Origin of the sequence: Parahalioglobus pacificus (genome assembly GCF_014652275.1) — a bacterium.
GTDB classification, from domain to species: Bacteria; Pseudomonadota; Gammaproteobacteria; order Pseudomonadales; family Halieaceae; genus Parahalioglobus; species Parahalioglobus pacificus.
On sequence record NZ_BMYM01000002.1, the window covers coordinates 115,203 to 1,022,064 of the forward strand.

General features: G+C 57.9%; 822 protein-coding genes, 7 tRNA genes, 1 other RNA gene and 6 pseudogenes. 448 read left to right on the forward strand and 388 right to left on the reverse strand.

Annotated elements, in window-relative coordinates:
* The first annotated feature begins 6 nt into the window (after positions 1 to 6).
* From IE089_RS09275 to IE089_RS09310, 8 genes are all read left to right on the forward strand, one after another.
* Positions 7 to 2,301, forward strand: a complete 2,295-nt coding sequence (locus tag IE089_RS09275; RefSeq protein ID WP_189477540.1) for a TonB-dependent receptor — start codon at positions 7 to 9, stop codon at positions 2,299 to 2,301.
* A gap of 124 nt (positions 2,302 to 2,425) precedes the next feature.
* Complete coding sequence (locus IE089_RS09280; RefSeq protein WP_189477541.1) at positions 2,426 to 2,977, forward strand: HNH endonuclease; 552 nt, start codon at positions 2,426 to 2,428, stop codon at positions 2,975 to 2,977.
* An 80-nt stretch (positions 2,978 to 3,057) separates the two neighbouring features.
* A complete protein-coding gene (locus IE089_RS09285; protein WP_189477542.1) occupies positions 3,058 to 4,023 on the forward strand; it encodes an AAA family ATPase in 966 nt (321 codons plus the stop codon).
* Between the two features lie 6 nt (positions 4,024 to 4,029).
* On the forward strand, positions 4,030 to 4,965 hold the full coding sequence (locus IE089_RS09290) for a DUF58 domain-containing protein (RefSeq protein WP_189477543.1): 936 nt from the start codon (positions 4,030 to 4,032) through the stop codon (positions 4,963 to 4,965).
* On the forward strand, positions 4,962 to 5,468 hold the full coding sequence (locus IE089_RS09295) for a DUF4381 domain-containing protein (protein WP_189477544.1): 507 nt from the start codon (positions 4,962 to 4,964) through the stop codon (positions 5,466 to 5,468). The genes IE089_RS09290 and IE089_RS09295 overlap by 4 nt, the downstream gene beginning before the upstream one ends.
* Positions 5,465 to 6,457, forward strand: a complete 993-nt coding sequence (locus IE089_RS09300) for a vWA domain-containing protein (protein WP_189477545.1) — start codon at positions 5,465 to 5,467, stop codon at positions 6,455 to 6,457. The genes IE089_RS09295 and IE089_RS09300 overlap by 4 nt, the downstream gene beginning before the upstream one ends.
* Positions 6,447 to 8,216, forward strand: a complete 1,770-nt coding sequence (locus IE089_RS09305) for a VWA domain-containing protein (RefSeq protein WP_189477546.1) — start codon at positions 6,447 to 6,449, stop codon at positions 8,214 to 8,216. The genes IE089_RS09300 and IE089_RS09305 overlap by 11 nt, the downstream gene beginning before the upstream one ends.
* Positions 8,213 to 9,418, forward strand: coding sequence for a BatD family protein (locus tag IE089_RS09310; protein ID WP_189477547.1), 1,206 nt, complete (start codon positions 8,213 to 8,215; stop codon positions 9,416 to 9,418). The genes IE089_RS09305 and IE089_RS09310 overlap by 4 nt, the downstream gene beginning before the upstream one ends.
* Positions 9,419 to 9,597: 179 nt before the next feature.
* On the opposite strand, the gene gcvT is transcribed toward IE089_RS09310, so the two are convergent.
* Positions 9,598 to 10,707: a glycine cleavage system aminomethyltransferase GcvT gene (gcvT, locus tag IE089_RS09315; RefSeq protein ID WP_189477548.1), complete on the reverse strand. Its 1,110-nt coding sequence runs from the start codon at positions 10,705 to 10,707 to the stop codon at positions 9,598 to 9,600.
* A 156-nt stretch (positions 10,708 to 10,863) separates the two neighbouring features.
* Here gcvT and IE089_RS09320 point away from each other — a divergent pair, with 156 nt between their 5' ends.
* A complete protein-coding gene (locus IE089_RS09320) occupies positions 10,864 to 11,373 on the forward strand; it encodes a shikimate kinase (protein WP_189477549.1) in 510 nt (169 codons plus the stop codon).
* 604 nt (positions 11,374 to 11,977) lie between these two features.
* The gene (locus IE089_RS09325; RefSeq protein WP_189477550.1) at positions 11,978 to 12,199 is read left to right on the forward strand and encodes a PA3496 family putative envelope integrity protein; all 222 of its coding nucleotides are present in this window, start codon (positions 11,978 to 11,980) and stop codon (positions 12,197 to 12,199) included.
* Between the two features lie 92 nt (positions 12,200 to 12,291).
* Here the strand turns inward: IE089_RS09325 and IE089_RS09330 are convergent, their stop codons facing one another.
* Together IE089_RS09330 and IE089_RS09335 are read right to left on the reverse strand one after the other, a co-directional pair.
* Complete coding sequence (locus IE089_RS09330) at positions 12,292 to 13,152, reverse strand: hypothetical protein (protein ID WP_189477551.1); 861 nt, start codon at positions 13,150 to 13,152, stop codon at positions 12,292 to 12,294.
* Between the two features lie 8 nt (positions 13,153 to 13,160).
* Complete coding sequence (locus tag IE089_RS09335) at positions 13,161 to 14,510, reverse strand: glutamine synthetase family protein (RefSeq protein ID WP_189477552.1); 1,350 nt, start codon at positions 14,508 to 14,510, stop codon at positions 13,161 to 13,163.
* Positions 14,511 to 14,625: 115 nt separating this feature from the next.
* Between IE089_RS09335 and IE089_RS09340 the strand changes: the two genes are divergently transcribed.
* The 3 genes from IE089_RS09340 to IE089_RS09350 all read left to right on the forward strand — a co-directional run bounded on the left by IE089_RS09340 (position 14,626) and on the right by IE089_RS09350 (position 20,320).
* Positions 14,626 to 15,909, forward strand: coding sequence for an NAD(P)/FAD-dependent oxidoreductase (locus IE089_RS09340; RefSeq protein WP_189477553.1), 1,284 nt, complete (start codon positions 14,626 to 14,628; stop codon positions 15,907 to 15,909).
* A gap of 219 nt (positions 15,910 to 16,128) precedes the next feature.
* Positions 16,129 to 18,642, forward strand: a complete 2,514-nt coding sequence (locus IE089_RS09345) for a TonB-dependent receptor plug domain-containing protein (protein ID WP_189477554.1) — start codon at positions 16,129 to 16,131, stop codon at positions 18,640 to 18,642.
* A gap of 100 nt (positions 18,643 to 18,742) precedes the next feature.
* The gene (locus tag IE089_RS09350; protein WP_189477555.1) at positions 18,743 to 20,320 is read left to right on the forward strand and encodes a tetratricopeptide repeat protein; all 1,578 of its coding nucleotides are present in this window, start codon (positions 18,743 to 18,745) and stop codon (positions 20,318 to 20,320) included.
* 65 nt (positions 20,321 to 20,385) lie between these two features.
* Here the strand turns inward: IE089_RS09350 and IE089_RS09355 are convergent.
* The 4 genes from IE089_RS09355 to bioB form a co-directional block, all read right to left on the reverse strand.
* A tRNA-Pro gene (locus tag IE089_RS09355) sits at positions 20,386 to 20,462 on the reverse strand.
* Between the two features lie 68 nt (positions 20,463 to 20,530).
* Positions 20,531 to 20,764 (reverse strand): DUF3094 family protein, encoded by a 234-nt coding sequence (locus IE089_RS09360; RefSeq protein ID WP_189477556.1) that lies wholly within the window; start codon positions 20,762 to 20,764, stop codon positions 20,531 to 20,533.
* Between the two features lie 90 nt (positions 20,765 to 20,854).
* On the reverse strand, positions 20,855 to 22,648 hold the full coding sequence (locus IE089_RS09365) for an acyl-CoA dehydrogenase C-terminal domain-containing protein (protein WP_189477557.1): 1,794 nt from the start codon (positions 22,646 to 22,648) through the stop codon (positions 20,855 to 20,857).
* Positions 22,649 to 23,002: 354 nt separating this feature from the next.
* Positions 23,003 to 24,064 (reverse strand): biotin synthase BioB, encoded by a 1,062-nt coding sequence (gene bioB, locus IE089_RS09370; protein WP_189477558.1) that lies wholly within the window; start codon positions 24,062 to 24,064, stop codon positions 23,003 to 23,005.
* A gap of 297 nt (positions 24,065 to 24,361) precedes the next feature.
* Here bioB and IE089_RS09375 point away from each other — a divergent pair, with 297 nt between their 5' ends.
* The 5 genes from IE089_RS09375 to IE089_RS09395 all read left to right on the forward strand — a co-directional run bounded on the left by IE089_RS09375 (position 24,362) and on the right by IE089_RS09395 (position 28,467).
* Complete coding sequence (locus tag IE089_RS09375; RefSeq protein ID WP_189477559.1) at positions 24,362 to 24,934, forward strand: ComF family protein; 573 nt, start codon at positions 24,362 to 24,364, stop codon at positions 24,932 to 24,934.
* A gap of 80 nt (positions 24,935 to 25,014) precedes the next feature.
* Positions 25,015 to 25,725 (forward strand): molybdate ABC transporter substrate-binding protein, encoded by a 711-nt coding sequence (modA, locus tag IE089_RS09380; RefSeq protein ID WP_189477560.1) that lies wholly within the window; start codon positions 25,015 to 25,017, stop codon positions 25,723 to 25,725.
* Entirely contained in the window at positions 25,719 to 26,402 is a 684-nt protein-coding gene (gene modB, locus IE089_RS09385; protein WP_189477561.1) for a molybdate ABC transporter permease subunit, read from the forward strand. Before modA ends, modB begins: the two co-directional genes overlap by 7 nt.
* Positions 26,399 to 27,490 carry a molybdenum ABC transporter ATP-binding protein gene (gene modC / locus IE089_RS09390; protein WP_189477562.1) on the forward strand — a complete coding sequence of 364 codons (1,092 nt, stop codon included), beginning with the start codon at positions 26,399 to 26,401 and terminating at the stop codon, positions 27,488 to 27,490. Before modB ends, modC begins: the two co-directional genes overlap by 4 nt.
* Positions 27,487 to 28,467, forward strand: coding sequence for a serine/threonine protein kinase (locus IE089_RS09395; RefSeq protein ID WP_189477563.1), 981 nt, complete (start codon positions 27,487 to 27,489; stop codon positions 28,465 to 28,467). Before modC ends, IE089_RS09395 begins: the two co-directional genes overlap by 4 nt.
* 25 nt (positions 28,468 to 28,492) lie before the next feature.
* Here the strand turns inward: IE089_RS09395 and IE089_RS09400 are convergent, their stop codons facing one another.
* A complete protein-coding gene (locus tag IE089_RS09400) occupies positions 28,493 to 29,218 on the reverse strand; it encodes an acyltransferase (protein ID WP_189477564.1) in 726 nt (241 codons plus the stop codon).
* A gap of 117 nt (positions 29,219 to 29,335) precedes the next feature.
* Here IE089_RS09400 and trmB (IE089_RS09405) point away from each other — a divergent pair, with 117 nt between their 5' ends.
* Positions 29,336 to 30,013: a tRNA (guanine(46)-N(7))-methyltransferase TrmB gene (trmB, locus tag IE089_RS09405; protein ID WP_189477565.1), complete on the forward strand. Its 678-nt coding sequence runs from the start codon at positions 29,336 to 29,338 to the stop codon at positions 30,011 to 30,013.
* Between the two features lie 27 nt (positions 30,014 to 30,040).
* Positions 30,041 to 30,871, forward strand: a complete 831-nt coding sequence (gene cysE / locus IE089_RS09410; protein ID WP_189477566.1) for a serine O-acetyltransferase — start codon at positions 30,041 to 30,043, stop codon at positions 30,869 to 30,871.
* A gap of 54 nt (positions 30,872 to 30,925) precedes the next feature.
* Here cysE and hemE read toward each other — a convergent pair whose 3' ends face one another.
* The 10 genes from hemE to IE089_RS09460 form a co-directional block, all read right to left on the reverse strand.
* Positions 30,926 to 31,993 carry a uroporphyrinogen decarboxylase gene (gene hemE, locus IE089_RS09415; protein WP_189477567.1) on the reverse strand — a complete coding sequence of 356 codons (1,068 nt, stop codon included), beginning with the start codon at positions 31,991 to 31,993 and terminating at the stop codon, positions 30,926 to 30,928.
* A gap of 6 nt (positions 31,994 to 31,999) precedes the next feature.
* Positions 32,000 to 33,421: an FAD-dependent oxidoreductase gene (locus tag IE089_RS09420; protein WP_189477568.1), complete on the reverse strand. Its 1,422-nt coding sequence runs from the start codon at positions 33,419 to 33,421 to the stop codon at positions 32,000 to 32,002.
* Between the two features lie 20 nt (positions 33,422 to 33,441).
* Complete coding sequence (gltB, locus tag IE089_RS09425) at positions 33,442 to 37,884, reverse strand: glutamate synthase large subunit (protein ID WP_189477569.1); 4,443 nt, start codon at positions 37,882 to 37,884, stop codon at positions 33,442 to 33,444.
* Between the two features lie 150 nt (positions 37,885 to 38,034).
* Complete coding sequence (gene aroB / locus IE089_RS09430) at positions 38,035 to 39,114, reverse strand: 3-dehydroquinate synthase (protein ID WP_189478313.1); 1,080 nt, start codon at positions 39,112 to 39,114, stop codon at positions 38,035 to 38,037.
* A gap of 76 nt (positions 39,115 to 39,190) precedes the next feature.
* The gene (gene aroK, locus IE089_RS09435; protein ID WP_189477570.1) at positions 39,191 to 39,703 is read right to left on the reverse strand and encodes a shikimate kinase AroK; all 513 of its coding nucleotides are present in this window, start codon (positions 39,701 to 39,703) and stop codon (positions 39,191 to 39,193) included.
* 17 nt (positions 39,704 to 39,720) lie between these two features.
* Positions 39,721 to 41,826, reverse strand: coding sequence for a type IV pilus secretin PilQ (locus IE089_RS09440; RefSeq protein WP_189477571.1), 2,106 nt, complete (start codon positions 41,824 to 41,826; stop codon positions 39,721 to 39,723).
* Positions 41,827 to 41,902: 76 nt separating this feature from the next.
* Entirely contained in the window at positions 41,903 to 42,433 is a 531-nt protein-coding gene (locus IE089_RS09445; protein WP_189477572.1) for a pilus assembly protein PilP, read from the reverse strand.
* An 8-nt stretch (positions 42,434 to 42,441) separates the two neighbouring features.
* The gene (locus tag IE089_RS09450; protein WP_189477573.1) at positions 42,442 to 43,053 is read right to left on the reverse strand and encodes a type IV pilus inner membrane component PilO; all 612 of its coding nucleotides are present in this window, start codon (positions 43,051 to 43,053) and stop codon (positions 42,442 to 42,444) included.
* A gap of 3 nt (positions 43,054 to 43,056) precedes the next feature.
* Positions 43,057 to 43,623, reverse strand: a complete 567-nt coding sequence (locus IE089_RS09455) for a PilN domain-containing protein (protein ID WP_189477574.1) — start codon at positions 43,621 to 43,623, stop codon at positions 43,057 to 43,059.
* Positions 43,623 to 44,687: a pilus assembly protein PilM gene (locus IE089_RS09460; protein ID WP_189477575.1), complete on the reverse strand. Its 1,065-nt coding sequence runs from the start codon at positions 44,685 to 44,687 to the stop codon at positions 43,623 to 43,625. The genes IE089_RS09455 and IE089_RS09460 overlap by 1 nt, the downstream gene beginning before the upstream one ends.
* 176 nt (positions 44,688 to 44,863) lie before the next feature.
* Between IE089_RS09460 and IE089_RS09465 the strand changes: the two genes are divergently transcribed.
* Positions 44,864 to 47,302 carry a penicillin-binding protein 1A gene (locus tag IE089_RS09465; RefSeq protein WP_189477576.1) on the forward strand — a complete coding sequence of 813 codons (2,439 nt, stop codon included), beginning with the start codon at positions 44,864 to 44,866 and terminating at the stop codon, positions 47,300 to 47,302.
* A gap of 45 nt (positions 47,303 to 47,347) precedes the next feature.
* Here the strand turns inward: IE089_RS09465 and IE089_RS09470 are convergent, their stop codons facing one another.
* Both IE089_RS09470 and rpmE read right to left on the reverse strand, forming a co-directional pair.
* Entirely contained in the window at positions 47,348 to 48,613 is a 1,266-nt protein-coding gene (locus tag IE089_RS09470) for a malic enzyme-like NAD(P)-binding protein (protein WP_189477577.1), read from the reverse strand.
* Positions 48,614 to 48,765: 152 nt separating this feature from the next.
* The gene (gene rpmE, locus IE089_RS09475; protein WP_189477578.1) at positions 48,766 to 48,981 is read right to left on the reverse strand and encodes a 50S ribosomal protein L31; all 216 of its coding nucleotides are present in this window, start codon (positions 48,979 to 48,981) and stop codon (positions 48,766 to 48,768) included.
* Positions 48,982 to 49,182: 201 nt separating this feature from the next.
* On the opposite strand from rpmE, the gene IE089_RS09480 reads away from it, so the two are divergent.
* The 14 genes from IE089_RS09480 (at position 49,183) to tatC (ending at position 61,404) form a co-directional block, all read left to right on the forward strand.
* Positions 49,183 to 51,375, forward strand: a complete 2,193-nt coding sequence (locus IE089_RS09480) for a primosomal protein N' (protein ID WP_189477579.1) — start codon at positions 49,183 to 49,185, stop codon at positions 51,373 to 51,375.
* Positions 51,376 to 51,464: 89 nt separating this feature from the next.
* The gene (argS, locus tag IE089_RS09485) at positions 51,465 to 53,150 is read left to right on the forward strand and encodes an arginine--tRNA ligase (protein ID WP_189477580.1); all 1,686 of its coding nucleotides are present in this window, start codon (positions 51,465 to 51,467) and stop codon (positions 53,148 to 53,150) included.
* Positions 53,151 to 53,153: 3 nt separating this feature from the next.
* On the forward strand, positions 53,154 to 53,771 hold the full coding sequence (locus IE089_RS09490) for an SPOR domain-containing protein (protein WP_229802698.1): 618 nt from the start codon (positions 53,154 to 53,156) through the stop codon (positions 53,769 to 53,771).
* 83 nt (positions 53,772 to 53,854) lie between these two features.
* Positions 53,855 to 54,394, forward strand: coding sequence for an ATP-dependent protease subunit HslV (gene hslV / locus IE089_RS09495; RefSeq protein WP_189477581.1), 540 nt, complete (start codon positions 53,855 to 53,857; stop codon positions 54,392 to 54,394).
* A gap of 24 nt (positions 54,395 to 54,418) precedes the next feature.
* Positions 54,419 to 55,738 carry an ATP-dependent protease ATPase subunit HslU gene (gene hslU / locus IE089_RS09500; RefSeq protein ID WP_189477582.1) on the forward strand — a complete coding sequence of 440 codons (1,320 nt, stop codon included), beginning with the start codon at positions 54,419 to 54,421 and terminating at the stop codon, positions 55,736 to 55,738.
* Positions 55,739 to 55,747: 9 nt separating this feature from the next.
* On the forward strand, positions 55,748 to 56,137 hold the full coding sequence (locus IE089_RS09505) for a gamma-butyrobetaine hydroxylase family protein (protein WP_189477583.1): 390 nt from the start codon (positions 55,748 to 55,750) through the stop codon (positions 56,135 to 56,137).
* A 65-nt stretch (positions 56,138 to 56,202) separates the two neighbouring features.
* Positions 56,203 to 56,952 (forward strand): bifunctional demethylmenaquinone methyltransferase/2-methoxy-6-polyprenyl-1,4-benzoquinol methylase UbiE, encoded by a 750-nt coding sequence (gene ubiE, locus IE089_RS09510; RefSeq protein WP_189477584.1) that lies wholly within the window; start codon positions 56,203 to 56,205, stop codon positions 56,950 to 56,952.
* Between the two features lies 1 nt (position 56,953).
* Positions 56,954 to 57,595: a ubiquinone biosynthesis accessory factor UbiJ gene (locus IE089_RS09515; protein ID WP_189477585.1), complete on the forward strand. Its 642-nt coding sequence runs from the start codon at positions 56,954 to 56,956 to the stop codon at positions 57,593 to 57,595.
* A gap of 4 nt (positions 57,596 to 57,599) precedes the next feature.
* Complete coding sequence (ubiB, locus tag IE089_RS09520) at positions 57,600 to 59,249, forward strand: ubiquinone biosynthesis regulatory protein kinase UbiB (RefSeq protein ID WP_189477586.1); 1,650 nt, start codon at positions 57,600 to 57,602, stop codon at positions 59,247 to 59,249.
* A gap of 49 nt (positions 59,250 to 59,298) precedes the next feature.
* Positions 59,299 to 59,703: a phosphoribosyl-AMP cyclohydrolase gene (gene hisI / locus IE089_RS09525; RefSeq protein WP_189477587.1), complete on the forward strand. Its 405-nt coding sequence runs from the start codon at positions 59,299 to 59,301 to the stop codon at positions 59,701 to 59,703.
* Positions 59,696 to 60,031 carry a phosphoribosyl-ATP diphosphatase gene (locus IE089_RS09530; protein ID WP_189477588.1) on the forward strand — a complete coding sequence of 112 codons (336 nt, stop codon included), beginning with the start codon at positions 59,696 to 59,698 and terminating at the stop codon, positions 60,029 to 60,031. Before hisI ends, IE089_RS09530 begins: the two co-directional genes overlap by 8 nt.
* 15 nt (positions 60,032 to 60,046) lie before the next feature.
* Positions 60,047 to 60,262, forward strand: a complete 216-nt coding sequence (gene tatA, locus IE089_RS09535; protein WP_189477589.1) for a twin-arginine translocase TatA/TatE family subunit — start codon at positions 60,047 to 60,049, stop codon at positions 60,260 to 60,262.
* Between the two features lie 9 nt (positions 60,263 to 60,271).
* Complete coding sequence (gene tatB, locus IE089_RS09540; RefSeq protein WP_189477590.1) at positions 60,272 to 60,625, forward strand: Sec-independent protein translocase protein TatB; 354 nt, start codon at positions 60,272 to 60,274, stop codon at positions 60,623 to 60,625.
* Between the two features lie 23 nt (positions 60,626 to 60,648).
* On the forward strand, positions 60,649 to 61,404 hold the full coding sequence (gene tatC / locus IE089_RS09545) for a twin-arginine translocase subunit TatC (protein ID WP_189477591.1): 756 nt from the start codon (positions 60,649 to 60,651) through the stop codon (positions 61,402 to 61,404).
* A 26-nt stretch (positions 61,405 to 61,430) separates the two neighbouring features.
* Here the strand turns inward: tatC and IE089_RS09550 are convergent, their stop codons facing one another.
* Positions 61,431 to 62,189 (reverse strand): SDR family NAD(P)-dependent oxidoreductase, encoded by a 759-nt coding sequence (locus tag IE089_RS09550; RefSeq protein WP_189477592.1) that lies wholly within the window; start codon positions 62,187 to 62,189, stop codon positions 61,431 to 61,433.
* Between the two features lie 76 nt (positions 62,190 to 62,265).
* Between IE089_RS09550 and IE089_RS09555 the strand changes: the two genes are divergently transcribed.
* Both IE089_RS09555 and IE089_RS09560 read left to right on the forward strand, forming a co-directional pair.
* Positions 62,266 to 64,077: a mechanosensitive ion channel family protein gene (locus IE089_RS09555; protein WP_189477593.1), complete on the forward strand. Its 1,812-nt coding sequence runs from the start codon at positions 62,266 to 62,268 to the stop codon at positions 64,075 to 64,077.
* Positions 64,077 to 65,897 carry an ABC transporter transmembrane domain-containing protein gene (locus tag IE089_RS09560; RefSeq protein ID WP_189477594.1) on the forward strand — a complete coding sequence of 607 codons (1,821 nt, stop codon included), beginning with the start codon at positions 64,077 to 64,079 and terminating at the stop codon, positions 65,895 to 65,897. Before IE089_RS09555 ends, IE089_RS09560 begins: the two co-directional genes overlap by 1 nt.
* A 25-nt stretch (positions 65,898 to 65,922) precedes the next feature.
* Here IE089_RS09560 and IE089_RS09565 read toward each other — a convergent pair whose 3' ends face one another.
* The 6 genes from IE089_RS09565 to IE089_RS09590 all read right to left on the reverse strand — a co-directional run bounded on the left by IE089_RS09565 (position 65,923) and on the right by IE089_RS09590 (position 71,230).
* The gene (locus IE089_RS09565; RefSeq protein ID WP_229802699.1) at positions 65,923 to 66,768 is read right to left on the reverse strand and encodes a hemerythrin domain-containing protein; all 846 of its coding nucleotides are present in this window, start codon (positions 66,766 to 66,768) and stop codon (positions 65,923 to 65,925) included.
* 146 nt (positions 66,769 to 66,914) lie between these two features.
* Positions 66,915 to 68,270 (reverse strand): NAD(P)(+) transhydrogenase (Re/Si-specific) subunit beta, encoded by a 1,356-nt coding sequence (locus IE089_RS09570; RefSeq protein WP_189477595.1) that lies wholly within the window; start codon positions 68,268 to 68,270, stop codon positions 66,915 to 66,917.
* Between the two features lie 3 nt (positions 68,271 to 68,273).
* Complete coding sequence (locus tag IE089_RS09575) at positions 68,274 to 68,561, reverse strand: NAD(P) transhydrogenase subunit alpha part 2 (protein ID WP_189477596.1); 288 nt, start codon at positions 68,559 to 68,561, stop codon at positions 68,274 to 68,276.
* Between the two features lies 1 nt (position 68,562).
* Complete coding sequence (locus IE089_RS09580) at positions 68,563 to 69,705, reverse strand: Re/Si-specific NAD(P)(+) transhydrogenase subunit alpha (RefSeq protein WP_189477597.1); 1,143 nt, start codon at positions 69,703 to 69,705, stop codon at positions 68,563 to 68,565.
* Positions 69,706 to 69,953: 248 nt separating this feature from the next.
* Positions 69,954 to 70,619 carry a ChrR family anti-sigma-E factor gene (locus IE089_RS09585; protein WP_189477598.1) on the reverse strand — a complete coding sequence of 222 codons (666 nt, stop codon included), beginning with the start codon at positions 70,617 to 70,619 and terminating at the stop codon, positions 69,954 to 69,956.
* 5 nt (positions 70,620 to 70,624) lie between these two features.
* Entirely contained in the window at positions 70,625 to 71,230 is a 606-nt protein-coding gene (locus IE089_RS09590) for a sigma-70 family RNA polymerase sigma factor (protein ID WP_189477599.1), read from the reverse strand.
* Positions 71,231 to 71,373: 143 nt separating this feature from the next.
* Between IE089_RS09590 and IE089_RS09595 the strand changes: the two genes are divergently transcribed.
* From IE089_RS09595 to IE089_RS09605, 3 genes are read left to right on the forward strand one after another with little or no spacing between them, the layout of a single operon-like run.
* Positions 71,374 to 72,636, forward strand: a complete 1,263-nt coding sequence (locus IE089_RS09595) for an NAD(P)/FAD-dependent oxidoreductase (RefSeq protein WP_189477600.1) — start codon at positions 71,374 to 71,376, stop codon at positions 72,634 to 72,636.
* The gene (locus IE089_RS09600) at positions 72,633 to 73,388 is read left to right on the forward strand and encodes a DUF1365 domain-containing protein (protein WP_189477601.1); all 756 of its coding nucleotides are present in this window, start codon (positions 72,633 to 72,635) and stop codon (positions 73,386 to 73,388) included. Before IE089_RS09595 ends, IE089_RS09600 begins: the two co-directional genes overlap by 4 nt.
* Before the next feature lies 1 nt (position 73,389).
* Positions 73,390 to 74,667, forward strand: a complete 1,278-nt coding sequence (locus IE089_RS09605; protein WP_189477602.1) for an SAM-dependent methyltransferase — start codon at positions 73,390 to 73,392, stop codon at positions 74,665 to 74,667.
* On the opposite strand, the gene IE089_RS09610 is transcribed toward IE089_RS09605, so the two are convergent.
* Genes IE089_RS09610 through IE089_RS09625 form a run of 4 tightly spaced genes read right to left on the reverse strand, consistent with a single transcriptional unit; the run spans position 74,650 to position 80,689 of the window.
* A complete protein-coding gene (locus IE089_RS09610) occupies positions 74,650 to 76,947 on the reverse strand; it encodes an ATP-dependent DNA helicase (RefSeq protein WP_189477603.1) in 2,298 nt (765 codons plus the stop codon). The genes IE089_RS09605 and IE089_RS09610 overlap by 18 nt on opposite strands.
* Positions 76,940 to 78,655 carry a VRR-NUC domain-containing protein gene (locus IE089_RS09615; protein ID WP_189477604.1) on the reverse strand — a complete coding sequence of 572 codons (1,716 nt, stop codon included), beginning with the start codon at positions 78,653 to 78,655 and terminating at the stop codon, positions 76,940 to 76,942. The genes IE089_RS09610 and IE089_RS09615 overlap by 8 nt, the downstream gene beginning before the upstream one ends.
* Positions 78,656 to 78,657: 2 nt before the next feature.
* Complete coding sequence (locus IE089_RS09620) at positions 78,658 to 79,533, reverse strand: DMT family transporter (RefSeq protein ID WP_229802700.1); 876 nt, start codon at positions 79,531 to 79,533, stop codon at positions 78,658 to 78,660.
* Positions 79,534 to 79,540: 7 nt separating this feature from the next.
* Positions 79,541 to 80,689, reverse strand: a complete 1,149-nt coding sequence (locus IE089_RS09625; RefSeq protein WP_189477606.1) for a PQQ-dependent sugar dehydrogenase — start codon at positions 80,687 to 80,689, stop codon at positions 79,541 to 79,543.
* Positions 80,690 to 80,875: 186 nt separating this feature from the next.
* Between IE089_RS09625 and nhaC the strand changes: the two genes are divergently transcribed.
* A complete protein-coding gene (gene nhaC / locus IE089_RS09630; protein WP_268247997.1) occupies positions 80,876 to 82,351 on the forward strand; it encodes a Na+/H+ antiporter NhaC in 1,476 nt (491 codons plus the stop codon).
* Between the two features lie 2 nt (positions 82,352 to 82,353).
* On the forward strand, positions 82,354 to 82,836 hold the full coding sequence (locus IE089_RS09635) for an acyl-CoA thioesterase (RefSeq protein WP_189477608.1): 483 nt from the start codon (positions 82,354 to 82,356) through the stop codon (positions 82,834 to 82,836).
* Position 82,837: 1 nt separating this feature from the next.
* Here IE089_RS09635 and epmA read toward each other — a convergent pair whose 3' ends face one another.
* From epmA to serB, 3 genes are all read right to left on the reverse strand, one after another.
* Entirely contained in the window at positions 82,838 to 83,800 is a 963-nt protein-coding gene (gene epmA, locus IE089_RS09640) for an EF-P lysine aminoacylase EpmA (RefSeq protein ID WP_189477609.1), read from the reverse strand.
* A 4-nt stretch (positions 83,801 to 83,804) separates the two neighbouring features.
* The gene (gene efp, locus IE089_RS09645) at positions 83,805 to 84,377 is read right to left on the reverse strand and encodes an elongation factor P (RefSeq protein ID WP_189477610.1); all 573 of its coding nucleotides are present in this window, start codon (positions 84,375 to 84,377) and stop codon (positions 83,805 to 83,807) included.
* 93 nt (positions 84,378 to 84,470) lie between these two features.
* The gene (gene serB / locus IE089_RS09650) at positions 84,471 to 85,682 is read right to left on the reverse strand and encodes a phosphoserine phosphatase SerB (protein ID WP_189477611.1); all 1,212 of its coding nucleotides are present in this window, start codon (positions 85,680 to 85,682) and stop codon (positions 84,471 to 84,473) included.
* Between serB and IE089_RS09655 the strand changes: the two genes are divergently transcribed.
* Positions 85,672 to 87,066: a hypothetical protein gene (locus IE089_RS09655; protein WP_189477612.1), complete on the forward strand. Its 1,395-nt coding sequence runs from the start codon at positions 85,672 to 85,674 to the stop codon at positions 87,064 to 87,066. The two genes, serB and IE089_RS09655, sit on opposite strands and share 11 nt — an antisense overlap.
* Before the next feature lie 8 nt (positions 87,067 to 87,074).
* On the opposite strand, the gene parC is transcribed toward IE089_RS09655, so the two are convergent.
* Together parC and IE089_RS09665 are read right to left on the reverse strand one after the other, a co-directional pair.
* The gene (gene parC, locus IE089_RS09660) at positions 87,075 to 89,327 is read right to left on the reverse strand and encodes a DNA topoisomerase IV subunit A (protein WP_189477613.1); all 2,253 of its coding nucleotides are present in this window, start codon (positions 89,325 to 89,327) and stop codon (positions 87,075 to 87,077) included.
* Between the two features lie 58 nt (positions 89,328 to 89,385).
* Complete coding sequence (locus tag IE089_RS09665; protein ID WP_189477614.1) at positions 89,386 to 90,198, reverse strand: cyclic nucleotide-binding domain-containing protein; 813 nt, start codon at positions 90,196 to 90,198, stop codon at positions 89,386 to 89,388.
* Positions 90,199 to 90,349: 151 nt separating this feature from the next.
* On the opposite strand from IE089_RS09665, the gene IE089_RS09670 reads away from it, so the two are divergent.
* Positions 90,350 to 90,808 carry a GNAT family N-acetyltransferase gene (locus IE089_RS09670; RefSeq protein WP_189477615.1) on the forward strand — a complete coding sequence of 153 codons (459 nt, stop codon included), beginning with the start codon at positions 90,350 to 90,352 and terminating at the stop codon, positions 90,806 to 90,808.
* Between the two features lie 28 nt (positions 90,809 to 90,836).
* On the opposite strand, the gene dtd is transcribed toward IE089_RS09670, so the two are convergent.
* Positions 90,837 to 91,274 carry a D-aminoacyl-tRNA deacylase gene (gene dtd / locus IE089_RS09675; protein ID WP_189477616.1) on the reverse strand — a complete coding sequence of 146 codons (438 nt, stop codon included), beginning with the start codon at positions 91,272 to 91,274 and terminating at the stop codon, positions 90,837 to 90,839.
* Complete coding sequence (typA, locus tag IE089_RS09680) at positions 91,271 to 93,091, reverse strand: translational GTPase TypA (protein WP_189477617.1); 1,821 nt, start codon at positions 93,089 to 93,091, stop codon at positions 91,271 to 91,273. Before typA ends, dtd begins: the two co-directional genes overlap by 4 nt.
* Before the next feature lie 494 nt (positions 93,092 to 93,585).
* Between typA and glnA the strand changes: the two genes are divergently transcribed.
* The 5 genes from glnA (at position 93,586) to trmL (ending at position 98,823) form a co-directional block, all read left to right on the forward strand.
* The gene (gene glnA, locus IE089_RS09685; RefSeq protein WP_189477618.1) at positions 93,586 to 94,992 is read left to right on the forward strand and encodes a glutamate--ammonia ligase; all 1,407 of its coding nucleotides are present in this window, start codon (positions 93,586 to 93,588) and stop codon (positions 94,990 to 94,992) included.
* A gap of 116 nt (positions 94,993 to 95,108) precedes the next feature.
* Positions 95,109 to 95,639, forward strand: coding sequence for a DUF4124 domain-containing protein (locus IE089_RS09690; protein WP_189477619.1), 531 nt, complete (start codon positions 95,109 to 95,111; stop codon positions 95,637 to 95,639).
* Positions 95,640 to 95,897: 258 nt separating this feature from the next.
* Positions 95,898 to 96,956, forward strand: a complete 1,059-nt coding sequence (gene glnL, locus IE089_RS09695; RefSeq protein WP_189477620.1) for a nitrogen regulation protein NR(II) — start codon at positions 95,898 to 95,900, stop codon at positions 96,954 to 96,956.
* Positions 96,949 to 98,355 (forward strand): nitrogen regulation protein NR(I), encoded by a 1,407-nt coding sequence (gene glnG / locus IE089_RS09700; protein ID WP_189477621.1) that lies wholly within the window; start codon positions 96,949 to 96,951, stop codon positions 98,353 to 98,355. Before glnL ends, glnG begins: the two co-directional genes overlap by 8 nt.
* A gap of 3 nt (positions 98,356 to 98,358) precedes the next feature.
* Positions 98,359 to 98,823, forward strand: coding sequence for a tRNA (uridine(34)/cytosine(34)/5-carboxymethylaminomethyluridine(34)-2'-O)-methyltransferase TrmL (trmL, locus tag IE089_RS09705; protein ID WP_189477622.1), 465 nt, complete (start codon positions 98,359 to 98,361; stop codon positions 98,821 to 98,823).
* Between the two features lie 104 nt (positions 98,824 to 98,927).
* Here trmL and secB read toward each other — a convergent pair whose 3' ends face one another.
* Genes secB through IE089_RS09720 form a run of 3 tightly spaced genes read right to left on the reverse strand, consistent with a single transcriptional unit; the run spans position 98,928 to position 100,136 of the window.
* Positions 98,928 to 99,419 (reverse strand): protein-export chaperone SecB, encoded by a 492-nt coding sequence (gene secB / locus IE089_RS09710; RefSeq protein WP_189477623.1) that lies wholly within the window; start codon positions 99,417 to 99,419, stop codon positions 98,928 to 98,930.
* A gap of 33 nt (positions 99,420 to 99,452) precedes the next feature.
* Positions 99,453 to 99,713, reverse strand: a complete 261-nt coding sequence (grxC, locus tag IE089_RS09715) for a glutaredoxin 3 (protein WP_189477624.1) — start codon at positions 99,711 to 99,713, stop codon at positions 99,453 to 99,455.
* Positions 99,714 to 99,722: 9 nt separating this feature from the next.
* Positions 99,723 to 100,136 (reverse strand): rhodanese-like domain-containing protein, encoded by a 414-nt coding sequence (locus IE089_RS09720; RefSeq protein WP_189477625.1) that lies wholly within the window; start codon positions 100,134 to 100,136, stop codon positions 99,723 to 99,725.
* 216 nt (positions 100,137 to 100,352) lie between these two features.
* Between IE089_RS09720 and gpmI the strand changes: the two genes are divergently transcribed.
* From gpmI to IE089_RS09740, 4 genes are all read left to right on the forward strand, one after another.
* A complete protein-coding gene (gpmI, locus tag IE089_RS09725) occupies positions 100,353 to 101,909 on the forward strand; it encodes a 2,3-bisphosphoglycerate-independent phosphoglycerate mutase (protein ID WP_189477626.1) in 1,557 nt (518 codons plus the stop codon).
* Positions 101,910 to 101,921: 12 nt separating this feature from the next.
* A complete protein-coding gene (locus IE089_RS09730; RefSeq protein WP_189477627.1) occupies positions 101,922 to 103,067 on the forward strand; it encodes a murein hydrolase activator EnvC family protein in 1,146 nt (381 codons plus the stop codon).
* A 72-nt stretch (positions 103,068 to 103,139) separates the two neighbouring features.
* Positions 103,140 to 104,456 carry a S41 family peptidase gene (locus IE089_RS09735; protein ID WP_189477628.1) on the forward strand — a complete coding sequence of 439 codons (1,317 nt, stop codon included), beginning with the start codon at positions 103,140 to 103,142 and terminating at the stop codon, positions 104,454 to 104,456.
* On the forward strand, positions 104,453 to 105,313 hold the full coding sequence (locus IE089_RS09740; RefSeq protein WP_189477629.1) for a divergent polysaccharide deacetylase family protein: 861 nt from the start codon (positions 104,453 to 104,455) through the stop codon (positions 105,311 to 105,313). Before IE089_RS09735 ends, IE089_RS09740 begins: the two co-directional genes overlap by 4 nt.
* Here IE089_RS09740 and hisF read toward each other — a convergent pair.
* The 4 genes from hisF to hisB are packed head-to-tail and all read right to left on the reverse strand — an operon-like array spanning position 105,277 to position 108,057.
* Positions 105,277 to 106,050, reverse strand: coding sequence for an imidazole glycerol phosphate synthase subunit HisF (gene hisF, locus IE089_RS09745; protein WP_189477630.1), 774 nt, complete (start codon positions 106,048 to 106,050; stop codon positions 105,277 to 105,279). The two genes, IE089_RS09740 and hisF, sit on opposite strands and share 37 nt — an antisense overlap.
* Entirely contained in the window at positions 106,051 to 106,788 is a 738-nt protein-coding gene (gene hisA, locus IE089_RS09750; protein ID WP_189477631.1) for a 1-(5-phosphoribosyl)-5-[(5-phosphoribosylamino)methylideneamino]imidazole-4-carboxamide isomerase, read from the reverse strand.
* On the reverse strand, positions 106,782 to 107,432 hold the full coding sequence (hisH, locus tag IE089_RS09755; protein ID WP_189477632.1) for an imidazole glycerol phosphate synthase subunit HisH: 651 nt from the start codon (positions 107,430 to 107,432) through the stop codon (positions 106,782 to 106,784). Before hisH ends, hisA begins: the two co-directional genes overlap by 7 nt.
* Positions 107,433 to 107,463: 31 nt before the next feature.
* Positions 107,464 to 108,057: an imidazoleglycerol-phosphate dehydratase HisB gene (hisB, locus tag IE089_RS09760; protein ID WP_189477633.1), complete on the reverse strand. Its 594-nt coding sequence runs from the start codon at positions 108,055 to 108,057 to the stop codon at positions 107,464 to 107,466.
* 140 nt (positions 108,058 to 108,197) lie between these two features.
* On the opposite strand from hisB, the gene mutY reads away from it, so the two are divergent.
* The 9 genes from mutY to IE089_RS09805 all read left to right on the forward strand — a co-directional run bounded on the left by mutY (position 108,198) and on the right by IE089_RS09805 (position 113,453).
* The gene (gene mutY / locus IE089_RS09765; protein WP_189477634.1) at positions 108,198 to 109,277 is read left to right on the forward strand and encodes an A/G-specific adenine glycosylase; all 1,080 of its coding nucleotides are present in this window, start codon (positions 108,198 to 108,200) and stop codon (positions 109,275 to 109,277) included.
* Positions 109,274 to 109,546 carry an oxidative damage protection protein gene (locus IE089_RS09770; RefSeq protein ID WP_189477635.1) on the forward strand — a complete coding sequence of 91 codons (273 nt, stop codon included), beginning with the start codon at positions 109,274 to 109,276 and terminating at the stop codon, positions 109,544 to 109,546. Before mutY ends, IE089_RS09770 begins: the two co-directional genes overlap by 4 nt.
* A gap of 65 nt (positions 109,547 to 109,611) precedes the next feature.
* Positions 109,612 to 109,687, forward strand: a tRNA-Phe gene (locus IE089_RS09775).
* Positions 109,688 to 109,826: 139 nt separating this feature from the next.
* Positions 109,827 to 111,068, forward strand: coding sequence for an amidohydrolase family protein (locus tag IE089_RS09780; RefSeq protein WP_189477636.1), 1,242 nt, complete (start codon positions 109,827 to 109,829; stop codon positions 111,066 to 111,068).
* Positions 111,069 to 111,161: 93 nt separating this feature from the next.
* Positions 111,162 to 111,563 carry a GFA family protein gene (locus IE089_RS09785; RefSeq protein ID WP_189477637.1) on the forward strand — a complete coding sequence of 134 codons (402 nt, stop codon included), beginning with the start codon at positions 111,162 to 111,164 and terminating at the stop codon, positions 111,561 to 111,563.
* Between the two features lie 94 nt (positions 111,564 to 111,657).
* Positions 111,658 to 112,083 carry a potassium channel family protein gene (locus IE089_RS09790; RefSeq protein WP_189477638.1) on the forward strand — a complete coding sequence of 142 codons (426 nt, stop codon included), beginning with the start codon at positions 111,658 to 111,660 and terminating at the stop codon, positions 112,081 to 112,083.
* The gene (locus tag IE089_RS09795) at positions 112,080 to 112,688 is read left to right on the forward strand and encodes a DUF2238 domain-containing protein (RefSeq protein WP_189477639.1); all 609 of its coding nucleotides are present in this window, start codon (positions 112,080 to 112,082) and stop codon (positions 112,686 to 112,688) included. The genes IE089_RS09790 and IE089_RS09795 overlap by 4 nt, the downstream gene beginning before the upstream one ends.
* Positions 112,679 to 112,951, forward strand: a complete 273-nt coding sequence (locus IE089_RS09800) for a TMEM165/GDT1 family protein (protein WP_189477640.1) — start codon at positions 112,679 to 112,681, stop codon at positions 112,949 to 112,951. The genes IE089_RS09795 and IE089_RS09800 overlap by 10 nt, the downstream gene beginning before the upstream one ends.
* Positions 112,952 to 112,964: 13 nt before the next feature.
* Positions 112,965 to 113,453 (forward strand): GNAT family N-acetyltransferase, encoded by a 489-nt coding sequence (locus tag IE089_RS09805; RefSeq protein WP_189477641.1) that lies wholly within the window; start codon positions 112,965 to 112,967, stop codon positions 113,451 to 113,453.
* A 7-nt stretch (positions 113,454 to 113,460) separates the two neighbouring features.
* Here IE089_RS09805 and IE089_RS09810 read toward each other — a convergent pair whose 3' ends face one another.
* Entirely contained in the window at positions 113,461 to 113,676 is a 216-nt protein-coding gene (locus tag IE089_RS09810; protein ID WP_189477642.1) for a DUF1653 domain-containing protein, read from the reverse strand.
* A gap of 218 nt (positions 113,677 to 113,894) precedes the next feature.
* Between IE089_RS09810 and IE089_RS09815 the strand changes: the two genes are divergently transcribed.
* Positions 113,895 to 114,911, forward strand: a complete 1,017-nt coding sequence (locus tag IE089_RS09815) for a sensor histidine kinase (RefSeq protein ID WP_229802702.1) — start codon at positions 113,895 to 113,897, stop codon at positions 114,909 to 114,911.
* Positions 114,908 to 115,720, forward strand: coding sequence for a LytR/AlgR family response regulator transcription factor (locus IE089_RS09820; protein ID WP_189477644.1), 813 nt, complete (start codon positions 114,908 to 114,910; stop codon positions 115,718 to 115,720). The genes IE089_RS09815 and IE089_RS09820 overlap by 4 nt, the downstream gene beginning before the upstream one ends.
* Positions 115,721 to 115,765: 45 nt before the next feature.
* Here IE089_RS09820 and selD read toward each other — a convergent pair whose 3' ends face one another.
* The 3 genes from selD to rdgC are packed head-to-tail and all read right to left on the reverse strand — an operon-like array spanning position 115,766 to position 119,952.
* Positions 115,766 to 117,946, reverse strand: a complete 2,181-nt coding sequence (gene selD, locus IE089_RS09825) for a selenide, water dikinase SelD (RefSeq protein WP_189477645.1) — start codon at positions 117,944 to 117,946, stop codon at positions 115,766 to 115,768.
* Positions 117,943 to 119,040 (reverse strand): tRNA 2-selenouridine(34) synthase MnmH, encoded by a 1,098-nt coding sequence (gene mnmH / locus IE089_RS09830; protein WP_189477646.1) that lies wholly within the window; start codon positions 119,038 to 119,040, stop codon positions 117,943 to 117,945. The genes selD and mnmH overlap by 4 nt, the downstream gene beginning before the upstream one ends.
* 6 nt (positions 119,041 to 119,046) lie before the next feature.
* Positions 119,047 to 119,952 carry a recombination-associated protein RdgC gene (rdgC, locus tag IE089_RS09835; RefSeq protein WP_189477647.1) on the reverse strand — a complete coding sequence of 302 codons (906 nt, stop codon included), beginning with the start codon at positions 119,950 to 119,952 and terminating at the stop codon, positions 119,047 to 119,049.
* 265 nt (positions 119,953 to 120,217) lie between these two features.
* Here rdgC and IE089_RS09840 point away from each other — a divergent pair, with 265 nt between their 5' ends.
* The 4 genes from IE089_RS09840 to IE089_RS09855 all read left to right on the forward strand — a co-directional run bounded on the left by IE089_RS09840 (position 120,218) and on the right by IE089_RS09855 (position 124,985).
* A complete protein-coding gene (locus tag IE089_RS09840) occupies positions 120,218 to 121,708 on the forward strand; it encodes an FAD-dependent oxidoreductase (protein ID WP_189477648.1) in 1,491 nt (496 codons plus the stop codon).
* A gap of 85 nt (positions 121,709 to 121,793) precedes the next feature.
* Positions 121,794 to 122,243 (forward strand): VOC family protein, encoded by a 450-nt coding sequence (locus tag IE089_RS09845; RefSeq protein WP_189477649.1) that lies wholly within the window; start codon positions 121,794 to 121,796, stop codon positions 122,241 to 122,243.
* 11 nt (positions 122,244 to 122,254) lie between these two features.
* On the forward strand, positions 122,255 to 124,588 hold the full coding sequence (locus IE089_RS09850) for a SpoIIE family protein phosphatase (RefSeq protein ID WP_189477650.1): 2,334 nt from the start codon (positions 122,255 to 122,257) through the stop codon (positions 124,586 to 124,588).
* A 19-nt stretch (positions 124,589 to 124,607) separates the two neighbouring features.
* A complete protein-coding gene (locus IE089_RS09855; protein WP_189477651.1) occupies positions 124,608 to 124,985 on the forward strand; it encodes an STAS domain-containing protein in 378 nt (125 codons plus the stop codon).
* 11 nt (positions 124,986 to 124,996) lie between these two features.
* On the opposite strand, the gene IE089_RS09860 is transcribed toward IE089_RS09855, so the two are convergent.
* Positions 124,997 to 125,701, reverse strand: coding sequence for a glutamine amidotransferase-related protein (locus IE089_RS09860; protein WP_189477652.1), 705 nt, complete (start codon positions 125,699 to 125,701; stop codon positions 124,997 to 124,999).
* A 178-nt stretch (positions 125,702 to 125,879) separates the two neighbouring features.
* Here IE089_RS09860 and IE089_RS09865 point away from each other — a divergent pair, with 178 nt between their 5' ends.
* The 4 genes from IE089_RS09865 to IE089_RS09880 are packed head-to-tail and all read left to right on the forward strand — an operon-like array spanning position 125,880 to position 131,572.
* Positions 125,880 to 126,410 (forward strand): phosphatase PAP2 family protein, encoded by a 531-nt coding sequence (locus tag IE089_RS09865; protein ID WP_229802703.1) that lies wholly within the window; start codon positions 125,880 to 125,882, stop codon positions 126,408 to 126,410.
* A 1-nt stretch (position 126,411) separates the two neighbouring features.
* Positions 126,412 to 127,509, forward strand: coding sequence for an MJ1255/VC2487 family glycosyltransferase (locus IE089_RS09870; RefSeq protein WP_189477653.1), 1,098 nt, complete (start codon positions 126,412 to 126,414; stop codon positions 127,507 to 127,509).
* 55 nt (positions 127,510 to 127,564) lie between these two features.
* Positions 127,565 to 129,232: an arylsulfatase B gene (locus tag IE089_RS09875; protein ID WP_189477654.1), complete on the forward strand. Its 1,668-nt coding sequence runs from the start codon at positions 127,565 to 127,567 to the stop codon at positions 129,230 to 129,232.
* A 57-nt stretch (positions 129,233 to 129,289) separates the two neighbouring features.
* Positions 129,290 to 131,572: a tetratricopeptide repeat protein gene (locus tag IE089_RS09880; protein ID WP_229802704.1), complete on the forward strand. Its 2,283-nt coding sequence runs from the start codon at positions 129,290 to 129,292 to the stop codon at positions 131,570 to 131,572.
* Between the two features lies 1 nt (position 131,573).
* On the opposite strand, the gene IE089_RS09885 is transcribed toward IE089_RS09880, so the two are convergent.
* Complete coding sequence (locus tag IE089_RS09885) at positions 131,574 to 132,155, reverse strand: YceI family protein (protein ID WP_189477655.1); 582 nt, start codon at positions 132,153 to 132,155, stop codon at positions 131,574 to 131,576.
* A gap of 166 nt (positions 132,156 to 132,321) precedes the next feature.
* Between IE089_RS09885 and IE089_RS09890 the strand changes: the two genes are divergently transcribed.
* The 5 genes from IE089_RS09890 (at position 132,322) to IE089_RS09910 (ending at position 136,878) form a co-directional block, all read left to right on the forward strand.
* Positions 132,322 to 133,587, forward strand: coding sequence for an HlyD family secretion protein (locus IE089_RS09890; RefSeq protein WP_189477656.1), 1,266 nt, complete (start codon positions 132,322 to 132,324; stop codon positions 133,585 to 133,587).
* On the forward strand, positions 133,584 to 135,749 hold the full coding sequence (locus IE089_RS09895; protein WP_189477657.1) for a peptidase domain-containing ABC transporter: 2,166 nt from the start codon (positions 133,584 to 133,586) through the stop codon (positions 135,747 to 135,749). Before IE089_RS09890 ends, IE089_RS09895 begins: the two co-directional genes overlap by 4 nt.
* A 43-nt stretch (positions 135,750 to 135,792) precedes the next feature.
* Entirely contained in the window at positions 135,793 to 136,032 is a 240-nt protein-coding gene (locus tag IE089_RS09900; protein WP_189477658.1) for a hypothetical protein, read from the forward strand.
* Positions 136,033 to 136,099: 67 nt separating this feature from the next.
* The gene (locus IE089_RS15855) at positions 136,100 to 136,669 is read left to right on the forward strand and encodes a DUF3267 domain-containing protein (RefSeq protein ID WP_373294720.1); all 570 of its coding nucleotides are present in this window, start codon (positions 136,100 to 136,102) and stop codon (positions 136,667 to 136,669) included.
* Between the two features lie 41 nt (positions 136,670 to 136,710).
* Positions 136,711 to 136,878 (forward strand): hypothetical protein, encoded by a 168-nt coding sequence (locus IE089_RS09910; RefSeq protein ID WP_189477660.1) that lies wholly within the window; start codon positions 136,711 to 136,713, stop codon positions 136,876 to 136,878.
* Positions 136,879 to 136,914: 36 nt separating this feature from the next.
* Here IE089_RS09910 and parE read toward each other — a convergent pair whose 3' ends face one another.
* The 3 genes from parE to IE089_RS09925 all read right to left on the reverse strand — a co-directional run bounded on the left by parE (position 136,915) and on the right by IE089_RS09925 (position 140,181).
* The gene (gene parE / locus IE089_RS09915; protein WP_189477661.1) at positions 136,915 to 138,804 is read right to left on the reverse strand and encodes a DNA topoisomerase IV subunit B; all 1,890 of its coding nucleotides are present in this window, start codon (positions 138,802 to 138,804) and stop codon (positions 136,915 to 136,917) included.
* Positions 138,805 to 138,878: 74 nt separating this feature from the next.
* On the reverse strand, positions 138,879 to 139,706 hold the full coding sequence (gene cpdA / locus IE089_RS09920) for a 3',5'-cyclic-AMP phosphodiesterase (RefSeq protein WP_189477662.1): 828 nt from the start codon (positions 139,704 to 139,706) through the stop codon (positions 138,879 to 138,881).
* Between the two features lie 28 nt (positions 139,707 to 139,734).
* A complete protein-coding gene (locus IE089_RS09925; protein WP_189477663.1) occupies positions 139,735 to 140,181 on the reverse strand; it encodes a DUF1249 domain-containing protein in 447 nt (148 codons plus the stop codon).
* Between the two features lie 200 nt (positions 140,182 to 140,381).
* Here IE089_RS09925 and IE089_RS09930 point away from each other — a divergent pair, with 200 nt between their 5' ends.
* Entirely contained in the window at positions 140,382 to 141,809 is a 1,428-nt protein-coding gene (locus tag IE089_RS09930) for a TolC family outer membrane protein (RefSeq protein ID WP_189477664.1), read from the forward strand.
* Here the strand turns inward: IE089_RS09930 and waaA are convergent.
* On the reverse strand, positions 141,806 to 143,098 hold the full coding sequence (waaA, locus tag IE089_RS09935; RefSeq protein ID WP_308428836.1) for a lipid IV(A) 3-deoxy-D-manno-octulosonic acid transferase: 1,293 nt from the start codon (positions 143,096 to 143,098) through the stop codon (positions 141,806 to 141,808). The genes IE089_RS09930 and waaA overlap by 4 nt on opposite strands.
* A 123-nt stretch (positions 143,099 to 143,221) precedes the next feature.
* Here waaA and IE089_RS09940 point away from each other — a divergent pair, with 123 nt between their 5' ends.
* Together IE089_RS09940 and IE089_RS09945 are read left to right on the forward strand one after the other, a co-directional pair.
* Positions 143,222 to 144,418 carry an FAD-dependent oxidoreductase gene (locus tag IE089_RS09940; protein ID WP_189477666.1) on the forward strand — a complete coding sequence of 399 codons (1,197 nt, stop codon included), beginning with the start codon at positions 143,222 to 143,224 and terminating at the stop codon, positions 144,416 to 144,418.
* Positions 144,415 to 145,209 carry an aldo/keto reductase gene (locus IE089_RS09945; RefSeq protein WP_189477667.1) on the forward strand — a complete coding sequence of 265 codons (795 nt, stop codon included), beginning with the start codon at positions 144,415 to 144,417 and terminating at the stop codon, positions 145,207 to 145,209. Before IE089_RS09940 ends, IE089_RS09945 begins: the two co-directional genes overlap by 4 nt.
* A 32-nt stretch (positions 145,210 to 145,241) precedes the next feature.
* Here the strand turns inward: IE089_RS09945 and hldE are convergent, their stop codons facing one another.
* Positions 145,242 to 146,678: a bifunctional D-glycero-beta-D-manno-heptose-7-phosphate kinase/D-glycero-beta-D-manno-heptose 1-phosphate adenylyltransferase HldE gene (gene hldE, locus IE089_RS09950; protein ID WP_189477668.1), complete on the reverse strand. Its 1,437-nt coding sequence runs from the start codon at positions 146,676 to 146,678 to the stop codon at positions 145,242 to 145,244.
* A gap of 171 nt (positions 146,679 to 146,849) precedes the next feature.
* On the opposite strand from hldE, the gene IE089_RS09955 reads away from it, so the two are divergent.
* On the forward strand, positions 146,850 to 147,467 hold the full coding sequence (locus tag IE089_RS09955) for a class I SAM-dependent methyltransferase (RefSeq protein WP_189477669.1): 618 nt from the start codon (positions 146,850 to 146,852) through the stop codon (positions 147,465 to 147,467).
* A 21-nt stretch (positions 147,468 to 147,488) separates the two neighbouring features.
* Here IE089_RS09955 and IE089_RS09960 read toward each other — a convergent pair whose 3' ends face one another.
* Genes IE089_RS09960 through IE089_RS09970 form a run of 3 tightly spaced genes read right to left on the reverse strand, consistent with a single transcriptional unit; the run spans position 147,489 to position 150,503 of the window.
* Positions 147,489 to 148,571: a prenyltransferase/squalene oxidase repeat-containing protein gene (locus tag IE089_RS09960; protein WP_189477670.1), complete on the reverse strand. Its 1,083-nt coding sequence runs from the start codon at positions 148,569 to 148,571 to the stop codon at positions 147,489 to 147,491.
* On the reverse strand, positions 148,568 to 149,290 hold the full coding sequence (locus tag IE089_RS09965) for a class I SAM-dependent methyltransferase (RefSeq protein ID WP_189477671.1): 723 nt from the start codon (positions 149,288 to 149,290) through the stop codon (positions 148,568 to 148,570). The genes IE089_RS09960 and IE089_RS09965 overlap by 4 nt, the downstream gene beginning before the upstream one ends.
* Complete coding sequence (locus IE089_RS09970; RefSeq protein ID WP_229802705.1) at positions 149,277 to 150,503, reverse strand: glycosyltransferase family 4 protein; 1,227 nt, start codon at positions 150,501 to 150,503, stop codon at positions 149,277 to 149,279. Before IE089_RS09970 ends, IE089_RS09965 begins: the two co-directional genes overlap by 14 nt.
* A gap of 278 nt (positions 150,504 to 150,781) precedes the next feature.
* Between IE089_RS09970 and rfbA the strand changes: the two genes are divergently transcribed.
* Positions 150,782 to 151,687 (forward strand): glucose-1-phosphate thymidylyltransferase RfbA, encoded by a 906-nt coding sequence (gene rfbA / locus IE089_RS09975; RefSeq protein WP_189477672.1) that lies wholly within the window; start codon positions 150,782 to 150,784, stop codon positions 151,685 to 151,687.
* Positions 151,677 to 152,225 (forward strand): dTDP-4-dehydrorhamnose 3,5-epimerase, encoded by a 549-nt coding sequence (gene rfbC / locus IE089_RS09980; RefSeq protein ID WP_189477673.1) that lies wholly within the window; start codon positions 151,677 to 151,679, stop codon positions 152,223 to 152,225. The genes rfbA and rfbC overlap by 11 nt, the downstream gene beginning before the upstream one ends.
* Before the next feature lie 101 nt (positions 152,226 to 152,326).
* On the opposite strand, the gene rfbB is transcribed toward rfbC, so the two are convergent.
* Both rfbB and rfbD read right to left on the reverse strand, forming a co-directional pair.
* Positions 152,327 to 153,391 carry a dTDP-glucose 4,6-dehydratase gene (gene rfbB / locus IE089_RS09985; protein WP_189477674.1) on the reverse strand — a complete coding sequence of 355 codons (1,065 nt, stop codon included), beginning with the start codon at positions 153,389 to 153,391 and terminating at the stop codon, positions 152,327 to 152,329.
* Positions 153,384 to 154,265: a dTDP-4-dehydrorhamnose reductase gene (rfbD, locus tag IE089_RS09990; RefSeq protein WP_189477675.1), complete on the reverse strand. Its 882-nt coding sequence runs from the start codon at positions 154,263 to 154,265 to the stop codon at positions 153,384 to 153,386. Before rfbD ends, rfbB begins: the two co-directional genes overlap by 8 nt.
* Positions 154,266 to 154,380: 115 nt before the next feature.
* Here rfbD and IE089_RS09995 point away from each other — a divergent pair, with 115 nt between their 5' ends.
* Genes IE089_RS09995 through IE089_RS10005 form a run of 3 tightly spaced genes read left to right on the forward strand, consistent with a single transcriptional unit; the run spans position 154,381 to position 157,426 of the window.
* A complete protein-coding gene (locus IE089_RS09995) occupies positions 154,381 to 155,889 on the forward strand; it encodes a hypothetical protein (protein ID WP_189477676.1) in 1,509 nt (502 codons plus the stop codon).
* Between the two features lie 50 nt (positions 155,890 to 155,939).
* Positions 155,940 to 156,719: a lipopolysaccharide kinase InaA family protein gene (locus IE089_RS10000; protein ID WP_189477677.1), complete on the forward strand. Its 780-nt coding sequence runs from the start codon at positions 155,940 to 155,942 to the stop codon at positions 156,717 to 156,719.
* Positions 156,716 to 157,426, forward strand: a complete 711-nt coding sequence (locus IE089_RS10005) for a sulfotransferase family 2 domain-containing protein (RefSeq protein ID WP_189477678.1) — start codon at positions 156,716 to 156,718, stop codon at positions 157,424 to 157,426. The genes IE089_RS10000 and IE089_RS10005 overlap by 4 nt, the downstream gene beginning before the upstream one ends.
* A 4-nt stretch (positions 157,427 to 157,430) precedes the next feature.
* On the opposite strand, the gene IE089_RS10010 is transcribed toward IE089_RS10005, so the two are convergent.
* Genes IE089_RS10010 through tfpB form a run of 9 tightly spaced genes read right to left on the reverse strand, consistent with a single transcriptional unit; the run spans position 157,431 to position 168,790 of the window.
* Complete coding sequence (locus IE089_RS10010) at positions 157,431 to 158,294, reverse strand: alpha/beta hydrolase (protein WP_189477679.1); 864 nt, start codon at positions 158,292 to 158,294, stop codon at positions 157,431 to 157,433.
* Between the two features lie 3 nt (positions 158,295 to 158,297).
* Complete coding sequence (locus tag IE089_RS10015) at positions 158,298 to 159,098, reverse strand: lipopolysaccharide kinase InaA family protein (RefSeq protein ID WP_189477680.1); 801 nt, start codon at positions 159,096 to 159,098, stop codon at positions 158,298 to 158,300.
* Complete coding sequence (gene rfaP, locus IE089_RS10020; protein WP_189477681.1) at positions 159,095 to 159,949, reverse strand: lipopolysaccharide core heptose(I) kinase RfaP; 855 nt, start codon at positions 159,947 to 159,949, stop codon at positions 159,095 to 159,097. Before rfaP ends, IE089_RS10015 begins: the two co-directional genes overlap by 4 nt.
* Complete coding sequence (locus IE089_RS10025) at positions 159,942 to 161,087, reverse strand: glycosyltransferase family 4 protein (RefSeq protein ID WP_189477682.1); 1,146 nt, start codon at positions 161,085 to 161,087, stop codon at positions 159,942 to 159,944. The genes rfaP and IE089_RS10025 overlap by 8 nt, the downstream gene beginning before the upstream one ends.
* Positions 161,088 to 161,090: 3 nt before the next feature.
* Positions 161,091 to 162,068, reverse strand: a complete 978-nt coding sequence (gene waaC / locus IE089_RS10030; protein ID WP_268247998.1) for a lipopolysaccharide heptosyltransferase I — start codon at positions 162,066 to 162,068, stop codon at positions 161,091 to 161,093.
* 11 nt (positions 162,069 to 162,079) lie between these two features.
* Positions 162,080 to 163,120: a lipopolysaccharide heptosyltransferase II gene (waaF, locus tag IE089_RS10035; protein WP_189477684.1), complete on the reverse strand. Its 1,041-nt coding sequence runs from the start codon at positions 163,118 to 163,120 to the stop codon at positions 162,080 to 162,082.
* A 37-nt stretch (positions 163,121 to 163,157) separates the two neighbouring features.
* Positions 163,158 to 164,084: a branched-chain amino acid transaminase gene (locus IE089_RS10040; RefSeq protein ID WP_189477685.1), complete on the reverse strand. Its 927-nt coding sequence runs from the start codon at positions 164,082 to 164,084 to the stop codon at positions 163,158 to 163,160.
* Complete coding sequence (gene glnE / locus IE089_RS10045; protein ID WP_229802706.1) at positions 164,071 to 166,998, reverse strand: bifunctional [glutamate--ammonia ligase]-adenylyl-L-tyrosine phosphorylase/[glutamate--ammonia-ligase] adenylyltransferase; 2,928 nt, start codon at positions 166,996 to 166,998, stop codon at positions 164,071 to 164,073. The genes IE089_RS10040 and glnE overlap by 14 nt, the downstream gene beginning before the upstream one ends.
* 16 nt (positions 166,999 to 167,014) lie before the next feature.
* Positions 167,015 to 168,790 carry a type IV pilus assembly ATPase TfpB gene (tfpB, locus tag IE089_RS10050; RefSeq protein ID WP_189477686.1) on the reverse strand — a complete coding sequence of 592 codons (1,776 nt, stop codon included), beginning with the start codon at positions 168,788 to 168,790 and terminating at the stop codon, positions 167,015 to 167,017.
* A 138-nt stretch (positions 168,791 to 168,928) separates the two neighbouring features.
* Between tfpB and IE089_RS10055 the strand changes: the two genes are divergently transcribed.
* The 4 genes from IE089_RS10055 (at position 168,929) to ilvD (ending at position 174,260) form a co-directional block, all read left to right on the forward strand.
* On the forward strand, positions 168,929 to 169,609 hold the full coding sequence (locus IE089_RS10055; protein ID WP_189477687.1) for a TIGR00153 family protein: 681 nt from the start codon (positions 168,929 to 168,931) through the stop codon (positions 169,607 to 169,609).
* A gap of 13 nt (positions 169,610 to 169,622) precedes the next feature.
* Complete coding sequence (locus tag IE089_RS10060; RefSeq protein ID WP_189477688.1) at positions 169,623 to 170,900, forward strand: inorganic phosphate transporter; 1,278 nt, start codon at positions 169,623 to 169,625, stop codon at positions 170,898 to 170,900.
* Positions 170,901 to 170,986: 86 nt separating this feature from the next.
* Positions 170,987 to 172,297, forward strand: a complete 1,311-nt coding sequence (argA, locus tag IE089_RS10065) for an amino-acid N-acetyltransferase (RefSeq protein WP_189477689.1) — start codon at positions 170,987 to 170,989, stop codon at positions 172,295 to 172,297.
* A 118-nt stretch (positions 172,298 to 172,415) separates the two neighbouring features.
* On the forward strand, positions 172,416 to 174,260 hold the full coding sequence (ilvD, locus tag IE089_RS10070; protein WP_189477690.1) for a dihydroxy-acid dehydratase: 1,845 nt from the start codon (positions 172,416 to 172,418) through the stop codon (positions 174,258 to 174,260).
* On the opposite strand, the gene IE089_RS10075 is transcribed toward ilvD, so the two are convergent.
* Genes IE089_RS10075 through IE089_RS10090 form a run of 4 tightly spaced genes read right to left on the reverse strand, consistent with a single transcriptional unit; the run spans position 174,241 to position 177,661 of the window.
* Positions 174,241 to 175,122, reverse strand: a complete 882-nt coding sequence (locus IE089_RS10075; RefSeq protein ID WP_189477691.1) for a DUF6279 family lipoprotein — start codon at positions 175,120 to 175,122, stop codon at positions 174,241 to 174,243. The two genes, ilvD and IE089_RS10075, sit on opposite strands and share 20 nt — an antisense overlap.
* A gap of 12 nt (positions 175,123 to 175,134) precedes the next feature.
* On the reverse strand, positions 175,135 to 176,223 hold the full coding sequence (locus IE089_RS10080) for a GGDEF domain-containing protein (RefSeq protein ID WP_189477692.1): 1,089 nt from the start codon (positions 176,221 to 176,223) through the stop codon (positions 175,135 to 175,137).
* A 36-nt stretch (positions 176,224 to 176,259) separates the two neighbouring features.
* Positions 176,260 to 176,700, reverse strand: coding sequence for a VOC family protein (locus IE089_RS10085; RefSeq protein WP_189477693.1), 441 nt, complete (start codon positions 176,698 to 176,700; stop codon positions 176,260 to 176,262).
* 7 nt (positions 176,701 to 176,707) lie between these two features.
* Positions 176,708 to 177,661, reverse strand: coding sequence for a pyridoxal-phosphate dependent enzyme (locus IE089_RS10090; protein ID WP_189477694.1), 954 nt, complete (start codon positions 177,659 to 177,661; stop codon positions 176,708 to 176,710).
* 134 nt (positions 177,662 to 177,795) lie between these two features.
* Between IE089_RS10090 and IE089_RS10095 the strand changes: the two genes are divergently transcribed.
* Positions 177,796 to 179,142, forward strand: a complete 1,347-nt coding sequence (locus IE089_RS10095) for an alanine/glycine:cation symporter family protein (RefSeq protein WP_189477695.1) — start codon at positions 177,796 to 177,798, stop codon at positions 179,140 to 179,142.
* Positions 179,143 to 179,174: 32 nt separating this feature from the next.
* Here the strand turns inward: IE089_RS10095 and leuA are convergent, their stop codons facing one another.
* On the reverse strand, positions 179,175 to 180,848 hold the full coding sequence (gene leuA / locus IE089_RS10100; protein ID WP_189477696.1) for a 2-isopropylmalate synthase: 1,674 nt from the start codon (positions 180,846 to 180,848) through the stop codon (positions 179,175 to 179,177).
* Between the two features lie 274 nt (positions 180,849 to 181,122).
* Here leuA and IE089_RS10105 point away from each other — a divergent pair, with 274 nt between their 5' ends.
* Positions 181,123 to 181,599 (forward strand): Lrp/AsnC family transcriptional regulator, encoded by a 477-nt coding sequence (locus tag IE089_RS10105; RefSeq protein WP_189477697.1) that lies wholly within the window; start codon positions 181,123 to 181,125, stop codon positions 181,597 to 181,599.
* Between the two features lie 27 nt (positions 181,600 to 181,626).
* Here IE089_RS10105 and IE089_RS10110 read toward each other — a convergent pair whose 3' ends face one another.
* Positions 181,627 to 183,462: a carboxylesterase/lipase family protein gene (locus IE089_RS10110; RefSeq protein ID WP_189477698.1), complete on the reverse strand. Its 1,836-nt coding sequence runs from the start codon at positions 183,460 to 183,462 to the stop codon at positions 181,627 to 181,629.
* A gap of 125 nt (positions 183,463 to 183,587) precedes the next feature.
* On the opposite strand from IE089_RS10110, the gene IE089_RS10115 reads away from it, so the two are divergent.
* The 3 genes from IE089_RS10115 to IE089_RS10125 all read left to right on the forward strand — a co-directional run bounded on the left by IE089_RS10115 (position 183,588) and on the right by IE089_RS10125 (position 186,088).
* On the forward strand, positions 183,588 to 184,367 hold the full coding sequence (locus IE089_RS10115; protein WP_189477699.1) for an SDR family NAD(P)-dependent oxidoreductase: 780 nt from the start codon (positions 183,588 to 183,590) through the stop codon (positions 184,365 to 184,367).
* A 76-nt stretch (positions 184,368 to 184,443) separates the two neighbouring features.
* On the forward strand, positions 184,444 to 185,448 hold the full coding sequence (locus IE089_RS10120; RefSeq protein ID WP_189477700.1) for a cysteine synthase A: 1,005 nt from the start codon (positions 184,444 to 184,446) through the stop codon (positions 185,446 to 185,448).
* A 22-nt stretch (positions 185,449 to 185,470) separates the two neighbouring features.
* Positions 185,471 to 186,088, forward strand: coding sequence for an NADPH-dependent FMN reductase (locus IE089_RS10125; RefSeq protein ID WP_189477701.1), 618 nt, complete (start codon positions 185,471 to 185,473; stop codon positions 186,086 to 186,088).
* A gap of 77 nt (positions 186,089 to 186,165) precedes the next feature.
* On the opposite strand, the gene IE089_RS10130 is transcribed toward IE089_RS10125, so the two are convergent.
* From IE089_RS10130 to IE089_RS10140, 3 genes are all read right to left on the reverse strand, one after another.
* On the reverse strand, positions 186,166 to 186,801 hold the full coding sequence (locus tag IE089_RS10130) for a thiol:disulfide interchange protein DsbA/DsbL (protein ID WP_189477702.1): 636 nt from the start codon (positions 186,799 to 186,801) through the stop codon (positions 186,166 to 186,168).
* A gap of 120 nt (positions 186,802 to 186,921) precedes the next feature.
* Positions 186,922 to 187,557, reverse strand: a complete 636-nt coding sequence (locus IE089_RS10135) for a c-type cytochrome (RefSeq protein WP_189477703.1) — start codon at positions 187,555 to 187,557, stop codon at positions 186,922 to 186,924.
* Between the two features lie 31 nt (positions 187,558 to 187,588).
* A complete protein-coding gene (locus IE089_RS10140) occupies positions 187,589 to 187,885 on the reverse strand; it encodes a c-type cytochrome (protein ID WP_373294721.1) in 297 nt (98 codons plus the stop codon).
* A gap of 107 nt (positions 187,886 to 187,992) precedes the next feature.
* On the opposite strand from IE089_RS10140, the gene yihA reads away from it, so the two are divergent.
* The gene (yihA, locus tag IE089_RS10145; protein ID WP_189477704.1) at positions 187,993 to 188,655 is read left to right on the forward strand and encodes a ribosome biogenesis GTP-binding protein YihA/YsxC; all 663 of its coding nucleotides are present in this window, start codon (positions 187,993 to 187,995) and stop codon (positions 188,653 to 188,655) included.
* Between the two features lie 207 nt (positions 188,656 to 188,862).
* Here the strand turns inward: yihA and polA are convergent, their stop codons facing one another.
* Positions 188,863 to 191,574, reverse strand: coding sequence for a DNA polymerase I (gene polA, locus IE089_RS10150; protein ID WP_189477705.1), 2,712 nt, complete (start codon positions 191,572 to 191,574; stop codon positions 188,863 to 188,865).
* A 357-nt stretch (positions 191,575 to 191,931) separates the two neighbouring features.
* Between polA and IE089_RS10155 the strand changes: the two genes are divergently transcribed.
* Positions 191,932 to 192,201 carry a hypothetical protein gene (locus IE089_RS10155; protein WP_189477706.1) on the forward strand — a complete coding sequence of 90 codons (270 nt, stop codon included), beginning with the start codon at positions 191,932 to 191,934 and terminating at the stop codon, positions 192,199 to 192,201.
* Positions 192,202 to 192,356: 155 nt separating this feature from the next.
* On the opposite strand, the gene IE089_RS10160 is transcribed toward IE089_RS10155, so the two are convergent.
* From IE089_RS10160 to IE089_RS10175, 4 genes are read right to left on the reverse strand one after another with little or no spacing between them, the layout of a single operon-like run.
* The gene (locus tag IE089_RS10160) at positions 192,357 to 193,007 is read right to left on the reverse strand and encodes an SCO family protein (protein ID WP_189477707.1); all 651 of its coding nucleotides are present in this window, start codon (positions 193,005 to 193,007) and stop codon (positions 192,357 to 192,359) included.
* Positions 193,008 to 193,021: 14 nt separating this feature from the next.
* Complete coding sequence (gene cyoE / locus IE089_RS10165) at positions 193,022 to 193,918, reverse strand: heme o synthase (protein ID WP_189477708.1); 897 nt, start codon at positions 193,916 to 193,918, stop codon at positions 193,022 to 193,024.
* Positions 193,919 to 193,925: 7 nt separating this feature from the next.
* On the reverse strand, positions 193,926 to 194,615 hold the full coding sequence (locus IE089_RS10170) for a redox-active disulfide-containing membrane protein (RefSeq protein ID WP_229802707.1): 690 nt from the start codon (positions 194,613 to 194,615) through the stop codon (positions 193,926 to 193,928).
* A complete protein-coding gene (locus tag IE089_RS10175) occupies positions 194,612 to 195,361 on the reverse strand; it encodes an SURF1 family protein (protein WP_189477709.1) in 750 nt (249 codons plus the stop codon). The genes IE089_RS10170 and IE089_RS10175 overlap by 4 nt, the downstream gene beginning before the upstream one ends.
* A gap of 78 nt (positions 195,362 to 195,439) precedes the next feature.
* Between IE089_RS10175 and IE089_RS10180 the strand changes: the two genes are divergently transcribed.
* Positions 195,440 to 195,682 carry a DUF2909 domain-containing protein gene (locus tag IE089_RS10180; RefSeq protein ID WP_189477710.1) on the forward strand — a complete coding sequence of 81 codons (243 nt, stop codon included), beginning with the start codon at positions 195,440 to 195,442 and terminating at the stop codon, positions 195,680 to 195,682.
* Positions 195,683 to 195,740: 58 nt separating this feature from the next.
* Here the strand turns inward: IE089_RS10180 and IE089_RS10185 are convergent, their stop codons facing one another.
* From IE089_RS10185 to coxB, 4 genes are read right to left on the reverse strand one after another with little or no spacing between them, the layout of a single operon-like run.
* Positions 195,741 to 196,715 (reverse strand): cytochrome c oxidase subunit 3, encoded by a 975-nt coding sequence (locus IE089_RS10185; protein ID WP_189477711.1) that lies wholly within the window; start codon positions 196,713 to 196,715, stop codon positions 195,741 to 195,743.
* A 44-nt stretch (positions 196,716 to 196,759) separates the two neighbouring features.
* Positions 196,760 to 197,320, reverse strand: a complete 561-nt coding sequence (locus IE089_RS10190; RefSeq protein ID WP_189477712.1) for a cytochrome c oxidase assembly protein — start codon at positions 197,318 to 197,320, stop codon at positions 196,760 to 196,762.
* A gap of 18 nt (positions 197,321 to 197,338) precedes the next feature.
* Complete coding sequence (gene ctaD, locus IE089_RS10195; RefSeq protein ID WP_189477713.1) at positions 197,339 to 198,919, reverse strand: cytochrome c oxidase subunit I; 1,581 nt, start codon at positions 198,917 to 198,919, stop codon at positions 197,339 to 197,341.
* A gap of 15 nt (positions 198,920 to 198,934) precedes the next feature.
* Positions 198,935 to 200,089 carry a cytochrome c oxidase subunit II gene (gene coxB, locus IE089_RS10200; RefSeq protein WP_189477714.1) on the reverse strand — a complete coding sequence of 385 codons (1,155 nt, stop codon included), beginning with the start codon at positions 200,087 to 200,089 and terminating at the stop codon, positions 198,935 to 198,937.
* 302 nt (positions 200,090 to 200,391) lie between these two features.
* Between coxB and IE089_RS10205 the strand changes: the two genes are divergently transcribed.
* Positions 200,392 to 201,720, forward strand: a complete 1,329-nt coding sequence (locus tag IE089_RS10205; RefSeq protein WP_189477715.1) for an MATE family efflux transporter — start codon at positions 200,392 to 200,394, stop codon at positions 201,718 to 201,720.
* An 84-nt stretch (positions 201,721 to 201,804) separates the two neighbouring features.
* Positions 201,805 to 202,449 (forward strand): hypothetical protein, encoded by a 645-nt coding sequence (locus IE089_RS10210; protein WP_189477716.1) that lies wholly within the window; start codon positions 201,805 to 201,807, stop codon positions 202,447 to 202,449.
* A gap of 4 nt (positions 202,450 to 202,453) precedes the next feature.
* Here IE089_RS10210 and IE089_RS10215 read toward each other — a convergent pair whose 3' ends face one another.
* The 6 genes from IE089_RS10215 to IE089_RS10240 form a co-directional block, all read right to left on the reverse strand.
* On the reverse strand, positions 202,454 to 202,702 hold the full coding sequence (locus IE089_RS10215) for a YheV family putative zinc ribbon protein (RefSeq protein ID WP_189477717.1): 249 nt from the start codon (positions 202,700 to 202,702) through the stop codon (positions 202,454 to 202,456).
* Positions 202,703 to 202,747: 45 nt separating this feature from the next.
* Positions 202,748 to 203,587, reverse strand: a complete 840-nt coding sequence (gene aroE, locus IE089_RS10220; RefSeq protein ID WP_189477718.1) for a shikimate dehydrogenase — start codon at positions 203,585 to 203,587, stop codon at positions 202,748 to 202,750.
* A gap of 28 nt (positions 203,588 to 203,615) precedes the next feature.
* Positions 203,616 to 204,524, reverse strand: coding sequence for an oxygen-dependent coproporphyrinogen oxidase (gene hemF, locus IE089_RS10225; protein ID WP_189477719.1), 909 nt, complete (start codon positions 204,522 to 204,524; stop codon positions 203,616 to 203,618).
* A 66-nt stretch (positions 204,525 to 204,590) separates the two neighbouring features.
* Positions 204,591 to 205,148, reverse strand: coding sequence for an L-threonylcarbamoyladenylate synthase type 1 TsaC (gene tsaC, locus IE089_RS10230; RefSeq protein WP_189477720.1), 558 nt, complete (start codon positions 205,146 to 205,148; stop codon positions 204,591 to 204,593).
* Between the two features lie 100 nt (positions 205,149 to 205,248).
* A complete protein-coding gene (gene dprA, locus IE089_RS10235; RefSeq protein ID WP_189477721.1) occupies positions 205,249 to 206,373 on the reverse strand; it encodes a DNA-processing protein DprA in 1,125 nt (374 codons plus the stop codon).
* Positions 206,374 to 206,459: 86 nt separating this feature from the next.
* The gene (locus tag IE089_RS10240; protein ID WP_189477722.1) at positions 206,460 to 207,494 is read right to left on the reverse strand and encodes a LysM peptidoglycan-binding domain-containing protein; all 1,035 of its coding nucleotides are present in this window, start codon (positions 207,492 to 207,494) and stop codon (positions 206,460 to 206,462) included.
* A 252-nt stretch (positions 207,495 to 207,746) separates the two neighbouring features.
* Between IE089_RS10240 and def the strand changes: the two genes are divergently transcribed.
* From def to IE089_RS10265, 5 genes are all read left to right on the forward strand, one after another.
* A complete protein-coding gene (gene def, locus IE089_RS10245; protein WP_189477723.1) occupies positions 207,747 to 208,253 on the forward strand; it encodes a peptide deformylase in 507 nt (168 codons plus the stop codon).
* 6 nt (positions 208,254 to 208,259) lie between these two features.
* Positions 208,260 to 209,228, forward strand: coding sequence for a methionyl-tRNA formyltransferase (fmt, locus tag IE089_RS10250; protein ID WP_229802708.1), 969 nt, complete (start codon positions 208,260 to 208,262; stop codon positions 209,226 to 209,228).
* Positions 209,225 to 210,535 (forward strand): 16S rRNA (cytosine(967)-C(5))-methyltransferase RsmB, encoded by a 1,311-nt coding sequence (rsmB, locus tag IE089_RS10255; protein ID WP_189477724.1) that lies wholly within the window; start codon positions 209,225 to 209,227, stop codon positions 210,533 to 210,535. The genes fmt and rsmB overlap by 4 nt, the downstream gene beginning before the upstream one ends.
* 89 nt (positions 210,536 to 210,624) lie before the next feature.
* Complete coding sequence (trkA, locus tag IE089_RS10260) at positions 210,625 to 212,001, forward strand: Trk system potassium transporter TrkA (protein ID WP_189477725.1); 1,377 nt, start codon at positions 210,625 to 210,627, stop codon at positions 211,999 to 212,001.
* Positions 212,002 to 212,007: 6 nt separating this feature from the next.
* Complete coding sequence (locus tag IE089_RS10265; protein ID WP_189477726.1) at positions 212,008 to 213,456, forward strand: TrkH family potassium uptake protein; 1,449 nt, start codon at positions 212,008 to 212,010, stop codon at positions 213,454 to 213,456.
* A gap of 5 nt (positions 213,457 to 213,461) precedes the next feature.
* Here IE089_RS10265 and djlA read toward each other — a convergent pair whose 3' ends face one another.
* Positions 213,462 to 214,253 carry a co-chaperone DjlA gene (gene djlA / locus IE089_RS10270; RefSeq protein ID WP_189477727.1) on the reverse strand — a complete coding sequence of 264 codons (792 nt, stop codon included), beginning with the start codon at positions 214,251 to 214,253 and terminating at the stop codon, positions 213,462 to 213,464.
* Positions 214,250 to 215,194 (reverse strand): lysophospholipid acyltransferase family protein, encoded by a 945-nt coding sequence (locus tag IE089_RS10275; RefSeq protein WP_189477728.1) that lies wholly within the window; start codon positions 215,192 to 215,194, stop codon positions 214,250 to 214,252. Before IE089_RS10275 ends, djlA begins: the two co-directional genes overlap by 4 nt.
* Positions 215,195 to 215,311: 117 nt before the next feature.
* On the opposite strand from IE089_RS10275, the gene glyQ reads away from it, so the two are divergent.
* From glyQ to IE089_RS10305, 6 genes are all read left to right on the forward strand, one after another.
* Positions 215,312 to 216,247 carry a glycine--tRNA ligase subunit alpha gene (gene glyQ / locus IE089_RS10280; protein WP_189477729.1) on the forward strand — a complete coding sequence of 312 codons (936 nt, stop codon included), beginning with the start codon at positions 215,312 to 215,314 and terminating at the stop codon, positions 216,245 to 216,247.
* On the forward strand, positions 216,247 to 218,325 hold the full coding sequence (gene glyS / locus IE089_RS10285) for a glycine--tRNA ligase subunit beta (protein WP_189477730.1): 2,079 nt from the start codon (positions 216,247 to 216,249) through the stop codon (positions 218,323 to 218,325). The genes glyQ and glyS overlap by 1 nt, the downstream gene beginning before the upstream one ends.
* A complete protein-coding gene (gene gmhB, locus IE089_RS10290; RefSeq protein ID WP_189477731.1) occupies positions 218,325 to 218,891 on the forward strand; it encodes a D-glycero-beta-D-manno-heptose 1,7-bisphosphate 7-phosphatase in 567 nt (188 codons plus the stop codon). Before glyS ends, gmhB begins: the two co-directional genes overlap by 1 nt.
* A gap of 85 nt (positions 218,892 to 218,976) precedes the next feature.
* Positions 218,977 to 220,485: a DNA recombination protein RmuC gene (locus tag IE089_RS10295; protein WP_189477732.1), complete on the forward strand. Its 1,509-nt coding sequence runs from the start codon at positions 218,977 to 218,979 to the stop codon at positions 220,483 to 220,485.
* Positions 220,486 to 220,635: 150 nt separating this feature from the next.
* Positions 220,636 to 221,928: a TonB family protein gene (locus IE089_RS10300; RefSeq protein ID WP_189477733.1), complete on the forward strand. Its 1,293-nt coding sequence runs from the start codon at positions 220,636 to 220,638 to the stop codon at positions 221,926 to 221,928.
* Positions 221,929 to 221,945: 17 nt separating this feature from the next.
* Positions 221,946 to 222,470 carry a hypothetical protein gene (locus IE089_RS10305; protein ID WP_189477734.1) on the forward strand — a complete coding sequence of 175 codons (525 nt, stop codon included), beginning with the start codon at positions 221,946 to 221,948 and terminating at the stop codon, positions 222,468 to 222,470.
* A gap of 30 nt (positions 222,471 to 222,500) precedes the next feature.
* Here IE089_RS10305 and IE089_RS10310 read toward each other — a convergent pair whose 3' ends face one another.
* The 12 genes from IE089_RS10310 to IE089_RS10365 all read right to left on the reverse strand — a co-directional run bounded on the left by IE089_RS10310 (position 222,501) and on the right by IE089_RS10365 (position 239,466).
* Positions 222,501 to 222,845, reverse strand: coding sequence for a hypothetical protein (locus IE089_RS10310; RefSeq protein ID WP_189477735.1), 345 nt, complete (start codon positions 222,843 to 222,845; stop codon positions 222,501 to 222,503).
* 232 nt (positions 222,846 to 223,077) lie between these two features.
* On the reverse strand, positions 223,078 to 223,497 hold the full coding sequence (locus tag IE089_RS10315; RefSeq protein ID WP_189477736.1) for a hypothetical protein: 420 nt from the start codon (positions 223,495 to 223,497) through the stop codon (positions 223,078 to 223,080).
* Between the two features lie 9 nt (positions 223,498 to 223,506).
* Positions 223,507 to 223,932, reverse strand: a complete 426-nt coding sequence (locus IE089_RS10320) for a CheW domain-containing protein (protein ID WP_189477737.1) — start codon at positions 223,930 to 223,932, stop codon at positions 223,507 to 223,509.
* A 13-nt stretch (positions 223,933 to 223,945) separates the two neighbouring features.
* The gene (locus tag IE089_RS10325; protein ID WP_189477738.1) at positions 223,946 to 230,011 is read right to left on the reverse strand and encodes a response regulator; all 6,066 of its coding nucleotides are present in this window, start codon (positions 230,009 to 230,011) and stop codon (positions 223,946 to 223,948) included.
* Positions 230,012 to 230,052: 41 nt separating this feature from the next.
* Positions 230,053 to 232,479 carry a FimL-related protein gene (locus IE089_RS10330; protein WP_189477739.1) on the reverse strand — a complete coding sequence of 809 codons (2,427 nt, stop codon included), beginning with the start codon at positions 232,477 to 232,479 and terminating at the stop codon, positions 230,053 to 230,055.
* On the reverse strand, positions 232,472 to 233,314 hold the full coding sequence (locus IE089_RS10335; protein ID WP_189477740.1) for a CheR family methyltransferase: 843 nt from the start codon (positions 233,312 to 233,314) through the stop codon (positions 232,472 to 232,474). Before IE089_RS10335 ends, IE089_RS10330 begins: the two co-directional genes overlap by 8 nt.
* 20 nt (positions 233,315 to 233,334) lie before the next feature.
* Complete coding sequence (locus IE089_RS10340) at positions 233,335 to 235,428, reverse strand: methyl-accepting chemotaxis protein (protein WP_189477741.1); 2,094 nt, start codon at positions 235,426 to 235,428, stop codon at positions 233,335 to 233,337.
* Positions 235,421 to 235,984 (reverse strand): chemotaxis protein CheW, encoded by a 564-nt coding sequence (locus IE089_RS10345; protein WP_189477742.1) that lies wholly within the window; start codon positions 235,982 to 235,984, stop codon positions 235,421 to 235,423. The genes IE089_RS10340 and IE089_RS10345 overlap by 8 nt, the downstream gene beginning before the upstream one ends.
* Positions 235,985 to 235,987: 3 nt before the next feature.
* Positions 235,988 to 236,398, reverse strand: a complete 411-nt coding sequence (locus IE089_RS10350; RefSeq protein ID WP_189477743.1) for a response regulator — start codon at positions 236,396 to 236,398, stop codon at positions 235,988 to 235,990.
* Between the two features lie 215 nt (positions 236,399 to 236,613).
* Positions 236,614 to 237,516, reverse strand: a complete 903-nt coding sequence (locus tag IE089_RS10355; RefSeq protein WP_189477744.1) for a chemotaxis protein CheB — start codon at positions 237,514 to 237,516, stop codon at positions 236,614 to 236,616.
* Positions 237,509 to 238,105, reverse strand: a complete 597-nt coding sequence (locus IE089_RS10360; RefSeq protein ID WP_189477745.1) for a hypothetical protein — start codon at positions 238,103 to 238,105, stop codon at positions 237,509 to 237,511. Before IE089_RS10360 ends, IE089_RS10355 begins: the two co-directional genes overlap by 8 nt.
* On the reverse strand, positions 238,102 to 239,466 hold the full coding sequence (locus IE089_RS10365) for an AAA-type ATPase lid domain-containing protein (RefSeq protein ID WP_189477746.1): 1,365 nt from the start codon (positions 239,464 to 239,466) through the stop codon (positions 238,102 to 238,104). Before IE089_RS10365 ends, IE089_RS10360 begins: the two co-directional genes overlap by 4 nt.
* Positions 239,467 to 239,635: 169 nt before the next feature.
* On the opposite strand from IE089_RS10365, the gene IE089_RS10370 reads away from it, so the two are divergent.
* Together IE089_RS10370 and IE089_RS10375 are read left to right on the forward strand one after the other, a co-directional pair.
* On the forward strand, positions 239,636 to 240,484 hold the full coding sequence (locus tag IE089_RS10370) for a pirin family protein (protein ID WP_189477747.1): 849 nt from the start codon (positions 239,636 to 239,638) through the stop codon (positions 240,482 to 240,484).
* Between the two features lies 1 nt (position 240,485).
* A complete protein-coding gene (locus IE089_RS10375; RefSeq protein WP_189477748.1) occupies positions 240,486 to 242,030 on the forward strand; it encodes a glutamate synthase-related protein in 1,545 nt (514 codons plus the stop codon).
* A gap of 42 nt (positions 242,031 to 242,072) precedes the next feature.
* Here the strand turns inward: IE089_RS10375 and IE089_RS10380 are convergent, their stop codons facing one another.
* The 5 genes from IE089_RS10380 to dnaA form a co-directional block, all read right to left on the reverse strand.
* Positions 242,073 to 242,414, reverse strand: coding sequence for a DUF3127 domain-containing protein (locus IE089_RS10380; RefSeq protein WP_189477749.1), 342 nt, complete (start codon positions 242,412 to 242,414; stop codon positions 242,073 to 242,075).
* Between the two features lie 76 nt (positions 242,415 to 242,490).
* Positions 242,491 to 244,908: a DNA topoisomerase (ATP-hydrolyzing) subunit B gene (gene gyrB, locus IE089_RS10385; RefSeq protein ID WP_189477750.1), complete on the reverse strand. Its 2,418-nt coding sequence runs from the start codon at positions 244,906 to 244,908 to the stop codon at positions 242,491 to 242,493.
* Between the two features lie 85 nt (positions 244,909 to 244,993).
* Positions 244,994 to 246,079 (reverse strand): DNA replication/repair protein RecF, encoded by a 1,086-nt coding sequence (gene recF, locus IE089_RS10390; protein WP_189477751.1) that lies wholly within the window; start codon positions 246,077 to 246,079, stop codon positions 244,994 to 244,996.
* Between the two features lie 65 nt (positions 246,080 to 246,144).
* A complete protein-coding gene (gene dnaN / locus IE089_RS10395) occupies positions 246,145 to 247,248 on the reverse strand; it encodes a DNA polymerase III subunit beta (RefSeq protein ID WP_189477752.1) in 1,104 nt (367 codons plus the stop codon).
* Positions 247,249 to 247,348: 100 nt separating this feature from the next.
* Positions 247,349 to 248,797 carry a chromosomal replication initiator protein DnaA gene (dnaA, locus tag IE089_RS10400; protein WP_189477753.1) on the reverse strand — a complete coding sequence of 483 codons (1,449 nt, stop codon included), beginning with the start codon at positions 248,795 to 248,797 and terminating at the stop codon, positions 247,349 to 247,351.
* Positions 248,798 to 249,331: 534 nt separating this feature from the next.
* On the opposite strand from dnaA, the gene rpmH reads away from it, so the two are divergent.
* The 18 genes from rpmH (at position 249,332) to IE089_RS10490 (ending at position 265,294) form a co-directional block, all read left to right on the forward strand.
* Entirely contained in the window at positions 249,332 to 249,466 is a 135-nt protein-coding gene (gene rpmH / locus IE089_RS10405) for a 50S ribosomal protein L34 (protein ID WP_189477754.1), read from the forward strand.
* Positions 249,467 to 249,469: 3 nt separating this feature from the next.
* Positions 249,470 to 249,880: a ribonuclease P protein component gene (rnpA, locus tag IE089_RS10410; protein WP_189477755.1), complete on the forward strand. Its 411-nt coding sequence runs from the start codon at positions 249,470 to 249,472 to the stop codon at positions 249,878 to 249,880.
* Between the two features lie 8 nt (positions 249,881 to 249,888).
* Positions 249,889 to 250,122, forward strand: coding sequence for a membrane protein insertion efficiency factor YidD (gene yidD / locus IE089_RS10415; RefSeq protein ID WP_189477756.1), 234 nt, complete (start codon positions 249,889 to 249,891; stop codon positions 250,120 to 250,122).
* A gap of 7 nt (positions 250,123 to 250,129) precedes the next feature.
* The gene (yidC, locus tag IE089_RS10420; protein ID WP_189477757.1) at positions 250,130 to 251,830 is read left to right on the forward strand and encodes a membrane protein insertase YidC; all 1,701 of its coding nucleotides are present in this window, start codon (positions 250,130 to 250,132) and stop codon (positions 251,828 to 251,830) included.
* A gap of 4 nt (positions 251,831 to 251,834) precedes the next feature.
* Positions 251,835 to 253,208: a tRNA uridine-5-carboxymethylaminomethyl(34) synthesis GTPase MnmE gene (gene mnmE, locus IE089_RS10425; protein WP_189477758.1), complete on the forward strand. Its 1,374-nt coding sequence runs from the start codon at positions 251,835 to 251,837 to the stop codon at positions 253,206 to 253,208.
* A gap of 528 nt (positions 253,209 to 253,736) precedes the next feature.
* Positions 253,737 to 255,632 (forward strand): tRNA uridine-5-carboxymethylaminomethyl(34) synthesis enzyme MnmG, encoded by a 1,896-nt coding sequence (gene mnmG, locus IE089_RS10430; protein WP_189477759.1) that lies wholly within the window; start codon positions 253,737 to 253,739, stop codon positions 255,630 to 255,632.
* Positions 255,604 to 256,281 (forward strand): 16S rRNA (guanine(527)-N(7))-methyltransferase RsmG, encoded by a 678-nt coding sequence (gene rsmG / locus IE089_RS10435; RefSeq protein ID WP_229802709.1) that lies wholly within the window; start codon positions 255,604 to 255,606, stop codon positions 256,279 to 256,281. The genes mnmG and rsmG overlap by 29 nt, the downstream gene beginning before the upstream one ends.
* Positions 256,282 to 256,310: 29 nt before the next feature.
* Positions 256,311 to 257,105 carry a ParA family protein gene (locus tag IE089_RS10440; RefSeq protein WP_189477760.1) on the forward strand — a complete coding sequence of 265 codons (795 nt, stop codon included), beginning with the start codon at positions 256,311 to 256,313 and terminating at the stop codon, positions 257,103 to 257,105.
* A 5-nt stretch (positions 257,106 to 257,110) separates the two neighbouring features.
* Positions 257,111 to 257,995, forward strand: coding sequence for a ParB/RepB/Spo0J family partition protein (locus tag IE089_RS10445; RefSeq protein WP_189477761.1), 885 nt, complete (start codon positions 257,111 to 257,113; stop codon positions 257,993 to 257,995).
* 214 nt (positions 257,996 to 258,209) lie between these two features.
* Positions 258,210 to 258,623, forward strand: a complete 414-nt coding sequence (locus tag IE089_RS10450; RefSeq protein WP_189477762.1) for an ATP synthase subunit I — start codon at positions 258,210 to 258,212, stop codon at positions 258,621 to 258,623.
* 35 nt (positions 258,624 to 258,658) lie between these two features.
* Complete coding sequence (gene atpB / locus IE089_RS10455) at positions 258,659 to 259,552, forward strand: F0F1 ATP synthase subunit A (RefSeq protein WP_189477763.1); 894 nt, start codon at positions 258,659 to 258,661, stop codon at positions 259,550 to 259,552.
* A 39-nt stretch (positions 259,553 to 259,591) separates the two neighbouring features.
* Positions 259,592 to 259,828, forward strand: a complete 237-nt coding sequence (gene atpE, locus IE089_RS10460) for a F0F1 ATP synthase subunit C (RefSeq protein ID WP_189477764.1) — start codon at positions 259,592 to 259,594, stop codon at positions 259,826 to 259,828.
* A 74-nt stretch (positions 259,829 to 259,902) separates the two neighbouring features.
* On the forward strand, positions 259,903 to 260,373 hold the full coding sequence (locus tag IE089_RS10465; RefSeq protein WP_189477765.1) for a F0F1 ATP synthase subunit B: 471 nt from the start codon (positions 259,903 to 259,905) through the stop codon (positions 260,371 to 260,373).
* A 13-nt stretch (positions 260,374 to 260,386) separates the two neighbouring features.
* Entirely contained in the window at positions 260,387 to 260,920 is a 534-nt protein-coding gene (locus IE089_RS10470; protein ID WP_189477766.1) for a F0F1 ATP synthase subunit delta, read from the forward strand.
* A gap of 16 nt (positions 260,921 to 260,936) precedes the next feature.
* Complete coding sequence (gene atpA, locus IE089_RS10475) at positions 260,937 to 262,481, forward strand: F0F1 ATP synthase subunit alpha (RefSeq protein ID WP_189477767.1); 1,545 nt, start codon at positions 260,937 to 260,939, stop codon at positions 262,479 to 262,481.
* Positions 262,482 to 262,496: 15 nt separating this feature from the next.
* Positions 262,497 to 263,360, forward strand: coding sequence for a F0F1 ATP synthase subunit gamma (atpG, locus tag IE089_RS10480; RefSeq protein WP_189477768.1), 864 nt, complete (start codon positions 262,497 to 262,499; stop codon positions 263,358 to 263,360).
* 78 nt (positions 263,361 to 263,438) lie between these two features.
* Positions 263,439 to 264,836, forward strand: coding sequence for a F0F1 ATP synthase subunit beta (gene atpD, locus IE089_RS10485; protein WP_189477769.1), 1,398 nt, complete (start codon positions 263,439 to 263,441; stop codon positions 264,834 to 264,836).
* Positions 264,837 to 264,865: 29 nt separating this feature from the next.
* Positions 264,866 to 265,294 (forward strand): F0F1 ATP synthase subunit epsilon, encoded by a 429-nt coding sequence (locus IE089_RS10490; RefSeq protein WP_189477770.1) that lies wholly within the window; start codon positions 264,866 to 264,868, stop codon positions 265,292 to 265,294.
* An 81-nt stretch (positions 265,295 to 265,375) separates the two neighbouring features.
* Here IE089_RS10490 and IE089_RS10495 read toward each other — a convergent pair whose 3' ends face one another.
* Positions 265,376 to 266,491: a hypothetical protein gene (locus tag IE089_RS10495; protein ID WP_189477771.1), complete on the reverse strand. Its 1,116-nt coding sequence runs from the start codon at positions 266,489 to 266,491 to the stop codon at positions 265,376 to 265,378.
* A 183-nt stretch (positions 266,492 to 266,674) separates the two neighbouring features.
* Here IE089_RS10495 and glmU point away from each other — a divergent pair, with 183 nt between their 5' ends.
* From glmU to IE089_RS10520, 5 genes are all read left to right on the forward strand, one after another.
* Entirely contained in the window at positions 266,675 to 268,039 is a 1,365-nt protein-coding gene (gene glmU / locus IE089_RS10500; RefSeq protein ID WP_189477772.1) for a bifunctional UDP-N-acetylglucosamine diphosphorylase/glucosamine-1-phosphate N-acetyltransferase GlmU, read from the forward strand.
* A 2-nt stretch (positions 268,040 to 268,041) separates the two neighbouring features.
* A complete protein-coding gene (glmS, locus tag IE089_RS10505) occupies positions 268,042 to 269,871 on the forward strand; it encodes a glutamine--fructose-6-phosphate transaminase (isomerizing) (RefSeq protein WP_189477773.1) in 1,830 nt (609 codons plus the stop codon).
* Between the two features lie 90 nt (positions 269,872 to 269,961).
* Positions 269,962 to 272,655 carry a M14 family metallopeptidase gene (locus IE089_RS10510; protein WP_189477774.1) on the forward strand — a complete coding sequence of 898 codons (2,694 nt, stop codon included), beginning with the start codon at positions 269,962 to 269,964 and terminating at the stop codon, positions 272,653 to 272,655.
* A 63-nt stretch (positions 272,656 to 272,718) separates the two neighbouring features.
* Complete coding sequence (locus IE089_RS10515) at positions 272,719 to 273,579, forward strand: HpcH/HpaI aldolase/citrate lyase family protein (RefSeq protein ID WP_189477775.1); 861 nt, start codon at positions 272,719 to 272,721, stop codon at positions 273,577 to 273,579.
* A 53-nt stretch (positions 273,580 to 273,632) separates the two neighbouring features.
* On the forward strand, positions 273,633 to 274,025 hold the full coding sequence (locus tag IE089_RS10520) for a GFA family protein (protein ID WP_189477776.1): 393 nt from the start codon (positions 273,633 to 273,635) through the stop codon (positions 274,023 to 274,025).
* A gap of 99 nt (positions 274,026 to 274,124) precedes the next feature.
* Here the strand turns inward: IE089_RS10520 and IE089_RS10525 are convergent, their stop codons facing one another.
* The 3 genes from IE089_RS10525 to IE089_RS10535 form a co-directional block, all read right to left on the reverse strand.
* Complete coding sequence (locus IE089_RS10525; RefSeq protein WP_189477777.1) at positions 274,125 to 274,493, reverse strand: hypothetical protein; 369 nt, start codon at positions 274,491 to 274,493, stop codon at positions 274,125 to 274,127.
* 64 nt (positions 274,494 to 274,557) lie between these two features.
* Positions 274,558 to 276,399 carry an SPOR domain-containing protein gene (locus IE089_RS10530; protein ID WP_189477778.1) on the reverse strand — a complete coding sequence of 614 codons (1,842 nt, stop codon included), beginning with the start codon at positions 276,397 to 276,399 and terminating at the stop codon, positions 274,558 to 274,560.
* 81 nt (positions 276,400 to 276,480) lie between these two features.
* The gene (locus tag IE089_RS10535; protein ID WP_189477779.1) at positions 276,481 to 277,332 is read right to left on the reverse strand and encodes an SIS domain-containing protein; all 852 of its coding nucleotides are present in this window, start codon (positions 277,330 to 277,332) and stop codon (positions 276,481 to 276,483) included.
* A 127-nt stretch (positions 277,333 to 277,459) separates the two neighbouring features.
* On the opposite strand from IE089_RS10535, the gene uvrD reads away from it, so the two are divergent.
* On the forward strand, positions 277,460 to 279,610 hold the full coding sequence (uvrD, locus tag IE089_RS10540; protein WP_189477780.1) for a DNA helicase II: 2,151 nt from the start codon (positions 277,460 to 277,462) through the stop codon (positions 279,608 to 279,610).
* A 25-nt stretch (positions 279,611 to 279,635) separates the two neighbouring features.
* The gene (locus tag IE089_RS10545) at positions 279,636 to 280,787 is read left to right on the forward strand and encodes a TRAP transporter substrate-binding protein (RefSeq protein ID WP_189477781.1); all 1,152 of its coding nucleotides are present in this window, start codon (positions 279,636 to 279,638) and stop codon (positions 280,785 to 280,787) included.
* Here the strand turns inward: IE089_RS10545 and IE089_RS10550 are convergent, their stop codons facing one another.
* Genes IE089_RS10550 through IE089_RS10560 form a run of 3 tightly spaced genes read right to left on the reverse strand, consistent with a single transcriptional unit; the run spans position 280,788 to position 283,100 of the window.
* Positions 280,788 to 281,186 (reverse strand): acyl-CoA thioesterase, encoded by a 399-nt coding sequence (locus IE089_RS10550; RefSeq protein ID WP_189477782.1) that lies wholly within the window; start codon positions 281,184 to 281,186, stop codon positions 280,788 to 280,790.
* A 37-nt stretch (positions 281,187 to 281,223) separates the two neighbouring features.
* Entirely contained in the window at positions 281,224 to 282,579 is a 1,356-nt protein-coding gene (locus IE089_RS10555) for a TRAP transporter large permease (protein WP_189477783.1), read from the reverse strand.
* Positions 282,576 to 283,100: a TRAP transporter small permease subunit gene (locus tag IE089_RS10560; RefSeq protein ID WP_189477784.1), complete on the reverse strand. Its 525-nt coding sequence runs from the start codon at positions 283,098 to 283,100 to the stop codon at positions 282,576 to 282,578. Before IE089_RS10560 ends, IE089_RS10555 begins: the two co-directional genes overlap by 4 nt.
* Before the next feature lie 97 nt (positions 283,101 to 283,197).
* On the opposite strand from IE089_RS10560, the gene yaaA reads away from it, so the two are divergent.
* From yaaA to IE089_RS10575, 3 genes are read left to right on the forward strand one after another with little or no spacing between them, the layout of a single operon-like run.
* Positions 283,198 to 283,980, forward strand: a complete 783-nt coding sequence (yaaA, locus tag IE089_RS10565; RefSeq protein ID WP_189477785.1) for a peroxide stress protein YaaA — start codon at positions 283,198 to 283,200, stop codon at positions 283,978 to 283,980.
* 32 nt (positions 283,981 to 284,012) lie between these two features.
* Positions 284,013 to 285,476 (forward strand): flavin-containing monooxygenase, encoded by a 1,464-nt coding sequence (locus tag IE089_RS10570; RefSeq protein WP_189477786.1) that lies wholly within the window; start codon positions 284,013 to 284,015, stop codon positions 285,474 to 285,476.
* Between the two features lie 2 nt (positions 285,477 to 285,478).
* A complete protein-coding gene (locus IE089_RS10575; RefSeq protein ID WP_189477787.1) occupies positions 285,479 to 286,081 on the forward strand; it encodes a DUF938 domain-containing protein in 603 nt (200 codons plus the stop codon).
* Positions 286,082 to 286,093: 12 nt separating this feature from the next.
* Here IE089_RS10575 and IE089_RS10580 read toward each other — a convergent pair whose 3' ends face one another.
* The 3 genes from IE089_RS10580 to IE089_RS10590 are packed head-to-tail and all read right to left on the reverse strand — an operon-like array spanning position 286,094 to position 288,752.
* Positions 286,094 to 287,224 (reverse strand): GNAT family N-acetyltransferase, encoded by a 1,131-nt coding sequence (locus IE089_RS10580; protein WP_189477788.1) that lies wholly within the window; start codon positions 287,222 to 287,224, stop codon positions 286,094 to 286,096.
* Between the two features lie 13 nt (positions 287,225 to 287,237).
* Entirely contained in the window at positions 287,238 to 288,098 is an 861-nt protein-coding gene (gene ubiA, locus IE089_RS10585) for a 4-hydroxybenzoate octaprenyltransferase (protein ID WP_189477789.1), read from the reverse strand.
* Positions 288,099 to 288,128: 30 nt separating this feature from the next.
* On the reverse strand, positions 288,129 to 288,752 hold the full coding sequence (locus IE089_RS10590) for a chorismate--pyruvate lyase family protein (protein WP_189477790.1): 624 nt from the start codon (positions 288,750 to 288,752) through the stop codon (positions 288,129 to 288,131).
* A 224-nt stretch (positions 288,753 to 288,976) separates the two neighbouring features.
* Here IE089_RS10590 and IE089_RS10595 point away from each other — a divergent pair, with 224 nt between their 5' ends.
* Complete coding sequence (locus IE089_RS10595) at positions 288,977 to 290,347, forward strand: FAD-dependent oxidoreductase (RefSeq protein ID WP_189477791.1); 1,371 nt, start codon at positions 288,977 to 288,979, stop codon at positions 290,345 to 290,347.
* A 138-nt stretch (positions 290,348 to 290,485) separates the two neighbouring features.
* Here the strand turns inward: IE089_RS10595 and IE089_RS10600 are convergent, their stop codons facing one another.
* A complete protein-coding gene (locus IE089_RS10600) occupies positions 290,486 to 298,597 on the reverse strand; it encodes a DUF11 domain-containing protein (RefSeq protein WP_189477792.1) in 8,112 nt (2,703 codons plus the stop codon).
* A gap of 59 nt (positions 298,598 to 298,656) precedes the next feature.
* Positions 298,657 to 300,723 carry an ATP-dependent DNA helicase RecG gene (recG, locus tag IE089_RS10605; RefSeq protein ID WP_189477793.1) on the reverse strand — a complete coding sequence of 689 codons (2,067 nt, stop codon included), beginning with the start codon at positions 300,721 to 300,723 and terminating at the stop codon, positions 298,657 to 298,659.
* A 74-nt stretch (positions 300,724 to 300,797) separates the two neighbouring features.
* Here recG and IE089_RS10610 point away from each other — a divergent pair, with 74 nt between their 5' ends.
* Positions 300,798 to 301,652: a Rossmann-fold NAD(P)-binding domain-containing protein gene (locus tag IE089_RS10610; protein ID WP_189477794.1), complete on the forward strand. Its 855-nt coding sequence runs from the start codon at positions 300,798 to 300,800 to the stop codon at positions 301,650 to 301,652.
* Here IE089_RS10610 and IE089_RS10615 read toward each other — a convergent pair whose 3' ends face one another.
* From IE089_RS10615 to IE089_RS10635, 5 genes are all read right to left on the reverse strand, one after another.
* A complete protein-coding gene (locus IE089_RS10615; protein WP_189477795.1) occupies positions 301,653 to 302,036 on the reverse strand; it encodes a RidA family protein in 384 nt (127 codons plus the stop codon).
* Positions 302,037 to 302,060: 24 nt separating this feature from the next.
* The gene (gene spoT / locus IE089_RS10620) at positions 302,061 to 304,178 is read right to left on the reverse strand and encodes a bifunctional GTP diphosphokinase/guanosine-3',5'-bis pyrophosphate 3'-pyrophosphohydrolase (protein WP_189477796.1); all 2,118 of its coding nucleotides are present in this window, start codon (positions 304,176 to 304,178) and stop codon (positions 302,061 to 302,063) included.
* A gap of 44 nt (positions 304,179 to 304,222) precedes the next feature.
* Positions 304,223 to 304,483 carry a DNA-directed RNA polymerase subunit omega gene (gene rpoZ / locus IE089_RS10625; protein ID WP_189477797.1) on the reverse strand — a complete coding sequence of 87 codons (261 nt, stop codon included), beginning with the start codon at positions 304,481 to 304,483 and terminating at the stop codon, positions 304,223 to 304,225.
* A gap of 182 nt (positions 304,484 to 304,665) precedes the next feature.
* The gene (gmk, locus tag IE089_RS10630; protein ID WP_189477798.1) at positions 304,666 to 305,307 is read right to left on the reverse strand and encodes a guanylate kinase; all 642 of its coding nucleotides are present in this window, start codon (positions 305,305 to 305,307) and stop codon (positions 304,666 to 304,668) included.
* A gap of 4 nt (positions 305,308 to 305,311) precedes the next feature.
* Positions 305,312 to 306,184 carry a YicC/YloC family endoribonuclease gene (locus tag IE089_RS10635; RefSeq protein WP_229802710.1) on the reverse strand — a complete coding sequence of 291 codons (873 nt, stop codon included), beginning with the start codon at positions 306,182 to 306,184 and terminating at the stop codon, positions 305,312 to 305,314.
* A 133-nt stretch (positions 306,185 to 306,317) separates the two neighbouring features.
* Between IE089_RS10635 and rph the strand changes: the two genes are divergently transcribed.
* Positions 306,318 to 307,037, forward strand: coding sequence for a ribonuclease PH (gene rph / locus IE089_RS10640; RefSeq protein WP_189477799.1), 720 nt, complete (start codon positions 306,318 to 306,320; stop codon positions 307,035 to 307,037).
* Here the strand turns inward: rph and IE089_RS10645 are convergent.
* Entirely contained in the window at positions 307,034 to 307,813 is a 780-nt protein-coding gene (locus IE089_RS10645) for an exodeoxyribonuclease III (RefSeq protein WP_189477800.1), read from the reverse strand. The genes rph and IE089_RS10645 overlap by 4 nt on opposite strands.
* 144 nt (positions 307,814 to 307,957) lie before the next feature.
* Here IE089_RS10645 and pyrE point away from each other — a divergent pair, with 144 nt between their 5' ends.
* Entirely contained in the window at positions 307,958 to 308,599 is a 642-nt protein-coding gene (gene pyrE, locus IE089_RS10650; RefSeq protein WP_189477801.1) for an orotate phosphoribosyltransferase, read from the forward strand.
* A 57-nt stretch (positions 308,600 to 308,656) separates the two neighbouring features.
* A complete protein-coding gene (locus IE089_RS10655; protein WP_189477802.1) occupies positions 308,657 to 309,292 on the forward strand; it encodes a hypothetical protein in 636 nt (211 codons plus the stop codon).
* Positions 309,293 to 309,294: 2 nt separating this feature from the next.
* Here the strand turns inward: IE089_RS10655 and slmA are convergent, their stop codons facing one another.
* The 4 genes from slmA to coaBC form a co-directional block, all read right to left on the reverse strand.
* Complete coding sequence (gene slmA, locus IE089_RS10660) at positions 309,295 to 309,936, reverse strand: nucleoid occlusion factor SlmA (protein ID WP_189477803.1); 642 nt, start codon at positions 309,934 to 309,936, stop codon at positions 309,295 to 309,297.
* A 101-nt stretch (positions 309,937 to 310,037) separates the two neighbouring features.
* Positions 310,038 to 310,940, reverse strand: coding sequence for an acetylglutamate kinase (gene argB / locus IE089_RS10665; protein WP_189477804.1), 903 nt, complete (start codon positions 310,938 to 310,940; stop codon positions 310,038 to 310,040).
* Between the two features lie 28 nt (positions 310,941 to 310,968).
* Positions 310,969 to 313,431, reverse strand: coding sequence for a phosphomannomutase/phosphoglucomutase (locus tag IE089_RS10670; RefSeq protein ID WP_229802711.1), 2,463 nt, complete (start codon positions 313,429 to 313,431; stop codon positions 310,969 to 310,971).
* 153 nt (positions 313,432 to 313,584) lie between these two features.
* A complete protein-coding gene (gene coaBC, locus IE089_RS10675; protein WP_189477805.1) occupies positions 313,585 to 314,793 on the reverse strand; it encodes a bifunctional phosphopantothenoylcysteine decarboxylase/phosphopantothenate--cysteine ligase CoaBC in 1,209 nt (402 codons plus the stop codon).
* A gap of 100 nt (positions 314,794 to 314,893) precedes the next feature.
* Between coaBC and radC the strand changes: the two genes are divergently transcribed.
* The 5 genes from radC to IE089_RS10700 all read left to right on the forward strand — a co-directional run bounded on the left by radC (position 314,894) and on the right by IE089_RS10700 (position 317,474).
* On the forward strand, positions 314,894 to 315,586 hold the full coding sequence (gene radC / locus IE089_RS10680) for a RadC family protein (protein ID WP_189477806.1): 693 nt from the start codon (positions 314,894 to 314,896) through the stop codon (positions 315,584 to 315,586).
* A gap of 122 nt (positions 315,587 to 315,708) precedes the next feature.
* Positions 315,709 to 315,945, forward strand: a complete 237-nt coding sequence (gene rpmB, locus IE089_RS10685) for a 50S ribosomal protein L28 (protein WP_189477807.1) — start codon at positions 315,709 to 315,711, stop codon at positions 315,943 to 315,945.
* A 26-nt stretch (positions 315,946 to 315,971) separates the two neighbouring features.
* Positions 315,972 to 316,127: a 50S ribosomal protein L33 gene (gene rpmG, locus IE089_RS10690; protein ID WP_189477808.1), complete on the forward strand. Its 156-nt coding sequence runs from the start codon at positions 315,972 to 315,974 to the stop codon at positions 316,125 to 316,127.
* Between the two features lie 113 nt (positions 316,128 to 316,240).
* Positions 316,241 to 317,053: a bifunctional DNA-formamidopyrimidine glycosylase/DNA-(apurinic or apyrimidinic site) lyase gene (gene mutM / locus IE089_RS10695; RefSeq protein WP_189477809.1), complete on the forward strand. Its 813-nt coding sequence runs from the start codon at positions 316,241 to 316,243 to the stop codon at positions 317,051 to 317,053.
* Between the two features lie 55 nt (positions 317,054 to 317,108).
* Positions 317,109 to 317,474 (forward strand): hypothetical protein, encoded by a 366-nt coding sequence (locus tag IE089_RS10700; RefSeq protein WP_189477810.1) that lies wholly within the window; start codon positions 317,109 to 317,111, stop codon positions 317,472 to 317,474.
* Positions 317,475 to 317,508: 34 nt separating this feature from the next.
* Here the strand turns inward: IE089_RS10700 and coaD are convergent, their stop codons facing one another.
* Together coaD and rsmD are read right to left on the reverse strand one after the other, a co-directional pair.
* Positions 317,509 to 317,991 (reverse strand): pantetheine-phosphate adenylyltransferase, encoded by a 483-nt coding sequence (gene coaD / locus IE089_RS10705; protein WP_189477811.1) that lies wholly within the window; start codon positions 317,989 to 317,991, stop codon positions 317,509 to 317,511.
* A gap of 117 nt (positions 317,992 to 318,108) precedes the next feature.
* Positions 318,109 to 318,699, reverse strand: coding sequence for a 16S rRNA (guanine(966)-N(2))-methyltransferase RsmD (gene rsmD / locus IE089_RS10710; RefSeq protein WP_189477812.1), 591 nt, complete (start codon positions 318,697 to 318,699; stop codon positions 318,109 to 318,111).
* 75 nt (positions 318,700 to 318,774) lie between these two features.
* Here rsmD and ftsY point away from each other — a divergent pair, with 75 nt between their 5' ends.
* The 8 genes from ftsY to IE089_RS10745 all read left to right on the forward strand — a co-directional run bounded on the left by ftsY (position 318,775) and on the right by IE089_RS10745 (position 324,487).
* On the forward strand, positions 318,775 to 319,890 hold the full coding sequence (ftsY, locus tag IE089_RS10715; RefSeq protein WP_189477813.1) for a signal recognition particle-docking protein FtsY: 1,116 nt from the start codon (positions 318,775 to 318,777) through the stop codon (positions 319,888 to 319,890).
* The gene (gene ftsE / locus IE089_RS10720; RefSeq protein WP_189477814.1) at positions 319,890 to 320,555 is read left to right on the forward strand and encodes a cell division ATP-binding protein FtsE; all 666 of its coding nucleotides are present in this window, start codon (positions 319,890 to 319,892) and stop codon (positions 320,553 to 320,555) included. Before ftsY ends, ftsE begins: the two co-directional genes overlap by 1 nt.
* Positions 320,555 to 321,529, forward strand: a complete 975-nt coding sequence (ftsX, locus tag IE089_RS10725) for a permease-like cell division protein FtsX (RefSeq protein ID WP_189477815.1) — start codon at positions 320,555 to 320,557, stop codon at positions 321,527 to 321,529. The genes ftsE and ftsX overlap by 1 nt, the downstream gene beginning before the upstream one ends.
* Positions 321,530 to 321,657: 128 nt before the next feature.
* Positions 321,658 to 322,515 carry an RNA polymerase sigma factor RpoH gene (gene rpoH, locus IE089_RS10730; protein WP_189477816.1) on the forward strand — a complete coding sequence of 286 codons (858 nt, stop codon included), beginning with the start codon at positions 321,658 to 321,660 and terminating at the stop codon, positions 322,513 to 322,515.
* A gap of 50 nt (positions 322,516 to 322,565) precedes the next feature.
* Entirely contained in the window at positions 322,566 to 322,943 is a 378-nt protein-coding gene (locus IE089_RS10735) for a DUF423 domain-containing protein (protein WP_189477817.1), read from the forward strand.
* A 10-nt stretch (positions 322,944 to 322,953) separates the two neighbouring features.
* The gene (gene trmB / locus IE089_RS10740) at positions 322,954 to 323,640 is read left to right on the forward strand and encodes a tRNA (guanosine(46)-N7)-methyltransferase TrmB (RefSeq protein WP_189477818.1); all 687 of its coding nucleotides are present in this window, start codon (positions 322,954 to 322,956) and stop codon (positions 323,638 to 323,640) included.
* A 26-nt stretch (positions 323,641 to 323,666) separates the two neighbouring features.
* Entirely contained in the window at positions 323,667 to 323,921 is a 255-nt protein-coding gene (locus IE089_RS15775; protein WP_268247999.1) for an SDR family NAD(P)-dependent oxidoreductase, read from the forward strand.
* Between the two features lie 14 nt (positions 323,922 to 323,935).
* Positions 323,936 to 324,487, forward strand: a complete 552-nt coding sequence (locus IE089_RS10745) for an SDR family NAD(P)-dependent oxidoreductase (RefSeq protein WP_268248000.1) — start codon at positions 323,936 to 323,938, stop codon at positions 324,485 to 324,487.
* A gap of 7 nt (positions 324,488 to 324,494) precedes the next feature.
* On the opposite strand, the gene IE089_RS10750 is transcribed toward IE089_RS10745, so the two are convergent.
* The 9 genes from IE089_RS10750 to IE089_RS10790 all read right to left on the reverse strand — a co-directional run bounded on the left by IE089_RS10750 (position 324,495) and on the right by IE089_RS10790 (position 331,869).
* Complete coding sequence (locus IE089_RS10750; RefSeq protein WP_189477819.1) at positions 324,495 to 325,691, reverse strand: hypothetical protein; 1,197 nt, start codon at positions 325,689 to 325,691, stop codon at positions 324,495 to 324,497.
* Positions 325,692 to 325,731: 40 nt separating this feature from the next.
* Positions 325,732 to 326,871 carry a radical SAM family heme chaperone HemW gene (gene hemW / locus IE089_RS10755; protein WP_189477820.1) on the reverse strand — a complete coding sequence of 380 codons (1,140 nt, stop codon included), beginning with the start codon at positions 326,869 to 326,871 and terminating at the stop codon, positions 325,732 to 325,734.
* 2 nt (positions 326,872 to 326,873) lie between these two features.
* Positions 326,874 to 327,461, reverse strand: a complete 588-nt coding sequence (rdgB, locus tag IE089_RS10760) for an RdgB/HAM1 family non-canonical purine NTP pyrophosphatase (protein ID WP_189477821.1) — start codon at positions 327,459 to 327,461, stop codon at positions 326,874 to 326,876.
* Positions 327,462 to 327,470: 9 nt separating this feature from the next.
* A complete protein-coding gene (locus IE089_RS10765) occupies positions 327,471 to 327,896 on the reverse strand; it encodes a DUF4426 domain-containing protein (RefSeq protein WP_189477822.1) in 426 nt (141 codons plus the stop codon).
* 4 nt (positions 327,897 to 327,900) lie between these two features.
* Positions 327,901 to 328,491, reverse strand: a complete 591-nt coding sequence (gene metW / locus IE089_RS10770) for a methionine biosynthesis protein MetW (RefSeq protein WP_189477823.1) — start codon at positions 328,489 to 328,491, stop codon at positions 327,901 to 327,903.
* Entirely contained in the window at positions 328,491 to 329,636 is a 1,146-nt protein-coding gene (gene metX / locus IE089_RS10775; protein ID WP_189477824.1) for a homoserine O-succinyltransferase MetX, read from the reverse strand. Before metX ends, metW begins: the two co-directional genes overlap by 1 nt.
* 8 nt (positions 329,637 to 329,644) lie before the next feature.
* Complete coding sequence (locus IE089_RS10780) at positions 329,645 to 330,232, reverse strand: YggT family protein (protein ID WP_189477825.1); 588 nt, start codon at positions 330,230 to 330,232, stop codon at positions 329,645 to 329,647.
* Positions 330,233 to 330,264: 32 nt separating this feature from the next.
* On the reverse strand, positions 330,265 to 331,086 hold the full coding sequence (gene proC / locus IE089_RS10785; RefSeq protein ID WP_189477826.1) for a pyrroline-5-carboxylate reductase: 822 nt from the start codon (positions 331,084 to 331,086) through the stop codon (positions 330,265 to 330,267).
* Between the two features lie 84 nt (positions 331,087 to 331,170).
* Complete coding sequence (locus tag IE089_RS10790) at positions 331,171 to 331,869, reverse strand: YggS family pyridoxal phosphate-dependent enzyme (RefSeq protein WP_308428837.1); 699 nt, start codon at positions 331,867 to 331,869, stop codon at positions 331,171 to 331,173.
* A gap of 117 nt (positions 331,870 to 331,986) precedes the next feature.
* Here IE089_RS10790 and IE089_RS10795 point away from each other — a divergent pair, with 117 nt between their 5' ends.
* Positions 331,987 to 333,021 (forward strand): type IV pilus twitching motility protein PilT, encoded by a 1,035-nt coding sequence (locus IE089_RS10795; RefSeq protein WP_189477828.1) that lies wholly within the window; start codon positions 331,987 to 331,989, stop codon positions 333,019 to 333,021.
* A gap of 43 nt (positions 333,022 to 333,064) precedes the next feature.
* The gene (locus tag IE089_RS10800; RefSeq protein WP_189477829.1) at positions 333,065 to 334,210 is read left to right on the forward strand and encodes a PilT/PilU family type 4a pilus ATPase; all 1,146 of its coding nucleotides are present in this window, start codon (positions 333,065 to 333,067) and stop codon (positions 334,208 to 334,210) included.
* On the opposite strand, the gene ruvX is transcribed toward IE089_RS10800, so the two are convergent.
* The 9 genes from ruvX to IE089_RS10845 all read right to left on the reverse strand — a co-directional run bounded on the left by ruvX (position 334,207) and on the right by IE089_RS10845 (position 342,572).
* Positions 334,207 to 334,635, reverse strand: coding sequence for a Holliday junction resolvase RuvX (ruvX, locus tag IE089_RS10805; protein WP_189477830.1), 429 nt, complete (start codon positions 334,633 to 334,635; stop codon positions 334,207 to 334,209). The genes IE089_RS10800 and ruvX overlap by 4 nt on opposite strands.
* 27 nt (positions 334,636 to 334,662) lie before the next feature.
* Entirely contained in the window at positions 334,663 to 335,253 is a 591-nt protein-coding gene (locus IE089_RS10810; RefSeq protein WP_189477831.1) for a YqgE/AlgH family protein, read from the reverse strand.
* Between the two features lie 33 nt (positions 335,254 to 335,286).
* Entirely contained in the window at positions 335,287 to 336,156 is an 870-nt protein-coding gene (locus IE089_RS10815; protein ID WP_189477832.1) for an energy transducer TonB, read from the reverse strand.
* Between the two features lie 3 nt (positions 336,157 to 336,159).
* The gene (gene gshB, locus IE089_RS10820; RefSeq protein ID WP_189477833.1) at positions 336,160 to 337,119 is read right to left on the reverse strand and encodes a glutathione synthase; all 960 of its coding nucleotides are present in this window, start codon (positions 337,117 to 337,119) and stop codon (positions 336,160 to 336,162) included.
* 160 nt (positions 337,120 to 337,279) lie between these two features.
* Positions 337,280 to 338,014 carry a 16S rRNA (uracil(1498)-N(3))-methyltransferase gene (locus tag IE089_RS10825; RefSeq protein ID WP_189477834.1) on the reverse strand — a complete coding sequence of 245 codons (735 nt, stop codon included), beginning with the start codon at positions 338,012 to 338,014 and terminating at the stop codon, positions 337,280 to 337,282.
* A 13-nt stretch (positions 338,015 to 338,027) separates the two neighbouring features.
* Positions 338,028 to 338,867, reverse strand: coding sequence for a methylenetetrahydrofolate reductase [NAD(P)H] (metF, locus tag IE089_RS10830; protein ID WP_189477835.1), 840 nt, complete (start codon positions 338,865 to 338,867; stop codon positions 338,028 to 338,030).
* 9 nt (positions 338,868 to 338,876) lie between these two features.
* A complete protein-coding gene (gene ahcY / locus IE089_RS10835; RefSeq protein WP_189477836.1) occupies positions 338,877 to 340,268 on the reverse strand; it encodes an adenosylhomocysteinase in 1,392 nt (463 codons plus the stop codon).
* A 97-nt stretch (positions 340,269 to 340,365) separates the two neighbouring features.
* Positions 340,366 to 341,529, reverse strand: a complete 1,164-nt coding sequence (gene metK / locus IE089_RS10840; RefSeq protein ID WP_189477837.1) for a methionine adenosyltransferase — start codon at positions 341,527 to 341,529, stop codon at positions 340,366 to 340,368.
* Between the two features lie 20 nt (positions 341,530 to 341,549).
* The gene (locus IE089_RS10845; RefSeq protein WP_229802712.1) at positions 341,550 to 342,572 is read right to left on the reverse strand and encodes an ArsR/SmtB family transcription factor; all 1,023 of its coding nucleotides are present in this window, start codon (positions 342,570 to 342,572) and stop codon (positions 341,550 to 341,552) included.
* Positions 342,573 to 342,722: 150 nt separating this feature from the next.
* On the opposite strand from IE089_RS10845, the gene tkt reads away from it, so the two are divergent.
* Genes tkt through fba form a run of 4 tightly spaced genes read left to right on the forward strand, consistent with a single transcriptional unit; the run spans position 342,723 to position 348,084 of the window.
* On the forward strand, positions 342,723 to 344,720 hold the full coding sequence (gene tkt / locus IE089_RS10850) for a transketolase (protein ID WP_189477838.1): 1,998 nt from the start codon (positions 342,723 to 342,725) through the stop codon (positions 344,718 to 344,720).
* 8 nt (positions 344,721 to 344,728) lie between these two features.
* A complete protein-coding gene (gene gap / locus IE089_RS10855) occupies positions 344,729 to 345,748 on the forward strand; it encodes a type I glyceraldehyde-3-phosphate dehydrogenase (protein WP_189477839.1) in 1,020 nt (339 codons plus the stop codon).
* A 55-nt stretch (positions 345,749 to 345,803) separates the two neighbouring features.
* Entirely contained in the window at positions 345,804 to 346,976 is a 1,173-nt protein-coding gene (locus IE089_RS10860) for a phosphoglycerate kinase (RefSeq protein WP_373294728.1), read from the forward strand.
* 43 nt (positions 346,977 to 347,019) lie between these two features.
* Positions 347,020 to 348,084: a class II fructose-bisphosphate aldolase gene (gene fba / locus IE089_RS10865; RefSeq protein ID WP_189477840.1), complete on the forward strand. Its 1,065-nt coding sequence runs from the start codon at positions 347,020 to 347,022 to the stop codon at positions 348,082 to 348,084.
* Between the two features lie 8 nt (positions 348,085 to 348,092).
* Here the strand turns inward: fba and IE089_RS10870 are convergent, their stop codons facing one another.
* A complete protein-coding gene (locus IE089_RS10870) occupies positions 348,093 to 348,692 on the reverse strand; it encodes a YhgN family NAAT transporter (protein WP_189477841.1) in 600 nt (199 codons plus the stop codon).
* 255 nt (positions 348,693 to 348,947) lie between these two features.
* Here IE089_RS10870 and IE089_RS10875 point away from each other — a divergent pair, with 255 nt between their 5' ends.
* The 3 genes from IE089_RS10875 (at position 348,948) to IE089_RS10885 (ending at position 355,520) form a co-directional block, all read left to right on the forward strand.
* Complete coding sequence (locus tag IE089_RS10875) at positions 348,948 to 351,773, forward strand: TonB-dependent receptor plug domain-containing protein (protein ID WP_189477842.1); 2,826 nt, start codon at positions 348,948 to 348,950, stop codon at positions 351,771 to 351,773.
* A 72-nt stretch (positions 351,774 to 351,845) separates the two neighbouring features.
* Positions 351,846 to 353,666: a tetratricopeptide repeat protein gene (locus tag IE089_RS10880; protein WP_189477843.1), complete on the forward strand. Its 1,821-nt coding sequence runs from the start codon at positions 351,846 to 351,848 to the stop codon at positions 353,664 to 353,666.
* Between the two features lie 18 nt (positions 353,667 to 353,684).
* Positions 353,685 to 355,520, forward strand: coding sequence for a tetratricopeptide repeat-containing sulfotransferase family protein (locus IE089_RS10885; protein ID WP_189477844.1), 1,836 nt, complete (start codon positions 353,685 to 353,687; stop codon positions 355,518 to 355,520).
* A gap of 1 nt (position 355,521) precedes the next feature.
* Here IE089_RS10885 and IE089_RS10890 read toward each other — a convergent pair whose 3' ends face one another.
* The 6 genes from IE089_RS10890 to IE089_RS10915 form a co-directional block, all read right to left on the reverse strand.
* On the reverse strand, positions 355,522 to 356,685 hold the full coding sequence (locus tag IE089_RS10890) for an aspartyl/asparaginyl beta-hydroxylase domain-containing protein (protein WP_189477845.1): 1,164 nt from the start codon (positions 356,683 to 356,685) through the stop codon (positions 355,522 to 355,524).
* A gap of 132 nt (positions 356,686 to 356,817) precedes the next feature.
* The gene (locus IE089_RS10895) at positions 356,818 to 357,600 is read right to left on the reverse strand and encodes a SapC family protein (RefSeq protein ID WP_189477846.1); all 783 of its coding nucleotides are present in this window, start codon (positions 357,598 to 357,600) and stop codon (positions 356,818 to 356,820) included.
* A 62-nt stretch (positions 357,601 to 357,662) separates the two neighbouring features.
* Complete coding sequence (locus tag IE089_RS10900) at positions 357,663 to 358,568, reverse strand: class I SAM-dependent methyltransferase (protein ID WP_189477847.1); 906 nt, start codon at positions 358,566 to 358,568, stop codon at positions 357,663 to 357,665.
* A 29-nt stretch (positions 358,569 to 358,597) separates the two neighbouring features.
* Complete coding sequence (locus IE089_RS10905) at positions 358,598 to 361,579, reverse strand: TonB-dependent receptor (RefSeq protein WP_189477848.1); 2,982 nt, start codon at positions 361,577 to 361,579, stop codon at positions 358,598 to 358,600.
* Between the two features lie 85 nt (positions 361,580 to 361,664).
* Positions 361,665 to 362,645: a FecR family protein gene (locus IE089_RS10910; RefSeq protein WP_189477849.1), complete on the reverse strand. Its 981-nt coding sequence runs from the start codon at positions 362,643 to 362,645 to the stop codon at positions 361,665 to 361,667.
* Positions 362,646 to 362,786: 141 nt separating this feature from the next.
* Entirely contained in the window at positions 362,787 to 363,347 is a 561-nt protein-coding gene (locus tag IE089_RS10915; protein WP_229802713.1) for an RNA polymerase sigma factor, read from the reverse strand.
* A gap of 146 nt (positions 363,348 to 363,493) precedes the next feature.
* Between IE089_RS10915 and IE089_RS10920 the strand changes: the two genes are divergently transcribed.
* Positions 363,494 to 364,888 carry an FAD-binding oxidoreductase gene (locus IE089_RS10920; protein WP_189477850.1) on the forward strand — a complete coding sequence of 465 codons (1,395 nt, stop codon included), beginning with the start codon at positions 363,494 to 363,496 and terminating at the stop codon, positions 364,886 to 364,888.
* Between the two features lie 34 nt (positions 364,889 to 364,922).
* On the opposite strand, the gene rpiA is transcribed toward IE089_RS10920, so the two are convergent.
* Positions 364,923 to 365,597, reverse strand: coding sequence for a ribose-5-phosphate isomerase RpiA (rpiA, locus tag IE089_RS10925; protein ID WP_189477851.1), 675 nt, complete (start codon positions 365,595 to 365,597; stop codon positions 364,923 to 364,925).
* 147 nt (positions 365,598 to 365,744) lie between these two features.
* Here rpiA and ilvA point away from each other — a divergent pair, with 147 nt between their 5' ends.
* Both ilvA and IE089_RS10935 read left to right on the forward strand, forming a co-directional pair.
* Complete coding sequence (gene ilvA / locus IE089_RS10930) at positions 365,745 to 367,274, forward strand: threonine ammonia-lyase, biosynthetic (RefSeq protein ID WP_189477852.1); 1,530 nt, start codon at positions 365,745 to 365,747, stop codon at positions 367,272 to 367,274.
* 193 nt (positions 367,275 to 367,467) lie between these two features.
* Positions 367,468 to 367,614: a hypothetical protein gene (locus IE089_RS10935; protein ID WP_189477853.1), complete on the forward strand. Its 147-nt coding sequence runs from the start codon at positions 367,468 to 367,470 to the stop codon at positions 367,612 to 367,614.
* Between the two features lie 44 nt (positions 367,615 to 367,658).
* Here the strand turns inward: IE089_RS10935 and IE089_RS10940 are convergent, their stop codons facing one another.
* Positions 367,659 to 368,432, reverse strand: coding sequence for a methyltransferase family protein (locus IE089_RS10940; protein WP_189477854.1), 774 nt, complete (start codon positions 368,430 to 368,432; stop codon positions 367,659 to 367,661).
* 143 nt (positions 368,433 to 368,575) lie between these two features.
* Here IE089_RS10940 and IE089_RS10945 point away from each other — a divergent pair, with 143 nt between their 5' ends.
* Entirely contained in the window at positions 368,576 to 369,262 is a 687-nt protein-coding gene (locus IE089_RS10945) for a winged helix-turn-helix transcriptional regulator (protein WP_189477855.1), read from the forward strand.
* A gap of 26 nt (positions 369,263 to 369,288) precedes the next feature.
* Here IE089_RS10945 and IE089_RS10950 read toward each other — a convergent pair whose 3' ends face one another.
* The 4 genes from IE089_RS10950 to IE089_RS10965 form a co-directional block, all read right to left on the reverse strand.
* Positions 369,289 to 369,864, reverse strand: a complete 576-nt coding sequence (locus IE089_RS10950) for a 5-formyltetrahydrofolate cyclo-ligase (RefSeq protein WP_189477856.1) — start codon at positions 369,862 to 369,864, stop codon at positions 369,289 to 369,291.
* Positions 369,865 to 369,874: 10 nt separating this feature from the next.
* Positions 369,875 to 370,054: non-coding RNA, 6S RNA (gene ssrS / locus IE089_RS10955), on the reverse strand.
* 64 nt (positions 370,055 to 370,118) lie between these two features.
* Positions 370,119 to 370,439: a cell division protein ZapA gene (locus tag IE089_RS10960; RefSeq protein WP_189477857.1), complete on the reverse strand. Its 321-nt coding sequence runs from the start codon at positions 370,437 to 370,439 to the stop codon at positions 370,119 to 370,121.
* The gene (locus tag IE089_RS10965) at positions 370,436 to 370,645 is read right to left on the reverse strand and encodes a TIGR02449 family protein (protein ID WP_189477858.1); all 210 of its coding nucleotides are present in this window, start codon (positions 370,643 to 370,645) and stop codon (positions 370,436 to 370,438) included. Before IE089_RS10965 ends, IE089_RS10960 begins: the two co-directional genes overlap by 4 nt.
* 154 nt (positions 370,646 to 370,799) lie before the next feature.
* Here IE089_RS10965 and IE089_RS10970 point away from each other — a divergent pair, with 154 nt between their 5' ends.
* The 6 genes from IE089_RS10970 to IE089_RS10995 all read left to right on the forward strand — a co-directional run bounded on the left by IE089_RS10970 (position 370,800) and on the right by IE089_RS10995 (position 376,932).
* A complete protein-coding gene (locus IE089_RS10970) occupies positions 370,800 to 371,399 on the forward strand; it encodes a UPF0149 family protein (protein WP_189477859.1) in 600 nt (199 codons plus the stop codon).
* A 47-nt stretch (positions 371,400 to 371,446) separates the two neighbouring features.
* Positions 371,447 to 372,760 (forward strand): Xaa-Pro aminopeptidase, encoded by a 1,314-nt coding sequence (pepP, locus tag IE089_RS10975; RefSeq protein ID WP_189478328.1) that lies wholly within the window; start codon positions 371,447 to 371,449, stop codon positions 372,758 to 372,760.
* A gap of 4 nt (positions 372,761 to 372,764) precedes the next feature.
* Complete coding sequence (gene ubiH / locus IE089_RS10980; RefSeq protein ID WP_189478329.1) at positions 372,765 to 374,009, forward strand: 2-octaprenyl-6-methoxyphenyl hydroxylase; 1,245 nt, start codon at positions 372,765 to 372,767, stop codon at positions 374,007 to 374,009.
* Complete coding sequence (locus IE089_RS10985; RefSeq protein ID WP_308428838.1) at positions 374,002 to 375,231, forward strand: UbiH/UbiF/VisC/COQ6 family ubiquinone biosynthesis hydroxylase; 1,230 nt, start codon at positions 374,002 to 374,004, stop codon at positions 375,229 to 375,231. The genes ubiH and IE089_RS10985 overlap by 8 nt, the downstream gene beginning before the upstream one ends.
* 81 nt (positions 375,232 to 375,312) lie before the next feature.
* Positions 375,313 to 375,702 carry a glycine cleavage system protein GcvH gene (gene gcvH, locus IE089_RS10990; protein WP_189477861.1) on the forward strand — a complete coding sequence of 130 codons (390 nt, stop codon included), beginning with the start codon at positions 375,313 to 375,315 and terminating at the stop codon, positions 375,700 to 375,702.
* Between the two features lie 33 nt (positions 375,703 to 375,735).
* Positions 375,736 to 376,932, forward strand: a complete 1,197-nt coding sequence (locus IE089_RS10995) for a class I SAM-dependent rRNA methyltransferase (RefSeq protein WP_189477862.1) — start codon at positions 375,736 to 375,738, stop codon at positions 376,930 to 376,932.
* Here the strand turns inward: IE089_RS10995 and IE089_RS11000 are convergent.
* A complete protein-coding gene (locus tag IE089_RS11000; protein WP_189477863.1) occupies positions 376,929 to 377,582 on the reverse strand; it encodes a histidinol-phosphatase in 654 nt (217 codons plus the stop codon). The two genes, IE089_RS10995 and IE089_RS11000, sit on opposite strands and share 4 nt — an antisense overlap.
* A 120-nt stretch (positions 377,583 to 377,702) precedes the next feature.
* Here IE089_RS11000 and IE089_RS11005 point away from each other — a divergent pair, with 120 nt between their 5' ends.
* Positions 377,703 to 378,203 (forward strand): RNA pyrophosphohydrolase, encoded by a 501-nt coding sequence (locus IE089_RS11005; protein WP_189477864.1) that lies wholly within the window; start codon positions 377,703 to 377,705, stop codon positions 378,201 to 378,203.
* Positions 378,204 to 378,207: 4 nt separating this feature from the next.
* Positions 378,208 to 380,478, forward strand: a complete 2,271-nt coding sequence (ptsP, locus tag IE089_RS11010; protein WP_189477865.1) for a phosphoenolpyruvate--protein phosphotransferase — start codon at positions 378,208 to 378,210, stop codon at positions 380,476 to 380,478.
* A 453-nt stretch (positions 380,479 to 380,931) separates the two neighbouring features.
* Here the strand turns inward: ptsP and IE089_RS11015 are convergent, their stop codons facing one another.
* Positions 380,932 to 381,702 carry an NRDE family protein gene (locus IE089_RS11015; protein ID WP_189477866.1) on the reverse strand — a complete coding sequence of 257 codons (771 nt, stop codon included), beginning with the start codon at positions 381,700 to 381,702 and terminating at the stop codon, positions 380,932 to 380,934.
* Between the two features lie 125 nt (positions 381,703 to 381,827).
* Here IE089_RS11015 and lgt point away from each other — a divergent pair, with 125 nt between their 5' ends.
* The 10 genes from lgt (at position 381,828) to IE089_RS11065 (ending at position 389,760) form a co-directional block, all read left to right on the forward strand.
* Positions 381,828 to 382,643 (forward strand): prolipoprotein diacylglyceryl transferase, encoded by an 816-nt coding sequence (gene lgt, locus IE089_RS11020; protein ID WP_189477867.1) that lies wholly within the window; start codon positions 381,828 to 381,830, stop codon positions 382,641 to 382,643.
* Positions 382,640 to 383,473, forward strand: coding sequence for a thymidylate synthase (locus IE089_RS11025; protein WP_189477868.1), 834 nt, complete (start codon positions 382,640 to 382,642; stop codon positions 383,471 to 383,473). Before lgt ends, IE089_RS11025 begins: the two co-directional genes overlap by 4 nt.
* 10 nt (positions 383,474 to 383,483) lie before the next feature.
* Positions 383,484 to 383,987 carry a type 3 dihydrofolate reductase gene (gene folA, locus IE089_RS11030; RefSeq protein ID WP_189477869.1) on the forward strand — a complete coding sequence of 168 codons (504 nt, stop codon included), beginning with the start codon at positions 383,484 to 383,486 and terminating at the stop codon, positions 383,985 to 383,987.
* A gap of 254 nt (positions 383,988 to 384,241) precedes the next feature.
* The gene (locus IE089_RS11035) at positions 384,242 to 385,018 is read left to right on the forward strand and encodes a DUF3450 domain-containing protein (protein ID WP_189477870.1); all 777 of its coding nucleotides are present in this window, start codon (positions 384,242 to 384,244) and stop codon (positions 385,016 to 385,018) included.
* Positions 385,018 to 386,412 carry a MotA/TolQ/ExbB proton channel family protein gene (locus IE089_RS11040; protein ID WP_189477871.1) on the forward strand — a complete coding sequence of 465 codons (1,395 nt, stop codon included), beginning with the start codon at positions 385,018 to 385,020 and terminating at the stop codon, positions 386,410 to 386,412. Before IE089_RS11035 ends, IE089_RS11040 begins: the two co-directional genes overlap by 1 nt.
* Before the next feature lies 1 nt (position 386,413).
* Positions 386,414 to 386,941: a MotA/TolQ/ExbB proton channel family protein gene (locus tag IE089_RS11045; RefSeq protein ID WP_189477872.1), complete on the forward strand. Its 528-nt coding sequence runs from the start codon at positions 386,414 to 386,416 to the stop codon at positions 386,939 to 386,941.
* A gap of 15 nt (positions 386,942 to 386,956) precedes the next feature.
* The gene (locus IE089_RS11050; protein ID WP_189477873.1) at positions 386,957 to 387,358 is read left to right on the forward strand and encodes an ExbD/TolR family protein; all 402 of its coding nucleotides are present in this window, start codon (positions 386,957 to 386,959) and stop codon (positions 387,356 to 387,358) included.
* Positions 387,359 to 387,373: 15 nt separating this feature from the next.
* Positions 387,374 to 387,787: an ExbD/TolR family protein gene (locus IE089_RS11055; RefSeq protein ID WP_189477874.1), complete on the forward strand. Its 414-nt coding sequence runs from the start codon at positions 387,374 to 387,376 to the stop codon at positions 387,785 to 387,787.
* 8 nt (positions 387,788 to 387,795) lie between these two features.
* Positions 387,796 to 388,401, forward strand: coding sequence for an energy transducer TonB (locus IE089_RS11060; protein ID WP_189477875.1), 606 nt, complete (start codon positions 387,796 to 387,798; stop codon positions 388,399 to 388,401).
* Positions 388,402 to 388,416: 15 nt separating this feature from the next.
* Positions 388,417 to 389,760, forward strand: a complete 1,344-nt coding sequence (locus tag IE089_RS11065) for a tetratricopeptide repeat protein (RefSeq protein WP_189477876.1) — start codon at positions 388,417 to 388,419, stop codon at positions 389,758 to 389,760.
* Positions 389,761 to 389,849: 89 nt separating this feature from the next.
* Here the strand turns inward: IE089_RS11065 and cspE are convergent, their stop codons facing one another.
* The 6 genes from cspE to IE089_RS11095 all read right to left on the reverse strand — a co-directional run bounded on the left by cspE (position 389,850) and on the right by IE089_RS11095 (position 394,900).
* A complete protein-coding gene (gene cspE / locus IE089_RS11070; RefSeq protein WP_189477877.1) occupies positions 389,850 to 390,056 on the reverse strand; it encodes a transcription antiterminator/RNA stability regulator CspE in 207 nt (68 codons plus the stop codon).
* A gap of 223 nt (positions 390,057 to 390,279) precedes the next feature.
* The gene (glk, locus tag IE089_RS11075; RefSeq protein ID WP_189477878.1) at positions 390,280 to 391,212 is read right to left on the reverse strand and encodes a glucokinase; all 933 of its coding nucleotides are present in this window, start codon (positions 391,210 to 391,212) and stop codon (positions 390,280 to 390,282) included.
* Between the two features lie 11 nt (positions 391,213 to 391,223).
* Positions 391,224 to 392,672, reverse strand: coding sequence for a pyruvate kinase (gene pyk / locus IE089_RS11080; protein WP_189477879.1), 1,449 nt, complete (start codon positions 392,670 to 392,672; stop codon positions 391,224 to 391,226).
* Positions 392,669 to 393,046: an MmcQ/YjbR family DNA-binding protein gene (locus IE089_RS11085; protein ID WP_189477880.1), complete on the reverse strand. Its 378-nt coding sequence runs from the start codon at positions 393,044 to 393,046 to the stop codon at positions 392,669 to 392,671. Before IE089_RS11085 ends, pyk begins: the two co-directional genes overlap by 4 nt.
* Positions 393,043 to 394,077 carry a glycerophosphodiester phosphodiesterase gene (gene glpQ / locus IE089_RS11090; protein WP_189477881.1) on the reverse strand — a complete coding sequence of 345 codons (1,035 nt, stop codon included), beginning with the start codon at positions 394,075 to 394,077 and terminating at the stop codon, positions 393,043 to 393,045. The genes IE089_RS11085 and glpQ overlap by 4 nt, the downstream gene beginning before the upstream one ends.
* A gap of 13 nt (positions 394,078 to 394,090) precedes the next feature.
* Entirely contained in the window at positions 394,091 to 394,900 is an 810-nt protein-coding gene (locus tag IE089_RS11095) for a transporter substrate-binding domain-containing protein (protein WP_189477882.1), read from the reverse strand.
* Positions 394,901 to 395,023: 123 nt separating this feature from the next.
* Here IE089_RS11095 and IE089_RS11100 point away from each other — a divergent pair, with 123 nt between their 5' ends.
* On the forward strand, positions 395,024 to 395,698 hold the full coding sequence (locus IE089_RS11100) for a VOC family protein (protein ID WP_189477883.1): 675 nt from the start codon (positions 395,024 to 395,026) through the stop codon (positions 395,696 to 395,698).
* Here the strand turns inward: IE089_RS11100 and IE089_RS11105 are convergent.
* On the reverse strand, positions 395,691 to 395,954 hold the full coding sequence (locus IE089_RS11105) for a DUF3012 domain-containing protein (protein ID WP_189477884.1): 264 nt from the start codon (positions 395,952 to 395,954) through the stop codon (positions 395,691 to 395,693). The genes IE089_RS11100 and IE089_RS11105 overlap by 8 nt on opposite strands.
* A gap of 115 nt (positions 395,955 to 396,069) precedes the next feature.
* Between IE089_RS11105 and IE089_RS11110 the strand changes: the two genes are divergently transcribed.
* Both IE089_RS11110 and IE089_RS11115 read left to right on the forward strand, forming a co-directional pair.
* Positions 396,070 to 397,005 (forward strand): VOC family protein, encoded by a 936-nt coding sequence (locus IE089_RS11110; RefSeq protein ID WP_189477885.1) that lies wholly within the window; start codon positions 396,070 to 396,072, stop codon positions 397,003 to 397,005.
* A complete protein-coding gene (locus IE089_RS11115; protein WP_189477886.1) occupies positions 397,002 to 397,178 on the forward strand; it encodes a hypothetical protein in 177 nt (58 codons plus the stop codon). The genes IE089_RS11110 and IE089_RS11115 overlap by 4 nt, the downstream gene beginning before the upstream one ends.
* Positions 397,179 to 397,258: 80 nt before the next feature.
* Here the strand turns inward: IE089_RS11115 and IE089_RS11120 are convergent, their stop codons facing one another.
* Positions 397,259 to 398,719 carry a coniferyl aldehyde dehydrogenase gene (locus tag IE089_RS11120; RefSeq protein WP_189477887.1) on the reverse strand — a complete coding sequence of 487 codons (1,461 nt, stop codon included), beginning with the start codon at positions 398,717 to 398,719 and terminating at the stop codon, positions 397,259 to 397,261.
* 186 nt (positions 398,720 to 398,905) lie between these two features.
* Between IE089_RS11120 and IE089_RS11125 the strand changes: the two genes are divergently transcribed.
* The gene (locus IE089_RS11125; RefSeq protein WP_189477888.1) at positions 398,906 to 399,253 is read left to right on the forward strand and encodes a hypothetical protein; all 348 of its coding nucleotides are present in this window, start codon (positions 398,906 to 398,908) and stop codon (positions 399,251 to 399,253) included.
* A 49-nt stretch (positions 399,254 to 399,302) separates the two neighbouring features.
* Positions 399,303 to 400,025, forward strand: a complete 723-nt coding sequence (locus IE089_RS11130; protein WP_189477889.1) for an O-methyltransferase — start codon at positions 399,303 to 399,305, stop codon at positions 400,023 to 400,025.
* A 1-nt stretch (position 400,026) separates the two neighbouring features.
* Here IE089_RS11130 and IE089_RS11135 read toward each other — a convergent pair whose 3' ends face one another.
* On the reverse strand, positions 400,027 to 401,070 hold the full coding sequence (locus tag IE089_RS11135) for a mechanosensitive ion channel domain-containing protein (protein WP_189477890.1): 1,044 nt from the start codon (positions 401,068 to 401,070) through the stop codon (positions 400,027 to 400,029).
* 79 nt (positions 401,071 to 401,149) lie between these two features.
* Here IE089_RS11135 and IE089_RS11140 point away from each other — a divergent pair, with 79 nt between their 5' ends.
* From IE089_RS11140 to IE089_RS11170, 7 genes and pseudogenes are all read left to right on the forward strand, one after another.
* Entirely contained in the window at positions 401,150 to 402,661 is a 1,512-nt protein-coding gene (locus IE089_RS11140) for a S10 family peptidase (protein WP_229802715.1), read from the forward strand.
* A gap of 350 nt (positions 402,662 to 403,011) precedes the next feature.
* Positions 403,012 to 403,419 (forward strand): nuclear transport factor 2 family protein, encoded by a 408-nt coding sequence (locus tag IE089_RS11145; RefSeq protein WP_189477891.1) that lies wholly within the window; start codon positions 403,012 to 403,014, stop codon positions 403,417 to 403,419.
* Positions 403,416 to 404,210, forward strand: a complete 795-nt coding sequence (locus tag IE089_RS11150; RefSeq protein WP_189477892.1) for a YbaY family lipoprotein — start codon at positions 403,416 to 403,418, stop codon at positions 404,208 to 404,210. Before IE089_RS11145 ends, IE089_RS11150 begins: the two co-directional genes overlap by 4 nt.
* A gap of 541 nt (positions 404,211 to 404,751) precedes the next feature.
* Positions 404,752 to 406,842, forward strand: a pseudogene (locus IE089_RS11155) (TonB-dependent receptor).
* A 75-nt stretch (positions 406,843 to 406,917) separates the two neighbouring features.
* Positions 406,918 to 407,481 (forward strand): UbiX family flavin prenyltransferase, encoded by a 564-nt coding sequence (locus tag IE089_RS11160; RefSeq protein ID WP_189477893.1) that lies wholly within the window; start codon positions 406,918 to 406,920, stop codon positions 407,479 to 407,481.
* Between the two features lie 17 nt (positions 407,482 to 407,498).
* The gene (locus IE089_RS11165; RefSeq protein ID WP_189477894.1) at positions 407,499 to 408,677 is read left to right on the forward strand and encodes an MFS transporter; all 1,179 of its coding nucleotides are present in this window, start codon (positions 407,499 to 407,501) and stop codon (positions 408,675 to 408,677) included.
* Positions 408,678 to 408,724: 47 nt separating this feature from the next.
* Positions 408,725 to 409,489, forward strand: a complete 765-nt coding sequence (locus tag IE089_RS11170; protein WP_189477895.1) for an SDR family oxidoreductase — start codon at positions 408,725 to 408,727, stop codon at positions 409,487 to 409,489.
* On the opposite strand, the gene IE089_RS11175 is transcribed toward IE089_RS11170, so the two are convergent.
* Both IE089_RS11175 and IE089_RS11180 read right to left on the reverse strand, forming a co-directional pair.
* Positions 409,486 to 410,172 carry a cupin domain-containing protein gene (locus IE089_RS11175; RefSeq protein WP_189477896.1) on the reverse strand — a complete coding sequence of 229 codons (687 nt, stop codon included), beginning with the start codon at positions 410,170 to 410,172 and terminating at the stop codon, positions 409,486 to 409,488. The two genes, IE089_RS11170 and IE089_RS11175, sit on opposite strands and share 4 nt — an antisense overlap.
* Positions 410,173 to 410,233: 61 nt before the next feature.
* On the reverse strand, positions 410,234 to 410,404 hold the full coding sequence (locus IE089_RS11180; protein ID WP_189477897.1) for a YqaE/Pmp3 family membrane protein: 171 nt from the start codon (positions 410,402 to 410,404) through the stop codon (positions 410,234 to 410,236).
* Between the two features lie 130 nt (positions 410,405 to 410,534).
* Between IE089_RS11180 and IE089_RS11185 the strand changes: the two genes are divergently transcribed.
* Complete coding sequence (locus IE089_RS11185; protein WP_189477898.1) at positions 410,535 to 411,503, forward strand: 2-hydroxyacid dehydrogenase; 969 nt, start codon at positions 410,535 to 410,537, stop codon at positions 411,501 to 411,503.
* Positions 411,504 to 411,514: 11 nt separating this feature from the next.
* On the opposite strand, the gene IE089_RS11190 is transcribed toward IE089_RS11185, so the two are convergent.
* Together IE089_RS11190 and IE089_RS11195 are read right to left on the reverse strand one after the other, a co-directional pair.
* Positions 411,515 to 412,090, reverse strand: coding sequence for a DUF4136 domain-containing protein (locus IE089_RS11190; protein ID WP_189477899.1), 576 nt, complete (start codon positions 412,088 to 412,090; stop codon positions 411,515 to 411,517).
* A 72-nt stretch (positions 412,091 to 412,162) separates the two neighbouring features.
* Entirely contained in the window at positions 412,163 to 412,729 is a 567-nt protein-coding gene (locus IE089_RS11195) for a hypothetical protein (RefSeq protein ID WP_189477900.1), read from the reverse strand.
* A gap of 199 nt (positions 412,730 to 412,928) precedes the next feature.
* On the opposite strand from IE089_RS11195, the gene IE089_RS11200 reads away from it, so the two are divergent.
* The gene (locus tag IE089_RS11200) at positions 412,929 to 413,918 is read left to right on the forward strand and encodes a LysR family transcriptional regulator (RefSeq protein ID WP_189477901.1); all 990 of its coding nucleotides are present in this window, start codon (positions 412,929 to 412,931) and stop codon (positions 413,916 to 413,918) included.
* A 2-nt stretch (positions 413,919 to 413,920) separates the two neighbouring features.
* On the opposite strand, the gene IE089_RS11205 is transcribed toward IE089_RS11200, so the two are convergent.
* Genes IE089_RS11205 through gor form a run of 6 tightly spaced genes read right to left on the reverse strand, consistent with a single transcriptional unit; the run spans position 413,921 to position 421,238 of the window.
* Positions 413,921 to 414,400: a methyltransferase family protein gene (locus IE089_RS11205; protein ID WP_189477902.1), complete on the reverse strand. Its 480-nt coding sequence runs from the start codon at positions 414,398 to 414,400 to the stop codon at positions 413,921 to 413,923.
* 43 nt (positions 414,401 to 414,443) lie between these two features.
* Positions 414,444 to 415,349, reverse strand: a complete 906-nt coding sequence (locus IE089_RS11210; RefSeq protein WP_189477903.1) for a DUF4340 domain-containing protein — start codon at positions 415,347 to 415,349, stop codon at positions 414,444 to 414,446.
* Positions 415,346 to 418,174, reverse strand: coding sequence for a Gldg family protein (locus IE089_RS11215; protein ID WP_189477904.1), 2,829 nt, complete (start codon positions 418,172 to 418,174; stop codon positions 415,346 to 415,348). The genes IE089_RS11210 and IE089_RS11215 overlap by 4 nt, the downstream gene beginning before the upstream one ends.
* Positions 418,167 to 419,105 carry an ABC transporter ATP-binding protein gene (locus IE089_RS11220; protein ID WP_189477905.1) on the reverse strand — a complete coding sequence of 313 codons (939 nt, stop codon included), beginning with the start codon at positions 419,103 to 419,105 and terminating at the stop codon, positions 418,167 to 418,169. The genes IE089_RS11215 and IE089_RS11220 overlap by 8 nt, the downstream gene beginning before the upstream one ends.
* A 26-nt stretch (positions 419,106 to 419,131) precedes the next feature.
* Positions 419,132 to 419,887 (reverse strand): sulfite exporter TauE/SafE family protein, encoded by a 756-nt coding sequence (locus tag IE089_RS11225; protein ID WP_189477906.1) that lies wholly within the window; start codon positions 419,885 to 419,887, stop codon positions 419,132 to 419,134.
* A gap of 1 nt (position 419,888) precedes the next feature.
* Positions 419,889 to 421,238, reverse strand: coding sequence for a glutathione-disulfide reductase (gor, locus tag IE089_RS11230; RefSeq protein ID WP_189477907.1), 1,350 nt, complete (start codon positions 421,236 to 421,238; stop codon positions 419,889 to 419,891).
* A gap of 108 nt (positions 421,239 to 421,346) precedes the next feature.
* Here gor and IE089_RS11235 point away from each other — a divergent pair, with 108 nt between their 5' ends.
* From IE089_RS11235 to IE089_RS15695, 4 genes are all read left to right on the forward strand, one after another.
* On the forward strand, positions 421,347 to 422,687 hold the full coding sequence (locus IE089_RS11235) for a serine hydrolase domain-containing protein (protein WP_189477908.1): 1,341 nt from the start codon (positions 421,347 to 421,349) through the stop codon (positions 422,685 to 422,687).
* The gene (locus IE089_RS11240; protein ID WP_229802716.1) at positions 422,684 to 423,496 is read left to right on the forward strand and encodes an MOSC domain-containing protein; all 813 of its coding nucleotides are present in this window, start codon (positions 422,684 to 422,686) and stop codon (positions 423,494 to 423,496) included. The genes IE089_RS11235 and IE089_RS11240 overlap by 4 nt, the downstream gene beginning before the upstream one ends.
* Positions 423,497 to 423,821: 325 nt before the next feature.
* Positions 423,822 to 424,544: a DUF481 domain-containing protein gene (locus tag IE089_RS11245; protein WP_229802717.1), complete on the forward strand. Its 723-nt coding sequence runs from the start codon at positions 423,822 to 423,824 to the stop codon at positions 424,542 to 424,544.
* Entirely contained in the window at positions 424,537 to 424,707 is a 171-nt protein-coding gene (locus tag IE089_RS15695) for a hypothetical protein (RefSeq protein WP_229802718.1), read from the forward strand. Before IE089_RS11245 ends, IE089_RS15695 begins: the two co-directional genes overlap by 8 nt.
* A gap of 10 nt (positions 424,708 to 424,717) precedes the next feature.
* On the opposite strand, the gene IE089_RS11250 is transcribed toward IE089_RS15695, so the two are convergent.
* Together IE089_RS11250 and IE089_RS11255 are read right to left on the reverse strand one after the other, a co-directional pair.
* Entirely contained in the window at positions 424,718 to 425,782 is a 1,065-nt protein-coding gene (locus IE089_RS11250; RefSeq protein WP_189477909.1) for a 3-deoxy-7-phosphoheptulonate synthase, read from the reverse strand.
* Positions 425,782 to 427,269 (reverse strand): MFS transporter, encoded by a 1,488-nt coding sequence (locus IE089_RS11255; protein WP_189477910.1) that lies wholly within the window; start codon positions 427,267 to 427,269, stop codon positions 425,782 to 425,784. The genes IE089_RS11250 and IE089_RS11255 overlap by 1 nt, the downstream gene beginning before the upstream one ends.
* A gap of 114 nt (positions 427,270 to 427,383) precedes the next feature.
* Between IE089_RS11255 and IE089_RS11260 the strand changes: the two genes are divergently transcribed.
* Together IE089_RS11260 and IE089_RS11265 are read left to right on the forward strand one after the other, a co-directional pair.
* Positions 427,384 to 428,739, forward strand: coding sequence for a ribonuclease J (locus tag IE089_RS11260; RefSeq protein WP_189477911.1), 1,356 nt, complete (start codon positions 427,384 to 427,386; stop codon positions 428,737 to 428,739).
* 58 nt (positions 428,740 to 428,797) lie between these two features.
* Complete coding sequence (locus IE089_RS11265; RefSeq protein WP_189477912.1) at positions 428,798 to 429,622, forward strand: outer membrane beta-barrel protein; 825 nt, start codon at positions 428,798 to 428,800, stop codon at positions 429,620 to 429,622.
* 89 nt (positions 429,623 to 429,711) lie between these two features.
* Here the strand turns inward: IE089_RS11265 and IE089_RS11270 are convergent, their stop codons facing one another.
* From IE089_RS11270 to IE089_RS11280, 3 genes are all read right to left on the reverse strand, one after another.
* On the reverse strand, positions 429,712 to 430,143 hold the full coding sequence (locus tag IE089_RS11270; RefSeq protein ID WP_229802719.1) for a zf-TFIIB domain-containing protein: 432 nt from the start codon (positions 430,141 to 430,143) through the stop codon (positions 429,712 to 429,714).
* 88 nt (positions 430,144 to 430,231) lie between these two features.
* Positions 430,232 to 430,642: a hypothetical protein gene (locus IE089_RS11275; RefSeq protein ID WP_189477913.1), complete on the reverse strand. Its 411-nt coding sequence runs from the start codon at positions 430,640 to 430,642 to the stop codon at positions 430,232 to 430,234.
* A gap of 2 nt (positions 430,643 to 430,644) precedes the next feature.
* Complete coding sequence (locus tag IE089_RS11280; protein WP_189477914.1) at positions 430,645 to 430,884, reverse strand: hypothetical protein; 240 nt, start codon at positions 430,882 to 430,884, stop codon at positions 430,645 to 430,647.
* 160 nt (positions 430,885 to 431,044) lie between these two features.
* Between IE089_RS11280 and IE089_RS11285 the strand changes: the two genes are divergently transcribed.
* Complete coding sequence (locus IE089_RS11285) at positions 431,045 to 431,644, forward strand: hypothetical protein (RefSeq protein ID WP_189477915.1); 600 nt, start codon at positions 431,045 to 431,047, stop codon at positions 431,642 to 431,644.
* 34 nt (positions 431,645 to 431,678) lie between these two features.
* On the opposite strand, the gene IE089_RS11290 is transcribed toward IE089_RS11285, so the two are convergent.
* Entirely contained in the window at positions 431,679 to 432,782 is a 1,104-nt protein-coding gene (locus IE089_RS11290; protein ID WP_189477916.1) for a PQQ-dependent sugar dehydrogenase, read from the reverse strand.
* A gap of 56 nt (positions 432,783 to 432,838) precedes the next feature.
* Here IE089_RS11290 and IE089_RS11295 point away from each other — a divergent pair, with 56 nt between their 5' ends.
* The 4 genes from IE089_RS11295 to IE089_RS11310 all read left to right on the forward strand — a co-directional run bounded on the left by IE089_RS11295 (position 432,839) and on the right by IE089_RS11310 (position 435,876).
* The gene (locus tag IE089_RS11295) at positions 432,839 to 433,291 is read left to right on the forward strand and encodes a hypothetical protein (RefSeq protein ID WP_189477917.1); all 453 of its coding nucleotides are present in this window, start codon (positions 432,839 to 432,841) and stop codon (positions 433,289 to 433,291) included.
* 135 nt (positions 433,292 to 433,426) lie between these two features.
* Entirely contained in the window at positions 433,427 to 434,416 is a 990-nt protein-coding gene (locus IE089_RS11300) for an NAD-dependent epimerase/dehydratase family protein (protein WP_189477918.1), read from the forward strand.
* 62 nt (positions 434,417 to 434,478) lie between these two features.
* Positions 434,479 to 434,778, forward strand: coding sequence for a hypothetical protein (locus IE089_RS11305; RefSeq protein ID WP_189477919.1), 300 nt, complete (start codon positions 434,479 to 434,481; stop codon positions 434,776 to 434,778).
* Between the two features lie 21 nt (positions 434,779 to 434,799).
* The gene (locus tag IE089_RS11310; protein WP_268248004.1) at positions 434,800 to 435,876 is read left to right on the forward strand and encodes an MBL fold metallo-hydrolase; all 1,077 of its coding nucleotides are present in this window, start codon (positions 434,800 to 434,802) and stop codon (positions 435,874 to 435,876) included.
* Between the two features lie 19 nt (positions 435,877 to 435,895).
* Here the strand turns inward: IE089_RS11310 and IE089_RS11315 are convergent, their stop codons facing one another.
* Together IE089_RS11315 and IE089_RS11320 are read right to left on the reverse strand one after the other, a co-directional pair.
* Positions 435,896 to 437,461: an MltF family protein gene (locus IE089_RS11315; RefSeq protein WP_229802720.1), complete on the reverse strand. Its 1,566-nt coding sequence runs from the start codon at positions 437,459 to 437,461 to the stop codon at positions 435,896 to 435,898.
* 6 nt (positions 437,462 to 437,467) lie between these two features.
* Positions 437,468 to 440,338, reverse strand: coding sequence for a S8 family peptidase (locus IE089_RS11320; RefSeq protein ID WP_189477921.1), 2,871 nt, complete (start codon positions 440,336 to 440,338; stop codon positions 437,468 to 437,470).
* 171 nt (positions 440,339 to 440,509) lie between these two features.
* Here IE089_RS11320 and IE089_RS11325 point away from each other — a divergent pair, with 171 nt between their 5' ends.
* Positions 440,510 to 442,045: an arylsulfatase gene (locus IE089_RS11325; protein ID WP_189477922.1), complete on the forward strand. Its 1,536-nt coding sequence runs from the start codon at positions 440,510 to 440,512 to the stop codon at positions 442,043 to 442,045.
* 3 nt (positions 442,046 to 442,048) lie between these two features.
* Here the strand turns inward: IE089_RS11325 and IE089_RS11330 are convergent, their stop codons facing one another.
* From IE089_RS11330 to IE089_RS11340, 3 genes are all read right to left on the reverse strand, one after another.
* Positions 442,049 to 442,795, reverse strand: coding sequence for an SDR family NAD(P)-dependent oxidoreductase (locus tag IE089_RS11330; protein ID WP_189477923.1), 747 nt, complete (start codon positions 442,793 to 442,795; stop codon positions 442,049 to 442,051).
* A 29-nt stretch (positions 442,796 to 442,824) separates the two neighbouring features.
* Positions 442,825 to 443,808, reverse strand: coding sequence for an NAD(P)H-quinone oxidoreductase (locus tag IE089_RS11335; protein WP_189477924.1), 984 nt, complete (start codon positions 443,806 to 443,808; stop codon positions 442,825 to 442,827).
* 115 nt (positions 443,809 to 443,923) lie between these two features.
* On the reverse strand, positions 443,924 to 444,550 hold the full coding sequence (locus IE089_RS11340) for a TetR/AcrR family transcriptional regulator (protein WP_189477925.1): 627 nt from the start codon (positions 444,548 to 444,550) through the stop codon (positions 443,924 to 443,926).
* 168 nt (positions 444,551 to 444,718) lie between these two features.
* Between IE089_RS11340 and IE089_RS11345 the strand changes: the two genes are divergently transcribed.
* The 8 genes from IE089_RS11345 (at position 444,719) to IE089_RS11380 (ending at position 452,720) form a co-directional block, all read left to right on the forward strand.
* Positions 444,719 to 445,933, forward strand: a complete 1,215-nt coding sequence (locus IE089_RS11345) for an amidohydrolase family protein (protein WP_189477926.1) — start codon at positions 444,719 to 444,721, stop codon at positions 445,931 to 445,933.
* A 33-nt stretch (positions 445,934 to 445,966) separates the two neighbouring features.
* Entirely contained in the window at positions 445,967 to 446,938 is a 972-nt protein-coding gene (locus IE089_RS11350; RefSeq protein ID WP_189477927.1) for a Rieske 2Fe-2S domain-containing protein, read from the forward strand.
* Between the two features lie 2 nt (positions 446,939 to 446,940).
* Positions 446,941 to 447,822 carry an SDR family NAD(P)-dependent oxidoreductase gene (locus IE089_RS11355; protein ID WP_189477928.1) on the forward strand — a complete coding sequence of 294 codons (882 nt, stop codon included), beginning with the start codon at positions 446,941 to 446,943 and terminating at the stop codon, positions 447,820 to 447,822.
* 40 nt (positions 447,823 to 447,862) lie between these two features.
* Entirely contained in the window at positions 447,863 to 448,642 is a 780-nt protein-coding gene (locus IE089_RS11360; RefSeq protein ID WP_189477929.1) for an acetoacetate decarboxylase family protein, read from the forward strand.
* A 206-nt stretch (positions 448,643 to 448,848) separates the two neighbouring features.
* A complete protein-coding gene (locus IE089_RS11365) occupies positions 448,849 to 449,097 on the forward strand; it encodes a hypothetical protein (RefSeq protein ID WP_189477930.1) in 249 nt (82 codons plus the stop codon).
* Positions 449,094 to 449,729: a gluconate 2-dehydrogenase subunit 3 family protein gene (locus tag IE089_RS11370; protein WP_189477931.1), complete on the forward strand. Its 636-nt coding sequence runs from the start codon at positions 449,094 to 449,096 to the stop codon at positions 449,727 to 449,729. Before IE089_RS11365 ends, IE089_RS11370 begins: the two co-directional genes overlap by 4 nt.
* On the forward strand, positions 449,729 to 451,432 hold the full coding sequence (locus IE089_RS11375; protein ID WP_189477932.1) for a GMC oxidoreductase: 1,704 nt from the start codon (positions 449,729 to 449,731) through the stop codon (positions 451,430 to 451,432). Before IE089_RS11370 ends, IE089_RS11375 begins: the two co-directional genes overlap by 1 nt.
* An 82-nt stretch (positions 451,433 to 451,514) precedes the next feature.
* Positions 451,515 to 452,720, forward strand: a complete 1,206-nt coding sequence (locus IE089_RS11380; RefSeq protein ID WP_189477933.1) for an iron-containing alcohol dehydrogenase — start codon at positions 451,515 to 451,517, stop codon at positions 452,718 to 452,720.
* Positions 452,721 to 452,729: 9 nt separating this feature from the next.
* Here IE089_RS11380 and IE089_RS11385 read toward each other — a convergent pair whose 3' ends face one another.
* The 3 genes from IE089_RS11385 to IE089_RS11395 form a co-directional block, all read right to left on the reverse strand.
* The gene (locus IE089_RS11385; protein WP_189477934.1) at positions 452,730 to 453,635 is read right to left on the reverse strand and encodes an alpha/beta hydrolase; all 906 of its coding nucleotides are present in this window, start codon (positions 453,633 to 453,635) and stop codon (positions 452,730 to 452,732) included.
* Positions 453,636 to 453,702: 67 nt separating this feature from the next.
* Positions 453,703 to 454,779 carry an MBL fold metallo-hydrolase gene (locus IE089_RS11390; protein ID WP_189477935.1) on the reverse strand — a complete coding sequence of 359 codons (1,077 nt, stop codon included), beginning with the start codon at positions 454,777 to 454,779 and terminating at the stop codon, positions 453,703 to 453,705.
* Between the two features lie 69 nt (positions 454,780 to 454,848).
* Complete coding sequence (locus tag IE089_RS11395) at positions 454,849 to 456,426, reverse strand: AMP-binding protein (RefSeq protein ID WP_189477936.1); 1,578 nt, start codon at positions 456,424 to 456,426, stop codon at positions 454,849 to 454,851.
* Positions 456,427 to 456,686: 260 nt separating this feature from the next.
* Here IE089_RS11395 and speB (IE089_RS11400) point away from each other — a divergent pair, with 260 nt between their 5' ends.
* On the forward strand, positions 456,687 to 457,643 hold the full coding sequence (speB, locus tag IE089_RS11400) for an agmatinase (RefSeq protein WP_189477937.1): 957 nt from the start codon (positions 456,687 to 456,689) through the stop codon (positions 457,641 to 457,643).
* Between the two features lie 6 nt (positions 457,644 to 457,649).
* On the opposite strand, the gene IE089_RS11405 is transcribed toward speB (IE089_RS11400), so the two are convergent.
* The 6 genes from IE089_RS11405 to IE089_RS11430 form a co-directional block, all read right to left on the reverse strand.
* Positions 457,650 to 458,756: an ABC transporter permease gene (locus tag IE089_RS11405; protein ID WP_189477938.1), complete on the reverse strand. Its 1,107-nt coding sequence runs from the start codon at positions 458,754 to 458,756 to the stop codon at positions 457,650 to 457,652.
* Positions 458,750 to 459,679: an ABC transporter ATP-binding protein gene (locus IE089_RS11410; protein WP_189477939.1), complete on the reverse strand. Its 930-nt coding sequence runs from the start codon at positions 459,677 to 459,679 to the stop codon at positions 458,750 to 458,752. Before IE089_RS11410 ends, IE089_RS11405 begins: the two co-directional genes overlap by 7 nt.
* Positions 459,672 to 460,622, reverse strand: coding sequence for an HlyD family secretion protein (locus IE089_RS11415; RefSeq protein ID WP_229802721.1), 951 nt, complete (start codon positions 460,620 to 460,622; stop codon positions 459,672 to 459,674). The genes IE089_RS11410 and IE089_RS11415 overlap by 8 nt, the downstream gene beginning before the upstream one ends.
* Before the next feature lie 155 nt (positions 460,623 to 460,777).
* Entirely contained in the window at positions 460,778 to 462,157 is a 1,380-nt protein-coding gene (locus tag IE089_RS11420) for a DUF1501 domain-containing protein (RefSeq protein WP_189477940.1), read from the reverse strand.
* An 11-nt stretch (positions 462,158 to 462,168) separates the two neighbouring features.
* Positions 462,169 to 463,965, reverse strand: coding sequence for a DUF1800 domain-containing protein (locus IE089_RS11425; protein ID WP_229802722.1), 1,797 nt, complete (start codon positions 463,963 to 463,965; stop codon positions 462,169 to 462,171).
* Positions 463,966 to 464,138: 173 nt separating this feature from the next.
* On the reverse strand, positions 464,139 to 465,251 hold the full coding sequence (locus IE089_RS11430; RefSeq protein WP_189477941.1) for a citrate/2-methylcitrate synthase: 1,113 nt from the start codon (positions 465,249 to 465,251) through the stop codon (positions 464,139 to 464,141).
* A gap of 189 nt (positions 465,252 to 465,440) precedes the next feature.
* On the opposite strand from IE089_RS11430, the gene IE089_RS11435 reads away from it, so the two are divergent.
* Complete coding sequence (locus IE089_RS11435) at positions 465,441 to 466,328, forward strand: LysR family transcriptional regulator (RefSeq protein WP_189477942.1); 888 nt, start codon at positions 465,441 to 465,443, stop codon at positions 466,326 to 466,328.
* A gap of 29 nt (positions 466,329 to 466,357) precedes the next feature.
* Complete coding sequence (locus IE089_RS11440; protein WP_189477943.1) at positions 466,358 to 467,980, forward strand: glycerol-3-phosphate dehydrogenase/oxidase; 1,623 nt, start codon at positions 466,358 to 466,360, stop codon at positions 467,978 to 467,980.
* Positions 467,981 to 467,992: 12 nt separating this feature from the next.
* Here the strand turns inward: IE089_RS11440 and IE089_RS11445 are convergent, their stop codons facing one another.
* Both IE089_RS11445 and IE089_RS11450 read right to left on the reverse strand, forming a co-directional pair.
* Positions 467,993 to 468,547, reverse strand: a complete 555-nt coding sequence (locus tag IE089_RS11445) for a chalcone isomerase family protein (RefSeq protein ID WP_189477944.1) — start codon at positions 468,545 to 468,547, stop codon at positions 467,993 to 467,995.
* A 69-nt stretch (positions 468,548 to 468,616) separates the two neighbouring features.
* Positions 468,617 to 469,198, reverse strand: a complete 582-nt coding sequence (locus tag IE089_RS11450) for a nuclear transport factor 2 family protein (protein ID WP_189477945.1) — start codon at positions 469,196 to 469,198, stop codon at positions 468,617 to 468,619.
* 204 nt (positions 469,199 to 469,402) lie between these two features.
* Here IE089_RS11450 and IE089_RS11455 point away from each other — a divergent pair, with 204 nt between their 5' ends.
* Together IE089_RS11455 and IE089_RS11460 are read left to right on the forward strand one after the other, a co-directional pair.
* Positions 469,403 to 470,803: a MipA/OmpV family protein gene (locus IE089_RS11455; protein ID WP_189477946.1), complete on the forward strand. Its 1,401-nt coding sequence runs from the start codon at positions 469,403 to 469,405 to the stop codon at positions 470,801 to 470,803.
* Entirely contained in the window at positions 470,800 to 471,357 is a 558-nt protein-coding gene (locus tag IE089_RS11460; RefSeq protein WP_189477947.1) for a lipid-binding SYLF domain-containing protein, read from the forward strand. Before IE089_RS11455 ends, IE089_RS11460 begins: the two co-directional genes overlap by 4 nt.
* Before the next feature lie 14 nt (positions 471,358 to 471,371).
* On the opposite strand, the gene IE089_RS11465 is transcribed toward IE089_RS11460, so the two are convergent.
* On the reverse strand, positions 471,372 to 472,736 hold the full coding sequence (locus tag IE089_RS11465; RefSeq protein ID WP_189477948.1) for an APC family permease: 1,365 nt from the start codon (positions 472,734 to 472,736) through the stop codon (positions 471,372 to 471,374).
* A gap of 48 nt (positions 472,737 to 472,784) precedes the next feature.
* Entirely contained in the window at positions 472,785 to 474,152 is a 1,368-nt protein-coding gene (locus tag IE089_RS11470) for an aspartate aminotransferase family protein (RefSeq protein WP_189477949.1), read from the reverse strand.
* 170 nt (positions 474,153 to 474,322) lie between these two features.
* On the opposite strand from IE089_RS11470, the gene IE089_RS11475 reads away from it, so the two are divergent.
* The 6 genes from IE089_RS11475 (at position 474,323) to IE089_RS11500 (ending at position 483,232) form a co-directional block, all read left to right on the forward strand.
* The gene (locus IE089_RS11475; RefSeq protein ID WP_189477950.1) at positions 474,323 to 475,672 is read left to right on the forward strand and encodes a glutamine synthetase family protein; all 1,350 of its coding nucleotides are present in this window, start codon (positions 474,323 to 474,325) and stop codon (positions 475,670 to 475,672) included.
* A 14-nt stretch (positions 475,673 to 475,686) separates the two neighbouring features.
* On the forward strand, positions 475,687 to 476,607 hold the full coding sequence (gene speB / locus IE089_RS11480) for an agmatinase (RefSeq protein ID WP_189477951.1): 921 nt from the start codon (positions 475,687 to 475,689) through the stop codon (positions 476,605 to 476,607).
* A gap of 105 nt (positions 476,608 to 476,712) precedes the next feature.
* Complete coding sequence (locus IE089_RS11485) at positions 476,713 to 478,755, forward strand: molybdopterin-containing oxidoreductase family protein (protein ID WP_189477952.1); 2,043 nt, start codon at positions 476,713 to 476,715, stop codon at positions 478,753 to 478,755.
* Positions 478,756 to 478,867: 112 nt separating this feature from the next.
* Positions 478,868 to 480,412 carry a phytoene desaturase family protein gene (locus tag IE089_RS11490; RefSeq protein WP_189477953.1) on the forward strand — a complete coding sequence of 515 codons (1,545 nt, stop codon included), beginning with the start codon at positions 478,868 to 478,870 and terminating at the stop codon, positions 480,410 to 480,412.
* Positions 480,409 to 482,028: a phytoene desaturase family protein gene (locus IE089_RS11495; protein ID WP_189477954.1), complete on the forward strand. Its 1,620-nt coding sequence runs from the start codon at positions 480,409 to 480,411 to the stop codon at positions 482,026 to 482,028. Before IE089_RS11490 ends, IE089_RS11495 begins: the two co-directional genes overlap by 4 nt.
* Entirely contained in the window at positions 482,018 to 483,232 is a 1,215-nt protein-coding gene (locus tag IE089_RS11500) for an aminomethyl transferase family protein (RefSeq protein ID WP_189477955.1), read from the forward strand. Before IE089_RS11495 ends, IE089_RS11500 begins: the two co-directional genes overlap by 11 nt.
* Here IE089_RS11500 and IE089_RS11505 read toward each other — a convergent pair.
* The gene (locus tag IE089_RS11505) at positions 483,229 to 484,080 is read right to left on the reverse strand and encodes a hypothetical protein (RefSeq protein ID WP_189477956.1); all 852 of its coding nucleotides are present in this window, start codon (positions 484,078 to 484,080) and stop codon (positions 483,229 to 483,231) included. The two genes, IE089_RS11500 and IE089_RS11505, sit on opposite strands and share 4 nt — an antisense overlap.
* A 100-nt stretch (positions 484,081 to 484,180) precedes the next feature.
* Here IE089_RS11505 and IE089_RS11510 point away from each other — a divergent pair, with 100 nt between their 5' ends.
* Complete coding sequence (locus IE089_RS11510) at positions 484,181 to 484,945, forward strand: helix-turn-helix domain-containing protein (RefSeq protein WP_189477957.1); 765 nt, start codon at positions 484,181 to 484,183, stop codon at positions 484,943 to 484,945.
* Positions 484,946 to 484,962: 17 nt separating this feature from the next.
* On the opposite strand, the gene IE089_RS11515 is transcribed toward IE089_RS11510, so the two are convergent.
* Positions 484,963 to 486,348, reverse strand: a complete 1,386-nt coding sequence (locus IE089_RS11515) for a glutamine synthetase family protein (protein ID WP_189477958.1) — start codon at positions 486,346 to 486,348, stop codon at positions 484,963 to 484,965.
* A gap of 197 nt (positions 486,349 to 486,545) precedes the next feature.
* Here IE089_RS11515 and IE089_RS11520 point away from each other — a divergent pair, with 197 nt between their 5' ends.
* From IE089_RS11520 to IE089_RS11530, 3 genes are all read left to right on the forward strand, one after another.
* A complete protein-coding gene (locus IE089_RS11520; RefSeq protein ID WP_189477959.1) occupies positions 486,546 to 487,847 on the forward strand; it encodes an NAD(P)/FAD-dependent oxidoreductase in 1,302 nt (433 codons plus the stop codon).
* A 114-nt stretch (positions 487,848 to 487,961) separates the two neighbouring features.
* A complete protein-coding gene (locus IE089_RS11525; RefSeq protein ID WP_189477960.1) occupies positions 487,962 to 489,542 on the forward strand; it encodes a phytoene desaturase family protein in 1,581 nt (526 codons plus the stop codon).
* 90 nt (positions 489,543 to 489,632) lie between these two features.
* Positions 489,633 to 491,336 carry a sodium:solute symporter family protein gene (locus IE089_RS11530; RefSeq protein ID WP_268248005.1) on the forward strand — a complete coding sequence of 568 codons (1,704 nt, stop codon included), beginning with the start codon at positions 489,633 to 489,635 and terminating at the stop codon, positions 491,334 to 491,336.
* Here IE089_RS11530 and IE089_RS11535 read toward each other — a convergent pair.
* Positions 491,333 to 492,931: a phytoene desaturase family protein gene (locus IE089_RS11535; protein WP_189477961.1), complete on the reverse strand. Its 1,599-nt coding sequence runs from the start codon at positions 492,929 to 492,931 to the stop codon at positions 491,333 to 491,335. The genes IE089_RS11530 and IE089_RS11535 overlap by 4 nt on opposite strands.
* Before the next feature lie 328 nt (positions 492,932 to 493,259).
* Here IE089_RS11535 and IE089_RS11540 point away from each other — a divergent pair, with 328 nt between their 5' ends.
* From IE089_RS11540 to IE089_RS11555, 4 genes and pseudogenes are all read left to right on the forward strand, one after another.
* Positions 493,260 to 493,445 (forward strand): hypothetical protein, encoded by a 186-nt coding sequence (locus tag IE089_RS11540; protein WP_189477962.1) that lies wholly within the window; start codon positions 493,260 to 493,262, stop codon positions 493,443 to 493,445.
* Positions 493,446 to 493,573: 128 nt separating this feature from the next.
* Positions 493,574 to 494,398, forward strand: a pseudogene (locus tag IE089_RS11545) (CoA transferase).
* A 22-nt stretch (positions 494,399 to 494,420) separates the two neighbouring features.
* Entirely contained in the window at positions 494,421 to 495,188 is a 768-nt protein-coding gene (locus tag IE089_RS11550) for an SDR family NAD(P)-dependent oxidoreductase (protein ID WP_189477963.1), read from the forward strand.
* 42 nt (positions 495,189 to 495,230) lie between these two features.
* Complete coding sequence (locus IE089_RS11555) at positions 495,231 to 496,076, forward strand: TauD/TfdA dioxygenase family protein (RefSeq protein ID WP_189477964.1); 846 nt, start codon at positions 495,231 to 495,233, stop codon at positions 496,074 to 496,076.
* Here IE089_RS11555 and IE089_RS11560 read toward each other — a convergent pair.
* From IE089_RS11560 to IE089_RS11605, 10 genes are all read right to left on the reverse strand, one after another.
* Entirely contained in the window at positions 496,073 to 497,317 is a 1,245-nt protein-coding gene (locus IE089_RS11560; RefSeq protein WP_189477965.1) for an MFS transporter, read from the reverse strand. The genes IE089_RS11555 and IE089_RS11560 overlap by 4 nt on opposite strands.
* A 53-nt stretch (positions 497,318 to 497,370) precedes the next feature.
* Positions 497,371 to 498,183: an NADPH-dependent F420 reductase gene (locus tag IE089_RS11565; RefSeq protein ID WP_189477966.1), complete on the reverse strand. Its 813-nt coding sequence runs from the start codon at positions 498,181 to 498,183 to the stop codon at positions 497,371 to 497,373.
* A gap of 15 nt (positions 498,184 to 498,198) precedes the next feature.
* Positions 498,199 to 500,112 carry an NAD(P)-binding protein gene (locus IE089_RS11570; protein WP_189477967.1) on the reverse strand — a complete coding sequence of 638 codons (1,914 nt, stop codon included), beginning with the start codon at positions 500,110 to 500,112 and terminating at the stop codon, positions 498,199 to 498,201.
* Positions 500,113 to 500,148: 36 nt separating this feature from the next.
* The gene (locus IE089_RS11575) at positions 500,149 to 500,958 is read right to left on the reverse strand and encodes a phytanoyl-CoA dioxygenase family protein (protein WP_229802724.1); all 810 of its coding nucleotides are present in this window, start codon (positions 500,956 to 500,958) and stop codon (positions 500,149 to 500,151) included.
* A gap of 4 nt (positions 500,959 to 500,962) precedes the next feature.
* A complete protein-coding gene (locus tag IE089_RS11580) occupies positions 500,963 to 501,400 on the reverse strand; it encodes a cupin domain-containing protein (protein ID WP_189477968.1) in 438 nt (145 codons plus the stop codon).
* Between the two features lie 39 nt (positions 501,401 to 501,439).
* The gene (locus IE089_RS11585) at positions 501,440 to 503,302 is read right to left on the reverse strand and encodes an NAD(P)-binding protein (RefSeq protein WP_189477969.1); all 1,863 of its coding nucleotides are present in this window, start codon (positions 503,300 to 503,302) and stop codon (positions 501,440 to 501,442) included.
* Between the two features lie 70 nt (positions 503,303 to 503,372).
* Complete coding sequence (locus IE089_RS11590; protein ID WP_189477970.1) at positions 503,373 to 505,781, reverse strand: TonB-dependent receptor; 2,409 nt, start codon at positions 505,779 to 505,781, stop codon at positions 503,373 to 503,375.
* 202 nt (positions 505,782 to 505,983) lie between these two features.
* Positions 505,984 to 507,582 carry a tetratricopeptide repeat-containing sulfotransferase family protein gene (locus IE089_RS11595; protein WP_189477971.1) on the reverse strand — a complete coding sequence of 533 codons (1,599 nt, stop codon included), beginning with the start codon at positions 507,580 to 507,582 and terminating at the stop codon, positions 505,984 to 505,986.
* Between the two features lie 36 nt (positions 507,583 to 507,618).
* Positions 507,619 to 508,470, reverse strand: a complete 852-nt coding sequence (locus IE089_RS11600) for a helix-turn-helix transcriptional regulator (protein WP_189477972.1) — start codon at positions 508,468 to 508,470, stop codon at positions 507,619 to 507,621.
* Positions 508,471 to 508,504: 34 nt separating this feature from the next.
* The gene (locus tag IE089_RS11605; RefSeq protein WP_189477973.1) at positions 508,505 to 509,380 is read right to left on the reverse strand and encodes a LysR family transcriptional regulator; all 876 of its coding nucleotides are present in this window, start codon (positions 509,378 to 509,380) and stop codon (positions 508,505 to 508,507) included.
* 113 nt (positions 509,381 to 509,493) lie between these two features.
* Between IE089_RS11605 and IE089_RS11610 the strand changes: the two genes are divergently transcribed.
* The 3 genes from IE089_RS11610 to IE089_RS11620 are packed head-to-tail and all read left to right on the forward strand — an operon-like array spanning position 509,494 to position 513,087.
* On the forward strand, positions 509,494 to 510,678 hold the full coding sequence (locus IE089_RS11610) for an acyl-CoA dehydrogenase (RefSeq protein ID WP_189477974.1): 1,185 nt from the start codon (positions 509,494 to 509,496) through the stop codon (positions 510,676 to 510,678).
* Positions 510,678 to 511,865: a CaiB/BaiF CoA transferase family protein gene (locus IE089_RS11615; RefSeq protein WP_189477975.1), complete on the forward strand. Its 1,188-nt coding sequence runs from the start codon at positions 510,678 to 510,680 to the stop codon at positions 511,863 to 511,865. Before IE089_RS11610 ends, IE089_RS11615 begins: the two co-directional genes overlap by 1 nt.
* A gap of 49 nt (positions 511,866 to 511,914) precedes the next feature.
* Positions 511,915 to 513,087: an alpha/beta hydrolase family protein gene (locus tag IE089_RS11620; RefSeq protein WP_189477976.1), complete on the forward strand. Its 1,173-nt coding sequence runs from the start codon at positions 511,915 to 511,917 to the stop codon at positions 513,085 to 513,087.
* Between the two features lie 7 nt (positions 513,088 to 513,094).
* Here the strand turns inward: IE089_RS11620 and IE089_RS11625 are convergent, their stop codons facing one another.
* Genes IE089_RS11625 through IE089_RS11635 form a run of 3 tightly spaced genes read right to left on the reverse strand, consistent with a single transcriptional unit; the run spans position 513,095 to position 517,251 of the window.
* Positions 513,095 to 514,291 (reverse strand): acetyl-CoA C-acyltransferase, encoded by a 1,197-nt coding sequence (locus tag IE089_RS11625; RefSeq protein ID WP_189477977.1) that lies wholly within the window; start codon positions 514,289 to 514,291, stop codon positions 513,095 to 513,097.
* A gap of 30 nt (positions 514,292 to 514,321) precedes the next feature.
* Positions 514,322 to 515,557 (reverse strand): acetyl-CoA acetyltransferase, encoded by a 1,236-nt coding sequence (locus IE089_RS11630; protein ID WP_189477978.1) that lies wholly within the window; start codon positions 515,555 to 515,557, stop codon positions 514,322 to 514,324.
* Positions 515,554 to 517,251, reverse strand: a complete 1,698-nt coding sequence (locus tag IE089_RS11635; RefSeq protein ID WP_229802725.1) for a class I adenylate-forming enzyme family protein — start codon at positions 517,249 to 517,251, stop codon at positions 515,554 to 515,556. The genes IE089_RS11630 and IE089_RS11635 overlap by 4 nt, the downstream gene beginning before the upstream one ends.
* 121 nt (positions 517,252 to 517,372) lie before the next feature.
* Here IE089_RS11635 and IE089_RS11640 point away from each other — a divergent pair, with 121 nt between their 5' ends.
* Both IE089_RS11640 and IE089_RS11645 read left to right on the forward strand, forming a co-directional pair.
* Positions 517,373 to 518,893, forward strand: coding sequence for a carotenoid oxygenase family protein (locus tag IE089_RS11640; RefSeq protein ID WP_189477979.1), 1,521 nt, complete (start codon positions 517,373 to 517,375; stop codon positions 518,891 to 518,893).
* Positions 518,894 to 518,957: 64 nt separating this feature from the next.
* Positions 518,958 to 520,694, forward strand: coding sequence for a DUF885 domain-containing protein (locus IE089_RS11645; protein ID WP_189477980.1), 1,737 nt, complete (start codon positions 518,958 to 518,960; stop codon positions 520,692 to 520,694).
* A 40-nt stretch (positions 520,695 to 520,734) separates the two neighbouring features.
* On the opposite strand, the gene IE089_RS11650 is transcribed toward IE089_RS11645, so the two are convergent.
* The 9 genes from IE089_RS11650 to IE089_RS11690 form a co-directional block, all read right to left on the reverse strand.
* Positions 520,735 to 521,547 carry a M48 family metallopeptidase gene (locus tag IE089_RS11650; RefSeq protein WP_189477981.1) on the reverse strand — a complete coding sequence of 271 codons (813 nt, stop codon included), beginning with the start codon at positions 521,545 to 521,547 and terminating at the stop codon, positions 520,735 to 520,737.
* Positions 521,548 to 521,803: 256 nt separating this feature from the next.
* Positions 521,804 to 522,898, reverse strand: coding sequence for a Rieske 2Fe-2S domain-containing protein (locus IE089_RS11655; RefSeq protein WP_189477982.1), 1,095 nt, complete (start codon positions 522,896 to 522,898; stop codon positions 521,804 to 521,806).
* A gap of 151 nt (positions 522,899 to 523,049) precedes the next feature.
* Positions 523,050 to 524,363, reverse strand: coding sequence for an NTP/NDP exchange transporter (locus tag IE089_RS11660; protein WP_229802726.1), 1,314 nt, complete (start codon positions 524,361 to 524,363; stop codon positions 523,050 to 523,052).
* A 3-nt stretch (positions 524,364 to 524,366) separates the two neighbouring features.
* On the reverse strand, positions 524,367 to 525,284 hold the full coding sequence (locus IE089_RS11665) for an aldo/keto reductase (protein WP_189477983.1): 918 nt from the start codon (positions 525,282 to 525,284) through the stop codon (positions 524,367 to 524,369).
* 142 nt (positions 525,285 to 525,426) lie between these two features.
* A complete protein-coding gene (locus IE089_RS11670) occupies positions 525,427 to 526,104 on the reverse strand; it encodes an outer membrane beta-barrel protein (protein ID WP_189477984.1) in 678 nt (225 codons plus the stop codon).
* A 30-nt stretch (positions 526,105 to 526,134) separates the two neighbouring features.
* Positions 526,135 to 526,974 carry a D-alanyl-D-alanine endopeptidase gene (gene pbpG, locus IE089_RS11675; RefSeq protein ID WP_189477985.1) on the reverse strand — a complete coding sequence of 280 codons (840 nt, stop codon included), beginning with the start codon at positions 526,972 to 526,974 and terminating at the stop codon, positions 526,135 to 526,137.
* Between the two features lie 116 nt (positions 526,975 to 527,090).
* Positions 527,091 to 528,095 carry an NAD(P)H-dependent glycerol-3-phosphate dehydrogenase gene (locus tag IE089_RS11680; protein WP_189477986.1) on the reverse strand — a complete coding sequence of 335 codons (1,005 nt, stop codon included), beginning with the start codon at positions 528,093 to 528,095 and terminating at the stop codon, positions 527,091 to 527,093.
* A 15-nt stretch (positions 528,096 to 528,110) separates the two neighbouring features.
* A complete protein-coding gene (locus tag IE089_RS11685; RefSeq protein WP_189477987.1) occupies positions 528,111 to 530,471 on the reverse strand; it encodes a glycerol-3-phosphate 1-O-acyltransferase in 2,361 nt (786 codons plus the stop codon).
* On the reverse strand, positions 530,471 to 532,180 hold the full coding sequence (locus IE089_RS11690; protein ID WP_189477988.1) for an HAD-IB family hydrolase: 1,710 nt from the start codon (positions 532,178 to 532,180) through the stop codon (positions 530,471 to 530,473). The genes IE089_RS11685 and IE089_RS11690 overlap by 1 nt, the downstream gene beginning before the upstream one ends.
* A gap of 493 nt (positions 532,181 to 532,673) precedes the next feature.
* Here IE089_RS11690 and IE089_RS11695 point away from each other — a divergent pair, with 493 nt between their 5' ends.
* Complete coding sequence (locus IE089_RS11695) at positions 532,674 to 533,690, forward strand: SDR family NAD(P)-dependent oxidoreductase (protein ID WP_189477989.1); 1,017 nt, start codon at positions 532,674 to 532,676, stop codon at positions 533,688 to 533,690.
* Between the two features lie 29 nt (positions 533,691 to 533,719).
* Here the strand turns inward: IE089_RS11695 and IE089_RS15860 are convergent.
* Positions 533,720 to 533,833, reverse strand: a pseudogene (locus IE089_RS15860) (class I SAM-dependent methyltransferase); the annotation flags it as partial.
* A 170-nt stretch (positions 533,834 to 534,003) separates the two neighbouring features.
* On the opposite strand from IE089_RS15860, the gene IE089_RS11700 reads away from it, so the two are divergent.
* The 5 genes and pseudogenes from IE089_RS11700 to hmuQ all read left to right on the forward strand — a co-directional run bounded on the left by IE089_RS11700 (position 534,004) and on the right by hmuQ (position 539,165).
* Positions 534,004 to 536,127: a TonB-dependent hemoglobin/transferrin/lactoferrin family receptor gene (locus IE089_RS11700; RefSeq protein WP_189477990.1), complete on the forward strand. Its 2,124-nt coding sequence runs from the start codon at positions 534,004 to 534,006 to the stop codon at positions 536,125 to 536,127.
* 101 nt (positions 536,128 to 536,228) lie between these two features.
* Positions 536,229 to 537,035 (forward strand): heme/hemin ABC transporter substrate-binding protein, encoded by an 807-nt coding sequence (locus tag IE089_RS11705; RefSeq protein WP_189477991.1) that lies wholly within the window; start codon positions 536,229 to 536,231, stop codon positions 537,033 to 537,035.
* Entirely contained in the window at positions 537,013 to 538,065 is a 1,053-nt protein-coding gene (locus tag IE089_RS11710; protein WP_189477992.1) for a FecCD family ABC transporter permease, read from the forward strand. The genes IE089_RS11705 and IE089_RS11710 overlap by 23 nt, the downstream gene beginning before the upstream one ends.
* Before the next feature lie 59 nt (positions 538,066 to 538,124).
* Positions 538,125 to 538,838, forward strand: a pseudogene (locus IE089_RS11715) (ATP-binding cassette domain-containing protein); the annotation flags it as partial.
* Positions 538,839 to 538,856: 18 nt separating this feature from the next.
* Positions 538,857 to 539,165 carry a heme-degrading protein HmuQ gene (gene hmuQ / locus IE089_RS11720; RefSeq protein WP_189477994.1) on the forward strand — a complete coding sequence of 103 codons (309 nt, stop codon included), beginning with the start codon at positions 538,857 to 538,859 and terminating at the stop codon, positions 539,163 to 539,165.
* Between the two features lie 3 nt (positions 539,166 to 539,168).
* Here the strand turns inward: hmuQ and IE089_RS11725 are convergent, their stop codons facing one another.
* The 5 genes from IE089_RS11725 to IE089_RS11745 form a co-directional block, all read right to left on the reverse strand.
* Positions 539,169 to 540,545 carry a class II fumarate hydratase gene (locus IE089_RS11725; protein ID WP_189477995.1) on the reverse strand — a complete coding sequence of 459 codons (1,377 nt, stop codon included), beginning with the start codon at positions 540,543 to 540,545 and terminating at the stop codon, positions 539,169 to 539,171.
* Positions 540,546 to 540,571: 26 nt separating this feature from the next.
* A complete protein-coding gene (locus IE089_RS11730; protein ID WP_189477996.1) occupies positions 540,572 to 540,919 on the reverse strand; it encodes a hypothetical protein in 348 nt (115 codons plus the stop codon).
* 258 nt (positions 540,920 to 541,177) lie between these two features.
* Complete coding sequence (locus IE089_RS11735) at positions 541,178 to 542,026, reverse strand: class I SAM-dependent methyltransferase (protein ID WP_189477997.1); 849 nt, start codon at positions 542,024 to 542,026, stop codon at positions 541,178 to 541,180.
* A 64-nt stretch (positions 542,027 to 542,090) separates the two neighbouring features.
* Positions 542,091 to 542,540, reverse strand: coding sequence for a nuclear transport factor 2 family protein (locus tag IE089_RS11740; protein ID WP_189477998.1), 450 nt, complete (start codon positions 542,538 to 542,540; stop codon positions 542,091 to 542,093).
* A 138-nt stretch (positions 542,541 to 542,678) separates the two neighbouring features.
* On the reverse strand, positions 542,679 to 543,233 hold the full coding sequence (locus IE089_RS11745) for an NAD/FAD-utilizing enzyme (RefSeq protein WP_189477999.1): 555 nt from the start codon (positions 543,231 to 543,233) through the stop codon (positions 542,679 to 542,681).
* Positions 543,234 to 543,422: 189 nt separating this feature from the next.
* Between IE089_RS11745 and IE089_RS11750 the strand changes: the two genes are divergently transcribed.
* The 14 genes from IE089_RS11750 to IE089_RS11815 all read left to right on the forward strand — a co-directional run bounded on the left by IE089_RS11750 (position 543,423) and on the right by IE089_RS11815 (position 556,548).
* Positions 543,423 to 544,790 (forward strand): Na+/H+ antiporter NhaC family protein, encoded by a 1,368-nt coding sequence (locus IE089_RS11750; protein ID WP_229802727.1) that lies wholly within the window; start codon positions 543,423 to 543,425, stop codon positions 544,788 to 544,790.
* A 93-nt stretch (positions 544,791 to 544,883) separates the two neighbouring features.
* Entirely contained in the window at positions 544,884 to 546,620 is a 1,737-nt protein-coding gene (locus IE089_RS11755; RefSeq protein WP_189478001.1) for a hypothetical protein, read from the forward strand.
* Positions 546,620 to 547,387 (forward strand): class I SAM-dependent methyltransferase, encoded by a 768-nt coding sequence (locus IE089_RS11760; protein ID WP_189478002.1) that lies wholly within the window; start codon positions 546,620 to 546,622, stop codon positions 547,385 to 547,387. The genes IE089_RS11755 and IE089_RS11760 overlap by 1 nt, the downstream gene beginning before the upstream one ends.
* Positions 547,388 to 547,411: 24 nt before the next feature.
* On the forward strand, positions 547,412 to 547,792 hold the full coding sequence (locus IE089_RS11765) for a GtrA family protein (RefSeq protein ID WP_189478003.1): 381 nt from the start codon (positions 547,412 to 547,414) through the stop codon (positions 547,790 to 547,792).
* A gap of 21 nt (positions 547,793 to 547,813) precedes the next feature.
* Complete coding sequence (locus IE089_RS11770; RefSeq protein WP_189478004.1) at positions 547,814 to 548,797, forward strand: glycosyltransferase family 2 protein; 984 nt, start codon at positions 547,814 to 547,816, stop codon at positions 548,795 to 548,797.
* A gap of 43 nt (positions 548,798 to 548,840) precedes the next feature.
* Positions 548,841 to 550,526, forward strand: coding sequence for a glycosyltransferase family protein (locus IE089_RS11775; protein WP_189478005.1), 1,686 nt, complete (start codon positions 548,841 to 548,843; stop codon positions 550,524 to 550,526).
* 7 nt (positions 550,527 to 550,533) lie between these two features.
* On the forward strand, positions 550,534 to 552,174 hold the full coding sequence (locus IE089_RS11780; RefSeq protein ID WP_189478006.1) for an amidohydrolase: 1,641 nt from the start codon (positions 550,534 to 550,536) through the stop codon (positions 552,172 to 552,174).
* A gap of 2 nt (positions 552,175 to 552,176) precedes the next feature.
* Positions 552,177 to 552,953: a PP2C family protein-serine/threonine phosphatase gene (locus tag IE089_RS11785; RefSeq protein WP_189478007.1), complete on the forward strand. Its 777-nt coding sequence runs from the start codon at positions 552,177 to 552,179 to the stop codon at positions 552,951 to 552,953.
* Between the two features lie 68 nt (positions 552,954 to 553,021).
* On the forward strand, positions 553,022 to 553,435 hold the full coding sequence (locus IE089_RS11790; protein ID WP_189478008.1) for an ATP-binding protein: 414 nt from the start codon (positions 553,022 to 553,024) through the stop codon (positions 553,433 to 553,435).
* Positions 553,428 to 553,718, forward strand: coding sequence for an STAS domain-containing protein (locus IE089_RS11795; RefSeq protein ID WP_189478009.1), 291 nt, complete (start codon positions 553,428 to 553,430; stop codon positions 553,716 to 553,718). Before IE089_RS11790 ends, IE089_RS11795 begins: the two co-directional genes overlap by 8 nt.
* A 97-nt stretch (positions 553,719 to 553,815) precedes the next feature.
* The gene (locus IE089_RS11800) at positions 553,816 to 554,370 is read left to right on the forward strand and encodes an RNA polymerase sigma factor (RefSeq protein WP_189478010.1); all 555 of its coding nucleotides are present in this window, start codon (positions 553,816 to 553,818) and stop codon (positions 554,368 to 554,370) included.
* Complete coding sequence (locus tag IE089_RS11805) at positions 554,371 to 555,066, forward strand: anti-sigma factor family protein (protein ID WP_189478011.1); 696 nt, start codon at positions 554,371 to 554,373, stop codon at positions 555,064 to 555,066.
* A gap of 136 nt (positions 555,067 to 555,202) precedes the next feature.
* Positions 555,203 to 556,255 carry a PrsW family glutamic-type intramembrane protease gene (locus tag IE089_RS11810; protein ID WP_189478012.1) on the forward strand — a complete coding sequence of 351 codons (1,053 nt, stop codon included), beginning with the start codon at positions 555,203 to 555,205 and terminating at the stop codon, positions 556,253 to 556,255.
* A 216-nt stretch (positions 556,256 to 556,471) separates the two neighbouring features.
* Positions 556,472 to 556,548, forward strand: a tRNA-Val gene (locus tag IE089_RS11815).
* A gap of 45 nt (positions 556,549 to 556,593) precedes the next feature.
* On the opposite strand, the gene IE089_RS11820 is transcribed toward IE089_RS11815, so the two are convergent.
* The gene (locus IE089_RS11820) at positions 556,594 to 557,790 is read right to left on the reverse strand and encodes a GNAT family N-acetyltransferase (RefSeq protein WP_189478013.1); all 1,197 of its coding nucleotides are present in this window, start codon (positions 557,788 to 557,790) and stop codon (positions 556,594 to 556,596) included.
* A gap of 390 nt (positions 557,791 to 558,180) precedes the next feature.
* On the opposite strand from IE089_RS11820, the gene IE089_RS11825 reads away from it, so the two are divergent.
* On the forward strand, positions 558,181 to 560,415 hold the full coding sequence (locus IE089_RS11825; RefSeq protein WP_189478014.1) for a TonB-dependent receptor: 2,235 nt from the start codon (positions 558,181 to 558,183) through the stop codon (positions 560,413 to 560,415).
* Between the two features lie 80 nt (positions 560,416 to 560,495).
* Here the strand turns inward: IE089_RS11825 and IE089_RS11830 are convergent, their stop codons facing one another.
* From IE089_RS11830 to IE089_RS11840, 3 genes are all read right to left on the reverse strand, one after another.
* Positions 560,496 to 561,662, reverse strand: a complete 1,167-nt coding sequence (locus tag IE089_RS11830; RefSeq protein ID WP_189478015.1) for an MFS transporter — start codon at positions 561,660 to 561,662, stop codon at positions 560,496 to 560,498.
* 4 nt (positions 561,663 to 561,666) lie between these two features.
* Complete coding sequence (gene aguB / locus IE089_RS11835; RefSeq protein WP_189478016.1) at positions 561,667 to 562,542, reverse strand: N-carbamoylputrescine amidase; 876 nt, start codon at positions 562,540 to 562,542, stop codon at positions 561,667 to 561,669.
* A gap of 97 nt (positions 562,543 to 562,639) precedes the next feature.
* Complete coding sequence (locus IE089_RS11840; RefSeq protein ID WP_189478017.1) at positions 562,640 to 563,545, reverse strand: LysR substrate-binding domain-containing protein; 906 nt, start codon at positions 563,543 to 563,545, stop codon at positions 562,640 to 562,642.
* 94 nt (positions 563,546 to 563,639) lie between these two features.
* Between IE089_RS11840 and IE089_RS11845 the strand changes: the two genes are divergently transcribed.
* The 3 genes from IE089_RS11845 to IE089_RS11855 all read left to right on the forward strand — a co-directional run bounded on the left by IE089_RS11845 (position 563,640) and on the right by IE089_RS11855 (position 566,407).
* Positions 563,640 to 564,638: an agmatine deiminase family protein gene (locus IE089_RS11845; protein ID WP_229802728.1), complete on the forward strand. Its 999-nt coding sequence runs from the start codon at positions 563,640 to 563,642 to the stop codon at positions 564,636 to 564,638.
* A gap of 708 nt (positions 564,639 to 565,346) precedes the next feature.
* Positions 565,347 to 566,093 (forward strand): SDR family NAD(P)-dependent oxidoreductase, encoded by a 747-nt coding sequence (locus IE089_RS11850; RefSeq protein ID WP_189478018.1) that lies wholly within the window; start codon positions 565,347 to 565,349, stop codon positions 566,091 to 566,093.
* Positions 566,094 to 566,101: 8 nt separating this feature from the next.
* Positions 566,102 to 566,407, forward strand: coding sequence for a hypothetical protein (locus IE089_RS11855; protein WP_189478019.1), 306 nt, complete (start codon positions 566,102 to 566,104; stop codon positions 566,405 to 566,407).
* Positions 566,408 to 566,414: 7 nt separating this feature from the next.
* Here the strand turns inward: IE089_RS11855 and IE089_RS11860 are convergent, their stop codons facing one another.
* The 5 genes from IE089_RS11860 to IE089_RS11880 form a co-directional block, all read right to left on the reverse strand.
* Positions 566,415 to 566,732 (reverse strand): hypothetical protein, encoded by a 318-nt coding sequence (locus IE089_RS11860; protein WP_189478020.1) that lies wholly within the window; start codon positions 566,730 to 566,732, stop codon positions 566,415 to 566,417.
* 103 nt (positions 566,733 to 566,835) lie between these two features.
* Positions 566,836 to 567,372, reverse strand: a complete 537-nt coding sequence (locus IE089_RS11865; protein WP_189478021.1) for a fasciclin domain-containing protein — start codon at positions 567,370 to 567,372, stop codon at positions 566,836 to 566,838.
* A gap of 215 nt (positions 567,373 to 567,587) precedes the next feature.
* Complete coding sequence (locus IE089_RS11870; protein ID WP_189478022.1) at positions 567,588 to 569,606, reverse strand: S9 family peptidase; 2,019 nt, start codon at positions 569,604 to 569,606, stop codon at positions 567,588 to 567,590.
* 89 nt (positions 569,607 to 569,695) lie between these two features.
* Positions 569,696 to 571,330, reverse strand: coding sequence for a tRNA-dihydrouridine synthase (locus IE089_RS11875; RefSeq protein ID WP_189478023.1), 1,635 nt, complete (start codon positions 571,328 to 571,330; stop codon positions 569,696 to 569,698).
* A 147-nt stretch (positions 571,331 to 571,477) separates the two neighbouring features.
* Entirely contained in the window at positions 571,478 to 572,950 is a 1,473-nt protein-coding gene (locus tag IE089_RS11880) for a protein adenylyltransferase SelO (protein ID WP_189478024.1), read from the reverse strand.
* Positions 572,951 to 573,108: 158 nt separating this feature from the next.
* Between IE089_RS11880 and IE089_RS11885 the strand changes: the two genes are divergently transcribed.
* A complete protein-coding gene (locus IE089_RS11885) occupies positions 573,109 to 574,977 on the forward strand; it encodes an N-acyl-D-amino-acid deacylase family protein (RefSeq protein WP_189478025.1) in 1,869 nt (622 codons plus the stop codon).
* Between the two features lie 8 nt (positions 574,978 to 574,985).
* Here the strand turns inward: IE089_RS11885 and IE089_RS11890 are convergent, their stop codons facing one another.
* Positions 574,986 to 576,119 (reverse strand): D-2-hydroxyacid dehydrogenase, encoded by a 1,134-nt coding sequence (locus tag IE089_RS11890; RefSeq protein ID WP_189478026.1) that lies wholly within the window; start codon positions 576,117 to 576,119, stop codon positions 574,986 to 574,988.
* 102 nt (positions 576,120 to 576,221) lie between these two features.
* Here IE089_RS11890 and IE089_RS11895 point away from each other — a divergent pair, with 102 nt between their 5' ends.
* The 6 genes from IE089_RS11895 to IE089_RS11920 all read left to right on the forward strand — a co-directional run bounded on the left by IE089_RS11895 (position 576,222) and on the right by IE089_RS11920 (position 583,467).
* Positions 576,222 to 577,877, forward strand: coding sequence for an amidohydrolase family protein (locus IE089_RS11895; protein WP_189478027.1), 1,656 nt, complete (start codon positions 576,222 to 576,224; stop codon positions 577,875 to 577,877).
* Positions 577,878 to 577,954: 77 nt separating this feature from the next.
* Positions 577,955 to 580,204, forward strand: coding sequence for a molybdopterin-dependent oxidoreductase (locus tag IE089_RS11900; RefSeq protein ID WP_189478028.1), 2,250 nt, complete (start codon positions 577,955 to 577,957; stop codon positions 580,202 to 580,204).
* 44 nt (positions 580,205 to 580,248) lie between these two features.
* Positions 580,249 to 580,878 (forward strand): DJ-1/PfpI family protein, encoded by a 630-nt coding sequence (locus tag IE089_RS11905; RefSeq protein WP_189478029.1) that lies wholly within the window; start codon positions 580,249 to 580,251, stop codon positions 580,876 to 580,878.
* 96 nt (positions 580,879 to 580,974) lie between these two features.
* Complete coding sequence (locus tag IE089_RS11910) at positions 580,975 to 581,439, forward strand: Spy/CpxP family protein refolding chaperone (RefSeq protein ID WP_189478030.1); 465 nt, start codon at positions 580,975 to 580,977, stop codon at positions 581,437 to 581,439.
* Between the two features lie 59 nt (positions 581,440 to 581,498).
* Positions 581,499 to 581,834, forward strand: a complete 336-nt coding sequence (locus IE089_RS11915; protein WP_229802729.1) for a YMGG-like glycine zipper-containing protein — start codon at positions 581,499 to 581,501, stop codon at positions 581,832 to 581,834.
* Positions 581,835 to 581,898: 64 nt separating this feature from the next.
* Positions 581,899 to 583,467: a sodium:solute symporter family transporter gene (locus IE089_RS11920; RefSeq protein WP_189478032.1), complete on the forward strand. Its 1,569-nt coding sequence runs from the start codon at positions 581,899 to 581,901 to the stop codon at positions 583,465 to 583,467.
* Here IE089_RS11920 and IE089_RS11925 read toward each other — a convergent pair.
* On the reverse strand, positions 583,464 to 584,837 hold the full coding sequence (locus IE089_RS11925) for a DASS family sodium-coupled anion symporter (protein ID WP_229802730.1): 1,374 nt from the start codon (positions 584,835 to 584,837) through the stop codon (positions 583,464 to 583,466). The genes IE089_RS11920 and IE089_RS11925 overlap by 4 nt on opposite strands.
* Before the next feature lie 111 nt (positions 584,838 to 584,948).
* Between IE089_RS11925 and IE089_RS11930 the strand changes: the two genes are divergently transcribed.
* A complete protein-coding gene (locus tag IE089_RS11930; RefSeq protein WP_189478034.1) occupies positions 584,949 to 585,293 on the forward strand; it encodes a hypothetical protein in 345 nt (114 codons plus the stop codon).
* A 57-nt stretch (positions 585,294 to 585,350) separates the two neighbouring features.
* Here the strand turns inward: IE089_RS11930 and IE089_RS11935 are convergent, their stop codons facing one another.
* The gene (locus IE089_RS11935; protein WP_189478035.1) at positions 585,351 to 587,216 is read right to left on the reverse strand and encodes an AsmA family protein; all 1,866 of its coding nucleotides are present in this window, start codon (positions 587,214 to 587,216) and stop codon (positions 585,351 to 585,353) included.
* A gap of 110 nt (positions 587,217 to 587,326) precedes the next feature.
* Positions 587,327 to 588,616, reverse strand: a complete 1,290-nt coding sequence (locus IE089_RS11940) for a valine--pyruvate transaminase (protein WP_268248001.1) — start codon at positions 588,614 to 588,616, stop codon at positions 587,327 to 587,329.
* A 159-nt stretch (positions 588,617 to 588,775) separates the two neighbouring features.
* Between IE089_RS11940 and IE089_RS11945 the strand changes: the two genes are divergently transcribed.
* Both IE089_RS11945 and IE089_RS11950 read left to right on the forward strand, forming a co-directional pair.
* On the forward strand, positions 588,776 to 589,876 hold the full coding sequence (locus IE089_RS11945) for a DUF3667 domain-containing protein (protein ID WP_229802731.1): 1,101 nt from the start codon (positions 588,776 to 588,778) through the stop codon (positions 589,874 to 589,876).
* A gap of 82 nt (positions 589,877 to 589,958) precedes the next feature.
* The gene (locus tag IE089_RS11950; protein ID WP_189478036.1) at positions 589,959 to 590,282 is read left to right on the forward strand and encodes a DUF6482 family protein; all 324 of its coding nucleotides are present in this window, start codon (positions 589,959 to 589,961) and stop codon (positions 590,280 to 590,282) included.
* 3 nt (positions 590,283 to 590,285) lie between these two features.
* On the opposite strand, the gene IE089_RS11955 is transcribed toward IE089_RS11950, so the two are convergent.
* From IE089_RS11955 to IE089_RS11965, 3 genes are read right to left on the reverse strand one after another with little or no spacing between them, the layout of a single operon-like run.
* The gene (locus tag IE089_RS11955; RefSeq protein ID WP_189478037.1) at positions 590,286 to 590,813 is read right to left on the reverse strand and encodes a retropepsin-like aspartic protease family protein; all 528 of its coding nucleotides are present in this window, start codon (positions 590,811 to 590,813) and stop codon (positions 590,286 to 590,288) included.
* Complete coding sequence (ltaE, locus tag IE089_RS11960) at positions 590,794 to 591,798, reverse strand: low-specificity L-threonine aldolase (RefSeq protein WP_229802732.1); 1,005 nt, start codon at positions 591,796 to 591,798, stop codon at positions 590,794 to 590,796. Before ltaE ends, IE089_RS11955 begins: the two co-directional genes overlap by 20 nt.
* Positions 591,791 to 592,672 (reverse strand): GTP cyclohydrolase II, encoded by an 882-nt coding sequence (locus tag IE089_RS11965; protein WP_229802733.1) that lies wholly within the window; start codon positions 592,670 to 592,672, stop codon positions 591,791 to 591,793. The genes ltaE and IE089_RS11965 overlap by 8 nt, the downstream gene beginning before the upstream one ends.
* 96 nt (positions 592,673 to 592,768) lie before the next feature.
* Here IE089_RS11965 and IE089_RS11970 point away from each other — a divergent pair, with 96 nt between their 5' ends.
* Positions 592,769 to 594,058: an NADH:flavin oxidoreductase/NADH oxidase family protein gene (locus tag IE089_RS11970; protein ID WP_189478038.1), complete on the forward strand. Its 1,290-nt coding sequence runs from the start codon at positions 592,769 to 592,771 to the stop codon at positions 594,056 to 594,058.
* Between the two features lie 25 nt (positions 594,059 to 594,083).
* Here IE089_RS11970 and IE089_RS11975 read toward each other — a convergent pair whose 3' ends face one another.
* A complete protein-coding gene (locus tag IE089_RS11975; RefSeq protein WP_189478039.1) occupies positions 594,084 to 594,374 on the reverse strand; it encodes a DUF2490 domain-containing protein in 291 nt (96 codons plus the stop codon).
* A 316-nt stretch (positions 594,375 to 594,690) separates the two neighbouring features.
* The gene (locus IE089_RS11980) at positions 594,691 to 595,251 is read right to left on the reverse strand and encodes a GNAT family N-acetyltransferase (RefSeq protein WP_189478040.1); all 561 of its coding nucleotides are present in this window, start codon (positions 595,249 to 595,251) and stop codon (positions 594,691 to 594,693) included.
* A gap of 199 nt (positions 595,252 to 595,450) precedes the next feature.
* On the opposite strand from IE089_RS11980, the gene IE089_RS11985 reads away from it, so the two are divergent.
* From IE089_RS11985 to IE089_RS15700, 4 genes and pseudogenes are all read left to right on the forward strand, one after another.
* Complete coding sequence (locus IE089_RS11985) at positions 595,451 to 597,049, forward strand: efflux transporter outer membrane subunit (protein ID WP_229802734.1); 1,599 nt, start codon at positions 595,451 to 595,453, stop codon at positions 597,047 to 597,049.
* On the forward strand, positions 597,042 to 598,190 hold the full coding sequence (locus IE089_RS11990) for an HlyD family secretion protein (protein ID WP_229802735.1): 1,149 nt from the start codon (positions 597,042 to 597,044) through the stop codon (positions 598,188 to 598,190). The genes IE089_RS11985 and IE089_RS11990 overlap by 8 nt, the downstream gene beginning before the upstream one ends.
* The gene (locus IE089_RS11995) at positions 598,180 to 599,238 is read left to right on the forward strand and encodes a DUF2955 domain-containing protein (protein WP_229802736.1); all 1,059 of its coding nucleotides are present in this window, start codon (positions 598,180 to 598,182) and stop codon (positions 599,236 to 599,238) included. Before IE089_RS11990 ends, IE089_RS11995 begins: the two co-directional genes overlap by 11 nt.
* 27 nt (positions 599,239 to 599,265) lie before the next feature.
* Positions 599,266 to 600,030, forward strand: a pseudogene (locus IE089_RS15700) (cupin domain-containing protein).
* Positions 600,031 to 600,054: 24 nt separating this feature from the next.
* Here IE089_RS15700 and IE089_RS12010 read toward each other — a convergent pair.
* The 5 genes from IE089_RS12010 to IE089_RS12030 all read right to left on the reverse strand — a co-directional run bounded on the left by IE089_RS12010 (position 600,055) and on the right by IE089_RS12030 (position 603,249).
* Complete coding sequence (locus tag IE089_RS12010) at positions 600,055 to 600,933, reverse strand: sterol desaturase family protein (RefSeq protein WP_189478044.1); 879 nt, start codon at positions 600,931 to 600,933, stop codon at positions 600,055 to 600,057.
* Positions 600,933 to 601,802 carry a Rieske (2Fe-2S) protein gene (locus IE089_RS12015; RefSeq protein WP_189478045.1) on the reverse strand — a complete coding sequence of 290 codons (870 nt, stop codon included), beginning with the start codon at positions 601,800 to 601,802 and terminating at the stop codon, positions 600,933 to 600,935. The genes IE089_RS12010 and IE089_RS12015 overlap by 1 nt, the downstream gene beginning before the upstream one ends.
* A gap of 126 nt (positions 601,803 to 601,928) precedes the next feature.
* Positions 601,929 to 602,276, reverse strand: coding sequence for a hypothetical protein (locus IE089_RS12020; RefSeq protein WP_189478046.1), 348 nt, complete (start codon positions 602,274 to 602,276; stop codon positions 601,929 to 601,931).
* The gene (locus IE089_RS12025) at positions 602,260 to 602,823 is read right to left on the reverse strand and encodes an RNA polymerase sigma factor (protein ID WP_189478047.1); all 564 of its coding nucleotides are present in this window, start codon (positions 602,821 to 602,823) and stop codon (positions 602,260 to 602,262) included. The genes IE089_RS12020 and IE089_RS12025 overlap by 17 nt, the downstream gene beginning before the upstream one ends.
* Before the next feature lie 24 nt (positions 602,824 to 602,847).
* The gene (locus tag IE089_RS12030) at positions 602,848 to 603,249 is read right to left on the reverse strand and encodes a hypothetical protein (protein WP_189478048.1); all 402 of its coding nucleotides are present in this window, start codon (positions 603,247 to 603,249) and stop codon (positions 602,848 to 602,850) included.
* Positions 603,250 to 603,408: 159 nt separating this feature from the next.
* Between IE089_RS12030 and IE089_RS12035 the strand changes: the two genes are divergently transcribed.
* The gene (locus tag IE089_RS12035) at positions 603,409 to 603,663 is read left to right on the forward strand and encodes a hypothetical protein (protein WP_189478049.1); all 255 of its coding nucleotides are present in this window, start codon (positions 603,409 to 603,411) and stop codon (positions 603,661 to 603,663) included.
* Between the two features lie 81 nt (positions 603,664 to 603,744).
* Here the strand turns inward: IE089_RS12035 and ahpF are convergent, their stop codons facing one another.
* Positions 603,745 to 605,337, reverse strand: coding sequence for an alkyl hydroperoxide reductase subunit F (gene ahpF / locus IE089_RS12040; RefSeq protein ID WP_189478050.1), 1,593 nt, complete (start codon positions 605,335 to 605,337; stop codon positions 603,745 to 603,747).
* 57 nt (positions 605,338 to 605,394) lie between these two features.
* Positions 605,395 to 605,958 carry an alkyl hydroperoxide reductase subunit C gene (gene ahpC / locus IE089_RS12045; protein ID WP_189478051.1) on the reverse strand — a complete coding sequence of 188 codons (564 nt, stop codon included), beginning with the start codon at positions 605,956 to 605,958 and terminating at the stop codon, positions 605,395 to 605,397.
* 154 nt (positions 605,959 to 606,112) lie between these two features.
* Here ahpC and IE089_RS12050 point away from each other — a divergent pair, with 154 nt between their 5' ends.
* Both IE089_RS12050 and IE089_RS15785 read left to right on the forward strand, forming a co-directional pair.
* Positions 606,113 to 607,015, forward strand: a complete 903-nt coding sequence (locus IE089_RS12050) for a hydrogen peroxide-inducible genes activator (RefSeq protein WP_189478052.1) — start codon at positions 606,113 to 606,115, stop codon at positions 607,013 to 607,015.
* Between the two features lie 81 nt (positions 607,016 to 607,096).
* The gene (locus tag IE089_RS15785; RefSeq protein WP_268248002.1) at positions 607,097 to 607,225 is read left to right on the forward strand and encodes a hypothetical protein; all 129 of its coding nucleotides are present in this window, start codon (positions 607,097 to 607,099) and stop codon (positions 607,223 to 607,225) included.
* A 65-nt stretch (positions 607,226 to 607,290) separates the two neighbouring features.
* Here IE089_RS15785 and IE089_RS12055 read toward each other — a convergent pair whose 3' ends face one another.
* The 5 genes from IE089_RS12055 to IE089_RS12075 form a co-directional block, all read right to left on the reverse strand.
* Positions 607,291 to 607,746, reverse strand: a complete 456-nt coding sequence (locus IE089_RS12055) for a VOC family protein (RefSeq protein ID WP_229802737.1) — start codon at positions 607,744 to 607,746, stop codon at positions 607,291 to 607,293.
* 117 nt (positions 607,747 to 607,863) lie between these two features.
* On the reverse strand, positions 607,864 to 610,131 hold the full coding sequence (gene katG / locus IE089_RS12060; RefSeq protein WP_189478053.1) for a catalase/peroxidase HPI: 2,268 nt from the start codon (positions 610,129 to 610,131) through the stop codon (positions 607,864 to 607,866).
* Between the two features lie 438 nt (positions 610,132 to 610,569).
* On the reverse strand, positions 610,570 to 611,046 hold the full coding sequence (locus IE089_RS12065; protein WP_189478054.1) for a hypothetical protein: 477 nt from the start codon (positions 611,044 to 611,046) through the stop codon (positions 610,570 to 610,572).
* Positions 611,047 to 611,189: 143 nt separating this feature from the next.
* On the reverse strand, positions 611,190 to 612,683 hold the full coding sequence (locus IE089_RS12070) for an aldehyde dehydrogenase (protein WP_189478055.1): 1,494 nt from the start codon (positions 612,681 to 612,683) through the stop codon (positions 611,190 to 611,192).
* A 565-nt stretch (positions 612,684 to 613,248) separates the two neighbouring features.
* Positions 613,249 to 614,247, reverse strand: coding sequence for an HAD family hydrolase (locus tag IE089_RS12075; RefSeq protein WP_229802738.1), 999 nt, complete (start codon positions 614,245 to 614,247; stop codon positions 613,249 to 613,251).
* Positions 614,248 to 614,403: 156 nt separating this feature from the next.
* Here IE089_RS12075 and IE089_RS12080 point away from each other — a divergent pair, with 156 nt between their 5' ends.
* Positions 614,404 to 615,948 carry a phospholipase D family protein gene (locus IE089_RS12080; RefSeq protein ID WP_189478057.1) on the forward strand — a complete coding sequence of 515 codons (1,545 nt, stop codon included), beginning with the start codon at positions 614,404 to 614,406 and terminating at the stop codon, positions 615,946 to 615,948.
* A gap of 115 nt (positions 615,949 to 616,063) precedes the next feature.
* Here IE089_RS12080 and IE089_RS12085 read toward each other — a convergent pair whose 3' ends face one another.
* The 3 genes from IE089_RS12085 to IE089_RS15790 all read right to left on the reverse strand — a co-directional run bounded on the left by IE089_RS12085 (position 616,064) and on the right by IE089_RS15790 (position 617,976).
* Positions 616,064 to 616,360, reverse strand: coding sequence for a cystatin domain-containing protein (locus IE089_RS12085; RefSeq protein ID WP_189478058.1), 297 nt, complete (start codon positions 616,358 to 616,360; stop codon positions 616,064 to 616,066).
* Between the two features lie 121 nt (positions 616,361 to 616,481).
* Positions 616,482 to 617,144, reverse strand: a complete 663-nt coding sequence (locus IE089_RS15710) for an amidohydrolase family protein (RefSeq protein WP_229802739.1) — start codon at positions 617,142 to 617,144, stop codon at positions 616,482 to 616,484.
* Positions 617,145 to 617,775: 631 nt separating this feature from the next.
* Positions 617,776 to 617,976 carry an efflux RND transporter permease subunit gene (locus tag IE089_RS15790; protein ID WP_308428848.1) on the reverse strand — a complete coding sequence of 67 codons (201 nt, stop codon included), beginning with the start codon at positions 617,974 to 617,976 and terminating at the stop codon, positions 617,776 to 617,778.
* A 104-nt stretch (positions 617,977 to 618,080) separates the two neighbouring features.
* Between IE089_RS15790 and IE089_RS12100 the strand changes: the two genes are divergently transcribed.
* The 7 genes from IE089_RS12100 (at position 618,081) to IE089_RS12130 (ending at position 628,957) form a co-directional block, all read left to right on the forward strand.
* A complete protein-coding gene (locus IE089_RS12100; protein ID WP_189478059.1) occupies positions 618,081 to 618,920 on the forward strand; it encodes a MurR/RpiR family transcriptional regulator in 840 nt (279 codons plus the stop codon).
* On the forward strand, positions 618,913 to 620,358 hold the full coding sequence (gene yfcC / locus IE089_RS12105; protein WP_189478060.1) for a putative basic amino acid antiporter YfcC: 1,446 nt from the start codon (positions 618,913 to 618,915) through the stop codon (positions 620,356 to 620,358). Before IE089_RS12100 ends, yfcC begins: the two co-directional genes overlap by 8 nt.
* Before the next feature lie 6 nt (positions 620,359 to 620,364).
* Positions 620,365 to 621,501, forward strand: coding sequence for a beta-aspartyl-peptidase (gene iadA, locus IE089_RS12110; protein WP_189478061.1), 1,137 nt, complete (start codon positions 620,365 to 620,367; stop codon positions 621,499 to 621,501).
* A 36-nt stretch (positions 621,502 to 621,537) separates the two neighbouring features.
* A complete protein-coding gene (locus IE089_RS12115; protein ID WP_189478062.1) occupies positions 621,538 to 624,330 on the forward strand; it encodes a TonB-dependent receptor domain-containing protein in 2,793 nt (930 codons plus the stop codon).
* A gap of 11 nt (positions 624,331 to 624,341) precedes the next feature.
* Positions 624,342 to 625,592: a cyanophycinase gene (locus IE089_RS12120; RefSeq protein ID WP_189478063.1), complete on the forward strand. Its 1,251-nt coding sequence runs from the start codon at positions 624,342 to 624,344 to the stop codon at positions 625,590 to 625,592.
* A gap of 247 nt (positions 625,593 to 625,839) precedes the next feature.
* Positions 625,840 to 627,105, forward strand: coding sequence for a 3-hydroxyacyl-CoA dehydrogenase (locus IE089_RS12125; RefSeq protein ID WP_189478064.1), 1,266 nt, complete (start codon positions 625,840 to 625,842; stop codon positions 627,103 to 627,105).
* A gap of 265 nt (positions 627,106 to 627,370) precedes the next feature.
* Positions 627,371 to 628,957: an AbgT family transporter gene (locus IE089_RS12130; protein ID WP_189478065.1), complete on the forward strand. Its 1,587-nt coding sequence runs from the start codon at positions 627,371 to 627,373 to the stop codon at positions 628,955 to 628,957.
* A gap of 310 nt (positions 628,958 to 629,267) precedes the next feature.
* Here IE089_RS12130 and IE089_RS12135 read toward each other — a convergent pair whose 3' ends face one another.
* On the reverse strand, positions 629,268 to 629,600 hold the full coding sequence (locus tag IE089_RS12135) for a YegP family protein (protein WP_189478066.1): 333 nt from the start codon (positions 629,598 to 629,600) through the stop codon (positions 629,268 to 629,270).
* Between the two features lie 186 nt (positions 629,601 to 629,786).
* Positions 629,787 to 630,566, reverse strand: a complete 780-nt coding sequence (locus tag IE089_RS12140) for a bacteriorhodopsin-like (RefSeq protein ID WP_229802740.1) — start codon at positions 630,564 to 630,566, stop codon at positions 629,787 to 629,789.
* 178 nt (positions 630,567 to 630,744) lie between these two features.
* Between IE089_RS12140 and IE089_RS12145 the strand changes: the two genes are divergently transcribed.
* The 7 genes from IE089_RS12145 (at position 630,745) to IE089_RS12175 (ending at position 638,115) form a co-directional block, all read left to right on the forward strand.
* Positions 630,745 to 631,779, forward strand: coding sequence for a polyprenyl synthetase family protein (locus IE089_RS12145; protein WP_189478068.1), 1,035 nt, complete (start codon positions 630,745 to 630,747; stop codon positions 631,777 to 631,779).
* Positions 631,780 to 631,791: 12 nt separating this feature from the next.
* Complete coding sequence (gene crtI / locus IE089_RS12150; RefSeq protein WP_189478069.1) at positions 631,792 to 633,330, forward strand: phytoene desaturase family protein; 1,539 nt, start codon at positions 631,792 to 631,794, stop codon at positions 633,328 to 633,330.
* A complete protein-coding gene (locus IE089_RS12155) occupies positions 633,327 to 634,280 on the forward strand; it encodes a phytoene/squalene synthase family protein (RefSeq protein WP_189478070.1) in 954 nt (317 codons plus the stop codon). Before crtI ends, IE089_RS12155 begins: the two co-directional genes overlap by 4 nt.
* On the forward strand, positions 634,268 to 635,437 hold the full coding sequence (locus tag IE089_RS12160; protein ID WP_189478071.1) for a lycopene cyclase family protein: 1,170 nt from the start codon (positions 634,268 to 634,270) through the stop codon (positions 635,435 to 635,437). The genes IE089_RS12155 and IE089_RS12160 overlap by 13 nt, the downstream gene beginning before the upstream one ends.
* Positions 635,434 to 636,300 carry a Brp/Blh family beta-carotene 15,15'-dioxygenase gene (locus IE089_RS12165; RefSeq protein WP_189478072.1) on the forward strand — a complete coding sequence of 289 codons (867 nt, stop codon included), beginning with the start codon at positions 635,434 to 635,436 and terminating at the stop codon, positions 636,298 to 636,300. The genes IE089_RS12160 and IE089_RS12165 overlap by 4 nt, the downstream gene beginning before the upstream one ends.
* Complete coding sequence (idi, locus tag IE089_RS12170) at positions 636,297 to 636,866, forward strand: isopentenyl-diphosphate Delta-isomerase (RefSeq protein ID WP_229802741.1); 570 nt, start codon at positions 636,297 to 636,299, stop codon at positions 636,864 to 636,866. Before IE089_RS12165 ends, idi begins: the two co-directional genes overlap by 4 nt.
* 295 nt (positions 636,867 to 637,161) lie before the next feature.
* The gene (locus IE089_RS12175) at positions 637,162 to 638,115 is read left to right on the forward strand and encodes a hypothetical protein (RefSeq protein WP_189478073.1); all 954 of its coding nucleotides are present in this window, start codon (positions 637,162 to 637,164) and stop codon (positions 638,113 to 638,115) included.
* Between the two features lie 294 nt (positions 638,116 to 638,409).
* Here the strand turns inward: IE089_RS12175 and IE089_RS12180 are convergent, their stop codons facing one another.
* The 4 genes from IE089_RS12180 to IE089_RS12195 all read right to left on the reverse strand — a co-directional run bounded on the left by IE089_RS12180 (position 638,410) and on the right by IE089_RS12195 (position 640,920).
* Complete coding sequence (locus tag IE089_RS12180) at positions 638,410 to 638,625, reverse strand: hypothetical protein (RefSeq protein ID WP_189478074.1); 216 nt, start codon at positions 638,623 to 638,625, stop codon at positions 638,410 to 638,412.
* A 421-nt stretch (positions 638,626 to 639,046) separates the two neighbouring features.
* Positions 639,047 to 639,123 (reverse strand) — tRNA-Arg (locus IE089_RS12185).
* Positions 639,124 to 639,442: 319 nt separating this feature from the next.
* The gene (locus IE089_RS12190) at positions 639,443 to 640,321 is read right to left on the reverse strand and encodes a sterol desaturase family protein (protein ID WP_189478075.1); all 879 of its coding nucleotides are present in this window, start codon (positions 640,319 to 640,321) and stop codon (positions 639,443 to 639,445) included.
* Complete coding sequence (locus IE089_RS12195) at positions 640,318 to 640,920, reverse strand: TetR/AcrR family transcriptional regulator (protein WP_189478076.1); 603 nt, start codon at positions 640,918 to 640,920, stop codon at positions 640,318 to 640,320. Before IE089_RS12195 ends, IE089_RS12190 begins: the two co-directional genes overlap by 4 nt.
* A gap of 157 nt (positions 640,921 to 641,077) precedes the next feature.
* On the opposite strand from IE089_RS12195, the gene IE089_RS12200 reads away from it, so the two are divergent.
* Both IE089_RS12200 and IE089_RS12205 read left to right on the forward strand, forming a co-directional pair.
* The gene (locus IE089_RS12200) at positions 641,078 to 643,519 is read left to right on the forward strand and encodes a TonB-dependent receptor (RefSeq protein WP_189478077.1); all 2,442 of its coding nucleotides are present in this window, start codon (positions 641,078 to 641,080) and stop codon (positions 643,517 to 643,519) included.
* 444 nt (positions 643,520 to 643,963) lie between these two features.
* Positions 643,964 to 645,358 (forward strand): pyridoxal phosphate-dependent decarboxylase family protein, encoded by a 1,395-nt coding sequence (locus tag IE089_RS12205; protein WP_229802768.1) that lies wholly within the window; start codon positions 643,964 to 643,966, stop codon positions 645,356 to 645,358.
* A 200-nt stretch (positions 645,359 to 645,558) separates the two neighbouring features.
* Here the strand turns inward: IE089_RS12205 and IE089_RS12210 are convergent, their stop codons facing one another.
* Positions 645,559 to 646,119, reverse strand: coding sequence for an SOUL family heme-binding protein (locus IE089_RS12210; protein ID WP_189478078.1), 561 nt, complete (start codon positions 646,117 to 646,119; stop codon positions 645,559 to 645,561).
* Between the two features lie 131 nt (positions 646,120 to 646,250).
* On the opposite strand from IE089_RS12210, the gene IE089_RS12215 reads away from it, so the two are divergent.
* The 3 genes from IE089_RS12215 (at position 646,251) to IE089_RS12225 (ending at position 648,342) form a co-directional block, all read left to right on the forward strand.
* Positions 646,251 to 646,628 carry a DUF2237 family protein gene (locus tag IE089_RS12215; RefSeq protein ID WP_189478079.1) on the forward strand — a complete coding sequence of 126 codons (378 nt, stop codon included), beginning with the start codon at positions 646,251 to 646,253 and terminating at the stop codon, positions 646,626 to 646,628.
* Between the two features lie 122 nt (positions 646,629 to 646,750).
* The gene (locus tag IE089_RS12220; protein WP_189478080.1) at positions 646,751 to 647,278 is read left to right on the forward strand and encodes a YybH family protein; all 528 of its coding nucleotides are present in this window, start codon (positions 646,751 to 646,753) and stop codon (positions 647,276 to 647,278) included.
* Entirely contained in the window at positions 647,278 to 648,342 is a 1,065-nt protein-coding gene (locus IE089_RS12225; RefSeq protein WP_189478081.1) for an NAD(P)H-dependent amine dehydrogenase family protein, read from the forward strand. Before IE089_RS12220 ends, IE089_RS12225 begins: the two co-directional genes overlap by 1 nt.
* A 12-nt stretch (positions 648,343 to 648,354) precedes the next feature.
* Here IE089_RS12225 and IE089_RS12230 read toward each other — a convergent pair whose 3' ends face one another.
* From IE089_RS12230 to IE089_RS12240, 3 genes are all read right to left on the reverse strand, one after another.
* On the reverse strand, positions 648,355 to 648,957 hold the full coding sequence (locus IE089_RS12230) for a DUF4136 domain-containing protein (protein WP_189478082.1): 603 nt from the start codon (positions 648,955 to 648,957) through the stop codon (positions 648,355 to 648,357).
* 59 nt (positions 648,958 to 649,016) lie between these two features.
* Positions 649,017 to 650,450: a phospholipase D family protein gene (locus IE089_RS12235; RefSeq protein WP_189478083.1), complete on the reverse strand. Its 1,434-nt coding sequence runs from the start codon at positions 650,448 to 650,450 to the stop codon at positions 649,017 to 649,019.
* A gap of 181 nt (positions 650,451 to 650,631) precedes the next feature.
* On the reverse strand, positions 650,632 to 651,714 hold the full coding sequence (locus IE089_RS12240; protein ID WP_189478084.1) for a DUF3080 family protein: 1,083 nt from the start codon (positions 651,712 to 651,714) through the stop codon (positions 650,632 to 650,634).
* A gap of 88 nt (positions 651,715 to 651,802) precedes the next feature.
* Here IE089_RS12240 and IE089_RS12245 point away from each other — a divergent pair, with 88 nt between their 5' ends.
* From IE089_RS12245 to IE089_RS12265, 5 genes are read left to right on the forward strand one after another with little or no spacing between them, the layout of a single operon-like run.
* Entirely contained in the window at positions 651,803 to 652,549 is a 747-nt protein-coding gene (locus IE089_RS12245; RefSeq protein ID WP_189478085.1) for an outer membrane lipoprotein-sorting protein, read from the forward strand.
* The gene (locus IE089_RS12250; RefSeq protein WP_189478086.1) at positions 652,546 to 653,775 is read left to right on the forward strand and encodes an ABC transporter permease; all 1,230 of its coding nucleotides are present in this window, start codon (positions 652,546 to 652,548) and stop codon (positions 653,773 to 653,775) included. The genes IE089_RS12245 and IE089_RS12250 overlap by 4 nt, the downstream gene beginning before the upstream one ends.
* The gene (locus tag IE089_RS12255; protein WP_189478087.1) at positions 653,775 to 655,007 is read left to right on the forward strand and encodes an ABC transporter permease; all 1,233 of its coding nucleotides are present in this window, start codon (positions 653,775 to 653,777) and stop codon (positions 655,005 to 655,007) included. The genes IE089_RS12250 and IE089_RS12255 overlap by 1 nt, the downstream gene beginning before the upstream one ends.
* A gap of 13 nt (positions 655,008 to 655,020) precedes the next feature.
* Positions 655,021 to 655,722, forward strand: coding sequence for an ABC transporter ATP-binding protein (locus IE089_RS12260; RefSeq protein WP_189478088.1), 702 nt, complete (start codon positions 655,021 to 655,023; stop codon positions 655,720 to 655,722).
* The gene (locus IE089_RS12265) at positions 655,723 to 656,982 is read left to right on the forward strand and encodes a hypothetical protein (protein ID WP_189478089.1); all 1,260 of its coding nucleotides are present in this window, start codon (positions 655,723 to 655,725) and stop codon (positions 656,980 to 656,982) included. It abuts the gene before it with no gap.
* 17 nt (positions 656,983 to 656,999) lie between these two features.
* Here IE089_RS12265 and IE089_RS12270 read toward each other — a convergent pair whose 3' ends face one another.
* Positions 657,000 to 657,629 carry a glutathione S-transferase family protein gene (locus IE089_RS12270; RefSeq protein WP_189478090.1) on the reverse strand — a complete coding sequence of 210 codons (630 nt, stop codon included), beginning with the start codon at positions 657,627 to 657,629 and terminating at the stop codon, positions 657,000 to 657,002.
* 125 nt (positions 657,630 to 657,754) lie between these two features.
* Here IE089_RS12270 and IE089_RS12275 point away from each other — a divergent pair, with 125 nt between their 5' ends.
* The 3 genes from IE089_RS12275 to IE089_RS12285 all read left to right on the forward strand — a co-directional run bounded on the left by IE089_RS12275 (position 657,755) and on the right by IE089_RS12285 (position 662,662).
* Positions 657,755 to 658,180: a c-type cytochrome gene (locus tag IE089_RS12275; RefSeq protein WP_308428842.1), complete on the forward strand. Its 426-nt coding sequence runs from the start codon at positions 657,755 to 657,757 to the stop codon at positions 658,178 to 658,180.
* Positions 658,181 to 658,331: 151 nt separating this feature from the next.
* The gene (locus IE089_RS12280) at positions 658,332 to 659,492 is read left to right on the forward strand and encodes an efflux RND transporter periplasmic adaptor subunit (protein WP_189478091.1); all 1,161 of its coding nucleotides are present in this window, start codon (positions 658,332 to 658,334) and stop codon (positions 659,490 to 659,492) included.
* Positions 659,492 to 662,662: an efflux RND transporter permease subunit gene (locus IE089_RS12285; RefSeq protein ID WP_189478092.1), complete on the forward strand. Its 3,171-nt coding sequence runs from the start codon at positions 659,492 to 659,494 to the stop codon at positions 662,660 to 662,662. Before IE089_RS12280 ends, IE089_RS12285 begins: the two co-directional genes overlap by 1 nt.
* Positions 662,663 to 662,745: 83 nt before the next feature.
* Here the strand turns inward: IE089_RS12285 and IE089_RS12290 are convergent, their stop codons facing one another.
* Positions 662,746 to 664,743 (reverse strand): UvrD-helicase domain-containing protein, encoded by a 1,998-nt coding sequence (locus IE089_RS12290; protein ID WP_189478093.1) that lies wholly within the window; start codon positions 664,741 to 664,743, stop codon positions 662,746 to 662,748.
* Between the two features lie 72 nt (positions 664,744 to 664,815).
* The gene (locus IE089_RS12295; RefSeq protein WP_189478094.1) at positions 664,816 to 665,604 is read right to left on the reverse strand and encodes a mechanosensitive ion channel family protein; all 789 of its coding nucleotides are present in this window, start codon (positions 665,602 to 665,604) and stop codon (positions 664,816 to 664,818) included.
* A gap of 136 nt (positions 665,605 to 665,740) precedes the next feature.
* On the opposite strand from IE089_RS12295, the gene IE089_RS12300 reads away from it, so the two are divergent.
* Positions 665,741 to 666,790, forward strand: a complete 1,050-nt coding sequence (locus tag IE089_RS12300; protein WP_189478095.1) for a CNNM domain-containing protein — start codon at positions 665,741 to 665,743, stop codon at positions 666,788 to 666,790.
* A gap of 38 nt (positions 666,791 to 666,828) precedes the next feature.
* Here the strand turns inward: IE089_RS12300 and IE089_RS12305 are convergent, their stop codons facing one another.
* The 3 genes from IE089_RS12305 to IE089_RS12315 all read right to left on the reverse strand — a co-directional run bounded on the left by IE089_RS12305 (position 666,829) and on the right by IE089_RS12315 (position 670,062).
* Positions 666,829 to 668,079, reverse strand: a complete 1,251-nt coding sequence (locus tag IE089_RS12305) for a cytochrome P450 (protein ID WP_189478096.1) — start codon at positions 668,077 to 668,079, stop codon at positions 666,829 to 666,831.
* Positions 668,080 to 668,245: 166 nt separating this feature from the next.
* A complete protein-coding gene (locus IE089_RS12310) occupies positions 668,246 to 669,751 on the reverse strand; it encodes a YifB family Mg chelatase-like AAA ATPase (RefSeq protein ID WP_189478097.1) in 1,506 nt (501 codons plus the stop codon).
* Between the two features lie 35 nt (positions 669,752 to 669,786).
* Entirely contained in the window at positions 669,787 to 670,062 is a 276-nt protein-coding gene (locus IE089_RS12315; protein WP_189478098.1) for an accessory factor UbiK family protein, read from the reverse strand.
* A gap of 313 nt (positions 670,063 to 670,375) precedes the next feature.
* Here IE089_RS12315 and IE089_RS12320 point away from each other — a divergent pair, with 313 nt between their 5' ends.
* The 5 genes from IE089_RS12320 to IE089_RS12340 all read left to right on the forward strand — a co-directional run bounded on the left by IE089_RS12320 (position 670,376) and on the right by IE089_RS12340 (position 673,489).
* Entirely contained in the window at positions 670,376 to 671,113 is a 738-nt protein-coding gene (locus IE089_RS12320) for a TorF family putative porin (protein ID WP_229802743.1), read from the forward strand.
* Between the two features lie 60 nt (positions 671,114 to 671,173).
* A complete protein-coding gene (gene glnK, locus IE089_RS12325; RefSeq protein WP_189478099.1) occupies positions 671,174 to 671,512 on the forward strand; it encodes a P-II family nitrogen regulator in 339 nt (112 codons plus the stop codon).
* Positions 671,513 to 671,545: 33 nt separating this feature from the next.
* On the forward strand, positions 671,546 to 672,790 hold the full coding sequence (locus IE089_RS12330; protein ID WP_189478100.1) for an ammonium transporter: 1,245 nt from the start codon (positions 671,546 to 671,548) through the stop codon (positions 672,788 to 672,790).
* Between the two features lie 120 nt (positions 672,791 to 672,910).
* Positions 672,911 to 673,249 carry a P-II family nitrogen regulator gene (locus tag IE089_RS12335; RefSeq protein ID WP_189478101.1) on the forward strand — a complete coding sequence of 113 codons (339 nt, stop codon included), beginning with the start codon at positions 672,911 to 672,913 and terminating at the stop codon, positions 673,247 to 673,249.
* Positions 673,250 to 673,285: 36 nt separating this feature from the next.
* Complete coding sequence (locus IE089_RS12340; protein WP_189478102.1) at positions 673,286 to 673,489, forward strand: SHOCT domain-containing protein; 204 nt, start codon at positions 673,286 to 673,288, stop codon at positions 673,487 to 673,489.
* 36 nt (positions 673,490 to 673,525) lie between these two features.
* Here IE089_RS12340 and IE089_RS12345 read toward each other — a convergent pair whose 3' ends face one another.
* From IE089_RS12345 to lptM, 6 genes are read right to left on the reverse strand one after another with little or no spacing between them, the layout of a single operon-like run.
* Positions 673,526 to 674,227 (reverse strand): HAD family hydrolase, encoded by a 702-nt coding sequence (locus IE089_RS12345; protein WP_189478103.1) that lies wholly within the window; start codon positions 674,225 to 674,227, stop codon positions 673,526 to 673,528.
* Positions 674,228 to 674,230: 3 nt separating this feature from the next.
* Positions 674,231 to 675,154 carry a tyrosine recombinase XerC gene (gene xerC, locus IE089_RS12350; protein ID WP_189478104.1) on the reverse strand — a complete coding sequence of 308 codons (924 nt, stop codon included), beginning with the start codon at positions 675,152 to 675,154 and terminating at the stop codon, positions 674,231 to 674,233.
* 7 nt (positions 675,155 to 675,161) lie between these two features.
* Positions 675,162 to 675,863, reverse strand: coding sequence for a DUF484 family protein (locus IE089_RS12355; RefSeq protein ID WP_189478105.1), 702 nt, complete (start codon positions 675,861 to 675,863; stop codon positions 675,162 to 675,164).
* 34 nt (positions 675,864 to 675,897) lie between these two features.
* Positions 675,898 to 676,728, reverse strand: coding sequence for a diaminopimelate epimerase (gene dapF / locus IE089_RS12360; protein ID WP_189478106.1), 831 nt, complete (start codon positions 676,726 to 676,728; stop codon positions 675,898 to 675,900).
* A 5-nt stretch (positions 676,729 to 676,733) separates the two neighbouring features.
* Positions 676,734 to 677,984 carry a diaminopimelate decarboxylase gene (gene lysA, locus IE089_RS12365; protein ID WP_189478107.1) on the reverse strand — a complete coding sequence of 417 codons (1,251 nt, stop codon included), beginning with the start codon at positions 677,982 to 677,984 and terminating at the stop codon, positions 676,734 to 676,736.
* A 6-nt stretch (positions 677,985 to 677,990) separates the two neighbouring features.
* Complete coding sequence (lptM, locus tag IE089_RS15715) at positions 677,991 to 678,122, reverse strand: LPS translocon maturation chaperone LptM (protein WP_229802744.1); 132 nt, start codon at positions 678,120 to 678,122, stop codon at positions 677,991 to 677,993.
* Between the two features lie 100 nt (positions 678,123 to 678,222).
* Here lptM and IE089_RS12370 point away from each other — a divergent pair, with 100 nt between their 5' ends.
* Positions 678,223 to 679,221 (forward strand): DUF3187 family protein, encoded by a 999-nt coding sequence (locus IE089_RS12370; RefSeq protein WP_189478108.1) that lies wholly within the window; start codon positions 678,223 to 678,225, stop codon positions 679,219 to 679,221.
* 40 nt (positions 679,222 to 679,261) lie between these two features.
* Here the strand turns inward: IE089_RS12370 and argH are convergent, their stop codons facing one another.
* Positions 679,262 to 680,662 (reverse strand): argininosuccinate lyase, encoded by a 1,401-nt coding sequence (gene argH, locus IE089_RS12375; RefSeq protein WP_189478109.1) that lies wholly within the window; start codon positions 680,660 to 680,662, stop codon positions 679,262 to 679,264.
* A gap of 124 nt (positions 680,663 to 680,786) precedes the next feature.
* Between argH and IE089_RS12380 the strand changes: the two genes are divergently transcribed.
* Genes IE089_RS12380 through IE089_RS12405 form a run of 6 tightly spaced genes read left to right on the forward strand, consistent with a single transcriptional unit; the run spans position 680,787 to position 686,705 of the window.
* Positions 680,787 to 681,842: a sensor histidine kinase gene (locus IE089_RS12380; protein ID WP_189478110.1), complete on the forward strand. Its 1,056-nt coding sequence runs from the start codon at positions 680,787 to 680,789 to the stop codon at positions 681,840 to 681,842.
* On the forward strand, positions 681,839 to 682,567 hold the full coding sequence (locus IE089_RS12385; protein WP_189478111.1) for a LytR/AlgR family response regulator transcription factor: 729 nt from the start codon (positions 681,839 to 681,841) through the stop codon (positions 682,565 to 682,567). Before IE089_RS12380 ends, IE089_RS12385 begins: the two co-directional genes overlap by 4 nt.
* Before the next feature lie 44 nt (positions 682,568 to 682,611).
* Positions 682,612 to 683,538: a hydroxymethylbilane synthase gene (gene hemC / locus IE089_RS12390; RefSeq protein ID WP_189478112.1), complete on the forward strand. Its 927-nt coding sequence runs from the start codon at positions 682,612 to 682,614 to the stop codon at positions 683,536 to 683,538.
* On the forward strand, positions 683,531 to 684,307 hold the full coding sequence (locus tag IE089_RS12395) for a uroporphyrinogen-III synthase (protein WP_189478113.1): 777 nt from the start codon (positions 683,531 to 683,533) through the stop codon (positions 684,305 to 684,307). The genes hemC and IE089_RS12395 overlap by 8 nt, the downstream gene beginning before the upstream one ends.
* The gene (locus IE089_RS12400; protein ID WP_189478114.1) at positions 684,304 to 685,449 is read left to right on the forward strand and encodes a uroporphyrinogen-III C-methyltransferase; all 1,146 of its coding nucleotides are present in this window, start codon (positions 684,304 to 684,306) and stop codon (positions 685,447 to 685,449) included. Before IE089_RS12395 ends, IE089_RS12400 begins: the two co-directional genes overlap by 4 nt.
* Positions 685,450 to 685,451: 2 nt before the next feature.
* On the forward strand, positions 685,452 to 686,705 hold the full coding sequence (locus IE089_RS12405; protein ID WP_189478115.1) for a heme biosynthesis HemY N-terminal domain-containing protein: 1,254 nt from the start codon (positions 685,452 to 685,454) through the stop codon (positions 686,703 to 686,705).
* 9 nt (positions 686,706 to 686,714) lie between these two features.
* Here IE089_RS12405 and ubiD read toward each other — a convergent pair whose 3' ends face one another.
* Complete coding sequence (gene ubiD, locus IE089_RS12410; protein ID WP_189478116.1) at positions 686,715 to 688,196, reverse strand: 4-hydroxy-3-polyprenylbenzoate decarboxylase; 1,482 nt, start codon at positions 688,194 to 688,196, stop codon at positions 686,715 to 686,717.
* 105 nt (positions 688,197 to 688,301) lie between these two features.
* On the opposite strand from ubiD, the gene IE089_RS12415 reads away from it, so the two are divergent.
* The gene (locus IE089_RS12415) at positions 688,302 to 689,144 is read left to right on the forward strand and encodes a M90 family metallopeptidase (RefSeq protein WP_189478117.1); all 843 of its coding nucleotides are present in this window, start codon (positions 688,302 to 688,304) and stop codon (positions 689,142 to 689,144) included.
* A gap of 151 nt (positions 689,145 to 689,295) precedes the next feature.
* Here the strand turns inward: IE089_RS12415 and rho are convergent, their stop codons facing one another.
* Both rho and trxA read right to left on the reverse strand, forming a co-directional pair.
* Positions 689,296 to 690,564, reverse strand: coding sequence for a transcription termination factor Rho (rho, locus tag IE089_RS12420; RefSeq protein ID WP_189478118.1), 1,269 nt, complete (start codon positions 690,562 to 690,564; stop codon positions 689,296 to 689,298).
* Between the two features lie 250 nt (positions 690,565 to 690,814).
* Entirely contained in the window at positions 690,815 to 691,141 is a 327-nt protein-coding gene (gene trxA / locus IE089_RS12425) for a thioredoxin TrxA (protein WP_189478119.1), read from the reverse strand.
* Positions 691,142 to 691,366: 225 nt separating this feature from the next.
* Between trxA and IE089_RS12430 the strand changes: the two genes are divergently transcribed.
* Positions 691,367 to 693,502, forward strand: a complete 2,136-nt coding sequence (locus IE089_RS12430) for a dihydrolipoyl dehydrogenase family protein (protein WP_189478120.1) — start codon at positions 691,367 to 691,369, stop codon at positions 693,500 to 693,502.
* Entirely contained in the window at positions 693,495 to 693,752 is a 258-nt protein-coding gene (locus IE089_RS12435) for a GIY-YIG nuclease family protein (RefSeq protein ID WP_189478121.1), read from the forward strand. The genes IE089_RS12430 and IE089_RS12435 overlap by 8 nt, the downstream gene beginning before the upstream one ends.
* Here the strand turns inward: IE089_RS12435 and IE089_RS12440 are convergent.
* Positions 693,732 to 695,627: an ABC-F family ATP-binding cassette domain-containing protein gene (locus IE089_RS12440; protein WP_189478122.1), complete on the reverse strand. Its 1,896-nt coding sequence runs from the start codon at positions 695,625 to 695,627 to the stop codon at positions 693,732 to 693,734. The two genes, IE089_RS12435 and IE089_RS12440, sit on opposite strands and share 21 nt — an antisense overlap.
* Before the next feature lie 63 nt (positions 695,628 to 695,690).
* Here IE089_RS12440 and IE089_RS12445 point away from each other — a divergent pair, with 63 nt between their 5' ends.
* Together IE089_RS12445 and bamJ are read left to right on the forward strand one after the other, a co-directional pair.
* Positions 695,691 to 696,218 carry a TIGR02444 family protein gene (locus tag IE089_RS12445; protein ID WP_189478123.1) on the forward strand — a complete coding sequence of 176 codons (528 nt, stop codon included), beginning with the start codon at positions 695,691 to 695,693 and terminating at the stop codon, positions 696,216 to 696,218.
* Positions 696,219 to 696,352: 134 nt separating this feature from the next.
* A complete protein-coding gene (gene bamJ / locus IE089_RS12450) occupies positions 696,353 to 697,126 on the forward strand; it encodes a BamJ family beta-barrel-assembly machinery protein (protein ID WP_189478124.1) in 774 nt (257 codons plus the stop codon).
* A 7-nt stretch (positions 697,127 to 697,133) separates the two neighbouring features.
* Here the strand turns inward: bamJ and IE089_RS12455 are convergent, their stop codons facing one another.
* The 4 genes from IE089_RS12455 to IE089_RS12470 form a co-directional block, all read right to left on the reverse strand.
* A complete protein-coding gene (locus tag IE089_RS12455) occupies positions 697,134 to 697,616 on the reverse strand; it encodes an Rsd/AlgQ family anti-sigma factor (protein WP_189478125.1) in 483 nt (160 codons plus the stop codon).
* Positions 697,617 to 697,646: 30 nt separating this feature from the next.
* Positions 697,647 to 698,252, reverse strand: a complete 606-nt coding sequence (locus tag IE089_RS12460) for an acyl carrier protein phosphodiesterase (RefSeq protein ID WP_189478126.1) — start codon at positions 698,250 to 698,252, stop codon at positions 697,647 to 697,649.
* A gap of 5 nt (positions 698,253 to 698,257) precedes the next feature.
* A complete protein-coding gene (gene gshA / locus IE089_RS12465) occupies positions 698,258 to 699,847 on the reverse strand; it encodes a glutamate--cysteine ligase (protein WP_229802745.1) in 1,590 nt (529 codons plus the stop codon).
* A gap of 127 nt (positions 699,848 to 699,974) precedes the next feature.
* Complete coding sequence (locus tag IE089_RS12470; protein ID WP_189478127.1) at positions 699,975 to 701,045, reverse strand: phosphotransferase family protein; 1,071 nt, start codon at positions 701,043 to 701,045, stop codon at positions 699,975 to 699,977.
* Between the two features lie 220 nt (positions 701,046 to 701,265).
* Between IE089_RS12470 and IE089_RS12475 the strand changes: the two genes are divergently transcribed.
* The 3 genes from IE089_RS12475 to IE089_RS12485 all read left to right on the forward strand — a co-directional run bounded on the left by IE089_RS12475 (position 701,266) and on the right by IE089_RS12485 (position 706,693).
* On the forward strand, positions 701,266 to 702,306 hold the full coding sequence (locus IE089_RS12475) for an efflux RND transporter periplasmic adaptor subunit (protein ID WP_189478128.1): 1,041 nt from the start codon (positions 701,266 to 701,268) through the stop codon (positions 702,304 to 702,306).
* 2 nt (positions 702,307 to 702,308) lie between these two features.
* Positions 702,309 to 705,404: an efflux RND transporter permease subunit gene (locus IE089_RS12480; RefSeq protein ID WP_189478129.1), complete on the forward strand. Its 3,096-nt coding sequence runs from the start codon at positions 702,309 to 702,311 to the stop codon at positions 705,402 to 705,404.
* A gap of 155 nt (positions 705,405 to 705,559) precedes the next feature.
* The gene (locus tag IE089_RS12485; RefSeq protein WP_189478130.1) at positions 705,560 to 706,693 is read left to right on the forward strand and encodes a PilT/PilU family type 4a pilus ATPase; all 1,134 of its coding nucleotides are present in this window, start codon (positions 705,560 to 705,562) and stop codon (positions 706,691 to 706,693) included.
* A 232-nt stretch (positions 706,694 to 706,925) separates the two neighbouring features.
* Here the strand turns inward: IE089_RS12485 and IE089_RS12490 are convergent, their stop codons facing one another.
* The 4 genes from IE089_RS12490 to moaA are packed head-to-tail and all read right to left on the reverse strand — an operon-like array spanning position 706,926 to position 710,605.
* Positions 706,926 to 707,129 carry a hypothetical protein gene (locus tag IE089_RS12490; protein WP_189478131.1) on the reverse strand — a complete coding sequence of 68 codons (204 nt, stop codon included), beginning with the start codon at positions 707,127 to 707,129 and terminating at the stop codon, positions 706,926 to 706,928.
* A 4-nt stretch (positions 707,130 to 707,133) separates the two neighbouring features.
* On the reverse strand, positions 707,134 to 708,591 hold the full coding sequence (locus IE089_RS12495) for a VWA domain-containing protein (RefSeq protein WP_189478132.1): 1,458 nt from the start codon (positions 708,589 to 708,591) through the stop codon (positions 707,134 to 707,136).
* Positions 708,592 to 708,596: 5 nt separating this feature from the next.
* Positions 708,597 to 709,541 (reverse strand): AAA family ATPase, encoded by a 945-nt coding sequence (locus IE089_RS12500; protein WP_189478133.1) that lies wholly within the window; start codon positions 709,539 to 709,541, stop codon positions 708,597 to 708,599.
* Positions 709,542 to 709,597: 56 nt separating this feature from the next.
* Entirely contained in the window at positions 709,598 to 710,605 is a 1,008-nt protein-coding gene (moaA, locus tag IE089_RS12505; RefSeq protein WP_189478134.1) for a GTP 3',8-cyclase MoaA, read from the reverse strand.
* A gap of 106 nt (positions 710,606 to 710,711) precedes the next feature.
* Here moaA and IE089_RS12510 point away from each other — a divergent pair, with 106 nt between their 5' ends.
* The 5 genes from IE089_RS12510 (at position 710,712) to IE089_RS12530 (ending at position 715,555) form a co-directional block, all read left to right on the forward strand.
* Positions 710,712 to 711,782 carry an SMP-30/gluconolactonase/LRE family protein gene (locus IE089_RS12510; RefSeq protein ID WP_189478135.1) on the forward strand — a complete coding sequence of 357 codons (1,071 nt, stop codon included), beginning with the start codon at positions 710,712 to 710,714 and terminating at the stop codon, positions 711,780 to 711,782.
* Positions 711,782 to 713,158, forward strand: a complete 1,377-nt coding sequence (locus tag IE089_RS12515; protein ID WP_189478136.1) for an SLC13 family permease — start codon at positions 711,782 to 711,784, stop codon at positions 713,156 to 713,158. Before IE089_RS12510 ends, IE089_RS12515 begins: the two co-directional genes overlap by 1 nt.
* Positions 713,159 to 713,304: 146 nt before the next feature.
* Positions 713,305 to 714,294 carry an aromatic ring-hydroxylating oxygenase subunit alpha gene (locus IE089_RS12520; protein ID WP_189478137.1) on the forward strand — a complete coding sequence of 330 codons (990 nt, stop codon included), beginning with the start codon at positions 713,305 to 713,307 and terminating at the stop codon, positions 714,292 to 714,294.
* Between the two features lie 47 nt (positions 714,295 to 714,341).
* On the forward strand, positions 714,342 to 714,953 hold the full coding sequence (locus IE089_RS12525; RefSeq protein ID WP_189478138.1) for a paraquat-inducible protein A: 612 nt from the start codon (positions 714,342 to 714,344) through the stop codon (positions 714,951 to 714,953).
* Positions 714,950 to 715,555 (forward strand): SRPBCC family protein, encoded by a 606-nt coding sequence (locus IE089_RS12530; RefSeq protein WP_189478139.1) that lies wholly within the window; start codon positions 714,950 to 714,952, stop codon positions 715,553 to 715,555. Before IE089_RS12525 ends, IE089_RS12530 begins: the two co-directional genes overlap by 4 nt.
* On the opposite strand, the gene IE089_RS12535 is transcribed toward IE089_RS12530, so the two are convergent.
* Positions 715,552 to 716,031 carry a peroxiredoxin gene (locus IE089_RS12535; protein WP_189478140.1) on the reverse strand — a complete coding sequence of 160 codons (480 nt, stop codon included), beginning with the start codon at positions 716,029 to 716,031 and terminating at the stop codon, positions 715,552 to 715,554. The two genes, IE089_RS12530 and IE089_RS12535, sit on opposite strands and share 4 nt — an antisense overlap.
* A 48-nt stretch (positions 716,032 to 716,079) precedes the next feature.
* Between IE089_RS12535 and IE089_RS12540 the strand changes: the two genes are divergently transcribed.
* Entirely contained in the window at positions 716,080 to 716,730 is a 651-nt protein-coding gene (locus IE089_RS12540; protein ID WP_189478141.1) for a class I SAM-dependent methyltransferase, read from the forward strand.
* A gap of 20 nt (positions 716,731 to 716,750) precedes the next feature.
* Here IE089_RS12540 and IE089_RS12545 read toward each other — a convergent pair whose 3' ends face one another.
* The 3 genes from IE089_RS12545 to IE089_RS12555 form a co-directional block, all read right to left on the reverse strand.
* A complete protein-coding gene (locus IE089_RS12545; protein ID WP_189478142.1) occupies positions 716,751 to 717,404 on the reverse strand; it encodes a TetR/AcrR family transcriptional regulator in 654 nt (217 codons plus the stop codon).
* Positions 717,405 to 717,412: 8 nt separating this feature from the next.
* Positions 717,413 to 717,934 carry a phasin family protein gene (locus IE089_RS12550; RefSeq protein WP_189478143.1) on the reverse strand — a complete coding sequence of 174 codons (522 nt, stop codon included), beginning with the start codon at positions 717,932 to 717,934 and terminating at the stop codon, positions 717,413 to 717,415.
* A 175-nt stretch (positions 717,935 to 718,109) separates the two neighbouring features.
* On the reverse strand, positions 718,110 to 718,634 hold the full coding sequence (locus IE089_RS12555; protein ID WP_189478144.1) for a hypothetical protein: 525 nt from the start codon (positions 718,632 to 718,634) through the stop codon (positions 718,110 to 718,112).
* 335 nt (positions 718,635 to 718,969) lie between these two features.
* Between IE089_RS12555 and IE089_RS12560 the strand changes: the two genes are divergently transcribed.
* Together IE089_RS12560 and IE089_RS12565 are read left to right on the forward strand one after the other, a co-directional pair.
* Positions 718,970 to 720,169, forward strand: a complete 1,200-nt coding sequence (locus tag IE089_RS12560; RefSeq protein WP_189478145.1) for an efflux RND transporter periplasmic adaptor subunit — start codon at positions 718,970 to 718,972, stop codon at positions 720,167 to 720,169.
* A gap of 2 nt (positions 720,170 to 720,171) precedes the next feature.
* A complete protein-coding gene (locus IE089_RS12565; RefSeq protein ID WP_189478146.1) occupies positions 720,172 to 723,285 on the forward strand; it encodes an efflux RND transporter permease subunit in 3,114 nt (1,037 codons plus the stop codon).
* Here IE089_RS12565 and IE089_RS12570 read toward each other — a convergent pair.
* The 5 genes from IE089_RS12570 to hslO all read right to left on the reverse strand — a co-directional run bounded on the left by IE089_RS12570 (position 723,282) and on the right by hslO (position 728,925).
* Positions 723,282 to 725,024, reverse strand: a complete 1,743-nt coding sequence (locus tag IE089_RS12570) for a CHASE2 domain-containing protein (RefSeq protein ID WP_189478147.1) — start codon at positions 725,022 to 725,024, stop codon at positions 723,282 to 723,284. The genes IE089_RS12565 and IE089_RS12570 overlap by 4 nt on opposite strands.
* A 17-nt stretch (positions 725,025 to 725,041) precedes the next feature.
* Positions 725,042 to 725,656 (reverse strand): OmpA family protein, encoded by a 615-nt coding sequence (locus IE089_RS12575; RefSeq protein WP_189478148.1) that lies wholly within the window; start codon positions 725,654 to 725,656, stop codon positions 725,042 to 725,044.
* Positions 725,657 to 725,659: 3 nt separating this feature from the next.
* Entirely contained in the window at positions 725,660 to 726,115 is a 456-nt protein-coding gene (locus tag IE089_RS12580) for a FecR family protein (RefSeq protein ID WP_229802746.1), read from the reverse strand.
* Between the two features lie 190 nt (positions 726,116 to 726,305).
* Complete coding sequence (locus tag IE089_RS12585; RefSeq protein ID WP_189478150.1) at positions 726,306 to 727,862, reverse strand: phosphoenolpyruvate carboxykinase; 1,557 nt, start codon at positions 727,860 to 727,862, stop codon at positions 726,306 to 726,308.
* 175 nt (positions 727,863 to 728,037) lie between these two features.
* Entirely contained in the window at positions 728,038 to 728,925 is an 888-nt protein-coding gene (gene hslO, locus IE089_RS12590) for an Hsp33 family molecular chaperone HslO (protein WP_189478151.1), read from the reverse strand.
* Between the two features lie 250 nt (positions 728,926 to 729,175).
* On the opposite strand from hslO, the gene IE089_RS12595 reads away from it, so the two are divergent.
* The 3 genes from IE089_RS12595 (at position 729,176) to IE089_RS12605 (ending at position 731,317) form a co-directional block, all read left to right on the forward strand.
* Complete coding sequence (locus IE089_RS12595) at positions 729,176 to 730,045, forward strand: TIGR03619 family F420-dependent LLM class oxidoreductase (RefSeq protein WP_189478152.1); 870 nt, start codon at positions 729,176 to 729,178, stop codon at positions 730,043 to 730,045.
* Between the two features lie 82 nt (positions 730,046 to 730,127).
* Positions 730,128 to 731,003 carry a DMT family transporter gene (locus tag IE089_RS12600; RefSeq protein ID WP_189478153.1) on the forward strand — a complete coding sequence of 292 codons (876 nt, stop codon included), beginning with the start codon at positions 730,128 to 730,130 and terminating at the stop codon, positions 731,001 to 731,003.
* A 53-nt stretch (positions 731,004 to 731,056) separates the two neighbouring features.
* Positions 731,057 to 731,317 carry a polyhydroxyalkanoic acid system family protein gene (locus tag IE089_RS12605; protein ID WP_229802747.1) on the forward strand — a complete coding sequence of 87 codons (261 nt, stop codon included), beginning with the start codon at positions 731,057 to 731,059 and terminating at the stop codon, positions 731,315 to 731,317.
* A 24-nt stretch (positions 731,318 to 731,341) separates the two neighbouring features.
* Here IE089_RS12605 and IE089_RS12610 read toward each other — a convergent pair whose 3' ends face one another.
* The 5 genes from IE089_RS12610 to IE089_RS12630 form a co-directional block, all read right to left on the reverse strand.
* The gene (locus IE089_RS12610; RefSeq protein WP_189478155.1) at positions 731,342 to 732,412 is read right to left on the reverse strand and encodes a patatin-like phospholipase family protein; all 1,071 of its coding nucleotides are present in this window, start codon (positions 732,410 to 732,412) and stop codon (positions 731,342 to 731,344) included.
* Complete coding sequence (locus tag IE089_RS12615) at positions 732,402 to 733,400, reverse strand: AraC family transcriptional regulator (RefSeq protein ID WP_189478156.1); 999 nt, start codon at positions 733,398 to 733,400, stop codon at positions 732,402 to 732,404. Before IE089_RS12615 ends, IE089_RS12610 begins: the two co-directional genes overlap by 11 nt.
* Before the next feature lie 102 nt (positions 733,401 to 733,502).
* Positions 733,503 to 733,769 (reverse strand): 30S ribosomal protein S20, encoded by a 267-nt coding sequence (gene rpsT / locus IE089_RS12620; RefSeq protein ID WP_189478157.1) that lies wholly within the window; start codon positions 733,767 to 733,769, stop codon positions 733,503 to 733,505.
* A 102-nt stretch (positions 733,770 to 733,871) separates the two neighbouring features.
* Entirely contained in the window at positions 733,872 to 734,267 is a 396-nt protein-coding gene (locus IE089_RS12625) for a diacylglycerol kinase (protein ID WP_229802748.1), read from the reverse strand.
* A gap of 133 nt (positions 734,268 to 734,400) precedes the next feature.
* Complete coding sequence (locus IE089_RS12630; protein ID WP_189478158.1) at positions 734,401 to 734,826, reverse strand: nuclear transport factor 2 family protein; 426 nt, start codon at positions 734,824 to 734,826, stop codon at positions 734,401 to 734,403.
* Positions 734,827 to 734,890: 64 nt separating this feature from the next.
* Between IE089_RS12630 and IE089_RS12635 the strand changes: the two genes are divergently transcribed.
* Together IE089_RS12635 and IE089_RS12640 are read left to right on the forward strand one after the other, a co-directional pair.
* Positions 734,891 to 735,571: a TetR/AcrR family transcriptional regulator gene (locus IE089_RS12635; protein WP_189478159.1), complete on the forward strand. Its 681-nt coding sequence runs from the start codon at positions 734,891 to 734,893 to the stop codon at positions 735,569 to 735,571.
* A gap of 54 nt (positions 735,572 to 735,625) precedes the next feature.
* A complete protein-coding gene (locus IE089_RS12640) occupies positions 735,626 to 736,624 on the forward strand; it encodes a tyrosine-protein phosphatase (RefSeq protein WP_189478160.1) in 999 nt (332 codons plus the stop codon).
* Between the two features lie 99 nt (positions 736,625 to 736,723).
* Here IE089_RS12640 and IE089_RS12645 read toward each other — a convergent pair whose 3' ends face one another.
* Entirely contained in the window at positions 736,724 to 736,996 is a 273-nt protein-coding gene (locus IE089_RS12645; protein ID WP_189478161.1) for a hypothetical protein, read from the reverse strand.
* Between the two features lie 270 nt (positions 736,997 to 737,266).
* On the reverse strand, positions 737,267 to 737,491 hold the full coding sequence (locus IE089_RS12650) for a hypothetical protein (protein ID WP_189478162.1): 225 nt from the start codon (positions 737,489 to 737,491) through the stop codon (positions 737,267 to 737,269).
* Between the two features lie 164 nt (positions 737,492 to 737,655).
* Here IE089_RS12650 and IE089_RS12655 point away from each other — a divergent pair, with 164 nt between their 5' ends.
* From IE089_RS12655 to IE089_RS12670, 4 genes are all read left to right on the forward strand, one after another.
* Positions 737,656 to 738,813, forward strand: coding sequence for a 1-acyl-sn-glycerol-3-phosphate acyltransferase (locus tag IE089_RS12655; protein ID WP_189478163.1), 1,158 nt, complete (start codon positions 737,656 to 737,658; stop codon positions 738,811 to 738,813).
* Positions 738,814 to 738,815: 2 nt separating this feature from the next.
* A complete protein-coding gene (dinG, locus tag IE089_RS12660) occupies positions 738,816 to 740,942 on the forward strand; it encodes an ATP-dependent DNA helicase DinG (protein WP_189478164.1) in 2,127 nt (708 codons plus the stop codon).
* Between the two features lie 34 nt (positions 740,943 to 740,976).
* Entirely contained in the window at positions 740,977 to 742,014 is a 1,038-nt protein-coding gene (locus IE089_RS12665) for a quinone oxidoreductase family protein (RefSeq protein ID WP_189478165.1), read from the forward strand.
* Positions 742,015 to 742,077: 63 nt separating this feature from the next.
* Positions 742,078 to 742,464: a YqcC family protein gene (locus IE089_RS12670; protein WP_189478166.1), complete on the forward strand. Its 387-nt coding sequence runs from the start codon at positions 742,078 to 742,080 to the stop codon at positions 742,462 to 742,464.
* An 18-nt stretch (positions 742,465 to 742,482) separates the two neighbouring features.
* On the opposite strand, the gene IE089_RS12675 is transcribed toward IE089_RS12670, so the two are convergent.
* From IE089_RS12675 to IE089_RS12720, 10 genes are all read right to left on the reverse strand, one after another.
* A complete protein-coding gene (locus IE089_RS12675) occupies positions 742,483 to 742,878 on the reverse strand; it encodes a carboxymuconolactone decarboxylase family protein (RefSeq protein WP_189478167.1) in 396 nt (131 codons plus the stop codon).
* A 74-nt stretch (positions 742,879 to 742,952) separates the two neighbouring features.
* Positions 742,953 to 744,134: an acetyl-CoA C-acyltransferase FadA gene (gene fadA / locus IE089_RS12680; protein ID WP_189478168.1), complete on the reverse strand. Its 1,182-nt coding sequence runs from the start codon at positions 744,132 to 744,134 to the stop codon at positions 742,953 to 742,955.
* A 24-nt stretch (positions 744,135 to 744,158) separates the two neighbouring features.
* Positions 744,159 to 746,306 carry a fatty acid oxidation complex subunit alpha FadB gene (fadB, locus tag IE089_RS12685; protein ID WP_189478169.1) on the reverse strand — a complete coding sequence of 716 codons (2,148 nt, stop codon included), beginning with the start codon at positions 746,304 to 746,306 and terminating at the stop codon, positions 744,159 to 744,161.
* Positions 746,307 to 746,508: 202 nt separating this feature from the next.
* Positions 746,509 to 747,255, reverse strand: a complete 747-nt coding sequence (locus tag IE089_RS12690) for a transporter substrate-binding domain-containing protein (protein ID WP_189478170.1) — start codon at positions 747,253 to 747,255, stop codon at positions 746,509 to 746,511.
* Between the two features lie 79 nt (positions 747,256 to 747,334).
* Positions 747,335 to 748,030, reverse strand: a complete 696-nt coding sequence (locus IE089_RS12695; protein WP_229802749.1) for a DUF6498-containing protein — start codon at positions 748,028 to 748,030, stop codon at positions 747,335 to 747,337.
* Positions 748,031 to 748,130: 100 nt separating this feature from the next.
* Positions 748,131 to 748,331, reverse strand: a complete 201-nt coding sequence (locus IE089_RS12700; RefSeq protein WP_189478364.1) for a hypothetical protein — start codon at positions 748,329 to 748,331, stop codon at positions 748,131 to 748,133.
* Between the two features lie 85 nt (positions 748,332 to 748,416).
* Positions 748,417 to 749,670, reverse strand: a complete 1,254-nt coding sequence (locus IE089_RS12705) for a ribonucleotide-diphosphate reductase subunit beta (protein WP_189478172.1) — start codon at positions 749,668 to 749,670, stop codon at positions 748,417 to 748,419.
* 56 nt (positions 749,671 to 749,726) lie between these two features.
* Positions 749,727 to 752,606, reverse strand: a complete 2,880-nt coding sequence (locus tag IE089_RS12710) for a ribonucleoside-diphosphate reductase subunit alpha (RefSeq protein ID WP_189478173.1) — start codon at positions 752,604 to 752,606, stop codon at positions 749,727 to 749,729.
* Between the two features lie 584 nt (positions 752,607 to 753,190).
* The gene (gene argF, locus IE089_RS12715; RefSeq protein WP_189478174.1) at positions 753,191 to 754,105 is read right to left on the reverse strand and encodes an ornithine carbamoyltransferase; all 915 of its coding nucleotides are present in this window, start codon (positions 754,103 to 754,105) and stop codon (positions 753,191 to 753,193) included.
* A 114-nt stretch (positions 754,106 to 754,219) separates the two neighbouring features.
* Complete coding sequence (locus tag IE089_RS12720; protein ID WP_189478175.1) at positions 754,220 to 755,389, reverse strand: aspartate aminotransferase family protein; 1,170 nt, start codon at positions 755,387 to 755,389, stop codon at positions 754,220 to 754,222.
* A gap of 161 nt (positions 755,390 to 755,550) precedes the next feature.
* On the opposite strand from IE089_RS12720, the gene grxD reads away from it, so the two are divergent.
* On the forward strand, positions 755,551 to 755,880 hold the full coding sequence (gene grxD / locus IE089_RS12725; RefSeq protein WP_189478176.1) for a Grx4 family monothiol glutaredoxin: 330 nt from the start codon (positions 755,551 to 755,553) through the stop codon (positions 755,878 to 755,880).
* A 54-nt stretch (positions 755,881 to 755,934) separates the two neighbouring features.
* Here the strand turns inward: grxD and bfr are convergent, their stop codons facing one another.
* The 3 genes from bfr to IE089_RS12740 form a co-directional block, all read right to left on the reverse strand.
* Positions 755,935 to 756,420 carry a bacterioferritin gene (gene bfr / locus IE089_RS12730; protein ID WP_189478177.1) on the reverse strand — a complete coding sequence of 162 codons (486 nt, stop codon included), beginning with the start codon at positions 756,418 to 756,420 and terminating at the stop codon, positions 755,935 to 755,937.
* Between the two features lie 424 nt (positions 756,421 to 756,844).
* A complete protein-coding gene (locus IE089_RS12735; protein ID WP_189478178.1) occupies positions 756,845 to 757,048 on the reverse strand; it encodes a bacterioferritin-associated ferredoxin in 204 nt (67 codons plus the stop codon).
* A gap of 129 nt (positions 757,049 to 757,177) precedes the next feature.
* Positions 757,178 to 757,807, reverse strand: a complete 630-nt coding sequence (locus IE089_RS12740; protein WP_189478179.1) for a 2-hydroxychromene-2-carboxylate isomerase — start codon at positions 757,805 to 757,807, stop codon at positions 757,178 to 757,180.
* A 94-nt stretch (positions 757,808 to 757,901) separates the two neighbouring features.
* Here IE089_RS12740 and IE089_RS12745 point away from each other — a divergent pair, with 94 nt between their 5' ends.
* The 12 genes from IE089_RS12745 (at position 757,902) to IE089_RS12800 (ending at position 769,317) form a co-directional block, all read left to right on the forward strand.
* Positions 757,902 to 759,158 (forward strand): glutamate-5-semialdehyde dehydrogenase, encoded by a 1,257-nt coding sequence (locus tag IE089_RS12745; RefSeq protein ID WP_189478180.1) that lies wholly within the window; start codon positions 757,902 to 757,904, stop codon positions 759,156 to 759,158.
* A gap of 8 nt (positions 759,159 to 759,166) precedes the next feature.
* Entirely contained in the window at positions 759,167 to 759,832 is a 666-nt protein-coding gene (nadD, locus tag IE089_RS12750; protein WP_229802750.1) for a nicotinate-nucleotide adenylyltransferase, read from the forward strand.
* 23 nt (positions 759,833 to 759,855) lie between these two features.
* The gene (gene rsfS / locus IE089_RS12755) at positions 759,856 to 760,191 is read left to right on the forward strand and encodes a ribosome silencing factor (RefSeq protein WP_189478182.1); all 336 of its coding nucleotides are present in this window, start codon (positions 759,856 to 759,858) and stop codon (positions 760,189 to 760,191) included.
* Complete coding sequence (gene rlmH, locus IE089_RS12760) at positions 760,191 to 760,664, forward strand: 23S rRNA (pseudouridine(1915)-N(3))-methyltransferase RlmH (RefSeq protein ID WP_189478183.1); 474 nt, start codon at positions 760,191 to 760,193, stop codon at positions 760,662 to 760,664. Before rsfS ends, rlmH begins: the two co-directional genes overlap by 1 nt.
* A gap of 27 nt (positions 760,665 to 760,691) precedes the next feature.
* Positions 760,692 to 762,536 (forward strand): penicillin-binding protein 2, encoded by a 1,845-nt coding sequence (mrdA, locus tag IE089_RS12765; RefSeq protein WP_189478184.1) that lies wholly within the window; start codon positions 760,692 to 760,694, stop codon positions 762,534 to 762,536.
* Positions 762,536 to 763,675, forward strand: coding sequence for a rod shape-determining protein RodA (rodA, locus tag IE089_RS12770; protein WP_189478185.1), 1,140 nt, complete (start codon positions 762,536 to 762,538; stop codon positions 763,673 to 763,675). The genes mrdA and rodA overlap by 1 nt, the downstream gene beginning before the upstream one ends.
* A gap of 37 nt (positions 763,676 to 763,712) precedes the next feature.
* Positions 763,713 to 764,708: a lytic murein transglycosylase B gene (gene mltB / locus IE089_RS12775; protein WP_189478186.1), complete on the forward strand. Its 996-nt coding sequence runs from the start codon at positions 763,713 to 763,715 to the stop codon at positions 764,706 to 764,708.
* Positions 764,708 to 765,517 (forward strand): septal ring lytic transglycosylase RlpA family protein, encoded by an 810-nt coding sequence (locus tag IE089_RS12780; RefSeq protein WP_189478187.1) that lies wholly within the window; start codon positions 764,708 to 764,710, stop codon positions 765,515 to 765,517. Before mltB ends, IE089_RS12780 begins: the two co-directional genes overlap by 1 nt.
* 77 nt (positions 765,518 to 765,594) lie before the next feature.
* Positions 765,595 to 766,755: a D-alanyl-D-alanine carboxypeptidase family protein gene (locus IE089_RS12785; protein WP_189478188.1), complete on the forward strand. Its 1,161-nt coding sequence runs from the start codon at positions 765,595 to 765,597 to the stop codon at positions 766,753 to 766,755.
* 12 nt (positions 766,756 to 766,767) lie between these two features.
* On the forward strand, positions 766,768 to 767,040 hold the full coding sequence (locus IE089_RS12790; RefSeq protein WP_189478189.1) for a YbeD family protein: 273 nt from the start codon (positions 766,768 to 766,770) through the stop codon (positions 767,038 to 767,040).
* Positions 767,041 to 767,046: 6 nt separating this feature from the next.
* A complete protein-coding gene (gene lipB, locus IE089_RS12795) occupies positions 767,047 to 767,679 on the forward strand; it encodes a lipoyl(octanoyl) transferase LipB (RefSeq protein WP_189478190.1) in 633 nt (210 codons plus the stop codon).
* Between the two features lie 60 nt (positions 767,680 to 767,739).
* Positions 767,740 to 769,317 (forward strand): peptide chain release factor 3, encoded by a 1,578-nt coding sequence (locus tag IE089_RS12800; protein ID WP_189478191.1) that lies wholly within the window; start codon positions 767,740 to 767,742, stop codon positions 769,315 to 769,317.
* A 30-nt stretch (positions 769,318 to 769,347) separates the two neighbouring features.
* On the opposite strand, the gene IE089_RS12805 is transcribed toward IE089_RS12800, so the two are convergent.
* Positions 769,348 to 769,833, reverse strand: a complete 486-nt coding sequence (locus IE089_RS12805; RefSeq protein WP_189478192.1) for a glutathione peroxidase — start codon at positions 769,831 to 769,833, stop codon at positions 769,348 to 769,350.
* A 101-nt stretch (positions 769,834 to 769,934) separates the two neighbouring features.
* Positions 769,935 to 771,116 carry a fatty acid desaturase gene (locus IE089_RS12810; protein ID WP_189478193.1) on the reverse strand — a complete coding sequence of 394 codons (1,182 nt, stop codon included), beginning with the start codon at positions 771,114 to 771,116 and terminating at the stop codon, positions 769,935 to 769,937.
* 200 nt (positions 771,117 to 771,316) lie between these two features.
* Between IE089_RS12810 and IE089_RS12815 the strand changes: the two genes are divergently transcribed.
* Positions 771,317 to 772,657, forward strand: coding sequence for an MATE family efflux transporter (locus IE089_RS12815; protein ID WP_189478194.1), 1,341 nt, complete (start codon positions 771,317 to 771,319; stop codon positions 772,655 to 772,657).
* A gap of 16 nt (positions 772,658 to 772,673) precedes the next feature.
* Here the strand turns inward: IE089_RS12815 and IE089_RS12820 are convergent, their stop codons facing one another.
* From IE089_RS12820 to IE089_RS12835, 4 genes are all read right to left on the reverse strand, one after another.
* Positions 772,674 to 773,060: a DUF5329 family protein gene (locus IE089_RS12820; RefSeq protein ID WP_189478195.1), complete on the reverse strand. Its 387-nt coding sequence runs from the start codon at positions 773,058 to 773,060 to the stop codon at positions 772,674 to 772,676.
* Positions 773,051 to 773,878, reverse strand: coding sequence for an endonuclease/exonuclease/phosphatase family protein (locus IE089_RS12825; protein ID WP_189478196.1), 828 nt, complete (start codon positions 773,876 to 773,878; stop codon positions 773,051 to 773,053). The genes IE089_RS12820 and IE089_RS12825 overlap by 10 nt, the downstream gene beginning before the upstream one ends.
* 68 nt (positions 773,879 to 773,946) lie before the next feature.
* A complete protein-coding gene (locus IE089_RS12830) occupies positions 773,947 to 775,290 on the reverse strand; it encodes a glutamine synthetase family protein (protein WP_189478197.1) in 1,344 nt (447 codons plus the stop codon).
* A gap of 122 nt (positions 775,291 to 775,412) precedes the next feature.
* Entirely contained in the window at positions 775,413 to 776,264 is an 852-nt protein-coding gene (locus tag IE089_RS12835) for a helix-turn-helix transcriptional regulator (RefSeq protein WP_189478198.1), read from the reverse strand.
* 128 nt (positions 776,265 to 776,392) lie between these two features.
* Between IE089_RS12835 and IE089_RS12840 the strand changes: the two genes are divergently transcribed.
* Positions 776,393 to 777,439, forward strand: a complete 1,047-nt coding sequence (locus tag IE089_RS12840; protein ID WP_189478199.1) for an AraC family transcriptional regulator — start codon at positions 776,393 to 776,395, stop codon at positions 777,437 to 777,439.
* A 1-nt stretch (position 777,440) separates the two neighbouring features.
* Here the strand turns inward: IE089_RS12840 and IE089_RS12845 are convergent, their stop codons facing one another.
* Together IE089_RS12845 and IE089_RS12850 are read right to left on the reverse strand one after the other, a co-directional pair.
* Positions 777,441 to 778,025: a lytic transglycosylase domain-containing protein gene (locus IE089_RS12845; protein ID WP_189478200.1), complete on the reverse strand. Its 585-nt coding sequence runs from the start codon at positions 778,023 to 778,025 to the stop codon at positions 777,441 to 777,443.
* Between the two features lie 8 nt (positions 778,026 to 778,033).
* Complete coding sequence (locus tag IE089_RS12850) at positions 778,034 to 779,749, reverse strand: proline--tRNA ligase (protein WP_189478201.1); 1,716 nt, start codon at positions 779,747 to 779,749, stop codon at positions 778,034 to 778,036.
* A 312-nt stretch (positions 779,750 to 780,061) separates the two neighbouring features.
* On the opposite strand from IE089_RS12850, the gene IE089_RS12855 reads away from it, so the two are divergent.
* The 17 genes from IE089_RS12855 (at position 780,062) to IE089_RS12935 (ending at position 792,763) form a co-directional block, all read left to right on the forward strand.
* Entirely contained in the window at positions 780,062 to 780,550 is a 489-nt protein-coding gene (locus IE089_RS12855) for an HU family DNA-binding protein (protein WP_189478353.1), read from the forward strand.
* 184 nt (positions 780,551 to 780,734) lie between these two features.
* A complete protein-coding gene (locus IE089_RS12860; protein WP_189478202.1) occupies positions 780,735 to 780,995 on the forward strand; it encodes an FmdB family zinc ribbon protein in 261 nt (86 codons plus the stop codon).
* Between the two features lie 41 nt (positions 780,996 to 781,036).
* Positions 781,037 to 782,815 carry an aspartate--tRNA ligase gene (gene aspS, locus IE089_RS12865; RefSeq protein ID WP_189478203.1) on the forward strand — a complete coding sequence of 593 codons (1,779 nt, stop codon included), beginning with the start codon at positions 781,037 to 781,039 and terminating at the stop codon, positions 782,813 to 782,815.
* A 34-nt stretch (positions 782,816 to 782,849) separates the two neighbouring features.
* Positions 782,850 to 783,593, forward strand: a complete 744-nt coding sequence (locus IE089_RS12870) for a YebC/PmpR family DNA-binding transcriptional regulator (RefSeq protein WP_189478204.1) — start codon at positions 782,850 to 782,852, stop codon at positions 783,591 to 783,593.
* Between the two features lie 150 nt (positions 783,594 to 783,743).
* Positions 783,744 to 784,262 (forward strand): crossover junction endodeoxyribonuclease RuvC, encoded by a 519-nt coding sequence (gene ruvC, locus IE089_RS12875; protein WP_189478205.1) that lies wholly within the window; start codon positions 783,744 to 783,746, stop codon positions 784,260 to 784,262.
* 16 nt (positions 784,263 to 784,278) lie between these two features.
* Positions 784,279 to 784,890: a Holliday junction branch migration protein RuvA gene (gene ruvA, locus IE089_RS12880; RefSeq protein ID WP_189478206.1), complete on the forward strand. Its 612-nt coding sequence runs from the start codon at positions 784,279 to 784,281 to the stop codon at positions 784,888 to 784,890.
* Between the two features lie 34 nt (positions 784,891 to 784,924).
* A complete protein-coding gene (ruvB, locus tag IE089_RS12885; RefSeq protein ID WP_189478207.1) occupies positions 784,925 to 785,986 on the forward strand; it encodes a Holliday junction branch migration DNA helicase RuvB in 1,062 nt (353 codons plus the stop codon).
* Complete coding sequence (gene ybgC, locus IE089_RS12890; protein WP_308428843.1) at positions 785,979 to 786,398, forward strand: tol-pal system-associated acyl-CoA thioesterase; 420 nt, start codon at positions 785,979 to 785,981, stop codon at positions 786,396 to 786,398. The genes ruvB and ybgC overlap by 8 nt, the downstream gene beginning before the upstream one ends.
* A gap of 42 nt (positions 786,399 to 786,440) precedes the next feature.
* Positions 786,441 to 787,151 carry a protein TolQ gene (gene tolQ / locus IE089_RS12895; protein WP_189478208.1) on the forward strand — a complete coding sequence of 237 codons (711 nt, stop codon included), beginning with the start codon at positions 786,441 to 786,443 and terminating at the stop codon, positions 787,149 to 787,151.
* Positions 787,152 to 787,156: 5 nt separating this feature from the next.
* Positions 787,157 to 787,579 carry a protein TolR gene (gene tolR / locus IE089_RS12900; RefSeq protein ID WP_229802751.1) on the forward strand — a complete coding sequence of 141 codons (423 nt, stop codon included), beginning with the start codon at positions 787,157 to 787,159 and terminating at the stop codon, positions 787,577 to 787,579.
* Positions 787,576 to 788,319: a cell envelope integrity protein TolA gene (gene tolA / locus IE089_RS12905; RefSeq protein ID WP_229802752.1), complete on the forward strand. Its 744-nt coding sequence runs from the start codon at positions 787,576 to 787,578 to the stop codon at positions 788,317 to 788,319. Before tolR ends, tolA begins: the two co-directional genes overlap by 4 nt.
* Positions 788,319 to 789,614, forward strand: a complete 1,296-nt coding sequence (gene tolB, locus IE089_RS12910; RefSeq protein WP_189478209.1) for a Tol-Pal system beta propeller repeat protein TolB — start codon at positions 788,319 to 788,321, stop codon at positions 789,612 to 789,614. Before tolA ends, tolB begins: the two co-directional genes overlap by 1 nt.
* Positions 789,615 to 789,659: 45 nt before the next feature.
* Complete coding sequence (gene pal, locus IE089_RS12915; RefSeq protein ID WP_189478210.1) at positions 789,660 to 790,181, forward strand: peptidoglycan-associated lipoprotein Pal; 522 nt, start codon at positions 789,660 to 789,662, stop codon at positions 790,179 to 790,181.
* A gap of 10 nt (positions 790,182 to 790,191) precedes the next feature.
* Positions 790,192 to 791,196, forward strand: coding sequence for a tol-pal system protein YbgF (gene ybgF / locus IE089_RS12920; protein WP_189478211.1), 1,005 nt, complete (start codon positions 790,192 to 790,194; stop codon positions 791,194 to 791,196).
* 22 nt (positions 791,197 to 791,218) lie between these two features.
* Positions 791,219 to 791,899: a 7-carboxy-7-deazaguanine synthase QueE gene (gene queE / locus IE089_RS12925; RefSeq protein WP_189478212.1), complete on the forward strand. Its 681-nt coding sequence runs from the start codon at positions 791,219 to 791,221 to the stop codon at positions 791,897 to 791,899.
* Positions 791,899 to 792,579 carry a 7-cyano-7-deazaguanine synthase QueC gene (queC, locus tag IE089_RS12930; protein WP_189478213.1) on the forward strand — a complete coding sequence of 227 codons (681 nt, stop codon included), beginning with the start codon at positions 791,899 to 791,901 and terminating at the stop codon, positions 792,577 to 792,579. The genes queE and queC overlap by 1 nt, the downstream gene beginning before the upstream one ends.
* A 108-nt stretch (positions 792,580 to 792,687) precedes the next feature.
* A tRNA-Lys gene (locus IE089_RS12935) sits at positions 792,688 to 792,763 on the forward strand.
* Positions 792,764 to 792,966: 203 nt separating this feature from the next.
* On the opposite strand, the gene IE089_RS12940 is transcribed toward IE089_RS12935, so the two are convergent.
* From IE089_RS12940 to IE089_RS12950, 3 genes are all read right to left on the reverse strand, one after another.
* A complete protein-coding gene (locus IE089_RS12940; protein ID WP_189478214.1) occupies positions 792,967 to 793,374 on the reverse strand; it encodes a hypothetical protein in 408 nt (135 codons plus the stop codon).
* Between the two features lie 132 nt (positions 793,375 to 793,506).
* Positions 793,507 to 793,740 carry an HD domain-containing protein gene (locus tag IE089_RS12945; RefSeq protein WP_189478215.1) on the reverse strand — a complete coding sequence of 78 codons (234 nt, stop codon included), beginning with the start codon at positions 793,738 to 793,740 and terminating at the stop codon, positions 793,507 to 793,509.
* Positions 793,737 to 793,904, reverse strand: coding sequence for a hypothetical protein (locus IE089_RS12950; protein WP_189478216.1), 168 nt, complete (start codon positions 793,902 to 793,904; stop codon positions 793,737 to 793,739). The genes IE089_RS12945 and IE089_RS12950 overlap by 4 nt, the downstream gene beginning before the upstream one ends.
* A gap of 221 nt (positions 793,905 to 794,125) precedes the next feature.
* Between IE089_RS12950 and IE089_RS12955 the strand changes: the two genes are divergently transcribed.
* The 3 genes from IE089_RS12955 (at position 794,126) to IE089_RS12965 (ending at position 798,287) form a co-directional block, all read left to right on the forward strand.
* Positions 794,126 to 794,383, forward strand: a complete 258-nt coding sequence (locus IE089_RS12955; RefSeq protein WP_189478217.1) for a hypothetical protein — start codon at positions 794,126 to 794,128, stop codon at positions 794,381 to 794,383.
* A gap of 623 nt (positions 794,384 to 795,006) precedes the next feature.
* A complete protein-coding gene (locus IE089_RS12960; RefSeq protein ID WP_229802753.1) occupies positions 795,007 to 797,415 on the forward strand; it encodes an arylsulfatase in 2,409 nt (802 codons plus the stop codon).
* A gap of 137 nt (positions 797,416 to 797,552) precedes the next feature.
* Positions 797,553 to 798,287 carry an outer membrane beta-barrel protein gene (locus IE089_RS12965; protein ID WP_189478218.1) on the forward strand — a complete coding sequence of 245 codons (735 nt, stop codon included), beginning with the start codon at positions 797,553 to 797,555 and terminating at the stop codon, positions 798,285 to 798,287.
* A 307-nt stretch (positions 798,288 to 798,594) separates the two neighbouring features.
* Here IE089_RS12965 and IE089_RS12970 read toward each other — a convergent pair whose 3' ends face one another.
* The gene (locus IE089_RS12970; protein WP_189478219.1) at positions 798,595 to 800,544 is read right to left on the reverse strand and encodes an acetoacetate--CoA ligase; all 1,950 of its coding nucleotides are present in this window, start codon (positions 800,542 to 800,544) and stop codon (positions 798,595 to 798,597) included.
* A 133-nt stretch (positions 800,545 to 800,677) separates the two neighbouring features.
* Between IE089_RS12970 and IE089_RS12975 the strand changes: the two genes are divergently transcribed.
* Positions 800,678 to 800,875, forward strand: a complete 198-nt coding sequence (locus tag IE089_RS12975; protein WP_189478220.1) for a YHS domain-containing protein — start codon at positions 800,678 to 800,680, stop codon at positions 800,873 to 800,875.
* Between the two features lie 95 nt (positions 800,876 to 800,970).
* On the opposite strand, the gene IE089_RS12980 is transcribed toward IE089_RS12975, so the two are convergent.
* Positions 800,971 to 801,867: a homocysteine S-methyltransferase family protein gene (locus IE089_RS12980; RefSeq protein ID WP_189478221.1), complete on the reverse strand. Its 897-nt coding sequence runs from the start codon at positions 801,865 to 801,867 to the stop codon at positions 800,971 to 800,973.
* Positions 801,868 to 802,055: 188 nt separating this feature from the next.
* On the opposite strand from IE089_RS12980, the gene IE089_RS12985 reads away from it, so the two are divergent.
* Positions 802,056 to 803,024 (forward strand): hypothetical protein, encoded by a 969-nt coding sequence (locus IE089_RS12985; RefSeq protein WP_189478222.1) that lies wholly within the window; start codon positions 802,056 to 802,058, stop codon positions 803,022 to 803,024.
* Here IE089_RS12985 and IE089_RS12990 read toward each other — a convergent pair.
* The 6 genes from IE089_RS12990 to IE089_RS13015 all read right to left on the reverse strand — a co-directional run bounded on the left by IE089_RS12990 (position 803,021) and on the right by IE089_RS13015 (position 812,751).
* Positions 803,021 to 804,448, reverse strand: a complete 1,428-nt coding sequence (locus tag IE089_RS12990; protein ID WP_229802754.1) for a M24 family metallopeptidase — start codon at positions 804,446 to 804,448, stop codon at positions 803,021 to 803,023. The genes IE089_RS12985 and IE089_RS12990 overlap by 4 nt on opposite strands.
* A 118-nt stretch (positions 804,449 to 804,566) precedes the next feature.
* Entirely contained in the window at positions 804,567 to 807,749 is a 3,183-nt protein-coding gene (locus IE089_RS12995) for a choice-of-anchor D domain-containing protein (RefSeq protein ID WP_189478223.1), read from the reverse strand.
* Between the two features lie 225 nt (positions 807,750 to 807,974).
* Positions 807,975 to 809,366 carry a phosphotransferase family protein gene (locus IE089_RS13000; RefSeq protein WP_189478224.1) on the reverse strand — a complete coding sequence of 464 codons (1,392 nt, stop codon included), beginning with the start codon at positions 809,364 to 809,366 and terminating at the stop codon, positions 807,975 to 807,977.
* A gap of 2 nt (positions 809,367 to 809,368) precedes the next feature.
* Entirely contained in the window at positions 809,369 to 810,634 is a 1,266-nt protein-coding gene (locus IE089_RS13005) for an acyl-CoA dehydrogenase family protein (protein ID WP_189478225.1), read from the reverse strand.
* A 131-nt stretch (positions 810,635 to 810,765) separates the two neighbouring features.
* On the reverse strand, positions 810,766 to 811,797 hold the full coding sequence (gene dmpG, locus IE089_RS13010; RefSeq protein ID WP_189478226.1) for a 4-hydroxy-2-oxovalerate aldolase: 1,032 nt from the start codon (positions 811,795 to 811,797) through the stop codon (positions 810,766 to 810,768).
* A gap of 45 nt (positions 811,798 to 811,842) precedes the next feature.
* Positions 811,843 to 812,751: an acetaldehyde dehydrogenase (acetylating) gene (locus IE089_RS13015; RefSeq protein ID WP_189478227.1), complete on the reverse strand. Its 909-nt coding sequence runs from the start codon at positions 812,749 to 812,751 to the stop codon at positions 811,843 to 811,845.
* 238 nt (positions 812,752 to 812,989) lie between these two features.
* Here IE089_RS13015 and IE089_RS13020 point away from each other — a divergent pair, with 238 nt between their 5' ends.
* The 3 genes from IE089_RS13020 to IE089_RS13030 all read left to right on the forward strand — a co-directional run bounded on the left by IE089_RS13020 (position 812,990) and on the right by IE089_RS13030 (position 816,848).
* On the forward strand, positions 812,990 to 814,099 hold the full coding sequence (locus IE089_RS13020; RefSeq protein WP_189478228.1) for an NAD(P)-dependent alcohol dehydrogenase: 1,110 nt from the start codon (positions 812,990 to 812,992) through the stop codon (positions 814,097 to 814,099).
* Between the two features lie 132 nt (positions 814,100 to 814,231).
* Positions 814,232 to 814,678: a hypothetical protein gene (locus IE089_RS13025; protein WP_189478229.1), complete on the forward strand. Its 447-nt coding sequence runs from the start codon at positions 814,232 to 814,234 to the stop codon at positions 814,676 to 814,678.
* A gap of 94 nt (positions 814,679 to 814,772) precedes the next feature.
* Positions 814,773 to 816,848: a TonB-dependent receptor gene (locus tag IE089_RS13030; protein ID WP_189478230.1), complete on the forward strand. Its 2,076-nt coding sequence runs from the start codon at positions 814,773 to 814,775 to the stop codon at positions 816,846 to 816,848.
* A 336-nt stretch (positions 816,849 to 817,184) separates the two neighbouring features.
* Here IE089_RS13030 and IE089_RS13035 read toward each other — a convergent pair whose 3' ends face one another.
* Positions 817,185 to 819,131 (reverse strand): winged helix-turn-helix domain-containing protein, encoded by a 1,947-nt coding sequence (locus tag IE089_RS13035; protein ID WP_189478231.1) that lies wholly within the window; start codon positions 819,129 to 819,131, stop codon positions 817,185 to 817,187.
* A 211-nt stretch (positions 819,132 to 819,342) separates the two neighbouring features.
* Here IE089_RS13035 and IE089_RS13040 point away from each other — a divergent pair, with 211 nt between their 5' ends.
* The gene (locus IE089_RS13040; RefSeq protein ID WP_189478232.1) at positions 819,343 to 820,608 is read left to right on the forward strand and encodes a cytochrome c peroxidase; all 1,266 of its coding nucleotides are present in this window, start codon (positions 819,343 to 819,345) and stop codon (positions 820,606 to 820,608) included.
* A 646-nt stretch (positions 820,609 to 821,254) separates the two neighbouring features.
* On the opposite strand, the gene IE089_RS13045 is transcribed toward IE089_RS13040, so the two are convergent.
* The 5 genes from IE089_RS13045 to IE089_RS13065 are packed head-to-tail and all read right to left on the reverse strand — an operon-like array spanning position 821,255 to position 825,379.
* A complete protein-coding gene (locus tag IE089_RS13045) occupies positions 821,255 to 821,737 on the reverse strand; it encodes an FKBP-type peptidyl-prolyl cis-trans isomerase (protein WP_189478233.1) in 483 nt (160 codons plus the stop codon).
* Between the two features lie 34 nt (positions 821,738 to 821,771).
* Positions 821,772 to 822,620, reverse strand: a complete 849-nt coding sequence (locus tag IE089_RS13050) for an SDR family oxidoreductase (RefSeq protein ID WP_189478234.1) — start codon at positions 822,618 to 822,620, stop codon at positions 821,772 to 821,774.
* 2 nt (positions 822,621 to 822,622) lie between these two features.
* Entirely contained in the window at positions 822,623 to 823,489 is an 867-nt protein-coding gene (locus IE089_RS13055) for a 3-keto-disaccharide hydrolase (protein ID WP_189478235.1), read from the reverse strand.
* Between the two features lie 14 nt (positions 823,490 to 823,503).
* Positions 823,504 to 824,496 (reverse strand): prolyl hydroxylase family protein, encoded by a 993-nt coding sequence (locus IE089_RS13060; RefSeq protein ID WP_189478236.1) that lies wholly within the window; start codon positions 824,494 to 824,496, stop codon positions 823,504 to 823,506.
* A gap of 22 nt (positions 824,497 to 824,518) precedes the next feature.
* Positions 824,519 to 825,379, reverse strand: a complete 861-nt coding sequence (locus IE089_RS13065) for an SDR family oxidoreductase (protein ID WP_189478237.1) — start codon at positions 825,377 to 825,379, stop codon at positions 824,519 to 824,521.
* A gap of 341 nt (positions 825,380 to 825,720) precedes the next feature.
* On the opposite strand from IE089_RS13065, the gene IE089_RS13070 reads away from it, so the two are divergent.
* The 13 genes from IE089_RS13070 (at position 825,721) to IE089_RS13130 (ending at position 843,878) form a co-directional block, all read left to right on the forward strand.
* A complete protein-coding gene (locus IE089_RS13070) occupies positions 825,721 to 826,788 on the forward strand; it encodes an efflux RND transporter periplasmic adaptor subunit (protein ID WP_189478238.1) in 1,068 nt (355 codons plus the stop codon).
* Between the two features lie 10 nt (positions 826,789 to 826,798).
* On the forward strand, positions 826,799 to 829,972 hold the full coding sequence (locus IE089_RS13075) for an efflux RND transporter permease subunit (protein WP_189478239.1): 3,174 nt from the start codon (positions 826,799 to 826,801) through the stop codon (positions 829,970 to 829,972).
* A gap of 234 nt (positions 829,973 to 830,206) precedes the next feature.
* Positions 830,207 to 832,441: a TonB-dependent receptor gene (locus IE089_RS13080; protein WP_189478240.1), complete on the forward strand. Its 2,235-nt coding sequence runs from the start codon at positions 830,207 to 830,209 to the stop codon at positions 832,439 to 832,441.
* Positions 832,442 to 832,653: 212 nt separating this feature from the next.
* Positions 832,654 to 833,835 carry an acyl-CoA dehydrogenase family protein gene (locus IE089_RS13085; protein ID WP_189478241.1) on the forward strand — a complete coding sequence of 394 codons (1,182 nt, stop codon included), beginning with the start codon at positions 832,654 to 832,656 and terminating at the stop codon, positions 833,833 to 833,835.
* A 26-nt stretch (positions 833,836 to 833,861) separates the two neighbouring features.
* Positions 833,862 to 835,001: an acyl-CoA dehydrogenase family protein gene (locus IE089_RS13090; RefSeq protein ID WP_189478242.1), complete on the forward strand. Its 1,140-nt coding sequence runs from the start codon at positions 833,862 to 833,864 to the stop codon at positions 834,999 to 835,001.
* Between the two features lie 45 nt (positions 835,002 to 835,046).
* Entirely contained in the window at positions 835,047 to 836,747 is a 1,701-nt protein-coding gene (locus tag IE089_RS13095; RefSeq protein ID WP_189478243.1) for a class I adenylate-forming enzyme family protein, read from the forward strand.
* Positions 836,748 to 836,787: 40 nt separating this feature from the next.
* Entirely contained in the window at positions 836,788 to 838,038 is a 1,251-nt protein-coding gene (locus IE089_RS13100) for an acyl-CoA dehydrogenase family protein (RefSeq protein WP_189478244.1), read from the forward strand.
* A gap of 519 nt (positions 838,039 to 838,557) precedes the next feature.
* Complete coding sequence (locus IE089_RS13105) at positions 838,558 to 839,022, forward strand: MaoC family dehydratase (RefSeq protein ID WP_189478245.1); 465 nt, start codon at positions 838,558 to 838,560, stop codon at positions 839,020 to 839,022.
* A gap of 52 nt (positions 839,023 to 839,074) precedes the next feature.
* Positions 839,075 to 839,995, forward strand: coding sequence for an SDR family NAD(P)-dependent oxidoreductase (locus tag IE089_RS13110; protein WP_189478246.1), 921 nt, complete (start codon positions 839,075 to 839,077; stop codon positions 839,993 to 839,995).
* Positions 839,996 to 840,024: 29 nt separating this feature from the next.
* A complete protein-coding gene (locus tag IE089_RS13115; RefSeq protein ID WP_189478247.1) occupies positions 840,025 to 841,203 on the forward strand; it encodes an acetyl-CoA C-acyltransferase in 1,179 nt (392 codons plus the stop codon).
* Between the two features lie 83 nt (positions 841,204 to 841,286).
* A complete protein-coding gene (locus tag IE089_RS13120) occupies positions 841,287 to 842,267 on the forward strand; it encodes an NADPH:quinone oxidoreductase family protein (RefSeq protein ID WP_189478248.1) in 981 nt (326 codons plus the stop codon).
* Positions 842,268 to 842,271: 4 nt separating this feature from the next.
* Entirely contained in the window at positions 842,272 to 843,438 is a 1,167-nt protein-coding gene (locus tag IE089_RS13125; RefSeq protein WP_189478249.1) for an iron-containing alcohol dehydrogenase, read from the forward strand.
* Complete coding sequence (locus IE089_RS13130) at positions 843,438 to 843,878, forward strand: acyl-CoA thioesterase (RefSeq protein ID WP_189478250.1); 441 nt, start codon at positions 843,438 to 843,440, stop codon at positions 843,876 to 843,878. The genes IE089_RS13125 and IE089_RS13130 overlap by 1 nt, the downstream gene beginning before the upstream one ends.
* A gap of 59 nt (positions 843,879 to 843,937) precedes the next feature.
* Here IE089_RS13130 and IE089_RS13135 read toward each other — a convergent pair whose 3' ends face one another.
* A complete protein-coding gene (locus tag IE089_RS13135) occupies positions 843,938 to 845,089 on the reverse strand; it encodes an MFS transporter (RefSeq protein ID WP_189478251.1) in 1,152 nt (383 codons plus the stop codon).
* A 478-nt stretch (positions 845,090 to 845,567) separates the two neighbouring features.
* Here IE089_RS13135 and carA point away from each other — a divergent pair, with 478 nt between their 5' ends.
* From carA to IE089_RS13170, 7 genes are all read left to right on the forward strand, one after another.
* Entirely contained in the window at positions 845,568 to 846,707 is a 1,140-nt protein-coding gene (gene carA, locus IE089_RS13140) for a glutamine-hydrolyzing carbamoyl-phosphate synthase small subunit (protein ID WP_189478252.1), read from the forward strand.
* A 3-nt stretch (positions 846,708 to 846,710) separates the two neighbouring features.
* On the forward strand, positions 846,711 to 849,932 hold the full coding sequence (carB, locus tag IE089_RS13145) for a carbamoyl-phosphate synthase large subunit (RefSeq protein WP_189478253.1): 3,222 nt from the start codon (positions 846,711 to 846,713) through the stop codon (positions 849,930 to 849,932).
* Positions 849,929 to 850,405 (forward strand): transcription elongation factor GreA, encoded by a 477-nt coding sequence (greA, locus tag IE089_RS13150; RefSeq protein WP_189478254.1) that lies wholly within the window; start codon positions 849,929 to 849,931, stop codon positions 850,403 to 850,405. The genes carB and greA overlap by 4 nt, the downstream gene beginning before the upstream one ends.
* Positions 850,406 to 850,560: 155 nt before the next feature.
* The gene (locus IE089_RS13155; protein WP_189478255.1) at positions 850,561 to 851,358 is read left to right on the forward strand and encodes a hypothetical protein; all 798 of its coding nucleotides are present in this window, start codon (positions 850,561 to 850,563) and stop codon (positions 851,356 to 851,358) included.
* Between the two features lies 1 nt (position 851,359).
* Positions 851,360 to 852,373, forward strand: a complete 1,014-nt coding sequence (locus tag IE089_RS13160) for a substrate-binding domain-containing protein (RefSeq protein ID WP_189478256.1) — start codon at positions 851,360 to 851,362, stop codon at positions 852,371 to 852,373.
* Positions 852,370 to 853,890, forward strand: coding sequence for an ABC transporter permease (locus tag IE089_RS13165; protein ID WP_229802755.1), 1,521 nt, complete (start codon positions 852,370 to 852,372; stop codon positions 853,888 to 853,890). Before IE089_RS13160 ends, IE089_RS13165 begins: the two co-directional genes overlap by 4 nt.
* Positions 853,890 to 854,912, forward strand: coding sequence for an ABC transporter ATP-binding protein (locus IE089_RS13170; protein WP_189478257.1), 1,023 nt, complete (start codon positions 853,890 to 853,892; stop codon positions 854,910 to 854,912). The genes IE089_RS13165 and IE089_RS13170 overlap by 1 nt, the downstream gene beginning before the upstream one ends.
* Here IE089_RS13170 and IE089_RS13175 read toward each other — a convergent pair.
* Positions 854,909 to 855,253: a hypothetical protein gene (locus IE089_RS13175; RefSeq protein WP_189478258.1), complete on the reverse strand. Its 345-nt coding sequence runs from the start codon at positions 855,251 to 855,253 to the stop codon at positions 854,909 to 854,911. The genes IE089_RS13170 and IE089_RS13175 overlap by 4 nt on opposite strands.
* A gap of 92 nt (positions 855,254 to 855,345) precedes the next feature.
* Positions 855,346 to 855,657 carry a ribosome assembly RNA-binding protein YhbY gene (gene yhbY / locus IE089_RS13180; RefSeq protein ID WP_189478259.1) on the reverse strand — a complete coding sequence of 104 codons (312 nt, stop codon included), beginning with the start codon at positions 855,655 to 855,657 and terminating at the stop codon, positions 855,346 to 855,348.
* Between the two features lie 80 nt (positions 855,658 to 855,737).
* Here yhbY and rlmE point away from each other — a divergent pair, with 80 nt between their 5' ends.
* From rlmE to IE089_RS13215, 7 genes are all read left to right on the forward strand, one after another.
* Positions 855,738 to 856,364 (forward strand): 23S rRNA (uridine(2552)-2'-O)-methyltransferase RlmE, encoded by a 627-nt coding sequence (rlmE, locus tag IE089_RS13185; protein WP_189478260.1) that lies wholly within the window; start codon positions 855,738 to 855,740, stop codon positions 856,362 to 856,364.
* 211 nt (positions 856,365 to 856,575) lie between these two features.
* The gene (ftsH, locus tag IE089_RS13190) at positions 856,576 to 858,495 is read left to right on the forward strand and encodes an ATP-dependent zinc metalloprotease FtsH (protein ID WP_189478261.1); all 1,920 of its coding nucleotides are present in this window, start codon (positions 856,576 to 856,578) and stop codon (positions 858,493 to 858,495) included.
* Positions 858,496 to 858,584: 89 nt separating this feature from the next.
* The gene (gene folP, locus IE089_RS13195; protein WP_189478360.1) at positions 858,585 to 859,385 is read left to right on the forward strand and encodes a dihydropteroate synthase; all 801 of its coding nucleotides are present in this window, start codon (positions 858,585 to 858,587) and stop codon (positions 859,383 to 859,385) included.
* Complete coding sequence (gene glmM, locus IE089_RS13200; RefSeq protein ID WP_189478262.1) at positions 859,382 to 860,731, forward strand: phosphoglucosamine mutase; 1,350 nt, start codon at positions 859,382 to 859,384, stop codon at positions 860,729 to 860,731. Before folP ends, glmM begins: the two co-directional genes overlap by 4 nt.
* Positions 860,732 to 860,797: 66 nt before the next feature.
* Positions 860,798 to 861,544 (forward strand): triose-phosphate isomerase, encoded by a 747-nt coding sequence (tpiA, locus tag IE089_RS13205; RefSeq protein ID WP_189478263.1) that lies wholly within the window; start codon positions 860,798 to 860,800, stop codon positions 861,542 to 861,544.
* A 33-nt stretch (positions 861,545 to 861,577) separates the two neighbouring features.
* Positions 861,578 to 861,955, forward strand: a complete 378-nt coding sequence (gene secG, locus IE089_RS13210) for a preprotein translocase subunit SecG (protein WP_189478264.1) — start codon at positions 861,578 to 861,580, stop codon at positions 861,953 to 861,955.
* A gap of 9 nt (positions 861,956 to 861,964) precedes the next feature.
* A tRNA-Leu gene (locus IE089_RS13215) sits at positions 861,965 to 862,050 on the forward strand.
* 219 nt (positions 862,051 to 862,269) lie between these two features.
* Here IE089_RS13215 and IE089_RS13220 read toward each other — a convergent pair.
* Positions 862,270 to 862,863: a LysE family translocator gene (locus tag IE089_RS13220; protein WP_189478265.1), complete on the reverse strand. Its 594-nt coding sequence runs from the start codon at positions 862,861 to 862,863 to the stop codon at positions 862,270 to 862,272.
* A gap of 81 nt (positions 862,864 to 862,944) precedes the next feature.
* Between IE089_RS13220 and IE089_RS13225 the strand changes: the two genes are divergently transcribed.
* From IE089_RS13225 to pnp, 12 genes are all read left to right on the forward strand, one after another.
* Positions 862,945 to 863,388, forward strand: coding sequence for an Lrp/AsnC family transcriptional regulator (locus IE089_RS13225; RefSeq protein WP_189478266.1), 444 nt, complete (start codon positions 862,945 to 862,947; stop codon positions 863,386 to 863,388).
* Between the two features lie 121 nt (positions 863,389 to 863,509).
* Positions 863,510 to 864,598: a 4-hydroxyphenylpyruvate dioxygenase gene (hppD, locus tag IE089_RS13230; RefSeq protein ID WP_189478267.1), complete on the forward strand. Its 1,089-nt coding sequence runs from the start codon at positions 863,510 to 863,512 to the stop codon at positions 864,596 to 864,598.
* A gap of 3 nt (positions 864,599 to 864,601) precedes the next feature.
* Entirely contained in the window at positions 864,602 to 865,147 is a 546-nt protein-coding gene (locus IE089_RS13235; protein WP_189478268.1) for a VOC family protein, read from the forward strand.
* Complete coding sequence (locus IE089_RS13240; RefSeq protein WP_189478269.1) at positions 865,144 to 866,145, forward strand: fumarylacetoacetate hydrolase family protein; 1,002 nt, start codon at positions 865,144 to 865,146, stop codon at positions 866,143 to 866,145. Before IE089_RS13235 ends, IE089_RS13240 begins: the two co-directional genes overlap by 4 nt.
* Positions 866,146 to 866,310: 165 nt before the next feature.
* A tRNA-Met gene (locus IE089_RS13245) sits at positions 866,311 to 866,387 on the forward strand.
* A 96-nt stretch (positions 866,388 to 866,483) separates the two neighbouring features.
* Positions 866,484 to 866,966: a ribosome maturation factor RimP gene (gene rimP, locus IE089_RS13250; protein ID WP_189478270.1), complete on the forward strand. Its 483-nt coding sequence runs from the start codon at positions 866,484 to 866,486 to the stop codon at positions 866,964 to 866,966.
* A 2-nt stretch (positions 866,967 to 866,968) separates the two neighbouring features.
* Positions 866,969 to 868,465, forward strand: coding sequence for a transcription termination factor NusA (nusA, locus tag IE089_RS13255; protein WP_189478271.1), 1,497 nt, complete (start codon positions 866,969 to 866,971; stop codon positions 868,463 to 868,465).
* 56 nt (positions 868,466 to 868,521) lie between these two features.
* Positions 868,522 to 871,185 carry a translation initiation factor IF-2 gene (gene infB, locus IE089_RS13260; RefSeq protein ID WP_189478272.1) on the forward strand — a complete coding sequence of 888 codons (2,664 nt, stop codon included), beginning with the start codon at positions 868,522 to 868,524 and terminating at the stop codon, positions 871,183 to 871,185.
* 13 nt (positions 871,186 to 871,198) lie between these two features.
* Positions 871,199 to 871,606, forward strand: coding sequence for a 30S ribosome-binding factor RbfA (rbfA, locus tag IE089_RS13265; RefSeq protein WP_189478273.1), 408 nt, complete (start codon positions 871,199 to 871,201; stop codon positions 871,604 to 871,606).
* A complete protein-coding gene (gene truB / locus IE089_RS13270) occupies positions 871,606 to 872,535 on the forward strand; it encodes a tRNA pseudouridine(55) synthase TruB (protein ID WP_189478274.1) in 930 nt (309 codons plus the stop codon). Before rbfA ends, truB begins: the two co-directional genes overlap by 1 nt.
* A gap of 102 nt (positions 872,536 to 872,637) precedes the next feature.
* Positions 872,638 to 872,907 (forward strand): 30S ribosomal protein S15, encoded by a 270-nt coding sequence (gene rpsO / locus IE089_RS13275; protein WP_189478275.1) that lies wholly within the window; start codon positions 872,638 to 872,640, stop codon positions 872,905 to 872,907.
* A 59-nt stretch (positions 872,908 to 872,966) separates the two neighbouring features.
* On the forward strand, positions 872,967 to 875,084 hold the full coding sequence (gene pnp, locus IE089_RS13280) for a polyribonucleotide nucleotidyltransferase (RefSeq protein WP_189478276.1): 2,118 nt from the start codon (positions 872,967 to 872,969) through the stop codon (positions 875,082 to 875,084).
* Positions 875,085 to 875,190: 106 nt separating this feature from the next.
* On the opposite strand, the gene acs is transcribed toward pnp, so the two are convergent.
* The 11 genes from acs to dksA all read right to left on the reverse strand — a co-directional run bounded on the left by acs (position 875,191) and on the right by dksA (position 888,307).
* A complete protein-coding gene (gene acs / locus IE089_RS13285; protein WP_189478277.1) occupies positions 875,191 to 877,122 on the reverse strand; it encodes an acetate--CoA ligase in 1,932 nt (643 codons plus the stop codon).
* A 125-nt stretch (positions 877,123 to 877,247) separates the two neighbouring features.
* Positions 877,248 to 878,132 carry a pantoate--beta-alanine ligase gene (panC, locus tag IE089_RS13290; protein WP_189478278.1) on the reverse strand — a complete coding sequence of 295 codons (885 nt, stop codon included), beginning with the start codon at positions 878,130 to 878,132 and terminating at the stop codon, positions 877,248 to 877,250.
* A gap of 312 nt (positions 878,133 to 878,444) precedes the next feature.
* Positions 878,445 to 879,236, reverse strand: coding sequence for a 3-methyl-2-oxobutanoate hydroxymethyltransferase (gene panB, locus IE089_RS13295; RefSeq protein WP_189478279.1), 792 nt, complete (start codon positions 879,234 to 879,236; stop codon positions 878,445 to 878,447).
* 5 nt (positions 879,237 to 879,241) lie between these two features.
* Positions 879,242 to 879,925, reverse strand: a complete 684-nt coding sequence (locus tag IE089_RS13300; RefSeq protein ID WP_189478280.1) for a deoxynucleoside kinase — start codon at positions 879,923 to 879,925, stop codon at positions 879,242 to 879,244.
* 11 nt (positions 879,926 to 879,936) lie between these two features.
* Positions 879,937 to 880,446 (reverse strand): 2-amino-4-hydroxy-6-hydroxymethyldihydropteridine diphosphokinase, encoded by a 510-nt coding sequence (gene folK, locus IE089_RS13305; RefSeq protein WP_189478281.1) that lies wholly within the window; start codon positions 880,444 to 880,446, stop codon positions 879,937 to 879,939.
* Positions 880,443 to 881,753 carry a polynucleotide adenylyltransferase PcnB gene (pcnB, locus tag IE089_RS13310; RefSeq protein ID WP_189478282.1) on the reverse strand — a complete coding sequence of 437 codons (1,311 nt, stop codon included), beginning with the start codon at positions 881,751 to 881,753 and terminating at the stop codon, positions 880,443 to 880,445. Before pcnB ends, folK begins: the two co-directional genes overlap by 4 nt.
* A gap of 544 nt (positions 881,754 to 882,297) precedes the next feature.
* Positions 882,298 to 883,704: a sigma-54-dependent transcriptional regulator gene (locus tag IE089_RS13315; protein WP_189478283.1), complete on the reverse strand. Its 1,407-nt coding sequence runs from the start codon at positions 883,702 to 883,704 to the stop codon at positions 882,298 to 882,300.
* Between the two features lie 71 nt (positions 883,705 to 883,775).
* A complete protein-coding gene (locus IE089_RS13320; RefSeq protein WP_189478284.1) occupies positions 883,776 to 886,748 on the reverse strand; it encodes an ATP-binding protein in 2,973 nt (990 codons plus the stop codon).
* The gene (locus tag IE089_RS13325) at positions 886,738 to 886,914 is read right to left on the reverse strand and encodes a hypothetical protein (RefSeq protein ID WP_189478285.1); all 177 of its coding nucleotides are present in this window, start codon (positions 886,912 to 886,914) and stop codon (positions 886,738 to 886,740) included. Before IE089_RS13325 ends, IE089_RS13320 begins: the two co-directional genes overlap by 11 nt.
* Positions 886,915 to 886,984: 70 nt before the next feature.
* Positions 886,985 to 887,866, reverse strand: a complete 882-nt coding sequence (gene gluQRS, locus IE089_RS13330; protein WP_189478286.1) for a tRNA glutamyl-Q(34) synthetase GluQRS — start codon at positions 887,864 to 887,866, stop codon at positions 886,985 to 886,987.
* A 9-nt stretch (positions 887,867 to 887,875) separates the two neighbouring features.
* Positions 887,876 to 888,307 (reverse strand): RNA polymerase-binding protein DksA, encoded by a 432-nt coding sequence (gene dksA / locus IE089_RS13335; RefSeq protein ID WP_189478361.1) that lies wholly within the window; start codon positions 888,305 to 888,307, stop codon positions 887,876 to 887,878.
* A 448-nt stretch (positions 888,308 to 888,755) separates the two neighbouring features.
* Here dksA and IE089_RS13340 point away from each other — a divergent pair, with 448 nt between their 5' ends.
* On the forward strand, positions 888,756 to 889,931 hold the full coding sequence (locus IE089_RS13340; protein WP_189478287.1) for a pyridoxal phosphate-dependent aminotransferase: 1,176 nt from the start codon (positions 888,756 to 888,758) through the stop codon (positions 889,929 to 889,931).
* Positions 889,928 to 890,635, forward strand: a complete 708-nt coding sequence (gene sfsA, locus IE089_RS13345) for a DNA/RNA nuclease SfsA (RefSeq protein WP_189478362.1) — start codon at positions 889,928 to 889,930, stop codon at positions 890,633 to 890,635. The genes IE089_RS13340 and sfsA overlap by 4 nt, the downstream gene beginning before the upstream one ends.
* 47 nt (positions 890,636 to 890,682) lie before the next feature.
* Here the strand turns inward: sfsA and IE089_RS13350 are convergent, their stop codons facing one another.
* Entirely contained in the window at positions 890,683 to 891,000 is a 318-nt protein-coding gene (locus IE089_RS13350) for a Rieske (2Fe-2S) protein (RefSeq protein ID WP_189478288.1), read from the reverse strand.
* 15 nt (positions 891,001 to 891,015) lie between these two features.
* Complete coding sequence (locus IE089_RS13355; protein ID WP_189478289.1) at positions 891,016 to 891,768, reverse strand: hypothetical protein; 753 nt, start codon at positions 891,766 to 891,768, stop codon at positions 891,016 to 891,018.
* Between the two features lie 129 nt (positions 891,769 to 891,897).
* Here IE089_RS13355 and IE089_RS13360 point away from each other — a divergent pair, with 129 nt between their 5' ends.
* On the forward strand, positions 891,898 to 892,617 hold the full coding sequence (locus tag IE089_RS13360) for a M15 family metallopeptidase (RefSeq protein WP_229802757.1): 720 nt from the start codon (positions 891,898 to 891,900) through the stop codon (positions 892,615 to 892,617).
* On the opposite strand, the gene IE089_RS13365 is transcribed toward IE089_RS13360, so the two are convergent.
* Positions 892,618 to 893,268, reverse strand: coding sequence for an inorganic pyrophosphatase (locus IE089_RS13365; RefSeq protein WP_189478290.1), 651 nt, complete (start codon positions 893,266 to 893,268; stop codon positions 892,618 to 892,620).
* Between the two features lie 123 nt (positions 893,269 to 893,391).
* Positions 893,392 to 894,654, reverse strand: coding sequence for a 6-phosphofructokinase (locus IE089_RS13370; protein ID WP_189478291.1), 1,263 nt, complete (start codon positions 894,652 to 894,654; stop codon positions 893,392 to 893,394).
* 124 nt (positions 894,655 to 894,778) lie between these two features.
* Between IE089_RS13370 and mpl the strand changes: the two genes are divergently transcribed.
* The 4 genes from mpl to IE089_RS13390 are packed head-to-tail and all read left to right on the forward strand — an operon-like array spanning position 894,779 to position 899,695.
* The gene (mpl, locus tag IE089_RS13375; protein WP_189478292.1) at positions 894,779 to 896,182 is read left to right on the forward strand and encodes a UDP-N-acetylmuramate:L-alanyl-gamma-D-glutamyl-meso-diaminopimelate ligase; all 1,404 of its coding nucleotides are present in this window, start codon (positions 894,779 to 894,781) and stop codon (positions 896,180 to 896,182) included.
* Positions 896,179 to 898,830, forward strand: a complete 2,652-nt coding sequence (locus tag IE089_RS13380) for an efflux RND transporter permease subunit (RefSeq protein ID WP_189478293.1) — start codon at positions 896,179 to 896,181, stop codon at positions 898,828 to 898,830. The genes mpl and IE089_RS13380 overlap by 4 nt, the downstream gene beginning before the upstream one ends.
* On the forward strand, positions 898,814 to 899,086 hold the full coding sequence (locus IE089_RS13385; RefSeq protein WP_189478294.1) for a YkgJ family cysteine cluster protein: 273 nt from the start codon (positions 898,814 to 898,816) through the stop codon (positions 899,084 to 899,086). Before IE089_RS13380 ends, IE089_RS13385 begins: the two co-directional genes overlap by 17 nt.
* 3 nt (positions 899,087 to 899,089) lie before the next feature.
* Entirely contained in the window at positions 899,090 to 899,695 is a 606-nt protein-coding gene (locus IE089_RS13390; RefSeq protein WP_189478295.1) for an LON peptidase substrate-binding domain-containing protein, read from the forward strand.
* A gap of 11 nt (positions 899,696 to 899,706) precedes the next feature.
* On the opposite strand, the gene rnt is transcribed toward IE089_RS13390, so the two are convergent.
* A complete protein-coding gene (gene rnt, locus IE089_RS13395) occupies positions 899,707 to 900,342 on the reverse strand; it encodes a ribonuclease T (protein WP_189478296.1) in 636 nt (211 codons plus the stop codon).
* Positions 900,343 to 900,349: 7 nt separating this feature from the next.
* Complete coding sequence (gene pyrC, locus IE089_RS13400; protein ID WP_189478297.1) at positions 900,350 to 901,399, reverse strand: dihydroorotase; 1,050 nt, start codon at positions 901,397 to 901,399, stop codon at positions 900,350 to 900,352.
* Positions 901,400 to 901,542: 143 nt separating this feature from the next.
* Between pyrC and IE089_RS13405 the strand changes: the two genes are divergently transcribed.
* Positions 901,543 to 902,763, forward strand: a complete 1,221-nt coding sequence (locus IE089_RS13405) for an argininosuccinate synthase (RefSeq protein WP_189478298.1) — start codon at positions 901,543 to 901,545, stop codon at positions 902,761 to 902,763.
* A 2-nt stretch (positions 902,764 to 902,765) separates the two neighbouring features.
* A complete protein-coding gene (locus IE089_RS13410; protein WP_189478299.1) occupies positions 902,766 to 903,338 on the forward strand; it encodes an LOG family protein in 573 nt (190 codons plus the stop codon).
* Here the strand turns inward: IE089_RS13410 and IE089_RS13415 are convergent.
* The gene (locus tag IE089_RS13415; RefSeq protein ID WP_189478300.1) at positions 903,335 to 904,378 is read right to left on the reverse strand and encodes an MBL fold metallo-hydrolase; all 1,044 of its coding nucleotides are present in this window, start codon (positions 904,376 to 904,378) and stop codon (positions 903,335 to 903,337) included. The two genes, IE089_RS13410 and IE089_RS13415, sit on opposite strands and share 4 nt — an antisense overlap.
* 71 nt (positions 904,379 to 904,449) lie before the next feature.
* On the opposite strand from IE089_RS13415, the gene IE089_RS13420 reads away from it, so the two are divergent.
* The 3 genes and pseudogenes from IE089_RS13420 to IE089_RS15815 form a co-directional block, all read left to right on the forward strand.
* Positions 904,450 to 905,958, forward strand: a complete 1,509-nt coding sequence (locus tag IE089_RS13420; RefSeq protein ID WP_189478301.1) for a flavin-containing monooxygenase — start codon at positions 904,450 to 904,452, stop codon at positions 905,956 to 905,958.
* Positions 905,959 to 906,004: 46 nt separating this feature from the next.
* Positions 906,005 to 906,172 (forward strand): CPXCG motif-containing cysteine-rich protein, encoded by a 168-nt coding sequence (locus IE089_RS13425; protein WP_308428845.1) that lies wholly within the window; start codon positions 906,005 to 906,007, stop codon positions 906,170 to 906,172.
* Between the two features lie 156 nt (positions 906,173 to 906,328).
* Positions 906,329 to 906,862 (forward strand): annotated as a pseudogene (locus IE089_RS15815) (collagen-like exosporium glycoprotein BclA1); the annotation flags it as partial.

Genomic DNA, 906,862 nt, shown 5'->3' on the forward strand with positions numbered 1-906,862 from the left:
ATAACGATGATTAACCGCAAGCAAGCACCCGCTCTCACCCGCAGTCCGCTGACGGTGGCCCTGGCCGCCGCAGTGGCATCCACAACACTGTCTACCACCGCTAGCGCCCAGGATCCGGCGCGCGGCAGCGCCGCGCTGCTGGAAGAGGTGGTGGTTACCGCACGGAAGCGGGAAGAAGGCGCACAAGACGTACCTCTGTCTATCAGTGCCTTCAATTCAGACCAAATCGAGGCCCTGAAGGTCCGCGACCTGACCAACCTGCGCGTTGGCATGCCCAATGTATCGCTGGAAGACATTGGTACGACTCGAGGCACCGCAAACTTCTCGATTCGTGGTCTGGGCATCAACAGCTCCATTCCCTCCATCGACCCCGCAGTGGGCGTCTTCGTGAATGGCGTGTATCTGGGCGTTAACAACGGCATCATCTTCGATATCTTCGACTTGGAAAGCATCGAAGTGCTGCGCGGCCCTCAGGGAACGCTGTTCGGCCGCAACGTGACCGGTGGTGCCATCCTGATGAACACCAAGAAGCCCGGTGACGAGCTGGAAGCCACACTGCGCTACTCCATTGAGGCCGGTGACGAAGGCGGCACAAGCTCCATTTACCAAGGCGCGGTTGGCGGCCCCCTCACCGATACGATTGGCGGTCGCCTAGTCGTCTACTACAACGACGATGACGGCCGTTTTGAGAATGATTTCAACGGCGACGACTTCGGCGAAATCGAACAGAAAATGGCGCGCGGCACCGTAACCTGGGCCGCCACAGATACCACTGATTTCACGGTGATGTACGAGTACAACGAAACCGATGGTCAAGGCCCGGCAGCACAGTCGCATACCAATGGCCGCGGCGTACCTGGCTTCTTCGTGAACAACGATCGTGACTCATTCGACTTCAGCATCGACGAAGAAGGCTTCCAGGAAAACGAGACCAACTTCATCACCGCGCAGTTGGATCAAGATGTCGATTTTGGCGAGGGCACCATCACCGCCATTTACGGCTACCGTGACTACGAAGGCACGGCCACTATTGACGTAGACGGCCAGCCCATCTGGATTTTCCACGCCCCTTCCTGGCTTGACGCCGAGCAGCAGTCTTTCGAGCTGCGCTACAACGGTCTGTTCGGTGAGCGCGCGAACGTCACCACGGGCGTGTTCTACTTCGACAACGAAATCAACTACCACGAGCGCCGTAACCTGGTTGGTCTGGACGAGAACGGTGCGCCAGCACCCGTCGGCCGCGCAGTGGGTCCCGCTGCGGTATTCGATGGCGGTGGTAACTACAATGTAGAGAGCTACTCGGTCTTTGCGCAGGTGGATTATGACCTGACAGAGCAGCTGACCCTGACTGCGGGCATCAACTACAGCTCAGAGGACAAGGACACCGAGATCAAGTCGCTGTCTAACCTTGGCCCCTCCTGTAACGTCGTTACCGAAGACCCGGCAGCCTGCCCCTTCGACTTCGTTGATGATGAGAGCTGGGATAACTGGGCGCCCAAGCTGGGTGCCACCTACGCACTTAGTGATGAACAGGCCGTGTACGCGCACTGGACCCGGGGCTACCGCTCAGGTGGCTATAACCTCCGTAACACCTCCTTCAACCCTGCGGACATCCCCGGACCGTTCGATGAGGAAGAAGTGAACAACTACGAGATCGGCTATAAGTCTACGCACTCATGGGGCCGCCTGAACGCTGCGTTCTTCTACAACGAAATCGACGACATGCAGCGTGAGCTGAACACGCCAGGACCCATCGGCACGATCCAGCTGGTGCGTAACACAGCCGATGCCACCATTACCGGTGTAGAAGTTGACGGTACCTTTAGCCTCACCGACAACTTGTTGCTGCTCGCCAGCGTCGGTTACATCGATGCGGAGTACGATGAAGTACGCGAAGACTTGAACGGTGACGGTTCGGTGGATCGCGGCGATGAACGCCTCGACATTCCGCGCGCACCAGAGCTGACTTACTCCATCGGCCTGACCCACGATCTGGATATCGGCAGCTGGGGTTACATGACCTCACGCCTGACTTACTCCTACCGTGATGAAATGGCCTATACCGACGACAACAATGGCTTCATCGACGAGCTGGAAATGCTGGACGCTGGTCTGGACTTCTACTCCAACGATGGTCACTGGGTGTTCTCGCTGTACGGTCGCAACCTGCTGGATGAAGTCAACCACGGCGGTGATACGCAGCTGCCTGACTCCATCGGGGGCGTACCTGTGGGCGGCACCTTCTCGCCATTGACCCCAGGTATCCGTTACGGTGCGGAAGTGGTGTATAACTTCTTCTAATTGTCAGCGACAGCCAGAGAGCCCGCGGCACGCAAGCGCCGCGGGTTTTTTATGCCTGAAGCGGTGATTGTTTCTGTAAGCCATTTCCAGTAGCGTGTGACACACCAGTCAGAGAAAGGCGTCTATGCAGACCATTCTCAAGTTGGACCTGGCAGGACAACCGCGCGGTTGGCTCACCGTGTCACAGGCTGTCACTGCCTACGCCCGAGGCGATGTCGTATACGGCATCGGGGACCCCCTACCCCCGATTTTTGGTGGTATCCAACGCCTCAGTGGGCTGCGCTCGCGCATCGACATTCAGCCCATCATCGCGCTTCAAGGGCGCATCGTTAACGGATTTTCACCCCCTCTCTGCAACCGTACTCTGTTCCGGCGCGACGACTATCGCTGCCTATACTGCGGTAATCGGTTTAGCCGCTCGGAATTGACTCGCGATCATGTACACCCGGTTTCCAAAGGCGGCACTGATCGATGGGAGAATGTGGTCGCCGCTTGCAAACGCTGCAACTGGCAGAAAGACAACATGACACCAGAAGAGGCTGGCATGCCGCTGCTAGCCGTACCTTTCCGACCCAATCCGTTTGAATGGCATTTTCTCGCCAAGGACCGGATTCTGGCAGACCAAATGGACTACCTCTCTAAACAATTCAAGGCCGAACGAGACTGGGCGAACTAGCTCGCGGTTTAGCGCCTATGCCCACACTCTCCGCCCTCTGGTGGCTATAATGCTGTGATTTCCACAGTCAGGAGCGTGCTGTGTCTGAGCACCTGAACGCTATCCATCGCATGATGGAGCAGATGTCCCAGTCGGTCATTGGCCAGGAGCAGGTTGTGCGCAGCCTCACCCTCGCATTGCTGTGCAATGGCAACGTGCTACTGGAAGGCCTGCCTGGCACAGCAAAAACACGCTCTATCAAAGCCTTATCCAAGGTGCTCAGCGCGACACTGGGGCGAGTTCAGTTCACGCCAGACTTGCTTCCCTCCGATGTCACCGGCAACGAGATCTATCAGGATAACCAAGGCAAATCGGAACTGACGTTCCAGCCTGGCCCTGTATTTAGTGAACTGCTGCTCGCGGACGAAATTAACCGTGCCCCGGCCAAGGTACAGTCGGCCCTGCTTGAAGCCATGGAAGAGCGGCAGGTCACCGTAGCCGGCAAAACCTACCCGCTACCTCAGCTTTTTATGGTGTTGGCTACCCAGAACCCAATAGAGCAGGAGGGCACCTACCCACTGCCTGAAGCGCAAATGGATCGCTTCCTACTTAAGGTGAAGGTCAACTACCCCGACACTGAAGCCGAGCTGGCCATCGTACGACTGCTTCAGGCGGAGGAGAGTGATAGCGCTGAGGCAATGGAACAAATCTCTTCCAGTCATGTCTTCGCCGCGAGGGAGGCCATTCAAACCCTAAAACCCAGCCCAGCCGTTGAGCAGTATCTTGTCGATCTGGTCCTGGCAACGCGCAACCCGGCCAACTACGGTGAGCAGCTGGCACAATGGATTGAAACGGGCGCCAGCCCCCGCGCCAGCATTGCCCTGCACCGTGCTGCACGCGCAAATGCCTGGCTGTCAGGCAGGGACACCGTTATGCCCGGTGACGTGCAAGCCGTTGCTCACCCGGTGTTACGCCACCGCTTGATACTCAGCTATGACGCCCTAGCCGACGGCGTAGACCCGGATGCGATCATTGATGAACTGCTGTCTCAGGTGGCTGTCGCCTAACCTGACATGCGGCAGCCAACCGATTCACAGGTCTATATCAGCCTGCGCGACTTGGCTCGGCTGCGGTATAAGGCACGCGGCTTTAGCTACTTACCGCGCCAACCGATAGGCTCCCTGCTGGCGGGCCGGAAACGCTCGAGACTGCGTGGTCGCGGACTAGATTTTGATGAACTGCGCCATTACCGCCCGGGCGATGATATCCGGACCATGGATTGGCGGGTGACAAATCGGACCGGCAAACCCCACGTACGCGTCTACCGCGAGGAGCGAGATCGACCAGTGTTCCTGGTGGTCGATCAGCGGCTATCCATGTTCTTTGGCAGCCAATCGCGGATGAAATCCGTGGTGGCCGCAGAAGTGGCAGCGCTCACCGCATGGCGAGTAACCAGTGTGGGTGACCGCGTGGGCGCGATCATCTTTAATGATTCGAAACGCCACGAGAGTCGACCCGCTCGCAGCAGTCAGCGTGTGATGGGTTGGCTGGGTGAGCTCACGCGCATGAACCAGGCACTGTCGGTCGATACTGAGCTCGGTGGCAGCGAACACGCGTTGAATGGCGCGTTGCAGTTACTCGAGCGCTCCATCGGCCATGACTATCTGGTTATCGTGATATCCGATTTCCACGGTTGGAACGATGCAACCCTGTCCAGCTTGCGTAGACTGAGCCAGCACAACGATGTGGTCTGCTCGCTGATATTCGATCCGCTGGAGCGTGACATCTCTGCCGCCGACCAATTGGTGGTCAGCGATGGCCAGCTGCAGCTGGCGGTGGAGCCCGCAGAGCAGGACTTGGGCGAACGGTTTACGGAAACCTTCGATAATACGTTCAATCGGGTGCAGGCGACACTGAAGCGCTACGACATACCGGTGATGTCGATAGACACCGTGGCATCACCGGTCGAACAGATTCGAGACACACTGGGCGGCGGCAGGCCACGATGAGCGCGCCCGAACTGCCCGCCATTTTTGGCAACTATGCACTCGGCGACTTTAACGAGGTTATCCCGCCAACGGACATCAGTTGGTGGCCCGCCACGAATGGCTGGCTTATCGTCGCAGCGCTGGCCGGTTTTTACGTGGCAAAACTTGCCTACCGCAAACTGCGCCTCTGGTGGCTCAATCGTTATCGGCGTGAAGCCAGACAAAGGCTCAGACTAATCTCAAAGGGCCCCGCCCAAGGGCAAGCACTGGTTGAACAGCTCAATACCCTGCTCAAGCTGACGGCGATGCAGGCGGATTCACGTCAGGCCGTCGCCGCATTATCCGGAGAACATTGGGTTACCTACCTGAACAATCGCTGCGAATCGGCACCGTTCGATGCGCTCAACGCGCAATTTCTGGCAAGGGGAAGTTATCAGGCACTGCCAATGGACCCCACCGGGCGAATAGCCCTGTTGACGTGTTGTGACACATGGCTAATCCAGCACAGGAATGCACACGCATGATCGAGCTGGCCCACCCCTGGCTACTACTGCTACTGCCCTTGCCGCTGCTAATGCGCCTATTACCCCCGTACCGCGAGAGCCGGGATTCCGTGAAAGTCCCGTTTTTCGACAGGTTGGTATCGCTGAGCCACATACGCCCCGAAACCGGCGCCATGATTTTGCGTCGCAACCGATTGCAGAAAGCGCTGGTAAGCCTCATGTGGCTGGCCTTGGTCGTGGCGGCCTGCAAGCCGCAGTGGGTAGGGGCTCCCATTGAACAGCAGAAATCCGGGCGCGATCTGATGATCGCTGTGGATCTGTCGGGTTCAATGGAGGAGCAGGATTTTACGCTCCCCGACGGCAGCGCCGTGGACAGGCTGGAGGCCGTCAAGTATGTACTGGCAGAGCTCGCCCACCAACGTCCCTCAGACCGCCTGGGACTTATCGTCTTTGGCAGCGCGGCCTATCTGCAGGCGCCCTTTACGGATGACCACGCCGTGTGGTCTTCACTGCTAGCCCAAACCGAAATCGGGATGGCAGGACAAAGTACGGTATTCGGTGATGCAATCGGGCTCGCCATAAAGCTCTTCATTGAGGGGGATTCGGATAATCGGGTACTCATCATCCTGACTGACGGTAACGATACGGGTAGTACAGTGCCGCCTGTTGATGCCGCGAAAGTTGCCGCCACTCACGACATACGGATTCATACGATTGCTGTCGGTGACCCCGCAGCGGTGGGTGAGGAGGCCCTCGATCTAAAAACATTGGCACGGGTTGCAGAATTGACCGGTGGTCAGGACTTTCAGGCACTGGACCGCGACCAGCTGGAGCAAGTGTACAGTGCCATCGCCGCGCTGGAGCCTGCGCAGTACGAGACCGTCAGCTTCCGACCACGGCAAAGCCTGCATTGGGTACCGGTAGGCATTGCTGTGTGCCTGTACTGGTTGTTCCACAGCTGGAATGCGCTGCGAACCTGGCGGTCCGGGAGGCGCGATCATGCCCTTTGATGCCGACTGGCTGAGCTATTTCCATTTCCTCAGGCCGTGGTGGGCTGTGCTCATCGTACCCTGGGCACTCATCATCCTCGTGATGAATCGGCGCGCAGAGGGAAATACCCAGTTCGAGGGCATCATCGCACCTCACTTGCTCAAACACCTGCGAGTCAAACGTTACCAATCGAATTGGTTCAATCCGCGGCGATTTACCGAGGCCATCACGGTATTACTCATCATCGTTCTGATGGGACCCAGTTGGCGGCAGCAGGATTCGCCACTCAGTGAGGACGCCTCGGCGCTTGTCATACTGCTGGATGTCTCAGCATCGATGCGCCAGCGTGACGTGCAACCGAGCCGGCTCAGACGCGCCAAGCAAAAAATCAGCGATCTACTGAGCCTGCGTCCCGACAAAAAAGCTGCACTCATCGCGTATGCCGGTAGCGCGCATACCGTGCTGACGCTAACGGCAGACCGGGACATTCTTAACCAGTATGTCGCAGCCATTACCACGGACATTATGCCCAGGCCCGGCAAGTTCCCCGAGTACGCCCTGCCGCAGATCGACAAAATACTGTCGGACAGCAGTGCACCTGCCACCGTCGTGATGTTCACGGACGGCACCAGCGTGAATGCGGAGCAGGCATTCAGGGAGTACTTTGACGCTCGCCCGCACCAACTGTTGATCGTGGGAACTGGCGACGCTGATCAAGAGTCGGACATCCCGCTGGCCGATAACGCACTCAAGGCGCTGGCTCGCGCAAGCGGCGGTGACTATGTGTCGCTAACGGTGGATGACCGCGATATGAGGCAAGTCAACCGACGGGTGGAAAGCCACTACGTGGTGCTGGACGATAACAGTTTGCCGTGGCTGGATAGTGGCTACCCGCTAGTATTCCCGGCTATGGCGCTGTTCCTTCTCTGGTTTCGGCGAGGCTGGACGTTGACCTGGTGCTGGATAGTACTCCCCGCCCTACTTAGCGCGGGCGCTCCGCCCGCACTTGCCGTTGAATCGCTCAGCGCCAGCGACACAGTCGCAGCTGCAGCCGAGGAGAGTTCGCCTAAGAATGAGGCTGAGCAGCCTCCCTCAGGTACGTCTGGACCAGAAACACCCACCATTGCCCGTCGCGCTCTCGACTGGTTTGCAGACCTCTGGCTAACACCCGATCAACAAGGACGCGTGTTGATGCAGCTGGGCCACTACACGGAGGCCGCCCAGCAGTTTGAAGACACGCAATGGATCGCGCTGGCAAACTACTATGCGGAGGATTTTCTCATTGCTGCCGAATACTTCGCGCGCAGCGACACGGACAATGCGCTGTTCAATGAGGCCAATTCCCGTGCGCACGCACGAGACTATGTGCGTAGCGTGCATCGCTACGATCGCCTGCTGGCCCGTTCTCCTGATTTCCCAGGCGCCCAAGCCAATCGTGACAAGGTCCAGGCACTCATCGATGAAATCAACCGAATCAGCGAGAGCCAGCAACAGGAACAAGGAGTTAGCGGGGAGGACGTAGAGCTGTCGCCGGAAGACACGATTCCTGCACAGGGCGCCGACGAACTCAGCTGGGAGAAAGAGTCGCTGTTGCAACTGAGCGCGGAGGATATTCTGGGCAGCCCGGAGACGGCAGCGATGTGGCTAAAGGCCGTACAGCAGGACCCCAGCGACTTCCTTGCGATCAAGTTCTCCATGCAGTTAGAAGCCAGTGCTAATGGCGCGAGCGCTACGAGTGGCAACGCCGGGGATGCTCAGCAAAACGGTGATGATCCATGAGCGTGCAAACAGGCCCTTGGGGTAATGAAATGCGGGCTAACATCGACGCAGCACCAAAGGTTATTCACCGCTTGTGGCATCAAGCTATTCTAGGAGTGCTGCGCACTGTGCTGTGCCTGGGTTGCCTCGTCTGCACAGCGCTGTTCCCCAGCGACCTCAGAGCCGCCAGCCCGCAAGACTTAATCCGGCAAGGTGATCTCACCATCAATACGAGTGTTATTGCGGGTGGTTCGGTGGTGCCAGGCCAAAAGATCGGGTTGCGGATAGAACTTGCGACCACCCGCTGGTTTACCGGTGGTACGCGCATAGAGATTCCGGAAGTTCCCGGACTGGTGATACTGCAGACCGAACAGTTTGCCAGTAACGCCAGTGAGGTCAGGGCCGGGCAAACCTGGGTAATACAGCGCTGGACACTAGACGTGTTCCCGCAGCAGGCCCAGTCGTTTACTGTTGGGCCGATACCGGTTCAGGTGAGTGTTAACGCGGGAGGCAGCGACAGCGCTAAAGGGCAGGTTTTTGCGCCGGCAGTCAACTTTACCGCAGCCATACCCGATGCGCTCTCTGATGGAGTGGCGGATGGAGAAACCTGGGTGGCATCGCCCACCTTCGCTGTCGAACAGTCGTTCGATCGTAACCTAGATGGGCTGAGCGTTGGTGATGCCGTCGAGCGAACTGTGCGTTTTGAGGCTAACGATGTGCTGGCGATGATGTTACCGGCGCTCAACGATCAGGGAGCCGCCGGCGTCACCGCCTACCCCTCTCCCCCCGTGCTGGACAACAGAAACAATCGGGGCACACAGACGGCACGGCGCACAGAAGTCATCAGTTATGTTGTACAGGTCGCCGGCACATGGACGTTGCCTGCACAGCGCTTCCACTGGTGGGATACGCAGAGCCAGGCACTGAAGGCAGTGGAACTGGGGGCGATCACATTCACAGTCGTTGCAAGTGAGGGTGAGACTTCCGACGGTCAATCTGCCTTCACACCGAGCCCAAAGGCGCTCCTACTCACGCTACTGGCCCTAATCGTGGCTGGCATCAGTGTGTTCTTATTACGAAAACTGCCCAAACCGCCCTATCCGTGGTTTCGCGCAGCCTGGGATCGTCTGCACCGCGCACTGTCTGTGGCGCTCAATCCGGTCTTGCCGGATACCATTAACCCCCGGATGCCGCCGACCGAGTCAAAAACGCGTAAGCGCTGATCTCACAGCGCAAGTGCTGCTCTCGCTGCACCGCAGTCTCTCATGCAGCACCTGCGCTACGTACCACCAATGGGCTTAGAACACCCGATCGCTCAGGAAAAATCGCTGAGCCTCTAGCCTTAGCTTGTGCGCCATCAAACCCTTCTCAATCAAACTCGTGTTTATCAGCCTCCTATTTATCAGCCCCTAAAGTAACGCTGCGGGCTAAACGGCATACGCGTCACCGTGACGGGTATCATTTTCCCGCGCACATCCACCTGCAAGGGCGTACCGGGTTCACCCAATGCGCGGGAAACATAGGCCATTGCTATAGGTCCACCCACGGAAGCGCCATAGCAGGCAGAACAGATCTCACCCACGCGATTGCCGTCGGCATCGAGCACAACCTGCCCATCACGCACCGGCCGCTTGCCCTCCACGGCAAGGCCCACGCGACGCAGGGCTGGCTTATTCTCCATGCGATCGAAGATCACCTCGGCACCGGGAAAACCACCCGGGCGAACTCCGTCGGCGCGACGCGCCTTGCTGATCGACCACAACAGGCCAGCCTGCACAGGGTCTATAGTCTCCGACAGCTCGTGCCCGTAGAGACACAACCCAGCCTCCAGGCGCAGGGAGTCACGGGCGCCAAGACCAATGGCCTCAACAGCCGGCTGCTCCAATAGCAGGCGCGCAATGGCATCCGCCTGGTCAGCAGGAATAGACAACTCGAAGCCATCTTCACCCGTATAGCCCGAGCATGTGATGTACACGGATACTCCGGCAATAGTGGCTTCGCAGCCCTGCATAAATGTCAGCGCTGCGGCTTCAGGGCTCAGGTTCTGCATCACCTCGCGGGCTTCAGGCCCCTGCAGCGCGAGCAGGGCACGATCTTCAAGCACCATCAATTGTTGGCCATTCACGTGAGCCTGCAGGTAGGCAATATCCGCCGCTTTACACGCCGCGTTCACCACCAGGAAGAAGCGTTGCTCGCCCCAGCGCGTGATGATCAGATCATCCTGAACCCCACCCGCCTCATTCGTGAACAGCGCATAGGTTTGGCCATTGACCGGGAGGCCGTCGAGATCAACAGGTACCAGAGTCTCCAGCATGGCGACGGTGTCAGGGCCTTCAATCACCACTTGCCCCATATGTGACACATCGAACAATCCCGCCGCTTCGCGGGTATGCAGGTGCTCCTTGATAATTCCTGCGGGGTACTGCACAGGCATATCGTAGCCGGCAAAGGGGACCATCTTGGCACCCAGTTCCGTGTGGAGGGCATGCAGCGGCGTGGTCAGTAGATCCATGGGGACTCCAGCGAATGGCTCTGGTCAAATTTCGCGCCACTCTAACGGGGCGAACAATCACGCACAAGAGCGGCTATGCCACCGCTAGAGATACCTTTGGGTGTTGCCAGAGACAAATCTGGACGGATAATGGCGGCAAGATCCACAGGTAGCCTGATGACAACAGCGAATACAACAATCAGCCTCATCGGCATGCCCGGGGCCGGTAAGAGCACAGTTGGTGTGATCCTTGCCAAGGTGCTGGGGCTGAACTTTGTCGACACAGACCTGGCGATCCAGCGACGCGCCAATGCCACCCTCCAGGAAATACTTGAGGATAAGGGGTATCAATACCTGCGATCCCTTGAGGAGTCCGTCATTCTGGATACCGACTTATCGCAGTCGGTAATTTCGACCGGGGGCTCAGCCGTGTACAGCGAGGCGGCCATGCGGCGCCTTGGCGAGGCAGGCCCGCGGGTGTATCTGAGTGCAGATTTGCCCACGCTGGAGACCCGTGTGGCGGCAGCGCCACTGCGCGGGATCGCCAGCGACAGTGCCCAGAGTTTCGCAGGCGTCTATGCGGAGCGCTCTCCCCTCTATGAGCAGTATGCGGACATTAGCATCGACGCCACGGCAGGTTCTGCAGATACAGTAGCGGCGCTGATCGTTAGCGCACTGAGCAAGTAGCCGGCGCCTATGACAGGCGGGTGGCGTTGCGCGCCCTAACCGCCTGTTCGCGAACACCTCCGAACACCCGAACCGAACACCCAAACCGAACACCCCCAAACACCCTCAAGAACTAGGAGCGCCCACCTCGAGCATCCATGACTACCCGGTTGTCCGCTTTTATGGCCAGACTGCCCTCAATGACGGCGCGCTGTACCATAAACAGCGATTTTCAGGCGAACTTTGTGACCTCAAGTGATGCATAGCCGCCAGTTTTGTACAGATCCAACAGACTTGATTCTGGCACAGCGTTTGCAACGGTAGAGTACGAGCCCGCCCCGGCACCAGATTCAAGGAAGAATCGAACTGCTTTTCTGACGCGCAAGGGCAGTTGCCACGGAGACGGGCGGGCTCAGCCTATTTCTGAATCAGGTCCAAGCTTCACGGTTGTGAATGCGCGATCCAATCAAGACTGCAGGACACGGTAACGGCAAACTCATCGCGGCATCGGGAATCCCGGCCGTTACCCGCCTATGCATGCAGAGTTTTTACAGTTGACGGGGCGGCGGAGCCTGAGAGATATTTCCCCAGAGGTTACTTGGCGTAGATCATCGGAGGGTGATTTATGAAAGAGCGATCGCAAGAGCCCGCGCCCCTGGAGCCACTGGACGAAGTGTTTGAGCCGGTGCTGGGGGATATGACAGACGAGGAGCTGGAATCGTTAACGCCCCAGGCTTCCTGCAAGGCAGTGCTGGCCGCTAAGCGCAGACGCGCCGAACAGCGGTTGGAGGAAAAACGCCTGCAGGACGAGCTGGGAGATTACGACTTCGAATTCGACGATCTGTAGTTGACGTCTGGCAATGCGTCATCGGCTGCGAAGTGCCAGGCACCTCGCAGACAGGCTGCCTTCCCCCACTATTTTTGGCGCGTTTCTTTGAGTCATGCCATCGCGGCGTCTGCGGCTTCTTGCTGTTGCTGCGTTTCAAACTGCCATTCAAAGACATTCAACTCAATGAAAATAAAGGCAAACAACCACAGGCTGGCGTCCCAAAAATCCAGGAAGTCCCCGGCGTATCCCCAGTACGCCGCAGCGGCGAACAGTGTGGCGTAAAGCACATACTTGAAGTACTTGGTCACGGACATCACAGCAGCAGTGAGTGCACCCTTGAGCTGCAGGTAAACCTCAACCTCGAGTAATATTACTACCAGGATCCAGGCGCCAGCATTTATCACATCCGTCCATGCTAACCACTGGGCCGCCTGCAGTGCGGGGCCGTCAACGACGATATCGAAACCGGTAATCTGGTAGATATCTGTACCCACACCACAGTTTGCGGCGGTGAGAACTTCGTATTCGTCGATATCAATCAGGAGTGACCACCCCTGGCCGAGCTGCGTGCACAGGTCGGTGCCAGGCAATGGCGTGACTGTATGCAGGGTCAGCCACTCCGCACAATAACCGGTGAAGGCCCAGACAATCGCGGCATAACACACACTGCGGATGGCGAAGAGCACCCATTTGAGGCCACCGCGCAGCCGCGAATCGTCAAGCACCGATGTCTCGAGCTCAAACAAAAGCAGCAAAACGACCCAGGCCGCGGTATCGATAGTCGATGCGAACACCTGAATCAGCTGACTCAACTCGAAGCCGCCAGTGAAAGTATGCTCTAACGCCTTAAGCTCCTCATCGAGGAACAGGTATACGTTGAAGCACAGTAGCAAGTAGGTGATGTACTTGACCGCAGTGAAGGCGCGGTAGCGGGCATCGCTACCGAACCAGGTCTCGTGGGTTTGCGTCATTTCAGAATTTATACTTGTAACAGCAGGTGTTCTCGCTCCCAGGAGCTGATAACACGGTTGAACTCTTCAAATTCGTCCAGCTTCACGGCGGCATAGGCACGCAGGAAAAGTTCGCCGAACATATCCCGCAGCGCCGCCGTGTCGCTGAGTTTACGAAGGGCTTCTTCGAGCGTGCGGGCCACCTCAACGGCATCCTCATTGGCCGTACCCTGGTGAGGCTTGGTCGGTGCCAGGTTCTGCTGCATCCCCAACAAACCACTACCCAGCGTTGCTGCCAGTGCCAAGTAAGGGTTGGCATCGGCGCCGGGGAAGCGATTTTCCACCCGCATCGCTGCAGGCTCGCTATTGGGCACCCGGAACGCAGTGGTGCGATTATCAAAGCCCCAATTCAGGTTGATGGGAGCAGAGATATCCGGCGCCAGCCGCCGGTAAGAATTCACGTTCGGCGCATACAGACTGATCAGCTCCGGTGTGTACCGCTGCAGCCCGCCGATGTAAGACATGAAGGCATCGCTGGGCTCGCCGTTACCATCGGCGAATATGTTTTTGCCCGTCTCTGCGTCGAGCAGGCTCTGGTGGATGTGCAGGGCACTGCCGGGTTCACGCTGCATGGGTTTGGCCATGAAGGTGGCGTACATGCCGTACTTATGTGCCGTTTCACGCACTGTGCGCTTAAACACAAATACCTGATCAGCGAGCGCCATAGGTTCCCCGTGACGGAAATTGATCTCCATCTGGGCCGCACCGTTCTCGTGAATCAGTGTGTCCACATCCAACGCCTGGGCATCGGCATAGTCGTACATGTCCTCGACGAAGTCCTCGAACTCCGCCACCGCATCAATACTGTAGGAAAGACGAGCTGACTCGCGTCGGCCCGAGCGACCGGTCGGTGGCGTGAGCTCGCTGTCGGGGTCGGTATTCCTAGCAACCAGGTAGAACTCTACCTCGGGGGCAATCACAGGCTTTAAGCCCGCGGATTCGTAAAGTTTGAGAACACGGCGCAAGACACTGCGACTGGCCAGCGGATGGAGTTCACCGTCCTGGGTGTAGCAATCGTGGATAATCTGGGCGGTGGGTTCACGCGCCCAGGGGACGAGCCGCATGGTGCTCGGATCCGGTTTGAGGATCATATCGGTATCAGTGGGCTCGACAAACTCCCAGTGCTCGTCCGAATACTCGCCGGTGACTGTCTGCACCATGATGCTTTCAGGTAAGCGCGGGTCGTCGCCGTCGAGAAATTGGTGCGCAGGGATAAATTTGCCCCGTGCATTGCCGGTCATATCGGGCACCAGGCACTCTACTTCCGAGATCTGGTGATCGCGCAGCCATTGCTTGATGGCCTGATTGTCGCTGTCCATATACTGTTGCTATTAACCAAAACCCCAGTATCTACCTGCTGCAGGCGTGGCCACAAGTTTTGTTACCCCTATTGTGGTATCCGATAACTCAAGCTCTCGCTGGGATAATGCCCCTATGAACACACAGACCCATGTCGACTCCTGGTATGCCGCCAGCGCCAATCAGGCACCCAAATTCCCCTCACTTAGCGGCCACGTTAACGCAGACGTCTGCATTGTTGGCGGCGGTTACACAGGCCTGTCCAGTGCCCTGCACCTCAGGAAGCGCGGTTACCGCGTGGTACTGCTGGAGGCCAACAGCGTGGGCTGGGGCGCATCCGGGCGCAATGGCGGGCACGTGGGCACGGGCCAGCGAGCCGATCAGGAGACGCTTGAGTCCATGCTGGGGCTGGATCATGCAAAGGCGCTGTGGCAATTGGGCCTGGAGGCCGTAGACACCGTTGTTGACCTGATTGAAGAGAACAATATTCAGTGCGAATTGAAGACGGGCAACCTGCACGTAGCCTCAAAAGCCAAGGAAGTACCGGGCCTTGAAGAGGAGGTTGAACACCTGTCCACGGTATACGGCTACGACAAGATGCAATTCGTGCCCGGCGCAGAACTGGGAGCACTCACATCTGGCAGGGGCTTCCACGCGGGCATTGTGGATACCGGCTGTCGCCACTTGCACCCCCTGAACTATGCACTCGGCTTGGCTCGCGCTGCCGCAGATGCCGGTGCACAGATCTATGAAAGCACCCGAGCGCTGTCATATAGCGATGGCGACAAGGTGACGGTAGAGGCGCCTGCAGGCTCTGTCACGGCTGACTTTCTCGTCATAGGCTGCAATGGTTACCTCGAGCGTTTTGCACCCAAAGCGGCCGGCCGCATCATGCCCATCAATAACTACATGCTCGCGACGGAGCCGCTGCCGGAGGATCTGGCCAGGCGTTTGATCCGAGACGACACCTCCATGTCGGACAGCCTGTTCGTCATCGATTACTGGAAACTCTCCGCTGATAACCGCCTACTCTTTGGCGGCGGCGAGACGTACACCCGCAAATTCCCATCGGATATCAAGGGCTTTGTCCGAAAGTGCATGTTGCGGATCTACCCTGAGCTTGGTGACACCACCATTGAGTATGGCTGGGGCGGCACACTGGCAATCACCCTCAACCGCATGCCTGACTTCGGCCGTCTGGCGCCTAACGTGTTTTATGCGCAAGGCTTCTCCGGTCACGGTGTGCCCACAGCCACTTTTGCCGGCAAGCTCATGGCCGAGGCAATAGGCGGTACAGCCGAACGTTTTGACGTTATGGCGAGCGTCCCGTCACGCCCATTCCCCGGCGGCACGCTTTTACGCTGGCCGGGCCTGGTTGCCGGCATGCTCTTCTATGCACTCCGTGATCGCATCGGCTGATTTCGGCCTTATATTGTTCAATATTTGGTCAATCTTGGGCTGACTTGTGGCGAGCCCTGGCTAGTGCGCGAATCCATGTAAATTTTACCGCTTTTTACTTTTTCACTACGCGTTTCTGCGCGATAGTGTATACCCCAGTGGAGCTATACCTCTAACAAAACACCGCTCCATCAACACAACAAAGAATCAAAAAACAAAAACCCAAGGTAGGTGCACACTATGAAAGCCTTCACCCCTAAAGCACTGGCTCTGGCCGTTGCCGCGCAGGTCGCTGTAACTGCAGGTTTTAGTCAGTCTGTTGCTGCGCAAGAAGAAACCGCACTCGAAGAAGTGGTCGTAACGGGGACTCGCCGTGAGGCGCGCTCCGTGTTCGACTCTGCCGCGCCCATCGATGTTATCGGTGGCGAGGAATTCCGGAACCAGGGCGCCAGCGATATGACCACGCTGCTGCGTAATTCAGTACCGTCTTACAACGTCAACAACCAGCCCATCAGCGACGCAGCCACCGTCGTTCGCCCAGCGAATATGCGAGGTCTGGCTTCAGACCACACGTTGGTGCTGGTCAACTCCAAGCGTCGTCATCGCGCAGCCGTCATTTCGTGGCTCGGTAATGGTGTCAACGACGGTGCCCAGGGCGCCGATATCTCCGTGATTCCCTCCATCGCAGTAAAACAGGTAGAGGTACTTCGTGACGGCGCGGCCGCTCAGTACGGCTCCGATGCGATTGCCGGTATCGTCAACTTCATTTTGAAGGACTACGATGAAGGCGGCTCTCTGGAAGCCAAATACGGGCAGTATGACGAAGGTGGCAGCGACGAAGCCCGCTGGTCAGTCGCCGGTAACATCGGCCTCCCCTTTACAGATAACGGCTTCTTCAACGCCAGCTTCGAGTACGGTGAGGCGGACCCAACCAGCCGCTCTATACAGCGTGATGACGCTGCGGGCCTGATCGCTGATGGCAACACCGAAGTGGCGAACCCCGCTCAAGTATGGGGTAACCCCGAGATCGAGGATGACCTGAAAACCTTCTTCAATATGGGGCTGGAGTTAAGCGATAGCTCTGAGTTCTATAGTTTTGGTAACTATGCATCCAAGACGGTTACCGGCGGCTTCTACTTCCGTAACCCCAATACGCGCGGCGCCGTCTTTAGCCCCGATGGCGGCGAAACTCGCCTGGTGGGAGACGAGACTGGCGATATGTCCGGCAACTGCCCCACCGACCTGGCTGTGGGTGATGCACAGGGCCTGGCCGACGTCATTGCCGATCCCAACTGTTTCGTGTTCAACGAACTTTTCCCCGGTGGTTTCACCCCAAGTTTTGGTGCTGATACGGAAGATGCATCTTTCGTGGCTGGCGTTAGGGGCACTGCCGACAGTGGGTTGGCATGGGATATTAGCGGTGGTGTTGGCTATAACGAGGCCGACTTCTTCATCTTCAACACAGTGAACGCATCCTTGGGTTCTCGCTCTCCCATCAGCTTCGACCCCGGTTCTTACGCGCAGCTGGAGAAAAACTTCAACATTGATGTGAGCTACCCGATTGAAGTGGGTTTCCTGGCCTCGGACTTGAACATCGCCGGTGGCTTCGAATGGCGTGACGAAGAGTTCGAGATCGGCATCGGCGATGAAGCATCTTGGGAAATCGGCCCACTGGCCGATCAAGGCTTCTCCGCTGCCTCTAACGGCTTCCCTGGCTTTGGCCCCCTCGCTGAGGGTGAATGGAGCCGTTCCAACATCGCTGCGTACGTCGATTTGGAAGCAGACATTACCGACCGTTGGTTGGTGGCCGCAGCGCTGCGCTGGGAAGACTTTGATGACTTCGGTACGACTACCAACGGCAAGATCGCGACGCACTTCGACATTACCGACAGTATTGCCATCCGCGGAACTTATAGCACTGGCTTCCGCGCGCCCACGCCCGGACAGTCAAACGCGTTCAATGTCTCCACGGAGTTTAATCTGTCCACAGGCGACCTCGAGAACAACGGCACCATCCCGTCAGTCAGCCCCGTGGCTCAACTGCGTGGCGGCCAGCCACTGGATCCCGAGGAGTCAACCAACTACACCTTCGGGGTGATTGGTCAGTGGGGCGACTTCAGTATCACTGTTGACTACTTCAACATTGAAATTGAAGACCGTCTGGGTATCTCCCAAAACTTTGTCCTGACAGATGAAGAGCGCGAAGCCCTGATTGAAGAAGGCGTCGCCGGTGCAGACAGCTTGGCAACATTCCGCTTCTTCACCAACGGTATCGAGACCCAGACCGAAGGTTTTGATGTGGTTGCCACCTACGCACTGGACTCTGACTTCGGCTCTACGACTTTCAACCTGGCATACAACCAGACCGAAAATAGCGTCGAGGACTTCGTACCCGGTATCATTGACGGCGTGCGCATTCAGGAGCTGGAAGAGGCTCTGCCTGAAACCCGCTGGAACCTGATGGGTACTCACCTGATGGATAACTGGCGCTTTATGGCCCGCTACAGCTACTTCGATGACTGGTACGATTCCGAAGACCAGCTCACATATGACGGTTACGGCATGGTAGATGCTGAAGTGGCCTATAGCTTCGACGCAGGCCTGTCGATCGTCGTTGGCGCGGATAACATCCTCGACGAGACCCCGGACGAGAACCCCAACGCCGCCGCTGGCGTGGGTAACGAGTTCAGCCAGTGGTCACCGGGCGGCTTCAACGGCCGCTTCTGGTACACCCGTCTGGTGTATGACTTCTAAGTCACATCTCGAACCACTAACGGGAGCTTCGGCTCCCGTTTTTTTTGCTAATCATTCGCTTGCTGTATCATCGGCCCAGATTATAGATTCAAAGATTGCAATGGATAGTCAACAGCTCTCAATCAAGGATGCACTGCACCTTGCTAAGAAACACGCCAAAGCGGGTAACCACCGTTCTGCGAGGGACATATACCAGCGGATACTGGCCGTGCACCCTAATCACACCGGCGCAAAGCGGGGACTCAAAAAGCTGCCCGCTGACATTCCCAGTGGTGACAGTTTCAAGGCAGATATGACCAATCTGACTGATATGTATGCCAGGGGGGACCTAGAATCCGCACTCAGGCTCGCAAATACTCTGTGTCGCAAGCATAAAACTCAGCCCATGCCCTTCAGTTTGAAAGGCGCGATCCTGACACACATGGATAAGCAAAGTGAAGCGATAAAGGCTTACAAGAAAGCCATCAAGATTGACGAAAACTACCTCGATCCCTGGATCAACTTAGGTATGGCACAGATGCTGAATAACCAGATGGATGAGGCATTCGTGACATACCTGCATGTGATAAAAAAATCTCCCGACAACATTCCAGCTTTGATCAACCTAGGCCGTATTTACTCGACGCGCGGACAGTATAAAGCAGCGCAAAATTGTTATGAGCGGGCTTTAACGCAGTCGCCGAAAGCTGTAGAAGCGCTGGCCGGACTGGGGGCTGTGCTCTGTCAGCTTGGAAAGGAAAAAAGAGCACTGACACTGCTTCGTGAAGCCGTAGATTTAAAGCCGGATTACACCGAAGCACGAGTAGACTTCGGCGTGACGCTGCGACAAATGAATCTTTTCACGGCAAGTTTGGAACAATTGTCCACCGCAGTAGAGCTTGAGCCGGAAAGTAGCAATGCGAACCTACAACTAGCGCTTTCTTTAACGGCATTAGACCGACAGGAAGAAGCCATTCCACACTACGAAAGTAGTATCGCTCATTCGCCCGGTGGGTCGAATCCGACAGCATCACATTTGTTGGCTATCGCTAGGGGTGAAAGCCACGAACTTCCACCTGAAGGTTATGTAGAGACTTTATTTAACGGCTACGCTGCACGGTTCGATAAAAGTTTGGTCGGCGATCTGCAGTACCAAATGCCAACCCTTTTAGGGGGCATGCTACAAACAGCCATTGGTGAGCGTAAATTCAATCGTGGAATTGATCTGGGTTGTGGCACCGGTCTAGCGGGACCCTTACTACGCGATCGAGTGGATAGCCTCGTAGGGGTGGATTTATCCCCCAAAATGTTGGAGAAGGCGAGTGAGCGCAACCTATATGATGAGCTCGTTGTCAGCGACATTGTCAATTACGTCAATGAAATGGAAACCACCGCCGATTTAGTCACTTGCACCGATGTACTGGTCTACATCGGCAACCTCAAGCCGCTGTTCGATGCGGTCGCAGAAAAGACTCCAGCAAACGCAATCTTCGTCATCACCACAGAGAAGCTGAACGAGGAAAAAGAGGATTTCCGCTTGTTATCCACGGGTCGCTATACCCACAGCGAAGACTATATCTTGCGTGTAGCCACCGAGGCGGGCTTCACTGTCAAATACAGTGAGGAAGCACCATTAAGACGAGAGCTTAAAGCATGGCTAACCGGTGGTTACTATTTCCTGGAGCGCGATAGCACCTAAGAATGTTCCGCTTTTCGCAGTGCGCTTACAGATTTCACCGGCGATGATTCCAGAATTTTAATAGATGGTCGGTGTGAGAGGATTCGAACCTCCGACCCCTTCCTCCCGAAGGAAGTGCGCTACCAGGCTGCGCCACACACCGAATCTTTGAGGCCGGCAACTATACCAAAGGCACTGGAGAACGCCAATTGCGGCCGGTCTAAGCGCGACTTAGTAGATACCCGACCAACGGGCAATTAGCTGACTCAGCAGGCTAAAGCCCGTGACGACGACAATGAGCATAATGATCATCAACCCCGGACGGAACGGCTTACGCTCAACGGAGTTCACGCCTTTCTGGAGGAACTCATCCACACGCGCTTGATCCTCGGGGTAGAGGCGATTCTGGTAGCTTTTGTCCTGGTCAGGATCGGGTGGCTGATCTTCTGGGCGATGTTCGGTCATAACAAAAAAAGGGAGACAACACTCGCGCATTGTCTCCCTCTATCGCTTGGATGTCACCCGTTAGACGAGCGACAGAGCCACTGCATCCGATCAGAAGTCGAACATGGCCTCTGGCATAGCCATGAGGTTGTCAGAGCCTGATTCCATCGCCTCTTTGTGCGCACGAGTGCGAGGCAACAGTCGATCAAAGTAGAACTCAGCAGTCATCAGCTTGGCTTCGTAGAAGGATGCATCGCCATCACCGGCAGCGATCTTCTGACGGGCAAGCACAGCCATGCGCGCCCAGAAGAATGCCAATGTCACGTAGCCGCTGTACATGATGTAGTCCACTGCAGCTGCACCGGCTTCATCCGGGTTCTGCATAGCTTTCTCGCCGATCGACATGGACACTGTCAGCCACTCGTCTTTGTAGGCCTTTAGAACATCGATGTACGGGGCGTCAGCTTCATCGGCATTAGCGGCACAGAACGCATCGATAACATCGGTAAACGTGGTCAACAGCTTGCCGCCACTACCAAGCACCTTGCGGCCGATCAGGTCCATGGCCTGAATGCCAGTTGTACCCTCATAGAGCATGGCAATACGCGCGTCACGCACGATCTGCTCCATACCCCACTCTTTGATGAACCCGTGGCCACCGTAAACCTGTATACCGAGGTTGGCCGCTTCGTAACCCGCCTCCGTAACAAATGCCTTGCCAATCGGCGTCAGGAAAGCCATCAGATCATCAGCGGCTTTTGCACGTTCTTCATCGCCATGCTCGACCACGTCACCCAGCTGCGCCAGGTAGTACAAGAACGCACGGCTCCCCTCAACAATCGCTTTCTGAGTGAGCAGCATACGACGGACATCGGGGTGTACGATGATCGGGTCCGCGGGGCCGTCAGGATTTTTGGGGCCTGTGAGGCTGCGCATCGCCAAGCGATCGCGCGCATATTCGAGCGCCCCCTGATACGACAACTCAGCATGAGCAAGACCCTGGATCGCTGTACCGATGCGTGCAGTGTTCATAAAGGTGAACATGCAGTTCAGACCCTTATTGGGCGGCCCAATCAGGAAGCCTCTGGCGCCGTCAAAGTTCATCACGCAGGTAGCAGAGGCGCGAATGCCCATTTTCTTTTCAATAGACGCGCAATGCACAGCATTGCGTTCGCCAACACCGCCGTCCTCGGCGGGCATAAATTTGGGAACGATGAACAGCGAGATACCTTTGGTGCCGGCAGGAGCATCCGGAAGGCGCGCGAGGACAATATGGACGATGTTCTCGGCCATGTCGTGCTCACCGGCACTGATGAATATCTTGGTGCCAGTGATAGCGTAGCTGCCGTCGGCCTGAGGCTCTGCCTTGGTGCGCAGAAGACCCAGGTCAGAACCACAGTGCGATTCTGTCAGGCACATGGTGCCTGTCCAGCGGCCCTCGACCAGCTTGGTGAGGTAGGCTTGCTTTTGATCTTCGTCGCCGTGTTCCTCAAGCGTCTTGATCGCGCCATGGCTTAGGCCGGGGTACATGCCCCAGGACCAGTTGGCCGTGCCCGCCAGTTCGTTCTGGATAATGCCAAGCAGGTTGGGCATGCCCTGACCGCCGTAAGCGGTTTCCGCTGCTAACGCAGGCCAGCCGTTTTCGACGTATTGCTGGTAAGCCTCGGGGAAACCGTCGGGTGTCTTTACGCCCTCTTCACTCCAGGTGCAGCCTTCTTCATCACCGGACTGGTTCAGGGGCGCGAGCACACTCTCGGCGAATTTGGCGCCTTCCTCGACAATGGCATCCATCAGGTCCTGAGATGCTTCCTCGAAGCCGGGCAGCGATTGATAGAACGCCTCCGACTCCAGCAGTTCGTTCATCACGAAGTTTATGTCGCGCAGGGGTGCCTTAAACTCTGGCATGGTCTGATCCTCTCAATTAGCAAACAGCCGTTGACTTACCGGATTCGGTACGGCGCATGTGTTCGGTGTTCACATTGTCGATAAATCGACCTCTAAGTCAAATACCTTTTTGCTTTTTCAACGGGTTACGCACCCCGCGCGCGCGTTATATAGCTTCTTTGGTTGACTTATATAGTGGGCACTTACTTACACTATAGATCAATATATAAAACACCTCTTGAATCCATTTTCCTGCTAAAGGAGTGCGCCGCACGCAAATTCAGCGCAGCAGAAAATCACGGGGTGATAATTACTGTCCATACATTGTCTGCGTCGATACCCACCGCTAGACCGCTAGATTCGTCCTCAACAGCACTAGGCCGCGTGCGGGGAGCTCGCATCGTAGAATCTCGGATCAGGGTCTAGAGGCGCGCTGTGCAGCGTCAGCGGCTCGGGTGAAATGCCCAACTTGGCCAGCAGCTGTAGATCACGATTCTCCTCAGGATTTGCTGTCGTCAGCAATTTGTCGCCATAGAAGATCGAGTTTGCACCGGCCATGAACGCCAGTGCGTGCATCTCCTCACTCATCTCTTCACGACCGGCAGATAAACGAACATGCGAGGCCGGCATAAGAATACGCGCCACCGCGATGGTACGGACAAACTCCAGCGCATCCATGTCGGCTTCATCCGCCAGCGGCGTCCCAGGCACGCGCACCAATTGATTAATGGGCACACTTTCCGGATGGGTCGGGAGGGTCGCCAGTTGCCACAGCAGTCCAACACGATCCATGCGCTGCTCGCCCATTCCCAGTATGCCACCACAGCACACTTTCATGCCCGCTGAACGGACTCGCTCCAGCGTCTGCAAGCGGTCATCATAAGTACGCGTGCTGATTATCTCTCGATAATACTCGGGCGAGGTATCGAGGTTGTGGTTGTAGTAGTCGAGCCCTGCCTCTGCCAATGCCTCGGCTTGAGAGTCACTTAACATGCCCAGTGTCATGCAAGTTTCCATGCCGAGAGCACTCACACCGCGCACCATCGCCAAAACAGCCGGCATATCCCTGTCTTTGGGTGAACGCCACGCGGCCCCCATACAGAACCGAGTAGCGCCCGCTTGCCTCGCCTGTTGGGCTTGATCCACGACAGCCTGAACGTCCATCAACTCCTCGACAGATAAGCCGGTATCAAAGCGGGTGCTTTGCGGACAATACGCACAGTCTTCGGGGCAGGCGCCAGTTTTGATCGAAAGTAGCGTGCTGATTTGCACCGCATTCGGGTCAAAATACTGCCGATGTACCGCCTGTGCCCGGAACAGCAAATCATTGAATGGCAGCTCGAACAGTTCAGCGACTTCCCCTGGCGTCCAATCACTACGAATTCCGGGATTGCTGCTTGTATTCGCTGGGGCTGGTGTACGGTCGCTGTGAGTCATGAACGGTGTTCCTGTCAGATGGTCGTCACATGCTAGCTATCACCCGGGCGCTGTCAACTTATGAAATTGCGCTGGGTTAACCAAGCCTGCCGAAACGCTGTAGACGCCTTGCTGCCGTGGCACTGCTGCCTGTGCCTGCTACCCAGCGACCAGCCATGCGCCCTGTGTACTTGCTGCGAGGCTTCGCTCACCCTCAACAACCATCACTGCGACCGCTGCGCCCTCCCGTTACCCGTCCCTACGACAGGCAGCACGAAAACACTTTGCGACAGCATGGGCGCCAGCCAATCGCAACCCATGCACGATAGCCAATTGCTGTGTGCGAACTGTCTGCAGGAACGCAGCGTGTTTACCGGGGTTGTCGCTCCGTACATCTACGACCCTGCCATTGCCTACCTGCTGAGAAGGTGGAAGTATGATCGCGATCGCGTAGCAGGCAGACTATTGATGACACTGTGGCGGGATGCGACCGGTGTGCTGCCCCCGGTGGACGCGGTAGTAGCCCTTCCCCTGAATTGGCGGCGCCTGCTCTACCGCGGTTTTAACCAGGCAGATTCGCTTCGCAACGCACTTCTGTGCAATCAACGGACACTAGCGACCCTGCCTGCGCCAGGGTTTCGTCTCAAACGATCACACGCTGCCAAACCCCAGGTTGGACAAAATGCCCAACAGCGACGCTCCAACTTGCGCGGCGCCTTTACTGTCTCGGGTCGCTGTGACAATCTCCGAATTGCTGTCATCGATGATGTGGTGACCACTGGGGCCACCGCCAACGCCGCGGCCGCAGCCTTGTTCAATGCCGGCGCCAGGGAGGTGCACATCTGGTGTATCGCAAGAACACCGACACCCGCACACACCACTGACGTATGAACTCTAGCGCATCCAACAAGCGGCGTTTCTCACTCTGGGCCGTACGACGCGAAACCCGACGGGGGCCTCGCTTCCTTTGCGTGGCTTCTCTAATCCTGGTGGCGCTGGCAGATTCGGCCGCTAATTCTGTGAGAGCTTCAGAATCAGTCGGCACCTCTTTACGCATCGCGGTGTCTGCCAACTTTGCCGGCACCGCGGAGCGATTAATCCGCGATTTCGAACACGTATCCAACGTCGAGGCATCACTGAGCATTGCCTCCACTGGCGTACTGGTGACTCAGGCCAGCATGGGCGCGCCCTTTGACGTGTTATTGGCAGCCGATGTGGCTGGCCCGGCTCGGCTGGCACAGCACAATAGCGCAACCGGCGCTCCCTTCTGCTATGCGCGCGGGAAACTAGCTCTGGTAGGCGGCCAACTCGCGGATTTGGCCGATAACCGCCATAGCGTCGCAATTGCTAATCCAACAACCGCGCCCTATGGCCGCGCTGCTGTAGAGGTTTTAAGGCGGAGTGAGTTCAGTGGTGGTTCAGCCCGCAAACTGGTTCGCGGCAACAACGTGTTACAGGCCTACCAATACTGGCAATCGGGTAACACCAGGTTGGCTCTTGTCGCTCTCTCGCTGGCACCAGAGGGGAGAGTCATACCGGCTGAGTGGCACCAATCACTGCAGCAGGATGGGGTCATCCTTGGTCGCGCAGCCGCTAACCCCAATGCAGTAGAGTTTGTTAACTACCTGCGCTCAGACCCTGCTCAGTCGATTATTGCCGCTGCAGGCTACGATCCATGCTAATGGGCGCCGAGTGGCAAGCCATTGCGCTCACCCTGAAGTTAGCCAGCGTGTCCACGGCACTATTGCTGCTCCTGGGTACGCCTTTGGCGTGGTGGTTATCAAGGCGCCAGGGCTCATTTGCAGCTGCGATTGAAGCGCTGGTTGCTCTGCCGCTGGTGCTGCCGCCAACGGTGCTCGGTTTTTATCTTCTGATTCTTCTCGCGCCCAACAGCGCTATCGGCAGCGCATGGCAGTCAATCACAGGCAGCCAGCTAGCCTTCAGCTTCGAGGCGCTTATTGTTGGATCAGTGCTGTATTCGCTGCCCTTCGTCGTCCAACCACTGCAACAGGCGTTCGCACGCGTTCCCCCAACACTGCTGGCCGCAGCGGACACATTAGGCGCAGCGCCCTGGGATCGATTCATTAGCATTGTGCTGCCCACTACCAGGCGCAGTTTTCTGGTGGCCGCGGCCCTGGGATTTGCCCACACTGTCGGCGAGTTTGGCGTTGTGCTGATGATCGGCGGCAATATCCCCGGGGAGACCCGAGTGCTATCGGTTGCACTGTACGATCAGGTGGAATCTCTGCAGTTCGCACAGGCTCATCAGCTGGCTGCAGGACTGCTGATCTTTTCAATGCTGACACTGTTTGCCCTTTACCGCAGTGAACCCAACGCTGGGTGGGCAATCAAGCGATGAGCTCACTCACCGTAAATCTGAAGTGTGAAGGTGCCCAGGGTTTCACCCTGAATTGTGCGCTGCAACTCCCGCTGCAGGGCGTAACGGGCGTCTTCGGCCCCAGCGGATGCGGCAAGACAACGCTGTTGCACTGCATCGCAGGACTGCGCGATCCCGCCCCTCATAGCGTCATCCACCATGGTGAGGATGTCTGGCTCGCCGGAGGCGTATCCGTACCCACATTCCAGCGAGGTGTGGGCCTGGTGTTCCAGGACGACCGCTTGTTTCCGCACCTTAATGTCAGTGGCAACCTGGATTACGCCGTGAAACGCCGGCACAGCAAACCTCCTTATTCACGCGACACCGTCATAGACTGGTTGGGAATAGGCAAACTGCTGCTGCATGGGGTGAGTGAACTGTCAGGCGGTCAACGCCAACGTGTTGCCATCGCGCGTGCGCTATTAAACGGGCCGAACATTCTTCTGCTGGACGAACCACTAGCCGGCTTGGACTACAACGCCAAGCAAGACTGCCTGAAGCGCCTGACACTCATTGCGAAACAGACGAAGCTCCCGATGATCTATGTCAGTCACGAAATTCAAGAACTGAGTCATGTCGCTGACGATCTCGTGATAATGAGAGAGGGTGAGGTTACCGAGCACGGGCCCTTAATCGAGTTGGCCGGTAGCCTTGAGTCCAGCCTTGCTCGGGACAGCAATGCGGCCGCCATTCTGCAAGCCTCGATCAGCGGACACCATTCGCAGTGGCATCTCACAGAGCTTTCCATTGCTAACCAGTCACTGTGGGTCAATGCGCTGCCCGATTCTCAAATCTCTCAGCTCCGACTTCGTATAGCGGCTCGCGATGTGAGCGTCACCCGATCGCGAGCCAGTGATTCCAGCATATTGAATAGCCTTGCTGTCACATTGACGGCCATGCAACCCTGCGGTCCAGGCCATATGTTGCTGCAGCTAACGCTGGGTGAGCAGTTCCTACTGGCGCGCATTACACGCAAATCAGCAGACCAACTTGCGCTGCAGCCAGGCGATAAATTATTCGCACAGATAAAAAGTACCGCCCTGCTCAGCGATCAAGGGTACAACGAATGAGCACCCACCCTTACGACGCATTATCGCCAGACCTGGTATTGGCCGCGGTGGAGTCAACCGGGCGGTTGAGCGATATGCGGATGCTGGCTTTGAACAGCTACGAAAACAGGGTGTATCAGGTGGGCATAGAAGATTCCGCGCCCATCATCGCCAAGTTCTACCGCCCCCAGCGATGGAGCGATGCTCAGATCCTTGAGGAGCATGCCTTCAGCCTCGAACTGGTAGATGCCGGCATTTCTGTCATCGCGCCCATGTGCAATCCGGACGGCACCACGCTCAATGAGTTCGAGGGTTTTCGTTTCGCCTTATTTGAACGACGGGGCGGCTATCCCCCCGAGCTGGATAACCTGGACAACATGCTGGTCTTGGGTCGAACACTGGGCCGCATTCACGCGGTGGGTAAAGCGTCTTCGTTTCACCATCGCCAATCACTGAGTCTCAATCGCATGCTCAGCGAAAACCGAGTGTATCTACTGGAGCACTTCCTCCCGCCGGGCCTCCAAACCGCTTACGATACGCTCACCGCCGATCTGGAATCACGTTGCCAGCCCATTTTTGAAGAGATCGTCGCCGAAGACCTCATCCGCGTGCATGGTGATTGTCACGTCGGCAACATCCTCTGGCGCGATGATGTGGCCCACTTCGTGGATTTGGACGACTGTTGCAGCGCACCCGCCATTCAAGATCTCTGGATGTTCCTCAACGGAGAGCACCATGAACGGCAGTTGCAACTGAGCGAACTGGTGGAGGGCTACGAGGAGTTCAGCGACTTTGACCCCAGGCAGCTTCGCTGGGTGGAGCTTTTGAGAACACTGCGTTTGGTGAACTACGCAGGCTGGCTCGCCAGACGTTGGGAAGACCCTGCTTTCCCTCGCAGCTTCCCGTGGTTCAACACTGAGCGGTACTGGGCGGATCACATACTGGAGTTGCGTGAGCAATTGGCCGCCCTGGACGAAGCGCCGTTACAGCTCCTTTAAATACCTCGGTCGTGCACAAAGCGAACTAGCGAGGACGGGATCGGGGGTAGACAATGCCCAGCAGCCAGCGCCAATAACTGTTACCGACAAGCACCTGCTTGTCCACCTCATCAAAGAAGCGCTCCAAGCCTGCAGGGTCCGCGTAATAATCCATACGCGTGGTAAAGCCCTTCTCGGGGTCTAACTCTTTCACGACTTTTGCTGGGTTACCTGCGACCACGACATTTGGCGGTACATCGCGAGTGACTACAGCGCGCGCCGCCACCACACTGTTCTCACCGATGGTTACGCCTTTCAGCACGGTGGCATGATCTCCCAGCCAGACGTTCTTGCCGATGTGAACGGGCCGCGGCTCTTCGTCGCGCTTGGTGCGATCGTAAATCGTGTGCCAGTCGGAGTCGGTCACATACACCCCGTTTGCCATCATCGTGCCATCACCCACAGTGATCTCGTCACTGGCGCTGACTCGCGTGCCCGGACTCATAAGCACGCAGTCACCGATGGTGATCTTACCTGCGCCTGCCTCACGCCCCCAGACACCCACCTCAACACGATGCATGGGCTCACCAATAGCGGTGAACGAGCGACCAATACGGATATTGGGTCCGGAGATGTGCACGTACCAGGGTTTCATCACCGAATCATAAGGCCCCATGTACTCGCACTCAGGCCGCAGAAAGTAATCGGTATACCAGCGACGGAAAGCCAGATACGCTTTTTTTACTCGGTAAGGTCTGAGGTCGTCACGCATGAACAGAATGCTGTGGAGCCATGTTAGTGGGGGCAGTATCATCGCAGGCGTAAACGGCAACATCAAACCCACAGCTGCCTCGCAACGAGAAACTTGGCCAGCGTTCACGGACAGTCCATGCAGCAACCTTCACGCAGCATCAGTAGCAGCCAAGTAGGTATACACCCCAAGCTGGCCTCCCTGGTAAAACGGCATCAGCACAGCGAGTGGCGCGAGCCGCTGGCGCCGCATAATCAGCTCGCGATCGCTGCACTGGAGGAGTGGCTGGCAAAAGGCAGCGGGGCGCTAATTGTGGACTCTTTCTGCGGCACCGGTCAGAGCACAGCTGCGCTGGCGGCGATGTATCCCGACAGAAGAGTATTGGGCATCGACAAATCTGCCCACCGGCTTGCCCGTCACGGCGAGCAGAGCACCGACAATTACCTATTATTACAAGCGGACTGCGAGCCGCTTTGGGCCTGGATGAACGCCCGGCAAATACAAGTGGAGGCCCACTACCTGCTCTACCCAAATCCCTGGCCCAAACCCTCTCAGCTCAAGCGTCGAATCCATGGCCATCCCGCGTTCCCGCTATTACTGGCAATGGGAGGCAGGGTGGAGCTGCGCTCCAACTGGCAGATATATGTCGAAGAGTTTGGGCTGGCGATGGGACTGAGCGGGCGTTTGGGCGTTGTTAAAGAATACCAACCCACTGAACCACTCACGCTGTTTGAACGAAAGTATCAGGACAGCGGTCACACACTGTGGTTATTCACCGCATCGCGGCCATGTGACGGCAATCAAATGATGGTCTAAAGTGCCTAACCCGTGAGAGGCAGGCTTATGTCACCCAAGAAAGCAGATCCGATCTGGGATCGTATCCATGCAGAAACTGAACGACATGTTCAGCGCGAGCCTGTGCTCGCCAGCTTCCTGCATGCGACCATACTCAACCATCGCAAACTGGAGCGGGCGCTGAGCTTTCACCTCGCGAATCAGTTGGACAGCCCAACGGCGTCCGCGCTGCTGCTCCGGGATGTGTTCCTAGAGGCCTTTAAGGCAGACAGCAGCATCCTGGATTCGGTGCGAACAGATCTGAATGCCGTGCTTGAACGCGATTCAGCCTGCCACGAGATCTATATCCCGTTCCTGTATTTCAAAGGCTTTCACGCACTGGAGACCCAGCGCGTGGCGCATTGGTTGTGGCATCAGGGTAGAGAATCACTGGCCTTGTTTTTCCAAAACCGCATGTCGGTGGTCTACGGCGTCGATATCCACCCGGCTGCCAAGTTAGGCCGCGGCATTATGTTGGACCACGCCACCGGGCTGGTGATTGGGCAAACTGCGGTGGTGGGGGACAACGTCTCCATCTTGCAGTCGGTAACGCTTGGCGGAACCGGCAAAGACGAAGGCGACCGCCACCCCAAGATTGGCAACGGCGTCTTGATCAGTGCCGGTGCCAAGATTCTTGGCAATATTCGCGTGGGCGAAGGTGCAAAAGTTGGCGCCGGCAGCGTGGTATTGGATGAGGTGCCGCCGCATACGACCGTTGCAGGTGTGCCTGCCAAAGTCGTGGGCAAGCCCACAACCCAGCAACCTGCGCTGGAAATGGACCATGCGTTCCGTGGCGATGAAGACTGCGCCCTACCCTGTGCGGATCAAGAGCGCGCCTGATTAAGCCGGCAATACCCTTAAGTGGCTAAGGCGTGCACTGTTCGGCGCGCGGGTTCAGCTTGCGTGGTACTGCGGCGACAGTTCCTGCACCGCGTCAACAAATGCGGTGACGTGGTCAGGATTCACACCGGGAGTGATACCGTGTCCAAGATTAAACACGTGCCCACTGCCATGTCCGAAGCCTGCCAGTATGGTACCTACCTCCTCGCGAATACGTTGCGGTGAGGCAAACAACATCATTGGGTCCATGTTGCCCTGCAGTGCCACACGCTCACCCACCAGTGAGCGTGCCGTGCCAATGTCGGTGGTCCAGTCGATGCCCACGGCCTGCGCACCGCAGTCGGCAATGGCGTTCAACCACTGGCCGCCACCTTTAGTAAACACAATAACGGGAACCCGGCGTCCGTCTGCCTCGGTGGGCAGGCGGGAGATAATGCGCTGCATATACTTCAGCGAGTACTCCCGGTAAGCACCGGCACTGAGGGCTCCGCCCCAGGTATCGAATATCTGAAGCGCCTGGGCACCCGCATCAACCTGCGCGCACAGGTAATCAGCTACCGCATCCGCCAACAGCGATAGCAATGCATGCATCAGTTCCGGCTGGTCGTATGCCATGGTTTTGACGCGAGCGAAGTCTTTGGAAGACCTGCCCTCTACCATGTATGTGGCCAAGGTCCAGGGACTTCCTGTGAAGCCGATTAGAGGCACGGAACCGTTTAATTCGCGGCGAATGGTGCGCACTGCGTTCATCACATAGCCGAGGTCATCCTCGGCGCGAATACTGTTTAGTGCCGCCAGATCAGCTTCACTGCGAACAGTCTTGTGAAAACGCGGACCTTCACCTTCCTCAAAATACAGCCCCAAACCCAGTGCATCGGGAATGGTGAGGATATCGGAGAACAGTATTGCCGCGTCCATGGGGTAGCGGCGCAGCGGTTGCAGGGTCACCTCGCAGGCCAGCTCTGCGTTCTTGCACAGGTCCATGAAGGAGCCTGCCTGCTGCCGGGTAGCGCGGTACTCAGGCAGATAGCGGCCCGCCTGACGCATCATCCAGATCGGCGTGCGGTCGACAGGCTGTCGCAGCAGAGCCCGCAAGAAACGGTCATTCTTCAGTTCAGTCATACTGTTTTAAACGCCCAGGAAGTCCAGGATGCCTTCTGCTGCCTGACGACCTTCCCAAATCGCGGTGACAACCAGGTCCGAGCCACGCACCATATCGCCACCCGCAAACACCTTGGGGTTACTGGTCTGGAATTTAAATTCCTGATGCTCTTCTGCAACCACGCCCTCCCAATCGTTGGTGCTGACGTTGATGTCAGTAAACCAGTCAGCAGGGCTGGGTTGGAATCCGAAAGCAACGATTACCGCGTCCGCCTCAAGCACTTCCTCACTGCCCGCAATGGGTTGCGGGCGTCGCCTGCCATCGGCATCTGCCTCACCCAATTCGGTCGTCACCATCTTCACGCCGCAGGCAGCGCCAAAATACTCGACCACTTCAATGGGTTGGCGGTTAAACAAAAATTCCACGCCCTCTTCACGGGCATTCTTAACTTCGCGGCGCGAACCGGGCATGTTCTCTTCATCGCGGCGATAGGCGCAGATGACTTTTTCGGCCTGCTGACGCACGGCTGTACGCACACAATCCATGGCCGTATCGCCACCGCCAAGGACCACAACACGTTTACCTTTCAGGTTAACGAAATTTTCAGCGGGCTGTTCGAAGCCAAGATTCTGGTTTACGTTCCCCACCAGGTACGGCAGGGCCTCGTACACGCCTGGCAGGTTCTCACCGGGGAAGTTGCCACGCATGTAAGTGTAGGTCCCCATGCCCAGGAACACGGCATCGTACTCCTCCATCAGCTCACTGATAGCAATGTCCTTGCCCACTTCCGTGTTCAGGCGGAACTCTATGCCCATGCCCTCGAACACCTCGCGCCGCCGCACCATGACCTCTTTCTCCAGCTTGAACTGGGGAATGCCAAAGGTTAGCAAGCCACCGATTTCCGGATAGCGGTCAAAGACAACCGGCTTTACCCCGGCACGCGCCAGAATGTCGGCACAGCCCAGCCCAGCCGGCCCAGCCCCGATGATCGCAACTTTCTTGTCCGTGGGTACCACGTCCGATAAGTCTGGCCGCCAACCCATAGCCAGCGCCGTATCGGTAATGTATTTCTCGGAGGCGCCAATCGTCACCGCGCCAAAGCCATCATTGAGAGTGCAGGCACCCTCACAGAGCCGGTCCTGTGGGCACACGCGGCCGCACACCTCAGGCAAAGTATTGGTCTGGTGGCTGAGTTCTGCGGCCTCAAAGATGTTGCCTTCGGCGACCAGTTTGAGCCAGTTGGGAATGAAGTTATGTACCGGGCACTTCCATTCACAGTAGGGATTGCCGCACTCGAGGCAGCGGTGAGACTGCTCCGCTACCTGTGCCTTGCTGAAGCCGTCGTAAATTTCGACATACTCCGTCTTACGCCTGTCCAGCGCGCGGGTGTCAGGATCCTGACGGCCCACATCGATGAACTGGAAATTATTGGCCAAACGGTTCGCCATAGCAGTTACCTACCCGTTGCCTAGTCAGTGTTGCGCAAGCGCGACAGCAGTTGATCGAACTCGGCAGCTTTGGGTTTCACCAACCAGAACTTGCCGATGTAATCTTCGAAATTCTCCAGCAGGTATGCGCCCCACTGGGAACCGGTTTCTTCCACGAACTCCCGGATGTTTCCGCGCAGATGGGAGCGATAAGCCTCCATGTACTCTGCGCTGACACGGTGAATCTCAACCAGCTCGCTGTTGTAGCGATCGATAAAGCCACGGTCCTGATCCAGCACGTAAGCAAAACCACCGGTCATGCCTGCGCCAAAGTTCACACCGGTAGGGCCCAGTACGGTGACTGTGCCGCCAGTCATGTATTCACAGCAATGATCGCCTGCGCCTTCAATCACGGCGTGGGCACCGCTGTTCCGCACGGCAAAACGCTCACCGGCTATGCCTGCGGCAAACAGCTTGCCGCCGGTTGCGCCGTACAAACAGGTGTTACCGATAATGGCCGTTTCCTGAGACGCATATTCACTGTCCGCCGGCGGATAAATCACGAGCTTACCGCCGGCCATACCCTTGCCCACGTAGTCATTGGAGTCACCCTCCAGGTACATGTGCAAGCCTCCGGCGTTCCACACACCGAAGCTCTGGCCAGCGGTGCCCTTTAGTCGCAGCACCAGCGGTGATTTGTCCATGCCGGTATTGCCGTGCCGGCGGGCTATCTCGCCGGATAAGCGCGCACCAATTGAGCGGTCGCAGTTCGTTACGTCAAAGGCGAACTCACCGCCGCTGGCGGCCTCGATCGCCGGCAGCGTGGCGGCGACCATTTCTTCGGCCTTTTCGCCCTTATCGAATGGATCATTAGAGGAAACCTGGCAGAACTCGGGCTGGTCAGCCATTTCAGGATGCTTGTAGAGAATCGGCGCCAGGTCCAATTGCTGCTGCTTGTCGGTTGCCCCGGGTAGGCGCTGCAAGAGATCAGTGCGGCCGATCAATTCCTCCAGCGAACGCACACCCAGGCGCGCCAGCCATTCACGGGTCTCTTCCGCGACAAACGTGAAGAAGTTTACGACCATGTCGACCGTACCGTTGAAGTGATCGTCTCGTAGCGCCTGATTTTGCGTGGCTACGCCTGTGGCGCAGTTATTCAGGTGGCAGATACGCAGATACTTACAACCCAGGGCGACCATGGGCGCTGTGCCAAAGCCGAAGCTCTCGGCGCCCAGAATCGCCGCTTTGATGACATCCAGGCCGGTTTTCAAACCACCGTCAGCCTGCAGCCGAATCGCGCCGCGCAAGCTGTTGCCGCGCAAGGTTTGCTGCACCTCTGCCAGGCCCAGTTCCCAGGGGGAACCCGCGTAGCGAATTGAGGTCAGTGGACTGGCAGCCGTACCGCCGTCGTAGCCAGAAATCGTAATCAGGTCGGCGTACGCCTTGGCGACACCGGCGGCAATAGTGCCCACGCCAGGCTCAGACACCAGCTTCACGGAGACAAGCGCCTGTGGATTAACCTGCTTTAAATCGAAGATGAGCTGAGCCAGATCTTCGATAGAGTAAATATCATGGTGCGGCGGCGGTGAAATCAAAGTGACGCCGGGCACTGAGTATCGCAGCTCGGCAATCAGCTCATTGACCTTCCCACCGGGCAACTGGCCGCCTTCGCCGGGCTTGGCACCCTGGGCAACCTTGATCTGGAGAACCTCTGCATTCACCAAATAGTGCGGCGTCACACCAAAACGGCCCGAGGCAATCTGCTTGATCTTTGAGACTCGCTCGGTGCCGAACCGGCGTGGATCTTCACCACCTTCACCCGAGTTGGAGCGCGCGCCCACGCGGTTCATCGCCGCAGCAAGGGCCTCATGCGCTTCCGGGCTCAGGGCGCCGAGGGACATTCCGGCGGAATCGAAGCGACGCATGATCGCCTCTACCGGCTCTACCTCGTCCAACGCACCGGGCTGCTCTGCCTCTACGGGCATTAACAGATCCCTGAGCGCGGCAGCGGGCCGATCGTTAACCAGCTTTGCGTACTGCCTGTAGACCGCGGTGTCGCCACTGGCGACAGCTTGCTGCAGAGTCATCACGACGTCGGGGTTGAATGCGTGGTACTCCTGGCCGTGCACGTACTTGAGCAAACCGCCCTGGGTCAGGGGCTTGCGCAGTGACCAGGCCGTACGCGCCAATTTCTGCTGATCGCGCTCCAACTCGGTAAAGCCCGCACCCTGTATGCGCGAGGCCACGCCGCGGAAGGCCAGGTCTACCACATCGGTAGCAAGGCCCACAGCCTCAAACAATTGCGCGCCACGGTAAGAGCTCACCGCTGAAATGCCCATCTTGGACATGATCTTCAGCAGCCCCTTGTTGACGCCTTTACGATAGTTTTTGTAGCAGGCACTGGGCTCGCCCAGTAGCTCACCGCTGCGGATCAAATCTTCCAGTACACTGTAGGCCAGATACGGATAAACCGCCGTGGCACCAAAGCCCAGCAAACAGGCGATCTGGTGAGAATCTCTCGCGCTGGCAGTTTCTATCACCAAGTTCGCGTCGCAGCGAAGCCCCTGGGCAATCAGATGATGGTGCACTGCCCCGGTTGCCAACAGGGAATGGATCGGCAGGCGTTCGGGTGTGATACCGCGGTCCGACAGCACCAAAATAGTGGCACCTTCGCGCACAGCCTGTGCAGCACTTTCCGCGGTGGCTTGCACTGCGCTCTTAAGATCGGTCTCTGCCGGGTTATAGCTGGCGTCGATGTCGCGAACCTTAAAGCCAGGACGCTCCATGCGCAGCAACGTGTTGAACTTGCCCTGGGACAGCACCGGTGAGGTGAGGATCACACGATCTGCGTGCTCCGGCCCCTCATGAAACAGGTTTTTCTCTCCCCCAAGGTCCGTCTCCAATGACATGACGATGGTTTCGCGCAGCGGGTCTATCGGCGGGTTGGTGACCTGGGCAAATTTTTGCCGAAAATAGTCGTACAGGGAGCGTTCATGGCGGGACAACACGGCCATGGGCGTGTCGTCACCCATGGAGCCCACCGCCTCATTGCCAGACTCGGCAAGCGGCCTGAGCACTTGGTCACGCTCTTCGAAGCTCACCTGGAACATCTTTTGGAAGGCATCGATCTTATCGGGCTCTATGCCCGGTGCTTCCTCACCGCCAAAAGTCCCCTCAATGCGGGTGGCTTTCTCGCGTAACCAGCGCTTATACGGGTGACGGCTTTTCAGGCGCTGGTCGATATCCTCGGTTTGCAGCAGCTCACCCGTGTGAGTGTCTACCATCAATATCTGACCGGGGCCCACTCGACCCTTTGCGACAACATCGGCATTGCGATAACCGTGGGTGCCGACTTCTGAGGCCAGGGTAATGAAGCCGTCCTTGGTTTTTACCCACCGTGCCGGGCGCAAACCATTGCGATCAAGCAGGCAGACCGCGTAACGACCATCAGTAAGGACGATACCCGCAGGACCATCCCATGGCTCCATGTGCATGGAGTGGTATTCGTAGAAAGCCTTCAGGTCCGGGTCCATGGACTCGTGGTTCTGCCACGCGGGCGGAATCAGCATGCGCAAGGCCCGCGGCATATCAACGCCGCCGGTCAGAAGCACATCCAGCATATTGTCCAGGCTTGAGGAATCCGAGCCGCTGCGGTTCACCAGTGGTGAGATGCCTTGAATATCGGGCAGCCGCTCAGTCTCGAAACAGGCAGTACGGGCTTCGGCCCAGTTCCGGTTACCTTCGATGGTGTTGATCTCACCATTGTGGGCCAACAGCCTGAAGGGCTGCGCCAGCGGCCATTTCGGCATGGTGTTGGTAGAGAAGCGCTGGTGGAACACACAAATGGCGGTGGTCAGGCGCTCATCGCCCAGGTCTAGATAAAAAAGTGGCAGGTCCACGGGCATGACCAGGCCCTTATAGGCGATGACCCTGGCCGACAAACTGCAGATATAGAAATCCGCGTCCTGCTCGCACGCTATTTCGGCCTTGCGACGGGCAACAAACAGGCGCGTGGACAGTTCTACATCACTGAGGCCTTCCGCGTCGATGAACAGCTGTTCAATCTGCGGCAACGTGGACAGCGCAATCTCACCGCAAACATCCTTTTGTATAGGCACTTCGCGCCAGCCCACCACCGCCAGCCCCTGGTCACGTATGGCCGTTTCCATAGCGGCACGCGCAGCGGCCGCTTTTTCGGCATCTGTACTGAGAAAGATTTGACCGACGGCAAAATTGTCACTCAGCGTGATACCGAAGCATTCGTCCGCGAGGGTGCGCATAAAGGGGCCTGGCATCTGCATCAGCAGGCCACAGCCATCACCGGTACGACCATCGGCGGCAATGCCTCCCCGATGGGTCATACAGGTCAGGGATTCGATAGCGGTCTGCAGCAGCCTATGGCTGGCATCACCGGATGTGTGCGCAATCAGGCCGAAACCACAATTGTCACGCACATCTTCAGGTCGATACAGGCCTGCACTCATAACATGTCCAGAAAGGTAATTAAAACAGCAAGTTACAGCGATGGCCCTTGCGCCACAGTTCAGCCCGGGCGGAAGGGGGTAGCTATTCTACACAGATGCCCATAGAGCGACAAACGGGCAATTGAGCGACATCGAGACGCCGCCAATGGGTCAACCAGAGCCGCTTATCAGGGCTGTCAGTTCCGCCGTGGAGACATCATCGACAACCTCCGCATTTCCGATATCGCGGCACAAAATCAGGCGTAATTGGCCGTCGATCACTTTTTTGTCGCGGCCCATGAGCTCTACAAACTCTGCGCTGGACATATCGTCTGGGGCTTCGGTGGGAAGCCCAGCCGCCTCCAACAGCGAAACCAAAGTGCTGACTTCGGCCGGCTCTATCCAGCCGCGCTGGGCCGACAGCGCCAGCGCCATCACCATACCAGCAGCCACGGCTTCCCCGTGCAGCCACTGCCCGTAGCCCTGCCGGGTCTCAATCGCGTGCCCGAACGTGTGCCCGAGGTTGAGGATTGCCCGCAGACCACCCTCGCGCTCATCCCGAGCCACCACGTCGGCCTTGATCGCGCAGCTGCGCTCGACGGCATAGGCCAGCGCCTGTTCGTCACGAGCCAGCAGCGCCGACATATTGGCCTTGAGCCACGCATAAAACGGGGCATCAACGATCAGGCCGTACTTGATCACCTCCGCCAGCCCTGCCGCAAATTCCCGATCTGGCAAGGTTCGCAATGTGCCCAGGTCAATGAACACCGCCCGTGGCTGATAAAAGGCACCGATCATGTTCTTGCCCAGCGAGTGGTTTACTGCCGTTTTGCCACCCACCGAGGAATCCACCTGGGCCAGCAGAGTTGTCGGCACCTGAAGGAAATCCACGCCCCGCTGGTAACACGCCGCCGCGAAGCCTGTGATGTCGCCAACAACGCCGCCACCCAGTGCAACAAACGTCGTACTGCGGTTATGGCCATCGGCCATGACCTGATCAAAGATGGTGTTCAGTGACTCAAGCGTCTTGTACTGCTCGCCGTCGGGCAGCTCGATCCGGGTAAACCGCTGCTGATCACCCAGCGCCTTAACAAGGGCTTGGGCATACAGGGGTGCAACCGTCTCGTTGCTGATCAGAACCAGCTGCCGACCCGCCAGGTGCTGGCGCAGCAGAGTCGCATCAGCTACCAGGTCGCGACCGATATAAATGGGATAGCTGCGCTCACCGAGCTCAACGTTCAGGGTGTGCATCACTTCAGACATGGCGGAGTCGATATTTGAAACGGCCGCACATGTTAGCGCGGCTGGATCGTACGGGGTAGTTGCCTTAGCGCAGCTCGCTCATCAGGCGCTTGGCGACTGCGCGCGGGGCACAGCCATCGGTATCAATCACGTGATCCGCAATCTCGCGATACAGCGGGTCACGAATGGCCATCAGCTCAGCCAACACTTTGCCGGGATCCTCGGTTTGCAGCAGCGGGCGGTTACGGTCATTGCGTGTGCGCCGTGTTTGCTCTGCCACCGTCGCGTGGAGATAAATGACAAACCCGCGGGAGGCCAGCGCGCTGCGATTTTCCTCCCGTAAGATCACTCCGCCGCCCGTCGCCAGTACAACGCGGTCCCACTGGGTCATCTCTTCCACGACCTGTTGTTCGCGATCGCGAAAGCCCTGCTCGCCCTCGACATCAAAAATCCAGGGAATGTCAGCACCCGTGCGCGCTTCTATCTCGGTGTCGGTATCAGCGAATTGGAGTTGCAACTGCTGGGCTAGGTACTTGCCGATGGTGCTTTTGCCGGCCCCCATGGGGCCGACAAGAAACACTTTCTGAAGCTGGGGCATTAGTGAATGGCTGAAACCTAGTCGAGCAGGGTATCAGCGAGGATGCGCGGCGTGATGAAGATCAGCGTCTCGGTCTTGGTCAGGTCACGCGCCTCGTTCCGGAAGAATGCGCCGATGTAGGGCAGGTCTCCGAAGAAGGGGACCTTGGTAATCCGCTCAATGTCTTCGGTGCGGAATACACCGCCCAGTACAACGGTTTCACCGTTGCCTACCAGTACCTGTGTGGTCAGCTCGGTCGTATCAATCGAGGGAATGAAACCACCCTGACCACTGGGCACCAAATCGCCCACCGAGTCCTGGGTAATGATCAGGTCCAGCAGGATACGGTCGTCGGGCGTGATGTTGGGTGTCACGTCCAGCTGAAGAACCGCTTCCTTAAACTCAGTGGTATTCTGTCCACTCAGAGAGCCCTGCTGGAAGGGTACCTCGGTACCTGACTTGATGGTTGCCTGCTGCTTGTCGCCGGTAATGACCTTCGGCTGCGAGACCACCTCACCGTTGCCATCGGCCTCAAGCGCGGACAGCTCAGCCGTGAGAAATAAGTCTTCTGATGTAAAGCCTACCGCAAAGCCACTGGTTCCTGTCGATACACCCAGATCTACCAACAACGCGCCGGGGTAGTCCAGGCTGGGCGTTGTGCCTGCGATGATATCTTCATTCAAACCCACTACGTTTGGAGAGTCGCCCGATACAGAAAGAACATTGGAATTCAGGTTTTCATCAATAAAACCACCACCCCACTGAATCCCCAACTCACGGTCGAAGTCAGACTGTGCAATCACAATCCTCGCCTCGATCATGACCTGACGGATGGGGATATCCACCTGCTCAATCAGGGCGCGTATCTCGGCCAATTTGTCCGCTGTTTCGGTAAGGATGATGGAGTTGGTGCGGCTGTCCACAATCACCGAACCGCGCTCGCTGATCAAAGTACCGCCGTCTTCAGAGCCGGCAGAGAACAAACCAACCACTTCGCTGGCGTTTGCATAGCGGATGCGGATAAACTCAGACTGCAGCGGTGCCAGCTCGGCGATCTGGCGATTGGCTTCAATCTCCTGGCGCTCACGCTCTGCGATCTCGGCAGCCGGGGCCACCATCAACACATTACCCACTTGGCGCTTATCCAGCCCTTTGGTCTTTAGCACCAGATCCAGTGCCTGGTCCCAGGGCACATTCTGCAAACGAAGGGTAATGCGGCCGGATACCGTGTCAGAAGCCACCAGGTTCAGTTCGGTAAAGTCAGCAATCAGCTGCAGTACCGCGCGAACCTCGATGTCCTGGAAGTTCAGCGAGATACGTTCACCCACGTAGGTAAACTCATTGCGACGCTCTTCGGCTTCCCGGGCACTGAGGGGTTTCACACTGAGCACATACTGATCATCGGTCTGGTAGGCCAGGTAATCGTATTCACCCGAGGCCTTGAGCTTCAGAGTAGCGCCCCGCTCTGTTGTGTTCACATCCACAGATTGCACGGGGGTGGCAAAGTCGGTCACGTCATAGCGACGCAGCAGGCGCTCAGGCACAGTAGTGTCCAGGAACTGGACCGTCACATCGCCCGCCTCGCTGAAGACATTCACATCCACGGAGGGGTCAGTCAGCTGCAGAGTCAGGCGGCCTTCGCCGTCTCCGGTGCGCTGGAATTGGAGGTCAGTGATTTCCGATCTAACATCGATCACGTCTTCGACTTCCGTCGCGACACGTGTGGGATCAGCCGATGCCTTCACATACTCTTCGCTGGCATCCTGGCCAACAATAAGGAACATGCTGTTGCCTTCCACGCGAGTCTCGTAGGGCACCAGCTTCACCAGGTTCATCACTAGCCGGGTGCGATCACCAGACTCCAGGACCATCACGCCTGTGGCATTGCCGTAGGGCAACGAGTAACGCTTCTGCTCTAATTCACTGATGGTGTTCGGGAAATCGATGGCGATACGGGCCGGCTTCTCGATGGTGTAGGAGCGCAGGTCCGACGGCGGTGTTTCGTTGAAGTCCAACCGCACTTCAAACTTGCTGCCCGGGCGCGAGCTGAACTCGATATCGGTGACCGCCGGTGCCGCATAAGACGCCACCGTCACTAGCGACAGCGCCAGGGCCGCGCCCACTTGCTGCAGTTTACGTAACATCGAATAGCCTGCCCTGTTCACGCCAGTTGCCCCCAGATTTCCTGTTATTCTTTCCATGGCTGTCACCAAACCGGCCTCAAATGCCGCTTAATTCTATTGTGCGAGGACGTTCTACCCATCCGTCTTCGGTACCGTCACTCACAATTTCCACGACTGCGACATAGGTGTCTGTCATCTCAATGATCTTGCCGTGATTCCTGCCCAGGTAATTGCCTAGCGATACGCGATGGATGCCGCCTTGCGGATCGCGGATCAGTGTCCAGTCACCCTGTCCGCGCTGCAATGTCCCCACCATTGCCAGCGAGTCGAAGGTGAATTGCTCCAGGAATTCTTTAGGCCGGTTTTCGTCCGGCTTTACTGCACTGATCGCCTGTAATTGGGTGATCTCGCGCACTTCGATAGGCCTGTCGAACGGGCTACGCATTTGCGTGGCCGCATAAGCAAACGCCTCGTAGGCCTTAAATGTGGGAATAGGCTCGATAATGCCGCCTGGGCGCGCGCGCTTTTCTGCCATGAATGCATCGAGGTCGGAAAAGTCACGCGAGGTACAGGCCGTAAGCGCCGATACACAGGCCGCCGCCAACAGGAGTTTTGATCTCGTCATCATCACCGTGATCACCCCTCATCCTTGTAGCGGTAAGTCTTGGCCGTGATGCTCATGCCTAATTGATTCGTGTTCGCACCGGGCGCACTGATAGAAAAGTTATGCAGCGTCACGATGCGGGGCAGGCCTGCCATGCCACTGACGAAGGCGCCCAGGTCGTGGTAGGAGCCTACCGCCTGAATCGCGATCGGCAATTCGACATAAAACTCTCTGGATTGCTCTGGTTGCAAATCAATGGAGCCGATCTCCAGACCATTGAGCAAGCCCTTGTTAGTAATGTCCTCCAGCAGTCCGGGCACTTCGGTGTCGCTAGGCAGCTGACTGACCAGTGCGCCGAAGGACTCTTCCATTTCCTTCATCTGCTGACGGTAGGCATCCAGATTCGCTGCTTGGAAGGCCTTGCTCTCGAACTCTTCGCGCAGCTTGACCTCTTCGGCTTCCACCCGCTGCAGCTGCAGCTGAAGGTCTTCAACATGGTAGTAGTAGCCACCGGCGATCACACCTGCCAGCAACAACACGCAGAGGATGAATTTAACGGGGCCGGGCCAGCTGCCAATGTTCTCAAAGTTGAGATCATTGATATCCAGCTCATTCAGGGAGCGTAACGAATCTTGTAAAGCCATTGCTTAGCCCCCCGTCCCTTCTTCCGCCTGCGGAAGCTGTACCTGCACAGTCAGGTTGAATGTCGTTGCCTGGTCACCGTACGTCGGTGCGGCGCTGACCCTGTCCAGATTGGGATTCTGCAGCCAGTCGGACGCGTCCAGGCGGCGCATCAGGCTGGAAACCCGGTTATTTGATTCAGCCACACCATTAATAGTGATGGTCTTCTCGTCACTGGAGAGACTGGTGTAAAAGACACCATCGGGGATGGTGCGCACAAGTTGGTCCAGCACGCGCACGATAATCGGACGGTTGCCCTGCAACTCCTGAATGACCCGCATACGCTCGATCAGCTGGTTGCGCTTTTTCTGAAGGTCGCGAATCTCCGCCACCATCTTGTCCAGCTCTCGGATATTGGTCTTGAGGTACTCGTTACGCGCGTTCTGGTTATCGATCTGGCTGTTAACGACGCGGTCTGCCAGTAAAACCAGGCCCGCCCCCAGAAATACAACCAAGGCGAGGATGGTCAGAAACTCTTTCTTCTGCTCCTGGCGCCGTTCGTCGCGCCAGGGCAGCAGGTTAATGTGTGCCATTAGTCAAAGCTCCTCATCGCCAGGCCACAGGCAATCATCATGGCCGGCGCATCTGAAGACAGCGCCACCGCATTGACCCGGGAAGAGATTGTCATTTCGGCAAAGGGGTTGGCCACAGCGGCCGGCGTACCCAGTTTTTCCTGCACCAGTTCCGGCAGGCCTTCCATGGAAGCCACACCGCCGGCGAGGACGATGTAGTCCACGTCGTTGTACTGGCTGGATGAGAAGAAGAACTGCAGCGAGCGCGCCACTTGCTGGACAACCGCGTCTTTGAAGGGCTCCAACACCTCTGGCTCGTAGTCGTCAGGAAGACCACCCTGTTTTTTCGCAAGACCCGCCTCTTCCATAGGCAGGCCGTATCGACGCATGATCTCGTCCGTTAACTGCTTACCGCCGAACAGCTGCTCACGGGTATATATGGTCTGCCCGTTGTTCAGCACGCTGAGGGTGGTCATGGTGGCGCCAATATCAACCACAGCGACTGTGGCGCTATCGTCCAACCCCAATTGGGATTGCACCAATGTATAAGCGCGCTCCATGGCGTAGGCTTCGACGTCCATGATCTTGGCGGTGAGTTCGGCCCCTTCGATGGACTCCACGCGAGAATCGATGGTCTCCCGCCGGCATGCCGCCAACAGGACCTCTACCTGGCCTTCGCGGTCGGGGGAAGGTCCCTGTACCTCAAAGTCGATAGCAACCTCGTCCAGGGGATAGGGTATGTACTGATCGGCCTCCAGCGTCAGCTGGGTTTCCATATCGTCATCGGACAGGCCCTCAGGCATATCGATGATCTTGGTAATCACGGATGAACCGGCCACCGCGGCGGCGGCGGTTTTCAGCTTGCTGCGTGACTGGGCAATCACACTGCGAACGGCGTTAGCTACTCCATCAATGTCGTTGACGTTCTTCTCAATCACCGCATCCTGAGGCAAAGAGCTCACGGCATAGCTCTCCACCCGATAGCGATCGCCCGAGTAGCTTAGCTCCAGCAACTTCACGGTCGTGGAGCTGATATCTAGCCCCAGCACCGGCGTTGTCTTTCTTTTCCCCAAAATACCGAGCAATGTATTTTCCTTTATGTATCACCAAGTTAGGTTTTTTTTATGCACCGATACATTAATAGTAAGGTATAGCACAGGCATTTATGCAATCAAAAGTTAAAAAAAGCATATAATTACCAAACGCAGCGCCCCCTGCCTTGTTCAAGGTAATACAAGCCACTGTTTTGTAAAGGGATAACTTGAGATTCCTACGATTTGTTCTGATTAGCGCCCTTCTGGGTACCCTTGGCGGACTCTGGGGGTTGGCCGGCATCTATTTGTACCTCAGCCCCAACCTGCCGGACGTTGAAACACTGCGAGATGTGCGCCTGCAGACGCCCATGCGGGTGTACACCCGGGAGGGCGATCTGATCGGCCAGTTTGGCGAGCAAAAGCGCACCCCGCTGCCCTTTGATGAGATACCCCCGGCGTTCATCGAGGCGCTGCTGGCGGCTGAGGATGACAACTTTTTCTATCATCGCGGCGTCGACTTCATGGGCCTGGCCCGCGCGGTGTCAGAGCTGGTACTCACCGGCCAGAAGGGCTCAGGGGGCAGTACGCTCACCATGCAGGTGGCGCGCAACTATTTCCTGTCGCTTGAGCGCACCTTCATGCGCAAGTTCAACGAGATTCTGCTGGCGATCGAAATCGAACGTGCACTGGATAAGCAGGAAATCTTTGAGCTCTACTTCAACCGTGTATTCCTGGGGCACAGGGCCTACGGCTTCGAGGCGGCATCCCAGGTCTACTACGGCAAATCGATCAGCGAGCTGAATCTGGCCCAGTACGCCATGCTGGCGGGAATTCCCAAGGCACCCTCGCGCAATAATCCGATCAGCGGGCCTGAAGCGGGCATGGAGCGTCGCAACTGGATTCTCGGGCGGATGCTGACTCTGGGCTATATCGATCAAGCGACCTACAACACCGCATCCACCGAGCCGGTAACTGCCACACACCACGGCGCTCAGCTCGCGTTTTCGGCCCATTACGCGGCGGAAATGGCACGCCAGGAGATGCTGCAGCTTTATGGTATCGCCGCTTATAACGATGGATACCACGTCTACACCACCATCAGCAGCGACCTGCAGCAGGTTGCTCAACGAGCGGTGATTGACGGGCTGATTACCTACGACAAACGCCATGGATTCCGTGGACCCGAGCGGCAGCTGCCGCCAGCAGACCCAAATGTCCCTGCGCCGAGCCGACCCGACTGGGAGCAAGCCCTGACAGAGATGCCGGTGATCGCGGGGCTACCGCCGGCGATCGTGACTGCTGTTTACGATGATGCGGTTGCTGTGCTGTTAAAGGATGGCAGTGAGCAGGAGATTTACTGGGAGAATGGGTTGCGCCAGGCCAGTCGCTACCGCACAGAGAACTCTCGCGGCGCGGCCCCCAAAGCACCAGCCGATGTTGTCGCCGTCGGTGACCTGATTCGCGTGACGCGCAATGACGAGGATGAGTGGGAACTGGCCCAAGTGCCGGCGGCGCAGGCGGCGCTGGTCTCGCTAGACCCCTCAAACGGTGCCATTCGCAGTATCGTTGGCGGCATGGGCTTTGAGCTCAGCAAGTTCAACCGCGCGATTCAGGCGCAGCGCCAGCCGGGCTCCAACTTCAAACCTTTCCTTTATGCCGCCGCTTTGGATGCGGGCTTCACGGCAGCCAGCATCATCAATGATGCCCCCGTGGTGATGGAGGACACCTCCCTCGAGGAAACCTGGCGACCGGAAAATGACGGTGGCACCTTTAACGGGCCAACCCGGCTGCGCTGGGCACTCACCAAGTCCCGCAACCTGGTCTCGATTCGCCTGCTGCAACAACTGGGCATTCCCGCGCTCATTAGCTATGTGGATCAGCTGGGCTTTAACACTGCAGAGTTTTCTCCCAACCTGTCTTTGGCACTGGGCACCCATGCAATGACGCCGCTGGAAGTCGCCACAGGTTACGCGGTGCTCGCCAATGGCGGCTATCGGGTGGAGCCGCACTTGATCGCTCGCATCGACGACAACGACGGCGACACGGTGTTCACCGCTGATCCGCTGACAGTATGCACCGATTGCGAAGCGCCGGCTGCGACCGTCGATGATGGCGAACTCAGCATGGAGCAAATTCTCGCGGCCAGCACGCCCAATAATGGGCTACCGCCCGCCCCCCGGGTCATGGACGCTCGAATCAGCTTTATTATGGATAGCATACTGAGAGACGTGATTACTCGCGGCACCGGTCGTCGGGCATTGGTGCTGGAGCGAAGCGATATCGCCGGAAAAACCGGTACCACCAATGGCCCGATGGACGCCTGGTTTTCTGGCTACAGCCCTGAGGTCGTTACCACGACATGGGTGGGTTTCGATAACTACACGCCGCTGGGTAGGCGCGAGTTCGGCGGCACCGCCGCGCTGCCCATCTGGATCGACTATATGCGTGAAGCGCTACAGGGCTTACCGGTAGAAGAGCCTCAGGTTCCGCCAGGCATCGTCACCGTGCGCATCGATCCGGACACCGGTTTGCTCGCGCGACCCGGGGAATCAGGCTCGATAGAAGAATACTTCCGGCAGGAATACGCGCCGCGCCAAAACACTAGCGACGACAATGGCGCAGCCCAGAATCGGGACGATGATCTGGTGAAGGATATCTTCGACTAGGGGCTACTGTGCGGGCCGAAAAGCGGCCTCAAGGAGCGGTGACCTTTAGCCAGCCATCTCGGCCAGGTATGCGGCGTAGTCTTGAGGCAAATCTGCCCGGGCAACACCGCTGTCAATCGCAGCCTGTGCGACGGCCGTGGCTAATCGGGGCAGCAAGCGGCAATCCATGGGCTTGGGAATGATGTACTCCGGCCCAAAGCTCAGGCTCTCCAGCTCAAACGCATCCAGCACGTCCTGAGGCACAGGCTCCCGCGCCAGATCACTCAATGCGCGTACCGCCGCCACCTTCATTGCCTCATTAATACCAGTGGCGTGCACATCCAAAGCCCCCCGGAAAATGAAGGGAAAGCCCAACACGTTATTTACCTGGTTGGGGTAATCAGAGCGGCCCGTAGCGATAATCAAATCATCCCGTGTGGCCATAGCCAATTCGGGGCTGATTTCAGGATCAGGATTGGAGCAGGCGAAAACCACCGGCTTGGCCGCCATCGACTGCAGCATTTCGGGTTTGAGCAAGTCCGCTCCCGACAGGCCAATAAACGCATCGGCGCCGTTTACAGCATCAGCGAGGCTGCGCTTGTCAGTGTCGTTGGCAAACTCCTGCTTATACAGATTCACGCCCTCACGTCCGGCGTAGATAACGCCACGACGGTCCAGCATATAGATGTTTTCGCGACGCGCTCCCAGGCTCACCAACAGCCGCATACAGGCAATGGCCGCGGCACCCGCGCCCAAGCAGGTGATCACAGCATCTTCAAGCCGCTTGCCCTGGATCTCCAAGGCATTAACCAGCCCGGCGGCGGTCACAATCGCGGTGCCATGCTGGTCATCGTGGAAAACCGGAATGTTGCAGCGCTCGATCAACGCTGTTTCAATCTCGAAGCACTCTGGCGCTTTGATGTCTTCCAGATTGATGCCACCGAAGGTATCGGCAATACGCTCAACGGTATCAATGAATTCGCCCGCGTCAGCGGTATCAACTTCGATATCGATGGAATTGATTCCGGCGAAGCGCTTAAACAGCAATGCCTTGCCCTCCATCACCGGCTTGCTGGCAAGCGCCCCAAGGTTGCCCAGCCCCAACACCGCGCTGCCGTTACTGATCACGGCCACCAGGTTTCCCTTGCCGGTGTAGCGATAGGCGAGATCGGCGTCTTTGGCGATCTCACGGCAGGGCTCGGCAACACCCGGGCTGTAGGCCAGAGAAAGATCGCGCTGTGTTTGTGCCGGCTTGGTGAGCTCCACGCTGATTTTCCCGGGTACGGGTTGCGCGTGATAATCGAGCGAGGCCTGTTTCAGATCAGTAGACATGATAGGTACCGCGGGGCACTGGGCTGGTAAAACGGACGACGAGGGTAGCGGAAAGGGTGTGGGCTAACAACCAGCCCAGCCCGCTAGCGTGAAAAACTGACAAGCAAAAAAAACGCCGTCTATTGACGGCGTTTTGGGTGTTACTGCTGCACTTAGCGCTTGGCGCCCCGGCTGCCAAAACGCTTCTTGAAGCGATCGACGCGGCCGCCGCTGTCAACGATCTTCTGCTTACCGGTAAAGAACGGGTGGCAGGACGAGCAGACGTCAATGTGGAGGTCTTCACACAGCGTTGAGCGGGTTTGTACGGTGTTGCCGCAGCTGCAGGTAACCGTAATGGTTTCGTACTTGGGGTGGATATCAGCTTTCATGGTATTGCTCCTGGCTAATGGCGCCGCCACTCGATCTCTTGTCGAGCACCGCACCGGATTTTGGAGCCGGATCAGCGCCTTTTCACGCCTGCCGGTCAAAAAATAGGCGGGCATCTTACCAGACGAAACGGGCCGCGCAAGCCCAATTTTTCATTTGCTACACTAGCCCGCTATTCGACTAACAAGCCCTACTGAGTCCTCATGTCGCTTCTTCGAGTGGCCGTGCCATCGCCTTTGCACCGCCTGTTCGACTACCTGCCACCAGCGGATCTACCCGCTGAATCTGTCGCTGGACTGGCACCAGGGTCGCGCCTGCGCGTGCCCTTTGGGCGGCGCGATGTTATCGGCATCCTGGTTGCGGTCGTTGATGAGACAGAAGTGCCACAGGACAAGTTAAAACCCGCAAAGGCACTGCTAGAGGATTCGCCCCTCATCCCACCCACAATGTTTGCCTTATGCCAGTGGGCAGCCAACTACTATTTACATCCGCCGGGGGAAGTCTTTCCCCTGGCACTACCCACCCGTTTGCGTGGGGATAGGCCGCTGATGCCCTTGGGCGAGCCGGCTTGGCAACTAAGCACGCGAGGGCTGGGCCTTGCCGATGACGCCCTGAAACGTTCACCCAAACAGGCCCTGGCCATCGAAAAACTTCGCCGGGAAGGGCCTGTCAGCACCGCCGCGCTCTCAGAGGCCGGCATCAGCCGTGCGGTACTCAAGTCGTTGGCGGATAAACAGCTGATCAAGACCCTTAACCTTGCGCCCAAACGGGTTGCTCCAATTGGCCATCAGGGCCTTGATCTAAATACCGAACAAGAGTTGGCCGTTGTGGCCATCACCCAGGCCCTGGGCGAGTTCTCCTGCTCGCTACTCCAGGGGGTTACAGGCAGCGGTAAAACCGAGGTGTATTTACAGGGCATCGCTGCCTGCCTTGAGCGCGGGCAGCAGGCGTTGGTGCTGATTCCGGAGATCGGCCTAACGCCCCAAACACTCAAGCGATTCCAATTGCGGTTTAATGCCACCATTGTCAGCTTGCACTCGGGTTTGGCCGATCAAGAGCGCGAAAAGGCCTGGTCCCTGGCACGGGAGGGCCTGGCCCATATCGTGATCGGAACACGCTCGGCGGTATTCACCCCCCTGGCCAATTGCGGCCTCGTGGTGGTCGATGAGGAGCACGACAGCAGTTATAAACAGCAGGACGGGTTCCGGTACTCCGCCAGAGATGTGGCCATCAAGCGTGCGCAGTTGGAGGAATGCCCGGTGGTACTGGGCAGCGCGACACCGTCGCTGGAATCGTTGCACAACGCGGCTTCTGGCCGTTATCACCAACTGGTGCTCAGCCAGCGCGCTGGTGGTGCCAATCTGCCTGCGCTACAGGCCATTGATGTTCGCGGCCAGTCCTTGCGCGGCGGCTTATCGCCCCCGCTGGAGCAAGCTGTCGGCCAGGCGCTGGCGGCTGGCGGCCAGGTATTGCTGTTTCTGAACCGACGCGGTTACGCACCGACCCTGCAGTGTCACGACTGTGGTTGGATCGCACAATGTACGGCCTGCGAGTCCCGCATGACGGTTCACAGACGTCAGCGGCGACTACGCTGCCACCACTGCGGCGCTGCAGCGGCTCTGCCGCAGCAATGCCCGTCTTGCAAAAGCCGAACCCTGCTCACTAATGGCCTGGGTACAGAGCAGGCTGAGGAGACTCTCGCAGCACAGTTCCCAAATACACCCATTTACCGGGTAGACAGCGACAGTATGGCCAACGCCGGCGCCATGCAGGCCCTGTTAGACACAGTGGCCTCGGGTGAGCCCTGCATTCTTGTGGGCACCCAAATGCTGAGTAAAGGGCACCATTTCCCGCGTGTGACATTGGTTGGCGTCATTGATGCCGACGCGCTGCTGTTCAGCGCTGACTTCCGGGGTGAGGAACGCATGGCCCAAATGATTACCCAGGTTGCAGGGCGGGCAGGACGCAGTGATGATCCAGGCAGGGTGCTACTGCAAACGCACCACCCTGACCACCCCATGCTGTCCGCCCTGATGACACAAAACTACGCCGAGCAGGCAAAGCAGTTGTTGGAGATGCGCTCGGAAAACGGCCTGCCACCTCTGGGATATCTGTTCATGCTTCGCTGCGATAGCGCCGATGGCGCCGCCGCCGAGCAGTTCCTGCATAGCGTTCGGCGAGCAGCCGGCAATCCGCAGGGCATTACCCTAATCGGGCCACTGCCTTCTGCCCTGCCGCGGCGGGCGGGCAAGTTTCGCTTTCAGCTGATGGTGCTGGCGAACTCCCGGGCGTCACTGCGCCAAATTGCACTAGCCCTGGTTGCCAGTGCCGAATCACAACCGCGCGCCGGTGATCTGAGATGGTCCATCGACGTGGACGCCACCGAGGTGACCTGAGCTCAGCCTTTGCCAGCATAAGTGGCGATAAGCGATAATGCGCCTTGGCCCGCAAGGCAGTATTCACCCTCAGGTAATCCCAAACCCCAATGAAGGAAGAACTTTCACAGCTTATCCAGTCCTCGCTGGAGACTCTGGTAGCACAGGGCGATCTGCCCAGCGATATCACACCCGCGATTCAGATTGATCGGACGCGCGACAAGGCCCACGGTGACCTTGCCAGCAATATCGCACTCACTCTGGCAAAGGCAGCGGGTGCACCACCGCGTGACGTCGCCGCCAAGATCTGCGCGGCACTGCCGGACGCTCGCTTTGTTGAGAAAACCGAAATAGCGGGCCCAGGATTCATCAATTTCTTCCTGTCGCAGGACTCCAACCAGGCCGTGGTGCACAAGATCCTAGACGCAGGTGAGCGCTTCGGGCACAGCGACGCGGGCAAAGGCCAGAAAGTGCAGGTGGAATTTGTGTCCGCCAACCCCACGGGTCCTCTGCACGTGGGTCATGGGCGCGGTGCGGCCGTGGGCGACAGCCTGTGCCGACTGATGGCCGCAACCGGCTGGGATGTATCCAGCGAGTTTTACTACAACGACGCGGGCCAGCAGATTTCCAATCTCGCACTGTCCGTGCAGGCGCGTTGCCGCGGATTGGGGCCGGATGACGCCGAGTGGCCCGCCGATGGCTATGCTGGCGGCTATATTCAGGATGTCGCCGACGCGTACAGGGCCGGCGACACCGTCGATGCCCAGGATCGCCACGTTGAAGCGGCGGGCGACGTCGAAAACCTGGACGCCATCCGCGACTTCGCCGTGGCCTATTTACGCCGCGAGCAGGATCAGGACCTCAAGGCTTTTGCGGTGGACTTCGACGTCTACTTCCTTGAGTCCTCCCTTTATAACAGCGGCGAGGTTGAGGCCACCGTAGAACGCCTGATTGCCGGCGGACACACCTACGAAAAAGATGGCGCTCTCTGGCTGCGCACCACCGAGTTCGGTGACGACAAAGACCGGGTCATGCGGAAATCGGAAGGTGGATACACCTATTTCCTGCCAGACGTCGCCTATCACCTGAATAAATGGCAACGCGGCTTCACCCGCGTCATAAATGAACAAGGGGCCGATCACCACAGCACCGTCACCCGCGTGCGCGCCGGGTTGCAGGCGCTGGATACGGGCATCCCTGAAGGCTGGCCTGATTACGTTCTCCACCAAATGGTAACGGTGATGCGCGACGGCGAAGAGGTAAAGCTGTCCAAACGCGCCGGCAGCTATGTGACGCTGCGGGATTTGATCGACGAAGTCGGTCGGGATGCCACGCGTTATTTCCTGGTGGCCCGCGCAGCTACCTCCCAGTTGACCTTTGATATCGATCTGGCGCTGTCGCAGAGCAATGACAACCCGGTCTATTACATCCAGTACGCGCATGCGCGTGTTTGCAGTGTGGTGCGCAAATTGGCCGAGCAGGGTATCGGCTGGGAAAAATCCGACGGGCTGGCACACCTGGACCGGCTGGAGGAGGACGCAGAGAAAGCCCTGCTGCGTCGCCTGGACAGGTTCCCCGAGGTGGTTTCGCAAGCTGCCAGCGCAGCAGAACCCCACTCGGTGGCAACTTACCTGCGCGAGTTGGCTGCGGATTTCCACAGCTACTACAACGCCCACAAGATGCTGGTAGATGATGAGTCCCTGCGCGCGGCCAGGCTCACCTTAAGCGAGGCGGTGCGCCAGGTCATTGCCAATGGCCTGCACCTGTTGGGCGTCAGCGCGCCGGAGTCGATGTAAGGTATGGGAAAGGACTACGCCAGCGGACGCGGCAGCACACGGCGAAAAACCGCCGCTCGCAAGCCCGCCAAGCGCAAAGCCGCCACCAGGAAGCCGGCGACCAACAAGCGTAAACCAGCGAGTAGCGGCGGTGATTTTGGCCGTGCGCTGAAGTGGTACGGCTCGGGGGTTGTTTCCGGAGTGTTTGCCTGCCTCGTTGGCTACCTTGTCATGCTACCCGGAGAATCTGAGCCAGAGACCGTTGCCGAAACGCCGGAGCCGGCCGCAGAATCGGCACCGCCGGTGGAATTCAGCTTCTACACGCTGCTGCCGGAGCAGACCATCGACGTCGAGGTCGACCCCGCCGAGGTGACAGCACCGCGGACAGGCAGTGCCGCCAGCCCTGAAGTGTACATCCTGCAAGCGGGCTCCTTCCGCCAACGTGAGGATGCAGATCGACGCCGCGCCGAGCTACTGTTGCTGGGCTTGCAACCCTCCGTCGAGGAAAGCAACGGCGACAACGGCCGCTGGTTTCGTGTCTATCTTGGCCCCTTCGATTCCCGTTCCAGCATGTCCAAGGCCCGCAGTCTTACCGCCAGCGGCGACATCGACACCCTGCTTCTCAAACGCAACCGCGGCTGATTCCCCCACGGCGGCCAGCCTGGCCGCTCTTGAAATTTGGGGTACAGCCCCCATGTCTGATCGACGTATCAAGGAGAATTCCAGTGGAACAGTTCAGGGGCACTACCATTCTTTCCGTTCGCCGGGGTAACACCGTGGTTATCGGTGGCGACGGCCAGGTTTCCATGGGCAATACCGTGATGAAAGGCAATGCCCGCAAAGTGCGACGCCTGTATAGGGATCGTGTGCTGGCAGGCTTTGCTGGCGGCACAGCGGATGCATTTACCCTGTTCGAACTGTTTGAAGCGCAGTTAGAGAAGCATCAGGGTCACCTGACTCGGGCAGCGGTAGAACTGGCCAAGGCCTGGCGTACCGAGCGTTCATTGCGCCGCCTTGAGGCACTGCTCGCCGTGGCTGACAAAGACACCTCGCTGGTGATCTCCGGTAATGGGGACGTCATCGAGCCAGAAGACAATCTTATCGCCATCGGCTCCGGCGGCTCGTTTGCCCAGGCGGCGGCTCGCGCCCTGCTGGACAACACGGAACTGGATGCACGCCAAATCGTCGAGAAGGGGTTGTCCATCGCCGGCGACATCTGCATCTACACCAATCACAACCAGACCATCGAGCAGCTGGACTTCTAGCACCCGCTGCCATACGGAAACACTATGTCGAACATGACCCCCCGCGAAATCGTCCACGAGCTGGACAGGCACATTATCGGCCAACAGGAAGCCAAGCGCGCCGTGGCTATTGCACTGCGTAATCGTTGGCGCCGTATGCAGTTGGACGAAGATCTGCGTGCAGAGATATCACCCAAGAACATTCTGATGATTGGCCCAACAGGCGTGGGTAAAACAGAGATCGCGCGCCGTCTGGCCAAACTGGCCAACGCACCCTTCGTAAAGGTCGAAGCGACAAAGTTCACCGAGGTGGGCTATGTGGGCCGCGATGTGGAGTCCATCGTGCGCGACCTCGTGGATATGTCGGTAAAAATGCACCGCGAGCAGGCAATGACCAAGGTGCGTTTCCGGGCCGAAGAAGCCGCGGAAGATCGCGTTCTGGATATTCTGCTGCCCGCCGCCCGAGATTCCATGGCAGACAGCGGCAACAGCACCCGCCAGCTGCTGCGAAAAAAGCTGCGCGAAGGCGACCTGGACGACAGGGAAATTGATGTCGAGATCAGCAGCAGCGCCGGGGTCGAAATCATGGCGCCGCCCGGCATGGAGGAAATGACAAACCAGCTGCAAAGCATGTTCTCAAATCTTTCCAAACAGCAATCCAAGACTCGCAAGATGCCCGTCAAGGCTGCGTTTCAGGCGCTGTGTGACGAAGAAGCCGCGAAAATGGTGAATGAGGAAGACCTCAAGCAACAGGCCTTGGACGCAGTAGAACAGAATGGCATCGTTTTTCTGGACGAGTTGGACAAAGTTGCCAAACGCAGTGAGGGCGCCGGCGCAGATGTGTCTCGCGAGGGCGTACAGAGGGATTTACTGCCGCTGATCGAAGGCTCCACTGTGACGACCAAACATGGCACGGTAAAGACCGACCATATTCTCTTTATCGCCTCCGGTGCGTTTCACCTCGCCAAGCCCTCAGACCTAATTCCCGAGCTGCAAGGGAGGCTGCCGATTCGGGTCGAGCTGTCAGCGCTCTCACCCGAAGATTTTGAGCGGATTCTGACTGAGCCCAATGCCTCGCTCACCGAGCAATACCAGGCATTACTGGCCACTGAAGGCCTCACGGTGAACTTCAGTGAAGACGGCTTGCGCCGTATCGCAGAGCTGGCCTGGCAGGTGAATGAGCGCACCGAAAACATCGGCGCACGGCGACTGCACACGGTTATGGAAAGGCTGCTGGACGATGCGTCATTCACCGCCGCGGACGCCGGCGTTGCCGAGGGCGGGCTGATGATCGATGCCGCCTACGTCGACAGCCAGCTGTCGGAGCTCTCGGCCGACGAAGATCTGTCGCGCTTCATACTGTAGGCTTCAGCCATGACGTCGGAGAAGCGCCCAGTCGCCATCAACCTGCACAGCAAGTCTCGTGAGTTGTCATTGGACTATGGCGAGGGTGAGACTTACCGCCTCAGCTGTGAATACCTGCGCGTCTACTCCCCGTCCGCGGAAGTGAAGGGCCACGGGCCCGGTCAGGAAGTCCTGCAGACCGGCAAGATGCATGTGAACATCAACGCGATAAAACCCGTAGGACACTATGCCCTGCAGCTGGTCTTTGACGATGGGCACGACACCGGCCTGTATGCCTGGGACTACCTGCACGACCTGTGTACCCATCAAGAGGCACGCTGGCAGGATTACCTGAATCGCATGGAGGCCGCTGGCGCCCAGCGCGACCCCGACGTGCAAGTGGTGCAATTCCAACCCTGAGCGACTTTCGCGCCAACTAGCCTGCCGCGCTACAATACCTGCCGCTTTCCATTGGAATAACGCGCATGAGCGACAAAGACACAACACATTTTGGCTACCAGACCGTCGATAAAGATGACAAGGCGGGCATGGTGGCCGGCGTCTTTCACTCGGTAGCCGCGCGCTACGACCTGATGAACGATCTGATGTCCGGCGGAATTCATAGGATCTGGAAACGCTTTACCATCGAGCTCAGCGGCGTGCGACGCGGCAATGCTGTGTTGGATATCGCCGGTGGTACCGGCGACCTCGCCGCGCGCTTTGCCGATCTGGTGGGCGATCAGGGGCGCGTGGTGCTTGCAGATATCAACGACTCAATGCTCAGGGTAGGTCGCGACAAGCTCATCGACGGTGGCCACGCCGGAAACATTGAGTTTGTGCAGGCCGACGCCCAGGACCTGCCTTTCCCCGACGACAGCTTCGACTGCATTACCATTGCCTTCGGCTTGCGCAACGTGACCGACAAGGACAGAGCACTGCGCTCCATGCTGCGGGTTCTCAAGCCCGGCGGCCGCCTGTTGGTGCTGGAGTTTTCCAAGCCGGGCAACGAGGTACTGAGCAAGGCCTACGACACGTACTCGTTCAAGTTACTGCCGCTGATGGGCAAGCTGGTGGCCAACGACAGCGAGAGTTACCAGTATCTGGCCGAATCCATTCGCATGCATCCCGACCAGGAAACCCTGCGCGACATGATGGAAGACGCGGGCTTCAGCCGCTGTGAATTCCACAACATGACAGGCGGCATCGTCGCTGTTCATCGCGGCGTCAAATCCTGACATGGAACGGCTATTCGACCCGGCGCTGCATTCCGCCGGTCTCGCCGCGCTGGAGGCTGCGCTTAATCGCGGCTTATCCCTCGCCCCGGCAGGTAAGTCTGAACTGACAACCCTGAGCGGACGTGTGTTCGCGTTGGAGTGCGAGAGCCCACCCTTTATTGCCTATTTGCAGCCGCAGGACGATGGCAGCGTGCGCTTGATGAGCGTCTACGAGGGTACGGTTGCCACAAGAATCCGTGGCAGCGCTGGCGACTTCGCCGAGCTGGCGGGGTCACAGGACCCCGCATCCACCCTGATCAACGGGTCACTGGAGCTGGTAGGTGATAGTGCGCCACTGCTTGAATTGCAGGCCATCCTCGGGCGACTGGATGTGGATTGGGAAGCACCTCTGGTCGACACATTCGGGGATGTGGCCGGTCATCAAGTCGCACAGATTGCACGCAACGGGTTCAGCTTTGGCAAACGTGTCGGCGTCAGCCTGAGCCGCCAGTTGGATGAGTTTATTCATGAAGAAGCACGCTTGAGCCCACCGCGCCTGGAACTGGAAGACTTCTACCGAGACGTGCAGGATCTGAACCTGCAGGTAGACCGGCTGGATTCACGGATCAAGCGCCTGCGCAAGCGACTGGATCAGGCAGGCTAGGTCAATGTCTCGCCTGGGGCGCATGGCCCACATCGTACGCGTTGCCGGCAAGTACCGTCTGGATGAGTTTGTGGATGCCTCGCGACTGCCGGCGCCCGCGCGAGCGCTGCTTGCCATCAACCCCTGGCGATTAACAGCAAGTCCTGCCGCCAGTCGCGGCGACCGGCTACGCCACGCCCTGGAAGAGCTGGGCCCTGTTTTCATCAAGTTCGGGCAACTGCTCTCCACCCGTCGGGATCTGATGCCAACGGATATCGCCGATGCCCTCGCGCAGCTTCAGGACAACGTTGCCCCCTTCCCCGAAAGTGAATCGGTAGCCCTCATCGAGCAATCCCTGGGGCAAAGTGTGAAGACCCTTTTTGCGCGTTTCGACACCACTCCGATGGCATCGGCCTCCGTAGCCCAGGTCCACAGCGCCGCGCTCCACGATGGGCGCGAAGTTGTCGTCAAAGTGGTGCGGCCCGGCATCGAAGCAGTGATTCGCAAAGACCTAGCGCTGATGTATACCCTAGCCAGACTGGTGCAGCGCTACCTGCCGGATGGCCCCCGGCTGCGCCCCGTGGAAGTCGTCAATGACTACGAACACACGATACTTGATGAGCTCGATTTGGCGCGCGAGGCAGCCAACGCATCACAGCTGCGGCGCAATTTCGAGGGCAGCGACCTGCTGTACGTCCCAGAGGTTCATTGGGACTTCACTCGCCATAACGTGCTGGTTATGGAGCGTATCTACGGCATTCCTGTCACGGATATGCAGCAACTTGAGGCGCGCAAGGTCGATCTTAAGGTACTTGGCGAGCGCGGCGTGGAAATATTCTTCACACAGGTGTTACGCGACAGTTTCTTCCACGCGGATATGCACCCGGGCAATATCTTTGTCGATGCCAGCGACCCGGACAAGCCCAGCTACATCGCCATCGACTGCGCCATCATCGGCAGCCTCAGCGAATCAGATCAGTACTATCTGGCCCGCAACCTGTTGGCTATTTTCCAACGCGATTACCACGAGGTGGCGCGCTTGCACGTGGAGTGTGGCTGGGTAGCCCCTGACACCCGTCTGCAGGACTTCGAATCGGCCATGCGGGCCGTTTGCGAGCCCATCTTTGAGAAACCGATTAGCGAAATCTCCTTTGGGCAATTGTTGATTTACCTGTTCCGCACGGCCAGAAGGTTCGATATGCAGGTACAGCCGCAGCTGGTGCTGCTGCAAAAAACGCTGCTCAACATCGAAGGCCTTGGCAGACAGCTGTATCCAAAACTCAACCTCTGGGATACCGCGCAACCCTTCCTGGAGAACTGGATCGAAGAGCGCTATTCACCCCAGTCAGTCATCAAACGACTGCAACGCCAGGCGCCTTCCTGGTTAGAGCAGCTACCCCAGCTCCCCGACGCTCTGTTCGAGAGCCTGCAGCAGTCACGGGACATGCAGCAGCGCTATGACAGACAGCGACAGGAATTGGAGGCACAGGCGAGGCTCTCACGACATGCACTGCGAAAACGCCGCCGCTACTACTTGGCAGCGCTAGCCTGTGCGCTGGCGGCCATCATCACGGTGCCCGATGCCACCTCGGCAGTGCTCGAAGCACCGCCCGCGAGCTGGGTGCTGACTGGCCTGGCGCTGCTTCTGCTTTGGCCTACCGGCAAGCAGGACTGATCCGTCACTCCCCGCCTGTGCGATAATGGAAGTGGATGAGGAGGCTGCTATGCGCGATATCAGCACATTGACTGACAGCGTCAGCTGGAACGAGAAAGGCCTGGTGCCCGCGATCGCTCAGGACTGGCAAACGGGTGAAGTACTGATGCTGGCCTGGATGAACGCGCAGGCACTGGCCTGCACCATTGAAGAGCAGCGTGCCGTTTATTGGTCACGCAGCCGCGGTAAGTTGTGGCGCAAGGGCGAGGAATCCGGCAACGTCCAGCACCTGAAGGATCTGCGTATAGACTGTGATGCCGATACCATCCTGATGAAGGTAGAACAGGTCGGCGGCATCGCCTGCCACACGGGCAGGGCCAATTGCTTTTTCACCCAATTGGACGAAACCGGTTGGCAGGTGTGCGCCGACGTAAAACGCGACCCTGACGAGATGTATGGCAAGAACCATGAATGACGTACTGCAACAATTAACGGCGACACTGGCAGAGCGCAAAGGCGCGGCTGCCGATAGCTCTTATGTCGCCAGCCTGCACGAAAGTGGTCTGAACAAGATTCTCGAGAAGGTCGGCGAAGAGGCCACCGAGGTAATTCTGGCCGCCAAAGATGCGCAGGGCACCGGTACTAACGATGCACTGGTGGGTGAGGTGGCAGACCTGTGGTTCCACTGCATGGTATTGCTGTCACATCTAGACCTTAGCGCAGCCGATGTGTTGAGCTGCCTGGCCAAGCGTCAGGGTATTTCCGGGCTGGACGAAAAAGCGTCCCGCGCCACCAACGGGTAACAAGAGGAGACGACTATGGGTATCGGTGGAATAAGCATTTGGCAGTTACTGATTATCCTGGCCATTGTCATCATGCTGTTTGGCACCAAGCGGCTACGCACACTGGGCAGCGATCTGGGCAGCGCCGTGAAGGGCTTTCGTAACAGCATGCAGGATGAGGGCAAGAACGATAAGCCCGCCGAGGAAGCCGCGGCTGAGTCCGACGAAGCCAGCAGCGAAAAGAACGGCTAACGATCAGCCATGTTCGATATCGGCTTTGCCGAACTACTGATAATCGGCGTGGTCAGCCTGTTGGTCATTGGGCCAGAGCGTCTGCCGGGCGCCGTGCGCACAGTGAGCTTATGGCTGGGCCGTTTCAAACGCAGTTTTAACGAGATCCGCCAGGAAATAGAGCAGGAGCTGCACAACGACGCGATCCTGCAGGACCTGAAGAAAACCTCGGAGCAGGTGCAGCAGGAGGCTAACCAGGTCAGGGATAGCCTGCGCAGTGCCGCCGAATCGCTGGACGACAACGGCGGTAATCGCATCGCGCCACCAAGCTCAAAAACTCAAGTCGCCGACAACCGTCCCACACAGCCGGCCAGCGATAACTAGAAGGACGACCAGACTTAACCGCCGTGGATACTGAGGAATCACTGGATAAACCCCAGCCATTGGTTGCGCATCTGACTGAACTGCGTGATCGGCTGCTGCGCGCCTTGCTGGCCGTACTGATTGTGTTTATCGGCTTGTTTCCCTTCGCCAACGAAATCTACGCCTTCGTCTCTGAGCCGCTGCGGGCTATTTTGCCGGAGGGCGCCAGCATGATTGCCACCGAGGTAGCCTCTCCCTTCCTCACGCCTTTCAAGCTCACCTTAGTAGCGTCGCTGTTCGTGGCTATTCCGGTGGTGCTCTACCAGCTCTGGGCGTTCATCGCCCCTGGCATGTATCGCAATGAAAAGCGACTGGCTATCCCCCTACTGGTGTCCAGCATCCTGCTGTTCTATGCCGGTGCCGCCTTTGCCTACTTCGTCGTGTTTCCGTTGATCTTCGCGTTCTTCACCAGCGTGGGGCCGGCGGACATCACCATCATGACCGACATCAATCGCTACCTGGACTTCGTCCTCAAGCTGTTCTTTGCCTTCGGCCTGGCCTTCGAGATTCCCATTGCCGCGGTCATCCTGATCTGGGCAGGCATAACCACCGCCGATAATCTCGCGAAAAAGCGGCCCTACATCATTGTTGGCTGCTTCATCTTCGGAATGCTGCTCACCCCTCCGGATGTGATCTCGCAGTCGCTGCTCGCCATCCCTATGTGGATTCTTTTTGAGTTCGGCGTACTGTTTGGCCGCATCATCCAAAAGCGCAAGGATCAGGACGCCGACTCGGCCTGATGCCCCGCAAAAACGCTGGACGATTTCTACCGCTTGGCCATCAATCCACCATCGACTACCAGCGTGGTGCCGGTCGCAAAAGCTTCAGACGCGAGGTAGAACACCGGTCTGAGTATTTCCTCAGTCTCTGCAATGCGGGGAATCAACGCGGCTTCTATCATGCCCTGCTCCATGCCTGGCACCGCATCTATGGCGCCATCGGTAAGGTCTGAGTGATAACTGCCAGGGGCCAGCGCGTTAACGCGAATGTTGAGGGGCGCCCACTCCTGCGCCATCACCTCTGTCAGGGCTTTCAGCGCTGCCTTGGTTGCGGCGTACATGCCCATATAGGCAGGCGTCGACAAACCGGCAACGGAAATCACATTGATCATGGCACCGCCACCGTGTTCAGCCATTCGCGGCGCCAACCGTGATGCCAGGTACCACGGACCCTTAAGATTGACGTCGACCATTTTGTCGAAGATAGCGACCGGCGTATCGGATAGGCCGCCCATCCCAATATTGATGCCCGCGTTGTTGATGAGAATATCGACACGCTGGTAGGCCGCGTAGGCGGCATCAATCAAGGCATCCAGCGACGCTGGCTGACCCGCATGCGCCGCAATAGCGCAGGCCTGTCCGCCTTCATCCACAATTTGCGACACCACGGCCTCACATGCCTCTAATTTTCGGCTGCTGACCACAACACGGGCGCCAGCTCGCGCAAAACCCAGGCACATGGCCCGACCTAGCCCGCGGGAGCCACCCGTTACCAGTACCACCTTCCCATCAAACTTGCCTGCCATAGTGCCAATTCCGCCTTGCCCAGTTTGATTTACACTAGCACCTGTCAGGCCGGTACGGCACACACGAGGCGCTCCGATGTCCGCAACAGTAAAACTACTTATTCCGCTATTGGCTCTGCTGCTGCACAGCCCACTTCTTCTCGCTCAAGACGAAGAAGCCGCACCAGAGGAGTCGAAGCCAGCGGAAGTCGAGGTCGCTCCCGACGCATCGATGCGCGACATCCTCGAAAGCGAGGAACAGGTAGACAAACTAGTGCAGGAAAAGTCCGAAAGCAGTCCAAAAGGGGAGCTGCGCGGCATAACTCCCTTGGAGGCCATGCTGGCCCTGCGCGAAGAGATGCGGGCAGAGCGTATCGATCGCGCAGCGCAGTTTCTGGATATGCGTTATCTACCGGAGTCTATGGATGAGTGGGAACCGGAAGACCTGTTAAAAGCCCTGAGCTACGTATTCGGCCAGCAGAACATCATCGATATCGCGCGCCTTAGCGACGACATTCAGGGCGAGAGAAACGATGGGCTACCCAGCTACCGCGATCAGGTGGGCACCGTTGTCATTAGCACCGGCGAGGTACCCATCTATCTACAGCGCGTACCCGACGGTCAGGGCGGCAAGGTCTGGAAAATTTCCAATGCTACCGTAGCGCGCATTCCGGAAATGTGGGGAGAACTCGGCTATAGCCCCATTGCTGTTTATTTCAGCGAGCTATTGCCCGATGTGCGCTTTATGGGCATGGACAACTGGCAGCTGGCGGCCACTATTGTCTTTTTCGTCGTCGCCTGGCCACTGGCAGCGCTTGTCAGCTACCTGATCATGCGCGTGCTGCTGCTGATACCCAATGGCTTTCCCAGTGGCATTCGCCACTTCTGCCGCTACTCACTACGCTTCTTCCTGTTCCTGTTCATCGCAAGACACCTGATTGGCTACCTGGGACTGTCATTGACGGCGCGGGTATACCTTGAATCGGTAGGGTTCGATTACATCGCCTACACCGTGCTATTCCTTGGCATTATATCTCTGGTTCGCGACTACAATGTGCGCAAGATGGAGCGCCAGGGCAAGGCGCATTTTGCCGCTCTGCTGCGTCCCTTCACCACCATCGCCAAGTTCGTCGTGATACTGCTGATCGTGCTGTTTTGGGCCGATCAGGCCGGCTACGACATGACCACCGTGCTCGCCGGTCTGGGTGTTGGCTCTCTGGCGGTCGCGCTGGCTGCGCAGAAAACCATGGAGAACGTTATCGGGGCCATTACCCTGTACACCGCACAGCCGGTAAAGCCGGGTGATTTCTGCCGCTTTGGCGATATGAAAGGCATTGTTGAAGAAATCGGCCTGCGCTCTACCACGATTCGCACGCTCAATCGCACCCTGCTGGTGGTACCAAACTCGGTATTCTCATCCGTAGAGGTAGAGAACTACACATCGCGCGACAGGTTCCGCTACTTCCGCGAAGTGCAGCTGCAAATGTCTACCGCGGATCAGCTGCGCGTCATTCTTGGCCACCTCCGTGAGCTGTTCCATGCCCACACCAGGGTACTGCCAGAATCGGTCAGCATCCGCTTTGAGCATATCGATGCGGCCACGGCCAAGCTGCGTATTGACGCCGGCATTCCAACGACCGACTTTCAGGACTACCTGGCCGTCGCCGAAGACCTGAACCTTCAGATAGTGGAACGCGTGCATGAGGCTGGCGCCATCTTCAGCGGCCCGGGCCAGGTGCTGCAGTTGCGCGAGTTCCACCAGGCTAGCGACGAGAAGATGTCAGAAATCGAAACCTTGCTGGAAGACTGGCGCAGCCAGGACAAGCTGCCCTTCCCCGACCTGACGGACGATGAAAAGGTCGCATTGGCGGGCACACTACCCTACCCCTCTGGCGGCAGCACCAGCTGATGTCTGCAGCCAAATCCCGCAGCCTGGCACCGCTGCGCACCATACTGGCTTTCCTGAAGCCGTATCGGGGCCGCGTGGCGGGCGCCGCCTGTGCGCTGTTGTTCACTGCCGGCGCAACGCTGTCACTGGGCAAAGGCCTTCAGGTATTGATTGACAGTGGCTTCGGTGGTGGCACTTCGGAGGACCTACGCTCAGCCGTCGCCTTACTGATGACTATCTCTGTAGCCATTGCCGTGGGTACATTTGTGCGTTTCTACCTGGTGTCCTGGTTGGGAGAGCGTGTTAGCGCTGATATCCGCAAAGCGGTCTTCGCAAATATCATCGAGCTGCACCCCGGTTACTTCGAGACCAACCGCTCAGGCGAGATCATGTCGCGCCTGACAACAGACACCACGCTGCTGCAAACCATCATCGGTTCGTCCCTGAGCATGGCCATGCGCTCCAGCCTAACCCTCACGGGTGCGCTGACGCTTATGTTTATCACCAATTTCCATCTCAGTCTGATCGTCACCGCCAGCGTGCCGGCTATCTTGATACCCCTGCTGATCTACGGTCGTCGCGTACGCAGTCTGTCGAACAAAAGCCAGGACAGCATCGCCAGCGTGGGCAGCTATGCGGGCGAGGCGATACAGCACATTAAGACCGTGCAGAGCTATACACGCGAAGTACAGGAACTCGCGGCATTTGAGACGGAGGTGGAGCAGGCCTTTGCTATTGCCAGGCGCCGTATTCGCCAACGGGCACTGCTGATCTGCGGCGTGATACTGATGGTCTTCTCGGGTATCAGCGCGATGATGTGGTCCGGCGGGCAAGACGTTATCGGTGGCACCATGACCGGCGGTGAACTGGTGGCTTTCGCCTTTTACGCCATAATGGTGGGCAGTGGATTCAGCACCGTTTCTGAAGTGTGGGGGGAGTTGCAGCGGGCCGCAGGTGCAGCAGAACGCCTACTGGATCTGCTGCACACGCGCAGCAACATTATTGATACCGGCTCGGAAGCAGCCTTGCCGGCCCAGCCCGCGATCGCGCTTCGCGATGTCGTATTTGCTTACCCGGCACGCCCCGAGCAACCGGCACTGAAAGCGCTGTCACTGGATATTCAGCCCGGGCGAAGCCTGGCATTGGTTGGGCCTTCGGGTGGCGGCAAATCCACTATCTTCGAACTACTGCAGCGCTTCTACGACCCGCAGCAGGGCTCCGTAACGCTGGATGGCAGGGATGTGCGCGAGCTCAGCCTGGCCCAGTTGCGTCAGCAAACCGCGCTGGTATCACAGCTGCCTGCCCTCTTCACAGCCGATGTGCGCTACAACATTGCTTACGGCAAACCGGATGCCAGCGATGCGGAGGTCGAAGCGGCTGCTAAAGCTGCTCACTGCCACGACTTCATCACTGCACTGCCAGAGGGTTATGGGAGTCATCTTGGGGAGCAGGGTGTGCGCTTATCCGGCGGGCAACGACAGCGGATCGCGCTGGCGCGCGCCATTCTGAATGACGCGCCCATACTGCTGCTGGACGAGGCAACCAGCGCGCTGGATACAGAGAGCGAATACCACGTACAGCAAGCACTGGAGAATCTGATGCAGGACCGCACCACGGTTATCATTGCTCATCGACTGTCGACGATTTTGCATGCCGACCGTATTGCGGTGGTCGATCAGGGCGAGATTGTAGCCACCGGCACTCACAGTGAGTTGTTGCGCGACTGTGCGCTGTACGCGCGTCTGGCCAGCCTTCAATTCAGGGAAGAGCCAGTAGCCGAGGCCTCCAGTGCTAGTCCACCCGATTCAGCAGACGTAGTCGATCTTTACGCGCCTGGTTGACCTGCCTCAGGTCACCCAGGGCATCTCAGGACACGCCAGCAAGCTCACCCATTAAATCCAGACTAATGCGGGTGTTGTTAAGAGCGCAACGCCAGGGCGCGGTAAGCGGCTTTTCTTTCAGAATCGACATGGATTCGTCCCACGCGCGGCGAGCATGCTCGCCGGTGAGGCTGCGGCTGCTGTCAGCCGCCATAGAAACTACATTCACCGACTCCAGCAGAGCGTCTATGCCTATCCACTCAGTCATAGCACCGCGCTCGCCACGGCGGAGTTTGCGCGCCATGTTGCGAAACTCTCGTTGGACGCGCGGTCCGAAAACCGGATCTCCCATCGGCCTGAGCTGATCACTGGCGGCCAACTCGCGCCAATCGGCGGGTGACAGCACCGCCGCAATTTGCGGAAACACCAGTTGCTCTTCGCTGTTCATGTGACGGTAGGTCTGCTGAATATAGTCCCGACCATTCTGGACCACGGTTGCACCGCTAGCGGTGCCATCGCGCCAATCCTGAATAATGCCCAGCAATTCACGGCCGCGTTTGGCCATCTCATCGTGTTCACGCTGGAGACTGTCAACGTTGTCGGCGGCCTCCCCGTTTAATTCGGCCACCAAACCGTAAATGAGGTCCTCTCGGGGGTGATGGAACTGATCAGGCCAGCTCACCATGTAGTGCATGGTCTCGTAGAGTACGTGTGTCTCCGCCAATTCCCCGCGCTCTATGGCATCCAGCTGATCGCTCATCAATGCCATGATAGCGGCCACGTGGCGGTGCTCCGCCTTAAGCGCAGTGATCGTCGGTGGCTCTGCGCCCGCAACAGGCGCTGCCTTGGTCCACGCTGCGCGTTCGTAACCGGGTGCGACTGTTCTGGCCATAACACTGTCTCCTGAAAGGCGTACGAGTAGCGCCCTGTTACGCATCATTATAGGGGCAGATAGAAGCGTGCTGATTGATCTGGCGCAGGTATTGGCCCAACGAAAAACGCCGGCACAGGGCCGGCGTTTCAAGGGTTAGGCAGCGTTTAGCTGCCAAATTCCCGGATCAAGCCGCCAATGGATTCCTTGGCATCGCCGAATAGCATCCGGGTATTGTCCTTGTAGAACAGAGGATTCTCGATGCCGGCGAAGCCGGAGGCCATGGAACGCTTAAGCACAAAGACCGTGCGCGCAGAGTCCACATTGATCACGGGCATGCCGTAGATAGGTGATGATTCCACCTCGCGAGCAGCCGGGTTCACCACGTCGTTGGCTCCGATCACGATGGCAACATCTACGTTTTCCATGCGAGGGTTGATATCGTCCATTTCCAGCAACTGGTCATAGGGCACATCGGCTTCCGCCAGCAGTACGTTCATATGACCCGGCATACGCCCGGCGACCGGATGGATACCAAAGTTAACCTCGGCACCGTTTTCCTCCAGCAACTCAGTAAGCTCTTTTACCACGTGCTGCGCCTGGGCAACCGCCATACCGTAGCCGGGAATGATGGCCACATTGGTAGCAGCCTCCAGCACGTAGTAAGCGTCGTCCACACTGATAGGCTTGATCTCACCCTCAACTTCGGTGGTCTCAACCTTGCCGCTGCCAAATCCTGAGAACAGCACATTGGCCAGCGAGCGATTCATGGCCTTACACATGATCTGGGTCAGAATAATGCCGCTGGCACCCACCAGGGACCCCGCCACAATGAGGATATTGTTGTCCACGGCAAAGCCTGCTGCACAGGCCGCGAGGCCCGAGTAGGAGTTCAGCAGCGAGATCACCACCGGCATGTCGGCCCCGCCGATGGGTATGACTGCCATGATGCCGAACACCAGTGACAGGCCGACCACCAGGTAGAGCCAGTGCGCCTGATCGGGCTGCAGGCAGAACATAACGGCGCTACCGAGAATACCCAGTACAATCAGGCTGTTCACGAACTGCTGGCCCACGAACATGACAGCGCCACTGCCGATTCTCTCGCTGAGCTTGCCGTAGGCAATTAGGGAGCCGGTGAACGTAAGGCCACCGATCAAAATCGACAGCACAATCGTCACCAGCGTGAAGGTGGCTGCATTAGGGGTCAACGCGGCCATACCCACCAACAGGCTGGCCATGCCGCCAAATCCGTTAAACAGTGCAACCATCTCCGGCATGGAGGTCATCGCTACCATGCGCGCAGCCAGCGCTCCAATCACACCACCAACAACGAAGCCGGCGAGAATGAAACGGTAATCGACAATGCCTTGATCCATCAGCGCGGCCACAATGGCAATCAGCATGCCAATGGCTGAAATCAGGTTGCCGCGCCGGGCCGTAGCCGGAGAGCCCAGCTGCTTCAGACCAAAAATAAACAGTGCCGCCGACAGGACGAAGGCGAATTGAATCAATGTTTGCATCGATCAACCCTCCTTCTTCTTAAACATGGCCAGCATGCGGTCGGTCACCAGGTAACCACCCACAACGTTGATGCTGGCCAGGGCAACGGCCGCAGCACCCAGCCAGTTGGCAAGGTCCTGTTGGCCGGTGCCTGCCAGGCTCACGGCACCAACAACAGTGATACCGGAGATCGCATTGGCGCCAGACATCAAGGGTGTGTGCAGGGTAGCGGGCACTTTGTTGATTAGTTCGAAGCCCAGGAAGATGGACAACATCAGAATGAACGTAAGGAATACTTCTGCGGGAATCATATTACTGCCCTCCTGCCATCAGGTTCTTGATGGTGTCGTGCACCACCTCGCCGCCATGGGTGATGATGCACCCCGGCAGGATGTCGTCTTCGAAGTCGACCTTGAATAGCTTCTGCTCTTCGTCCCAGTTGTCTTCCACCAGGTTGAAGAGGTTCGAGGCGTACATCTGGCTCGCATCGCGGGCAACATCGCTGGACCAGTTGCCCGTGCCAATGAGTTGGACACCGGCAATGTTCACGACCTCACCGGGCACGGATCCTTCCACATTACCGCCCGTCTCGGCGGCCATATCGACGATCACAGAGCCAGTGGCCATGCCTTCGATCATGTCACTGGTCACCAGTACCGGCGGCTTACGGCCGAATACCTGAGCGGTGGTAATCACCACATCGGACTTGGCGATCACGTCCTTTTGCGCCTGACGCTGCATCTCCACCTGCTCGGGCGTAAGCTCTTTGGCGTAGCCACCGGCGGTTTCACCCGTCTCACCCAGGTCGATCTCCAGGAACTTGGCCCCCAGTGACTGCACCTGCTCAGCAACCACCGGGCGCGTATCAAACGCTGTCACCTTTGCGCCCAGGCGCTTGGCCGTCGCGATGGCCTGCAGGCCGGCAACACCGGCACCGATGACGAAGACATTGGCAGGCTTCAGTGTGCCGGCAGGCGTCATCATCATGGGCAGAATGCGGGGCAAGTAGCTCGCGGCCTTCATCACCATCACATACCCGGCGAGGTTAGCCTGAGAGCTCAAGGCATCCATCTTCTGGCTGCGTGTGGTCCGGGGAATCATCTCCATGCTGATCGCGGTCACACCGCGCTCTTTCAAGGCCGTGACCAGATCGTGCTCATTGAACGGATCGAGGAAGCTGATGTGGATACAGCCCGGCTTCATCAGGGCGATTTCATCGTGGCTGGGCTTGTGAATGCGAAGTAGTACATCTGCAGAGCCGAACAGGGCAGCGCGGTCAGTAACAATGGATGCACCTGCATCAATGTAGTCCTGGTCGCTGAAGCCGGCACTGTCGCCCATGCCGCTCTCGACATCGACGTCAGCGCCCAATCGGCACAGTTTTTTGGCTATATCAGGGATGATAGGAACCCGGTTTTCGCCGGGTAGTGTTTCCCTGGGAATGGCAAGGCGCATAGCGGTGGTTCCCGTGTAGCTGTAGTAATAGGCACGGCTTAATGCCGTGCTGCCTCTCTGCGGAGGCTAAGACCTCACGTGATTATCCGTGAGGGCGAAAGACTGTAGCACAGCACTTCATGGCCAGGGGTGGATGGGCGTTATTCATACTGCGAATGTAACTATCTATAGCAATAGATGCGTCAAATGGCCAAACCGCAGGCAAAAAAAACCCACCAGCAGGCGGGTCTTTTCAAACCGCCAAATACCTAACCGGCGCGCAGCTGCAGGAACGGGTTCATCCAGCGGTACTTCCAGTTGGTGAACTTCAAGGGCGCATCGAGTACTGCCAGACAAATGCAGTCTTCTGACTGCAGTGCCGTAGGCGCATGCGTATCGTTGGCGGCGCGGTAAATAAAGTCACCCTCATGATAGCTGCCGTTGGCGTCAGAGAAACCGCCCTGCAGCACAAGGGTCATCTCAGAACCACGGTGATCATGATCGGGAATCTTGCCACCGGCCTTAATGTGATACAGCGCGAACTCGTAGCCGGGATCACCCGTCTTGAGGTAGCTGATGCGCAGTGATTCTGTCACCTTGCGCCACACCAACTCAGAGAAATCGCCCTTCATCAGCCGCTGGAGAATGGCAGGCGTTCTACCGACCTCTGTCTGGTCGGCCTCGGGAGCCTGGGCATAGCTCAGTGGCGCATCTTCGTCCAAACGTGCAAGCACGCTGTCGAGGACACTGTCGCCTACCGGAACCGGATCCAGGGCACCGAACAGCGCACTGCCGGCCTCCTGCAACTGTACCGCGGTGCGCTGACAGCTTTCGCAGTAATTGAGGTGGGCGGCAACGCAGGCCGACTGCGCCAACGGGAGATTGCCCGCTGCGTACTCGGTGAGCAAATCAATACTCGGATGAAACTTAGCCATACGTGTTACTGCTTTTCCATGTGAACTTGAAGTTTCTGGATTGCCAGTCGCACCCGTGACTTCACGGTGCCCAAAGGCAGATCCAACTCTCCGGCAGCCTCGGCGTGAGACTTGCCTTCCATATAAACCTTCGCGAGGATCTGTGCCTGATCGGAGGGCAACTGATCCATCAAATCGCGAATGCGATCGCCGCTGCGGCGACTTTGCAATACCGCGAAGGGCTCCTCGCCCTCCTGCTCTGGCGTAAAGTCCTCTGCCGCCAGCGGGGTATCGAACTTTTGCAAACGGCGGAACATGTCTGTTCGGCAGTTACGCGCAATCGTATATACCCATGTACTTGCTGCGGCCTTTTCCGGATTAAAGGCTGCGGCTTTTTGCCAAACTTTTAACATCACTTCCTGCACCAGCTCATCCGCGTGGGCCGCCGATAAACTGGAGCCCGACAGCGCAAACGCCTTTATCAGCGGCGCAAAATGACGAAATAATCGCGTAAACGCAGCGCGATCCTCGTTTGCGGCTATCAGCGTGAGGCACTCGCTCCACTCGTCAGTGCGGCGACCTGTAGGCGCTTGCCAACCGGACCCGCCTCCCTGATTCTCCACAATATGCATTCCGTATCTCCCCTGATCTCCACAGTATACGCGGGGTTATTGGTCACAGATCAACCAATTTCTGCCTGATCCGTTAACAGACTGCAGGCGTAATCTGGGCATATCCAAGACGTTTTAGGCCCTACAGGGCTGGAAGGTTACGTTTGAAAATAGCAGTTATTGGCTCAGGCATTTCCGGTTTAGCAAGTGCTTACTATCTGAGCAAGCATCACGAAGTCTCGGTCTTTGAGGCCGGTCACCGCGTGGGCGGTCACACAGCCACAGTTGACGTGAAGCTGGGCACCCGCCGCTACGCGGTGGATACAGGGTTCATTGTTTTCAACGATTGGACCTACCCGAATTTCATTGCATTGATGGACGAACTGGGCGTTGCCAGTCGACCAACAACAATGGGGTTCTCTGTTCATGACGAAGAAACGGGCCTGGAATATGCCGGTGGCAATCTCGACACCCTGTTCGCCCAGCGGCGCAACCTTGTCTCCTGGTCTTTCATAACCATGGTGCGGGACATTCTCCGCTTCAATCGTGAGAGCATCGAAGACCTTGAACATGAGCGCCTAGATCCCGGTGAAACGCTGGGCAGCTATTTGGAACGTAATGGCTACAGCGAGTCGTTCAAGCGGCAATACCTGATCGCTATGGGCTCCGCCATCTGGTCCGCCGATTGCGAGACCATGATGGGCTTCCCTGTCAGCTTCTTTGTTCGCTTCTTCAAGAATCACGGCCTGCTGTCGGTGAAGAACCGACCCCAGTGGCGCGTCATAGAAGGCGGCTCCCGAGAGTACCTGCGCCCCCTGTGCCAGCCCTTCGAAGAGCGCATTCACACCAGCACCCCGATAGCCAGCATCACGCGTCGCGCAGGCAGGGGTGTGAGCATCAGAACGCAAAGCGGTGAGACCCACAGCTTTGACCAGGTGGTCATTGCCACCCACTCCGACCAGGCATTGAAGCTGCTGGCTGACCCCAGCCCGGAAGAACTGGAAATTCTCGGGGCATTGCCTTACCAGGCTAATGATGTGGTGCTGCATACAGACACGCGCTTATTGCCGAAGAACCGCAAGACATGGTCCAGCTGGAATTATCGCCTGGGCGTCGATGAGCAGCACGCCGTCGTAACCTACAACATGAATATCCTTCAGGGGATAGATGCACCGGAGACATTCTGCGTCACCCTGAACCAGACGGAAGACATCAATCCGCACCGCATCCTCGGCCGCTTCACCTACGATCATCCCGTGTTTTCGCTGGAAGGCATGGCAGCACAGCAGCGCTGGGCGGAGATTAACGGTGTGCGCGACACCTGGTATTGCGGCGCCTACTGGCATAACGGGTTCCATGAAGACGGCGTCGTCAGTGCGCTACGGGTTGCTGAAGGCCTCAGCACCCAGGGGCAGGTCGCCGCGTGAGGTCTCGCCTGTACCAGGGGACACTCCGGCACAGGCGACACTCGCCAAAGGAGCATGCCTTCAAGTACAGGGTGTTCATGCCCCTCATTTGCCTGGATGAGCTGCCGCAGCTTTTCAACGGCAACCCCCTGTGGTCTGCGACAGGTCCCGCCTTAGGCCGCTTTAAGCGCAGCGACTTCCTGGGCGATCCCGAGAAACCGCTGGAAGACGAAGTGCGCCGCCGTGTTCGTGAGGAGACGGGCCAATCTCACAAGGGACCCATCTACCTGCTCGCCAATCTGCGCTACTTCGGAATGCAGATGAACCCCATCGCCTGTTACTACTGTTACAGCGACGACGAGAAGCGGCTGGAATACCTGGTTGCAGAGGTGAACAACACACCCTGGGATGAGCGGCACAGCTATGTGCTGACTGCACCGGAACAGGGAAACTGGATCAAGACCGGTTTTTCCAAAGCGTTCCACGTGTCCCCGTTCAACCCTATGAACATGCAGTACCGCTGGCGCAGCAACAACCCGGACAAGCGGTTAGTAATTCACCTGGCGAACGAGCAGGATGGCGACACGGTTTTCGATGCCACCCTGAGCTTGCAAGCCAAACCCATGACAGCTGGCGCGCTAAATGCACAGCTGCTGCTGTACCCCTTGATGACTGCCCGCATCGCACTTGCGATCTACTGGCAGGCACTGAAACTTTTCCTGAAGGGGGTACCGATACACCCGCACCCCCGCAGCAAACCCTCTGGAGCATAATATGAGTAACATGAGCGTCAGCCGCATTCGCGTACTGCCTCAGGCAACCAAGCTGTGGTCGGGCGATGAGCTATCACGCAAGGTATTGTTGAAAGTACTGGCCAACATCAAGGTGGGCAGCTTCACGATTCGCGACGGTAATGACGTTTTTCGGCTCGGTCGTCCCGGCGTCGCCGGTGAGCCCCAGGCCGAGGTCGTCGTGCATGACCCAGCGGTCTATCGGAAGATTCTTACCGGCGGCACCATCGCCTCGGGTGAAGCCTATATCGATGGCGACTGGAGTTCGCCGGATCTCACCGAAGTCACGCGGGTATTCAGCGCCAACATGCAGACCCTGCAATCCATGCAGGCACGCCAGCACTGGACCGTGCGCCTGGGGCTGAAGATTGCGCACATTGCCAATCGCAATACGAGGGAAGGCTCAAAGCGCAACATTTCTGCACACTATGACCTGGGCAATGACTTTTTCCGCCTGTTCCTGGATCCAACCATGATGTACTCATCGGCGCTGTTTAAAGACGCCGATGCCTCGCTGGAGACAGCGTCAGTGGCCAAGCTGGATGAGATATGCCAGCAACTGGAGCTCAGCCCGGATGATCACCTGGTCGAGATCGGCACAGGCTGGGGTGGTATGGCGATACACGCAGCAACGCAATACGGCTGCAGGGTAACGACGACCACAATCTCACGAGAACAGTATGATCACGCCCGTGAGCAAGTGAGACAGCGCGGCCTAGAGGACCAGGTCACAGTCCTGTGTGAGGACTACCGCAACCTGACCGGCCAATATGACAAGCTGGTATCCATTGAGATGATTGAAGCCGTAGGCCACGAGTTCTACAACAGCTACTTTTCCAAGTGCTCTGAGCTGCTCAAGCCCAATGGCAAGATGGTCATTCAGGCGATCACCATGGCCGACCAGCGCTATGAGCAGGCACTGCATGCGGTGGACTATATCAAGCGGTACATCTTCCCCGGTGGCTGCTTGCCTTCGATCGCAGTCATTGCAGACCAGCTAGCGAAAAACACCGATATGCAGATGGTACATTTGCGCGATATTACCGAAGACTACGCCGACACCCTTGCAGAATGGCATCGCCGCTTCAACGGCAGCCTGGAGTCAGTGCGCGACATGGGCTTCGATGAGCGCTTCGTTCGCATGTGGCAGTTTTATCTGTCGTACTGCGAGGGCGGTTTCCGCGAGCGCATCATCGGTACCGTTCAATTGGCGTTTGCCAAGCCCGGGTATCGCTTTAAGGGCTCAATCGCCCGCGGCTGAAGCAAGCTCGCTGGTGACGTCATAGTGCCAGCCGGGGGCCAGCAATGAGCGATAGGCAGGATCCGCATAGCGCGCGTCAATCAAAAGCGCGCTGCCACGGTCCCGCAGGGTCCGCACAACACGTCCCATCGCCTGATTCACTTTCTGCAGGGCCGGAAAGCGGTAGGTGAAATCAAAGCCCGCACCCAGAGTGTCGTCGTAGTAATTGGCCAGCTCTCTGGTTGCTTCGTTGAACTGGGGCATGCCCAACCCGATAACCACTACGCTGGATAACTGATCACCCGGCAGGTCCACACCTTCGGCAAAGACGCCACCTAACAGGCAGAACACCACCAGATTACGCTGCTGTCGCAGAGCATCCAGCGCCGCATCGCGCTCAATCTGGGATTGGTCACGCGATTGAACCCAGAGCTCGCGGTCAGTGTCCAGGCGCGCCTCAAGTTGCGCCAAACAATCCTGCATATAGGCGTAAGAGGGGAAAAACACCATGCAGTTACCGGGCGTAGCATCCAGCCACTCCAAGAGGGTCGATGCGAGATCAAACAAGGTCCGTGACCGGGCCTGCCAACGCGTATCAATGCCCGTGTGCAAAGTCACTTGCAGCTGCGATGCATCGAAGGGTGAGGACAGCTGCCGGTAGACCGTGCCCTCCGGCAGCCCCAGGCCCAGTCGTGCCCAGTTAAAGGGCGAAAGTGTTGCCGAGAAGGCAATGCTTGAATGCAGTCGCGCATGGCGCTGTGCGAGCAATCGATGTGGATCCAAACACACAAGCTCTACTCGAAGGCCCTGCTTACCCTCGCCTCGCAGTAGCCGAATGCAGTAGTCATCGCCCAGACACTCGATAACGCGTTGGAACTGCAGTACATCGAAGTAAAAGGCGAGCACTGCTGGCGCCCGGGCATTAAGCCCGGGGTCATCTGCCAGCGCATCCATATGGCTTGTGCTAAAACCCGACAGGCTTTCGACCAGTGCGGCAGGAAGCTCATCCAGTCGATATTGTGCGCCTGTAAAGTCTTGGAGCTTTTGCAAACTCAGCAGTTGCCTGTTGACCGCATCCAGACGTTTACGAAGAGCTCCTTGAACCTGCCCCCTAGCCGCCATCAAGGCTGATTTCAGCAGGCTCGCGCTGTACATGTCGCGCGCACGATCCGGCAAGTTATGCGCCTCGTCGATCAGCGCGGTACGGCGCTGCCCCGATTCGCTGGCTCCCACCGCTGCAGTCAGACCAAAGACGCCGTGAAGGTCACTCACGATAACGTCGGCATAGGGCACCAACTCCTGAGCGAGATAGTAGGGGCAGACCCGATGTTCCCGTGCCAGTGACTCGATGTCGGGCCTGGCCAGCGATGTCTGTTGCAATGCCGCTGCCCGGGCATCGGGCAAGTGGTCGTAGAAGCCTAGTGCGTAACTGCACTCTTCCGCGCGACAGGCCTTGCCCGGCGAAAAGCACACAGTTTCTCGAGCGGTGAGCGTGAGGGTGATCGCCCTCATGCCCTGTTCCTTGAGCTGGGCAATCGCCGACTCTGCCGCTCGCTTGCCGGTATTGCGGGCCGTGCAAAATAGAAGACTGTCGTGCTTCCCGGTTTCCAGCGCACGTAGGGCGGGGAACAACACCGCCTGCGTTTTCCCAATACCGGTGGGCGCCTCCAACATCAGTCGCCCTGATTGCGCAATGCATCGGTAACTGAGTTCGGCCATCTCACGCTGGCCCTGCCGGTAGGTGGCAAAGGGAAACCCCAGTGCGCGCAGACTTTGGTCGCGTTGCTCACGCAGGCTCATCAACGCACTGAGATGCTTCCCGTAGCGCTGCAGGGTTTCTTCCAGAAAGCGCGCCAGTTCCTCCGCGTTGTAGGACTGCTCCAGCGGGTATTCCTGATCCCTGTCGAGAAAGTACCAACACAGGCGCACCTGTACTTGCGCTAAATTTTCGGCGCGGGCGATGAGCGCGGCATACAGGCGCCCCTGCGCCAGGTGCTGGCGAGTGACTGTTTCGGGAATACCGGCTGGATCCGTGCGGCAGGTTTTAATTTCTTCCACGGTGGCCGTGGCCCCATGCCAACCGTCGGCGCGACCACGAACCGTCAGCGGCATTTCACTAACTGTAATTTCAGCTTCCACCGGATATTCGGGCTGATAGTCAGCTGGCCTGCGTTTATACAGGCGCTGGTGACCTTCAGTACCCTCGCTGGCCGTGGGCGAGGCACTGAAGCGCATATCGATATCGCCACTGCGGTGACAGAACCGCGCCAGCTCGCCCACACTCACAGTATGTTCAGTCATCGATCCACTGCACCCAGAGCACACTGGCCGGGATGGACGCTGACTGAAAGAAATTGAGCCAGCGTTTCTGGCTTGCCTGCAGTGCGTCTCCAGGGCCTTTAACCTCGATCATTTCGTAGCGCGCTGCTCCGGGATCAAGCGCAATCAAATCGGGGAACCCGCGGCGGTTCTCGCCAGGGTCGAATAGCAGGCGGTCCCAAATGGCCAGCAGATGCGCCTTGGGCATGCAGACGAGCACGTCCTCTATCAATGCTTCATCCAGTAAGCCCCAACTGACCCAGCGGTTCTGCAGGCCCTTAACCCGCCTAAAGGTATCCGTCAGGGTTTGCACCAGGGGCAGCTCTTCCAGTTCGTCACGACGCGCGGCAATCTGTTTCCGCCGACGCAAGGAAAATTCCTGCGCGTACATATCCGCGGGCACGGACTGGAAGGGGTTGTTAAATGCGCCCGCAACAGGGCTAAAGATAACGTCCCAGTAGGCAAGGCCGAAAAGACTGTTCATCAGGGCGTTCTCTACATAGCGCACCTGTGGCCACTGTTGCATCAACGCCGTGGCCGTATCACGCTCGACCGAGCCTGTCTCTCGCACAATGTTCAGATGGCGTTCACTGAAGGACGCCTTGGTGCGCGGAGCCCGCTCGCCAAACAGGGCGCGACGCGCCTTAACCTGCAACCGCCCGGCAGCATCGTATTCATCTTCACACCAGGGCTGCGCCAGTACGGTCTCGCACAGCGCCAAGGCCTCTTCCCAGCGCTCCTGTGCAACCAGCACGCGTATGTTGCGCTCGCGCGCAGGATGCCGGTGCGACTCGCAGTATAGGAGCATGGCATGGTCGTACAGTGCCATTCGCTCCAGTTCCCTGGCCACGCGATTAAGCAGCGCATGAAAGCGCGGGCGGTTGGCCTCATACCCCACCTGCACAGTGCCAATCAATTGCGCGAGCTGTTGCAGGCTGTCGCGTTGGGCCTCCTCTTCCAGCATTGTGCGTTGCTCGCGCCACAACCAATAGGTGTCGGCGCACTCGCCGATCAAGAGGTACTCCTCAACCGCCTCCCGGGACGGAAACAGACGATGCGCTCGATCCAGCGGATACTGCACGTACCGCATCACTCCCAAATCACTCAACACGAACTCAGTGAGGTCCTGACGGCGGTTACCAAAAAACAGTAGCTGCAGGAGGGCCACGTGTTCGGTCCACGAGGGCGCCACGATGACAGTCTCGTCGTAGGCAACACAGCGCCGGGCCAAATCGGCCTGCGTGAGCTCCCCTCGGCTCAGCGCCTGATCCAAAACGGCCATCAGCGCAGACTTCGGGGCCGTTGTTGGCAGCGACTCAGCGCACTCAGGAAAAATCTTTCGCAGTTCCGCCAGGGTAAACAGCCCTTGCACATCGTCGAGCTCCAGGGCTTGCGCCTCCAGCAGCCAGTTGCAGGCCAGTAAGTATTCCAGCGGAGCCCGCAGATCCCCAATTTCCGGGTAACTCAACTTGGCGCTGCGAAACCAGGGTCCGCGGCGGGAGATCAAACGCAGATACAGGCACTGGGACTCCTCATCCATTGCATCATAGTGTTCAATGAATGCCAGCTCGTCGGCTTGCAGGAGATCTGCGTATTGCGCCTGCACAGTGCTGTACAGAACACGAAAGTTTTCCAGGTAATAACGCGGCGGCAGCACGGGTGTCTGGTTGACCACCGTACTCCCTGTCATCGCTAGCGTTGACTCTGCTGCAGCAGAACGCCGGGAATAATCAGCGCAAGACCCACCAGCGTTGCAGGGTGAATGGCCTCACCGAGAATGGTGCCAATGAACACCAGAGACAGCATGGGCGACAGAAAAATCAGATTGCCAACGCGGGACACATTGCTGGCAAGGCGCAGGGCCGTAGACCACAGGGCAAAGGTCACTCCCATCTCAAACAGGCCAACATAGATGGCTGCAGCCAGGCCAAGTCCACTCGGGGGTAGCAACCCGGCATACAGGTGGCAGGCCAACAGTGCCACGGGCGCAGCAATCAGAAAGTTGAGCGAGAGCGAGACTATGGGATCTCGGGTATTGCGCGCACTGGCTATCCAGTAGAGTGCCCAGATCACCGTGCTAACCAACGCAAGCGCCACGCCCAGGCCAGAAGCAAACTGCATTTCAAGCACATTGCCGCTAGTGGCAATGATCACCACACCAACGTACCCCAGGGCTACAGCGACGAGGTCGCGCCGGCTGAGCCGTTGCCCGAGCAAGGGCACGGCAAGAAGCGCCAACATAATGGCCCAACTGTAATTAATCGTTTGTGCCTGCTGCGCCGGCAGAAGGTCGTAGGCTTCCAGCAGGATCAGGTAGTACAGCAGCGGATTGAGTGCCGCCATTATCAGGAAATACAGCGGTGTCTCGCGCAGGTACTGAGGTATCAATGTCGCTTTACCCTGCGCAATCACAATGCCGACCAAAGCAATGGCAGAGGTTGTGATGGCGTAGGCCAGTAACTGTATGACCGCCAGATCGCGAAGTGCCAGTTTGAAGGCGGTGGCCGCCGTGGACCAGGCAAGCACAGCAGCGAGGCCCAGCAACAATGCTCGTCTGTCATTCGTCACCGTGCCATCACTCCGGTTGCAGCCGAATAAGGCGAGAGCCGTCAGCCAAGGCATAGATCAAACCATCCGGACCGAGCTGCACATCGCGGATGCGCATTTTCAGGTCTGACAGCAATCGTGTCTCAGCGCCTAACCCACTGTCTGTAAGTTCGAGTCGGCTTATGCGGGTGAGCTTCAGGCCCGCCACCAGCAACGAAGGCGACCAGCCGGGATAGGCATCACCCGAGTAGAAGTCCATGCCCGCAGCACCTATCGACGGCACCCAGTAAATCAACGGCTGAGCCATGCCGTCAGCGTGGGTACCCACACCAATATTGCCGCCACTGTACTCCTTGCCATAAGTGATCACAGGCCAACCATAGTTGGTACCGGCCGCGAGTGCATTCACTTCATCACCGCCACGGGGACCGTGCTCCGCCACCCAGATCTCGGCCGAGACCGGATGCTTTGCCATGCCCTGCGGGTTGCGGTGACCGTAGGTCCAGATCTCCGGCAGGGCATCTGCTAGATCGACAAAGGGATTGTCCGCAGGGACACGGCCATCATCGTGCAGCCGAATCACTTTGCCATTGTGGGTGTCCAGGTCCTGAGCACGATCACGATTGCCCCGATCGCCAACGGTGATGAAGAGGTAGCCGTTGTCCCACAGCAGACGTGACCCAAAATGACGGCGCTGGGAGAAAAAGGGCTGGGCCGTAAACAGCGACTCCACATCAACCAGCGCATCACCAACCAGCCGCGCGCGACTGACACGGGTACTGTACTTGCGATCCTGCGCCACCGTGTAGCTGAGGTAGATGGTTTGGTTACTTGCAAACTGCGGGTGAACCAACACGTCCATCAGCCCGCCCTGTCCGGTGGCAGTGACCTCGGGCAATCCGGCAATCGCCGTGTTCGCAAAGGTGCTGCCATCCACTCGCAAGAGGGAACCTTCCAATTCTGTAACCAGCAGCGATCCATCGGGCAGGAAATCCATACCCCAGGGCTGGTCCAAATTATCCAGCAGCGTATGCATGGCTATGCCCGCTGGCGTGCCGGGCGCTGTAATGGTAGCTGGGGCCTCAGTCAGGCTCGCCCGGGGCGGAACCTCTACACCGGGTCCGGTGCAGGCTGCTACGGCTAGAGAAATGACAAGTGAAACCAGTGCAGTGCGCATAGCGAAGTTGGCTAATCAGGGATCTAAAACTGGGCCGCTATGGTAATGGAAGCTGCCAGCCCTGTCAGACCTCCGTCGCTGCCCGGGGGGCGCGCTGTACGCCGGGGCTAATTTCCGGCATCCTGCCGGCTTTACGAGCCTTGGCGCCCTGCGGCTGCCTGGCCTGCGCAACACGTGGACCCCACCTTGAGCGAAACAAGCACTAGCCAACACGCCAATGCAAACCTAACACCTGCACTGGCCCTGACCCCCATTCTCCTGCTGATCGCCATGCTGGCCTGCTCGGTGTACCTGTTTGGCGCTGACTCCTCCTACGGAGCCAACCAGATTGCCCTAGTGCTAGCCACCTGTGCCGCGGCGCTGGTGGGCCACGCAACGGGCATCGACTGGCGTCGCGCTCAGGAAGGCATCATCAATGGCATCGGCGTGGGTCTGGGGCCTACGCTGATTCTTCTGAGCGTGGGTATGCTGATTGGCACCTGGATTCTCAGCGGCACGGTGCCGGCGATGATCTACTACGGTGTGCAGATCCTGAATCCTTCCATCTTTTACGCAGCCAGCGCCCTGATATGCGCCATCGTCGCGATCAGCATCGGCAGCTCCTGGACAGTGGCAGGCACCCTGGGCATTGGCTTGATGGGTATTGCCGGCAGCTTTGACCTGTCACCCGGGATCACTGCAGGCGCCATCATCTCCGGCGCGTATTTCGGTGACAAGCTCTCGCCCATGTCGGACACCACCAACCTCGCCGCAGCATCAACTGGCGTTGAACTGTTCGACCACATCCGGCACATGCTCTGGACCACAGTCCCCAGCTTTGTCATCGCATTAGCCGTGTTCGCCATGATTGGCAGCTCCGACGCGGCAACACCCGAGGAAATCGCGGCGTTACAGGCCAGCCTGGAGGGCGAGTTCTCGATCGGCCCTCATTTGTTGCTGCCGCTGCTTGTGATGCTGACCCTGGTGTACAAACGCTTCCCTGCCTACCCGGCTATCGTGCTCAGTGCCCTGCTCGGCGCGCTGTTCGCTGTGGTTTTCCAACCTGGGGTAGTGGCCAAACTTGCAGGGGATACGGAAGGCCTCAGCGCAGTGTTCGTGCAGATCAAGGGTGTGTGGATCAGCCTCTTCAGCGGCTATGTGTCAGACAGCGGCAATGAATTTCTCGATGCACTCTTGAGCAAAGGCGGCATGAGCAGCATGCTTAATACGGTTTGGCTGATTATCTGCGCCCTGGGCTTTGGCGGTGTGTTGGAGCGCACCGGTATCCTTAACTACCTGCTGTCGCAGGCGCTCAAAGGCATACGCAGCACGGGCAGCCTGATCACCACCACAGTGGCTACCTGCATCAGCGCCAACATCCTTGCCGCAGACCAGTTCATCGCGGTTGCACTGCCTGGCCGCATGTATAAGGACGAGTACGAAAAGCACGGCCTGTCGAGACTGAACCTGTCACGCACGCTGGAGGACTCAGCCACACTGACCTCGGCACTTATTCCCTGGAACACCTGCGGCGCCTACATGTCGGCAACGCTGGGCGTCGCCACCTTCAGTTATGCCCCCTACGCCTTCTTCAATCTGCTGTGCCCGGTGATCGCCATCATCTATGGCTTTATGCACATCGCTCAGAAACCCCTGGAAACAGAGGACGCCCCGGCGAGCTAGCAATGACTGGCACCGAGAAGATCAGTCCTAACCTGTGGGACTATGCTGACCCCTTTACGGTCTCACTCAGCGTCGATGCTGCAGATATCGACGGGCTGGGTCACACCAACAACGTTGTGTATGTACGCTGGTGTGAACAGGTGGCCTGGGCGCACTCGGTGAGCCTGGGATTAGACCTGTCGGCCTACGAGTCGCTGGACCGGGCAATGGCCATTACGCACAGTGAATACCGCTATCTGCAGGCCTCCAGACTGAGTGATGAGGTCACTGCCGCTACCTGGATTGTACGCTGGGACAAGCGCTTTACCATGGAGCGCCGGTTCCAGATTGTGCGTAACAGCGACGGTGTCAGCTTGCTGCGTGGTGCCCAGCGCTTTGCCTGCATCGCGCTGCAAAGCGGCAGACCCAAGCGTATGCCACCAGAGTTTGTCGAAGGGTATGGGCCCGCTGTTCGAGAGATCGAAGACCTTCCGCCCTTGGGCTGAATCAGGCTCGCTCCCAGTCGAAGGCGAGCACCCGGCGAATATCGCTCTCGCCCAGTTTGAGCATCAGCAAGCGATCCACCCCCAGCGCAACTCCGCTGCAGGCGGGCATACCCGCACTCAGCGCCTGCAGCAATCGCTCATCAACGGGCCGTTGCGACTGACCGCACTGCTCCCGGCGCGCATTGTCCGCCGCAAAGCGCCGCCGCTGCTCATCCGCATCGGTGAGCTCAAAGTACCCATTAGCCAACTCTATGCCATTCACGTACAGCTCGAAGCGACGGGCAATCGCGTGGCCCTGTGAATCTTCAGTAATACGCGCCAATGCTGCCTGTGACGCGGGGTAATCGCACACAAAGACAAGCCCCTCACGTTTCCGCAACGCAGGTTCAATCTGGTGAGTGAGTATCAGGTCCAGCCAGACATCGGCGTCGCCGTTCATGCCGCCTGTATCGGTAAGCTGGTTCGCCCTGCTCCTAAGTGCCTCAACAGTGGCCGCGAAAGGGTCGATGCCCGCCTCGCGCTGAAACAGCTCGCGATAGCTGATCTCCTCAACGGGCGCCGCACCCAGACATTGCTGCACCAGATCAGCCACCTCCCGCATAAGATCCCGCTCGTCATAGTCCGGGCGATACCATTCCAGCAGGGAAAACTCCGGGTTGTGCCGGCGCCCGGCTTCCCCATCCCTGAAGGCACGAGCAATTTGATAGATAGGACCACTGCCTGCGGACAGCAGGCGCTTCATCGCGTATTCGGGGGAGGTCTGCAAGAAGCGAGGTTCGCCCAGGGAGAGACCCCGTTCCACCATCAACGGCTCAATGGCAGGGTCAGTGATGCCCGCGTGACATAACAGTGGGGTTTCGACTTCCAGCACGCCGTGCCCGGCAAAGAACTGGCGGATGGTGGAAAGTAACTCTGCCCGCGCTAGCAGCGCGGGCATGGGCGCGCCGGGGCGCCAATCAGTCACAGGCTCAGGACTTACCTGCGCGGCCCTGGTATTCGCCGGTGCGCGTATCAACGCGGACGACTTCGCCCTGGCTCAGGAACAATGGGACCTTCACGACCGCGCCGGTGCTCAGCGTAGCGGGTTTGTTACCGCCCTGCGCCGTATCGCCTTTAAGACCCGGATCAGTCTCAACAATTTCCAGCTCCACGAAGTTGGGCGGTGCTACGGACAGCGGCGTTCCGTTGTACAGGGTAACTTCGCAGGAATCTTGCTCTTTCAACCACTGCTTGGCATCAGCCACGGCAGCTTCGTCCGCTTGGTGCTGCTCGAAGGTGTCAGGCTCCATGAAGTACCAAAACTCACCGTCGGTGTAGAGGTATTCCATAGTCCGATCCATGACATCTGCGCCTTCAAGGCTTTCACCGGACTTGAAGGTCCGCTCCCAGACCCGGCCGGTCTTGAGGTTGCGCAGGCGAACGCGGTTAAAGGCCTGGCCTTTACCGGGCTTTACAAATTCGTTATCGAGGATGCTACACGGCTCGCCGTCCAGCATGACTTTAAGTCCGGAGCGAAACTCGTTCGTTGAAAAATTTGCCATGGTCGTCTTGGGTCAGAAATTCGCGGGCGCCAATGATACCGCAAGCCCCGCCAATTGGGCACCGCCGTTGCCAGGCACTGAAGGACCCGCGGTCTACGCCTGATAGCGGTCCGAGATTCCCAGCAGGTAGAGAATGGCATCCAAACCCAGAGTGGAGATTGATTGCTCGGCCTTCTGCTTGACCAAGGGCTTGGCACGAAAGGCCACGCCCAACCCGGCCTCGCTAAGCATGGGCAAGTCGTTGGCGCCATCGCCCACGGCAATCACCTGCTCCAGATCGATGCCTTCCTGCTGGGCCAGCTGCTTGAGCAATGCGGCCTTGCGTGCGCCGTCTACGATCTCACCCACTACGCGGCCGGTGACTACGCCATTCTCAATATCCAGGGTATTGGCGTACACATAGTGAATGCCAAGGCGTTCACGCAGCTGCTCAGCGAAGTAGGTAAAACCGCCGGACAGAATTGCCGTTCGGTAACCCAGCCAGTGCAGGGTGGCCAGCAGATGCTCGGCGCCTTCAGTAATTTTGAGGCGCTTGGACACCGCCTGTAGCGCTGATTCCGGCAGCCCCTCAAGCAGGGCCACGCGTTCACGAAAACTGCTTTGAAAATCCAGCTCCCCGCGCATGGCCCGCTCGGTTATCTCGCTGACCTGATCGCCCACCCCGGCCTCGATGGCCAGCTCATCAATCACCTCGGCCTCGATCAGCGTCGAGTCCATATCAAAGGCCACCAGGCGCCGGTTGCGGCGGTACATCGTGTCCTGCTGCAGGGCCAGGTCGGCCTCCAGTTCCCCAGCCACCTCCAGAAGCGCACGGCGAAAGGCGTGGGCATCGGCCAGGTCACCGCGCACCGAAAATTCGACACAGGCTTTGCTGCCTGCGGGCAGTTCACCCAATGGAATTCTGCCAGAGAGCCGAGTGATGGCATCAATGTTGAGGTGGAAATCTCGCACCACTTCGGTCACGCGCGCCAATTGCTCGGCGGTAATGCGTCTGGCCAGCAACGTCACAATAAAGCGTGCCCGCCCCTGGGCCTGCACCCACTCGTCGTAGCTTTCGACACTGACCGGCCCGAAGCGAGCATCCAGACTGTGGCTGCGGGCAAAGGCGTCGATACTCTGCTGCACGGCGGCTCGCAAATCGCCGTTAGGCATCTCAACCAACAGGCCAATGCTCAGGGTTGCATGGATCACCGACTGACCAATATCCAGTACGTTCACACCGTGGCCGGCGAGAATACTCGTAATCTCTGCAGTGAGGCCGCGCTGATCCGGACCAGAGAGGGTTATAAGCTCAATGTCGCTCACGCTCGAGCTCCTTACTGTGACGCGCGCATTCTACCCCGAGCCTGTGACGGCTGGAATGTCGCAACAGCTCTCGTTAGGCAATGTGCGTGGTCAGGCGCGGTGGCTGGTTTATACTGCGGCCCAAACAGGGACAGGCGGCGTCGTGAAGCAGCGTTGGGAACACTATAAGTTAAGTCAGCAATTGGCATTGGTCGCAGCCGCGTTCTGCCTCTCCGTCAGTCTGGCACTTGTGATTCTCGCAGCGCTATCCAGTCGTCACATGCAGCAGGCGCAGGAGGCGGACTACGGCGAGGCACTGGCCAATCAAATTGCCAGACGCATCGGCACTGCGCTGGAAACCGGCGACCTGCTCTCGGTGGCCGCATCACTGCAACGATTTGTTGAAACCTCCTCGGCGCAGGAAGTTGCTATTTACGACGTCGAGGGCAAGGCCCTGGGACAAGCCGGCCGCGCCAGCGGGGCGACGCTGGTGGATTATCGCGCCCCCGTGCTGATTGAAAACGATGTGGCGGGTGAGGTCGTCATTACCCTGAGCACCGACAATGCGCGCATGGCGCGCCTGCGCTTCCTGCTCAGTCTATTGGGCTTGGCCATACTCCTCAGCCTCGCCGTCTATGGCATCAGTCATCAATTGGGCCAACGGCTGGGAACACGTATTGCGACGCTCAGTAAACGACTGCGACTGGACGATTCCCCCGGATCTGGCCTGCCCAATGAGATGGCACGACTGGAACAACGCGTTGACGCCTTACCCATGGATCTGTTGCGCGCTCGCGGCACCAGCGGGCCGCGGGATGAGAACTATCTGCAGACGTCGGTGCTCTACCTGCACTTAAGCAGCCTTTCCAACTACGTCGACACTTTGGACGAGGACAGCCTGCACCGCTACACCAACCGTCTGCATCAGGTAGTGTTCGCCGCAGCGGGCTTCTACGCAGGCGAACTGCATGTTGTGCGGCAATTTGGCCTGGCCGTTTACTTCGTGGGTGACACCGGTGCCGGCAGCCCGGCATTCCGAGCTGCCTCCTGCGCCTGGCTGGTCGGCGCGGTGAGCCGGGAACTGGAGCGAAACATCAACCTCTCGCTCAATGTCGATATGGCGATTGGCCTGAGTGAACTAGGCGCCGGTGATGGCGCCGATATTTACCCGGGGCTGTACATGCAGTCCACACTGGATGAGCTGCAGCAGCGCTGTCAGGGCAACACCGGTGGCGTAAGCCTGCTGCCCAATGTCTGCGAGGACGTGGACGTTGCAGGTCGCTTGGACTTTAAAGCCATCGGCGACGGCTCCGGCGCCATGCTGACAGGCTTTGAAGGGCCCTATCAGGACCTGCTTACCCGTCAGTTACGCCTCATCATGCGCCGCCTGACTGATCCCGTTTAACGCGACCCTTAATCAGCAATAGCGATTGAATCCACCTTTTGGAACCCTCGGGGCAACTTGTTGCCGCGCCGCCCACGCTCGCCCTGATAGTGTTCCAGCTCGGCAAACTTGAGATTCAGGTGACGCTTGCCGGCATAAACCACCAGGGATTCACCCGGCGCCACAACCTGCACACCAATGACATACTCTTCGCGTGCCAACACCCGCGCGGAGGGGATTCCGATAATTTTATTGCCCTTGCCGCGCGATAGCTGCGGCAGATCCGCCAAGGGGAACACCAGCATGCGACCCTCATTGGACACCGCTGCCACCCAAGCATCCTCGCGCTGGCGAATCATGGCCGGCTGTAACACTGCGCCACCCTTGGGCAGGGTTAACACGGCTTTACCGGAGCGATTCTTGGACTGCATATCCCCCAGTCTGGCAACGAAACCGTAACCCGCGTCGCTGGCAATCAGGTAGAGCTGCTCTTCGTCCCCCATCAGCAAACCCTCAAAGGTGGCCCCCGACGGTGGATTGATGCGCCCTGTCACAGGCTCACCCTGACCTCTGGCGGAGGGCAGGTTGTGGGAAGGTACCGAATACGCACGGCCCGTGGAGTCCAGGATGATCGTGGGCTGATTCGATCGACCCCGCACCGACAATTTGTACGCATCGCCAGACTTGTAGCTCAGGCTGGCCGGGTCAATGTCATGCCCCTTGGCAGCCCGAATCCAGCCCTTGTCAGACATGACCACTGTGATCGGGTCGGCACTCATCAGCTCGAGCTCGCTGAAGGCTTTGGCCTCGTCACGTGTGGCCAATGGCGAGCGCCTGTCATCACCAAACTTCTCGGCAACGGCAGTGAGCTCTTTCTTGATCAGGGTTTTCAGTCGCGCTGCGCTGCCCAGCGTTTTCATCAACTGGTCGCGCTCCTCGGCCAGCTCATCCTGCTCGCCGCGGATTTTCATCTCCTCCAGCTTCGCCAGATTGCGCAGCTTCAGTTCCAGAATAGCTTCGGCCTGAATATCGGTGATACCGAAGCGCTTCATCAGCGCTGGTTTGGGTTTGTCCTCGGTGCGGATGATGTGAATCACTTCATCGATATTGAGGAAGGCAACCAGATAACCTTCCAGGATATGCAGGCGTCGCTCCACCTTTTCCAGGCGGAACTCCAGACGGCGACGCACAGTATCTGTACGGAATTTCAACCACTCCTTGAGGATGCGATCCAGCGATTTCACCGCCGGACGACCATCAATGCCAATCATATTGAGATTGACGCGATAGCTGCGCTCCAAATCAGTCGTGGCGAACAGGTGGCTCATAACGCCGCCGACATCGACGCGGTTTGAGCGCGGGACTATCACCAGCCGCGTGGGGTTCTCGTGGTCAGATTCATCGCGCAGGTCCGCCACCATCGGCAGTTTCTTGGCCTGCATCTGTTGGGCAATCTGCTCCAGCACGCGGGAACCCGACACCTGATAGGGCAGCGCATTCACCACAATATCGCCGCCCTCTTTTTCCCACACGGCGCGCATGCGCAGTGCACCGCGTCCCGATTCGTACATTGCGAGAATGTCCTCGCGCGGGGTGATGATCTCGGCATCGGTGGGGAAATCAGGAGCCTGAACGTGCTCGCACAGTTCCTGCACCGTGGATTTGGGCGCATCCAGTAAACGTATCGCCGCAGACACCACTTCACGCAAATTATGCGGAGGCACGTCGGTGGCCATTCCCACGGCGATACCTGTGGTGCCATTGAGCAATACATTCGGCACCTGCGCTGGCAGCACAGAAGGCTCATCCATCGTGCCGTCGAAATTGGGGACCCAATCCACTGTGCCCTGGCCCAGTTCGGCCAGCAAAACCTCGGCATAAGGCGTGAGCCGCGACTCGGTATAGCGCATGGCGGCAAAAGACTTGGGGTCGTCTGGAGAGCCCCAGTTACCCTGACCGTCCACCAGCGGGTAGCGGTAGCTGAAATCCTGGGCCATCAACACCATGGCCTCGTAGGCGGCACTGTCACCGTGGGGATGAAACTTACCGATCACATCGCCCACAGTACGCGCAGACTTCTTGTACTTGGCGGTGGCCTTCAGTCCCAGCTCGCTCATCGCATACACGATGCGGCGCTGTACCGGTTTGAGCCCATCGCCCACATGGGGCAGGGCGCGGTCGAGAATCACATACATCGAATAATCGAGGTAGGCCTTCTCGGTATAGGTTTTCAGCGATACCTGTTCGATACCGTCTTCGTCGATTTCTACAAGATCAGACATCCAGGGAATCCAGCGTTAGTTACATCATCACGGCCACCGTGCGTGGCCGGCAACACAATCAGTTGCGGTCATTGCTCCCGCGCAGGCCAACCAGTTGCTCGTTGAGATTGACGATTGAATTCGCCATATCGACCAGCAGCCCATGAATGGTTGCAGGGTTGGTTTTAATGAGATCGGTGAACTGTGCCTTGGGCACTTTCACCACTGAGCAGGCAGTGCGCGCCTTTACCGTGGCGCTGCGAACACCGTGAGTGAGCGCGGCCATGGCGCCAAAAATTTCGCCCTCGGCAATGCGTCCCACGGGCACGTCGCCAACGAACACATCCGCCGCGCCCGAGGTCAGGTTAAAGACCTCGTCGGCAATGTCACCTTCACGGATAATGACCTCGCCGGGCTCATAGAGTTCAAAGCCCGGAGTAGTAACTACACCGTCATCGCCGCCCAGCGGTGCGAGGCGCATCATAATACTGGCGTGGGTCAGCAGAATCTGGTTCCACACCTTGAGTGCGGCGCGGCGCTCGTAGACCCTCTGCATGAACTCGATGGTCGAATAGACATCAAGACTCGCACCCGCTTCACTGCCATACATCACGGCCATCTCGGGAGGTGCGTTGGTAAGGCTATCGGGAACCAACAGATCACCCTCATCCAGTATATAGAGCGCCCGGCCATGATAACGCGCGGTCAATGATCCGCTTTGCACCACATAGAGCTTACCGCTGTCATAGCCGCGGAAGTGGCCCGCCGAGGTGGCGTCGACTTCCACCCGCTGGGGCTGCATGTGCACCAGCGTCAGCAATTCTGCCACCAGCGTCTTGAACTGGCCGTTCAGCTGATTGAAATCTGGGGTGAGATCGGCGTTCGCCAGCATTGCGTGATACCTGTTGTCTGGCTGTAGGTGGCTTTCGCCAACCAGTGTCGCCGTGGAAACAGGGCCTGCCCTGTTTTCGCGGTATAGTAGCAACTAAAGGCGAGGCCGAGAAAGCCGCACGCCATAATTCCTTACCCACACTGAGCATTGCATGGCCGATATCACGCACTGGCATAGCCTCGAGTTTGAAGCACTTTCTCTGCAAACCCTGTACGACATTATGGCGTTACGCCAGGCGGTATTTGTTGTGGAGCAGGACTGCCCCTATCAGGACATGGATGGTTTTGATCAGGTCGCGGACCACCTCTTTTGCTCCGAAAACGGCGCTATCCTTGCCTATCAGCGCTGTCTGCCTCCAGGCAGTACCTACGAGGAAAGTTCCATTGGTCGCATCATCGTTGCCCCTCAGGCCCGCGGACGACAAATGGGCAGGGAGCTGGTGCAGCGTGGCATTGATCACAACCGGCAGCGCTGGCCAAACCATGCCATTCGCATCGGTGCGCAGGCACATCTGGCCGAGTTCTACGGCAGTCTCGGATTTGTGATTGAGGGTGATGGCTACGTGGAGGATGGCATCCCTCACGTCCATATGGTGCTAAGCGCAGCCTGAGCCGGCCGCAGGCCTGACATCAGCTGGCCTAGCTCTCCAGAAGAAAGGTCACCGGCCCGTCGTTGGTGAGACTGACCTGCATATCGGCACCGAAAACACCCGCGGCCACAGGACTGTGTTTCGCTTTCAGACTCGTCAGCACCTGCCCGAACAGGGCCTTAGCGTCGTCCGGGGCCATGGCGCTGGAAAAGCTTGGCCTAAGCCCCCGGGCCGTATCTGCTGACAGTGTGAACTGGGAAACCAACAGTACCCCGCCGCCTGTGTCGGATACGCTGCGGTTCATGCGCCCCTGGTCATCGGCGAACACGCGATACGCCAGCACCTTGTCGAGCAGCCGCTTGGCGCTTGCAAGGTCATCGCCCTTGTCCAGACCCAGCAGCACCAGCAGTCCGGGGCCGATCTCGCCGACTACCTCATCGGCGACCGTAACGCGCGCCTCAGAGACGCGCTGCAGCAGGGCCTTCACGCCGCAGAGGCACGGGAGGCGCGCTTGCGCTCATGTTCCAACAAGAGCTTTTTACGCAGACGAATGCTTTCAGGCGTTACTTCAACAAGTTCGTCGTCTTCGATGAATTCCAGCGCCTGCTCTAGCGTGTGCTTAACCGGCGGCGTAAGCGTCAACGCCTCGTCGGTGCCAGAGGCACGAACGTTGGTGAGCTGCTTGGCTTTGGTGGGATTCACCGTCAGGTCGTTGCTGCGGCTATGGAGTCCGATAATCTGACCTTCATAGACCTCGATGTTCGGATCGACAAACAGCCTACCGCGATCCTGCAGGTTGAACAGGCCATAGGCCAGGGTCTTACCCTTCACCATGGACACCAGAACACCATTGGTTCGGTGAATGATCTCGGCATTTTTCACCGCACCATAATGGTCAAAGACGTGGGTCATGATGCCGCTGCCGGAGGTCATGGTCAGGAACTGCGAGCGGAAGCCGATCAGTCCGCGCGCGGGGATAATGAATTCCAAACGCACGCGGCCCTTGCCGTCCGGCACCATGTTCTCAAGTTCTGCGCGGCGCAGGCCCAGTTCTTCCATCAGCGAACCCTGATGTTCTTCTTCACAGTCGATCACCAACTGCTCGTAGGGTTCCTGCATCACGCCGTCTATTTCCCGCTGGATAACCTCAGGGCGAGAAACGCCAAGCTCAAAGCCCTCGCGGCGCATGGACTCGATCAGCACCGACAGGTGCAGTTCACCCCGGCCGGACACTTTGAATTTATCGGGGCTGTCACCGGGCTCAACGCGCAGAGCCACGTTGTGAATCAATTCACGATCCAGACGCTCCTTGATGTTTCGGGAGGTCACGTACTTGCCTTCCTTGCCGGCAAACGGGGAGTCATTGACCTGGAACGTCATGCTGACCGTGGGTTCGTCCACGCTCAACGCGGGCAGCGCCTCAACGGCCTGCGGATCGCAGAGAGTATCGGAGATGTTCAGACCGTCGATACCGGTGATACACACAATGTCCCCGGCTTCAGCAGCGTCAACATCCACTCGCTCAAGGCCAAGATAGCCCATCACCTGCAGTACTTTGCCGTTACGGGTCTCACCCTCACGATCGACCACAGTTACTGGCGTATTGGGTGCCAGCTTTCCGCGGGTGATGCGACCGACACCGATAACGCCCACATAACTGGAGTAGTCCAGCGCACTGATCTGCATCTGCAGCGGACCGTCGCTATCAACCTCGGGTGCCGGCACCTTATCCACGATGGTTTCGAACAGGGGCTCCATGTTCTCGGCCATGGCTTCATGATCTTCACCGGCGATACCTTCGATCGCAGAAGCGTAGATCACCGGAAAGTCCAGCTGCTCTTCCGTTGCACCCAAGCGATCGAACAAATCGAAGACCTGATCCACTACCCAGTCGGGACGCGCACCGGGGCGATCGACTTTATTCACAACAACGATAGGATTCAGACCCTGCTCAAAGGCCTTGCTGGTTACGAAGCGGGTCTGGGGCATTGGGCCGTCTACGGCATCGACGAGCAACAGTACAGAGTCCACCATCGACAGCACGCGCTCAACCTCACCACCGAAGTCGGCGTGCCCCGGCGTGTCCACAATATTGATGCGGTAGTCGCCCCAACGAATCGCGGTGTTCTTGGCGAGGATGGTAATGCCGCGCTCGCGCTCCTGATCATTGGAGTCCATCACACGCTCGGCGCCCTCAGCGCGACGGTCCAGGGTACCGGACTGCTGCAACAGGCAATCCACCAGGGTTGTTTTGCCGTGGTCTACGTGCGCAATAATGGCAATGTTTCTAAGATTCTCGATCACAATCGGCCTCGCCCCCGTGGGGGTGCTGACAAAAGGCGGCGGATTATACCTGATCAAGGGGTCTAAACCAGTGAATTTGCACGCCTGCGGGCGGCCCTGGCGCTGAGACCCGGCGGTGCATCGCAGGGAATTTCTGTCATGCGCTTGACAATACAGCCCGGGGTGGCGAGATTGCAGCCTCAGGCCACGCAAAGTGGGCAATTAAAGCTGCTGGCACAGCCACAGCATCCCTCCTGCGCAGCCGTCGCACCAATTTGGAGCTCTGACGCACCAAATTGGCGCACACCGAATTCTAGCGGACATTTTTGAAGCCAAAATTGCCTGTGAATCAGTGGGTTGCGTGAAGCACCTTTTTGGCACAGCTTTTGCTCATTTACACCCTGCTGAATTAACCCGTATCGGAAGTATCGGCTGTGTAAGCCGCATTCCATGACCATGCGACCCTTGCAAGGGCCTTTATCGCCGATACCTCATATTCCTCTGGAGGAGCCACAATGTCAGAGCAGACTCTGAACCTGATTAAAGAAAACGAGGCGCGCTGGGTCGACCTGCGCTTCACCGATACCAAGGGTAAGGAGCAGCATGTCTCCATCCCCGCGTCCGAGGTGGACGAGGACTTCTTCGAAGGCGGCAAAATGTTCGATGGTTCATCGATCGCCGGCTGGAAGGGCATTAATGAATCCGACATGATTCTGATGCCTGATGACAGCACCTCACTGCTGGACCCGTTCACCGACGATACTACCGTTATTCTGCGCTGCGACATCGTTGAGCCTTCAACCATGCAGGGCTACGAGCGCGATCCGCGTTCCGTTGCAAAGCGTGCTGAAGAATACCTGAAATCCACCGGCATCGGTGACACAGCCTTCTTTGGACCCGAGCCAGAATTCTTCGTATTCGACGACGTTAAGTGGCACGCAGACATGAGCGGCGCTGGCTACAGTGTTAACTCTGAAGAAGCGTCCTGGGCATCCAGCCACTCATTTGAAGACGGCAACATCGGTCACCGTCCCCGTGTAAAGGGCGGTTACTTCCCCGTACCCCCGGTTGACTCACTGCATGACATTCGCGCCGCCATGTGCGCCGCCATGGAGCAGATGGGTCTGCCCGTTGAGGTTCACCACCACGAGGTGGGTACTGCAGGGCAGTGTGAGATCGGCGTGCGTTTCAACACCCTCGTGACGAAGGCCGACGAAGTTCAGGTTATGAAGTACTGCGTGCATAACGTGGCTCACGCCTACGGCAAAACAGCCACCTTCATGCCAAAGCCCCTGGTTGGCGACAATGGCTCTGGTATGCACGTGCACCAGTCTATCGCTGGCAATGGCGACAACACCTTCGCCGGTGACGGCTACGCAGGACTGTCTGAAACTGCCCTGTACTACATCGGCGGCATCATCAAGCACGCCCGTGCACTGAATGCCTTCACTAACGCTTCTACTAACAGCTACAAGCGCCTGGTACCTGGCTTCGAAGCACCGGTCATGCTGGCCTACTCGGCTCGCAACCGCTCTGCGTCGATCCGTATTCCCTACGAGCCCAGCCCTAAGGGCAAGCGCATAGAAGTACGCTTCCCCGACCCCACAGCCAACCCTTACCTGGCTTTTGCAGCCATGCTGATGGCTGGCCTGGACGGTATCCAGAACAAGATCCATCCCGGAGATGCGGCTGACAAGGATCTGTATGACCTGCCGCCCGAGGAAGGTAAAGCGATCCCGACTGTATCCTCTAGCCTGGAAATGTCACTGGCGGCGCTAGACGCTGACCGTGAGTTCCTGACCGCCGGTGGCGTCTTCACCGACGACATGATCGACGGTTACATCGAGCTCAAGTCTGAGGAAGTAGAGACGCTGAACATGACGACTCACCCGGTTGAGTTCGATATGTACTACTCGGTATAAGCACCGCAGCACTGAAAAGCCCGGCCATCGCCGGGCTTTTTTTTGCGCCAAAATTTCATACTGACGCTGTCGGGTTATCTGCTAGGGTTAAGTCAGTTCGTCAGAGACCGCACACTATGCGCCCCCTGCTCATTGCAACATTGCTACTGGCCAGCACCGCCGCCTGGTCACAGATTTATAAAACCACCGATGAGGACGGCAACGTCATCTTTACCGACAGACCTCCCGCCGATACCGGCGATAACGTGGAGTCGGTAGAAACCGGGCACACCAACTCTATCCCCCCTCCTGAAGCGCGGCCTGATCTTGCGCCAAGGGAGCGCAGCTCATCGAGCCAGGACACTGCGGTGAGTTATTCGGTGAGTATTACCAATCCCGCGGAAGGCACCACCATTCCCATGGGACCCGGGAATTTATCAGTCAGCGCGTCAACCACACCGGCTCTACGCGGCGGTGAAACATTGCAGCTGATTGTGTCTGGCACTCCCTGGCAAGAGCCTCAAGCGCGGGGTCAATGGAATCTCACCGATATACGGCGCGGTGAACACGACCTGGTCGTGACTCGTATGGATTCCGAAGGCGCAGAGATTGCCGCCTCAGACGCCGTTCGTATTCTGGTCCTGCGTCCGGTACGCGCTAAAAACTGAGACTGGACTTCTTTCGCGTGATGCACCATATTGGTGCGCGCATGACAACTGCACTGAGCTGACAGGAGTCCGGAGCGAGTCAATCATCCCCACTCCCACTTTTGGTGCTTATAAGTAAGCACTCGCTATCGCCAGAACACCGACAAATTGTGGCACGGAAAGATAGTTGGACCGATGCCCTCTTTTGGCTCTGTTTTTGCTCTGTAAACGCAGAATACAAGAAGCCACCCCCTCTACCAATGCGGTCCCCGTTGATCAATGAACCAGCAGGACATACTCGACAACATCAGCGCGGGCATTATTGCTCTCACTCCAGCGCTCGCTGTGTCAGCCATTAACTCGGCGGGCGAAGCACTGCTGCAGGTGTCTGCGTCGCGGGTGATCGGCGAGCATGCGGGGGCCCTGCTGATTGACAACGAAGAGTGGGTGAGCATTCTCAAAGAGGCCATGCAGGAGAACGTCCCGCTGGTCAGACGTGGCATTAACCTCACCCTCCACACCGGTCAGGCGGTGCCTGTGGATCTCATCATCACCCCGGTGAACAGCCAGGCCTCAGTCGCAGGTTTATTGCTGGAGCTGCAGCCCGTAGACAGGCTGTTGCGCATCAGTAGAGAGGAGAGTCTGCTGAATTCGCAGATGACCACACGGGCCGTGGTTCGAGGGCTGGCCCATGAAATCAAGAACCCATTGGGTGGCGTCAGGGGCGCGGCACAGCTGTTAGCGCGAGAGCTGCCCGACGAATCGTTGTCCGAATACACCACCATTATCATTCAGGAGGCTGACCGGCTGCGGGATTTGGTGGATCGCCTGCTGGGGCCCGATCGCCAGCCCAGCCTAAGCCCCATCAATGTGCACGAGGTGCTGGAGCACGTGCGGCACCTGATCTGTGTGGAGGCAGGGTCGGAAGACATTGTGGAGCGCGATTACGACCCCAGCATCCCCGATATTCCGGGCGACCGTACCCAACTGGTGCAGGCAGTGCTCAACATTATGCGCAATGCCCTGCAGGCCAGCGAACATCAGAGCGCCTGCCGTATTCAATTGCGCACCCGCTCCCAACGGCAGTTCACCATTGGCACCACACGCCACCGCCTGGTGTGCCGGGTGGATATTGTTGATAACGGTCCCGGCATACCCGAGGACCTGCAACAGGCCGTGTTTATGCCCATGGTCACCGGACGTGCCGAGGGCACTGGCCTGGGGCTGTCGATTTCACAATCTATTATCAATCGCCACGGGGGCCTGCTGGAGTGTGACAGCCAGCCAGGAGCTACCCGATTCTCTTTCTATATTCCCATGGACCACACACATGCCTAAATCAGCAACAGTCTGGGTAGTGGACGATGACAGCTCTATCCGTTGGGTGCTTGAGCGCGCGCTTACACAGGCAGGGATTGCCAACGAAACCTTCGACAGTGCCGACGCAATGCTGGAACGTATCGACCACGCCAGGCCCGACGTGATTGTGAGCGACATTCGTATGCCAGGTACCGACGGTCTGGCCCTGCTTGAACGCCTGGGAGAGATAGATCCCAACCTCCCCGTGATTATCACCACCGCGCACTCGGATCTGGACAGTGCGGTCACCTCTTATCAAAAAGGGGCCTTTGAATACCTGCCGAAGCCCTTCGACATCGATGAGGTAGTGGCAATCACCGAACGTGCCATTGCCCACGCGAACGAGCGCCAAAGCGAAACCGCCGTTGCCGAGGACAGCGAGGAGCACACCGAGATTATTGGTGAAGCGCCGGCTATGCAGGAGGTATTTCGTGCCATCGGCCGATTAGCACACAGCAATATTACGGTGCTTATTAACGGCGAATCCGGCACCGGCAAAGAACTGGTGGCCCAGGCGCTGCATCGCCATAGCCCGCGTGCAAACGCGCCGTTCATTGCGCTGAACATGGCGGCCATCCCCAGAGACCTCATGGAGTCGGAGCTCTTTGGCCACGAAAAAGGCGCTTTCACCGGTGCCAATGCCAAGCGGCAAGGCCGCTTTGAGCAAGCCGATGGCGGCACCCTGTTTCTGGATGAGATCGGCGACATGCCTGCCGAAACACAAACGCGTTTACTGCGGGTGCTGGCGGACGGCGAGTTCTACCGCGTCGGCGGGCACACGCCGGTTAAGGTCGATGTGCGCATCATTGCCGCCACACACCAGGATCTGGAGAGCCTGGTGCAGAAGGGCGATTTTCGCGAGGACCTGTTCCATCGCCTGAACGTGATCCGCATTCATATTCCCAAACTGTCAGAGCGGCGCGAAGATATCCCCCGCCTCATGCGGTACTTCTTCCAACGGGCGGCCGAAGAGCTGGGCGGGGAACCCCGCGTGCTGCTGCCAGAAACTGAAACATTCCTTACCGGCCTCGAATGGCCGGGCAACGTGCGCCAGTTGGAGAACACCTGCCGCTGGATAACGGTGATGGCCTCCGGCCGGGAGATTCATCTCAGCGACCTGCCGCCAGAACTGGGAAAACCTGCCGAACCAGTAGCCGAAGAACGGCAGAGCGACTGGCGGGACCAACTCTCTCGCTGGGCGCAAAATCAGCTGGTTCAGGGTAAACACCATATTCTCCGCCAGGCAACACCCGCCTTCGAACGAGCCATGATCGAAGTGGCGCTGCAGCACAGTCAGGGGCGTAAACGTGACGCGGCCGAGCTGCTGGGCTGGGGCAGGAACACCCTAACGCGAAAGATGAAAGAACTGGGAATGTAAGCCTTGTTACACCTGGTGCTTTACCAGCCCGAGATTCCTCCCAATACCGGCAACATTATTCGCCTGTGCGCCAATACCGGGGTGCAATTACATATCATTGAGCCCATGGGTTTCGAGTGGGACGACAAACGCCTGCGCCGTGCAGGCTTGGACTACCGTGAGTTCGCCGCTGTACAGCGGCACGCCTCACTGCAAGAGTTTCAGGAGAACGTCAGACCAGCACAGCTGTTTGCCGTGAGTACGCGCGGTGACCAGCACTACCACGAACTGGCTTACCAGCCAGGGGATGCGCTGATGTTAGGGCCGGAAACCCGCGGGCTGCCCGATGAGGTGCTTGATCAACTGGGACGCGAACATTGCCTGCGTATCCCAATGCAGGCGCACAGCCGCTCCCTCAATCTAAGCAATGCAGCTGCAGTACTTGTGTATGAGGCGTTACGGCAACTGGAGTTTCCCGGGCTGCAGTAGTGCGCGGTTGAAAATCACGACAATGGGAATACAAAAAAGGGAGGCTATCGCCTCCCTTTTTCTAATGATCGCCGGATGCGTGATCGCACCCAACAATCAACGCCTTACTGCGTGGTTGTGCTCGCGCCAGATTCAGCCTGGGCTTGCGTCATCGCCTGCTGATACAGCGCTTCAAAGTTAACAGGCGCCAGCATTACGGGCGGGAAACCACCCTTGGTGCACAGCGAGTCGATGTTCTCACGCGCATAGGGGAACAGGATGGTGGGCGCAGCAGTGCCCATCACCAGGCGCGCTGCCTCACCTTCAAGGCCGGTCACCAGGAAAATACCGGCCTGCTGCACCTCCACCAGGTAAGCGGTTTCTTCTTCAATCTTGGCAGTCAGTGTGATGGTCAGAACCACCTCAAAGTTGCCCTCGTCATCAATGGCTTCACTGCGCGTATTCAGATCGACATTAATTGCGGGCTGCCACTGCTTGCGAAACACGTTCGGCGTTCCGGGTGATTCAAAGGAAACATCTTTGGTGTAAATGCGCTGCAGTGCAAAGCTCTGTTGAGCCTGGTCGCCTTGTGCGGCGGCTGCTTGTTCTTCGGCCATGGTGCCGTCCTCCAGTAATAAATCGCTTTGGCGTCAGGACGCCTGATTAAGTAATTCGTCCAGCTTGCCCTGTCTGTCGAGCGCAGCTATATCGTCAAATCCACCCACATGCTGATCCCCGATCCAGATCTGGGGCACGGTGTGCCTGCCACTTAGCTGCATCATCTCGCGTCGCAACTCCGGGTCTGCATCAACGGCAATGTCAGTGAAGGCAACGCCCTTGCTTTCCAGCAGCATGCGCGCTCGCATGCAGTAGGGGCAGAGTCGGGTGGTGTACATCTTTACATCGGCCATGGTGCTACCTCAGCGAATCGTGGGCAGTTGCAGATTGCCCCACTCCATCATGCCGCCGGCCATCTTGTAGACCTTCTCGAAGCCCGCTGCGCGCAGCTGCTTGCCAGCGGCGCCAGACTGTTGGCCCATCTTGCAGACAAGTACCACAGGCTTATCTCGGTACTTGTCCAACTCAGGCATGCGTTCGGCCAGTTTTGCCAGCGGAATATGGGTCGAATCCACAATGTGACCCTGCTTGAAGTCTTTACCGTCACGCAGGTCAACGAAGATGCCGTCTTCAGCATTGACCAGGTTGATCGCCTGCTGGGGCGTCACACTGGGTCCCGCCTTGCGGGACTCGTGGAATATCAGCATACCCACAGCGGCAAGCAGTGCAGCCACCAGGATCCATTGCTGACCCAGGAACTCGAAAAATAGCGCCATGATTGGTGAGTCTTGTCGTCGTCCAGCGCACCGGAAGGCCCGGATACCCACGCTGGGGGTAATGGAAAGGGTCGCAAGTATACAGACTGTGAAAGGCGCGCTCTACCCCCGAGATTTCGGGCGTGGGCGCCGTGCCAGCCCCGCCAAGACAGGGTAAAATGCGCCCCTTTCCCACGCACCTTAAACCGGGTGCCATATTACGGAGCAGCCCCCTCAATGAGCGTCGCCGACAAGAAAACCACCGTCTTGATCGTATTGGATGGCTGGGGCTACCGCGAGGAGAGCCGCGACAATGCCATCGCCAATGGCAAAACGCCCGTTTGGGACCGCCTGTGGCGGGATAATCCCCACACACTGGTGTCCGGTTCAGGGCTGGACGTGGGGCTGCCGGAAGGCCAAATGGGCAACTCGGAAGTTGGCCACATGAGTCTGGGCGCAGGCCGGGTGATCTACCAGAACATTACCCGTATTGACCAAGCCATTGCCGACGGCAGTTTTGATGAAAACCCCGCATACACACAGGCCATTGATGCCGCCGTTTTAGCCAATGGCGCTGTGCATGTGATGGGCCTGCTATCGCCGGGGGGCGTTCACTCTCATGAAGACCAGATATTTGCTGCCATAAAACTGGCCGCCAAACGCGGCGCCCAGCGCGTTTATCTGCACGCGTTTCTGGATGGGCGCGACACCCCACCGCGAAGTGCCATGGCATCGCTGGAAAAAGCCGGCGATCTGTTTGCACAGTTGCAATGCGGCCGGGTAGCCAGCATCACCGGGCGCTACTTCGCCATGGACCGGGACAATCGCTGGGACCGTATCGAGCAGGCTTACTCGCTGCTCACTGAAGGTTCAGCGCCCCACCGCAGTGGGAACGCCATCGCTGCGCTCGATGCCGCGTACGCGCGGGATGAGAACGACGAATTTGTTCTGCCCACCGTCATTGCGGCAGAGGGAGAGAGCCCAGCCACAATCAATGATGGCGATACGGTACTGTTCATGAATTTCCGCGCCGACCGGGCACGGCAGCTGACCCATGCGATGGTGGACGAGGCGTTTACCGGCTTTACGCGCAACAAAGTGCCAGCGCTGTCCGGCTTTGTGATGACCACAGAATACGCCGGTGATATCCAGGCACCCTGCGCGTTCCCGCCAGAATCTCTCACCAACGTGCTGGGCGACTACATTGCACAGCGAGGCATGACTCAGCTGCGTATTGCAGAGACCGAGAAGTACGCTCACGTGACTTTTTTCTTTAGTGGCGGACGCGAGGATGAGTTTGCGGGTGAAAACCGGATCATGATTCCCTCACCTGACGTGGCCACCTACGACTTGAAGCCGGAGATGAGTGCACCGGAGCTCACTGATCAGCTAGTGGAAGCCATAGAGTCAGGCCAGTACGACTTGGTAGTCTGTAACTACGCCAATGGCGACATGGTGGGACATACCGGCGTTTACGAGGCTGCCGTAAAAGCAGTAGAAGCGCTGGATACCTGCCTGGGCCGCGTGGAGCAGGCGGTGCTCAACTCGGGCGCACAAGCGCTGATCACCGCCGACCATGGGAACTGCGAGCAAATGATCGATTACGAGTCCGGACAACATCACACCCAGCACACCACCGAGCACGTTCCGCTGGTCTATGTGGGTAATGACGCGGTCACACTGGATGCCCGTGGCGGGATTCTGGCGGATATTGCACCCTCACTGTTGGCACTGATGCATCTTGAGCAACCTCCTGAAATGACGGGTAACAGCCTGGTCAGCCTCGCTGACTAAGGCGTGAAAGGCTTGCGCACTGCCCTCGCTCTTTGCGGCTGGCTCATCGGGTTGAATATCGCGCCCTTGGCGCTGGCGCAATCGGATGAAGAACAGGCACGGGAGCAATTACAGACTCTGCGCGGCCAGATTCAGGAGATTAACCGCACCCTTCAGCGTGATCGCGGACGCCGCGACACGCTGCAATCCCAGCTACGTGAAGCAGAAAAAGAACTGGGCGACATTCAGCGCGACATACGCGGCATCCAGGCAGACATTGAAGCAGGACAGGCTCGCATAGCTGAGCTCGATCAACAGGGGGCTGCCCTCGGCAAGGCGCGTGATGAGCAGCAGGCGCGGATCGCGGCGGAGATGCGTACCGCTTGGCAATTGGGACAGCAGGGGCACCTGAAAATCCTGCTGAACCAGGAAGACCCTCAAACCGTGGCACGCACCCTCACCTACTATCGCTACTTTTTCGATGCCCGGGACGAACTGATTGGCGAGTACCGGCAGACCCTGCGCGAGCTGGATGAGATACAGGCTGGGATAGCGGCTGAGAACCAGGCGCTGGACCAACGCCAAAGCGCAATGGAGCAGCGTCGCACGCAACTGGCCAGAGCCAGCGCCACCCGCGAGGAGGCCGTGGCTGCACTCAATGCCCGCATATCAGATCAGGGCACCCAGCTAAAAACCCTCGAGGCGGACAGGGCGAGACTGGAAGAGCTGCTGCAAAGTATCGAGCGCGCAGTGAGTGAACTGGAGGTGCCGGAAGACTACAAGGACTTTGCCGCGGCTCGTGGCGCAATGCCCTGGCCACTGGCGGGCAAACGCAGCAACCGCTTCGGCCGCTCCAGAAACGCCGGGAAGATGCGCTGGCAGGGTGTGAACATTCCCGCGCGCGAGGGTGACACCGTCAGCGCGATTCACCACGGCCGTGTTGTCTACGCCGACTGGTTCAGGGGCTCAGGCCTATTGATGATCATTGATCACGGCGACGGCTACATGAGTCTGTATGCTCATAACCAGAGTTTGCTGAGAGACGTCGGGGAATGGGTTACCGGCGGCATGCCCATCAGCACCGTTGGCAGCAGCGGCGGGCAACAGCAGGCCGGGCTGTACTTCGAAATCCGCAAAGATGGCAAACCGGTTGATCCTGCGCGCTGGTGCGAGGGCTAATTTTTTGCCCGGCGATTGCGCTACACTGACCTAATTGTGGTCTAAGCAGCCATTAGGCTGTGGAGCAGTAACATGAGGACAAACCCCCTTTCTAACGCCTTGGGCGCGGCGCTTTTGGCGCTGGGCATGGCCCTGCCGGTGACCGCTGTCGAGGAACAGTCGCGTCTGCCACTGGATGAGTTGCGCACCTTTGCTGATGTCTTCAACCAGATTCGCAGCGGCTATGTGGAAGAGATCGATGACAGCACACTGCTGGAATACGCCATTCAAGGGATGCTAACCGGCCTTGATCCCCACTCCTCCTACCTCAGCCGCGACGCCTTCCAGGACCTTCAAACCAGCACCACGGGTGAGTTCTCCGGGCTGGGGCTGGAGGTCAACATGGAAGATGGCTACGTCAAGATCATAGCCCCCATTGACGGCTCGCCGGCGGCAGACGCGGGCCTGCAAACCGGCGATATCATCATCAAATTAGGCAGCGTTCCCGTGAAAGGCATGAGCCTCAACGAGGCCATCGAATTGATGCGTGGCCCCAAGGGCAGCGAGATAGAGCTGACGGTTGGGCGCCCGGGAGACGGCCAACCGTTCACCGTCACCCTGAAACGGGACACCATCAAGGTAGCCAGTGTGCGCCAACGCTTTCTGGAGCCTGGTTACGGTTACATCCGCATCGCGCAATTTCAGAGCAACACTGGCGCCGATGTACAAAGCTCCCTGCAGAAGCTGGCGAAAGAGCAATCGCTGAAGGGGCTGGTGCTGGACCTGCGAAATAACCCCGGTGGTGTACTGCGCGCCAGCGTTGATGTGGCCGGACTGTTCATGGAGGGCGGGACCGTGGTGTATACCGAGGGCCGTTTGCCCAACTCCGATACCAGCTACGACGCCTCCGAGGAAGACGCCAGCAAGGGCGTGCCCCTGATTGTGCTGATTAATGGCGGCTCTGCCAGTGCCTCGGAGATTGTTGCAGGTGCTCTGCAGGACAACGCCCGCGCCGTGATCATGGGTACGCCGAGTTTCGGCAAGGGCTCTGTACAAACCGTGATGCCGATTTCTGAATCACGTGCGGTGAAGCTCACCACAGCGCTTTACTTCACCCCTAACGGGCGCTCCATTCAGGCCGAAGGGATAGACCCGGATGTGTTTGTTGAGCGGGCCAAAGTAACCACCTTTAGCGAAGCAGGCAGGGTAAGCGAAGCCGACCTATCTGGCCATTTGTCCAACGGGAATGGGCGCAGTTCCAGCGAGAAAAGCCGCGCCAGTGGATTGTTGTCCACGGACAACCAGCTCTACGAGGCACTGGTGTTGCTGAAAGGTATCAATGTGCTGGGTAGGCATGGCAGTGCAAAAGCCACCGCCGAACCGGTTGCCAGCGTTACACCCGGAGCGTGAGAGCAGCACCTGCATCAGCCGCGTTACTGCTCGCGTTTACACTGCTTGTTACCTCAGGGGCTCAGTCGAATACCGACTGCACCCCCTCCACTCGCACCAGTGATGCTCGCCCACAAGTGGTGATCATCATCGATGATATTGGTCATCGCTTCGACACCGGTCGTGCCGCCGCCAAGCTACCGGGGCGCATCACCCTCGCCGTGCTACCCGACGCACCCCACGCACAAACCCTGGCCTGGCTGGGCGAAGCCCGCGGCAAGGAAATCATGCTGCATGCGCCCATGGCCAGTCAGCGCGACACCGGTTATGAGGAGCCTGAAACGCTGACAGACTCTCTGGCTGAGCAGGAATTTACCGCCTTATTGCTTAAGCAAGTTGCCTCAGTGCCGGGTGTGCGGGGCGTCAATAACCACATGGGCAGCGAGCTAACTCGCCAGCAGGAGCCGATGGATTGGTTGATGAAAGTGCTGGCCGCGCGCAAGCTCTATTTTGTTGATTCACGCACCACAGCCGACACCGTCGCCACGACGGCAGCAGAACAGGCAGGGGTGCCTCATTTGTCGCGTAGCGTCTTCCTGGACAACGACACCGACACTGCAGCCATTGCGGCGCGCTTTGAAGAAACCCTGGCTGTCGCCAAACGTAATGGCTATGCCATAGCCATTGGCCATCCCCATCCCCAGACACTGGAATACCTGAGCAAAACACTGCCCGAGCTGAGAGATAGAGGTTATCGCTTGAGTTGGCCCTCTGAGATTCTGAGGGCTGAGAGTGAGGCACTGACGACGTCAGGCGCGGTAGGCGAGGCGGAGCACGCCTGTTACAGCCGTACCTCGATGCCGCGCGCAGCCATGTAAGCTTTGGCCTCGGGCACCGTGTACTCGCCGAAATGGAAGATACTAGCGGCCAGGACCGCATCGGCGCCCCCTTCAAGTACACCATCCACAAGGTGATCGAGATTGCCCACACCGCCTGATGCGATCACGGGAATCTCCACCGCATCGGTGATAGCGCGGGTTACCCCCAGCTCGAACCCGTTCTTGGTGCCGTCGCGGTCCATACTGGTCAGAAGAATTTCGCCCGCGCCTAAGTCGGCCATCTTGCGCGCCCACGCGACCGCATCAATACCAGTGGGCTTACGACCCCCGTGGGTGAAGATCTCATAACGGGGCTGGCCGTCCACATCGCCTACCCGCTTGGCATCGATGGCGACAACAATGCACTGCGAGCCAAAACGTTGCGCCGCATCGCGCACTAATTCCGGATTGTGAATAGCCGCGGTGTTGATACTCACCTTGTCGGCACCGGCATTAAGCATGGTGCGAATATCATCCACCGAGCGAATTCCGCCACCAACAGTGAGCGGGATAAACACCTGTTCGGCGATACGCTCCACCGTGTGCACGGTGGTATCTCGCCCTTCGTGACTGGCCGTGATATCGAGAAACGTGACTTCATCCGCGCCCTGGTCGTTATAGCGCTGGGCAATCTCAACGGGGTCACCGGCATCCCGTATGTCCACGAAGTTCACGCCTTTAACAACGCGCCCGTTCTCAACATCCAGGCAGGGAATGATGCGTTTGGCCAATGCCATTCAGGCAGCCTCACCATCGCAATGCGCCTGGGCCTCGGCGACATCCAGCGTACCTTCATAAATGGCGCGGCCAGTGATGGCGCCGGAAATTCCCTGCGAAGCAACAGCGGCCAGCGCACGAATGTCATCCATATTGGTAATGCCGCCTGAAGCGATCACCGGGATTGAAGAGGCCTGGGCCATCGTTACCGTGGCTTCCACATTCACTCCTTGCATCATGCCGTCTCTCGCGATGTCGGTGTAAACGATGGCAGAGACACCGTCAGCCTCAAACTGTTTGGCCAGATCCGTTGCCAGCACATCTGACACTTCCGCCCAACCGTCGGTGGCCACCCGCCCTTCTTTGGCATCCAGACCCACGATGACCTTGCCCGGGAAGGCACGGCAGGCCTGTGCAACAAACGCGGGTTCCTTCACTGCCTTGGTGCCAATGATCACGTAGCTCACGCCGGCGCGCACATAGTGTTCTATGGTCTCGAGGCTACGAATACCACCCCCGATCTGAATAGGAAGCTCTGGGAAAGCCGCGGCGATGGACGTCACAACGCCGCCGTTTACTGGCTCACCCGCAAAGGCGCCGTTTAAGTCGACAAGGTGCAGCCGCCGGCAGCCCGCGTCCACCCAGCGCTGGGCCATCGCCACCGGGTCATCGGAAAACACCGTGCTGTCATCCATCAGGCCCTGGCGCAGTCGCACACATGCGCCGTCCTTGAGATCGATCGCGGGGATAATCAGCATTGTCCGTTCCAATTCACAAAATTTTTAAGGAGGGTCAGTCCGGCGGTCGCGCTCTTCTCCGGGTGAAACTGCACGGCGAAGAGGTTGTCCCTGGCCAGTGCGGCATCGGCGGAAACGCCGTAATCGACCGACGCAGCCACCATTTCCCGGTCGGTCGCTGCCACGTAGTAGCTGTGTACGAAGTAGAACCGGGTTCGGTCTGCTATGCCCGCCCAGAGCGGGTGCGCCTTCATTTGCTGTACCTCGTTCCAGCCCATGTGCGGCACCTTCAGACGAGTGCCCTCGCTGTCAGTTAGCGGATTCCCAAAGTATCGAACCTCACCATCGATCAGGCTCAGGCAGTCCACACCCTCATTTTCATCAGAGCGCTGCAGCAATGCCTGCATACCCACGCAGATCGCCAGCACGGGCTTGTGCTGTTCTACCAGTGCTGATCGCAGTAATTCGTCACAGCGCAGGCGCCGGATTTCCGCCATACAATCGCGGATAGCGCCCACACCGGGAAAAACCACCCGATCTGCCTCTGCAATAACGGCCGCATCATGGGTCACCAGCACTTCACCTGCGCCCACGTGCTCCAGTGCGCTGGCCACCGAATGAAGGTTACCCATGCCGTAATCAATAACCGCGACTTTACCGCCCATACACCGCTACCACTGGCCCGAAAAATGGGCCTTACAGAACACCCTTGGTCGATGGCGTAATACCCGCCATCGCCGGGTCGGCCGTTAGCGCCATGCGCAACGCCCGACCGAACGCCTTGAATACCGTTTCGGCCTGGTGATGCGTGTTGTCGCCACGGAGGTTATCGATGTGCAAGGTGACCTGGGCGTGGTTGACGAATCCCTGGAAGAACTCCATGAACAGGTCAACATCGAATCCGCCAACAGAACCGCGCGTGAAAGGCACGTCAAACACCACACCGGGGCGGCCTGAGAAATCAATAACAACGCGGGACAGCGCCTCGTCCAGCGGAACGTAGGCGTGGCCATAGCGGTAGATGCCCTTTTTATCACCTACGGCCTGTGCGACTGCCTGGCCCAGTGTGATACCAATGTCCTCGACCGTGTGATGGTCGTCAATGTGCAAATCGCCACGGGCCAGGATGTCCAGGTCAACCATGCCATGACGAGCAATTTGATCCAGCATGTGCTCCAAAAAGGGAACACCCGTGTCAAATTTGGCCTGGCCGGTTCCGTCCAGGTTAATAGACACCGTAATCTGGGTTTCCAGAGTGTCTCGCGTAACAGAGGCCTTGCGCTCAGCCATCGTGCTCTCCAGCATTGGCGCGGGCTGCGACCCGCGAAAAGCGCGGTATTATAGTGGATAGCACAGCCTTATTCACTGGCAGTATTGCGCTGTCGGAAGTATCCTGTTTCTGCTCATTTTAACGTCGCCGATGCTGAGTTTTGCCCGTTTCCGCCCCCGATTTCTCGACCCGCGTACTGGACTGGTTCGATCAGCACGGTCGCAAAGACCTGCCTTGGCAACAGGACATATCACCCTATCGGGTCTGGGTATCGGAGATCATGCTGCAGCAAACGCAGGTGCAGACGGTCATCGGCTACTTCGACCAATTCATGGCATCTTTCCCCACGGTTCACGCATTAGCAGAAGCGCCACAGGATGAGGTGCTGCACCTGTGGACCGGGCTTGGCTATTACGCTCGAGCGCGCAACCTGCACAGCGCCGCCCGCACGGTTTGCGAGCGTCATGCCGGCGTGTTCCCGACAAACGTCGATGCATTGATGGCACTGCCCGGTATCGGCAGATCTACGGCCGGTGCTATTGCCAGCATCGCCATGGAACTCAGGGCGCCCATTCTGGACGGCAATGTGAAACGCGTACTGGCCCGTCATGGCGCAGTGAAGGGCTGGCCCGGAAAAACGGCTGTGGCGAACAAGCTGTGGAGCGCCGCGGAACGCTACACCCCATCAACACGCGTAGCCGACTATACCCAGGCCATGATGGATCTGGGCGCCACACTTTGCACGCGCAGCAAACCCGGCTGCCCTCAATGCCCATTAGCGCGAGACTGCGCGGGACTGGCCAATGGTGATCCCCTGGCCTACCCCGGCAAAAAGCCGAAAAAGACAACACCTGTGCGTCAAACAGTTTTCCTGATGCTGCAAAACCCGGCAGGAGAATGGTTGCTGGAGCAGCGCCCTGCGCAGGGTATCTGGGGAGGGCTTTGGTGTTTTCCAGAACTGGCCAGCGAACAGGATGCCGAGCTGTGGTGTCTGGACGAGTTGGGCGTAGCGCCGGCCAGCAGCCTTGCGTTGCCGCCTTTTCGGCACACGTTCAGCCACTATCATCTGGATATCAGCCCTCTGCATGTCCAACTGCCGGCGCTGGATAGCCGGGTGATGACGAGCGATCGAAGGCTCTGGTATAACACCGGCGCGCCGGCGGCAGTGGGCTTGGCCGCCCCCATCAAAAAGCTGCTTGCTACACTGAACAACGACCACGCACCCGGGAGTCTCTTATGACACGCACTGTCATGTGCAGAAAGTACCAGCAGGAAATGGAGGGCCTTGACGCGCCGCCCTACCCCGGGCCTAAGGGTCAGGAAATATTTGAGTCGATCTCGAAGCAGGCCTGGCAAGACTGGCAGGCTCACCAGACTATGCTGATCAATGAGAAACACCTGAGCCTTGTTGACCCTGAGTCGCGTAAATACTTGCAGGCCGAAATGGACAAATTCTTCGCGGGTGAAGACTATGACAAAGCCGAGGGCTACGTACCGCCCAGCGCCTAAAAGCGGGCCTTGACTCACGCCACCTCTGCGGTTTTAATACGCCCCCTTCGCCGTCAGGCGACCTAGCCCAGATAGCTCAGTTGGTAGAGCAGGGGATTGAAAATCCCCGTGTCGGCAGTTCGATTCTGTCTCTGGGCACCATATTCACAAAAAGCCTCGCAGCCATGCGGGGCTTTTTTTGTTTGCCTCCTTCAGGAATCATTCCTAGGCGTGGGGGACTGGCCACTGCCTGCCATTCGCTCTATGTTGGTAACACCAGCATCTGTGACTCCATCTGAGCATGAGTGACCAGCGAGAAAAAGGGCTATCCCGGCGGGCACTGCTTAAGGGCTTTGCAGCAACCGCGACCTTGCCCATGATCAGCGGCTGCTCGCAGGATGAGCAATCGAGCCGACTTTCCCAAGCAGACATTGATGCGCTGGCAGAACAGCGCGCAGAAGAAGCCCGACTCACAGGCAAAGGCCCTTATGGGCAACAGCGGTACGAAGGATACCGAGGACTCTCCGAATTGCCCTGGTTTGAGCTCGATAACAACATGCAGCTGGTGTGTGTTGATGACAGCATTCCGCTCGGCATCGATGTGCATACCCACCTGGGCATGTCCTATCTGTTTGCCCCGGACATTGACCTTACGCACTCACCGACGCGTGTAAAGCATCTGCTTGATAGCGATGGCGACGGTACCACCATTGACCTCGATGTATACGCCAACGCCAACTTCAGTGAGGCCCAGTTAAAGGTTCTGCAGCGGAATACGATTGCGCAGGGCCTATGGGGTAGCAGCTTTGCCAAGACGCAAACCATCCCTGCGCTTGTGCAGGAGATGAGCGCTATGCGTATTGGGCATTCTGTGCTGTTACCCATAAAAACAGGGCTACCGTTCGGTGATGATCTGACCGAGCGCTGGCGCAACGCCATCCAGGCCACCAATACCCGACAGTCACTCACAGCCGGAGCCTCTGTTTACCCGTGGGATGAAGACAGCGTGCCAGAGTTAAAAGCCCACCTCGCGGCGGGCGCCAAGGTAATAAAGCTGCACCCCACGGTACAGTCGTTTTATCCCGATGACACCCGGCTCATGCCACTCTATGAAGAGCTGGAGCGCGCAGGCGCTGTGCTGTTCTTTCATGGGGGTCGGGCCGGCATAGAGCCTGATTCTCGCCAGCCCTACGCGGTTCCGCTTCACTACGAAGCGGTGCTGGCCGATTTTCCAAAGTTGCAGGTGGTTATGGGGCATGCGGGGGCGCGTGACCAGGCAGCCATGACAGAGCTGGCAACCCGCTATGACAATGCCTGGCTGGGCATACACGGCCAGGGCGTGAGCCGGCTGGAAGACATCATCAACCGAACCGGTGGCGAGCGACTGCTGTTTGGCTCGGACTGGCCGTTCTATCACATCGGAATGTCGCTGGCGAAGGTGCTGATTTGCACTCGGGATGCATCCCGCCAAGGTATTCGCAAAAAGATTCTGCAGGACAATGCATTGCAGCTGATGCCACAGCTCAGGGACAGCGTTAACTAGCGGATGGGAGAGATCGAAGTACGCAGCCACGTCAGCAATACTCAACAACGATCGTTTGGTGGTAGTCACATAAGTTAAAGGAGGCTTTTCAACATGCCGAAGGGACACTGTTTGTGCGGAGAGATACGGTTTTCGTGGGAGCCACCTTCGGGCGGTAGCTCACACTGCCACTGTTCGCAGTGTCAGTATTCTCATGGTGCGGCGGTTGTTACCTGGGTGTCTGTTCCTACCAGTGATCTGACCCTGGAAGGCAGGGAATTCCTCAAGTGGTATGCCTCATCGGAGAGCGCACAACGCGGTTTCTGCACCAACTGTGGATCCAGTCTGTTTTTTAAACCTGCCAACTACCCGGAAGAGATTCACGTTACACGTGCCAATATCGCGGGCGATCTGGACGTTGAGCCACATATGCACATTTACTTTAACGGTGAGCCAAGTTGGTTTAAGGAAAACGACGGCCTGCCTCGGTACGCCAATGACCCCGAAGACCCCTGAGCAGTTCCGGGTTACGTAGGTCGAGGCAACACGGCAGCTGTGCACCTGCCTACAAAAAACGGTAGTGTAGACGCCACGCAAGGCGCACTTAACTATGTTCGCAGTCTTTATATTCAATAGCCTCGTTGTAGCCGTCACAGTGGTGATTCACTACGAGATGCTGCATCAGTTCTCGCGCATGATGCCGCGCATGTACCTGCCACACCGGATGCGCATCGTGTTCGGCATCTTCGGTGCGCTCACCGCACACGCCCTTGAGGTCTGGATCTTTGCGCTCTCTTTCTACTGGATGCACCATGCTGACGACTGGGGGCATCTGCAGGGCAACTTCGAAGGTACGCTACTGGACTGCGTGTACTACTCCTTCACCACTTACACCACCCTGGGTACAGGCGACATCGAACCCATCGGCGATCTGCGCTACCTCACCGGACTGGAATCACTGACGGGGCTGGTTCTAATAACGTGGACAGCGTCATTCCTGTATCTGGAGATGACGCGTTATTGGGGGTCTGATTGAAACCGTTACCCTCCCTGTGGGCTCTGTGCTTTGGCGCGGTCTTTGTCTGGTCGGCTATCGACCCTAAAGACAGCTTCACTTGGGCCCTGGAAGTAGCGCCCGCGGTGATTGGCGCGATTGTGCTAGCCATCACGCGAGCCAGGCACCCACTCACCCCGCTACTGTACGGCTTGATCCTCGCGCACTGCATCGTCCTGATGGTAGGCGGCCACTATACCTATGCCGAGGTACCACTGTTCGACACGTTGGCAGATATGATGGGATCCCAGCGCAACAACTACGACAAACTCGGGCACGTCATGCAGGGGTTTGTGCCCGCCATGATTGCCCGGGAACTGCTGCTGAGGAATGAGGTAGTGAATGGCGCCGGCTGGCGCAATCTGTTCATAGTGAGCTTTTGTCTGGCGTTCAGCGCCTTTTACGAGCTTATTGAGTGGCTGGTGGCCTTGGCGGTCGGCGAAGACGCCGACGCGTTCCTGGGCATGCAGGGCTACCAATGGGATACCCAAACCGACATGGCCTGTGCACTCATCGGTGCGATTGTTGCGCTGCTGCTATTGTCGCGCTTGCACGATCGGCAACTTGCGAGGTTCACATGGAACTAAAAGCGTTTCTCACCGTGTTTGCCGCGGTCTTCGTCGCCGAACTGGGTGACAAAACACAACTGGCCACCATGCTGTTTGCTGCAGACGAACAGGTCAGCAAGTGGCTGGTTTTTGCCGCCGCCTCAGCCGCACTTGTTGTAGCCGCCGGCCTCGGCGTGCTCGCTGGTGGGGCCGTGGCCAACGTCTTGAGCCCGCGTGTTCTTAGCCTCGTCGCCGGCATCGGCTTCATCGCGATTGGTGCCTTTACCCTCTATACCGCCTGACAAAGAGATTCACATGGCCGACCTCAACATTCGCCCAGCGACACCTGCCGACGTTCCGCTGATACTTCAGTTCATTCGTGAACTCGCTAATTACGAGAAAGAGTTAGACAAGGCCGTTGCAACGCCAGAACAGTTGCATGAGGCCCTGTTCTGCGAACACCCCACGGTATTCTCAGTTATTTGCGAGCGCGGTAGCGAAGCCGCGGGGTTTGCACTTTACTTTTTTAACTTCTCTACCTGGGAAGGCAAACACGGCCTCTTCCTGGAGGATTTGTACGTCACCCCGGCTCACCGAGGTAGTGGCGCAGGCAAAGCCCTGTTGCAACATCTGGCCCGCACCGCCGTTGCGCGCGACTGCGCACGCTTTGAATGGAATGTGTTGGATTGGAACACACCCGCCATCGAATTCTACGAAGCCTTCGGCGCCAAACCGCAAAGCGAGTGGATTGGTTATCGCCTGTCAGGCGACGCGCTGGCTGCCTTCGCCGGCAACGCGGATTAATACCGAATTAGTTATCGGAAACGTAATCAAAACGGGGAACGGACTGCCCATCGACCACTACTTGCTCGGTGAACATCGACAGGGGGCGCACCCAGAGGTCACCGTCACCGTAAAGGGGGCGGTAAACAACCAGCAGTTCCTCAGTTTCGGAATGACGGGCAACGCCTTCAACGGCGTAGAACTTGCCTTTGTAATGCTTGTAGCGGCCGGTTTTGAGGGTCATAGCGGAGAACCAACGAGGACAGATGCCGGCAACCTTAGCGGGTGAAAAATGCATGGTAAAGTCTCGAAACTGCGTCAAACTGCCGCCAAGGTGCGATGAAACGCCCAAACTAACCAGGTGATAAACGTATAATTGCCGCCATGGGTTATCAGGAACTATTACAAAACAAGCAGTACCTCTTCTGGACCCTGCAGTTCGTGGGCTGGAGCGGCTGGGCTATGTCCTTTTACCTGGGCATTGTCATGTGGGGCAGGCCACCGGACAACTACGGTTTCTATCTGCCCACGATTGCCATGATTGGTATGACCATCACGCTGGGCCTGCGCTGGATGTACCACCTTACCTGGGACAATGGGCTGCTGACCCGCGTGGTCGCCATTCTAGGCGGCTCCTACGGTGCAGCTGTGCTGTGGATGTTCAGCCGCGGCGTGATTTTCTACAACGCCTTCCCCGAGGAGCGCAAAGTGTATGAGGGGGGCAGCATGTCCTTCTTCTCTTACTTTGACGGTTCGGTCTCCGCCTTCTGGGTCATGCTGTCGTGGAGCGCGCTGTACTTTGGCATCAAGTATTACCTGCTGATGCAGGAAGAGCGCCAGCGCAGCCTCAAAGCCATGAATATGGCACATGAGGCACAGCTCAAAATGCTGCGCTATCAGCTGAACCCACACTTCCTATTCAATACACTGAACGCGATATCGACCCTCGTTCTGGACGGCAACAACAGCCTCGCAAATGTGATGGTCACCAGGCTCTCTCGCTTCCTGCGCTATTCCCTGGACAATGATCCGATGCTGCGCGTAACCGTGGCCGAGGAAATTGAGGCCCTGCAGCTGTACCTGGATATTGAGAAAGTGCGTTTCGACGAGCGATTGAGACTTCATTTCGATGTGGATAGCGCAGCCAGCGAGGCACTGATGCCCAGCCTGCTGCTGCAGCCGCTGGTGGAAAACTCCATCAAGTACGCCATAGCCAACGCCATAGACGGCGGCTCCATCGCAATCAGCGCATCGGTGACCGGCAGGGACCTTGAGCTGGTGGTGGCTGACGACGGCCCGGGACTGGACCTCAGGAATGGCCGCTTGCCCAAGGGCGGCGGCGTAGGCTTGGCAAACACCCGTGAACGCCTGAAAGCGTTGTACGGCAATAAACAGTCGTTCCGGCTCTCGACGACTGAGCCTCACGGTCTCACAATTACAATCCGAATCCCGCTAGAAAACACAACGGACAGTGAATGAGCACTCTGCGCGCGATAGTAGTTGACGATGAAAACCTGGCACGGCGAGGCCTGACCCTGCGCCTGGCGAATATTCCGGCAGTCGAGCTGGTAGCTGAATGTAGTAACGGTGCCGAGGCGCTAAAAGCCATTGCGGAACTGAGCCCCGACCTGGTTTTTCTGGATATCCAGATGCCGGGTATGAACGGCTTTGATGTGATCGAGCATCTGCAGTCCGACAATATGCCCATGATTGTGTTCGTAACAGCCTTCGATGAGTTCGCAGTCGACGCGTTTAAAGTCCACGCGGTAGATTACGTGCTCAAGCCCATCGACGAACAGCGACTGGAAGAAGCAGTGAATCGCGCACTGGCCCACCGGGCGCAGGCCGAAACAGCGGCCAGCAAAGAGAAGCTGGTACAGCTGGTGATGGGCATCACCGGCGCCAGCGCCAGCTCTGTCGAAGAGATGGCCGAGAGCAGCGAAGCCCCCAAGAAATGGCCCGAGAAAATCACTATTCGCGACGGCAACGATATCCGCTTTATCCGGGTGGCGGAGATCACCTGGGTAGATGCCGCCGGCGACTACATGTGCATTCATGCGGGCGGCGAAACCCACATCATGCGCATTACCATGAAGCAGCTAGAGGCGCTGCTCAATCCTGATGTGTTCCTGCGCGTGCACCGCTCCACCATCGTCAACACGAAGGTCATTGTTGGCGCACAGAGCCTCGACAATGGGGAGTTTCTGCTAAATCTTGAGGGAGACTCGCAGGTGAAGGTGAGTCGCAGCTACCGCGATAAGGTCAAACATCTGCTTGTGACCGGCTAAGGCCTCCACAGGCCAGGGCCCGCGCTCCGGGATCAAGCCCCGGGATCACGCCCAGACCAGCGCCGGGCTCTCCGTAACAACTCCGATAACCGCGCCCTCAATGCCCTGATCATTAAGGGCCTGCACAAGGGCCCGGCTGCGATCCGCACTCACCCCAATCAGTAAGCCACCGCTGGTTTGGGGGTCAAACAAAATCGCTGCAGCGTCGGTAACAGCCACGTCGGCCTCACACCGGTCCGCCACTAGGGCGTAGTTGCCGGCAAACCCGGAGCTATGAATGCCGGTCGTAATTGCCTCGTTAGCGCCGGGCAACAGGCTGACCGCTGCCAGGTTGAGGGAAGCACCGGCCTCCTCACCCAGCATCTCGATTAAGTGCCCCGCCAGACCAAAACCGGTGACATCCGTAACTGCGGTTGCTCCATGCTCCACAGCAAGCTGGGCGCCCACTGCGTTAGATACCAGCATGCTTTCAATAGCGGCCTCAATGTCACCGCCGTCAGCCCGGCCCTGCATCTGTGCGGCAAACAACAGGCCTGTACCCAACGGCTTGGTGAGAATCAGGCTGTCACCCGGGCGAAGGCCGTGCTTTGGCAAGGAACGTTCGCCACTGAGCCCATTGACCACAAAACCCAGTTGGCACTCGGGCCCTTGCATGCTGTGGCCTCCGAGCAAGACACAACCAGCCTTTTCAAATATCGATAAGCTGCCGGCGAGCATTTGCTCCAGGTCTCCAGCGCCCACGTGCGCGGTGGAAAAAGGAAGCGTTACCAAGGCCTGCGCCGATACGGGTGTGGAACCACAGGCGTAGAGGTCTGACAGCGCATGATTGGCGGCGATCTGCCCCATTAGATAAGGATCAGATACCAGCGCCCGCAGGCTATCCACGCTCTGCAACAACATCGGCTCGGGTGTCATCACTACCGCAGCGTCGTCCGAACCCAACGTCGGACCATTATCAGCTTGCGTGGCCTTTGGATAACGCTGTCGTAGGCCTGCCAACACCGCAGAAAGCTCTGCAGGCGCGAGTTTGGCGCCGCAGCCGCCACAGGGGGCCTGTATGGGGTTGGCCGCAGGCACAGAAGAGCCCGGCGTAGTGTCCGGCATTACTGGCGGGTGCGAAAACCGGCGCATGAATTCACGGTCAATCCGGTCTTTCCACCGCCAGACCCATGCCCCGCTGGCGCTGAAGGGGCCTCGGTCGGCCACGGCCAACTTATCGCCCAGAGAAAGCAGCGACAAAAATCGCTTCTGCGGTGCGTGAGATTTCAGAGGCTGGCCCAGTACATAGGCTCTCAGATTGTTCGCAAGCACTGGCCCCTGACGCACCGCATAAACACCGGCCTTAGGCCTGGGGTGATTGATCTGCGTGGCACAGTCACCGACGGCGAACACCGCTGCGCTGCCCGTTGATTGCAGCGTATCCGTGATCGCCAGGAAGCCCCGATCATCCACGGGCAGGCCACTGTCTGAAAGCCACGGCGATGCTGACGCCCCGGTGCACCAAAGCAGCTCATCATAGTGGGCCTTGGCACCACCCTGCAGATACAGTGCATTAGCTTTTACACGCGCTACCCGATGATCAACATGCAAATGCACACCGTGATCAATAAGCGCCCGTTCAACACGGCGCCGGGCGCGGGGGTTATAACCCTGCAAAATCTGTGGAGCACCACAATACAGATCAATGGCCAGATTGCGCTCCGACAACACGTGGGCAATGGCCAGAGCAAGCTCCACACTGCCAGCGCCGCCGCCCACAATGGCCAGGCGCGCACCACTTTCCAATCCACTAAGCGTGTTCTGCCATCGCGACCAGAGAGCGGCAACTGGCTTCACCGGGGTGGAGAACTCTGCAGCACCGGGCACAGACGCAGTGTCGGGCTGGGAGCCAATATCAATACTCAGGGCGTCATAAGTCAGCGGCGGGCGATCGCTGAAGGCAATGGTCTTTTGCTGCGGATCCAGCCCCGTAATACTCGTCCGGATAAACCGGACACCGGCCCAGGCACAGAGCGCAGCGAGGTCGATATGGGTTTCCGCGAAACTGTAGTGGCCCGCCAGCAGTCCCGGAAGCATGCCGGAGTAAGGTGTATGGGTAGCGGGAGACACCAGCGTTATGCGTAGTCCGGCAACAGGTGCCATCGCCAACATCCGCAGCGCCAAGGCATGGGCATGTCCACCGCCCACGAGCACCAGATCACTGGCTAGTTGGGCTGCGGGTTTCATATCGGACGGGCCTGAACCCATTCCACTACCTCGTCTCGCGTGCCTGTGAACAATCGACGACCTTCACGCTTTGACAATTGGTAGTCATACATGGGGTCGTAGTAATCCGCCAACAAAGCGCGAATCCAGGAACGATGACCCTCGGTATCGCCAGACGCTTCCTGCGCATCAAAAGCATCATCCATAATGACACTAAGAGATTGCTGCATAGCACCACCCAATCGCTTGCGGATTCGCAGCAAGTCCGATTGCAGGCGCTGCCGATGGTGCTGTGGGCCCGAGTCTCCAAAGTGTTTATAGAACCGGGCGCCCAGATCCTCAATGTAATCTTCGAGCACCGCCTGAACGCGGCTTTCCAGCGGTTCGTCCACAATCACCAAAGAGGCCTGCGCCATCTGCTTGCGCAACGCTTCGGGCAGCGATAGTCGACCGATTAACTGCCCCTCATCTTCCAGATACACCTGAGAACAGCCACCGGCAACCAGCTTCATCAAGGCGATGGTAATGCGGTTCTCGAAATCAATCTGCGACGGTTGTGGCTCAACTAGATGACCAAACGCGGAACCCCGGTGATTGGCCGCGCCCTCAAGGTCAACAGCATGTGACAAGCGATCAATAACACGAGTTTTACCGACACCGGTTCGACCACCAATCAGCACGATGCCCGTGCGTTCCAGCAATCGCGCCAACTCATCGATGAGAAAACGCCGCATGGCTTTGTAGCCACCGGTCACAAGGGGGTAGTCGACGCCTGCCTCGTGCAACCACTGCTGGACAGTGCGCGAACGCAGACCGCCGCGAAAACAATACAGATAACCCGTTGGGTGAGACTGGGCGAAGGATTTCCAGGCCGCCACCCGCTCTGCTTTGGTATCGCCGGACACCAGCGCGTGCCCCAGCTCGATCGCCGCCGCCTGCCCCGCCTGTTTATAACGGGTCCCTACCTTGGCCCGCTCTTCGTCGGTCATCAGGGGCAGGCTCGCAGTGCCCGGAAAGGCACCGGCGGCGAACTCAACAGGCGCACGCACATCCATCATGGGCGTGTCGGCCAGAAACAGCTGGCGATAGTCAGCGGTATCTGCGCGCGCCGTCATTACGACTTATTCGACCTCGCCACCAAACAACTCGATCACGCGATCCTGCAAGCTCGACAGGGCATCTGACATCAGTGCGAAGTCCGCATCCAGACGTGCCGCATCATCAGCCTCAGGAAGGTCTTCATTCTCTTTCATCAGCTCATCCGAAAATTTCAGGCGCCGCAGGCAGAGATCTTCTGCGACAACCAGTGACACGCGCTCATCCCAGCTCAAACTGAGTCGCACCACCTGTCGGCCTGCATTGAGATGAGTTTCCACCTCCTCGCCCAGCAAATCAACGCCACGACAGCGCACCACGCCGCCCTCTTCTCCAGGCTCACGCAGCTCACACTCGCCGCCGAGCTCAAAGTCCTGGGGCAGGCTTCGATGCGCCAGCCAGCCGGTCATGGTCGCCGCGGGCGCATTATTCACCTGTGGCAACACCACAGGAAAACTGCCAATGCAATCACGCAGGAGATTGAGGAACTCCTCGGCGCGCGCGGCGCTGGCAGCATTGACCAGTATCCAGTTTGTGCGCGTGTCGATATAAGCATCGATATGGCTGGTGCGGGAAAATGCGCGTGGCAAACAGTCCTGCACAATCTCATCCTTCAGCGACAGCCGCTCCTTGCGATAAACCTTGCGTGCCTGATCCGCCTCTATAGTAGCAATGCGCTCCTCCAGCTCCTCACGTACTACGGATGCGGGTAATAGTTTTTCCTCGCGTCGCAGCTTGAGCAAGATTCGACCGCCGGCCGCGTGCACCAGTTCGCCATCCTCGATTCCAGTGGGCGGCACCCAGCCCATGGACAGTGGCTGGGCGGGTGTACAAGGTGTGAAAACGCGCTGGGAAAGTGTCTGGGCCAGCTGCTCTGGCGTCATCGTAAAGGGGGTGGTGAGCCGGTAGGCCCTCAGGTTTTTGAACCACATAGTCTGTTTTAAGGTGTGAAGGAAAAGCGCCAGATTGTACCTCAGGGGGCCTGAGGCACACAGGATCAACGACAAGAAATCATCGCCAGCGATAAAGCGCAGGCATGTTCAATTACTTGTGCCGCTGCGCTGCGGGTCCCGTTGTTTCCCAACGATTCAGGCGGTTTAATTTCTAGCCTTGGATACACCGTGAAAAGCCCGTTGACCCAGCGCAGAGGCGCTCGTTCAGATTAGAGGCCGTGTATCGTTTATCAGTGAGGAAATCATGAGCGATCACCCCAAAACCAGCCCCAGCAAACCCCGCGCAGAGAAGGATATCGACAGCTGGGACATTGAAACGGATGTCGCCATTGTCGGGTTCGGTGGCGCCGGCGGCTGTGCGGCTATTGCCGCAGCGGACGCCGGTGCCGAGGTTTGCCTGTTCGAGGTTGCCAGTGCCAGCGGTGGCTCTACGGCGCTGTCCAGCGCCGAGATCTATATGGGCGGAAGCGGCGGTACCCGAGTACAACAAGCCTGCGGCTTCGACGACAGCACAGATGCCATGTTCACCTACATGATGATGTGTGCAGGCCCGCAAGCGGACGAACAAAAAATTCGCAATTACTGTGAAAACAGCGCCGCACATTTCGACTGGCTGGTCAGTCTGGGGGTGCCCTTCAAGGACAGCTTCCATAAAGAGCGCGCCATCATGTGCCTCACGGATGACTGCCTGTTGTACACCGGCTCCGAGAAAGCTTACCCCTTCGCAGAGCATGCCAAGCCCTGTCCACGCGGCCACAACCTCGAAGTGGAAGGCGACAACGGCGGGCCGCTATTCATGAAGATCGTCACTGAGAACGTGGAAAAGCGTGACGCCATCACCGTTCACTATGAGACACGCGCACTCACTTTGATTACCAATGACGCCGAGGAAGTCGTGGGCATCGTGGTGCGCCAAAACCAGAAAGAGCTCAATGTGCGCGCCAAAGGAGGCGTGATTCTCTGTGCGGGCGGCTTTGTGATGAACGAGGAAATGCTGAAAAAGTATGCCCCCAAACTCAGCGCTGGCACGGTTCCCATCGGCAACCCTGGCGATACCGGCAGCGGCATACTCATGGGTATGGGTGTAGGCGGCGTTGCCATCAATATGCACGAGGGTTTCGTCAGTCTGCCCTACTACCCGCCGGCCAGCATGACCTATGGCATTCTCATCAACGACAAGGGTCAGCGCTTCGTCAATGAGGACGTATACCATGGTCGTTTGGGTGACTTTGCCTTGCGCCAGCAATCTGATCGACTGTATTTCATTGTCACCGTAGAGCAATACGGTGACTACGAGCAGGTCAGCTATCTGGGAGCTGAGGTAGCAGGCACCGGAGAAACCGTGGAGGAGCTGGAGGAAGAGCTGGGCCTGCGACGAGGGTCGCTGGTGCACACCATAAATACCTACAATGAAGATTGTGCCGCGGGCGAGGATACACTGTTCCACAAGTCAGCCGAGTGGATGATCCACCTCAAGCCGCCCTTGGTCGCCCTGGATGTTACCCCCGGGCGCGGTGCATTTCTGCCTTACTTCACCCTGGGCGGCCTGGATACTTTGCCGACTGGCGAGGTCGTTAATCCTGAACGGACTGTGGTTCCTGGGCTGTATGCGGCCGGGCGCACAGCCTGCGGCGTAGTGCGCACAGCGGCGGGTTACAGCAGCGGTATGTCGGTGGGCGATGCGACTTTCTCAGGCAAGCTCGCAGGCATGCAGGCAGCAGCGCGGGCGAGCTAAGACACCGTCACTTGCGGCGGTTGCGACCGCCCCCTACCATGCTCGTTGAACTACACGTTTTACAGCTTCGCAGGGGACGGCTGTTATGAAGTATCTGCATACCATGGTGCGCGCTCGCGACCTGGAAGAGACTCTGGACTTCTACTGCACCAAGCTGGGCATGGTGGAAGTGCGGCGCTATGACAGCGAGGCCGGACGTTTCACACTGGTGTTTCTTGCAGCCCCTGGCGATGCCGAAAGCACCACACAGGAAGGCGTAAGCCTCACTCCGGTACTAGAGATCACGCATAACTGGGACTCAGAGACCTATGATGGCGGTCGTAACTTTGGTCACCTGGCGTATGAAGTCGAGGACATCTATGCGCTCTGCCAGCGCTTGATGGATGCCGGCGTCACGATCAATCGCCCCCCCCGAGATGGACATATGGCCTTTATACGATCACCCGATGGCATCTCCATAGAGCTGCTGCAGGCTGGGCCTTCCCTGGCACCCCAGGAACCCTGGGCGTCCATGGAAAACACCGGCAGCTGGTAGGCCTTCGGCCCATGTGGGGCAGCATCACAAACCGACTCATTCTGGTCATTAGCCTGACCATTGGCACCATCATCGCCATCGACATGGCCATCGACTATCGCCTGTCGCGCGATGAGCTACTAATGCGGTTGCAGCTCGAGTCGGAAGAAACCATTTCTGGCGCCGTGACAGACCTAGAAACGCTGCTGGACAGCGTCGAAAGCTCCACAGGATTCCTCGCCACCATTCTTGCTCAACGCGAGTATTCCCCCGAGGGTCTGGAGCAACTGCTGCGCGATTTGGTGGCCCTGAATGAGGATATCTTCGGTTCAGCCATTGCACTTAGCCCGGGCTTCGCTGACCAATCCGGCGGTTTCGCGCCCTATTTCTTCCGCCGTGACGGCACTATAGAGCGCGCCAATCTTGCGGCCCAGGACGAGAACTACCAGACCAAGGACTGGTACCTGGAACCGATCGCACAGGGAGGGCCGGTGTGGGTGGAGCCCTACTTCGATGCCGGTGGCGCAGAGGTACTGATGACTACCTACTCTGTGCCCGTGTATCGCAGCGACACCGATGGCAACCGCGTGCTCTACGCCATCGTCACCGCCGACGTGGCACTTCAGGAGCTACGGGAGTACATGAAGCGCTTACGCCTGGGTGAGCACGGTTTTGGCGTCTTGCTCAGCCAACAGGGCACAATGTTGGTCACCCGCGACCCGGCAAACCTCATGCGCAGCTACAAAGATGCTATCCGCAAACCACAGGTCATAGCTGCTTTTGAGGCGATGATTGAGAGCACAAGCTCGGGGAGACTCGCGGGAGATGAGATCGCCTGTGCCGCAATACCCGGCAATTGCAGAGCGCGTGTGGGGGTGCTGGAAACCACAGGGTGGCCCATCGGCATCATTTATTCACAAGATGAAGTGCTGGCTCCGCTGCGCGAGTACCAGCTGCGCACCGCACTGGTCAGTGTCTCTACCCTACTGATCATGGCGCTGGCAGTGTCGTTGATCGCTCGCAGGCTCACCGCGCCGTTGGGAATGCTGGCAGAGGCGTCAGACCAGTTAGCCAAAGGACAACTGGCCGCCCCGCTGCCCCCGGCAACCGGTCGGGACGAAGTGGCGAAATTGGTGCGCTCCTTCAGCGCCATGCAGCGCGACCTGTCCCAATACATCACCAACCTGGAAGAGGCCACGGCCAGCCGCAGTCGGCTGGAGGGTGAGCTGGCCGCAGCGAGAGAGATTCAGATGGCCATGCTGCCCCAGGGCGGCAGTGCCAGCGAACATCAACCGGGCTATACCCTGTGGGCCTGGGTGCGGCCCGCCAAAACTGTCGGCGGCGACCTCTACACCTTCCGCGCCGCCAACAACCAGCTGTGGCTGGCCGTCGGGGATGTTTCGGATAAAGGTGTGCCCGCAGCTTTATTCATGGCCAGAGCCATCAGCTTTATCCAGCAAATGGGAGCGACCGCTCCGGATGTGGCTTTGGCGAGCTTGAACGACGCCTTAACCGCCGGCAACGACAACTGTATGTTTGTGACGCTGTTCCTCGGGCGGCTAGACCTGAGCAGCGGAGAGCTGTGCTTCGCCAGTGGCGGCCATGCGGCGCCGATTATCGGTAGGGGTGGCATCGCGCAGGAGCTTGAACAGACAACAGGCCCCGCGCTGGGATTGGCCAGTGATCTCACATTCCCGATCAATACGGCACAGTTAACACCCGGTGACCGATTGGTGCTCTACACCGACGGTATTGATGAATCGTTTGATGAACACGCCGAGATGTTCGGCGAAGACCGCGTCATTGCCTGCATTCAAGAGGGGCTTGGCCTGTCGGCAGAGGCTGCGGGGGAGCAGATCTTTAGCACCGTGGATTCGTTTGCGGGTAATGCGCCCCAATCTGATGATATTACCTTGATGCTGGTTGATTTCCGCGGCAAGCATCCCGGTCACCAGCACCAGACAACATTCACGCTGAACAACGACCTCAACCGCAACTGCACGGCCTGGCTGGAGCAACGGCTGGAGCAGGCCGGGGTAGCACCGGATGTCATCATGGAAATGGTACTGGTGCAGGAAGAGTTGGTGACCAACGTCGCCAAATACTCAGGTCTGCCTGCCAGCGAGACCGTCTCCATTGCGCTGGAGGTGGGTAGCGCGGTGCTGTCGCTGGAAATCAGTGATGCCGGCAAGGCGTTTAACCCGCTAACGGAGTCTGAAAGAGCCGAGCTGGGTGCTGACATAGACCACGCCCGCGTCGGAGGTCTTGGTGTACACTTGATCACACAGTTTACGAGTAGCCAGCGCTACAGCAGGGAAAACGGTCGCAACGTGTTACGCGTCACCCGCAACCTGCCCAGCGCCTAACGCAAGGAATACCGTTCGCATGGAGCTGACCACTACCGTTACCCTGGATGAGGCGCGTTCGGTGGCTCGCGTTGCCCTTCACGGCGCATTGAACACCGATACGGCACCGGCTTTTGAGCAGCGCTTGAACGATGTGCTTGCGCAGGGTCTCGCCCTCACGGTGTTGGATATGAAAGAGCTTGATTACATCAGCTCAGCCGGGCTCAGGGTGATTTTCAAAGCGGCGAAGCACACCAAATCTGAAGGCAAGCGGCTGGCCGCAGCCAACCGTAAACCGCATATCGATAAAGTATTTGAGATTCTAAAGGCGCTTCCCGATATGGCCGTATTCGCCAACGACGACGAACTGGACGAATACCTGACCGCCATGCAGGAAAAAACCCGCGACGGCGAATAAGCCCTCAGCGCTTAGGCGTCTTTCAGGAAGCTCAAGATCCAACAACCAATGCGTTCACCTTCCGGGTCAACAGCCAAGGAGGCCTGCCCCTTTTCGTAGGTCGATTCGCCTATCATCTCGCGGCGGTAGTCCATAATTTCGCGAGAGTAGGCGGGCAAAAACTCAGGGTGACCCTGGAACGTCAGAATGTGGTCACCCACCTGAACAACAGCGTTCTCACAGAATTCACTGCCCGCCAGCGTCTGGCCACCCTCGGCGTTGCGCACAACCTGATCCTGATGACTGACCAGCACCTTGAAGGCAGCGCTGCCGCCATCGTGCCAGTCGGGCGAGCTGTCGAACTCGTGGGTATGCAATCCCACGCCCCAACCTTTGGGTGATTTTTCAGTAAGGCCGCCCAAGGCCTGCGCCACTAGTTGGTGACCGAAGCAAATACCCACTATCTTCTTTTTCCGGGCATCCAGCTCACGCACAAACTCAATCAAGCGATGAATCCAGGGCTTGTCCTCGTACACGCTGCTCTTGCTGCCAGTGATGAGGTAAGCGTCGACCTCGTCGATCTCCGCCGGGTACTCCCCTTCTTCTACATCGTAGACGGCGAACTCCAAATCCGGATCGATACGGCCCAGCAGCGCCACAAACATGTCTGGGTACTCGCCAAATTCCGGCACCCATTTTGGTAAGACGGCATCAGTTTTGAGAATTCCCAGTTTCATGTGAAGTCCAGTAATCGCGTCATCGAAGCGGCATACTAGGTGGCGGTACAGAGCACTGTCCATACCACTGCGGGGGCAGGGGCGCTGACTCAATGCGGCATTTACTACCGCGCTCGCCGTCAAAAAATCGCCACAAAAACGTCATCCCATTGCCATGAGTGCTGGCCAAACTTTGGGTATGGATATTTTGACGGTATTGCAGCAAGTCGATCACCGGCTCTTCCATCGACTGTTCCAGCAGGGCGAGCGCGGGATGATACGGCCACTGGCCAAGGCGCTGTCCCGCTCCGGTGATGGCTACCTACACATGCTGATCCCAGCACTATTGTGGCTTCTGCCAGCCCAGCACATCGGCGAATTCTGCGCGCTCTTACTAGTGGCTCTGACCATCGAACGGTCTCTGTACTGGATTCTGAAGAACTCGCTGAAGCGCCGCCGCCCGCAGGCATTGATGCCAAACTTTCGCAGCTTAATTACCGCATCCGACCAGTTCAGCTTCCCGTCGGGTCACAGTTCGGGCGCTTTCCTGCTCGCGACTGCGCTTGGTGTTGTCTATGGAGGGCCGCTGGTCGCTATGTTCCTTTGGGCAAGCCTAGTGGCCTTGTCGCGTGTGGTACTGGGTGTGCACTTCCCCGGTGATACCGTGGCGGGTGCCGTGATGGGCACGAGCATCACACTGCTTACTGCATCTCTGCTGGGTATAAGCTGACATGCATATCCTGTATGGCGTACAGGCCACGGGCCAGGGGCACATCAGCCGCGCCCGGGCCATGGCAAAGGCACTGCGAGAACACGATGTGCAGGTTAGCTGGCTATTCTCGGGGCGACCTCGCGATCGCTTGTTCGATATGCAACCCTTCGGCGATTTTATGCACCGCCGGGGCCTGACATTTGCCACGCAAACCGGATCAGTGAGATATCTGCGAACTGCACTGAGCAACAACCTGCCACGTTTCCTCTATGACGCTCAGCAGCTAGACCTGTCTGCCTACGATTTGGTGGTTACTGACTATGAGCCGCTAACAGCCTGGGCCTGCAAATGGTCCCAGCGCGACTGCATCGGCATCGGTCACCAATACGCGTTCGGGCCGAGTGCACCGGTGGATGGCGATACCTGGCTGTCGCGCTGGATAATGCGCAATTTTGCGCCAGTAACACGGCCGGTGGGGCTGCACTGGCATGCCTATAGGAACAACGTATTGCCGCCAATTCTCGATCTACCTAATGCGGATATCAGCGAAGGTAACTACTACCTCGTGTACCTGCCCTTTGAGGATCAGGGCACGGTGACGCGCTGGCTACAGAGCGCACCGGACCACCGCTTCGTACAGTATTCAGGCGCAGTTAGCCACGGCGAGGCAGGCAACGTGCAGCGACACCCTGCCAGCGTAGAGGCCTTCAAACGCCACTTGGCTGGCTGTCGGGGCGTGATTTGTAATAGCGGATTTGAACTTATCAGCGAGTGTATTCACTGGCAGAAGCCCGTGCTGACACGACCACTCATGGGGCAAATGGAGCAATTGTCTAACGCCCTGTCACTGAAGCAACTGGGTCACGCGCAAGTGATGGACAGCCTGGATACCGAACCCCTCCACACCTGGCTGGCAGCGGGGCACCGGCAAAAACATAAACACTACCCGGACGTCGCTCAGGCACTGGCAGAGTGGCTGGCGCAGGGCGCAATCTCGCCCGTACACAGCCTGAGCCAGACTTTGTGGCAACAAACCCCATCGAGCGTCGCGCTTCAGCGACATGGCCACAGGCAGTGCAGCATGCCAAACCCACTCACTGAAGCCCTGACCACCTGAGATTATACTGACCTCTTTAGCGGCGGGGCATGGCTGCTGACTGAGGATAAAAACAATGATACTGAAACGCTCTCTGGCAGCATTGGCGCTGGCCCTTGCTGCACCTTTGGCATGGTCACAAGACCAGCCCAACATCATCGTCATGGTCGCGGACGACCTCGGCTGGAACGATGTGGGTTATCACGGCGGCCCCATCGAAACTCCCTCTCTGGACAGGCTAGCCGCAGAGGGGATGCAGCTAGACCGCTTTTACACCTCACCCATCTGTTCACCCACGCGCGCAGCCCTGATGACAGGCCGCGACCCCATCCGCCTGGGCGTGGCCTACGCCACGATCATGCCGTGGATGAACACCGGCATTCACCCGGACGAGCGATTCCTGCCGGAGGCATTCCGTGATGCAGGCTATCAAACGGCGATGGTGGGTAAGTGGCACCTCGGCCATTCGCAGCAGGACTTCCACCCCAACAGCCGGGGCTTCGAACACTTCTATGGCCACCTTCATACCGAAGTGGGCTATTACCCGCCGTTCTCTAACCAGGGTGGCAAGGACTTCCAGCAAAACGGCGTCTCCATAGAAAAAGAGGGCTACGAAACCTATCTGTTGGCCGACGAAGTGTCTCGCTATATTCGCGAGCGGGACGCCGACAAACCGTTTTTCATGTACATGCCATTCATTGCACCTCACACACCTCTGGAGGCTCCCCCTGAGCTGGTGGAGAAGTACAAGGATCTGGTGGATGACAGGGAGCCTGCGCGGGCGGCCAATACGGATAACTCTCGCCGCATTCGGGTGATGACGGGCAGGCCCAGCGCCCGGCCCATGTTCGCTGCGGTGGTCGGAGCCATGGATCAGGCTATTGGCCAGGTCCTGACTACGCTGGACCAGGAGGGTATCACCGAGGACACCATTGTGCTGTTTTTCTCGGATAACGGCGGTGCAGCTTACGCCAGTGGTGGCGCAGACAATGCGCCACTGCGCGGCGGCAAGGGCGAGGCCTTCGAAGGCGGCATCCGTGTTATTTCCCTGCTTCGCTCACCAGGGGAGATTGAACCTGGCTCCAAGCTGGAGCAGATTATGACGGTGATGGATGTCTTCCCCACTCTGGCAACAGCAGCAGGCATTGAACATGGCGTTAGCCGCAAGTTAGACGGACAGGACATGTGGCCAGCCATTACCCGTGGACAGACAACGCCACGCAAGCAAACGGTGTTGTTCGCCTCTGAGACACCTTTGCACGGCTCATTTTCCATCGCCGCTTTCAACGAGCACTGGAAGCTGGTGCAGGAAGTGCAGCAAGACCAGTACTCGGCCAACGTGACCAACCACCTCTTCCGTATTCAGGAAGACCCTTATGAATACAACAACCTCGCGCAGGAACACCCGGACGTGGTGCAGGTGCTGTCGGACGAGATCAGACGCTGGCGTGCCCTTTACCCCATAGCCGGTGTGCGATCCCAGCTGACACCGCCCCCGGGCTGGCGTGCACCGCGGGACTGGGCAGACTGGCCGCGGCCTAGCGAATCATTACGCGATGAATATGCACGGGGGATGCCGCCCAGCTACGCCCGCAAGATACTGGATCGCCAACATGGCAACCGGGGCCGGCTCATCTACGACTGTGAACCCAACGCCTTGGCAGCAGGTTTTTGTACCAACGACGAGATTAACCTCGCGACGGAAGAAACAGAGCGCGACATAGCACCGCAAGCGCAGGAGTGACTTGGGGCAGGGGCGGTTTTCGGTTAGCCTCGCAGTCCCCTTGCTCAGATTGTTACCGTGCTTAAACCTGCTGCTTTTACACTAGCGCTCATCGCAGCCCCTCTCCTGGCTGCCGGCGAGCCCGACTCGGCTACACCTGATTCGACAGCCGGCAGCTACGTAGGCACCGAGACCTGTGCCAGTTGCCACAAGGACGAGCACGAAAATTGGCAGGGCTCCCATCACGACCTGGCTATGCAATTGCCCACCCAAAGCACCGTTTTGGGTAACTTTGATGACAGCAGCTTCGACTACAACGGCGTAACCACAACCTTCTCCCGCGATGGACAGCGCTTTATGGTGCGCACTGATAATGCCGCAGGCGAGCTGGAGGATTTCGAGGTTGCCTATGTGTTTGGCGTGTATCCGCTGCAACAGTATCTGTTACCCATGTCGGGCGGCCGGCTGCAGGCACTGAACGTCGCCTGGGATAGCCGACCTGCCACCGATGGCGGACAGCGTTGGTTCCATCTCTACCCCGACGATGCCATAGGCTACGACGACCCACTGCACTGGACCGGCCCTTATCACAACTGGAACACCCGCTGCGCCGAATGCCATAGCACAGACGTAAAAAAACAGTACGATGCGGGCACCCGCCAGTTCAACACCGTCTTTGAGTCGGTCAACGTGGGTTGTGAGGCCTGCCACGGGCCCGGAAGCCAGCACATTGAGCTGGCGGCAGCCGGGAAACTGGCCGACGCAACATTCGGCGGCTTTGAGATGAGCCTGGCCCAGCGCGGTGAATGGGCGTTCCCCGAAGGCGAAAACATCGCGCGTCGCCGACAGCCTCTTGCCAACAACACCCAGATCGACACTTGCGGGCGCTGCCATGCCCGGCGCAGCACATTGGGCGACTACCATCACGGCGCAGACCTGCTGGACACCCACAGACTCTCCATGCTGCACGAGCCACTGTATTACGCTGACGGGCAGATCCGCGACGAGGTGTACGTCTACGGCTCTTTTGTGCAGAGCAAAATGCACATGGCCGGGGTTGTGTGTAGCAACTGCCATGAACCGCACAGTAACAATTTGCGGGCGCCCGATAATGGCGTGTGTGCCCAATGCCATGCGCCGGCGAGCTACGACACGCCAGAGCACCACCATCACTCTGTCGCCAGTGCCGGAGCCTCCTGCGCCAACTGCCATATGCCGGAAACCACCTACATGGTGGTGGACCCGCGGCGCGACCACAGCATGCGGGTGCCAAGGCCGGACCTGAGCGTGATGATGGGCACCCCGAATGCCTGCAACCAGTGCCACACTGATCAGTCAGCTGACTGGGCGCTGACCGCACTGCGCGACTGGGGAGTCAGCTTTTCGGACAGTGGCAACCACCCCGCCCGCGCCTTCCATGCAGCCAACCAGGGCGACATGCGCGCGATACCGTCCCTGCTGGCTTTTGCAGCAGATACAGCGAATGCGCCTATACAGCGCGGGACAGCGCTGGAGATCGCCGGTCGCAGCCCCAGCAACGAGACTGTCATGCTGTCGCGTACACTTCTCTCGTCTGACGACGCACTGCTGCGGCTCAGCGCCGTTCGCAGCCTGCAGGACATTCCTATACAGAATCGCTATGCGCTGCTGCGCCCGATGACTCAGGATCCTGTAACGGCGGTACGTTTGGAGGTGGCCAGCGCGCTCGCAGAGACGCCATTGGCACAGATCAGCGACAGCGACAGAAAAGCACTGCTCAACCTGTTCAAAGAGTATGAGCAGGTAATGAACGAACACGCGGACATGCCATCTAGCCACATGCAGCTGGGCCTGTTTCGCGCCAATCGGGGCGATTACCCGGCGTCCGAACGCGCCTACCGGGAAGCGCTGCGTATCAACCACCAGCTAATACCGGCCTATCTGAACCTGGCGGATTTGTTACGCACACAGCAGCGTGAAGACGAGGCGCGCGCCCTTCTGAGCGATGCGGTTGCCGCGGCGCCACAGAGTGGGGATGCACTGCATGCCCTAGGGCTACTGGAGACGCGCACCGGCAATACGAAACAAGCGCTGAATCTACTGGGGCGTGCGGCGGAGCTGGAAGAAAACGGCATACGCCATCGTTTTGTGTATGCGGTGGCGCTGCATGATCTTGGAGATCCGGCTCAGGCAGTGGTGGCCTTAAAGAGACTGAATACAGCGGTGCCTGGCAGTGAACAGGTGCTGCTGGCACTGGCCAACTACTCAGCGGAGCTGGGTGAAGTAGAACAGGCGCGGCGCTATGCGCAGCGCCTCACCACGCTATTCCCAAACAATCCAAACTATCAGGCCCTGCAGCGCCAGCTACAAACGGCGCAGTAATTTAGCGGCCGTCGGGAACAAAGCGGAGATTGAGGGTCACGGGAACGGCGCTTGCGATCGCGTTCAGACCAGCAATCTCGCGCAGCGCAACGATACCTCCATCGAGACCGAAGTTGGCCGCGTTGATGATTACCGGACGCGTGCTGACAACGCTAATAAAAGCACCTGCCTGTGCACTCACCTGAACGGGTACTTCCACCAGCGCATCCTGTCCGTGCAGTGATAGACCCACCTGAACGGTTGTAGCAAGGACATCCCCCGCCAAAGCAGAAGCAATCATCGCCGGATCCACCTGAGCCGAGACAGAGGCCGTGGGGTACTGACGCGTTTCAAACAGCAGCTCGCGCATGCGTTCATTGCGAATGGGTATCAGGGTTTCAACACTGTCGAGATCAATGGCCAGCTCGACGGCACCGTCATCACCAATATGGCCCGCCAGCGACCCGAAGCTGTGCGTCTCCGCCACCAGATCATTCTTGATGGAAATGAAGTTCACGGTTGAGCTGTCGTTGTCTATTTGCCACTGGGCACTGGCAAGACTGGATACACACAACAATACGCTGGCTGCTATCGCGCGAAACATGGTCACCTCCGCATAAAGTATTTAAGCAAGCACGGCATTCTAACAGGCTTGCTAGCGTATCGCGGTGACGACACATCGAATAATCCTGCCTCAAAACGCTGGTTTTTGGCGCTTTAGGCTGTGCCTTAGATCTGTCGGCTGTGTTGAAGTAGATCACAGGTATCTCATGGATGAGTCACCGATGGAGCTGTTTCGCAAGCAGGCACTGAACGCACACAACACTCGCCTTCGCGGTGACGTGATGGCACTGCCCAAGGTTTCGCACTGGCTACTCACCAGTGCCCTGCTGCTGTGGCTGGGATTATGCGTGTATTGGCTGATTACCGCGCAGTACGCGCGCAAGGAAACGGTGCGCGGCTGGCTAAAACCTACCGCCGGCGAGACTCGGGTCTACAGCGATACGACCGGCATTATCAAGTCGATGCTGGTCGAAGAAGGTGATCAGGTGAGCGCTGGCCAGCCACTGGCGGTTATCAACGGCGATCGCATCCTGCCGGGCGGCGACCGCCTGGAAGAAACCCTACTGCGAGAGTTCGAAGTACAGCGCGCTGCGCTGGAGAATCAGCTCGCACGGCACCAAAGCATCTACCAACAACGGGTGCTCGAGCTCAAGCAACGCGTCAACGCGGCCGAGCGCGAACTGGCGATGATTCGTATTCAGATTGATAGCTCAGCTGACGCTCTGACACTGATGCAGGCGAGACACGAGCGCGAGATCGCCCTGCACCAGCAGGGATTCCTGTCTGAGGCCGCTGTGCAGAACGCCAAGGCACAGCTGTTTGCCGCCAACCGCGATCACCAGCAGCTGTTACGTGGAGAGCTACAGCAGCAAAACCTGCTCAATCAGCTGGAAACGCAGCATCTGTTGCTTCCACAGGAGTCCAGCAACAGCCAGGACGCGCTGCTTGCGCGCCTCAGCGAGCTGGCCCAGCAGGTCGCCCGACTACACGGACAGCGTGCTCAGGTAGTCACTGCACCCAGGGCAGGTATCGTGCATGATCTCCGTCGCACAGTGGGCCAGCGTGCACCCGGCGCCCAGGGATCACTGCTGACACTGCTACCCAGTGAGAGCAAACTCTGTATCGAGCTGCTACTGCCAGTCAGCGCCGCGGGCTTCGTGAAATCAGGACAAACCCTCCGGCTGCGCTACGACGCCTTTCCCTACCAAAAGTTTGGCAGCTATCAAGGCACCGTGGAGCGCGTATCGGACACCGTGTCTTTACCCGCTGAACTGGCTAGCTCACCTATCGCCACGGCAGAACCCATGTACCGAGTGACCGCCCGTCTGGATTCAGCAGCGGTGCAAGCGTTTGGGCAACAGGTAGCCCTGAAGTCGGGCATGACACTCTCTGCCGACATCCGGCTGTCTCAGCGCAGCTTGCTTCAATGGCTACTAGAGCCGCTCTACAGCCTGCGGGGGCGCTACCTATGACTAGTGCTGTAGCCGCCGAAGTCGACTTCCACTTTCCCGGCTGCGGCAAAAAGTGCACACCCTGCATACTGCAGAGCGAGGTGACGGAGTGCGGCTTGGCCTGTTTGGCTATGATTGCGAGCCACCATGGCCACCGCACTAACCTGTTGGCGCTGAGACAGCGCTTTTCTGTGTCATCCCGGGGTACCCGATTAAAGGACCTGATAGATATGTCCGGCAAGCTGGGCTTTATTGCCCGCGGGGTACGTCTGGAACCTGAATCCCTGCAACAGCTGAACCTGCCCTGCGTTTTGCACTGGGATATGTCGCATTTTGTGGTGCTCACACGTGTCGACGGCAGCCGATTTCACGTCAACGATCCAGCGGTGGGCGCTCGCAAGCTGACGCTCAGCGAAATGAGCGCGCACATGACTGGCGTCGCGCTGGAGTTACAACCCGGCGCAGAGTTCAGAGCACAGGAGGACAAACCTACACTGCGGTTACACCAGCTGTGGCAGCGCATCGACGGTCTTGGTCAGAACCTGGCAATACTTTTTTGTTTGTCACTGATGCTGCAGGTATTCGCTGTGGCCTCGCCATTCTTTATGCAAACGGTGGTGGACGATGTTCTCATGCGGGGTGATGCCGGCTTGCTGGCTGCGCTCGCAACTGGGTTCGGGCTTCTACTGCTGATCGAGTGTGGCGTGAGCGTATTGCGGCAGTGGGTGATACTCAGTTTCTCCAGTCGCTTGGGCGTGCAGCTGGCTGCTAACGTGTTTCGACACCTCATTCGCTTGCCAGTGGCGTTTTTCCACAAGCGACACATGGGCGACATCGTATCGCGCTTTGGTTCTTCTCAAGCCATCAACGACATGTTGAGCACTGGGCTTATCACCGGTGTTGTCGATGGATTAATGGCAACTGTCACACTGCTGGTGATGTTCGTCTACAGCCCACAACTGGCTTGGCTGGTCTTGGGTATCGTCATCATCTACACGCTGATTCGATGTTTACTCTATCCGGTGGAGCGACGTCTAGCTGAGCAATGTTTGCTGACCAGTGCACAGACAGAATCCCACTTTATGGAGAGCGTACGCGCTATCCAAACCATCAAATTGTTCCAGCGGGAGAACGACCGGCAATCCCAATGGCAGAACCTGTTGGTGACCAGCACTAATAGATCGATACATGCCAGCCAGATTGGAATCGTTCACGGTCTAATCAACTTACTACTTTTCGGGGCTGGCAATATCGCAAGCATCTATCTCGCGGCACAGTCAGTGATGAGCGGCATTATGTCGCTGGGCATGATGTACGCCTTCATGAGCTATAAACAGCGATTCGTTCAGTCTGTAGACGGCTTCATCAGTCAGATATTTCAGTTACGTATGCTGGGTGTTCACCTCGAGCGACTGGCGGATATCGCGCTCACACCTATCGACAGTGAGAGCAATGGCGACGCTGTCGGCAGCACCGCAAAAGGCCCTTATGCCCAATCATCGGCGCCAGAGACGCCGCAACTTCAGCTCAGCAATTTGTGTTTCAGCTACGGAGGTGCAGATGCCGCTGTATTCGCGGACATCAATCTTCGAATAGACCGGGGCGAGCATGTCGCGATAACCGGGCCCAGTGGCTGCGGCAAAAGCACCCTGATGCTGTGTCTTATGGGCCTGCTATCACCGACCCAGGGAGCTGTTAGCTTCAACGGGCACCCCTTGTCGAGATCACCAGACTATCGTCAGAGAATTGCTGCGGTACTTCAGGACGACCAATTGCTCAGTGGATCCATTGCCGAGAACATCGCCTGCTTTGCGCCCGATATCGACATGCAGCGGGTCGTTCAATGCGCCGCTATTGCCTGCCTTCACGACAGCATTCTGACACTGCCTATGCAATACAACTCATTGGTTGGGGAAATGGGCTCCAGCCTCAGCGGCGGGCAGAAACAACGATTGCTGATCGCAAGGGCGCTCTATCGCCAGCCCGACATCCTCTTTCTGGACGAGGCCACCAGTCAACTGGATGTAGCGACCGAACAACGAATTGCAGCCCATATCAGCCAGCTCAGCATTACCCGCGTGGTTGTTGCTCACCGTGAAGCAACGATACGAAGCGCTGATCGCATTATCGAATTCGGCGCAGGTGACGCACAGGTGCCGTCCGTTATCACACAGGAAGTGTGATATCGACCTATCTCAGGTCAGCAATTACAAAAGGAAATGAGTGATGAAAAAAACAAATAGTGAAAAGGTAAACCCAGGCATCAGAAAATTATCTCAACATGAAATTGCGGTCGCATCAGGTGGAATCACCGAGCCGGGTGGATTATCCGGGCCGAGAAACTTCGCAGTAGCATCGCGGTTCGCAGGCTCTCTGGGGCTGTTATACGGGTCTTATGAAGTTGGTTACACGATTGGTACCAAGATCTACGAGGCATATGTAGAACGGGTCTACAATACTCCATAATGCTTACGCTCTCCGGTAGAGCGATCTACCGGGGAGCCTAATGCGAGTTTGAGTAATCAGGTGCTTGATGCGAACGTTCGAACGAGTATCAATTTGCCATATAACTAACACCCAAGCTTCTCGAGCCTACCTAGGATTCCTGTGGCTTCCGATTTTGATATGGCTGTTAGCAACCTGTCTTGCAATAGGGGTATCTGCTCCGCTGTCTATTGTGAACACTGACAATGCGTTTATATTTTGCGTTGCGTTGATTACTGTTTATCTAGTCCATGAAGCGATTCACTACTTGGCATTCCTATCATCGAAAGTTGATAGGAAATGCATCTCGATAAAGTTGAATCCAAAAAACCTTTCTATAGATATGAGCTGCGCTAGGAACATACCCATCTCAACCTGGAGATACGTGCTAGCGCTTCCATGTTTACTGTTAACGCCAGTTCTTATCTTAGCTACCACGCAGAGTTCCTCACCAGCATTCTTCGGGCTGATCACCGCACTCGCTGTTTCCGGCTGTGCCTATGACTTGGCACTACTACTGGCGTTAAAAGGTGTTCCGCGTGATCTGCTAGTGGCACCGCGACTTCAGATAGAGGGTAAGAACCTTCTCCTTGTGCGACATCCAATGCCGAATAGTTGAAGCCCTGTTATCTACTAAACTAAGTTCAAAGCGAGGGAAAAATGATGAAGCTCAAGCCATCCACCATTGGCTGGATCATGACCGTGGTGATCGCACTTTTGGGTGTGATTATCGGAGCGCCCATAGAGGCGGTGCTGGTGTTGATCGCAATAGGCACAACAATCGAGTTCTTGTTCCTGCGCGAGAGGGAAAGTAACGAGCCAGAGTGACGCGCGCGTTATAACGCCCCACAGACCGAGAGCTAGCTACACAGCCACGTCTGCCAAGTCGCCTTTCTTCTCCAACCAGGACTTACGATCAGCAGAGCGCTTCTTGGCCAACAGCATATCCAGCATGTTGTTGGTGCCATCACCCGCGTCCAACACCAGACGCACCAGGCGTCGCGTGTCCGGGTCCATGGTGGTTTCACGCAGCTGCAAGGGATTCATCTCACCAAGCCCCTTGAAACGCTGCACATTCACCTTGCCGCGCAACTTCTCGGCTTCTATGCGATCGAGCACGCCCTGTTTCTCGGCTTCATCCAGCGCGTAGAAAACTTCCTTGCCAACATCAATGCGATACAGCGGTGGCATGGCTACATACACATGCCCGGCTGCGACCAGCGGCCGGAAGTGACGAACAAACAACGCACAGATCAAGGTGGCGATGTGCAGACCGTCTGAGTCGGCGTCTGCCAGAATGCAGATCTTGTGGTAGCGCAGACCACTGAGGTCATCACTGGCAGGATCAATACCCAGGGCAACAGAAATGTTATGCACTTCCTGAGATGCCAAAATTTCCTGTGAGTCTACCTCCCAGGTATTCAGGATCTTGCCGCGCAGCGGCAAGATCGCCTGGAACTCGCGGTCACGGGCCTGCTTGGCCGAGCCACCCGCCGAATCGCCCTCCACCAGAAACAGCTCACCGCGTGAGGGATCTTCTCCGGAGCAGTCTGCGAGCTTGCCCGGCAAAGCGGGGCCCGCAGAGACTTTCTTGCGCGTAACCTTCTTGGCAGAGCGCATACGACTCTGGGCATTACTGATACACAGTTCAGCGAGCCGCTCGGCATCAGAGGTGTGTTGATTCAACCAAAGACTGAAAGCATCTTTGGCAACGCCCGAGACAAACGCGGCCGCCTCACGGGATGACAGTCTCTCCTTGGTCTGCCCAGAGAACTGGGGATCTTCAAGCTTGGAAGACAGCACGTAACAGCAGCGGTCCCAAATATCATCGGGGGCCAGCTTGACGCCTCGAGGCAGCAGGCTACGCAGCTCACAAAACTCCCGCATCGCGTCCAACAGGCCGGTGCGAAGACCATTAACGTGGGTACCACCCTGCGCAGTCGGAATCAGGTTGACGTAGGATTCGGTGATCAGCTCACCGCCCTCAGGCAACCACTGCACCGCCCAGTCCACGGCTTCAGTCGTGCCCTGAAAGCTGCCCACAAAGGGTTCCTCAGGGATGCTGGTGTAGTCCGAGGTGCCATCGGCCAGATAGTCCGTCAGCCCGTCTTCGTAGTACCACTCTTCGGTTTCGCCTTTCTTCTCGTCCTTGAAGCGCACCCTAAGGCCGGGGCAAAGCACCGCCTTGGCACGCAGCACATGCTGCAACCGAGACACCGAGAAATTCATCGAGTCAAAGTACTGGGCATCCGGGTGAAACAGCACCTCGGTGCCGGTGTTGCGTTTACCGCAGCTATCAATGACCTTGAGATCCGATGTCTTTTCACCGCCGGCGAACTCAATCTGGTGCACATTGCCGTCGCGGCGAATGGTGACCGTTAGCGCCGAAGACAGGGCATTCACCACCGACACGCCCACCCCGTGCAATCCACCACTGAACTGGTAGTTCTTGGAAGAGAACTTACCGCCGGCATGCAGGGTCGACAGAATCACCTCAACCCCGGGCTTGCCCTGCTCCGGATGCAGGTCAACCGGCATTCCCCGGCCGTTGTCCGACACCGCAATGGAGCCGTTTTTGTACAAGGTCACATCAATACGATCGGCATGGCCTGCGAGGGCCTCGTCGACGCTGTTATCAATGACTTCCTGGGCGAGGTGGTTGGGGCGCGTGGTATCGGTGTACATACCCGGGCGCTTGCGAACGGGCTCTAGCCCGGTGAGGACTTCGATGTCCTCGGCGTTGTAATTGCTCATTCGAAGGGAAGCTTCTGGAACCGCTTTAAGATCGCTCTAGTGTAACGCAGCATCGAGCGCAGGTAAGGCTTGAGTTAAAGATATCCGCCCATCTCGGTATCGGCGATGAAGTTGCCCTCGGGGAGACGCGAAACACCGGTCTCAATGCGCCCATCCGGGTGCAGATCCAGCCAGCGATAGCCCGGTGGAATGACGTCGGCGCGGAAGTCCACCTGATCGGGGGCGAACTGCACACAGGTCGAGGGTGAGGCCATCAGTTCTACGCCATTGCGTTCGCGCTGGATGTGCTGATGCACATGCCCCCAGAGAACACCGCGCACGGAATCGTGGGTATCCAGAAAGGCAAACAACGTGTCGGCATCCGCCACCATCTGCTCATCCAGCCAGGCACAGCCCACCGGCACGGGCTGATGGTGTAGGCAAACCAGCACATACTGCCCCGCCTCACGCGCTGCATCCAGCAAACTACTCAGTTGCGCCAACTGCTCTGGGCCCAACTCACCGCCCACCTCTCCGGGAATCTGTGAATCGAGCATGATGACTTGCCAGTGCGGGGCACTCACAGCCGCAGGCAAGGCGTCGGGGCCAGCAACCGCAAGCATGGCCTCTCGATTATCGTGGTTACCGGGTAGCCAGTATTGGGTTGGGCAGAGCGTATCGAAAGCGGTTTGCAGACGCTGGTAGGCCGACTGGGCACCCTGGTCTGAAAGGTCACCCGTGGCCAGAATGGCATCCACATGGGGGCGCTCGCTACGCACCAGGTCAATCACGGCATTCAGGGAAGCATCGGTATCCACCCCCAGCAGCGTGCCGCCGGCCTTGGCGCATAAATGGGTGTCTGTCAGCTGCACCAGGCGAACGACATCCCCCGCTGGCTGCAATTGCACACGCACCGACCCCATACCCCGTTAGCCTCCTTGCCAGTATTACTCAGTCGCCAGCGGTGGGTAGCTGTACGTCTGAGTGCCCGTTTTCCAAACAGTGTGAAAACCATTCAGCAAGAAAATGGTTCTGCTGGTGTTTCTCGTCTTGTTGATGCATCTGATCGTTGGGGTAGGCGTAGCGCCCCTCAACGCGGCGGTGGGACTGAAACGTTCCCACCTCTAACATGCCGGCATCATGATAGGCGCGGAGCTCGACCTTCAGGGAACCCAGCCACTGTTCGTCCTGACGCGCCTGGAACAATCGGAATATCGTCGTGTAGCGGCTGCGTTCCAGCACCTCAATGCGCACCCTGGCTTCGCCTAGGCGGAATTCGCAGAGATTGCGGGTCTGATAATCGGGGAACAGACGGAGTAAGCGCGCGTAATTCGCCTCACACACCGCATGCAGCGATGCCAGGTCAAGGCGATAGGCTTTTTTGGCAGCCCGTTGCACTGTTTACCGCTCCTCCTGCAGTTTGCGATGAACGCACATAATGCATCGACGAACGCCCACATGCCCCGTGGACGATACTTGAGTGTAGCACTTAAGATGGCACAAACAGCGGGCAAATTGCACCTTAATCAGCCGCTGCGCCAAACTCCACGGGCTGCTAAACTCCGCAGCTGCAGCCCGATCCATCAAGGGGATATCAAATGAAGCAAACCAGTGCCGCGCTCATTGCGCTGACACTTTCAATTATTGCTGCTCCGCTGCACGCGGAGTCTCTGCGTGATATTTACGAGCTGGCGCTCGATAACGACGCCCAGCTAAAAGCTGAAGAAGCGCAGTACCGGGCCAACCTCGAGCAGGAGAACCTTGGGCTATCGGCTCTGTTACCTCAGGTCGCCGCGAACTACAGCTACAGCAATCGCGACACAGACACCAACGGCGAGAGTATCGAGCTGGATCCGGACCAGGGCTTCGTTCCGATCGACACTTTCACCAATACCGATCTGGACACCGACGGTTATCAGGTACAAGTGCAACAGGCGCTGTTTAACCTGCCGGCATGGTTTACCTTCCAATCGGGCAAGGAGTTCACTAAGCAGGCGGAGGCTACATTCGCCGCCAATCAACAGAACCTGATTGTCCGCACCGTTGAAACCTACCTGGCAGTGCTTCGTGCACAGGACAATCTTGCCGCTTCCAAAGCACAGGAGCGCGCCTTCGAGCGACAGCTGGAACAAACCCAGCAACGCTTCGAAGTAGGCCTTATCGCGATCACTGACGTTTATGAGGCGCAGGCTGCCTATGATTTGTCCCAAGTGAATCGTATCGTGGACGAGAACAACGTGGCAGTTGCGCTTGAGCGTCTGTCGATTCTTACCGGCAAGAGCCACGGCGACCTTAACGTGCTAAAGGAAGACTTCAAGATCCTTCCACCGCAGCCGGCAGACCGTTCCGAGTGGGTTGAGTTCGCGCTGGAGAACAACTTCACGCTATCTGCGGCTCGCTTTGCCGAGGAAGCCGCACGGCAGCAAGCCAAGGCGCGCAAGATGGAGCACGCACCTACTGTCAGCGGTAGCTATGCCTACTCCGACTTTCACACCGAGGGCACACTGACCCGTGAGCCGGCTACAGAGTTCGACGTTCCTCCCGATCAGGATCAGGAGTTAAACACCTGGACCATCAATGTGGATTTGCCGCTGTACACCGGTGGCGCGATTTCGGCTAACCGTCGCAGGGCCGCTCAGGAATTCAACGCCGCGCGGGAGCAACGCATCAACCTGTCACGCACCACGGTCACTGAAGCCCGGTCCCGCCATATGACCGTCATGAGCGATGTCGCGCGTGTTGCCGCACGCAAACAAAGCATTGTCTCCTCCAAGAGTGCACTTGATGCCACACAGGCCGGTTATGAAGTGGGTACGCGTAACGTCGTGGACGTGCTGAACGCACAGAACACGCTATTCGCCGCCGAGCGCGACTACGCCAACAGCCGCTACGATTACATCGTCAACCTGCTGCAGCTAAAAGAGAACGCAGGCTTGCTCAGCCCTCAGGACGTGTACAACCTGGACAACTTCCTGATTACACCACCACCGCCTACGAGCTCCGAAGGAGAAAGCAGCGGTACCTAAGCGGCATCCTCCGGCGGCGGGTATACCGCCGCCAATACCCCCACCAAACGCTCCTTTGCACCACGGTTTTGGTCGACAACGCGTCTTCCCGCATCGCCCATAGTGGCGCGACGCTGCGGGTCCAGTGCCAGCGATACCAGCGTCTCCGTCAGCTTGGCGGGATCATCCATCATCTCCATAGCGCCGGCAGCCATCAGCAGCTGGCTGATCTCCTCGAAATTGAACATGTGAGGGCCTGTGATCACGGGCACACCCCAGACTGCAGGCTCCAGCACATTGTGGCCCCCATGCTCTACCAGACTACCGCCCATCACTGCGATATCAGCTGCGCCCAGAAGGATCAGCAACTCGCCCATGGTGTCACCAATCAACACGTCATCGGCCAGCTCTACCAATCCGCCCACTGACCGTCTCCTCACCTGCCAGCCGGCGCGCACAGCCATTTCATACACGGCTTTAAAACGCTCCGGATGACGCGGGACTAGAACCAGCAAGGCGGAGTCCACCGTCGCTTTAAGGTGCTGAAATGCCTCCAGCAACTGCTCATCCTCGCCCGGATGGGTACTTGCGGCAACGACCACAGTGCGCTGATCGCCGTTCAGTTCAGCATCCAGCGCGCGGGCCTCATCGATGAGCCCCTGGCTGAGACCCAGATCAAATTTGATGCTCCCGGTAACCTGAAGGCGATCAGCCGGCAGGCCCAACGTGATAAAGCGCTCGCCGTCGGGAGCGGACTGGCAGGCTACGGTGTGCAGATGTTGCAGCATGGGTCTGGTCAGGCTGGCAATGCGCGCATACCCACGCGCAGAGCGCTCTGACAATCGCGCATTTGCCAGTACTACAGGACATCCCGAGCGTGCACAGTGATGCAACAGATTCGGCCACAGCTCCGTTTCCATAATCACCAACAGCTCAGGTTTCACAGCCGCGATAAACCGCGACGTTGCTCCGGGAAGATCCCAGGGCGCATAGCAGTGAAATACCCGTTCGCCAAACAGCGCCTTGACTCGGTCTGAACCGGTGGGTGTTGTGGTGGTAACAACCAGTCGGTGCTCCGGGTAGCGCGCAAGCAGTGTTTCGATAACAGGTGCCGCGGCAATTGTTTCGCCCACGGACACGGCATGCACCCAGATAACGGGCGCGCCGGAGCCCAGCCCAGCGGAATGCACAAACCCGAAGCGCTCCGACAGTCTGTGCCTGTAAGCAGGCGCCAGTCGTGAGCGCCACAGCATGCGCAGCAGGATAAACGGCAGGGCGAGATAAAAAATGGCGCTGTATACAAGGCGCATCAAGCTGTCCAAAGACTGCGGTCAAATAGGTAATTCAGAATACGCGCGCGCCCGTACGCTGCCAAGCACCACGCCCGGCAATAGCAATCGAGCTATACTTGCGCTTTTACGCACACGGCCCGAATGAGTAAACAACAGCTGCAACTCGACATCGCCATCATTGGCGGCGGCATTGCCGGCCTGTGGACGCTCAATCAGTTACGGGGTCTTGGCTACAGTGCTGCCCTGTTTGAACAAGAGGCGTTGGGCAGTCATCAGACTATCGCGTCTCAGGGCATGATCCATGGCGGCATCAAGTACGCGCTGGGCGGTGCCCTGAGCGGTGGCTCGGAAACCATATCGGCAATGCCTGCAGCCTGGCGCGCTTGCCTGGCTGGCAATGGACCCGTGGATCTGCGCGGCGCCAAGGTCCTGAGCGACGACTTTTACCTGTGGTCTGCCGGCAGCCTGCAATCGCGCATGACATCGTTCTTTGCCAGCAAAATGTTGCGAGGCAGGGTGCAGAAACTGCAACGGCCTGAGTTTCCTGCGCCACTGCGCGATGACGCCTTTAAGGGCCAAGTCTACCGGCTGGTTGATCTGGTCATGGACACGCCCTCGGTCATAGAAACGCTTGCTCGCAACTGCGCCGATGCGATCTTCAATATTGATTGGCAGCACTGCAGCTTGCGCACCGAGCAGGGCCATGCCCTTATCAGCACGCCGAAAACGGACATTGTGCCGCGCCAACTGGTATTGACCGCCGGCGTGGGTAACGAGGCGCTGCTTCAGCAGCTGGGGGCGGAAACACCGCAGATGCAGCGACGGCCGCTGCAGCAGGTTCTGGTCAAGCACGAGTATGCTGAGCCGTTTTACGCGCATTGCACCGGCACCAACCCATCACCCCGACTCACCGTATCCAGCCACACTACTCGCCATGGGGAACCTGTCTGGTACTTGGGCGGAGACCTTGCCACGGAGAACACAGACACCGCACCCGATCGCCTGATTGAGTTAGCCAAGACGGAGTTAGCTACCCTGCTGCCCTGGGTGCCTTTTGGAAAGATGGAGTGGCAGACCATCAGACTGGACAGGGCCGAACCCAAGCAGTCCGCATTGCGTCGACCAGACAGCGCCTACTTAGGCGAGGTGGATGCCGTGAGCAATGCGCTGACTGCCTGGCCCACAAAGCTCAGCCTCAGCCCCGACTTGGGTGATGCCATCAGCAATGCACTCTCTGAGAAAGGCATACAGCCCGGCGCGCCGGTGGATTTGTCACCGTTGCAGCCGCTGGGTCGCCCAACCGTAGCTGAAGCCTGCTGGGATACTCTGTTTCCATGAGCTGGATGCGGTCTATGGGCAACACCGGGCTTACCGTGAGCGCATTGGGGCTCGGGACTGTGAAACTCGGGCGCAACACAGGCGTAAAGTACCCCAGTGGTTTTGAGCTCCCGGATGATCGCAGCGCCCGCGCACTACTGACACGCGCGCGGGACCTGGGGATCAATTTGCTGGATACGGCGCCCGCCTACGGTACCAGCGAAGAACGGCTGGGCGGGCTGCTCAAAGACGATCGCGATCATTGGATTCTCTGCACTAAGGTGGGCGAGGAGTTTACCGACGGTCAATCCAGCTACCACTTTAGCCCGGAGCACGTGCGCTTTTCGGTTGAGCGCAGCCTGCAAAGGCTGAAGGTGGAGTGTCTAGATATCGTTCTGGTGCATTCCGACGGCAACGACCTGGCCATCGTGGAACAACATGGCACGCTGCAGGCACTGGCGGAGTTAAAAAAGGAAGGCAAGCTAAAGGCACTGGGCTTGTCCGGTAAAACCGTCGACGGCGGGCTGGCCGCACTGCCTGACTGCGACCTTATGATGATCACCTACAACCCAGTAGAGACTGATCAAGCGCCACTGCTGGATGCCTGCGCTGATACGGGTACCGGCGTATTGATCAAAAAAGCACTGGCAAGTGGTCACTTGAACCAACTAGGCGACAATGCCGACCCGGTGGAAACCGCGATGGCCTTCGCGCTGGATCACCCCGCCACAACGGCGGCGGTAGTGGGCACCATCACACCGGCAAATTTGGAACGCAATGTGGCAGCGGCCCGACGCGCAGTGGGCAACTGAGCGCGGCATAATAGGAAAATCAAAGAGAAGGACTAACTGTCGCCGTTATTCTGCATACGATTGAGAATGGACGTGGTCGACACGTTTTCTACCAGCGACAGAACCTGCACCTGACCACCGTAACTCTCGACGATTTCCCAACCAACCACATCGCGCTTGTCACCGTAGTCACCGCCTTTAACCAGGATGTCGGGATGAAGAGTTTCAAGCAGTGAGCGCGGCGTATCTTCGTCAAAGCTTACCACCCAATCCACGGCTTCCAGCCCCGCCAGTACTGCCACGCGCCGATCAATAGGATTCACGGGGCGTCCATCGCCTTTGAGCCTGCGCACAGAGTCATCGTCGTTAACCGCAACCACTAAACGGTCACCTAACTTACGAGCCTGTTCAAGGTAGGTCACATGCCCGGCATGAATAATGTCAAAGCAGCCGTTGGTAAAAACCACCTTCTCGCCGTGGCTGCGGGCATCGGCAATGGCGATAGCAAGCTGTTCACGCGACATAGCACCCCGCTCTGTGCCCTGCTCGGCCTGCACAGCGCGGCGCAGCTCCGGCGCGCTAATCGCCGCCGTTCCCAGTTTCGCCACCACAATACTGGCGGCAAGATTCGCCAGGGCAACGGCATCGGCCATGGCTGCACCGCCCGCCAGACTGGCGGCAAGCACAGCAATCACTGTGTCACCGGCACCGGTGACATCAAACACTTCTCGCGCCCGGGCAGGCAGGTGCAACTCGTCAGCATCGGGCCGCAGCAGGGTCATACCATGCTCACCCCGGGTAACCAGCAAAGCTTTCAGATCCAGCGAATGCATCAGTGCTTTTCCGCGCTCCACCAACACTTGCTCGTTTTCGCAGTGGCCAACAATCGCTTCAAACTCGCTGAGGTTCGGTGTGAGCAAGGTCGCGCCACGATAGCGATCAAAGTCGGCACCCTTCGGGTCTACTAACACCGGAACGCCGGCAGCTTTAGCCGCGGCGATCAACGGTTGCGGATCGGCCAGAGTGCCCTTCGCATAGTCGGAGAGAATCAGCGCGCCACAGCTCCCCAAGTGCTTCTCCAGCGCAGGCATCAGGTTGGGAGCATTCACCGCCATGCTCTGTTCTTCAAAATCCAGCCGAATCAGCTGTTGATGTCGGCTGATCACACGCAGCTTGGTAATCGTGGGCGACTCAGGCACACGCTCGAAACTGCATTCAACGCCTGCGCCTGTCAGCGTTGCTTGCAGGGCATCCGCCATCTCATCGTCACCGGTATAGCCGAGCAGGGTTGAACCGCAGCCAAGTGCCGCAATATTGAGCGCCACATTACCGGCACCGCCAGGGCGGTCGTTAATCTGCTCAACGCGCACTACCGGCACAGGCGCCTCCGGCGATATGCGCGAAGCGTCGCCTTGCCAATAGCGGTCCAGCATAATGTCGCCGAGTACCAGCACTCTGGCTTGATCAAAGCGGGGCATGCCCAGTTTCACGGTAATCCATCCTCAATGAGAGATTTCATCGTCGCGCGATGATAACACGCAGCCCGACACGCTCTTGCTGCTACGGGGTAAAGACGCTACCTTGCCCAGCCTCTGAGTGAGAGCGCTGTATACGCCTCAGGGCTACGCAGGCGCCAATCATTGCCATCACAGGAACACAGCATGATCCCGGGTCTACCCGCTGATATCGACACCATCAAGGGCTTCCTCGCCGAAGATGAGGCTCAGGCCCTCTATCACTATGCCGGCGAGAGCCTGCCACTGGGCCCCGTGCTGGAAGTGGGCAGCTATTGTGGCAAATCCACTATCTACCTTGGGCTTGCGGCCAAGGATCAGGGCAGCACTGTCTTCGCACTGGACCATCATCGCGGCTCGGAGGAGCACCAGCCCGGCGAAATATTCCACGACCCCGATCTGTACGATGACAGCACAGACGGTGTTGATACCTTTCGGGAGTTTCGCCGCAATATCCGAAAAGCCGGGCTGGATGACACCGTCGTCCCCGTTGTTGCCGGCTCTGCGCTCGCAGCGCGACACTGGCAAACCCCGCTCGGGATGGTGTTCATTGATGGCGGGCACAGTCTCGCGGCAGCATTAGAGGACTATCGCTGCTGGGCGATGCATGTGGTTCGCGGAGGAATACTAACCATTCACGACGTCTACCCGGATGCCCATGAAGGGGGGCAGGCACCCTGGGCCGTTTACCAAATGGCCCGAGATTCAGGGTTGTTTGAAGAAGTGGCCCGGGTACGAAGCCTCGGCATACTGCGCCGGTTGTAAGGCTCGCGGGGCAAGCCGGCCTTAGTCGGCCCGGCGGCGCTCCGGTGAGGCAGATGCACCACCGTCCACAGCCAGTAAGGAAACATCAGTAAACAGATTTGCAGCGGCGGTATGCCCGGTCAAGGCATCGGCTGCCATCAGTATGGCACCTGCCGTCCAAGTCGGCTTTTCGTCTGGCCAAAGCAGGTCTTCAACCATTTGGTAACCGGTCCAGTAGGAACCATCTTCTGCGCGCCACTGATGTAGCCAGCTGTACACCTCAACAGCGCGGGCGTGGTCACCCGCCGCCAGTAAGGCCATCACCAGTTCGCAGGATTCAGCCACGGTATACCAGGGTTCCTCAACGACGCAGCGACAACCCACGCCCTCCAGCACAAACTCATCGAAGCGCGCAGCCAACCGTGCGCGGGCATCGGCGCCGCGAATTACACCCGTAAGCACAGGGTAAAACCAATCCATGGAGTAGCGGCTTTTACTTTCCCAGGTGCGATCGAAGCGCTCGGGCTTCTGGCGCAGTGCCACGCCCAGCCGTTCACGCGCCGACAGCCAGTCGGGGCGCACCTCGCCCAAAGTCACCGCAATATTGTGCGCACACTCAAGGCTCTTGTAGATCGAACTGCAGCCCGTCATCAGGGCATCGCCCTTGGCATTGCCCTGCTCATCCACCGCCCAGTCGATCTCGCCGTGTTCGGATTGAAGGCGCAGCACAAAGCCAATCGCGCGTTCCACGGTTGGCCAAAGCCGCCTCAGAAACTCCGTGTTTTTGCTCACGAGATAGTGATGCCAAACACCCACGGCAACGTAAGCGACAAAATTGGTTTCGCGGCGCTCGCGGTTATCGATGACATCGCCACGGTAGGCAGCCCACCAACTCCCGTCTTCCAGCTGACAACGCGCCAGCCAATCGTAGGCACGCTCGGCCGCTTCCCACTCGCCACCGATAGACAGTCCCATCGCCGCTTCAACATGGTCCCAGGGGTCGGTGTAGCCGCCCTCAAACCAGGGAATCTCGCCCGACGGCTGTTGGACCGCCAGGATAAAGTCGACAGTCGGTTTCAGAAACTCGGTAGGGAATAAGCCGGGGCTCAGGTACAGGCCGCTCATGCAGCTGCCTCCTTGCGGAAATACAGCACAACGCTTTTACCCACCACGGGGTTGAGGCAGCGCTCAAGAACACGTGTAAATGCCGGCTTATCCATCAGGTCCCACACCAGTAGGCGGTGATACTGACGGATCAGCCAGTTGCTGTCCTGGGTGTCCCAGAACAGACATTTCAGCCACCAGAACGGCGCGTGCAGCGCGTGCGCCCAGTGACGGTGATAAAACTGGAAGCCCAAGCTTTCAATTTCTTTTTGCAGCTCGGCGGCCTTGAAGATGCGGAGATGCCCGCCGGGCACCTGGTGATAAGCATCGCTCAGGGCCCAGCAAATTTTCTCCGGCCAACGCCGCGGCACTGAGGCACAAAACAAACCGCCCGGTTTGAGCACCCGACGAATCTCCGCCAGTGCTCCGCGATAATCGGGAATGTGCTCCAACACCTCACTGCAAATGACCTTGTCGAAACTGGCATCGGCAAAGGGCAGTTGCAACGCGTTGGCAGCAGCGAGAACAAAGCTGCGCTCGCCCTGCGTGGCCTCAAGGTCAATAAAGTCGTCAAACTTGGATTGCGCGGCCATCAAATCAGTGTGAGAGAGATCGACACCCACCGCTTCCACTTCCTGGGCGACATACGTGGCTATGACATGGCGTCCTTCACCGCAGCCCAGATCCAGAACCCTGTCTCCCGGCATCAGCGGGAACTGATCAAATTCAACGGTCTGCATCGGACAACACTCGGCGGTAATAGGCGGCCATCTCGCGGGCGCAGACGGTCCAGCTAAACTTTTCCAGAATACGGTCGCGCCCGGCAGCGCCCAGCATTTCACGTCGCTGGGGATCTTCCAGTAAAGCACCAATAGCGCCGGCCAAGGCAGAAGCATCTTTAGCGGGTACCAAAACACCGGCGTCGCCAACCACCTCTGGCAGCGCACCGCCGTTGGTACTCACTACCGGGACGCTACAGGCCATGGCCTCGCCCGCTGGCAATCCAAAGCCTTCGTAAATAGAGGGCACAACAGCAACCGTGGCTTCGGCATAGTAAGCCACCATCTGTTCAGTACTGATATTGCTCACGAACTGAATTTTGTCCTTCAAACCAAGGCGCCCTATCAACTGCTCGGTCTTGCCGCCTGGCTGGGGTTTGCTCACCAGCAGTAGCTCCAGTTCAGGGTAGCGTTTCAGTAGATCTGCATAGGCCAGGAGCAGGTAGCGCAGGCCTTTCAGGGGCGCATCGGCAGACGCGGTTGCCATTAAGCGGAGGGGTTTGCGCTGAACCTCCGGTAACGGCCTGAACACCTCGGTATCGATGCCGTTATAGACAAGATCGATACCCGCAGGCTGAAGGCCGAAATCCCGGGCAATATCCTGACGGGAGCAGTCAGACACCGTCACCACGTGATGTAACTGTTTAACCACACGCTTTTGCATGTGCAGAAAGGAGTGCCAACGGCGAATCAATACCCGTTCCCAGCCGTGTCGGGCAGCCGCCAGGGCGATGCGCAAGTCGCTGGTGATTGGGTGGTGCACGGTTGTCACCAACGGTATTCCCATGGCCTGCAGCTTCAGCATGCCGTAGCTCAGGCTCTGGTTGTCGTGCACCAGATCGTACTCATCGCGGTGCTCGCGCAGGTACTTCACCGCGCGGCGGCCAAATGTGTAGGGCTCTGCAAAACCACCCGTGAGCTTGCTGGTCCATTCAATCACATTGCTCATGGAGCGCAGGTGATGCGGACGCAGCGAATCAAGCCCGTTCTCGAACAGATCCAGACTGGGCAACTCAATCAGGCGCACCCTGGGGTCAAGGTGAGGATAGGGCGGACCCGATATCACATCCACAGAATGCCCGGCATCTACCAGCGCCTTACTCAGATACCTCAAATACACGCCCTGGCCACCGCCGTGCGGCTGGCTACGATAGCCAAGCAAGGCAATGCGCAACGGCTTTGCGGGCGCGGGCGAGTCGCCAGACACCACCGCCAGAGCAGAATCGAGCGTCTGCGTATCGAGGTCGCGCTGCGTTGTATCGGGTTGCCTGATAGCAGCCTCCTGTCGGGTTCACTGTGGGGTTTTCAGAGGACCGGCATTACCGCGGGGGTAATAGCCCGGCGAAAGGGGCCAGATTCTAGCAATGATTGATCAAAATTCCACCCCGTTAGCGGGGTCATAGGCACTGGCCCACGCCCCCCGTATAATCGCCGGCTGAACTGGAGAGACCTATGAGCGCAACCAACTACAAGGGCATTATTCTCGCGGGCGGGTCGGGCACGCGGCTGCATCCGCTGACCAGCACCGTGAGTAAGCAGCTGATGCCCGTCTATGACAAGCCCATGGTCTACTACCCACTGGCCACGCTGATGCTCGGCGGCATTCGCGATATCCTCATTATTACCACCCCTCGCGATCAGGCCGCCTTCGCCGATCTTCTGGGCGACGGGAGCCAGTGGGGCGTGAACATCCAGTACACGGTGCAGCCTAGCCCGGATGGCCTCGCTCAGGCGTTTATTCTCGGCGAATCCTTTATTGGCAGCTCGCCCGCCAGTCTCGTTCTGGGTGACAACATTTTCTACGGCGGCGGCTTCACCAAGAAGCTACGCAACGCCGCAAGCCGCGATAGCGGCGCCTCGGTATTCGCTTATTACGTGCAGGACCCCGAGCGCTATGGCGTGGTTGAGTTTGACGGCGACGGCATCGCCCGCGATATCGAGGAGAAACCCGCGAAACCACGTTCACATTACGCTGTGACGGGTCTGTACTTCTATGACAACGATGTGGTGGATATCGCCAAGAGCATCAAACCTTCTCACCGCGGCGAGCTGGAAATCACCGACGTGAACAAGGTCTATCTGGAACGAGGTGATCTACAGGTGGAGGTGATGAGCCGCGGCACGGCCTGGCTGGATACCGGCACCCACAACTCCCTGTTGGATGCCGCAAACTTCATCCGCGTGGTCGAGGAGCGACAAGGGCTCAAGGTAGCCTGCCCCGAGGAAGTGGCATTTCGCATGGGTTACATCGACGCGGAACAACTTCAGGCCCTGGCGGCGCCGCTGGAGAAAAGCGGCTATGGCCTCTACTTGAATAGCCTGCTGCGCGAAGACGGAGCCGTGTTCGATGAAACGTGAAGACACGCCGCTGGAGGGCGTTTGCCTACTAACGCCCAGGGTGTTCGGCGACGAGCGCGGGTTCTTTCTGGAGAGCTGGAACGAAAACACATTTCGCGAACTGGGTCTGGACCTTAACTTCGTTCAGGACAACCACAGTCGCTCCAGTCAGGGCATACTGCGCGGCCTGCACTACCAGACTGAGCACACCCAGGGGAAACTGGTACGTGTGACCTCTGGTGCCGTGTTCGATGTCGCCATCGACCTGCGACAGTCATCACCCAGCTTCGGCCAGTGGTTCGGCACTACTCTGGATGCCACCGATCACAAGATGCTGTGGGTGCCGCCAGGTTTCGCCCACGGCTTTCTGGTGCTGACGCCATTTGCTGATTTTCAGTACAAGTGCACGGACCTTTATGACCCGTCCAGCGAGGTTAGCCTGGCGTGGAACGACCCCACCGTGGGCATAGACTGGCCACTGACTGGAATTGGGGAACCCGCACTGTCAGGAAAAGATAAAGAGGGTTTGGCCTGGGACCAAGCGCCCAAATTTGCTTAGGTGTGCCTTCGCTGGCTGCGATGCAGCTGCTGGCGACCATAGCTGGCCCTTGGCGGACCGCTAATCAGTATCTGCCTATGCTTTAGCGGACACCCCGGGGGTTAATCTTGTAGCAATGGCGTCCACCAGCTCTCGTTGTCCAAATACCAACTGAGGGTCTTGGCGATGCCGGTTTCAAACGTCTCAACGGGCGCGTAACCCAATTCGCCAGAGATCTTGCTAGCGTCGATGGCGTAACGCCAATCGTGGCCCGCGCGATCCTCAACAAAGGTAATCAGCTCACTGGCAGAGCGGCCACTGGCCTGTGGCGCGTCGGGATAGCGCTGCGCCAAAGTGGCATCTGCAGCGAACAGGGCATCCAACTGCTCGCACAGCAACCGCACGATCGCCAGGTTGTTCCACTCGTTATTGCCACCTATGTTGTAGGTGTCACCCAGGGTTCCGCCCAGCAACACCTTTTCGATACCCCGACAATGATCCTCTACGTACAGCCAATCTCGGATGTTAGAGCCATCACCGTACACCGGTAATGCACGTCCGCGGAGAATGTTGGTAATGCACAATGGGATCAGTTTTTCAGGGAAGTGGAATGGCCCATAATTGTTAGAACAGTTGCTGGTGGTCACTTGTAGGCCATAGGTGTGGTGGTAGGCACGCACCAGATGATCAGACGCCGCCTTACTCGCGGAGTATGGCGAGTTCGGCTCGTACTTCTGCTCTTCATAAAATCCCGGTGCCTCGGGGCTGAGTGAACCGTAGACTTCATCGGTGGAAACATGATGAAAACGGTGATCACGTCCGCTGCCATCTAACCACTGTGCGCGTGCTGCCTTCAGCAACGCATGCGTACCCACAACATTGGTTTCTATAAACGCATCGGGCCCGGTAATGGAACGGTCCACATGGCTTTCCGCCGCAAAGTGCACCAAGGTATCCACCGCAAATTCGCGCATGGCCTTTTCCACACTCGACTGATCGCAAATATTGGCATGCACGAAGTGCACCTGTTCATTGCCTGCGAGCGAGGCCAAGTTCTCCCGGTTGCCCGCATAGGTCAGCGCATCGTAAGCAACAACGACGTCCTCGGGGTACTGGCGTGCCCAGTAGTGCACGAAGTTTGCACCGATAAAGCCGGCACCGCCGGTGACCAGTAGGGACCTAGGCATTATTGAGTTCCTTTAATTCATTGAGCATGGCGCGCAGCTGAGAACGCCAATGTTGCGCCGGGAGTTGTAGCAAGCTGCGTACCCTGTGTTTGTCCAGCACGCTATAAGCCGGCCGCGACGCGGGCGTAGGATAGTCTGCAGCGGAGATCGGTGCCACAGTGGTTGGGCTACCCAGCAACGCAAGCGCCCTCGCCTCCTCTTCAATGGCCACAGCGAAGTCATACCAGCTGCAGACACCGGCGTCACTCCAGTGAAAAATGCCGGTAGCGTGGGGCGCCTTCGCGGCTGCCCACACTGCATGCGCCAGGCCATTAGCCCAAGTGGGTGTTCCCACCTGATCGTCCACCACTGATAAGGCGTCCCGCTCGGCCATCAACCGCAACATGGTTTTGACGAAATTACCGCCGTGGGCGGAGTACACCCAACCCGTGCGAAAGATGGTGGCCTCAGGAAGAGCTACTAAGACCGCCCGTTCACCCTCCAGCTTGGATTGCCCGTAAACCCCTAGCGGCCCGGTAGCGTCATCGGGGGAATAAGGCCGGCTGGCCGACCCGTCGAACACAAAATCTGTGGAAACGTGTATCAGCCGGGCGCCATGGTGCGCACAGGCTGCAGCGATCACTCCGGGCGCGACGGCATTAGCGGCCATCGCCGCGTCGACCTCCGATTCGGCTTTATCAACCGCGGTGTAGGCGGCTGCATTCACCCAAACCGCTGGCTTGTGCCTGGCCAGGCAATCGTTGACCGCATTGGCGTCAGTGATATCTAACTCAGCGCGGCTAAGACCGATAACCTGCACATCTCCGGGCACTGTGCGCAGCAATTCCCAGCCCAATTGTCCCCCGGCGCCAGAGACGAGAACAGTGTGTGTCAAAATCTAACCTCTTTCCGTGCGATCGCGTTTAACGATACCCAGTCGCAGTGGCCCAGTCGCAGTAGCCTAGTGACGGTGACATCGCTAGACTATCGCCAAACAAGGCCCATCTGACGTGCACCCAGGCAACTCCACCACACCCAGCTACACACTCGCGCTTGACTGGCGGCTTTTGGTTGCCGTCAGCGTTGGGCTGTCTATCTGGCTGATTGCGATAGACCCGGTCGTCAATCGGGACGCCATTTTATATCTGCGCGCAGCAGACGCCTACCTGCAAGATGGACTGTTGGCCAGTCAGGCGCTGTTTGGCCGCCCCATATTGTCAGTCTCCATCGCTTTCCTACACAAGCTCACGGGCATCCCGCTGCTGTGGTGTGGCCACATACTGACCAGCGCTTTCTATGCCCTGTTGACCTGGGCCTGTGTATCGACAGTGGCCATCATGGGCGGCGATAGACGCACCCAGTGGTTTGCTGCGATTTTGATTCTCAGCCAGCCTGTTCTAAATGACTATCGCAGTGCCATCATGCGCGACCCGGCCTACTGGTCGCTGTTGATGCTTTCGCTACGTGAGCTGCTGCTGTATGTTCGCTCCCCAGGTTGGCGACACGGGACAGGCTGGGTCATCAGCATTCTGGCGGCCTCGGTGTTCCGATTTGAGGGCTTGTTCATCGCACTGGCAGCGCCCATCGCCGTTGCCCTGATCAGTGCACACCCGCGCAGCTGGCGTCATGGCGCCGCGTTGCTCTTGCCAATCCTGCTGGCAGCACTGGCAGGCGCAGCGCTATTCACCGCCACCAATAACGGGCAGCCCTTGTTTCCGGCGATCGCCTTTTACATTAACCAGATACAGGCGTTCCCTGCGCGTCTTGAGGAAGTGCAGGCAGCTACCGGCAAAGCGCTTTTGGTCTTCACGGCGCAAGAAGACGCCGATGTGGCGGTTTACGCAGGCCTGCTGGCGGTGTTGCTACTCAATATCTGTCGTGCCGTCAGCTGGCCACTGATCGCGCTGTGGCTGTGGGGCATCGCCAACGGCTTGCAGCAGCGCATAAATCGTACCGACCGGGGAATTCTCTGGGTGCACCTGGCGGTAGCATCGGCGTACCTGCTTATCTTTATGTTCAGCAACCGATTCGTGCTCGAGCGATACAGCAGCGTACTCACCCTGTTTATCGTCCTGCACCTGGCTTTTATGCTCAGTGCCTGGTGGCAAACATCAAAGGGTAAAGGCTGGCGCGTGCTCATCGCCGTGGTGCTGATTGGACAAAGCCTGGATACGCTGCACAACAATAAATACCGAAAGTCATTCATTCGCGATGCCAACGCCTGGGTACAGGATCACACGCCGGCCGATGCGACTATCGCCAGTAATGAAATGTACATCGCCTATTTCAGCGGACGTCAGTACGACTGGTCACATTACAGCGCGCATGATTTCAGAGTGGCCGAGCTGTTACGTAGGCCAGAGCTCTACCAGGACGCCGACTACCTGGTGATGGAGGTAAAGGCAGCCGAGCTCACCGCCTGGCAGGCGTTTGCGGTTGATCAGGGGCGTGAAGAGGTCGCGGTATTTGACGGTCAGCGAGACCGCAGTTTGCGTATTTTGCGACTGGGTTCACCCTAACACTGCAACACTTGCAGACGCAGCCAACCGCGCCAGCGTACAATAGCGCTATGACCGCGAGTGCCCTCCCCAACCAAAATTCAAACCCCCGCGACTGGCCCACAGTGGCCGCGCAGTTGGCTGATCGGCAGCTACCTGACGGTTGGGAACTGGTGAACAGCTCCGGCTTTGCCAGAGTGGCCCATAACGCCGAGCAACGCCTGTTTTACAAGGAATTCCTGCCTCGCAGCCCACTGGAGTCTGTGAAGGCGACACTGCGGGGTAGTCGCGCAACACGCGCACGTATTCACAACGACGAACTACGCCTGGCCGGCTTCAAGGCTCCGCAGAACATTGCCTGGGGCGCGCTGGGCAGCGGGGCCGAGTACCTGATCAGTACCGCGGTGCCAGGTCATGGAGTGGACGACTGGTTACGCCGGCAGCTCCCCCCCGGCGACCCATCGCTATTCAAGAAACGTCGCCAGCTGTTATCTGATCTAGGACAGGCCGTGGGCCGTCTACACCACACGGGCTTCGTGCACGGCGATATGCGAACAGGCAATGTGCTGGCGGATTATCGCGGTGGGCGTTTCCACTTCGCCTACATCGACAATGAACGCAATTCTCGCCATAAGGTGGCGCCAGGCAAGTTCGTTGCCCGCAACCTTATGCAGCTTAATATGCATACGCCGCAGGAGCTGAGTCGCAGCGAGCGGTGGGTGTTCTTTCAGGCCTGGCGGCGGCAAATGCGCGAGCTTTCAGAGACAGAAGCCAATGTGTTGGCACGGGAGTCCTTTGCCTGGGCAATGCGTCGCCTGGCCGCCAAAGGAAAGTTGGTCACATCGCAATGAACATCACGGGGCTACTTTGGCGATTGATGCCTGTGCGCGAGCGGGCCGCCATTCTCGATCTGGCGCCCCACTACAAGCAGCGGCACATCGAGCGCATTCTCAAAGGCCGAGCCGGTTACCAACCCTGCTTCGACCAGCACAAGGCATTGTTCATACATATTCCCAAAAGTGCCGGGCGCAGCATTGTGCGCGGACTCTTCGATGTGAAATCCGTAGAACATGCACCGGCAGACTGGTACCAGCTTTTGGACCCGGAGAAGTTCGACCGGTATTTCAAGTTCACCTTCGTGCGCAATCCCTGGGACAGGGCGGTATCTGCCTATACGTACTTGCTGCAAGGCGGCTCAGCGGCAAGCGACGAAGATCAGGAATGGTCGCGCTTCGTCGCGAGCTTTGAGTCCTTCGATGATTTTGCAAAACAGTGGATCACGGCCGAGAACGTGCAGCGCTATGCCTTGTTCACCCCACAGTGCGCCTTCCTCAAAGACAAGTTTGGTCGAATATCTATGGATTTCATTGGGCGCTTTGAGAATCTGGAGCAAGACTTTGCGACGGTTGCCCAGCGCCTAGGCACCCAGACAAACCTGCCCCACATCAACAGTAGCCGCAGCCGTGATTTTCGCGATTACTACAGCGAGGCTTCTGTTCAGGCGGTGGCAAAGGCCTACGCCGAGGACATCGAGACGCTGGAATACCAGTTCCGCTAGGGCATTAATCCGAGGGTGGTACGCGCTGAAGTATCCAGCTGCTGAGCTCTTCGAGCACGGTTTCTCTTTCCGGCTCGTTGAATATCTCATGGTACAGCTCTGGATAAATACGCAGGGACTTATCTTCTGAGGCGATCGCCTGATGAAATACCTCAGAACCCTCGGGTGCTGTCATGGCATCGGCGGCGCCATGCATTACCAGCAACGGCAGCGTAATGTGTTCACGCTGTGCAGCCACCGTGTCCATCATGGTAAACAGCTCAGTCACCAATCGCGCACTCACCTTCCCGTTATGCACAAGGGGGTCGTCGCGATAACGCCGCACAACCGCGGCATCGCGGCTGATCTGGGTGGCATCAAGTGCCAGCAGACCCACGGTGGGCCAAACCCGCGACAACAGCCGGGCAATCCATAACATCACCGGCGACGGCGGGTCGCTGGCCTGTAGCGCGGCACCGGAGAGTGCCGCTCCGGCAAACTCTCCCTGGTGCTTTAACAAGTAGTAGGCGCCGATAAGCCCGCCCATACTGTGACCCACAAGAAAACAGGGCTGGCCGGGATACCATTCATCGATGAGGTCGCGCAGCGTGTCCAGTGGCGTCATAAAGTCATCACAGCTGTCACAGTAGACACGCGCACCCGGTGATTCACCGTGGCCCACATGATCAGGCGCAACAACGGCAATGCGCCTCGCAGCCATGAACTCGGCAAAGCCCTGATAGCGTCCCGAGTGCTCCCCCAGCCCATGGGCCAGCAGAATTACGGCGACCGGGCTCTCCAGCGCCCAATGGCGGTAGTACACCTGGTCATGAAGCCTGCTCTCGGCCGGAACAACAGACAGGCCAGTTTGCACCGTATTGTTCGTCATGTCTTACCCCATCAGTGTATGGCCACGCTGACCATAGCGTTTTCTATGCTTCTTCCTCAGGCGCCTCAGGGGTGCCAGTGCCATCGCTTCCACCGCATCGCGACTGATCCCGCTGATGTCAGTATAGGCATCGAGAAAGTGCTCGAAGTCTGCTCTGGGCAAACCCATTTCTTCGGCATTGAGTATAAATCTCGCCAGATCCCGTCCCCGTCGTGAACGTTGTGCGCTGTGACGAATGGCGTCCAGATCTACTAGCGTCAGACGGCCATCACCCCATACCCAGTTGCTCCACTTTGTGTCTCCATGGGTATAGCCCGTGTCATGCAGTTCAGCCAGCGCGCTGCCACAGGCATTCATCACCCGATCCCATCGCACAGTATCGGGTCGCTGCATCCACAGCGCTTTAATATCGTCTCCGGGCAAGGCCTCTGTCACCAGCAGGACGCCGCCATTAAAGCCCAGGCATGCCAGCGGCTCTGCCACTTGCACACCCAGCGCGCGCAGCGACTCGGCGCTGTCATAGGAGCGCAGGGCGCGCCCTCGCACCAGCCGAAACAACAGGCTTTGGACAGGAGACTTGGCGATAAACAACTTGCAGTAGCAGGGGCGACCACGCAACTCAGCCAGGAAAACCGCGCTGAAAGGGTCGTCCTTAACGCACTGGCCCATGCTGTCCAAGGCAGCGCGCACACTAGATACCTTATTTGTTGCAGCATCGGTGCCCGCCGGCATCGCTGCTCTCAGCTCGCCAGCAATCTCCGTAGCGCGCGCACCGCCGCGCAGTGGCCGGAAGGCGCCGCTCATGACTCAGAGCTCCCGGCCTCTAGCAGTACCCGCGGCAAAGGAGGCTCGCGCCCGTGCTCGCGTCGATACAGTTGCTGCGCCTTCGCGCTCACGGTCATCCAAAACCCGCTTCTTTCGCCAAACGCAGTGTGCAGGCCGCTTACCTCGTAGTGCTTCAGGAAGCGCAGTACGTCACGCAGTGTCAATCCACAGTCCATGGCGGAGAAGTACAGTCCCGCCAGGTCTTTAATCAACCAACGCTTAGGGACAACATCGCGGCACTGGGCGCGATGCAGATCGATCACGTGCGCGCGTGGCGTCGTTGCTAGCGATTCTAGGTCCAGGTGGAAGTGACATAGGTAATAGTCCCTGTGGTTGATGCCGGCTGCATGCATACTTCGACTGGTCTGGGCCAGCATAGCCACAAGTTTTTGCCGCAGCGCAGGCGGCGGCGGGCTAGCCGCCCAGTCCGCGCAATAGTCTTCCAAACTCACGGTGTGTGTCAGTTCATCGGTAACCAGTAGGGAGTCACGAATGGCCGGGTTGCGGCCCCAGGAACCGTAGGCGGCGATACTGAGGGTGGGCACGCCGATGCGCTCCAATCGCCGTACGGCCACATACTCATTGCGCGCGCTGGTAACAGGCAGGCGGAACTGCAGCAGGTTCTTCAGGATTTCGCCCCACCCAATGCCGCGGTGCAACTTGAGAAAGAACGCCTTCTCGCCCAAGGCGAAACGCAGTGTTTTACGTCCTTCCCGACTGCGATAGATATCCTTCGAAGCTGCCGCATCGGCGGTATCAATAGCCCATTGCAGCAGGGGCTGCTGCGCCAACTGCACGGCCATGTCTTCCCTGATGTAAACGTCACTCATGCGGCACCTGCGCAGACTTTTTCAGGAAACCCTCAATCAATGCGGCACCCGTGGCATGCATAGACCACAGGTCGGTGCGCTCAGCGTAGGCCAGGCCGCGCTCACGGCACTGATGGCGGAAGTAGCCGTCACTCATGCGGTCCATAGCCGTGGTGAGCATCGCAGGCTCGAAGGGGCTGTCCAACACTACGCCAGCTCCTGGCGTGGCAATGTGATGGGCGTAGCCGCAAACATCGGTCACTATCACTGGCAATCCGGCCACCAAAGCCTCTAGTAAGACAATACCTGCGGCCTCATCCAGTGCCGGGTGCACCAGCGCATCTGCCGCCAGCAGCAACTCGGGGATATCATCCCGACCGCCGAGAAAGTGTACCTGATCTGCAACACCTTGCTGTTTGGCCAACTGCCGGAAGCGCCGTTCTTTGTCCTGTCCGGCGATCAGCAAGCGGGCCGTCAGGTCTTCCCGGCGCGCGAGCAAAGCGGCTAAGGCGGTAATTGCCCGATCCAGGCCCTTTTTACGAAAGCCCGAGCCCACGAACAAAAAGACCAGCTCGCCAGACGCAATATCCAGTTGTGCACGCGCGGCCTCACGCCGCGCTGCGGCGTTCTCTGACCGACATCGATCACGATCGATGCCCGGCGGCAGCATGTGAAGGCGTGACTCGGGCGTATGGTAGTAGTGCTGAAACTTCACCTTCTCGGTTTCTGAAATCAGCAGAATCTCTGTGTTGCTACCCTGGCCAAATACCGCCTGCTCATAGGAGGAAAAGTGTTTATAGCGCGGCGTCAGACGGTACAGCGATGAGCGCTGGGTAGCGGCGATATCGGCATAACAGCCGTCCGCCGCGTAATACACGTCCAGGCCGGGCATCTTATTGAATCCCACGACCCCATCGATAGGGCTCGCAGTAATGTCCTGTTTTACCCAGGCGTGAAATCGCTGGTTGCGTGTATGCCGCGTCAGGGCGCGCGCGGGCACTAAGCGCAGCTCCGTATCCGGCAGCGACTCACCCTGCCAATCGATGCAGTAAATGCGGCAATCATGGCCACGCTTTTGCAACGCTTCCACAAAGCGACGAAAGTCGCGCTGCATTCCGCCGTAAGGAAAATACTTGTAGAGCAGCAGGGCCAGCTGCATGGCTTAGGCCTCTGATAGCAGGGTGAGCAACTTTGCCCACACCGCCTCCGGCTGTATCGCGGCCATTTGTGCATCTGCAGCTGCTGCATTGTCGCCCGCCAGTGGTGACACCATATGAGATTGATGACGGCCATAGCTGCCGATTAGCGCTGTGCGCGTTGGACCGTAGAGGGACACCGCCGGTACATCCAGGGCTGCAGCAAGATGACCCAGGCCGGTGTCCACCGCCACCGCTGCACGCACCTCCAGCAGCAAATTGGCAATCCCCCGGAGGTCCAGTCGCGGCAACACTTGCGCATTCGCCGACTGCTCAGCGATGGCTTGTGCCCGTTCGCGTTCCTTATCGCTGCCCCAGGGCAGCCATACTTTCAGCGCTTTGGTCTCCGCCAGGCGCGCCAGTTCCACCCAGTAAGACTGCGGCCACAGTTTTTCCTTTCTAGCCGTGCCGTGAAAGAAAAGCAGCCCAGGCTGACTGGCTTCGCTGGTCCCGGGCATGGCATCCCGCACCCCGTAATCGCCAACGTTCCCAGGTACCGGATAATCCAGCGACTTGGCGAACAATTGGCGGGTGCGCTCCACCGCGTGCATTTCTCGGGGTACGGACAAACGGTGCTGATAAGCCATCGCCGCAGCGCCTTCCCGCGCACTGTGCTTGTCCAAACCAAACACGGGCGCGTCCGCCAGACGCGATACGAAAGCGCTCTTCAACAAACCCTGGGCATCAATCACCCGGTCATAATGCGCAAGCCCCAGCTCGTGCCTGAAGCGCCGCCACTCTGTGCCGGACAGAGTCTTTAGCGGTTGCTTACGCCAGCGACGCAGAGCGATGGGGATAACCCGCTCTACCGCAGGATGCCAGGCGGGCACTTCTGCGAAGGCCTCTTCCACCGCCCAGTCAAAACGAAGGTCAGGTCTGGCAGAAACAGCATCGGTGAGCGCAGGCAGGGTGTGGATGACATCGCCCAGTGACGACATTTTCACGATCAACACTCTCACGTCGAGGCCTCGCGACTGAGCAGCTCGTCCAGCTGTGCGATGGCCGCGGCCGGGCTCAACTCGCGCATACAGCGATGGTGGCCCAGTGGGCACTCCCGTTGGAAACAGGGGGCGCAGTCAATGTCGCTGACCAGCAGGGCCGCGTTCGTGCTAAGCGGCGGTGTAAAGCCCGGGGAGGTCGCGCCGTAAAGCACCAACAGGGGGCGCGCCAGTGCCGCGGCAATGTGCATCAGCCCGGAGTCATTACTGACCACTGCATCTGCTAGGCTAAGTAGGTCTATGGCTTGCGAGAGCGCTGTTTTACCAGCGAGGTTATGCACGGTGCCAGCGTCTAATGCGCCCGCTATTTCAGTGGTAACCGCGCTATCGTTGGCAGAGCCAAATAGAACGACCTGCCAGCCGGCGCGCTGATAGTGTTTCCCGAGCTCCGCGTAGTGCGATGCCGGCCAGCGCTTGGCACCGCCAAACTCGGCACCCGGGCACAGCGCCAGCAGGGGTTGATCATCAGCGATGTTAAATGCCTCGGCGGCACGGCCGGCGTTCTCCGCTTGCACTGTCAAGCGCGGTGCCGGCAGCGGATCGGGCAAAGCCGCACCCTCAGGCTGGCCCAGGGCAACGAAACGCTGCACCATCAGTGGCAGCGCCTGCTCATCCAGCAGGCGAATATCATTGAGCAACCCAAAACGCATCTCCCCGCGCCACCCGGTGCGCAGGGGAATACCGGCAAACCAGGGCAGCAGCGCAGACTTCAGCGAGTTGGGCAAGAGAATGGCTTGATCATAGTCGCCGCGCAGTGCGTGCCCCATTTTGCGGCGCACACCCAGTCCCAGTTCACCGTGCGCCAGCGGCAGCGTCAGGCCCTGGCGAACTTCAGGCATCCGCTCCAGCAGCGGCTGGCTCCAAGCCGGTGCCATCACATCAATACTGCCTTCCGGGTTACGTTGCGCGAGCAGTTGATAGAGGGAATGGGACATCACCATGTCACCGACCCATGCGGGGCCGATGACCAGTGTTCGGTGCTTATCGCTTTGTGACATTTCGCGGCTCACACCGCCCGTCCCGGGACGCCTGCTCTCAGGCTACGGGGTCCAGCCACTGGGGGTTTTGCGGCCGGTTGCCACGCACGCTGTCGAAGTACATGGTCTGCAGTTGCTCGGTAATCGGGCCGCGGGAACCACTGCCAATGGTGCGCCCGTCCAGTTCCCTGATCGGCACTACCTCGGCCGCGGTGCCAGTAAAGAAGGCCTCATCGGCAACGTAGACCTCATCCCGGGTAATGCGCTTTTCCTCGATGCGATACCCGAGCTCTTCCGCCAGACTGAAGATAGTGCGCCGCGTGATGCCGTCGAGGCAGGAAGTCAGGTCAGGCGTATAGATGCGGTTGTCACGCACGACGAAAACGTTCTCGCCACTGCCCTCTGCCACATAGCCTTCATTGTCCAGCAACAGCGCTTCTTCGGCGCCACTGTCCAAGGCTTCGCGCAGTGCCAACATCGAGTTGATGTAGTTGCCGTTCGCCTTGGCCTTACACATGGTGATGTTGACGTGATGGCGGGTATAACTTGAGGTGCGAACCTTGATGCCGCGATCGCGCGCATCGGGGTCCATGTAAGAGGGCCACTCCCATGCGGCTACCATTACGTGCGTGCGCAGATTATCTGCGCGCAGGCCCATGCCCTCGGAACCGTAAAAGCACATGGGACGGAGGTAAGCTTCGCTCAAACCATTCTCGCGAACCACCGCACGCTGAGCCTCATTGATGGTCTCTTTATCGTAGGGCATGTCCATGGCCAGGATATGTGCCGAATTGAACAGACGATCGGTGTGTTCCTTCAGCCTGAAGATGCAGCTGCCCCGGTCTTCGGTGTGATATGCACGCACGCCCTCAAACACACCCAGACCGTAGTGCAGCGTGTGTGTCAGTACGTGTACCTTGGCATCGCGCCAGGGCACCATTTCACCATCCAGCCAGATGACTCCATCACGATCAGCCAGGCTCATGTGTTTCTCCATTCAATTCTTTGTCGTCGTTGCCGCCAGCAATTCCGTGGCACAACAAGGTATCCCAGCAGCGTCGCACGGCCTCGCGTTGTGGTACGAACTCATTCGCAGGCACCACGCCCTCAATCTGTTGCAGCGCCAATTGATGCGACGCCGAGCGGTATGCCAAGTAGGCCTCCGTCAGAAGTTCGCAATCTGCAGGGTCGAAGAGGCTTTTTTGCGCCAGGGTTTCCAGCAGCCTAACGTTGTCTGACCAGCGCACCAGCTCAGGCACTTGATAGGCCCACGCGAGCACCGCGTATTGCACCATAAATTCAATATCAACGATACCGCCCTCACCCTGTTTCAGATGAAACAGGTCGCCCGCCTTACAGCGAGCTGGGAGCAGGTGTTCACGCATGCGACTGCGCATGGCGAGCACTTCATGGCGCAGCGCCTCCAGATCGCGCTCACGGCACAAGACGTCACGGCGCACCTCGTCGACACGCGCGGCGACCGTGGCATCACCGGCCACAAAGCGGGCACGAACCAATGCCTGATGCTCCCAGGTCCAGGCGGAGTCTGACTGGTAGCTGCGAAAGCCTTCGCAGGTCGTTACCAGCATCCCCGAGGCCCCCGAGGGGCGCAGCCGCATATCAACCTCATACAGCTGTCCCAGCATCATACGGGTTTCCAAAATATGGATGATGCGCTGACCCAGGCGGGTATAGAACATCACGTTATCAATCTGGCGGGGGCCAGATGTCACCCCCTGGGATGCGGAGTCCTGCACAAAGACCAAATCCAGGTCTGACCCGTGCCCCAGCTCAATGCCCCCCAGTTTGCCGTAGCCAAAGATGGCAAAACCGTAACCGTCACCTTGTCGATCAGGTTCTCCATATTTGGCCACCAGATCAGCCCAGGCGATCGCAATCACCTGCCCCAGTATTACCTCAGCAAGAAAGGTGAGCTTATCGCTGACCTGCATCAACGGAAGCTGACCACCCAGTTCGCTGGCGGCCACTCTCAACACATGCGACGCCTTGAAATAACGAAGCGCATCCATCTGCGCCTCCAGGTCGTCAATGGGCAGGCGAAGCACTTGCTGCTGCAGTTCATTCTCCAGCGCCTCCCGATCGGGCGCGGAGTACAGGCTGGCACTATCGAGCAACTCATCCAGCAGCACCGGGCTTCGTTCCAACTGCGTGGCTATCCAGGGAGAAGCACTGCCTAACAACACCAGCTGCTGCAGGGCTCTGGGGTTTTCCAGCAGGAGAGCGAGGTACGCGCTGCGACGGACCACCGCTGTCACCAGCGGCAATAGCCGCGCCAGGGTGCGGTCCGGGTCTTCACTGTCCAGGCAGGCCTTCAAAAACCTCGGCATGAACGCATGCAACCTTTCCCTGCCCTCGCTTTGCAGCGACAGCAGCTTGCGACTCTCACGCAGGGTATCCAGACGCGCCAGGGTATCTTCAGACTGACGGTAGCCGGCCTTGGCTAACATGGCCGCATCCAGACTTGCATCCCAGGGCAAGAGCTCTTCGGCATCCTCCGGCGCGTCGGCCCCAGGCTCCGCAATCAACTCCGAGAAGTGCTGCGCTACGCGCTCACGGTGCGACTCAAGAACTGACAAATAATCATCCCAGCTGTCGCAGCCCATCAGCGTAGCCATTGCCAGCCGCGGCAACTCATCGCCGGGCAAAGTTTGGCTTTGCCTGTCGTCAAAGCCCTGAATGGCATGCTCGCTATCGCGCAGGAACAAATAGGCATCGCGCAGCACTTTTGCAACACCCGGCGGCAGGCTGCCCAGGCGCTCACATTCGTCCAGTACCGGCAGTAGCTCACGCCGCTGCAGTGCAGTATCGCGACCGCCACGGATCAGCTGCAGGCACTGGGCAATAAACTCCACATCGCGAATACCACCGCTGCCGAGTTTGACATTGTCCTGCAAGCCCTTACGGCGCACCTCGGTCTGAATCATCTGCTTCATGCTGCGCAGACTTTCGATCACCCCGAAGTCGACGTAACGCCGATAAACAAAAGGCCGCAAGGCACTCATCAGCGTCTGACCGTTGGCCTCACCACCGGTCACGGGGCGCGCCTTGATCATGGCATAGCGCTCCCAGTCCCGGCCCTGATCCTGGTAGTACTCCTCCAAAGCGGTGAAGTTATGTACTAGCGCGCCGCTCTCGCCGTAGGGCCTGAGGCGCATATCCACGCGAAACACAAACCCATCGGCTGTAGGTTGATCGAGGAGCTTGATAATGGCGCGCCCCAGCCGGGTAAAGAACTCCTCATTACTCAGGGGCTTATCGGGGTGGTCCGTCTCACCGGCTTCGGGGAATGCGAAGATCAGGTCTATGTCAGAGGACACATTGAGCTCAGCCGCTCCCAGCTTCCCCATCGCCAGCACCACCAGATTCTGTTCAGCGCCGTCACTACGCCCTCTCGGTATCCCATGCCGGGCCTGCAACTGCGCCATCGCCAGGGACTGGGCTGCCGCAATACAGGTATCAGCCAGCGCGGAGGTGTCAGCAATCGTCTCTCGGGTATCGGCGCTGCGGCAGAAATCGCGCCAGACAATGCGCAGCATTTCCCGATTACGAAACCGGCGCAGCACGGCCATAGGATCGGCAGTCGGCTCATCCAGCGCTTCCGCAAGGCGCTGCGCGTACTGCTTCGCAGTCAATGAATGTGCAAGATCACCGCTATTGAGCAGCGCGGAGAATGTAGCGGGGTTGCGGCGGGCCTGCTCTGCGACAAAACGGCTGCACGCCAGTGCACGACCACACTCCCGGGCGAGATCCGTGGCTGCTAGCGCCTGCTGGAGCGCCGCTGCCGTTTCAGTATCGGCGCGTTCCATAATGCTGGCCCAGACCGCTTGCGCATTGTCGGCAAGCGCCGGCGCAAGGCCTGCGACATCGGGTTCTGTCACAGCGGGCTATCCAGTGTTAACCATCGAGCACAGGTGCCACACGCAGCACCTCTTCGATGGTGGTCTGCCCTCGAGCAACACGCATGGCACCACTGAGGCGTAGGGTTTTCATGCCCTCTTTCATGGCCAGGGTGCGCACGCGGGCGGTATCCATGTGAGGTTTGATTTCATCCTGCACCGCTGGTGTATTCACCAGCACCTCGTAAATCCCCTGACGGCCCATGTAGCCCGTGTCGCGACAGGCGCGACAACCCACTGGGCGGGCAATCTTCTCGGGCATACGCACTTTCCAAGGCGCTACCAGCTGCTGCCAGGCTTCGGGTTCGGGCGCTTCCCAGGATTTACATTTCTCGCAGAGTATCCGCACCAGGCGCTGGGACATCACGCCGCGAACCGTCGCCTTGATCAGATACGGTGGCACCCCTAGTTCCAGCAAGCGTGACACCGAGCTGGGGGAGTCATTGGTGTGTAGCGTCGACAGCACCAGGTGTCCAGTGAGGGCCGCCTGCACTGCCATATTGGCGGTTTCCAGATCGCGAATCTCGCCAACCATAATGATGTCGGGGTCCTGACGCATGAGTGCCCGCACACCCGCCGAGAAATCCAGGTCGATGCTATGATTGACCTGCATCTGGTTGAAGGCGCCTTCTACCATTTCGATGGGGTCTTCAATGGTGCAAACGTTAACCTCGTCCGTGGCCAGTTCGCGCAAGGTTGAATACAGCGTGGTGGTCTTACCCGAGCCCGTGGGGCCGGTAACCAGCACAATGCCATTGCCTGCGCCGGTCATCTGGTGCCAGCGAGCCAGGTCATCGTCCGCCAGGCCCAGCTGTTCAAAACTCTTTTGCAACACATCGGGATCAAAAATCCGCATCACCAGCTTTTCACCAAAGGCCGTTGGCAGTGTGGCCAGACGTAGCTCGACTTCGTCGCCTTCGGGGGTTCGCGTTTTCAGTCGACCGTCCTGCGGCCGGCGCTTCTCGGCAACATCCATTCGCCCGAGAATTTTTATGCGGCTGGTAACTGCCGCGCAGACCTGTTGCGGCAGTTCGTAAACACTGTGCAGCACGCCGTCTATCCGGAAGCGCACATGTCCAATTTCCCGCCGCGGCTCGATATGGATGTCACTGGCGCGTTGTTCGAACGCGTACTGCAGCAGCCAATCCACCACGCTCACAATATGCTGGTCGTTGGCATCCGGCTCCTTCATGGAGCCAAGCTCGAGCATTTGCTCCAGATTGCCTATACCGGCCACAGCCTCCGGTTTACTGCCACTGTGCGCACCACGAACAGACCCCGCCATGGTGTAAAACTCGGCCGTATGGCGCACCAGAGCCCGGGGGTCGGAGATCACACGCCGGATGGGGCGGCGCAGCACGTGCTCCAGGTTGGACTCCCAGCCACGGACATAGGGTTCAGCAGACGCAATTACTACGTCCTGATCGCTAACTTCGACGGCAAGAATGCGATGCCGCTGTGCGAATGCCTGCGACATGACTTCGGAAACTGCGCTGACATTGATCTTGAGCGGGTCTATGTCGTACACGGCTTGGCCGGTTTGCTGCGACAGCCAACCCAGCAAGGCATCCATATCCAGCACCGCTCCTGAGCGAGCCGCATCCGGCAGCTTTTGCTCTGCAAGGAATACCAACGGATGCACACTGCCTACCGCCGTCTTGCTAACGCGCTTGCGCTCTTCCTCGGTGATTCTGCCGTCATTGCAAAGTTGCTCGACCAGCCCTGGAAGGGTCAGCCTGGCCTCGCTGGTGAACACATCGGGTGACACTGCCATGGGTGGAAATGGCCTCCGGCCGTGGCTTCAATTATGCCCTCATGCTAGCACAGGCATGGGCCGCAAAACCCGACATTCAGACTATGACAGAGGCGCTGCAAATACCTATACTGCGCGCTCAAGCAACGAGGGTATCCGATGGCAGGTGGCAATCCTCTGGAGCGACTCTTCGGTAAGTCGCCCATAGGTCCAATTCAGGAACACATGCAGCTGGCCAATGAAGCGGCCTGCCTGCTTCCACAGCTGATTGAGGCCAGCATTGATGGTGACTGGAAGCGCGCCAAAGAGGTCAACAAGCAGATACAGGCCTCAGAGGCCGCTGCGGATAAACTCAAGCGCAAGATCCGCCAGAACCTGCCGCGCTCGCTGTTCCTTCCGGTACCCCGGGGCGATCTGCTGGAATTGGTATCCACCCAGGACAAAGTTGCCAACGTGGCCAAGGACATCGGCGTGCTGGTAATGGGCCGGGAGATGACCTTTCCCGCAAAACTGCAGGAACCACTAACGGAGTTTCTCGACGCATGCCTGTCAGCGGTGGACCAGTGCCTCGGCGCTATTCAGGAGCTGGATGAACTCCTGGAAGTGGGTTTTACCGGACGCGAGGTAAGGCGCGTAGAAAAAATGCTGAAGGATCTTGATCGTACGGAGGCGAAGTGCGATAGAACGGCCGCCAAGGTTCGCCGCATTCTGTTCCGGATGGAATCAGAGCTGCCGCCCATCGATACGATGTTCCTTTACAGGGTTCTGGCACTAATATCGGACTTGGCTGATGTGTCGGAGTCCGTCGGCGACCGACTTCAAATCATTATTGCGCGCTAGGGAGCTCCCTTAAATGGACATCATTGCCCAGTACGGTCCGATCTTCGTGATCATGGCCTGCGCCTTCGGCTTCTTCATGGCCTGGGGAATCGGCGCCAATGACGTGGCCAATGCCATGGGCACCTCTGTGGGCTCACGCGCACTCACTATCAAGCAAGCCATTCTGGTGGCCATGATCTTTGAGTTCATGGGCGCCTACCTAGCTGGAGGCGAGGTAACTTCTACTATACGCAAGGGCATCATCGATGCCGATGCCCTGTCGGACACACCCGAGCTTATGGTTTACGGGATGATGTCCGCCCTGCTGGCCGCGGGTACCTGGCTATTGATTGCCAGCATGAAGGGCTGGCCAGTATCGACGACCCATTCCATCGTGGGCGCCATCGTGGGTTTCGCTGCGGTAGGCATCTCGGTTGAGTCCGTGCACTGGGAGCAGGTGGGTACCATCGCCGCCAGCTGGGTGGTTTCGCCCGTGCTCGCCGGCACCATTTCCTTCGGCCTCTTCATGAGCGTGAAAGTGCTCATTCTGGACACTGACGACCCCTTCCACCGGGCCAAACGGTTCATCCCCATCTATATGTGGATGGTGGGATTCATGATCTCCATGGTGACTCTGCTTAAGGGTCTTAAGCACATCGGTCTGGACCTGGACCTGGGGCTGGGCTCCAAGTTCGCCAATGCGATCCCCATCTCCGCGGCTATCGGCCTGGTCGTTGCCGGTCTGGGCATGCTGATGCTGCGGCGCGTCAAAGAAGTTCAAGACGAAAACAACCGCTTTGCCAGTGTCGAGCGGGTCTTCGCCATCCTGATGATTTTCACCGCCTGTGCCATGGCATTCGCCCACGGCTCCAACGACGTGGCCAACGCCGTAGGGCCACTGGCAGCCATTGCCGCTACGGTACAGAGCGGCGGAGAGATCGCGGCAAAATCCGCCATGCCCTGGTGGATTCTGCTTACCGGTGCACTGGGCATCGTGATCGGTTTGGCTACCTACGGCTGGAAGGTCATTGCAACTATCGGCCGCAAAATCACAGAGCTGACACCCAGTCGTGGCTTCGCGGCCGAGCTGGGCGCCGCCTCTACCGTTGTCATCGCCTCGGCGACGGGCCTACCCATTTCCACCACCCACACGCTGGTGGGTGCTGTGCTGGGCGTGGGCATTGCACGAGGCATCGCCGCACTTAACCTGCGCACCGTGGGCTCCATCTTTATGTCGTGGATTATCACCCTCCCCGCCGGTGCAGGCCTGGCGATCCTGTTCTTCTTTATCTTCAAGGGTATCTTCGGCTAGCAAGCCGCCTGTGCATTATTCCCACTGGTGGGAGTACCGCATTATTGGGTACCCTTAGCGGCCATTTAATGCACTGAGAGAGTACCGTGCCCACCGAAGGCCGTCGGCATATTCGCTGGTTCAGGAATACCGCGCCCTACATCAATGCACACCGAGGCAAGACCTTTGTGCTGATGTTGGGGGGAGAGGCTGCGCGCGACGCAAACTTCCCCAATATCATCCACGACATCGCCCTGCTCAACAGCCTAGGGATTCGCCTGGTGATTCTGGTGGGGGCGCGGCCTCAGATAGCGCAGCGGCTGCAAGCCGCTGGATTGACACAGCACATACACAACGGTGTACGCATTACCGATGCAGATAGCATTGTGCATGTGAAGGATGCGGTGGGCGCAATACGTATCCAGGTTGAAGCCATGCTCTCTATGGGCCTGCCCAACTCACCCATGCAGGGCTCACGCATTCAGGTAGCCTCCGGCAACAACATCGCAGCACAACCCATCGGCGTGGTCGACGGCGTTGACCACCAGCTCACGGGGCGCATTCGTCGCGTGGACCGCAAGGCTATTTCAGCACAATTGGATGCGGGTGCCATCGTACTGCTGTCACCTCTGGGCTACTCACCCACAGGTGAGGTATTCAATCTCAGCCTGGACGACATCGCGGTGCACACCGCAGCGGCCATCGAGGCGGACAAGCTCATCCTCTTCGGGGAAGCCGACGGCATCACCGGTGAGAACGGAGAACTGCTGCGCCAATGTTCCGTTGGGGAAGCCCAGGGAATGGCTTTGGCGAATGAGGAACAGGCCGGATTGTTGGCAACAGCAAGCCGAGCCTGTTTGTCGGGTGTCAGTCGCTGCCAGATCATCAGCTACAAGGATGACTGCGCGCTGTTAGAGGAGCTATTCACCCATGATGGCTCCGGCACCCTGATCGCCAGTGATTCTTATGAACAATCTCGCGTGGCTTCCATTGATGACATCGGCGGTATTCTCGAGCTGATCGAGCCGCTAGAACAGTCAGGCGTATTGCTGAAGCGCTCACGGGAACTGTTGGAAGCAGAGATCCGTCAGTTCCGGATATTGGAACGAGACGGACGCATTATTGCCTGCGCCGCACTTTATCCCTTCGATGAGGATAACTGTGGGGAGCTGGCCTGCATCGTCACGGATCCAGAGTATCGAGGGGGTGAGCGGGGCCTGCGATTGCTCAACGAGTTGGAACGCGAGGCACGGCGCCAAGGCCTGGACGCAGTATTTGTGCTCACCACGCAAACCGCCCACTGGTTTATCGAGCAAGGTTTCGAGGAGAGCACGCGCAAGGCGCTGCCCGGTCAGCGTAACGCGCTGTACAACTTGCAGCGCAACTCCAAGGTGCTGTTCAAGAAACTAACGGTTTAGCCGCGCCAGAGGCTCGGAAAAACCGGCTTTTCGCCAGATTAAGCCAACCCCATTTTTTGCTATGCTGCGCTGCCGCAGTCCACAGGTAAGGCTGCGCTCGTCTTTGTAGAGGTTTGTCATGCCAGAATATCGCTCCAGAACCACCACACACGGCCGCAACATGGCTGGCGCCCGCGCACTGTGGCGTGCCACGGGCATGAAAGACGACGACTTCAATAAGCCGATTATTGCGGTGGTGAACTCCTTCACCCAGTTCGTACCCGGACACGTTCACCTCAAGGATCTGGGACAGCTGGTTGCCAGGGAGATCGAGAAATCCGGCGGTGTGGCCAAAGAGTTCAACACCATTGCGGTCGATGACGGTATCGCCATGGGCCATGACGGCATGCTCTACAGTCTGCCCTCGCGCGACATTATCTCCGACTCGGTCGAGTACATGGTGAATGCCCATTGCGCGGACGCCATGGTGTGCATATCCAATTGCGACAAGATCACCCCCGGGATGCTGAACGCCGCCATGCGACTGAACATCCCCGTGGTATTCGTTTCTGGAGGCCCCATGGAAGCGGGCAAAACCAAGCTCTCTGAACACAAGCTGGACCTGGTCGATGCGATGGTCATCGCCGCCGACAGCGATGTGGACGACGAGACGGTCGCAGAATACGAGCGCTCTGCCTGCCCTACCTGCGGCTCCTGCTCCGGCATGTTCACAGCGAACTCAATGAACTGTCTCACCGAGGCGCTGGGACTTAGCCTGCCGGGGAACGGCTCCACCCTGGCCACTCACTCGGATCGCGAGCAACTGTTCCTGCGTGCAGGTCGCCTGGTGGTTGATCTGGCCAAGCGATACTACGAAGGCGATGACGCCTCCGTGCTGCCGCGCAACATTGGTAGCTTTAATGCTTTTGAGAACGCCATGGCACTGGATATTGCGATGGGCGGTTCAACCAATACCATTCTGCATCTGCTGGCAGCGGCCAAAGAAGCGGAGCTGGACTTCACCGTGGCGGATATCGACAGGCTGTCCCGTCGCGTGCCACAGCTGTGTAAAGTGGCGCCCAACACACCCAAATACCACATGGAAGATGTGCACCGCGCCGGCGGAGTGATGGGTATTCTGGGAGAGCTGAACCGTGCGGGTCTGCTGCACGATGACTGCCCCACGGTGCACAGCAAAACCATGGGCGAAGCCCTTGCGAAGTGGGACATTGCGCAAAGCAACGACAAGGACGTACACAGCCTTTACAGCGCGGGTCCCGCCGGCATTCCTACGCAAACCGCGTTTAGCCAGTCGACGCGCTGGCCAACACTGGACATCGATAGGGAGCAGGGCTGTATTCGCAATCTGGAGCATGCCTACTCGCAGGAAGGTGGCCTGGCCGTGCTGTTTGGCAACATTGCCGAGGATGGCTGCGTCGTTAAGACCTCTGGCGTGGACGAAGACATCCACGTTTTTACCGGCAAAGCCTACGTGTGCGAAAGTCAGGAAAGAGCGGTGGAAGATATTCTGGCCGACAAGGTGAAAGCCGGCGACGTGGTGGTTATTCGCTACGAGGGGCCGCGCGGCGGCCCCGGCATGCAGGAGATGCTCTACCCCACCAGCTACCTGAAATCCAAAGGCTTGGGCAAGGTATGTGCCTTACTGACCGACGGGCGCTTCTCAGGCGGCACCTCCGGTCTGTCTATCGGCCACGCATCCCCGGAGGCGGCGGCGGGTGGTGCGATCGCGCTGGTGGAGCACGGCGATACCATCCATATCAATATCCCCGAGCGAAGCATCAATGTAGATGTCAGTGATGAAGAACTGGCTCAGCGACGCGCTGCTATGGAGACCAGTGATAAACCCTGGCAACCCGTCGAGCAACGGCCGCGCAAGGTCAGTCCTGCGCTGAAGGTTTACGCCAAGCTGGCCACCAGTGCAGACAAAGGTGCGGTGAGGGATCTCAGCCAGATTGGCCTTTGAGCGCGTCGCGCTGCGCCTGACCTTGCTGGATCAGGAGCTCTAGATCGCTGCGTAGATCAGCGATCTCCCGGCGCAGCCTTGCGTCTTGCTTCTCTGTACGACTCTCCAAAACAGCCGCTGTAGCGCTGGAAATTACGCGGAAGTTATTGTCGTAAATCGCCTGATACTCCGGTGATACGCTGTCCTCCCGGGCATCAATGGCGCGGCGCACCTCATCCTGCCAACCCGACTGGCGCTTCAGGATACGCTCCAATCGGTCGATCCACAGTGCACGTTCCTCCAACCAGATGGCGTCCGAGCGCTGCAGCGCCGCGACTCTGGCTTCGATGTCGGATTTTTGCTCGCTGCTTAGCCTGCCCATGTAGTCCTGAAGGTTGTCTCGCAGGTTTTCGTAGGCATCTTCGTAGTATTTCGCATCACTGCGCTCAAGGTACTTTTTCTCGTACTTGAGTTGGCGCTCGCGCAGCTCGTCAATAAACTCCGCGAGCTGCTCGTCGCTGAGTTGCTCGCCCAGTGAGATCATCCACTCCAGCCCGCGTACCTCAACGCGCTCGTAGGCAGCCTCTACTGACAGCGACAGGTCTTCAATCATCTGCGCAGTTACCGGCTCATCCAATGCCTGCTCCGTCTCTTCCAACAGGGTGAGGTAGCGCGGCAGTTCCTCTTCCCGGTGCCACGCTAGGAATGGCGCCAGCTGTCGGTCGAGGAAGCGATCTTGCTCCCGATCCAGATCCACATAACGGTCTAGATACCAGGGAATCAGGAAGTCCAATCGGTTATAGAAAAATGTGGTACTGCTGCAGGCACTGATAAACAGTGCCAGAACTGCCACCGTTGTCAGGCGAATCAGTGATGGTTTCATAGTGCTCAATCCTCAACGCCAAATCGGCAGTGCGTCGCCTAAAGGCTCGGGCAGCTGTACCAACGACGCCACTTGCTGAGCGCGATCACGGCCGGCCGCCTTGGCCCTGTACAGTGCGGCATCCGCCTGTCGCAGCCAATCGTCCGCCGATTCGGCAACGCTGGGGTCGCAGACACCCAGACTAATCGTCACTCGACGCTCTGGCAGCATATGCGAAGTCTTTACCCGGTCGCGCAGCTCATTCGCCAGCACTAACGCCCGGCTTACCGTGGTTTCGGGCAACAGAATCGCAAACTCTTCACCGCCATAGCGAAATACGGTGTCTGCACCGCGAATTCGTTCCTGAATCAGTGCCACCAGCGCTTTAAGGACTTCGTCACCCGCTGCATGGCCCAGCTCGTCGTTGACGGCCTTGAAATGATCAACGTCCAGCATAATCAGCGCGCTAATTCGCTTATGCCGCTGCCACAGCGAAAACGCACTGGCGAGCTCCTCCTCGAAATGTCGTCGGTTTTTGGCACCGGTTAAGGCATCGTGAATAACAAGGTTACGGTAGCGGGACGACTGTTGGTTCACTGCACGCATCAGCCACCAGCTGACCAACAGCGTGTGGATCATGCTCACCAACATGATGAGCGCCATGCCGGTTTCAAACTCCAAAAACACCGCAGGAATCACGACCATCAGGCAGGGTGCACCCAGCCACATCCCCGCCCCGGTTCTCAGAATACTCGGCACAGCCACCATCAACGGATACATCCAGAACAGGCTGTATTCCTGCCCAAACATCACCGAGAGAATAACCAGAGGAATAGTGAGTAATAGAACGGTTGGGGGAGACAGAAAACCGCTGCGACGGCGAAGGATCATCCAGAGATTGGCCACGAATACCGCAGAGAGCACCAGAGCCGCAGCCGCAGGCAACCACTCTCCCGTGCTCCAGTGACGGTAAGCCAAAGGCGCAAGAATAACCGCAAGCAGGAACAGAATGTGAAGATTGGCGCGCCTGTCCCGGCGCATTTCTTCCGGCGAGCTTGCAACAGCGCTGACGCCACTGGCGACAAGGTCGCCCGCAATCCGCTCTCCGAGCACGCGCTTCATGCGCTCAAACTCCGAGAAAGTCCGGCGTGGCTAGCATCACGGGTAGTCCAGACCATCAGTCGCAAACGGCATCTCTGGGTTACGGAAACACTTGAATTCAAGGTGATTCCCGGCAGGGTCACTCACAAAGAAAGTGCGCTGTTCCCCTCTCCGCCCAGCAAAGCGCGTGGTGGGCTCAATCACAAAATCAACCTCCGCGCGCCTCAGCCTTGCTACCAGAGCATCGAAATCCGTCCACGCCAACACTGCGCCAAAGTGCGAGGCGGGCACTTCTTCATCATCCACGGGATTGTGGGCCACAGGCGGTAGCAATTCAGGAGCCACCTTATGCACCACCAACTGATGCCCCCAGAAGTTGTAGTCTATCCAGCGGTCTGCTCGTCGGCCCTGCTCACACTCGAGCAGATCACCGTAAAACGCTGCGGCCTTTTCAAGGTCATCGACGGGTAGGGCCAGGTGGAACGGCAGTGGATTCATCGCGCAGTTACCAGGGAAGTTTATTCAAATCGAGATTACCACCTGAGACGACAGCGACCGTTTTGCGGCCCCGGAACTGCTCCGGGTGCTCCAAAATGCCCGCATAGCTCACCGCGCCCGAGGGTTCGATAACCTGCTTCATCCGCGACCATTGCAAGCGCATCGCAGCGACGATCGCCTCATCACTGACAGTCACTACCGTATCAACGAACTGTTGCATCAATGCAAAGTTACGCTCGCCCAGAGACGTCAGCAATCCATCGGCGATGGTGTTTGGGCTAGTCTGCGGAATAATACGCCCCAAACCAAAGGAGCGGAATGCATCATCGGCACCGGCGGGCTCAACAGCAACAACGGTCACCGAGGGCTTGAGGGTTTTTACCGCAAGAGCAACACCACCCAGAAGACCTCCACCACCCACAGGTATCGCCAGAGCTTCTACATCCGGCACCTGCTCCAGTATCTCCATGCCCACCGTGCCCTGCCCGGCAATCACCCGCGCATCGTCATAAGGCGGTACGATGTGCGCACCGGTCTGCGCCACCACCCGGGCAAGCGTTGTCTCCCGCGCCTCCAAGTTTGGCTCGCACTCAATCACCAGGCCCCCATAAGACTGCACGGCATCACGCTTAACCGTCGGCGCATTAGATGGCATCACAATATGCGCAGTAATACCCCGGTTGGAAGCCGCCATGGCCAGCGCCGCTCCGTGGTTGCCGGACGAATGCGTAGCAACCCCTCTGGCAGCCGTTTCGTCATCCAGCCCCAAAACCGCATTACAGGCGCCTCTGGCCTTAAAAGCACCGGCCTTCTGGAGGTGCTCGGATTTGAACATGACCTCAGTGCCCGCCGCGTCTGACAATCGTTGGCTGGACAACACGGGGGTGAAGTGCACCGCATCGGAAATTCGGTTTGCGGCGGCCCTCACGTCATCAATGGTGGGGATTTCTACGGTTGTCATAACTAGAGCGGGCTGCACCTTGGGAGGATTGCGCTGAATTATCATGCCTGTGGCAGCGCGGTGCAAAACCACCGAAACGGCAGATGCCAGAACACCCTGTGCTATGCTGCTGCGCTTTTCAGAGAAGCGCCCTTATGGAGCAGCTGGAACAACTCTCAATCCAATTTGTGAATGCCGTTTGGGGCACACCTTTGGTGGTGCTCCTGTTAGGCGGCGGCTTGTTCTTTGCGATCTATTCCCGTCTGCTACCCTATCGTCATTTCGGTCATGCCGTTGGCATTATGCTGGGCAAACATGACACCCCTGACCAGCCAGGTGAGCTCAGCCACGCCCAGGCGCTGGCCGCAGCACTGTCAGGCACGATGGGCCTGGGAAACATGGCAGGTGTGGCACTTGCGATTGTCGCCGGCGGTCCCGGCGCCGTTTTCTGGATGTGGATGTCGGCACTTGTCGGGATAGCCACAAAATTCTTTACCTGCACCTTGGGCATCATGTACCGCGGCAAAGACAGCTTGGGCCAATTGCAGGGCGGGCCGCAGTACGTCATTCGCGAGGCCCTGCCACGCGCTTTTTATCCGCTGGCGATCGTATTCTCCCTGGCGGGCCTGATCGGCACCCTGCCCATGTTTCAGGCTAACCAACTGACGGCCATGATTCGAGAGAACATCGATATCGGTGGCGATCCGCTGCTGGGTAATTTCATGATAGGCCTAGCAATGGCAACCATTGTGGGCCTGGTCGTTTTCGGGGGTCTGCAGCGCGTCGCCAAAGTGGCTGTGGCGCTGCTGCCACTGATGGTCGCTATCTACTTGGGCATGACCCTCATCATGATCGGTTCGAATCTGGAGAAGGTGCCAGGGATTCTCGCCAGTATCGTGCATAACGCTTTCTCGCCAGACGCCGCTGTCGGTGGGTTTCTGGGCGTGGTGCTAATTGGCGTGAGTCGAGGCGTTTTCTCTAACGAAGCGGGTCTCGGCACTGAAGTCATGGCTCATGGCGCCGCCAAAACCAATGAGCCGGTGCGGGAAGGTCTGGTCGCCATGCTGGGGCCCGTGGCGGACACGCTCATTGTATGCACCTGCACGGCCATTGTGATCCTGTTGGCGGGCACGTGGGAAAACCCCGGCGACCTCTCTGGCGTCGTGCTAACCGCCAATGCCTTTAAGGCGCAGTTGGGTACGCCGGGTCTGATACTGCTGTCCATTGTCGCGCTCATACTCAGCAGCACGACGATGTTCGCGGGCTGGTATTACGGGGCAAAGTGTTTCGGCTTTTTGTTCGGCGCGCAGATTCAACACCACTACAAATGGTACTTCCTGGCAACAATCGTGTTCGGCGCCTGCGTCAGTATCGATGTGGTGTTCAACCTGATCTCCGGGTCTTACGGGATCATGGCCATTCCCACCATGGTCTCAACCTTGTATCTGGCTGCCAGGGTGAAGGCAGCGGCGAATGAGTACTTTCATCGCCACCCCTATTGAGACGGCGCTTCAGTTAGGCACCGCCCGCGCTGTCAGGCCGCTTCGATCGCTTGCGTTGCCGCGGCCTTATTGATGGCGCCCAGAATGCCGTCCAGCGACGCTTGAACAATGTCGTGACTGCGACCAACGCCGCAGTAACGTTCACCCTCGATATTCAACTGGATGTAGCACACCGCTTCCGCATCGGCGCTTTGGCTGAGCGCATGCTCGCTGTATTCCACCAGGACGATTTTGCGCCCCATGAAGCGCTGCATGGCATCCACAAATGAGGCCACCACGCCGGAGCCCTCACCATTCAGCGTATGGCTGGACTGCCCTTCGTTCAAAGAGGCAGTGAGGCGATCTGCGCCGTCGGCGCGACTGACCTGGTAATCGCCCAGGCACCAGCGTCCCTGGTCGTGCAAGTAGGTTTTCTCAAACAGATCATAGATAGCATCGGGTTCAACCTCGGCCTCAGAGGCCTCGGCATAGGCCTGCACCGCACGACTGAAATCAATCTGTAACCACCGCGGCAGCACCAGGCCATGGGTCCGCTCCAGCACGTATGCGATTCCACCTTTACCAGACTGGCTGTTAATACGGATAACTTCTTCGTAGGAGCGGCCAATGTCCGCTGGATCGATGGGCAGGTAGGCAACCTCCCAGGGTGAAGTCTCATCCCGTCGCGCCAGGCACTTCTTGATAGCATCCTGATGGCTGCCAGAGAATGCGGTAAACACCAATTCACCTGCGTAGGGGTGGCGCGGGTGCAACGGCAGTTGGGTACATTCCTTACAGGTTTGGATGATTTCGTCCATATTGGACAGGTCCAGCATGGGGTCGACGCCCTGGCTATAGAGGTTCATCGCCATGGTCACGATATCCATATTGCCAGTGCGCTCGCCGTTACCCATCAGGGTACCCTCGACCCTGTCAGCGCCAGCCAGCACCCCCAGCTCAGCGGCCGCGACAGCGCAGCCGCGGTCATTGTGGGTATGCAGGGAGATCAACAGGCTCTCGCGGCGCTCCACTCGGTCGCAGAACCACTCGATCTGATCGGCGTAGACATTCGGCGTGCTCATTTCCACCGTGGCCGGCAAGTTGATAATGGCCGGCCGCTCTGGTGTGGGCTGCCAAACTGCAGTTACTGCATTGCACACCTCAACCGCGAAATCGAGCTCAGTTCCCGTGAAGCTCTCGGGCGAGTACTCGAACACCCACTCAGTTTCGGGATAGCGCGCTGCACAGTCCTGAACCAGCTTGGCGCCCTTCACGGCGATATCGATAATGCCTTCTCTATCAAGGCCAAACACCTGTTCCCGCTGAACGGTAGATGTGGAGTTGTACACGTGCACAATGGCTCTGCGCACCCCTTTCAAGGCCTCGAAGGTTTTCTCGATGAGGTCAGGCCGTGCCTGGGTCAGTACCTGGATGGTGACATCTTCGGGAATACGATTGTTGTCGATCAGCTCACGCACAAAGTCAAAGTCATGACCCGACGCAGAAGGGAACCCAACCTCAATCTCCTTGAAGCCCAGCTTCACCAGCAAGTCCCACAGGCGGGATTTCTGCCTGCCTGTCATGGGCTCAATCAATGCCTGGTTGCCGTCGCGCAGATCGACACTGCACCAGGTTGGCGCTGTGTCCAGAGTCTTGTCCGGCCACCGCCGGTTGCTCATGGCGATAGGTTTGAATGCGGGGTACTTGCTGTGGTCAAAAGCCGTCATGGTGTCACCTGATTATTTGGCCGGCGACTGGTGGGCATAGTGCGTAACAGCGCTGGCGCTCTTGTGAAGCACCACGGAACTCTCATCAGCGGGGTAATCTGACCAGAGCGACTGCACACACGGCCACACCGGGCCGGGCTACGAAGTATAGTGGCGAAGCCGTAGATAAAAACTGCAAATTCTTCTCATTTCATGCACCATGCAGCGATATATCACTACTAATGCGCTATTATTTAGTGAATGATGTAATGCAACGCAGCAATAGTGATACAAAATGAAGCTGGATAGACTGGATCGGCGCATTCTGGAAGTGATGCAGGACAACGGCCGCATCAGCAATCTCGAGTTAGCCGATAAAGTGGGACTGTCGCCTACACCCTGCTCCCGGCGGGTGCGACAGCTGGAAGCATCGGGGCTGGTACGCGGCCACGTTACCCTCCTCAATCAGGACCAGCTGGGCTTAAAGCTCACAGCCTGGATCAGCATCACCATGGACCGACACACGCCGGACCGGTTTGAGGCCTTTGAAGAAGAAGTGAGGGCCTATCCTGAGGTGCTCGAGTGCGCCGTAGTGACCGGGCAGGCCGCTGACTATCTGATCAAGGCGGTGGTGCCAGATATGGCCTATTACGAGGGATTTTTGCTGGGCAAGCTGACCCGCATCCCGGGGGTCAGCGGCGTGCTATCCAGCTTTGAGTTACGCCGTGTGGTGAATCGCACACGGCTACCGCTGGATCATACGGAGTCTTGAAGTGAGTGCTAACTTTGCCTCAGGGTCCTAATTAGTGCGCTCTGCCAGCGACCACGGCGGGAACTCAGCACACTCCAAGGCCTCGTACTCGCGAGAGTCGAAGAAGTTTTCAACCCCACCATTGTCCAAGAACAGACGGACATACATGGCACAGCGAGCGCTGGCCTGGGCGAGCCTGGCATCCGACTTCAACCGCTGTTTGAGATCGTCCACCATCACCCGGTCAGTGCTCATGCGAAGACCACCACCCGCCTCGGTATCGAGCACCATGAAAGCACCATCATTAGCCTGCCAGGGTTGCCAGGGAGTCAGGCTGTTATCGCTACCGCTACCGGGATCGCCACTGCGCGCAAACTGCCCCCAGTAGCCGCGCATTGCCTGCGTCAGGAAAGCGCGGCCGGGGGCGTTCTCGTCGTTGTAGAGGCCAGCAACTATCTCTCCCATAATCGGCCCCCAAATGAAGTCCAGCTCCACCGCGTGAGCCGCGCCCAGTAGCAGGGGTAAATCCACCAATGCATTCTGGGTGCCTTCGTCCCAATCGAAGCGGTAGCCGTACACGGGCACACGGGCATCTGTTGCCGCGATGGTCTGTGCGACTTCATCCACTGCCAGCGCCTTCCAGGTGTCGCTCATGTAGGCAGACATCCAGTTGTAGCTTTCGGGGTCATCTACCCGTGGGAGGAAGCCCAGCCAATTGCTCACATAATTTGAATCCAGGGCAAGGAATAGCTTGGCCTCATCCAAGTTGGTGCCCGTGATAAGCGGTACCTGATTCCAGCGCTTTGGATCTGCAAAAACCGTCAGCAGCGAATCTTTGGGCAGCACCGCCCCGTCCCGGAAGTGCTGCGGGGCGCGGTACATTCCGCCTGGCACAGCCAAGGGCTCGAGCAGCTGCTCGACGGAGAGCGAGCGCACAAAGGTTAGCCATTCCTGGTCGCTGAAGCTGTCCTGTAAGGCGCGCGCGGACCCAACATCTTCTGCCCTACCGGTGCTTTGCAACCACTTCCCCGTGAGCTCCCTGCTGCTGGAGCCTGAGCCCGGCTCTGGGTCGTCGTGGTAGTTTTCTGCCCGCTGCAATGTATTGGTGCCGGTCAACCCGCTCTGGGCAATGGCACGATGGAACAACCCCTTCGCCAAAGGGCTAGACAGCAGGGCAAATACATTCCTGCCGCCCGCGGATTCACCGAAAATAGTGACGTTTTGGGGGTTGCCGCCAAAGGCCGAGATATTGTCCCGTACCCACTCCAGCGCCAGCACCATATCCAGATTGCTGAAGTTGCCCGAGGCGTCGAGCGGGTTGTCTGCCAAGGCCCTGAAAGCGGGGTGGCTTAACCAGCCCAGCACACCCAGACGGTAGTTAATGGAAACCACCACCACCCTCTGCTCCTCGGCCAGGGCCGTGCCGTCATACGTAGAGCCGGTACCGATGCTGTTGCCACCGCCGTGAATCCAAAACATCACCGGCAAACCCTCTGCGTTTGCAGGGGCATAAACATCCAGCGTGAGACAGTCCTCGTCACCCATCAGGGTGCCCGGCTCAGCGCCGGTAGCGCCAGCAAGTGCACTGGCAAACTGGGGGCACACCGGACCATGCTGAATGGCTGCCAGCGGCTCTGCCCAGGCTTCGGCCGGCACGGGGGCTCGCCAGCGCCGCTCTCCCACTGGGGGCGCCGCATAGGGAATGCCCACCCAGGCAAAGGTTTTCGACGTCGACTGATAGCCCACCACATCGCCGTACTGCGTGGTACGACGCGTCTCGGGATCGGCCACAGCGGTGCGCTCAGGTGGCTCGGAATCCACCAGGTTCAGCGCAATGCCCGCCACAACCAGCAACACACCCAGTACCAATAGTCCTTTCTTCACAGCCCAGCTCCCGGTGAAAAACTGCAACTTTAACTGGCCGGATCGAGACTTGCGAGAGTGCCCACTGCCCAAGAGCATGGAAGGCTAGGAATCTCATGCATACAGACAGCTATAAGGAATAAGTGATGCAGGACGTGCAAAACCAGGTCGCCATTGTCACCGGCGGGGGCAGCGGAATGGGACAGATCATAGCGAAGCGGTTAGCAGACCGCGGAGCCAAGGTCGCCATTTTCGACGTTAATGAAGACGGCATGGCCACTACAGCCACCCACAGCGCAACAATCAAGGCCTACCGCTGCGACATCAGTCAGTCCGAGGGCGTCAATGCGGCCGTCGCTCAGGTTATCGCTGATCTGGGGCCTGTCGACCTGCTGGTACATGCTGCGGCGCTGATGCCCAGCCACAAGCTCGTGGATGAGACCCATGAGGGCATGGAACGCCTGTTCCAGATCAACTACTTCGGAACGGTTTATATGGTCAGGGCGGTTCTGGACGGCATGATGGAGCGCAACAGCGGGCGCATCATTGCCTTCGGCTCCATCGCCGGCGAGGTACCTGTCCCTCACATGGGCGCCTACTGCGCGACTAAAGCTGCGGTAAACACCTACATGGAAGTGCTGGAAAACGAGCTGCGAAACACCAACATTCATACGCACCTGGTGTGCCCGCCTGCGGTCAACACACCTCTGATTGACCAGACCTTGGCCACGGATAGCCCGGGCAGCATCATCGAATCCAAGGAGGCTGGCAGGCTGGCTGATCCCGAGAAGATCATCGATGCCATCGAAAAGGGTGTCGCCAAGAACAAGGGAACCATTTACCCCGGTGAGGCCTGGTTCCTGATGCTCTGGCACACCCTGTTTCCAAAGCTGTGGTGGAAAGTGGTGCTCAAGTTCGAGGACTGATACGCACCGGGGGGGAGGCCCTGACCGGCCTCCCCGCCTATGGCATACTGCGCTGCCAGCTCTTGGAGGAAGGCACTTGCAGTACGCCAGTGATGTCACCGCCCTGATCGGCAACACCCCCCTGCTTCACCTGCGCGAGGTCTCCGAGCGCACCGGCTGTACCATTCTGGGTAAAGCTGAATTTCTCAACCCCGGCGGTTCAGTGAAAGACCGCACCGCACTGGGCATCCTGCGGGACGCCGAAGCCCGTGGCATGCTGGAACCGGCTGGTCGCATCGTCGAAGGCACGGCAGGCAATACCGGCATCGGGCTCACGCTGCTCGCCAATGCGCTGGGCTACAAGTGTTCTGTTGTTATGCCCCTTACCCAGAGCAAGGAAAAGATCGACTCGCTGGAGCTTCTGGGCGCCGACCTTCACCTCGTACCTGCAACCTCCTACAAAGACCCCAACCATTACATCCATAGGGCCCAGCGCCTGGCGGAACAGTATGCCGAGAAAGAAGGCTGCGCCGTATGGGCCAGGCAGTTCGACAATCTCGCCAACATGGCCATACACCGGGACACCACCGGCGAAGAGATTTGGCGACAAACCGATGGCAAGGTGGACGGGTTCGTCTGCGCCGTGGGTACTGGGGGCACGCTGGCCGGTGTATCAGCAGCGCTAAAGGCCCATAATCCGGCGACCGTTATCGGCCTTGCTGACCCAGACGGGGCTTCGCTCTACGACTGGTTCACCGAGGGAGAGCTGAAACCGGGTGAGGGAAGTTCGATTCTCGAGGGAATAGGCGTTAATCACATCACCGACAATGTTGCAGAAGCAAAGGTCGATGTTGCCTTCCAGATCAGCGACCGTGAGGCCCTACCCTACGTATTCGACCTGCTTGAGCAGGAAGGTCTTTGCCTGGGAGGCTCTGCAGGCGTCAACATCGCCGGCGCCGTTCGCCTGGCCGAACACCTCGGGCCTGGTCATACCATCGTGACCATCCTGTGTGACTACGGGAACCGATACCAGAGCAAGCTGTTCAATCCCGTTTTTCTGGAAAACCGTGACCTGCCAGTGCCAAAGTGGCTCACCATTTGATCGCGATACAGCGAGGAACCCCGTGAAGATAGGCATTATCAGCGGCAGCCACCGCCAGAATTCTGAAAGTGAAAAGATTGCGCGTCACGTTGAGCAGGCTTTGCTGGCCCAGGCTTACTGTGACGAAACCTGGTTCTATAGCCTGGCGGGCAATCCTCTACCTTTGTGGGAAGAAGGCATCTGGTCGGACGACCCAGACTGGTCGCAGCGACTTGCACCCCTGAGCGAGGCCCTGCACGGCTGTGATGCGTTCGTCATCGTAAGCCCTGAGTGGCACGGCATGGCACCCGCCGGACTGAAAAACTTTTTGCTGATGTGGGCATCAGGTGGTGAGCTAGCTCACAAACCCGCGTTGATCGTCACAGTCTCGGTGGCCGATGGTGGTTCTTATCCTGTGGCCGAACTGCGTATGAGCAGCTATAAGAACAACCGAATCTGCTACCTGCCCGAGCATTTAATCATTCGCTATGTAGACACGGTGTTCAATGCAGATCCTGCGAAGAACAACGCGCAGGCCCAGGCCTACTTTGAAAAACGACTGGCTTACTGCCTCGAGCTGCTCGGTGAATACGGTAAAGCCTTTACGCAAATACGCGCCAGCGGCAAGGCCGCCTTGGACGAGTACACCAGTGGTATGTGACTGGTCGCCATACATGGCTGGGGTTGTAACAAAAAAGGGCCGCAATTAGCGGCCCTTTTTATTGGGAGTTTCAAGCCTTAGCTACCTGCTTCGGCGCGCTCCTTGGCAATCAGGAAGTCCGCAATTTTCAACATGTTCGCCTGCCCCCCCGCCTTGCGGGTGCTGATGCGGTATTTCCCGTTCACCATCATCTCGGGCGTGCCGGTGATCTGTGCAGCCTTGGCGCGGGCCGAAGCCTGGCGTACCTGGCTGGATACACCGAAAGAATTGTATGCCTTGGTGAAATCTTCCTCGGATACGCCGTTAGCGGTGAACAAGGCGGCAATCTCTGACTCAGATGCCAGGCGACGGCGATCCACATTCATTGCTTGAAAGATCACGGGGTGCATGGTGTCCATCACATCCAACACCTGCGCTGCGTAGTACGCACGCGCATGTAACTCCATGGGTGCATTCCACACAGCGGGCGAGCCCTGGAAGGTAACGTCCTCACCCAGTGTCTTTTTCCACTGACCGAGCATGGGCTCAAAGTTGTAGCAGTGGCCACAGCCGTACCAGAAGAACTCGGTCACTTCGATCGCGTCAGGGTTAACGGTTCGAATAGCCGGGGAAATAACATCATAGTGGGTACCGGCTACCCAGTTATCGTCCTGAGCCAGCGCGAAAGTGGCGCTGAGCAGCAGCACCAGGGTCAGTGAAAATCGCTGCAACATTGCAATCTCCGATCAGTCTGTTGTGTGTTTGGACAGCAACAAGGCGTCACTGTTCACAGGGATAATTAGGTTTGCACAAAAAAAGGTGGCCGCAGCCACCTATTCGCTAATAGCGGCGCCTTACTTCAGGCCGGCCGCGTAGCTCGCCACGGCTTCGATCTCAAGATCGCTGAGACCGAAGGCTGTAGTGCGCATGATCATAATGTCCCCGTCATTGGTTCTGCCGGTTTCATCCTCATAGCCCTTGCGATAGGCGCGTAGCTGATCCGCAATGTACTGCGGGTGCTGGCCGGCCAATGCGGGGAAGCCAGCTGGCGCATTGCCTTTACCGTTGGGTGAATGGCAGGCCGTACACGCGGCAACATTGCGCTCCAGAATACCTGAGCGGTAAACCTTTTCGCCAAGCGCCAAAAGTTCTGGGTCCGCCTGGGCACCAGAACCCGCCTGGCTGGCATAGAAGGCCGCAATATCAGCCAGATCCTGATCGGACATATTATCGACCTGGCCCACCATGGTGGGTACCGGGCGAGCACCGTCGCGAATGTCCTTCATCTGCTTGAACAGGTACTTGGCACCCTGCCCCGCCAGCTTTGGAAACGTGGGTGCAGCGCTATTGCCATCTGCACCGTGGCAGGCTGCGCAGGTCGCGGATTTATCCTTACCCGCAGCAACGTCACCGGTGAGGCCGGCGTCTGCGGCGATAGCAATTTGGCTGCAGCCTAGTACGAGGCCAGCCGCTAGCAATACTTTCTTCATGGTTGTTCCAGGTTTAAATCGGTGTTTCCGCTTACTCAGCGGGCTTGGCCATATATTCGATCATGGCTTTGTAGTCTTCGTCTGTGCAATTGAAGCACATACCCTTGGGTGGCATTGCGTTCATGCCGTTGTTTACCGACTGCACCAGCACGTCCATACCCTTGGCCAGGCGTGGTTCCCAGGCTGCGGCGTCGCCGGTTTTAGGCGCGTTAGCGGCACCAGTGGTGTGACACACAGAGCAGCTCTTGTTGTACTTCTCCATATCGGGCTCAGCAAATGCAGCGCCGGCGGAAATAGCGAGAGACAAAACCAACAGTTTCTTCATCATAGACCTCGGTGAAATACCAAAACAGTTGCGCAAACGATTGATATCAGGCGAAAAAAGCTGTGGCATTATATACGACTTGCTGGCACTGAAAAAGGCGATCTAGCGCTATGGACAGTCAGGCCTTAACGGCACCCAAATACCGCGACGCGCAGTTTCTTACCAGCGCCAGTCGCCTCTCCCAGTGTCCCGAAGACAGTGGCTGGGAAGTGGCATTTGCTGGCAGATCTAACGCTGGAAAATCTAGCGCAATCAACAGCTTAACGAAAAATCACAAGCTGGCCAGAACCTCAAAGACACCGGGGCGCACACAGCTGATCAACTTCTTCTCTCTGTCGGAACAACAGCGACTGGTTGACCTTCCGGGCTATGGCTTTGCCAAAGTACCCAGGGCCGTCAAGGAGGAATGGACCCGCCAGTTAGAGAACTACCTGGCGAAGCGGGAGAGCCTGAGGGGCATGATTTTGCTGATGGACGTGCGCCATCCGCTGCAGCCTTTCGATCAACAAATGCTGGATTGGGCGCTGGCTGCGAATATGCCTGTTCATATTCTGTTGACCAAGGCCGATAAACTCAAAAAGGGGCCCGCCAAAAACACCCTGCTGAAGGTTCGGTCGGGTCTGGCGGCACATGCCGAACTGGTGAGTGTGCAGCTGTTTTCAGCTCTCAAACACACAGGACACGATGAGCTGGTAGCCGTACTCAATGCCTGGCTCACTGACACCAGTGTCTACGAAGAGGACGAGGAAGAGTTTATTGACGAGGCCCCGTGATATCCGTTTGGGCACCGAGTAAAAAAAGCCCGGTTGTCCGTAGGGGTGCAGACAACCGGGAGTCCTAGAGTCTCTGGGGAAAGAGACTTGCTCGGAGTTGACGGCCTAAGGGGGAGCCGTCAGGGTGTAGCAATCGCTACGAGAATTATGACCCGCGGGCATACAAAAAGTTCCCACTGCCCTTTCCCGGCAAGCAGCAGTTACCCGTTAGTGGGCCTCGTCCCAGTTATCCCCCACACCCGCCTCTACCAGCAATGGCACGTCAAGGCTGGCCGCAGCGGCCATACGCTCACACAATAAGGCACTCACCGTTTCTATCTGCTCTGTCGCTACCTCCAGCACCAGTTCATCGTGCACCTGCATGATGACATGGGCATCCACGACGCCCTGCCCCAGCCAGTCATCAACGGCCAACATCGCGCGCTTGATAATGTCTGCGGCCGTTCCCTGCATGGGTGCATTAATAGCCGTGCGTTCCGCTGCCTGCTGGCGCATTTTATTGCGCGCGTTGATCTCGGGCAGGTATAGGCGCCGACCGAACAAGGTTTCCACATAGCCCTGTTCATGGGCCAATTCACGGGTGCTGTCCATGTACTCCTTCACGCCGGGATAGCGGTCGAAGTAGCGGTCGATGTAGTCCTGGGCCTCATTCCTGCCCAGGTGGAGTTGCTTCGCCAGGCCGAACGCGGACATGCCATAGATCAATCCAAAGTTAATGGCCTTGGCTTTCCTGCGCTGCTCGCCGGAGACCGCGTCGAGATCCGTATCAAACACCTCAGCCGCCGTGGCGCGGTGTACATCCAACCCCTCTCGGAAGGCGCTTAACAGGCCCGCATCCCCAGAGAGGTGGGCCATAATGCGCAGCTCAATCTGGGAGTAATCTGCAGCGACAATGCGGTAGCCCTCGGGTGCGATAAAGGCCTTGCGGATGCGTCTGCCCTCCTCCGTGCGAATGGGAATGTTCTGCAGGTTGGGATCGGATGAAGAGAGCCGGCCAGTGGCGGTCACTGCCTGGTGATACGAGGTGTGCACACGCCCACTGACGGGGTTAATCATTTCCGGCAGCTTGTCGGTGTATGTGGATTTGAGCTTGTTCAGGCTGCGATGTTCCAGCAGCAGTTTGGGCAAGGGATAATCCAGCGCGAGCTCAACCAACACCTCTTCCGCGGTGGAAGGCGCACCCTTGGGGGTCTTTTTAACTACCGGGAGCTCAAGCTTCTCGAACAGGATCTCGCCGATTTGCTTGGGTGAACCGAGATTAAAAGGCTGCCCCGCTGCATCGTAGGCCTGTTGCTCCAAAGTCTGCAAGCGCGCCCCAAGCTCCGCACTCTGGGTAGCCAGCATCTCACGCGACAACAGGGCCCCGTGGCGCTCAACCCGCGACAGTATCGGAACCAAAGGCAACTCGAGATCCGTGAGCACCCTCTCCAATGTGGGCTCTGCTTGCAACTTCGGCCACAGCTCGTGGTGCAGGCGCAGGGTAATGTCCGCGTCTTCTGCGGCGTATGGCCCGGCCTGCTCTAGAGGAATCTGATTGAAAGTGAGCTGTTTAGCGCCCTTCCCTGCAATATCCTCAAAATGAATGGTTTTCTGGCCAAGGTATTTGAGGGCCAGGCTGTCCATATCGTGCCGTGTGCCCACCGCATTCAGGACGTAGGATTCCAGCATGGTGTCAAAGGCAATGCCGCGCAGTGTTATGTCATGGTTCGCCAGAACCGATGCATCGTATTTTAGGTTTTGGCCCACCTTTCTGACATCGGCGTCTTCCAGCAAGGGCTTTAACGCACCCAGCACGGTCTCCGCGCTCAATTGCTCTGGCGCACCCGGGTAGTCATGGGCAAAAGGCACGTAGGCCGCCCTGCCCGGCTTCACCGCGAATGAGACGCCCACTACCCTCGCCTCCATATAATTCAGGCTCGTGGTTTCCGTATCAAAGGCAAACAGCTCCGCCGCCTTTAGAACCTCCAGCCACCGGGCAAACACAGCCTCATCCAACACGGTCTCGTAATCTGTCTCGATGGCCTCAACCACCGGCGCTTCGCCATCTGTGAGTAGCTCATCCAGCCAGCCTTTGAACTCCATACGGGTGAACAGCTGCACAAGCGCCTCGTTGTCTGTGGCACGGTTTTCCAAATCCGAGGGGCCTTCCGGCATTTCCACGTCTGTCTTAATCGTGGCAAGCGTGTAAGACATGAATGCGTTGTCCCGCTCTGCCTCCAGCTTTGCGGCCATGGTTTTAGCCCCGCGAAATGACAGCGTCTCAACTTGATCCAGCGAATCGTAAATCGACTGCAGGCCACCCAGGCCCTGCAGCAGTCCCAGGGCGGTTTTCTCACCAACGCCAGCAACACCGGGAATGTTATCGACCTTGTCGCCCATCAAGGCGAGAAAATCGATGATCAACTCCGGGCCAATACCAAACTTTTCTACGACACCGTCGGGGTCCATCACCGTGTTAGTCATGGTGTTGACCAGGGTCACGCGATCATCAACCAGCTGCGCCATGTCTTTGTCGCCAGTGGAGATAATCACTTTGCGCGCTTCGCTGCTGGCTTGCCTGGCCAGGGTGCCAATCACGTCATCCGCCTCAACGCCTTCGATACACAACAGGGGAAGCCCCATGGCTCGCACGATGTCGTGTATGGGCTGCACCTGCTCCCGCAGCTCGTCAGGCATGGATGGGCGGTTAGCCTTGTACTCGGGGTACATGTCATCCCGGAACGTCTTGCCCTTAGCATCAAACACCACAACAACCGGGCTGTCGGGATAGTCCAACTGCAAGCGCCGCAGCATGCTGATCACACCTTTAACGGCACCCGTGGCTTCACCCTTGGAGTTGGTCAGCGGTGGCAAGGCATGGAAGGCACGGTACAGGTACGAAGAGCCATCGACGAGGACCAGGGGAGGGGAATCAGACATAGAGTTCTACAAACTAGAAGGCACAAACGGTCAGCGCATTAAAGCCGATAGAGTAGGGGATTGCCACGGCCACGGGGTGGATTCCGGGAGCAATGCTCTGCCGATCACTGATCCTGCGCGAAAGTGGCCATCCGTAGCGTCGATGCGCATGGTGAGCACGCAGGCCTACATGAAAGTAACACTTTTTCCTTAGTTCGGCCTGGCAGCATTACTGTAATAAAATCAGAAGATTAGACACTGTGAATTTCTCATAGTATTACGCGCCATTGCTTTAATTGTCACAAATCCAGCCAATAATACTTTGCGTAACACATAGCGTTACATATATATACATCAGCGGTGCAAAAGGAGCATGCGATGAAAAGTTTAGAGTTGCTGGGTTTCTTAATGGTACTAATATCTGTCGGCGTCAGTGCGAACAGCGGCGACGAGACCAAGTCGGTATCCAGCGCAAACGAAGATGCAGAAACCGTGATGGCCCAGGCGACTGATGCTAAGGGCCAGGCTGCGATTGACCAACAGGCAGCTGCGATCAGCGCTGCGTTGGAGGCACAGTTGGAAGCAAGACTCGAAGATTCAGCCGCCTCTGTGATACTGAGAGACAGGCTGACAGTGGGCGCCAACTAACCTACGAGGCGCGTATGCGCTATAGCTGTGACAACGAGGTGGAGCAGTTAACAAGGCTTCGCACAGGTATCAACTGGGCATTTACCGGCGTTCCCGGCTAACGCGTCTACGGTCACCGAAGACGGCCGCCTACGCAAAGAGCGCGGGCGATGGTGTTAGTGGTCCCAGAAATACCTGGCAGACCGGTAAGTGACCTTCATTTTAGCCATGTCCAGAGGCGCTTTGAAAAACCCATGGTAGTCACCCTTAGGGTTTATCAGTACCACATTGGAACCGTGATCAATCAGGTAATTTTCATCCTGGCCTGGCACCTTCCTGAACGGGGCATTCATGGCGGTCGCGACCCTGAAAAGATCAAGAAACTCACCCGTGACGCCCGTGAAGTCGGGATTGAAATAGGGAACGTAAGCCGCCAGCTGCTCGGGCGTGTCACGCGCGGGGTCAACAGAAATCATCACCACGCGGGTATCGTCAACTTCGGTGCCTTCCAGCTCCGTCATCAGGTTGTTAAGGAACGACATGGTGGTGGGGCAGATATCCGGGCAATAGGTAAAGCCGAAGAACACCAAGGTCCATTGACCTTCCAGTGAGGCCGGCACGAAGGGCTCTCCGTGGTGGTCTACCAGCTCAAAGTCCCCGAGGTCTCTGGGCGTATCGAGCAGATAAAAGCCATTCGCCTTCATCTCATCCACCGTCATCACCCTGGGCTGCTGAATCCGGTAGACGAATCCAGCGACGATCACCAGGATAAAAGCCAGCACAGCAGCAACGGTTAGCCGCACGCCTTTCGCTTGAGCAGCATTCATGGGTTCACCTCATTTCAGGGCTGGAGCGGGAACAAGTAATGGTCCAGCAACATAATCAGGAACAGGGCCATCAGATATATGATGGAGTACTTAAAGGTTTCCATTGGCGCCTTGGGATTGTTGCCACGCAACAACACAATCGCCCAATACAGAAAACCCGCACCCAAAACGACAGCGCCCCCAAGATAGAGCGGGCCGCTAAGCCGGGTAGCGTAGGGCAGCAGGGTAATCAGGAACATGATCACGGTGTACAGGAGGATATGCAGCTTGGTGAACGCTACGCCGTGGGTGACGGGCAACATGGGAATGTCCACTGCCGCGTACTCTTCCCGTCGATGGATCGCCAGCGCCCAGAAGTGCGGCGGCGTCCAGGCGAAGATAATCAGCACCAATAACAAGGCGTGACCATGAATCTCGCCCGTCACCGCGGTCCAACCCAGCAGGGGCGGGGCGGCGCCGGCCAGGCCACCAATCACAATGTTCTGTGGTGTAGCGCGCTTCAGGAACATGGTGTAGATAAACGCGTAACCCACAAGCGATGCCAGCGTCAGCCAGGCCGTGAGCGCATTCACCCAGATCAACAGAATGGCCATTCCCAACACGCCTAGCACCAGTGCAAAGATACTTGCCTGCAGGGTTCCAACCCGGCCCTGGGCCATCGGCCGATTGCGGGTGCGCGCCATGTGCTGATCCACACGCTGATCGACCAGATGGTTCACTGCGGCGGCGGCTCCGGCGCAGAGGGCAATGCCGAGGTTGCCTAGAATAAGGGGTACCCAGGGCACCCAACCGGGTACCGCCATACACATGCCTATCACGGACGTGAGGATCATCAGAGCCACCACGTTCGGCTTGGTGAGCTCTTTGTAGTCTCGCCAGGTAGCGCGTTCGGTCATTGCTGTGTCCGCCATAGCACCTTTATCCCCCCGAGTTCTTCAACAGGAATTTCAGGTCACTCATAACGTCGCGGTAACCCACGGACTTGTCATACGACATCATCACCCAGCCCGCAGGATCCACCAGATACCAGATGTCAGGATCCTCAGCCAGCTCGGGAAACAGCGCGCTGAAGTCTTCAGCACTGATCGAATAATCCTTAAGGCCTCTATGGTCCCTATCCAGCAGGGCAGCCAGTGAATCGGGCAGGTCACCGCCATCTTCGAGGGTATTTACTGTAAGCGCAGTCTCAGCAATCGGCGTATCGGACACATAGGCCCTGGCCAGACGGTTAAACTCCTTACCCATAGCCACATGAATCTGACGTGTCAGGTAGAGGCGCTGCTCACAGGCCAGGTCACACGCACTGCCCGGTGAGGGCACCAGCATTATCCAACGCGCCTCGCCATCGGTAGCACCCCAATCAGCGATGCGTCCATCCCGCCCATACAAATCCACATCGGTGATCTGGCGCGGTGGGTCGAGCAGCGCACCCTGGTTTGCGGTTCCGATCATGCCCACAAGGTCGAGATCACCCCGCACGACAAAAAACCACAGCCAACTCGCTGCAAGAATCATCGTCAGTGGGATACCGGCAATCAGCAATAGCACCAGTCGTCCGGTATTGGGTTGTGTCTGTGTTTCCATGTCTATGTCTTGGGTTCCAGTCATTCGTTACGCCCCCTGAGCAGCTGCCAGAGGTTGCTACTGCGAAAAATAAACAATAAGAGCAGCGCGGCGGCCATAGTAAACCACTGTACAGCGTAGCCAAGATGTTTTGCCGGGCTGACATTTACGACTTGCCAGTCCACTGCCAACGACCCTGGCTCACCCGCATCGATACGTAGAGGGTAGGGTAGTAGGGAGGCACCAAGGCGCTCGGTTAGCGCTACCGACAACTTGTCCATCTCAAGCGCCTGCAGTCTCAGCGGCCACTGGCCAGTCAAATCCTGCTCAGCTAATAAATACGGGTCGCCGGGCGCCACGTAAACATGCCCCGATACGGTCACAGGCCCTGTCAGTTCAGGGATATCCGGCAGGGCTCGTCGCGCGGGATCACCGGCAATCCAGCCGCGATTAACCAGCAACAGCTGGTTAGTTGGCAGCGACATAACAGAGACGACTTCATAGCCGTAGCGGCCACCTTGAATCCGGTTATCCAGCAGAATGTGGCGCTCCGGCAGAAACTGCCCCTCAGCAACCACGGGCAAATAGGCCAATAACTCTGGATCGCCCTCCATAAGCGTACTGGATACTACCTGCGGAGGTGCAGCGCTGCGCTGTTCAAAGGCAGTCGCGAGTGCCTCTTTCTCGTCTGCACGCTCCAGCTGCCAAAAGCCCAGGCTAACAAACACGGGTAACAGAACCGCTGTAAACACCGCGGTGCGCCACTCTACATCCAGCTTCAGCGTTGCCATTGTGACCATCCTGAAGGGTCCGCTCTCCGGCTTTTACGCCGCCTCGCGGTTATACTAGGCGCGACAAGGAGACCCGTTTTGCTAAAAGTACTGATCGTAATCTTTATGCTGGCGTTAGTAGCCAGCCTGGGTAGCGGCTTTTTCTTCCTGATGACCGATCAGGGAGATAAGCGTAGCCGCCGCTTATTCCACTCTCTGGGTGTACGTCTGGGGCTGGCCCTTGGCCTGATCTTCCTGATTACCTATGGCGTTGCATCCGGACAGCTGGGCAACAGAAACCCCTGGGACGCTGGCCCGATACCGCAGTCTGAATTGGAGTGAGAGTGGCCGGAAGACGGCGGAGGGCAGGGCGGCATTACGCCGCCCGCGTGAGCAGTACTTACAGGATGTAGACGAACAGGAACAGGAACACCCACACCACGTCAACGAAGTGCCAGTACCAGCTGGACGCTTCAAAGCCGAAGTGATCATCGGCGGTGAAATGACCGCCGCGCACACTGCGCAACCACTGAATCAGCAACATGGTCATCCCCATCAATACGTGGAAACCATGGAAGCCTGTCAGCATGAAGAAGGTTGAGCCGTAAATACCGGAGTTCAGCGTCAGACCGAAGTGTGCGTACGCTTCGTAGTACTCATAGGCCTGCACGAAAACGAAGATAATACCCAGCAGTACCGTCAGGCCCAGCCACAGGTTGAACTTCTTCTTGTTACCGTCCAGCAGACCCATGTGCGCGATGTGTACAGTGAAGCTGGATGACAACAGAATGATGGTGTTCCACAGGGGCAGCCACTTGTACCACGCCGCGGCATCGCCAAAGGCCATCGTGGTTTCAGCACTCTGATAGGTGCCGTTGTTGGCTGTGATCTGGTTCGCTACGCCACCAATGGCTTCCTGAGGCGTCTGCAGCATAGGCCAGGTGTACTCAAAGCCTTCCCACAGCAGGTAGTTCATGCGACCGCCTTCACCTTCACTGGCCAGCCAGGGACCAGCCAGGTTGCGCACATAGAACAGGGCGCCAAAGAAGGCGAAGAAGAACATCACTTCCGAGAAGATGAACCAGAACATGCCCAGCACATAGGATTTTTTCAGCTGAGCACTGTTGAGCCCTTCGATGTTCTCCTTGATGGCAATGCGGAACCAGTTGAACAGCGTTGCTGCAAAGAAGAACAGGCCGATCCAGAATATGGACCATGAGCTGGTGGCTGCTTCTGGGTCGCCAAACGTCATGTCGTTCATGATGCTGGCGGCACCAAAAATACTGAGCATCAGACCTATAGTGGCGCAGACCGCCAACTTGCTTTTGTCCGGTACGTAATACGTTTCGTACTCTGTGGATGTCTGACTTGTCATTGTGTTTCTCCGATTAACTCACGCAGGTTCCCCTGCACTGCGTGTCAGCGAGCGGCGACTGCGCCGTTCACCATATCTGTAACATCAAAAATCGTGTAGGACAGTGTGATGGTCTTGATATCACGGGGTAACTCCTGGTCCACGATAAACTGGAGGGGCATTTCTGCTACGCCGCCACCTTCCAGTGGCTGCTGATTAAAACAGAAGCACTCCGTTTTATGAAAATACTCTGCCGCACGAGAGGGCGATACGCTGGGTATAGCCTGGGCAACCATATCCTGGGGCAATGGGTTGCGCGCCAGGAAAATCGTATCGTTGGAAGCGCCGGGATTCACCTTCATCGCCGTAACGTCAGGGCGAAACTCCCAGGGCATACCGTCATTGTTAGTTGCCACAAACTGAATGGTGATCTCGCGAGACTCATCCACACCGGCCTGCACCGAGGTGTAGGCGGTGTCAGACGTTTTACCGTTGATCCCCAGGGCATCACATAGCACGTCGTACAAGGGCACCATGACGACAAAGACGAAGGCGAACATCCCGATAGCAACCACAACCAGCTTGGCAGCGGTATCGATCGCGGGGTTGTCACTCACTCGAATCATGGTCAGCAGCCTCCGAACTTATGCGTGTGCGGGCTTGGCATCCAGCGTGGGCGGTGTTTCAAAGGTGTGGTAGGGCGCTGGTGTTGCAACCGTCCACTCCAAACCTTCCGCGCCGTCCCATACTTTCTCATCGGAAACCGGCTTACCGGCTACGATGGTCGCAATCACGTTGTACAGGAACAGGATCTGCGAGGCGCCATAGATGAAGGCGCCGATGCTGGACATCATATTGAAGTCAGCAAACTGCAGCGCGTAGTCCGGGATACGACGGGGCATACCTGCCAGACCCACGAAGTGCTGCGGGAAGAAGGTCACGTTAAAGCCGATGAACGAGATCCAGAAATGGGTCTTACCCATGGTCTCGTTGTACATACGACCACACCACTTGGGCAGCCAGTAGTAAACAGCAGCGGTCATTGAGAATACCGCGCCTGCCACCATCACGTAGTGGAAGTGGGCAACCACGAAGTAGCTGTCGTGGTACTGGAAGTCAGCCGGCGCAATGGACAGCATCAGGCCAGTGAAGCCACCGATAGTGAACAGCACCAGGAAGCCGATACAGAACAACATGGGCGTTTCAAAGGTCATGGCGCCACGCCACATGGTAGTAATCCAGTTGAAAACCTTCACACCCGTGGGCACGGCGATCAGCATGGTGGCGTACATGAAGAACAGCTCACCTGCGATGGGCATGCCTACTGTGTACATGTGGTGAGCCCACACGATGAACGACAGGAAAGCGATAGACGCTGTCGCATACACCATAGAGTCATAGCCGAACAGCGGCTTGCGGGAGAACGCAGGTATGATCTGCGAAACCACACCGAAGGCGGGCAGAATGATGATGTACACCTCGGGGTGACCGAAGAACCAGAAGATGTGCTGGAACAAGACGGGGTCACCGCCACCGGCTGCACTGAAAAAGCTGGTGCCGAAGTGGATATCCATCAGCATCATGGTGACCGCGCCTGCCAGTACCGGCATTACAGCGACCAGCAGGAAGGCCGTGATGAGCCATGTCCATACGAACAGGGGCATCTTCATGTAAGTCATGCCGGGCGCACGCATGTTCATTACCGTGGCAATGATATTGATGGAGCCCATGATGGAAGACAGGCCCAGCACGTGAACCGAGAAGATGAAGTAGGTGACTGACGGCGGCGCGTAAGTCGTGGACAGCGGCGCATAGAAAGTCCAACCAAAGGCCGGTGCACCACCTTCCATGAACAGCGAGGAAGCCAGAAGCAGGAATGCCGGTGGCAAGATCCAGAAGCTCCAGTTGTTCATCCGCGGCAGCGCCATATCGGGCGCGCCAATCATCATTGGAATCATCCAGTTAGCCAGGCCTACAAAGGACGGCATGATGGCACCAAACACCATCACCAGACCGTGTAGCGTGGTCATCTGGTTGAAAAATGCGGGGTCTACCAGCTGCATTCCAGGCTGAAACAGCTCCGCGCGGATAACCATCGCGAAGGCGCCACCCATGATGAACATGGCAAACGAGAACCACAGGTACATGGTTCCGATGTCTTTGTGGTTGGTGGTAAATAGCCACCGGGAAAGGCCCTTGGCGGGGCCGTGGTGATGATCTCCCATCTTATACTCCTCCAATTAACCTTTCTTGTGATTGAACACATCAATGGGCTGAACCATATCGCCCATATTGTTGCCAAATGCGTTGCGCTGGTAGGTAATAACAGCCGCCATTTCGACGTCGTTGATCTGGCCACCGAAAGCCTGCATGGCCGTGCCAGCTACGCCGTTGATGCCGACGTCAAGGTGGCCCGCCAGATCGCCTGTAGCGATCGCGCTTGCAGCAATTGCCGTTCCTACACCGCCTTCACCGTTGGCGCCGTGACAAGCGAGGCAGTTGCGGTCGTAGACGGCTTTACCGCGCTCCATCAGCTCGTCCATGGTAAAGGTCTGAGCCATCAGCTCTTTGATTTCAGCAGCTTCAGCTTTTTTGCCAGACAGCCACTCGTCGTATTCGCCTTGGCTGACAACGTTGACGACCACGGGCATGAACCCGTGGTCCTTGCCGCACAGTTCGGCACACTGGCCACGGTAGATGCCTTCTTCTTCAGCCAGCGTCCAGGTTTCATTGATGAAACCGGGAATTGCGTCTCTCTTGACGGCCAGCTCAGGCACCCACCAAGCGTGGATAACATCGTTTGCGGTAACGAGGAAGCGCACTTTGGTGTCTACGGGAATCACCAGCGGTTCGTCGACTTCAAGCAGGTAATGCTGGCCCTTGTCTTCGGAGTTGTAAATTTCGCTCTGGGGAGTGCGCAGATTCGAGAAGAAGCTGACGTTTTCACCGTCGTCGCTGAGGTACTCATACTTCCACTTCCACTGGTATCCCGTGATGAGGATGTCCATCTCGGCATCTTCTACGTCGTAAATCTCCAGCAGCGTGGAGGTGGCCGGTACAGCCATGCCGATAAGAATGAGGAATGGGACCACTGTCCAGGCAATCTCTACCTTGGTGCTCTCGTGGAAGGTCGCGGGCGTAACGCCGCGTGATTTGCGGTGATAAATAATGGAGTAAAACATCACCCCAAATACCAGCAGGCCGATAATGACGCAGATCCAGAAGATGGTCATGTGCAGGTCAAAAATGTTCTGGCCTACCGCGGTGACACCGGGGGCCATGTTGACCTCATTCACCTTTTCGCCAGCAGCCATTACGCCAGCACTTACCATGCTCAAAAGCATCAGCACAGGACCGAGCGCCAGCTTTGCCAGCCGCTTCGCTTCAAAACACATTTCCCGTGTCTCCATTTGTTGTCTAGAAAGTTTCCAACTGGCTCTGCCCAATGCACCACCTCGTTGATAGCAGGGCTTTTCGGGTGCTGCCGCACCTTCTATGGGGCGGTCAAACTCGTCCGAACGCAGCCGTGGCAGGACAGTTGATACGCTTTCCCTGCAGCCAGCAAAAATCACCGCGCAGAGAAGCGGCGGGATTATAGCGAATGTAGGCAGGAAAAACACTAAAGCGCAGGTTTCACAAGGGCTTAGCCACCGCAACTTAACCGGATTTGCACCGGGGATGCTGATATCCTCAACATATGGCACAGCTTAGGCCAATAGACCGCAAGATATGGGGCATCGCCTGGCCCGCGATCCTGTCAAATCTCTCCATTCCGTTGCTCGGTCTGGTGGACGGGGCCATCCTGGGCAATCTCGGGGATGCGCGGTACCTGGGCGCCGTTGCTCTCGGTGCCGCCCTTCTCTCCTTCCTCTACTGGGGATTCAGTTTTCTCCGCATGGGCACAACGGGGCTGGTAGCCCGGGCTGTGGGCGCTGAGGACCAGGAAGAGGCCTTTCTGGTACTGGCCCGCTCCATGGCCCTGGCCCTGGGCCTGGCGCTGCTTGTCGCGCTCGCTCACCCCCTCTGGCTGGGCGCAGGCTTCGCCCTCATGCAGCCCTCGCAGGAATTACTGCCGTTGGCCAACAGCTATGCCAGCCTGCGTATCATTAGCGCGCCAGCGGTATTGCTGACCTATGCCATCGTAGGCTGGTTTATTGGCCACCAGAACACACGCTGGCCCATGGCCATTATGATCACCACCAACCTCATCAATATCGGTTTGGACTTCCTGTTCATCATCGGCCTGGGATGGGGCAGTGATGGCGCGGCTATTGCCACAGTCGTTGCAGAGTACATGGGCCTGGCCCTCGCACTCACACTGGTAGCCAGGGATGTTGCGCCCGACAAGTGGCGGGCGGCGCTGCCACAGCTGATGAACATCAGTGGTTACGGGCGTCTTCTGCAAAGCAATCGCGACTTGTTCCTGCGCACTGTGTGTCTACTGGCCAGCTTCGCCTTCTTCACCAGCATGGGCGAAAAGCTTGGGCCGGAAGTATTGGCGGCGAATGCATTACTGCTGCAGCTGCTGATGCTGGCGGCTTACGGGCTGGACGGATTTGCCTTCGCGGCTGAAGGCCTGTGCGGAACGGCACTGGGGGCGCGGCAGCTCGATGGATTCTATGCCGCCGTGAGGCGCTGCGCCTTTTGGACCTACCTCACGGCTATCGGGCTGAGTATCAGTTTCGCCTTACTGCACCCAGTGCTATTCCCCTGGCTGACTAACCTTCCCGAGATTTCCACACAGCTCTACCGGCATGTGCCCTGGCTGATTGCGCTCCCGATTCTTGCAGCACCCAGCTACCTGCTGGACGGGGTCTTTATCGGCAGCGCACAAACGCGACCCATGATGTGGACCATGCTAGCCAGCGCCGCGCTGGTCTACCTACCGCTGTGGTACTTCACACAAGCGCTCGGAAACCATGGACTTTGGCTGTCTTTCAGCCTGTTTAACGCCGCTCGGGGAGTAAGCCTCTGGGCTTACTACCGCCATTACAACGCCACCGGCCGCTGGCTTCAGACCCGTTAAAAAGCCCTGCCAACATGGCCAAATCCCCATGTTGGTCTAGCCTAAACACTAACCGGGGTAGGGGCTGTATCGGCAGGAGGCTCCATGACAGCGGTAAACATTCGAGAAATGGTTAATCGTGCGCTGGCGCAAGAGCAGCGTAGCGGGGAACTTCGCTCCCGTCTGGAGCGTGCAATGCCCCAATTGCACCAGCGCCTGGATATTCACGGCGAAGAACCCGCCGAGACGCTGCTTGCCTTTGTATCCAGCTATATCGCCAGTGTGCCCGGCTGCCTGATGCTGGTAACGGCGGCCAGCAAACGTCTGGGTTTCTATGACTATGCCGCGCCTTTCCTGGCGGTTGCGGAAGACTTCTTTCTCGCACCACCCAGTGAGCTCGATGAGGATGGGGGTCTAATGGCATTGTTGGACGAGGCCTTTCTGGCGCACCGCCTATTGGAGGAGATCAACGACCGACACCTACAACACCTCGGTAGACCACTGCTGCCGCTGGATATGACCGAAGCCAACACCATAGCGCACCATCTGATTGGGGATACCAAAGCCACGAGGCTGGAGCACCTGATTCAGTTCACTGCAGACCGTCTGCTGCACAAGGAGCACCTTTGGGAACCGCTGAAAGACTTACCGGGTAGTCAGGCGGGTGGCGGTGCACATTTCGATGGCGAGAGTTTGGGAGCCCCGGGCAGGGCAGTGAGACTACGTCTGGCGGAGGCGCGGCCCGTTTAGCGATTCAGTCTTCGTTGGGATCCAGTAGCCGAACCGGTTGGGCGTCAGTTTCAACGCGCCTGGCGGCGGCGCGATTCACACGGGTGGGCACTTCGCCAGGGGTCGGGCCCTCGGGGCGCTCATCCGTGAACCCACAGGCCACGCACTCTCGGGTATCCGTATCGAGATTAACCACCAGCTTGTCCATCTCGCCACAGCGCGGACAAACTGCACCTGCGATAAAGCGACGGCGGGTGTGATCGGGACGGTTCATGCTATTCGCTCTAACTTGACTTGCTTGAGTGTAACAACTTCCGGCTCAGGCCGCGGCGAGCGCCTCGCGTAGCTGCAGTATTACTGCACCCGTATCTGGCCTTTCACGCCGCCAAAGATAGAAAGACTCGGCCGCCTGCTCCACGAGCATGCCCAGGCCATCGGCCACTGCCCAGGCGGCGTTCTGGGCTGCCCAGCGCATAAACACCGTGGGCTCACTGCCGTACACCATGTCGTAGCAGCAGCTTCTCTCTGTCAGCAGCGACGGGGGTAGGTCCGGCATTTCCCCACTTAAACCGGCACTGCTGGCATTGATAATCAGGTCGAACTGCCGACCCTCCCAAAGATCATAGCCACCCCCGGTGATGGCATCGCTAAGATCGACAAACTCCTGCGCGAGCGTCACTGCCTTATCGGGGGTCCGATTAGCAATCACCAATTCGCGCGGTTTTTCCCGCAGCAGCGGCTCCAGCACACCGCGAACGGCACCGCCCGCGCCAATCACCAGTACCCGCGCCCCATTAATACTCCAACCGTGATTGGCAATCATGTCGCGCACAAGGCCTACGCCGTCCGTGTTATCGCCCAACAGCTCACCCTCATCCGAGAGTGCCAGGGTATTCACCGCACCGGCGCGCATTGCCCTGCGAGAAAGCGAATCCGCTAACCGGTGGGCCTCATGCTTGAACGGCACCGTGATATTCAGACCCTTGCCGCCGCCCTCAAAGAAGCGCCCGGCCGCTGCAGCAAACTCATTCATCTCAACCAATACTGCGCGGTATTGAATAGCGTGCCCAAACTGCTCGGCAAAGGCGGCATGAATCAGGGGTGATTTGCTGTGCTTAATGGGGTTACCAAACACAGCGTATTTGTCGACGTCAGTCACGACACTCCTACAGACGAACGGAGACGGCTCAGGCCTGTGCCAGCCAATCCCTGTCGGTCAAGTAATACTCGGTGAGCGCTGCTTCATCGGAGCCGGGCTCGGGTTGGTAATCATACTCCCAGCGCACCAGCGGCGGCAGGGACATCAAAATGGCCTCGGTGCGTCCATCGGATTGCAGACCGAACAGGGTGCCGCGGTCGTAGACCAGGTTGAACTCCACGTAGCGCCCTCGTCGGTATAGCTGAAAGTCTCGCTCACGCTCACCGTAGGGCTGGCTTTTACGCCGGTTTACAATGGGCCGGTAAGCACGAATATAAGAATCGCCCACCGCCTGCATAAAGCTGAAACAGGTGTCAAAGTCCCACTCATTGAGGTCGTCGTAAAACAGCCCTCCGACACCGCGAGGCTCTGCCCGGTGCTTGAGGTGAAAGTACTCATCACACCATTTCTTATAACGCGGATAGACATCCTCGCCAAAAGGCGCACAGGCAGACGCCGCTTCCTGATGCCAGGCGATACAGTCTTCTTCATTACCGTAATAGGGCGTGAGGTCGTAACCACCACCAAACCACCATACGGGATCTTCGCCCGGCTTTTCAGCCACAAACAGGCGCACATTGGCATGAGACGTGGGCACGTAGGGGTTGCGCGGGTGAATCACTAGAGATACACCCATCGCCTGAAAACTGCGCCCGGCCAGCTCTGGTCGAGAGGCGCTGGCGGAGGGTGGCAGACTGGCGCCCACCACATGAGAGAAATTGACGCCCGCTTTTTCAAACACAGCACCTTCGGACAATACACGGCTGCGGCCACCGCCGCCCTCGGCGCGTTGCCACTCGTCAACGATAAAAGATGCCTGCCCGTCTTCTTCGGCCAGCTGGCTACAGATATCGTCCTGTAAACCCAGCAGATAACTCTTCACTGCTTCAACGTGCATAGCCTGTCCATCCATTCAAAAGGCGGGGCATTATAGCGGTCAGCGTCCAGAGGCCGTTGATCTGGGTCAGGCCCGGATCACGCGGTCGGTGGCAAGATCACGGATAACCGACGGCCGTGTCCCCGGCCCGGTTTCACCCGGTGCGATCGCATCCAGCGTACCGCCAAAGTAACGCACAACCTGAAAACGGCGCCGGGGCGCTTGCTTGCCCGCAGGATTGGCCGAGGTTGAAATCAAAGGAGCGCCCCAGGCCTGACACAAGGCTTGCACCACCGGATGACTGCTTACTCTCACCGCCACCGTATCGTGCTGGCCGCTTACCCATTGGGGAATACGCCCCTGGTGTGGCACCAGCCATGTGTTGGGACCAGGCCATGAGGCCTCCAGCTTCTTGCGCTGCGCTGGCGTAATGCCCGCCAATAGACCCTCCAGCTGCCCAATATCTGCAGCAACAATTATCAGGCCTTTCTCGACAGGCCGTTGCTTGAGCTCCAACAGACGAAGGACCGCCTCGGCATCAAGCGGGTTGCAGCTCAGACCCCAGACAGCCTCTGTAGGACAGGCAACAACGCCGCCGAGGCCAAGGATGTCTGCCACTGACTGCACTCGAAACGTTGTCTGCACCGAACACCTACTGCTGTGAATAAAGCCTGCGACTGCGATTCGCTATCGTCGCGGTCGCGGGGCGCAGAGTGTATCAGTGCCGTAGCAGCGAACCAACGGATTACGCCCTGGCCAGTCCACCGTGACTTCTCACCAGGAAACCCTCCAACTCCAGCTGCGTCGCCAACGCCTGCAGCTCCGACGCTGACAGGCCCGTATCAGCTGCCAGCTGTTCAGAACTGACCGCGCATTCACTGAGGTGATCAAACAAACGCCTGGCTTTGGCGTCTAGCGCCTCGGGGTCACAGCCACTGTTCTGCTCCGGGACCGGCGCAGCAAGGTCGGAAAACCAGCCCAGACCGTCCAGTACGTCCTGCGCATCTCTGACCAGCGTGGCGCCATCCTTAAGCAGTTGTAAACACCCTGCGCCGCCAGCATGAAGCACCGACCAGGGTACGGCGCAGACATCGCGGCCTTGCGCGGCAGCCGAAGATGCCGTGAGCAGTGAACCACTGGGTAGCGCCGCCTCTACTACCACCGTAGCGAGTGACAAGCCGCTGATAATCCGGTTTCTGCGGGGAAAGTGGTGGCGCATGGGCGCAGTGCCTGGCGCGAACTCCGTGACAAGTGCGCCGTGCGCGACAATGTCCTGGGCAAGCGCTTCGTGCCGTCGTGGGTAAATGGTGTCGATACCACTGGCCATGGCAGCAATGGTTCTACCACCTGCAGCTATCGCTCCCCGGTGACACTGCCCATCGATTCCAAGCGCAAGGCCACTGGTGACAACCACACCGGAATAGCTCAACTGTTCCGCCAGCTGATGTGCGACCTTCCGCCCTGCCGGACTGCTACTTCGACTGCCAACCATCGCAACCTGACTCAGTGCCAGGGTGGCGGGGTCTCCACGCACATAGAGCAGCGGCGGTGGGTCAGGGATCACGCTCAGTAGGGGTGGGTAGTCATCGCTGCAAGGTTCCAGAATGTGAACACCCAGTCGCTGTACAACAACCAAAGCACGTTCCACATCAAACTTAGGTTGCCGCGCCACCCCCGTCTCTCTGGCAAACGCCAGCGCAGCCAGCTGCACTGGCGTCAAACCTGCGTCCAGCCAGTGAGATTCTGGGGCGCTAAGCGTAGTCAGGGCCGGGCTGCGATTCAGCAGTGCCAGCAAGGCCTTATCGTTCAGTTCAGGAATGCTGTGAAGCAGGAGGCAGGCGCGCAGCTGCGCCTCGTCGGGTATGAGCATTGTCTGTCTTCCTTGACATTGGGGTTTTTGCCAGCACTTCCGGGAAGTGTCAGCCGGCCCGGCATCCTGCCGGGCCGCGAAAATCTTTAGGGGTTCTTTACCTTGTCCCCGACCTTGAGAACACGATTCGCCTTCAGTACAAGCGCATAGCTCGCCTTTTCAAACGTTTCGAACACCATCAGCAGGCCGGCACGAGAGTCGGGTAGCACCACGTTATCCCCCGCGACTTTGTCGGCCACCAGACCGCCTGACTGATAAATCGCCAGCACGTGACCAGTTTCCAGACCGTCGCGCTTTCCTTTATTTAGCACCACCACATCAGTAGTGCCGATCTGCGTGATACCGCCGTCAACCGCGATCATAAAGCCATCGGTAATGGTTGTTTCGGGTGCCCTGGGCTGGAAAGTGGCATCGATGACGCGCTCTTCCAGAGGCAACAACCGGTCTGCAATGCGAACCTCTTCAGTGACACGTGTGATTTCGAGCTCGGTCACCGGGTCGCTGTTGCTGCTGAGCAGCTGCGCGGTACCGATATCCTGCGCCTGATAGCCCAGCAGCTCTTCGGTAATGGGGTCAACGTAGGTGTCGCTTGAACGGTAAATGCCGTAGGTGCGTTCGTCCGCCGGGAAAGGGCCTCGACCATACACTCGGTCACCCGGTGAGCTAATCAAAGCACCCTGATCGCCCGCGACCACGTAGGCAGAATTGTTGAGCTCATCTGCGCCCATAATGCGGTGGCCACGCAAAAATGCGCCAATCTGATCAAGCGGGATCAGTGGAATGGCCAGATCCAGCGGTGTCACCCGCATGTTCGGTGTCAGTTTTACGTCGCGTCCGCGAGTGAGACGCAGACGGGGCTGCCCGTCTACCCAAACTATATTGAGTACGTCGCCAGGGTAGATGAGATGCGGGTTATCTATCTGCGGATTAACGTCCCACAACTCGGGCCACAGCCAAGGCTGCTGCAGGTACATGCCCGAGATGCCCCAGAGGGTGTCGCCCTTCTTGACGGTGTAGGTTTCCGGATAATCTTCATTCAATGCGACCTGCGCCTGCAGCGTTGCACTGAAAATCACAGACGATGCCAGTAGCAGGCATGCGGTGAGTGACCTAATGTTCATTCTTGTGCCCCTATCATGGTCTTTCTTATTCTCTGCCCGTAACGTAAAAGCATAGCAGCCTCCCTGCAAATTGCCCCGGCAGATCTGGCATGCTGCCTTTTCAGGTACGTCCCCTAGCGCTTAGCGCCGCTACCCCAGCAGCTGTATAATAGACACAGTTTGCGGTTGCCATACGCCACTGGCAAGCCAAATGTGACTAATTCACCAATGCCTGATTCACCCGATCCGGCCCCTTACTGAGCGTCTGTATTCATGGCTGTACTCGAGATACTGGAATTCCCCGACCCCAGGCTGCGCACCGTTGCCAAGCCGGTAAAGGTCGTAGACAACGCCATGCGCGCTCTGATCGACGACATGTTCGACACCATGTACGACGCACCCGGTATTGGTCTGGCAGCATCACAGATCGATGTGCATCAGCGCCTGCTGGTCATTGATGTGTCTGAGGATCGCTCTGAGCCCCTGGTGTTCATCAACCCGCAGGTTGAAGTGCTGGACCCTGAACTGGGCGAGTACGACGAGGGCTGTCTCTCAGTGCCCGGGTTTTACGAAACCGTTAACCGCCCTCGGCGCATAAGGGTGAACGCGCTGGACCGCAACGGCGAGCCCTTCACACGGGAACTGGAAGGCCTGCTGGCGATTTGCCTGCAGCATGAAATCGACCATCTCGATGGCAAACTGTTTGTGGATTACATCTCACCACTTAAACGCCAGCGAATTCGGCGCAAGCTGGAAAAAGCGCACAAGAAAAGGGCATAACAGAAAGTGAGCGCCAACAAACTGCGAATCATCTTCGCAGGCACCCCCGAGTTTGCAGCCCTTCATCTGGACGCCCTCTTAGACAGCGCTCACAATATCGTGGCGGTGTACACACAGCCTGATCGGCCGGCCGGCCGCGGCAAAAAGCTGCAGGCAAGCCCGGTGAAACAACGCGCAGTGGCAAGGGGCATTCCTGTGCTGCAGCCGCCTTCACTGAAGGACCCCGAGGTACAGAAGGTACTCAGCGATTTCGAAGCCGATGTGATGGTTGTGGTGGCCTACGGGCTGATACTGCCGCAGGCTGTGCTCGACGCGCCTCGCCTGGGGTGCATCAATGTGCACGCCTCACTGCTGCCGCGCTGGCGCGGTGCTGCGCCTATACAACGCGCAATTGAGGCGGGCGATGCCAAAACAGGCACCACCATCATGCAGATGGAGGCCGGGCTGGATACCGGGCCCATGCTCGCCATGGCCGAATGCCCCATAGAGTCTGAAACAACCGCCGCGGAACTGCACGATACACTGGCCTCCCTTGGTGCCCCACTGTTGGTGTCCACGCTGGGCTCTGTGGAACAGCATCTGCGTGACGCGGTTACTCAGGACGATTCCCTGGCCTGTTATGCCGAAAAAATTCTCAAGCCCGAAGCCCGCATCGACTGGCGGGAAAGCGCTGAGGAAATTGCACGCAAGGTTGCCGCTTTCAATCCCTTTCCCGTGTGCTTTACTGAACTGGGCAACGACCGCCTCAAGCTGTGGCGAGCGACAGCGCAGCCATCAGCAAACCACGAAGCGCCGCCGGGAACACTGCTGGCCAGCGACAACAACGGGATCCTGATTGCCTGTGGCGAAGGCGCACTGTTGGCCACAGAGTTGCAGCTGCCCGGCGGTCGCGCCATGTCCAGTCAGGACCTGCTCAACGCCCGCGCCCAGTCGTTTTCCCCCGGGCAGAGGTTGGGTAACAACGCCCAACAATGAGTAAGCCTACGGCCAGGAACACTCGCGCCCTCGCAGCCACCACCGTCGCGCGGGTTATGGCGGGGGATTCACTGAATCACTGCCTGCAGACAGCCATCTCGCAATGTGCGCCCGAGAGCCGCGGGCTGCTGCAGGAGTTGTGCTACGGAACACTCCGCCTCTCGCCCCTGTTGGATGCCGTCATGCAACAGATGCTGAACAAACCGTTAAAAGCTAAAGACAACGATGTTCGGGCCTTGATTCTGATGGGGCTCTACCAGCTGCATGCGATGCGGATACCCCCACATGCAGCGGTTTCAGAAACCGTCGCTGCAACCCGCGCCCTCAAAAAACACTGGGCAAAGGGCATGTGCAATGCGCTACTGAGGCGTTTCCAACGGGACGCTGACGCCCTACTGGATGGCGTAAGTTCTGCCGAACGCAATGCGCACCCCCGCTGGCTATTCGATGCTCTACACAGCCAGTGGCCCGAGCAGGCGGGGACGATTGTTGCGGCAAATAACGAACGTCCGCCTATGACGCTGCGAATCAACCCCCAGCAGACCTCCCGGGATGCTTACCTTCAGTTGTTATCTGATCACGACATTGCTGCCTCCCCGGGGGTGGTGAGTGCCGCTGCCGTGCGACTGGAAGACCCCTGTGACGTTGAACTACTGCCTGAATTCGATTCCGGCTACTGCAGCGTGCAGGATGAGGCAGCGCAATGCGCCGCGGAACTGCTGGATGCGCAACCGGGTGAGTACATTCTTGATGCCTGCGCGGCGCCTGGTGGAAAAACCTGTCATATCGCAGAGTGCACACCCGGGCTGGAAGCACTGGTCGCGATGGACGTTGACGCAGATCGCCTGCTCAAAGTGCAAGAAAATGCAGAGCGCCTTCAGCTGGCGGTTGATTGCCGACAAGGCAATGCTGCGCAGCCGGATGATACGCTTGACGGCATGACCTTCGATCGCATCCTTGTGGATGCGCCCTGCTCCGCCACCGGCGTTATCCGCCGCCACCCGGACGTAAAAATACTTCGGCGCAGCAGTGACGCCCGCGGATTTGCGGCGCAACAACTCGCCATTCTGCAGGGGCTGTGGCCAAGGCTACGAGACGGCGGAGTCTTGCTGTACGCCACCTGCTCGGTGCTGAAAGAAGAAAACGATGACACGGTTCAGGCTTTCCTGGGATCGCAACCGGAGGCCTCCATCGAAACCATCTCTCGCAACGGTGGTTACAACACAGAACACGGCTGGCAGCTGCTGCCTGATCCGAATGGGACTGACGGTTTGTACTACGCGCGGCTGCGCAAAACCCGCGCTTGAGCTTTGTGCATAATTCCCTCTGGTGCGACTTACATTCGCCGGGTCTTTTCTTTAATGTGCCAAGCAGTTTCTGACGGGGTCGCCGGGCCATGAAAATCATTATTCTCGGCGCCGGCCAGGTTGGCGGCACTTTGGCCGAGCATCTGGCTGACGAGCAAAACGATATCACTGTGGTAGATACCAGCAGCGACAAGCTGCGTGCGCTGCATGACCGACTGGATATTGGCACCGTTACCGGTGAAGCCTCCCACCCCAATACCCTGTTCAAGGCCGGCGCTGACGACGCCGACATGCTCATTGCCGTCACCAATAGCGACGAAATCAACATGATGGCCTGTCAGGTAGCTCACTCGCTGTTCAATACGCCCACCAAGATTTCACGCGTGCGCTCGCCGAACTATCTGGCACATCAGGAGCAGTTGTTTAACAGCGGCAACATTCCGGTAGATGTCATCATCGGACCAGAGCAACTGGTCACCAAGAACATCCGTCAGCTCATCGCCAATCCCGGGGCACTACAGGTATTGGATTTCGCCGACGGTCGCGTGCAGCTCGTCGCGGTGCGCGCTTATTACGGCGGGCCTATCGTCGGTCAGGCCTTGCAGGAAATCCGCAAACACATGCCCAAGGTCGATACCCGAGTGGCCGCTATTTTCCGGCAGGATCGTCCCATTATTCCCGAGGGCGATACGGTTGTAGAAGTCGATGACGAAGTCTTCTTCATTGCGGCCAGGGAAAACATTCGCGCGGTAATGGCAGAGCTGCGTAAAATCGACAAACCCTACAAGCGGGTGATGATTGCCGGTGGCGGCAATATCGGTGCGACTCTGGCCCAGAGCCTGGAAAACGACTACCAGGTAAAGGTCATCGAAACCTCCTACGCCCGCTGTCGCGTGCTGTCAGAACGACTGAAGCATTCCATCGTACTCAATGGCAGCGCGGCTGAGCCAAAGCTGTTGACTGAAGAAAACATTTCATCGACAGATGTCTTTTGCGCGCTGACGAACAACGACGAATCCAACATTATGATGTCAATGTTGGCCAAGCGTCTCGGTGCGAAAAAGGTGATTACACTGATCACCAATTCCGCCTACGCAGATCTGGTGGGTGATGAAATTGATATCGCCATTTCTCCCCAGCAAATCACCATCGGAAGCTTGCTGACGCACGTGCGCCGTGGAGACATCAGCAATGTGCACGCTCTGCGCCGTGGTGCCGCCGAGGCGCTTGAAGTCATCGCGCACGGCGACGCCTATTCATCCAAGGTGGTCGGTCGGCGACTTGATGAGATTACCCTGCCCGAGGGAGTGAGCATCGGCGCGATCGTGCGCGGCGATGAAGTGCTCATCGCACACCGGCATATCGTTGTAGAAACTGATGACCACGTGATCCTGTTCCTGGTTGATCGCCGTAAGATCTCAGCCGTGGAAAAGCTATTTGCCGTCGGCTTCGGCTTTTTTTCCTAAGACGCCATGCACCTTTCCGTATCACTTCGAATTCTCGGCATCTTGCTGATGCTTTTCAGCAGCACCCTGTTGCTGCCTCTGGTGATTGCCGTTCTCGAGGATGACAACACCATCACCGGTTTTCTCACGGCGCTTAGCATTACGTTTATTTCTGGACTGGCCTGTTGGCTGCCTGTGCGAAATGCGCGCCACGAGCTGCGTATCCGCGATGGTTTTCTGATTACCTCACTTTTCTGGACGGTATTGGGTGTGTTCGGCGCACTGCCGCTGGCATTGACCGATGCGCTCAACCTCACCCCCGCCGAAGCAATCTTCGAATCTATCTCGGGGCTCACCACCACCGGCGCTACCGTTATTTCGGGCCTGGATGCCTTGCCGCAATCCATACTCTTTTACAGGCAGCTGCTGCAGTGGCTAGGGGGCATAGGGATCATTGTCGTCGCGGTCGCCGTACTGCCGATGCTTGGTATCGGGGGCATGCAGCTCTACAAGGCAGAAACGCCGGGGCCATCAAAAGACAACAAGCTCACACCGCGCATTACCGAAACCGCAAAGGCCCTGTTTGTTGTCTATCTGGCGCTAACGGTGTGCTGTGCTCTGGCCTATTGGGCGGCGGGCATGAGTGGTTTTGACGCGGTGTGCCATGCGTTCTCCACAGTAGCCATTGGCGGGTTCTCAACCCATGACGCCAGTATGGGTTACTTCGAGAGCAACACCATTTTGCTGATCTGCAGCCTGTTCATGGTGGTATCCGCAGTTAACTTCGGCCTGCATTTCACCGTGTGGCGGGCACGCACAGCCAAGGCTTACCGCCGAGATTCGGAAACCCGCTTTTTCCTCAGCGCACTGCTGGTGTGTATCGCCGTTACCTGCAGCTACCTGATTCTTACCGATACCCTGGCCCCCACGGACGCTGTGGTACACGGCCTATTTCAGGCCATCTCTATCTCCACCACCACCGGCTTTACCACACAGGACTTCGCCGGATGGCCCGGCTTTCTCCCCGTGATGCTACTGATCTTTGCCTTTATGGGCGGTTGCGTGGGCTCTACCGGCGGCGGCATGAAGGCCATGCGCGTGATGCTGGTGTTTAAGCAGGCAGTCCGTGAGCTGAAGCAGCTGATTCATCCCCATGCCATCATCCCATTGAAGGTAGGCAAGCGTAGAGTAGAGGCCAGCGTTGTGAGCGCGGTGTGGAGTTTCTTTGCCGTCTACATGCTGGCCTTCGTGACAATTATGTTGGCGCTGATGGCCACTGGGCTGGATTTCACCACCTCTTTCTCTGCTGTCGCTGCGTCCCTGAATAACCTCGGGCCCGGTCTCGGTCAGGTAGCGGCAAACTACAGCGGCATCAGCGAGCTCGCCAAGGCGATTCTGTGTTTCGCCATGCTTTTGGGTCGACTGGAAGTCTTTACGTTGTTGGTGTTGTTTACACCGATGTTCTGGCGACTCTGATCGACTCAGCGCAAGCCGCGGGATTTGCGCACCATGTCATAGGCCGCCTGAATCTCCTGCGACTTTTCGGTTGCGAGCTTGACCATATCCTCCGGCACCCCCTGGGCGATGAGCTTATCCGGGTGGTTTTCACTCATCAGCTTTCGATAGGCGCGCTTTAGGTCTTTGTCACTGATCGACGCATCCACGCCGAGTGCTGTGTAAGCGTCCTCAAGATTGCTTTGGCCGGTGTTGCCGGCACCCGCGCCACCGTGAAACTGTCCCTGGGCCTGAGCCATGCGCAGCAGCTGGTCAATGGCAGCTCGGCCCATGCCGAAGGACTGAGCCACCCGGTAAAGTACGTTCCGTTCGCTGTCATGCAGCTGGGAATCTGACAGAGCCAGAGACACCAAAAACAACAATAGCGTTTGCTGCATTTGTGGCTGGCGACCACAGGCTTCGGTGAAGCTCCGCACTGCAATATCAGGTTCAAACTCAGGCTTTGCACCTTCCTGAAACAGTTCGATAGCGCGCTTGCGTTGAGCCGCATCCAGACCCATTTGCCCGAATAGCATTCGCGTGTGGGCGATTTCCTCTTCGCTGATACGGCCGTCTGCCTTCGCCATGTGTCCCAGCAGTCGGAAGGTAGTTTCGAAAAACGTTTTCTTTATGCGCGCGATTTGCTCTGGCGAGCCAAACTGGGCAGTTCGCGCCATACCACGATCGAAGGCATGGCCCACAAACACGCCCAGCAACAGGCCGGGAATATTCCCAACGATCAACCCCAATGCGCCGGCGATTAACTTGCCAAATATCATTCCGCTTTTCCTTCGGAGCCCGTCGATTTACGTCGGCGGCTGTGTTTTTTCAGATCACTGTAAACATCATCAGCACCCGCAGGGCGCTGCTTGAACCGCTTGTATTCCCACTGGTACTGCTCGGGGCAGTAACCAAGACAGGCCTCAACGCCGCGGTTGAGGGCGGCCAGCGAGGTGGCATCATCATCACTGTAAATATCATCCTCGGCGGGCAGGTAACGGACGATAAAGCCATCATCAATTCGCTGCGCAAATCCAAATACGGCCAGCGCACCGGTGCGACGAATCATGTTGTTCGCCAATGTGGGTGTAAAGCAGGAGATCCCCATAAAAGGCGCATTCTGCCCCGAGGCCAAATCACGGGGCACCTGATCGGGCAAGATGCCAGAGATTCCTCCTTGCTTAACACTACGCAGAAGTCGTGCCAGACCGCGGCTGTCGGTGGGCACCAACGTGGCGCCGCTGCGCTGTCGGCCTGTTTCGATCAGTGGCCCTAAACCTGCCAGTGCCGGCGGCGAATACAGCGAGACCGTATCGCCCAACTCCCCCAGGTGTAAGCCCAACACCTCCCAGTTGCCCAAATGGGGCGCCAGAACAATGACGCCGCGTTTTGCCGCCAATGCGTTGGTGATTTGCTCAGCTCCGTGCACCTGCACAATGTACTTTCGCGACTGTGACCAGGGCCGCAACCAGACATGCCCCATCTCAGAAATCAGCTCAGCCGTTGACGCTATGCTGCGACGCGCCAGTGTTTTGCGCTCTGCCAATGGCAGTTCCGAGTAGGCCAGCTCGATATTCCGCAGGGTGACCACTCGACTGCGACCGCCCAGTGGCCAGTAAAGAAGTGAGAGCCCACGGCCGGCGGCGCGAGCCCAGGAGAGCGGAAGACGGGAGCAGACGGTCAGCGCCAGTTTAATCAGAGCAACTTTCAGCGAGTCCATCGGTCGGTGTCTGGTTCCGGGTGAGGAGGTGCAACGGCGCATATTATGCCGCCAAAAGAGTCGGTATAATACTGGGCTTTTTTGCAGGCGGGTCTGCCAGGGGCAGCGGGTTAACAAGTGAAGAAATTGACGTTTCAAGCGCTCATTCTTGAGCTGCAGCAGTTCTGGGCGAAACAGGGCTGTGTGCTGTTGCAACCACTGGATATGGAAGTGGGTGCGGGCACCTTTCACCCGGCGACGTTCCTGAGGGCCGTAGGGCCAGAGAGCTGGAATGCCGCCTATGTACAGCCCAGCCGCCGCCCCACCGACGGCCGCTATGGCGAAAATCCCAATCGACTTCAGCATTACTACCAGTTTCAGGTAGTGATGAAGCCCTCGCCGGCGGATTTCCAGGCCCTGTATCTGGAATCCCTGTCGGCACTGGGGATAGACACCGATATTCACGACGTACGTTTTGTCGAGGACAACTGGGAATCACCCACACTGGGCGCCTGGGGGCTGGGCTGGGAAGTCTGGCTGAACGGCATGGAGGTCACCCAGTTCACCTACTTCCAGCAGGCGGGAGGGCTTGAGTGCTACCCGGTAACCGGAGAGATCACCTACGGCCTCGAGCGTATCGCCATGTACCTGCAGGGCGTCGATTCCATCTACGACCTGGTATGGGCGGAAGGTCCCGCAGGTACAGTGACCTACGGCGATGTGTTCCATCAGAACGAGGTGGAGATGTCGCGCTACAACTTCCAGGAGGCCGATGTGCCGTACCTCTTCGGCCAGTTCGATCACTGCGAGTCAGAAGCGCTGCGTCTGGTGGAAAAGGATCTACCGCTGCCCGCTTACGAGATGGTCATGAAAGCGTCACACACGTTTAACCTCCTGGATGCGCGCCACGCGATCTCGGTGACCGAGCGTCAACGCTTTATTTTGCGGGTGAGAACGCTCGCTAGAGCCGTCGCCCAGTCGTACTTCGATACCAGAGCAGCGCTGGGTTTCCCGCTGGCCGAGGAGGCCGCGCGTAATGACGTGTTGGCCAAATTGCAGGCGGAGGCAAGCTAATGGCAACGCGAGATCTACTGATAGAAATCGGCACCGAAGAGCTGCCACCCAAGAATCTTCGAACTCTAGGTATCGCGCTACGCGATGGCGTCATCTCAGGACTTGCCAATCACGCACTCACCCACGGCGAGGTTAAGTGGTTCGCAGCACCGAGGCGTCTGGCGGTATTGCTTCGTGATGTGACTGAAAAGGCAGAGGATAAAGCGGTGGAAGTGCTGGGTCCGCCAGCTGACCGCGCCAAGGATGATGCGGGTAACTGGACACCCGCTGCGCAGGGTTTCGCCCGCAAGCAAGGAGTGGAACCCGAGGCACTGCAAGCCATCGACACGCCGAAGGGCATTCGCCTGGGTCTGAAACAGACCGTTGCCGGAGCCAGCACCGCCGAGTGTTTGAACGGCATTATTCACAGCGCGGTCACCGACCTGCCTATCGCAAAACGTATGCGCTGGGGCGCCAGCCGGGAAGAGTTCGTCAGACCCGTTCACTGGGTGGTGGCGCTGTTCGGCAGTGACTGCGCTTTCGGCGAAGTGCTGGGCATCGCTACAGGCAATACCACCTACGGACACCGATTCCACAGCAGCGGTCCGCTAACGTTGGAGCAGCCCGGCGACTATGAGGCACTGCTGGAGGGCCATAAGGTCGTGGCAGACTTTGAGCGTCGCCAGCAAATGATTCAGGAGCAGGTTGCCGTTGAGGCCAGCGCACTGAATGCGCAGGCTGTGGTGGACCCGGACCTGCTTGATGAAGTTACTGGCCTTGTGGAGTGGCCGGTCGCACTGACGGGGGGCTTCGAAGAACGATTCCTGGAGGTTCCCGCGGAGGCACTGGTCTCTTCTATGAAGGAGCACCAAAAGTACTTCCACCTGGTGGACAGTGACGGAAAGCTGCTGCCCAACTTCATCACTATCAGCAATATCGAGAGCAAAGACCCGGCCCAGGTAATCAACGGCAATGAACGGGTTATCCGGCCGCGACTCAGTGACGCAGCGTTTTTCTTTCAGACCGACAAGCAAACCACACTTGAAGCTCGCCGTGAGAGCCTGAAGAACATCGTATTCCAGCAAAAACTGGGTACGGTCTATGACAAGTCAGAGCGCGTCGCCGCGCTGGCAGCCAAGATTGCCGGCGCCATTGGCGCCAATGTCGACGAAGCCAGTCGTGCCGGCCAGCTGTGCAAATCGGATCTGGCCACCGACATGGTCCTCGAGTTTTCCGACATGCAGGGCGTGGCGGGTTATCACTACGCGCTTAACGACGGTGAGCCTGCAGCCGTTGCTCAGGCGCTACAGCAGCAGTATTGGCCCCGATTTGCCGGCGATAATTTGCCCTCAGGGCCCGTAGCCACCTGCCTGGCACTGGCCGACAGGCTGGATACCCTGGTAGGCATCTTCGGCATTGGCCAACCACCGTCAGGCTCACGGGATCCCTTCGCCCTGCGGCGCGCCTCTTTAGGCGTATTACGCATTTTGGTGGAAGGAGAGCTACCACTGGACCTGGCGCAATGGGTTCACACGGCAGCACAAGGCTTTGAGCCCGGCGTTATTGCACCAGACAGTGAAGGCGACGTTGTCGCCTACATGATCGAACGATTCCGGGCCTGGTATGAAGACGAAAACATTGCGCCGGAAGTGTTTCGTTCCGTTGCGGCCCTGGGGCTCACCCAGCCACTGGATATCCAGCACAGGGTGCACGCAGTAGCGCGCTTCACCCAGATGTCTGAAGCCAGCTCATTGGCCGCAGCGAATAAGCGGGTATCCAACATTCTTGCCAAGCTTGAGAACAACCACAGTTTAGGCGAAGTGAATACGGGCCTACTGGCAGAGGGTGCGGAAAAGGCGCTCCATAGCGAGTTGCAGAACGTCAGCCAAGGCGTTGAAGCCCTTCTCGCAGACGACAATTACGCTGAAGCACTGGCGGCGATGGCGGTATTGCAACAGCCCGTGGACGCGTTCTTCGATGATGTCATGGTCAACGCCGAAGAGGAAGCACTGCGCCATAACCGGCTCAACCTGCTCAAGATATTGAGGGACTTGTTCTTACAGGTAGCTGACATTTCGCAACTGGTTGTCAGCCGCTAGTGTCCAGACTGGTGATTCTGGATCGCGATGGTGTCATCAATGAGGACTCTGATGACTACATTCGTAACCTTGATCAGTGGCACCCGGTGCCGGGCAGCATCGACGCAATCGCTGCACTGCACCGCGCCGGGTATACCGTGGCCATTGCCACTAACCAAAGTGGTTTGTCTCGGGGATATTTTGGGCTTGATGAGCTAGAAGCTATTCACCAGTATTTGTTGGCGCTGGTGGAACAAGCTGGTGGCGAAATCGCCATGATCGCCTATTGCCCACACCTGCCGGACGAGGGGTGTGACTGCCGCAAGCCCGGCACGGGCCTGTTGGAAGCCATAAGCCGGGAGCTGGACATGCCTCTTGAAGGGGCCCACTTTGTCGGCGATAGCCTCAAAGATCTGCAGGCTGGCGAGGCCGCGAATTGCATCCCGTTATTGGTTGAAACCGGCAAAGGTCAGCGCACGATTACAGCGCTTGACGATGCACTGGCCGCGCACAGCCTAGGGCAACGCCCGATCATCTATCCCAGCCTCGCCGAGGCGGCCAAGGCGATCATCGCTGAAGGCGGTTAACCGGCTTGATTAAGCGACAGGTGCGGCGCATAGCGCGACACCTGCGCGGCACATTGCTTTACACTGCATCCTCATGAATGACCTAATGTCCTACTTCTCAGATCCAGCCGTTCTGCTGGGTCTGGGCGCCGCTGTTGCCCTACTGGTGGGTATTGGCCTGGGCCTGGCACTGCGCCAGCCACTGGTAACACGCCTGTCAAAGGCGCTGGACGAAGAGAAGGCACGTGCAGAAGATCATCTCGCAAAACTGGGGCCTGCACGGGATGAACGGGATGCTGCCATTGCCGCGCAACATCAGGCGGTGCTGGAGACGACAAAGGTCGAGGAAGCGCTGCGCGGTGCCGAGATCCGGCTCACTGATTCGAACGCCGACGTCGCCCGGGTCAGGGAAGAGCGTGACGCGCTCAGTCGCCAGGCCCAGGAGCTACGCACTGCGCTCAGCCGGCTCGAAGCCCAGCAGGCTGAACGCGAGCAACAACATGAAAGCCAACTTACACTGCTGAATGAGAATCGTGAGAACCTGAAAAAGGAGTTCGAGAATCTCGCCAACCGGATCTTTGACAGTAAAGGCAAGCAGTTCTCCGACACCAGTAAGGCCTCTGTTGAGGCCATGCTCAAACCCTTTCGGGAACAAATTGCCGGTTTTCAGGCGCGAGTCAATGAAGTGCACAGCGAATCGCTGAAGGGCAATACTGCGCTGGAGGCCGAAATCCGCAAAGTGCTGGATGTCGGGCTGGCAATGAATGATCAGGCTTCCAACCTCGCACAGGCCCTGAAAGGCGACAAGAAGACCACGGGTAACTGGGGCGAGACTCAACTGCAGCGAACGCTGGAATTCGCGGGACTGGAGAACGGCGTCCACTACGAATTACAGGCCGCATTCAAAGATGGCGAAGGCAAACGTAAATTGCCGGACTGCCTCATTAAATTGCCTGACGGCAAGCACATGGTGGTCGACAGCAAGGTATCGCTGGTGGACTACGATCGTGCAACATCGGCAGAGACTGATGAAGAGCGCAAGCAAGCGCTCACTTCGCATGTGCGGGCGGTGCGCAATCACATCGATGATTTATCGTCCAAAGGCTATAGCGACCTCCCCGGTATCGAGAGCCCCAGCTTTGTTTTGATGTTTATGCCCATTGAGCCGGCCTACATCGAGGCCATGAAGAACAGCCGGGAGCTGTTTGACTACGGCTATAAACGCAACGTGGTCATGGTATCCCACACCACATTGCTACCCATCCTACGTACCGTTTCCAACCTGTGGATGGCAGAGCGCAGTAACGCCGAAGCCCGGGCTATCAGTGAGTCTGCGGGCGAGATCTACAACCAGGTATGCCTGGTTGCGGAACGCCTCCAGAAGCTGGGCGGCACATTGCACACGGTGAGCAACCACTATAACGATGCGGTGACCGGGCTGGTGGGCAAACAGGGCCTGTACGGCAAGGTCGACCGCTTTCAGCAATTGTCTGCTCGCGCCAGTAAAACGCTACCGGATCTGGAACCGCAGCACCCCCAACTGGATGACGACCGCCTGGGTATCGCCCTGGGAACAGACAAACCCGGGAAACTGGGGCATAAACCGGGCGAATAACCCTCAAATCGGCGTTTTTCCGTGCACAGTCCACAAAACAGGCGCAAAAAGCCCAGAAAGTGGGTTTTTCACGGATTTTTTGTTGCCTGAAACGCTCTCAAACGCAAAGCTTTCACCCACAACGCGGAAACACGCAACAGGCCGAAGCCAATGAAAACATTGATAAAACAACTGTGCCTCACTGCGGGGCTGCTGAGTGCATGGACAATGCCTGCACTGGCGGTCAGTGATGACTTACGCCTGGTTGGACTGGCCGTTCACCAGGAAACCGGACGCGAGATTTATCTGGGTGCGATTCACGTCGACAAGCTGGTACCCAAGCCAGACGATATCCAGAACTTTACCGGCCCCAAGGCCATGGAATATCGCGTTGTCGCACGTCGCACCAGTATAAGGAGCCTTTTGGGCGGTATGCTGCTGCAGGCCGAGCTGGCGACTGGCCAGCCAGCCAATGAGGCCACTGCAAGCTTTATTGACAGCATCATGCGCCAGGTTAAGGGCAGTCTGTATGCCGGCGACAGCTTCGACATCATGCTCACAGAAGCTGATGAAGCGGTCGCTTCCCTGAATGGCCAGGAACTGGCGCAGTCCAATGACGGCACCGTGTTTGATTACCTCTTAATGAGCTGGCTGGGCGAGAAAGGTGCCACCGCCGATTTTCGTCGCACACTCACAGCGCCTGATGTCGATGTCACATTGCTGAGCGTCTACAACGCGAACGAACCCTCCGCTGAACGTATTGCAGCAGTCGCCGAGTGGACTGGTGGCAGCGAAGAACCCGAAGCAGCAGAGCAGGTAGCCGCAGCAGCACCGGCAGTACCCGCCGCGGCAGAAATTTCTGCCGCGCAGCCCGAGCCCATCAGCACACCCGAAACCGGGGCTGATGAGACACCCGTGCCCGCCGTAGCAACCGTCGCCGCACTGTCATCCACCCCCAGCACGCCAGCAGCTGATCCCGTTGCGCAGGCGATTGAGCAAACAGCACCCGCAGCTGCAGAAGAAGCAGCACCCGAGGCACCTGCGGAGGAAGCAGAGGCGGTTCAACTGGCGGCAATAACCCCCCAGAATAGCCCGGTAGAACCGGACCGCAGCATCAGTGATGCGCTGTCGCTCACCGACTACTCCCAGCAGCTGCTGGAGTTCAATGCCATGGTGCTGCGCGAAGTGAACAGCAATATCAAGTACCCACGTTCAGCGGTACGTCGTGAGCTGGAAGGCACATTGGAACTGGATCTGCGCCTGTCGCAATCGGGTGAGCTTCAGGAAATCGTGGTAGCGCGTAGCTCTGGCCACTCCTCATTGGACTCAGCTGCTATACGGGCCGCCAGTGCCGCCTTTGAAGACGGCTTCCAGGTGACCATCAACGAGGTGGCAACGACCGAATACGGTACTGAGAGCGGCGAAGTGATTGTGCCGGTACCCGTTATCTTCAGGCTGCAGTAATCGCCAGAGACGCTGATATGTCCGAATTTCAACTCACACACATCGCACTGGTAGGCGCTCGTATGAACGCCTTCCATCCTTATGGCTTTCATAAGCGCACCGACCTCGCACTGCGTCGCGTAGTGCCTGAGCTGAACGTGACCGAAGTAGAGATGTTGGGTCGGCGTGAGCTTATCGCGCGACTGAAGACACAGCTGCCGCTATGGATTCACAACATTATTGTGGATGAGGCTTTTCCCCAGCGCGGGCATCTTTTGATGCCTATTCGACGTTTTGAGGGCGAGTTGAAAGACAGTCGAGAGGACGAAGTGATCTCGGCGGTACTGAGTAATGGTTTCCGCAACGAGCCCTTCGACCCGCTAAACCTGCCTCATAGCATGCCCATGAGCCAGCGTTGCGCAGTGGTTGTACACGCCAGGGTGTGGCAGGACGCCTATAAGCGCTTGGAGCAGGATGTGCTGGGTATACTGGCCGACAATGCACAGGAGCTGTTGCGCTGGTGCAAAGACGCCGGCCGACCTGAATACGAGATGGTGGTCTAAACCCACCGACCTCGGTGTCAGCGCACCGTTTTAGATGCGCTGAATCTCATCTTCCAGCGGCGCACGTGTGCTGTTACGAGCCACGACGCGGACAGTGCGCTGACAGGTATCCAGCCAGGGTACTGAAGTCTCAGTCTTCAAAGCACGCACGTACCCACCATCGGTGAAGCAGGAGATGCTGGTCTTGTTGGGCGTCCAATCGCCTTCGCTGGTGCGCGGCTTGCGCTTGCAATAGAACCAGATACCGCGACGGTCCTGCATCACATACTTGGCGTCTGCCGGAAGAAATACTTTACGGCCGTTAATAACGGCATAAACCTCTAGGTCCTGACCGGCATCCTGTTCCAGTGTTGCCGTGGGGGTAATTGTCAGCATGGCGAACCTCTCCTTTATGGTGTTGTGTTCTGCTGTAACCCGATACTGCAGGGCGTGTCCCTAATCCGCTTTATGGCGGCACACGACCTTTATAGACAGGAGGAATATCTGTCTCAATGGGAATATCCCCAAAATTTCATGAAGTTTTAAAAAACTGGATTTTTCGTGCCAATTTTTTACAATCAACCATAAAAAAGGCCCCTAAGGGGCCGTTTTTCTCGCCAATTTTTAATCAGCGCTGAGGAATGAGTTCCAACTGGGGAGGGGATCCGGGCACGGGCCTAAGCACTTGTAGGCTGCCCTCACCGCATTCCTGGGCCAGATTCCAGGCCTCTTCAACCGAGCGCATAATCATATGCAGGGCCAGTACGGCGCGACCCTCAAACGAGGCCGCTCGATGCAGAATTTCCTCTAGCTGATCTTTATCGATAAAACCCAATATGCGGGCATTCAGCAGATAATCCCTGATGACCTGTCGGTTGATCTGGTCCTGCAGATAGTCCTGATACCCGTCATCACCAAAGACCTTCGCCAGAACCTGCTTCTCGGGTTCAGACACCGGCTCGGCAGTAAACGCACTCTCGGGACCAAACGCCTGCTCTATACCGGCAAGCACATCGTTCATTTGCAGTGTGTCGTTGGCGTCTGACATAGACCCACCTTAGCCGTTGAGGCGGCTCTCCAGGGCCTGGAGATCCGGCACCTGATACAGTTCTTCGCCCTGGCGGAAGGCGCCCACGGCGTACTCAGCCGCATTCGCACTGGCGTCTTCGGCCTCCTCGGTTAGGACTTCGATACGCAGACCCAGCTCACGCAGACAAACCCCCCAGAATTCGGGGCCCGAGCTGCTGAGCCCGCGCAATACCGCAATAAGGCCGGTGCCCCCGTGACGCTTACCCCAGTGGTCGGCATCACTGCCCAGATCGAGCACGGGGATCTCCCTGCCACGCCACTCCACTGTCGCCGGTGGATGCTGGCCTTCGGCAGGAAGCGTGAGAATTTCAGCCAGTGCATTTTCCGGCACCGCCCAAAAATCGTCGGCAGTGCAGGGCAAGATAATGCATTGTTGTGGCGCTGCGTTTTCCATGATCAGTCCTGTATCAAGCCACGCTCAGCTGACGGCCAGTGAGTTTGTTAATGTCCTGCACCAACAGGGGGAAGTTAAACGGCTTACCCATGTAGCCATTACAGCCGGCTTCTGCAGCGAGCTTGCGGTGCTTGGCGCCGGTACGTGATGTCACCATGATCACTGGAATATCCATGTATCGGGGCGACTTACGCAAATCCTTGAGCGTCTGAATACCGTCTTTCACCGGCATTTCCACATCCAGCAGGATGATATCCGGCAGGCGATGCGAGGCATTCAAAAGGTCGATTGCAGCCAGACCATTCTCTGCGGTGATGGTTTCCACACCCAGAGAGTCAAACTTGCTGGTCGCCACCAATCGCTGGGTTCGGGAATCATCCACCACCATGACCAGGAGCTCATCCTGCTGTCCTTCAGACATGGCAACACGATCAGCACCGTGCTTGGCCAGGCTGGACACCAGCAAGTTAAGGTCAAGTGCCACGATAGCGCGGCCGTCGGCAGTGGTTGCACCGCCAGCCAGACCGGGCACCTGAGCGAACTGGCTACCCAGAGTTCGAATAACAAGTTCCAGTGCCTGCTCAACATCATCGATGGCAATCGCCATCACGTTTTCGTCGCGCCCTGCCACAATCACCGGAATGGTGCTCGTCCAGGCCTTGCGCTCAGGCATGGTTTCGCCATGACACAGTGTCGCCAGATAAGCGGGCTCACAGTCAAAGCCGAACAATGCCAGAGTGCCATCGTTTTCAATGGCGTCGAAGAATTCATCAACGGGTACGTACTCAACCGCGATCAATCCATCCAGGGGAATTGCGTAGCTGTGATCACCCGCTGACACTAACAGTGCACCGTTAGCCGTTACATTCGATGGAATCCGAATCATAAAGGTCGTACCGACGCCCACCGAAGACTCAATATCGATATCACCGCCGATGGCCTGCAACTCGCTGAGCACGATGTCCATACCGACACCTCGACCAGAGATTTCACTCACCGTGGAGCTGGTAGAGAAGCCCTTGTGGAAAATCAGGCGCATAACGTCGGATTCACTCATCCGCGATACGTCCACATCCAGACCCTTGCGATACACCGTTTCGCGGATCACGCTGGGATCGATGCCGCGACCATCATCATTGAGCTTGATCAGGTAATCCGAGCCATCCTTACCGATGTCGATACTGATACGGCCAGCTGCGGGCTTGCCCGCCTCCAGTCGTGTCTGGGCGTCTTCAATGCCGTGATCCAGGGCGTTACGCACCATGTGCTCAAGAACAACCTGACAGCGGCTGTAGTTGTCGCGATCCAGCTTGCCAGTTTCGTTGAGAACGCGGAATGACACATCCTTGCCCAGATCAGCACCAACCGTGCGCACTATACGACGCAATCCCGGCATGAGTCGGGACACGGGAATCACTCGCGCTGACTGGATCGAGGAACGCAGTGAAGACACAATGCTGTTCTGCTGCTTCAGCAGGCCTTCAACCAGCGCGTTCTGGCGACTGGAGAGCTGGATCAGCTCACTCAAATCCTCCACACCTTCGCGCAGGATGTTTGCCGCTTCCTGCAGCTCCGAGTACTGGTCCATTTCCAGTGCATCGAGCTCGGCGCTACTTTGCTCACCGCCGCGTGCCGTCACGTTCATCAGTGCGCGGTCTGCAATACGGGAAATATGCGACCGCACCGATGACAGACGACCCTGCAGTTCCGCCAGCGCCATCTTGCCGCGCACAGTACCCTGCGAAGAACGCACACCCAGCTGCTGTGCCTGATTGGTCAGGTTCATCAGGTGGTCTACCGCTTCAGCGGTAAGGCGAATAGTCTGCTGGGCAGCCAGAGCCTTGGCCCCTTCATCAGCCAACTGCTTGTCATTGTCTTTGTCTGTGATCGCCTGCCGCTGCGCTGCGGGCTTAGCGGTCACAACCGCAGCTGGCAGCTCATCGCCCTCTGCAGTGGGCAGCTCTGAATCGATGTCTGTGCGCTGATCCTGAATTTTCTCGAACCCGCGTACAGCAGCATCCAGCCATGTGTTCACGATACGGAAGTAGGGGCCGCTGGCTGACGCCTCAGGTTTGTCGACACCTTCGAGCAGCGTTTCAAAATTATGGATCAGCGTGCCGTAGCGCTGCAATCCAACGCCCTTGGCAATGCCCTTAAGCGTATGCAGGATGCGGGGTACGGGCGCGAACGCGTCCTCGGATTCAACATCCTGCTCCCACTCACTGATGGCATCTTCGAGCTTTTCGATCTCTAGGGCACCCTCTTCGATAAAAGCATCCAGGAAGTCATCAAATAGCTCGGCACTGCTGGAGGAGGTGTAGCTGAACTCGATGTTTTCGGGCAAATACCATTTGCCCGAATGGTCCAGACTGGCGGCCACTGCGGCCGGAGCAGCTGGCTCTGCGGCCACGATCGGCGCTGTATAATCAGCCTCACTCTCTGCATCCACCGAAGGCAGCGCAGCGTCCAGTTCCTTGTCGCTGTCAGCGCCCAGCGCGCCCAAGCTCTCAAACAGCGCCTCAACATCGGACTCAGAGTCGGCGGCGACAGTAAAGTCATCACTGTCGAGATCATCACCAAAGATGTCTTCAAGCGATTCGCCCGAGGCCACAAGCTCATCAGCATCTTCATCTGCGGCAGCATCGAAGGCCTCATCCAAGGCATCCAGCTCCGCGTCGACAAGGAGAGGCTCATCGACAGCTTCGGCTTCCAGATCTTCTTCAACCGCGGCCAACAACACTTCATCGCTGGCATCTACCGCAGTTGCATCGTCCTCGTCCGCTTCTACAAGCGCACCGATGTCCACGTCATTCAGTGCGGAGATAGACTCCAGGGCATTTGATTCGTTACCGGAGGTCTCCCCGGCCTGATCGAGAAACTCGTCAAAGTCCAGATCAGTGTCACCCGATGCAGTGGTCAGCTCAGCCGCAGCGGCATCGCTCAAAGACCAGTCATCATCTTCATCCAGGCTGCCAAAGGGATCTTCGCTATCCGTGGTTTGATCGCTATCCAGACCGGCTTCAGCCGCGGCCATATCGGCCTGGCTTTCATCCTCAAATACCTCGATTTCATTGTCTTCTACTTCAAGGCCAGTCAGCGAAGTCTCTGGCTGTTCAAGCTCCGTGTTGCCCAGGGCTGCGATAGCATCATCCGTGCTCACAGTGTCTGAGGTGTTCTCGTCGGAGTCAGCTTCAGTGTCAGCGTTTTCAAAAGACACTGCCTCGCCAATCGCTACAACACTGAGCGATTCATCTCCCAGCGCCTGCTCGTCTGCGCCAAAGTCAGAGACATCGAAGTCATCGTCCATCAGCGCATCTACTGCAGAAGTATCTGCAGAGAGCTCATCGGTTTCTATGCCGAAATCAATGTCATCAGCGTCAAAACTAATGGTCTCATCCGTCAGTGCGTCATCGAGACCCGCGTCTGTGTTCTGCACCTCAGCGTCCTCACCTGACTCAACTGCCAGTCCCAACGCGGACGGGTCGATATCGGGCACTGCGGCCAGACTTGTTTCGGTCGTTTCTGAGTCGGTCTGCTCAGGCGCAAAATCATCCTGCAACAAACGGTTCCAGTGACGAGACCCCTCACTGTCCTGCAGACGCACACGAATAGCCGTCAAGGATTCCTCGCTGAGGTGCTCCACTGCAGAGGGCAAAGGTTCTGCAAACTCTGTGAGCGACACATAGCCTTTTGCAAGGCTGTCATTCAGTGTGACAGTGTCAGGGGCCAGCGTGCAGTCGACTTCCAGTGGTTCGCCAATCAACTCCAGGTCGAGCAAACGGTCGTCCACGCGATTCTGTAGCTCGTTGACCATAGCTGCCAGCAAAGGCGTCACAGTGACGACCACCGCTGACGCTTGCTCGCGGGGTGTAATAAAGTCCTCGTGGTAGTCGCTGTTAGAGGCTTCAACTTCATCGAACTCGGTGTCAAAAACGCCGTCGTTCAATGACGCCTCAAGTGCTTCCGCAGAATTCATGGATGCGGCAAGGGCGTCTTCTTCAGGCTGCAGATCTTCATCCAGCACACCCAAAGGTTCATCCGAGCCAGGCTCTTCCGAGCCGGACTCATCTACGTCGTCCGCCAAGCTGGCATCTTCATCTGACAAACCGCCAACAATCACAGCGACGCTTTCGTCTGCGCCACAAGACACTTCGGCTTCTTGCCCGGCCTCAGTATCCATGTCGACGCTATCTGCTGAAACTACCGCCAGCGCCGAATCATCGCTGTCTTCAACTGTGATGCTATCCGCATCATCAGTGAGGTCTGAATCAGTGGTGTCACCGAGAAAAGTGACTTCCTCATCAAAGGCGGCAACATTACCGTCAGGGCTGTCTTCGCCCTCGAGATCCTCACCAGCAACAGTGGTGAAATCTACTTCCAGCGCCGAGGCAAGACCGCCTTGAGTAGCGCCTTCATCCGAGTCATCAGACTGTGATTCGCCGGCGACGTCGCCGAGAAACACCGCATCATCCTCTGCGTTAGCACCCTCCGTATCGAGAGTCTCGTGCAGCTCGATATCATCTGCGCTGTCTTCTATGTCTCTTATGTCTTCGCGGTCAGCAACTGTCGCAGCCTCTACGAGCAGCTCGTCTTCAACACTGAAAGCCGTATCGTTTTCGATACTGTCCTGCGTCGCGCGGCCCAGCTCCACCTCTGGAGCGGGTTCTGTTATCGATTGAGCAGCGTCACTGAGGAATCCTGTGGACTCAGAGGAGAGCTCACCAGATTCGGCGTCCCCGGCACTGAGTGACAGCTCACTGGCTTCCTGGGCAAACGAGCCCGAAGTACCCAAATCATCGCCATCAAAGTCTGTGAGCTCAGGCCCATCGAGCGCTCCAAGGAAATTCGATTCTTCAGTTGTCGCACTGACGGTGCTGTCGGCTGTGTCATCCAGCGTCAGCGCATCATTCTCGGCGGCGAGGTCGGATAGGAAGCCATCATCAGCACCCTCGGACTCATCATCTGAAAGCGACAGGGAGCCTGCCAGATCAGACAGTGTCTCTTCGGCGCCAGCAACTTCATCATCGGCTTGGCCGCCCAAGTCCAGTTCGTCCGCAAGATCGCCCAGAAATTCTGATGATGACTCCGAATCGTCGTCTGCCAGAGACTCCAGAGACAGTTCGCCTTCGAACTTGAGGTCGTCAGCCAACCCTAGTTCATCGTTGTCAGCACTGTCTTCCGTGTCCAGGGCTTGCTCCAAAGACGCGCCCAGGGACTCAGGCTCTTCAACGTTAAAGCTGGAGAGATCGAGATCCAGCGACTCATCGGCGCTGTCATCATCGAGCGGCGCCAGTGACAAGCCACCGAGATCCTCATCGTCAGCATCGATCGCAAGAGGATCGCTCGCACTGTCCGTGGATTCAGGAACATTAAGGTCGGCTATAACTTCTTCGCTAGAAGTCACATCGGGGGCAGCATCTGCCTCAGACGGAACTCGGGTTTCTACCTGCACCAAGGGCTCGGCGCTGCCCAGCAACCCGCTTTTAACAGGTTCGGATGTTTTCGGGGCCGAAGACTCTGCAACAGGAGCCTGCACATCGTTCGTCTCAGGCGGCTGTTTTACATCCGCTGGCTGCGTCTGCACAGAGGCTTGAGCTGACTTGGCACGGCGCTTGATGACAAGGAACCGCTCGCCAATATCATCTTCATCGCTCAAGCCGAGAATATCGCCAGAGACAGCGTCACTGTCTGCACTATTACCGCCGTCTACTCGGCCACGAGCAACAATCATTGTGTCCTGGGCCGCTGCTTCTGCCTCGGCAGCAGCTTTCTCTGCAGCCCTGTCAGCGTAGATATCGCTGCTCTCGCCCACGGAAGAAACAACAATCTCTTCTTCTACGAAGGCACTAAGCACATCAGTATCGTTGCTGCCGCGAACCAGAGGCCTCGCGGCCATCTGCGCTTCAGCCTGGGTCAGGCCCTGATCTTCAGACTCGTCGTGTGTGACCGAAAACAGGCTATCAGAGCTTTCACTCAAGTCCTGGTCGAGTAACCAGCTCAGGTTTTCGTCCTGAGACTCGTCGCTACCCATCACTTCATCATCCGGGTTCACGGATTCTGGCCTTTCATCACTTTGCATTCTGGCTCTCCCTGATCAACTACCGCCGTTCCCTGGCGCTATCAGTGGTGACCGAAAGGCTGCGATGCAGCACTTCCAGAAGCAGTTGTTGAACCGGCTTCACTGTCCATGTCCTCGTCGCTGTCGGGCAAATCCTCCGCCAGACCTTCGATGGACTCTGCTGCGCGGAAGCAACGATTAGTCAGTTCGCGGGTCAGGCTGTCATCAAACTCGCCGGGGTCCTTATACGACTGGACCAAATCGGGCAAAGCGGCGATCACATCAGACAGCAGCGATTCCAAACGTGCATCAGGCTCTAACTCACCTTCGAGTACACGGTCCAGCAAGTCCTGCGCCGACCAACCCAGCTCGCCCAGAACGTTCGCTCCCACTGCTCGGCCATTACCCTTAAAGGTATGGAAGTGCCGGCGCATTTCCCGGAGGTTGTCGTTAACCGCGGGCTCTTCTCTCCAAACCGAAATCAGGCGCTGCAGTTCTGTGACAATCTCTTCAGATTCTTCAATAAACACCTCGCGGAACTCTGCTGGGATGTCCGTATCCTGCACATAGCTGGGTGCAGCCGTCGCTGCGACCGGCGAAGCGGCGGCAGATCCGGGAGACAAGGTGCTTGTCCACTGGTCCAGTTCAGCCACGCGCTGCTCAGCAAGTGTTACCAGGTGAGAGGTGTCATCCAGCGGATCGATGATTGAGCGCTGCAGGTGCAATTCGATCTGCGCGAACGCATCAGCAAAACAGCGGAAGGCGTCGTCTTCACGCACGCTGCCGGCTTTGCTGGCAGCTTCCAGCCAGCTGGAGCAACGCTCAATGATGTTGCCCTCACGCTCCATGCCCGCGAAGGACAGAGCACCCGCGATTTCAGACAGAAGCTGCAGTGAGAGGCGAATGCCCTTGCGCTCGGGCGTATCGTCGAGTTCATCGAGGAATGATTGCGCCAGTTCCAGCAGTTCGTCGGTATTTTCACTGCCGCGATCAGCCGCAGCAACGGCTTCACGCAGCGCCTCATTACCGCGGTCGCTTTTGTTCAGGTAACGGTGCAGCGCCATGGTCAACTGCAATACGCCTTCCTGATCTGTAGGACGGTTTGTCAGTGCCTTGGTCAGCGCCTTGCGACGAAGAATCGCGTGCAGATAACTCTCCACCAGCGACATCTGTGCAAAGGTCGCGTTAACAACACTCTCGCGCAGCTCGAAATCGCGGCTGGAGAAAGAGCTTGTCACGCCGTGCTCCAGCTTGTATTCCACATCCAGTTTTACATCGACAATGCTACGAACAATCGCAGTCACAGCTGTTTCCAGGCGATCAGGCTCGTCACGGTATTCACCTTCAAACAGGCGCTGGAGCTGGCCGGACACCTCAACCAGCGAGTCTGCGTGAGCATCCTGACCCGCGGCGTACAACCGGTGCTGCGCACGCTCAATGCCATCCAGCGCGACGTTGGAATCAGAGTCATCCTGACCCGCGGCAATAGCGAGGTCGTTCGAGGTGATGTAGTCCACCACCTGGTTAAGATTATCGAGAGCACCGGACAGCGCCGTGATCAGCGCATCCATGTGCACCAGACCGCTTTGGGCTTCTTCCAGAGTGCTGGCGTCGATTTCAAAAACCTTGCGGATATTCGCGATGTGGACGGGCTGAGACTTCACTGCTGCCATGTAATAAAGCATTTGCAGCTGGCAGTCTTCATAGTCCACGGCATCATCAAGCTCGGCCCCGTGTTCACGGGCAAACTTGATCTGGAAGGCGCCAGACTTGAACAGCTGGGCAATGCACTCGTCAGGCGCGATCAAGCCACCAGCCATGCCTTCGCAGACACCAATCATGGTGAACCAGAAACGCTCGGCGACGGTGCCAGCAAACAGCGTCTGCATTTTGCGGGCAATGCGGGCGACGGTTTTCATGCTTTCGCGTGTGTTCTGCTTGCGCAACGCGCTCTTGGCCATCTCCAGGTACAGCGCCAGCATGACATTGGCACGGCTCTTGATCTCCTCATCGGGAGCGGTGGTTCCACCCTCCGTGATGCCGGCTCCCTCAGGGATGTCCATGTGGAAGAACAGGGCCTGGGGCTTGGGTCGCTCACCCAACCAGCGGCGCAGGTCGTTCACATACTGCTCAAGGCCACGGCCAGTATCACGACGCGCACTCTGAACATGCGCCAGATAAGCGGGCAAAACCTTCAGCGCCTGCATCAGTCCGCCCATAGTGAGCTTGCTCCGCTCACCCTGAACCTTGTCTTTGTACAGGTAGTTGAGGCTGCGCTCCATTTCGATCGTGAGCATTTCCGCCTTGCGGATGCCCAGCGCGCGCAGGGTAGAGGTGATCTGATGGATCGCCCACATGCACTGCAACAACGGCTGCTTTTGGCTGGTATCCCGGCTGTACTCGACCAGGGCTTGCTCAGCGTTTTCAGCCTGCTTGTTCATCAGGCCGACCACCCACTTGAGCGATACGATGTCCGTCTTTTTAGCCATTTTCAAAGCCTCCCAATTTCCTGTAAGTCGTCACGCCGTCCTGCGAAATTCTTTCCGCCTGATCGGTGTGCCAACCAATGTCTTCACCTGCACCCAAAACCAGCAAACCACCTGCCCGGGTACGGGTCAGCAACTGATCGATAACGTGTAAGCGCGTTATGCGGTCGAAGTAAATCAATACGTTCTGGCAAAACACGATGTCAAACTTTGCAAAAGGTGCGTTCTCTACATGCATCAGGTTGCTGTGAAAGAAGCTGATGCGATTGAAGATGCGATCACAAACCCAGTACTGGTCCTTGTCCTCGCACCGTATGTATCGGCTGCGATAAGCCAGCGGGATATCGTTGATTGAGCGCTCCGGGTAACGGCCAATTTTGGCTCTGGCGACGGCGCCGAAACTGACGTCTGTACCAATGCCATGCCAGTTGGTCGCGCATCCACTGTCGCGCAGGGCATGCTCTACCACCATCCCCAGGGAATACAGCTCTTCACCGGTGGAGCAACCCACACTCCATACCGAAAACTCAGGGCCAATAGTGTCGGCCTGTGCGCGCGTGCACACTTCCTGCCTAACCTGCTGAAACGCGGCGGGCTGGCGAAAGAAACGCGTTTCCTTCACCGTCAACAAATCCACCAGGGCCAGCCATTCGGCACGAGAGCCCAGGTCGTCCTTCAGACTATCCAGATAGCCCTGGACGCTGGACATGCCCAACTCCGCACTGCGCTCGCCCAGGTATTCCTCGAGTAGCCAGCGCGGCGTCTCGACGGTGATACCTGTGCGCTGCTGCAGCTCGTGGAGCAGCTGCTGGAGCTGCTCGTCACTGAGCTTAAACATAGCTTGTGCGGATCGCTGGATCATACGGAGGCCCGGTTGTCCTCAGCGTCTTCCAGTGCCGTCATTTCCGCCTCATCGAACTGGCTGGGTGAGCCATTCACATGCTCTACTTCACCGCTTGTCTTGAGATCGAAGGCAGCATTGGCAACACCCTCTTCAATACGGAACTGGCTGAGGTTGTCCGCCACGTCGCGCATTGACGACTGCAGCTGCGATACACCCAACTGCGTGAACTCACTGTACTCGGCAATATCCACGTTACGCTCGCGAATCTCCGCCATGGAGTTATTCATGTGCTGCGCGCTGACAGCAGACTGTCCCGCAGCATCATCCACCGAGCGAATGATGGAGGAAATCGAGCTTGAGCCGTCGTTGATTTCCTCAAGTGCCGCATCCAGGCGCTCGATATATTCCAGAATGGTTACAACCGTTCCTACGGTGTTTTCCATACTTTCCATGTTCTCGGCGGACATGTTCTGCAGCATGCGTACTTCAGAAATAATCTTACGACCCTCTTCCTCCGCTTCACGCAGCAAGTCACCAATCGCTTCCGCAATCCCGAGGAAGGGTCGGCCGTATTCACCGGCTTTCTCCGCCTCAATACGGGTGTTAATCGCAACAACCGAAATCTTGGTGTTCAGCGCCTGAATATATTCCGCGGCGTTGGTTACCGACTGGATCAATTCACCCTGTCGCTTTGCAGATTTCGACGTTTCCTGTACTGACTCACGCACGTCAGCTGAGGCCGATGACATGTCCTTGGTCAGTTCATAACCGCGCTCAACTCGAGAACGGTTTTGCTCGGACGACTTGGCCGCCTCTGCTGTGGAGTGCTTGATCTCCTCACTGGTACGTACCATTTCGGTAGCAGCGGTGGTGGAATCAACAACCGAGCGAGTCAGCTGCTTACCCTTATCTACCTGGCCACGTGCGGTCTTACCAATCTTGTTAATCTCGTCGACCGAGACTTCAAACGGCGTGCGAATGTTCTGAATCAGTTCGCGCTGGCGACGAGTAGAAGCGTTAATTTCCCGCGCAATGTCTGCGGTCACTTCGTTGTCTTCAGGTACCTTCACGGTCAGGTCACCTTCCGCGATTTTCACCAGAGCACCGTTAATGTCTTCTACACCGGCCTCGGTGTATTCAACCCGGCGACGCTGGCCACGGAACATGACGATCAATAGGCCAACCGCCAGCAGCGCTGGCGCACCGAACAACACCAGCAACGTGGTGCGATCGAAGAACCGCGCATTGTTCAGGCGGTCAAGCGCCGGAACAATGTTGGAGATCGCTGCCGTCAGCTCGGGGCTGGACTCAATGATGGCTTCTCGCGCACCCGCCACTTCACGCATCTGCTCAGAGGAGCTCGCGATCTGGTCAATCGACGCTGAAATCACCGAGAACAGTGCAGACGCTGTGTTGATAGAGTCCAGCGCGTCTGGGTCAGTCAACTGCTGAACACCCATCACGCGATCGCCGTTTTTCAAAGAGTCAACCGTGCGGTTAAAGTTTGCAGCATCCTGGCGGAACTCATCCGCGGCAGCCTGGCTCTCTTCACCGCCGGCCAGGATCTTGTCGATGTTCCTGGCGATACGCTCAGTCAACCATAAGGTCTTCTGCGCGGCCGCAATAGTATCTACCGATACATTTTCATCCCGCAGAATGTCGACAACGGCAGCAAACTCGCTCTGGATTGGGCGAATGTTGCTTTCCAGATCCACCGACACACCACGAATGAAGGTAATGTCATCACCGGCGGCGACCAGAAGCTGCGCGCTGTCTTTGATCGGTTGCCAGTTACCCTGAATGCGAGATACCTCGCCATCAATGCCTGCGCCATCGAGATCACCCAGCATGGCGTCGAAGTTCGATACATCCTGAGCCAACTGCGCAAAAGTCGCTGCATCACCACGCGTTGTTGCGCGCGCACGCGCCACCACGTCGTTCTGCGCAACGCGCATATCATTAGCCAGTACGCGGAATTGACTCTCTGTACCAGCCTCCTGCTGTGCCACGTAGAAGGTGTAAACCACCCCCGCCAGACACGCCAGCATGCCGACAATAATCACTGTCACCCATACTGAAGAAGTTCCTGCCGTTTTAGGTTTAGACATCGCCCGTTTCCTCACTGTGTTGCTCTGAGGCGACTGCGGCATTTGCCAGCTCGCCTTCGTTTATTAATTTGTCGAGATCGAGAACTGCGCAAAAGTCGTCATCGAGGACGAATCCACCCAGGGTGTAGCCGTGAACGGCCGGATCAACGTCGCGCTCCATGTCGCGTTCGTCGATTGGGAATTTAGTGCTGCGGCGCACATCGCTAAGCGTAATCGCGAAATGCATCCCGGGGCGACGGATTACCATGCAGTAGTCCCGCACTCGTCCGGAATAGGGTTCGCGACGCAGTAAGACATCGCCACTGATCACAGGAATCAAACCACCGCGATGGGTTGCAAGACCCATCACCCACTGACGGGTACTGGGAATTGGCGTCACCTCAGGCATCTCGATGATCTCATCGAGTTCGCCTTCACCCACCAGCAGGGGAATGCCAGCCACGCCAAGCGCTGTCCCCGCCCAGTAGATGCAGTGATCCACCGGCGTCGGCGGGGCCTCAACGGCCTGGCCGAAACGCTGTTGCAGATCCTGCAGTGCCTGAATCGCAGAGGTCATCGTTTACGCCGCCTTGTGTGCGCCGGTGTAATCGAAGATAAGCTTGCGCAACACACTCTCGGGCGGAATCTTGGTCACATGAGCGGTCGCGCCCCGTGCCTGGCCCTTGGCAATGTCAAAGATGCCGTCGGACGACGACAGCATGATCACCGGTGTGTTCTTGGTATCTTCGGCATTCCGTATCAGTGTGCAGGTCTGGTATCCGTCCAGTTCCGGCATCGTGATGTCGAGAAATATGATGTCCGGCTTGAAGCGGCGCAGCATGCTCAACGCCTTGTAGCCGTCTTCGGCCATCTCAACCTCGCAGCCCATACCCTTGAGTGTATGAGACATCATCATGCGAATCGTCTTGGCATCATCAATGATGGCTACCTTGACGCCGCTTACGTCCATTTCCTCGGTCTGTTCTGTCATGTTCACCCTCTTAAAACGTACGCTACGCCAACGCGCAGCCGTGAAAGACGGGTTCAGTATTTGAATTGGCAAGCCCCGCATCAAGCGAAAACTGGAGTTTTCTCCAGAATCAGGACTTATGTCTCAGAACGTGAAAAGTCCGTATTTATGCGTGCTTCAGGGGTTTTCGAAGATGGCAATAGCTCAACTGCCAGAAAGTCGAGAAAAAGTGTGAATCAACTCACATATCGATGACTGAGAGCCTCGGCGAGGCCCTCCGGGGTGCTGGTGAGGGAAACAAGGCCAGTATCGATCGCCGCCTGGGGCATGGCGGCACATACGGCGCTTTCTGGCGACTGCGCCCAAACCACACCCCCGTGTGAGGTGTATGCAGGCAGCGCTTCGGCGCCATCTTCACCCATACCGCTGAACACAATGACCCCGGTATGTGCCACATTTGCGCCACCGAGAATGGCAATAGCCTCAGAAAGGGATGGGGTGTAGCGACTCTTCCAGGGCTGCTCGGGCAGGGAAATGATGATCGGCGATGACAGCGCAAACCGGCAGGACGGTGACAGGATCACAACGGAGCCTCCGGCGAGGCGTGCGTGGGTGTCCAATAGCGTCATATCAATCGAGGGGTTGTCGGAGACCATCTCCGCAAGCTGGGCTCGTTTGGCCACGTCATAGTGCTGCGCGTAGACGAACGCCACGGGCACATCATCATCGAGGGCATTGAGGAATGACTGTATAGCAGGTGTAGCCCCTGCCGACCCGGCTAGCAGCCAGACCGCGGGGTCTTGCACCGTAGGTCGAGTGAGTACTTTTCTGCCTTTGCCCACCTGGCGGATGCGTTGAATCTGCGCGCGGCACCAGCTTTCCAACGCCTCGGGATTACGATGATCGGGCAAGCTTTCCACCGGCAACAAGGCTGTGCCCCCCTTGGCCAATGCTTCAAAGGCTGTGCCGGGGGTGTCATCAAATACCCAGAGGCGGCAGTGCCCCTCGCGCACCAGCGCCTTAACCAGCGCCGGCGTGGTTGCAACTTCCGCTCTGAGACCCGCCGCCGCCAGCGCCCTTGAAAGGGGCAGGGCGTGAGCGGGTGGCAGGGCTACTCCGATGGTGTCGTCGTCAGTCACTCGGGAACAGATAGTTGCGGAAAGGTTCCAAGTGCCCTGGCTGAAAGTCCTTCAGTTCATAAATATTGAACTTGTGCATCAGTGCCAGGCAGCGCTGGTACACGCGATCCGCATCATAAGCCGAAGGCGGAATCTGATACTTGTCGGTTATCTGGGCGAAAATCATGGTCGCAATGTTACGCCGCATCTCGTCCTCGCGGTACATCATCTGGTCAACCGGCGATGACACAATCGGTGCACCGTAGATCAGAAACGCCTCCCAGCGCCGAACATCCTGTTGGTCGGGGAGTTGATGCACCAAAAACCTGACCATATTACGCAGCTCAACCGGTGGCGGCACCACGTCCCGCTGCAGCCAATCACGAACATCGCTTTCTTTCCAATCATGGTTGATCGCCAGCAGGCTAAGAACTCGGCCGTCTGTTTGCGGCAAGGCAGCACCCGCCAGGTCCCACAGCAGGTTAAGGCGAGCTGAAAACCCTAGGCAGGGTTCCAGCTCTTCCAGGTGCAAATCCTGATATTCGACGGCGTAGTCGTGCACCGATTTCTGTGCACGCTCTCTGGCGCTGTTTTGCGATGGATCACTCATACTGCGGTTCCTGCTGCATCGTTATCGCCCGAGGAATCGCCAATGTCATAGTGCTTTAGCCTTTTTTGGTAAGTTGGCACTGACACACCTAGAAGCCGAGATTTTTCCCGGCTAGTTACGTTGTCTCCCGAACGCTCAAGCTGGATGAGCAGCAATTTTTCCAGTGTCGCTGGCGGTGACGGCGGCTCCGCTGGCAGGGCACGAACCCAGTCCCTGACCAGACGTGCCACCTCACGCCAGTCGCGATAGGCATGTCGAGTAGCCGTGCGCTCTGCGATGCGGGGCGCCCAACGGCCAAGGTTGCGTGCCTGCGTACACAAAAAGCTGGCCGCCCGGCCCTGCTCTCCGTCATAGCGCTCCAGTGTTGCAGTGACCAGCTCATCCTGCAGCCAGGTGCCAAGTGGCGCGCCGCTGGGCGATGCCACTTCCCGGGCCACCATGGCGGCCACGAGGGACTCCAACTCTTCCAGTGCCGTGGGTGTATACACCTCCTGCGTGTCTGCCCCCTCGCTGGCCCAATCCAGAAAGGCTGCGCCGTTGGTTGTGGGCTCAGTAGCAGTGTCCCCTGCATCGTGTAGGCCGATATCTGCCGCGGTTATCCATTCATGATCGCTGTAGTCCAACGCTTCAATAATGCGCTCACGCACTTCCGTGATATTGCCCGTCCACTTGTGTGCCAGCATGGCGCGCTCAGCATCCGGGGTTAGACCCTTAATTGACCGATTGCGCCGCGCCGCCTCCTGGCCAAGTATCTTCTCTCCCCAGCGCAACACAGCCTTTCCGCGGTCTTTCAGGGGAGGGACGACAATGGGGTAACCGGCAAATGCACTGGCGAGCTTGCGTGACAGTCGCTCCTGCGCCACCAGCTTCTCCAGCGTTTCGGGGAATACGGCCAACAGGCGCACGCGCGGTAAGTAGCGCGGAGGCTTTTCGTTAAAGAAGGTGCGTGTACTCACCATGCGCGCGACCCGGTCCTGCGTATCGGGGTGCATCAGGTGCGGCGACTTGAACACCAGCGTCTGGTCCTTACAGTGATCGACCAGCGCACAGATTTTTCGGAACGACTGCTCACGGCTGCGCAATTCGTGGCAGTCCAACACAATCATATCTTCGGGTGAGCCGCCCGCAGCCTCGTGCACAACTTGTGCGATATACATCTTACCTGTGCCTCTTGCACCGATAATGGCAACGGGCATATCAACTTTGGCGAGGAACACGGCTTGATCAACCGCGCCTTCCATGTTGTCGACAACATAGCCCGGATCACCGTCAAGCGTGAACAGGTCTACCTGGCTGGACAGAATCGGCTGCTGCTCCGCGTTTTCAGCGGACTCCACTTCCCTAGGCTGTGCCCTGTTCATCGCTTCCTGAGTCTGGGCTCTCACACAATTTTTGAGCATAAACGGCCGCGAGAGCTGCCGCAATCGAATCAACAACCTTTCTTTTTTATCGAATTATATTGCCCTTTTATTGCGATTTTTATTCGTCTTTTCCGGAACTATTCTGAGGCCAGTCACTGAGGAGGCCAAGATGACTAACCGATCTATCGTGGAGATTAGAAACGCACACAACAGCCGCGACGGCGATGGCGTCGCGATACAGCGCATCGCTGGCATGCAACATGCGGGTATGGACCCGGTACTGATGATTGACGAGCTTCGCTCGGACGACCGACAAGATTTCATTGGCGGTTTTCCACCGCACCCGCACCGGGGAATGCAGACGCTGACTTACATGAAACAGGGCGGGATTGTTCACGAAGACAGCGAGGGGAACCGCGGTGAAATTCGCAGCGGCGGAGCCCAGTGGATGTCTGCCGGGCGCGGCATCATTCACTCCGAAATGCCCACACAAGACAGCGACGGCCTCCACGGGTTCCAGCTTTGGGTCAACCTTCCGCGTGCACAAAAAATGTCGGCGCCCCAGTACCGTGACGTACCCCTGGCAGGCTTAGCGCACTGGGCTGAGGGGAATACATCGGTGACCGTGATTGCCGGTGACTGGTCGTTCAATGGCAGCCCGATGACAGGACCGTTGGAGAAACTGGCCGAGCAAGCCGGCATCGCCGATGCGCAACTCGCACCCCAGGCACAACTTACGGTGGTCACAAAACCACAGGCTGCTGTGCTGGGCTATGTTTACGATGGCGATGCGCAGGTAGGGGAGAGGTCCATCACTCACCAGCAGCTATTCATCACCTCACAGGGAGAGCAATTGACACTGTCAGCCGGTGAGCAGGGCGCAGGGGTTTTGCTGTTTCAGGGAATGCCACTTAAAGAGCCGGTCGCTCACTATGGGCCCTTCGTGATGAACACGGCCGAGGAGATTGAGCAAGCGATTGAAGATTATCAGTCGGGTAAGTTTCCGGGAGGAGCCTGACATGGCACAGCCTATTGTCTTTGACAACAAACCTGTCCCCATTGAGCTAAAGGAGGGGGAAGAGTACTACTTCTGCCGCTGCGGTCTCTCCAACAACCAGCCCTTCTGCGATGGTTCGCACGTGGGCACAGAGTTCACGCCGCAGGCATTTACCGCGCAGGAGACCGGCGAATCCTATCTGTGCCAGTGCAAGCACTCGGCAAACGCGCCTTATTGTGATGGTACGCACAGCCGTTTCAGCGACGATAACATCGGCAAACCTGGCGACGGCGTGATTGCGTCTGGTAACGCGCAGCCAGAGGCGGTCGCAACACCCGAAGAGCCCACCGTTGCGCTGATACATCAGTTAGCAAATACCGGCCTGGACCAGGTCGGCCATCACGGCCCTATGGCAGCAATGGGGGTACCCAGAAGGACCTTGCCCGACTGGGATGACATTCAGCTATTGGTGGCACAGATGGCCACTTCTCCTTTGATGGAGGATGTGTCCGTCGGTAGCAAACTGGTCATCGGGCCAGAGGCAAAACAGCCCTTACAGCTGGATATTCCCCTATTTGTGTCAGACATGAGTTTTGGTGCCTTATCGGAAGAGGCCAAGACGGCCATGGCCAGAGGTGCCGATATCGCTGGCACGGGAATCTGCAGCGGTGAAGGTGGCATGCTACCGGAAGAACAGTTGGCCAATAGCCGCTATTTCTATGAACTCGCAAGTGCAGGTTTTGGTTACGACGAGTCTTTACTCACTCGTGTACAGGCCTTCCATTTCAAAGGTGGTCAGGGGGCAAAAACCGGCACTGGCGGCCACCTGCCGGGTGCGAAGAACATTGGCAAAATCGCTGAAGTCAGGGGCATCGAACCGGGAATGCCAGCCATCTCACCGCCAACATTTTCTGAACTGAACAGCGTCGCCGACTTCGCACACTTCGCTGATCGTGTTCGAGAAATCAGCGGCGGCATTCCCGTGGGTTTTAAGCTGAGCGCCAACCACATAGAGCGCGATATTCAATTTGCCCTTGATGCAGGGGCTGATTACATCATTCTCGATGGTCGTGGCGGGGGAACCGGCGCAGCACCGGAAATGTTCCGGGACCACATCAGCGTACCCACAATTCCTGCGCTCGCCAGAGCTCGGCGGTACCTCGACAGTCAAGGTGCCAGCGGCGGAGTCACCCTCATTATTACAGGCGGACTGCGAACCCATACGGATTTTGTTAAAGCACTGGCTCTGGGCGCGGACGGTATTGCTCTGGCCAATAGCGCTATGCAGGCCATTGGGTGCGTGGGCGCGCGCATATGCAATAGCAATAACTGCCCCGCGGGTATTGCTACGCAGAAGCCTGAGCTACGCGCCCGTCTGGATGTTGAACTCAGTGCTGAAAAGCTGGCGCGCTATCTCGACGCCAGCGTCAATTTAATGAAGGTATTGGCCAGGGCCTGCGGCCACAGGCATCTCTCCGACTTCAATCCCGGTGATTTGGGAACGTGGAAGGAGAGCATGGCGAGACTGTCCGGCGTGACATTTACCGGAGCAGGCCCTTTACCCTGATCGACAATCCGTGGCCTCGCAACAGCTGCAAGGCCTAAGGACTCAGAACGGAATATCGTCATCGGGAATATCCTGCGGCGGTGGCGGAGGAGGGGGTGCGTACTCTTCCTGCGCTGCCGAGGCAGGCGCCACTTTCCAAGCCTGTAGATTGTTAAAGTAACGCCCGTTGTACTCACGCCCGCGAATATCAAAGGTCACCGTCACATCCTGACCAGTCTGGAGGCTATCAAGTAGTGCGACCTTGTCCTGTACAAATTCCAGGTTGATATCCTGTGGGTAGCGACCATCCTCTACGGTGACCACCATTTCGCGCTTGGTAAAACCACTGTCGAAGGTCTTGGCGTCCTGAATCAGCTTGATGCGACCCGTCAACTCATAGGCCATGACTTAACTCCAATCGATGATGGGGCGGGCTAATGCCGCATTGCCCAATGGCAATGCGGACAGGTTCGGTGTTAATTCACACATCCAGGTTTGCCACCGACAGCGCGTTTTCTTCAATAAAGTCGCGACGCGGCTCAACGTGGTCGCCCATGAGCGTGGTAAAGATCTGGTCGGCAGCAATCGCATCTTCAACCGTGACCTTCAGCATACGGCGCACTTCGGGGTCCATTGTGGTCTCCCAAAGCTGCTCTGGGTTCATCTCACCCAGACCCTTATAGCGCTGTATGTTGTAGCCCTTTCTTGCCTCAGCCATCAGCCAGGCAAGGCCTTCGTCAAAGCGTCGCGTATGCAGGACCTTCTCACCGCGCTGGAAGTAGCCTTCTTCGTCGATCAGCGTATTCATGGTTTCGCCCAAGGCAACCAGACTGCGGTACTCCCCAGAAGCGAAAAACTCATGCTGGTACTCAGTTTCTGACTCAACACCATGGGCCAATACACGCACCACCGGGTAGAAAATACTGCGCTCAGTATCCTTGCGCACCACCACAGTGTAGTTGGCAGAGCCGGCTCCTGAGGTTTGCAAGCGCTCACTTAAGGCCTCTGCAAAACCCTGCACCGCGCTCTCATCGGCCATCTGTTCAAGACTCAAGGCAGATGACTCGATCAACTGCCACAGCACTTCAGGGGCGTACAGGCGACTGAGGCGCTCGATAGTCGACTCCACCGCGCGGTATTGGGTGACCAGGTCTTCAAGCCCACTGCCAGCAATGGGCGGCGCGTCTGGATTAACGTAGATCGAGGCACTTTCCAGCGCCGACTGGGTCAGGTAGGCATCCAGGGCCTCATCGTCCTTCAGGTATTGGTGCTGTTTACCCTTGGCTATCTTGTACAGCGGGGGCTGTGCGATAAAGACATGGCCGCGCTCAATCAGCTCCCGCATCTGCCGGAAGAAAAACGTCAGCAGCAGGGTTCTAATATGAGACCCATCAACGTCGGCATCGGTCATGATGATAATGCTGTGATAGCGGAGCTTGTCGGCATCAAATTCTTCCTTGCCAATGCCACAGCCAAGAGCCGTCACTATGGTGCCTACCTCAGCAGACCCCAGCATTTTGTCGAACCGCGCCTTTTCAACGTTAAGGATCTTGCCCTTAAGGGGCAAAATGGCCTGAAAACGCCGATTCCTACCCTGCTTGGCAGAGCCACCCGCGGAATCACCCTCCACCAAATAAAGCTCTGACAGGGCAGGGTCTTTTTCCTGGCAGTCAGCCAATTTGCCGGGCAGACCGGCAATGTCCAGGGCGCCTTTACGGCGTGTCATCTCACGTGCCTTGCGCGCAGCTTCGCGAGCGCGGGCAGCATCCAGCATTTTGCCAACAACGGCCTTGGCTTCCTGCGGGTTCTCCAGCAGGTAATCATTGAACTTCACGTTCATGGCCTGCTCTACCGCGGTTTTAACTTCGGAAGACACTAACTTGTCTTTGGTTTGGGAGGAGAACTTTGGATCAGGCACCTTCACCGAAATGATCGCTGTAATACCCTCTCTGGCATCATCACCCGTGGTATTGACCTTCGCTTTCTTGGCAAGCCCCTCACGTTCGATGTAGCTGTTCAAGTTACGCGTTAGCGCGGCCCGGAAGCCCGCCAGGTGTGTACCGCCATCGCGCTGGGGTATGTTGTTGGTATAGCAGAAAATGCTTTCCTGGAAGGAGTCATTCCACTGCAGGGCCACCTCAACACCGATGCCCTCATCCGCGTCTAATTGGAAATGGAACGCCTTGTTAATAGGGGTTTTGTTGTTGTTCAGGTAGTCCACAAAGGCCATTAGCCCGCCTTCGTAGTTATAGGTTTCCTCTTTGCCACTGCGCTCATCCTTTAACACGATGCATACGCCTGAATTGAGGAAGGCCAGCTCTCGCAAGCGCTTGGCGAGCTGGTCAAAGTGGAACTCGATGTTGGTAAAGGTCTCGGCCGAAGGCACAAAACGCACGGCAGTGCCGGAGGTTTCCGTATCGCCCATGATCGCCAGCGGCGCCTCGGGCACACCGTGGTGGTAGACCTGCTCGTACATCTTGCCTTCGCGGCGAATCGTCAGAACCAGCTCGGAAGAGAGCGCGTTGACCACGGAGACACCCACACCGTGCAAGCCGCCGGATACTTTGTAAGTATTGTCGTCAAACTTACCGCCGGCGTGCAATACCGTCATGATGACCTCTGCCGCCGACACTCCCTCCTCGTGCATTTCCGTGGGAATACCACGGCCGTTATCGCTCACGGTGACAGATTCATCCGGATGGATAACAACATCAATCTGACTACAGTGGCCGGCCAGCGCCTCATCAATTGAGTTGTCGACCAGCTCAAACACCATGTGATGAAGGCCAGTGCCATCGTCGGTATCACCGATGTACATGCCGGGGCGCTTCCTAACCGCATCCAAGCCCTTGAGGACCTTGATGCTGGAGGAATCGTATTGCGGTTCGTTGTCGCTCATACTGGTTTTATCTCTTTCTTTTTACGGGTGCCGGCCAGGTCCTACAGCCCTTGCCGGTGCATCACATGGCGCCAAGCGGCGCATGCTATGCGAGTTTTCCTTGTTCCACGTGGAACACTGTTGGTGATGAGCCTTCTGGCCACACCGATACAATATCTACGGCGTCTACACAGGTGATAAACACCTGGGCCCCCAGTTCATCCAGGCTCCGGCATACACGCCGGCAGTGCTCTGAATCCAATTCCGAAGGTAAGTCATCCACCAGATACACACTGTTCGACGCTTTCTTCTCTGTCAGCAGGCGACCTTGTGCAAGTTTCATGGCACACACCACCAGCTTCTGCTGCCCACGCGAGAGCGTATCTGCTGCCAGATGTTGACCGACCATTACGCGGACATCACCACGCTGTGGTCCACTATGGGTATAACCCTGCTCCATATCGGCCTGACGGGTCTTCTCGAGCGCATCACGTAAAGACATGGACTTATCCCAACCACGTCGATAGCTGAGGCTCACACCGTCCAGACCCGAGCTCAGACTGGCCAACACGTCCTGAAAGCATGGCTCAAGGGCTTCAAAGAAAGCCGATCGTAAAGCATCGATCGCTTCACCCGCCTGAATCAACTCATTGGTCCAGGGGGCCAATGCATTGTCGTCGATTTTATCACGGCGGAGGAGGTTGTTGCGCTGTTTAAGTGCCCGTTGATAGCGCTGCCAGACACCAAGGAACGCATGTTCCACGTGGAACACTCCCCAATCGAGATACTGGCGTCGCGTTTTGGGCGGGCCCACCAGTAGGTCAAAGCTATCGGCATTGATGACTTGTAAGGGAAGCTGTTCAGCGAGCGCTGCCACTGTTTTCAAAGGCTCGCCGTCGCACTTCAGAATCAGCTCACCATCAGTGGTACGTTGCACACCCAAAGGCACTGAGCGCTGTGAGCCTGCCGCTGCCACTTCACCAAACACCGTGAGTGAGGGCTGGCCATGCTGAATGACAGTTTTTACTCGTGTACTACGAAAAGAACGAGCAAGCCCTAATAGGTGGATTGCCTCCAATAGGCTGGTTTTTCCACTGCCATTGGGGCCTGCAAATACCGCAACCCGGGGCAGACTGCTTAATCGCGCCGTCGAAAGATTCCGTACGTTATGGATCTCGAGGCGACTAAGCACAGGAAACCGTCTGGCAGCGCGACTTTACCAACCCGTATCGTATCGGGTGCACCGTTAACAATGCATCACAGACGCATTGGCATAACAACGTAAACAGAGTCACCGCTATCTGATTCTTCCAGTAAGGCGCTACTGTTAGGGTCGGATAAAGAAAGCTTGATGGTTTCGCCGCTAAGGACGCCGAGCACATCCAACAAATAGCTTACGTTGAATCCAATTTCCAGACCGTCACCGCTGTACTCCACAGGAACCACTTCTTCGGCCTGTTCCTGCTCCGGGTTGTTGGCGACGATATCCAGGTTGTTCTCACCCAGCTTCAGGCGAACACCTCGGTACTTTTCGTTGGACAGAATCGCTGTTCGCGTAAAGGCTTGGCGCAGTTCTAAGCGTGAGCCGCTAACTATCTTGTCAGGGTTGCGCGGCAACACGCGCTCGTACTCGGGGAACTTGCCGTCTACCAACTTGGAAGTGAAGGTAAAACGCTCCGTTGTCGCACGGATATGATTGCTCCCAATCACGATTGATACATCCGCATCCTCATCTCCCAACAGGCGGCCCAGCTCCAGAACGCCTTTACGGGGAAGAATAACTTGAGCATCAGAATCTGTTTCCAGGGAAGACTGCAGGGTACACATGGCCAGGCGGTGGCCATCCGTGGCTACAACACGTAGCTGTCCGCCTTTAATTTCCCAGAGCATACCGTTCAGGTAGTAACGCACATCCTGCTGGGCCATGGCAAAACTGGTTCTATCAATAAGCCGGCGCAGGTCGCGTTGTTTGAGCGTGAATTGGTGCGTTCCCAAGCCATCTTCAACGCTGGGGAACTCACGCGGGGGTAGGGTTGAGAGTGTGAATCGGCTGCGTCCGGATTTGACTGTCACCTTGCCTTCTTCCACAGAAAACTGGATATCACTACCTTCCGGTAGCGACTTGCAGATGTCCACCAGCTTACGCGCGGGAACCGTCACTTCACCGTCTCCGTCGGCGCTGGCGACCGCAACGCGACCGATAAGTTCGACCTCGAGATCGGTGCCAGTCAGAGACAGGCGTTCACCCTCTAGCACCATCAATACGTTTGCCAGTATGGGCAGCGTTTGGCGGCGTTCAACCACACCGGCTACCTGGTTGAGGGGGGTAATCAGTTCATCTCTGGCAACGGTAAACTTCATGGTTTCCGACGGTCCTTACAGTGGTCTTTGTGCACACAGCATTCACACCACTTACCGCGGGTGTGCGCACATATGAGAAATTATGTTTTATAAGCCGTGATCAGGTGGTCAGTGATCTCAACAGGTTTTTGTAATCTTCGCTGATATCCGAGCTTGTTTCACGAAGCTCTTTGATTTTACGACATGCGTGAAGAACTGTCGTGTGGTCTCGACCACCAAAGCTATCACCAATTTCAGGCAGACTATGGTTGGTCAATTCCTTGGACAGCGCCATGGCCATTTGCCTGGGCCTGGCCACAGAACGACTGCGCCGCCGCGACATAAGGTCCGCGACTTTTATCTTGTAGTACTCAGCAACCGTACGTTGGATATTGTCCATACTGACCTGCTTATCCTGTAGGGCCAGTAGATCCTTCAAGCTATCCTTGATCAGGTCGATATCGACATCTCGCCCAGTGAAGCGAGCGCTTGCTATCACTCTTTTGAGCGCGCCCTCTAGCTCTCGCACATTTGAACGGATTCTCTGTGCGATAAAAAAGGCGGCATCCGGGGGCAGGTCTATTTGTGCCTCGGTGGCCTTTTTCATCAAGATAGCCACTCGAGTCTCTAACTCCGGCGGCTCCACGGCAACCGTCAGGCCCCAGCCAAAACGGGACTTCAGGCGTTCTTCGAGACCGTCAATCTCTTTAGGATATCGGTCGCAGGTCAGAATCATCTGCTGCCCACCCTCGAGAAGGGCATTAAACGTGTGGAAAAATTCTTCCTGCGAACGATCTTTCTTGGCAAAAAACTGAATATCATCGATCAACAGCGCGTCAACAGAGCGGTAAAATCGCTTGAACTCATTAATGGCGCCCAGCTGCAGCGCCTTTACCATGTCGGCAACAAAACGTTCTGAATGCAGATACACCACTCGAGCATCAGGGTTTTCCTGCCTCAAAGCATTGCCTACTGCATGCATAAGGTGCGTCTTACCCAATCCTACTCCACCGTATAAGAACAGCGGGTTGTAAGAATCGCCAGGGTTTTCAGCCACTTGCCGCGCGGCTGCCAGTGCCAGCTGATTGGACTTACCTTCCACAAAGCTGTCAAAAACGTAGTTTTCAACCAGATTATGTTTGTGCTGTGGCGTCTGCACGGATGCGGGTGCGGGAGAAGCCCCAGCCGGCGACCCTTTGAAAGGATCTGTAGCTATGGCTACCGGTGAAACCTGGCCGAAACTCTGTGGTCGTAGCCCTGACACCGCATCCCCCGATAACCCGGGAGTCACCGAAGGGGGTACTGGGCTGGGCGGGGGGCTGACATCACCATTACCGATCTCAAGAAGTACGCCGGGGCTACCTGAGCCCTGCAGTTCCTGAAGTATTTCGTTGATGCGCTGCGAGAACTTGTCCGCAACAAAATCCTTAATAAATCGATTGGGCGCAAAAAGCATGATTTGCTCGCCCTGCTCGTTGGCTTGTAAGGGTCGAATCCAGGTATTGAATTGCTGTGAGGGCAGCTCATCCTGGAGCCTATCGATACAATGTTGCCAAATTACACCTGGCAAAACTTTCCCCTCCGGCCATCTGGCGGTGATGGCTAGTGACTATTCATGTTGTTATCAAATTTTGGAGTGTCGACCGCGCTTCCCCCGACCGACAGCACGAATCATACTACCGGGATTCAGACTTATCCACAAAAATATTAAACAGAGAATAATATTATTATTCTTTATTTATCAAATAGTTATAGATTTTTCGTTCACTTCATAACCATATAAACAAAAAATATTTTCGGGGTGTCTTTCTGTGGATATCTTGTCGTCAAATTGAAGAAAATCTGTGGAAAACCACTCGAAGACCGCATAATACCTAGCCTCTCAGCCTTGAATAAAAACCCGCGTCGGATACGTACGATAGGGGCGAAGAAAAGGCTGCCTGTGCCGCCTGTTGTGTCTTATGGGCAGGCACAAAAAATAGGCGAGCTAGAGATTGAAACCCATGGTCCGTTTCAATAGAATAGCCCACCTTTTTTCGCCCCCTCCCGGCGCCGCAAGAATCGGCAGGGTAGGGCATCGATTTGCACAATATGGACAATTGTCATGAAAAGAACATTTCAGCCCAGCGTACTTAAGCGCAAGCGCACTCACGGATTCCGTTCACGCATGGCTACCAAAAGTGGTCGCCAGGTACTGAACCGCCGCCGTGCCAAAGGTCGCAAGCGTCTCGCAGCCTAATTAATGTCGCGCCGGGTGGGCGGTGCGACAGGCACTCGCGCACCCGCGACTTTCGGCAAGTCACAGCGCTTGCTCAAAGCCGCGGACTTCAAACAGGTTTTCGACCATAACGAAGCCCGGGCGTCTCACCGCTACTTTCTCCTTCTAGCCAAACCAGCCGCTGACAACCAACAGCGTCTGGGGCTTGTTGTCGCCAAAAAAAATGTTCGCCTGGCTGTACAGCGGAACCGTATCAAACGCGTGGTGAGGGAAACTTTCAGACAGTTACCTGAACAGCAGCCTCCGCTGGATACGATCTTCCTCGCCAGACGCGGCATCGACCAATTGGATAAGCGCGCACTATCCTCTATATTGCGCGAGCAATGGTCGAAGCTGGCCAAACAGATTGCAGCCACCCCTACATCGGAATCGTGAACACAGTTATGCGCCGCCTGCTGATAGCACTGATCACTGTGTACAAAGCCTGCCTGAGTCCGTTCCTTGGACATCATTGTCGCTTCCACCCAACCTGTTCCAGTTACGCCATTGAGGCCATCGAAGAACACGGGACAATAAAAGGAAGCAAGATGGCGCTGAGGCGCATCGGTAAATGCCACCCCTGGCACGAAGGCGGCGTAGATCCGGTTCCTACTAAACACGATATTTCACAGACCTGACACTCTTATGGATTTGCAACGCTCTTTGCTAATAGGCGTCATCGCCGTACTGTCATTCATGCTACTCACCGAGTGGGTAGCCTTCACGGGTGAACGGGAAGCTCAGGCGGTAACGCCACAAACGCGACTCACCGATAGCGGCACGGGCATAGCTTCAGCATCCGGACAAGCCGATATTCCGGTCACGCTCGACGCACCGGCGGTTGAAAGCTCTGATGACCTGCCAACGTTGGAACCGGAAACTACCGAAGCTGCACCGCAATCAAGCAGCAATGCCGGGCGCATCGTTCAGGTATATACCGACGTGCTGCAGCTCGCTATTGATCTGGACGGCGGTGACATCGTAGAGGTCGCGCTGCCCAAGCATCTGGCAGAAATCGACAACCCCGATGTGCCTTTTGTTCTGTTAGAGCAGAACGCCAACCGGGTTTACGTGGCTCAGAGCGGCCTGATTGGCCCAGACGGCATCGACAGCAACGGCCGGGCCACGTTCAGCGCTGCTCAAACGCGCTTCGACCTGGTTGAAGGCACCAACGAGCTGCAAGTCGATCTCAGCTATACCCAGGCAGGGGTCTCAGTGACTAAACGTTTCACTCTGCGCAGAGGCGATTATCTGGTCGATGTGGACTACCTGATCGAAAACAACAGCGGCGCGCGCTGGCAGGCTAACTTGTTCGGGCAAATCAAACGCGACAGCAGCCCCCAGCCCGCTGGTGATAGCGCGGGCATGGGTCTCAACCCCTTCCTTGGCGCTGCGCTAACACAACCGGAAGAGCGGTTCACCAAGTTCGATTTTCAGGACATGCGTGAAGACCCGTTCCGCGCGCAACTGCCCGGCGGCTGGATTGCTATGATTCAGCACTACTTCCTCAGCGCCTGGATTCCCAATGCCGAGCAAAGCCATACCTACACCACGCGGGTGACCAATACAGGATTCAATATTGCTGGATTTACCAGCCCACCGCTAACGCTGGACAGCGGACAGAGTGGGTCTGTGGGCGCAGGCTTTTACGCGGGACCCAAAGATCAATATCGCCTGGAAGAGATATCCCCTTATCTGGACCTCAGCGTCGACTATGGCTGGCTGTGGTGGATCGCGCAGCCCCTGTTCTGGTTGCTCAACCAAATTCATGAACTGGTAGGCAACTGGGGCGCTGCCATCATCCTGCTGACCGTCCTCATTAAAGGTGCCTTCTTCAAGTTGTCCGCAACCAGCTATCGATCAATGGCTAACATGCGCCGGGTGCAACCGAAGATCGTTGATATTCGTGAGCAGTATGCCGATGACAAACAGAAGCAGTCTCAGGCGATGATGGATCTCTACCGCAAGGAAAAGATCAACCCGATGGGTGGCTGCCTTCCCATCCTGGTGCAGATGCCCGTATTCATCGCTTTGTACTGGGTGCTCATGGAAAGTGTCGAACTTCGGCATGCGCCCTTCGCCTTGTGGATTGATGATCTGTCTGTGATGGATCCCTACTTCGTGCTGCCGCTCATTATGGGCGCCAGCATGTGGTTTATGCAGAAACTGAATCCGCCACCGCCGGACCCCATGCAGGCAAAAATCATGCAGTGGATGCCGGTAATCTTTACCTTCTTCTTCCTGTGGTTCCCCGCCGGGCTGGTGCTGTATTGGGTAGTGAACAACCTGCTGTCCATGGCTCAACAGTGGTATATCACGCGGCAGATAGAGAAGGCCGCTGCCTGACCCTATGTCGGCCACAAGGGCATCAGACAACGACACTATTGCCGCGATAGCGACGGCGCCGGGTCGAGGTGGTGTTGGCATTGTTCGTCTTTCCGGTTCGCAGGCTTTGCGGATCGGGGAGACCATTTGTGGGCAATCGCTCACTAACCGACACGCCCACTACACGCGGTTCAATCACCCGGACAAGGGAGCCGTCGACACGGGTTTGGGGCTGTACTTTCACGCGCCACACTCATTTACCGGGGAGCACGTCGTAGAGCTGCAGGGGCATGGCGGCCCTGTGGTGATGGATTTATTGTTATCGGCCTGTATCCGCCTTGGCGCCCGACTTGCCAGACCCGGTGAGTTTTCGGAGCGCGCCTACCTCAACGGCAGAATGGACCTGGCGCAGGCAGAGGCCGTTGCCGATCTCATCAACAGCACCACAGAACAGGCGGCCCTTAACGCAAACCGATCACTGAGCGGTGCCTTCTCTGACGCCATTCAGAGTCTTGTTGAAGCGGTTACCCATTTACGCGTCTACGTTGAAGCGGCCATCGACTTTCCCGAGGAAGAGATCGATTTTGTGACCGACGGAGAAGTCGCGTCACAGCTACAAAATCTCATTACCCAGTTGGATGAAGTGTTCGAGCACGCCCGCCAGGGATCATTGGTTCAGGAAGGTATGAAGCTCGTTATCGTGGGAAAGCCCAATGCAGGAAAGTCGAGCCTATTGAATGCGCTAGCGGGGCAGGACAGTGCGATCGTGACGGATATCGCCGGCACTACCCGGGATGTTCTTCGCGAGCACGTTCAGCTTGATGGCCTCCCTCTGCACATAGTGGATACCGCGGGTCTGCGGGACGCTGGTGATGCGGTAGAGAAAGAAGGCATACGACGCGCTCTGGCAGAACTGGATTCAGCAGATCGCATTCTGCTGGTTGTCGACGGCACCGAGCCCGGCATTATCCATGCTGGCTACGATGATCTCTGGCCCACCAAGGATCACACCTTCGACCGCAAGAAGGTCACTGTAGTTTTCAATAAATGCGACATCAGTGAATTGAGAGCAGGCTTCGCTGAGGACAGCCACCACATCAACCTCAGCGCGCGCACAGGCGAAGGGTTGGACGTACTCCGGGATCATTTGAAGCAGTGCATGGGTTACACCGAGAACACTGAAGGCGTATTCAGCGCCAGACGACGCCATCTGGATGCGCTGACACGAGCGCAAGAAAGCTTGCAGAACGGTCAGGCTCAACTCCTAGGAGCAGGCGCAGGAGAATTACTGGCGGAAGATCTGCGTCAGTGTCAGCAACACCTGGGTGACATCACGGGACAGCTGAGCAGTGACGACTTGCTGGGGGAGATTTTCTCGAGTTTTTGCATCGGCAAGTAATCCACAACATACTCACTGTTGTTCCCGATGCTCCTCACAGATTCCTGAAGCGTTCGTTCTCCTAAGCTGGCTTATGGAGCCATGCGCTGACTTTTTCTAACCGCCAGCTGCCGACGTGTGGATGAAAGCCTGCAAAAGTTCGTTGATTAACGTGTACAACTTCGCTAGCCGTGACGATGTAATGCCTGGTGTTTGACGACGCGAGCATTTACGCACAATCGATACAGGGATTATTGCCTGATAAGGCAACACATTTAACAGCACTTATCATTCGTGTAAGTCACTAATACGAAAGCAGAAAAGGGATTTATCCAGCGGATAGCGAGTCCTTAATAGTAGTAACAATAATTCTATATACCTTCATACAGATAATATTTATTTATTAATAAAAGATAGGATGAGAGCAGCGAACAACTCGGCAAGTACTGACAAAAGCCCTTACGGGATCAGCGGTTGAATTTTGTACAGCCTCCCATTGGATGCGTATAATCGCCCACCCCGTTAAATTAGGTAGCAGAGAGCAGTCACGTGGAATACCCACAGCACTTTGATGTGATAGTCATTGGCGGCGGCCATGCCGGCACCGAGGCCTGTCTGGCGGCTGCTCGTATGGGCTGCCGTACACTGCTGCTCACTCACAGTGTTGATACCCTGGGGCAAATGTCCTGCAATCCAGCGATTGGCGGTATCGGTAAAAGTCATCTCGTCAAAGAGATTGATGCCCTGGGTGGCGCAATGGCGCGTGCGACGGATGCGGCGGGCATCCAGTTCCGGGTGCTCAATGCTCGAAAAGGTCCCGCCGTGCGCGCTACGCGAGCGCAAGCAGATCGCGTGCTCTATAAAAATGCGATCCGCGGCATTCTCGAAAGCCAGCCTAATCTCTTGATTTTCCAACAGCCCGTTGATGACCTTCTGCTAGAGCAAGGGAAAGTCGCCGGTGCGATCACGCAGATGGGGCTAGTGTTCAGGGCTCCTCGAGTTGTCTTGACGACAGGCACCTTTCTGGGTGGTCGCATACATATCGGGCTGGATAACAGCGCGGGTGGTCGGGCAGGCGATCCGCCGTCCATCGCTTTAGCGCAGCGCTTGAGGGATATGCCTTTCCGCGTGGAGCGACTGAAAACCGGCACGCCTCCGCGCATCGATGCCCGCTCTGTGGATTTCACCCATCTCGAAGAGCAATGGGGAGATTCGCCAGAGCCGGTTATGTCCTTCATGGGCAGCGTTCAGGAACACCCTGAGCAACGTTGTTGTTGGATTACCTACACCAACGAGAAAACGCACGCCCTGATTCGCGGAGGTCTCGACCGATCACCCATGTACTCGGGTGTCATCGAAGGCGTGGGTCCGCGCTATTGCCCCAGCATTGAAGACAAGATTCACCGGTTTGCTGATAAGACCTCGCACCAGGTCTTTATTGAGCCCGAAGGTTTGAACACACCGGAGCTTTACCCCAACGGCATTTCCACCAGCCTGCCGTTCGATGTGCAGATAGCGATGGTGCGCTCGATAGCTGGATTCGAGAACGCGCATATCACGCGACCCGGCTATGCCATCGAGTACGACTTTTTTGACCCCCGCGACCTGCAGTACTCATTGGAAACGCGCGCGGTGCCGGGTCTTTATTTTGCCGGTCAGATTAACGGGACCACGGGCTATGAAGAGGCGGCAGCTCAGGGCCTGCTCGCTGGCATGAATGCCGCACTGGCTGTTCAGGAAAAAGACCCCTGGTGCCCCCGCCGCGATGAAGCCTATATCGGTGTTCTGGTCGATGACCTGATCTCCATGGGAACCCTGGAGCCCTACCGAATGTTTACTTCGCGTGCCGAGTACCGATTGTTGTTGCGTGAAGACAACGCAGACCTGCGCTTGACAGAATCGGGTCGTGGTTTTGGTCTTATCGACGATGAACGCTGGCAGCGCTTTGAGGCAAAGCGCGAGGCCATCGCTGTGGAAACCCAGCGGCTGGCAACGACGTTTGTGCACCCGGGCACCGAGCCAGCGGCAGCGCTGGAGACGAATCTGGGCAAACCAATTACGCGCGAGTATTCGCTAGCAGATTTATTGAAACGGCCTGAGCTGGACTATGCCGATGTGGCCTCTTTGAAAGGTGAATCGATATCCGATGAGCAGGCGGCTGAGCAGGTGGCCATTCAAGCGAAGTACGCGGGCTATATCGACAGGCAGCAGGACGAGATCGAGCGCCTGCGCCGACATGAGGGCATGGCCCTGCCACAGGACCTGGATTACTCGGCAGTGGATGGGCTCTCCAATGAGGTGTGCCAGAAACTGTCCGAGGCCAGACCGGAGACACTGGCCCGTGCGGGTCGAATTCCCGGTGTTACGCCGGCAGCGGTTTCCTTGCTGCTGATCTACCTGAAAAAGCGCGGGCGAGATGGCGTCGGTGCACGGCAATCTGCCTGACGTGAGCAACACAGCAATGGCGCTCCAACGGGGAGCGCAGGCACTGGGCCTGACGCTGTACGACAAACAGCTTGAGGCCTTGTTGGCCTACCTGGATCTACTGGTTAAGTGGAACCGGGCCTACAACCTCACGGCGATTCGCGATCCCGGCGATATGGTGATTCGTCACCTGCTGGATAGCCTGGCGATTCATACCTATCTGGAACCGGAGTATCACCGTCTTATTGACGTGGGAACCGGCGGTGGCCTGCCGGGCGTACCGCTCGCTATTCTGAACCCACAACGGACTTTTTCCCTGTTGGACAGCAACGGGAAAAAGACCCGATTTCTTTTTCAGGTGAAAACGGCGTTGGGCTTGGATAACATGGCCGTGCATCAAGCGAGAATTGAGTCGTTCCAGCCCGACGAACCCTACGACGCGGTATTGTCACGCGCCTTTGCGTCCCTTGCAGATATGATTGCCGGTTGTCGCCACCTGCTGCAGCCTGCCGGTCATTTCCTGGCCATGAAGGGCCAATACCCAGAGGCAGAGCTCGTGGCAATGGGTGACGGCGTGAGGCTTTTACAGTCGCATAAGCTTGCGGTTCCCGGTCTGACCGAAGAGCGGCATTTACTGGATATTCAATTGCTTGATGCCACCAGTAATTAAGTAAGCCCGAACCAACAGAGAACAATAACGTGGCCAGAACAATCGCAATTGCTAACCAGAAAGGCGGCGTAGGTAAGACCACCACCTGCGTCAATCTGGCCGCGTCCCTTGCCGCTATGCGCAAACGGGTACTCCTTGTGGATCTGGACCCACAAGGCAATGCCACCATGGGCTGCGGTGTGGATAAGCATGCGCTAGAGCGCAGTATTTACGATGTGTTGGTCCATCGCGACCTGATTAGCGAAGTGGTGCAACCCGCCGGGGAAGCTGGGTTTAATGTGTTACCCGCAAACGGCGAACTCACTGCTGCGGAAGTCGAACTGCTCGAGGTGGACAACAGGGAGCGTCGTCTTCGCGCCGCCCTGATTGAAGCCGATGCTGACTACGATTATGTGTTGGTGGATTGTCCGCCCTCGCTGAACATGCTGACGTTGAACGGGTTAGTGGCCGCGGATGGCGTCATCATTGCCATGCAATGTGAGTACTTCGCGCTGGAAGGGCTCTCGGCGCTCATCGACACGATCACCCGCGTGTCTGAGTCTGTGAATCACCGGCTACAGATAGAGGGTATTCTGCGCACCATGTACGATCCGAGAAACAGCCTCACCAACGAGGTCTCATCCCAATTACATGCGCACTTTGGCGACAAGGTGTATCGCACGGTAGTGCCGAGAAATGTGCGCTTGGCAGAGGCGCCCAGCCACGGTATTCCCGCCTTGCTTTATGATCGCTATTCGCGCGGTGCGAAAGCCTACATGGCGCTGGCCGGTGAAATTGTCCGGCGAGAGGAACGCACCGTGTCCGGTGGTCAGGAACAGGAGTAATCAGCGTGTCGAAAAGACGAGGATTGGGTCGCGGCCTGGATGCCCTGTTGGCGGGTTCCAGCCCGGATTCCGCTGTAGAGAAGGCACCGACAGACAAGGCGGATGCGCAGGATTCCCCGCTTAAGGAATTGCCCGTTGATTTGATTCAGCGGGGCCAGTACCAGCCGCGCAAAGATATCGAACCAGAATCGTTGCAGGAGCTGGCTGACAGTATTAGGGCCCAGGGCGTGATGCAGCCCATTGTTGTGCGACCGATCTCCGACACCCGTTATGAGATTATCGCCGGCGAACGTCGTTGGCGGGCAACACAGCTGGCGGGCCTGCACACTGTGCCGGCGCTGATTAAGCCTGTCCCCGACGAAGCCGCCATAGCGATGGCACTGATTGAGAATATCCAGCGGGAAAACCTCAATCCCATGGAAGAGGCTGTTGCGCTGCAACGTCTGCAACAGGAATTTGAGCTCACACAACAGGAGGTTGCCCAAGCGGTGGGCAAGAGCCGCTCAACTGTGGCAAACCTGTTGCGGCTGATGAGCCTGCAGGATGAGGTAAGGACATTACTTGAGCGCGGCGACCTCGAAATGGGTCACGCTCGGGCCCTACTGGCCCTCGAAGGTCAGGTCCAGGTGTCGGCGGCGCGCACCGTGGTGTCGAAAGCCATGTCTGTACGCGAAGCCGAGGCTTTGGTTAGGCGTACACTCAAAGGTGATGACGCCAAAATCAAGCCGAACAAGACCGTTGACCCGAATATTCGTCAATTACAGGATGATCTGGCGCAAAAGCTGGGCGCCAGTGTTGAAATCCAGCACGGGCAGGGCGGTAAGGGCAAATTGGTGCTCTCCTACAACAGCCTGGACGAGTTGGACGGTATTCTCAGCCACATCAAGTAACGCATGCGCTGCGGTGAAGCACTGTATGTAGTGTTTGTTTTTTAAACAGGCACCATATTTGGGTATATCCCTCATCACGTTGGCATATGGTCCCAAATGGACTGAAACGTGCTGCTAACGGCCGTTAAATTCCCGCTAAATTGGCCTGTTCATTTGGTTGAACCGCCCCCCTAATGCCCCTATAATGCGCGCGCCTGAATCGAGGAAGAAACCCGTGTGGCACGGCAAGGGGAGTACGGCGCGGCAGCCAGAAGCGGCCGCCAGCATCGCCAAACCTCCAGTCCATCGCATCACTGTGGCGCAATTTGCTGTTCTGCTACCGCTGGGTCTTGGGACCTGGGTTTTCACCAATGGTGTAAGCGCACTGTCGCTGATATGTGGTGCACTTGTGGCGATTGGGCCACAGGCATGGTTCGCAGCGGTTGCCTTTCGCAAACGTGGTGCTTGCCAAGCTGAGGAAGCGGCCCGTATGGGCTATGTCGGAGGTATGCGCAAGTTTGTGCTTAGCGCTGCCGGGTTCGCAGTGGTGTTTGCACTGCTCAGGCCCATCGACGCGATGGCAGTATTTGCAGGCTATATCTGCATGCTGATCGTACAAATTATAGGGAGTTGGCGTTTGCTTCGATAACGCCACACCGAGACAAGACTCAAGAGTTGCAATAGATGGCTGGCGAAAACCGAACGGTTTCTGAATACATTGTCCACCACCTGACGAACCTGACGTACGGCAAATTGCCGGAAGGGTACGAGCGCCTGGATTACGATGGCAATTTAGTGTCCGTCGTTCCCGAAGGCGGAGTCTGGACCATGGCTCACGGTGGCGCCGAAGCCTCCGCCATGGGATTCACGGCTATCCACGTTGACTCCATGATCTGGTCTATTGGCCTGGGTATCATCTTCTGCTGGATGTTCCGTCGCGTTGCCAAGCGTGCAGAAACTGGCGTCCCTTCCGGCTTTATCAACGCCATGGAGATGATTGTAGAGTTCGTAGACAACACCGTCCGCGACACTTTCCACGGCCGCAACCCGCTAATTGCACCCTTGTCCCTGACGATCTTCGTCTGGGTATTCCTGATGAACCTCATGGATTTGGTACCAGTCGACCTCGTGCCTTATACCTTGGAGGTGCTGGGTGTGAGTTATCACAAGATCGTACCCTCAACCGATCCCAACATTACGTTTGGCATGTCCATCGGTGTACTGGTGCTGATTCTGTACTACTCCATCAAGGTGAAGGGCTTTGGTTTCGCCAAGGAACTTGCACTTAACCCCTTTAATCACTGGATGTTTATCCCGGTGAACCTGTTCATGGAGATCGTCGGTCTGCTGGCCAAGCCGTTCTCCCTGGCGCTTCGTCTGTTCGGCAACATGTACGCCGGTGAGATGATCTTTATTTTGATTGCAGCACTTTACGGTGCGGGCGTTGCCTGGATGGCGCCAGCCGGTCTGCTGCAAATTGGTTGGGCGATTTTCCACATTCTGGTAATCACCCTGCAGGCATTCATCTTCATGGTGCTGACGATCGTGTATCTCAGTATGGCTCACGAAGATCACTAATTACTTTCATTATTGGTAATCAACCTCTAGGAGAAACTCATGGAACTCGTTCTTATCGCTGCTGCAATCATGATCAGCCTTGGCGGCCTCGGTGCTGCTATCGGTATCGGCATGCTGGGTGGCAAGCTGATTGAAGGCTCTGCACGTCAGCCTGAACTGGCCCCCAAGCTGCAGGTAACCTTCTTCCTGGGCGCTGGCCTGGTAGACGCGATCCCCATTATCGGCGTTGGTCTGTCTATGTACCTGATCTTCGTTGTTGCACCTGGCATGGCCTAATTCGGGCAACCCAAACGCAATGACGAGCGGGGCCAGTCACAAGATGGCCCCTTCACATCAGTGAGGAGTACGGCGTGAATATCAACCTTACGCTTATCGGGCAGATGATTGCCTTCTTTGGCTTCGTGTGGTTCTGCATGAAGTATGTATGGCCGCCTATCATGGCAGCCATGGCAGAGCGCGAGCAGAAAATTTCTGACGGCCTGGCGGCTGCAGAACGCGCAAGCCATGACCTCGAGCTGGCCCAGGAAAAGGCCATCGAGCGATTGAAAGAAGCCAAGCACGAAGCAGCATCTATTGTTGAGTCTGCCAACAAGCGGGCCAACCAGATCATCGAAGAAGCGAAAGTCGCGGCACAAACAGAAGCAGAGCGTGTTAAAACGTCTGCGCGTGCTGAGATCGAGCAGGAAACCAACCGTGCACGTGAAGCACTGCGCGGCCAGGTAGCGACGCTGTCGCTGGTTGGTGCAGAGAAAGTGCTGGGCGCGACTATCGACCGGGATGCTCATTCCGAGCTGGTCGATAAGTTAGCTGCGGAACTGTAGGTGCGAGGATCACATGGCTGAACTGACCACACTGGCGCGTCCATATGCCAGGGCTGCATTTGAATACGCGCGTGACAACAGTGCGCTTGACGCCTGGGCTGAGCAGCTAACATTGCTGGCCGCCGTCAGTGAGCACGAGACACTGCAAAAAGTATTCGCGAGCCCGGCGCATAAAGCGGAGCAGCAGGTAGCCGTATTGGTAGAGGTCTGCCAAGGCCTTTCTGAAGCAGTGGTTAACTTCTTGTCAGTGCTTGCCGAGAACAAGCGGTTGGCACTGTTGCCGGAAATAGCAGACCTGTTCACGACCTTCAAAGCAAACTTTGAGCGGTCGGTTGAGGTTGAAGTGATTTCCGCATTCGAGCTGGAAGACGAAACAACTCGCAGACTCAGCGAAGCGCTGGGTCGCAAACTGGAGCGCAGCGTCAACGTTCGCAGCACCACAGATTCCAGCTTGCTGGGTGGTGTATTGATACGCGCTGGCGATCTGGTGATCGACGGCTCCGTGCGCGGTCGGCTGAATAAGCTGGCCGCTGCCATGAATTTGTAGGATTGAGGAACAGAGCATGCAGCAGCTGAATCCATCAGAAATCAGCGAAACGATTAAGCAGCGAATTGAGCAGCTTGATGTTTCATCAGAGGCGCGTAACGAAGGTACCGTCGTCTCCGTAACCGATGGCATCATCCGCATCCACGGCCTCGCCGATGTGATGTACGGTGAGATGATCGAATTTGAAGGTGGCATCTTCGGGATGGCACTGAACCTGGAGCGCGACTCCGTAGGCGCCGTTATCCTGGGCGACTACAAAGGCCTTGCAGAAGGCCAGTCCTGTCGTTGCACCGGCCGTATTCTGGAAGTCCCGGTTGGACCAGAACTTCAAGGCCGTGTTGTCGATGCTTTGGGTAACCCCATTGATGGCAAAGGACCTGTGAATGCAGCGATGACCGATGCACTTGAAAAAGTAGCACCGGGCGTAATTGCACGTCAGTCGGTTGATGAGCCGGTACAGATTGGTCTGAAGGCTATCGATTCCATGGTGCCCATCGGTCGTGGCCAGCGCGAGCTGATCATCGGTGACCGCCAGGTCGGTAAAACAGCCATCGCGGTTGATGCCATCATCAACCAGAAGGGCACAGGCATTAAGTGTGTCTACGTTGCGGTTGGCCAGAAGGCATCTTCCGTTGCGTCCGTTGTGCGTAAGCTCGAAGAGCATGGCGCCATGGAGCACACAATTGTTGTCGCAGCGACAGCATCTGACCCCGCCGCTATGCAGTTCCTGGCACCGTTTGCCGGCTGCACCATGGGCGAGTACTACCGCGATCGCGGCGAAGACGCCCTGATCATTTACGATGATTTGACCAAGCAGGCTTGGGCCTACCGTCAAATCTCACTGCTGCTGCGTCGTCCCCCGGGTCGTGAAGCTTATCCCGGTGACGTTTTCTATTTGCACTCACGTCTGCTGGAGCGCGCCGCTCGCGTAAACGCCGACTACGTAGAGAAGTTCACCGATGGTGCTGTTAAAGGCCAGACTGGTTCGCTGACTGCACTGCCGGTGATTGAAACCCAGGCGGGTGACGTTTCTGCATTCGTTCCCACCAACGTGATCTCCATTACTGATGGCCAGATCTTCCTGGAAGCGGATATGTTCAACGCGGGCGTACGCCCGGCTATGAACGCCGGTATCTCGGTGTCCCGAGTCGGTGGTGCAGCCCAGACCAAGGTTATGAAGAAGCTGTCCGGTGGTATTCGTACCGCGCTGGCGCAGTACCGTGAATTGGCGGCGTTCTCGCAGTTCGCGTCTGATCTTGACGATGCAACCAAGGCACAGCTGGACCTGGGTGAGCGTGTGACCGAGCTGATGAAGCAGAAGCAGTACGCCCCTCGCAGCATTGCGGAGATGGGTCTGGTGCTTTACGCCGCGAACGAAGGCCACCTCAACGACATCGATGTCAGCAAGGTGGGTGATTTCGAAGAAGCGCTGCTGTCTTACATGCAGGCCGAGCACGGCGAGCTGATGGACAGCATCGTAGAGACTGGCGGCTACAACGACGAGATCGAAGCGACCTTCAAGGCTGCGATCGAGAAGTTCAAGTCTACCCAGACCTGGTAAGCCGAGGGACCTTCAATGGCAGTCGGAAAAGAAATTCGCACCAAGATCTCGAGCATTCAAAGCACGCAGAAGATCACCAGTGCGATGGAAATGGTCGCCGCTAGTAAGATGCGCAAGGCCCAGGATCGCATGGAGGTGGGCAAGCCCTACGCTCGCCGCATGCGCTCCGTGGTCGGCCATATTGCCAACTCAGCGCCCGAGTACCGCCATAACTTTATGGAGGAGCGCGAAGTTAAGCGCGTTGGCTTCATCGTGGTTTCTACTGATCGCGGTCTCTGCGGTGGTTTGAACATCAACCTGTTCAAGGCCACAGTAAAGGCGATGAAAGAGTGGGCTGATCAGGATATTGAAATTGATCTGTGCCTGATTGGTGCCAAGGCTGCTGCGTTTTTCAACAGCTACGGCGGCAACGTCGTTGCAGCGGCGCGCGACATCGGTGAAGAGCCACTCATCGGCGATCTCATCGGTGGCGTTAAAGCCATGCTGGATGCTTACGAAGATGGTTCTATCGACCGTCTGTTCCTGGTGAGTAACGAGTTCGTTAACACCATGACACAGAACCCGATGGTTGAGCAGCTTCTGCCTCTGCAGGCGAAAGAAGACGACGAGATGAAGCACCACTGGGACTACATCTACGAGCCTGATGCCAAGCAATTGCTTGAAGGCCTGCTGACCCGCTACATCGAGAGCCAGGTTTATCAGGCTGTGGTTGAAAACAGTGCCTGTGAGCAGGCCTCGCGCATGTTGGCGATGAAGAACGCAACGGATAATGCCGGCGATCTTATTGACGACCTGCAACTGGTGTACAACAAAGCGCGTCAGGCAGCGATTACCCAGGAGCTGTCCGAGATCGTTAGCGGAGCCGCGGCGATTAGCTAAGTGAGTGCAGTAAAGAATTCCGCCAGTGACGGTGTTGCTGGCCAGCAAGAATTGAGTTTTGAAATAGAGGATCCGAACATGAGCAGCGGACGAATCGTACAAATTATCGGCGCTGTTATCGACGTGGAGTTTCCGCGTGATAGCGTGCCGCAGGTTTACGATGCACTGAAAGTCGGTGAGAAGGACCTGACGCTGGAAGTACAGCAGCAGTTGGGCGACGGCGTTGTTCGCGCCATTGCAATGGGCTCGTCCGAAGGCGTTAGCCGCGGACTGGCAGTTGAGAACACGGGTGCGCCCATCTCTGTGCCCGTTGGCCCTGAGACACTCGGCCGCATTATGGACGTTCTCGGTAACCCCATCGATGAGCGTGGCCCCATCGGCGAAAAAGAGCGAGCGTCTATTCACCGTGAAGCTCCGACCTACGATGAGCTGGCGGCGTCGGAAGAACTGCTGGAAACAGGCATCAAGGTAATCGACCTGGTATGTCCTTTCGCCAAGGGCGGTAAGGTCGGCCTGTTCGGTGGTGCCGGTGTTGGTAAGACCGTGAACATGATGGAGCTGATCAACAACATTGCGATTCAGCACTCCGGTCTGTCTGTGTTTGCCGGTGTGGGTGAGCGTACTCGTGAAGGTAACGACTTCTACTACGAGATGCAGGAATCCAAGGTTGTAAACGTGGAAACCCTGTCCGACTCCAAAGTAGCCATGGTTTACGGCCAGATGAATGAGCCGCCCGGTAACCGCTTGCGTGTAGCACTGACCGGCTTGACGATGGCGGAGAAGTTCCGTGACGAAGGCCGTGACGTACTGTTGTTTGTCGACAACATTTACCGTTACACCCTGGCGGGCACCGAGGTATCAGCACTGCTGGGCCGTATGCCCTCCGCGGTAGGCTATCAGCCCACCCTGGCAGAAGAAATGGGTGTACTGCAGGAGCGTATTACGTCTACCAAGGTTGGCTCAATTACCTCTATCCAGGCTGTATACGTACCTGCGGATGACTTGACTGACCCGTCTCCGGCAACCACGTTTGCTCACCTCGACTCCACCGTTGTACTGAGCCGTGATATTGCTGCGAAAGGTATTTACCCCGCGGTAGACCCGCTGGACTCTACCTCGCGCCAGCTGGATCCGCTGATCATCGGCAACGAGCACTATGACGTTGCTCGTGGTGTTCAGGGTGTACTGCAGCGCTACAAAGAGCTGAAGGACATCATCGCGATTCTGGGTATGGACGAACTGTCTGAGGAAGACAAGCAGACAGTAGACCGTGCGCGTAAGATCGAGCGCTTCCTGTCTCAGCCTTTCCACGTTGCTGAAGTCTTTACCGGTTCACCGGGTAAGTACGTGTCTCTGAAGGACACTATCGCAGGCTTTAAGGGCATTCTGGCGGGCGAGTACGACAATCTGCCTGAGCAGGCGTTCTACATGGTTGGCAGCATTGACGAAGCCGTCGAGAAAGCAGCAAACCTGTAAGCTTGATTGAGGCTTAGAGGGCCAAGCGAATGAGCATGACAATTCATTGCGACATCGTCAGCGCCGAGGAGGCAATCTTCTCGGGGCTTGTCGAGATGCTGGTGGCTACTGCCGATCTGGGTGAAATGGGCGTGACCTATGGCCATGCGCCGTTGCTGTCTTCCCTGATTCCCGGCCCCGTGCGTATCGTAAAGCAGGGCGGCGACGAAGAAGTGTTCTACGTATCCGGCGGCTTTATTGAAGTGCAGCCCGGTGTTGTCACCATTCTGGCTGACGCCGCACTGCGCGCCGATGATGTAGACGAAGCCGCTGCGGAAGAAGCCCGAAAGGAAGCGGTGAACGCGTTGACTAACCAAACAGGTGAGTTCGATTACGGCCGCGCTTCTGCACAATTGGCAGAAGCGGCAGCCCAGCTTGCGACGCTTCGTAAGATGAAAAACCGGGCCGGACGCGGTTAGTAAAGCGTCAGTTAGTCCCACTCAAACCCGGCCCAGTGCCGGGTTTTTTGTGTCCGCGTAAAATGTAATCTATGGGCGAAATCAGGACCCCGATGGCGGGGTAATGCAGCCGGGCTCAATGCGGTTTGCCTGTTCTAGCAAGGCTGCGAACGTGCTGTCATCAATTGCCAGGTCGCTGTTTGAATTAGGGTTTCTCTCGGTGGAGGAATCAAACAGTTGCTCCGCCCCCAGCCAGCGCCGCGCAACCTGGCTATTGGAAACGGCGTAATCTCCGCGTACTTTTTCATGGAGAGCGGCGCTCAGTTGAAAGCGCGGGAAATCGGCGTGTTCCAGATTGGGAAGAACACCGTAAAGCCTGTGCTGCTGTTGATATCCTTCTTGATTAAGTCGGAGCTTGAAGGCGAGTAGGGTCGCGCTCAGTGACGGGTTTTCACGACTTTTCTCTACAGAGCAGGGTTGTTGGCCCAGGCACTGGGTGAAAAAATCGGAGACGGCGTCTCCGCCGACCAACTGGTCCCGTTGGAATACGCGTACTGTGATGGCATTGGGAAAGACGGCATCCCAGGCGCTCAACATTTGGTAGTAGTCCGCTCGAAAAATCAGGCGGTAATACTCCTCGATGGACTGATGATAGTCAGTGGCCTGAACGCGCTGTGTGTAAGCCGAACGAAGGTAGTCGGCCTGATCGCGTAGGTAACACACGACCTGTACATCAAAATCTGAAAGTACTTTGCGTGCAGCCTCGGGCGCACAGTTCTGCAGTGCCTCGCTGCTGATAATAGCGGTATCGGCCTTGCTGCGTCGTAGCTCCTCCACGTACTCTTTGATCTGCTCAGAGCCGAGTGCAGCGCGGTCACGCAATGTGTTGCCGGTATCCGTGGGTAACTCGCCATTGCGTAAGTGTTCAATCAGACTGGGCAGGCGGCCGAGAGCAACACGCTTTCGTTGCCACCAGGAAAGCTGCTCTGCACCGGCGATTAACCAGTAATGCATGCGATACAAAATATGTGCTGGCTGGTCGCCAGAAAGCGCTTTTATGCCTCTGGCCAGTGCATGATGGCCAGGTTCCTTGCCCACCGTTTCTGGATAAATGAAGCCAGCCCGCGCCAGTGTCTCTCGCTGTTGTAGCAGCGCCTTTTGTATGGACGTGGTCCCGCACTTATGGCGGCCGATATGAAGAAGGATGCGCTGAGTCATTCCGGTGAAGGAGCGTGAGGCGTTCGCTACGGACAGGAAACTATGAGGCGACAATAGCACAGGGCTGCCTGTGGGTATCGTAAGTGACCGGAAAAGTTCGCCTTGTGAGCCCGCATTATTTGCCACAAATGGTTGAGCTCGCTGTGCGATAATCGGGCCCGTTCTGGTAACACGATTGCTGATATGTCATTGGAGATCATTGTTCTTGCCGCGGGGCAGGGAACGCGCATGCGCTCAGCCCTGCCCAAGGTTCTGCATACCATTGCCGGACGGCCGATGCTGGCCCATGTGCTGGATACCGCGCGGTCATTGTCACCGCAGCGCATTCATGTGGTTGTTGGGCACGGAGCTGATCAGGTCAGGGAGCAACTCGAAGCCCCCGATATTGCCTGGGTGGTGCAGGAAGAACAGCTGGGTACTGGCCACGCTGTGCTGCAGGCCTTGCCGGGTGTTCAGGCCGACAGCCGTGTTCTTGTGCTGTATGGCGATGTGCCCCTGATCAAAGCGGGGACACTGACTGAACTGTTGGAGCAAGCCGTGAGCGGCCCAGCTCTACTGACGGCTAACATGGTTAACCCGGCCGGGTATGGCCGAGTTGTGAGAGATGCCGCGGGCAACTTACAGGCCGTTGTAGAACACAAGGATGCCACGGCCTCGCAGCGCGAAATCAGCGAGATTAATACCGGCGTCATGGCCGCGCCCGCATCAGACTTTAACCGCTATTTGCCTAAGGTGGGTAATGACAACAGCCAGGGTGAGTATTACTTGCCCGATGTATTGGCACTGGCTGTTGCTGAGGACAGGCTAATCGCCAGCGCCAAGGCTGCGACCGAACTGGAAGTTCAGGGTATCAACGATAGGCTGCAGCAGCAGGCGCTGGAGCGAGAGTATCAACGGCGGGTCGGCGAGGAACTGCTGATGAGCGGCGTGGCACTGGCTGATGCAGCGCGCCTGGATGTGCGCGGCACGCTGACCTGCGGTGCAGATGTGTTCATTGATATCAACGCGGTTATCGAGGGTGATGTGCATCTGGCAGATGGCGTACAGGTGGGCCCTAACTGCATGCTTTCCAACGTGACGCTCGGTGCGGGCAGTGTTGTGCACGCCATGAGCCACCTGCAGGATGCTACCGTTGGCAAAAACTGCAACATCGGCCCCTTTGCCCGGATCCGGCCGGGAACAGAGCTGGGCGACAGCGCGCGTATTGGCAATTTCGTAGAAACAAAAAAGGCCCGTATTGGTGCGGGCAGTAAGGTGAATCACCTGTCCTATGTCGGTGATTGCGACATGGGTGACACGGTTAACGTTGGCGCCGGGACCATTACCTGTAATTACGATGGAGTGAATAAGCACCAGACCGTGATTGGCGACAACGTATTTGTTGGTAGCAACAGTACTTTAATTGCTCCTATCACCATTGAAGACAATGGGTTTATTGCCGCGGGTTCGACGATCACCAAGCCTGTGGCGGACGGTGATCTCGCAGTGAGCAGGGCTCGCCAGCGAAATGTAGCCGGCTGGCAGCGCCCCCAAACAGGAGACGACTAGGTATGTGTGGAATTGTAGCGGCCACCGCCCGACGGGAAGTCTCAGAGATTTTGCTGGAGGGACTCAGACGCCTGGAATACAGGGGCTACGACTCGGCTGGCATCGCACTTATTGACGCCGAGCAGTCGCTCAAGCTTCACAAGGAGATGGGCAAAGTCAGCGTTCTTGAAGCGGCACAGCAGCAACAGCCTGTCACCGGCCGTATTGGTATCGCGCACACACGGTGGGCCACACACGGTGTGCCCAGTGCAGTGAACGCGCATCCACATCTGTCGCGGGAGCGTTTGGCTATCGTCCACAATGGCATTATCGAGAACCATCAGGCATTGCGCGATGAACTGATAGCACAGGGTTATGAGTTTCTATCGGAAACGGATACCGAGGTCATAGTGCACTTGTTGCACCGGGCGGTGGGTACAGGGGCTGGCTTGTTCGAGGCTATGCGATCCGTGGTAGCGCGGTTGCAGGGCGCCTACGCCATAGCCGCGATCGATAGGGAAAACCCTGAGCAAGTGGTTGCGGCTCGCGAAGGTAGCCCACTGGTGGTGGGCGTTGGCATTGGTGAGAACTTTCTCGCGTCGGATCAAATGGCCCTGCGTCAGGTGACCGATCGTTTCGTTTTCCTGGACGAAGGCGATGTGGTTTGCATCTCCCCCGATACTATCTCCGTTGTTGATGCTGAGGGCGTGAAGCAGCAAAGGCAAACGACGCGTATCTCAGGCGCACTGGAGAGCGTTGAACTGGGTGAGTTTGAGCATTACATGCTGAAGGAGATCCATGAACAGCCGCGGGCGCTGGCGCAGACCTTCGCTGTTGCCGAGGGCCACAGGGTCGATGACAGCCTTTTCGGAGAGGGCGCTGGCGCAATTTTTGATCAGGTAAGCAGTGTGCAAATTGTTGCCTGTGGTACCAGCTATCACGCAGGCCTGGTGGCCAGGTACTGGTTGGAAGACCTAGCGGGCATACCCTGTGAGGTCGAGATTGCCTCGGAGTTTCGTTATCGCCGCCGGGCACAACACCCGGGTACCCTTCTGGTGACCGTCTCCCAGTCGGGTGAAACCGCAGATACGCTTGCGGCCCTCAGAGATGCAACCGATCCCGCCTTTGTAGGCAGCCTTGTGATCGCCAACGTAGATAACAGTTCGCTGGTGCGCGAATCTGATCTGATGTTCCTGACTCAGGCCGGCACCGAGATTGGCGTTGCCTCTACCAAAGCATTTACCACACAGCTTGTGGCGTTTCTGATGCTGACTATTGCCCTGGGGCGCCGCGGCACCATGGACTCCGCGAAATCCGACGAACTGGTTAATGTCTTGCACGATTTGCCGGGCCTGGTTGAGCAAACCCTGCAGTTGGATGCAGGTATCAAGCGCATGGCCGAGTCTTTTATTCAGAAGCATCACGCCCTGTTCCTTGGTCGCGGTGTTCATTACCCCATCGCGATGGAAGGTGCACTCAAGCTCAAGGAAATTTCCTATATCCACGCGGAAGCCTACGCTGCGGGTGAGTTGAAGCACGGGCCGCTGGCGCTGGTGGATGACGATATGCCAGTGGTGGCAGTAGCCCCCGGCGATGAGCTCATGGAAAAGTTGCGCTCTAACCTAGAGGAAGTGCGGTCCCGTGGTGGCGAACTGTATGTATTTGCCGACCGGGCCGCGGATTTTCAGGACAGCCCTCGCGTTCATGTACTGCCGATGCCCAGCTGTCCCGATGTGCTTGCCCCTGTCACGTACACCGTTGCCTTGCAGTTGCTGTCGTATCACGTGGCCGTGCAGAAGGGCACAGATGTGGACAAGCCGCGCAATCTCGCGAAGTCTGTCACGGTTGAGTAAACCGTTCTTAACCCCACCACGAACCAATGGTGGTACCGCACTCGACTAACGGCGAGTACAAAAGCTATTCCCTGCCTTGGAAACCACACGATGATTAAACGATTGTTCCTATTACTTTGCCTGGCGGGATTCGCGTCCCTGGTGGGAGCCGCAGTAGAAGTTGATAGCAAGGCCCGCCCATTCTGGCCCGGTGTCAACTATGACACCGCTATACCGACGTTTAAGGACGTGCTGGGTTATGAGGCGGGCGAGCGAATCTCCACTCCTGAGGCGGTGGTGCGGTATTTTGAAGCGCTGGAAAAAGCGGCGCCCGATCGTATAAAGCTGTTTCGTTACGCCCAGAGCTGGGAAGGCCGGCCCCTAATCTATGCCGCCATCGCGAGCCCAAAAAACCTGGCCGATTTAGAGGTGATCGCTGCGGATACAGGCGCACTCGCGGACCCGCGCGATACCTCTGATGCGAACGCCAGCGGTATTATCGACAGGCTGCCAGCCTCCGTTTGGCTGCAATATGCCGTGCACGGCAACGAGATCAGTGGCTCCGACGCCGCAATGTTTACCGCCTACCACCTACTTGCTGCCGGCGATCACGAGGTTAGTAAATCCGTTCTAGACAATACAGTGGTGTTTATTGATCCACTGCAAAACCCCGACGGGCGCGCTCGGTTCACCTCCCGCTATTACGCCACTGTGGGGCTTGCGCACAGCGCCGACGGAATCAGTGCAGAGCAGAACGAACCTTGGCCGCAGGGGCGTTTCAATCACTACCTGTTTGATATGAACAGGGATTGGTTGGCGATCACCCAGCCTGAAACAAAGGGGAAAATCGCCGCCTTGAATCGCCACCTGCCGCAAGTGGTCGTCGATATTCACGAGATGGACGGCGACCAAAGCTATTACTTTGCGCCAGCGGCCAAGCCCTTCAACCCTTTCATGACCCAAGCCCAGATCGCTAACATGGACGCTATCGGGAAAAACCATGCGCGGCATTTCGATCGCTTTGGGTTTGATTACTTTACGCGGGAGATCTTTGACGCTTTCTATCCCGGCTACGGGGACAGCTGGCCGACCTTCTACGGAGCCTCTGCATCCACCTATGAAATCGGATCTGCGCGCGGGCATCGTTATCTGCGCAAAGACGGCTCCGTTCTAACGTATGCAGACACGGTGAGGCGACAATTCGTCGCGTCCCTTTCCACCGCTGAGGGCACCGCGCTGGCTAGGGAGAAGATCCTGCGGGACTTCTACGAGTACCAGGTCGGCGCTATCGCGCAGGGTAGAAAAAGTTCGGGGCGCGTTTATCTCATGCCGAATCAGCGCAACCGGGAAGGTAATCAGCGCCTGGCGACTCTGATGGCACAGCACGGGGTAGAGGTGCGTCGCGCCACGGCCGATTTTTCTGCCTGCGGCGTGAGCTACTCAGCGGGAAGCTACTTTATTGACACGGCGCAACCGCGCGGCCGGTTTGTGGCCACAACCTTTACCGATCAGGTGGACATGACAGAGGCGTTTCTTAAGGAACAGGAACGCCGCCGTGCGCGCAATCTGGGTGACGAGATCTACGATGTCACGGGCTGGTCGCTGCCTATGATGTTTAACGTGCAGACCAATGCCTGTTCACGGGCTGTGAGTGTCGACAGTGTGTCGGTGGGGGCAGATGACCCTTTGCAGGGTATGGTGAAAAACGCCGAAGCTTCCGTGGCGTTTCTGGTGCCCTGGCGTGATATGGCCGCGGGTCGTTTTCTGACGGCGGCTCTTCAGGCGGGTATTTCCCTAAAGAGTGCCGATGAAGCTTTTGTGCTGGACGGCGGTGCGCGCTACCCCGCAGGTAGCCTGGTCATTGAGGTATCCGCTAACGAAGACAATCTGGTGCAGGAGTTGCAGCGCCTTGCCCAACAAACCGGGGCCATCATCGAAGGTGTGGATACCAGTTGGGTGACTGAAGGGCCTAGCTTCGGCAGTGATAAGGCCGTAAAGATGTTGGCACCGAAAGTCGCAATGGCCTGGGATGAACCTGCCTCGGCCACCAGCGCTGGCAATACGCGCTTTGTCATCGAGCGGCAGTTGGGCTATCCAGTGACTGCCATCCGCAGCGGTGCGCTGGCCACGGGAGACCTCAGCCGTTATGACGTGCTGGTGTTGCCGGAAGGCAACTATGCCGACATGTGGGGCGAAGAGGCGGCTGAGAATCTGATTCGCTGGGTAGAAGGCGGTGGCGTTCTTTTGGCCTTCGGTAGGGCCAATCGCTTTCTCACCGATACAGAGGTCGGCCTCTTAAACATCAAACGCGAGTACGCTTACCGCGAAGATTCGGCCGACACAGACGCTGACGCCGATGATGAAAGCAGCGAAGTGACAGGCAGCCTGTTGACGTCGCGCGAGGCGTTGTCACAAGCGATCATCGAGTCTGAGACCGCGCCCGATAGCGTGTCGGGCGTGCTTGCCAATATCGATGTCGATCAGGAGCACTGGCTGACGGCGGGCGTTGACCCACAGTTGGTCACTTTGGCTGCGGGTAATGATATCTACACGCCGATAAAGCTGGACTCGGGTAAGAATCTCGCCTGGTTTGCCGATGAAGCGAATCTGTTGGCTAGCGGATACCTGTGGGCGGAGAACCGCGCGCAATTGGCTCACAAACCTTTTCTGGTACACCAGCCAATCGGTGATGGAATGGTGATTGCGTTCACGCAAACTCCCACCTACAGGGCGTATCTGGAGGGCTTGAACCTGCTGTTAACCAACAGTATTTTCAGGGCAGCAGCGCATGCCAGAGCCAACTGAGCTGCGTTAGCCCATCGAGAAGTTGTCACAGGGGAGAATTCGGTGACCAGGAAAACCCAACCCATGCGATCCTGTCTCTACATGCCTGGCTCAAATACCAGGGCCCTGGAAAAGGCGCGCACTCTGGCGGCGGATGTGGTGATCCTCGATCTGGAGGATGCTGTAGCGCCTGAGGCGAAAGCGCTGGCCCGCGAGCAAGTGTGTGACGCTGTGAAAGCCGGTGGGTTTGGCAATCGGCTGGTGGTAGTGCGCATCAATGCCTTGGATGCACCCTGGGGTGCTGACGACCTCGCTGCGGTGGTGGCCGCCGGACCTGATGCTGTTTTAGCGCCTAAAGTCAGCAGTGCTGATGAGGTCGAGGTTTACTGCACGGCCCTGGAAGCGGCCGGTGCCGATGCTGCCCTGCAGTTCTGGGCGATGATCGAAACGCCGCGGTCTGTACTCAACCTGGCTGATATCAGTGCGGCTGGCAGGGGTCGCCTGACAACGCTGGTTGCCGGCATCAATGACCTGGTGAAAGAGCTGTTTACCGAGTTGGCCGCCGACCGCTCCAACGTGATGCATAGTCTCAGCCACCTCTTACTGTGTGCCAGGGCCAATGGCCTGACTGCGCTGGATGGGGTTTGCAACCAGATAGAAGATACTGAGCGGTTGCGCACAGAGTGTGAGCAGGGCCGGTTACTGGGGTTTGACGGTAAAACCCTGATTCACCCTTCACAGATTAAAACAGCGAATACCCAGTTTTCACCCTATCCTGAGCAGCTTGAACAGGCGCGCGCAATCGTCGATGCCTTCGCCCATCCCGAAAACGCCGGTGCAGGCGTTATCAAGGTGAACGGCAAGATGACGGAACTGTTGCACCTGGAGCAGGCGAGGCGTTTGCTGGCAGTGCAGGCATCGATCGAGCGGCTGTCGCAGGGTTAGCGGGTAGAGAACTAGCCTGTAGAAAATAGCGATAGGGAATAGAGAGGCAGGTTATGGATAGTCTAAAAACCTTCGAAGGAGGCTGTCACTGCGGTCGCGTTCGCTTTTCTGTGGAAGCCCTTGATGCTGTTGAGGTTGAGCGCTGCAATTGTTCTATCTGCCGCAAAGCCGGCTTCCTCCACCTCATTGTGCCGGCGTCTCGCTTTCATCTGTTATCCGGTAGCGACAGCCTCACAACCTACACTTTTAACACGGGCGTCGCGGAGCACTACTTTTGCAAGGTCTGCGGTGTTAAGCCGTTCTACAAACCCCGGTCGAACCCGGATGGCATGGATGTCAATCTGAACTGTCTTGAGCGCTTGCCGGAGGAAGTCACTATCGTTGATTTTGACGGTCAGAACTGGGAGGCAAACGCAGCGGCATTGGCGCACAAGAGCCGCGAGTAGAGGGACGACGTGCAACAGGACGACGTGATCAGTGACGCCAAGCTGTATTGTGGCAGTCGCATCGGGCCGCCGAAACGGCCCGCGACAAGGAGGGCGTAATTAGCCGGGGTTAGCGGCTTTGTAGGCCCGAATCTGAGCGTTGAAGTCGCCGGCTACGGCCTCTTCTTTGGCCACCGCCTCGTTGTAGGCGTCCATGGCTTCTTTGTAGGTTTTCTGGGCGGCGGTCTTGCCGTCATCAGGCCCCTCTTTGGCTGCTTTCTCAGCGTCGGTGAACACCGTTTCCAAACACGCCATGTATTCTAGGTTGGCGGCTTGATAGGTTTTCACCGCTTTCTGACCTTCCAGCATTTGCTCCATGCTGGATGACTCACCAGCAGGGAGTGTGGGCGCTTCCGGGGCGGTACATTCCTGTGCCTGAGCACCTGCGGCGAGCATCAGGCCGACGACAATAGCGGCAGATTTTTTCATGATGAGTCCCTGTTATTTATCGGTTATCAGACAGTATCAGGTGGTGAGTGTGTCGCCAAGCGGGCTACTCACTCCCCACCCAGCGTTTATCCAGGTCATAAGCCTGTTCTATACGTCTAGCCACAGCTTCGGCCTCTGCCTTGCTAGGCAGGCCAATGACGCGCACGCGATACAGCGAGCGCCCGTTGCTGGTGGCGGGCGCCACGATGACCTTGTCGTAGTCCTTGCGCAGTTTACCGGCCCAGTCTTCGGCGACGGCACGATTGCCGTAAGAGCCGAAGTTCACAAACCAGGTGCCAGCGACAGCAGCGGCTGGGCGCGTGGGCGTTGTTGGTGCAGCTGCTTGTCGCGTTGGCTGTGCAGCGGGAGCACTGGCAGCGGCTTCCTTGAGCTGTTCAGCGGCGGCGCGCTGGCTCTGAAGCTGGCTTTGTAAACCGCTGACCATGTCACCGAGTCGTGTATTATCCAGCTGCAGTTGCTGGATGTCGCGCTGTAGCCGATCGTTTTCGATTTCCATGGCCCGCACAGACTCACGCGCCTGTGTGACTTCTTCGGGGGTGGCAGAGGTTGCCAGCTGGGCGCGTAGGGATTCCAGCTCGGAACGGGTGTCGCCGCGCTCCTGCATAACCCCGTAGCCACCAATCCCCACTAGCAGCAGCGCGACCAGTCCTGCGGCGATAAGACCCCAGGGAAGCGGAGTGCCCTGCCTGTCTTCGTCGCCCCAGTCGTCATCGTTATCATCCCAGTCATCTTCATCGTCGATGCCGGCGTCTGGGTCCTCATCTGTGAAGACAGCCGAGTCGGTTTCGCTATCTTCCCAATCATCCTCATCGTCTGTTTCTGCTTCTGCGGTGAGGTTATCCCACAGTTCCTGTGGTTTGGGATCAGTGGCTGAGGCGATAACGGCCGAATCATCCGCAAACTCATCCATGCCCACGCTTGGGTCGGGCTCGGCGTCTGTGAGTGGCAACTCGGGCTCATCGTCTTCGGATGCCAGCGGCCAGTCGTCGATGTCTGCCTCGGCATCGCGCAGCGCAGCGACTTCTTCTGGTGATGCATCCTCCAGGGTGATTTCATAATCTGGCTCTGGCTCTGGCTCTGGCTCTGGCTCTGGCTCTGGCTCTGGCTCTGGCTCTGGCTCTGGCTCTGGCTCTGGCTCTGGAGCCAAGTCCGCCTGTGATTCGGCGCTGACATCACCCAGCGCGTACTCCACCGCATCAGTTGTCGTTACATCCAGCGCTGGTTCTGTTTCATCCACTTCCCACGGCGGGGTGTTGGCGTCTTTTTCGGGCTCAGCATCGTGCTCGGTACCCGACACAGGTTCCGCTGTTGTCGCTTCGTTCAGGGACGCCGCGAGTCCATCAACGATAGGCGCTGACGGCGTCTCGACAGAGGTTTCTTCTAGCTCGCCTTGGTTCTGCTCTGGCTTCATAGCCTCCGGAACTGCGGATTCTTCACTGTCGGCGGGAGTGGCGCTTCGTGACGTGAAGTCCAGCGCGGCCTCGAGGTCTTCGACAAGGGCTTGAATGTCTTTGGGTGGAGTCTCGGGTGGCGGTGGTTGCAGGGGGGAGTCATCCGGTGCGGGCTCATCGTCCCACATCGCCTTGAGCTCTTCAGCGGCATTCAGACCGCTGACGCGCTGATCTGCGTCCTGCTCGGGATTGTCCTCCCAGAGGTCGCCGTTACTGTCTCTGGCATCGCCGTAAAAGCTGCTGCCGTCGGCGAAGTCCTCGCCGAAATCGGAGGGTTCAATGTCGTCGATTTCGGTGGTTTCATCGTCGAAGCTTGCCAGCAACTCGTCGCGGCGGCGCTTTAATGCCTCCAGCGATTCGAAGTTGTCGCTGTCAAAACCAAGCTGCTGCTCGGCATCACCGTCGCTGTTGTCGTTGTACTTATCGTCAGCCATGGCTCGCTGCTACCGCTTTACCGTGATCCTGCCTGCCGATACTAGCAGAGGGCGTCTTCAAAATCTGTGTCCTGCTGCCTGCTAATCCTTTACTCGCAAGGTCTGCAGTCCGCGATTGAGTTTGATCAGATGCCTGTCCACGTCCGAGCCCTTCATCTTCGATACGCCTACAGCCAGGATATCGATAACAGCGAGGTGCGCGATGCGAGAGGGCAGCGGGGTATAGCTTTCATCCTCGGGGCTGGCGACGTCGATGGGTATGGCAATGGTGCTGTTATTAAGTACCGGTGTATCCCCCGGTGCGAGACCAATGATGACGGCGCCAGACTCGTGTACGTGGTCCATGGCTTCTAACAGCGCGGTGGTACGACCGGATTGAGAGATCGCAACGACTACATCCTCGGGCGATAACGACATGGCAGCCATGGCTTGAATATGCGGGTCAGAGTAGGCCGAGCTGGCAATCTGAAGCCTGAAAAACTTGTGTTGTGCGTCAATAGCCACCGGGCTGGAGGCGCCAAAGCCATAAAACTCAACTCGGCGGGCATAGCCCAACGCATCCACAGCAATCTCAATGGCATCCGGGTCCAGCGTGTCCCGCACGCGCTGCAGGGTGCTCATGGTGGTGTCGAAGACTTTGTATGTGTAGTCGCGGGCCGTATCGAGCTCAGACAAACGAAAATCGTTTGTGGCCGGGTCTCTAACGCCGCTTTGTGCAACGGCAAGCTTGAAGTTTTGGAAGCCCTCGCAGCCGATGGCGCGACAAAAACGTACGACCGTTGGCTCACTGACACCGACGGCCGCTGCGAGGTCCACTATGCGCATGTGAATGACGCTCTGCGGCTGTGCTAGCACCCACTCCGCCACCTTGCGCTCCGAGCGGCGCAGCGTGTCCAGGCTATCTGCTATGTGCTGCAAAATGGGCTGGGACATAACTGTCGTTCTCGGTCGGCGGTTGCTGCAGTATAACGTGCACCGGCCGCGGCTTCTGGTCGTCTCAACGGCGAAAAGGGCGCCGTTTGCCATCGTGCGCTAGGAGTATGTTGGTTAGAATGCCGCCATGGATGTAACCGATATTCTCTCCCCCCTGAACGATGCCCAGCGCGATGCCGTTGCGGCCGATAGCGACAACCTGCTGGTACTGGCCGGTGCTGGCAGTGGTAAGACCCGTGTCTTGGTGCATCGCATTGCCTGGCTGATTCGGGCTGAGGGTTTCTCGCCACACTCGATACTGGCCGTAACCTTCACCAACAAGGCCGCCCGCGAGATGCGTGGGCGTATCGAGGACATGCTGCACATTGCGACTCACGGTCTGTGGGTTGGCACATTTCACGGTCTGGCTCACCGTCTGCTCAAGGCGCATTGGAAAGAAGCGCGTCTGCCGCAGAATTTCCAGATCCTCGATAGCGATGACCAGCTTCGCCTGGTGAAGCGTGTTTGTCGGGAGCTTGATCTGGACGAGGGACGGTGGCCGGCGAAGCAGGCGGTATGGTTTATCAACGGTCAGAAAGACGAGGGTTTGCGCGCGGCACACGTCGAGGTGCCTCACGGCGATCTGTATGCGCAGACCATGCTCTCGGTGTATCGCGCCTACGAGCAAGCGTGTGAGCGCGGGGGCATGGTGGACTTTGCCGAGCTGTTGCTGCGCGCGCATGAGCTCTGGCTGCGCAACCCGGATTTGCTAGCGCACTATCAGGGACGTTTCCGCCAGATTCTGGTGGATGAGTTTCAGGACACCAATACGATTCAGTATGCGTGGCTGCGGGTGTTGGCCGGCGCGAAGATACCGGTGGTGGCGGTCGGTGACGACGACCAGTCCATTTACGGTTGGCGCGGCGCGAAAATTGAAAACATCCAACGCTTTGGCGAAGACTTCAGCGGCACTAAAACGGTACGTCTGGAGCAGAACTATCGCTCGACCCAGACCATTCTCAACGCGGCCAATGGCGTTATTGCCCATAACTTTGGCCGACTGGGGAAGGAGCTGTGGACCGCGGGGGAAGCCGGTGAGCCGATAACCTTGTACGCGGGCTTTAATGAGCAGGACGAAGCCCGGTTCATTGTCGATCAGATTCAAGAGTGGCTGAACGACGGCAATCGGCGGGATTCCAGCGCAATCCTCTACCGCTCAAACGCCCAATCACGGGTGCTGGAAGAGGCCTTGATACGCGCAGGCATGCCTTACCGAATCTACGGAGGCCAGCGGTTCTACGAGCGGTTGGAAATCCGCAACGCGCTGGCCTACATGCGACTGCTGGCCAACCGCGGTGATGATGCCGCCGTGGAACGTGTGATCAATACGCCTACTCGGGGCATAGGCAGCAAAACGGTAGATACCTTGCGCGAGATCGCCCGCGAGCGCGAGTTGCCCATGTGGCAAGCAATGGCAATTGCCCGGGATGAGAAACTGTTGACGAGCCGTGCCCTGTCCGCGCTTGAGGGCTTCACCGTGCTGATTGATGAGTTGGACTCCGGGACGGATGAGCTCACGCTGGAGGAGCTGGTCGAACACGTTATTCAGCAGTCCGGGCTCATCGACTTTCACCAAAAAGAAAAAGGTGAACGCGGGCAGGCGCGCGTGGAAAACCTCGAGGAGCTGGTGTCTGCGGCGAAACAGTTCGCGCCTGAGGGTGATGATTTGTCGCCGTTGCAGCAATTTCTGGATAACGCTGCATTGGATGCCGGTGATAACCAGGCAGATGCGCACGAAGACAGTGTGCAATTGATGACCCTCCACTCAGCCAAGGGTTTGGAATTTCCGCTGGTGTTTCTCGCTGGCATGGAGGAGAACCTTTTCCCCCACCGCATGTCCTTGGAAGAGCCAGGGCGTTTGGAGGAAGAGCGCCGGCTTTGCTACGTCGGAATTACCCGCGCTATGGAGCGGCTATTTATCACCTACGCTGAAACGCGCCGCATTCACGGCAGTGAATCCTACAATGCGCCCTCACGTTTCATCCGCGAAATCCCTGCCGACTTGATGCACGAAGTGAGATTGCAGTCCACGGTCAGCCGGCCGGTAAGTAGCCTGGGTCAAGCAGAGGTACCGGATACGGGGCTTACGCTGGGACAGCGTGTCTACCACCAGATTTTTGGCGAGGGGGTGGTGTTAAACTTCGAGGGTCGGGGCAACAATGCTCGGGTCGAAGTCAATTTTGACGATGAAGGAAGCAAGTGGCTAGTTGTCCAGTACGCCAATCTGCAGCTGTTATAACAACGACAATGGGCGGTAGAGAAAAATGAGTTCCTCTTCAGCAGGACGATTCGCTCCTGTCATCATACTGGCGCTGGTGGCTGCGTTGGTGACCGTTCTGGGCCTTTGGTCACTGGATAGGGCACGCAGCTCTGATTCAGCAATCGTTTCTGCCGCGGCGGCCGGTGAAGCGGCCCAGTATGAGTGGCGTATCGTGACGACTTGGCCGAAGGGCCTGCCTGGCCTCGGGAGCTACGCAGAAAACTTTGCGCGTTACATAGAAGCCATGAGTAACGGTCGCCTGCGTGCGCGCGTGTATGGTGCCGGTGAGATCGTCCCCGCATTTGAAGTGTTTGATGCGGTGTCTCAGGGTGTGGCCGATGCTGGCCACGGCGCCGCGTATTACTGGAAGGGCAAAATTCCCTCGTCGGTGTTCTTCACCGCTGTCCCCTTCGGAATGACGGCGCAGGAAATGAACGGTTGGTTTCACTATGGCGGTGGCCTCGAGGTGTGGCGCGAAGCCTATGCGCCAGCAAATATCGTCCCTTTTGTCGGTGGTAGTACTGGTGTTCAGATGGGAGGTTGGTTCCGCGATGAGATTAATTCACTGGAGGACATTCGCGGCCTAAACATGCGCATCCCCGGCCTTGCCGGCGAAGTGTTCACCCGTATCGGCGGTACCTCGGTTCGCATTCCCGGCGGCGAGATCTACACCGCGCTCCAAACCGGCGTGATCGACGCGGTTGAGTGGGTAGGTCCCTATAACGATCTTGCACTGGGTCTGCATCAGGTTGCCAAGTACTACTATTACCCGGGTTGGCATGAGCCGGGGGCAATGCTGGAGCTGATCGTCAATAAGGATTCTTTGGCTGCGCTACCGCCTGATCTGCAGGCCATCGTGAAGTACGCGTCACGGGCTGCAAATCAGGACATGCTCGATGAATTTACCGCGCGCAATAACACCGCATTGAAGGAGCTGGTGGAGCAGCATGGCGTGCAGCTGCGCCGCTTTCCCGATGACGTGTTAGCTGCGCTTTACAGTGCCAGTGAAGAAGCTATGGCCGAGCTGGTGGAAGACGACGAAATGGCCGCTAAGGTGTATGCGTCGTTCAAGCCGTTTTACGATTCCGTACGTGATTACCACCACATCTCGGAAAAAGCGTATATCAATGTGCGGGACGAAGTTAGCGGGGAGTGATCAGGCACCCTGTTGAATGGTGCGCGTGCGCCCGTTCTCATCGATAGCCACAAATACAAACTCCCCTTCGGTGACCTTGATAGGCTCGCCGTCATGCTTGGAGTTGATCCACACCTCAACAATGATGCGAATGGAGCTGCGACCGATTTCGAGAATATCGCAGTAGCACGAGACCACTGCACCCACATGCACGGGGGTCAGAAAGGCCATGCCCTCGATGGCTACGGTAGCCACACGGCCACCGGCTACCTCAGTCGCGGCGATTAGCCCAGCAATATCCATTTGCGACAACAGCCAACCGCCAAAGATATCGCCATTGGCGTTGGTGTCTTTCGGCATGGCTACGGTTTGCAGTGCCAGTTCCCCAACGGGAACGGGGGTTGAATCAATATCACTCATGCCGGAAATCTCCAGTGTTTACCCTGTTGGGTGCACGCTATTGGGAAAGTGTTTCTGGAAGCCAGGTTGCTAGTGAAGGCCAAATCCATAGCGCCACCAGCACCAGAAGCTGAATAATGATAAACGGTATCACACCGCGGTAGATAGCTGCAGTTGGCACGGACGCTGGCGCAACTCCGCGCAGATAGAACAGCGCGAAACCGAAGGGTGGCGTTAGGAACGACGTCTGCAGGTTGATCGCAATCATGATACCCAACCAGATTGGATCCAAGCCCATGGCCAGCAGTATGGGGGCCACAATGGGTACAACGACGAAGGTAATCTCGATAAAGTCCAGGATAAAGCCGAGCAGGAATATCACGGCCATCACCACCAGTGTGGCGCCCATCACGCCGCCAGGCATGTCGGCAAAGAAGGCGTGAATCAGCTCTTCCCCGCCAAAGCCGCGGAAGACCAGCGAGAAGACCGAAGCCCCGATCAATATCATGAACACCATGCAGGTCGTGCGAAGGGTGCTAAGCACCACTTCCTGCAAGCGCTGCCAATCCATTTCCCGTTTGCCGAAGGCCAGAACCAGCGCGCCCACGGCACCCACTGCAGCGGCTTCGGTTGGCGTTGCGGCCCCACCGAGTATCGATCCCAGGACGACGCTGATGAGTGCCAATGGTGGCAGTAAACCTTTGAGCAAGCTGGCCGTGTTTACCGGCTCTGCTCGAGATGCAGGTACCCAATGCGGTCTGACCACTGCCAGTGCGAGAATGTAGAAGACATAGAGCGCCACCAGCACCAGGCCGGGAATCAGCGCCCCTACAAATAGGTCGCCCACACTCACGGTCTTGGGGTTGAAGATGTTCATACTAAGTTGGGCGCGCTGATAGGCGCTGGAGAGAATATCGCCGAGTAGCACAAGGGCGATGGACGGTGGAATGATCTGTCCCAGTGTGCCGGTTGCTGTGATCGTGCCCGTAGCGACAGCAGGGTGATAACCGCTGCGAAGCATGGCAGGCAGCGACAGCAAGCCCATGGTCACCACGGTAGCTCCCACAATGCCGGTGCTGGCGGCCAGCAGCATGCCTACCAGTATGACGGATATGCCCAGGCCACCGCGCAACCCGCCGAATACCCGCGCCATATTGATCAGCAACTCTTCCGCGACCTTGGATTTTTCCAGAATGACACCCATGAGGATGAACAGGGGAACGGCGATCAGCGTGGCATTGCTGACCGTGCCAAACAGCCGGCCCGGTAGCGCAGTGAGATAACTGGGGTCGAATCCGCCCATCAAAATGCCGACCGCTGCGAAGGCCAGTGCCGTGCCTGCCAGGGTGAAAGCAACCGGGTAGCCCAGCATTAACAGGGTGCAGACCGTGAGGAATAGCCAGATCGCGATCATTTCTGCCGCTCGCTCTCCGGGTCCATCAGGAACAGGGTGTTGCGCAGCAACTCGGTAATGCCCTGGAGAATGAGTAGCAGAGGCAGCAACAAGAGTAATGTCTTCAGCAGGAATACGGCGGGGATGCCGCCGGGTTCTGGTGAGGTTTCCCGTATGGCCCAGGATTCAGCCACATAGTCCCAACTCATTCCCAGGATAAATACGCAAACGGGAAGCAAAAAAACCAATGTTCCAATGCTGTTGACCCATGCCTGTGTCACAGGGGAAAAACGGCGGTAGAAGATATCGACCCGCACGTGGTCACCGTGTTTCAACGCGTAGGCGGCCCCCAACATAAACAGGCTACCGTGCATGTAGGTCACCGCTTCCTGCGCGGCGATGGAACCAATGTTGAAGCCGTACCGTAGCAAAACCACCAGTGCGGTCAGCAAGGCCATACCCAGCGCCAACCAGGCGAGGTATCGCCCGGTGGTATCGGTGAAAGAGTCGATTACGCCTATCAGTGCGCGCAGCTGGAGCATGCGTCTTTGAACTTTTTGATTATTGACGCGAAGAGTATCATAGCGGGCTGGGCGGAACTTGCCGTTTTGCCCGCGATATCCCTGAACGGAGCTATCCATGCTGACACTGATTTCCCCGGCAAAGACCTTGGACTTTGAAACGGCACCGACGACACGGCGCGCTACCCAGCCAGAGTTTATCGAGCAGGCTGCTTCGCTGGTGGATGATGCCCGCAAGATGGCGCCGCAGGACATCGCTTCGCTGATGGGGGTCAGTGACGCGATCGCTGATCTTAATCATCATCGCTTTATGAACTGGTCTGCACCCTTCAGCTTGGACAATGCTAAGCAGGCGGTGCTGGCTTTCAAGGGTGATGTGTATACCGGCTTGGAAGCAGAAACCCTGTCAGCCGATGAACTGCGCTTTGCGCAGAAGCACCTGCGTATCCTGTCCGGCCTTTATGGGCTATTGCGTCCGCTGGACCTTATGCAGCCCTATCGACTGGAAATGGGACTCAAATTTGCCAATAACGGCGGCGACAACCTGTATCAGTTCTGGGGCGAACAGCTCACCGACGCCGTGAATCGCGATCTTGCCAAGTCAGAGACCAAAGTGCTGGTGAATCTGGCCTCAAACGAGTACTACAAATCCATCAAGCCAAAAGCGCTAGACGCGGACATTATCACGCCGGTCTTCAAAGACCTGCGCGGCGGCAAGTACAAGGTGATCAGCTTTTTCGCGAAGAAGGCGCGCGGGCAGATGGCGCGCTATATTATTGAGAAGGGCCTCAACGACCCTGCCGGTATCAAGCGCTTTCGCAAAGATGGTTACCGCTATAACAAGGACGAATCGACGGCGCGGGAGTGGGTGTTTACTCGCGATAACCCGCCGGCCAAATAAGGCGCGGACACAGCGCTTAACGGGTGAGAATAATGACGAATACTGAACACGCCGTTGCCATTGTCGGAGCCGGAATGTCGGGACTCTGCATGGGAATCAAACTCCTGGAGCGCGGAATAGACGACTTTGTCATTCTGGAAAAATCGCCCGATGTGGGTGGTACCTGGCATGACAATACTTACCCCGGTGCCTGCTGTGACGTGCCGTCAGTGCTGTATAGCTACTCCTTCGAGCCCAACCCCAACTGGTCGCGCAAATACAGCCCCCACGATGAGATTAAGGCCTACTTTAAGCACTGCGTAGACAAGTACGGCCTGCGCAAGCACCTCAGGCTAAATACTGCGGTCACGGAGGCGTCGTTTGATGCAGACAGTGGTCGCTGGAGGCTGTCCCTGCCAGACGGTGAAACCATCGAGGCACGCACTGTGGTCAGCGGCCTGGGGCAGCTCAACCTTCCTAATACACCGGAATTTCCCGGTGCTGAAACCTTCGACGGCGAGACTTTTCACTCAGCCCGCTGGGATCACTCTGTTTCTCTCGCGGGTAAGCGTGTTGCAGTGATTGGCAATGCCGCCAGCGCTCTGCAGTTCATTCCTTTTCTGGCGCGAGACGCGCAGTCGCTGTACGTCTACCAGCGCAGCGCCAACTATGTGGTGAAGCGCAACGACAGACCTTATACCCCCGCGGAGAAGCGCCGTTTTGCGCGCTTCCCCTGGCTGCAAAAGCTTCCCCGGCTGCTAGCGTATCTGCGCGGCGAGATGGTGTTGTACCCCGCCCTTCGTAAGCTGGGTCTTACCCGGCCGCTGCTGGAGCGCGAGTCGCGCCAGCATCTTGAGGAACACATCAGCGATCCGGAGCTGCGCCGGAAATTCACTCCAGACTATCCCGTGGGATGTAAGCGGGTGTTGGTATCGGATGACTACTTCCAGGCCTTCAACAGGCCGGGTGTAGAGTTGGTAACGTCGCCGATCACAGGGATGACTGCAGCCGGCGTAGAAACCGAGGATGGTGTCGATAGGCCTGCGGATGTACTGATCTATGGCACCGGCTTCAAAACGTCGGATATGCTTTCGGCCGTCAATTTTATTGGCGTCGATGGCCAGATCCTCGCCCAGGCTTGGCGAGAGGGTGCAGAAGCCTATCGCGGCGTCTGTACTGAAGGCTTTCCCAACCTGTTTATGCTCTACGGCCCCAACACCAACCTGGGCAGTAACTCGATCATTTTCATGGTCGAGCGTCAGGTGAACTATGTGGTGCGCTGCATCGATAAGCTGCTCAAGCACGACCTTAAGACACTGACAGTGAACCCTGATGCCATGCGTCGTTACAATCAGCGAATGCAGCGTGAGCTGGATGAAACTGTCTGGGTGGCCCAGTGCGATAGCTGGTACAAAAATGCTGCGGGTAAGGTCGTCAACAATTGGCCGCGCTCCACACTCTATTACTGGTGGCATATGCGTGCGCCGGACTTCACCGATTTTGATATGCAGGTTTAGCCGTGGCGTGCTTACCGTTCTCGCAAGCCTGCGAGAACAACCGCCAGCCTATTCTTGAGGCACTAAAACCACGGTTACGCGATCAGCACCATGTGTTGGAGGTGGGCTCGGGCACAGGCCAGCATGCCTGCTTCTTTGCCGAGCGGATGCCCTGGCTTCAGTGGCAACCGACGGAGCTCGCAGAAAACCTGCCACTACTCCAGCCGCGCTGCGATGCTTCTGCGGCCGCTAATCTCGCCGAACCGAAGGCATTGGATGTGACCGAGCGGCCCTGGCCCCTGCCCCTTGGCGGCTCGGTGTTCACCGCCAATACACTGCACATTATGCCCTGGGCCGCAGTTGAGGCGCTGTTTATGCATTTGGGTGACGCGCTCTCCCCTGGAGCGGTGTGTATCGTGTATGGCCCTTTCAACTATGGGGGTGCTCATACCTCCGAGAGCAATGCGCGCTTTGATCAGTGGTTGGCTGATCGTGGCGAACACAGCGCCATCCGCGACTTCGAGTCGGTGGATGCACTCGCAACTGCTGCAAATCTACAACTGGTTTCTGATACGGCGATGCCCGCCAACAATCGCCTGTTGTGTTGGGCGCAACAGTCAGGCTGAGGGCGCTTGGCCCTATTTGAAGGGGAGCAGGGTGGCAGCTTCCTTGCGGTACGCCTCGACCTGTTCGGCCTCTCGAGCGGTAAAGTCAGCGACCGCAGCGTCGAGACCGGGTTCTGCAATCCAGTGGTTGGAAAAGGTGAGGCGCGGTTCGAAGCCCCGCTGAATCTTATGCTCGCCCTGCGCCCCGGGATCAAAGGTGTTTATGCCCTCGGCAATGCAATATTCAATGCCACGGTAATAGCAGGCCTCGAAGTGCAGGCAATCGAATTCTTTGATGCAACCCCAATAGCGCCCAAACAGGGTGTCGTTTGAACGAAAATAGAGAGCGGCCGCCACGGGACCGCTCTCGTGTTCGGCAAGCACCATCACAGCGCGGTCACCCATGCTGGCAGCTACCTGTGTGAAGAACTCCCTGCTCAGATAACCCCCATGACCGCTGCGTTTGGCATAGGTCATTTGGTAGAAGCGGTAGAATTGCCCCCAGTGCCCCGCATTAATGTCGTTGCCCACCAGGGTGTGCAGTTTCAGGCCCTGCTCCTGCACGCGCCGACGCTCTCTTCGAAGACTTTTGCGCTTGCGGCTGCTGAAGGTGTCCAGAAAATCATCGAAGTCACGGTAGCCCCGGTTATGCCAATGGAACTGGGTAGCTACCCGCCGGTGCATGCCTTTCTCCGCCAGGCTGTCGCACACGCTCTGTTCCGGGAACAGCAGGTGCCAGGAAGAAACGGACTGTTGCTGTGCCCACTGACTGACACCCGCGATCAATGCCGCATAAACGGCGTCGGCGTCCGCATCCTGCGCCAGCAACAGCCGTGGGCCGGTGGCCGGTGTAAATGGAATTCCGGTCACGAGCTTGGGGTAGTAATTGAGGCCGCTGCGATGCCATGCGTCAGCCCACGCCCAATCAAAGACATATTCTCCATAGGAGTGTGACTTCAGGTAAGACGGTGCCAGGGCGAGAGTTTTATCCCCATCCCAGAGTCTCAGGTGGCAGGGCTGCCAGCCAGCGTCCTCCGTCGTACAGCCGCTGGTTTCCAGCCCGTGCAGAAAGTGATGGCTGAGGAGCGGATGCCCCGGCGGTGCCAGGGCGTCCCATTCCGCGGCGTTAATCTGCGACAGGCTGGTCAGTAGTTCCAGCTCCATTGAGTGCTTTTCCTTAGCCGAGGTAGGACAGCGCGATGCCTGCAAAAATCACCAGGCCAACCCAGTTGTTGTGCCGGAATGCGCGAAAACAGGCTTCTCGGTCGCGCCCGCGTATCAGGTAAAGGTGATAACCGAACAGGCCTGCCGCCACAACCAAACTGAGTTGATACACCTGGCCCAGGCCGAATTCACGGCCTGCCAGCCACCAGGCCGCCAGGCAGATGACCTGCAGAGCGGCAATGATCACCAGATCGTATCGACCAAACAGGATGGCCGTGGACTTGATGCCGATCTGGATATCGTCATCCCGATCAACCATGGCGTACTTGGTATCGTAGACCACCGTCCACAGGAAGTTAGCGATCACCAGTAACCAGAGGGCGGGCGGGAGGTCATTGGTGACCGCCGCGAACGCCATTGGGATCCCCCATGAGAAGGCAAGCCCCAACACCAATTGTGGCAGGTGCGTGACGCGCTTCATCAGCGGGTAGATGGAAGCCAGTAGGGCGCCGACGACGGACAGCATGACCGTGAAAGTGTTGGTGGTTAGCACCAGAGCAAAGGCCGCCAGAAGCAGTAACAGGAAGAACGCCACGGCTTCTTTGACGCTAACGGCGCCGGTAACCAGCGGCCTGTTACTGGTGCGCGCAACACCGCCGTCCAGATTGCGATCGGCCAGGTCGTTGATGACACAGCCTGCTGAGCGCATCAGGAACGTGCCCGCCACAAACACCAGCAAGGTATGCAGGGGCGGCACACCCTCAGCCGCAATCCACAACGCCCACAGCGTGGGCCAAAGCAGCAGCAGCGTACCTATGGGCTTGTCGAATCGGATCAGCGCCAACAGGGCGCGTGTTTTGTCGGCGGTTAGCATGGAGGGCCCGGCAGTATCAGCAGGGCAAGCTTACTCTGCTTGTCGGTTAATTGCAGTGACCACACGCCCCCGCTGGCTGCGATGCACGGGCAGAATATCTGCCCAGGGCTTAAAGCCCTCCAGAAACACCTCGCTGACCATCAGTGATTTTCCGCCCAGCTCGAAGCAGCTTCTGCGGCCCCAGGCCGGTTCAGACTGATGAAGTGCAGAGGGAATATAGCGGCTATCACCGGGCAAGCGGGCGAGCTCGAAAGGAGTGCGATGCATCGCCGGATGGCTGAACAGAATGGCGCCCAGAGAGCGGTTCTGCAGTTTTCGCAGGTGCCGTAGCTCGCCTTCAAGACTGGCAACGGGAAACACGCTGCGTGCAAACACCACGGGGTTTGAGTCCAGAGAGAGCACCACCTCTCTCACCAGCGCCAGTTGGCGGGACGCTAGACGGAGTCGCCGCTGTTCGCTGGGCATCGGTGGTCGCCAGCCTTGAAACAGGCGGGTTACAGTAAAAATGCCTGCACCCGTGCTGATCAGGCGCGCTGTGAGCGAGCCATCGTCCAGCAGCCAGCGCCGTTGCCTGGGGGGCAAAATGGCGTTGGTGTAGCGGGCTTCCGGGCGCCAGTTCGGTTCTGGCGAAACAGTCTGTTGGCTGGGAATCACAGTGAATTCGGGTGCTCTTGGTCAGGGGCGAGAATGCGGCACTGGCCCCGGTGATGCAAGCCTGCGCGCGGTGCAATATATGAGCCTGGCGGTTGTGGCGCAGCCTTGCACAATTCACCCACAACCCTATAGTGATCGTCCGGATTTGTTCAGGTAGTTCGACCAACGCCTGCCCCTGGCTTGCGTACAATGACTACCTAAAGCGTTTGTGAGAGAGATTATCGATGAGTAAGTGGGAATGTATCGTCTGTGGCCTGATTTACGACGAGAAGGAAGGCTGGCCAGACGATGGCATTGCGCCGGGCACCAAGTGGGAAGACGTGCCTGATGACTGGCTTTGCCCCGACTGTGGCGTCGGCAAGGAGGACTTTGAGCTGATTGAAGAGTCGCCGGTTGATGACACGCCCCACCACGAGGAACCGGTGGCCGATACGGTGCACGCCCCCGTGGTGATACTGGGTACGGGTTTGGCCGGGTATGGACTGGCGCGGGAGTTCCGCAAGCATGATGCCGATACCCCGCTGATTCTGATTACCTCTGATGATGGCCGGTCCTATTCCAAACCGATGTTGTCTACCGGTTATACCAAGGACGCGAGCGCCAATGACCTGGCGCAAATGGACGCCGGCAGTATGGGCAAGCAGCTCAAAGCCAGTGTTTGGACTATGACCCGGGTCCACGCGATTGATACCGATAACCAGCTGATCAAGGTGGGCGATGCGCAAACGGCGGTGCATTACAGCAAGCTGGTGCTGGCAGTGGGCGCCGACGTCATCCGCCCCCCCATCGAAGGCGATGGGCTCGACATGGTCTATTCCGTTAATGATCTGCTGGATTACGACGACTACCGCACCGCAATGAGTAAGCACAAGGTGAAGAAGGTCTGCATCATAGGCGGTGGACTGATTGGCTGTGAATTCACCAATGACCTGCTTAATGGTGGCTTTGACGTAGAAGTGGTAGACCCGCTGGGTTACTGCCTTCCCACACTGTTGCCCGAGCCCGCCGGTAAAGCGGTGCAGGCCGCGCTGGAGGAGCAGGGAGCAGTATTCCACTTTGGACCGTTGGTGACCGCAGTGAATCAGCGTGACGGGGGTGTCACGGTAAGCCTCAACAATGGCCAAAGCATCCACGCTGATCTGGTGGTGTCTGCTGTGGGTGTTCGCCCTCGCGTAGATCTGGCTCAGGCGACCGGCCTGACGGTCAATCGTGGCATTGCGACAAACCGTCTGTTGGAAACCAGCGCCAAGAACGTTTATGCCATGGGCGATTGCGCCGAGGTGGACGGTCATGTGCTTGTGTATGTCGCGCCCTTGATGGCACAGGCCCGTGCCTTGGCTAAAACCCTCGCCGGCGAGGCGACTGAGGTGAGCTACCCGGCAATGCCGGTCACCATTAAAACGCCAACGTGTCCTGTGGTTGTCGCACCGCCTGCGGCTGATGCGCAGGGCGACTGGCAGATTGAGGTTGATGGCAGCGATGTTCGCGCTGAATTCCGCGGCGCCGATGGTAGCCTGCTCGGGTTTGCGTTAACGGGCGACGCCACCAAGGCCAAGATCGCGTTGCAAAAAGAACTACCGCCGATCATGGCTTAAGCAGGATTCCACCCTCGAGTCACGGGCTTTGAAGCGGCCGCTTGGCGGCCGCTCCCTTCACTAGAAGGCCCATGTAGCAGGGACCGGATACTGTCTTCGATCCATGACGCCAAAATAAGCGTTTTTGCCTTGGGACGTTTATCGTTCCCGCTGTCGCATACGATGTGCGCCCCATCCACCCAACAGAGCCGCTAACGCCCACAATAAAAGTTGTGGCACTGCAGGTATTGTGGGAACGATAAAGCTATCGATTAAGGTAAAGATGTTGTTATCTGGCGTGGGATCCGGGCCGTTGGTGCCGTCGTCACGCGCTTCCGTGACATTGGTCAGTTTCAGATTAGAGTTCTTTTCAATCACACGCACTGCAAACGTGAGTGTTCCTCTGTCACCTGAACCGAAGTCGCCCACCGTGAATTCGCAAACAGTGCCAGCGGGTGCGCCGTCCGGGCATGACCAAACGGTGGGTAGGCTTTCGGAGGTAAGGAACACTGAGCCCTCGGGCACGGTTTCGCGGACTAGGGCTCCGGTTGCGTTTTGGTTGCCTCGATTTTCATAGTTCAGCGTGTAGGTGATCACCTTATCAACACGCACGACGCCTGCGTCCGACGATTTCGTAATAACAAGGTCAGGCACAGCAGTTAATGGGGTATTGTCTTTAGCCGTTTTCGGGTCGGCCGTTCCGTCATCGTCAATGCCCACAGTGTTTTCGATCAGCTCAGCACCCGCTGGAGCGGGCGAAATCACTCTTAGCCCAAATTTCGCGAATCGGGGGCTTCCCGGGGGTAAATCACCGACGTTCAGTGTGCAGGGAGTACCTGCGGGGTCGCCATCTGCACAGCTCCAGTTGAAGCCTCTGCTTTCATTGACATCGAACTCCACATAATCCGGTACCGTTTCTGTCAAGACCACGTTCGTCGCGACCTGATTGCCGGGATTGCTGTAATCAATGCGATAGAAGTAGGTCTGCCCCGGCACGACCGAAATGCCGCCGTCATCTTTCAGGATCGCCAGCTCATCCGATGCGAGGAGCGGGGTACTTTCCGTGTCACTATCCACGGAAGGAACTGGCGGTGTGCCGGAAAACTCTCGTCCATCGTCAGAAATCCGAACTGTATTCTCGATCTGCGTTACGCCTGCCAGCACGAATGAAGCGACGGTAACAGCGAAGCGAACGCTGGCACTGGTGGCACCCTTCAAGTCACCGACGTTCAGCGTGCAAAGCGTGCCGGCGAGATCCCCGTTCGCGCAGCTCCAGCCAGCGCTGCTGTTGAAACTGTCAAAAGTAGTATTCTGGGGAACTTCTTCGGTTATCGTCACTCCGGTGGCATCCTGATTACCAGCGTTGCCGAACTGGATATCGTAGATCAGGGTGCTGCCAGGCGTTGTAAAGAGCACGCCGTCAGTTTTATCGATCACCATGACCGGATCTGCTTCGACGGGAACGATCGTAGGGTCATTAGGGTCGCTTGTTCGGGGATCATCCGATCCCTTCGGTGGAAGCTCGCCTGTGTCAATCAGGGCTCGGTTTGCCAGCAATTCCGGCACTGAGAAGTCAGGATACGGCGAGGGCACTCTCACATCATAAGTGATCGTTATGGGTGTCGTTGACGCGGTTTGTGGCTCCAGCTCTGTAAAGCTGACCTGTATAAACTGATCACCGGGATTGTTGCCTACGATGATGGTACCCGCATCGGGATTCGTGCCTGGCGAGATTTGAACACTGCCCACCTGAAACTCACCGGGTTCATTTGGATCGTCTGTAATCAGCACGTTCGTAGCAGCAGACTGTCCAATATTTCTGGGCGTCAGCGTGTACGTCACGATATCGCCGGGGGCTGCAGGCACTTGCGGACCAACACCGACTTTTTCCAAGCTCAGGCGAGGCAATAATAACGTTGCATTGGCGTCCGTGCGGTACAGGCGTTCGATGCTGTTCGGGTCACCAGCCAGCGCTGCGGTGCCACTTCCGGGCAGCGACGTGCCCTCCGCAATAGCAACGTTATCGATACTGGTTGGCGGGGGTTGCACAGTATTTTTCAGTTGAAGGCTGAATTCGGCTGTTATGCTCTCGCCAGGGCTCAGGGTCTGGTCCGGTGACGGCGGGGTCAGTGGGTTTGCGATAGTAACGCTGACGGTGATCTCGTTCGGATCTGACGTCTCTGTAATCTGGTAACCGGGGGGGACTGTGATCGGTACGAGGCTACCAGGTACCCATAAGCTCGTTAAAAACTGATCACTGATAACTGTATCGAAAGCCGCGCTAGTGCCGTTGTTTAATAATGTAAGGCTGAGAGTCGCAACACCATCCACTACTGGGCCGAAGCTTTTCTGCAGCTGAAGATCCGGCTCCACCAAGCGCACCTGAGCGAGGTCTGTGCGTTCCAGTATTGAGTTAAGGCCTGTGAATGAAAGAATGACTTCATTGGTCAGGATGTTGCTAATCGCATTCCCGATGTCGTTCGCTACATCGTTGGTTACTCGAAGCAACAGTTTATACCGAATCACATCGTCGTCGGTGATTGGCGCGTTGGGATTATTCTCGATGTTTTCCACGTCGCCATAATCGATACTCAGCTGGCCAGGGCCAGGGATGTTCGGGTCAGCGGGATTGTTTTGCGCACTGATGTTTCCACCAATTGACGTTAGGCTGCCTGCGAGAAACGCTAAATCACCGGTTTGTCCACTGGTCGCGACGTCAAAAGTATCAATGGCGATTACGTTCTTGGATGAGCCTCTGGCGAAACCCACCGCCACGCTGTACTCAATCTCTTCTCCTATGGTCACTGCGGGCAACGGGTCATTCGGGTCAAGGGAACCCTGCACAGTATCATTGACCGATGTTGCCGTGACGGTCTTTGCGACGGTATCCTCGTCTAAATCGTACAACCTTGCGAATGCAGACGCGTCGTACTCGCGCCTTTCGGGCGACGTATCGGGGTGTGAATACCAAACCAGATCGACGTCGTTCTGATAGAACTGCTGTATTGCAGCGGCTGGGCTTACCTCAACGGTGTATTCTATTACACAGGACTGAGTCGAGAGCGGCAGCGCCGCGATGGCAAAGTCAAGTGGATCCCCGAAAACTGGACCGCCGACGCCGCTGAATGTGTTATTGCTAAAGCCGGGGCAGGTGCTAGAGACTGACCCGGCTTTAAGCCTTGTCTCACTTGGTAAGTGATCGACTATTTCAATATCGATAGCTGCACTCGTAGACTGTGGCGTGTGCTCGATAACAAGCGTGAACGTTTCTTCTTGCGACGCAGATGTAAAAGCGATCGGCGTGCCATTGCTGGTTTGCTTCCTGACCACGAGATCAGGTTCAACAATATTGAAGGGCTCAATCGCAGTTAAAACGGTATTCGAACTGGATGCCGTCGCAGTGTTCTGCTTGTTCCTGTCGATGCTAGAACCGCCATTTGCTGCGTCATCCAATACAATCGCGGTAATCTCGAAGACGACCTGGTCCTCCGCGTCTGGCTCTGCGCGCTGATCTTTTCGATTGATCACCGTGTTGAGCCGCCACTCGACGCACTCTGTGGAAAGTGGAACGCATGGCTGACCGGGTGCCATAGGCGCAATTGTCGGACCAGTTATTGTCAAATCCCCGCCAATAGTGAGTATCTTGGAGTCGACGATTCTGAGTTTCACGCCGTTGGTGGGAAGATTGTCCTGAATCACGGAATCAATGGTTGTGCCATCGGGGAATGTAGCTGTCACCGTAAACACAGCTGACTCACCAACGGTTAAGTCGTTCTCAACGCCGGTAGTCGCTATGTCTGTGAGAGAGAAAGAAGAATCTGTTAGTGTCTTTTCAAGGCCGCCGGGACTAATTAGGACGTCCCAGGCGTCTTCAAGCCGGTATTGCCTGCTGTAATCTTGTGCGCCGTCAGCCCCCCGAAGGCTGGTCCACTCTGCAGTTGCAAGGTTCTCAATCACCTCGCCGTTTATCGCCGTCAGATCGACCTCTGCGTCAAAAGACAGTTCACAAACTGAACCCAACGGGAACTCTGACCATGTCGCAGTGATACCGTTGGCCGTTTCGGCAGTCACCGGAGTTGCGTTACAGAGGTTACTGACGCTAAGTGAACCATTGACCAAACTCAGCTTACTCGGCAGCTGGTCGTCCAGCACGAGATTTTCTGCAGCAACGCGTGAAGCATTGTCATGGGCTATGCGCAGCGTGTACGTAATCACGTCCCCGGCGTCTACTGTTGAGAGATCACCTGACTTTGTGAGGTCCAGAACAGGCTCGACTATTTCCACCGGCTGGCGATCGATAGCCACTTTGTCTTCATCTTTCAAAAACTCAGAAGTCGCGATGTTTACACCCACGTCGTTGTTCCTGTTCGCGGCCACGTCTGCTACCCGGCTTGTGACTGACAGAAGTATTGTGTCGCCTGGCACAGTGATCTGACTGTCCCCGATATTTGTGACAAAGCCGAAATCTAAGACAAGCTTGTCTAAGATCGAATCCCTGTTCGTATCCAGCATGGCCATACCTGGATTGTTTGGATCAAAAGGGTTCGGACTATTCGGATCAGTAAATTGTAAATCTGTGCCGACAGAGATCACGTCGAAGGACAGCAGCTCGAGCACTACGTCACTCGTTGGCAACAGATCCTCAACAATCAAAGTGGTGGTCACATCTGGAATGACTACGGCTATGCCGAACGTAATTTCCTCGCCAATCGTAATGGACTCTGCCCCGCGCGGCGTGCCGGGCACATTATCCGTTTGCGGCTGATCGGTGCTAAGAACGCCCTTTACAATACCAAGGCCTATGATGTTAAAGGTGTCACAGGACTCGGTTCGATAGGTATTCGCAAGGCCGCCTATGTCGTTCGGGTCACCCGTTCTTTCAACGGCTAGATCGTTGTCTCTTGGACTTGGAAGGGGGCTTAACAGAGCGTCCAGGCTTTCCCAAACCGCGGTGCTGCAGTTAATAATATTGCTGCCGGCGAGCACCAGAGGGTCAACTTGGGTTTCGAAGATTATGTCGCATTGATCTCCACGCCTAAAAGTGTCCCAACTGACGGACACAGTGTGCGTGCTTGGGTCCACAGTGACGGTGGAGGCAGGGCAGTTTATGTTGCCAGGATCAGGGCTAACTACACTGATACCCGCTGGTGCTGGAGTTATGAAATCCAAGAAGGCCGGCAAGGTGTCCGTCACCGTTAGTCCAAATGCATCTGCAGTAGAGCTCCGAGAGTGGCGCACATTAATCAGCACCTCTGGCTTGGAATCCGCATCACCCAGTGGTGGCGACGGGTCTGTGAACTGCTTTTGAAGTCGAATGTCTGGCTCTACTACGACAATTCGGTTGGCTCGAGCTTGCACGAACGTTCGCTTGCCGTTGCCGCTGTCCCAAGAGAATCTGGCCCGATTTCTCAGGGCCTTCCCGTTATTGTTGGTCTGCGTATTGATTACGCGTGCTTCATAAATCAGCCGGATAATCTCCGGCGTATCATTAGAATTGTTAGGGTTAATAATAGTGCCAAGTGCATTGGCAGTGGTTTCGTCGCGCCCGAGTCGCAGCCCTCTGTCCGGAGCAGATGGCCCTGATCCTTGGGCGAAGAACCCTAACCTTGCCCGCGGGTTGCTAAAGCCATTAGTGGTGGAGCTGAGACCCGAGCTGATCGTCTCTATGACTAACGTGTCGTCAGCGTGCGCCAAACCCCTGTCTAACAGGTCCTCAATCCTCGCTGAAGGCGTTTGACCTTCTGGCACCGTAATCGTCAACTCGTACGTTACGAGCTGACCAATGGCGGCACGTCTATCTGGATAACTATAGTCAGGTTGGACTGGTAGTCTGACGACTTTCGTGATGGTCGGTAAAGCGATTGTTACTGTGGCATCATCGATGGCGATCGGGAAATCTTCCTGACCGCCAGGAGTGGACACCCAGTCGACGGAGGCGGTGTTCGTGATGGATGCGCCAGGAATAACGTCATCAGCGATCTTACAAGTGGGAGTAATGATGACTGTATCGTTGCTGTAAGGCGCTCCGCCGCCAACAGGGTTATCGTCATTGCCCGGTATTGGATTGTTGAGTGTTAGTCCATTCTGGAGGTCACCACTGGCGTCAACTCGGTTGCCTAAGCCGTCAACCACATCATTAGCAAGGTCCAAGGAACAGCTACTTAGCCCTGCTGGCAGTGGGTCTAGAACAACAACCTCGTATGCGGGCTGACTGCCCACATTCTCAATGGTAATCGCATAGGTAATATCGTCTTTTGCATCCACGTCGCTCGCGTCACTGTCCGCGAGGCCTTGGGAAAGGTCTGCTGGTGGGGGAGGGTTGATTGTTGCGTTGCTGTTATCTGTCGCTATGACACCTTTGGTAATTTGCAATGCAGGGGCACCCACCCTGAATCCAGCAGCGCCTAGATCGTTGAATCGATCGCCAGCAGAATTTGTATAACTCGCGCTGAGGAGGTTTGTGAGAAAAAGGCCATCTGCAAACGGTTCGCCGGTGACGGGGATATCGATCTCGACCGCTAATGTGGCGGACGCCCCGGCGTTAATATCGCCAAACTCAAAAGTGATTGAGTTTTCAGCAGTAGACGTACTGACCACTGGGGTCACGCCGTTAAACGGCGGGCGCACGGTAAAGCCGGAAGCCGTGTTGAAATCCACCACGTTAAGCACGGGCTTTGGCAAGAAGTCCTTCAGAGTTACATCTTGGGCGCCCCCTGCTGGTATGGCGAGCTCAAGGAGGAAAGTGACAATTTCACCCGGGAATAACTGCTGTGGCGGTGGCGGGGTGAGAATTGATTTGGCGACATCATTGTCTTCAATGTCCACGTTGTTATCGGAGCCATTAAATCCATTACCGCCATCGCTGAGTGAGAAGTCTAGCCCGGCGGAGTTGAGCAGATTATCGCCCGCGACCACGGGCGTGTTGTCAGCGAACTCTCTCAGTATTTCGACGTCGTAACGGAGCTGACCGGTGATCGCGTTGGGTAGCGTGCCTATCGCGCCGCTTATGTCCCACTGCAGCACCGTTTCTCCCGGGTTGGGGCCGGGCGATGTCGCCGGCATCAACATAAAATCAGTGCCATTGATAACGAGCTGTGATGTCCCTGTGTATTGGGTTCCATCAGGCAGCGTATCGGTGATCACGAAAACGGACGCTCCGGGAGCGCCGCTGTTGTAGTCGGTAAGCTGGAAATCAACACGATAAGTGAGGACATCGCCGGGGACAGCGACACACTGGTCCAGATTTTCACAGCCTACAACGTTCTTTTGTGTTGCGGCGTGGACGGCCCTGACATTACTGATGTCGCTGGAGGTGAGTGGATTGCCCTGATAGTCGTACGTCAAGTCGGCGGTGTTTCTTATCAGGCGACTATCAGACCCGATTGTCTCGTCCAGAATATCGGTGATGTAGACTCTGTATCTAATGATCAGATCATCATCGCGATCGGTTCCAGTCACCGAGTCACACCTGACCTCTAACAGCTGGCTGGTGGACGGTGGCACTGGGCTCGGGGTGGTGTCTGCGCGACAGTTCACTCCCAGAGGAGCAATGATTTCTATAGGGTCGCCCGTCCACTGGACCTCAGGGGGTAAATCGTCTGAGACAAGCAGGTTGTCGATGGTTTCCCCCTCAGAAATGTTGACATCTAGCCTGTAGTTGTACGCGTGGCTTGGGCCGGGCGGGCGCTCATTTTCGGGTGCGGAGTTACGTTTATTAATCCGCGCAAGTTGTGGGATTATTTTCTCAGTGACTGGAGAGCCGAGCGGGGTTGGATTGCCTGTTGGTGTGGCGCCGAACTCGAATCCTGGGAGGAAATCAATATCTAATTCTACGCCTATCTCTGCCCCGACGTTGACGGCGAGGCACAGAGTAATGATGAGCTCCGGGCTTGCACTATCTACCGAACCCACGGGGTACCTAGCAATATAGGCTGATCCGCCCTCCTTGCCGTTGATAATCTCCCCCGAAACGGGATCTATCAATTCACCAGAGGGCCCGAACGTGCCAATGAGTTGCAGATCAGGTGGAAGATCTACGAAATCGACGCTTACCCGGCTAATATCCTCATCAGATGCTGCGATAAGATAAGGCCCATAACCCGTTGCCGTCCCGGCATTCTCAAATTTGATATCACGACAAAACGTCTCGCCAATCAGTGGCTCAGCCACCAATTTGTCGAGTGAGACCGACGGCACAGGTTGTCCTTGTGCAAAGGCAAAGTTAATGGGACTTAGCAGCGCGATTAAAGCGGCCACTTTGCGGTGATTCATAGGGTGTCTTTTCCGGGAGCGAGCCTCGACATTATACCAATTACAGTCGTAATGGAGGACTAGACATCCGCATATCCAGTGTCAAGGTCACACCATCGCTCAATGATGGTACGCGTCGTATCGGGCGAGAAACTTTGGATGCTTTCAGCAACGCTTTCTGCGCAGCTCAATAAGTACTCATGCTCGGGGAAGGACGCGACTTTAAACGATGTGTAGCCTACTTGCTTTGTTCCGTGAACCACGCCAGGGCCGCGCAGCTTGAAATCTTGTTCAGCGATGTGGAAACCATCATTACTGTCCCGTATAACTCGCAATCGCGCATGGCTATTTGAGCTAAGGGGGTGTTTGAAAAGAAGCACACAGTAACTCTCTTCAGGCCCCCTGCCGACTCGACCACGCAACTGATGCAATTGGGCCAGACCCAAGCGCTCAGGGTTCTCTATAACCATGATGCTGGCGTTGGGGACATCTACACCGACCTCAATCACCGTGGTGGCCACCAAAACGTCAATCTCACCAGCCTTAAAGGCGTGCATGGCAGTCAATTTGTCGCTTGGCTTCATTTTCCCGTGCACCAGCCCGACGGTAAGTTCAGGCAGTGCCTCATGGAGTGTTTTAAATGTGGCCTCAGCGGCTTGCAGATCAGACTCTTCGTCTTCGGTAATCTGGGTGCACACCCAATACGCTTGTTTACCGCTCTCACAGGCGTCCTTGACGCGACTAGCCACCTGGTCTCGACGTGCGCTATCTATCAGCACGGTTGACACAGGCTTTCTGCCGGGCGGCAATTCGTCGATGATTGAGCAGTCGAAATTTGCGTACGCCACCATGAACAAAGATCGCGGGATCGGCGTTGCCGTCATCACGAGTTGATGTGGCTTGTATCCGCCATTGGCTTTTTCATTCAGTGATAGCCGCTGTTGGACACCAAATCGATGCTGCTCATCGACAATTACCATGCCCAAACTTTTAAAGGATACCTTCTCCTGAAAAATCGCGTGGGTGCCAATGAGTAGCTGTATTTGATTTTCTGCAATCTCTGACAAGATGCGCTCTCTTGCTTTCCCCTTCGTTCTCCCACTCAGCCAACCAACGTTCACCGGTAAATCCTTGAACCAAAGCTGAAAACTTGCCAGGTGTTGCTCAGCTAATAGTTCGGTGGGCGCCATAAATGCGACCTGAAACCCAGCCGAGACGACTTGCAATGTCGCCATTGCCGCCACGAGCGTTTTGCCAGAGCCAACATCCCCCTGTACGAGTCTCATCATTGGCTGTGTTTGGGAAAGCTCGGCGCAAATCTCGCTGACCACGCGTGACTGGGCATCGGTTGGTGTGAATGCGAGCGTTCTCGAAAATTCTTCAAGCAGTTTTGGCGCCACCGGCACCAATGGCGCATGATTATTCTTCTGCAGCTGGCGTAAATGTTCACCAGCAAGTCGGTGAGCCGCAAGCTCCTCTACTATCAGCCGGATTTGCGCTGGATGCTTGCCCGCCGATAACAGCTCGAGCTGTGCATCGGCGGGTGGGTTATGCAGGTAATGCAGTGCGGAGACTAGATCAAAATCAGATTGTAGGTAGTTGCCGATAAGGTCGGCAGGCGGTCGATCTTGCAGTTGCTTAATGGCTTGTGAGCAAAGGTTACGCCATTGCTTCTGCCCAACACCTTCGGTGGTCGGGTATATCGCGGTTAGATGCTTATTGAGTGGTACATCGTCATCCTCTATAAGCTCATACTCGGGGTGATAAAATTCTAGGCCAGAACTGCCCCGCCGAGCCTGACCGAAGCAGCGTAATTTGACGCCGGGTTTCAAATTATTTTTCTGATGTGAAGAAAAGTAAAAGAAACGCAGTGTTACCGTACCTGTGCCGTCCTGCATTCGAATCACAAGGCTGCGTCGTTTGCCAAAAGCTATATCGGCTAACTTGATAGTACCTTCGACAACGATATCAGCATCAGTTTGGATGGCACCAATGGGCGTGATCCGTGTTCTGTCTTGATACCGAAGTGGTAGGTGGAAGAGCACATCTTCAACGGAATAAATCCCCAGTTTTAGGAGCTTGCCAGCTAAGCTTGGGCCCACGCCGCGAAGAGAGGTAACGGGAATTTCGGCTAGCGGCTTACTCATTGCTGCGACTAGTCATGGCCTAATAATCTTCGACATGGGAGGATGCTGTCTCAACAGTTAAAACTCAAATAGCGATGAACGAAAAAACAGTGGTTTTCATCGGCTCCGGTGATCTAGCTCTGCGCGCGGGTACCGCGCTGGCAGGGAGAGGCCTTACTGTAATCGGTGCGCGCCGGCGCAGCGAGTTCTTGCCACCCCCATTTCTTACCATTACCACCGATTACACGCAGCGGGGCGGGCTTGCAGCCTTGGAAGCTTTGCGACCGGATTACGTCGTAACCACTTTTAAGCCCACGTCACGCGATGTGGCTGGCTACGAGCGTGGATTTCTGTATGCCAGTCAAAATTTGTTGCAAGGGTTAGGTGACCACCGGCCTAGCCGCATTGTGTTTGTATCCAGTACCCGCGTTTATGCAGAGAAAGAAGGTGGTTGGGTCGATGAGAACAGCCCGCTGGCGCGGGGTGATGCCATGGCGGCAATGATGATAGCGGCAGAACAGACCTTACATGACTCGGATATACCATGCACCGCGCTGCGCTGTGCAGGGATTTACGGCGACCCCCGAGGGCGCTTGTTGTCACGTATTGCGGCCGGCCAACTATGCCCAGAGCAGCCCGTAAGCTACAGCAACCGTATCCATCGAGAGGACGTGTCTGCCTTTATCGAGTTCGCTATTACCAGCGACTGCGAGGGCATGGAGCTTCACAGTGCTTATACACTCTGCGATGACTCATCGGTGCCGCAGCACGAAGTGGAGTGTTTTATCGCAGATTCCCTGGGTGTGCCGCAGGATCAGCGCCGCTTTGATGCCGCGCGTATGGTGAGCGGGCACAAACGATGCAATAACCAGTGTTTACGCGACAGCGGTTTCTCTCTTGCTTACCCGAATTACCGTGCGGGCTACGCGGCGGTCATCGCCAAGCGGTGATTAGACGGCCAGGATTGCCTCGATCTCAATCGCGACACCTTTGGGAAGGCCAGCGACTTCCACGCAGGCTCTCGCGGGATAGGGCGGTTCAAAAAACTCCTGCATAACGGCGTTCACCGCAGCAAAGTCTCCCATGTCGGTCACAGAGATATTGATCTTGACGGCGCTGTTGAGATCACCACCGGCGGCCTCGGCGATAGCGGCAAGGTTCTTGAACACTTGCGTGGCCTGCGCGCTGATGTCCCCCTCTACCAAGGTCATGTCGCTAGGTACGAGAGGGATCTGCCCGGAAATCCATACGGTATTGCCGACTTTGACTGCTTGCGAGTAGGGGCCGATGGCCTCAGGCGCGTAGGGGGTTGAAATGATGGCGCGATTGCTCACGGGCACTCTCCTTGTAGCTGCCTATCAGTTGGTGACGCGGCTGACACGACGGACAGAATCCACGGTACGCAGGCGTTTCATAATACGGGCCAGGTGAACTCGGCTTTCAATCTGTATCTCCAGATCGACATAGGTGAACTGGTAGTCTTTGTCTTCGGTTGAGATTTTTTCGATGTTCACGCCCATGCTGTTGATGCGCGTTGCGAGTACCGCGATCATGCCGCGGCGGTTCTCGACTTCAATACGCAGCACGGCATCGTATTCTCCCTCGACCTCGTCGTCCCAGCGCAGAGCCACCAGGCGCTCTCGGTTATCCCGCATGTCGCCCAGGTTTTTACAGGACTCGCGGTGCACCACGACGCCCTTTTCCGAGCTGAGGTAGCCCTCAATGGGGTCACCGGGAATGGGGTGGCAGCAGCGCCCATAGCTCACAACAAAGCCCTCGGTGCCACGAATGGCAACCGGCGCGGCCTGGGTGTCTGAATCAGATTCGGTTTCCGTGGAACTCTGGCCCAGCAGCTGCTGAGCCGTGATGGTCGGCAGGCGGTTTGCCCGAGCGATGTCTTCCAGCAGGTCGTTGAGTTCGGCGTACTCGTTCTGCTGCAGATAGTCCGCAAGGTTTGTGTCTGACAGCTGATCCAGCCCGCTATCCTGGGCCACCAGCGCCTTGTCCAGCAGCCGTTTGCCCAGAGCCACAGAATCTTCCCGGGTTTGGTGTTTCAGGAAGTGGCGAATATTGGTGCGGGCCTTGGCTGTCACCGCGTAGTTGAACCACGAGGGATTGGGGCGAGCGCCGGGAGCGGTCAGAATCTCGACGGTTTGCCCGCTCTGTAAAGGCTCCGACAGGGGTGCCAGTCGGCGATTGATACGGCAGGCCACGCAGCTGTTGCCCACGTCGGTGTGGACGCTATAGGCGAAATCCACGGCCGTGGCGCCGCGGGGTAATTCCAGGATTCTGCCCTTGGGCGTGAACACGTAGATCTCGTCCGGGAAGAGGTCGATCTTGACGCTCTCGATGAACTCCAGCGAGTTACCTGCGCGCTGCTGCATCTCCAACAGGCCCTGTACCCACTGGCGGGCTCTTGCGTGACTGCCACTGGCGCTTTGGCTGTCACTTTTATACAGCCAGTGTGCGGCGATGCCGTTGTTCGCCATCTCTTCCATCTCGCGAGTGCGAATCTGGATTTCAATGGGCACACCGTGCATGCCCATCAGAACGGTATGCAATGACTGATACCCGTTGGCCTTGGGGATGGCGATGTAATCTTTAAATTCACCCGGTACTGGCTTATACAGGCTGTGCACGCTGCCGAGGACCCGATAGCAGGTGTCCACCGAGTCCACGATGATTCGAAACGCGTAGATGTCCATGATCTCGGAGAAGGACTTCTTCTTCGATTTCATCTTCTTGTAGATGCTGTAGAGGTGTTTTTCGCGGCCAATAACTTCTACGTCATGGCCCTCCTGCTCCAGCGTGCTCTCGATCTGGTGGCGTACCTTGTCCACCAGTTCCTTGCGATTACCTCGTGCCTTGAGCAGGGCCGCCGAAATTCGGCGGGCGCGCATGGGATACAGGGCAGAAAAGCCCAGGTCTTCATATTCCATGCGCACATTGTTCATACCCAGGCGCATGGCGATCGGCGCGTATATCTCGAGCGTCTCGTGCGCAATCCGGCGCGCCTTTCCCGTGGGCAGCACGCCCAGGGTGCGCATGTTGTGCAGTCGGTCAGCCAACTTCACCAGAATGACGCGGATGTCCCTTGCCATGGCCAACGCCATCTTCTGGAAGTTCTCAGCCTGCTTTTCCTCCAGCGTCGAGAACTCCATCTGCGTGAGCTTACTCACGCCGTCCACCAATTCGGCCACGGTGTCGCCGAACTGATCGCCAATGGCGGATTTGTCGATGCCAGTGTCTTCGATCACGTCATGGAGCATGGCGGCCATCAGGCTCTGATGGTCCATGTGCATGTCGGCCAGAATGTTAGCCACGGCCAGGGGATGTGTAACGTAAGGTTCGCCGCTACGCCTTAGCTGCCCATGGTGGGCCTGCTCGGCGAAGTAGTAGGCGCGTCGGACCTGGGTGGATTGGTCCGGTTGCAGGTAGCTGCGCAGTGTGGAATCGAGGGCATCAATGGTTTGCATGGTGTGTACCGGCGCGTCAGTGATGCCCTTTAGGTGGGCCCCGCTTACAGCGGCTCGCTGGCCTCCATGACTTCGGCCAGCTCTTCTTCGGCCTCAATTTCATCTTCGCGGGCGAGAATGTCGGGGGTAATCAGGCCATCGGCGATCTCGCGAAGGGCGATAACCGTGGGCTTGTCAGATTCTTCCTCGACCAGCGGGTCTTTGCCGCCCGTTGCCATTTGACGCGCGCGCTTGCTGGCCACCATGACCAGTTCGAAGCGGTTGGCAACATTTTCAAGACAGTCTTCTACAGTGACTCGAGCCATGACTCATTTTTCCTAAAACATAAAGCTTGTGCCGGCCGCAGACAGACTGCGACAGGCGAATTCTAAAGTCCGGATGATGTGGCCCCCGGAGCTGGTGCAGCATCGCCGCACCCGAAGGACAGCGCATTATCGCTGAATTTTCAACCAATCGCCAGCCTGCGAGGGGCGTGAATACTGCCTGCTCAGCCCGGGGACATCAGGTCTGCCAGCGTACTGGCCAGGCGCTGGGTCTGCTGCTGGGTGTGAAGGCGGTGACAGTCGATGATCGCCTGCAGTTGTGCCAGCGCTGTCGCGAAATCGTCATTTAACACCAGGAAGTCGGATTCCACATAGTGGGACATTTCCTGCTGAGCCTGGTCCATACGGCCCTCAATAATGGCCTCGTTGTCCTGGCCCCGGGTGGTGAGTCGCTCGCGCAGGGCGTCGCGGGAGGGGGGAAGGATAAAGATGGCCTGCGTGCCCGGCATCAGGCGCTTGACCTGCTGCGCGCCCTGCCAGTCGATCTCCAGAATCACATCGGTGCCTGCTGTCAGCTGCTCCTCAACCCACAGCTGTGAAGTGCCATAGAGATTACCGAATACCTCGGCCTGCTCCAGAAACACGCCGTCTTCTAACATGGTCATGAAGGTGGGCTTATGCACGAAGTGGTAGTTCACCCCGTCGGTCTCGCCCGGGCGAATGGTGCGAGTGGTGTGTGATACCGAGACGCGCAGCGCCTCGTTGGCGTCCACCAGTGCGGCCACCAGGCTGGTTTTTCCCGCCCCGCTGGGGGCTGATACGGTATAGAGCGTGCCGCTGGCGGCCTGTTGCTTGCTTGCTGTCACTGTATTACTCGATGTTCTGTATCTGTTCGCGCATCTGTTCGATCAGCACTTTCAGCTCAACAGCGCTGCGGGTGGTCGAACTGGCGGTAGATTTTGACGAGAGGGTGTTGGCCTCGCGGTTCAGCTCCTGCATCAGGAAATCCAGCCGCCTGCCGCAGGGCCCGCCCTTGGCGAGAATCCGCTTCACCTCATCGACATGGGCTTCGAGGCGATCCAGCTCCTCATCTACATCCGCCTTTTGCGCCATATAGACGAGCTCTTGCTCCAGCCGGCCCTCGTCGGTTTCAACGTCCAGCTCTGCGATTTTCGCCATTACCCGCTCGCGCTGCTGTTGCAGCAGGGCAGGGATGTGCTCTCTGCCTTGGGAGACCTCGTCTGCGACCTTGTCGATGCGCTCTCGTATCATCCCGGCCAGTTTGGCACCTTCGCGTTGGCGGTTATCCACGATTGTGGCCAGCGCCCGCTTGAACAAAGCGGCAGTCTCGGCCTGCAGCGCCTCGTCACTGCCCTCTCCGGCACTGCACACGCCCGGGAATTGGAGTACCTGCAGGGGGTTTAGCGCCTGGGCCTGGGGTAGTTGTGCGTCGATAGCTGCTACGGCCTCCAGCACACGGGTCAGTTGCTGCTGATCAATTTCGAGGCTCGCCGCACGTTCATTTTCCGCTTGTACGCGAATAAAACAGTCCAGCTTGCCGCGTGTCAGCGCCTTGCTGGCCTGTTCCCGAAGCTTGGCCTCCAGCGGCCTGACGACCTCAGGTAATTTGAAATTGCAGTCCAGGTAGCGATGGTTGACGGTGCGCAGCTCGACGGTGATTACGCCCATGTCTGTGACCGCGCTCTCGCGTGCGAAGGCCGTCATGCTGTTAATGTGAGCCACTGAATGGTCTCCCCTGAATCAAGCGCCGAGTGTATCAGCTTGGCGAATACCCGCGCAGCAGGGAATGGCATTGCGTCTGTCTCTGGGCACTCGCTGGCGTATACTTCGCGCACCATTACCCGGAGCAATTCCCATGCAAAGACCCAGCGGTCGACAGCCCGACCACCTGCGCGATATCAGCATCACCCGCCACTTTACTAACCAGGCCGAAGGCTCCGTGCTGGTCGCGTTTGGTAACACCAAGGTGATTTGTAATGCATCGGTGGAGGAGGGTTTGCCGCGTTTCCTCCGTGGCAGTGGGCAAGGCTGGATTACTGCGGAGTACGGCATGCTGCCGCGCTCCACGGGCACGCGTATGCGCCGTGAAGCCAGCAGTGGCAAGCAGGGTGGGCGTACGGTTGAGATTCAGCGCTTGATTGGTCGCTCGCTGCGCGCTGCGGTGGATTTGAAGAAGCTCGGTGAATTCACGCTGACCATTGATTGCGACGTAATTCAGGCTGACGGCGGTACGCGCACGGCGTCCATTACCGGAGCCTGTGTGGCGATGGTGGATGCCATTAATCATTTGCAGCGGGAGAAGCTGATTACGACTGATCCGCTACTGCAAATGGTGGCCTCAGTTTCTGTGGGCGTTTACCAGGGCGTTCCGGTTCTTGATCTCGATTACCCGGAAGATTCCGCCGCCGAGACGGATATGAATGTGGTGATGGGCGAGGACGGCGGATTCATCGAGGTACAGGGGACGGCCGAGGGCGCCCCATTTGCTCGTGAAGAGTTGAATGCCATGCTGGATCTGGCAGCCAGTGGCATCACTGAGCTAATGGCCGCCCAAAAGGCGGCGCTGGCGGACTAGGGCGACTGCACCTCGATGTCGTAATCCATAATCACAGGTGCGTGGTTGCTGAAGGTTTTGGCTGTGTAGATAGCGCCGTAGTCGATGGCATACTTCAGGCCTTGTGACACAAGGTGAAAGTCACTGCGCCAGCCGTTGCTGTTGCTGTCGCGGTCGCCCTCAGGCCACCAGGTGAACTCGTCTCGGTCGGAGTTTATCTCCCGGAAGGCGTCAACGTAGCCGCCTTCCAGCAGTTCATCCATCCACTGTCGCTCTTCAGCCCGAAAGCCGCTGCTATTGGCATTACGCTCGCTGTCCTGCAGGTCGTTGGGCGTATGGGCCAACTGCCAATTGCCGCACACGATGAACTCGCGACGCTTATTGCGGACCTTCATTAGATGGTTCTGAAGCAAGCGCAGGAACTCGCTCTTGCGCTCCAGGCTCTCTGGTTCGTCATCCTTGGCATCGGGTACCAGCAGGCAGCCCACGCTCAGATTGTCGTAGTCGGCCTGAATGTACCGGCCTTCCATGTCGAAGTCGGCAAAGCCCAGGCCGGTCATGATGGCTTTGGGTAGCTGCTTGCAGTAAATCGCCACGCCGTTCGCCTTGCCGTCCACATCGTCAAAAAAGTAGGCGTTGTAGGCAGAGGGAAAGAAGAGATCTTCTTGTAGATCGTACTCCGAACAGCGCAAGTCCTGGATGCAGATAATGTCCGCGTCCTGCTCGTCCAGCCAGTCGTAGAGTCCCCGTTTGGCGGCATCTTTGATGCCGTCGGCGCTGAGACTGATAATTCTCATTCTTGGTCCCTTGTTCAGCGAGGATGTATCATACCGGAGCCTGAAGCCGGCGAATACTGCCTGCTAACACCGCAGGCAATCAGTATCCGGCCACCCGCCAATCGCGAGTGAGCCATGCTCTTCCTTTCTCCACCGAGATACCTCATGCAAAGCTATCAAAAAGAATTCATTGAGTTGGCGCGGGGGCACGATGTGCTGCGTTTCGGCGAATTTACGCTCAAATCTGGCCGCGTAAGCCCCTACTTCTTCAACGCCGGGCTGTTTGCCAGCGGCGCCGCCCTGGCGGCACTGGGTCGGTGCTATGCCGACCGCATCGTGGATTCGGGGGTGGAGTTCGACGTGCTACTCGGCCCTGCCTACAAGGGCATTCCCCTGGCAGCGGCAACGGCCGTTGCGCTGTCTGATCGCCACGGCCGTGATGTGCCCTTTGCCTATAACCGAAAGGAAGCCAAGGCACACGGGGAGGGCGGAATGCTGGTTGGCGCTCCGCTGGAGGGTAAGGTGTTGGTCATCGACGATGTGATCACGGCTGGTACCGCGGTGCGTGAGGTCATCACAATGATCGAGGAGGCCGGTGCCAGCCTGGCGGGGGTCGCGATAGGCCTGAACCGTCAGGAGCGGGGCGCCGGTGAGCTGTCGGCTATTCAGGAAATCGAGCAAGCCCATGGTATTCCGGTGCTGAGCATCATCGATATGGCGCACATCATCGATTATCTGGAGTCTCAGGGAGACCCGGATGGTGCGCTTCAGGGCATGCAGGAATACCGCGGAAAATACGGGGTTTAGCTTGTTCTGCCCTAGCGATGGTCCTATATTGGCGTGATGATCGCCGGAAAAATCGCCATGTACCGGGGCGCATTGGCAGCATGTTTGTTGCTCCCTGTCGCCTCGGCCGCTAACTCCGAGCTCTATCGCTACACCAATGCCGAAGGCAATGTAGTGATAGACCATCGCGTGCCCCCTGAGTACGTGTCCGCCGGGTATGAGGTGCTGAATGAGCGCGGCGTAGTGATGCGCGTTGTGCCTCGCGAGCTCACCGAAGAAGAGCTAGCCAATCGCAGTGCCCAGGAGCGGCTTGAGGCAGAGGCACTGGAAGAGCAAAAGCGGCTGCGGGAGTGGGATGAGTCGCTTCTGCTCCGTTACAGCAGTATCGAAGACATCGAGGCGGCCCGGGAACGCGAGTTACGTGACTTGCAGATTCGGGTGAGTATCCTCAAGAGCAACAAGCGCTCGCTGCGCCAGCAGGTTGAAACCTATCAGGCACAAGCCGCTGACCAAGAGCGACTGGGCCGCAGTGTCGACGCTGCCCATCTGACGGCAATTGCCGATCTGCAGGGTGAAATCGAGAGCACAGACCGTTCAATCGCCGACCGCGAAGAAGAGATAGACGCTGTACGCGCTTCGTTCCAGAAAGATATTGATCGCTTCGAGCAATTGCTGGAGGTGGTTGAGCTGCGTCGCAGCCTCGCCTCACAGTAAGACTAGCCCTGAGTAACGTAGCTGCCTGATTGGCCGGGCAGGGGCTGGCTCACCGCCTCACGGAAAAATGACTGCATCAAGACTTGCCACTGATCCTGCCATTCTGCAGTGGGTGAGCGCTTGAAATTACTACGAACAAACTGGGATATCCGGCCTTCTACCGCTGACATCAAAAGGTTCGCGGCAGCGTTCAGCGGGATCGTCGGCCTTAGCCCCTCCCGCATTTCCGCCTCCCGAATCACCTGACGCAACTGGGTTTCGAAGCGATCAAACAATTGCTGTACCCGTTGGTGCAGTCGCTCGGTTTCCCCAGCGAGGGCATCTCCGGTGAGGATGCGGGTAATGCCGGGATTACGCTCGGTAAATGCCAGTAGCAGCGTGAGCATTTTTTCGCAACGCTTGGCGGCCGTGGCTTCCTCGTTGAGGATGATATTGATGCGGGTGAACAGCGTGTCTTCGATGAACTCTATCAGCCCTTCGAACATTTTGGACTTGCTGGGGAAGTGCCGATACAGCGCCGCCTCGGAGACGCCTACCTCTCTTGCAAGGCCTGCGGTGGTGATGCGATTGCCCGGGTTGGCTTCCAGCATCTGCGCGAGAGCCTCGAGAATCTGCTGACGTCGCTGTGATCTTCTTGCTGGCATGTCACCTGGGTACCGGACAGTAAGCTTTCATGCTATCCATTCACCGCCACTGCTGCAATAAGTCTGGCCACGAAAACCCGTATTTTAAGTGCTTTCGTGCCCTATAGGCGGCGATTGGTGATCAGTGTACCAATGCCCTCGTCGGTAAAAATCTCCAGTAGCACGGCGTGGGGTACACGCCCGTCCACGATGTGAGCACTGGCAACACCCGACTTCACGGCATCCAACGCGCAACCAATTTTGGGGAGCATACCGCCGCTGATGGTGCCATCGGCGATCAGCTCATCGACTTGGCCGGTGCTCAGCCCCGTAAGAATCTCGCCTTCCTTGTCGAGCAGCCCTGCAACATTGGTCAGTAGCATTAGCTTCTCCGCCTGCATCACCTGCGCGATCTTTCCCGCCACCAGGTCGGCGTTGATGTTGTAGCTCTCACCCTGCTCGCCCACGCCGATGGGCGCAATAACCGGAATGAAGTTACTCCCCAGCACCAGGTTAAGCACTTCAGTGTCGATTTTGTCGACCTCGCCAACATGACCAATGTCGATGATCTCGGGTGCTTTCAGCTCCGGGCTGTAGCGATTCACGGTGAGTTTGCGCGCGCGGATGAGCTGGCCGTCTTTGCCGGTTACACCCACGGCTTTGCCGCCGTTGCGGTTGATTGAGGCGACAATCTCCTTGTTGACGCTGCCGCCCAGCACCATCTCCACTACGTCCATGGTCTCTGCGTTGGTAACCCGCATGCCATCCACGAATTCGGTCTGGATGTTGAGTTTTTCCAAGAGGGAGCCGATCTGGGGCCCGCCGCCATGAACCACCACCGGATTCATCCCCACCAGCTTCATCAAGACGATGTCGCGGGCAAAGCTGTCGTGCAGGGCCGGGTCTACCATGGCATTACCGCCAAACTTCACCACCACTGTTCTGTTGGTGAAGCGCTGAATGTAGGGCAGTGCCTCAGTCAGTACCTGGGCGATATTCAGTGCGGATTCGCGGGTGAGGGACATGTGTGTTGAGCCCCGACTGGGGCTTCTCCTAGAAAGTCAGTGACAGTTCGGGGTCTACGGCCAGCAGTTGGGTGCGGAACTCCTGCTGTATCGATTCCAGCTCCTCGGCGGAGTCTGCTTCGAACCGCGCGGTTAGTGCTGCGCTGGTGTTGGAGGCGCGCACAAGGCCCCAGCCATAGGGAAAGTCCACGCGTACTCCGTCGAGATTACTGACCTTGCCCAGAGTAAAGCTGCCGGCTGCCGCCAAGTTGTTGATAAGGCGGAATTTCTCAGCCTCGGGCACGGGTACAAGAATCTCTGGTGTATTGATGCTGCTTGGGAATGAAGCCAGTGCTTCATCCAGTGTGGACTCACCAGTGGCCAGTATTTCGGCCAGGCGACCCGCTGCATACATGCCATCATCGAAGCCATACCAGCGCTCGCCGAAGAAAATATGGCCGGAGAACTCGCCACCCAGCAGCGCGCCAGTTTCCTGCATTTTTTCCTTCATGAAGGCATGACCGGTTTTCCAGGGGATGGGCCTGCCACCGCAGCGGGTGATCAGCTCTGCCAGATGGCGCGAGCACTTCACATCAAACACAACGTCGGCACCTGGGTTACGTGACACCACATCCTCCGAGAACACCATCATCAAGGTGTCGGAGCGCACGATCTGGCCGGTGCCGGTCACCACGGCCAGCCGATCGCCGTCCCCATCGAAGGCAACGCCGAAGTCGGCGCCGGTATTGCGCACGGTTGCAACCAGATCCTCGAGGTTGGCTTCGTCGCTGGTGTCGGGCGGGTGATTCGGGAAACGGCCGTCTAATTCACAGTGCAGGCGCAGTACTTCGCAGCCCAGTGCCTCAAATAGCGCAGGTCCGATTTTGCTGGTGGCGCCGTTACCGGCATCGACAACAATCTTCAGGGACTCAGCAATGGCGATGTCACTCATCACTTCATCAATGTAGGCCTCGGTAACGTCCTCTCGGATGACGCGGCCCTGGCCTTTGCTGAAGCGGCCCGCCTTCACGCGGTCGCGAATATCGGCAATGCCGCCCGCGGCGATGGTCTGCTGGTTGATGACCACTTTGAAGCCGTTGAACTCAGCGGGGTTGTGGCTGCCGGTCACCATGACCCCGGAGCGGCAGTCGAGGTGGCGTGTGGCGAAGTAAAGCAAGGGCGTTGGCACCACGCCAATATCAATCACATCGCGGCCCGCGCTCATGAGTGCCTTGATGAGCGTGGATTTGATCCGCGGGCTGCTGGTGCGGCCATCGCAACCGACGATCAGTGTTTGCTCGTCCTGTTCGTCGGCCAGTGTCGCGATGGCACCACCGATTTTCGCCACCATCTCATCATCCAGTTCATCGTCGGCAAGGCCGCGAATGTCATAGGCGCGGAATATATGCGACGGGAAGTCGGGGTCGTTCTCTGCGGCACTGCCACCCTGTTCCTGGCCATCCAGCTCCAAAACTTCGTAGCTGCCCGTATCGCCAAACGCCGGGTCCGCGAAAACATCGCTGTCCAGCTCCGCTTTTTCTTCCTCAGTCTCCGGACCTGCCCTGCGCAGCCCGCGTAGCGTGGCGCGGCGAAGCTCGCGGGCCAGTGGCACCAGTTCCGGTATCGCCAGCTCTACGCTGGTGCGCTTGTCAGCAGCGACCGTGATTTTGCGTGTTTCATTGACCAGGCGCTTCGGAAACATCACGAGAACCAGGGCGAAGCCCGCGATGACGGCAACCAGTACCAATCCCAGGACCGCGAACAGCGTTACGGGGCTCTGGACAAAGCGGTTGGAAAAGGCCCGCGACGGCGTAAATGTGACCTGCCACTGACTCTGTGGCACTGAGAACGTTGCACTCAGAGTATCCAGATCGCCATTGCCTGATTGGGCAACGGTGGTCGTGCGATCCGGGCTTGCGGGGAGTACCTGCTCCAGGCGGAATTGGCCGCTATCAATGTCCAGCGCGTTAAGTTGATCCTGTAGCAGTGAATTGTTGAATGTGATGAGCATGACCGCCTGCTGATTCGCTGTATCGCCACCCACACTGCGCGCGATCGAAGTTAGCCCTGTGCCCTCGTGCTGATAGGCTTCCGGGGGTGCCTGCTCTCCCCGGCTGGTGCGACGCAATAAATCAAGCTCAATGTGATTGCGTGCTTCATCATTGCCGCTGCTGAAGGTGGCGGTACCCATCTCGCCCAGGGGAACCAGTGAGATGCTGCTGGCCTCTGGGAAAAAGCTCAGCAAAGTACGTTCGGTGTCATCCAGCGCCTGTTGGTCGTTGCCGGCCAGTGCCTGGGCGGCCAGCGGGGAAGACGCGGCTGCTTCGATGCGTGAGTCGATTCGATTGAGAAGGGCATGAATGCGTGCAGCGCCCTGGCTCGCATAGCTCTGGGCGGCCTCTGACAGCTGGGAATCCGTGTTGGCCGGTTCGCGCACCAACGCCAGATAGGCCACGCCCAACATGACAGGCACAATGGCAACCAACAAGCCCATGAGTACAACCGAGCGCAAGGTGTTGCCGCTAGCCTGAAAGGGCTGAGGCCGCGCTGCTGCAGACTTACTGTTTTTATTATTTTGTTTTAGCGGCATAACGGTTGCGTAAGTGCCTGATAAGTTGGTGGTCATAATAGTACCACTGGCCGCGCTGCGTGAATCCCGAAACCGCTATTTGGGTGAGTTTGTCGGCAACATTCCCGCTATCTGGTCAATGATCTGCCGCGCAATGGTGTTTTTGTTGGCCTGGGCGAGCTCCCGCTGTCCGTCAGCCCAAACCAGAGTGGCTGCGTTCTCATTGCTGTTAAATCCTATCTGGCTGTTGGACACATCGTTCGCCACAATCAGAGCAAGTCCTTTGCGCTCGAGTTTGCCGCGGGCATAGGCCACAACATTATCTGTTTCGGCCGCGAAGCCCACGGTGAAGGGTGCGTTCTCCCGTTGCGCGACACTGGCGACAATGTCCGGGTTGCGGGTCAGGGCCAAGGTAATGCTTTCGCCGGTTTTTTTGATTTTGCTGGTCTGCGCCTCCGCGGGCCGGTAATCGGCAACCGCGGCGCAGGCAATGAAGATATCGGCTTCAGCAGCGAGCTCATTGCTGGCAGTGGCCATATCCCGAGCGCTGGTGACGTCTACACGCTGCACATGCTCGGGGGTTTCCAGCGCAACGGGGCCGGCAATAATCGTGGTGGAAGCACCGGCTTCGACAGCCGCGCGCGCCAGTGCAAAGCCCATCTTGCCGGAGCTGTGATTGGTGATATACCGCACTGGATCCAGCGCTTCGCGCGTGGGCCCAGCAGTGATGACAACACGCTTACCTGCCAGACACTCCCGAGGGAACAGGCTTTCTGCGCGGTCTGCGATGGCCACAGGGTCTTCCATGCGACCCGGGCCGACATCGCCACAAGCTTGTTCACCCTCTGCCGGGCCAACGGCGGTGTAGCCGCGTTGTATCAGCGCATCCATATTGCTGGCGGTAGCGGCGTCTTTCCACATCTGCTGATTCATGGCGGGCGCCAGCAATACCGGTGCTGCGGTGGCCAGTGCAACGGTTGTCAGCAGATCATCGGCGCGCCCCGATGCGAGCTTGGCTAACAAATCGGCCGTGGCAGGTGCCAGCAGTAACAGGTCTGCCCACCGCGCTAGTTCGATATGGCCCATGCCGCGCTCTGCTTCTTCGTCCAGCAGTTCGGTGTGTACCGGGTTACCTGACAAGGCCTGCAGCGTGAGCGGGGTAATGAATTCCCGTGCACCCCGGGTCATCACGACCCGGACGGTCGCACCGCGATTCTGCAACTGGCGTACCAGCTCGGCGGACTTATAAGCAGCGATGCCGCCGCTGACACCTAAGAGCACATTGCGATTAAAAAGATGTGCCATTTCCGCTCCCGGACAGGGACAATCAATAGAAGGAAGACGACCATACCACCCCACAACTGTTAAAAACACTGATCGGGTGGGCACCCAGGGAGGAGTGAATATGGTGCCCAGTAGGGCTCGGGCCAATGGACAGGGTCCGCGTGATCGACTGCTTCAGTTGGGGCCGCGGGCGCTGTCCGACGAGGAATTGTTGGCCGTGATTCTGCGCACGGGCCGCCCTGGCGTGAGTGCCACAGAGTTAGCAGGCGATATGCTGGCCATGGCGGGCGACCTCCCAGGGTTGTTGGGCCTAGAGCGGCATTTGTTGGAGTCAGAGCCTGGTCTGGGCCCGGCCAAGTACGCCCTGATGCAGGCGGCATTGGAACTTGCCCGGCGCTGCGCCGAGAGCAGCCTGCGTGAGATGGATGTGATGTCCAGTCCCCAGCGCACTCGGGCCTTCCTGCAGCATCATTTGGGGCAAAGAGATCGGGAAGTGTTTTGTTGCCTGTTCCTCAATAGCCAGCATCAATTGTTGCGGTGCGAGGATCTGTTTCTGGGGACCCTGGACGGTGCCGCCGTCTATCCGCGGGAGGTGGCCGTACGCGCTTTGCAATACCGCGCGGCAGCGGTGATCTTTGCGCACAATCACCCCTCGGGCCTGGCGGAGCCCAGCAGTGCAGACAGGCGGATTACTGATCGGCTTGTTGCCGCTCTGGGTCTGCTGGACGTACGTGTGCTGGATCACGTGATTATTGGTCGGGGGCGAGCGTTTTCCTTTGCCGAGGAAGGGCTGCTGGGGCCGGCCCCTCGCTAGGAAACTGTTGCGGCGCCTCGGGTGTTCTGGTATAAAGTCGCGCTCCGCGCGGCAGGGGTCCCTAAAAAGCCCTATAAGCCACACCAGAATTTAAGTATTCCCGCTTTTTTGGGAGAGGAATCATGGCAAGAGTATGTCAGGTCACCGGCAAGCGTCCGGTCACCGGAAACAACGTATCACACGCAAAGAACCGCACTCGTCGTCGTTTTTTGCCTAACCTGCACCAGCACCGCTTCTGGGTTGAGTCTGAGAAGCGCTTTGTCAGCCTGCGAGTCTCTTCCAAGGGCATGCGCATTATCGACAAGAAAGGTATCGAGCAGGTACTGGAAGACCTTCGCGCCCGCGGCGAGAAAGTCTAAATCACGGCCTTATTGGGAGAATTATCATGAGAGACAAGGTTCGCATGAATTCAACGGCCGGTACTGGCCACTTCTACACCACGGACAAGAACAAGCGCACCACGCCGGACAAGCTTGAAATGAAGAAGTACGATCCCGTGGTACGTAAGCACGTGATCTACAAGGAAGGCAAAATCAAGTAATTGCCTTACTGGTTGTAAAAAACCCCGGCAAGTCCGGGGTTTTTTGTGCCTGCGATTTTTCCCAGCGCCCGATTGGGGCACAATCCCCTGCCTTAATTGCCCGAAGAGCCCGTATGCCCGAGCTGCCAGAAGTAGAAACCACCCGACGCGGGGTAGCGCCCTATAGCGAGGGGCAGCGCATCACGGAAGTCATCGTGCGGGACCACCGGCTGCGCTGGCCTGTCCCGGACAACTTGTCCAGCCGGGCGGGCGGGCAGACCATCACGGCCGTTCGCCGGCGCGCCAAGTATCTGTTGTTCGACACAGACGCTGGCACGCTGTTGGTCCATCTTGGGATGTCCGGCTCCCTGCGGGTCATGAGCCCAACCGATACGCTTCTCAAGCACGATCATATCGACCTGGTATTCGAGAATGGCCGCTGCCTGCGCTACAACGACCCGCGCAGGTTTGGCTGCTGGTTGTGGCTGAAACCCGGTGAGCCGCACCCTTTACTGACGCACCTTGGGCCAGAGCCGCTCTCGGATGACTTCAATGGTGAATACCTGTACCAGCGTTCTCGCGGGCGCAAAGCACCGATAAAGCAGTTCCTGATGGACGGAAAAGTCGTGGTGGGCGTTGGTAATATTTACGCCAATGAAGCCCTGTTTCTTAGTGGTATCGCCCCCTCGCGTGCTGCGGGGCGTATTTCGTTGGCGCGCTATCGGCGCCTGGTAGACAATGTGAAGCAAGTGCTTACTTCTGCTATAACGCAAGGCGGAACTACGCTCAGGGACTTCGTGGGCGGCGATGGGAAGCCGGGTTACTTCGCCCAGCAGCTGTATGTCTATGGCCGTGCCGGCCAGCCCTGTAAGGCCTGCGGCTCGGAGTTACGGGAGTCCCGGCTAGGTCAGCGAACTTCAGTTTATTGCGTGACCTGCCAGCGTTAGTGGGTCTACACTTGTTGTGCTTAAGGGGAACGTGACCACTTCACGGGAGTGAACAATGAAAATAAAAGCATCCATGCGACGCCTGGCTGCAGCCACCGCTATCGCCTGTGTGGCGCTGCCACAAACCCTGTTAGCCCAGGAGGCTATCGATGACAGCCCCAGTGCGGGCGCCATGGTGGGTGACCTACTGGTAGCAAGACCGATTGGCGTTGTACTGACTGCGGGTGGGACTGCAGCGTGGCTGGTTAGCCTGCCATTTACTTTGTTGGCTGGGCACGCCGGAGAGGCGGCTGAAACCTTGGTTGTCGGTCCTGCTGAAACCACATTCATGCGCTGTCTGGGTTGCCGCGAGACCGGTTACACCAATAAAGACGTCGAGCAGATTCGCGCCGCCCGGGGCGAAGAAGAAGTAGAAGACTGACTCTTCTGTCGCGGCCATAGGCCGCCGCTTCCCATCAGCTGAAGCGCGCCTTCAGTGCAACATTGACCGGCTCAGGCACAAACGGCGTGACATCGCCGTCCAGTGCTGCGATCTCACGTACCAGGCTGGACGATATAAACGACAGATGCTCAGAGGGTGTGAGGAAAATACTCTCAAACTCTGGCCACATTGCGCGGTTCATATTGGCCAGCTGAAATTCGTACTCGAAATCAGCCACGGCACGTAGCCCGCGCAGTACGCAGTGGGCGCCTTGGCTGCGGGCGAATTCTGTGAGCAGATTACTGAATCCCACCACTTCAACGTTATCCAGGTGTCCCAATGATGCCTCGCACAATTCCACGCGTTGCTCCAGGTTGAACAGCGGTGTTTTTTTCTCACTGTGCGCAATAGCGACGACCACGCGATCAAACAGCCGTGCAGCGCGCTCGGTCAGATCCACATGACCGTTGGTGATGGGATCAAAAGTGCCTGGATAGATGACCGTCTCGGTGCGCATAGTGATGTCCAGTGAACGGGTGTCGGCGGATGGTAAACAATTTTGCGGGGACCCCACAAATGGCGCGGCCATTCGTCCTTGGTGACCACCTTATCTGTATGAGGGGCTGTGCGGTGCCTAGGCGCTGACACGCAGTAAACGGTAAGCCACTTCGCCGGCCACTTTCTCTCGGTGCACTTCAAAGACTGTGGGAAGGTGATGTATCGACTCGCCTTTGCCGGTTTCCAGATACACCAGCGACTGGTCATGCAGACGGCCTGTACCTGCCAGTGAAGCCAGGGCTGGTATGGCCAGGTCCAGGCCAAAGGGGGGGTCGACGAACACGATGTCCCAGCTTTCGTCTGACTGGGAAAGGAAAGATTCTGCGGGCTGGTTGTGGCAAATCCCCTTGTTACCCGCGCCCAGGGCCACGAGGTGATTGGCAATAGCCGTCATTGCTGCAGCACTCGTATCGACAAACGTGCACCCGTCGGCGCCGCGCGACAGCGCTTCCAGACCCAGCGCGCCGCTTCCGGCGAACAAGTCCAGACACCACGCTCCGTGCACGTAGGGTGCTAACCAGTTGAAGAGGGTTTCTCGAACGCGATCGGTGGTCGGCCGCAGACCGGCCTGGTCGGGAAACTGCAGCCGGCGGCCCCGCCATTGCCCCCCGATCAGGCGCAACTGACGGCTGTTGCCCGATTGGCGGTTTCGCGCCCCTTTCTTCATTTAAGCACCCCGGCGAGGAATGGTAGGATACGCCCTTTCAGTGGGCGTCCGCCCGCGAACTCTAGCACGGCAGACATGAAGTTTTTCAAACGCAACAAACCCGAAGTAACCGATGAACAGGTGCCGGCCAGCGTAGCTGCGCCCTCTGCGGAGCAGTCGCTTGAGGTAACGCACAACACTGAGCCCGAGCAGCAGCCGACGTCAGCCACAGCGCCAAACGAGACGCCGACGCCCACAGCGCCAGCTGAGCCGGAAAAAGACGGTAAGGGATTCTTCTCAAGACTGCGCAAGGGCTTGGGCCGCACCAGCGACAATCTGGTGGCGGGACTGGGCACCCTGTTTCTTGGGCGCAAAGAGATCGACGAGGATCTGCTGGAGGAGTTGGAGTCCCGCCTGTTAATGGCAGATGTGGGCGTTGAGGCCACTATGGAGATCATTGGTCGGCTTACCCAACGGGTGTCCCGCAGGGAGCTGACCAGTCCGGAGGCCTTGCAGCAGGCGCTGCAGGAAGAGCTGTTAGCGCTGCTTAAGCCTGCAGAGCAGGCTCTGGTGCCAGAAGCAGGCGGGCCCTTTGTGATACTCATGGTTGGCGTGAACGGTGTTGGCAAGACCACCACCATCGGCAAGCTTGCGCGGCGCTATCAGGCGCAGGGCAAGAGCGTCATGTTGGCCGCGGGTGACACTTTCCGTGCGGCTGCGGTAGAGCAATTGCAGGTGTGGGGCGAGCGAAACGATGTTCCTGTCGTGGCTCAGCACACCGGCGCCGACAGCGCCTCGGTCATCTTTGATGCCCTGCAGGCGGCACAAGCGCGCAATGTGGATGTCTTAATCGCTGATACAGCCGGGCGCCTGCACAATAAAGACAACCTCATGGAAGAGCTGAAAAAGGTTGTTCGCGTCATGGGCAAACTGGATGGGGGGGCACCTCACGAGGTAATGCTGGTTCTGGATGCGGGCACCGGGCAAAACGCCTTGGCCCAGGCCAGCCATTTTCAGGACGCTGTGGGTGTTACCGGCCTGGCACTGACCAAGCTTGATGGCACCGCCAAGGGTGGGGTGATCTTTGCCATAGCCCGCAAACTCGGTCTGCCAATTCGCTACATCGGTGTGGGGGAGTCGGCAGAAGACCTCCGGCCTTTTGTCGCCGAAGAATTTATCCGTGCCCTTTTTGATCGTAGCGACGTCGCTTAATGATCGAATTCGAACGCGTCAGTAAACGCTACGCCGAGGGTCACGATGCCCTGCGCGAAGTGAGCGTGACCATCGAGAAGGACGATATGGTCTTTCTGACGGGTCATTCGGGCGCGGGAAAAAGTACGCTGATGCGGCTCATCATGTTGATGGAGCGGCCCACTCGCGGGCGAGTCAGTGTTGATGGGGTGGATCTATCCCGTGTTGGCCGCGCACGAATTCCGGCACATCGGCGCAATATCGGCGTTGTTTTTCAAAATCACCAGCTTTTGTTCGACAGGCCTGTGTTCGACAACGTGGCGTTGCCGCTCCTGATAGCGGGCTATGATCACCGCGAAGTCGGGCGCCGGGTTCGCGCATCGCTGGACAAAGTCGGTCTGCTGTCCAAAGAGCGCGCCATGCCCATTACCCTCAGCGGGGGTGAGCAGCAGCGGGTGGGTATTGCCCGCGCGGTTGTGGGACGGCCCAAAATTCTGCTGGCAGACGAGCCCACCGGTAACCTGGATCCGGCGCTATCTGCTGAAATCATGGCCTTGTTCGAAGCCTTTAACCAGGTGGGCGTCACGGTACTGATTGCTAGCCACGACCTTGCACTTATTTCGCGCCTGCATCACCGCATACTGACCCTGCGCGAAGGCCAATTGGTGGGAGGCGAGGGCCACTGATGTCTAGCCGGGCTAATAACCGCCGTGAAGGTGCGGTTCAGAGTACGACCAGTTTCTCGGATCGGTACAAGAGCTGGCTGCAGCACCACCGACTGTCTGCGGCAGACAGCCTGTCCCGGGTAATCGACAACCCTTTATCCAGTTTGATGACCTGGCTGGTGGTGGGTATTGCCCTTGCGCTGCCTGTGGGCCTGAGTGTGGCACTGGACAACGCGCGTGAGGTCAGTAGCCGGTTGGATAGTACTGCGCGGCTCTCGCTGTTTATGGCTGATAAAACCACCGCCGGCGATGCCGCAGCATACGCTGATGCGCTGGCCGAGCGTGACGATATTGCTGACGTTGTTTTTCTTTCACGTGACGATGCCCTGACTGAGTTCAGTCAGCTGTCGGGTTTTTCTGACGTGCTGGACAGTCTCGACGACAACCCCCTTCCTCATGTGATTCTGGTCGAACCCGCGTCTACGGATGCGGACGATATCGCTGTGTTGCAGGCGCAGGTCCAGGCCGATGCTCAGGTGGCCCAGGCGGTGCTGGACATGGCGTGGTTGCAGCGACTCAACCGGTTGATGGAACTCAGCCGTCGGTTGGTGCAGGCCCTGGGTGCCCTGCTGTTGTTGGGCGTAGTGCTCATTCTCGGCAACACCATTCGTCTTGCCATTGAGAACCGGCGTGATGAAATCGTTATCACCAAGTTGATTGGTGCCAGTAATGGCTTCGTTAGGCGCCCGTTCCTCTATACGGGCCTCTGGTTTGGTGTGGGCGGGGGTGTGATCGCGGCCTTGCTCGTTGCCATTGCCCTGTGGTTTGTCGATGGGCCCGTGCAGGCTCTGGCCAGCTCCTACGGTAGTGATTTTCAGCTGGGCGGGCTTGGGCTGATGAACAGCCTGAACCTGGTCTTTTTCGGTGGTTTGCTAGGATTGGCTGGTGCCTGGCTGGCCGTATCCCGCCATTTGGGTGATATTGAGCCGCGCTAGCGCTTATAACCATCTGAAATATTAAAATATTTTCTTAATCTGAGCCAAATCGCAGGGAACTTTCGTAGAATTAGCACTCTAATAGATCGAGTGCTAATATTGATCCTATGAAAGGAGAAAACACCGCAATGAACCTGACTTTGCAGCCCGTTAACCAGATGGCGCCCGGCGCCAACCTGAGCGCCTATGTGCAGGCGGTCAGCAGCATCCCTGTGCTCAGCGTTGAGCGTGAGCGGGATCTGGCCGAGCAGCTTTATTATCAGGACGACGTTGAAGCTGCCCGTGAGCTAGTGATGTCTCACCTGCGCTTTGTTGTGCACATTGCTCGCAGCTACTCTGGCTATGGCTTGGCAGAAGCCGACCTGGTCCAAGAGGGCAACGTGGGCCTGATGAAGGCCGTGAAGCGCTTTAACCCCGAAAAGGGTGTGCGCCTGGTGTCATTTGCCGTGCACTGGATTAAGGCAGAAATTCACGAGTTTATTCTGCGCAACTGGCGCATCGTGAAGGTTGCGACCACCAAGGCCCAGCGCAAGCTGTTCTTCAACCTGCGTAAAGCCAAGAAGAGTCTGGCGTGGTTCTCTGCGGACGAAGCTCAGGCCGTGGCCAATGATCTGGGCGTTGATGTCGCTGAAGTGCAGCGTATGGAAGGCCGTCTCAGCAGTCGGGATGTGGCTTTTGATGCACCCACTGATAGCGATGATGACGAGCAAAGCTGGCAGGCGCCCCAGTACTATCTGGAAGATCAACGCAGTGACCCCGCTGAGGCGGTGGCCAGCAGTGAGTGGCAGGAAAACAGTGAGCAGGCCTTGTACGGCGCACTGAATGACCTCGATGAGCGCAGCCGCGACATCCTTGCCCAGCGCTGGTTGGCTGAGAATAAAGCCACCTTGCATGAGCTGGCAGACAAGTACGGTGTTTCTGCCGAGCGCATTCGGCAGCTTGAGCAAAACGCCATGAAAAAGCTGAAGGTGGCCATCGCTGCCTGATTCTTTGGCCCGGGCCCCACAAGGGCACCGGGCCGCGCTACAATTCCCCCATGTCTAAACTCTTTGTTTCCCTAGCCGCTGCCAGTGGATTGCTGGCCGTTGTGTTTGGCGCCTTTGGTGCACACGCACTCAAGGGCAAGCTCGACGCCTACGCCCTCGGGGTTTTTGAGACCGCCGTGCAATACCAGTTCTACCATGCCCTGGCACTGCTGGCGGTGGGTATATTGCTGGTTCAGTTGCCCGACGCCAGCTTGTTGCGCAGCAGTGGCTGGTTGTTTGTGACCGGCACCGTCATCTTCTCCGGCAGTCTCTATATCCTTAGCCTCACTGGCATTAAATGGCTGGGTGCAGTGACGCCGTTGGGCGGTCTCGCCTTTATTGCTGGCTGGGCCTGCTTAATGGCTGCGGCATGGAAACACCTGTCCTGAGCATCAATCTGTGAGTGAATCTGAGAAACACCGTCCCATACGGAGCTTTGTGCTGCGCGCCGGACGCATGACGCCGGCCCAGCAGCGTGGCTATGACGAAGGCTGGACGCAGTTCGGGCTCGACTACGATGGCAAGCGTTTGAATATAGATGAAGCCTTTGGCCGGTCGGGTCGGCGAGTGCTGGAGATCGGTTTTGGCATGGGCCAGTCGCTGGTCGAAATGGCAGCGGCGGACAGCGAAGCGAACTTCATCGGTATCGAAGTACATCGCCCGGGCGTGGGTAAGCTGCTGCACGGGATGGAAGAGCAGGGCGTGAGCAATATCCGCGTGTACTGCCACGATGCGGTGGAGGTGCTAGAGCACTGCATCGCCTCGGACTCGCTGGATTGCGTGCAGATCTTCTTCCCCGACCCCTGGCACAAGAAACGCCACCACAAGCGACGCCTCATTCAGCCGGCATTTGTTGAGTTGCTGAGATCCCGTCTGCGAGTGGGCGGGGTGCTCCACCTGGCCACGGACTGGGAAAACTATGCCGAGCAGATGATGGAAGTGCTCAGCGATGCACCCGGCTTTGAGAATACGGCGGGCGCGGGCCACTATGCGCCCCGGCCCGAGTCCCGCCCACTGACAAAGTTTGAACGCAGGGGTGAGCGCCTGGGACATGGCGTTTGGGATCTGCTCTTTACACGCACTTGATAGCAGCCTCGCTGCGGGAGTGACCCTTGAGCGTTTTAATTACCGGATCCACCGACGGTATTGGCCTCGCCACAGCGAAGCAGCTGGTAGGTCAGGGGGTGGATGTTGCCCTCCACGGTCGCAATCCTGACAAACTGGATGCCGCGCTGGCGGACGTAAAAGGTGTTTCTAAAGGGTCGACAGTGACCGCCTTTGCGGCCGACCTCTCCGACCTGGAACAAGTAGCCAGCCTTGCTGAGACTGTACTGTACTGGACAGCGGCAGCGCCCCGCGGGTTCTGATCAACAACGCGGGGGTGTTTAAAACGCCATCACCTATTGCTGCCAATGGGCTGGATGTGCGGTTTGTTGTTAACACCTTGGCGCCCGTTCTCCTAACGCATCGGCTACTGCCGGCAATGTCCGTTGATGCGCGCATTGTGAACCTCTCTTCAGCAGCGCAGGCGCCGGTGTCGCTCGCTGCGCTAAGCGGTGAACAGTCGCTCAGCGAGTTCGACGCCTACGCACAGAGCAAGCTTGCCCTGACGATGTGGTCCCAGTGCATGGACGAGTCGCTGACGGCGTCCGGCCAGATGATGGTGGCGGTGAACCCAGGTTCGCTGCTGGCCAGCAAAATGGTGACGGAAGGTTTTGGTGTGGCGGGCAGCGATATTTGCATCGGGGTGGATATTCTCTGCCGCGCGGGCTTCAGCGAGGAGTTCGCCAATGCCGGTGGACGCTATTACGACAATGATGCGAAGACGTTTGCGCCGCCCCACGCCGATGCCGCCGACCCCGGAAAGACGAAGGCTGTGGTTGATGCCGTCTATGCGCTCCTGGGTGAGTTAGGGCACCGAGTTCAGCGCTAGTTCGCGATCACTTGGCTTCGCGTGCACGGTTGGCTTCGCACCGAGCGCTAATGGCGCGCAGTTCGCCTACCGCTGCAACTTCTCCATACCAGTCTGCAACATCTGCCAGTGTTTCAATGGAATCTACTTGCGCACAGCGACTGAGCTCTAACAGATCTTCCTTCGCTTCCTTCGCTTCCTTCAATGCCTGCACCTCTTCGTTGTCCTCAAGCTCAAAGACTATTCGTTCCAACGCGCTACCCGTGGTATTGAGTACTAGATAATCCCTTGATTCGCGTAGCGTCTGAGCGATGGACAAGCAGGCGTCTCGATATTCGGGGCTCTGCAGTGGATATTCTGCGCAGGCGATAAATAAGCCATTCCAGGATGTGGGCGGGCTTGCCAGCCACAAGACATCCCTGTTCGATATCCAAATCGGGTCATCCGTCTGTGCGCGTTTCTCAGTCTCAGACGTGAATGGCCACAGACCACTCGAGAAAACCGCATAGGGCAGGTGAATCTGACGCGTGCTTGCCAAAGGCGCGCTGGCGGCCACTAACAAATACTCCTTCAGCCGCTCATCAGCTTCGTCCTCGATCGCGTCATCCATTAGTCGAACAATGGGTAAAAGATTGTCATGGTCTAGACGCTGCCATGACTCTGCCTCGCTACCGTTGCAAAGTTTGTCCCTTGCCGCTGGGTTGGACTCCAGTGTGCAGGCACTTGGAACCGGTCCCATCTGCTCGGTCTGCGCGGTCATCTCTGGATAGTCGCGTCGTGCTTTCGCCTGTGATTCCACGCAGTGCTGATACTGAGAAATGGGCGCTTCGCAGTAAGCGTTGATTAAAGACCACGCGGTTAGGGATTTGGGGTGCGCTGTCCTAAATTGCGTCAGTATCTCTGCCGTTGATTGATCAAGAGGTGCGCCATGTATGCAGGGGTAGTCAGGCACATGTTGGCGCATCAGGTAGTAAGGGCGCGATAGAAAATCCGTTTTCGATAGTATCGCCGCTATCGCGTAGTCCTTCTCGGTACCCGAGGCGACCAATCGCTCAATATCCTGAGCTCTCTGGGTGCTGTCGGGGTTGCACAGTGGCAGATCTTCTACTGACTCGGGAGGCTCGACGTAATAGCGGTCGGGCTGCTGAGCGATGGCCGTGCTGCACATCAGCAGAGCAACAATGGTTGATACGAACCTAACCGTGCGGCGCTGAACTCGCGACATTGAAAACCACTCCCTGGTTATTGACTCTACAATACGAGACTTAGGGCTCGACTAAAAACTCGGCAATTAGTGTATCAAGGAAGCGGCGTCCCACTGCCGAGGCCCGAATGGTGTTTCCAGACTGCTCCAGCAAGCCGCGCGCTATCTGCTGTTCGACGGTCTCTGCAACAGCGGACCATTCCAGCCCGGTGCGAGCGGTGAAGTCAGCGATCTCGAAACCCGTGTTGAGTCGCAGCGCGTTCATCATGAACTCACCCGGCAGCTCTGCTGCGTTCAGCACTTTTTCGCCCACGCGCTTGAAGCCGCTATCGCTGAGGTAGTCATCGGGTTTGCGGGTTTTGCTGTAGCGCCGAACGCCGCCATCGTGACTCGTGAGCTTGCCGTGGGCGCCCGCGCCAATGCCGATGTAATCACCGAAAGACCAGTAGTTGATGTTGTGCTTGCACCGGTCGCCGACGCGTCCATAGGCTGAGACTTCATACTGCTGATAACCACCTTCCGCCAGCAATGCCTCGCCCACATCCTGAATATCAGCGAGCAGGTTTTCGTCCGGCAGGGCTGGGGGTGATGTGTAAAACACCGTGTTGGGCTCCAGCGTCAGCTGATACCAGGAGATATGCGGCGCGCCCAGTTCCATTGCCGTGTGCAAATCCTGTTTCGCCTGATTGTCGTTCTGTTCAGGCAGGCCGTGCATCAGATCGATGTTGAATCGCGTGAAGCCGGCAGCTTTGGCCGCATCGATAGCGCGGTGGGCGCTATCAGAATCATGCACTCGCCCCAGCGCCTGCAGCTGTGCATCTTGAAAACTCTGCACCCCGATAGAGAGCCGGTTAACGCCGGCCGCGTGAAAGGCCGCAAATTTGTCTGCCTCGGCGCTGCCGGGGTTGGCCTCCATGGTGGCCTCCAGAGTCGCGGCCAGGGGTAGACGTGCAGCGATGCCGCCCATCAAGGCAGTGATAGCTTCGCCTGAAAACAGGCTGGGTGTGCCACCGCCAATAAAGAGGGTGCTGACCTCGCGATCGCCCAGCGCTGCAGCCTCCCGCTCAAGGTCTTTTAGCAACTGGCTGATGTAGCCCTGCTCAGGGATTTGTGCTGTTTCATGAGAATTAAAATCGCAGTAAGGGCATTTGCGTTCGCACCAGGGCAGGTGCACGTAGAGGCCCAGCGGAAGTGAGTCCACGGTTAGCCCTTGAGGGCGTCCAGCAGTTTGGCGCTGGCGATGGCGCGATGGCTGACGCGATTTTTTACGGACTTATCGAGCTCTGCAGCGCTGCAGTCGTGAGTGGGCACGTAGAAAAGCGGGTCGTAACCAAAGCCGCCGTTGCCCCGAGATGACTCGAGAATGCGCCCCTCCCAGGCCCCCTGACAGATGATCGGCACAGGATCCTCAGGGTGGCGCATATACACGAGCACACACTGATAACGCGCAGTTCGCTGCGCCGGTTCTACGCCGCTTAATTCCCGCAGCAATTTGGCGTTATTGCCTTCATCACCCTCACCGGAATACCGCGCCGAATAGATACCTGGACCGCCTTTCAGGAAATCGACTTCAAGGCCAGAATCATCGGCGATAGCGGGCAAGCCGGTATGGGCTGAAGTCTCCCGCGCCTTCAGTATGGCGTTTTCAACGAAGCTCAACCCGGTTTCGTCGACATCGTACATGTCGAACTCACTTTGCGGGCGCAGGTTAACCCCCAGCGGCTCGAGTATCGGGTGCAGCTCGCGCAACTTACCGGCGTTGCCACTGGCTAGAACGACATCGGTGATCATCGTGTGGCCCTAGTTTTCGTACAGCTGGTGCTGGAACTTGAAGCTATAACTGCGCTCCGAACCTTCGGGAGCAAAGTCGAATTCGAAAAAGCGCCATTCTTCATTGATGAACTTGAATTCACCGATGTAGTAAATCGCTTCGCCTTCGCGCACTTCCATAAAGTCCAGAAACTGGTTCTGAATCAGGTCCCAGGTGCGCCCCTCTATCTTCATGGCACGAGGTTCGGTGATGTCACCGACATGCTCACGCACCGCCAGGTTAAGAAAAGCACGCTGTTTGCCACGGGTGATGCCGTACTGCGCTGCCACCTTAGGGTCTACGAAGGTTGAGTTCACCACCGAGTAGTGAAGCTCATACGGGCCGAAGCGTTCGGACTGCTGTGCCTGCGCTGTAACGCACAAAATAGAAAGGGTAATGAGTAACAGGGCTCGCATGGCGTTACCGGGTAATGTGGTAGATGGCGGTCAGGGCAAACAGGTTGGGCCAGGCGCTGGCCAACAAGGGTTCCCGTGACGTGTTGCCCACGAAGTCGCGGGCGATGATCTGTATACCCTTTTCTTCGCACAAAGCTTCAAAGTCGTTCACTGTGCAAAAGTGGATATTGGGCGTGTTGTACCAGGAGTAGGGCATAAACTCGGACACGGGCATACGCCCCTGCTGCCATAGGTGCCAGCGGCAGCGCCAATGGCCAAAATTGGGAAAGGTCACAATGCACTGGCGGCCGATGCGCAGCATCTCGTCCAGGATCTTGTCTGGGTAATGCACCGCCTGCAGTGCGTGGGCCATCACCACCGTGTCAAAACTCTGGTCGGGGAAGTTCTCTAGTCCGGCATCCATGTTTTGTTCGATGATGTTCAAGCCGCGACCCACAGCCGCAGTGATGTTGGCGGCATCGATTTCCAGGCCCGTGCCGACGATCTGGCGTTGCTCCCTGAGCAGGGACAGGAATTCACCGTCACCACAACCCAGGTCCAGAACGCGCGAACCCGGTTCAATCCAGCGCTGTATGTGCGTAAGGTCCTGGCGCATCAGTTACCCTCCGCCACGCGCTGCATGTACGCACTAAAGACATCGATGTAGCGCGGAATCGGCAACAGGAATGCGTCGTGGCCCTCGTCGGCGTCGATGTTGGTGTAGGTCACCGGTTTGTCCGCCGCAATCAAGGCGTCGACAATCTCGCGAGATCGAGCCGGTGAAAAACGCCAGTCAGTCGTAAACGACACCACCAGAAAACTACAGTTGGCTTTGCGGAAGGCTTTTACTGCGTCGTCGTCGTATTCCCTGGCCAGATCAAAATAATCCAGCGCCCGTGTCATCAGCATGTAGGTATTGGCGTCGAAGTTGCCTGAGAACTGGTTGCCCTGATACCGCAGATAGCTTTGAACCTGGAACTCCACTTGATCTTCATCGCCCAGCTCCAAGGTGCCAGAGCGCAGGTCACGGCCAAACTTGCTGGCCATGGCATCATCCGAAAGATAGGTAATGTGCCCAACCATGCGTGCCAGCCCAAGCCCTCGCGTGGGTACTTCGTTATTTTCCTGATAGTGCCCGTCAGCGAAGGCGGGGTCTGACTCAATCGCCTGTCGCGCAACTTCATTGAAGGCAATGTTCTGCGCGCTCAGTCGCAGCGCTGACGCGATCACTACGCAGTGCCTCAGCCTGTCCGGATACTCCAGCGCCCAGCGCATAGCCTGCATGCCACCGAGGCTACCGCCGACAATGGCCGCCCAGCAATCAATGCCCAGGCGGTCGGCGAGGCGCGCCTGACTATTGACCCAGTCCCGCACGCGTACCGGCGGAAAATCCGGGCCCCATACCTTGCCGGTTTCAGGGTTGATGCTGGTGGGGCCTGTGGAGCCGTTGCATCCGCCCAGATTGTTGAGGCTGACAACAAAGAAGCGGTTCGTATCGATGGGCTTACCCGGGCCAATGCACTGTTCCCACCAACCGGGCTTTCGATCGTCTTCACTGTGATAGCCCGCAGCGTGGTGATGCCCCGAGAGCGCGTGACAGATCAATACCGCATTGCTGCGATCGTCATTCAGCGTGCCGTAGGTTTCATACACCAGTTCATAGGATGAAAGCGTGCGCCCACAGGCCAGCTGTAGCGGCTCATCAAACTGAGCGACTTCCGGGTGCACGAGGCCGACGGTGTTGACGCTGTCGAAGGGCATGGTCGCAGCTAGAGACCGATCACCAGTGCCGGATGCAGGCCAACGGCTGTCGCCATATGCCTGAGCACGATCTGAATCACGTTGATCAGAATGAATACCAGGATCGGCGAGAAATCCAAGCCGCCTGCTGAGGGCAGCAGTTTGCGGAAGGGCTCCATCACCGGCTCGGTGATTTGGAACAGTAGATGGATAGCGGGGTTCTGGCTGGCTGGCGCTACCCAACTGAGAATGATCATGGCCAGCAGGGCGAAGAAGTATATATTCACCAGCAGGCCTACAACGCCGAGTATCGACCAGAGAATGATGGGCACGATGCCGGGGAAATCCAAGCCGTTCAGCGCCAGGATGGCCTGAATACCCAGAGCTTGCAGCACCAGCGCCAATAGCAGGGATGAGACATCTATGCCCCCCACACCGGGAATGATGCGCCGCAGTGGCACCAGCACGGGGTTAGTCACCTTCACCAGGAACTGGCAAATCGGATTGTAAAAGTCGGCGCGCACAACCTGCAGTATGAAGCGCAACAACATGGCGATCAGGTACAAACTCAGGAAGGTTTGTACCAGATACCCGACGATTTCATTCAATGCACCCACGTGCTATCTCTCCCGTGTGGTTTGCCCGGTGGCTAACCGAGTTCCCTGGCCATTTCTTCAGACCGATCATAAGCGGCCCGCATAGCGCGAGAAACCAGTTCGTGCAAACCGTCTGCTTCAAAGCTCTTGATAGCGGCCTCAGTCGTTCCCGCGGGGCTGGTAACTCGCCGCCGTAGCTCAACAACATCGGCATCGCTTTCTGTGGCCATGCGCGCGGCGCCGAGCGCAGTCTGCAAGGCCATATCTCTCGCGGTTACTTCATCAAGGCCAAGTGCGACGCCCGCGTCCTGCATGGCTTCCATCATGAGGAAAAAATAAGCCGGGCCACTGCCTGACAAGGCCGTGATCGCATCCAGTGCAGACTCAGAGTCTACCCACCGGCACAGACCCACTGCCTCAAGCAGTGACTGCGCATGCTGGCGTTGTGCCTCCGATGCGTGAGCATTGGCAAACAGGGCGCTGGCGCCGCAGCTAAGCAGTGCCGGGGTGTTGGGCATGCACCTGACGACCGCCGTATCTGCACCGAGGCGCTGCTGCAGACTTTCCAATGTGATGCCAGCTGCAATGGAGACCACCACAGCTTTTGCCTGTGTTACTTCCTCCGCAACGTTGACGGCCGCTTCCGCCATAACCTGGGGTTTAACGGCCAATACAACCACGTCTGCACCTTGCGCCGCCTCGGCATTGTCGGTGAATACGTGGTTAAGCCCCATCTCGCGCAGTGTCTCCAATGACGCAGGGAAGGGGTCGGAAGCGCGCAAGCTCTCCGCGGCATGGCCGCTTTTTAGCAGGCCGCCGATAATACTGCGGGCCATATTGCCGGCCCCGATGAATGCGATGGTTACCTGTGCCATAAGTCCGTGACTGTTGTGCGGGATTCAGGCGCGCCAGTATACACCGCACCCTGAGACCTGTTGCTGTGCTACGCGCATTGATGACTACTGACGAGGCCCAAAAATGTCGGTACCGATGCGCACGATGGTGGCGCCCTCGGCGATAGCGGCTTCCATATCGCCGGACATGCCCATGGACAGGGTGTCCAGGCCCGCCCCGTTAGCGTTGAGCTCGTCGAAGACTTCGCGCAGTTTTTTAAAGGCCGCGTGTTGCTCGGCAATGTCATCCGTTGCCGCAGGAATTGCCATTAAACCGCGCAACTTTACCCCGGGTAAGTCCGCGATCGCGTTGGCCAGCGCCGGTACTTCCTCTGGCAGCACGCCTGACTTGCTGACCTCGCCGGAGATGTTGACCTGCAAGCAAATTTGCAGCGGTGGCAGCTCATCGGGGCGTTGCTCACTCAGTCGTCGGGCAATCTTCTCGCGATCCACACTGTGAGCCCAGTCGAAGTGCGTTGCGATGGAGCGCGTCTTGTTCGATTGGATGGGGCCGATAAAGTGCCACTCGATACCGCGGCCTGCCAGTTGCTCGATCTTTTCGAGGGCCTCCTGCAGGTAATTTTCCCCGAAGCGACGCATCCCGCAATCCAGCGCTGCGGCCACAGCATCTGCACTGCGGGTTTTGCTCACTGCAAGCACGGAAATCGTCTCTGGAAGACGTTGGCATTTTTCCGCACTTTCTCTTACCCGTAAGCGAACTTTTGCTATATTGTCAGACAGTTGCTGCGTATTCATGAGGCGCATATTAGCTGAATTTTTCAGCGACAAGGCGACTCAGGGCGCCAAAATAATATCGATATCTGCGCATGGAGCGCAGGCGACGCACAGCCAAAGGCGGCGCGTTAAAGGGAAGGGGAACACATGGATATCACGGAGCTTCTCGCGTTTAGCGCCAAGCAGGGCGCCTCCGATTTGCACCTCTCTGCCGGGCTGCCGCCCATGATTCGTGTTGATGGTGACATCCGTCGCATCAACCTGCCGCCCATGGAGCACAAGCAGGTTCACGAACTCATCTACGACATCATGAATGACAAGCAGCGCAAGGACTACGAAGAGTTCCTTGAGACTGACTTCTCCTTCGAGGTGCCTGGTGTGGCCCGCTTCCGGGTTAATGCCTTTAACCATAACCGCGGCGCGGGCGGTGTTTTCCGGACCATTCCCTCCAAGGTGTTGACCATGGACGACCTGGGTATGGGTCAGGTTTTCCGGGATATCTCGCTGATGCCACGCGGCCTGGTGCTGGTGACTGGGCCCACGGGCTCGGGTAAGTCCACCACGCTGGCGGCCATGATGGACTTCATCAACGACAACAAATACGAACACATCCTCACTATCGAGGACCCTATCGAATTCGTGCACGAGAGTAAGAAGTGTCTGGTCAACCAGCGCGAGGTTCACCGAGATACTCTGGGCTTTGCAGAAGCCTTGCGCTCTGCGCTGCGGGAAGACCCGGACATCATCCTGGTGGGCGAGATGCGCGACCTAGAAACCATCCGCCTGGCGCTTACCGCTGCAGAAACAGGCCACCTAGTGTTTGGCACGCTGCACACTACCTCTGCCGCCAAGACCATTGACCGGGTGGTGGACGTGTTCCCCGCCGCAGAGAAGGCCATGGTGCGTTCCATGTTGTCGGAATCGCTACAGGCGGTGGTCTCACAAACACTGATGAAGCGCGCTACCGGCGGCCGGGTTGCCGCACACGAGATCATGCGCGGTACTCCAGCAATTCGTAACCTGATCCGGGAAGACAAAGTGGCGCAGATGTATTCGGCCATCCAGACCGGACAGGCTATCGGCATGCAGACGATGGACCAGTGCCTGCAGGACCTGGTCGATAAGCGCATCATCACGCGGGAAGTGGCGCGTGAGAAAGCGCGTATGCCGGAAAATTTCTAGACAGGCAGCGTCCAGAACGGGGGCAGCCACAGGGAGGTAAGTCATGCAGCTGGATGAACTGTTAGCTCGCGTGGTCAAGGAAGGGGCATCGGATGGCTTTATCGCGGCCGGTGCCGCGCCCGCTATCAAAGTCGATGGCGAGATCATTCCCATCAGCGATCAGGTGCTAACGCCTGATCAGGCAGAGGCGCTGGTGCTGTCGTCGATGAACGACAGGCAAAAAGAAGAATTCCATACCCATAATGAGAGTAACTACGCCCTGTCACGCAAAGGTTTGGGGCGTTTCCGTGCCAGTGCCTTTGTGCAGCGCGGCAAGGCGGGATTGGTAGTTCGTCGTATTAACACCGACATTCCCAGTATCGAATCCCTTGGCCTACCGCCCATTATTAAAGAGCTGTCGATGACCAAGCGCGGCCTGATCATCTTTGTGGGCGCTACCGGCACGGGTAAATCCACCTCGCTGGCATCCATGGTGGGCTACCGGAATCGCAACAGCCGTGGCCACATCATCAGTATCGAAGATCCCATCGAATTCCTGCATGAGCACGCAGGCTGCATCATTACCCAGCGCGAAGTGGGTGTTGATACCGAGTCGTTTGATGTGGCACTGAAGAACACACTGCGACAAGCCCCCGACGTGATTCTGATTGGTGAGGTGCGTACAGCCCAAACCATGCAGCAAGCGGTGACCTTCGCCGAAACCGGCCACCTCTGCCTCTGTACCCTGCACGCCAACAACGCCAACCAGGCGTTGGAACGTATCCAGAGTTTCTTCCCGGCCGAGTTACACCGGCAGGTTTGGATGGACTTGTCGCTGAACCTTAAGGCGATGGTGGCCCAGCAGCTGATACCCAAGAAGGACGGCAATGGCAGGGTGCCTGTGGTTGAGGTAATGCTGAACTCGCCGCTGGTGGCTGATTACATCCGCAAGGGTGAGGTGCACCTGATCAAGGACTTGATGGCCAAGTCGGGTGAGCTGGGTATGCAGACCCTGGATCAGTCTTTGATCGATTCTTACAAGAAAGGGCTGATCACCCACGAGGAAGCCGTGCGCCACGCGGACTCTGCCAACGATGTACGTCTGGCTTTGAAGATGTTCGAGAAAGAAAAGACCTCGTTCGGCGACTCGGGCGCGGGCCTCTCCATGGACGAGGACAGTCAGTCTACCGGGCAGTACCTGCGTCGCTAAGCGCCTCGCTCGCTCAACCAGGTTTGCAGAATAAGCTCGGCGGCGACACTGTCCGCCGGTTGATCTTTGTAGTTACCAGCGTGACCATGCTCCTGCAGTTGTTGCTTGGCCTCGAAGCTACTCAGGCGCTCATCAACCATTGATACCGGTAGCCCAAAACGTCCGGACACCCGGTTGCCGAATTTTCTCGCACGCTGCGACAGTTCACTCACGGTCCCATCCATATTCAGCGGATCACCCACTAGCACAGTATCGGGCTGCCATTCCTCCAGTATCGCGGCCACTTGCTCCCATTGCGGTTGCCCGTCTTTGGCTAACAGAATGGGCAATGGTTGGGAGGTGCCGAGCACAATATTGCCCACGGCAACGCCGATCTGTCGAAGACCAAAGTCGAAAGCAAGAATGGTTTTGGGGGTATCGGGCAAACGGTGAGTCGCGTGTTGTGAGGCGGTTCAGGCGTGTCCAGCCTGGCCGGAGATCAGGTTCATGTCCACGCCCAGCTGGGCCGCAGCGGCATTCAGACGTTGCTCACAGGGCGTGTCAAAAATGATAGCACTGTCTGCCGGTAGCGTGAGCCAGCTGTTCTCTGCAAGCTCCTGTTCCAATTGGCCCGGCGACCATCCAGCGTAACCCAACGCAATTAAGTGCTCGTTGGGTCCTGCGTCGACAGCGATCGCACGCAATACATCACGGGAAGTCGTGAGGGTAATGTCCTTGGTGACCTTAATGCTGGCCTCCCAGTCGCCCTGGTCAGCCTTATGCAGCACAAAGCCGTGATCAATTTGCACGGGGCCGCCGGCCATCACCGGTTCCTCTGCAAAATCCCGCAGGCTGTCGATCTGCAGGTGATCGAATATCTCTGCAACCGTGAGCTCCAGTGGCTGGTTGATCACAATGCCCATTGCGCCGCCCTCACCGTGCTCACAGATGTAGGTAATACTGTGCGAAAAGATACCCTCCGACAGGCCCGGCATGGCCAGTAGGAAGTGATTTCGCAGACTGTCACCCGCCTTGGAAGACTGGGTGCAAAGGGTACCTGGCATGTAGTTTGGCCGTGACGAATGGCGCTCGAGAGTTTAGCCTGAGCTTAGCGCGTTTTCCTGAAATTGCCACGTGCGGATGATTTCCAGTCGGTCCGTGGTTGCTCTCAACTCATTGGGGAAGGGTGCGAAGGGGGCTGCCATGCGCACGATTTTCACTGCGGCGTCATCCAGCACGGAATAGCCCGAGGACGACAAGACGCGTATGTCTTCCAGCACGCCGTCATATCGAATAACAACTAACAACCGCAGGCTGCCGTAGATGCCATAGCGCAGTGAGGCCTCGGGGTAATACTGGTTACCTACGGCTTCAACCTGACGCCGCCAGTCCAGCAGATAGGCCGCCTCGTCAGAAGAGCGACTGGCAATCGAGGTAATGCGGCGGGTTCTGGGCCTGTCAGAGTAGGCGCGGGTCTGTTCGTCCAACTCCGCTTCCAGTGTCGCCAGCTCGCGGGTCAGTTGGTCCACTTCAGGGTAAATGCCTAGCAGTGTTTCTGCAGGCACTGCACCACCGGCGGCATCGGCCTGAATGCGTCTTGCGTTAGCCGAGCGCGTGGCGAGTGATGCTTCTCGGGCCTGTTCCGACAAGTTTCTGTCTTCCCGCTGGCTGCGCTGCTGCTCCTGTGGCACTACCAGGGGTGCGCTGGCGGCAGGGGTGAGCTGGTTTTCAGTGGATTCATCACCGCTGCCGGCTTGATTCGCCTGGGCAATATGTGTGGCGTCATCGGGTGCCGTGCTATCGGTATTGAAGGCCAGTGTGACCTCAATTTGCGTCGCGTTAATGGGGCCGGGAGCTTGTGCAGAGAAGCCGACACCCAGAAGCAGTGCACAATGCAGTGCAGCAGCTAACGCCACGGCGACTTTCATCCGTGCATTGGCGTCGCGTTCGCCCCCAATGTAGTACACCCGTTACTCGCCCCGGTTTTTTAACACCTCAGCAATACAATCCATCAGGCGGGCGCCGATGTCCAGATCGTAGGCATTGTCAATTTCACGAATACAGGTTGGGCTGGTGACATTGATTTCGGTAAGATAGTCACCGATGACATCCAGGCCAACGAACAGTAGCCCGCGCTCCTTGAGGCTGGGGCCCACTTGTTCTGCGATCCAGCGATCGCGATCCGACAGTGGCTGTGCGCGGCCTTGTCCGCCAGCGGCCAGATTTCCCCGCAGCTCACCCGATGAAGGCACGCGTGCCAGACAATAGGGCAATACCTCGCCATTTATCATCAGGATCCGTTTATCGCCATCAACAATCTCGGGCAGGTAACGCTGAGCCATGATGGTATTGCGACCGAAGTCAGTCAGCGTTTCCAGAATGACATTCAGGTTGGAGTCACCGGCCTTAACCCGGAAGATGGACGATCCACCCATGCCGTCCAGCGGCTTGAAGATCACGTCTTGGTGCTCCGCGTAGAAGGCCTTCAGGCGGTCGTTGTCGGCGCTCACCAGCACTGGCGGGCAGCACTCGGGGAACTGGGTGGCAAACACCTTTTCGTTACAGTCCCGCAGGGATTGGCAGCGATTGACAATCAGTGTGCCTTTTCGCTCTGCCTCCTCGAGGATGTAGGTGCTATAGATGTATTCATTGTCGAAGGGCGGGTCCTTGCGCATCAGGATCACGTCGAGGTCCGACAGTGCCCTGTCTTCAGCGTTATCGAGGTTGTACCAGCTCTCGGGATCGTGAAAAACCGTGAGGCCGGCCATGCGTGCGCGTGCAATGCCCTGGTCCAGATAGAGGTCTTTCTGTTCCATGTAATACAGCTGCCAGTCTCTGGCCTGTGCGGCCCATAGCATTGCCAGGGTGCTGTCTTTTTTGTAATTCAGGTCGGCGATGGGGTCCATCACCACGCCAATCTTGATGGCCATAAAGCTGCCCTCCTCGGTGGGGGTGCTACGTTACGCAATGGCTATAGAGCGCGCAAGCGCAGAGCTCTGCCGCCCGGAGGGTGAAGGTAGAGCAGCACTGTGACCGCTGCATGACACGATGGACTGGTAATGGCTGATTGCGCAGCGGTGCTGCTGGCGCCTAGCCCGCGATATCACCCCAGCGGGCCTGGAAGAGCGTGAGTGCTGCAAGTGGCGCGGTTTCTGTGCGCAGTACTCTGGGCCCCAGTTGCAGGGCCTCGAACTGGTAGCTCTGGGCTGCAGAAATCTCGTCTGCGGTCAGGCCACCCTCAGGGCCGATCAGCAGAGTGACACTGGCGGGAGTGGGGCCGGCGAAAGCATCGGTTGTTCCTGCGCGATGATGAAGCACAAAGCGACGCTCTGAGCTGGTGGCCTCCAGCCACGTGCGCAGCGGAGTAATCGTAGCAATCTCCGGCAGGCGGGTGCGCCCGCTCTGCTCACAGGCGCTAACGGCAACCTGCTGCCAGTGAGCAATGCGCTTTGCGGCGCGGTCTGCAGGCAGCTTCACCTCAACCCGCTCGGTTATCAGCGGGGTAATCTTTGAGACGCCCAACTCCGTCGCCTTTTGTACCACCCAGTCCATGCGCTCCCCGCGTGAGATTGCGATGGCAAGTTCAGTGGTGAGCGGTGATTCTACGTCGCTCAGTCGAGTGCTCCCGACCTGAAGGGTGACGGCGCGTTTATCCACCGACGTAATGGTGGCGCTGTATTCAGACCCCCGGCCATCGAAGATCACAACCGGGTCGCCAACCTGTTTGCGCAGTACTTTGGCCAGATGTTGGCTGGGGGAGGCATCCAGCACGACCGAGGCTGCTTCAGTGAGCGGGCCTGGTGTGTAGATGCGCGGGATTCTCATGGGCCTGTGCAGTTTAGCTGCCCAGGTTGGCAACAATCTGTCGCGTGGGCTCCACCTGGTTCATGGTGTAGAAGTGAATGCCGGGCGCGCCATTGTCCATTAGGGTCTGGCAAAGCTGGCTGACCACCTCAATACCGAACTTGTTCACGCTCTCTTGGTCATCGCCAAAGCCCTCCAGACGCTGACAGATCCAGCGGGGAATTTCGGCACCGCAGTTCTTGGAGAAGCGAGCGAGATTGGCGTAGTTGGTGATGGGCATAATGCCGGCATAGATGGGCTTATCGATGCCCGCCGCCAAACAGCGGTCCATGAAGTAGAAATACGATTCCACGTTGTAAAAGTATTGTGTAATGGCATTGTCTGCGCCGGCGTCAAACTTGCCTTTCAGATAATAAACATCCTTATCGTAGCTCTCTGCCTGAGGGTGAATCTCCGGATAAGCCGCCACCGAAATTGTAAAGTGATCACCAGTGTGTTCACGCACAAAGGCTACCAGCTCATTGGCATACACGAGTTGGCCAGAGCCTCCCATGCCCGACGGCAGGTCGCCCCGTAGCGCGACCAGCCGCTTCACGCCGGCATCGCGATAGCTATTGAGCAGGGCCGCAATAGTGTCGGCCTCATCGCCGCCGAAGCTGAGGTGTGGCGCCACATCGGCGCCACTGTCTTTCAAGCTGTTTACTACACCGATAGTGCGTTCGCGAGTCGATCCACCGGCACCATAAGTTACCGAGCTGAACTCGGGGTCCAGCGCCGCCAGGGCGGGTACGGTTTCTGAGAGCAGCTTATCGACACCCGCCTCTGTTTTCGGCGGGAAGTACTCAAAGCTGATGTGGTCGGTGGTTCGACTCATGACAGGTCCTTAGTACTTGTAGGTATCAGGCTTGAAGGGACCGTCTACAGCGACATTGATGTACTCGGCCTGTTCGCTGGTCAGCTTGGTGAGCACGCCACCAAAGCCTGCAACCATGTGTGCGGCCACTTCTTCGTCCAGCTTCTTGGGCAGGACCTCAACCGCCAGTGCGGCGGGCTTGAGGGCGTCCTCAAGGCGCGCGAACCCGCGCTCGTACAGATAGATCTGTGCCAGCACTTGGTTGGCAAATGAGCCGTCCATGATGCGTGAGGGGTGGCCAGTGGCGTTGCCCAGGTTAACCAGACGGCCTTCCGAGAGCAGCAGCAGGTGATCATTACTGGCCTGGTCGCGGTATACCTTGTGTACCTGGGGCTTCACTTCTTCCCACTCCCAGTTGCGGCGCATGTAAGCCGTGTCGATCTCATTGTCGAAGTGGCCGATGTTGCACACCACAGCACCGCTCTTCAGTGCCTTCAGCATGTGCTCATCGCAGACGTTGTAGTTGCCAGTTGTGGTCACAATCAGGTCGGTGTTTTGCAGCAGTGCGTGGTCGATGGTGCCACCTTTGCCGTCGTTGACCCCGTCGATGTAGGGTGAAACGACCTCAAAGCCGTCCATACAGGCCTGCATCGCGCAGATAGGGTCGACCTCAGTAACGCGGACAATCATGCCTTCCTGTGACAGCGATTGGGCCGAGCCTTTGCCCACATCGCCGTAGCCAATCACCAGCGCTTTTTTGCCGGCGAGGAGGTGGTCCAGGCCTCGCTTGATGGCGTCATTGAGACTGTGTCGGCAGCCGTACTTGTTGTCGTTCTTGGACTTGGTGACAGAGTCGTTCACATTCACCGCGGGCACTTTCAACGTGCCTTTTTCCAGCATTTCCTGCAGACGGTGTACGCCGGTCGTGGTTTCTTCGGTGATACCGTGGATGCTGTCCAGCATGTCGGGATACTGGTCATGCAGCATGGCAGTCAGGTCGCCGCCGTCGTCCAGCACCATGTTGGCGTCCCAGGGCTTGCCATCTTTGAGGATGGTCTGCTCGATGCACCACTCGTACTCTTCCTCGGTTTCGCCTTTCCAGGCGAAGACAGGGACACCCGCGGCAGCGATGGCCGCAGCAGCGTGATCCTGGGTGGAGAAAATGTTACAGGAGGACCAGCGGACCTCGGCGCCCAGCTGTACCAGTGTTTCAATCAGCACGCCGGTCTGGATGGTCATGTGGATACAACCCAGGATCTTGGCGTCAGCCAGCGGCTTGCTGTCGCTGTACTTGGCGCGCAGCGCCATCAGCGCGGGCATTTCGCCCTCGGCGATGTCCAACTCACGGCGGCCCCACTCGGCCAGGTTAATGTCAGCGACTTTGTAGTCGGTGCTGTTCACGATGTGTTCTGCAGTGCTCATGGTGTTTTCCTCGGTAGTTCTGCAACTACGCTATTGAGAGATTCGAAATTGATTCGTCCGCAACAGTAGCGGAATTTTTTCCCGGTGCCCGCGACGCTTACCGCGCCGCTTTCAGGGCCTCGGCTTTGTCAGTGTGTTCCCATGTAAAGTCCGCGTCCTCGCGACCGAAGTGGCCGTAGGCTGCGGTTTTGCGGTAGATCGGGCGCTTCAGATCCAGCATTTCGATCAGGCCCTTGGGGCGCAGGTCAAAGTGCTCGCGCACCAGCTCTGAAATACGGGCATCGTCAATCTTGCCGGTACCAAACGTATTAATGGCGATGGACGTGGGCTCAGCCACACCGATGGCATAGGAGACCTGGATTTCGCAGCGGTCCGCCAATCCGGCCGCAACCACGTTCTTTGCAACGTAGCGGCCTGCATAAGCGGCCGAGCGGTCTACCTTGGAAGGATCTTTGCCAGAGAACGCACCGCCACCGTGGCGTGCCGCACCGCCGTAGGTATCAACGATGATCTTGCGTCCTGTGAGGCCGCAGTCGCCGACAGGTCCGCCAATAATGAACTGGCCGGTGGGGTTGATGTGGTACTTGGTGCCGCTGTGCAGCCACTGCGCGGGCAGTACATCCTTGATGACCTGCTCCAGGATCGCGTTGTGAATCTCTTCCTGAGTAACGTCTTCGTCGTGCTGGGTCGACAGTACAACGGCGTCAACCGCCACAGGCTTGCCGTCGTCGTCATAGCGCAGGGTCACCTGGCTCTTGGCATCCGGACGCAGCCAGGGCAGGGCGCCGCTCTTGCGCAGCTCTGCCTGCTTTTCGACCAGGCGGTGTGAGTAATAGATGGGTGCAGGCATTAACACGTCGGTTTCATTGGTGGCGTAGCCGAACATGAGGCCCTGGTCACCGGCGCCCTGTTCTTTGTGCGCCCCTTCGCCTTCGTTAACACCCATGGCGATGTCCTGGGACTGTTGGCCGATGGCGTTTAACACGGCGCAAGAGGCGCCGTCGAAGCCAACACGCGAGCTGTTGTAGCCGATATCGTTAACGACATCGCGCACCACGTTCTCAAGATCGACATAGGTGCTTGTGGTGACCTCACCAGCCACCACAACCATGCCTGTTTTGACCATGGTTTCTACCGCGACCCGCGCGTCTTTGTCGTCCTTGATGATGGCGTCGAGGATCGCGTCTGAGATCTGGTCTGCCATTTTGTCGGGGTGGCCTTCCGAGACTGACTCGGAGGTAAACAGGGAATATTCACTCATAGTTGTTTCCTGATATGTCGTTATTGGTGGCCAAAGAGGCGCACCTGTACTTTGAATCCATTGCGCTGTGCCAGGTATACGCTGGCGATGTCGGTGAGGCCCACCCGGCCCGCCCACTTGGCGAGATCCTCGGGCGCAAAGCCCAACCAGAGATCGCCGCAATTCTCCCTTGCCCAGGCCTGGTCGTGGCTGCACAAGTCTGTAATCACCACCACACCGCCCGGGTTCAGGCAGCCGGCTATGTCGCGCAGCACCGCCGCAGGGTCAGGCGTGTGGTGCAGAACCATGTTGGCCACGATGCAATCTGCCTTCACGGCTTGGAGGTCGCTATGACCTGTATCGCCGTGAATGAAGCGCACATTGGTAAGGCCGCGATCGTTCGCTCGTGCGCGAGCGGTTTCCAGCATCGCTGCGGCATTATCCAGCGCAATCACCCGCGCAAATCCTGGGCTGAGCACGTCGAGGAAGGCGCCATCTCCGGGCCCCACCTCTAGCACGCTTTCCCGCTTGGCCAGAGGCGCGTCCTGAATAACCTGCGCGACAGTGTCAGCATACTGTTCGGAGCTGGCTATCAGGTCCTGCTGTTCCCGAAACTTGTCGGCGTTGTTCCTGAAAAAGTCCTGGGAGTTCGCGGCACGGCGCTGCTGCAGGGCGGCCATCCGATTGACGAGTTCGTCGGGCAGAACGATCGCATCTACGGCAGTGAACAGACTGTCCTGCAATCCCTGAAGTTCTGGCCGTTGTCCCAGTTCCGCGCGTGAGTAGAAAATGGAGTTCCCCTCTCGGCGAGTCGCCACCAGCCCTGCAGCAGCCAGCACCTTGAGGTGGTGGCTGAGTGCCGGTTGGCGGATGGCGAACAGCTCACACAACTCCGATACGCCAAAGGAGTCGCCGCGCAACACCCGCAGCACCTGCAGTCGCAGGCTGTCTGCGCTGGCCTTGCACAGGCTGACCAGGGAGTCCAGCGACTCGGTGGCCATAGCGTCTGGCTGTTCGTTGATGGCGGAGGCAAGCATGGGCGCGGAGTGTAGCAGCGATAGCAAGCTATATCAAAATATTTTGATATAGCTTGCATGAGCTCTTTTCCCGGCTGATAGCGCGACTTTCATTGCCCAAAGGCCCAGTTTCCGCGAAAATAGCGGCCCTCAAATTCCCGTGCATACCGCATTCCTTTACCGACCCTGGAGATCGTAATGTCTTCGCGCACCAATCTTGCCAACGCTATTCGCGCCCTCGCTATGGATGCGGTTCAACAAGCCAACAGTGGTCACCCCGGTGCACCCATGGGGATGGCGGATATCGCCGAGGTGCTGTGGAACGATTTCCTGAGCCATAACCCCGCTAACCCGGAATGGGCCAACCGAGATCGCTTCGTGTTGTCCAATGGTCACGGGTCAATGCTGATTTACTCGCTGCTGCACCTGAGTGGCTATGACCTCCCCATGGAAGAGCTGAAAAATTTCCGTCAGCTGCACAGCAAGACGCCTGGACACCCGGAATACGGTTATGCGCCGGGCGTTGAGACCACCACTGGCCCGCTGGGTCAGGGCATTACCAATGCCGTGGGTATGGCCATTGCCGAGAAAGCGCTGGCAGCACAGTTCAATCGCCCCGATTTTGATGTGATAGACCACTTCACCTGGGTATTCCTGGGGGATGGTTGCCTGATGGAAGGTATATCCCATGAGGCTTGCTCGCTGGCGGGCACATTGGGCCTGGGCAAGCTGGTTGCCTTTTACGATGACAACGGCATCTCCATCGATGGCGAGGTCGAGGGCTGGTTTACCGATGATACGCCCGCGCGGTTTGACAGTTATGGCTGGCAAGTCATCGCCGACGTGGACGGCCATGATGCCGAGCAAGTAAAGGCCGCGATTGAAGCCGCACGCGCCGACGCTGATCGTCCCACACTGATTTGTTGTAAAACCGTGATCGGCAAGGGCTCGCCTGGCAAACAGGGAACCGAGTCATGTCATGGCGCCCCTCTGGGTGCCGATGAAATCGTCGCGACGCGCGAAGCGATTGGTTGGGCGCACCCGGCCTTTGAGATTCCCGCAGATGTGTATGCGGGATGGGATGCTCGTGAAACCGGTGCCCAGCGTGAAACTGCCTGGGATGCGAAAATGGCTGCCTATGCACAGGCCCATCCGGAGATGGCCAGTGAGCTTCAGCGCCGACTGGCCGGGGAGTTGCCCGAGGGCTTCAGTGCAGCTGCCGATGCATATATCGCCCAGTGTCAGGCGGATGGCCAGACCATTGCCTCGCGCAAGGCTTCACAGAACACCTTGAACGCCTTTGGCCCCCTGCTGCCAGAGTTTTTGGGCGGGTCTGCAGACCTTGCCGGCTCCAACCTCACCCTATGGAGCGATGCCAAAGGTGTGACCAGTGGCGACGCCGCGGGTAACTACATTTACTACGGTGTTCGCGAGTTCGGCATGTCCGCCATCATGAACGGTATTGCCCTGCACGGCGGATTTATTCCCTACGGCGCAACTTTCCTGATCTTCATGGAGTATGCGCGCAATGCTGTGCGTATGGCTGCCTTGATGAAGCAGCGCGTGATCTTCGTGTACACCCACGACTCCATTGGGCTAGGCGAAGATGGCCCTACCCACCAGCCTGTCGAACAGCTGACCGCGTTGCGCGCAACGCCGGGCATGCACACCTGGCGACCCTGTGATGCGGTAGAGTCCGCAGTCTGCTGGAAGTCGGCAGTCGAGCGCCGCGACGGCCCCAGTTCGCTGGTGTTTTCTCGTCAGGGCCTGCCTCACCAGGTGCGCAGCGAGGAGCAGGTTGCAGCCATTGGGCGCGGTGCCTACGTACTGCATGAACCTGCCAGCCAACCTGAGGCAGTGCTGATTGCGACCGGTTCGGAGGTGTCTCTGGCCATGGTAGCAGCAGAGCAGCTTGGTCAGGCGGGCAAGGCGGTGCGCGTCGTGTCCATGCCCTGTGCCGAGGTATTCGAGCAACAGGATGCCGCCTACCGCGAGTCCGTGCTCCCCTCAGACCTATTGGCACGGGTGGCTGTGGAAGCGGCGCACGCCGACTACTGGTACAAGTACGTCGGTCTTGATGGGCGCGTTGTCGGCATGACCAGTTTCGGTGAATCTGCACCCGCGGGTGACTTGATGAAGACCTTCGGCTTCACGGTAGAGAACGTTGTTGCTGCCGTGGAAGACGTGCTGCTGTAGGACTGCCGGTGCAGCGTCTGGCAATCAATGGCTATGGCCGTATTGGCCGCAGCGTGCTGCGAGCGCTGTGCGAGAGCGCGCACCGCGCCAGCATGCAGGTGGTTGCCATCAATGAGCTGGCCGATGCCGGGACAGTGCTGCATCTGAGTAAATATGACTCGACCCATGGCCGGTTTCCCGTGCCGTTGGAAGGGGATGCAGACAGTCTCACCATAGACGGTGAGCGCGTTGCATTGTTGCGCCAACCGGCATTGGCCGAGCTGCCCTGGGCTGATCTGGGTGTGGATACTGTGCTGGAGTGCACGGGTGCGTTTAGCGACCGTACGGCGGTGCAACCGCATCTGGACCGTGGTGCCAAACGCGTGCTGTTTTCCCAACCTGCAACGCAGGATGTTGATGCGACTGTCGTGTTTGGCGTGAATCACCAGGCGCTGGACGCAGCCCACACTATCGTTAGCAATGCATCCTGCACCACCAATGGCATTGTGCCGGTGATCCGCGCCCTGGATGATGAAATTGGTATCGAGCATGGGACCATTACCACCATTCACTCGGCGATGAATGATCAGCCTGTGCTGGACGCCTACCACCATACGGACCTGCGCAAGACCCGCGCGGCTTCACAGTCGATTATCCCGGTGGATACCGCGCTGGCCAAAGGTGTCGAACGGATACTGCCGCATTTGGCGGGGCGTTTTACAGCGCAGGCACTGCGAGTACCCACCCTGAATGTCTCCGCCATGGATTTGACGGTACAGGTGAGCAAAGACGTTGACGTGACCACGGTGAACCGCGTATTGGCTCATGCGGCCAGTGCGCGCTTTGACGGGGTGCTGGGCTATACAGAAGAGCCATTGGCCTCCTGTGATTTTAATCACGACCCGCGCTCCAGCATTATCGACGCCAGCCAGACACGGGTCAGTGGCGCGCGATTGGTGAAGGTGCTGACCTGGTTTGATAACGAATGGGGCTACGCCAACCGTATGCTGGATGTGGCCCGATACTGGGGGTCGCTGGACCCCGCCTGAGGACGAAATCACCCGCAGTTCGAGGCGGGCGAGCGTGTAAAAAGAAGGAAGAGCCATGAGCCTGGCAGTGACGTTAATGAATGATCTGGACTTGGGCGGTCAGCGGGTGTTGATCCGTGAGGACCTCAATGTGCCGGTGAAGGATGGCGCGGTTACCAGCGATGCGCGCATTAGAGCGGCTCTCCCGACTATTAAGGCCGCTGTTGAGGCCGGCGCGAAAGTGATTCTGATGTCTCATCTGGGCAGGCCTACCGAGGGTGAGTATGACGCCCAGTACTCTCTGGCGCCCGTTGCTGAACACCTCACCGAACTACTTGGCCAGCGTGTAATCCTGGTGCAGGACTGGCGACTGGGGGTGGAGCTCAACGACGGTGAAGTGGCCCTGCTGGAAAACGTGCGCTTCAATCCGGGCGAAAAAGCCGATGACGATGAGCTGTCGAAAGCCTACGCCGGTTTGTGCGACATCTTTGTCATGGACGCGTTTGGCACTGCCCATAGAGCGCAGGCGTCTACGCATGGGGTGGCTAAATATGCCCCGGTTGCCTGTGCCGGGCCTCTGCTGGCAGGTGAACTCAATGCGCTGGAAACGGCGCTGCGTGAGCCGGCCAGGCCCATGGTCGCCATCGTGGGCGGCTCCAAGGTGTCTACCAAGCTGACCGTGCTGGATAGCCTGTCGCAAAAGGTCGATCAACTGGTTGTGGGCGGCGGTATTGCCAACACGTTTTTAGCGGCGGCGGGACACCCGGTCGGCAACTCCTTGTGTGAACATGACCTGATCCCCGAGGCCAGTCGACTGGCGTCGGAAACTGCGATTCCGCTGCCCACTGACGTGGTGACGGGCAAGGCGTTTGCCGAAGATGCTGAGGCTAGCTTGAAAGCCGCGGCAGATGTTGCGCCGGACGACATGATTTTTGATATTGGCCCAGAATCCGCTGCTGCCATTGCAGAGATTCTGGCCAACGCGGGAACCATTTTGTGGAATGGTCCGGTCGGCGTATTCGAATTCGACCAGTTCGGCGCCGGCACCGAGGCGCTGGCGCAGGCAATCGCAGCCAGCCCGGCCTTTTCCCTGGCCGGTGGGGGTGACACGCTGGCCGCCATTGATAAATTTGGCATCGCAGACAAGGTGTCCTATATCTCCACCGGGGGTGGGGCCTTTCTCGAATATGTAGAGGGCAAAACACTGCCCGCCGTTGCCATTCTTGAACAGCGGGCCAGCGAGGCCTAGCCGGCCAACCTGACCCTGATATTTACCGCTTAAGGAGCTAGACATGGCACTCATCAGCCTACGTCAACTACTGGACCACGCCGCGGAGCATGACTACGGCGTGCCCGCTTTCAACGTCAACAACCTGGAGCAGACCCGCGCCATTATGGAAGCGGCGGACGCCACTGATTCACCGGTGATCATGCAGGCCTCTGCGGGCGCCCGGAAGTACGCGGGAGCCCCGTTCCTGCGGGCGCTGATGGAAGCTGCCATGACTGAGTTCCCGCACGTCCCCGTGGTGGTGCACCAGGACCACGGCACCTCGCCTGCGGTTTGTCAGCGCTCCATCCAGCTGGGCTTTAGTTCAGTGATGATGGACGGTTCCCTCGGTGAAGACGGGAAAACCCCCATGGATTTCGACTACAACGTGTCGGTGACGCGTCAGGCGGTTGGTATGGCTCATGCCTGTGGCGTATCTGTCGAGGGTGAGCTTGGCTGTCTGGGCTCGCTGGAAACCGGCGAGGCGGGCGAAGAAGATGGCATTGGTGCCGTTGGCAAACTCAGCCACGACCAGTTGCTCACCGACCCGGAAGAAGCCGCAGAGTTTGTGAAAGCCACGGGCGTGGATGCCCTGGCCATCGCCTGCGGCACCAGCCACGGGGCTTACAAGTTTTCCAGGCCGCCAACGGGAGACATCCTGGCCATTGACCGCATCAAGGAGATTCACGCCCGCATTCCCAACACCCACCTGGTGATGCATGGCTCTTCGTCGGTGCCACAGGATTGGTTGGCGGTGATCAATGAGTTTGGCGGAGAAATTCCCGAAACCTACGGTGTGCCCGTTGAGCAGATTCAGGAGGGGATCGCCCACGGTGTGCGCAAGGTGAACATCGATACCGACCTGCGACTGGCCTCAACCGGTGCCGTGCGTCGCTTTTTGGCCGAGAACCCTGCGGAGTTTGACCCCCGTAAGTTCCTCGCCAAAACCACCACGGCCATGCGCGACATCTGCGTGGCCCGCTACGAAGCCTTCAACACAGCCGGCAAGGCCTCCAGCATCCGGGTTAAGTCGCTGGATGCCATGCACATCGCCTATGAAGCAGGTGAGCTGACCCCGGCGGTTAACTGAGCGGCAGCCTAGACTGGTGCTGGCCGCAGGAAGGCCAGCACCCCATCGAAGAACATCTGCACGGAGATGATGACCAGAATCATCCCCATCAAGCGCTCCATGGCGATCAGACCGCGGTTCCCCAGCGCCCTGAGCAGCAGTGGCGATGCCATCAGCAGAACAGCCACCACGGCCCACGCGGCGACTAGCGCGATGGTCCAGTCCAACATGCGGTCAGGGTCCTGAGTTACCATCAACATGGCGATTGCCAGCGATGAAGGGCCTGCTACGGCGGGAATCGCCAGTGGCACGATAAAGGGCTCCCCATCGGGCGTGTCACCCATAATGCCGTGGGGCGAGGGGAAGATCATGCGCACACCGATAAGGAACAGGATGATGGCCCCGGCAATGCTCACGGATTCCTGGCGCAGGCCCATGACCTGAAGCACGGCACTGCCGGCAAACAGGAATAAAAGCAGCACCACCAGTGCAATCAGCAGTTCCCTGAAGATCACCCACTGGCGGCGTCTGGGGTCTACATCTTTCAGAACCGACAGGAATATGGGCACATTACCCAGGGGGTCCATCACAAATACCAGGGTAATAAAGGTGGCCAGAATACTGTCCATGCTCTGTCGTTCCGCATTGATTAAGGCGCGAGTATACCCCTGACGGGGCAGAGGGGCCCATAAACCGGCCCTGAACCCGGGTTTTGTAATTTCTATTCCGATCTTTGTGAATTTTTCACATAGCAATCATTGAGGGGGAACTTTTAAAGTCCGTTTCACGAGTGATACATCCATTTTCGCGATGCCCATGACCAACGCGATACGGGTAATCACTTACTTACAAGAACGTTCTTAATGTAATTACAGGGGTAATTAATGAAGACGAACAAGCTGACTTCTGCAGTCAGGCTTGCTATCGGCGCAGGTGCAGTGACTGCAACCATGCCCGTAGCTCAGCTGGCGACTGCACAAGAGCAAATGATCGAAGAGGTTGTCATCACAGGTTCAAGGATTCGTCGTCCGGACCTGGAGGCAGTTAGTCCCTATACAACCGTCGACGCTGAAGAGTTCCAGTTGTCTGGAACGATTAACGTTGAACAAAAGCTAAACGAGCTGCCACAGACGCTGCCGGCGTTCGGGCCAAGCTCCAACAACCCGGGCGATGGAACCGCTCGAGTTGACCTTCGCGGTCTCGGATCCTCAAGAACGCTGGTGCTTGTGAATGGCCGTCGTTGGATTCCCGCCACACAGACGGGCGTCGTTGACCTTAACTCGATCCCGGGTACGTTGATCAAACGCGTTGATGTGGTCACGGGCGGTGCTTCCGCTGTATACGGTTCAGATGCTCTCGCTGGTGTTGTCAACTTTGAAATGATTGACGACTTTGAAGGCGCGCAGATTACTGGCCTGTACGACATCACCGATGAGGGTGATGCAGAAAAGTACAACATGGATATCACCATGGGCGGTAACTTCGCCGATGGGCGCGGTAATGCGGTTGTTTATGCCTCTTACAGCAAGCGTGAGGCACTGTTCCAAGGCGATCGCAGCTTTTCAGACGTTGCGCTAGTCGAAAGTGGTGACAGACTGGTTCCCGGCGGCTCCTCTGGTGTGCCCGGAACCCGTATCTTCGGCGGGCCTGCTGTGCCTGGCGCTGGCTTCGACCTCGGTACATTTGGCCCCAATGGCGAAGCATTGCCTTGGATTGAGCCCGATAGCCGCTTCAATTACGCGCCCGATAACTTCCTGCAGTTGCCCCAAGAGCGTTACCTGGTGTCTTCGTTCGCTCACTATGACGTCAACGAGCACGTGCGTACGTACGGAGAGTTTGCGTACTCTTACAACAAGGTTCCTCAAGAACTGGCACCGACCCCTGCGTTCACCACAGTTGAAATCAACCCCAACAGCGCCTTCCTGTCAGCGGATGCTCAGGCTGCACTCAACGGTGCTGTGAATGAGGACGGGGAATCCTTACTCAATGACGATGGCAACTACGTGGCCTTTATTGGCCGTCGCATGGTTGAAAATGGCTCCCGTCAGTCTATCGATGTCCGTGATGCATTCCGCGTCTTGGTGGGTGTTGATGGCGATATCAACGACAACTGGTCGTACGACGCTTACTACAGCCTCTCTAACTTGGATAACAGCAATGCCTTGAACAACGATGTGTCGGCATCGCGATTCATTCAGGCTGTTGCAACCAACGATGCTGGCACCGCGTGTCAGGATCCCTCGGGTGGCTGTGTACCGCTGAACATTTTTGGTGCAGGCAATATTTCCCAGGAAGCCATCGACTTCGTGAACATCGGTGCAACAAACATCACCAGCATTGAGCAAGAAGTGATTCAGGCCAGCGTTTTCGGTGACCTGTTTACTCTGCCCACAGCAGAATACCCCGTCTCGGTTGTGCTGGGATATGAACATCGTCGCGATGAGTCTTCTTTCCGTCCGGATACCTTCTTGGCGTCAGGCGACGTTCTCGGATTCAATGCCGGTGAGCCGACGATCGGTAGCTACAAAGCAACTGAGTTCTTCGGTGAGGTCAGCGTTCCCCTGCTTCAAGGCGCTCCCCTGGCGGAAGATTTGACCCTGTGGGGTGCAGCGCGTACTTCGGACTATTCAAACTTGGACGACCGCGTAAACAGCTTCGCGACTGCGATCAACTACGCGCCCATTGAGAGCGTCAAGTTCCGACTTGGATATCAAGAAGCGGTACGTGCGCCTAACGTTTCCGAGTTGTTTGGCGGAAATGCAAACGGCTTCCCTGGAGCGGACGATCCATGTTCCGCAGGTGGCTTCCAGCCCGGTGTAACAAACAGTGACCTTTGTGTCGCTACCGGCGTTGCAGCGAGCCAGGTGGGTAACTTTACGCAGGCGAACTCGCAGATTGAAGGCCGGTTCGGTGGCAACCCCGACCTGACTGAAGAGACGTCTAATACCTACACAGCGGGTGTTGTATGGCAGCCGACGGATAGCCTGGATATTACGATCGACTACTACGATATTGAGATTGAAGATGCTATCTCGGTATTGGGTGGCAGCGTGACTAATGTTTTGGATCTGTGTTACAACGTGATCCAAAATGCTGGCTCCGCGTTCTGTCAAGCAGTCAATCGTAGGGCAGATGGCAACGTTGACTTCGTAAATGTCCTCAACGCCAACATCGGTACAATCGAAACATCAGGTGTCGACTTTAACGTCTACTACAGCACTGATTTCGGCTTTGGCATCGGTGGTAACGGGTCTACTCTGGACATCAGCCTCAACGGAACCTACCTCGATGAGTACGATGTCACACCTGTGGCTGAGCTGTCTGATCGCGTTGATGTATGTGCCGGTAACTTCGGTAACACATGCGGTAACCCATTGCCTGAAATCTTGGTGAACACCCGAGCTACCTTGCGCACTGGCGCCTGGACCTTCTCAGGTCTGCTGCGGTACATCGGTGAGACCGACGACGATCAAATCGAGAATGCAGGTGCAACAGACCTGGTTGTACCCACGATCGATGATGAGTACTACCTTGATCTGACTGTGTCGTACGCTTTCGAGCAGGGTCTGACCCTCAGCTTCGGTGGCTTGAACGTGCTCGATACTGAGCCGACGGCGCTGGGTGATTCCCAGCAGCAGGCGAATACGTTCCCTGAGACGTATTCACTGTTCGGTCCTCGTTACTTCCTGAGCGCGTCTTACACGTTCTAACCGAACGCTAGACTGCTACACTAAAGCGGCGGGCCCAGCCCCGCCGTTTTTTTTTGCACCTAAAAAGTACTCATGGCCGATAATCCTCAGGCGCGCTACCAGGCCCTACTGGCCCAGCTATCCCAGCAGCTGCGAACAAGTCCGCAACTGGCGCTTCAAAACCTGGATAAACTGCTCGCCAGATCGGCCGGCGATCCTAATTTTCTTCACCTGAAAGGCCTTTCCCTTGCGGCGCTGGAGCGCCATTCCGAGGCTGCTTCCGCAATGGAAGCATCGTTGCGAGCCTTCCCCCAGCAGAGCGAGTGCCACGGTAATCTGGCGAACAGCCTGAAGAAGCTCCTGCGCCTGGATGAAGCGGAGCAACACTACCGCGAAGCACTGGTGATCAACCCTGCTTTCTTGCAGGCACGGAAGAACCTTGGCTTGTTACTGCTCTCGATGGAGCGCCTGGAAGAGGCGCGGGAAGTGCTGGAAGAGGTCAATCAACAGCAGCCTAATGACGCATCAGTGCTCACCGCTCTGGGGAATGTAGAGCGGCTATCCCATGAGTATGTCTCAGCGATCCGCTATTATCGCCAGGCACTGGCATCACAACCTAACTACACCAGCGCGCTGCACAATATGGGTTTGGCACTGAAGTTGAATGAACAGCCAGCGGACGCCTTACCCTATTTCACGCGTGCCGCTGAACTGGCCCCCACTCTCGCCGAGGTGCAGTTGAATTGGGGGAACGCGCACTTCGAGCTGGGGGATTACGAGGCCGCGCGCCATCATTATGAGGCGGCATTGGCCCGTGACCCCGGCTATGTGCTGGCCCATGAAACGATGAGCGAGCTACTTTGGCAGCAGGGTGATACTGCCCACTTTACCGATGCTTACGGGGAGGCCATCAAGGCGTTACCCGACAATATTTCCCTTCGCGAGTCGCTGGTGCAGGTATTGATCAATGCCGGTCAGTTTGACCGCGCTGCCCAGGCGCTGGATGAAGCCATGAGTATCCAGGCCTCACCCGCGTTATTGAGAGCCTCCGCCGAGTTGGCGGCAAACCGGGCCGATTATGCCCAGGCGCGAAGAGACTTCGAAGCGGCGCTACAGCAAGCCCCCGATACGGATACTGCGCATGGGCTGGCGCGGTTGCTGATCATCGAAGGGGATTACCCCGCGGCGTTGTCAGTGCTGGATACCTTGCAGTCCAAGGACCCTGATAACCAACTTACCTGGGCACTAAAGGGTACTTGCTGGCGTTTGTTGGATGACCCCCGTTACCAGTGGCTGATTGACTATCAGCGGGATGTTCGAGTGCTGACTCTGGATACGCCACCTGGCTATGCCTCACTGCCCGAGTTTCTTCAAGCCTTACAAGAAGTGCTGCTGGGTATGCACGGCACACGCGCCGCACCCATGCGACAGACACTGGTGAGTGGCACCCAGACACCCGGCAGGCTGCTGCATAAGCCCGACCCTTTGATACAGGTTTATCGTGAACTGCTGACACGTGCTGTGTCGCGCTATATCGAGGATATGCCCACGGATCCAACCCACCCTCTGTATGCGAGGCGGTCGAAGAATTTCACCTTTTCCGGCTCTTGGTCAGTGCGCCTATACAGCGGTGGCTACCACGTTAACCATGTGCATCCCGAGGGGTGGATTAGCTCAGCTTGTTACATTCACCTGCCCTCCGGCATGGGGTCTGAGTCCAATGCGGGTTGCATTAAGTTTGGCGAGAGCGCTCTGGGATTGGGTGAGCGCGAAGTTATCGAGCGCATAGTGCGCCCAGAGCCCGGGCAGCTAGCCCTGTTCCCGTCTTATGTCTGGCACGGTACCTACGACTTTGAAGCGCCGGACACGGACTTCCGGCTCACTGCGCCCTTCGATGTCATTCCACAACCCTGATTGGTGCAATAGACCTCCATGACCACAGACCGTATTCGTGACGCGGAGCGCGCCCACCAGAGCGGTGACCTGACCCAAGCGGAACAGTTGTACCGCGCGGCCCTGGCCGATACACCCGATAATGCCAGCGTGCTGTATGGCTTGGGCACCTTGCTGATGCAAAGCGGGGACCTCGAAAACGCAGGCGAACATTTGGCAAGTGCGCAGGCGCTGGAGCCGGATGCCGCTGATATCGCCTTTAACCTGGCACTGTGTCGGCAACAACAACAGCGCACTGACGAAGCCGTTACCGCGGCGAATAAGGCGGCTAAGCTGGCTGCAGGCGATGAGGGTTTTTCCTGTGCCATCGCCGATTTGTTGTTGGGTTTAGGTCAGGCTCAGGAAGCAGCGATACTGTTGCAGGCCTGCCCCATGACCCAGGCTGCCACGGCGAGTTTGATGGCGAGAGCACTGACCGCTCTAGGCCAGTGGGACGGCGCAGTGAGTCTGTATCGGCAGTTATGCGCGCAACACCCCGACCAACCAGAACTGCTCAATGCACTAGCGGTGGCCGCTGGCCATCTTCGCGATTACCCGCTGGCTATAGAATCCTTTGAGCGCTATATGGGGCTGGTGACTCCCTCAGCCGCAGACCATGTGCGCTTTGCTGACCTGTATTTGCTGGCGCGCCGGCTTGACGCTTGTCGCCAGCAATTGGCACTGGCGGAGAATTTGGGTGCAACGGATGGGCAGTTTCATCTGCTTTGTGCTCGCGTTGCTCGCCTCAGTGGCGATGACGAGGGCGCACTGGTGTCGGCCAAGAAAGCTGTGTTGCGCGATAAAGCGTTGGGGCAGGCTTGGTCGATCCTGGCGGAGCTGTTGCCGGAAACGGCTCTACCAAAACTTGCGGTGGCACTGAAGCGTTACCGCGATGAGGCCACCACCACCGACTACAACCGACAGCTGATGAGCTATGCCCTGGCGGAGGCGAGCAGGCGCAGTGATGATTACTCGGCAGCCGCGCAAGCCCTTCGTGAGGCCAACGGGGAACAGTTGTCCGCCATGACGGCGCTGGGTACTCGCTATGATCCCAAGCGAGAGAACAACAGGCTTCGAGCAACCATTGCCAGCTATGGATCGGGTCTGGCGACGGCACCATCCTCGCAGCGGCGCCCGCTGTTTATCGTTGGGATGCCCAGAAGCGGCACGACCCTGATCGAGCGTGTACTGGCGGGGTTGCCGACGGTGCAAGCCGGTGGCGAGAGTGATGCCCTTGGCTTTGTGGCAGCTCACTATGAGCGTGAGCAGTCTGCTGGGCGATTACCGGAACCCGCGCAAATGACGTCCCAGCAGTGGCAAGCGTTGGCCGATCAATACTGGCAGTTAAACCCGGCGGATGCCGCGGTGCTCACTGACAAGATGCCGCACAATTATCTGCACGTTGGCCTGGCGCTATCCCTGTTTCCAGAGGCCCGTGTGCTTCAGATGCGTCGCGATCCACGCGCCATTGCTTTGTCTATTTACTTCAGGCCTTTTCCGGCTGACCACAACTATGCCTGCGACCCGAACGCGATCGCGCACGCCTGGCAGACTGCCCACGGGTATATGGATCACTGGGCTGGCGCTGATCCCGACCGTGTCATTGACGTTGATCTTGCCACCTTTGCTCAGGACCCAGAGGGGCAGGGACAGCGACTGGCCGAGTTCTGCGACCTTGAGTGGCAATCGGACAGCCTCGCAGCCAGGCAATCGGACCAGCCCAGCTTTACCTTCAGTGAGCGTCAGGTGCGTAGCGCGATTACCAGCGATCATCTGGATGACTGGCGTAAGTTTGCAGATGTTCTTCCCGAACTGTTTGCGCCTTACGGGGACTAGCTCAGGGGCAGGGTGGCAGCACTCGCTGGTCTAGCCAGTCCTGCCTCGCCTGAAAGCTTGACCGTATGGCGTGGCGTTCCTTATCTGTCAGGTCGGGATGCCAGATGGAGAAGATCAGCACCACGCGCTCCTGCTCGCTGCGATTGATGGCGTCGTGCAGAAAACTGTCGTCGAAGATCGCCAGCTTCCCAGCCTGCCATGGTCGTGACTCACCGCCGGCGGTGAGCGAGCAGTCGGGTGGGATCGTGATAGGCAGGTGCACGGTCAGGCTGTGGTTGGACAGCCCAAAGTGCGGCGTGATGTGTTGGCCGGGTTTTAACAGCGAGAAGAAAACTTCCTGAGGCGCATCGCCTAGCGCATACAAAGGGGCGGCACTGAGGCATTCCAGTGTGTCCGGGAAGGCATTGGCAATGTCTGTGCGCTGCCCGTCCCGAAACAGGTCCAGCGCTGTCCAGTTCAGTGAGCCCGATAGGGGCTCCATACCCGCGGGTGTGGCCGCGCTGGCATCCAGATACGGCCGACCCTGATGCAAAATTGCAGGCAATGCGGTTTCGAATTCAGCGATGATCTTGTCGGTGCTACCTTCCAGCGAACTGGCCCAGGCCTGCGTGTCTGCCTGATGCCACGGTTGTGCGTCCAGATTGGGTATGTAGAACAGATACGGGCGCTGGCCAGATTGCGGCGCGGGCAGGGGTGCATCATGGGTTTGTACCCAGGCACTCTTTGCCAAGCGGGCTGAGCTGTCAGCGACATGCGATCGGTGTAATTCGCTGAGATGGTGACGCAACACCCCCTGGCAGTGGTTCCAGCGCTGCGCTGTCGGTGGGTCTGTGTCTCGACCCGAGGGCGCAACCAGCAAGTCGGGGTCGAGATCGGTGCCCAGTGAATACACTGCCAGCGCTTCTGCGATTCGTCCCTGCTGATAAAGGCTGGCGCCCGCATAGAGGTACGCGGTGGGATTCCCTTTGGCAGCATGGAGGCAGCGCAGGTGTGCGCTCAGCGCATGTTCTGCCGAGCCTATCTGTTCCTCAACTACACCCAGGCGATGAAGCACGGAAGGATCTTGGGACGTGTCAGCCAGCTCGCGCAGTAGCGCCAGGCCTTGCTCCGCGTCGCCGCGCTCAAAGGCAGCATCGACGGCTGCTGTCAGGTCGTCAGTCGTCATAGGCGGGGAGCGCGTCGCGGGCTTAACTCAGAGCGAGCAACTTCAGCAGTCAGAACGTGGGTTGGGGTGAGCACGGCGCAGATGGGTCTGGCGATTGCACCGCGGCTAGCCGGGGTGCAATGCCGTTGCGGCTCAGGCCGGATCGTTGGCGCTGGCAGCCGCGATGATTGCGGAGCGCCGCGCCAACAGGCGGTTCCAGTTTTCCAGCGAGAACAGGTGCGCAAAGATGTAACCCAGGAAGCCATTCTGGTGCAGTTCCTGCAGTACATCTGGCGAGATGTCGTTCATTTTCTGTACGTCGACACCGACGAAGCTGGCAATGCGCTTGCTGTCGTCTCCGGGTGCATTGACCTGCTGCTCAGACAGCAAATTCAGTTCGACCAGGCGGTCACTGAATTCTTTGGTGCGCTTGCGCTCTGATTCGAAGCGGCCGCAGAAATCGATCATTGACTGGGTCTGCTCGGAAACCACGTCGCCGTTGAAGAACGGAGTCTCCGGGTCTTCACTGATCGCTTCGGAGGCGCGATCAATAACGATGGCGAACTGGTCGTTCTCGCCCACGGCGGTGGCGAAGGGGTGGCGGCGCAGGTAAGAGGGCACGTAGGCACCGGGCTCCCACTGGCCGTCGTCACGCACAAACATATTGCGATCCTGAAGTAGAGAGACCACCGCAATCGGCACGGGGTTTTCCATACCGGAGAACACAACCGGGTAGTTTTTCTGTGCCGAAGAAATCTCGGATGCAACCACAGGTACTGAATTGATCGTTGCCGCGAAACCAAAAGGTTTTTCGGGGGTGCGCCAGCCCAGGTTGCCGTGGTCCTCGCGATTCAGGTACTCGGGCTGCTTGTAAAGATACATCGTGCCGGAAGGTGCGCGCACACTGGCGGCGCCGGCTTGTTCTTGGTCACTCATGGCGAAACCTCACTACTTTAGAGGGTGCGAATGATACCCCTGCTGACGCCTGCAGGCACCTTCTATCTTAGGGCGTCCAGTTGCCAACCCAGCAAGGCATTGTCATCGCCCGGCAACTTGATGACCTTCACGGAGACATCGCGCGCGCCAGCACGCGTCAGGGCGTCTGCAGCGGCGCTCGCCGAGCGCTCATCCAGTGCTGCTGACTGCAGCTGTTGAAGCCGTTGCTTCTCCGCATCCAGTCGAGACTGCATCGTTGAAGCCAGGCTGCCTGCCTCCCCTGGCTGCTGCGGCAGTCGCTGCATTATCTGGCCGATACCCTGGAAGATTTGCCCCGATATATGGCGGGTTTTCACGGCCGAGCTGTCGAGGTAGGTGCGACCGGCGGCCTCCAGTTCATCGCTGCCAGCGCGTCCGGCGAGCACGGCGTTCAGCACAGAGAGTGGCCCACGGTCTGACTGCAGAGCGTCGATCTCCTCAACAATAGGCTTTGCAGGGCTGACAACAGCGCTATCGGCATGGTGCATGAGACAGCGCAGCTGGCCGCCCGGTGCAAGAACGCGCAAGGCTTCTGGCAGGGCGGTGCCCAGATCAGCGTATTCAATACCAAACTGACTGGTCACACCCTCAAAGCTGGCGTCGGGGAAGGGCAGTTGGCAAACATCGACGCCGCCCTGTAGCGCCACGGGCGCCAGCTCCGGGTGTTTTTGCAGCAGGGCAGCGGGTGCGATGTCTGCCAGATCCACGCCGGTGATGCGTAGATCGGGTTGGTCAATGAGTAACGCGCGAGGGACTGCGCCGTTGCCGGTGGCAAGATCAAGCACGCGTGCGCTCTTGGGTAACAACTTGGCCCAGACCCGCCAGATGCGGGCAACATAGGCCTGGTCTGCGGCACTGGCAGTGGCCACGCAGCTGTCGCCGTGTCCGGCCTGCCAGTAGAGGGACCAGGGATTATCAGTGCTTGTCATGCAGTGAATGCTATCGCCATTTCCGACGCTTAGAAACGCTGGCTGAGCTTGGTGTACCAGTAGCGACCCTTCAGCTCATGGGTGCGCCCATCGATATTATCATTGAACCCCGAGGCTGCCAGCGGTGCGGCCTCGTCGAGCACATTGTCCACGCCCACACTCCAGCGTAAGCCTTCGAGGACATCGAAGGTGTAGCCCAGTTGGAGATCGTGCACCATCCAGTTATCGATAGTTCGGTGGCGCTCCGTGCCTGGGACGATCTCCCGCATGTCACTCACGAAATGAATTTCCCAACTGGCTTGCCAGCGTTCGCGTTCCCAGCGTGCGCCGACCTGGCCTTTCCAGCGCGGTATGCCGCCAAGGCCCTCCGACGCTTCGTCGCCGAAGGTGCCGGCCAAATCGACAGCGCCCGACGAGGCGTCTAGTCTCGCGAGGTATTCATCGAGATAGGTGGCGCTGCCCGAGAGGGAAAGCTTGCCCCAACTGCGGCCCGGGGCCTGATAGTTAAACGCCAGGTCTACACCCTTGACCTTGCGTTGGCCCACGTTGACGTTGGTCGCCTGTACCAAGGTGAGGTTGCCGTTTTCGTCGCGGATCACATTTTCTTCGAAGCGACCAAAGCGCGCGTTCTGGTTGACCACAAATTGCGCTGACGAGGACACCACATTGTCCTGGTCGATGTTGAAGTAGTCCGCCGAGAGCGACAGACCTGTGATGATACCGGGAGTCCATAAGAAGCCCGCACTGAAACTTTCCGAGGTTTCCGCTTCCAGTTCCGGATTGCCGCCGGTCACCGTCAGGAACTGATTGCGGCTGCTGTCCGCCACCGCACTGCAGCCGGGGAGGGTTCCTACATTTTCTGGACGCGTGCAGGGGTCGTCGATGAAGGCCTGGCTTTCAGAGGCGCCTTCGTACAGTTCATTCAGGCTGGGCGCCCTGAAGCCCTCTGCGTAGGTGCTGCGCAGCAGCACCGAGGGTCCCAGTTGCAGGCGCGCGCCTAACTTGGGTGCGGTGTTGTCGCCAAAGTCACTGTAGTCCGAAAAGCGCAGTGCAGCCTCCACCGATAGTGATGAGTAGCCGGTGGTGGATTTCCAGAGCGGCAGGATGGTCTCGGCATACAGCTCTGAGATACGCCGGTCGCCTCGCGTGGCCTCGAAATTGGTGCCCCCAATGGTGCCGGTTGATGCCAGTAGCGCGTCTGGGCGCTTGCTGGTTGCTTCAAGTCGATGCTCAAAGCCCACGGCAATGTCTGATCGGCCGCCGGGCAACTCGAATAACGATCGGCTGACATTGCTGCTGAAGCTGGTGAGTCGGGTGTAGCCGCTGACGTCGCCACTCACGCGCAAGAAATCTACCTGTGCTGCGTCAATACTCCCGGCGGGTCCCAGCAAATCCACAGGCACACAGCCATCAACGTCTGCGCCCTGGCAGTCCGCGTCCGGCCCAAGCGCCCTGCGCAGGCGATCGGCGTTGACGATGTTCGACAGAGTCTCGGTGGCTTCGCTGCGGCTCCAATTGACGCTCAGGTCCCAGTTCCAGTCTGCGGCCAGCCCCTCAAGTGTGAGCCCCACTCGAGTTGTCGTTGATTCGTTGCGTTGGCGACGATCGGGAAACTCGACTAATCGCCTGCGTACATCGGTGAGATCGCTACCAAAGGGGTTAAAGCGATTGTCTGCCGAAACAACCAGTGGCGTCTGTTCAAAACCGGTAAACACCGGCGTGGGTGCCAGGGTTGCGTTAGCACTGGTGTCGACAAAGCTCATGTCGAAAAACGCGACGACCTGGTCACTGAAGTCAAAACTGCCGTTGGCGAACAGGCTGGAGCGCTCCAGGGGAACCACTGCTGTGGTGAAGTCCGCGAAATCGAACAGGTCATTACTGCCGATCGGCCTGTAGCCCTGACCCTCGGCAATGACGGCGCTGCGATCCGGCAGCACCACTCTTGCATTCGGCGTTGCACTCGAGCGTTGGTCGGCGCCGCCGCGGTCCCGCGTGTCTGCTGAACGAGAGACGCGCCGATCGCGGCTGAAAATGGGGTCCTGTTTGTAATAGCTACCGGTGATGAACAGGGAGCCCCGATTAAACCCGGTGCCATACTGCAGGGTGTGTGTCTGTGTATCGAGGTCGCCTTCCTGCGTCTGACCATAGAAGGTCTCTGCCAGCAGACCGTAAAAATCGCGTTTCATGATCACATTGACCACGCCCGCGATAGCATCGGAACCGTAAATCGCCGATGCGCCGTCTTTGAGAATTTCGATGCGCTCCACCGCCGCCGGCGGGATGCTGTTCAGATCCACCGATTCGCCCGCAAGGCCATCGTTCGCGACCCGCCGGCCGTTGATTAACACCAGCGTGTTGCTAGCGGGCAGACCACGCAGCGTAACGCTGGCGGTGCCGTCACCGCCGTTGGAGATGGCCGTGCTGAGAGAGTTGCCAGCCACTGCCGGTACAAACTTGAGCAACTCTCCCAGGGTCTGTGCGCCCGATAGCTCGATCTCGGGTGCCGATAGGACATCCACCGGGGCTGCGCTTTCATAGCCGGGCCGACGTATGCGTGAACCCGTCATCTGGCTGCCGTAGACGTAAGTCTCTTCGAGCCCAGGCACATACACCGGATAACGACTGATGGTGTCTGCGGCGCTGGCGCAGTCCCTGCTGGATTCGCAGTCTTTGGAATACACGGCGATGATGCGGCTCTCGATCAGTTCCCAATCGAGGTCGGTGTCCTCCAGTAGGCGGTCCAGGACTTCGGCGCTGCTGAGAGTTCCCTGAATCGGGCGGCTTTCAATATTCCTTGCAAGGTGGTCCGGGAAGACGATGGACAAGCCGCTTTGCCGGCTGAATTGAATCAGCGCGGGTGATAACTGTGGAGCATCAATAACAAAGTGAGCGCTGCTCTCGGGGCTGGCCTTAAGTCCGGTGCTCAGACACAGAGCTACCCCCACTGCAGCAATGCGGTGGCGCAGGCGCGCAAAAGCGCGGCTTTTTGCTTGGCGCTCGGAGCTGGACATAACAACCCTAAGGTGACTACGGGTAGCAGTAACCTGTTGAAACTTTGAGGTTTTACCTCGAGTCGGGTGAAGTGGCCGTTATAGCCTAGTGATCTGCGTTAAGCAACAGCACGCTATTGTCGCCGGCCGGCACAATAGTGAGTTCGAGACTGCGGGCGATGGCCTGCAATGCGGTGTCGGTTTCATCCAGGGGGAATACTCCGGAGACGCTGAGACCGGCAACTTCTGCATCGCCAAAGCGGATCCGGGTTGCGGAGTAGCGCTCCAGTTCCGCGGCAAGCTCGTGCAGTGGTACACCGTTGGCCACCAGCTCGCCGCGACGCCAGGCCGTATCTTCTGCACCGGCGACGGATTCGATGGCACCCAGGCCCTGATCGTTAACGGTGATCTTTTGTGCGGCTTTCAGAATGGCGCTCTCGGCGGCGCTGCCACCGCGCCTTTTAGTTACGCGCACCACGCCTTCTGTGACAGTAATTTCTGTGGTCTGTTCGCGGCGATCAATATTGAACGCTGTACCGACAGCCATCACATCGACAATATTTGTACTGACAGTGAAGGGGCGGCTGCTGTCTTTAGCAACCTCGAAATACGCTTCGCCGCGCTCCAGAGTCAGATCCCGTGTGGTCTCGGTGTAGCTCACGCTGAGTTGAGAATCGGAATTCAGGCTGATTCGGGAACTGTCCTGCAGCAGTACGTCATCGCGCTGGCCCAGCTCGGTGGCATAGGATTGTGCTGGCTCGGTAGGCGATGGCTGGTTTAAGGGCAGTTCCAGCACCGCCGCCAGTACTGCGGCGGCAGCAACACCTGCGCTCAGCCACCAGCGCGATTGGTTGGCGGCGGCAATCTGTGTGTTAGCCGTATAGCCGAAGGGGAGGTGTTTAACGGCCTCGAGGTCATCCCATAACGACAGTGCATCGTCCATAGCATGGGAGTTGGCGGTAGATGCTGCGAGCCACAGCGCAAATTCAGTGCGATCTTCCAGACCGGCTTCCGGTGATCGCAGGCGGGTAACCCACGCAAGGGCTTGCTCCTGTGCTGACAATTCTTGTTGTTTTTGCGCTGTCATTCCGTGCATTAACCCGGGCATCCTGCCCAAGGCCCTCTCAGTGTTTTGCCTGCAATCAGCAGAGCAGTACAGTCATATACCGCCATTTGTGTGGCGTGTATCACCTGAAACGAGTGAAATTGGAAATCCCGCATAAAAAACTCAACCTTCTGTGGGGTCGTCATCGGGCGGGAACGCCGCGCTGAGTCGAGCCCGGCAAAGCTTTAGGGCCTGCAGAATATACTTCTCCACTGAGGACACGGAGACCTGCATTTCCTCAGCAATATCGTTGTAAGACATGCCGCTGCGGCGATGCAGCAGGAACGCCTGCTTAACTTTCACCGGCATGTCATCAACAGCCCGGTAAATGGCCCGGAGCTTTTGGCGGGCGCCAATGATCTGTTCAGGCGAGGCGGTAGCGGCGTTCAGGTCCTGTGGTTCGCCCTCAACGCTGTAAGCTTTTTCTGTTTTGAGGAATCGAAAATGCAGTGATCGCCGCCTCAGCTGGTCGACGGCCAGGTTGGTTGCGACCTGAAATAGGAAGGCCCTGGCGTTATCCAGCTCCTGGGGAGCTTCGAGCCGGTGCAGGCGAAGATAAGCCTCCTGAGCAACTTCAGCGGCATCGTCAGGGCTATCCAGTTTACGAGACAGGTACTTCTCCAGCGCAGTACCGTGCTCGTCGACCATAGTGGCCAGAAACCTGTTTTTGTCCTCGTCGCTCACTGCTTGCGGCTGTCCGTTGGTTGGGTATTGCTGGTGATAGAGAACATAGTACGCGAGTGCTTCTGACAGCGTCTATGCTGCGTCCGGCAGGCCGGTCTGTCGGGCGCTTGTGCTAGCATCGCGGCAAAGTCACCTGGCAGCCGTCTATGAGTCATCAGTCAACTCAGCAGCAGCGCATCGAAGCACTGCGAGATTTGCTGGGCGCGGCCAACGTGCTGATTGACCAGCAAAGCTTGACGCATTTCGGCACAGACTGGACGCGTTACTACACGCCGGCGCCCCTGGCGATTGTCTTCCCCACGTGCATCGCCGATGTGCAGGCGCTGGTGATCTACGCTGCCGAGCATAGTCTTGCCCTGGTTCCCTCCGGCGGACGCACCGGACTCAGTGCCGGTGCTGTAGCTACCGATGGCGAGTTGGTGGTGTGCCTCGACAAACTGAATACGATCGATGCATTCAACCCGGTGGACGGAACACTTCGCTGTGGTGCTGGAGTGACCACAGGGGAAATACAGTCGTTCGCCGAACGCGAGGGGCTGTACTACCCGGTGGACTTCGCCTCCAGTGGCAGTTCACAGATTGGGGGTAACGTGGCGACCAATGCGGGCGGCATTAAGGTAGTTCGTTACGGGATGACCCGGGAGTGGATCGCTGGCCTGAAAGTCGTCACCGGTACGGGCGAGCTTCTGGATCTCAATCGCGGGCTGGTGAAAAACAATGCCGGCTACGACTTGCGGCATCTGGTGATTGGTTCAGAGGGCACCCTTGGCATTGTTGTTGAGGTCACGGTTAGACTGGTAAACCCGCCGGCGCCTCACAGCGTTATGCTTATGGCTTGCCCATCCATGCCCGCAATCATTGAAGTGTTAAAGGCAGCCCGTAGCACTCTCACCCTGAATGCCTTTGAATTTTTCTCGGATAAAGCCTTGGATAAGGTCTGCGAGGCCACCGGCTGGCAGCGTCCCGTGCAGGTAGAAAGCCCTTTTTATGCCTTGCTTGAGTTTGAGCAAAGTGACGCCGATGCTGCGCAGAATCTGTATGCCGCCGTGGCCTCGCAACACTGGGCCAGCGACGCTGTGATGAGCCAGTCGATTGGCCAGGCACAACAGCTCTGGGCCTTCCGTGAACGAATATCAGAAATCATCTCACACTGGGTTCCTTACAAGAGTGATATCTCCAGCGTCATCTCAAAGCTGCCCGATATGTTGGCCGCTATCGACGAGATCGTTGGCAGAGCCTACCCGGAGTTCGAGATTGTCTGGTTCGGCCACATTGGCGATGGCAATGTGCACCTGAACGTATTGAAACCCGAGGCCCTGGATATACAAACGTTTTCTGAACGCTGTGGCGAGGTCAATACCTGGGTTAGTGAGGTGGTGCGAGAGTATGGGGGCAGCGTCTCCGCCGAACACGGCATAGGACTGTTAAAGAAGAGTGTCCTTCCGTACTCCGTCAGTCCGGCGGAGCTGGCGATTATGCGCGGCATCAAGGCGTCTTTTGACCCGCATGGCATCATGAACCCCGGAAAGATCTTCGACTAGGCGCACAAGAAAACCGGGTCGCTGCACTCCGCGTTTACTGCGCGAGTATTGTCTCCACACCGTCAGGTGTCCCCAGCAACAACACGTCCGCGGGTCGGTGTGCGAACAACCCGTTGGTGACGACGCCGGTGATTGCGTTGATCTTGTCCTCGATATCCAGCGGTTGCGGGATGCTGAAATTGAAGACATCCAGGATGATGTTGCCGTTGTCGGTAGTCACTCCCTCGCGATATACCGGATCGCCGCCCAGCTTTACTAACTGCCTGGCCACATGGCTGCGAGCCATGGGAATCACCTCGACGGGCAAGGGGAAGCCGCCCAAGGTTTTCACTCGCTTGCTCTCGTCGGCGATGCAAACAAACTCCTTCGCCACCGCTGCGACAATCTTCTCTCGGGTAAGCGCGGCGCCGCCGCCCTTGATGAGCTGCAGTGCCTCGTTCGTCTCATCCGCGCCGTCGATGTAGAAATCCACGCGGTCCAGGGTATTGAGATCGAATACGGGAATTCCGTGGGATTTAAGCCGCTGTGCTGACGCCTCTGAGCTGGCCACCGTGGCATTGATGCTGGAGGCCAGTGGTGCGAGCGCATCGATGAACAGGTTGGCGGTGGAGCCGGTGCCAATACCCAAAACGGTGTCGTCCTCCAGCCTGGGCTTGATGTGCGCCAGTGCCGCATCGGCAACGGCCTGTTTCATCTCTTGCTGATTCATCGCGGACTCTCCTGTACGGCGGCCGTCAGTATAGGTGAGGCTGCTTGCCCGATCACGAAAAATACCGAAATCCGGGCGGCGTACGGTGCTGCAATGGCGGGGGCGGTTGATTAAGATGTTTCGTTCGATTGGAAAAAGGGCAGGCGCATGCCCCAGTCCTACATAAAACGTATTCTCGACGCTCGCGTGTACGATGTGGCGCGGGAGACCCCGGTAGACGAAGCTGGCCTGCTCTCGGCTCGGCTGGGTAATCGCGTCTGGCTTAAGCGCGAAGATCTGCAGCCGGTGTTTTCCTTCAAGCTGCGCGGTGCCTACAACAAGATGCAGCGATTGACCGAGGAGCAGCGTCAACGCGGGGTTGTTGCTGCCTCTGCCGGTAACCATGCTCAGGGTCTTGCCATGGCCGCACAGCGCATGGGGGTAAAGGCTACTATCGTGATGCCTCGCACTACGCCACAGATAAAGGTGGATGCAGTGCGCGGGCGTGGTGCCCGCGTTGTCCTCCACGGTGACTCTTTCGACGAGGCAGCGGTGCATGCGCAGGTACTGGTGAGCGAGAAACAGATGACCTTCGTGCACCCCTTCGACGATCCCGATGTGATTGCCGGACAGGGGACCGTTGGCATGGAGATTGTCCGTCAGCACCAGCAACCTCTGGATGTGCTGTTTGTACCCGTAGGCGGCGGCGGCCTGCTAGCAGGTGTGGCGGCCTATGTGCGCTATGTATGGCCGAAAACAAAGATCATCGGTGTGGAGCCTGAAGACGCAGCTTGCCTCAAGTTAGCCCTTGAAAAAGGCCGGCGTGCAACGCTGCCGGAAGTGGGCCTGTTTGCCGACGGCTGTGCCGTGGCCCAGGTGGGCAAAGAGACCTTCCGCGTCATTCGTGAAACAGTGGACGAGGTGATAACCGCGAGCACCGATGAAATGTGTGCCGCGATCAAGGATATCTTCGAGGATACCCGTGGCATCGCCGAGCCAGCGGGGGCGCTGGCACTGGCCGGACTGAAGAAGTACGTGGAGCGCACCGGTGCGCGTGACCAGCATATGCTGGCCATCCTGAGTGGCGCCAACACCAACTTCGACCGCCTGCGCTACATCTCGGAGCGTACCGAGATTGGTGAAAAGCGTGAAGCGGTCATCAGTGTCACTATCCCGGAAACGCCGGGGAGCTTTCGCAAGTTCTGCAGTGCGTTGGGCCGACGCAATATCACTGAGTTCAATTATCGCTACACCGATGATGCCATCGCGAGAGTGTTTGTTGGCCTGACCGTCTCACCGGGTGGCGATGACCTACCCGAGTTGCTGGCAGAGCTTGAGGCTCGAGGCTACGAGACCGAAGACCTTACGGATAACGAGCTGGCGAAGGTGCACATTCGCTACATGGTGGGCGGTCGTGCGCCCGATCATATTGAAGACGAGGCGGTATATCGGGTTGAGTTCCCGGAGAGACCCGGAGCCTTGCTCAAGTTTTTGTCGGGCCTCGGCCAGCGCTGGAATATTTCCATGTTCCACTACCGCAACCATGGTGCGGCCTATGGCCGTATTCTGGTTGGTGTTCAGGTGCCCGCAAAGGACCGTCGAGCGTTCGCCAAGGTGCTGGATGAGGTCGGCTATCGCTACTGGGATGAGTCGGAAAACCGCGCCTATCTGCTCTATTTGGGTCAGCCAGAGGCTTAACCCCCAAAAATCTACAGATTCCAGTGTCTATGGGGTTCTCAGGGGTGAACCGCTGGGGTAGACTTCTCCGCGTTTGTGAAATAATTACAAAATAGTGTGTATCGACAAAAACGCGCCCGCGGTTTTTGACGAACTGGGAGAAAGTGCCACAGAGCACTGCCCCGTAGGGACATAGCTTAAAGCGAGAGTAATAGTGAAACGTAAACCAGATGCACTATTGGTGCTGCTGGCCGTATTTGGAATCGGCGTAGTCATCACACTTCTGACACCCATGGTGTCTAGCGATTCGGTAGCGGCACCCGCCTCGGCTCTGCAGGCCGGCGTAATCATCACCGACTGACACTCGGCAGAGCAGCCATCAGGCTGCCCTTCAGAGCTCCACATCTATCGCCGCCAGAGTGCGGGGATCACCGCGGGTACACGTTGCTTGTAGTCCCGGTATGTGTCGCCGAATTCGCGCACCAGATCCCGCTCCTCCAGGGCAAGGCCCACTGCCACATAAGCCAGCATACCCAGCGCGAGCATGGCCCTGCTCAGCGACATATCCGGTGTCGCCAGCATTGAGACCACGACGCCTGTCTGAATGGGGTGGCGAACCAGTTGGTAAAACATCGGCGTGCGGAACACCTTCATGCCCGAATCCGGGTCGCTCACCTTGAATACCTGCTGCAGTCCAAACAGGTGGAGGTGGTTGAGCATAAAGGTGGCAGCGAGCGAGATGACCCAGCCCAGATAATAGGTTCCTGTGAGGATGCCGCGCAGAACGGGTTGCTCGACCGACCATAGCTGGCCGCTCATGGGTTGCCAAAACTGCACCAGCATCAGCAGCACCACGCCTGTTGCCAGGCAATAGGTCGCTCGTTCCCAACTTGTCGGCAGCAGCCGGGACAGCGCCAGCTTGAATGCAGGTCTGGCCATAATGCTGTGCTGCAATGCGAACAGCGCAAGCAGTAGCAGATTAACCAGAACGGGATGCTCGGATGGCGGGCCGTTCAGGTTGTCGATGTTGAGACTGGGGTAACCGAGCAGACCAACGTGGTTGATGGCAAACAGAATAAATAGCACAAACATCGCCATCGAAAACGCGTAACTGGCGGTGCCGTAGACCATGCCCAGGCCGCGAATCAGCAGGCGTGTGGCGTGAGACAGGAAGGACATGTCGATACTCCTTATGTTGAGTAGACGGCGCGGGCTGAGCCTCGCGCATTGGTTGAGATTTAATGTAGTCTGCCGTCAAACCACCTTCTACTATGTGATCCGTAGTAACGCGCTATGTATTCCGTAGTAACCGGAGAATTCTGATGAGTAGCCCCGGAAGCCTGTGTCCGACTGTGAAAGCCTCCGAAATTCTCGGTGATAAATGGACACTGCTGCTATTGCGTGAGCTTTTTTTCGGGTCCACGCGCTATGCCGAGTTTCAGCGGGCCCTGCCGCGTATTTCCCCGTCGGTGCTGAGCGCACGACTGAAGAAAATGGAGCAGGACGGTTTGGTTGTGCATCAGAAAGCCGCCGGGCAGCAACGGGGCGATTACCGCCTCACTGCTGCAGCGAAGGAGTTGGCGCCCATTGTTGATTCCCTAGCACGCTGGGGTTTGCGATGGGCTAGGGATCAACTGTGTGATGCTGATTTGGATGCGGGGACCCTGATGTGGGATCTTCATCGGGCGCTGGACAGTGCCACACTGCCAGACGGGCGAAATACCCTGTGCTTCATTGTTTCAGGCGCCGACACCAGCCAGTGGTGGCTGGTGATTGAGGGAAGCTCCGTTGATTTATGTAATGAGGATCCGGGGTTTGATGTTGACGTTTATCTCACGGCTTCCCTGGCTGTGTTTGCCGGGCTTTTTCTCGGGGATCTGCCCGTAGAGAAGGCAGTGAACAATGGTGAAATAAGCGTGACCGGCGCTGCCGCCCTGCAGCGATCAGTGAGTCGCTGGTTTCCTGTGTCCAGCTACGCAGAGGTTAGGCCCCAGTCTCGGAGCGCTTAAGCATTACTGCGGCTGGTGCTCACGCGCTAGTCGCAGGCGATCAGGGTTTGTTCCGTGAGAATGTAGTTCATGGAAACATCCCAGGCTTCCGGGGACAGGGTGTCGCATTCCTGACAGGCGTAGCCAACGCCAACAAGCGTTGTGTCGCTAATGGCTGCCAGCGCCCTGTCGTAGTAACCCCCGCCCATGCCCAGACGCACCCCCCTACGGTTCCAGCCCAGCAGCGGTACCAGAATACAGTCCAGTGCCTCGGCGAGAACAGGCCCGCCGGCGGCGGGCTCGGGAATACCGAATCGGTTGGGTCGCAGCTCGCTGCCCGCCGGCCAGGCCTTGAAACACAGGGCGTGATTGTCGCCAACAACGGGTAAAAACAGTGTCTTTCCAGCGTCGCGCGCCGCGTCTGCCACGGCCAGCGGGCTGATTTCGGCATTGTGTGGCAGGTACAGAGCTATGCGAGTGGCGTCCGGCCACAGAGCACTGCCGACCAAATGCCTTGCTATGGCCTCGCAGGCCTGTCGTTGCTGGCTATCAGAGACACCCGCACGCCGTTGTTTCAATTGCGTGCGCAAAGCGGACTTGTCGGTGTCTGGCGGCGTCTGCATAAGAAAAAGAGGGATTCCCGGTATACCGCTGGCAGTACTGGCCTTGAACCCGATGGCTCAAGGTGGAGGCCTCCGCTTTGCATCAGGCTTCCCGGCTATACCGGACTTGCACAACAGCAAAGGCTGGCAGCCCCCTGGTACAACTTTATCGGCTCGAGGACTGACTGCCTGGCGCATACACCAGGGATCCAGCGTCTATTATAGCGTTACATGGATGGGGTTCCGAGCCCAACGCGGGCAGGGCGGTGTTTTGCCTAGCTGATTTCGAGCTGGCGCAGCTGATAAAGCGCCTCGTCGACCTTGCGGTGAAGATCCCGTAGCGGCCGCTCGGTCCCCTCTACGGGCACTTCTAGCGGCTCGCTGTCTGCAGCGTGCAATAGCTCATAGCTAATGTTCAGTGCCGCCATTACTGCGATTCGCTCCAAGCCGATGACCTTGCCGGTTTCCCGAATGGAGCGCATCTGCTTGTCCAGATACTTGGCCGATACGATGAGGTCGGCTTCCTGATCTTCGGGGCAGGCCACCTGATACTCTTTGTCGAGGATCTTTACCGTGATGGTGTTGCTCTGGCTCATGGGGTCTGCTCCATGGCGCGAAGCCTGTCCAGCACAGCCTCTACGCGGGTTCTTGCCTGTGCGTTTTGCTCGAGCAGGTCGCGGCGCTCTCGCTGGTAGTTGGCGTTTTCTGCCTTCAGTGTGCGATTTTCGGTATTGAGCTGCTCGCACAAACCGATCAGTTCGTCGATCTTGCCTTCGAGGATCTTGAGCGGGTTCTCGGCCATTGCGGTTATACTTGGGTGAGGCGTATAGGCAAACTACTATAGAGCCGGTGCCACAGCAGGTCAATGCCATAAAAAGTTAGTGTTTTCAAAGGCCTGCCGCAGTTTCTTGAAGCCATCAGTGTGACGCTGTGGCCTTACAACATGGGAAGTCCATATGTTTGATCCGCAGCCCGGTGACTCCGGCGTCTTCGACTTCGAAGAGATAGCAAACGAACTGTTGGAGCAGGGCGAGCGCGTCTCACCGGCGGAGCTACACGGCTGTCTGGCGGGCTTGCTGGGTAGCATGGGACAGGTGAGCCCAGAGACGGCGCTGGCGGCCCTTAACCAGGCGTTGAGTCTTGATTTGCACGGTGAGCTGGCCGAGCGCGTGCAGCAGCTGCACAGCGTGACCGCGGCGGCGGTGATGGACGATGCCTTTGAATTTCACCCCCTGTTGCCCGACGACGATGAAGATCTCGCGATCAGAACCGAGTCTCTGGCGGCCTGGTGCCGCGGCTTTCTGGCGGGCTATGCGCAGGGCAAGGTCAGTACGGGCGCAACCGGTGCTGCAGTGGCGGAAGACAGTGCAGAGGCGCTGAAGGATTTCGCCGCCATTGCCCAAGCCGCACTCGATGATGATCAGGATGAAGAAGAGTCAGAGAATAGCTATGCAGAGATCGTTGAGTACCTGAGGTTTGCCGCGCTCAACGTCGTGATGGACAGCCTTGCCAGGCGCGAGGATGCCGCCGACGATGACCAGGGGCAGCTGCACTAGGCGCAGTCTTCTCAGCAGATAACCAACAGATCCCTCGCCAACAGATGATGAAAATCAGCAAAACCGAGCATGCCCGTCGTCGCAAGAACCTGATGGCGATGATGGAGCCTAACAGCATTGCCATTATTCCCTCGGCCCGGGAGCAGTCGCGCAGTCGCGACACTGACTATCCTTTCCGCCAGGACAGTGACTTCCATTATCTGACGGGCTTTAGCGAGCCAGACTCGGTACTCGTGCTGACGCCGGGGCGCCGCCATGGGCAGTATGTGATGTTCTGCCGTGAACGCGACAAGACGCGCGAGTTGTGGGACGGCTACCGCGCAGGTCCAGAGGGCGCTATTGCTGACCACGGCGCCGACGATGCCTTCCCCATCAACGATATCAACGAGATTCTGCCGGGACTGATCGAGGGCAGGGAGCGTGTTTATTACTCCATGGGCCGCAGCGCGGGTTTCGACGAGCGCATCATGGCCTGGGTGAACGATATACGCGCGAGGCAGGGCACCGGCGCCGTGCCCCCCGGAGAGTTCACCGATCTGAATCATATGCTGCATGACATGCGCCTGGTAAAGAGCGCGGCTGAGCTGCGTATTATGCGCAAGGCGGGCCAGATTACGGCCGCGGCGCACGTCCGCGCCATGCAGTACTGTCAGCCTGGTCGGTACGAGTACCAATTGCAGGCCGAGTTAGAGCATGAGTTTGCTTCTAATGGCGCTCGTTATCCGGCGTACTCCAGCATCGTGGGCGGGGGTGATAATGCCTGTGTCTTGCATTACGTCAGTAATGAGGACGTGTTGCGCGACGGTGACCTTGTGCTTATCGACGCCGGCTGTGAATTCCAATGCTATGCCGCAGATGTGACCCGCACCTTTCCGGTGAATGGCCGCTTCAGCAAAGAGCAGCGCGCCATTTATGACCTGGTTCTTAAGGCTCAGCTCTCCGGAATTGCCAAGATCAAACCTGGCAATCACTGGAACCAATCGCACGATGCTACGGTGAAAGTCATTACTGAGGGGCTGGTGAAGCTTGGCTTACTAAAAGGGCGCGTGCCGCAATTGATCAAGGACGGTGCTTATCGCGAGTTCTATATGCACAGGGCTGGGCACTGGCTGGGATTGGATGTCCACGACGTTGGTGATTACCAGGTGGACGACACATGGCGGGCACTGGAGCCCGGCATGGTGATGACCATAGAGCCCGGCATTTACATTTCGCCGGACAATCGCAAGGTGGCAAAGCGCTGGCGCGGCATCGGCGTACGCATTGAGGACAATGTAGCGGTGACTGCGGATGGCCATGAGATATTGACTGACGGTGTTCCAAAGAGCGCCGACGACATCGAAGCGTTGATGGTGGCCTAGGGTGATGGGGGAGCAGCGCAATGTGGTTATTGCCGGCGGAGGCATGGTCGGTATCAGTTTGGCGCTTGTCCTTGCCAACCAACTGCCCGATACAACGCGCATTACCCTGGTCGAAAGTGTTCCCCTGCCCAGCTCCGGGGACAAGGCACCCACCTACCACCCCTCGTTTGATGCGAGATCTACCGCGCTGAGCTTTAGTTCTCGCCGTATCTACGAGGCACTGGGTATCTGGGAAGGGTTGGCCCAGTGGGCCTGCCCCATCAACACCATTCACGTGTCCAATCGTGGACGCTTCGGCAGCACTGTGTTGCAGGCGAGTGAGTATGATTGGCCTGCGTTGGGTTACGTGGTAGAGAACGCCTGGCTGGGGCGTTACCTGCTTCACGCATTGCAGCAGCAGGGGCGGGTTGAGCTGCTGTCGCCGGCCAGCGTCACAGCCGCTGAGGCTGATGGCAAAGGCATGCGGTTGGTGCTGTCACACCCTGAACTGACCGAGCTCCATACCGATTTACTGGTGGTTGCCGATGGCGCGGGCTCGCCGCTGCGCGAGTCGTTGGGGGTAATTGCCAGTGAGAAGCCCTATGGACAGCACGCACTGGTGGCAAACATTGCCTTTGCCCAGGCTCATTCGGGTTGTGCGTTTGAGCGCTTTACAGATCAGGGACCGCTGGCGCTGCTACCCCTGCTATCCGCTGCGGGAGCAGAGCACCGTGCCGGGTTGGTATGGACCCTTCCGCCGGCGCGCGCGAAGACCCTGTGCGAGGCCAGCGATGCGGAATTCCTGGAGGCTTTGCAAGAGCGCTTTGGCTATCGCCTCGGTCGCCTGCGACAGGTAGGGGAGCGCCATGCCTATCCGCTGGCCTTGCTGCGCGCCGGCGAACAGGTGCGCCAGGGTGTGGTCATCATGGGTAATGCGGCCCACTCACTGCACCCGGTGGCTGGCCAGGGATTTAATCTTGCGCTGCGAGATATCGCCGCCCTCACAGAGACCGTGGCAGCTGCGTTGTCTGCCGGGAAGGAATTGGGTGATCTAACAGCATTGCAGCGCTACGAATCTGCACAGGCGCAAGATCAGGAACAAACTATTCAGTTCAGCGACCTTGTGCCGCAAGTGTTTATGAACAGTGATCCATTGCTGGGGCTCACTCGCGATATGGCGCTATCGGGGCTGGATGTGCTGGCGCCGCTGAAGCATCAGTTCGTGCGCCATGCGGCTGGGATTGCTGCGATGGGGGGCAGTGGTGGCTGATCAGACGGATTACGATGTTGTCATTGTCGGAGGGGGCATCGCCGGCTCGGCTTTGGCCGTGGCACTGTCTGGGAGCGGCCTCCGGCTGGCATTGGTAGAGGCGCGCGCGCCGTCACTGGATGCCTTGCCCTCGGGTCATGCAGTCGGGGATTTTGATGCGCGAGTGAGTGCCTTAACTCCCAAATCCGTGCAGTTGCTTGAGCGACTCTCTGTGTGGGACGAAATCAGCGATTACCGCTGCTGTCCCTACCATCATATGACGGTGTGGGACGCTGAGGGTACCGGCGAGATTGAATTCGATGCCGCCGAGGTGGATAGCCCCTGGCTGGGCACCATTGTTGAGAACCGCGCGGTCACTCGCGCGCTGCTACAGCAGGTGAGCGCAAGACCGGATATTCAGCTGATTGCGCCTGCGCGACTGGAAGCCTGTCACGTCAGTGCTGAGGGTGTCGCCGCACTCACACTCGATCAAAACCGACAGCTCAGTGCATCACTGCTGGTGGCGGCGGACGGCGCTTTGTCGCCGGTTCGCGAGCTGATGGGCTTCGCGACGCGCGAGTGGGATTACGGGCACAAGGCCATAGTGACCACGGTGGCCACCTCTAAGTCGCACGCTGACACTGCCTGGCAGCGTTTTATGCCGACCGGGCCCTTGGCACTGCTACCGCTGCCCGGCGAGACACCGGAACATCGATGCTCCATCGTATGGTCGGCGGATATCGAGGTGGCTGACGAAATCATGGCACTGGATGATGGTGCCTTTTGTGCAGAACTCAGTCGCGCTGCAGAGTTCCGCTTGGGCAATGTCACCGCTTGTGCGCCGCGGTTTGCCTTCCCGCTGCGCCAGCGCCATGCCATTGATTATGTGCAGGCAGGTGTCGCTTTGGTCGGCGACGCTGCGCACACCATACATCCGCTGGCGGGCCAGGGTATCAATCTTGGATTGGCCGATGTCGCGGCGCTGGCCAGCGAGCTGACCGATGCCAAGGCACGGGGAATTAGCCCGGGTGATTTGGCTGTGCTCAAGCGTTATCAGCGCCAGCGCAAGGGCGAGAACCTGGCGATGATGGCTGCAATGGATGGCTTCAAACGATTGTTTGAACAACGCTCTCCCGCCGTACGATGGCTGCGCAATGCTGGCATGCGCGGCGTAGGTGGCCTACTGCCTGTTAAGCAGCAATTGATGCGCCACGCGATGGGGCTGGGTGTCAGCGGCGCCTGAGCATTGTTTTTCAAGGGCTGCCCGATACAATAGCGCGCTCAGAATCCTGCAAGAAGCTTGCAACCGCACTGAGGACCTCCCATGAGCCAGACCCCTACGGAACTGAAGTACGCCAGCAGCCATGAATGGGCTCGGCTGGAAGAAGATGGCACCGTCACTATCGGGATTACCGACCACGCGCAGGAAGCCCTGGGCGATGTGGTATTTGTGGAATTGCCTGGCGTGGGTGACACCCTGGCCGCCGGCGACGACGCGGGGGTTGTTGAGTCGGTGAAAGCGGCATCCGATATCTATGCGCCTGTCGGCGGCGAAGTGATTGCCACCAATGAGCAGCTTGAGGATGAGCCCGAAACGGTGAACTCTGATCCGTACAACGACGGCTGGTTCTTCCGCCTCAAGCCCACCGATACCGGCGAGCTCGATAAGCTGATGGACGCCGACGCCTACACGGCGCAGTGTGCCGACGAGTAAGACTCGCGCTAGCGGTGTAACAGCGCCTCACGCATGCACGCAGAACTTCCTGACCTGATACTACGCAAGGGCGCTGACCGGCGCCTTCGCGCCGGGCACCTGTGGGTTTTTTCCAACGAAGTTGATACCGAACGCAGCCCTCTCTCGGCGTTCAGTGCCGGTGATCCCGTGGTGGTGCGAGGCACCGACGGGCGCGTCTTGGGCAGCGCGTACGTCGAGCCCAATGCACTGATTTGTGCTCGCCTGTATGCCCCCAATCAAATGGTGGCGCCGGACGCGGGCTTGTTTAGTAACTCGTTGGGGGCCGCATTAGAGGCTCGACAACAGTTTTTCGACGCGCCGTTTTATCGTCTGGTCTACGGCGACAGCGATCTCTTGCCGGGTTTGGTGGTGGATCGATTTGGCGATTACCTGGTGTGCCAGTTCAACAACGCGGGTATCGAGCGGTATCAAGCGCAGGTGATAGATGCCCTTGTGTCGCAGCTTTCACCCGAGGGTGTGCTGTTGCGTTCCGACAGCCGAAATCGCAGGGAGCAGGGTCTCGAGGACCGAATAGAAACGGTTTTCGGCGACGTACCTGCTGCGGTGCCGCTGGAGGAAAATGGGGTGCGCTTTGAGGCACCTGTGAAGGGCGGCCAAAAAACCGGATGGTTTTATGACCACCGTCTTAATCGCGCTCGATTGCAGGCCTTTTCCCGCGGCGCCCGGGTGCTGGATGTCTACAGCTATATCGGTGGCTGGGGCATACAGGCCGCCGCTGCCGGCGCCGATTCGGTGATCTGTGTCGACAGCTCCCAGGCTGCACTTGACGCCGTAGCAGGCAATGCTGCGCTTAACGGGGTGGGCGACCAGGTGTCTTGCGAGCAGGGACGCGCGGATGCGGTGATGCAGGCGCTGGCCGCTGCTGGCGAACAATTCGACATTGTGGTGCTGGATCCGCCTGCCTTCGTGCAGCGACGCAAGGACCTTAAGAAGGGTATCGCAGCCTATCGCCGAATCAACGAGCTTGGGTTGCGGCTACTGCGCCCCGGCGGCCTGCTTGTTGCAGGATCCTGCTCCATGCATATGCCTCGCCTTGAGCTCAACGCCGCACTGCAGGGGGCTGCTCGTCGCTCGGCGTGTGAGTTGCGCATTGTTGAGCAGGGCGGACAGGGGCCGGACCACCCGATTCACCCAGCGATTCCGGAAACGGAGTACCTTAAGGCAGTATTTGCCAGGCGCATGAACTAGCGCAGCGAGATCACCGGCCAGTCCCGGCTTTGGGCAATTTGGCGCAAGCGATCATCAGGGTCTACCGCGACCGGGTGCTCAACGGCCTCTAGCAGGGGCAAATCGTTGTGGGAATCGCTGTAGAAATAGGCGCCTTCCAGACTGTCATCACGCGATGCCAGCCACTGCATCAGTCGCGTGACCTTGCCCTCTTGAAAGGTCGGTATTCCTGCAGGCTCCCCGGTATAGATACCGTCGAGTTGCTCACCTTCACAGGCCAGTAAATTGTCGATGCCCAGCGCATCAGCAATGGGTCGGGTGATGAAAGCATTGGTCGCTGTGATAATCAGCAGGGTATCGCCTTGCCGGCGGTGGCGCTCTATCAGGTCTGCCGCAGCGGGCAAGAATATGGGGGCAATTTTCTCGCGCATGAATTCCTGGTGCCACTGGGCCAGCGATTCTGGCGTTTTGCCGGCCAGTGGTGACAGGGCAAAGCGCAGATAAGCATCGATATCGAGGTCGCCAGTTTGGTAGTCGGCGTAGAATTGCTCGTTCTGCCGGGCAAAAGCGTCGCTATCTACCCGCCCGGTTTCGCACAGGAATACGCCCCAGAGATGGTCGCTGTCGCCACCAATCAGGGTGTTGTCCAAATCAAATATCGCCAGTGCCATGGGCCAGTGAGCTTTTAGGAACGGGAGCGAAGCATAGCGACTGACAGTCTATGACTCAATTTCTCAGCCCCGGCAAAGTGTGGAACAATAGGCGGCTCGAGTTTCATCAGGGTTCCCCGCGTGATTGATAAGGATGGTTTTCGCGCCAATGTGGGCATCATGGTCGCTAATGACCATGGGCAGCTGCTGTGGGCCCGCCGGGTGGGCGGTAAGGATGCCTGGCAGTTCCCACAGGGCGGTATCAATCGCGGGGAGTCTCCACGCGACGCGCTCTATCGGGAGCTGGAAGAAGAGATCGGCCTTACCGCGGATGCCGTTGAAGTGCTTGCAACCACACGTGGCTGGCTGCACTATCGATTGCCAAAGCGTTACGTGCGCAAGGGCCAGAAGCCACTGTGCATTGGCCAGAAGCAGAAGTGGTTCCTGCTGCGACTCACGAGCGATGAGGCTGCGATCAAGCTGGATCTCAACGATACGCCCGAGTTCGACCATTGGCGCTGGGTCAGTTACTGGTACCCCCTGAATCAGGTGATCCCGTTCAAGCGGGAGGTCTATCGGCGCGCTATGAAAGAACTGGCACCACCGCTGGGCCGCCTCGTGGATAAGTTGGACGGGGGCTAGGCCGATGCTCGAAACCCTGCGTGTCATTGTCCAGGAGGTCAACGCCGCCGAAAGTTTGGATCGGGCGCTGGACATTATTGTGCGCAGGGTTCGCGATGCCATGGACACGCAGGTGTGCAGTGTTTATATGCGCGACCCTGTGTCAGGCCGCTTGGTGTTTCGAGCCACCGAAGGCTTAAATGCAGATCAGGTAGGCATCGCCAGTTTGGCGGACGGCGAGGGCTTGGTTGGTCTGGTGGCTGAGCGCGAGGAGCCGGTTAATCTCGATAACGCACCCAGCCACCCCAGTTTTCAGTTTCTCGACGACATCGGTGAAGAGCCCTTTGACGCGTTTCTGGGCGTCCCGATTATTCACCAGCGCGTGGTACTGGGTGTGCTGGTTGTGCAGCAGGCACAGCGCCGCCGCTTCGATGAAAGCGATGAAGCGTTTCTTGTCACCATGTCGGCCCAGCTGGCGGGTGTTATTGCTCATGCCCAAGTGTCCGGTACGGTGCAGACCGATGCCGGCGCGGGCGACCCGCCCAGCTCGGTAAAGGTTACTGGCGTACCGGGTGCTCCCGGGGTGGCCATCGGCACGGCGGTGGTGGTGTCGCCCGTGGCGGACTTGTATGCAGTGCCTACTCGCAAGGCTGAGAGCCGGCGGCAGGAGCTGCGCAGTTTCAAACATGCGCTTGAATGTGTGCGCCGAGACATCCACACCGTCTCTGAAAACCTGAAAGACGAACTCAGCGCCGAGGACCATGCCCTGTTTGATGTGTATCTGGGCATTCTCGACGACTCTGCCATTGGCGGTGAGGTGGCCAGCAAGATCAAAGCCGGCGAATGGGCGCAGGGTGCGCTCAGCCAGGTGATGATTCAGCACATTCGCCACTTTGAGCGCATGGAGCACAGTTACCTGCGCGAGCGGGCCGTGGATGTGAAAGACCTCGGCACGCGAGTGCTGTCCTATCTGCAGGCCGAGGAGCGCGAGGAACGCGAATTCCCGCCGCAAACGGTGCTGGTGAGTGAGGAACTGACCGCGTCTGCACTGGGCGAAATCCCACGGGAGAATCTGGTGGGTCTGATCTCCGTGCGCGGCTCTGGCAATTCCCATGTGGCGATCCTGGCCCGCGCCATGGGTATACCGACGGTGATGGGTGCAGTGGATCTGCCCTACACCCGGGTTCAGGATATGACCGTTGTTGTGGATGGCTACAACGGGGTGGTGCGCCTCAACCCGCGTACTGATGTGCTTGATCGTTATCAGGAACTGGTCGATCAGGACCTGGCTACGAATCGCGATCTTGAAAGCCTGCGTGACAAGCCCTGTGAAACCCTGGACGGCTTCAGGCTGCCCCTGTGGGTAAACACCGGGCTGATGGCCGATGTGACCCGCTCTCTGGAGCAGGGCGCCGAGGGCGTTGGCCTGTATCGTACCGAAGTCCCGTTTTTGTTGCGCGAGCGCTTCCCCAGTGAAGAAGAGCAACGACAAATCTACCGTAACCAGTTGGAAGCCTTTGCACCCCGGCCGGTGACTATGCGTACCCTGGATGTGGGCGGTGACAAGGCTTTGCCCTATTTCCCGATCGAAGAAGATAACCCCTTCCTCGGTTGGCGAGGTATTCGTGTCACTCTGGATCATCCGGAGATTTTCCTGTCGCAGGTGCGTGCCATGCTCAAGGCCAATGATGGCTTGGACAACCTGCGGATCATGTTGCCCATGGTCAGCAATGTTTCTGAACTGGACGAGGCCTTGTCGCTGATACATCGCTGTCACCGCGAGGTACAGCAGGAGGGCGTCAGTTCAGCCTTACCGCCGATTGGCGTCATGGTGGAGGTTCCCGCCGCGGTTTATCAGGCGCGCGCATTGGCGCGGCGTGTCGATTTTCTGTCCGTCGGCAGTAACGACCTGACGCAATACTTGCTTGCCGTTGATCGCAATAATTCCCGAGTGGCAGATCTTTACCACTCTTTCCATCCCGCTGTTCTGCAGGCCCTCCACCATGTGGCAGCTGCGGCGAGAGGTGAAGGCAAACAGGTGAGTATCTGCGGCGAGCTGGCGGGCGATCCGCTGGCTGCGGTGCTGTTGTTGGCCATGGGCTACGACGTGCTTTCCATGAATGCCACCAGTCTTCCTCGCGTTAAGAAGGCGCTGCGCAGCGTTAATCGCACCGAGTCTGCGGCGCTGCTCGAAGAGATCATGGCGCTGGAAGACGGCAACGCGATTCATCGGCGCCTGGAGTCGGCATTGGTCCAGCGTGGGCTGGAGCAGCTGATTCACGTTCCGGTCGCCTGATTTACTTTCCCAGCATCCCCTTTTCTTCTTGCCTTGGTAAGAGGCTCCTCTGGCCCGACGCCGGTATCGCCGGCGCCTGATCGGTGGCCCTCCGGGCTACCCTCACTTAGTCGCGAGCCCTGCGGTCTCCCTTCATGCGTTCGGCACGCGATCTGATGCGGCTGCCTGGCGATTCCCCCGCCGGTCCGGAGTTTGGAGTGTGCTGTGCGAGACGAGGCAGCGCCCAAGTGCTGGGGGCTCTCCGATAACAGCGTCAGCGGCGCTTCTGACTCCTAGCTGCATAAGACTGTCGCCGAGGAAGTGGAAAGGGAGAGCGTAGCGCGTCAAGGCTCTCGACCGATCGAGGGCAGCGCGCAGCGCCGATAGTCAGGCGGGGAGTCACAAGGGGTGCTGACGCGGCCAAGGTGATTATCGTAATTCACTGGCCCCACCGAGGTATCGCCGGCTCAGCGATCACAGAGGAAGGGTCTCCTTAACCACTCCGGTCGTATGGCCCTTAGCATCGAAGCTGGTTTCGCGAAACGCCACCGACGTCAGCGAACGCACAATGGTCGTGGTGCAACGTGTGCCATAAGAACCGGCAGAGATGAACTGTGCGGAAAGCTGTTGATCCATCTCGCCGGTAAGACCCTGGCGGTGCAGTTCTTCGGGTTTGGCGAGCTCAGTGCCGCCGACAACCTTGGCGAGCGAATCCCACGGGAGTGGCTGCTGGCCGTCCAGTTGTGGCATCAGCTTTGCCAGTTCCTGCTTGCCCAACTCGACCTTGGGCCATGGCACATCCAGGTTGGCATTGCTCAGGCCATAAATGCCCGGCGCAAGCTGTTTGGGTGTGCGGTCCTGGCTATTCAGGAACCACAGCTGGTCTCCCGATCCCAGCAGCAGATTGAAACCTGCGTAGTCGTCGGCCCGAGTTGCGATTTGCGCCAGATAGTCCTCAGCGGGCTTGGCGCCAGTCAGAAAGTCCAGTGTGAGCTCTCCGCGAGAACGCGGCGCCGGCGCCGTGCGTGAGGGGTCCTGTACGTTGGTGATGGCGGCAAAGCGGCCGCTGCCAGTAATGCCCATCCAAGTGCCCCCGGCTTGCTGGTCTCTGCCCGCAAGTAGGTTTGGGCGGTCTGGCCAGAAGCTGGCGGGGGCAGTAGGGCGCGCGTGGAACTCGTCGCGGTTAGCCGCAACTACCAGCGGCAATTCGGCACTGACGCGATGTGCGAAGATCACCAGACACATAGAAAAAGGCTCCACAGGGTTGCGGTTGATTGTGCATGACTCGCCGGTCGCTGATAATAGCTAACTGATGGCCCACGCCGGCTTTTCATCCGCCAACAACTTAGCCAGATACAGGTATTATTTCTTTGCTGCCCTATCCCGATATTGATCCCGTTGCGGTCAGCCTAGGACCCGTGCAGGTGCATTGGTATGGGCTTACTTACCTCGGAGGCCTTGCCTTTGCGTGGTGGTTCGCCAGGCTCCGTGCCTCCAAGCCCGGTGCAGTGATGGCCCGCGAACAGGTGGATGACCTGATCTTCTATGCCGCAATAGGCATCATTGTGGGCGGGCGTATCGGTTATGCGTTCTTCTACGGCTGGGACCAACTGGTGGCAGACCCAAGCTGGCTACTGCGGGTCTGGCAGGGTGGCATGGCCTTCCACGGTGGTCTGCTTGGCGTTATTGCGGCTATGTATCTTTTCGCCAGGCGGCACGGTATCGCCTTTGGTGCGATGCTGGATTTCATTGCGCCATTGGCGCCTGTAGGTTTGGGCCTCGGACGGCTGGGTAACTTCATCGGTCAGGAGCTCTGGGGGCGCGCCACGGATGTGCCCTGGGCAATGGTGTTTCCCAAAGACCCGCTGCAGTTGGCACGCCACCCCTCCCAGCTGTACCAATTCGCCCTTGAGGGCGTTTTGCTGTTTGCCGTGCTGTATTGGTTTACGGCGCGGCCGCGTCCGACCTGGTCTGCGGCGGGCGTGTTTGCGGTCGGTTATGGCTGCGTACGGTTTTTCGTCGAATTCTTCCGCGAGCCCGATGCTCACCTGGGCTTCCAGGCCTTTGGCTGGATGACCCGTGGCCAGATGCTGTGCCTACCCATGATAGCGGTGGGCGTTCTTATGATCGTCTATGCGTACAAACAACAGGGCTCGCGCCCAACTCCGGAGAAACAAGCTTCATGAAACAGTACCTCGATTTGCTGCAGGACGTTCTGGATAACGGCATCGAGAAGGGCGATCGCACCGGCACTGGCACGCGATCGGTGTTTGCCCGCCAGTACCGACACGATCTGGCAGATGGCTTCCCCCTGCTCACAACCAAGCGGCTGCATTTTAAGAGTATTGCCAATGAGCTGATCTGGTTCCTCAATGGCGATACCAATACGCGCTGGCTCAAGGAAAATGGTGTCAGCATCTGGGACGAATGGGCCACTGAGGAGGGCGATCTGGGGCCAATCTATGGCGCACAGTGGACCGCTTGGCCAACGCGCGATGGCGATACCATCAACCAGATTGACTATGTGGTTAATTGCCTGAAGAACAACCCCGACAGCCGCCGCATCCTCTTTCATGGCTGGAATGTGGAGTACCTGCCTGACGAGAGCATTAGCCCGCAAGAGAATGTGAAGGCGGGCCGGATGGCGCTACCACCCTGCCACCTGCTTTACCAGTTCTATGTGGCGAATGGTCGGCTGTCTGCCCAGCTGATGATTCGCTCCAGCGATACCTTCCTTGGCCTGCCTTACAACACAGCGAGTCTCGCACTGCTGGTACATATGCTGGCGCAGCAGTGTGGCCTGAAGCCCGGGGAAATCGTGATCAGTACCGGAGATACCCATATCTATAGCAACCACATGGCGCAGGTGCGGGAGCAATTGTCCCGGGTGCCCCGGCAACTGCCAACGCTGGAAATCCTGCGTCGCCCGGACAGCATTTACGATTACCGTCTTGAAGACTTTGAAATCCAGGGCTACGACGCGCACTCGCATATTTCCGCGCCAGTAGCCGTTTGAGCGATCGGATATGCAGCTTTCATTGATCGTCGCGGCCGCTCGCAATGGGGTTATCGGCCGCAATAATGCACTGCCCTGGCACCTGCCCGAAGATCTCAAGTACTTTAAGCGGGTCACGATGGGTAAGCCCATTTTAATGGGCCGCAAAACCTTCGAGTCCATCGGCAGGGCGCTCCCAGGGCGCACAAACCTTGTGATCACTCGCAATAATGAGTGGCAAGCAGAGGGTGTGCAGGGCGTACGCAGCCTAGAAGCCGCACTATCGCTGGCCGAAGACATCGCCTTGATCGACGGCGTTGACGAGTTAATGGTGATTGGTGGGGCCCAGATTTACGCGGAGGCGCTTCCCCGGGCGGAGCGTATTTATCTCACGGAGGTGGATGCGGATGTGGAGGGTGATGCCTATTTGCCCGCAATTGATCGCTCAGCGTGGCGGGAAGTCTCCCGCGAGGTCCATGCGCCCTCGGAGACTAACCCGTATCCCTACAGTTTTGTGGTGCTGGATCGACGCTAGGCGGGTTCTTTGCCAGGCCTGAAACTGCAAGTGTTACTGTTTTCGCCCGTCTTCGATGTAACTGTAACCTTTCTTCACAAAGGCGGTGGCGCTCAGCCTTTGGGTTAACGGGGGGTTGGAATCCGACGCGCATATGGTTTAAATTCGCCTCCTCGGTTTGTCGACTCGCAGTTTTCCACCTATATAAGTAAGTACCGAGTCTCTTTTAATTTCAGCTCTCAATTACTCTGTCGGATACAGGAAGCACTATTCCCATGACTATGTATCGTATGAAGAAAGTGTTGTTTGCTGCGCTGGTCACCTCCGTTGGTATGGTGGGTGTGGCCCAGGGCAACAACCTCGAATCAGTCCTCAAAGTTGCCGAGGATAAAAACGCGGCTGCACGCCAGTCTCAGGCCAAGGTTGATCGCCTTGCTGATGAGACCCGTGACCTGCTCAGCGACTACAAGACTGTGGTCAAGCAGGTAGACGGCCTGAAAGTCTACAATGCGCGTTTGCAACGCCAGATCGATAACCAGCTGCAGCGGATTGCCAACATCGATGGTTCCATCGAGCAGGTAACCGTTATTCAGCGCCAGATGACGCCGCTGATCATCCGCATGGTGGATGGCCTGGAGCAATTTGTCTCTCTCGACATGCCGTTCCGTACAGATGAGCGTATGGCCCGTGTCGCGTTCCTGCGCACCAACCTTGATCGCGCAGATGTAACGGTTGCTGAAAAGTTCCGTCAGGTACTCGAGGCATACAACATCGAGCTGCAGTATGGCCGCGGCATCGACTCCTACTCTGACACCGTCGACCTCGATGGCACGCCCACCGAAGTGGACTTCCTGCGAATCGGTCGAATTGCACTGCTGTACCAGTCAAAAGACGGTGAGCGCTCAGGCGCTTGGGATAAGGAAGCAGGTGCCTGGGTTCCCCTCAGCGCCGGCGACTACAACACCGCTATCCGCAAGGGCATTCGCATTGCCAAGAAGCAAGCCACGATTGATCTGCTGAACATTCCAGTAGCTGCTCCGGAGTCAAACTAATGTTGATTAAAAATATTACTCGTCTGATTGCCGCGGCTGCTGGTGCCGCCGTACTCTCGACCAACGTTGCGTTGGCGCAAGACGGTGACGCACCGGCTCGTGACCTGAATCAGCTGTTGGACTTTGTTAAGCAAGGCCAAGTGACCGAAGCACGTGAGAACCGTGCCCGCGAGCAGCGCTTTACACAGAACAAGGCCAACCAGCAGGCAGAATTGCGCAGCGCTGAAGCTGAGCGCACCCGTCAGGAGCAGCTCAGTGCCCAGCTGGAAAACACCTTCGAAGAAAATGAGCTGGTCATCACGGCTAAGCAAGCTCAGCTTGTAGAGCGCCTGGGCGCCCTGTCCGAGCTGTTCGGTCACCTGACAGCAGCGTCTGGCGACCTCGCATCGAACATTGAAGTGTCGCTGGCTTCTGCCCAGTACCCGGATCGTGAAGTGTTCCTGAAAGACCTGATCGAAAAGATGAGCGGATCTGACACGCTGCCCAGCGTTGATGAAATCGAGCGCGTTTGGTACGAGCTGCTGCGCGAAGTAACCGAAACAGGTCGCGTTGTTGCTTTCGACGCTGAAGTTGCTACTCCCTCCGGTGAGCTGGCCCAGCGCAGTGTTGTGCGTGTAGGTGCGTTCAACATTGTTGATGCCGACGGCAACTACCTGACCTACAACAACGGAAGCCTGAGCGAGCTGCCCCGTCAGCCCTCTGGCAACTACACTGGCTGGGCATCTAGCCTGGCATCAGCCACTTCCGGCCTCCACACCTTCGGTGTAGATCCCACTGGCCCCACTGGCGGTTCCTTCCTGGCGGCGATCATCGATAGCCCGACTCTGGAAGAGCGCTGGCATCAGGGTGGTTACGTTGGCTACGGTATTACCGCGGTTGGTGTATTCGCCTTCATCCTGGCTATCTACCGTCTGATCGTACTGTCTGCTGTTGGCGCGAAAGTGAACTCTCAGATGAAGAGCGACAAGGCCAACGACAACAACCCGCTGGGCCGCGTACTCAAGGTTGCAGAAGACAATCCGAACATGGACTCCGAAACACTGGAGCTCAAGCTGTCGGAAGGTATTCTGAAGGAGACTCCGAAGATCGAGAGCGGCCTGACATTGCTCAAGATCATCGCAGCGGTGGCTCCGCTGATGGGTCTGCTGGGCACGGTGACCGGAATGATCATCACCTTCCAGGCCATCACCATCTTCGGTGCAGGCGATCCCAAGGCAATGGCCGGCGGTATCTCCAGCGCTCTGGTAACCACGGTTCTGGGTCTGCTGGTTGCGATCCCGACGGTACTGCTGCACACCTTTGTGAATGGTCGCGCTCAGCGCATCATCCACATCCTGCAGGAGCAGACCACCGGTATGATTGCAGAGCACACAGAGTCTAGTCTGAGGAGCTAACATGCAGTGGCTCATGAATGCCAGCGAAGCACTGTCCAGCTTTATGGATCTGGGCGGGAATGTGCTTTGGCTGATCGCGATACTGCTGTTCTTCATGTGGATGCTGCTCTTTGAGCGCGTCTGGTACTTCCGCGTAGGCTGGAAGTCTGATGTGAGCGGAATCATCGCCAAGTGGGAAGGGCGCTCAGAGCGTAAGTCCTGGGAGGCCCATCAGGTTCGCGAGATGATGATTTCCCAGGCGCGCATGCAGATTAACCAGAATCTGCCGGTGATTAAGACACTCGTTGCGCTATGCCCTCTGCTGGGCCTGCTTGGCACGGTGACCGGTATGATCGAGGTGTTCAACGTGATGGCAGTGACCGGTGGCGGTGACGCCAAGTCCATGGCGGGTGGCGTATCACGCGCCACTATTCCGACAATGGCGGGAATGGTTGCTGCGATCTCTGGCGTATTTGCCAATACCTATGTGACACGGATTGCCCAGCGAGAAAGCGTCTTTCTCGAAGACAACCTGACCACAGATCACTAAAGGCTGTAGAACGCGATGCGCAAGTTTAAGAACAAGGGAGACGGTGAAGAGGCTGAAATCGATCTTACGCCCATGCTGGACGTGGTCTTTATCATGCTGATCTTCTTCATCGTCGTCGCTTCCTTCATCAAGGAAGCCGGTATCGAGGTCAACCGCCCGGACAACACCAATTCAGACCCGTCTGACGCCACCAGCATCCTGATCAGGATTGCCGGCGACAATCAGGTCTGGATGGAGAATCGCCGGGTAGATGTTCGCTCAGTGCGGGCTAACGTGCAGCGACTGCTGGCGGAAGACCCTGACCAACCGGTTACCATTAAGACAGAGACAGGTGCGGAAATGGGCGTCTTCATCGAAGTAGCCGACGCCGCACGTGAAGCAGGGGCCAGCGTTACCTGGCCCGACAGTGAACAGTAATAGAGAGCGCTACCTATGAGTGATCGAGGGGTTAGCCGCACCGCCAACGATTCGGAAGAGAATCAGATTGACCTGACGCCCATGCTGGACGTCGTGTTCATCATGCTGATCTTCTTCATTGTTACCTCGTCCTTCGTGAAGGAGCCCGGGGTGGAACTACTGAAGCCACAGGCGGTCACAACAGAACAGTGTACGCGTGGAACCATCATTTTCGCGGTCGATGATCGCGGTGATATCCACTACAACAAGAACAAGATTCCCCTAGAACGGGCGGCTTTTCTGGCTGAAGCAGCCAAAAAAGAGGCTCCTCAGGCGGAGCTTGTTATTCAGGTGGATCAGAAGTCTGATTCCTCAAGGGTTCTGGAACTCTCCCGGGAGCTGATGGAAACCATGGGCACGTTGCCGTGTATTTCGACGGATGAGGAGTAACAAGTCCAATGCGTAACAGCCCGTTTAGACTCTTAATCTCAGCGCTGCTCGCGGTGCCCGTAGCACTGGGCCTGTTCATGGTGATGAATGCGCTGATCGACAGTGACTTCGAGCAGGATGAGCTGAAGAGCCGCAAGATTGCAGACATCGTCACGCCGGAAGAAACGATCGAAACCAATGTGAAGGAACAGAAGCCTGAGAAGGTAGAGGATCCCGAACAGCCCCCACCCGAAATGCAGCCTCTGGATTTCGACATGGACATGGATACGAACGTGGCGAATATTGCACCGACCACGGGCGTCGATATTTCGATCAGCAGCTCCGGTATGTCATCTGGCGATGGTGAGTATCTGCCTATTGTGAAGGTGGCGCCGATTTATCCCCGCCGTGCACAGACGCGGGGTATCACCGGCTACTGCATCGTGGAGTACACCGTGACTCGTACCGGTTCAATCCGTGATCCCAAACCGGTGGATTGTCAGCCCTCAGGTGTGTTTGAGAGTGCTTCCGTTAAGGCGTCTCTCAAGTTCAAGTACAAGCCCCGCGTCGTTGATGGTGAAGCCATCGAGGTGGCCGGTGTACAGAACAAATTCACCTACGAACTGGAACAGTAATCCGAGGTGGTATCTATGAAGCTCTCAAAAGCTACAGTCTGGACGCGCGCAGCCTTGTTTGCTGCGCCGGTACTGGCAGCGCAGGTTGCGCTGACGCAGGTGCAGGGTGAGTTAGGCATGACTGCCCTGGGTAGTGCGTTTGCCCAGAATGAGCAGGCCAAGCCGCAGCAGGAAACACGTCGCACACCCGCACTGCGTAACAAGGTCTACGAGAAGCTGGCCGAAGCACAGGCCGCCGCAGAAGAAAAAGACCTGAATACGGCACAGAAAGTGTTGGACGGCATGATTGCCGCAGGCGGCAAGAACGAGCTGAACAGCTACGAACTCGCCAATGTGTACAACCTGTACGCATTCATCTACTACTCGCGTGAAGATTACCCCAACGCACTGAAGTCGTATGAGAATGTAGTGGCGCAGCCCGACATTCCCCTGGCCATGGAAATCAATACTCGCTATACCATTGCTCAGCTGTACTTCGTGCAGGAACAGTGGAAGCAGGGCATTGACGCGCTGTTGAAGTGGTTCGAGATGACGCAGTCGCCCACCGAGTCTGCCTACGTATTGTTGGCACAGGGCTACTATCAGCTGAAGGATTACAACCGTTCGCTGGAGAACGTGGAAATCGCCATCAGCATGTACGAAGACAAGGGTAAGGTGCCCAAGGAGCAGTGGTACAACCTGGCGCGTTTCCTCTATTTCGAAAAGAACGATGTGAACTCAACGGTTGATACCCTGGAAGAGCTGCTGAAGCACTACCCGAAGAAGCAGTACTGGGTGCAACTGTCTCACATGTATGGCGAGCAGAAGAAAGAGGGTCTGCAGTTGGCCGCCATGGAAACAGCCTATGTTCAGGACATGCTTGATAAGGGCAGTGAGCAAGTCACGATGGCTTATCTCTACCTGAATGGCGAGGTGCCTTATAAGGCCGCCACCGTGCTGGATCAGGGCATCAGGGACGGCTCTGTGGAGAAGACCTCAAAGAACTACGAAGTTCTGGGTAACGCCTGGCGTCAGGCTCAGGAGATCGATAAAGCCATTCCCGCGATGGAAGAGGCTGCATCGCGCTCTGACTCTGGTGAGCTCTACGCTCGTCTGGGCAACGTCTACCTTGACGGCGACCAGAATCGCAAAGCTGTGGAGGCCATTAACAAAGGCCTGCAACGCGGCGGAGTGAAGCGTCCTGATACCGCGCGTTTGGTGTTGGGCATGGCGTACTTTAACCTGAAGCAGTACGGCAAAGCGCGCGACGCATTCCAGGCAGCCGGTCGCGATAAACGTTCTTCGCAGTACGCATCACAGTGGATGGCCTACATGGACTCCGAATTGGAGCGTCAGCGCAAGCTCGCCGAAGACGTTTAATCAATCTTCGCTGGGGCCTGCTACACAGTCCCATAAAAAAAGGGAGCACTGAGTGCTCCCTTTTTTGTATTCGGGTTATCTGAAACGTGTCAGACAGCCACCACATTTTCGGCCTGGGGACCTTTCTGGCCGGTTGTTACGGTGAATTCAACCTTCTGGCCATCCGCCAGAGTTTTGAAACCATCGCCTTGAATGGCACTGAAGTGAACAAAGACGTCTGGGCCGTCTTCTTGCTCGATGAAACCAAAGCCCTTGGTTTCATTGAACCATTTCACGGTACCGGTGACTGTAGACATAGACTTTTTACCTGTATAGCTGTCCCTACGCGCCAACCATGGCACATGGGAGTTTGAGTTTATTTATGCTGAACGTACCGATGAACTTGCAGGAACTTCGACCGCTGTCATAAACACCACTGGAAACCCAGCACTTTCAGTGTATCACCGCGCTTTCAGGGCGCTATGACAGCACAACAAAATAGTTTGGCAATATTTGGGCTTTTGTCGCCGCTCAATCCCGTTATAACGGCGCCCGCGCTGCGCCGATCAGCCCCGGTCTGGGGTGAGTGATCACGTGTATGGGTACGGCCGAGAGCTGCTGTTGTAGAGCGCCTTTGGCACTAAAGCGTTGCAGGAACTGTTCGCTCTCCAGTGCCCTCAATAGCTTGGGCGCGATGCCCCCTGCCAGATACAGTCCGCCGAAGGCGCCGGTGGCAAGTACAAAATCGCCACAGATTGAGCCAAGCAGGGCGCAGAACTGGCTAACCACATCGGTGCAGAGTTTGTCCTCACCATAAGCTGCGCTGATCGCTTCGGGCTCTCTTGCTGGGCAGGCGCACCCTTCCTGTTCTGCCATCGTTTGATGCAAGCGCACCAGGCCTGGACCGCTGAGCAGGAGCTCGGCGTAGATGTCCGGGTAGTGTTTGAGTAAGGCGCCGAAGAGTTCAAGCTCCTGCGAATTGGCCGGCGCCAGAGAACTCATGCCCGGTTCCGCAGGTCGTACCTGCCATTGGCCAGCACTATCGAAAGCGGCGGTGGCGCCCCCTAGGCCAGTGCCCGGCCCTATCACGGCAAGCGGCGCATTGTCTGTGGGTTCCCCTGCGTTAAGAGTGACAGTGTCACTATCACTCAGGCCCGGCAGGGCGTGAGCATTTGCAGCGAAGTCGTTCAGCCAAAGGCACTGATGCAACGACAGGTCGCGACAGAACTGGCTCCGCGAAAAACGCCAGTCGATGTTGATCATCGCAATCTGGTCACCGGTTAGGGGCGCTGCAATTGCCAGGCAGGCGCGCTGGCAGTCGATGCCGTGCTGGGCTTTCCAGGTCTTTATCAAGGCCTCGAGGCTTGGGTGATGGCGGTTGAGAAAATCCTGTTGGGCAACAAAGTGTGCGGTGCCCTCGTCATACAGCGCCAGTCGGGTGTTGGTGCCGCCAACATCTGCAACGATGCGCAAGCGAGCGCCGCTCACGAGACGGGCAGGATTTTCAGGATGTTGGTAGAGCCCGGGCGGCCCATGACCTCGCCCTTGGTCAGCAGAATTGAGTCGCCTTTACTGAGGTAGTTGTCATCCCGCAGAAACTCGATGGCTCGCGCTTCAACCGCATCGTGATCAAAGGCGGAGGCGTCGAAGTACAGGGGGACCACGCCGCGGCACAGGCTCAGCTTTTGTAAGGTCTTGCTGTTATGACTTAGCGCGAATATGGGCAGACCTGAGCTGAGGCGTGACATTAGCAGAGGGGTGGTGCCTGATTCCGTAAGGCAGGCAATGCCCCTGACGTTGCTGTAGTGGTTGGCGGCATAAATTGCCGACAGTGCAATGGTTTCTTGCGCGGTAGTGAACTGCTTATCCAGGCGATAGCGCGACGTGCGCGCTACAGGGTGACGCTCGGCGCCCATGGCGGCATCTGCCATAGCCACCACAACGGCAACCGGGTAATCGCCGACCGCTGTTTCTGCCGACAGCATCACTGCATCGGTCCCATCCAGCACCGCATTGGCTACATCGAATACCTCAGCACGGGTTGGCATGGAATTGTTGATCATCGATTCCATCATCTGCGTTGCCGTAATGACAACGCGGTCCTTGCGTCTGGCTCTGGAGATAAGGTCTTTCTGGATGCCTATGAGCTCGGCGTCGCCTACCTCAACACCCAGGTCGCCCCGTGCCACCATGACGCCAGTTGAGGCTTCGAGTATGCCGTCCAGGATATCGGTGTCGGCGACCACTTCTGCCCGTTCTATTTTGGCGATGATGGCCGGTGTCAGCGACTGCTGTGCCAGTAGATTTTTCGCGTGCTCAATATCTTCGGTGCTGGAAACAAAGGAGACGGCAACAAAGTCTGGATTGATAGCAGGGAAGCCGGCGATATCGGCCATGTCTTTTTCGGTGAGTGCGGGTGCTGCAAGGCCACCGCCGAGTCGATTAATGCCTTTTCGTGAACCTAGCTTGCCACCCACTGCCACGGTACAGTCAGCGCCGCGCGGTTCCACATCGTCGACGCGTAGTCGAATCCGGCCGTCGTCCAGCAACAGGGTATCGCCGGGCTCAATGGAGTCGATCAGTGCCGGAAAATCCAGATTCACGCCGCGCGCGTTGCCACTATCTGGCGGCACATCGAGATCCAGTCGAAACCTGTCACCCTCGGCCAATTGCACAGCACCCTCTTTGAAGCTGCTGATACGTATTTTGGGTCCCTGAAGATCTGCCAGTATGCCGACATAACGGCCAGCCAGCTGGGCCTGCTTGCGAATGCGCTTCGCTACCGTAGCGTGCTGTTCGATACTCCCGTGGCTGAAATTGAGCCGGAATACGTTCACGCCCGCTTCGATCAGGCGGGCAATCATGTCCTCGGACTCGCTGGCGGGGCCGACGGTGGCCACGATTTTTGTACGTCGGTTGACGCGCTTGTTCATTTGGCAGCGTCTCCGTACGCAATGGCGAGTGAAGTGCGTGCCGCTTTCGGCAGTCCTTTGACGACTAGTCGGTAGGAGTTATCTATCATGCGTTCCACTTCACTGTTGGGGATGGACCCGTCCAGCACTACGGTATTCCAGTGCCGTTTATTCATATGGTAGCCGGGTAATACGGCCGGAAAGATATCCCGCAGTATCAGCGCTTCTTCCGGGTCACACTTGAGATTCATTCTGGCGGGCTTACCCACAGCTTCGCTCAAGGTGGCGAACATCTTACCGCGTATTTTTATCACCAGAACATCGGGCCCGAACGGGATGTCTTCCTTGGCTTCAGGCTTGCCGATGAGGTAGCTACGCGCGCTGTCGTAGTTCATTGCTGCGCTGGGGGTTGATCAATGAATTGCCGGGTGAGGTCCGGAAAATCGGTGAAGGCGCCGTCCACTTTTAACTGTACGAACAGGATGTTGTGCAGCGCGTCGATAGTATCGATCCCTGGAGGCAGTTGGTCTTGGCGAATGGTGTAAGGGTGAACCACCAGGCCCCGCGCGTGGGCGCGTTCCACCAGGTCGGTCGTTCGTGCTTTCCCGTTGTCGTCCCGCCCCAGGTACAGCTGCATGATCCAGGGTCCAATGCCGTCTGCATAGGTAGCGATGTCGTCCAGTCCGCTATCGCTGCGCAAGGCGTCGTAGTCGACGTTACTGTCTTCACCCCAGTCGTTCTCTGCAATCAGCTGTATCAGCGGCAGGTCTGTCTTGCTCTTGAGTGATCGCAGCGTCGCATCGTCAAAGCATTGCAGGAACACTTGTTCAGATAGTGCGGCATACCCTGTCCTCTCCAGGACTGAAAGTATGGCGGCTGCCATATCCTGGCCTTCCCGGAGGTGAAAGTTCGGCGCTTTCAGTTCGATGTACAGACCAGTCCGGCGTTCTCTGCTGGCGTCCAGTCCGGCGATCAGAAGAATTTCCTCTTCCAGCGTAGGAACTGGCAGGAAAGGGACTTGCAGGGGATAGCGGTCGGGATAAACGGCGCGGCGCTGATTACCCGCCTCACGGTTGGTGCGCTCGTGCGCACTCAGTTGCTTGATCTCTGCCAGTGAAAAGTCGATGGCGTAGTAGCGACCATCGGCTCTGGCTCGCTCGGGAAATACCTGCTCCACGTCGGTGGTGGATTCCAGGTAGATATCATGCAAGACGATAGGCACCCCGTCAGCAGTCAGCACCACATCCTGCTCGATGTAGTCGGCGCCCATGGCGTGCGCCAGGGCCTTTGCAGCCAATGTGTGTTCGGGGAGATAACCACTGGCACCGCGGTGAGCGATGACCAGTGGTTGTGCTTTAAGCGACATGGAGAAAGTGCACCCTATTAGCGCCAGCAGAATCAGCTGTGTTGGCAAGGTGCACTTCATGTCTCATACGCTGTTAGGGAAGGGCCGCAACCCAGCTGTTGTTCTCGAACCACTTCTTGCGAATCTTCGCCAGGATGCCGACCTTTCCATAGGCGTCCAGGTAGTTGTCTACCAGGTTGCGAAACTCGGGGTCGCCGGATTTTACAGCGATGCCAACAGGCTCAATGGTCAGCGGCTTGTCCAGAGTCACAAAGCCAGCATCGGGGTAGCGCAGAACCGTCAATACGCACACGGGCATATCAGCGACCATGCCGTCTACGGTGCCTTCGTTGATCATCTTAATGCCTTCCTCGTAGGTATTGAGCTCGACCAGTGTTGCCTCGGGGGCTGCAGTGGTAACGAAGTCAGAGGAGGTAGAGTTCTTCAGGGCCGCCAGCTTGAGGTCCTTGCGGTTGAACTGGTCTGCCTCTGAAACTTTTGCCAAGACACTGTTCTTGGTGAGTATGGACTTGCCCGACATCATGTAGGGGCCGACAAACGACACGTACTCCGCGCGCTGCGGCGTGATTGCCATGCCGGAAATCACGATATCGACTTCATCGTTTTCCAGTGCTTCAAGCAGTTTCCCGAAGGGGTAGCGCTTCAGCTCTGGCTTGACCTTCATGGCGCCGGCCAGTGCAACGCCCAGATCGACGTCAAAGCCCATTGGCACGCCTTCGCGGTTTACCACGTTGAAAGGTGGCTGGTCGCCGGACATCCCGATACGCAGCGTCTTGAAGTCGATAACGCGCTGTAGAGTGTCGCCGGCTATGGCGCCAGCAGGTAGCAGGCTGCTGCTAATCAGCGCGAGACCCAATGCCAGCGCTTTGATGAGATTTGTCATGTGGGTGCCTCCAGGGCAGTGTCTGTGTTGGAACGGATGCTGTTTGCGTTTGAGTGTAGTGGTTAGGCGGTGCGATAGCCAAAAACTTTTGGCACACTGCGCGGCGGAAAAGAGGGATTAGCCGTGATCAGCGCTTTTGAATCTATAAGAATTTCTACACCGGATGTCGCCGAAGCATCGAGGCAGTTGGCAATTCTGCTGGGTGCCCCGGCCGTGGGCGAGGCGGGTAATCTGTTCCTCCTTCAAAACACAGCTATTGACCTGGTGGCGGGCGATGGCGGCGATAGCGTGATCACCTCTCTGGCAATGTTGGCCGATAAGCCCCAGGAAAGGCTCCCGCCCTTTGCGCAGCGGCATCACTCAGTGATGGCGACGTCGGAACTTGATGCTTTCCGCACTGATTCAGATGCTGTCAGCCAGTTGGCGGTGGATCATGTGGTGGTTCAGGTGCGCGACGCTGATGCGGCCATAGCGCTATACCGGGACACGCTGGGCATTCGTCTGGCATTGGATAAGGAAGTACCCCAGTGGGGCGGCCGTATGCTGTTCTTCCGCGCTGGCAAGATGACGCTGGAGGTGATTGCAAACCCTGAAAAGGGCCCCGCGGAGCCCAGCTTCTGGGGCATTGCACTGCAATGTCCCGATTTAGAGGCAACGGCTGCGCGTTTACAGTCGGCGCGGGTTGAACTGTCGGAAATCAGGGACGGTCGCAAACCCGGTACCCGGGTCGCGACCCTAAAGAGCCACTGCCTTGGATTGCCGACCTTGTTGATTCAGCCGGCGGCTTCCACTACGTGACGCAGTGCTTGGCGTAGTCTGCCGCCTCACTGGCGCTCCAGTCGCCTTTGTCTTTCTTTTCCAATTCGCCACACCATGCCTCGGAGCCAATGGTGGTGGAATCCAACACACAGTGCTTGGCGAACACTTTGCCGTCGTCGAGGGTTAACTCGGTCATGGGCTTTTCTTTCATTTCCTCGCACCAGGCCTCACTGCCGGGCTCTACACTGCAAGCGCCGAGGGCTAGTACGGCTAAGAGGGCAATCATTACTCGCATGGGTTTGCCCCTGTTATTTTTGTAATCGTCTGAGTATGGCACTCTTATTCGCACTGGCAAATACGCGGCCCGGCGATTGCGCTATGCTTCTGCTGCACACAATACGGAGTGACCTATGCGAACATTGTGGTTGGTGACTGCTATGGCTATCGGGCTGGCGGCCTGTGCCAGCACCCAGTTTGATATCCCGGCCATTTCGCCGCCCGGCAAGGGCGAGGCACTGCCGGGAAAAATTGTTTGGCATGACCTGATATCCGACACACCCCAGCAGACCCGCGAGTTTTATGGCGAGCTCTTTGGCTGGGAGTTTGATGATCTGGCCATCGTGGGCGCCAACTATGCCCTGATTCGTCACCGCGGCCGGGTCATTGGCGGACTGGTAGACCAGAACCGCTTGCCCGCCACCGCAGACATCTCCCAGTGGGTGGTTGCCTTGTCGGTCGCTGACGCAGAGCGTGCGGCGTCGACGGTAGAAGACGCGGGCGGAACCGTCTTTACGCCGCCAACATCCCTTGGCGACAGAGGCATTATCAGCGTTGTTGCAGATCCACAGGGTGCGGTTCTGGCTTTGCTGCAAACCGACGGCGAAGATCCGGCGGATCGCTCCACCCGAGTGGGCGATGGCGAGTTCCTCTGGAACGAGATGTGGTCCAGCGATGCCGACGCCTCCGTGGCGTTTTACCAAAAGTTGGCCAGCTTTCAGATGGAGGAATTGACGGCCCAGGGTGTGTCCGCGCCGGTGGATTACCACGTGTTGAGTAGTCAGGGTTCTCCGCGCATGGGCATTCGTCAGCGCCCCGCCGATGATGTGCCACCCGTGTGGATCAGCTATTTGCGGGTTGCGGACGAGGCTGCCCTACGTGACAAGGTGAGTCGCGTGCCTGCGCTGGGCGGTGAGGTCCTGGTGCCGGTTACGCAGCGTCCCGGTGGTGGTTTTTTGGCGGTGATCGCTGGTCCCTCGGGCGCGGGAATTGCCCTGCAAACATGGCCAGAACAGGGCAAGCCGCGCCGTGTCAGCCAGCTAACAGTTCAACAGGGAGGTGAGTCATGAGAGTTCTGCAACGACTACGCTGGGTTTTGCTGGCTATAGTGATGCTGTCCTTGAGTGGCTGCAGCGACCCCCATGTATACGGCAGCATTGGCGTATCGTCGGGCTATGGCAGCTACGGAGGTTGGGGCTCGGGTGTGCACACCAGCATCTCAGTGGGTGGGCGCATTCGCTGAATCAGCCCAACCAGCGGACACCTAAAAATTACTCAATAAAAAAGGGGGCATTGCCCCCTTTTTTGGTCTGCCTCTAGCGCTTATCGCTTCAACTGCGCCTTTATGGTTTTGCTGGTCGTGTCGCTATACGGCGGCAACATGCCGCCCAACTTGGCGACATTGACGCCGGTTTGGCGATACACAGATTTTGCATGGCTGAAGGTTTTGAAGCCCTCCAGTCCGTGGTAATTGCCCATGCCGCTGGGGCCAATGCCACCGAAGGGAAGGTCTTCCTGCATGATGTGCATGATGACGTCGTTCACACACACACCGCCGGAGGTGGTGCGGGTAATCATGGCTTCTTCCTCGGCCTTGTCCTCGCCAAAGTAGTAGGCTGCCAGCGGACGCGGCTTGGCATTGATGTAGCTGATCGTCTCTTCGAAATCGCGATAGGTGCGAATCGGCAGGATAGGACCAAACATCTCCTCTTCCATCAGTGCCAGGTCTTCCGCGGGCTCTGGTACCAGCGTGGGCGGAATCTTGAAACCACCGTTTTGGGCGCTAAAGTCTTCGTTGCCCGGGTTAATCGGGATCACGGTTTGGCCGCGCTGTTCGGCTTCCTCAAGGTAGCCGTTCAGCCGCTGGTAGTGGCGTTCATTGACCACGGAGGTGTACTGGTCGTTGTCCAGCAGGGTGGGGTACATCTCCCCGACAGCCTTTTGCGCGGCCTCAATAACTTCGTTCAGTTTTTCCTCGGGCACCAGCAGGTAATCCGGAGCCAGACAGATCTGACCGGCGTTCATCGTCTTGCCCAGCATGATGCGCTGCACAGATTTTTCTATATCAGCGCTGCGAGAAATGATCACGGGCGACTTGCCACCCAGTTCCAGGGTTACCGGCACCAGGTTGCGCGAGGCGGCCGCCATGATGTGGCGGGCGATGCCGGTGGCGCCAGTGAAAATCATGTGGTCAAAGGGAAGCCCGGAGAAGGCTTGCCCAACTTCCGGACCTCCCGGGAAGACCGTCGCTTCCGAGGGGTCGAAGCCATCAGCGATCATTTCCTGGATCACTGCGGAGGTTGCGGGGGTGAACTCGGAAGGCTTGATCATGGTGCGGTTGCCCGCGGCCAGGATGCCTGCCATGGGCTGAAACACCATAGCAATCGGGAAGTTCCAGGGTGCTACGATGCCAACCACGCCCTTGGGTTGGTACTCAATGCGAGAGCGGCCCCCTAGCAGGTTCAGAGGGAAGACGGTGGGGCGCTTCTCTGCCTTCATCCAGCCTTTCAGGTGTTTTTTGGCATGCTTCATGGCACCGATAGAGCCGATGACATCGGTCAGCATATTGACTTCGCGGGGCCGGCAGGTGAAATCTTCATTCAGGGCATCGCTGACCCGATCGCTGTAGCGCACGAGCACGTCGATGGCGCGGTCGATGCGGTCGATGCGTGTCTGCGCGGTCACTACTCCCTCCTGTAAGTAGCTCTCCCTCTGGGCGGCCAGGGCTTCCTGCATCTTGATCTCGGCATCGGATTCCATACCGACTTGCTGTGGTGCGTTCATACGCTCGCTCCTGTTACTGTTATTGATCGCTGTTGCACATGTAGCAAGCCAGTATAGGGGTGCATTGCGCAGAATTTAACCGAATGTAAGGGTTATATCTGGCCATGTCGTAAGACTGACAAGCATCGGCGCAGTGATTCATCCCGAGCTATTGGAAAAATTTCGGGAAATTGCTAGAACTCTCCCATGGAACTCAACAACACAGAAAACGATCCGCGGACGCCCAGCCCGCCCTATGGCTACTCACGTGAGTGTCATTTCAGCCGCGAGAAGCAGGTGCATATCGTGGCGGAATACCATGCACATAAGATTCGACCCAGCCGTATTGCCTACCGTGTGGGCATCGATATCGCCCTGATCGAAGCCCTGATTGCAGGCGAAGAGGAGCCAAAGCTGTTCCCCAAACTGGTTGCCTACTACCGCAAGCAGCGTTACCAGCAGCGCCTGTCGGATTCATCCCGGCGCCAGGGCGTTTCCCGCTATGAGTTGGAGCAGAAGATAGAGCGGGATTTTCGGCGCGAAACCGACTTATAATGGAGTATCGGCGGCTGTAATGTCGCCGTGTGGCCAAGAGGGCCTGGCGATGGCAAGAATAATAAAACCCTCATCGGCGATCATCGGTTTTGGTATCCGCGAGGGAATGCTCACGCTGGTCGACAAGATCTTGCGTAGGCCCTCTCGGGCCCGCCAAGTACTTTCATACGTCCGTCAAAATGTCACACCGAACGACCCCGGCGCGCTGCTAGCAGCCATGGACCGTTTCGCTCGCGATCAACGATTTCTGATGAACGTGGGCGATGTCAAAGGCCGCATCCTTCTTGATCAGTTGCGGGCCTCTGGCGCGGGCAATGTACTCGAGCTGGGCACCTATTGTGGTTACTCCGCTATTTTGATGGCCAGCCAACTCAAGGATGGCGGCCATGTGGACTCCCTGGAACTCAATGCCGACAACGCGGCGGTCGCCCGCGAGCTGATTGAATACGCGGGACTTACAGACAAAGTCACGGTGCACGAGGGCGCCGCGGCAGCCTTGATTCCGACTCTAACTAAAACGTACCAGATGGTTTTTATCGACCACTGGAAAGATCAGTACCTGCCCGACCTTAAGGTGATTGAGGACAGCGGTGTAACCGTCGTCGGTAGCGTTATTGTGGCCGACAACGTGGGTATGTTTGACGCGGGGGGCTACCTCAGTCATGTGCGCGAATGTGGCCGCTACCAGAACAGCCACTACGACGCGCACATGGAGTACAGCGACACCATATACGATGCCATTGAGGTGTCTGTGGTAAAGGACTCCGCCTGAGTCAGTCCTTTTGCTGCCGGCTTTGGATGACTCCTGCCAGCCATTGCTCGCGCTGTTCCAACCTGGCAATACGCCCTTCGATCTGGGGCCGCTCATCCTCGGCAACTGTCTTCAGGTGAACCCGCTCCCGCTTTAGGCTCTGGCGCAGTTCTTCCTGTTGCAGCTTCAGTTCTTCCAGGCTTGCCGCTTCCTCTGCCTTATCGAAAATCTTGGCCTCCGGAGGCGGGGTGCTTACAGGTTCTGCCGTTAGTGGGCGTGCGGCCGGAATGAGCTTATCCGCAGTGGACTGCTGCCTCTGGTTCATCAGGCTGGGAGAGGCGATCTCGATGCCCGCTTCATGAAGCGATAACAGCAGCTTTTTACGCAGCAGTGAGCGCGCGCTGATGGGATGTTTCATTTCCGGCAGGAAGCCACACACGCGATAGCTCACCGCATGATCCAGCAATTCCTCGATCAGGACGAAGGGGTCCTCCAGCCCGGCCGCTTTGGCCGCCTCCAGCATGGGCGGCTCGGCCTCGCGAAAATCGAGGTCGTAGCCCAGCGACAGGCTGGCAGTAATGATGGTGCCCTCCCGGTGCAGCACCGTCACGGGGCCGTTGACCAGCATCAGATTGGGCAGCGTCGTGAAGTCGCTGGTTTCAGTTTGTATTTGGGTGTGAAGCAGTGAACGGCGTGTCACTCGCCCGAACGCATCGCCAACGCGCAGGTAGTCACCCGGGCGAAAGGGTTCTGTGGCCTGCAGCATGATGCCTGCCATGGCGTTGGCCACAAACGTGGTGGATGACAGGGCGATCACAGCGGTAATCACCACACCCAGCAATGACAGAATCTGTCCGCGGGTGTCGCTGCCCAGGGGTAATACAATAATGACCGCTACCACAGCCACGCCGATTATCAGCCACTGCACTAACTGATAACCCATGTTGGAACCGGCATCGGGTTTGCGCTTGGCCAGCCAGCGACCCAGGGCAATCAAAAGCGCGGCGATAACCAGCAGGCTGGTGGCTGGCCAGAGCGCGTCAAACAGTGCGAGCAATGTATTCACGGCGCTACGGGCACCTCAGCTGTGGTTTAATCGCAGCATAGCAGTTTCGATAGTACCGAACACACTCCAAGGACATCCCATGAAGACAGGATTCAGAACACTGGCTGCGCTGCTGTTCAGTGCCAGCTCTACCATTGCCCTGGCAAGCGACCATGCCGAAAAAGCCGGTGAGGCGCCCATGCCGGAGCCGCTGCACTTTGAAAGTGATCATCTGGTCAAAATCGACGGCAAGGCCATTGCCTATACCGCGACGGCCGGCACCCTGGTGATGAAGAATGACCAAGGCCAGCCCGTCGCGCATTTCGGATACACCGCTTACGTTAAGAAAGACGGCGATCGCACTACCCGCCCCATCATGTTTGCTTACAACGGTGGTCCTGGATCTGCCTCTCTGTGGTTGCACATGGGTGTGTTGGGCCCCCAGCGAACGGTGGTTGATGACACCAACTTCACGACCCAAGGCCCTTTTCAGCGTGTCGACAACGAGTACAGCATTCTCGATAAGACCGACCTGGTCATGATCGACCCGGTGGGTACCGGCTTTTCAGTCCCGGTGGGCGATGCCAAGGGAGAAGACTTCTGGGGTGTGGATAACGACATCACCTCGGTGTCCAACTTTATCGCCCGGTACGTCACCGATAACGGGCGCTGGCAGTCGCCCAAATACCTACTGGGTGAAAGTTACGGCGGTATCCGCAGCGGCGGCGTTGCCTATACATTGTTGACCCGGCACAACATGGCACTGAACGGCGTGATACTCGTGTCCCCCTACATGGACTTTGTGGCGGGTAATGCCGGCGGGAAAATGGACCTGCCTTACATCAACTTTTTCACCACCTACGCTGCAACAGCCTGGTATCACAAGGTTATCGATGATCGGCCCGATGACCTGCAGGAATTTCTGCGCGCAGCCGAAGACTTTGCCATCAACCAGTACGCACCTGCTTTGCTGAAGGGCGCGCGCGCCACGGAAGATGAGCGAGCCGGGGTGCTGGCGGGTATGGAACGATTCACTGGCATCAGCGCAGAGTATTGGGACAGAGCCAATCTGCGTATCGACGAATCACGCTTCGCCAAGGAACTGCTTCGCGACCAGCGCAAGACAGTAGGGCGCATTGATTCGCGGTTTGTGGGTGATGGCATTCGCCACAATGCCGAGAACTTTAGCTACGACCCATTCTTCCCTGCGGTGGGCCCCGCGTTCACTGCCACGTTCAACGATTACTACCGCGAAGAACTGGGTGTAAAAACCGACAGGCGATACGTCACTTCAGGCGGCCTGTGGTCGAAGTGGGATCAGAGCCATAAGGCTCCCGGCAGCAGCTGGAAAGCGCCTGTGCCGAATACTGCGGTAGATTTGGCCTATGCCATGGTACAAAACCCGCATATGCGCGTGCTGGTACAGCAGGGCTACTACGATCTGGCAACTCCTTACGGTGCAACGGATTATTTTGTCGATCAGATGGATGTGCCGCAGCATATTCGCGACAACATCATCACAACCTACTACGAAGCTGGCCACATGATGTACCTGCATCCGCCGTCGCTGGAACAGTACAGGGTTGATCTCGTGGAGTTTATTGCCGAGTAGCGTTGGGCTTACGGCACACGCGCTTCAAGCCCGCCCGATCTCTGGCTCTAGCCGCTGTTTGCCGGTATTGCAGCTACGCCCATGCTACTGCTGCGCGGGGAAGCCTCAGATATCCTTGCCCCGGGTTGCGCGCGCAAAATGTAGGCCTTATCACCCGGCCTGCGGTTCACCGAAGTAGCCGGGCGCAGCCATGCACACACACTGAACGAACCGCAGGCGCGGACTGCCATCGATCAGTTCCTGCTAGCGCACCACTGAAAGCCGTATTTTTAACGCTGGCGCTATGTCAGTGGCTTGCTAGACTCCTCACAAACCGCAGTCTGCGGATGCCCTGCATTTGAGGAAAACCGATGATCAACCTAGCCCTATGGCACGACATTATGGATTCGCGCGACCCCAAGCGACTGTCCGAAATTATTGCTGAAGATTGCGTATTCCTGTCTCCGGTTGTGCATACCCCGCAGGAGGGTAAGGCCGTCACCACGCTTTACCTGGCTGCCGCCATGAATGTGTTTAACGACAGTTTTCGCTACGTCAAAGAGATTCAGGACGAGCCTCATGCGGTGTTGGAGTTCGAGTGCCAGATGGACGGTATTTTCGTGAACGGGATCGACATGATGACGTTTAACGATCAGGGTCAGATTACCGAGTTCAAGGTGATCGTGCGGCCGCTAAAAGCGGTGAATACTCTCCATGCGCATATGAAGGCCATGTTGGAGTCCTTTACCAGCGAGTCGGCCGCGGAGGCCGGATCATGACATGGCGCACATCGGCGCTCGCCTTGATCTTGTTGTCTCTCACCGCATGCGGTCAGCCCACAACTAACGTGCCAGAGATTGGGACAATAGAGGGAGAGGTGCTTTACCGGGAGCGAATTCTGCTTCCGCCAGGCGCTCAGCTGACCGTGCAGTTGGAGGATATATCCCAGTCTGATGCGTCGGCCGTGGTGGTTGTGTCCGCCACCCAGGCGCTGAACGGCACCGCTCCGCCATACCCCTTTGCACTGGAGATTGATTCAAGCGCCCTGCAGGCCGCATCCCAGTATGCCCTGAGGGCGAGAATTGAGCTGGACGGCCAGGTTCGCTTTACCAACACCGACTACATCGATCCTTTCGCTGATGGTCCGTTGACGGTCATGCTGCAGGGGGTGCAGCAGCGAGCGCCGCATCAAGCGCAGGAGCAAGCGCCCCCCGTAGCAGCGCTGGAAGGTGTTGAATGGGTGCTGGTCTCGTTGGAGGGTTTTGAGACCTTGGCGGGCCTGGAGGGTCGCTCGCCAGATATTAGCTTCGACGCTAACGAGCAGCGCGCCAGCGGATTCTCTGGCTGTAACCGCTTCACCGGTGGTTATGAGCGCGAGGGTAGCAGCGAGCAGGGTGCGGCTCTTCGGTTTCTGCCCATGGCCGGAACTTTGATGGCCTGCCCGGAGGGCGCTGAGTTGGAACGTGCCTTCCTGCAGATGTTGTCGTCCGTGGATGCCTTTCGTTTGGCGGGTGAAGAGCTGGTTCTACTCAACGGTGACCAACCAGTCGCCAGGTTTCGCGCTCTGTAGAAAACACCGTGGGTGATTTTTGGTGCGCGGTGAGTATACTTGCAGCCCGCAAAACGGTGGGTATCGGTTAGCGCAGGGGGATGCGCCGACGTAAACGATCCCAGCCGATTGAAATAGAAAAATAGATAAAAGGGCAGCACACTTTGCTCAGGCCAGTTCCACAGAGACGACAGAAGTTACAGGTCGCTATGGTGGCCCTGGTCGTCACCGTGCTAGTGGCATTTGGCCCTGTGGCGGAGGCGACGCATTCTCATGCCGGCGACGGTGTCGCCGTCGAGTGTTTGGTCTGTCAGCCTGATGGAGACTCACCGGCCGTCACTTTGGCTCGTGCTGTACCTGAGTGGCACGTCCGGTCCGAAGCCCCCTGAGCCTCCCAGTCCGTCGTTCCCTCTTCTTCGAACTTCACCCTGTCGGCGCGGGGGCCACCGTGTTTCTCCTGAACTAAACACCCGTAATTTACCTTCAGGAGACGACAATGAAACGTATCATACCGCTTGCGTTGGCTGTGGCTGCCGCAAATTCCATCGCGCAGGACGACACCATGGAACACGTCCTGGTGACCGTACCACTGCATAAATCCACCGCAGAGACCGCGCTGCCTGTGACCGTGCTCACTGGCGACGAGCTTCGCCGCGCCGTGACTGCAACCATCGGCGACACGCTGGCCAATACGCCCGGTATTGCCAACGCATCGTTTGGGCCCGGCGTGGGCCAGCCCGTTGTGCGGGGCCAGCAGGGCCCGCGTGTCGTAGTGCTGCAAAATGGCACCTCCAGTGCTGATGTGGCGGGGCTGAGCGGAGATCATGCGGTGTCGGTAGAGCCTCTCTTAGCAGACTCTATTGAAGTGCTACGTGGCCCATCCACCTTGCTTTATGGTGGCGGAGCAATCGGTGGTGTTGTGAACGTCCTGGACAATCGTGTACCTACCAGCCTGCCTGAAGAACTGGATGGCGCGCTTGAGTATCGTCATGACACCGCATCCGACCTAGATAATGTCGTTGGACGAGTCGAGGGCAGCGCTGGCCAGTTCGCCTTCCACGCCGACTTCCTTTACCGCGATTACAACGATCTGGATATTCCTGGCCTGGCAAACCGTGAGCATGACGAGCACGACGAGGATCATGACGAAGATCACGATGAACACGAAGGCGAAGAGCATGATGAGCACGGTGAAGAAGAGAACACCGATGGATTTATTGCCAACACTGGGGGTCGTGCTAAGAGCTTCACACTGGGCGGCGCATACCACTTCGATAGCGGCTTTGTAGGCCTTGCCGTTAATCGGCTGGAAAATGAGTACGGTATCCCCGCCGGCGCCCACGAGCACGAAGAGGAACATGGCGATGAAGACCATGACGAGGATCATGATGAGGACCACGAGGGCGAAGAGCACGAGGGTGAAGATCACGATCACGAAGAGGAAGAAGAGGGCGGTATCAGCCTGGACATCGAGCAGACGCGCTACGATGCCATTGTCCACCTGCACAACCCGTTTGAATTCCTCGAAGTGGCGCGCGGCTTTTTAACTTACACCGACTACGAGCATGCCGAGATCGAAGGCAGTGGTGAGGTGGGCACTGAATTTGAGCGCGACACCTGGGAAGGCCGCCTTGAACTGGTGCACAAACCCATGGGTAACTTCCACGGCGTGTTTGGCATGCAGGCTGTCATTGATGATTTTAGTGCTGTGGGCGAAGAAGCCTACATCCCCCAGACAGACTCTACCGAACTGGGCTTCTTCCTGGTGGAAGACTTCCACGCCGGCGACTTCACTTACGAGTTTGGCTTGCGGTACGACTGGGTAGAGCGCGAGCCCTCCCGCGGACTGGATGACAGTGAGTCATTCAACTCCCTTAGCGGCTCTGGTGCTGTGCTGTGGGATGTCAGCGAAGGCTGGCAGCTAGGTGCTGCACTGTCCCGTAGCGAACGCGCGCCGTCGGTAGAAGAGCTGTATTCCAACGCGGGCAACTTCGGTCCCGATGAATGGGTAGAACACGCGGCCACTGGTGCCATCGAGCTGGGTGATGGTGATCTGGATACCGAGGTTTCCAATAACGCGGACCTGTCACTGCGCTGGCTGGGTGACGGTCATTGGGTGGATGTCACTGCGTTCTACAACGACTTCTCCGATTACATCAATCTGGTCAACACCGGTATCGAAGTGGACGAGACACCTGTTCGTCAGTAGATACAGGATGATGCTGAGTTTTATGGCTTCGAAATCGACAGTGAGTTTACGCTGGGTAGCATTGGCGGCGTTACGGTGCTGGCCGGCGTCTGGGCCGACTACATTCGCGGCGAGCTCGATAGCGGCGATGATGTTCCGCGCCTGCCCCCCATGCGTATCGGCGGCCGTCTGAGCTGGGTATCTGATCGCCTGGATATCTGGACCCGCGTCGTGGATGCGGATGACCAGGACAGAGCCGGTGAAAACGAAGAAGAAACGAAAGGCTATACCCGCTGGGATGCTGGCGCGGACTACCGTTTGGGCGTTGCAGACAGCGAAATGGTGTTGTTCCTGGCAGTGAATAACATCACTGACGAAGAGATTCGCCTGAGCACCTCTTTCCTCAGGGATGTTGCGCCGGAAGCCGGCCTGTCGGTTGAAATGGGACTGCGCTTGCAGTTCTGATTGTGTCCATTCTCGCGCGGTGAATTCTTTGCCGCGTGCTGCTAGAGTGCCCGTTCACTGTGTGGATGGGCACTTATGTCTCTACCCCTTATCGTTGGTATCAGTGGTGCATCAGGCATTGTATACGGCGTGCGTGCACTGGAACTGCTGCGCGAAGCTGGCGTGGAAACGCATTTGGTGCTCACAAAATCGGCAGAGCTGACCCTGCATCATGAGTTAGATATGGACCTTGCCGACATCAAGTCTCTGGCCAGCGAGGTGCACGCTATTCGCAATGTGGGCGCCAGCATTGCCAGCGGGTCCTTTTTGACGGCGGGCATGCTGATTGCACCGTGCTCTATTCGAACCATGAGTGAGATTGCCACCGGCGTGACTTCCAGCCTGCTGACACGCGCTGCTGACGTCGTGTTGAAGGAGCGTCGGCGACTGGTATTAATGGTGCGCGAAACGCCACTGCACACAGGACATCTGCGTACGATGACCCAGTTGTCGGAGATCGGTGCGGTTATCGCGCCGCCTGTCCCTGCGTTTTATGCCAACCCTGAGAGCCTGGACCAGATGGTGACGCAAACGGTTGCGCGCTCTCTCGACCTGTTCGGTCTTGGGTTTGACGAGGTACGCCGCTGGCAGGGTGACTGACCCGCCGGCTTTCTACCATGCCCATTATCTTCGCTGTCGTGCTGATCGATATGATCGGTTTCGGCATCGTAATTCCCATCCTGCCCTTCCTCTCGCCCCGGCTGGGTGCCAGTGATTTCGACATTGCCTTAATAGTAGTGGTCTACGCCATTTGTGCCGGTATCAGCACCCCCTATTGGGGCCGGCTCTCGGATCGGGTCGGGCGCAAGCCAGTCTTGATGATCTGCATGGGTGGCTCCGCGCTGGCCTACGTGGGGCTGGGTTTTGCCAATGCGCTGTGGATGGTGTTCGCCGCCCGGGCCTTTGCCGGTCTGATGGCGGGTAATTTCGGGGTGGCGTCGGCCATGATGGCGGATATCACCGGTGCGGAGAATCGTGCCCGCGGCATGGGTTTGATCGGCGCGGCTTTCGGTATGGGGCTTGTTCTGGGCCCCATGGCGGGCGGTTTGTTGTCGGGCGAACAGGGCAGCTTTCTGCTGCCATGTCTGTTGGCGTCTCTGATGTCGGTGTTGGCCATGATTGCCGCTGCAAAGTATCTGCCCGAATCACTGGATAAGCAGGCCCGTCAGGCCCTGATCGAAGATCAGGCCATGAATGATGCGGGTAATTACGCGCTGCTAAAGCGCACGGGCAATCGGCTGCTGGCGCTGCAATACGTGCTGCACAATACGGGGGTTAGTGCGACGACCTACCTGTTGCCGCTTTGGCTGGCGTACCGTCTGGAATGGGGTGCCCGTGAAGTGGGCATCATGTTTGGCGTGCAGGGTGCCATTATGGCGTTAGTGCAGGGGCTGCTTATGGGGCCGCTGGTTCGGTCGTTCGGTGAGTTACTGTTTCTGCGTATTGTGGTGACCACGTTTTGCGGTGGCCTCGTGCTGGCCGTTTTCGCCCAGGGACAGGCACAAATGCTGACCGCAGCATTCGCAACCATGACAGGGGCAACGCTATGCATGCCCTTGCTGAATACCATCACCAGCCACCGCGCGCCTGCGGCACTGCGTGGGCGCATGTTGGGCACGGTCAGTGCAGCGGCTTCCTGGGGTCGCGTCGTTGGCCCTTTACTGGCGGGTACCAGTCTGACTCTGTTCGGTTTCAGCGCGGCATGGGCCGTGATTGCGGTCGCTATCGCCTGTTATGTCGGCTGGGCCTGGTGTGTGCTATCCCGTGGTGACCTTCAGCAGGTGCAAAGCCGGTAATCTGGGCGTAGACTGCCGCCTCGTTTTTGATGTTGTAGGAGCCCGGCATGGCGACCAATCTGTTCGATCTCTCTGGAAAAATTGCGCTGGTCAGCGGCGCGAGTCGTGGTATTGGAGAGAGTATTGCTCGTCTCCTTGCGGAGCAAGGGGCACACGTCATCGTGTCCAGCCGTAAGCAGGAAGACTGCGAACTGGTTGCCAGTTCCATCCGTGAAAAGGGCGACAGTGCAGAAGCGGTGGCCTGTCACGTGGGCAATATGGATGACATACAGGCCATTTTTTCGCACATACGCGAAGCTCACGGGCGTCTGGATATCTGCGTGAACAATGCCGCTACCAACCCCTATTTCGGCCACGTTCTGGACACTGACCTGGGGGCTTTTAACAAGACGGTTGACGTGAACGTGCGCGGCTACTTTTTCATGAGTATTGAAGCCGGCAAGTTGATGCGTGAGCAGGGCAGTGGTGCCATTGTTAATACGGCATCTATCAACGCGCTGCAGCCCGGTCCCATGCAGGGTATTTACTCCATTACTAAGGCTGCCGTGGTGAATATGACGCGCGTTTTTGCTAAAGAGTGTGGCCCGCTGGGTATCCGCTGCAATGCACTACTGCCGGGACTCACGCGCACGAAATTTGCGGGCGCGCTGTTCGATAACGAAGATATCTATAAAGAGGCCGTGCGCACGATTCCTATGGGTCGTCATGCAGAGCCCGATGAGATGGCCGGCACGGTGTTGTATCTGGTCTCTGATGCCAGTAGCTACACCAACGGCGAAATCATTGTTGTGGATGGCGGCCTGACCACCTAGTCCAGGTAGGTAAAGCCGCCTTCCTTGATATACACCTCGCAGCGCGCATCACTGACTGGTGTGAGTGTGCCGCCCGCGGGGATCCTCAGCCAGGCGTGCACCGGGTAGTGACCCTGGCCGTCGGCAAAACCCCCTTCAAGCACCAGCAGCTCTGCGCCCTGCGGAAAATTCAGCTGGCCCATTTCCTGAGGAGAGTCCCACCGTTCCAGGCGCATAAAGTCTGTGTAGGGTTCCTGTGCATAGAGCTTTTTCCAGCTGACCGTTTTCCTGACCGAGGGTCGCCACGCTTCATCCCGGGTTTGCAGGGCAATGTGCTGTCTGTCCCTGCCGTGAAACTGTCGGAGTTTTACGAACAGCAGGCAGCCGTCCTTTGAAAACGGTGAATGCCTAAACCCCTCGGGATTCAGCAGGTAGGTGCCGGCAGGCCAATCGCCATGTTCGTCAGAAAATATGCCATCCAGCACGAGGATCTCTTCGCCCTCAAGATGATCATGCGCGGGGAACTGGGCACCGGGCTGGTACTGAACGATAGAGGTGACTTGTCCGGCTTCTGCGGGGCCGACGCGGTGCAGGCGTTTGCGCAGCACATGGCCACCCGGACTGGGCGTGAATGCCATCGCGTCAGTATCGATGGCGAGCCGAACCGAAAGGTCGGCGTTTAGTGCTTCTTCGTCATTAGTCATGCCCGTTTATACGAGCAGGGCAGCGAGCCTGATCACTGCCCGGTGGGAGGCTTGCTTGCCGCTACGACTTGGTGCCGGAAAGTACCAGCCACACTGCGTGCAGAATACCTGGCACATAAAAGAACAGACACAAGACGATGTTGATCAGAAAGTGCTTGGTCGCACCTACCTGCAGGAAGGCTGCCAGGGGCGGTAACAGTATGGCGATAATGAGAAGTAGCAGTTGATTCATCAATGTTCTCCTTGCGGGATGGAAGTATTCAATCGTTTTATTGTTATTGGGTATATCCGATGAATAAGCGGTCTCGGATAGCCGTCCTTCTAAAGGTAGCACCGATTAGTGTTTGGCACAGGGAATCGTGATGGAAAAGCTGTTAATCACCCACCAACTGCCCGGCGAGCGCGTAAAGCAGCTGGCCCAGACCAGTGATGTTAACGTGTGGATGGGTCCGGGATTATTGCCGGCCCAGGCATTGGCGGAGGAGTTGCAGGGAAGCACAGGTCTTGTCTGCCTGCTCACTGATCGCATTGATGAGGCCCTGTTGGACTCAATGCCGGCCCTCAAATTCATCTCCAGCATGTCTGTAGGCGTGGATCACATCGATGTGGCAGCAGCCACCCAACGCGGCATACCGGTGGGCCATACACCTGGCGTACTGGTTGAAACCACGGCGGACGCCACCTTCGGTTTGTTACTGGCCGCAGCGCGCCGGATGGCCGAGGCTGATCGCTTCGTTCGTCAGGGCAGTTGGCGTGCAGAGAACGCCTGGTCGCCGGACTTTTTCACGGGTAAGGATGTCGCCGGTGCGACCTTGGGCATTGTGGGCCTTGGAGACATTGGTCGGGCCGTTGCTCGACGCGCACAGGGGTTTGGCATGGATGTTGTCGCGTGGAATCGCTCGGCGGTTGATGTGCCCGGTGTCAGCTTGGTTGATTTAGGCACGCTGCTCGGACGCAGCGATTTCGTGAGCATCCACGTGGCGCTAACGGCGGACACCGCTGAATTGATTAATGCGGAGCGGATTGCAGCCATGAAACCTGGCGCGGTATTGGTCAACACCGCGCGCGGTGGCATTGTCGACGAACAGGCGCTGGCGCAGGCGCTGTCGGCGGGTGATCTCTACGCTGCGGGCATTGATGTGTTCGGGCGTGAGCCGGTGGAAGACGATAACCCGCTACTGCACTTACCCAATGTCGTGCTCACGCCGCACATTGGCAGCGCGACCGCGCAAACACGTATTGAAATGGCTGACTTGGCCGCGGGTAATGCCCTTGCGGCTCTGGCGGGTGAGGCCATGCCGCACTGTGTCAATCCTGAGGTCTACGGCTGAGGAAAGCCGGCTTATTTGGAAGGCAGTGGTCGCAGGCCCTGGCGAACGGCCTTCTGCACATTGGATTCCAGATTACGGTATTCACCGGTGTTGGTGTTCTCCACAATCTTGGTGATCACGACCCGCCAAACTTCCTGCTTGCGCGTGGTGTCGTTGAACTGCAGCGCTATGTTGCTGGTCTCTTTAACGCCGCTCAGCGCATAGGCATTATCCACTGACGCCTGATCGACATTGCGATTTGGAATCGCACCGGGGTAAACAGAAATGTTGCTGGCTTCCGAACCCTTTTCACCCAGCCTCAATCCCGTGGCGTAGATGTAGTCCACGCTGAATTGGGCTTTGTCATTGTTGAGCCGGTAACCCTTGCTGGCCAATTCTGCATCTACCGCTTTTCGCACCAGGGGGTCCAGCGCATAGATAGGGTCTGTAGAAATCGTATTTTCGCCCAGAGGTTCGCTGCGCCAGCGGTAATAGGTGTAGTTCTCTGATGCGAATTTGGCCGTATCTTCGGGGCGTGTTTCTATGCCGCTGCAGGCGGCCAGTGTAGCGACTGACAGGAAAGTGATAAGTGCGGCGATACAGCGCATGTTGGCAGGCCCGAAACGTTCAAAGTGTAGACGAAATGGTAGCAGGGCCAATGCGGGCCAGCCACCACAACATCAACGCACGGCGGGAATGCTGGCCAGAAGTTGCTGCGCACCAAAGCGTAGACGCTCTGTGCGCACCGCCATTGGCTCCATGCGGTCCGGGTCCGTGAATATTTCCAAAGCGCCTCGCCACACCACTTTCCGGGTGCCTTTCGGGGCAATCGCGACAATCACGCTGCCCCGGCGATAGCCTTCAGTCGGTTTTTGCAGAGCGGGATAGAGTCGAAAGGCTTCTTGCACCTCGGGGTGACCCGACACCGGTCCAAGCATGGCAATCGCCAGCACATCATAGGTGGCCGCTTCGAAGTTCGTGGCGAAGACCAGCCCCTTATTGGCGAACTCCCGGGCCAGGGCCGCCTGCAGCTGATCTGCACGGCGTTCAAACCGGCCCTCTGGGTCATCAATCCAAATCAAATTGCTGCGCCATGCCAGCGTTGTGTCTGGACCCGTTACGAAGTCTGGCAATGTCACTGAGACCGCACTGGCTTGTATGGGTTGCTCAGCGGGGTCAGGCGTCGAGGTACATGCGCTCAGCGCTGCGGCGAAAAGTACAACCCAGATAGATTTTAGGTAAGTCACGGCGTTATGCCCCCGACAGTGTATAGCCTGATGGTAAACGATCTACTGCTCACTCGCAGTCCGGACACAGGCTTTGCGCGCTGATGGTGGCAAATTCCTACGTTTGATTAATTGGACTTTTTTCAAGTTTTGCGGGGCATTCGCTCGATCGCGGGTGATAGCATCAAAAGACAACAACAAAGCGGGAACGGGGTGACGCATGATTTCGCGGAAACTGGTTCGCACAGATCTCAATCTTTTGGTGGCTCTGCAGGTACTGCTGGAGGAGCGCAACGTAACCCGTGCGGCTGAACGCCTGTCTGTTTCCCAGCCCGCCTTGAGCAAAACCCTACAAAAATTGCGCGATGCCTTTGAGGATGAGCTGTTCACTCGTACGGCGCACGGGCTGGTACCCACTCCGCGAGCGGAGTCACTGGCCGAAGAGCTACCGGCGCTGCTTGAATCTGTAGAGCACGTGCTGGGCAACGAAGACTTCGAGCCCTCTACCTATTCCGGCTGTTTCAAACTGTTGCTGCCGCCTATTGTCAGTGAAGCGCTGCTGCCTAGGCTGATGGCAGAGCTGTATGAGCAGGCCCCCAATGTGCAGATCATCACAGCGGAGGTCAGCCCGGACTATCAGGATCAGTTAAAAAAGGGCGAGGCCGATTTTGCCGCCTTTGTCGCCATAGACACCGAGCGCGATATTCATGCTGAGCCGATTTCTGCCCAGGCGCCCCGTTGCTATATGGGCCGTGGCCACCCCCTGGAAGGCAAGGAGATGAGCCTGCAGGACTTCCTCAATCATCCGCACGTGCGCCTGTATCTACAGGGTCTGACGCGTGAGAACACCAGCATGGTTGACGATGTATTGGGCCAGTACGGTGTACACCGCAGTATCGCATTGGAAACCACCCAGTTTGCTTCTGCTGTGGGTGTGCTCAGCCGCACCGATGCGCTGCTGGTTGCGAATGCCGGCTTTGAAGAGAGTGGTCTTTACGAGGGGCTGATCATCGGTGTGGAGTTGCCTTCGGAATTACAACGGATGATACGTAACACGCACAGCGCCAATCGCGGCAAGATGTCGTTGATGCGGCACACCCGAACCGCGCGTTCAGCACCGCATCAATGGATGCGCGCCTTGCTGATGCGACACCTCACCAACGAGGGCGCTCGAATGGATGCCTCTGAGGCCCTGGGCACCGCTGCTTGAGATTACTTTCCTACTGTGCGACGCCCTGAGAGCACTGGCAGCATCAGGCCAGTTCTCGATTTCCATTGCTCAAAGTCATTGGCAAAATATTCGGCCATCGCCTGATCTTCCGAGTCTGCCTGCCGGTAAAGGGCATACCAGCCTGTGAGAAGCACTATCGTGCTGGCAAATCCTGGGATCAACAGGGCCAGTCCCAAATACAGCAGTGCATCCCCCAGATACATGGGATGGCGCACCCAGCGAAACAGCCCACCTTGCGAAACAAGTCTTGGCACTGGTCCACCTGTGCCGTGTTGTAACAGCCTGTAGTGAAACAGCGTGATGCCTGCCCCCAGCAATACTAGTGATTGCCCCAGCCATCGTGGCAGGCTGAGTGCGCTTAATTGCCCACCGAATACAAAGTGGACAACCAGCAGTGCAATAAGCAGCGCGCCCGCGGCGACTTTCACACGCCACCAGGTTTTTGGTGCTTGAGGTACCACGCGGCACACCTCCTGTTTCAGTTGGTAGCGGCTCGGTAGTGGATTACTCGCCCGTTGGATCGTTGCCTGCGATCAATGCAGTATTGATCCCCAATAGTCGCTGGTAGTTGTAGTCGCTGATGGCGAAGAACAGTGGATAACGACTATCGTAGACAGCGTAACGACCGTTCAGGCTAAACAGTTCCAGACTGTGACTGTCGTCGTCCGTTGCAATTTTTATGCGGCGCTCCGGCGAGGCCTCTGCCAGGCTGCGCTGGTCATCCTCGTCGGCAACACCCTCTATCTGCAAGCTGGACAGTGCCAACAGCAAAGCCTGCAGCTCGCGATCATCCGGTGCTTCGCCATTTTGCGTGAGCCACTGGTTGTCGATTTTGCTCAGCATGACATCGTCTAACTCAAGCTGTTTAGGGTTGCCGCTTTGCAGCAAGTCACGATCGATCCACTCCCCATCAAGTCCCGGTGCATCATAGGCATTGAGATTAATGCTGTAGATCGCCTCACCGCTGTCATTGCGCGCGTGCACCTGGCGGAAGCCGGGTGAGGTACCGAGGTACACCGTACCCAACAGCTCATCAGATCCAATCAACGTAATGCGACGCCGGTAATGGTAGGCCGCCACTTGAAACCGCTGTCTGGCGGGCACACTTTTGGCCACCGGCCAGCTGTGATCGGTGGCGGTGATGGCGCCGATCAAGGCGTTGACCATGCCTGCATCAGCGGGCAGTCCCGACAATTCGGGCAGTACCCACCGTCCCTGCTCAAGGCGAATCACTGCTTCCTGATCGCGGTCATCGTCCACCGTTATCTCTGTGACCCGGGCGCTATTGAAGCGTACCAGCGGTGCACCCTCCAGCCCGCGGGTCATGATCTGTGGCGGTCGGTAAATCAAGAGTGTTAACACCAGCTGCGCGATCAGCAGAAAACCCAGCCAAATAATCGTCCGGTTCATGTGGCCAGCATCCTGCGATAGCGCTGCTTCAAACGGCGCGTTAGCACCGCATGGATGGTGCCCAGCAGTGCAAGCCAAAGCAGCGCAAAGCCGTAGTTCATGTACTCCAGCAGGCGCTGGGCGCTGGCCTCCATGGGCGGCAGGGTGCGGTTGAAATGCCCGCGTGATCGAATCTGTAGCAAGGACTCATCCTGCAGGGCCCAGTCCATGGCGTTCATGAACATCTCCAGTGGTCCCAGGTACTGGGTGCCTGCACCGGTGACCAGTGCATTCAGCACCTGATCATCCATGAAATCATTGGAGGCGACCAGAATGAGCCGGGCTGACTCGGGGGAGCGGTTGATAACCGATCCGCCGCGGCTGAGTTGCTGTGCAACATCCGGTCTGTTTTCCTCGCTAAAGTAGCTCTCAAAACGCCCCTGAACCACCACCGCCAATTCTTCGGTTTGTTGCACACCCTTTGGTGCATAGTGACTGTTGCCATCGGCATCGACACTGGGCATGACGTCCAGAGAGTCGGAGCGCCAGCTGTTAGGAGAGCTGCGCATCAGGTTGCTGACCCTGAGGCCGCGGCTTCTGTCTGCCGTTATGGGAGAGCCCCAGGCCATGGCCAACTGTGGCAGGCTCGCGGTAATGGGGTGGTTAGCATTCAAGGCTGGCGGGCGCAGATCGATGAAGTACGGGTAGTCCAGCATTTGCACATCCCGGAACTCGTAGTCACCGACTTTACGCGTAACCGGTACGGGGAAAGGGGCGCTCTGGGTGTCCAGAACCAGTGTTTTCTCGATAGTCAGGCCATGGTTCTTTAACCAGTCATCGACGCCGCTGTTGTAGGATTGCATGCGCAAATTGCCGCCGGACAACTCCGCCGAGTAGGGCGAGGTCGCAAGAAACACCGTGCCGCCGCGCATTAGAAACTGGTCCATCGCGAACAGCGCATTGGCATCCAGTGCCTGGGGAGCGATGACCGCCAAAATGTCGGCCACCGGGTCTACCCGACCGTCACTCAGGTCTGCCATGCGCAGGGAATGATCGCGGGTAACCATGCGTTCCAGGTTTTTGAAGGTCGGAACACCAAGGTTGAAACGCGCCATCTCCGGCGTGGACTCGGGTAGCGATAAGGCCACGGTTCGGGTAAAGCCGCGCGAGAAGCGTTTCAATCCGGCGTCGAACATGTCGCGGAAGGCCGTGGGATCGAAGTTATCCGTGGGCAGCTGCACAACCTGCCGCTGATCGGACAGTGTCAGGTAAAAGTAGAAGGCGCGATTGTCATTCATCACCGCTTCCATGGGCTGGAATCCCCATTCGTCTTCTATCTGTCGCGCGACCTCGCCATCGCCTGCCTCGGGCTCTACGAAACGGTACCTGAAGCGACCGTTGGCTTCCCGCGCAATGCCGTCCAGCTGGGCCTCAATGCTGTCCTTGTAGGCCAACATCAGATCGGGGAGCAGTTCTTCATCAGACACGTAAGCCGTGAGCTCTATCGTGTTTTCCAGTGTTTCAAACAACTTGCCGCTGCTCTGGTAGCTGTTGAGGACGTCCCGTATGGCCCTGGTGACGTCGAACTCTGCATTGCGCAGCATCACGTCCGCCGAACCGTCAGCCGCTGCTCTGACTTCAATAAGGTCTGCAAATCCCAGCGTCTCCGACTCGTCGCCGTAGCTGATAAGCACATTGAAGTAGGCGCTGACCAACGCGGATTGGTAGCGATCGGCAACCTGGAACGGTACGGAGTAAATCCCGTACTTTTCGTTCGCTTCGCTCTCCAACGCGGGGTCCGTGCCGGGGTCCACGAACTCAACACGGATATTATCGCCGCCGGCAATGGCGTACTCCTGAAGCAGGTCACGCAACTGCGGTACCAGCGGAGCCAGCAGCGGGTGTGTCTTTTCACTGAAGTAACCCCGGATCAGCAGCGGCTCGCGCAATCGGCTGAGAAGGTCGTTGCTGGGTTTGGAGAGTGAATACAGACGTCCCTGGGTGACGTCGGTGCGCAAGCCGTTGAGCGCGGCCATCCAGATATTGGCGACAACGAAATTCAGTAGTATCAGTGCTAATGCGGCGCGCCAGCGGCGATGCCGACGGCTGCGGCCCTTGGCCCAGCGCTCGCTTTCCAATGCATACACGTTGATGGCCAGGAAGGCGGCAGTCAGGCTCAGGTAATAGAACAGGTCCCTGAGGTCGATGACACCGCGGGTAATGCTTTCGAAACGAGAGCCGGTGCCCAGCAGCCTCAATGTTTGGGCTGTGTCATCAGTAAAGAAGGCAGTGAGCACCGGGCTACCCAACAGGTACAACAGGGACGCCAGTGCGACGGTGACGATAAGGCTGACGATGGCATTGCTGGTCTTGGCAGAGACGCATAGTCCCAGGCTGAGGTAGGCGGCGCCCAGTAGCAGTGAGGCCAGGTACCCGGCTACGACGGGGCCCCAATCCAGCTCGGCCAATGCAGCGACAGTGAGTGGCAGTGGTAGTGTCGCGAGCAGTGCCAACACGAGCATCGCGAAACAGGCGCGAAACTTACCGATGACAAAACGCCACAAGCCACTGGGCTGCGTGAGCACATGTTCCAGTGTGCCCAGCCGCCTTTCATCACTCCATGAGCGCATAGTCAGGCTGGCGCAAAGGATGATCAGCAATACGGGCATCCACTTAAACAGGGGGCGAACATCAGCGACGTTGCGCGCGAAAAAGGCCTCAACCCAAAAAAAGACGAACAGGGTCACGGCGCTGAAGCAGCCAAGGAACAGCCAGGCGACGGGTGAGCTGAACAACAGGCGCAGTTCTTTCTGCGCCACGCGACGTATGATTCGGTTGCTACTCACCAGCGGCCTCGCGGGTTGCTTCGCGGAAAATAGCATCCAGGTCGTGACCCAGCGGTTCCAGCGTGTGCAGACGCGCGCCCGCGCTAACCACCGCTTGCCCGATAGTGCCGGCGGCAGTGTCCTGGTCGGCACCCGGGTTTATCTGCAGCAAGAACTCGGCCCGCTCTGGCTTGCTGTTGCGGCGTTCAACCGAAGCGACGTCGGGCAGGTCTGCTAACAGATCCCCAAGATTGCTCACCGACTGGCAACTGCGTAGCAGCAAAGTCTGGCTGTTGCGCAATGTCTCCATTGACTTATCAAGCACCAGCCGCCCTTCGTTGAGAATCAGCACTCGATCACAAAGGGCATCGACTTCCTGCATGATATGGGTTGAAAGAATGACGGTGGCCTGGCGCGACAAGCGGCGTATGAGCTCGCGCATTTGCTCGGTCTGTGAGGGGTCCAGGCCATTGGTGGGCTCGTCCAGAATCAACAGCTTGGGTTGACCCATGATGGCCTGCGCCACTCCGACGCGTTGTTTCAAACCCCGAGATAGACTGTCGATGGGTTCGACGGCGCGGGCTACGAGATCGGTGGCCAGCAAGGCTTCACGTATGGCTGCCGGCCTGTTGCTGCTTTTGATGCCTTTCAGTGCAGCCGCGTAATCAAGGTAGTCTGCGACCAGCATTTCCGGATAGAGCGGCAGGCTCTCGGGCAAATAGCCCAGCGTGCGCTGCACCTTGCGCGCATCTTGCATCATATCGTGACCATCGATCTCCACGCTGCCGCCGCTGGGCTCAAGGTAGCCGCTGAGCATTTTCATGATGGTGGATTTGCCGGCGCCGTTATGGCCGAGCAGGCCGATGATGCCATTCCCGGTGATATCGAATGTGACATTGCCCACGGCGCGTGTGCGGCCGTAGTAGCGGGTGAGTGCATGTGCTGCGATCATGGCGTCCTGTTGCCCGGTCTCGCGAGTCAGGGGAAAAATAACAGCTTAACAACAAACACCAGCAGCACACTATTAAGCACCCAGCGGATCAGGGCCTCGCCACGGGATACGGTGAAATGAGCGCCCAGGTAGCCGCCAATAGAATTCCCCAGCGCCAGTGCGGCGCCCACCAGCCAAAGTATCTGCACCTGGCTGGCATATACCAGTAGGGCTGCCACGGTATACACGGCGACGATGAACACCTTGTGCATGTTGGTGCGCACCAGATCCAGTCCCATCACCCGATTCAGTACCGGCATAATGATGAAGCCCACGCCAATCTGAATGAAGCCGCCCCAAAAGCCCACGCCTATCATCATCAGATGGCCGCGAACCAATTGCTCACGCGAGGGGTGTCCCTGGTTGTCCTGCGCCTTGTTATTGCCAAATTGCATGATGAGCATCACGGCGACCATGACGATTGCCAGAATGCGGTTGAACCAGGGGCCGCCCAGTTGCACGCCGACCATGGCACCGGCTACGGCGCCGGGAACTGCGCAAGCCGCGAGGCTCAGTGAGAGTTTGAAATCCGCAAAGCCGCGGCGGAAAAAGGCGGTGATCGCAGTGAGGTTCTGAGCCAGTATGGCGATGCGGTTGGTGCCATTCGCGACAGGGCCGGGGACGCCCATAAAGACCATCACAGGAATGGTGAGCAGGGAGCCGCCGCCGGCCATTACGTTCAGGAATCCCGCGACGATACCAACAGCCGTTAACAGCGCCGCCTGCCAGAGGCTCAGATCCACTTCAATCCTCCGACCAGGGTTCGCGCATGGTCACGAACTCTTCCGCAGCCGTGGGGTGAATGCCGATGGTCGTGTCGAAGACCGCCTTGGTGGCACCGGCGCGCATGGCAATCGCCACGCCTTGCATGATTTCCCCGGCGTCTGGTCCCACCATGTGTGCGCCTACTACTCGGTCAGATGCCGTGTCGACGATCAGCTTCATCAGCGTTTTTTCGTCGCGCCCACTGATGGTGTGCTTCATCGGTTTGAAGGTGGATTTGAACAGCGTGATTTCGCCGAAGCGTGCTTGCGCTTCGTCTTCTGTAAAGCCCACGGTGCCGATGTTGGGCTGTGAGAACACCGCTGTGGGGATAAAGTCATAATCCACCTGGCTGTCCAGGCTGCCAAACTGGCGCCTGGCGAAGGCCATGCCCTCGGCCAGCGCCACCGGTGTCAATTCCATGCCGCCAGTAATGTCGCCCAGCGCGAACACGCCCGGTTCAGTGGTTTCGAACTGCTCGTTGACGGCAATAGTGCCGTGGCGAGTTATGTCCACATTGACATTTTCAAGGCCCAGACCCTGAGTGTTGGCGACCCGGCCAGTGGCATACAGCACGGCATCAGCCTCGATCTGGCTGCCATCGGTGAGGGAGAGCTGCAGCCCGTCGGCGGTTTGATCGATGCGTTCTACGTTAACTTCGAAGCGCAGGTCCACGCCGGTTTTGCGGATCTCCTGTGCCGCATGGGCACGGATATCGGCGTCAAAGCCCCGCAGGAACAATGGCCCCCTGTAGAGCTGCGTGACCTGTGAACCCAGGCCGTTAAAGATGCCCGCGAATTCCACCGCGATGTAACCGCCTCCCACAACCACAAGACGCTCTGGGAAGGCATCCAGATCAAAGATCTCGTTGGAGCTGAGAACATGTTCGCTACCCGGGAACTTAGGAACATGAGGCCAGGTGCCCGTGGCAATCAGAATGCGTTCTGTTGTGTACTCTCGGTCGCCCACGGCAACGGTGTTGGCGTTTACGATGCGTGCGCGACCGTCGATGACATCTGCTTCCACACCCGACAGCAAGTTTCGGTAGATTGCGTTCAGCCGTGATATCTCGGTTTTCTTGTTGTCACGCAGCGTCGCCCAATCAAATGGGGGCGTGCTGCTGTTCCAGCCAAAACCTTGCGCATCCGCAAAGCCCTTTCCGTACTCCGAAGCGTACACGTACAGTTTTTTGGGCACGCAGCCCACATTGACGCAGGTGCCACCCATATAGCGGTCTTCTGCGACCGCGACGCGGGCACCGAAGCCCGCAGCCATGCGTGCTGCCCTAACGCCGCCCGATCCGGCGCCGATCACAAACAGGTCGTAGTCCATAGTTTCGATTCATTGTTTTTTGAGGTGCGCCAGTTTATCAGGGGCTTTGCAAAGCTCGAAATACCAGCATCTTGTATGCTTAGTGGCTAAGGAACTAAGGGTACAGGTATGGGCACACTCACGCGGACTATTCTGTTCATCACCATTCCAGTTTTTGTATTGGGTTTCTTCGCACTGCGCCCACTGCAGGAAGCGGCGGCCGTTGCGGTCGGCTACAGCGCCAAGCAGCTGTGTTCCGGCGTTTTCGTGGCCAGGCTTCCTGCCGGGTTTATTGTGGATCGGGACATACACCACAGGCTTTCAGTGTTGGGTCCACTGCTCTCTCTGCTGCATCTGGACGTTGACCAGCCAGGCGGCGCCGTGTCCGCCAGCCTGTTCGGCGTGGATGCTCGCGCGCTCGTGCAGGGCTCAGCGGGTTGTACCCTGAATCCCAGAGACGAAACTGCAGGCGCAATGCCCGACCTGCGCGCGGTTGATTACCCTCCGGTGACAGCCGGTGTTCTTGACGCGGCATTGGACGCGGCTTTTGCCGAGCCCGATGGTGACGGTCGCAATACGCTTGCAGTGCTGGTGTCCTACCAGGGACAGGTGATTGCCGAGCGCTACAGCGAACCGGTCACAGATCAAACACCCTTGCACGGCTGGTCGATGAACAAGAGCCTGACGGCAACCTGGGTGGGCATGCTGTCGCAGCTGAACGGGCTGAGCCCCGATATGCCGGTGCGTCAGGCACTCTCGGGCCTCGGGACTTCCGTAGATGTGCTTGCGGGTATCAGTCCTGAACTCACCTTGAATCACTTGCTGCAGATGGAAAGTGGTTTCGACTTCGATGAAACCTACGCCCCCGGTGGTGATGCAACCCATATGCTCTATCAGAGTTCGCGTATGTGGGCCGAGGCCCCAGCTACCGGTCACGCCTTTGCACCGGGTGAGCACTTCAGTTACTCCAGTGGGGACACCAATCTGGCGGCCTACCTGTGGCAGCGCAATTTGCCGCCCGGCCCTTATTGGCAGTGGCTTGAGCAGAATTTCTCTGCCCCGCTGGGATTAACAACGCTGATTGCCGAGGCTGACGCCAGTGGCGTTCAGGTGGGTTCCAGCTACGCCTATATGAATGCGCGGGACTGGTTGCGGGTGGGCCAATTCTGGCTGGATGCCTGGCATGATCGATCGCCGTTGCTGCCAGCCGGATGGCTCAAAAGCAGCACGGTGGCGCGACCCTCGGATACGTTGGGCCGCTACGGGCGCGGTTTCTGGCTTAACACCAGGGGCAACGCTTTTCCTGCGTTACCTGCATCGACCTTCTATGCCTCGGGCAATGCGGGGCAATCCGTGGTAATAGTTCCCGAGCAGGAGCTTGTGGTTGTGCGTATGGGACTCACGGCGACCGGTGTTGATAGCGGCCTCAACCCCCTGTTGGAGTCGGTGTATCAAGAGGTGGCCCCGTGACCGGCGAACTACAGATCAGTGAGTTATCTGTTTATCCGGTGAAATCACTGGCTGGTGTGTCTGTAGAGCGCGCGGCGTTAACCCCGTTTGGACTCGCGGGAGACCGGCGCTGGATGCTGGTGGATGATCAGGGTCTTTTCATTACCCAGCGAGATCATCCGCACCTTGCCCGTTGCAAAGCGCAGTCCGGCCGGGACTCACTGACACTGCAATGGAATGACGCCACCCTGACGGTGCCCATACCCGACGGCACTGCCAGTACACGCGCGGTAGAGGTCTGGGGCGATGGGGTAGCGGCGCTGGATGCGGGTAACGATGCGGCCCAGTGGTGCCAGCAATACCTCCAACTGCCGTGCCGCCTCGTGTACATGCCCGAGACTGCGCAGCGCTTGGCCGACCCGGAGTATGCACGGCCGGGTCAGCGCGTCTCCTTTGCCGATGGCTTTCCCCTATTGTTGATATCCCACGCCTCGCTGGATGAGCTCAATCGGCGCTTGCCCGAGCCGGTACCTATGAATCGCTTCAGACCCAACATCGTGGTTAGCGGTTGCCAGCCCTTCGCCGAGGATGAGTGGCGGCAAATACAGATCGGCGATCAGGTCTTTTCGGTGGCAAAACCCTGCTCCCGCTGTGTGATGCCTTCTATCGACCAGGCGACCGGGGCACGCGACCGCGATATCAATCGCGTGCTAGCGAGTTTCCGCCGCTGGGAGGGCCAAATCTGGTTCGGTCAGAACCTGTCCTACGACATCCAGCCGGATACGACGACCGAGATCGCGACGGGTCAATCGGTGCGGGTTCTCGACTAGCTGGTGGTAGCACAATTACCGCAATCGGATGATCAAAGCCTGCAGCAAACTCCGTATCATGCGTGCAAGCCGTCAAAAACAGAGCGGCATCGGCGCCGACGACTCACTGGGCCTTGCACCGTGGCGAGGGGCGCCTGAAAACCGCAAGCACAAAGTTATGCTCTATGACTGTTCCCCGCTCCCTCCGCTGCCTCGCCTTGTTAGTGGCGTGGCTGCTTACTCCCCAAGCTCTGGCGGATGACGCCGCAAACCTGGATCGCGTGGTCCTAAAAACGGCTCCACCATTTTTGGCACTGTCACGGCCTTCGCCGACGGTAAACTGGCGATGGACACCGATTTTGCCGGCTCGGTTTCCATCGACCAGACTCAAATCGTTTCACTGCACAGCGAGCAGCCTCGGGTGCTGCAGATGACCGATGGGACTGTGCTGGAAGCACAGCCGCTTCGTGTAGAGAACGAATTACTGGTTGTTAGTGGCGAAACCATTGATAAGGATTTCACCCTGGATGACCTGACCAAGACCGATCCCGAGGACTGGGAACTGGGCATTGGCTACAAGTGGACGGGCCTGGTGAACTTCGCCTGGGTGCTGGAGCGCGGCAATACTGATACTGACGAACTGGACTATCGCCTGGATACCACGCTGCAGGGGGACGATGATCGCGACACCTTGCGCTTCAACGGTGAGGTGGATGAAGCCAACGGCGTGAAGAATGCCGACAACTGGACGCTGATCGCTAAGTACGACCATTTCCTGGAAGACCGCTGGTACTGGGGCGTATTGGCGTCAGCGGAACAGGATGAATTCGCAGATCTGGATCTACGATCATATTTTGGTCCCTACATGGGTCGGCAACTGCTGACAGAACCGGCGCTGGAACTTGAGGCAGAACTGGGTCTGGTTTGGGTAACGGAAGATTTCCTGACGGCTCCGGACAATGAATACCCCGGTGCGAACTGGAACATCCATGCCCAGAGTAACTACCTGGGTGGAGATTCCCGGTTGTATGTCGACCACATCGGTATTTGGGATCTGGATAATGGATAATACTGACGACATCATCCTCAACACGACCTTTGGCCTGGCCTTTCCGCTCTTGTTCGGCCTGGAAGGCGCCGCGGAAATCCTGTTGGAATACGACTCGGGCGCGGTTGAAGGTGTAGAAGATCTGGACCAGACCTACAGCTTCAGGATTGGCTACCGCTGGTAGGGCAATCCGATTACTGTGCGGTGCGCGCCCTGCGCACCGCGCTGGCCATCTGCTGCAGTAGCGGCACAGTTGCATCCAAAGACAGGCAAGCGTCGGTGATGCTCTGGCCATAGCGTAATTCGGCGGGGCTGGTCAGCGACTGGTTGCCTTCAACCAAATGACTTTCCAGCATGACCCCGCGCAGCGCGTTTTGCCCCTGCTCAATCTGGTCGCAGAGATCACTGACCACGGCTGCCTGGCGTTGGTGCTGTTTTTCGCTATTGCCGTGGCTCGCGTCCACAATCACGGAAGCGGGGAGGTCATGGGCCGATAGCGCGGTTGCTGCGGCGCTGACTGAGGCCGCATCGTAGTTGGGGCCGCTGTCACGCCCGCCGCGCAGAATCAGGTAGCCATGGGGGTTGCCCGACGATTCCAAGACTGCCGCACTGCCGTCCTTGGTGAGTGATGGAAAAACATGGGAATGACGCGCAGAGCGAATGGCATCGATGGCCACTGAGATATCGCCGGTAGTGCCGTTTTTGAACCCCACCGGCATGGACAGGCCGCTGGCCAGCTCCCGGTGTACCTGGCTCTCAACTGTGCGGGCACCGATGGCGCCGAAGCTCACGAGGTCTGTGTAATACTGGCCAAAGGTGGTGTCGAGGAATTCCGTTGCTGCCGGTAACCCCAACTCGGCAACGTCTAACAATACTTTGCGTGCCAGCTGCAGCCCCTGGTTGATCTGGAAACTGCCATCCAGGCCCGGGTCGTTAATCAGCCCTTTCCACCCTACGACCGTGCGCGGCTTTTCGAAGTACACCCGCAGGACGACCAGCAGCGCATCGGACAGTGATTGGCTGGCTGCTGAAAGCTGCTTGGCATAGTCTGCCAGTGCGTTTGGATCATGCACCGAGCAGGGGCCCACAATCACCAACAAGCGTTGATCTTCGCCGCCCAAAACAGCCTCTACACTGCGCCGATGCTGGGCGATGTTGTTTGCCAGATCTTCTGGCAGGGGCAATTGCTCGAGCAGGCTGGCTGGCGTAAGCAGCGGCCGTGCCTGTTGAATACGTAGATCGTCGGTGGGCTGCGTCATCAGGAATCGCCAGCAGGTGAGGGCGGCGCATTGTGTCCCAGGCCGTGGGCGGCCGCAACATCGGCATTGCCTTGCTGCCTTGCCCGCAGTGCAGCTTGAACTTCAGTGACCTCTTCTTCGCGCATCCGAATTTTGAATACTACAAACAGCGCTATCACGAAACCTGGAATAACGCCCACACCCAGCGCATAGATCAGCCGGTCCAGTACCACAGGATCAACTTCGCCGGGGGTTGCCCCAGCGGGTAGTCCGATAACGTCCATTGCGATGCCGGTGTACACCGGGCCTGCGACCGTAGCGAGTTTATTGATAAAGTTTATCGCCGCGTAAAACCCGCCCTCCTGACGAATACCATGGGCAAGCTCATGTTCATCGCTGATGTCTGCGACGATCGATTGTGTGACCACAGAGCGCAGCATGAAGCAGTACATAAAAAACAGCATGAACAGCAAGTTCAAGGCAAAGATCACGGTGCCATCACTGGGTAACCAGCCCAGTAGCTTTGCCGGATAGAGCCACAGTGCATTGACCACCAAACCGGCCATGGCCAGTTGCAGCTGCTGTGTCTTATCAAAGTGGCGGCCCAATAGATTAAGACTAAGTAGCACCAGTGCTACGGCGACAAGCGAAGGAACCGAGAGAATGATGGATACCGATTGCGCATCGAAGCCCCAAGTATAGGTCCACACCAGCATGTTCATGGTGGCCACTATGCCGTAGGCCACCATGAGTGCAATTTCGTAGGTGGCCAGCAGCCGAAAGCGCTTGTTGCTCATGGTGCGAAACAAGTCCCGCAACAGGCTAAGGGGGCTACTCGGGCTAAACTGTGCCGCTGGCAGGGATGCCGCTGGCCGTGCGGCCTTTAAGGTGCCAAAACTGGAAATGCTGCCGGCCAGCCAAACCACAGCGCAGGACAGGGCGCCGTACAGCGGGTAGTTGGCAGCGACAAAGCGGCCGTCTACCCCGTCATTCTCGCCGAACAGCGCTAGCAACCCTATGGCCGGGAGCAGAACGGCAAACAGGAACATAACCCCCATTCGCCCGCCCAGGATTTTGCTGCGCTGGTGATAGTCATCGGTCAGGTCGGCCGCCAGTGCCAGGTGCGGAATGGCAAAGGTGGTGACCGCAGTCCTGACCCACAATGACCAGAACAATAGCCAGCCCGCGAGACCGGCAGTACTCTCTACCACGGAGGCTGGGGGCGCAAACAGTGCATAAAAAGCAATACCCAGGGGCAGGATGCTGGCGAACATAAAGGGATGGCGCCGGCCGAACCGGCTACGCAGGCGATCAGACCAGGTGCCCACTAAGGGGTCCGAGATTGCGTCCCAGAACAGGCTGAGAGCGATCATTGCGCCAGTGATACTGCCATCAAGGCCCAGCACCTGCGTATAGAACAGAAGCACGAACATGGTGTAGGCCGCTTCTTTTGCGGCGTACACTGCCCCGCCAGCGCTGTAGAGCAGTCTGGTTTGTCGTGAAATCATGGCAACCTAGTCTGGGCTGCACGGCTTGTGCTGTAAAGCTGGCCAGCAGGCAGTCGGCGCATTCTTTTAGTCCACGGAAGCGTTACGCTAGGCGACTTAACTGCGGAGTACGATATGACACCTGGCGCTGATGACCTCTGGTTTCTCCCGCTTGGGGGGTGTGGCGAAATAGGCATGAACCTCAACCTGTTTGGCCATAACGGTGCGTGGCTGATGGTCGATTGCGGGATCACCTTTGAAGCTGGCCCCGGCGGTAGCAATCAGGTGCAGATGCCAGATCCCTCCTTTATCGCTGCGCACAGTCAGTCGTTAGTGGGGGTAATCGCCACCCACGCGCATGAAGATCATATAGGCGCTCTGCCTAACCTGTGGCCACAGTTTCGATGCCCGGTGTACACCACGGCTTTTACAGCGGCGGTGTTGCGCAACAAGAGTGCCGGCCGAGGTGCGCAGGCCCCCGAGCCCATCATTGAAGTTCTGCCCGGCGACGAACGGCAGATCGGGCCATTCAGCGTACGCTGGATACCCATCACCCACTCAACCCCGGAGACTATGGCATTGGAGATCATTACGCCTGCGGGCTCCGTTCTCCACACAGCAGATTGGAAAATTGATACGGCGCCAATCATAGGTGAGCCCTTCAATGCCCGTCATTTTCAGGCAGTGGGGGAGAGAGGCATTACAGCGGTGGTCTGCGACAGCACCAATGCCATGGTGTCGGGATACACCCCGTCAGAAGGTGAAGTGGCCAAGGGCCTGGCGGGCGCGATCGCGGCGTGCACCGGGCGAGTAGTTATCGCCTGCTTCGCCAGCAGTGTCGCCCGTTTGCAAACCGTGTCTCGCATTGGTCATCGAACCGGGCGCCGGCTCGGTTTGCTGGGTAGGTCCCTGCAAACCATGGTCAGTTGTGCGCGCAGTGTGGACTTATTGGGGCCGGATTTTGCAGTGATAGAGTCTTCGCATCTCGGCTACTTGCCACCCGAGGAGGTGCTGGTGCTCGCGACCGGCAGTCAGGGTGAGCCTGGCGCCGCCCTGTCGCGACTTGCAGCGGATACCCACCCTGCGCTCAGTCTTGAACCGGGTGATACCGTAATTTTTAGCGCGCGGACCATTCCCGGTAATGAAGCAGCGGTGGGCCGACTCTCCGAGCGGCTGGCGCAGCGAGGTGTCACCGTGGCTCATGCGGATGATGCCGAGACGACGCTGCATGCTTCAGGCCACCCCTGTGCGGGTGAACTCAGGGATATGTACCAGTGGCTCAAGCCTGGCGTTGCTGTGCCGGTTCATGGCGAGCAGCGACATATGCAGGCGAATGCGCAAATCGCCCGCAGCACCGGGGTGCCCTTGGCACTCACTGGTGAAAACGGCGACCTGTTCTATCTGGCGCCGGAGGCGGGAGTGAAGCGCAGGGCCGCGGCAACAGGCCGTCTGGCGCTGGGGCAGGACGGCACGCTGAACCCCGTAATCTGATGTATCGACAAGGCTGTGGTGTTGAACTCGCCGCGTCGTTCATCCTCCAGAGTATTCCATGAGATTTTTTGTTCCCGCAGCGTTGCTGTTGTTGCCCGCAGTGGGTTTGGCGCAAACGTCAGCACCCTTTCACCCCTATCTGGACACCAGCAAAAAGCACATCGTGATGCTGGGTGCTACGCGCCAGAACGCTGATGTGGAATTGCGCGCTACCCGTAACGCTCTGCCGGAAGTCGGTCTGGAGTTGGATGATCTGGGCTTGGACGACAGGTACAACAGCTGGATGGCAGAGTATCGCTACCGCATCAATGACCGCTGGGGCATTTTCGTGGGTGCCTTCACCTTTGATGTAGACGGGCGCCGTGAGGTGACCGAAGAGTTCAACTTCGAAGGTACCGTATTTGAAGCCGGTGCCTCACTGGACAGTGAGCTGCAGGTTGATACTTACATCGCGGATGTCATGTACACAGCCTACCGGTCTGACAGGGCAGAGTTGTTGCTGGGTGCCGGGCTGCATGCCTTTGACCTCGACGTTGCTCTTGAGGGCCGGGTATTCGTGGGTGATTTAGAGGCTACACGCTCCGCTGCAGACAGCCAGCTGCTGGCGCCGCTCCCCAATCTGCGTGCACAGGGCTTTTACGCTATTACGCCACGCCTGGGTGCAGCCGCTACCGTGGGTTGGTTAAGCGCGAACTATGACGACTGGGATGGAGACTTTCTGTACCTGCACGCTCGCCTTCACTACCGTCTCAAGGCGGGCTTTGGCATCTCTGCGGGCTACCAGTTCACGGACATCGACCTTACAGAGGAAAAGTCCCGTGGCGAAAACGAATACGATATTCGCTTCGACGGGCCCACCGTACAGTTAAGCTATTCGTTCTAGCGGGAACCTACAGCGTTTGCTCCCGCTATGTTTTTAGCGGGCAATAAAAAAGGGGGCATTGCCCCCTTTTTCGTTGTTGGACTGAACACTCAGTGCCGGCTGCCCTTAATCAGGCTGCGGAACCAGTCTGCCAGCGTTTCGTGTTTGTAGTCGGTGAACTCGCCGGCATCCATGAACATGCCGTGCTCATTGCACACCTCATACCAGATGTGTGGCTGTTCAGGATCTGAGGTCTTCTCCATGTCCTTGCCGCAGCGCGGGCAGGCAATGTCTTCCACAGCATCCCACTTTTTACCTTCTTCGGGGCTGCCCAGATCCAGGGCGTCGCCCATCCACTGATTCTTCAACTGCTCGGCTTCACCAGTGTCGAACCAGAGTCCGGCGCAATTCGTGCAACGATCAATGGTTACCTGTCCGTAAGTCACTTCCTCCATGCCATGCGCGCATTTGGGGCACTTCATGCTATGGGTGTCTGCGATGTATTCCATTCTTATCGTCCATTGATGGTGGTTGGCGCTCATTATAGACACTGTGACGGTTTGGGCCAGTGCTAGCCTGAGTCGTTAGATTCCAGCGGGTACTCGGGAACAGGCGAAATGAGTCAGGGACTTATTTGCGCCGGAGTAATTGTTGCGAGCGAGAAGCGAGATCACTGTGACCGTCCAGGTCGGACAGGGCCGACAGTGGTGAGTTGTCTTCCGGGGTGGTCTCAGCTTGCACAGCTGACGGTTTGTCTTTTATGACTGGCAACTCGGTCAGCGGCGAGGGGGCCTCTTTTGCCGCAGGCTTGAACTGCCAAAGGACAAACAGCAGTGCGCCGTAGACGATAATAATTTTGCCGATTAGGGCATACACCACCGTGCCAGGGTGTTCTACGGAGAGGTAATCCACCACGTCCTGATAGAGCAGCGACGTGACTAATGCGAACAATAAAACAGCGACTACGCGAAACAGCTTGTCTTTGTACTTCCCCAAGAAGAAAAGCAGGGATGAGTATTTGACCACACGAAACAGCGACACGGCTAAATTCCTATGTTGATACCAAGCAGCAGCGCGGCGATGCCAAACCCCTTCCAGCCGATTCCCGACCAGATCTCTTTCTCTTTCTCTGCTACCAGGTACTCCAACTCTTCGGCGCTGTAGTCTGCTTCCTTGCGGCCGGCATGAATGATGTCCTGACGCACTTTATTGATGGCTACATCGCGCAGTTTCTGTCGCACTGCGCGGGGCGCGCGGATGCGCGACCCGGTTTCTTTGCTCATCGCTATCTCTCATGTTGGAGTGCCTAAGAGAATAGGCCCGCGCGAATAGCAATACCAGTGATGCGCGACCGCCCGGGAGCAAAAATATTCGTGTCATTGGTCAAAAATCAGCCTACACTGACTCGGCGGTAACCCCCAGAGACAGTGGAGTGAGTGAAGTATGTTGGAAAAGGAATTGGCCCAGGCCACCAAAATGGCACAGCGGGCAAACAAACAAGTAGAGCAACTGCGCAAGAAGCTGCTCAGTGAAACCGAGAAAGCGCACGCCAAGGCGAAGCGGGATCTCACTGCAGCACGTAACAAACACAAAACGGCGGCGGCGCGATTGAAGAAAGCTCGTACTTCGCTGAAAGCCAAAGGCACCAGTGCAAACCAGAAGAAAGTGGACCAACTGCGCAAGCAGGTTGAGTCGTTGGCAGACACCGTCAGTGCGCTGGCCAAGGCGGCTTACGACTATGCAGATAAATTGATGCCCATGCGTGCTGAGCATGCCATGGAGGCGCGTAAAGCCGCTGCCGCTGAACGTGCTGCTGCGATGGTCGAGAAAGCCGCTGCGGCGAAAGCCAAGGCGCGCAAAAAGCCGAAAAAGAAAGCCGCCGCCAAGAAAACGACAGCGAAGAAAAAAGCGCCCGCAAAGAAAAAAGTAGCTGCCAAGAAGAAAGCGGCGCCTAAGAAGAAGGCTGCACCGAAGAAAAAAGCAGCTGCCAAGAAAAAGGCAGCGCCCAAGCGCAAAGCAGCCGCTAAGCGTAAGGCAGCCTGATAAACCGGGCCTCCAGGCAGGCCCTGCTCACTCTCTACTGCGCCCGGCTTGCCGGGCGCACGCGTATTAGACTGCCGGTGGCGCTGTCCGTCAGCAGGTACAGGTAGCCGTCACCGAGGTCACGTACATCCCGAATCCGCTGTTCCAGTTCCCGGAACAGTCGCTCTTCCTCGATCAACTGGCCGTCTTCTAGCACCAGGCGCCGTACATCCTGATCAACCAGCGCACCGATGAACATTTGGCCTTTCCACTCGGGAAACAGGTCGCCGTTATAGAACGCCATGCCCGAGGGGGCAATACTGGGCGACCAGTACATACGGGGCAGGGCGACGCCGGGCGCCTCGGTGAAAGGTGAGACATAGGCGCCGCTGTAGTCGAGGCCATAACTGATCATTGGCCAGCCGTAGTTGCTTCCACGCAGCAGGTGGTTCACCTCATCACCGCCGCGGGGCCCATGTTCGTGCATATAGATATCTCCAGTGCGGGCCTGAATAACCAGTCCCTGCGGATTGCGATGACCGTAGGTGAAGACCCGGCCTTTGCCGGCATTGGGGAAAGGATTGTCGTCGGGCGTGGCGCCACTGTCGGTAATACGCAGTACCTTGCCCAGTTCGCTGTTTGTGTCCTGCGCAGCTTCGCGGTACTCAAAGCCATCTCCAGTGGTTACCAGCAAAGTGTTGTCTCTCTTGAAGGCCATCCGACCACCGTAATGCTGTGGCGTGTCCTTAAGCGGTGATACCAGCAGTATTTGCTCGATATCGACCAGGCGATTGTCTTCCAATCTGGCGCGAATGATGGCGGTGCCATTGCCCTCCGCGTCGCCATGGGCATAGGACAGATACAACCAGCCGTTCTCGGCATAGTCGGGGTGCAATACCACATCAAAGTAGCCACCTTGCCCGGCATAAAACGTGTCTGGCCCGCCTGAGATGGCGGTTTGTTCGCCTTCTGGGCTTATGTGTACAAGGCCGCCGGGACGCAGTGTCACCAGAAAGCTGGCGTCTGGCAGCATGGCCACTGACCAGGGCTGGTCCAGATCCGTGGCGACAGTTTCCAGTTCATACTCGACAGCAAACGCCGTGGCATTGAGCATCATGCCCGCGAGGAACATCAGGGCCAGGTGTTTCAGTCTAGGCATCTTGGGCTTTCCAGCAGAGGGTGTTCGCGTCATTATAGTCGCAGTAAAGGTGACTGATGAATGCCATGGTAAACACCCTTAAAGCATTTTTCCCCGCGGTGATTTTCGCGTACGTGTTGGCCAGCGGGCTGGCAACCCAGTTTAATCTGGCTGCCATTGCTGCGCTGGGCATGGAGGTGCCGCTGGCAGATCGCGCCTGGGCCACTTTCCACGATATGGTGGGTATGTCCTCCAGCTACCTTATCCTCCTCCTGATTGCCTACACCTTGAGCTTGCCGGTAGCCGGCTGGTTGTCGCGCAAGTTGTCTGCGTCGCGCTTCCTGATATTCGCGCTTGCCGGCTTCGTTGCCCTCGTGGCACTGCATTTACTGATGAAAGCGGCGCTGGGTGTCAGTGGTATCGCCGCCACACGTACAGTGCTGGGCTTGTTGAGCCAGGGCTTGGCGGGCGCGCTGGGTGGGCTCGCCTATGTATGGCTTCGCAATCTCGACGAGCCAGAGCCCCTGTAAGCGGCTAACACCTGCGCACGGGTTCCCACAGCGCTTTGGCGCAGTGCGCCACCCCAGATGGCGCTTTTCCACGCTGGCGCCGCCATTCCCCTTTGCTAGTATCCAGCCCTGCAGTGACGGCAGTGTGGGGTGAGTATGACCGTGCAGACAGCACTGGTTATCGGTGCCAGCGGGTTTCTTGGAAGCCATGTGGTCAGGGCGTTGGTAGGGCAGGGTCGCAACGTTCGCATTATGGTGCGCAGCAGCAGCGATACGCGCGCAACCGATGACTTACCCATCGATCGGGTTGTGGGCGACATTTCGGATGTAGATGCGTTACGGCGCGCCATGAATGGCTGCAGTACGGTGTACTACTGCGTTGTAGACACGCGAGCCTGGTTACGCGATCCCGCACCCCTATATCACACCAATGTCACCTGTTTGCAGACTGTATTGGATATGGCGCTTGAGACTGCGATAGAGCGGTTTGTCTTCACCAGCACCTTTGCCACGATTGGCCGCAATGCCAGCGGCGTGTCCAGCGAAAGCGATGGCTTTGACTGGTGGGATGAGGCGCCAGACTATGTGCGCTGTCGCGTTCAAGCCGAAGAGCTGCTTTTTCGCTACCAACGCGAGAAGGGCCTGCCGGCCGTTGCCTGCTGTGTGGGCAATACCTACGGCAGTAACGACTTGCAGCCGACGCCGCATGGTCAAATGATCAAAGACGTTGCCACAGGTGCCATGTCGGCTGTGTGGGATGGCGGCGGGCCCTGTGTGGGTATTGAAGACGCTGCCACGGCCATGTTGTTGGCGGCGGACAGGGGCCGGGTAGGAGAGCGCTATATCGTGGCCGAACGTTGGCTGGACTACGACGAGATGTTCGCTATTGCAGCGGCCCGTGCAAACCGTGAACCACCCAAGCGACGCATTCCCCTACCCATAATCTACGCCATGGCCTGGTGCGCTGACCGAGTTTCCTCACTCACTGGCAAGGACAATCGATTCAGTGTGGCATCGCTCAAGTGCTCCCGACTTCTGCCCAATGTTGATGCCAGCAAGGCCCGAAAAGAGCTTGGCTGGCAGCCCCGCCCTGTTGCTGAGGCGATCGAAGACGCTGTTGATTACTATCTGACCCACCCCCGATAGGTAACTTTCTATGCATTACAAGCAACAAACGGGCGCCGTTTTGCAGTGGCTTTTGGCCCTCCTTGCCGTTTTTTTCCGCGGCGGGCGTCTGGCTGTGGCTGGATGATGATGCGGGCAAGTCACTGAAGCGTGGCGCCGAGTTGCATGCGCTGGCAGTGATTGGCGATGCAGCGGCCAAGCGTATGTCGGCTATGGGTGCAGCGGGTGAGGGCACACACGGCTCCGCGGTCGACCTGATCGCGCGGCCTATTGAGATTCGCCAGATCAGCCCACGGGTGCACTACGCCACCGGGGTGGGTAACACGGTGATGGTCACCACATCTGATGGCGTGGTGATTTTCGATACCGGCCTGGCGTTGTAGTCTGCGCAGCAACTGCGACTCCTGAAGAAGCAGGTGTCTGATGCCCCAGTGCGTTACGTGGTGCTGAGTCACTCCCACGCCGATCACATCGGTGGCGCCAAGCTTTGGCCGGAGGCGGGAACGCAGACGATAGCGCACCGACAGTTCGTCGAAGAACAGCGCTACCTTACCGAGCTCGAGCCGTATTTCTGGGGCCGAAACCGTACCCTGTTCCCCTGGATGCCGGAGGGGCCCAGCAACATTCCGCTGCTGCAATACGGTGGTGTGCAGCCAGACCTGCTGGTGGCCGAAGGCGATAGCTATGCGTTCACAGTTGGCGATGTGGAGTTTGTAGCCATGGCAGCTGCAGGCGCTGAAGGTGCCGACAACATGGTGCTTTGGCTGCCGGGGGAACGCGTACTCCTTACCGGCGATTTCTTCGGCCCCCAGTTTCCACAGTTTCCCAATGTATTCACCATGCGCGGTGAAAAGGTCCGTAAACCGATGGAATATGTGCAGTCACTGGATAGGCTGCTGGCGCTGGAAATTGACACGGTGGTTCCCTCGCACCTTAATCCGACACAGGGTGAGGCAGAGGTCAGGGCGGGCATTACCCGTATTCGCGATGCCGTGCAGTATGTGCACGACCAGACCGTGGCAGGTATGAATGCCGGGCGCAGTGTTTACGAACTGATGTGTGAAATCTCGTTACCGCCGGAACTGGATCTGCCCCAGAATCATGGCAAGGTCGATTGGGCGGTCAAAAGTATTTGGGAGTACTACGCCACCTGGTTCCATTTCGACAGTACGACGGAACTCTACCCGGTGCCTGCACGCGACGTGTACGCAGACCTTGGCGCACTGGCCGGAGAGGAGGCATTGCTGACGCTGGCACAAGGCTATCTGGACGATGCCCAACCGGTTAAAGCCCTGCATGTGCTGGAGATATTGCTGGCGGATAAACCCACGTCAATGGGTGCCCTTAAGGCGCGAGAGTCAGCGTTGACGCTGCTACTGGAGGCGGCGAGGGCAGGGGCGCGCAACGACTACGAAATTTATTGGCTGCAGGCTCGCATCGATGACACCCGTCTGCGTTTGAATGGCGCCGGCAATCCTTAATCGGCCCTGACGCTCTCTTTTAGATGCCTGCGTCTTCGCGGGCTTCCAGTCGATTCAGTTCCTGCATGGCTACCATGCGATAGCTCAGGTAGTACTTGTAGATGTTGGCCACGTACTGCACTGTCTCCCCGCCAATTTCCCGGGCGGCGATAACCTCTACATTGTCGAACCAGCGATTGGGGTCATAGCCGGCTTTTTCGGCCTTGGCGCGTAAGTTAATCATGCGACTGGGGCCGGCGTTATAGGCGGCCAGTGCCAGGAACGTCTGGTCCTGACGCGAAATGGCCGGGTCGTCGAAGTAGCGATTGCGCAGATAGTTCAGGTACTTGATGCCGGCGTGGATATTCGCCTCTACCTCATGAATATTGGTAATCCCCACTTTGGGGTCGGCAGCGGTAGTGGGAAGTAACTGCATAACGCCGATAGCGCCTGCGTGGCTGCGCACGCTTTGGTCCAGACGTGACTCCTGATACCCCTGTGCTGCGGCTAGCAGATAGTCGACGCCATACTCTTCGCCGTAGTCCCGGAACAGCGTTTGCAGTTCACGGAAGCGCGTGTACTCCTCACTACCCAGAGCATTGGCGGCGTAGGCGTAATCGTAGTCGCGGATGTAGCGGTTGCGCAGCACATTGCCAATCAGCGTGCCCTCGCGGTTTTTTTTCAGGAACGCATTTACCGCGGCCTCAAGCTTGGGGCTGTTTTTGCGCATTGCCCAACCCAGTTGGCCGCCCTCGCGGAACACGATGTCATCGCGCACAACCAACTCGTTAAACACCCCCTCCCAAAGCTGTGGCTTGTATTCATCCACAATGGCCCAGGGCAGCAGTCCTGCATTGACCATCTCGATCAGATCATCGTCTTCCAAAAGCTCGGACATGTAATGAATGTTCACAGGCGCCTTATTGGCAGCTGCAAAGCGCTGGTTGAGCGCTTCCACGCTCTCGCGATAGCTGCTGGATTCCCTGAGGAATAAGGTTTGTCCGGACAGCCCGTCGATACTTTCGAGCGCGGGCGCGCTGGGACCTGTCACTAGGATTTCTGATAGAGGCTTGGAGGAGGGGATGCTGAAGTCGACTTCTTCGGCTCGTTCCGGTGTGATGGTGAGGCTGGCCGACACAATGTCGCCCTTGCCGGCCAGCAGGGCCGGAATCAATTCATCCCTGGCGACGGGTATTACAACAACGTGCGTACGCAGTGAGCCATTGCCCAAGTGTTTATTGATGAACTTCTCGAACAGGGATGCCATTTCGGCCACCAGCCCCTCGGCGTTGGCACCATCGAGGTGGTAGCGACCCGGACCGTAGACCGTCAGCATGCGGATAACCCGCGACTCTTCCATCATGTCCAGGTCGCCCAAGCGGCTGGAGATCAGACTCAGCGAGTCGTAGCGCGGCGGCTTTTCGCTGGTGGCGGCCTCGGTCGCTATGGGTTGGTCAGTATGTGGTTGAACTGTTTCCTGCTCGGACGTGCTGGCGGTGGCCGCCTGCTTGACCTCACTGTCTGAATCGCCGGGTGCGTCGCTGCTGCAGCTTGCTACCAGCAGCAGGCCCAGCGTCAGGGTCAGATACTTCAGTGTGGAACTCACCGATCCTTATCTCCCGTTCGAAGGTGCAGGCAGTCGTGGCTTTAAGGTCGCCGTTTCTCTACCTGCGTCGTTGGTGGTTGGGATGGCAATAAGGTACTCGATAGGCACTTCAATGTCGCCCCGATCCCTGTCCAGCTCCACAGTTAGGGGTTGATCCAGAGTCAGGAAGGCGCCGCAGGCTTCACCGGGATCGCAGATGAAAAGGTCGTTATCGATGTCCGTCCCTGCGGCGATCTGGTAGCGTCCCGTTGCTGTTTCCTCAAATACGAAGCGATAGTTGTCCTCTGCTCTCGCCAGCGACTGATCCACTACGGTGTCGGTCTCCGGATCCAGTAGTAGCACGTACACGAGGCCCACATCGGTTTCCAGTGCCTGCCCCACAGCGAGCAGTGCCTGTAGCGTTAGCGTGTTGGCATCGGCCGTTACCGTTATCGTGCCGCGATAGATACCTTCCAGGAGGTCGCCACGAGACAACGCCGCCGCATAGGTGCCCAAACCGTTGCTGTCTGTTGCGACGGGCGTAATGGCAAGCCAGGGCACGTCTGTTGTGATGCCCAGCACCTGCGCTTGGTCATTGGCGCTGAGAGTGAATTCCAGGGTATCGAGTTCGCGCCCAAAGTTCAGTGAGTTGGTTGAACTGCTGACCAGCGCAACAATGTCGGGTTGCTCCCCCAGTAACGCCAGGGCCGCCCGCACCGCCTTCTCGGCGTTGATCAGTCCGTGACCAAAGCGGTCGTCGCGACCCGCCGCGCCCAGATCATCGGTCAGCTCACCGCGGCGCAGTAATTGGTCCACTTGATCCGGTGTGAGGTTCGGATTCACCGACTGCATCAAGGCGATCACGCCCGCCACATGCGGCGCTGCCATCGAGGTGCCACTGAGGAAACGATAGGTGAAGCCATTACCGGAGGCGCCTGTACTGAGCACACCATCGGGGTAGCCGTCGCCGTTGAGGTCAACGCTACCATCGCCGCCGGGCGCGGCCACATCGATGCGGCTGCCCGTATTGGAATAGCCGGCCAGGCGTCGCTGCAGGTCCACTGCGCTGACGGAGATCACGCCGTCATAAGAGGCGGGGTAGGCGGGCGCGGCGGTGCTCTCGTTACCTGCAGAGGCGACCACAACAATGCCGCGGCTGCGTACTTCATTCACCAGGTTTTGTTCGGCCTGACTAAAACCGCCACCACCCAGACTGAGGTTGATGACGCTGGCCGGTTGTGCTGGAACAGTGCCCGAATCATTGGGCAGCCCCGCGGCAAAGCGAATGGCCTGATTCACATCGAAGCTGGTGCCGGAGTCTTCACCCAGGGCGCGGATGGGCATGATGCGTGCCCCATAGGCGACCCCTGCGCCACCGATACCGTTATTACCGCGCGCTGCTACCGTGCCTGCTACGTGCGTGCCGTGAAAGCTCGCCGTCGCAGGCGAATTGCCCCCTGGGTCTTCCGGGTTAGGGTCTATGCCATCGCCATCCTGGGCCAGATCCAGTGGGCTTACGAAATCGTAGCCGGGTACCAGTTGCCCCGCGAGATCTGGGTGCGCAGAAAGAATACCGGTATCGATCACGGCAACAATGGCTTCGGGCGAACCTACCGTGGTGTTCCATGCCGTGGGCAACTGAATCAGCGGGTAGTGCCATTGAATGGGGTAGGCCTCATCATTGGGTATGGCATGCGCCTTCAATCGGTAGTTGGGCTCTGCGCTGGCCACTCCCGGTAGCCGTGACATGGCCTTAATGGTGTAGAGGGTTTCCAGGCGCGTTCGCTGTTGTTCATCGGCGATGGTGGCGGTGCGCGCCAGCAAGGTCCCCAGACGGTTCCTGCGGTGCTCATCGCTGGCGTCTGTAGAGCGCATGGTCATCAATCGCGCACGGCCCTCGCCTCCACGCCGGTGGCGGGTTCCTAATCGTCGTTCTATCGACTCACGCCTGCTGAGGGCCTGAGAGTCATTGCCGTCGGTGTCGGGCTGGTAATGCACGACGGCCTGCCAGGGCACAATGTCTGGTGCAGACGCAACAAAAGCAGCATTATTTGAGCCTATCGCGAGCGTGTAGCTGGTGCCGCCAGTGAAGGCGAAGACATTGATCAGGTACTCCCCATCCTGGGGTACGGTCACACGCTCCAGCTCGCCAGTGTCCACAGAGAAGTCCACCACCACACCGGCGCTATCGAGCAGGAACAGATCGGCATCCGCCTCGAAAAAATCAGCCACCAACAGAGTGACCTGTTGGCCCTGCAGCAGATTCACCCGGAAAAAGTCATCGGTATCACCCGCCAGTGACAGCGGCCCATCCGCACCCTGACCGGGCTGATTCACATAGCCGCCCAATGTCACGGGGTTACTGATCGGCTGCGCCTGCCCCGGGCTGTCGTTCGACAGTGGGCGCTCGCCTTCGTCATTGGTGTCGCTGTCGCGGTCATGGCCAGCGGCAGGAGTCACGGTGCCGGAAAGCCTCACGCGACTGGTGCCCTCCGGTACTTCAACCCGGACGTTCACGCTATCGCTGGCTGAACTGCCTTCATCGTCGGTAACTGTAAGGAGGAAACTGAAGTCGGTAGGGCGGCTCACGTTAGGTGCAGTAAAGGAAGTGCTGGGCTGATTGGCCCCCTCTAGATCGACCTGTGGGCCGCCGGACTGCGACCAGGCATAACTGGCGATAGATCCATCCGGGTCGCGGCTGTCGCTGCCGTCGAGGGTAACCACGCTGCCCGGATTGACACTGAGATTAGCACCCGCTTCCGCAATCGGTGCCTGGTTGGGCGCGGGTGAAGGCGCGGGCGCAGCTGCGGATGAGCCGCCTCCACCGCCTCCCCCGCCGCAAGCGGTCAGTAGTGAAACGATAAAGGTAGCGCAGGCTGTCGCGTGCAGATAGCGCATGCTGGATCCTCGGATAAGCAAACAACGATACCAGAATTGACCGTATACCCGGCGCGAAGTTGCCAGCGTCACGGGATGCGTACCCTATCCATACCCCCGTTCTGGCCTTTCAGATCATGGTGTCCTAATGTCTGTGGCGCATACTGAACGCACATAATACGGAGAATAACCATGCGTCCGCTCGCTCGTTTGCTCGCACTCTTGGTGTGCAGCCTACCCCTGCTCTCATACGGGGCAGACAAACCTAATATTCTGGTTATCTGGGGAGACGATATCGGTTGGTCAAACCTCAGTGCCTACCACCGCGGGATGTTAGGCGGCAGCACCCCGAACATCGACCGCATAGCCAATGAAGGTGCCATGTTCACCGACTACTACGGTGAGCAGAGCTGCACAGCCGCGAGATCGGCGTTTATCACCGGCCAGCACCCGCTGCGCACAGGCCTGTTGAAAGTGGGCATGCCGGGTGCGGATATTGGGCTCAGGGATGAAGACCCTACCCTGGCGGAACTGCTGAAACCGCAAGGCTACGCCACTGGCCAGTTCGGTAAAAATCACCTGGGTGATAAGGACGAATTCCTGCCTAGCAATCACGGCTTCGATGAGTTTTTCGGCAACCTGTATCACCTAAATGCAGAAGAAGAGCCCGAAACCTACTTCTATCCCAAGGACCCGGCCTTCAAACAGCGGTTCGCGCCCCGTGGCGTGATTCGGTCATCCGCTGACGGCAAGATCGAGGATACAGGCCCCCTCACGCGCAAGCGCATGGAGACCATCGATCAGGAGTTCACCGACGCAGCGCTGAAGTTTATGGACGAATCTGCCGCGGACGATAAACCCTTCTTTGTCTGGTTCAACGCCACCCGAATGCACATATGGACGCGCCTGTCGCCCGAGTGGGACGGCAAAACCGGCTATGGACTGTATGCCGACGGCCTTGCCGAGCACGATCACCACGTGGGCCAATTGCTGGATAAGCTGGATGAACTGGGCATCTCTGACAATACGATCGTTGTTTATTCAACGGATAACGGCTCTCAAACCAATACCTATCCCGATGGCGGCATGGAGCCTTTCCGGGGTGAAAAGGGCAGTACCTGGGAGGGTGGCTTCCGGGTGCCGGCGATGATCCGTTGGCCGGGCGTGGTTGAGCCGGGCCGCGTTATCAATGACGTGATGTCACATCTGGACTGGGTGCCCACCCTGATGTCCGCGGCGGGAGAGCCCGGCATCAAAGAGAAGCTACTGCAGGGTCACCGTGCCGGCGGCAAGAACTTCAAGGTTCACCTAGATGGCTACGATCAGAGCGCGCTGCTAAGCGGCGCCGGTGAAGGCCAGCGCAAGAGTGTTTTCTATTTTGATGACAATGCCAACTTCAATGCGATTCGCTGGGGTGACTGGAAAATCCACTTCGCCACCATGCCCGACGGCTGGGGTGGTCCGCGTGAACCGCTGAACTTCCCGCGCATGGTGCACCTGCGCAGCGATCCCTATGAGGCGTCACTGGATTCACAGATGTACACGCGATTCTTTGCTGATCAGCTGTGGCTGTTTGTGCCGGTGCAACAGGAAGTGGGGCAGTGGTTGGGCACCTTCCGGCAGTACCCGCCGCGCCAACCTACCGCCAGCTTTACCATCGATCGCATCATGCAGCAGATGCAACAAATGCTGCAGATGCGCGCCCGCGGCGCACAGCCGCAGGGTTAGCACTTAGCCGGCGGTCTGTGCCCCGTCTATGGGCAGGGCCGCCCCTGTCACAAAGCGCGCTTCATCGCTGGCCAGATAAGCGATGGCAGCAGCGACCTCCTCGGGTTCAGCGCCTTCCAATAGGGGGTTGAGCCTGGCCAACAAGTTGAGATCGGCGCCCTCCGGCATAGTGAAATTCAGCGCCAAGGGCGTTTTTACCATGCCCGGGCACACCGCGTTGGCCCGCACGCCGCGCTGCGAATATTCAATGGCCACGGCCTTGGTGAACATCAGCACGCCGGCTTTGGTGGCGCAGTAGGCCGCATTGTAGGCCTGCCCGACCAGCCCGGCAGATGAAGACATGTTGATCAGGTTGCCGCCGGATGCCTCCAGTGCAGGCAGGGCGGCGCGGGTCATGTAAAACACGCCGCTCAGATTAACGTCCAGTTGCTGCTGCCACTGGGCGTCGGTGATCGCCGTCACATGCTCGCACAAGGGGATGCCTGCAATGTTGCACAGCACATCCAGGCGGTCGAAACGTGCCAGGCACTGATCGACGGCAGCCTGGCACTGCTCGGCATCGGAAACATCCAGTGTGGTGCTGTCTGCTTTGGCCGGGTCCAACGATGCCAGCGTTTCTGCCAGCCCCTGCGTATTAATGTCGGCTGCGAAAACCCTGGCCCCAAGGCGGGCAAAATGCAGGGCAGTGGCGCGCCCGATACCTGAGCCTGCGCCGGTGACCAGAATCACTTTGTCATTGAAGGATGTCATCTATCCTTATCCCCTGTGTGATTGTTATCTCAAAGTTGAAGGATGATCTTGCCCATGTGGGTGCCTTCCTGCATGCGCGCATGAGCGCGTTCGACTTCCTCCAGCGGGAATACGGTATCCACGACCGGTCGAATTGCGCCGCTCTCCAGGTGGGGATAAACGGTAGTCATAATCTCTTCTACCATCACAGCCTTCTGAGCAAAACTTTGTGCCCTAAGCGTGGAGCCTGTGAGCGTCAGCCGTTTCATCAGTAGTGGCGCCAGGTTCAGTTGCGCTTCGAAGCCGCGGATAAATGCGATGGACACGAGCCGGCCCTCGGGGGCCGCCACATTGATATTTTTTTGGACGAAGTCACCGCCCACCATATCCAGTATCACGTTGATCTGGTTATTGAGGCCCAGTTCGGTGAGCTCGGCTTCAAAGTCCTGTTCCCGGTAGTTGAAGGCGACGGTGGCGCCCAGTGAGGTCAGTGCTTCACACTTTTCGGCGGTACCTGCCGTGGTGTAGACCTCGGCCCCAAGGACCTTACAGATTCTCACGCCCAAGGTGCCTATCCCGCTGGCGCCACCGTGAATCAGGACTTTCTCGCCTGCCTTGAGTCCCGCCCGCTGAAACAGGTTGTGCCAGACCGTCAGCAGTGCTTCCGGCAGCGAAGCTGCCTCTCCCATGCTGAAGTCTCTGGGAATGGGTAGGCACTGCCCCACAGGTGCGACGGCGTGACTGGCATAGCCGCCTCCGTGGGTCAGGGCGCATACCGCGTCGCCGACTGCCCAGCCATTCACCTCCGGGCCAACGGCTATCACTGTGCCGGCGACTTCCAGACCCATGAGGGGAGACGCGTCCGGGGGTGGTGGGTATAAACCGGCACGCTGCAGCAGGTCTGCCCGATTGAGACCGGCAGCGGCAACGTCAATCAGCAGTTCACCGGGGCCCGGTGTGGGTGGGGTGCCGGTGGCTACCGAGAGTGAACGGTCGTTTTCATCGATGGCAACGTAGCGGTATTCGCTGGGCATAGCGGGTCTCCTGAGTCCGGGGCGCGATTCTGGCCAGTTACGGCGCTCAGCGCCAGTGCATCAGTGCTGCTCAGTTTGGGCGAGGCCCAAAGGTGTGGCTATGTCGCCTGCGGTCTCAGCCAGTGTCCGTGCAGATCAGCGTTTCAAACAGTCCGCGTGCCTCTTCCAGTTTGGCGAAGATGGGGAATTCGCTGTCGAAGGCCCAGCTGGTGGTGAGGGAGTTCAGGGTGCCAACCACGACGCTTGCGAGCATGTCGGGTGAAAAGCGGTCAGTGGCATCGCCCAGCTCCCGGCCAGCTTCAATCAGCTCTGTGAAACTGGCCAGTGCGCTACTGCCGATCTCTCGCTGCTGCTCGGTGTTGTTGGCAAATGATGAGGGTGCCAGCAAGATGAGCTGCCTGTCGATGTCTTCATAACTGGCAAACCGCGTCTCGATGTAGTCGATCATGGCGGCCAGACGCGCACGGGTGCTGTGGTGGTTGGTCATCAGCTCCCGAAGCATAGGCTCTGACTGACTGTACAGTCGGCTGATGCCCAGCCCGCCTAGCAGCGCGTGTTTGTTGGGGAAATACCCGTAGAAGGTTCGCCTGGCCACATCGGCAGCTTCGCAGATTTGTTCAATAGAGGTGTCGTCGACGCCCTGGCTCTTGAACAGCTGATAGGCGGCGTCTTCGATGCGCGCCCGGATTTCCTGCTTACGCTTTTCCCGCCGACTGACCGGCGGCTCCGCAATTGTGTCCATGCTTTTGCTGTTTTGGTGGTTGCAAACCGGATTCCATTAAACTAATTTGTAGACATATGTGCAAGTTTGCTCAAATGTGGCGCTATCGCCTGCCGCGGCACAGGCGCTGCGAAGCGGCCCTTGCACCCTGATGACAACAGTGAGAACACATTAGAAACGAGCTACACCATGTCTGAACGCCTGATCGTAGTGTCCACAGACTGCCATGCCGGTCTGCCCATTGCCGACTACAAGCCCTACGTGGAGAGTAAGTACCACGAGGTGATGGATATGGCTGTTCCCGTCCAGGTCGAAATGATGGACAAGGCCTCCGAGAGTTTCCTGATCAAGGAAATCAATGACGCCTGGCGCGAACCCATCCGGAGTGAACTCACTGGTGCCTGGGACTACAAGCAGCGGGAAAAGATGCTGGCCCAGGACGGTATTTCTGCGGAGATTATTTTCCCCGATGGGATTACTGAGCAGAATACGCCGCCCTTCGGTGCCGGTTTGGGCCTGAGCCCACGCCAGGCAGTGCCCGAATTGCAGTGGGCGGGTGCCATGGCCCATAACCGCTGGTTGGCGGAGCTGTGTGCCAATGACCCTGCGAGACATCTGGGTGTCGCTTCGATTCCGTTGCTATTCGATGTGCAGCAGGCGGTAGAGGCGGTGCGCTGGTGCGTGGATAACGGGCTGCGCTGCGTGATGATACCGACCATGTGGTTGGAGCATGACCCCTACCACCACACCAAGTACGACCCCTTTTGGGAAGTGTGTGAAGACCTGGGTGTGGTTATCCATTTCCACTCTGGCCCAGCGCCACATCCTGAGTATTTTGGTCCCGAGTGGCCCACGGTGGACAACAGCGAACAGCTGCCCGGCGCTATGGGTGCTTATGTGTCTGAGGTGATGTGGTGGTTGTACCGCCCGCTAACCTTCATGATCTGGGGTGGTGTGTTTGAGCGCTTCCCGCGCCTCAAGGCCATGATCGTCGAGGGCGGCACACTGTTCATGATTCCGCCGTGGCTGCGCCTGCTGGACCACAACTACACCGATGTGCAGTTCTCGGCGAAGCTGGGCGACTTCCGTTCACACCTGTCCATGGCGCCCAGTGAGTACTTTGCGCGCAACTGCGGTATCGGGGCTTCCTGTGTACCCCGGGCCGATCTGGATATTCGGGACGTGATTGGCGCGGAGCTGATTATGTGGGGCAGTGATTTCCCTCACCCCGAGGGCACCTGGCCAAACACCGCCGAGTACTACAAGCAAACCTTCGCAGACTTCCCGGAAGATGCGGGGCGAAAAATCCTGGGCGAAAACGCGATTAACTTTTATGGGCTGGACCGCAACCACCTGGCAGAGGTGGCCGCGGAGATCGGGCCCACGAACGAACTTTTCCATTGAATACAGCGGCAACACTGACAGCGAGGAGTCACCATGACGATTGTTGAAGCTTGCGAATCACGCACGAACACCACCCCTGATTTTCCTATGGGCTGGTACACCGTAGGGCGCAGCCACGAGCTGCAAATTGGCGAGGTTACCAACGTAACCGCCTTCGACCGGGAGCTCGCGCTGTACCGCACGCGCTCTGGCGCCGTCGTACTGCAGGACGCCTTTTGCCCGCACCTGGGTGCACACCTGGGTGTGGAAGGCCGTGTTGTGGGTGAGTCCATTCGCTGCCCCTTCCACGGTTGGCGCTTTGGCACTGACGGCGTATGTGAGGAGATTCCGTACTGCGAGGACATTCCCGAGCGCGCGCGGATTCGCACCTGGCACACCGAAGAGAAGCACGGCCAGATCTGGGTGTGGTTCCACCCTGAGAATACCGGCCCGCATTGGGAATTGCCGGACATCCCCCAGTTTGGTGCCGAGGGCTGGACGCTGCCGCGTTTTGCAGAGTTCGACGTTCCTGCTCATATTCAGGATATTGCTGAGAATGCCTGCGACCCCGTCCACTTCCAGTACGTGCACAAGCAACCGGACGTGCCACCCTCCGAGGTAACCATCGAGGATAACGGCCGCATTCTGCACCTGAATTCAGATGCGTCGAACGCGCCCATCCCCAACCAGTTGCACGCCACGGTGTACTCCCCCGGCCACGCGCTGGTGCACACCGATTACGGCCCCGGCGCCGAGATGTTGGTGTACAACAGTGCCCAGCCCATCGATAGACACAACACTAAGATGCGTTGGTCTTTGATTGTTCGGAAAGAGATTGAAGATCTGGCGGGCGACGATGTGATGCAGGGAATCATTGACGGCCTGTCCGACGACTACCCGATCTGGGCTAACAAGGTGCACAAGCACAAGCCGCTTTTCTGTAAGGCGGATAAGACACTGGTCCTATTCCGTAAGTGGGTGCGTCAGTTCTACCTGACCGAGAAAGACAAGCGGGAGATTGCCTGAGCATGCAGGACTTTAGCGGTAAGGTTGCCCTGATCACTGGCGGTGCCAGTGGCATAGGGCGTTCATTGGCCTTTGCTCTGGGCGCGAAGGGTGCCCGCATAGTGGTGGGTGATGTCGATAGCAACGCCATGCAGCAGATTGAGGCTGATCTCGCGAGCGAGAATATCGACGCGCGTGTGGTCCGTTGTGACGTCACCTCGGAAGAAAGCCTCACCGCTGCGGCGGACGCGGCCACAGAGGCCTTTGGCGGCATCGATTTGGTGTTCGCCAATGCGGGCATTGGCGCAGGCGAGTCCGGTGCACTCTGGGATTACTCAGACAAGGACTGGCGCTGGTGCCTGGATGTCAATCTGTGGGGCGTTATTAACAGCATTAAAGTGTTTATGCCTCGCCTGATCGCGCGCGCAGACAAAACCCATTTCGTCGTCACCGGCTCCAGTAATGGTGCCTTCGTTATTCTGCCAGATGCGCCCATTTACACCGCCAGTAAAGCAGCGGTGCACGCCATCACCGAGAACCTGCACTACCAAGTGACAGCGGGAGGGCTGCAGGTGGTTGTTAGCGCCCTTTTCCCGGGGCCCCATGTGGTAGACACGGGCCTGTTCAATTCAGGGCGTGTTCGCCCCGAAGAGCTCAAGAAAGAGGTCGAGGGTAACGAGTCGGGTATCAACTCTGTAGATGATATGAAGCGCATGGCGGCGGAGTGGGGCATAGAGCTGGAAACCACGCACCCGGATGAGGTAGCTGCCATGGCCATTGCGGGTCTGGAGAAAGACGCTTTCTGGCTGCTGGAAACTACCCCCGATACTGATGACAAGATTCGCAGGCGCGCTGCCATGATTCTCGAGCGCAGCACGCCGGTTCCGGAAATGGTTGGCGCCTAGAGCCAACACCCACCTAGTAATAACAAACAGGGAAAACACCATGACCAACGAAACAGGCGCTCCCCAGGGTAATCCCGGTGATATCGTAAATTGGCCGATGCTCAAGATTGTGTATCGCACCGACCCGGATAAAATCGCTGCGCTTCTGCCCCCGGGCATTGAGCCCGGTGCTAATCCTCACGTTAATCTGACCATCTATAACTTCCCGGTACCCGATGAGCCCGAGTACGGCATCGTGACGACTGTGGACGCTGACTATCAGGGCACTGCGGGCGAGTACACGCTGGGCTACGGCATCGATCAGGAATCGGCCATTTTTATCAGCCAGGAAACCAACGGTCAGCCAAAGTACCCCTGCGAAACCGAGTTTTATCGGTTGGGGCCCTCGGTGAGCGCCCGCTGTGTGCACCAGGGCTACACCTTTGTTGAGTTCAAAGGCATGTCAAAGGGCCCTGTTGATCCGCTGCCTGAGTTCGATCAGCACGAATGGTGGATCAAGGTCTCGCGCGCGGTCAGCGTGGGTGGCCCGGCAACGGGTTACGACTTCCCGCCCCATGTTGTTCACGTGCGTAGCAAGTACGGTACCGCATGGCGCGAAGAAGTTGAGGGTGAGCTGGTGCTGCGCGACAGCCCCTGGGACCCTCTGACAACACTGTTGCCCATGCGCGAGCAGGTGTCGGCACACCTCTGGTGGCCAATCTTCCTGGATCGCGAAATCAAGTTGGCCGGTAAACTGGATCCCGAGGGCTTCCTGCCCTATGTGGATACGATTTCTGGCTCGCGCTACCCCGGCACCAATGGTGGTCCCAAGCGCGACTGATGAAATAGGCTGTCTCACGAAAACCGCGGACCTGGGTTCGCGGTTTTTTTTGGCCTTTCCCCGGCGCTTTAGCCTTCGTCAGCGATCATCCTTGGTGTTTCCACTGCCCCTGGCGGTGCCACGGTGCAGCGTATCGGGTATCCGGCACTGACGACGATTCGGAACTTGTTACACTAGCCGGATGTTCGCCCGGCGAGACACGAATAATGATAAAACCACTGATCATCGGGGCGCTGGTCTGCCTCTACCTGCAGCTAGGCCTGGAGCCAACTGGCTGGCTGTTTTACGAACTGAGTCATGCGACCGGGTTTGTCCCGCTGTACAACGGCTACAGTGCGTTTCGCGGTGCGGGCTATTTCTACAGTCTCTGGCCATGGCAGTTGCCCGTGAATCTGCTGGTCGGCGTATTGGTTGCTGCATTGGTGTATTGGCTGCAGCAGAGGAGGCAGGCATGAACCGACGAGAATTGCTGCAGTGCGCGGCGCTGCTGGTCAGTGGTACCGCAGTAACTCCAGGCAGTTGGGCACTGTCACAGGCACAGTCCAAATACCTGTCTGCCAGGGCGCCTTACATCGAAACTGCCACCGCAGACTTCTTTACCGACGCGCAGCGTGCGGCTGTTGCCGCGGCTGCCGATATTACGATTCCCATCACAGGCACACCCGGCGCGCTGGATGCGGGCGTACCGCGTTTCATTGAGTTGATGGTGTCGGACTGGCTCACTGATGAAGAGCGGGCGAATTTTATGGGGGGCCTGGAAGACTTGCAGGCCAGGGCGGGAGGCGACTTCTCTGCACTGCCGGCCCCGAAGCAGCTTGCATTGCTGGAAGCGCTCGAGGACGAGGCAGCGGATGCGCCTTGGTACCAGTTTGCTAATACCCTGCGCACCTGGGACCCGGAGGCGCCTTTCATTTGCGCCTTCAAGGAGCTGACGGTGCTGGGCTTTATGCTGTCGCGAGAGGGCAGTCGTGAGTTTTTGCGTCCCAACCCCATGGGGACATTTGACGGGGACATTCCGCTGCTTGCCACTGACAGTGCCTACAGCAAGCACACGCTGCTGCGAGCCATAGCCAGGGAGTCCAGCTGATGGAAGCAACAGATTTTGACGCCATTGTTGTCGGCTCGGGTATTTCGGGGGGGTGGGCAGCCAAGGAGCTCACCGAGCGGGGTCTGAAAGTACTGGTGCTGGACCGGGGGCGCAATATTCGCCATGCCGTGGACTATTACGGCGAGCATGCCCAAAGCTACCAGGAGCCCTACTACGGTCTGCCGAATCGGGAGCGGGACAGCCGCGAGTACTTCATCCAGCAGAACTCCTATGCCTTCGGCGAGACCACGCTTCAGTACTGGAACAACGATAGGCTGAACCCTTATGTACGCACCCCGGATAAACCCTTTAACTGGATGCGCGCTGATGTGGTGGGCGGCCGCAGTCTCTTGTGGGGCCGACAGGTCTACCGCTGGAGCGAGCAGGATTTCACTGCTAACCGCGATGACGGTAGCGCCGTTGATTGGCCCGTGCGCTATGCGGACATTGCACCCTGGTACAGCCATGTAGAGAAGTTCATTGGTGTGAGCGGCCAGGCAGAGGGTCTGCCGCAGCTGCCGGACAGCGAGTTTCTGCCGCCGATGGATTACTACGCGCTGGAAAAAACTGCCATCGCGCGCATGAAAAAGAAGGTCCCAGAGATTCCCATCACCATGGGCCGGGTGGCCATCCTGACCCAGGATCACAACGGACGGGCCGCCTGCCACTACTGCGGTCCCTGCCAGCGTGGCTGTTCCACCGGCAGCTACTTCAGTTCACAAAGCTCCACCCTGCCCGCCGCCGAGGCCACCGGCAACATGACCCTGCTGCCCAACCGTGTGGTTGAACGACTAGAGCACGATGAATGCGGTCGCCGGGTGACCGGCGTGCTCACTGTGGATACCGAGACCGGTGAGCGACAGCGCTTTTCCGCCCGGCTTGTCTTCCTGTGCGCCTCAACGTTGGCGTCCACCCAGATTCTGTTGAACTCGGCCAGCGAGCAGCACCCGCAGGGTCTGGCCAATGGCAGTGGCGTGGTGGGCAAATACCTGATGGACCACTTGGCGCTGTCCCACACTGGATTCTTTGTGGATGACGCCGACCGATACTACCTCGGCGACAGGCCCAACGGGCTTTATATACCGCGCTTCCGCAATGTCGGCGAGCAGGACCAAGACGCGAACTTCCTGCGGGGCTATGGCTATCAATGCCTGCCGCTGCGGCCGGACTGGGAGACCACCTTCAATCAGCGCGGCTTCGGTGCCGATTACAAGGCGCAGTTGGCCAAGCCCATGCCGATCTGGATATGGGCGCTTCGCGCCTTTGTGGAATGCCTGCCGCGGGCGAGCAACCGACTGTACCTGCATGCGAACAAGACGGACCGTTTTGGTATCCCGCAGTTGGTGACGGAATTTACCTGGAGTGATAACGAACGCAATGCCGCTCTGGACAGCGGTGTACAGGCCGGGCGCATCTTGCGTGCCGCCGGTGCGGTAAGCATCGATGTCACGGACAGCACGGAAAACCTCGATGTGGGCGGTGACGCCATTCATGAAATGGGCACAGTGCGCATGGGTCGCGACCCCGCAACCTCGGCCCTGAATGGCTTTAACCAGGCGCACGAGGTCGACAATCTATTCGTCACAGACGGTTCGTTCATGACCTCGGCGTCCTGTGTGAATCCTTCGCTGACCTACATGGCGTTCACTGCCCGCGCTTGCGACTATGCTGTGAAGCAATTGCAGACGGCCAACAGTGCTTAGCCCGAGCGGTTACGGGTTTGGGGAAATGATCTATAGTTAGCGGCCAGCCACGACGGCGAGGTAGTACCACAAGGAGTTAGCAATGCCGATGTTCCTGCGACAACTGAAACATAACCTGCTAATGGCACTGACCAAATTTATGGTGCAGTTCATGCCAGGTGCCAGCCACATGGCGTTTATTGGTGCGGGCAGCGCCCGGCAGCTGGCAAACTTGATTGTCGGCAGCGGTGTGAGCAAGGTCTTGGTGGTCACCGACAAGCCCCTGCGAGACCTGGGGGTGGTGGATACCGCAGTGGCAGGGCTGGTGGATGCCGGACTGGATCTGGCGTACTACGACGGTGTGCTGCCCGACCCGACCTTCGATCAGGTAAGCGAAGGCGTTGCAGTGCTTCGCGAGCACGGCAGTGAGGTTGTGTTGGCCATTGGGGGCGGCTCGTCCATGGATGCTGCCAAGATTATCGCTGCCAGCTCCGCCAGTGAAGACGACCCGCGCGACTGGATCGGCTTTGGCAAGGTGAAGCACGAATTCCCCAAAATCTATGCCATCCCCACCACTTCCGGTACAGGTTCAGAGGCCACCATGGGAGCCGTGATCTCTGACCCGGAAACCCACGAGAAGGGCGTTATTTCTGGCGCGGCCCTGCTGCCTGCGGCCACCGCACTGGACTCGGATCTTCTGATGGGCCTGCCGCCGGCGATAACTGCGGCCACGGGGATGGATGCGCTGACTCATGGGATCGAGGCCTACATTGCTACCTGGGACAGGGGCACGCGCAAGGAGCACGCGCAGGCTGCCATCACATTGATATTCAAGCACCTGGAAACTGCGGTGAACCAGGGTGATAACCGTGAGGCCCGCGAAGCAATGGCCATCGCTGCCTACTATGCAGGGATGGCGATCAATCAGGTCAACGTTGGCAATGTGCATGCCATTGCCCACCAGTTAGGTGGTAAGTATGGCATTCCCCACGGACTGGCCAATTCCCTGGTGCTGCCCCATGTGCTGGAGTTCTGTCGGGAAGAGTGCCAAAGCGATTTGGCCGCGCTGGCGCGCCTGGTGGGTGCTGGCAGCGAGAGCGACAGTGAAGAGCAGTTGGCCCATGCGTTCATCGCAGCGGTCAAAGATTTGCGCACAGCGGTGCATATCGAAGCGCATAGCGACAAGATCAAACCCGAGGACTATCCCTATCTGTCTGACCTGGCCATGGCAGAGGGTGATGGTTATGCCGTGCCCCGTTTGCTGGACAGGAAAAACACGTTTGCCATTCTCTCGCGATTGGCGGTGTGAGCTCACTCTCTAGAAGGTTCGGCCTCTGGCATCAGGGCTTGTCTCGCTATCGAGGCCAGATAGCCAGTGATTGACCAGGGTCATCAGCGCCACGAAATCCTCGGTTTCCCCTTCGCTGCAGGCAAACCCGTGTTGCGCCGACTCGAAGTGGTGGTGTTCAACCGCCACGCCCTCTGCCTTGCAGCGGTCTCCCAGCGCGATGCCCTCGTCTTTGAGCGGATCCCGTTCCGCCGTGATCAGCAATAGATTGTTGAGGCGTGACAGCAGCGGTGATTGCATCAATCGCGCCCGGTCCGCCGCGGCCGGGCTCTGGCCGCCCAGATAGGTGTCCCAGAACCAGCGCATCATTTTGGCACTCAGCACACCGGTATTCGCCTGCTCAATGTAGGAGCCGTAGCCGGCCTCGTAATGGTCCGCCACCGGATACAGCGATAGCACGCCTACCAGGTGGTGACGATTTTGCTCGCGGATTTCTGTGGCTACCGTGATGGCTAGATTGCCGCCCGCGCTGTCGCCGGCCATCACAAATCGCCCATTGAAGGGGGTGATGATCCGGTTGTTATCGATCAGCCAATTGGCAGCCTCCAACGCGTCGTCGTGCGCTGCAGGGTAGTAATCATCGGGTGCCCGGCGGTAGTCGAAGGCGATCACCGAGTGGCCTGTGTAATGGGACAGTGCCTTGCAGAAGCCATCGTGGGTCAGCAGATTGCCGATGACCCATCCGCCGCCGTGGAAGTAGAAAATCAGGGGTTTGCTGCCGCCGTCAGGATGGGCGTATTCCTGCACCGTGATGGCGTGGGGTGTCAGGGGGACGGCGTGCTCCCGGTTGGGTATGTCGAACTTTGATTTACGCCATGCACGGGCGTTGACGAATTGGTACCAGCCCCGCAGTGCCTGTATGTGTAGCGGTGTCATCGTTCTATCCCTGCTGTTGTTTCGGGGTTATCTCATCGAAATCCGCACTTACCTTGTGCTAATGCATTCAGTCGAAACCGACCGTATCCGGGATTTGCTGGTACCAGTAGATGCCCTGCGCATCCAGCGTGCGGGTGACCCGCCCCCGGTGCATCAGGCAATTTAAGTGGGCCATGGTCTCTCCCGTGGCCAGTCCCAGGGAGTGCTCATCAATCTCTCGGTTAAACAAGGCGGAGAAGCAGTCGATGGCGCGCCTTGGGGTTTCCAGATGATGGAAGAGCTGGTCCAGGTCTTTTTTATGAGACTCTAGCAGTTGGCTGAGCCTCACATGCAATCCGTAGAAGGGAGCCTCGTGTGCGGGGAGCACCAACAGGTCATCGGGCAGAATCTCACGGATGCGCGAACTGGAGCGTAGCCACTCTTTCAGGGGGTCGCCGTCGGGCTCGGTCGGGAACACACTGACATTGGGTGTAATGCGCGGCAGCACCTGGTCGCCGGAGATGAGCAGCTTCAGTCCCGGGCAATACAGGCAGACGTGTTCGGGTGAATGGCCTGAACCCACGATCACCTGCCAGTAACGACCGCCGATGCTGATGGTTTCCCTGTCGACCAGACGGCGATAGCTGGGTGGCAACTCATACACGGCTTTGCCGAAGCCGCCGAATCGCTGGCGATACTTCTCCAACTGCTCTTCGGTGTAGCCGGCAGCGCGGTAGAAGCGCAGCGCAACATCCGGCGCTGGCCGGCCGGTATCCGAGGTCAGTGACCGACACATCAGAAACTCTTCCCGAGACATCCACAGTTGGCAGTCAAAACGCTCCGTCAGCCAGCCGGCCAGGCCCACGTGGTCCGGGTGCATGTGGGTACAGATGACGCGCTTGATGGGCTTGCCTTCCATAAAACCGTCGAACAGGCCTTCCCAGAGTTCTCTGGCGTTGCGCAGGTTCAGGCAGGTGTCGATGACAGTCCAGCCATCGTCGTCTTCCAGCAGCCACAGGTTAATGTGGTCTAGCGACATGGGCATGGGGAAGCGCACCCAGTATACCCCGTCGGCGATTTTTTCCGGCTCGCCAGGGGTGGGATCGACCCTGCGACCATACGGGTAGTTGAGCCCGCGGTAAGTCTCTGCTGCGTCTGGAAGCATGGGCTGGTGTTTCCGGGAAGGGGCCGACAATAGTGGGGCTATCGTCGGCGCTTGTCCACACCGCGCCGATTAGCCGACGCCGCGGTCTGCAGCCTCCCAGAAAGGCGCTCGCACCGCTTTCTTGTCCGGCTTGCCCACAGGTGTGAGGGGAATGGCGTCTACAAAGTCCACTGTCTTCGGCGCCTGCACCGAGCCCTTTGCTGACTTCACCTGCTCTTGAATCTCGCCTACCAGCGCATCGCCGGTTTCGGCATCCGGCCGCAGTACGATAACGGCCTTCACCGCTTCGCCCCACTTTTCATCGGGCACCCCGATAACAACCACTTGTGCGACGGCGGGATGCGTGGCGATCACGTCTTCCACCTCTCTGGGGAACACGTTGAAGCCGCCTGTAACGATCATGTCCTTGGTGCGGTCGACGATATAGAGAAAACCGTCCTCGTCCAAACGGCCGACGTCGCCGGTGTGCAACCAGCCGCCGGCGAAGGCCTCTGCGGTTTGCTCGGGCATGTCTTTGTAGCCGTGCATCACCAGCGGGCCACGGACACAAATTTCACCGGGCTCACCGCGTGGCACTTCCTTGCCGTCACTGTCCAGTAGAGCCAGATGCACCCAGGGTGATGGGCGCCCACAGGAACTCAGGCGTTCAGGCTTGGCGGGATCGTGCTCAGCGCGGCGCATGTTCGTTAGCACCATGGGCGCTTCGGACTGGCCGTAAAACTGGTAGAACACCTGCCCCCACTTATCGATGCCCTCCTGCAGGCGAGCCGGGCTCATGGGAGAGGCGCCGTAGAAGATGGTTTCCATACTGGACATGTCAGCCGTTGCGGAGCGCGGCGAGTCCAGCAGGAAATAGAGCATCACGGGTACCAGCATGGTGGCAGTGATTTTGTGTTCTTCCACCATGTCGAAGAAAGAGTCCGGAGTGAATCCCTGCATCACGTAGAAAGCGCCACCGCGCTGGAGTACAGGTATAAAGAAGGCAGCAGCCGCGTGCGACAGTGGAGTTGCGATCAGCATCCGCAGCGGATCGGGCAGTTCCCACTCTGCCATTTGTATCTGTGTCATGTAGGCAGCGACGCTGTAGGGGCTGAGTACGCCTTTGGGCTTTCCGGTGGTCCCGCCGGTAAAGGTAATGCTAGAAATGTCATCCGGTGAGATATCCGGTGCTACCAAAGGCTGAGCCTCAAACCCATCGGCGATGGCCAGGTAATCGTCGCCGTGGGCGGTGGGTCCAAAGGCCAGTAACTGCAGGCCCGGGATGCGCTCGGCCAGGGCCTTGGCGTGATCGTCGAACACCGTTGGATCGTAGACCAGTGCGGACACCTCGGCGGCCTCCAGCACGTAGGCGTGATCGTCCAGCGAGCCCAGTGGGTGCAGTGGTGTGCCGATGCAGCCTGCCAGTTGCATAGCGGCAATGTTGGACAGTACCTCTGGACGGTTGGCTGAGAGCACGGCAATGACCTTGCCGCCTTTCAGGCCCTGCGCATGCAGCGCCTGCACCATGCAACTGGTGGTTTCGCGGACCTCGCGATAGGTAGCGACCCGGTCGCCCAGGTACAGACAGGGTTCGTCGTTATAGCGATTCAACCCGTCGATCAACAGATGAGGCATCAGCGGGGGGTGGTTAAGCGAATCCTGGCTCATAGTCGTGCTACTCCTGATCAAGGCGCAGGTTGCGCCGTGTATATAGGTGCCCAGTGTGAAAGTCTGCGCGCTGCGATCAATGGCAGTAGCGGCCAGTTGCGTTGATGCAGGGTGCGCGCTTCGGACAGTGCCAGTGTCGGGTACGGCCAGAGGCGGGATGTGCAGCAGACAGCAACTATAAGAAGCCACCGTTTGTAACCCTGTGTGAATGGCCTGCAGTGGCCTAGAATACGCCCATTCGAATCAGCCCGGATACTGCCATGAGCGAACACCGTTACAACCAGCCACTGGGCGGCAATGAAATGCCGCGCTTTGCGGGCCACGCCACCATGTTCCGCTTGCCTACAGCAACGACGGCCGAGGGCTTGGATATTGCGCTGGTGGGCGTGCCGCTGGACATCGGCACTAGCAATCGAGGCGGAAGTCGTTTTGGCCCGCGTGAGATTCGGTGTGAGTCGGTGATGGTTCGTCCCTACGGTATGTACACCGGGGCTGCACCTTTTGACTCCTTCCAGGTTGCCGATGTGGGCGATGTGGCTTTGAACACCTTCTCGCTGGAGAAATCGATTGGCATCATCGAGGACCACTTTGACGGTCTGGTGGCGCAGGGCGCAAAAACCGTGTCAGTGGGCGGCGATCACACCATTGCCCTGCCCATCCTGCGGGCGGTGGCAAAGAAGCATGGCCCCGTTGCGTTGGTGCATGTGGATGCCCACGCGGATACCAACGATCATATGTTTGGTGAGCCCATCACACATGGCACCATTTTCCGTCGTGCTATCGAGGAGGGATTGGTGGACCCGAAACGGATGGTGCAGATTGGTCTGCGCACCACCGGGTATTCGGCCGAGGATTTTGATTGGGCGCGAGGCCAGGGTGTTCGCGTGGTGCCCGCTGAGGAGTGTTGGCACAGCTCGCTGGCGCCGCTGATGGCACAAGTGCGCGAGCAGATTGGTCCGGATGTGCCCACCTACCTAAGCTTCGATATTGATGGGCTGGATCCCGCCGTAGCACCCGGTACAGGGACGCCAGAGCCTGGAGGGCTGACAAGCATTCAGGGCATTGAAGTGATTCGCGGTTGCTGGGGGCTCAACCTGGTGGGCGCCGATCTGGTAGAGGTGTCTCCGCCGTACGATACCAGCGGCAATACCTCCCTACTGGCGGCTAACCTGCTGTTTGAAATGCTCTGCAGCTTCCCCGGCTGTTTACGGCGCTGACTGGTGCTAGTCGAGGCGCTTGTGGAAGCGAGCGCTGGCTACCAGCAGTAGTAGGGCGGTGAAGCCCAACAACCAGAGAATGTCAGGCAGCATATGGCCGGCGTCGGCACCACGCAGCACAACACCTCGCACCAGTCGGATGTAGTGCGTGGCGGGAAAAGCCTCTGCGATGTATTGCGCAGCCTCGGGCATCGCGTCATAGGGGAACATAAAGCCGCTTAACAGAATGGATGGCAGCAACACGAAGATGGTCATCTGCATGGCCTGAAGCTGGGTGCGGGCAAGGGTCGAGATCAGCAGGCCCAGTGTCAGTGACGCGGCGATAAACGCCAGTGTCACCCCAGCCAGCGCTGTGAAACTGCCCGCAAAGGGGATGCGGAATATCCAGCCGCCCAGCCCAAGAATGATGCCTACCTGCACACAGCCCACCAGCACATAAGGCAGCAGCTTTCCGATCATCAGCTCTAGCGGCAGCACGGGTGTGGTGATCAACAGCTCCATATTGCCACGCTCCCGCTCCCTCACCAGGGCCAGGGAGGTAAAGAGAATCATGGTCATTGTGAGCACAACTGCTGTGAGCCCCGGAACGATGTTGACCTCGGATCTGCGCTCGGGATTGAACAGCAGCGCCATCTCAAAGCTGGGCGTACTGGCGCTGTAAGCCCCGGGGGGCGCACCGGCTTCCAGCCGCAATGGCATGGATCTCAGTGCAAGCAGGGCAGAGCTGACCATCGTATCTGAAGCATCCACCAGCCACTGCGCAACCGTGCGACCAGAGGCGATTCTCTGGGGCAGATTCTCAGGAAAGATCAGGGCGGCGCGAATCTCGCCGGCGACAATGGCCGCTTCTGCTGCATCAGGGGTGTTGTAGGTCGCCACGATATCAACCACCTGGCTGACCCGCACCTGTTCGGTGATGACGCGCGCGGCGGCACTGCCGCTCAGGTCCACGACTCCGATGGGGATGTCGCGCACCATGGTATTGATCGCGTAACCAAACAGCAGCAACTGCACTAGCGGGATCATGATGATCATGCCGAAGGTCATTCGATCGCGTGACATATGCGCGAACTCTTTCAGCGTGACCGCGTTGATTCGGCGCAGGCTCAACACGGTGTCTCGTCCGCCTGTGTTGTCTCTACAAAAACATCCTCGAGGGTTGCCTTGGCAGGCTCGCAATGCAACGTCTGGTCGCCCGGCAGCCACTGTTTGAACACACCGATGTCCTGCACGGGCTTCTTCAGCAGTACCCTAAGACGATCACCTTGCTGCGCGGCAGACAGCACTTCGTTTGATGTCATTAGCTGCTGCCTCACTGCACGCAGGCCATCACCCTGCACATCGATGACCCGCCCCTTGAGTGCGCCCATAAGGTCGGCGGGGACGCCCTGGGTCTTGAGATTGCCGTTATCCAGAATGGCCAGTTGGTGACAGCGCTCGGCCTCGTCCATGTAGTGTGTGGACACCAATAATGTAGTGCCGGCCTCGCTCAGGTCGAACAGGGTTTCCCAGAAGTCGCGCCGATTTTGTGGGTCTACTGCCGACGTGGGTTCATCCAGAAACAGCAGCTCTGGCTCATGCAAGGTGGCCGCTGCCAGCGCCAGCCTTTGGCGTTGCCCGCCGCTCATGGCACCTGCCTGGCGACTGCTGAGTGGCTCCAGATTGAACTGGTTTAGTAACGTCGTGATGCGCATCTGTCGCTGGCTGTTGTCCAGGCCATAAATGCGTGCCAGAAAGTTCAGGTTTTCCTTACAGCTGAGGTCATCGAACAGGGAGAACTTTTGCGTCATGTACCCAATGCGCCGGCGCAGTGGCTCGGCCTGCTCTGGTAACTGGAAGTCCAGTGCTCGCGCCGTGCCCGCGCTGGGGGTCAGCAGCCCGCAGAGCATACGGATCAGTGTAGTTTTGCCGCTGCCGTTGGGACCCAGGAATCCGTAGATCTGGCCGTGGGCTATCTCAAGGTCTACGTCGTTCACGGCGACCAGGTCGCCGAAGCGCCGTGTTAGGCCATTGGCAACGATAGCCGCATCAGTCATCCGTTAACTGCACCTGAGCGGGAACCCCTGTGGGTAGGTCATTGCCGTTCTCGATATCAAACTCTGCCATGTAGACCAGGCGTGCACGATCAGAGGCGTTTAATGCGTAGTAGGGCGTAAACGAGGGGTCGTTGGCAATCCAGCGCAGTGTGCCTGTCAGTGCTTGCGCCACACCGTCTACGTGCACTGCCCGTCGGTCACCGATCCGCAAACTGGCGCGATAGGGCTCCGGGATGTAGACGCGAGCATAGGGTGATGTGTTCGCCAGCATAATCGCCAGAGTCGCGCCCGGGCTTACCCGTTCGCCCACGTTCCAGGGCAGGCTGTCCAGATAAGCGTCGCGTGTTGCGACAACGCTCAGCTCCGATAGCCGGTGCTTTTCCAGCGCAAGCTGGGCGCGCGCGGCTTCCAGCGCGGCGGCGCCCTGTGCCAACTGTTCCGGTCGCGTGCCATTTGTGAGCAGGAGCAAGGCTTCGCGGGCGGTCTCCAGATTCGCCTCGGCTTCGTCCCGGCTGGCCAACGTGCTATCCAGCGTAGCCTTGGCGGCCAGCTTTTGCTCGAACAGTTGCTCGGCTCGGTCATAGTTCACGGTAGCCTCAGTCAATGCCGCCTCTGCCCCGGTGACCCGGGCTGTCGCTGCAGCGATATCTTCAGTGCGTGCACCATTACGCAACTCTTCAAGTCGTGCTTGAGCCTGTGCCACCTCCGCCTGGGCGCGGGAGACAATGGCCTGTTGGCGCCTGTCATCCAACTGCACCAGCAGGGTACCGGCGCTGACCTGACTGCCCTCCAGCACCGGTTGATCGGTGATGATTTCATCTGCTGTGGCTTTGAGTACGACCCGATCACGCTCCAGGGTGCCTAATGCCTCAGTGCCATCTGGATTGCCGCAGGCGCTGAGCATACTCGTAGCGACAATAACCAGAACTAGCGCATGCCACATAACTATCTGCTCCGGAGTTCGATTGATTTGAATAAAGCGTAGCCTAGATCAGGCAAGCGGGGGATCATCGTGGTCTCTCTACAGTTCCATTGCTATGACCGCGCACCCGCTTAATGCGTGGACCTGTACAGTCACACCGGAGCAGCCGTAGGGGGTTATATGATGGCAGGCCCCTGTGCGCTGAAGCCAGCCAGACCGGGTAGCGCAAGCGCGAGATCATTCTCGCTTAAGCCAAACCATCGACCCAACGGTGCAGCGTATTGTTCTACGGATGTTGTGGGTATTAATCGCCCGTTGCCAGCATCCTGTGCGTGCCCCAAGGTGGGAGGAGGTATGCTGCCGTAGATTCTTCCGCCGTTCACTGCGCCACCAACCACGAAGTGGTGTGCACCCCAGCCGTGATCTGTTCCGTCGCCATTTATCGTTAACGTACGACCGAAATCAGCTGCTGTAAATGTTGTCACCTGCTGCGCGACGCCCATTTCTACAGTGGCTTCGAAAAATGCTGCGATGCTATCGGACACGGACTGCTGAAGTGGCGGTAGATCCGTTGCCTGGTTGTCGTGGGTGTCGAAGCCTCCCAACGCGACGAAAAAGACCTGGCGAGAGGCCCCAAGCTGCTGACGTGCTGCGATGGTATTCGCGACCTGAGCCAGCTGCCCCCCCAGACGATCCTGTGGGAAGTTCTGGCTGGGTGGTGTTGTATCTGCCAGTGCGCGGCTCATGGTCTCATTGCTTGCTAACGCACGCCGGCTGATGTTCACAAAGTCGCGCGCGAACAGGTTCTCGGAGGTATCTCCCTGTGCAGCGAAATGTGCCTCCAGCGCACTTGATAGCTCGGGTGCGCCTTGCCGGCGTGCAATCTCGATGAGCTCGATTGCCGGTACTCCTGAGGCATCAAGCTGAAATGGATTGGCGGCCTCGCCGTTCAAGAACACCGTGTTACCGGCAATAGAGACGCTCAGGAAATCGCTATTGATGCCAGCACGTATCGAAGCGTCACTAAAGGCTCCACCCCAACCCAGCTGTGCGCCTTCTGGTGCAAAGGCCATCCAAGTGGATTGCTGATCATTGTGAGAAAAAAGGCGCTTGGGCAGCGCGCCCTTGTCATTGGAGAAAATGCTGCTGTCCACAGGGGTGATCAAGGGGCCAACGTTGCCGACGATTGCCGCTTGGCCTTGGTTGAATAGCGACTGAAGGCCTGACATTTCGCGTGGGAGCGCATACGAGGGCTCGGCCCCCTGTGAGTTGAGTGGCAACAGGTCCTCTCGATCTCTGTTCGCATTGGCTGACGCTTGATACTGCTGAAGTAGCGGTGCGCGCAATTGGGCGTACATGTCCCAGGCGGGTTCATCATAGGGAATCACGGTGTCGTGGCAGTCCATGCCCCCAAAGAGAAACACGCACACCAACGCTCGGTAATCATCATCGGCCGCGAGCGATCGAGTACTGGTCAGTGTAGTGACCGTGGGGATGGCGCTCGCTAGCGGTAGTGATAGGAGGGTGTTCAAAAAGCGTCGTCGGTTTTGTGGCATGGTGAGCTCTCCTATCTCAGAACGATATAGTCGGGAGTAGTGAGTACAAGGAGGCTTGCAAGGCGCGCGCGCAACCTGCGTCCGTCATCCGTCGAACCATCGATATCTGACACGATGTTGCGAATTCGATTGGCACTCGCCTCCGTCAGCGTGCCATGTGTGAGTCTCTCATTCAGTAACGCTATGAGGTCTTCAGGCGAATCGGCAACGGCCTCGGCATCGCTGTAATCGGCGATAAAGGCCCTGTCTCCCCCGCCGTCAAATTGCGGAGCCTGACCGAAAACATACGGTGTTAAGAAGTTCGGATAACCGATAACACTGGGTGCATTCGTGATCTGAAACTCTGGGGCATTGAGGCCGGCCTCGCCGGTCAGCGTGCCCGGTGCGATATAGCCCGGACGGTAGAAGTTAAATACGGAAGGTGCGCGATAGGGGTGTTGACCGAGCGCGGTTGTATCACTGGTATCCTGCAACAGTAGTTCATTGGCGGCCACTGCGCTGTTCACTTCAAATGCCCGCGCCCAGTGTGTGAAGCGCAAGATGGGCTCGCGAATTTTTCCGCTGCTACCTTGGTCGCTCCTCTGGATGTCGCGGGCATCCACATCGAACAATACGGCAGCGATTGTGGCCCCGAGATCGCCACGTTCACCGCTACCTATGCGAGCGCCCGAGGGCAGCAGATAGGTGCCGACGTCGAACGCGGCTGCGACGCGTTCTACATATTCCACATCGGGCGAGCTGCTGGTGAATCGTTGAATTAGCTGACGGCCGATGAAGGGCCCCATATTCGGATGATCAAAAATAATGTCTAAGGCTTGGCCGATACTGCTTTCTGCGCCAGTGCCGGCAGTAATTGTGGAGCCCAAGAACGATTTCTCTTGTTCAGAGTGGAAGTTATCGAATGTCTGTAAGGGACTGTAAAACGAATTCAGTGGTAAGTCTTGCAGGCGGGCTTGATATTCGGCCCCTGCGAAGCTCAGTCCAGTGAATACCTTTGCAAGTCCTGTAATGTCGGTGTTGTCAAAGATCTCTACGGGCTCGCCCAACTCGTCCGTGTTGGGTACGCCGTTGGCTTGGAGTTCAATGAGTCCCAGGGTGAAAAGCTGTAGCAACTCCCTCGCATAGTTCTCGTCAGGTACCTGTCCTGTTGCTGGGTTTGCCTTGCTGTTGCGTAAGTAGGTGAGGTAAATGGCCATAGCAGGCGAATACGTCACCTCCTCCAGCAGCTGGCGATAGTTACCGAACGCATTGGTTACAAGGATGTCGTTGTAGTGCGCGATCGTCTGCGGTAGCCGGTCGAGGTCGCTGCGATCAGAAACGACCAAAATTTGCGATAGGGCAAACGCCATACGTTGGCGAAGTTGATCGGGTGCAGTGATTGAATTCCGCCAGAACAGAATCGTAGGCAATTGCGAAAGGTTTCTGGGCGTTTGCCCGCGCTCGTCATAGAAAACGCCGCTCTCAGGGAATCGAGAGATCACCTCATCCAGCATCAGTGTAGGCTGCTGTGCTAGCTGCTCGCTGAACCAATCCTCTAGACCAGCATCCAGCACGTCCTGAACGTCTTGTGGCGAGGGACCAAACGTAGCTTGGCTCAGGAAGCGCGTCGCGTTGCTGTGCGTGAGTGCCTCAGGCGGAGGCGCCGGAACAGGTGTCTCCGGTGCGGGCGCCTCCACAGGGGGCGGCGAAGCCGCGGGTGTCGGTGCACTGGCTGTATTGCTGGACGAGCCGCCCCCGCCGCCGCAGGCGACCAGTACAAACGCTGCACACAGCGCGGCAAATCCGTGATGCATTGAGTTCAGAAACATGGATATACGCCTTGTCGAGGTGATGACAGCACTGCGATCAAAGGCTAGGCCAGTGCAGTCTCATCCGTCGAGATAAAAACTGTAAAAAAGCGTAAAGAAGACGCGCGTGGATAAGTTGTCTGCTAAGCCGCAGGTGAATCTCGTTCGAGGGGTGCACTGGAGCTTTCTCGCTTCTACTGCGACGGGACAGTGCCGATGTATTTTGCGCGGGGCCTAATCAGGCGCGAATGCTGCTTGAACTCAAGAAAATGGGCGATATAGCCATACACTCTCGCCATCGCAAACAGGGCGGTGAAGTAATGGTCGGGGATGCCCAGACTGTTGAATACGGCGCCTTTGTAGAACTCAACATTGGCGTGTATCTCCCGTCCGCGTTCGGCAAAAGCGGCCTGACAGGCCTCTTCAACAGCGACCAGCGTGTCTAACAGTTTGCGGCTGTTGGGTTCTGTGCAACGGGCCAGCGCCATGGGTTTGAGGATCGCAGCCCGTGGATCCAGCGTGCGGTACTCCCTGTGGCCCATTCCCATTATCTTCTGCCCCTGGGCAAGACGTTGATTGACCCACTTTGCGGCCGCGGCGGGGTCGCCTATCTCCCTGGCCATGGCCAGCGCAGCCTGATCGGCGCCGCCATGCAAGCGACCGTAAAGCGTGCCGACGGAGGCTGAGATCACGGATTGCAGTGGGGCTTCTGTGCTGGCACAGACGCGCCCTGCGAAGGTGCCGGCATTGAAGCTGTGCTCCATCTGAAGGATCTGCGTTGTGTCCAATGTCGCAACCTCATCATCGCGAGGTAGCTCGCCGCGCAGCATAAACAGAAACCTGCGGTGAAAGTCGGTTTCCGGCAGCTCAGTGATGGCCGTTAGCCCCTGTTCTTTACGAAACAAGGCAGCAATGAGTGCAGAAATTTTGGCGGCAATGGCCAGACCCTGGTTGGCGGCGGGCGCCAGCGGGCCCTCCTCAACCGGGTTCAACAGTGGGATCAGCCCCTGTAATACCAGCATGGGATGCGTGCCTTCTGGCACCGCCTGCAAGAGGGCAATTTCCGTATTGTTCAGCGCCTGCTGACTACGCATGAATTGCGCCAGCTGTTGGTGCTCGGCGTCTGTAGGCCAATCGCCAGTCAGCAGGTACCAGACGACGATCAGGAAGGGTTTGTCCGCCAGATCGGCAATGGGTGTGCCGCGGTAGTTGAGGCTGCCGGAATCGCCCTGTACGTCAGAGAGGGCGGTTTCACCGACGATGACACCAGCCAGATCATTGGAAGCGAGGGGGGATGTTGCCTGCATGTTTGGACCTCCTTGAACGGTTCCCGATGAGTATCAGGACCGAACATGGATAAATCCAAATAATCATGCTTATACTTAAATAAGAAATACTAATACCAAGTTCGCAAATCTGAGTCGGGCGGAGATTGCTCCAAGGCTCGATCAAACGGTGTCGAAAGGCATCGTGCTGGCACCAATCAGGAGAGCGAAATGCGATTCGAAAATGCGGAGTTACGGGCCTTTCGCGCGGTGGTTGAGGCGGGGGGATTCAGCCGGGCGGCCCAGTTACTGTCCCTTAGCCAGTCGGCTGTTAGCCAGGCAGTGGCGGGCCTCGAGGCTAAGCTGGAAACGCCCTTGCTGGAGCGCGGTCGGCAGCAGCGTCTCACTGCAGCGGGACGGCGACTGTTCCGCTACGCAGACGATGTACTGCGAGCCGAACAATCCGTTATCGATGATCTCGCTGGCATTAAGCGTGGTCGCGAACAGCAGCTGCGCGTGGCGCTCAGTGCCTCCATTAATCGCTTTCATGCACCTGAATTAATAAGCGCTTACTACCGGAAGAACCCAGAGTCCGTAATCAATGTTGCGGAGATGCCCAGCCGAAATATTGTTCAAGCGGTGCTGTCAGAGCAGGTGGAACTGGGGCTTGGTCCTTTCCAACGGGGCATGGAGGCCTTCACCACCGTGCCTCTGTACAGCGACACCCGCCACCTCGTGGCTAGCCCCTCACATCCGCGGTTTGACGCCCTTCGTGAGGGTGATGCATCCGCCCTGCGCGGCACGGCACTGATCACATCCGCCCTGGACAATCCTGATTTACGACCCGCCATTCAGCGAATCCGCGACCAGTTCAGCTCGGTGTGGGAAGTCAGTAGCCTGAGCCTTCGCGTGCATATGATCGAGCAGGGGATGGGCGTGGCCTTCATGGATGCTCAGGTACTCGAGCAGTACCCACCCTGCAGCACGTTTTGCATTCTTGGGAGCCTGGAGTTTGGCGAAATCAGGAAGCAGGTGGGTCTGTACAGTCGCAAAGACCGCGTGCTCAGCCGCGGCGCAAGCGCCTTTGTCGAACTTTGCCGCGCTCATTGGAGCGTTTAGAGTGTGGGTGCACGCATCGAGAGGGAATTATGGCCGCCAGCCTACGCACCAGTAATCTGTCCAGACTGAAGCAGGGCAATTTTGATGTCCTGATTCTGGGCGGTGGTATCAATGGCGCCGTGTCGGCCGCTGCGCTGGCCGGGCGGGGCTTACGGGTAGCGCTGATCGACCGCCATGATTTTGCCGCTGGGGTGTCTTCCAACTCCTCCAACCTTGCCTGGGGCGGCATCAAATACCTGGAGAGTCATGAGTACCTGCTGGTCAACAAGCTGTGCCTGTCGCGCAACGAGCTGATGCGTGCTTACCCGTCCACCGTAAAAGAGATTCGGTTTTTCACCACCATCCAGCGGGGATTTCGCTTTTGGTCGTTCTTTGTGTTCCTGGGCAGTGTTCTCTACTGGTTGATTGGCCGCTGTAAGACCGCGGCACCGCGCTACCTGACCGCGCGCACGATTGAGGCCGCAGAACCCGAGATCAATACCAGCGAGGCCGCCGGTGGCCTGGAGTACTCGGACTGCTACCTCTACGACAACGATGCCCGATTTGTTTTTAACTTTATTCGCCAGAGCCTGAACTTCGGCTGCATTGCCGCCAACTACGTGGAGGCCGGTGACGCCCGTTTCGACGGCGAGCAGTGGCATGTTGATGCCCGCGATGTCATCGGTGATGAGCGCTTCACGATTCGCGCCAAGGTCTTGATCAACGCCTGTGGTCCCTATGCCGATAGCATCAACCGCGAGTATTCGATTCAAACGGAGCATCACCACCTGTTTTCCAAGGGCGTTCACCTGATTGTCGATCGAGTGACGGACAACCAGCGTGTACTCACCTTTTTTGCCAGCGATGGCCGTCTGTTCTTCCTCATTCCCATGGGTCCAAAAACCTGTATTGGCACGACCGATACGCAGGTTGAGTCGCCCGAGGTTTCAGTCACTGAGGAGGACCGGCAATTCATTCTGGACAACGCTAACGCACTGTTGGACCTACCGCGGCCACTGACCGCTGCCGATATCGTTGCCGAGCGGGTCGGCGTGAGGCCCCTCGCGGTGAAGGGGGAGGGCGGTACTGCTGACTGGGTTCAGCTATCGCGCAAGCACGAAATAGAAACCGACGTGGCACGGCGACACATTTCCGTTTTCGGTGGCAAGCTCACCGATTGCCTCAACGTGGGCGATGAGATCACCGAACGCGTGGCCGAGTTGGGCGTGCCGATTCCGGAGGCGGATAACCGCTGGTACGGCGAACCCGGCGATGCGCTGCGCGATCAGTTCATGCTGCAGGCGCGCCTGATGCAGTTGGACGCCTTAACGGACCCCAGTTCACCCGAGCCTCTGTCGGAGCGCTTCTGGCGTCGCTACGGGGAGTCTGCCTTTGTTTTACTGGAGCGTATTCGGGAAAATCCGGACCAGGCTAAATTGCTCATTCCCAATGCCGAATATGTCAGGTGCGAGATTGAGCTGGCAGCGCGGCGGGAAATGATCATCAAGCTGGAAGATTTTATGCGTCGCCGCTCCAAGATTGAGCTGGTAGTGCGCAATTCAGACATCGTTGCTGCAACTGAAGGCTTGCGGGAGGCTTGCGAGATTCTGTTCCCTGGGCAGTCCAGCGAGAAGCTGGCCGAGTACTTTGAAGACCTGGGCGTTAGCGCCTAGCCCTAGCGACCCTTAGCTGTCTTCTTCGCCAATCAGGGTCAGCCGCAGTTGGGGCCGCGTGGTTGTCGGCGCCAGCCAGATATCCACGAAGTGTTGCCCAAAGTCAGGATCTTCGATGATGCCCAATGGTTGACCGTTGTGGACAAAGCGGGAGCGATTTGACGCATCAAGCTCCAGTACCAGCACGTCGTTTTGCGCTACATCTGGCCACAGTTCAAGTAGCTGTGTCAGCCACTGTTCTTGATTTTCGTGGCTCAGACCCTGGTCATCCCACTCTTTGCGCGTTCTGTCCACCAGCGCCGCTGACTTGATGTCCAGCAGATACTCGATTTCCAGCTTCAGGGGGCGTTGTCCACGTTGGTAGCTACCGCTGTCGGTGTATAGGCGCGAGTAGTAAACGTCCCAGAAAAGCACGCTGAGCTTGGCTTCGCCTACCTTTTGCAGGTCCGCCGCGGACTGCCACTGCAAATCGGCGGCGTTCACCTGTGCAGTGGCGGGCAATCCTTGGCCAAGTACTGCCAGCAGTATTAGCGCAGCAAGTGTATGCGGTGCATTTCGAGTGTTCATGCGCTTGTTACGAGCCCGGCGCAGCGCCGGATTTACTGCTGTGGGGTGCCCCCGTTGCGGGCGCTGGGCCTAGCCGGGCAGCTCGGTGCCGTGTACAGCAAGGTAATGCGAGCTCAGTTTGGGCTCATGGCCTGTTTCGTTGATCTCGTAGAGTCGCTCGTAGCGAGTTTCCCGGATCAACCAGCGCCCATCTTCCTTGACGTAGCGGTCCCAATACAGGGCGGTGCCATAGGTCTTGGCGTTGTGGTTGAGCAACCACATATTATCGGCCAGGTACCAAACGCCCACGGCCTCCGTTTCGCTGAGCAGCCGGATCTCGGGCTGGTGCCCGTTGTGATGCCCCACCGATGCCTTGTTGAAGGCGTACTGGATATTCGCCAGGTAGTCTTTGCGCCCGTTCACGGTCCACTCGTAGGTGCCACCCACAAAGTGCACCAGCACATCTTGGTGGAACAGAGTACCCAGCTCCTCGAGATTTGCGGTATCGATGCAGCGAAAGTACGCGTGCTTCAGCTGTTTAATGGCTTCGATATCCATCAACATCTGTATGCCCTGCTGCAGAGACTGCGGATCGTTGCCTGTGACCTCCAACGGAAGGCCCTGGTCCAGACCCAGTGTCTGTCGGTCGAGTTTCTGGCGTTGTTCAGTCATCGCTGTATCTCGCTTCTTGTGTTTGTTGTCAGTGTACGCAGGGAGTATTTGCCGACAACACGCGGGCGCTCGTTTTGGGCCAGATAGTTAGGCCACTGCGGGGCGATCAATTACAATCCTCTCGCGTCGGGGAGAACAGCGAGCAGTATGTATATCATGGCGAGGTTGCGCACAGTCGTGGTGACGATGGCATCGTCTGTTTCCATGACGAGGTCCTTCGTTGCAATGCTGCTCGCGCTGTCTGTGTCGGCAATGGCCGGTAACCCGGTGACACAAATACATACCGAAGGCATCGAGCAGGGCACCGTTGGTCTCGGCTTTGGCTGGCGCTGGGGTGATAGCCCCTATGTGGGTATCGACGATATCGGCAGCGAGTTCAGCGACAACGATTACGACTTGATGCCCTTCTACTACTACGAAGGCAAGTACCTGTTCGCCCACGGCAGCACAGCGGGTGTCCACCTGCTGGATCGCAACGGCTTTAATTTGGATGCCATCCTGGACTACCGGTTCGACCGACTCGAACCTGAGCGCTCCTCCTTTTTCTCCACAGTCGAGGCGCGAGAGCAGTCACTGGACGGGGGTGTGCAGCTGGGTTGGGAGCAGCCCTGGGGTGAGCTTTCCTTAAGCTGGGTGACGGACACTACAGATAAGCACAACGGTGAGGAGGTCGATCTCACCTATCGATTTACCCAGACCTACGACCGCTGGGTGCTATCGCCCTTTGTCAGCTACCTGCATCAGGACAGCGACCTCGTGTCCTACTATTACAACGTGAGCGCCGCGGAGTCGCGCGATGACTTGCCAGAGTATTCGGCTGGTGCCTCGCAGCGCTGGCGTGCCGGCATTAATACCTCTTATGCCTGGTCGAAGCGCATGCGCTTATTTGCCAACTTCTCCTATGATTGGCTGGGTGATGAGATCAGCGACAGCCCGCTGGTGGATGAGAGTGGCCTGTACTCGGTGATGGTTGGACTGGCCTATGGCTTTGGCAACACGCTGGATAACTCGGGCTCTGGGCGACGTGACTCAGCGCGTGCGGGCGAGTGGAGTTGGCGTATCAACTACGGCTACACCGCAGAGGAGACCTTCCACAAAGTGCATCGTGGCCAGCTGCAGCGCAGCGACGACGTGGACACAAACCTGGTCGGGCTGACCGTCGGCAAGTTGCTGGTGGATGGCCGGCGGGTGGACTACTGGGGCAAAGTATCGCTGAACCGTCGATTGGAGCGCGATGAGCAAGAGGATTTCTTTGAGCTTAATGCCTACGTGATGGCCATGGGCACCGGCTACTCGCCCTGGAGCAACCGCGAAATGTTCCGCTACGGGTTTGGCTATGGTTTTTCTTATGCCGACAAAGTGCCGGCGGTGGAGCAGATCAAGCAGGCCAAGCGAGGCGAGAACACCTCACACTTTCTTAACTACCTGGAAGCACAGGTGGATTTTCCCTTGCGTAATCTATTAGGCGACGGCGGCTGGTGGCGCGACTGCTACGCGGGGCTAACTCTGGTTCACCGCTCAGGCAAATTTGGCCAGGTTGATATCCTTGGCAATGTTTCCGGCGGGTCAGATGTGGTGACGGGCCATTTGGAGTGCGCGCCATGAGGCTGTTATCTGTAGGATTGGCCGCCGCCTTGGCGCTGTGTACAGGCTGCGTGTGGCAGCCGGTGGTGTATGACGAGCCAGCGCAGGAAAAGGCCAGTGCTGCTGTTGCTGCCTTTGAATCCGATGCACGTCTGAACCGCTTCTTCCAAGAGTCAGTTGCTTACGCCGTGTTCCCCGACGCGTTCCGGGCGGGGACAGGTTTTGGCGGCGCGTTTGGTACCGGTTGGTTGTTTGAGTCCGGCGATGTGTCAGCACGGGTGACCTTGTTTGAAGCCTTTGCCGGTGCGGATCTCGGTGCGCAGGTTTACCGCAGCATTATCTTTTTCCGCACCGAGGCGGCGCTGAAGGATTTCAGGCGAGGTAATTTTGAGTTTACCGGGCAGGCCAATGCGGCGCACGTGGTGGGCGGGCAATCCCTGACGCCGGCCTACCATCCTGATGTCGCATTGTTCGTGCAGGTCAAGGGCGGCTTGCTACTTGAGGCTAGTGTGGGGGCGCAGCGCTATGACGTGTTCCCTTTGGCTGAGTCATCCCTTTCGGGCGAGCCTGAATAGGGCTCTACCACAGCTCAGTGTCGACTACGCTCGGCGATGCGAATCACTGCTTCACCCAGCGCCAGTGTCACCATCGCGCCCACGAAAATCGCCACCTGAAGACCCTCGCCGGGAACATACAGGAATAGGATCACCGACAGCAGCAGGCAGCCGGCGCAAACATAGGCAAACAGCCTGCCAACAGGGCTGCCGCCGGGTACGCGATAGGGCCGGGGATGGTCGGGGTCGCGCTGACGCAGTCGCCAGAACGCCAGCGACATCACAGCGTAGGGCAGCAGGAAGATCACGGCGCTGAACGAAAACAGTGTCCAGAACAGGTCCTCATTGCTGCCGGCCATGAAGCCGTAGAGCAGCAGGACGCCGGTGCTGACCAAGCCCATCAACAAAGCGGCGCCTATGGGTGTGCCCTTCTGGCTCTCGCGGCCAAAGATGGCCGGTAGCTCACCGCCCTGGGCCGCCTCGGCTGCTGCCCGATTGCAACCCATCGCCCAGGTCACACCGTTGGAGTAAAAGGTAAACAGCGCTGCAATCCCCAATCCAACAACCAGGCTGTTGCCCAGCTGCGACCCGCCGAAGAAAAGCGCGAGCGTATCCACAAGGCCCTCCACCAGGTTGATTTCGCCTGCGGGAAGCGCGGCCAGTACCGCCAGGGTACCCATGAGGTAGAGGCTAATGACGATGGCCCCGGAGATGAGAATGGAGCGGGGCACGTCTCTGGCCGGATCCTGCATATCGCGGCTGCTGGCGCTCACCAGCTCGAAGCCTAACATGCCGTAGACCATGGCCGGTATGTAGTTGAGGCTGCTGCCCCAGTCGGGCGTCATGGACGCCAGTGTCAGCGGGTTGGCCATGCCGTGGTCGCCAACGTAGTGGACGGCACCTGCAATGATGGCCAGGAAGATAATAATTTTGAGCAGTGCTCCCAGATTGGGTACCCATTTGCCCATGTCCAGCGCGATTATGTTCACCAGCATCATTAGCCAGATCAGCACTGTGCCCATTAGGATCTGGGCGGCAAGCGATAGCTCTGGCATGAATAACTGTTTGAATACACCGGCAAACAAGACGGCCAACGCGGGAATCCAGAGCGCGGTATTGACCCAGTAGCACCAGCTTGCTCGAGAAGCCCACCGGCGCCCGAAGGCGTCGCGAATCCAGGCGTAGATGCCGCCTTGCTCAGGGTAGGCGCAACCCAGTTCCGCACAGATCAGGGCAAAGGGCACAAAGAAGATCGCGCCGAGTAAACACCACCAGAAAACGCTGGATGCACCTATCGAGGCGGTGCTGGTGAGGGTGTCTAGCAGAAGAATGGCTGAGACTGTGAACAGCACCAGATCGCGCTGGCGCAGCGTCTTGGCCGGTGAGGTGGTGTTTTCCATGGCAGGCCTTAAACAAAAAGCCCGGCGCTAGGGCCGGGCTGTCAGGGTTCAGGCGATGCCGAAATGCGATGCGGTGGCGTCGAGGGCAGCGCCCAGCTTGTCGATGAGGATATCAATCTCCTCACGATTACACACCAAGGGTGGCGCCATGATCATGGCGTCGCCGGTCTGGCGCACCATCAGCCCATTTTCGTTAGCCACGTTGCGGCAGTAGACAGCGCCACCTGACTCGGGGGCTAGTCGCTCACGGCTGCTCTTGTCGCTCACCAGTTCCACTGCGGCGAACATGCCCTTGCCGCGTACCTGTCCCACAATGGGGTGGTCGACGTACTCCTGCAGACGCGCCTGGAAGTGCGGAGCAACGTCGCTGGCTGCCGTTTCAATGATGTTGGTGTCTTTGAGGATGCGGAGTGTTTCCAGGCCAGCAGCACAGGCAGCCGGGTGGCCGGAGTAGGTGAGACCGTGTGCAAACTCACCGCCACCTGCCAGCAGTACGTCGGCAACACGATCGCCGACCATGACGCCGCCCAGGGGCATGTAGCCATTGGTGACTGCCTTGGCGAAGGTCATCAGGTCGGGCTTGATGCCATAGGTTTCACTGCCAAACCACTTACCGGTGCGGCCGAAGCCGCAGATGACTTCATCGGCGATTAGCAGAATGTCCCGCTCATCGCAGATGCGCTGAACTTCGGGCCAGTAGCTGTCGGGTGGAATGATGACACCGCCGGCGCCCTGAACGGGTTCTGCGATGAAGGCAGCCACATTGTCCTCGCCCAACTCGTCGATCTTCGCAATCAGTTCCTGTGCGACGCGGATGCCAAACGCATTGGGATCTTCCTCCGCGCCTTCTTCAAACCAGTGAGGCTGATTGATGTGATGCACGTAGTCCAGGCCACGAGCCTGCTTGTGCATTGCGCTCATGCCGCCGAGTGACGCAGCTGCCACGGTGCTGCCGTGATAGGCGTTCTTGCGGCTGATGATCAGCTTCTTCGACGGCTTTCCGATCAGATCGAAATAGCGATGTGCCAACTTGATGTTGGTGTCGTTAGCCTCTGAACCCGAGTTCGTGAAGAACACGTGGTTGAAGTTGGCGGGCGTAACATCTACCAGCGCTTTGGCCAATTCTACGGCCGGCTGGTTGGAGCAGTTGAAGAAGTTGTTGTAGTAGGGTAATTCCTGCATCTGGTGGTACACCGCCTCGATGATGCTCTGCTGGCTGTAACCCAGGTTGCAGCACCACAGGCCAGACATACCATCCAACATCTTGTGACCCTCAGAGTCATAGATGTAAATGTGTTCCGCCTTGCTGAAGATGCGGCCACCATGCTCTGCATAGTCATGGAAATCCGTAAAAGGGTGCAGGTGATGGGATTGGTCCAGCTTGCGCAGGCTGGCAGTATCAACGGCTGTGTTCATACGCGATGCCTCAGGTTCTTAGTGAGTTAGGTAGACGGCAGTTCTACACTTGGGTGTTATAGCCGTAATCGGGTCAGGATAGTTAAATAGTGTGGCATAGCGGCCACAGCGCAGGATTACCCCAAAGGTGGTGTTTTGCGCCCTCCAACGCCGCCCATACGGATACGCCAATGACAAAAACAACACAGACTCTGGACGCGTTTCTCGCCAGTCATCCGGATTTAGAAACCTTTGAAGTGATCTTGCCCGATATGGCCGGCGGCCTGCGTGGTAAGTGGGTTACCCGTGACAAGATTGGCAAAGTGATGGAGGGCGGGCTGAAACTTCCCCTGTCTTCCCTGGCATTTGATGTGTGGGGCCGTGACGCGGAAGCCTACGTGTTTGATTCTGGCGATGGTGATGGTTACGCCGTTGCCGATGTCCGCACCCTTGCGCCGGTAAGTTGGGCGAAGCGGCCCACCGGGCAAGTGCTGATTTCCCTCAGAGAAATCAGCGGTGAAACCTCTCCTATCGATGCTCGAGCGCAAGTGCAGCGACAAGTCGATCGTCTGGCGGGGCTTGGGTTTACCGCTGTCGTCGCCAGCGAGATGGAATTTTTCCTGCTGAAGAATGCCCGCGACTTATTGGGCCGACCTCAACATACCCAAACCGACAGAGTCGGTGGCGCGCTGCAAACGGGACAGACCTACGGTATAGAAACCATGCAGGACATGCAGGACGTCATGCATGGCATTCGTGATGCCTGCGTGGCGCAATCATTGCCCATCGATACGCTGATTAAGGAAAGCGCGCCATCACAGTATGAGATTAATCTGTACCACAGTAACGATGCGTTGTTGGCGGCAGATCAGGCGCTGATGCTGCAACGGGTGATTCGCGGTGTTGCCGCTACCCATGACCTGCATGCCACGTTTATGGCCAAGCCCTTCGGCGAATTGGCCGGCAACGGCATGCACTTGCACTGCAGCTTGCTCAACGAGGAAGGCGCCAATGTGTTTGATAGCGGCGATGACCGCGGCACCGAACTCTTGCGCCAGGCTATAGCGGGCTGTTTGCAGACCTTGCCCGACATCATGCTGCTGCTAGCCCCAAATCTGAACTCGTACCGACGGTTCCAGCGCGGAAGCCACGCACCATTAGCACCCAGTTGGGGGTATGAGAACCGCACGGTAGCAGTACGCGTCCCTACCGATGCCCCGATTGCGACGCGCCTTGAGCACAGGGTGGCGGGAGCCGATGCGCAGCCGCACTTGGCCATCGCCGCCCTGCTTGCGGGTGTGGCCTATGGCATAGAGAGCCGTCTTGAGGCCCCCGCGCCGCTAACGGGCAATGCCTACGATCAATTGCCACCCAGCCTGCCGCGCTACTGGCCGGATGCGCTGGAACGGTTTGAGCAGTCTGAATTTGTGAGCGACTACCTGGGTGATGAATTTCAGCGTGTTCATGCGCTGGTCAAACGTCAGGAAATGGATGAATTTGATCGTCAGGTTACACCGCTGGAGTATGATGCGAACCTGTAACGCAGGGGGCTGCAATGAACGATAACAATGTGCCCATCAATGATGATTCCATGTATGCCAACGTCTACAGCTACATGGGGTTACCCTTCAGCCGGGATGTAAACGACGTCGATCTGGATGCTTTTGTTATGGGTGTGCCCTATGACCTGGGCACCAGTGGGCGCGCGGGTACCCGTAGCGGCCCGACGGCGATACGTCAGGCCAGTGCCAACCTGCGCTGGGAAGAGAATCGCTGGCCCTGGGAGTTTGCACTGCAGGAACGGCTGCGCGTTGCTGATTATGGTGATGTTCAGTTTCTCTGGGGTGACTCCGAGGACATGTTGGCCAAGGTGGAGGCGCATGCACGGCGTATCACCGGCGCGGGTAAAACCTTGTTTAGTTTGGGTGGTGATCATTTCGTTACACTGCCGCTGCTGCGCGGCACGGCCGCGACTCACGGTAAGCTGGCACTGGTGCACTTTGACGCGCATACCGACACTTACGATGAGGACGAGAAGTACAACCACGGTTGCATGTTCTACCGCGCGCCGCGAGAGAGTTTGATAGATCCGGCGCATTCCGTGCAAGTCGGTATCCGTACCGACTACGACCAGCCCAACCATGAGTTCCTCGTCATTGATGCCCACACGGCCAGTGAGCAGAGTGTGGCTGACACGGTGGCGGCCATTCGCCAGAGGGTGGGAGACTCACCTGCCTATCTCACCTTCGACATCGATTGCCTTGATCCCGCCTTTGCGCCGGGCACAGGCACGCCGGTGGTAGGCGGGCTCAGCAGTTCCAGGGCGCTGCGCATTCTGCAGGGCATTTCCGATCTAAACTTTGTCGGCTACGACCTCGTGGAGGTATCCCCGGCTTACGATCACGCAGAAGTGACGGCATTGGCCGGTGCTTCATTGATGCTTCAGTTCCTGTATATGCACGCCAGCCGGCCATGAGCCCGGGTTACTAGCGCATAGGCTCGCGTAAATGACCCTCGCGGCTGAGCTATAGTGGAAGCAGGAATGCCGCAAATACAGCCCTTGCTGTAAGGAGTTGTTACCATGAATTCATCGCTGCCAAAAACCGAAATCAAGCCCAGCGTCTGTCCGCTGGATTGTGCCGACACCTGCAGTCTGGATGTTGAAGTTGCTGACGGGCAGGTAAAGCGTGTTCGCGGCAGTGATGCCAATCCTTTCACGCGCGGCAAAATTTGCGCCAAGGTCGCCCAGGGAATGCCCAGCCAGGTGCATGGCAAGGCGCGCATTACCCAACCGCTGCTGCGCAGCGGCCCCAAGGGCGCGGGTGCCTTTGAGCCCGTAAGTTGGGAGCGAGCGCTGGATGAAATCTACCAGCGCTTCAGCGATATCATTGACCGCTTCGGTGCCCAGGCCATTGCCCCCTTGAGCTACGGCGGCCCTATGGGTCTGCTCGCGGGCGGCTCTATGGACAAGCGATTCTTCCATCGCCTGGGTGCCAGCCTGGTGGACTCCACGCCGCTGTGCGCGGGTACGTCCGCCGCTGCCTGGGAAAGTGTGTTCGGCGACGTAGGCGGCATCGCCTTCGAAGAATTGTCCCACTCCAAGCTGATTGTGGTCTGGGGGAACAATATCACCGCCTGCAATCTGCACCTGACAACACTGATCCGTGACGCCCAGAAGCAGGGCTCGACCCTGGTGGTTATCGATCCCAAGCGAACCCGCATCGCCGACTCGGCGGATTTATTTCTGCCGGTGCGACCCGGAACCGATGTGGTGCTGGCCTATGCAGTAGCAGCCCTATTGGAGAAGGAAGGTGGTTTGGCTGCAGAGTTTATCGCTGAACATGTTTCCGGCCATGAGGCCTTCCTCGATTCGGCCAGACAGTACACACCGGCGGTAGCGGCAGACATCTGCGGCCTCGAGGAAGAAGACATTCTCCGCTTTGCGCAATACTGGCGTGAGCTCAGCCCGGCTGCGATCTCGATGGGCGTGGCCCCCGAACGTAACCGCAATGGCGGCTCCGGCATTCGCGCCGCCTTCGCGCTGCCCGCGCTGACGGGAAACTTTGGCCAGCCGGGCGCGGGTGTCTGTGATGTGTCCGGTTACTTCCCCGTGGACTCGGACGCGCTCTCGCGGCCCGATTTGGCGCCGAAGGGGCTCCGCGAGTTCAACGTGCTCGATATGCCTGACCACATTCTCACACCAGGTGATGCCCTGCCGCTGAAGGCCGTCTTTATTTACAACCATAACCCGGTGGCGGTGCATCCGCGCCAATCGCTGATGCGAGAAGCGCTGCAGAGTGAATCTCTGTTTGTTGTCGGGTCCGACGTCAGCATGACGGACTCGATGGCCTACGCGGATGTGATTCTGCCGGCCTCAACCCACCTGGAATACGGCGACCTTTATCAAGCCTACGGGCACCAGTACCTGCAGCGTTCTGAAGCGGTGATACCGCCCGTGGGTGATGCCAAATCCAATATGGAAATCTTCCGTCTGCTGGCTCAACGCTTTGGCTTCGACGATGCCTGCTTTTCAGACACGGACGCCAGCTTGATGGATCAGGCAATAGAAGCTGGCAGCATGGAGGCAGTTATCGGTGCACCTGCCAGTCAGCTGCCGATTGGCACGGCCCTGGATGTTGCACAGGGTCAGCCAGAGAGCCTGTTGCGCGGCGCTCAGCCCGATACCCCCAGTGGTCGCATAGAATTATTCAGCCAGGCGCTGGAGGATGAGTCGGGCCTCGGTGTTCCCGCTTACCGACCCTTGATAAATCCGCGTGCATTTCAGGTGGTAACGCCTGCCTCGGAACGACGGGTGAACTCCACCTTCGGTGCGTTGGATACCCACATCGGTGATATGGTGTGTGAAATGAACCCTATAGATGCGGGGGCACTCAGGCTCAGCGATGGACAGCCCGTGCGCTTGGTCAATGAGCAGGGCGACATAGAGTTGCCTCTGTTGCTCAGCGATCGCGTTCGTTTGGGCACGTTGTATGTTCCCAAGGGTGCCTGGTTGGCTGAGAGCCCCACAGACCAAACAGTGAATGCCCTGATTCCTGGACACAAGGCGGACATGGCAGGCGGTGCCTGTTATTACGACTGCACGGTGGATATCAGCGCTGCCTGAAGCACATTCGTATCACTGAGCAGCGCCGCTATCCAACCGTATAGGCGCGGTTGTTGATGCAATAGCGCGTGGCTACTCTGCGCAATCGGCAATTTAACTGCCAGGATTTGCAGTGAGTAACTACGACACAATTGTTATCGGTGCGGGCCACAACGGTCTGATATGCGCCGCTTACCTCGCGAAGAAGGGCCAGCGTGTGCTGGTGCTTGAGGCCGCTCCCGCCGCAGGCGGTTTGGCCATGACGCGAGAATTTCATCCGGGTTTCAAGGCGTCTGTCGCCCACAGCCTGAATCAATTTTCCGGCAAGATTGCTGCTGACCTGAATCTCAAAGCCCACGGCTTTGATTCGTCGGGCCAGGCGATGCCTACGGTGGCACTTGACCCCGACGGCAAGCACATCAGCATCAGCGATGACGCGCTGCAGGGCGCTGGCGAAGACGACGCGGCCAGCTATGTGAAGTATCGCAAGGCCATGAAAACCTTTGCCCGGGCTTTGGAGCCTTTTTGGGCCAAGACCATGCCGGGCGTTGGCAACAACTCCCTGGGTGAGTTGATGACCTTCGGTCAGCTGGGTTTGCGCCTTCGTATGATGGGCAAAGAGGACATGCTGGAGTTTCTGCGTGTCGCTACCTTGCCCATGCGCGACCTGATGGATGAGTACTTTTCAGACAAGCGCCTGCAGGCTGCGCTCAGCTGGGACGGACTGGTGGGTGCCAAGCTGGCACCGCGCTCACCTAACAGTGCTGTGTTTGGTCTTCTGTACCGCATGATCGGCGAACATCAGGGAATGCACAGTATTCCTGCCAGCGGTATCAGTGGCCTGGTTAATGCGCTGCAGGGCGCCGCCACGGCAGCTGGTGCGGAAGTGCGCTTCGACGCACCCGTAAAGCGGGTGGTTGTGGACGCAGACGAGAATGGTCTGCGCGCAAGCGGCGTTGAGTTAGTAGGCGGTGAAACGGTGACAGCCAGTCGCGTTGTCTCCTCTGCTGACCCGCAGACCACCTTCCTTAAGCTGGTAGGCGCGCGTCACCTGGAAATCGAATTTGCCAATCGTATTCAGCGTCTGCGCTGTGAAGGCTATGTGGCCAAGCTGCATCTGGCATTGAAAGGCGCGCCAAACATCCCTGGGCTGTCTGATGCCAATGCGCGCATGATCATCGCCGATCAGCCGGATGCGCTTGAGTTTGCCTTCGACGATGCGAAGTACGGCGGCTACTCACAGAACCCAGTCATGGAAGTATTGCTGCCGTCCCTCACGGACAGCTCATTGGCACCAGCCGGCCAGCATGTGCTGTCGGCCAACATTATGTATGTGCCTGCCAATCTTAAGGGTGGCTGGACAGACGAAGCCCGCGCGGACCTCAGTCGTCGGGTCATGGATACGCTGGAGGCGCATATCCCGGGACTCGCGGATCTGGTGGTGCACGCAGAGTTGCTGACACCTGCCGACCTTGAGTCGCAGTTCCGTGTCACAGGTGGCCACTGGCACCACACCGAGTTTGCGGTGGACCAGATGCTGATGATGCGCCCCACTTACGAGGCAGGCCAGTACGCCACGCCGCTACCCGGCTTGTACCTCTGTGGTGCGGGCTCTCACCCCGGTGGCGGCCTGATGGGCGGACCCGGTCATAACGCGGCCCACGAGATACTGAAATGAAACGCTACGATGCAGTGATTATTGGGGCCGGTCACAATGGCCTCACAAATGCCGCCTACCTCGCCAAGGCTGGCCTGGATGTGATGGTCGTCGAAAAGAACGACTATATCGGCGGCGCGGCAGTTACCCGTGAAATGCATGAGGGCTGGTTCTACTCCAGCTGCTCCTATGTGTGCTCCATGATGCGTCAGGCCATTCATCGTGACCTCGACCTGGCCAAGCACGGACTGTTGCTGGTGCCTTATTTGGGCACCGTGGCTTTTGGCGATCGCGGTGAAACCCTGATCGAATACACGGACGAGGAAGCGTCTTACAACGAGCTGAAAAAACACTCGCCGCATGACGCCGACGCGATGCACCGGTTTCAGGCAGATCTGGGCCGCTATGCGCAGCTAATTCGAAAGACGCTGCTGCGTACACCACCGGATCCCAGCTCGTTCAAGCCCAGAGACATCAAGGAACTGCTGTGGCTGGCGAAGGAATTCTACGCACTGGGTGAGCGAGAGCTTTACGAGTACGTGCGCTTCTTCACCATGAGCGCCGCGGAGTTCCTGGAAGATTATTTTGAGAACGACCTGGTCAAGGCGGCCATGGCGAGCCCCGGCATCATCGGTACTGCATTGGGTGTGTACTCTCCGGGTTCCGCCTATGTGTTGTTGCACCATGTGATGGGCGATGTAGACGGAAACGTGGGTGCCTGGGGTCTGGCCCGAGGCGGTATGGGCGCGATTTCCAATGCCCTGTGCAGTGCCATGAAGGCGCACGGCGGCGAGCTGCGCACCGGTTCCGGTGTTCAGCAAATCCTGGTTAAAGGCGGCAAGGCTGTCGGTGTTGCGCTTGAGAACGGCGATGAGATTTACGCCGATATCGTGGTATCCAACCTCGATGCGCGTCGCACGTTTACCAAAGTCATGGACAAGAACGACTTGCCCGATGGCATTTACGAGCGCGCGGAAAACTTCAAGATTCGCGGTTCTTCCGGCAAGGTAAACATTGCCCTGTCAGGCATGCCCAAGTTCAACAACGTACCGGACAACCCCTACATTAACCGGGGTGGTCAGGGCTTTGTGGGATCGCTGGAAACCATGGAGCGCGCTTACGACTGCTGGAAGCGCGGCACCTGGTCTGACGATCCCTTCATTGAGTCGGTCATTCCATCAGCCTGGGATCCCACAGTGGCTCCCGCTGGCAAACACTGGATGTCGAACTTTATTCAGTACTGCCCGCCCAAGTTGGCCGACGGCGAGTGGACACCCGAAAAGCGCGACGCCTTTGGGCAGACGGTGATCGATAAGATCGAGCGTTTTTCACCCGGATTCAAGGACCTGATTGTTCACATGGAAGTGCGCACGCCGCATGAGATTGAGAACGAAATCGGTCTCACGGAAGGAAATATTTTCCAGGGCGAGCTGACCATTGACCAGTTGCTGTTCAACCGCCCCTTCCCGGGTTACGGCCAGTACCGTATGCCGGTGAAGAACATGTATATGTGTGGCTCGTCCACGCACCCGGGTGGCGGCGTGTCCTCTGCCTGCGGTGCCAACGCTGCCCGCGAAATTCTGCTGGACCTGAAACGCCCCAACACCGTGCCGGAGGACGATTGCTATGACGAATGAGCCGGCCATGAGCGCTGATCCATTCCAGGGGGAGCGCCCCAGACATACCCATTTTCACGAGCGTCAGGCCGCACTGAATGTGCGCGAGGCTTGGTCAGCCTGGAATGGTTTCAGGTTTGCTGACTACTATTACGATCCTGAGTACGAATATTTCTGTATTCGTAACTTCTGCGGCACCTACGACATCTGCCCCATGCAGAAGTACTACATTAGTGGTCCAGATGCCGCGGCCATGCTCGACCGTATGGTGACTCGTGACATCAAAAAACTGAACGTAAACCGCGTGACCTATTGCGTATGGTGCACGGATGAAGGTCGCATCGTGGATGACGGCACCATCTTCCGCATCAGCGAAGATACCTACATGCTGACTTGCGGTAGCCCCAGCGTATCGTGGCTGCGTAAAAGCGCCATCGGTTTTGACGATGTCACAATCACTGATATGACCGACGAAATCGCCGGCTTGTCGCTGCAGGGCCCCACCTCGTACTCCACCTTGAAAGCCATGGGGCTGGAAGGTCTGGAGACACTCAAGCCCTTTGGCATTATGCGTTTCCCGTTCAACGGCGTGGAACTGATGGTGTCTCGCACAGGCTTTACCGGTGACCTGGGCTATGAGCTCTGGATAGACCCCTCACAGGCGCTGGCCATGTGGGACGCACTGTACGCAGCGGGCAAGGACTTTGGTATTCATCCCTACGGTGAAACTGCCACCGACATGGCGCGCCTTGAAGCCGGCTTTATCATGCCGGATATGGAGTTGTCTGAATCCCTCAAGACCATTCACTTCGAGCACGATCAATCGCCGTTCGAACTGAACCTCGGTTGGCTAGTGGATTTCAAGAAGCCGCACTTCAATGGCCGCAGGGCACTGTTGGAAGAACGTGAACGCGGACCGAAGTGGACACTGGTGAAGCTGGATATTCCCGGCAATAAAGTTGCCGAAGGTGCCATCATGTATGACACCGAGGACTGCGATAACGAGATCGGCTATGTTACCTCGGCCATGTGGTCACCCTCAGTGAAAGCGAACATTGCACTGGCAATGATCAAGACGCCCGCACTGAAAGGCGATATCTGGGCAGAGATTTACTACCAGAAAGAACTGCGCTACTACCGCAAGATGGCCCTGTGTGAGGTCAAGGACAAGCCCTTCTGGATGCCGGCGCGCACGCGCCAGACGCCGCCTGAGGTTTACAGCTAGGCGGCTTCACTCTCGCTGCGGATTTCTGATTTCCAGTCCGAGATGTTCATCTCGATGGCCAGGAAACCCAGGATCCACAGCGCTTCATCCCAGGCATACATATAGTGGCCGCGGTAGATCCAGTATGCCGCGATCATCCACAGTGTGACGTAGAGCACTGCCTTGAGCCAGTTGGCGCTGCGAATTGCAACGCCGCGGGTGATGCCTCTGTCTTGTAGCCGCACTACCGCTTCCATACACACCAGAATCACCAACCAGGTCAGCGCCTCCGCGAGGTCTATCCACACCAGCTGCTGTTCTATGGCGAGTCCCTGTGTATCGGTGACGACCGTGCCTTTTTCAATCAGGTAGAACTGTGAATCGGTGGATAACGTGCTGCAATTTTCTGGACTCAGTACGGCATAGGCCAGATTCGAGCCGTAGGACAGTTCCCCGTCAACCAGCTGGCACAAGCTTGTGACATCAGGAACGGGTGATAAGCCCAGCAGTTCCAGTCCGCTGTCGCCGTAGGCGTAGAGTGTGTGTGCGAGGAACAGGAAGCACACCCAGCGTGTGCCGTGCATCATCATAACTCGCCCGCGTGTGAAGGCTTCATCGGAGAGCAAATAAGTTTCTAGCTCGAACAGCATTAGCAGGGTTAGCCAGGCGAAGATATCCAGCGTAGTGGCGTAGGCGGCTGTCACATCCAGCAGCGATGAGTTGGCATCCAGTGTATGTGCCGAGATCCGAATATCGTCCGTCACATAGATGATGAAGTTCATGAACAGCAGTGAATAAACGACGATCTTAATGAGCTGTCGCAGATCAAAGCCTGTGCTCATGGCGCTAGGTGTGCCGCTGGTTGTCATCGTAATCTGTTCCTCAAGCTGCTCCGTGTTGCAGTCATTTCGTGTCTCAGTGTTATTTTTAGTGTAGGGTCTAGCTAGTTTTGGCTCAGGAATGTACGCAATGATAAGCGCTGACTTCGTGGCGACCTATTTTGAAGCCTGGAATCACGGCGATGCAGGAGCGGTTGCAGACCTGCTCGGCAGTGACGGCACTTACCTGGATATACCGACTCAGCAAACGCTCTCCGGCGAAGACCTGCTGATTCACCTGCGTGAGTTCTTTGACCAGGGCGAATGCCGATACCAGTTGGTGGGCGAGATACTCACCGGTGAAAATACCATTGCGTTTCAGTATCAGGCGGTTCCCGAGCCCGGCTCCACCAGTCCGCCCTGGACCGGCGCCGAGTTTGTGACTTTCGAAGGCGATGCTGCGGTGCGCATTGAAGACTACTACCGCACGCCGGCGATGGAAGCGGGTGAAGGCGGTTGGAAGCGGCGTGTGCAGCGCTACGCCAAGTCCGGCTTGGATGAGTCGGCCCTGCAGGATGTGATGGGCAGGTTGGGTGAATTGATGGAGAGCGAAGAGTGCTATCTGGATCCCGATCTGACGCTGCCTCAACTGGCAGAGCAACTGGCCTGCTCGGTGAACCATCTGTCTCAGGTAATCAATGCTGGTTTTGGCATGAGCTTTTACGACTACGTAAATGGTTACCGGGTGCGCCGCGCCGAGGTGCTGCTGGCCGCCGATACTTCGCCACCGCAAGCTATTTTGGACATAGCGCTGGCGGTGGGCTTTAACTCGTCGTCTACCTTTTATTCCGCCTTCAAAAAGGTCACCGGGCAGACTCCCGCACAGTACCGCAAGACCGGCAGTCAGCCTGAGTAACTGCGCCACGCTAATACCTAGAGCGCGCGCAGGAACCATTCGTAGTCCAGGTTGCTTACCTGGCCCTGGAAATGATCATGCTCGCCTTTGCGCTGCGCCCAGTAGGCGTGGCAGTAGGCTTCGCCAAAGTACTGCGGTAACACCTTCCCTGCCTTGAAGCTTTCAAGTGCGGCGTCACAGCGTCGGGGCAGTGTCACTTCAACTTCTGACAAATCAGCGCCGGCGGGAATTGGCTCGCCAGGATCTAGCTGATTCTCGAGGCCGTGATGTACGCCGGCCAGTATGGCCGCGGCCACCAGATGTGGGTTCGCGTCGGCGCCGGCGATGCGGTGTTCTACCCGGCGATTGCTGGGCGATGATACGGGTATGCGCAGTGCCACTTCCCGGTGGTTGTATGCCCAGGTTGGGCCCGAGGGCGCAAATGCGCCCGGCTTGAAGCGGCGGTAAGAATTCGCGTTGGGCGCGAACACCGCCATGGCTTCGTTGATGGTGTCGGACAAGCCACCGATGGCGTGGCGCAGTCGCTCGCTGGCGATTTCAGGCGCGCTGCCTTCTGGCTCTGCAAACACGTTGTTCCTGTCTGCATCGTACACACTGGTGTGGATGTGTAGTCCGGAACCCGCGAGATCGGAGAAGGGCTTTGCCATAAAGGTGGCGCCCATGCCGTGCTTTCTCGCTACGGCCTTCACGATGCGTCTAAGCAGCAAAGCGTGGTCGCAGGCCAACATGGGGTCGTCGGTATGGTGGGTATTGATTTCCCATTGCCCGGATGCGAATTCGGAGTGAATAGCTGTCAGCGGTACGTTCTGCAAGTCACAGGCCTTGCGAACATCATCGAGGAAGGCGTCGGCATCGATCAGGTCGTCCATCATGCAGTACTGGATGCCTTCCTGGGATTTGCCGGTGCCGGGAATGTTGCCGCACAGTGGCGCGGGTGCTTCGCCGTCGCCGGGTGCCAGTAAGTAAAACTCCAGTTCCGTGGCAATCACAGGACGCCAACCGCTGCGTTTGAAGCGATCAAGTGTTCGCGCGAGCACATTGCGCGGGTCTGTCCACGCAGGTGTGCCATCCATGTCGGCAAAACCGGTCATCACTTGGGCCGTTGGTGATGACAACCAGGGTATGACGGCAAGACTGTCGGCTAGGGGCAAAAGAAGCTGGTCGGGATCGCCGGCTAGTTTTTCCTGGTCCATCTCGTCGTCATAGAGGTCACCTCTCACGCCCAGCAAAGGTACAGACAATGGCGCTTTCATACTGTGAGAGAACAGCGCTGAGAACTCGCGTTTGTGAATACGTTTGCAGCGCAATATGCCGTTGATGTCGGGCATCAATAGCTCCAGCATTTGGATGTCTGGATGCGCAGATAGAAACGCGTCGATGTCGTTCTCGGTGGCAAGTCTCATGGTGTTTTGCGCCTATAAATTAAGCGGTTTTCTGTGAAGGTGGTGTAGCTGATCGCATTCATTTTTTTGCGTCTACCTGACGTATAGGGAGGGAGCACAAGAGAATTATCACAATTCGTTGACCTTGCATCCGCTTTCCAGTATCCCTGCGTATCTTTTTCATCAAGCGGCAAGAGTAACACCCTTAAGGAGGTCCCATGTTCGGTTTGAGACAGTCAGTAGAAACGCGCGAGCACGCCGGTTCTTATTATGCTGCCAGCGCAAACTGGGAAACTGATTACCCGGCACTCAGTGGCGACATCACTGCAGAAGTTGTTGTAGTCGGCGGTGGCTTCACTGGTGTGAACACGATGCTAGAGCTGGCGGAGCGCGGTGTTGATGTTGTACTGCTCGAGGCCAATCGAATCAGCTGGGGTGCGACCGGGCGCAATGGCGGACAGATTATTGGTGGCGTGGGTCGCGCGCCCGAGCGTTATCGTAAGCAGATTGGCGAAGCCGGCATCAAGTCTATCTACCAGATGGGTATTGAAGCGCGTGACATCATCGAAGAGCGCATTGCCAAATACGACATTCAGTGTGACCTCACGTGGGGCTACTGCGATGTAGCGCTGAAGCCTCGTCACATGAAGGACTTTGCCGAATGGCGTGATTGGGAAAAGGAGATCGGCAACCCGCACGAGTACAAGCTGCTGGATAAGGACGAGTTGAAAGAGTTTGTTAACTCCGACAGCTATATCGGTGGCCTGCTGAACTACTCCAACGGACACATCCAACCTTTGAATCTGTGCATTGGTGAAGCGCGGGCAGCAGAGACTATGGGCGCGCGTATCTTTGAGCAGTCACGTGTTGTTGAATTGGAGCAGGGGCCTAACCCCCGTGTGATTACCGAAGGAGGCAGCGTCAGGGCCAAGCAGGTCGTACTTTGCGGCAACGCTTACATGCAGAACCTGGTGCCCAAGCTCTCTAGCCGCGTGCTCCCTTCCTGCAGTGCCATCATTGCAACAGAGCCTTTGACCGACGAGCAGGCGAAGGCTGTGCTGCCCGGGAATGTGGCCGTATGTGATCCACGCACCGCGCTGGATTACTTCCGCCTCACTGCAGATAAGCGCATGTTGTTTGGCGGTCTTGCTAACTACACAGGGCTGGAGCCGACCAATCTCGAGGAGGTGCTTACTCGCAAGATGGCCAAGGTATTCCCTTCGCTGGCTGATGCCCGTGTGGATTACGGTTGGAGTGGCCAGATGGGTATCGGGATTAATCGCATGCCGCAGTTGGGCCGCCTGTCAGAGGGCGTGAGCTACATACAGGCCTACTCCGGCCATGGCGTCGCACCGACGCACATGATGGCAAGAATCACTGCGGAAATGCTCACCGGTTCACCGCAACGCTTCAATATATTTTCCGCGATTCCGCACTGGCCATTCCCTGGCGGCAAACCGTTCCGGCGCATCGGCCTGGCGGTAGGTATGAGCTGGTTTAAGCTGCTGGATGCCTTATAACCCGCGCCCGGCGGACCTCCGCGCTGATAGGCGCGGAGGTGAGAGGAAATTCCCAACGCCTATACTGCATGGCTACGTTAAGGCACAGCCAGAGCCGCTCCGGGAGAATCAACCATGGCCACAGATACCGACGTTATTGTCATAGGCGCAGGCCACAACGGCCTGACCTGTGCGGGCTATCTCGCCAAGGCTGGCCTGAAGGTGACTGTGCTGGAGGCCCGCAACAAAGTCGGTGGTGCCGCAGTGACGGAAGAATTTCATCCGGGCTTCCGCAACTCGGTGTATTCCTACTCAGTCAGCCTGCTGCACCCCAAGGTGATCTCGGATCTGGAACTGGAGTCCCACGGCCTGGATTTGATGTCGCGCCCCGCGGGCACGTTGAGCCTGCTGGAAAACGACCACCTGCTACTGACGCGTGATGATGCCCAGGCTAACGCTGAGATTGCCCGATTCTCCAAACGGGATGCGCAGCGCATGGCCGACTTTGACGAGGGCATTGCTGCGGTTGCGATGGCGGTCCGTGCCCTGGCCGTGGAAGCGCCGCCTAATTTGGGTGGTGGCTGGCGCGATGCCCTAAATCTTCTGAAAGCGGGCAACATGTTCCGCAAGCTGGACAGCAAGTACCAGACGGTGCTCGCTGAGCTGATGACGCGCTCGCTGGGCGATTATCTGGACAGCTGGTTTGAAGGCGAAGCACTTAAGGGTGTGTTGGGTCTGGAAGGCGTGATCGGCAACTACGCTGAGCCCTACCACGCGGGTACTGCCTATGTGCTGCTCCATCACGCCTTCGGTGAGATCAAAGGTAAGGCCGGCGCCTGGGGTATTGCCCGGGGTGGTATGGGAGCCATCAGTGAATCCATGGCGTCTTTCGCACGCAGTAAGGGCGCACGTATTGAAACCGAAGCGCCGGTGAGCCACATCCTCCACGACAACGGCAAGGTCCGTGGTGTGGCTTTGGCAGATGGCCGCGAGATTACTGCCAGGTTCGTTGCGGCGAATGTGCATCCGCAGATTTTGCTGCAGAAGATGCTGGATCAAACCCTGATGGACGATGATTCACAGCGTCGCATCGAGAACTATCGCAGCCATTCTGCGACCTTCCGTATGAATGTGGCCTTGTCCGAGCTGCCACAGTTTACGTCCATGGCTGGGCGGGGCGACGACCACTTTATGGGGGCCATCGAGGTGTGCCCCTCGCTGGGCTATATCCAAGACGCCTACCATGATGCCCGCACCACCGGCTGGTCAAAGCGGCCAGTGATATCCATGCAAGTTCCCAGCACACAAGACGATTCACTGGCGCCTCCCGGTGGCCATGTAGCCAGCCTTTTCTGCCAGCATTTTCAGCGCCATTTACCGGATGGTCGCAGCTGGGACGAGGTGAAGGATGAAGTGGCTGATATGGTGATAGGCACGATTGACCAATACGCACCGAACTTCGCCGCCTCGGTTGTAGGACGCCAGATCAAAACACCGCTGGATATTGAGCGCGACCTGAACATGGTGGGTGGCGATATCTTCCATGGCGCGTTGCACCTCGACCAGTTCTATTCACTGCGTCCGATTCCTGGTCACGCCGACTACAAGATGCCGGTAGAGGGAGTATTTCTCTGTGGGTCCGGCGCCCATCCGGGCGGCGGTGTTAGCGGCCTGCCAGGTCACAACGCTGCGCGGGCGATTCTGAAGCAGCGTTAAGGCGCGTGTTACTGAGCGGCATTCGCAGGGGAGGTTAGGGTCATCGATAGCTACACCATAACCATCATCGCCTGCACGGCCGTCTTCATTATTGTTGGCAGCTACAGCGGCCGAGGGGTAAAGCAACTCGACGATTACTTTGTGGCCGGCCGTAGGGCGCCCACAATGCTGATCGTTGGCACCCTGGTCGCCAGTGTGTTCAGCACCTCCATCTTCCTCGGCGAGGCCGGCTTTACCTACGATGGCTGGATGGGGCCCTACATCCTTCTCCCGGGTATTGCTGTGGCTGGCTACGTCTACGGCGCATTGTTGTTCGGCACGTTTTTGCGGCGCAGCCGTGCAACCACAGTGGCCGATTTTCTGGGTCAGCGCTTCCAGAGTCGGCGAGTGCAGCAGGCGGCAGGCGCTACTATTATCCTCGGCCTTGGCGGTTACCTGCTGGTTGTTACCCAGGGTGCCGCTATTCTGTTGGCCGACCTCACGGCACTGACCTATACGCAAGCGCTGGTGGCGGCCTGGCTGAGTTATACGCTGTTTACCCTCTACGCCGGCTCGCGTGGCGTGATCATCACCGACACCCTGATGTTCGGCCTCTTCGGTGTGGCAACCGTCATATTTTTTATCGTAATTCTGCAGGATCTGGGTGGTGCCACCACAGCCGTGGAAACGCTAACCCGGGAACAGCCCAAGCCTGACATTACGGCCTGGCATGGCACCATTGGTGAAGGCTCCGAGTGGGCCACCGCCCTGGATTTCCTTATCTGGGTGCTGATCATCGATATGTGCTGGGGCGTGGTCTATGCAGTCAGCCCCTGGCAGGCCAGTCGCCACTTGATGGCGCGCAACGAACACGTGGTTCTGCGCTCGGCGATTTATGCCTGTTTCGCTGTGATCTTCATGCAGTTGATGATTTACGGTTTGGGCGGGCTTATCAATCTGTACAACAGCGATATCACGCCCTCGGAAACAGTGATCATTTGGGCGGCGAAAACCCAGGTGCCCCAGATACTGGGTGCTTTGCTGTTGGCGGGAATTCTGGCCGCGGCGCTGTCCTCTGCCTCCACCTTTCTCTCGCTGGTGGGCTTCAGCGTCAGCAACGACATTACTTCAACCCCGCGGGAGCTTACGGTTAACAAAACGCGGGCACTGGTTCTGCTGACAGGCTTGGTGGTGTTGGTGGCCACTTTCTGGGTGCCGCCCAACGTGTTCTGGATCATGCTCTTTATCGGCACGGTGTTCGCATCCTCCTGGGGCCCGGTAGGCTTCATGAGTATTTGGAGTGATCGCATTACCGCCGATGGGGCATTTTGGGGGATCGTGTTCGGATTTTTTGGGAATGTGATTCCCGCTGCTGTGCAGACCCTCGGGCTTATTGATCTGCCGGTATACCTGGACCCGGCGATACTTGGTGCTGTTGCCAGCATTGCCGCCATTCTGATCGTATCCCGCCGCGGCACCGTCTCCGACAGTGAAAGACGCTATCGTCTCCAGCTGTTGGAGACCCCGGCGGAAGACCGCGACGCCCGTAAGGTGCGCACAACCCTCATCGCACCCGTGCTCCTGGTGATTTACGGACTGGTGATGCCGGGACTGCTCTTGTATTGGTACGTGGTTCCCTATCAGCGTGGGGCAGGAACCTTGCTCCCTGACGGCTCCTTAAACTGGGGCCAGGCGGAAGTCTGGGTAGCGTTTGGTCCGGGTATTCTCTTTGTGCCGCTGGGCGTGATTAGCGCCATCGTTATCTGGCGGCGCTATAGCCCAGCGGTCGAGGTACCGACTGCAGCCGGCGCCTAACGTCGGTCTTTAATGATGCGACGAGCGGCGTTGTGCCCCGGCGCGCCGGTAACGCCACCGCCCGGGTGTGTGCCTGAGCCGCAGAGATAAAGGCCCGGCACCGGGGTGCCATATTGCGCGGCTCCCGGGTGTGGTCTCGCACTGTACAATTGATCGGGCTCCATCCTGCCATGGCATATATCGCCGCGAGTCATGCCAAACAGGCGCTCAAGGTCCAGCGGCGTCAGGCACTGTGCGTGCACCAGGATATCGTCGAGATTTGGGATGAATCGTTTAACGTGCGAGAGGATGTTGCTGACAACCTCCGGCTTCTTGTCATCCCACTGCGCACCGTCTGCCAGATCGTAGGGCATGTACTTACACAACAGGCTCATTACGTGTGTGCCCGGCTCTGCGGTCAGTGAATCGTCGATGGTGCTGGGTATGATGGCTTCGATAATGGGCGGATCAGCGGGAAGTCCCGCTCTGGATGCGCCGAAGGCCTGATCAAGGTGCGCCATGCTCTCAATGAAAGTGATGCTGGCTTGGTGCTGCGGCCCCTGGCCACTGCCCGGGATCGCCGCAAACTCCGGCAGGCCTTTCAGGGCTAAATTCATACGCAGCGATGCCGATTCCTGCCGGAACGCCGAGATGTCTTTCGCAAAGGCCTCCGGCAAGTGCTCCTTGCCAAGCAGTGTCAGGAATGTGCGCTTGGGGTCCGTATTGGCGGCAACAATATCGCTGAGCAGCTGTGTGCCATCGCCGAGCGTGACGCCTGTGACGCGACCCTTGGCGTCCAGGTCGATACTGGCAACGGGTGCGTCCGTGCGTATGTCTACGCCCTTATCCCTGGCTGAGGCCGCCATGGCCTGGGTAATCGCACCCATGCCGCCCCGGACAACACCCCAGGCACCCTTGCGACCAGCAATCTCGCCCACTGCATGGTGCAGCATGGCAAGGCTGGCGCCGGGCTGGGTAAGAGGCGCGTAATTGGCGGGCATGATGTGTGCCGCCACCATGGCTTTGACCTTGGGGCTTTCAAACCAGCGATCGATGATGCTTTGAGGCGCACCAATGAAAAACTGCATCAGGCGCCAGCGCGCGTCGGCATCCAGCTGGTACACATCCATACCCAGCTTCATGGCTTCCATCAGGTCTGCCATGCCGCCGCCGTGTAGCTTCGGTGGCTCTTTCAGCCACTGCTTGGCCAACAGATCGCCGACGATTTCGATACTGTGCTCAAAGCCCAGCATCGCGTCATAGTCGGTATCGGAAAACTTGGCGAACTGCGCTCGATCTTGGGCCTCATCTCCGTTGAGCAGCAGGTAGTCGCCTGAGCTGTCCAGATACAGGGAGTTTTCCAGCAGCAGTGGCTCATAGCCATACTTCTGTAGCGCGAGGTCATCGACCACTTCTTGGCGCAGCAGGCTGACGACGTAGGAGGCCAGTGAGTTGGTATATCCGGGATGGAACTCCTCCGTGACCGCGGCACCACCCACCACGGGCCGCTGCTCCAGAACGCAGACACGCATGCCGTCCATGGCGAGGTAGTTCGCCGTTGTGAGTCCGTTATGGCCGCCACCGATAACAATGGCGTCGAAATGGGTCGCTGTCATGATTCTTGCCTGCCAGATTCAGACCGCCAATAGTAGCGTGATTCCCGCTAATGCAGGCGCTCGCCTATAGGCGAGTAAAGCAGCTGCAGAGGGGCTATCCGCTGCAGGGTGCGTGCTAATATGTACATTGCGACAACAACAAGAATAAGGATTCGCTCAATGCGTGCAGGCACACTTCTGGCAGCTGTGGTTTGTCTCCTCTTTCCTTAGGCCTCTGACGAATTGCTCACTGCAGTGTTGACCGAGCAGCAGGCCTTCAAGAGCGGCGACTGTGACACGGTCATTGCGATGATGGCGCCTGACATGACGTTCTGCCAACACCCGCAAAATGAGTCGGGAGCAGGTTGATGACTTTTGCCGCAAGATTAAGCGGCCTTTTGGTGCTGGTGGAGACCCGATCTCACATACGGTGACGCCCCATCTGGTTCAGCCTGGATTGGGTTATACGGTGCGCGATTTTACCTGGCATGATGCCAATGGTGTGGTGGTGTACGAAATCGTGTCTAAGCTGTGATCCAAGGCCAGTGGCCGGTGGTAGATTATTCACTTTCGGTCGACGGTGTTGCCGCAGCCGCCTGCGAAGTGATTGCTGCTGAGCAGGTGACGAACAGGTGCATAGCCAGCGGTGTTGCGTAGGTATATATCAGCGGCGTCGGCGTACAGGGCTCCTATGCCCACAAGCGCGTGTATGATCCTGTGATTCAGGCGTTGTCAGGCGCAACAGATGTTCAGACGGATCGTGCAAGCGGTGGGCCGCAGATGTTTCACATAATTGTGACTGACAAGGTCACCTCTCTTTCCGCCGCCCAGGCAATTAGCGCTGCGCTGTTTGTTCGCTAGCGCCACGGTCAAGGCCAGCACATACGCCTGTCCATGCCGGATGCCATGCTATCTCTCTTCTGGCCCGAGGGCATGATTGGGCTGACCTATGCCGACATGGAAACCGATGCGACGAAGTTTCAGGGGACAATGGACCTGATCTACCAAACCAAGGACGGGTATATCACGGCGGGCGCAGGGTCCAATAGAGAGGGGGCAGGGATGTGTCGTGCGCTGGATCTCGAACCGTTGATAGACGATGAGCGCTTCAGTACGGCTGGCGCGCGTTTTGCCAATCCTGAGGAGCGCAAGACGATAACCGCCGAGGCAATTCTGGCCTGGGATGCTGATGCCGTGTTGAAGCGGCTGGATGAAGAGGGCGTGCCCTGCGCGCCACTATTGAGCCGAATGGAGCTGATGCGGCATGAGCAGATTATTGCTAATGATTCGATACAACGTTTGGAGTTTGCCGACTTTGGCGAGGTTCGCCAGGCACGACCGGCCGCGCAGTTCGATAAAACTCCAGCCAGCATTGATAGACCGGCTCCGCAATTAGGCGAGCACACGCGAGAAGTCCTTCAGGGGCTGGGTTACAGCGGGGCGGACATTTCGCAGTGGGCGGCTGCCGGCAAAATTGGATTAGCCTGAATAACGAGGACGGGATTTGATCATGGAAAAAGTATGTTTAGTGCTCGGTGCTGGCGCCGGAATTGGCGGCAGCGTTGGCAAAAAGTTCGCGCAGGAAGGCTATCACGCAGCTCTTGCACGGCGCAGCGACGAGGCGGGTTTGAATGCCATGGTCAGCGATATTCAGGCGCAGGGCGGCTCTGCCAGTGGGCATCTGGTGAATGCTGTAAAACCCGATGCTATCGAGAATCTGATCGCGGAAGTGGAGGCGATTGGGCCTATCGAGGTGGTCCTGTTCAACCTGGGCGCCCAGATAGGCAATCGCTCCTTGGAGGATACTCCCCTAAAGACGTTTGAACTGGGCTGGCAGATGGCCTGCAATGGTCTGTTCCGTTTGGCCAAGGTGGTGATCCCCTTGATGGTGGCACGCGGTGGTGGCACCTTGCTCGTTACCTCCGCGACGGCGGCAGTGCGAGGGAATGAGGGTCAGCATTCTCACGCTGCAGCGATGGGCGGTCGGCGCATGTTGTGCCAGTCGCTCAATGCCGAGTATGCCCGGCAGGGCATTCATGTGGCGCATATTCTGATCGATGGCGCGGTGGACGCCCCGGACACCTTGGGCAAGATGCTGGGCGCGGAAAACTTTGCCAAGCTCCGAGAAGCACGGGGTATGGGTAATGACGGCCTGCTCCTACCGGAGAAGATGGCAGAAACCTACTACCATGTTTCTCAGCAGCACCGCTCAGCCTGGACCCACGAGCTGGACCTGCGCGCTTTCTCAGACCTGGCCTGGTGGAATCACGCACCCTGAAACAGCGAATCACCTGAACACAGCTAACAAGGAGGAATAATAATGAGCCTGACTGTGACACCTTCGGGCGCTGCCTGTGGCGCAACCGTGACCGGTCTGGATTTGTGCCAGCCCTTATCCGATGACCTTGTGGCCGAGTTGCGCCTACACTGGCTCACACACAAAGTGCTGGCGTTTCCCGATCAACCCTTAACCGATGATGACCTGGAACGGGTCACGCGCTGTTTTGGCGAGTTGGGAGAAGATCCGTTTTTTGGGCACATCGAAGGACATGAGCACATCAGCGCGATTCAGCGCCGAGCTGACGAGACCACGCCGATTTTTGCAGAGATATTTCACTCCGATTGGAGCTTCATGCCGCTGCCGCCGGCGGGTACTGCTCTCTTCGGTATTACGATTCCTCCGCAGGGCGGAGATACGCTATTTGCCGACCAGGTGATGGCCTACCAGCAAATGCCTGATGAACTGCGCCAAAAGGTGGAAGGCTTGACGGCAGTGCACTCTGCGGCTCGCGGTTACGCCCCGGACGGGTTGTACGGGGACAATGATCAGGCCAGTGGACGCAGCATGCAGATCCTGCCAAGTGAGAAAGCCAGGGAGAAACATCGACACCCGCTGGTAAGAACTCACCGGGAAACGGGCGAGAAGGCTCTGTTCTCAAGCGCGGCTTACATCAAGGAATTTGTTGGTCTGTCACCGGAGGAGAGCGAGAGCCTGTTGGTGGAGTTGTACCTGCATCAGTCCCAAGAGGCTTTTGTCTATCGGCACCAGTGGTCAGCCAATATGCTGGTGATGTGGGACAACCGCTCATTGCTGCACTCGGCCACGGGTGGCTACGATGGCTATGACCGGTTGCTGCACCGCACAACTATCGCCGATGTTGCCTAAGAGGCGTCAGCCAGCGCCGGAATAATGCGGCGCAGCTTGAGGTACATTATCAGGTAGATAGCAAAGCCCACCAGGGATGCGATGGCGCACATGATGAATACGCTGCCATAGCCCATGCCTGCCGCCAGAATGGATGCGGCCAGGTTCGGCCCCAGAATCTGGCCCAAACCTTGCGCGCCCGGCAGCAATGCAGCAAACCGACCCGAGTGATCGACGTTGGCAATGGTCGCCGACTGGTAGACATCAACGAAGATCCAGCAGAAGTTGAAGGCAAACATACTGATCATCACATTGATGTTGCCTATACCGTTGGCCAGCATGCCCACAATGATGGCCTGAAACACCAGCGTTACCATCAATGGTCGTGCCAGTCCGTAGCGGTTGGAGATCAAGGTCGCGCAGGCGCAGCCGATGACCGAGAACACCGACGTGTACACCAGCAGCTGACCCACCCAGTCGGGGTCCGCGGCGGAATCCGCTGCAGCCAGTTCTATATAGGTCCAATAGGCACCAATGTTGAGGTAGGTAAACAGCACTGCGCCCAGTACCAGCCAGGGTACCGAACGGGGTATGTGCTGCTGTTCGGTGTGATGGCTGTGGTCAGCTTCCTCCACGTCTACCGTGACAGTCAGCGATTTCTCCACAGGTCGCGCTGGCAGCCAGGCGAGGAAGGGCAGTGCCAGCAGATACGTGCCAATGAAGAACAGATAGATTTCATGCATCTCAAGCTTGGGAAACAGATACAGCTCGCCGCCCTGGGAGAATGCGAATGTGAACAACAGAATATTGAAGGCCCGCGCTGGTTTGGCGGTGCCCGCCAGGGTGGCGATAGCGACAGCCGTGAAGGCGCCGCTTCCCACACCCGCGATCAGTCGAAGCCACAGGGTTTCCTCATAGCTCACCATCACCATGCACAGGCCATTGGCCGCTACAGCAATCGCGGCCGAGATCAGCACCAGTAATCGCCGGTTAACACGGGCGACGAACAGCGAAACCACCACGGCTCCCAGAGAGAATCCCCCGAGATCAGCGCCGGCGATCCGACCCACTTGCACCTCCGTGAAGCCCAGAAGTTCCACCCAGGCGGTGGAGATCACGGGAATGCCCACCATCACGCCGTAGCCCACCAGTGCCATGTAGATAGCCAGCACCACAGAGCGCCAGCCATCGAAGATGGTGCTCTCGTGAACCGGGCTGACGTTGAGGCCCTGTGTGGGTAGGGAGATACGGGGTTGGCTCATACCTTGATTCTTCTTATCTGTGCGTCTAAAGGGCCAGCGTTTTCAATAACAGCTCAGGTGCCGGGGCAGTCTTTGGCGGGCCCCTGAGTTTCGGGCAGCTGCGCCAGATTGTCGGCATCGACTACCGGCGCTGACCAGTCATCTTGCCAGATACACTCCCAGTAGTAACTGCGACGGAAGTAAAACTCCCAGGCGGCTTCGCGGCGCTGGAAAAACGGCACCCCATACAGGCGCTGCATCGCCTCCAGCTCTCTGGACAGACGCAGCGGTCCTGCATCCACAGGGTCCATGCCCATGGCGACGATGATCTGGGCGATGCGCTCTTTGCCTGCTTTGTCATTCCCTGCGATGGGAATGGTCACCGGGCCACCCACGACCTCAGGGTCATCTATCACGTAGCTGGCCTGCAGGGCGAAGGTCTTGAACACGTGTGCTCCGGGGTTCCATGCTTGGATCATCTCTGCGCTGGATGTTTCCAGCATCGGCTCGTAGTAGCCGTCCTCGGCTTGCTGATGCGGGAAGGACACGTCGATAACAATCTTGTCACTGAGGTTACCCAGATTCTGTGCCACGGTTTCCATCGCCGGCCAGGGCACTGCCAGCACCACGATGTCGCCTTTTTGTGCAGCCTCGGCCTGGCTGAACACCTGCACACCATCACCGGTCTGGGCGGCAACGCCTTGGGCTTTCTCGCCCTGTGGGTCGCGTGATCCGTAAACAACGGTATGGCCCAAGGCATGGAATTGTGGCCCCAGGGAGTCGCCCATATCGCCGGTTCCAATAATGGCTACCACCTCTTTTTCGCTCCCCCAGCTCATGGCTGTGGGTAAAAGCAGTAGCGCTATAACACTGACGAATCGCCTCATTGGTGATGTCTCCGATTATCCAAAAAGTTCATTGACCGCGCGCCTCGCCTGCACCACAGCGGATTCGAACATGGCGCTTGCGCCTGCGTCGGAATTGGCAATGGCAATGCGTCCGCGGGTCTGACGGGCACGCACGTGCGGGAAGCGTGGGTCGTTGTAGTCTTCGTACCAGGGGTCGCCGTCCATCTCGCCGTAAAAGTACGAGTAACCATGCGCCCAGCGGTTCACGGTAATTCCCAGGATGTCCCGGTCGGGGTCGAATCCGCCCGGACCCAGCATGCCGGCCAACTGCGTACGCGTTTCCTGTTCCATGGTCTCGAAGGGTGTTGCCAGCAATTCGTAGCGCCCCATTCGATACTGGTCTTTACGTTTCATGGCGGGATCGCGGCCGCGCGGAAAGCGCTCAAGGTGAATGACGGCAGGTTGTGAAGCGTCGGCGGAGTAGTTGTATCCGCCCATGCTCACAGGGAAATCCAGCATGGCATTGATGTGGTAACAGCCGGGTGCAAAGACAATGCCCACGCCGAGCTTTTCCCAGGCCTCCCAGTTTCTCACCGCAACATTGGTGTAGAGGATGGGGGATTTTACCTGCTCTGACAGGGCCGCTTTCTGCGCGTCTGGCAGCGCGGGGCAGATGCTCGGGATAATCGCGTTGTAGCAGGCCATAACACAGTACTTGCCCTTGGCCCGGAAACTCTTGCCGTTACGCACGTAGGTGACATCCACGGCACTGCCGGCGTCTGAGACGTTAATCACGGTACTGTTCAGGCGGAGGTTGACCGCATTGTCCGGGGAATCCAGCTTGGCGTAGTCCAGCGGCGCCATCACCACGTCCGACATAGTGTTTCCCGGCATGCACTCGGGGATCATCTTGCGCACCAGCAAACGCGCAACCGCCGCGTTGCCATCGGGGAAGTGGTGAATGTAGGGCGGTGCCTTCTCTTGCACAATGCCGGTAGAGCCCAGGTTGGGGAGGCCCGCGTAAAAAATCCCCATGTCTGCCGAGACGCCGCCAATGTGTGTGCCCGAGTCTGCTGCCAGGTCCTGAAGCAGCTTGAATAACGAGGGCTCGGTAATGCCCATAGTGTCGCGCAGGTACTGCTCGTAGCTGACGCTCCACAGGTAGGCCCATCGCTCGCTGTCGGTGTCGCCTGGGATGCGCTGTGGTTGCGGACGAACCAGCCCCTCTAGTTGCTCACGGGCTTTATCCGGTAATGGCATAGCCGATACGGCCGCGTGCAGATCTATGGGCGGCGGCGCCACCTCCAGGTAGCCCTCCAGCATGGTGCCTAGCTCCATGGTTGCCAGGTGGCGTTGCCCCCAGAGCTTTTCATCAAAGTACAGCCCGGCTGCAAGATTATTGCGCCGGAAAAAATCCCAGTCGTAGGCGGTCTCGAACGCATCGAGATCTATGGCCAGATCGTCGAGCAGCTCCTTGGCTGCCTCGGGGTAGTCTTTGGGCTCCACCAATGTCTGGCTACCGCCATAGCCGATGAGGGTGTCGCCACCGGTACTGAATTCATTGCGCTTGGCGTGCCCACCGAAGTCGTCGTGATTCTCCAGCAGCAGGATGCGTGCGCCGGGGTAGGCCTTCTGCCAAAAGTGAGCCGCTGACAGCCCGCTGATGCCCGCACCCACCACGATCAGATCGTAGTCGCTGTTGTCCTCTGCGCCGGGTGTCCCCCAATCTTGGCGGCCCTCTCTTGCCAGTGCATGGGCCACTTCCCAGGCGCCATCGTGGTTGCCTCGCATTCCAGTGAGGCTTGGAGGATATTGCGTGCCGGCAAGCTCGGCGGCCAGGGCATTTTGTGCAAACAATGATCCGGGGACAAAGCTGGCGGCAGCTGCGGCGCCAAAGCCATGCAGCAGATCACGACGACTGATTCCGCCGCCGGTGCGTGAGGACTTTGGCGTCTTAGGGTTGGTCACAAGCGTGGTCCTGAGTGGTTTGCTGATCTGGATGTGTCAGGCGTCATACCAATGGCCATCGGGATCGTTCGGGAATACTCCCAGAAACTCGCCGTGGGACTGGTAGCCCATCAGGCGGCGCACGTTCTCAGGGTACTGATCGGCGATTTCGCGAGGCACCGCAAGGTACTGGTTTTCTTCCTGGCGCAGCCATCCCAATGTATAGGTATTGATCAAACCCGAGCGGGAGGCCTCACTGTTGTTAGAACCGCCACCGTGCCAGGTTGAGCCGAAGTACAGCAGCAGGGACCCTACCGGCATGACCGCCTGCACGGCCTCGTCGCCGGGTGCTTCGGGTGCATCGCCGGTCCAGTGGCTGCGGGGCACCACTCGGGTAGCACCGTTTTCTACGGTGAAATCGTCCAGCGACCACATGGCACCCAGCTGATACTCCACACCCGGAATTCGCATTGGGTAGAAGTCATCGTCCTGGTGCAGCTCCTGATTGCCTTCCCCGGGCTGAATTTGAATGGCTGTGGTGCTGCCTATTCGGTAGCACTCACAGTGGGGGCCCAGTATTGCATCGGCCACCGCCATCACCAGGGGGTGGGCAATCAACGCCGCGGAAGCTGGGGAGATTGCCAATATGGCTGACAGCCGCGATGTGCGGTAGCCGTTAAAGTCGTTGTGAAACTTTTCCCCTTCCACCAGGTAGTGTGGAGCGAGTTCCCGGTTGACCGCAGCCACCGTGTCGTCGTCGGCAACACATTCGACGATCGCGCCGCCATCCCTGGCCAGCGCGGCGACGATATCGTCGAGCGCGGCGTCAGCGGAGAACCGGCGGAGTTCAGGCAGAGAGGCGGACATCGTTTTACTCGAAGGCTGAGCCGTCTTCAGAGTAGATCACCCAGATCTTGGTGTAGCCTTCGGTCTCCCAAATGCCGGTCCACTCCTTGGGCACGGTGACGCCTTCACCCGCGTTGATCACCTGCACGCTGCCATCGCTGGAGGTTAGCGTGACGCTGCCGCTGAGGAAATACATGAACTCATCAACGCCGTAGGGTTCGGTGATTTCAGAACGCGTGGCGCTGGACTTATAAACGCCGGAGGAGAACTTGCCATCGCTGGACAGCAGCGAGGTCACGTCCTCGGTGACATGGCCGTCATCGTGGGTGGTTTTAATCATGTCGTCTTGTTTGAACATGGCGCCGGCCAGGTCCTGCTGGCTCATCTTCGCGGGCGTGATGACCTCGGCCGCGACACTGGCGCTGAAAAGTAGAGACGCAATAACAGGTACATAAAATTTCATAGTGAGTGTCCTCGTGGATTAACGACCAGCGCTGCTGGTTCAGGTAGCGGCAAGTTGCTCGGAGACTGCGCGATAGGCGGCGTCTATCGCACCGTCAACGTAGGCGTAGGCCTCTGAGTCAGAATTGGCAATTGAAATACGGCCCATCTGCGCGCGGCCAGCGATATGTGGACCGTTGAATCGGTTGTACTGTGCTGGCAAACCAACGCCTTCGAATTCATAGGCGTAGCCGTGTGCCCAGCGATTGAGCGTGATGGCCGCCAGATCGCGCTCTGCATCAAAGCCATAAGGGCCCAGCATACCATTCAGGTGCCCGACGATATCCTGCTCAAAGTCCATGTAGCTCATGCCCAGCATTTTCGCGCGCCCCGCCCGGTACTGTGTGCGGCTGTCCAGGCCGCGTGCGGTGGGCGAGTACCAGGCCGTGATGACGGTCGGTTGATCAGGGCTCTGGCTGTACTCATAGCCACCCATGCTCACTGGGAAATCCAGGCTGAGGCGTTTGAACATCACATCCCCCGGGCTGTACATCATGCGGTATCCGCTGTCGGCAAAGGCCTGCCAGTTGCGAATCGCAAAGCTGCCTAACACAAAGGGTATTTTGGTGGCATAGCGAAGCGCGTCAGCTTGTGCCCGCGGGATTTCCGGGCAGAGGTAGGGGATGATGTTGTTGTAACAGGCCAGTACCACATGTCGGCCGCGCGCCAGATAGCGATTGCCATTGTTGACGTAGGTAATGCCTACCCGCTCGCCCCTTTCATCGTGGGTGACGTTGACAGCGGTGCTGTTCAGGCGGAGACGCACCGGGTTCTTCTCCGAATCCAAAGCCAAGTAGTTGGCTTTTGCCAGCACCAGGTCTTCCATGGTGCTACCCGGTATAGCCCCCGGGATTAGCTCCCGTACCAGTGCTCGCGCTACGCTGGCGTTGCCGTCGGGGAAGTGGTGGATATAGGGTTCCTCGCGCACTTGCTTGGCTTCAAAGCCCAAGCCCCGGGTGCCGGGGAATTCATACTCCAAGGCTTCCCAGGCAGATGCTGCCTCCCAACCCACGCCCAGCATTGGCAGGAAGGTATCCTGCAGTACGGCACATACGCCGTCTGTCATGTCCGCGTATTGTTTCAGGAAGTCCAGATAACTGATGTTGCGCAGCAGCGCTTCTTTCTCGGCCAGCGACTGGCCTGGCAGTAGGTCATCTTCAGTTGCGAACAAAGTGAGGAAGGCGTTTTGGTCGGCTTCACTGAGTGGCATTGCGCGCACAGCGGCCAGCACGGCCTCTTCGGAAAGCCCATCGCCTTCCAGCATATTGTCCACCAGCGCGCGCCGCCCAAAAGTAGGCTCGTCGAAGTAGATGCCGGGTTTCATGCCCCGGCTGCTGAAGAAGTCCTGGTCGAAGTACTCGTAGAATCCATCCAGATTGAATCTCAGCGCTTTCAATAGGCCGCTGGCTTCAGGCGAATAGGCTGAGGGCGTATCCAGTGTTTGGCTGCCCCCGTAGCCGATCATGGCCCGACCATCCACGGTGAACTCATTGCGCCTAGCGTGGCCGCCAAAATCGTCGTGATTTTCGAGGATGAGTATGCGGCTCTCAGGCCCGTGTTGTCGGCGGAAAAAATAGGCGGCGCTGAGACCGGATATGCCGCCCCCGACCACAACGAGATCGTAGTCCGATTCTGGGGACTGTTTTGGCGCGGCAAATCGCTTTCCCTCGCGCGCGAGGGCGTGGGCGGCTGCAAAAGCAGCATCGGTGCTGCCGCGAATGCCGGTGAGGGCCGGGGGGTAATAGTCAGGGCCAAGGGCGTGGCTGGGCAATAGCCCTTTCGCCGCCGCCTCCAGCGGACTCAGTGACAGGGCGGTGCCACCCATTGCGACACCGCTAACGAAATCCCTGCGGGTAATACTCATGCAATCACCCTAGACAAAAAAGCCCGGTCATGTGACCGGGCCTGTAAGCGTGAATAGATGAGAGGTGGGCTTAGAAGTTGTAGCCCAGCCTCACCCCGGCCGTGCGCGGTCGCGCGGGGCCAAACACATACTGTGGGTAAGCCGTGCCATCGAAGCCTTCACCGAACGTACCGTCATCCCAGGTGTTGTCGAACACGTTCTCAACATAGCCGCTGACGAACCAGCTCTGGGTTTGGTAGCCCAGGATGATATCGGTCTGGTCGATAGTGTTGATGGTCTGCTCGGCCAGGCTGGGCGGAATCCAGTCACCGCGCATATCGTCCTCCCAGGACCAGGCTATGTTACCAAACAGTTCGCCGTTACCCATGGGGAATACCGCGTTGAGCACGGCAAAAGCCGTATACTCTGGAGCCAACGGCAGTTTCTCGCCCTCACAGTCATCCAGTGTGCCGCCCAGGTTCTCAGCTTCACCACAGAAGGCCTGAACATCGTTGGCTTCTGAATCCAGCCACGAGGCACCGACGCGCAGGTTGATATTGTCTGTCAGTGCTGCAGACACTTCCAGTTCCGCTCCCCAGCCATCGAGTGTGCCGACGTTACCCGCGACTGTCTGGAAGCCGGCGCCAACAGGGTTAGGCTGAGTAAAGAAGGACTGCAGGTCTTCGTACTCGTACAGGAAGCCGGTCAGAGCCACTTGCACCCGGTTATCGGCCAGCGCGGCCTTATAGCCAACCTCATAAGAAGTGACCGTCTCCTCGTCGAAGCTGGCGGGTTCGTCGACCCCACGTAATGCCTCTCCCTCGGAAGTCTCGCCGGTGGCGATATTTTGGAAGCCGTAGGTGTCGAAGCCGCCGGGCTTGTAGCCGGTGGCGACCGATGCGAACAACAGGGTGTCGTCATTCGGGCGCCAGTTGGCGACCAAACGGAACGTGGTGTCGCTCCAGCTGTCAGATGCGGACAATACACCATCTGGCGTTGCAGGCTGGCCTTGCACGCCGCCGGAGAACTGAGAGCCGCCGAGGTCGGCCAGGCGCTCGTTGGAATAATCACGGTTGTCTTCCTGATAGCGTACACCCGCTGCAATATCGAACTGCTCGCTTAAGGCATAACCCACCTCTACGTAGGCTGAGTAGCCGTCGTACTTGCCTTTGGTTTCGTTGTAATCGTTGATCAGGCCATTGGTGGATGGGGTGAAATCGTAACCGGCGTAGTTGTAATAGGCCTGACAGCCACGATAAGCCTGGCCGGCATACAAATAGTAATTGAGATAAAGGTCGCAATAGACGTCTTCAGACTGGATATTGCCGAAGGTCGTCTCGATATCCTCCTCGTAATAAGAGATACCGGCGTACCAGTCCAATGGGCCGTCAGTCTGAGACGTCAGGCGTAACTCGGTTTCAAAATAGTCGCCAGACTGGAACTGCTCATATTCGAAAAGGGTGATCGGCAAGCCATCGAAGTCTTCACCGTACTCATAGTCGTGGTCTTTGTAGTGGGTCAGCGACGACAGCATTGCGAAGCCCAGATCGTAGTCCATCAGCAAGGTGAAGGCGCTCACTTCTGTTTCGTCTCGACTCCCTACTTCATCATTGACGTTCACGTTGCGGCTGTCGCCCACGTTCCAGGGCTCACCTCCATTGAGGAACAGGCCTGGGCCGCTGCTGAAGTTCGGGCCTTCACCCGTTACGCGGTAAACGGAGCCTGATTGGTCTCGGTCGTCGTACTGAAGGATGAGGTCCCCGTTGAACTTCTCGGTGGTGTAGTTGAAACTCACGCGGAGCGAGTCGTTGTCGTGCTCGATCAGGTCATCGCCGCCGAACAGATTTTCAACGTAGCCGTCTTCCTCTGTATGTAAACCGGCGATGCGCATCGCGAAGTTGTCGGTGATAGGTACATTCACGCCGCCCTCAAAGACGAACACGCCTCGCTCACCCACATCAATTTCCGCGAAGCCGTTCAGGTCGTCAGTGGTCGCCTTCTCGGTAATTACGTTGATGGCCCCTGTTACTGCGCCACGTGCAAACAGGAAGCCCTGTGGTCCACGCAGGACTTCCGTACGCTCTACATCAAACAGGCCGCTAACGGCTGACCCGGTACGACCTTGGTAGGTACCGTTCATGAAGAAGCCGATGGAGGGCTCTGCGCCGTTACCAAACAGATTGGTGCGTATACCTCGCACCGAAATAGTATCGAGGAAGGAGTCTTTGGAGTTGCCGGTGATACCCGGTGTGAACTGAATCAGGTCTTTGATGTCATTGAGGTTAAGTAACCGTGTTTCGGTGCCGCTCATGGCTGTCATAGAGACCGATACATCCAGTACGGATTCTGCACGCTTGGTCGCAGTCACAATGACTTCTTCCAATTGCTGTGCCCTTGCCGTTTCTGCGGTCAAGCTGGCGAGTAAGGCAGCAGAGACTGCTGTGGCCAAGCGCGTTTTGGACGCGGGTCGGCTCGTGAGTGAGTTCTCGGGCTTAGTCATGTAGGTCTCCCTGTCGACGTTTCTGTAAAGTGTTCTGCAGGCGCACTTCTATCCGTCGTGTTGCTTTATCGTTCTATGAACACTACTCGGTCTATGCCGCTTGGGTCCATAGCGTCGAGACCGAGAGTATGCCGAAAGAGGACGCCGTAAAAGCCACTGACCGTGAGGCTACCCCTAAAGGGGTAGTGAGACAACGGCTGGGTTAAACCACCAGGGGAATGCCTGCGGCCTCCAGCGCCGCGCGCATGGGGGCCAGCTGTGTTTCGTAGCGGCGCCAGCGGTCGATAGAACCGGTGTGCGCGGGCTGGCGCACTTGCACAGCACTGGCGGTGGTCACTGCCGCATCCTGCTTATGGAACTCCAGGCAGTCGTCCTCCCAGGGAAGTTCCAGATACTCGATAAGCGCCTGCGCATTGGGTTCCAGATTGGACGCCGTCTCCTCGTAGGAGATGTCGAAGAAGCGGTTGCCAAAGCGCTCTCGCCAGACCGCCATCAAGTCGTAGTAGCGGGCGTGATGCCTGGCCATTTCGGTCTGCTCGTAGGAGTGGGGATACGCATCAGCGAACAGCTGTTTGAAGCTGGCGAAGCAAGCGTCCATGGGGTTGCGCCTGAGGTGCACAATCTTCGCCCGGGGCAGGGCCTTGAGGATCAAGGGTATATAGAGGTAATTCGGCGGCAGTTTATCCACGAACCTGGGCAGGTCACCCTGCATCTTGGCGGTGGTCTGCAGGTAGGCTGCTCCCAGCTTTTGGTGGTCTACCTGAGCGGCCAGCTCGGCCAGCCTGGCCGACTGACTTTCGGGCTCGCTGTAGTTGGTAAGCCGGCGCAGGCAGGTGCCAAACTGGCGCAGTTCACCCGCGGAATGTACCTGCGAATGGCTGGTGATGATGCGTTCAACCAGCGTAGTGCCCGTGCGCGGTTGGCCCACCACAAAAATAGGGGAGGGCGCGTCATCGCCTTCACCCGGTGAATCCATCCATTCCTGGGTGAAGGTGTCTGCGAAGGCCTGATACATCTCCACCTCGGCGGCCTCGTCAAACTCCATCACGCTGCGGCGTGCCGCTGCACCCTTTGCGAAGGCCTCAAAGGCGGCATCCCAGTCCTTCAGGTCTTCCAGCTCTTTTCCAAGGCCGTAGTAAAGGAAAGCCAGGGCTCGGGGATCGCGCCGCTCCTGTTTGACTAGGCGTTCCAGTTCTATCACGTGCTCGTGCCCCTCGGCTTTGCGCAGGTTTGAGAGCAGCCAGTGGGCGTTGGCATTGCCCGGACGTAGCTTCAGTGCGTGATTCAGCGCGTCTTCTGCGCCTGACATGTGGCCTAGAAACATTTCGTTATTCGCCCGGTTCACCAGGAAGGCGACGTTGTCCGGTTCTTTTTCAAGCGCACGCGAGATCCACAGTGAGGCCTCTTCTTGATCTCCCAGTGAGCCGTAAACATTACTGATTACGTCCTGCACAGTCGGGTCATTGGCGTGGTGCTTTACCGCCTCGGCTAACGCACGATCAGCTCGCGCCGGCTGTCCTGCCTGCATGAACAGGCGCGCAAGGTTCGCCCAGGCAGCGCCGTGAGTGGCATCCAACTTAGTGACCGAGCCGAATGCTCTGATCGCGTTGCCCGTTTGTTTGAGTTCCAGCGAGATCAACCCGACAAGGAAGTGGCCTTCAACCAGATCCGACTTGGCGCTGAGTAACTTTTTGCAGCATTCGGAGGCCTCCTTGATACGCCCTGCGTTCAGGTGGGCAAAGCCCTCCCGCAGCGTGGTTTGCATCCATGGGGCGAGTGAGGAATTGGCGGCATTGGACATGGCGTGTGGGATCGATTCTTAAGGGGGTGGTGCGTGTCAGTGAGCGTCGGAGCGGCGTGACTCAGGCGGCTGCAGATAAGCCACCAGCGTATCACCGCCATCGTAATCCTTGGCACTCATCAAGGCGTCCAGGAATAAATAGAACAGCTCCGCCTGTGAGCTGACTTCCAGCTTGGCATAGGCGTGCTTGCGGTGCAGCTTGACGGTTTCTACCGAAATAGACAGCTTCTCGGCGATTGTTTTGGTGCTGTGCCCGTGCAAGACCAGATTGATAACCTGGGATTCGCGCTCGGTCAGCATACTGGAGCCAAAGCCGTCCAAAGCCTTGTGCAGCTGCGCACGCAGGTTTGGGCCCGTACCGCGGTGTGAGGGCTCGGCCCAGTGCGCGTGGCACAGCGCCTGGATAGTCGGTGCAATGTCTCTCAGCACGGCCATGTGCGCCTTGCTGAATGTGGCGCGTGGCGTGGTACGGCCCAGTGCGATGTTCACAAAGCCCTCGTTGCGCAGCGGAAATATGTAGCCGCACTCATCCTTGTAGCCGCACTTGCGGTACCAGCTGCTGTAGTACTCGCTGTCCTTGAAACCCTCGGGTGCGAGGTCGCGCAACCGGAAGGCGCCGTAGCGCTGTTCGCGGGCAGCGGCCAGGTAAAAGGGGTCTAGCAGGAAGGCGCCTTGCAGGTAGCGGTCCAGCGTGGTGCTGCCGGTATCCCGAATCAGGTCGAAATACTCAAGCACCGGCAGGTTGCCACCCTCGTAAACAATGATGGTCGCATCCTCGATGGGGATCAGGGATTTCAATAGACCCACCAGTTCCGAGGCAAAGGCGGGTGTGCCCACGCGCGGGAATAGTTCAGCCAGGTGGCGACTGAAGTCGTAGAGGGTGGACATGGCTTAAACGATTGTCGCCTTCTTGTTCAATTGCTCATGATAACTTGAACGCCGCCCAATCCAAAAAGGCCTGGTTCGCAACGGATATCTGCCGGCTGTGCCGTTTAGCCAGGGCGAGCGTGAGTGAAGGGGCGCCTTCGAGGGGCAGCCCGACAATCCCTAGCTCAGCCTCTGCCATTAGCTTAAGACCCACGGTTGCGCCAAGCCCCTGTTTGACCATGCGCACCAGCATGGGCAAGAAGTTGGATTGCATCCTGAAGTCTGGTTGGCTGCTGGCGCCGGCACAGAGGGTGTCCAATGCCTGGCGCACGTAATAGCCACTCTCGTAGACCACCATCGCCTCGCCGTGCAGCTCCTGCGCGGTGACACTGGATCGATTCGACCAGGGATGATCCTCGGCAACGCACAGCACAATGGGCTCCTCGACCAGTACCACCGACTCAAAATCTGCGAGGCTATCGACAGGCTGCGCCACCACGCCCAGCTCGGTTTGCTCATCCTGCAGCAGCGCTTCGATATCGGTGGTGCCTGCCTGGGTAATGGAGGCTGTCAGACCGGGGTGGTCCTGCAGAAACTCAAGTAGAAGATCGGGCAGGAAGTAGGTGGCCAGCATAGAGGGGCAGGCCAACGAGACTTCACCTGACAGCATTTCGCGCAGCGCATCGGTGCTGCGCTGCAGTTCCTGTGCTTCGCGCAGGATATGCTGTGCCCGCTGCAGCACCTCGCGCCCCTCGGGGGTCAGCCGCGCCTGGCGCTGGCTGCGGTCGAACAGGCGCACGCCCAAAGACTCTTCCAGTTTGCGCACGGCAACGCTGACAGCGGGCTGGGCCATATGCAGCGCCAGGGCCGCCTGGCTGAAGCTGCCGGTGTCAGCGACCACGGTGAATATTTCGAGCTTTCGCAGGTCCATGGCGTCGATTCTACATATACAAAAACTATGAGAAAGATAAAAAACATATATTTTATATATTTAAAGCGGGCTGTTAGGCTGCGCGCCACACTGACAAACCGTGGAGAGGCGCAATGGCAGCGGGTAAGAGCTGGCAGAAACTGAATTGGCAGGATCCCTTCCTGCTGGAGCAACAGCTGACGGATGAACAGCGTATGGTGCGCGACAGTGCGCGCAGCTTCGCACAGGATCAGCTGCTGCCTCGTGTTAAAGATGCTTTTCGCGCTGAGGAAACCGACCCCGCGATATTCCGAGAAATGGGCGAGTTAGGGCTGCTGGGCTCTACCATCGACGGCTACGGCTGCCCCGGCGTGGACTATGTCAGCTATGGCCTGATTGCCCGCGAAGTAGAGCGCGTGGACTCTGGCTATCGCTCCATGATGAGCGTGCAATCCTCTCTGGTGATGTACCCCATCTATGCCTATGGCAATGAAGCACAGCGCGAGAAATACCTACCCAAGCTCGCCACTGGTGAGTGGATTGGCTGCTTCGGCCTGACAGAGCCTGACCACGGTTCTGACCCCGGCAGCATGGTCACCCGTGCGCGCAGCGTTGACGGCGGCTATGCCATCAGCGGTGCCAAGATGTGGATCAGCAACAGCCCCTTTGCCGACGTGTTCGTGGTATGGGCGAAGACGGATGACGACAAGATTCGCGGCTTCATTCTCGAGAAAGGCATGCCCGGCCTCAGCGCGCCCAAGATCGAGGGCAAGCTGGCATTGCGTGCATCCATCACCGGCGAGATCGTGATGGATGAGGTGTTTGTGACTGAGGAGCAGTTGCTGCCTAACACTGAAGGCCTGAAGGGACCCTTCGGTTGTCTTAACAACGCGCGCTATGGCATTGCCTGGGGTGCACTTGGCGCCGCGGAAACCTGCTGGCACACCGCGCGCGACTACACCATGGACCGCAACCAGTTCGGTGTGCCCCTGGCCTCCAAGCAGTTGGTGCAGCTCAAACTGGCAGATATGCAGACCGAGATTTCACTGGGCTTGCAGGGCTGCCTGCGTGCAGGACACCTCATGGATGCGGGCCAGATCGCACCGGAGCTGATCTCACTGATCAAGCGCAATAGCTGTGGTAAGGCGCTGGATATCGCGCGTTCTGCCCGGGACATGCTGGGCGGTAATGGTATCTCGGATGAGTACCCCATTATGCGTCATATGGTGAATCTGGAAGTGGTTAACACCTATGAGGGTACTCACGACGTGCATGCCCTGATCCTTGGACGCACCCAGACCGACATACCCGCCTTCTGATGGGAGCGCTCACCGGTCTTAAGGTGCTGGACCTTTCACGGGTGCTGGCCGGCCCCTGGTCCAGTCAGCTGTTGGCCGATCTGGGCGCCGATGTGATCAAGATCGAGCGCCCGGGGCAGGGCGATGACACCCGCAGTTGGGGCCCTCCGTTTATGCCGGATGCGGCCGGTAATGCAACGGCTGAGTCGGCGTATTTTATGAGCACCAACCGGGGCAAGCGCTCTGTGTGTGTGGATATCAAGAGCCCGGAAGGCCAGGCCCAGTTGCAGCGTCTGGCGGCCACATGCGACGTGGTGATCGAAAACTTCAAGGTGGGTGATGCAGCTCGCTATGGCCTGGATTACGCCACACTGTCCGTAAAGCACCCGGGTATTGTGTACTGCTCGATCACAGGTTTCGGCCAGACCGGCCCGCTAAAAGACAGGCCGGGTTATGACTTTTTAGTGCAGGCCATGGGTGGTCTGATGAGCGTTACCGGTGTCGCCGATGGCGAGCCAGGCGCTGGGCCGCAAAAGGTGGGCGTGGCGCTCACCGACATCATGACCGGACTCTACGCCACCATTGGCATTCTTGCCGCACTGACCGAGCGGCGCAGCTCAGGGCTTGGTCAGCACGTGGATCTGGCTTTGCTCGATGTCACGGCGGCCACCCTGGCGAATCAAGCCAGTAACTACCTGGTGGGTGGCATGAACCCCACCCGGCTGGGCAACGCGCACCCCAATATCGTTCCGTACCAGAGTTTTGTCGTGGCGGATGGTCACCTTATTATCGCTGTAGGCAACGATGGCCAGTTCCAGCGCTTTGTCGGTGTGCTCGGACTAGAGGCGCTGGGTACAGATCCGCGCTTTGCGCGTAATGCGGATCGGGTTGCCAACCGGGATGCGCTGGTGCCCCTGCTTCAGCGCGAGCTTCTGAACCGCAATCGCGATGAGTGGTTGGCATTGCTGGAAGAAGCGGGCGTGCCAGCAGGGCCCATCAATACCGTGGCCGACGTCTTCGCCCAAGAGCAGATTCAGGCCCGCGAGATGCAGGTCAACGTGCCGCACCCCCTAAACACTGATCTGCAACTGGTGGGGAATCCCATCAAGCTGTCGCGCACGCCAGTGCAATATGATCAGGCGCCGCCGCAGTTGGGTGAGCATACCGATGAGGTGTTAGCCGCTCTTGCAGCCGATCGGGGCTGGTGACTTACGGTCCCCGCGACCATAATGAAGCGGCTTTCTGGGGGAGTACACAATGAAAAAACTACTGTGGATCTTGGCCGGCATCATTTTGCTGGCCGCGGTTGGTATTGGGTTTCTGGTTTCAGGCAATAAGCCGGAGCCCTTTCCTGAAGGTAGCCAGAGTGCCCTGTGGCTGGAGACAGGCCCTTACACCGTGGCAAGCTTCGAAGAAGCGTTTGTCGATAGCAGCCGCCCCACCGATGCCAATGGTGATTACGCGGGTGCTCCAGAGCGCACGCTGGACGGCAAGGTCTGGTATCCACAGGGTGAAACCGGCGCGGTCCCGCTGATCGTCTACAGCCACGGTTTTACCTCTAGCCGCGAGGGCGGGGCTTACATCGCAGAGCATCTGGCCAGCCATGGCTATGTGGTAGTGGCGGTTAACTACCCCCTCACCAACATGAATGCGCCCGGTGGCCCCAATGTGAAGGATGTGGTGAACCAGCCTGCGGATGTCAGCTTCCTGATAGATACGTTGCTGGCGCGATCAGCCTCCAGTGATAATGCCCTATCGGGTCTGATTGATGCTGATCGCGTGGGTGTCACTGGCATTTCATTGGGTGGCCTTACCAGCACCCTGGCGGCTTTCCACCCCGAGTGGGCGGACTCGCGCATCAAGGTGGCCTTGTCGATTGCGGGCCCCACCGCACTGTTTACGCCCGATTTTTACCGCTTCAATGACGTACCATTCCTGATGTTGGCGGGCGATCTTGACGCTATCGTGCCCTATCCCACGAATGCAGCGCCTATCCCTGCGGTGGTCCCCGGCGGTGAGTTGGTCACCCTGGCGAATGGCTCACACACGGGCTTCGCCGGCCCTGCGGCAGCGCTGGCCTGGATGGATAACCCGGACGCGTTGGGATGCTATATGGTGCTGAATAACATCGATGAGGGCGATGCCGACAGCTGGTACGACCTGCTGGGCACGCCAGAGCAAGGCATCAACTATGACTATCAGGATGAACTTTGTCTGATGGACCCACTGCCAGAGGCGATGAACGTGTTGCGTCAGCACATGATCACCGCAGTGGTTGTGCTGTCCTACTTCGAGAGCAAGTTTGCACAGGATGTGGTTCGCAAGGCCGACGCCCGCCGTTTCCTGTTTGATGACCTGCCCCGTGAAGCGGGCGAAGTGACGGTGACGTCCGCTGCTGATGCGCTGGCTGCCGGGTCAGCCGGGCAGTAACAGCTCTTCAACAGCGCTGCAGGATCAGAGCGCTGCCGCTACCGGCGGCGCCGCTGGCTGCCACCAGACCAAGTTCCAGGTCGCGCCGATTCATTTCATCCAGCAGGGTGCCGGTCATAATCGCCCCGGTCGCACCCATGGGATGGCCCAGCGCAATCACGCCCCCGTTCACGTTCACCGGCTTGTCTTCAAGCCCCATTTCCCGCTCCACCTTGATGCTGGTGGCGGCAAACGCCTCGTGAATCTCAAAAAGCTGGATATCGTCAGTGGTCACGTGCGCGCGCGCCAGCACCGTCCGACTGGCGTCGATACAGCCTGCCAGGACTTCTAGCGGCTCACCGCAGGCCGTGGCACTGGCGACCAGTTTCGCGCGGGGCGCGATACCCAGTTGCTCGCCGAGCGCGGCATCGCCGAGAACAACGACCGAGGCCGCGTCGCACATCGCAGGCGAATTGCCGGCAGTGTGCACATGTCGTATCTGCTCTAGCTCACCATAGGCCGCTAATTGCACCTTATCGGCATAGGCTTCTCCTAGCTTGGCGAAGGCAGGCGGTAGCGCTGCCAGGCGCTGGGCGGTCATATCCGCGCGTATGCATTCGTCGGTATCCACGACGCCGGCGTCTGTCGTGATAGGAACGATGGACGTGAAATACCCCTTTGCCTGAGCTTCTGCTGCTCGCTGTTGGCTGCGTAGTGCCACCGCATCCACCGCCTCGCGCGACATATCGCCCCGTGTCGCGATCAGGTCAGCGCCACTGCCCATTAACAGCATCTGGTTGGCAACGGCGTAGCCGGGGTCGGCAAATACCCGGGCTTTGTCCGCCAGTAGCGGAACACGTGACATCATTTCGATACCCCCGGCGACAATGCAGCGGCTGTGTCCGGTTGCCACTTTCATTGCAGCCAGGGCAATGGCATCAATGCTGGAAGAGCAGAAGCGATTGACCGTCAGGCCGGCTACGGATGCGGGCCAGCCGGCATGCAATGCAGAGGTTTTTGCGATGTTGGCCGCTTGTTCCCCTTGCTGGGTCACGCAGCCCAGTATTACCTCGCTGACACGATGGGGCTGCAGCTGTATGCGCTGCTCCAGGTGGCGATAGAGCTGGGCCAGCAGTTCCGGCGGCGTCAGGCTATGCAGGCCACCGCTGTCCTTGGCCTTGGTGCGCGCCGAGCGAATGGCGTCATACAGATAAACGTCTTGCATTGGAGTTTTCTGCCCGGCGAGCTGTCAGTGTCAGGGGCCAACGCCGATGATGAAGCTGGCGCAGGTAGTGGTGCTGCCACCCACGTTGAAGGTCTGCATGTTCTGCGCCTTGCTCAACTGGTAATCTCCGGCCCCGCCGGTGACCTGTCGGGCACAGTCCAACACCATGCGTACGCCGGTCGCGCCCACGGGATGCCCCAAACCGATCAGGCCGCCGCTGGGGTTGATGGGTAAATCGCCGTTGCGACTGATGCGCCCCTCTTCAACGGCCTTCCAGCTTTCGCCGGGGGCGGTGAGCCCGCTGTGGTCGATAGCCATGTACTCGGTCACCGTAAAGCAATCGTGGGTTTCTAGGCCGTCGAGCTCGGTAATGTGGCCAAAGCCTGCGCGTCTGCGGGCTTCTTCCAGCGCCATTGCCGCATGCGGGAACAACAAAGGCTGGTCCTTGGATGCGCGCAGCTTGGTTTCCAGCATGATGGGGGCAGAACGGTGCCCCCAGCCCTTGATACGCGGAATATCTTCCAAGCTCAGGCCGTGTTTCTGCGCATGCGCCCGCGCCGCGGACTCGCTGGCGAGGATGATGCAGGCGGCGCCGTCGGTGATCTGGCCACAATCCATTTTGCGCACGCGCCCTTCGATCACGGGATTGAGTTCGTCGTTGTCGCTAAAGCAACCCTCGGGAAACTGCCAGTCCCTGGACTGAGCTCTGTGATTGAGTCGCGCATTACCGAAGTTGATCTCGGCGATGCGGTTCAGGTGCTCGCCGTCGATACCGTAACGCTGGTCGTATTCGCGGGTGATGCGATCAAACAGGTGCGGCCAGGGGAAGTCGCAGTCTGTGGCTTCGTGCCCTTGCCAGGCAGCGGCGCCCAGATGTTCGGCGCCGGTGCGGCCATTGACATTGCGCATCAGCTCCAGGCCCAGCACGCAGGCGACGTTATAGTGCCCGGCTTCGATGTCGCGCATCGCCGACATCACCGCAATAGACCCCGAGGCGCAGGCTGCTTCGTGACGAGATGTTGGAATGCTTGCCAGCTCCTCATACACCTGGCCGAAAAAGCCGCCTATCAAGCCCTGGCCGGCGAACAGGTCGCCCACGAAGTTGCCCACATGTCCGACGTCTATCTGTGCCGGCTCAATGCCAGCTTCCGCCACGGCCTCAGTCAGCGCAGCGGAGAACATGTCGTAAATCTCCAAACCTTCGCGGGCCCAGTTGCGGGCAAAGTCAGTCTGGCTACCGCCCAGAATATAAATCGGGGTACTCATGTTTGCGTCTCCGTTGCACCCTGCAGCTGGTCGCTGAGTGCTGTTCTTACGATTTTGCCCATCGGGTTGCGCGGTAATGCATCCAAAATCAGCAGCCGCTCGGGCAGTTTGAACGTTGCCAAGCCCGCCTCTCGCAGTGCGCTACAAAGGGTGTCCAGCGTGGGCGGTGCGTCCTGCGCAGCAGGCACAATACAGGCACACACCCGTTCACCCAAGTCTGGATCGTCGCAAGCACAGACGGCCCCCTCTGCCACAGACGGCAGCGCGGCCAGTAACTGATCGATTTCACTCGGGGAAATTTTCATGCCGCCGCGGTTGATGATGTCCTTACATCGGCCCACGATTCGGTAGTAGTGCGCGGGCGTGCCGCAAATTTCAACCAGGTCCCCGGTGCGGAAGAAACCGTCGTCGGTGAACACCGCCTCGTGCGTATGTTCCAGATAGCCGTCGAACACAGTGGCGCCGGCAAAGCACAGCTCGCCGGCTTCACCGCACACTGTAATGTCTTCCCCGGTATCCGGATCAATGACCTTGCTGCGCACCAGAGCTTGCCCCACCGACTCCCAGGTAATGCAATCGACCCCAAGCCGGGGGAAGCAAGTGGCCCTGAGTTCGGTGTCCGACACGGTATCGGGTGTGGCAAAAAGGGTGATGCCCTCGTTGGAACCATAGAAATTGATCACCGGTTTGCCGTAGTCCTTCTCCATCACCGCAATCATGTGTGGGGAGAGTGGTGCTGATCCTGATCCCACCGCGCGCAGCGCGCTGAAATCATTGCCCTGCCAGAGCGCAGGTGCATCCGCCAGTTGGTTGAGCAGGGCCGGTGGCGCAATGGTGAAATTGATGCGCTCCTCCTGCAGCTGCTGCAAATAGAGCCCCGGCTCCAACGGGTGGTGCAGCACCAGCGTGCAGCCCAACTCCATGGCCGGGAATAAAAAGCCACCGATCGCCGCCATATTCACCAAGGGGAAGGGATTGAGTAGGCGCTCTCCGTCCCGGTAGCCCGCGGCCTCGGCGGTCACTCTGGCGGTGGCATCCCACATGGCATGGCTTCGGGGCACGCCCTTGGGGGTGCCGGTAGTGCCTGAGGTCCAGCAAACTGTGAGGGTGCGGTGTGCGTCATCAGTAACCAGGCCTGCCAGACAGTTGCGGTCATCCTCTGATAGTGGCTCCAGCGCAAGGCAGTTCATGTCCTTGCCTGCACAAAATACCGGGACGCCGGGCAGCGCTTGCCGGGCAGCGATGGCGATAGACTGGCCCTTGAAGCTCTCGCATACCAGCATGGCATCGGGTTTCAGAGCTGCCCCCAGCGAGCCGATTTCGTGCGTGCTGTATTGCATGGGCAGCGGCGAGATCACGACGCCCAGCTTACTGGCGGCCATCACTGCCACCACCAGCTCGCAGGTATTGGGCAGCTTCACCATCAGACGCTGTCCCGCACTGAGGTTGGCTACGGTGAGCTGCAGCGCCAGATGATCGCTGGCTCTGTCCAGTTCGGCATAGGACATCCTCAGCGCGGACCGGCCCAACAGTGAGTCGGTGTTGGGCGGATCGACGATGGCTTCGCGCTCGGGGTGTGCCCGCGCGTGGCGCAACAGGTGGCCATGCAGGGTCAGTTCGCGCCAGAGTTCCAGGCGGGTGAGCTGTTCGCGGCGGTCGGGGTGGCTGGTGTACACGTTCGGGGTGCTAGTCAATGACGTCTCGAAATCCTAGGTTAGCCGCCCGCACCTGACAAGCACATCGCTTGCAGCCGGGGTGGTGGTTATTTACCCTGCTCGTTCCAGTTTGTGCGGGCTCGCCCGCCGGAGTTGTCACGTGAACCAGGCCCTGAATTTGCGGGAATACCCCACCACCGACCAATGCATCGGGGGGGTTACCCAGTTTGATGACACCCAGCCCTGGATTTACCAGATCGATAACCCCTATCTGCACGGCGTGTATGCGCCCACCACGCAGGAATTGACCGAGAGCCAGCTGCCCGTTACCGGTGAACTACCTGCCGATCTCGACGGTGCTTACTTCCGCAACGGGCCCAACCCGCTGCATCAGCCCGGCAATCGCTATCACCCCTTCGACGGCGATGGCATGGTGCATGGCGTGTATTTTCGCGACGGTGAGGTGGCCTACCGCAATCGCTATGTGGATACGGTTGCTATCGCCGGTGAGCGCGAACGCGGTAGTTCGATCTCGCCGGGGGTGATGGGGCCCTTCGATTACAGCGTGTCTGAGTTTGGCATCAAGGATACTTCCAATACTGACCTGTTTTGCTATGCCGGCGGACTGATGACCCTGTGGTACAACGCGGGCCACCCGTACCGTTTGGACCCGAACACCCTGGAGACCCAGAGTTACTTTGAGCTGGAAGGGCGTAATCACAGGCGACTGTCTGCCCATTCCAAGGTGGACTGGGCCACCGGCGAGTTGCTGTTCTTTGATTACGGTGATGAGCCTCCTTATATGAATTACGGGGTCGCTGACCCCAGCGGAAAGCTCAAACACGAGGTGGCGATTGATTTGTCAGGGCCACGGTTGCCTCACGATATCGGCTTCTCGCAGAACTACACCATCCTGCACGATCTGCCTTTCTTCCATGACCCGGAGGTGTTGCGCAAACATAAAATGCGGGTGCTGACCTTCCACCGTGACATTCCCACGCGCTTTGGCCTGATTCCCCGGCACGGACAGGGCAGTGATGTGCGCTGGTTCGACTGTGAGCCCTGTTACATCCTGCACGTGAGCAATTGCTGGGAAGAGGGTGACTGGGTCATCATGGATGGCTGTCGCTCGGTAAACCCTATGCCCAGCGCCCACAATGGAGAAGGCGAGCTATCGCATATGCTGGCCTACATGCGTTTGGAGGCCAATAACTACCGCTGGCGTTTCAATGTGCGCACCGGCGAGGTTCGCGAGGGTGACATTGATGACCTCAATACCGAATTCAATAAAACCAACCCGCTGTTTCACGGCATCAAGAGCCGTTACGCCTACCATCAGCGCATTCCGCTGTTAGAGGAGGGAGGGCATACCCTGCGTTTTACGGGCTTGGTCAAATACGACAATGAAACCGGTAGCCGACAGGAGTGGGATTACGGCAAGGGTGTGTACGGCAGCGAGGCCGTCTTTGCGCCGCGTAAAGGGGCGGATCGCACCCGTGCCGAGGACGATGGTTATGTCATAACGCTGGTCACCGATAGCCAGTCGTGGGAGTCCCACACCCTGGTTTTTGAAGCCAGTGATATCGCCCAGGGGCCCATCGCCCGCGTGCAGATGCCGCACCGGGTGCCTGCCGGATTTCACGCAACCTGGGCGCCTGGCAGCGCTATTTTTACCTCATAACAGGATTTCAATCGCGCCGGCGGTGCCGGGAGGCCTTCGGGCGACCCCCAATCGGAGACACACTATGCGCACTTGGACGATCGGGCTGTTAGCTGGTCTGGGTTTGTCATTGTCGGCCCAGGCCGACTGGATCGAAGACAGCGATCGCTACGCAATGCAGATACTGCGTGCATCGGCGGCACTGCAGCCCGAGTCTATTGCAGGCGTGGGGATCAGCGATTACGACGAAGAAGTCATGGACCTTGGTCCCAACATCTTCGAGCGTCGCCAGCAGTTGCTCAGGAGCAATGAAGCGTCGCTGCAGGTCTGGCTGAAGTCTGAGGAGGACCCCAAGGTCAGGCAGGACCTGCAAATCATGCTCGAAGATGTGCAGGCAGACTTGGCGAGCAACCAGCTGCACCGCGACATGATGCTGCCCTACAACGATGTGCATGGCGCAATTTATGGCAGCTTTAACAGTCTGCTGGATCCCCGCAATGAAGCATCGCGGTACCCCGCTGCCCTCGCCAGGTTGGCTAAGTACACGGGGCAGGAAGACGGCTATCAACCGATAACTGAGCTTGCCAAGGCACGCACGCAGGAGCGCTTCGATGTGCCGGGTTTGCTCGGGCCCTATACCGCCGAGCTTGAAACGGATTTGGGTAATGCCCCGCGATATATCGAAGGTATTCGGGTGCTGTTTGAGCGTGCGGAGCTTGAGGGTTGGGAAGAGAATTTCGCCATCCTTACCGATCAGCTGAACGATTACGAGCAGTGGTTGCGCGATGAGATGGTGCCGCGTGCTAGAGAGGATAATCGTCTGCCCGAGGCAATCTACGCCGACAATCTGCGCAACTTCGGTGTCAACGATTCCCCTGAGGCTCTGATTGCGCAGGCCCAGTACAGCTACCAGCTGTTGCGCAGCGAAATGAAGGCGCTGGCGGTGCAGATCGCTGATAAGCGTGGCTGGGATGACAAAGATCTGGTGAGCGTGATCAAGGCGCTGAAGAAAGAACAGATTGCCCCTGAAGACGTGCTCAAGACCTATCAGGATCGCCTGTTGGTGATTGAAGACATTATCCGGCGCGAAGACCTCATTACACTGCCCGAGCGGGACGCGGTGATTCGTGTTGCCACGGAGGCCGAGTCGGCAGCTATCCCGGCCTCATTCATGTCCCCACCGCAGCTGGTGAACAACACCGGGCAGTACGGGGAGTTTGTGCTGGTGCAAACCAATCCTGGACTGGAAGGTGACGATGCCGTCATGGATGACTGGAGCCATGATGCCATTGTTTGGGCGCTCACCGTTCATGAAGCGCGCCCTGGCCACGAATTGCAGTTTGCCAGCCTGGTAGAAAACGGTACCTCGTTGGCGCGAGCCCTGTTTGCCTTTAACTCGGCCAACGCAGAGGGCTGGGGGTTGTACGCAGAATCCATCATGCATGAGTTCCTGCCTCTGGAGGGGCAACTGTTCAACCTATACACCCGCATCATGCGTGCGGCACGGATGTTCCTGGATCCAATGGTGAACACCGGTCAGATGACGCACGACGGCGCGCGAGACTTTCTGGTGGAGCAACTGGCGCTGTCATTGCCTATGGCCAGCTCCGAGGCGGATCGGTATGCCTTCTGGGCTCCCGGCCAGGCCACCTCCTACTACTACGGCTACATTTCCCTGATGCGACTGCGCACCGAGGTCGAAATCGCCACAGGGGCTGCTTTCAACCAGCGAGAGTTCCACGACTTTATTTTGGAACAAGGGCTGTTGCCGCCCGATCTGCTGCGCGCTGCTGTGCTGGAGCGCTTCGCCCCCGGCGCCTGATATCTAGCCGTGCTTAATTTGCCCGGCGGCTCGCCGGGCCCTAACGCACGATCAATACTGGGTGTACTGCCGCCTTTTTGCCGTTGGGATTGAGCTGGCGCATTTCGGGCGTCAGTGCGGCCAGCGTGGCACCGCGGTTACCCGGAGAGGGATGCGTGCTGAGAAATTCCGGCGGTGCCTTGCCGGCATTTTGTCCCATCTTGTCCCAGAGGCTAACAGCCGCATCCGGGTCGTAGCCGGCACGGGTGGCTAGCTCGATACCCAGCCTGTCGGCTTCCAGTTCCGCGGTGCGGCTATTGGGCAGCTCGAGCGCCACCTTTGCTGCCACCGAGGCCCCCGCCATGGTGGCCACGGGGCGATCTGAGGCTACGCCCACCGCCAGTACCCCAAGACTGGTCGCCATGGCTCGGGACATGCGCTCGGCCGTATGATTGGCCAGCGCATGCGAAATCTCGTGCCCCATGATCTGGGCAAATTCGTCGTCTGTCAGTTTGAGCTTTTCGAACAAACCGGTGTACACCGCCATGCGACCGCCGGCCATGCACCAGGCGTTCACAGTCTCAGGGTCATCGATGATGGCAACACTCCACTCCCAGTTGGCAGATTTTGGGTATAGCGCGATGGCCTCGGTGACGAGTCGCCCTGTGATTCTGGCGACGCGATCTGCCATGCGCGGGTCATCGACCAGCTTGTTCTCCTGGTCCAGTTGGCTAACTGTACTGAGGTAGGCCTTACGCGATTCCACGATGGCTGCATCAGGCGAGATCAGCATTAGCTGGGAGCGCCCTGTGGGGCTGGTCGCACAGGCGCTGACCAGTAGTGCGAGCGCAATAACAGTGATAAGGCGTGGCATAACAATCTCCTGGCTGTGATGCGAGTGCCGGTTGCCGATTCAAAGGCTCAGTGTAGCCGAATAGCCTGCGCGGGTGATCCGCAATTACTGGCCCTTTGATCGCAGATGTCGACGCGCCCGAGGCGCCGGCAGGGCTGTGTCATTCAATACTTCGACTGCGCCGGGGGGTGAGAGGTTCCTCCTGCGCCCTCCCCATAAAAACCCGACACATAAAAAAGGGGCGCTATTGCACCCCTGGGTATCTCTCGCGACAGTGCTAGGCGGTGAAGCGTAAATCCCCGTCGATATTGTGGTTTACCTCTTCGGGGGTTTTCAGTCCCTGGGTGAGGTGTTCGCCATTGACCTCAGCCTGAATGTCGCTCATGTCCTCAGGCTTGGCGTAGAACTGCGAGTACCACTTGCGTCCCAGTCGGAAGGGGCCGTCGGTCTTTAGCTGCATGATCCGCAGTGCCGGGCGCTTGTTCTGCCAAACGTTGAAATCGGCGCCGAAAGCTTCCAACGCGCCTGCTTGAGCCTCTCTGGCGGCGGCCTTGTCCTCGGCGCTGGCGGGATTGCTCTGGCCTTTATAAAGGATGGCATGCCAAGCTTTCACCAGGCCGTCTTCAATGGGTGTATTGGCGATCAGCTCATAGATCTCATTACCGGCAAACACCTGTTTGGAGAGCAGCAGGCCCGGTCCCGTGTACCAGGTCGTGGTTTGCAAATAGGTCTGGTACAGCTGCATCGGACCGCCTTGTCGCTGGATGTACACGTGGTCCTTAAACTCATTGGCAAAGTACTCACAGGGTGCACCGTGGGTAGGGCCCAGATGGCGCGCGTCCGCCATATTGTCCAAGATCTCCTGCGGGTGGATCGCCAGCTCACCCAGATGGTCTAACTCCCACTGCACCCACTGCGGGTCATCCCATTGTGACAGCATGGGTGGCTGATAGTCGGGCTCCCGGCCATCCGGGTCATACCAGGCCATGATGCACCCCATATTGTCGACCACCGGGTAGGAGCGTATTGCAGCAGACTTGGGGCAGGGGCCATCGAAATAAGGAATATCGTTAACCTGTCCATCGGGGCCATAGCGCCAGCCGTGGTAGGGGCAGCGAATGGAGTCGCCTTCGATTTGCTCGCCGTTCTTGACGATCATCGCGCTTTCGCTGGCCGTCAAGTGCGTTCCCATGTGTGCGCAGTAGGCATCCAAAAGCACGGGCTTGCCGCTCTCTCCGCGGTACAGCGCCAGGTCCTCACCAAAGAACCGTACCGCCAGCGGACCGTCATCCAGTTCCTTGCTTTCGGCGACGATAAACCACCCACGTGGGAAGGTATTCGGTCCCAGGTTGTAATCAGCTGCGAGGGCCATGTGTGCGCTCCTGTCCTTGGTTGTTACCCGAGCAGTATAGCGACAGGCCCCTGTGCTGAGGTCATGATGGTGGGATGAGTATTGCCGCGGCTCAACTATTTGGTGTGATGGCGCAAGCCATCATCAATAATTGAACCGCGCAGCGATGCGATCAGGCGGCCTCGGGTTGTTCCTCGATGGTGCCCTGCATACGGTTGAATTGCCGGCCCAGGTAAATACCCACGCCTGCCCAGAGTGCGGCGATGCCGGCACCGACTGCTGCCATGGCGCCCATTCCCAAACCTAAGGTGGTCAGGCCAGTAAAGGCCCAGCCACTTAGCATATCGCCGCCGCGGTACACCACGATATCGATCACCGGTTTCGCCTTGAAGCGCAGATCCCGATCTACAGCGGTGAACAGCATCTCCCGTGCTGGTCTGGAGATCGCGTAGTTGCCTGCGCGACGGGCAATCTGGATAGCCACCACTACCGCGACCATGGGTGCTGCGGCCAATACCAGCATTCCCAGGCCAATGGCCACTGGCACAGAGGCCAGTGTGAAGGGCAGTCCCATGTACTTCGCCATACGGCCGGTGGCAAAAGCTGCGATAACGAGCGTAAGGATATTGACCACCAGGTCCATCATCGCCCAGATCTGGGATCGCTCGGCGCGACTGTAATCCGCCAGCAGGTTCTTCAGCTCGAAGTACACAAACGAGCTGATGACCGTGTACAGAAAGATGAAGAGTGCGATCCCCAATAAATAGGGACTCTTCAGGAAGTCGACGAAGCCCGACAGCGGGTTGCCGCCAATGTACTGGAGGTCCCCCGGCTTGGCACTGACGTCGCGATTGTGCATCTCAGCTTCTTTCAGGCGCTGAATCCACAGCACGATGGGAAGGGTGAGCACAATGAGTGCGCTGGCAATCAGCAGCAGCGGGTCGGTGCCTGCAAAGCCGGCAACCGCGGCAGCTATGGCAGGTCCACCAATGGCCCCGATACTGGCGCCTGCGCCTATAAATCCGAACAGACGTTTAGCCTGGGGCTTGGAAAAGGTGTCTGACATAAAGCTCCAGAACACCGAGATGTGGAACAGGCTGAACACGCTGATCCACACATAGAACGACTTATCGATGAGGGTGCGATCCGCCACTATCTGCGTAGCGACGTAGAAGGCCACAAAGCTCGCCGCAAAGAAGCCATAGACTGTGGGCACCAGGCGTTCGATTCGGACCTTGGAAATCGCTGTGCCATACAGCGAGACGGCAATGGCACTAAAGAAGAAGTTGAAAGTCCACAGCCAGCTGACCTCCGCATCGGTCCAGTCGCTGGCCATGGCGTCTCGCAGGGGCCTGAGCAGGTAATAGGAGCCCATGAGTACCAGCACCAACGAGAACGACGCTAAGGTTGCGCGCACTTCCTCGGGGTGAATTTCACAGGCGCGTGCGAGGGTGCGCTGCACCCAGTTTGGCGATGATGTACTCACGATTTACAGGCTGGCGAAAACGCGCAGCATCTCCTCTCGCTGGTCGCTGTCGGGAACACGGCCCAGATTGGCCTTCATGTTGTCATCCATGTGATGCACTTTGGAGGTGGCGGGGATGATGCTGGTCACGCCTGGGTGCGCCAGAATGAACTTGAGGAAGAACTGTCCCCAGCTGTCCACGTCGATGTCCGCAGCGACATCGGGCAGGTCCTTGCCGCGGGTCTTGGCGAACAGTGAGCCCCGCTGGTAGGGGCGGTTGATCATGGTCGCAATGCCCTGTTCCTGGGCCACCGGGAACAGAGACTCTTCCGCGGCACGGTCCATGATGTTATAGCTGAACTGCACGAAGTCGATGGGTTCTGTCTTCATCACCTTGATGAACTCATCGTGGCTGCGGCCGTGGGATGTGGTGATGCCGATGTAGCGCACCTTGCCCTGCTCCTTCCAATCCTTGAGCGTGGCCATGTGGGTTTCCCAATCTTGCAGGTTGTGCACGGCAATCAGATCAAAGGTATCTACTGCCATACGGCGTGCGGATTCTTCCATTTGAGCAATGCCCGCGTCCTTGCCGGTGGTCCACACTTTGGTGGCAGCGAATACGGGTGGCTGTTGTTCCATGCCGCGAATGACATCGCCCACACGGCTTTCGGCATTGCCATACATAGGCGAGGAGTCGATCACTTTGCCACCATTGGCGAAGAAGGACTGCATAACCTGTTTTAGCAGCGCGATGGAATCGGCATCGTCGGGGGTATCGAAGGTGCGAGAAGTGCCCATGCCCACAACGGGTATGGCCTCGCCAGAGCTGGGTATCGCCCGGGTAATCATTGGGGCGCTTTCCTGTGCTTGTACGTTCAGCCCCAGGGAAGCGGCGGCAGCAGCGCTGGCGCCGTATTGCAACAGCTGTCGGCGATTAATCATAGGTGGTCTCCATGAACAGGGCGCCAGTGTTTCAACCGTCGCTTGCAGGGTCAAGCCCGCAAAATGGGGCGATTGGAAAGCTTACGCGTGTAGGACCGCTTCGGTGTCGATGAAGCGATACCCGGGCATGCACAACGCGGGGTTACAGGGGGACTGTGTAACTCAGGAATACGGATGGCCCTTCAATGTCGATATCGCCGATGCCGTCATCGAATTCCAGGGAGGTGCTGATGTAGCGAATACCCAGGCCTACCGATTGCTCGCCTTTGATCTCGAGGTCGATACCGGCTCGGGCGTAGTAGCCAAAACCGAAGTCGGAGCTGTCGGAAAACTCGGGGGTGTCATCTGCACCCTGAATGTCCTCGTCCTCTACCGACACTTTCCCGTAGGTGACCATGGGGCCAGCGGCGGCATAGGCGGTGACGGACTCGCCCAGGCGCCCGCGTACGTAGCCACCCAGGTGTAACTCGCCGAAGAAAAACGCATTGTCCACGTCGATCGCGATGACAGCGCCATTGCTGCCGCCGATGCTTCCGGCAACGCGCGTACCGCTGCTTTTCCACGCCACGCTGCCGCCGGGATTGATGCCCCAGGCCAGGCGCTCGCCGCCATAGCGATACTCGCCTTCAATGCCGCCGATGGGCAGTGTCGGGAATTCAATATCCAGTGGCTCACCTGCACCGTCGATGGCGTCGCCCTTTTGGTCGTCCAGCTTCAGACCGCCGAGATTGGCGCTGATCAGCCGGTCATAATCGGCAGCCGCGCCTGCACTGAACGCGGCGGTGGCAAGCAGGGTGATGAATCGTTTTTGCAGGCTCATGACGGTCTCTGGTGATTAATTCGTGACGGACTAGCTGTTGGCCAGCATCCACTTGCGCAATCGGTTGGAATCGCCGAAAGGCGTGAGTTTGCCAAAGGAGTTAAGCAGCACAATGGAGACTTCCTCCCCTTCGATATTCGCCTGCATCACCAGGCAGCGACCGGCCTCGTTGATATAGCCGGTTTTCGACAGGCCGATATCCCAGCTGGCGTTTTTCAGCAGCCGGTTGGTATTGCCGTAAGCCAGAGGGCCGCGTGAGCTGTAAGGGCGGACTTCCTGGCGGCGCGTAGTGGTTGCCTGGCGGATCAGGGGATAACCGCCGGCGGCGGACACCATCAGGGCGAGGTCGGCAGCGGTGGAAACGTTGTCCACTTTCAGGCCGGCCGGATCGGCAAACCAGGTGTCAGTCATACCGATGGTGCGCGCCTTTTGGTTCATGGCCACGATGAACGCATCCATACCACCGGGGAAGGTACGTCCCAGAGCGGTGGCGGCACGATTTTCCGAGGACATCAGGGCCAGCAGAATGAGCTCGCGGCGGCTGAGTTTGGCGCCGTACTCCAGGCGTGAACCCGTGAGCTTGATCATGTCGCGGTCGGCTTTGGTGATGGTGATCTTCTCATCCAGATCCAGCTGGGCATCCAGGATGACCATGGCTGTCATGAGCTTAGTAATAGAGGCAATAGGCCGCACGCTGTAGGGGTCTTTGCCGTAAATCACGTCGCCGTCCGCATCCAGCACCATGGCACTCGCAGAGCGAAGGCCGGGGTTGCCGGCCAGGTTGCTGAATTTGGAAACTGCGAAGCCCGCTTGGGCGAACAGCAGGGCGGTGACAAAGGCGCCCAGCCTGAGGATGTGTTGCGATCGCATGATGATGTTAGCCCCGAAGCCCAAATACCTCGCGCCGGGCCCCTTCCCGGCGCTGGGGGTATTGTGCAATAGCTCGCGAATGGGGGCCAGTCGATTCGGCAGCCCCTGTGCGTGGATCAGCCGGGTTCTGACTCGGCGCCGGCGGTGACACGCAGTAAGCCCCGGTAGGCACCCCGGGCATTAGTCTGGCCGCTGACCACGCGGTAGACATCGCTGGCAATGGGCATCTCTACGCCGTACTCTTCGGCCAGCGCCATGACTGCAGGTGCGCTTTTTGCCCCTTCGGCCACCATCACCATATCGTCAATGATTTCCTGCATCGCCCGGCCCTTGCCCAGCTCAATACCCACGTGGCGGTTGCGGCTCTGGGGGCTGGTGCAGGTGGCGATCATGTCGCCCATGCCGGCTAATCCTGCGAAAGTTTCGGGCTTGCCGCCCATCGCCACACCGAGTCGCGTGACTTCAGCCAGGCCACGGGTGATGAGCGCTGCCCGGGTATTGTCGCCAGCGCCTTGGCCGTCGCCCATGCCGACGGCAATGGCAATGATGTTTTTCAACACGCCACCAAGTTCGCAGCCGATCACGTCGGTATTGGTGTAAACCCGGAACAAGCCGCTTTTAAACACGTTCTGCAATTCTTTGACGATGATTTCATCTTCCATGGCGATCACGGACGCGGCCGCCTGACCCGCCATTATCTCCCGCGCGAGGTTGGGCCCCGTGAGCACGCCCACCGGGTGTCCCGGTAGCACCTCGTTGATGATCTCGGTCATGCGCATGCGGGTATCCAGCTCCAGCCCCTTGGTGAGGCTGATCACCGGCACCCAGGCCCGAATGTGCTGCTTTACCTCCAACAGCACCTCGCGAAAACTCTGCGAGGGGATGCCCATCACCACGACATCCGCGTCGGCCACAGTCTCCTCGATGCTGGTGCTGGCAACTAGCGATTCCGGAAGCATGGCATCAGGCAGGTAGGTGGTGTTGCTATGGTTGGTGTTGATCTCCGCTACGGTATCGGCGTTCCTGGCCCACAGTGTTACTGGTACGTTTCTGCACATCAGTGCAGCCACTGTCGTACCCCATGAACCGCCGCCCAATAGTCCCGCTTTTAACTGTTTCATGACTCTCCGTTCTTGTTAGCGGAAGGCGCCGCGACTGGCGACACCGATGGCGCGAATGACTTCGATGCGCCGCAATACATCGCGTATCTCCAGAGCCACTGCGGTTCGCTGTTCCTTGAGGGTATCTGCGCCACCCTCGGTCAACTGGCGATGCTGCAGCATCTGGAATCCGTTCTTGTAAAGCAGCTTGCCGATAGAGCTCTCGCTGCTGATACGTCGTTGCAGGAATGCCTGTCTGCCGAGTTTCAGCGCCTCGTCGATGCACTCCTGTTGCTCCAACGACTCCCAAGACTCTTTGCGGGCCAGTAAATCGGCCACCACCACGTAGGCTTCGGCATAGGTCAGCAGAGCGACGTGGGAAACCAGCGGTACCATGGAAGCCAGCAATGCCTGGAAGCCGATGGTGCCCTGCGTTAGTAAGTCTTCCCAGTCGGTGCCGTAACGATCCAGTTCATCGCGAATTTCCTGGTGGAAAGTCTCTGTAGGTGAGTAGAAGAACTCAAACTTGAACAGGTCTCGCAGGTGTTCGACCTCGGCCCAGAATGCCTCCACTGCGGCTGGCCCTTCCTGCTCGCTGGCCTTGAGTGCCGCCAGCTCAATAATCGCCTTGTTCACAAAGAAGTGAATAATGGTGTTGCGGTAGTAGCTCGCCATGGGGTGTTGTTCCATGGCGATGCCGTAGACAGTCTCGGGCCCCTCGTTATAGCGCGTAATCACGCCCTCGTCGATCATGATGCCCAGCAGGCCGTCCATTTGCTCGGCATAGGCTCTGTCGAAATCCTTGGAGATGCGCACGTTTCTCGATTCCGCCCAGGCCAGCAGCGCGTCAAGGTCTTCAACCACTTCCTCCTCGGTGAGTGCGCGCGGTGCGGCGCCCAGCAAGACCATGGTCAGCAGCGACGGGAAGGTAATCGGTGTAACACGGTTGGCCTCCACCGCGACCTCGAAGGCAATTTTCGACAGGGCCAGGCTGTCGTCGGGTTCAGGCGCCCGATCGAGTACAACGGGTTCACCCACGTCCATGTAGACCTTGCCCATGGGGCGGGCAAGACTGCGCACGTAGCCCACGAACCACCGCAGTGACTCTGGCCCCTTGCCGCGCCCGGTCTGTTCGGTGGCGTACTCTTCCACGTCCCGGATCAGGTCATAGTTGATGGAAATGGGAACAATATGAATCTGGCGCGCGTCGGTCGCGTGACAGGCCTCCAGCACATATTTCAACAAGCCGTACTTGGGCGGCATCAGCTTACCCATGCGTGAACGCGTTCCTTCAAAGGACCAGTTCATGGGGAAGCGCTTCTCCATCAGGTAACCTATGTAATGGCGCAGGGTAATCTTGTAGAGCTCATTGTCCTGGAAGCTGCGCTTGATGAAGATGCCGCCGGAGCGATGCACCAGAAAGCCCAGCCCGGGGAAGTTCAGGTTGGCGCCACCAAACATATGCGGCATGGGGAAGTCGTTGTCGTAGAGCACCTTGGGCACGACCATCCCGTCCAGGTAGGTTTTGTGTGTCCAGAGCAGCATTGAGGGGTGGTCGCGCACAACCTTGCGCAGGTTCTCTACAGATTGCTGATCGTAGACCAGCTCGCTCTCGTAGCCCAATCCCAGACAGAAGTTGTTGAACTTGGCCCACACGTCCAGCCAGAAGGTGCTGGGAATGGAGATCAGCTCCTTCATGTACTCGGAGGCAGTTTTCAGCAGCTCGGTTTTGCTCTTGCCTTCCTCCGCTGATAGTGCATCCAGTGCCTCATTGTAGGCGCGGTTGGCCTTGAGGCTTTCGGCCACGTAGCGGGGCACTTTATAGCGGCCGCCTTGCAGCCTTCGCTCGGCGATATCCAGGACAATCGCCGCCTGACGCGCAACAAACTTGGCAAAGGATTCTCGGGCTTCGTCGGTGCTGATGCCGTACTTGTGTTCGTAACGCCCGCTCAAGTTACCCAGCGTATCCGGCGCACCCACCAGCAATTGCATGCGGCTGGGGAAGCGGTTAATGATCTTCTGGCCTTTCTTGGGGCCTGGGCGTCGCGGGTCGCCGAGCAGAAAGTCCCGAATACGGGGCCCCGAGTTGATTGAAGATTCACTGGGCAGCCAGGCGATTCGCAGGGGTGCGATAACCGCGTCGTCAGGGAGGTCCATGCCCAGTCGGTCCAGCAGAGCGCTGCTGTCGATGCCCTTGCGGTCGTCGCCAAGGTCTATGGCCAGCATGTGCTGCTGAACGGCACTGTGCTCGCCCCGATGGTGCGCTACCCACTGTGTCAGTAGCTCCTCTTCGAAGCTATTACTGGCATCGAGAAGGAACAACACATTCTCATTGGGGCTGTCGGGCCAGGGGTCGACCTGAAATTTGGGTCGCAGATTCGTATTTTGCACCTGCATTAACTACCGCTGCGCAACTTGGGTTTAACTTTGGCGGCCGATTTGGCTGGCGTTCTGCGGGCTTTCGTCGCGGCAGACTTTTTAGGCGACGCTTTCTTGGCGGCAGGCTTTTTCACCGCTGCCTTTTTCGCCGGTGACTTCGCCTTGGCCGGCTTTGTCGATTTGGTCTTCGCTGTGGTCTTGGTCTTGGTCTTGGTCTTGGTCTTGGTCTTCGCTTTGGCTTTTGTCTTGGTCTTTGCCGCTGCCTGTGGTTTGCGCCCGCTGCTGCGGGGCTCTGGCTCCAGCGGTTGGCCCAGCGCCTCCAGGAAGAGGTTGCGTACTTCGCGTACGTGGTCGTCTATGGTGTCTGTCTGCCACTGACTGGTGTCCACCGGCTCCAGTACTTCGACATCTACAGTGGCGGGCCTGAACACAAAGTCGCCCTTGGGCGCCACGTCGCCCGCATTGCGAATAACCACGGGGATCATGGGAACGCCAGCCTGCATCGCTAAGTGGAACGCGCCTTTTTTGAAGCGCGACAGCCGTGGCGAAATCGAGCGCGTGCCCTCTGGCGCAAGGGCAACCGACTTGCCTTCCTTGTGCATGGCTTCCACCAGCGGTGCCATGGCCTGTATTGCGCTTGCACTGTTGGCGCGATCAATCATCACCACGCCTCCCAGCTCAAGCACCTTGCCGATGACCGGCATCTTGCGGATCTCCTGCTTGCCTACCCCGGCCATGTCCCGGCGCACCAGCTGCGCCATGATGACGACATCGGCCTTGCTCTGGTGGTTGAAAACAAAGACGGCGGGGCGGTGCGACCACAGATGCTCTTCACCCTTCACGTTGAGGTTTAAGCCAATCAGTGCGCTGGCGGTATCGGCGAACAGCGACAGTGAGAAGTTCAGGGAGTCCCGGCGAGAGCCCGTGAGGGCGTAAATCGGTAGACCTGCGGCAAAGGTGGGCACCAAACTGACGGTGGCAGCGATGGAGCGCACAAACTGCCCGACAGTGGGTCGCCCACGGCTGCCAAAGTTGGCGACCGGCCAACCGCGATCCCGGGCCAGAGCACGCAGCTTGCTGCTGGGGTTCAGCGCCCGTGGCAGGCCAACCCGTTCCAGCAGTAATTGGTCATCAGTGCTGTCGGAATAAAAGAAGCTCTCGTCCAGATTGGCTTTGTACTTCTTGGCCAGGGCTTTTGCGGCATCGACCTTACCCTGCCCGAAGCAGGTGGGCCGGTTAACCTGGCCGGTAAACTGCCCGTCGGCCACTTCCAGTGTTGTGCACAGCACATGGGGAATGTTGAGATCTTTCGCAGCGGGCTCCACCTGATAGGGCGTCGCCGAGGAAATAATGGCAACCGTATGGCCTTTGGCCAGATGGGCATCAACCAGCGCTCGCGACTCGGGATAGACGAGGCGGGCTATTTGGCGTTGATACAACTCCTCGCCTATTTCTTCGTAGGTTTGCTCCTCGATACCGCGCATGAATTGCGCATTGATCGCCATCATGCCGGAGAAGCCCATATTGCCCAGCCCGAAGTTGGTCATGGCTGACATCAGCTCCACGAACTCTCGCGGCGACAGATCGCCACGGCGCAGCTGCTCGCGGATAAACACTGTGGCAGAGAAACCCGCGATCAGGGTGCCATCAAAGTCGAAGATGGCCGCAATGCCCGGTCCGTCTGGTGAATCCGCAATGCTCTGTAGCAGGTCGTCCACGCTTGCCATGTCTTTTCTCGGTCCCCAAAGCTGTTCTGGTACGGCGCAATACGCCAGCAAAGAGAGAGAGAATAGCGCAATACTCGCGCATGTGTGTTGGCAAAATGTGTGAAAGCCAGCACAGGATTTGCAGGCCAAAAAAAAAGCGCCGTGGCGGTGCCACAGCGCAGCAGGGGTAGATGCTTGTTGTTGTATTCCGGGTGCAGGAATTAACCGATGGGATTTCGGTCCACGCCCCCTGGCCGGTAACCATTGTTCAGGCGCTAGATGCCTGCCCCTCAATCGTGAACAACGCGCCGCAGGCTCCATCCCCATGAGAGACCAGCGGGCGCGCCACAGCTCCAGTATAGAAAGCACTGTTGTGCAAACAAGAAATAACGTCATGATATTTAAATCTTTCTATTAATAACCAATGGTTATTTCATGGTTGAGCAGAAAATACAGGTCGGCACCGATGGCGCGCCTGTCCTACACTGCCGGTTCAGGTATTGGGAGAGCAGGCATGGGCATCAACAGACGACAGTTCTTAGCAGCGGGTTCAGCAGCCGCGGGCCTTTCACTCACTGGCTGTGGGGGCGATGAGGCGGAGGTCACCATCGATACGGCACTCCCGGTAGGTCCCTACGGCAAGGACTCCACCGGTGAGGAGGTGACAGCAGGCATGGATCTGTCCGGCAGGGTGGTTCTTGTTACCGGCTGTAATTCCGGGCTGGGTCTGGAGACCATGCGTGTATTAGCCCTGCGGGGCGCCCATGTGCTGGGCACCGGACGCACCCTGGAGAAAGCGGCGGCCGCCTGCGCCTCGGTGGAGGGCAAGGCCACGCCGCTGGCGCTGGAGTTATCGGACTTCCAGTCGGCCGTAGACTGCGCCGCTGCGGTGGCAGAGCTGGGGGTGGTGCCCGATACGGTGGTATTAAACGCCGGCATCAATACCTTTGGTGAGCTTGAGCTGGTCAATGGCATTGAGAAAATCTTCGTCGTCAATGTGCTCGGCCATTTCGTGCTCATTAATCACTTGCTCCCCATGATGCGATCTCTACCGCAGGGGAGGCTGGTGCACGTCAGCAGTCGCTCCGGCTACCGCCAGGCGCCTGCTGTGGGTATCGACTTCGACAACCTCAGGGGCGAGGGGGTATTCGATTCCGGGGAGGCCTACGGGCGCTCCAAGCTCGCCAATGCGCTGGTTTCGCTGGAACTGGCCAAGCGGCTCGAGGGCACGGGCATTACCTCCAATGCCATACACCCCGGGTTGGTCCAAACTAATATCGCCCGCACGGCACCCGCCTTGCTCCGTGGCGCGTTCGAACTATTTGGTGGTGTGATCGCCAAGTCGCCGGCACAGGGTGCCGCTACACAAGTGTATGTAGCCACCGCGCCCGCGTTGGCCGAGGTGTCGGGTGCGTATTTTGAGGATTGCAATCCGGTGCAGGTGGTGGGGCCAAATCACATGACGGATGCTGCGATGGCAGCACGGTTGTGGGAAGAGGCCGAATCGATGACCCGGCCCTTTCTGATCTAGGCGCGGGACCCGAAAGCCCCGCGTTTCACTCACTGTGCCTTGCGGAACAGCAGGGTCATGCGGTCTGACTCACCAATCGCTTTCATGGCTTCCCGTTTTTCGGGATCCTCCGCACTGCCGTTCAGGCTGGGCGGCAGGCGCCAGCGCTAACCTTCGATCACAGCGGCGGTGCACTGCACTGCAGATGGCTGCCCTGACCGACTTGCACCTTTGGCTGGCAATACCAGTCTGTCCATCTGGTACCGATGACTTGTTTATAGTATTGAGAATCATTATCATTACAATTATCAAATAGAAGTTCTTCGGAGTTACCATGTATTCACGAACCCGCACTGCGGTGCTTGTCGCCGCGGTGGCGCAAGCGAGCCTTGCTTTGGCGCAACCCGGCAATGAAGACCCTCAGCCGCGTCTGGAAGAGGTCACCGTCTATGGCACCAGCAACGCAACCAGTCTGTTCGAATACCCCGGGCAGGTGTCGGTCATAGACCGCGATGCTATTGATAATATTGTGCCTTCCACCATGTCTGATTTGCTGCGCGACGTGCCCAGCGTCGAGTTTTCGGGTGGGCCCCGGCGCACCGGCGAATCACCCGCTATTAGGGGGCGGGGCGGCGACAATGTACTGATATTGATCGATGGCGCGCGGCAGTCGTTTTCGTCGGCTCATGACGGCCGCTTCTTCGTTGAGCCAGAGTTGCTGCGCTCAGCGGAGGTTGTTAGAGGTCCTGCGTCCAGCTTGTATGGCAGCGGCGCAGTGGGCGGTGTAATGGCCTTCGAGACGCTGGACGCGGCGGACCTGTTGCGCGGTGATAGTGGTTTTGGCGGTCGTTTTCGTGCCGGTTATCAGGACGTCAATGAAGAGACCAACCTGGGCGCCACGTTGTATTACAAGGAGGGTGGTCTCGATCTTTTGGGCAGCTACAGTTGGCGCGACTCCGGAGATATTGAGCTCGGGTCTGGCGATACCCTTGGCAGTGACGACGATATCGACAGCGCATTACTCAAAGGTTCGTATGCCGTATCAGACTCATTGGAACTGGAGGCGTCATACACTCTGTTCCGTAACACGGCGCTCGAGCCAAACAATGGGCAAGGTATCAATGAGGGTGACCCCGCAGACCCCGGCACCCTGGTGGACAAAGACATCGATGCTGACTCGTACAGTCTCACCGCCCGGTTTGCACCGGAAACACCGTGGGTAGACTCTACGCTGACGCTTTACCGGTCTGAAACTGCTGTCGACGAGGCAGAGATTGGGACTTCCCGGCGGGTACTTCGCGATATTGACACGGACGGCGTAACTTTCAGAAACGCCTCGCGCTTGGACAGTGATAACAATCACAGGCTCACGATTGGCGGTGATTGGTACAACGACGCTCAGAAGGGCCGGGACAATGCCGCTGATGATGGACTGCGCGGCGGTGTGCCTAATGGCGATTCGGACTTTCTGGGCGTATTTGTTCAACTGGAGTCTTCGTTCCAGCGTCCACTAGGCCTTCCTGGTGAACTGCTAATTATCCCGGCTGTGCGCTATGACAGTTATGAAAGCGAGGCCGATGACCTCGATTCTGAGGATGTCGATGATGATGCCGTTTCGCCGCGGCTGGCGATGAGCTATGGGCCCGTCGATTGGTTCCGTGGTTTCGCCAGCTATGCGGAGGGCTTTCGGGCGCCTTCGGTCAATGAAACCTTCCTAAGTGGCACTCACTTTAGTTTGCCCCATCCGGTTCTTGGACCGCCCGTATTCATCACCAATGAATTTGTTCCCAACCCGGACCTGTCTGCAGAGACCTCGGAGTCGATCGAACTGGGCTTTGCGTTGGATTTTGCGGATGTAGTATCAAGCGGTGATCAGGTCTCTCTGAAAACTTCTTATTACAGAAGTGATATCGAAGACCTGATCGACCTCTCCGTGGACTTTGCCTTCGACCGTACGTGTTTTGCCCCTCCATTCGCACCCTGCTCGGCGGGCACCAGTTTCAGCCAAAACATCGCGAGCGCTGAGATTGATGGTTATGAGTTAGAGGCCAGGTATGACAGCGAGCGCTTCCTGGCGGTGATGGCATACAGTTCTATCGATGGGGAAAACAATGACAGTGGTGCTGACCTGGGCGTTCTCACTCCAGATCGTGTGAACGTCGATCTGCGCTGGCGATTGCCTGCGTGGGATGCCGCCCTGGGTTCACGCATTCAGTACGCTGATAGCTTTTCCAGAGTGGCCGAGGGCCCAACCGGTGATCTCGAAACGATTGAGCGTCGTGGCAGCTATACCTTGGTCGATCTCTATGCAACTTGGCAGCCCAGCTTTATGCCCGGGTGGCGCATTGATGCAGGGGTCAATAATGTAGCGGATGAAGATTATGAGCGCGTATTTGAGGGCGTGAGCGAACCCGGGCGCAACCTGCGCCTCGCGCTCACGTGGCAGGCCGACTTTTGATGCAGCGCATCGGTGTTGCGCGGAGACTGTTACCAAGCGTTGCAATTTTTGCGAGCCTGCTGTGTTTGTGGTCGCCGGCGCATGCCAACGATTGCAAGCCTGTGGCAGACAGCTCGAGAATCTCTGTTGCGGGCGGCTCCATCACGGAGATATTGTTTGAGCTTGGCGTCAGCGAACGGATCGTGGGTGTGGATCGCACATCTAACTACCCGGCGGAGGCGCGCGAGCTTCCTCAGTTGGGCTACGTCAGAAACTTGTCAGCTGAGGGTATGCTCTCTTTGGCACCTACCCTGGTGCTTGGCGAGCATGACATGGGCCCTCCCAACGTGCTGGAGCAACTCAGCCGCGTGGGGGTGCCCATCGTGGCCGTGCCCGAGCGCTTTGACCGTAGTGGCATAGTGGCGAAAGTTCGCTGCGTAGGCGACGTGGTTGCCGAGGCGGATCGCGCCCGGGCAATCATCAATGCGCTGCCCCAAGCGCCAGTACCGTCTGGTGCGCCTGAGCGGGGCTTGGTTATCCTGAACATGGAAGAAGGCGCACCCATAGCGGCGGGCGCAGACACCTCGGGGCACGGGTTTCTTGCACTGGCAGGTGTTGAGAACGTCTTGGATTTCGAGGGCTGGAAGCCCGTATCAGCGGAAGCGCTTGCCGCTGCTAAACCGGACATTATCGTCATTACTGAGCGCGGCTTGAAATCTGCAGGTGGCATCGACCGACTGCTTGCGCACCCTGCACTAGCGAGTACGCCTGCGGCTGGGAGTCGCGCCGTGCTCTCGTTGGACGGTATGGCGATGCTCGGCTTCGGGCTGAGAACCGTAACAGCGGCGCAGGAGCTGCGCACCTACCTCGATGAGATGAATAGCGCGATGCAGGTACCGGTGAGTCATGACGCCAACGGCAGAGACTGAAAACGCCGAGCGCCTAACGCCTACCAGCAAGTCTTCCGAATACCAACGTCTGTTGTGGCTGGTTTCAGGGCTAGCTGCTGCCTGCCTGCTGGCTATCTCCAGTGGCGCACTGGAGATTCCTATCATCTCGGCGGTGCTGGGCCGTGAATCGCTCTCGGAGCTGCAGCAAAGGGTGCTCTGGGATATACGCCTACCGCGTGTGGTTCTCGCTGCATTCGTGGGGGCGGCGCTCGCAATGACGGGAGCCGCGCTACAGGGCCTGTTCCGTAACCCGCTGGCAGAACCCCAGTTAATCGGGGTTTCCGGTGGTGCAGCTCTGGGCGCTGTGGCGATGATAGTGCTCAGCGATCAGCTTTCAATGCCCAATATTCTTCGCCCCTACGCGCTACCGTGTGCAGCGTTCGCAGGGGCTGCAGCAGTGACCTCAAGCCTTTATTGGTTTGCTTCTGGTCGACGCGCTGATCAGGGGGTCGGTGTGCTGCTTTTGGTGGGTATCGCTATTAATGCAATCAGCAGCGTGGGTATCGGCGCCTTCACTTACCTGAGCGATGACGGGCAACTGCGTACCCTGACGTTCTGGACGCTGGGATCCTTCGGTGGCGCCAGTTGGTCCAAGGCGCTCCCAGCTATAGTGCTGATTGCTCTAGCCACAGCCGTTTTGGGCACGACGGCAAGACGACTGGATCAACTCCAGCTGGGCGAGGTAGCAGCGCAGCATGCCGGTGTTGATGTGAACCAGTTGAAGCGCCGTATTGTGTTTGCAGGTGCAGCGGCGGTGGGTGCCGGTGTCGCCGTATCAGGCATTATCGGATTTGTCGGTCTCGTTGTGCCGCACCTGGTCAGGCTGTTGATCAGTGTGAAGCATCGGTACCTGCTACCCGGGTGTGCAGTATTTGGTGCAGCACTGGCGGTGCTTGCCGACCTGGGTTCGCGAACGCTTGTAAGTCCTGCGGAGCTTCCCGTTGGCCTTATTACCAGCGCAATAGGCGCGCCGTTCTTCCTCTGGTTGATCACGAGGGTTCGCCGATGAGTCTCTGCGTTAGCGGCATTACGATTCATCGCAATGGCAATACCTTGCTCAGCGATGCGAGCCTGGCAGTTGTCCCGGGTGAGGTGCTGGTTGTGCTGGGACCCAATGGTGCGGGTAAGTCGACACTGCTGCGGGCTCTCGCGGGAGATATTCGGCCCAGTGTTGGCAGCGCTACTCTCAATGGGGTTTGTCTCAGCGCGATTAGCGTCAGTGAGCAGGCCGAGCACCGTGCCGTCGTTAGTGAGGCTGCGACGATGGCCTTTGACTACACGGTGCGCGATGTTGTCGAACTGGGTTGGCCCGAGCGCCTTGTGGATCGCAGCTGGATCACGCAGGCGCTGGCCGAAGTTCTGGCGCAATCCAATACAGCGTCCCTGGCTGGCCGCATCTTCAATACGCTTTCCAGTGGCGAGCAGCAACGAGTCATGTACGCCCGAGGCTTATTGCAGGTCTGGCGTCCACCAGGCAGCGACTCGGTCCGCTACCTATTGCTCGATGAGCCCACATCTAATCTCGATGTGAAGTGTTCAATCGCACTGATGGAGTCAGTGCGACGAGGGGCAGCATCGGGCCTCGGCGTTGTCGCGGTGCTGCATGACTTAAACCTCGCCGCACGCTTCGCGGACCGCATCCTCTTGTTGAACAGGGGTCACGTTGCCGGCGAAGGCGTCACGGCCAATGTCATGACAGCCGACCTACTCAGCCATGTTTATGAAACCGACATACTGGTTGAACATCATCACCGATTGAATCGTCTGATAATCCTTATTTGAAAACGCGGAGTTAGTAGTATGTTTTTAGCAATGAACCGGTTCCAGATCGCCAAGGGCTTTGAGAGCGGCTTCGAGGCTGTGTGGAGACAACGGGAATCTTACCTCAGCGAAGTCCCCGGTTTTGTTTCTTTCGCGCTGCTGAAAGGCCCCGAGCGGGACGACCATGTGCTTTATGCCTCGCATACCCAGTGGCAGTCTCGGCAAGCATTTGATGCCTGGGTCGACTCAGATCATTTCCGCAAAGCGCATGCGCAGGCGAGTACACCCAAGGGTACTTATCTCGGTCATCCAGAGTTAGAGACTTTTGAGGCGGTCCTTCAGGAGTAGCCCTCAGTCTGGTGATCCCGTCAGTCCTGCCGGATCAAGCAGCTGTGCGAGCTCTGCGCGGCTGATAGCGGTTTCACGTACTGCCACATCGATGATGGCCAAGCCTTCGCTGTAAGCCAGCTTCGCAATTCTGGCAGCTTCTGCGTATCCAATAATCGGGTTTAGCGCAGTCACCAGGATAGGGTTTCGCGTCAGTGCTGACTCAAGAGAAGCTCCGTTAACTTTGAAGGTAGCAATGGCGCGATCTGCCAGTATGGGTAGAACGCCGGCCATACTCTCTATCGAGGACAGCAGGTTATGTGCGATGAGTGGGAGCATGACGTTCAACTCAAAGTTGCCGGATTGCCCCGCTACTGTGATGGCGGCGTCGTTGCCGACCACTTGGGCAGATACCATGGCCGCCGCCTCCGGAATGACTGGATTGACCTTGCCGGGCATGATGGATGAGCCGGGTTGCAGCGCCTCGAGCTCAATTTCGGAGAACCCAGCCAGCGGGCCAGAGTTCATCCAACGCAGATCATTGCTGATTTTCATGACAGTAGTTGCCAGGGCTTTCAATGCGCCGGATAACGCCACAGAGACATCTTGTGCGCCAATTCGCGTAAACGGATTTGCAGCGACAGTGAACGGCAAGTCGGTCATTGCAGCCAGTCGGTAACAAAATGCCTGGGCAAAGTCGTCGCTGGCATTGACCCCCGTTCCTACTGCTGTTCCACCCTGGGCCAGGGCAAGCAGCTCCGGCATAAGGTTTTCCAGGCGCAGGCTTGCCGCCGCCAGTTGATCAGCCCAGGCGATTAGCGGCTGGCTTAGTCTGACAGGCATGGCATCCATGAGGTGCGTCCTGCCCGTCTTGATGTGATGATGAACGAGCGTCGCTTTTTCGCGAATAGAAGACTCCAGATGAGCAATAGCGGGTAACAGATCTCGCGTTAGCGCGATGGCAGCGCTAACGTGAATGCAGGTGGGTATGACATCGTTACTGCTCTGCGCGCAGTTCACATGATCATTGGGACTCACATCCAGGCCGCAAATCATGGCAGCACTGGTTGCGAGCACCTCGTTTGCGTTCATATTTGTGCTGGTGCCCGATCCGGTCTGGTAGACGTCAACGGGGAAGTGACGCATCAGGCCGGGGTCTGCCAAAAGTGCCTTGGCGGCTTCCTGAATAGCTTCGCCAATCTCCGCGGGAATGGACTTGAGTGCAATGTTGCTATGGGCAGCCGCGGATTTTACGACTAGCAAAGCTCGTATGAATGGCTCAGGTAAACTCGATCCGCTGATGGGGAAGTTTTCAACCGCCCGCTGAGTCTGCGCGCCATAGAGTGCATCTGCTGGTACTTGCACGGTGCCCAAGCTGTCGGATTCCTGGCGTGTCGTCATGGTGCGATACCTCTCTTTTGGCGAAATTAGTGCAACGCTATTGTGCGAATTTGTTGAAGTCGCACCGCGATTTGTTGTCTTACGCAAGGATCTTCCGAAAACTGCCTTAATGCGAACAGGGGCCTGTAAAGGTTATCCATACAGGCGTGCCGCCAATGGGGCGGAATGCTGTGGTCGCAGGCCGCCTCTATTAGCAGCTCAAGCTGATGATCGAAATGCCCTATGCTCGCAACGGGATCATTCAGGTCTCTACCACCATCGTGGCACAGGAATCGAATAATCATCGATATCTCGTCCTGCGCTAGGGCATAGCGCACTGCGAGTCCAAGACGAATGTAGTCCAGCATTGAGTTGTAGCGGCCGGCGGATGACATTGAGCTTACCTCACTAACACAAATGATAATCATTCTTATTATTGTGGGGAGAGACGCATAAATCAAGCCCGGCCGGCCTCCGAAGCTATGGGCAAATTTTGAGTGAGCGGCCCATTGCCGAATGGCTGATCGGGCTGCCGTTGGCGGAGCGAAGCGGGTTTTATTATGCGGAGGCTATAAAGTTTGACGCCTCACGCGTGTGAACGAGTGAGCCGCGGGCGGCGAGTGCCGGCCGCGCAGTGGGGGAGGTAGGCAGCCCTATGGCGCTTTACGGAACAGCAGAGTCATGCGGTCGGACTCACCGATCGCTTTCATGGCTTCCCGTTTTTCGGGATCCTCCGCACTGCCGTTCAGGCTGGGCGGCAGGCGCCAGACTATATCTTCTGCACCCGGGACGTCTTTGGGGTTGGCGTTGATCTCGCTGCTGGCAACCAGTTCGAAGCCGGCGGCTTCAAAGGCTGCAACCACATCAGACTGCTTCAGATAGCCGCGACTGCCGTCAGCACCTTCCGCTGCAGCTGACTCGGGCAAGCGGTGTTGCACCACGCCAACCATACCGTCGTCTTTCAGCAGCGAGCGGGTGGCGGCCAGGGCCTGGGAGCGGGTGCCTGCGCTTTCTTCAAAACGGTTCAGATTGTGTAGGGCGCGCACCATCAGTACTCGGTCCACCGTGGCCGCCAGCTCTGGGGGGACAGTGCCGAATGTAAAGCCCTGCGCGTTGATGCCGTTATCAGTAATCTCAGCGACCATGTCGGGAAACTTGGCTGTGCTGGCAATGCGCTGTGCAATGCGTTCTTCGGAGAAGAAACCGAACAGCGGCCACATGGTGTCTGCATAGTTCACGCCGTACCAGCTGCCTTCACTGCCCAGGTAGGGCGCCAGAACGCGGGTGTACCAGCCGCCGCCAGGAAGGGCTTCAGCCACTGTCATACCGGGTTCTACCTGGAAAAATGCCAGGGTTTCGGCCGGGTGCCTGTACGTGTCGCGAGCCTTGTCTTCTTCGCTGCGGCTGTCCACGGCAGCCTGCAGTGCGCTCGATGGCTCCTGTGCAGCCAGGGGGAGGGCGGCAGCCAGCAACAGCGAGCCGGCGGCAATCAGAGTCTTCATAGTTATGTCCTTACTGGTATCAATGGGCATGCCCTGGGGCACGCTTCAGCAAGGATACGTCAGTTCAAGCGCTTTGAGATTCATCCCAGGGAATTTCGGTGAGGGCATTGATGGGGTCGTTGACGTCCCAATAGCCACGCAGGGACAGCAGCTTGCCTTCATCGTTGACGTGGTAGGTGAACACGCCAAACACTTTCTGTTGAATCGCCTTGCCGTCGCCGGCTGGAATCACAATGGTGATTTCGATGTGGTTGGCAACCTCGTTGCCGGCCGCGTAGGAGTGGTTGATGACGATGTCGATATTGGCCGGCGCGATAAAGCTGTCCCAAAACGCCTCGCGCGCTGCCTGGCCCCGGTGACCTTTGCCCTCAGGGTCGATGTGGGAGACTCCGATGGGGTCTTCGATAATGGCATCGTCGGCATACAGGCCCAGCCAGCCTTCCCGATTCTTTGTGCGCACATATTCGCGCGACAGCAGCGCAGCGCGGCGCGCCGGGTGTTCGTTCTCAAACATGAACTTATCCTTATTCTAGCGGTGCAATAAAGATAGTAGTGCTGCAGTGCTGTGCGCCGATACCCGCTCGGTCATTTGGCTCGCAAGTTAGGGTGCAGCAGACCAATTAGCTGAACAGGTCGCGGCGCGGTAGGGGTATCAAGGTGCGACTTTCATCACCCGATCAAAGGCATTGCGCCCTTGTATCACCAGCTTCGGCGTTGCCTCACCCTGGCCTGCGGGGGTCAGCATTGGATGATTGGCGGCGACCGCGCCAAGCGCTCCTTCCTGCTCGGGGTCGATATCCACAAAGAAAATATGCCGGCCCTGCGCCAGTTCCTTTTCAAAGCGGCGAAAATCTACGTGGGGTTCCTGTATCCCGATCAGGCCGCCCTCCCAAGTGCAAAACCCCAGGGCGACAATGGCCAGGAAGGTGGGCGGCACCCAGGTGGTGGTTTCTGTAATCCCCGTGAGGTAAGCCGCAGCCAGTACCATCCCAGCAACCACTATGCCAATGGCGGCGCCGCGTGCAGTGCCCCTGACCACGTCTTTCTTCAGTACCGCCTCAACGGTGTGCAGGCCATGCCGTTCTGCGCCTGCGTCATCCAGGCTGAGCACGTGAAGCTGGGGGGAGGTGATGCCCGCTTCTTCCAGTTCGCGTTCTACCGCTTCCAGATCGGCAAGGCTGTTTGACGAAAAATAGTGCCGTTTCATAAGTTGCAACTCCTTAAACCACACAAACATTAGGGTGTTTACGTCACAGTTGCCGCGCGTGGCCCTGTGTTTTTAAGACCGATTCGTTACTAGCAATGGCCTTGCAAATTACCGGATGGATATAGCGACAGTCGCCAGCCTCTGCACGCATAAGTACAATTGCGGCTTAGATCGGGTTAGGGGATGCCGTTGGACGTTGAATTTGGGGCGCTGAGCTTACTGCCCACCGCTGTGGTGCTGGCGCTGGCAATCCGTAGCCATCGCACTGTGGAATCTCTGATCGCCGGCACCATTGTGGCCTTTATAATGACGGCTGGATGGGGCTTCTTGGGCGAGCTATCGGAGGCCGTGCTCACCGTAATGCAGGACCGTGACGTAGCCTGGGTGGTGCTGGTCTGCGCGCTCTATGGCTCATTTATTGCGCTGATCGTGAAGGGTGGTGGTGCTAATGCATTCGGCCGAATCGTCACGCGGCGTGTGAGCAGCAAGCGCGGCGGACTGCTGTGGACCTGGGCATTGGGTCTGGTCATTTTTTTGGATGACTACCTCAACTCCCTGACTGTGAGCTCCAGCATGAAGGCGGTAACGGACCGTTACCGTACTTCCCGTGAGATGCTGGCGTATGTCGTGGATTCAACCGCGGCACCGATCTGTTTGATCATTCCTATTTCCACTTGGGCCGTTTACTTCGCGGGACTGCTGGAGAAAAACGGTGTGGCGGGTGAAGGCTCCGGGATAGAGGTGTTTATCCAGTCCATTCCCTACATGGTGTACCCCTTCCTTGCCGTGCTTCTCGTGCCGCTCGTTATTCTGGGCGTAGTGCCCTTGCTCGGCGCCATGAAGCAGGCCGAGCACCGGGCGGAAACCACCGGGCAGCTTGCGCCGACCGGCTCTGAGAACTTGGAGATACGGGACACTTACGAGGCCGGGGATGCCAGCGAGTCCAGCGCCTCACTTTTTTTTGTGCCATTGGGCACCCTGATCTTTTTCACCATCTGGTTCGATATCGATCTGTTGATGGGCGTGATGGCGGCGATCATGCTCACACTGGTGCAGTACACGGTGCAGCGTGTGATGTCGTTGACCGAGATGCTGGATACCCTGATAGAAGGCCTGCGTGTCATGGTGCCGGTTTTGTGCATCCTCATTGCCGTGTTTACCTTCATTGAAGCCAACACGGCTATTGGCATGACTGACTATGTGATCAAGACGGTAGCGCCGTACATGACCCCCCAACTTTTGCCGGTGCTGACCTTCATCACCATGGCGTTTGTGTCGTTTACCACCGGGTCGAACTGGGGCGTGTTTGCCATCGCCATGCCAGTCGTTTTCCCGCTGGCCATCGAGCTGGATGTCAGCATTCCCCTAATCGCAGGTGCATTGTTTTCGGCCAGCGGTTTCGGCAGTCAGGCCTGCTTCTACTCCGATTCCACCGTACTTACAGCCCAGGGCGCTGGCTGCGGCCCGTATGAGCATGCGGTTACCCAACTGCCTTATGCCCTGATTGCTGCGGGCCTATCCGCCCTCGCCTATCTTGCCATGGCTTGGTGGGTGTAGTGGCATGAAGCAGGGAGGCTTTATTCGTCCCTTTGGGCTGAGCGGTGGGAGCCAGCTTGCTAGTCCGTGCAGCCATAGGTGTGGCTGTCGGCGATGAGTAACCCAGTGTTATCTAGCGTGAACGCCAGGCATTGGTTGATCTTGCTTGCGATTTTCATCATTGCCCTGGTACCGCGTTGGTACAGCAGTCAGACCGTGGGCTGGGGTTGGGACGGCCCCGACTCCTTCACCCTGATTAACTACGATGAGGGTGGGTCTTGCCGCGCAGCGCTTGTAGGTTTCGACTATTCCACTTTTATCGGGCAGCAGACCATTGCCGTTGCGTCGGCGCTTGGCGCCGGCGTGCCAGAGGGCACCGTGGGTGATTACAACGCAGCGCGCAGTTACTGCTACGACCCGGCACACCTGAATGTGGCCCGAGGTTATTCCGCTGTCTTGGGCGCAGCTACCGTGGTACTTGTGGGTGTTATGGGCTTTCTATTGGCGCCCGCCCTCCCAGCCGTGGGCTTCACTGCGGCAGCCCTGCTGGCTGTTTCCGGATTCCATATCAGCGAGTCGCAATCGGGCACCGTGGATGCGCCCTCCGTATTTTTCATTTACCTTTTCTTTTTGGCGGTGCTGCTGGCGCTGCGATCTAGGCGTTTGGCGCTGTGGTCAACGCCGCTGCTGTTAGTCCCCGCGGTATGGACCAAGTACTGGCTTTTTGCGTTTTTTGCTTACGCCTGCGTAGTGCCTCAGGCGGCTTGGCACTATGTGTCACAAGGGTTTAGTGCGCGCCGTCTGGTGTTGCTTGTGCTGGCCCTGTGCATTCTGTTTGGTTTGCTCACTAATGCCGCATTTCAGGCGCTACCATCCTGGCGCTTTGCTCTGTTGCTGCCTTTTTATGCAGTAATCCCCTGGCAAGCCATCAAACGGCCCATGATGCTGCTATGGGTGATGGTGCCTGTATTTGCCTGGGCGCTCACCCAGGTTGATTTGTTTGCGGCTTACACCACGGGGGTGATGGAAGAGCGCTTTGGCACCGGCTACGCCGCCATCGGTTGGAACAAGTGGCTGCGCAACCCCATGAACGTGGGTTGGGTGTTGCTGGTGGGAATGGGGATTCCTGCCCTGTTGTGTCTGCCCGCCGGCGTCCGCGCGATGATGGCTGACCGTGCTCATGTTCGCAGCTGGCTGGTGCTGCTGCCGGTACTGGTTTTCGCGCTGTTCATGGCGTTTCTTGCCCCAGTCACCTACTACCGTCATTACCTCGCTCTACTGCCTGCGGCCCTGTTGCTGGCTTCGCTGGGGTACTGGCAGTATCGTTTTGCCGCCAAGCCGTTCGCGCTTGCCGTGTTCTTCCTGTGGCCTGTTGCGCTGAGTGTAGACTTAGTGGGTGATTATCATCAGGACCCTCGTCAGACGCTGCGCCATTGGTATCAGGAGGCTCAGCCGCAACGTGTGTATATGTCGTTCTATGTGGCACCACCGCCTGCCTATGCACAGTCACACGCGCTACTGCAGCCGGAATATGCCCAGGGAGACGCGGCGCAACTGCGCCAGGCGCAATATCTGGTGCTGAGCGAGAACTGGTATGACACAGCCTTTCCAAGCGAGCTTAATGGCCCCTACACCTCTAAATTGGAGCGCCTGATAAAAACCAAACCCGAGTACGCTCGCTTCTACCAGCAGGCTCTGGCCGGTGAGCATCCGTACCTGGAGCCGGCGCGGCGCTATACGGTGAGTAATTTCATGCCGGAGCTGATGCTGCACAAAGCCCTATACGGTACTTTCCAGATGTTCGTGGGAGATATCGTGGTGTTGCGCATTACACAGGTGCCACGCTCCTGATGGGCACCTACAGCAAAGAAGAGCTGCTCGAGTTACAGGAAACCTTGTATGACTCCAGCAACCCCACTCGGCGTTGGCTGCACCGTACCCGACGCGACTGGATTCTGTCGCGGATCAATGGTCTGGGTCAGGGGGCGGCCCGCGTACTTGAAGTGGGCCCCGGGTCCGGTGTGTACCTGCCTGCGTTATCGCAAGTGGCACAGTCAGTGACAGCGGCCGACATAGAAGATGCTTACCTGGAGCAGGCCAATGTGCTGGCCGAGGAACTCCCCAACCTCCAATGCCTGGCCGATGACATCACGCAAACGCAAATGGAGAAGGCCAGCTTCGACCTTATTCTCTGCACCGAGGTCATCGAGCATATTGCCGATTCACCGGCGGCGCTGGCTGGTCTTGCGTCGCTGCTGACGGAGGATGGCGTGCTGATTCTTTCCACGCCCCAGCGCTTCAGTCCGCTTGAGGTCTGCGCCCGCATTGCATTCCTGCCTGGCATTATTCAGGTGGTGCGATGGATCTATCGCGAGCCCATTATCGAGACCGGCCATATCAATCTGCTAACGGAGTCGGCACTGGCTGCGCAGTTATCTGATGCGGGTCTTGCGACCCGCGAGGCGTGGAAGTCCGGGTTTTACCTGCCGTTAGTGGCGGAGCTGCTGGGCAGCCCTGGGCAACGGTTTCTTGCCTGGTGTGAAGACAAGCTGCGGGATGGTCCCTTGTCCTTCCTGCTGTGGACGCAATACCGGGTCCTTGGCAAGCGGCAGTCGTGAGTTCTAACACGTGAAGTCTGAATCGTGAGCCGAGAGCAGGGCACTGTGTGGCGCTTCGCCCTGGTGGGTTTGCTAACGGCAGGACTGTTCTACGCGCTGGTGGCTGCTGGCGTAGAGTGGTTATCCCTGTCACCTGCCGTTGCTAGCGCCGTTGCTTATCCGCTGGTGCTGGGCTTTAACTACCTGGCCCATTACCGCTGGACCTACGGCAGCGACCGCCCGACGGGCAGCGCAGTGTCTCGCTATGGCGTGATGGTCGGAGCCGGCTTCCTGATGAATCTGGCGGTCATGCACCTGGGGACCCAAGTCCTGAACTTTAACTACTTGCTGGTTCAGACCCTGTCTATGGCTGTAGTAATATCAACCAACTTCGTCCTGGCCAGCCTCTGGGTTTTCCGGGATTAACCTAAGCTATCGGGGTGATAGGTGCAGCCGTTACTGTCCGTTGTTATTCCCGTCTTTAACGAGGCGCCAGTACTTGAGGCATGCTACCAGCGTCTGGTGGCGGCCACCGGGTCGCTGTCTATGCGTCTGGAATTTGTGTTTGTGGATGACGGCAGTAGCGACGGTAGTGTTCAACTGCTGACCGATCTGCGCAGTCGTGATGCCCGCATTGCATTGGTGGAACTCAGCCGAAACTTTGGCAAGGAAGTGGCGCTCACCGCGGGGTTGGATCACGCCGCCGGGGATGCCGTGATTATCATTGATGCTGACCTGCAGGACCCCCCTGAGCTGATCCCTGATTTCGTGGCTGCATGGCAGGAAGGCTACGACGTGGTCTACGGACAACGCGCCAGTCGTGCCGGTGAGAGCTGGCTCAAGCTGAAAACGGCCAGTTGGTTTTACCGCGTAATGAACGCACTCAGCGATGTGCCCATTCCTAACGATACGGGCGACTTCCGCTTGCTTAGCCGGCGCGCGGTGGGCGCCCTGGGTGAGCTCAGGGAGAAGCACCGTTATATGAAGGGCCTGTATGCGTGGATTGGTTTCCCCCAAAAAGCCCTGCGCTACCATCGGGAGCCTCGCGCGGCTGGCGAGACCAAGTGGAATTACTGGCGGCTCTGGAATTTTGCCCTCGAGGGTATTACGTCATTCTCAACCGCGCCCCTGCGCTTTGCCACCTACCTCGGTGCCGTCACTTCGCTGGCAGCATTCCTTTACGCCATTTTCTTCCTGTTCCGGACACTGATTTTGGGCAACCCGGTACCGGGTTACCCTTCGCTGATAGTGATCATGCTGTTCCTGGGCGGCGTGCAGCTGTTGTGTCTGGGAATTATCGGCGAGTATCTGGGCCGCACCTACGGCGAAAGTAAGTCGCGCAGCCTGTACTTCACCAAGGGCTACCACCCCGCAGCCTTAGACCCTGCTGATGTCCACGGCGCTGTGTCTGATGCGACCGACAAAACATAAAGCCTCCATTAATCCATCAACGCCCACCGACCATAAGCGCAGTATGAGCCGACTCGAATCCATTCTCTGGCCCCTGGCGGGCATCGTATTATTTCTCTCCTTCGGTTACACCGAGATGGCCGGCTCCGATATGTGGTGGCATGTTGCCGCCGGGCGAGAAATCTTCCAGACCGGCACCATCTGGATGGTGGATGACTGGTCATTCACGGCTCACGGTGCTGATTGGCTGAATCATGAATGGTTAAGTGATGTTTTTTATTGGCTTTGGGTATCTGCCTTTGGCGTGGAAACCTTGGTGTGGTGGAAGTGGCTGGTGGTCATCAGTACCTACCTGCTGCTGCAGCTCACCCTGTACCGCGTAACACAAAGCTGGCCGGCGGCTTTTCTGTGCTCAGCCATGGCCATACTGGTCGGTGCGCCCTTTATCGATGTGCGCCCGCATTTGTACACGCTGCTCAACATGTGTTTGCTGCTGTATTTGCTGCTGCAGCGCGACCGCCCCCTGTGGATATTGCTGCTGTTGTTCCTAGTGTGGGTAAACCTGCATGGCGGATTCTTTTTCGGCCTGATGGTGCTGGGTGCGCTGCTGTTTCCCTGGCGCAATCTGGGTTGGGAGCCGTTTAAGGCGGCGTTTCTGGTGGGCCTGGCCTGCCTGGCCGTTACCCTCCTGAACCCCTCGGGTATCGAGTCTCTCTGGTTTCCCTTGAAGTACGCCTTTGATGGCAGTTCGCCCTACCGCGAGATCGGGGAATGGTTGCCGCCGTTCCAGCCCGGCGGTATTCAGTCGCCCTGGTTCGCTACCCTGGTGTGGTTTCCCTTGGCGGGTCTGGCGTATCTGGTGCCAGCCATTCGCCGCCATACCGGCGTACCCTGGGAAGGCCTGGTACTGACCGCACTGACGCTGGCCATGGCACTGACCAGTCGTCGCTTTATTCCCATTTTTGGTATCTCCCTGGCCGTTATGCTGGCGCCGCTGCTGGCGTGGGCGTTGATGTGGCTGCGCGACCAGCGCCTGCGTATTGCATTCGCCGTGATCGCGCTGGGCTTTGCACTGTACCGACAGCTTCCCTATCCGGTGCAGGCCGCTCCGGCATTTCACTACCTCACAGCTGAGTACTCCTACCCCACTGACCTTGTGGATGCCGCGCAGCTCAATGGGCTTGAGGGTAAGGTATTTGCCTACTACAACTGGGGTGGTTATTTGCACTGGCGCACCGATGGCGCTCTCAAGGTTTACATTGATGGGCGCGCAGACACTATTTATGAAGTCGATGAATACTTGAAGTACGTGAAAGTCCTGCGCGACGAGCCGGGTTGGCTGGATATCGTCGAGCAGTCTGGTGCCGACTACTTCCTCTGGCCACGTGGCATCGCGGGTGGCGCACAGAAGTACGCAGCCATGCAGCAGTCGGGTAACTGGCGCTTCGTGTACATGGATGCCATGGGTTATTTGCTGGCCCGCAACGAGGTCGAACTGCCAACTTCCATCGAAAAGCCGCGTGATTCAGTCGATCGCATGGTCACACTGGGCTACGAGCGCCTTGGCGGAGGTGCTCCAAATAGGGCTGTCGCTCTGGCAACATCTGCTCGAGGGTTGAAGCCATGGCACCGCACCGCCTGTATGCTGGCCATGACGGCCTATGACATTATAAGCGATGCGGCCGCTGTGGATCGCGTTGCAGCCGCATGTTACCGCCAATTTCCCACACCACTGTTTGAAAGAGAGTAATGGAACGATGAAGCAATGGATCGCTTTGGCCGCGTTGGCGTTAGCACAGGCAAGTAGCGCCGCCACACTGGTTCACAACGTGCACGGCTACACCATGGACGGCGAAACTGTACGTGAGTTTGTTGCCATGGAGTTTGATGACGGCAAAGTTACCGCGCTGTACGAGAGTGAGGAGGCCAGTGAGGCCAGCACGGCAGAGACCAGCATCGATGGCGAGGGTGCCACGCTGCTGCCGGGTCTGATTGATGCCCACGGCCACGTGAGCTCGCTGGGCCGGGCGCTGGCGTCGGTGAATTTGGTAGGCGCCACCAGCGAAGCTGAAGCGGTTGAGCGTGTAGTGGCCTTTGCCAAGGCCAATCCCGATGCGCCCTGGATTGTCGGCCGCGGTTGGAATCAGGTGTTGTGGGAGGGGAAGCAGTTTCCGGACCGGCAATCGCTGGATGCAGTGGGTGATCGGCCCGTGGCCTTGCAGCGCATTGATGGCCACTCCATGTGGGTGAACAGCATGGCGCTGGAGATGGCAGGGATCGACCGCGAGACGGTAGACCCTGAAGGCGGGCAAATCGTGCGCGACGTGGCGGGCAGGGCTACCGGCGTCCTGGTCGATAACGCCATGTCCCCCGTGTTTGCGGCGATACCCACTGACACGGATGAGCTGATCGCCCAATTCCAGCTCACCGCATTGAACAACCTCGCCGCCAACGGCATTACCTCGGTGCACGATGCGGGAATCACCGCACAGGAGCTACGCGGGTTCGACAGCCTGCTGGCCGCGGGCAACATGCCAGTGCGCGTGTATGCCATGTTGGATGTGCTGGACCCTGAGAACGACAAAAATCTGGCGACAGGCCCTCGTGAAGATGAGGCAAGCTTGCTGTCTGTGCGCAGTGTAAAGATCTCCGCTGATGGCGCGCTGGGTTCCCGGGGCGCGGCGCTGTTCGAGGACTACAGCGACGACCCCGGCAACAAAGGGCTCTTGCTGCTTACGCCCGAGCAACTGACGCATCATATGAATCGCGCCGCCGCGGCGGGTTTTCAGGTAAACACGCACGCGATTGGCGACTTGGCCAACGATCGTGTGTTGTCTGAGTACGAGCGCCTCAATAAGGAGGCAGAGACCCGCGCCCTTCGTCACCGGGTAGAGCATGCGCAAATACTGCGCCCAGCGGATATTGATCGGTTTGAAGCTGCCGGCATTGTTGCCTCCATCCAGCCCGTTCATGCGACCAGTGACAAGAACATGGCCGGAGATAGACTGGGTGATGTGCGACTCAAGGGCGCCTACGCCTGGCACGCGTTGCTGGCCAGTGGCGCGCAGCTAGCCGGTGGTTCGGATTTTCCCGTGGAAGAGGTTAACCCTTTCCTGGGCCTGCATGCGGCAGTGACACGACAGAGCAGGGACAACCACCCTGAAGGTGGGTGGTTGCCCGGCGAAAAGCTGGACCGCGCTGAAACCCTGCACCTGTTTACCCAAGGCAGTGCCTACTCGGCCCACCAGGAAGAACTCATAGGCACATTGCTGCCGGGGTTCAGCGCCGATTTTATACTGCTTCGTGATAACTATTTCACCGTCGACGAGCAAGACATTTGGAAGAACAAGGTGCTCTCGACGTATGTGGCCGGACGACGTGTGTATCAGGCCCCGTAACGATGTCTAAAGCTCCCGAGTTACCCCAGGCACCCATCTCCATCGATGTTTTGCACGATGAAGTTGAAGTGGCGCGCGAGATTCAGTTCAGCATTTTGCCGCCGGAGATGCCCAATGTGCCGGGCTACGAGCTGTGGGGCATGCTCAGACCTACAGCGCACACCGGTGGTGACATGTTCGATCTGGTGGCTCTGGAGCAGGGCGTTTTTGTGCTGTTAGGCGATGCAACGGGGCATGGCTACGGCCCGGCCCTGTCGGCGACCCAGATGCAGGCCATGTTTCGCGTTGCTTTTCGGTTGGGCGCGAACCTTGACCAGGCCTATGTGCATGTGAATAACCAGATGTCAGAGGATTTGCCCGAGGATCGCTTTGTCACCGCCTTTCTGGGTTTCCTCGATCCGCAGACTCATCGCCTGCGTTATCACTCCGCGGGTCAAGCGCCTATCCTGCACTTCAAGGCCGAGAGCGGACAGTGTGACTGGTACGGTCCCACCACATTTCCGCTGGGCAGCTTGCCGGTAGATCGAGCCGCGGCAGACATGACCCTCGCCATGGGGCCTGGCGATGTTGTGGCCCTGCTGTCGGACGGGGTGTACGAATACCCCGACGGGGGTGAACACGTGTTTGGAACAGAACGCGTATCAAAACTGATCTCTGAAGGTGGTGAGCGCTCACTTTCTGAGTTGTCGTCAGACCTTCTCGCCGCGCTGGCAACCTTTGGTGAAGGCGCCGTGCAGGAAGACGATATCACCGTCGTGCTGCTTCGACGCTCGGCCTGAATTGCCTGTCGTGGCCCTGGTCACTGATCTACACTGAGAGGACGGGAACGGATTCCTCGGGTGCATAAATGCAAATTTCGCTGGAGAGAGACATCAATGAGATTGACCGTATCGTGGCGGCGACGCGTGCGTATTTCCAGGATCAGCAATTGCCTGACAGCCTCGTTCCCACGGTAGACCTGGCCACCGAAGAGCTATTCGTAAACATGGTTCGCCACGGTCAGGCGGGTGATGCCCGTATCGTGTTGGAGATGGCTCCCACGGAAGGTGGGGTGGCCGTGACGCTGATCGATACCTCCAGCGATCCTTTCGACCCCCGCAATGTGCCTGATGTAGATACCCAGGCACCGCTAAACAAGCGGGAGCCCGGTGGTTTGGGGCTTTATCTGGTCAACCTGCTGGTGTCGGATATAGACTACGAGTTTCGCGACGGGACCAGTAGAGTCACGTTTCACGCGCGTACAGGGGAACGCGATGTTTGAGATTAGGCAGGACGGGGATTACCTGCGCCTGAAAGGCCGGCTTGATGCGGCGCAAGCGGCGGGGGCGGAGTCGGCATTTGCCGATATCACGGCCGGCGCATTGCTGGATATGTCGGCGCTGGAATATATCTCCAGCGCGGGACTGGGCCTGCTGTTGAAGACTCACAAACGGCTGATGGGCCAGGGTGCGGGCCTGAAGCTGGTGGAAGTGAACCCCCACATCGCCGATATCCTCCATTATTCGGGTTTTGATCGTCTTTTTGATGTGACCCGGGAAAAATAAAATATCAATAAAAACAAAGTGCTACGTCTAATTTTTACCCTTATCGACGGTTTCTGTGAAAACCCTTTCCAACTTTATCCGATGGCGCTGGTAAGTCATGGGTAAGGAGATGGAAAGGGCCAGGGACGGCCAGCTCGTTCAACGAGGACTCCAGGGAGACCGTCAAGCGCTGGAAGCGCTGGTGAATCTGTACCACGGTGCGATTTACAAGCTGGCTTACAGGATGTTGGGTAACAGGGAGGATGCCGCAGATGTCACACAAACGTGCTTTCTCAAAGCCTTTGAGAACCTCGGCTCCTATAACCCTGAATACAAGTTTTTCAGTTGGTTGTACCGCATCGGCATCAACGAAGCCCTTAACACACGACGACGAAATGCAGGAATTGAACCCCTTGATCAGCCGATTCCTGATCAAGGAGATGGTCCGGAGCTGGCTACCGGGAACGATGAGCTCCAAACGCAAGTCCAGACTGCACTGATGCAGCTGAACGACGAGCACCGGGCCGTGATTACGCTGAGGCATTACTCCGAATGCAGTTACGCTGACATGGCCGTCATCCTGGCTGTACCGGAAAAGACCGTAAGGTCCCGATTGTTTGAAGCCCGCCGCAAGTTGCAAGGCGTGCTAAGTGCAGCCGGAGTGGAGAGGTAAATGATTAGCGAAGTGGACAAGCTGGCATTACAAGCGGCGATCGACGGCGAACTGGATGTCGCTGCCGAAGCCGAGCTGCGTCAGCGTCTAGGCGACAACTCCGAGGCCTCTGAACTGGAAGCATCGCTGCGCGGGTTGTCTGAAACCCTGGCCGCGGACCCAGAGCCGGAAGTGCCGGCGAACCTTGAGAGCTACATACTCCAGTCGGTGCCGCTGCCGGTTGACCATCGCGCCAAAACACAGGTTGTTACACCCCTGCCAACCCGCAAGCGCCCGGAGTGGCAGGGCTTTGCCATGGCTGCCAGTTTGTTTGTTGCGGTCATTTTGGGGGTGGGAGCGCTGTTCCCGGATGAGATCAACGGCGATCTCGCCGGTCAGATGACTGGTACCCTGCTGCCTTCCGATGCCCAGGTGCTCGGCGAAGCTCGCCTGGATTGGCAGTCGGTGGAAGCTGACCTCCAGTTGCTTGGGACTGACGATGGCGATCTGGCTCTGGGCCTGCGCGCTGACGCCGATCAGACCACAACTTTTTCATTCATTGATCCGGTTTCCGGCCAGTCGTATGCAGAGGTAGTGGTTGACGGCGAGACTGCGAAGCAGCTCCCGTTACCCAATCCCGTCTCCTCCGTTCAGGTCGATGTTTTCCAGAAGGGCCAACTTGTGCACCGAGAGGTTCTTCAGGTTTTGGATGAGTAGTTCTCATCCCCTTTAGTAGCACCCCTGTAATCTTGGTGGCCTTTCGGCCACCTTTTTTGTTCTAGCCCTCTAAAAACACCGCACCAATAACCTCTGGGCTAGTCATTGCTTCAGCACGGAGTACACTGCTAGCGCTATGGGATCGCTGCTTGCCGTGCCGATTGGATTGCTGCCCGTCATCATTTTTTTGGTGACGCTGTGGCGTATGGATCGACATCAGCTGACACCCTTGCCCCGCGTGATCAGACTGATTGCGGCAGGGATGGGCGCAGCCTGTGTGAGTCTGTTGGTCAGTGGGCTGCTAATAGAGATTTTACCGCCCGATCTAACGCGGCTTTTTCTGGCGCCGCTGATTGAAGAAACCGCTAAAGCCATGATCGTGGTTGCCCTGTTTCGGGCCAGCCGTATTGGTTTTCTGGTGGATGCGGCGATCCTGGGGTTTGCGGTGGGTGCGGGCTTCGCGTTAGCGGAGAACCTGTATCTGATGGTGTTTGGCCCACCCATGGGTGAGGGCGTGTGGTTGGTGCGCGGCCTTGGGACCGCGGTGATGCACGGGGGTGTCACAGCAATCTTCGCCATTGTCGCGCAGCGGTTTACCGAGCGAAGTAAGCGGTTGGATCTGCAGTTTTTTCTGCCGGGGTTGGTGATGGCAACGGCGCTGCACTGGGCATTCAACCAATTTTACTTCTCGCCCATGCTGCACACCCTTGCGGTTTTGATTCTTCTCCCGTTGTTGTTGTTCCTGGTCTTTAGTAAGAGTGCCGACGATTTACGTATCTGGATGCAGCTGGACTTCGATGCCGATGCGGTCCTGATTCAGGAGATCAGTAGCGGGCAATTGAGAAACACGCGCGCGGGCGATTTTCTCGATGATATCCGTAATCGATTCCCCGGCGAGATCGTGGGCGACATATTGTGTTACTTGAGGATCTATACCGAGCTGTCGTTACGCGCCAAAGGTTTGCTGATGATGCGCGAGCACGGCATGGAGCCGGAGTACGATCCGGCGCTGACCCCGTTGTTTGATGAGCTGCGTTATTTACGCGAGTCCATTGGGCAAATCGGCGTGTTGGCTCTGCAGCCATTCCTGAACTACGACCGCAAGCAGCTGTGGCAATTGCTTGTGCTTAAAGGACAGCACAGGGCCGGCGAGAAGGCCGCAATGCGCGAGGATTCGCGCCCGGGTTGAGGTGTTGAGATGCAGCGGCGACGCCTTTATACTTCGCGTCCCTTTGCAGGACTATAGCTCAGTTAGTTAGAGCACTTCCTTGATAGGTTAGAGGTCCGCAGGCGACAAAACGCGACTCTGAAAGCGTTTTGGACAGCGCCCCGAAGGGGTCGCAACGCGAGAGGCAATCGCGGTGCGATCAATCTGGGTTTGCCCAGATGAGACAGCGCAGTTTTTAGGACTATAGCTCAGTTGGTTAGAGCGCTACCTTGACATGGTAGAGGTCCCCAGTTCGAATCTGGGTAGTCCTACCAAATAAAAGAACCCGGCCTTGCGCCGGGTTTTTTATTTGGCTGTGGTCACTCCAATGAAAAATCAGGCCACACTTGTAAGGCTTGCTCAAACGCGATTTGCGCATCATCGGGCCGCTCCTTGTCGCGGTAACGTTTAATCAATTGCTCCACGTCCTTTCTGCATCGCCCGTCCAGTATGCCTGTGATATTTGCGCCGTTTCCGGTGTGAAGTTCACGGGAGAAGATTTCTCGATCAACGCCGCCAAGACTGTACTTGTAGGGTTCGTTCCCAATAGTGAAGTCGAAACGTTTGAAACCGTTGGCAATGGCCCAGCGAATGCAGTGTGCCTGCAGCATAAGGCCGGATGACAAATCCTTCACGGCATCGTCCCGACCGCCCACATGGAACAGCACCTCGCCTCTAACCTTGTCGAGATAGTTCGCTTGCGCAGCTATGGGCTTGCCGCCGCGGTAGAGTATCGCCAGATAAACCATGCCGTTGGCCAGCCCTAGCATGATGACATCCTTGAACAGGTCGGCCAGGTGAGTGGCGCGCTTGTGGCCTTTTTGTTCGGCATGCCTCAAGTACCACAGCTTGGACAGCACGGTGACGTCCTGAGTGTACGTTTCAGGGCGGGATTTCTTTACCTGTAGCTCAGGGTCCGTATCCAGTTGACGTAACAGGCGCCGCAACTTCTGTCGGGAGTTAGAACTGAGGGACGCCAAGTAGGCATCAAAGCTGTCAGGAAGATCGATATACGGGCATATGAGATTGTTGGTCTGCCCATCATTGATGAGATGAGTATTCCCCTTGCAGTCGAAGAGGGTCGGGTCGAAGGCTGACGTGAATGCGTCCAGCCGGCATTTGGGTGCGCTGAAGTAGTTGAGCACTATGCGGGCGAAATCCATTTTCGACACCTCGGCTGCCAGCGCAACACAGACCTCAGCTTCCACGTCAGGATCGCACAGAATACCGGTGTAATCGGCATCGAATACGTGCCCTAACATGTCGAGCACGTTGATAAGGCACCGTCCTGACTTACTCCACCGAGTCATCAACATCAGTGGAAGCAGCCCTACGCAGCGACCCTCATCCGACCACGCAACCACTACGCGGAATTTGCCAGCCACCCTTATAGCCACCGAGCAAAGGAAATCAGACGAGAGGTAGATATGCGAATACGGGTCTGCCTGGTACAGCTCGTCCCAGTCCAGCTCTATTTCAAACAGCCTTTCGATGCTGTCTATAGTTTCTATTCGCATGGGCTGTGCTGGGCTCCAAGGTCAGTGGGCAGGGAGGAGGCAGGGCTTTTGGTTTTGCGGATTTTACCTCAGACCCCCATGATAGTTCTCAGTGGCTCCCTCACTGGATTGGTTCGACCTGAATGGGGTCGACCTGAATGCGTCGGCCTGAACGGATTCGGCCCGCAACGCCACAGTCAGTTTGTTCAAATACGTCCTTGAAAACCTTTGCTGCTTACCAGCCTCTAGCACTCTCAGCCTGCTTTTGGGCACCTCAATCCCAAGCAAATGGGTGAACCGCGGTAATTTTACCAACCGCTGATGATGGTTCACTCTGTCAGATGATACGTTGTATCATATCTTGCGTAGGTAACTGTTGATCCTAACTCGTTTTACTCTTAAGGACGCATAATGAAAACGACAAGACTGCTGCCCCCCGCGGGTTTGTTCAAGCTCACGCCCATGAGCCTGCTTTTGGGCGCGACCATGGCCGCGGCCCAGGCGCCGGATGCCGGGAACCAAATTGAAGAGGTTATCGTTCGCTCGTCGCCCCTACTGAGCACCTCTGATGAAATCGCGCTGGGCACCACAGTGCTGGATAGACAGGGCATTCTCCAGAACCTGAATGGTACCGTCGGCGAGACCTTGTCCAGTCAGCCCGGCGTCAGCTCAACCTTCTTCGGACCGGGGGCCTCCAGACCAATCATCCGCGGCCTCGGCGGCGATCGGATTCGTGTCCTGACTAACGACATCTCTGCATTCGATGTGTCAACAGCCAGCCAGGATCACCTGGTGGCCACGGAGGTGGCTACTGCGCAGCAAATCGAGATTCTTCGCGGTGCCTCCACGCTTCGTTACGGCCAGAACGCCGTGGGCGGCGTTGTGAACGTTTACGACAATCGCATCCCCCGTAGCGCTCCAGAAGATGGTTTGGATGCTGAAATCTTCGCCGGTTACTCAACGGTGGACGATGGCTACACCGTTGGTGGCTCGGCGGATGTTAGCGCCACCGATAACCTTGTGTTGCACGTTGAGGCTTCCGATCGCGACGCCGACGAATACGACATTGATGGCTTTGCGAGCGAAGCCGCTGAAGAAGAAGGTGTGAAGGACACGGTTGAGAACAGCCAGTCCGAAGCCACCTCCGGTGCTGCCGGTTTATCCTGGATTGGTGATCGGGGCTACATCGGCTTCGCTGTTGGCTACCAGGAAGGGACGTATGGCCTGCCTGGCGGCAAGAAGAAGGAAGAGGAAGAGGAAGAGGAAGAACTGGAGCTATTCGCCGAAGAGGGTGAGGAGGAGGAAGAGGAAGGCCCCATCACTATCGACTTCGAGCAGATTCGCTACGATCTGGACGGCGAATACAACTTCGGCAATGGTCTGGTGAAGTTGGCCAAATTCCGCTTTGGTTATGCCGACTACGAGCACACCGAGTTCGCCGGCGATGAGCCCGAAACCAAGTACGAGAATGATGAGTGGGAACTGCGTGCAGAGGCATTCATGAACGAGTTCGAGTTGGGCGCTGGCTCCGTGACCGGAACGTTTGGCGTAAACCTTGCCGATCGCGAGTTCTCGGCGGACGGTGAAGAAGCCTTTGTCCCGCTGAATGATCAGTTCCGTTGGGGCGTGTTCGGACTTGGGCGCTACGAGCTCGATATGTTCCACTTCGAGGCTAGCCTGCGGGTAGACGATCAGCAGAATGAGACAGATAACCTGGCCTTTGCCGGTGAGAGCTACGACGAGAGCGAAACCACCTACTCAGCCGCATTGACAGGTATTTACCACCTGAGTGATACCACCAGTATGGGCGTCAATCTGGCTCGATCTGAGCGTGCCCCCACGGCTGAGGAACTGTTCTCTAATGGCTTCCATGCCGCGACGAGTACAGTAGAGATTGGTGATACTAACCTCGATACCGAGGTGGCGTACTCGCTAGAGCTCTCCCTGAAGAGCAGCTATGAAGCTCTAAACTACGGTGTGAACATCTTTTACACCGACTACAGTGACTTTATCTTCCTGAGCCCGACGGGCGACCTGTTCGAGGAAGGCGATCCGTTCCCCGCAGATGAGGGCTTCCCGGTGTTTGCCTACCAGCAAGCCGATGCGGAGTTCTATGGCTTCGAGGCTGAAGCCGATTTCCTTGCATTCAGCAATGACACCTGGGCGGTGTCCATTGATGGGCAGGTAGACATGGTGCGTGCGCAAACGACGGAGTCCACGACCTTTGGTGGAATCGAGAATGTTCGCGACGAGTTCACCCCGCTGGGCACAAGCGGCATAACCGTCGAGGAGGGTGACCTGCCCTTTATCCCGCCAATGCGTGTCCTTGGGGGTGTGGATATCGACTACAAGCCATGGCGTTCAACCCTGCGTGTTGAAGTGCAGTACGTTGATGATCAGGACCGCGTAGGCGAGACGCCAGAAGGGAGTGAAGTAGAACTGGCGGGCACTACGCCTACCGATAGCTACACCTTCCTGAACATCTATCTGACGACTCAGCCTTTCGCCAATGCGCAGAACGTAACCCTGTCGTTGCGCGGACGTAACCTGACTGATGAGTTTGCGCGTTCTGCCACGTCTTTCCTGGCCGAGTCAGCACCGTTGCCAGGGCGTGATATTCGTTTCGGTATCAACGTGGCGTTCTAATGTGACTCTAATGCCGACCGCCCCTGCGGCCGGCCAGTGTCTAAGCCGAGAAGCCCCCGCAGTGCGGGGGCTTTTTTGTTTTAGCCTGAACGAGCGTCAGTAGGGCGATCGCGCGACTGCATCAGGCCCTTGGCCGTAATCACAATGGCAACCGCACAAATAGCGTAGGCCGACAGGCTGGTGACCATCACGCCGCTGTATTCATTGGCGCTGACCATTGAGGCAGCCACCGCTGGCCCCAGGCCGCCGCCGGCTCCGCTGGCGATGCCGCCTGCAGTAACAACAGCGCCCCCCGGATCCAGGTCGGCCAGCAAGCTTTGTATGTAGGGCGTCATGAATGCCCAGGTCACACTGTGAATGGAGATGAATAGCAGGAAATCCCAGTAGCCGCTGGCGTTCATAATGCCCATCAGGGAGGCGGCACCAATAGCAATGCTCACCAGAACCGGCAGTGCGTGCCCGAACCTTGCCCCCACCAGAACGATGGCAAAGGCGCCGGGTACACCAACAATCGACGCGATGCCCAGTGAGGAGCCGATCTCGCCATCACTCAGGCCCGCATGGAAGGCTATGCGCTCTAGGTAGACGTCGGTTGCCACATTGGACGCTTCGCTGAAGCACAGTGCCACAAGGCCCGCGATAGCGGGGACCGTCAGCAGTAGCTTCCACTCGCTGCCGCGAATAGAGATGCCGGCAACATCCGCCGCATCGGTAGGCAGGTTGCGAACCAGGGCCAGTGCCGCAAACTGCAGGCAGGCAAAAGCCAAGTACATGTTGGTGACCGACAGTTCGGGTAGCCAGGTGGGTAATGCCCACAGGGCGATACCGCCAAGCCCGAACTGCAGCATCATGAACAGGCCGTAGGCGCGTTCGGACTCGGGTTGGCGGGCAAAAGCACTCATCACTGCGGCATAGGCCGCGCCTTCACTCAGTGCGTTAAGTGCGCGCAAGCCGTAGAACAGTGGCAAGTTTTCATAACTGAAGGCGGCGCCTGCATTGGCCGCTGCCGCCACAATCAGGCCGACGGTTGCAAGCCGGCGCAGTGGAAGACGATGCATGAATAGGGCGCAGATCAGTGCGATGGTTACCGATCCGATCGCCCCGTAACCCGAAGTCATCCCGGCGGCGGAGTCGCTGAGGCCGCCCGAATCCACCAGCACGCCGGTGATAATGGGGCCTATAAGAATAGGAATTAGCGTGATACAGCCGAGTACTGCGCATGCCCAGATTCTTGGCCCCGGCAGCATAGCTTTATCCTTCCCCGTGCGTTGTTAACACCCCATACAGGTCGGGCCTGCGGTCGCGAAACACCCCCCACTCGGTGCGATATCGTGCGACCTCATCGAGATCGAAGCTCGCCACTAGCACCGCTTCATTCGCGTCGTCAGCCTGATTCAGCAGAGCGCCGGTATGGTCGGCGATAAATGAATTGCCATAGAAGTCCATGTTCAGCGAGGCGTCTACAGTGGCTACCTCATGGCCAATACGATTTGAGGCGATCAGTGGCACCATGTTGGCGGCAGCATGCCCCTGCATCGTGCGACACCAGTGTCCTCTGGAATCCAGATCGGGTATGCCGGGTTCGCTGCCGATTGCCGTGGGGTACAGCAGCATCTCGGCGCCTTGTAGCACCATGGCTCTGGCGGCCTCGGGAAACCACTGGTCCCAGCAAACGCCCACACCCACGCGACCAAAGCGTGTATCCCAGACCTTGAATCCGGTATCGCCGGGGGTGAAATACTGTTTCTCCTGGTAGCCGACCGAGTTGGGAATATGAGACTTGCGGTAGACCCCGAGGATCTCGCCGTCGGCATCAACCATGGCCAGCGAGTTGAAAAACGTATTGCCTGCGCGCTCAAACCAGCTGATGGGCAGTACCACGCCCAGTGATCGCGCCAGTTGTTGGAAGTGCTTCACCAGAGCGCTGTCTGCCAGCGGCTTGGCCAGCTCAAGGTGCTCGCCGCGCTGTTCTATACAGAAGTAAGGCGTCTCAAACAGTTCTTGCAGGAGAATAACCTCGGCGCCGGCCTCCGCGGCCTGGCGCACCAGGCGCTCGGCATTGGCAATATTGACTTCGCGGTCCCAGCTGCAGGCCATCTGTGTGGCTGCAAGAGTGACGTTACGCATCTATGATCCCCGTTTGTAAGGATTAATTAGGGCAATGGTGCAACTGAATTCCCCATCGAGGCAAACGCATTCTTTTTTGCCTATTGATTAAATTTGCTCATGTACTGCCCTTGCCCGCCTGGGCGATCAGCCAGTCCCAGAAGCGCCTTTCTGCATCATTGCGTAGCCGATCAGGGTCTCCGCGAAGCATCCATTGTTCCTGGCGCTGAATTGTTGTCGGCCCCAAGGCAAGTAAGCGACCTTCCGCCAGTGCGCGTGAGGCCAGGGTATGACTACCCAGCGCAACACCCTGTCCGGCAAGGGCGGCATCCAGTGCCAGTCCGGGGTCGCTGAAGTTGAATCCGCGCACAGGCGCTCTCTCTTCAAGCCCCACAGTCTCGAACCACCGGTTCCAGCCATCCCAGCTCTCGTCGTGAAGGAGCTCCGCTTTCGCCAGGGTCTTGGGAGATGGGCGTCGCTTGCCCAATCGTGTTCGGTAATCGGGGGAGCACAGTGGGCCCAGTGTTTCGTTGGCAAGCACCACTGACGTTAGCCCGGTACCCGCGTCTGTGGCGAGTGCTATACACATGTCATTTTCGCTTTGCGAAAAGTCCACAGCCGCGTCTGTGCTGACTATCCAGGGATCAATGTCTGGGTGAATGTCCCTCAGTGACGGCAGGCGCGGCATTAACCAGTGCCGTGCGAAGGCGGGTGGGCAGGTGATGACCACCGATCCCGGCTTTATGTAGTAATCGAGTCGGCCAAGACCTTCGTCCAGCGTGGCCAATGTGCGCCGCGTGGTTTCCAACATGTCGCGGCCGGCATCGGTAAGCTGCACTGAGCGGCCTTGTCTGCGGAACAGGGCTTGGCCCAGCGAGTCTTCCAGTGCCCTAATCTGGTGACTCACTGCGGACTGGGTCATCGACAGTTCGTCGGCCGCTCGCGAAAAGCTCTGCAGCCTGGCGGCGGCTTCAAAGCCTACCAGTGCCTGCAGTGACGGGAAGCGACGATAACGGGAACCCATAAGGAAAACTCATGGAAGGCACGAAAATGTTTCGTTTGAGGCAGTGTCTTTCATGCCCTAGGCTCTGTCAAACACTGACGCTGGAGAGTCGACCATGAGCGATTACCGCATGCCCGCAGAGTGGGAAGAGCACGAGCGCTGCTGGATGGCCTGGCCCGCTCGCATGTGTATGTGGGATGACCCGGACGGCACGCGCAAAGCCTATACGGCAGTCGCACACGCAATTGCCCAGTTTGAACCACTCACCATGGTAGTGAACCCACAGCAAGCGGCCGAGGCGCACAACTATTTAGGCAGCGACATCACGCTACTGGAAATGCCCATCGATGACTCTTGGGCCAGGGACACTGGACCAAACTTCGTAAAGAGTGCAAGCGGCGATCTGGCGGGCGTTTGTTTCGGCTTTAACGCCTGGGGTGGCAAGTACACACCCTATGATCAGGATGCCAAGATGGCCGAACGAATTCTGGCATCGGCGGGCGTGCCGGCTATCCACTCTCGCCTTATTGCGGAGGGCGGAGGCATTTGCGTTGACGGCGAGGGCACCCTGCTGACGACAGACAGCTGTTTTCCAAACGCCAATCGTAACCCCGACTGGAGCCGCGAGCAGATCGATGAGGAATTGATGCGTCTACTGGGCGTGGAGAAGGTGATCTGGCTGCCGGGTGATCCGCTGGATGAGGAAACCGATGGCCATGTCGATGGCGTTGCGGCCTTCGTTGCACCCGGCAAAGTAATGATTGAGGGTTCGGATAACGCGGAAGACTCACGCAAGGAATATTTCGACAGCTTGCGGGAGGCTATCGATGGCCAGACTGACGCCCAGGGTCGAACTCTGGAGCTGCTGAACCTGCCGGAAGCCCCCTGGGATGTCTCAATGGGCGAGCGTTTTTGCTGTTCGTACGTTAACTCGTACATTGCCAATGGCGCGGTAATCGCACCGTCGTACGGCATCGCTCTTGACGGCGAGATACGCGAACGACTGCAGGACTATTTCCCGGGACGCGAGATTGTCATGGTGCCAATTGCCGATATCGCGGTAGGCGGTGGTGGTATTCACTGCATCACACAGCAGCAGCCCGCTGCTGGATGAGAGAAGGCCGGAAATTAGGGTTGCAGGGGAAGCTGCGTGGAGTCTGTGGGGTCTGTGCCGCAGGGGGCGATATCAGGAGCCCATCGAAGGTGCCGCAAGGCGCTTGGTTAGGGACGGGCTATAAGGCTCTCTCCGGGTCGCCCATCACAGACATTAGCTTAACTAGGCGGTGACGTGAGACCACGCGGGGGAGTAGGCCGAGCAATCGGTTCGGCCGACCGGTAATCACTATGCCCTGTTTCCGGGCAGCCAATGCCCTTATCGCCTCATCCACCACCGCCTCGGAGGACTGGGTCAGTGCCTTCGGTAAATTGTTGCCGTCAGACTCGCCGCCGGTGGTAACCTGGAGCCGATGCGCAGAACTTGGGTAATGCGCCCCCGGTCGGGGGGGGCGACTAGGAATTTAGCCTGCCGCCATCTCTGTCAGCGATAGCGCGCTGGGGCAAGATGCTTTTCAAGCTTCGTGTGGAATTGCAGTACTCCCTGTTGAAGCCTCGCGATTACGGCGCTGAGTGGAACTTTCGGCTGCAGGCGGCCCCCATCATCAATAATCCGTTCAAGTAGCGAGCACACTGACTCGCAGTGGGCTCGGCAGTCACTGTGATCCGCAAAGCCAGGCCATAGCAAACCAAAACAGATCGCGAGTGCTGTCGTGCTTTCGTCGCCCCGGGGTCTAGTCCGGCGATTCCCGCGCTGCGTAATTTCAGTATGAACGAACCAACATCTGAAGGGCGCGATGCGCTTGTTATTGGCGCGGGGGGCGGCATTGGTGCAGCCATGGTGGAGGCCTTACTGGACGACAGCTCCGTGCGCCGGGTTTTTGCGGTAAGCCGAGACGGTCAGGACGCCGATGCGCAGCGCCATGAAGTGCCGTGCCACCTGCATTGTGATCACTCCGACGAAAGTATCGCCGCAGTGGTCGCCGAGCTGAAAGCACAGGAGTTTTCTCCCGGAAATATTGTGATCACATTGGGTCTGCTGCACGACGACGACTTACAGCCTGAGAAAGCGATAGAGCGTCTCAATCGTGACCATCTGCAGCAGGTGCTCACTGTGAACACGGTGTTGCCGGCGCTGTGGTTGAGCGCGCTAGCCCCTTTGCTGAGACGCAGTGAGCGAGCTGTGGTTGCCTGCCTCAGTGCGCGCGTGGGTAGCATTGGTGATAATCATCTCGGCGGCTGGTACAGCTACCGTGCTTCGAAAGCGGCCCTGAATATGATGCTGAAAACCGCCGCGGTTGAGTTTGCGCGTCGCGCCAGGGGCGTCAAACTGATCGCCTTCCATCCAGGCACTACCGATACCCGGCTGTCGAAACCGTTTCAAGCGAGGGTGCCGGAAGACAAGCTCTTCACGCCGCAGTTTGTTGCCCAATCCCTGCTGACCCAAATGCAGTCTGCTTCTTGCGATGGTCAGCTATCCTATGTCGACTGGGCGGGGAAAACGGTTCCCTGGTAGGGCTGACGATGAGTGAGACACGTAACCAACGACGAATTCGTGAAATTCTCGGTGAAGCTGAGCCGGAGCAAGATCACTCGCTGCGTGCGCAGGCGATGGACAGGGCAACTAGCGAGCGCGTACCCAAGACCTTGACGCCGTGGGAGTGGGAGCAGTGGTATGCCGAACACGGTGCGCCGCCCGCTCACCGACAACCAGTCCAAACCCAAAAGTCTTCTTTACTGCAGCGATTGAGGCAGCGTTTATTTGGCATTGAGAAGAAGGCAACCCCATCCAACTGCGCCCGCCTTCCCGATGAGGACGCGGATTTTTAGCGCCTTACTAGGCTCTGGCCCGCTTGGTGAGCCGTTGTTTGGCGACCCAGGCAAAATGACGCTGTAGATCGGGGTCGCTGGAAATGGCATCCCAGCTTGCGTAGTGAGTGGCCAGTGTCATCTCGTCATACTGCTTGTGAATGCCTGAGTGACAGGCGCGGCACAGGTAGATGCCCTGATTGAGGCTTTCTCTCGTAAAATTCTTTTTGAACCTCGCTCGGCGGTGCACTTTGCGGGGAATCAAGTGGTGGAAGGTGAGATCCACATCCCGCTGGCAAGCGGGGCAGGGTCCTGTGACTGGGCGGCGGCTGTAGCTACTCTCCATCAGCACAGTGTAGTGTGTTTCGCGCGTGAACTTCGCCTCTGTGCCATTAAAAACGGGCTGGCGGCTGCAGGAAGCACAGCAACGCGCCAGCCCGGGGCTCAACTTATGCGCTGGGCAGCAGGACCTTATCGATGACGTGGATAACGCCATTGGATGCGGCGATATCAACGGCTACGACCTGTGCGTCGTTAACCATTACTTTGTCGCCCATGGTTGAGATCTTCACCGCCTCACCTTCTACGGTGTCAGCGGAAGACAGCTGTGTCACGTCTTTGGCGTAGACCGCGCCTGATATCACGTGATACGTCAGTATCTGGACCAACTTGTCTTTGTTCTCAGGCAGCAGCAGTGATTCCACAGTGCCTTCGGGCAGCGCTGCAAAAGCTTCGTTGGTCGGTGCAAACACGGTGAAGGGGCCTTCGCCGCCAAGCACGCCCGCCAGGTCTGCAGCGGTTACAGCGGCTACCAGTGTGCTGAAGTCGTTATTGCTGGCCGCGATGTCAACGATGGTGCCTTTGTCCATGGCGTGAGCCGCGTCCATTTTTTTGTCAGCGCTGTGATCGCCGTGACCACCGGCAATGGCAGTAGTGGTTGCAACGGCAGAGACTGCCACTGCAGCCACAAGGTGTTTAATTTTCATGTGAACCCTCTTTAATTCTCTGTCTGTAGGAATAGACGGCGTTTGTCGTCAGAGGGGTATACGCGGGCCTGTGCATCTCGCTCTGGTCAAAAAAGCAGCACACCGTGACATAACGCGGACAGTTAGCCGCGCTGTGCTAGGCGAGGGAGGTCACTCAGGTGGGTGCGGCTGGCGTCAGTGAGCCAGCCACAAGGATTGTTGTCAGGCGTTACCGTTCAGTCCCGATGTTGTTCGAACCAGTCCAGGTGGCGTTGGAATCGATCGATCTGGTAACTGGGCGTCGATATGCCGTGGGATTCTCCCGGATAAACCACCAGCCCGGTGGGCACGCGCAGTACCTTCAGCGCCTGGTACATCTGTTCGCTGGACAGCGCAGGGACGTTGTAATCCTCCTGGCCCACCATGAACAGTGTGGGTGTTTGAATCCGATCTGCCTTGAGGAATGGGTAAGAGATACGGTTGTAGTTCTCTGGATTTTCCCAGGGGGTGCCCAATTCAGACAGGTAAGAGTGGATGTATTGATCAGTACCGAAACCACCCCATACATTGCTGATCGCCGCACCGGACACCGCCGCCTTAAAACGGTTATCCGATGCAACCACGTAGTTGGTCAGCATGCCACCGTAGCTCCATCCGGCAACAAACAGCTCATCTTTATCGGCGATACCTTGCTTCACCGCCCAGTCCACGCCGGCGAGTACGTCTGGCACATCTACCGAACCCCATGCGGCAAAGATGCCCTTTGAAAACTCGATGCCGCGGCCGGTGCTGCCGCGCGGATTCATCATAATCACCACATAACCCGCATCGGCAAATACCTGCGCTGTGCTACGCGGTTCGTGCCCGAACTGCGACGTAGGGCCGCCGTGGATGTACAGCACGGCGGGGTACTTGCGACCTTTGCGGTAGTTGCCGGGTTTGACCAGCAGCCCGCTGATGTCTGTGCCATCACTCGAGGTCGCGCTGAACTCTTCGAAGGGCTGCCAGGGGTGCGCCTCGAGTAATTCGATGTTGTGATCAGTAATCGCAGTGGCAATACCGCCCTCAACCCTGTAGAGCTCAAATGGCAGATCACCGAAGCCCAGTCGAGCAACCGTAGCGCCGCCTGCATTGCCATAGCCGTAAACGGTGAGCTTGCCGGTGAGCAGGCGTTCGATATCCCCGTTGGCGGTATCCATTTGCGCCAGCCATTGGCTGCGATCTTCCTCAACGGTGAACAGCAGAGCATTGCCGTCATCTCGCCAGCTGAGGTCTCCGATATTCAGGTCCAGGTCTTCGGTGAGTATTTGCGCCTCGCCGCTGGCCAGATCGTACAGCTTGAGTTCGGGCTGTGCATAAAGATTATCCACCGTGTAATCAGCGGTGAGGCAGGCGATGGCCTTGCCATCGGGTCGCCACAGCGGGCGATCATGGCCGCCAATGGCGCAGTCGGCGAGCGCTGAGGCGGCAAGGTTCCGTGATTTGTCGGAGTCGAGGTCGTAGAGATACAGGTCCCAGTTCTCCAGTCGGCTGGGTTCATCGCCTTCACGAGCCACATAGGCCAGTGTGGTTCCATCGGGGGAGAATGCCGGTGCTTCCGGTTGAAAGCCTACTGTGGCGAGTACGCTACTCTCTCCGGAGGCAGCGTCAATCAGGTGGATGCTCTGGGTGCTGGTGAGGTAGCCCTCGCTGTCGTTCTTGAAGGCAAACCGGTCGATCACCACCGGTGGCGGTGTCTCGATGGGTGGCTCCTCATCGTCGGTTTCATGCGGGGCGGGGTCGGTCACCACAACGGCTATGTGTGTGCCATCCGGTGACACGTGATAGTCACTGATACCGCCGTCCATGCTCGCCAGAGGGCGTGCCTCACCGCCGTCCAGCGGCAGTAACCACAATTGGTACTCCTCGTTCTCGTTCTCGCGGTCTGTTAGGAAGGTGATGGCATTCTCGGTAGGATGCCAGGCGAGTTGCGATTCAGTCGACAGCGACGAATGAGTCAGTTGGCGCTGCTCGCCGGTAACAGTGTCTACCCACCAAATGTTGGTGTCGTAATCATCAGCCTCGACGTCCGTCTCGCCGAGGATGTAAACCGCGCTCTTTCCGTCGGGTGAAATGGTGGGTGCGGAAACATTCTTGACAGCCATTACGCTGGCGATGAACTCGCTGGGCGGTTCGCGCCAGTCGCCGGCGTGTGTCGTGACGGTGCTTAGTCCTGCTGTGGCCAGCAGGGCGGTGGAGAAGAGAAGAGCGCGCACAGTGCAACCTCAGATAGCCTTGGAAGGCGGCGACTGTAGCGCATTCAGTACAGGCCACGCCAGTGGTGCGGCCTGCCGTGATCAAATGGTCAGGCTGCGCTGATCTGAGGGGTCGAGATGAAGGGGCCATCGACGCAAATCCGCCGCCCATCAGGGGCTGCGCAGGCGCCGCATATGCCCACGCCGCATTTGGTGAGGTAATCGATGGCGCTGAATATCTGATCGTCACTGCAGTACTTGCGCTGAACGGCCACGGCGGCATGCACCATGGGTTCCGGTCCGCAGTTGTAGAACACCAGCTTCTCACGCTCTGCTGGGCTCATCTCTGCGAGGCGCTGGTCCAGCAGTTCTGTCACGCGGCCCTGGAAGCCCGCGCTGCCATCGTCGGTGGCGATGTGCAGATCGGCGATGCGCGCGCACTCCTCGGTGAAATAGAGCCTGTCGGCCGAGCGGGCGCCGGCAAACACCTCAGCGTTGCCGAAATCGCGGGCAATCTGGTACACCGCAGCCAACCCTGTACCCCCGGCCACCGCCATAATGCGAGCATCCTCCGCGGGTGCCACTGGCACCCCGTGGGGTCCGCGCACGTAGGCTTCTGTTCCCACGGGCAACTCCATAGCCGCGTGGGTGAATTCGCCTACGTCAATCACGACCAGCGAGAAGGGATCGTCGGTGAGCGCAGAGAACGGTTTTTCGCCAATGCCCGGAATCCAGAGGAAGACGAACTCGCCCGCCTGAACGTTGATCTTGCGGTCAAAGGTCAGCAGCGCGATGTCTTCGCAGACGCGCTTGTTTTCTACCAACGTGACTGGGGTGAACCCCATATCGATGTCATAGCGCACCTGCGCCTCTGCGCGGGCGTTGCCGGTGGCGAGGTCACTTTCCAGCGCGGTGAAGTAGTCCTTGATCTCAGCGGTGGTCATGCCCACCAGCGCTGAGCCTACGCCAACCACGTCAGCACCGGCGCCCATGAATGCGCGCACATCTTCGGCACTGCTCACCCCGCCACAGCCGATGATGGGTAGCTGGCTAACAGCGCGAACTTCGCGCACGCATTTGAGGCCTATGGGCAGTACGCCCTTGCCTGACATCCCGCCGGCGCCATTGCTGAGCACTGGCTGGCCGTGTGATGAGGTGTAGCCGGGCCCAACCGTATTGATGGCGCAGAAACCATCGGCGCCGCCCTCAGCCGCCGCTTTGGCGATTTCGCCGATGTCGGGGGTGTTAGGCGTCAGCTTGGGGATCACCGGAATGTCCACGGCGTCTTTCACGGCTTTGACAATCTCGAAAACCAGCTCCGGGTCCTGACCCATCGCCATGCCGTAGCCCCTGGCGTGCGGGCAGGAGAGGTTCAGTTCCAGACCGTCGGATACAGGGGCCAGCAGGCGGGCTACTTCGACGAAGTCACTGACGCTGCCGCCAAAAATGGAGGTGAGTAAAAACTTGTCATCGGGGACGCGCAGTTGGCTCAGTAGGTCAACCGAGGCCTCAGCGCCGGGGTTTGTTAGGCCCACAGCGTTCACAAAACACCCAGGCGCATACTGACTGAGCACAGGCTCCCGGTAACCCAGGCGCGGCTCCAGTCCGATGCTCTTGGTCGTGAGCACGCCAACCTGGGGTACTGAGTCCATGAAGTATTGGATGATCGAGGTGGCCGTGGTCACGATACCCGAGGGTACCGTCAATGGGCCGGAGATCTGCTTGCCGAAGAATTCTGTGCTCAAAACGGGGCTCTGTCAGTTAGCGCAAGTGGGCGGCGCCATGGCCGCTGCGTGAATGCGAATTATACTGGCGCAGGCCCCTAGGTCACAATCAGACCAAGTGCTACTCGGCGAGCTCCTCGTGAGCCCTGAGCGAGTGATGGCGGGGTTTCAGGTGCCGCAGAAGGTTTGATGCACCCGCTGTTCAGGCAGTGGGGGTGTTGCCAGGCGACGATCCGCGGCGTCGTAATCAAAAGGCTGCTGCCAACGGGTATTCAGCGCGTGAAACGGGCCAAAGTCGCCGCCCTCGGCAGCGCTGATGGCTTCCTGCACCAAATGATTACGCGGAATGAAGACCGGGTTAGCCCTGCGCATCGCCGCGTGGCGGTCCCTCTTGCTTTGTGGGTCTACCGCCAGGCGCTCCTGCCACTGAGCTATCCAGGCATTCAGCCTCGCCGATTCTGGGGCCAGATCGCCGATGCCGTGTGCCGCCTCATCGTGCGCCGCCAAATCCGTGAGATGGCGGAAGGTCAGGGTGAAGTCCAGAGATTCGTCGGCCATCAGCGTAAACAGTGCTTCAACCTGCTCGGTGTCTTCTTCCGAGAGTGCTGCCAGCCCCAGCTTGGTGGCAAGCCCCTGAGAGTGGGCCTCCATGAACAGTTCGGGGTACCTGTCTACCGAGGCCTGCGCCAGAGCAACGGCCGTGTCGGGGTCATCAGCGATCACGGGCAGTAGGGCCTGGGCAAGCACGGACAGGTTCCAGTGGCCGATGCCCGGTTGGTTGCGATAGGCATAGCGCCCGCCATGGTCAATGGAGCTGAAGACCGTATCTGGGTGGAAGCTGTCCATGAAGGCGCAGGGGCCATAGTCGACGGTTTCGCCGCAGAGCAGCATGTTGTCGGTGTTCATAACGCCGTGGATAAAGCCCAGCAGCTGCCAATAGGCGATCAACCGCGCCTGCGCTGCGACCACAGCCTCCAACAATGCCAGCGCGGGATTGTCCCCGCTGTGCTGCGGGTAGTGGCGTGCCAGCACATGCGACACCAGTGCATTGAGCTTGTCTTTATCGCCGGAGGCGGAGAAAAACTGCACAGTGCCGACGCGCAGGTGGCTGCTGGCGATACGCGTCAAGATGGCGCCAGGCTCCATCTGGTTGCGCACGACGGCCTCGCCGGTTGTCACGGCGGCCAAGGCGCGTGTGGTTGGCACGCCCAATGTGTGCATGGCTTCGCTGATAAGGTACTCGCGCACCACGGGTCCGATGGGTGAACGACCATCACCACCGCGGGAGTAGGGTGTCGGACCTGCGCCTTTCAGCTGCACGTCCATGCGGGCACCGTCGCGGTCGACCACCTCTCCCAGCAGAATCGCTCTGCCATCCCCAAGCTGCGGGTTGTAGCTGCCAAACTGGTGGCCGGCATACACGGTGGCAATGGGGGTGGCACCCTCAGGTATGGCGTTCCCCGCCAACACAGATAGTCCTTCCGGTGAGCGCAGCCATTCTGCGTTAATGCCCAGCTGCGCCGCGAGGGCATCGTTGATGGCGATCAGCCCCGGTTGTGCCACCGGTGTCGGTTGCTGCGCGCTGGAGAAACCGGATGGCATTCGGCTATAACTGTTATCGAAAGCGATGGCGCTGGTCATGGAGACTCCGGTGCTAAGCTGATGGCAGGATTACGGTGGTGTGGGGTACTTGGATTGCCCACCCGCTCAGCCTAACCTTAGCAGTGGTTTCGGCGCCGTGATATGCGAGCGTCGCTTAATACGTTGGAAAGAATAAAAGTCAGGCAGGATGGCACGCTATGATTACTTCGTGGGATACCTTGATTCGCAATGCACTGGTTTTCGATGGCACCGGCGAGGCGCCCCAAACCATGGACATCGCTCTGCGTGACGGTAAGGTCGCGGCCAAAGGTGCTGCCCTGCCGGAGGCGAGTGCAGCACAAGTGGTTGACGCCCAGGGGCAGTGGTTGATGCCGGGCTTGTTGGACATCCATACCCACCTTGATCTGGAAGTAGACCTCGATCCCCGTTTGCCGGAGGTGGTGCGTCACGGAACCACCACGGTTTTGGTTGGTAACTGCAGCTTGGGCACCTGTTTCGGCAAACAGCACGAGGGCGAGCAGGACCCTATCGTCGATTGTTTTACGCGCGTGGAGAACATTCCCAAGTCGGTGCTGCGCAAATGCGTGGAGGTGATCGACTGGGACGATACTGCAGGCTACATGGCGCACCTTGACGACATGCCCCTGGGTCCAAACGTCGGTGCATTTATCCCTCACTCCATGCTGCGCGTCGAGGTAATGGGGCTGCAGGAGAGCATTAGCCGGGCGCCTACTGAGTCAGAGCTGCAGGCGATGGAGAACATACTTCAAAGCGCCATGGATCAGGGCTATCTGGGGATGAGTACCGACGGTCTGCCGTTCCACTATCTCTCGAATGACCCTAACACGGACAAGCGAATTCCAACCCAGTTCGCCAGCTTCGGTGAGCTCAAGCGCCTGCTAAAGGTGGTTCGCAACCGGGATCGTGTCTGGCAAACCACACCGATCTTGGAAAATCGTCCGATGGCGCTGGTGTATTTTGCGCTCACCAGCGGTCGCCTGTTCGGCAAAACCCTGAAAACCTCGGCGCTGGCTGCGGTGGAGCAGGCCGTAGCACCGAAGGCCACCCGCAGCTTCCTGTCTCTGGCTGGTTTGCTCAATTCCTGGCTGTTCAAAGGCAATATTCATTTTCAGGCATTGGGCACTAACTTCCGCGTCTGGTCGGACGGCATCGTCAGTCCGCTGTTTGAAGAGTTGGAGTCCACCGCCAAACTTATCGCCTGCGAGTATGAGGATGTGGAGGGCCGCATGGCGCTGCTAAATGACCCGCAGTGGGTGGAGGATTTCCGTGAAGACTGGTACCACGGGCGACGCGGTAACAACTTCGCCACCTTCAAAGCGAAGATGGGGCTGCCTGATCATCTGGTCATTCGCGAGCTCGACATGCTGACCTTCGACGGAGCACCGGTGAGCGAATGGGATGGGGAGACAATGCAGCAGGTGTTTGACCGCCTCGAGGCGTATCAGGCGGGCCAGGCGGATCGAGCACGCTCCGACGCGGAACGTGACGCCTTTGACGCCTTTCCCAAACCTGTCCAAGACGACGCCAGCTTCATGCTGCACTTGCTGCGCGCCTACGACAAGAACTTCCGCTTCTACGCGGATGTGGGCAACGTGGGTAATGTGCCGACATTGGAGCTGCTACTGGATGAAAACTCCATGCCCGGGTTCAACGATTCCGGCGCACACATCACCAACATGGCCTTTTTCGACGCTAACCTCATGTCCTTGAAGCTGGCTCAGGAGCAAGGGCTGGATACGGTGAGTACGATTGTGAAGCGACTCACCCGCGAGCCCGCCGCGTTCTTTGGTCTGGATGTCGGCACGTTGGAGATTGGGGCACAGGCAGACATCACGCTGATCAACCCGGACGCGCTCAAGGATTGGAATTGTGATGCCACGCGCAAGCTGGAATTCCGCGAGCTGTTCCAGCACAACCAGATGGTGAATCGCCCCGAGGGTATCGTGAGCCGCGTGTATATCCGCGGCGAACCGGTTTGGGACGGCAGTGACTTTACCGATGTGTTGGGCAGTCGCCCGCTGGGGCGGGCGCTGCGCGCAGCCTAGCGGCAGACCTAATAGCCTTTACGGATATCTACCAGGTTCAGCATGCGCTCGCCGGCGGCATAGCGACGCAGGTTCTCAATGGCGATGGTGGTCATGCGGCGTAGGCTGTCTGCCCCGGAGGCGGAAATGTGCGGCGTGATAATTACCCTGTCCATTTGCCAGAGAGGGCTGTCTTCTGGCAGCGGCTCCGGGTCTGTGACGTCCAACCCTGCGCCATAAACCAGACCTGATTCCAACGCCGCGATCAGGTCCCCGGTAACGGTGCTTTTGCCGCGACCAACGCTCAGGAAAATAGCCCCCGGTTTCAGCGCATCAAAAAATGCCTTATCGAACACGCCGGCGGTTTTGGGGGTGAGTGGCAGGGCGTTGGCGACAACGTCGGCCTGGCCCGCCAGCGTATTCAGCTCGTCGGACAAGCCCACATAGTCCATGTAGTCTGGCCCTGTGCGGGACGAATTGCGCGTGGCAATAACACGCATGCCCAGGCCGTGAGCGCGCCAGGCGATCTCAGTGCCAATGCCGCCCAGGCCAACCACCAGCAATGTTTTGCCCTTGAGTTCACCGAACCGTTGCAGCTGGGCGGGGCTGGTATCCCATTCGTTCTTCACCTGCGCCTGAGTGTAACTGGGGATGCCGCGACTCAGTGACATCAACATTGCGATGGTGTGTTCTGCAATGGTAGGCCCTGACAGACGCTTGTTATTAGTGAACACCACTTCATCTTTCTGCGTCTCAGTCAGGCCCTGGCAACGATCCATACCCACGCTGTAATTGTGCAGCCAGAGTAGGTTGGCATCGGCGTTGGCGAGGGTTTGCGGTGTACAGAGACCTATCACGGCATCTACGCCGCTCAGCTGTTCATCGGACATGGCCCAGTTGCCGGAGCGATCGAACACCACCTCCAAGTCCCCTGCGGCGCGAGAAATACGCGCCTCGTAGTCAGGCAGCAGTGCGGCGAAACGCTGGGGACTGGCAACCACGACTTTGCCTGGTTTCCAGCGCGGGTTATCCGACATTGCTGTTTGCGATTCGCGCAGACCCAGCTCCTCGATAATTGCTGTCGCTGCAGGTTCTGGCGCGACCTCTGTCAGCGCTAGTGGGCTGATGAGGCTCAATAGCAGAGCACTTAATAGTCGGCTCATGGTGTTTTCCTTATTGTCAGGCTGTGCAGCAGTGTACGTTAGCGGCGCGAAAGCGGTGCTATAGTCTGGGCAACATTTTTCGACCGACTGGAGCCCAAAACCATGCCCCGAAATCCGTTGCTCTTCGCAGTGCCTGCGCTGCTTCTGGCACTTCCATTGTCCAGCTGGGCCGCTGGCTTCTCGCCGGTAAAAGCGGAGCCGGGGGAGGAGTCTATTGCCCCAGTACTGGCGCGCGGATTTCCTGCGCCTCGTATAGCGCCACCGCGAGGTGATGAAAGCGAGGGCCCCTTTGAGACGCTGGTGATTGAGAACGGTTACATCATCGATGGCACCGGCGCCCCCAATCGCGGGCCGCTGACCATCGTGATTGAAGGGGATCGCATTACCCAGATTCGCTCGGGCTCATCCAAGGCCGCGGCGATGGGTGACGCAGGCTACCCCGAGGGCACGCGCGTAATTGATGCGCAAGGCAAGTACGTGTTGCCCGGATTCATTGATGCGCACGGCCATCTGGGTACGCCCTCTCACGCGCCAGCTGGTGCCCTGACTGATCCCGAGTATGTACTGAAGCTTTGGCTGGCCCACGGCGTCACCACTGTGCGGGATGTGGGTGCCATGATGGGTTTGAGCTGGACCCTGGAGCACAAGCGGCTGAGTGAGGCCGGTGAGATTGCCGCCCCCCGAATGCTGGTGCACAGTGCTTTCCCCCCTAACTTGCTCACAACCCGGCAAGCTCGGGACTGGGTAAAGGCGGTGCGTAAAAAAGGCGCCGATGGTCTCAAGTTCTTTGGCGCTGCGCCGCCCATCATCGAAGCGGCGATGGATGAAGCCCAGCAGCAGGGCATGAAAACCACGTATCACCATGCCCAATTGTCGGTTAAGCGCATCAATGTGCTCGATAGCGCGCGTATGGGTCTGGACAGCATGGAGCATTGGTATGGCCTGCCCGAAGCCATGTTCGACGACAAGGTGATTCAGGACTACCCCTACGGCTACAACTACAACAACGAGCAGGACCGCTTTGGCGAAGCAGGACGCCTGTGGGAGCAGGCCGCACCGCCGGGATCCGCGACCTGGAATGCCACTATTAATGAGTTGATATCGCTGGATTTCACCATTGATCCCACGTTTACCATTTACGAGGCTAACCGCGACTTGATGCGCGCCAGAAACGCGGACTGGCACGCCGAGTACACCATGCCCTACATACGGCGGGCGTTTGAACCCGACCCGATGATTCATGGTTCCTACTTTTTTGACTGGACGACCGCCGACGAGATTGCCTGGAAGCGCAACTACCAGCGCTGGATGCAATTCGTGAACGACTATAAGAATGCCGGTGGTCGTGTGACCGTAGGATCGGATGCGGGCTTCATCTACAAGATCTACGGATTCGCCTATGTGCGTGAACTGGAGCTTCTGCAGGAAGCCGGTTTTCACCCGCTGGAGGTGCTGACCTCGGCAACCCTCAATGGCGCCGAGCTGCTTGGTATGGATGACCAAATTGGTTCTATCGAACTGGGCAAGAAAGCGGATCTGGTGATTGTGGATGAGAATCCGCTAGCCAACTTTAAGGTGCTCTATGGCACAGGCCACCGCCGTCTCAATTTAGAAAAAGGCGAGATGGAAACCGCCGGTGGCATCCGTTACACCATCAAGGATGGCATCGTGTTCGATGCGAAGGCGTTGCTGGCTGATGTGCGGGAATTGGTGGCCGAGCGCAAGGCGCTGGAAGCCGCGGAGAATTCTGCACCCTAGGTTGTGATAGCTAAAGGGTTGCAAAACAGAACTATTTTCCTACTCTGAATGTCGACGTCAGATGAGAGGGTTGGATAATGAGTGAAGCTTGGCAATCCAGTGCCTGCATTCTGTGCGAGTGCAACTGCGGCATAAATGTACAAACGGGCGGAGAAGCGGCCAGGGAGATCGTACGCATTCGAGGTGATGAAGATCACCCCGCCTCGCAGGGCTACTTGTGTCAGAAAGCCAGTGGGCTTAATCATTACCAAAACGGGAAAGACCGCATCACCCAGCCTTTGCGTCGGCGCGAGGACGGCACCTATGAGCCGGTGAGCTGGGAGACCGCGACCACGGAGATCATGCAGCGCCTGATCGCGCTCAGGGATCAACACGGTGGCGAGTCGATTTTCTATTACGGTGGCGGCGGCCAGGGCAATCACCTGCCGGGGGCCTATGCCAGTGCAACGCGCGCGGTACTGGGTAGCCGGTACCGGTCGAACGCGCTGGCGCAGGAGAAAACCGGTGAGTTCTGGGTGAACTCGCAAATGTTCGGCACCCATGTGCGCGGTGATTTCGAACACTGTGACGTTGCTTTTTTCCTGGGCAAAAATCCCTGGCACTCGCACGGCATCCCAAGGGCGAGGGCACTGCTACGCGAAATCAGCAAAGATCCCGATCGCACCATGATTGTGGTTGACCCCGTTGTCACAGAAACCGCAAAACTCGCGGACATTCATCTGCGGGTGAAGCCTGGCAGGGACGCCTGGTTATTGGCGGCAATGCTGGGGGTTATCGTTCAGGACGGCCTGGCCGATACCGCATGGCTAGCGGAGCACACAGACGGTGCGCCCACGGTGATGCAGGTGTTTGAGAGCATTCCGATCGCGGATTACTGCGCGATTGCGGGTGTGCCTGAGGAGCAGGTGCGCTCGGCTGCGACCGCGGTTGCGAACGCCAACGGCGCGGCTTTCTTCGAGGACCTGGGTGTTCAGATGAACCACCATTCCACGCTGGTGAGCTACCTGGAGAAACTGGTGTGGAGCCTGTGTGGTCACTTTGGTAATGCCGGTGGCCAATTTACGGTAGCGGCCTTACAAAATTTGGGTGGCAGCGGGCGCAGCTCGCGCAAAACGCCGGTGGTAGGCGCGCCCATCATCAGTGGATTGGTGCCCTGCAATGTTATCGCCGATGAGATTCTCACCGATCACCCAGACCGCTACCGCGCCATGTTGGTTGAGGCTGCGAATCCGGTGCACTCTCTGGCCGACAGCCAGAAGATGCGCGAGGCACTTCGGTCGCTTGATCTGGTTGTTGTGATCGATGTGGCGATGACCGAGACCGCGCGCGAAGCCGACTATGTCCTACCGGCATCGACGCAGTATGAGAAGTGGGAAGCAACCTTCTTCAATTTTGAGAACCCCGAGAACTATTTCCATCTGAGAAAGCCGTTATTTGCACCGTTAGGTGACAGCCTGTCCGAAGCTGAGATTCACGCGCGTCTGATTGAGGCTGCGGGATTAATGCCGCAGGACCTCTGCGACGAGCTTTCCAGCATTCTTGAAGCGGACGGCAGAGATGCCTTTAGGGACCGTTTTCTACAGGCGATGGCCGAAGATCCGATGGTGGCCAAAATTGCGCCGGTACTGCTTTACCGAACACTTGGGCCGACATTGCCCGAGGGTGCTGCAGAGGGCGCGGTGCTCTGGCCGCTCACAGTGTCTATGGCCATGCAGGAGAGCGAGAGCCTGGGCCGGGCGGGATACTCCGGCGAACCCATGTCGCAAGCGGACCAGCTGTTCGATGCCATTATCAACGGGCATTCTGGTGTGGTGATCGCCAGGGATGAGCCCGGCCAATCATGGCAGCGTATGGGCACCGAAGATGGCCGGATACGGCTGGCCTTGCCTGAGCTGTTGGCAGTTGTTGATACGCTCAAAGCCGGTCCTGCGGACACGCGCGATACGCAGTACCCCTTCATCCTGATGGCAGGGGAGCGCCGCGATTACTCAGCCAACACGATCTATCGCGATGGCGGTTGGCGGCGCAAAGATGCGCAGGGCGCTCTGCGAATGTCGTCAGCCGATGCTGAGCAGCTTGGCGTCCAGCAAGGGGGGCAGGTGCGTATCACCACTGCCGTCGGTTCTGCGGTTGCCAGTGTGGAGATCAACGACCGAATGCAGGCTGGACACATATCCTTACCGAACGGCTATGGTTTGGACAACGAAGACGGTGTTCGCACAGGTGTGGCCGCGAATGAACTGACATCATTGAAGGACTGCGACGCGTTTGCGGCTACCCCACATCACAAGTACGTGCCTGCTCGCGTCGAAGCGCTGGCCGTGTGAGTGTGATGCGATAACTCAGGCACACAAGGTACAAGGAGACAGGCATGGAATTGGTAACGTTTTTGTATCCCGGCATGACAACGCTGGACCTGGTAGGGCCCCACGAGGTGTTGGCCCACCTGCCTGATATCAACGTCAGGCGGGTTGCTGCGCAGGCAGGGCCAGTCACGGCTGACACAGGGCTGCAACTGGTTGCCGATAGCGCCATGTCCGATGTGCAAAGCGCGGATATCCTCTTGATGCCAGGGGGCACTGACACCTGGCCCTTGCTCACCGATGAGGCGGTGCTTGACTGGGTTCGTCAAATCGATGGCACCACCCAATGGACAACCTCTGTGTGCACCGGTTCGCTGGTGTATGCCGCCGCCGGCCTGCTCAGTGGCAGGGAGGCAACGACACACTGGGCAACCATGGAGGTGTTGGAGCAATACGGGGCCGTGCCTACCAAGCAGCGCGTTGTTCGCAGTGATAAGTATGTGATGGCGGCGGGCGTTTCCGCGGGCATCGACATGGGGCTGACGCTGGCGGCTGAAATCGCCGGCGAAGAGTTCGCACAGCTGCTTCAGTTAGCCATTGAGTATGATCCTCAGCCCCCCTTCGATGCGGGATCTCCCGAGAAAGTGCCTCACCTTGCTGATGCGGTCGCCGCCATGCTCACCAACCCCGCAGGCTGACTTTACACTTCTTTACCCGGCGCGGGAGCAGATTAACAGCCGGTTCTGGTCCAATCGATCGCAAGTCAACACACAACGAGGTAGATGATTATGACGATGACCAAAACAACTGCTGTTATTGCTTCTGCATTGGCCCTGGCGCTCAGCGCAGCATCGTATGCCGATGGGCACTGCGGCAAGAACCTTGAGCGTATGCAAGAGCGTCTTGGCCTGAGCGACGCACAGGTCGAGGAAATGCGCGAGATCCGTGCCAACGGTGGTTCCAGAGAAGATGTTCGTGCTGTGCTCACAGACGAGCAGCGCAGCCAGGCACAGCAATGGCGTGAGGAAAATCCGGATAAGGCCCGCAAGATGAAGTCGCGCCAGCAGCATGCGCAGCGCATGCACGATGAGTTGAATCTGACGGATGCGCAGGTTGAGCAAATGCGGGAGATTCGCGAAAACGGCGGCAGCCGCGATGACGTCAACGAGGTACTGACCGATGAGCAACGCGAGCAGATGGCCACTTGGCGCGCTAACCGCCCCAAACGCGACAGCAATGACGACAGCCTGTCTTTCTAAGATCGATGTCAGTACGTAGCCATCATTTAGCAAAGCCCCGGTCCTGCGCAGCAGTGGTGGTGTTTCTACCGCTGCTTGCTGCCTGTACCACCACTGACGAAATCATCATCGACAAGAAGGGCGTAGATCCTGCGCGCTATGAGGAAGACCTGGCCCAATGCCGGGTGTATGCCGATGAGGTACGCACAGGCGAGAAGGCTGCTCGCGGCGCCGCATCGGGTGCGGTTGTTGGCGGGCTGATCGGTGCTGCAGTGGGCAACAGTCGCGATGCCCAGCGCGGTGCGGGCGCCGGTGCGGTCACCGGTGGTGCTCGCGGTGTTGCCGAGGGTTCCAGGAGCGAGGTGCAGGTGGTGAAGCAGTGCCTGCGCGGACGGGGCTATCGCGTCTTGAACTGAGATGGTTGGACGCTGTACCAGACCCTGTGGCAGGCTAGCGCCATAGCAGCGGCGAATCACGCGTATGGCAGATACCCTTGCGACTCTGGATTGGTGGATCATCGGGCTGTATTTGCTCGCCATGCTCGGACTTGCAGCGTGGCTGGGCCGCCAGCAGGGCTCACGTAGAGACTACTACCTGGGTGGTGGGAAACTGCCCAGTTGGGCCCTGGCAACCTCGGTTGTAGCGACCCAGTGCTCAACTAACTCCCTGTTGGGCGCACCGGCATTCGTCGGTTTTGTGATCGGTGGTGGCATGTTGTGGCTGCAGTACGAACTGGCCGTGCCACTGGCTATGCTGCTCCTTTGCGCCCTTTTTTTGCCGGTGCGTCGCAGTGGCGCCATTTCAATCTACGCCTTCCTCGAACAACGTTTGGGTTTGCAGGCACGCCTTCTAGCCAGCGCCTGTTTTCTGGTGTTCCGGGGGGTGGCTACCGGTGTGACTATCTATGGGGTTGGTTCGGTGCTGAGTCTGGTCACGGGGCAACCGTTCTGGCTATCTGTAGTGTTGTTGATGGGTGTGACCATTGTCTACGACGTGCTCGGCGGGATGCGTGCCGTGGTCGTGTCAGATGTTTTGCAGATGGGGCTGCTGTTGCTGGCGGTATTGCTGGGTCTGTCGATGGTGATAGAACCTCTGCTGGCTCGGCCCGAGGCCATCACCAGCCAGTGGCAGGCCGTCTCAATGGACTGGGGCTTCAGCGGTAATGACTATGGCTTCTGGCCAATGGTGATCGGTGGCCTGTTCCTGTACATGGCCTATTACGGCTGTGACCAGAGTCAGGCTCAGCGTCTACTCGCCGCTGCGGATGAGCGTGAGACCCAGCGCGTCTTGCTGCTCAATGGCCTGCTTCGTTTTCCGCTGGTGTTGGCCTACTGCCTGCTTGGCCTTGGGCTGGCTGCCTATGCGATGCGAGAGCCAGCGCTTGTCGCATCCCTGCCGGCGACTGCAGCGGGCACGCCTAACTACAATCTGGTGTTCCCTGCCTTCGTCATTCGGGAGTTCGCGCCTGGTATTGCCGGGCTCGCTATCGTCGGGCTCTTTGCGGCGGCAATGTCGTCCATCGACTCGGCCCTGAATAGTCTATCTGCCAGTACGCTTGAGGACTTCCTGCAGCGTGACCGCGTCATTCCAGAGCGCAGCTTGTTTCTTTACTCCAAGTTACTGACGCTGGCGTGGGGCCTATTCGCCGTGGCGCTGTCGTTCCAGGTGGAGCACATTGCGCCCACCGTACTTGAGGCCATCAACAAGGTAGGCTCCATGGCGAATGGCCCGCTTCTGGGCTTGTTCTTGATTGCGATATTTCTCCACGGCGCCGGCCAGCGGACAGCCATCATCGCGTTCCTCTTGGGGTTGGTGGCAAATGCCTCGCTATGGCTGTGGGCGCCACAGGTCTCCTGGCTATGGTGGAACGTTGCCGGATGCGTGGTGGCTTTGGCATTCGCAGTGGTGGCCAGTATCGGGCGGAGGGCGCACTCTGTGCCGCTTGGCGACTTGGCGGCTGCCGTACCAAAAGCCTATGCAGTCGCTTTGCTGCTGATGGCGGCGGTGGTATTGGCCGCGGCTCTGGTTTTCTCCGCGTTGGCGGATTAAAGCACCCATAAAATCCAGGGCGTTCCCACCAGTAAGAAAATCAGCAGGCACGCTGCGGTTGCCAGGCCGCCGTACTTATAAACCTCGCCTCCGGTGATATAGCCGCTGCCTACAAAGATGACATTGCAGGAAGAGGCCTGCGGTGTAAGCACCGAGAAAAAATTGGTCGCCAGTAACAGCATCATTGCCATCAAAGGTAGCGGTACGTTGGGCTGGGATAAAGCTAGGAATACGCCAAACAAGGCTAGCAGGTGCGCGGTCTGGCTCACAAACAGGTAGTGCACGATCACATACAGGCATAGCAGCAATACGTAGGTGATTGGCCAAGCGAAATCCGTCGCAGCGCCACCCATCAGATTGCCCGCCCAGGACATGAACCCGAGGCGGTTCAGTTCGGTGCTCAGTGTGTACAGGATTGCGAACCAGATCAGCGTTTCCAGCGCATCACCGGATTCGCGCAAATCCTTCACGCTGAATACGCCACCCATAATGAGCAGCGCGAGGCCCAGGAAAGCGATGGCGGTGGCATCGAAACCGATGATACCCGCCAGCGCCCATCCGCCGACCAGTGTGACGAAGGTTGAGAGGGTAATCCATTCTTTACGGCTGAGCGGGCCCATTTCTTTCAGCGCTGCCTGTGCCAGCCCTGGCGCCTCTGGTGTTGCGCCGATGGTGGGCGGAAAGACCTTATACAGAAGCCACGGAAGAACAACGATGGCGCAAAAAGTCGGCACGCTGGCGGCGATGAACCAGCTGGCAAAGTTGATGCTGACACCCTGCTCAGCGGCGATCGCAACGCCTGCGGGATTCGCCGCCATTGCCGTCAGCCACAGGCCGGAGGAGAGGGCGAGGCTGACCATGGCGCACAGCATCAGGTAAGCCCCGATGCGGTGTCGACTCTCGTCACCGGGATGTGAGCCGTTGTTCTCCGCCAGCGAGTAAACGATAGGAAACAACACCCCCGAGCGCGCAGTATTACTGGGAAACGCAGGGGCAATGACGGCGTCGGTGGCCATGATGCTGTAGGCAAGGCCCAAAGGCGAACGGCCGAAACGGCTCACCAGTAAGTAGCCGATGCGTGCGCCAAGGCCTGAGTTGACGACGCCCTTGCCGACCAGAAAAGCCACCACGATCAGAAGGATAAAGCCTTTGCTGAAGCCCGCGTAGGCGGCGTCGGGATCCAATGTTCCCGTTAGCACGGCGGCTACCAGTGCGAGTATTGCTGCGAGGAACAGTGTCGTTCCCCCGGTCAGGACGCAGAGAATGGTGGCGCCGAAAATCGCGAACAGTTGCCAGGCCTCGGTCGAGAGGCCGTCCGGTACTGGCGATAAAAACAATACGATGCCGACGGCGACACTGAACAGCAGCATTAGCGGACGTTTCATACCGCTATTTTAGAGCCTCGTTCCTGTTTTCATAGTGCTTGGCAAACACGGCCCCGCAGTCTACTGTTGGGCTCTCGATATGAAGGAGTCACTACTATGTTCCGCCTGATGACAACCTCGGCACTGTTGGTTTGCTCAATGACCACCTATGCAATGGAATGGCCTTGGACCGAGAAAGAAGACACCCAGTACGGTTACTGCAAAGGCTTTGTTGTGGCGGGGCTGGTCGAGGCGCCCGTGCAGGATCTGTCGCGCACCAATCTTTGGCTGGCTTGGAATGCGATCAATCGCGCCGAGCTTCCCGAGGGTAGTGTCACTGAAGAAGACTATGAAGCGGGCCGCGCAGCGTTTAGCCAGGGGCTGAGCGCTGGTGATCTGGAAGGGGTCCTAGACACTGCAGACGGTGAGTGCGGTCTCGGGCGCAACGATGGCTGGTTCTAGTCCGTTCCACATCTCCTGGGGGTAGCGCTCGCTCCCCCCGGTCCGGAAGCACAGCTCTTAATCGTTCTTGAAGAGCTTATCTAACAGCTTACCCGCTTCCTTCTCAACTTTACGCCTAACCTCGTTCTTGGCGAGATCTTCGATAATCGATTGCGTATCCACGCTGCACCAATCTGCAGCGTCATCGGATGCCAGGTTCCCCTCGCAACTCACAGGCCACTCGATATCGGTGAGTCGTTCGTTAACACGACAGGCTGGATCCAGCTCGCCCAGTTCCGGCAGCAAGCGGGTATCAAAAGTGGCATCGAAGTTCTGTTTCAGCAGCGCCAAGCGTCCAGTGCCTCGCATCTGTGCCGCATACGTATCAATGTTCAGCGGTGCCAGTTTTGCGAAGCCATCGGCGAATACGATTTGTGCGGAGAGGTCCTTCAGCTCACTGCGCTCCGGCAAGGTCTCCGTCATTGATTCCTGGTTAACCAGTGATACGGCGTCGCAGAACATTCTTTCGATACCCACGTCTTCGAGCACGACCGCGTCGGTTTTTAGATTGGCAGGCCCCGCGAGGTTATTAACCAGTTGATTGCTGCTGCGGCCGGTGCCCTGGATATTCCAGTCTAGGGTGGCGCTACCACTGACATTGGCCTCCACCTCTGCCGCACTCAATAAGGCAGCGATATCAACACCATCGACGGCGCCCTTTGTGGTCAGCCTGGCGTTGTCGTTAGTGGCATCGAGCGATAGGGTCATACCGAGCTCTCCGCCGAAAAGCTCGCCGCTCAACTCTGTGACTTCCGCCACGCCATTGATGGCCTGGCCGCGAAGCCGCAGATTGTCCACCTCGTAGTTCCCGTAGATGCCCTTCTCAACATTCAAGTCAAAGCGTGTAGAGAGGCCACGTATCGCCTCAAGTGGTAAGGGCTGGTCACCGTCACTTGCGTTGGTCTCTGTCTCCGCGGAGGCGTCTTCCTCACCAGCGTCAGATCCCGCCAGCGCAAGCAGGGCGTCATTGAGCAGGTTCATTGTCAGCGTAGCGTCCAGCTGCGGGCTTTCGAGGCTCGCATAGCGCACGGTGCCGTCTCCCCGTGACTCTCCAACGACGAATGCGAGCTGCAGTTGTGCGACCAATGCGTTGAGATCAGCGTCACCATTGAAAGTGAGCTCAACCGTCTCGGCGATAATGCCGTCAATAGTCAGTGCCAGATCGGACAATGTGATCTGACGTGAATCGGCGTCCACTACCAGTGCTCCGTTGGCGGTGGCCTCCACGGGCGGTGCCTCAGCACTGGTCGCGGCGGAGACAACAGCCTCAAGTGTGACAGGACGGCCCGCGGTGTTTACATCCGTCAGCTGCAGTTGCTCTACGCGTAATGTGGTGATGTCACCCTCCGGCGATACAAGCTGAATCCCTGAGTCGGTGACTGAGAACTCATCAATGGTCAGCGCCAGCGGTGCCGCGAGCATTTGTACCTGCTCTGCAGCGGCATCAGCCGCATCTTGCTGAGCCGCCTCATAGGCTTTGCGCTGTTCAGGGGTCATAGCTGTGGGGTCGGGTAAACCCTCAGTGTTGGGTGCGGAAGCTTGCTGCACGGTAGCGTTCAGGCCCTGCACAAGGATGCGCTCCATCTCTACCTGCTTGGATAGAAGCGGTAGCAGTTGAACGCCGATAGATAGCAGTTCAGCCGTCGCGGTAGGCGCGTCCTCCTCGGGCAGCGTGACCGCGGCATCACCCAGCGTCACAGCGATGGTAGGAAACAGCGAAAACTTCACCTCGCCCTTCACCTCAAGCGTGGCACCTGTCTTCTGCTTGATGGCGTCCTGTGCAAGGGTCAGGACACGCTGCTCGTCAACAAAGGCTGGGATAAGCAACAGGGCTAGGAGGATGATTCCCAGAGGGATAGCGATGATCAGTAGCAGGCGTGACATGAAGACTCTCGTTCAGTGGTGAAGCTGCACAAACCCCGCGTTTGCGCTATGTCAGCCTTCAATATAGCAGGGCTTGGCGACCGGGGGTGGCGTGCGAGGCGATAGGCGAATCAACCCGCTTGTTCGTAGGCGAGTTTTGCCTCTTCGGCGATGAGTTTCACGCCGGCTCGCACGCTGTCGGCGTCGGCGCCGTAGGAAATCCGAAGGCACTGATGCTGATGGTCCCATTCATCATCCATGCCGATGAAGAATTCCTCACCCGGTACCACCAGTACGCCTCTGGCCTTTAGGCGCTGGTAAAGTTCCTTCGATGTGATGGGCAGGTCTTGCAGCCACAGCCATAGGAAGATTGCGCCCTCGGGCTTGTGAATCCGGAAGGGCAGGCCAGCCAAGTCCTGGCGTAGCCAATCCACCGTTTGTGCGGCTCGGTGCTCATAGAAAGGCCTTATATGCCGTTCGCTGATAGTGAGAATGTCATCGTTGCTCAGCATCGTCTTGGCGAGGGCAGGACCGAGCGTGCCGCAAGCGAGACTGACAATGGTATTAGCGTTTGTGTAGGCCTCAATTAATGGCTCGCTGGCAACGATGATCCCCGTACGTGCCCCGGGCAGCCCAAGCTTTGAGAGGCTGAGCAGAAGCACTGTATTCTCATTCCAATGTGGAGCCGCACCCGTGAACACTATGCCGGGGAAGGGCTGGCCATAAGCGCCGTCGATGATCAGTGGGATGTCTGCAGCGCGCGCCACCGAGTCCAGGTGTGCTATTTCCTCGTCGGTGAGTACATTGCCGGTGGGGTTGGTAGGGCGCGAGACGCACAGGGCGCCCATGCTGTCGTCCATCTGCAGGGCGTTCATGTCGACGTGGTACTTGAACAGGTCGCCCTCCAGCAGCTCGATTTCGGGGCGAGATGCAGTGAAGAAGCCTCGCGTCAGACCCGCGTCGGCGTAACCGATGTACTCAGGCGCTACCGGCAGGTGAATGCTGCGCTGCCCGCCATCCGGCATATTACCCGCGAGCAGGTTGAAGAGGACAAAAAACGCCGACTGACTGCCATTGCTCACCGCAATATTGCGCTCGGAGATAGCCCAACCGTGCTGGCGCCTTAGAAGCTTAGCGAGCTCGCGACGAAATTCACGATCGCCCTGAGGCGACTGATAGACGCCCAGCAGGGTGTGGCGCTGCGCCGGATCATTCAGCACGGATTGCAGCCGCTCGGCAAAGAAGGCCTCTACCTCGGGGATGCGGCCGGGATTGCCACCGCCCATGAAGATCATGTCAGGGTTTTCGCTTAGCGCAGTACCCAGATCGTCCATCAGCGAAACTATGCCGGTGCGCTGGCCAAACTGCTCTCCAAAGCGGGACAATTTCACGCCAAGTATCTCGATCGTATTCGATGCCACGTAGCTTAGCAGTACGTGTGTTGTTTCGCGTTACTACTTCTTCAATCTCTTTGCCTGACTCTCGGCGCTTCGCGCTGCTGTCGTCGGGCTAGTGGATTTGAGCGCCAACGCGCCGGCTATCGGCAACATGGATTTGCCATGTCCGCAGGATTGAGCTGATTGTTGCTTTCATTTACTGTCGCTGACATGAAAACGTTACCAGACAACCCACGCACAAACTGTCGCAACTGCGGTGCTTTGCTGCATGGCGAGTATTGCAGTGTTTGCGGTCAGCGCGAGGGGCGTAGAGATCTGCATTTTTCAGAGGCGGCGGGCGATATCCTGCTTGATATGGTGACTTGGGACTCGCGCTTCTGGCGAACCCTGTTTCCCCTGATGTTTCGCCCTGGATTCTTGACAGCGGAGTTTATTGACGGGCGGCGTGCTCGATACATGCCGCCTTTTCGCCTTTATATCATTGTCAGTTTCATACTTTTTCTCGTGGTGTCTTTCCTGGCCCGAGACATGATGGCCGAAGTCACCAATGAAGACGGTGACGTATCTGTCTTCATTTCGTCGGATGACGAAGTTGACCCGGAGGGGCTTGCCGAGGCGCAACGAACGCTCGACGGCCTGGGGATTGACGTTGATCTTCAAGCGCGAAAGGAGGCTAGCGAGGATCCAGCGCAAACCGAATACGGGGGGGCGCCTTCTGCAAGTCAAAGTGCCGAATCGTCAGCTCAAGCTTCAGCAGAGGCGGCAGTGGACGGTGATGCGGATTCTGTCGATGACGAAGACCACGTGAATATTAACTTTGGCTTTAGCGATGAAGAGAAGCCATCGTGGTTGGGGGACTTGGAGTCGCGAATGGAGGGCAACGTACGCCGTATGAAGGAAGAGCCTTCGCTTTTCCTTGGGCTGTTTCTGGAGTATCTGCCCCAAGTGATGTTCCTGATGTTGCCACTGTTCGCGGTGTTGCTATGGATCTGCTACCTGCTGTCGCCGTTCCATTACCTGCAGCACCTTGTGTTTGGTCTGCACTATCACAGCTTTGCCTTTCTGCTGTATCTCATCGATTCCTGTCTGGCATCCGTAACCAGTGCGCTGGATGGCGTGGCGTTTATCGGCCTGATTATTTATCTCCCTCTGGCACTCATGCGCGTATACGGTTCGGGCACGATCGGCGCCGTTGTTAAATCGTTGTTCATATACTTTGCTTACGGAATCACACTGATTTTCGGTTTTGTTGCCATTGTCCTGCTGACGCTGGCGTTTCTGTGAGCCGTGCTTTGCCCAGCTATTGTTCTTTAAAGCTTACCGTCAAGACGTGCGCACACCACCAGTGCGGCGCACAATCTACGACATGAAAATCCCCATTAAAAAGCTCGCTGCGGACGGCCCCGTAATGAAAGTGGTGATCGACTCAGTCGACCTCAGTCTCTACATTGCCTTCGCGGTAATTGACGGACAGGAGTGCCTGATCACTGACAGCAAAGGCGGAACGATTAAAACCCGCAATCTGCTCGAAATGAAAAAGCAGTTGGAAGGTCTGTCCATCGCTGAACTGACCCTGCGGCAGCGCAGTGCTTACGATGAAATGGTGGGTCAACCAAAGTGGGGTTGCGACAATGCGATGGAGGTCGGTATCTCACCTGAGTTATACCCGACGCCCAGCTGGCAGCACTGACGGTTAGTTAGGGTACTGCCGCAGAATCAGCGTATTGCCCCGCTGCGTGAATTCGATGTGGCGCAGAAACGACATTCCCAACAACACCTCACTGGTGCGCAGCCCGGGAACAATGCCAGCAGCCACCCCATTTAACTCGATACCACCCACGCTCACGCTATCCAGCGTAGCCGTGTAGCTGGTGGCGATGCCATTCGCCGTTTGGGTTTGCATGGGTCGCCCCCGCTGAACGCCGATGCGCTGCGCCACGTCGAGGGGTATCGCTACACCGGTCGCGCCGGTGTCGAGCATGAATACCACCGGCTCGCCGTTGATCATGCCGTCAGTCACATAATGCCCTGCGCGGTTTCGCGTCAGCACCACTTCACGCATGCCGTCGGTAGCGATGCGCGTATCCAGCGATTGGTTGGGGTTGTGTTGTTTTTGCAGCAGGTCGGTGAAGAAGATCACCAATAGCGTCATGAGCACCAGCCAGGCCAGAGCCTGCATGGTCATCCCCAATCGCTTGTGGTCATTCTCCGGCGTGTTCATTCCTGTAGCTGCGGCAGGCTGCAATGATGTGGTCGGTTTGGTCGCTGGAAATGTCGCGATGAAAAACCCAGCGATGACCATTGATACGGACACCGTGCTGTTGCAGATGTTCAATCAATGGGGTGGTGTCGATCTCCGGCGCCAACATCACGATGTTGGTTTCTACGGGATTTGCCAGTGGTAACCCCATCTCTTTCAGGGCTTGGCCCATGCGCGCCGCATTGGCGTGATCGTCTGCCAGGCGCTGGACATTGTTTTTCAGTGCGTAAAGACCGGCTGCTGCAATCACGCCAGCTTGGCGCATGCCGCCGCCCAGCATTTTGCGGTAACGACGGGCGCGGGCGATGATGTCTTTGCTGCCAACCAGCACCGAACCCACTGGGGCCGCCAAACCTTTTGACAGGCACAGTGACGCTGAGTCGAAGTACTGGCAGATACCCTCAATAGTCACGTCGAGCTTTACGGCAGCATTGAAGGCGCGCGCGCCGTCTAGATGACGACGCAAGCCCAGCGCCTGCATACGGCGGCTGTATTCATCCAGATACGCCATGGACAGTACCTTGCCAGCGTGAGTGTTCTCCAAACATACCAATCGGGTAATTGCGAAGTGGGCATCGTCAGGCTTGACCGCGGCCTCGACCTCGTCCAGCGGCAGTTCGCCGCGGCTGTTAAAAGGAATCGGGCAGGGCTGTACGCTGCCCAGCACAGCGGCGCCCCCGCCTTCATACATGTAGGTGTGCGCACGGCTACCCACAATGTATTCGTGGCCGCGTTCACAGTGGCTGAGAATTCCCAGCAAGTTGGTCTGGGTGCCGGAAGCGGCATACAAGGCAGCTTCCTTGCCGGTTATCTCGGCGGCGTAGGCTTCCAGAGCATTAACAGTTGGGTCTTCCCCGTAGACATCGTCACCAGTTTCGGCGGCGGCCATTGCAGCGAGCATCTCTGAGCTCGGCTGCGTGACCGTGTCGCTGCGCAGATCAATCATCGGTTCTGAGATCTTGCTCTCCAATCTCGTGGCCCCATTCGCGTTTGGCTTCCAGATAGCGGCGGTTGTTGTCGTCTACGCCAATGACGTGTTTCACAGCGGTGATATCCGCTAGGCCCAGTTCAGTGAGGTCACGCACTTTCTTGGGGTTGTTGGTGAGCAGGCGTATTGGTCTGTCGCCGGCAAAGAACTTGAGTAGGGTTGCGGCATCGGAAAAGTCGCGCGAGTCATCAGGCAGGCCCAGAGACCGGTTTGCCTGGTAGGTGTCTTCCCCTTCGTCCTGCAGCAGATAAGTGGCCGCTTTTGCCCACAGACCGATGCCGCGACCTTCGTGCCCGGCCATGTACACCAGATAGCCGCCCTGTGGATCCTGGGAGATACGATCCAGTGCCGCTTCCAATTGCGGGCCGCACTCGCACCGGCGCGAGCCGAAAATATCGCCGGTAAGACAGTTCGAGTGCACCCGCACCAGAGGTGATTCAGCGTTAGCAGCATCGCCAATGGCTAACACGCTGTTAACGGCCATGCTGGATACGAGCTCGGCGAACAGGTGCTGACCGCCGCTGTCGCGCAGGGTGTTTGCCAGCGACTCAACCTGCCCCAGTTCTGTACTTCTTACGGCTGCATACCAGTCGACGGTTGGCTGTTCATGGCCGCGGCCCAGTGGTAGCGGAATGGGCCCGAGAAGGTTAAGCGCCACACCGTCGGCGGGCGGCGACTGGCGCGGATCCAGGGCCTCGCCTTGCGAATCAATGCGCATGAGCTTGCCGTGGTCGATCAGCTTTTCGCGGACGTCGGGGTTGAGATAGGTGAACACGCTTTTGCGGGCCTGTGACTGTGCTGCTAGGGGCAGGAAGTGTACATGGCCGGCCACCAGCGTCCAAATCTATCCACAGCGGGATTTTGCCCCCGTGAGTGGGTAGACTAACGCGCGGTAGTTTGTGATCACGTCAATAGAAAGAGGATCTCCATGAGCTCAGTTCTGCATCAACCCCTGACTTTACCCTGCGGCGCGGTGTTGCCTAACCGTTTGTCCAAGGCGGCCATGACCGAGGGGTTGGCAACGCCGGATGGATTGCCCACGCCTGAACTGAACCGATTGTACGGTATCTGGAGCGATGGCGGTGCCGGTATGTTGCTCTCTGGAAACATCCAGATTGATAAGGATCACCTGGAGCGGCCGGGTAATGTGGTTGTAGACGCAGAGCCCGACGCGGAGATGGCGTCGGCTCTGGCATCATGGGCGAAAGAGGCAACTCGCAATGGCAATCACTTCTGGGCGCAGATCAGCCACGGGGGCCGCCAGACTCAAAAAGTGGTGAATCCCCATCCCAAGGCACCGTCTGCGGTGAAGCTGGGATTACCGGGCGGACAGTTTGGCGAGCCCGAGCCGCTGACTCAGGACGAAATCGCGGATCTTGTGCGTCGATTCGGTGTGTGCGCTGCGGCGTGTAAGGCGGCGGGTTTCACCGGCGTTCAGGTGCATGCCGCGCACGGCTACTTGTTATCTTCCTTTCTGAGCCCTCGCGCTAACCAGCGCGACGATGAGTACGGCGGTTCACTGGAGAATCGGGCTCGTGCGCTGTTGGAGACAGTGGCCTCGGTGCGCGCGGCGGTGGGTCCCGAGTTTCCGGTGTCCGTGAAGATCAACAGCGCCGATTTCCAGAAGGGCGGCTTCGACTTTGAAGACAGCTTGCAGGTGGTGCAGTGGCTCGAGGAAGCCAGCGTTGACCTGATCGAGATATCCGGCGGTACCTATGAGCAGCCCAAGCTGCTGGGGATGGAGGGCTCTGAAGAGTCTGAGCCGCAGAAAATCAAAGAATCTACCCGGGCTCGCGAGGCTTATTTCGTCGACTTCGCAAAGGCCATGCAGGAGAAGGTGAATGTGCCGCTGATGGTCACGGGTGGCTTCCGTCGTCGCGATGTGATGGAGCAGGTTGTGGAGGAGAGCAGTGCCGATGTCATTGGGCTGGGGCGCCCTTTGTGTGTGATGACTGATGGGCCCAAGCAGTTACTGGACGGCCTTGATGAGTTGCCGCGTTATGAGAACGAATTGTCCCTGTTGCCGGGCTGGCTGTCCTTCCTCAATGCCATTAACACGATCCGCACTATCGCAACCTTCGGTGTGCAGTATTGGTATTACGCCCAGATTGATGAGATTGGTGTTGCCGGCAAGCCGGATCCCGAGATGTCCGTGTTTGCGGCAACCAAGCGATTGATGGCGTTGCAGAAGAAACTTCTGGCGGGTCGCTCGAGCTAGGGCTGGTCGCCCTGCGCCGCAACCGTCAGCAGTTGTGGTGCAGGCTAAATTGCAATTGCTCTTTGTCCACGGTGTCGCTGGACTGGTACATATAGTCCGCTTGGACCTTCAGGTCATAGCGCACGGCATAGCCAATAGCGCCGTACAAGCGGTTTCGGTCAAAGGTTTCTACTTCCCTGCCGTCGCGTATGTCCTGCTCGAGATTTAGGAACACCTCGTTGTAGGCCGCCGCGTACCAGGTGCCGCGTTTAATCACTGTGTTGTTGATCGGGATGTCCATGAACAGCGCGCTACGAACTTTGGACCGGGGGGGCATCCCAGGGTAGCCGCATCAGATCGTGTGCCGAACGCATGGAGAGAGACCGAAGGGCTCATGACTACGTGAGGGTAGCCCGGAGGTTCACCGATCAGGCGCCGGCGATACCGGCGTCGGGCCAGTGAATTACGCCATTTCAGTTGGCCGCGCCACCACCCCTTCAATCTCTCTGCCTAACTATCGGCGGTACAAGCTGCCCTCGCTTGGTCGAGAGCTTTAGAGCGCTGCGCTGTCTCTCCACTCACTCGGCGAAAGTCTTATGCGGCCGAGAGACTGAAGCGCTGCTGTCGGGTCGATCGCGCCGGGCTGGTTACCGTCAGAGCGACCTAGGCACCAATACATCGAACTGCTCGCGTCGCGCCAGCCACTCGTCTCGCGTTTGTCCCCAGGCACACACCTGATGTTCCGACAATGAGCCCGGCATCCGCTTTTCCTCGCCGGGCACAGAACCCAAGCGCCGCGCCAATGCTTGTGAGCGTGTATTGTCGTCGGCAATGAGGTGATCAACGCGCTCCCACCCAAGCTCGGCGAACACATAGTCGATACTGGCGACGGCTGCTTCCAGCGCATAGCCCTTACCTTCGGCAGATCGGTGTAGTCCCCAGCCCACCTCTTTGACCGGCCATTGATGCGGCTTCCAGGGGCCTAATCGCCCAATCCATAGGCCAGAGGATTTCTCTTCCACGGCAAACATAGCCGCGTCAGTTAGCTGCCATGCGCCAAGAGTGGCGGCGAATGTGCGCCATGCGTCTGACTCCGCCTGAACACCGCCCAGGTGCTCCTGCGTAATTGGGTCGGCGGCAAATTCGGCGTATCGCGGGAAATCCTCCGCGCGGGGTGCACGGAGAATAAGGCGTGGGGTTTCCAGTCTTCTCATGGTGTTTCGCTTTATAAAACCTGCGGCATGTATAGCAGATGAATCGTAGTCCTGCTCAGCTATACTGACGGTAACAGCGTGTGATGCTCTCTCGCAGGCGCAATAAACAACAATAAAGGAACTGCGTGTTACTTCTCCCAATCCAGCTGGTGTTATCGAATCACTCGATATGCGGGTCGAACTGTCGGGGTGTCGCATCGTGAATAGGTGCGTTCCTCACCTGCTGTATTTGCTGCAGCGCGTTCGCGGGCGGTCGCTGATCCATAGTGTCCTATTGATCGCTACCTTCGTTAGCCTCACAGCTTGTACAACCCTCGGGCCTGACTACCAGGAACCGGATGTCGACTGGCTGGCCCAATGGGAAACAACACTCTATGGCGAGGTGGAGCAGAGTGTTGCAGACCCGAATGATGTCCAAAGGCTGGGTTTTTGGTGGGAGACCTTCAATGATCCTGTGCTTAACTCGCTGATTCTCTCTGCGCGAGAAGCTAACCCGTCGCTGCGAATCGCTGCACTGAATATTGCGCGTAGTCGCGCGCTGCTGGGCATTGCGGTCGGCACGCAGTACCCGCAGGTTCAGCAGGGGAGTGGCAGCGCGGCCCGCGTGGATAACTGGCCTACCGAGGGTGATGACTCAGGCGATCGTAGCGGCCTTTATAACTACAATCTCGGCTTCGATTTGGGTTGGGAGCTGGATTTTTGGGGACGGTTTGAACGCAGCATTGAATCTGCCGACGCCGCTTTCTTTGCCTCTATTGCGAACCAGCGTAACGCGCAGGTACTGGTCAGCGCGCAGGTTGCCCAAACCTATTTCGCTTATCTCACGACAACCCGTCAAATTCAGATCGCACAAATGAACGCCGATCTGCAGTTGCGCAGTTTAGAGATCACACGGCAGCTGTATGACAGTGGGCAGGACTCAGAGTTGGATCTGCAGCAGGCGAACACTCAGTTCCTGGCAACGTCTGCCGCCATTCCCGGGCTAGAGGCAACGCAGCAGCAGTTGGCGAATGCGCTCACAGCGTTGCTGGGCAGGCGGCCAGGCGACCTGCCGGAGTTGGCCGGCCCGGCGCAACCCTTACCAAAACTGGCACCCGGCATGATCGACCAGATACCGGCGCGCTTGATGATGCGTCGGCCCGATGTGCGAGTTGCGGCATTTACTGTGGCGGCACAGTCTGCGCAGATCGGTGTTGCTGAAGCCGATCTCTACCCGTCTATTTCCCTGTTCGGCACCATAGGCTGGGGTGGCAACACTGCTGATGGCAGCACCGACAGCCTCAGCACCGGGTTTGGCCCGGCCTTCACATGGAATCTTTTTAACTACGGGCGCCTGGAAAATGCGGTGCGCGTTCAGGATGCCAGTCTGGAGCAGGCAATAGAACAGTATCAGGCGACGGTGCTGCAGGCCGCGCGCGAGATTGACGATGCCGCCATTACGGTTGCTAAGACCCGTGAACAGGACGCCATGCTCAAGGATGCACTCGCCTCGTCTGAGCGTGCGTTGAAGATCGCCAATACTCGCTACCGAGAGGGCTACTCGGACTTCCAGCGAGTGCTGGATGCCCAGCGGGCCCTGGCTAACCAGTCCACGAGCTACGTTGCGAATCAGGGCGCCCATGCCAGCGCGGTTGTCGATTTTTATCGTGCTATGGGCGGTGGCTGGAAACCGGTTGAGCTGAGCGAGGCGCTGCCGGCTGAGACCATTGAGCGTATGGAATCGCGCACTGATTGGGATGGTCAGTTGCGTGAGCCCCTGCCACAGAATGAACCCGAGACGGGAGAGACACGTGAGTGACAGCCAGCATGACGCATCGGTTGAAGAACCACCTGAAAAATCGGTGGAGGAATCGTCAGAGAATGCCCGGGCCACGGTAAAGCGCGGCGGCCTCGGAGTAGCCGTGGTAATCGGCCTTAGTTTGGTCTGGTATCTGCTCGCCGATCGCTACACACCATACACTGACCAGGCGCGAGTGCACGCCTATGTTATTGGTGTCGCACCTCAGGTGTCCGGCATCGTGCGTGAAGTGAACGTGGAGAACAATCAGCAGGTGAGTGCTGGCGATACGCTTTTCAGCATCGATACCCTGCAGTATGAGATCGCGCTGGCGCGGGCAGAGTCTGATTTACAGAATACCCAGCGGCAGGTTCAGGCCGGGGATGCCGCCGTTGAGGCAGCTCGCGCAAACCTGCGCTCTGCTGAGGCGAATTTGGAGAAAGCAGAGAAAGACACTGACCGGCTAACCCGCTTGCGCGAGCAGGACCCGGGGACCATTTCAGCTAGACGTCTCGAGATTTCCAGCGCCAGTCTGGATCAGGCGCGGGCCGCCGTGAGTGCGGCTGAGGCACAGATAGAGCAGGCGATTGAGCAGAAGGGCGGCGACGGTGAGAACAACACCAAACTCAAAGTCGCGCAAACCTCTGTCGAAAAGGCTCAGTTGGACCTTGAGCGAACACGGGTACTTGCCTCCACTGATGGTGTGATTACTGACCTTGCTGCCGATGTAGGTCTGTTTGCGGGTGCCGGCGCGCCGGTAATGACGCTGGTGTCGCGGTCCGACGTTTGGGTCCAGGCCGATTACACGGAAAACAATCTGGGCCATATGGCAGTGGGCACACCCGTTGAGATACTTTTCGATGCGATTCCCGGCGAAGTGTTCGACGGTCGTGTAGAGAGTATCGGCCTGGGTGTAAACAGCGGCGGCTCTGCAGCACCGGGCACCTTGCCAACCGTCGACAATAACCGCGATTGGCTGCGTCAGGCCCAGCGCTTTCCTGTGACCGTCAGCTTTAACCCCAGGCAGTCGCCCGCGTTGATGGGTAACTTACGGGTGGGTGGTCAGGTCTCCGTGGTGGCTTATGCCTCTGAGGGCGGACCGCTAAAATGGCTGGCGCTGCTGCATATCCGGTTCATGAGCTGGCTGGCGTATGCCTATTGAGGTAGCGGCGATGCCTATGCCCCGGCAGATGCCGTTGGCCGCCAGACGCGTTTTTCGATTAGCGGCAACCACCGCTTTGGCGCTGGCGGGCGGCTATGCGCTGGCGCTGGAACTGCCATTCATGGCGCCGTTGTTCGCGTTCATTCTGGCTTCAAAGCCGGCACCGCCTATGGGCGTCAAAGGCCTCTTGGGTCTGTCGCTGCTATTAGTTCTCACTCTGGGGCTAGGCGTACTGTTAACACCGGTGCTGCGCTATTACCCCATGACTGGGCTGATGCTCGTGTTACTGGGCCTGTTCTTCGCTAACTATGTGGCGCTTAACTTGGGCAAAGGGCCTGTGGGCACTTTCCTTACGGCTGGAATCGCGATCATCTCTACAGCGGGGTTGACCAGCATGGCGCTGGCGACAGCGCTGATTCAGGCAATGGTGTTCGGAGTGGCTATTGGTGTCGTTAGTCTTTGGCTGATTTATCCGTTCTTTCCTGAGGACGGCCCCGCACCTGAGATGCCGGCGGTAGCGCCTGCACAGTCAAGTTGGTTGGCGGTGCGTGCCACGTTGATTGTGTTTCCCGCCTTTTTGCTGGTGCTTGCCAATACCGCCTACCTGCCTACCGTGATGAAGGCGGTGCAACTGGGCCAGCAGGACTCGGTGACGGATGCCAAACACGCAGGGCGTGAGCTGGTTGGTTCTACGTTCATGGGCGGCCTGTGGGCGGTGATGTTCTGGCTGGGCCTCTCGGTCTGGCCCTCCCTGTGGATGTTTACGCTGTGGATGCTGTTGGTGGGTGTCTATATTTGCGCCCGAGTGTATGGCGTTGTGCCCAGTCGTTATCCGCCCTCCTATTGGGTGAATACGATGGTGACATTACTGATTCTACTGGGGCCCGCGGTTAATGACAGCGCCACGGGTAAAGATGTGATGACTGCGTTTCTGGTGCGACTAAGCTTGTTAGTGGCGGTGGCGCTGTATGCCTCGGCGGCCGTTGTTCTGCTGGAGCGCTGGCGAGACCGTCGCGTCGCGCGAGGCACCCGCGCTGTGATGGCGTGAGAGTGTGGCTCATGGGCACTAACGTTCATGTCTGAGGATCAGGTCTCGCCTACTATTTATCGGGATAGCCCCGATGCCCTCAGTGTGCTGTTAGCGCGTCTGGCACTGAAAGCGGAGGTCTATGTCGACGGCGACTTCTGCGGCACCTGGGCCGTGGACACCGCAGGCTCACGGCGAATTCCCTTTCATCTGATCGTCGAGGGGAATGCCTGGCTGTACTTTCCCGAATCAACACCCAGAGCGCTTTAGCGGCGGGATTTGGTCGAATTCCCCCAAGATGCGCATCACGTTATTGCCAGCTCACCGGAGTCGCCGGCAGCTGATTCCGTGAATGCACCTATGAGTAACGATGGGGATACCACGACTCGCATGGTGTGCGGTTTCTTCGAGTTCTCGAGCCCCGCGCTGCTCCCCGTGCTAAAGGCGCTGCCCGAAGTCGTGCTGCTTGAGGCCGCGAAAAACAGCGTAGATGATAGGGCAGGGCGCTTGGTAGACATGATGCTGGAGGAGCTACGCAACGATAGCTCCGGCGCCTACGCGGCGATTGATCAGATGGCCTCCCTGCTGTTCATTCAAGTGCTACGCGAAGCGGCTACCAGCGGCACCTTAACTACCGGCCTGATTGTGGCACTTTCAGACCCGCATTTGGGTAGAGCGCTAATTGCAATTCATACAGGACCTGAAGAAAGTTGGACGGTGGACTCTCTAGCCTCCCGTGCGGCGATGAGTCGCTCGAGTTTCTCCAGCCGCTTTGCTGACGTAGTTGGCTACAGTCCGATGAAGTACCTCTGACCGCGCGGCATTTGCCTTGGCGCCTTACGACTTAACGGTCGTGCCCGCTGCCTGCTGAGGTTCCCAGTCTGGTGGGCCGAAGCAGTAGTCGAGTACTTCGCCGGGTGAGCGCGCGCCGCGCAGTTTGTGCCACAGTGCCTGATAGTCCATCAGCGTAATTCGCGCCGGATTAAACGTGTCCACATTGTGGCGCAGCCCGTAAACCACCAGTTCTTTCTCTTCCTCAAAGGTCCCGAACATGCGGTCCCAGATAATGAAGAGGTTGCCGTAGTTCTTGTCGATGTATTGTGCATTGCTGCCGTGATGCACGCGGTGATGGGAGGGCGTATTAAACAGCCACTCAATCGGCCACCACAGTTTTCCGACGATGCGCGTATGCCCAACAACGCCCCACAGAGTTGCAGCAACGCCCGCAACCATTGTTATCGTAGGGTCAAAGCCAACCAGCGGTAGCGCCGCGAAGAATGGCACTTTAACGATGGGCGCCAGCCATGGCTGACGGAAAGCCACCACGAAGTTCATTTCTTCACTGGAGTGGTGACTCATGTGAATAGTCCATAGCACGCGTACCCGGTGCGACAGGCGGTGAAACCAGTAAAACACGAAATCGATGGCCGCAAAGCTGAGCAACCACACTGCCCAGGTGGGCAGAATGCTGCCGATATCCACTGCCCGGAATTGGTAAAGATAAAGGTACAGGCCCAGGGTGCCGCCTTTGATGACGGTATTGATCACAATGTTGCCGGCTAACAGTCCCAGACTGCAGAGGGTGTCACCGCGGTTGTAATAAGGCTTGCGTCGCCACTGCAAAACAAGGGTCTCGATCATTATTAGCGCGAGCACCAACGGAAGACCCAGTGCATACAGGGTAACCGTGCCGGAGGTGTCCAGTGTAGGTTCCATCAGGCTAGAGGCTCCTCACTCTGGTGGCATAAATAGAGAACGCTGTCTTCAATTTCAACAACGGGTGCTGTAGATAGACCCCGGCACTTGCTGTCGAGGTTGTTGCCGTTGTGGATGTCAAATCGATAACCATGCCAAGGGCACTGTACGATGCCATTGTCAGGCGCGCTATGTTCTAAAGGGCCAAGTAGGTGCGGGCAAATTGCACTGTAGGCGATCCATTTTCCATCGCTGCAGTAGAGGCAGTAGCTGCCGTTGGAGGTCTCAACCCGGGTCACAGTTGTAGTGTCTAACTCAGCAACCGCACCAACACGGGTGCGCCGCGGTGCCTCGGCGCCTCGGCGAGCGAGTTGCTGATCCAGCGCGGCTTGACGGCCCTGCATTAGGACTTCGTCTTCATCGTAGAGCACGCCGTACTGTGCTTTCAGCACGTCGAGGTAAACCGGCTTGAGGTCCTCAGTAATCTCGTCCTTGCTGTAAAAGCGCACGTCGATAGTGATGTTGTTATCGCCTAGTGCAGCGGCTTGTGTGTGAATCTCGACTCCTTCGCCAGGCCCGGCCACAATGGTAGTGGCCCAGTAGTGCTTGTCTCTGTCTACCAGCAGCTCCAGTAACTGGCTCTGCCCCTCACTGTTGGTCGGTACGGCGCTGGCACGCCAGCCCCAACTGCCCTCGTCCAGGCACTCAATGGATTCAAATGAGGACGCATGTACGCAGGGCAAGTGTTCCCAGTCGTAGGCATTTTCCACCATGCGCACGAGATTGACGGGCAGCTCCCGCGTGTAGTTACCGATAAAACTAAGACCGTCGATGCGTTGGTAGTTGATTTGCTTCGGCCTTTGCGACAAGGCGTCTGTCGGTGATGACATCGGAGTCTTCGCTATTCCATTTATTGTTTTCTGGGAGACGGTGACTGGTAGTGTCCCGTCGTTAGCGCCACTGATATTACCCTGCTTGGTCCAAAAGCCCTATCCCGCTTGCCAGCCAATGATTCGCTAGTTGCGAAGTGCCCGCCACGCGCTGCGCCACAGCAGAAAAGCCAACAAGATTGCACTTGCCAGATTGTTCACGGGGTACAGCAGCCCGCCGAGAGCGGAGTCCTCGACGGGGATAAGCGCATTAAACAGCCAGGGTATGGTGGCTGTAAGTGCTGCCTGCAGGGGTTCTGCCAGTAGCCAAAGTACCACGATAGCGATCACATCAAGCATCCACCAGAGTGCCCGGCGGCGCTGGTTTTGTGTACGCACGGCGGACACAACCCTATGCGTGAATTCAGCGTCATTCTGCGTGTCGGGTGACGATCCGAACAGTGCGGCAATGTCTGGGTCATTCTCCGGGTTCATTGCCAACCTCCTCGTTGTAATCTGATAACAGGCGCTTCAGGGTTTGTGTGCCCCGCCGAATATGGGATTTCACCGTGCCAGCTGCGAGTCCGGTGGCATCTGAAATTTCCCGGTGGGACATGCCCTCCTGGTAAGACAACACCACGCAGAGGCGCGCCGCCGTGGGCAATTTCTTCAGCGCTTCCTCAAGGTCCCGGGCTATATCGGGCCTGGTCTGGTTCGTTGCCAGTGATTCATCGTCGACGGTGTCGGATAGCGCGAGGGCATCGTGCTTACGTATGTGCTGCAGCCACTCATTGATGGCCAGTTGTCGAAGCCAACTGCCAAACCGATCGGCCTGTTTGAGCTGCTTCAGTTTCACCCACGCCCTCAAGAACGTTTGTTGAGCGAGGTCATCCGCCAGCGCCGCATTGTTGCTACTTCGCCGTAGCAGACTGCGCACGCCAGCGCCCCGGCGGCTTACCAGCTCGGCAAAAGCCGCCTGATCGCCATTTCGGGCCAGGCTCACGAGCAGCGCTTCCTGGCTGCTGGTGTAGAGCGAGTTCAAGTGGGCGTAATCCCTGAGCGTGGTTTAAGCCGGTTCTTCTTCGATGGTGATCAGGCGCGATGCCATCAGCAGGCCGTAAGACACAGCCAATAAAAGGCCACCCACGCCCAGTAGCTCGAAGAATGCGCCCACCATCAGGCCAAGGAATACCAGCCCAGGCGCTACAAACAGGGTAATTTTATGCGCTATCTCCAGTCCTTGCTTGGTGCTTTTTGCGTTGGCAACTTTGTCGCCCTCAATGGCGCGCGTCAGTGCCTTTACGGCAGTGGGATCAAGTGTCTCCTCACGTTGCAGTAACTCACGCAGCGTTTGCAGTTTGGCCTGTTTCTCCTTTGATTCAGTCCAGATGGCGGCCACCGATACGGCGGCGATGAACAACCAAAATGAAGCAGCGCCGATGCCTGCAACGATACCTGACCCTTCCATAGCGTATACCTCTATTAAGTGACTTTAATTGTACAGATGCGCCGAGGGCGTTGTTTAGATGCAGGTGGGAAAAATTTTTTTGGTGGGCGCAGGTGATGCATCCCGGCAAGCATGCATACATCAAAATCTGATTTGCCATTTCGGTACATATGTACCGAAATGACATTTAAGAAACAGACAATAGAACGCGTTCAGACCGGCGTACGCATCGAAAAACGCCTGTTAAAAGTTCTCAATGGGTTGGCTGAATCTTTGGATATGTCGCTGGGCGACCTACTCGAAGGCATGGCGCTGCATTGCCTGGAGGTTAAGACACCCTTCGGTGAAGAGACCCTGGCCAAGGTGGCCATGCTTCGAGAAGTGTATGGGCTTGATTTGGTGGCTGAAGACAGCCATCAGTTGGACGAGCAGTGATAGGGTGGCGATGCAACCGGTGCGGTGGGAGTGACCAAGAAGAAAAGCCCGGTATATACCGGGCTTACTGCGCTAGCGGTATCAGGCCGCTAGCTCAGAGTCTTTGTTCTCTTGCTCAACGGGATTCAGCATCAGGTACTCAAATGCACCCAGCGCAGCTTTTGCACCTTCACCCATGGAGATGATGATCTGCTTGTAGGGCGTGGTCGTCACATCCCCGGCAGCGTAGATACCGGGCACTGACGTCGCGCCCTTGTCATCCACAATCACTTCACCGTGGGGTGTGAGCTCAACAATACCCTCCAGGAATTGGCTGTTGGGTACCAGACCAATCTGAACAAACACGCCGGCCAGATCCAGGTTGTGCACCGCTTCCGTGGCACGGTCCTGGTATTCAATGGACGACACCTTGCCATCGGTGGCGATAATCTGTCGGGTAGCCACGTTGCGCAGGATGGTAATGTTGTCGCGTTTCTCAGCCTGTTCCACCAGCACGGCATCCGCTTTCAATTCGGGGAGAAACTCAAACACAGTAACCGATTTGACGATGCCGGCCAGATCGAGCGCCGCCTCAATGCCAGAGTTGCCCCCTCCGATCACGGCCACGTCCTTGCCTTTAAAAAAGGGGCCGTCGCAGTGCGGGCAGTAAGCCACACCATTGCCCACGTTTTCTTTCTCGCCCGGGACGCCCAGCTCTCGCCAGCGCGCGCCGGTGGTAAGAATCACGCTTCGCGTATCGATGCGCTCGCCCGACGACAGCACCAGGCTTTTGATCTGGTCGCCTTCAATGGCATCCACACGCAGGTGCTCTTTAACGGTAATGTCGTACTCGTCCATGTGGTTGACCAGTGCGCCGGTCAGTTCGGGCCCGGTGGTGCGGGGTACCGAGATCAGGTTTTCGATACCCAGCGTGTCTTTCAACTGTCCGCCGACGCGATCAGCAACCACGGTGACGGCCAAGCCCTTGCGCGCCGCGTAAATCGCGGCGCTGGCGCCCGCGGGCCCGCCACCGATGATGGTCACGTCCTGCAGCGGCAGGCTGGCTGAGTCCGCAGGCTTGGCGATTTCTGGGTTCCGCTCCATCAGCTTTTCGATGAGTATGGCCGCATCTACTTTGCCGTTGGCGAACAGTTCTCCGTTCAGGTAGACACTGGGAACGCCCTGAATGTCGCGCTCGTCGATAATGTCCTGAAACAGGCCGCCATCCAGCATTTCACTGCTAATGTTGTCGTTCAGCAGGGCGAACTGGTTCAGCGCCTGCACCACGTCGGGGCAGTTGTGGCAGCTCAGGCTGATGAACACCTCGAAGTGCAGCGTCTGCTCAACGTTACGCACCATGTTGGCTATGCCGTCGTCGAGCTTGAGTGCGGTGCCGGATGCTTGCAGCAGTGCCAGCACCAGCGAGTTGAACTCGTGGCCACCGGGGATACCTGAGAAGGTGATGCCGGTATCTTTACCGTCGGCCTCCAGTAAAAAACTGACAGGACTGCGCAGTCGCTCGGGCAGGTCACGCTCAACGACAGTTATACGCTCACTGACGCCAGCGATGCCGCCCAGAAATTCCATCAGTTCTTCGCGTTTGCCGTGCTCGCCTGTTTGCACAACAAAGCTCACGTCATTTTGCATAGACGCGGTGTAGGTTTCGAGTGCGGTGATAATGTCTTTGCTTAACACGGTAACGCTCCAAATTCGTTAAGTGATGGCGGGCACAAGGCCCGCCAGTGGTTGGGTTTAGATCTTGCCAACCAGATCCAGTGAGGGTGCTAGGGTCTCTTCGCCTTCTTTCCAGGCAGCTGGGCAAACTTCGCCGGGGTGAGCCGCAACGTACTGCGCGGCCTTCACCTTGCGCAGCAGGTCTTCGGCGTCACGGCCGATGCCTTCTGCAGTCACTTCCATAGCCTGAATAACGCCATCGGGGTCTACGATGAAGGTGCCGCGATCAGCCAGACCCTGGTCCTTACGCATCACTTTAAAGTTGCGCGTAATCTCACCGGTGGGGTCGCCGATCATGGTGTACTGCACTTTGCCGATGGTGTCTGAGGCTTCGTGCCATGCCGCATGGGTGAAGTGAGTATCAGTCGATACAGAGTAGATCTCTACGCCGCGCTTCTGGAACTCCTCGTAGTGATCCGCCAGGTCGCCCAGTTCGGTGGGACAAACAAAGGTGAAGTCGGCGGGGTAGAAGAAAAAGATCGCCCACTTCCCTTTCAGGTCTTCGCTGGATACCTCAACGAATTCGCCCTGCTTGAATGCGGTGGCTTCGAACGGCTTGATAGTAGTGTTAACCAGTGCCATGTGTAGTGCTCCCTAATTGGTTGATAAATACTGTGTGGCAACAGTGAGATTGCTACGTTAATCCTCGGGCGGACGATTGAAAAACGGGGAATATTGAATACGACGTTCGCAAAAATAGATCGATGAAATAAATTATGTTAAGTAAAATGGAATCATGATCTCGCTGAAACAGATTCACTACGCCCTGGCCGTTGAACGCAACCTGCACTTCAAGCGCGCCGCCGAGGAATGCAATATCTCCCAGTCCGCGCTGAGTACGGCGCTGGGCGAGCTTGAAAAGCAGCTGGGTTTCCAGATCTTCGAGCGCGATAACCGCAAGGTGCTGGTGACGCCACTTGGTCAGCAGGTGTTGGAGCGTGCCCGCGCCATCGAGTTGCAGATGGAAGATTTGCTGCGTCTGGCGGATGCTCAGCGTGACCCGCTAAGCACCCAGATCAACCTGGGCGTGATTCCCACTATTGGGCCCTATTTACTGCCGCGCGTGCTGCCTGCGCTGCAGGAGGAGTTTCCCAAGCTTCGGTTGGATATTGTGGAAGACCAATCTGCCGAACTGGTGGATATGCTGCGCCGTGGTGCACTGGACGCCGCTATTCTGGCGCTGCCGTACCCGATCGATGGTTTGCTGTCGTTCAGCTTTTGGCAGGAGGACCTCAAGTGGGTTGCCCATCGCTCAGCGGTCAGCAAAGGTCTGAAGCAAGCGGATGAAGACACCATTGCAGAGTCTCATTTGATGCTGCTGAAGGATGGACATTGCTTAAAGGACCACGCCCTGTCGGCCTGCCGGTTAGAGGACGACTCTGTGCACAGCTTCAGCGCGACCAGCCTGGCCACATTAGTGCAGCTGGTATCGGGGAAAATGGGATCAACCCTGATACCCGAGTTGGCGTTGGAGCAACTGATTGGCGACACCAAGGATTTGGCGGTGCTGCCGCTGGCAGACCCGGGGCCCCACAGGGATCTGGCTATCGTTATTCGGCCCAACTACCCGGGCATGGCCAACGTGGAGGCACTACTTCAACTGTTTAAGCGGGAGCTGAGTTCCATCCAAAAGCGCTAAACGTGATGTTCTAGTCTTCCGGATGTACGCCAGGGGTGTCTCGATTGAGAATAAACACTCACCCTGAATCGGAGAGACACCATGGCACAATTTATTCACCAGCTGCAGATACTGCTCAGCAGAGATACAACAAACGACTGTGGGCTGCAGTGCAATTTTGAAGACAACTACTACGGTGACCAGATCTGCAGTCACAAAGACTGTGAGTAACTGGGCATCACGCCACACCTTACTGTCTAACTGGGGCGGGCCGTGCCTGCCCCTTCTCCCAACACTCAATCTTCATCCGGTGACTCAACTGCCGAGTTGAAGTGCGGGTTGTAGATGACCCCAAGCGCATTCCCGAACGGATCGTTAACCACACCCAACCTGATGCCCCCACCCACGTCCGATACGGGGTTAAGCGGAGTGGCACCTAGCCCTACCAGCCTATCATAGGCCGCATCTGCGTCATCAACACCCCAATAAGCGATTACCGAGGTCGCTTTCTCGCTCGCGTCTGCAGGCATAAGACCCAACTCATAGCCCCGGACGTTGAAGCCAATGTAATAGGCTTCATCAAAGTACGGCGCGATACCAAAGGCCTCGGTATACCAGGCTTTGGCGCGTGCCATATCGTCGACCATGTACACCGTCGTTCGCGGCCCGTGCATGTGCGACTGCCCTTGGGTGTCTGCCTGCACTTGCGATACCCCCGTCATGCTCAACAGTAACGCGAGAAGGAATTTCATCGGCAGAATGCTCCTTGAAAGACGAGTGACCAGAACGCCTCGGGAAGATTATCGCTTTAGCGTAAGCAAAAAAAAGGGCCGGAAAATACCGGCCCTCAGCGTTCCTACGGTAGGTGCCTACAGATCGCGATTCAGATCAAAGCGATCCAGCTGCATCACCTTGGTCCAGGCGGCTACGAAGTCATCCGCAAAGCGTTGCTTGGCGTCATCGTAGGCATAGGCCTCTGCCACGGCGCGCAGTTCAGAGTTTGAGCCGAAGATCAGGTCCACCGTTGTGCCGGTGTACTTCACTTCACCACTGGCGCGATCAACACCCTCGTACAGCCCTTCGGTGCCTGCTTTACGCCACATGGTGGACATATCCAGCAGGTTAACGAAGTAGTCGTTGGTGAGCGTGCCCGGCTTGTCGGTGAAGACACCATGAGCGGTACCGCCGGTGTTCGCACCTAGGGCGCGCATGCCACCCAACAGAACTGTCATTTCCGGTACGGTCAGGTTCAGCTGATCGGCACGGTCAACCAGCATCTCAGCCGGTGAGCGATAGGCTGTATCGGCATCAAAGTAGTTGCGGAACGCATCTGCCTTGGGCTCTAGCAGTCCGAAGGAACGCACATCGGTCTGCGCCTGGGTGGCATCGCCTCGACCCGGGACAAAGGGCACCTGGATATCCATGCCTGCATCTGCCGCCGCTTTCTCAACCGCCGCTGCACCGCCCAGCACGATCAGGTCTGCTAATGACACCTGCTTGCGTGAGCCGTTGAAGTCAGACTGGATGCCTTTAAGGGTATCTAGCACCTTGGCCAGTTCTTTCGGGTCATTTGCTGCCCAGTCCTTCTGCGGTGCCAGTGCGACACGAGCGCCGTTGGCCCCACCGCGCATATCCGCCGCGCGGAAGCTGGCGGCAGATGCCCAGGCTGTGCGCACCAGTTCAGACACGCTCAGGCCGCTGTCCATGATCTCGCCCTTCAGCTTGCGAATATCACGATCGCTGATGGCGCCACCCTCAGGGATGGGGTCCTGCCAGATGAGCGCTTCCGCGGGCGTGTCGTCCTGCAGATAGCGAGCGCGCGGCCCCATGTCTCGGTGAGTCAGTTTGAACCATGCCTTGGCAAACGCCATCTGGTATTCCTTGGGATCAGCGAGGAAGCGCTCGATGATCTTGCGATACTCAGGGTCGGCTTTCAGCGCCAGATCCGCGGTGGTCATCACCGGGGCATTGAACTTACCCTCAATGTGCGCATCCGGCACCGTGGTGTGCATGGCCTTGTCTTTGGGCACCCACTGAATAGCACCGGCGGGGCTGCGTGTTTGCTCCCACTCGTTATTCAACAGGTTCGACAGGTACAGTGAGGTCCACTGCGTGGGTGCTTGAGTCCATGCGCCTTCCAGGCCGCTGGTGGTGGTGTCTTCAGAGTGGCCTTTGCCACAGCTGTTCTTCCAGCCCAGACCCTGCTCTTCGATAGGTGCTGCGCCGGGCTCCGGGCCGACACAGTCAGCAGGCTTGCGTGCACCGTGCATCTTGCCGAAGGTGTGGCCACCAGCGATCAACGCGACGGTCTCTTCGTCGTTCATGGCCATGCGGCCGAAAGCCACGCGGATATTCTTGGCTGAGCCGATGGGATCGGGTTTGCCCTTGGGGCCCTCTGGGTTTACGTAGATCAGGCCCATGTGTGTGGCACCCAGTGGGCGTTGCAGCTTGCCGTTGTTGTCTTCGCGGTCGCTGGCCAGCATCTCTACCTCGGGGCCCCAGTACACCAGATCGGGCTCCCAGTCGTCGGTGCGGCCACCGGCGAAGCCGTAGGTTTCAAAGCCCATGTTCTCCAGAGCAACGTTGCCCGCCAGAATCATCAGGTCGCCCCACGACAGTGCAGCACCATACTTTTGCTTAACGGGCCACAACAGGCGACGGGCCTTATCGAGGTTGCCGTTGTCCGGCCAGCTGTTCAGGGGATCGAAACGCATTTGGCCGCCATCGCCGCCGCCACGGCCATCCAGCGTGCGGTAGGTGCCCGCGCTGTGCCAGGTCATGCGAATGAAGAAGGGGCCATAGTTACCCCAGTCTGCGGGCCACCAATCCTGCGAATCGGTGAGTACTGCATCGATGTCTTTTTTCACCGCGTCGAGATCAAGGTTGGCAAAAGCTGCACCGTAATCGAAATCTTCACCCAGTGGGTTGGAGCGTGTGTCGTGAGAGCGCAGTGCAGACAGATCCAACTGATCCGGCCACCAGAACTGATTGCTTTTGGGTTGGCCGGCAGCGACCTGACCCATGCCTTTGGCGCCAGCAGGCTTCGTGCTTTCGGAGGCCGCTGCTGTCCCGGCGGTGAGGCTCACTGCGAGAACTGTGGCAGCGGTATGCGCCATGATTGTCTTACGCTGTTTCATATTGAAACTCCCTTTGCAGGTTTCTCCCTGCTTGTTATCAAACGTGTCCAGCAGCTGTACTGCCGCCGCTGTTATGACAAAACGAAGCATAGACAAGGCTGGTGCATCTACAAGTTTGGATAAACTGAAGGTGGCGATTGAGTTTGCTGAACATGGTGTTGGCACCGCAGCTCCGCTTGGCTGCGGTCATGTATAGGTGAGATGTTGCCGCGCAGTAGGGGAACGGTTAGAAGTAGAAATTCACTCCAAAAACAGGGCCGCGCTCCTCGGCATCGACGGCATAACGGTCTGTACCACTTTTGGAGTTGTCGAAATCGTAGCTGAGATGTCGGAATCCGATGAACGCATAGCCCAAATCCCTGAACCGATAGTTGAATGTCCCGATGCCTTGAGCGGCACTATTGTTGCTGCTTTCTTGGTCATAATCAGCACGCAGCCCTAGTTCCCACCGATCAGTGAGTTGCCGGACATACCTGACCCCGACAAATGGGTGCAGCCAGTCATCGCCGGTGCGCCCACAGACGTGGCAAGCACGTCTGCATCACAGCCTTTCCAGTGGCTTAGTACGCTATTGCTCCGAGGATGCGCGATAAACACTTCGCCACCGCCAGCGATGGCGTCAAAGGTGCAAGCGCCTTCCTCAAAGCTGCAGGTATATCCATTGGCTTGCGAAGTGACATCGCCGGTGGCATCCGCGCTTATGGCAATCGATAGTCGAGGTATGGCGTCGCTGCTTGTTGTGGCGTCGCCTTCATCTACATCTCTACCTGCCGACACATCTGTACCAAAATCATTCGTTAGAGTTGAACTGATCATGGCCGCTGTATTCGCATCGCTGTCCCCGCCTGAGCTGCCGCATCCGATTAGTAGGATCATTGCGCCAAAGGGTATCGAGTGAAAGTAGTGGGTAGACATGCATGCGGCCTCTTAAGTGATGGCCACAGTCTAGAAATGGGGGTGTCGGGCTCTACATCGACTCTGTAGGGAAGGGTTAAGAAATGTAATGCACGAAGAGTTGCTCCGCCCGAAGGCGGAGCCATTCGCTGGATGGCGTTTGATCAATCAAACTCGATCCAGGTGGTCTTTAGCTCAGTGTAATCTTCAAAGGCATGCATGGACTTATCGCGCCCGTTACCGCTTTCCTTGAATCCACCAAATGGCACCGTGATGTCACCACCGAAGTAATTGTTGATTCCCATGGTGCCCACGCGCACGCGCTCTGCGACCTTGTGGGCGGTGTTGATGTTCTGACTCCAGACCGCGCCAGCCAATCCGTAGATGGAATCATTGGCTATCGCCACGGCATCGTCAGCGTCCTTGAAAGGAATCACAGATAGCACCGGACCAAATACTTCCTCCTGAGCAATCCTCATCTGGTTATTCACGCCGCTGAAAATGGTCGGCTCATGGTAGTGACCACCGGTGTCTGCCATCACGGTATTGCCACCATAGGCCAGGTTTGCACCTTCATTTTTGGCAATCTCCACATAGTCCATCACTGTTTGGCACTGCGATTGATCAACCATGGGGCCCATGGCTGTGTTGGGATCCAGCGGGTTGCCCGGTGCCCAACCTTTGGCGGCTTCAATCACCTGCTCAACAAAGGCATCGTGAATCGATTCCTGAACAATCAGGCGCGTACCCGCGGTGCAGGTTTGTCCGCCGTTGTAGTACACCGCTAGGGCAGCGGCGCTGGCCGCTTTTTCGAGATCCGCATCGGGGAAGACGATATTCGGACTTTTGCCGCCCAACTCCAGAAAGATGCGCTTCAAATTGGATTGACCGGAATACACCATCAACTGCTTACCCACAGGTGTTGACCCCGTGAATGTCAGCCCGTCGATGTCCGCGTGCATGGCGATGTGTTCGCCCAGGCTGCCACCGGGTCCGGGCAATACGTGCAGAGCCCCTTTGGGGAGGCCCGCTTCTATTGCGAGGTCGGCTATACGCAGCGCTGTAAGTGGTGTGTTTGATGCCGGCTTCAGGATCACGGAGTTGCCGGTGGCCAACGCCGGTGCCAGTTTCCAGGCGGTGGTGGATAGTGGGAAGTTCCAGGGCACGATGGCGGCGACTACGCCCAGCGGCATGCGCGTGATCAGGCCCAGGCTACTGCCGCGTGTAGGAGATATCTGCTCGTAAACCTTATCGATGGCCTCGCCTGTCCATCGGGTCGTGCGCACGGCCGACGGCACATCCACATCCACGGTGTCGGCAATGGGCTTGCCCACATCCAGCGTTTCCAACAGCGCAAGCTCGTCGGCGTGTTTTTCGATGAGTTCTGCCCAGCGCACTAGCACCATCTTGCGATCAGACGCCGCCATGCCAGACCACTCGCCACTCTCAAACGTGGCTCGTGCGATCGCAACGGCGCGATCCGCATCGGAGGCATCGCAATTGGCGACTTCTGCCAGGGCTTGTCCATTCGCCGGGTTGTAGGTAGTTCGTGTGGCACCCGAAGCTGCATTGACACGTTCGCCGTTAATAAACGCGCGACCATCAATCTGAATTGCCTGGGCCGCTTGCTGCCAGTCAGCCAGTGTTTTAGTGGACATGAGTCTTCCTTTCGCGGTGTTGCCGAGTTAGCCGGCAACGCTACCCAGTGTCGATGAGCAATGTCCAGCGTCCCGATAGGCAAGGAATTAGGCCGGTCGGCTACGGTGTGCTCTGTGCCGTTACGCGATTCGGGTCATTTAACGGGTCGAACTGCGCATCGGCATCTATGAAGAATAGGGGGTATCCGTGTGCTGACGCTTGATTCCGTTCTGCCCTGGCAGCATCGAAGTTGGCTGCTCGCAAATAGGTAAGGGCGGCGAGGCGATGAACCTCGGGGTCTTCTCGCCCTTGGTCCAGCGCTGCGGTCAGTGGTTCTTGCCAATCGTCCCGTTCTAATGCGGCAATGAAGCTGGCGGCACTGGCCAGTGATTAATACCTGTTTCGTCTTCATGCCGGATTCTTCCCTGATTATCAGTGGGTTGGATCCTTGTTCATTGATGAGCTTAGTCAAGGCTGGCGTGGGGCGCCAATCCAAGCGCTGTTAACCCGGTGTGCTTATCAGCAGGGGTGCATTGGAGAGGAAAATACTGCTGGATACTGCCTGAGGTGACTGTGCGATCACGCTCAGGGCTTGGGGTCCGGGTAGATGACCTTCCAGTCACGCTTCATATCAATCACTGTCCAGCCTCTGGCGCGTGCCTCGTCCAATCCTTTGTCGAACCGCCCAACAGCCGAGTCACGATCATAAGCCCACTCGCGTGCCTCATCCGTGTGATGCACATAGACCATTAATCGAGGCCCTTCGCCCGCAGCGGTGTACTGCATCATCTCAAGATCACCGTCCGAATTACCCACGGCCATCAGGGGTCGGCGACCGATATGTGTATGGATGCCCACGGGCTTGCCAGCTTTGTCATCCACAAAGGCGATTTCCGGCAATCTCACCAGTACGGGCTTACCCTCACGCACCTCGTAAACCGTTCTTCTGCTGCTGCCCACCACCTGCTCAGGTGGAATGCCGTATACCTTTTCGACCCAGGGGCGCATGAAGTCCAACCCACCGCCTGAGACAATGAATGTCTTAAAGCCGTTACTACGCAAGTAATCCAGTAGCTCCAGCATCGGCTGATACACCATCTCGGTATAGGCGCGGCCGGTGGTGGGATGGCGCGCGCTGGCCAGCCAGTCACTCACCAGAGCTTCAAACTCCGTTGCTGTCATTCCCGTATGCGTGGTTTTCAGCAGTTCGCCAATGGCGCGCATGCCGCCGGTTGCGAAAGTCTTGGTATCTCCTTTTAGCAAGGACGCATAAGGCTCTTGGGTCTCCCAGTCGGGATGTTGAGGTGCCAGCATCTTCACTCGGTCAATGGCAAACATCAGTTGAAAGTAGAGGGGCTTTTCCGACCAGAGCGTGCCGTCGTTATCGAAAGTGGCAATTCGCTCCGCGGGGGCTACGTAGTCCGCCGATGTTTTATCCGTGACTTGGTCAACAAAGGCCAGAATAGCTTCACGCGATGGGGTGTCCTTCCAGGACGGCAGTGGGTCGGGCGACTGCGCAAGGCCCATAGCGGGGAGCAAAAGAAGAGTTGCGATAATCGATAGATACTGAGTAGCTTTAGCCACAGAGCGAATCCAATGCATGACGAGACACATCTATAGAATAGGTGATCGGCTGGTGTATGCCATTGCGAAAAACCGTCACTAGCAGATGGTGCTACGCTTGTTGGGCGCTAACCATACGTTGAAAATACTCATTAGTCGTTGGCACAGGGGACTACGATGCTGCAACACGAGAGGACCGGCTTCATTCACGCATTCGTCTATTCGGTGTCGTTCGTGGCCTTGGTGGGGTGTGCCCAGTTGCCGGAGAGCACCTCAGCAGTCGAAAGCTCTGCATTCGCTGACTATCGGTCGACGACCTTGGGCGCGAGTTTTGCGGAGGGTGAGGACGCGCACCCTGGCGAGTCGGCCTTTGCACTTATAAAGAACGGTGATCAAGCGTTGGCCGCGCGCCTGGCGCTGATTGATTCTGCCGAGCAAGCCGTGGACGTGCAGGTGTACATCTGGGAACCCGATGAAACTGGTCTGCTAATGGCAGAGAGGTTGGTGCGCGCGGCAAACCGCGGTGTGCGCGTGCGGGTTCTGGTCGATGATTTGGGTTTTGGCGGAGACGATGCCGGCATCGCGGCCTTTGATGCACACCCGAATATTGAGGCAAGGCTTTTTAATCCCTTCGCTAACCGTGGTTTTAGCATGGCGGATTTCTTGTTCGACCTGAACAGGGTAAACCACCGCATGCACAACAAGATGTTGATTGCCGACAACAGTATCGCGGTGGTGGGCGGACGCAATATCGGCAACCACTATTTTGACAGTGATCCTTCGTCGAACTTCCGGGATCTGGACATTGGCGCGATAGGGCCCGTGGTGCGGGAGGCCTCACAGGTGTTCGACCACTTCTGGAATGGCGATGATGCGATCCCGGTCGTAGACATCGTGGAGCAAGCTGCAGACATCAATGATGCGACAACTATGATCGCCAACGTACGTGAACAATTAGCTCAGGCAGAGACCACGGGCATTGCGGAAGACAACGTGATCGCGTTGAGCAAAGTTATCCATGAAGATTGGCAGCGATGGCCTTGGGCGCGTGGGCGCATTGTCTGGAATCGGCCCGACACAGTCGCCGAGTCTGGCGCTACAGGCGAAATCCTCATAGCACTGCGGCAGCGGTTAGATAGTGTGCAGCACACCTTGAACACAGAGTCTGCGTATTTTGTCGTGCGCGACGGAGGCGTGGAAAGGCTGGGCAGCCTGACGGCGCGCGGAGTCAAAGTGAGAGTGCTTACCAACTCGCTGCTATCTAACGATGTCCTGGCTGCGCACGCCGGTCACGCCAAGTACCGCGAAAAGCTGCTGGCAGCTGGTGTTGAGGTCTATGAACTGCGCGCAGATTCCAACGTTATCAAGAGCAAGCTGGGCGGGGAGTCGCGAGCCGGGCTGCACACCAAAGCAATAACTTTTGATAACGAGGCATCCTTTGTCGGCAGTTTTAACCTCGATCCTCGATCCGCGAATATCAACACGGAAGCGGGTATTTATGTGGAGAGTGAAACGATCGCGGCGGATCTGAATGCGTATATGGTGGAGGGCGCGAGTCTGAAAAACAGCTATCGCCTGTCATTGGATGAAGACGGCGATCTTCTCTGGACGACTGAGATTGACGGCGAGACCGTGACCTACGATGAAGACCCTCTTTCTACCTTTGGCCAACGCTTCACCACCGGATTCATTAAGCTGCTGCCTATCGACTCACAGCTCTAGTGCGGTAGGCACGACTAGAAGCCCTCAGGTTGATCGACAGTATTTATCTCTTAACTCGCACACTCCAGGCGTCGTCCGCTTGGTTCATATGCGAAGTTGCTTCTACTGACCTGTTTTACTGAGGGCAGCCATCACTCATAGAGCCCCTCTTGGCGGGTTGGGTCATCTCGAAGTTTCCTTTCAGATCCTGATAGACACGAGTATTCCAGATTTCACCGTTGTCCAGCTGAAAATCGATGGCATAGTTCAGGCCCGCAACGACCTGCATCTTTACAGCCAGTATCTCCTGAACGTTGGCGGCACTGTTCATACGTTCGACGACAAAGTCCAGGGCAACTTTAGCCTCTTCAGACACCTCTGCGCTGCGCCAGCCACCCGGCATCGCCTTACCGTCACTGCAAAATGGACTCACCGCCGCAGTATCCTCCTCAATGGGTGTCTCTGAGCCACTGCATGCGGATAAAAGAAGGCATGTAGTGGCAATCGTTAACGCAAGTCTCGTCATAGTTTCCGTCTCCACGCTGAGTGAAAGATTAGTCTTTAACGGGAAACAGCTCTCCGCCAAAAACGGTGCCCCATACCTTGATGTCCTTAATGTCATCAGGGTCGACGGCGTAAGGGTCCTGCTCTAGCACAGCAAAGTCGGCGCGCTTGCCCGCACGAATCGAGCCTATCTCGCCCTCTTTACGCATTAGCCAGGCGGCATCGATGGTAATGGCGCGCATCGCATCATCCACCGACACTGCCTGCGCCTGATTATTACTGTTGCCGTTGATCGTTGAGCGATTCACTGCAGCCCAGGCAAGTGTCAGCGGGCTCAAAGGCGCCATGGGGCAGTCGGAGTGTAGCCCGAAACGCATGCCCTGACGCACCACTGCGCCCAGCGGCACCATGTTGCGTGCGCGGTCTGGTCCCAACCACTGCATGGCATACACATCTGCGAGTATGTATTGGTAGTAAGGGTTGGCAGATACATTCATTCCCAACGCATGCATCCTGTGCACCTGATCCTCTGTGGCGTAGGCAAAGTGCTCGAGCGTCAGGCGGTGGTCCACACGGGGTTTCTTTGACTGCAATTTTCGCACCATCTCGATTAACGCTTCGGCGCTGGCATCGCCGTTTGTGTGTGCATGCAGCTGATAGCCGGCATTCCAGAACGTTTCCGCGTAGGCGTAGGTTGTTTCTAGCGGTGCCATCCATTGGCCGGCATGGCACGCCCTCGTCGCGCGGGTTGTCGTCCGAATAGTAGGCTTCAACACGTGCCTTGAGCTGCGTTTCATAGGCCTTGGGAGACTTGGCTCCCGGGAATTCGCCGGTAGGCAGCGACCAATCCTCGGGTGCCAGAAAATCAAATTGAGTGAGCACTGCGGGTAGTGAGGGATGAACGTGAGGGTCGATCATCCCCGGCATAATGATTTTCCCTTCCAGCGTGCGATCTACCTTGCCGCCGCGCTGCTCGATCCAAACGTTGAGCTCTTGTTCAGATCCCACGCCCATAATACGTCCCTCAGCGACGGCAACGGCGGTGGCACCCGTGAGCCCGGGCTCCATGGTGATCACTTTTTTGGCGGTGAAGATGGTGACGGGTTCTGTCTTTACTGCCGGTGCTGCGTCTGCAGCAAACACAGGATTGAGAAGGACGCTTGTCGCAAAAGCCTCAAGGTTAACCATCGAGCGATCATAAAATTCCCCACTGCTTTATGTTCTTCTCGTTGGGTTATAGGTAGTTCAGGTTAGTTTGGATTCAAGATCTGCGGCGGCCCGTACATATATTTTCACCCGTTCAGTAGTAAAGCTGTGAAGCCTGGTTGAGCTCACGCAAGCCTTTCATCGGTTCTCGCGCTGCAATAGCGAGCAGGACACGGGGGTGAGCAGCAGACCAAACACGGTAACCCCGATCATTCCCGCAAATACCGCGATCCCCATCGCTTGGCGCAACTCTGCACCTGAGCCCGCACGGTCCGCATAACCAACAGATCCTCTCGCTAAGTTCCCCCGCCGGGTCAGTAGCCACCGGTTACTCAGCAGAAAATTAGTTCAAAACCTTTACATGAAACAAAAGTTTCATCTAGTATGATCAGATGAAAGAAAAGCAGTCAAATATAATCAATAGGGAAACGGGCACCGAAACCGTGCGCGATCGGTTGATGGCCAATGCCGCCCAGCTGTCCAAGCAGCAGCAGGTCATCGCTGACTTCCTGATGGATAACCTGCAGGAAGCGCCGTTTCTGTCGGTGATGGAAGTGGCCGAGCGCACGGGTACCTCAGAAGCAACGGTGGTGCGCCTGAGCCAGCGTATTGGGTACGAAGGTTACGCGGGACTGAAAATGGCTCTGGTTGCCATGCTCCGCGGGGCAGGAGCCAACACTGATACTGCCAATGACGGGCCTGACATCAGTAAGGACGTGTTGGCTGCCATGGCGCGGCTCGAGGTCCAAAATATTGAGCGCACCCTGAAAAGCATTGACCGCAAAGCGTTTGAAGAGGCCGCTCGGGTGCTACGTGAGGCTGACCACGTCTTCACCTTTGGCCTGGGTATCTCAGCGCACCTTGCCGACCTGGCCACCTATATTTTTACCGAGCACGGCGTTCGCTGCTCGTCGCTGGACTCGCGGTTTACTTCGCCGCGTGAGCAGTTGGTGGTGCTGCGACCGGGTGATGTGGTTCTCGGCCTGTCCTTTCCCCCTTATTCGGGTGAAACCATCGATGTGTTGAAAGAGGCGCATGAGCGCCAGCTCACGACCGTGGCGATCACCGATCGTCCTAGCGCCCCGGCAACGGCGTACTCAAATCATGCATTGCTGGTCTCCTGTCAGGGCATGACCTTTACCAATACCACTGCTTCCGTGGATGTACTCCTCAACGCGCTGGCGGTCAAAGTTGCCTCTGAAGACCGCAGCCAGAGTATGGAAGTGCTGGCCCGCATCAACGATATCCTCGCGGAAAAATCGAGCCTGGTGGGTGATGACTGAGTCCCAGCACGCGCTGCCCGCATCAAAGATGCCCGATAGTCTGTTGATTATCGGCGCGGTAGCTCTGTTGGTTTTTGTAGCTGCGCAGTTCATCACGCCGGGATACTTCGATGTAGTCATACCGGAAGGTGCCGCTTCAGATCGCGCGATTATCGACCCTGACAGTTTCCGTTACGCAGAGGCATCGTCACCGTCACTATTCAGTAGCGACGGCACACCGGCACTCTTCAATGCCATGTTTGAGGGCCTCGTGTCGGGCGACCGCACCGGCGGCGCTGTGGGAATTATGGCCTTCATCCTGCTCACTGGCGGGGCTTTTGGTGTGGTGCTGGGCACGGGGGCGGTCGATCGTGGCGTCATCACGCTGCTCTCACATGCCGGAGGCGGTGGCCCGGTATTCCTCGCAATGCTGTTTGCCCTTTTTTCATTGGGCGGCGCGGTGTTCGGCATGGGTGAAGAGGCCATTCCCTTTGTGCTGATGCTGTTACCGGTGCTGGGCAGGCTCGGCTACGACAATGTTGTTGTGGTGATGATCACCTATGTGGCAACCCAGATCGGCTTTGCATCATCGTGGATGAACCCCTTCAGCGTGGCGATTGCCCAGGGCATTGCTGACTTACCGCTGCTGAGCGGTATGCCCCTGCGCATTGGCCTTTGGCTGCTGTGTACCCTGTTGGGCATCGTATTTTGTCTGCGCTACGCGGCCAGCGCGCGCAACCCCAATCACTCCGCAACGAGCGAGCCACTTTCGGGCGAAAAGCTGGGGCCCGGCGACTGGCTGGTGCTGTTGAGCCTGCTCGCTACGGTCGCTTGGCTGTGCTGGGGTGTTATCGCCGCCGGCTATTACCTGTCGGAGATTGCCACGCAGTTCATGATCCTGGGGATCGTATGCGGTGTTATCGGCACGGTGTTCAATCTGAACAACATGAACGCCAATAGCGCCGTGGCTGCCTTCCGTTCGGGGGCGGCTGATCTGCTCCCCGCGGCGCTGGTAGTCGGACTCGCAAAAGGCATTGTGTACCTGATGGGTGGGGACGATCCCACGCAGCCCAGTCTGTTGAACACCTTTTTACATATGAGCGGCAATGCGCTGGAAGGGTTGCCCGCGGCGGCGGCCGCGTGGCTAATGCTGGTTGGCCAGAGCGTATTCAATCTCTTTGTGACATCAGGTTCCGGTCAGGCGGCACTGACCATGCCGCTGATGGCGCCGCTCTCTGATCTGTTGGGTGTTACCCGGCAAGTGGCCGTGCTGGCGTTTCAGCTGGGTGACGGCTTCACCAATATTCTTGTTCCCACCTCTGCCGCCCTGATGGGCTGCCTGGGTGCTGCCCGGCTGGATTGGTTCGCCTGGGTGCGCGCTGTCATCGGCCTCTACGGCTTACTTTTTTTGATCGGCAGTGCCTTTGTGATTGGCGCCGCCCTGTTTGGATATCAATAGCCAACCATGATCACTTTGATTCGTAATGCAGCAGTGCTGGCGCCAAAAGACATCGGCCGCAACGATGTGCTGATCGCAGGCGACTCAATTGTCGAGGTCGGACGCGACATTGAGATCACCGGCGCTAACGTCAATGAGATTGACGCCGATGGCCTGACGCTGGTGCCCGGCATTGTCGATGCACTTACGCACCCTGCAGGCGGTGGCGGCGAAGGTGGTTTCGGTCAGCGCACCGCTGAGCTCACTGCGGCAGACTTTATCGCAGCGGGTGTCACCACACCGGTGGGGGCACTGGGCACCGATGCCATTACCCGCTCTCTGGATGTTCTCTACGGTCATGTGATGGCGCTGCGTGCGGCGGGCCTGGCGGCGTATATGTATAGCGGTTCTTACCAGGTGCCTGCGCCCACGCTTACTGGTGATGTGGCTCGCGACCTGGTGATGATCGATCCTGTGATCGGCTTTGGTGAAATCGCTATTGCCGACCATCGCAGTTCTCAGCCTACAGCCCTTGAGTTACGCAAGCTGGCTGCCCAATCACAGCTGGGCGGCACGCTCAGCGGCAAGGGCGGTACCGTGATGTTGCATGTGGGCGATGGCGCTGAGCGCCTGTCCCTTATGCGCGATGCACTCGCCGATACCGAGCTGCCGGCCGCGTGCTTCTATCCCACGCACGCCAATCGCAGTGAGTCCTTGTTACTGGAGGCCTTTGAGCATGCAAGGGCAGGCGGCTGGATTGATTTCACTGCATCGACAACGCCTGAGTTTCTCGCTGACGGCGAGATTGCAGTGCTGGACGCGCTGGCCATGGCTGAACGCAACCGTGTTCCACCGCAGCAGTTGACCCTGTCGTCAGATGCCGGCGGCTCTCTCCCGGAGTACCGGGATCAGCAATTCCTCCGGTCGCGAGCTGCAAGCCCGGATGTATTGCTATCCGCGCTTTTAGACGTGGCTGACGACGCGGCGATGCGAGATCTCGTACTGCCAGCAATAACAACAAACCCCGCAAGGGCTCTCAAGCTCTACCGCCGTGGAGAAATTACAGAGAACGCGTTTGCAGATCTTCTACTGATCGATGTGTCACAGCGACAGTTGAAGGCCGTGATGTGCAACGGCGCCTGGCTGCAGGCACCTGAACCATAGAGCGCGACAAGACTTTTTATTTGGGGGACCAAAACCATGAAAACAACCTTTAAACGCAGACCGTTATCGCTGGCATGTGCCAGCGCACTGACACTGCTTTCCGCAACAGCCTTGGCGCAGGACGAGACCGCAAACCTGGAAGAGGTTTTGGTTACAGGCTCGCACATTAAGGGCCTGGACCTGAAAGGCGGAACGCAGGCGATACAGCTTAACCGGCAGGACATTCTCGAATCGGGGGCTCTGCGTATCGGTGAGTTGATGCAGGACCTCACCGTGACGGGTGGTGGTTCCGGTACCTTCACCACAGCAACTGCGGGAGCCCTGTCGGGTGATACTCCGGTGGGTGCGTCCTCAGTCTCCCTGCGCGGACTTGGCACGGGCTCCACGCTGACACTGATCAACGGCAGGCGCTCCACGGTCAGCTCCTTCGCCAATGGGCAGGCTTCGTTTATCGACGTGAACTCCATACCGGCTGCAGCCATCGAGCGCATTGAGATTCTGCCCAGTGGTGCGTCGGCCACCTACGGCGCCGATGCAGTCGCCGGTGTGATCAACTACGAGCTGCGCAAAGACTACGAAGGCTTTGAAATCACAGGCTCCTACGGTGATTCCACCGATAGCACCGATGAAGGTCGATACAATCTGAACCTGGCGGCGGGCGTTGGCAACGAGCGACACCACGTGATGGCGATCGTCGATTACTACAAGCGCAACGCGATGTTTAACCGCGATCGCGATGTGAGTGCGGTCTCCAAACGCCCCAGCCAGCAAGGCTTTTTCCCCTCGTTCAATGACCTGTTCTTCGCCGACTCACAGGATCAGGTTGAGAAACCCGAGAACGGTGGCTGTGCGGCTGAAGATTTCGGCATTGGCAACTTTGGTGAGTTCTGTGAAGTGAACACCAACGCGTTTACCTCCGTGCTCGACGAGTTCGAAAGCATTGGTGGCGTGTTCACCTACAACTTCCAGGTCAATGAAAACACGACCTGGTTCAACGAGGTGCTGTATCAAAGCACCGAGTCTGATGGCACCAGCTCGCCTGCGAACTTTTCGCGCGCACCCTTTGATCCCGAGAGCCCGCTGTGGCCCCAGGAGCTGATCGACGACCTGATTGCTGTGGGCGACAACGGCGGGGCTGACGACTGGAGCGACTTCTTTGGCTTCCCCGTGTATGCCTGGGGCAAAATCCCCGAGCCGCGCGCGGTATCTGTAGAGTCGGAAACCTACCGCTTGGTGTCCGGTCTCGAAATCGATTTCGACAACGGCTGGAACCTCGAGACGGCGTTTACCTACGGCTCCAACGAGTCTGAGCAGCGCGGCATTAGCGGTCTGGTAGTTGCAGAAGCGTTCTATGACGCCGCGCTTGGCAACCTGTGCACGGACGGCAGCCGCGTTGAGCGCTGGGACGTAGATCCCGCCCGCCCGGATGCCGACTTTATCGGCAACACCTGCGAGGACGATGGTCGTAGTACCCTGTGGTACAACCCGTTCAATGGTCAGGCGTCACAGGCTGACGGTATCGATGAAGCCCTGCGCACCACCGCAAGACGCAACGGCGACTCCGAAATGTACTCGCTGGACTTCGTCACCTCGGGAACACTGTTTGAGTTCAATAACCGGGAAATACAGGCCGCATTCGGTGGCGAATGGCGACACGAAGAGGTGAAAGATGTGCCTTCGGGTATCGCGGTGGCAACCACCACCAACCCGGAACCGATCCTGGGCTTCAGCTCCACATCAGCGGATGCAGAGCGCGACCAGTGGGCGCTGTTCGCCGAGTTCTATATCCCGCTGACTGATAACCTGGACCTCACGCTGGCCGGGCGCTACGACGATTACGATACGTTTGGCGGCGACTTTAATCCCAAGGTCGCCCTGCGCTGGCAGCCACTGGAAAGCCTGATTCTGCGTACTAACTACTCCACCAGCTATCGCGCGCCTTCACTAGCGCAAGTCGGCGCAGGCACATTGCTGAGCTCTTACACAGTGAACTGTGTAGAGACTCCGGGAGCCTGTGATGGGATTGATGAAGGTGATGGCGAATCGCTGTTCTCCGAAGATGTGGCCAATGACAACCTTGAGCCCGAGACCGCCGATACTTGGGGTGCAGGCTTCGTGTGGTCACCCACGCAGGATATTGATCTCACCGTGGATTACTGGAGCATCAGCTACGACGATGTGATCGGTATCGATGAGGACGACTTTATTCGTCGTGCACTCGCTGGTCAGTACCCGGTAGTAGGCGAGGGTGAACTGCCCACTGGTGAAGCCGGGCTTGAAGTTGAAGACGGCTTTGTTGTCGACGCGCACTTCGAGCTGTCCAACCTGGGCTTTGAAGATGTGAGTGGTATCGACCTGGCCTACACACAGAGCATCGATGTGGGCGCCGCAACAATCACCCTGCTGGCAGATATGACTTACCTGATCGAGTACGAGCGCCAGTCTTCAGACGCGTCACCGGTGATAGATGAGGCGGGAGAGTTTTTGTACCCAGAGCTTCTGGCTAATGCCAAAGTGCGGTACGACCGTGATACGTGGGGCGGTTCACTGGGTCTTCGGTACACCGACGGTTATCGAGATGACCCCAGCCCCCGCACTCTGGAGGCCGTGGGCCTTCCCAGTGATGCGCGCGTCGATGTCGATTCATGGACTGTCCTGGATCTCAACCTCTACTGGGATATGAACCAGAACAACACGCTGGCGCTCACCGTCCGTAACCTCACAGACGAAGAGCCACCCGAGGTATTGGGTCTGTCATCGAATGTGGATTATCTGAATCACGACTCGATGGGCCGTTACATTACGCTGCGTTACACCTATGGGTTCTGATGAAGCTACGAATGGATAAACGCAGCGCAGTACTCAGCTGGTGCCGAGCAGCCGTGGCAATGGCCGCAATCTTTAGCCAATCCGCTGTGCATGCCACCGGTCAGTTGGTTATCGCCGGTGGCGCTGTGCGTGCAGATAACGCTGAGGTATTCGGTGAGTTTGTCACGCATCTCTCTGGCGACGGCCCGGTTGTGGTGATTCCCGCAGCCAGTGGGCGCCCCGCGCGTTCGGGCCAGTCTGCTGCCGAGTCGCTGGCGATGTTTGGGGTAGACGCTGCGCGTCTGGAAGTATTCCCGCTGGCCTTGCTGGATGATCGCGGCACAGAGGATGTGGACGAGTCGTCCTGGAAGGAGAATGCCTGGGACAGTGCGCTGGTGAGGCGCATCGAAACTGCCGCAGGGTTCTGGTTTACCGGCGGCGACCAGTCACGAATCACACAGCTCACCCGTAGCGCCTCCGGTGAGGAGTCTCCGTTCCTGCAGCTGCTGCGCAAGCGACTGCAGGACGGCGCGGTGATTGGCGGCACTTCCGCAGGTGCCGCCATCATGAGCACATTGATGATTACCGGCGGTGACAGTTTTACGGCACTCACGCAGCCTGAGCCCGGTGAGTACAACGCCATGACCGAGCAGGAGCAGGGTCACCTCAGTCTGTCCGCAGGTTTGGGCTTTTTGCCGAGGGGGCTGGTCGACCAGCACTTTGATCGCAAGGCCCGGCTGGGCCGTTTGATCAGGGCATTGCCGCTCACTGGCGAGCAGGTTGGTCTGGGTGTAGATGAAGATACTGCGCTATCGGTAGACCTCGGCACGGGAGAGGCGCGGGTTGTGGGGAGTGGCAGTGTAGTCAGGCTGGATACATCGGATGCCAGCTTCGCCTGGGACGGCGAAACTCTGGCTAGTGGCATACGGCTAAGCGTCTATCCGAGGCTTACCCGTTTTCGACTGAGCGATGGCGTACTGCTAGAGACTCAGGGCGAGCCCACGATGGGCAATGAGTATTACGATCATTCGGTGCGCTTGGGGGGTGGGATGGCATTTCCCAATCAAACCCTGGAGCAGATGCTGGGCAATGACCTGCTGGATAATGCTGGAACCAATCGCCTTGTGCGTGTCAGTGTGGATAGCGCGGGTACGGCAATCAGCTACCGGTTTATCCAGCGGGGCAGCAGCAAAGGTTTTTGGGACAGAGCGCAGGGCGCAAATCGTTACACCATTATTGGTGTCGGTATGGACGTGACGCGCACAACGGCCAATCGCCCCTGACCTGTGCCAGTGTCGGACCGGCCGGTCCACAATCATTGCGCTCCCGATCTTTCAGATTGCACACTTGACGCTTGCCTGTGTGGCAAGCGTACACGCCCCTACACCTGTTCTCTCAGTGAGCCGCTTCGCATCCTGAATCGACGGCTGCTCTTCATCGAAAGCATTCCCACAAAGGCACAGTGATCCTCTGAAAGCCGGTGTCTATACTGGGGCAAGGATTTCTAGGACCCTTAAAGAGAGCAAACTGATGTCACTTCCCGATGTTGATGATTACATCGCGCGCGCCGAGATGATGGCCGCCGAGATCGAATGCCTCCCGGCAGGAACGCCAACGCGAGCGATTAGTTCCGTGGGTATTATTGGTGCCGGCACCATGGGCGGCGGAATCTCCATGAATTTCGCCAATGCCGAAATACCGGTGACTATCGTTGAGACCGAGCAGGCGGCATTGGATCGCGGCTTTGGCGTCATTCGTAAAAACTACGAGCGCAGTGCCAGTCGCGGTCGTTTCCCGGTGGAAGAAGTGGATGTGCGAATGGGCAGGCTTAGCCAGTCGTTGGATATGTCTGAGCTTGCCGACTGCGATTTGATCATCGAAGCCGTGTTTGAAGATATGGAGATCAAGAAGAGCATATTTTCTCGGCTGGATAAGATCGCTAAGCCCGGCGCCATCTTGGCGACAAACACCTCGGCACTGGATATCGATGAGATAGCGGCTCAGACCTCGCGGCCTGAGGACGTTATCGGACTGCATTTTTTTTCGCCGGCCAATGTTATGAAGCTGCTGGAGGTGGTGCGCGCAGACCATACCGCCAATGACGTGATTGCGACCTCGATGACGCTCGCCAAAACCATTAACAAGATCGCCGCGCTGGTGGGCGTCTGCCAGGGTTTCGTGGGCAATCGCATCTTGGCGTACCGGGGCATTGCCGCAAATGCCCTTGTGGATCGGGGAGTGATGCCCTGGGATGTGGACGATGCGTTTAACCGTTTCGGCTTTCGCATGGGGCCGTTCCAGATGTCTGACCTCGCTGGCCTGGATATCGGCTGGAAGAAGGGGGCCACAACTGCCAACCCCATTCGTGATGCCCTCTGTGAAATGGATCGCCGCGGTCAGAAAACAGGTGCGGGGTATTACGACTATGACGCTGAGCGAAACCGCGTACCTTCTGAGGTGACCGCCGGGATTATTCGTGAGATTACCGGGAATACCGAGCCGGTGAGTCTCGAGGCTGACGAGATTATCGAAATCTGTGTTTTCCCCATGATCAATGAGGGACTGAAGATCCTGGAGGAGGGTAAAGCCCAGCGTCCCAGCGATATCGATGTGATCTGGCTCAATGGTTACGGCTGGCCGCGCGACAAAGGCGGTCCCATGTACTACGGCGATGTGGTGGGTGCAGAGAACGTATTGGCCAGAATGGAGCAATTGGCTGCTGAAGACGATCGCCTGGCGCCCGCTGATAGACTGCGTAGGTTAGCGAGTGAAGGCGGGAGATTCATCGATTTGTGACTGCTGTCTCGTAGTGAGGTCTACCGCCCACGCTGCATATTGATTTGACTGTCGCCTTGTCGCCTTGTCGCCTTGTCGTCTTGCCGTCTTCGAGTGGCTGTGATGGGCGTCTGGGTTTTTGAGTGCAAAGTATTGAATGCGTAATGGCGCATCTGGTGAGCGGCTCGCCCCACAACCCCGGAGTTTTTAGCCACTTTTGGTAGCGATTGCCGTAGACTCCAACCGACAAGCGCCCCACCGTTTCACCAGACTGAGTACTCACTTCATGACCGAAAAGCCCGCGGCCCCACAGGGCCAGAGCCGAATCACCCGCTTCCTGCATGTGGTTGAGTGGTTGGGCAATGCCTTGCCTCATCCAGTGACCTTGTTTGCGCTGTTTGCCTGCGGTGTTGTCGTCTTATCGGGGATTCTTGGTTATTTTGAGTTATCGGTTGCGGACCCGCGTCCGGAGGGCGCCAGTGGGCGGGCTGCGAACGGCATGATTGAGGTTGTCAGCCTTATGAACGCTGAGGGCCTGAGGATGATCGTCCTCAACCTGGTGCGCAATTTCGTTGAGTTTGCACCGCTGGGTACGGTGCTGGTCGCTCTCCTGGGGGTGGGTGTTGCTGAGCGTTCGGGGTGGCTGACTGCCGTTATTCGGGGCATGGTCATCAATGCGCCGCCCAGCCTGGTCACGGTAATCATCGTGCTCGCAGGTGTGCTGTCTAACACCGCCTCCGAGATGGGTTACGTTGTGCTGGTGCCGCTGGCGGCGGTCGTTTTCTACTCGCTGGGTCGACATCCGCTTGCCGGGCTTGCTGCTGCCTTTGCCGGTGTCTCCGGGGGTTACAGCGCGAACCTGTTGATAGGAACGGTAGATCCGCTGCTGTCTGGAATTACAACAGAGGCGGCGCGCCTGATCGACCCAGACTACGAAGTCGATGTCAGCGCTAACTGGTACTTTATGATCGCCAGCACGTTCCTGATTACGGCTGTTGGCAGCTTCATCAGCCTTAAAGTGGTAGAGCCGTCCTTGGGTGTGTACGAGGGTTCGCCACAAGGCATGGATGATGAAGATGCGCACCGGATGGACCCGCTAACCGCGAATGAGAAACGCGGACTCTGGCAATCACTCTGGGCAACAGTCCTGTTCGCGGTTGTCATTGCCCTGTTGGTTGTGCCTGAAGGCGCGATACTCAGAAACCAGGAAACAGGTGCGGTGGCTGGATCGCCCTTTCTCAAGGGCATCGTTGCCATCATCTTCGTGTACTTCCTGATGGTTGGCATCGTCTACGGTCGCGTTGTCGGTACGATTCGGAACGACCGTGACGTGATTGATGCCATGGCCCATGCCATGAGCACGCTGGGGCTCTATATTGCGCTGGTGTTCTTCGCTGCGCAGTTTGTGAAGTTCTTTGCCTGGACCAATTTGGGTTCCATCACCGCAGTGGCTGGCGCCACCTTCCTGGAGAACATCGGGCTTACCGGTCCACTGCTGTTCTTCCTGTTCATCCTTGTGTGCGCCTTTATCAACTTAATGCTGGGCTCGGCGTCTGCGCAGTGGGCGGTGACGGCGCCCATATTCGTGCCCATGCTGATGTTGCTGGGCTATTCGCCCGAGGTGATTCAGGCGGCGTATCGAATCGGTGACTCAAGCACCAATATCATCACGCCGATGATGAGTTACTTCGGACTGATTATGGCATTCGTAACGCGCTATCAACCGCGGGCCGGCGTGGGGACGCTGATAGCAATGATGTTGCCGTATTCCGTTGCGTTCCTGGTGCTGTGGTCGATTTTCTTTTTTGTCTGGACGTTTGTTGCTGGTCTGCCGGTGGGGCCGGCATCACCCACGTTCTACACAACGGGGTAGTTGCACTCACCGCAACCACCCCCGGACCAGGCGAAGCTGCAGTAAGGCATCTGCTGAAACCCACGACCCAATGATCGGGGATCGATCGTCTACACTCCTTCCAAACACTGGGCGTGGGGAGTCGCCGAATGCACCCGACTACTTTGATAGCGGAGTTGCGCCAAAGTTGGCGCAGCGTCAGGCCTGACCGACGTCATTCCCCAGGTGATGGACAAGGCCAGCGGCGGCGGCCTGTTGGAGCAGGTCGGCCGACTGACCAGATTGATGGGGGCAGCCAAGTCATTCCTGAGCTGACCGCCGCCCGGGTCAGTCAGGTATTGTCAGCAACGGGCGCGTCGGGCGCGTTTTTCTTCACTGACGCCACTCCATTTTCCATCGCGGACGCCGACGAATAGCTTTCTGACTTCCCGATGTTCTGGCCATTCGACGATGTGAGACTGAAAAAGGGCTCACCGTTCTTAGCTACCTTGCGATCAAAGCGCGAGTCATCCTGACTGTTCTTTCTGACCGACTCAATGCCGTTAGCAGCAGACGCCTTGGTTGCATACATCTGGCTGGTGAGGATGATTTGTCCGTTACCTGCCTTCAAATTGAACATGAACTTGCCGCTGGGAGATTTCTTGAGCTCAAATTTTCCCGCCATCTTACTTCGCCTCATTGTTGAGAATTTACTGTGATTGCCGACTTAAGACGTCCGGCGTTTATTTAAAATAGCTCACATGCCGGATCGGGCAACCTTGACGAGGTTTTGTACAGGAAAGTATCGACTCATTTTCAGGAAAAAGCCTGCGAAACTCCAGGTTGAAGCCCCGCAGGCACTAGCAAAAGGCTACTCCTTAGCTGCCGTCGCTTCGTTAGCGGCGTACCAGATGAACAGACCAAACGCGATCTTGTTCAGGACATCCGCGAGGTTATACACGATGTTGAGAGTTCCAACGTCTGTGCCTCCCGCGAGATAGCCCAGGAAGTAGCCGATGGGATAGATAGCCCAGCCCACGGTCACTGTCCACTTCATCAGCGTGTAGGCCTTTTGCACGGCAGGAGGAGCTTCAGTCGCTGCGACTTTGCTGGCTTCCCCAAAGAATATCTCGTACAGAATGTATGCCCACCCCAACATGCCAATCGCGAAGCCAACAGTAACATTCAGGTAACCGGCTTCACCCATGTATCCGGGAATCAACATGACCAAGGTACCGATCAGTAACCGCCAGAAAATGCCGCCTGAAACCTTGGTTATTGCAGCGAGTATTAAGTAAAACTCAATCATTAGCAGGGGAACTGTCAACAGCCAATCTATGTACCTGAAGTCTGTCGGAGTGTCGCCCGTTGCGACCCACACTTCTCGCATGTAGAAATAATGGAACGCGGCAATGAAAGTTACGAGCGCAGATACGGTAAGCGAAGTTGCCCACTTACCACCGATGCGCAGAGATTCCATCAGGAAGAATATCGTCGACGCGGCGAGCGCCATTGAAATCAACCAGAAGGAATAACCAACAAAATCACCTGACTGCAGCATAGTCGAGTCACCAGCGAATGCGCTTGTGCCCGCCACGAGTAAACCCGTGACTACTGCAGGGGTGACGATAAAGCGTTTTTTATTAAACATCGTCATCTCCTTGATGCGTGCTGAGAGAGATACCGCTCACCGCCCCGATGGGGCCGGTTAATGCAGTTACGCACACTGTTAATGGTCTGGTTCATTCACTTTCAATATTTTGATCCCCTAGCGAAAACCGCGCGTAACCAACCACATAACTCAAACAACAAACGCCCGGGAGTTAACTATGGTTGCTGTGGCCGCGCGTATAAATAGCATTACGACCCTCACACCAAGAGGTGACACGGCTCTTGAGAACTGCAAAGAGCGTATCGCTGACCGGTTGCTTGGAATCGCACTGCAATTCGAAAACCCTCTGCGCGATGCATGCACTCATCATCTAGGCACTAATGGAAAGATGCTGCGCGGCCAGCTGGCCGTGAGAGCAGCGCTAGCCGACGGCGCAGACACTAACCAAGCGATTGAATGGGGCGTGGCCGTAGAGCTCTTGCACAACGCAACGTTGGTTCATGACGACATTTGCGACATGGATGAAACACGTCGCGGACGAGCATCCGTCTCGCACCTGTTTGGTTCCCAGGTGGCACTCTGCCTTGGAGACGCACTCATCAGCGAAAGCTATGCCGCGGCGCGGAGGTATACGCGCCGCAGGGAGACACTCGATGCCCTGAGCATGACCATCAAGGAGCTTGCACAGGGTCAGGCCAGCGAATTTGCCTGTAACCACTATCCATCAGTTGAGCGTTGCTTTGCGATTGCCATCAGAAAAACGGGACCACTGTTCAGTCTTCCGGTCTGCGGCGCTCTGCGCACCTACGACAGCTCTTCAGTGGCTGGAAGCACAAAAAAATACCTCAACGCGTGTGCCATAGCCTTCCAGGCGATAAACGACCTTGCCAATTTTGATCGGCGCGTCAGCAGTGCGAATCCGAGCTCAGATTTTTCAAGGATGCGCCCCAACATTGCTATCTCGCTGTTTGCGGACTCACTCGACACCGCAACACGCAGAGACTTTGACGCGCTGTATCGTTCGCTCGCCCAACCAAGACATGAAGCAACATGTTCCCAGAAGCTCATGGAACAGTTCTGGATCACGTTTTCAGGATCCGTCGCCCTGAGATCTGCTCTTTCACTTACCAAGCTTGAAGTCGAAACAGCCGATCGACTCTTCGAGCAATTGGAAAAGAAGACTGCAGAGGTCGTGTCACCGCTGCACGCCTGGTTGCTCGCCACATCCGAGAAGACTTGCTCTCTTCACTAGGCGGGTGATTGTATGGAAGCGAAACAATTTCCAGGGCCTACTCAACATGCCGTTGTCGTAGGCGCAGGGTTCGGAGGTATCGCAGCTGCACTCAGGCTGCGCGCTCGCGGGTATACGGTAGAAATCATAGACCGCTGCCAACGTCTCGGTGGACGTGCTCAGGTCCACGTTCGTGACGGATTTCGTCACGACGCTGGTCCTACGGTGATCACTGCACCGTTCTTGTTCGAAGAATTATTCGCTCTATTTGGGAGGAATATAGCCGACTACGTAACACTGAAGCCGCTAGATACTTGGTATCGATTTCAATTCGCAGATGGTACCCACTTTAACTACGGCGGCTCCATCGAAGATACGCTGGCTGAAATTCGACGCATTGCCCCCGAAGATGAACAGGGGTATCTGGAGCTTGTTGAGGCCAGTCGCCGTATCTACGAACTCGGATTCGAAAAACTCGCCCACGTTCCGTTTCATAACCCGCGCAAGCTGATCGCACTTATTCCATCCATGGCCAGACTGGGGCTCTACAGGAGTGTCTGGCAACTCGTTCGCCGATATCTGAAGTCTGAAAAATTACGCAGGGCATTTTCGATTCAGCCGCTGCTTGTGGGCGGCAATCCTTTCCAAACAACGAGTATTTATAACCTCATACACTATCTTGAGCGAGCCCATGGCATTCACTTCGCAATGGGAGGAACCGGTGCATTAGTTGACGCACTTGCAAGATTGATGTCCGAACAGGGGATTAACACTCGGCTGAACACAACCGTTGACAGAATATGTGTTGAGGACAAGCGGGTGCGCGGTGTCTTTCTTGACACGGGAGAGCGGATTGATGCGGACATAGTCGTGTCGAACACAGACCCCGCTTTCTTGTACTCGTCGATGCTGAACGACAGACAATCCAAGGCAACGGCAAAATTGAAAACGCGGTTCGCGCGAAAGAGCATGGGCCTCTTCGTGCTCTTCTTTGGTACAACGCGCGCGTATGAAGATGTCGAACATCACACTATATGGTTGGGGAAAAGATACAAAGATCTACTGAATGACATCTTTAATCGCAAAGTTCTCTCTGAGGACTTCTCGATGTATCTCCACCGGCCGACAGCCACAGATCCGACGTTCGCTCCTGATGGATGCGACAGTTTTTACGCACTGGTGCCCGTTCCTAACCTTTCGGCCGAGATTGACTGGAGTGTTGAAGGCCATCGCCTGCGTGAGCGAATGGTGGAAGCTTTGGACGAGACTATACTTCCCGGCTTACGGGACTGCATCACCAGTGACTTCTGTATGACGCCCGAGGACTTTCAATCGGATTATCTAAGCCCCGACGGCGCGGGGTTCTCAATTGCGCCCACTTTCTATCAGTCTGCCTGGTTTCGCTACCACAACGTTGGGGAGGGTCCAAAGGGCCTTTACCTCGTCGGCGCTGGGACACATCCAGGCGCGGGATTACCTGGTGTTCTAAGCTCTGCTAAAGTCCTCGACCAAGTTGTGCCAGCCGCTGACATTCAGGTCGCCGACTGTCGCACTTACGAGGTTTCTCCGTGATCAAACATCCAACATCCTCGGGTGACGCTCACAAGGTGCTTGCAAAGCACGGTAAGACATTTGCGTTGGCCAGCAAGTTCATGGGTAAGGAAACCTCATACAAAGCAGCAAGGCTTTATGCGTTCTGCAGATACTTGGACGATCTCGTAGACGAACGAGCCACTATTCAATCTGCCCGTAACGCACTCCGAGAAACGCGCAAACACTTGCTATCCGGTACTGGCTGCGATCCGGTCGTTGCTGATTTCCTGTCACTGGCCCGGGACACGTCAATGGACCCCGCACTTGCCGCAATACTCATTGATGGCCTCGAAAGCGACCTTACGACAGTGGCTATCGATACACAGGAGGAGCTGGTTCAGTACGCTTACCGAGTTGCGGGTGTGGTCGGATTAATGATGTGTGCCGTCATGAATGTGAAAGATAGTCGAGCGCTACCCTTTGCGATTGATCTGGGAATCGCGATGCAGCTCACCAACATCGCCCGCGATATCCGGGAAGACGCGGCGATGGGTCGCAGGTACATACCCGGCAGTTGGATAGACAGACTGCGGGCTCGCGACCTAGTGGCGCCAAGCGCGTGCACGCAAGCGGCTGTTAGTTCCGGACTTAAGAAACTGCTGAATCTCGCCGATGACTACTATATGAGTGCGGCCCTTGGCTTGCACTACATCCCTTTGCGTTCACAATTTGCGGTTCGTGTGGCTCGATCGGTTTATCGGGAGATTGGGCAGCTGATCCGTGAGCGGGACTATAACGTCAATGAATCTCGGATCATTGTTGGGAACGCAAGAAAAGTACGAGTATCGCTTCGGGCACTCTTCTCCGAGCCGCGAGAGAGCACCTCGGACATTGCGGAGAAAAACTGCATTTCAAAGCTCCATACGCCATTACTTGGGCTTCCCGGCGTCCGAGTGTCATACGAAGGCAAGCCTGGGTGTCTCGCGTAGACGTATATGACGTTGTGATAATCGGAGGTGGTTGCGCCGGATTGTCACTTGCTCGCGAGCTGTGCCGTATACCAACATCACCAAAAACGTTGGTTCTCGAGTCTCGCGGAAACTATGTCAACGACAAAACCTGGTGCTTCTGGGCCAGTAATAATCACCATCTTTATCACCTCGTTTCGAAGGAGTGGGCTAAGTGGGAAATTTCAACTGTGTCGGGCGATGCAATAACTCACTCGGCCAGCGGACGTTCCTACCAGATGATAAGAAGCATCGACTTTTACAATGATGCTCTGGATATCATCGATAGGGAACCTAACGTCAATGTAAGAACTCAGGCGCCGGTATTCGGTATTCGTCGAGACGCCGACGGGCTGGAAATTAGTCTTCCAGATGGTGCGGTTTATGCACGCCGCGTCGTTGATACACGACCGCCAACGCAGAAGAAATTGCAATCTGCAACGCTCCTACAGTGCTTTATGGGACACGAAGTTGAGACTGAACGGCCTGTGTTTGACCCTCACAAGGCCGGCCTGATGACGGACATGCGCGATGACGGCTTGGGCTTCAGATTTGTATACGTGTTACCGCTTAGCTCTCAAAGGGCACTTGTAGAGACAACAAGATTCTGCACAACACTTTGCCCCAAAGCCCAGTTGGCAAAAGACCTAGAAGAAGACACTCGTAACTTGCTCGGTGGACAGGACGGACGTGTCATTTATGCAGAGTGTGGCGCCCTACCCATGGGCATGCCTGCTACGGAGGGGGCCGATAAAGAAGTTTATCGGGCCGGTATATCCGGTGGCGCACTGAGAGCAGCCACCGGATACGGATTCCAGAATATCCAGCAATGGGCTGAACGCTTCGCCTACTCTCTCTCTGGTTACGGCAGCGAAACCCACGCTAGCGCAAGCAAGTTCCAATCGTTTATGGACGAGATTTTTCTCAGAACCTTGAAACGCCATCCCGATCGGTCCGCTGAGTTTTTTCACTCGATTGCGGCCACGCTGGAAGGTGGGGAGTTCTCAGATTTTATGTCGGGGTATTCTCGATTGGGAGTTTGGCGGCGGATAGTCCAGTCATTGCCGCCACGCCCATTCCTAAACACATTGCTCCATCGTCAGGACAACATAGCTTCGCAGAGGGTTGTCGTTAGATGATCCTCCGAGGCGACAACGCCGCTTTTCTCGTGGCCTGCCTAGTTGCCCTGTTTCTAGCCTACATGGAACTAGCACCCGATGGGCGCACGGCGGTTACCTTTCTCGCGGTTGCTGTGGTTACCATGGGTCTGCCACATGGTGCTATTGATGCCTGGTATGCCGAACGTCGCGGCTTTACCGGCGACGGCTGGCAGGGCTCTGTAGTTTTCTATCTGTGGTACACCGGATTGGCTGTGTTAACTGCAGTCGTGTGGTTTTTGTTTCCCGTTTTCAGCCTTTGTGTTTTCTTGTTGATTTCCGCTTGGCATTTTAGCGGTGATTGGAGAGATCACCTTGTTTCTTTAGAGAGACTGGCTGCGGGAATTACGCTTGTTTCTCTGCCTGCACTATTTCACCCCGAGAGCGTGCAGGTGCTTTACAGCGCACTAACTGGTGAGCCGTCTTCGACCATCGTGGTCGCGCAGAGTTTCTCGGCGGTAGTGTTTGGTGTATTTCTCTTCTTGAGTATCTTGTACCGTGCTCCTAGACAACCGCAATTTCTGTTCGAGAGCTCTATACTCTTGGTCTGTGCATGGGCGCTACCGCCGATCACATTCTTCCTCGTTTACTTCTGCGGATTACACAGTGTTCGACACCTGCTGAGAATACTTAAGGGTGCTGGATACAGAGTTGGGTTATCGGCATTTCTGCACACACTGCTTGCCGTGCTGATCGCGATGACCGCCTGGATTATTTTCCCTGCCCATATCGAAATCGAGCAGCTTCTTCTAGGCACAGTATTTATCGGGCTAGCGTCGTTGACGGTTCCGCACATGCTCCTACACGATGTGCTCGCACATCTACATAAAGCAGAAAATTCGTGACCACTGTAAAGGCGATCGTTCGTTATCCCAAAGTCGAATCGGTTATCCTCGTTGACGAACAGGATCGTCCACTGGGAGCTGCTGAGAAACAGTTTGCTCACATAAAATCGAAGTTGCATCGGGCTTTCTCAATTTTTATTTTTAATGAGCGAGGGGAGTTACTGCTGCAACGCAGAGCAACCTCGAAGTATCACTCCGGGGATCTGTGGGCAAACACCTGCTGTGGCCATCCGCGACCGGGAGAGCGGACCAAAAAAGCAGCACAACGTCGATTAATGGAGGAGTTTGGTTTCAGCAGTGTCCTCACTCGATTGGGACATATACGCTACCGAGCGGAAGTCACTCGCGGGCTTACCGAAAATGAGTATGTCCACATATTCGTTGGAACGCACCGCGGAGACATCTCTCCGGATCCGGCCGAGATCCGTGAGTATCGATTTTCGTCCTGGGAGTCAGTGATCAACGATGTAAATCATCGCCCAAGTGATTACGCGCCCTGGTTCAGGGTTTACCTCACGAAGAATATCTCAACACTTAATACAGCCCTTTCATCATTTCTCCAGTAATTGGAAGATTCGCCAGGCGACACCATACGGTATCTCTTAACTTCTTCAGAGCTGTGACTACATCACGCCTTGGAGATTTATCCCGAAATGAAGCAATGATTACCACGTGTAGTTCTAGAGTGCTGGCGGAGAGGAGAACAGAGTGCTTAAGGTTCTTATAAGGGTATCGATTGGGTAGTAGGAAAGACCTGACACCGGCTAAAGCTAATGGTCAGAAAACTCGTCGATTCTGAAGAGTGGATTTAACAGCAGTCCCTGTTTGGTCCTCGGCTCAGAAAAGTTAGGGTATGCTTACTTGGAACTGTCCCACTTGGAGGTGGTTATTCATGCGTTTCCAGTCTCATCCAAGTATCGGATGGGTATCCTGATACGGGGGGGTATGTCAGTGAGGTACTTTGCCGTGTTCCTATTGACATCCCTTTTTCTTCACGAAGCAATAGCACACGACCTTGGCGAGGCCGGTAACGAAGTCTGCGAGATAAGCTATCCCGTCCCTCCAACGTTTCGTTCAAGAGATCTTTATGAAAGGATTCCAGAGTCGGAAAGGCCGGACTATGAAGCTTTCGAGGCCAACCTTAGAAAACTTCCAGCGGGAAAGGTCTGGCAAAGCCCTCTTCAGGAGCAGCTTTATTACAAGCTGAAGAAGGCTGACGCCGTTGCTCTAGTGGAAATGCCTGAATTTGAAAGCCAAGTATGGCAGAAGTCCACGCTGACAGATGTACTTCATCTCAAAGCTGTTCGGATCCCTATCGCCATTAGGGAGTGGATAAAGCCGCCGGTCGTCGAGCTGGGGAGTATGTTCGAACCGCATAGCATTGAGGTAGTCATGTCGTCTGGAAACTTGTTTTCTTCTGTATACCAATCTTCTGTGCATGATCTTCGTAACAGGGCGGACGATTCCATAAGAGAGTTTCGACGTCAGAGGAGTTCGGTTGAGAAAGCAAGCTCCGAAGGGCGAATATCGATTGCCGAGAGAGAAGAAGAACTGGCCAAGATCGAAGCATCTAGACAAGGCTCTTTTTTTGGAGAAGTAAGTTCACTTACTGGCTTGTTAGAACTAGGCGGGAGCTCGTCATCTCATCTTTGTGGTGTGGATTCGCTGAGGCCAAGGATGTCTTACGTGTTTTTTTTGCGATCTGACTCGGCCGGTGAGTATTCGTTCGCCGGTGCACAGTCGATCATGTCACCTGAAATGTCCAACTCGCTGCTTGAGGTTGTACCTCTATTAACATCAAGTGAAGGGAACTAGGGGGGGCTGCGAATGATTCCCAGCATAACCGCTAAAGTTATCTCGACGCGCTCTGTTCTCACACTTTTCGTTCTTTTTGCGTCTGGGATTGGCGGTAATGCCCACGCTCAGACTGAGCTGCTTTTAGACTCCAATTGCACGGTCTCAATACTCAATCGAACTGTCAGAGCTGGTGATGGCGGAAGTTTCGCAATGCCAAATATTCCTGACAACATGGGACGAGTCAGAGCACGGGCAACATGTCAAAGAGACGGCGCAACCGTTTCTGGAGAAATAGTTCCCATGACGGCCTCCTCAGATTACGCCTTTCATCAGGTCAGCAGTGGAGCAGGCCTTGGCCATGTCCGTTTCGATCTGTTCCCAGATGTAGAGGATTTTCCTGCCCCCGAAAGGGCGGATGTAGTGGACGCCCTCTAGAAGGACGGAACCCTTGAGGCTATTTCGGATGTAGCGTGGGTCGAATTTGATGCGCTCAGAAAGCTCATCGGTGGTCAGGTAAGTATTGCTCATCGTTCACTCCTTGAGGTCTATTTCGATGACTGCAAGGTGAACGTATCGTGGATTCGGGGACTGCGCTGAGCGGAGGGAAACTAACTCACTTGGTCGTTAAATGGCTTCTGTTCCGCCATGTCGCAACCCACTCAATCATGCGAAAAATATGGGCCGACGGCACAGATTTTTCGCCGCGCTCTGTCAACTATTTGGTGCCACATTTTTCGACAGCGCGTGCCGCGCAGGGAATTTAGAGGCTGACTTTTGGGGCTCAATCTTGATCACAGCGAGACCGGTTACGCTTTGGACCAGTTACAGCTAAAAGTCACGTTTGTCGGGGAGCAATTTCTTAGATGCCAAACTTGGTCCAGATTTGGTCCAAATATGGTCCAACTGACATTTATGTTAGTGCAAGCTTACTGGGATGGTCGCTAGAGGATGGCCCGCCCGAGAGGATTCGAACCTCTGACCTCTGCCTCCGGAGGGCAGCGCTCTATCCAGCTGAGCTACGGGCGGATCGGGATGGGGAGACTAACGTTCTCTACGCTTGTAGTCCACAGGGTGTGGTGCTTTTATGAAACCCTCCCGCCATGTTACGACGACTGGGTGCGGCACCGTGACGGCGGTCGGGCTCTCGCTTCTTAACGACTGATTCGGGCAAACTTGCTCGCAATAAGTAGGTGAGTCGACGGCAACATTTTCTTGTAAATGTTGGAATTGCTCAACATCTTTGTAATCGCCCGTTCGGAGCAAAGGGCTAGTGAGTCATCCGTCGCTGTCCGTTACTGCTTTTAGGCAAAGCAAAGCTTGGACACCAAATGAAAGCACGTAGCATCTACCTTGATATATGCCTGTCAGGCACACGAAGTGAAAGCTCGTGCTCTGAATTTGGTTGCCAATCTGGCGGGCCGAAAACGCTCATCCAGCGATCATGTGCGGTGGTCGATCTGCGGATGTCTGCGGCGATTTGTCGCCACACATGAAACGTTAGTTTGAGAGGGTTATTGGTAGGAATGTTTTTGACAAGACCAAATGTGACAGGTTCCTCTTCTTTAGCGTAAGTGCCGAAAAGATGGTCCCAAATCATAAATAGGTTCCCGTAGTTCTTGTCTATGTAATTCGGGTTACTGCCATGATGAACCCTGTGGGCAGACGGCGTATTGAATATCACCTCTAGAAGCGGTGGTAGGCGGCCAATGGTCTGGGTGTGACCTACAACACCCCACAGAGTCGCCATTACGCCTGCGACTGCAGTGATGCTCGGATCAAAACCGATCACGGGCAGAAAAAGAAAAAACGGCACTTTGCTGATGGGGCCGAACCAGGCCTGTCTGAAGGCAACACTGAAATTCATATGCTGGCTGCAATGGTGATTCATGTGCACGGCCCAGAGAAACCTTATCCTGTGTGATGCTCTGTGATACCAATAGAAAGTAAAGTCAATCGCGAAAAATGCGATGATCCATTGCAGCCACAGGGGCACATGCGTCGCGATGTCGAGTATGCGGAATTGATAAAGGAAAAAGTAGAGCCCTACAATCGTGCCTTGCGTGACACCATTAATAACTACATTCCCACCGAGCAAGCCAAGCGTGCCGAGCGAGTCATCTCTGTTGTAGTAATCGAGTTTCTGCCAATTTGAAATCGCAGCTTCAACGAGAATCATCAAGACAATTAAGGGTGCGCCTACGGCATATACGTCTGCTCCAGTCATGACAAATACTCTTGCTTCAGCGCGCCATTAGCCCACAGCCCGATTACTTCTACCAGCGCATCGCGTCTCGTCATGTTATGGCGATCATAAACTCCTTGCGTGCCAGCATGATCTACGAGCGCCATCAGCGAGGACAGTGCGAGGCCAGCATTCAAATCGTCTCTAATGGCAACCAACAGGCTTTGCCGCGAATGTTCCATAAAGACCTGGTAATGCTTTCGATAGATCGAGTGAGCCTCAGGAAAATCGCGCTCAAGTTGCCTCCAGAACTCACGGCTGAACCTGCCGAGATGGTCCGCCCACTGCGTAATAAGAAGCTCTATCCTCTCTTTTGGCGGAAGCCCCTCGCTGATGCCCTGTTCCCGCTTCTGAAACCAATGATCTGCCCATGAATTAATCAGTTCTTGAACGATGTGAGATTTGTTCTCAAATAGCCGGTAAAGCGTTTTGGTACTGATTCCAACCTCGCCCACTAACTGACTGATTACAACATTGCGCGGACCCACCGTGCGTGATTGGTGTTCGAACACGTCCAATACCCGTGCATGAATGGCTGCATCTCTGTCGCTGACTGCCGAATTAGCTGCGGGTTTAGTCACGGGCGTTGATCTGTGGAAAAATATGCAAAACACTATATTTTCCTTGTTATCTATAGTCAACCTTTTTACACTCGCGCGCCGCATTGAAGGTCGAATCGGCAGTGAGCATCTCGTGCCTTCAAAAGACGTCGAGACTTAGATTGGAGCGGAGTAAGTTATGTTGACTGTGGATACACGTGGCCTCTCGAGAGCGAATATTTTCGCAACCGCGGCACTTTGCGCGATTTTTTCAAATCCTGGAAAACTCAGCGCACAAGTCTTGGAGGAGGTTGTGGTCACTGCACAGAAACGGGCTGAGTCGCTACAGGACGTCCCGATATCAGTTTCGGCAGTTAGCGGTGAAAAGCTTGATAGGGCGGGTATTCTCAATTTCGCTGATCTGTCGGCATATGTGCCGAACTTTCAGAAGGCAGACACGGCTCTCGGACCGGTACTCCTTATCCGTGGGATCGGGTCAGGTGTTAACCAAAGCTTCGAACAATCCGTTGTTCAGTACACAGATGATGTGGCATTGGGGCGTGCGCCCCTCGCACGTATGCCCTTTATGGATTTGGCGCGCATTGAGGTTTTACGTGGACCTCAGAATGTACTTTTTGGCAAAAATAGTATCGGCGGTGCGCTCTCCTTAACGACGGCAGAGCCGACCAATACTTTTCAAGCCCGGGTTTCGGGTGAGTACGAGCATGAGTTCTACCAACAAGTCTACAGTGGAACCCTGTCAGGACCACTGAACGATGTGTTGTCCGCCCGTCTGGCTGTCCGATCACTCTCGGACGGTGGCTACTACGACAATGACATCCTATCCGCGTCAGAACCCAGTCGCGAAGAATTCTCTATTCGCACGAAGCTGCGTTGGGACATGACCGATGCAGTGACATCATCGCTGAAAATTGAGCGCGCCTTGATCGATGCTAGCGGGACACCGAGCGAAGTCTTTGTGAATTCGCCATCGCAGGGCGGGCCGCTAGCGTTTCTTTTTAACGATTCGACTTACCCGCAAATCGGCGAATCGTTAGGAGATCTAACGGGTGAGGACGTGGGGCAAGAGGACGGTACATTTGATTTCAGACGCTCCACCAGCATCGACGAGTTCTCTGAGATTGACGCAACGAACGTAACACTGCGAGTTGAGGCCAACCTCAATGAGATGGAGTTGACCGCTGTCACGGGATGGCTGTCTTATGACACGAACGAACTTTGCGATTGTGACCAGACCGGCCTTGATGTTTTATCGATCACGCAACGTGAGGACTATAAACAGTTCAGCCAAGAAATACGGCTAGCCTCACCTGTTGGCGGAACTGTTGATTGGCTGGGTGGGGCCTTTTATCAGCGCTCCGAGTTGAACTTTGACAGCTTCAGCCTTGTTGATGGCAACAATATTCTCACTGCGCTCGGGACACTTGGAGACAGGCTAGGGCCTCTGGGCGCTGAACTGACGGCGATTGGCAAAGGCGCTAACTCGAAGACAGGCCGTGCCTATGACTCAGGCAGCGAGATGTATGCGTTGTTTGGCCAAGCGACCTGGAATCTTTCAGATAATGTACGACTGACTGTTGGTGCGCGTTACACCTACGAAGAAAAGGATGCCGCCCGTACTATTGATAGCAAAAATACACTTACGAACGATTTTGATGTTGAGCAGTCGATCGTCGTAAATCAGCTGCTAGGTATTGATCTGCAAACCTTGGGCGAGCTGAGTGCAGAGTCCGCTTTGGGCCCTGAGTATCCGCAAGGATTCTTTTCGACGCATGACTTATCAGAGGAAAGGAGTGAAGAAGCATTCACCCCCAGTGTGGTAATGGAGTGGGACTCGAGTGATCACACCATGATGTATGGTTCTGTCGCCAGTGGCTATAAGTCTGGTGGTTTTGATGCGCGCGGTAATCGCGAAGGTGACTTCGCATACGATAATGAGACCGTGATTACCTATGAGGCTGGTATTAAAAGTCGCTTGTTCGATAATCGCGCAGAGCTCAATGCGGCCGTTTTTTACACAGACTATCGGGATCTACAGGTCAGCCAGTTTGATGGAGAGGCAGGGTTCTTCGTAGGAAATGCGCCTGAAGCTGTCACTCAAGGTGTTGAACTGGACGGGCGCGTCCAGTTCACCGAGGGGCTGTCGGCAACACTGTCCTTAGCGTATCTCAGCTTTGAGTTCAAAGAATACGAAGGTTCCTGTCCGCGACCCGAATTTATCGAGACCGGCGAGCGTAAGTGTGACTACGCGGGAAAGCGCAACATTTTTACCCCTGAGTGGTCAGGAAGCTTGGGCCTCGCTTATACAAAAGTGCTTGATCGAGGTTACTCAATTTTCGCAGGTATCGATGCCAACTATGTGGATGAACAATACATGGAAGTCACGTTGTATGAACCACTGAAACAGGACGCATATACAAAGCTCAACGCCCAGCTTGGACTGGAATCCGATCGTTGGTCCATTTACCTGGTTGGCCGAAATCTCACAGACGAGGAAGTCACGAGTTACATAACAGAAGTGACTCTGTCCGGCGGTAGCCCATTCTTTGCGCCATCTTACTCAGGTTTTTACGATCGTCCACGCAGTGTTGCTGTACAGTTAAATTACTGGTTTGACTGACATGCGACTTGTGTGTGGATCAATTGGTTATAGGCAAATGGTCACGCAGCCACTGCCACCGAGATCTTTACCGCGGGAAATGTGCCGTAAGAGGAATATCGATAGCGGGGGTCTGCTGGATGGCATCGGTAAAGTTTTGAGCCCATACGCAGAACCTTCACACTCTGACATCCGCTAAGGCGCTATCGCCTGACTGCAGAACTACAGGCAATACGGACAGGGACTGGTGCGCCGCGGGCACGATGTCCCGAGCGCTGCCTCAAGTGGTTACAACGGTGCAAAACGACTAGTCGCGTCGAACCTCACTGACGATACGAGGCTATACAGGTGCTATGCTGATCGGATTACCCGTTGCCGCAGTCGCAGCGACATCTGCTGGTAATGCTAGGGGGAAAAGTAATGCACAAATCTATGCCAGAAGAAGGTTCCGTTGCCTCAGACATAATGCAAAGGCTCGAGGTCTTCAAGCAGCACGATCCAGATTATAAAGATGGTAGGCTCTGGAGCCTGGTTTACTATCTAAACGAAGAACACTCAGAGTTTCTGAAGGACGCGTATCACTGCTACGCATCCGAGAATGGTTTGAATCCTGGAGCGTTCAAAAGCTTGAAGCGCCTGGAAAGCGAGATTATTTCTGCAACAGCAGAACTCCTTCATGGGACGGATGACGTATGCGGCGTCGTTACCTCTGGCGGTACCGAAAGTTGTTTGATGGCGGTCAAGACATACCGCGATAGGGCTCGAGACCTCCGAAAAATCCGCCGCCCTGAAATGATAATGCCAGCGACTGCGCATGTCGCTTGGTTTAAGGCGTCCGAGTATTTTGATGTCAGGGTCCGTCTAGTGCCGCTGAAAGACGACTTCACGCCTGATTTGCAAAAGCTTGAACGACTCATTAATCGAAATACGATCATGATGGTCGGTGCAGCGCCAGAGTATCCCCACGGAATGATAGATCCAATATCTGCCATGGGTAAGATTGGCCAGGATAGGAACATTCCCTTACATGTTGATGCCTGCGTCGGCGGCTTCATATTGCCATTTATGGAAATGAATGGAGAGTCGCTTCCCCCTTGGGACTATCGTGTACCCGGGGTGACATCGATCTCAGCGGACATACATAAATACGGATTCGCTGCGAAGGGTGCCTCGACCATTACCTATCGAAGCCTCGATTACCTGCGTTACCAGATGTTTGTTTATGAAGATTGGCCTGGTGGCGTATTTGCCTCCTCTGCACTACTCGGCACTCGGCCCGGCGGCGGGTACTCAGCCGCATGGGCAGCGCTGCAGTTATTTGGCAAGGAGGGTTATCGCGATCTGGCCGCAGATACCTTGGAGGCTGTGACGCGACTCAAGGCCGGCGTGAATGCCATAAATGGACTGCAGGTTATGGGTAATCCGCAGGGACCACTGTTTTCGTACCGCTCCTTGGATCCAGACCTGAATATTTATGCAGTGGGCGACCAAATGGATGCACGCGGCTGGCAGGTAAATCGCAATCAGGGTCCACCTGGCCTACATGCGATGGTGACGGCACAGCACTTACCCGTCGTCGACCACTACTTGGCTGACCTGGCCGAATCAGTGGCCGTAGTGCGTGCTGATCCTTCATTGGCGCAACAGGGTGGTGCGGCTACGTATGGGATGATGGCGCACGTTCCACTGCGCGGTATGGTCAAAAAGAAGATTCTTGACATGTATTCTGAGCAATACCGCGCCGGTGGCGCGGAACTGGACATCGAAGGGGCCTCCTCGGAGGGTGTTGCCGGTGGAAAGCTTGGTCTATTGGACAGACTGGTGCAATGGTACGTGGCGCGGCAGGCGCGCAAGGCATAATGAGATTCGAAAGAGCGGGGTAGACGGCCATTCAACCAAACGTAAGGAAAATGCCAACACCAATGATGAAGACGTTTTGACGTGCGCTCATAGCATCACAGTCGTTATTCTAAAGCGCACACTGTCGTGTGCGGCAAACCTCCAGAGTCCTATTCGAAGGTTACCGCCAGCGGTTTAGGAGAACCTTTCTTCAAGGGATGCTAGGGCAGTACTTCAATGATGATCTCATTGCGTCGATTCCAAGGCAGCGTCATGGGCGGGTCGTACTGATTGACAGAAGGCGGACCTACCGTTTCGATTTCATTCTCGGCTAACACGGCCATCAGTTTTTCTGTCATTTCCGACACCTTGCCATCCGTTGCCCAACCGGAAAAGGGTATGGCAGCTACGCGTCTGCCCGGCACCTCCAATAGGGTCACATTAGCAAGGTCTGGCTCAGGCAGTGTGGCCATGTCGAACTCCGAGGGCAGTGTGAAAGCCATGTAGCCGTCCTCGGCCAGTTGAATCTCAACGGGTGCAGTCATTGCAATTTCCTGCTCTCTGTCGTTGCCCCCGAAGATGTAGTTTGCCAGGGCCCGGAAACCCTGCGTATCGCTGACATCATCGTTCATTGGGGTGCGTGCCTGTATGGTGGACTCATACTGACGAATCTCCACCTCGCCTAGCTGTTGAACCGCGGCATATTTGGGCTCTTCCAGGGACAGCACTGTGGCGCTGATTAAGAACAGAATGACAGCGGGGATGATGGCTTTGACAAACATGAGAGGACCCTCTTTACGTTAGTATCAGTACGTAGCGGTCTCGCTTTTTGGTTCAGCCAGGTCCCATTCAATCAAAGACACCGATGCGGGCTTTGCCGCGTATCAAGTAAATTACCAAAGAGAAATTGACTGTGAGCAATGATGCTAAAAATGTTCTCGGCGAGCCTTTGCAGGCCTGCTGCTTCTCCCCAAGAACGGGTTTCTACCGTGATGGTTATTGCCGCACGGAAGCGCGCGATGCCGGGAGACATGTGGTGTGTGCCGAGGTCACAGAGAGTTTTTTGGCGTTCAGCAAGGCCAGAGGGAATGACCTCACCACACCTCGCCCCGAATTCGACTTTCCTGGCTTGGTCCCTGGCGATCGCTGGTGTCTGTGCGCCAGCCGTTGGAAGGAAGCTTACGATGCCGGTGTGGCGCCGCGGGTGATTCTGGCTGCCTGCGATGCTGCGGCGCTCACGGTGGTGTCGCTGGATGCGCTCAGATCACATGCGGCGGCCGCCTCGCACTGAGGTCGAAGCGGGGTTTTGGTTTTAACCGCTGAACCACGTCGCGATTGATCTGGCCCCGATCAAACGGGCCGCCTCGTCTGCGCTAGTCTCTTCTCATCACTCCCTACAGATGAGACGCGATAATGACGACTAAGAGTGCGCTTGAGCAGGAGATTCTTAGCACCTACGAGCGCTATGTGACTGTGCGTGATGCCATAGACGTTGGTGAAGACGATTGGCCATCATTGGCTGACTTCTATGTCGAAGACGCCGTGTATATCGACCCTGCCTGGGGCCGGCAAGAGGGGCGCGAGGCTATCCGTCAGTTCCTTGTGGACTCCATGGCAGGGCTTACCGGCCACGGCTGGTCCTCGCCTGAGCGCTGGACCATGGTCGATGGGCATCGATTGATTAGCCAGTGGGATCAAGTTTTGGGTAAGAAGCCCGAGGGAGGGCAGTGGATAGTCCCGGGAATTTCTATCCTCTATTACGCAGGTGACGGCTTGTTTTGCTACAGCCACGACATGTTGAACATGCGCTCTGTGGGCGAGGTGTTGAAAGCTATGGCCTGGCAGCCGCCGGCTGTCTTCAATATGCCGCCCAAAGCGCCCGATTGGAACACAGCGCTGCCAGAGGCCTACGCGCACCTGTCCAGCGGGACGGGTGCCTGATGCCTTATCGCGTTATTCAGTGGGCAACCGGTGGCGTTGGCCGCGCGGCTATGCAAGCGGTCATGGCTCATCCTGAACTGGAGCTGGTGGGCTGTTGGGTCAGCAGTGACGCCAAGGCTGGCAAGGATGTCGGCGAACTCGTCGGCGAATCCGATATTGGCGTGATAGCGACGCAAGATGCAGACGCGCTAGTTGCCATGGACGCAGACTGCGTTCTGTACAGCCCGGTCATGGCCGACCCCGATCTGGTGTGTCGGCTGCTGGCCAGTGGTAAAAACGTGGTGACACCGCTCGGCTGGTTTTATCCTGGCTCTCGCGACGTCCGCGTTATTCAGGCCGCCTGCGAGCGGGGCGGCAGCACCCTGCATGGTACGGGCATTCATCCTGGCGGTATCACGGAACGGTTCCCTCTGATGGTATCGGCGCTGTCCGCCGGCATTACCCATGTGCGAGCTGAAGAGTTTTCAGATATCCGTACTTACGGAGCGCCTGCTGTTATCAGTGACATCATGTTGTTCGGGAAGACGCCAGAGGAAGCGGCGGCCAGTCCCATGGTGCAGTTTTTGGGCGATGGTTTCGGACAATCTATGGAAATGGTTGCTGCCGAGCTGGGCTTTGATATCGACCCCCAGATGAATGCCACCCATGAAGTGGCCGTGGCAACGCAGCCTGTCGATACGCCCATTGGTGTGATCGAGCCGGGACTGGTGGCGGCGCAAAGATTCACCTGGCAGCGTACCGTGCGTGGTGAGCCCGTTATTACCGTGCGTGTGAACTGGTTTATGGGTGAGTCTGGATTTGATCCGGGCTGGAGCTTCGGAGCAGAAGGCGAGCGTTTTGAAGTGGAAGTCACCGGTGACCCGGGTTCAAAGGTGGTGTTCCACGGCTGGCACCCGGAGTCGGTGGCCGCGGGGTTGGAACGCAACCCAGGTATCGTGGCCACCGCCAATCATGGTGTCAGCGCTATTCCCTATGTGTGCCGGGCGGAGCCGGGCATCAAAACGTATCTGGACTTGCCGTTAATTGCCGGGCGTGCTGCGCGCGACTTCCAGAAAGGGGTCTAACCCGCTCCGTACTTAGTAGGGAGGGAAATCCGCCATAATCCGCGCAGCGGCTTCGTTGTACTTACCCTGATCCGACTCGTGCTGACCTTTCAGCTTGGATTGTGTCACGCTGCGCCACACGGACTTGTCCAACGTGGGGTCAATCATATCAACGATAAATGTGCCCTGTGTGTAGTTTTGCACCGACACTTCCGTTTGTGTGCCCATGCAGCTCCAGCAGTTGTAGCGGGAATAGCGGTTATACGGGCCGTAGTAGGGGCCGTAGGCGCCATAGGTGGGTGTTTGGTAAGTGCGTACATCAGTTTTGTCGCGAGCATCCAAGTGCCAGCTCATGAGAATGTCTGCTTCGCTGGGATCACTTACGTAGGTGAGTGTTTTTACCTCGAGCGCAGTTTTCAGCGCATCATCAATACGCTCTTTCTGGAAGTCACTCAGTGTGAGTGGGTTGTCACCCGTAACGTCACCGGACTCATCATAAAATGAAAATGTACGAACCTTGCTGAAATCGTAGTCCGACTTGTAGTCCACATCGGGCTTGGGGGTGCTGGCACAGGCCGCCAGTGCGAGTAGGCCAAAGGCAACGGCTGCGCGGTGGATCAGTGTTTTTATGCTCATTGTCGGTCTCCAGCCCGTGGTTGCTGCCGAGTCTAACAGAATTTTTTCGGAGGCTCGGCCTAAAGCTGACTGCGGATGGGCAGCAGTCGAGTGAGCTTGGCGGCTGCGCGACGCCCCCAGGAAGACTCTGGCTCTTTGTCATGGATTCGCCACTCGCCGCCTTCCATGCTGCGCCAATTTATATCGCCACGCTCGTTGAGGAAGGGCTGATAACCGCGCTCCGCTGAGGTCGTTTCCACCAAGCCTGTGATTTGGCCGGCGATCTTGGGTGCATCCATCAGTATACCGAGCTCGGTATTTATGCCGGACGAGCGCGGGTCCCAGTTAAAAGAGCCCATAAAAACGTATCGCTTATCCACCACGAAGGCTTTGGTGTGAAGGCTGGACTTAGCCTTTTCAGTTCCGGCCTCCACCGTACCCGAAAAGCCTTGATCGCCGCGCATTTCAAAGAGTCGCACCCCGTGCCTTAGCAAAGGTTTACGCGCGGGTGCGTAGCCGCCATACACCCAGATGTGATCAATGGCAGCCAGGCCATTTGTTACGACATCAATTTGCACCCCGGTGTCGGCCATCCCTTGCAGTGACTTGATGCCTGCCGCGCGAGGCACGAAATACGGTGAAATGACTAAGAGCTTCTGATTAGCCGATCTCGCCGCCTCGCCCAGCGGCGTGACAATAGCCTCATTACCCGACACTTTTCCGAACACTTTGTCAGGTGAGTCAAACACGAGGCGATAGGGCGCGACCTCGAATCGTGATGCACTGGTGGCCAGGTACTCTGAATAGGCACTGCTAAGCGCCTTGCCATACACTGAGTTGTTTACACGCTCCACCGCGTCTTCCAGTTTGGCCACTGCCGCCGCTAGTCGCTCTCCCTGGTCAGGCTGCTGCTCACTCAATTGCTCATAGGGCACAGCACGCTCATGCGCCCAGAATGCGTCGAACATAGCAGATGTGTCCTGAACGACAGGGCCGATTGCGAGGGTATCCAAGTCACCAAAGTTGTATTCCATATTGGCGGCGAAATACTCCCGCGCAATGTTGCGTCCGCCGACAATGGTTACCTGGTTGTCTGCCGTTAAACTCTTGTTGTGCATGCGACGATTGAGCCTTGCGAAATCCCATGCGTCGGCGCCCCTGAATCGCCGATTTGCGAAAGGGTTGAACAATCGCAATTCCAAATTGGGATGGCTGGCTAACCCCGCGAGCAATTCTTCCATGTTGCGTGTGCTGATGTCGTCGATTAGCAGGCGGACGCGCACACCTCGATCAGCAGCCTTCAGCAGGTAAGCCAAGAAGACCCTGCCGATGATATCGTTGTTGATAAGGTAGTACTGCACATCGAGGCTGCGCTGGGCGGCGTCAGCCACCAAAAGCCGAACTGCCAAAGCATCGATAGCGTCCGACAACAAATGAAAGCCCGAGTGACCTTCTGGATATCCGTGGCTGTAGGCTAGGGACTCACCCAACTGCGTAGTGTCTGTGTCGGTCAATGCATGGGACTGCGATTTTGGCGCTGTGAAATCGATACTGGCGCAGGCATTTAATGTCAGTACCAAGCCGAGCGCTAAACAGTGTGCAAAAGGCGTGGTCTCAAATACGCGCTTACGGTCGATCGAGCAAAGCATAGACGTCTTTGTTATTTTTCGGGATTCACCTCGATATAGTAAACGCTTACCGTGTTACCCGCGAAACCCCGCCACACGGCTCAAGAAATTTCTTGAGCGTCTCGACATGTCGTTTCGGTGCATCGCTGGCTACTGCAATCCGCTCATCACGTGACGCTCGCCAATCGCGGTAGCGGTCTGGTGTAGCATTCGCAAGCGAGGTCTCTAGCTCTGTGACTGGCGCAAGCAGGTCGTGCTTACGCCGCCCGATGGCCGCTGACCAGGGTTGAACGCCGCCCACAAAAAATTTCTCGATGACCGTTTTCAACACTCGCGCGGTAGGATCGCCCGGCCCGAATGCGCACAGCGGCTGCTCCACCCTGCGAGCTTCCAAAGCGGTATTGGCCGCTTCAAGCCCCTGCTGCTGCAACACCAATGCGCGGATTAACTCCCCACCGTCACCCCGCGCAATCTCGCTAAGTTCCAGCTCAAAGGCCGTGTTGTTCGCACGATAGTCCCCGGCCAACCAGCGCTCCGTCATGGCGTTGATGGCCTCCAGTGCGGTGATCACCTGGCTGCTGGTTTGCGCCGGGTAGTTCGGTGTCAGAGCTCCCGGGCGCCAGAACTTGCGGAACTCCTCGCCGCCCAGCGTGGCATTAAAAATCAGTGCAGGTAGCTGCTCACGCTTCTGCGCCCAGGCGCTTTCCAAGGTATTGGCGAGTTCGTCTTCACCCTCGGCGCGCTGAGCTTCAATGCAAGCGGGGGCCAATCGTAGGTACTCAAGCTCCAGCAGCAGGCGCTGTGAGGGCGGCGCGTTCTTCCCTAGGCTGCTGTTGCGTTTGCCGATGGTGACCTGTACCGCGCAACCGGATAGCGCCAGAAAGTCCAGTGCGTCCAGCTCTGAGCCCTCAATGCGTAACCGCATATCGCGAGCCGGGGGTAGTCTGGGCCAATCTGCTTTAGCCGCTGTTGCTATCTCGATATCCAGCGTGTTGCCCAGCCGCGCGTGGTAGTCGGTCATCGCAGCATCTGCGCCATCCTCAGAGCAACCTGCGAGAACGCCAAGCACCACCGCAAAAAGCGCGGCCAATAGCAACCACGGGTGTGGCGCAACTCGTTGATCGGGCGGTGTTGAAGGCGACAAATTCATGGTGCTGTTATAGCCTATTGTACGAACTGAATGGGCATCAGTGTGTGCAGAAAGGCGCGTTGTTAACCGCTAAAGAGTGAGAATGGTCATGAAACGATTGCTGATGGTTTTTGGATTGCTTGCATCGCTTGCGCAACCTGTACAGGCACAGGACGCCCAGCAGATTATCCGCCAGGCGATGGACCACTACCGCGGGGTCACGTCTTACTCAGAGATGACCATGACTATCCAGCGCGCAGACTGGACCCGCAGTATGACCATGCAGGCCTGGACCCAGGGCGATGATGAAACGCTGGTGCGTGTTGTAGAGCCGCGCAAGGATGCCGGAAACGGCACGCTCACACTGGACGGCAACATGTGGACCTACACGCCCAAGATCAATCGTGTGATTCGTATTCCCTCGTCCATGATGGGGCAGAACTGGATGGGCAGTGATTTCTCCAACAAGGACATCAGCAAGAATACCGATGTGATCGACCAGTACGATCACAGCTTGTTAGAGACACGCGAGCAGGATGGTCACACCGTTTATGTAATTGAGTCGGTTCCCCATGAGGAGGCTGCAGTCGTTTGGGGTAAGGAAGTGTTCACTGTGCGTGACGACTGGGTATTGCTGGAGCAGCAGTTCTGGGATCAGGACAATCAGTTGGTAAAAACCCTGCGCGCCCGTGAGATACAGATGATGTCTGGCCGAGCCGTAGCCACAGTGATGCGCATGGCTCGTGAAGAAAAGCCGGGGGAGTGGACTGAGCTAACTACCGCCGAGGTGGAGTTTGATATCGATCTCCCGGGCAATCTTTTCACCCTGTCGAACCTGCGTAATCCGCGCCAGTGAACGTTGGCTCGCGCCTGGCCTGGCGCAATCTCTGGCGTCACAGCCGCCGCACCTGGCTCACTGTTGGTGCGATGATCTTTTGCAATGTGCTGCTGGTGTTCATGATCTCCCTGCAATTGGGTTCCTACGGGATGATGATTGATAACTCCCTGGGCCCCTTCACAGGCCATGCGCAAATTCAGCATAAGGACTACCTGGACGACGGCAAGATGCGCCAGTCCGTGCCCGCAGCTGCGGCGCTGGCACAACAAGTGCGCGGCGATATCGGCCTAGAATCGGTGAGCGCGAGGGCCGTTGGTTTTGCATTGGCCTCCAGTGAAGAGCGCTCCTTTGGTGTGCAAATCAGTGGGGTGCAAGCGGCCTATGAGCCGTTGGTTTCTACACTGCCCGGGTTGGTGGCCCAGGGCCGCTATCTCAGTGAATCAGATAACGATGCCATCGTCATAGGCCGAGTGTTGGCCACCAATCTTCGCGCCACCCTGGGCGATGAAATCACCTTTCTCGGCAGTGGTCGTGATGGCTCGTTTGCAGCGGGCGTGGCCACTGTGGTGGGTATAGTCGATTCCGGGATCGACGATCTGGACAGGGCCATGGCGCACGTGCCGCTGGGATGGTTCCAGGAGGTCTTTGCCATGGGCGATCATGGACACCAGATTGTTATTCGCTTTGCTGATATCGATGCGGTGACCCCAGGCCTGGCGGCGCTTGCGCCACAGCTGGATCTGGGTGACGAGCTGGTGCTGCTCGATTGGGACGCGCTGTTACCCGGGCTGCGGCAGGCCATTACCTCTGATATGGCGTCGGCCTGGATGATGTACGGCGTGCTGGTGTTGCTGGTGGCCTTCAGCGTGCTGAATACGCAATTGATGTCGGTACTGGAGCGAACCCGCGAGTTTGGCGTGATGTTGGCACTGGGCATGAAGCCATCACGTATTGCTCGCCTGGTGGGCATGGAAACCTTGATGATGGCCGCTCTGGGCTTGTCGATAGGCGTATTGGGCGGCGCCGCCGTGGTCGCCTATCTGAGCGTTGCCGGCTTCCACTTTCCTGGGATGGAGGAAATGGCTTCCCAGTTCAATCTGCCCGATCGCATTTACCCTGAGGTCAGCGCGTTGGGCTTATTGTGGGGTCCGCTCACAGTGTTTGTTATGTCGGTCTTTGCCGCCCTGTATCCGGCATTGAGAATTTTCCGGCTGCGTCCGGTGCCCGCCATGAGGGCTGTGTAATGCGCCTGCCACTGGCAACTCTTTTGCGACTGGCTTGGCGCAATTTATGGCGAAATTACCGCCGCACCCTGATTATGCTGCTGGCCATTGCTGTAGGTGTCTGGGCGATGATCGCCATGAGCGCTTTCTTGCGCGGGATGACTGACCAAATGGTGCGCAGCGGGCTTAACACCCTGCCGGGCGAAGTGCAGATCCACCAGAGCAATTACCGCGCCGATCCCAGTGTGGTGAACAGCATGCCGCCCCCTGATGGCGACTTGCTGGACGCGCTGAACCAGCCTCCGATCACTGCATGGACCTCGCGTGTGCGTGTGCCGGCGATGGTGTCCTCCGAGTACGACAGTCGTGGCGTTATATTGCTGGGCGTTGACCCTGAAGGTGAGACGGCCATTGGCGCGCTGCCCGACACGATTGTCGAGGGACGCTTCCTTAGCGACGCAGACGACCGCGGTGTCGTACTGGGCCAGCGCCTGGTTGAGCGCCTTGATACGGCGATGGGTAAGCGTGTGGTGCTGATGTCGCAGGATCCCGACAACAATGTTGCCGACCGCGGCGCGCGCGTTGTCGGCATCTACCGTGCGAGATTGCGCAGCACTGAAGACACCCTCGTCTATGCGGCGCGAAACCCAACCCAGTCCATGTTGAAGCTAGGGAGCGCGGTCTCTGAAGTGGCCGTGATCGGTGGCGACTACCGCCACTCTGAGTCGCTGGTGCCGCCATTGGCCGCAGCTGTGACGAACATGCAGTTAGTGCAGAGCTGGCAGCAACTTGATCCCTACCTGGGATCGATGCTGAAAGTGCAAGACGGATTCACGCTGATCTTTATGGTGGTGATCTTCCTGGCGCTGTCTTTTGGTCTGGTGAACACATTAGTGATGGCGGTGTTTGAGCGCATGCGTGAAATCGGACTGATGCAGGCTCTGGGCATGCGCCCGGGGCTTATTTTGCTGCAGGTGCTGATCGAAAGTGTGTTGCTGTTATCGCTGGGGCTGATCGTGGGCAACGTCGCCGCCTGGCTAACCATAAAGCCGCTGGAGTCGGGTATCGATATCTCTGCCGTCGCTGATGGTATGGAAATGATGGCCATGGGCACCACGCTGTACCCGGCGCTGGATGGGCGCGACATGCTCACGTCCACGGCGATTGTGGTTGGCTTGGGCATTCTCGCCAGCCTGCTACCGGCCTGGCGAGCTGCGCGCCTCGATCCCATTCGCGCGCTGGCCAAAACCTGAGGTGGGAATATAGATGTCATCCATTCGTTGCAATGATCTGTGCAAAACCTTCGAGCAGGGGGGGGAGACCATAGTCGGGCTTGACCATGTCTCCCTGAGCATCGAAGAAGGTGAGTTTGTGTGCCTGTCTGGCCCCTCGGGTTCCGGTAAAACCACGCTGCTGAATGCCATGGGTGGTCTGGATACTCCCGATAGTGGCCGCATACAGGTGGGTGACGCCGTGCTGACAGATCTGTCGCGCGGGCAGCTCGCCGATATGCGACTGCAAAATGTAGGTTTTGTCTTTCAGGCTTACAACCTGGTGCCCGTACTCTCTGCGCGTGAGAACGTGGAGTTTGTGATGCAGGTGCAGGGCGTTGACGCCCGGCAACGAAGCCAGCGTGTGCAGGAAGTGTTGGCCGAGGTCGGTTTGGAAGGGCTGGAAAGTCGATTGCCGGCAGAGCTCTCGGGTGGCCAGCAACAGCGCGTTGCCGTGGCTCGAGCCATAGCCAGTAAGCCCAAACTTGTGCTGGCGGATGAGCCCACCGCCAATCTCGATACACGCAGTGCGGCCCAGCTGATGGGCCTGTTCGTGTCACTGAACCAGCGCGGAATTACCTTTGTCATTGCTACGCATGACAGCCGTGTCATGGGCTACGCCCGTCGACTGGTGAAACTGCAGGACGGTCGCATGATCAGTGATGAAGCCCAGGAACCCACCGCGATGGTTGTGTGAATGGCCAGCCTGCGCGCGCTGGCTTGCGCGATACCCGCGCTGTGCTGCGCCCTGGTTGCGCCGGTCGCCGCTAATCCTTTTGAGCGTGGTCACGCCAAAGGCATTCTTCTCAGTGCCAGTTACCCTGACGACAGCCTGTTCCGAGAAAGCGTTGGTGCGGTCGCCAATGACCAGGGCTTGGATCTGCGCTTCAACTTCAGCGCAGGCAGCGGTGCATGGCAGCTAAAGGCCGATTACCAGGTGCTGGGCCTACACGGCGATTCGTTGGAATTGCGACGCACGCTGGGTAATAGCTTTGTGGTGCCGCTGCCACTGCCGGACGACGACAGGCGCTGGTTCGACCTCACGGGCACCATCACTGACACCGACGATACCCTGCTGGTTCATCGCCTGGACAGGTTGCATCTGGACTACACCGGTGAGAAAGCGGTGCTGCGCTTTGGTCGCCAGGCGGTGAGTTGGGGCAATGGGTTGATCTATAACCCCGTGGATTTTTTTAATCCCTTTGACCCCGCGGCAATCGACACCGAGTACAAGTTTGGCGATGACATGCTCTACGGGCAGTACTTATTGGACTCGGGCAGTGACTGGCAGTTTGTCTCCGTGCATCGACGCGATGACGCCGGTGATGTCAGCACCGATGTGCAGTCCAATGCCATCAAGTTTCATGGCTTTGGCATGGACCGGGAATACGACCTTCTATTGGCAGAGCATTACAACGACACTGTCGTAGCTGTCGGCGGTGTGGCCAATGTGGGTGATGCGGTACTGCGCGGCGATGTGATGCTCACCGACACGGACGACGGCATGGTCACCAGCCTGGTGGCGAACTGGTCCTGGTCGTGGACGCCAGGTGGTTACAACGTTAGTGCTGTGGCCGAGTACTTCTTCAACGGGTTTGGACTGCGCCAGAGCGAGTACACCCCGGAGGATATCGCCGACGCATCAGAGCTGACCGAGCGCATTAACCGCGGCGAACTCTTCACCCTTGGCAGGCACTACCTGGGCGGCTCGCTGCAGGTAGAGGTGACGCCATTGCTGAACATCACGCCCAATGTGTTCTACAACATGGGTGACGGCTCTGCCCTGGCGCAGGTCGTGGCTCAATGGGATGTGCGTGAGGACTGGCTGCTTTTGATGGCGGCCAATGTACCCTTGGGACCGGGCGGTACCGAGTACGGAGGAATAGACAGCGGCATTGAGGGGCTCAGGTTGAGTACCGGCCCCTCGGCGTTTGTGCAGCTGGCGATTTATTTTTAGCCCAGCAGTGGCAAGTGTTAGCTGCCTTCGAAGGACGCTTTCGCCCGTGGCATCCAGTCGAGAATGTTGGCGCAGTCTTCCGGCACCGGTGATTTTGCCGCCCAACCCGCAAACTCGGCCAAGATCATCAAGTCGATATCCGCCAGTGAGAAGTTATCTCCGGCCAGAAAATCGGCTTCGCCCAGGCGTTTGTCCACGGTGCGCCATCCGGCTTCGAGGCGGCGCTGACCGCGCTCAACCAGCGCGGGAATCTGCTCGATGCCCAGCGCTCCGGGCAATGCCCGGCCGGCAAAATTGGGATTGCCATTCCGGAAAATCTCGGCAACCGCCATGAATACACTCACGAATAGCAGATGATCCCAGCTGATCACCTGCGCGCGCTCCAGGTCGGTGCTGCCCATCAGTGGTTTCTCGGGGTAGAGGCTTTCCAGATAGTTGCAACAGCCAATCACCTCAGTGAGCGTGGTGCCATCATCCAGCACCAGTGCCGGTACCGTGCCCAGAGGATTCACTTCCAGATAGGCTTCACCCAATTGCTCCTGGGTCATCATGTCGACCTGAACCGTCTCGATATCGATGCCCTTATAGGCCATAAACATCCCCAGGCGCTTGGGGTTGGGGGCAGGGTCGTAGGTGTACAGTTTCATGAATTTCTCCGCTGTTTGGTCAGGCTGCAGGGATGCTAACAGAGCGTGACAGCCGCCTCTATGGGCAGTTTTATCGACGGGCCGAAATCGCTATAATGCGCGCCGTTTTGAAAGAGGAATGACACGTGATTACTCGAGTGACCGTATTTCTTGCTGCAGCGACGCTTGCTGCAGCTGCCGCTGCAGTAGAGCTCACCGGTGCGCAGCGCAGCGCGATCGAAGACCGCATCAAGCCTGTTGGCGAAATCTGCCTGCAGGGTGATAGCAGCTGTGGTGGCGCGGCCGTTGCAGCGGCCTCTGGCCCCCGTTCCGGCGAAGACGTCTACAACGGTGCCTGCATGGCCTGTCATACCACCGGCGCTGGCGGGGCACCTGTACTGGGTGATGTGGCTGCCTGGGCGGATCGCATAGCCAAGGGCACAGCGGCGCTGCACGACGCTGGCGTAAACGGTGTGCCCGGCACGGGGATGATCGCCAAAGGCGGTTGCATGAACTGCTCTGATGACGAGATTTACGCCGCCGTTGACTACATGGTGGAAAACAGCCAGTAAGCACTAACCGCTGTTAACCTGAAAAGCCGCCTTAGGGCGGCTTTTTTGTGCTCGGAAGTTGGCACTATCGCGCAGTTTTTGTGTTCAGGGACTCGTTTGTTGTCGCAGTTGCACTACACTGGCTGAATCCCGTCTGTTTAGGACCGCGACTGTGCTGTTACGATTGACCCTGATACTTCCCGTAGTGCTCCTTGTTGCCTGTTCCCAGGAAGCCCCACCACCGCGTGTGGTCGAAGTCGTGGTGGATGAGGTGGTGTCTGAGCCCTACCAGCCCAAGTCTGAGTTCGTCGGAAGGCTGCACGCGCGCGATGACGTCGCTGTGCAGGCCAAGGTGACTGGCTATGTGCAAACGCGAGATTTCAAAGAGGGTGAGACGGTAGAGACGGGCCAGGTGCTGTATACCATCGACGCCTCAGAGTATGAGGCCGCGCTGGCGCGTGCCAAGGCCGGGCTGGCATCGGCTGTGGCCAACCAGGCCAATGCCGCGCGCAACTTCCGCCGGGGCAAGGAGCTGTTGCCGCAAGGTGCGATTAGCCAGGCTGAAATGGACAACCTTACCGCCAAAAAACTCGAAGCGGACGCCGGCATAGAATCGGCCAATGCCCAGGTCACCAGCGCTGAGGTCAATCTTGGATTTACGACGATCAGGGCACCCTTTACTGGACGCATTGCGCGCAGCGCCGTAAGCCCAGGCGATCTTGTGGGGCCTAACAGTGGCAACCTCACTACGTTGGTCAGCATTGATCCGATTGAGGCGCTGTTCCAGGTTAATGAAGCCGCTTATGTGGCAGCAATGGCAGAGCGTCTGGATAACGCGCGAGGCGCAAATCCGGAAGACTTGCAAAACGTTGAAGTGAGCCTGCGCTTGGCCAACGGTGAGACCTACCCAGAGATCGGCCACATAGATTACTTTTCTAACCGGATCGACGAGGCGACGGGTACGCTGGAGGCCAGGGCATTGATCCCCAATTCCCATGCTCTGTTGGTACCGGGCCAGTACGTGCGCATTCTGCTGCAAGAAACCGACTTGGTTGAGGGGCTGTTTGTACCCCAGGCGGCGGTGCAAGCAGATCAGCAGGGCAGCTTTGTGTTGCTGGTAGATGGGAGCAACTCGGTGGTGCGGCATAACGTTGAGCTGGGTGCCCGCATGGATCAGCAGGTGCTGGTTAAGAAAGGTGTAGAAGCCGGTGATCGCGTGATCGTTCGAGGTTTGCAGCAGGTGCGACCGGGTATGCCGGTGTCGGTGCGCTCCCTCACGGATTCCAGCGAGTCCGGCGACAACCAAGTGGCAACAGAAGGCGAAGACGCCTGATGTTTAGCGCATTCTTCATTAAACGCCCCAAGTTCGCGCTGGTCATTGCGATTGTTCTGACGCTGGCTGGTGGTATTTCCATTGTCACCCTGCCTATTACCGAATATCCAGCGATCTCGCCGCCCAACATCGTGGTTAACGGCGTATACCCCGGTGCCTCGGCAGAGGTTGTCGAGGCGACGGTGGGAACACCGATTGAGGATGCGGTGAACGGTGTGGAGGGCATGATTTATATGTCCTCCAAAAGTGCCAACGATGGCAGCTATTCACTCACGGTGACGTTTGAGATCGGGTCCGACCCCGACATGGCTCTGGTCAGAGTGCAGAACCGCGTGAAGCTGGCGGAACCCTCCCTGCCTGCAGAAGTGACAGCACAGGGCCTGAACATTGATGAGCAGTCACCCGACATCCTGAAAATTATCAGCTTTACATCACCGGACAAATCGCTGGACTACGCGTTTATTTCCAATTACGTGAAAATCAATATCCAAAGCGCCATTGCCCGGGTAGAGGGTATTTCCTCCGCACAGATCTTGGGCGAGGCAGATTATTCGATGCGTTTGTGGCTGGACCCTAATCGTATGGCGACGCTCGGTTTGTCGGTGATGGACGTGCGCAGTGCCCTGTCTGAGCAGAACGTGCAAGTGGCTGCCGGTAAAATCGGTGCGCCGCCCTTCGACGGCCCTTTGCAAACGGAGTACACCCTGCAGACCAAGGGCCGCCTTCAGGACGTCGAGGAGTTTGAACAGATTGTATTGCGAGCAAAGCCAGATGGCTCCGCCATTTATTTAAAAGACGTTGCCCGCGTGGAGCTGGGTCAGTCGGGGTATAACTTCTACGGTGAAACCAATGACATCCCAGCGGTAAATCTGGCGCTGTACCTGCTGGCCGACGCTAACGCCCTCGCAGCTGGTGAGGCGGCGGACGAGCTGGTTGCTGAATTGGCCAAGAGCTTCCCGGAAGGCATGGACTATGTCGTGGGCTACGACACCACACGTTATGTCTCCACTGCGGTGAATCAGGTAGTGATTTCCCTGATGCAGGCCGTTGCTCTGGTCATCGCCATTACTTTTGTTTTCCTGGGTAGCTGGCGCGCCACTCTGGTGCCCTCGGTGGCTATCCCGGTTTCCCTGATCGCCAGTTTTGCGGTACTGCTGGCCATGGGCATGTCGATCAATACGGTAACCCTGTTCGGCCTGATTCTGGCCATTGGTATTGTGGTGGACGATGCCATCCTGGTGATCGAAAACTGTGATCGTCATTTGCGCGAAGACCCGACCATGAGTCCTGTGGACGCCGCGCTGATCACTATGCAGGAGGTTGGCGGCGCAGTTATCGCCACCACATTGGTGCTGCTCGCGGTGTTTATTCCTGTGGCATTGTTGCCGGGTATCACCGGTGAAATGTACCGTCAATTTGCGGTCACCATTTGCGTGGCCGTGGTGTTTTCCTCAATCAACGCGTTGACATTGAGCCCCGCCCTGTGTGCTCTGCTGCTAAAGCCTGGAAAACAGAAAGAGGCGCGCTGGTACACCGCCTTCCTGTCGGGGTTTGGCTGGCTGACCGGACACTACGATACCGGCGTGCAATGGGTGCTGCGACGACTGGTGGTTGTCGCCATGGTGTTTGTTGCCTGGATGGCGGCCCTGGGTCTGGGTGTTATCAGTACGCCCACCGGGTTCGTGCCGGATGAGGATAAGGGTGCATTGTTCGTGAACGTGCAATTGCCCGATGCGTCCTCTATCAATCGCACCAAGGATGTCATGGACAAAGTCACGCGGATCATGGCCGAGGACCCCAGCGTAGAAACCGTCACTTCCATTACCGGGTTTTCAATTCTCACCGGAGCCATGGCCAGTAATGGCGGCACGCTGTTTGTGGTGTTGAAGCACTGGGACGAGCGAGAGGACAAGGAAGAGTTGGTGTTCAGCGTGGCCCAGCGCCTGAACGCACGTGTGGTGTCTGAGGTGCCCGAGGCCCAGGTCTTTGCGATTACCCCACCGGCAGTGCCCGGTATGGGCGCGGTGGGGGGCCTTGAGCTGCTCTTGCAGGATTCCCTTTCACGGCCAGTTTCTGAGCTGGCGGCCACCCTCAATAACTTCATCGTTGACGGTAATCAGAATCCCGCGCTGGCTGGCGTATTCAGCACCTACCGCGCTAATGTTCCCCAGTACTACATCGACGTAGATCGGGTGAAGGCAAAGAACCTGGGGGTATCCCTGAGCGAAATCTTTATGACGCTCCAGGCCCAGATGGGTTCGCTGTATATCAATGACTTCAATAAGTTTGGTCAAACCTACAAGGTCATCATGCAGTCGGAGTCGGAGTTCCGTTCAGACCTTTCGGATCTGGACTACTTCTACCTGAAGTCTGCCGGTGGCGAGATGGTCCCCCTGAGTACCCTGGTGACAACGCGACCTATTCTGGGTCCCGATGTCTCCCAGCGGTATAACCTGTTCCGTGCGGCATCGGTGCGAGCAGGGCCCGCGCCGGGTTACAGCAGTGGCCAGGCCATGATGGCCCTTGAAAGCATGGCGGCCGATACGCTGCCTTCGGGTTACCGTATTGAGTGGACAGGCATGGCGTATCAGGAGCGGGAAGCCGGTTCTGCAGCCGTGTTGGCCTTCTCCATGGCGCTGATCTTTGTCTACCTGTTCCTGGTTGCCCAATATGAGAGCTGGTCGATTCCCTTCGCCATTATTCTCGTCGTGCCTATGGCCATCGGCGGTGCGATCGCCGGTTTGTTGCTCACCGGCACGGCACTGAATCTTTACGCCCAGATCGGACTGGTGCTGCTGATCGCGATGGCGGCCAAAAACGCGATTCTGATTGTGGAGTTCGCCAAGACACGGCGCGAGGATATGGGTGAGGACATCGCCGTTGCGGCGCGTGAGGCAGCGCGTCTGCGTTTCCGGGCGGTGTGCATGACGGCAATTTCATTCATTCTCGGTATTCTGCCGCTGGTGTTTGCTGCCGGCGCGGGCGCCTTTGGTCAGCGTTCGCTGGGCATTACAGTGTTATGCGGCATGTTGGCTGCTTTGGTTGTCGGCACGCTCTTCATCCCTGGTTTTTACACGATGGTGCAGAGTTTGCGCGAACAGCTTAAAGGGCAGGGCGCTGCCACGCCAGCAACCAGTGACACAGCGGAGTCGCCGGCTTCTTCATCGTAAGGCGATAGTCAGAGCTGGAGAGTGCGGGTGTTTGATCATGCCGGGTACACAACTCCGCAGCAGTCTGCTATCGCATATAGCCCTCAGGCAAACAATGACTTTAGCCCGGCCAGGGTTTCCTGGCCCCGGGCGACGTTGGCGCTCCCGTCGTCGTCTTCGCGTCCCTGCCAGGTCAGGTCATCCTGAGGCAGCTCATCAATGAATCGACTGGGTTCACAATCCAGGGTTTCGCCGAACTGACGACGCTTCGCGGCGAATGTCATAGCCAGTGATTCCCGCGCCCGGGTAATGCCTACGTACGCCAGTCTGCGCTCTTCTTCCAGATTGCCCTCTTCGACACTGGCGCGGTGTGGTAACAGGTTTTCTTCCATACCGATGATGTACACATGCGGGAATTCCAGTCCCTTGGCAGCATGCAGGGTCATGAGTTGCACGCGGTCATCACGGGCGTCCTCTTCTTCTTGCTGCTCCAGCATGTCCCTCAGGATAAGTCGTGAGATAGCCTCATCCAGCTCTACCGCCTCGTCCTGCATAACACGGTTCAGGCTGTCGATCAGAAAATCGACATTGGCCATGCGTTTCTCCGCAACGTCTTCCGAGGAACTGATTTGATCCAGCCAGTGGGCATAGCCGATATCGCCGATTAGCTTGCGCACGGCGCTGATACCGCCGCCGCCCTCGCTGGCGCGCCGACGCTCTTCCAGCCAGAGCCGAAAGTCACGCAGGCGGGTAAGTCCGGCCTCCGCTATTTCGCCCGAATTGGCGCGACCTATGGCCTGCATCAGACTGCAGCGGCGTTGATTGGCCACAACACCTAAAGCTTCCAGGGTAGACGTGCCCAGCTTGCGGCGCGGAACGTTGGCAATGCGCAGGAACGCGTTGTCGTCGTTCTCGTTCAGCAGCAGCCGCAGGTAGGCCATGATGTCTTTAACCTCGTTACGTGCAAAGAACGAAGTGCCGCCGCTCATGTGATACGGCACCTGCTGTTGCTGCAGGGCCAGCTCAAGAATGCGTGCCTGGTGATTGCCACGGTAAAGCACGGCGTAGTCGCCGAAGCGGGTGCGCTTACGCAGTTTGTGGTCTAGGATTTCGGCGACCACCTGGTCGACCTCCGCCTGCTCATCGGCGCACCGAATCACCCGCAGCGGTTCGCCGTGACCCAGTTCACTCCAAAGGGTTTTATCGAACACGTGCGCATTATTGGCGATCAGGGTATTGGCCGCCCCCAGGATGCGGGCGGTGGAGCGGTAGTTTTGTTCCAGCTTGACCAACTTCAGGCCGGGAAAATCCTCCTGCAGCTGAGCCAGATTCTCGGGCTTTGCCCCGCGCCAGGCATAGATGGACTGGTCGTCATCGCCGACCACGGTTAAACCGCCGCGCAGTCCGGTGAGCTGTTTCACCAGGGTGTACTGGCTGGCATTGGTGTCTTGGTATTCATCGACCAATAGGTAATGTACGCGGTTTTGCCAGCGCTCCAGCACGTCAGGTTTGTCCGCAAACAGCTGCGTGGGCAGTAGGATCAGATCGTCAAAGTCCAGCGCATTGTAGGCCTTGAGCGCGCGGTTGTAGCGCAGGTAGGCCTGTGCACAGAGCATGTCCGCAGGGTTCTTGCTCTCGCTCACGGCCAGCTCTGGTGCCACAGCATCGTTCTTCCATTGGGAAATCCGGTGTTGGATCAGCGCGGCTTTGTCCCCCTCGGTGCCATGCTCTTGCACCAGCAGATCCCGGATCAGGGTTTGTGAGTCCTGAGAGTCAAAGATGGAGAAGCCGCTCTTCAGGCTCAGGTGTTTTCTCTCCTGACGAATGATGTTCAGACCCAGTTGGTGGAACGTACTGACCGTCAGCCCTTCCACCGCGTTTTTGCCCAGTAGTTTGCCCACGCGATCGCGCATTTCGCGTGCAGCCTTGTTGGTGAAGGTCACCGCAGCGATGTGCTTGGCCCTGATGCCGCAATCTTGCACCAGGTAGGCGATTTTCTGGGTAATTACGCTGGTCTTGCCGCTGCCCGCGCCGGCCAGCACCAGTAAGGGGCCGTCGATGTAGCGCACCGCCTCACGCTGGCGGGGGTTAAGTTGAGTCACGTCGGGGGTGTACCGCTGGTCAAAACGCCATTGTAGCCAGCTAGGTGTGCCGCGACTATCGCCGCGGCAAACTTAGGTCGAAGATTCTGTTTTAACGGACACCTGCGGTGCGGCCAGCGTGAATCCATCAGAGGTCGAGAACGCCTCGGCGGCAGCGATCCACAGCGCATCGCGGGTGGCGAACCAGTCAGCGTTGGCAACCCAGCAAAAGGCAAACAGTGTTGCCCGGCCATCCTCAATGCCGGTCACGAATACCGCCGGCGGTGGCTCCGCCAGCACAGCTGATTCGCTACTCATCAGTGTCAGCAACTGTGTCTTGGCCGCACCGAGGTCATCGCTGGCATTCACGGTGAGTGTCAGCTCCACCCGGCGCTGGGGAACCTGAGTGAAGTTATTGATGGCACCGGCCATGACCAGCGCGGTGGGCAGGTAGACCGTTTGTCCATCGAAGGTGCGAACCACGGTTTGGTAGGCCGTGATGGCTTCCACGGAGCCCATCACGCCGCGCAGCTGCACCATGTCGCCCACGACATAGGGGAGTCGTGGCAGGAAAGGAATCAGGAAGAACACCACAATGGCACCCACGATCACCAACAGTATGGCAATGCCCGCCAGCCCCTCGACGTCGTAACCCAGACGCTCGGCCGCAAGCATTACCGTGATGACCAGGATCAGTGCGTAAATGGCGCCGAAAACAACTTTCATGATGCGCGAGAACAGGGTGCCGGGTTTGATCAGTGCTGCCACCAGCCGATACAGCAACAGAATCGCTACCATGCCCCCGAGCATGATGAGTAGGCCCGATACGATCAGTTCGCCGTAGGCGCTGAGTTTTTCGAGGATATCGGCAGTGCTTTCCATGGAGCGTTCCAAACCAACGTCAGGTCAACAGGCTAGCATGTATTGGCGCAGGAGTTGCAGCGATGGGCTGGCGATGCAATGCCGCGAGCATAAGCTACAATGCACATTCAACAGCAGCAGGGCCTGACCACATTTCATGACGCTACTCGTCATTTATCTCTCCATCGCTATCGGCGTCTCTTTTCTGTGTTCCATCCTTGAGGCTGTGCTGCTTAGCGTGACGCCAGGTTACGTTGAGAGCGCGTTGAGCAGTAAACCGCGCCGGGCACAAACCCTAAAGCTCGTGCGTGAACGGATTGATGAATCCCTGTCCAGCATTCTGATACTGAATACCTTTGCGCACACCATGGGCGCTGCCGGTGTGGGCGCCCAGGCCGTGCGCGTGTTTGGGCCGCAGTGGGAAAGCCTTATTGCGTTCCTGCTGACCCTGGCGATTCTCTATCTCTCCGAGATCATTCCCAAGACCCTGGGTGCCGTCTTCTGGAAGCAGCTGGCTCTGCCAGCGGCAGTCACCATTCGCTTACTGGTGCGTTTGTTGTTTCCTTTCGTGTGGATATCCAGTCAGCTGACGCGTTTGTTTGCGGGTGGTCACAGCGAAACCATCAGCCGTGAAGAATTGGCGGCCATGGCCAAGCTGGGTGAGCGCCACGGCTCTCTGGGAAGTCAGGAGAGCGAGTTGATGGGAAACATCCTCAGGCTCAAAGAGACCCGCACGGGAGAGATACTTACGCCACGCACGGTGGTCACAGCACTGGATGTGAACCAGAGCGTTGCGCAGGCGCTGGAGCTATTGGAAGAGGTTCCGTTCACGCGGATTCCCGTCTACGAAGGTGACGTGGATTCGGTGGTTGGTGTGGTGCTCAAGCCAAAGCTTTTGGAGCTCGATAGGCATCAAGAGGCGGATACCTCAGTGACTGACTGTGTATTGCCGGTGCACCGTGTATCGGAAGAGCTACCGGTGCTTCATCTGTTGGACCAGTTCATCAAGCGCCGTGAGCACCTTTTCCTTGTGGAAGATGAGTATGGTCAGACCTCAGGCATTGTGACGCTGGAGGATGCGGTAGAGACGTTGCTGGGCCGGGAGATCATGGACGAAAGCGATACCGTTGAGGATATGCAGCAGCTCGCCAAATCCAACTACCGACAGCGCCTTCGACGCACACGCGCCGAAACCTGGAACGACTAGTTCCGTAGCAAGTACACCCAGCTATCGTCAGCGCTGCGTCAGGCAGCGCTTTCCGCCTCCGGTTCGAAACGAATCTGCATCGCTTTCATCGCATTCACAAAGAATGAACGAACGAACAATGGCTCTGCGGCAAACTGGGGCTGGCGTAGGCGTGGGATGATTTCCTCGAACATAATGCGCAATTCAAGCCGTGCCAGGTGCGAGCCAATGCAGAAGTGTTGCCCAATGCCGAAGGAGCGCAGCTGGTTATACAGGTCAGGCATGCGCTCAGGACGGGTGACGTCGAAGTCCATCGCGTCCTCGCCAAACACGGTCTCATCCATATTCACCGTGTGATAGTGCAGCAGCACTTTATCGCCCTTGCTGATGGCCTGGCCGCCCAACTCCAGGTCTTCCATGGCAGTGCGCCGCATGGCGATAAAAGCCGTGTTGTAGCGCAGGATCTCCTCACACGCACCGCCGATTTTCTCCGGGTTCTCTACCAGGTATTGCAGCTGGTCCGGGTGCTCCATCAGCAGTCGCATACCCTGTGCGATAACTGTGCGAGTGGATTCATTGCCGCCCACCAAGATCAGGATGAACATCCAGCCAAACATGTCTTCCGTCAGAGGGTCGCCGTCCAGCTCTGCATCGAGCAGGGCGCCGGTGATGTTGTCCATGGGTTGGGCGCGGTGTTGCTCCGCCAGTTTCAGGGCGTACTGAATCACCTCCAGCGACGCCATTTGCCCCTCCAGCTCTGAGGTGGCCATGTCCGGATCGTCGGCAAAGATCATGGTGTTGGTCCAGTCGAAGAACTGTTTGCGGTCCTGAAGCTGCACGCCAAGCAATTCCAGAATGGCAATGAGTGGAAGCTCTGCCGCAACTTCCTCGACGAACTCGCACTCGCCGCGAGCTGCCACGGCATCGACAATCGCTTTTGCGTGTTCCCTGAATTTTGCCTCGTAGGACTCCACCCGCTTAGGCGTGAAGGCATTACGCACAATGCGGCGGACGCGCTGGTGCTGGGGCGGGTCCATATTGATGATGGTGCTGCGATGAATGCCTTCAACCATCTCCTGGTCGTACTCCATGGGGAACGCGCTGCGCTCCGCGGATGAGAACAGGGCGGGATTCTTGGAGACATAGTCGAGCTCAGCCTGACGTGTGACCACCCAATAAGGTACGCCAGTGAGTGGGTCTTCCATACGCACCACCGGGCCGGTATCGCGCACCGCCTTCAGCTGTTGATAGGGCATGCCTCCGGCGTAGGTATCAGGGTCCAGAAGATTGGCAAAGGGGCAGTGGCTCACAGGTTTTGCTCCAAACTACTAACTATTAGTCGATAGTAATTAGCCTGTTCGGCGTAGGCAAGGCGAGCCGGGGTGAGCGCTGTGCTCCGTCACGGTGCTAGCCCGCGCCGCCGAAAGGAACTGCCGCAGTGCATCGACTTGGGGACATCTGTATGAGGTTTGGTCTTTAACGGTGTGGCTCTGCTGGCGCCCGTCGGTAGCTTAGCGCCTCGGCCAGCTGGCTGCGTTCAACGGAGTCTGCGCCAGCAAGATCTGCGATCGTGCGTGCTACGCGCAGTGTGCGGTGCAGGGCCCGACCGGACAGAGCCAGCGAGTCCGCTGCCGACTGCAACCACTGCGCATCGGATGTGAGCAATTGACAATGTTGCAGCAGAGCATCAGGCGTAAGCTGCGCGTTGGGTGACCCCTGCCTTGCCAGTTGGTGCGCCAGCGCGCTATCTACACGCGCCTTCACCTCGGCGCTGCTCTCCGCCTGTGACTGCGTCGTTAGCAACTGTTGCGCGGGTGGGCGTGTGACGCCAACGTGCAGATCAATCCGGTCCAGCAGTGGCCCTGACACGCGTTGTTGGTAGCGCGCGACCTGCTCAGGTGTGCAGCGACAGTGACGCTCCTCATCCCCGGCATAACCGCAGGGGCAGGGGTTCATCGCTGCAACCAACTGAAAGCGCGCCGGGAAGCGGAATTTAAAGCGAGCGCGAGAGACCGTGATTTCCCCGTTCTCCATGGGTTCACGCAAGGCTTCCAGCACCGGGCGCTGAAACTCTGGCAACTCGTCCAGAAACAGCACGCCGCCGTGGGCCAATGATGCTTCGCCGGGTCTTGGCACAGCGCCGCCACCCACTAGTGCCGCGGCACTGGCGCTGTGGTGGGGTGAGCGAAATGGCGGCAGCCCGGGTCTTGTAGGTGTCATCTGTGCCAAGTCATGTAGCGCAATGCTGGTGAGATAGTCTTCCTCGGAGGGAGGTGATAACAGGCCGGGCAACCGGCTGGCTAGCATCGACTTACCGGTGCCAGGAGGGCCGAAAAAAAGAACGTTGTGTCGGCCGGCTGCCGCAATCTCCAATGCACGTTTGGCAACAGCTTGGCCCACGACATCGGCCATGTCGCTGGCTGCAGTGTTCAGGACGGATGTTTGTGTGCGCTTTAATGGTGCAAAGGGCGCAAGCCCTTTCAGGCTGGCGCAAAGGTTGAGTAAATTGGTGGCGGGTTCGAGCTTCGCCCGGGATGCAAGCACTCCAAGGTTGTGCTCGTCAGCGGGTATGACGGCAGCCATACCGTCGGCGGCTGCTGCCAGCACTCCGGGCAGCAAGCCGCGCACTGCGCGGATACCTCCGTCCAGTGCAAGCTCGCCAAAGCATTCGCGCTTTTGAAGTGTTTCGGCAGGTAGTTGTCCGGAAGCGGCAAGAATCCCGAGAGCGATGGGAAGATCGAACCGGCTGCCTGTTTTGGGCAGGTCGGCGGGGGCCAGATTTACGGTGATGCGTCGATCGGGAAAGCTAAAGTGGCTGTTGACCAGCGCGCTGCGCACCCGGTCTTTGCTCTCTTTCACGGCAGTTTCAGGCATGCCCACCATGTTGAATGCAGGCAAGCCGTTGGCGAGGTGAACCTCAACCGTGACGGGTGGTGACTGCAGACCGCACTCCGCGCGGCTGCGAACAGTGGCAAATTCCATAGCTCATCCTTGAGCAGAGGGGTGCTGTTATGGGTTCAGTTCGCCGGCGATGTTCCCTGTGCATCCAGCGCCTGCGTTAAGGCGTCGAGCTCTTGCTCCAGCTCCAGCACACGTGCTCTCGTGCGCTTCAGTACCTCGGTCTGGGCGTCGAATTCTTCCCGGCTGACGACGTCCAGCTTCTGCAGCGCGGATTGGGCCAGTGTGCGTACGCCTTTATCGACCTCCTCGCGTATTCCGCTGTTACCTACCAGCTGATTGACCTGCTCGATCACATCGGTAATGGGTGGTGGCTTGGGGGGTTTAATCGCCATATCTGGTAAGACCTGTCGTTGATGTCGTTGGGTACCGATAGTAGAGCAAAGCCAGACGCACTCACAGCGCATCGGTGTGCACTTATATGGTGCAACGCTCTCAAATGGTGCGGTTCACGCAGTGACAGAGTGTTCTCTTCCCGCCCCATAGGTGCGCAATTACACATTAACCTACTGTTTTTATTAGATTTATAGATTTCTGGCACAGCGTTCGCTCTATCGGGAGCACAGCAATGAATCACAGTGCGTTGTGTCGTAACTGCTAGCGCTCCCAGCAAACAGTGCGGCAACGCCCAACTAGGAGAAATGAAACATGCTGATTAAAAAAATGCTTCCCGCTGCAATGGCCACTGCACTTCTTGCCGGCGGCGTCGTCAATCAGGCGCAGGCAGAAGTCGAAATTAGCGGCAATGTTGCTCTGACCAGCGACTACCGCTTCCGGGGCATTTCGCAGTCCAACGACGACATCGCCGTACAGGGTGGTTTTGACGTTGCCTTCGACAATGGTATCTACATAGGCACTTGGGGCTCGTCTGTGGATTTCGATCTTGACAGCTCGCAGGGCTTGAACGGCAGTTTGGAACTGGACTACTACGTGGGGTGGGCCAGCGATATCGGCGATTCAGGCCTGGCATTGGACGTGGGTTACCTGTACTACGACTATCCCGGTGACAGCAGCGTATTGGAAGGTGACTACCAGGAAATTTACGCCAGTGCATCATTTGCAGACGGTACTGTCGGTATTCATTACTCAGATGATTATTACGCGGAATCTGGCAGCTTCTTCTACTACTACGCGGACTACAGCTTCGGTCTGTCGGACACCCTGTCTTTGGATTTACACGTCGGTCTGAATGATTTCGATGACGCTGATGTATTTCTGTCAGACGGTGATTCTTACATCGACTATTCGGTAGGTCTGACTGCCTCCTACTTCGCCGTTGATTGGAGTCTGGCATGGGTCGGCACTGATTTGGACGGCGACGAGTATTTTGGCCTGGACGATCTAGTCGATGACACCATCGTATTCAGCATTTCCAAGAGCCTGTAAGGCGCGCTGAAATCCGACTCGGCGCCTCACGGGGCGCCGCAATAAGACCAGGAGAGAAACATGAAGTTAATCACGGCTATCGTGAAGCCATTCAAACTGGACGATGTGCGCGAAGCGTTATCAGAAATCGGCGTACAGGGCATTACCGTGACTGAGGTCAAAGGCTTTGGTCGTCAAAAGGGCCACACTGAGCTTTACCGCGGTGCAGAGTACGTGGTGGATTTTCTGCCCAAAGTGAAAATTGAAGTGGCGGTTGCTGATGGGGTTGTAGACCAGACCATCGAAGCCATTACCAAGGCAGCTAACACCGGCAAGATCGGTGACGGCAAGGTGTTCGTTTCCACGCTGGAACAGGTGATCCGGATTCGTACCGGTGAGACCGGCGAAGACGCCATCTAACCCTGCTTACCCGATTAGAGAGAGTTCATTCCAATGGAAGACAATATTTTTCAATTATCGTACGCGCTGGACACATTCTATTTCCTTGTGTGTGGTGCGCTGGTTATGTGGATGGCGGCCGGTTTCGCCATGCTGGAGTCCGGTCTTGTCCGCTCCAAGAACACCACTGAAATCCTTCTGAAAAACGTGGCGCTGTTTGCAGTGGCCTGCACCATGTACATGGTGTGCGGTTACTCCATCATGTACGGTGGCGGTGACTTCACAGCATTCCTCAGCGGCCTTGCAGCTGACGGCGTTGCTGGAGCAGATGAGCCAGCAACCTACGCACCCTCGGCAGACTTTTTCTTTCAGGTTGTGTTCGTAGCCACGGCTATGTCGATCGTCTCTGGTGCGGTGGCTGAGCGCATGAAGCTCTGGGCTTTCCTTGCCTTTGCGGTTGTCATGACCGGCATCATCTACCCCTTGGAAGGCAGCTGGACCTGGGGTGGTATGCCCGTCTTTGGCATGTACACGCTGGGTGACCTCGGTTTCTCTGACTTCGCTGGCTCCGGTATCGTCCACATGGCGGGCGCGGCGGCTGCACTGGCTGGCGTAATCCTGCTAGGTGCTCGCAAGGGCAAATACGGCCCTCAGGGTCAGGCCCAGGCGATCCCCGGCGCCAACCTGCCACTGGCAACGCTGGGTACCTTCATCCTGTGGATGGGCTGGTTCGGCTTCAATGGTGGTTCCGTGCTGGCTACAGCGACTGTGGAAAGCGCTAACTCCGTAGCGGTTGTGTTCTTGAATACCAACGCTGCGGCGTCTGGCGGCCTGATCGCAGCACTGCTGGTCGCCAAGCTGATGTTCGGCAAGGCCGACCTCACTATGGCACTGAACGGCGCATTGGCTGGCCTGGTAGCAATTACTGCTGAGCCTTCAACCCCGACTGCCCTGCAGGCAACCCTGTTCGGCGGCCTGGGCGGCGTGCTGGTTGTGTTCTCCATCATTGGCCTCGACAAGCTGAAGATTGACGACCCCGTTGGTGCTATCTCAGTGCACGGTGTTGTGGGTCTGCTGGGTCTGCTGCTGGTACCGGTGACTAACGACGGCTCAAGCTTCAGCGGTCAGCTGATCGGCGCGGCCACGATCTTTGGCTGGGTATTCGCAGCGAGCTTCGCTACCTGGTTTGTCCTGAAGATGGTGATGGGCATTCGCGTCAGCGAAGAAGAAGAGTACGAAGGTGTGGACCTTGCCGAGTGCGGCATGGAAGCTTACCCGGAGTTTGTCAGCGCGAAATAGTCTTGCGGGCGCATTTTGCGATGCGTGCTTGGGGGGCCTTTTGGCCCCCCTTTTTTATGGCTTGCGATTCTGCATTTGCCTTTCATAATAGGATGATCCAGTTCTGCGAGGCGCCTTGCCATGAAGTTGGTCACCGCAATCATTAAACCTTTTAAGATGGACGATGTGCGTACTGCACTGTCTGACATAGGCGTGCAAGGCATCACGGTGACAGAGGTGAAAGGCTTTGGCCGCCAGCGTGGACACACTGAACTGTACCGGGGTGCCGAGTACGTGGTGGATTTCCTGCCCAAGCTCAAGCTTGAGATAGCTGTGGCTGACGAGCAGGTAGAGCCCACATTGGAAGCGATCATCGGTGCTGCAAATACGGGTAAAATAGGCGACGGCAAGATATTTGTATCCAGCTTGGAACAGGTTATTCGTATTCGCACAGGCGAGACCGGCGAGTCTGCCGTTTAGGCCGCCGTTGATAACAACCCAAAGGAGTAAAACACCATGCTAAAGAAAACTGCACTGACAGCTGCTGTGCTGGCCATGACGCTGGGCGTTGCGGCTTGTGGCGGCAGCACCACCACGGTTAAGCAGACTGAAACTCAGGGCCAGCAATTGCTAGATCTGAAGGAAGCTTATGATTCAGGTGTGATCTCAGAGCGTGAATACAACGACGCCAAGAAGCGCATCCTCAAAGGCAAAACCTGAGGCAGCAATGGCCGGTGCTTCGGCGCCGGCCTTTTCTTATCCCGCCAGCGCCTCTACGGCCGCCGGCAATTCGTTTAGATTCCTAATCTCTGCATCGGCCCGCCGGCCACCCGGCCAGCTATGGTTCCTGCCGTTCATCCAGACCGTATACATCCCCACGCCCTGAGCCCCTTTGATGTCGTGATCCGGGTTGTCACCCACGTGAACAATACAGTCCGGTGTGGTGCCTGCATGGGCTAGCGCTGCCTGAAACATGTCCGGCGCAGGCTTTGCGGCCCCAATGTCTTCGGCGAGAAACGCAAAATCGAAATACTCTGCGGCGTCTGTTTTGTAGATGTCGGCATTGCCGTTAGTCAGAGCCCCTAACGTGTAACGGCCGGCCAACTGTTCCAGTATCTCTAATGCCTCTTCGTACAACTGCACCTTGTGTCGTTCAGTCAAAAACGCGGCGAAGGCGTGCTCGGCCCCGGTCTCTGCCTCTTCTTCTGTAAACCCTGCTGCGAGTTGTAGCTCCCGCAGGGTGACCAGTCGCATTTGGCTGACGTTGTGGAGAAGCTCGGGGTGTCGCTTCCAGACTTGCTTCTTGAATTCCCACAGCCCTTCGTGATCATAGTTATCAATGGTGCCGGGGCGGTGCTGAAGCAGCCAGTCTCGCTGGGCATCTTCAGCACGCAATAGCGCAGGCTCAACGTCCCAGAGCGTGTTGTCCAGGTCGAAGGTGATCACCTCTATGGGCATGACTTACTCCGGTTTGGGTTTGCGGCGTCTGGCCCTGGGGTGTGCCGCATCGTAGACCTTGGCCAGGTGCTGGAAATCCAGATGCGTGTATATCTGCGTTGTGGCGATATTCGCGTGCCCCAGTAACTCTTGTACGGCCCGCAGGTCGCCACTGGATTCCAGCATATGGCTGGCAAAGGAGTGCCGGAGCATATGGGGGTGAACATCCTGGCGCATGCCCGCCTTGCGGCCCAGTAATCGCAGGCGCGCCTGAATAGAGCGCTCGCTCAATCTGCCGCCACGGCTGCTGGTGAACAGGGCGTCGGCGCAGTCGCTGTCGGGTGCCAGGGCGGGGCGCTGCGCCAGCCAGTTATCGATGGCGGTTAGCGCGGCTTGTCCCACCGGTACGGTGCGTGTCTTGCTGCCCTTACCGGTGACAGTTACAAGTCTGCCATTACGATCGATATCGTGAATGTTGAGCGAGCTCAGCTCAGCCAGGCGTAGCCCTGACGAATAGAATAGTTCGGCAATAGCCAGATCTCGCAGTCCCAGCGGGCTGTCGTCGCTCTTACTGAGGAAATGATCTAACTGATCCGCATCCAGCGTTTTCGGCAGCTTGCGCGGTTTGCGCGGCGCCTGCACCGCCGCGGCTGGGTTGCGAGGCTGTCCAGCCTGACGCCCGAGGTGGTTGTATAGGGAGCGGCATGCGGAGAGGCTGCGCTGAATACTGCTGCCTGCCAGGCCTTTGCGGTGCATGCCGGTTACCCACTGGCGAATGTGGCTCTCCTGCACGGCATCGGGCTCATAAAGGCCAGCAGCGTCACAAAACAGAAGCAGGGCATTCAGGTCACGTTGATAGTTGGTCAGGGTATGCGGCGAGAGCTGGCGAACCTCGCGCAGGTAGGTCAGAAATTCCCGGATGGCGGCGCCAAGGGCGGATTCTGTCATTGGCGCCTCAGGCGTGTCCGTCCCGTGGCAAGTGGGCCATGCATCGCACGAGCACATCGGCGATGTGGGTCAGGAACAGTGTGCCCATGCCGCTGTGATACCGCTGGGCGTCCGAGCTGCCCACCGCGACGACGCCCAATTCCTCGCCGGCAACCAGTGGTACCACCGCTGCAGAGCCAATATCGCCTGCATTGGGGAACAGGTAGCCCAGTTCCTCTTTGCGCAGCACGCCACACATGGGCTTGCGGCCCTTGAGGATAGCGCCGATCTCGATGCGCGCGCTGTCTGCTGTTTCCAATCGGCAGTCGCCCTCACTGCCGGGTTCGCCGAACAGTATCAGGCTGGCATGCTCCACCTTGAAGTCCTGTTCCATGCTGACAGTGAAAGCCTTTGCCAGGTTCTCGCGATCCCGGGCTTCCAGCAGTGTAAGAACGAGGTGGCGTGTGTTTTCGTACAGTAAGTCGTTGTCGCGTGCGTTGGCTGTGAGTGCGTTGAGGCGATGGCGCATCTCTACGTTGCGCTCGCGCAGTACGCTCACCTGCTTTTCCACCAGGGATACGGCGCTGCCAGAGGCGTGGGAGATGTGAAGGTGGTCCAGCATGTCAGGGTGGCGCTGGAAGAAGTCGGCGTGCTCCTTGAGGTACTCGCGTACCTGGTCCTCATCCAGTTCGTGCTCGGCGGCGACCGCCTGCTCATTCGTTCCCGACATAATTTCCCCTGGCTTACGCGGTGGGCTTTTGACCCTAGATTTTTATGCTGCCCTCATAAACGACGGCGGTTGGCCCGGTCATGAGCACTTGCTCACCGTCGCCCGGCCATCTGATGGATAGCTTACCGCCGGGCAGTTCAACTGTCACTGTGTCACTGAGCCAGCCCTGGCGGATACCGTGCACTACGGCAGCACAGGCTCCGGAGCCGCAGGCCAGGGTTTCGCCCACGCCGCGCTCAAAGACGCGCAGGCGAATGTGGTTATCGGCAACCACCTGCATAAAGCCGGCATTGGCGCGCTCGGGGAAGCTCGAGTGAGCCTCGATGCGTGGACCCAGGGTTGCCACAGGCGCGGTGTCTACATCGTCTACACGCAAAATGGCGTGCGGGTTGCCCATGGACACAGCACCGACGTCCAGGGTTTGATCGTCAATAACCAGCGGGTATAGCGCCTGCTGGCTATCGGCCTCGATGGGCACCTCAGCGGGTGCGAGATGGGGGACGCCCATCGCCACTTCCACCTGCTGCTTGTCGATCATGCGCAGTTCCAGCTCGCCTGCGCTGGTCTCAACCCGTAACACGCGCTTGCTGGTGAGCCTGCGTTCGCGCACAAAGCGGGCAAAGCAGCGCGCACCATTGCCGCACTGGCTGACCTCTGAGCCGTCGGCGTTGTAAATGCGGTAACGGAAATCCACATCCGGATTCTCGGGAGGCTCGACGACCAGTACCTGGTCACAGCCGACGCCGAAGTGCCGATCGGCCAATTTGCGAATATCGCGGCTACGCAGCCGGGCACGCTGGCTGACCAGATCGATGACGACGAAGTCGTTCCCGGCGCCATGCATTTTGGTGAAGTGCAGGATCATAAGGCTTAGTCTGGCAGGCGGTGTTCGCCGCGCAGCAGGTCCGCCAGGGTTTCGCGTTCGCGCACGGCGAAGTGCCTGTCACCATCAACCATGACTTCGGCTGCCCGGGTTCGAGTGTTGTAGTTTGAGCTCATCACAAAGCCGTACGCCCCGGCCCCGGCGACTGCCAACAGGTCACCTTCAGCGAGGTTCATGCCGCGGTCTTTGCCCAGAAAATCTGCGGTTTCGCACACCGGTCCCACCACATCCCAGGTGGCGTCGATGCCGTCGTTACGTTGGTGTACGGGTTGTATGTCTACCCATGCCTGGTATAGCGCGGGGCGGATAAAGTCGTTCATCGCTGCATCCACCAGGGCGAAGTCATTACCCGGTGTTTGCTTCAGGTACTGGACTTTGCACACCAGTATGCCGGCGTTGGCAGCGATGGAGCGGCCGGGCTCGAACATCAGTTCCAGGTTGCGGTCGCCCACTTCCGCCCGAATGGCAGACAGGTACTCGGCGACACTGGGCGGCTGCTCATCGCGGTAGGTGACGCCCAGGCCGCCGCCCAGGTCGAGATGACGAATAACAATGCCTTCATTGGCTAGTGAATCGATCAGTGACAGCAGGCGGTGCAGGGCATCAATGAAGGGACTTATCTCTGTTAGCTGGGAGCCGATATGGCAATCCACGCCGACGATGTCGATATGCGCGAGCGCCTTTGCCTGCCGGTACACATCCACGGCCTGACCCATGTCCACGCCGAACTTGTTCTCTTTCAAGCCGGTGGAAATGTACGGGTGTGTTTTTGCGTCTACGTCGGGATTCACGCGTATTGAGACCGGCGCTGTCTTGCCGCACTCGCCCGCTACGGTGTTGAGCACTTCCAGCTCGGCCGCGGATTCCACGTTGAAACAGCGGATGCCCAGGTCCAGCGCGCGGCGCATCTCATCAGGCGTCTTGCCTACACCTGAGAATACTATTTTCGCGGGATCGCCACCGGCGGCCAGTACGCGCTCCAACTCGCCGCCAGAGACAATATCAAAGCCTGCGCCTCGACGGGCCAAGACATCGAGTACGGCAAGGTTTGAATTGGCTTTTACCGCGTAGCACACCAGATGCGCGCAGCCTTCTAGCGCACTGTGATATTCATCCAGTGCCTGCTCCAGCGCGGCTCGGGAGTAAACAAACGTGGGTGTGCCGTAGTGCTGGGCGATTTCCGCCACGGGCACGGCTTCAGCCAGCAGTGCGCCGTTCTCGCGGGTAAACATGCTCATGAGGCGTTAGTTGTCCGAAGAGTCCTGTGCAGGGGGCGGTTCCGGTGCGGGTGGCTCCGGGTAATACAGCGGCCCAGTCTGGCCACAACCGGCAAGCAGCAAACACGCCAGCAGGCTGTGGATCAGCACAATTCTCATTGGGGACGTCCAAGTCGTAAAACGCCGAGTATAGCGTCCGCTAGTTTCCCTTGCGAGTGACGCCTATCATAGGCTGCTCGTTAAGCGCCTAGCGATTGTGATGCACGCCAGAACTCCTACATTATTCCGTTATGGCCCTACAGTCATGGTCGCCCTGTTGGGCTTGAGCGTGGCGAGGTCTGTACTGGCCGTTGATCCGCTGTATGTCAAAAACCTGTCACCCGTGGCCGGGCTGCTGGGCCTGCCGTCGCAGAGCAGTGCCCGCGCGGTGGACGGTTGGCAGGGCAATCTGCACACCAGCATTGCCAGCCACTACGTTCTCGACGATGCCTCTGGCGAGTCGCTATTGCTGGACGGGGAGACATTGCGTCTGGCGCTGGATCTACGCGTGTGCTTTGCCGAAAACTGGACGCTTGCCCTTGAGGTGCCCTGGCAGCAACAGTCGGGGGGGAATCTCGACAGCATTATCAATGGCTGGCACGACTTCTGGGGCATGTCTGACGGTGGCAGGTCTGATGCGGAAGACGACCAACTCGAGTACCGCTACTTGTCGGCGGACACCGGTTTTGGTCTGGATGACGACACGTCAGGCCTGGGTGATATCACACTGTCACTGGCGTACACCTTCCACCAGAGCGATACCGCAGCGGCGTCCGTGGCGCTGGGTTATAAAGCGGGTACCGGTGATGAGGACGATTTTCAGGGTAGCGGCGCTGATGATGTGTTTGTTGCGCTGCGCTTTGGGGGTGAGCACCTTACCGACCTGCCACTGAGTTGGTACGGGCAGCTGGGCTATCTGTACGCTGACGACAGTGACCTGCTGGGGCCGCGGCAGGAAAACAATCTCTGGTTTGCAGGCGTGGGTGTCGATTGGCGGGTCAGTGAAAACTGGTCGCTGTTGGCGCAGTTAGACGCCAATGCCGCGCCGCTGGACAGCGACATTGATGCATTGGGGACGGATGCGATCTTGTTGTCGCTAGGTGCGCGCTGGCAGGTGGCCTCCCAGTGGCAGCTGGACTTCAGCTTTGTGGAGGATGTTCAGGTCGAGACCGGCCCGGATATCACTTTCCAGGCCAGCGTACGTTACACGCCCAAATAATAAGGCCGCCGGTTCACGGCCTCCGGTTTTCGTTGCCGCTCTAGGTGCGCTCTGCAAGGCGGGCCAGGGCGCGATCACAGGCTGCACTCACCTGCGCAGGTGCGGTGCCACCCAGATGGTCGCGAGCCTGTAACGAACCCTCCAGGGTGAGTACCTCAAACACATCTTCGCCAATGTCGCTGTGGAAACCCTGCAGGGTTTGCAGTGACATCTCAGAGAGATCCAGATTCTCCGCCACGCCGTGAGCAACGGCCTTGCCAACCACCTCATGTGCATCCCGGAAGGGCAAGCCCTTGCGCACGAGGTAGTCCGCCAGATCGGTGGCAGTGGAGAAGCCCCGGCGGGCGGCTTCGCGCATGGGTTCGGGGCGCGCCTTGATTGCGGGTACCATATCGGCGAAAGCGCGCAGTGAATCCAGTACGGTATCGACCGTGTCGAACAGCGGCTCTTTGTCCTCCTGATTGTCTTTGTTGTAGGCCAGGGGTTGGCTTTTCATCAGCGTCAGCAGCGAAATCAGGTGACCGTTGATGCGGCCCACTTTGCCGCGCACCAACTCTGGCACGTCGGGGTTTTTCTTTTGCGGCATGATGGAAGAACCCGTGCAGAAACGATCAGGCAGCTCGATAAAGTTGAATTGTGCCGATGTCCACAGCACCAGCTCTTCCGACATACGCGACAGGTGAGTCATCAGTAGGGCAGCAAAGCCACAGAATTCGATGGCAAAATCGCGATCAGACACGGAATCCAGCGAGTTTTCGGTGGGCTTGTCGAAGCCCAGTGCTGCGGCGGTCTGCGCCCGGTCTATCGGGTAGGTAGTGCCGGCAAGTGCAGCTGCCCCCAGCGGCGACTGGTTCATGCGTGATCGGCAATCCTGCAGGCGACCGTAGTCACGTTCCAGCATCTCGTTCCAGGCCAGCAAGTGGTGCCCAAATGCCACGGGCTGCGCGGTCTGCAGATGAGTGAAGCCGGGGATCACAGTATCATTATGCTGCGCTGCCAGTTCGATGGTGCCTCGCTGCAGCCGGGTCAGTTCACCGGCTATGGCATCAATCGCGCTGCGTAGATAGAGGCGAATGTCGGTGGCGACCTGATCATTGCGCGACCGTCCTGTATGAAGCTTTTTGCCCGTCACCCCGATCAGCTGTGTCAGGCGGGCCTCGATGTTCATGTGAACATCCTCCAGCTCCACTGACCACTGGAATGCGCCGGAGGTGATTTCTTCGCGAATCTGGTGCAGCCCTTGCTCGATGCTGGCGAGCTCATCCGCACTCAGGATACCTACGCTCTGCAGCATGCTGGCATGAGCCAGTGAGCCATCGATATCTTCGTTGGCCATGCGCTGGTCGAAATCGACCGATGCCGTGAAGCGTTGTACGAAGCTGTCGGTGGCCTCGCTGAAGCGGCCGCCCCAGAGTTTGCTGGTGTCCTGCTTGTCACTCATGCTGCTTGTGTTCCCAAGTGGTAGTGCCGGCATCGGCTGGATCCGCAAGCGGTGAGGCAGCAGACTTGTTCGCCGGGGTCAAAGGGTGCAAGTATACCACCGGGCAGTGCAGGAACAGGATGCTATGGCGGCCATTGACGGCCAACAGTCACCACCATTGACGGTGCGCAACAGCGGTGAACTTTTCGTTCCCGACATCTGCGCGCCGCGCCCGGTGTTTATCATGGTGCTGCTCGCCGAGCTTCTGGTGCTGGTGTACACGCTGGCGAACAGCAGCCTGCCAAACTTCGACTGGGAGCTGCTGGCCCTGTGTTCGCTGTTTACGCAGTGGGTAGTGCTGCTTTGCGCAGCCACTATTTGCCTGCTGCGCAGTGCGTTCACGCGGCTGAGCCTGGTGGCCACTGCAGCCTGCTGTCTGGCCGTGATTGCACTGGTTACGGCTGTCAGTTCCTATCTTGTTACCGTTGCTGTGGCAGATTTCCCGCCGGTGGGTTCTGCGTACTGGTGGGTGTTTCGTAACGTGCTTGTTGCCTGGTTGCTGGGTGCACTGGTGCTGCGTTATTTTTACCTGCAACAGCAGATTACCCTGCGCGAGCGAGCGGAGTTGCAGGCGCGTCTCGATTCCCTACGCGCGCGCATCCGGCCACACTTTCTATTCAACACCATGAACAGCATTGCCAGCCTGATCGATGCTCGCCCGCGGGATGCGGAGCGCGCTGTGGAGGATCTTGCTGAGTTGTTTCGTGCCAGCCTCAACGATCGGGATTCCGAGCACACGGTGGGCGATGAACTCAGGCTGTGCGAGGTGTATCTCGGTATAGAGAAGTTACGTCTGGGTGAGCGGCTCCAGTGCGAATGGCAAGTTGATGAAGCAGCGCGAAGCCTGCCAATGCCCTCGCTGTTGCTGCAACCGCTGGTTGAGAATGCTGTGTATCACGGTATTGCACCGCGCGCCGAGGGAGGCGTGATCCGCGTTGCGGTGGCGCTCCGCGAGCAGCGAATAGCGGTGGAGGTCACCAACCCGATTCCCGAGCGTGGCGGGCATAGCGATGGCCATCACATGGCCCTATCAAATATCGAGCAACGGCTGCAGGCCCTCTATGGGACTCAGGGGTTGCTCCAGAGTGAGGCCACAGAGGCCGCTTACCGCATCACGCTCTCTTACCCGGTGACGCCGTGAAAATTTTGGTAGTGGACGATGAGCCGCTGGCCCGCCAGCGATTGGTAAGGCTGCTGGCGTCGCTGCAGCCCGACGCTGAAACCGAAGAGGCGGCCAATGGCGAGTCTGCCCTGGCATTGGTGGCACAGTGCCAGCCCGACGTCCTGTTGCTGGATATCCGTATGCCGGGTATGGATGGAATAGCGGTTGCGGAGCAACTGGAAACTTTGCCGGAACCGCCCGCGGTTGTGTTCTGCACGGCCTATGATGAGTACGCCCTAGAGGCACTGCGGCACGAGGCCGTTGCCTATTTGCTGAAACCCGTGCGGGAGGCGGAGCTGGCGCGTGCGTTAACCCGTGCCGGGCGCGTGAATCGACTGCAATTGGCTGCCCTGAGGCCTGACGATAAGCAGGGTGCCCGCACGCATGTTAGCAGTCAGGGTCAGCGCACCGTTGAGAGCTTGCCGGTGAATGAGGTGCGCTGCTTTATCGCGGGGCAGAAATATGTCACTGCGTACGGCAGCGAACAGCAGCTGTTGCTTCCGGACACGCTGAAGGACCTGGAGCTTGAATTTTCAGACAGTTTCGTGCGCGTGCACCGCAACGCGCTGGTCTCGCTCAGGTATATACAGCGACTCTCACGCAGTGACGACGGTTGGGTCGTGGAGTTGGCGCAGTGCGATTTGAGACCCGCCGTCAGTCGCCGTCATTTAGCGGCGGTAAAGGAAAAGCTGGTTAAGCGCTAGCAGCAGCACTGGTATCATCTGCGTCCCTGATTCGGATTTTGCCTATGTCTCGCTCTCTGGTGATTGCCACTCGCGAAAGCCCACTGGCCCTGTGGCAGGCCAACCACGTTAAGGCTGCGTTGGAACATGCGCACCCCGACCTTGCAGTCACGCTGTTGGGTATGACCTCTCGCGGGGATCAGCTGCTAGATGTCCCCTTGGCCAAGGTGGGCGGCAAGGGGCTGTTTGTAAAAGAGCTGGAGACTGCCCTGCTTGATGGCAGTGCCGACATCGCTGTGCACAGCATGAAAGATGTCCCCATGGCATTTCCGGATGGGCTTGGCCTGGGCGTCATCTGTGAGCGTGAAGACCCCACCGATGCCTTCGTCAGTAATGAATTCGACGCCCTTGCGGCCTTGCCCGCAGGCAGTGTCGTCGGCACCTCCAGTCTGCGGCGGGAATGCCAGTTGCGTGCTCGCTGGCCACATCTCACGGTGAAATTTTTGCGCGGTAATGTGAATACTCGCCTGGCCAAGCTGGATGCGGGGGAATACCACGCGATTATTCTTGCCAGCGCCGGGCTCAAGCGTCTGGGTTTTGCCGAGCGCATTAGGGACAGTCTGCAGGTAGAGGACTCTCTGCCTGCCGGTGGTCAAGGCGCTGTCGGCATTGAACTGCGCAGTGATGACACCGCCACACTCGAACTGTTGCAGCCGCTGCATAATGGTCCTACTGCCGCTCGCGTGACTGCCGAGCGCGCAATGAACCGGCATTTGAACGGCGGTTGTCAGGTACCAATTGCCTGCTATGCCGTTATTGAGGGAGAGCAGTTGTGGCTGCGTGGACTTGTGGGTCGCCCGGATGGCTCCCAGATTCTGCGCGCGGAGGGCAGAGCGCCCATGGCACGGGCCGAGGCCCTGGGCGTGGAAGTGGGTGAGGCGCTGCTGGCCCAGGGTGCAGCCGCTATTCTGGCCGAGGTCTACGGTGACTGACACCGCCGTGCTGGTTACCCGGCCGGCGGGGCAGAGCCTGGGGCTTTGTCAGCGTCTGTCGGCTGAGGGGCTGCGGGTGGTAGAGCAGCCCATGTTGACGCTACAGCCATTGCAACCCCTGCCTAAAGGCAGCCACGCGGCGGTACTTCAACTGGATAGCTTTCAGCACATTATTTTTATCAGCGCCAATGCGGTGCACTTCGGCTTTGACGCCATTGGGGACTATTGGCCGCAGCTGCCGGTGGGTATTCATTGGTACGCGATCGGGGAACGCACTGCCGCACTGGTTGGCGAGCAGGGTATGGACGTGCTCTCACCGGGCCAGGAGATGACCAGCGAGGGTCTATTGCGACTGCCGAGCTTACAGTCAGTGAGCGGTGAAAAGGTGCTGATTGTGCGAGGCAAGGGCGGTCGCCAGACGCTGCGCGATACTTTATTAGAGCGCGGCGCCAACGTTTCCAGTCTTGTTTGTTACCGCCGCAGCCCCCCGGAGATTTCGCCGGAGGAGCTGGCGCAGCAGCTGTCCGTAGAGAGTGTGGCCGCGGTAGTGCTGACTAGCGGTGAAGGTCTGGCCAACTTCACCCGATTGCGTCCCCCCGGTGAAACTACTAACTTAACAGCATTAACGCTGGTGGTGCCGTCGGCACGAGTGGCGCAGGAGGCCCGGGAACTGGGCTGGCAGCAGGTGCTGACCGCCCGCAACGCCTCTGATGACGCAATGGCAGAGACGGTATTGGCCTGGCGAGATAACAAGGGGATGCACGCGTGAGTGACAGTGACAGGGATGAGAACAGCGTCACCGCTGTGACAATGGCTGAGGGCGATACGGCGTCTAGCGTTGATGCGACCGTGAATGAGCCATCACCGTCACCCGAGGTAAAACGGCGTGGTGGCTTTATAGCCTGGCTGGCTCTGCTGCTGGTAGTTGGGCTGGGGGGCGGTGTTGCCTGGCTTGTCGATCAGGCCATGCAGCGTTCGGCCGTATTATCTGAGCGTCTTGCCGCATTGGAGACAGCGGATTCAACCGAGCGCGACAGTATTGAATCTTCGCTGGCCGCTCTGGAGGCTCGTCTCGAACAAGCGGGTGCGGCGCGCTCTACCGAATTTCAGGGCGAGGTGTCAGCACAGGCTGCGCGTCTGCGCCAAGTAGAAGAGGGCCTTGCTGAGCAGCGCTCAGAGCTCACCCGTTTCACCGCCGCCGACCGGGAAAGTTGGTTGCTTGCCGAGGCCGAGTATCTACTGCGGCTGGCGAACCAGCGTCTGCTAATGACCGGTGATACGCAGGCAGCCGCTGCGCTACTTGCGAGCGCAGATGCTGTTATTAAACAGATGGAGGATCCGGCGCTTTTGTCTGTGCGCGCTGCATTGGCCACGGATATTGCCGCTGTGCGGGCAGTGCCCCAATTGGATATCGAGGGCCTGTATGTGCGCCTGGGGGCTCTTATCAACCAGGCGGATTCGCTGGCCATCTTCGAACTGCCCGAGCTGGATGCACCACCGCCCCCTGAGCCGGCTGACGATTGGCAATCCCGATTGGCGCAGGGCTATGAGGCAGCGCTGGCCAAACTGTCCGACTACATCATCATCCGCCGTCGCGATGTGCCCATGCAGGCGCTGATGGACCCCCAGTGGGAAGGTATGGTGAGGCAGAATCTCCGGATGCTACTGGAACAGGCCCAGGTTGCACTGTTGTCTGGCAATCAGTTCCTCTTCACCGAGAGTCTCGGTCGCGCCCAGGAGTGGGTGGCGCAGTTCTTCGAATCTGACGAAGCCGCAGCCCGGGCGCTCTCAAACGACATTGCCCGAATGCGCCAGGAAACCGTGCAGGTCGATCTGCCCGATGTGTCAGGTTCCCTGCGTGAGTTGCAGGCCGCAATCAGCCGCCACAACGCTGCCAAGGGAGCACCCTGATCATGCGCCGGGTCTTCGTTTATGCCCTGATTGCGCTATTACTGGGCGTGGCGGTGGTCGCCCTGATTGAAACCGACCCTGGGTATGTGCTGGTGGCTTACGGTGACCTCACCCTGGAGAGCAGCCTCTGGGTGGCACTGCTGTTGTTGTTGGTGTTCACGGTCTCGATTTACCTGATTGTGCGCACCTTTCGCCGGCTATTAGCTGGCCAGCATTCCCTGGCGGGCTGGATGATAGGGCGCAAGTCGCGCCAATCGGCGCGGCTGACCAATCGCGGGCTGATCAACTTCATCGAAGGCAATTGGCAGAAGGCCCGCCGGCAGTTGCTGCGCGGTGCCAGCCACAGTGATGCGCCCTTGCTGAATTATCTGGTTGCTGCGCGCGCCAGTCATCGCCTGGGTGAGCAGGATAAGGTTCGCGAATACCTGGGCGCGGCGGAGGCTACCGATTCCCAGGCCGGCATCGCCGTTGAGCTGACACAGGCGGAGATGCGTTTGGCGTCGGCCCAATATGAGCAGGCCCTGGCGACATTGGTTCGCGCCCGGCGTAACGCTGGCCGTCATCCCTATGTTCTGGACCTGTTGTGTCAGGCCTACCAGGGTCTGGGTGACTGGGAAGAACTGGCGCAACTGTTGCCTGAACTTCACAAGTACAAAGTCTTTCCTGCGGAGACGCTTGAGTCTTTGGAACAGCAGGTACAGGTTCAGCGTCTGGAGAGCAGTGCTACCGGCGATGAACCTGCGGTTAGCTTGCAGCGCTACTGGGGCGGTCTCTCCGCTGCCCAGAAGAAACACGCAGGACTGCGCCAGCGCTACGTTGAACAGTTGGAGACCGTGGGCGCCAGTGCCGCTGCCGAGAAAGTCATTCTGCGCGGGCTAAAGCAGCAGTGGGATTCAGGCTTGGTGGCATTGTACGGTCGCTTGGAAACGGAGCACGCCGAGCGTCAGCTCGCACAAGCGGAGGCCTGGTTACCCGAGCATCCTGAAGACCCGGACTTACTGCTATGCCTGGGCCGGCTGGCTGCGCGTCAAAGTCTGTGGAGTCAGGCACGGGATTATTTTGAACGCTCGGCCCAGCTGCGCCCCGATCAGGAGACTTATTCCGAGCTGGGTAGGCTGGTGACCGCCATGGGTGATACTCGCGCCAGCAGCGCGTACTTTAATGAAGCCCTGGCTTTGTCATCCCAAAATTTGCCGGCATTGCCGCTGCCAGAGAAACCCCTGCCAAAATCACACCGCCTCTCCAGTCAGGACTAGCGCGGCCGCTTAGTCGATACCCAAATCGTCCCAAAGCGCGTCAACGCGCGCTTTAACCTCTTCATTCATGGTGATGGGCTCGCCCCATTCGCGGGTCGTTTCACCCGGCCATTTGTTGGTCGCATCAAAGCCGACTTTTGAGCCCAGACCTGCCACGGGTGAGGCGAAGTCCAGGTAGTCGATGGGTGTATCCTCAATGAATACCGAGTCGCGCTTGGGGTCCATGCGCGTGGTCATCGCCCAGATCACGTCTTGCCAGTCGCGCGCATCGACGTCGTCATCGGTAACAACCACAAACTTTGTGTACATGAACTGGCGCAGGAACGACCAGGTGCCCAGCATCACACGCTTGGCATGCCCCGGGTATTCCTTACGCATGGTGATTACTGCCATGCGGTAGGAGCAGCCCTCGGGCGGTAGATAGAAATCCACAATCTCGGGAAACTGCTTCTTCAGAATCGGAACAAATACTTCGTTCAGCGCCACACCCAATATGGCAGGCTCATCCGGCGGTCTGCCGGTATAGGTGCTGTGATAAATGGGTGCCTCACGGCTGGTGATGGCTTCTGCAGTGAACACAGGGAAGCTCTCCACTTCGTTGTAGTAACCGGTGTGGTCACCGAAGGGGCCCTCATCGGCCATCTCACCCGGTTCCAGATACCCCTCCAGGATGTACTCGGAGTTGGCAGGTACCTGCAGGCCGTGGTTGCGACAGGTGTCGGTGACACACTCCGCCAATTCGGTTTTGGCGCCGCGCAGCAAGCCTGCAAATGCGTATTCGGATAGGTTGTCCGGCACCGGGGTTACCGCCCCCAGCGTGGTTGCCGGGTCTGCGCCCAGTGCAATAGCCACCGGATAGCGTTCGCCAGGGTGCTTAAGCTGCCAGTCGCGATAGTCCAGTGCGCCCCCGCGGTGGGACAGCCAGCGCATGATGAGCTTGTTCTTGCCAATCAGCTGCATCCGGTAGATGCCCAGATTCTGCCGTTCCTTTTCCGGCCCGCGGGTAATCACCAAAGGCCAGGTCACCAGGGGGCCGGCGTCCCCGGGCCAACAGGTTTGTATTGGGAGCTGGGTAAGGTCAACGTCCTCGCCGCGCTTCACATGGAACTGGCACACGGGGTTGCGCACCACCTTGGGTCCCATATTCATCACTTGCTTGAGAATGGGGGCTTTGTCCAGTGCGTCGCGCATGCCCTTGGGGGGATCGGGTTGGCGCAGGTAAGCCAACAACTCGCCAATGTCCCGCAGCGCATCCACGCTGTCTGCTCCCATGCCCAGAGCTACCCTCTCGGGTGTCCCGAAAAGGTTGGCCAGCACCGGAACGCTGTGCCCCTTGGGGTTTTCGAAGAGCAGGGCGGGCCCGCCGGCTCGCAGCGTGCGATCGGCGATCTCCGTCATTTCGAGATTCGGATCGACTTCTGTCGTGATGCGTTTTAGCAGTCCACGCTGTTCCAGCGCATCGATGAACTCCCGCAGGTCTCTGTACTTCACCGGCAGCGGCCCTGTGTGTGAAAAGCCGACACTATAACCGCTTTGCTGTTTGCGAGTGTGCTGAGGTTGGCGGGCAGCGCGCCAAATCCCTGTATAGTTGACTTCATGATTGCGCTTATCCCTATTGGTCTGGCACTGCTGGCCCTTTTCGCCTGGCTTGGCTTCCGACGTTGGCGAGATTGGTCGGTGCAGAGAAGACCCTTCCCCGAGGACTGGCTGGCACTACTGGAGCAGCGCCTACCGGTGTACCCCGCGCTTGACGCTGAACAGCAGCAGCGATTGCAGTCCATGATCAAGTTCTTCATTGATCGCAAAACCTTTTACGGCTGCGCCGGACTTGAGATTACAGACGAGATGCGGGTGATGATCGCTGCAGAGGCTTGTTTGCTGGTGCTCAATCGCGGCGGTGCCCTCTATCCGGCCTTGCAGTCTATCCTGGTCTATCCGGGCGCGTTTCGTGTAGAGCGTGAGCAGGCGCAGAGTGATGGCACCGTGTCATCAGGGCCTCATGGCCTGCTCGGTGAGTCCTGGAGTAATGGTAAGGTGATTTTATCCTGGGACGATGTGGCCAGCGGCGCTGCCGATTTCACCGATGGGCATAACGTGGTGTTGCATGAGTTTGCTCACCAGCTGGATGCTGAGTCTGGAAGCACCAATGGTGCCCCACCGCTGAGGCGCAACAGCTACCGGACCTGGGCCACGGTTTTCAGCGAGAACTTTGAAGATCTGGAAATGCGCAGCCTGCACGGCCTCAAGACGGTGATGGACCAATATGGCGCCACCAACCCAGCAGAGTTCTTCGCAGTGGCTACCGAGACTTTTTTTGAGAAGCCGCACCAACTTCATCAGCGCAGGCCGGATCTGTATCTGGAGCTGCAAACCTACTATCAGCTGGACCCGCGCCAGTGGTGCGTTACTGAGTCCGCGCACAAGCAGTCTCAGCAGTGAATGCGGCTTGTTCGCCTACAGCACCGCGAGGATGCTTTAGATAGCAGCGTGTCAAGAAGGTGCCTGCCAGAAAAGTACTGGGGCTCGACTGACAGAGAGTTTGGTGAGGTAGGTTACGGCGGGGTTGTGCCCGCCGTTGAGTAGCGGCGCGTTACTTACGCCTCATCGACAGGAAGAACTCGTCGTTGGTCTTGGTGTCCTTGAGCTTGTCGATCAGGAACTCAATGGCCGGTGTATCTTCCATACCGTGCAGCAGCTTGCGCAAAATCCACATGCGCTGCAGCTCTTCATCGCCGGTCAGTAGTTCCTCACGGCGTGTGCCAGAGGAGCGAATGTTAATGGCGGGGTAAACGCGTTTCTCGGCCACCTTGCGGTCGAGGTGCAGTTCCATATTACCGGTGCCCTTAAACTCCTCGTAGATCACCTCATCCATTTTCGAGCCGGTGTTGATCAGCGCGGTCGCGATGATGGACAGGCTGCCGCCTTCTTCAATGTTACGTGCCGCACCGAAGAAGCGCTTTGGGCGCTCCAACGCGTGGGCGTCAACACCACCGGTCAATACCTTGCCAGAGGAGGGGATCACGGTGTTGTAGGCACGCGCCAGACGCGTGATGGAGTCTAGAAGAATCACCACGTCGCGCTTGTGCTCCACCAGCCGCTTGGCTTTCTCAATCACCATGTCGGCAACCTGCACGTGGCGCGAGGGTGGCTCGTCAAAGGTTGAAGCAACAACCTCGGCCCCGCGAGCACCCACTGATCGTTGCATTTCGGTCACTTCCTCCGGGCGTTCATCGATCAGCAATACAATGATGTAGCACTCTGGGTTGTTGCTGATGATGGCCTGGGCGATGTTCTGCATCATGATGGTCTTACCGGCCTTGGGCGGCGCCACCAGCAGGCCCCGCTGGCCCTTACCGATGGGAGCGACCAGATCGATAATACGGCCGGTCAGGTCTTCTGAGCTGCCGTTGCCTTTCTCCAGTGCCAGACGCTCGTCCGGAAACAGCGGCGTCAGGTTTTCAAACAGTATCTTGCTCTTCGAGTTCTCAGGTTTGCTGAAGTTAACCTCACCCACCTTCAACAGTGCGAAGTAACGCTCGCTGTCCTTGGGTGGTCTGATCTTGCCCGATATGGTGTCGCCGGTGCGCAGATTGAAACGGCGAATCTGGCTGGGTGACACATAGATATCGTCCGGTCCCGCCAGGTAAGAGGAGTCTGCGGAGCGCAGGAAGCCAAAGCCGTCCTGCAGGATCTCCAACACGCCATCGCCGTAGATGTCCTCGCCGCTTTTTGCGTGGCGCTTGAGGATGGCAAAGATGATGTCCTGCTTGCGCGAGCGCGCCATGTTGTCCAGGCCGATATCCTTGGCGATATCAATCAGTTCCTGAGTGGACTTAGTCTTCAGATCGGTAAGATTCATAGAGGTAGAGGTTCTTCAAAGAGATGGGGGAGAGGTTTTGGAAATGCAATTATTGTGCTGCCCAGCCAGACGTGTGGCGACGTAATGAGCGCAAATGGTTTGGGGGTAGCGGTTGTTTTTATAGTCACACTGGCGTGCGACAGTCGAAATTTAGCACGGGGTCAGAAGGGCGTCTAGTGGTTTTTTGAAGCGCGCTATTAAGGCAACAGCGCGAGATGAGGCCGGCCAAAGTGGCCGGCCCGAAAGGCAATTAGATAACGCCCTGCACCCACTCTTCGAGTTGGGTTTTTGACAGCGCACCTACTTTGGTTGCTTCTGCGTTGCCACCCTTGAAGACGATCAGGGTGGGGATGCCGCGAATACCAAACTTGGGTGGAATGTCGGGATTGGCGTCAACATCGACCTTGGCAATTTTCAGCTTGCCGTCGAACTGGTCGGCCAATTCGTCCAGCACCGGTGCAATCATTTTGCAGGGGCCACACCACTCTGCCCAAAAATCTACCAGTACTGGAAGCTCTGAATTCAGTACTTCCTGATCAAACGTCGCATCGCTGACGTGTACGATCTTGTCGCTCATTGTCTTCTCCATCGTGCGGGCGATTGGGATCGCCGGTGTAAGTGGTGGCATGTTACCACCGGCTCTGCCGGCCTCAAGATTTGCCGCCAGAACGATTCGATATGCTCATATAGAAATTTGATCTAGGTCGGCGGTAATTTTACGGTGAACCGCCACCTTCACTGCCTGTCATACCGGGTTCTCAACTATCATGGGGCCATACCCCGCTAAAACAAGGGACTCCTGGTGAATAAAAAGCAAGTCATCGTGCTGGTGCTTCTGGCAGCTGCACTCTCTGGTTGGTTTTACTTCGATATTGGTAGCTACCTGCAACTGGATGTGGCCAAAGCCCAGTTGGGCGAGTGGCAGGCCTGGAAAGACGAAAACCCTGTGATAGCAGGCCTGTTGTTCTTTGCTGTCTACGTCGTGGTGACAGGGCTGTCGCTGCCAGGTGCGGCCATCATGACCCTCGCAGGTGGGGCGCTGTTTGGGTTCTGGTATGCGCTGGTCTTGGTGTCGTTCGCCAGTAGTGTGGGTGCGACCCTGGCGTTCCTGGTGTCACGTATCCTGCTCCGGGACTGGGTGCAGGGTAAGTTTTCACGTCAGCTGCGCGCGGTAAACGAGGGTTTTGCCAAAGACGGGGCCTTTTACCTGTTCTCATTGCGGCTGGTGCCGCTGTTTCCTTTCTTCGTGATCAACTTGCTGATGGGGCTCCTGCCCATTGGCGCGGCGCGTTTTTATTGGGTGTCACAGTTGGGCATGCTGCCGGCAACCGCTGTCTATGTGAACGCCGGCACCCAGCTCGGTCAACTGGAGAGCTTGTCGGGCATTATTTCAGCACCCTTGCTGGGCTCGTTCGTGTTGCTGGCCATTTTCCCCTTCCTGGCCCGCGCCTTGCTGTCACGTATTAAGGCCCGTCGTGCCTTTGCAGGGTTCACCAAGCCCAAGCAGTTCGATACCAATATGGTAGTTATAGGCGCTGGGTCAGCCGGACTTGTCGCATCGCTGATCGCGGCCACGGTGAAGGCGAAGGTGACGCTGATTGAGCGGGACCGTATGGGCGGTGACTGCCTGAACACCGGTTGTGTGCCCAGCAAAGCCATTATTCGCTCCGCACGTATCGCAGACTACATGCGCCGGGGCGACGAGTTCGGTCTTGCGACAGTCGAGCCGTCGGTAGATTTTCGCGCGGTGATGGAGCGGGTGCAGGGCGTGATAAAGCGTATTGAGCCGCACGACTCGGTGGAGCGCTTCACTGGTCTGGGTGTGGATTGCGTGCAGGGCGATGCCACCATCGTGTCGCCCTGGGAAGTGGAGGTGAACGGTCAACGAATCACCGCCCGAAACATTGTCATCGCCAGCGGTTCGCGCGCGCGTGTGCCGGATATTCCCGGGCTGGACACAGTGGACTACCTCACCTCGGACACCCTGTGGGACATTCGCGAAGCGCCCCGTCGCTTGCTGGTGCTGGGCGCAGGACCCATTGGTTGTGAGCTGGCACAGGCCTTCGCCCGACTCGGCAGCAATGTCACCCTCGCTACCCACAGCAGCCGATTACAGCCGCGCGAGGACGAGGATGTGTCATCGCTAGTGCACACAGCCTTCGAGTCACGGGGCATGACCGTGCATACAAGTTTTGAGGCCAAGGCATTCAAGCGCGACGGTGACAGGCAATACGGGGTCTTCGATACGCCGGCAGGCGAGGTTGAGCTGGAGTTTGATCAATTGCTGCTGGCGGTAGGTCGCACCGCCAACACCGAAGGGCTGAATCTTGAAAAGCTCGGTATCGGTGTGACGCCTGCCGGCACTCTGGAAGTGGATGAATACCTGCGTACCGCTGTGCCCACTATTTACGCCTGCGGTGATATCGCGGGGCCCTACCAGTTCACACACATGGCCAGCCATCAGGCCTGGTATGCCACCGTCAATGCGCTGTTTGGCCGCTTCAGGCGTTTCAAGGTGGATTATTCCGTGGTGCCCTGGGCTACTTTCACCGATCCTGAGGTTGCACGGGTTGGCTTGAGTGAAACTGAGGCCAATGCTCAGGGCATCGAGTATGAGGTGACCCGCTACGGTATCGACGATTTGGACAGGGCGATAGCCGATGGCGAAGACCACGGCTTTGTAAAAGTGCTTACCGAGCCCGGTCGCGACCGCATCCTGGGCGTCACAATTGTGGGTTACCACGCGGGCGAGTTGATCAATGAGTGGATTCTGGCGATGAAGTACAACATCGGCCTTAACAAGATTCTGGGCACCATCCACATTTACCCCACGCTCGGTGAGAGTAACAAGTTTGCCGCCAGTGAGTGGCGTAAGGCGCGCAAGCCCGAGGGTTTGTTGAATTGGGTAGAGCGCTTCCACGGCTGGCAGCGTGGCTGAGGACTGCTGGCACGTTTACCTGTTGCGCTGCAGTGACGGTACCCTGTACACCGGCATCGCCAAAGATTTGCAGCGCAGGCTACGCCAGCACAACGGAGAGTTAGCAGGTGGGCCGAAATACACCCGGGGCAGGCGCCCGGTCAGTTTGCTGTGGTCCTGCACGGCAGAGGATCGCAGCGCCGCCTCACGGCGTGAAGCCGCCATCAAGCGCTTGGACAGGGGCGAAAAACTAGCCTTGGCTGAGCGCTAGCTCCAGTGCTTCCTGCTGTTCAAGCCATTGCTCTTCCAGCGAATCACTCTCGGACTTCAGCTCTCCCTCACGTTGCAGCAACTCTGCCAGTTCCGTCTTACGCGAAACGTCGTAGAGGGCATTGTCGGCTAACAGCTGCTGCACTTCGGCGAGTGCCTTCTCCGTCTTGGCCATGGCAGACTCCGTTGCCTTAACCGCCTTTTGCAGCGGTCTCAGGCGCTCGCGCTGCGCAGCGGCCTGTTGGCGTTGGGATTTTTTGGAGCTATCGCGCTCGTCGGCAGTGGAGGGCGCTGCGGCATCACTCACTTCCCGGCTGAGGGTCCAACGCTCGTAGGCCGCCAGGTCATCCGACCATTCAGTGACGCGGCCATCATGCACCAGTGCCAATGTTTCAACAGTATTGCGCAGTAAGTGACGATCATGACTGACCAGCAGCAGCGCGCCCTCAAACCCTTGCAGCGCTACCTCCAGGGCATGGCGCATGTCCAGATCCAGGTGGTTGGTGGGTTCATCCAGCACCAATAGATTGGGGCGCTGCCAAACCACCATGGCCAATGCCAATCGGGCTTTCTCACCACCAGAGAAGGGGCGTATGGCGGTGGTTGCCGCGTCGCCACGAAAGTCAAAGCCACCCAGGAAATCCAGCATCTCCTGCTGTCGCGCGTCCGGGCTCAGGCGCTGCAGGTGCAGCAGCGGGCTGGCGTCCAGGTCCAGAACGTCCAGCTGTTGCTGGTCGAAGTAGCCAATGGCGCAGTGGGCGCCGGGTTGGCGTTGCCCGCTTAACAGCGCGAGTTTGCCGCTGAGCGATTTGAGCAGTGTGGATTTACCTGCGCCATTGCGTCCCAGGAGTCCCAGGCGATCACCGGGGCGGATTTGCAGGTCGACCTGTGTCAGCACACTGCGGTCCGTGTAGCCCAGGTCTGCCTCATCCAGCCTGAGGATGGGGTCGCTGGCGCGCTCGGGCGCCAGGAACCGGAATTCAAAGGGCGAGTCAAAGTGTGCGGGCGCGGCAATCTGCATGCGCTCTAACTCTTTCAATCGACTCTGTGCCTGCTTGGCCTTGGTGGCCTTATAGCGGAAGCGCCGAACGAAGTCTTCGATTTCGGCAGCGCGTCGCTGTTGTTTTTCAAAGCTGGCCTGCTCATTGGCAAGGCGTTGGGCGCGGTCGCGTTCGAAGTCGGAGTAGTTACCCTTGTAGGCATTCAATCGCTGACCTTCGATATGAAGCACGCGCTGGCAGGTTGCGTCTATAAAATCCCTGTCGTGGGAAATCAGCAGCAAGGTGCCCTCGTAGCGTCCCAGCCAATCCTGTAGCCAGAGTGTGGCATCCAGGTCCAGGTGGTTGGTGGGTTCATCCAGCAGTAGCAGCTCGGAGGGGGTCATCAGCGCCCGGGCGAGATTCAGGCGAATCCGCCAGCCGCCGGAGAAGCTGGTCACGGCGCGCTCGCCCGCGTCTTCCTCGAAGCCCAGACCACGCAACAGCGCCAGCGCCCGACGCGGGGCATCGTAACCATTGGCTGCATCCAGTGCCTGGTGAGCGGCAGCGGCTGCTTCAAAGTCACCACTGGCTTCTGCTTTTCGGCTTCGGTGAATCAGCGCTGCCACAGCTGCGTCCCCCCCGAGCACATAATCTGCCGCTGTTTCATCCGCAGCGTGGACCTCCTGCGCCATATGCGCAATACGCAGGCCCTGCAGCCCCTCAATGCTGCCAGTGTCGGCGCCCAGCTCGCCCAGCAGCATGGCGAACACGCTGGACTTGCCGCAGCCATTGGCGCCAATCAGTGCCAGGTGTTGTCCCGGCTGCAGGGTCACACTGGCTTCCGACAGCAAAAGCTTGCTGCCCCGGCGAATCGCGATGTCGCGTAGAATAATCATGGGCGCGCATTGTACTGCCAGCGCTGCCGCCACCTCTAGACAACTCGCAGGAAATCGATAGACGTGTCAGATCCCAATGCCAAAGCCAATCAAGGTGTCATGCTGGAAAATGATCTGTGGTCCTTTGCTACGCGGGTCTACGCAGCACCAGAGGTCGCCGCTGCTTGCCTCGCTGCGCAGGATGATTACTCCATCGACGTGAACCTGTTGTTGTACGGTGCCTGGCTCGGCAAGTCCGGTAAGCGTCTTGATAAGACCCACTTTGATGAAGCTGAGACTCGCGTCGCCCACTGGCGACAGCGCAGTGTTCAGCCACTACGGCGGGTCCGGCGATATCTCAAGGAGGTGCCGGGTGCTGAGGCATTGCGCCAGCGTGTTTTAGAGTTGGAGTTGTCAGCAGAGCAGCATCAACTGGGGCTGCTGTATGCCGGCGCAGGCAAGGCGAATGGCTTGAGCGAAGCGGGCAATGCACTGGCTCAAAATCTCCGGCTTGTATTCAGTGTCACAGCGGGGGAGTCGCCCGTATGGGAGTCCCTGTTCCAGCGCTTGCTGGCCGCGCTTTCGGGGGTAGCCGAGACAGAGACACAATAGTACTATCGCTCACTGCTGCCGCGTTTCGGTTCTTAACGTAATCAACTTTTCCTCTTTCTGGCCTGCATGGTGCCAGTGGGGGTGCTTGATGTTCAGCCCCGCGGTTTCGACTGAACTGTCACTTGGAAGGAATTATGAAAAAACTCGCTCTTCCCGCGGTTATCGCCGCAATGCTCGTAGGCCTGCAGGGCTGCAGCCAGGACTCTGGCTCCGGCGCAGACGCTGAGGTTGCACTGGATACACCCACCAAGCGTTTGAGCTACGGCTTTGCTTATCGTATGGGTCAGCGCATGGTCACCGACGGTATGGATCTGGATGCCGACGCCTACTCAGCAGGCATGCGTGATGCTATGGCAGGTACTGACTCACGTCTGACTGACGAAGAGATCAACGCCGAGATGGTTGCCTTCCAGGAGCGTATGGAAGCTGAGCAGCAGGCCAATGCCACTGCGCTCGCTGAGGCCAACGCAGCCGCAGCAGCAGAGTTCTTGGCAGCGAATGCACAGCGTGAAGGCGTGATCGTGACAGAGTCAGGATTGCAGTATGAAGTGGTCGAGGCCGGTGAGGGCGCACTGCCCGGTGCTGAAGACACCGTTGAGGTGCACTACCGCGGCACCTTGATCGATGGCACTGAATTTGATTCTTCTTATGGCCGCGGCCAGACCGTCACCTTCGGTGTGGGTCAAGTGATTGCCGGTTGGACAGAAGCCCTGCAATTGATGCCCGCCGGTTCCAAGTGGAAGCTGTACATTCCCTCTGAGCTGGCCTACGGCTCTGGTGGTGCAGGTCAGCTGATTGGTCCTAATGCTGCACTGGTATTCGACGTTGAGCTGATTGCCATCCCCAGCCAGGCTGCTGCCGAGGAAGGCGCTAGCGACGAGGCTGCCGCTGAGGCCAGCGAAGGCTAATTTGCCCTCAAACCGGCGCCGGTGATTCCACCAGGCGTCGGTGCGACTGATGCAGACCGGCAATCAGTCGGTCTTCCAGCACAAATCTTGATTCCAGCACTTCACCCAGGGCCGACAGATCTCGCGGCAAGGTCTCCGGGTAATTGCCGCCATCTCCATACTTCTCCTCATAGGCCAGGATGACCTCGGTGGTATCACCGATAGAGGGCATCAGTTGCACGGCCACATCTTTGCTGCCATCGTCGAATTGCTCCGCCTCTGCCAGCAACTCGTGGAAGACCTCGAAGTGTCCACTTGAGGTGTAATCAATCAGCCGTGTGCACAGCTCCAGTTGACGCTGTTTCAACGCGTCTTCAGAGCTCTGGATATCCAGAGACACAACCAGTTCGGTATAGCGGGTCAGCAGGCTGCGGCGCTCCGCCAGCCAGCGGGTAAGCAATTCGTCCACAGCGACAAACTGTGCGGTCGCATTCTCTTGTCTCTCCGGCATGGAAAGCGCTCCGGCTTGGATGAGTCCTCACTATACGGCTGCGGGCTCCGGCGCAGCAAGAGCACGCCACCGACGGACCTCCCCCATCAGTCGCGGGTAAAACGCGAGAAAAGCCGCCTCCATATCAGGCCGCAGGGCTCGCAGACTGGCGTCGGTATCGCGCAATGCGTTGCCGCGTTTTAAACGCTCTCCCACGCGGCTGGCGCTGCCCGCGATCATGTCCCATTCGCGGTAGCGCAGCAGTACGCCATGCTCCCTGAAACCGCGAATGGTTCGCTGGCTACGCGCATCCAACTGATGGCTTTCCCGTTCCAGTATGTCCAGGCTTTGCTCAGCAAAGTCTTCCAGCATGTCTGCGTGAAACTGGGTCCAGTGCAGGGCGAGAAAGTGATCGAAGGCCAGATCCAGCAAGATGCCGGCGTAACGACGCAGCGATGGCGGGAAGCGATTGCGAAGCCCGCCAAGCGCCTCGTCACTGTCTGTGAAGGCGTCAATGCGGCGATGCAGTCGTACGCCCAGAGCCAGCGGTTTCGGGAGGCTTTGTGACACCGGGCCTTTACGGTAGTCACCCTCAATGGCGCCGCACAGCAGGCCCGGGTCGGGCCATGCCAGGTGCAAATGCGCCAGATGATTCATGGGTGCTACAGGTGGTTGTATTGGTCGTAGAACTGATTGAGGTAGTCGGTAAAGCTCTCGGTGTCGGTAGCCGCTTCCAGCTCAGCCTGTGCCGTCAGTGAGCGCTGTGTCTCATCGTTGAATCGCGCCTGCGTCTCGGTGGATAGCTGACGACGACGGAAGTGTTGTGCCCACTCCTGGCTGTAAGCCATCGCCAGGCGGAAGAAAGGCAGATCCTTTTCGCGCATCTCCCGCAGTATGCGTGCAGAGGGCGTCAATTCAGGGTCGTCGATCTTGGCCCGCTGATCCAGCACCGCATTGCAATACCCCGACTCGTGATTGGCGGCATCCAGCAGCTTTGCTACGGGCTTCATGGCCTGCAGCAGCGACTGGCCCATTGCTGTTAGCGCCTGCTCGCCCTCTGCGGCCTGAAGGTTCAGACCGGGCTCGCGGCCGCGTGTCACCACTGCCTGCATGTTTGCGGTTTGGCGCGCGAGGTCCGCCTCGTCACAGTCGGGGCTGTCGGCCAACAGGCAATACAGCAGGAAGGTGTCGAGAAAACGGATTTGCTCGCCGTCCAGCCCCAGCGGGGTAAAGGGATTGACGTCGACACAGCGCACTTCAATGTACTCAATACCGCCGCGGCGCAGTGCCCCCAGGGGCGTTTCCCCGGAGCGGGCGACGCGCTTGGGCCGGATCGGGCTGTAAAACTCGTTCTCGATTTGCAGCAGGCTGTCATTGAGCTGCTCGTAGTTACCATCCTGCCCGCTCGGGAACTCGGCGTAGTCTGCGTGGGGCTGCATGATGGCAGAGCGCAGGGTGGTCACGTAGCGATCCAGTGAGTTATAGCAAACAGTCAGGTCTTTCTGGGCTGAGCTGTTGTAGCCCAGGTCGCCCATCCGCAGCGACGTACCGTAGGGCATGTGCAAGCTGCGGGCGTCGCCGTCGAAGGGCTGTAGGTCATGGTCGGTATTGCCGCGCAGGAAGCTGGCACAAACCGCGGGCGACGCGCCGAACAGGTAAATCAACAACCAGGAGTGGCGTTTGAAGTTGCGGATCAGGCCCAGGTAACGCTCAGTGATGTAGTCCTGGCGCTCACCCTGGCGGCCGTCGGCTTCCCAACACTTGTCCCAGAATGCTTCCGGCATAGAGAAGTTGTAGTGGATACCGGCGATGGTCTGCATGATGCGACCGTAGCGATGCCCCAGGCCCAGTCGATAGACTTTCTTCATGGTGGCGACATTCGAGCTGCCGTATTCCGCGACCGGGATACCTTCATCGCCATTAACGATGCAGGGCATGCTGGCGCACCACAGCGTTTCGTCATCCAGTTTTTGGTAGGTAAAGGTATGGATATCCGCCAGCGTTTCCAGACCCGACTGGATATTCGTATCCACCGGAGTGATGAACTCCAGCAGGGCTTCGGAATAGTCGGTGGTGATGAAGTCGTGCGTAAGAGCAGAACCCAAACCCCGCGTGTGCGGCGTTTGTGCCAGCTTGCCTTCTTCGTTCAGCCTGAGGCTCTCTTTCTCAATGCCGCGCTGAATGCCCGCTAGCAGGTGTGTGCTGTCGGGGTCGGCAAGCGCGTCCAGCGAGCGCTGCAATTGATCGGACAAGTGGTGCTCCTTTCCCTAGGGCTGGCCCGCTGTGCGGTTGGCAGGCAGGGTGCCGGCCAGCGTGCGGGGCAAGTGTATATGGCTGGACGGAACCAGTACAGGCAGTACTTACGCAGCCGTGGTCCTGTCAGACCTGTGTGTGAGAGGCCATTCGCCGGGCCAGCAGCTGGCAGGCAAAGTTCTCCTGTACCTCGCTGGCCTGGCCCGTGGCCAGCATAATGCGCGATAGCAAAAGTCCGTATCTGAGCCCGGCGAAGATCTCGTAGTAATCGTAGTGCTCGGCACCAAAGCCGCTAGCGCGGGCCCAGCGCTCCGTGGTGCTGGCATAGTCGGGTAGGCCCGGCAGCCTCGGTAGGCCAAGCCCCTCGGCAAAGGTGGCATCGAGGAAGTTAAACCAGGCGATGTCCTGTACCGGATTACCCAGCACCGCCATTTCCCAATCCAGCACGGCTGCCACTTCGCCAAGATCTTCGCTGAAAATCATATTGCCGATGCGGGAGTCTCCCCAGCACAGCACCGTCGGCTCATCGGCAGGCTGGTTTGCGCGCAGCCAGGCCATGGCCTGCATGCAAATCAGGTGCTGCTCTCCTTCCAGCCCCCAGTCATGGTAGTGCTGCCAGTAGTCCAGTTGCTGCTGTAAAGGTGTCTTGCCCTGCACCTCAAGGTCGGCAAATCCCAGCGCCCGATAATCCAGGGTGTGAAAGCGGGCCAAAGTGTCCACGGCGGCGTTCCAAAGGCTCTCGCGTTGGGCCTCGTCGGTGTCCTGCACCATCCAGCCATCCATATTGTAGGGAGGCATATCGCTGGGGATGCGACCCGCGGTGTGCTTCATCACATAAAACTGAACGCCCAGGACACTGGTGTCCTGTTCCAGGCCCAGTAGAGCCGGCACGGGAATGTCGCTGTGTTGGCCCAATTCCTCCATCACACGATACTGCAGGCTCAGGTCGTACTCGGGAAATACCGGGCGCGCGATTTCTGGCTGTAGCCGTCCCACGCAGGCATGACGGTGGGTTGTGGCCCGCTGTTCATAACTGATGTCGAACAGCAGGGTGACATTGGACATTCCCGACCCCTCGGGAATGCGCAGGTTTTCTATAGTGACTGCATGGCCTAGCCGCTCGGCCAACCACTGGCACAGCGTCTCCCGGGTGCGATCAAGGTCATCTACCAAGGGTGTGGGACGTTCAGCATCCACTGGCTTTCTCCCGCCTGACTGTGACGACTGAGTATAGGTCGGTGCGTGAGAGGGCCTCCAGTGAACAAATGATCGAGGTATCAGGGGGCCGCGTATGGTATGCAGCGCTGCACTATGCACCTTTGTATACTGCGCGCCACGTTTTCCACCGCCAGCGGCTCAAGGTGCCGCCGGTGTGGTCCACCTGCCACCCATGGGTGGGCCCAGATATGGAGCACTTATGCGCCCAATAACTGTTGTTGCAGCTGCACTTGGCGCCGCCGCATTGGCCTATTGGTTCTGGCCGGCAGAAGATGGCGGCAGCGAAGCACCTCGCGGACGCTCGCCGGCGGCCGTCACCACTTACGCTGTGGAGGAGCGGCCCTTTCAAGATGAGCTGTCGGCATTGGGCACTCTGCGTGCCTGGGAGTCGGTAGACATCACCGCCAGCGTGTCCCAGATTGTGACCGAACTGGCCTTCACCGATGGTCAATCCGTAGAGAAGGGCGCCGTGCTCGCCAGGCTGAAGCAGGATGCCGAGCAGGCCTCCCTGCGCGAATTGCAGGCAACCTTGGTAGACGCTCGCCGTGAAGTGCAGCGGCTTTCAAATCTGGCACGCCAGAATCAGGTGGCGCAAACCGAACTGGATAGCGCATCCACCCAAGTAGAGATCGTCAGTCACCAGATAGAGGAAGTTCAAGCGCGCATTGCCGATCGCACGTTGGTTGCTCCCTTTGCAGGAGTTCTCGGCTTGCGCGAGATCTCTGAAGGCGCCCTGGTAACGCCGGGTCAGCGCATCACCACTCTCGATGACCTTAGCCAAATGCGTCTGGACTTCAATGTTCCGGCGCTGCGGCTCGGATTCCTGGCTGCCGGCCAGGAGATACAGGCCCGAACGCCGGCCTTTGACACGGTATTTACTGGCCGCTTACTGGCGGTGGACTCCCGGGTTGATCCCGTGGCGCGTGCAGTGACAGCGCGCGCGGTGATTGATAATCCGGGCGGCCTATTGCGCCCCGGACTGCTGATGGAAGTGGTGATTCGCGGCCCCGAGCGCAGCGCGCTGATGGTGCCAGAGGAAAGCCTTCAGTCCCGCGCGTTACAGCACTTTGTCTGGTCTGTTGCTGGCGACGATACCGTGCGAACCGAGATCGAAATCGGTGCCCGGGTGCCCGGCTGGGTGGAGGTGCTGGATGGGCTCAACGTCGGCGATGAAATTGTGCGTGATGGCGTTGGAAAGTTGGGCGGGCAGCGCGCGAAAGTGCTGGTGGTGGAGCCCTAACCATGATGCTTTCTGATACGGCGGTGCGCCGCCCGGTGATGGCCGTGGTGGGCTGCGCCCTGTTGTTCGCCTTTGGTCTTTTGTCTTTCGATCGATTGCCCTTGCGGGAATACCCCGACATCGATCCACCCATTCTTAACATCATCACACTCTACCCCGGTGCATCTGCTGCGGTGGTAGAGAACAAAATCACCGAGTTGATTGAGGACCGTCTGTCTGGTCTTGAAGGCATTAAGACCATGACCTCGACCAGCTCCGATGGCCGCTCCAGCATCGAGTTGGAATTCCAGCTGGGCCGCGACATCGACAATGCGGCCAACGATGTCCGCGACCGAGTCTCACGCATTCTCAATAATCTGCCTGATGAAGCCGAGCCACCGGAGGTGCGCAAAAGCGCTAGCGACGAGCAGGTGATCTTCTGGGCGCACCTGTCATCACCCTCCATGAATTCGCTGGAGCTGACGGACTATGCCCGGCGCTACCTGGAGGACCGCTTTTCGGTGCTGGAAGGCGTGGCGCGCGTACGCATTACCGGTGAGCAGGTCTACTCCATGCGCGTTTGGCTGGACCGGGATGCACTGGTTGCGAGGGGGCTGACTGTTTCAGATGTGGAAGCCGCTATCCGTCAGCAGAACGTGGAACTGCCTGCGGGCACGCTGAACTCAGAGCAGCGGGATTTCGTGGTGCGCATTGAGCGCGGCTACAGTACCGAAGAGGATTTTCGCGCGTTGGTCATCCGCCGTTCCGCGGATGGATACCTGATTCGGTTGGGTGATGTGGCACGGGTTGAGCTGGCCAGCCGGGAACACCGAAGCCTGTTCCGTGGTAACGGCGCCTCCATGGTGGGTATGGGCGTTGTCAAACAAAGCACGGCCAATGCGCTCACCGTTGCATTGCAGGTGCGTGAAGAGATCAAGCGCATCAACCGCCAGCTGCCCGAAGGCATGGAGGTCATTCCCAGCTTCGACAACTCTGTGTTCGTGGAGTCTGCGATTGATGAAGTCTACAAGACGCTGCTGATTGCCGCTGTGCTGGTTGTGCTGGTGATTTTCCTATTCCTTGGCGATCCGCGTAGCCTGCTGGTGCCGGCCTTGACTGTGCCGATATCGCTGGTGGCAGCGTTCTCGGCACTCTGGCTGTTTGGCTACAGCATCAATCTGCTCACCTTGTTGGCGCTGGTGCTGGCGATTGGCCTGGTGGTGGATGACAGCATCGTGGTGCTGGAGAACATTCATCGGCGCTTGGTGGATAAGAATGAGTCGCCGCTGGTGGCAGCCTATCGCGGTTCCCGTCAGGTAGCCTTTGCTGTGATTGCTACCACACTGGTGCTGGTGGCGGTGTTTGTACCTATTACTTTCCTCGAGGGTAATGTCGGCCGTCTATTCGGTGAGTTTGCCGTGACGATGGCGATTGCAGTTGTCTTTTCCAGCTTCATTGCCCTGACCCTTGGTCCGGTGATCTGCAGCAAGTTGCTCAGCCGCGAGGCGGTGTCCAATCGCATGGCGACCATGGTCGAGGGGATCAGTCTGCGACTGGAGAACAGCTATCAGCAGCTTCTGCGACCGCTGGTGAGTCGCCCATGGCTGGTAGTGCCCGTGTTATTGGCCAGCCTGTTGGGTGCCGGACTGGTGTACAGGGCGGTACCTCAGGAGTACTCACCCCTGCAGGATCGCGGGCTGCTGTTCATGATTGTGACTGCGCCGGAGGGTTCTTCTTATGACTACACCGTGCGCCAGATCGAGGAAGTCGAAAAGCGGCTGCTACCCCTGGTAGAGAGCGGCGACGTCAAGCGCTTGCTGATTCGCGCACCGCTAAGCAGTGGTGGTGAGGCCTTTAACCGTGGCTTCGCCATGATGGTATTGGCGGATTGGGATCAACGTAAACGCAGCACCTGGGACATTCAGGCCGATGCCCGCTCTCGGGTAGCGGATATTGCCGGTGCCCGTGTTTTCATCCGCGCACCTCAGGGTCTGGGCGGTTCCAGCGACGATCCTGTGCAGTTTGTTGTGGGTGGCGACAGTTACGAAGAGCTGGCCGAGTGGCAGGATCTGCTGCGAGAGAAGATCGCCGAAAACCCAGGATTGGTGGGTGTAGATACGGACCTGCGTCCTACCAAGCCGCAATTGCGCGTCACCATTGATAGGAACCGAGCCGGTGATCTGGGCGTCAGTCTCCTGGATATCAGCCGTACGCTGGAGACCCTGCTGGGCGCTCGCAGCATTACGACTTTCATCATGGGTGGGCGCGAATACGATGTGATCGTAGAGGGCGAGCGTGATCGCCAGCGTACCCTCACTGATCTCGACAATATCTATGTGCGCTCGGGTAGCACCGGCGAACTGATTCCGCTGGCCAACCTGGTCACTCTGCGTGAGCAGGCCGATGCGGGTAGCCTCAACCGCTACAACCGTGTGCGCGCGCTGACTGTGTCGGCAGACCTTGCCGATGGCTATGCGCTTGGGGACGCCTTGGCATACCTGGAAGACCTGGTGCGCAGTGAGCTGCCGGATCATGCCTCCTTCGACTATAAAGGCGAGTCGCTGGAGTACGTGGAAGCCGGTGGCAGTGTGCTGTTCGTGTTCGCGCTGGCACTGCTGGTGGTGTATCTGGTGATGGCGGCCCAGTTCGAATCCTTTGTACACCCGGCGATCATCCTTTTCACCGTACCGCTGGCCCTCATTGGCGGTCTGGGCGGTTTGCTGCTGTTTGACCAGACCCTGAACATCTACAGTCAGGTCGGCATGATCATGCTGGTGGGTCTGGCTACCAAAAATGGCATCCTGATAGTTGAGTTTATTAATCAGGTTCGCGATTCCGGTCGTGACTTTGAGGACTCGATACTGGAAGGCGCGTCCAAGCGACTTCGCCCGATTGTGATGACGGCGTTTACAACGGTGATTGGTGCCATTCCCCTGGTGATCTCCAGTGGCCCCGGGCACGAAGTGCGCACCGTGATCGGCATTGTGGTGATGTGCGGCGTTGCCCTTGCAACGGTGATTACGCTTTTCGCGGTACCCGCCGCCTATGCGCTGTTTGCGCGCAACACGCAGCCACCCGGCACGGTGAGCCGTCAGCTGGACGCTGAACTGGCGCAATAATCAGAAAAGTCCATTTCTTATCTTGCCAGCCCCCGGCAAGTTGATACTCTTTCCTCACTCATCATTCAGATGGGTGGGGAACCATGTATTTAGGACAGCAACACGACTCAAAGGAATTGGGCCCACGGGCCCCTGTTGTGTAGGGGGACACTCACGTGCGAATCACTCAATGGCTGAAGCTGCTCGCCAGCGAAAACGGCTCCGATCTCTATCTCAGCACCGGCGCACCGCCCTGCGCCAAGTTTCAGGGCAAGCTTAAACCCATTGGGGGAGACATCCTCAAGCCGGGTGAGATCAAGGACATTGCCTGGGAAGTGATGGATGCCATGCAGCAGGCGGAATTTGAGCAGGAGTTAGAGATGAACCTGGCGCTGTCGTTGCCCGGATACGGGCGCTTCCGCGTGAACATTTTTATGCAGCGCAACGAAGTGGGTATCGTCGCCCGTAATATCGTTGCCGAGATTCCCCACTGGAAAGACCTTCGCCTGCCGGAAACCCTCACCGAAGTGGTGATGCGCAAACGTGGTCTGGTGCTGTTTGTGGGTGCTACCGGTTCGGGCAAGTCCACCTCACTGGCGGCGTTGATTGATTACCGCAACGCCAACTCCAGTGGCCACATTGTGACTATCGAAGACCCCGTTGAGTACGTCCATAATCACAAGAAATCCATCGTCAACCAGCGCGAGGTCGGGGTTGATACACGCAACTGGCACAACGCATTGAAGAACACCCTGCGCCAGGCGCCTGACGTGATCCTGATCGGTGAGATTCGAGATCGCGAGACCATGGAACACGCCATTGCTTTTGCCGAGACCGGCCACCTTTGCATTTCCACCCTGCACGCCAATAACGCCAACCAGGCCCTGGACCGCATCATCAACTTCTTCCCGGAAGACAGGCGTCAGCAGCTGCTGATGGACCTGTCGCTGAACATTCAGGCCTTTGTGTCCCAGCGCCTTATACCCACCACCGACGGTAAGCGCTGTGCCGCCATTGAAGTCCTGCTGGGCACACCCATGGTGGCTGATCTTATCCTCAAGGGTGAGATCGAAGGCATCAAGGAGGTGATGGAGAAATCCGAGAACATCGGCATGAAGACCTTCGACAGCGCGCTGTTCGAACTGTACGTGGAAGGGCTGATTTCAGAGGAAGAGGCACTCAAGAACGCCGATTCGCCCAACAATGTGCGTCTCAAGATCAAGTTTGCCAAAGAGGAGGCGGATGATGCCTCCGGTCTCAGCTTGCAGACACTGGACGGCGAGGACGAGGAAGTAACCGTCTTCCGATAGGCGCTTCCTTTAACCGCCGGTGTAACTCAGACGATGATAAACTCGCCTGCGCGCTGGTTCTTATAAGGCTCGGCGGTGGTATTGCCAGGCAGCAGCATCAGATCGTGTGCCGACCGCGTGGAGGGAGACCGTAGGGCTCGCGACCAAGTGAGGGGAGCTCGGAGGGCCACCGATCAGGCGCCGGCAAAAACAGCGGCGGGCTTAAGCGCCCTGCACCGACACCACTTGGTGATTAATCCAGCACCTTCCAAGCCACCATACCGATGAACACAGCCCACAGCGCCCACATCAGGTACAAGCGCCACGCGGCTGGAGGCTGCTCCTCTTCAGCAGCGCTGGACCCTCGTGTAAGGGCAAACGAGCCGCAGGCGGGGCAGTCGCCGCTGGGGCTCGCTGTTTTACCGCGATAGCTGCAATCCTGGCAGTAATAGGTCATAGGCCTAGCGGGTGCTTTTCAGCAGTTGCTCGATGATGCGTTCCAATTGCTTGAGGTTATTGCACTCCGCCGCGAAATGACAGGCACTTTGGTAGCGCGGCATTTCCGAGTCGCCCGTGCCCCAGGCCTTGCGCGATTCCGGATTTAGCCAGATGACCTGTTTGGCCCGCTGGTAAATGCTCTGCAGGATGTCCAGCCGCGGTTCGCCGCGATTGTTGCGCGCATCTCCCAGAATGATGACCGTGGTTTGCGTGTTGATATCGTCCATCGTCAGACGCGCAAAGTCTTCCAGGCTGCCGCCGTAATCTGTGGCGCCTCCGTACTGCCAATTTACCAGCTCGACCGCCCGCTCCACCGGATGCTCGTCGAACAGGCCGCTGACCTCTCCCAGGTGATTGGAGAAGGCAAAGCTGCGCACTCGCGGCAATACGTCCTGCACCGCATAGAGAAACATCAGCAGGAACTTCGCGTAGGCGGCCACCGACCCGCTGACATCACACACGGCCAGCACCTGCGGCTTGTCGCGACTTACCTGACGGAAGTAGGTGTTGAACAGCACGCCGTCTGTGGCAACACCCTTGCGGATGGTTCGCGCCATGTTCAGTTGGCCGCGCCGTGTTGTCTTGCGCTTGCGCCCGTAACGGGCCGCCAGTTTGCGCGCCATTTTTTGCACCAGCGCCTGCACTTTTTGCTGGTAGTGGTGTTCGATGTTGTTCAGCCGCGTTTTGCTGAGTATGTCATCCATAAACTGCTGGTTGCGGCCTTCGGCGTGCAGGAGATATTCCCGATCTACCAGGTCGCGCACCTGCTCACGCAGCATGTCCCGGTAGCGGCGCAGTTCATCCAGTGCCGGGCTGTTGGCCCGTTCCAGCTCAATGACTGCCTGGCGGATATGGGCTTCGCCCAGTTCATCCAGAATCTTGCGGCTGAACTGGCCCTTCTGGGTGAACATCTCAATCTGGTTGAGGCCTACTTTCGCCGCGGCCTGGCTCATTGCCATGCTGAGCGCATTGCGGTCGTTGTTCATCAGGCTTTGCATCAGCGAGCTGTCCAGCAATTGCTGAAGCTCCGGGGAGTCTCCCGCCGCGTCCGCCAGCGGGTTGTCGCCAGCGCTGCCGTCCTGCTCGTAGGATTCGCCATCACCGGCGGCCTCGCCGCTTTCTCCGTCCGCGGTTTGGCTGTCGGCGTTTGTTTCGCCGGCTTCAGGCTGAGCATCTTCCGCCTGCGAAGAATCAGACAGGTCTGCCAGTTTGTGGCTGAAGTAGCGATCAAAGCACTGCATGAACACCGCTTCTTCGTGCGGGGTTTTCGCCAGTGTCATCGCCAGTCCGTCGCGCAGCTGATTGCGATCGCTGTAGCCCAGGGCATCGGCGACATCCATTGCGTCCAGCGTCTCGGCCGGCGAGATGCGCACATCGTGACTGCGCAATACCTGAATAAAATTGACGAGGCTGGTTTGCACGGTGCTTAGTTGTCGCCGGTGTTGCTGCGCAACATGGTGCGCACTTCCGACTCGGCGCTCTCGATATCGTCTTCGAATTTCAGCAGCACGTTGAGGGTAGAGCGCACCAGCTCCTCATCCAGTTCCTCGGTATGCAGCAACAACAGGCTGCGGGCCCAGTCGATGGTTTCGGAAATTGCCGGTGTCTTTTTCAGGTCTAGCTCACGCAGTGAGTGGACAAACTGCACCAGTTGGTGACGCAGGCTTTCGTCCACGTCCGGGACACGACTGCGCACGATGCGCTCTTCCAGTTCCACGGAGGGGAAGGGAATGTACAGATGCAGGCAGCGCCGTTTCAGTGCATCAGAGATATCCCGCGTATTGTTACTGGTAAGGAACACCATGGGCGAGGTGCGGGCTTGCACGGTGCCAATCTCCGGAATCGATACCTGATAGTCAGAGAGTATCTCCAGCAGCAGGGATTCGAACTCATAGTCAGATTTGTCGACCTCATCGATCAGAAGAATGGCCCCTTTGTCCTGTTGCATGGCTTTCAGCAGCGGCCGCGGTTCCAGGAAGTCTTCCGAGTAAAAGATGTCGCCGAATTTATGTAGACGTTCTACTGACTCGGCCAGTCCTTGAGCACCTTGTAAGAGGTCGCCCAGTTTTTCCTTTAGTACCTGTGTGTAAAGCAGCTGCTTGCCGTACTTCCACTCATATAGCGCCTTTGCCTCATCCAGTCCCTCGTAGCACTGCAGTCGAATAAGTGGCAGGGACAACAGTTCCGAGGTGGTTTTCGCCAGCTCGGTTTTACCGACGCCGGGAGGGCCCTCTACCAGAATGGGCTTGCGCAGCTGGAAGGCGAGAAAGACGGCCGTCGCTATCTTGCGGCTGCAGATGTAGCCGTAGGACTCAAAGCCCTCAATGATACGCTCGACCGACTCGAGCTGCGGGAAATCCTCAGTGTTCAACTAATATTCCTCTTACTGACTGTGTGCTCGGTGCACACTGGGAAAGGGGGGGGCGGTCAGCCACCCGTCATATTCATGAAGCGCACGATCTGGGGTTCGTCGTCGCTGTGAAAGTGGTGTTTTTCAGGCTTGATGTCCATGGCATCAACAATTGCACGCTTCAGCGACTCGGCGCTGGCATCGGACGCTCGAAGGCGTTCACGCAAATCCACGGAATGTTCATTTCCAAGGCACAGCAGCAAGCGCCCCTCTACGGTAATGCGCACCCGATTGCACAAATGGCAGAAGTTGTTGCTGTGGGGCGAAATGAAGCCTACCCGCGAGCCGGTGTTATCCAAGCTGAAGTAACGCGCCGGCCCTGCGTTGCCACTGGGATCGCCCAGTGCGGTCAGGTCGTAGCGTTCAGCAATCTGTTGGCGAAGTTCGTCGCTGCTGCACAGGCTCAGCTTGCGATCATGCTCGACAATCGCACCCAGGGGCATCTCTTCAATGAACGCAATATCGATGCCGCGATCAACAGTAAAGTCGACCAGGTCCAGAACCTCATCGTCATTGCGACCCTTTAAAACCACGCTGTTCAGCTTGATGCCGTCGAAGCCTGCAGCGATAGCCGCATCAATGCCTGCAATGACTTGGTCCAGGTTGCCGTGGCGTGTGAGGCGGCGAAACTTCCGGGCTTGCAGGCTGTCCAGGCTGATATTCAGCCGCTTAACACCGGCCTCCCTCAGAGGGCCAGCCAGGCGGGGCAGTTGCGAAGCGTTGGTGGTGAGTACCAGCTCATCCAGTCCGGGCAGGGCGCCCAATCGCTGCACCAGCGACAGAATGTTATTGCGAATTAGCGGCTCACCACCGGTGAGGCGAATCTTACGCACGCCTAACTCGGTGAACGCCTGACCCAGCTGGAACAGTTCCTCCAGGGATAGCACCCGCGCCTTGGGTACAAAGGTCATATCCTCGGCCATGCAGTAAACACAGCGAAAATCGCATCGGTCTGTGACGGAAAGTCGCAAGTAGGTGACTTGGCGGCCGAAACGGTCGACGAGCTGTGAGGGCAGTGATGACATAAGAGCTACGAGTCTAGTCGGTTACGCTGTCGCCCACCAGAGCAGCTGCGCTTTACAGCGTGTCGCGGCTGGGACAGGATTGCCAGCAGCGAAAGGAGACGCCCCTATGCGCCAAACTTGGAAAGTGATGATACGTAGTCAGCTGGCGCTGGCTTTTGTGCTTGCCATTATGAATACCTCTATGGGGTATGCGCAGGCTGACTGTGAGCCCGTTGATGGGGTTGTACCTATTTGCGGTCTGGTGGGACCCGAAGACCTGGAGAGAACGCCTGACAACCGGTACATCGTGATCAGCTCCATGGGATCCCCCGGTGGCTTATTGGTGTTGGATCCGCAAACCGACGCGCTAACGCGCATCTATGGCGAGGGCGTGGGCGAAAATTCCCCCGAGCCGGGTTGGGGCGACCCCGCCTGTACCGCGGCCCCTGACTGGGTCCTCAGTCACGGTATTGATGTGCGTGTCAGAGCTGATGGTCGCTGGCAGGTGTTGGTGGTGAATCATCAGCAGCGTGAATCGGTGGAGTTTTTTGAGCTGCTGCCGGGCGACCCAGCGCCGACGGCTGTGTGGCGCGGCTGCGTTAGTGGCCCTGATAACGCCAACTTCAATGATACGGTGGCTCTGGCCGACGGCGGTTTTTTAGTGACACACATGGCTGATCAGGGGCTTTTGCCCTGGCAGCTGCTGCGCGCAGTATTGGGCTTTGACACGGGCTTCCTGTATCGCTGGTCGCCCGAGACCGGTTTTGCGCAGGTGCCCAATACCCAGGCACGTTTTCCCAACGGTGTCTCCCTTGCACCCGATGGGCAGAGCTTCTATCTCAACGATTATTTCGGCAACACCGTGCGTCGCCACAACCTCGAGACCGGTGAATTATTGGCACAGGCCGAGGTGATGCAAACCGATAACGGTGCCTGGACAGAGGGCGGGAAGTTGCTGGTGGCCTCACACCCGGTAAGCGTGCTCGATCTGGTGGTATCGCTGGGGCACGGATTCGAAACTCCAAGCCTGCTGCCTTTTGACATTGTGGAACTGGACCCTGAGACCCTGGCGTCGCGATTGCTGATTAGCCGTGAAGGGCCGCCCATGGGTGCTGGCACGGTAGCCTTACAGCATGGAGACTTTCTGTACATCGGGTCTTATTTAGGCGACCGTTTGATTAAGGTGCCTCTCAATTGATGCCCTGGCGCGATCATGCGCTGTGGCTGGGGCCAGCCTCGGCCCTTGCGGCAGGCCTGTGGCTGTTTGCCACCGACTACAGCGTGGCGATGAGCGTGGTGCTGAGTGTTGCCGTGCTGTGTGTTGTCTGGTGGGTGTTTGAACCCATCCCTATCCCCGTCACATCCCTGCTGCCGCTGGCCGTGTTGCCGTTGGCCGGGATTCTGACGCCGGCCGAGGTCGGTGCCGCCTACGGCTCGCCCTTGATCCTGCTACTACTGGGTGGGTTCCTGCTCTCCAAGTCGATGGAGCACTCGGGCGCGCACCGACGTATAGCGCTGGGCATGGTGAACCTTTTTGGTGCCAGCAGTCCGCGTCGGTTGGTATTGGGTTTTATGGTCGCCGCGGCCGCCCTGAGTATGTGGATCTCCAACACGGCAACCACCCTGATGTTATTGCCGGTGGCGCTGGCTGTGCTGGATGGCACTAGTCAGCGTGAGCGCTTGGCGGTCCCATTGCTTCTGGGTACTGCCTATGCGGCCAGCGTGGGTGGCTTGGGAACGCCAATAGGAACGCCGCCCAACTTGATTTTTATGCAGGTCTACCAGGAGTACACCGGGCAGTCCGTGAGCTTTACCCAGTGGATGAGTTGGGGCGTGCCCGTGGTCGCCGTTATGGTGCCCGCGATGGCTTATGTGTTGACTCGCGGTATGGGTGGCGGCCTAGCGATCACTCTGCCCGAGGTTGGCCGCTGGCGGGTAGAGGAGCGGCGCGTGATGCTGGTTTTTGCCGTCACGGCACTGGCCTGGATTACCCGCAGTGAACCCTTTGGTGGTTGGAAAACCTGGCTCGGTGTGCCTTGGGCGAATGATGCTTCGGTTGCCCTGCTGGCGGTGGTGGTTATGTGTCTGGTGCCCAACGGTCGCGGCGGTCGGCTGCTGGACTGGGAGCGAGCCAGCACCATTCCCTGGGGCGTGCTGTTGCTGTTCTCAGGGGGAATCTGTCTGGCGCGTGGCTTTGTCAACTCCGGGCTCTCGGGTTTGATCGGTGATGGTCTTGCCGGTCTTACCGCAATGCCATTGTGGGTGCTGATGGCCAGTGTGTGCCTGGTGGTGACCTTCATGACCGAAACCACCTCCAACACGGCCAGCACAACGCTGTTGATGCCCGTGCTGGCCGCTGCAGCATTGGCGGCGGGCATTCCGCCCGAATGGATTATGGTGCCGGCCGCGATGAGTGCCAGCTGTGCCTTCATGTTGCCCGTGGCCACAGCGCCGAATTCGGTGGTGTTTGGCAGCGGCCTGATTACAACCGCACGCATGGCCAGGGAAGGGGTCTTGCTGAACCTGCTGGGGGTGCTGGTTATCAGCACCCTGTGCTATCTGCTGATTACCTGAGTACGACTGGCAAAACGGGACAATGGCTGGGCAATGACGCTTATTGCAAGCCTTCTTGGCTCAATCGGATATTGTTCGCTGAGGTCAGTCGCGTAAGGTCATCGCCATGGTCCGGCGCTGGGCCGTGCAAAAAAAGAGGGAGTTTTATGAGCAAGCGATATCCAATGCCCATTCCTCACGGCTGGTATGCCGTGGCCTATTCCGACGAATTAGAAGTGGGTCAGTCCAGGGCTGTACGCTACTTTGGGGAAGACTTGGTGCTCTTTCGTACTGAGTCTGGCAATGCTGCCTTGCTGGATGCCTATTGTCCGCACCTGGGTGCACATCTGGGCTACGGCATTCATGAGAACACCGGCCGTGGCGGCGGCATTCAGGGCGAGTCAATCGTCTGCCCCTTCCACGCCTGGAAATTCAACGGGGAAGGTGAGTGTACGGACGTGCCTTACGCCAAGAATATGCCGCCCAAGGTGCAGGGCACCCGTTGTTTGAAATCGTACCGGATTACCGAGACTAACCAGGTCATTTGGGCCTGGTACCACCCGGATGGTATCGACCCCTTGTGGGACGTCGTGGTACATGACGAGGCCAATAGCGATGACTGGGCACCGCTAAAACGGTACGAGTGGCACATTACAACCCACCCCCAGGAGATGGCCGAGAATGCTGCGGATCCCGCGCACTTCCGCTACGTGCATCGCACTGCCTCTATGCCGCAGTGGGAAACGACCTATGAGGGCCCGCGCGCCACGGGTGTGCAGCGCGCCAAGATGCCAACGCCGCGCGGCGAGATTGACGGCGCCATTTACACCAACTCAATGGGACCCGGTCAGGGCTTCACCAAGTTTGAAGGCATCGCAGATACCTTCCTGATGGGCCTGACGACGCCGATTGACGACGAGAATGTCATTCTCCGGTTCGCCTTCACCCAGCCCAAAGTGAATGGTCAGGTCAAAGAAGGTGGTGTTAATGCCGCCATCATGGCGGACATTGTGGGCCAGCTGGAAGAAGACAAGCCCATCTGGGAGCACAAGGTTTATCGCCGTCTGCCTGTGCTATGTGACGGTGACGGGCCCATCGCCAAGTTTCGCAAATGGTACGGTCAGTTCTATAGCAACTACGATCCCAGCGCGCTGTAAGCACGCAGCCACACTGGCTATCATGCAGCCTTCATCCTGGAGGCTGTATGAGCGCACAACGTAAATTCCTCTGCCTACTGCTGGCGCTGGCATCACTGGCCCTGTTGTACCCCGGCGTTACCCAACCGGTAATGACGCTGACAGGCGACATCGACAAGTCGAAGATAGCAGCGCTGGGCGTGGATCTGGTGGCCGGCGAAAACGCGGACCCTCAAACCCGGCGAATGCTGGCGATGTTTTCCAGTTTACTGGGCCTTGATCAAATTGAAGGGCAGCTGCGCGCCTATGAGACAACACGCTCTATCTGGGGCACTGTGCAGAGCCTGTCGCAGGGCGGCAACCTGTTGGTTGCTCTACTGATCGTCACCTTCAGCGTGGTTATCCCGGTGTTGAAACTTCTGCTGCAGCTGGCCGCGCTGGTCTTGCCCAATCCGGCCTGGCGTGTGGCATTGCTGCAACTGAACGCGGGCATGAGTAAATGGTCTATGGCGGATGTCTTCGTTATGGGGCTGTTGGTCTCTTACATGGCCGGCAGCGCGGCTGGCCAGATGGGCGACATGCTCACTATGGACGCGCGACTCGAACCCGGCTTCTATTATTTCCTTGCCTATTGCCTGTTTTCGATAGCAGCAGGCACCCTGATGCGGAGAGCTGCATGATGAAATTCCCGGTAATCCTTGCCCTGTGTGTGTCGCTGCTGGTCTTGACGGGCTGCTCCGGGTCACCCAACCCCGAGCGTGGCGCTGGGGTGTCTGTGGTTGCCGACATCGATCACGATACAGCCTGGAGCCTGTTGCAGGATTTCTCTCTGGCACACAATTACGTGCCGGGACTGTCGCGCACGGAGATTATGTCGGATGCGACCAGCGGAGTCGGTGCGCACCGGCGTGTATACGATATGGACGGCGGTTATATCGAAGAGACGATTTTCCGCTGGGAACCGGGCAGTGGCTTTACGATTCGATTGCACGAGGGTGAAAAACCGATGGCGCCATTTGAGTCTGTGTTCTTCGACTACGCGCTGTTCGATGCTGGCAAAGGGAAGACGCGGATTGAGCTGGCCTTGCGCTTTGTGATGCCCTGGGGTGGTCTGGGCGACTGGATCGGGCGACAGTTTATTGTGCCCACTATGGAAGAGAGTCTGATCGAGGTGGCCGCGGGAATGAAATCGTTCTACGAGACGGGGAAGCCGGCTACCGACGCGGATCGGGCCAGACTGGCATCGCAGGTCTCAGTGACCCGCGATGCAGGCGACGCTTAGAGCAGCGCCATCATGGTCTCGGCTGAGCTCACATCGACGCCGGGGCCGGGCTCAACATTGAGGTGGCTGACTTTGCCATCTTCAACGATCATCGCGAAGCGCTGGCTGCGATGACCCAGGCCGAAACCCGTTCCATCCAGTTCCAAACCCAGGGCTGTGGTGAATTCACCGTTGCCATCGGCCAGCATGATGATCTCTTCGGCGTTCTGGGCCTTGCCCCAGGCATCCATCACGAATGCGTCATTCACGGCCATACAGACGATGGAATCAACACCTGCCACCTTGATTTTGTCTGCATTGACCACGTAGCCGGGCAGGTGAGTCATGGAGCAACCGGGAGTGAAGGCGCCCGGAACCGCAAACAGTACAACTTTCTTACCGGCGAACAGCTCGTCGGTGGTGATATCAGTGGGGCCCTGGTCGCCCATCACTTTCATGGTGCACGCGGGTACGTTTTCGCCAACCTGTATGGTCATTGGAATCTCCTTGTTAGTCAGGCCTTGGGAAGCGGGGAAGCATAGCAGATGGAGCAGTCATCGCCCTGTCCTCTGTGTGCGCATGAGCACAGTGAAGCATACGCCAGTGATCGCCGCAGGGATTACCTGCAATGCCAACGCTGCGATCTCGTCTGGGTACCCGCACGGTTTCACCTGAGCGAGGAGGCGGAGCGCGCGGAGTACGATTTGCACCAGAACCGGGTAGACGATCCCAGCTACCGCCGATTTCTCTCCCGTCTGGCGCAGCCGTTGGTACGGCAGTTGCCCGACGCCTGCCAGGGTCTTGATTTTGGCTGCGGCCCAGGCCCTGCGCTGGCTGCAATGCTGTCAGAGGCGGGGCACAACATGGCCCTCTATGACCTCTTCTATGCGGATGATCGCAGCGTGTTGAATCGCGAGTTCGACTTTATCACTGCCACTGAAGTTGTTGAGCATCTGAGCCAGCCCGGCGAGGTGTTGTCCGGGCTGTGGCGCCAACTGCGACCCGGGGGGTGCTTGGGTGTGATGACGAAGCTGGTGCGCTCCCGCGAGGCTTTTGAGGGCTGGCATTACAAGAACGACCCGACGCATATCAGTTTTTTTAGCCGGAGTAGTTGGCAGTGGTGGGCTGGTGAGTACGGCGCCGAACTGCAGTTTCACGGCGATGACGCGATGCTGCTGCTCAAAGCCCAAGTCTGATCGGCCCGGCGGCTATCGGTTTAGTAGCGCTCCAGCATGTCTGCGTAGATGCTCTCGCAGTCGTGATAGAAGGTGATTTGGTCTTCACCTAAATAGGGGGCGACCATGGTGAGCAACTGCAGCACGCCCTGGTGAATAATGAGCTGTGGCTCCCGCTCCCCGTGCAGCAGCCTGGCGTAGTTCAGCCAGTAGTTGAGTACCAGGGTCATATTGTCGACCAGACTTACCAGCTGCTGCTCCTCGGTTTCGATTACCGACTCCTCGATGAGGCGTTGGCAGATAGCAAACAGCGCTGCTCTCTTCAGCTGAATTAGCTGGCGAAACCGTTTTTCGATAGCGGGGTAACGGTGCAGGATGTCGTCGAGATTGTGGTAGAGAAAGCGGTACTGGTACATCTCTTCCAGCACAACGTAGAGGTAATACCAGTTGTTTTCGACGGAGTCTCGCTCGCTGCCTAATGGGCTTTCAAGCGGGGCGGCCAACGTGCCGGTGATAGCCACTTCGTACTGGTGGAACAGCTCGGCAATGAGCTGATCTTTGCCTTTGAAGTGGTAGTACAGGTTGCCTGGGCTGATATCCAGTTCATTGGCGATGTCGATGGTGGTCGTATGGGCCTCGCCCTCCTCATTGAACAGGGCGAGACTGGTAACCAGAATGCGGTCCCGGGTTTTCACCGGTTGCGTTAGCCCTTCCTGGCGCGGGCGGTGCTGGCTTTGCGCTTAGCGGGGGCCTTTTTGGCGGCCCCCTTCTTGGGTGCGGCAGTTTTTCGGGTTGCCGCTTTTTTGGCTGGCGCCTTCTTTTTTGCGGCCTTTTTGCGCGCAGGTTTCACCGCGCCCTGATCGGCCATAGCGCGGGTAAGCGCCTCCACTTTATTGCTCAGGCGATCAATCTTTTCGTGCAATGCCAACAGGTCTTCGCCGCGGGCGGGTCGCTGCAAATTAAAGTTCTCGCGAACGCGACCAATGCGCTCCTCGACGGAGTCCCGGGCGGTTTGCCCCGCCTGCAGGGCTTCGCGCGCCTCCTCCTCCAGAGCGGCACCGGCTTTCACCAGGTCACGGAATAGCTTAGGCGGCTGGCCGCCCACTTTGCCGAGCCTGTCTTGGGCTTCATCAACGGCGCGGCCATAGGCGCCCACGCCAGCCAGCCAGATGTTCTTGGCAATCTCGCCGGCTTTATCAGTTACTTTGTTTTTATCGTCTTTCATTGTCTGCTCGTTGTATCGCGGGATGTTGCGCAGATGCGTGTTGGCATTAAACCAGAACAGGGGGCAAAAAAAAGACTTGCGCACCGGGAATCGAGGCGGCTTTTGGGATAAAAAAGGGGCCACAATGTGACCCCGAAAAATCCCCTAAACCGGGGATGAGTGAGCCTGGATGGGCTTAAGCGGCGTTGCGGAAGTTAACCTGCTCGCGCAGATCTTCGAAACGTGCCTTGGCTTTCTTGAGCTGCTTGTCCAGCTCTTTGCGATCGGTCAGGTTATCCAGTTCAACCTTGGGCAGCTCGATGTCGTTGATGGCGCTTTTGGCGTCTTTCTCGACTTTCTTGCCACGCTTGATCAGGTCCTGGTAAACCTTGTCAGCCTTCTTGCGACGGGCAGTCAGCTCGTCCTGAAGGTTGGAGAACTGCTCTTGCAGCTGGTCGTAGGCCTTGCCGTAGAAGCCCAGGCTGGCCAGGAATGCGTTGCGACCGGCTTCGCGCGCCTGAACGCCAAACTCTTCGGCCTGCTTAACAGCCGCATTCTGCTTGGGTGCAGCCTTGCGCGCAGTGGTTTTGCGAGCAGTCGTCTTACGTGCCGCCGTCTTGCGAACAGTGGTTTTGCGCGCAGTTTTCTTGGCTGCAGTCTTCTTAGCAGCGGTTTTCTTGGCCGGCGCTTTCTTCGCCGTTGCTTTGGTCTCTTCAGCCATGTGTCATCTCCTGAAAGTTAAAACAGCGCCGTGGCACCGATGAAGAGAACGTTACGCCAGAAAATTAGAATAAACATACTAAAGTCGTGTGCCACTGAGATGCCATCTGTGAGGGTCGGGCTAACGTATACACTTTTTAACAGAGCTGATTTCAGATTCTCGCTACAATCGTAGCCCCGCGTGGGCTAGGTTCGCTCCGGCTTGTTGTGGCATTTTTGTGTGAAGCACATAGCGAGTGCTAGGGAGCGTACTGCGCATGCGAATTGGCGCAGGCAGTGAGTAATAGACAGTTTTCAGTAAGACGTGATGAGAAGGGTGAAAGGTGAGAGGCGGATATGACTCCCAAGTGGCGTAAACACTGGTTTCGTGCCACGGCGGTGGTCCTTATAGGGGGTGCTGTGGCTTACGGCATATTGACGGGTAAGCCCACGCCGGAGCCGCAGGTAGCCCCTGCGTTGGCGCCACCAACGGTGGACGTACTTGTTGCTCAGCCGTCACCTCAGGCACTGAGTGTGGAGACACAGGGCAGTGTAGAACCCCTGCGAGAGATCAACCTGGTCAGTCAGGTGGCCGGCTTGGTGGTGGGTCGGGCACCCGCTTTTGAAGTGGGTGGTTTTTTTCAGGCCGAGGAAGCACTGGTACAGATTGAGCAGGCCGATTACGAGTTCGCCATGGCCCGGGCCGAGTCTCAGGTGGCCAGCGCGCGACAGGTGCTGGCCGAAGAGCGCGGCCGAGCCCGACAGGCGCAGCGCGAATGGCGGGACCTGGGCACAGATGAGGCCAACGACCTGTTCCTGCGCAAACCCCAGATAGCAGCAGCGGAGGCATCGCTTCGTGCGGCGCAGGCAGACCTCTCCTCGGCGCGCCTGAACCTCTCGCGCACCGCGATTTCAGCGCCCTTTAATGGTCGCATCAGCGAGAAAATGGTGGATGAAGGTCAGTACGTGGCCCCCGGGACAGTGATAGCACGGGCGTACGCCACGGATGTTGCTCAGGTTCGGCTGCCGCTGACGGACCGCCAGGTAACCCTCTTGGACTTGCCGCTGAGCTACGACAACAGTGGCGATCAGGGCCAGGCATCACAGGTACCAATGGTCACACTCAACGCCCAGTTTGCCGGCCGGCTCTGGACCTGGAAGGGTCGCATTGTCCGCACCGATGCCAGTATCGACCTCAACAGCCGCGTTGTGTACGCGGTGGCCGAAGTGCTGCGACCGTTTGCCAAAGAGGAAGGCAGTGAGCGGCCGCCGTTGGCGCCCGGGCTGTTCGTCAGCGCAACTATCTCTGGCCGGGAAATCCCCGATGTCGTTACCCTGCCACGCAATGCCTTGCGCACCGATGGCTCGGTGATGGTGGTGGATGCCCAGCAGCGGGCCCAGGCGCGCCCCGTGGATGTGCTGCAGAGCGACGGGCGCCAAATGTGGGTGACCGGTATCAGTGCCGGTGAGCGGGTGGTGGTCAGCGATCCCACCGTGGCTGTGGCGGGCGCCCCTGTTACGGTCAATGCGAATGAAGTGGCTGGGGGAGCGAACTGACCATGGGAGGCCCTGTTCGCTGGTTCATTGATAATCCGATTGCCGCCAACCTGTTGATGGTATTTCTTCTGATCGGTGGGTTTCTCGGTGTGCCGGCACTGAATAAGCAGTTCTTCCCAGAGTTCGAAATCAACCGGGTGAGCATCACGCTTGCTTACCCGGGCGCAGGGCCGCGGGAAGTGGAAGAGCAGATCAATGTGCGCATTGAAGAAGCCATTCACGATCTCAGCGGTATTAAGGAGATCCGCTCTACGGCCCGCCAGAACGCGGGTACCGTGGTGGTTGAGGCCGAGACCGACTACGACATGCAGCGGCTCACGGCGGAGATTAAAACCCGGGTTGATGCGATCAACACATTCCCCGTAGACGCCGAGCGACCCGTGGTGACGGAGATCGCCTATCGGCACATGATGGCCGTGGTCTCCCTGGCCGGCAACCTCGGTGAGCGCGAGTTGAAAGCGCTGGGCGAGCAGCTGCGGGACGATCTGGCCAATCAACCTTACGTGTCGGTGGTGGAGATCGCGTCGCCCAGACCCTACGAGGTGTCAGTGGAGGTGTCGGAGTTCACCTTGCGCCGCTTCGGTCTAACGTTTAGCGACGTGGTAGCCGCCATTCAGGGCGCATCACTGAACCTGCCGGCCGGGGCTATTAAGGCTGAGGGCGGTGATATTCAATTGCAGACCCGCGGTCAGGCCTACAACCGATACGACTTCGAGCGTATTCCCTTGCTGACCAACCGTGATGGCACACAGGTGTTGTTGGGCGACGTGGCGGTGATTGTGGATGGCTTTGAAGACAAGGACGTACGCACCCGCTTCAACGACAAGCCCTCACACAATCTCTATGTGTTCGTGACCTCTGACCCGGACACCCTGAAGACCTCCGTGCGGGTGAATGCCTGGGTGGAACAGGCGCAAAAACGATTGCCCGCTGGCGTGGAGCTTGCGGTATGGCAGGACTCCTCCATTCCCTTTAAAGGCCGGGTGGAAACCTTGCTGAAAAACGGTATCGGCGGTTTGGTGCTGGTGTTTCTTGTGCTGGTGCTGTTTCTGCGACCGAAGCTGGCGATGTGGGTCTGTACCGGGATCATCGTCGCCTTTATGGGGACGCTATTTTTCTTGCAGTACACCGGTGTGAGTCTCAACATGATCTCACTGTTCGCCTTCCTGCTTGTGCTGGGCATTGTGGTGGATGATGCGATTATTGTGGGCGAGTCGGTCTACGCGCGTCAGACCGCCGGTGAATCCGGGGCTAAGGGTGCCCTCAGCGGCACTCGCGGCGTGATCAAACCGGTGATGTTTGCCGTGATCAGCACCATGATTTTCTTCGTGCCCATGCTGTTCATGCCGGGAGAGATGGCAAATGCGGCGGCGGCGATTCCCATTGTGGTGATCTTGGCGCTTACCTTCTCTCTGGTGGAGTGTCTTCTGATCCTGCCGCCTCACCTGGCACACATGGCGCCCTCCAGGCCCAGCCGATTTGCCGCGCTGCGCAAGCTTGAGCAGTTGCGCGAGCGATGCGCCAGTTCGATGAGCTATCTCGCTAAAGACGTTTATCGGCCTCTTCTGGAGCGCTGCCTGCGCGCCAATATGTTGGTGGCTGCTGTCTTTCTGGTGGCGTTAATGATCAGCCTGGCTTTCTACGCGGGCGGCTGGCTGCGCACCGGGTTTTTCCCGTCGATCAATGCCGACAACGTAAGCGCCGAGATCGAGCTGCCCGAGGGAGGGTCTTTTGAGGAGACGCTGCGCATACTGCGACAGGTTGAGTCGGCCGCTGTTGTCCTTAAGGCCGAGTACAACAGTAACCCTGCCTTGAACCTGTTTGGTCCCCCGATTGGGCATATCGACTCCCAGGCAGAGGACAACATCATTGATGTGCGTGTGCAGTCTGAATCCGACCTCGTCGATACGGCGGAACTGGCGGCACGCTGGGAAGAGCTGATGGGCGAGGTGGCACCGGTCAAGAAGATGCAGCTGGACTACACGGTGAACGAACGGGGTAAGCCGATACGCCTTGTGTTGGCATCGCCCTCGTTGGAAGACCTGCGCAATGTCGCACTCGAACTGCGTGCTGCACTGGCCAGCTATCCCGGCGTGTACAACATTAACGACACGCTGGATTCCCCGCGGGAGGAAATCGTACTGGATCTCAAACCCGCAGCCGAGAATCTGGGAGTGACCCTGGCGGAGTTGGCGCGACAGGTTCGCCAGGCCTTCTTCGGCGCCGAGGCGCAGCGGATTCCCCGCACCAAGGAAGATGTCAGGGTGATGGTGCGCTACCCAGAGCAGGAACGTTTGTCGGTAGAGAACCTCAGTGAGATGCGAGTGCGCACCCCCGCCGGGGAGGTGCCCTTTGATACCGTTGCCGAGATCCGCTACGCGCCCAGCTACATGGAGATCGAGCGCCTTAATCGCAAACGTACACTGGAGGTCAGTGCGGATGTGGCCGAGGGAACCTCAAATCCGCGCCAGGTCGTCAACGAGATTGTTCGCACACGAATGCCTGAGTGGCAGGAACAGTATCCAGGCCTGAGCATGGCGCTGGATGGGGAGTTGCAGGAAGAGTCCGAGTTTATGAGCGCGATGCTGCGCTACATGGGTCTGTCCATGCTGGTGATTTACGCGTTGATGGCAATTCCATTTCGCTCTTATTGGCAGCCGATCCTGGTGCTCACCGCCGTGCCATTCGGCATCATGGGCGCTATTTTCGGGCACATGATGCTCAGCTGGGAGGTGAGTATGTTCTCCCTGATGGGTGTGATTGCCTGCGCCGGTGTTGTGGTCAATGACAATCTTGTCCTGATTGATCGCATCAACCAATTGCGCGCGGCCGGTCACAGTTTGGTGGACGCTCTGCTGCAGGGCGGTCAGGACCGGTTCAGGCCTATTATCCTGACCTCGCTCACGACCTTTATCGGGTTGTTGCCGATCATGGCCGAAACCAGCCTGCAGGCGCAGTTCCTGATTCCAATGGTGATCTCCCTGGCGTTCGGAGTGTTGTTCGCGACCGGGGTAACCCTGTTGCTGGTGCCCTGCCTCTACTTGCTGGGTGAGCAGGTGGGTACGCACGTCTTGCGCCGTCGTCAAACGCTCACAGACGCGATGGACGGAATCTAGGGAGCGCTATCCGGCTCCCTGTCGCATAACGCGGTTAGAAAGCGTAGCGCAGTATCTTGCTGCTCTGCGTCAGCAGTATCGGCATGATGCGCCAGCGCCTCATCCAGCGCTGGCAGGCATTCGTCGGCACCATCAGTCGACCCGAGGCAGAGATGAACCAGCCGCTGCTGTGATGTATCCAGCAACTGAAACTCTGCCTGCAACGCTTGGTCTTGCTGAAGGCGGTGTTTTAGCCACGGCGACTGCAGTTCTGAGCCATGGGTACTCGTCAATGTCGCGCTCTGTAATAGGCCTGAGATACGCAAACGCTCTTCTTTTCGCGCCTGCGCCTCGGCTTCACGTGCCTTCGATACCTTGTCCAATTCGATCAGGGCGCTGGAAACCAGGCTGCCGATGACGGCGGAAAAAATGATGAAGGTGGACGCCACGTCAAACAGGAGGCCCAGATGTATGAAGGCCAGCAGCCCTAACCCTGCAAGCGCCGCGTTTAAGCCCAGTGTGATCCACAGGTAGGCCCGTGGCACGGTTTGCAGAAAATGCGCCAGCGGTGACTCGGTCCTTGGAATGAACCAGACCAGCAGCAAACCCAGCGACAGTATCCCGCCTATCTCGGTCCACTTTATCCACCAGGGTCGCTGTATGAAACGGCCATCGAATAGGGATTCGATGAGTTGTGCCTGTATCTCGATGCCGGGCACCAGCTCCCCCAGCGCTGTTGTGCGCATGTCATTCAGGCCAAAGCCCGTGAGCCCCAGTAGCACCAGTTTGCCAGCGAGTAACTCCGGATCAGCCTCACCAGACAATAGTTTGGCGGCAGAGAGGTAGCGTCCACTGGAGGTGGCCGCCTCGGCGAAGTGCAGCCATACATCGCCCCCAGGCTGGGTGGGTACGGCGAGATCAGCCACTGATACCGATGTCACGCCGCGTTCATCAGCGGTGGCAATGACCGCCTCCGAGCCTGTGGCCACACGGAACATCTCCATGGCGAGCCCGGGCACCAGCGTGTCGCCAATGCTGCTGATTAGCGGTATGCGGCGAACAACCCCAAAATCCAGATCCACGCTGAGAATGGCCTGACCCCAGGCAGCAGACTGCAGTTCCGGCAAGCTGGCCAGCACGGCGGGGAAATGACGCACATGGGGCTGACTGCTGTGTCCCTGTTCGACGACAGGGGTGGTCACCAAGCCGCTGCGGGTAGTGTAGGTCTCAAAATCAAAGCCAGCGGCCCCCAATACCGAGGGCGTGTTAAACAGCGCCTCAGCCAGCAACGCCTCGTGTTGCGGCAGCTTGGACAGGGCTTCCGCAATCGCTGGGTCGGTTGCCGGCGGCAACGCCGCTGCCACCTTGTCCGGTGACGTCTGGTCATACTCGGGCATGTACATATCCAGCCCCACGGCAGCGGGTTGGTATGCGCCAATGGCATTAATCAACTCAGCCAGTTGATCCCTGGGCCATGGCCACTGACCGATGGCGGCCAGGCTCGCCTCGTCGATGGCCACAATGGTGACGGGCTGAGACTGTCGTTCCCTGGGACTGGATTTCTGGTAGCCATCAAACAGCAGTTGCCGTCCGCTACTGAATGGCCGGGTGAAGAGACCTGAGTACTGGCTGATGCCGCCAGGCAGAGTCAGCTCCGACAGCACCGACAGGCTGCAGGTCCAGAGCAGAATAAGCACGGCCACGGGTCTGCCCTTTTGGAAAGTGAGCAGCGCACGTAAGGTCTGTAACAGCGGTTTCATACCGGTTTCCAGTGCGGCTAGCGGATGTTGATCTCCACCCGTCGATTACGCGGCTCACTCACTTTGTCAGCGGTGGGCACCAGTAGTTCACGTTCGCCCCTTCCGCTGGCTTCCAGGGACGCCGCGTCTACCCCGGTCGCACTGATAACGTCGACCACGGTTTGGGCTCGCGCCCTGGAGAGGCTGTCATTGTCTTCCAGATCACCCACGGTATCCGTGTGGCCGATCACCAGGATTTCGGGTGCTGGCCGGTCTGCCAGAACGGCTTTCAAGCGATCTATTGTCTGCAGTGAGGTGGCGGTCAGCTCGGTGGATGATCCTGCCTCAAAGTAGACGGTGAGCGATACCGGCTCCGGCGGTTGTGCGTCCAGTACATTGCCATAGGCGGCGCGCACAGATGCCGCCGTTTCAGTCGTACTCTCCAGCGTGCCGCTGGCGGTGACTTCCAGTGCACCGTAGGCGCTGCTCAAGGTTTGCTCACCGGTAGCACTGCGTACCACAACCTCGCCAACGCTGCCGTCGGCATCGGGCAGCAGGATCACCTTATCGGCTACGGTATCCGGTATCTCTTCGGGCGTGAACAGTTCTACGATTTGCCAGGCCACAATCGGAATCAGTAGTGCTCCCCACATGGTTTACTGCACCCCTGCTTCAATGATGAACTCGGTACCTCGGACGCCAAGGGTCACGGTGGGTGTATGGAACTGCACACCATCGGGACTGGCCTTGGCGATCTTGCCGGAGATCACCGCAAGCGATCCTCGCTGTACTGTCGCATCCAATGCACCCTTGTGGGTGGTCTTGTCGAAACGAAAGGTATTCAAGTCCAAGGTTGTGTTGGGCCCAGCGGTGAGTCGCGTGTTGTCCTTCAGGGTGATACCCACAGCGCCGGTGGCACCGGTGATAATGCGATCACTGGTCGAGAGCGTGCTGCCAACCTGGGCAGGGAGACGGGTATCGTTGCGCAGGATATGGGCATCTCCCCGGCTGGTCTTGATCGTACCGGCGGCATCGGCGGCGAATGCGCTGCTCCAGGGTTGCAGGGCAATCACGGCGAGCAGGGCGAAGAGCAGTTGTGTAAGGGCCTTCAAGCTAGGTTCTCCCATTGAGTGCTAGCCATCAGTGTAGACGCCTTGCAGACCTAGTGTGAGGCGAAGGGGAACAAATCGGTGGTTGCTTGGTGGATGGAGCGTGCGTGTCGCGTGAACTGAGCCGCAGAGGCTGGTTTGCGCGGGGGCAAGTGACCGGCGCGGCGTGTTGCCGCACCGGTAGGATATCGGGTCAGGCTTTAGGGCCGGCGTCCACGATGGCCTGGGAAACATCGAACTTGGTGATGTTTTCCTGGAACAGCTGTGCCAGCTTGCTGGCCTGCTCGTCATAGGCGCTTTCGTCACCCCAGCTGGCGCGGGGGTCCACGTACTTGGCATCGACACCGGGAATCTCAGTCGGGAAGTCCAGGTTGAGGATATCCAGATGCTGGGTCGGTGCATTGAGCAGGGCACCGCTCTGTGCCGCGGCGACAACAGCGCGAGTCACCGGGATGGGGAAGCGTGCCCCCGTGCCGCCCGGGGCGCCTGAGCCTCCGGTCCAGCCGGTGTTGATCAGGTAGACCTGACTGCCAAAGTCTTCAACGCGTTTCATCAGCAGCTCGGCGTAATCGCCGGCAGGACGCGGCATAAAGGGTGCGCCGAAGCAGGTAGAAAACGTGGGGTGAATGCCGGCCTCGGCACCGAGTTCGGTGGAGCCAACGCGCGCTGTGTAGCCACTGAGGAAGTGGAAGGCTGCCGCTTCTTTGGACAGTATGGATACCGGGGGCAGAACCCCGGAGACGTCACAGGTCAGGAAGATAACGCACTTGGGCTCGCCGCCGGCGTTGGCTTCCGTGCGCTTGGCCACGTGTTCCAGCGGATAACAGCAGCGGCCATTCTCCGTCAGGCTGGTGTCGCAGTAGTCGGCGTGGCGAGTGTCATCCAGCACCACGTTTTCGATAATTGAGCCGAAGCGGATGGCGTCCCAGATCACGGGCTCATTCTTTTGGCTCAGATCGATGGTCTTGGCGTAACAGCCGCCCTCGATGTTGAACACAGAGCCCTTGGCCCAACCGTGCTCGTCGTCACCGATAAGGTAGCGGCTGGGGTCAGCAGACAGGGTTGTTTTACCCGTGCCAGAGAGGCCGAAAAACAGGGTGGTGTCGCCGTCTTCGCCAACATTGGCGCTGCAATGCATGGACATGACGTCTTTCTCAGGCAGCAGGAAGTTCTGCACTGAGAACATGGCCTTTTTCATCTCACCGGCGTAACGCATGCCTGCCAGCAGTACTTTGCGCTGGCCGAAATTGATGATAACCACGCCGTCTGAATTGGTGCCGTCGCGCTCGGGGTCGCAGACGAAGCCAGCAGCGTTCATGATCTTCCACTCGGGCTTGTTGCCGGCATTGTATTGTTTGGGCCGGATGAACATGTTGCGACCGAACAGGCCTTGCCAGGCTGTTTCAGTGGTTACCTTCACCGGCAGGTAGTGGTCTGAGTGCTCACCCACGTGCAGGTGGGAGACGTAGCGCTCACGGCTAGCCAGATGATCCTTGACCCGTGACCACAGGGCATCGAACTTGTCCGCGTCGAAGGGGCGGTTAACGCTGCCCCACTCAATGGCATCTTCGCTGGAGGGCTCGCGAACGATGAAACGATCCGCCGGTGAGCGGCCCGTGCGTTTGCCAGTGGTAACCAACAGGGCGCCGGTGTCCGACAAAATGCCCTCTTCTCGGGTGAGTGCTTGCTCAACAAGCTGGGCAGATCCCAGATCGACGTGTTCCTGGGGGCTGGGGGTGTTCGCGGTCATGATGTACTCGTAGTCCTGTGGTCGGCGAAAGTTCGATTTAGCGGTTGCCGGTTCATTCACATAGGGTGCCAAGGCCCGTCATACCGCCGATCTGGCTGCGGCGGAGGGCGTGCATTATGTCAGAATCGCTGAGCGAAGCGAACTGGCAGGGGTTAAAAATCCACCAGCGTTCTCGCTAGTGCAATGTGGGGTCTTCACCCCGTTCCAGCAGTGCGGCCAGGTCCTCTTTCTGGAACACATACCGCTGGTTACAAAACTCACAATCCATGGTCACGCTGCCCTGTTCGCGCAGGATATCCTCGATCTCATCAACGCTGATGGATGACAGCGCATTGAGGGTACGTTCCCGCGAGCAGGTACAGGAAAATCGTATGCCGCGTGGCTGGAACAGGCGCACTGGGTCCTCGTGAAACAGGCGGTAGAGCATGCGCTCGGCAGCCAGCTCAAGCAGCTCTTCGTCCTGAACGGTGGCGGCCAGTGTGCAGATATGTGCCCACTGTTCCTCTCGCTCACAGGCATCGGTCACCAACTGGGCCGGCAGCTGCTGCAGTAACAGGCCGGCGGCACGCTGGCCGTCGCTGCGCAACCAGAAACGGGTGTGTAGCTGTTCGGATTGCTCAAAATAGGCGTCCAGACTGCTGGCAAGGCTGCCACCCACCAGCGGGACAATTCCCTGGTAGCGCTGGCCCTTCACCGGGTCGATGGTAATCGCCAGCTGCCCCTCACTGAGCAACTGATCGAAATCCGAGGCGGTAGCCTCCTGCGCGCCGCGCGCGATGGCGCGCACGGTCAGCTCACTGTTGCATTCGGCCATGACCAATGGCACCTGGCCCTCGCTGCGCGCCTGCAATACCAACGTTCCCTCAAACTTAAGGGTTGTGCTCAACAGCACCGAGGCCGCCAGAAACTCGCCCAATAACACCTGCACACCGGGCGCGTACTGGTGGCTCTCCAACACATCGCTGAGCACCTGCTCCAGGTGCGCAGTCTCGCCGCGGATATCGGCCTGCTCGAACAGGAAACGGCGGGAAAGGTCGTTGTCTATGGGGGTGATGTCAGTCATGCGCGCATTGTAAAGCATCACCGCGCGAGCGCGGGTGATGTTGGCTATTCGCTCGGGGAATCAATAGACCGGCGTGTGACCACTGGCGAAAGCCGGATAGTTGATGGGTCATTGGCCGTTAAACGAGGGTTAGAGGTTCAGCATTTAATGCCAAGTGGGCTGATTTGCCCGACAGAAGTCGGGCACTTGGCCCGATCAGGCAGCGTATGACGTATAAGTCCCACACCCAAGCACAGTGCAGGAGAATTCCATGCGTTTCAATTATCAGGTGGGGATGAGTGTCGCAGAGCACTATCTGCCCTTAGCCAAGGCCGCTGAGGAAGCTGGCTTCGACGGGATTACCATTCCCGACAGCATCTGTTACCCCAAGGAGTGCAGCTCCAAATACCCCTATAACGCCGATGGCAGTCGCGAGTTTCTGGAGAGCGTACCTTTCCTGGAAAGCTTGATCGCAGTCTCTGCGATGGCCGCTGTGACTGAGCACATCCGATTTGCCACCTTTGTTTATAAGCTGGCGGTTCGCCAGGCCCCAGTGGTGGCAAAGCAGGTGCAGAGCATCCAGCAGCTGTCCGGCAACCGGTTTGATTTCGGTGTGGGGATCAGCCCGTGGGAAGAAGACTTCGCGGTGTGCGACGTGCCCTGGGAGAAGCGCGGAAAGCGATTTGATGAGCAAATCGATATCCTTCGCGGGCTGGAGTCAGGTGAGTTCTTTGGGTACGAGGGCGAGATTCACAATATGCCCGCGAATAAAATGTGCCCGGTGCCCACCGAGAAAACCCCCATCCTGATCGGCGGGCATGCAGAGCCTGCTTTGAAGCGTGCTGCGCGAGTGGGCGACGGCTGGATGTGTGCCGGTGCAGACATGGAGCAGCTTACCGCCTATATCCGCCGCATTAATGAGCTGCGCGATGAATACGGCACCGCCGACCGACCTTTCCGAGTGTTTACCACCGGACAGAATGCTTTCACCAAAGAAGGTATCGAGGAGCTTGAGGCCATCGGCGTCACTGATGTCATTATTGCCTTCCGCAACGTGTATGAGCTGGAGCCCGACCACACGCTGGAGCAAAAGCTGCAGATGATGCAGTGGTACGCAGGCGAGTTCATCAAGCAGGGATAAGGCTGCTGCGCGCCGGCGCTTCTGCCGGCGCTCTATGCTACAGTGCGCGGCCTTGTGAGCAGGGTCGGATGAATCCCCGGCGATGAACAATTCCGCACTGTATGTACTGACGGTCCTGATTTGGGGTTCCACCTGGCTCGCCATCACCTATCAGCTGGGTGACGCTTCCCCACTGGTTTCAATCGCTCATCGTTTCGCCCTGGCAGGCGCCCTGGTGTTCGCCTGGCTAGTCCTGCGACGCCAGCGCGTGCGAATGGCGCTGCGCGACCACGCGTTTGTCCTGTTGCAGGGACTGTGCCTGTTCTGCATCAACTACGTCTTCATTTACACCGCCACCCAGCAGCTCGCCAGCGGTCTGGTGGCGGTGGTGTTCTCCAGCATGGTGATTCTGAACATGCTGGGAGGTGCGGTTTTCCTGGGGGCGCGCATGAATGCCGGGGTAGCCGTGGGTGGCATCATCGGTATGGTGGGCATGGCAGGTGTGTTCTTACCCGAACTGGAAGCGCTGGACCTCAGTGATGCAAACTTTCGCGCCTTGTTGCTGTGTCTGGCCGGTACCTGCTTTGCATCTTGCGGCAATCTCGTGGCCGCCAGGCACCATAAGCGTCAGTTGCCCGTGTTGACGTCGAATGCCTGGGGCATGGTGTACGGCTCGCTGGTGCTCTACGCGGCGGCGTTTGCGATGGGTCATGAAATCCGCCTGGTGCTGACGCCCGAGTACATCGGCTCGCTGCTGTATCTGTCGGTATTTGGCTCCGTGATTGCCTTCTGGGCCTACCTCACGCTGATCGGTCAAATTGGGGCCGACAGGGCTTCCTACTCCAACCTGCTGTTCCCGATCGTTGCGCTCATGCTGTCCACTCTGATCGAGGGCTACCAATGGACGCTGCCCAGCTTCCTGGGTTTATGCCTAGTGCTGTTCGGTAACTGGCTGGTCATGCGCAGTCCCCGTAGCTGACATATACTGCAAAAAACAAGAGGCATTGAGCAGCGCGAATGGCCGGATTCAGAGTGAGCAAACCCTACACAATGCCCGTTGAAGAGCTGCGCGAAGCCGCGCAGGGCCTGGCCGCCACGCTGGAGCAGCAGCACGGTGTGAAGGCGCGCTGGCAGGGAGATAGCGTGCGCATCAAGGGCGCAGGTGTAGACGGCGAACTCAGTTTTGAGGGGGGCGTCGTCGACGTATCCGTGCGCCTGGGATTGCTCGCTTCGGCGTTCAAGGGTGTGTTGGAGAACGAAGTGCGCCGTTATCTGGACGAATACATCACCTAAGTTGTGATCCGCGCTTGCGGGTCTTTAGTCGAGCACCGTGACACCCGCCAGCGGGTCACTGCCGGTCATCAACAGGTTGAACTCATCGGCCAGCGCATGGCTCCTCGTGACACAGGTTTCCCAGTTAGCGACCCGTTCCTCGGGGGACAGGCGAGTGAAGTCGCTGCGATCCGGGATCTTACCCAGCGGTAGCTCCGCCACAAAGGCCGGGTTTGGGCATAGCAGCACCAGTTTGTCGTAAGCTGCCAGCGCACGCTTTCGCCAGGGCAGAAACTTGTCAAACCAGCCGGGGGTAATGTCTGCACGGAAATGCGGGTATAGCAGCAGGCCATCGCGGTAGTATTGGCGCAAATCGAAGTGGTAATCGATGATGCCGCCGTCCCAGTACTGGCCTCGCGGGGCGCCGGGAATATCCTGCTCGCCGGTCAGCACAAAAGGAATGGAGCCTGAGGCGTGCAGCGCAGAGCGTATATTTTCTTCCGCCATGGGCACGTGCAGGGTGTCGAAGTCGTGGAAATCCAGAGCCGGCTGCAGGGTCTCGCCGCTGTAAAAGACCACGCGCTGGAAGTGGCGGTGCAGCTGCTCGCGGCTCATGGCATTGCGTACTGCCGCCATCCCCATTCCTGCAATCAGTGAGGGACCGCCCTGTCTCGATGCCAGCCCCAGGCCGCGTGCCGTCACTACATGGCTGCTGTAGCGAGGGTGCGCAATGATCTCCGCCAGCCCGTCTTTCTCAAGCACGCTATCAAGAATGCCGGTACTGACTTGGCTGATCTCTTTCGCGCTGGGTTTTGCCGAGCTGTACTCCTGATACAGGTAGCCCGCTTCAAGTCGACGGATGGCCGCTGCAGGGTCCGACTGCGGGAGGCAGGCGTGTCGCCAGCTGCCGATGGATGACCCCAACGTCGTCAGTGGTTGTGAGCCGCGTGCCAGGAAATCGCCAAACAGGGTCTGGTCCAGGCCGCTGAGAATGAACCATTTGGGACCGCCGGATGCGCCCATCAGCAGATCGAAGTGATCGGGGTGCCAACCCTGCTCGGCAATGCGCGCTGCGGCCTCGCGCCCCAGATAAACCGATAGTGCCTTAGCCGGCATCACGTACCTCTCGCGGTGTGCGCCCTGTCCACTTCTGAAATGCCCTGCGGAAGTTGGAGGCGTCATTAAAGCCCACCATGTAGGCGATGGTAGACAGTGGTAGGCGCGTGTTTAGGAGGTAGCGGGTGGCATGCTCCGCCCTGACAGTATCCAGCAGTTGTTGATAGGAGCGCGATTCACCCTCCAGGCGGCGTCTGTAGGTACGAGAGCTGTAGTTCAGCATCTGGGCTAGCTGTGGCATCTGGGGATACTGCCCCTCAAGCTTGCGCAGCAAACGCAATGTTTGCTCCGCGACTGAGTCTTCCTCTTCCAGGTCTGCCAACAGGCGTGCGCACTCACTCTCATACAGACCGCGCAGCGCCGGGTTTGAAGACGGTAGCTGCGTATCAAGCAGCGATTTGTCCATGACGATGCGGCCGCGCACGCTGTTGAACTGCACATGTTCTCCCAGCAGGCGGTGGTACTCCTGGGCGTAGTCGGGTGCGGGGTAGGGGAACGACACTGTCAGTGGCAGGTCTGTGCGCCCAAGTAAGCCGTCCAGCGTATTGCGAAAGGCGGCAAACATCATTTCGTAGGCGAACTCGACCGTGTTCTCCTCCGGCGTGGAGACGATAGTGAATACGGCTTGGTCGCCCTCTGCTTCATACTCCAGATACAGCGCCGGTGACAGCAGGTGGTAGTACTTGAGAAACAGTTCCATCACTTCATGCAAGTCGTTGCAGGTCATGATGGCCTGCCCCAGGACGGCATGGGCGCTCATATTCAGGCGCATGCCCAGATGTAGCCCCAATGCCGCATCATGGGTCAGGGCATAGGCATTGCGCACCAACTGGGCGAAATCTGATTGGCTGACCCGAGCACCGATACCGTCGATGCCTGTGACGGCCAGTGTTGTATCGGCCAGTAGCGCATCGCGCCTATGGCCCTGTGCCTCCACCATGTCGATGAGGATCAGCGCGTACTGCGCAGGGGTTGTGGCTTTCTGCATATGTGCATTTGGCCACATATGACTGATGACTGGCAAGCCGATAAAAAAATCGGGCAAAAAAAAGGCCGGCGAGTGCCGGCCTTCTTTGATTGGTGCAGTGGATCAGGCAGCCAGGGCCTTGATCTGGGCATTCAGGCGGCTCTTGTGACGAGCGGCCTTATTCTTGTGAATGATGCCCTTGTCTGCCATGCGGTCGATGACCGGCACAGCTTGCGCATAAGCGGCTTTTGCCTGCTCTGCGTCGCCGCTGGAGATAGCAGCAATAACTTGCTTGATGCGGGTGCGAACCAGTGAGCGCAGGCTGGCGTTGTGTACACGACGCTTTTCGCCCAGGCGGGCACGCTTTTTCGCTTGTGGTGAATTCGCCACGGTATTGTCCTCTAGGGGTCAAAAATCAGGGAGCGCGAATTATTCATACTCCGCTGTGGCTTGTCAACCGTGACAGGCTTGCCGCTGACGCGGCCCTGCGGGCTAGCCTTGCCACCACTGCCACAGGCTGGGTACCCAGGCAGCCAGGAACAGCGCCAGGCTCACAAAGACTGTGGCGGAGCCGATGTCTTTAGCCTGACCTGACAAGGGATGCTGCTCAGGGCCGATGCGATCTACCACGGTTTCGATGGCGGTGTTGACCAACTCGGCGAGGATGACCAGTGCACAGACCACCAACAGGAGCAGCTGGTGTACCAGCGATTCGCCGACAAAGAACGCCAGAGGCACAAAGGCCAGCGCGAGGCTCGCTTCCAGGCGAAAGGCTTCTTCATTGCGCCAGGCGGCGGCAAACCCATCGGCTGAGTGGCGTGTCGCTGCAACCAACCTGGCCAAGCCGCGCTTGCCGGGCTTGCTCATGGCATCGTGTGAATCCTGCACTTTCGCCCCTGTTACTGCCGTCAGTAGAAATAGTGGGGCACAAGAATATGTCCTAGCGGTGTGTGTGAAAAGTGGGGTGCGTGAAAAGTGGGGCTGGGGTAGCGGCGTCAGTGCGGCTTACATCGGCAGCGCCTTAGACCTCGATTAACAGGTGTCGACTGAGGTCACCCAGTAGATCTATGCCGATGTGCCGTCGAGTGAATACCCACTGACCCTCAAGGCGGCTCAATTCGTCTTCGTAGTGCCCGCTGATGATGGCCTGTAGCGGGAAATCCTCGGTAGCCTGCATCACCGTGTAATAGCTACGGCAGCGGGCGCGATCGCCGTCCAGCTCGATGGCAAGGTTGGTGGTGAGGTGACGTGTTTTGGGAGTGCCGTTGGGGTAGAGCCGCGTTGAACTCCGGTACATTGCCAGTATTGCCGCCTCTCCCTCCACATCGCCTTGGAGCGTGCTGATGCGCCCATGCTTAAACAGTGCTGCCACGCCCTCGAAGTCACCGGCATCAATGCGCCGTGCATACTCAAAAATCAGATTGCTGATTTGCGTTTCTTCGCTCATTTCAGGCCGTCCTTGTCAGGTTGTGGTTTGTTCATGAATCACCCGCGCGGGCTGGGGTATACTAATGACCATTAGTTATCAGTTAAGCAGGTCCTTTGTGGCTCAGTCCAGTTCCACTCCCTCCCTGGCCGCGTCGCCAGACACTGCACCTACCGCGCAGCGTATTCTCGATGCGGCAGAAGATCTGTTTGCGCAGAAGGGCTACAGCGCAACCTCTCTGGGTGAAGTGGCTGATCAGGTCGGTATCCGCTCGCCCAGCCTATACAACCACTTCCGCAATAAGGAAGCGCTGTATACCGCGGTTCTTGAGCGCTTGCTGGATGATTTCACCGGACCCATGGAAGAGCTGAACCGCGGACCCATCACGCAGGAGCGCGTGCTTGAGTGGTTGGAGACTATCGTGCGCAAGCACCAGGCCAACCCCAATCTGGCGCGTCTGTTACAGCACGCTGCCCTGTCAGGCGGGCCCCAGACCACAGCCCTGATCGACCGCTACTTTGCCCCCATGTTTGTCTCTGATACCGAGATAGACGGTGCCTCTGGTATGTTGCTGGGCGATTCCGGATTGCAGCCGTGGGCCGTCATGGCCTTTAACAACCTGGTCATGTCCTACGTGACCATGGCACCCATGTATCGCGATTTGTTGGGGGAGGACCCCTTCAGTGATGCAGCGCTGAACAAGCAGTTGGCGTTGATGCAGACGCTCCTGCGGGCAGTGTTCAGTTACCAGGGGCCTGAGCAGTAGCCCCGTTACCTTAGACACCGATACTCCCTACACCGACTTTCGCAGAGTTACCCTATGCCCTTAGATCCTGACAGCGTCCACATTTGGCGAGAGCCGGATGGGGTGCACCATATCCGCTGGGATGTGTCCCACCCAGATACCCGCGTCAGCGTCCAGCCGATGGCGGCAGACGCAGGCGATTTCACGCTTGAGCAGGCAGCTGGACGCGCCCGGCTGGAAGGCCTACCCCGCCAGGGTCGCCATTACTTTCGTGTTCAGGACCAGCATGGCAATACGGTAGAGGCGCCTGAGCGCCGCCTCGGCATGGAGGGCACACCCAACTTTCGTGATTTTGGCGGCTATGCCACCGAGCAGGGCCGGCGCGTGCGCTGGGGTAAGCTGTTTCGGTCAGGGCAGCTTTCCACCCTGACCGAGCGGGATTTGGACCTGATGTCTGAGCTCGACATCGATCTTATCTGCGACTTTCGCCGACTGGATGAGCAGGAGAACGAGCCCAGCCGCTTGCCGGGCAAGCGCACACCCCGCACTGCCAGTCTGCCGATAACGCCCGGCAGCAATGCCGCTTTTTTCGAGGAGGCGGGCGCGGCGGATTTTGAGGGGCGGCAGTCCATGTTCGATTTCATGGTCCTTATTAATGAAGACTTTGCCCTGGCCCAGACGGAGACCTACTCTCGGATGTTTGCCGAGCTGCTGGCCATCGACGATGCCAGCGTGCTGGTGCACTGCGCGGCGGGCAAGGATCGCACAGGCTTTGCGGCTGCAATCATCTTGCTGGCGCTGGGGGTTTCCCGGGATCAAGTGATGGCGGATTACCTGCTGACTCAGGAGTTCTTTTCGCCGGATGCGGAAATTGAGCGGCTGAAGCGAAAGTACGGTATGGAGGCCCTGCCCTGTGAGGCGGTGCGGCCCATGCTTGAAGTGCAGCCGGACTATCTGGCCAAGGCCCTGGACAGTATCGACCAACACTACCCTTCACTGGATGCCTATCTCAAGGATGCGCTGGGGGTGGGGAGCGCGGAACGCGATGAGCTGTACCGCCGTTATCTGGACTAGAGACCGAGCCTGCGTCTCAACGCTGAGTGCCGTGGGGCATGCGGCGAGTAAAAAAAAGCCGCGACAGGGTCGCGGCTCTTGATCAAGCAACTGCGCTAACTAAGCGGCTTTACAGGCCTTCTTGGCGGCTTTGATCTGCTTCTTCTGGCATTCTTCGCTGTCCATGCCACCGACACACCACTTGCGGCGGTTGTCCCAAGCAGTCAGCTCCATTTTCTTGCCATTAGAGCACTTCACCATGTAGGTGGAGTAGGCGGTGCCTTCACCGTTCTCGCCATTGGCTTCGAAAACGATGCTAGTGGGTTTTGCGGCGAAGCTGGCCGCGGAGACTGCCATTAATGCGCTGGCAGCAGCAATCTTGATCAGTTTCATAAGTACATCCTTAACTGGTAAAACATTCACTATGGACCCGATGGGTAATACTCTGGGCAGCCTCCCCTCTGGACGGCCCGGATTATATGCAGAGCTTACGGTGGGTTGTCAGTTACGGATTTGTAACCGTTTGGGTAAAAGCGTAACAAGTGCCGACCTTGGGTGGTCGATTTTCTCTTAAGCCATTGAAAATTGGGATATATTTAGGATTTTTTGTGGCGGGTCAGGGCAACATTACAGATTGGTAATGCTGCCCAAAAGGTGCAGGTGTTACTGCGAAAGCCAGATAAGTACCCAACCTACGAGTGCCACCAGCAGGGCCTGGCCAGCCTTGTCCAGACGGAACAATCCGTAGAGGTAGGCGAAGGGGGGGAGTAGCAGGGCGCACAGACCCCAGGCATAGTCTTCTCGCCAGGCGACGATCAGCATCAGTACCCAGCTCGCCAGCAGTGTGGCGACCCCAAACGTTAACAGTGTGGCGTTAGCCGCTTCCATGGTGTTTCCCCGTGTCTCTGTCGTGATTGCATGGTGTTGGTCAAAAAGCGGGCGCAGGGTAGCAGAAACGTGGCCCGTCGTCAGCGGGCCAGACCGCCCCTGCGGATGACGGCAACGGTTAATTTGGGTAAGGTGTGCGGCGTTTTTGAGTGCCGGAGACAGGCTTGAACGACCCCTACGAGGCGATTCGCCCCTACCGCGACCAGGAAGTTGCACCGGTACTGGCCAGACTGCTGCAGGACAAGGAATTATTGGGCGCCCTGGCGAGTTTTCGCCTGGGTCGTCTGGCAAGCCTTTTCCCCGCACTGTGCCGGCCGTTGGTTCGCCGCACCCTGAGCAAACAGCTGCAGGGCATCGATGACGTCTATGGCATGCAGATGGTCATCAAGCACTATGTTGAGCAGATGATTGCCGATACCACCGGCGGGTTCTCGGTGTCTGGCCTGAATGCCCTGGACCCTTCCAGATCCTATCTCTTCATGAGCAATCACCGCGATATTGCCATGGACCCAGCCTTCACTAACTATGCCTTGAACCAGAATGGCCACGACACGGTGCGCATCGCCATTGGCGATAATCTGCTGACCAAGCCGTGGGTGTCCGACCTCATGCGGCTGAACAAGAGCTTTATCGTCAAGCGTTCTGTCAGCGGCCCGCGAGAGCTGCTGGCGGCATCCAAGCAACTCGCGGCCTATATTCGCCACTCGCTGCAGGAGGAGAATGTCCCAGTGTGGATTGCGCAGCGGGAGGGTCGGGCCAAAGATGGCGTCGACAGAACTGAACCTGCCATCATCAAGATGCTGGGAATGAGTCGAGACAAGCGCAATGAGTCGTTTGGCGAGCATATTGCCGGCCTTGGCATTGTGCCCGTGGCGATTTCCTATGAGCTCGATCCCTGTGATGCGCTGAAGGCCAACGAACTGCATCAGATCAGTGCACAGGGCGTATACGAGAAGGGTGAGCAGGAAGATGTTGCCTCAATTGCCCAGGGCATCGAGGGCCAGAAGGGGCGGGTACATGTGAGCTTTGGCAGCCCGCTGGGAGCAGAGTTTGAAACCCCGGATGCGGTGGCTGCAGAGGTTGATCGGCAGGTGATTCGCGATTACTGCCTGCACCCCACGAATCTCTATGCCTGGGAGCGGCGCACGGGTCGCGACCGCAGTGAGCTGCCGGCGGGCCTTTACACGGAAGAGGGCGATACATCCCGTGCCGCCTTTGAAGCGCGTATCGATGCCCTGCCTAGTAGTCACAGGCCTTATGCGCTAGATATCTATGCCAACGCGGTGAATAGCAAACTCAAACAATTGCAGGCAGCGGAGTAGGCTTGCTCAGCGACGAGATCAAAGACCAGATTCGCACCGCGTACACGGCCATCGTAGAGCGCAAGGGTCTGAGCCCCCGCTGGGGTCAGCGGCAAATGATCGCGGAGATCGCGAACACCCTGGGCCGTATTCCTGAGGACCCCGACGCCATCCCGGAAAGCTCCGCCGTGTGTGTGATCGAGGCAGGCACCGGGACCGGCAAAACCATTGCTTACGCGGTCGCCGCTATTCCGCTAGCGCAGGCGCTGGGCAAAAGGCTGGTGGTGGCCACCGCTACCATTGCCCTGCAAGAACAGTTCGTCGACAAGGACCTGCCCGACATTCGCAGTCACAGCGGGCTGGATTTCGATTTTGTGCTGGCCAAGGGGCGCAGGCGCTATGTCTGTTTGTCCAAGCTGGATCGGCTGATGGCGGACAGCGAGGGCGATACACAGCTGCTGCCGCTATACCCCGATGAGGCCGCACAGGCCAGCTCTGCCGCTGCTGCGCTGCCGGTGTACACCGCCATGATAGATGCCCTTGGGCGCGGGCAGTGGGACGGTGACAGGGACAACTGGCCCGATGCGCTCGACGAGGGCGTATGGCTCGCGGCCACAACCGACCATAGCGGCTGCAGTGGGCGTCGCTGCCCGAACATCAGCCAGTGCAGCTTCTATCGAGCGCGCGATGCGCTGCAGACCGCGGATATCATTGTCACCAATCACGACCTTGTGTTGTCAGACCTGGCACTGGGCGGTGGTGCAATTCTCTCGCCCCCTGAAGACAGCATTTACATCTTCGATGAAGGCCATCATCTGCCCGACAAGGCGCTTTCGCACTTCTCGGGATTTTGCCGCCTGCACACGACAGTTCAGTGGCTGGAGGAGAGCGGCAAGCTCCTGCCACAGGCGGCCAGTCTCAGCGCATCGATTCTGGGTTTGGGCCACCCGCTGTCGCAATTGCCCGAGGCCATGGAGCAGTCTGCAGATGGTCTTCGCGTTGCCGAGCAGCAAGTAGCGGCGCTGTTTGAGGATCACGAATTCGATGAGCGCCGTGATGACCAGGTACTGCGTTTTGAGCACGGTGAGGTGCCGTCCGCACTGCGCGAGATGGCAACCACGCTGGCGGGCAGCTTTCAGCAGGTAGTGGATTACCTGACCAGGGCCGAGCGACTGTTGGAGTCGGCACTGGATGAGGAGTTCGCAGACCTTCCGCGGGACGACGTGGAAACCTGGCATCTGAATATTGGTGCCATGTTGGGGCGAGCCGAATCCGTGCTTGCGCTCTGGCAGGCCTACGCCATAGAAGACATTGCGGGTCAGCCGCCGATGGCGCGCTGGATTACGATGCTGGGGGGAGACACCTTTGGCTTTGACCTTCGATGCAGCCCAATACTTGCCGCCGATATCCTGGATGAGACCCTGTGGACGCGGGCCGCGGGTGTTGTCATCACCTCTGCCACCCTGTCTGCGCTGAATTCGTTCGAGCGCTTTATTCTGCACAGCGGTTCGCCCCGCGATGGCGTCTACAAGCAAGTGGCCAGTCCCTTTGATTATGGCAGCGCTGTGTTCAGCGTGCCGGCCATGGACTGCGACCCCAGTGACGCCACAGCGCACACCCAGGCGCTGATCGATATGTTGCCGCGCCTACTCGATCCTGCACAGGGTTCTCTGGTGCTGTTCTCATCACGCCGGCAGATGCTGGATGTTTACGATGGCGTAGAAGCCCAGCTGGGTAGCTGGCTGCTGATGCAGGGCGATTACAGTAAGCAGGAGGTACTGCGCCGGCACAAGGAGGCCATTGACGCTGGCAGCGGCAGTGCCATCTTTGGACTGGCTTCGTTTGCCGAGGGCGTGGATTTGCCCGGTGACTACTGCCGTCATGTAGTCATCGCCAAGATCCCCTTTGCGGTGCCTGACAGCCCGCTTGAGGCGGCACTGGCCGAGTGGGTGGAAGCGCAGGGCCGCAACGCTTTCATGGAGATCAGCGTGCCGGATGCGGCACTGCGGGTGGTGCAAGCTGCTGGGCGCCTATTGCGTACGGAAACGGATTCCGGCCTCGTGACGCTGTTGGACCGGCGTATCATTACCCGCCGTTATGGCCGCGCGATCCTCGACTCATTGCCGCCGTTCCAGCGCAATCTGGCCTGAAGCGCCTAATACGTTCGCGGCACAGGAGCCCCAGATGTCAGTGCCTACAGACGCCACAACGCCCACCATGCAGGCTGCTGTACTCACTCGGTTTGGCGATGCCGACAGTTTCCAGTGTGTACCCCTTCCCAGGCCCCAGCCCGAGGGGGATGAACTGCTTATCCGGGTTGCCTACGCCGGTGTGAACCCGGCGGACTGGAAGGACAGGCGGGGCTACCTCACTGCTTTCTTTGATATCGAGTTCCCCTACGTTATTGGCTTTGATGCCGCGGGCTGGGTTGAGTGGGCGCCGCCTGGCAGCTCGTTCCAGGTGGGCGATCGGGTGGTAACGCCGTCAGCACACGGGCAGGGAAAGTGGGGCAGCTATGCGCAGTATTTAGTGGTATCGCCTGATGGTGTCGCCAGGGTCCCCGACTCCCTGGACTTGCGTGTTGCTGCCACGGTTCCGGTGTCTGCGCTCACCGCATGGCAGGCAATCACCCGCACCGATCGCGGTTACCTGCAGCCTGGGCAGTCAGTGATGGTGCACGGCGGTGCCGGGAGTGTGGGCCGCTTCGCGATACAGTTTGCGAAAGAACTGGGTGCTGATGTGACTGCCAGTTGCAGCGCGGCCAACCGTTCTGCCCTGGAGAACTTGGGTGCACACCGCACAGTGGACTACCGCGCCGATCTGCCAGAGCAACTCGCCCGGTCTCACCCGGCGGGCGTGGATCTCTTGATCGATGCCGTAGGTGCGTCCAGCCTGCCGGATATTGCCGCACTGGTGAAGCCCGGCGGCCGTGTTGTCAGCATCGCAACTCTCAATGACGATGGGGATGTTCCTGCACTGATCGCCGATGCAGCGGGGGCTGGCATAGCCCGCCAGGTCTTCGCTATGGACGACGCTGACTGTGCTGCAGATCTGGCGACCATCGTGGATGCCGTTGCCGACGGCAGACTGCAGCTGCCTGCAATCCATGAATATGCCCTGGCAGATGTAGCTGCCGCGCATCGCTTGCTTGAGAACGGCAAAGCTGCCGGTAAGCTGGTGCTGCGGGTCAGTGACTCAGCGTCTGGCGCTGCACCTGACTAGCGAGGGAGTCGCTGGATAAGCCGGCGCTGCTGCCCTTTAAGCAACGGTGTACACTCAGGCCTCATGAGCGATCAACAAGAAGCCATAAACGAGAGCAATGCAGTCGTGCGCACCGATATTGCAGCGGTGTTAATCGATGTCGAAGCACAACTGCGACAGCTGGGCCTGTGGGACAAGATTCCGCCCTCGGCCGAGGCGCTGGCTTCAGAGCAGCCATTTTGCGTAGACACCCTGACCTTGCCCCAATGGCTGCAGTTCGTGTTTTTGCCCACCCTGTACACCATGTTGGACAACCATCAACCCCTGCCGGATCGATGCGGTATTGCACCTATGGCCGAGGAGTTTTTCCGCGGCTCTGGATTGTCCTACGAAACCCTAGTTACATTGCTGGAGCGCATAGACGAACTGCTCAGCGGCACTGCGGGCGACGACAACTACACCGTGGCATGATGTCGTAACGCACAGCGCTTAATCGGACTCTGCCTGCGTAGCCTGCCAGGCACTGATGACTTCATCGGCTGCGCGAAACGCCTCCATGCCTGCGGGAAAGCCGCAGTACACCGTTGCGTGCAGCAGCGCACCCTGGATTTCCTCAACGCTACAGCCATTGTTGAGCGCACCGCGCACGTGGCCTTTCAGCTCGTTAGATGCACGCAGGGCTGTCAGAATACTGAGAGTCATCAGGCTGCGTGTGGCTGGCGATAACTCATCGCGTTGCCAGGTTTCGCCCCAGCAGTTACGGGTCACCAGTTCCTGCAGTGGCTGTGTGAACTCGCTGGCGCCGGCCAGTGCCTTGTCGACAAAGCTATCACCCATCACCTCGCGGCGCTTGGCCATGCCATGCTCAAACTTTTCCGAACTCATATTTCCTCCAAAGGTTTCGCCAAAAAAAACGGCGCTCAGTGAGCGCCGTTGGGGTAGTGAAACTGTGTGTGGGTTTAGATCCGCTCGACCACAGTGGTGATGCCCTGGCCCAGACCGATGCACATGGTGGATATGCCGAGGGTCAAATCCCGATCTTCCATGACATTCAGCAACGATCCCGTGATGCGTGTGCCTGAGCAGCCAAAGGGGTGACCCAATGCGATGGCGCCGCCATGAACGTTCACTTTCTCGTCCATGGCATCTAGCAGGTCCAGATCCTTGAGCACGGGCAGAGCCTGCGCTGCAAAGGCCTCATTCAGCTCCACCATATCGATGTCGTTGATCGACAGGCCCAGGCGCTTCAGTGCCTTTTTGGTTGAGGGAACCGGGCCATAACCCATGATGGAGGGATCGACGCCGGCCAATGTCATGGCGCGGATGCGGGCGACGGGCTCCAGGCCCAGTGCCTGCGCGCGTTCGGCTGACATGACCAGCATGGCCGATGCGCCGTCAGAGATCTGAGAGCTCTGGCCCGCGGTGACGGTGCCGCCCTGGGGGTTAAAGGACGGTGCCAGCTTGGCCATGTCCTCAATGTTCGCATCGGGGCGAATCGTCTCATCGGCGCGAACTGAAGTCAGTGCACCCGATGCATCGTGACCGTCGATAGCAACGATCTCGCGATCAAACTTGCCCTCAACCGTGGCCTTGTGTGCCAGCTGGTGTGAACGTACACCGAAGGCGTCCTGCTGCTCGCGGCCGATGCCGTGCATCATGGCAAGGTACTCAGCGGTCATGCCCATCATGCCCGCTGCCTTGGCCACCGAGCGGCCCATGCGGGGGTTGGGATCCGCATTGCTGGGGTCCATCATGGGCAGGTGACCCAGGTGTTCCACGCCGCCCACAAGGTAGACGTCGCCCACGCCGGCCATCACGTTGGCCGCCGCAGTGTGCAGCGCCGACATTGATGACCCGCAGAGGCGGTTAACGGTTTGTGCGGGAATGTCGTGCGGCAGCTCTGCGCCCAGTACGATCATACGCGCCAGGTTCATGCCCTGTTCGCCACGCTGAATCACACAGCCCCAGATCAGGTCGTCGATCTCGGCGGGATCCAGTGCGCTGTTGCGCGCCAGCATTCCCTTGATAACAGCAGCAGACAGGTCGTCGGCGCGTACGTTGCGGAAGCAACCGTTTTTGGACCGGCCCATGGCAGAGCGGGCGTAGTCAACAATGACAGCATCTCTTGGATTCAAACTCACAGTGTTTCTCCTTTAAGCCCGAACTTAGTAATAGGTTTCGCTGTTAGACAGCATTTCGCGCATGCGCTCGGTCACCTCGTAGGCTTTACCCAGGTACGCATACTTCTCGGACTGTTCCACGATGTAAGCCATACCGACCGTGTCCATCCAGCGGAAGACACCGCCGCGGAAGGGAGGGAAGCCAACGCCATACAGCAGTGCCAGGTCCGCTTCTGCTGGGGTTTCCACAATGCCTTCTTCCAGGCAGCGTGCCAGTTCAATGGCCATGGGCAGCATCATGCGTGGAACGATCTCGTCCTTGTCGAAGTCCTTGCGGGCCTCCACATGGGGCTCGAGCAGGGCGTAGGTTTCTTCAGAGACCACTTTTTTGGGCTTGCCCCGTTTGTCAGTGACGTACTCGTAGAAGCCCTTGCCGTTCTTCTGACCCAGACGATCGTTCTCGAACATGATGTCGGTCGCAGTCTTGTACTGCGGCGTCATGCGATCGGGGAATCCATCTGCCATCACCTCAACACAGTGAACGCCGGTGTCGATGCCAATAACGTCGGACAGATAGGCGGGGCCCATGGGCCAGCCCCAGCGCTCCATGACTTTGTCCAGTTGCTGGAAATCGGCGCCGTCTTTGACCAGGCCGGTAAAGCCGGCGAAGTAGGGGAACAGCACGCGATTAACCAGGAATCCTGGGCAGTCACGCACAACTACCGCTTTCTTGCCCATCTTGTTGGCGTAGGCCACGGTGCGGGCAACGGCGGTATCGGAGGTCTTCTCACCGCGAATCACCTCTACCAATGGCATGGCGTGAACGGGGTTGAAGAAGTGCATGCCGCAGAAGTTCTCGGGACGTTCCAGTGCCTCGGCAAGATACGTAATGGAGATAGTCGAGGTGTTCGATGCCAGTACGGCATCCTTGTCGATCTGCTTTTCAGTTTCCGCCAGGACAGCGTGCTTCACCTTCGGGTTTTCGACCACCGCTTCCACAACGATGTCCACGTCCTCGAAACCGTTGTAATCCAGTGTGGGGTCGATGCTGTTCAGTACCTCACCCATCTTCTGCGGTGTCATGCGGCCACGGCTGACGCGCTTGGAGAGCAGTTTGTTGGCTTCGTTAAGGCCCAGATCCAGCCCGTCCTGATTGATGTCCTTCATCTTGATCGGGGTTCCGCGCAGTGCTGACTGATACGCAATTCCGCCGCCCATGATGCCGGCACCCAGTACTGCGGCGCGCTCGATGGCCTTGTCCGCTTTCTTCTCCCAGCCCTTGGCTTTCTTGGAGAGGAATTGGTCGTTCAGGAAGATGCCGACCAGTGCTTGCGCTACGGGTGTTGTGGCAACTTCCGCAAAGCCATCGGCTTCGACCTGCAGTGCCTCTTCCAGACTCATGCTGCGGGCCTTTTCGATCACATCGACCACTTTCAGCGGTGCGGGGAAGTTCTTGCCTGCTTGTTGCGCAACCATGGAACGGATAGTGAAGAAGCTCATCATCGCTTCGGTATCGTTCAGCGGTAACGGGCCGTGCTTGCGCGCGCGGCGCTCGCTGTATTCCAGCTTGCCATCCACTGCCTGCTGCAGTGTTGCGAGCGTGACCGCGCGAAGCTGATCCGGCTCGGCGATGGCATCCACGGCGCCAGCTTTCAGTGCTTCATCGGCGCGTTTTTCGGCACCGGTGGCCATCCACATCACGGCCTCATCTACGCCGATCAGGCGCGGCAGGCGCACTGTGCCACCCCAACCGGGGATGATGCCCAGTTTGGTTTCTGGCAGGCCCACTTTGGCGGCCGTGCTCATCACGCGGAAATCGCAGGCCAGGCAGGCTTCCAGACCGCCGCCCATGGCATAACCATTGATGGCTACTGCGCTGGGGTAGGGCAGCTTGCCGATGCGGTTCAGGTTGGTGTTGTTAGGCACGAACACCGGCTTGATCTCGTCCGCGGTGGACTTAAACAGCTCGGTAAACTCGGTGATGTCTGCGCCAACGATGAAGACACCCTTGCCACTGGTAACCAGCAGCCCCTTGATGCCTGATTCGGTTTCCAGCGCGTCCAGCGCAGCCGTCAGGTCGTTGACGGTAGCCTGATTGAATTTGTTGACGGATTCGCCGTTGAGGTCAAAGTTCAGCTCAGCGATATCGCCCTCAAGGCGGGTGACCGTGAGTGAATCACTCTGGTAGATCATATCTGTGTCCTGTTGTGAAAGGTGGGGACGTCGATGGTTAACGTAGCGCTGCACGGCAGCGTGGGCTACGGGGGGCGGGTATTGTAGTGCGGCTCCGCCCTCCGGGGAAGGCGAAGTTTACAATGCTTACATAGGGAGTCGCCAGTGGCCTTTGAGGGCTATCGAACCTGAACCAGAGGGCTACCGAACCTGAGCGTGAATGCTACTGAACCTGAATCTGTACGGGTATCCAGCGGTTGATGATGTACTGCAGCGTGCCGTTGTTACGCATCTGCCGCAGTGCGCTGTTGAGTTCGGTTACCAGCGCCCCGTCGTCCTTGCGCACGGCCCAGGCGAGATACTCCTCGGTCAGCGGCTTGTAGGTGCTGATCAGATCATCGGTTTCCAGCGAGTTGGCCAGCTGCCAGGCGGTGGGTGCATCGTGAATGTAGATATCGATGGCATCGGCGCGAAGACCGGCGAAGGCCTCCGTGCCATCGGCGAAGTAGCTGATCTGGGCCTCTGTGAGTTCGCGCTCTGCAAAGGCAGCGCCGGTGGTGCCTGGCTCTACTCCCACGCGCACGCCTTCGCGATAGATAGCCCAGGGCTGGGCGAAGCTGCCGATTCTGTCCTTGTGCATGACGGCCATCTGGCCGACCTTGAGGTAAGGTTCAGCAAACATAACCCGCTGCGAACGTGCAGCGGTCACACTCAGACCTGACATGATGACATCCACTCGACCTTGTTCTAAGGCAGGGATGAGCTCGTCGAAGGGGTATTCAAAAATCGCCAGTTCTTTGCCCATGATTTTGGTCACGGCACGGGCATTATCGGGCTCTACACCAACGACGGCACCATCCTGTTTATATTGCAGCGGTGGGTAGTCGGCAGACAGCCCGACGCGCAAGGTCTGCGCGCTGACCCACTGCGGCAGCGCAATTAACAACAGGACGAGAAACAGGCGATGCATGGTGCACTCCGGATCATGAATTCGTGCTGAGAGCATAAACGCTGGCGCGGGCTGCGCCAATTCTTTGCGCCGTATTGGCTCAAGTTGAGGCCGTATTGCCGCCCGCGGCCAGCCTCTGGTGTTCGCGCAAGTGCAGCGCGATATCCACGGCGGTCTTCAATACCACAAGAATCAACAGCATAAACAGGGGCTGCCCAAGGGCGGTAATGGCCATTGCCCCCAGAATGACGGCGATGTGCATCACGATGATGCGGCCATAGGGCGCAGTCATTAGCGCATTCAATGCCGTTTTTTCTCGTTCTCTTGCCTGCAGAAAGTTGAGAACAAAGGAGACACCGTGGCTGATGAACAGGGCGGCGAAGGCCCACAGCCACTGGGTGGGCGCTTGGGCCAGCACGAAGCTCACCACGTCGACCAGCAGCTCCACGAACACGAAAAAGAAAGGCCAGGTCTGGCCGCCGGCCAATACGTCGGCCTCGGGGTCCACCAGCAAAGTCACGATGAACAGCCCGTGGACCGCGCAGAAGCCACCGTAGTGGATCAAAAAGAAAAGGCCTGAAAATACGCCACCCACGGGAGAAGTGACGAGCATCTTCGCCAGAGTGTAAAACCCCAGGACAAGATTTTCTGACCAGTACAACACAACTAGGGCGGCCACATCCCAGTCGTAGAACAGTACGCCGATTAGCGGCAGAATATTAGCCACAATCAGGGTTACAAGGCTTATCAGTCGGCGATCGCCGGTGTATTCGTGGGTAACGTGCTCAAGGCTCATGACAGAGCTCGGGGTCATTTCGGTGCAGTGGCACGGTTTGGCGGGGGAGAGGGTCCAAGCAGCCGACTAAGAAAGCCGGCTGTGATCAGCCCATCGAAGGTTAGTGCAGGATGCGATCTGAGCCAGCCAGCTCCTCCACGGGTTCTTTGCTGGATTTCTTTTGTGCCGCAGCTTCCTGTTCCTGTAGGTAAGTGCGCAGTCGGCCTACGACGCTGTTCATCACATCGATGGTCTGGCTGATCTGGTCCAGCGCCATCAGGATGGTCTCATTGTCGCTCTGGCTTTTATCGCTCTTGTCCATGGGTTGGCCCTCAGGTTGAGCTCGTTATTTCAGTCACCGCCACGAGTGGGCGCCACCTTGTATACAGCAACGGTGGCGCACCGGATTAATCCCAGCTCAGCGCACCGCCTGTCTGGTATTCAATAACGCGCGTTTCGAAGAAGTTCTTCTCCTTGCGCAGGTCCATGATTTCCGACATCCACGGGAAGGGGTTCTGCACGCCAGGGAACTGCTCAGGCAGGCCCAGCTGCGACAGGCGCCGGTTGCAGATGAACTGCAAATATTCTTCCATCATGGCCGCGTTCATACCCAGTACACCGCGGGGCATGGTGTCACGCGCGTATTCGATCTCCAGCTGCGTGCCTTCCAGAATCATTTCGACGACTTCCTGCTTGAAAGTCTCTGTCCACAGCTGAGGATTCTCCAGCTTGATCTGGTTGATCACATCGATGCCGAAGTTCAGGTGCATAGACTCATCACGCAGGATGTACTGGAACTGTTCGGCGACGCCGGTCATCTTGTTGCGCCGGCCCATGGAGAGAATCTGGGTGAAGCCGCAGTAGAAGAAGATGCCTTCGGTGACGGCGTAAAAACCAATCAGGTTGCGCAGCAACTCCTGGTCCGATTCCAGTGTACCGGTGGTGAAGGTGGGGTCGGACAGGCTCTGGGTCTTGCCCAGGCTCCAGGCCGCCTTAGCTGCGACCGAGGGGACTTCCCGGTACATATTGAAGACTTCGCCCTCGTCCATGCCCAGCGACTCGATGCAGTACTGGTAAGCGTGGGTGTGGATGGCCTCTTCAAACGCCTGGCGCAGCAGGTACTGGCGACACTCCGGGTTAGTGATCAGCCGATAGATGGCCAGCACCAGGTTATTGGCAACTAGCGAGTCCGCGGTTGAGAAGTAGCCCAGGCTACGCATCACAATGCGGCGCTCGTCTTCGGTCAGACCCTCGGGATCTTTCCAGGTGGCGACGTCGGCCGTCATGTTGATTTCCTGCGGCATCCAGTGGTTGGCGCAGCCATCAATGTACTTCTGCCAGGCCCAGTCATACTTGAAGGGCACCAGCTGGTTGAGGTCGGCGCGGCAGTTGATCATGGCCTTTTCGTCAACCGAGACGCGCGCGGCGCCCATTTCCAGCTCTTCAAGGCCGGGCGCGACATCCAGCGTGGCCAGGTTTCGCGCCGCCGCTGCGACATTGTCATTGGCGGCGGGTGCGGGCTCCGCTACGGGCTCTGGCGCGGCGGCAGGTGCCGCTGCCGCGGGCGCGGGCTCGGGTGCTGCCTCAGCGACAGCTGCGGCGGCTGCCGCTGCGGGTGCGCCAGCGGCTTCTTCGGTGTTGTAATCATCCCAGTTCAACATCTGTTTGCTATCCCCTGGTGTTGAGTTTCTACTCTTTCGGTCGTTAGTAATCGTGGTTACTGACAGGCTTCACAGTCAGGATCGTCCAGTGAGCAAGCCTGCGGTACAGGTGCCGGCTGCGGCTCCGAGTTGTTAGACACCGCGTTCAACGCGCCGGTATCGATGGTGGACTTCTCGGTGCCAGTGGCTGCCAGTGAGCGCAAGTAGTAGGTTGTCTTGAGACCGCTGTACCAGGCCATACGATAGGTAATATCGAGCTTCTTACCGCTGGCATTATTGATGTACAGGTTCAGAGACTGTGCTTGATCTATCCACTTTTGGCGGCGGCTCGCAGCGTCGACCAGCCAGCGAGGTTCTACCTCGAAGGCTGTGGCGTAGATGGCCTTGAGATCAGCCGGAATGCGATCAATCGCCTGCACGGAGCCATCGTAATATTTCAGGTCGTTAACCATCACTCCGTCCCAGAGGCCACGCTCTTTGAGGTCATTGACCAGGTAGGGATTAACCACAGTGAACTCGCCGGACAGGTTCGATTTCACATACAGGTTCTGGTACGTGGGCTCGATGGACTGCGACACACCGGTAATGTTGGCGATAGTCGCCGTGGGGGCAATCGCCATCACGTTGGAGTTGCGCATACCTCGCTGGGCAACCAGCTCACGTAGTGCGGGCCAGTCCAGAGTCTGCTCTTTATTCAGCTGGATGTACTCGCTGCCGCGGTGCTCTTCCAGGATATCCAGCGAATCAATGGGCAATATGCCTTGGCTCCACAGGGACCCCTCGTAGCTGCTGTAGCGGCCGCGCTCTGCAGCCAGCTCGCTGGAGGCTTCGATCGCGTAGTAGCTGATTGCCTCCATGGAGCGGTCGGCAAATTCCACCGCCTGCTCGGAACCATAGGCCAGGTGTTGCTTGTACAGCGCATCCTGGAAGCCCATCAGGCCCAGACCCACAGGGCGGTGACGCATGTTTGACTGCTCAGCCGTACCCACGGAGTAGTAGTTGATGTCGATCACGTTATCGAGCATGCGCACGGCTGTCCGAACGGTGTTGCGCAGCTTGTCCAGATCCAGTCCGTTCTCACCGATGTGTTGGGGCAGGTTGATCGAGCCCAGGTTGCATACCGCGATCTCTTCGTTGGACTTGGTATTCAGCGTGATCTCCGTACACAGGTTGGACGAGTGCACCACGCCCGCGTGCTGCTGTGGCGAGCGCAGGTTGCAGGGATCCTTGAAGGTCATCCACGGATGGCCTGTTTCGAACAGCATGCCCAACATCTTGCGCCAAAGGTTGGCGGCTTGGACGCGCTTAAACAACTTCAGTTCGCCGCTGCGTGTTTGCGCTTCATAGTGCTCGTAGCGCTCCTGGAACTCCTTGCCATACAGGTCGTGGAGGTCGGGCACGTCGTTGGGTGAGAACAGCGTCCACTCGCCGTCGTCGAAAACCCGCTTCATAAACAGATCTGGAATCCAGTTGGCGGTGTTCATGTCGTGAGTACGGCGACGATCATCACCGGTGTTCTTGCGCAGCTCCACGAACTCTTCAATGTCCATGTGCCAGGATTCCAGGTAGGCACAGACAGCGCCCTTACGCTTGCCACCCTGGTTAACGGCAACTGCGGTGTCGTTCACCACCTTAAGGAAGGGCACAACGCCCTGTGATTTGCCGTTGGTGCCCTTGATGTAGGCGCCCAGTGCGCGCACAGGCGTCCAGTCGTTACCCAGGCCGCCGGCGAACTTGGACAGCATCGCGTTGTCGTGGATAGCGCCATAAATACCGCTGAGATCATCCGGCACTGTTGTGAGGTAGCAGGAAGACAGCTGTGGGCGCAGGGTGCCCGCGTTGAACAGTGTGGGGGTAGAGCTCATGTAGTCGAAGGAAGACAGCTGACGATAGAACTCTATGGCCCTTGCATTGGGGTTGTCTTCGCGCGCTGCCAAGCCCATGGCCACGCGCATGAAGAACACCTGGGGCAGTTCAAAGCGGACTTCATCGCTGTGGATGAAGTAACGGTCGTAAAGGGTTTGCAGGCCCAGGTAGGTGAACTGCAGATCCCGGGCAGGATCCAGCGCGGCACCCAGCTCCGCCAGATCATAGTCAGCAAGTTCGGGAGCCAGCAGTTCCAGTGCGACGCCTTTCTCAATGTAGGCAGCCAGCGCCTCGGTATACAGCGAACCCATGTCCGCCTGGGTGGCATTCTCGGCCACGCCGAGGAAGTTCAACGCTTCGCTGCGCAGGTTGTCACACAGCAGGCGTGCCGCGGCGTAGCTGTAATTGGGTTCTTGCTCAATCAGGGTGCGCGCAGTAATCACCAGTGAGGTGCTGAGTTCCTCGGCGGTCACGCCGTCGTAGAGGTTTTTCAGTGCCTCATCCAGAATGCGGGTTTCGCTGACATCGGTCAGGCCGTCGCAGGCTTCCGAGACGATGGTGTGCAGACGCTCGATGTCCAGCGGTGCGCGGCTGCCATCGGCCTGAATCACGTTGATGCCGTTGGCGGCTTCCTGGGTAGCAGGGGAGAGAGCCTGCTTGGCAGCGCGTTTGCGTGATTGTTCTTCCCGGTAGATTACGTAGTCGCGGGCGATCTTGTGCTCGCCCGCACGCATCAGTGCCAGCTCTACCTGGTCCTGAATATCTTCGATGTGCACGGTGCCGCCCGAGGGCATGCGACGCTTAAAGGTTGCAGTGACCTGCTCGGTCAGTTTGGCGACGGTTTCGTGGATGCGACTGGAGGCTGCTGCCGTGCCGCCTTCAACTGCCAGGAAAGCTTTGGTAATGGCCACGGAGATTTTGCTCTCCTCAAACGGTACCACAGTGCCATTGCGTTTAATGACCCTCAGATGCCCGGGCGCGGTCGCGGCGATGTTACCGCTGACAGAGGCCTGTTCTGTGCCGGCGGGCACATTTTGGGTAGTACCGGTGGGGTTGGTTTCAGTCTGCATCGTCTCTCCGAGTTTGGCGCTTGGCCTTATAGTTGTTGATTACCACAACAGCGTTTTTTTCCAGCCATCGAGGACCACTCGTCGAGAGGCGCCGCGTAGCAACGCCTGAATGCAGCTGCCCCCGGAAGCGGGCTGATCACTGCTGATGTGTGTTCCCCTGGTCGTGCCTTCAGTGCGCTGTGCTATGAGTGAGGCTCAATGGCCTAAAGCCCCGCTCTAGCGCCCTGAAAACGTGACTGCCCCAGCCCTGTCACGATGATCGCTGGCTTTATGGTCGATTTTTGACCAGCGATTGTGAGCAAATCCCCAACATCTTGGGGTAGGTGAGTCACTGGAATACAAGATAATGCGCCTATTGGGCCAATGCAAGGGCAATAGACTGGGATTATGCTGTGGATAAGGTGTGCGCGGCGGGGTATACCAAACGGGTGTAGGTACCTACTAACCTGTGAGTTAGCGACTTACCTGAAAGACCGGCTCGACAGACATCCCCTGAGCCATTTTCGGGAAGCCTACGATCATTTTTTTATAACGACCTTGACGTATATTCGTCCCAGTTATTTAGCTGGGGCAGCCGCCCGGATTTAGCGCCGGGCAGCGTCCAAGAGGGTCTCCAGCAGCGCTTTCTGCGCGTGCAGGCGATTTTCTGCCTCGTCCCAGATAACCGTGTCTGGATTGTCCATCAGTCCCGCGCTGATCTCCTCGCCGCGGTGGGCGGGCAGGCAATGCATGTACAGTGCGTCGCTGTTGGCGTGTGCCATCAACTCCTCATTCACCTGATAGGGCTGGAACATTCCCTCGCGTGCGGTCTGTTCCTCCTCCTGACCCATCGAGGCCCAGACATCAGTTACCACCAGGTCGGTATTGCGGACGGCGGCAACAGGGTCGTGCTCGACGTGGACGCGCTGCCCGTGTTGGCTCATCAGATCGGCGTCGGGCTCAAAGCCGGGAGGGCAGGCAATGGTGAGCTCAAAATCAAACTGCGCGGCGGCATTGATGTAAGACTGGCACATATTGTTGCCATCCCCGACCCAGCACACCCTGTGGCCGGCGATATCGCCGCGCCGTTCAAACCAGGTTTGCATATCGGCCAGCAATTGGCAGGGATGGTAGCTGTCAGTGAGGGCATTGATAACCGGAACGCTGGAGTGTGCGGCAAAGCGCTCCACAATATCGTGCCCAAAGGTCCGTATCATGACCACGTCCACCATGGAGGAGATCACGCGCGCGGAATCCTCGATGGGCTCTCCACGCCCAAGCTGGGTATCGTTTGGCGACAGGAACATGGCGTGGCCGCCCAGCTGAGCCATGCCGGCTTCAAAAGATACGCGGGTGCGGGTGGAGGATTTGGCAAAAATCATGCCCAGCACAGTGCCGGGGTAGCGGCGCTGATCGACACCGTCGGCCCGTTCCTGCTTGAGCGTAATCGCGCGCCGGATAATGGTGCGCAATTCTTCTGGGCTGAAGTCCATCAGTGTGAGGAAATGCTGAGTCGCCATGGCCAATCCTATTCTTGCCTGTGCTGTCTAAATCGCTGCGTGTTTGTGTAAACCGGTTCGAGGTGCTTAACGGCGTAGGTCTCGCTGTGCCTTCATCGTCCCTGCCAAATGCCCCTAGGCGTAAAAAGCGTTGATCAGGGCGGCAACGCCGGCACCGAGCTCGCCTGCCTGTTCCTTGCTCATGACGAGCGGCGGCAACAGTCGAATCGTATTGCCGGCTGTTACGTTAATCAGTAGCCCTGCCCCCAGCGCTTGCCCAACAAGCTCAGTGCAGTCACGAGTCAGCTCGATGCCGATCATGAGCCCCTGACCACGCAGATCTGTAATGACTGAATTGTCAGCGACCCCTGCCACGACAGCGCTACGAACGGTTTCGCCAAGGGACAGTGCCCTGTTTGTAAGGTCACCGCCGCTGAGCGTGTTGGTGACGGCCAGGGCGGCGGCGCAGGCCAGGTGCCCGCCGCCGTAGGTAGAGCCATGGTGGCCGGGCCCAAACACATCGGCGGCTTTGCCCCGCGCCATACACGCACCGATGGGCATGCCGTTGCCCAGGCCTTTCGCGGTGGTAACGATGTCGGGTACTACATCGGTGCCCAAATAATAGAAGTGATGGCCGGTGCGGCCGTTGCCAGACTGCACCTCGTCGTAAATCAGCAGCCATTCATTGGCATCGCACAACGTGCGAAGCTCGCGCAGGTATTCGTCGCCCAGGGGCATGACACCACCCTCGCCCTGGATAGGTTCAACCATCACGGCGACCACATCGGGGTTGTTGTCAGCGATCGCGGCGATAGCAGCGCTGTCGCCCCTGGCGGCACGCACAAAGCCGCCCACCAGCGGTTCAAACCCGGCTTGGATTTTGCGATTGCCGGTGGCGCTCAGTGTGGCCATGGTGCGCCCATGAAACGCGCTCTCCAGTACCACAATTGAGGGCCGCTCAACGCCGCGCTGGTGACCATACATGCGCGCCAGTTTGATCGCGGCTTCATTGGCCTCCGCCCCTGAATTGCCGAAGAAAACGCGCTCCATACCGGTGATGCTTGTCAGTGCGTCGGCCAGATCTTCCTGAGGCTGGATGCGATACAGGTTGGAGGTGTGCATCAACTGCGAGGCCTGCTGCTGGATTGCCTCGGTAATGGCTGGGTGTGCGTGTCCCAGATTAGTAACGGCGATTCCCGACAGGCCATCCAGATAGGCGCGGCCTTCCGTATCATAGAGCACGGCGCCTTCACCACGGGTGAAAGTCACGGGCAGGCGGGCATAGGTAGGCATCAGTGCTGACATCGGTGTCCCCCAAAAACGCAAAAAGGCAGCTGCGGCTGCCTCTGAGGAGCGATCATAGCGGTTACCCCGCCCGCGGTGCAAACCTCGTGACAGGGCAGAAATCCGCGGCAATAGTGGCTAGAATGGCGCCCCCGTTTGAACGACAACACAGGAGCTAATGCATGGATATTATGGACACCATCAAAGAGCAGGTGGAGAACAACAGCATCCTGCTATATATGAAGGGCTCACCCAACCAGCCCCAGTGCGGCTTCTCAGCGCGCACCGTTCAGGCTTTGATGGCCTGCGGCGAGCGGTTTGCCTACGTTGATGTGCTCTCAAACCCCGATGTGCGCGCAAACTTGCCCAAGTACGGCAACTGGCCCACGTTTCCCCAGCTGTGGGTGAACGGTGAGCTGGTCGGTGGCTGTGACATCGTCACTGAGATGGCTGAATCCGGTGAGCTGCAGCCCTTGATCAAGGAAGCGGCTGCTAGCCAAGCGACTGCCTGATATCATAAAAGGCGCGATAGTCAGCTATCGCGCCTTTCTCATACCTGCCCTTGCTTATTCGTCGGGCTTCACCGTGTGCATCGCGGTCTGCAAGTAGTTCTGAATACCCACCTTCTCGATCAGGCCCAGCTGAGTTTCCAGCCAGTCGATGTGTTCCTCCTCGGATTCCATGATATCAACGAGAATTTCTCGAGAGACGTAGTCTTTTGTTGAATTTGCATATTCGATGGCAGCAATCAGGTCGGCGTGGGCGATATGCTCCAGCTTCAGGTCGCACTCCAGCATCTCCTTGGTGTTCTCACCGATCATAAGGCGGCCCAAGTCCTGCAGATTGGGCAAGCCCTCCAGAAAGAGAATGCGCTCAATCAGTGAGTCGGCGTGCTTCATCTCATCGATAGACTCGTGGTACTCGTGCTCGCCCAGCTCTTTCAGGCCCCAGTCTTTGTACATGCGGGCGTGGAGGAAGTACTGGTTAATAGCCACCAATTCATTACCGAGAATGGTATTGAGGTGGTCGATCATCTTTTGGTCGCCTTTCATGGTCTAGCCTCCTTTGTGTTGATGCGCAAAGAGTGACGCCTTTCTAACGCTAAGTCAACCTAAGTTATTGATTTTGTTGAAAATTTATAATGATAATCAGAGCGATTATCATCCCGTGATGTCGTGATACTGTTCAGCTAAGGGTCCAGTGTTGCCGGGCTGTGTTTCATGCCTTTGTTGGCAGAAATTTATGCAATGAGGGGGCAGCGGGGGAGGGCATTGATACAGCGCACTGCCGGCAAGGGTGCTTGTCTATAGGGGCACAAACAGTAAGAGCAGCAGTCAGTGCATCTGCAGCGCGATGCTACTTATGGCCCCGCGTGAATAATCACAGAAAGAAGCTGGCCAGCGTGGCCGGGTCTAAACAGGGAATATCCGGGTGTCGTACCCAGGGGCCGGGAACGAACTGGGAAGTGGTTAGCGATCAGGTGACGGCGTAGAACAGCTGCTCGTTGTCCATCACATCGTCCAGGGATTCGCGCACGATTTCTTTGGCGAGAATGCCGCATTTGCCGCACTGGCTGGCAACCCCAAGGCTGCTGTGTACGTCGCTTACCGAGCTGGCGCCATCCTGAACGGCGGCGCGGATCTGGGTATCGGTAATTCCTTTGCAAATACAGACGTACATGAGCGAAACGGTGGCTGGCTGCTGTCGATGGGCAAAAAGTAATAAGAATGAGAATAATTGTCAACAACAATCAATAACATTTCCTGACTCGGCCTGGGCTGGTGCTATCTGGTATGCGGTTTAACGCAATTAGAGGTTGCCCATCAGTGCCTTCAATCGAGCCTCGACCAGCGGCAGGCGATCATTGCCGAAATACATATCATCCCCATTGATGAACAGTGTGGGTGAGCCATAGCCGCCACGCGCGATCACGTCATCGGTGTTGGCGCGCAGTGCCGCTTTGTAAGTATCGTTATCACAGGCAGCAGCCAGCGCATCGCTGTCCAGACCGATTGCGCTGGCAATGTCGGCCAGTACCTCCGGCTGTGAGATGTCGCGATTATCTCCCCAGTACGCTTCGAAAACAGCGCGCGACCATGCGATCTCCTGACCTTGCTCGGCAGCATAGATGGCAGCGCGCATGGCTTTGGCGCTGTTCACGGGAAACACGTCGGGTTGAATGATGCGCACGCCCGCCAGCCAGGCCCAGTCGCCCAAATCTTTAAGGTAGTAGCGGAACTGCCGTTCGTTGGCAGCAGCACTGGCGCGCTTGCTGTAGAGCTCCTGATTGACCGCGTTGAACACGCCGCCCACGAGAATGGGGCGCCACTGCATATCCACACCCAATTCCTGCGCCATTGGGATCATTCGCGTGAACGCCAGGTAGGTCCAGGGGCTGGAGCAGTCGTAGAAAAATTCCAGGGTGGGCTTCGCACTCATCATGGGTTTCCGCACAGGATCAAGAGGCCGCCGAGCTTAGCACACCGACTCTGCGCATTAGGTATAATCGCCGGCCCACAAGGGATGACCGAACATGGATATCAAGGATTACATGGCCGCTCTGGGCCGCGGAGCCAGAGCCGCCGCCAGCGATGTTGCAGCCTCCAGCACGGAGCAGCGCAATGCTGCATTGCTGGCCGCGCGTCGTCGGCTGGATCAGGCCAGAGAGGCACTGACCCATGCCAATGAGCAGGATTTGGCGAGGGGAAGGAGTAATGGCTTGGACGCAGCGCTGCTCGATAGACTGGCGCTAACCCCGGCGCGCATCGATACCATGCTGGAGGGCCTGCGCCAGGTTGCCGATCTGCCAGATCCGGTCGCCAGTATCTCAGACATGCGCACCATGCCCTCTGGCATCCAGGTGGGACGCATGCGCGTGCCTCTGGGTGTGATAGGCATCATTTACGAGTCGCGCCCCAATGTGACCGTCGAGGCGGCCAGCCTGTGTCTTAAATCAGGCAATGCCACCATCTTGCGCGGTGGCTCTGAGGCCATTGAGTCGAACGCTGCTATCGCTGCGTGTCTGCGTGATGCCCTGACCGAGGTCGGTTTGCCCGCAGCCGCTATTCAGGTGCTGGACACACCCGATCGCGCGGCGGTGGGCGAACTGATTACCATGCCGGAATACGTGGACGTGATTGTTCCCCGCGGTGGCAAGGGTCTGATTGAGCGTATCAGTGCGGACGCCCGGGTGCCGGTCATTAAGCACCTGGATGGCGTTTGCCACGTCTACATCGACAGCGGTGCCGACCCATCAATGGCCACCGACATTGCCATCAATGCAAAAACCCAGCGCTACGGCACCTGCAATACCATGGAAACCTTGCTCGTAGCGCAGAGCGAGGCGGCGACGCTGCTGCCCTCTCTGGCAAGTGCATACGCCGAGCACGGGGTTGAGCTGCGCGGCTGCGAGCAAACACTGGAGATCGTGCCGGGCTTGCAGCAGGCCACGGAAGAGGACTGGCACGCGGAATACCTGGCACCGATTCTCGCGATCAAGGTGGTCGCCGATATCGATGCAGCCATGGCCCACATTGCCACCTACAGCTCCCAACACACAGACACCATTGTCACGCGCGACCATTCCCGTGCCATGCGCTTCCTGCGTGAGGTGGACTCCAGCTCGGTCATGGTCAATGCGTCTACCCGCTTTGCGGATGGATTTGAGTATGGCCTGGGTGCCGAGATCGGCATCTCAACCGACAAACTCCATGCGCGCGGCCCTGTAGGGTTGGAAGGTCTGACCTCGCAGAAATATGTGGTGCTGGGTGACGGACAAATTCGCACTTGACTATGGATGTGGCTAAGCGCGCTCAGGCGGTAGCTGTGCTGGGTGGTACTTTTAACCCCGTGCACTTCGGTCATCTGCGCTCGGCCCTGGAACTGGTCGATCATCTGCACCTGTCGCAGCTCAGGCTGATGGTGTCGGCTCGGCCACCGCACCGGGACGAACCGCAAACCAGCGCGGAACACCGGGCTGCCATGGTGCAGCTGGCCGTGGATGATGAGCCTCGCCTGATTTGTGATACTCGTGAATTGGCGCGATCTGGCCCCTCCTACACAGTGGATAGTCTCAAGGCGCTGCGCGCTGAGGTGGGACAGGAAATGCCGCTGCTGCTTGTCGTGGGTGGTGACGCTGTTCAAGGCCTGACCGGTTGGTCGCGCTGGCAGGCCCTGCTGGACTATGCACATCTGGTAGTCGTGGCGCGCCCCGGATTTACCCTGCCACGTGGCGGAGAGCTAGGCGATTGGTTGACCAGCCACGAAGCGGGACTGCCCGGTGATCTGTTCGATGTGCCGCAGGGGCGGGTGTATCTGGAATCACTGCGGCCACTGCCCATTTCGGCAACGGAGATACGCGCGCTGTTGCAATCAGGCAAATCAGCGCGCTACCTGCTGCCCGACTCCGTACTGGACTATATTAATCAACATGAACTTTATACAGGGAGATCTCCCACAACATGACATTGAGCAAGAAAGCCTGACGCATGGACGCTGAACCTTTGAAAGAACTGGTTCTTGAGGCGCTGGATGACCTCAAGGCTGTTAACCCTGTCACTTTGGAAGTCAGTGCGATGACCGACGTGATGGACTACATGGTGGTTGCCAGCGGCACATCGAACCGGCACGTGAAATCCCTTGCCGACAACGTCTGTGTGGAGGCCAAGAAGCAGGGCATGCCGCCCATCGGTGTTGAAGGCCAGGATGCAGGAGAATGGGTGCTGGTGGACTTCGGTGACGTGGTGGTTCATGTGATGTTGCCGGCAACCCGTGACTTCTACGACCTGGAGCGACTCTGGGTGGCTACTGACGCCGGCGCCTGATGCGCATCACGGTACACACCGTGGGCAGTAAAATGCCCGGCTGGGTGACCGAGGGCACACAGGAGTACAGCAAGCGACTGCCGCGTGAGCTGAATCTGGAGTGGCGCGAGCTGCCACTGGCCCAGCGCGGAAAGCGCAATGGCAATACCGTCCGTCTGAAAGAGAAAGAAGGCGAGCAAATCCTCCAATCCATTGGGCCCAGTGATCTGGTTGTGGCCCTGGATGTGCTTGGCAAACCCTGGTCTACCGAATCATTGGCGCAGCGTCTGTCCGACTGGCAGATGAACGGGCGCAATGTCTCCCTGTTGGTGGGCGGCCCCGACGGCCTCTCTCGCGCCTGCCTGGATCGGGCCGATATGAAGTGGTCTTTGAGCGCGCTGACCTTGCCGCACCCGCTGGTGCGGGTGGTTTTGGCAGAACAGTTGTATCGGGCTTGGACAATCACTGTGAACCACCCGTATCATCGAGCCTGATTCATGGTGTGTCAGGCCGCGCGGTAGATGCCACAAGCAATAGCACTTAAGGACCCCGTTCGCGAGAGCCGGATTTACAGTGCACGCACCCTTACCGCAGTACTTATTGTGGTCATGGCGCTGGGGCTGATTGTCGCCCGTTATTACAGCCTGCAGATCACGCATTACGAATCCTACCGCACCCAATCCGAGCGCAACCGTGTGCAGCTGCAGCCCCTGCCGCCCAAGCGCGGGCTGATCTTCGACCGCAATGGTGTGCTTCTCGCCGACAACCGCGCCACCCATATTCTGTCGGTCGTACGAGAGCGCGTGCCGGATCTGGAGGCGACACTCACCCGGCTAGGTGAACTGGTCCCGATTTCTGATCGCGATCTCGATAACTTCCGCAAAAAGCTCAACCGCCGACGTCCTTACGAGGCGGTACCGCTGCGTTTTCGTTTAACCGAGGAGGAGCAGGCGGTCCTTGCTGTGAACCGGCACGAATTACCCGGCGTGGTTGTGGACGCGCAGTTACTACGCCACTACCCGCACGGCGAGCTGTTTTCGCATGCGCTGGGATATGTGGGCCGCATCAACGAGGAAGAAGCGTTGTTCCTCGATGAGCGCGACTATCGTGGTACGTTTCATGTGGGCAAGGTTGGCATTGAGAAGTATTACGAGGACACCCTGCACGGTGAAGTGGGCTACCAAAACGTAGAGACCAACGCCCATGGCCGGGTGCTGCGGGTCCTGGAGCGGTATGCACCAACCCCCGGCGAGGATTTAACCTTGCACCTGGACATCAATCTGCAACGCACTGCTTATGAGGCCCTGGGTGAGCAGCGCGGCGCCGTGGTAGCGATTGATCCCAAAACAGGCGGCGTGATGGCGCTGGTGTCTACCCCGGGTTTTGATACCAACTTGTTTGTGAATGGGATTAGCAGCGCGAACTACAGCGAGCTGCGAGATTCTCTAGATGTGCCGCTGTTCAACCGGGCAGTACAGGGGCAGTATCCGCCGGGCTCGACCGTGAAACCTATGATGGGATTGGCGGGGCTCGAGTCGGGACTGGTAACGGCCCAAACGACGGTGCCGGATCCGGGCTGGTACCGACTGCCGGGTGACTCGCGGCGTTACCGCGACTGGATTCTGAAGATTCGGGGCACAGGACATGCGCCGGAAGTCGACCTGCACATGGCGATTGTAGAGTCCTGTGATGTTTACTTTTACGACCTCGCGCGCAAGCTGACCATCGATAAAATGTACGACTATCTCCACCCCTTTGGTCTGGGCGAGCGAACGGCAGTAGACACCACCAACGAGCGCCGGGGCGTGCTGCCCTCCACCCGCTGGAAGCGCGATGCGCTGAATCAACCCTGGTACCCGGGCGAGACGCTGAGCGCCGGCATTGGACAGGGCTATGTGCTGACGACGCCGATGCAGCTTGCTGTGGCGACCAGCGTTTTGGCTACCAAAGGCGAACACCGCACACCGCGACTGGTGCGTTCACGGGGGAGCGAGCTGGTAGAGGCTCCATTGCAGCCGCCGGTTGTTGCCACTGAGGCACACTGGAACACGGTGCATGAGGCCATGCGCGATGTTGTGCACGGGGAGCGCGGTTCAGCGCGCAGCATCGGTAAGGATATTCCGTACGAAATGGCAGGTAAGACGGGCACTGCACAGGTTATCGGTATTGCCCAGGGCGAGGTTTATCGTGAAGAGGAGGTGGCCGAACGGCACCGCAATCACGGCCTGTTCATCGCGTTTGCACCCTATGCAGCGCCGACCATTGCGGTGGCAGTGCTGGTCGAAAATGGCGGTGGCAGCAGTGCCGCCTACCCAATAGCTCGCGAGGTGATCGATACCTGGTTACTCGGGGCAGACGCTGGCTGATGGCGGATTATCTGAGGCAACTGCCGCAGGGTTCTGCAGATCTCGCCCGCAGGCCAAGCGCTGCCAGCCGTTTCCACATCGATGTGCCACTGTTGGTTCTGCTGCTGGCATTGACCAGCTTCGGCCTGCTGGTGCTTTACAGTGCGTCCGGGCAGAGCAGCGCTGCGGTGATTCGTCAGGGTCAATACTTTCTGGTGGCCTACGTGGTGATGATCGTGGCCGCGCAGATTCGACTGGTAACCTATATGCGATGGGCGCCCTGGTTCTATCTGGGAGGTATTGGCCTGCTGGTGGCGGTTATCTTTGTGGGTGTGGGTGCCAAGGGCGCTCAGCGCTGGCTGTCGTTGGGCGGTTTTCGTTTTCAGCCCTCAGAGATTCTCAAGATTCTGGTGCCCATGACCGTGGCCTGGTATCTGGCTGATCGGGTGCTGCCGCCCCGCTTCAAATACATTGTGGTGAGCCTTGCTATTGTCGGCTTGCCCGCTGTGCTTATCCTCAGGCAGCCAGACCTGGGGACAGCGCTATTGATTGCCGCCAGCGGTCTGTTCGTGATTTTTATGGCGGGCATCGGCTGGCGCTACATCTTCGGGGCTGCTGTTCTGGCGGTGGCTTCTGCCTGGCCGGCGTGGCTGTTCGTACTTAAGGATTATCAAAAGCAGCGCATCCTGACATTGCTGAATCCCGAGAGCGATAAACTTGGCGCAGGTTGGAATATCATCCAATCGAAAACGGCCATTGGCTCGGGTGGTTGGTCTGGCAAGGGCTGGCAGAGTGGGACCCAGTCACAGTTGGATTTCCTGCCTGAGAGCCGAACAGACTTCATTATTGCCGTGCTTGCCGAAGAGTTCGGCCTGCGCGGTGTTCTCACGCTGGTAGCGCTGTATCTGCTGATACTGCTGCGCGGCTTTTGGATTGGGCTGAATGCAAAAACCAGCTACGGACGCATGCTCGCTGGCAGCCTGACGCTCACCTTTTTTGTCTACATCTTTGTTAATATGGGAATGGTCGCCGGGTTGCTGCCCGTGGTGGGTGTGCCGCTGCCTCTGGTGAGTGCCGGTGGAACATCTGTAGTGACCCTGATGGCAGGTTTTGGCCTGCTGATGGCAATCAGCACGGAGCAACGCATTGCTGACTATTAATCCCCTCCCGCACAACCTGGCCAATAGAGGCACTGCCATGATTCGATTCGCCACTCTCTTCATTACTTTGCTGACGTCAGTGCTTGCGCTGTCCGCACGCGCCGACAGCTATGCGGGCAATGCGCAAGCCCAAGCGGTGATAGACCAGTTGGTGGCAGAGGAGGGGTTTGATCGCGACCAACTGGAAGCGGTGATGGCGGACGCCCAGCGCCAGGACAGCATTATCGAGGCGATGGATAGGCCGGCTGAAAAGACCAAGCCCTGGTACGATTACCGCGAGATATTTCTGACTGAACAGCGCGCAGAAGAGGGTGTTGCTTTCTTCAACACCCATCGCGAAACCCTGGCGCGTGCCGAGGCAGAGACCGGTGTGCCTGCAGAGATCATTGTCGCTATCATCGGGGTTGAAACGTATTACGGGCGCATCACTGGCAGTTACCGGGTGATCGACGCCCTGACGACGCTGGCCTTCGACTACCCGCGTCGCTCCGAGTTCTTTACCAAAGAGCTCAAGAACTACCTGATGCTGACCCGCGATCAGGGCATCAATCCGGCGGACTTCAAGGGCTCCTATGCAGGCGCGATGGGGTATGGCCAGTTCATGCCCAGCAGTTACCGCGCCTATGCGATCGACTTTGATGGCGATGACAAGATCGACATCTGGAATAACCCCGTGGATGCCATTGGCTCGGTAGCCAATTATTTTGCAGAGCACGGCTGGCGCAGCGGCGGCGATGTGGTTGCCATCGCCAAGGCCGATAGCTCGGTGCCTGACGATGTATTTGTGCAAAAGCGTAAAGACCTCAAGCCGGTGCGCACGGTGGCGGAGTTGGCCGAGTTGGGTGTCGAACCGATGCGTGATCTGCCGGATGACGCCATGGCAACGGCCATGAAGTTTGAACTGGCTGATGGTTACGAGTACTGGATGGGTCTACACAATTTCTACGTAATTACTCGCTACAACCTCAGCGCAATGTACGCCATGAGTGTGTATCAGCTGAGCCAGCGCCTGGCCGATGAGGTGGGCAGTTGATGCGATGGGTTCTGGTTGTGCTGGGCTTTGCCGCCCTCGCAGCCTGCACGGTGACTCCCCCGCCGCAGTCGGGTGGGGGTGGCGGCACTGCGGTGACTGATACGGTCAGCGATGGCGCGCCGGTGCGCACGATTGCACCGGGCGACGTTGCCAATGCCGTCCCCCGGCCTGATCCCATTCTCGCCGCTGGCAATAAAAGCCCCTACACGGTGAATGGCGTTACCTACGAAATCATGGACGATTATCGCAACTACCGTGAGCAGGGCATTGCCTCCTGGTATGGCACCAAATTCCATGGCCGCAAGACGTCCAACGGTGAAATCTTCGATCTCTATGCCGCCACGGCTGCGCATAAGACACTACCAATACCCACCTACGCCGAAGTGACTAACCTCAATAATGGCCGCAGTATCGTCGTCAGGGTGAATGACAGGGGTCCTTTCCACCCTGAGCGTGTTATTGATCTGTCTTACGGTGCGGCGGTGAAGCTGGGCTTCATGAAGCAGGGCACGGCTCCGGTAGAGGTGCGCGTGCTCAATATAGCCGGAGTTGATGACCGTCGCGGCACCACTCTGGGCAGTTATCGTTACCTGCAGATGGGTGCGTTTGGCGCAGAGTCGTCGGCACAGCGTCTTCGCGATGAGATCGCCACTGTAATTTCTGCGCCGGTAGCGGTGAGCCCCGTCAGTGCGGGTGATGGCCTGCTTTACCGCGTACGTGTTGGTCCGATTGATGACCCACAGCAGTTTGCCGCAGTGCGCCGTCAGCTTAGTGACAGCGGCTACGGCAGCGGCCAACCCCTGCCCTGAGCCCTGATTTCGTTTCACTCGCTCGGGCCTTGGGGTAACATCCCCTGAAGCCCACGCCCGCAATGGTTCCCGTGTTTATGTCTCGCTTTTTGACCGCTGTTTTTATCGCCGTGTTCACTCTGCCAGCGCTGGGCGCAAGCATTGTTCCGGCGCCCCCCCAATTGGATGCCAAAGCGTACCTGTTGATGGATGCAGCCAGCGGGAAGGTTCTGGTGGGGCACAACGCGGACATGCCTCTGCCACCGGCCAGCCTGACTAAAATGATGACGGCGTATGTATTGGCCGCCGAGATGGAGGCCGGCCGCATAGCCGCCGATGACATGGTCAGCGTGTCCCGTAACGCCTGGTCGCAGAATCCCGTGTTTAACGGATCGTCCCTGATGTGGATCGAGCCGGGCATGGATGTGTCGGTGGCTGACCTGGAGCGCGGTATCGTGATCTCATCTGGTAACGACGCAACGGTTGCGATTGCCGAGCACATCGCAGGTACCGAGGCGGCCTTTGCGGACATGATGAACAGCTATGCCGAAGCACTGGGCATGAGCGATACCTACTACCAAAACTCACACGGTCTGCCCGCACCCGATCACATAACAACGGCTCGCGATCTGGCCATACTTGCCCGGGCGATGATTAAAAATTTCCCCGAGCACTATAAGATCTACGCCGAGCGCGAGTTCACCTATAACGATATCCGCCAGTACAACCGCAACTCCCTGCTCGGTGAAGATCCTTCCGTGGACGGCCTGAAAACCGGCTATACCCGTGAGGCTGGCTATTGCCTTGTGGCTTCAGCCGAGCGCCGTGATATGCGCCTCGTCTCTGTGGTGATGGGCACCCGCAGCCCTAACGCACGTAAGAACCAGACGCGTTCACTGCTCAATTACGGATTCCGCTTTTACGAGACAACCACCCAGTTTGCGGAAGGTGGCGCATTGGACGAAGTGCGTGTCTGGAAAGGCGTGAGCGACACCTTGTCTGTCGGCGTACAGGAGCCGGTGGTGCTAACCTTGCCGCGCGGTAAAGAGAAGCATCTGAAAACAGTAGTGACCAAGAACGAGAGCATCATCGCGCCGCTAGCGGTAGGCGATGCTCTGGGTTCGGTTGCCCTGGTGCTGGATGAGGAAACGCTTTACGAGACCCCATTGGTGGCACTGGAAGCCGTTGAGCAAGCAGGCTTTTTTGCACGATTGTGGGACAGCATCCTGATGTGGTTCTCCAAACTTTTCTCAGCCTAAGGCCGAAGTTCAATGACGGAGCAACCCGATCCCCCCAAAATTGAATTTCCCTGCGATTATCCGATAAAGGTGCTTGGCAGAAGTGGCGACGAATTTCAGCGTGTGGTTCTGGAGTTGGTTGAGCGCCATGCGCCCGGCTTTGATCGCGACACCGTTCTGGTGAAAGGCAGCAGCAAGGGCACCTTTACATCAATTAATGTGACCATCGTGGCGACCGGGCCGGAGCAGTTGGACGCACTGCACCAGGACCTCATGGGGACCGGCCTGGTTCAGATGGTGATATAGGCCGCTATGGCCGCTCTCGAACTGCGTCGGCTGAGCCTCGCCGACTACAGCGAAACACTGACTGCCATGCGGGACTACACCGATGCCCGCGACGAACACTCGCCAGACCAGCTGTGGCTGTTACAACATCCACGCGTATTCACGCAGGGCCAGGCAGGTAAAGCCGAGCATGTGCTGGCGCCGGGCGACATACCCGTGGTTCAGGTTGATCGCGGTGGTCAGGTAACCTATCACGGCCCAGGGCAGTGGGTGGTGTACCTGCTCATTGATTTGAAGCGACATAGTTTGGGTGTCCGCGCGCTGGTGGATGTGATCGAGCAGGCCATTGTGGCTTGCCTGGCCGATTACGGTATTCAGGCGGCGCCAGACCCTGCGGCCCCTGGGGTCTACGTAGCGGGCAGGAAGATTGCTTCTCTGGGCTTGCGCGTTCGCCGCGGCTGCAGCTATCACGGGCTGTCGCTCAACGTGGATATGGATCTGGAACCGTTCTCGCGTATCAACCCCTGCGGCCATGAGGGCCTTGAGGTGACATCCATGGCGCAACTGCTGGCAGAGAGTGCTATGCCCGCGATGGATGCGGTTGGCGAGTCCCTCTTGACCCATTTGCAGCGGGAACTGGCTGCCGCCAACACGGACTGACGCCACTGCTACGCATGGCGGAATCCGCGTATAATCCGCGCTTTTTCCACGGACAGTCTCATGTCAGAACTTGGCCAGGCGATACAGTCGCGTCGCACCTTCGCCATTATTTCCCACCCGGACGCCGGTAAGACCACGATTACCGAGAAGCTTCTGCTGCTGGGCAGTGCCATTCAGGTGGCAGGCTCCGTGAAGGGGAAGAAGGGTCCTCACGCCACCTCCGACTGGATGAGCATGGAGCAGGAGCGTGGCATCTCGGTTACCTCATCAGTGATGCAATTTCCCTACCGGGAGCGCACGGTGAACCTGCTGGATACGCCGGGGCACGAGGATTTCTCCGAGGACACCTACCGTACCCTGACCGCGGTGGATTCGGCCCTGATGGTCATTGACGGCGCTAAGGGTGTCGAGGATCGCACCATTAAGTTGATGAACGTCTGTCGCCTGCGCGATACCCCCATCATCAGCTTTGTGAACAAGATGGATCGCGACATCCGCGACCCTATTGAATTGCTGGATGAAATCGAAGAGGTACTCGATATCCAGGGCGCGCCCATCAACTGGCCTATTGGAATGGGCGGCTTCTTCAAGGGTGTATACAACCTTTATACCGACACCATCCATAAATATGTGGCAGGTCATAACAGCCAGCTGCACCCGGATGAGCGCATCGACGGTCTGGATAGCGACGAGGCTCGCCAGCTGTTGGGTGATGAGTACGACGATTTTGTCGAGGAAATAGAACTGGTGCGCGGTGCCAGCCACGCATTTGATCTGGAGCAGTTTCTCGCTGGCAAGCTAACGCCGGTATTCTTTGGCACTGCGTTGGCCAACTTCGGTGTGCGCGAAATGCTGGACGATTTTGTTGAGTGGGCGCCAGCGCCTCTGGATCGCCACACTACAGGCCGCGAGGTGGCGGCTACTGAGCCTAGGTTCTCGGGATTTGTCTTTAAAATCCAGGCCAACATGGACCCTAGGCACCGTGACCGTATCGCCTTCCTGAGGGTTTGCTCCGGGCAGTACAACAAAGGCATGAAGATGCGCCACGTTCGGGTGGGCAAAGACGTCAAAATCGCCGATGCCGTCACCTTCAAGGCCGGCGAGCGTGTATTGGTGGAGGAGGCCGTGTCCGGCGACATCATCGGCCTTCATAATCACGGCACCATCCAAATTGGCGACACCTTCTCCGCCGGCGAGGATCTTCAGTTCACAGGTATTCCCCACTTTGCGCCTGAATTGTTCCGCCGCATTCGGCTGGCCGACCCCATGAAGTCCAAGCAGCTACAGAAGGGGCTTCAGCAGCTGTCGGAAGAGGGGTCTACCCAGGTATTCGCGCCCATCAGCTCCACGGACCTGATCGTGGGCGCCGTGGGGCAGCTACAGTTTGATGTGGTGGCCTATCGTCTGAAGGACGAGTACAAGGTCGAGGCGATTTACGAGCCGGTGAACGTTTACACCGCTCGCTGGGTGCACTGCGAGGATGAGCGCAAGCTTGAAGAGTTTCGCAAAAAGGCAGCGGACCAGCTCTCGGTGGACGGTGGCGGTTACCTCACCTACCTGGCCCCAACACGGGTGAATTTGCAGCTGATGGAAGAGCGCTGGCCGGATATCGAGTTCCGAGCCACCCGCGAACACTGATCGGTAGGGGCACGCTTGTGCCCCAGCGGTCTAGCCCAGCAGGGCTTCGATATCCGCTTCTATGGCAGAGGGCTTGGTGGCAGGTGCGTAGCGCTTTAAAACTGAGCCGTCTTTGCCGATCAGGAATTTGGTGAAGTTCCACTTGATGCGCTCGGTGCCCAGTGCGCCCGGCGCAGCCTTCTTCAGGTACTTGAACAATGGGTCGGCACCGCCCCCGTTGACTTCGATCTTGCCGAACATCGGGAAGCTGACGCCGTAGTTCAACTGGCAGAATTCCTGAATTTCATCATTACTGCCCGGATCCTGCTTGCCGAACTGGTTGCAGGGAAAGCCCAGGATCTCCAGACCTTGATCCTTGTAAGTTTCATACAGTGACTCTAGTCCCTCGAACTGCGGGGTGAAGCCGCATTTTGAGGCTGTGTTAACCACCAGCAGCACTTTGCCTTTGTAATCCGCCAGTGACTTTGCAGAGCCTGCTTTGGTAGTGGCGCTGAAATCGAAGACTGATTCAGACATGCGGATTACTCCTTCGCGCGTTCGCGCAGTGATCTTGGTATGGGGGTGATACGTGCCCGGGGCTCGCCGGGATTAGCTTCGGCTAACCCCCACCCATCGTGTTATGCCGCCTGCGCTGCTTGCAGTTGCACCTGCTCCATGAGTAATGCCACGCGCTTGCGCTGCATCTTCAGGGAGAACTCCAGTTCCCGGAAGCGGGTGCGCAACGCTGCATTGTCCCACTTCTCCTGCAACTGCTGGCGCTTCTCAGAGAGAGCATCTTCCAGCGCATTGCGCTTTTGCTCGTAGCGCTGCGATTGCAGTTCTTTCCACTGGTTGATGGACTCAGTGAACAGCTGATACTCACGCTCCAGTGTGGCGCGCAGTCCCTCTGCGGCGGGGCTGTCGTCCAGCTCTCGACGCGCTCGCTCAAACTGGGTATCCAGAATGGCGCGCTGAATTTTGAAGTCGGGTACGCGCACCAGATTCGAGGCCAGGCCCAGCTTTTCACACAGGCTGATAAACCACTTGGTGGGATCCCACTGATACCAGCGAATGCCATTGCGGTAGTCAGTTTGGAAGATGTGGTGATAGTTGTGGTAGCCCTCCCCGTAGGTCAGGAAGGCGAGGAACCCATTGTCCCGTGCGCTGTTGCTCTCGGTATAAGGGCGCGTGCCCCAGTAGTGCGCCAGTGAGTTAATGAAGAAGGTAACGTGGTGATTCACCACCAGGCGCAGCAATCCCACCAGCAGCACCGTGCCAATAATATCCCCGTGCCACAGGCCCAGCAGAATGGGCAAGCCCAGGTTCATGAAGGTCGTCAGCGCAACGTAGTGTTTGTCCTGCCACATGACGATCGGGTCGCGCTGCAGATCGCGTGCGTTGCTGAAGTCCGCTTCGTTGGATTTGTAGTCACGCAGCATCCAGCCCATATGGCTGAACCAGAGTCCGCGGCCCGCTGAGTAAGGGTCCTGCTCGTTATCGTCTACATGGCGGTGGTGGCGACGGTGGTCTGACGCCCAGATGAGGATGCTGTTCTGCAGGGCACCGGCGCCCCAGAACGCATAGAACCAGCGCAGCGCAGGGCTGGCTTCATAGGCCTTGTGTGCCCATAAACGGTGGTAGCCGCCGGTGATGGACATACCGTTCAGGTAAAGGAAGGCCAGCGCCCACAACCACTGAAAGGCGTCGTATCCGTGGTACACGCCCCAGGCGGGTACCAGAACCAGTGCAGCCAGCGGTAGCACAACGAAAATGGCAACGTTGATGGGTAGCAGCGGTGGCTTTGCGTCGGTGCTGTTCATAACTTCTGAGTACCTCTATTGAATGGTGTAATGGTAGCGGGTTGTGCCCTCGATGTCTTTGCGCTGTGGCGATTTCGCCCCGGTTGACCACTTGCCGCAGCGCCGGCATAAAAATGCAGTATTATGCGCCCTCCTCAGTTCAAGCCCACCACACCGCGTGACAGTTCATCCCTACGTCCAAGGCAAGGCATTCCTGCACCATGAGTGAGAAGGCGGTTTTCACCCGCGGCTCCACCATGCGGCACGTATTGGTGATGACCGGCGCCAGCGCTACGGGCTTGCTCACCATGTTCGGTGCTGATGTTGTTGATATGTACTTTCTTACCCTGCTGGGTGAGCAGGCGTTGGTGGCGTCAGTGGGTTTCGCCGGTACGCTGATCTACTTTCTGGTGTCGATCAGTATCGGTCTGCAGATAGCCTTGGGTGCACTGGTTGCCCGTTCTGAGGGCGCCTATCGGCGGGACCTGGCAGGTCGCTACTGTAGCAGCGCGTTGCTCTTCAATGGTGTGCTGGCGGTGCTGATGAGCGTCGTGGGCTGGGTCTTTCTTGAGGATCTTCTGGTATTGCTCGGGGCCCGTGGTCTGGCGCTGGACTATGCCATCCGCTATGCCCAGATCCTAATGCTGTCTATCCCGATACTGGTTATTGGGATGAGCGCTGCGGCGGGTGTGCGCGCGGTCGGTGATGCACGGCGCGCCATGTGGGCAACCGTGTACGGGGCGCTGACCAACGCAGCTCTGGACCCGCTGTTTATTTTCACCTTCGGCTGGGGGCTTGAAGGGGCAGCCTGGGCATCGGTGGCGTCCCGTGTGGTGACGCTGGTTATTGCGTGGCGGGCACTTATTGGCGTCCATCATCTGCCGCGCCGGGTTAGCTACCCCCAGTTTCGCGCCGATATTCGCCCGATTATGGCGATTGCCGGCCCAGCCGTGCTGACCAACCTTGCCACGCCCATTGGTAACAGCTTTGTCCTGCGTACGCTGTCAGAATTTGGTGATGGCGCCGTTGCCGGCGCGGCAATTATGGGGCGTATCGCGCCGGTGGCTTTCTGCGCCGTATTCGCGCTTTCCGGGGCCATTGGTCCGATCATCGGCCAGAATGCGGGGGCAGGGTTTTACGACCGTGTGCGCAGTACGCTTGGCAATGCGCTTTTGTTCAATCTGGTGTATGTGATCCTGGTATGGCTGCTGCTAATACTGCTGACCGAGCCGATTATTGCCACCTTCTCCGCCAGTGACGAGGCCGCAGACCTCATTCGCTTCTACAACACATTTCTGGTGGGTGCCTTCTTCTTCAACGGCACCCTGTTTGCCGCAAACGCCAGCTTTAACAACCTGTCGCGGGCAAAATGGGCCACAGCCTTTAACTTTAGTAAAGTGCTGCTGGGAATCATTCCCGGGGTCTATTTTGGCGCGCAACTGTTTGGCGCGCGGGGGGTGCTGCTGGGCGAGGCGCTGGGTATGACGGTGTTTGGTGCCCTGGGTATTGTGGCCGCATTTGTGCTCACCCGCCGCCTGCAGCGCGAGCACGCCAGGTCCTAGTAGTACCGAATCAGCTTCACTCGGGCGCTCTTAGCGACGCCAGTGCTTCGTAGAGCCAGTCGCGGCTGGGGCGTTCCACACCGTCACAGATCACGCTGTAGGCCTTGCCTGTCCAGGAGCTTTCGCTGGCAAGGCGGTCGATTAACTGCTCCGTGCTGTTTACGTGGCGCTTGCCGCGACGGTACTTGAGTCTTAGGTGATCCGCGGCATCTTCGGCAGAATGCACGCTGCCATTGCGTTGAAACTCGCAACCACTCTGCGCCACCTGTGAGAGCAGGGCTTCAATCTCTGTGCTGCTGTCATCGGCACGCGTTGGTAGCGAGAGGCACAGCAGTGATACCAGCACCATTGTCAGGCAGGTGCAACGCGGGGAAGGCGATTGTAGTGTGGATTTTATGGCCATGTCAGGGTCGCGCTCAGCGGGTTATGGTCGGAACTGTCTACAGCGGTGACCTCGGTATCTTGCACTGAGAGACCGCGAAGATAAATGTGGTCCAGCGGCCAATCCAAAAAGCGTGTTCGCAGGTCTGGCTCGTAGGTGGTGTTGATCAAGCCGTGCTCGGCCATCAGTGCGTCCACCATGTCCTGTCTGTCCTCGCTCCAGGTGTTGAAATCGCCCGCGGCGATTACCGGCCCAGTGTGTGCAGCGATCACGGTGGCAATAGAGTTTAATTGGGCCTCAAATTCTTGAGCACTGAGCTCGAAATTCACAGCATGAATGTTGATTGCCAGCAGCCGGTTTTCGTGTCCCGCCATGGGATGCTCGGTGACGCTGGTGGCTTTAGGCGTACCCAGCCATGGCTCCCAGGCGGTGAGATTGCACAGCAAACTGGGAGAGCTGGTACTGAGGGTGAGGACACCGGTTTCGATATCGTCGGTAGTGTAGCCGGCTGCAAATGCCTGATAGAGCGGTAGCGGAATCTCGCCGGCAATATTGGCCTTCACTGCCGCTTCCTGAATGAACGCGAGTTGAATGTTATCGCTTAACTGCCTCAGATCGCCGGCCCAATCTGTATCACCCGCCTTTTGTATGTTCCAGCTGAGAACCCTCAGTGGCGATTTCAGCAGCACCTGCTCACCGACCAGCGGCTGGCCCAGCGCGGCGGCGCAGCTTTCTGCGTCGCTGGCGGCCTGTGTGGTGGCAGTTGCGAGAAGAGCCAATGCGCAGAGCGGTGTGCGTAGCCCTTGTCGCAGCCCTGAGTGAGGTGAATAGTAGGACACAGCGGCGGTCTATCGACTGAGAGCCCCCAGTGTCGCACCCGGTGGGCTGTGCCGCCAGTGAGTCAGCGCTACAGCTTCTCCAGGTAGGATTGGTACTCGAGCTGAGTAACGCGCCGGCGGAACTCGTCGATTTCCTGTTCTTTGGTGAGGCTGAAGATGCGCTGTAACTCGTCACCCAGCGCGTCGCGAATGAATTCCGACTGCTGGAACAGGCCCAGCGAGTCCTGCATGTAGACCGGCAGTGTGTCCTTTTGCTGTGAGTAGCTGTCCCCGGTCGCCGGTTTACCGGGCGACATTTCCTGTTCAATACCGGCAAGCATGGCAGCTAACAAAACAGCGAACATCAGGTAGGGGTTTGCATCTGCCCCGGCCACCCGATGCTCCAGCCGCCGCGCCGCCGGATTCCCTGCGGGTACCCGGACGGCAACGGTGCGATTTTCGTAACCCCAGCTGGGGCTTGTGGGCGCGTGTGATCCTCGCTGGAAACGTCGGTAGGCGTTATAGCTGGGCGCAAAGATCGCAATGGACTCGGCCATGTGAGATAAGCATCCCGCAATTGCCTGCAGCAGGAAGCTGCTGCCGCGTTCGGTGCCATCGTCGAAGATGTTTTTGCCGGTCTCATCCAACACGCTGCAGTGCACGTGCATGCCGTTGCCCGCTTCTTCCTCGAAGGGCTTGGGCATGAAACTGGCGATCAGCTGGTGTCTGGCAGCCACTCCCTTAATCAGTCGCTTCATCATCATGATCTGCTTGGCGGCCAGCACCGGGCTGTCTACGTGCTGCATGTTGATTTCGTACTGGGAGGGGGCGGACTCCTTAACAACACCGTCGAAGGGCAGGTCCTGCTGTTCACAGGCAACTCGGAGCTCCTCAATCATCTCCTGATGCTGGTTGAGCACGTCCAGACTGTACATATTGCCGCCCACGGGTGTGCCAGCGGCGGGGGAGGGGCAGGTATGGGAGGGGTGCCCGTCTTCCATGGTCACCAGACTGAACTCCAGCTCGGCGGCGACCACCGGTCGCCAGCCACGTTCGGTAAAGCGCGATACCACCTGCTTCAACACGTGACGCGGGTCGCCCATGTAGGGCGTGCCGTCGGCGGCATACATGGACATCATCACCTGGCCATGCTGCCCGTTAGGCGACCAGGGGGTGGGCAGCAATGAGCCTTCAACCGGGCGGCAAATACCGTCGGCATCGCCGGAAGCAAACACCAGTTCTTCAACGTCGCGGCCCCATATGTCGAGGCTGAGCGCTGTTTGGGGGAGTTTCAGTTCGCCGTCAAATATCTTTGCCAGCTTGTGGCGGGGAAGCCACTTGCCGCGCATAACGCCGTTGCAGTCGGGGAGCAGCGCTTCGATCGTCGTGATCTCGGGGTGTGCTCGCAGAAACCAGTCCACTTCCTGGGACATCGGTAGACCATCGTGTATTTCCGGTAAGTGGTCACTATCAATCCAGGGCTGCCGGCTGGCAATGCCCCAGTTAGGGCAGGTAGTACATCCAACTTATTTGTGGCAAGGATGTCTGGCGCTTGCTAAGCCTGTCGCGGGGCCATATACACGCTCAGTGGATCGCCGCCGGCAGCTTCTCCCAGGCAGGACATGGCGTTCAGGAACAGTGAAAAAAGGTCGGTCTGGGAGCTCACGTCCAACTTACGGTAAATACTCTTACGGTGGCGGCGTACGGTTTCCACCGCGATACCCAGGCGATCCGCAGAGGCATCTGTGCTGTAGCCACGCAGCATCAGTTCCAACACACCCTTCTCGCGGGGTGACAGCATGCTCTCACCGAAGGTGTTAAACGCCTGTTCGATCTGCTGTTCTATGCCCGGTTTGATCAGGTGCGTCACTGCGAAATCGTCGTGTTCGGAGTGAGACTTGATCAACTCGACGATGGGGTCGGCCAGTAAATATAGCTTCTCGTACTCCGCTTCGCTGAACTCACCGTGCTGTCTCAAGCGCATCATGCTGATGTTGATCACGTTGCCACTGCGCAGTTTGGAAAGGTACACGGCCTCGTCAACCGTGCCCGTGTCGGCATAGTAATCCGTGTAGTACTGAGACTGCTGTGCGCTGTCAGAGGTGAGTCGCGACAAGCGGTAGATACGTGAGCGCGGTTGATTCATAGAGGCCTGGTAGAACGGATCTTCCCGATACGGCCCCTCCAAATACAGGTCGACCTGCGAGCGCAAGGCATGATCGGGTATCTCGTGATACAGCACCTTGGGTGGTAGGTCGCGGTGGTACAGCCAGATCTGTGGATAGTCGATGGCGACCTGGCCTTTTATGGCCTTCACCAGCTTGGGAAAGAACCGGTCGGTGCCTAGCTCTGCGATAGCCAGCGATATGTCCTTGTTCCATTGGCTCAGCTGCTGGATGTCGGACATGATGTCTCTTCTTTATATTCCCCAGAGTGAGTGTGCGAGGGCCTCTCGCCGAAGTCAACGTGCCAGCCGGTGCAGGGTCGGCAGTCGCCGGGCTATAATCCCGGCCGTTGTACCAGTTGTGAAGACTTATGCCGGCGAGGCGACCCACCACAGACCTCTATAACGACGCGGTGCCGATGGCGTTTACCCGAGCGCTGCTGGTACAGGCGCGCGCGTTCAATCGTGATGTCGATGCGATGCTGCAGCGTGCAAGGTTTCCCTTCGATCCTCTGAGTGGCGAAGCACAGACGGTCTTTGTGTCTCGTGAGCAATACAGCCGGCTGTGCAATGAGCTCTTTCGGGAGTTGGGGGACGAGTCTGGGGGCGTGATGCCCGATGTGCGCACACCCGTGGGCACAACGCGGCTGATAGCTCTATCCATGTTGGGCAGCGGCACGCTGGCTTCGGCAATGCGTCGCGCCATCGAATTCAATGCCTGCTGCCGGGTTCGCCATGGGGCCCAGGTGCACAACCAGTTACGCGTCGATGCCCAGCACAAGGAGGCGACGCTGTCTTACCTGAGCGGTGATGACTCCGCTGAGGCCCAGGCCAGTGTTTTGTGTGGCTTGGCCATGTGGCTGCGCTTTTGTGGCTGGTTGATAGGTCAGAGTATCGACATCACTGAAGCCCAGTGCGCCGGCCCGGAACCTGAATTCATTGCCGGTATTCGTCACTTTTTCCCCTGCCCGGTGAGATTCAACCAGCCGGTGAACGCTGTCGGCTTCAGCGCCCGACACCTTGAGGCTGAGCTAATCAGGGACGAGGCTCAACTCAAGGGCTTTCTGAAGCTGGCGCCCTATCATATTGTGATCGAGCCTCAGGCGAGTGAGCGCAGTGTCACCTTCAGGATTCGTGAAATTCTGGGCGATGATTTTCGCCATGAAATGCCCAGCTTCGAGGAGCTAACCGGTCTGCTGAGTATGTCAGCGCGAACCTTGCGCAGGCGCCTGGAGCGCGAGGGGACTTCCTACCAGCGCATTAAGGATAACGCCCGACGGGATGTCGCGATTTCATTGCTCAGTCGCGATGGTCTTACAGTCAGTGAGGTTGCGGAGCACGTCGGTTTCAGCGATCCCAGCGCCTTCCACCGCTCCTTCAAGAAGTGGACAGGCCAGTCTCCCGGCAGCTACCGCTAGTTTACTCCAGCCACGCCAGCGGCTCAGTGCGCCAATGGTCGCGCCAGGCCCGATAGACCTTGTCGCTGTAGGTGCGCCTGCCGTAGGAACCGTTGTATCGCGCCAGTGCAGGGTGCAGCCGTCCTTTCTCCCGCTGCAGATAGAACTGCAGAATGCGGCAGCCATATTCCAGATTGGTCAGATTGTCGGTCAGGTTGTCATCGGGTCTGCCGATTTCGTCCTTCCAGAAAGGCATCACCTGCATCATGCCCTGAGCACCCACGCGGGAGACAGCAAATCGGTCGAAGTGGCTTTCGACTTCGATCACTGCCAGCACCAACTCCGGGGGCAGTTCGGCGGCTGTCGCTGCGGCGTGGATCTGACGCAGAAGCTGTAATCTCTGCTGAGGGTCGTCGACGAAGCGCGCCAGACGGGAGGACATGTCGACTAGCCACACCTCCGCGTCATAGCGGTCTGTAAAGCTGTCTGCGCCGCTGATGGTGGATTCCAGAAAACTGCGCAGTGCTTCCCGCTCAGCCTCATCGGGTTGGGCGCTGGCGGGTGCCGCCAGCGCGATCAGCAGACCGATGAGTGCAGCAGCGCGCATCACTGTACTTAGGACGCCATACGTTCTTGCAATGCAGCAAGAATGCCTTCGCGGGGTAGCAGCGTGGCTTCATCGTCGCTACGTCCCTTGTACTCGAGTTTATCGTCTGCCAGCGTGCGATCGCCGATGACAATGCGGTGAGGAATTCCCATCAGCTCCATGTCGGCAAACTTCACCCCGGGCCGCTCGTTGCGGTCGTCCATGAGTACGTCGATGCCCGCGGCCACGCAGTCTGCATACAATTCTTCTGCGCAGGCTGCGACGGCTTCCGACTTGTGCATATTTAAGGGGACAATGGCCAACTGGAAAGGCGCCATGGCAGTAGGCCAGGTGATGCCATTATCGTCGTGGTTCTGCTCAATGGCAGCAGCAACGATGCGGCTAACGCCGATGCCGTAGCAGCCCATAAACATGGGAACGTTCTTGCCGTTCTCGTTCAGCACATTGGCCTGCATGGCTTCGCTGTACTTGGTGCCCAACTGGAAGATATGGCCAACCTCAATGCCTCTCTTGATTTGCAGGTTGCCATTGCCGTCCGGGCTGGGGTCGCCCTGAACCACGTTGCGCAGGTCTTCAATGCGGGGCAGCGGCAGATCACGCTCCCAGTTAACGCCGGTGAGGTGAAAACCATCTTTATTGGCGCCGCAAACAAAGTCAGCGAGGACTGCAGCGCTGCGGTCGACAATCACGGGAATAGCGAGTCCCACAGGACCGAGAGAGCCGAAGCCTGCGCCGCAGGTAGCGCGCGCAGCGTCTTCCTCCACCATTGCCAGCGGGCTGGCGATGCCGGCGAGCTTTTCCGCTTTGATCTCATTCAGTTGATGGTCGCCGCGCAACACCAGCGCAACCGGTGAGCCGGTGTCATCGTCGGCCTTTACCAGTAGAGTCTTAACTGTCGTTTCTGCCGGGATAGCGAGGCTGTTGGCAAGCTCGTCAATGGTGTGTACACCGGGCGTTGCCACCTCCGCCATGTCGTCACTCGCTGCTGCGCGAGTATCGCTATGGGGTAACGCTTCGGCCATCTCGACATTGGCAGCATAGCCGCTGCCGTCAGAGAAGGCGATGTCATCCTCACCGGAACCGGCCAGAACATGGAATTCGTGGGAACTGCTGCCACCGATGCTGCCGGTGTCAGCAATCACTGGCCTGAAATCCAGTCCCAGGCGCGTGAAGATAGCCGAATACGCGCCGTGCATAACGTCGTATGTGTCTGCCAATGATGCGGGCGTTTCGTGAAAGCTATACGCATCCTTCATCAGGAACTCGCGTGAACGCATGATGCCGAAGCGCGGGCGAATCTCGTCACGCACCTTTGTTTGTATCTGATAGAGATTAAGAGGGAGCTGCTTATAGCTTTTGATTTCATTGCGCACGAGTTCAGTGACGACTTCCTCATGTGTAGGGCCCAGGCAAAAGTCTCTATCGTGTCGGTCCTTGATGCGCAGCAGTTCAGGGCCGTACTCTTCCCAGCGACCCGATTCCTCCCACAATTCAGCGGGTTGCACTACCGGCATACTGATCTCCTGGGCGCCAGCGCGGTCCATTTCCTCGCGCACAATCGCCTCGACTTTGCGAAGTACGCGCAAGCCCAGGGGTAGCCATGTGTAGAGTCCGGCGGCGAGCTTGCGTATGAGACCGGCGCGCAGCATCAGCTGGTGGCTGATGACTTCGGCGTCGGCGGGAGTTTCCTTTTGGGTGCAAATCAGGAAGTTGCTGGTGCGCATATACAAACCAAAAATCGTGTCGCGAATGAGGGCGCCATTTTACGTGGCTTGGGCAGGGCGGTACAGCAGCCTACCCGGCGTTAGCGCGCTTTAGGGTTTTGCACCACTTTGGATCGTCAAAAAACGCGTTGAGACAGTAAAAATAGGGATTTTTTTCTCACCCCTGTTTGAAAACGCTTGTATTACAGCGTTTCATGCTTTATACCTTGCCGTGAGTCTGGGAAAGTCGCTGTTTTCTGCGGTCGGGGAAGCGGAGAAGTGACCGGCTTAAACGATAAGTCCATTAAAAACTTAGGGAAGGTTTTAACTGACATGGCAACCAAAAAAGCAGCAGCGAAGAAAAAGAAGGCTCCAGCCAAGAAAAAGGTAGCAGCCAAAAAGGCACCCGCTAAGAAAAAAGTAGCGGCCAAAAAGGCACCTGCCAAGAAGGCCCCCGCCAAGAAGAAGGTAGCAGCTAAGAAAGCCGCTCCTGCTAAGAAGGCGACGGCAATCAAAGACAAAATGACCAAGAGTCAGATTCTGGCGAGCATCGCTGACAGCACCGGCCTGAGCAAGAAGCAGGTTGGCGACGTCATGGGTGAGCTGGAAACGCTGATTGAGCGCAGCATCAAGAAGCGCGGCGCTGGCGAGTTCACTCTGCCTGGTCTGATGAAGGTCACCACCGTTAAGAAGCCCGCCAAGAAGGCTCGCAAGGGTATTAATCCCTTCACCGGTGAAGAAACTACCTTCAAGGCCAAGCCTGCCAGCATTGCTGTTAAGGTGCGTCCTCTGAAGAAGATGAAGGAATTCGCCAGCTCTTAAGGCCATTTCCTGGCTCCGTCACCTCAGGTGGCGGAGCTAATCCTACCCCTCGCCATGCACAGACAGGGTGTAAGGTTACCGCTCCCTCAAAATCAGCCAACCCCCGCATTGGCCACACCTGCCCCCTTGGGGTAAAATCCGCGCCTCTTTTTTCACCATCTGACAATGTTGTTGGGTAGTCGTTATGCCTATCTATGAGTATCAGTGCGAGTCTTGCGGCGCCAAGCTGGAAGCCCTGCAAAAAATCAGTGACGAACCGCTGGTGGAATGCCCCCAATGCGGGCAGTCGGCGCTGAAAAAACTGGTGTCCGCCGCCGCATTCCGTCTCAAGGGCGGCGGCTGGTATGAGACCGATTTCAAAACCGGCGACAAGAAAAACCTCGCTGCCGACAAGGCGGATGGTGGTAAAAGCTCAGGCAACAACGACTCCAGTAGCGCAGCCTGAATCGGTCAGCGCACGCCCTCATTACCAACGGAAACCCCATTATGCGCAGTCACTACTGCGGCGATTTGCGAAGCGCCAACATTGATGAAACCGTCACCCTTTGCGGCTGGGTCGATAGACGCAGGGATCACGGCGGCGTGATCTTCCTGGATCTGCGCGATCGCGCCGGCATCGTACAGGTTGTTTTTGACCCGGATACAGAGGAGCACTTCGAGCGCGCGGATAAGGTGCGTAGCGAATATGTGCTAAAGGTCACGGGTCGGGTTCGCGCCCGCAGCGAGGCCACGGTTAATCCTGCGATGGCCACCGGTGAGATCGAGGTGCTGGGCAAGCAGCTGGAGATACTCAATTCTGCCGAGACGCCCCCCTTCCAGTTGGATGAGTACACGGCGGTGGGAGAGGACGTCCGCCTGAAGTACCGCTACATGGACCTGCGTCGCCACGAAATGCAGGAACGCCTGATCATGCGCTCTCGCATTACATCGGCGGTGCGCAACTTCCTCGATGCAGAGGGATTCCTGGATATCGAGACGCCCGTTCTCACCCGCGCTACGCCCGAGGGTGCGCGCGATTACCTGGTGCCCAGTCGCACACACCCCGGTCAGTTCTTCGCACTGCCGCAGTCGCCTCAGCTGTTCAAGCAGCTATTGATGGTGTCTGGCTTCGATCGCTACTACCAGATCGCCCGCTGTTTCCGTGATGAAGACCTGCGCGCAGACAGGCAGCCGGAATTTACCCAGATCGATATCGAAACCGCATTCCTGGATCAGGATGCCATCATGGAGATCACTGAGCGGATGGTGCGCCAGCTGTTTGGCACCGTTCTGGATGTGGACCTCGGCGATATCCCGCACATGACCTACGCCGAAGCGATGGACCGATTTGGCTCAGACCGCCCGGACTTGCGTATTGCGCTGGAGCTGGTGTCGCTGGATGACCTGATGCAACAGGTTGATTTTAAAGTGTTCCGTGGACCGGCTGATGATCTCGCTGGTCGCGTGGCAGCGCTGCGGGTTCCGGGTGGTGCCACCATCAGCCGCAAGGAAATTGACAATTACACCAGCTATGTCAGTGTCTTCGGTGCGCGTGGTCTGGCCTGGATTAAGGTCAATGACCTTGCCGCTGGTGTTGAGGGGCTGCAAAGCCCCATTCTCAAGTTTATGCCCGAAGCTGTGGTCGCCGAGATGATGCAGCGTCTGGGCGCCGCCGATGGTGACATCATCTTCTTCGGCGCTGATAAGGTGAAAGTCGTTAACGAAGCGCTGGGTGCGCTGCGCGTCAAAGTGGCTGAGGACCAGGGCCTGGTTGCCGACGGATGGGCACCTCTTTGGGTCGTCGACTTCCCCATGTTCGAGGAAGATGGAGAGGGCGGATGGACACCGCTGCATCACCCCTTCACCGCGCCTGCGTGCAGCGTGGAGGCGCTGGAAGCCAGCCCGGGTGAAGCACTGTCCAAGGCTTATGACCTGGTGCTTAATGGCACCGAGTTGGGTGGTGGCAGCATCCGCATCCACGACCAATCTATGCAGCAAGCGGTGCTACGCATCCTGGGCATCGATGACGAAGAGGCCAGAGAGAAGTTTGGCTTCCTGCTGGACGCCCTGAAGTACGGCGCACCGCCCCACGGTGGCCTGGCCTTCGGCCTGGACCGCATTGTGATGTTGATGACGGGCGCCCAATCTATTCGGGACGTTATCGCCTTCCCGAAAACGCAGACCGCAGCCTGTGTTATGACCGAGGCACCCAGCGATGTGAGTGCGCGGCAGTTACGCGAGCTGAATATTCGCCTGCGCGAGAAGTCAGCAGACGGCATTGCCTGAGCAATCGGTAACAAGTCAGTAAGGGAGTCGGGATATGGCTGGACACAGTAAATGGGCCAACATCAAGCACCGCAAGGCGGCACAGGATGCCAAGCGGGGCAAAGTCTTTACCAAGCTGATCCGCGAGTTGGTGGTGGCGGCGAAACAGGGTGGGCCTGCTCCCGAAGATAACCCGCGATTACGTGCGGCTGTGGACAAGGCGCTGGGCGCCAATATGACCCGAGACACCATCGACCGTGCTATTGCCCGGGGCGCCGGTACCAACGATGCCGACAACATGGAAGAGATTACCTACGAGGGCTATGGCCCGGGTGGTGTCGCCGTGTTGGTAGAGGCCATGACCGATAATCGCAACCGAACCGTTGCCGAAGTACGCCATGCCTTCAGTAAGCGCGGCGGTAACTTGGGTACCGACGGGTCCGTGGCCTATTTGTTCTCCCGGGTGGGTCAGATCGCCTACGCACCGGGTGCCGATGAAGAGCGCATTATGGATGTGGCGCTGGAGGCGGGTGCCGAAGATATTGAGGGCAACGATGACGGCTCGGTCGATGTCACCACCGCATGGGAGGAGTTTGCGGCAGTAAAGTCCGCGCTGGAAGAGGCGGGTCTTAACCCCGAAGGGGGTGAGGTCACCATGGTCGCCAGCACTACTGTCCCGGTTGATGCCAGCGGGGCCGAGACCATCCTGGGCTTGATTGACGCCCTTGAAGACCTGGATGACGTCCAGAACGTTTACACCAACGTGGAAATCCCTGACGAGGTCCTTGCCAACCTTTAGTCGTTCGCGACTTCATCGACTCAAGCTGCAAGCTGCAAGCTCAACTTCTGCTAGAAATAGCCGCCCCCGGGCCAGCAAATGGCTGACCCCTACTGTAAATTTGTACATAATAATCGGCAGTACTACGGCCACAGGGGCAGGCAGTAGAAAATGGCAGTTATTCTGGGGATTGACCCCGGCTCTCGTAAAACCGGCTTTGGCATCATCAATCAAGTCGGGGCCAAAAGCAGCTACATCACTAGCGGTGTCATCCGCTTGCCCAACGCCGAGTTGCCTGAGCGCCTGGGCATAATCTATGCCTCGGTCACTGAACTGGTGGAATTGCACTGCCCCACAGAGCTCTCCATTGAGCAGGTGTTTATGGCCAAAAGCGCAGGCTCTGCGCTGAAGCTTGGGCAGGCACGCGGTGCCGCCATCGTGGCCTGTGTGGCGCAGGCCATGGCGGTTTCTGAGTACTCCGCACGTCAGATCAAACAGTCGGTTGTGGGGACGGGCGCCGCCGATAAGTCGCAGGTGCAGCACATGGTTAAAACCCTGTTGAATCTGCCCGCTGAGCCGCAGGAGGACGCGGCAGATGCTCTGGCAGCAGCGCTGTGTCATGCTCACACACGCCAAAGTATGGTGCATATGGCTGGCGCAACCTCAGTGCGCCGCAGACGTATTCGTTAGGGGATTACCGGTTTAGATGATTGGCAGAATTCGCGGGCAACTGGTGCACAAGCAGCCACCGGAGATATTGGTTGATGTGGCCGGTGTGGGCTATGAAATACAGGTACCCATGACAACGCTGTTTCAGCTGCCTGAGACTGGCGCTGAGGTCATACTGCTGACGCATTTCGTTGTGCGCGAGGATGCGCAGCAGTTGTTCGGTTTCGCCGAGGAATCTGATCGCACACTGTTCCGTCAACTGATCAAAATCAGCGGCGTGGGCCCGAGGCTGGCACTGACCATTCTGTCGGGCATGGATGCACGCAGCTTCGCGCACACAGTACAAACGGATGATTTGACCGCTCTGGTGGCCTTGCCTGGAGTGGGTAAAAAGACAGCGGAACGCTTGCTGGTGGAAATGCGCGACAAGTTAGGCGACTGGCTGGATGAGGTCTCCGCTGAGCCTGCGTCTGCAACCGAAAAACCGCCCAGAGCCAGCGATCGTGTGGCCGATGCCGAAAGCGCGCTGGTGGCGCTCGGGTATAAACCGGCAGAGGCAAGCCGGATGGTGGCCGCTGTGAATGACGACAGCATTGACGACAGTGAAGAGTTGATTCGCCGCGCATTGAAAGCGGCGGTCAGCGCATGAACAGTGATCGCGCGCGACGCACGGACGGCTTGAAATGATTGAGACAGATCGCCTGATCGCAGCTGAAACCACGGGTCAGTCTGAAGAGGCCATGGATCGGGCTATCCGACCCAAGAGTCTGGACGAGTATGTGGGTCAGCCCACCGTGCGTGACCAGATGAGTATTTTCCTCGAGGCTGCCAAGGGGCGTGGTGAGCCGCTGGACCACACACTCATCTTTGGCCCGCCCGGGCTGGGGAAAACCACACTGGCAAGCATCATTGCCAACGAAATGGGTGTGGCCCTTAGAACCACCTCCGGCCCCGTGCTCGAGAAAGCCGGAGACATTGCGGCACTGCTGACTAATCTCGAGCCCGGCGATGTGTTGTTCATCGATGAGATTCACCGTCTTAGCCCCTACGTTGAGGAAGTGTTGTATCCGGCGATGGAGGACTATCAGCTGGATATCATGATTGGTGAGGGCCCGGCCGCCCGCTCTATCAAGCTGGAACTTCCCCCCTTTACGTTGATTGGCGCGACGACCCGGGCAGGGTTGCTGACCTCACCACTGCGCGACCGTTTCGGTATCGTGCAGCGGCTGGAGTTCTATCAGGTACCAGACCTTGCCCACATCGTGCAGCGGTCTGCCGGTATTCTGGGTATTGGCATGGATGCCGCTGGCGCCACTGAGATCGCCCGGCGCTCACGTGGCACGCCGAGAATTGCGAATCGCCTGCTACGCCGCGTTCGTGACTACGCCGAGGTGAAAGCCGATGGGCACATCTCTGACGAGGTCGCTGACCGTGCGCTGGATATGCTTAGCGTGGATCAACGCGGTTTCGATCACCTCGATCGGCGTTTGCTGCTGGCCATGATAGAGAAATTCGATGGCGGACCGGTGGGCGTGGATAGCCTGGCCGCCTCAATCTCTGAAGAGCGCGGCACTATCGAAGACGTGCTGGAACCCTATCTCATACAGCAGGGCTTTATGGTGCGCACGCCCCGCGGGCGCATGGTGACGCGCAACGCATATCTCCATTTTGGCCTAAAGCAGCCCAATCAGGGCGAGACCGCGAGCTTGCCGCTGGACCTGGAGCAGGGCGACGCTGATGAGTGAGTGGGAATTTTCCCTGCCGCTGCGGGTCTATATCGAAGACACCGACGCGGGCGGCATTGTGTTCTATGTGAACTACCTGAAATTTATGGAACGTGCGCGGACCGAGTTCATGCGCCAGCTGGGATTCGGCAAAGATGCGATTTTCAATCGCGATCTGATGTTCGTCGTGCGTGATGTGGCGTTACACTATCACCTGCCGGCGAGGCTGGATGATGAATTGCTGGCCACGGCCGCGATCGACAAGCTCGGTGGGGCCTCAATGACACTGCGTCAGACAGTGCGCCGCGGTGAGGACACGTTGGTTAGCGGTACGGTGACCATTGCCTGCGTGGTCAGTGGCGGCGTGACGCCCATGCGTATGCCACCTGAGATGCGCGACGCACTGAAGCAGTGGTCAACAGACAATAAGTAATAGATGCGGCGCCCATAGCCGCAGTAGCGAGGGGAATAGGTCTTGGAAGAACAACTCAGCCTGATAGACCTGGTACTGCATGCCAGCTTCACGGTTCAGGCCGTGATGGCCATGTTGATGGGGGCGTCTATGGTGTCCTGGTACATGATCATCCAGCGTTTCCTGTATTTCCGCAGTGCGCGGGATGAGATGTACGACTTTGAAGAGCGCTTCTGGTCAGGCATCGATCTGTCGCAGCTGTACCGGGAAGGCAATGAGCGCGCCTCGGAAGGTGCCTCTGCCATGGGTATGGAGAGTATTTTCCGCGCGGGATTCAAAGAATTTTCCCGCCTCGCGCAGCAATCAGATATGGATTCAGAGGCTGTTCTGGAAGGTTCCCGCCGGGCTATGCGCGTGGCAACCCTGCGAGAGGAGGAGCGCCTGGAGCGACACCTGGCATTTCTGGCGTCGGTGGGTTCCACCAGCCCCTATATCGGCTTGTTCGGTACTGTGTGGGGCATCATGCATTCCTTCCGGGGCTTGGCCAACGCCACCCAGGCAACGCTGGCTACAGTGGCTCCGGGTATCTCGGAGGCTCTGGTGGCGACGGCAATGGGGCTGTTTGCCGCTATTCCGGCCGTGCTTGCCTATAACCGCTTCGCAGCGCGCGTCGAGATCTTTGGCAATCGCTATGACACCTTTGTGGATGAGTTTTCTAGCATCCTCTACCGGCAGGCCTATGCCCTGCGCTCCAAGGATAAGAAGGCGGGGTAACGGCAATGGCTCGCGGCGGCAAAAAACGTCGACCCATGTCCGAGATCAACGTGGTGCCCTACATCGACGTGATGCTGGTGCTGCTGATTATATTCATGGTGACTGCGCCTATGCTGATGCAGGGTGTGAAAGTGGATCTGCCCGAAGCCAGTGCTGACCCGGTGGAGAACCAGGACAGTGAACCCCTGATTGTCTCCGTGGACAGCGCAGGTCAGCTCTACCTCAACCTGGGTGCGAATGAAAAACAGGTGCTGACCCTGGCGACGGTTAAGCAGCGCGTATCTGCGGTTATGCGCCGCAGCCCGGACAAACCTGTGCTGGTTTGGGGTGATCGCGCTGTGCCCTATGGTCAGGTGGTTACGCTAATGGCAGCGCTGCAGGAGGCGGGTGCCCCCAGTGTGGGCTTGGTGACGGAGAACCCCGAGTGAACGATTCCGTGTATGCCAAACCCGTGATGCCACGCATCATGGCGGTGCCTGCGCTGGCTACCGTGGCTATGCACGCGGCCCTGGTGGCTGCCCTTACGATGAATTGGAGCGGTTTCGAGCAGAAAACCATTACGGTTAAGCCTGCGGCCCCTCAAGTCGTCAACGCCAAGCTGGTGAAGCTGGAATCCTTCCAGCCGAAACCAAAGCCCAAGCCCCGGCAAACCGTATCACGACCCAAACCAAAGCCCGTGGCCGTCAAACCCAAGCCCAAGCCGGCGCCCGCCAAGCCCAAACCGCAACCCAAGGTAGAGCCGGTGAAGAAGCCGGAGCCCAAGCCCGAACCGCGCATGACCCAAGAGGAGTTGGCTGCGCTCACTCGTGCCGATATGGCCCGTGCCATGCAGGAAGAAGATGCGCTGGTGGCTGAGGCAACGGCGGAAGAAATGGCAACCAGCTATGCTGCGCTGATCCAGCAAACGGTGATCAATTATTGGAGCCGTCCGCCCAGCGCCCGCAACGGGATGGAGGCACTGCTGTCTATTCAGCTTATTCCCACCGGTGAAGTGGTGAGCGTGAGTGTTATTAAAAGTAGCGGCAACGGGGCCTTTGACCGCTCCGCCATCAATGCTGTCGAGAAAGCGGGGAGCTTTCCCGAGTTAAAGAATCTGCCGGCGAGCGAGTTTGAGCGGACCTTCCGCCGCTTCCGGCTACTGTTCCGACCCGAGGATCTACGTTACTGATGCGCGTTCTACATTCAATTGCCCTGTTCTTTAGCCTTTGTCTGGCAGCTTCGACTGCCCACGCGCAGCTCACCATTGAGATCACGCAGGGCGTCGATAACCCCACCGCCATTGCGGTTGTGCCCTTTGCTTGGCAGGGCGGGGGCACTGCACCTGAGGATATTGCCAGCGTTGTGCAGAGCGACCTCTCTCGCAGCGGGCAGTTTATGCCCGTCGACCGTGCCGACATGCTGGGTTTTCCCAGTTCCCAGCAGGATGTGTTTTATCGCGATTGGCGCGCGCTGAACACGGAGTACCTGTTGATAGGCCGGGTGTCCATGGCCGGTCAGATGCGCATCGAGTACGAGCTGTATGACGTTAACCGGCAGGCACGAGTGGATGGGGGCGTGATAGAAGGCGCCCCCAATGAGGCGCGCATGCTGGCTCATCAGGTATCGGATAAGGTGTATGAAAAGCTCACCGGTATACCGGGCGCTTTTGCTACCCGCTTGTTGTATGTGTCTGTGACGCGTAACCCCACGGGCAAGGATTACTATCGCCTCACCCTGGCCGACTCCGACGGTGCGCGGCCCATCGTGCTGCTGGAATCACGGGAGCCCGTGCTGGCGCCAGCCTGGTCCCCGGATGGCCAGGAGATTGCTTATGTCTCTTTTGAAACCACGCGGCCGGCGATTTATCGCCAGAACCTGATGACGGGCGCACGCGAGCAGCTAACCAACTTCCAGGGCCTGAACGGTGCCCCCGCCTGGTCGCCAGATGGCAATACCTTGGCCATGGTGCTCTCCAAGGACGGCAGTCCGGATATTTACCTGATGGACCTGGCCAGCAAGCGCCTCACACGCGTCACACGGCACTACGCCATTGATACTGAGCCTACCTGGATGCCCGACGGCAAGTCTTTGCTATTTACCTCTGACAGGGGTGGGCGGCCGCAGATTTATCGCTATGACCTGCGCACCGGTGCCACAGAGCGGGTGACCTTCGAGGGCAACTACAATGCCCGTGCGCGGGTGGCCCAGGATGGCAGAAACGTGGTGATGGTGACCCAGCGCAGCGGCAGTTTCCACATCGCAATCTTGGATCTGGTGACTAATCGCACCACGGTGCTGACTTCCACCCAATTGGATGAAAGTCCCAGTATCGCGCCTAATGGCTCTATGGTATTGTATTCCACGAAATTCAGAGAGCGCGGAATTCTCGCGGCGGTCTCGGTAGACGGGGGAGTTAAGTTTCGTTTGCCAGCGCGGGAAGGGGACGTTCGAGAGCCGGCCTGGTCGCCCTATATGTTCCGGTAACCGGCGTTAATAACAGTTAAAACTACATTATTAAGGAAGGGTAATATGAAACATCTGCCTGTTGCCGGTAAGGCACTGACCGTGCTGTTCACAGCGGCATTTCTGGTAGCCTGTTCAAGCAGCGACACGAAGGAAGACGAAGCTGCAGCCGCTGCTGCCGCAGCCGCCGCAGAAGCCCGTGCCGCAGAGGAAGCTGCTGCTGCTGAAGCGCGTCGTGGCCAGGAGCGTCTGCGTGAAGCAGCCGTCGCCGTTGGCACTGTCTTCTACTTCGAATTCGACAGCTCAGCGCTGCTGCCTGAAGCCCAGCAAGCGCTGGACGCTCACATTGCACTGTTGGCCACCAATGACGACAAAGTGCGTCTGGAAGGTCACACCGATGAGCGCGGCACCCGCGAGTACAACTTGGCTCTGGGTGAGCGACGAGCCAATGCGGTTCGCGACTACATGACCCTTAACGGCATCGCCAGCTACCGCATTGAAACTGTCAGCTACGGTGAAGAGCAGCCAGTGGCCTACGGCTCTGGTGAGTCCAACTGGTCTCAGAACCGTCGCGTGGAACTCAAGTAACGGGTAGATCATGCGGATAGCAAAACTGTTTGCAGCGAGCGGGCTGGCCCTTTTGGCCGGCCCGTTTTGCTTATCGGCACTGGCCCAGAGCTATGTTGATGTAGAAGCAGAGCGCGCAGCTGCAAAGCAGCAGGCGCCGAGCACGTCGTCAACGCCCAGCACCACGGCACCTCAGGAGAGCACCGGGGTTCGTAGCTATGGGATTGGTAATGCACCTGCCGCAACCGGAACGACTGGTACTGGCACACAAAGCAGTGCCTATACGGGCTCCAGCCTACCGCCCACGACGGGTATGGCTCCGATCAGTGGCACGGTAGCACCGACCGTTTCGCAGCCGGCCAATACTGCCCCTGCGCCCATCGCCGGGCAGGGACAATCAGCGGGCAACCTGCTCTATCAGGTTCAACAGCTGCAGCAGGAGGTGATGCGTCTCAATGGCATCGTTGAGGAGCAGGCGTTCGAGCTGCGCACGCTCAAGCAGCAAAGCTTGGAGCGTTACGTTGATATCGACAAGCGCCTCAGTGCACTGTCGGGCGGCGCGCCGGTCACAGGCGCAGCGTCCGGTACATCCGCTGCTGCGGGTGCCAGCAGCACGGCTGCAGTAGGTGGGGCAAGTTCCGGAGCGCCGGCGCAACCGGGTGAGGCTGATGCTTATCGAGCTGCTTACGCACTGGTTCGCGGGCAACAGTTCGACCAGGCTGTCGATGCCTTCCGCCAGTTCCTGGAGAATTATCCAGCGGGTAAGTTTGCCGCGAATGCCCACTACTGGCTGGGTGAGTTGTACCTGGTGATTACACCACCCGACCCTGAATCTGCACGTCAGTCATTTACTCTGCTGATTGATCAGTACCCTGACAACAGTAAGGTGCCCGATGCCCTGTACAAACTGGGCCGCGTGCACTTCATGAAGGGCAACAGTCAGCGCTCTCGTGAGTTTCTCAATCGGGTGATCGCCGAATACGGCGATAGCTCTGCCGCCAAACTGGCTCAGGAATTCCTGGACCAGAACTTCTAGGCCCCCTGCGAGCCGACTCGATATGTCTGTTGTAAACTCCCCCGCAGTTGCTGATACCGATCAGCAACTGCGCATCACCGAAATTTTCTATTCCCTGCAGGGAGAGGCGAGGACCGTGGGCTTGCCCACCGTCTTCGTCCGGCTGACGGGATGCCCGTTGCGCTGTGTGTACTGCGATACCGCTTACGCCTTTACAGGCGGTGATATGCGGACGCTTGAAAGCATTACGGCCGAAGTGGCGAGCCACAGTCCCGCTTACGTGACGGTGACCGGAGGCGAACCCCTGGCGCAGCCCAACTGCCTGCCGCTGCTGGCGCAACTTTGCGACGCAGGCTATGAGGTGTCCTTGGAAACCAGTGGGGCCATGAGTGTGGCGCAAGTCGACCCGCGGGTTGTCAAAGTGCTGGATTTAAAGACCCCGGCGTCCGCGGAGATGTCCCGCAATGACTACGGCAATATCGACTACTTAACCCTCATTGATCAGGTGAAATTCGTGATATGCGACCGCGCGGATTATGAGTGGGCCCGTTTTAAGCTGGATGAATTCGGGCTCGCTAATAAGGTCTCTGACGTATTGTTCTCTCCGAGTCACGGGCAACTCAGTGCCCGCGAGTTAGCCGAGTGGATATTGGCAGACAACCTGCCTGTGCGGTTGCAACTGCAGCTGCACAAGCTGCTGTGGAATGACGAGCCGGGGCATTGATGGGCAGCACCGCAAAGAAGGCCGTCATATTGGTGAGTGGTGGACTGGATTCCACCACCGTGTTGGCTATGGCAAAAAAACAGGGCTATGCCTGTTACACCTTGAGCTTTGATTACGGGCAACGCCATCGCGCGGAACTCAATGCGGCGCATCGGGTCTCCGGCGCTTACGCTGACGTAGAGCATAAGGTGGTTTCGCTCAATCTCGACAGCATTGGCGGCTCAGCGCTGACCGACACCGACATTGATGTCCCCGAGGGAGAGACCGACGGGATCCCGATTACCTATGTGCCGGCACGAAATACGGTGTTCCTGTCCATTGCACTGGGTTGGGCGGAAGTGCTGGGCGCACAAGATATTTTTATTGGTGTGAACGCGGTGGATTATTCAGGCTATCCGGATTGTCGCCCTGAATTCATAGCCGCGTTTGAGGCCACGGCGAACCTTGCGACCAAGGTCGGCGTTGAGGGTGAACGCATCACTATCCATACACCGCTGATTGATATGACCAAAGGCGAAATCATTAACACGGGTCTGGAATTACGCGTGGATTACAGCCAGACAGTCTCATGTTACCAGGCCACAGACGACGGTCTCGCTTGCGGACGCTGTGACAGCTGCAGGCTGCGGCGGCAGGGCTTCCTCGACGCTGGTGTGGCCGATCCTACGCGCTATCAGTAGTAGTTTTTTACCCCGGTTTTCGGGCTCGAAAAATCGCTTGAGTTCTCCTTCGAAATCCGTACTATACGCACCTCGCGTCAGGGGCATCGCTTTTGTCGCGGCAGTTTCGGGCCGTTAGCTCAGTTGGTAGAGCAGTTGGCTTTTAACCAATTGGTCGCTGGTTCGAGCCCAGCACGGCCCACCATATCGAAACCCGTTCCCACCAGGGAGCGGGTTTTTTTATGGCCGGTCGTCTGGCGAGATCCACCGTTCGACAAAATGCGATTCCAGGAGCGTTGTGGGGACATGTCCCGCTAATTAGCGATTGAAGGACTCGGGGTCGTGAATCGCTAAGATGTACACGATGCGATAAGACTTCCTCATGGGCGTACAGCCCGGGCACAGCGCTCAAATCAGCACTCCGACGATTAGCATGGCTGCGACAGCCATCGTCGTCGTGATGGCCCCTGTTCTTCGATCCTTGAGCCACCCAGACAGGCCGATACTCGCGAGCAGGGAAAGCATACCGAGGGCCATGGAAAGAGCACTCGTTAAACGAATCCACTTTAGGGCTCCGAAACCATCCTCGGCATCGACAAGGCCAGTCTGAATGCCATTAACGGCCGCAACCGACGAAGCTGCACAGACGATGAAGCAGCAAGCAGCAGCGGCCGATGAAACCACGATCCAGCCTCCGACCGACTTCTGGGAATCCACGGCCACAATCGCCGCCAGAAAGGTCGCGGAGAACCCGCCCAGAAAAGCGGACAGTAAAACCAGCTGCTCCATGATTCCCAGAATTTGATCGCTGCTCAATGAGCTGTCCTCTTTGCTACTTTGCTACGGAAACGATGAAGACGTGCACCTGATCCTGACCTGTGACTGCGGCTAGCTATCATCTAGCCGACGCTGGTCGACTGCGAAATTGACCTTCGAGGTAACCCAGGCTCACACCTCTGGGTTCTCTTGCTCGACAAAGGCATGCATCTTGATCAGCCGATCGACATCAAACTCATCTTCGAACATCTTTGCAAAGCTCCAGCACGCCATTGCCAGGTGCCAGCTGTGCTCGGCAGAGTTCCCGCGACGATCGCCGCCGCGGATGTAGGTGCGGCGCTCGACCGCCTTGAGATCGTCCAGGTGCAGGAAAAAATCGGTCAGGTCGCCTAGCCGTTCCGTCATGCCGACGAACTCTTGCGGATAAGAGACGCTGCAAGGATGGCAAATGGGCCGAACAGCTGCCCGAGGACGACCCACAGCGCGCCGTTGCCGCCCCGAGTTGTTGCGATCTTCCAGGCAATGCCGCCACAAATAATCCAGAACACAGCGATGGCGTAAGATGTCATTGGGTGTCCTCCGTTAACCCTCTGCAGATAACTGTAGCACTCAGCGGCGCGATCCAGCCAGACATGCTGGTGAGCAGCGGGACCGGTGACGATGGCAACTACGCCGGAGCCTGGCTCGGCATGAGTAGGGCGGTATCGGTCACCGCCACAGCGAAAAGGTCAGGCACGCGAGGCGTCGCTCTGCGAGTCAAGCAACAGGTCACTATCGAGAGGGTTCACCAATGAGCGCCAATCTATACCTGGCACTGAAAAAGCTACTGCCGACCCAAACCAAACAGGTGGGTCAGATCGTCGCCAAGCGCGCGGGCGGCACGCTGGAGATCGAATCTGCCGAGGGCGGCCGCCAGATTATCGCGGGAGATGGCAATGTTGGTGACTATGTTTTTCACCAGGGCGGCCGTGTGACAGGCGCTGCGCCCAACCTTTCACCAATCAACATCCTTGTCTCATCCGAAACAGAAACTTCAGACAGCAAATAGGCGGGTGAATTGCCCCCCATAGAAAAATGGAAAGCCAGGCAATACGCGGCCTTTAAAACTGAAAATCCAAAACCTGTGGGGGCTGAGTGCTCCGCACTGCGGGGCGTTTTTTTACGCACCAGTGAAATAAGCATGTTTCCCATGCCTCATGGTCCGGTAGGTATTACAATTTTTATCACTTTCTTATCCAAGCGTTCGGCAGACGTAACCTCGTTTGTAAAGCACAAAGGCTAAGTTGTTCTCCCCGCTGGGCAAACGCACAACACCATGGGAACAATCACATGGACTTCGCACTAGCGGTAGATGAGTCAGGTGTGTTGGCCAGCAACGGTTCATAGGCAAGCTCGACACAGCGCAGAAGTGAGAAAGGCGGCACATTGACCGTAAAGACACCTTAGTACATAGTCAAAGGCGTGGTATTACACGTTGAAAATAGCGAAGCCACTTTGCAGCGAGGTCAACATGATGAGTGCAAAGAAGAGCTAGCCGCAACCACTGCACATAAGGGTGCACTTAAGCAAAAGTTGCGATCAGTATGGTCATCGTGAGCGAGCCAAATAATCCCGGAAAAGCGATTGGAAGGGACGTCTGAAGTGGCCCGCTCCAGTCCTAGGAGGTACACAATGATGTACGCATTACTGAGAATTCGCGGCCTCTCGGTAGCAGCGCTGTCGTTGTTCCTGACGACAAGCTTTGCGAGTTTGTCGTTAGCACAAGAAACGCTTCCCTTCCCAAGCAAGCCCTCAGACAGCATCGCTAAGCGCACCATTCAGGATTCAGTGTACAAGCCGGGACCGCAGGTGAATCGGTTATCCGAGAATGCCCCTAACATTGTTGTCGTGTTAATTGATGATGTTGGACCGGCGCAGTCCAGCACCTTCGGTGGTGATATCGCGACGCCCACAATGGATCGGCTAGTGGCAGAGGGCATTGCCTATACCAGATTTCACACGACAGCTATGTGTTCACCCACACGGGCATCACTCCTCACAGGACGCAACCACCATTGGGTGGGTAACGGGCAAATTGCAGAACTCGCCAACGATTGGGATGGTTATTCAGGCGTAATTCCCAAGACCAGTGCCACGGTGGCAGAGGTTTTGAACAATTATGGCTACCGCACCGGAGCTTGGGGGAAGTGGCACAATACGCCCGCCACTGAAACTACAGCTGCAGGCCCCTTTGACAACTGGCCGACGGGATATGGCTTCGATTATTTCTATGGATTCCTCGCAGGAGAGGCCTCCCAGTGGTCGCCTAACTTGGTGCGCAATACTACCTATGTGGATCACCCAAAAACGTCTGGCGGCAATGAGCACTATCACATTAGCGAGGACCTTGCTGATGACGCTATCAAATGGCTGCGCGAGCACAATGCCTTTGCTCCGGATAAACCCTTTTTCATGTATTGGGCGCCTGGAGCAGTTCATGGGCCACACCAAGTGCCTAAAGAGTGGGCCGACAAGTATTCAGGGGTTTACGATGCTGGATGGGATGCCGCCCGGGAAAGATATTTTGCTAACGCCAAGGCGAAAGGCTGGATTCCGAAGGATGCTGAACTCACGCCACGTTCTGAGACTATGGTTGGCTGGGACGAAATCCCGGAAGGCGAGCGCGACTTCCAGAGGCGCCTCATGGAGGTTTTTGCGGGTTTCACTGAGCACGTAGACGCTCAGGTGGGTCGAGTCGTCGATGAGATCGATAATCTCGGCTATGGAGACAACACACTCATCTTCTACATCTGGGGTGACAATGGCGCCTCGGCGGAAGGTCAGTCGGGTACCATCAGCGAGCTACTAGCACAAAATGGTATTCCGACCACTACGACGCAGCATATCAACGCATTGGAAGAGCTCGGGGGGCTTGAGGTCTTGGGCTCCGAATTAACCGATAACATGTACCACTCTGGCTGGGCGTGGGCAGGAGCTACGCCCTATAAGTCCACCAAGCTGGTCGCTGCACATTTCGGCGGTACACGCAACCCAATGGCTGTACGTTGGCCGGCACAGATCACGCCGGGCACCCCAAATCGTTCACAATTTCATCACGTGAATGATGTTGTGCCGACGATTTACGAGGTGCTCAATATAACGCCGCCAAACACAGTAAACGGCTTCGCGCAGGACCCCATACATGGTGTCAGCATGGCCTACACGTTCGATGATCCGACCGCGGCCGGCGAACTCAGCACTCAGTACTTTGAAATTATGGGAAGCCGAGGCATCTACCACGATGGCTGGTTTGCGAGTGCATTTGGGCCGAGAACGCCCTGGGTGCCGGGGCTCCCTGCAGGGTTTTTTAACGAAAAAGGACAGTTGGCTTGGCACCCGGATAACGACGTCTGGGAACTCTACAATCTCGAGGATGACTGGTCTCAGTCGAATGACCTCGCCGCTGAGATGCCGGAGAAACTGTCTGAAATGCAGGCTCTCTTTGAACGAGAGTTTGAGAGAAACAGGGGGTTTCCGGTCGGTGGAGGCCTCTTTGTCCCGGTGATGCGCCCAGATCTTGCACCTAAGTCACCTTACCGGGAATGGAAGCTCTCCGGAGACATCAATCGCATGCCGTCGTTCGTAGCGCCGCGGATTGGCGCGCAAGCGAACAGAGTCACAATGGATGTCAATGTGCCGAAGAACGCAGAAGGTGTTCTCTATGCACTGGGTGGATTCGCTGGTGGTGTCGCAGTATATGTTGTCGACGGCATTTTGTCGTTCGAATACAATTTGTTCCAGATAGAGCGCACCCACATTAGAGCTGACAACCGCTTGTCTGAGGGTTTACACCGTATTGAAGTTATCACCGAGATTATTGACGCATCGAGGGCTGCACCTATCCGAGTCACGCTTATGGTTGATGGAGAAGCTGTCGCCGATGGCGTTGTTCCGGTGACAGCGCAGCTTGGCTTCGCTCCTAACGAAACCTTCGATGTCGGGGTCGATTTGCAGTCGCCGGTGTCCATTGACTACTACGACCGAGGCGCATTTGCTTTTAATGGTGAGATTTCGGTCGTGCAGGTTAAATACACGGATTAGGTTCGAGGCGGCAAAACGAAATATCCGCAAACTTGTTTGTCCAAGCCATGTTATTTGTAACTCGAACAGAAAACCCCCAGTGACGGCCAGATTCAGGTTCTAGAGCAGGTAGCGGAGACACAATAGAGAGCAACTTCATGAAATCGGTTGTAACATTTTTGGCGCGTTGTTTAGGTGTGCTCTGCGCTGCCAATGCCTCACATGCACTGGGTGCTGAGTGGAGCTACGATGCTTCTATTTACTTGTTCGCGACTGATACCGACCAAACAATCACAAACTCTGCGGGAACGATCGAGGGTACTTTGAGCTTCAGTGACGCGCTCGATAATCTGGATTTCGCGTTCATGGGCGGGTTTGGCGCTAGAAATGGCAGGTGGAGTTTTATTTCTGACTACCAGTACTACGATTTGTCTTTTTCAGACGCAACGCCAGGGCCCGCTTTTTCCGATCTCAATACAGATTTAGAAATGCGGATTCTTAACGGTTACCTCGCCTACCGGGTACACGAAAACAAAAGGGTGCAGGTGGATATCGCAAGCGGTTTCCGATGGTTCAGCATAGACACGACGATGGCCCTCATACCGGACGGCCCCTCGAAATTGGTAGATGACGACTGGTTTGATCCCCTTATTGGTATTCGCGCGCGTTTTCCGGTCTCAGATCAATTGTCAGGAACGGGCAGCTTCGATTACGGCGGCTTCCGTAGCGGCAGCGAAACGTGGCAGGCGCTATTCACGGTTGACTACGCGTTGAACGATGGCTGGTTGCTGCGTGGCGGTTATCGGTACATTTCTATCGATCACGATGCGCAAAACGCCGATTTGGAGCTCAGCCAGTCCGGTCTCGTACTGGGCGTTACCTTCCGGTTTTGAGAACAGTGAAATAAACGCTCCACTTCGTATGATTTGTAGATGTTTGCTGGGAGTTGTCCATGGGCGCGGGCATCGCATAAAAAGTCACGGTTTTCGGCGGAGTCTCCACGCGGACATACTGTGGGAAGTGACCGCAAGGTTCACGAGCCAGAACCTCGCATTGGTCGGCTAGCGTTTGGTGCCGCCACTAACAAGCTGGCACCTCCTACTACGTCTATCCGTTGGCTGGTCAAACCTTGTGCTCGGCATCGTCTGGACGTACCCGCTGGGGGGTCGGATCAATGCAGCTTTCAGGACCTTTCTTGGGCTAGGAGTCTAGCGCCGGCAATCCGCGGAATAATTCCAGACACTCTGGATTGGCCAGCGCGTCGTTGTTCTTCACGGGCTCGCCGTGGACAACGTTGCGTACTGCTAGCTCTGCGATTTTACCGCTGATGGTTCTTGGGATATCCGAGACCTGCACAATGACCGCGGGCACGTGGCGGGGCGTCGCATTCTCGCGAATCGTCCTGCGAATCTTTGCCTGAAGTTCGTCGGTGAGAACAGCGCCGTCGTGAAGCACCACGAACAGCACAACCCGTACATCGTCATACCAGTTCTGGCCAATTACCACGCTATCGACCACTTCAGGCGTGCGCGCAACCTGGCGGTAGATCTCCGCCGTTCCTATGCGAACCCCACCGGGGTTGAGGACGGTATCCGAGCGTCCGTGAATGATGAATCCGTTGTGCTCGGTGAGTTCCCCATAGTCGCCGTGGGCCCAGACATTAGGGTACTTGTCGAAGTAAGCGTCGCGGTAGCGACTGCCATCAGTGTCGTTGAGGAATCCAATGGGCGTGCTGGGAAAGGGAACAGTGCACACGAGTTCGCCTTTACTGCCTTGGATAGGTTGCCCTTCTTCATCGCGGATCTCCACGGCCATGCCCAGTCCTGCTGCTTGAATCTCTCCGCTGTACACGGGCAGTACCGGACAGCCGCCAACGAAGCAGGAAATGATATCGGTGCCCCCCGATATACTGGAAAGACAGACGTCACCCTTTAAATTGCGGTACACATACTCGAAGCTCTCAGGGGACAGGGGTGAACCCGTCGAGAGTATGGTGCGCAGGCTCTCGAGTGAGTGGCTCTCCCTGGGTTTGTGGCCTGCTTTTTCCAACTCGGCGATGTATTTCGCGCTGGTGCCGAATACCGTAATACCCTCGCGGTCTATCGCGTCCAACAGCACCTGTCCGTTACTCGCGAAGGGGGAGCCATCGTACAGCACTAGCGTTGCGCCTGAAGCGAGTCCCGATACCAACCAGTTCCACATCATCCAGCCGCAGGTTGTGAAATAAAAAAAGGTGTCCAGTGGGCCGATATCTGTTTGCAGCTGATGTTCTTTCAGGTGCTGTAGCAGGGTGCCGCCAGCACCGTGAACAATGCATTTGGGTACGCCCGTGGTCCCGGACGAATAGAGGATGTAGAGCGGATGGTCGAAGGGCAGCCGTTCGAAGTGCAAATCCGTGCTGTTGGCTGCGATAAAGTCGCCATAAAGTACCGCGCCCGGTATTGCGCTGATCGCGGGTGCGGCGTTCAGCAACGGAGCGATGACGACCGCCTCCAGGCTGCTGATGCTTTCGCGTATCGCGGCGACGCGCTCGAGAATGTCGCAGCGTTTGCCGTTGTAGTGGTAGCCATCGGTAGTAATCAATACCTTTGGCTCGATCTGCCCGAAGCGGTCTTGGACGCCGTTGATACCGAAGTCCGGTGAGCAAGAGGACCAGACGGCGCCGATGCTTGCAGTAGCGAGCATGCCCACCACCGCCTCTGAAACATTGGGCAAAAAAGCCGCTACCCGGTCGCCGATGCCCACGCCCTGTGCGCGCAATGCACCCGCCAGTTGCGCGACCTGTTGGTATAGTTGGGCATAGCTCGTTTCTGTGCGCTCACCATTTTCCAGCAATGACACGATCGCTGTGCGTTCATCTCTGAAGCGCAGAAGGTTCTCGGCGAAGTTCAGGCGGGTGTTCGGGAACCACTGCGTACCCGGGAAAAGATCGAGGTTCTCCGCGGCGGGTGCCGGGTCGCCGTCTGCAATAACGTCTGCATAGTCCCAGACGGCACTCCAGAAGAGTCCGGGCTGCTCAACTGACCACTGATGTAAGTCGGAGTAGCTTTCACCGACACTGATGCCGCGCTCGGACAGCGCCGCCCGAAAACGGGTGATATTGGCCCCGGCAACTCTCTCGTCGCTGGGAACCCACAGTGGCTTGCCCATAGCTATCTCTCCTGCTCGCAGGCGCACAATATGCACTGTAATCCCCGCGTGTGCACGAGTTAGCTCAGAATGTATTGCGCTCCGCTTTCTGGAGACTCAGTATCATACTGAAGTGCAAGCATGGAGTATCGTTATGCCTGATGTGATAAACCGGTATTGCCCGCGCTCGGGCAAGCCCGTCGCCAACGACTCTTTGGTCCAGTACCGCGGATTAACTGTGGGGTTTTGCAACCCCGGATGCCGAGACGATTTTGCGGCTCGCATGACAGAGTGTAAAAGCGATACCCGTTACTTTGATGCCATCATCAAAGAGCAAGACCTGGCACCATAGCTCGCTGTAGTGGGCGGCTGTAATGTCTTGTTGTATTGGCTCGCTACGGTGCCGGGAATGTGTATTAAGGTGCCGGAAGTAGCAACCGTCGCAAGCTAGGCGATAGTGTGGCCTGTCTCTTGTAGTCGCTTCGCCAGGGCCTCAATGTGCGCCGGACCCACTTCACAGCAACCACCAACAATAGTGGCTCCCTGGTCGACCCATTGCATAGCGAAGTCAGCATAAGCCTTAGGTGTAAGGTCGTGACGCTGTGAGAGCGCATCTACCGTGGGTTTGTCGTCGAGGAATGCCTCAGAGATATGTGTGAAGCCATTGGCGTAGGCGCCAAAGGGCAGATCGAAACCTTTTATGACGTCCAGAGCAGCACCAATCGCTTCCGGGCGTGAGCAGTTGATTAATATTGCGTCCGGAGTGTGCTGCTGCAGTACTGGCTGCAATTCCTGCAGGGATTCGCCCGATCTCAGCCTGGCGCCATTATCATCATCCACCGTCACACCAAGCCAAACCGGCTTGCCCCTGCCAACACAGGCGCGTAGAGCCCCTTCAACCTGTTCTACCGATGCCATGGTTTCCAGCAACAGCATGTCGACATGGTCCACCATCAGGTTCACTGGCTCCGCGTATTGCTGCGCGGCTTCTTCAGGCGAGGGCGCCAGGTCGGGTCGGTAGGAGGCGCCCAGGGGGCCAATTGAGCCCGCCACCCGGCCCTTGCCCGCAGCGTCCCGTGCTGAGCATGCTGCAGTCAGGGCGATGTTCGTAAGGGGTTCGAGTTTGTCTGCAATGCCCGCAGGTTCCAGACGATCCCGAAGAATGGCATAAGTATTCGTGGTGGCGACGGTCGCGCCCACTTTGAAGTAACTGTCGTGCACCGCTTCTATCAAATCAGGGTGATCCATCATCACCTGCGTGGACCACAGCGGTGTTGCTGCATCACCGGATCGTTTCAGAAGTTCCTGGCCGATTGAGCCGTCGAGAAGAGTGATAGTTGCCATGCTGGATATCTTTGATCTGCCGTTACCTGGACGCCGGAGCGCTTTTGTTCAGGGGCGAAAATTATCACGAGCGAGAGGGCTTCTGAAGTCATTTCGAGTGCCTGCTTGATGAGGCAGTTTTCCGTGTACTGTATATCAGCACCGGACGAGCTGTGCCATAGTAGTGTCACTGGAAGTAGGCAGTGACTATGGCACCCAAAATCTGGCTGTTAAAACTTATACTGCCTGGCCGTTTCGGCTGGCACCTCACCGGCCCTGTCTACTTCGCCCTGCTTTACAGCGTTTTCTACCTGCTGCAACGGTACGCAGGCAGTGCATTTGCCACCACCTTTTTCTGTGCGATCACGGCTTACACCATGCCGGCCTACGCCTATATTTGCGAGTATTCGCGCAAGGCCATGGCAGACCTGGCACCGGAGCTCGAAATGTCGCAGGACGAGCTTTCTGCGTTCATCGAATCACTGGATCATCAGTCTATTGCCTGGCAAGTCATGGTACTGGCATGGGGCATCCTGGGAGGGCTTGGTCAGATCTGGTTGGTATCTTTGGAACCGGATACCGCGCATATGTCGGCTGTACAGTTGGCGCTCAGCACAGCCAGTCTGGGTTCGCTGCTGGTTTGGATAGTAATGACCACGGCTATCTTTAGCCTGATGCAGAACGCAGTTCGCGTTGGGCGCCTCGCCAATCAGCTCAAGCGCGTGGACCTGTTCCGTCACGATAAGCTCCTACCCTTTGCCCGTGTGGGCATCGCGTCCAGTCTCTCCATTCTTGGGGCGCTTGCACTGTTCCCTATCCTTCTGGTGGATGACCGGTCCACGCTGGTGTCATCAGCGCCCGGTTTGATCGCCACCGGCGTGCCGTTAATTCTTATGCTGATCTTTCCGGTGTGGCGAGTACACCGGCGTATGAAGCTTGCCAAGCAAGTGGCGATGGCTGAGGTCAATCAGTCGATTGATGAGGTGCGTAGCGCTCAGGGCGAGCCCACGCTGGCAACGCTGAATACGCTATTGAGCTACCGTAAACACTTAAAGCAGGTGCCGGAATGGCCACTTGATACGGGCGCAGTGGGGCGATTATTGCTCTACATACTCATTGTGCCCATGACATGGGTGGGTGCGGCCCTGATCGAAAATGTGGTGGATGCCCTGCTCTAGGGGCTACTGATCAAATGAAACTGCGTTTGCCTGCCCTTGAGATAGGTTACCTTCTCACCATCAAAGAAAGCATCTTCTTCCAACATGATTCTGATTTCCTTGTCCCATTCCGGAATCGTGCTGGCGGCGTTTAGTTCGATTGAATAGGCCGTATCGGGGTAGAGCGGATAGTCACCCGCAACGGGCACGCCCTCTTGTTGATCCCATAGGCCAATGGTTGGACCTGCGCCATGACCGTGTACCCCAAGCGGGTGCGTGTAGATCACTGGTTTAAGTGACTCTTTGATCGCCTGTGTTCTGGCCTTGGAAAGTACTTGGTTGCCAGTTTTTCCGGTGGCGAAGGCACCTGTCACGATGTCCTGCAGTCGATTCGCGGCCGCCAGTGCGTCTTTGAGACCCTGCGGCGCATCGGTCTCGCCGGGTTTCAGCACATAAGCGTGCTGTTGCTGGTCAGTGTTCAGTCGGAGATAAGTGAGCCCGAAGTCCATGTGCAGCAAGTCACCCGGTTGGATCACATTATCGCCAGCGCGTTTAGAGAAGGCTTCCACCTGATCAAACGCCTGCCTGTCAGCGCGCTGGATAGATACGGTGGGATGAAACCAATTGCCCAGGCCCAACGCGGCGCTTTGTTCGCGCAGCCACCAGATCACGTCTTCTGTGGTGGTTTCGCCGGGCGTCACAACCTCGTTAGAAAAGGCGCGGGCAATGAGGCTGTGGCCCAGCGCAACCAGATCAGGATACACACTCATCTCGGGTTCGCTGCGCGTCTCCAGCCACGCAATGGCCAGTGGCTGCGCCGGCACAAGCCTTTGATTTAGATCATTGCCCAGAGCGCTGCGCAGGCTGTCGTACTCCGTACTGCTGATTCCATCCGCCAGGGCAAAGTCCACCGAACGATTGATACCAATGCGCTCGGGGTCGCGTTCGCGAATGATGGCGGCCAGTGCCTGCCACTGGTCCGGCTGTTGCTCCTTGTCCCACGCTTGGGTGAAGAGATCGGAGACGGCGTAGCGTGCCACGGCGAGGCGCTCCAATGCCTGTCCTTCACCGGGATCATAAATCACCAGCATGGTGTGCCGACGGGCTGACATCCACGAAGCAGGGAGCATGGTTTTCAGCACTGGGTCTTCGTTGTACTCCCTCGAGAGCAGTAGCCACATGTCGATGCCCTCCCGGCGCATCAGCGCAGGCAATGTGTGTTCGAAGCGGTGCTCCAGGTTGCGATCAATGAACGCGGCACGTTCTCGCTGGGAAAGTAACTTCCCCGCGGATTTGCCCTCATCACTGTTCATGGATGCGTTTGTAGATGCGGGTAGGCCAAGCAGAGAGGTGGCGGCTAACACCAGCACGCCGGTGATACGGGCAAGTTGAGTAGGCCACGCCACCACGACCGGAGTGGGAGCGGGAGTAATGCGATAGTTCATGGCTGACCTGCTTACCTTCGGAGGCCAGTTATTGTGCGTCCAGCAAAGTAGATGGTCCAGAAGAAAGCGGCCACAATCGACGCGAAAGCAAGGCGGTGTCTACCGCCCCGGGGCATGCTTAACGTTTGCGCAGCGCCGGTTGATTGCGTGCAAGCATCGCCAGACCCGCAGCCAGCATCAGCAGGATCAGCGGCGCGTTCACCGGCACGGGTACTGGCGTATTTGCAGCGGGGGCCGATGATGTTGATGGGGGCGCGGCAGTGGGTGCTGCTGGCAGCACTGCGCCACTAGGATCAACGATACGGCCATTGGCAGTGCCGTCCTCATCGTTGCTGGCTCCATCCGTCAGACTGAACACCATGCTATTTCCCGACACTAGTGCAGGGAAGGGCTGCCAAGTATCCGAAAGGGTTTTCCAGTTCTGAGTGCTAGGGTCCAGCGGTGCACCGTAATCAACCGTGACATCAATAGTGGCGCCAATGGCGCATTTCTCGACTTCAAAAATGACGATGCCATCCACGAACACAAGGTTTGCAGGTGGTGCAGGCGAATAGTTACGCGCCGGAATAAACTGAGGGTCGGATGCAAACTCACAACTTGGGTCCGTGGTAGTGAAGCTGATGTTGCCTGCCCCACCGCTAGGGAGCGTACCCGCGAAGCTACGGAATAAATCGCGACCTTCGCCGGTGAGAGCAATGCTGGTCGCACCGCTGGCAGAATCAGACGTCAGTGTAATGCTGGCATCAACAGCACCGGCCGCCGTGGGCGTAAATACATACTCGAGGCTGCAGCTCTCGCCAGGTGCGAGGGTCATCCCAGCGGCCGCACAGCTGCCGCCCGATCGGCTGAAGGGCGCTGCGGGATCCGCAATAGCCGAGACCGAAAGGTCTGCACTGCCTGAGTTGCTCAGCGTGACAAGGCCAGCGGGGCTGCTGGCGCCAATCGTTATTTCTCCGAAGTCGACAGCATTCGTGCTCAGCGTCAGTACGGGCTCGGTACCTGTGCCGCTGACACCCACACTGGCATCCCCTGTGGGGGCATCACTGCTGACGGTCAGTGTCGCCACAGCGCCACCGGCAGCCGTGGGTGAAAAGTCGATATCCAGCGTGCAGCTGTCGCCAGCCGGCAGCGCAAACGCGCCGCCACTGCAGCTGCCGCCAGTGATGCTAAAGGGCGCGGACAGTCCGCTGATGGCAGATACGTTCAGCGCAGCAGTGCCGGTGTTCTGAACGGAAACCGATTGTGAGTCACTGCTTGAGCCCACCCGAACGCCGCCAAAATCCAGCGATGAGGGCGACAGTGAAATGCCGGGCACAGGCACGGCGATAACATTGACTGTCAGGGATTCAGTGGTGCTATTGCCGACAGCGTCTGTTGCTGTGTAGCTGCGTGTGTAGCTGCCCAGCACAGAGGTGTCGATAGTCCCGCTGCGTGTGACAGATACGCTGCCATCGATGGTGTCGTTTGCCGACACCGCAGGATCACTGAAGCTGTCGCCCTGGAAGAGCTCCAGAGGATTTGCGCCCGGAATGGTGATCACGGGTGCTTCATCGTCTACCGTAAGTGTCGCGCTGCTTATGACGCTGCTGGCAGACGCATCACTGGTGATGTAATTGAGGTCTGTATCATTGGCGAAGCTGCCGTCGGCAGTGCCCACCACATCAACGGTTACTGTGCAGTTGCTATTTGCGGCGAGCGCGAATGCGCCCAGTGTCAGGGTGTCACTGCCACTGGTACTCAGACTGCCCGCACAGGATGTGCTGGCACCGGCAGGCGAGGCCAGCGCGATGCCCGCGGGCAGCGTGTTGCTCAGAGCAACGCCCGTGATCCGCGAAGGATTGTTGTTGCTGATGTCAAACCTGAGCTGGCTTCCGATAGTAGTACCAGTGATGCTGGTCAGCGCAGGTGTGAACTCCTGAGTGAACTCAGGCGCTGCAGCCGAGGCCAGAATGGCGGAGCTGCTTTCACAGCCCACAGCATTGTTATTAACGGTCACGCCATTGTTGACGTCCGGCACTGGCGCCGCGGAGGGGCCGCTATCAGCATCATCGGTCGCATCCAGTAGCGGAATCAAAGCGCGGCAGTCTGCCAAATTGTCGTTGCGCCTTACTATGGCGCTATTACCGACCCGCACCAGGCTGCCCATGCCATTCAGGTTCGTAAGGGCGGCGTTGCTCTGGATAAACAGGCGCCTTTCGATGCGTGCAAGTTTTGCCAGGCTGCTGACATCAAGCAGTGCATCGTTGTCCCGAATAGTGAGATCCCGATTAACGCGAGTCAAATTATCCAACCCAGCGAGACTGGCCAGGCCATCGTTATTGCGAATCTCAAGGTTTCTCCCTGCCGTGGGTAGCCCGTTCAATGCGGAGATGTCATTCAGTAGCAGGTTGTCACGAATCTCGATGTTGCTATTCACGGCCGTGATGGATTCGAGGCCAGCGAGGGTCAATAGGGCGTCGTTGTTGCGGATAGTTAAGCGGTCGCTCACGGTTGCAATGTCGCCCAGCGCACTGAGGTCTGTTAACTCATTGTTGTCGCGGACTTCCAGAAAGCCATTGATGGCATTGAGACCATTCAGCCCGTTGAGCGACAACAGGTCATCGTTGTTGCGCACCCGTAGGTTACCGCCCAGCGTCGAGAGGTTGGATAGGGCGGTAATGTCGTTGAGCCGGTTGTTGTTTTGCAGCGTCAGATATTCAGTGATGCTATTCAGGTCGTTGAGGCCGGCCAGCATTAGCAGTCTGTCGTTGTTAAAAATGAACACATAACCTGTCACGGTTTCGATGCCGGATAGGTCAGCAATCGAATTGAGACGACGATTGTCGCGAATACGCAGATAGCCGTTGAGGTTGGGTCCGACGCTCGCAAGGTTCAGTGATCGCAACTGTGGGTTCGTCTCCACCCGCACGTACGCACCCACGCTGGCGCCGTTCAGTGCCACTGTATTCCTCAGTTGCGCGTTCGCGGTGATCTGCAAGTTGCCACCGATGGCGGTAACACCTTCCAGGCCCGACAGATTCCTCAGCTCGGGGGTGTTGCGCACACTGAGGTCGCCAGTAATGGTGAGTAGGCCAGCCAGCGGCGCGAGGTTTACGACAGGGTCAACGCCGGGGTCGCTGCCGTCGTGCTCAATGCGGAGGCGGCCGGTAACGGTGTCACAACCGGCGGGAAAGTTATCAACGTCTGTCTGAGAGCCTAGGCTGTAGTTGTTAGCAGGGCAATCTATCGCTTGCGCAGGCATGGCTAGGCCGCCGAGTGCGAAACCCAGTGCAACTACAATTGCTGTCAGAACCCTGTTCATGCCCATATGCCTCCAAATCGGCCGGCGATTCTAGCCATATTTGCCCCTATGTGCAGGAAATTAAAAGAAATTTTTGTGCATAAGTTCTGAAAGTGTGACACCTGCCACAGTCTCGGCTTTTGTGCTGAGATAGGCGCGGGTGCGTACTGAGGTAGGTCTTGGGGCGGGTGGCAGGGCGGAGCAATGTCTCCATCCGGGTGCTTCGGGCCTTGGTGATCGGGGAAGTTAGTGCAAGGCTGAGTACCGTGGCTGGTCAATGGCTAACTGGCCAGCAACCGTTTGCCGTAAATGGTGGTCCAGATTGGGCGTATGTAGCGGTAGACCATCGCGCAGGGCATTAACCAGCGCGCAACGCAGCTCATCCAGCGTGCCGGCTCGATCGAGCAGTTGAGACAGACGTTTCTCCTCGGCTGAGGCAAGTTCGGGTCCACAGCTAAATTCTCGGCTGGCGATTCCCAGCGAGTTAGCTGCTACCTTCGCAAGAAAGCTGTTATGGGGGTCTAACTGATCGGCCGCTGTGTGCTTAAGGAAATCGATGACACCGGAGATTAGCTCGGCCGGCATGGGTAGTTGGGTGCCCTCGCTGAGCGCGCGGCCAGTATCCGGCAGTTGGTAGTCGCCGGGTATGAGCAGGTTAACGCAGTCCATCTGTGCTTCAGAGGATCGTCTGCCAATCACAGGCCGCTCCAGGCTAGGCGTCTCACCACTGCGCCAACTGCCCGCCATCTGCAGAGTTGCCGTGGCCCACCAAAATGACCCAAACACTTGCCAAAACAGTACATCCTCACGGCTGACGGAGATGCCCGCCGTGGTTTCGTAGCCTGCCAACAATTCGTCCAGCGTACCAAACCCGCCCACGGTCAAATCTGTTTGCCCGAAGCGCCAGGAGTTGACGCACAGCCATCCCAGATCGCGCAGCGGGTCGCCGATCTGTGCCAGTTCCCAATCCAGTACGGCAGAAATGCCTTCCGGCGTGATCATCAGGTTTCCATTGCGGAAATCACCGTGCACCAGAGCCTGGCGGTAGCTGCTGGGTAGATTCTCCTTCAGCCAGCGCCAACAGTAGTCGATCATCGGGGCTGGAGCGTCAAGGTCGCGGTAAGACTGGAAGGTCTGGTCCACCAATTCCTCAGGCGACAATGTGGGCACTTGTGCCTGCAGTCCGGCCTCGGCCCAGTCGATGCTGTGAATGCGTCCCAGCGCCTCGCCGCACTGCCGAGCGAGTGCCGGTCGGATATCCGCCAGTTCGTCGGATCGCACGATACGCTGGCCCAGGGTTTCGCCCTCCAACCATTGCATCAAAAAGCCGGAACCCAGCTCATCGCCAAGCTGCAGTACATACGCCACGTTAGGTACGGGCACGCCGGCACCGCCCGCCAATTGCAGCAAGGTCGCTTCAGTCTCCAGGCTGATTCCACCCAGGGATGAGGCGTCCTCCAACAGCGGCTGCGCGCGCCGTAGAGCGAATACCCGTTCGCCGCTGTCCGTATCAACGCTGACGCGATAGGTTTCCTGGCTGGCTCCGGCAGTAAGCTGCAAGCAGTTGCTCAGTGACTTGAATCCCGGTATCTCTCTTGCCAGTACTTGAGTCAGGCGCTGTTCAAACCCGGTGCTCACGTTCAGGACACTCCTTTGGGCTTGTGCTGCTTCATCATCCCGAAGAGATAGCCTGCGGCGCGGCGCATCTGGATTTCGTCGGCGCCTTCAGTGATGCGGTAGCGTCTGTGGTGGCGGTAAATATGTTCGAACGGCTTGTAGCGGGAGTAGCCCATACCACCGTGAACCTGCATGGCGAAGTCCGCCGCTTCGCAGCACAGTCGGTTGGCCTGGTAGTTACAGATGGAGACTTTATCCGAGACCGAAAACGCACCATCGCGATCCATTAACCAGGCGGTTTTATGGATTAACGCACGCAGCATTTCGCAGCGCGCATTCAGGTCGACGAGGGGAAATTGAATACCCTGATTTGCGGACAAGGGCTTGCCAAACGGTTTGCGGTTATTGGCATGCGCTACTGCCTCATTCACACAGTACTGCGCCGCACCCAGGCTGGACGCTGCCTGCCGGATGCGATTTTCGTTAAAGAAATGTTGGATGACCTGTAGGCCGCGTCCCTCGCCGCCGAAAATGGCAGCGTCGGGCACGCGTACATTCGTGAAGCTCACGCGCGCATGATCCGAGGGCATATTGAAGGTCCATAAGTACTCTTCAACATTCACGCCCTGGGCCTTCATGGGTACGAGGAACGCAGTAATGCCGCGCGCATCGCCGGGCTCACCCGAGGTGCGGGCCATCACCATGTCGCATTGCGCCACATGCACGCCCGTGTTCCAGGTCTTTTCACCGTTAATGATCCAGTCGTCGCCATCGCGCTCAGCCGCAGTTTCCATATAGGTCGCGTCTGATCCGTGCTCGGGCTCGGTGATGCCGAAGGCGAAGCCCATGCGCGCATTGCGCATACCCTCGAGCCACTGTGCTTTCTGTGCCTCTGTGCCGTACTCCAGCATCAGCAGCAGGCCAATGCTGTTGCCGACGATAGAGTGCTCGTTCTGCAGGTCGTTGTGCAGGCCAAGCCCTTTGGCTGCGAGGTGCTCGCGGATAATTGCCATGCCCAGATTGCTGCCGTCGCGCCCACCAAACTCGCGGGGGAAGGGGTAGTGGAACACGCCAGCCTCGATGGCCAGATCCCTGGCTTGGCGCAACAGGTCTTCCCATGCCTCATTGGGCAAGCCGTCCCTATGCCAGTCCGTGCGCGCGTCTTCCCGCCGGTGGTCGAAGAAGCGCATATTGTCGTCCTTCGCTTCCAGGGGTTTGATCTTGGCGTCGATAAACGCGTCGAGTTCTGCGAGGAATTCGGCGATATCAGGGGGTATATCGAAGTTCATGAAGAGGCTCTGGCATTTTTATTGTGTACGCAGTGTACCCATGAACAGGTACAACGCCAGTGCTCAATATAGAATGTGGGGAGGTGTTGGGCCCCGGCTGCAATAGTGGGGCCCGGTAACGCGAGTGGTCGCTAGAGTGTGCCTTTCTCCCTTGCCATATCCAGTGCCAGGTCCTCGATCATGTCTTCCTGGCCACCGACGGTACCCCGGCGGCCAAGCTCTACGAGGATGTCGCGGCTTGAGAGCTGGTATTTTTCCGCGCTGCGCTTCGCGAACAGCAGGAAGCTGGAGTACACGCCAGCCCAGCCCAGGGTGAGTGAGTCGCGATCAACCCGCACCATGTGATCCATCAGCGGCACGATTTTGTCTTCCGCAACATCCATGGCCCTGAAGAGGTCGACACCGGTTTCCACGCCCATGCGATCACAGACTGCCAGGAAGACTTCCAATGGCGTATTGCCCGCCCCTGCGCCCAGCCCGGCGAGCGAGCCGTCAATGCGACTGGCGCCCGCTTCAACAGCCGCCAAAGAGTTGGCGATTCCCATGGCCAGATTGTGGTGGCCGTGGAAGCCAATTTCCGTCTCCGGATTCAGCTCAGCACGGGCGAGTGCCACGCGGGCTGTCACATCGTCCGGCAGCATATAGCCGGCAGAATCAGTGATATACACGCAGTTCGCGCCATAGCTCTCCATCAGCTTCAGCTGTTCCAATAGCTCCTCTGGCGAGATCATGTGGGCCATCATCAAGAAGCCCACGGTATCCAGGCCATCGATCTTTGCGGCCATCTGCAGGTGCTGCTCAGAGACGTCGGCTTCTGTGCAGTGAGTCGCTACGCGTATGGTTGAGATACCGCAGTCGACGGCCATTTTCAGGTGGTCCACTGTGCCAATGCCCGGCAGCAGTAATGCAGAGACGCGCGTGTTCTTGACGGCCTTGCAGACCGCGGTCAGGTACGCCTCGTCTGAGGCCGCCGGGAACCCATAGTTAACACTGGCGCCGCCCAGGCCGTCGCCATGCGTCACTTCGATCATTGGGATGCCGGCATCGTCCATCGCCGTTGCAACATCCACCATCTCATCCACTGTGATCTGGTGTTGCTTGGGGTGCATGCCATCGCGCAGACACATGTCATGCACGGTGATTTTTTTGCCTTTCAGGTCCATTCTTAGTCCTCTCGCACTCGCTGTTTAAAGACTGCCGTGCGTTTGCTACGCCGCCTCTGGCGTAAAGTTTCCAGCGATGATTTGTTCAGCGTACATCTCTGCAGTGCGCAGGCCTGCCGCAGTCATAATGTCCAGGTTGCCGGCGTATTTGGGCAGGAAGTCTCCCAGTCCTTCAACCTCCATGTAAATGGATACCCGTTTGCCATCGAAAACGGGGCCGTTCTTCAAGGTGTAACCGGGCACATAGCGCTGCACCTCGGCAATCATGGCGTGAACAGAGTCGGTGATCGCGGCCTCGTCGGGAGTATCGTGGGTCAGGCAGTGGATGGTGTCGCGCATGATGAGCGGTGGCTCGGCGGGGTTGATCACGATGATGGCCTTGCCACTGTCTGCACCGCCTACCACTTCGATTCCCTTGGCGGTCGTGCGGGTGAACTCGTCGATGTTCTTTCGTGTGCCCGGGCCGGCAGAGCGTGAACTCACCGTTGCAACAATTTCGGCATAACTCACCGCTTGTACTCGGCTCACCGCCGCCACCAGAGGGATGGTGGCCTGGCCGCCGCAGGTGACCATATTCACATTCATCGCCTGTTCTGCAACGGCGGTATCAAGATTAACCGGGGGCACGCAGAAGGGGCCGATCGCTGCCGGAGTAAGGTCAATCATCACCGCGCCCTGGCTGTTCACTTTGCGACTGTTGTCAGCGTGAACATAGGCTGAGGTCGCATCGAAACAAATCTGCACCCCGTCATCGCGCATGGTCGGCAGCATGCCATCCACACCGTCGGCGGTGACGTTGAGGCCCATTTCTGCCGCGCGGGCAAGCCCAGGCGAGTCAGGCACTACGCCCACCATCCACACGGGTTCGATGAGCTCGCTTCGCTGCGCCTTCATTAACAGGTCGGTGCCGATATTGCCCGGCCCAATGATGGCGGCTTTGATTTTTTCTGCCATGCTTTGTACTCCATCACGCGTGGGGGTATCCCTGCGGGACCCCGATAGGTAGGGGAACAAACGCTACCACCGAACACGGGATGGCAACAGGGTTTGCTGGTTTGGAGACTGATCGGCGGCCAGATAGTCCACTCGGGTGAACTCGTCGCAGTTCTGGGCGCGTTCGTCGCAGGTTCAATGATGCCAGTAGCGTCTGCGCGTATGCTGGCAGCAACGTTGAAAGACAAGGGGGCGAGAGATGCGTTTTTTGAAATGGGTATTTGGGGGTGCCTTGGGTCTGTTGGTGGTGGGTCTGATAGGACTGGCCCTGGCCGTGCAGTACTCGTCGTCCTGTCCCCCGACGATCGGGAACTCCAGTGCACCCGAAACCATGACGGCCACCAGCTACTACTGTTATGGCGGTAGCGACGTGCTGCACGTGAGCGAACTGCCCAAGCCCGTACCCACTGGCAATGAATTACTGGTGCGCGTTCAATCTGCTTCTGTTAATCCACTGGACTGGCACTTTATGCGCGGTTCGCCTTATGTGATGCGCCTGATGTCGGGAATCGGTGGTCCAGACAATATTCGCCTGGGCAGAGATTTTTCCGGCATCGTGGAAGCAGTGGGTCCCGAGGTGACGGCATTCAAAGTCGGTGATGCAGTGTTCGGTGGTGGCGATGGCGCCTTTGCCCAGTACCTGCTGCGCACAGAAGATCGCGCCGTCGCCCTCAAACCTGCCAGTGTGAGTCATGCCCAGGCTGCGGCGACGCCGGTGGCCGCATTAACGGCGCTGCAGGCGCTGCGCGACGAGGGTGGCCTCAAGGCGGGGCAGCGCGTATTGATCAATGGCGCCTCCGGGGGTGTAGGCACCTACGCGGTGCAGATCGCCAAGGCTATGGGCGCCCATGTCACGGGTGTAGCCAGTGCGCGCAATCACCAGCGCGTGCTCGACCTGGGTGCGGATGAGATGATCGACTACCGCAGCCGGGATTACACACAGGAAGACGCGCGTTACGATCTGATTGTCGATAACGTCGGCAACCATTCGGTTTTCGCGAATCATGATGTCCTGGCACCCGGCGGAAGCCTGGTGATGGTTGCTGGCGGCTACGGCGATTGGGTAGGCCCGTTTAAAGGTACGATTGGGGCTATGATCCTGCAGCCATTTGTGGACGAGGATATCCGCAGCCTTATGGCTGTATTTAAAGCACAGGACCTTCAGGTGATCGCCGATATGATGGCCACCGGGCAATTGCGCTCGCAGATCGACACGCATTACGCGCTCGGTGACATAGCGGCGGCGATTGACTATTCAGAGAGCGGTCGGGCGCGTGGCAAGATCATTATCGATATACCGCAGCCTTGACGCGTAGATTACTTGCGCGATAGTGGGAGTTCCCGGTCGCCTGTGCTTATCAGGTTAATGCAAATTTCGGTATAGCGCAGCGGTAACAGCAGTAGGGTCCTGCTGTTATACTCGCGCCGCTGTACTTACCCTATGCTTGCTGTGCACTCCATCCAACAAACCCGACCGCAAAGCCAGAGCGCTCGCCGACGTGGCGTGGCGCTGCTGTGCCTGCTCGCTTATTTGGTTGCAGGTGGCATTGTGCCTCAGGGTCACATGGCGGCACCGCTTTCCTCTGGTACCGCTTTCCACCTTTGCCCCGGTGACCTGCGCAGCGCCATTATTATCGATGCGCTACAGGCACAGGCCGCCGGTCACCACCATCATCATCACCATGATCACGGCGATGCTGGGGGCATCAGTAAAACCTCCGCCGACCCCGGCTGTATATTTGCAGGCATTGGCGCCCTCGCAGCGAACGCTGTCAGCATTGCCGCTAGCTCGATCAGTACAGCAGTACTGCCGGTGCTTGCCGCCGCAGTGCGACCAGTGCTGCCATCAAAATGGCTGCGCCCACCTGTCCGATCTCCACCTCACTAGAACGGCTCACACAGTCTGATGAATTAACCGCTGCACGACCCCGTCGTCGGCTTAGCTGTTGCCGCGCCTGCGCGGACGTTTTAGGAGAGTTGTAATGAATAGATTTTCGCTAGGTGGTGGCCTTGTGGCCGCCATCGCGCTGCAGTCCGCTGTGGCGCAAGAAATAGAAGAAGTCGTGGTGTCCGGAAAATACGATACCCGCACCATCGATGTGACGGATGCCTTGTCGGTAGCACCGGACATTGCTGAGTTGCTGCGTGAGGCGCCCGGCGCAAACGTGAATACCAATGGTCCCTTAACGGGTATTCCCCAGTACCGCGGCATGTATGGACCACGTATTGCCGTCACCCTGGACGGTCAGCAGATTTCGCCTGCTGGCCCCAATTGGATGGACCCGCCCCTGTCTTACGCGGTCAATGCGCAGTTGGAGACGGTGGAAGTGTATAGGGGCATCGCGCCAGTCAGCATCGCGCAGGAATCCATCGGTGGCGCCATCGATGCCCGCAAGCGTCGACTGGATTTCGCCAATGCGGATGCGTTTGTTATGGGTGGAAGGGTGGGTGCCAGCCTGCAATCTGCAAACAGCGGTTATCAGGTAGATGCAGATATCCAGGCAGCCAATGACACGCAGCGCTTTAAAGTCGGTGCCATGTTGCAGGGCGGCGACGATATGGCATTCCCTGGCGGAGGAATTCTGCCTACCGAGTACGAGCGGCAGCGTTATGACATTGGTTATGGCCACCGATTCGGCGATCACAGTGTCCAACTGGATTATGGCTACAACGATACAGGGGAAACCGGTACGCCAGCCCTGCCGATGGATATCGACTATATCGAGGGCGACCTCTATGACCTGACGTATCGCTTTGATCCTGCGGGCAACCTCGCCCTCCGTGCCTCGGTGCATTACTCGGAGCTGGATCATGGGATGACGAATTTCCATCTGCGCCGGGCGCCCATGCCGGCCATGTTTCGCCAGAACATCGCCGCTACCGAGAACATGGGTTTCAAACTCGAAGCCACTCTTGTTGACGACGCAGGCCAATGGACTGCGGGTACTGACGGGCTTAGCGCGACCCACGACTCCAACATCGATAACCCCACTAACCCCATGTTCTTTGTGGTGAACTTCAACAACGCCTCACGAGACGTTATCGGTGCGTTCCTGGAGCGCCAGCACCAATGGAACCATACCTGGTCGGGTGAACTGGGTGTGCGTGTAAACCGCGTATCCATGAATGCCGATGAGGTGAACGGCACACCCGCAATGATGATGCCGCCAGCGCAGGCACTTCGCGATCGCTTTAACGCGGCAGATCGTGACCAGTCCGATACCAATGTGGATACGGTGGCAAGGCTGGCATATGCGTTTGATGTTGCCGTCTCTGCCTACATCGGTCTGGCACAGAAAATGCGCGCGCCCAGTCATCAGGAGCGTTACCTCTGGCTGCCATTGGAGGCGACGGCGGGCTTGGCCGATGGGCAGGTATACATCGGCAACATTAAGCTGGATTCAGAACAGTCTCGCACGATGGAGCTTGGGCTCGACTGGGTGACCGGGAATGTCAGTCTGCGGCCGCGCCTGTTTTACAGCCGCGTGGATGATTATATTCAGGGCACACAGCTGGATATGGGTAGCCCTGCGACCATGATGGTGCGCATGATGAATATGGCCAACGGCACATCGCGGCAGGACCCATTGCAGTTCAACAATGTTGATGCCGAACTCTATGGCTTTGATATGGACTGGCGCTGGCAGCTCTCTGACCGCTGGGCGCTATCCGGTCTGGTGAATTATGTGCGCGGAGAGCGTCGCGATGTGGAGGACAACCTGTATCGCATTGCGCCGCCAAACATGACCGCGCGCCTGCACTACGAGCTCGACCGATGGGGCGCGCAGCTTGAATCGGTCCTGTATGCCTCTCACGACGATGTCAGTGCAGAGAACCGCGAACAAAGCAGTGCGGGTTACGGTGTCGTGAATGTCAGTGGCTCTTGGAGAGCGACGCCATCCCTGCAGTTTTCTGCGGGTGTAAACAACCTGTTTGATCGCGAGTACCAGCCGCACCTTGCCGGTTACAACCGCGCGGCGAATCCGGATATTGCTATCGGCGAACGCCTACCTGCGCAAGGCATCAATCTGTTTGCCCGCGTGAGCTACGCGTTCTAGTCATCACCAGAGTTTCCTTCCGGAGAAAAAAAAGGCGGATCATCTGTAGCGTACAGTGATTAGAAAGGTGTAAAAACCGACAATTAACCCGCTTTGGCGGGTTTTTTGTTGCTCTCCGCTGGAGCAAGAATGCAGCTTGGCTACGTGTAGTAGCTTGTACTTGATCTGACTGACCGTGTCAGATTCAAGCGAAAGCAGACGCTTGGTGGTCGAGTGCTTATAGACTGATTCCGACCCGGTGCGGACGGATTGACGGACCTGCAGCCGCCCCTTCTCGAGATCGACAACGATTAGCTGTAGGTCTGTCCAAAACTTGCTTCAATTTTCGCCTATCAGTCAGTCGGCCTTGGCATCATCGGGAAACGCCTCGCCACCGAGATTGCGCCTGAGCGCGACAAAGCGCGGTTCCTCAAGTACAGGATCGTTGTACGTGTTCAACACGAAATCGAGCTGCAGCGAAACAAATGGCGGCAATGGGCGCTCGGCCATCACAGAAAGGACGTCGTAGGCTCGATCAATGTTACCCAGTGCGAGCTGGATTTCTGCTTGGCGCATAGGGTGAACCGGTTTAGAGTCTGCAATGCGTATGAACTGCTCAGCCAGGCGTTGCACGTCATCGGCAAGTCCGATTCGACCGTAGGCATAGGCCAGCGTGGAGAGCCCCCCGGCTGAGAGCCCTTGTTGCGATACCTGGGCGTCGCGACGATGAAGCTCCTCAGCGAGGCGAAGCGAAGTTTCCGCCTGTTCCGCGATGCCATCGAGCGCCAGGCAGTAGCCGATCAACGAATGAACGTAGGCATCGTCTGGATTGAGCTTCAACATGCGGCGAAGCAACTGCATCGCGGTTTGCCGATCGCGTGCCAGGTAAAAATAGAAGCCGACATCCCGATCGACCGGGTCCAATCGCTTGATATGTGTCAGTAGTTCAAGCGCGGCCCTTTGCTGGCCGCCGCGAAGATAGAAGCCGACGACAAATGACAATATCTCCGCATCGTTCGGGCTGGAGTCGATGGCTCGCCGGAAATGAGCGTGCGCGGATTCCCTGTTCTCCAAAATATGCTCGACCGCACCCAGTACGGCGTGCGCCCGCCCGATGGCCGGATCGAGGTCGAGCGCTGTGTTGGCATCCTGACGAGCGAGCGCGAGTAACTGCTCCGGCGTGTCCCGATTGGGATCAGGATCACGGGCTCGATGGTGCTTGATGAGCGCGTCCATCGCCCTGGACAGATGGCCGATAGCCCGGTCGGAATAGGCAAGCTCAAACCCGGGATCCGCCTCGATGGCTTGATTGATATGGCGATGAAAGTCGTCGTTTGAATAGCCCAGCGTGTAGCCACCCCAGGTCACCGATTGTTTCGCCTTCAAGTATTCGGCGTATGCGTCAACCGACGCGGTCGGCATCTTCTCCAGCCGCTGTTGCTCCGCCGGCAAGTAGTCGACGCCCAGCGCAGCCGCGACCTGAGTGGCAATGTCCGCCTGTATGTCGATTACCGTCGATACCTCCGCCAGGTCGCCGGGATAGGATTGCAACCAAAGCGGGCTGTCGGTTTCAGGGTCGATCAATTGAGCGGTAACGACGATCTCGCCCGCCGAGTAACGCACACTGCACTCCATCACGGCTGTCGCATCGAGCAGTTCAGCGATTTCCGGTACTGGGGGGCGGTCGGCCACGTAGTTCATCATCGATGACCGGGAGACCACGAGCAGGCCGCCGAGCTTTCCGAGCTGCTCGAGAATCTCCTGGTGCAGGCTGAGCGCCAGATAGGCGTCTTCGGTATCCGGGCTGAGGTTGTCGCAGGGAAGCACGGCGACCTTCGGAGACCGCCGTGCATCGGCGGGCCCATTGGAAATCGAGCCGAACAAAGCGTAAGCGACGGCAACGACAAGGATTCCGGCGGCCAAGACAGCAGGCAGTTTGCGTGATGGCGGCGACTCGCCGCCACTGACGACGACGTGTGCTAGGTCGGCATTTTGGTGCACGGCTGCAGTGAACTGGTAGCCGCGCCTTGGCACCGTAGTGATGTAGTCGCGACCCAGCGCCCGCCGCAAGACCGTCACTGCCTGGTTCAGGTTGTTCTCCTCGACCACTGTGTCGGGCCACAGGGCGCTGAGCAGTGTCGTTCGATCGATGACGATGCCCGGATGCTTGAGGAAGTAGAGAAGCGTGTCGAATGCCTTGCCGGTGAGCTCAATTCGCTGCCCATTGGCATCGGTGAGCACGCGGCGGGCCGGGTCAACCCGGTAGTCCCCGAATTCGTAGATCTTTGATCCTGGAGAGCTCATAGGCGGATGTCAGCTCCGTTACTCAAGTGCTCGCCCATCGGACTTGAGTCCGGGCAAACCCGCTGCAGGGCGCGCCACTGCAGGGATTTCATAAGAATTCATAAGCTCGCGTGCCATTTTCATGGTGTGGTCGGCAGCATCGTGGTGACCGGAGCGGGCTGGCGGAGGCCAGTCGCCTCCAGCCATCCACGATGCAACGAGGCCAGATACCATGAGAACCATTGACACACTCATTTGCTGCACACCCATCCTTGCCCTGATCATATCCGCGCAAGCAGCACCTGACCAACTTTCGCCCGGGACTAACGGCCCGAATGTCGTTGCGCACGGAGAGAAGATATTCACATCGGAGACCTTCTCCGGCAATGGGCGCGTCTGCACAACCTGCCATGAATTAAACCGGTTCGGCACTATCACGCCAGAATTTGTTCAGGAACTGTTCGCGAGCGACCCGGATGGACCGCTTTTTCGTTCGATCGACAGCGATGACGGAGTGGGCAACTCTTACGAGCGACTAAAGGAGCATGCGACTGTCCGAGTCGTACTAGATCTGCCCGAACGAACACCGAGTGGGCTCGGGATACGCAAGTGTGACGATCTAACGAATCAGACGGTGGTCATGCATCGTGGCAGTCCAACTGTGTTTAATGTGGCACTCGAACAGCACATTATGCACGACGGAAGGGAAGGCGATGACCTGGTGGCTCAGGCCCTGAGCGCCGTGCACTCCCATGCCGAGCCAGGCCGGGAGCCAACCAGTGAGGAGCTGGCGGCGATAGCCGCTTTTCAGTCGTCTTTGTTCAGTCACTCTGCGATTGCAGCGACACTTAAGCCTGGCCGAACGATGGAGTTTGTTGACAATCGCCCAGTCCTCGCGTTGCCAGATGGCAATACACCGGCGGAGAAGCGCGGTCGTGCCTTCTTCAATCCCGATCGGCAATGCGGCCAGTGCCACTCAGGGCCCATGCTTAACCGTACGAGCAGGTTCCATCCGAACGGTGTGGGGATGCCGATCGAATCCTCGTTCGCGGAACGGGCACCTGATATCCCGAATGAGAAATTCAGATGGTGCTACGTTGACCTGGAGACGAATAAGCTTGCGCCCGGCCCACTGGGCACGACAGATGTTTTTCCGGCCCCGGTTTCCGATCCCGGAATAGGACTCACCACCGGATTCCAGGAGTTCCAGCTTGAGGATGGGTCTCCGGCGATGATTCCCAACGAGCTGATCGTTGGTATAGCGGGACCTCTTTTCAAAATACCGACACTGTGGGGCACACCGGACACGGCCCCATACTTCCACAACAATTCGGCGAAGACGCTGGACGAGGTGCTCGACCAGTACAATTTCATGTTCACGTTCTTCCCGGACGGGTCCTTCGGGTTGGGCTGCGATCCGAACGCGCCTGCTTGTATGGACGAGCAGGACAAGAAAGACATCATCAGTTATCTGCAGCTATTGTCGTTCGAGAGATAAGGTGTAGTGTCCAAGTCACTACATGAGCGGCCCGCCGGGGGCCTCGCGACGTAGAAACTCCTGAGAATTTACTTGAAGTCAAATGTGCTCGACCGGCCGCTTCTGGCCGGTAGCGGCTATCGCTAGGTGTGAAAACGAAGGTCTGCTTTGGAGGAAGTCTCAACCTGGTCGGGCACTTCCTGTCAGGCGGGGTCTGAACTATTACATATGGAGAAAGCTCGATCAGAGCTGACGCTGTCTGTCAGTTCACGTCTGAACGATTACAGCTACGGCATTACACTCCATAAGGCCCAAGGATCCCAGTTCCCGCGAGTGATCGTTGCGCTGTAGCGTGGGCGGATTGTGGATCGGGCATGGCTCTACACGGCAATCACGCGCGCCGAGGCGGAGGTTCATATAATTGGATCGGCGAAAGACTTTGCGGCGGCTACCGGATCACCAAGTAATGCTCACCGCCGCAAAAGCCATCTAACAAGCTTGCTGCATCCCGCGCGCTAGATTCTTTTACACAGTAGTTTTACACACTGTGTAAATACTAACGAGATCACGGAGTATTGATATCTAAGGGGCTGGCAGTCACCCACCCAGCGTAATACACAGGTTTTGCTGAATACACTTTTTGATCCGCCTTTTTTGTGCCGCCCAGTCAGTGTTGGTGACCACCGGGTCCATGCACGTGTCGGTGTGCGATCTCTTCGGGGCTGGCATCACGCAAGCGCATGACGTCGATAGTAAAGGTGAGCGTTTGCCCGGCCATAGGGTGGTTGGTATCGATATCAGCGCCGAATTTTCCTGCCTTCACCACGGTCGCGGGCTTGCGTCCTTCCGACGTATTCACCTGTACGGTCAAACCTGGGCGCAACTTCCCCTGGTAGATCAAATGCTTCACTGGCACTCGTCTGACCTGATCCTCCCGGCGCGGTCCGTAGGCTTGCTCGGGTGGCAGGGTGACGCTGATCGTGTCGCCCTCGGTTTTGTCCTCAAGTGCAGTCTCAACGCCGGGTAGAATGTTAGCTGACCCATGCAAGTAGGCGCTGGGCTCACCGTCACGTGAACTTTCCAGCAGTGTGCCTTGGGCGTCAGTGAGGTCGTAGTGGAAGTACACCACGGTGTTCTTGCAAATGCTCATAGTACTCACTCCTCCAACAAAGCTGGCCCGATATTCATTGCACGCCCGCCTTATCCAGCCCCGTGAGCTTCCTCACTATCCAATCTGTTATGCGGGTGGGCAGCCATGCTTTCAGAGCAATAAAGGCAGCACCCGGTAGCAGAGGCGTCACTTGCCTAGGGGCAGGGTTGGGGTGCTCACAGGCGGCGACAATGCACCCGGCCACGCTGGTTGGGTCTGCACCTTTGGCATGCAGTTCATGGTGAAATGATTTGAGCAACGTAAGCTGGCGCGTGTAAGGCGTTTCAGCGTCTATCCAGTTCTGGATTTGTGCCTGCTCCAGTGATCCAAAGCGGGTTTTGACTGCCCCTGGCTCAATAGTCACTACCTGCACTCCATGGGGGTGAAGTTCAGTGCGCAGCGAATCGGAAATCGACTCTACTGCGTGTTTGGTCGAGTTATAGGCCGCAAAAAAAGGCAGTGTCACCCGGCCTGCAACTGATGAAACGTTGATGATTTTGCCGCTGCGGCGCGCTCGCATCGCGGGAATCACCGCGCGTGTGACGCGGACCAGGCCCAATACGTTGGTTTGATACTGGCGCTCCCACTCACTGTCCTCAATGCACTCCAGCGGTCCAACCAGCGCGAAGCCGGCGTTGTTCACCAGTACATCGGGTGCTTTCCCGTCGAACCATTGGGTGGCAGCTGCAACGGCGTCCGTCACAGAGTTTACATCGATCACATCCATTGCGATGCCGGTGAGGTTGCTGCCTAACGCATCCAGCTCAGCCAGGGCATCAGTGTCCCTGCCGGTAGCGACAACCCTATGCCCCTTGTTCGCCAGCAATAGCGCCGCAGCCCTTCCGATACCCGCAGTGCCGCCGGTGATAAGAATGTTCGCCATACCTAGTTCTCCTTGGTCAGGGGTAGGAGTCGAATATTCCGAAACTCTACAGGATGGCTCTCTGATTGCAGCGCGACGTACCCCTGCGTTAGCGATACCGCTGCGCCCTGGTCGGCCAGGGCTTTGCCGTCGCCGCCCCAGGTGTCGAGCTGGGGCTGTGTGTATTCGATGGCTAGCTCACCATTGATGAAGTGCCGGATGCGTTCGCTGCCCTTTACCTCGATCTCCAGGCTGACCCATTGATCGCCCGGAAAACTGGCTGACTGCGAGTTCATGCAGTGTTGAGTGTGCAGTTGACCGTGGATGTAGACGTGCGTGCCCGGCGTACAGAGATTGGCTGTTGGGCGGTGTTCACCCTCGTGGGCGCCCAGTAATTGGGCTTCCAGCGATACGGGGAAATCCTGATTCAGAGCCATGGTGTCTGCCGACTGGCTGTGAAGCATGATGCCGCTGTTGCGCCAGGCCCATGCCATCGCCGAGCCTTCGGCGATCTGCTCGCCAACGAATCGGTACTCCAGCTGCAGGATGTAGTGAGAAAAGGGCGTTTCGTAGAACAGGTGGCCGAACTCACCTTGCCACTCATCGTACTCGTCGTAGTTCACACTGAGCACGCCATTCGCGGCCCGGAAGGTGTTGCGATAGTTGTCACCGGCAGGTCGCCCCACGATCTTTGCCTGCCAACCGGTGAGAGAGTCGCCATCGAACAGCGATTGCCAATCAGCATCCGGCGCTACCTCAGCAGAGGGCGGGCTGGGTGGTGTGCCTGTGTAGCTGTACTGGCCAACCTTCAGGTAGACCTCGTAGAAAACCGCGGCGGCAATCACCAGTATCAGTATGAGTACAGCGAGACATTTCAGAATCAGGCGCATAAGTGTTCTTCTGGTTATCCAATGGGATTAAGTTCGGCCCCGTAGGGTGTGTGTTGCTCGCGCACCCACTTGCTGAGAAGCCACTTCTCTCCGCGGGTTACTGGTTGACCCTCATGCAGCGAGGATCGCAGGGGTTGGCCATTATCGTCGGTATTATTAAAGCGTAGCAAAGCGCCTGGCGGCGTGTGCACATCGATGCCCAGCCGGGGAAATGCAGTGGCCCCGCCCTCAAATCCTTGATCGCCCAGCGTGAGCAGCACGGTCAATGTGCGCTGGCCACCCTGCGCCATGCCCTGTGGCGAGTGTGCCTGTTCGCTGGGTAGGCAATCGTAATGGGCCTTGTAACGCTCGCCTGGCGTGTAGTGCAGCAGGCTGAACACTTCGCCGCACCGCGGGTCGTAATTGGCTGTTAAGCCCATACGCTGTTCCAGTAGTTTACCCGCCCAGCCCAGCTGTTCCGGAAACCACTGTGCGGCGCTGTTTATGCGCACCGGGTGTCGTACGGCCGCGCCCGTGTCGGGGTCAACGACCGCGGACGGGCGCAGCGCCCGGCCCAAACTGTTGCGAATAAAGGCCAAGAGGGTGTGTGGCGCAAAGTCCAAGCACTGGTACACGGCCAGGCCGTCCTGGGCGGCAACTTCGCGCCATGGTGGTGATGACCATGTTGCAGTGAGTGCATCGGTTGTGGCGCCAAGCCCCTGTAACTTGGCCCATTTTTCATAGAGCGAAACAATGAACCGCGCTTGCTTGTGACCCTTTCCGGCGCAGTGCCGCAGGGACTCGCTCCAGTGAGCTTCGCCAACCCAGCCGTGAAAGCAACTGAGCTCGGCTTCAAACAGCACAGTGTCTAAATGCTGCGCCCCGCCTTTGTGGTCTTTTAGCCAGCTGTCTACCGCGGACGTGTTGCCCGCCCCCAGCCAGCCGTGAATAAGAAGGTTTCGCGCGATAGGGTTGCCCCGATCTGCGTCTTGCATCAGGGTTCGCTGATAGTGGTCCTGCTCGTTCACGGTGGTGATTGCCAGGATACAGCTAGCGCTGTCGCGCCGGTAATAAGCCCAGCATCTTCCCGATAATGCGGTCGAGCGCGCGTTCGGTTGCCACAACGCGTGCGACTTTTTCCAAGAGCCTTCCCTTCTCTACCGCATAGCGCACTTTGGGTTTGTTGGTGGTCAGTACGTGGTGAATAAGGCTACCCAGTCGCTCGGCCGGATACCCGTTCTGCCCCTGTTCAATGAACATTCCGCTGAATTTTTGGATGATGTTGTAATAAGGCGAATGCTTATAGTCTTCTGCGTCTAGGTCGCTGGCCTTGTCCCAGATCGCGGTTTTTACCGGGCCAGGCCCGATAACAATGACATCAATGCCGTAGAGCAAGAGCTCTCTGCGCAGCGACTCTGAGTACCCCTCCAGTGCAAACTTTGATGCGGCATAGGGCCCCATAAATGGCATGGCACGTTTGCCGGCAACAGAGCTGATGTTCACGATGCGCCCCGGTGGGCCGGTGACTGCATCATCGGCTCCAAGCAGTGGCGCAAAAGCGCGGGTCACCATGAACGGCCCCATCACATTCACGTCGAGTTGATGACGGAGGTCCTCGCTGCTTAACTCGGTCAATGGGCCGGCAACGGCGATGCCTGCGTTGTTTACCAGTCCTGCCAGGGTGGCGCCACCCAGCGCGCCGCGCACACAGTCTGCCGCCGCGTTAATCGCTTCCTCATCCGTGACGTCGAAGATAAGGGGTGAAAAATGTTCACCCAAGTCGGCTGCGATGCGGTCTGCGTCTGCCTGGGAGCGCACCGAGCCGAAAACTTTAAAGCCGCCCGCGATTAGGCTCTGGCAAGCTGCATAACCAATACCGGTAGAGACGCCGGTGACCACGACTGCACGCATGGGTTAACTCCGAGTGAAGATGCGAGGGAGCCTAGTCTATCGCAGTCCCAATCCGGGAGGGCAAATTCTCAGCTCGCGTGCGACTGTATTGCTGTCGTCGGCCGATGCGACGTCCCGAGGCGGCCGGTAATGCCGGTTTTTGTGCCTGCTTTCGGGCATCTCGCAAGTGGGACGATGCTGTGAAACAATGCGCGCCCTCACAGCGGGCCCGGATTTCTGGACAAAGTCCAAACAGGACCGCACAACGTAATTACCATCCGGATTATCCGTTCAGGCCATCGCCCATTTCGTGGCGATGATATGGGGCGGATAGGGGAAGCGTTTAGGCTAGTAACGAAGCGATGAAGATACTTGTTTTACTGATAGCCACAATGGCAATGCCTGCGATGGCTCAGCGCGAAGTGCCGGTGGGCGTGGCTCAGGCCGATGTGCGGCCCGTACTCCAGCAGCTACAAATCACAGGTTCGGTGACAGCTGCCCGGCGCGCGCGTCTGTCAGCGGAAACCAGCGGCAAGGTAAAGGCCGTGCTCGTAGAAGAGGGCATGCGGGTGGCTGCCGGAGATGTGCTGATCAAGTTGGATCAGGAGATCGCGCAGCTGGAGTTCGATGCCGCCGGCGCACGTAAGCACCAGGCAGACCTAGCGGTACAGGATGCCCGACGCCGCCTTCGTGAAGCGCGTGAATTGATTCCCCAGGCCAGTATTGCCGAGAGTGTAGTACGCGACATTGAAGCCGAGGTTGCTGAGGATCAGGCCGCTTTTGCTGCGGCGACCGCTGAAGCACGTCGCCTGGAGGCGCTATTGGAGCGCACGGAGGTGCGGGCGCCCTTTGATGCTGTGGTGGCGGCCAAACTCACTGAGATCGGCGAATGGGTGAGTCCGGGCCAGTCGGTGCTTGCGCTGGTCTCCAGCGACGAAGTGCGCCTGGATTTTGCCGTTGCGGACGACTATCTGGGTGCCATCGATGACAGTGTGCGCGTCACCTACCGGGTGGGATTGGGTAACGACCGGAGTTACGAAGGGCGCATAGCAACGGCAGTGCCCGTGAGCGATCCTGCAGCCCGTACTTTCCTACTGCGCGTCTTGCCGCAAGATGATGCGCCGGCCCTTGTGCCGGGCATGTCGGTGAAGGCAGATGTTCAAGTACCGGCCGGTCGCGACGGCGTAGTGGTGAGCCGTGATGCCATCGTTCGTTACCCGGACGGACGCAGCGTTGTGTGGGTGATTGTCGAGGCGGATGGCATAACGACGGTGGGAGAAAAGCGTGTACAGCAGGGCCTGCAGTTCGGCGGTCTGGTGGAGATACTCAGTGGCCTCGAAGGCAATGAGCGCGTTGTTGTTCGTGGCAATGAGGCGCTGCGGGCAGGGCAGCCAGTTCGTATAACCGATATTGCATCGCCCGCCGTCTAGGAGCAGCACCATGTTTGAGCAGATCGTTCGAAGAGGCACGCTGACTACGGTCGTGGTGCTGATCGTTGCCGTTCTGGGAATCGTGGCGGCGTTGCGTATTCCTGTGCAGATGATTCCCGATCTCGACGTTCGGGTTATTACCGTTGTTACCAGCTGGCCAGGGGCCAGCCCGCAGGACGTGGAAAAAGAGATCCTGATTGAGCAGGAGGAGTATCTGCGAAACCTGCCCAGTCTGACCCGTGTGCTCGCCTCCGCATCCAGTGGCCAGGCGCGGATTGAACTGGAGTTTCCCTTCGGGACCGACATTACTGACATGCTCATCCGGGTGAACAACGCGCTCAGTCAGGTGCCGTCTTACCCGGAAAATGTGGATGAGCCGCGTATCTTCGCCACCTCCTTCTCCAGCAATTTCTTCATGTTCTTTGCCATCACGCCGCTGCCGGGCAACCCCAGGCAGTTGGATTTGGACCTGATGGTGGACTTCGTCGAAGACAGTGTCCGACCCCGCTTATCCAGAATTCTCGGCGTGTCTGAGGTCGCGGTATGGGGCGGTGCAAATCGACAGATTCAGATTCTTGTAGACCCCGCGCGTTTGGCCCAACGTGGATTGGGCTTGGGGGATGTGCGTGATGCCATACGCAGTCGCAACCGCGATCGCTCAGGCGGTGAGGTTGAAGCGGGCAAGCGCAAATATGTGCTGCGTACGATTGGCCGTTTCGATTCCCTGGATGAATTGAATGACCTGGTGCTGAGCCGTCGTGGCGATACCGTGACTCGCCTGTTTGATGTCGCTGAAGTGCAACTTGACCACTTTGAAAAGCGGGGTTACTCCAGTATCAATGGCTCGCCCGCCATCAGTCTGGCCATGCGCAGGGAAGCGGGTTCTAACGTCATTGATATAAAGCGCGAAGCACTGGCGGAACTGGAACGGTTGAACGCAGAACTACTGGAACCCGCTGGCCTGAGCATACGTAGTACCTCCGATGACGTGCAGTACGTAGAAAACTCGGTGCGCAATGTGTGGCAGAACCTCATCCTGGGTGCCTTACTGGCGACAGGGGTTATGTTCCTGTTCCTGCGCTCCTTTCGCACCACTTTGATCGGCGTTATTGGTGTGCCAATCTGCATCATCGTCGCATTTGTTGGTTTGCTGCTAGCCGGTCGTACAGTGAATGTGATCTCACTCGCGGGCATTGCCTTTGCTATTGGTATGACCCTGGATAACAGTATCGTTGTCCTGGAGAGCATTGAGCTGGAAAGCAAGAAGGGCAAGGCGCGCCTGCAGGCGGCCCTGGACGGCGTTAAGAGTGTGTGGCCGGCGGTGTTTGCGTCCACCATGACAACGGTGTTGGTGTTTATCCCGGTAGCATTTGTGCAGCAGGAAGCGGGGCAGCTCTATTCGGATGTAGCCATCGCTATTTCGGCGGCAATCCTTGCGTCGATGCTGGTGGCCATAACCGTGTTGCCAACCGCAGCGGCGCGCTTCACGCCTACTACGCGACAAGACAACGCCTTGCACGGGATTGGTGAGCGGCTGCGCGACAGGACGCTGTCCGCGGTTGACTGGATGCTGGCCACAGGCAGGCGAAGAATGACGGTGGTGGTTTCTACGCTGTTGGTTAGCGGAGCGATCGTTGTCTTCCTGACCCCGCCGGCTGAGTACCTTCCTGAGGGCGAAGAGCCCAAGGTGTTTGCTCGAATGAGTGCGCCCCCTGGCTACAACATGCAGGCGATGAAAGTCATCGCTGAAGAAATTGAGGCGTACTTCCTGCCTCACGTGGGTGCCGACCCTGATGTCTTCCATCGCGGGGAGTCTGCTGTGCCGGCCATGAAGTACATGAACCTGCGCTATGCCGCCGACAATGTGCGCATTGTTGCCGAGCCTTCGGATGTTGGTGATATCGAAGCATTAATGGATGTAATGACCGCCAAGTACCGGGAGTACCCGGGTATGCGGGCCTTTGCCAGCCGCGGCTCCATCATCAGCTCGAACGACGGCGGTACGCGCAGCATCAACCTGGATATCTCCGGCGCGCGTCTGGAAGACATTTATCGCGTGGCCCTCGCTGCTTATCGACGTGCCGGTGAGGTGTTTGATAACCCTCGGATACAGAGCCAGCCCTCGTCGCTGACTCTGGCGCAGCCCATGGTGGAGATAAGACCGGACTGGGAACGCGCTGCTGAGGCGGGACTGACTGCCCAGGAACTCGGATTCACGGTCGCAGCCTTAACGGACGGTAGCTATGTCGATGAGTTCTTTCTCGATGACGACAAGATAGACATCTATCTCTACAGCAACGTGGGTCAGAACGCCGAACTGGAAACATTGGGGCAGTTACCCGTGTACACCCCAACGGGCTCAGTGTTGCCACTGGCCTCTTTGGCAACCATCGACGAAACCATCGATACGGATTCCCTGCGCCGCGTTAACGGGCGTCGCACCGTCACCCTGAACATTATTCCGCCGCGATCGGTGGCACTGGAGACGGGGGTGGACATCGTGCGCGATGAACTGGTGGCCCAACTGCGTGAAGCGGGTGAGATCCCTGCAGGTGTGGATATCACCATTTCGGGTGCGGCAGACCAGTTGGATGCCACGCGTGACTCCCTGCAGGGCAATTACCTGGTGGCACTGGTGATTATCTATCTGCTGCTGGTAGCGATCTTCTCGCACTGGGGTTACCCCTTGCTGATTATGACGTCGATTCCGCTGGGTATCGCCGGTGGCATCGTTGGGCTTGCCCTGCTCAATGGTGTGGGTGCGCTGCTTCCGGCGCTGGGCATGACTGCCATCTCCCAGCCCTTCGACATGATCTCTATGCTGGGCTTTTTGATCCTCATGGGGACGGTAGTCAACAACCCGATCTTGATTGTGGATTTGGCGGTTAAAAACCTGCACGAGGGCCTGGCACCGGTAGACGCAGTGAGTCGTGCAGTTTCCGCGCGCCTGCGCCCCATTGCCATGTCCACCATCACAACCTTATTCGGGCTTGCTCCTCTGGTGCTTATTCCCGGCGCCGGTACTGAGCTTTATCGTGGTGTGGGCGCAATTGTTATGTTCGGCATTATGGGTGCTGCGATTGTTACCCTTACGATGTTGCCAGCGTTAACGGTGGCGGTGCTGAATGTGATGCAGCGGCGCGGGATTGCTACAGCGCCTCAGGCTTCCCCCTCTGCCAGTTGATGTCTGTGCCGTAGGTCACGGCGCAGCAGCACAACCCGGTACAACTATTGAGAACGGCACGCGGATTCGCGCGCTGTTTTCGCGTTTTGGCGCAAGGTGCACGGTATATTTCGCGGTGATGCACGACGCAGATCGTGAATAGTTGTGATGTGCTATGCCTGCGCTTGGGTATAGTCGAATAACAAATATAACGAACGGCGCAGACACGCTGTCGCAAGAGTGAGGAACCCCTTAATGCTAAACACCGGTCGTAAGACGCTGCCCCTGGCAGTGGCGTTTGTAGCCGCCAGTCAGGCAATGCTGGCATCCGCCCAACTTGAAGAAGTGATTGTGACTGCGCAGAAACGCGTGGAATCCCTGCAGGACACCCCCCTGTCAATCACCGCTTACAGTGCAGATATGCTGGAAAACCAGCGTATCCAGAATCTGACGGATCTGTCTGTTCAGGCGCCCAGCTTGCAGGCTTATGACTTCCCGACATCAACCAGCAATATTTCGCTGTTTCTACGCGGTTTCGGTAACACCGACTCGCAGACTCTGACTATCGACAACCCGGTCGGACTGTACATTGATGGCGTGTACATCGCGCGGACCTCTGGCGCGACCCTGAACGTGTTGGATCTGGAGCGTGTTGAAATTCTCCGTGGTCCACAGGGCACCCTGTTTGGGCGTAACTCGTCGGCCGGTGCGATCAGCCTGATTACCAAGCGTCCTGGGGATGAGTTTCAGGCAACGGTAACAGCCGGTGCCGGCGAGTTCGGCCACTGGAATGCGGGTATCACCTTCGATGCGCCCATCAGTGAGCAACTGAAGGTAAAGGCAACCTATAACACAGAGTCCACCGATGGCTGGGTAGAAAACAAAGGCCCTAACCCGGTAGTGGATCAGCCCGCTGAAGATTTCTACCAGAACGAGCAGGAGGGCTGGCGCATTGCGGTGGCTTTTGATCCCACAGACAACTTCTCCGTGGACTACAGCTACGACTGGTCTGAAGTCGACAGCACTGCCCCTTATTATCAGCAGGACCCAAGCAGCCGTCAGGAAGAAACCACCCATCTCTTCCTTGGCGGTGCGCCGTACCGCTATGTGCTGCCGGAGAGTAATACCGAGCAATCGGGCCATAACCTCACCCTGTCTTGGGCAATCAATGATTCACTGACCCTGAAGTCCATCACCGGGTACCGCTCCATGGAGGAGTATGCGGTCCAGAACTGGTCCGACACCCTCTTTTTTGCCACGGGCGTAGACTGGGAGACGGATGCCTTCAGCCAGGAGCTGCAGCTGCTTGGAGCAGCCTTTGAGGATCGCCTGCAATACATTGTGGGTTACTACTACTTCGACGAAGAGGGTGAGAAGGCCGAAGAGCAGTGGACCAATGCCAATACCCTGGCACTGGATGCCCTTGCCGAGCCGCTGGCGTCCCTCTCGGTATTGCTGGGTGGCAACAACCTCGGCATTCATACGCTGGATACGGATCTGGAGTCGCAGGCGTTTTTCGCCCAGGGTACGTTCACGCCGGACATTCTCGACTCCAGGCTGGATATCACACTGGGCCTGCGTTACACCGAGGACGAGCGCGATGCTACCCGCGGTGTTGACCCCAGCAACCCATCAATTCAGTTCTTCCCCGGACAGAACAGCCTGGACTACGACCGCACGGACTACACATTCGTGTTGGACTACGCCTTCACCGACGACCTTAGTGCCTATTTCCGCACGGCCACTGGCTACCGCGCCGGTGGCTCGGGAGAGCGCACGCTGGACTTCGGGCTGACCTTCGATGAGGAAGAGGCCCTGAGTTATGAAGTGGGTCTGAAGTCCGAGTGGTTGGATAACAGCCTGCGGATTAACGCGGCCCTGTTCTACACCGACTACGACGACTTCATTTTGACTATCAGCGGGCAACCCCCTCTGTTTGCTTCCTACGTTGAAAACGTTAATGCAGGTGAGGCCTCTGTGGATGGGGTTGAGCTGGATATCATCTGGTCGATGTTTGAGAACGCCAACCTCACCATCAACTACACGTATCTGGATACCGAGCTGAACGATGTCATCGTGCCTGACGACAGTTTCCTGCTGGCCGGCCCGCCGGCCAGCGCGGTGGATCTGCGCGGTGTGGACATTTCCAATCAGACCTTCATTCCCTTCGCGCCAGAGAACGCGGTATCGGCCGCCTTTGACTACAGCCTGCCCATGGCGGGCGGGTCCAGCCTGGATTTCCACCTGAATTACAGTTGGCGCGACGAACTGTTCTCTCAGTCTGGCCAGGGTTTGCCCGTGGACTCGCTGGGCCTGCTGGGCGGTCGCATCGCCTGGTCGGGTATTGAATTGGGCGGCACCAGCTGGACCGTGGCTGCCTGGGGTCGAAACCTCACCGACGAAGAAGAAGTGGTCTACAACCTGTCGGGATTTGGTTTCCAGTACAACATGCCCCGCATGTACGGCGTGGACGTGAAGCTGGAGTTCTAAGGCCTTATGGCGACTCGAAACCCCGCGCAAGCGGGGTTTTTTTTGCCTCTTGAAAAGGGCTTGGACTGGGACAAATTCCCCACAATACTTGAAAGGAAGAAAAACATACTGTAAGTTCAAATTTCGACAGGGTGGCTGCGCTAGCCCACAATTACCCGCGAGACGTGGCAAGGTTCGATTGCCGCACCGCACCATTTCAAAGAGGACTTCCCGTGAGTGATCTCGACCAGTTCCGCCAGGAAACGCGTGCCTGGCTGGAGGAAAATTGCCCCGAAACTATGCGTGTCCCCGTTAAAGGCTTTGATGACCTGTACAACGGTGGCCGCAATCCGGAGATCGATCATCCCGACCAAAAAGTCTGGTGTGACCGTATGGCCGAGCGCGGCTGGACCGTGCCGCATTGGCCCAGAGAGTACGGCGGCGGCGGCCTGGATAAGGATGAGGTGAAAGTCCTGCGGGAAGAAATGGCGAGAATCAGCGCGCGCAGCCCGCTGGATAGCTTCGGCATCTCCATGCTTGGCCCGGCACTGCTGCAGTTCGGTAATGAGGAACAGAAAAAAGAACACCTGCCGCCCATTTGCCGCGGTGAAATTCGCTGGTGTCAGGGTTACTCGGAACCCAACGCAGGATCTGACCTTGCCAGTCTGCAAACGCGCGCAGATGATCACGGGGATCACTACCTCATCAATGGTCAGAAAGTGTGGACATCCTATGCTGACAAGGCCGACTGGATTTTTTGTCTGGTGCGCACCGACAACTCGGGCACCAAGCACGAAGGCATCAGCTTTGTACTGTTTGACATGGCTCAGTCAGGCGTAGAAGCGCGACCCATTAAATTAATCAGTGGGTCATCGCCGTTCTGTGAAACCTTCTTCGACGATGCCCGTGCAGAGAAAAGGAATTTGGTTGGTGAAGAGGGCAAGGGCTGGACGATTGCCAAGTACCTGCTGACCCACGAACGTGAAATGATTTCCGGCTTCGGCGCAGCACCCAAAAAGTCCTTGGGCGAGAGCGCTGCCGACATCATGGGCCGCGACAGTGAGGGCCGGCTTGTCAATGGCATTCTTCGCCAGAGTCTGGCGCAGTACCAGCTGGACGCGCTGGCATTTGCCGCAACCATGTCACGTGTTGGCGATGAGGTGAAAGCAGGTCAGGGCTTGGGCGCTGCCTCTTCGATCTTCAAATATTACGGCACCGAGCTGAACAAGCGGCGCAACGAGTTGAACCTGCAGGTTTACGGTGAGCCCGCTGTGGGCTGGGACGGAGAAGCCTACAACAATGGGACCTTGGCCCGTGATTGGCTGCGCTCCAAAGGCAACTCTATTGAAGGCGGCACCAGTGAGGTGCAATTGAACATTGTGGCCAAGCGCGTGCTTGGCTTGCCCGACGCATAAGGCCGGGAAGGCAAAGGAATACAGATATGGCATTGGTATTGAATGAAGAGCAGGTGATGCTCAAAGACGCCGCCGCAGGTTTTCTGGCTGAGCGTGCTACCGTCGCGCACCAGCGCGCCCTGCGCGACAGCGAAGACACCACGGGCTTTGACGCCGCGGTGTGGAAAGAAATGGCTGAGATGGGTTGGGCAGGTATTGCCATACCCGAGGAATTTGGCGGCCTGGGCTATGGCTACACCGGCCTGGGTCTGGTGTTGGAGCAGGCCGGCCGCAATCTGTCGGCCTCGCCCCTACAGTCCACAGTGCTTGTGGGTGCCACCGCGGTTGCGCAGTTGGGCACAGCGGCGCAAAAAGAAGCGCTGTTGCCTGCGATCGCTGCGGGCGAAACACTGGTAACTCTGGCGCTACAGGAAGGCGCACACCATGCGCCAGCGGCTACGGCGGCAGTTGCCACCAAAAGCGGCGAAGGTTTTGTGATCAATGCCGAGAAGCGGCTGGTGTTGGACGCGCACGTTGCCGACCAGTTTGTGGTGATCGCACGCACCAGCGGTACCCCGGGCACTGAAAGCGGCCTCAGTGCATTCCTGGTGCCTGCCAATGCTGAGGGCGTTAGTGTTGATCGTCGCAGCATGGTGGACAGCCACAATGCCGGCACGGTGACCTTTGCAGAGGTTAGCCTGCCTGCTGATGCACTGATGGGCGAGTTGGATGGTGCCTGGGCCGGTCTTTCACGCACACTGGATATTGCCAATGTGGGTCTGGCCTCTGAGCTTCTGGGTCTTTCTACTGAAGCTTTCGAGCGAACGGTGGAATACCTGAAAGAGCGCAAGCAGTTCGGCCACATTATTGGCAGCTTCCAGGGATTGCAGCATCGGGCTGCAGAGTTGTTTGCAGAACTGGAGCTGTCACGTTCTATCGTGCTGCAGGCTTTGCATGCCGTGGATGCGGACAGTGACAAACTGAGTTTGCTGGCCAGCGCGGCCAAGGCCAAGCTCTGTGAGGTTGCGCAGCGCGCCACCAATGAGGGCGTGCAGATGCACGGCGGTATTGGTATGACCGACGAGCACGAGATCGGCTTCTTCATCAAGCGCGCGCGGGTTGCCCAACACACGTTTGGTGACTACAACTACCACCTCGATCGTTACGCTGAGCAGGTGGGCTTTTAGGTCTATCTGCAACAGCAACTGCAACTGTTATAGGGAATAAAAATAGTGAACCCTGGAATTGCTGCTTTTGAAAAACTGGTCACCGACCTCACTGCTCCGGGTCAGCCCTTTGAGCTGAACACGGTGGAGGTCGGCTCCGCCAGCTATCGCAACTACGCATCGGCGCCCCAGAACCTGGGCACCTACTTCAGTTTTATGCTGAATCACGCCGGTAAGGACTTCGCGGTTTACCGCGACGAGCGCTACACCTTCGAGCAGGCCTATGAAAATGCGTCTGCTTTTGCTGCGGCACTGCAGCAGCATTACGGTGTTGTTCCCGGTGACCGTGTAGCGATTGTCAGTCGCAACAACCCCCAATGGATGATGGCGTTCATCGCCATCGTGTCCATTGGTGCAGTGGCCGTTCCCATGAATGCCTGGTGGACAACGGAGGAACTGCAGTACGGTCTGGAAGACAGTGGCAGCGTTGTGGTTGTTGCCGATCGCCAGCGCATGGAGCGTCTGGTTCCGCTAGCGGATGCATTGAAACTCAAGCTGATTTCCGTTGAAGACTGTGCGGATCTGCCCGTCGATTCAACCCCGTTTGCACAGCTCTGTGACGACTTTGCAGGCACGGCGATGCCGTCGGTTGAGGTGGCGCCTGACGATTACGCCACCATCATGTATACCTCTGGATCCACAGGGCACCCGAAGGGTGCAGTGTCCTCACACCGTGGGATCATCGCGGCCTTGTACAGCTGGCTGCTGATGGGCACTGCCAGCAAGATGCTGGCACCGGCGGATGACGGCGAAGGAGCGAAGTACCCTCCCTCGGGGCTACTCGCGGTACCTCTGTTCCACTGCACGGCTAGCCACTCTGCCTTCATGTTATCCATCATCGTCGGTCGCAAATTGGTGATTATGTATAAGTGGGATGCCGAGGAGGCATTGCGCCTGGTGGAGCAGGAGCGCATCACGTGGTTTACCGGTGTGCCGACTATGTCGGCGGAAATGCAGGCGGCGGCCGAACACTCGGATCGTGATTTGTCCTCGCTGGCGGAGATTTTTGCCGGTGGTGCGGCGCGCCCACCGGAACAGGTTAAGAAAATCGCCAATACCTTCAAAAAGGCGACACCTGGCATTGGCTACGGTTTGACGGAAACGAACGCCCTTGGTGCCTTCAACAGCGGTCCGTTCTACCTGGAAAAACCCACCAGCACCGGTAGGGCTGTGCCGGCAGTAACAGATTTCAAGGTTATCGATGCCAATGGCGACGCGCTGCCGGCGGGGGAGCGCGGCGAGCTGTGTATCTATTCCCCGGCGAACGGAGCGGGGTACTGGAATAAGCCAGAGGCCACGGCAGAAGCCTTCATTGATGGCTGGTTCCACACGGGCGATGTAGCCTACATGGACGAAGATGGCTTTATCTATATTGTCGATCGCATCAAGGAAATCATTATTCGCGGCGGCGAGAACATTAGCTGTCTGGAAGTTGAGGCAGCGATTTATAGTCATCCTGCGGTTTTCGAGGCGGCCGTCTTTGGATTGCCGGATGAGCGCCTGGGTGAGTCCGTGGGGTGCTGTATTGTGCTGCATCCGGGCCAGAACCTGTCGCGTGACGCATTGCATCAACACCTGCAGCAACATCTGGCCGCTTTCAAGATACCGCAGCATGTGTTCTTCACAGACGAGCAACTCCCGCGCATCGCGTCGGGAAAAATTTTCAAGCGCCAGTTGAAGCAGGATTACGCAGAGCAACTGGCGTAGTGGGCATTGCCCGCAAGTATTTGTAACGAGGAGAACTGATATGGATTTAGGTGTAAGCAAGAATCTCGAGCCACTGCTGGCTGCCGTCAAGGCGTTCATGGCCGAGGAAATCGCGCCGGTAGAGCATGACTACATTCACGAGATTGGCGTGGGCGATCGCTGGCAGTTCACGGATCGACAGACTGAGATCATGGAGAGCCTGAAAGACAAAGCCAAGGCCAAGGGGTTGTGGAACTTCTTCCTGACAGAGGGTGAGCACGGCTCCGGGCTGAACACGGTTGAGTATGCCTACCTCGCTGAGGAAATGGGTAAATCCCACATCGCTGCCGAGGTCTTTAACTGCGCTGCGCCCGATACGGGCAACATGGAGGTGCTGCACAAGTACGGCACTGAAGCGCAAAAAGAGCAGTGGCTGAAGCCTCTGCTCAACGGCGAGATTCGATCGGCCTATGCGATGACTGAGCCTGGAGTGGCGTCCTCCGACGCAACCAATATCAGCACGCAGGCCGTGCTCGATGGTGACGAGTGGGTCATCAACGGCGAGAAACACTACATCTCGGGTGCCGGCGATCCCCGCTGCAAAATCATGATCGTCATGGTTAAAACTGATCCCGATGCGGCAACCCACGTGCAGCAATCGCAGATCCTGGTGCCCATGGATACGCCCGGGGTGGAAAACCTTCGCCCAATGAACGTTTTTTCCATGGATGATGCGCCCCATGGTCATATGCACCAGCGCTACACCGATGTGCGTGTACCCAAGGACAACATCATCCTTGGCCCGGGTCGTGGTTTCGAGATCTCCCAAGGCCGTCTTGGCCCGGGTCGGATTCATCACTGCATGCGTGCGATTGGCGCGGCTGAGAAAGCGCTGCAATTGATGTGTGAGCGCGCGGTTAGCCGCACAGCGTTCGGCAAGCCTCTTGCCCGTCTGGGTGGCAATATCGATATCGTTGCCAATGCCCGCATGGACATTGAGCAGGCGCGACTGCTGACCCTCAAGACAGCCTGGATGATGGACAACGTGGACCCCAAAGAGGCCCGTGTATGGATTTCCATGATCAAGACAGCCGTACCCAATGTCTCTATTCGCATTGTTGATCAGGCGATTCAAATGTTTGGCGCCACGGGTGTGTCGCAAGACACGCCGCTGGCCGCGATGTACATGGGCCAGCGCACGCTGCGCCTGGCGGACGGCCCGGACGAAGTTCACCGCATGGTGGTGGGCCGTAATGAGTTCCGTAAATACATGGACACCAAGCCGGTTAATGCCATTCGTAGGCATGGCTGATCAGTGCCGTGATCCACAGCACAAGGGTCGGCATTGCCGGCCCTTGTCCGTTATTGGGAGTCACCCCTTATGCAATATGACCCTGCGACGGCAGAGGACTGCAATACTGCCCTCAATCTCGCAGGTATGCTCTTTTCGGGACGGAGCGCGGGGGAGAGCTGCCCGCGCTACTTTAACTTTAAGGCGGTCGATCAGATCGTCATTCGCACGCTGTAAGACAGCGCCATAGGGTGGTTCAAGACGCGGGAGCCCCCCTTACTTTTGCCCGGTCACTTCAGTCAACTCTGCCAAGTTAATAGTGCCGCAGGTCACCGCGAAATACTTGAAAGACAAAAATACATACTGTATGTTCAAATCCCGCTGAAGGACGGGCTCCAGCCCCGCCTCCAGCCGATTAAATCTGACACTGCGTCGCGATAAGTGCATATATGCACCCGGTAACAAGCATTGGTTTGTGGCGGCATTGAATCGCACGTGGTCTACACTGAGTTCCAATTTTCCCGTCACTAGGAGTACACCATGGCAATTAAGGTTGTTCCCGCCAGCGAAATGGTTAACCAGAAAGGTACCAAGTTTGAGCCCGGCCCCTGGATCACCCTCGATCAGGAGCGCATCAACCAGTTTGCTGATGTGACCGATGACCACCAGTTCATCCACCTCGATGAAGAGAAAGCAGCACAGACACCTTTCGGCGGCACCATCGCTCATGGTTTTCTGACGCTGTCTTGCCTGGTGCCTATGTGTCAGGACTCCGGATTGATGCCGGAAAACATTGTGATGGGTATTAATTACGGTTTTAACAAAGTGCGTTTTCTGACTCCGGTGCGCGCTGGCAAGCGTGTGCGCGCCCACGTTGAGGTGACTGACGTCGACGCTAAAGACGATAACCGTTTCCTGATTACTCAAGCCGTGACGGTAGAGATCGAAGGTGAAGATAACCCAGCACTGGTTGCAGAGTGGTTGTCTATGGTGGTGGCGGGTTAACCGCTTCATCACAAACACGTATTAACACAGTAGTAAGTAAGGATTACACAGTATGACGATTCGCTATGACGGCAAAGTTGCCATTGTTACCGGTGCTGGCCAGGGCCTGGGGCGCAGCCACGCTATAGAGTTGGCCAAGCGCGGTGCCAAGGTTGTTATCAACGATTTGGGCGGCTCTGTCGACGGCACGGGCGCGTCTAGTGAGGCCGCACAGGCAGTAGTGGCAGAGATTGAAGCCGCCGGTGGTGAGGCTATCGCTAACGGTGCCAACGTGGCCAAGTACGAAGAAGTAGAAGCCATGGTAAAGCAGGCGATGGATACCTGGGGTCGTGTCGATATCCTGGTGAACAACGCCGGCATCCTGCGCGACAAAAGCTTCAGCAAAGGGACATTGGACGACTTTAAGCTGGTGGTGGATGTGCACCTGATGGGCACCGTTAACTGCACCAAGGCCTGCTGGGAAATCATGAAAGAGCAGGAGTACGGCCGTATTGTCGTAACGACCTCATCCAGCGGCCTGTATGGCAACTTCGGCCAAACCAACTACGGCGCCGCTAAGATGGGCGTGATCGGCATGATGAATACTCTGGTCCAGGAAGGCGCCAAGTACAACATCAAGGTCAATGCACTGGCACCCACCGCGGGCACCCGCATGACGGAGGGCCTGATCGCCGAAAAGGCCTTTGACCTGCTGACGCCTGAGACAGTAACCCCTGCAGTTTTGTATCTGGTGGCCGAAGAAGCGCCCACTCGCACCATTCTGTGTGCGGGCGCTGGTGCCTACTCCGTATCGAAGATCGTTGAAACCGACGGTATGTGGCTCTCCCCGGATGAGCAGACGCCGGAGGGCATCGCCGCGCACTGGGATCAAATCAGCTCGCCTGAGGGCGAGAAAGTGCTGAACGCCGGCTTCGAGCAGAGCATCAAAATGACAACAAAGGCAGCCACTGGTCTGGGCATTAAGCTCGACTGAACGCGACCGACATTAAGAGGATAGACAGAATGAGAGAAGCAGTAATTGTATCGACCGCCCGAACCCCGATTGGTAAGGCTTATCGCGGCAGCTTTAACAACCTGACCGGTGCATCACTGGGAGCGGCCTCGGTTGCCGAAGCTGTGAAGCGTGCCGGTGTGGATCCCGCGCGGGTCGACGACGTCATCATGGGTTGCGCGCTGCAGCAGGGCACCACTGGCTCTAACATCGCGCGCCAGATCGCACTGCGTGCCGGCCTGCCCGTAACCACCTCGGGCATGACAATCGATCGTCAGTGTTCCTCCGGCCTGATGTCCGTGGCAACAGCAGCCAAGCAGATCATCGACGATGGCATGGATGTTGTTGTGGGCGGTGGTCTGGATTCCATCTCCCTAGTGCAGAACGAGCACATGAACCTGCACCGCGCAGGCGATGAAGAGCTGGTGAAAATGCATCCCGCAATTCACATGCCCATGCTGCAGACAGCGGAAACTGTCGCCAAGCGCTACAACATCTCGCGCGATGCTATGGACGAGTATGGCCTGCAGTCGCAGCAGCGTACCGCCGCCGGTTATGAAAATGGCGCCTTCGAAGATGAAATTGTTCCTGTTACTTGCAACCGCATCGTGTGGGACAAGGAAACCGGCGAACAGTCTGAAGCTGAGGTGACTGTGAGCGCAGACGAGGGTGTTCGCGCCACAACTGCTGAGGGTTTGGCAGGTCTTAAGACCGTGATTGAGGGCGGCACCATCACTGCGGGTAACGCATCCCAGTTGTCCGACGGTTCTTCAGCCCAGCTGTTGATGGATTCGAAAGTGGCAGAGCAGGAAGGTCTGGAGCCTCTGGGTATCTACCGAGGTATCGCAGTTGCCGGTCTGGAGCCAGACGAGATGGGCATTGGCCCCATCTACGCAGTGCCCAAGCTGCTCAAGCAGCACGGCCTGACTGTGAATGATATCGGTCTGTGGGAGCTGAACGAAGCTTTCGCGGTACAGGTAATTTACTGCCGTGATCAGCTGGGCATCGATAACGACAAGCTCAACGTAAACGGCGGCGCTATCTCTGTGGGTCACCCCTACGGCATGAGCGGTTCGCGCCTGATTGGTCACGCACTGATCGAAGGCAAGCGCCGTGGTGTTAAGTACGTTGTAATCACCATGTGTGTCGGTGGTGGCATGGGTGCAGCAGGCCTGTTCGAGGTGTGCTGAGCACGTTAAGCTCAACGACGGCGCCTCAGGGCGCCGTTCTTGTTTAAGGCCCGGCTGCGGGAAGGGAATACGGAGAAACAGTAATGAGAGCAGTGGTTTGTAGTGAACACGGGATGGCCGACAAGCTGACCTTGGAAAACGATTGGGCAGAGCCCACTGTTGGCGAGAACGATGTTCTGATCGATATCAAAGCCGGCGGTCTCAATTTTCCCGACGTGCTGACCATTCAGGGCAAGTACCAGACACAGCCGGACATGCCGTTTATACCCGGCGGTGAATGCGCCGGTGTTGTTGCCGCGGTTGGCTCAGCAGTTACCCGTTTCAAGCCGGGCGACAATGTGGTCTCTATGGGTGGCGTGGGTGCCTTTGCCGAGCGTATCGCCGCTCATGAGATGTCGGTGTTCCCCATGCCTGAGGGACTGAGCTATGAGCAGGCAGCGGGTGTGGCCATCACCTATTTCACGTCCTATTACGCTCTGAAGCAGCGCGCCAATCTGCAGTCTGGTGAAACCCTGTTGGTGTTGGGTGCGGCCGGCGGTGTGGGCAGCACTGCCGTTGAGCTTGGAAAATTGATGGGCGCCAAGGTTATTGCTGCTGCCAGCTCGGATGAGAAGTTGGAGCTGTGTCGTAAGTTGGGTGCCGATGAGGTTATCAACTACAGCAAGGAAGATCTGCGCGGGCGCATTAAGGAACTCACTGGCGGTAAGGGTGTGGACGTTGCCTATGATCCCGTCGGCGGTGACTTCAGCGAAGCGGTTGTTCGCTCCATGGCGTGGAATGGCCGCTTCCTGGTCATCGGTTTTGCCAGTGGCCCAATCCCCGCTATCCCCCTAAACCTGACTCTGTTGAAGGGCTGCGCCCTGATCGGAGTGTTCTGGGGGCGTTTCACCATGGAAGAGCCGGCAGAAAATGTCGCCAACATCGAAGAGCTGTGGAAGTTTTTCGCCGAGGGCAAACTCAGCCCGGTTGTGACAGACGTGTTTCCGTTGGCGCAATATGAAGAGGCGTTTAACTGCATGATTGAGCGCCGTGCACGCGGCAAAGTGATCATCACCACGGACTGAAGCTATGCAGCCGTTTCTGTTCAATACCGTCGGCCGGGTGCTGTGCGCGCCTGGCTCAGCACTGTCGCTGGCCGATGAGTGCAAGCGCCTCGGTGTTTCGCGCTTGCTGCTGGTCACTGATCCCGGGCTTGTGGCCATCGGGTTGGTGCAGCCAGCGCAGGAAGCAATGGCAAAGCAGGGCATCGAGATCGTTCTCTTTGATCAGGTGCGGGAAGATCCCCCGGAGGAGACAGTGCTGGCTGCCGCGGACGCGGGCCGTGATGCGGGTGTCGATGGCGTTCTGGCAATAGGCGGTGGCAGCTCCATGGACGTTGCCAAAGTGGTTGCTGTGCTGTTGGCTGGCGAGCAGGGGTTGTCGGAAATGTACGGGGTGGAGCAGGTCACCGGTGGGCGCTTGCCGCTGATCCTGGTGCCGACAACGGCGGGCACAGGCTCCGAGGTCACACCCGTTGCCGTGGTCACCACCGGGGAAACCACCAAGGCTGGTGTGTCCTCGCCGGTGCTGTTACCCGATGTGGCGGTTTTGGATGCAGACCTGACTCTGGGCTTGCCCGCGTCCGTGACGGCAATGACCGGCGTGGATGCCATGGTCCATGCCATTGAGGCTTACACCTCTCGCCACAAAAAAAATCCCCTGTCGGATAATCTTGCCCGACAGGCGCTGGAATTGCTGGGTCGCAACATTCGCACCGCGGTTCATGACGGCGCTAATCGCGAGGCTCGCGGGCACATGCTGTTAGGCGCGATGCTTGCGGGACAGGCCTTTGCCAATGCGCCGGTGGCTGCAGTGCATGCGCTGGCATACCCCTTGGGCGGTCACTATCACATCCCGCATGGCCTGAGTAATTCACTGGTGCTGCCCTCCGTGCTCGCATTTAATGCGCCCGAGGCTGCAGCACTCTATGCAGAGATTGCCCCGATTGTGGTTGGCCAACCCTTATCAGGTAGCGATGCTGACAAGACCGAGCAGATGATTCAGTCGCTGCGCGACCTGATCGACGAGGTGGAATTGCCGGCGACCCTTGCGCAGGCCAATGTGCCCAGAGCCGATCTTGAGATGCTCGCCGCCGATGCGATGCAGCAACAACGCCTGCTGGTGAACAATCCGCGGGAGGTCAATGAAGCCGATGCGCTGGCCATCTACACCGATGCTTATGGAGCCTCTGTCTAATGGCTGAATCTGCACTGCCAACACGTGCTGATTATGGCGCTGTTTATCCCATCACGACACGGTGGGAAGACAACGATATTTATGGCCACATTAATAACGTTGTTTACTACTCCTATTTCGATACGGCGGCCAACCAATACCTTATTGAAGAGGGTGGCCTTGATCCACAGGACGGCACTATCGTCGGATTCGTGGTGAATTCCGGCTGTCAGTACCACGCCCCCATTGCCCACCCGGAGCAGGTTGAGGCGGGTGTGCGCGTTGAGCATCTGGGGAACAGCTCCGTGCGTTATGGCATCGGCATTTTCAAAGCGGGGCGGGAGGAAGCCTGCGCCCATGGCCACTTTGTGCATGTCTTTGTGGAGCGGGCGGAGAACCGTTCTGTACCCATCCCCGAGAAACTGCGCAGCGCATTGGCGCGAATTCACACCGGCGAGTAAGTAGTACGAGCTTCTTCTTCCTGCGTCTTTTCGCTGTTACCGCCTCGATGCCTTTATCGTCAATCCTGAGCGCTTGGCGCTGAGCTGAACACCAAGGTTACCAACACCGCAAAAAAGACCAGGGCACTCAGCAAGGGGGATAGTGCGGGCTGCCATTGATACAGCGCGCCACTGCTGATGGGCCCTAGTGTGAAGCCCAGCGCCGGGCAGGCCGCAATCAAGCCCGCGGCGCCACCCTGTTCTTCGGGCGATACGGCCAGCGAGGCGCCGGCACTGATCGCTGGCATACATAAGCCCAAGCCGGTGCCCAGGCAGGCCATGCCCATGGCGAGCGTCTGGAAATCCTGAAAGCCGGCTATCACCGCCGCTCCCGTCAGCATCGACAGCAGTCCCAGCCGAATGAAGGTGCCTGGCTGCAGCTTCAGGCGCTGCATGACGGTGATCTGAATAAGAAAGGTAAAGCCTGCGGAGACCATTAATGCGGCGCCAGTCATCTGTGCGGTGGCAATGCCCGAAAGCCCAAGTTTGTCCTGCAGCTGGAATCCCAGAGTTTGCTGAATACCCGAGAACCCAATGAATAAGCCAACCGCGGTAATGATGTAACGGCGTAAGCGAGGGTCGGTGAAGCGCAGGCGCTGCACGTTGTCTCTGGGTGTGCGCTCTGACGCCGGGGTCACCGGAAGCCGGCGCCAAACCAGCAGGGCAGCGCCAGCAGCGAGGCAGGCGGCAAAATAAAGGGGCGCCAGTAGCCCAAAGGTGGCCAAGGCGCCGCTGACGGCGGGACCCAGAATCATGCCGAGACTGTTGGCAGTACCCAGCTTTGCCATCGTGCGGGTGCGTTCGCTGCGAGCTGTGTGATCGGCGGCAAAGGCGGTGGCGCTGGGGTTGGTGGCGGACATAATCACGGATTGGGCGCAGCGGCTGAGCAGGGCGACCAGATAGAGCGTCATGCCTGTGAGTATCCCCTTCAGGCCAAGCAGGAAAACCGTGGTGAAAAGCAGGGTGCCCACGGTGTAGCCGGCCAACCCGATGATCATCACGGGCTTGCGCCCCCTGCGATCACTGAACCTGCCCCAACGTGGTGATGCCAGCCCGAATACCAGCGCAGAGATCGCGATGATGGACGTAATCTGCAGTTCCTGCATGCCCACCTCTCGGCCCAGGGGCGCAAGAATAGCGAACACCTGCGACTGGCCGATACCGGTGGCCATCAGTGCGGCAATCAGTACCGCGAGTTGGCCGCCAGGCAGTGATGTTGCCGAGGTTGTTGTGTCGCGATCCGAGATTACTCTGTCTCCGCTGCTAAGTTGCCTTGCACCGCTTCGGTGCTGGCAGGTCCCAAGGTGTCTATCCGAACGCGCCGGATAAGGGCATGAGGGTCGCTAGCATAGCGTTTAAGCGCCCCGGCGTCCGGCACGCCGGCGCAGCATCTGTTGATTGGGGCGCATCTGCTAGCCGTTGGCATCGCTGTTGCAGTGGCGCAGGGTGGGCTGCCCGCGCCCGTGTTTGCTGGACAGTGGAGGGCGCTTACCCTAAAATTCCCGCCCAGTTTTAAAACCTCCGACATCAGCGTCGGAGCCAGCGAGCACGGCGTGCATTGCCCAGGAAACGGACATGAAAAAAGCGAGATGCGGTTTCCCATCTCGCTTTTTTTGAGCGCGCCGCTCACAGGTGAGCAGGGAGATTAAATTGTTCGGCCCAGCGATTCTCGCACTCGAAGATGGCAGCGTTTTTCACGGTCTGTCGATTGGTGCTGACGGCGATTCCGTCGGCGAAGTCGTCTTTAATACGGCAATGACCGGCTACCAGGAGATACTCACTGATCCTTCCTATGCTCGTCAGATTGTCACCCTGACATATCCGCACATTGGTAATACCGGCACCACGCCCGAGGATGAAGAGTCCACGGCCATCTGGGCCGCCGGCCTGGTGATTCGCGATCTGCCACTGCTGGCCAGTAATTTCCGCAATGAGCAGAGCCTGAATGATTACCTCAAGGCGCGAGGCATTGTGGCTATTGCCGATATCGATACTCGTCGCCTGACCCGAATCCTGCGGGAAAAGGGTGCCCAGAATGGCTGCCTGATGGCGGGGGAGTCGATCAATGAAGCCGATGCCCTTGCCCGCGCACAGGGCTTCGCTGGCTTGAAAGGTATGGATCTGGCGAAAGAGGTCTCCGTTAAGGAAGCTTACAGCTGGAACGAGGGTAGTTGGGTGCTGGGCGAAGGTTTTGCCCAGGCAAGGGAGACGCCCTGGCACGTAGTTGCCTATGACTATGGCGTTAAACGCAACATTCTGCGCATGTTGGTCGACCGCGGCTGTCGCCTCACGGTCGTCCCGGCGCAAACCTCGGCTGAGGATGTGTTGGCGCTGAAACCCGACGGCGTGTTCCTCTCCAACGGTCCCGGCGACCCCGAGCCCTGTGACTATGCGATCAGCGCTATTCAGAGCCTTCTGGAAACAGACATTCCGGTGTTCGGCATCTGTCTCGGGCACCAGCTCCTCGGGCTGGCCAGTGGCGCCGGCACCTTGAAAATGAAGTTTGGCCACCACGGTGCCAACCATCCGGTGCAAAATCTCGACGATGGCACGGTGCTGATCACCAGCCAGAATCACGGTTTTGCGGTCGATGAGTCGTCCTTGCCGGCCACTCTACGAGTGACCCACAAATCCCTGTTCGATGACTCGCTGCAGGGTATTCACCGCACGGATAAGCCGGCGTTCAGCTTCCAAGGCCACCCCGAAGCCAGTCCCGGGCCGCATGATGCCGCCCCCTTGTTTGATCACTTCATCGAGCTGATCGAAGCTCGAGCCGCCAGGGCCGTTTGATCCATGCCAAAAAGAACTGACATCCAAAGCATCCTGATCCTCGGCGCCGGTCCCATTGTGATTGGCCAGGCTTGCGAGTTTGACTACTCCGGCGCCCAGGCCTGTAAAGCCCTGCGTGAAGAGGGTTATCGCGTCATCCTGGTGAATTCAAATCCGGCCACCATCATGACCGACCCCGCCATGGCGGATGCAACCTATATCGAGCCCATTGAGTGGCAAACGGTTGCCAACATCATTGAGGCTGAAAAACCCGATGCACTGCTCCCGACCATGGGTGGCCAGACCGCACTCAACTGTGCTCTCGATTTAGCCAAGCACGGTGTGCTTGAACAGCACGGCGTGGAAATGATCGGTGCCACCAAAGAGGCCATCGACAAAGCCGAAGATCGCCAGCTGTTTGACCAGGCGATGAAGCGTATTGGACTGGAGACGCCGCGCGCCTCCACGGCGCACAGCCTGGAAGAGGCGTTCCAGGTGTTGGATGCCATCGGTTTCCCCTGCATCATTCGCCCCTCTTTCACCATGGGTGGTTCTGGCGGTGGTATTGCCTACAACCGCGATGAGTTCGAGGAAATCTGTACGCGGGGCCTCGACCTGTCGCCCACCACTGAACTGTTGATCGACGAATCGCTGATTGGTTGGAAAGAGTACGAGATGGAGGTGGTGCGCGACCGCAACGATAACTGCATCATCGTTTGCGCCATCGAAAACTTTGACGCCATGGGCGTGCACACCGGTGATTCGATTACGGTAGCTCCCGCCCAAACGCTCACCGACAAGGAATACCAAATCATGCGTAACGCCTCGTTGGCGGTACTGCGTGAGATCGGCGTTGAGACGGGCGGCTCCAATGTGCAGTTTGGGCAAGATCCCAAAACCGGGCGCCTCGTGGTCATTGAAATGAATCCGCGGGTATCGCGTTCGTCGGCGCTTGCCTCCAAGGCGACTGGCTTCCCCATTGCAAAGGTGGCGGCCAAGCTGGCAATTGGCTACACCCTGGATGAGCTGCAGAACGACATTACCGGCGGTGCCACGCCTGCGTCCTTCGAGCCGGCCATCGATTATGTGGTCACAAAGATTCCCCGGTTTGCCTTTGAAAAGTTCAGTGCGGCTGACCCGCGCCTGACCACCCAGATGAAGTCGGTGGGTGAGGTGATGGCGATTGGGCGCACGTTCCAAGAGTCGGTGCAGAAGGCGCTGCGGGGCCTGGAAGTTGGCTCCAGCGGTTTTGAGCATCAACTCGACGTCGACAATCCCGATCTGCGCGAAGAACTGATCTCCGAGCTCACCAATCCCGGGCCGGAACGGATCTGGTTTATCGCCGATGCTTTCCGCGCGGGTATGAGTATCGATGAGGTGTACGGTTTCTCCGGCGTTGATCCCTGGTTCCTGGTACAGATAAAGGATCTGGTGGACACCGAAGACAGTTTGAAAACCGTCAACCTGGCCGATATCGACACGGACCAAATGTTTCAGCTCAAACGCAAAGGGTTCTCGGACGCCCGTCTGGCGGTGCTGTTGAATGAGTCTGAAACTGCTGTTCGCCACCATCGTCAGGCGCTCGACATTCGCCCCGTGTACAAACGCGTTGATTCCTGTGCCGCGGAGTTTGCTTCGGCCACTGCCTACATGTACTCAAGCTACGAACAGGAGTGTGAGGCGGCGCCATCCGACAAGGACAAAATTCTGGTTCTGGGCGGTGGCCCCAACCGTATCGGGCAGGGCATCGAGTTCGATTACTGCTGTGTGCACGCGGTTCTGGCTGCCCGTGAAGACGGTTACGAAACCATCATGGTCAACTGTAACCCAGAGACAGTTTCGACGGATTACGACACCTCAGACCGACTCTATTTCGAACCGGTGACGCTGGAGGATGTGCTCGAGATTGTTGCCCTGGAGAAGCCCAAGGGTGTGATCGTGCAGTTCGGTGGGCAGACGCCGCTGAAATTGGCTCGTGCCCTGGAAGCCGAGGGCGTCCCCATCATTGGCACCACGCCGGACGCGATCGACCGCGCAGAGGATCGGGAACGTTTCCAGCAAATGATTCAGAAGCTGGGCCTGCGTCAGCCGGATAACACCACAGTGCGCAGTACGGAAGAAGCCGTCGAGGCGGCCGCGAAGATCGGCTACCCCTTGGTGGTGCGTCCCTCCTATGTGCTGGGCGGCCGCGCAATGGAAATCGTCTACCGGGAAGAGGATTTACTGCGGTATATGCGCGAGGCCGTACAAGCCTCCGACGACGCCCCAGTATTGCTGGACAGCTTCTTGAGTGCCGCAATTGAAGTGGATATTGACGCGGTATCTGACGGCGAAGAAGTCGTCATCGGCGCCATCATGCAGCACATTGAGCAGGCGGGCGTACACTCGGGCGACTCCGCGTGTTCACTGCCGCCCTACAGCCTGCCAGAGTCGGTGCAGGACGAGATGCGTGAGCAGATCAAACGCATGGCATTGGAATTGGGCGTTCGCGGCCTGATGAATGTGCAGCTGGCGTGGCAGGATAATGAGATCTACGTAATCGAAGTGAATCCGCGTGCCTCACGGACTGTGCCTTTCGTGTCAAAGTGCATCGGTACCTCGCTGGCAAAGGTGGCTGCACGTTGTATGGCCGGTCAAACCCTGGCCGAGCAGGGCTTCACCCGAGAAGTGGTACCGCATTATTTCAGCGTGAAAGAAGCGGTGATGCCCTTCAATAAATTCCCCGGCGTAGACCCCATCCTCGGGCCTGAAATGAAGTCCACCGGTGAGGTGATGGGTACCGGCGATACTTTTGCCAGTGCTTTCGCCAAAGCGCAGTTGGCAGCGGGCGACCAACCGCCACGTTCAGGTACGGCACTGATCAGCGTGCGCGATGTCGACAAGCCGGGTGCCGTGGCCGTCGCCAGCGAACTGGTTGGTCTGGGGTTCGATCTGGCAGCAACTGGCGGTACTGCGGATGCGCTAGAGAAGGCTGGCCTGGCCGTGCGGCGCGTGAACAAGGTGAGTCAGGGCAGGCCGCACATTGTGGACATGATCAAGAACGATGAAGCAGACTTGATTATCAACACCACCGAAGGCCGACGGGCAATTACAGATTCAGCCCCGATTCGGGCAAGCGCCGAGCAGCATCGGGTGTTTTATACCACCACCCTGGCGGCGGCAGAGGCCGTTACCATGTCCCTGAAATTGAAGGATGATAAAGCGGTGCGCAGGCTGCAGGACCTGCACGGGAGTATTGCCTCATGAACAAAGTTCCGATGACGGTCAGTGGCGAAGCGTCCCTGCGGGAAGAACTGGAGCGTTTGAAGAAAGTGGACCGCCCCCGTATCACCGAGGCGATCGCAGAGGCGCGCGAACACGGCGACTTGAAAGAGAATGCGGAGTATCACGCCGCCCGCGAACAGCAAAGCTTCAATGAGGGCCGCATCATGGAGATCGAGGGCAAGTTGTCCAATGCCCAGGTGATCGACGTGACCACGCTCCCCAAGACCGGCAAAGTCATTTTTGGTACTACCATCGACTTGTTGAACGTCGAGTCAGACGAGACGGTGACTTACCGTATCGTTGGCGAGGACGAGGCCGATGTGAAGGCCAACCTTATCTCGGTAGGATCCCCCATTGCCCGCGCCCTGATCGGCAAGGAAGAGGGCGATGTTGTGATGGTTCGTGCCCCTGGCGGTGACATCGAGTACGAGATCGATCAGGTCCATCACCGGTAAAGCGTAAGTCTTCGCCGAACCACTGTTGTCGGGTCAACAGGGATGGCGACAACAGTCCTTTGCTGTTGTTTTCGTGCATAGCGACCGGAGGGTTGCTGGCAGCTGCCCCAACAAATGAGTATCATTCTCATTTAAGCACTCAGCGGAACTTCACTATGAATAGTTGGAAACACTTTCGGGCAGTGGCTTTTGGATTGGCGGCGATACTAGTTGCAGCACAGGTAAAAGCGGATGGCGCTATCGGCGAACACGTCAACAATATGAAGGCACATCTGGATGACTACAGCGAGGAAGTCAGCTGGATGATTGGCAAGATTGACGAAATGGTCGATACCTACGCAGAGAGCGGGGTTGAGGCGGCTCAACCAGACAACGTGGTCGAGTACTGGGAAGCCGTGGACTTTCACTCTGCAATTGAGACCAACTATATCCCCCTATACGCCTCGATCTGGCAGGGGCTTTTTGCAGTAAAAGGCGCCATTGAAGAGGAGCAGCCTGTCGAGCAGGTCCGTGCCGTGAAGTCTGACCTTGACGCGGTGTTGTGGCAGTCGTTAGGCGCCGTAAAAGTGGCTGCTGAATACCAGGCGCGCGGCATGCTTCCCCCGGTCGCCAATACAGAAGCAGCGAACCCGGTAGAAACCGTCGACATTATCAAACGCGAGCTGCATCGAGTGGTTGCCAAGTACGCAGAGAAGCTCTCTGATGATGCTATTGAAATCGTCCAACAAACCTATCTGACCCGATTCGAGGGAATAGAGGGCGACCTCATTTCGCTGGACGCCGCGCTGGTTGAAGATCTGGAGATTGACTTCAACGTCAAGTTGCCCAAGGCGATTCAGGACGAGAAAAGCATTGATGAAGTTCGTGAAGTCGTTGAGCTTATGCAGTCCAAGCTGGACCGTTGTCGATCGCTGCTGGCAGACGCCGAAGCCAACCGAAGCGACGTTTTCTGATATGCGCAGACGCGCGTTTATCCAGGGAATGGCAGCCGCCGGAGGTCTGGCATTCCTCCCATCACTGCGCGCCGCCACGTCGGTGGATGAACTACCACCCCTCGAGGGAGACTTAACGCTCTATCTCGGTCGGGGGGAGGGCGGACTCTATGAGAACGTCCTCAAGGCGATAGAGACCAGGAACCCAAAACTGAAACTGGGCGTCCGCCGCGGTCCAACGGCGGCCCTGGCGAATGCAATTGTTGCCGAGGGCAAGGCAGGTGTTCAGCGCGCAGATGTGTTCTGGGCAGTAGATTCCGGTGCTGTGGGCTTGATTAGCGACGCGGGAATCGCCCGCCCGCTGCCCAGTGATGTTGCCGCGCAACTGCAGCTGGCATTCCGATACGATAATTGGACGCCGGTTACCGGTAGGATCCGCACCCTTCCATACCACACAGGCAGACTCTCAGCTGAGCAGATTCCTGAGGATATTATGGCGTTCCCCGACAGCGGCCTCACTCTTGGGTGGTCGCCAGCCTATGCCTCATTCCAGTCCTTTATTACTGCAATGCGGTTACTCGAGGGTGACGCTGCAACCAAGGATTGGTTGCAGCGCGTAAAGCGCAGCGGGAAAAGCTACGCGGGCGAGCTAGGTGTGGTGATGGCGGTGGAGCGCGGGGAGGTGGATGTTGGCTTCGCGAATCACTATTACACCCTGCGACTGAAAGCGGGCAAGCCAGATGCGAACGTTGCTTTGGCCTATACCCGCAATGACGCCGGGTGTCTGGTTAATGCCTCTGCCGCGGTGGCCGTGAGCGATAAGCCACTGGCAACCAATTTCATACGGTATTTATTGACTGAGCAGGTCCAGTCCTACCTAGCCAGGGAAGCCTATGAGATCCCACTCGTTGAGGGTGTGGCGCCTCCTGGGGCCTTGCCGCGAATGTCTGCCATTAACCCACCAGAGATCGACCTGACTGCACTCGCGGATTTGCGCCCAACATTAGATCTGATGCGCGATGCAGACGTGCTGTGATCCGCATCTCGCCCACCTACCCATTGGCGGCAGTGATTGCCGTGTGTGCGCTGCTGCCACTGGTCGTATTGGGTATTCTGGCGGAGGCGCCTGACGGACTTCTACAGGCTCGCAACCTGAGATTGCTGGGCAACACCCTGTTATTGGCAGGACTGACTGCGTGCGGCTCCATTGCCATCGGTGTGCCATTTGCACTTCTGACTGCCTATGTAAGCTTGCCCTTGCAAAGACTCTGGTTGGTCCTGCTTGCTGCACCACTCGCCCTGCCTAGCTACATCGGCGCATTTGCGTTTTTCGCTGCTTTTGGTCCTTCGGGAGAGTTTGCTGTGACCTTGGGCGTGACCATTCCCTCCGTCGAGGGTATGGCAGGTGCGGCTCTGGTGATGACGCTCTACACCTACCCTTTCGTTATGCTGACCACCCGAGCAGCGCTATTGAGCCTTGATGCCAGTCAGGTCCATGCCGCGCGCATACTCGGCTTATCGCTCTCTGCCAGCCTATGGCAAGTTGTACTGCCTCGGGCGCTGCGCGGTATTGGTGCGGGTGCATTACTGGCTGCGCTGTATGCCCTGTCAGATTTCGGGACGCCCGCCATAATGGGGGTCGATACCTTCACACGCATGATTTACGTGGAGTACAACGCGTTTTCATTGGGCAGGGCGGCAGTATTGTCTTTGCAGCTGCTGGTTATCGTGGGACTGGTGTTATTTTTGGAGTCGCAGTTGAGTAGTACCAGCGAGCGTCCGGGGCGCGCACTAGCGCTGTATCCAACGTCAGCGCAGACTCTATCTGCTGCTGCCGTTGCTCTGCCCATTATCTTGCTGGCGCTTGCCTTACCGATCGGAATTTTCACACTGTGGCTGTGGCGAGAAGGCAGTGCTGGCTTCGAGCTGAGCTATGTGTGGAACTCGGCCTATGCAGCGCTGCTGGCAGGCGGGTTCGCAGCCATCCTGGCTATTCCTATGGCGTTAGCGGCGATGGCCGGACCCGCCGGTCGATTCATGGAACGGCTAACTTACTTCGGGTTTGGTGTGCCAGGTATTGTTATGGGTACGGCGCTAGTCTACGTGGGTCTGCAGCTTCCCTCGTTGTATCAAACGCTGATGCTGCTGGTGGCTGCGTATGTGATGCGCTTTCTGCCCTTGGCAGTAGGATCGTTACGCGCCACCGCGGAGGGCATTGATGAGAGCTTGGTAAAAGCGGCGAGAGTACTCGGCGCCACACCAAGGGAAGCATTTATGCGGGTGACGCTGCCCTTAACGCGACGTGGGCTCATTGCGGGTGCGGCGCTGGTGTTTCTGGAATCCATGCGCGAACTTCCCGCAACGCTTTTATTGGCTCCCACGGGGTTCGAAACATTGGCAACGTACCTTTGGCGTGTGTACGAAGCGGGTTACTTCGGGCGGGCCGCTGTGCCAGGTTTGCTCCTTGTATTGATTTCGGCTTTCGGGCTGATGCTCATCCTGTCTGGCGAGCAACAGGGTGACACTGCACATCGCGAGGAGGAATGTAACTGATGTTGTCTGTGAGTAATGTCAGTGTTGAGTATGGCTCGGTAAGAGTCGTTCGGGATCTGAGCTTCACCCTGCAGTCCGATGAGATACTGATGCTCGTGGGTCCTACCGGCTGTGGCAAGACCACCTTGCTGCATGCGATAGCCGGTCTGGTGGCGATCTCTGAGGGCTCAATAGGCGGAGAGGGTTGGACATCCTGTGCAAAGGCGCTTGTGCCGCCAGAGCAACGCAATGTTGGCATGGTGTTTCAGGATTTTGCCTTGTTCCCTCACCTTTCGGTGATCGACAATGTGGCGTTCAGGCTGAAGGATCGAGCGCCGGCCGACCATTGGATTTCCCTGCTGGGCTTGGAAACCCTGCGCGATGCGCGCCCAGCCAGGTTGTCAGGGGGGCAAAAGCAGCGCGTGGCGCTGGCAAGGGCGCTGGCCCACGAGCCGTCACTGCTGCTATTGGATGAGCCCTTGTCAAACCTGGACGCTGCACTCAAGGACAACCTGCGCTTTGAGATCCGCGATGCGCTCAAGGAAGCCGGCCTGCCCGCCATCTGGGTCACGCACGATCAGTCAGAAGCGCTGTCTGTGGGTGATCGACTGGGTGTAATGAATGCGGGGCAGTTGGAGCAATTGGACACGCCAGAACATTGCTTTACGCGACCCGCCAACCGGTTTGTGGCGGGATTTCTGGGGGAGGCCAACCTGATACCCGGCGACAGCACAGGGACAGGCATCAAGACGGAACTGGGATTGATTACCACCGACCACTCACCCGCACTGGGTTCCGTCGAAGTCCTGTTGAGGCCTGAGGATCTTCAAGTTCATGTATCGGATGGCGAGGTGCAAGCGCGTGTTGCAAGCCTCTCTTTCGAGGGATCGACAGTGTTGTATCGGCTATGCCTTCCCTCCGGGCTTGAGATAAAAGCCCGGACATCCACTGACCGGCGTTTCAGTCCCGGGGATTCGGTAAGGTTGTCTAAAAGACCATTACTGAACCCAGCCGTTTTCGCGGCTAACAAGATGCCCGTCTAGTCAGGACGCTGATGTTGGAAGAGCTTCACCTCTGCCAGCACCAGCTGGGCAATCAGCCTGAGCATTAGCGCATGATTGGCCTTGGCGACACCGCCAAGGCCCTCGTTGATTTGCGTCTCCAACGCATCCTTTTCTTCCTGAGACAGAGTCTCGGGTAGCTCTACGCTGAAGCTGTATTGCTCGGACTCGCTTAACTGGGCGTAGATTTGTGTCAGCTCTGAACTGGCAAAGTCGATCAGAGGTTGATCGGCACCGCGGGCGGCGAGCATTTCGCGCAACTGGCGTTCCAGATAAGCCAGGCCCTGGGCCTGTTGCGAGGGGAATTCCAGAATGTCGCCCATGTCTTAGCCGCTACTACCGATAACAGCGCCATGGTAGCCAAGCTAAACACCTGCGTGAAGCCAGCCGCTGCGCGGCCTGGTAAGAGAGCGGTTTACAGCGGGCGCAGGAGGTTTGATTTCCTGGGGTCTGGCTGGGCCGTGCGGCGCAACACCAGGATCACGTTTCCTATGCTTTGCACAACCTCTGCACCGGCGCGCTCACACAACTCCTCGGCAACGGCCTGCTTGGCCTCGCGTGAACCCACCGCGAGCTTGATCTTGATGAGCTCGTGATCGGTGAGGGCGCGATCAACTTCGGTGATAACGCCGTCGCTGAGGCCGTTGCCCGCAACGGTCACCACGGGCTTAAGTTTGTGCCCGATGGCGCGGAGCTGTTTGATATCAAGACTGCCTTTCTTGCTCATGGTGGTTCCACGTTACAATGGCTGTTTCAGGGGGCGCGCATTCTACACCAGCCCCGGCCCTCCCGTAACTGGTATCCAACATGGCGAAAAAGCGTTCATCCAGCAAGGCCTGGCTCAAGGAGCACCGCGACGACCCGTATGTGCAACAAGCGCAACGTGAGGGTTACCGCTCCCGGGCCTGTTACAAGTTGCTGGAGCTGCAGGAGAGAGACCGCCTGATACGCCCGGGTATGACACTGGTAGATTTGGGTAGCGCACCGGGCGGGTGGTCCCAGGTGGCGGCAGATCTGGTGGGTCACAAGGGGCGTGTGATTGCCTCGGATATTCTGCCCATGGATGCGCTCGCGGGGGTCGAGTTCATCCAGGGCGACTTTACCGAGGACGCTGTCTTTGAAGAGATTCTGGCAGTGATTGGCGAATCACCGGTGGATATCGTGGTCTCAGACATGGCACCAAATATGAGCGGTATGACCGCTGTGGATCAGCCCCGCTCCATGTACCTGGTTGAACTGGCCGTTGATATGGCGCGCAAGGTGTTAGCCCCTGGTGGGTCATTTGTGGCCAAAGTGTTCCAGGGAGAAGGATTTGAGGCCCTGATGCGTGATTGTCGCGACAGTTTCGGCAAGGTGCTCACCCGTAAGCCCGCCGCTTCCAGGCCGCGTTCCCGTGAAGTGTATCTGGTGGCGCGAGACTTCCGCGGGTCCTGAGCCTGGGTCTTGAAAATTGCTGGTCTGGCCCCATGTGATGTAGAGTGCGCCGGTCTGAGACCCCCTTCCCTGCGTATCCTATACTGGCGAGTAAAGCTTGGCCGGGACACCGGGTTGCCGATGGTGCCTGACTTGTCCGGTTATAATTGAGGGTCGAAGCTGGCTAATCCGCATACCGCGGGTCCGCCCAATTGGAGCAGCATTAAGCATTATGGCAAAGAATTTACTGTTGTGGCTGGTGATCGCCGCGGTGTTGTTGTCGGTCTTCAACAACTTCAATATGCAAAGTCCAACCGAAGAGGTGGGCTACTCGGATTTCATCGCCGAGGTTCAGCGTGACCAGGTGAAGAAGGTGGTTGTGGACGGACTCACTATCGCCGGTGAGCGCTACGACGGCTCGAACTTCGAAACGATTCGGCCCATGGTCGATGACCCCAAACTGATGGACGACCTGCTCGAGCACAGTGTGGTGGTCGAGGGGCGTAAGCCGGAACAGCAGAGTGTGTGGACGCAACTGCTGGTTGCCAGCTTCCCCATACTGATCATCATCGCTGTCTTTATGTTCTTTATGCGCCAGATGCAGGGCGGTGGTGGTGGCCGCGGCGGTCCCATGAGCTTCGGCAAGAGCAAGGCGCGCCTGTTGGGCGAAGACCAGATTACAACCACTTTTGCCGATGTTGCCGGCGTTGATGAAGCCAAGGAAGACGTTCAGGAACTGGTTGAATTCCTGCGCGACCCCAGCCGTTTCCAGAAACTGGGCGGCCGCATCCCTCGCGGTGTGCTCATGGTTGGGCAGCCAGGCACGGGTAAAACATTGTTGGCCAAAGCGATTGCCGGCGAGGCCAAGGTGCCTTTCTTCTCCATCTCCGGTTCGGACTTTGTTGAGATGTTTGTGGGCGTGGGTGCATCCCGTGTGCGCGACATGTTCGAACAAGCCAAGAAGCAATCACCCTGCATCATTTTCATTGATGAGATTGATGCGGTAGGTCGCCACCGCGGCGCCGGTCTCGGGGGTGGTCACGACGAACGCGAGCAGACTCTGAACCAGTTGCTGGTGGAAATGGATGGCTTTGAAATGAACGATGGCGTGATCGTTATTGCAGCCACCAACCGTCCTGACGTGCTCGATCCGGCCCTGCTCCGCCCCGGCCGCTTTGACCGGCAGGTAGTGGTTGGGCTGCCCGATATTCGCGGTCGCGAGCAAATCCTCAAGGTACACATGCGCAAGGTGCCTTTGGCCGAAGACGTGATTCCGTCACAGATTGCCCGCGGTACCCCAGGGTTTTCCGGCGCTGATCTGGCCAACCTCGTGAATGAAGCTGCGCTGTTCGCGGCGCGTGCGGGTGTGCGCACGGTAGGCATGACCCAGTTTGAGCTTGCCAAAGACAAGATCATGATGGGTGCTGAGCGCAAGTCCATGGTGATGTCTGAAGACGAGAAGCGGAACACGGCTTACCACGAAGCGGGTCACGCGATCGTTGGCCGACTGATGCCTGAACACGATCCCGTGTACAAAGTGAGCATTATTCCTCGCGGGCGAGCCCTTGGCGTCACCATGTTCCTGCCCGAGGAAGATCGCTATAGCCACAGCCGCAGGCACATCATCAGCCAGATCTGCAGCCTGTTCGGTGGCCGTATTGCCGAGGAAATGACCCTGGGCAAAGACGGAGTGACCACCGGTGCGTCCAATGACATTGAGCGTGCCACACAGATTGCCCGCCAGATGGTCACCAAGTGGGGCTTGTCTGAGCGTATGGGGCCGTTGATGTATGACGAGGGCGGCGAAGAGGTCTTCCTGGGCCGCAGTGCGGCGCAACAACACCAGGCCTTGTCTGACGAGACAGCGAAGCAGATCGACGAAGAAGTACGTCGAATCATTGATGAGTGTTACACCAAGGCCACAGACATCCTCAGTGAAAACGTGGATAAGCTGCACGTGATGGCCGACTGCCTGATGCAGTATGAGACCATCGATTCTGCCCAGATCGACGACATCATGGCGGGTCGTACGCCCCGTGAGCCAGGCGATTGGGGCGGTTCCGGGGACAGCGGTGACGGCAATGTTGCCGCATCGTCTGACGAAGAGCCCAAGCCCTCCAGTCCCATAGGTGGCCCCGCCGGCGAGCACTGACGGGACCACAATTGTCACACTCAGCAAACACTGCCTGGCCGCCGCTTAATTGCGGCGGTCGCATTATAGACCTGTCATTACCCCGTGTAATGGGGGTGATTAACACCACGCCAGATTCCTTTTCTGACGGTGGGGCCCTCTACCGCGGCGCCAGCCTTAACCTCGATGCTGCCCTTGCCCAGGCCCAGGCTATGGTTGAAGCAGGTGCCACTATCTTAGATGTGGGCGGTGAATCTACCCGGCCTGGGGCTTTGCCAGTATCCGAGCAAGAGGAGCTGGACAGGGTTGTGCCGCTGGTCGAGCGGATTCGACATTCGCTGGATGTCGTTATCTCCGTGGACACCAGCACACCGGCCGTTATACGTGAGTCTGCCGCGGCAGGGTGTGGGCTAATCAACGATGTACGTGCATTGCAGCGCGAGGGAGCGTTGGAGGCGGCTGCGCGCACCCAGCTCCCGGTCTGTCTGATGCATATGCAGGGCGAGCCGGGCACCATGCAGGCGAATCCGGAATACCAGGATGTGGTGGCCGACGTTTCCAGCTTCCTGACGCAACGGCTGAAAGCTTGTGAGGCAGCGGGTATCAGTCGAAACCGTGTACTTCTCGATCCCGGCTTCGGTTTCGGTAAGACCGTAGAGCACAATCTGCAGCTATTGGCGGCGTTACCACGGTTGGCTGAACTTGGCCTGCCGATACTGGTGGGCTTGTCGCGCAAGTCGCTGATTGGGAAGTTGATTGGCCGCGATGTGGATCAGCGGCTGCCCGCCAGTTTGGCGCTGGCCGTGCTCGCGGTAGAGCGCGGTGCGAGTATAGTGCGCGTACATGATGTGGCCGAAACGGTGGACGCCTTGGCCATGATTACAGCGTTACGAGAAGTGGGAGAATCATGAGCCGACGTTTTTTTGGCACTGATGGCATACGTGGTTCTGTGGGTGAGGCGCCGATCACGCCCGATTTTATGCTCAAACTGGGATGGGCCTGTGGTCGGGTATTTGCGCGCCGCGATCAGGGCGCCGGTCGAGGAACGGTGATTATCGGTAAGGACACCCGCGTGTCCGGCTACATGTTCGAGTCTGCCCTGGAGGCGGGTTTGGTTGCCGCTGGGGTCAACGTGAAGCTGCTGGGGCCAATGCCGACACCGGCGGTTGCCCTGATGACGCGAACACAGGCTGCTTCCGCCGGTATTGTCATTAGCGCATCTCACAACCCTTTCTACGACAATGGCATTAAGTTCTTTGGGCCAGATGGCGCAAAGTTGCCAGATGAGCTGGAGCTGGAGATTGAGGCTGAGCTTGAGCTGCCGCTTACGACAGTGCAGTCCCGCGATATTGGCAAGGTCACGCGTGTATCGGATGCCGCTGGTCGCTACGTTGAGTTTTGTAAATCCACTGTGCCCGAGGGCTTCAATCTCAGAGGCCTGCGTATAGCCGTGGATTGTGCGCATGGCGCTACCTACCACATTGCGCCCAGCGTGCTTGGCGAGCTGGGTGCCGAAGTTATCAGTCTTGGTGTCACTCCTGACGGCTTCAACATAAATGAAGGTGTGGGCTCTACAGCGCCAGAGGCTCTATCGCGAGCGGTGGTCGAGCACAGGGCGGACTTTGGCATTGCCTACGACGGGGACGGCGACCGCGTTGCGTTCGTGGATGCCGATGGCGCTGTCGTTGATGGGGATGAACTGCTGTACATCATCGCCATGCACAGGCTGGCCATCGGCCGCAGTGATGCCGGTGTTGTGGGCACTCTGATGTCAAATCTCGGATTAGAGCTGGCCCTGCGTGAGCAGGGTCTGCAGCTAGAGCGTGCCAACGTCGGCGATCGCTATGTGAAGGCGTTGATGGAAGCCCACGGCTGGCAGCTGGGTGGTGAGTCCTCCGGACACATTATTTGCGCCGATGTAACTACTACTGGTGATGGCATCGTAGCCTCATTGCAAATATTACTGGCACTACGCTCAGCCGACAAAAGTCTGTCAGAGATGCGCAGCGGTATGGCGCGCTTTCCGCAGACCATGATTAATGTGCGCGCCACTGGCACCATAAACCTGAACGACAAACCGGCAATCGCCAGCGCGGTGGCAGCAACCGAAGCAGCGCTGGGTGACCGTGGCAGGGTCTTGTTGCGCCCCTCCGGCACAGAACCTGTTGTTCGTGTCATGGTTGAAGGTGAGGATGCCCAGGAGGTGCGACGCCACTGTGAGTCTTTGGCAGAAGCGGTTGAGCAAGCCCTGAGCTGAGCCTCTTCTTGTCTGTGCTGGCCTTCTTGGGTAAGATTGCCGCCGCTTTTTCGCTGGGAGTCGAGCATGCGCCGTCCTTTGGTTGCCGGTAATTGGAAAATGAACGGCTCAATAGCCAGCGTCGACAGCCTCCTTTCGGGGTTGTCACAGTTAAAAATGGCGAAAACAGTGGACTTGGCAGTGTGTCCATCGTTCGTGTTTTTGCAGCAAGCCACTGCGGCGCTAACGGGCTCAGGTATCAAAGTCGGCGCGCAGGACTGCAGCCCTGTCAGTGACGGTGCTTATACCGGCGATATTTCGGCCTCCATGCTGGTCGACCAGGGATGTGCGCTGGTACTGATAGGGCACTCAGAGCGGCGTGAGTATCACCAGGAGGGCGATGCCCTGCTGGCTGAAAAGCTGGCAACTGTTGTGACTCTGGGCTTGGCGCCAGTGTTGTGTGTTGGGGAGACCCGCGAGCAACGCGAGGCGGGTGATGCTGAGCAGGTGGTTGGTGAGCAGCTACGCGGTGCCCTGATGAATCAGTCTTCACTGGAAGGTCTGGTGATTGCTTACGAGCCAGTATGGGCCATAGGCACAGGATTGACCGCGACGCCCGAACAGGCGCAGGCGATGCACGCCTACATTCGCAACGAGTTAGCATCGATAGAGGGTGTAAGCGCGAATGAAACAAGACTGCTGTACGGCGGCAGTGTGAAGGCCGCAAACGCGGTCGAATTATTTGCTCAGCCCGATATCGATGGTGCGTTGGTCGGGGGCGCGGCGCTGGATGCCGTTGAGTTTGGAAAGATTATTGACGCGGCGGCCGGGTAGGCCGTTGCCACGAAGCCCGCGGGGCAGAGAACTATGGACCAGATTATTTTAGTAATACACCTGTTGGTGGCGTTGGCCATTATTGGCCTTATCATGCTGCAGCAGGGCAAGGGCGCGGACATGGGTGCCTCCTTTGGCGCGGGCGCCTCCCAGACTCTGTTTGGCAGCACGGGTAGCGGTAATGTGCTGACCAAGGCTACGGCGTGGTTGTCGGTGCTGTTCTTTGCGACCAGCTTCGGTCTTGCGTTGATTGCCAGTCAGCGCAGTGCGCCCACCAATGATCTTGGTCTTGAGATCCCGCCCGTGGTGCAAGAACAAGCTGTACAACCAGCGCTGGATTCTGATGTCCCTGTGGTAGAGAATGACGCGCCTGCCGCAAGCAGCACAGAGGACGACGTTCCCGAGCTGTAATCGAAATTAGCCGAAGTGGTGGAATTGGTAGACACGCTATCTTGAGGGGGTAGTGAGCTATGCTCGTGCGGGTTCAAGTCCCGCCTTCGGCACCATATCAAGTAGAGAGGCCTTCCAGATCGGAAGGCCTTTCTCGTTTTTGGGTTTCGTTAAATTCGCGGGACTATTTGGGTGCTCGCTGTTTCCGAGGGGAACGCTCGCTACGCGAGCTCAGAGTCCCCTCGGGCTCGCCCGCCAATTGCGGTGCAATTGGCTCCGCCTTCGGCACCAACCAACAAAAAGCCCGGCACTTGCCGGGCTTTTTGTGCCCCAGGTTAAATCAACACCGGATACAGCGATGCGACCAGCAGTAATGCCATGGTGACGTTGAATGCACGCAATCGTCTGGGGTTGGTGAGCACCACGCGCAATTGCTCTCCCATGGCGGTCCATAGGCTGATGCAGGGAAGGTTGATGCTGCCAAAAACGGCCGCCACCAGCCCTACCGCCAGAAGACTTTGGCTGGGCGCGTACACGGCGACTGCGGTCAGGGCCATGGTCCAGGCCTTCGGATTGACCCATTGAAACGCCGCCGCCTGCCAAAATGTAAACGGCTTACCGCTCTCAGCTTCGCCTTCGCCGGGTGCCGCCGCAGTGGCGATGCGCCCCGCCAGATACAGCAAGTAAATTGCGCTGATGATCTTAAGCGCTAAGTAGCTCCATGAAACGCTTTCGAAAATCTGCACCAGGCCAATGCCCACCATCAGCACCATAAACACGAAACCTATGCCCACACCCATCATGTGCGGTAAGGAGCGGCGAATGCCGTAATTGGCGCCGCTTGCCATCAGCATCAGGTTGTTAGGCCCCGGTGTGATAGAGGAGGCAAAGGAAAAGATGGCGAGTGCGATATAGGCGTCGATATTCATGCGCACATTCTCTACGAAAAGGCTTCGAATATGCTGCGAAATTTGCGTATATTTGGCCCAAATACGCAATAAAAATAAGCTATGGACAATATAAATAACAGAATATTGCATCAGTTGGTTCAAGATGGCCGCGTGACGAACGCAGAGCTTGCAGCCCGTGTGGGTTTGTCTCCCTCGGCCTGTCTGCGCCGGGTTCAGGAGCTGGAGCGCAGCGGCGTTATCTCGGGTTATCGGGCAGTACTGGATAGAGCGGCAATGGGTATTGGGTTTACTGCGTATATTGCAGTGGGGCTTTCAAGTCACACTGCTGAAGCGCAGCATGCATTCGAGCGCGCAATCGTTCAGTCAGCCGAAGTGCGTGAGTGTCACAACATCACCGGCGCCTTCGAGTACCTCCTGCGGGTGGAGACCCCGGATCTGGCAAGCTACAAGGCCTTTCATACTGATGTGCTGGGTTTGCTGCCCCAGGTCAGCACCATCACCACACATGTCGTCATGGAATCTGTCAAAGACGAACGAGCTTGATGTCGTTCAATGCAGCACTCCCTCGTGATTATTTAGTTACACTTGTAACTAAATAGCTGGCTACCTATACTTCAGCGTCTATTCTGGAATTGCCCCACAGCGCTAGTCGCAGGAGTACGCAATGGCTGATCTGTTTGAAAACCCCATGGGCCTGGATGGGTTCGAGTTTGTCGAATTCACCGCACCCGAGCGGGGAGTACTAGAGCCCGTGTTTGAAAAAATGGGTTTCACGCATGTGGCCAGGCACCGCTCCAAGGATGTGGACCTCTGGCGCCAGGGCGACGTTAACTTCGTCACTAATTACGAGCCCGGCAGTCACGCGTTCTACTATGCCCGGGAGCATGGTGCCTCTGCCTGTGGTATGGCGTTTCGTGTGAAGAATGCACGCAGCGCCTATCAGCGGGCGTTGGAGCAGGGTGCGGAGCCTGTTGTCGTGGATACAGGTCCTATGGAGCTGCGTTTGCCGGCAATCAAGGGCATCGGGGGTGCCACGGTCTACCTCATAGACCGCTACGCCGAAGGCAGCAGCATCTATGACATCGACTTCGATTGGCTGGAAGGCGTAGACAGGCACCCCGCAGGATTCGGGTTTCATACCCTGGACCATCTCACCCACAACGTCTATCGCGGACGTATGGATTACTGGGCCGAATACTACGAGCGCCTGTTTAACTTCCGGGAAATTCGTTTCTTCGATATTAAGGGTGAGCACACTGGCTTGCTCTCTAAAGCCATGACAGCGCCCGACGGCAAAATCCGCATTCCGCTCAACGAAGAGAGTGCAGGTGGTGGCGGTCAGATCGAGGAATATCTTATGGCATATAACGGCGAGGGCATTCAACACATCGCCTTTGCCTGTGACGACATTATTGCCTGCTGGGACCGGCTGGCCGCTGCCGGTCAAACGTTCATGCCCCCACCGCCAGATACCTACTACGACATGCTGGAGGAGCGTTTGCCGGGTCACAGTGAGCCCGTCGAAGAACTCAAGAAGCGCGGCATACTGCTGGATGGCTCCACAGAGGGTGGAGAGCCTCGCTTGTTGCTGCAGATTTTCTCCGAAACTGAATTGGGCCCGATGTTCTTTGAGTTCATCCAGCGCAAAAAAGATGAAGGTTTCGGCGAGGGTAACTTTAAGGCACTGTTTGAGAGTATCGAGCGTGACCAGTTGAATCGCGGCGCCATCTCGGATGCTGCCGCCGAGGCGTAAGCGATGGACATTCGCAGGATTCACCATGTTGCCTACCGTTGTAATGACGCCAGCGAGACCGTCGCGTTCTATCGCGATGTGCTGGGCATGGACTTGAAGCTGGCCATCGCGGAGGACCAGGTGCCTTCCACCAAGGCCCCTGATCCTTATATGCATGTCTTTCTGGAGGCGGGCATGGGCAATGTTCTTGCGTTCTTTGAACTACCCAACTCGCCCCACATGGACAGGGACAGGAACACACCCGAGTGGGTACAGCATATTGCGTTTGAGCTGGGTAGCGAGGACGAGCTACTTGCAGCTAAAGGCCATATCGAGGCGCAGGGCATTGAGGTCTTGGGCCCTACGCACCACGGCATTTTTAAATCTATCTATTTCTTCGACCCCAACGGCCACCGGCTGGAGCTGGCTGCCAATATTGATCGGCCGGGCGATCTTGAGCGCTTATACGAGGTTGCGCCGGCAATGTTGGAAGAATGGGCGGACACGAAACGTGCGCCCCGTCATGCGGCATGGCTGCACGAGCGCGAATTTGAGGAGACAACATCGTGAAATTGGCATCGCTTAATACCGGACGTGATGGCCGTCTGGTTGTCGTATCCAGAGACCTTCGCCGCTATTTGGATGCAGACACCACACTGCAGCGTGCCCTGGATGATTGGGATGAGGTGGCACCTGTGCTGCAGGGCTTGAGCGAACGGGTGAACGCTGGTGAAGGCGATCCCTTCGACCAGACTGCCTGCGCTTCTCCGCTGCCTCGTGCATATCAATGGGCGGATGGATCTGCTTACGTCAATCACGTTGAGCTTGTACGCAAGGCGCGCGGCGCGGAAATGCCCGAGAGTTTTTGGATAGATCCTCTGATGTACCAGGGTGGCTCGGACACGTTTCTGGCGCCCCGTGAAGATATTGTCATGCACGATGCTGCCTGGGGTATCGACTTCGAGGGCGAAGTGGCAGTGGTGACTGGTGATGTCCCCATGGGAGCGACTGCCGCTGAAGCGGCAGCGCAGGTGCGCCTGGTCATGCTGGTGAACGATGTTTCGCTGAGAAACCTGATACCGGGCGAACTGGGTAAGGGCTTTGGTTTCTTCCAGTCCAAGCCTTCCAGTGCTTTCAGTCCTGTGTGCGTAACACCGGATGAGCTGGGTGATGACTGGCGCGATGGGAAATTGCACCTGCCTCTGTCAGTCTCCTATCAGGGTGCGCCCTTCGGTAAAGCCAATGCGGGTGTAGATATGACCTTCGATTTTCCAACCCTGATTGCCCATGCTGCTAAAACTCGGCCCTTGGGCGCAGGCTGTGTGATTGGGTCGGGCACGGTATCGAACAAGGATGCTGACGGCTCCGCCGGTAAACCCGTTGCTGACGGCGGGCTGGGTTACAGCTGCATCGCAGAGATCCGTATGATTGAAACGATTGCCCAGGGCAGTCCGTCTACACCCTTTATGGGCGATGGCGATACGGTTGAGATCGCCATGTATAACGCGCTGGGCGAGTCCGTATTTGGAGAAATTCGTCAGCAAGTCAGTATTCGTCAGAATGCCTAAAGCAGGTGTTTTTCGCCGAAAAACACGCAGTGAAATTCTTTCGGATTATCGTGTTGACCGGGCAGGGGGGCATGCCTATAATGCCGGTCCTCGATTTGGAGCACACCTCATAAAGTGAGCTTCAGAGTGAAGCGCCAAGGGGCCTTCACAGCGAGGATGTATTGATGCGGGGTGGAGCAGCCTGGTAGCTCGTCGGGCTCATAACCCGAAGGTCGTCGGTTCAAATCCGGCCCCCGCTACCAAATACACGTCACACGCTCCTACACCGTGACGTGAAGTGAAGAAGCCCCTTTTTGGGGCTTTTTCGTATGTGTCGAAAACACACTGCGAGAATTGGCTTGGCAACTAAAGAACAACAGATTCAGTCGTTGTTGGAGCCCACCGTTGAGGCGCTGGGCTTCGAGCTCTGGGGCCTGGAATACCTGTCTCAGGGACGTCACAGTACGCTGCGCCTGTACATCGAGTCCGATAACGGTATCTCGATAGACGACTGCGCGTTGGTGAGCACCCAGGTCAGCAGTGTGTTGGACGTAGAGGATCCAATTTCCGGGGAGTACACCCTGGAAGTGTCTTCGCCAGGCGTAGACCGCTTGTTGTTCAAGCCAGAACACTATGCGATGTACCCCGGTGAGGTAGCAGAGTTGCGCTTGCGCTCGTCGTTTGAAGGCAGGCGCAAGTTCAAAGGCATATTAAAGGGCATGGAGGGTGAAGATGTGGTGATCCACGTGGATGACCATGAATATCTTTTGCCCCTCAGCACAGTTGAAAAAGCGCGAGTACATCCCCGTCTGGATGACGCGGGTAATACGGGTGAGGCATGAGCATGACTAAAGAAATCCTGATGGTCGCAGAGGCAGTATCGAACGAGAAAGGGGTGTCAGAGGACATCATTTTTGAGGCGATTGAGCTGGCTCTGGCAACAGCAACCAAGAAGCGCTATGACGAAGAAGCGGATATTCACGTCACCATCGATCGCGAGAGTGGCGATTACGTGACCATGCGCCAGTGGCTGGTCGTGCCCGATGACGAGCAGGCGGTACTGGGTACTCAGCTGTACACCGATGAAGCGGCAGAGAAAGATCCCGCTCTCAAGCCCGGTGATGTATTTGAAGAGCAGGTAGAGAACGTCGGTTTTGGCCGTATCGCGGCCCAAACTGCAAAGCAGGTAATTGTACAGCGCGTCCGTGATGCGGAGCGCGCGCAGGTTGTTGAGCAGTACGAAGACCGCGTGGGTGATCTGGTAGCCGGCTCGGTCAAGAAGGTGACCCGCGACAATGTCATCGTCGATCTGGGCAACAATGCAGAAGGCCTGTTGCCTCGTGACCAACTGGTCGGGCGTGAAACATTCCGCGTGAACGATCGCGTGCGCGCTATCCTCAAAGAGATCAGCACAGAAAGCCGCGGCCCTCAGCTGATCCTGTCGCGTTCTTGCCCCGAGATGCTGATCGAGCTGTTCAAGATCGAAGTGCCCGAGATTTCAGAAGAAGTTATCCAGATCCGCAGCGCCGCCAGGGACCCCGGTTCACGCGCCAAGATTGCGGTGAAAACCAATGATCAGCGTATCGACCCCGTGGGTGCCTGCGTGGGTATGCGCGGTTCGCGTGTTCAAGCGGTATCCAATGAGCTGGACAATGAGCGTGTCGATATCGTGCTGTGGGACGACAACGCCGCGCAGCTGGTGATCAATGCCATGTCGCCGGCGGAAGTTGAGTCCATCGTAGTAGACGAAGATACCGGCACCATGGATGTCGCCGTATCTGAAGACAACCTGGCACAGGCGATTGGTCGCGCGGGTCAGAATGTGCGCCTAGCTGCAGAGCTGACCGGTTGGTCTATCAATGTGATGAGCAACGAAGAAGCGGCTGCCAAGCACGAAGCCGAAGCCGGTGAGGTGATACAGCAGTTTTGTGAGCAGCTGGACGTGGATGAGGAAGTGGCTGAAATCCTGGTGGAAGAAGGCTTCACTACCCTGGAAGAAGTGGCTTACGTGCCGCTGGAAGAGATGACCTCTATCGAAGGCTTCGATGAGGAAATCGCAGAAGAACTTCGCGCTCGCGCGAAAGATGCATTGCTGACACGGGCTATTGCATCGGAGGAACAGCTGGGTGCCAACGAGCCGGCCGAAGACCTGCTCACTATGGATGGCATGGACAAGCATCTGGGCTACGTGTTGGCCAGCCGTGGCATTGTCACGATGGAAGACCTTGCTGAACAGGGTGTTGAAGACATCCTGGACATTGAAGATATGACTGAAGAGCGTGCGGGTGAGTTGATCATGACTGCACGGGCTCCCTGGTTCGCGGAGGCTGAAGGCGAGTAAGCCACTCAGCGAATTCGAGTCAGCGGTAAGGCAGAACAGGGACCAAGGAGAACAGTATGGCGCAGGTGACAGTAGAGCAGCTCGCAGAAACAGTAGGCGCATCAGTCGATCGATTGTTGACGCAAATGAAGGAGGCGGGCTTGCCCCACTCCGACGCGGAGCAGGATGTATCTGAAGAGGACAAGCAAACGCTGCTTGCCTACCTCAAGCGCAGCCACGGCGAATCGACGGATGCGCCTAAGCGGATAACATTGAAGCGCAAAACGTTGAGCACGCTGCGTTCCAGTGGCTCGTCGGGTAAGAAGACCGTGGCGGTGGAAGTACGCAAGAAGCGCACGTATGTGAAGCGTGACCCTGAAGAACTGAAAGCGCTGGCAGAGGAAGAGGCGAGCACAGGCGTCGATACGGAAGAGCTCGTTGAGGAAGTTACAGCAGAGCCTGCTGTCGTTGAAGAAACCGTGGCGGAAGTCACGGCCGAGCCCGAGCCCGAGCCGGAACCCGAGCCGGAGCCGGAGCCAGAAGAAACAGAAGAAGATCTGAAAAATCTGGATCCCGAAGTCCTGCGTCAGCGTGCAGCCGCACGTCGCAAGAAGAAGGAAGCCGAGGAGGTTGCTGCGCGCGAGGCCGCACTGGCAGCGCGTAAAGCCGAGCAGGAGCGCAAAGACGCGGAGGCGGCCGCCGCCAAAGCTAAAGAGAAAACGCAGGATGCTGCTGCCAAACGGCCCAAGCGTTTGCATGACGCACCTTCACCCACGCGCGAAGCGGATCGTCGCAAGCCCGCCCGTGGCCGTCTGGGCCGAAATGCGCCAGCCGGCCGTGGCAAGCAGCGTGGGCACAATCTCTCGCTGTCCGATCTGGATTCTGCCGAGTCAGGTGTGGGTCGACGTCGCGGTGGCCGTAAGCGCATGAAGGCGACGCACGAAGAACACTCCAAGCACGGCTTCGAGATGCCCACTGCCACTATCACCTATGAAGTAGAGCTGGGTGATGCCATCTCTGTAGGCGAGTTGGCCCAGGCGATGTCCGTGAAGTCCGGCGAAGTCATCAAAGAACTGATGAAGCTGGGTGTCATGGCCACTATCAACCAGATGATCGATCAGGATACCGCCACGCTGGTGGTTGAAGAGATAGGTCACAAAGTGAAGGTTGTGAGTGAGGAAGTGCTGGAAGATGCACTGGAAGAAACCCTTGCCCAGCATGAGGGTACGGCGGAGCCGCGTGCGCCCGTTGTTACGGTCATGGGTCATGTTGACCACGGTAAGACCTCACTGCTGGATTACATCCGTAAGAGTCATGTGGCGTCTGGCGAAGCGGGCGGCATTACCCAGCACATCGGCGCGTACCACGTTGAAACCGACGCGGGCATGATTTCCTTCCTGGATACACCCGGACATGCTGCCTTTACTGCGATGCGTGCGCGCGGTGCCAAGAGTACCGACCTTGTGATTCTGGTAGTTGCGGCCGACGATGGTGTGATGCCTCAAACCGAAGAGGCTGTACAGCACGCGCGCGCTGCCGAAGTACCTTTGATCGTAGCCGTGAACAAGATTGACAAGGAAGGGGCCGACCCCGACCGCGTCAAGAATGAGCTGGCTGCCAAGGATGTTATCCCCGAAGACTGGGGCGGTGACACGCAGTTCATCAGTGTGTCTGCGCACACTGGCGAAGGCATTCCCGAGCTGCTCGATGCGGTCTTGCTGCAGGCAGAGCTGCTGGAGCTTCAGGCTCCCCGTGACATACCGGCGCAGGGAATTGTTATCGAATCACGCCTGGATAAGGGCCGCGGTTCTGTGGCATCTCTGCTGGTGCAAAGCGGAACGCTGCGCCAAGGCGATATTGTGCTCGCAGGACTGGAATACGGTCGTGTGCGCGCCATGTTGGACGAGAACGGCCAGCCGATTAAGGAAGCCGGCCCCAGTATCCCCGTTGAAATACTGGGCCTGAATGGTACGCCGGATGCGGGTGACCAGTTCGCCGCCATGGAGAGCGAACGCAAGGCGCGTGAGTTGGCTGAGTACCGGCAGGAAAAGAGCCGCGACTCCAAGATTCAGCGCCAGCAGGCAGCCAAGCTGGACAACATGTTCGAGAGCATGGCGGCTGGCGAACGCAAAGTACTTAATATTGTCGTCAAAGCCGATGTTCGTGGTTCGCTGGAGGCGATTCAGTCTGCCTTGCTGGACCTGGGCAACGACGAAGTGAAGGTCAACATCGTTTCCGGCGGCGTGGGCGGTATTGCTGAAACCGATGTGACGCTGTCTATGACGTCCAATGCCGTTATCTTCGGATTCAATGTTCGAGCCGATAACGCTGCCAAGCGTCTGGTAGAAGCCGAGGGCGTAGACCTGCGTTACTACAACGTCATCTACGATCTAATCGACGACGTAAAACAGGCCCTGTCCGGCATGTTGGCGCCGGAGCTGCGCGAGGAGATCGTCGGTATCGCAGAAGTACGCGATGTGTTTCGCTCGCCGAAGTTCGGCCAGATTGCCGGCTGTATGGTTGTAGAGGGCACGGTATACCGATCCAAGCCTATCCGTGTATTGCGTGACAACGTGGTCATTTACGAGGGCGAGCTGGAATCCCTGCGTCGCTTCAAGGATGACGCCAATGAGGTTCGTAATGGCACCGAGTGTGGTATCGGTGTTAAGAACTACACCGACGTTAAAGTAGGCGACTTGATTGAAGTCTACGAGGTCAAGGAGATCTCCCGCTCACTCTAAGAGCGGCAGTGCCATGGCCAAGGAATACAGTCGCACCCAGCGCGTTGCGGATTATCTGCAGCGCGAACTTGCATCACTGATACAGCAGTCCTTGCGTGATCCGCGTCTGGGGATGATCAGTGTTACTGGAGTGACAGTGAGCAGGGACCTGTCCCACGCGCGCGTGTATTACACCCGCCTCGACAGCGATACCGAAGACGAGGCTAAAGAGGTGACCGCTGTGCTGAACAAAGCCAGCGGTTTCTTGCGCAACGAGCTGTCACGCGATGCCAGTATGCGCATGGTGCCACGCCTGAGCTTCTATTTTGACAGCAGTGTAGGGCAGGGCCGACACCTCGAGGGTTTGATCAGTCGCGCAGCGCAGGCAGATCGTGATTTGGGCCTGCGTCAGGACGAAGACCCAGACGGCGAGGAGTCCTAGTGGCACGGCGACGTCGCGGGCGCCCGGTAGACGGTATCCTGGTGCTGGATAAGCCGGTGGGCATGAGCTCTAACCAGGCCCTACAAAGTGCAAAACGCCTGTTTTTTGCTGCCAAGGCCGGTCACACGGGTTCACTGGATCCACTGGCGACCGGCGTACTGCCACTGTGTTTTGGTGAGGCGACGAAATTCTCCCAGTACCTGCTGGATGCCGACAAGGGCTACGCCAGTACTTTTGTATTGGGGCAGGCGACGACCACCGGCGATGCCGAGGGCGAGATCACCACTACCCGAGACGCGTCGGCGCTCGATGAGCAACAGGTAGAGGTGGCCCTGGAAGCCTTTCGCGGTGAGATCGAGCAAGTGCCGTCGATGTTTTCTGCGATCAAGCAGGACGGTAAGCCGTTGTATAAGCTGGCTCGCGAAGGCAAGGCAGTAGAGCGTAAATCCCGACAGGTGGTGATTCACCGGCTGGAACTCAAGGCCTTCCGGTCAGGGGAGCGCGCAGAAATAGATATAGAGATAGAGTGCAGTAAAGGCACCTATGTGCGCTCCATAGCCGAGGACCTTGGCCAAGCGTTGGGCGTAGGGGCACACGTCAGTGCATTGCGTCGCACGGCGGCCGGGCCCTTCAAACTGGAAGACAGCGTGACACTCGGAACGCTGGAAGCACTAAAGGCCAATGACAAGCTGGCAGAAATGGATGCACTGCTTCTGCCGGCAGACAATGCGCTGGAGGATTTACCCCTTGTGAGCCTCAGTGAGGCCGGGGGTTACTACCTGCGGCAGGGGCAGCCGGTATTGGTGCCAAATGCGCCCTGTGATGGTATGGTGCGCGTCGCTCTGGACAGCGGTGAGTTCCTGGGCGTTGGAGAGATATTAGATGATGGGCGCGTGGCGCCGCGTCGTCTGGTAGTCACCGGTCGGTGACGCGAACCTGTCTGTAAATCTGCACGGACAGGCTCTTTTGATAATGGCGGTCGACGGTGGATGTAAATCCCGGGCCGGGGCAGATTGAGCGAGGAAATACACATGGCATTAACTGCTGAAAAGAAAGCGGAAATCGTAAAAGACTACCAGCAAGGCGAAGGCGACACTGGTTCCCCTGAAGTACAGGTAGCCCTGCTCACAGCAAACATTGAGCAGCTGCAGGGACACTTCAAGTCGCACGCACAGGATCACCACTCACGCCGCGGCCTGATCCGCATGGTGAACCAGCGCCGCAAACTGCTGGACTACCTCAAGCGCAAGGACACTGCTCGCTACGCTGAACTGATCAAGCGTCTGGGTCTGCGTCGATAAGCCGCTTAGCTACCGGGGCATCAGGCCCCGGTTGCCTTATCTAGAATTGGAGAAAAATAGTGAATCCAGTAACTAAAACATTCCAGTATGGCGGACAGACCGTCACGCTGGAGACGGGCCGAATTGCCCGCCAAGCCACTGGAGCAGTGCTGGTTACAGTCGAAAATACGTCTGTACTGTGTACTGTTGTGGCAGAGAAAAATGCGCGTGACGGCCAGGACTTCTTCCCCCTGTCTGTGCACTACCAGGAGAAGACTTACTCTGTAGGTAAAATCCCGGGTGGCTTCTTCAAGCGTGAAGCCCGCCCAAGCGAAAAAGAAACCCTGACCTCCCGTCTTATCGACCGTCCTATTCGTCCGCTGTTTGCAGACGGTTACATGGCGGAAGTACAGGTGGTTTGTACTGTGATGTCCGCTGATAAGCACATCGACCCAGATATTCCCGCAATGATCGGTACCTCCGCGGCACTGGCTATCTCCGGCTGCCCCTTCAATGGTCCTATCGGTGGCGCGCGTGTCGGCTTCAACGAAGCGCAGGGTTACATGCTGAACCCCACCTATGACCAATTGGCAGACAGCGAGCTGGACATGGTTGTTGCCGGCACCAAAGACGCCGTTCTGATGGTTGAGTCGCAGGCGAAAGAGCTGAGCGAAGACCAGATGCTGGGTGCTGTGCTGTTTGCACACCAGGAGATGCAGACCGTTATCCAGGCGATCACCGAGCTGGTTGCAGAAGCTGGCAAGCCTCGTTGGAATTGGCAGGCGCCTGTCATCGATCAGGCCCTGTTGGCCGCTGTTGAAGGTCAAGTTCAGAACGATCTGGGTGAAGCGTATCGCATCACCGAGAAGTCAGCGCGTTACGATCGCGTAGCTGAGATCCGTACTGCCTGCGTGGAAGCGCTGGCTGTTGAAGGTGGTACCGCCGCCGACGACGTAAAGGATATGTTCAAAAAGGTTGAGAAGAACCTGGTGCGCAAGCGCATCCTGGCTGGTGAGCCCCGCATTGACGGTCGTGACACCCGCACCGTGCGCCAGATTGCCTGTGAAGTTGATCTGCTGGCTAAAGCACACGGCTCCGCCTTGTTCACCCGCGGTGAAACTCAGGCCATCGGTACTGTGACTTTGGGCTCTACCCGTGACGCGCAGATCATCGATGCGCTGGAAGGCGAGCGTCGCGATCCCTTTATGCTGCACTACAACTTCCCTCCCTACTCAGTGGGTGAGGCAGGTCGCATCGGTTTCACCGGTCGTCGTGAAGTCGGTCACGGTCGCCTGGCGCGTCGTGGTCTGGCAGCTGTACTGCCGAACGAAGAAGAGTTCCCCTACACAGTGCGTGTGGTTTCGGAAATCACCGAATCCAATGGTTCCAGCTCTATGGCGTCAGTCTGTGTGGGCTCTATGGCGATGATGGCCGCGGGCGTACCACTGAAGGCGCCTGTTGCCGGTATTGCAATGGGTCTGGTGAAAGACGGTAACCAGTTTGCCGTACTGACCGACATCCTGGGTGACGAAGATCACCTGGGTGACATGGACTTTAAAGTCGCCGGTACCGCCGAAGGTGTCACTGCACTGCAGATGGATATCAAGATCGAAGGTATCAACGAGCAGATTATGGAGATCGCTCTGGAGCAGGCGCTGCATGCGCGTCTGCATATCCTGGGCCAAATGAACGCTGTGTTGGCTGAGCCGCGTCAAGTGACTTCCGAGAACGCACCCAGCATGATTACGCTGAAAGTCGATTCCGACAAGATCCGCGACATCATCGGTAAGGGCGGTGCAACCATTCGCTCAATCACCGAAGAGTCCGGTGCCACTGTCGATATCGACGATGACGGCACTGTACGTGTCTTCGGTCAGGACCAGGCGGCGCGCGACAAGGCGGTTGCCATGATTGAGGAAATCACGGCAGAAGCGGAAGTTGGTGCTATCTACACCGGTACCGTTGCTCGCATCGTAGACTTCGGTGCTTTCGTGAACATCCTGCCCGGCAAAGATGGCCTGGTACACATCTCCCAGATCGCCAATGAGCGTGTGGAGAACGTGACCGACCACCTGAGCGAAGGTGAGGAAGTACGCGTTAAGGTGCTGGACGTCGATCAGCGTGGTCGTATCAAGCTCTCCATCAAGGAGCTGCTGGAAGACGAAGCAGACGACGCACCTGCAGAGGCTGCCGAATAACTCGCAGTCTTTAGAGAATAGAAAGGGCGCATCTTCGGATGCGCCCTTTTTTTTGCCCCGTGATGGTCGGCTAGTTGTGCAGTCAGGTCTAAGCGGCGCTTCTCAGCTAGCTACTGCGGTTATCGATGAGATCCTGCACCACGCCGGGGTCGGCCAGTGTAGAGGTATCACCCAGGTTCTCGAGCTCATTCTCGGCGATCTTGCGCAGTATGCGTCGCATGATTTTTCCGGAACGCGTCTTAGGTAGCCCCGGCGCCCACTGGATGACATCCGGTTTGGCAATGGGGCCTATCTCGGCCACGCATAGCTGTACCAGCTCATCGCGCAGGCTATCGCTGGGTGTCACACCTGCCATCGGTGTGACATAAGCGTAGATACCCTGGCCCTTGATGTCGTGCGGATAGCCCACGACAGCGGCCTCCGCGATGTCATCATGCAGCACTAGCGCGCTCTCGACTTCGGCTGTGCCCATACGGTGGCCTGACACGTTAAGTACGTCGTCTACCCGTCCAGTAATCCAGTAGTAGCCATCCTCGTCACGCGTAGCGCCGTCGCCTGTAAAGTAGTAGCCATCGTAATGACTGAAGTAAGTATCGATCAGGCGCTGGTGGTCGCCGTACACGGTGCGTATTTGGCTGGGCCATGAACTCTTGATCACCAGATAGCCGGCACCGGGTCCCTCAATTTCGCTGCCGTCTTCATTCAGCAGGGCTAATTCAACACCAAAGAAGGGCAGTGTGGCCGACCCCGGTTTGAGGTCTGTAGCGCCCGGCAGCGGTGTAATCATCTGGCCGCCTGTCTCAGTTTGCCACCAGGTGTCTACGATGGGACAGCGCGAGTCGCCGACGACCCGGTAGTACCACTCCCAAGCTTCCGGATTGATCGGTTCACCCACCGAGCCCAGCAGTCTCAGGCTTGCCCGCGAACTACGTGTCACGGGCTCGTCACCCACAGCGTGCAGTGCCCTAATGGCGGTGGGTGCTGTGTAGAAGGTAGCCACCTGGTGCTTGTCCACGACTTCCCAACAGCGTCCTGCATCCGGGTAGGTGGGAACGCCTTCAAACATCAGGCTGGTCGCGCCATTGCTGAGTGGACCGTAGACAATATAGGTGTGACCGGTGACCCAGCCCACATCGGCAGTACACCAGAACACCTCGTTATTCCGATAATCAAAGGTGTACTTGAAGGTCATGGTGGCCTGCAGCAGGTAGCCGCCCGTGGTGTGCAGAACACCCTTGGGTTTGCCGGTGGAGCCGGAGGTGTAAAGAATGAACAGCGGGTCCTCGGCATCCATGGGCTCGGGCTCGCAGTCGCCGGCAGCCACACCGGTGAGCTCGTGATACCACTGGTCCCTGCCGCTGTGCCAATCGATCTGGCCTCCTGTGCGCTTCACTACCAGACAGGTATGCACGCCCGGGCAGGCCGCCAGCGCTTTATCGGTGTTGGCTTTTAGCGGTATGGGCTTGCCGCCGCGAACGCCCTCATCTGCAGTGATCACTGTTTGGCAGTCCGAATCGAGAATCCGGTCTTTCAGAGCCTCGGGTGAGAAGCCACCGAAAACCACGGAATGAATCGCCCCGATTCTGGCACAGGCCAGCATGGCGTAAGCCGCCTCGGGCACCATAGGCATATAGATACAAACGCGGTCGCCTTTTTTCACGCCCCTTGATCGCAGTGCATTGGCGAGCTTGCACACCTCGGTTTTTAGCTGGGCGTAGCTTATGTGGGCGCTGTCATTGGGGTCGTCGCCTTCCCAGATAAAGGCCGTCTGGTCTGCGCGCGCGGGTAGATGCCTGTCGATACAGTTAACGCTGGCGTTAAGAATGCCACCGCTGAACCACGCGGCCTCGCCGTTACTGAAGTCGAAGGCTCGGACGGTATGCCAGAGTGCGTCCCAGGACAGGTGCTCCTCGGCCATTTCACCCCAGAAGGCGTCGGGCTCGGCGATTGATCGCTGGTACATCGCCTGGTAGCGCGCTTTGTCGATGTGCGCGTCGCTGAAGCTGGCGGGAACGGGATGGACTGGGAACTCAGACATGGAGAGGGCGACTCTTATCGATAGTTAAGAGTCAGATCATACTGCCCGATAAGGACTGCGCAAGCGTTGCCGAGCCGGTATGAAGGTGGATACTGTTGGAGTGGTGTTTTCGGTGGCGTTGCGCGTTAAGAGCTTGCGAGCATGCCCCAGTCAGACACCGGATTGACGCTGAGGCGTACATTGTCGATAAGGCGCGTCTTACCCAATCGGGCGGCGGCCAGTATTGCGATCTCTTCAGTGTCCTCGGACACAGCGCGCAGGGTGCGTGCATCGCGAACGGCAAAATAATCAGGGTCAAAGCCGGCTTGCAGCAACTGCATGCGTGCGTGTGATTCCAGCTGCAGGAAGTTGTCAAAGCCGCAGGCGATGGCTTCGCGGCAGCTGTTGAGCGTTTCGTGCAGCAGCGGTGCCACACTGCGCTCTTCAGCGCTGAGGTAGCCATTGCGTGAACTCAGTGCGAGACCATCGTTGGCACGTGTTGTGGCGACGCCAACGATCTCTACAGGCATATACAGATCGTCCACCATCTTGCGAATGATGGACAGCTGCTGGAAGTCCTTTTCACCGAACAGTGCGACGTCGGGGCGCACGATGTTGAACAATTTGTTCACGACCGTGGTGACGCCATCGAAGTGCCCAGGCCGGCTGCTACCGCAAAGAGTCTCGGACAAATCAGGCACGCGCACCTTGGTGTGCAGGGCCATGCCCTCCGGGTAGATTTGATCCACGTCCGGATTGAACAGATACGCCACGCCCTCGGAAAAGAGTTTTTCCTTGTCGGCAGCCAGAGTGCGAGGGTAGGCATCCAGATCTTCGTTGGCACCGAACTGCAGGGGATTAACGAAGATACTCACAACTACAAGATCGGCACAGCTACGCGCGCGACGCACCAGGTCAAGGTGGCCTTCATGCAGATTTCCCATGGTGGGAACGAAGGCAATACGCTGCCCTGCGCCGCGGGCGCGATTCAGGCAGGACTGTAGTGCAGCGTTGCTGGTAACGGTGCGCATGTAAAACCACTCCCTTGCGGCGGAACGGTGATGCAAAACCTCTTTTTCAAGGCCTACAGAGCCTTGATCGGGCGCCAAGTATGCCCCACGGCCTACGGGTCATCAACGTTGAAATAGGAAATATTTACAATGTGTTGTTACCGATTCACCCAGAAAAAGTGTGCTACTTCGGAAAAGTGCTACCAATTGATAGTAAGTACCTACTTGGTATTATGAGGTGGAGATGATAGCGAGTGGACGCACCGCTGAGTGATCGCAGCGTGTATCGGGCAGGTGTTTGGGTTGAGTTGGCTTCGCGCTGAGCCTGCAAGCTTACTCGTAGGTGTGCTCGTTCCGGGGGTAGTCACCGTTTTTCACTGCCTGTACGAAAGCTGCCAGTCCATCTGCGATGGACTCTTGCCCGGCCATGAAGTTCTGTACGAAGCGCGGTGTGTGCGTGGACAGGCCCAGCAAGTCGTGCATCACCAACACTTGTGCATCGGTTCCTGCGCCGGCACCGATACCAATCACCGGGATATCCAGCTTCGAGCTGATGTCTGTGGCCAGGTGCGCCGGCACACACTCAAGCACCAAAAGGCTGGCCCCTGCGTCCTGAATCTCCACCGCATCCGCCAGAATGGATTTGGCTTCCTTGGGGGTGCGTCCCTGCACGCGGTAGCCGCCGAAGGCGTTTACAGATTGAGGTGTCAGTCCCAAGTGGGCACAGACGGGAACACCGCGCTCTACCAGGCTGTGAATACTGTCGCTGAGCCAGACACCACCTTCCATCTTCACCATCTGGGCACCGGCTTGCATCAGCGCTGTGGCGTTATGCAATGTTTGCTCGGTGTTGGTGTAGCTCATAAACGGCATATCTGCGATGACCAGTGAATTCGGCTGGCCACGCGTTACGCACTCTGTATGGTAGGCCATATCGTCGATAGTCACTGGAATGGTGCTGTCGTGCCCCTGCAGGACCATGCCCAGTGAGTCACCCACCAAAATAGTCTCGGCACCTGCGTCGCTCACCAGTCGGGCGAAGGTAGCGTCATAGGCCGTAATGCAAACGAATTTTTCACCCGCAGCCTTCATGCGATCCAGCGTGCTGATTGTGATCTTAGGCATGGGGACTATCCGAAGAAGGTGGGGTTGAAGTAGTGACGGCCGCTGCGTATGTCCAGCATGTAATCCACCAGGTGCTGGTAATCGCGATCACCGTTTGCCAGGTCGATTTCGCTGGCGTTTACGATCAGTAATGGAGCGCCATCGTAGTATAGAAAAAACTCACTGTACACTTCATTGAGGCGCTCTAAATAGTCCCTGTCTATTGCCCTTTCGGCGGCGATCCCACGCTGTTCTATGCGGTCCAGCAGCACCTCGGTGGAGGCCTGCAGGTAAATGACCAGGTCGGGTTTTGGTGCGTCGATCGTGAGCTGCTGATACACCTTTTCGTAGAGTTGAAACTCATCGCCGTCGAGGTTGATCCGGGCGAACAGGGGATCTTTTTCGATGAGGAAATCGGCTACACGCACAGGCTCGAAGATATCGGCCTGACGCAGGTCCTGAATTTTCTGTGCTCGCTGAAATAAGAAAAAGAGCTGAGTCGCCAGGGCCGCCTGGTGACGGTTTTGGTAGAAGCGTTCAAGGAATGGATTTTCCTCGGCATCTTCCAGCAGGGTCTGGTAGTTAAAGCTGCTTGCGAGTCGTTTAGCCAACGTGGTTTTGCCGACGCCTATAGCGCCTTCAACGGCGATGTAGGCGGGGGGCTTGCGGCCCTTGAGATCGACAGTCAGGCTTTTATCGGCGTCGCTCAAGCATGCTCTCCCTAATGGTCTGGAACGTCGAAGGCCAGGTTGTAATTCGCAGGTTCCAATGCGCCCTGGCAGTCGGCCAGTAATGTACCAAGAACTTCGCCGCCGGGCAGCTGGAAATCCTCGCCCACCAAATCTGCCAGCGGGCGCAGCACAAAATTGCGTGTGCGCATGGCGTAGTGGGGAACGGTGAGGCGCTCTTCGGTGATCTCTAGCCCGTCTATAAGCAGAATATCGAGGTCGATCACTCGGGGACCCCAGTGCTGGCTGCGTACGCGGCCCAGATGATTCTCGATGCTCTGTGTCGCGTACAGCAGCTGCTGCGGTGCCAGCGACGTTTCGCAGGCAATAACCGCATTGTAGTAATCGGGTTGACCCTGTGGCCCCAGTGGTTCGCTGCGATAAACAGGTGAGGTCGCGGTGACGGTGACCGCCGGCGTTTGAGCGAGCCGCAATACGGCGTGCTGCAAGTTTTGCAAGGGGCGCTCGAGATTTGCCCCCAGTCCTATGAAAGCCAGACTCACTGGTTGGCGTTGCCGCGACGAGTGCGTGTGCGGTTGCGACCTTTGCGCCGGCGGTTGCGCGGTTCTGCGCCATCACTTATTTTGCTAGCAACCTCCAGCCGCTCCTCCATAGGCAGCGTCTGAAAATCGGTCCACCAGGGCCCCAGACCGCCGGTTTCTTCGCCGGCAGATTCACGCAGTAGAAGGAAGTCGTACGCAGCCCTGAAGCGGCGATGGTCGACCAGTTCGGCAGCGCGTTTGCCACGACGCCTCTCCAGGCGCAGCTGAAACTCCCAGATTTCCCGCATGGGCATGCTGAATCGTTTGGGTATGGCGACGTGCTGGCAGGCCTGTGCAATGACTTGCTGCGCCGCGCTGTGCATGGCGATATTGGCTGGGTCGCCGCGGTGCTGAAGGTGGTCTGCCTCGCGCTTGGCCACTGGCCACAGCAATGCGGCGAGAATGAACGCGGGTGTTACGGGCTTATCCTGCCGGATCCGTTTGTCCGTGTTGGCCATAGCCTCTCGCACCAGAGTCATGGCGCGCGCATCCTGGCGCAATACATGGTCGGTTTCCGGGAACAGGTATTGCAGCAGCCGGTGCTCGATCAGCTGGTCCAGGGTAGCCCTGGCGTAGCCCGCCATAAAGAGCTTCAGGAACTCATCAAACAGTCGTGCTGAGGGTATCTCCCCCAAAAGATGTGCACATTGCGGAATGGCCTTTGCCGTGCCCGCTTCAATCGTGAAATCCAGTTTGGCGGCAAATCGCAGTACGCGCAGCATCCTCACCGGGTCTTCCTGATACCGGGTCGCCGGGTCGCCGATGATGCAAATGCGGCGGGCATGGATATCGTCGAGACCCTTAACGTGGTCCAGTACGGTAAAGCCCTTGGCGTCGTAGTACAGCGCGTTGACGGTGAGGTCACGTCGCACTGCATCTTCTTCCAGGGTGCCGTATACGTTGTCGCGCAGAAGCAGGCCTTTGTCGCTGCGTTTGGCGGCAGTCTTGCCTGCACCGTCGTTGCCGCTGTCGTGGTGCCCCCGGAAGGTGGTGACCTCAATGATCTCCCGGCCAAAACGCACGTGCACAATACGAAAACGGCGCCCGATGATGCGCGAGTTGCGAAACAGCGCGTGCACTTCTTCTGGGGTGGCGTCGGTGGCGATATCGAAATCTTTAGGATGCCCGCCCAGCAGCAGGTCTCGGACCGCGCCGCCGACAAGATAGGCCTGGTGGTCATGGCCTCGCAGGCGAGACATCACCTTGAGCGCGCTGTCGCTGATGTTTTTGCGGGAGACGTTGTGTTCGTCCCGGGGGATGACCTTCAAGCGTCGCAGGCCCTGTGAGATGAAAAGAGTGGGAAGTCTAACACAGCGCTAGCAGCAATCTGAGTGCCTGGCGCGCCAATGGAGGTTTCCGGAGTAATGCGGTAGGGAAGTTGATGGGGAAAGCTGAGCTTTCCCCATCCAGGTCTCTCTTCGAGGCTTATTGTTATTTCTGTGTATCGTTATTGTTTTTGGTCCAACAGCGCAGTTATGAGCTGCGAGCCAGCCTTCGCCGAAGCGTGGCTGGAATCAAGACGTTGTCGGGTTAGTGGCCCCACAGACTTGCTGCCATTGGCAGCCGGGAAATGAGGGGGAAGAAATCTTCCCCATCCAGGTCCATAGTGTGGTTTTATTATTGTTATTAGCGGCGGGATTGTTATTTTTATTGAATCGCCGCGTAAGAGATAGCAGTGCGTGTGCCAAGTTTTAATAAAGTGTTTATAAACAGAAGGTTATGAACTCTTAGCCTGCACGGTAACAATACTGAAACAATGCATTGTTACCTTTCCGCCGCCCATTTTGTTACGCGAAAACGGGCCGGTAACAGTTAAGAAGCTACCTTTCGCGTCCCCGAGCTCCCCTTTTTGCGAGGCAAGCCAAAACGCTGGCGGCGCTCCCACAGGCACTTGCGGCTGATACCCAGTTTTTGGGCCAGTTCCGTTTCGCTCATTGAATCCTGGTGCTCCAGCACGAAGCGCTGGAAGTAATCCTCCAGTGACAGATCCTCTGCCGGGTCACTGGTGACCTGCGTGCGAGGACTGCTGGCGCCAATGCGTTGCCCACGCAGGCGGCTGACGTTCACCAGTTCAAGGTCAATGCCCAGCGCTTCGTTTTCGATTTCCTCGCCATCCGTGAGAACGATGGCGCGCTCTATCGCGTGCTCCAGCTCCCGGACATTGCCCGGCCATTGATAGGTGGTGATCGCCTGAATGGCGCGTGGCGAGAGCTTGGGCGCCGGCCGGCTCAGTGCTGTGGATTTTTGTTCCAGCAGGTGTTCTGCGAGGTGCAGAATATCCTTGCCCCGCTCGCGTAGCGGCGGCAATAGCAGGCGTAGCACATTGATGCGGTAGAACAGATCCTGACGGAAATGCCCTTCGGCGGCGAGTGCTTGTAAGTCCCTGTGCGTAGCGCATATGAGCCTGACATTCACCTTGCGGGAGCTGACGGACCCGATACGGCGAATCTCGCCTTCCTGAATGAAGCGCAACAACCGCGCCTGGGCCTCCATGGGCAATTCACCGATCTCATCGAGGAACAGCGTACCGCCATCGGCCGCCTCAATCAGTCCCATACGGCTGGTATTGGCGCCCGTGAAGGCACCCTTCTCGTAGCCGAACAATTCCGACTCGATCAGTGTTTCAGGGATGGCCGCACAGTTCACTGAAACCAGAGTCTTCTGGGCTCGTTGGCTGTGCTGGTGAACACTGCGCGCCACCATCTCCTTACCAGTGCCCGTTTCGCCCAGCACCAGCACCGTTGACTCTGTGGGCGCAAAGCGTTTGATATGGTCGAACAGAGTCAACATTGGTGGGCAGTTGCCCACAATGCCGGGTGTGTCGCTGGCTGCGGCGGCCGGCCGTTCAGTAGCGCCCGCTTGCTGCGTAGGATGATCGGCGATAATGCGCTGCACGGCACTGATCATGTCGCCATGATCGAAAGGTTTGGCAATGTAATCCACTGCTCCCATGCGCATGGAATCGACGGCACTGCGCAAGCTGGCATAGCTGGTCATGATCAGTACCGGCACGTCGCCCGCTTTCTTGATGAGATCGGTGCCGGGGGCGCCGGGCAGGCGAAGATCGCTGATAATCAGGTCGAAGCTACCCAGGGCGTGCTGACTTTCAGCCTCCTGTACAGAACCTGCCTCGGAGACGTTATATCCGCTGCGCTCAAGCAGGCGTTTCAGGGCATTGCGAATGACCGACTCGTCTTCGACAACCAGAATGCTCTGCATGGTGTGTTACCTCAGGACACGGGTTACACAACATACCGTTACCGAGGGTGCTTTACCAGTGACAGTGCCACCTAGAGATCGAAGGTGCTACCGTAGTCGCCCAGTGGCAGCCACAGGCAGATTCGGGTACCGGGAGCGCCCTGCTCATTGACTGGGCTTTGAATCTGCAAGCTACCCTGCATGCTCTCGACAATGCTGTAGACCAGCGACAGGCCGAGTCCAGTGCCTTCACCGGGCTCTTTCGTGGTTACGAAGGGCTCAAGCACGTCCTCGATCAGGTCGGGCGGGATTCCGCTACCCTGGTCTTCTACCGATATCTCAACCCGCTGCCCTTCGCGTCGCGCGTCAATCCAGATATGACCGCCATCGGGTGAGGCATCTCGGGCGTTGCTGAGTAGATTGACGAACACTTGCAACAGGCGCTGGCTGTCTGCGCTGACCAACAATTCGCGGTCGCAGCGATTATCGTAAGCAACTTCCCGCGCCTGATGATTCAGTCTGAGCAGGTGGACAGCCTCATCGACGCAGTCAGCGAGATTGCAGGGCTCTGCGAGGGTTTCACTGCCAATACCCACGTGTGAGAAATTGACCAGTGATTCCACGATGCGGGTAACCCGGTCTGTCTGCTTCAGGATATCTTCACTGGCGTCCCTGACTTCAGCCGGATCTTCGGCATAGGCAAGGTTTTGCGCCAGGCAGGCGATACCTGTCACCGGGTTGCCAATCTCATGGGCAACACCCGCGGCCAGCCGACCTATAGACGCCAGGCGCTCGCTGTGCAGCAGCTCGTCCTGTAAGCGCTCCATGTCCGAGATGTCTTCAACCAGCACCAGCGTATCCTGATCTGCCGTCAGCGGTGTGGTCTTGTGCAGGCTGATCCAGCGCGTGTCTGTTGCCGATATGGTTAGCTGCTGCTTGGTGAGACTCTGTGAGTCCTGGCGCAGGAAGTCATCGAAGGCGCTGCCCCAGGGTTCCGGTAGTGACTGCAACAATGAGCCAACAATGGCCGCTTCATCGACGCCCGTGATATTGCCCATGCTGCGATTCCACAGCAGCACCTCGTCATCGCTACCCAGAGAGAACATGCCGACCGGCAGATCATCCAGGGTCTGTCGGTAATGACGCCTGAGGTTGTCCAGATCTGCGGCCAATCCGGTAAACCGCCCCTGGGCCTTCTCAAGACGGCGCTCCAGCAGGGTGAAGTCTTCGTGCCGATAGACACTGCCACGACTGTCAAATGGCAGCGCGCGCTCAACGATGGCAAAGGCGGCGGTCGGGCCCACCAGGCTGGAGAGGTTCCCCAGAATGCGGGTCCGCAGCCTGCGCAATGCGTAGGGCCGACGTTCCGTCACCTCAAACTGCAGCTGTGCGAGTGCGCGATTGACCTCGGCCTGTGCCGTTTGCTCACCCAGCGAGGTGGCAAGCTTCTCCACAAACTGGGCAGCACTGGTGACCGTCAATGTGCGACGCGCGGTGCGCTGTGTCTCGTCCAGCGCACAGATCTCGGCGGCAATCTGCTCTTCTTCACTGGTATTGGTCAGTAGGGATATCGCGACGCAGAGAAAGCTGTTGACGGCCAGTGCCAGCCCGCTGGCCGCAGCCCAGGTATCGCTGGCATCACCGTACCAGCGCTGCGCCAGACCCATTGTCCAGTCCGGCGGTTGCGCCGTGAACAGCGGAAGCAATAGTGAAATCGCCCACAGTGCCAAACCTGCTCCTAGTCCCCAGATAACGCCCTTACGATTCGCCCCCGTCCAGTAACATGTGAACACCAGGCCGGGTAGAAACTGCAGCACGCCGGCGAACGCGACCAGGCCCAGCTCAGCCAGCTTGAGCTGCCCATGCAACACCACGAAGAAGCCATAGCCACCGAATATGAGTAGCGCTATCAGGGTTCTGCGTAGCCACTTGAGTTGCGAGTAGAGGCTCTGCTCGGAATGAATCTGGACCAGATTTAATGGCAGCACCAAATGATTGAGACACATGTTCGCCAGTGCCAGCGTCGTGACAATGATGGCTGCGCTGGCGGCAGACAGGCTGGCGATAAAGGCCGCCGCGCTGGCGCCGACAGACTCCAGTGATAAACCCACGGCAAGCCCGGCATAGGCGGTGGGCATGTCGGTGTCCAGTTGCGCCCAGGCGGCCACCACGGGCAAAACCGGCAGGCTGAGTAACAGCAGATACAGTGGCAGTCCCCAGCTGGCTGTGTGCAGGTGCTGGCTATCAGTGTTCTCTGCGAACAACATATGAAACATGTGCGGCATACAGACGGCGCCGGCAAAGAATAACAACAGCATCATGCGCGCAGTCTCCCCGGCCAAGGGTTGATCCAGAGGCTGCATCCGGTTCTGGCTGCTGCTCAACCACTGATCAAGTCCCGACCACCCATCAAAGACACCATAGACTGCAAACAGCATCAGGAGAAACAGTGCGCCCAGCTTTACCAGGGATTCGAAGGCGATGGCTACTACCAGGCCGCGGTTGTGGTTGGGATTCTCGACATTGCGTGTACCAAAGAGCACAGCAAAGCCGATCATGATGATGCAAAACAACAGCGCCAGGCCGCTTTCCCGATTGGAGGTGGGCAGTAAGCCCTGTGCGTCACCGCCAAGAATCTTGATGCTGTCTGCAACGACCTCTATCTGTAGTGCCAGCATTGGCATCAGTGTGAGACACATGGCCACGGTCACAGCGCTGCCTATCCATTGCCGGCGGAAACGAAAGGTCAGTAGGTCGGCTAAGGACGCCAGCTGGTAGACGCGGCAGAGTCGAAGAATGGGTAGCAGCAGTAGGTTAGTGATGAGAAACATCAGCGATACGGCGACAAAGTACAGCAGGTAGCCGTAGCCGTGCTGTTGCGCCAGCGAGAAAATCGCGTTCGTGGCCATGGCGCCAGCGAACACCCCCAGCGACAGCACATACACGATCGGACTGTTGGTCAGGCGGGTGGGCAGCTTATTGCGATCTGCCAAGTGAGCCACGAGAAACAGACCGGAAAGATAGGCGATAACCGCCCCGAGAATTTGCGTCAGGCTAAAGCTCATCGACTGACCTGCGCCGCTGGTTCCAGTAAGCGGCGCCGATGGCTAATACCCAGATCAGATAGGGGCGGTACCAGGCACCCCTGTCTCCAAATAACCACTCCTCCAGAGTCGGGTAGAAGACGACGAGTAGGCCCGCTACGAGTAGCAGCAAGCGATTGATATACATGTGCCAGTTTCCTGTCGATGGATGGGCTACACCTTAAGCCGAGCGCAGCGCTAACGCCACCTGGCGGGGCTTAGGCGATTATCGCCATTGCTTTTGGGATAGCAGCTTCAGACCATTGCGTTGTTGCAGCCGTCAAAATGTCTACAGGGCTTTCCAGTGTTGTGGGCGGTGGTGGTTGGCCGAGGTAGTCCAGGGCTTCGCGCAGATTCGCCGCGGCAGTTTGGTCAGCCAGCGGCGCGGCATGGTTTTGCTTGCTCAGCTTTTGGCCGTCTGGGGTGGCGAGTATTGGGATGTGGCTGTATTCAGGTGCGTCGTACCCCAATGCGCCCATTAGGGCGATTTGTCTCGGCGTGGAATCCAGCAGGTCGCTGCCGCGCACAACGCGGCTAATTCCCTGTTGTGCATCGTCCACAGCAACAGCCAATTGGTATGCGAACAGTCCATCTTTACGCTTGATGACGAAATCCGGTGCGTCCTGGCCTAGGGGCCAGCTCTGTTGGCCCTGCACACCATCGTCAGTGCTAATAACGGTAGCCCTTTCCACTCGAAATCGGGTGGCTGTAGGGGGTGTCAGCGACGTGCTGCTTGCCTCACAGCGCCCGTTGCAACAGCCGTCGGGGCCCAGTGCGGCACGGGTGCACTGACACGCAAAGGTGAGCCCATCGGTGTGCAGCCGGGTGATGGCGTGCTCGTAGGCGTCGCTGCGTGTGCTCTGGAATAGAGGGTCATCGTCCCAATACAAGCCATGTGCCTGTAGGCTATTGAGAATGGACTGGGTGGCACCGGCCTGCTCTCGGGGTGGGTCGATATCTTCAATGCGCACCAGCCACTGTCCACTATGGGCGCGGGCGTCTAGGTAACTGGCCAGAGCGGCGATGAGTGAGCCCTTGTGCAGTGGGCCGGTAGGCGAGGGGGCGAAGCGCCCCCGGTAGCTGTGGGTGGATGCGCACATGACGCCGTATCAACCCAGCTCCTGCTTCTCCTTGATCTCATCAAGGGTCTTGCAATCAATGCACAGAGAGGCAGTAGGACGCGCTTCCAGACGCTTAATGCCAATCTCTACGCCGCAGGCATCGCAGAAACCGTAGTCATCCTGTTCGATGCGCTCCATGGTGCTATCGATCTTCTTGATGAGCTTGCGTTCGCGATCACGGGTACGCAACTCCAGGCTGAATTCCTCTTCCTGAGTGGCGCGATCGGCCGGGTCAGGGAAGTTGGCTGCTTCATCCTTCATGTGCGTAACGGTGCGATCCACTTCCTGCATCAGCTGTGATTTCCACTCCAGCAATATGCCGCGGAAGTGCTCCCGCTGAGGCTCGTTCATGTACTCCTCGCCGCGCTTGGGCTCGTACGGCTCGAAGTTTTTGAACTCAGTACTTGAACTGGTTTTCACTGTGGCTTTGCGCTTGGCTGCGGGCTTTTTGGCCGCGTTTGCTGCCTTGGCGGGCGCCTTTGCTTTCGCAGGTGCCTTGGCCTTGGCTGCCGTTTTGGCCTTTGCCGGTGCCTTGGCCTTGGCTGCGGTTTTTGCCTTCGCAGGTGCTTTGGCTTTGGTCGCCGCCTTTGCTTTGGCGGTTGCTTTCGCCTTCGCAGGCGCCTTGGCTTTTGCCTTGGCTTTCGCTTTTGCTTTGGGTGCGGCTTTCGCTTTTGTTGGCATGGTTAATGTCCCATACGTGCAGTGCTACTCGACGATTCGGCAGGCCCCTGAAAAGGGCCCCGCCGTCAGAGGGCGGTGAAACTACCAGATATCCTGCGGGGCTGCCACAAAAATATCCATCCCTCTCAGGGCGTCGGCTGGCGCCCTGCAGTTGTTAGAATGCGGCTTTTTCCAGCGGAGCTCAACGATGTCGGATCGACGGGCCAATGGCGAGTACGCTCGCCGGTTGTCAGAGATAGATCCCTTCCGGGTAGTAGAGGTACTGGCAAGGGCGACCGAGCTGTCGCGGGCGGGTCACGACGTCGTTCACCTGGCAGCGGGTGAGCCGGATTTCAGCACTGCCCAACCGATCGTCGAGGCTGGCAGAGCGGCCCTTGCTGCAGGCCGTACCCAGTACTCCGAAGCGGCGGGCATTCCCCAGTTGCGCGAGGCTATCTCGAGGTACTACCACACCGACTACGGTCTGGATGTGCCGTCGGAGCGCATCATGGTGACGCCGGGTGCATCGGGAGCGCTGCTGTTGCTGGCAGCGCTGTTACTGGATCCTGGCGACGGTATGCTGATGAGCGATCCGGGGTACCCCTGCAATCGCAACTTTATGCGCCTCGTGGAAGGGCATGGCGAGTTGGTGCCCGTTGGCCCCGAGAGCCGGTTTCAGCTCACTGCCGAACTTGTGGATAGACACTGGTCTGGCACTACACGGGGGGTGTTGGTTGCCAGTCCCGCGAACCCGACGGGAACTGCGCTTGAGGCACAGGAACTGGCTGCCCTGTCAGCGGCCGTTAAAGCGCGCCACGGCTACCTGCTCGTTGATGAGATTTATCATGGCCTGGGCTATGACGCGGCAACACCCTCGGTGCTGTCGGTGGACCCGGACGCCTTTGTGATCAACAGTTTCTCCAAGTACTTTGGCATGACAGGTTGGCGTTTGGGATGGCTGGTGGCGCCCGAGACGGCGATCCCGGAACTGGAGAAATTGGCGCAGAATCTGTTTATTTCGATGTCGACAATGGGCCAGTACGCGGCCCTTGCCGCATTCGAACCCGCCACGCGCGATATATTGGATGAGCGTCGTGAAGTGTTTCGCCAGCGCCGCGACTTTCTGTATCCGGCGCTACTGGATCTGGGGTTTGAGGTTCCGTGCAAGCCTGATGGTGCTCTTTATATTTATGCGAATGCCAGCAGGCACACCGATGACAGTCGAGCCTTCTGCCTGTCACTGCTTGAGGATCATCAGGTGGCCGTTACCCCCGGGTTAGACTTTGGGCGCCATCGGCCAAATGAGCACCTGCGCTTTTCTTACACCACCGGTATGGAGAGACTGGAACTGGCGGTCGAGCGATTGGCCAAGGTGCTGCGCTGATGGATCTGCCCAACCTGATTCCGGCGACGTTGCAGCGACGTTACAAGCGCTTTCTCGCTGACGTTGTTCTTGATGATGGCACCCCACTGACCGTGCATTGCCCTAACACCGGGGCGATGACCGGTTGTGCTCCCGACGGTGCGCGGGTGTGGCTATCGCACAGCAACAGTAAGACCCGCAAATACCCTCACACCTGGGAGCTGGTTGAAACGCCGCAGGGCATGGCCTGTATCCACTCTGCACGCGCCAATAAGGTAGTCAGGGAGGGCATTGAGCAGGGCCGTTTGCCTGAGTTCGCCGCCTATCCCTCTATTCAGAGCGAGGTCCGATATGGGGAAGGCAGTCGTGCCGACCTGCTGCTCAGCAACGACGATGCCCGGGTGTTTGTTGAGGTGAAATCTGTCACGCTCTGTCTCGAGGAGGGTTTAGGTGCCTTTCCGGATGCGGTCAGCGCTCGGGGTCAGAAACATATTCGAGAGTTGGTCGGTGCTCTTGATGAGCGCACACGTGCCGTGTTGCTTTTCTGTGTGATGCACGAAGGGATACAGCGGGTCACCGGCGCACGGCATATTGATCCCGCGTACTGCGAGACCCTCGCGGCAGGCATTGGGGCCGGTCTTGAGGTGCAGGCCTGGCGCTGTGCGGTGAGTGACGCAGCGCTGACCCTGACCGAGCCATTGCCATTTTCGCTCGATGCTGTCTGAAGAGGGTAGCCTGTAAGGACCACTCAATGGGCCCCGCGGATAGGTGGTTAGGGCGATAGGTAGAGCTCGCCATTTTCAACGGTAAGTGACAGAGCTTCGAGTGACTCGCCCATACAGGGGCCCGCAACACACTGGCCTGTGTCGGAACGGAACTGCGCGCCGTGCCGCTGGCAGGTAATCAATAGGCCGTCTTCACTGGCAACCGAGCCGCCCATGGGGTCCAGCGTACCGCCCGTGTGCGGGCATTGATTGCGGTAGGCGGCGATGGATGTTCGTTGTCGCACAATGAGCAAAGGGTTGCCATCCAGCAGCAGGTGAGTTGTGGTATTTACCGCAAATTCCTCAAGGCTTCCAAGATGAATCACGCTGGCTGCCGCACCTCAATTACCGAGCAATTTGTCGAAAGCTTTACTCATATCGCTATTGTCGCTGCTGCCCTTGAGCATATTCTGCAGGCCGCCCAGATTGCTCATGTCGATGGGCGGTGCCGGCAGTTCAAAGCGCTGCGGGTTAATGGTGTCTTCCTGTATCACGGCCACGCTCAGATCGTCGCCATAACGCAGCACGCCGAGATTTTCGGCGATCAGCTGACTCTGTAGCTGCTCCTGATCAATCTCTTGCCCCATGCTCTCGGTGACAACGGTGGCAAACGTAAATACGGCATCACGGAAACGTACCGCGCGAGGGTCTTTCGAAAGCACCATCTGTGCGCGTTGCGTCTTGCCATCAAAGTCAACGAAGGTGATGTCGTAGACCTCGCCCTCTATATTGGCCACGGTTTCCTTGCGTCCGGTTTTGGTGAGGCTTTCAACACGCGCGTTGGCGGCCCCGGGCGCCGCCTGCTGCACAGCGGCTCCCAAAAGCGCCATCGCCTGGCTTACATTGATTACGGTAGGTTCGCCATTGGTCTCTGAGACTGAGAAAAGCGTGCCATCGCGCAAGATCGTATAGTTTTGCGGGTTGTCGCGGTCTGGCGTGAGGCGCAAGCTATCCCCTTCATATTCATAGGTCATGGTAGCGCCCTGGGCAGTTTCAACGACGGCGGTATCGGCGAAGGACAGCGGCGTCGCAAGAGAGAGCAATAGCATCAGCACGCTGGGTGGACGGGCAGGACTGAAGGACAGATGAAGCATTGTGGAAACCTCTCCGGGCTCGGCAATCTAAACAGGTGGAGTGTAGTATTGATCGTCAGCACCGCTGGCGCCAGTCGTCTGGATAGCGATGGCGGACAATTTTGAAACAGACACAGTGGAGCGCAGGCCTTGCTGGATAGTAGCCGCATTGAGTACCTGACGGGGCGTGACGAACGGCAGCTGGTGACACTTGCTAATGGCCAGCGCCTGCATCGGGATGTGATAGCCCCGCTGTCGCAATTGCAGCGCGCTGCGGCTGATGCGGGTTTTGACCTACAGGTGGTCAGTGGCTTTCGCTCATTCGAACGTCAGCGCGCGATCGTCAATGCCAAGGCCAGCGGCGAGCGAGCCGTACATGACGACGCGGGCAGCGTTGTTGATCTCGATGTCATGACGCCACTTCAGCGCCTGCACGCGATTCTGCGCTTTTCTGCGCTGCCGGGAGCTTCCCGCCACCACTGGGGCACTGATCTCGATGTGTATGACGCTGCAGCCGTTCCGGATGACTATGCCGTGCAGCTGGTGCCCGAGGAAGTCGCGGCGGATGGCGTGTTTGGGCCCTTGCACGCTTGGTTAGATAGCCGCATGGCAAGGGATGCGTCGTTCGGCTTTTATCGGCCCTACCAAAGTGATCGGGGCGGTGTTGCCGTGGAGCGCTGGCATTTGAGTTACGCACCACTGGCCCGCCAGTGCGAGCATGAGCTTACGCCTGAGGTTGTGGTCTCAGTTTGGTCACAGGCGCTAGGCGACGAGGATGAAGCATGGAGAGTGCTGGCCGAGGATAGCCTCGACCAGCTCTTTGAGCGTTATGTTACAGTGCCAGAGGACTGGTGCCCCGGGCCGGTGTGATCAGGACGAGGCGCGAGCCTTGGCCTGGTCGTGCAGATGACCGTAGTGGTTCCAGTAGTCCTTCTCGGCGGCGGCGATAACTTTCAGTGCTTCTTCGCGGCCGTAAACGAAATCAACTTTGATGTTGGCGTCTTTGCCAGGAATCATCTTGTACGTTGAGAAGTAGTGCTGCAGGCGCTCGATCTTGATGTCAGGCAGGTCAGACAGATCGTGAACGTCGCCCCAGATGTTATCGCCCTCCAGAACAGCAACGATCTTGTCGTCGGCCTCACCACCATCGATCATCTGGATGCCGCCCAAAACACGCGCATTCAGGATAATGTCTGCGCGGTTGATCAGACGCTCTGAAAAGATGCAGATGTCCAGCGGGTCGCCATCAGCTTCGTCGGCATCCGGGCAGCGCGCTGCAACTTCTTCCGCACAGTAGGTGCGAGGAATCAGACCGTACAGAGCGGGGGGGCTAGAGGTGGTCCGTTGAGGACGATCGACCATCAGGAAGCCAGAGTTCTTATCCAACTCATACTTCACGACGTCGGAAGGCGTCATCTCGACGTACACCTGAACGATGTCTTCAGCGGCATCTTCAGGGCGTGCGTGCAGGCCGTGCCAGGGATGGCGACGCCAGCGGTTGTAAGTGTTGTTGCTGTACACAGGTCAATTCCTCAAGGGTGTCATCACTATGGGGGCGCGCATTGTACAGCCTGCACACACAAAAATCCCGCCTCGCGGGCGGGATTGGCCGGGGTGCCGGAAAAGCACCAGGCGTTGGCGTATTTACACGGTGAAGCTGTCCTTGAGCTTGCGAGGCACCGACGCGTTTTTCAGTCGCACGTAGCGGGGCATGCCGTTGCGGTACTCTGGGTAAGCCTCGCCTGTGATCAGCGGCGCCAGATACTCGCGGCCGGCGGCGGTGATGCCAAAACCGTCTCGAGTGATGTAGCGCTTGGGCATCATTTTTTCTTTGTTGGCCACCTTATGCAGTGGGGCTTCGCCGATGCGCCAGCTATAACGCTTGCCACTGCCGCGTACGATGGCAGGCATCACGGCGTTTTTGCCCGCTAACGCGAATTCCACACCCGCCTTGCCCAGGGCGTAGGCCTGCTCAACATCGGTTGCCGATGCAATATGACGGGCTGAGCGCTGCAGGTAATCCGCCACTGCCCAGTGATACTTATAGCCCAACTCGGACTTGATCATGCCGGCCAGTGTGGGTGCCAGTCCGCCCAGTTGGGCGTGTCCGAAGGCGTCGCGAGTGCCGGAGTCGGTGAGGAAAGTGCCGTCCGCGTACTGCGCACCCTCAGAGGCCACAACCACGCAATAGCCGTTCTTCTTAACGGTCGCCTGCACCTTGGCCAGAAATGTTGTCTTGTCGAAGGGCACTTCCGGGAACAGGATGATATGCGGCGCGTCGCCTTTTTCTTCTGCCGCCAGGCCCGAGGCAGCGGCAATCCAGCCTGCGTGCCTTCCCATAACCTCCAGAACGAAAACCTTGGTTGAGGTTTCGCACATCGACGCCACATCCATAGCGGCTTCGCGGGTTGAAATAGCCACGTATTTCGCCACCGAACCGAAGCCGGGACAGTTGTCTGTCAGTGGCAGGTCGTTGTCGATGGTCTTGGGAATGTGGATGGCCTGCAGTGGGTACCCCATGGATTCGCTGAGCTGGGATACTTTCAGGCAGGTGTCTGCGGAATCGCCACCGCCGTTGTAAAAGAAGTAACCGATGTTGTGTGCACGAAATACTTCGATAAGGCGCTCGTACTCGGCCCTATTTTCTTCCAGTGACTTCAGCTTATGCCGGCAGGAACCAAAGGCGCCGCTCGGTGTAGACAACAGGCCACGGATCGCAGTTTTTGATTCCTTGCTGGTGTCGATGAGGTCTTCGCGAAGTGCACCAATAATGCCGTTGCGTCCCGCATACACTTTGCCGATGGTATTGCGGTTAGCGCGAGCCGTCTCAATGACACCACACGCCGAGGCATTGATCACAGCGGTAACGCCGCCCGACTGTGCATAGAAAGCATTTTTGCGAGCCATTGGTGCTCCAGTGAAGGTCTGAAAGAGGGTCCCGCAGTGGACCCGTTAAGTGAGGGGCGAATCATACGGGAAAGCCCGTCAATTGTGGACTCCTGTACTCCCTTGTTTCAGGCTGCGTGCTACCATGCGCGCTGCGAAACGAGGGTGCATTGTGGCCGGTCACATTCATATTCTGGGTATCTGCGGCACCTTCATGGGAGGTATCGCTCTGCTGGCTCGCGAGCGGGGGTTCCGCGTTACCGGGTCAGATGCCAACGTCTACCCGCCCATGAGTACCCAATTGCAGGATGCCGGCATTGAGTTGATGGAAGGGTATGAGGCGGCACATTTGCAGCCGGCCCCCGACGTCGTGGTAGTGGGCAATGCGATGACCCGGGGCAACCCGGCTATTGAGTACCTGTTGAACGCAGGTATTCCTTACACCTCTGGGCCCCAGTGGCTAGCTGAAAACCTGCTCGCCGACAAATGGGTGCTGGCGGTGTCGGGCACCCACGGAAAAACCACCACCAGCAGTATGCTGGCATGGATACTGGAACACGCGGACATGTCCCCGGGATTCCTCATTGGTGGCGTGCCTGCCAACTTTGGCGTTTCAGCGCGCAGCGGCGAGTCGGATTTTTTCGTGGTAGAAGCCGATGAGTACGATACGGCGTTCTTTGATAAGCGTTCGAAGTTTGTCCACTACCGTCCCCGTACACTGACCATCAACAACCTTGAATTTGATCACGCCGATATCTTCCCGGATCTCGCTGCGATACAGCGACAGTTCCACCATTTGGTGCGCTGCGTGCCGGGTGAGGGCCTTGTGGTACACCGAGACGCTACGGGCGCTATCAACGATACCTTGGCGCAGGGCTGCTGGACGCCCTGTCAAAGCTTCAGTGTTGAAGGCGCCGCTGATTGGTCTGCCAACCTGTTGGCACCCGACGGATCCGCTTTCACGGTGCAGGGACCGGATAGCCCGGATCTGGAAGTCCGTTGGCAGTTCCGTGGGTTACATAATATGGAGAATGCACTGGCTGCCCTCGCAGCAGCACGCCATGTGGGGGTGATGCCCCGCGATGCAGTGGCAGCGCTGAATGGCTTCACTGGCGTTAAGCGGCGTCTGGAGCTGCTGGGTACTGAGCGAGGCGTCTGGGTTTACGACGATTTCGCGCATCACCCCACAGCCATCGCGTCCACGCTGGCTGGGCTGCGTGCCAGCGAGGCACAGGGCAGGGTAGTTGCTCTGATCGAACCGCGATCCAACACCATGCGTATGGGAGAGCATCGTGCGTCGCTCGCGGCGGCAACTGCGGATGCCGATCGTGTGTACTGGTATCAACCGCCAGGCATGGAATGGTCCTTGGATACCGTGATTAGCGAGAGCCAAGTACCGGCCTCGCTGGCACAGGATATTGACGAGTTAATTGCGGTCGTTGTGAACGACTCGCAGCCTGGCGATGTCATAGTAATTATGAGCAATGGGGGCTTCGGTGGGATCCACGGTCGCCTGTTGGAAAAGCTGCGGGAGAACAGCAATTCATGAGCAACGGGCTCACTGACGCCTATGAGCGTACCGTCTTGGCCAGACCGTGGCTGTCTCTGGCCATAGTCGCCGTGGTATTCCTGCTGGCCCTTTCGCAGGTGCCCAAGATCAAGCTGGATGCCTCGGCGGACTCTCTGCTGCTGCAGGGCGACCCCGACCTGGAGTTCTTCCGCGAAATCGGTGAAGCCTACCGTGCCGAAGAGTTTTTGCTGCTCACCTGGGCGCCGGATGGGCCGCTGTTGGGCGATGAGTCGCTGATTCCCTTGCGAGCGATGGCGGATGAGCTGCGCGCTTTGCCCGGTGTGTCCTCCGTTACTACGGTCTGGGACGTGCCGTTGTTGGAAAGCCCACCGGTGGGACTGTCTGACATCACCGCCGGCGAGGGGCTGCCCACGCTGGAAACGCCGGACCTGGATCGCGGTTTGGCCTTGACGGAATTCACCACCAGCCCGATCTACGCCAACCTATTGGTGAGTGAGGGCGGCGACCTGACGGCGGTACAGGTGAATCTGGCCCGCGATGTCACCTACTTTACGTTGCTGGATGAGCGCGAGGAGTTGCGGCGATTGGCGCGCCGCGATGCACTGGATGCTGCGGGGCAGGTTGAGCTTGCGCGCATCGAGGAAGCCTTCAAACAACACTCCTCAGTCGCGCTGGAACAACAGAGCCGGCTGGTCGCTGAGGTTCGCAACATTGCTGATGCGTATCGGGGCCATGCCCAGATTTTTGTGGGTGGTGTTCCGATGATCGCTTCGGATATGGTCAGCTTTGTACGCAGTGATCTGGTGCTGTTCGGTAGCGCCATCATCGGCGTCATGTTGGTGGTGCTTGCGCTGATTTTCCGGCGCGTTCGCTGGGTTGTGATTCCTTTGGTCACCTGCGTGGTCACGGTGACCGTGATGTTGGGCTTGCTGGGTTTCCTGGATTGGCGGATGACAGTCATCTCCTCGAATTTCGTGGCCGTGCTGCTGATTATTACCCTCGCAATCGCCATTCACCTGATCGTGCGATATCGCGAGCTTCATGCTGAGGATCCTGACGGGGATCTGTATGTACGGGTTCGCGATGCTGTTCGCTTGATGGCAGTACCCTGCCTGTACACCGGTGCGACCACCGTGGTCGCGTTTGTTTCGCTGGTGGTATCCGGTATCCAGCCAGTGATTGATTTCGGTTACATGATGACAGTGGGAATCGTACTCGCGCTGTTACTGGCGTTCGTTATCGTGCCTTGCATGATGCTGGTCTGGCCCAAGGGCCGGCCCTTCAAGTACGGCGCTGTCCATCAGGCGATGACGGTTAAGTTTGCGGCCATTACGGATAAACACGGCACCGGTATTCTGTTAGTGACCGCCGTGCTGGTGGGCGTAGTGTTTTGGGGTGTGAGTCGTCTGCAGGTTGAAAACCGGTTCATCGACTATTTCAAGGACACCACCGAGATCTATCAGGGCATGGAGTTGCTGGACTCCAAGCTTGGCGGCACCATCCCTCTGGATATCGTGATTTCGGCACCGGATACCAGCCAGCCATTGCCCGGTCTCGAGGCTGTTGCACCTGCAGCGGATGCGACGCCCGTCAGTGCCGATGATGAGTTCGCTGAAGACTTTGATGACTTTGCGCCTGTGGATACCAGCGCAGTGTCTGGCGAATCTCTGGATGAGTGGGACGATGGCTTTGGGGATGACTTTGGCGATGGGTTCGGTGACGAGGGTGATGCCTTCGCTACCGAAGAATCCTTCAAACCCAGCTATTGGTTCAGCTACGAGGGTCTGCGCACCATCGACGCGGTGCACAATTTGGTGGATGCACGTACTGAGACCGGCAAGGTGCTTTCCCTGTCGACCACCTTCGCCGTGGTAAAAGACCTGCTGGGCGCAGACATTGGCAGTGTTGAATTGGCACTGGTACAGCGCTCATTGCCGCAGGATATTGCGGATCTCATGGTGAATCCGTATTTCTCAGTAGAGGATGAACAGGCCAGGGTAACCCTGCGTGCCATGGAGACCAGCAAGGAGCTGCGTCGCGATGCGTTCCTGAAAGAACTGCATCAGGAACTGACTGACGGGCTGGGCCTGGCACCTGAGCAAGTGAAGTTCACCGGCATGCTGGTGCTCTATAACAATGTGCTCCAGAGCTTGTTCAAATCACAGATATTGACGCTTGGTGTGGTGTTCCTTGCCATTACTGTGATGTTTTGGCTCCTGTTCCGCTCATTGCGTTTGGCGCTGATTGCCCTGGCACCCAATCTGCTGGCCGCAGGGCTGGTGCTGGGCACCATGGGAGTGCTGGGAATCCCGCTCGATATCATGACCATCACGATAGCAGCCATTGTGGTGGGCATCGGCGTGGACGATTGCATCCATTACGTTCATCGCTTTATCCGTGAATTCAAGGTTGACCGCGATTACCGTCAGAGCATGTATCGCTGCCACGGCAGTATTGGCCGTGCCATGTACTACACCACCATTACCGTCGTTATTGGTTTTTCGATGCTAACGCTGTCGAACTTCAACCCAAGCATCTACTTCGGTCTGCTGACCGTGCTTGCCATGGTTGTCGCGGTCTTGGGCGCGCTGCTGTTGCTGCCCCAATTGATTCTGGTGTTCAAGCCACTGGGGCCTGAAGGGGACGCGGGTGCAGTGTCGTCCTGAGTGCGGCGCCTGTTGCATTTCCCCCTCTATCAATACGCCGTTCTATGGGATGCCAGAGGGAAAAGCGGCGGGCATTGTCTGTGTGCATCTGGATGAACAGCGCCGGTGCCGCCTGTTTGGCGACCCACGCAGACCAGCAGCTTGCGGCGATTTTCAGGCATCGGTCGAGGTGTGTGGCAGTTCACCGGAACAAGCCATTACTATTCTGGATCAATTGGAAATGGACAGCCTGCCCGATGGGCGCTCGGTACCGTGAGTAATGACTGAAATATCCCTTTTCCCCCTGTCGGCGGTGCTGTTGCCGCATGGGCGCATGCCGCTACAGATTTTCGAACGGCGCTATCTGGATCTCGTGCGGGACTGTATGCGCAATGACACTGGCTTCGGCGTGATTTGGTTGCTGAAAGGCGCCGAGGTGGCCGCGTCGCAATCAGGTGAGCCTCAGCTGGCTGGCGTAGGCTGTTATGCGCGCATTGTCGATTGGGATCAGCTTCCCAATGGTTTGCTGGGCGTCACGATCGCTGGTGGCGAGCGATTTGATCTGCACAGTAGTGATCGAGCGGATAGCGGGCTGGTGATGGGCCACGTTGATCTAAAGCCGAAGCCTGAACCTGAACCCGTTCTCGAGGTTTGGCAATCGCTGGTAGCAGTGTTGCGCAGTCTTGAAAACCACCCTCACGTGCAGCGTATGGGATTGGCGGTGGATTACAACGATGCCTGGCAAGTGGCCTACACCCTTGCTCAGCTGTTGCCCCTGGATGAGTCGCTAAAGTACGAGCTACTCACGTTGGATTCCATCGAGGCAGTGGTACGTGAGCTGGAATTGGTATTGAACGAGATTAGTGGCGAGGACAGCCAGGCCTGAGCGGCTAGGTTCTAGTCCTCGAAGGCGGGCATCCAGCCGCCGGAGTCTTTCCACCGGTTAACGATTTCACAGAATAGCTCGGCGGTGCGTTCTGCATCGTACGCAGCTGAATGTGCCTCTGAGTTGTCGAAGGCAATGCCGGCCTCTCCGCAGGCCTTGGCCAGCACAGTTTGTCCGTAGGCGAGTCCCGACAGCGTGGCAGTGTCGAAGTGCGAGAACGGATGAAAGGGGTTTCGCTTGATGCCGCAGCGCTCGACAGCGGCATTCACAAAGCCCGCATCGAAGTGGGCATTGTGGCCAACCAGTATGGCGCGATTGCAGCCCTGATCCCGAATTTCCTTTCGGATTGCCCGGAACAACTCGCCCAGTGCTTCTTCCTCGTCCACCGCCTCCCGGAAGGGGTGGTGTGGATCGATGCCGGTGAAGTCCAGTGCAGCCTGTTCAATATTGGCACCTTCAAAGGGCTTGATATTGAAGTTCAGGGTGCGGTGAACGTTTAGTCGTCCATCCTCATCCATGCGAATCAGCGTGGCCGCTATTTCCAGGATGGCGTCGGTGGCCGAGACGAAGCCGCCCGTTTCGACGTCTACCACCACTGGCAGGAAGCCGCGGAAGCGATCCGCCATGCGATGTTCTGTGTCCAGCATCAAGGCCTCAGCTCGCGGCGCTGACGACGCGCCAGGCCACACTCTCGTTGGCGCGTAAGGGGGTCAGTGATGATTCTGTACCCAGTGGCAATGATCCGGGCACCTCCCAGGTCTCGCGTCGCAGCGTGATGGTGTCTGTATTGCGCGGCAGGCGGTAGAAATCTGGCCCAAAATGGGAGGCAAAGCCCTCCAATTTATCGAGGGCATTTTCGCCATCAAACGCTTCGGCGTAGAGTTCAATGGCGGCATGCGCTGTGTAGGCGCCAGCACAGCCGCAGCTGGATTCTTTGCTGTGAGTGGTATGCGGCGCGGAATCGGTGCCCAGGAAAAACTTGGGATTCCCTGAGGTCGCGGCGCCCAGAAGCGCAGCCTGATGCAGCTGACGTTTTAAAATAGGCAGACAGTAGTAGTGAGGGCGTATGCCGCCGACCAGCATGTCGTTTCGGTTCAGCAACAGGTGGTGAACAGTGATTGTCGCGCCCACATTGGCGGGCGATTCCCGCACAAAGTCCACCGCATCTTTGGTGGTGATGTGCTCTAGTACGATTCTTAGACAGGGAAAGCGCTGGGCAATCGGCGCCAAATGGCGGTCGATGAAGACTTTCTCGCGGTCGAAAATATCGATGTCATGATCGGTGACCTCGCCGTGTATCAGTAATGGCAGGTCGTGCTTCTCCATGGCTTCTAACGTGGGGTACAGGCCGTCTAGCTCAGCAACGCCCGCATCGGAGTTGGTGGTTGCCCCTGCCGGGTAGAGCTTTACGCCTTTCACATGGCTGGAGTTTGCCGCCAGCTCCACTTCTTCCGCGCTGGTTTGGTCGGTCAGGTACAGCGTCATCAGGGGCTCGAAAGTGTGGGGAAGGCCCGCCATAGCAGCGTTAATGCGATCGCGGTACTGGGCTGCCAGCGCCACGGTAGTGACCGGCGGTGTCAGGTTGGGCATGACGATGGCACGCTGGAAATAGCGCGCCATGTCGGCGCAGGTGGTACTCAGAGCATCGCCGTCGCGCAGGTGGACATGCCAGTCGTCGGGGCGGGTTAGCGTCAGTTCATTCACGACATTGGGCCAGAACAGAGAAAGCCGCCATGCTACCGGAATCTCGATGCGCGAGAAACTTAAGCCTTGCTGCGCCTGTGCAGAATGCCGGCCCGAGAGTACACTATGCGCCCCATTTTTAACCCAGTAAGAGGGATTGCCCGATGTCAGATATCAAAAAAGTGGTACTCGCTTACTCAGGAGGCCTGGATACCTCCGTGATTGTTCGCTGGCTGCAGGATACCTATGGCTGTGAGGTGGTGACTTTCACCGCGGATATTGGTCAGGGTGAGGAAGTAGAACCCGCTCGAGCCAAAGCCGAGGCATTGGGCATTAAAGAAATCTACATCGATGACCTGCGCGAGGAGTTCGTGAGGGACTTTGTGTATCCCATGTTCCGCGCAAATACCGTCTATGAGGGTGAATATCTTCTGGGCACCTCGATTGCCCGACCACTGATTGCCAAGCGTTTGATTGATATTGCCAACGAAACGGGTGCAGATGCGATCTCACACGGCGCCACGGGCAAGGGTAATGACCAGGTCCGTTTTGAGCTTGGTGCTTACGCGTTGAAGCCGGGTATTCAGGTGATCGCCCCGTGGCGTGAGTGGGATCTGGGTTCTCGCGAGTCATTGATGGCCTATTGCGAGGAGCGCGATATTCCCGTTGATTTCTCAAGCTCCAAGAAAAAGTCCCCGTACTCCATGGACGCCAACCTGCTGCACATCTCTTATGAAGGTGGTGTGTTGGAAGACCCCTGGGCTGAATCCGAAGAGGATATGTGGCGCTGGTCTGTGAGTCCTGAGGCAGCACCGGATGAACCCACCTACGTTGAGCTGGACTTCGAGCGCGGTGACATTGTGGCTATCGATGGCGAGGCGATGTCGCCGGCGACCGTGCTGGAGACCCTGAACCGCATCGGTGGTGCCAATGGAATTGGCCGCGACGACATTGTTGAGAATCGCTACGTGGGTATGAAATCGCGCGGATGTTACGAGACTCCCGGCGGTACCATCATGCTAAAGGCGCACCGTGCAATTGAGTCACTCACGCTGGACCGTGAAGTCGCGCACCTGAAAGACGAGTTAATGCCACGCTATGCCACCCTCATCTACAACGGCTACTGGTGGTCACCCGAGCGCAAGATGCTGCAGGCTGCGATCGATGCGTCGCAGGAAACGGTCAATGGTCGCGTTCGGCTGAAGCTGTATAAAGGCAATGTGATCGTTGCAGGTCGTCAGTCCAAAGACAGCCTCTTTGATGAGCACATTGCGACCTTTGAGGAAGACGCTGGCGCCTATGACCAGGCGGATGCGGAGGGCTTCATCAAGCTCAATGCACTGCGCTTGCGCATTGCCGCCAACAAAGGGCGATCGGTCCGCTAGCTGTGTTGCGCTCGGTCTGTCTGTACACCGGTTCCAGCCCGGGCGCGAATCCTGCCTTTGCTGAGGCCGCCAGGACGATGGCCGAGTGTCTGGCTAATGCGGGGATCACTCTCGTCTACGGCGGCGGGCATGTGGGTTTGATGGGCGAAGCCGCCGATGCTGCCTTGGCCGCTGGCGGCGAAGTGGTCGGCATCATCCCGCGCGATATCGCCGAGAAAGAGGTTCAGCACCATGGGCTGACGGAGTTGCAGGTGGTGGACTCCATGCATCACCGCAAAATGGCCATGTTTGAACGTTCGGATGCCATGATCGCCATGCCCGGTGGATTAGGCACCATGGAAGAGCTGTTCGAGGTGTGGACCTGGAACCAGCTCGGCTTTCACGCCAAGCCTGTGGGGTTGCTGAACACGGCGGGCTATTACGACGACCTGTTGCGCTTTCTCGACACCATGGTGGAGCAGCGCTTTGTGCGGGCTGAGCACCGTGAAGTGTTGCAGGTGGAGACAGAACCTCATGTGCTGCTCAAGCGGCTGGGCGACAGCCAGGCAATCGCCGTCGATAAGTGGATGGACTAATCGTCAGGAACGACTCGCCAGGTTTCACCTAAAGTCATCACTCTAAAGTCGGGCGGCGCTATGCTGGCAGCCTCCATTGCGACAGCTAAGTCCTCCACCGGCTTGTTGATCGGCTCGTAGGTGAGCTGAAAGGTACCGAAATGCATGCCGATGCTGCGTTGACTGCGAAGGTCTTGATGGGCTCTCACTGCCTCCTCGGGATTGAGATGGACATCGCGCATGAACCAGCGCGGCTCGTAAGCACCTATGGGTAGTAGAGACAATAAAAACGGGCCGTGTGCTTCGCCCGTGGCCTTGAAGTGGGCGCCGTAGCCGGTGTCGCCGCCAAAATACAAATTTCCACTGGGTGTTTTGATCACAAAGGCGCCCCATAGGGTTTTCATCTGGTCGGAGATGCCTCGACCAGACCGATGTCGACACTCCGCAAAGATAAACTCGGTATCGTTGAAGGTTGTTGAGTCACCCCAGTCCATATCCTGGTAGGCGGTCGCGCCAATCTCTCTCAGCAGGGCGCCATTGCCCAGGCCCGCAAGAATCAGGGGTGGCTGTTCTCGTTGTGCTATCAGCGCGGATAACGTGTCGGTGTCTAGATGGTCGTAGTGATTATGACTAATGAGAATCATGTCGATGGGGGGCAGGGCCTCCAAGGCCACGCCCGGCGCATTCACGCGTTTTGGCCCTGCCCAGCCCACAGGACTGGTCCGTTCGGAGTACACTGGGTCAGTGAGAATGTTGATGCCATCGACCTGTATCAGGAACGACGCGTGGTTGATGAAGGTGACGGAAAGGCCCTGCTCCAGCCTTTCCTGCGTGATCGATTGCTGCTCTGTGTCTACCCATTGCGGCCAATCGGCTGCCTGTGTGAGACTCCCCCATCCGAGGCGAATCATATCGCCCGCCGATTTTTCCATCGGCACGGTGTTTGAAAACACCTTACCATCGAAGTGATCGCTCTCGGGCCCCTGATAGCCGGGCGCTGCGAAGCAGCTCGCCAGCAGGGGCAAAACGATGAGAGCGAATAAATGGTATCGGCATTGCATAGTGGCGGTACGACACGGCGGCACAGGCGGATCAGCGCTAGCCTCCGGCGGAAGACAGGAGAATTGAGGTAATGAGTCAGGAAGTATTAGATGTATTGATCGTGGGTGCGGGCCTCTCGGGCATCGGGGCGGCGGTGCATTTACAGACGCATTGCCCCGACCACCGCTACGCGATCATCGAGCGACGTGAGTCTTTGGGTGGCACCTGGGACATCTTTCGCTATCCCGGTATTCGTTCTGACAGTGACATGCACACGCTGGGATACAGCTTTAAGCCCTGGCAGAACCCCAAAGCCATCGCCGACGGCCCCTCTATCCGGGCTTACATTCAAGAGGCGGCGAGTGAATACAACATCCAGGATCACATCCGTTTTGATCATCAACTCACCGCTGCGGACTGGGATTCTGCGACTGCAACGTGGCAGGTGACCGTTGCGCACGGAGACGGCAGCCAATCGCAGCTGGTAACCCGATTCCTGTTTATGTGCTCTGGCTATTACAGCTACGACCGTGGGCATATGCCGAAATTCCCGGGGCGCGAGGCGTTCACAGGGCCAGTTATCTGTCCGCAGTTCTGGCCGGAGGATCTGGATTACAGCGATAAGCGGGTAGTGGTGATTGGGTCGGGCGCGACGGCGATGACCTTGGTGCCGGCCATGGCCGAGGGTGGTGCGCGAGAGGTGGTTATGTTGCAGCGTTCGCCCACCTACGTGGTGTCGCGACCGAGTCGTGACCGAATTGCCAACGGTTTACGAAAAATCTTGCCCGAGAAATGGGCCTACGCGGTGACGCGCTTCAAGAACACGCGCATGCAGCAGTGGCTGTATGGGTTGGCTCGCCGCAAGCCCGAGAAGCTGAAGCAGCGCTTGTTAGGATTTGTGCGCGACGAGCTTGGCCCTGATTACGATGTGGAGAAACACTTCACGCCCAGCTATAACCCCTGGGATCAGCGGCTGTGCCTGGTGCCAGACAGTGATCTGTTCTCCGTTCTGCGGGAAGGCAAGGCGCGGGTGGCTACTGACCATATAGAGCGCTTCACTGAGGGTGGCATTCTCTTGAAGTCCGGCGAGCAACTAGATGCCGACATTATCGTCAGTGCCACAGGTTTGGAATTGGTGATGATGGGCGACGCGCACTTCACCCGCGATGGTCAGGCCCTCGACTTCGCCAAACACTGGACCTACAAAGGCATGATGATTTCCGACATCCCCAACATGGTGATGACCTTCGGTTACATCAATGCGTCCTGGACACTGCGCGCAGACCTGATTGCGCAATGGACATGCCGGCTGCTGAACACAATGCGCGAGAAAGGGGCCCTATCGGTTGAGCCTGTGGTGCCCGAGGCCAAACAGGGTATGGCTGCCCGTCGCTGGATTGACGAGTTCAACCCGGGTTACATGGAGCGTGTGATGCACCTGTTCCCGCGCCAGGGCGATGCAGCGCCGTGGGTGAACCCACAGAACTACGCCAAAGACCGCGACATGTTCCTGAAGGGCGAGATAGATGATGGTGCCCTGGTATTTTCGGTAATGCCCGACCATTCCAAGTACCAAGGATCATCGAATCGAGCCGCGTAAACTTGTCGCTAGCCGAGTTGTGAGTTTTCAACTGCAAGAGTCGTCAGTGATCTGTCCCTATTGCTGGGAGTCGATTGACGTGCTGATCGACCCTGGAGACCTTGGAGAAAGCTACATAGAGGACTGCCAGGTGTGTTGCCAGCCGATAGAGTTTTCCGTGAGCGAAGGATTAGATGGCGAAGTCGTGATATCCATCACACAAGAAGGGGTCTAATTACTCACACCGGTTGTTAACGACTACTTACATTTGGCAGAATAACGCTGTCCGCTCCCACGGCTAGCAACATTGAAAAATAGAAAGAAAAGTTTCCCGCCTCGATTCCGTCGAAGGCTCCTCTACACCGCGACCGTGTCGGTGTTAATGGGCTCTGTGGCAGCCTACTCGCAAGACGTGGATATCGCTCCTGCGCCCGGTGGTGCAGTAAATGTGCGTGGGATTGTGCGCCTACCTGACGTCGTTGGCACGGCGCAAAATAACGAGCCACTTTGCTACAACACAGCGACAGGAGAAGTCACCAACTGCGTAGCGGGATCGAATGTTGGCCCTACAGGTCCTCAAGGTGTCACTGGACCGACAGGTGCAACGGGTGCTGCTGGTCCCACCGGTGCGACGGGGGCAACCGGCGCGCCCGGTACGGCAGGCGTGCAAGGGCCCACTGGCCCTCAGGGTGCGGTGGGTCCTGTTGGCCCCACAGGTGCTGTCGGACCGACGGGCGCCACAGGAACTGACGGCAATACCGTGCTCAATGGCAGCGGTGCCCCCGATGACGGCGCCGATGGCGTTGACGGCGATTACTACATCGACTCAGCCACGAATGAACTTTACGGCCCCAAAGCGGGCGGTGCATGGGTTACGCCCTCAACGCCGCCAGTGAGCTTGGTCGGGCCTGCAGGAGCAACCGGT

Coding starts and splice junctions, on each gene's coding strand:
- IE089_RS09275 (WP_189477540.1), top strand. CDS start 7: ATGATTAACCGCAAGCAAGCACCCGCTCTCACCCGCAGTCCGCTGACG.
- IE089_RS09280 (WP_189477541.1), top strand. CDS start 2,426: ATGCAGACCATTCTCAAGTTGGACCTGGCAGGACAACCGCGCGGTTGG.
- IE089_RS09290 (WP_189477543.1), top strand. CDS start 4,030: ATGCGGCAGCCAACCGATTCACAGGTCTATATCAGCCTGCGCGACTTG.
- IE089_RS09295 (WP_189477544.1), top strand. CDS start 4,962: ATGAGCGCGCCCGAACTGCCCGCCATTTTTGGCAACTATGCACTCGGC.
- IE089_RS09300 (WP_189477545.1), top strand. CDS start 5,465: ATGATCGAGCTGGCCCACCCCTGGCTACTACTGCTACTGCCCTTGCCG.
- IE089_RS09305 (WP_189477546.1), top strand. CDS start 6,447: ATGCCCTTTGATGCCGACTGGCTGAGCTATTTCCATTTCCTCAGGCCG.
- IE089_RS09310 (WP_189477547.1), top strand. CDS start 8,213: ATGAGCGTGCAAACAGGCCCTTGGGGTAATGAAATGCGGGCTAACATC.
- gcvT (WP_189477548.1), bottom strand. CDS start 10,707: ATGGATCTACTGACCACGCCGCTGCATGCCCTCCACACGGAACTGGGT.
- IE089_RS09320 (WP_189477549.1), top strand. CDS start 10,864: ATGACAACAGCGAATACAACAATCAGCCTCATCGGCATGCCCGGGGCC.
- IE089_RS09325 (WP_189477550.1), top strand. CDS start 11,978: ATGAAAGAGCGATCGCAAGAGCCCGCGCCCCTGGAGCCACTGGACGAA.
- IE089_RS09330 (WP_189477551.1), bottom strand. CDS start 13,152: ATGACGCAAACCCACGAGACCTGGTTCGGTAGCGATGCCCGCTACCGC.
- IE089_RS09335 (WP_189477552.1), bottom strand. CDS start 14,510: ATGGACAGCGACAATCAGGCCATCAAGCAATGGCTGCGCGATCACCAG.
- IE089_RS09340 (WP_189477553.1), top strand. CDS start 14,626: ATGAACACACAGACCCATGTCGACTCCTGGTATGCCGCCAGCGCCAAT.
- IE089_RS09345 (WP_189477554.1), top strand. CDS start 16,129: ATGAAAGCCTTCACCCCTAAAGCACTGGCTCTGGCCGTTGCCGCGCAG.
- IE089_RS09350 (WP_189477555.1), top strand. CDS start 18,743: ATGGATAGTCAACAGCTCTCAATCAAGGATGCACTGCACCTTGCTAAG.
- IE089_RS09360 (WP_189477556.1), bottom strand. CDS start 20,764: ATGACCGAACATCGCCCAGAAGATCAGCCACCCGATCCTGACCAGGAC.
- IE089_RS09365 (WP_189477557.1), bottom strand. CDS start 22,648: ATGCCAGAGTTTAAGGCACCCCTGCGCGACATAAACTTCGTGATGAAC.
- bioB (WP_189477558.1), bottom strand. CDS start 24,064: ATGACTCACAGCGACCGTACACCAGCCCCAGCGAATACAAGCAGCAAT.
- IE089_RS09375 (WP_189477559.1), top strand. CDS start 24,362: ATGCACGATAGCCAATTGCTGTGTGCGAACTGTCTGCAGGAACGCAGC.
- modB (WP_189477561.1), top strand. CDS start 25,719: ATGCTAATGGGCGCCGAGTGGCAAGCCATTGCGCTCACCCTGAAGTTA.
- modC (WP_189477562.1), top strand. CDS start 26,399: ATGAGCTCACTCACCGTAAATCTGAAGTGTGAAGGTGCCCAGGGTTTC.
- IE089_RS09395 (WP_189477563.1), top strand. CDS start 27,487: ATGAGCACCCACCCTTACGACGCATTATCGCCAGACCTGGTATTGGCC.
- IE089_RS09400 (WP_189477564.1), bottom strand. CDS start 29,218: ATGCGTGACGACCTCAGACCTTACCGAGTAAAAAAAGCGTATCTGGCT.
- trmB (WP_189477565.1), top strand. CDS start 29,336: ATGCAGCAACCTTCACGCAGCATCAGTAGCAGCCAAGTAGGTATACAC.
- cysE (WP_189477566.1), top strand. CDS start 30,041: ATGTCACCCAAGAAAGCAGATCCGATCTGGGATCGTATCCATGCAGAA.
- hemE (WP_189477567.1), bottom strand. CDS start 31,993: ATGACTGAACTGAAGAATGACCGTTTCTTGCGGGCTCTGCTGCGACAG.
- IE089_RS09420 (WP_189477568.1), bottom strand. CDS start 33,421: ATGGCGAACCGTTTGGCCAATAATTTCCAGTTCATCGATGTGGGCCGT.
- gltB (WP_189477569.1), bottom strand. CDS start 37,884: ATGAGTGCAGGCCTGTATCGACCTGAAGATGTGCGTGACAATTGTGGT.
- aroB (WP_189478313.1), bottom strand. CDS start 39,114: ATGCACACCCTGAACGTTGAGCTCGGTGAGCGCAGCTATCCCATTTAT.
- aroK (WP_189477570.1), bottom strand. CDS start 39,703: ATGCCCCAGCTTCAGAAAGTGTTTCTTGTCGGCCCCATGGGGGCCGGC.
- IE089_RS09440 (WP_189477571.1), bottom strand. CDS start 41,826: ATGTTACGTAAACTGCAGCAAGTGGGCGCGGCCCTGGCGCTGTCGCTA.
- IE089_RS09445 (WP_189477572.1), bottom strand. CDS start 42,433: ATGATGACGAGATCAAAACTCCTGTTGGCGGCGGCCTGTGTATCGGCG.
- IE089_RS09450 (WP_189477573.1), bottom strand. CDS start 43,053: ATGGCTTTACAAGATTCGTTACGCTCCCTGAATGAGCTGGATATCAAT.
- IE089_RS09455 (WP_189477574.1), bottom strand. CDS start 43,623: ATGGCACACATTAACCTGCTGCCCTGGCGCGACGAACGGCGCCAGGAG.
- IE089_RS09470 (WP_189477577.1), bottom strand. CDS start 48,613: ATGTCTACTGATCTGAAACAGGCCTCGCTCGATTATCACGCGCAACCC.
- rpmE (WP_189477578.1), bottom strand. CDS start 48,981: ATGAAAGCTGATATCCACCCCAAGTACGAAACCATTACGGTTACCTGC.
- IE089_RS09480 (WP_189477579.1), top strand. CDS start 49,183: ATGTCGCTTCTTCGAGTGGCCGTGCCATCGCCTTTGCACCGCCTGTTC.
- argS (WP_189477580.1), top strand. CDS start 51,465: ATGAAGGAAGAACTTTCACAGCTTATCCAGTCCTCGCTGGAGACTCTG.
- IE089_RS09490 (WP_229802698.1), top strand. CDS start 53,154: ATGGGAAAGGACTACGCCAGCGGACGCGGCAGCACACGGCGAAAAACC.
- hslU (WP_189477582.1), top strand. CDS start 54,419: ATGTCGAACATGACCCCCCGCGAAATCGTCCACGAGCTGGACAGGCAC.
- IE089_RS09505 (WP_189477583.1), top strand. CDS start 55,748: ATGACGTCGGAGAAGCGCCCAGTCGCCATCAACCTGCACAGCAAGTCT.
- ubiE (WP_189477584.1), top strand. CDS start 56,203: ATGAGCGACAAAGACACAACACATTTTGGCTACCAGACCGTCGATAAA.
- IE089_RS09515 (WP_189477585.1), top strand. CDS start 56,954: ATGGAACGGCTATTCGACCCGGCGCTGCATTCCGCCGGTCTCGCCGCG.
- ubiB (WP_189477586.1), top strand. CDS start 57,600: ATGTCTCGCCTGGGGCGCATGGCCCACATCGTACGCGTTGCCGGCAAG.
- hisI (WP_189477587.1), top strand. CDS start 59,299: ATGCGCGATATCAGCACATTGACTGACAGCGTCAGCTGGAACGAGAAA.
- IE089_RS09530 (WP_189477588.1), top strand. CDS start 59,696: ATGAATGACGTACTGCAACAATTAACGGCGACACTGGCAGAGCGCAAA.
- tatA (WP_189477589.1), top strand. CDS start 60,047: ATGGGTATCGGTGGAATAAGCATTTGGCAGTTACTGATTATCCTGGCC.
- tatB (WP_189477590.1), top strand. CDS start 60,272: ATGTTCGATATCGGCTTTGCCGAACTACTGATAATCGGCGTGGTCAGC.
- IE089_RS09550 (WP_189477592.1), bottom strand. CDS start 62,189: ATGGCAGGCAAGTTTGATGGGAAGGTGGTACTGGTAACGGGTGGCTCC.
- IE089_RS09555 (WP_189477593.1), top strand. CDS start 62,266: ATGTCCGCAACAGTAAAACTACTTATTCCGCTATTGGCTCTGCTGCTG.
- IE089_RS09560 (WP_189477594.1), top strand. CDS start 64,077: ATGTCTGCAGCCAAATCCCGCAGCCTGGCACCGCTGCGCACCATACTG.
- IE089_RS09565 (WP_229802699.1), bottom strand. CDS start 66,768: ATGGCCAGAACAGTCGCACCCGGTTACGAACGCGCAGCGTGGACCAAG.
- IE089_RS09570 (WP_189477595.1), bottom strand. CDS start 68,270: ATGCAAACATTGATTCAATTCGCCTTCGTCCTGTCGGCGGCACTGTTT.
- IE089_RS09575 (WP_189477596.1), bottom strand. CDS start 68,561: ATGATTCCCGCAGAAGTATTCCTTACGTTCATTCTGATGTTGTCCATC.
- IE089_RS09580 (WP_189477597.1), bottom strand. CDS start 69,705: ATGCGCCTTGCCATTCCCAGGGAAACACTACCCGGCGAAAACCGGGTT.
- IE089_RS09585 (WP_189477598.1), bottom strand. CDS start 70,619: ATGGCTAAGTTTCATCCGAGTATTGATTTGCTCACCGAGTACGCAGCG.
- IE089_RS09590 (WP_189477599.1), bottom strand. CDS start 71,230: ATGCATATTGTGGAGAATCAGGGAGGCGGGTCCGGTTGGCAAGCGCCT.
- IE089_RS09605 (WP_189477602.1), top strand. CDS start 73,390: ATGAGTAACATGAGCGTCAGCCGCATTCGCGTACTGCCTCAGGCAACC.
- IE089_RS09610 (WP_189477603.1), bottom strand. CDS start 76,947: ATGACTGAACATACTGTGAGTGTGGGCGAGCTGGCGCGGTTCTGTCAC.
- IE089_RS09615 (WP_189477604.1), bottom strand. CDS start 78,655: ATGACAGGGAGTACGGTGGTCAACCAGACACCCGTGCTGCCGCCGCGT.
- IE089_RS09625 (WP_189477606.1), bottom strand. CDS start 80,689: ATGCGCACTGCACTGGTTTCACTTGTCATTTCTCTAGCCGTAGCAGCC.
- IE089_RS09635 (WP_189477608.1), top strand. CDS start 82,354: ATGACTGGCACCGAGAAGATCAGTCCTAACCTGTGGGACTATGCTGAC.
- efp (WP_189477610.1), bottom strand. CDS start 84,377: ATGGCAAATTTTTCAACGAACGAGTTTCGCTCCGGACTTAAAGTCATG.
- IE089_RS09655 (WP_189477612.1), top strand. CDS start 85,672: ATGTCGCTCACGCTCGAGCTCCTTACTGTGACGCGCGCATTCTACCCC.
- parC (WP_189477613.1), bottom strand. CDS start 89,327: ATGTCTGATCTTGTAGAAATCGACGAAGACGGTATCGAACAGGTATCG.
- IE089_RS09665 (WP_189477614.1), bottom strand. CDS start 90,198: ATGCTGGCGAACGCCGATCTCACCCCAGATTTCAATCAGCTGAACGGC.
- IE089_RS09670 (WP_189477615.1), top strand. CDS start 90,350: ATGGCCGATATCACGCACTGGCATAGCCTCGAGTTTGAAGCACTTTCT.
- glnA (WP_189477618.1), top strand. CDS start 93,586: ATGTCAGAGCAGACTCTGAACCTGATTAAAGAAAACGAGGCGCGCTGG.
- IE089_RS09690 (WP_189477619.1), top strand. CDS start 95,109: ATGCGCCCCCTGCTCATTGCAACATTGCTACTGGCCAGCACCGCCGCC.
- glnL (WP_189477620.1), top strand. CDS start 95,898: ATGAACCAGCAGGACATACTCGACAACATCAGCGCGGGCATTATTGCT.
- glnG (WP_189477621.1), top strand. CDS start 96,949: ATGCCTAAATCAGCAACAGTCTGGGTAGTGGACGATGACAGCTCTATC.
- secB (WP_189477623.1), bottom strand. CDS start 99,419: ATGGCCGAAGAACAAGCAGCCGCCGCACAAGGCGACCAGGCTCAACAG.
- grxC (WP_189477624.1), bottom strand. CDS start 99,713: ATGGCCGATGTAAAGATGTACACCACCCGACTCTGCCCCTACTGCATG.
- IE089_RS09720 (WP_189477625.1), bottom strand. CDS start 100,136: ATGGCGCTATTTTTCGAGTTCCTGGGTCAGCAATGGATCCTGGTGGCT.
- gpmI (WP_189477626.1), top strand. CDS start 100,353: ATGAGCGTCGCCGACAAGAAAACCACCGTCTTGATCGTATTGGATGGC.
- IE089_RS09735 (WP_189477628.1), top strand. CDS start 103,140: ATGAGGACAAACCCCCTTTCTAACGCCTTGGGCGCGGCGCTTTTGGCG.
- hisF (WP_189477630.1), bottom strand. CDS start 106,050: ATGGCATTGGCCAAACGCATCATTCCCTGCCTGGATGTTGAGAACGGG.
- hisA (WP_189477631.1), bottom strand. CDS start 106,788: ATGCTGATTATCCCCGCGATCGATCTCAAGGACGGCGCATGTGTGCGA.
- hisH (WP_189477632.1), bottom strand. CDS start 107,432: ATGGGCGGTAAAGTCGCGGTTATTGATTACGGCATGGGTAACCTTCAT.
- hisB (WP_189477633.1), bottom strand. CDS start 108,057: ATGGCTGAGCGCAAGGCCTCTGTTACGCGAGACACTCTGGAAACCCAG.
- IE089_RS09770 (WP_189477635.1), top strand. CDS start 109,274: ATGACACGCACTGTCATGTGCAGAAAGTACCAGCAGGAAATGGAGGGC.
- IE089_RS09780 (WP_189477636.1), top strand. CDS start 109,827: ATGAGTGACCAGCGAGAAAAAGGGCTATCCCGGCGGGCACTGCTTAAG.
- IE089_RS09785 (WP_189477637.1), top strand. CDS start 111,162: ATGCCGAAGGGACACTGTTTGTGCGGAGAGATACGGTTTTCGTGGGAG.
- IE089_RS09790 (WP_189477638.1), top strand. CDS start 111,658: ATGTTCGCAGTCTTTATATTCAATAGCCTCGTTGTAGCCGTCACAGTG.
- IE089_RS09800 (WP_189477640.1), top strand. CDS start 112,679: ATGGAACTAAAAGCGTTTCTCACCGTGTTTGCCGCGGTCTTCGTCGCC.
- IE089_RS09805 (WP_189477641.1), top strand. CDS start 112,965: ATGGCCGACCTCAACATTCGCCCAGCGACACCTGCCGACGTTCCGCTG.
- IE089_RS09810 (WP_189477642.1), bottom strand. CDS start 113,676: ATGACCCTCAAAACCGGCCGCTACAAGCATTACAAAGGCAAGTTCTAC.
- IE089_RS09815 (WP_229802702.1), top strand. CDS start 113,895: ATGTCCTTTTACCTGGGCATTGTCATGTGGGGCAGGCCACCGGACAAC.
- IE089_RS09820 (WP_189477644.1), top strand. CDS start 114,908: ATGAGCACTCTGCGCGCGATAGTAGTTGACGATGAAAACCTGGCACGG.
- selD (WP_189477645.1), bottom strand. CDS start 117,946: ATGAAACCCGCAGCCCAACTAGCCAGTGATCTGGTGCTCGTGGGCGGT.
- mnmH (WP_189477646.1), bottom strand. CDS start 119,040: ATGACGGCGCGCGCAGATACCGCTGACTATCGCCAGCTGTTTCTGGCC.
- rdgC (WP_189477647.1), bottom strand. CDS start 119,952: ATGTGGTTCAAAAACCTGAGGGCCTACCGGCTCACCACCCCCTTTACG.
- IE089_RS09840 (WP_189477648.1), top strand. CDS start 120,218: ATGAGCGATCACCCCAAAACCAGCCCCAGCAAACCCCGCGCAGAGAAG.
- IE089_RS09845 (WP_189477649.1), top strand. CDS start 121,794: ATGAAGTATCTGCATACCATGGTGCGCGCTCGCGACCTGGAAGAGACT.
- IE089_RS09850 (WP_189477650.1), top strand. CDS start 122,255: ATGTGGGGCAGCATCACAAACCGACTCATTCTGGTCATTAGCCTGACC.
- IE089_RS09855 (WP_189477651.1), top strand. CDS start 124,608: ATGGAGCTGACCACTACCGTTACCCTGGATGAGGCGCGTTCGGTGGCT.
- IE089_RS09860 (WP_189477652.1), bottom strand. CDS start 125,701: ATGAAACTGGGAATTCTCAAAACTGATGCCGTCTTACCAAAATGGGTG.
- IE089_RS09865 (WP_229802703.1), top strand. CDS start 125,880: ATGGATATTTTGACGGTATTGCAGCAAGTCGATCACCGGCTCTTCCAT.
- IE089_RS09870 (WP_189477653.1), top strand. CDS start 126,412: ATGCATATCCTGTATGGCGTACAGGCCACGGGCCAGGGGCACATCAGC.
- IE089_RS09875 (WP_189477654.1), top strand. CDS start 127,565: ATGATACTGAAACGCTCTCTGGCAGCATTGGCGCTGGCCCTTGCTGCA.
- IE089_RS09885 (WP_189477655.1), bottom strand. CDS start 132,155: ATGTTTCGCGCGATAGCAGCCAGCGTATTGTTGTGTGTATCCAGTCTT.
- IE089_RS09890 (WP_189477656.1), top strand. CDS start 132,322: ATGGATGAGTCACCGATGGAGCTGTTTCGCAAGCAGGCACTGAACGCA.
- IE089_RS09895 (WP_189477657.1), top strand. CDS start 133,584: ATGACTAGTGCTGTAGCCGCCGAAGTCGACTTCCACTTTCCCGGCTGC.
- IE089_RS09900 (WP_189477658.1), top strand. CDS start 135,793: ATGAAAAAAACAAATAGTGAAAAGGTAAACCCAGGCATCAGAAAATTA.
- IE089_RS15855 (WP_373294720.1), top strand. CDS start 136,100: ATGCGAACGTTCGAACGAGTATCAATTTGCCATATAACTAACACCCAA.
- IE089_RS09910 (WP_189477660.1), top strand. CDS start 136,711: ATGATGAAGCTCAAGCCATCCACCATTGGCTGGATCATGACCGTGGTG.
- parE (WP_189477661.1), bottom strand. CDS start 138,804: ATGAGCAATTACAACGCCGAGGACATCGAAGTCCTCACCGGGCTAGAG.
- cpdA (WP_189477662.1), bottom strand. CDS start 139,706: ATGGGGTCGGTGCGTGTGCAATTGCAGCCAGCGGGGGATGTCGTTCGC.
- IE089_RS09930 (WP_189477664.1), top strand. CDS start 140,382: ATGAAGCAAACCAGTGCCGCGCTCATTGCGCTGACACTTTCAATTATT.
- waaA (WP_308428836.1), bottom strand. CDS start 143,098: ATGCGCCTTGTATACAGCGCCATTTTTTATCTCGCCCTGCCGTTTATC.
- IE089_RS09940 (WP_189477666.1), top strand. CDS start 143,222: ATGAGTAAACAACAGCTGCAACTCGACATCGCCATCATTGGCGGCGGC.
- IE089_RS09945 (WP_189477667.1), top strand. CDS start 144,415: ATGAGCTGGATGCGGTCTATGGGCAACACCGGGCTTACCGTGAGCGCA.
- IE089_RS09955 (WP_189477669.1), top strand. CDS start 146,850: ATGATCCCGGGTCTACCCGCTGATATCGACACCATCAAGGGCTTCCTC.
- IE089_RS09960 (WP_189477670.1), bottom strand. CDS start 148,571: ATGAGCGGCCTGTACCTGAGCCCCGGCTTATTCCCTACCGAGTTTCTG.
- IE089_RS09965 (WP_189477671.1), bottom strand. CDS start 149,290: ATGCAGACCGTTGAATTTGATCAGTTCCCGCTGATGCCGGGAGACAGG.
- rfbA (WP_189477672.1), top strand. CDS start 150,782: ATGAGCGCAACCAACTACAAGGGCATTATTCTCGCGGGCGGGTCGGGC.
- rfbC (WP_189477673.1), top strand. CDS start 151,677: ATGAAACGTGAAGACACGCCGCTGGAGGGCGTTTGCCTACTAACGCCC.
- rfbB (WP_189477674.1), bottom strand. CDS start 153,391: ATGCCTAGGTCCCTACTGGTCACCGGCGGTGCCGGCTTTATCGGTGCA.
- IE089_RS10000 (WP_189477677.1), top strand. CDS start 155,940: ATGACCGCGAGTGCCCTCCCCAACCAAAATTCAAACCCCCGCGACTGG.
- IE089_RS10005 (WP_189477678.1), top strand. CDS start 156,716: ATGAACATCACGGGGCTACTTTGGCGATTGATGCCTGTGCGCGAGCGG.
- IE089_RS10010 (WP_189477679.1), bottom strand. CDS start 158,294: ATGACGAACAATACGGTGCAAACTGGCCTGTCTGTTGTTCCGGCCGAG.
- IE089_RS10015 (WP_189477680.1), bottom strand. CDS start 159,098: ATGAGCGGCGCCTTCCGGCCACTGCGCGGCGGTGCGCGCGCTACGGAG.
- rfaP (WP_189477681.1), bottom strand. CDS start 159,949: ATGAGTGACGTTTACATCAGGGAAGACATGGCCGTGCAGTTGGCGCAG.
- IE089_RS10025 (WP_189477682.1), bottom strand. CDS start 161,087: ATGCAGCTGGCCCTGCTGCTCTACAAGTATTTTCCTTACGGCGGAATG.
- waaF (WP_189477684.1), bottom strand. CDS start 163,120: ATGTCACAAAGCGATAAGCACCGAACACTGGTCATCGGCCCCGCATGG.
- IE089_RS10040 (WP_189477685.1), bottom strand. CDS start 164,084: ATGAGCCTGGCTGATCGTGATGGAGTCATCTGGCTGGATGGTGAAATG.
- tfpB (WP_189477686.1), bottom strand. CDS start 168,790: ATGGCAGTGTCACCCGATGTGTTCACCAGCGAGGCCAGGCTGACCCTT.
- IE089_RS10055 (WP_189477687.1), top strand. CDS start 168,929: ATGGCAGGTGGCAATCCTCTGGAGCGACTCTTCGGTAAGTCGCCCATA.
- IE089_RS10060 (WP_189477688.1), top strand. CDS start 169,623: ATGGACATCATTGCCCAGTACGGTCCGATCTTCGTGATCATGGCCTGC.
- ilvD (WP_189477690.1), top strand. CDS start 172,416: ATGCCAGAATATCGCTCCAGAACCACCACACACGGCCGCAACATGGCT.
- IE089_RS10075 (WP_189477691.1), bottom strand. CDS start 175,122: ATGAAACCATCACTGATTCGCCTGACAACGGTGGCAGTTCTGGCACTG.
- IE089_RS10080 (WP_189477692.1), bottom strand. CDS start 176,223: ATGAAGCGCGTGCTCGGAGAGCGGATTGCGGGCGACCTTGTCGCCAGT.
- IE089_RS10085 (WP_189477693.1), bottom strand. CDS start 176,700: ATGAATCCACTGCCGTTCCACCTGGCCCTACCCGTCGATGACCTTGAA.
- IE089_RS10090 (WP_189477694.1), bottom strand. CDS start 177,661: ATGACAACCGTAGAAATCCCCACCATTGATGACGTGAGGGCCGCCGCA.
- IE089_RS10095 (WP_189477695.1), top strand. CDS start 177,796: ATGGAGCAGCTGGAACAACTCTCAATCCAATTTGTGAATGCCGTTTGG.
- leuA (WP_189477696.1), bottom strand. CDS start 180,848: ATGACGGCTTTTGACCACAGCAAGTACCCCGCATTCAAACCTATCGCC.
- IE089_RS10105 (WP_189477697.1), top strand. CDS start 181,123: ATGAAGCTGGATAGACTGGATCGGCGCATTCTGGAAGTGATGCAGGAC.
- IE089_RS10115 (WP_189477699.1), top strand. CDS start 183,588: ATGCAGGACGTGCAAAACCAGGTCGCCATTGTCACCGGCGGGGGCAGC.
- IE089_RS10130 (WP_189477702.1), bottom strand. CDS start 186,801: ATGTTGCAGCGATTTTCACTGACCCTGGTGCTGCTGCTCAGCGCCACT.
- IE089_RS10135 (WP_189477703.1), bottom strand. CDS start 187,557: ATGAAGAAAGTATTGCTAGCGGCTGGCCTCGTACTAGGCTGCAGCCAA.
- IE089_RS10140 (WP_373294721.1), bottom strand. CDS start 187,885: ATGATGAAGAAACTGTTGGTTTTGTCTCTCGCTATTTCCGCCGGCGCT.
- yihA (WP_189477704.1), top strand. CDS start 187,993: ATGGACAGTCAGGCCTTAACGGCACCCAAATACCGCGACGCGCAGTTT.
- polA (WP_189477705.1), bottom strand. CDS start 191,574: ATGTCTGATTCCCCTCCCCTGGTCCTCGTCGATGGCTCTTCGTACCTG.
- IE089_RS10155 (WP_189477706.1), top strand. CDS start 191,932: ATGAAAAGTTTAGAGTTGCTGGGTTTCTTAATGGTACTAATATCTGTC.
- IE089_RS10160 (WP_189477707.1), bottom strand. CDS start 193,007: ATGAATGCTGCTCAAGCGAAAGGCGTGCGGCTAACCGTTGCTGCTGTG.
- cyoE (WP_189477708.1), bottom strand. CDS start 193,918: ATGGCGGACACAGCAATGACCGAACGCGCTACCTGGCGAGACTACAAA.
- IE089_RS10170 (WP_229802707.1), bottom strand. CDS start 194,615: ATGACTGGAACCCAAGACATAGACATGGAAACACAGACACAACCCAAT.
- IE089_RS10175 (WP_189477709.1), bottom strand. CDS start 195,361: ATGGCAACGCTGAAGCTGGATGTAGAGTGGCGCACCGCGGTGTTTACA.
- IE089_RS10185 (WP_189477711.1), bottom strand. CDS start 196,715: ATGACAAGTCAGACATCCACAGAGTACGAAACGTATTACGTACCGGAC.
- IE089_RS10190 (WP_189477712.1), bottom strand. CDS start 197,320: ATGATTCGAGTGAGTGACAACCCCGCGATCGATACCGCTGCCAAGCTG.
- ctaD (WP_189477713.1), bottom strand. CDS start 198,919: ATGGGAGATCATCACCACGGCCCCGCCAAGGGCCTTTCCCGGTGGCTA.
- coxB (WP_189477714.1), bottom strand. CDS start 200,089: ATGTGTTTTGAAGCGAAGCGGCTGGCAAAGCTGGCGCTCGGTCCTGTG.
- IE089_RS10205 (WP_189477715.1), top strand. CDS start 200,392: ATGGCACAGCTTAGGCCAATAGACCGCAAGATATGGGGCATCGCCTGG.
- IE089_RS10210 (WP_189477716.1), top strand. CDS start 201,805: ATGACAGCGGTAAACATTCGAGAAATGGTTAATCGTGCGCTGGCGCAA.
- IE089_RS10215 (WP_189477717.1), bottom strand. CDS start 202,702: ATGAACCGTCCCGATCACACCCGCCGTCGCTTTATCGCAGGTGCAGTT.
- hemF (WP_189477719.1), bottom strand. CDS start 204,524: ATGCACGTTGAAGCAGTGAAGAGTTATCTGCTGGGTTTACAGGACGAT.
- dprA (WP_189477721.1), bottom strand. CDS start 206,373: ATGCTCATACCCGACGAGGCGCAGCTGCGCGCCTGCCTCCTGCTTCAC.
- IE089_RS10240 (WP_189477722.1), bottom strand. CDS start 207,494: ATGAACATTAGGTCACTCACCGCATGCCTGCTACTGGCATCGTCTGTG.
- def (WP_189477723.1), top strand. CDS start 207,747: ATGGCTGTACTCGAGATACTGGAATTCCCCGACCCCAGGCTGCGCACC.
- rsmB (WP_189477724.1), top strand. CDS start 209,225: ATGAGTAAGCCTACGGCCAGGAACACTCGCGCCCTCGCAGCCACCACC.
- trkA (WP_189477725.1), top strand. CDS start 210,625: ATGAAAATCATTATTCTCGGCGCCGGCCAGGTTGGCGGCACTTTGGCC.
- IE089_RS10265 (WP_189477726.1), top strand. CDS start 212,008: ATGCACCTTTCCGTATCACTTCGAATTCTCGGCATCTTGCTGATGCTT.
- djlA (WP_189477727.1), bottom strand. CDS start 214,253: ATGATATTTGGCAAGTTAATCGCCGGCGCATTGGGGTTGATCGTTGGG.
- IE089_RS10275 (WP_189477728.1), bottom strand. CDS start 215,194: ATGGACTCGCTGAAAGTTGCTCTGATTAAACTGGCGCTGACCGTCTGC.
- glyS (WP_189477730.1), top strand. CDS start 216,247: ATGGCAACGCGAGATCTACTGATAGAAATCGGCACCGAAGAGCTGCCA.
- IE089_RS10295 (WP_189477732.1), top strand. CDS start 218,977: ATGTCCTACTTCTCAGATCCAGCCGTTCTGCTGGGTCTGGGCGCCGCT.
- IE089_RS10300 (WP_189477733.1), top strand. CDS start 220,636: ATGAAAACATTGATAAAACAACTGTGCCTCACTGCGGGGCTGCTGAGT.
- IE089_RS10305 (WP_189477734.1), top strand. CDS start 221,946: ATGTCCGAATTTCAACTCACACACATCGCACTGGTAGGCGCTCGTATG.
- IE089_RS10310 (WP_189477735.1), bottom strand. CDS start 222,845: ATGCTGACAATTACCCCCACGGCAACACTGGAACAGGATGCCGGTCAG.
- IE089_RS10315 (WP_189477736.1), bottom strand. CDS start 223,497: ATGTCAGACGCCAACGACACACTGCAAATGAACGATGTGCTTGCCGGT.
- IE089_RS10320 (WP_189477737.1), bottom strand. CDS start 223,932: ATGGAAAACGCAGCGCCACAACAATGCATTATCTTGCCCTGCACTGCC.
- IE089_RS10325 (WP_189477738.1), bottom strand. CDS start 230,011: ATGCAAAGTGATGAAAGGCCAGAATCCGTGAACCCGGATGATGAAGTG.
- IE089_RS10330 (WP_189477739.1), bottom strand. CDS start 232,479: ATGGCTAAAAAGACGGACATCGTATCGCTCAAGTGGGTGGTCGGCCTG.
- IE089_RS10335 (WP_189477740.1), bottom strand. CDS start 233,314: ATGTTTAAGCTCAGTGACGAGCAGCTCCAGCAGCTGCTCCACGAGCTG.
- IE089_RS10340 (WP_189477741.1), bottom strand. CDS start 235,428: ATGTCTAAACCTAAAACGGCAGGAACTTCTTCAGTATGGGTGACAGTG.
- IE089_RS10345 (WP_189477742.1), bottom strand. CDS start 235,984: ATGACCTCTGCGATTCAGGCACTGCAGGATCTGCAACAGCGTTTCGGC.
- IE089_RS10350 (WP_189477743.1), bottom strand. CDS start 236,398: ATGACAGAACAGACCGAGGAAATGGACGTAAGCGGCGTCAAGGTAGCC.
- IE089_RS10360 (WP_189477745.1), bottom strand. CDS start 238,105: ATGAGTGATCCATCGCAAAACAGCGCCAGAGAGCGTGCACAGAAATCG.
- IE089_RS10365 (WP_189477746.1), bottom strand. CDS start 239,466: ATGAACAGGGCACAGCCTAGGGAAGTGGAGTCCGCTGAAAACGCGGAG.
- IE089_RS10370 (WP_189477747.1), top strand. CDS start 239,636: ATGACTAACCGATCTATCGTGGAGATTAGAAACGCACACAACAGCCGC.
- IE089_RS10375 (WP_189477748.1), top strand. CDS start 240,486: ATGGCACAGCCTATTGTCTTTGACAACAAACCTGTCCCCATTGAGCTA.
- IE089_RS10380 (WP_189477749.1), bottom strand. CDS start 242,414: ATGGCCTATGAGTTGACGGGTCGCATCAAGCTGATTCAGGACGCCAAG.
- gyrB (WP_189477750.1), bottom strand. CDS start 244,908: ATGAGCGACAACGAACCGCAATACGATTCCTCCAGCATCAAGGTCCTC.
- dnaN (WP_189477752.1), bottom strand. CDS start 247,248: ATGAAGTTTACCGTTGCCAGAGATGAACTGATTACCCCCCTCAACCAG.
- rpmH (WP_189477754.1), top strand. CDS start 249,332: ATGAAAAGAACATTTCAGCCCAGCGTACTTAAGCGCAAGCGCACTCAC.
- rnpA (WP_189477755.1), top strand. CDS start 249,470: ATGTCGCGCCGGGTGGGCGGTGCGACAGGCACTCGCGCACCCGCGACT.
- yidD (WP_189477756.1), top strand. CDS start 249,889: ATGCGCCGCCTGCTGATAGCACTGATCACTGTGTACAAAGCCTGCCTG.
- yidC (WP_189477757.1), top strand. CDS start 250,130: ATGGATTTGCAACGCTCTTTGCTAATAGGCGTCATCGCCGTACTGTCA.
- mnmE (WP_189477758.1), top strand. CDS start 251,835: ATGTCGGCCACAAGGGCATCAGACAACGACACTATTGCCGCGATAGCG.
- rsmG (WP_229802709.1), top strand. CDS start 255,604: ATGGCGTCGGTGCACGGCAATCTGCCTGACGTGAGCAACACAGCAATG.
- atpB (WP_189477763.1), top strand. CDS start 258,659: ATGGCTGGCGAAAACCGAACGGTTTCTGAATACATTGTCCACCACCTG.
- atpE (WP_189477764.1), top strand. CDS start 259,592: ATGGAACTCGTTCTTATCGCTGCTGCAATCATGATCAGCCTTGGCGGC.
- IE089_RS10470 (WP_189477766.1), top strand. CDS start 260,387: ATGGCTGAACTGACCACACTGGCGCGTCCATATGCCAGGGCTGCATTT.
- atpA (WP_189477767.1), top strand. CDS start 260,937: ATGCAGCAGCTGAATCCATCAGAAATCAGCGAAACGATTAAGCAGCGA.
- atpG (WP_189477768.1), top strand. CDS start 262,497: ATGGCAGTCGGAAAAGAAATTCGCACCAAGATCTCGAGCATTCAAAGC.
- atpD (WP_189477769.1), top strand. CDS start 263,439: ATGAGCAGCGGACGAATCGTACAAATTATCGGCGCTGTTATCGACGTG.
- IE089_RS10490 (WP_189477770.1), top strand. CDS start 264,866: ATGAGCATGACAATTCATTGCGACATCGTCAGCGCCGAGGAGGCAATC.
- IE089_RS10495 (WP_189477771.1), bottom strand. CDS start 266,491: ATGACTCAGCGCATCCTTCTTCATATCGGCCGCCATAAGTGCGGGACC.
- glmU (WP_189477772.1), top strand. CDS start 266,675: ATGTCATTGGAGATCATTGTTCTTGCCGCGGGGCAGGGAACGCGCATG.
- glmS (WP_189477773.1), top strand. CDS start 268,042: ATGTGTGGAATTGTAGCGGCCACCGCCCGACGGGAAGTCTCAGAGATT.
- IE089_RS10510 (WP_189477774.1), top strand. CDS start 269,962: ATGATTAAACGATTGTTCCTATTACTTTGCCTGGCGGGATTCGCGTCC.
- IE089_RS10515 (WP_189477775.1), top strand. CDS start 272,719: ATGCGATCCTGTCTCTACATGCCTGGCTCAAATACCAGGGCCCTGGAA.
- IE089_RS10520 (WP_189477776.1), top strand. CDS start 273,633: ATGGATAGTCTAAAAACCTTCGAAGGAGGCTGTCACTGCGGTCGCGTT.
- IE089_RS10525 (WP_189477777.1), bottom strand. CDS start 274,493: ATGAAAAAATCTGCCGCTATTGTCGTCGGCCTGATGCTCGCCGCAGGT.
- IE089_RS10530 (WP_189477778.1), bottom strand. CDS start 276,399: ATGGCTGACGATAAGTACAACGACAACAGCGACGGTGATGCCGAGCAG.
- IE089_RS10535 (WP_189477779.1), bottom strand. CDS start 277,332: ATGTCCCAGCCCATTTTGCAGCACATAGCAGATAGCCTGGACACGCTG.
- uvrD (WP_189477780.1), top strand. CDS start 277,460: ATGGATGTAACCGATATTCTCTCCCCCCTGAACGATGCCCAGCGCGAT.
- IE089_RS10545 (WP_189477781.1), top strand. CDS start 279,636: ATGAGTTCCTCTTCAGCAGGACGATTCGCTCCTGTCATCATACTGGCG.
- IE089_RS10550 (WP_189477782.1), bottom strand. CDS start 281,186: ATGAGTGATATTGATTCAACCCCCGTTCCCGTTGGGGAACTGGCACTG.
- IE089_RS10555 (WP_189477783.1), bottom strand. CDS start 282,579: ATGATCGCGATCTGGCTATTCCTCACGGTCTGCACCCTGTTAATGCTG.
- IE089_RS10560 (WP_189477784.1), bottom strand. CDS start 283,100: ATGCTCCAGCTGCGCGCACTGATAGGCGTAATCGACTCTTTCACCGAT.
- yaaA (WP_189477785.1), top strand. CDS start 283,198: ATGCTGACACTGATTTCCCCGGCAAAGACCTTGGACTTTGAAACGGCA.
- IE089_RS10570 (WP_189477786.1), top strand. CDS start 284,013: ATGACGAATACTGAACACGCCGTTGCCATTGTCGGAGCCGGAATGTCG.
- IE089_RS10580 (WP_189477788.1), bottom strand. CDS start 287,224: ATGGAGCTGGAACTACTGACCAGCCTGTCGCAGATTAACGCCGCGGAA.
- ubiA (WP_189477789.1), bottom strand. CDS start 288,098: ATGCTAACCGCCGACAAAACACGCGCCCTGTTGGCGCTGATCCGATTC.
- IE089_RS10595 (WP_189477791.1), top strand. CDS start 288,977: ATGAGTAAGTGGGAATGTATCGTCTGTGGCCTGATTTACGACGAGAAG.
- IE089_RS10600 (WP_189477792.1), bottom strand. CDS start 298,597: ATGAATCACCGCAAAGTGGCCGCTTTAATCGCGCTGCTAAGTCCCATT.
- recG (WP_189477793.1), bottom strand. CDS start 300,723: ATGAGTAAGCCGCTAGCCGAAATTCCCGTTACCTCTCTTCGCGGCGTG.
- IE089_RS10610 (WP_189477794.1), top strand. CDS start 300,798: ATGAACGAAAAAACAGTGGTTTTCATCGGCTCCGGTGATCTAGCTCTG.
- spoT (WP_189477796.1), bottom strand. CDS start 304,178: ATGCAAACCATTGATGCCCTCGATTCCACACTGCGCAGCTACCTGCAA.
- rpoZ (WP_189477797.1), bottom strand. CDS start 304,483: ATGGCTCGAGTCACTGTAGAAGACTGTCTTGAAAATGTTGCCAACCGC.
- rph (WP_189477799.1), top strand. CDS start 306,318: ATGCAAAGACCCAGCGGTCGACAGCCCGACCACCTGCGCGATATCAGC.
- IE089_RS10645 (WP_189477800.1), bottom strand. CDS start 307,813: ATGAGAATTATCAGTCTCAGCGCCGACGGCATCAAAGATGCCGCCAAA.
- pyrE (WP_189477801.1), top strand. CDS start 307,958: ATGCAAAGCTATCAAAAAGAATTCATTGAGTTGGCGCGGGGGCACGAT.
- IE089_RS10655 (WP_189477802.1), top strand. CDS start 308,657: ATGTACCGGGGCGCATTGGCAGCATGTTTGTTGCTCCCTGTCGCCTCG.
- slmA (WP_189477803.1), bottom strand. CDS start 309,936: ATGCCAGCAAGAAGATCACAGCGACGTCAGCAGATTCTCGAGGCTCTC.
- argB (WP_189477804.1), bottom strand. CDS start 310,940: ATGTCCCTCACCCGCGAATCCGCACTGAATATCGCCCAGGTACTGACT.
- coaBC (WP_189477805.1), bottom strand. CDS start 314,793: ATGGCACATCTTTTTAATCGCAATGTGCTCTTAGGTGTCAGCGGCGGC.
- radC (WP_189477806.1), top strand. CDS start 314,894: ATGGTGCCCAGTAGGGCTCGGGCCAATGGACAGGGTCCGCGTGATCGA.
- rpmB (WP_189477807.1), top strand. CDS start 315,709: ATGGCAAGAGTATGTCAGGTCACCGGCAAGCGTCCGGTCACCGGAAAC.
- rpmG (WP_189477808.1), top strand. CDS start 315,972: ATGAGAGACAAGGTTCGCATGAATTCAACGGCCGGTACTGGCCACTTC.
- mutM (WP_189477809.1), top strand. CDS start 316,241: ATGCCCGAGCTGCCAGAAGTAGAAACCACCCGACGCGGGGTAGCGCCC.
- IE089_RS10700 (WP_189477810.1), top strand. CDS start 317,109: ATGAAAATAAAAGCATCCATGCGACGCCTGGCTGCAGCCACCGCTATC.
- coaD (WP_189477811.1), bottom strand. CDS start 317,991: ATGCGCACCGAGACGGTCATCTATCCAGGCACTTTTGATCCCATCACC.
- rsmD (WP_189477812.1), bottom strand. CDS start 318,699: ATGAAGAAAGGGGCGCGAAACCGCCAATCGGGCAACAGCCGTCAGTTG.
- ftsY (WP_189477813.1), top strand. CDS start 318,775: ATGAAGTTTTTCAAACGCAACAAACCCGAAGTAACCGATGAACAGGTG.
- ftsE (WP_189477814.1), top strand. CDS start 319,890: ATGATCGAATTCGAACGCGTCAGTAAACGCTACGCCGAGGGTCACGAT.
- ftsX (WP_189477815.1), top strand. CDS start 320,555: ATGTCTAGCCGGGCTAATAACCGCCGTGAAGGTGCGGTTCAGAGTACG.
- rpoH (WP_189477816.1), top strand. CDS start 321,658: ATGAACCTGACTTTGCAGCCCGTTAACCAGATGGCGCCCGGCGCCAAC.
- IE089_RS10735 (WP_189477817.1), top strand. CDS start 322,566: ATGTCTAAACTCTTTGTTTCCCTAGCCGCTGCCAGTGGATTGCTGGCC.
- IE089_RS10750 (WP_189477819.1), bottom strand. CDS start 325,691: ATGTCGCGAGTTCAGCGCCGCACGGTTAGGTTCGTATCAACCATTGTT.
- rdgB (WP_189477821.1), bottom strand. CDS start 327,461: ATGATCACCGATGTCGTTCTAGCCAGTGGCAACGCCGGTAAGTTGCGC.
- IE089_RS10765 (WP_189477822.1), bottom strand. CDS start 327,896: ATGCGAGCCCTGTTACTCATTACCCTTTCTATTTTGTGCGTTACAGCG.
- metW (WP_189477823.1), bottom strand. CDS start 328,491: ATGCGCCAGGACCTTACGCACATACAGCGCTGGATTGAACCGGGTTCG.
- metX (WP_189477824.1), bottom strand. CDS start 329,636: ATGCCCTTCGACAGCGTCAACACCGTCGGCCTCGTGCACCCGGAAGTC.
- proC (WP_189477826.1), bottom strand. CDS start 331,086: ATGGCACAGGTAACCATCGCATTCATCGGGGCCGGCAATATGGCCCGC.
- IE089_RS10790 (WP_308428837.1), bottom strand. CDS start 331,869: ATGCGCCTCATGAATACGCAGCAACTGTCTGACAATATAGCAAAAGTT.
- IE089_RS10795 (WP_189477828.1), top strand. CDS start 331,987: ATGGATATCACGGAGCTTCTCGCGTTTAGCGCCAAGCAGGGCGCCTCC.
- IE089_RS10800 (WP_189477829.1), top strand. CDS start 333,065: ATGCAGCTGGATGAACTGTTAGCTCGCGTGGTCAAGGAAGGGGCATCG.
- IE089_RS10810 (WP_189477831.1), bottom strand. CDS start 335,253: ATGCCAGGTACCCTTTGCACCCAGTCTTCCAAGGCGGGTGACAGTCTG.
- gshB (WP_189477833.1), bottom strand. CDS start 337,119: ATGGCCATCAAGATTGGCGTGGTGATGGACCCCATCGCCGACCTGAAT.
- IE089_RS10825 (WP_189477834.1), bottom strand. CDS start 338,014: ATGAGAATCCCGCGCATCTACACACCAGGCCCGCTCACTGAAGCAGCC.
- metF (WP_189477835.1), bottom strand. CDS start 338,867: ATGAGTCGAACCACCGACCACATCAGCTTTGAGTACTTCCCGCCGAAA.
- ahcY (WP_189477836.1), bottom strand. CDS start 340,268: ATGAGCACTGCAGAACACATCGTGAACAGCACCGACTACAAAGTCGCT.
- metK (WP_189477837.1), bottom strand. CDS start 341,529: ATGAGTGAATATTCCCTGTTTACCTCCGAGTCAGTCTCGGAAGGCCAC.
- tkt (WP_189477838.1), top strand. CDS start 342,723: ATGTCTTCGCGCACCAATCTTGCCAACGCTATTCGCGCCCTCGCTATG.
- IE089_RS10860 (WP_373294728.1), top strand. CDS start 345,804: ATGAGCCTGGCAGTGACGTTAATGAATGATCTGGACTTGGGCGGTCAG.
- fba (WP_189477840.1), top strand. CDS start 347,020: ATGGCACTCATCAGCCTACGTCAACTACTGGACCACGCCGCGGAGCAT.
- IE089_RS10870 (WP_189477841.1), bottom strand. CDS start 348,692: ATGGACAGTATTCTGGCCACCTTTATTACCCTGGTATTTGTGATGGAC.
- IE089_RS10875 (WP_189477842.1), top strand. CDS start 348,948: ATGAAGACGAACAAGCTGACTTCTGCAGTCAGGCTTGCTATCGGCGCA.
- IE089_RS10880 (WP_189477843.1), top strand. CDS start 351,846: ATGGCCGATAATCCTCAGGCGCGCTACCAGGCCCTACTGGCCCAGCTA.
- IE089_RS10885 (WP_189477844.1), top strand. CDS start 353,685: ATGACCACAGACCGTATTCGTGACGCGGAGCGCGCCCACCAGAGCGGT.
- IE089_RS10890 (WP_189477845.1), bottom strand. CDS start 356,685: ATGACGACTGACGACCTGACAGCAGCCGTCGATGCTGCCTTTGAGCGC.
- IE089_RS10895 (WP_189477846.1), bottom strand. CDS start 357,600: ATGAGTGACCAAGAACAAGCCGGCGCCGCCAGTGTGCGCGCACCTTCC.
- IE089_RS10900 (WP_189477847.1), bottom strand. CDS start 358,568: ATGACAAGCACTGATAATCCCTGGTCCCTCTACTGGCAGGCCGGACAC.
- IE089_RS10905 (WP_189477848.1), bottom strand. CDS start 361,579: ATGTCCAGCTCCGAGCGCCAAGCAAAAAGCCGCGCTTTTGCGCGCCTG.
- IE089_RS10910 (WP_189477849.1), bottom strand. CDS start 362,645: ATGACAGCGCAAAAACAACAAGAATTGTCAGCACAGGAGCAAGCCCTT.
- IE089_RS10920 (WP_189477850.1), top strand. CDS start 363,494: ATGAGTCATCAGTCAACTCAGCAGCAGCGCATCGAAGCACTGCGAGAT.
- rpiA (WP_189477851.1), bottom strand. CDS start 365,597: ATGAATCAGCAAGAGATGAAACAGGCCGTTGCCGATGCGGCACTGGCG.
- ilvA (WP_189477852.1), top strand. CDS start 365,745: ATGCCCCAGTCCTACATAAAACGTATTCTCGACGCTCGCGTGTACGAT.
- IE089_RS10940 (WP_189477854.1), bottom strand. CDS start 368,432: ATGTCCTTCCTGTCTCACGCCACACGCCTGCTGATTCGCGGCCTGGGC.
- IE089_RS10945 (WP_189477855.1), top strand. CDS start 368,576: ATGAGTAGCCCCGGAAGCCTGTGTCCGACTGTGAAAGCCTCCGAAATT.
- IE089_RS10950 (WP_189477856.1), bottom strand. CDS start 369,864: ATGCAGACGCCGCCAGACACCGACAAGTCCGCTTTGCGCACGCAATTG.
- IE089_RS10960 (WP_189477857.1), bottom strand. CDS start 370,439: ATGAGCCAGAGCAACACCATCACGGTAAAGATCCTCGACAAAGAGTAT.
- IE089_RS10965 (WP_189477858.1), bottom strand. CDS start 370,645: ATGGCCGAGAACCCGCTCAAGATCCTCGAAGGCAAGATCGACGAACTG.
- IE089_RS10970 (WP_189477859.1), top strand. CDS start 370,800: ATGTTTGATCCGCAGCCCGGTGACTCCGGCGTCTTCGACTTCGAAGAG.
- pepP (WP_189478328.1), top strand. CDS start 371,447: ATGAAAATCAGCAAAACCGAGCATGCCCGTCGTCGCAAGAACCTGATG.
- ubiH (WP_189478329.1), top strand. CDS start 372,765: ATGGGGGAGCAGCGCAATGTGGTTATTGCCGGCGGAGGCATGGTCGGT.
- gcvH (WP_189477861.1), top strand. CDS start 375,313: ATGAGCCAGACCCCTACGGAACTGAAGTACGCCAGCAGCCATGAATGG.
- IE089_RS10995 (WP_189477862.1), top strand. CDS start 375,736: ATGCACGCAGAACTTCCTGACCTGATACTACGCAAGGGCGCTGACCGG.
- IE089_RS11000 (WP_189477863.1), bottom strand. CDS start 377,582: ATGGCACTGGCGATATTTGATTTGGACAACACCCTGATTGGTGGCGAC.
- ptsP (WP_189477865.1), top strand. CDS start 378,208: ATGCTCGAAACCCTGCGTGTCATTGTCCAGGAGGTCAACGCCGCCGAA.
- IE089_RS11015 (WP_189477866.1), bottom strand. CDS start 381,702: ATGTGTCTGGTGATCTTCGCACATCGCGTCAGTGCCGAATTGCCGCTG.
- IE089_RS11025 (WP_189477868.1), top strand. CDS start 382,640: ATGAAACAGTACCTCGATTTGCTGCAGGACGTTCTGGATAACGGCATC.
- folA (WP_189477869.1), top strand. CDS start 383,484: ATGCAGCTTTCATTGATCGTCGCGGCCGCTCGCAATGGGGTTATCGGC.
- IE089_RS11035 (WP_189477870.1), top strand. CDS start 384,242: ATGACTATGTATCGTATGAAGAAAGTGTTGTTTGCTGCGCTGGTCACC.
- IE089_RS11040 (WP_189477871.1), top strand. CDS start 385,018: ATGTTGATTAAAAATATTACTCGTCTGATTGCCGCGGCTGCTGGTGCC.
- IE089_RS11045 (WP_189477872.1), top strand. CDS start 386,414: ATGCAGTGGCTCATGAATGCCAGCGAAGCACTGTCCAGCTTTATGGAT.
- IE089_RS11050 (WP_189477873.1), top strand. CDS start 386,957: ATGCGCAAGTTTAAGAACAAGGGAGACGGTGAAGAGGCTGAAATCGAT.
- IE089_RS11055 (WP_189477874.1), top strand. CDS start 387,374: ATGAGTGATCGAGGGGTTAGCCGCACCGCCAACGATTCGGAAGAGAAT.
- IE089_RS11060 (WP_189477875.1), top strand. CDS start 387,796: ATGCGTAACAGCCCGTTTAGACTCTTAATCTCAGCGCTGCTCGCGGTG.
- IE089_RS11065 (WP_189477876.1), top strand. CDS start 388,417: ATGAAGCTCTCAAAAGCTACAGTCTGGACGCGCGCAGCCTTGTTTGCT.
- cspE (WP_189477877.1), bottom strand. CDS start 390,056: ATGTCTACAGTCACCGGTACCGTGAAATGGTTCAATGAAACCAAGGGC.
- pyk (WP_189477879.1), bottom strand. CDS start 392,672: ATGAACAAGCGCGTCAACCGACGTACAAAAATCGTGGCCACCGTCGGC.
- IE089_RS11085 (WP_189477880.1), bottom strand. CDS start 393,046: ATGAACTACGACAGCGCGCGTAGCTACCTCATCGGCAAGCCTGAAGCC.
- glpQ (WP_189477881.1), bottom strand. CDS start 394,077: ATGAAGTGCACCTTGCCAACACAGCTGATTCTGCTGGCGCTAATAGGG.
- IE089_RS11095 (WP_189477882.1), bottom strand. CDS start 394,900: ATGACAAATCTCATCAAAGCGCTGGCATTGGGTCTCGCGCTGATTAGC.
- IE089_RS11105 (WP_189477884.1), bottom strand. CDS start 395,954: ATGCGAGTAATGATTGCCCTCTTAGCCGTACTAGCCCTCGGCGCTTGC.
- IE089_RS11110 (WP_189477885.1), top strand. CDS start 396,070: ATGCGAACATTGTGGTTGGTGACTGCTATGGCTATCGGGCTGGCGGCC.
- IE089_RS11115 (WP_189477886.1), top strand. CDS start 397,002: ATGAGAGTTCTGCAACGACTACGCTGGGTTTTGCTGGCTATAGTGATG.
- IE089_RS11120 (WP_189477887.1), bottom strand. CDS start 398,719: ATGAACGCACCACAGCAAGTCGGTATGGAATCCGATGCCGAGATCAAG.
- IE089_RS11125 (WP_189477888.1), top strand. CDS start 398,906: ATGGAACTCAACAACACAGAAAACGATCCGCGGACGCCCAGCCCGCCC.
- IE089_RS11130 (WP_189477889.1), top strand. CDS start 399,303: ATGGCAAGAATAATAAAACCCTCATCGGCGATCATCGGTTTTGGTATC.
- IE089_RS11140 (WP_229802715.1), top strand. CDS start 401,150: ATGAAGACAGGATTCAGAACACTGGCTGCGCTGCTGTTCAGTGCCAGC.
- IE089_RS11145 (WP_189477891.1), top strand. CDS start 403,012: ATGATCAACCTAGCCCTATGGCACGACATTATGGATTCGCGCGACCCC.
- IE089_RS11150 (WP_189477892.1), top strand. CDS start 403,416: ATGACATGGCGCACATCGGCGCTCGCCTTGATCTTGTTGTCTCTCACC.
- IE089_RS11160 (WP_189477893.1), top strand. CDS start 406,918: ATGTCTCTACCCCTTATCGTTGGTATCAGTGGTGCATCAGGCATTGTA.
- IE089_RS11165 (WP_189477894.1), top strand. CDS start 407,499: ATGCCCATTATCTTCGCTGTCGTGCTGATCGATATGATCGGTTTCGGC.
- IE089_RS11170 (WP_189477895.1), top strand. CDS start 408,725: ATGGCGACCAATCTGTTCGATCTCTCTGGAAAAATTGCGCTGGTCAGC.
- IE089_RS11175 (WP_189477896.1), bottom strand. CDS start 410,172: ATGACTAATGACGAAGAAGCACTAAACGCCGACCTTTCGGTTCGGCTC.
- IE089_RS11180 (WP_189477897.1), bottom strand. CDS start 410,404: ATGAATCAACTGCTACTTCTCATTATCGCCATACTGTTACCGCCCCTG.
- IE089_RS11185 (WP_189477898.1), top strand. CDS start 410,535: ATGGAAAAGCTGTTAATCACCCACCAACTGCCCGGCGAGCGCGTAAAG.
- IE089_RS11190 (WP_189477899.1), bottom strand. CDS start 412,090: ATGCGCTGTATCGCCGCACTTATCACTTTCCTGTCAGTCGCTACACTG.
- IE089_RS11200 (WP_189477901.1), top strand. CDS start 412,929: ATGATTTCGCGGAAACTGGTTCGCACAGATCTCAATCTTTTGGTGGCT.
- IE089_RS11210 (WP_189477903.1), bottom strand. CDS start 415,349: ATGAACCGGACGATTATTTGGCTGGGTTTTCTGCTGATCGCGCAGCTG.
- IE089_RS11220 (WP_189477905.1), bottom strand. CDS start 419,105: ATGATCGCAGCACATGCACTCACCCGCTACTACGGCCGCACACGCGCC.
- gor (WP_189477907.1), bottom strand. CDS start 421,238: ATGGACTACGACCTGTTTGTGATCGGCGCCGGATCGGGCGGCGTTAGG.
- IE089_RS11235 (WP_189477908.1), top strand. CDS start 421,347: ATGGGCACACTCACGCGGACTATTCTGTTCATCACCATTCCAGTTTTT.
- IE089_RS11245 (WP_229802717.1), top strand. CDS start 423,822: ATGGACACCGATTTTGCCGGCTCGGTTTCCATCGACCAGACTCAAATC.
- IE089_RS15695 (WP_229802718.1), top strand. CDS start 424,537: ATGGATAATACTGACGACATCATCCTCAACACGACCTTTGGCCTGGCC.
- IE089_RS11250 (WP_189477909.1), bottom strand. CDS start 425,782: ATGACGCAGCCCACCGACGATCTACGTATTCAACAGGCACGGCCGCTG.
- IE089_RS11255 (WP_189477910.1), bottom strand. CDS start 427,269: ATGATTTCACGACAAACCAGACTGCTCTACAGCGCTGGCGGGGCAGTG.
- IE089_RS11260 (WP_189477911.1), top strand. CDS start 427,384: ATGACACCTGGCGCTGATGACCTCTGGTTTCTCCCGCTTGGGGGGTGT.
- IE089_RS11265 (WP_189477912.1), top strand. CDS start 428,798: ATGAGATTTTTTGTTCCCGCAGCGTTGCTGTTGTTGCCCGCAGTGGGT.
- IE089_RS11270 (WP_229802719.1), bottom strand. CDS start 430,143: ATGAGCGCCAACCACCATCAATGGACGATAAGAATGGAATACATCGCA.
- IE089_RS11280 (WP_189477914.1), bottom strand. CDS start 430,884: ATGAGCAAAGAAACCGGGTCGCGCATCCGCGCGCCCCGCGCAGTGCGA.
- IE089_RS11285 (WP_189477915.1), top strand. CDS start 431,045: ATGTTGGAAAAGGAATTGGCCCAGGCCACCAAAATGGCACAGCGGGCA.
- IE089_RS11290 (WP_189477916.1), bottom strand. CDS start 432,782: ATGCCTAGACTGAAACACCTGGCCCTGATGTTCCTCGCGGGCATGATG.
- IE089_RS11295 (WP_189477917.1), top strand. CDS start 432,839: ATGAATGCCATGGTAAACACCCTTAAAGCATTTTTCCCCGCGGTGATT.
- IE089_RS11300 (WP_189477918.1), top strand. CDS start 433,427: ATGACCGTGCAGACAGCACTGGTTATCGGTGCCAGCGGGTTTCTTGGA.
- IE089_RS11320 (WP_189477921.1), bottom strand. CDS start 440,338: ATGCGCTATCTGCACGCGACAGCCTGCGCTACCTTTATCGTTTCACTA.
- IE089_RS11325 (WP_189477922.1), top strand. CDS start 440,510: ATGCGTCCGCTCGCTCGTTTGCTCGCACTCTTGGTGTGCAGCCTACCC.
- IE089_RS11330 (WP_189477923.1), bottom strand. CDS start 442,795: ATGACATCCTTCAATGACAAAGTGATTCTGGTCACCGGCGCAGGCTCA.
- IE089_RS11335 (WP_189477924.1), bottom strand. CDS start 443,808: ATGCCCAGCGAATACCGCTACGTTGCCATCGATGAAAACGACCGTTCA.
- IE089_RS11340 (WP_189477925.1), bottom strand. CDS start 444,550: ATGGACACAATTGCGGAGCCGCCGGTCAGTCGGCGGGAAAAGCGTAAG.
- IE089_RS11345 (WP_189477926.1), top strand. CDS start 444,719: ATGTCTGAACGCCTGATCGTAGTGTCCACAGACTGCCATGCCGGTCTG.
- IE089_RS11350 (WP_189477927.1), top strand. CDS start 445,967: ATGACGATTGTTGAAGCTTGCGAATCACGCACGAACACCACCCCTGAT.
- IE089_RS11355 (WP_189477928.1), top strand. CDS start 446,941: ATGCAGGACTTTAGCGGTAAGGTTGCCCTGATCACTGGCGGTGCCAGT.
- IE089_RS11360 (WP_189477929.1), top strand. CDS start 447,863: ATGACCAACGAAACAGGCGCTCCCCAGGGTAATCCCGGTGATATCGTA.
- IE089_RS11365 (WP_189477930.1), top strand. CDS start 448,849: ATGATAAAACCACTGATCATCGGGGCGCTGGTCTGCCTCTACCTGCAG.
- IE089_RS11370 (WP_189477931.1), top strand. CDS start 449,094: ATGAACCGACGAGAATTGCTGCAGTGCGCGGCGCTGCTGGTCAGTGGT.
- IE089_RS11375 (WP_189477932.1), top strand. CDS start 449,729: ATGGAAGCAACAGATTTTGACGCCATTGTTGTCGGCTCGGGTATTTCG.
- IE089_RS11380 (WP_189477933.1), top strand. CDS start 451,515: ATGCCGATGTTCCTGCGACAACTGAAACATAACCTGCTAATGGCACTG.
- IE089_RS11385 (WP_189477934.1), bottom strand. CDS start 453,635: ATGACACCGCTACACATACAGGCACTGCGGGGCTGGTACCAATTCGTC.
- IE089_RS11390 (WP_189477935.1), bottom strand. CDS start 454,779: ATGCTTCCAGACGCAGCAGAGACTTACCGCGGGCTCAACTACCCGTAT.
- IE089_RS11395 (WP_189477936.1), bottom strand. CDS start 456,426: ATGAGCCAGGATTCGCTTAACCACCCCCCGCTGATGCCTCATCTGTTG.
- speB (WP_189477937.1), top strand. CDS start 456,687: ATGAGCGAACACCGTTACAACCAGCCACTGGGCGGCAATGAAATGCCG.
- IE089_RS11410 (WP_189477939.1), bottom strand. CDS start 459,679: ATGACTGATGCGGCTATCGTTGCCAATGGCCTAACACGGCGCTTCGGC.
- IE089_RS11415 (WP_229802721.1), bottom strand. CDS start 460,622: ATGTGGCATGCGCTAGTTCTGGTTATTGTCGCTACGAGTATGCTCAGC.
- IE089_RS11420 (WP_189477940.1), bottom strand. CDS start 462,157: ATGCCACAAAACCGACGACGCTTTTTGAACACCCTCCTATCACTACCG.
- IE089_RS11425 (WP_229802722.1), bottom strand. CDS start 463,965: ATGTTTCTGAACTCAATGCATCACGGATTTGCCGCGCTGTGTGCAGCG.
- IE089_RS11430 (WP_189477941.1), bottom strand. CDS start 465,251: ATGCAGGCAACATCCCCCCTCGCTTCCAATGATCTGGCTGGTGTCATC.
- IE089_RS11435 (WP_189477942.1), top strand. CDS start 465,441: ATGCGATTCGAAAATGCGGAGTTACGGGCCTTTCGCGCGGTGGTTGAG.
- IE089_RS11440 (WP_189477943.1), top strand. CDS start 466,358: ATGGCCGCCAGCCTACGCACCAGTAATCTGTCCAGACTGAAGCAGGGC.
- IE089_RS11445 (WP_189477944.1), bottom strand. CDS start 468,547: ATGAACACTCGAAATGCACCGCATACACTTGCTGCGCTAATACTGCTG.
- IE089_RS11450 (WP_189477945.1), bottom strand. CDS start 469,198: ATGACTGAACAACGCCAGAAACTCGACCGACAGACACTGGGTCTGGAC.
- IE089_RS11455 (WP_189477946.1), top strand. CDS start 469,403: ATGACGAGGTCCTTCGTTGCAATGCTGCTCGCGCTGTCTGTGTCGGCA.
- IE089_RS11460 (WP_189477947.1), top strand. CDS start 470,800: ATGAGGCTGTTATCTGTAGGATTGGCCGCCGCCTTGGCGCTGTGTACA.
- IE089_RS11465 (WP_189477948.1), bottom strand. CDS start 472,736: ATGGAAAACACCACCTCACCGGCCAAGACGCTGCGCCAGCGCGATCTG.
- IE089_RS11470 (WP_189477949.1), bottom strand. CDS start 474,152: ATGAACACAGCCGTTGATACTGCCAGCCTGCGCAAGCTGGACCAATCC.
- IE089_RS11475 (WP_189477950.1), top strand. CDS start 474,323: ATGACAAAAACAACACAGACTCTGGACGCGTTTCTCGCCAGTCATCCG.
- speB (WP_189477951.1), top strand. CDS start 475,687: ATGAACGATAACAATGTGCCCATCAATGATGATTCCATGTATGCCAAC.
- IE089_RS11485 (WP_189477952.1), top strand. CDS start 476,713: ATGAATTCATCGCTGCCAAAAACCGAAATCAAGCCCAGCGTCTGTCCG.
- IE089_RS11495 (WP_189477954.1), top strand. CDS start 480,409: ATGAAACGCTACGATGCAGTGATTATTGGGGCCGGTCACAATGGCCTC.
- IE089_RS11500 (WP_189477955.1), top strand. CDS start 482,018: ATGACGAATGAGCCGGCCATGAGCGCTGATCCATTCCAGGGGGAGCGC.
- IE089_RS11505 (WP_189477956.1), bottom strand. CDS start 484,080: ATGACAACCAGCGGCACACCTAGCGCCATGAGCACAGGCTTTGATCTG.
- IE089_RS11510 (WP_189477957.1), top strand. CDS start 484,181: ATGATAAGCGCTGACTTCGTGGCGACCTATTTTGAAGCCTGGAATCAC.
- IE089_RS11515 (WP_189477958.1), bottom strand. CDS start 486,348: ATGAGACTTGCCACCGAGAACGACATCGACGCGTTTCTATCTGCGCAT.
- IE089_RS11520 (WP_189477959.1), top strand. CDS start 486,546: ATGTTCGGTTTGAGACAGTCAGTAGAAACGCGCGAGCACGCCGGTTCT.
- IE089_RS11525 (WP_189477960.1), top strand. CDS start 487,962: ATGGCCACAGATACCGACGTTATTGTCATAGGCGCAGGCCACAACGGC.
- IE089_RS11535 (WP_189477961.1), bottom strand. CDS start 492,931: ATGACAGCGACCCATTTCGACGCCATTGTTATCGGTGGCGGCCATAAC.
- IE089_RS11540 (WP_189477962.1), top strand. CDS start 493,260: ATGAGTCGGGAGCAGGTTGATGACTTTTGCCGCAAGATTAAGCGGCCT.
- IE089_RS11550 (WP_189477963.1), top strand. CDS start 494,421: ATGGAAAAAGTATGTTTAGTGCTCGGTGCTGGCGCCGGAATTGGCGGC.
- IE089_RS11555 (WP_189477964.1), top strand. CDS start 495,231: ATGAGCCTGACTGTGACACCTTCGGGCGCTGCCTGTGGCGCAACCGTG.
- IE089_RS11560 (WP_189477965.1), bottom strand. CDS start 497,317: ATGAGCCAACCCCGTATCTCCCTACCCACACAGGGCCTCAACGTCAGC.
- IE089_RS11565 (WP_189477966.1), bottom strand. CDS start 498,183: ATGAGGCGATTCGTCAGTGTTATAGCGCTACTGCTTTTACCCACAGCC.
- IE089_RS11575 (WP_229802724.1), bottom strand. CDS start 500,958: ATGTCCGCCTCTCTGCCTGAACTCCGCCGGTTCTCCGCTGACGCCGCG.
- IE089_RS11580 (WP_189477968.1), bottom strand. CDS start 501,400: ATGAAATTTTATGTACCTGTTATTGCGTCTCTACTTTTCAGCGCCAGT.
- IE089_RS11585 (WP_189477969.1), bottom strand. CDS start 503,302: ATGAGTATTACCCGCAGGGATTTCGTTAGCGGTGTCGCAATGGGTGGC.
- IE089_RS11590 (WP_189477970.1), bottom strand. CDS start 505,781: ATGACTAAGCCCGAGAACTCACTCACGAGCCGACCCGCGTCCAAAACG.
- IE089_RS11595 (WP_189477971.1), bottom strand. CDS start 507,582: ATGTCCAATGCCGCCAATTCCTCACTCGCCCCATGGATGCAAACCACG.
- IE089_RS11600 (WP_189477972.1), bottom strand. CDS start 508,470: ATGTCCACCCTCTACGACTTCAGTCGCCACCTGGCTGAACTATTCCCG.
- IE089_RS11605 (WP_189477973.1), bottom strand. CDS start 509,380: ATGGACCTGCGAAAGCTCGAAATATTCACCGTGGTCGCTGACACCGGC.
- IE089_RS11610 (WP_189477974.1), top strand. CDS start 509,494: ATGGCAGCGGGTAAGAGCTGGCAGAAACTGAATTGGCAGGATCCCTTC.
- IE089_RS11615 (WP_189477975.1), top strand. CDS start 510,678: ATGGGAGCGCTCACCGGTCTTAAGGTGCTGGACCTTTCACGGGTGCTG.
- IE089_RS11620 (WP_189477976.1), top strand. CDS start 511,915: ATGAAAAAACTACTGTGGATCTTGGCCGGCATCATTTTGCTGGCCGCG.
- IE089_RS11625 (WP_189477977.1), bottom strand. CDS start 514,291: ATGCAAGACGTTTATCTGTATGACGCCATTCGCTCGGCGCGCACCAAG.
- IE089_RS11630 (WP_189477978.1), bottom strand. CDS start 515,557: ATGAGTACCCCGATTTATATTCTGGGCGGTAGCCAGACTGACTTTGCC.
- IE089_RS11645 (WP_189477980.1), top strand. CDS start 518,958: ATGCGCACTTGGACGATCGGGCTGTTAGCTGGTCTGGGTTTGTCATTG.
- IE089_RS11650 (WP_189477981.1), bottom strand. CDS start 521,547: ATGCCACGCCTTATCACTGTTATTGCGCTCGCACTACTGGTCAGCGCC.
- IE089_RS11655 (WP_189477982.1), bottom strand. CDS start 522,898: ATGGCCCTCGCAGCTGATTACAACCTGGGACCGAATACCTTCCCACGT.
- IE089_RS11665 (WP_189477983.1), bottom strand. CDS start 525,284: ATGATTAATCGCCGACAGCTGTTGCAATACGGCGCCAGCGCTGCTGCC.
- IE089_RS11670 (WP_189477984.1), bottom strand. CDS start 526,104: ATGAGCCTGCAAAAACGATTCATCACCCTGCTTGCCACCGCCGCGTTC.
- pbpG (WP_189477985.1), bottom strand. CDS start 526,974: ATGCGATCGCAACACATCCTCAGGCTGGGCGCCTTTGTCACCGCCCTG.
- IE089_RS11680 (WP_189477986.1), bottom strand. CDS start 528,095: ATGAAACAGTTAAAAGCGGGACTATTGGGCGGCGGTTCATGGGGTACG.
- IE089_RS11685 (WP_189477987.1), bottom strand. CDS start 530,471: ATGCAGGTGCAAAATACGAATCTGCGACCCAAATTTCAGGTCGACCCC.
- IE089_RS11690 (WP_189477988.1), bottom strand. CDS start 532,180: ATGGCAAGCGTGGACGACCTGCTACAGAGCATTGCGGATTCACCAGAC.
- IE089_RS11695 (WP_189477989.1), top strand. CDS start 532,674: ATGGGCATCAACAGACGACAGTTCTTAGCAGCGGGTTCAGCAGCCGCG.
- IE089_RS11700 (WP_189477990.1), top strand. CDS start 534,004: ATGTATTCACGAACCCGCACTGCGGTGCTTGTCGCCGCGGTGGCGCAA.
- IE089_RS11710 (WP_189477992.1), top strand. CDS start 537,013: ATGACGCCAACGGCAGAGACTGAAAACGCCGAGCGCCTAACGCCTACC.
- hmuQ (WP_189477994.1), top strand. CDS start 538,857: ATGTTTTTAGCAATGAACCGGTTCCAGATCGCCAAGGGCTTTGAGAGC.
- IE089_RS11725 (WP_189477995.1), bottom strand. CDS start 540,545: ATGACGACACGCCAGGAATCCGACAGCTTGGGCACCGTGCAAGTACCA.
- IE089_RS11730 (WP_189477996.1), bottom strand. CDS start 540,919: ATGTCATCCGCCGGCCGCTACAACTCAATGCTGGACTACATTCGTCTT.
- IE089_RS11735 (WP_189477997.1), bottom strand. CDS start 542,026: ATGAAGACTCTGATTGCCGCCGGCTCGCTGTTGCTGGCTGCCGCCCTC.
- IE089_RS11740 (WP_189477998.1), bottom strand. CDS start 542,540: ATGTTTGAGAACGAACACCCGGCGCGCCGCGCTGCGCTGCTGTCGCGC.
- IE089_RS11745 (WP_189477999.1), bottom strand. CDS start 543,233: ATGAAACGGCACTATTTTTCGTCAAACAGCCTTGCCGATCTGGAAGCG.
- IE089_RS11755 (WP_189478001.1), top strand. CDS start 544,884: ATGAGTAACCCAGTGTTATCTAGCGTGAACGCCAGGCATTGGTTGATC.
- IE089_RS11760 (WP_189478002.1), top strand. CDS start 546,620: ATGGGCACCTACAGCAAAGAAGAGCTGCTCGAGTTACAGGAAACCTTG.
- IE089_RS11775 (WP_189478005.1), top strand. CDS start 548,841: ATGAGCCGACTCGAATCCATTCTCTGGCCCCTGGCGGGCATCGTATTA.
- IE089_RS11780 (WP_189478006.1), top strand. CDS start 550,534: ATGAAGCAATGGATCGCTTTGGCCGCGTTGGCGTTAGCACAGGCAAGT.
- IE089_RS11785 (WP_189478007.1), top strand. CDS start 552,177: ATGTCTAAAGCTCCCGAGTTACCCCAGGCACCCATCTCCATCGATGTT.
- IE089_RS11790 (WP_189478008.1), top strand. CDS start 553,022: ATGCAAATTTCGCTGGAGAGAGACATCAATGAGATTGACCGTATCGTG.
- IE089_RS11795 (WP_189478009.1), top strand. CDS start 553,428: ATGTTTGAGATTAGGCAGGACGGGGATTACCTGCGCCTGAAAGGCCGG.
- IE089_RS11800 (WP_189478010.1), top strand. CDS start 553,816: ATGGGTAAGGAGATGGAAAGGGCCAGGGACGGCCAGCTCGTTCAACGA.
- IE089_RS11805 (WP_189478011.1), top strand. CDS start 554,371: ATGATTAGCGAAGTGGACAAGCTGGCATTACAAGCGGCGATCGACGGC.
- IE089_RS11810 (WP_189478012.1), top strand. CDS start 555,203: ATGGGATCGCTGCTTGCCGTGCCGATTGGATTGCTGCCCGTCATCATT.
- IE089_RS11820 (WP_189478013.1), bottom strand. CDS start 557,790: ATGCGAATAGAAACTATAGACAGCATCGAAAGGCTGTTTGAAATAGAG.
- IE089_RS11825 (WP_189478014.1), top strand. CDS start 558,181: ATGAAAACGACAAGACTGCTGCCCCCCGCGGGTTTGTTCAAGCTCACG.
- IE089_RS11830 (WP_189478015.1), bottom strand. CDS start 561,662: ATGCTGCCGGGGCCAAGAATCTGGGCATGCGCAGTACTCGGCTGTATC.
- aguB (WP_189478016.1), bottom strand. CDS start 562,542: ATGCGTAACGTCACTCTTGCAGCCACACAGATGGCCTGCAGCTGGGAC.
- IE089_RS11840 (WP_189478017.1), bottom strand. CDS start 563,545: ATGGGTTCCCGTTATCGTCGCTTCCCGTCACTGCAGGCACTGGTAGGC.
- IE089_RS11845 (WP_229802728.1), top strand. CDS start 563,640: ATGAGCGATTACCGCATGCCCGCAGAGTGGGAAGAGCACGAGCGCTGC.
- IE089_RS11850 (WP_189478018.1), top strand. CDS start 565,347: ATGAACGAACCAACATCTGAAGGGCGCGATGCGCTTGTTATTGGCGCG.
- IE089_RS11855 (WP_189478019.1), top strand. CDS start 566,102: ATGAGTGAGACACGTAACCAACGACGAATTCGTGAAATTCTCGGTGAA.
- IE089_RS11860 (WP_189478020.1), bottom strand. CDS start 566,732: ATGGAGAGTAGCTACAGCCGCCGCCCAGTCACAGGACCCTGCCCCGCT.
- IE089_RS11865 (WP_189478021.1), bottom strand. CDS start 567,372: ATGAAAATTAAACACCTTGTGGCTGCAGTGGCAGTCTCTGCCGTTGCA.
- IE089_RS11880 (WP_189478024.1), bottom strand. CDS start 572,950: ATGACCAGCGCCATCGCTTTCGATAACAGTTATAGCCGAATGCCATCC.
- IE089_RS11885 (WP_189478025.1), top strand. CDS start 573,109: ATGATTACTTCGTGGGATACCTTGATTCGCAATGCACTGGTTTTCGAT.
- IE089_RS11890 (WP_189478026.1), bottom strand. CDS start 576,119: ATGAGCCGACTATTAAGTGCTCTGCTATTGAGCCTCATCAGCCCACTA.
- IE089_RS11895 (WP_189478027.1), top strand. CDS start 576,222: ATGCCCCGAAATCCGTTGCTCTTCGCAGTGCCTGCGCTGCTTCTGGCA.
- IE089_RS11900 (WP_189478028.1), top strand. CDS start 577,955: ATGAGTGAAGCTTGGCAATCCAGTGCCTGCATTCTGTGCGAGTGCAAC.
- IE089_RS11905 (WP_189478029.1), top strand. CDS start 580,249: ATGGAATTGGTAACGTTTTTGTATCCCGGCATGACAACGCTGGACCTG.
- IE089_RS11910 (WP_189478030.1), top strand. CDS start 580,975: ATGACCAAAACAACTGCTGTTATTGCTTCTGCATTGGCCCTGGCGCTC.
- IE089_RS11920 (WP_189478032.1), top strand. CDS start 581,899: ATGGCAGATACCCTTGCGACTCTGGATTGGTGGATCATCGGGCTGTAT.
- IE089_RS11925 (WP_229802730.1), bottom strand. CDS start 584,837: ATGCTGCTGTTCAGTGTCGCCGTCGGCATCGTATTGTTTTTATCGCCA.
- IE089_RS11930 (WP_189478034.1), top strand. CDS start 584,949: ATGTTCCGCCTGATGACAACCTCGGCACTGTTGGTTTGCTCAATGACC.
- IE089_RS11935 (WP_189478035.1), bottom strand. CDS start 587,216: ATGTCACGCCTGCTACTGATCATCGCTATCCCTCTGGGAATCATCCTC.
- IE089_RS11950 (WP_189478036.1), top strand. CDS start 589,959: ATGAAAATCCCCATTAAAAAGCTCGCTGCGGACGGCCCCGTAATGAAA.
- IE089_RS11955 (WP_189478037.1), bottom strand. CDS start 590,813: ATGAACACGCCGGAGAATGACCACAAGCGATTGGGGATGACCATGCAG.
- ltaE (WP_229802732.1), bottom strand. CDS start 591,798: ATGATTGATCTGCGCAGCGACACGGTCACGCAGCCGAGCTCAGAGATG.
- IE089_RS11970 (WP_189478038.1), top strand. CDS start 592,769: ATGAGCTCAGTTCTGCATCAACCCCTGACTTTACCCTGCGGCGCGGTG.
- IE089_RS11975 (WP_189478039.1), bottom strand. CDS start 594,374: ATGCCCCCCCGGTCCAAAGTTCGTAGCGCGCTGTTCATGGACATCCCG.
- IE089_RS11980 (WP_189478040.1), bottom strand. CDS start 595,251: ATGAGAAGACTGGAAACCCCACGCCTTATTCTCCGTGCACCCCGCGCG.
- IE089_RS11995 (WP_229802736.1), top strand. CDS start 598,180: ATGCCTATTGAGGTAGCGGCGATGCCTATGCCCCGGCAGATGCCGTTG.
- IE089_RS12010 (WP_189478044.1), bottom strand. CDS start 600,933: ATGGAACCTACACTGGACACCTCCGGCACGGTTACCCTGTATGCACTG.
- IE089_RS12015 (WP_189478045.1), bottom strand. CDS start 601,802: ATGTCATCACCGACAGACGCCTTGTCGCAAAGGCCGAAGCAAATCAAC.
- IE089_RS12020 (WP_189478046.1), bottom strand. CDS start 602,276: ATGAACCCGGAGAATGACCCAGACATTGCCGCACTGTTCGGATCGTCA.
- IE089_RS12030 (WP_189478048.1), bottom strand. CDS start 603,249: ATGGAAGGGTCAGGTATCGTTGCAGGCATCGGCGCTGCTTCATTTTGG.
- IE089_RS12035 (WP_189478049.1), top strand. CDS start 603,409: ATGACATTTAAGAAACAGACAATAGAACGCGTTCAGACCGGCGTACGC.
- ahpC (WP_189478051.1), bottom strand. CDS start 605,958: ATGGCACTGGTTAACACTACTATCAAGCCGTTCGAAGCCACCGCATTC.
- IE089_RS12050 (WP_189478052.1), top strand. CDS start 606,113: ATGATCTCGCTGAAACAGATTCACTACGCCCTGGCCGTTGAACGCAAC.
- IE089_RS15785 (WP_268248002.1), top strand. CDS start 607,097: ATGGCACAATTTATTCACCAGCTGCAGATACTGCTCAGCAGAGATACA.
- IE089_RS12055 (WP_229802737.1), bottom strand. CDS start 607,746: ATGAAATTCCTTCTCGCGTTACTGTTGAGCATGACGGGGGTATCGCAA.
- katG (WP_189478053.1), bottom strand. CDS start 610,131: ATGAAACAGCGTAAGACAATCATGGCGCATACCGCTGCCACAGTTCTC.
- IE089_RS12065 (WP_189478054.1), bottom strand. CDS start 611,046: ATGTCTACCCACTACTTTCACTCGATACCCTTTGGCGCAATGATCCTA.
- IE089_RS12070 (WP_189478055.1), bottom strand. CDS start 612,683: ATGTCCACTAAAACACTGGCTGACTGGCAGCAAGCGGCCCAGGCAATT.
- IE089_RS12080 (WP_189478057.1), top strand. CDS start 614,404: ATGCTGCAACACGAGAGGACCGGCTTCATTCACGCATTCGTCTATTCG.
- IE089_RS15710 (WP_229802739.1), bottom strand. CDS start 617,144: ATGGCACCGCTAGAAACAACCTACGCCTACGCGGAAACGTTCTGGAAT.
- yfcC (WP_189478060.1), top strand. CDS start 618,913: ATGACTGAGTCCCAGCACGCGCTGCCCGCATCAAAGATGCCCGATAGT.
- iadA (WP_189478061.1), top strand. CDS start 620,365: ATGATCACTTTGATTCGTAATGCAGCAGTGCTGGCGCCAAAAGACATC.
- IE089_RS12115 (WP_189478062.1), top strand. CDS start 621,538: ATGAAAACAACCTTTAAACGCAGACCGTTATCGCTGGCATGTGCCAGC.
- IE089_RS12120 (WP_189478063.1), top strand. CDS start 624,342: ATGGATAAACGCAGCGCAGTACTCAGCTGGTGCCGAGCAGCCGTGGCA.
- IE089_RS12125 (WP_189478064.1), top strand. CDS start 625,840: ATGTCACTTCCCGATGTTGATGATTACATCGCGCGCGCCGAGATGATG.
- IE089_RS12130 (WP_189478065.1), top strand. CDS start 627,371: ATGACCGAAAAGCCCGCGGCCCCACAGGGCCAGAGCCGAATCACCCGC.
- IE089_RS12135 (WP_189478066.1), bottom strand. CDS start 629,600: ATGGCGGGAAAATTTGAGCTCAAGAAATCTCCCAGCGGCAAGTTCATG.
- IE089_RS12140 (WP_229802740.1), bottom strand. CDS start 630,566: ATGTTTAATAAAAAACGCTTTATCGTCACCCCTGCAGTAGTCACGGGT.
- IE089_RS12145 (WP_189478068.1), top strand. CDS start 630,745: ATGGTTGCTGTGGCCGCGCGTATAAATAGCATTACGACCCTCACACCA.
- crtI (WP_189478069.1), top strand. CDS start 631,792: ATGGAAGCGAAACAATTTCCAGGGCCTACTCAACATGCCGTTGTCGTA.
- IE089_RS12165 (WP_189478072.1), top strand. CDS start 635,434: ATGATCCTCCGAGGCGACAACGCCGCTTTTCTCGTGGCCTGCCTAGTT.
- IE089_RS12180 (WP_189478074.1), bottom strand. CDS start 638,625: ATGAGCAATACTTACCTGACCACCGATGAGCTTTCTGAGCGCATCAAA.
- IE089_RS12190 (WP_189478075.1), bottom strand. CDS start 640,321: ATGACTGGAGCAGACGTATATGCCGTAGGCGCACCCTTAATTGTCTTG.
- IE089_RS12200 (WP_189478077.1), top strand. CDS start 641,078: ATGTTGACTGTGGATACACGTGGCCTCTCGAGAGCGAATATTTTCGCA.
- IE089_RS12205 (WP_229802768.1), top strand. CDS start 643,964: ATGCAAAGGCTCGAGGTCTTCAAGCAGCACGATCCAGATTATAAAGAT.
- IE089_RS12210 (WP_189478078.1), bottom strand. CDS start 646,119: ATGTTTGTCAAAGCCATCATCCCCGCTGTCATTCTGTTCTTAATCAGC.
- IE089_RS12220 (WP_189478080.1), top strand. CDS start 646,751: ATGACGACTAAGAGTGCGCTTGAGCAGGAGATTCTTAGCACCTACGAG.
- IE089_RS12225 (WP_189478081.1), top strand. CDS start 647,278: ATGCCTTATCGCGTTATTCAGTGGGCAACCGGTGGCGTTGGCCGCGCG.
- IE089_RS12230 (WP_189478082.1), bottom strand. CDS start 648,957: ATGAGCATAAAAACACTGATCCACCGCGCAGCCGTTGCCTTTGGCCTA.
- IE089_RS12240 (WP_189478084.1), bottom strand. CDS start 651,714: ATGAATTTGTCGCCTTCAACACCGCCCGATCAACGAGTTGCGCCACAC.
- IE089_RS12245 (WP_189478085.1), top strand. CDS start 651,803: ATGAAACGATTGCTGATGGTTTTTGGATTGCTTGCATCGCTTGCGCAA.
- IE089_RS12255 (WP_189478087.1), top strand. CDS start 653,775: ATGCGCCTGCCACTGGCAACTCTTTTGCGACTGGCTTGGCGCAATTTA.
- IE089_RS12260 (WP_189478088.1), top strand. CDS start 655,021: ATGTCATCCATTCGTTGCAATGATCTGTGCAAAACCTTCGAGCAGGGG.
- IE089_RS12265 (WP_189478089.1), top strand. CDS start 655,723: ATGGCCAGCCTGCGCGCGCTGGCTTGCGCGATACCCGCGCTGTGCTGC.
- IE089_RS12270 (WP_189478090.1), bottom strand. CDS start 657,629: ATGAAACTGTACACCTACGACCCTGCCCCCAACCCCAAGCGCCTGGGG.
- IE089_RS12285 (WP_189478092.1), top strand. CDS start 659,492: ATGTTTAGCGCATTCTTCATTAAACGCCCCAAGTTCGCGCTGGTCATT.
- IE089_RS12295 (WP_189478094.1), bottom strand. CDS start 665,604: ATGGAAAGCACTGCCGATATCCTCGAAAAACTCAGCGCCTACGGCGAA.
- IE089_RS12300 (WP_189478095.1), top strand. CDS start 665,741: ATGACGCTACTCGTCATTTATCTCTCCATCGCTATCGGCGTCTCTTTT.
- IE089_RS12310 (WP_189478097.1), bottom strand. CDS start 669,751: ATGGAATTTGCCACTGTTCGCAGCCGCGCGGAGTGCGGTCTGCAGTCA.
- IE089_RS12315 (WP_189478098.1), bottom strand. CDS start 670,062: ATGGCGATTAAACCCCCCAAGCCACCACCCATTACCGATGTGATCGAG.
- IE089_RS12320 (WP_229802743.1), top strand. CDS start 670,376: ATGCTGATTAAAAAAATGCTTCCCGCTGCAATGGCCACTGCACTTCTT.
- glnK (WP_189478099.1), top strand. CDS start 671,174: ATGAAGTTAATCACGGCTATCGTGAAGCCATTCAAACTGGACGATGTG.
- IE089_RS12330 (WP_189478100.1), top strand. CDS start 671,546: ATGGAAGACAATATTTTTCAATTATCGTACGCGCTGGACACATTCTAT.
- IE089_RS12335 (WP_189478101.1), top strand. CDS start 672,911: ATGAAGTTGGTCACCGCAATCATTAAACCTTTTAAGATGGACGATGTG.
- IE089_RS12340 (WP_189478102.1), top strand. CDS start 673,286: ATGCTAAAGAAAACTGCACTGACAGCTGCTGTGCTGGCCATGACGCTG.
- IE089_RS12345 (WP_189478103.1), bottom strand. CDS start 674,227: ATGCCCATAGAGGTGATCACCTTCGACCTGGACAACACGCTCTGGGAC.
- xerC (WP_189478104.1), bottom strand. CDS start 675,154: ATGACAGAATCCGCCCTTGGCGCCGCCATCCGGGAATTTCTGACCTAC.
- IE089_RS12355 (WP_189478105.1), bottom strand. CDS start 675,863: ATGTCGGGAACGAATGAGCAGGCGGTCGCCGCCGAGCACGAACTGGAT.
- dapF (WP_189478106.1), bottom strand. CDS start 676,728: ATGATCCTGCACTTCACCAAAATGCATGGCGCCGGGAACGACTTCGTC.
- lysA (WP_189478107.1), bottom strand. CDS start 677,984: ATGAGCATGTTTACCCGCGAGAACGGCGCACTGCTGGCTGAAGCCGTG.
- lptM (WP_229802744.1), bottom strand. CDS start 678,122: ATGAGAATTGTGCTGATCCACAGCCTGCTGGCGTGTTTGCTGCTTGCC.
- IE089_RS12370 (WP_189478108.1), top strand. CDS start 678,223: ATGCACGCCAGAACTCCTACATTATTCCGTTATGGCCCTACAGTCATG.
- argH (WP_189478109.1), bottom strand. CDS start 680,662: ATGAGTGACAAGCAGGACACCAGCAAACTCTGGGGCGGCCGCTTCAGC.
- IE089_RS12380 (WP_189478110.1), top strand. CDS start 680,787: ATGGCGGCCATTGACGGCCAACAGTCACCACCATTGACGGTGCGCAAC.
- hemC (WP_189478112.1), top strand. CDS start 682,612: ATGTCTCGCTCTCTGGTGATTGCCACTCGCGAAAGCCCACTGGCCCTG.
- IE089_RS12405 (WP_189478115.1), top strand. CDS start 685,452: ATGCGCCGGGTCTTCGTTTATGCCCTGATTGCGCTATTACTGGGCGTG.
- IE089_RS12415 (WP_189478117.1), top strand. CDS start 688,302: ATGATTGCGCTTATCCCTATTGGTCTGGCACTGCTGGCCCTTTTCGCC.
- rho (WP_189478118.1), bottom strand. CDS start 690,564: ATGAATCTTACCGATCTGAAGACTAAGTCCACTCAGGAACTGATTGAT.
- trxA (WP_189478119.1), bottom strand. CDS start 691,141: ATGAGCGACAAGATCGTACACGTCAGCGATGCGACGTTTGATCAGGAA.
- IE089_RS12440 (WP_189478122.1), bottom strand. CDS start 695,627: ATGATTATTCTACGCGACATCGCGATTCGCCGGGGCAGCAAGCTTTTG.
- bamJ (WP_189478124.1), top strand. CDS start 696,353: ATGAAAAAACTCGCTCTTCCCGCGGTTATCGCCGCAATGCTCGTAGGC.
- IE089_RS12455 (WP_189478125.1), bottom strand. CDS start 697,616: ATGCCGGAGAGACAAGAGAATGCGACCGCACAGTTTGTCGCTGTGGAC.
- IE089_RS12460 (WP_189478126.1), bottom strand. CDS start 698,252: ATGAATCATCTGGCGCATTTGCACCTGGCATGGCCCGACCCGGGCCTG.
- IE089_RS12475 (WP_189478128.1), top strand. CDS start 701,266: ATGCGCCCAATAACTGTTGTTGCAGCTGCACTTGGCGCCGCCGCATTG.
- IE089_RS12480 (WP_189478129.1), top strand. CDS start 702,309: ATGATGCTTTCTGATACGGCGGTGCGCCGCCCGGTGATGGCCGTGGTG.
- IE089_RS12490 (WP_189478131.1), bottom strand. CDS start 707,129: ATGACCTATTACTGCCAGGATTGCAGCTATCGCGGTAAAACAGCGAGC.
- moaA (WP_189478134.1), bottom strand. CDS start 710,605: ATGTCATCACTGCCCTCACAGCTCGTCGACCGTTTCGGCCGCCAAGTC.
- IE089_RS12510 (WP_189478135.1), top strand. CDS start 710,712: ATGCGCCAAACTTGGAAAGTGATGATACGTAGTCAGCTGGCGCTGGCT.
- IE089_RS12515 (WP_189478136.1), top strand. CDS start 711,782: ATGCCCTGGCGCGATCATGCGCTGTGGCTGGGGCCAGCCTCGGCCCTT.
- IE089_RS12520 (WP_189478137.1), top strand. CDS start 713,305: ATGAGCAAGCGATATCCAATGCCCATTCCTCACGGCTGGTATGCCGTG.
- IE089_RS12525 (WP_189478138.1), top strand. CDS start 714,342: ATGAGCGCACAACGTAAATTCCTCTGCCTACTGCTGGCGCTGGCATCA.
- IE089_RS12530 (WP_189478139.1), top strand. CDS start 714,950: ATGATGAAATTCCCGGTAATCCTTGCCCTGTGTGTGTCGCTGCTGGTC.
- IE089_RS12535 (WP_189478140.1), bottom strand. CDS start 716,031: ATGACCATACAGGTTGGCGAAAACGTACCCGCGTGCACCATGAAAGTG.
- IE089_RS12540 (WP_189478141.1), top strand. CDS start 716,080: ATGGAGCAGTCATCGCCCTGTCCTCTGTGTGCGCATGAGCACAGTGAA.
- IE089_RS12550 (WP_189478143.1), bottom strand. CDS start 717,934: ATGAAAGACGATAAAAACAAAGTAACTGATAAAGCCGGCGAGATTGCC.
- IE089_RS12555 (WP_189478144.1), bottom strand. CDS start 718,634: ATGGCTGAAGAGACCAAAGCAACGGCGAAGAAAGCGCCGGCCAAGAAA.
- IE089_RS12560 (WP_189478145.1), top strand. CDS start 718,970: ATGACTCCCAAGTGGCGTAAACACTGGTTTCGTGCCACGGCGGTGGTC.
- IE089_RS12565 (WP_189478146.1), top strand. CDS start 720,172: ATGGGAGGCCCTGTTCGCTGGTTCATTGATAATCCGATTGCCGCCAAC.
- IE089_RS12570 (WP_189478147.1), bottom strand. CDS start 725,024: ATGAAACCGCTGTTACAGACCTTACGTGCGCTGCTCACTTTCCAAAAG.
- IE089_RS12575 (WP_189478148.1), bottom strand. CDS start 725,656: ATGTGGGGAGCACTACTGATTCCGATTGTGGCCTGGCAAATCGTAGAA.
- IE089_RS12585 (WP_189478150.1), bottom strand. CDS start 727,862: ATGACCGCGAACACCCCCAGCCCCCAGGAACACGTCGATCTGGGATCT.
- hslO (WP_189478151.1), bottom strand. CDS start 728,925: ATGACTGACATCACCCCCATAGACAACGACCTTTCCCGCCGTTTCCTG.
- IE089_RS12595 (WP_189478152.1), top strand. CDS start 729,176: ATGCGTTTCAATTATCAGGTGGGGATGAGTGTCGCAGAGCACTATCTG.
- IE089_RS12600 (WP_189478153.1), top strand. CDS start 730,128: ATGAACAATTCCGCACTGTATGTACTGACGGTCCTGATTTGGGGTTCC.
- IE089_RS12610 (WP_189478155.1), bottom strand. CDS start 732,412: ATGCCGGCTAAGGCACTATCGGTTTATCTGGGGCGCGAGGCCGCAGCG.
- IE089_RS12615 (WP_189478156.1), bottom strand. CDS start 733,400: ATGCAGAAAGCCACAACCCCTGCGCAGTACGCGCTGATCCTCATCGAC.
- IE089_RS12630 (WP_189478158.1), bottom strand. CDS start 734,826: ATGAGCGAAGAAACGCAAATCAGCAATCTGATTTTTGAGTATGCACGG.
- IE089_RS12635 (WP_189478159.1), top strand. CDS start 734,891: ATGACCATTAGTTATCAGTTAAGCAGGTCCTTTGTGGCTCAGTCCAGT.
- IE089_RS12640 (WP_189478160.1), top strand. CDS start 735,626: ATGCCCTTAGATCCTGACAGCGTCCACATTTGGCGAGAGCCGGATGGG.
- IE089_RS12645 (WP_189478161.1), bottom strand. CDS start 736,996: ATGAAACTGATCAAGATTGCTGCTGCCAGCGCATTAATGGCAGTCTCC.
- IE089_RS12650 (WP_189478162.1), bottom strand. CDS start 737,491: ATGGAAGCGGCTAACGCCACACTGTTAACGTTTGGGGTCGCCACACTG.
- IE089_RS12665 (WP_189478165.1), top strand. CDS start 740,977: ATGTCAGTGCCTACAGACGCCACAACGCCCACCATGCAGGCTGCTGTA.
- IE089_RS12670 (WP_189478166.1), top strand. CDS start 742,078: ATGAGCGATCAACAAGAAGCCATAAACGAGAGCAATGCAGTCGTGCGC.
- IE089_RS12675 (WP_189478167.1), bottom strand. CDS start 742,878: ATGAGTTCGGAAAAGTTTGAGCATGGCATGGCCAAGCGCCGCGAGGTG.
- fadB (WP_189478169.1), bottom strand. CDS start 746,306: ATGATCTACCAGAGTGATTCACTCACGGTCACCCGCCTTGAGGGCGAT.
- IE089_RS12690 (WP_189478170.1), bottom strand. CDS start 747,255: ATGCATCGCCTGTTTCTCGTCCTGTTGTTAATTGCGCTGCCGCAGTGG.
- IE089_RS12695 (WP_229802749.1), bottom strand. CDS start 748,030: ATGAGCCTTGAGCACGTTACCCACGAATACACCGGCGATCGCCGACTG.
- IE089_RS12700 (WP_189478364.1), bottom strand. CDS start 748,331: ATGGACAAGAGCGATAAAAGCCAGAGCGACAATGAGACCATCCTGATG.
- IE089_RS12705 (WP_189478172.1), bottom strand. CDS start 749,670: ATGTTGAACTGGGATGATTACAACACCGAAGAAGCCGCTGGCGCACCC.
- IE089_RS12710 (WP_189478173.1), bottom strand. CDS start 752,606: ATGCAGACTGAAACCAACCCCACCGGTACTACCCAAAATGTGCCCGCC.
- argF (WP_189478174.1), bottom strand. CDS start 754,105: ATGGCGACTCAGCATTTCCTCACACTGATGGACTTCAGCCCAGAAGAA.
- IE089_RS12720 (WP_189478175.1), bottom strand. CDS start 755,389: ATGTCAGCACTGATGCCTACCTATGCCCGCCTGCCCGTGACTTTCACC.
- grxD (WP_189478176.1), top strand. CDS start 755,551: ATGGATATTATGGACACCATCAAAGAGCAGGTGGAGAACAACAGCATC.
- bfr (WP_189478177.1), bottom strand. CDS start 756,420: ATGAAAGGCGACCAAAAGATGATCGACCACCTCAATACCATTCTCGGT.
- IE089_RS12735 (WP_189478178.1), bottom strand. CDS start 757,048: ATGTACGTCTGTATTTGCAAAGGAATTACCGATACCCAGATCCGCGCC.
- IE089_RS12740 (WP_189478179.1), bottom strand. CDS start 757,807: ATGAGTGCGAAGCCCACCCTGGAATTTTTCTACGACTGCTCCAGCCCC.
- IE089_RS12745 (WP_189478180.1), top strand. CDS start 757,902: ATGGATATCAAGGATTACATGGCCGCTCTGGGCCGCGGAGCCAGAGCC.
- rsfS (WP_189478182.1), top strand. CDS start 759,856: ATGGACGCTGAACCTTTGAAAGAACTGGTTCTTGAGGCGCTGGATGAC.
- rlmH (WP_189478183.1), top strand. CDS start 760,191: ATGCGCATCACGGTACACACCGTGGGCAGTAAAATGCCCGGCTGGGTG.
- mrdA (WP_189478184.1), top strand. CDS start 760,692: ATGCCACAAGCAATAGCACTTAAGGACCCCGTTCGCGAGAGCCGGATT.
- rodA (WP_189478185.1), top strand. CDS start 762,536: ATGGCGGATTATCTGAGGCAACTGCCGCAGGGTTCTGCAGATCTCGCC.
- mltB (WP_189478186.1), top strand. CDS start 763,713: ATGATTCGATTCGCCACTCTCTTCATTACTTTGCTGACGTCAGTGCTT.
- IE089_RS12780 (WP_189478187.1), top strand. CDS start 764,708: ATGCGATGGGTTCTGGTTGTGCTGGGCTTTGCCGCCCTCGCAGCCTGC.
- IE089_RS12785 (WP_189478188.1), top strand. CDS start 765,595: ATGTCTCGCTTTTTGACCGCTGTTTTTATCGCCGTGTTCACTCTGCCA.
- IE089_RS12790 (WP_189478189.1), top strand. CDS start 766,768: ATGACGGAGCAACCCGATCCCCCCAAAATTGAATTTCCCTGCGATTAT.
- lipB (WP_189478190.1), top strand. CDS start 767,047: ATGGCCGCTCTCGAACTGCGTCGGCTGAGCCTCGCCGACTACAGCGAA.
- IE089_RS12800 (WP_189478191.1), top strand. CDS start 767,740: ATGTCAGAACTTGGCCAGGCGATACAGTCGCGTCGCACCTTCGCCATT.
- IE089_RS12805 (WP_189478192.1), bottom strand. CDS start 769,833: ATGTCTGAATCAGTCTTCGATTTCAGCGCCACTACCAAAGCAGGCTCT.
- IE089_RS12810 (WP_189478193.1), bottom strand. CDS start 771,116: ATGAACAGCACCGACGCAAAGCCACCGCTGCTACCCATCAACGTTGCC.
- IE089_RS12815 (WP_189478194.1), top strand. CDS start 771,317: ATGAGTGAGAAGGCGGTTTTCACCCGCGGCTCCACCATGCGGCACGTA.
- IE089_RS12820 (WP_189478195.1), bottom strand. CDS start 773,060: ATGGCCATAAAATCCACACTACAATCGCCTTCCCCGCGTTGCACCTGC.
- IE089_RS12830 (WP_189478197.1), bottom strand. CDS start 775,290: ATGTCCCAGGAAGTGGACTGGTTTCTGCGAGCACACCCCGAGATCACG.
- IE089_RS12835 (WP_189478198.1), bottom strand. CDS start 776,264: ATGTCCGACATCCAGCAGCTGAGCCAATGGAACAAGGACATATCGCTG.
- IE089_RS12840 (WP_189478199.1), top strand. CDS start 776,393: ATGCCGGCGAGGCGACCCACCACAGACCTCTATAACGACGCGGTGCCG.
- IE089_RS12845 (WP_189478200.1), bottom strand. CDS start 778,025: ATGCGCGCTGCTGCACTCATCGGTCTGCTGATCGCGCTGGCGGCACCC.
- IE089_RS12850 (WP_189478201.1), bottom strand. CDS start 779,749: ATGCGCACCAGCAACTTCCTGATTTGCACCCAAAAGGAAACTCCCGCC.
- IE089_RS12855 (WP_189478353.1), top strand. CDS start 780,062: ATGGCAACCAAAAAAGCAGCAGCGAAGAAAAAGAAGGCTCCAGCCAAG.
- IE089_RS12860 (WP_189478202.1), top strand. CDS start 780,735: ATGCCTATCTATGAGTATCAGTGCGAGTCTTGCGGCGCCAAGCTGGAA.
- aspS (WP_189478203.1), top strand. CDS start 781,037: ATGCGCAGTCACTACTGCGGCGATTTGCGAAGCGCCAACATTGATGAA.
- IE089_RS12870 (WP_189478204.1), top strand. CDS start 782,850: ATGGCTGGACACAGTAAATGGGCCAACATCAAGCACCGCAAGGCGGCA.
- ruvC (WP_189478205.1), top strand. CDS start 783,744: ATGGCAGTTATTCTGGGGATTGACCCCGGCTCTCGTAAAACCGGCTTT.
- ruvA (WP_189478206.1), top strand. CDS start 784,279: ATGATTGGCAGAATTCGCGGGCAACTGGTGCACAAGCAGCCACCGGAG.
- ruvB (WP_189478207.1), top strand. CDS start 784,925: ATGATTGAGACAGATCGCCTGATCGCAGCTGAAACCACGGGTCAGTCT.
- ybgC (WP_308428843.1), top strand. CDS start 785,979: ATGAGTGAGTGGGAATTTTCCCTGCCGCTGCGGGTCTATATCGAAGAC.
- tolR (WP_229802751.1), top strand. CDS start 787,157: ATGGCTCGCGGCGGCAAAAAACGTCGACCCATGTCCGAGATCAACGTG.
- tolB (WP_189478209.1), top strand. CDS start 788,319: ATGCGCGTTCTACATTCAATTGCCCTGTTCTTTAGCCTTTGTCTGGCA.
- pal (WP_189478210.1), top strand. CDS start 789,660: ATGAAACATCTGCCTGTTGCCGGTAAGGCACTGACCGTGCTGTTCACA.
- ybgF (WP_189478211.1), top strand. CDS start 790,192: ATGCGGATAGCAAAACTGTTTGCAGCGAGCGGGCTGGCCCTTTTGGCC.
- queE (WP_189478212.1), top strand. CDS start 791,219: ATGTCTGTTGTAAACTCCCCCGCAGTTGCTGATACCGATCAGCAACTG.
- queC (WP_189478213.1), top strand. CDS start 791,899: ATGGGCAGCACCGCAAAGAAGGCCGTCATATTGGTGAGTGGTGGACTG.
- IE089_RS12945 (WP_189478215.1), bottom strand. CDS start 793,740: ATGACGGAACGGCTAGGCGACCTGACCGATTTTTTCCTGCACCTGGAC.
- IE089_RS12950 (WP_189478216.1), bottom strand. CDS start 793,904: ATGACATCTTACGCCATCGCTGTGTTCTGGATTATTTGTGGCGGCATT.
- IE089_RS12955 (WP_189478217.1), top strand. CDS start 794,126: ATGAGCGCCAATCTATACCTGGCACTGAAAAAGCTACTGCCGACCCAA.
- IE089_RS12960 (WP_229802753.1), top strand. CDS start 795,007: ATGATGTACGCATTACTGAGAATTCGCGGCCTCTCGGTAGCAGCGCTG.
- IE089_RS12965 (WP_189478218.1), top strand. CDS start 797,553: ATGAAATCGGTTGTAACATTTTTGGCGCGTTGTTTAGGTGTGCTCTGC.
- IE089_RS12970 (WP_189478219.1), bottom strand. CDS start 800,544: ATGGGCAAGCCACTGTGGGTTCCCAGCGACGAGAGAGTTGCCGGGGCC.
- IE089_RS12975 (WP_189478220.1), top strand. CDS start 800,678: ATGCCTGATGTGATAAACCGGTATTGCCCGCGCTCGGGCAAGCCCGTC.
- IE089_RS12980 (WP_189478221.1), bottom strand. CDS start 801,867: ATGGCAACTATCACTCTTCTCGACGGCTCAATCGGCCAGGAACTTCTG.
- IE089_RS12985 (WP_189478222.1), top strand. CDS start 802,056: ATGGCACCCAAAATCTGGCTGTTAAAACTTATACTGCCTGGCCGTTTC.
- IE089_RS12990 (WP_229802754.1), bottom strand. CDS start 804,448: ATGAACTATCGCATTACTCCCGCTCCCACTCCGGTCGTGGTGGCGTGG.
- IE089_RS12995 (WP_189478223.1), bottom strand. CDS start 807,749: ATGAACAGGGTTCTGACAGCAATTGTAGTTGCACTGGGTTTCGCACTC.
- IE089_RS13005 (WP_189478225.1), bottom strand. CDS start 810,634: ATGAACTTCGATATACCCCCTGATATCGCCGAATTCCTCGCAGAACTC.
- dmpG (WP_189478226.1), bottom strand. CDS start 811,797: ATGGACCTGAAAGGCAAAAAAATCACCGTGCATGACATGTGTCTGCGC.
- IE089_RS13015 (WP_189478227.1), bottom strand. CDS start 812,751: ATGGCAGAAAAAATCAAAGCCGCCATCATTGGGCCGGGCAATATCGGC.
- IE089_RS13020 (WP_189478228.1), top strand. CDS start 812,990: ATGCGTTTTTTGAAATGGGTATTTGGGGGTGCCTTGGGTCTGTTGGTG.
- IE089_RS13025 (WP_189478229.1), top strand. CDS start 814,232: ATGCTTGCTGTGCACTCCATCCAACAAACCCGACCGCAAAGCCAGAGC.
- IE089_RS13030 (WP_189478230.1), top strand. CDS start 814,773: ATGAATAGATTTTCGCTAGGTGGTGGCCTTGTGGCCGCCATCGCGCTG.
- IE089_RS13035 (WP_189478231.1), bottom strand. CDS start 819,131: ATGAGCTCTCCAGGATCAAAGATCTACGAATTCGGGGACTACCGGGTT.
- IE089_RS13040 (WP_189478232.1), top strand. CDS start 819,343: ATGAGAACCATTGACACACTCATTTGCTGCACACCCATCCTTGCCCTG.
- IE089_RS13045 (WP_189478233.1), bottom strand. CDS start 821,737: ATGAGCATTTGCAAGAACACCGTGGTGTACTTCCACTACGACCTCACT.
- IE089_RS13050 (WP_189478234.1), bottom strand. CDS start 822,620: ATGGCGAACATTCTTATCACCGGCGGCACTGCGGGTATCGGAAGGGCT.
- IE089_RS13055 (WP_189478235.1), bottom strand. CDS start 823,489: ATGCGCCTGATTCTGAAATGTCTCGCTGTACTCATACTGATACTGGTG.
- IE089_RS13065 (WP_189478237.1), bottom strand. CDS start 825,379: ATGCGTGCAGTCGTGGTCACCGGCGTCTCTACCGGTATTGGTTATGCA.
- IE089_RS13070 (WP_189478238.1), top strand. CDS start 825,721: ATGAAGATACTTGTTTTACTGATAGCCACAATGGCAATGCCTGCGATG.
- IE089_RS13075 (WP_189478239.1), top strand. CDS start 826,799: ATGTTTGAGCAGATCGTTCGAAGAGGCACGCTGACTACGGTCGTGGTG.
- IE089_RS13080 (WP_189478240.1), top strand. CDS start 830,207: ATGCTAAACACCGGTCGTAAGACGCTGCCCCTGGCAGTGGCGTTTGTA.
- IE089_RS13090 (WP_189478242.1), top strand. CDS start 833,862: ATGGCATTGGTATTGAATGAAGAGCAGGTGATGCTCAAAGACGCCGCC.
- IE089_RS13100 (WP_189478244.1), top strand. CDS start 836,788: ATGGATTTAGGTGTAAGCAAGAATCTCGAGCCACTGCTGGCTGCCGTC.
- IE089_RS13105 (WP_189478245.1), top strand. CDS start 838,558: ATGGCAATTAAGGTTGTTCCCGCCAGCGAAATGGTTAACCAGAAAGGT.
- IE089_RS13110 (WP_189478246.1), top strand. CDS start 839,075: ATGACGATTCGCTATGACGGCAAAGTTGCCATTGTTACCGGTGCTGGC.
- IE089_RS13115 (WP_189478247.1), top strand. CDS start 840,025: ATGAGAGAAGCAGTAATTGTATCGACCGCCCGAACCCCGATTGGTAAG.
- IE089_RS13120 (WP_189478248.1), top strand. CDS start 841,287: ATGAGAGCAGTGGTTTGTAGTGAACACGGGATGGCCGACAAGCTGACC.
- IE089_RS13125 (WP_189478249.1), top strand. CDS start 842,272: ATGCAGCCGTTTCTGTTCAATACCGTCGGCCGGGTGCTGTGCGCGCCT.
- IE089_RS13130 (WP_189478250.1), top strand. CDS start 843,438: ATGGCTGAATCTGCACTGCCAACACGTGCTGATTATGGCGCTGTTTAT.
- IE089_RS13135 (WP_189478251.1), bottom strand. CDS start 845,089: ATGGCCACCGGTATCGGCCAGTCGCAGGTGTTCGCTATTCTTGCGCCC.
- carB (WP_189478253.1), top strand. CDS start 846,711: ATGCCAAAAAGAACTGACATCCAAAGCATCCTGATCCTCGGCGCCGGT.
- greA (WP_189478254.1), top strand. CDS start 849,929: ATGAACAAAGTTCCGATGACGGTCAGTGGCGAAGCGTCCCTGCGGGAA.
- IE089_RS13155 (WP_189478255.1), top strand. CDS start 850,561: ATGAATAGTTGGAAACACTTTCGGGCAGTGGCTTTTGGATTGGCGGCG.
- IE089_RS13160 (WP_189478256.1), top strand. CDS start 851,360: ATGCGCAGACGCGCGTTTATCCAGGGAATGGCAGCCGCCGGAGGTCTG.
- IE089_RS13170 (WP_189478257.1), top strand. CDS start 853,890: ATGTTGTCTGTGAGTAATGTCAGTGTTGAGTATGGCTCGGTAAGAGTC.
- IE089_RS13175 (WP_189478258.1), bottom strand. CDS start 855,253: ATGGGCGACATTCTGGAATTCCCCTCGCAACAGGCCCAGGGCCTGGCT.
- yhbY (WP_189478259.1), bottom strand. CDS start 855,657: ATGAGCAAGAAAGGCAGTCTTGATATCAAACAGCTCCGCGCCATCGGG.
- rlmE (WP_189478260.1), top strand. CDS start 855,738: ATGGCGAAAAAGCGTTCATCCAGCAAGGCCTGGCTCAAGGAGCACCGC.
- ftsH (WP_189478261.1), top strand. CDS start 856,576: ATGGCAAAGAATTTACTGTTGTGGCTGGTGATCGCCGCGGTGTTGTTG.
- folP (WP_189478360.1), top strand. CDS start 858,585: ATGGGGGTGATTAACACCACGCCAGATTCCTTTTCTGACGGTGGGGCC.
- glmM (WP_189478262.1), top strand. CDS start 859,382: ATGAGCCGACGTTTTTTTGGCACTGATGGCATACGTGGTTCTGTGGGT.
- tpiA (WP_189478263.1), top strand. CDS start 860,798: ATGCGCCGTCCTTTGGTTGCCGGTAATTGGAAAATGAACGGCTCAATA.
- secG (WP_189478264.1), top strand. CDS start 861,578: ATGGACCAGATTATTTTAGTAATACACCTGTTGGTGGCGTTGGCCATT.
- IE089_RS13220 (WP_189478265.1), bottom strand. CDS start 862,863: ATGAATATCGACGCCTATATCGCACTCGCCATCTTTTCCTTTGCCTCC.
- IE089_RS13225 (WP_189478266.1), top strand. CDS start 862,945: ATGGACAATATAAATAACAGAATATTGCATCAGTTGGTTCAAGATGGC.
- hppD (WP_189478267.1), top strand. CDS start 863,510: ATGGCTGATCTGTTTGAAAACCCCATGGGCCTGGATGGGTTCGAGTTT.
- IE089_RS13235 (WP_189478268.1), top strand. CDS start 864,602: ATGGACATTCGCAGGATTCACCATGTTGCCTACCGTTGTAATGACGCC.
- nusA (WP_189478271.1), top strand. CDS start 866,969: ATGACTAAAGAAATCCTGATGGTCGCAGAGGCAGTATCGAACGAGAAA.
- infB (WP_189478272.1), top strand. CDS start 868,522: ATGGCGCAGGTGACAGTAGAGCAGCTCGCAGAAACAGTAGGCGCATCA.
- rbfA (WP_189478273.1), top strand. CDS start 871,199: ATGGCCAAGGAATACAGTCGCACCCAGCGCGTTGCGGATTATCTGCAG.
- rpsO (WP_189478275.1), top strand. CDS start 872,638: ATGGCATTAACTGCTGAAAAGAAAGCGGAAATCGTAAAAGACTACCAG.
- acs (WP_189478277.1), bottom strand. CDS start 877,122: ATGTCTGAGTTCCCAGTCCATCCCGTTCCCGCCAGCTTCAGCGACGCG.
- panC (WP_189478278.1), bottom strand. CDS start 878,132: ATGCGCACCGTTACCAGCAACGCTGCACTACAGTCCTGCCTGAATCGC.
- panB (WP_189478279.1), bottom strand. CDS start 879,236: ATGCCTAAGATCACAATCAGCACGCTGGATCGCATGAAGGCTGCGGGT.
- IE089_RS13315 (WP_189478283.1), bottom strand. CDS start 883,704: ATGCAGAGCATTCTGGTTGTCGAAGACGAGTCGGTCATTCGCAATGCC.
- IE089_RS13320 (WP_189478284.1), bottom strand. CDS start 886,748: ATGAGCTTTAGCCTGACGCAAATTCTCGGGGCGGTTATCGCCTATCTT.
- IE089_RS13325 (WP_189478285.1), bottom strand. CDS start 886,914: ATGTATATCAATCGCTTGCTGCTACTCGTAGCGGGCCTACTCGTCGTC.
- gluQRS (WP_189478286.1), bottom strand. CDS start 887,866: ATGTGCGCATCCACCCACAGCTACCGGGGGCGCTTCGCCCCCTCGCCT.
- IE089_RS13340 (WP_189478287.1), top strand. CDS start 888,756: ATGTCGGATCGACGGGCCAATGGCGAGTACGCTCGCCGGTTGTCAGAG.
- IE089_RS13355 (WP_189478289.1), bottom strand. CDS start 891,768: ATGCTTCATCTGTCCTTCAGTCCTGCCCGTCCACCCAGCGTGCTGATG.
- IE089_RS13370 (WP_189478291.1), bottom strand. CDS start 894,654: ATGGCTCGCAAAAATGCTTTCTATGCACAGTCGGGCGGCGTTACCGCT.
- mpl (WP_189478292.1), top strand. CDS start 894,779: ATGCGCGCTGCGAAACGAGGGTGCATTGTGGCCGGTCACATTCATATT.
- IE089_RS13380 (WP_189478293.1), top strand. CDS start 896,179: ATGAGCAACGGGCTCACTGACGCCTATGAGCGTACCGTCTTGGCCAGA.
- IE089_RS13390 (WP_189478295.1), top strand. CDS start 899,090: ATGACTGAAATATCCCTTTTCCCCCTGTCGGCGGTGCTGTTGCCGCAT.
- rnt (WP_189478296.1), bottom strand. CDS start 900,342: ATGCTGGACACAGAACATCGCATGGCGGATCGCTTCCGCGGCTTCCTG.
- IE089_RS13405 (WP_189478298.1), top strand. CDS start 901,543: ATGTCAGATATCAAAAAAGTGGTACTCGCTTACTCAGGAGGCCTGGAT.
- IE089_RS13415 (WP_189478300.1), bottom strand. CDS start 904,378: ATGCAATGCCGATACCATTTATTCGCTCTCATCGTTTTGCCCCTGCTG.
- IE089_RS13420 (WP_189478301.1), top strand. CDS start 904,450: ATGAGTCAGGAAGTATTAGATGTATTGATCGTGGGTGCGGGCCTCTCG.